The 798,736-nt window shown below is 73.5% G+C and carries 763 protein-coding genes, 10 tRNA genes, 7 pseudogenes, 1 riboswitch and 1 other annotated feature (1 of these 782 only partly in view); of the genes and pseudogenes, 275 read left to right on the forward strand and 505 right to left on the reverse strand.

Going from position 1 to position 798,736, the window contains the following annotated elements; translation table 11 throughout:
- A protein-coding gene (locus ABC795_RS13995) for a BCCT family transporter (RefSeq protein ID WP_347057799.1) crosses the window boundary here: on the reverse strand, positions 1-25 show its start. Its footprint begins 1,562 nt before the window's first position; 25 of the gene's 1,587 nt are visible here — the first part of the coding sequence; it begins with the start codon at positions 23-25; the stop codon falls past the left edge of the window.
- 275 nt (positions 26-300) lie between these two features.
- On the opposite strand from ABC795_RS13995, the gene ABC795_RS14000 reads away from it, so the two are divergent.
- Positions 301-489, forward strand: a complete 189-nt coding sequence (locus ABC795_RS14000; RefSeq protein WP_347057800.1) for a hypothetical protein — start codon at positions 301-303, stop codon at positions 487-489.
- Between the two features lie 67 nt (positions 490-556).
- Here ABC795_RS14000 and ABC795_RS14005 read toward each other — a convergent pair whose 3' ends face one another.
- Entirely contained in the window at positions 557-817 is a 261-nt protein-coding gene (locus ABC795_RS14005; protein ID WP_347057801.1) for a hypothetical protein, read from the reverse strand.
- A 129-nt stretch (positions 818-946) separates the two neighbouring features.
- On the opposite strand from ABC795_RS14005, the gene ABC795_RS14010 reads away from it, so the two are divergent.
- Both ABC795_RS14010 and ABC795_RS14015 read left to right on the forward strand, forming a co-directional pair.
- Entirely contained in the window at positions 947-1,525 is a 579-nt protein-coding gene (locus ABC795_RS14010) for a threonine/serine exporter family protein (protein ID WP_347057802.1), read from the forward strand.
- A 123-nt stretch (positions 1,526-1,648) separates the two neighbouring features.
- On the forward strand, positions 1,649-2,161 hold the full coding sequence (locus tag ABC795_RS14015) for a hypothetical protein (RefSeq protein WP_347057803.1): 513 nt from the start codon (positions 1,649-1,651) through the stop codon (positions 2,159-2,161).
- 115 nt (positions 2,162-2,276) lie between these two features.
- Here ABC795_RS14015 and ABC795_RS14020 read toward each other — a convergent pair.
- From ABC795_RS14020 to ABC795_RS14030, 3 genes are all read right to left on the reverse strand, one after another.
- Positions 2,277-2,353: transfer RNA gene (locus ABC795_RS14020), tRNA-Met, on the reverse strand.
- A gap of 65 nt (positions 2,354-2,418) precedes the next feature.
- Positions 2,419-5,385: a UPF0182 family protein gene (locus ABC795_RS14025; protein ID WP_347060726.1), complete on the reverse strand. Its 2,967-nt coding sequence runs from the start codon at positions 5,383-5,385 to the stop codon at positions 2,419-2,421.
- 173 nt (positions 5,386-5,558) lie between these two features.
- Positions 5,559-6,581: a S16 family serine protease gene (locus ABC795_RS14030; RefSeq protein WP_347057804.1), complete on the reverse strand. Its 1,023-nt coding sequence runs from the start codon at positions 6,579-6,581 to the stop codon at positions 5,559-5,561.
- Between the two features lie 129 nt (positions 6,582-6,710).
- Here ABC795_RS14030 and ABC795_RS14035 point away from each other — a divergent pair, with 129 nt between their 5' ends.
- Positions 6,711-8,120, forward strand: coding sequence for a zinc-dependent metalloprotease (locus tag ABC795_RS14035; protein WP_347057805.1), 1,410 nt, complete (start codon positions 6,711-6,713; stop codon positions 8,118-8,120).
- On the opposite strand, the gene ABC795_RS14040 is transcribed toward ABC795_RS14035, so the two are convergent.
- A complete protein-coding gene (locus ABC795_RS14040; protein ID WP_347057806.1) occupies positions 8,117-8,707 on the reverse strand; it encodes a M48 family metallopeptidase in 591 nt (196 codons plus the stop codon). The two genes, ABC795_RS14035 and ABC795_RS14040, sit on opposite strands and share 4 nt — an antisense overlap.
- A gap of 399 nt (positions 8,708-9,106) precedes the next feature.
- On the opposite strand from ABC795_RS14040, the gene ABC795_RS14045 reads away from it, so the two are divergent.
- The 3 genes from ABC795_RS14045 to ABC795_RS14055 all read left to right on the forward strand — a co-directional run bounded on the left by ABC795_RS14045 (position 9,107) and on the right by ABC795_RS14055 (position 11,862).
- Positions 9,107-9,259, forward strand: a complete 153-nt coding sequence (locus tag ABC795_RS14045; RefSeq protein WP_012950213.1) for a DUF5679 domain-containing protein — start codon at positions 9,107-9,109, stop codon at positions 9,257-9,259.
- A gap of 104 nt (positions 9,260-9,363) precedes the next feature.
- Positions 9,364-10,473 carry a thiamine biosynthesis protein ThiF gene (locus tag ABC795_RS14050; RefSeq protein ID WP_347057807.1) on the forward strand — a complete coding sequence of 370 codons (1,110 nt, stop codon included), beginning with the start codon at positions 9,364-9,366 and terminating at the stop codon, positions 10,471-10,473.
- 66 nt (positions 10,474-10,539) lie between these two features.
- Positions 10,540-11,862, forward strand: coding sequence for an AarF/ABC1/UbiB kinase family protein (locus ABC795_RS14055; protein ID WP_347057808.1), 1,323 nt, complete (start codon positions 10,540-10,542; stop codon positions 11,860-11,862).
- A gap of 63 nt (positions 11,863-11,925) precedes the next feature.
- Here ABC795_RS14055 and ABC795_RS14060 read toward each other — a convergent pair whose 3' ends face one another.
- From ABC795_RS14060 to ABC795_RS14075, 4 genes are all read right to left on the reverse strand, one after another.
- Positions 11,926-12,090: a hypothetical protein gene (locus tag ABC795_RS14060; protein WP_347057809.1), complete on the reverse strand. Its 165-nt coding sequence runs from the start codon at positions 12,088-12,090 to the stop codon at positions 11,926-11,928.
- An 80-nt stretch (positions 12,091-12,170) separates the two neighbouring features.
- The gene (locus tag ABC795_RS14065; protein ID WP_347057810.1) at positions 12,171-12,539 is read right to left on the reverse strand and encodes a WhiB family transcriptional regulator; all 369 of its coding nucleotides are present in this window, start codon (positions 12,537-12,539) and stop codon (positions 12,171-12,173) included.
- A gap of 140 nt (positions 12,540-12,679) precedes the next feature.
- Entirely contained in the window at positions 12,680-13,000 is a 321-nt protein-coding gene (locus ABC795_RS14070; RefSeq protein ID WP_347057811.1) for a hypothetical protein, read from the reverse strand.
- Positions 13,001-13,197: 197 nt separating this feature from the next.
- The gene (locus ABC795_RS14075; RefSeq protein ID WP_347057812.1) at positions 13,198-15,192 is read right to left on the reverse strand and encodes an ATP-dependent DNA helicase UvrD2; all 1,995 of its coding nucleotides are present in this window, start codon (positions 15,190-15,192) and stop codon (positions 13,198-13,200) included.
- A 186-nt stretch (positions 15,193-15,378) separates the two neighbouring features.
- Here ABC795_RS14075 and ABC795_RS14080 point away from each other — a divergent pair, with 186 nt between their 5' ends.
- The 3 genes from ABC795_RS14080 (at position 15,379) to ABC795_RS14090 (ending at position 16,945) form a co-directional block, all read left to right on the forward strand.
- Positions 15,379-15,645: a mycoredoxin gene (locus tag ABC795_RS14080; RefSeq protein WP_347057813.1), complete on the forward strand. Its 267-nt coding sequence runs from the start codon at positions 15,379-15,381 to the stop codon at positions 15,643-15,645.
- Positions 15,642-16,298: an ANTAR domain-containing protein gene (locus ABC795_RS14085; protein WP_347057814.1), complete on the forward strand. Its 657-nt coding sequence runs from the start codon at positions 15,642-15,644 to the stop codon at positions 16,296-16,298. Before ABC795_RS14080 ends, ABC795_RS14085 begins: the two co-directional genes overlap by 4 nt.
- Before the next feature lie 62 nt (positions 16,299-16,360).
- The gene (locus ABC795_RS14090) at positions 16,361-16,945 is read left to right on the forward strand and encodes a uridine kinase (protein WP_347057815.1); all 585 of its coding nucleotides are present in this window, start codon (positions 16,361-16,363) and stop codon (positions 16,943-16,945) included.
- A 59-nt stretch (positions 16,946-17,004) separates the two neighbouring features.
- Here ABC795_RS14090 and nudC read toward each other — a convergent pair whose 3' ends face one another.
- The 4 genes from nudC to ABC795_RS14110 form a co-directional block, all read right to left on the reverse strand.
- Complete coding sequence (gene nudC / locus ABC795_RS14095; protein ID WP_347057816.1) at positions 17,005-17,919, reverse strand: NAD(+) diphosphatase; 915 nt, start codon at positions 17,917-17,919, stop codon at positions 17,005-17,007.
- Positions 17,916-19,280 (reverse strand): pitrilysin family protein, encoded by a 1,365-nt coding sequence (locus ABC795_RS14100; RefSeq protein ID WP_347057817.1) that lies wholly within the window; start codon positions 19,278-19,280, stop codon positions 17,916-17,918. The genes nudC and ABC795_RS14100 overlap by 4 nt, the downstream gene beginning before the upstream one ends.
- The gene (locus ABC795_RS14105; protein WP_347057818.1) at positions 19,277-20,587 is read right to left on the reverse strand and encodes a pitrilysin family protein; all 1,311 of its coding nucleotides are present in this window, start codon (positions 20,585-20,587) and stop codon (positions 19,277-19,279) included. The genes ABC795_RS14100 and ABC795_RS14105 overlap by 4 nt, the downstream gene beginning before the upstream one ends.
- A 92-nt stretch (positions 20,588-20,679) precedes the next feature.
- Entirely contained in the window at positions 20,680-21,573 is an 894-nt protein-coding gene (locus tag ABC795_RS14110; protein ID WP_347057819.1) for a DUF2510 domain-containing protein, read from the reverse strand.
- A gap of 63 nt (positions 21,574-21,636) precedes the next feature.
- On the opposite strand from ABC795_RS14110, the gene ABC795_RS14115 reads away from it, so the two are divergent.
- Entirely contained in the window at positions 21,637-22,416 is a 780-nt protein-coding gene (locus tag ABC795_RS14115; protein WP_347057820.1) for a putative protein N(5)-glutamine methyltransferase, read from the forward strand.
- Here ABC795_RS14115 and ABC795_RS14120 read toward each other — a convergent pair.
- Positions 22,413-23,825 carry a dipeptidase gene (locus ABC795_RS14120; RefSeq protein ID WP_347057821.1) on the reverse strand — a complete coding sequence of 471 codons (1,413 nt, stop codon included), beginning with the start codon at positions 23,823-23,825 and terminating at the stop codon, positions 22,413-22,415. The two genes, ABC795_RS14115 and ABC795_RS14120, sit on opposite strands and share 4 nt — an antisense overlap.
- 56 nt (positions 23,826-23,881) lie before the next feature.
- Here ABC795_RS14120 and ABC795_RS14125 point away from each other — a divergent pair, with 56 nt between their 5' ends.
- Both ABC795_RS14125 and ABC795_RS14130 read left to right on the forward strand, forming a co-directional pair.
- Complete coding sequence (locus ABC795_RS14125) at positions 23,882-24,733, forward strand: alpha/beta hydrolase (RefSeq protein ID WP_347057822.1); 852 nt, start codon at positions 23,882-23,884, stop codon at positions 24,731-24,733.
- 483 nt (positions 24,734-25,216) lie between these two features.
- Positions 25,217-26,125: a DUF4349 domain-containing protein gene (locus ABC795_RS14130; protein WP_347057823.1), complete on the forward strand. Its 909-nt coding sequence runs from the start codon at positions 25,217-25,219 to the stop codon at positions 26,123-26,125.
- A gap of 33 nt (positions 26,126-26,158) precedes the next feature.
- On the opposite strand, the gene ABC795_RS14135 is transcribed toward ABC795_RS14130, so the two are convergent.
- The 9 genes from ABC795_RS14135 to ABC795_RS14175 all read right to left on the reverse strand — a co-directional run bounded on the left by ABC795_RS14135 (position 26,159) and on the right by ABC795_RS14175 (position 38,897).
- Entirely contained in the window at positions 26,159-29,491 is a 3,333-nt protein-coding gene (locus ABC795_RS14135; RefSeq protein WP_347057824.1) for an ATP-dependent DNA helicase, read from the reverse strand.
- Positions 29,488-32,670, reverse strand: coding sequence for an ATP-dependent DNA helicase (locus ABC795_RS14140; RefSeq protein WP_347057825.1), 3,183 nt, complete (start codon positions 32,668-32,670; stop codon positions 29,488-29,490). Before ABC795_RS14140 ends, ABC795_RS14135 begins: the two co-directional genes overlap by 4 nt.
- 66 nt (positions 32,671-32,736) lie before the next feature.
- Positions 32,737-32,898 carry a hypothetical protein gene (locus ABC795_RS14145; RefSeq protein ID WP_347057826.1) on the reverse strand — a complete coding sequence of 54 codons (162 nt, stop codon included), beginning with the start codon at positions 32,896-32,898 and terminating at the stop codon, positions 32,737-32,739.
- 109 nt (positions 32,899-33,007) lie between these two features.
- Positions 33,008-33,301, reverse strand: a complete 294-nt coding sequence (locus tag ABC795_RS14150) for an MGMT family protein (RefSeq protein ID WP_347057827.1) — start codon at positions 33,299-33,301, stop codon at positions 33,008-33,010.
- A 30-nt stretch (positions 33,302-33,331) separates the two neighbouring features.
- Positions 33,332-33,913: a TIGR03086 family metal-binding protein gene (locus ABC795_RS14155; protein WP_347057828.1), complete on the reverse strand. Its 582-nt coding sequence runs from the start codon at positions 33,911-33,913 to the stop codon at positions 33,332-33,334.
- A 124-nt stretch (positions 33,914-34,037) separates the two neighbouring features.
- Positions 34,038-35,198, reverse strand: a complete 1,161-nt coding sequence (moeZ, locus tag ABC795_RS14160; protein ID WP_347057829.1) for an adenylyltransferase/sulfurtransferase MoeZ — start codon at positions 35,196-35,198, stop codon at positions 34,038-34,040.
- A 134-nt stretch (positions 35,199-35,332) separates the two neighbouring features.
- Complete coding sequence (locus tag ABC795_RS14165) at positions 35,333-36,841, reverse strand: hypothetical protein (protein WP_347057830.1); 1,509 nt, start codon at positions 36,839-36,841, stop codon at positions 35,333-35,335.
- A gap of 55 nt (positions 36,842-36,896) precedes the next feature.
- Positions 36,897-37,796, reverse strand: coding sequence for a DUF3152 domain-containing protein (locus tag ABC795_RS14170; protein WP_347057831.1), 900 nt, complete (start codon positions 37,794-37,796; stop codon positions 36,897-36,899).
- A gap of 39 nt (positions 37,797-37,835) precedes the next feature.
- A complete protein-coding gene (locus ABC795_RS14175) occupies positions 37,836-38,897 on the reverse strand; it encodes an alpha/beta hydrolase (protein ID WP_347057832.1) in 1,062 nt (353 codons plus the stop codon).
- Positions 38,898-38,968: 71 nt separating this feature from the next.
- On the opposite strand from ABC795_RS14175, the gene ABC795_RS14180 reads away from it, so the two are divergent.
- Together ABC795_RS14180 and ABC795_RS14185 are read left to right on the forward strand one after the other, a co-directional pair.
- Complete coding sequence (locus ABC795_RS14180) at positions 38,969-39,613, forward strand: TetR/AcrR family transcriptional regulator (RefSeq protein ID WP_347057833.1); 645 nt, start codon at positions 38,969-38,971, stop codon at positions 39,611-39,613.
- Between the two features lie 99 nt (positions 39,614-39,712).
- Complete coding sequence (locus tag ABC795_RS14185) at positions 39,713-39,955, forward strand: DUF3107 domain-containing protein (protein ID WP_347057834.1); 243 nt, start codon at positions 39,713-39,715, stop codon at positions 39,953-39,955.
- A 174-nt stretch (positions 39,956-40,129) separates the two neighbouring features.
- On the opposite strand, the gene ABC795_RS14190 is transcribed toward ABC795_RS14185, so the two are convergent.
- Positions 40,130-40,780, reverse strand: coding sequence for a ferritin-like fold-containing protein (locus tag ABC795_RS14190; RefSeq protein WP_347057835.1), 651 nt, complete (start codon positions 40,778-40,780; stop codon positions 40,130-40,132).
- Between the two features lie 190 nt (positions 40,781-40,970).
- Between ABC795_RS14190 and ABC795_RS14195 the strand changes: the two genes are divergently transcribed.
- The 4 genes from ABC795_RS14195 (at position 40,971) to ABC795_RS14210 (ending at position 45,903) form a co-directional block, all read left to right on the forward strand.
- Positions 40,971-42,800 (forward strand): DEAD/DEAH box helicase, encoded by a 1,830-nt coding sequence (locus ABC795_RS14195; protein ID WP_347057836.1) that lies wholly within the window; start codon positions 40,971-40,973, stop codon positions 42,798-42,800.
- Positions 42,800-44,005, forward strand: coding sequence for a PQQ-binding-like beta-propeller repeat protein (locus ABC795_RS14200; RefSeq protein WP_347057837.1), 1,206 nt, complete (start codon positions 42,800-42,802; stop codon positions 44,003-44,005). The genes ABC795_RS14195 and ABC795_RS14200 overlap by 1 nt, the downstream gene beginning before the upstream one ends.
- A 114-nt stretch (positions 44,006-44,119) precedes the next feature.
- On the forward strand, positions 44,120-45,037 hold the full coding sequence (locus ABC795_RS14205) for an alpha/beta hydrolase (protein WP_347057838.1): 918 nt from the start codon (positions 44,120-44,122) through the stop codon (positions 45,035-45,037).
- Positions 45,034-45,903: an oxygenase MpaB family protein gene (locus ABC795_RS14210; protein ID WP_347057839.1), complete on the forward strand. Its 870-nt coding sequence runs from the start codon at positions 45,034-45,036 to the stop codon at positions 45,901-45,903. The genes ABC795_RS14205 and ABC795_RS14210 overlap by 4 nt, the downstream gene beginning before the upstream one ends.
- Before the next feature lie 28 nt (positions 45,904-45,931).
- On the opposite strand, the gene ABC795_RS14215 is transcribed toward ABC795_RS14210, so the two are convergent.
- The 5 genes from ABC795_RS14215 to ABC795_RS14235 all read right to left on the reverse strand — a co-directional run bounded on the left by ABC795_RS14215 (position 45,932) and on the right by ABC795_RS14235 (position 49,335).
- Positions 45,932-46,783, reverse strand: coding sequence for a PD-(D/E)XK nuclease family protein (locus tag ABC795_RS14215; protein ID WP_347057840.1), 852 nt, complete (start codon positions 46,781-46,783; stop codon positions 45,932-45,934).
- Between the two features lie 57 nt (positions 46,784-46,840).
- Entirely contained in the window at positions 46,841-47,698 is an 858-nt protein-coding gene (locus ABC795_RS14220; protein WP_347060727.1) for a PHP domain-containing protein, read from the reverse strand.
- Positions 47,699-47,750: 52 nt separating this feature from the next.
- A complete protein-coding gene (locus ABC795_RS14225) occupies positions 47,751-48,383 on the reverse strand; it encodes a PH domain-containing protein (RefSeq protein WP_347057841.1) in 633 nt (210 codons plus the stop codon).
- A 5-nt stretch (positions 48,384-48,388) separates the two neighbouring features.
- Positions 48,389-48,553: a hypothetical protein gene (locus ABC795_RS14230; RefSeq protein WP_347057842.1), complete on the reverse strand. Its 165-nt coding sequence runs from the start codon at positions 48,551-48,553 to the stop codon at positions 48,389-48,391.
- A gap of 158 nt (positions 48,554-48,711) precedes the next feature.
- Positions 48,712-49,335 carry a DUF6758 family protein gene (locus ABC795_RS14235; RefSeq protein WP_347057843.1) on the reverse strand — a complete coding sequence of 208 codons (624 nt, stop codon included), beginning with the start codon at positions 49,333-49,335 and terminating at the stop codon, positions 48,712-48,714.
- Between the two features lie 117 nt (positions 49,336-49,452).
- Here ABC795_RS14235 and ABC795_RS14240 point away from each other — a divergent pair, with 117 nt between their 5' ends.
- Entirely contained in the window at positions 49,453-49,869 is a 417-nt protein-coding gene (locus ABC795_RS14240) for an NUDIX domain-containing protein (RefSeq protein WP_347057844.1), read from the forward strand.
- Positions 49,870-49,897: 28 nt separating this feature from the next.
- On the opposite strand, the gene ABC795_RS14245 is transcribed toward ABC795_RS14240, so the two are convergent.
- The 5 genes from ABC795_RS14245 to ABC795_RS14265 all read right to left on the reverse strand — a co-directional run bounded on the left by ABC795_RS14245 (position 49,898) and on the right by ABC795_RS14265 (position 54,624).
- A complete protein-coding gene (locus ABC795_RS14245; protein ID WP_236825825.1) occupies positions 49,898-50,407 on the reverse strand; it encodes a MaoC family dehydratase in 510 nt (169 codons plus the stop codon).
- Positions 50,408-50,528: 121 nt separating this feature from the next.
- Positions 50,529-51,041, reverse strand: a complete 513-nt coding sequence (locus ABC795_RS14250) for a hypothetical protein (RefSeq protein WP_347057845.1) — start codon at positions 51,039-51,041, stop codon at positions 50,529-50,531.
- 58 nt (positions 51,042-51,099) lie between these two features.
- Positions 51,100-52,479, reverse strand: a complete 1,380-nt coding sequence (locus tag ABC795_RS14255; RefSeq protein WP_347057846.1) for a wax ester/triacylglycerol synthase family O-acyltransferase — start codon at positions 52,477-52,479, stop codon at positions 51,100-51,102.
- Positions 52,480-52,543: 64 nt separating this feature from the next.
- Positions 52,544-53,839, reverse strand: a complete 1,296-nt coding sequence (locus tag ABC795_RS14260; RefSeq protein ID WP_347057847.1) for a chromosome partitioning protein — start codon at positions 53,837-53,839, stop codon at positions 52,544-52,546.
- Positions 53,839-54,624: an SAF domain-containing protein gene (locus ABC795_RS14265; RefSeq protein WP_347057848.1), complete on the reverse strand. Its 786-nt coding sequence runs from the start codon at positions 54,622-54,624 to the stop codon at positions 53,839-53,841. The genes ABC795_RS14260 and ABC795_RS14265 overlap by 1 nt, the downstream gene beginning before the upstream one ends.
- Positions 54,625-54,824: 200 nt before the next feature.
- Between ABC795_RS14265 and ABC795_RS14270 the strand changes: the two genes are divergently transcribed.
- Positions 54,825-55,085 carry a helix-turn-helix domain-containing protein gene (locus tag ABC795_RS14270; protein ID WP_347057849.1) on the forward strand — a complete coding sequence of 87 codons (261 nt, stop codon included), beginning with the start codon at positions 54,825-54,827 and terminating at the stop codon, positions 55,083-55,085.
- A 4-nt stretch (positions 55,086-55,089) separates the two neighbouring features.
- Here ABC795_RS14270 and ABC795_RS14275 read toward each other — a convergent pair whose 3' ends face one another.
- Positions 55,090-55,659 carry a hypothetical protein gene (locus tag ABC795_RS14275; RefSeq protein WP_347057850.1) on the reverse strand — a complete coding sequence of 190 codons (570 nt, stop codon included), beginning with the start codon at positions 55,657-55,659 and terminating at the stop codon, positions 55,090-55,092.
- A gap of 98 nt (positions 55,660-55,757) precedes the next feature.
- On the opposite strand from ABC795_RS14275, the gene ABC795_RS14280 reads away from it, so the two are divergent.
- Together ABC795_RS14280 and ABC795_RS14285 are read left to right on the forward strand one after the other, a co-directional pair.
- Positions 55,758-56,489: a hypothetical protein gene (locus tag ABC795_RS14280; RefSeq protein ID WP_347057851.1), complete on the forward strand. Its 732-nt coding sequence runs from the start codon at positions 55,758-55,760 to the stop codon at positions 56,487-56,489.
- Positions 56,490-56,530: 41 nt separating this feature from the next.
- The gene (locus tag ABC795_RS14285; RefSeq protein WP_347057852.1) at positions 56,531-57,073 is read left to right on the forward strand and encodes an Rv3235 family protein; all 543 of its coding nucleotides are present in this window, start codon (positions 56,531-56,533) and stop codon (positions 57,071-57,073) included.
- Between the two features lie 96 nt (positions 57,074-57,169).
- On the opposite strand, the gene secA is transcribed toward ABC795_RS14285, so the two are convergent.
- Positions 57,170-60,181 (reverse strand): preprotein translocase subunit SecA, encoded by a 3,012-nt coding sequence (gene secA / locus ABC795_RS14290; RefSeq protein ID WP_347057853.1) that lies wholly within the window; start codon positions 60,179-60,181, stop codon positions 57,170-57,172.
- A gap of 152 nt (positions 60,182-60,333) precedes the next feature.
- On the opposite strand from secA, the gene ABC795_RS14295 reads away from it, so the two are divergent.
- Positions 60,334-60,726 (forward strand): TIGR03618 family F420-dependent PPOX class oxidoreductase, encoded by a 393-nt coding sequence (locus ABC795_RS14295; protein ID WP_347057854.1) that lies wholly within the window; start codon positions 60,334-60,336, stop codon positions 60,724-60,726.
- A gap of 155 nt (positions 60,727-60,881) precedes the next feature.
- Here ABC795_RS14295 and raiA read toward each other — a convergent pair whose 3' ends face one another.
- From raiA to ABC795_RS14365, 14 genes are all read right to left on the reverse strand, one after another.
- The gene (gene raiA / locus ABC795_RS14300; protein WP_347057855.1) at positions 60,882-61,568 is read right to left on the reverse strand and encodes a ribosome-associated translation inhibitor RaiA; all 687 of its coding nucleotides are present in this window, start codon (positions 61,566-61,568) and stop codon (positions 60,882-60,884) included.
- Between the two features lie 40 nt (positions 61,569-61,608).
- Entirely contained in the window at positions 61,609-62,397 is a 789-nt protein-coding gene (locus ABC795_RS14305; protein WP_347057856.1) for a ComF family protein, read from the reverse strand.
- A 105-nt stretch (positions 62,398-62,502) separates the two neighbouring features.
- A complete protein-coding gene (locus tag ABC795_RS14310; RefSeq protein WP_347057857.1) occupies positions 62,503-64,233 on the reverse strand; it encodes an LpqB family beta-propeller domain-containing protein in 1,731 nt (576 codons plus the stop codon).
- Positions 64,230-65,807 (reverse strand): MtrAB system histidine kinase MtrB, encoded by a 1,578-nt coding sequence (gene mtrB / locus ABC795_RS14315; protein ID WP_347057858.1) that lies wholly within the window; start codon positions 65,805-65,807, stop codon positions 64,230-64,232. The genes ABC795_RS14310 and mtrB overlap by 4 nt, the downstream gene beginning before the upstream one ends.
- Positions 65,808-66,009: 202 nt before the next feature.
- Positions 66,010-66,726: an MtrAB system response regulator MtrA gene (gene mtrA / locus ABC795_RS14320; RefSeq protein ID WP_347057859.1), complete on the reverse strand. Its 717-nt coding sequence runs from the start codon at positions 66,724-66,726 to the stop codon at positions 66,010-66,012.
- A 168-nt stretch (positions 66,727-66,894) separates the two neighbouring features.
- On the reverse strand, positions 66,895-68,379 hold the full coding sequence (gene ahcY, locus ABC795_RS14325) for an adenosylhomocysteinase (protein WP_347057860.1): 1,485 nt from the start codon (positions 68,377-68,379) through the stop codon (positions 66,895-66,897).
- Between the two features lie 139 nt (positions 68,380-68,518).
- Positions 68,519-69,418, reverse strand: a complete 900-nt coding sequence (locus ABC795_RS14330) for a DUF1524 domain-containing protein (protein WP_347057861.1) — start codon at positions 69,416-69,418, stop codon at positions 68,519-68,521.
- A gap of 89 nt (positions 69,419-69,507) precedes the next feature.
- On the reverse strand, positions 69,508-70,683 hold the full coding sequence (manA, locus tag ABC795_RS14335) for a mannose-6-phosphate isomerase, class I (protein WP_347057862.1): 1,176 nt from the start codon (positions 70,681-70,683) through the stop codon (positions 69,508-69,510).
- Positions 70,684-70,764: 81 nt separating this feature from the next.
- Complete coding sequence (locus ABC795_RS14340; protein WP_347057863.1) at positions 70,765-72,528, reverse strand: glycerol-3-phosphate dehydrogenase/oxidase; 1,764 nt, start codon at positions 72,526-72,528, stop codon at positions 70,765-70,767.
- Between the two features lie 80 nt (positions 72,529-72,608).
- Positions 72,609-73,553, reverse strand: coding sequence for a DUF808 domain-containing protein (locus ABC795_RS14345; RefSeq protein ID WP_347057864.1), 945 nt, complete (start codon positions 73,551-73,553; stop codon positions 72,609-72,611).
- Between the two features lie 75 nt (positions 73,554-73,628).
- Positions 73,629-74,774: an SIS domain-containing protein gene (locus ABC795_RS14350; RefSeq protein ID WP_347057865.1), complete on the reverse strand. Its 1,146-nt coding sequence runs from the start codon at positions 74,772-74,774 to the stop codon at positions 73,629-73,631.
- Positions 74,771-74,947 carry a Trm112 family protein gene (locus tag ABC795_RS14355; protein WP_347060728.1) on the reverse strand — a complete coding sequence of 59 codons (177 nt, stop codon included), beginning with the start codon at positions 74,945-74,947 and terminating at the stop codon, positions 74,771-74,773. Before ABC795_RS14355 ends, ABC795_RS14350 begins: the two co-directional genes overlap by 4 nt.
- A gap of 29 nt (positions 74,948-74,976) precedes the next feature.
- Positions 74,977-76,356: a phosphomannomutase/phosphoglucomutase gene (locus ABC795_RS14360; protein ID WP_347057866.1), complete on the reverse strand. Its 1,380-nt coding sequence runs from the start codon at positions 76,354-76,356 to the stop codon at positions 74,977-74,979.
- 90 nt (positions 76,357-76,446) lie between these two features.
- Entirely contained in the window at positions 76,447-76,797 is a 351-nt protein-coding gene (locus ABC795_RS14365; RefSeq protein ID WP_347057867.1) for a DUF3499 domain-containing protein, read from the reverse strand.
- Between the two features lie 220 nt (positions 76,798-77,017).
- Between ABC795_RS14365 and ABC795_RS14370 the strand changes: the two genes are divergently transcribed.
- Positions 77,018-77,485 carry a metallopeptidase family protein gene (locus ABC795_RS14370; protein ID WP_347057868.1) on the forward strand — a complete coding sequence of 156 codons (468 nt, stop codon included), beginning with the start codon at positions 77,018-77,020 and terminating at the stop codon, positions 77,483-77,485.
- Between the two features lie 45 nt (positions 77,486-77,530).
- Positions 77,531-78,427, forward strand: a complete 897-nt coding sequence (locus ABC795_RS14375; RefSeq protein WP_347057869.1) for a hypothetical protein — start codon at positions 77,531-77,533, stop codon at positions 78,425-78,427.
- Between the two features lie 7 nt (positions 78,428-78,434).
- Here the strand turns inward: ABC795_RS14375 and ABC795_RS14380 are convergent, their stop codons facing one another.
- Together ABC795_RS14380 and ABC795_RS14385 are read right to left on the reverse strand one after the other, a co-directional pair.
- The gene (locus tag ABC795_RS14380; RefSeq protein WP_347057870.1) at positions 78,435-79,244 is read right to left on the reverse strand and encodes a hypothetical protein; all 810 of its coding nucleotides are present in this window, start codon (positions 79,242-79,244) and stop codon (positions 78,435-78,437) included.
- A gap of 117 nt (positions 79,245-79,361) precedes the next feature.
- The gene (locus ABC795_RS14385; protein WP_170852167.1) at positions 79,362-79,592 is read right to left on the reverse strand and encodes a WhiB family transcriptional regulator; all 231 of its coding nucleotides are present in this window, start codon (positions 79,590-79,592) and stop codon (positions 79,362-79,364) included.
- A gap of 363 nt (positions 79,593-79,955) precedes the next feature.
- On the opposite strand from ABC795_RS14385, the gene cofD reads away from it, so the two are divergent.
- From cofD to rfbA, 3 genes are read left to right on the forward strand one after another with little or no spacing between them, the layout of a single operon-like run.
- A complete protein-coding gene (gene cofD, locus ABC795_RS14390) occupies positions 79,956-80,912 on the forward strand; it encodes a 2-phospho-L-lactate transferase (protein WP_347057871.1) in 957 nt (318 codons plus the stop codon).
- Positions 80,905-81,987, forward strand: a complete 1,083-nt coding sequence (locus tag ABC795_RS14395; RefSeq protein ID WP_347057872.1) for a coenzyme F420-0:L-glutamate ligase — start codon at positions 80,905-80,907, stop codon at positions 81,985-81,987. The genes cofD and ABC795_RS14395 overlap by 8 nt, the downstream gene beginning before the upstream one ends.
- 11 nt (positions 81,988-81,998) lie before the next feature.
- Positions 81,999-82,865: a glucose-1-phosphate thymidylyltransferase RfbA gene (rfbA, locus tag ABC795_RS14400; protein WP_347057873.1), complete on the forward strand. Its 867-nt coding sequence runs from the start codon at positions 81,999-82,001 to the stop codon at positions 82,863-82,865.
- A 16-nt stretch (positions 82,866-82,881) separates the two neighbouring features.
- Here the strand turns inward: rfbA and ABC795_RS14405 are convergent, their stop codons facing one another.
- The 4 genes from ABC795_RS14405 to ABC795_RS14420 all read right to left on the reverse strand — a co-directional run bounded on the left by ABC795_RS14405 (position 82,882) and on the right by ABC795_RS14420 (position 86,685).
- Positions 82,882-83,772, reverse strand: coding sequence for a DNA-3-methyladenine glycosylase 2 family protein (locus ABC795_RS14405; protein ID WP_347057874.1), 891 nt, complete (start codon positions 83,770-83,772; stop codon positions 82,882-82,884).
- Between the two features lie 76 nt (positions 83,773-83,848).
- Positions 83,849-84,619: an SDR family NAD(P)-dependent oxidoreductase gene (locus tag ABC795_RS14410; protein WP_347057875.1), complete on the reverse strand. Its 771-nt coding sequence runs from the start codon at positions 84,617-84,619 to the stop codon at positions 83,849-83,851.
- 22 nt (positions 84,620-84,641) lie between these two features.
- Positions 84,642-85,742, reverse strand: a complete 1,101-nt coding sequence (locus ABC795_RS14415; RefSeq protein WP_347057876.1) for a mannose-1-phosphate guanylyltransferase — start codon at positions 85,740-85,742, stop codon at positions 84,642-84,644.
- Position 85,743: 1 nt separating this feature from the next.
- Complete coding sequence (locus ABC795_RS14420; RefSeq protein WP_347057877.1) at positions 85,744-86,685, reverse strand: glycosyltransferase family 2 protein; 942 nt, start codon at positions 86,683-86,685, stop codon at positions 85,744-85,746.
- A gap of 147 nt (positions 86,686-86,832) precedes the next feature.
- Between ABC795_RS14420 and glf the strand changes: the two genes are divergently transcribed.
- Positions 86,833-88,020 (forward strand): UDP-galactopyranose mutase, encoded by a 1,188-nt coding sequence (gene glf, locus ABC795_RS14425; RefSeq protein ID WP_347057878.1) that lies wholly within the window; start codon positions 86,833-86,835, stop codon positions 88,018-88,020.
- Between the two features lie 7 nt (positions 88,021-88,027).
- Positions 88,028-89,974 carry a glycosyltransferase gene (locus ABC795_RS14430; protein WP_347057879.1) on the forward strand — a complete coding sequence of 649 codons (1,947 nt, stop codon included), beginning with the start codon at positions 88,028-88,030 and terminating at the stop codon, positions 89,972-89,974.
- A gap of 12 nt (positions 89,975-89,986) precedes the next feature.
- On the opposite strand, the gene ABC795_RS14435 is transcribed toward ABC795_RS14430, so the two are convergent.
- From ABC795_RS14435 to ABC795_RS14455, 5 genes are all read right to left on the reverse strand, one after another.
- Positions 89,987-90,892: a glycosyltransferase family 2 protein gene (locus ABC795_RS14435; RefSeq protein ID WP_347057880.1), complete on the reverse strand. Its 906-nt coding sequence runs from the start codon at positions 90,890-90,892 to the stop codon at positions 89,987-89,989.
- Positions 90,889-91,659, reverse strand: coding sequence for an ABC transporter ATP-binding protein (locus ABC795_RS14440; RefSeq protein ID WP_347057881.1), 771 nt, complete (start codon positions 91,657-91,659; stop codon positions 90,889-90,891). Before ABC795_RS14440 ends, ABC795_RS14435 begins: the two co-directional genes overlap by 4 nt.
- Positions 91,656-92,489 (reverse strand): ABC transporter permease, encoded by an 834-nt coding sequence (locus tag ABC795_RS14445; RefSeq protein ID WP_347057882.1) that lies wholly within the window; start codon positions 92,487-92,489, stop codon positions 91,656-91,658. The genes ABC795_RS14440 and ABC795_RS14445 overlap by 4 nt, the downstream gene beginning before the upstream one ends.
- Positions 92,490-92,594: 105 nt before the next feature.
- Entirely contained in the window at positions 92,595-95,318 is a 2,724-nt protein-coding gene (locus ABC795_RS14450; RefSeq protein WP_347057883.1) for a hypothetical protein, read from the reverse strand.
- Positions 95,315-95,887: a hypothetical protein gene (locus tag ABC795_RS14455; RefSeq protein ID WP_347057884.1), complete on the reverse strand. Its 573-nt coding sequence runs from the start codon at positions 95,885-95,887 to the stop codon at positions 95,315-95,317. The genes ABC795_RS14450 and ABC795_RS14455 overlap by 4 nt, the downstream gene beginning before the upstream one ends.
- A gap of 653 nt (positions 95,888-96,540) precedes the next feature.
- On the opposite strand from ABC795_RS14455, the gene ABC795_RS14460 reads away from it, so the two are divergent.
- Together ABC795_RS14460 and ABC795_RS14465 are read left to right on the forward strand one after the other, a co-directional pair.
- A complete protein-coding gene (locus ABC795_RS14460) occupies positions 96,541-97,848 on the forward strand; it encodes an LCP family protein (protein ID WP_347057885.1) in 1,308 nt (435 codons plus the stop codon).
- A 74-nt stretch (positions 97,849-97,922) separates the two neighbouring features.
- A complete protein-coding gene (locus tag ABC795_RS14465; RefSeq protein ID WP_347057886.1) occupies positions 97,923-98,717 on the forward strand; it encodes a TIGR03089 family protein in 795 nt (264 codons plus the stop codon).
- A gap of 595 nt (positions 98,718-99,312) precedes the next feature.
- Here the strand turns inward: ABC795_RS14465 and ABC795_RS14470 are convergent.
- The 3 genes from ABC795_RS14470 to ABC795_RS14480 form a co-directional block, all read right to left on the reverse strand.
- Positions 99,313-100,467 carry an acyl-CoA dehydrogenase family protein gene (locus ABC795_RS14470; protein ID WP_347057887.1) on the reverse strand — a complete coding sequence of 385 codons (1,155 nt, stop codon included), beginning with the start codon at positions 100,465-100,467 and terminating at the stop codon, positions 99,313-99,315.
- 23 nt (positions 100,468-100,490) lie between these two features.
- A complete protein-coding gene (purE, locus tag ABC795_RS14475) occupies positions 100,491-100,970 on the reverse strand; it encodes a 5-(carboxyamino)imidazole ribonucleotide mutase (RefSeq protein ID WP_347060729.1) in 480 nt (159 codons plus the stop codon).
- A gap of 62 nt (positions 100,971-101,032) precedes the next feature.
- Entirely contained in the window at positions 101,033-102,238 is a 1,206-nt protein-coding gene (locus ABC795_RS14480) for a 5-(carboxyamino)imidazole ribonucleotide synthase (protein ID WP_347057888.1), read from the reverse strand.
- Between the two features lie 74 nt (positions 102,239-102,312).
- On the opposite strand from ABC795_RS14480, the gene ABC795_RS14485 reads away from it, so the two are divergent.
- Positions 102,313-102,819: a GtrA family protein gene (locus ABC795_RS14485; protein ID WP_347057889.1), complete on the forward strand. Its 507-nt coding sequence runs from the start codon at positions 102,313-102,315 to the stop codon at positions 102,817-102,819.
- A gap of 15 nt (positions 102,820-102,834) precedes the next feature.
- Here the strand turns inward: ABC795_RS14485 and ABC795_RS14490 are convergent, their stop codons facing one another.
- The 4 genes from ABC795_RS14490 to ABC795_RS14505 all read right to left on the reverse strand — a co-directional run bounded on the left by ABC795_RS14490 (position 102,835) and on the right by ABC795_RS14505 (position 108,477).
- Complete coding sequence (locus tag ABC795_RS14490) at positions 102,835-105,795, reverse strand: SMC family ATPase (protein WP_347057890.1); 2,961 nt, start codon at positions 105,793-105,795, stop codon at positions 102,835-102,837.
- Complete coding sequence (locus ABC795_RS14495; RefSeq protein WP_347057891.1) at positions 105,792-106,940, reverse strand: exonuclease SbcCD subunit D C-terminal domain-containing protein; 1,149 nt, start codon at positions 106,938-106,940, stop codon at positions 105,792-105,794. Before ABC795_RS14495 ends, ABC795_RS14490 begins: the two co-directional genes overlap by 4 nt.
- Before the next feature lie 78 nt (positions 106,941-107,018).
- The gene (locus ABC795_RS14500) at positions 107,019-107,591 is read right to left on the reverse strand and encodes a PH domain-containing protein (RefSeq protein ID WP_347057892.1); all 573 of its coding nucleotides are present in this window, start codon (positions 107,589-107,591) and stop codon (positions 107,019-107,021) included.
- 31 nt (positions 107,592-107,622) lie between these two features.
- Entirely contained in the window at positions 107,623-108,477 is an 855-nt protein-coding gene (locus tag ABC795_RS14505) for a biotin--[acetyl-CoA-carboxylase] ligase (protein WP_347057893.1), read from the reverse strand.
- A gap of 280 nt (positions 108,478-108,757) precedes the next feature.
- On the opposite strand from ABC795_RS14505, the gene ABC795_RS14510 reads away from it, so the two are divergent.
- The 5 genes from ABC795_RS14510 to ABC795_RS14530 all read left to right on the forward strand — a co-directional run bounded on the left by ABC795_RS14510 (position 108,758) and on the right by ABC795_RS14530 (position 114,480).
- Positions 108,758-110,386: an acyl-CoA carboxylase subunit beta gene (locus ABC795_RS14510; RefSeq protein WP_347057894.1), complete on the forward strand. Its 1,629-nt coding sequence runs from the start codon at positions 108,758-108,760 to the stop codon at positions 110,384-110,386.
- Positions 110,383-110,598 (forward strand): acyl-CoA carboxylase subunit epsilon, encoded by a 216-nt coding sequence (locus ABC795_RS14515; protein ID WP_347057895.1) that lies wholly within the window; start codon positions 110,383-110,385, stop codon positions 110,596-110,598. The genes ABC795_RS14510 and ABC795_RS14515 overlap by 4 nt, the downstream gene beginning before the upstream one ends.
- Entirely contained in the window at positions 110,595-111,203 is a 609-nt protein-coding gene (locus ABC795_RS14520; RefSeq protein ID WP_347057896.1) for a nucleoside triphosphate pyrophosphatase, read from the forward strand. The genes ABC795_RS14515 and ABC795_RS14520 overlap by 4 nt, the downstream gene beginning before the upstream one ends.
- A gap of 121 nt (positions 111,204-111,324) precedes the next feature.
- The gene (locus ABC795_RS14525) at positions 111,325-112,617 is read left to right on the forward strand and encodes a hypothetical protein (protein WP_347057897.1); all 1,293 of its coding nucleotides are present in this window, start codon (positions 111,325-111,327) and stop codon (positions 112,615-112,617) included.
- Between the two features lie 111 nt (positions 112,618-112,728).
- Positions 112,729-114,480 (forward strand): biotin carboxylase N-terminal domain-containing protein, encoded by a 1,752-nt coding sequence (locus ABC795_RS14530; RefSeq protein ID WP_347057898.1) that lies wholly within the window; start codon positions 112,729-112,731, stop codon positions 114,478-114,480.
- A gap of 62 nt (positions 114,481-114,542) precedes the next feature.
- Here the strand turns inward: ABC795_RS14530 and ABC795_RS14535 are convergent, their stop codons facing one another.
- The 5 genes and pseudogenes from ABC795_RS14535 to ABC795_RS14555 all read right to left on the reverse strand — a co-directional run bounded on the left by ABC795_RS14535 (position 114,543) and on the right by ABC795_RS14555 (position 122,055).
- Positions 114,543-117,206 (reverse strand): zinc-dependent metalloprotease family protein, encoded by a 2,664-nt coding sequence (locus ABC795_RS14535; protein ID WP_347057899.1) that lies wholly within the window; start codon positions 117,204-117,206, stop codon positions 114,543-114,545.
- A 147-nt stretch (positions 117,207-117,353) separates the two neighbouring features.
- A complete protein-coding gene (locus tag ABC795_RS14540) occupies positions 117,354-119,048 on the reverse strand; it encodes a reprolysin-like metallopeptidase (RefSeq protein ID WP_347057900.1) in 1,695 nt (564 codons plus the stop codon).
- A 328-nt stretch (positions 119,049-119,376) separates the two neighbouring features.
- Positions 119,377-119,703: pseudogene (locus ABC795_RS14545) on the reverse strand (transposase); the annotation flags it as partial.
- Between the two features lie 101 nt (positions 119,704-119,804).
- Positions 119,805-120,398, reverse strand: a complete 594-nt coding sequence (locus ABC795_RS14550; protein WP_347057901.1) for a transposase — start codon at positions 120,396-120,398, stop codon at positions 119,805-119,807.
- Between the two features lie 253 nt (positions 120,399-120,651).
- On the reverse strand, positions 120,652-122,055 hold the full coding sequence (locus ABC795_RS14555; protein WP_347057902.1) for an NAD(P)H-quinone dehydrogenase: 1,404 nt from the start codon (positions 122,053-122,055) through the stop codon (positions 120,652-120,654).
- 112 nt (positions 122,056-122,167) lie between these two features.
- Between ABC795_RS14555 and ABC795_RS14560 the strand changes: the two genes are divergently transcribed.
- The 5 genes from ABC795_RS14560 to ABC795_RS14580 all read left to right on the forward strand — a co-directional run bounded on the left by ABC795_RS14560 (position 122,168) and on the right by ABC795_RS14580 (position 126,128).
- Positions 122,168-122,494 carry a gamma-glutamylcyclotransferase family protein gene (locus ABC795_RS14560; protein ID WP_347057903.1) on the forward strand — a complete coding sequence of 109 codons (327 nt, stop codon included), beginning with the start codon at positions 122,168-122,170 and terminating at the stop codon, positions 122,492-122,494.
- Positions 122,495-122,786: 292 nt separating this feature from the next.
- The gene (locus ABC795_RS14565) at positions 122,787-124,358 is read left to right on the forward strand and encodes a LicD family protein (RefSeq protein WP_347057904.1); all 1,572 of its coding nucleotides are present in this window, start codon (positions 122,787-122,789) and stop codon (positions 124,356-124,358) included.
- A complete protein-coding gene (locus ABC795_RS14570) occupies positions 124,337-124,681 on the forward strand; it encodes a DUF6752 domain-containing protein (protein ID WP_347057905.1) in 345 nt (114 codons plus the stop codon). The genes ABC795_RS14565 and ABC795_RS14570 overlap by 22 nt, the downstream gene beginning before the upstream one ends.
- 63 nt (positions 124,682-124,744) lie before the next feature.
- On the forward strand, positions 124,745-125,428 hold the full coding sequence (locus ABC795_RS14575; protein WP_347057906.1) for an IspD/TarI family cytidylyltransferase: 684 nt from the start codon (positions 124,745-124,747) through the stop codon (positions 125,426-125,428).
- Positions 125,421-126,128, forward strand: coding sequence for an SDR family oxidoreductase (locus ABC795_RS14580; RefSeq protein ID WP_347057907.1), 708 nt, complete (start codon positions 125,421-125,423; stop codon positions 126,126-126,128). The genes ABC795_RS14575 and ABC795_RS14580 overlap by 8 nt, the downstream gene beginning before the upstream one ends.
- Before the next feature lie 16 nt (positions 126,129-126,144).
- Here the strand turns inward: ABC795_RS14580 and ABC795_RS14585 are convergent, their stop codons facing one another.
- From ABC795_RS14585 to ABC795_RS14610, 6 genes are all read right to left on the reverse strand, one after another.
- Positions 126,145-127,389, reverse strand: a complete 1,245-nt coding sequence (locus ABC795_RS14585) for an acyltransferase (RefSeq protein ID WP_347057908.1) — start codon at positions 127,387-127,389, stop codon at positions 126,145-126,147.
- A gap of 126 nt (positions 127,390-127,515) precedes the next feature.
- Positions 127,516-128,532 carry a methylmalonyl Co-A mutase-associated GTPase MeaB gene (gene meaB, locus ABC795_RS14590; RefSeq protein WP_347057909.1) on the reverse strand — a complete coding sequence of 339 codons (1,017 nt, stop codon included), beginning with the start codon at positions 128,530-128,532 and terminating at the stop codon, positions 127,516-127,518.
- Between the two features lie 12 nt (positions 128,533-128,544).
- Positions 128,545-130,767 (reverse strand): methylmalonyl-CoA mutase, encoded by a 2,223-nt coding sequence (gene scpA, locus ABC795_RS14595; RefSeq protein WP_347057910.1) that lies wholly within the window; start codon positions 130,765-130,767, stop codon positions 128,545-128,547.
- Complete coding sequence (locus ABC795_RS14600; RefSeq protein ID WP_347057911.1) at positions 130,764-132,725, reverse strand: methylmalonyl-CoA mutase family protein; 1,962 nt, start codon at positions 132,723-132,725, stop codon at positions 130,764-130,766. Before ABC795_RS14600 ends, scpA begins: the two co-directional genes overlap by 4 nt.
- Positions 132,722-134,011: an amidohydrolase gene (locus ABC795_RS14605; RefSeq protein ID WP_347057912.1), complete on the reverse strand. Its 1,290-nt coding sequence runs from the start codon at positions 134,009-134,011 to the stop codon at positions 132,722-132,724. The genes ABC795_RS14600 and ABC795_RS14605 overlap by 4 nt, the downstream gene beginning before the upstream one ends.
- Positions 134,008-135,213 carry a glutamate--cysteine ligase gene (locus ABC795_RS14610; RefSeq protein WP_347057913.1) on the reverse strand — a complete coding sequence of 402 codons (1,206 nt, stop codon included), beginning with the start codon at positions 135,211-135,213 and terminating at the stop codon, positions 134,008-134,010. Before ABC795_RS14610 ends, ABC795_RS14605 begins: the two co-directional genes overlap by 4 nt.
- A 131-nt stretch (positions 135,214-135,344) precedes the next feature.
- Between ABC795_RS14610 and ABC795_RS14615 the strand changes: the two genes are divergently transcribed.
- Genes ABC795_RS14615 through ABC795_RS14625 form a run of 3 tightly spaced genes read left to right on the forward strand, consistent with a single transcriptional unit; the run spans position 135,345 to position 138,609 of the window.
- On the forward strand, positions 135,345-136,154 hold the full coding sequence (locus ABC795_RS14615; RefSeq protein WP_347057914.1) for a purine-nucleoside phosphorylase: 810 nt from the start codon (positions 135,345-135,347) through the stop codon (positions 136,152-136,154).
- Positions 136,151-136,981: an NAD(P)-dependent oxidoreductase gene (locus ABC795_RS14620; protein ID WP_347057915.1), complete on the forward strand. Its 831-nt coding sequence runs from the start codon at positions 136,151-136,153 to the stop codon at positions 136,979-136,981. Before ABC795_RS14615 ends, ABC795_RS14620 begins: the two co-directional genes overlap by 4 nt.
- Positions 136,978-138,609 carry a phospho-sugar mutase gene (locus ABC795_RS14625; protein WP_347057916.1) on the forward strand — a complete coding sequence of 544 codons (1,632 nt, stop codon included), beginning with the start codon at positions 136,978-136,980 and terminating at the stop codon, positions 138,607-138,609. The genes ABC795_RS14620 and ABC795_RS14625 overlap by 4 nt, the downstream gene beginning before the upstream one ends.
- Positions 138,610-138,712: 103 nt before the next feature.
- Here the strand turns inward: ABC795_RS14625 and ABC795_RS14630 are convergent, their stop codons facing one another.
- From ABC795_RS14630 to ABC795_RS14640, 3 genes are all read right to left on the reverse strand, one after another.
- Complete coding sequence (locus ABC795_RS14630) at positions 138,713-139,600, reverse strand: Gfo/Idh/MocA family oxidoreductase (protein ID WP_347057917.1); 888 nt, start codon at positions 139,598-139,600, stop codon at positions 138,713-138,715.
- Between the two features lie 2 nt (positions 139,601-139,602).
- A complete protein-coding gene (gene upp, locus ABC795_RS14635; protein WP_347057918.1) occupies positions 139,603-140,226 on the reverse strand; it encodes a uracil phosphoribosyltransferase in 624 nt (207 codons plus the stop codon).
- A gap of 64 nt (positions 140,227-140,290) precedes the next feature.
- The gene (locus tag ABC795_RS14640; protein ID WP_347057919.1) at positions 140,291-141,547 is read right to left on the reverse strand and encodes a DUF222 domain-containing protein; all 1,257 of its coding nucleotides are present in this window, start codon (positions 141,545-141,547) and stop codon (positions 140,291-140,293) included.
- A gap of 277 nt (positions 141,548-141,824) precedes the next feature.
- Between ABC795_RS14640 and deoC the strand changes: the two genes are divergently transcribed.
- The 5 genes from deoC to ABC795_RS14665 all read left to right on the forward strand — a co-directional run bounded on the left by deoC (position 141,825) and on the right by ABC795_RS14665 (position 148,134).
- Complete coding sequence (deoC, locus tag ABC795_RS14645) at positions 141,825-142,820, forward strand: deoxyribose-phosphate aldolase (RefSeq protein ID WP_347057920.1); 996 nt, start codon at positions 141,825-141,827, stop codon at positions 142,818-142,820.
- A gap of 5 nt (positions 142,821-142,825) precedes the next feature.
- The gene (locus ABC795_RS14650) at positions 142,826-144,271 is read left to right on the forward strand and encodes an aldehyde dehydrogenase family protein (protein WP_347057921.1); all 1,446 of its coding nucleotides are present in this window, start codon (positions 142,826-142,828) and stop codon (positions 144,269-144,271) included.
- On the forward strand, positions 144,268-145,137 hold the full coding sequence (locus ABC795_RS14655) for an aldehyde dehydrogenase family protein (protein WP_347057922.1): 870 nt from the start codon (positions 144,268-144,270) through the stop codon (positions 145,135-145,137). The genes ABC795_RS14650 and ABC795_RS14655 overlap by 4 nt, the downstream gene beginning before the upstream one ends.
- 130 nt (positions 145,138-145,267) lie before the next feature.
- A complete protein-coding gene (gene lpdA, locus ABC795_RS14660) occupies positions 145,268-146,674 on the forward strand; it encodes a dihydrolipoyl dehydrogenase (protein ID WP_347057923.1) in 1,407 nt (468 codons plus the stop codon).
- A 65-nt stretch (positions 146,675-146,739) separates the two neighbouring features.
- Positions 146,740-148,134, forward strand: a complete 1,395-nt coding sequence (locus ABC795_RS14665) for a hypothetical protein (protein ID WP_347057924.1) — start codon at positions 146,740-146,742, stop codon at positions 148,132-148,134.
- A gap of 78 nt (positions 148,135-148,212) precedes the next feature.
- Here ABC795_RS14665 and ABC795_RS14670 read toward each other — a convergent pair whose 3' ends face one another.
- The 11 genes from ABC795_RS14670 to ABC795_RS14720 all read right to left on the reverse strand — a co-directional run bounded on the left by ABC795_RS14670 (position 148,213) and on the right by ABC795_RS14720 (position 160,539).
- Complete coding sequence (locus ABC795_RS14670; RefSeq protein WP_347057925.1) at positions 148,213-149,712, reverse strand: DEAD/DEAH box helicase; 1,500 nt, start codon at positions 149,710-149,712, stop codon at positions 148,213-148,215.
- A gap of 247 nt (positions 149,713-149,959) precedes the next feature.
- Entirely contained in the window at positions 149,960-150,646 is a 687-nt protein-coding gene (locus ABC795_RS14675) for an MgtC/SapB family protein (protein WP_347057926.1), read from the reverse strand.
- A 3-nt stretch (positions 150,647-150,649) separates the two neighbouring features.
- Positions 150,650-151,723, reverse strand: coding sequence for an adenosine deaminase (locus ABC795_RS14680; protein ID WP_347057927.1), 1,074 nt, complete (start codon positions 151,721-151,723; stop codon positions 150,650-150,652).
- Between the two features lie 22 nt (positions 151,724-151,745).
- Entirely contained in the window at positions 151,746-152,567 is an 822-nt protein-coding gene (locus ABC795_RS14685; protein WP_347057928.1) for an ABC transporter permease, read from the reverse strand.
- Positions 152,564-153,463, reverse strand: a complete 900-nt coding sequence (locus ABC795_RS14690) for an ABC transporter ATP-binding protein (protein WP_347057929.1) — start codon at positions 153,461-153,463, stop codon at positions 152,564-152,566. The genes ABC795_RS14685 and ABC795_RS14690 overlap by 4 nt, the downstream gene beginning before the upstream one ends.
- Before the next feature lie 16 nt (positions 153,464-153,479).
- Positions 153,480-154,763: a thymidine phosphorylase gene (locus ABC795_RS14695; RefSeq protein WP_347057930.1), complete on the reverse strand. Its 1,284-nt coding sequence runs from the start codon at positions 154,761-154,763 to the stop codon at positions 153,480-153,482.
- Positions 154,763-155,176 carry a cytidine deaminase gene (locus tag ABC795_RS14700; RefSeq protein WP_347057931.1) on the reverse strand — a complete coding sequence of 138 codons (414 nt, stop codon included), beginning with the start codon at positions 155,174-155,176 and terminating at the stop codon, positions 154,763-154,765. Before ABC795_RS14700 ends, ABC795_RS14695 begins: the two co-directional genes overlap by 1 nt.
- Positions 155,176-156,456 carry an ABC transporter permease gene (locus ABC795_RS14705; protein WP_347057932.1) on the reverse strand — a complete coding sequence of 427 codons (1,281 nt, stop codon included), beginning with the start codon at positions 156,454-156,456 and terminating at the stop codon, positions 155,176-155,178. The genes ABC795_RS14700 and ABC795_RS14705 overlap by 1 nt, the downstream gene beginning before the upstream one ends.
- Positions 156,453-157,640, reverse strand: coding sequence for an ABC transporter permease (locus ABC795_RS14710; protein ID WP_347057933.1), 1,188 nt, complete (start codon positions 157,638-157,640; stop codon positions 156,453-156,455). The genes ABC795_RS14705 and ABC795_RS14710 overlap by 4 nt, the downstream gene beginning before the upstream one ends.
- On the reverse strand, positions 157,637-159,226 hold the full coding sequence (locus ABC795_RS14715) for an ABC transporter ATP-binding protein (protein ID WP_347057934.1): 1,590 nt from the start codon (positions 159,224-159,226) through the stop codon (positions 157,637-157,639). Before ABC795_RS14715 ends, ABC795_RS14710 begins: the two co-directional genes overlap by 4 nt.
- A gap of 266 nt (positions 159,227-159,492) precedes the next feature.
- Entirely contained in the window at positions 159,493-160,539 is a 1,047-nt protein-coding gene (locus tag ABC795_RS14720) for a BMP family ABC transporter substrate-binding protein (protein WP_347057935.1), read from the reverse strand.
- 267 nt (positions 160,540-160,806) lie between these two features.
- On the opposite strand from ABC795_RS14720, the gene ABC795_RS14725 reads away from it, so the two are divergent.
- Positions 160,807-161,577 (forward strand): hypothetical protein, encoded by a 771-nt coding sequence (locus ABC795_RS14725; protein ID WP_347060730.1) that lies wholly within the window; start codon positions 160,807-160,809, stop codon positions 161,575-161,577.
- Complete coding sequence (locus tag ABC795_RS14730; RefSeq protein ID WP_347057936.1) at positions 161,517-162,059, forward strand: hypothetical protein; 543 nt, start codon at positions 161,517-161,519, stop codon at positions 162,057-162,059. Before ABC795_RS14725 ends, ABC795_RS14730 begins: the two co-directional genes overlap by 61 nt.
- Here ABC795_RS14730 and ABC795_RS14735 read toward each other — a convergent pair.
- The 4 genes from ABC795_RS14735 to hisC all read right to left on the reverse strand — a co-directional run bounded on the left by ABC795_RS14735 (position 161,953) and on the right by hisC (position 165,775).
- Entirely contained in the window at positions 161,953-162,942 is a 990-nt protein-coding gene (locus tag ABC795_RS14735) for a YihY/virulence factor BrkB family protein (RefSeq protein WP_347057937.1), read from the reverse strand. The two genes, ABC795_RS14730 and ABC795_RS14735, sit on opposite strands and share 107 nt — an antisense overlap.
- Positions 162,943-162,979: 37 nt before the next feature.
- Positions 162,980-163,546 carry a 2'-5' RNA ligase family protein gene (locus tag ABC795_RS14740; protein ID WP_347057938.1) on the reverse strand — a complete coding sequence of 189 codons (567 nt, stop codon included), beginning with the start codon at positions 163,544-163,546 and terminating at the stop codon, positions 162,980-162,982.
- Positions 163,543-164,565, reverse strand: coding sequence for a tryptophan--tRNA ligase (trpS, locus tag ABC795_RS14745; RefSeq protein ID WP_347057939.1), 1,023 nt, complete (start codon positions 164,563-164,565; stop codon positions 163,543-163,545). The genes ABC795_RS14740 and trpS overlap by 4 nt, the downstream gene beginning before the upstream one ends.
- 82 nt (positions 164,566-164,647) lie before the next feature.
- On the reverse strand, positions 164,648-165,775 hold the full coding sequence (hisC, locus tag ABC795_RS14750; RefSeq protein WP_347057940.1) for a histidinol-phosphate transaminase: 1,128 nt from the start codon (positions 165,773-165,775) through the stop codon (positions 164,648-164,650).
- Between the two features lie 23 nt (positions 165,776-165,798).
- Here hisC and galE point away from each other — a divergent pair, with 23 nt between their 5' ends.
- Positions 165,799-166,755, forward strand: coding sequence for a UDP-glucose 4-epimerase GalE (gene galE / locus ABC795_RS14755; RefSeq protein WP_347057941.1), 957 nt, complete (start codon positions 165,799-165,801; stop codon positions 166,753-166,755).
- Between the two features lie 60 nt (positions 166,756-166,815).
- Here galE and ABC795_RS14760 read toward each other — a convergent pair whose 3' ends face one another.
- On the reverse strand, positions 166,816-168,189 hold the full coding sequence (locus ABC795_RS14760; RefSeq protein ID WP_347057942.1) for a hemolysin family protein: 1,374 nt from the start codon (positions 168,187-168,189) through the stop codon (positions 166,816-166,818).
- A 108-nt stretch (positions 168,190-168,297) separates the two neighbouring features.
- Positions 168,298-168,891 (reverse strand): hypothetical protein, encoded by a 594-nt coding sequence (locus ABC795_RS14765; protein ID WP_347057943.1) that lies wholly within the window; start codon positions 168,889-168,891, stop codon positions 168,298-168,300.
- A 46-nt stretch (positions 168,892-168,937) separates the two neighbouring features.
- Between ABC795_RS14765 and ABC795_RS14770 the strand changes: the two genes are divergently transcribed.
- Complete coding sequence (locus ABC795_RS14770; protein ID WP_347057944.1) at positions 168,938-169,333, forward strand: CAP domain-containing protein; 396 nt, start codon at positions 168,938-168,940, stop codon at positions 169,331-169,333.
- Positions 169,334-169,395: 62 nt separating this feature from the next.
- On the opposite strand, the gene ABC795_RS14775 is transcribed toward ABC795_RS14770, so the two are convergent.
- The 5 genes from ABC795_RS14775 to ABC795_RS14795 form a co-directional block, all read right to left on the reverse strand.
- The gene (locus ABC795_RS14775; RefSeq protein ID WP_347057945.1) at positions 169,396-170,289 is read right to left on the reverse strand and encodes a DUF559 domain-containing protein; all 894 of its coding nucleotides are present in this window, start codon (positions 170,287-170,289) and stop codon (positions 169,396-169,398) included.
- Positions 170,290-170,479: 190 nt separating this feature from the next.
- Positions 170,480-171,694 carry an NADP-dependent isocitrate dehydrogenase gene (locus ABC795_RS14780; RefSeq protein WP_347057946.1) on the reverse strand — a complete coding sequence of 405 codons (1,215 nt, stop codon included), beginning with the start codon at positions 171,692-171,694 and terminating at the stop codon, positions 170,480-170,482.
- Between the two features lie 80 nt (positions 171,695-171,774).
- Positions 171,775-172,728: a malate dehydrogenase gene (mdh, locus tag ABC795_RS14785; RefSeq protein WP_347057947.1), complete on the reverse strand. Its 954-nt coding sequence runs from the start codon at positions 172,726-172,728 to the stop codon at positions 171,775-171,777.
- Between the two features lie 49 nt (positions 172,729-172,777).
- On the reverse strand, positions 172,778-173,077 hold the full coding sequence (locus tag ABC795_RS14790; protein WP_347057948.1) for a DUF3017 domain-containing protein: 300 nt from the start codon (positions 173,075-173,077) through the stop codon (positions 172,778-172,780).
- Positions 173,078-173,079: 2 nt separating this feature from the next.
- Complete coding sequence (locus tag ABC795_RS14795; RefSeq protein WP_347057949.1) at positions 173,080-173,949, reverse strand: bifunctional methylenetetrahydrofolate dehydrogenase/methenyltetrahydrofolate cyclohydrolase; 870 nt, start codon at positions 173,947-173,949, stop codon at positions 173,080-173,082.
- Between the two features lie 97 nt (positions 173,950-174,046).
- Between ABC795_RS14795 and ABC795_RS14800 the strand changes: the two genes are divergently transcribed.
- Positions 174,047-174,571: a hypothetical protein gene (locus ABC795_RS14800; protein ID WP_347057950.1), complete on the forward strand. Its 525-nt coding sequence runs from the start codon at positions 174,047-174,049 to the stop codon at positions 174,569-174,571.
- Between the two features lies 1 nt (position 174,572).
- On the opposite strand, the gene ABC795_RS14805 is transcribed toward ABC795_RS14800, so the two are convergent.
- From ABC795_RS14805 to ABC795_RS14845, 9 genes are all read right to left on the reverse strand, one after another.
- Positions 174,573-175,154, reverse strand: a complete 582-nt coding sequence (locus ABC795_RS14805) for a pentapeptide repeat-containing protein (RefSeq protein ID WP_347057951.1) — start codon at positions 175,152-175,154, stop codon at positions 174,573-174,575.
- Between the two features lie 95 nt (positions 175,155-175,249).
- Positions 175,250-176,800 (reverse strand): bifunctional phosphoribosylaminoimidazolecarboxamide formyltransferase/IMP cyclohydrolase, encoded by a 1,551-nt coding sequence (purH, locus tag ABC795_RS14810; RefSeq protein ID WP_347057952.1) that lies wholly within the window; start codon positions 176,798-176,800, stop codon positions 175,250-175,252.
- Positions 176,800-177,423, reverse strand: a complete 624-nt coding sequence (gene purN / locus ABC795_RS14815; protein ID WP_347057953.1) for a phosphoribosylglycinamide formyltransferase — start codon at positions 177,421-177,423, stop codon at positions 176,800-176,802. Before purN ends, purH begins: the two co-directional genes overlap by 1 nt.
- Before the next feature lie 90 nt (positions 177,424-177,513).
- Complete coding sequence (locus ABC795_RS14820) at positions 177,514-178,710, reverse strand: DUF6350 family protein (protein ID WP_347057954.1); 1,197 nt, start codon at positions 178,708-178,710, stop codon at positions 177,514-177,516.
- 85 nt (positions 178,711-178,795) lie between these two features.
- Complete coding sequence (locus ABC795_RS14825; RefSeq protein ID WP_347057955.1) at positions 178,796-179,917, reverse strand: hypothetical protein; 1,122 nt, start codon at positions 179,915-179,917, stop codon at positions 178,796-178,798.
- 195 nt (positions 179,918-180,112) lie between these two features.
- Positions 180,113-180,991: a succinate--CoA ligase subunit alpha gene (gene sucD / locus ABC795_RS14830; protein WP_347057956.1), complete on the reverse strand. Its 879-nt coding sequence runs from the start codon at positions 180,989-180,991 to the stop codon at positions 180,113-180,115.
- A gap of 92 nt (positions 180,992-181,083) precedes the next feature.
- Positions 181,084-182,244 (reverse strand): ADP-forming succinate--CoA ligase subunit beta, encoded by a 1,161-nt coding sequence (sucC, locus tag ABC795_RS14835; protein ID WP_347057957.1) that lies wholly within the window; start codon positions 182,242-182,244, stop codon positions 181,084-181,086.
- A gap of 125 nt (positions 182,245-182,369) precedes the next feature.
- The gene (locus ABC795_RS14840) at positions 182,370-182,780 is read right to left on the reverse strand and encodes a cobalamin B12-binding domain-containing protein (RefSeq protein ID WP_347057958.1); all 411 of its coding nucleotides are present in this window, start codon (positions 182,778-182,780) and stop codon (positions 182,370-182,372) included.
- A gap of 42 nt (positions 182,781-182,822) precedes the next feature.
- Positions 182,823-183,842, reverse strand: a complete 1,020-nt coding sequence (locus ABC795_RS14845) for a hypothetical protein (protein WP_347057959.1) — start codon at positions 183,840-183,842, stop codon at positions 182,823-182,825.
- 182 nt (positions 183,843-184,024) lie between these two features.
- On the opposite strand from ABC795_RS14845, the gene ABC795_RS14850 reads away from it, so the two are divergent.
- Positions 184,025-184,906 carry an alpha/beta fold hydrolase gene (locus ABC795_RS14850; RefSeq protein WP_347057960.1) on the forward strand — a complete coding sequence of 294 codons (882 nt, stop codon included), beginning with the start codon at positions 184,025-184,027 and terminating at the stop codon, positions 184,904-184,906.
- Positions 184,907-185,150: 244 nt separating this feature from the next.
- Positions 185,151-185,951, forward strand: coding sequence for a M23 family metallopeptidase (locus tag ABC795_RS14855; RefSeq protein WP_347057961.1), 801 nt, complete (start codon positions 185,151-185,153; stop codon positions 185,949-185,951).
- Positions 185,952-186,063: 112 nt separating this feature from the next.
- On the opposite strand, the gene pcrA is transcribed toward ABC795_RS14855, so the two are convergent.
- Positions 186,064-188,361 carry a DNA helicase PcrA gene (gene pcrA, locus ABC795_RS14860; RefSeq protein WP_347057962.1) on the reverse strand — a complete coding sequence of 766 codons (2,298 nt, stop codon included), beginning with the start codon at positions 188,359-188,361 and terminating at the stop codon, positions 186,064-186,066.
- A gap of 331 nt (positions 188,362-188,692) precedes the next feature.
- Here pcrA and ABC795_RS14865 point away from each other — a divergent pair, with 331 nt between their 5' ends.
- The gene (locus ABC795_RS14865) at positions 188,693-188,986 is read left to right on the forward strand and encodes a chorismate mutase (RefSeq protein WP_347057963.1); all 294 of its coding nucleotides are present in this window, start codon (positions 188,693-188,695) and stop codon (positions 188,984-188,986) included.
- A gap of 59 nt (positions 188,987-189,045) precedes the next feature.
- Here the strand turns inward: ABC795_RS14865 and ABC795_RS14870 are convergent, their stop codons facing one another.
- Positions 189,046-189,339 carry a hypothetical protein gene (locus ABC795_RS14870; protein WP_347057964.1) on the reverse strand — a complete coding sequence of 98 codons (294 nt, stop codon included), beginning with the start codon at positions 189,337-189,339 and terminating at the stop codon, positions 189,046-189,048.
- Between the two features lie 142 nt (positions 189,340-189,481).
- Here ABC795_RS14870 and ABC795_RS14875 point away from each other — a divergent pair, with 142 nt between their 5' ends.
- Positions 189,482-190,222, forward strand: a complete 741-nt coding sequence (locus tag ABC795_RS14875) for a PIG-L deacetylase family protein (protein WP_347057965.1) — start codon at positions 189,482-189,484, stop codon at positions 190,220-190,222.
- A gap of 14 nt (positions 190,223-190,236) precedes the next feature.
- Here ABC795_RS14875 and ABC795_RS14880 read toward each other — a convergent pair whose 3' ends face one another.
- The 4 genes and pseudogenes from ABC795_RS14880 to ABC795_RS14895 form a co-directional block, all read right to left on the reverse strand.
- A complete protein-coding gene (locus ABC795_RS14880) occupies positions 190,237-191,580 on the reverse strand; it encodes a TIGR00366 family protein (protein ID WP_347057966.1) in 1,344 nt (447 codons plus the stop codon).
- Positions 191,581-191,665: 85 nt separating this feature from the next.
- Positions 191,666-192,145 (reverse strand): response regulator transcription factor, encoded by a 480-nt coding sequence (locus ABC795_RS14885; protein WP_347057967.1) that lies wholly within the window; start codon positions 192,143-192,145, stop codon positions 191,666-191,668.
- 22 nt (positions 192,146-192,167) lie between these two features.
- Positions 192,168-192,317: pseudogene (locus ABC795_RS14890) on the reverse strand (DNA-binding response regulator); the annotation flags it as partial.
- The gene (locus ABC795_RS14895) at positions 192,314-193,165 is read right to left on the reverse strand and encodes an ATP-binding protein (RefSeq protein ID WP_347057968.1); all 852 of its coding nucleotides are present in this window, start codon (positions 193,163-193,165) and stop codon (positions 192,314-192,316) included. The pseudogene ABC795_RS14890 and the gene ABC795_RS14895, both read right to left, overlap by 4 nt.
- Between ABC795_RS14895 and ABC795_RS14900 the strand changes: the two genes are divergently transcribed.
- Both ABC795_RS14900 and ABC795_RS14905 read left to right on the forward strand, forming a co-directional pair.
- Positions 193,143-193,496: a hypothetical protein gene (locus ABC795_RS14900; RefSeq protein ID WP_347057969.1), complete on the forward strand. Its 354-nt coding sequence runs from the start codon at positions 193,143-193,145 to the stop codon at positions 193,494-193,496. The two genes, ABC795_RS14895 and ABC795_RS14900, sit on opposite strands and share 23 nt — an antisense overlap.
- Complete coding sequence (locus ABC795_RS14905) at positions 193,489-193,782, forward strand: hypothetical protein (protein ID WP_347057970.1); 294 nt, start codon at positions 193,489-193,491, stop codon at positions 193,780-193,782. Before ABC795_RS14900 ends, ABC795_RS14905 begins: the two co-directional genes overlap by 8 nt.
- Positions 193,783-193,824: 42 nt before the next feature.
- On the opposite strand, the gene guaA is transcribed toward ABC795_RS14905, so the two are convergent.
- The 3 genes from guaA to guaB are packed head-to-tail and all read right to left on the reverse strand — an operon-like array spanning position 193,825 to position 198,036.
- Complete coding sequence (gene guaA, locus ABC795_RS14910; protein ID WP_347057971.1) at positions 193,825-195,387, reverse strand: glutamine-hydrolyzing GMP synthase; 1,563 nt, start codon at positions 195,385-195,387, stop codon at positions 193,825-193,827.
- 4 nt (positions 195,388-195,391) lie between these two features.
- The gene (locus ABC795_RS14915; RefSeq protein ID WP_347057972.1) at positions 195,392-196,519 is read right to left on the reverse strand and encodes a GuaB3 family IMP dehydrogenase-related protein; all 1,128 of its coding nucleotides are present in this window, start codon (positions 196,517-196,519) and stop codon (positions 195,392-195,394) included.
- Positions 196,520-196,521: 2 nt separating this feature from the next.
- Positions 196,522-198,036 (reverse strand): IMP dehydrogenase, encoded by a 1,515-nt coding sequence (guaB, locus tag ABC795_RS14920; protein WP_347057973.1) that lies wholly within the window; start codon positions 198,034-198,036, stop codon positions 196,522-196,524.
- 136 nt (positions 198,037-198,172) lie between these two features.
- On the opposite strand from guaB, the gene ABC795_RS14925 reads away from it, so the two are divergent.
- Entirely contained in the window at positions 198,173-198,571 is a 399-nt protein-coding gene (locus ABC795_RS14925; RefSeq protein WP_347057974.1) for a DUF5319 family protein, read from the forward strand.
- A 197-nt stretch (positions 198,572-198,768) separates the two neighbouring features.
- Here the strand turns inward: ABC795_RS14925 and ABC795_RS14930 are convergent, their stop codons facing one another.
- Positions 198,769-199,482 (reverse strand): response regulator transcription factor, encoded by a 714-nt coding sequence (locus ABC795_RS14930; RefSeq protein WP_347057975.1) that lies wholly within the window; start codon positions 199,480-199,482, stop codon positions 198,769-198,771.
- Between the two features lie 361 nt (positions 199,483-199,843).
- Between ABC795_RS14930 and ABC795_RS14935 the strand changes: the two genes are divergently transcribed.
- Complete coding sequence (locus tag ABC795_RS14935; protein ID WP_347057976.1) at positions 199,844-200,143, forward strand: WhiB family transcriptional regulator; 300 nt, start codon at positions 199,844-199,846, stop codon at positions 200,141-200,143.
- A gap of 189 nt (positions 200,144-200,332) precedes the next feature.
- On the opposite strand, the gene groL is transcribed toward ABC795_RS14935, so the two are convergent.
- A complete protein-coding gene (gene groL, locus ABC795_RS14940) occupies positions 200,333-201,976 on the reverse strand; it encodes a chaperonin GroEL (protein WP_347057977.1) in 1,644 nt (547 codons plus the stop codon).
- A 148-nt stretch (positions 201,977-202,124) separates the two neighbouring features.
- A complete protein-coding gene (groES, locus tag ABC795_RS14945; protein ID WP_014377938.1) occupies positions 202,125-202,433 on the reverse strand; it encodes a co-chaperone GroES in 309 nt (102 codons plus the stop codon).
- A gap of 196 nt (positions 202,434-202,629) precedes the next feature.
- On the opposite strand from groES, the gene ABC795_RS14950 reads away from it, so the two are divergent.
- A complete protein-coding gene (locus ABC795_RS14950; RefSeq protein WP_347057978.1) occupies positions 202,630-203,865 on the forward strand; it encodes a class I SAM-dependent methyltransferase in 1,236 nt (411 codons plus the stop codon).
- On the opposite strand, the gene tsaD is transcribed toward ABC795_RS14950, so the two are convergent.
- From tsaD to ABC795_RS15020, 14 genes are all read right to left on the reverse strand, one after another.
- Positions 203,855-204,892: a tRNA (adenosine(37)-N6)-threonylcarbamoyltransferase complex transferase subunit TsaD gene (tsaD, locus tag ABC795_RS14955; RefSeq protein WP_347057979.1), complete on the reverse strand. Its 1,038-nt coding sequence runs from the start codon at positions 204,890-204,892 to the stop codon at positions 203,855-203,857. The two genes, ABC795_RS14950 and tsaD, sit on opposite strands and share 11 nt — an antisense overlap.
- Positions 204,889-205,362, reverse strand: a complete 474-nt coding sequence (rimI, locus tag ABC795_RS14960) for a ribosomal protein S18-alanine N-acetyltransferase (protein WP_347057980.1) — start codon at positions 205,360-205,362, stop codon at positions 204,889-204,891. The genes tsaD and rimI overlap by 4 nt, the downstream gene beginning before the upstream one ends.
- Positions 205,359-205,994 carry a tRNA (adenosine(37)-N6)-threonylcarbamoyltransferase complex dimerization subunit type 1 TsaB gene (tsaB, locus tag ABC795_RS14965; RefSeq protein WP_347057981.1) on the reverse strand — a complete coding sequence of 212 codons (636 nt, stop codon included), beginning with the start codon at positions 205,992-205,994 and terminating at the stop codon, positions 205,359-205,361. The genes rimI and tsaB overlap by 4 nt, the downstream gene beginning before the upstream one ends.
- 171 nt (positions 205,995-206,165) lie before the next feature.
- Positions 206,166-206,618: a tRNA (adenosine(37)-N6)-threonylcarbamoyltransferase complex ATPase subunit type 1 TsaE gene (tsaE, locus tag ABC795_RS14970; RefSeq protein WP_347057982.1), complete on the reverse strand. Its 453-nt coding sequence runs from the start codon at positions 206,616-206,618 to the stop codon at positions 206,166-206,168.
- Positions 206,615-207,262 (reverse strand): uracil-DNA glycosylase, encoded by a 648-nt coding sequence (locus ABC795_RS14975; protein ID WP_347057983.1) that lies wholly within the window; start codon positions 207,260-207,262, stop codon positions 206,615-206,617. The genes tsaE and ABC795_RS14975 overlap by 4 nt, the downstream gene beginning before the upstream one ends.
- A gap of 149 nt (positions 207,263-207,411) precedes the next feature.
- Positions 207,412-208,605, reverse strand: coding sequence for an alpha/beta hydrolase (locus tag ABC795_RS14980; RefSeq protein ID WP_347057984.1), 1,194 nt, complete (start codon positions 208,603-208,605; stop codon positions 207,412-207,414).
- A complete protein-coding gene (gene alr, locus ABC795_RS14985; protein WP_347057985.1) occupies positions 208,605-209,741 on the reverse strand; it encodes an alanine racemase in 1,137 nt (378 codons plus the stop codon). The genes ABC795_RS14980 and alr overlap by 1 nt, the downstream gene beginning before the upstream one ends.
- Positions 209,738-211,231, reverse strand: a complete 1,494-nt coding sequence (locus ABC795_RS14990) for an NAD(P)H-hydrate dehydratase (protein ID WP_347057986.1) — start codon at positions 211,229-211,231, stop codon at positions 209,738-209,740. Before ABC795_RS14990 ends, alr begins: the two co-directional genes overlap by 4 nt.
- Positions 211,228-211,614 carry a holo-ACP synthase gene (locus ABC795_RS14995; RefSeq protein ID WP_347057987.1) on the reverse strand — a complete coding sequence of 129 codons (387 nt, stop codon included), beginning with the start codon at positions 211,612-211,614 and terminating at the stop codon, positions 211,228-211,230. Before ABC795_RS14995 ends, ABC795_RS14990 begins: the two co-directional genes overlap by 4 nt.
- A 115-nt stretch (positions 211,615-211,729) precedes the next feature.
- Complete coding sequence (gene glmS, locus ABC795_RS15000; RefSeq protein ID WP_347057988.1) at positions 211,730-213,598, reverse strand: glutamine--fructose-6-phosphate transaminase (isomerizing); 1,869 nt, start codon at positions 213,596-213,598, stop codon at positions 211,730-211,732.
- A gap of 75 nt (positions 213,599-213,673) precedes the next feature.
- Entirely contained in the window at positions 213,674-215,017 is a 1,344-nt protein-coding gene (glmM, locus tag ABC795_RS15005; RefSeq protein ID WP_347057989.1) for a phosphoglucosamine mutase, read from the reverse strand.
- Positions 215,018-215,028: 11 nt separating this feature from the next.
- A complete protein-coding gene (gene rpsI, locus ABC795_RS15010) occupies positions 215,029-215,448 on the reverse strand; it encodes a 30S ribosomal protein S9 (RefSeq protein ID WP_347057990.1) in 420 nt (139 codons plus the stop codon).
- A complete protein-coding gene (rplM, locus tag ABC795_RS15015; RefSeq protein ID WP_091929078.1) occupies positions 215,445-215,888 on the reverse strand; it encodes a 50S ribosomal protein L13 in 444 nt (147 codons plus the stop codon). Before rplM ends, rpsI begins: the two co-directional genes overlap by 4 nt.
- Before the next feature lie 166 nt (positions 215,889-216,054).
- Positions 216,055-216,564: a carbonic anhydrase gene (locus ABC795_RS15020; protein ID WP_347057991.1), complete on the reverse strand. Its 510-nt coding sequence runs from the start codon at positions 216,562-216,564 to the stop codon at positions 216,055-216,057.
- Positions 216,565-216,651: 87 nt separating this feature from the next.
- Here ABC795_RS15020 and glp point away from each other — a divergent pair, with 87 nt between their 5' ends.
- The 3 genes from glp to ABC795_RS15035 are packed head-to-tail and all read left to right on the forward strand — an operon-like array spanning position 216,652 to position 218,815.
- Positions 216,652-217,851, forward strand: a complete 1,200-nt coding sequence (glp, locus tag ABC795_RS15025; protein ID WP_347057992.1) for a gephyrin-like molybdotransferase Glp — start codon at positions 216,652-216,654, stop codon at positions 217,849-217,851.
- Positions 217,848-218,321: a cyclic pyranopterin monophosphate synthase MoaC gene (gene moaC / locus ABC795_RS15030; RefSeq protein ID WP_347057993.1), complete on the forward strand. Its 474-nt coding sequence runs from the start codon at positions 217,848-217,850 to the stop codon at positions 218,319-218,321. The genes glp and moaC overlap by 4 nt, the downstream gene beginning before the upstream one ends.
- Entirely contained in the window at positions 218,318-218,815 is a 498-nt protein-coding gene (locus tag ABC795_RS15035; protein ID WP_347057994.1) for a MogA/MoaB family molybdenum cofactor biosynthesis protein, read from the forward strand. Before moaC ends, ABC795_RS15035 begins: the two co-directional genes overlap by 4 nt.
- A 149-nt stretch (positions 218,816-218,964) precedes the next feature.
- Here ABC795_RS15035 and fdhD read toward each other — a convergent pair whose 3' ends face one another.
- A complete protein-coding gene (gene fdhD, locus ABC795_RS15040; protein WP_347057995.1) occupies positions 218,965-219,792 on the reverse strand; it encodes a formate dehydrogenase accessory sulfurtransferase FdhD in 828 nt (275 codons plus the stop codon).
- Positions 219,793-219,833: 41 nt separating this feature from the next.
- Here fdhD and ABC795_RS15045 point away from each other — a divergent pair, with 41 nt between their 5' ends.
- Positions 219,834-220,424 (forward strand): NTP transferase domain-containing protein, encoded by a 591-nt coding sequence (locus ABC795_RS15045; protein WP_347057996.1) that lies wholly within the window; start codon positions 219,834-219,836, stop codon positions 220,422-220,424.
- A 9-nt stretch (positions 220,425-220,433) separates the two neighbouring features.
- Positions 220,434-221,099 carry an NAD(P)H-binding protein gene (locus ABC795_RS15050; RefSeq protein ID WP_347057997.1) on the forward strand — a complete coding sequence of 222 codons (666 nt, stop codon included), beginning with the start codon at positions 220,434-220,436 and terminating at the stop codon, positions 221,097-221,099.
- Positions 221,100-221,138: 39 nt separating this feature from the next.
- Here the strand turns inward: ABC795_RS15050 and truA are convergent, their stop codons facing one another.
- From truA to rpsL, 37 genes and pseudogenes are all read right to left on the reverse strand, one after another.
- Positions 221,139-222,002 (reverse strand): tRNA pseudouridine(38-40) synthase TruA, encoded by an 864-nt coding sequence (gene truA, locus ABC795_RS15055; protein WP_347060731.1) that lies wholly within the window; start codon positions 222,000-222,002, stop codon positions 221,139-221,141.
- Between the two features lie 7 nt (positions 222,003-222,009).
- Positions 222,010-222,384 carry a hypothetical protein gene (locus tag ABC795_RS15060; RefSeq protein WP_347057998.1) on the reverse strand — a complete coding sequence of 125 codons (375 nt, stop codon included), beginning with the start codon at positions 222,382-222,384 and terminating at the stop codon, positions 222,010-222,012.
- Entirely contained in the window at positions 222,381-222,983 is a 603-nt protein-coding gene (rplQ, locus tag ABC795_RS15065; protein ID WP_347057999.1) for a 50S ribosomal protein L17, read from the reverse strand. The genes ABC795_RS15060 and rplQ overlap by 4 nt, the downstream gene beginning before the upstream one ends.
- A 176-nt stretch (positions 222,984-223,159) precedes the next feature.
- The gene (locus ABC795_RS15070) at positions 223,160-224,236 is read right to left on the reverse strand and encodes a DNA-directed RNA polymerase subunit alpha (protein ID WP_347058000.1); all 1,077 of its coding nucleotides are present in this window, start codon (positions 224,234-224,236) and stop codon (positions 223,160-223,162) included.
- Between the two features lie 148 nt (positions 224,237-224,384).
- Entirely contained in the window at positions 224,385-225,011 is a 627-nt protein-coding gene (rpsD, locus tag ABC795_RS15075) for a 30S ribosomal protein S4 (RefSeq protein WP_347058001.1), read from the reverse strand.
- Between the two features lie 33 nt (positions 225,012-225,044).
- Positions 225,045-225,452, reverse strand: a complete 408-nt coding sequence (gene rpsK / locus ABC795_RS15080) for a 30S ribosomal protein S11 (protein WP_014377968.1) — start codon at positions 225,450-225,452, stop codon at positions 225,045-225,047.
- Positions 225,453-225,555: 103 nt separating this feature from the next.
- Entirely contained in the window at positions 225,556-225,936 is a 381-nt protein-coding gene (gene rpsM / locus ABC795_RS15085; RefSeq protein WP_347058002.1) for a 30S ribosomal protein S13, read from the reverse strand.
- Positions 225,937-225,950: 14 nt separating this feature from the next.
- Positions 225,951-226,064: a 50S ribosomal protein L36 gene (rpmJ, locus tag ABC795_RS15090; RefSeq protein WP_012950458.1), complete on the reverse strand. Its 114-nt coding sequence runs from the start codon at positions 226,062-226,064 to the stop codon at positions 225,951-225,953.
- A 67-nt stretch (positions 226,065-226,131) separates the two neighbouring features.
- On the reverse strand, positions 226,132-226,353 hold the full coding sequence (gene infA, locus ABC795_RS15095; RefSeq protein WP_012950459.1) for a translation initiation factor IF-1: 222 nt from the start codon (positions 226,351-226,353) through the stop codon (positions 226,132-226,134).
- 269 nt (positions 226,354-226,622) lie between these two features.
- A complete protein-coding gene (gene map, locus ABC795_RS15100) occupies positions 226,623-227,480 on the reverse strand; it encodes a type I methionyl aminopeptidase (RefSeq protein WP_347058003.1) in 858 nt (285 codons plus the stop codon).
- A 28-nt stretch (positions 227,481-227,508) separates the two neighbouring features.
- Entirely contained in the window at positions 227,509-228,111 is a 603-nt protein-coding gene (locus tag ABC795_RS15105) for an adenylate kinase (RefSeq protein ID WP_347058004.1), read from the reverse strand.
- Positions 228,111-229,421, reverse strand: a complete 1,311-nt coding sequence (gene secY / locus ABC795_RS15110) for a preprotein translocase subunit SecY (RefSeq protein WP_347058005.1) — start codon at positions 229,419-229,421, stop codon at positions 228,111-228,113. The genes ABC795_RS15105 and secY overlap by 1 nt, the downstream gene beginning before the upstream one ends.
- A 133-nt stretch (positions 229,422-229,554) precedes the next feature.
- Positions 229,555-229,998: a 50S ribosomal protein L15 gene (gene rplO, locus ABC795_RS15115; RefSeq protein WP_347058006.1), complete on the reverse strand. Its 444-nt coding sequence runs from the start codon at positions 229,996-229,998 to the stop codon at positions 229,555-229,557.
- A 34-nt stretch (positions 229,999-230,032) separates the two neighbouring features.
- Positions 230,033-230,215 (reverse strand): 50S ribosomal protein L30, encoded by a 183-nt coding sequence (rpmD, locus tag ABC795_RS15120; RefSeq protein ID WP_347058007.1) that lies wholly within the window; start codon positions 230,213-230,215, stop codon positions 230,033-230,035.
- Position 230,216: 1 nt separating this feature from the next.
- Positions 230,217-230,831, reverse strand: coding sequence for a 30S ribosomal protein S5 (gene rpsE, locus ABC795_RS15125; RefSeq protein WP_026857030.1), 615 nt, complete (start codon positions 230,829-230,831; stop codon positions 230,217-230,219).
- 49 nt (positions 230,832-230,880) lie between these two features.
- Positions 230,881-231,288, reverse strand: coding sequence for a 50S ribosomal protein L18 (gene rplR, locus ABC795_RS15130; RefSeq protein ID WP_347058008.1), 408 nt, complete (start codon positions 231,286-231,288; stop codon positions 230,881-230,883).
- Positions 231,288-231,827, reverse strand: a complete 540-nt coding sequence (gene rplF / locus ABC795_RS15135; protein ID WP_347058009.1) for a 50S ribosomal protein L6 — start codon at positions 231,825-231,827, stop codon at positions 231,288-231,290. Before rplF ends, rplR begins: the two co-directional genes overlap by 1 nt.
- Before the next feature lie 15 nt (positions 231,828-231,842).
- Positions 231,843-232,253: a 30S ribosomal protein S8 gene (gene rpsH, locus ABC795_RS15140; RefSeq protein ID WP_284491279.1), complete on the reverse strand. Its 411-nt coding sequence runs from the start codon at positions 232,251-232,253 to the stop codon at positions 231,843-231,845.
- A gap of 153 nt (positions 232,254-232,406) precedes the next feature.
- A complete protein-coding gene (locus ABC795_RS15145) occupies positions 232,407-232,592 on the reverse strand; it encodes a type Z 30S ribosomal protein S14 (protein WP_089336472.1) in 186 nt (61 codons plus the stop codon).
- A gap of 19 nt (positions 232,593-232,611) precedes the next feature.
- The gene (gene rplE / locus ABC795_RS15150) at positions 232,612-233,166 is read right to left on the reverse strand and encodes a 50S ribosomal protein L5 (RefSeq protein ID WP_347060732.1); all 555 of its coding nucleotides are present in this window, start codon (positions 233,164-233,166) and stop codon (positions 232,612-232,614) included.
- Between the two features lie 32 nt (positions 233,167-233,198).
- On the reverse strand, positions 233,199-233,513 hold the full coding sequence (gene rplX / locus ABC795_RS15155; protein ID WP_014377982.1) for a 50S ribosomal protein L24: 315 nt from the start codon (positions 233,511-233,513) through the stop codon (positions 233,199-233,201).
- A 35-nt stretch (positions 233,514-233,548) separates the two neighbouring features.
- Positions 233,549-233,917, reverse strand: a complete 369-nt coding sequence (gene rplN, locus ABC795_RS15160; protein WP_091929103.1) for a 50S ribosomal protein L14 — start codon at positions 233,915-233,917, stop codon at positions 233,549-233,551.
- 203 nt (positions 233,918-234,120) lie between these two features.
- Entirely contained in the window at positions 234,121-234,411 is a 291-nt protein-coding gene (gene rpsQ, locus ABC795_RS15165) for a 30S ribosomal protein S17 (RefSeq protein ID WP_347058010.1), read from the reverse strand.
- Entirely contained in the window at positions 234,408-234,641 is a 234-nt protein-coding gene (gene rpmC, locus ABC795_RS15170; RefSeq protein ID WP_097194642.1) for a 50S ribosomal protein L29, read from the reverse strand. Before rpmC ends, rpsQ begins: the two co-directional genes overlap by 4 nt.
- A complete protein-coding gene (rplP, locus tag ABC795_RS15175; RefSeq protein ID WP_040338546.1) occupies positions 234,641-235,057 on the reverse strand; it encodes a 50S ribosomal protein L16 in 417 nt (138 codons plus the stop codon). Before rplP ends, rpmC begins: the two co-directional genes overlap by 1 nt.
- Before the next feature lie 4 nt (positions 235,058-235,061).
- Positions 235,062-235,994, reverse strand: coding sequence for a 30S ribosomal protein S3 (gene rpsC / locus ABC795_RS15180; protein WP_347058011.1), 933 nt, complete (start codon positions 235,992-235,994; stop codon positions 235,062-235,064).
- A 119-nt stretch (positions 235,995-236,113) separates the two neighbouring features.
- Positions 236,114-236,461 (reverse strand): annotated as a pseudogene (gene rplV, locus ABC795_RS15185) (50S ribosomal protein L22); the annotation flags it as partial.
- Between the two features lie 20 nt (positions 236,462-236,481).
- Positions 236,482-236,763, reverse strand: coding sequence for a 30S ribosomal protein S19 (rpsS, locus tag ABC795_RS15190; RefSeq protein WP_091536448.1), 282 nt, complete (start codon positions 236,761-236,763; stop codon positions 236,482-236,484).
- A 23-nt stretch (positions 236,764-236,786) separates the two neighbouring features.
- Positions 236,787-237,620 carry a 50S ribosomal protein L2 gene (gene rplB / locus ABC795_RS15195; protein WP_073421345.1) on the reverse strand — a complete coding sequence of 278 codons (834 nt, stop codon included), beginning with the start codon at positions 237,618-237,620 and terminating at the stop codon, positions 236,787-236,789.
- 43 nt (positions 237,621-237,663) lie between these two features.
- Positions 237,664-237,966 (reverse strand): 50S ribosomal protein L23, encoded by a 303-nt coding sequence (gene rplW / locus ABC795_RS15200; RefSeq protein ID WP_347058012.1) that lies wholly within the window; start codon positions 237,964-237,966, stop codon positions 237,664-237,666.
- Entirely contained in the window at positions 237,963-238,739 is a 777-nt protein-coding gene (gene rplD, locus ABC795_RS15205; protein WP_347058013.1) for a 50S ribosomal protein L4, read from the reverse strand. Before rplD ends, rplW begins: the two co-directional genes overlap by 4 nt.
- On the reverse strand, positions 238,736-239,401 hold the full coding sequence (gene rplC / locus ABC795_RS15210) for a 50S ribosomal protein L3 (protein ID WP_347058014.1): 666 nt from the start codon (positions 239,399-239,401) through the stop codon (positions 238,736-238,738). The genes rplD and rplC overlap by 4 nt, the downstream gene beginning before the upstream one ends.
- Positions 239,402-239,416: 15 nt before the next feature.
- On the reverse strand, positions 239,417-239,722 hold the full coding sequence (rpsJ, locus tag ABC795_RS15215; RefSeq protein ID WP_014377994.1) for a 30S ribosomal protein S10: 306 nt from the start codon (positions 239,720-239,722) through the stop codon (positions 239,417-239,419).
- Positions 239,723-239,849: 127 nt separating this feature from the next.
- A complete protein-coding gene (gene tuf / locus ABC795_RS15220) occupies positions 239,850-241,043 on the reverse strand; it encodes an elongation factor Tu (protein WP_347058015.1) in 1,194 nt (397 codons plus the stop codon).
- Positions 241,044-241,217: 174 nt separating this feature from the next.
- Positions 241,218-243,317: an elongation factor G gene (fusA, locus tag ABC795_RS15225; protein ID WP_347058016.1), complete on the reverse strand. Its 2,100-nt coding sequence runs from the start codon at positions 243,315-243,317 to the stop codon at positions 241,218-241,220.
- A gap of 85 nt (positions 243,318-243,402) precedes the next feature.
- The gene (gene rpsG / locus ABC795_RS15230; RefSeq protein WP_091929116.1) at positions 243,403-243,873 is read right to left on the reverse strand and encodes a 30S ribosomal protein S7; all 471 of its coding nucleotides are present in this window, start codon (positions 243,871-243,873) and stop codon (positions 243,403-243,405) included.
- The gene (gene rpsL, locus ABC795_RS15235) at positions 243,873-244,247 is read right to left on the reverse strand and encodes a 30S ribosomal protein S12 (protein WP_347058017.1); all 375 of its coding nucleotides are present in this window, start codon (positions 244,245-244,247) and stop codon (positions 243,873-243,875) included. The genes rpsG and rpsL overlap by 1 nt, the downstream gene beginning before the upstream one ends.
- A 528-nt stretch (positions 244,248-244,775) precedes the next feature.
- Between rpsL and ABC795_RS15240 the strand changes: the two genes are divergently transcribed.
- Entirely contained in the window at positions 244,776-245,816 is a 1,041-nt protein-coding gene (locus tag ABC795_RS15240; protein WP_347058018.1) for an LLM class F420-dependent oxidoreductase, read from the forward strand.
- Positions 245,817-245,977: 161 nt separating this feature from the next.
- Here ABC795_RS15240 and ABC795_RS15245 read toward each other — a convergent pair whose 3' ends face one another.
- The 3 genes from ABC795_RS15245 to ABC795_RS15255 all read right to left on the reverse strand — a co-directional run bounded on the left by ABC795_RS15245 (position 245,978) and on the right by ABC795_RS15255 (position 249,193).
- Positions 245,978-247,627 carry a tripartite tricarboxylate transporter permease gene (locus ABC795_RS15245; protein ID WP_347058019.1) on the reverse strand — a complete coding sequence of 550 codons (1,650 nt, stop codon included), beginning with the start codon at positions 247,625-247,627 and terminating at the stop codon, positions 245,978-245,980.
- Positions 247,628-247,630: 3 nt separating this feature from the next.
- Positions 247,631-248,098, reverse strand: a complete 468-nt coding sequence (locus ABC795_RS15250; RefSeq protein ID WP_347058020.1) for a tripartite tricarboxylate transporter TctB family protein — start codon at positions 248,096-248,098, stop codon at positions 247,631-247,633.
- A gap of 66 nt (positions 248,099-248,164) precedes the next feature.
- Complete coding sequence (locus tag ABC795_RS15255; RefSeq protein ID WP_347058021.1) at positions 248,165-249,193, reverse strand: tripartite tricarboxylate transporter substrate binding protein; 1,029 nt, start codon at positions 249,191-249,193, stop codon at positions 248,165-248,167.
- Between the two features lie 281 nt (positions 249,194-249,474).
- Here ABC795_RS15255 and ABC795_RS15260 point away from each other — a divergent pair, with 281 nt between their 5' ends.
- On the forward strand, positions 249,475-250,191 hold the full coding sequence (locus tag ABC795_RS15260; protein ID WP_347058022.1) for a TetR/AcrR family transcriptional regulator: 717 nt from the start codon (positions 249,475-249,477) through the stop codon (positions 250,189-250,191).
- Between the two features lie 185 nt (positions 250,192-250,376).
- The gene (locus ABC795_RS15265) at positions 250,377-251,588 is read left to right on the forward strand and encodes an acyl-CoA dehydrogenase family protein (RefSeq protein ID WP_347058023.1); all 1,212 of its coding nucleotides are present in this window, start codon (positions 250,377-250,379) and stop codon (positions 251,586-251,588) included.
- A gap of 326 nt (positions 251,589-251,914) precedes the next feature.
- Here the strand turns inward: ABC795_RS15265 and ABC795_RS15270 are convergent, their stop codons facing one another.
- Genes ABC795_RS15270 through ABC795_RS15290 form a run of 5 tightly spaced genes read right to left on the reverse strand, consistent with a single transcriptional unit; the run spans position 251,915 to position 256,602 of the window.
- The gene (locus ABC795_RS15270; protein ID WP_347058024.1) at positions 251,915-252,628 is read right to left on the reverse strand and encodes an ABC transporter ATP-binding protein; all 714 of its coding nucleotides are present in this window, start codon (positions 252,626-252,628) and stop codon (positions 251,915-251,917) included.
- On the reverse strand, positions 252,615-253,388 hold the full coding sequence (locus ABC795_RS15275; RefSeq protein WP_347058025.1) for an ABC transporter ATP-binding protein: 774 nt from the start codon (positions 253,386-253,388) through the stop codon (positions 252,615-252,617). The genes ABC795_RS15270 and ABC795_RS15275 overlap by 14 nt, the downstream gene beginning before the upstream one ends.
- Positions 253,385-254,401, reverse strand: coding sequence for a branched-chain amino acid ABC transporter permease (locus ABC795_RS15280; RefSeq protein ID WP_347058026.1), 1,017 nt, complete (start codon positions 254,399-254,401; stop codon positions 253,385-253,387). Before ABC795_RS15280 ends, ABC795_RS15275 begins: the two co-directional genes overlap by 4 nt.
- The gene (locus ABC795_RS15285) at positions 254,402-255,283 is read right to left on the reverse strand and encodes a branched-chain amino acid ABC transporter permease (protein ID WP_347058027.1); all 882 of its coding nucleotides are present in this window, start codon (positions 255,281-255,283) and stop codon (positions 254,402-254,404) included.
- A gap of 50 nt (positions 255,284-255,333) precedes the next feature.
- Entirely contained in the window at positions 255,334-256,602 is a 1,269-nt protein-coding gene (locus ABC795_RS15290; RefSeq protein ID WP_347058028.1) for an ABC transporter substrate-binding protein, read from the reverse strand.
- 437 nt (positions 256,603-257,039) lie between these two features.
- Between ABC795_RS15290 and fabG the strand changes: the two genes are divergently transcribed.
- Positions 257,040-257,813 (forward strand): 3-oxoacyl-ACP reductase FabG, encoded by a 774-nt coding sequence (fabG, locus tag ABC795_RS15295; protein ID WP_347058029.1) that lies wholly within the window; start codon positions 257,040-257,042, stop codon positions 257,811-257,813.
- Positions 257,814-257,885: 72 nt separating this feature from the next.
- On the opposite strand, the gene ABC795_RS15300 is transcribed toward fabG, so the two are convergent.
- The 20 genes from ABC795_RS15300 to ABC795_RS15395 all read right to left on the reverse strand — a co-directional run bounded on the left by ABC795_RS15300 (position 257,886) and on the right by ABC795_RS15395 (position 282,224).
- On the reverse strand, positions 257,886-261,791 hold the full coding sequence (locus ABC795_RS15300) for a DNA-directed RNA polymerase subunit beta' (RefSeq protein WP_347058030.1): 3,906 nt from the start codon (positions 261,789-261,791) through the stop codon (positions 257,886-257,888).
- 93 nt (positions 261,792-261,884) lie between these two features.
- Positions 261,885-265,277 carry a DNA-directed RNA polymerase subunit beta gene (rpoB, locus tag ABC795_RS15305; RefSeq protein ID WP_347060733.1) on the reverse strand — a complete coding sequence of 1,131 codons (3,393 nt, stop codon included), beginning with the start codon at positions 265,275-265,277 and terminating at the stop codon, positions 261,885-261,887.
- 493 nt (positions 265,278-265,770) lie between these two features.
- Complete coding sequence (locus tag ABC795_RS15310) at positions 265,771-266,595, reverse strand: hypothetical protein (protein WP_347058031.1); 825 nt, start codon at positions 266,593-266,595, stop codon at positions 265,771-265,773.
- Positions 266,596-266,601: 6 nt separating this feature from the next.
- Entirely contained in the window at positions 266,602-267,243 is a 642-nt protein-coding gene (locus ABC795_RS15315; RefSeq protein WP_347058032.1) for a hypothetical protein, read from the reverse strand.
- A 73-nt stretch (positions 267,244-267,316) separates the two neighbouring features.
- Positions 267,317-268,585 carry an MlaD family protein gene (locus ABC795_RS15320; RefSeq protein WP_347058033.1) on the reverse strand — a complete coding sequence of 423 codons (1,269 nt, stop codon included), beginning with the start codon at positions 268,583-268,585 and terminating at the stop codon, positions 267,317-267,319.
- Entirely contained in the window at positions 268,582-269,835 is a 1,254-nt protein-coding gene (locus tag ABC795_RS15325) for an MCE family protein (protein WP_347058034.1), read from the reverse strand. The genes ABC795_RS15320 and ABC795_RS15325 overlap by 4 nt, the downstream gene beginning before the upstream one ends.
- Positions 269,832-271,088, reverse strand: a complete 1,257-nt coding sequence (locus ABC795_RS15330; protein WP_347058035.1) for an MCE family protein — start codon at positions 271,086-271,088, stop codon at positions 269,832-269,834. The genes ABC795_RS15325 and ABC795_RS15330 overlap by 4 nt, the downstream gene beginning before the upstream one ends.
- Positions 271,088-272,116 carry an MCE family protein gene (locus ABC795_RS15335; RefSeq protein ID WP_347058036.1) on the reverse strand — a complete coding sequence of 343 codons (1,029 nt, stop codon included), beginning with the start codon at positions 272,114-272,116 and terminating at the stop codon, positions 271,088-271,090. The genes ABC795_RS15330 and ABC795_RS15335 overlap by 1 nt, the downstream gene beginning before the upstream one ends.
- On the reverse strand, positions 272,116-273,183 hold the full coding sequence (locus ABC795_RS15340; RefSeq protein ID WP_347058037.1) for an MCE family protein: 1,068 nt from the start codon (positions 273,181-273,183) through the stop codon (positions 272,116-272,118). The genes ABC795_RS15335 and ABC795_RS15340 overlap by 1 nt, the downstream gene beginning before the upstream one ends.
- Positions 273,180-274,559, reverse strand: coding sequence for an MCE family protein (locus ABC795_RS15345; protein ID WP_347058038.1), 1,380 nt, complete (start codon positions 274,557-274,559; stop codon positions 273,180-273,182). Before ABC795_RS15345 ends, ABC795_RS15340 begins: the two co-directional genes overlap by 4 nt.
- A gap of 7 nt (positions 274,560-274,566) precedes the next feature.
- The gene (locus tag ABC795_RS15350; RefSeq protein ID WP_347058039.1) at positions 274,567-275,436 is read right to left on the reverse strand and encodes an ABC transporter permease; all 870 of its coding nucleotides are present in this window, start codon (positions 275,434-275,436) and stop codon (positions 274,567-274,569) included.
- Positions 275,436-276,218 carry an ABC transporter permease gene (locus ABC795_RS15355; protein WP_347060734.1) on the reverse strand — a complete coding sequence of 261 codons (783 nt, stop codon included), beginning with the start codon at positions 276,216-276,218 and terminating at the stop codon, positions 275,436-275,438. The genes ABC795_RS15350 and ABC795_RS15355 overlap by 1 nt, the downstream gene beginning before the upstream one ends.
- 29 nt (positions 276,219-276,247) lie before the next feature.
- The gene (locus tag ABC795_RS15360) at positions 276,248-277,384 is read right to left on the reverse strand and encodes an ATP-binding cassette domain-containing protein (protein ID WP_347058040.1); all 1,137 of its coding nucleotides are present in this window, start codon (positions 277,382-277,384) and stop codon (positions 276,248-276,250) included.
- Between the two features lie 336 nt (positions 277,385-277,720).
- A complete protein-coding gene (rplL, locus tag ABC795_RS15365; RefSeq protein ID WP_347058041.1) occupies positions 277,721-278,113 on the reverse strand; it encodes a 50S ribosomal protein L7/L12 in 393 nt (130 codons plus the stop codon).
- A gap of 17 nt (positions 278,114-278,130) precedes the next feature.
- The gene (gene rplJ / locus ABC795_RS15370; RefSeq protein ID WP_347058042.1) at positions 278,131-278,745 is read right to left on the reverse strand and encodes a 50S ribosomal protein L10; all 615 of its coding nucleotides are present in this window, start codon (positions 278,743-278,745) and stop codon (positions 278,131-278,133) included.
- Between the two features lie 417 nt (positions 278,746-279,162).
- Positions 279,163-279,882, reverse strand: a complete 720-nt coding sequence (gene rplA / locus ABC795_RS15375; protein ID WP_347058043.1) for a 50S ribosomal protein L1 — start codon at positions 279,880-279,882, stop codon at positions 279,163-279,165.
- A gap of 139 nt (positions 279,883-280,021) precedes the next feature.
- Positions 280,022-280,450, reverse strand: a complete 429-nt coding sequence (gene rplK / locus ABC795_RS15380) for a 50S ribosomal protein L11 (protein ID WP_347058044.1) — start codon at positions 280,448-280,450, stop codon at positions 280,022-280,024.
- Between the two features lie 86 nt (positions 280,451-280,536).
- Positions 280,537-281,424, reverse strand: coding sequence for a transcription termination/antitermination protein NusG (gene nusG / locus ABC795_RS15385; protein ID WP_347058045.1), 888 nt, complete (start codon positions 281,422-281,424; stop codon positions 280,537-280,539).
- A gap of 123 nt (positions 281,425-281,547) precedes the next feature.
- Positions 281,548-282,078: a preprotein translocase subunit SecE gene (secE, locus tag ABC795_RS15390; RefSeq protein WP_347058046.1), complete on the reverse strand. Its 531-nt coding sequence runs from the start codon at positions 282,076-282,078 to the stop codon at positions 281,548-281,550.
- A gap of 70 nt (positions 282,079-282,148) precedes the next feature.
- Positions 282,149-282,224 (reverse strand) — tRNA-Trp (locus ABC795_RS15395).
- Between the two features lie 237 nt (positions 282,225-282,461).
- Here ABC795_RS15395 and ABC795_RS15400 point away from each other — a divergent pair.
- On the forward strand, positions 282,462-283,718 hold the full coding sequence (locus tag ABC795_RS15400; RefSeq protein WP_347058047.1) for a pyridoxal phosphate-dependent aminotransferase: 1,257 nt from the start codon (positions 282,462-282,464) through the stop codon (positions 283,716-283,718).
- Positions 283,719-283,780: 62 nt separating this feature from the next.
- Here the strand turns inward: ABC795_RS15400 and ABC795_RS15405 are convergent, their stop codons facing one another.
- From ABC795_RS15405 to ABC795_RS15435, 7 genes are all read right to left on the reverse strand, one after another.
- Positions 283,781-285,211 carry a M1 family aminopeptidase gene (locus ABC795_RS15405; protein ID WP_347058048.1) on the reverse strand — a complete coding sequence of 477 codons (1,431 nt, stop codon included), beginning with the start codon at positions 285,209-285,211 and terminating at the stop codon, positions 283,781-283,783.
- Positions 285,208-285,624 carry a MaoC family dehydratase gene (locus tag ABC795_RS15410; RefSeq protein WP_347058049.1) on the reverse strand — a complete coding sequence of 139 codons (417 nt, stop codon included), beginning with the start codon at positions 285,622-285,624 and terminating at the stop codon, positions 285,208-285,210. The genes ABC795_RS15405 and ABC795_RS15410 overlap by 4 nt, the downstream gene beginning before the upstream one ends.
- Positions 285,621-286,079 carry a MaoC family dehydratase N-terminal domain-containing protein gene (locus ABC795_RS15415; RefSeq protein WP_347058050.1) on the reverse strand — a complete coding sequence of 153 codons (459 nt, stop codon included), beginning with the start codon at positions 286,077-286,079 and terminating at the stop codon, positions 285,621-285,623. Before ABC795_RS15415 ends, ABC795_RS15410 begins: the two co-directional genes overlap by 4 nt.
- Positions 286,080-286,112: 33 nt before the next feature.
- Positions 286,113-286,277: a 50S ribosomal protein L33 gene (gene rpmG / locus ABC795_RS15420; RefSeq protein ID WP_091770212.1), complete on the reverse strand. Its 165-nt coding sequence runs from the start codon at positions 286,275-286,277 to the stop codon at positions 286,113-286,115.
- Positions 286,278-286,385: 108 nt separating this feature from the next.
- Positions 286,386-286,459 (reverse strand) — tRNA-Met (locus ABC795_RS15425).
- 56 nt (positions 286,460-286,515) lie between these two features.
- Positions 286,516-286,588, reverse strand: a tRNA-Thr gene (locus ABC795_RS15430).
- A gap of 153 nt (positions 286,589-286,741) precedes the next feature.
- A complete protein-coding gene (locus tag ABC795_RS15435; protein ID WP_347058051.1) occupies positions 286,742-289,273 on the reverse strand; it encodes a sensor domain-containing phosphodiesterase in 2,532 nt (843 codons plus the stop codon).
- A gap of 629 nt (positions 289,274-289,902) precedes the next feature.
- Here ABC795_RS15435 and ABC795_RS15440 point away from each other — a divergent pair.
- The gene (locus ABC795_RS15440) at positions 289,903-290,334 is read left to right on the forward strand and encodes a pilus assembly protein TadG-related protein (protein WP_347058052.1); all 432 of its coding nucleotides are present in this window, start codon (positions 289,903-289,905) and stop codon (positions 290,332-290,334) included.
- 58 nt (positions 290,335-290,392) lie between these two features.
- On the opposite strand, the gene ABC795_RS15445 is transcribed toward ABC795_RS15440, so the two are convergent.
- Positions 290,393-290,474 (reverse strand) — tRNA-Tyr (locus tag ABC795_RS15445).
- A gap of 104 nt (positions 290,475-290,578) precedes the next feature.
- Here ABC795_RS15445 and ABC795_RS15450 point away from each other — a divergent pair.
- Positions 290,579-291,070: a YajQ family cyclic di-GMP-binding protein gene (locus ABC795_RS15450; protein ID WP_347058053.1), complete on the forward strand. Its 492-nt coding sequence runs from the start codon at positions 290,579-290,581 to the stop codon at positions 291,068-291,070.
- A gap of 130 nt (positions 291,071-291,200) precedes the next feature.
- Here ABC795_RS15450 and htpX read toward each other — a convergent pair whose 3' ends face one another.
- Positions 291,201-292,079 (reverse strand): zinc metalloprotease HtpX, encoded by an 879-nt coding sequence (htpX, locus tag ABC795_RS15455; RefSeq protein ID WP_347058054.1) that lies wholly within the window; start codon positions 292,077-292,079, stop codon positions 291,201-291,203.
- Positions 292,080-292,269: 190 nt separating this feature from the next.
- Between htpX and ABC795_RS15460 the strand changes: the two genes are divergently transcribed.
- Both ABC795_RS15460 and ABC795_RS15465 read left to right on the forward strand, forming a co-directional pair.
- Complete coding sequence (locus ABC795_RS15460) at positions 292,270-294,237, forward strand: 2-oxoacid:acceptor oxidoreductase subunit alpha (RefSeq protein ID WP_347058055.1); 1,968 nt, start codon at positions 292,270-292,272, stop codon at positions 294,235-294,237.
- Entirely contained in the window at positions 294,234-295,328 is a 1,095-nt protein-coding gene (locus ABC795_RS15465; protein WP_347058056.1) for a 2-oxoacid:ferredoxin oxidoreductase subunit beta, read from the forward strand. The genes ABC795_RS15460 and ABC795_RS15465 overlap by 4 nt, the downstream gene beginning before the upstream one ends.
- Before the next feature lie 259 nt (positions 295,329-295,587).
- On the opposite strand, the pseudogene ABC795_RS15470 reads toward ABC795_RS15465, so the two are convergent.
- Positions 295,588-296,844, reverse strand: a pseudogene (locus ABC795_RS15470) (PLP-dependent aminotransferase family protein); the annotation flags it as partial.
- Between ABC795_RS15470 and ABC795_RS15475 the strand changes: the two are divergent.
- Positions 296,843-297,529, forward strand: a complete 687-nt coding sequence (locus ABC795_RS15475; protein WP_347058057.1) for a pyridoxamine 5'-phosphate oxidase family protein — start codon at positions 296,843-296,845, stop codon at positions 297,527-297,529. The pseudogene ABC795_RS15470 and the gene ABC795_RS15475 sit on opposite strands and share 2 nt — an antisense overlap.
- Here the strand turns inward: ABC795_RS15475 and ABC795_RS15480 are convergent.
- From ABC795_RS15480 to ABC795_RS15570, 19 genes and pseudogenes are all read right to left on the reverse strand, one after another.
- On the reverse strand, positions 297,513-298,643 hold the full coding sequence (locus ABC795_RS15480) for a PQQ-dependent sugar dehydrogenase (protein ID WP_347058058.1): 1,131 nt from the start codon (positions 298,641-298,643) through the stop codon (positions 297,513-297,515). The two genes, ABC795_RS15475 and ABC795_RS15480, sit on opposite strands and share 17 nt — an antisense overlap.
- A 102-nt stretch (positions 298,644-298,745) precedes the next feature.
- The gene (locus ABC795_RS15485; protein WP_347058059.1) at positions 298,746-299,801 is read right to left on the reverse strand and encodes a polyprenyl synthetase family protein; all 1,056 of its coding nucleotides are present in this window, start codon (positions 299,799-299,801) and stop codon (positions 298,746-298,748) included.
- On the reverse strand, positions 299,801-301,339 hold the full coding sequence (gene nuoN, locus ABC795_RS15490; protein ID WP_347058060.1) for an NADH-quinone oxidoreductase subunit NuoN: 1,539 nt from the start codon (positions 301,337-301,339) through the stop codon (positions 299,801-299,803). Before nuoN ends, ABC795_RS15485 begins: the two co-directional genes overlap by 1 nt.
- Positions 301,336-302,952, reverse strand: coding sequence for an NADH-quinone oxidoreductase subunit M (locus ABC795_RS15495; protein ID WP_347058061.1), 1,617 nt, complete (start codon positions 302,950-302,952; stop codon positions 301,336-301,338). Before ABC795_RS15495 ends, nuoN begins: the two co-directional genes overlap by 4 nt.
- Before the next feature lie 40 nt (positions 302,953-302,992).
- Positions 302,993-304,888, reverse strand: a complete 1,896-nt coding sequence (gene nuoL, locus ABC795_RS15500; RefSeq protein ID WP_347058062.1) for an NADH-quinone oxidoreductase subunit L — start codon at positions 304,886-304,888, stop codon at positions 302,993-302,995.
- Positions 304,889-304,904: 16 nt separating this feature from the next.
- Complete coding sequence (gene nuoK, locus ABC795_RS15505; protein ID WP_347058063.1) at positions 304,905-305,204, reverse strand: NADH-quinone oxidoreductase subunit NuoK; 300 nt, start codon at positions 305,202-305,204, stop codon at positions 304,905-304,907.
- Complete coding sequence (locus ABC795_RS15510; protein ID WP_347058064.1) at positions 305,201-306,058, reverse strand: NADH-quinone oxidoreductase subunit J; 858 nt, start codon at positions 306,056-306,058, stop codon at positions 305,201-305,203. The genes nuoK and ABC795_RS15510 overlap by 4 nt, the downstream gene beginning before the upstream one ends.
- Positions 306,055-306,669 carry an NADH-quinone oxidoreductase subunit NuoI gene (nuoI, locus tag ABC795_RS15515; protein ID WP_347058065.1) on the reverse strand — a complete coding sequence of 205 codons (615 nt, stop codon included), beginning with the start codon at positions 306,667-306,669 and terminating at the stop codon, positions 306,055-306,057. Before nuoI ends, ABC795_RS15510 begins: the two co-directional genes overlap by 4 nt.
- The gene (nuoH, locus tag ABC795_RS15520; protein ID WP_347058066.1) at positions 306,662-308,149 is read right to left on the reverse strand and encodes an NADH-quinone oxidoreductase subunit NuoH; all 1,488 of its coding nucleotides are present in this window, start codon (positions 308,147-308,149) and stop codon (positions 306,662-306,664) included. The genes nuoI and nuoH overlap by 8 nt, the downstream gene beginning before the upstream one ends.
- Positions 308,146-310,641 (reverse strand): NADH-quinone oxidoreductase subunit G, encoded by a 2,496-nt coding sequence (locus ABC795_RS15525; protein WP_347058067.1) that lies wholly within the window; start codon positions 310,639-310,641, stop codon positions 308,146-308,148. Before ABC795_RS15525 ends, nuoH begins: the two co-directional genes overlap by 4 nt.
- Positions 310,638-311,966 (reverse strand): NADH-quinone oxidoreductase subunit NuoF, encoded by a 1,329-nt coding sequence (gene nuoF / locus ABC795_RS15530; protein ID WP_347058068.1) that lies wholly within the window; start codon positions 311,964-311,966, stop codon positions 310,638-310,640. Before nuoF ends, ABC795_RS15525 begins: the two co-directional genes overlap by 4 nt.
- 3 nt (positions 311,967-311,969) lie before the next feature.
- Positions 311,970-313,085 carry an NADH-quinone oxidoreductase subunit NuoE gene (gene nuoE, locus ABC795_RS15535; protein ID WP_347058069.1) on the reverse strand — a complete coding sequence of 372 codons (1,116 nt, stop codon included), beginning with the start codon at positions 313,083-313,085 and terminating at the stop codon, positions 311,970-311,972.
- Positions 313,082-314,413, reverse strand: coding sequence for an NADH-quinone oxidoreductase subunit D (locus ABC795_RS15540; RefSeq protein ID WP_347058070.1), 1,332 nt, complete (start codon positions 314,411-314,413; stop codon positions 313,082-313,084). Before ABC795_RS15540 ends, nuoE begins: the two co-directional genes overlap by 4 nt.
- Positions 314,414-314,450: 37 nt before the next feature.
- Positions 314,451-315,203: an NADH-quinone oxidoreductase subunit C gene (locus ABC795_RS15545; protein ID WP_347058071.1), complete on the reverse strand. Its 753-nt coding sequence runs from the start codon at positions 315,201-315,203 to the stop codon at positions 314,451-314,453.
- A 215-nt stretch (positions 315,204-315,418) separates the two neighbouring features.
- A pseudogene (locus ABC795_RS15550) lies at positions 315,419-315,871 on the reverse strand (NADH-quinone oxidoreductase subunit B family protein); the annotation flags it as partial.
- Between the two features lie 13 nt (positions 315,872-315,884).
- Positions 315,885-316,247, reverse strand: a complete 363-nt coding sequence (locus tag ABC795_RS15555) for an NADH-quinone oxidoreductase subunit A (RefSeq protein WP_347060736.1) — start codon at positions 316,245-316,247, stop codon at positions 315,885-315,887.
- A 258-nt stretch (positions 316,248-316,505) separates the two neighbouring features.
- Positions 316,506-317,165: a phosphoribosyltransferase family protein gene (locus ABC795_RS15560; RefSeq protein WP_347058072.1), complete on the reverse strand. Its 660-nt coding sequence runs from the start codon at positions 317,163-317,165 to the stop codon at positions 316,506-316,508.
- Between the two features lie 430 nt (positions 317,166-317,595).
- The gene (locus tag ABC795_RS15565) at positions 317,596-317,874 is read right to left on the reverse strand and encodes a hypothetical protein (RefSeq protein ID WP_347058073.1); all 279 of its coding nucleotides are present in this window, start codon (positions 317,872-317,874) and stop codon (positions 317,596-317,598) included.
- Positions 317,875-318,101: 227 nt separating this feature from the next.
- Entirely contained in the window at positions 318,102-318,788 is a 687-nt protein-coding gene (locus tag ABC795_RS15570; RefSeq protein ID WP_347060737.1) for a demethylmenaquinone methyltransferase, read from the reverse strand.
- Positions 318,789-318,910: 122 nt separating this feature from the next.
- Here ABC795_RS15570 and ABC795_RS15575 point away from each other — a divergent pair, with 122 nt between their 5' ends.
- Entirely contained in the window at positions 318,911-320,155 is a 1,245-nt protein-coding gene (locus ABC795_RS15575; protein WP_347058074.1) for an isochorismate synthase, read from the forward strand.
- Position 320,156: 1 nt separating this feature from the next.
- On the opposite strand, the gene menD is transcribed toward ABC795_RS15575, so the two are convergent.
- On the reverse strand, positions 320,157-321,845 hold the full coding sequence (gene menD, locus ABC795_RS15580) for a 2-succinyl-5-enolpyruvyl-6-hydroxy-3-cyclohexene-1-carboxylic-acid synthase (protein WP_347058075.1): 1,689 nt from the start codon (positions 321,843-321,845) through the stop codon (positions 320,157-320,159).
- A complete protein-coding gene (locus ABC795_RS15585; RefSeq protein ID WP_347058076.1) occupies positions 321,842-322,807 on the reverse strand; it encodes an o-succinylbenzoate synthase in 966 nt (321 codons plus the stop codon). The genes menD and ABC795_RS15585 overlap by 4 nt, the downstream gene beginning before the upstream one ends.
- Positions 322,808-322,914: 107 nt before the next feature.
- Here ABC795_RS15585 and menE point away from each other — a divergent pair, with 107 nt between their 5' ends.
- The gene (gene menE, locus ABC795_RS15590) at positions 322,915-324,042 is read left to right on the forward strand and encodes an o-succinylbenzoate--CoA ligase (RefSeq protein ID WP_347058077.1); all 1,128 of its coding nucleotides are present in this window, start codon (positions 322,915-322,917) and stop codon (positions 324,040-324,042) included.
- Between the two features lie 2 nt (positions 324,043-324,044).
- Positions 324,045-324,914, forward strand: coding sequence for a 1,4-dihydroxy-2-naphthoate polyprenyltransferase (locus ABC795_RS15595; RefSeq protein WP_347058078.1), 870 nt, complete (start codon positions 324,045-324,047; stop codon positions 324,912-324,914).
- 4 nt (positions 324,915-324,918) lie between these two features.
- Here the strand turns inward: ABC795_RS15595 and ABC795_RS15600 are convergent, their stop codons facing one another.
- Both ABC795_RS15600 and ABC795_RS15605 read right to left on the reverse strand, forming a co-directional pair.
- A complete protein-coding gene (locus ABC795_RS15600; RefSeq protein WP_347058079.1) occupies positions 324,919-325,242 on the reverse strand; it encodes a DUF4229 domain-containing protein in 324 nt (107 codons plus the stop codon).
- Positions 325,235-325,672, reverse strand: a complete 438-nt coding sequence (locus ABC795_RS15605) for an Lrp/AsnC family transcriptional regulator (RefSeq protein ID WP_347060738.1) — start codon at positions 325,670-325,672, stop codon at positions 325,235-325,237. The genes ABC795_RS15600 and ABC795_RS15605 overlap by 8 nt, the downstream gene beginning before the upstream one ends.
- A gap of 96 nt (positions 325,673-325,768) precedes the next feature.
- Here ABC795_RS15605 and ABC795_RS15610 point away from each other — a divergent pair, with 96 nt between their 5' ends.
- Positions 325,769-325,981 carry a hypothetical protein gene (locus ABC795_RS15610; RefSeq protein WP_347058080.1) on the forward strand — a complete coding sequence of 71 codons (213 nt, stop codon included), beginning with the start codon at positions 325,769-325,771 and terminating at the stop codon, positions 325,979-325,981.
- Positions 325,982-326,042: 61 nt separating this feature from the next.
- On the opposite strand, the gene ABC795_RS15615 is transcribed toward ABC795_RS15610, so the two are convergent.
- The 15 genes from ABC795_RS15615 to ABC795_RS15685 form a co-directional block, all read right to left on the reverse strand.
- Positions 326,043-326,285: a hypothetical protein gene (locus tag ABC795_RS15615; RefSeq protein WP_347058081.1), complete on the reverse strand. Its 243-nt coding sequence runs from the start codon at positions 326,283-326,285 to the stop codon at positions 326,043-326,045.
- 170 nt (positions 326,286-326,455) lie between these two features.
- On the reverse strand, positions 326,456-327,421 hold the full coding sequence (gene ccsB, locus ABC795_RS15620) for a c-type cytochrome biogenesis protein CcsB (protein ID WP_347058082.1): 966 nt from the start codon (positions 327,419-327,421) through the stop codon (positions 326,456-326,458).
- Entirely contained in the window at positions 327,414-329,027 is a 1,614-nt protein-coding gene (locus tag ABC795_RS15625) for a cytochrome c biogenesis protein ResB (RefSeq protein ID WP_347058083.1), read from the reverse strand. The genes ccsB and ABC795_RS15625 overlap by 8 nt, the downstream gene beginning before the upstream one ends.
- Positions 329,024-329,866, reverse strand: a complete 843-nt coding sequence (locus ABC795_RS15630) for a cytochrome c biogenesis protein CcdA (RefSeq protein ID WP_347058084.1) — start codon at positions 329,864-329,866, stop codon at positions 329,024-329,026. Before ABC795_RS15630 ends, ABC795_RS15625 begins: the two co-directional genes overlap by 4 nt.
- A 2-nt stretch (positions 329,867-329,868) precedes the next feature.
- Complete coding sequence (locus tag ABC795_RS15635) at positions 329,869-330,444, reverse strand: TlpA disulfide reductase family protein (protein WP_347058085.1); 576 nt, start codon at positions 330,442-330,444, stop codon at positions 329,869-329,871.
- 47 nt (positions 330,445-330,491) lie between these two features.
- Positions 330,492-331,127 (reverse strand): histidine phosphatase family protein, encoded by a 636-nt coding sequence (locus ABC795_RS15640; RefSeq protein ID WP_347058086.1) that lies wholly within the window; start codon positions 331,125-331,127, stop codon positions 330,492-330,494.
- Positions 331,124-332,491, reverse strand: a complete 1,368-nt coding sequence (gene hemL, locus ABC795_RS15645; protein WP_347058087.1) for a glutamate-1-semialdehyde 2,1-aminomutase — start codon at positions 332,489-332,491, stop codon at positions 331,124-331,126. The genes ABC795_RS15640 and hemL overlap by 4 nt, the downstream gene beginning before the upstream one ends.
- Positions 332,488-332,970, reverse strand: a complete 483-nt coding sequence (locus tag ABC795_RS15650) for a hypothetical protein (RefSeq protein WP_347058088.1) — start codon at positions 332,968-332,970, stop codon at positions 332,488-332,490. Before ABC795_RS15650 ends, hemL begins: the two co-directional genes overlap by 4 nt.
- A gap of 24 nt (positions 332,971-332,994) precedes the next feature.
- Positions 332,995-333,993: a porphobilinogen synthase gene (hemB, locus tag ABC795_RS15655; protein ID WP_347058089.1), complete on the reverse strand. Its 999-nt coding sequence runs from the start codon at positions 333,991-333,993 to the stop codon at positions 332,995-332,997.
- Positions 333,990-335,534: a uroporphyrinogen-III synthase gene (locus tag ABC795_RS15660; RefSeq protein WP_347058090.1), complete on the reverse strand. Its 1,545-nt coding sequence runs from the start codon at positions 335,532-335,534 to the stop codon at positions 333,990-333,992. Before ABC795_RS15660 ends, hemB begins: the two co-directional genes overlap by 4 nt.
- Positions 335,535-335,655: 121 nt before the next feature.
- Positions 335,656-336,642, reverse strand: coding sequence for a hydroxymethylbilane synthase (gene hemC / locus ABC795_RS15665; RefSeq protein WP_347058091.1), 987 nt, complete (start codon positions 336,640-336,642; stop codon positions 335,656-335,658).
- Positions 336,639-337,991 (reverse strand): glutamyl-tRNA reductase, encoded by a 1,353-nt coding sequence (locus ABC795_RS15670; protein ID WP_347058092.1) that lies wholly within the window; start codon positions 337,989-337,991, stop codon positions 336,639-336,641. Before ABC795_RS15670 ends, hemC begins: the two co-directional genes overlap by 4 nt.
- Complete coding sequence (locus ABC795_RS15675) at positions 337,988-338,647, reverse strand: redox-sensing transcriptional repressor Rex (protein ID WP_347058093.1); 660 nt, start codon at positions 338,645-338,647, stop codon at positions 337,988-337,990. The genes ABC795_RS15670 and ABC795_RS15675 overlap by 4 nt, the downstream gene beginning before the upstream one ends.
- Before the next feature lie 246 nt (positions 338,648-338,893).
- Positions 338,894-339,142, reverse strand: a complete 249-nt coding sequence (locus ABC795_RS15680; RefSeq protein ID WP_347058094.1) for a glutaredoxin family protein — start codon at positions 339,140-339,142, stop codon at positions 338,894-338,896.
- Positions 339,135-340,748 carry an AMP-binding protein gene (locus tag ABC795_RS15685; protein WP_347058095.1) on the reverse strand — a complete coding sequence of 538 codons (1,614 nt, stop codon included), beginning with the start codon at positions 340,746-340,748 and terminating at the stop codon, positions 339,135-339,137. The genes ABC795_RS15680 and ABC795_RS15685 overlap by 8 nt, the downstream gene beginning before the upstream one ends.
- Positions 340,749-340,949: 201 nt before the next feature.
- Here ABC795_RS15685 and ABC795_RS15690 point away from each other — a divergent pair, with 201 nt between their 5' ends.
- The 3 genes from ABC795_RS15690 to ABC795_RS15700 all read left to right on the forward strand — a co-directional run bounded on the left by ABC795_RS15690 (position 340,950) and on the right by ABC795_RS15700 (position 344,088).
- Positions 340,950-341,699 (forward strand): sigma-70 family RNA polymerase sigma factor, encoded by a 750-nt coding sequence (locus ABC795_RS15690; protein ID WP_347058096.1) that lies wholly within the window; start codon positions 340,950-340,952, stop codon positions 341,697-341,699.
- 97 nt (positions 341,700-341,796) lie between these two features.
- On the forward strand, positions 341,797-342,969 hold the full coding sequence (locus ABC795_RS15695; RefSeq protein WP_347058097.1) for a DUF5667 domain-containing protein: 1,173 nt from the start codon (positions 341,797-341,799) through the stop codon (positions 342,967-342,969).
- A gap of 108 nt (positions 342,970-343,077) precedes the next feature.
- Positions 343,078-344,088, forward strand: a complete 1,011-nt coding sequence (locus tag ABC795_RS15700; RefSeq protein ID WP_347058098.1) for an HAD-IB family hydrolase — start codon at positions 343,078-343,080, stop codon at positions 344,086-344,088.
- Here the strand turns inward: ABC795_RS15700 and ABC795_RS15705 are convergent.
- The 6 genes from ABC795_RS15705 to ABC795_RS15730 all read right to left on the reverse strand — a co-directional run bounded on the left by ABC795_RS15705 (position 344,046) and on the right by ABC795_RS15730 (position 348,550).
- On the reverse strand, positions 344,046-344,957 hold the full coding sequence (locus ABC795_RS15705) for a lysophospholipid acyltransferase family protein (RefSeq protein WP_347058099.1): 912 nt from the start codon (positions 344,955-344,957) through the stop codon (positions 344,046-344,048). The two genes, ABC795_RS15700 and ABC795_RS15705, sit on opposite strands and share 43 nt — an antisense overlap.
- Complete coding sequence (locus ABC795_RS15710; protein WP_347058100.1) at positions 344,950-346,056, reverse strand: NAD-dependent epimerase/dehydratase family protein; 1,107 nt, start codon at positions 346,054-346,056, stop codon at positions 344,950-344,952. The genes ABC795_RS15705 and ABC795_RS15710 overlap by 8 nt, the downstream gene beginning before the upstream one ends.
- A gap of 10 nt (positions 346,057-346,066) precedes the next feature.
- A complete protein-coding gene (locus ABC795_RS15715) occupies positions 346,067-346,165 on the reverse strand; it encodes an AURKAIP1/COX24 domain-containing protein (protein WP_012854759.1) in 99 nt (32 codons plus the stop codon).
- A 234-nt stretch (positions 346,166-346,399) separates the two neighbouring features.
- Positions 346,400-346,744, reverse strand: a complete 345-nt coding sequence (locus ABC795_RS15720; protein WP_347058101.1) for a helix-turn-helix domain-containing protein — start codon at positions 346,742-346,744, stop codon at positions 346,400-346,402.
- 331 nt (positions 346,745-347,075) lie between these two features.
- The gene (gene proC, locus ABC795_RS15725; protein WP_347058102.1) at positions 347,076-347,894 is read right to left on the reverse strand and encodes a pyrroline-5-carboxylate reductase; all 819 of its coding nucleotides are present in this window, start codon (positions 347,892-347,894) and stop codon (positions 347,076-347,078) included.
- The gene (locus ABC795_RS15730; protein ID WP_347058103.1) at positions 347,891-348,550 is read right to left on the reverse strand and encodes a hypothetical protein; all 660 of its coding nucleotides are present in this window, start codon (positions 348,548-348,550) and stop codon (positions 347,891-347,893) included. The genes proC and ABC795_RS15730 overlap by 4 nt, the downstream gene beginning before the upstream one ends.
- 59 nt (positions 348,551-348,609) lie before the next feature.
- Here ABC795_RS15730 and ABC795_RS15735 point away from each other — a divergent pair, with 59 nt between their 5' ends.
- On the forward strand, positions 348,610-349,176 hold the full coding sequence (locus ABC795_RS15735) for a type 1 glutamine amidotransferase domain-containing protein (RefSeq protein WP_347058104.1): 567 nt from the start codon (positions 348,610-348,612) through the stop codon (positions 349,174-349,176).
- A gap of 14 nt (positions 349,177-349,190) precedes the next feature.
- Here the strand turns inward: ABC795_RS15735 and ABC795_RS15740 are convergent, their stop codons facing one another.
- Together ABC795_RS15740 and ABC795_RS15745 are read right to left on the reverse strand one after the other, a co-directional pair.
- On the reverse strand, positions 349,191-349,964 hold the full coding sequence (locus ABC795_RS15740; protein ID WP_347058105.1) for a hypothetical protein: 774 nt from the start codon (positions 349,962-349,964) through the stop codon (positions 349,191-349,193).
- Positions 349,964-350,908, reverse strand: a complete 945-nt coding sequence (locus tag ABC795_RS15745; RefSeq protein ID WP_347058106.1) for a Ppx/GppA phosphatase family protein — start codon at positions 350,906-350,908, stop codon at positions 349,964-349,966. The genes ABC795_RS15740 and ABC795_RS15745 overlap by 1 nt, the downstream gene beginning before the upstream one ends.
- A gap of 89 nt (positions 350,909-350,997) precedes the next feature.
- Here ABC795_RS15745 and ABC795_RS15750 point away from each other — a divergent pair, with 89 nt between their 5' ends.
- A complete protein-coding gene (locus ABC795_RS15750) occupies positions 350,998-351,816 on the forward strand; it encodes a hypothetical protein (protein WP_347058107.1) in 819 nt (272 codons plus the stop codon).
- Here ABC795_RS15750 and ABC795_RS15755 read toward each other — a convergent pair.
- Positions 351,709-352,212 carry a helix-turn-helix domain-containing protein gene (locus tag ABC795_RS15755; RefSeq protein WP_347058108.1) on the reverse strand — a complete coding sequence of 168 codons (504 nt, stop codon included), beginning with the start codon at positions 352,210-352,212 and terminating at the stop codon, positions 351,709-351,711. The genes ABC795_RS15750 and ABC795_RS15755 overlap by 108 nt on opposite strands.
- 162 nt (positions 352,213-352,374) lie before the next feature.
- On the opposite strand from ABC795_RS15755, the gene ABC795_RS15760 reads away from it, so the two are divergent.
- Positions 352,375-352,566, forward strand: coding sequence for a DUF3072 domain-containing protein (locus tag ABC795_RS15760; protein ID WP_346620218.1), 192 nt, complete (start codon positions 352,375-352,377; stop codon positions 352,564-352,566).
- Positions 352,567-352,743: 177 nt separating this feature from the next.
- On the opposite strand, the gene ABC795_RS15765 is transcribed toward ABC795_RS15760, so the two are convergent.
- Positions 352,744-353,430, reverse strand: coding sequence for a response regulator transcription factor (locus ABC795_RS15765; protein ID WP_347058109.1), 687 nt, complete (start codon positions 353,428-353,430; stop codon positions 352,744-352,746).
- Complete coding sequence (locus tag ABC795_RS15770) at positions 353,427-354,632, reverse strand: ATP-binding protein (RefSeq protein ID WP_347058110.1); 1,206 nt, start codon at positions 354,630-354,632, stop codon at positions 353,427-353,429. The genes ABC795_RS15765 and ABC795_RS15770 overlap by 4 nt, the downstream gene beginning before the upstream one ends.
- A gap of 167 nt (positions 354,633-354,799) precedes the next feature.
- Between ABC795_RS15770 and phoU the strand changes: the two genes are divergently transcribed.
- Positions 354,800-355,465, forward strand: a complete 666-nt coding sequence (gene phoU, locus ABC795_RS15775; RefSeq protein WP_347058111.1) for a phosphate signaling complex protein PhoU — start codon at positions 354,800-354,802, stop codon at positions 355,463-355,465.
- A gap of 63 nt (positions 355,466-355,528) precedes the next feature.
- Here phoU and ABC795_RS15780 read toward each other — a convergent pair whose 3' ends face one another.
- From ABC795_RS15780 to mshA, 4 genes are all read right to left on the reverse strand, one after another.
- Positions 355,529-356,287 (reverse strand): phosphoglyceromutase, encoded by a 759-nt coding sequence (locus ABC795_RS15780; RefSeq protein WP_347058112.1) that lies wholly within the window; start codon positions 356,285-356,287, stop codon positions 355,529-355,531.
- 133 nt (positions 356,288-356,420) lie between these two features.
- Positions 356,421-358,013, reverse strand: coding sequence for an MFS transporter (locus ABC795_RS15785; protein WP_347058113.1), 1,593 nt, complete (start codon positions 358,011-358,013; stop codon positions 356,421-356,423).
- The gene (locus tag ABC795_RS15790) at positions 358,010-358,555 is read right to left on the reverse strand and encodes a YbjN domain-containing protein (protein ID WP_347058114.1); all 546 of its coding nucleotides are present in this window, start codon (positions 358,553-358,555) and stop codon (positions 358,010-358,012) included. The genes ABC795_RS15785 and ABC795_RS15790 overlap by 4 nt, the downstream gene beginning before the upstream one ends.
- Positions 358,552-359,889 (reverse strand): D-inositol-3-phosphate glycosyltransferase, encoded by a 1,338-nt coding sequence (mshA, locus tag ABC795_RS15795; RefSeq protein ID WP_347058115.1) that lies wholly within the window; start codon positions 359,887-359,889, stop codon positions 358,552-358,554. Before mshA ends, ABC795_RS15790 begins: the two co-directional genes overlap by 4 nt.
- Before the next feature lie 84 nt (positions 359,890-359,973).
- Between mshA and ABC795_RS15800 the strand changes: the two genes are divergently transcribed.
- Both ABC795_RS15800 and ABC795_RS15805 read left to right on the forward strand, forming a co-directional pair.
- Complete coding sequence (locus ABC795_RS15800) at positions 359,974-360,759, forward strand: SDR family oxidoreductase (protein WP_347058116.1); 786 nt, start codon at positions 359,974-359,976, stop codon at positions 360,757-360,759.
- Entirely contained in the window at positions 360,756-361,262 is a 507-nt protein-coding gene (locus ABC795_RS15805) for a GNAT family N-acetyltransferase (RefSeq protein ID WP_347058117.1), read from the forward strand. The genes ABC795_RS15800 and ABC795_RS15805 overlap by 4 nt, the downstream gene beginning before the upstream one ends.
- A gap of 56 nt (positions 361,263-361,318) precedes the next feature.
- Here the strand turns inward: ABC795_RS15805 and ABC795_RS15810 are convergent, their stop codons facing one another.
- Complete coding sequence (locus ABC795_RS15810; RefSeq protein WP_347058118.1) at positions 361,319-362,368, reverse strand: UDP-N-acetylmuramate dehydrogenase; 1,050 nt, start codon at positions 362,366-362,368, stop codon at positions 361,319-361,321.
- 34 nt (positions 362,369-362,402) lie between these two features.
- Between ABC795_RS15810 and ABC795_RS15815 the strand changes: the two genes are divergently transcribed.
- Together ABC795_RS15815 and ABC795_RS15820 are read left to right on the forward strand one after the other, a co-directional pair.
- Positions 362,403-363,272: a class I SAM-dependent methyltransferase gene (locus ABC795_RS15815; RefSeq protein ID WP_347058119.1), complete on the forward strand. Its 870-nt coding sequence runs from the start codon at positions 362,403-362,405 to the stop codon at positions 363,270-363,272.
- Positions 363,269-364,108, forward strand: a complete 840-nt coding sequence (locus ABC795_RS15820) for a fused MFS/spermidine synthase (protein WP_347058120.1) — start codon at positions 363,269-363,271, stop codon at positions 364,106-364,108. Before ABC795_RS15815 ends, ABC795_RS15820 begins: the two co-directional genes overlap by 4 nt.
- A gap of 133 nt (positions 364,109-364,241) precedes the next feature.
- Here the strand turns inward: ABC795_RS15820 and ABC795_RS15825 are convergent, their stop codons facing one another.
- From ABC795_RS15825 to ABC795_RS15855, 7 genes are all read right to left on the reverse strand, one after another.
- Positions 364,242-364,529, reverse strand: coding sequence for a DUF2516 family protein (locus ABC795_RS15825; protein ID WP_347058121.1), 288 nt, complete (start codon positions 364,527-364,529; stop codon positions 364,242-364,244).
- Between the two features lie 148 nt (positions 364,530-364,677).
- Positions 364,678-365,454, reverse strand: a complete 777-nt coding sequence (locus ABC795_RS15830) for a hypothetical protein (RefSeq protein ID WP_347058122.1) — start codon at positions 365,452-365,454, stop codon at positions 364,678-364,680.
- A gap of 33 nt (positions 365,455-365,487) precedes the next feature.
- A complete protein-coding gene (locus ABC795_RS15835; protein ID WP_347058123.1) occupies positions 365,488-365,949 on the reverse strand; it encodes a helix-turn-helix transcriptional regulator in 462 nt (153 codons plus the stop codon).
- Positions 365,950-366,037: 88 nt separating this feature from the next.
- Positions 366,038-366,970: an asparaginase gene (locus ABC795_RS15840; protein ID WP_347058124.1), complete on the reverse strand. Its 933-nt coding sequence runs from the start codon at positions 366,968-366,970 to the stop codon at positions 366,038-366,040.
- A 155-nt stretch (positions 366,971-367,125) separates the two neighbouring features.
- On the reverse strand, positions 367,126-367,686 hold the full coding sequence (locus ABC795_RS15845) for an aerial mycelium formation protein (RefSeq protein ID WP_347058125.1): 561 nt from the start codon (positions 367,684-367,686) through the stop codon (positions 367,126-367,128).
- Between the two features lie 76 nt (positions 367,687-367,762).
- A complete protein-coding gene (locus ABC795_RS15850) occupies positions 367,763-368,884 on the reverse strand; it encodes a folate-binding protein (RefSeq protein ID WP_347058126.1) in 1,122 nt (373 codons plus the stop codon).
- Positions 368,881-369,339, reverse strand: a complete 459-nt coding sequence (locus ABC795_RS15855; RefSeq protein ID WP_347058127.1) for a Fur family transcriptional regulator — start codon at positions 369,337-369,339, stop codon at positions 368,881-368,883. The genes ABC795_RS15850 and ABC795_RS15855 overlap by 4 nt, the downstream gene beginning before the upstream one ends.
- 56 nt (positions 369,340-369,395) lie before the next feature.
- On the opposite strand from ABC795_RS15855, the gene ABC795_RS15860 reads away from it, so the two are divergent.
- The 3 genes from ABC795_RS15860 to ABC795_RS15870 all read left to right on the forward strand — a co-directional run bounded on the left by ABC795_RS15860 (position 369,396) and on the right by ABC795_RS15870 (position 372,945).
- Positions 369,396-370,226, forward strand: a complete 831-nt coding sequence (locus ABC795_RS15860) for an aminotransferase class IV (RefSeq protein ID WP_347058128.1) — start codon at positions 369,396-369,398, stop codon at positions 370,224-370,226.
- A 71-nt stretch (positions 370,227-370,297) separates the two neighbouring features.
- Positions 370,298-371,899 carry a Na+/H+ antiporter NhaA gene (gene nhaA / locus ABC795_RS15865; RefSeq protein ID WP_347058129.1) on the forward strand — a complete coding sequence of 534 codons (1,602 nt, stop codon included), beginning with the start codon at positions 370,298-370,300 and terminating at the stop codon, positions 371,897-371,899.
- A gap of 311 nt (positions 371,900-372,210) precedes the next feature.
- Positions 372,211-372,945, forward strand: a complete 735-nt coding sequence (locus ABC795_RS15870; RefSeq protein WP_347058130.1) for a hypothetical protein — start codon at positions 372,211-372,213, stop codon at positions 372,943-372,945.
- A 12-nt stretch (positions 372,946-372,957) separates the two neighbouring features.
- Here the strand turns inward: ABC795_RS15870 and ABC795_RS15875 are convergent, their stop codons facing one another.
- Together ABC795_RS15875 and ABC795_RS15880 are read right to left on the reverse strand one after the other, a co-directional pair.
- A complete protein-coding gene (locus ABC795_RS15875) occupies positions 372,958-373,656 on the reverse strand; it encodes a DUF2993 domain-containing protein (protein ID WP_347058131.1) in 699 nt (232 codons plus the stop codon).
- Between the two features lie 38 nt (positions 373,657-373,694).
- On the reverse strand, positions 373,695-375,926 hold the full coding sequence (locus ABC795_RS15880; RefSeq protein ID WP_347058132.1) for an MMPL family transporter: 2,232 nt from the start codon (positions 375,924-375,926) through the stop codon (positions 373,695-373,697).
- Between the two features lie 179 nt (positions 375,927-376,105).
- Between ABC795_RS15880 and ABC795_RS15885 the strand changes: the two genes are divergently transcribed.
- A complete protein-coding gene (locus ABC795_RS15885) occupies positions 376,106-376,687 on the forward strand; it encodes a hypothetical protein (RefSeq protein ID WP_347058133.1) in 582 nt (193 codons plus the stop codon).
- A gap of 25 nt (positions 376,688-376,712) precedes the next feature.
- Here the strand turns inward: ABC795_RS15885 and ABC795_RS15890 are convergent, their stop codons facing one another.
- Both ABC795_RS15890 and ABC795_RS15895 read right to left on the reverse strand, forming a co-directional pair.
- Positions 376,713-378,443, reverse strand: a complete 1,731-nt coding sequence (locus tag ABC795_RS15890) for a DUF885 domain-containing protein (RefSeq protein ID WP_347058134.1) — start codon at positions 378,441-378,443, stop codon at positions 376,713-376,715.
- The gene (locus ABC795_RS15895; RefSeq protein WP_347058135.1) at positions 378,440-378,973 is read right to left on the reverse strand and encodes an FABP family protein; all 534 of its coding nucleotides are present in this window, start codon (positions 378,971-378,973) and stop codon (positions 378,440-378,442) included. Before ABC795_RS15895 ends, ABC795_RS15890 begins: the two co-directional genes overlap by 4 nt.
- Before the next feature lie 589 nt (positions 378,974-379,562).
- Between ABC795_RS15895 and ABC795_RS15900 the strand changes: the two genes are divergently transcribed.
- On the forward strand, positions 379,563-381,320 hold the full coding sequence (locus ABC795_RS15900) for a SpoIIE family protein phosphatase (protein WP_347058136.1): 1,758 nt from the start codon (positions 379,563-379,565) through the stop codon (positions 381,318-381,320).
- Positions 381,321-381,395: 75 nt separating this feature from the next.
- Here the strand turns inward: ABC795_RS15900 and ABC795_RS15905 are convergent, their stop codons facing one another.
- The 5 genes from ABC795_RS15905 to ABC795_RS15925 all read right to left on the reverse strand — a co-directional run bounded on the left by ABC795_RS15905 (position 381,396) and on the right by ABC795_RS15925 (position 384,662).
- Complete coding sequence (locus tag ABC795_RS15905; RefSeq protein WP_347058137.1) at positions 381,396-381,689, reverse strand: DUF1416 domain-containing protein; 294 nt, start codon at positions 381,687-381,689, stop codon at positions 381,396-381,398.
- A 6-nt stretch (positions 381,690-381,695) separates the two neighbouring features.
- The gene (locus ABC795_RS15910; protein ID WP_347058138.1) at positions 381,696-382,523 is read right to left on the reverse strand and encodes a sulfurtransferase; all 828 of its coding nucleotides are present in this window, start codon (positions 382,521-382,523) and stop codon (positions 381,696-381,698) included.
- Between the two features lie 260 nt (positions 382,524-382,783).
- Complete coding sequence (locus ABC795_RS15915) at positions 382,784-383,095, reverse strand: thioredoxin family protein (protein ID WP_347058139.1); 312 nt, start codon at positions 383,093-383,095, stop codon at positions 382,784-382,786.
- A 56-nt stretch (positions 383,096-383,151) separates the two neighbouring features.
- Positions 383,152-383,841 carry a DUF2993 domain-containing protein gene (locus ABC795_RS15920; RefSeq protein WP_347058140.1) on the reverse strand — a complete coding sequence of 230 codons (690 nt, stop codon included), beginning with the start codon at positions 383,839-383,841 and terminating at the stop codon, positions 383,152-383,154.
- On the reverse strand, positions 383,838-384,662 hold the full coding sequence (locus ABC795_RS15925) for a hypothetical protein (RefSeq protein WP_347058141.1): 825 nt from the start codon (positions 384,660-384,662) through the stop codon (positions 383,838-383,840). The genes ABC795_RS15920 and ABC795_RS15925 overlap by 4 nt, the downstream gene beginning before the upstream one ends.
- Positions 384,663-384,899: 237 nt before the next feature.
- Here ABC795_RS15925 and ABC795_RS15930 point away from each other — a divergent pair, with 237 nt between their 5' ends.
- Positions 384,900-385,631, forward strand: coding sequence for a response regulator transcription factor (locus ABC795_RS15930; RefSeq protein ID WP_347058143.1), 732 nt, complete (start codon positions 384,900-384,902; stop codon positions 385,629-385,631).
- Between the two features lie 7 nt (positions 385,632-385,638).
- Positions 385,639-386,535 (forward strand): mycothiol synthase, encoded by an 897-nt coding sequence (gene mshD / locus ABC795_RS15935; RefSeq protein ID WP_347058144.1) that lies wholly within the window; start codon positions 385,639-385,641, stop codon positions 386,533-386,535.
- 24 nt (positions 386,536-386,559) lie between these two features.
- Here mshD and ABC795_RS15940 read toward each other — a convergent pair whose 3' ends face one another.
- Positions 386,560-386,871 (reverse strand): twin-arginine translocase TatA/TatE family subunit, encoded by a 312-nt coding sequence (locus ABC795_RS15940; protein ID WP_347058145.1) that lies wholly within the window; start codon positions 386,869-386,871, stop codon positions 386,560-386,562.
- 39 nt (positions 386,872-386,910) lie between these two features.
- Positions 386,911-387,570 carry a flavodoxin domain-containing protein gene (locus ABC795_RS15945; protein WP_347058146.1) on the reverse strand — a complete coding sequence of 220 codons (660 nt, stop codon included), beginning with the start codon at positions 387,568-387,570 and terminating at the stop codon, positions 386,911-386,913.
- 269 nt (positions 387,571-387,839) lie between these two features.
- On the opposite strand from ABC795_RS15945, the gene ABC795_RS15950 reads away from it, so the two are divergent.
- Positions 387,840-389,321 carry an alkaline phosphatase PhoX gene (locus ABC795_RS15950; protein WP_347058147.1) on the forward strand — a complete coding sequence of 494 codons (1,482 nt, stop codon included), beginning with the start codon at positions 387,840-387,842 and terminating at the stop codon, positions 389,319-389,321.
- Between the two features lie 767 nt (positions 389,322-390,088).
- Here the strand turns inward: ABC795_RS15950 and tatC are convergent.
- A complete protein-coding gene (gene tatC, locus ABC795_RS15955) occupies positions 390,089-390,946 on the reverse strand; it encodes a twin-arginine translocase subunit TatC (RefSeq protein WP_347058148.1) in 858 nt (285 codons plus the stop codon).
- An 83-nt stretch (positions 390,947-391,029) separates the two neighbouring features.
- Positions 391,030-391,305 (reverse strand): Sec-independent protein translocase subunit TatA, encoded by a 276-nt coding sequence (tatA, locus tag ABC795_RS15960; RefSeq protein WP_347058149.1) that lies wholly within the window; start codon positions 391,303-391,305, stop codon positions 391,030-391,032.
- 388 nt (positions 391,306-391,693) lie between these two features.
- Here tatA and ABC795_RS15965 point away from each other — a divergent pair, with 388 nt between their 5' ends.
- Positions 391,694-392,452, forward strand: a complete 759-nt coding sequence (locus ABC795_RS15965; RefSeq protein WP_347058150.1) for a GNAT family N-acyltransferase — start codon at positions 391,694-391,696, stop codon at positions 392,450-392,452.
- A gap of 137 nt (positions 392,453-392,589) precedes the next feature.
- On the forward strand, positions 392,590-393,408 hold the full coding sequence (locus ABC795_RS15970; RefSeq protein ID WP_347060739.1) for a lysophospholipid acyltransferase family protein: 819 nt from the start codon (positions 392,590-392,592) through the stop codon (positions 393,406-393,408).
- A gap of 392 nt (positions 393,409-393,800) precedes the next feature.
- Here ABC795_RS15970 and ABC795_RS15975 read toward each other — a convergent pair whose 3' ends face one another.
- Positions 393,801-396,158, reverse strand: coding sequence for an ExeM/NucH family extracellular endonuclease (locus ABC795_RS15975; protein ID WP_347058151.1), 2,358 nt, complete (start codon positions 396,156-396,158; stop codon positions 393,801-393,803).
- Between the two features lie 228 nt (positions 396,159-396,386).
- Here ABC795_RS15975 and ABC795_RS15980 point away from each other — a divergent pair, with 228 nt between their 5' ends.
- The 5 genes from ABC795_RS15980 to pstB all read left to right on the forward strand — a co-directional run bounded on the left by ABC795_RS15980 (position 396,387) and on the right by pstB (position 402,495).
- Positions 396,387-398,132: a bifunctional metallophosphatase/5'-nucleotidase gene (locus ABC795_RS15980; RefSeq protein WP_347058152.1), complete on the forward strand. Its 1,746-nt coding sequence runs from the start codon at positions 396,387-396,389 to the stop codon at positions 398,130-398,132.
- 281 nt (positions 398,133-398,413) lie between these two features.
- A complete protein-coding gene (gene pstS / locus ABC795_RS15985) occupies positions 398,414-399,529 on the forward strand; it encodes a phosphate ABC transporter substrate-binding protein PstS (protein ID WP_347058153.1) in 1,116 nt (371 codons plus the stop codon).
- A 118-nt stretch (positions 399,530-399,647) separates the two neighbouring features.
- Positions 399,648-400,601 (forward strand): phosphate ABC transporter permease subunit PstC, encoded by a 954-nt coding sequence (pstC, locus tag ABC795_RS15990; protein ID WP_347058155.1) that lies wholly within the window; start codon positions 399,648-399,650, stop codon positions 400,599-400,601.
- Positions 400,601-401,686 (forward strand): phosphate ABC transporter permease PstA, encoded by a 1,086-nt coding sequence (pstA, locus tag ABC795_RS15995; RefSeq protein WP_347058156.1) that lies wholly within the window; start codon positions 400,601-400,603, stop codon positions 401,684-401,686. The genes pstC and pstA overlap by 1 nt, the downstream gene beginning before the upstream one ends.
- A gap of 29 nt (positions 401,687-401,715) precedes the next feature.
- Positions 401,716-402,495, forward strand: coding sequence for a phosphate ABC transporter ATP-binding protein PstB (gene pstB / locus ABC795_RS16000; protein WP_347058157.1), 780 nt, complete (start codon positions 401,716-401,718; stop codon positions 402,493-402,495).
- 30 nt (positions 402,496-402,525) lie between these two features.
- Here the strand turns inward: pstB and ABC795_RS16005 are convergent, their stop codons facing one another.
- Positions 402,526-404,607 (reverse strand): LCP family protein, encoded by a 2,082-nt coding sequence (locus tag ABC795_RS16005; protein ID WP_347058158.1) that lies wholly within the window; start codon positions 404,605-404,607, stop codon positions 402,526-402,528.
- Between the two features lie 152 nt (positions 404,608-404,759).
- Between ABC795_RS16005 and ABC795_RS16010 the strand changes: the two genes are divergently transcribed.
- Positions 404,760-405,728, forward strand: coding sequence for a hypothetical protein (locus ABC795_RS16010; RefSeq protein WP_347058159.1), 969 nt, complete (start codon positions 404,760-404,762; stop codon positions 405,726-405,728).
- A 25-nt stretch (positions 405,729-405,753) separates the two neighbouring features.
- On the opposite strand, the gene ABC795_RS16015 is transcribed toward ABC795_RS16010, so the two are convergent.
- Both ABC795_RS16015 and ABC795_RS16020 read right to left on the reverse strand, forming a co-directional pair.
- Positions 405,754-406,224 carry a DUF2795 domain-containing protein gene (locus tag ABC795_RS16015; protein WP_347058160.1) on the reverse strand — a complete coding sequence of 157 codons (471 nt, stop codon included), beginning with the start codon at positions 406,222-406,224 and terminating at the stop codon, positions 405,754-405,756.
- 57 nt (positions 406,225-406,281) lie between these two features.
- A complete protein-coding gene (locus tag ABC795_RS16020; RefSeq protein ID WP_347058162.1) occupies positions 406,282-406,491 on the reverse strand; it encodes a DUF2945 domain-containing protein in 210 nt (69 codons plus the stop codon).
- A gap of 102 nt (positions 406,492-406,593) precedes the next feature.
- Between ABC795_RS16020 and ABC795_RS16025 the strand changes: the two genes are divergently transcribed.
- The 6 genes from ABC795_RS16025 (at position 406,594) to cysD (ending at position 412,180) form a co-directional block, all read left to right on the forward strand.
- Positions 406,594-407,382 (forward strand): siderophore-interacting protein, encoded by a 789-nt coding sequence (locus ABC795_RS16025; protein ID WP_347058164.1) that lies wholly within the window; start codon positions 406,594-406,596, stop codon positions 407,380-407,382.
- 88 nt (positions 407,383-407,470) lie between these two features.
- Positions 407,471-408,238, forward strand: a complete 768-nt coding sequence (locus ABC795_RS16030; RefSeq protein ID WP_347058165.1) for a response regulator transcription factor — start codon at positions 407,471-407,473, stop codon at positions 408,236-408,238.
- Positions 408,239-408,264: 26 nt separating this feature from the next.
- Entirely contained in the window at positions 408,265-409,707 is a 1,443-nt protein-coding gene (locus tag ABC795_RS16035; protein ID WP_347058166.1) for a HAMP domain-containing sensor histidine kinase, read from the forward strand.
- Between the two features lie 22 nt (positions 409,708-409,729).
- Complete coding sequence (locus ABC795_RS16040; RefSeq protein WP_347058167.1) at positions 409,730-410,452, forward strand: PaaI family thioesterase; 723 nt, start codon at positions 409,730-409,732, stop codon at positions 410,450-410,452.
- Positions 410,443-411,186 (forward strand): inositol monophosphatase family protein, encoded by a 744-nt coding sequence (locus ABC795_RS16045; RefSeq protein WP_347058168.1) that lies wholly within the window; start codon positions 410,443-410,445, stop codon positions 411,184-411,186. Before ABC795_RS16040 ends, ABC795_RS16045 begins: the two co-directional genes overlap by 10 nt.
- An 85-nt stretch (positions 411,187-411,271) precedes the next feature.
- A complete protein-coding gene (cysD, locus tag ABC795_RS16050; protein ID WP_347058169.1) occupies positions 411,272-412,180 on the forward strand; it encodes a sulfate adenylyltransferase subunit CysD in 909 nt (302 codons plus the stop codon).
- Here the strand turns inward: cysD and ABC795_RS16055 are convergent.
- Entirely contained in the window at positions 412,171-412,389 is a 219-nt protein-coding gene (locus ABC795_RS16055) for a hypothetical protein (RefSeq protein WP_347058170.1), read from the reverse strand. The two genes, cysD and ABC795_RS16055, sit on opposite strands and share 10 nt — an antisense overlap.
- 68 nt (positions 412,390-412,457) lie before the next feature.
- On the opposite strand from ABC795_RS16055, the gene ABC795_RS16060 reads away from it, so the two are divergent.
- Positions 412,458-413,765 carry a GTP-binding protein gene (locus tag ABC795_RS16060; RefSeq protein WP_347058171.1) on the forward strand — a complete coding sequence of 436 codons (1,308 nt, stop codon included), beginning with the start codon at positions 412,458-412,460 and terminating at the stop codon, positions 413,763-413,765.
- A 44-nt stretch (positions 413,766-413,809) separates the two neighbouring features.
- Here the strand turns inward: ABC795_RS16060 and ABC795_RS16065 are convergent, their stop codons facing one another.
- From ABC795_RS16065 to ABC795_RS16075, 3 genes are all read right to left on the reverse strand, one after another.
- Entirely contained in the window at positions 413,810-415,156 is a 1,347-nt protein-coding gene (locus ABC795_RS16065; protein WP_347058172.1) for a cytochrome P450, read from the reverse strand.
- 87 nt (positions 415,157-415,243) lie between these two features.
- Positions 415,244-415,408, reverse strand: a complete 165-nt coding sequence (locus ABC795_RS16070; protein WP_347058173.1) for a hypothetical protein — start codon at positions 415,406-415,408, stop codon at positions 415,244-415,246.
- A gap of 76 nt (positions 415,409-415,484) precedes the next feature.
- The gene (locus tag ABC795_RS16075; protein WP_347058174.1) at positions 415,485-415,874 is read right to left on the reverse strand and encodes an ATP-binding protein; all 390 of its coding nucleotides are present in this window, start codon (positions 415,872-415,874) and stop codon (positions 415,485-415,487) included.
- Positions 415,875-416,076: 202 nt separating this feature from the next.
- Here ABC795_RS16075 and ABC795_RS16080 point away from each other — a divergent pair, with 202 nt between their 5' ends.
- Entirely contained in the window at positions 416,077-416,451 is a 375-nt protein-coding gene (locus ABC795_RS16080) for a hypothetical protein (RefSeq protein WP_347058176.1), read from the forward strand.
- Positions 416,452-416,461: 10 nt separating this feature from the next.
- Here ABC795_RS16080 and hrpA read toward each other — a convergent pair whose 3' ends face one another.
- Positions 416,462-420,421, reverse strand: coding sequence for an ATP-dependent RNA helicase HrpA (gene hrpA / locus ABC795_RS16085; RefSeq protein WP_347058177.1), 3,960 nt, complete (start codon positions 420,419-420,421; stop codon positions 416,462-416,464).
- Between the two features lie 198 nt (positions 420,422-420,619).
- Here hrpA and ABC795_RS16090 point away from each other — a divergent pair, with 198 nt between their 5' ends.
- Entirely contained in the window at positions 420,620-421,150 is a 531-nt protein-coding gene (locus ABC795_RS16090; RefSeq protein WP_347058178.1) for a MarR family transcriptional regulator, read from the forward strand.
- Entirely contained in the window at positions 421,147-422,910 is a 1,764-nt protein-coding gene (locus ABC795_RS16095; protein WP_347058180.1) for an MDR family MFS transporter, read from the forward strand. The genes ABC795_RS16090 and ABC795_RS16095 overlap by 4 nt, the downstream gene beginning before the upstream one ends.
- Positions 422,911-422,981: 71 nt before the next feature.
- Here the strand turns inward: ABC795_RS16095 and ABC795_RS16100 are convergent, their stop codons facing one another.
- Both ABC795_RS16100 and ABC795_RS16105 read right to left on the reverse strand, forming a co-directional pair.
- On the reverse strand, positions 422,982-424,151 hold the full coding sequence (locus ABC795_RS16100) for a zinc-dependent alcohol dehydrogenase (protein WP_347058181.1): 1,170 nt from the start codon (positions 424,149-424,151) through the stop codon (positions 422,982-422,984).
- A gap of 76 nt (positions 424,152-424,227) precedes the next feature.
- Positions 424,228-424,683 carry a hypothetical protein gene (locus ABC795_RS16105; protein WP_347058182.1) on the reverse strand — a complete coding sequence of 152 codons (456 nt, stop codon included), beginning with the start codon at positions 424,681-424,683 and terminating at the stop codon, positions 424,228-424,230.
- Positions 424,684-424,796: 113 nt separating this feature from the next.
- Here ABC795_RS16105 and ABC795_RS16110 point away from each other — a divergent pair, with 113 nt between their 5' ends.
- From ABC795_RS16110 to ABC795_RS16120, 3 genes are all read left to right on the forward strand, one after another.
- Positions 424,797-426,953, forward strand: coding sequence for an acyl-CoA dehydrogenase (locus tag ABC795_RS16110; protein ID WP_347058183.1), 2,157 nt, complete (start codon positions 424,797-424,799; stop codon positions 426,951-426,953).
- A gap of 70 nt (positions 426,954-427,023) precedes the next feature.
- A complete protein-coding gene (locus ABC795_RS16115; RefSeq protein WP_347058184.1) occupies positions 427,024-428,532 on the forward strand; it encodes an MFS transporter in 1,509 nt (502 codons plus the stop codon).
- Between the two features lie 118 nt (positions 428,533-428,650).
- A complete protein-coding gene (locus ABC795_RS16120) occupies positions 428,651-429,691 on the forward strand; it encodes a YihY/virulence factor BrkB family protein (RefSeq protein WP_347058185.1) in 1,041 nt (346 codons plus the stop codon).
- A 173-nt stretch (positions 429,692-429,864) separates the two neighbouring features.
- Here the strand turns inward: ABC795_RS16120 and ABC795_RS16125 are convergent, their stop codons facing one another.
- Positions 429,865-430,572 (reverse strand): hemerythrin domain-containing protein, encoded by a 708-nt coding sequence (locus ABC795_RS16125; protein WP_347058186.1) that lies wholly within the window; start codon positions 430,570-430,572, stop codon positions 429,865-429,867.
- A gap of 123 nt (positions 430,573-430,695) precedes the next feature.
- Here ABC795_RS16125 and ABC795_RS16130 point away from each other — a divergent pair, with 123 nt between their 5' ends.
- The 3 genes from ABC795_RS16130 (at position 430,696) to phaZ (ending at position 434,666) form a co-directional block, all read left to right on the forward strand.
- Positions 430,696-431,877 (forward strand): acyl-CoA dehydrogenase family protein, encoded by a 1,182-nt coding sequence (locus ABC795_RS16130; RefSeq protein ID WP_347058187.1) that lies wholly within the window; start codon positions 430,696-430,698, stop codon positions 431,875-431,877.
- A 217-nt stretch (positions 431,878-432,094) separates the two neighbouring features.
- Entirely contained in the window at positions 432,095-433,858 is a 1,764-nt protein-coding gene (locus ABC795_RS16135; RefSeq protein ID WP_347058188.1) for an alpha/beta fold hydrolase, read from the forward strand.
- Positions 433,842-434,666: a poly(3-hydroxyalkanoate) depolymerase gene (gene phaZ / locus ABC795_RS16140; protein WP_347058189.1), complete on the forward strand. Its 825-nt coding sequence runs from the start codon at positions 433,842-433,844 to the stop codon at positions 434,664-434,666. The genes ABC795_RS16135 and phaZ overlap by 17 nt, the downstream gene beginning before the upstream one ends.
- A 10-nt stretch (positions 434,667-434,676) precedes the next feature.
- On the opposite strand, the gene betT is transcribed toward phaZ, so the two are convergent.
- Positions 434,677-436,653 carry a choline BCCT transporter BetT gene (gene betT / locus ABC795_RS16145; RefSeq protein WP_347058191.1) on the reverse strand — a complete coding sequence of 659 codons (1,977 nt, stop codon included), beginning with the start codon at positions 436,651-436,653 and terminating at the stop codon, positions 434,677-434,679.
- A gap of 245 nt (positions 436,654-436,898) precedes the next feature.
- Here betT and ABC795_RS16150 point away from each other — a divergent pair, with 245 nt between their 5' ends.
- Positions 436,899-437,039 carry a hypothetical protein gene (locus tag ABC795_RS16150; RefSeq protein ID WP_347058192.1) on the forward strand — a complete coding sequence of 47 codons (141 nt, stop codon included), beginning with the start codon at positions 436,899-436,901 and terminating at the stop codon, positions 437,037-437,039.
- Positions 437,040-437,104: 65 nt separating this feature from the next.
- On the opposite strand, the gene ABC795_RS16155 is transcribed toward ABC795_RS16150, so the two are convergent.
- Positions 437,105-437,962: a hypothetical protein gene (locus tag ABC795_RS16155; protein ID WP_347058193.1), complete on the reverse strand. Its 858-nt coding sequence runs from the start codon at positions 437,960-437,962 to the stop codon at positions 437,105-437,107.
- Positions 437,952-438,176 carry a hypothetical protein gene (locus tag ABC795_RS16160; protein ID WP_347058194.1) on the reverse strand — a complete coding sequence of 75 codons (225 nt, stop codon included), beginning with the start codon at positions 438,174-438,176 and terminating at the stop codon, positions 437,952-437,954. Before ABC795_RS16160 ends, ABC795_RS16155 begins: the two co-directional genes overlap by 11 nt.
- A 254-nt stretch (positions 438,177-438,430) precedes the next feature.
- Here ABC795_RS16160 and ABC795_RS16165 point away from each other — a divergent pair, with 254 nt between their 5' ends.
- Positions 438,431-439,147 carry a metalloregulator ArsR/SmtB family transcription factor gene (locus tag ABC795_RS16165; protein ID WP_347058195.1) on the forward strand — a complete coding sequence of 239 codons (717 nt, stop codon included), beginning with the start codon at positions 438,431-438,433 and terminating at the stop codon, positions 439,145-439,147.
- 716 nt (positions 439,148-439,863) lie between these two features.
- Here ABC795_RS16165 and ABC795_RS16170 read toward each other — a convergent pair.
- Positions 439,864-440,534, reverse strand: a pseudogene (locus ABC795_RS16170) (transposase); the annotation flags it as partial.
- A 431-nt stretch (positions 440,535-440,965) separates the two neighbouring features.
- Between ABC795_RS16170 and ABC795_RS16175 the strand changes: the two are divergent.
- Together ABC795_RS16175 and ABC795_RS16180 are read left to right on the forward strand one after the other, a co-directional pair.
- Positions 440,966-442,912 (forward strand): bifunctional diguanylate cyclase/phosphodiesterase, encoded by a 1,947-nt coding sequence (locus ABC795_RS16175; RefSeq protein ID WP_347058196.1) that lies wholly within the window; start codon positions 440,966-440,968, stop codon positions 442,910-442,912.
- Positions 442,913-444,234: 1,322 nt separating this feature from the next.
- Positions 444,235-445,126: pseudogene (locus tag ABC795_RS16180) on the forward strand (IS3 family transposase); the annotation flags it as partial.
- Positions 444,515-444,646: a sequence feature (AL1L pseudoknot), on the forward strand. It overlaps the preceding pseudogene by 132 nt.
- 87 nt (positions 445,127-445,213) lie before the next feature.
- Here ABC795_RS16180 and ABC795_RS16185 read toward each other — a convergent pair.
- A tRNA-Lys gene (locus tag ABC795_RS16185) sits at positions 445,214-445,286 on the reverse strand.
- A 420-nt stretch (positions 445,287-445,706) separates the two neighbouring features.
- On the opposite strand from ABC795_RS16185, the gene mqo reads away from it, so the two are divergent.
- Complete coding sequence (gene mqo / locus ABC795_RS16190) at positions 445,707-447,206, forward strand: malate dehydrogenase (quinone) (protein WP_347058197.1); 1,500 nt, start codon at positions 445,707-445,709, stop codon at positions 447,204-447,206.
- A gap of 835 nt (positions 447,207-448,041) precedes the next feature.
- On the opposite strand, the gene ABC795_RS16195 is transcribed toward mqo, so the two are convergent.
- On the reverse strand, positions 448,042-448,917 hold the full coding sequence (locus ABC795_RS16195; protein WP_347058198.1) for a Rieske (2Fe-2S) protein: 876 nt from the start codon (positions 448,915-448,917) through the stop codon (positions 448,042-448,044).
- Between the two features lie 202 nt (positions 448,918-449,119).
- On the opposite strand from ABC795_RS16195, the gene ABC795_RS16200 reads away from it, so the two are divergent.
- Genes ABC795_RS16200 through ABC795_RS16210 form a run of 3 tightly spaced genes read left to right on the forward strand, consistent with a single transcriptional unit; the run spans position 449,120 to position 451,588 of the window.
- Positions 449,120-449,638, forward strand: coding sequence for a GtrA family protein (locus tag ABC795_RS16200; RefSeq protein ID WP_347058199.1), 519 nt, complete (start codon positions 449,120-449,122; stop codon positions 449,636-449,638).
- 54 nt (positions 449,639-449,692) lie between these two features.
- Positions 449,693-451,231 (forward strand): metallophosphoesterase, encoded by a 1,539-nt coding sequence (locus ABC795_RS16205; protein ID WP_347058200.1) that lies wholly within the window; start codon positions 449,693-449,695, stop codon positions 451,229-451,231.
- Between the two features lie 24 nt (positions 451,232-451,255).
- Positions 451,256-451,588 carry a hypothetical protein gene (locus tag ABC795_RS16210; RefSeq protein WP_347058201.1) on the forward strand — a complete coding sequence of 111 codons (333 nt, stop codon included), beginning with the start codon at positions 451,256-451,258 and terminating at the stop codon, positions 451,586-451,588.
- Positions 451,589-451,612: 24 nt separating this feature from the next.
- Here the strand turns inward: ABC795_RS16210 and ABC795_RS16215 are convergent, their stop codons facing one another.
- Positions 451,613-451,750, reverse strand: coding sequence for a hypothetical protein (locus ABC795_RS16215; protein WP_347058202.1), 138 nt, complete (start codon positions 451,748-451,750; stop codon positions 451,613-451,615).
- Between the two features lie 580 nt (positions 451,751-452,330).
- Between ABC795_RS16215 and ABC795_RS16220 the strand changes: the two genes are divergently transcribed.
- The 3 genes from ABC795_RS16220 (at position 452,331) to ABC795_RS16230 (ending at position 452,588) form a co-directional block, all read left to right on the forward strand.
- A tRNA-Glu gene (locus tag ABC795_RS16220) sits at positions 452,331-452,403 on the forward strand.
- Between the two features lie 14 nt (positions 452,404-452,417).
- A tRNA-Asp gene (locus ABC795_RS16225) sits at positions 452,418-452,491 on the forward strand.
- 23 nt (positions 452,492-452,514) lie between these two features.
- A tRNA-Phe gene (locus tag ABC795_RS16230) sits at positions 452,515-452,588 on the forward strand.
- Positions 452,589-452,635: 47 nt separating this feature from the next.
- Here the strand turns inward: ABC795_RS16230 and ABC795_RS16235 are convergent.
- Complete coding sequence (locus ABC795_RS16235) at positions 452,636-453,664, reverse strand: hypothetical protein (protein WP_347058203.1); 1,029 nt, start codon at positions 453,662-453,664, stop codon at positions 452,636-452,638.
- 163 nt (positions 453,665-453,827) lie between these two features.
- Positions 453,828-454,520, reverse strand: a complete 693-nt coding sequence (locus tag ABC795_RS16240; protein ID WP_347058205.1) for a phosphodiesterase — start codon at positions 454,518-454,520, stop codon at positions 453,828-453,830.
- Between the two features lie 226 nt (positions 454,521-454,746).
- On the opposite strand from ABC795_RS16240, the gene ABC795_RS16245 reads away from it, so the two are divergent.
- Positions 454,747-454,965: a hypothetical protein gene (locus tag ABC795_RS16245; protein ID WP_347058206.1), complete on the forward strand. Its 219-nt coding sequence runs from the start codon at positions 454,747-454,749 to the stop codon at positions 454,963-454,965.
- Between the two features lie 98 nt (positions 454,966-455,063).
- On the opposite strand, the gene ABC795_RS16250 is transcribed toward ABC795_RS16245, so the two are convergent.
- The 6 genes from ABC795_RS16250 to ABC795_RS16275 all read right to left on the reverse strand — a co-directional run bounded on the left by ABC795_RS16250 (position 455,064) and on the right by ABC795_RS16275 (position 461,783).
- The gene (locus ABC795_RS16250; protein WP_347058207.1) at positions 455,064-456,572 is read right to left on the reverse strand and encodes an AMP-binding protein; all 1,509 of its coding nucleotides are present in this window, start codon (positions 456,570-456,572) and stop codon (positions 455,064-455,066) included.
- The gene (locus ABC795_RS16255) at positions 456,572-457,558 is read right to left on the reverse strand and encodes a phosphotriesterase-related protein (RefSeq protein WP_347058208.1); all 987 of its coding nucleotides are present in this window, start codon (positions 457,556-457,558) and stop codon (positions 456,572-456,574) included. Before ABC795_RS16255 ends, ABC795_RS16250 begins: the two co-directional genes overlap by 1 nt.
- A gap of 130 nt (positions 457,559-457,688) precedes the next feature.
- Positions 457,689-458,030: a hypothetical protein gene (locus ABC795_RS16260; RefSeq protein WP_347058209.1), complete on the reverse strand. Its 342-nt coding sequence runs from the start codon at positions 458,028-458,030 to the stop codon at positions 457,689-457,691.
- Between the two features lie 27 nt (positions 458,031-458,057).
- Positions 458,058-459,590 carry a mycofactocin system GMC family oxidoreductase MftG gene (mftG, locus tag ABC795_RS16265; protein ID WP_347058210.1) on the reverse strand — a complete coding sequence of 511 codons (1,533 nt, stop codon included), beginning with the start codon at positions 459,588-459,590 and terminating at the stop codon, positions 458,058-458,060.
- The gene (locus tag ABC795_RS16270; protein WP_347058211.1) at positions 459,583-460,917 is read right to left on the reverse strand and encodes an AMP-binding protein; all 1,335 of its coding nucleotides are present in this window, start codon (positions 460,915-460,917) and stop codon (positions 459,583-459,585) included. Before ABC795_RS16270 ends, mftG begins: the two co-directional genes overlap by 8 nt.
- Positions 460,914-461,783, reverse strand: coding sequence for an MBL fold metallo-hydrolase (locus ABC795_RS16275; protein ID WP_347058212.1), 870 nt, complete (start codon positions 461,781-461,783; stop codon positions 460,914-460,916). The genes ABC795_RS16270 and ABC795_RS16275 overlap by 4 nt, the downstream gene beginning before the upstream one ends.
- A 58-nt stretch (positions 461,784-461,841) precedes the next feature.
- On the opposite strand from ABC795_RS16275, the gene ABC795_RS16280 reads away from it, so the two are divergent.
- Positions 461,842-462,375: a hypothetical protein gene (locus ABC795_RS16280; protein WP_347058213.1), complete on the forward strand. Its 534-nt coding sequence runs from the start codon at positions 461,842-461,844 to the stop codon at positions 462,373-462,375.
- A 123-nt stretch (positions 462,376-462,498) separates the two neighbouring features.
- Here ABC795_RS16280 and ABC795_RS16285 read toward each other — a convergent pair whose 3' ends face one another.
- The 4 genes from ABC795_RS16285 to ABC795_RS16300 form a co-directional block, all read right to left on the reverse strand.
- Positions 462,499-463,902: a M23 family metallopeptidase gene (locus ABC795_RS16285; protein WP_347058214.1), complete on the reverse strand. Its 1,404-nt coding sequence runs from the start codon at positions 463,900-463,902 to the stop codon at positions 462,499-462,501.
- Between the two features lie 179 nt (positions 463,903-464,081).
- Complete coding sequence (locus ABC795_RS16290; RefSeq protein WP_347058215.1) at positions 464,082-464,882, reverse strand: ATP-binding cassette domain-containing protein; 801 nt, start codon at positions 464,880-464,882, stop codon at positions 464,082-464,084.
- The gene (locus ABC795_RS16295) at positions 464,879-465,829 is read right to left on the reverse strand and encodes an ABC transporter permease (RefSeq protein WP_347058216.1); all 951 of its coding nucleotides are present in this window, start codon (positions 465,827-465,829) and stop codon (positions 464,879-464,881) included. Before ABC795_RS16295 ends, ABC795_RS16290 begins: the two co-directional genes overlap by 4 nt.
- 104 nt (positions 465,830-465,933) lie before the next feature.
- Positions 465,934-466,926, reverse strand: coding sequence for a sugar ABC transporter substrate-binding protein (locus tag ABC795_RS16300; RefSeq protein WP_347058217.1), 993 nt, complete (start codon positions 466,924-466,926; stop codon positions 465,934-465,936).
- A 154-nt stretch (positions 466,927-467,080) separates the two neighbouring features.
- Between ABC795_RS16300 and ABC795_RS16305 the strand changes: the two genes are divergently transcribed.
- Both ABC795_RS16305 and ABC795_RS16310 read left to right on the forward strand, forming a co-directional pair.
- Complete coding sequence (locus ABC795_RS16305) at positions 467,081-468,145, forward strand: Glu/Leu/Phe/Val dehydrogenase dimerization domain-containing protein (protein ID WP_347058218.1); 1,065 nt, start codon at positions 467,081-467,083, stop codon at positions 468,143-468,145.
- 195 nt (positions 468,146-468,340) lie between these two features.
- Positions 468,341-468,568, forward strand: coding sequence for a DUF3073 domain-containing protein (locus ABC795_RS16310; RefSeq protein WP_347058220.1), 228 nt, complete (start codon positions 468,341-468,343; stop codon positions 468,566-468,568).
- Between the two features lie 174 nt (positions 468,569-468,742).
- Here ABC795_RS16310 and ABC795_RS16315 read toward each other — a convergent pair whose 3' ends face one another.
- Positions 468,743-469,492 (reverse strand): FAD-dependent oxidoreductase, encoded by a 750-nt coding sequence (locus ABC795_RS16315; protein WP_347058222.1) that lies wholly within the window; start codon positions 469,490-469,492, stop codon positions 468,743-468,745.
- 5 nt (positions 469,493-469,497) lie between these two features.
- On the opposite strand from ABC795_RS16315, the gene ABC795_RS16320 reads away from it, so the two are divergent.
- On the forward strand, positions 469,498-470,049 hold the full coding sequence (locus tag ABC795_RS16320) for a GntR family transcriptional regulator (RefSeq protein ID WP_347058223.1): 552 nt from the start codon (positions 469,498-469,500) through the stop codon (positions 470,047-470,049).
- Here the strand turns inward: ABC795_RS16320 and ABC795_RS16325 are convergent.
- Complete coding sequence (locus ABC795_RS16325; RefSeq protein WP_347058224.1) at positions 470,030-471,178, reverse strand: helix-turn-helix domain-containing protein; 1,149 nt, start codon at positions 471,176-471,178, stop codon at positions 470,030-470,032. The two genes, ABC795_RS16320 and ABC795_RS16325, sit on opposite strands and share 20 nt — an antisense overlap.
- 155 nt (positions 471,179-471,333) lie before the next feature.
- Between ABC795_RS16325 and ABC795_RS16330 the strand changes: the two genes are divergently transcribed.
- Positions 471,334-474,822 carry an indolepyruvate ferredoxin oxidoreductase family protein gene (locus tag ABC795_RS16330; RefSeq protein WP_347058226.1) on the forward strand — a complete coding sequence of 1,163 codons (3,489 nt, stop codon included), beginning with the start codon at positions 471,334-471,336 and terminating at the stop codon, positions 474,820-474,822.
- 41 nt (positions 474,823-474,863) lie between these two features.
- Here ABC795_RS16330 and purM read toward each other — a convergent pair whose 3' ends face one another.
- The 4 genes from purM to ABC795_RS16350 form a co-directional block, all read right to left on the reverse strand.
- Positions 474,864-475,943: a phosphoribosylformylglycinamidine cyclo-ligase gene (gene purM / locus ABC795_RS16335; protein WP_347058227.1), complete on the reverse strand. Its 1,080-nt coding sequence runs from the start codon at positions 475,941-475,943 to the stop codon at positions 474,864-474,866.
- Positions 475,940-477,478, reverse strand: a complete 1,539-nt coding sequence (gene purF, locus ABC795_RS16340; RefSeq protein ID WP_347058228.1) for an amidophosphoribosyltransferase — start codon at positions 477,476-477,478, stop codon at positions 475,940-475,942. Before purF ends, purM begins: the two co-directional genes overlap by 4 nt.
- Positions 477,479-477,546: 68 nt before the next feature.
- Positions 477,547-478,155, reverse strand: coding sequence for an MBL fold metallo-hydrolase (locus ABC795_RS16345; RefSeq protein WP_347058229.1), 609 nt, complete (start codon positions 478,153-478,155; stop codon positions 477,547-477,549).
- Entirely contained in the window at positions 478,152-479,243 is a 1,092-nt protein-coding gene (locus tag ABC795_RS16350; protein ID WP_347058230.1) for an S-(hydroxymethyl)mycothiol dehydrogenase, read from the reverse strand. Before ABC795_RS16350 ends, ABC795_RS16345 begins: the two co-directional genes overlap by 4 nt.
- Positions 479,244-479,457: 214 nt before the next feature.
- Here ABC795_RS16350 and ABC795_RS16355 point away from each other — a divergent pair, with 214 nt between their 5' ends.
- Together ABC795_RS16355 and ABC795_RS16360 are read left to right on the forward strand one after the other, a co-directional pair.
- The gene (locus ABC795_RS16355; protein WP_347058232.1) at positions 479,458-480,876 is read left to right on the forward strand and encodes an OFA family MFS transporter; all 1,419 of its coding nucleotides are present in this window, start codon (positions 479,458-479,460) and stop codon (positions 480,874-480,876) included.
- Positions 480,873-481,016 (forward strand): hypothetical protein, encoded by a 144-nt coding sequence (locus ABC795_RS16360; RefSeq protein ID WP_347058233.1) that lies wholly within the window; start codon positions 480,873-480,875, stop codon positions 481,014-481,016. The genes ABC795_RS16355 and ABC795_RS16360 overlap by 4 nt, the downstream gene beginning before the upstream one ends.
- Before the next feature lie 88 nt (positions 481,017-481,104).
- Here ABC795_RS16360 and ABC795_RS16365 read toward each other — a convergent pair whose 3' ends face one another.
- From ABC795_RS16365 to purB, 7 genes are all read right to left on the reverse strand, one after another.
- Complete coding sequence (locus tag ABC795_RS16365) at positions 481,105-481,488, reverse strand: sterol carrier family protein (RefSeq protein WP_347058235.1); 384 nt, start codon at positions 481,486-481,488, stop codon at positions 481,105-481,107.
- A 10-nt stretch (positions 481,489-481,498) separates the two neighbouring features.
- Positions 481,499-483,865, reverse strand: coding sequence for a phosphoribosylformylglycinamidine synthase subunit PurL (gene purL, locus ABC795_RS16370; protein WP_347058236.1), 2,367 nt, complete (start codon positions 483,863-483,865; stop codon positions 481,499-481,501).
- On the reverse strand, positions 483,862-484,533 hold the full coding sequence (purQ, locus tag ABC795_RS16375) for a phosphoribosylformylglycinamidine synthase subunit PurQ (RefSeq protein WP_347058238.1): 672 nt from the start codon (positions 484,531-484,533) through the stop codon (positions 483,862-483,864). The genes purL and purQ overlap by 4 nt, the downstream gene beginning before the upstream one ends.
- An 11-nt stretch (positions 484,534-484,544) precedes the next feature.
- A complete protein-coding gene (gene purS, locus ABC795_RS16380; RefSeq protein WP_269192549.1) occupies positions 484,545-484,784 on the reverse strand; it encodes a phosphoribosylformylglycinamidine synthase subunit PurS in 240 nt (79 codons plus the stop codon).
- A gap of 137 nt (positions 484,785-484,921) precedes the next feature.
- Positions 484,922-485,800: a DUF559 domain-containing protein gene (locus ABC795_RS16385; protein ID WP_347058240.1), complete on the reverse strand. Its 879-nt coding sequence runs from the start codon at positions 485,798-485,800 to the stop codon at positions 484,922-484,924.
- A gap of 121 nt (positions 485,801-485,921) precedes the next feature.
- On the reverse strand, positions 485,922-486,779 hold the full coding sequence (locus ABC795_RS16390) for a phosphoribosylaminoimidazolesuccinocarboxamide synthase (RefSeq protein WP_347058241.1): 858 nt from the start codon (positions 486,777-486,779) through the stop codon (positions 485,922-485,924).
- The gene (purB, locus tag ABC795_RS16395) at positions 486,776-488,083 is read right to left on the reverse strand and encodes an adenylosuccinate lyase (protein ID WP_347058242.1); all 1,308 of its coding nucleotides are present in this window, start codon (positions 488,081-488,083) and stop codon (positions 486,776-486,778) included. The genes ABC795_RS16390 and purB overlap by 4 nt, the downstream gene beginning before the upstream one ends.
- Before the next feature lie 101 nt (positions 488,084-488,184).
- On the opposite strand from purB, the gene ABC795_RS16400 reads away from it, so the two are divergent.
- Positions 488,185-489,624, forward strand: a complete 1,440-nt coding sequence (locus ABC795_RS16400) for an AI-2E family transporter (RefSeq protein ID WP_347058243.1) — start codon at positions 488,185-488,187, stop codon at positions 489,622-489,624.
- Between the two features lie 49 nt (positions 489,625-489,673).
- Here ABC795_RS16400 and purD read toward each other — a convergent pair whose 3' ends face one another.
- Entirely contained in the window at positions 489,674-490,957 is a 1,284-nt protein-coding gene (purD, locus tag ABC795_RS16405) for a phosphoribosylamine--glycine ligase (RefSeq protein ID WP_347058244.1), read from the reverse strand.
- A gap of 238 nt (positions 490,958-491,195) precedes the next feature.
- Here purD and ABC795_RS16410 point away from each other — a divergent pair, with 238 nt between their 5' ends.
- The gene (locus tag ABC795_RS16410; protein WP_347058245.1) at positions 491,196-492,188 is read left to right on the forward strand and encodes a glycerophosphodiester phosphodiesterase family protein; all 993 of its coding nucleotides are present in this window, start codon (positions 491,196-491,198) and stop codon (positions 492,186-492,188) included.
- 123 nt (positions 492,189-492,311) lie between these two features.
- Here the strand turns inward: ABC795_RS16410 and ABC795_RS16415 are convergent, their stop codons facing one another.
- A complete protein-coding gene (locus ABC795_RS16415; protein ID WP_347058246.1) occupies positions 492,312-493,601 on the reverse strand; it encodes an adenylosuccinate synthase in 1,290 nt (429 codons plus the stop codon).
- 66 nt (positions 493,602-493,667) lie between these two features.
- Between ABC795_RS16415 and ABC795_RS16420 the strand changes: the two genes are divergently transcribed.
- The 3 genes from ABC795_RS16420 (at position 493,668) to ABC795_RS16430 (ending at position 496,303) form a co-directional block, all read left to right on the forward strand.
- Entirely contained in the window at positions 493,668-494,282 is a 615-nt protein-coding gene (locus ABC795_RS16420) for a hypothetical protein (RefSeq protein WP_347058248.1), read from the forward strand.
- Positions 494,283-494,381: 99 nt separating this feature from the next.
- Positions 494,382-495,470 (forward strand): ABC transporter permease, encoded by a 1,089-nt coding sequence (locus ABC795_RS16425; RefSeq protein ID WP_347058249.1) that lies wholly within the window; start codon positions 494,382-494,384, stop codon positions 495,468-495,470.
- Positions 495,467-496,303 (forward strand): ATP-binding cassette domain-containing protein, encoded by an 837-nt coding sequence (locus ABC795_RS16430; protein ID WP_347058251.1) that lies wholly within the window; start codon positions 495,467-495,469, stop codon positions 496,301-496,303. Before ABC795_RS16425 ends, ABC795_RS16430 begins: the two co-directional genes overlap by 4 nt.
- Before the next feature lie 40 nt (positions 496,304-496,343).
- Here ABC795_RS16430 and ABC795_RS16435 read toward each other — a convergent pair whose 3' ends face one another.
- The 9 genes from ABC795_RS16435 to clpB all read right to left on the reverse strand — a co-directional run bounded on the left by ABC795_RS16435 (position 496,344) and on the right by clpB (position 506,169).
- Positions 496,344-496,487, reverse strand: a complete 144-nt coding sequence (locus tag ABC795_RS16435) for a GPGG-motif small membrane protein (protein ID WP_347058253.1) — start codon at positions 496,485-496,487, stop codon at positions 496,344-496,346.
- A gap of 154 nt (positions 496,488-496,641) precedes the next feature.
- A complete protein-coding gene (locus tag ABC795_RS16440) occupies positions 496,642-497,064 on the reverse strand; it encodes a DUF3151 domain-containing protein (RefSeq protein ID WP_347058255.1) in 423 nt (140 codons plus the stop codon).
- Positions 497,065-497,066: 2 nt separating this feature from the next.
- Positions 497,067-498,101, reverse strand: coding sequence for a class II fructose-bisphosphate aldolase (gene fbaA, locus ABC795_RS16445; protein WP_347058257.1), 1,035 nt, complete (start codon positions 498,099-498,101; stop codon positions 497,067-497,069).
- A gap of 340 nt (positions 498,102-498,441) precedes the next feature.
- Positions 498,442-499,800 (reverse strand): FAD-dependent oxidoreductase, encoded by a 1,359-nt coding sequence (locus tag ABC795_RS16450; RefSeq protein ID WP_347058258.1) that lies wholly within the window; start codon positions 499,798-499,800, stop codon positions 498,442-498,444.
- A complete protein-coding gene (locus ABC795_RS16455) occupies positions 499,797-501,212 on the reverse strand; it encodes an FAD-linked oxidase C-terminal domain-containing protein (RefSeq protein WP_347058260.1) in 1,416 nt (471 codons plus the stop codon). Before ABC795_RS16455 ends, ABC795_RS16450 begins: the two co-directional genes overlap by 4 nt.
- A gap of 101 nt (positions 501,213-501,313) precedes the next feature.
- Positions 501,314-501,868: an orotate phosphoribosyltransferase gene (gene pyrE, locus ABC795_RS16460; RefSeq protein ID WP_347058261.1), complete on the reverse strand. Its 555-nt coding sequence runs from the start codon at positions 501,866-501,868 to the stop codon at positions 501,314-501,316.
- 79 nt (positions 501,869-501,947) lie between these two features.
- On the reverse strand, positions 501,948-502,604 hold the full coding sequence (locus ABC795_RS16465) for a fasciclin domain-containing protein (protein WP_347058263.1): 657 nt from the start codon (positions 502,602-502,604) through the stop codon (positions 501,948-501,950).
- 173 nt (positions 502,605-502,777) lie between these two features.
- Complete coding sequence (locus ABC795_RS16470) at positions 502,778-503,476, reverse strand: hypothetical protein (protein ID WP_347058264.1); 699 nt, start codon at positions 503,474-503,476, stop codon at positions 502,778-502,780.
- Positions 503,477-503,583: 107 nt separating this feature from the next.
- Positions 503,584-506,169 carry an ATP-dependent chaperone ClpB gene (clpB, locus tag ABC795_RS16475; protein ID WP_347060740.1) on the reverse strand — a complete coding sequence of 862 codons (2,586 nt, stop codon included), beginning with the start codon at positions 506,167-506,169 and terminating at the stop codon, positions 503,584-503,586.
- Positions 506,170-506,389: 220 nt separating this feature from the next.
- Here clpB and ABC795_RS16480 point away from each other — a divergent pair, with 220 nt between their 5' ends.
- Both ABC795_RS16480 and ABC795_RS16485 read left to right on the forward strand, forming a co-directional pair.
- Complete coding sequence (locus tag ABC795_RS16480; protein ID WP_347058265.1) at positions 506,390-506,866, forward strand: MarR family transcriptional regulator; 477 nt, start codon at positions 506,390-506,392, stop codon at positions 506,864-506,866.
- A gap of 75 nt (positions 506,867-506,941) precedes the next feature.
- Positions 506,942-507,379, forward strand: coding sequence for an OsmC family protein (locus tag ABC795_RS16485; RefSeq protein ID WP_347058266.1), 438 nt, complete (start codon positions 506,942-506,944; stop codon positions 507,377-507,379).
- Between the two features lie 159 nt (positions 507,380-507,538).
- On the opposite strand, the gene ABC795_RS16490 is transcribed toward ABC795_RS16485, so the two are convergent.
- The 5 genes from ABC795_RS16490 to dnaK form a co-directional block, all read right to left on the reverse strand.
- Positions 507,539-508,012 (reverse strand): MarR family winged helix-turn-helix transcriptional regulator, encoded by a 474-nt coding sequence (locus ABC795_RS16490; RefSeq protein WP_347058267.1) that lies wholly within the window; start codon positions 508,010-508,012, stop codon positions 507,539-507,541.
- Positions 508,009-508,461 (reverse strand): helix-turn-helix transcriptional regulator, encoded by a 453-nt coding sequence (locus ABC795_RS16495; RefSeq protein WP_347058268.1) that lies wholly within the window; start codon positions 508,459-508,461, stop codon positions 508,009-508,011. The genes ABC795_RS16490 and ABC795_RS16495 overlap by 4 nt, the downstream gene beginning before the upstream one ends.
- Positions 508,458-509,666, reverse strand: coding sequence for a molecular chaperone DnaJ (gene dnaJ, locus ABC795_RS16500; RefSeq protein ID WP_347058269.1), 1,209 nt, complete (start codon positions 509,664-509,666; stop codon positions 508,458-508,460). Before dnaJ ends, ABC795_RS16495 begins: the two co-directional genes overlap by 4 nt.
- A gap of 163 nt (positions 509,667-509,829) precedes the next feature.
- Entirely contained in the window at positions 509,830-510,528 is a 699-nt protein-coding gene (gene grpE / locus ABC795_RS16505) for a nucleotide exchange factor GrpE (protein ID WP_347058271.1), read from the reverse strand.
- Positions 510,525-512,384 carry a molecular chaperone DnaK gene (gene dnaK, locus ABC795_RS16510; protein WP_347058273.1) on the reverse strand — a complete coding sequence of 620 codons (1,860 nt, stop codon included), beginning with the start codon at positions 512,382-512,384 and terminating at the stop codon, positions 510,525-510,527. Before dnaK ends, grpE begins: the two co-directional genes overlap by 4 nt.
- A 549-nt stretch (positions 512,385-512,933) precedes the next feature.
- Between dnaK and ABC795_RS16515 the strand changes: the two genes are divergently transcribed.
- Complete coding sequence (locus ABC795_RS16515; RefSeq protein ID WP_347058274.1) at positions 512,934-515,240, forward strand: (Fe-S)-binding protein; 2,307 nt, start codon at positions 512,934-512,936, stop codon at positions 515,238-515,240.
- A gap of 157 nt (positions 515,241-515,397) precedes the next feature.
- Positions 515,398-516,735, forward strand: a complete 1,338-nt coding sequence (locus tag ABC795_RS16520) for an MFS transporter (protein ID WP_347058276.1) — start codon at positions 515,398-515,400, stop codon at positions 516,733-516,735.
- Between the two features lie 2 nt (positions 516,736-516,737).
- On the opposite strand, the gene dcd is transcribed toward ABC795_RS16520, so the two are convergent.
- Complete coding sequence (dcd, locus tag ABC795_RS16525) at positions 516,738-517,322, reverse strand: dCTP deaminase (RefSeq protein WP_347058278.1); 585 nt, start codon at positions 517,320-517,322, stop codon at positions 516,738-516,740.
- A gap of 309 nt (positions 517,323-517,631) precedes the next feature.
- Between dcd and ABC795_RS16530 the strand changes: the two genes are divergently transcribed.
- Together ABC795_RS16530 and ABC795_RS16535 are read left to right on the forward strand one after the other, a co-directional pair.
- Positions 517,632-517,705, forward strand: a tRNA-Gly gene (locus ABC795_RS16530).
- Positions 517,706-517,895: 190 nt separating this feature from the next.
- The gene (locus ABC795_RS16535) at positions 517,896-519,503 is read left to right on the forward strand and encodes a GAF domain-containing protein (protein WP_347058280.1); all 1,608 of its coding nucleotides are present in this window, start codon (positions 517,896-517,898) and stop codon (positions 519,501-519,503) included.
- Positions 519,504-519,528: 25 nt separating this feature from the next.
- Here ABC795_RS16535 and ABC795_RS16540 read toward each other — a convergent pair whose 3' ends face one another.
- From ABC795_RS16540 to ABC795_RS16550, 3 genes are all read right to left on the reverse strand, one after another.
- Positions 519,529-520,173, reverse strand: coding sequence for a response regulator transcription factor (locus ABC795_RS16540; RefSeq protein ID WP_347058281.1), 645 nt, complete (start codon positions 520,171-520,173; stop codon positions 519,529-519,531).
- Between the two features lie 71 nt (positions 520,174-520,244).
- Positions 520,245-521,273 carry a 3-oxoacyl-[acyl-carrier-protein] synthase III C-terminal domain-containing protein gene (locus ABC795_RS16545; RefSeq protein ID WP_347058283.1) on the reverse strand — a complete coding sequence of 343 codons (1,029 nt, stop codon included), beginning with the start codon at positions 521,271-521,273 and terminating at the stop codon, positions 520,245-520,247.
- A gap of 73 nt (positions 521,274-521,346) precedes the next feature.
- Positions 521,347-522,054, reverse strand: coding sequence for a methyltransferase domain-containing protein (locus tag ABC795_RS16550; RefSeq protein ID WP_347058285.1), 708 nt, complete (start codon positions 522,052-522,054; stop codon positions 521,347-521,349).
- 240 nt (positions 522,055-522,294) lie between these two features.
- On the opposite strand from ABC795_RS16550, the gene ABC795_RS16555 reads away from it, so the two are divergent.
- The 14 genes from ABC795_RS16555 (at position 522,295) to ABC795_RS16620 (ending at position 531,780) form a co-directional block, all read left to right on the forward strand.
- Positions 522,295-523,230: a ribokinase gene (locus ABC795_RS16555; RefSeq protein WP_347058287.1), complete on the forward strand. Its 936-nt coding sequence runs from the start codon at positions 522,295-522,297 to the stop codon at positions 523,228-523,230.
- A gap of 65 nt (positions 523,231-523,295) precedes the next feature.
- Positions 523,296-523,451, forward strand: coding sequence for a hypothetical protein (locus ABC795_RS16560; protein ID WP_347058289.1), 156 nt, complete (start codon positions 523,296-523,298; stop codon positions 523,449-523,451).
- Positions 523,452-523,642: 191 nt separating this feature from the next.
- Positions 523,643-524,467 (forward strand): ABC transporter ATP-binding protein, encoded by an 825-nt coding sequence (locus tag ABC795_RS16565; protein WP_347058291.1) that lies wholly within the window; start codon positions 523,643-523,645, stop codon positions 524,465-524,467.
- A complete protein-coding gene (locus tag ABC795_RS16570; RefSeq protein WP_347058293.1) occupies positions 524,464-525,348 on the forward strand; it encodes a metal ABC transporter permease in 885 nt (294 codons plus the stop codon). Before ABC795_RS16565 ends, ABC795_RS16570 begins: the two co-directional genes overlap by 4 nt.
- A gap of 83 nt (positions 525,349-525,431) precedes the next feature.
- Positions 525,432-525,566: a hypothetical protein gene (locus ABC795_RS16575; RefSeq protein WP_347058294.1), complete on the forward strand. Its 135-nt coding sequence runs from the start codon at positions 525,432-525,434 to the stop codon at positions 525,564-525,566.
- 152 nt (positions 525,567-525,718) lie between these two features.
- Entirely contained in the window at positions 525,719-526,345 is a 627-nt protein-coding gene (locus ABC795_RS16580) for a TetR/AcrR family transcriptional regulator (RefSeq protein WP_347058296.1), read from the forward strand.
- 15 nt (positions 526,346-526,360) lie between these two features.
- Positions 526,361-526,786, forward strand: coding sequence for a hypothetical protein (locus ABC795_RS16585; RefSeq protein ID WP_347058298.1), 426 nt, complete (start codon positions 526,361-526,363; stop codon positions 526,784-526,786).
- A 106-nt stretch (positions 526,787-526,892) separates the two neighbouring features.
- Positions 526,893-527,057 (forward strand): hypothetical protein, encoded by a 165-nt coding sequence (locus ABC795_RS16590; protein ID WP_347058299.1) that lies wholly within the window; start codon positions 526,893-526,895, stop codon positions 527,055-527,057.
- Complete coding sequence (locus tag ABC795_RS16595) at positions 527,054-527,428, forward strand: LapA family protein (RefSeq protein ID WP_347058300.1); 375 nt, start codon at positions 527,054-527,056, stop codon at positions 527,426-527,428. The genes ABC795_RS16590 and ABC795_RS16595 overlap by 4 nt, the downstream gene beginning before the upstream one ends.
- A 170-nt stretch (positions 527,429-527,598) precedes the next feature.
- A complete protein-coding gene (locus tag ABC795_RS16600; RefSeq protein WP_347058303.1) occupies positions 527,599-529,443 on the forward strand; it encodes an acyl-CoA dehydrogenase in 1,845 nt (614 codons plus the stop codon).
- 116 nt (positions 529,444-529,559) lie between these two features.
- Entirely contained in the window at positions 529,560-529,811 is a 252-nt protein-coding gene (locus tag ABC795_RS16605; protein WP_347058305.1) for a hypothetical protein, read from the forward strand.
- Positions 529,808-529,975, forward strand: a complete 168-nt coding sequence (locus tag ABC795_RS16610; protein WP_347058306.1) for a hypothetical protein — start codon at positions 529,808-529,810, stop codon at positions 529,973-529,975. Before ABC795_RS16605 ends, ABC795_RS16610 begins: the two co-directional genes overlap by 4 nt.
- A gap of 60 nt (positions 529,976-530,035) precedes the next feature.
- The gene (locus ABC795_RS16615; RefSeq protein ID WP_347058307.1) at positions 530,036-530,950 is read left to right on the forward strand and encodes a 3-methyladenine DNA glycosylase; all 915 of its coding nucleotides are present in this window, start codon (positions 530,036-530,038) and stop codon (positions 530,948-530,950) included.
- Complete coding sequence (locus ABC795_RS16620; RefSeq protein WP_347058309.1) at positions 530,947-531,780, forward strand: tyrosine-protein phosphatase; 834 nt, start codon at positions 530,947-530,949, stop codon at positions 531,778-531,780. Before ABC795_RS16615 ends, ABC795_RS16620 begins: the two co-directional genes overlap by 4 nt.
- A gap of 64 nt (positions 531,781-531,844) precedes the next feature.
- Here the strand turns inward: ABC795_RS16620 and ABC795_RS16625 are convergent, their stop codons facing one another.
- The 6 genes from ABC795_RS16625 to pdhA all read right to left on the reverse strand — a co-directional run bounded on the left by ABC795_RS16625 (position 531,845) and on the right by pdhA (position 538,164).
- A complete protein-coding gene (locus tag ABC795_RS16625; RefSeq protein WP_347058311.1) occupies positions 531,845-533,338 on the reverse strand; it encodes a sensor domain-containing diguanylate cyclase in 1,494 nt (497 codons plus the stop codon).
- 220 nt (positions 533,339-533,558) lie between these two features.
- The gene (locus ABC795_RS16630; protein ID WP_347058312.1) at positions 533,559-533,708 is read right to left on the reverse strand and encodes a hypothetical protein; all 150 of its coding nucleotides are present in this window, start codon (positions 533,706-533,708) and stop codon (positions 533,559-533,561) included.
- A 242-nt stretch (positions 533,709-533,950) separates the two neighbouring features.
- The gene (locus ABC795_RS16635; protein ID WP_347058314.1) at positions 533,951-534,412 is read right to left on the reverse strand and encodes an SRPBCC family protein; all 462 of its coding nucleotides are present in this window, start codon (positions 534,410-534,412) and stop codon (positions 533,951-533,953) included.
- A gap of 149 nt (positions 534,413-534,561) precedes the next feature.
- Positions 534,562-536,070, reverse strand: a complete 1,509-nt coding sequence (locus ABC795_RS16640; protein ID WP_347058316.1) for a dihydrolipoamide acetyltransferase family protein — start codon at positions 536,068-536,070, stop codon at positions 534,562-534,564.
- Between the two features lie 4 nt (positions 536,071-536,074).
- Positions 536,075-537,052, reverse strand: a complete 978-nt coding sequence (locus tag ABC795_RS16645; RefSeq protein ID WP_347058317.1) for an alpha-ketoacid dehydrogenase subunit beta — start codon at positions 537,050-537,052, stop codon at positions 536,075-536,077.
- On the reverse strand, positions 537,052-538,164 hold the full coding sequence (gene pdhA / locus ABC795_RS16650; protein WP_347060741.1) for a pyruvate dehydrogenase (acetyl-transferring) E1 component subunit alpha: 1,113 nt from the start codon (positions 538,162-538,164) through the stop codon (positions 537,052-537,054). The genes ABC795_RS16645 and pdhA overlap by 1 nt, the downstream gene beginning before the upstream one ends.
- 244 nt (positions 538,165-538,408) lie before the next feature.
- Between pdhA and ABC795_RS16655 the strand changes: the two genes are divergently transcribed.
- Positions 538,409-538,882 carry an Lrp/AsnC family transcriptional regulator gene (locus tag ABC795_RS16655; RefSeq protein ID WP_347058319.1) on the forward strand — a complete coding sequence of 158 codons (474 nt, stop codon included), beginning with the start codon at positions 538,409-538,411 and terminating at the stop codon, positions 538,880-538,882.
- A 282-nt stretch (positions 538,883-539,164) separates the two neighbouring features.
- Positions 539,165-539,683 carry a hypothetical protein gene (locus tag ABC795_RS16660; protein ID WP_347058321.1) on the forward strand — a complete coding sequence of 173 codons (519 nt, stop codon included), beginning with the start codon at positions 539,165-539,167 and terminating at the stop codon, positions 539,681-539,683.
- A 160-nt stretch (positions 539,684-539,843) separates the two neighbouring features.
- On the opposite strand, the gene ABC795_RS16665 is transcribed toward ABC795_RS16660, so the two are convergent.
- Both ABC795_RS16665 and ABC795_RS16670 read right to left on the reverse strand, forming a co-directional pair.
- Positions 539,844-541,166: a serine hydrolase domain-containing protein gene (locus ABC795_RS16665; protein ID WP_347058322.1), complete on the reverse strand. Its 1,323-nt coding sequence runs from the start codon at positions 541,164-541,166 to the stop codon at positions 539,844-539,846.
- Between the two features lie 34 nt (positions 541,167-541,200).
- Entirely contained in the window at positions 541,201-541,524 is a 324-nt protein-coding gene (locus ABC795_RS16670) for a DUF3817 domain-containing protein (RefSeq protein WP_347058323.1), read from the reverse strand.
- A 113-nt stretch (positions 541,525-541,637) separates the two neighbouring features.
- On the opposite strand from ABC795_RS16670, the gene ABC795_RS16675 reads away from it, so the two are divergent.
- Positions 541,638-542,204 carry a hypothetical protein gene (locus ABC795_RS16675; RefSeq protein ID WP_347058325.1) on the forward strand — a complete coding sequence of 189 codons (567 nt, stop codon included), beginning with the start codon at positions 541,638-541,640 and terminating at the stop codon, positions 542,202-542,204.
- Here ABC795_RS16675 and ABC795_RS16680 read toward each other — a convergent pair.
- Positions 542,174-543,247, reverse strand: coding sequence for a C40 family peptidase (locus tag ABC795_RS16680; protein WP_347058327.1), 1,074 nt, complete (start codon positions 543,245-543,247; stop codon positions 542,174-542,176). The genes ABC795_RS16675 and ABC795_RS16680 overlap by 31 nt on opposite strands.
- Positions 543,248-543,622: 375 nt before the next feature.
- On the opposite strand from ABC795_RS16680, the gene ABC795_RS16685 reads away from it, so the two are divergent.
- The 3 genes from ABC795_RS16685 (at position 543,623) to ABC795_RS16695 (ending at position 545,881) form a co-directional block, all read left to right on the forward strand.
- Positions 543,623-543,796 carry a hypothetical protein gene (locus ABC795_RS16685; RefSeq protein ID WP_347058328.1) on the forward strand — a complete coding sequence of 58 codons (174 nt, stop codon included), beginning with the start codon at positions 543,623-543,625 and terminating at the stop codon, positions 543,794-543,796.
- A gap of 40 nt (positions 543,797-543,836) precedes the next feature.
- Positions 543,837-544,742, forward strand: a complete 906-nt coding sequence (locus ABC795_RS16690; RefSeq protein WP_347058329.1) for a YhjD/YihY/BrkB family envelope integrity protein — start codon at positions 543,837-543,839, stop codon at positions 544,740-544,742.
- 128 nt (positions 544,743-544,870) lie between these two features.
- Entirely contained in the window at positions 544,871-545,881 is a 1,011-nt protein-coding gene (locus ABC795_RS16695; protein WP_347058330.1) for a zinc-binding dehydrogenase, read from the forward strand.
- 149 nt (positions 545,882-546,030) lie between these two features.
- Here ABC795_RS16695 and ABC795_RS16700 read toward each other — a convergent pair whose 3' ends face one another.
- A complete protein-coding gene (locus ABC795_RS16700; protein ID WP_347058332.1) occupies positions 546,031-546,696 on the reverse strand; it encodes an acVLRF1 family peptidyl-tRNA hydrolase in 666 nt (221 codons plus the stop codon).
- 673 nt (positions 546,697-547,369) lie between these two features.
- Here ABC795_RS16700 and ABC795_RS16705 point away from each other — a divergent pair.
- Complete coding sequence (locus ABC795_RS16705; RefSeq protein WP_347058334.1) at positions 547,370-549,559, forward strand: AAA family ATPase; 2,190 nt, start codon at positions 547,370-547,372, stop codon at positions 549,557-549,559.
- A 61-nt stretch (positions 549,560-549,620) separates the two neighbouring features.
- On the opposite strand, the gene ABC795_RS16710 is transcribed toward ABC795_RS16705, so the two are convergent.
- Positions 549,621-550,718, reverse strand: coding sequence for a cupin domain-containing protein (locus ABC795_RS16710; RefSeq protein WP_347058335.1), 1,098 nt, complete (start codon positions 550,716-550,718; stop codon positions 549,621-549,623).
- A 510-nt stretch (positions 550,719-551,228) separates the two neighbouring features.
- Between ABC795_RS16710 and ABC795_RS16715 the strand changes: the two genes are divergently transcribed.
- Positions 551,229-552,356, forward strand: coding sequence for an MFS transporter (locus ABC795_RS16715; protein ID WP_347058337.1), 1,128 nt, complete (start codon positions 551,229-551,231; stop codon positions 552,354-552,356).
- 10 nt (positions 552,357-552,366) lie between these two features.
- Here ABC795_RS16715 and ABC795_RS16720 read toward each other — a convergent pair whose 3' ends face one another.
- A complete protein-coding gene (locus ABC795_RS16720; protein ID WP_347058338.1) occupies positions 552,367-553,059 on the reverse strand; it encodes a class II aldolase/adducin family protein in 693 nt (230 codons plus the stop codon).
- A gap of 70 nt (positions 553,060-553,129) precedes the next feature.
- On the opposite strand from ABC795_RS16720, the gene ABC795_RS16725 reads away from it, so the two are divergent.
- Positions 553,130-554,389 (forward strand): FAD-dependent oxidoreductase, encoded by a 1,260-nt coding sequence (locus ABC795_RS16725; protein ID WP_347058339.1) that lies wholly within the window; start codon positions 553,130-553,132, stop codon positions 554,387-554,389.
- 53 nt (positions 554,390-554,442) lie between these two features.
- Here the strand turns inward: ABC795_RS16725 and ABC795_RS16730 are convergent, their stop codons facing one another.
- The 5 genes from ABC795_RS16730 to ABC795_RS16750 are packed head-to-tail and all read right to left on the reverse strand — an operon-like array spanning position 554,443 to position 559,048.
- Positions 554,443-555,264, reverse strand: coding sequence for an NAD(P)-dependent oxidoreductase (locus tag ABC795_RS16730; RefSeq protein ID WP_347058341.1), 822 nt, complete (start codon positions 555,262-555,264; stop codon positions 554,443-554,445).
- Entirely contained in the window at positions 555,264-556,253 is a 990-nt protein-coding gene (locus ABC795_RS16735) for an ABC transporter substrate-binding protein (protein ID WP_347058342.1), read from the reverse strand. The genes ABC795_RS16730 and ABC795_RS16735 overlap by 1 nt, the downstream gene beginning before the upstream one ends.
- A gap of 4 nt (positions 556,254-556,257) precedes the next feature.
- Entirely contained in the window at positions 556,258-557,268 is a 1,011-nt protein-coding gene (locus tag ABC795_RS16740; RefSeq protein ID WP_347058343.1) for an amidohydrolase family protein, read from the reverse strand.
- On the reverse strand, positions 557,265-557,999 hold the full coding sequence (locus ABC795_RS16745; RefSeq protein WP_347058345.1) for a 4-carboxy-4-hydroxy-2-oxoadipate aldolase/oxaloacetate decarboxylase: 735 nt from the start codon (positions 557,997-557,999) through the stop codon (positions 557,265-557,267). Before ABC795_RS16745 ends, ABC795_RS16740 begins: the two co-directional genes overlap by 4 nt.
- Positions 557,999-559,048, reverse strand: coding sequence for an alcohol dehydrogenase catalytic domain-containing protein (locus ABC795_RS16750; RefSeq protein WP_347058347.1), 1,050 nt, complete (start codon positions 559,046-559,048; stop codon positions 557,999-558,001). The genes ABC795_RS16745 and ABC795_RS16750 overlap by 1 nt, the downstream gene beginning before the upstream one ends.
- Positions 559,049-559,199: 151 nt before the next feature.
- Here ABC795_RS16750 and ABC795_RS16755 point away from each other — a divergent pair, with 151 nt between their 5' ends.
- Entirely contained in the window at positions 559,200-560,141 is a 942-nt protein-coding gene (locus ABC795_RS16755) for an ABC transporter substrate-binding protein (protein WP_347058348.1), read from the forward strand.
- A gap of 9 nt (positions 560,142-560,150) precedes the next feature.
- Positions 560,151-560,606 carry an RpiB/LacA/LacB family sugar-phosphate isomerase gene (locus ABC795_RS16760; protein WP_347058350.1) on the forward strand — a complete coding sequence of 152 codons (456 nt, stop codon included), beginning with the start codon at positions 560,151-560,153 and terminating at the stop codon, positions 560,604-560,606.
- Positions 560,607-560,627: 21 nt separating this feature from the next.
- On the opposite strand, the gene ABC795_RS16765 is transcribed toward ABC795_RS16760, so the two are convergent.
- On the reverse strand, positions 560,628-560,798 hold the full coding sequence (locus ABC795_RS16765; protein ID WP_347058352.1) for a hypothetical protein: 171 nt from the start codon (positions 560,796-560,798) through the stop codon (positions 560,628-560,630).
- A 262-nt stretch (positions 560,799-561,060) separates the two neighbouring features.
- Here ABC795_RS16765 and ABC795_RS16770 point away from each other — a divergent pair, with 262 nt between their 5' ends.
- The 6 genes from ABC795_RS16770 to ABC795_RS16795 all read left to right on the forward strand — a co-directional run bounded on the left by ABC795_RS16770 (position 561,061) and on the right by ABC795_RS16795 (position 568,787).
- A complete protein-coding gene (locus tag ABC795_RS16770) occupies positions 561,061-562,140 on the forward strand; it encodes a cupin domain-containing protein (protein WP_347058353.1) in 1,080 nt (359 codons plus the stop codon).
- Between the two features lie 3 nt (positions 562,141-562,143).
- Positions 562,144-563,067, forward strand: coding sequence for an AAA family ATPase (locus tag ABC795_RS16775; protein WP_347058355.1), 924 nt, complete (start codon positions 562,144-562,146; stop codon positions 563,065-563,067).
- Complete coding sequence (locus tag ABC795_RS16780) at positions 563,064-564,833, forward strand: thiamine pyrophosphate-binding protein (RefSeq protein WP_347058356.1); 1,770 nt, start codon at positions 563,064-563,066, stop codon at positions 564,831-564,833. The genes ABC795_RS16775 and ABC795_RS16780 overlap by 4 nt, the downstream gene beginning before the upstream one ends.
- Positions 564,830-566,290: an aldehyde dehydrogenase family protein gene (locus ABC795_RS16785; protein WP_347058358.1), complete on the forward strand. Its 1,461-nt coding sequence runs from the start codon at positions 564,830-564,832 to the stop codon at positions 566,288-566,290. The genes ABC795_RS16780 and ABC795_RS16785 overlap by 4 nt, the downstream gene beginning before the upstream one ends.
- An 83-nt stretch (positions 566,291-566,373) precedes the next feature.
- Positions 566,374-566,964 carry an isochorismatase family cysteine hydrolase gene (locus tag ABC795_RS16790; RefSeq protein WP_347058360.1) on the forward strand — a complete coding sequence of 197 codons (591 nt, stop codon included), beginning with the start codon at positions 566,374-566,376 and terminating at the stop codon, positions 566,962-566,964.
- Positions 566,961-568,787 (forward strand): thiamine pyrophosphate-binding protein, encoded by a 1,827-nt coding sequence (locus tag ABC795_RS16795; RefSeq protein ID WP_347058361.1) that lies wholly within the window; start codon positions 566,961-566,963, stop codon positions 568,785-568,787. The genes ABC795_RS16790 and ABC795_RS16795 overlap by 4 nt, the downstream gene beginning before the upstream one ends.
- Before the next feature lie 103 nt (positions 568,788-568,890).
- Here the strand turns inward: ABC795_RS16795 and ABC795_RS16800 are convergent, their stop codons facing one another.
- The 6 genes from ABC795_RS16800 to ABC795_RS16825 all read right to left on the reverse strand — a co-directional run bounded on the left by ABC795_RS16800 (position 568,891) and on the right by ABC795_RS16825 (position 576,587).
- On the reverse strand, positions 568,891-570,183 hold the full coding sequence (locus ABC795_RS16800; RefSeq protein ID WP_347058363.1) for an MFS transporter: 1,293 nt from the start codon (positions 570,181-570,183) through the stop codon (positions 568,891-568,893).
- Positions 570,184-571,329, reverse strand: a complete 1,146-nt coding sequence (locus tag ABC795_RS16805) for an ABC transporter ATP-binding protein (protein WP_347058365.1) — start codon at positions 571,327-571,329, stop codon at positions 570,184-570,186.
- 84 nt (positions 571,330-571,413) lie between these two features.
- Positions 571,414-573,177: an iron ABC transporter permease gene (locus ABC795_RS16810; protein ID WP_347058366.1), complete on the reverse strand. Its 1,764-nt coding sequence runs from the start codon at positions 573,175-573,177 to the stop codon at positions 571,414-571,416.
- A gap of 121 nt (positions 573,178-573,298) precedes the next feature.
- Positions 573,299-574,408: an extracellular solute-binding protein gene (locus ABC795_RS16815; RefSeq protein ID WP_347058367.1), complete on the reverse strand. Its 1,110-nt coding sequence runs from the start codon at positions 574,406-574,408 to the stop codon at positions 573,299-573,301.
- A gap of 58 nt (positions 574,409-574,466) precedes the next feature.
- Positions 574,467-575,594, reverse strand: a complete 1,128-nt coding sequence (locus tag ABC795_RS16820; RefSeq protein ID WP_347058368.1) for an extracellular solute-binding protein — start codon at positions 575,592-575,594, stop codon at positions 574,467-574,469.
- A gap of 150 nt (positions 575,595-575,744) precedes the next feature.
- Positions 575,745-576,587: an NAD(P)-dependent oxidoreductase gene (locus ABC795_RS16825; RefSeq protein WP_347058369.1), complete on the reverse strand. Its 843-nt coding sequence runs from the start codon at positions 576,585-576,587 to the stop codon at positions 575,745-575,747.
- Positions 576,588-576,710: 123 nt separating this feature from the next.
- Between ABC795_RS16825 and ABC795_RS16830 the strand changes: the two genes are divergently transcribed.
- The gene (locus tag ABC795_RS16830) at positions 576,711-578,000 is read left to right on the forward strand and encodes an MFS transporter (RefSeq protein WP_347060742.1); all 1,290 of its coding nucleotides are present in this window, start codon (positions 576,711-576,713) and stop codon (positions 577,998-578,000) included.
- Between the two features lie 42 nt (positions 578,001-578,042).
- On the opposite strand, the gene ABC795_RS16835 is transcribed toward ABC795_RS16830, so the two are convergent.
- The 3 genes from ABC795_RS16835 to ABC795_RS16845 all read right to left on the reverse strand — a co-directional run bounded on the left by ABC795_RS16835 (position 578,043) and on the right by ABC795_RS16845 (position 580,316).
- Complete coding sequence (locus ABC795_RS16835) at positions 578,043-578,567, reverse strand: chromate transporter (RefSeq protein WP_347058371.1); 525 nt, start codon at positions 578,565-578,567, stop codon at positions 578,043-578,045.
- Positions 578,567-579,133 carry a chromate transporter gene (locus tag ABC795_RS16840; RefSeq protein ID WP_347058372.1) on the reverse strand — a complete coding sequence of 189 codons (567 nt, stop codon included), beginning with the start codon at positions 579,131-579,133 and terminating at the stop codon, positions 578,567-578,569. The genes ABC795_RS16835 and ABC795_RS16840 overlap by 1 nt, the downstream gene beginning before the upstream one ends.
- 79 nt (positions 579,134-579,212) lie before the next feature.
- On the reverse strand, positions 579,213-580,316 hold the full coding sequence (locus ABC795_RS16845; RefSeq protein WP_347058373.1) for a hypothetical protein: 1,104 nt from the start codon (positions 580,314-580,316) through the stop codon (positions 579,213-579,215).
- A 186-nt stretch (positions 580,317-580,502) separates the two neighbouring features.
- Here ABC795_RS16845 and ABC795_RS16850 point away from each other — a divergent pair, with 186 nt between their 5' ends.
- Positions 580,503-581,537, forward strand: coding sequence for a cupin domain-containing protein (locus ABC795_RS16850; protein WP_347058375.1), 1,035 nt, complete (start codon positions 580,503-580,505; stop codon positions 581,535-581,537).
- A gap of 165 nt (positions 581,538-581,702) precedes the next feature.
- Here ABC795_RS16850 and ABC795_RS16855 read toward each other — a convergent pair whose 3' ends face one another.
- The 6 genes from ABC795_RS16855 to ABC795_RS16880 form a co-directional block, all read right to left on the reverse strand.
- A complete protein-coding gene (locus ABC795_RS16855; RefSeq protein WP_347058377.1) occupies positions 581,703-582,698 on the reverse strand; it encodes a tripartite tricarboxylate transporter substrate-binding protein in 996 nt (331 codons plus the stop codon).
- A 106-nt stretch (positions 582,699-582,804) separates the two neighbouring features.
- Entirely contained in the window at positions 582,805-583,668 is an 864-nt protein-coding gene (locus ABC795_RS16860) for an alpha/beta hydrolase (protein ID WP_347058378.1), read from the reverse strand.
- 26 nt (positions 583,669-583,694) lie between these two features.
- Complete coding sequence (locus ABC795_RS16865; RefSeq protein WP_347058379.1) at positions 583,695-584,528, reverse strand: 3-methyl-2-oxobutanoate hydroxymethyltransferase; 834 nt, start codon at positions 584,526-584,528, stop codon at positions 583,695-583,697.
- Entirely contained in the window at positions 584,521-585,027 is a 507-nt protein-coding gene (locus tag ABC795_RS16870; protein ID WP_347058380.1) for a hypothetical protein, read from the reverse strand. Before ABC795_RS16870 ends, ABC795_RS16865 begins: the two co-directional genes overlap by 8 nt.
- A gap of 2 nt (positions 585,028-585,029) precedes the next feature.
- Entirely contained in the window at positions 585,030-586,316 is a 1,287-nt protein-coding gene (locus tag ABC795_RS16875) for an aromatic ring-hydroxylating dioxygenase subunit alpha (RefSeq protein WP_347058381.1), read from the reverse strand.
- 72 nt (positions 586,317-586,388) lie between these two features.
- Positions 586,389-586,712, reverse strand: a complete 324-nt coding sequence (locus tag ABC795_RS16880; protein WP_347058383.1) for a 2Fe-2S iron-sulfur cluster-binding protein — start codon at positions 586,710-586,712, stop codon at positions 586,389-586,391.
- Positions 586,713-586,801: 89 nt separating this feature from the next.
- Between ABC795_RS16880 and ABC795_RS16885 the strand changes: the two genes are divergently transcribed.
- Together ABC795_RS16885 and ABC795_RS16890 are read left to right on the forward strand one after the other, a co-directional pair.
- On the forward strand, positions 586,802-587,464 hold the full coding sequence (locus ABC795_RS16885; RefSeq protein WP_347058385.1) for a 2,3-bisphosphoglycerate-dependent phosphoglycerate mutase: 663 nt from the start codon (positions 586,802-586,804) through the stop codon (positions 587,462-587,464).
- Between the two features lie 89 nt (positions 587,465-587,553).
- Positions 587,554-588,324, forward strand: a complete 771-nt coding sequence (locus ABC795_RS16890; RefSeq protein ID WP_347058387.1) for a FadR/GntR family transcriptional regulator — start codon at positions 587,554-587,556, stop codon at positions 588,322-588,324.
- Between the two features lie 12 nt (positions 588,325-588,336).
- On the opposite strand, the gene ABC795_RS16895 is transcribed toward ABC795_RS16890, so the two are convergent.
- The gene (locus ABC795_RS16895; RefSeq protein WP_347058388.1) at positions 588,337-589,923 is read right to left on the reverse strand and encodes an ethanolamine ammonia-lyase reactivating factor EutA; all 1,587 of its coding nucleotides are present in this window, start codon (positions 589,921-589,923) and stop codon (positions 588,337-588,339) included.
- Positions 589,924-590,007: 84 nt separating this feature from the next.
- The gene (locus tag ABC795_RS16900) at positions 590,008-591,129 is read right to left on the reverse strand and encodes a hypothetical protein (protein WP_347058389.1); all 1,122 of its coding nucleotides are present in this window, start codon (positions 591,127-591,129) and stop codon (positions 590,008-590,010) included.
- Positions 591,130-591,472: 343 nt separating this feature from the next.
- Between ABC795_RS16900 and ABC795_RS16905 the strand changes: the two genes are divergently transcribed.
- Positions 591,473-593,053 carry an FAD-dependent monooxygenase gene (locus ABC795_RS16905; RefSeq protein ID WP_347058391.1) on the forward strand — a complete coding sequence of 527 codons (1,581 nt, stop codon included), beginning with the start codon at positions 591,473-591,475 and terminating at the stop codon, positions 593,051-593,053.
- 162 nt (positions 593,054-593,215) lie between these two features.
- A complete protein-coding gene (locus ABC795_RS16910) occupies positions 593,216-593,419 on the forward strand; it encodes a hypothetical protein (protein ID WP_347058392.1) in 204 nt (67 codons plus the stop codon).
- Between the two features lie 27 nt (positions 593,420-593,446).
- Here ABC795_RS16910 and ABC795_RS16915 read toward each other — a convergent pair whose 3' ends face one another.
- From ABC795_RS16915 to ABC795_RS16940, 6 genes are all read right to left on the reverse strand, one after another.
- Positions 593,447-594,136, reverse strand: coding sequence for an isochorismatase family protein (locus tag ABC795_RS16915; RefSeq protein WP_347058394.1), 690 nt, complete (start codon positions 594,134-594,136; stop codon positions 593,447-593,449).
- Between the two features lie 163 nt (positions 594,137-594,299).
- Positions 594,300-595,343, reverse strand: a complete 1,044-nt coding sequence (locus ABC795_RS16920) for a tripartite tricarboxylate transporter substrate-binding protein (protein WP_347058395.1) — start codon at positions 595,341-595,343, stop codon at positions 594,300-594,302.
- Positions 595,344-595,388: 45 nt separating this feature from the next.
- A complete protein-coding gene (locus ABC795_RS16925; RefSeq protein ID WP_347058397.1) occupies positions 595,389-596,003 on the reverse strand; it encodes a tripartite tricarboxylate transporter TctB family protein in 615 nt (204 codons plus the stop codon).
- Positions 596,004-596,056: 53 nt separating this feature from the next.
- Complete coding sequence (locus tag ABC795_RS16930; RefSeq protein ID WP_347058399.1) at positions 596,057-597,583, reverse strand: tripartite tricarboxylate transporter permease; 1,527 nt, start codon at positions 597,581-597,583, stop codon at positions 596,057-596,059.
- A gap of 227 nt (positions 597,584-597,810) precedes the next feature.
- Positions 597,811-599,025, reverse strand: coding sequence for an MFS transporter (locus ABC795_RS16935; RefSeq protein WP_347058401.1), 1,215 nt, complete (start codon positions 599,023-599,025; stop codon positions 597,811-597,813).
- Between the two features lie 162 nt (positions 599,026-599,187).
- Positions 599,188-601,002 (reverse strand): phosphoenolpyruvate carboxykinase (GTP), encoded by a 1,815-nt coding sequence (locus ABC795_RS16940; protein ID WP_347058402.1) that lies wholly within the window; start codon positions 601,000-601,002, stop codon positions 599,188-599,190.
- A 473-nt stretch (positions 601,003-601,475) separates the two neighbouring features.
- Here ABC795_RS16940 and ABC795_RS16945 point away from each other — a divergent pair, with 473 nt between their 5' ends.
- The 3 genes from ABC795_RS16945 to ABC795_RS16955 all read left to right on the forward strand — a co-directional run bounded on the left by ABC795_RS16945 (position 601,476) and on the right by ABC795_RS16955 (position 602,763).
- Positions 601,476-601,694: a hypothetical protein gene (locus ABC795_RS16945; protein WP_347058404.1), complete on the forward strand. Its 219-nt coding sequence runs from the start codon at positions 601,476-601,478 to the stop codon at positions 601,692-601,694.
- Positions 601,695-601,788: 94 nt separating this feature from the next.
- Entirely contained in the window at positions 601,789-602,031 is a 243-nt protein-coding gene (locus ABC795_RS16950; protein ID WP_347058405.1) for an acyl carrier protein, read from the forward strand.
- 570 nt (positions 602,032-602,601) lie between these two features.
- Complete coding sequence (locus ABC795_RS16955; protein ID WP_347058407.1) at positions 602,602-602,763, forward strand: hypothetical protein; 162 nt, start codon at positions 602,602-602,604, stop codon at positions 602,761-602,763.
- Positions 602,764-602,786: 23 nt separating this feature from the next.
- Here ABC795_RS16955 and ABC795_RS16960 read toward each other — a convergent pair whose 3' ends face one another.
- Positions 602,787-603,479: a DsbA family oxidoreductase gene (locus ABC795_RS16960; protein ID WP_347058409.1), complete on the reverse strand. Its 693-nt coding sequence runs from the start codon at positions 603,477-603,479 to the stop codon at positions 602,787-602,789.
- Between the two features lie 43 nt (positions 603,480-603,522).
- Complete coding sequence (locus ABC795_RS16965; protein ID WP_347058411.1) at positions 603,523-603,915, reverse strand: FKBP-type peptidyl-prolyl cis-trans isomerase; 393 nt, start codon at positions 603,913-603,915, stop codon at positions 603,523-603,525.
- 147 nt (positions 603,916-604,062) lie between these two features.
- On the opposite strand from ABC795_RS16965, the gene ABC795_RS16970 reads away from it, so the two are divergent.
- From ABC795_RS16970 to ABC795_RS16995, 6 genes are all read left to right on the forward strand, one after another.
- Positions 604,063-605,772, forward strand: a complete 1,710-nt coding sequence (locus ABC795_RS16970) for an alpha-glucosidase (RefSeq protein WP_347058413.1) — start codon at positions 604,063-604,065, stop codon at positions 605,770-605,772.
- Positions 605,773-605,846: 74 nt separating this feature from the next.
- Complete coding sequence (locus ABC795_RS16975) at positions 605,847-606,356, forward strand: hypothetical protein (protein ID WP_347058414.1); 510 nt, start codon at positions 605,847-605,849, stop codon at positions 606,354-606,356.
- 80 nt (positions 606,357-606,436) lie between these two features.
- Positions 606,437-607,120 (forward strand): MFS transporter, encoded by a 684-nt coding sequence (locus ABC795_RS16980; RefSeq protein WP_347058416.1) that lies wholly within the window; start codon positions 606,437-606,439, stop codon positions 607,118-607,120.
- Positions 607,108-607,674: an MFS transporter gene (locus ABC795_RS16985; protein ID WP_347058417.1), complete on the forward strand. Its 567-nt coding sequence runs from the start codon at positions 607,108-607,110 to the stop codon at positions 607,672-607,674. The genes ABC795_RS16980 and ABC795_RS16985 overlap by 13 nt, the downstream gene beginning before the upstream one ends.
- A gap of 92 nt (positions 607,675-607,766) precedes the next feature.
- On the forward strand, positions 607,767-608,867 hold the full coding sequence (locus tag ABC795_RS16990) for a hypothetical protein (RefSeq protein WP_347058419.1): 1,101 nt from the start codon (positions 607,767-607,769) through the stop codon (positions 608,865-608,867).
- A 34-nt stretch (positions 608,868-608,901) separates the two neighbouring features.
- The gene (locus ABC795_RS16995; RefSeq protein ID WP_347058420.1) at positions 608,902-609,921 is read left to right on the forward strand and encodes a MerR family transcriptional regulator; all 1,020 of its coding nucleotides are present in this window, start codon (positions 608,902-608,904) and stop codon (positions 609,919-609,921) included.
- On the opposite strand, the gene ABC795_RS17000 is transcribed toward ABC795_RS16995, so the two are convergent.
- The 3 genes from ABC795_RS17000 to ABC795_RS17010 form a co-directional block, all read right to left on the reverse strand.
- Positions 609,908-610,702, reverse strand: a complete 795-nt coding sequence (locus ABC795_RS17000; protein ID WP_347060743.1) for an alpha/beta fold hydrolase — start codon at positions 610,700-610,702, stop codon at positions 609,908-609,910. The two genes, ABC795_RS16995 and ABC795_RS17000, sit on opposite strands and share 14 nt — an antisense overlap.
- Positions 610,703-610,822: 120 nt before the next feature.
- Positions 610,823-612,082, reverse strand: a complete 1,260-nt coding sequence (locus ABC795_RS17005) for an acyl-CoA dehydrogenase family protein (protein ID WP_347058422.1) — start codon at positions 612,080-612,082, stop codon at positions 610,823-610,825.
- Between the two features lie 120 nt (positions 612,083-612,202).
- Entirely contained in the window at positions 612,203-614,173 is a 1,971-nt protein-coding gene (locus tag ABC795_RS17010; RefSeq protein WP_347058424.1) for an acetoacetate--CoA ligase, read from the reverse strand.
- 68 nt (positions 614,174-614,241) lie between these two features.
- Between ABC795_RS17010 and ABC795_RS17015 the strand changes: the two genes are divergently transcribed.
- The 3 genes from ABC795_RS17015 to ABC795_RS17025 all read left to right on the forward strand — a co-directional run bounded on the left by ABC795_RS17015 (position 614,242) and on the right by ABC795_RS17025 (position 615,960).
- Positions 614,242-614,646: a DUF2237 domain-containing protein gene (locus tag ABC795_RS17015; protein WP_347058426.1), complete on the forward strand. Its 405-nt coding sequence runs from the start codon at positions 614,242-614,244 to the stop codon at positions 614,644-614,646.
- A 44-nt stretch (positions 614,647-614,690) separates the two neighbouring features.
- Positions 614,691-615,185, forward strand: a complete 495-nt coding sequence (locus ABC795_RS17020) for a glutathione peroxidase (RefSeq protein WP_347058428.1) — start codon at positions 614,691-614,693, stop codon at positions 615,183-615,185.
- Between the two features lie 61 nt (positions 615,186-615,246).
- Positions 615,247-615,960 (forward strand): hypothetical protein, encoded by a 714-nt coding sequence (locus ABC795_RS17025; protein WP_347058429.1) that lies wholly within the window; start codon positions 615,247-615,249, stop codon positions 615,958-615,960.
- A gap of 106 nt (positions 615,961-616,066) precedes the next feature.
- Here the strand turns inward: ABC795_RS17025 and ABC795_RS17030 are convergent, their stop codons facing one another.
- Both ABC795_RS17030 and ABC795_RS17035 read right to left on the reverse strand, forming a co-directional pair.
- Positions 616,067-617,026: an EamA family transporter gene (locus ABC795_RS17030; RefSeq protein WP_347058431.1), complete on the reverse strand. Its 960-nt coding sequence runs from the start codon at positions 617,024-617,026 to the stop codon at positions 616,067-616,069.
- Positions 617,027-617,069: 43 nt separating this feature from the next.
- On the reverse strand, positions 617,070-617,516 hold the full coding sequence (locus tag ABC795_RS17035; RefSeq protein ID WP_347058433.1) for an STAS domain-containing protein: 447 nt from the start codon (positions 617,514-617,516) through the stop codon (positions 617,070-617,072).
- Positions 617,517-617,732: 216 nt separating this feature from the next.
- On the opposite strand from ABC795_RS17035, the gene ABC795_RS17040 reads away from it, so the two are divergent.
- From ABC795_RS17040 to ABC795_RS17065, 6 genes are all read left to right on the forward strand, one after another.
- On the forward strand, positions 617,733-618,530 hold the full coding sequence (locus ABC795_RS17040) for a thioesterase family protein (protein WP_347058434.1): 798 nt from the start codon (positions 617,733-617,735) through the stop codon (positions 618,528-618,530).
- Positions 618,531-618,674: 144 nt separating this feature from the next.
- Positions 618,675-619,571 carry a mechanosensitive ion channel family protein gene (locus ABC795_RS17045; RefSeq protein ID WP_347058436.1) on the forward strand — a complete coding sequence of 299 codons (897 nt, stop codon included), beginning with the start codon at positions 618,675-618,677 and terminating at the stop codon, positions 619,569-619,571.
- The gene (locus ABC795_RS17050) at positions 619,568-620,098 is read left to right on the forward strand and encodes a hypothetical protein (RefSeq protein ID WP_347058438.1); all 531 of its coding nucleotides are present in this window, start codon (positions 619,568-619,570) and stop codon (positions 620,096-620,098) included. Before ABC795_RS17045 ends, ABC795_RS17050 begins: the two co-directional genes overlap by 4 nt.
- 110 nt (positions 620,099-620,208) lie before the next feature.
- Positions 620,209-620,323, forward strand: a riboswitch (SAM riboswitch).
- 43 nt (positions 620,324-620,366) lie between these two features.
- Positions 620,367-621,659 (forward strand): bifunctional o-acetylhomoserine/o-acetylserine sulfhydrylase, encoded by a 1,293-nt coding sequence (locus tag ABC795_RS17055; protein ID WP_347058439.1) that lies wholly within the window; start codon positions 620,367-620,369, stop codon positions 621,657-621,659.
- A 3-nt stretch (positions 621,660-621,662) separates the two neighbouring features.
- Positions 621,663-622,742, forward strand: coding sequence for a homoserine O-acetyltransferase (locus ABC795_RS17060; RefSeq protein WP_347058440.1), 1,080 nt, complete (start codon positions 621,663-621,665; stop codon positions 622,740-622,742).
- A 178-nt stretch (positions 622,743-622,920) separates the two neighbouring features.
- On the forward strand, positions 622,921-624,120 hold the full coding sequence (locus ABC795_RS17065) for a cysteine desulfurase-like protein (RefSeq protein ID WP_347058442.1): 1,200 nt from the start codon (positions 622,921-622,923) through the stop codon (positions 624,118-624,120).
- A gap of 3 nt (positions 624,121-624,123) precedes the next feature.
- Here ABC795_RS17065 and ABC795_RS17070 read toward each other — a convergent pair whose 3' ends face one another.
- The 7 genes from ABC795_RS17070 to ABC795_RS17100 form a co-directional block, all read right to left on the reverse strand.
- Entirely contained in the window at positions 624,124-624,654 is a 531-nt protein-coding gene (locus ABC795_RS17070) for a gamma carbonic anhydrase family protein (RefSeq protein WP_347058444.1), read from the reverse strand.
- Between the two features lie 76 nt (positions 624,655-624,730).
- Complete coding sequence (gdhA, locus tag ABC795_RS17075; RefSeq protein ID WP_347058445.1) at positions 624,731-626,080, reverse strand: NADP-specific glutamate dehydrogenase; 1,350 nt, start codon at positions 626,078-626,080, stop codon at positions 624,731-624,733.
- Between the two features lie 208 nt (positions 626,081-626,288).
- The gene (locus ABC795_RS17080; RefSeq protein ID WP_347058447.1) at positions 626,289-627,326 is read right to left on the reverse strand and encodes a C40 family peptidase; all 1,038 of its coding nucleotides are present in this window, start codon (positions 627,324-627,326) and stop codon (positions 626,289-626,291) included.
- A 183-nt stretch (positions 627,327-627,509) separates the two neighbouring features.
- Positions 627,510-628,001, reverse strand: a complete 492-nt coding sequence (locus ABC795_RS17085) for a hypothetical protein (protein WP_347058449.1) — start codon at positions 627,999-628,001, stop codon at positions 627,510-627,512.
- Between the two features lie 73 nt (positions 628,002-628,074).
- Positions 628,075-628,377 carry a hypothetical protein gene (locus ABC795_RS17090; RefSeq protein ID WP_347058451.1) on the reverse strand — a complete coding sequence of 101 codons (303 nt, stop codon included), beginning with the start codon at positions 628,375-628,377 and terminating at the stop codon, positions 628,075-628,077.
- Between the two features lie 229 nt (positions 628,378-628,606).
- Entirely contained in the window at positions 628,607-629,998 is a 1,392-nt protein-coding gene (locus ABC795_RS17095; RefSeq protein ID WP_347058453.1) for a metallopeptidase TldD-related protein, read from the reverse strand.
- Complete coding sequence (locus ABC795_RS17100) at positions 629,995-631,509, reverse strand: TldD/PmbA family protein (RefSeq protein ID WP_347058455.1); 1,515 nt, start codon at positions 631,507-631,509, stop codon at positions 629,995-629,997. Before ABC795_RS17100 ends, ABC795_RS17095 begins: the two co-directional genes overlap by 4 nt.
- 63 nt (positions 631,510-631,572) lie before the next feature.
- Between ABC795_RS17100 and ABC795_RS17105 the strand changes: the two genes are divergently transcribed.
- Positions 631,573-632,388: an MBL fold metallo-hydrolase gene (locus tag ABC795_RS17105; protein WP_347058457.1), complete on the forward strand. Its 816-nt coding sequence runs from the start codon at positions 631,573-631,575 to the stop codon at positions 632,386-632,388.
- 37 nt (positions 632,389-632,425) lie between these two features.
- On the opposite strand, the gene ABC795_RS17110 is transcribed toward ABC795_RS17105, so the two are convergent.
- Complete coding sequence (locus ABC795_RS17110; protein WP_347058459.1) at positions 632,426-633,724, reverse strand: amidohydrolase; 1,299 nt, start codon at positions 633,722-633,724, stop codon at positions 632,426-632,428.
- Between the two features lie 71 nt (positions 633,725-633,795).
- On the opposite strand from ABC795_RS17110, the gene ABC795_RS17115 reads away from it, so the two are divergent.
- The 4 genes from ABC795_RS17115 to ABC795_RS17130 all read left to right on the forward strand — a co-directional run bounded on the left by ABC795_RS17115 (position 633,796) and on the right by ABC795_RS17130 (position 637,433).
- Positions 633,796-634,491 carry a DedA family protein gene (locus tag ABC795_RS17115; RefSeq protein WP_347058461.1) on the forward strand — a complete coding sequence of 232 codons (696 nt, stop codon included), beginning with the start codon at positions 633,796-633,798 and terminating at the stop codon, positions 634,489-634,491.
- Positions 634,492-634,495: 4 nt separating this feature from the next.
- Positions 634,496-635,167 (forward strand): HAD-IA family hydrolase, encoded by a 672-nt coding sequence (locus ABC795_RS17120; protein ID WP_347058463.1) that lies wholly within the window; start codon positions 634,496-634,498, stop codon positions 635,165-635,167.
- Positions 635,164-635,787 carry an alpha/beta family hydrolase gene (locus ABC795_RS17125; protein WP_347058465.1) on the forward strand — a complete coding sequence of 208 codons (624 nt, stop codon included), beginning with the start codon at positions 635,164-635,166 and terminating at the stop codon, positions 635,785-635,787. The genes ABC795_RS17120 and ABC795_RS17125 overlap by 4 nt, the downstream gene beginning before the upstream one ends.
- Positions 635,788-636,029: 242 nt before the next feature.
- Positions 636,030-637,433 (forward strand): recombinase family protein, encoded by a 1,404-nt coding sequence (locus tag ABC795_RS17130; protein ID WP_347058466.1) that lies wholly within the window; start codon positions 636,030-636,032, stop codon positions 637,431-637,433.
- Positions 637,434-637,603: 170 nt separating this feature from the next.
- Here ABC795_RS17130 and ABC795_RS17135 read toward each other — a convergent pair whose 3' ends face one another.
- Entirely contained in the window at positions 637,604-638,239 is a 636-nt protein-coding gene (locus ABC795_RS17135) for a hypothetical protein (RefSeq protein WP_347058468.1), read from the reverse strand.
- Between the two features lie 617 nt (positions 638,240-638,856).
- On the opposite strand from ABC795_RS17135, the gene ABC795_RS17140 reads away from it, so the two are divergent.
- Positions 638,857-639,996: a DUF4062 domain-containing protein gene (locus ABC795_RS17140; protein WP_347058470.1), complete on the forward strand. Its 1,140-nt coding sequence runs from the start codon at positions 638,857-638,859 to the stop codon at positions 639,994-639,996.
- A gap of 1,075 nt (positions 639,997-641,071) precedes the next feature.
- On the opposite strand, the gene ABC795_RS17145 is transcribed toward ABC795_RS17140, so the two are convergent.
- From ABC795_RS17145 to mftE, 11 genes are all read right to left on the reverse strand, one after another.
- A complete protein-coding gene (locus ABC795_RS17145; RefSeq protein ID WP_347058471.1) occupies positions 641,072-642,427 on the reverse strand; it encodes a DUF222 domain-containing protein in 1,356 nt (451 codons plus the stop codon).
- A 116-nt stretch (positions 642,428-642,543) separates the two neighbouring features.
- Entirely contained in the window at positions 642,544-643,629 is a 1,086-nt protein-coding gene (locus ABC795_RS17150) for an SRPBCC domain-containing protein (RefSeq protein ID WP_347058473.1), read from the reverse strand.
- A 128-nt stretch (positions 643,630-643,757) separates the two neighbouring features.
- Entirely contained in the window at positions 643,758-644,615 is an 858-nt protein-coding gene (locus ABC795_RS17155; RefSeq protein WP_347058474.1) for a xanthine dehydrogenase family protein subunit M, read from the reverse strand.
- Positions 644,612-647,107, reverse strand: a complete 2,496-nt coding sequence (locus tag ABC795_RS17160; protein ID WP_347058476.1) for a molybdopterin cofactor-binding domain-containing protein — start codon at positions 647,105-647,107, stop codon at positions 644,612-644,614. Before ABC795_RS17160 ends, ABC795_RS17155 begins: the two co-directional genes overlap by 4 nt.
- Positions 647,104-647,646, reverse strand: coding sequence for a (2Fe-2S)-binding protein (locus tag ABC795_RS17165; protein ID WP_347058478.1), 543 nt, complete (start codon positions 647,644-647,646; stop codon positions 647,104-647,106). Before ABC795_RS17165 ends, ABC795_RS17160 begins: the two co-directional genes overlap by 4 nt.
- A gap of 189 nt (positions 647,647-647,835) precedes the next feature.
- Positions 647,836-649,095, reverse strand: coding sequence for an MFS transporter (locus ABC795_RS17170; RefSeq protein WP_347058480.1), 1,260 nt, complete (start codon positions 649,093-649,095; stop codon positions 647,836-647,838).
- A 48-nt stretch (positions 649,096-649,143) separates the two neighbouring features.
- Positions 649,144-650,457, reverse strand: a complete 1,314-nt coding sequence (locus ABC795_RS17175; RefSeq protein ID WP_347058484.1) for a phytochrome sensor protein — start codon at positions 650,455-650,457, stop codon at positions 649,144-649,146.
- An 88-nt stretch (positions 650,458-650,545) separates the two neighbouring features.
- Positions 650,546-651,811, reverse strand: coding sequence for a multidrug effflux MFS transporter (locus tag ABC795_RS17180; protein WP_347058489.1), 1,266 nt, complete (start codon positions 651,809-651,811; stop codon positions 650,546-650,548).
- A gap of 112 nt (positions 651,812-651,923) precedes the next feature.
- Positions 651,924-653,327, reverse strand: a complete 1,404-nt coding sequence (gene mftF / locus ABC795_RS17185) for a mycofactocin biosynthesis glycosyltransferase MftF (protein WP_347058492.1) — start codon at positions 653,325-653,327, stop codon at positions 651,924-651,926.
- Positions 653,324-653,515 carry a hypothetical protein gene (locus ABC795_RS17190; protein WP_347058494.1) on the reverse strand — a complete coding sequence of 64 codons (192 nt, stop codon included), beginning with the start codon at positions 653,513-653,515 and terminating at the stop codon, positions 653,324-653,326. Before ABC795_RS17190 ends, mftF begins: the two co-directional genes overlap by 4 nt.
- A 58-nt stretch (positions 653,516-653,573) precedes the next feature.
- Complete coding sequence (mftE, locus tag ABC795_RS17195) at positions 653,574-654,392, reverse strand: mycofactocin biosynthesis peptidyl-dipeptidase MftE (RefSeq protein ID WP_347058497.1); 819 nt, start codon at positions 654,390-654,392, stop codon at positions 653,574-653,576.
- 45 nt (positions 654,393-654,437) lie between these two features.
- On the opposite strand from mftE, the gene ABC795_RS17200 reads away from it, so the two are divergent.
- Both ABC795_RS17200 and ABC795_RS17205 read left to right on the forward strand, forming a co-directional pair.
- Complete coding sequence (locus tag ABC795_RS17200) at positions 654,438-654,827, forward strand: YchJ family metal-binding protein (RefSeq protein ID WP_347058499.1); 390 nt, start codon at positions 654,438-654,440, stop codon at positions 654,825-654,827.
- A gap of 38 nt (positions 654,828-654,865) precedes the next feature.
- Positions 654,866-655,345 carry a pyridoxamine 5'-phosphate oxidase family protein gene (locus tag ABC795_RS17205; RefSeq protein WP_347058501.1) on the forward strand — a complete coding sequence of 160 codons (480 nt, stop codon included), beginning with the start codon at positions 654,866-654,868 and terminating at the stop codon, positions 655,343-655,345.
- Between the two features lie 44 nt (positions 655,346-655,389).
- Here ABC795_RS17205 and mftC read toward each other — a convergent pair whose 3' ends face one another.
- From mftC to mftA, 3 genes are read right to left on the reverse strand one after another with little or no spacing between them, the layout of a single operon-like run.
- Positions 655,390-656,625 carry a mycofactocin radical SAM maturase gene (gene mftC / locus ABC795_RS17210; protein WP_347058503.1) on the reverse strand — a complete coding sequence of 412 codons (1,236 nt, stop codon included), beginning with the start codon at positions 656,623-656,625 and terminating at the stop codon, positions 655,390-655,392.
- Positions 656,622-656,948, reverse strand: coding sequence for a mycofactocin biosynthesis chaperone MftB (mftB, locus tag ABC795_RS17215; RefSeq protein WP_347058505.1), 327 nt, complete (start codon positions 656,946-656,948; stop codon positions 656,622-656,624). The genes mftC and mftB overlap by 4 nt, the downstream gene beginning before the upstream one ends.
- 8 nt (positions 656,949-656,956) lie before the next feature.
- On the reverse strand, positions 656,957-657,076 hold the full coding sequence (gene mftA, locus ABC795_RS17220; RefSeq protein WP_347058506.1) for a mycofactocin precursor MftA: 120 nt from the start codon (positions 657,074-657,076) through the stop codon (positions 656,957-656,959).
- 127 nt (positions 657,077-657,203) lie between these two features.
- On the opposite strand from mftA, the gene mftR reads away from it, so the two are divergent.
- Together mftR and mftD are read left to right on the forward strand one after the other, a co-directional pair.
- Positions 657,204-657,800 carry a mycofactocin system transcriptional regulator gene (gene mftR / locus ABC795_RS17225; RefSeq protein WP_347058508.1) on the forward strand — a complete coding sequence of 199 codons (597 nt, stop codon included), beginning with the start codon at positions 657,204-657,206 and terminating at the stop codon, positions 657,798-657,800.
- Positions 657,801-657,930: 130 nt separating this feature from the next.
- A complete protein-coding gene (gene mftD / locus ABC795_RS17230) occupies positions 657,931-659,163 on the forward strand; it encodes a pre-mycofactocin synthase MftD (protein ID WP_347058510.1) in 1,233 nt (410 codons plus the stop codon).
- Positions 659,164-659,218: 55 nt separating this feature from the next.
- Here mftD and ABC795_RS17235 read toward each other — a convergent pair whose 3' ends face one another.
- Positions 659,219-660,661, reverse strand: coding sequence for a bifunctional 3-(3-hydroxy-phenyl)propionate/3-hydroxycinnamic acid hydroxylase (locus tag ABC795_RS17235; protein ID WP_347058512.1), 1,443 nt, complete (start codon positions 660,659-660,661; stop codon positions 659,219-659,221).
- Positions 660,662-660,833: 172 nt separating this feature from the next.
- On the opposite strand from ABC795_RS17235, the gene ABC795_RS17240 reads away from it, so the two are divergent.
- Positions 660,834-661,961, forward strand: coding sequence for an NDMA-dependent alcohol dehydrogenase (locus tag ABC795_RS17240; protein ID WP_347058514.1), 1,128 nt, complete (start codon positions 660,834-660,836; stop codon positions 661,959-661,961).
- A 95-nt stretch (positions 661,962-662,056) separates the two neighbouring features.
- On the opposite strand, the gene ABC795_RS17245 is transcribed toward ABC795_RS17240, so the two are convergent.
- The 4 genes from ABC795_RS17245 to ABC795_RS17260 are packed head-to-tail and all read right to left on the reverse strand — an operon-like array spanning position 662,057 to position 667,096.
- Complete coding sequence (locus tag ABC795_RS17245) at positions 662,057-663,946, reverse strand: AAA family ATPase (protein WP_347058516.1); 1,890 nt, start codon at positions 663,944-663,946, stop codon at positions 662,057-662,059.
- A gap of 43 nt (positions 663,947-663,989) precedes the next feature.
- Complete coding sequence (locus ABC795_RS17250; RefSeq protein ID WP_347058517.1) at positions 663,990-665,111, reverse strand: XdhC/CoxI family protein; 1,122 nt, start codon at positions 665,109-665,111, stop codon at positions 663,990-663,992.
- Entirely contained in the window at positions 665,104-666,216 is a 1,113-nt protein-coding gene (locus ABC795_RS17255; RefSeq protein WP_347058519.1) for a VWA domain-containing protein, read from the reverse strand. The genes ABC795_RS17250 and ABC795_RS17255 overlap by 8 nt, the downstream gene beginning before the upstream one ends.
- Positions 666,209-667,096 (reverse strand): MoxR family ATPase, encoded by an 888-nt coding sequence (locus tag ABC795_RS17260; RefSeq protein ID WP_347058521.1) that lies wholly within the window; start codon positions 667,094-667,096, stop codon positions 666,209-666,211. Before ABC795_RS17260 ends, ABC795_RS17255 begins: the two co-directional genes overlap by 8 nt.
- 73 nt (positions 667,097-667,169) lie before the next feature.
- Between ABC795_RS17260 and ABC795_RS17265 the strand changes: the two genes are divergently transcribed.
- Complete coding sequence (locus tag ABC795_RS17265) at positions 667,170-668,480, forward strand: M18 family aminopeptidase (protein ID WP_347058522.1); 1,311 nt, start codon at positions 667,170-667,172, stop codon at positions 668,478-668,480.
- A gap of 21 nt (positions 668,481-668,501) precedes the next feature.
- On the opposite strand, the gene ABC795_RS17270 is transcribed toward ABC795_RS17265, so the two are convergent.
- Entirely contained in the window at positions 668,502-668,669 is a 168-nt protein-coding gene (locus ABC795_RS17270) for a hypothetical protein (RefSeq protein WP_347058524.1), read from the reverse strand.
- A 111-nt stretch (positions 668,670-668,780) separates the two neighbouring features.
- Positions 668,781-669,578 carry a PRC and DUF2382 domain-containing protein gene (locus ABC795_RS17275; protein WP_347058525.1) on the reverse strand — a complete coding sequence of 266 codons (798 nt, stop codon included), beginning with the start codon at positions 669,576-669,578 and terminating at the stop codon, positions 668,781-668,783.
- A 360-nt stretch (positions 669,579-669,938) separates the two neighbouring features.
- Here ABC795_RS17275 and ABC795_RS17280 point away from each other — a divergent pair, with 360 nt between their 5' ends.
- The 3 genes from ABC795_RS17280 to ABC795_RS17290 all read left to right on the forward strand — a co-directional run bounded on the left by ABC795_RS17280 (position 669,939) and on the right by ABC795_RS17290 (position 672,218).
- The gene (locus ABC795_RS17280; RefSeq protein WP_347058527.1) at positions 669,939-670,751 is read left to right on the forward strand and encodes a DUF3097 domain-containing protein; all 813 of its coding nucleotides are present in this window, start codon (positions 669,939-669,941) and stop codon (positions 670,749-670,751) included.
- A 214-nt stretch (positions 670,752-670,965) separates the two neighbouring features.
- A complete protein-coding gene (locus ABC795_RS17285; protein WP_347058529.1) occupies positions 670,966-671,838 on the forward strand; it encodes a hypothetical protein in 873 nt (290 codons plus the stop codon).
- Positions 671,835-672,218 (forward strand): GntR family transcriptional regulator, encoded by a 384-nt coding sequence (locus ABC795_RS17290; RefSeq protein ID WP_347058530.1) that lies wholly within the window; start codon positions 671,835-671,837, stop codon positions 672,216-672,218. The genes ABC795_RS17285 and ABC795_RS17290 overlap by 4 nt, the downstream gene beginning before the upstream one ends.
- 92 nt (positions 672,219-672,310) lie before the next feature.
- On the opposite strand, the gene ABC795_RS17295 is transcribed toward ABC795_RS17290, so the two are convergent.
- Entirely contained in the window at positions 672,311-673,147 is an 837-nt protein-coding gene (locus tag ABC795_RS17295) for an aldo/keto reductase (protein WP_347058532.1), read from the reverse strand.
- 61 nt (positions 673,148-673,208) lie between these two features.
- Positions 673,209-674,456: an MFS transporter gene (locus ABC795_RS17300; protein ID WP_347058534.1), complete on the reverse strand. Its 1,248-nt coding sequence runs from the start codon at positions 674,454-674,456 to the stop codon at positions 673,209-673,211.
- 147 nt (positions 674,457-674,603) lie between these two features.
- On the opposite strand from ABC795_RS17300, the gene moaA reads away from it, so the two are divergent.
- The 5 genes from moaA to ABC795_RS17325 all read left to right on the forward strand — a co-directional run bounded on the left by moaA (position 674,604) and on the right by ABC795_RS17325 (position 677,615).
- On the forward strand, positions 674,604-675,659 hold the full coding sequence (gene moaA / locus ABC795_RS17305) for a GTP 3',8-cyclase MoaA (RefSeq protein WP_347058536.1): 1,056 nt from the start codon (positions 674,604-674,606) through the stop codon (positions 675,657-675,659).
- 2 nt (positions 675,660-675,661) lie between these two features.
- Complete coding sequence (locus ABC795_RS17310) at positions 675,662-675,910, forward strand: MoaD/ThiS family protein (protein WP_347058537.1); 249 nt, start codon at positions 675,662-675,664, stop codon at positions 675,908-675,910.
- A 101-nt stretch (positions 675,911-676,011) separates the two neighbouring features.
- Positions 676,012-676,206, forward strand: coding sequence for a hypothetical protein (locus ABC795_RS17315; RefSeq protein ID WP_347058539.1), 195 nt, complete (start codon positions 676,012-676,014; stop codon positions 676,204-676,206).
- A gap of 49 nt (positions 676,207-676,255) precedes the next feature.
- Positions 676,256-676,765 carry a histidine kinase gene (locus ABC795_RS17320; protein WP_347058541.1) on the forward strand — a complete coding sequence of 170 codons (510 nt, stop codon included), beginning with the start codon at positions 676,256-676,258 and terminating at the stop codon, positions 676,763-676,765.
- 4 nt (positions 676,766-676,769) lie between these two features.
- On the forward strand, positions 676,770-677,615 hold the full coding sequence (locus tag ABC795_RS17325) for an SMP-30/gluconolactonase/LRE family protein (protein ID WP_347058542.1): 846 nt from the start codon (positions 676,770-676,772) through the stop codon (positions 677,613-677,615).
- 13 nt (positions 677,616-677,628) lie between these two features.
- On the opposite strand, the gene ABC795_RS17330 is transcribed toward ABC795_RS17325, so the two are convergent.
- The 6 genes from ABC795_RS17330 to ABC795_RS17355 are packed head-to-tail and all read right to left on the reverse strand — an operon-like array spanning position 677,629 to position 681,725.
- Complete coding sequence (locus ABC795_RS17330; RefSeq protein ID WP_347058544.1) at positions 677,629-678,039, reverse strand: molybdenum cofactor biosynthesis protein MoaE; 411 nt, start codon at positions 678,037-678,039, stop codon at positions 677,629-677,631.
- Positions 678,036-678,614, reverse strand: coding sequence for an NTP transferase domain-containing protein (locus ABC795_RS17335; protein WP_347058546.1), 579 nt, complete (start codon positions 678,612-678,614; stop codon positions 678,036-678,038). Before ABC795_RS17335 ends, ABC795_RS17330 begins: the two co-directional genes overlap by 4 nt.
- Positions 678,615-678,671: 57 nt before the next feature.
- A complete protein-coding gene (locus ABC795_RS17340; RefSeq protein ID WP_347058547.1) occupies positions 678,672-679,700 on the reverse strand; it encodes an ABC transporter ATP-binding protein in 1,029 nt (342 codons plus the stop codon).
- Positions 679,701-679,714: 14 nt separating this feature from the next.
- Positions 679,715-680,518, reverse strand: coding sequence for an ABC transporter permease (locus ABC795_RS17345; RefSeq protein ID WP_347058549.1), 804 nt, complete (start codon positions 680,516-680,518; stop codon positions 679,715-679,717).
- Positions 680,515-681,336, reverse strand: coding sequence for a molybdate ABC transporter substrate-binding protein (gene modA, locus ABC795_RS17350; protein WP_347058550.1), 822 nt, complete (start codon positions 681,334-681,336; stop codon positions 680,515-680,517). The genes ABC795_RS17345 and modA overlap by 4 nt, the downstream gene beginning before the upstream one ends.
- Positions 681,333-681,725 carry a TOBE domain-containing protein gene (locus ABC795_RS17355; protein ID WP_347058552.1) on the reverse strand — a complete coding sequence of 131 codons (393 nt, stop codon included), beginning with the start codon at positions 681,723-681,725 and terminating at the stop codon, positions 681,333-681,335. Before ABC795_RS17355 ends, modA begins: the two co-directional genes overlap by 4 nt.
- A 242-nt stretch (positions 681,726-681,967) precedes the next feature.
- Between ABC795_RS17355 and ABC795_RS17360 the strand changes: the two genes are divergently transcribed.
- Both ABC795_RS17360 and ABC795_RS17365 read left to right on the forward strand, forming a co-directional pair.
- Positions 681,968-682,225, forward strand: coding sequence for a hypothetical protein (locus ABC795_RS17360; protein ID WP_347058554.1), 258 nt, complete (start codon positions 681,968-681,970; stop codon positions 682,223-682,225).
- A 4-nt stretch (positions 682,226-682,229) separates the two neighbouring features.
- Complete coding sequence (locus ABC795_RS17365) at positions 682,230-683,654, forward strand: phospholipid carrier-dependent glycosyltransferase (protein ID WP_347058556.1); 1,425 nt, start codon at positions 682,230-682,232, stop codon at positions 683,652-683,654.
- Here the strand turns inward: ABC795_RS17365 and ABC795_RS17370 are convergent.
- Positions 683,592-684,836: a glycosyltransferase 87 family protein gene (locus ABC795_RS17370; protein WP_347058558.1), complete on the reverse strand. Its 1,245-nt coding sequence runs from the start codon at positions 684,834-684,836 to the stop codon at positions 683,592-683,594. The genes ABC795_RS17365 and ABC795_RS17370 overlap by 63 nt on opposite strands.
- A 143-nt stretch (positions 684,837-684,979) precedes the next feature.
- Here ABC795_RS17370 and ABC795_RS17375 point away from each other — a divergent pair, with 143 nt between their 5' ends.
- From ABC795_RS17375 to ABC795_RS17390, 4 genes are all read left to right on the forward strand, one after another.
- Positions 684,980-686,695 carry a RecQ family ATP-dependent DNA helicase gene (locus ABC795_RS17375; protein ID WP_347058559.1) on the forward strand — a complete coding sequence of 572 codons (1,716 nt, stop codon included), beginning with the start codon at positions 684,980-684,982 and terminating at the stop codon, positions 686,693-686,695.
- Positions 686,696-686,803: 108 nt separating this feature from the next.
- On the forward strand, positions 686,804-688,459 hold the full coding sequence (locus ABC795_RS17380; protein WP_347058561.1) for a carbamoyltransferase C-terminal domain-containing protein: 1,656 nt from the start codon (positions 686,804-686,806) through the stop codon (positions 688,457-688,459).
- A 174-nt stretch (positions 688,460-688,633) separates the two neighbouring features.
- Positions 688,634-689,080 (forward strand): DUF4383 domain-containing protein, encoded by a 447-nt coding sequence (locus tag ABC795_RS17385; protein ID WP_347058563.1) that lies wholly within the window; start codon positions 688,634-688,636, stop codon positions 689,078-689,080.
- A gap of 171 nt (positions 689,081-689,251) precedes the next feature.
- Positions 689,252-690,463, forward strand: coding sequence for an acyl-CoA dehydrogenase family protein (locus ABC795_RS17390; RefSeq protein ID WP_347058564.1), 1,212 nt, complete (start codon positions 689,252-689,254; stop codon positions 690,461-690,463).
- A gap of 64 nt (positions 690,464-690,527) precedes the next feature.
- Here the strand turns inward: ABC795_RS17390 and ABC795_RS17395 are convergent, their stop codons facing one another.
- The 4 genes from ABC795_RS17395 to ABC795_RS17410 all read right to left on the reverse strand — a co-directional run bounded on the left by ABC795_RS17395 (position 690,528) and on the right by ABC795_RS17410 (position 693,258).
- The gene (locus ABC795_RS17395) at positions 690,528-690,728 is read right to left on the reverse strand and encodes a hypothetical protein (protein WP_347058566.1); all 201 of its coding nucleotides are present in this window, start codon (positions 690,726-690,728) and stop codon (positions 690,528-690,530) included.
- Between the two features lie 94 nt (positions 690,729-690,822).
- Positions 690,823-691,038 (reverse strand): hypothetical protein, encoded by a 216-nt coding sequence (locus ABC795_RS17400; protein WP_347058568.1) that lies wholly within the window; start codon positions 691,036-691,038, stop codon positions 690,823-690,825.
- 34 nt (positions 691,039-691,072) lie between these two features.
- Positions 691,073-691,591: a GNAT family N-acetyltransferase gene (locus ABC795_RS17405; RefSeq protein WP_347058569.1), complete on the reverse strand. Its 519-nt coding sequence runs from the start codon at positions 691,589-691,591 to the stop codon at positions 691,073-691,075.
- A 107-nt stretch (positions 691,592-691,698) separates the two neighbouring features.
- Complete coding sequence (locus ABC795_RS17410) at positions 691,699-693,258, reverse strand: LCP family protein (protein WP_347058571.1); 1,560 nt, start codon at positions 693,256-693,258, stop codon at positions 691,699-691,701.
- 219 nt (positions 693,259-693,477) lie between these two features.
- Between ABC795_RS17410 and ABC795_RS17415 the strand changes: the two genes are divergently transcribed.
- The 4 genes from ABC795_RS17415 (at position 693,478) to ABC795_RS17430 (ending at position 698,835) form a co-directional block, all read left to right on the forward strand.
- Positions 693,478-694,428: an acyl-ACP desaturase gene (locus tag ABC795_RS17415; protein ID WP_347058573.1), complete on the forward strand. Its 951-nt coding sequence runs from the start codon at positions 693,478-693,480 to the stop codon at positions 694,426-694,428.
- Positions 694,429-694,457: 29 nt separating this feature from the next.
- A complete protein-coding gene (locus ABC795_RS17420; protein ID WP_347058574.1) occupies positions 694,458-695,261 on the forward strand; it encodes an exodeoxyribonuclease III in 804 nt (267 codons plus the stop codon).
- An 86-nt stretch (positions 695,262-695,347) separates the two neighbouring features.
- Positions 695,348-696,094 carry a peroxide stress protein YaaA gene (yaaA, locus tag ABC795_RS17425; RefSeq protein ID WP_347058576.1) on the forward strand — a complete coding sequence of 249 codons (747 nt, stop codon included), beginning with the start codon at positions 695,348-695,350 and terminating at the stop codon, positions 696,092-696,094.
- Positions 696,095-696,234: 140 nt separating this feature from the next.
- Positions 696,235-698,835, forward strand: coding sequence for a SpoIIE family protein phosphatase (locus ABC795_RS17430; protein ID WP_347058578.1), 2,601 nt, complete (start codon positions 696,235-696,237; stop codon positions 698,833-698,835).
- Here the strand turns inward: ABC795_RS17430 and ABC795_RS17435 are convergent, their stop codons facing one another.
- On the reverse strand, positions 698,836-700,521 hold the full coding sequence (locus ABC795_RS17435) for a DEAD/DEAH box helicase (protein WP_347058580.1): 1,686 nt from the start codon (positions 700,519-700,521) through the stop codon (positions 698,836-698,838).
- A gap of 62 nt (positions 700,522-700,583) precedes the next feature.
- Here ABC795_RS17435 and ABC795_RS17440 point away from each other — a divergent pair, with 62 nt between their 5' ends.
- Positions 700,584-702,002, forward strand: a complete 1,419-nt coding sequence (locus ABC795_RS17440; protein ID WP_347058582.1) for an amidase — start codon at positions 700,584-700,586, stop codon at positions 702,000-702,002.
- An 81-nt stretch (positions 702,003-702,083) separates the two neighbouring features.
- On the opposite strand, the gene ABC795_RS17445 is transcribed toward ABC795_RS17440, so the two are convergent.
- From ABC795_RS17445 to ABC795_RS17460, 4 genes are all read right to left on the reverse strand, one after another.
- On the reverse strand, positions 702,084-703,451 hold the full coding sequence (locus tag ABC795_RS17445) for a glucose-6-phosphate dehydrogenase (protein ID WP_347058584.1): 1,368 nt from the start codon (positions 703,449-703,451) through the stop codon (positions 702,084-702,086).
- On the reverse strand, positions 703,448-705,292 hold the full coding sequence (locus tag ABC795_RS17450; RefSeq protein WP_347058586.1) for a glycoside hydrolase family 15 protein: 1,845 nt from the start codon (positions 705,290-705,292) through the stop codon (positions 703,448-703,450). The genes ABC795_RS17445 and ABC795_RS17450 overlap by 4 nt, the downstream gene beginning before the upstream one ends.
- 230 nt (positions 705,293-705,522) lie before the next feature.
- Positions 705,523-710,538 (reverse strand): NAD-glutamate dehydrogenase, encoded by a 5,016-nt coding sequence (locus ABC795_RS17455; RefSeq protein WP_347058587.1) that lies wholly within the window; start codon positions 710,536-710,538, stop codon positions 705,523-705,525.
- Positions 710,539-710,607: 69 nt separating this feature from the next.
- On the reverse strand, positions 710,608-710,979 hold the full coding sequence (locus ABC795_RS17460; protein ID WP_347058588.1) for a phage holin family protein: 372 nt from the start codon (positions 710,977-710,979) through the stop codon (positions 710,608-710,610).
- A 212-nt stretch (positions 710,980-711,191) separates the two neighbouring features.
- On the opposite strand from ABC795_RS17460, the gene ABC795_RS17465 reads away from it, so the two are divergent.
- Positions 711,192-712,385 carry an ATP-binding protein gene (locus ABC795_RS17465; RefSeq protein ID WP_347058590.1) on the forward strand — a complete coding sequence of 398 codons (1,194 nt, stop codon included), beginning with the start codon at positions 711,192-711,194 and terminating at the stop codon, positions 712,383-712,385.
- Between the two features lie 221 nt (positions 712,386-712,606).
- Positions 712,607-713,065: an ATP-binding protein gene (locus ABC795_RS17470; protein WP_347058592.1), complete on the forward strand. Its 459-nt coding sequence runs from the start codon at positions 712,607-712,609 to the stop codon at positions 713,063-713,065.
- A gap of 142 nt (positions 713,066-713,207) precedes the next feature.
- Here the strand turns inward: ABC795_RS17470 and ABC795_RS17475 are convergent, their stop codons facing one another.
- The 11 genes from ABC795_RS17475 to ABC795_RS17525 all read right to left on the reverse strand — a co-directional run bounded on the left by ABC795_RS17475 (position 713,208) and on the right by ABC795_RS17525 (position 725,068).
- Positions 713,208-713,699: a hypothetical protein gene (locus ABC795_RS17475; protein WP_347058593.1), complete on the reverse strand. Its 492-nt coding sequence runs from the start codon at positions 713,697-713,699 to the stop codon at positions 713,208-713,210.
- Complete coding sequence (locus ABC795_RS17480; RefSeq protein ID WP_347058595.1) at positions 713,696-714,058, reverse strand: response regulator; 363 nt, start codon at positions 714,056-714,058, stop codon at positions 713,696-713,698. Before ABC795_RS17480 ends, ABC795_RS17475 begins: the two co-directional genes overlap by 4 nt.
- A complete protein-coding gene (locus ABC795_RS17485) occupies positions 714,059-714,598 on the reverse strand; it encodes a chemotaxis protein CheX (protein ID WP_347058597.1) in 540 nt (179 codons plus the stop codon). It abuts the gene before it with no gap.
- Entirely contained in the window at positions 714,595-715,026 is a 432-nt protein-coding gene (locus tag ABC795_RS17490; protein ID WP_347058599.1) for a response regulator, read from the reverse strand. The genes ABC795_RS17485 and ABC795_RS17490 overlap by 4 nt, the downstream gene beginning before the upstream one ends.
- On the reverse strand, positions 715,026-715,850 hold the full coding sequence (locus ABC795_RS17495; RefSeq protein WP_347058601.1) for a protein-glutamate O-methyltransferase CheR: 825 nt from the start codon (positions 715,848-715,850) through the stop codon (positions 715,026-715,028). Before ABC795_RS17495 ends, ABC795_RS17490 begins: the two co-directional genes overlap by 1 nt.
- The gene (locus ABC795_RS17500; protein ID WP_347058603.1) at positions 715,847-716,986 is read right to left on the reverse strand and encodes a chemotaxis response regulator protein-glutamate methylesterase; all 1,140 of its coding nucleotides are present in this window, start codon (positions 716,984-716,986) and stop codon (positions 715,847-715,849) included. The genes ABC795_RS17495 and ABC795_RS17500 overlap by 4 nt, the downstream gene beginning before the upstream one ends.
- A 472-nt stretch (positions 716,987-717,458) precedes the next feature.
- The gene (locus ABC795_RS17505) at positions 717,459-718,364 is read right to left on the reverse strand and encodes a hypothetical protein (protein WP_347058605.1); all 906 of its coding nucleotides are present in this window, start codon (positions 718,362-718,364) and stop codon (positions 717,459-717,461) included.
- A 340-nt stretch (positions 718,365-718,704) separates the two neighbouring features.
- Positions 718,705-719,172 (reverse strand): chemotaxis protein CheW, encoded by a 468-nt coding sequence (locus tag ABC795_RS17510; protein ID WP_347058606.1) that lies wholly within the window; start codon positions 719,170-719,172, stop codon positions 718,705-718,707.
- Between the two features lies 1 nt (position 719,173).
- The gene (locus ABC795_RS17515; protein WP_347058608.1) at positions 719,174-721,435 is read right to left on the reverse strand and encodes a chemotaxis protein CheA; all 2,262 of its coding nucleotides are present in this window, start codon (positions 721,433-721,435) and stop codon (positions 719,174-719,176) included.
- Between the two features lie 162 nt (positions 721,436-721,597).
- Complete coding sequence (locus ABC795_RS17520) at positions 721,598-723,199, reverse strand: methyl-accepting chemotaxis protein (RefSeq protein ID WP_347058609.1); 1,602 nt, start codon at positions 723,197-723,199, stop codon at positions 721,598-721,600.
- Positions 723,200-723,436: 237 nt separating this feature from the next.
- Positions 723,437-725,068: a methyl-accepting chemotaxis protein gene (locus tag ABC795_RS17525; RefSeq protein WP_347058611.1), complete on the reverse strand. Its 1,632-nt coding sequence runs from the start codon at positions 725,066-725,068 to the stop codon at positions 723,437-723,439.
- A gap of 109 nt (positions 725,069-725,177) precedes the next feature.
- Here ABC795_RS17525 and ABC795_RS17530 point away from each other — a divergent pair, with 109 nt between their 5' ends.
- Positions 725,178-725,489, forward strand: a complete 312-nt coding sequence (locus ABC795_RS17530) for a hypothetical protein (RefSeq protein ID WP_347058612.1) — start codon at positions 725,178-725,180, stop codon at positions 725,487-725,489.
- A 237-nt stretch (positions 725,490-725,726) separates the two neighbouring features.
- Here ABC795_RS17530 and otsB read toward each other — a convergent pair whose 3' ends face one another.
- The 4 genes from otsB to crcB all read right to left on the reverse strand — a co-directional run bounded on the left by otsB (position 725,727) and on the right by crcB (position 728,726).
- Positions 725,727-726,464 (reverse strand): trehalose-phosphatase, encoded by a 738-nt coding sequence (gene otsB, locus ABC795_RS17535; RefSeq protein WP_347058614.1) that lies wholly within the window; start codon positions 726,462-726,464, stop codon positions 725,727-725,729.
- Entirely contained in the window at positions 726,461-727,876 is a 1,416-nt protein-coding gene (locus tag ABC795_RS17540) for a trehalose-6-phosphate synthase (RefSeq protein WP_347058616.1), read from the reverse strand. Before ABC795_RS17540 ends, otsB begins: the two co-directional genes overlap by 4 nt.
- Positions 727,877-727,965: 89 nt before the next feature.
- Positions 727,966-728,322, reverse strand: coding sequence for a CrcB family protein (locus ABC795_RS17545; RefSeq protein ID WP_347058617.1), 357 nt, complete (start codon positions 728,320-728,322; stop codon positions 727,966-727,968).
- Positions 728,319-728,726 (reverse strand): fluoride efflux transporter CrcB, encoded by a 408-nt coding sequence (crcB, locus tag ABC795_RS17550; protein ID WP_347058619.1) that lies wholly within the window; start codon positions 728,724-728,726, stop codon positions 728,319-728,321. The genes ABC795_RS17545 and crcB overlap by 4 nt, the downstream gene beginning before the upstream one ends.
- 89 nt (positions 728,727-728,815) lie before the next feature.
- Here crcB and ABC795_RS17555 point away from each other — a divergent pair, with 89 nt between their 5' ends.
- Positions 728,816-729,913, forward strand: coding sequence for a CaiB/BaiF CoA-transferase family protein (locus ABC795_RS17555; protein WP_347058621.1), 1,098 nt, complete (start codon positions 728,816-728,818; stop codon positions 729,911-729,913).
- Positions 729,914-729,943: 30 nt separating this feature from the next.
- Here the strand turns inward: ABC795_RS17555 and ngg are convergent, their stop codons facing one another.
- The 7 genes from ngg to ABC795_RS17590 all read right to left on the reverse strand — a co-directional run bounded on the left by ngg (position 729,944) and on the right by ABC795_RS17590 (position 739,007).
- Positions 729,944-731,704: an N-acetylglutaminylglutamine synthetase gene (ngg, locus tag ABC795_RS17560; protein WP_347058623.1), complete on the reverse strand. Its 1,761-nt coding sequence runs from the start codon at positions 731,702-731,704 to the stop codon at positions 729,944-729,946.
- Positions 731,705-731,715: 11 nt separating this feature from the next.
- Complete coding sequence (locus ABC795_RS17565; protein ID WP_347058625.1) at positions 731,716-733,500, reverse strand: N-acetylglutaminylglutamine amidotransferase; 1,785 nt, start codon at positions 733,498-733,500, stop codon at positions 731,716-731,718.
- Positions 733,501-733,634: 134 nt separating this feature from the next.
- Positions 733,635-735,158, reverse strand: coding sequence for a S8 family serine peptidase (locus ABC795_RS17570; protein ID WP_347058626.1), 1,524 nt, complete (start codon positions 735,156-735,158; stop codon positions 733,635-733,637).
- A 73-nt stretch (positions 735,159-735,231) separates the two neighbouring features.
- Positions 735,232-735,990 (reverse strand): ATP-binding cassette domain-containing protein, encoded by a 759-nt coding sequence (locus ABC795_RS17575; protein WP_347058628.1) that lies wholly within the window; start codon positions 735,988-735,990, stop codon positions 735,232-735,234.
- Positions 735,987-736,985: an iron chelate uptake ABC transporter family permease subunit gene (locus tag ABC795_RS17580; RefSeq protein WP_347058630.1), complete on the reverse strand. Its 999-nt coding sequence runs from the start codon at positions 736,983-736,985 to the stop codon at positions 735,987-735,989. The genes ABC795_RS17575 and ABC795_RS17580 overlap by 4 nt, the downstream gene beginning before the upstream one ends.
- The gene (locus ABC795_RS17585; protein WP_347058632.1) at positions 736,982-738,016 is read right to left on the reverse strand and encodes an iron chelate uptake ABC transporter family permease subunit; all 1,035 of its coding nucleotides are present in this window, start codon (positions 738,014-738,016) and stop codon (positions 736,982-736,984) included. The genes ABC795_RS17580 and ABC795_RS17585 overlap by 4 nt, the downstream gene beginning before the upstream one ends.
- Before the next feature lie 34 nt (positions 738,017-738,050).
- Positions 738,051-739,007 (reverse strand): siderophore ABC transporter substrate-binding protein, encoded by a 957-nt coding sequence (locus ABC795_RS17590; protein WP_347058634.1) that lies wholly within the window; start codon positions 739,005-739,007, stop codon positions 738,051-738,053.
- 127 nt (positions 739,008-739,134) lie between these two features.
- Between ABC795_RS17590 and ABC795_RS17595 the strand changes: the two genes are divergently transcribed.
- The 3 genes from ABC795_RS17595 to ABC795_RS17605 all read left to right on the forward strand — a co-directional run bounded on the left by ABC795_RS17595 (position 739,135) and on the right by ABC795_RS17605 (position 741,023).
- Positions 739,135-740,127 carry an aldo/keto reductase gene (locus ABC795_RS17595; protein WP_347058635.1) on the forward strand — a complete coding sequence of 331 codons (993 nt, stop codon included), beginning with the start codon at positions 739,135-739,137 and terminating at the stop codon, positions 740,125-740,127.
- Positions 740,128-740,218: 91 nt separating this feature from the next.
- Positions 740,219-740,584 (forward strand): hypothetical protein, encoded by a 366-nt coding sequence (locus ABC795_RS17600; protein WP_347058637.1) that lies wholly within the window; start codon positions 740,219-740,221, stop codon positions 740,582-740,584.
- A 61-nt stretch (positions 740,585-740,645) separates the two neighbouring features.
- Positions 740,646-741,023: a hypothetical protein gene (locus ABC795_RS17605; RefSeq protein ID WP_347058639.1), complete on the forward strand. Its 378-nt coding sequence runs from the start codon at positions 740,646-740,648 to the stop codon at positions 741,021-741,023.
- Positions 741,024-741,107: 84 nt separating this feature from the next.
- On the opposite strand, the gene ABC795_RS17610 is transcribed toward ABC795_RS17605, so the two are convergent.
- From ABC795_RS17610 to ABC795_RS17620, 3 genes are all read right to left on the reverse strand, one after another.
- Complete coding sequence (locus ABC795_RS17610; RefSeq protein WP_347058641.1) at positions 741,108-741,815, reverse strand: hypothetical protein; 708 nt, start codon at positions 741,813-741,815, stop codon at positions 741,108-741,110.
- 73 nt (positions 741,816-741,888) lie between these two features.
- Positions 741,889-742,404: a flavin reductase family protein gene (locus ABC795_RS17615; RefSeq protein WP_347058643.1), complete on the reverse strand. Its 516-nt coding sequence runs from the start codon at positions 742,402-742,404 to the stop codon at positions 741,889-741,891.
- Positions 742,404-743,339: a hydroxymethylglutaryl-CoA lyase gene (locus ABC795_RS17620; RefSeq protein ID WP_347058645.1), complete on the reverse strand. Its 936-nt coding sequence runs from the start codon at positions 743,337-743,339 to the stop codon at positions 742,404-742,406. Before ABC795_RS17620 ends, ABC795_RS17615 begins: the two co-directional genes overlap by 1 nt.
- A 153-nt stretch (positions 743,340-743,492) precedes the next feature.
- On the opposite strand from ABC795_RS17620, the gene ABC795_RS17625 reads away from it, so the two are divergent.
- Positions 743,493-744,392 (forward strand): diguanylate cyclase, encoded by a 900-nt coding sequence (locus ABC795_RS17625; protein ID WP_347058647.1) that lies wholly within the window; start codon positions 743,493-743,495, stop codon positions 744,390-744,392.
- Between the two features lie 91 nt (positions 744,393-744,483).
- Here ABC795_RS17625 and pgm read toward each other — a convergent pair whose 3' ends face one another.
- The 3 genes from pgm to ABC795_RS17640 form a co-directional block, all read right to left on the reverse strand.
- Positions 744,484-746,118 (reverse strand): phosphoglucomutase (alpha-D-glucose-1,6-bisphosphate-dependent), encoded by a 1,635-nt coding sequence (gene pgm / locus ABC795_RS17630; RefSeq protein ID WP_347058648.1) that lies wholly within the window; start codon positions 746,116-746,118, stop codon positions 744,484-744,486.
- Between the two features lie 145 nt (positions 746,119-746,263).
- Positions 746,264-746,686, reverse strand: coding sequence for a VOC family protein (locus tag ABC795_RS17635; protein ID WP_347058650.1), 423 nt, complete (start codon positions 746,684-746,686; stop codon positions 746,264-746,266).
- The gene (locus tag ABC795_RS17640; protein WP_347058652.1) at positions 746,683-747,537 is read right to left on the reverse strand and encodes a helix-turn-helix domain-containing protein; all 855 of its coding nucleotides are present in this window, start codon (positions 747,535-747,537) and stop codon (positions 746,683-746,685) included. Before ABC795_RS17640 ends, ABC795_RS17635 begins: the two co-directional genes overlap by 4 nt.
- 452 nt (positions 747,538-747,989) lie before the next feature.
- Between ABC795_RS17640 and ABC795_RS17645 the strand changes: the two genes are divergently transcribed.
- Together ABC795_RS17645 and ABC795_RS17650 are read left to right on the forward strand one after the other, a co-directional pair.
- Positions 747,990-748,427, forward strand: a complete 438-nt coding sequence (locus tag ABC795_RS17645; protein ID WP_347058654.1) for a DUF222 domain-containing protein — start codon at positions 747,990-747,992, stop codon at positions 748,425-748,427.
- Positions 748,424-749,017 carry a DUF222 domain-containing protein gene (locus ABC795_RS17650; protein ID WP_347058656.1) on the forward strand — a complete coding sequence of 198 codons (594 nt, stop codon included), beginning with the start codon at positions 748,424-748,426 and terminating at the stop codon, positions 749,015-749,017. Before ABC795_RS17645 ends, ABC795_RS17650 begins: the two co-directional genes overlap by 4 nt.
- 216 nt (positions 749,018-749,233) lie before the next feature.
- On the opposite strand, the gene ABC795_RS17655 is transcribed toward ABC795_RS17650, so the two are convergent.
- The 4 genes from ABC795_RS17655 to ABC795_RS17670 are packed head-to-tail and all read right to left on the reverse strand — an operon-like array spanning position 749,234 to position 750,946.
- The gene (locus ABC795_RS17655) at positions 749,234-749,569 is read right to left on the reverse strand and encodes a YnfA family protein (protein WP_347058658.1); all 336 of its coding nucleotides are present in this window, start codon (positions 749,567-749,569) and stop codon (positions 749,234-749,236) included.
- Positions 749,566-750,405, reverse strand: coding sequence for an alpha/beta fold hydrolase (locus tag ABC795_RS17660; protein WP_347058660.1), 840 nt, complete (start codon positions 750,403-750,405; stop codon positions 749,566-749,568). Before ABC795_RS17660 ends, ABC795_RS17655 begins: the two co-directional genes overlap by 4 nt.
- Positions 750,402-750,797, reverse strand: coding sequence for a hypothetical protein (locus ABC795_RS17665; protein ID WP_347058662.1), 396 nt, complete (start codon positions 750,795-750,797; stop codon positions 750,402-750,404). The genes ABC795_RS17660 and ABC795_RS17665 overlap by 4 nt, the downstream gene beginning before the upstream one ends.
- A 26-nt stretch (positions 750,798-750,823) precedes the next feature.
- Positions 750,824-750,946 carry a hypothetical protein gene (locus ABC795_RS17670; protein WP_347058664.1) on the reverse strand — a complete coding sequence of 41 codons (123 nt, stop codon included), beginning with the start codon at positions 750,944-750,946 and terminating at the stop codon, positions 750,824-750,826.
- Positions 750,947-751,013: 67 nt separating this feature from the next.
- Between ABC795_RS17670 and ABC795_RS17675 the strand changes: the two genes are divergently transcribed.
- The 5 genes from ABC795_RS17675 (at position 751,014) to ABC795_RS17695 (ending at position 755,364) form a co-directional block, all read left to right on the forward strand.
- The gene (locus tag ABC795_RS17675) at positions 751,014-752,390 is read left to right on the forward strand and encodes a helicase (RefSeq protein WP_347058666.1); all 1,377 of its coding nucleotides are present in this window, start codon (positions 751,014-751,016) and stop codon (positions 752,388-752,390) included.
- Positions 752,387-752,596, forward strand: coding sequence for a hypothetical protein (locus ABC795_RS17680; protein WP_347058667.1), 210 nt, complete (start codon positions 752,387-752,389; stop codon positions 752,594-752,596). The genes ABC795_RS17675 and ABC795_RS17680 overlap by 4 nt, the downstream gene beginning before the upstream one ends.
- Positions 752,593-752,994: a hypothetical protein gene (locus ABC795_RS17685; RefSeq protein ID WP_347058668.1), complete on the forward strand. Its 402-nt coding sequence runs from the start codon at positions 752,593-752,595 to the stop codon at positions 752,992-752,994. The genes ABC795_RS17680 and ABC795_RS17685 overlap by 4 nt, the downstream gene beginning before the upstream one ends.
- A 292-nt stretch (positions 752,995-753,286) precedes the next feature.
- A complete protein-coding gene (locus ABC795_RS17690; RefSeq protein ID WP_347058669.1) occupies positions 753,287-754,630 on the forward strand; it encodes a DNA polymerase IV in 1,344 nt (447 codons plus the stop codon).
- A 128-nt stretch (positions 754,631-754,758) separates the two neighbouring features.
- The gene (locus ABC795_RS17695) at positions 754,759-755,364 is read left to right on the forward strand and encodes a class I SAM-dependent methyltransferase (protein ID WP_347058670.1); all 606 of its coding nucleotides are present in this window, start codon (positions 754,759-754,761) and stop codon (positions 755,362-755,364) included.
- 80 nt (positions 755,365-755,444) lie between these two features.
- Here the strand turns inward: ABC795_RS17695 and ABC795_RS17700 are convergent, their stop codons facing one another.
- Complete coding sequence (locus ABC795_RS17700; RefSeq protein WP_347058671.1) at positions 755,445-756,659, reverse strand: helix-turn-helix domain-containing protein; 1,215 nt, start codon at positions 756,657-756,659, stop codon at positions 755,445-755,447.
- Positions 756,660-756,751: 92 nt separating this feature from the next.
- On the opposite strand from ABC795_RS17700, the gene ABC795_RS17705 reads away from it, so the two are divergent.
- A complete protein-coding gene (locus tag ABC795_RS17705) occupies positions 756,752-757,858 on the forward strand; it encodes a ferredoxin reductase (RefSeq protein ID WP_347058672.1) in 1,107 nt (368 codons plus the stop codon).
- Positions 757,859-757,884: 26 nt separating this feature from the next.
- On the forward strand, positions 757,885-759,084 hold the full coding sequence (locus ABC795_RS17710) for an acyl-CoA desaturase (protein ID WP_347058673.1): 1,200 nt from the start codon (positions 757,885-757,887) through the stop codon (positions 759,082-759,084).
- Positions 759,085-759,734: 650 nt separating this feature from the next.
- On the opposite strand, the gene ABC795_RS17715 is transcribed toward ABC795_RS17710, so the two are convergent.
- From ABC795_RS17715 to ABC795_RS17750, 8 genes are all read right to left on the reverse strand, one after another.
- Positions 759,735-761,222 (reverse strand): amidase, encoded by a 1,488-nt coding sequence (locus ABC795_RS17715; RefSeq protein ID WP_347058674.1) that lies wholly within the window; start codon positions 761,220-761,222, stop codon positions 759,735-759,737.
- Positions 761,223-761,314: 92 nt separating this feature from the next.
- Positions 761,315-761,782 carry a transposase gene (locus tag ABC795_RS17720; protein ID WP_347060744.1) on the reverse strand — a complete coding sequence of 156 codons (468 nt, stop codon included), beginning with the start codon at positions 761,780-761,782 and terminating at the stop codon, positions 761,315-761,317.
- A 403-nt stretch (positions 761,783-762,185) separates the two neighbouring features.
- Positions 762,186-763,556, reverse strand: coding sequence for a replicative DNA helicase (dnaB, locus tag ABC795_RS17725; RefSeq protein WP_347058675.1), 1,371 nt, complete (start codon positions 763,554-763,556; stop codon positions 762,186-762,188).
- 603 nt (positions 763,557-764,159) lie between these two features.
- The gene (gene rplI / locus ABC795_RS17730) at positions 764,160-764,606 is read right to left on the reverse strand and encodes a 50S ribosomal protein L9 (RefSeq protein WP_347058676.1); all 447 of its coding nucleotides are present in this window, start codon (positions 764,604-764,606) and stop codon (positions 764,160-764,162) included.
- Positions 764,607-764,617: 11 nt separating this feature from the next.
- Positions 764,618-764,854 (reverse strand): 30S ribosomal protein S18, encoded by a 237-nt coding sequence (rpsR, locus tag ABC795_RS17735; protein ID WP_014378671.1) that lies wholly within the window; start codon positions 764,852-764,854, stop codon positions 764,618-764,620.
- Between the two features lie 87 nt (positions 764,855-764,941).
- On the reverse strand, positions 764,942-765,427 hold the full coding sequence (locus ABC795_RS17740) for a single-stranded DNA-binding protein (RefSeq protein ID WP_347058677.1): 486 nt from the start codon (positions 765,425-765,427) through the stop codon (positions 764,942-764,944).
- A 2-nt stretch (positions 765,428-765,429) separates the two neighbouring features.
- Positions 765,430-765,720, reverse strand: a complete 291-nt coding sequence (gene rpsF, locus ABC795_RS17745; RefSeq protein ID WP_347058678.1) for a 30S ribosomal protein S6 — start codon at positions 765,718-765,720, stop codon at positions 765,430-765,432.
- Between the two features lie 180 nt (positions 765,721-765,900).
- Entirely contained in the window at positions 765,901-766,914 is a 1,014-nt protein-coding gene (locus ABC795_RS17750) for a hypothetical protein (protein ID WP_347058679.1), read from the reverse strand.
- Between the two features lie 169 nt (positions 766,915-767,083).
- Here ABC795_RS17750 and ABC795_RS17755 point away from each other — a divergent pair, with 169 nt between their 5' ends.
- Positions 767,084-767,899, forward strand: coding sequence for a deoxyribonuclease IV (locus ABC795_RS17755; RefSeq protein WP_347058680.1), 816 nt, complete (start codon positions 767,084-767,086; stop codon positions 767,897-767,899).
- A 55-nt stretch (positions 767,900-767,954) separates the two neighbouring features.
- Here ABC795_RS17755 and ABC795_RS17760 read toward each other — a convergent pair whose 3' ends face one another.
- The 3 genes from ABC795_RS17760 to ABC795_RS17770 all read right to left on the reverse strand — a co-directional run bounded on the left by ABC795_RS17760 (position 767,955) and on the right by ABC795_RS17770 (position 772,501).
- Positions 767,955-769,490: a glycosyltransferase 87 family protein gene (locus ABC795_RS17760; RefSeq protein WP_347058681.1), complete on the reverse strand. Its 1,536-nt coding sequence runs from the start codon at positions 769,488-769,490 to the stop codon at positions 767,955-767,957.
- A 21-nt stretch (positions 769,491-769,511) separates the two neighbouring features.
- Positions 769,512-771,941: a transglycosylase domain-containing protein gene (locus tag ABC795_RS17765; protein WP_347058682.1), complete on the reverse strand. Its 2,430-nt coding sequence runs from the start codon at positions 771,939-771,941 to the stop codon at positions 769,512-769,514.
- A gap of 143 nt (positions 771,942-772,084) precedes the next feature.
- Positions 772,085-772,501, reverse strand: coding sequence for a DUF5318 family protein (locus ABC795_RS17770; protein WP_347058683.1), 417 nt, complete (start codon positions 772,499-772,501; stop codon positions 772,085-772,087).
- Positions 772,502-772,659: 158 nt separating this feature from the next.
- On the opposite strand from ABC795_RS17770, the gene ABC795_RS17775 reads away from it, so the two are divergent.
- The 3 genes from ABC795_RS17775 to ABC795_RS17785 all read left to right on the forward strand — a co-directional run bounded on the left by ABC795_RS17775 (position 772,660) and on the right by ABC795_RS17785 (position 775,414).
- Positions 772,660-773,325 (forward strand): PadR family transcriptional regulator, encoded by a 666-nt coding sequence (locus ABC795_RS17775; protein WP_347058684.1) that lies wholly within the window; start codon positions 772,660-772,662, stop codon positions 773,323-773,325.
- Positions 773,326-773,420: 95 nt separating this feature from the next.
- Positions 773,421-774,500 (forward strand): inositol-3-phosphate synthase, encoded by a 1,080-nt coding sequence (locus ABC795_RS17780; RefSeq protein ID WP_347058685.1) that lies wholly within the window; start codon positions 773,421-773,423, stop codon positions 774,498-774,500.
- Positions 774,501-774,652: 152 nt separating this feature from the next.
- Complete coding sequence (locus ABC795_RS17785; protein WP_347058686.1) at positions 774,653-775,414, forward strand: hypothetical protein; 762 nt, start codon at positions 774,653-774,655, stop codon at positions 775,412-775,414.
- 120 nt (positions 775,415-775,534) lie between these two features.
- Here ABC795_RS17785 and ABC795_RS17790 read toward each other — a convergent pair whose 3' ends face one another.
- Positions 775,535-776,197: a YqgE/AlgH family protein gene (locus ABC795_RS17790; protein WP_347058687.1), complete on the reverse strand. Its 663-nt coding sequence runs from the start codon at positions 776,195-776,197 to the stop codon at positions 775,535-775,537.
- Between the two features lie 156 nt (positions 776,198-776,353).
- Between ABC795_RS17790 and ABC795_RS17795 the strand changes: the two genes are divergently transcribed.
- Positions 776,354-777,625, forward strand: coding sequence for an MFS transporter (locus tag ABC795_RS17795; protein ID WP_347058688.1), 1,272 nt, complete (start codon positions 776,354-776,356; stop codon positions 777,623-777,625).
- 13 nt (positions 777,626-777,638) lie between these two features.
- Here the strand turns inward: ABC795_RS17795 and ABC795_RS17800 are convergent, their stop codons facing one another.
- Positions 777,639-778,592 (reverse strand): matrixin family metalloprotease, encoded by a 954-nt coding sequence (locus ABC795_RS17800; RefSeq protein WP_347058689.1) that lies wholly within the window; start codon positions 778,590-778,592, stop codon positions 777,639-777,641.
- 73 nt (positions 778,593-778,665) lie between these two features.
- Entirely contained in the window at positions 778,666-780,153 is a 1,488-nt protein-coding gene (locus ABC795_RS17805) for a CCA tRNA nucleotidyltransferase (RefSeq protein WP_347058690.1), read from the reverse strand.
- Between the two features lie 130 nt (positions 780,154-780,283).
- Between ABC795_RS17805 and ABC795_RS17810 the strand changes: the two genes are divergently transcribed.
- The 9 genes from ABC795_RS17810 (at position 780,284) to ABC795_RS17850 (ending at position 792,366) form a co-directional block, all read left to right on the forward strand.
- Positions 780,284-780,760 carry an NUDIX hydrolase gene (locus ABC795_RS17810; protein ID WP_091930860.1) on the forward strand — a complete coding sequence of 159 codons (477 nt, stop codon included), beginning with the start codon at positions 780,284-780,286 and terminating at the stop codon, positions 780,758-780,760.
- Positions 780,757-783,147: a DUF6049 family protein gene (locus ABC795_RS17815; RefSeq protein ID WP_347058691.1), complete on the forward strand. Its 2,391-nt coding sequence runs from the start codon at positions 780,757-780,759 to the stop codon at positions 783,145-783,147. Before ABC795_RS17810 ends, ABC795_RS17815 begins: the two co-directional genes overlap by 4 nt.
- Positions 783,144-785,228 (forward strand): murein biosynthesis integral membrane protein MurJ, encoded by a 2,085-nt coding sequence (gene murJ / locus ABC795_RS17820; protein WP_347058692.1) that lies wholly within the window; start codon positions 783,144-783,146, stop codon positions 785,226-785,228. Before ABC795_RS17815 ends, murJ begins: the two co-directional genes overlap by 4 nt.
- An 80-nt stretch (positions 785,229-785,308) precedes the next feature.
- Positions 785,309-786,958: a hypothetical protein gene (locus tag ABC795_RS17825; RefSeq protein ID WP_347058693.1), complete on the forward strand. Its 1,650-nt coding sequence runs from the start codon at positions 785,309-785,311 to the stop codon at positions 786,956-786,958.
- Between the two features lie 97 nt (positions 786,959-787,055).
- Positions 787,056-788,036, forward strand: coding sequence for a thioredoxin-disulfide reductase (trxB, locus tag ABC795_RS17830; RefSeq protein WP_347060745.1), 981 nt, complete (start codon positions 787,056-787,058; stop codon positions 788,034-788,036).
- A 114-nt stretch (positions 788,037-788,150) separates the two neighbouring features.
- Entirely contained in the window at positions 788,151-788,480 is a 330-nt protein-coding gene (gene trxA / locus ABC795_RS17835; protein ID WP_347058694.1) for a thioredoxin, read from the forward strand.
- Positions 788,481-788,737: 257 nt separating this feature from the next.
- Entirely contained in the window at positions 788,738-789,871 is a 1,134-nt protein-coding gene (locus ABC795_RS17840; protein ID WP_347058695.1) for an N-acetylmuramoyl-L-alanine amidase, read from the forward strand.
- Between the two features lie 81 nt (positions 789,872-789,952).
- Entirely contained in the window at positions 789,953-791,374 is a 1,422-nt protein-coding gene (locus ABC795_RS17845) for a PLP-dependent aminotransferase family protein (protein WP_347058696.1), read from the forward strand.
- Complete coding sequence (locus ABC795_RS17850) at positions 791,371-792,366, forward strand: D-alanine--D-alanine ligase (RefSeq protein ID WP_347058697.1); 996 nt, start codon at positions 791,371-791,373, stop codon at positions 792,364-792,366. Before ABC795_RS17845 ends, ABC795_RS17850 begins: the two co-directional genes overlap by 4 nt.
- A 74-nt stretch (positions 792,367-792,440) precedes the next feature.
- Here the strand turns inward: ABC795_RS17850 and ABC795_RS17855 are convergent, their stop codons facing one another.
- The 8 genes from ABC795_RS17855 to rpmH form a co-directional block, all read right to left on the reverse strand.
- The gene (locus tag ABC795_RS17855) at positions 792,441-793,496 is read right to left on the reverse strand and encodes a ParB/RepB/Spo0J family partition protein (protein WP_347058698.1); all 1,056 of its coding nucleotides are present in this window, start codon (positions 793,494-793,496) and stop codon (positions 792,441-792,443) included.
- Positions 793,497-793,521: 25 nt separating this feature from the next.
- The gene (locus ABC795_RS17860; protein WP_347058699.1) at positions 793,522-794,577 is read right to left on the reverse strand and encodes a ParA family protein; all 1,056 of its coding nucleotides are present in this window, start codon (positions 794,575-794,577) and stop codon (positions 793,522-793,524) included.
- A 94-nt stretch (positions 794,578-794,671) separates the two neighbouring features.
- Positions 794,672-795,361 carry a 16S rRNA (guanine(527)-N(7))-methyltransferase RsmG gene (gene rsmG / locus ABC795_RS17865; RefSeq protein WP_347058700.1) on the reverse strand — a complete coding sequence of 230 codons (690 nt, stop codon included), beginning with the start codon at positions 795,359-795,361 and terminating at the stop codon, positions 794,672-794,674.
- Complete coding sequence (locus ABC795_RS17870) at positions 795,358-795,951, reverse strand: protein jag (protein WP_347058701.1); 594 nt, start codon at positions 795,949-795,951, stop codon at positions 795,358-795,360. The genes rsmG and ABC795_RS17870 overlap by 4 nt, the downstream gene beginning before the upstream one ends.
- Before the next feature lie 88 nt (positions 795,952-796,039).
- A complete protein-coding gene (yidC, locus tag ABC795_RS17875) occupies positions 796,040-797,152 on the reverse strand; it encodes a membrane protein insertase YidC (RefSeq protein WP_347058702.1) in 1,113 nt (370 codons plus the stop codon).
- Positions 797,145-797,525: a membrane protein insertion efficiency factor YidD gene (yidD, locus tag ABC795_RS17880; RefSeq protein WP_347058703.1), complete on the reverse strand. Its 381-nt coding sequence runs from the start codon at positions 797,523-797,525 to the stop codon at positions 797,145-797,147. The genes yidC and yidD overlap by 8 nt, the downstream gene beginning before the upstream one ends.
- An 11-nt stretch (positions 797,526-797,536) precedes the next feature.
- Positions 797,537-797,917, reverse strand: coding sequence for a ribonuclease P protein component (gene rnpA, locus ABC795_RS17885; protein ID WP_347058704.1), 381 nt, complete (start codon positions 797,915-797,917; stop codon positions 797,537-797,539).
- Position 797,918: 1 nt separating this feature from the next.
- Positions 797,919-798,056 carry a 50S ribosomal protein L34 gene (rpmH, locus tag ABC795_RS17890; protein WP_091930872.1) on the reverse strand — a complete coding sequence of 46 codons (138 nt, stop codon included), beginning with the start codon at positions 798,054-798,056 and terminating at the stop codon, positions 797,919-797,921.
- Between the last annotated feature and the right edge of the window lie 680 nt (positions 798,057-798,736).

Here is a 798,736-nt window from a genome sequence, read left to right on the forward strand (position 1 = left end):
AGAAGACAGCGGATGTCCTGCGCACGGGTGAGCGAGTCCTCCTGTTGGAAGTGGCCGGCGGTGCCGGGCACGACGAGACGGAGGGCGGACAGCCCTCGAACCGACTCCTCAGCATGCAGGGTGACCCTGCGGAGCGCACGTCGCACGGGGTGAGAAGACCCACGCGCTGGCGCCGTTCCCGGTCGGGGATGGTGGTCGCGTGCCGACCCCGCCCACCGGACCGCTGGACGCCTACCGCGCCCTGGAGCTCGCCCTGGAGGCCGGCGAGCTGTCCTGTCGGCCGGGGCGAGCGCTGCCGAGGTGACCGCGACCTGCATCGCCGCCGCCCGCGCCGGCAGCCTGCGCCGGGTCCAGTGCGACATCACCTTCACCTCGATCACCGTCTCCGGGCACGCGGCCGACGACGCAGGTCCGGGCTGCGGCTGGTGCAGCAGCGAGCGCTCGACCACTCCCGCGCGACGGCCGTGCACGACGTCGTCGGCGCGCTGAGCGAGGACCGGATCACCCCGGCCGAGGCAGACGACCGCCTGCGAGCCGTGTCGCGGGCCCGGCACACCTACCGCCGCGCGGTCGTCACCGCCGCCCGGGCGGTGCTCGCCGCCGCGGTGGCCCTCCTGCTGGGCGCCGGCCCGCTGGTCACGGCCGCCGCGTTCGGGGCCACCGTCCTGGTCGGCCTGGCCATCGACGCGCTGGGCCGCCGCGGGCTGCCGGCCTTCTTCCAGAACGCCGCCGGCGGGTTCGTCGCCACGTCGGTGGCGCTGGCGCTCGTCGCCGCCGACCTCGGCGTGCGCCCCTCGCTCGTGGTCGCCGGCGGCATCGTGCTGCTGCTGCCGGGGGTCACCCTGGTCGGCGCGGTGCACGACGCGATCACCGGCTTCTACGTGACGGCGAGCGCCCGGGCGTTCGAGACGCTCCTGCTCACGGCCGGATCATCAGCGGCGTCGCCGTGGCCCTGTCGGTCGGCGTGCGCCTGGGCATCCCGGTGCGCATGTGGGATCCGCCGGTCGGCGGCATGGACGACGTCCCGCTGCAGCTCCTCGGCGCCGCCGTGGCGTCGGCCGCCTTCGCGGTGTCCAACCACGCTCCGCGGCGGACCCTGCTGCCCGCCGCCGCCGCGGGCGCCCTCGGCTGGGGGGTCCTGCTCGGGCTCGACGACGGCCTGCGGCTGTCCCCGACCCTGCCGTCGGCGACCGCTGCCGTGGTGATCGGCCTGGGCAGCTACGCCCTGGCCCGCCAGCAGCAGGTGCCCGCCGTGGTCTACGTGTCCGCGGGCATCATCCCGCTGCTGCCCGGGCTCGCCATCTACCGCGGGCTGCGCCAGCTGACCGAGGGCGACACGCTCGGGGGCATCACGCTCCTGGGCACCGCGGCGACGGTCGGGCTGGCCCTGGCCGCCGGTGCACTGCTGGGCGAGTACGTCGGCCAGGCGCTGCGCCGCAGCGCGGTCCCGGCGGAGCGCCGGCTCACCGGCCTGCTGCAGGCGCGGCCCGACCGCTGGAGCCGGCGGAGCGCCGCGCGGGTGTGACCGGCGCCGGCCGGTGGCGTCGGCACGTGCCCGTGGGAAGCGTGTGACGCACCGGACCACGGACGGTCGGCACCGGAGCGCGCCTTCCCGGACGGCCCTGCCGGCCGACCTACAGTCCGTTTCGTGGCGGGGGACGTGGCGGTGAGCAGGTTCGTCGGTGCCCCGCAGCCGGTGGAGATCCACCACGGCGGCATCTGGTACTCCGGAGAGCTCCTCGGCTGGCGGCACACCGACGGAGGCCGCGTCTCGGCCCGCGTGCGGTGCACCATCGACGGGCTGCGGCACTCGACGTGGAAGGACCTCACCGACCTCCGGCTGCCCGACCCGGCGCACCCGCCCCGGCGGGAGCCCTTCCCCGCGCCGCCTGCCCGGCCGACCGTGGCCGGGGAAACCGTGCCGGAGGAGGACCGCACGCGACCGCACACGCTGCTGGCTGCCCACACCAGCCGGCCACGACCGCCCGCGCACGCGGTGGCCCCTCCCCCGGCGGCGGAGCTGCGCCCCCTGCCGGCGGCACACGCGCACCCGGCGGCAGCGCCGGCGCGACTGCGTCCCACGCCGTACCGGCGGACGCCCCGGCAGGCCGACGAGTGCTCGCGCGACCGGACCGACGCACGCGCTGCCGGGAGGGGCTGAGCTCGCGCTGAGCCTGCGCCGCACGCCTGCACCACGGACGGGCCGCGCGCCGCTCCGGTGCACGACCACCCGCGAACGACGAAGGCCCGGCCCCTGAGGGGCCGGGCCTTCGTGGTGGTAGCGGGGACAGGATTCGAACCTGTGACCTCTGGGTTATGAGCCCAGCGAGCTACCGAGCTGCTCCACCCCGCGTCGTGCCACCAGAGTAGCAGGCCGGTGGAGCCGGTGTGCACACGGCCCACCGGCTCCACCGCGGGTCACTCGGCTGCCGCCGCCTGCTGGGCCGCCTGGTAGGCGTCGACGGCTGCCTGGAGGTCCTCCAGGGCTTGGCCCTGACCGGCGAAGTCGCCGCCCCGCTGGGCGCTGGACAGGGCCTCGAGCGCGGCGTTGATGTCCTGGACGGCCTGCTCCATGTCCGGCGTGGCCGGCAGACCGTCCGTGCCGTCCGGCGGGATCGGCACGTCGGTCGGATCGGCCGGCTGCTCCACGCCGGGGGTGTCCTCCCCCTCCTCCGCCTCGGTCGGCACCCCGTCGGCGTCGGACGCGACCACCCCTGCGCCGTCGCCGAACACCTGGTCCAGCGCCTCGGAGAGGGTGTTGGCGTAGCCGATTCGGTCACCGAAGTTGACCAGCACCCGCTGCAGCAGCGGGAAGCCGCCCTCCCCGGTGCTCTCCACGTAGAGCGGCTCCACGTAGAGCAACCCGGCGTCGCCGATCGGCAGCGTCAGCAGGTTGCCGAACACCGCATCGGAGTTCTCGCTGTCGAACAGCGTGAGGTCGGGGCGCACCTGGTTGTTGGTGATGAACGCGTTCTGCACCTGCCCCGGACCCCGGAATGGAGTGTTGCCGGGTAGTTGCAGCACCTGGAGAGCGCCGTAGGTCTCCGGCGCGCTCGACGCCGAGATGAACGCCGACAGGTTCTCCCGCTGGAAGGCGTTCAGCGCACTGGTCAGCTGGAACGTCGCCTCGTCGTCGCCCGGCCGCTGGGCCAGGATGTAGTACGGCGGCTGGTTCTCCTCGGTGTTCTGCGTCGGGTCGTCCGGGATCTGCCACCGGTCGCTGCCCTCGTAGAAGGCGATCGGGTCGTCGACGTGGTAACGGGTCAGGATGTCCCGCTGCACCTTGAACAGGTCCTCCGGGTACCGGACGTGGCTGATCAGTTCGTCGCTCATCTCGCTCTTCGGCTCGATCACGCCGGGGAACGCCTTCATGAACGTCCGGAGGACCGGATCACCCTCGTCCCAGGCGTAGAGCGTCACCGTGCCGTCGTAGGCGTCGACGGTGGCCTTCACCGAGTTGCGGATGTAGTTCACCGTCTCGTTCGGCAGCGCGGTCGTGCCGGTCCCGGTGAGCGCATCCGCCACGGCCTCGCCGAGCTGCATCTGCTCCGAGTAGGGATAGGAGTCCGACGTCGTGTAGCCGTCGAGGATCCAGGTGACCCGGCCGTCGATCACCGCGGGGTACGGGTCGCCGTCGACCTCCAGGAAGGGTGCGACCTTCTCCACGCGCTCGCGCGGGTCGCGGACGTAGAGGACCTTCGACTCCTCGTTCACCGCGTTGGAGAGCAGGAAGTTGCGCTCGCGGTAGTAGATGGCGTAGGTCAGCTGCCGGAAGAAGCTGCCGATCGCGACGCCGCCCTCGCCGTCGTAGGTGTTGTTGACCTGCCGGTCCTCGGAGCCGCCTTCCGGCAGGTCGAACTCGCGCGGGGCGGCCCCCTCGGGCGCCCCGACCACGGAGTAGACGTCCTGGCCGTTGACCTGGATCAGCTCGCCGTAGTAGATCCGGCTCTGCTCGACCGGGATGTTCCCTCGGGTCGGCAGGTCGCCGGTGGTGAAGTTCGGCTCGCCGCCCTCGGAGCCGGCCACGACCTCGTTCGCCGGAGCGGCGACGAAGCCGTGCCCGTGGGTGTAGACGGTGTGCCGGTTGATCCAGGTGCTCTGGTTCTCCGACAGCCCGGCGCTGTCCAGCTCGCGCACCGCCACGACGTAGTCGCCGGTCTCGCCGTCGACGGTGTAGCGGTCGATGTCGAGCTTCTCGGGGAAGCCGTACACGTTGCGGATCTGCTGGCGAGCGGTGAACGTGTCGGTCAGGACGTTCGGGTCCAGCAGCCGGGCGTTCGGGATCGTCTCGGTGTCGTTGCGCAGCTCGGCCAGCGCAGCCTCGGGGTCCACCTCGTCGCCGGTGGTCTGCTGCGCGTAGTCGACGTAGTCGATCTGGTCGAGACCGTAGGCATCCCGGGTCGACTTGATCGCCCGCTCGATGTAGTCCGCCTCCTTCTCGTTGGCGCTCGGGTTGACGACGAACTGCTGCACGATCGCCGGGTAGGCGACGCCGATGACCAGGCTGGAGACCAGCAGCAGCACCAGGGCGGCGGCGGGCAGCAGGAAGTTGCGGACGACGATGTTGGCGAAGAACGCCACGGCGCAGACCGCCGCCACGAAGACCAGGATGGTCTTCGGCACGAGCAGCGCGTTGACGTCGGTGTAGCTGGCGCCGGTGAACACGACACCGCGGTCGGAGTAGACCAGCCCGTAGCGGTCCAGCCAGTAGGCGACGGCCTTGAGGGCGAGGAAGAAGCCCAGCAGCACCGACAGCTGGACCCGCGCGGCCGGGGTGAGCTTCTGCCCGGGCGTCTGCAGCCGCAGCCCGCCGAACACGTAGTGCGTCAGCAGCGAGCCGATCAGCGCGAGGATGACGATCGCGAAGCCGAAGCCGAGCAGCAGCCGGTAGAAGGGGTAGTCGAAGACGAAGAACGACAGGTCGATGCTGAACTGCGGGTCGGTGCGGCCGAAGTCGGTGCTGTTGCGGAACGACAGCCAGGTCTCCCAGCTGCTCTGCGCGGTGAACCCGGCGAACAGGCCGAGCACGACCGCGATGCCGGTCAGCACCAGGCCGCGGCGCGGCTCCAGCGACTGCCGGTAGCGCTCGAGGTTCTGCTGCTCCAGCGACATCGGCCGGAACGTCGGCCGGAACCGGTAGGCCAGGTACATCGCCAGCGCGGTCAGGCCGCCGGTGGCCACGCCGGCGACGGCGAAGAGCAGGGCACGGGTCTGCAGCTCGGTCCAGAAGACCTCGGTGAACCCGGTGGAGTCGAACCACAGGTAGTCGACGTAGACGTTGGTGAGCGTCCCGACGACGGTGAACAGCACCAGCAGCACGGCGATGGCGCCGATGACCAGCTTCGCGCGCCGCGACAGGGTCGGTACCGGCACGGGGGGCCGCATGGCCACGAGCGGGCTCCTTCGATTTGCAGGCGTGGCCTCGCAGGCCACGGGACGACCGACCGCGAGGTCGGGTGGTGCGGCGCCGGGGCGAGGCCCGGCCCCAAGGACAACGCACCGGACGGCGCGGGGTTCCCGGCGGCACCGTAACGCCAGTCAGAGGGGTGCGGGTGGGATCAGCAGCTCTCCGGAGTCCGGCCGGCGCGCACGTCGGCGAGGGCCTCGAGCGCGTCGTCCAGGGTCGCGACCCTGGCCGTCGGGACGCCGGTGTCGGGCGCGGCCACGGCCTCGGCGCAGTTGCCCTCGGGGACCAGGAAGACCTCGGCGCCGATGTCGCGCGCCGCCACCATCTTCAGCGCGATGCCGCCGATCGGCCCGACGTTGCCCTCGAGGTCGATCGTGCCGGTGCCGGCGATGACAGCGCCGCCGGTGAGGTCCTCCTCCCCCACGAGATCGAGGATCCCGAGGGTGAGCATCAGGCCGGCCGAGGGCCCGCCCACGTCGGCGACCTGGATGTCCACGTCGAACGGCGCCGCGGGCTGGTCGAGCACGGAGATCCCGAGCAGTGATCCCTCCCGGCCCTCCGCGGCCCCGGTGGTCACCTCGGTCGTGCCCGGCTCGCCGAGCCGGGTGTAGGTGACCGGGACCGAAGTGCCGGCCGGGACGCCGGTCAGGACGTCGGCCAGCACGTCGGTGTTCGGAACGGGCTGCCCGTCGACCGACTCCAGCGCGTCCCCCTCCTCGAGCCGCCCCTCCGACTGCGACCCCTCCGGCACCTCGCGCACGACCACCTTCTGCGGGTAGCCGAGCTCGCCGAGCGCCAGGCTCTCGGCCGCCTGCTCCGAGGTGAGGAACGCCTGGCGGTTGACCTGCCGCGTCTCCTCCTCGCTGCGGTCGGGCGGGTACACCGACTCCTCGGGGACGACGCTGACCTCGTCGTCGAACCACCCCCGCACGGCCTGGACCAGGCTGAGCCCGCCGCGGCTGACACCCACGGTGGTCAGGTTCAGGGCACCCTCGACCTCGTTGCGCTCCCTGCCCTCGACCGCGATGATCGGCTCACCGTCGATCTCGCCCAGGGTGTCGAAGGTCGGGCCGGGCACCTGCGCGACGTAGGGCACCGGCACGCTTGTGCTCAGGAGGCCGAACAGCAGCAGCAGCACGGCGCCCACGCTGAGGACGGCGCTCCGACGGGTCACGAGGGGCGAGCCTAGGTGAAGGGCCCCCTGCCCCCACCGGTCGCACGCGCACGGCGGCCCCTGCAGGGGGCCGTCCACTCCGAGCGAACGCATGCCCCCGGCCGAAGATCGCGCGTCTACCGTGGACGCATGAGCGACGTGCCGTTCGGCTTCGGCCCTCCCGACCGTGACCCCGAGCGCCGCGACCCCGGCCGCGGCGACCAGGGCGGCGACCCGTTCGGTCTCGGCGCCCTCTTCGGCGGTATGGCCGGCGGGGGCTCGCCCGAGGACGTGCTCGGCAAGATGCCGCTGTTCGCCGAGCTGCAGAAGCTCATGAACTGGTCGGGCGGGCCGGTCAACTGGGACCTCGCCCGCCAGAGCGCCATCAGCCAGCTCGCGGCCGGGCACCAGCCGTCGTCGGAGCAGGAGCGCTCGGCGACCGCCGAGGCCCTCCGGCTCGCCGACCTGTGGCTGGACCAGGTGACCGAGCTGCCCTCCGGCATCGAGCGGACCGCGGCGTGGTCCCGGGTCGAGTGGGTGGAGCAGACGCAGCCGGCGTGGGGCGCGCTGATCGACCCGCTCGCCGAGCGCGTGGTGGCGGCCATGACCAGCGCCCTGCCCGAGGAGGCGGCCATGTCCTTCGGGCCGATCGCCGGGATCATGGGCCGCATGGGCGGGATGATGTTCGGCGCCCAGGTGGGGCAGGCGCTGGGCAGGCTGGCCGAGGAGGTGCTGACCAGCACCGACGTGGGCCTGCCGCTGGCCCCCGCCGGCACCGGGGTGCTCGTGCCGCAGAACCTCGCCTCGTTCGCCGAGGGGCTCGACCGCCCCGCCGACGAGGTGCGGCTGTTCGTGGCGCTGCGCGAGGCCGCCTCGCAGCGGCTGTTCGCACACGTCCCCTGGCTGCGCCAGCAGCTCCAGGACGCCGTGCATGCCTACGCCCGCGGCATCACCATCGACCGCGAGGCGATCGAGCGGGGCATCAGCGAGGCGATGTCCGGCGGCATGGGCGCCGGGCTGGACCCCAGCGACCCCGAGAGCATCCAACGCCTGCTCGGCAGCGGCGTCCTCGAGCCCGAGGAGACCCCCGAGCAGCAGATGGCGCTGCGCCGCCTGGAGACCCTGCTGGCCCTCGTCGAGGGCTGGGTGGACGCCGTCGTGGCGGCGGCCGCGGCCGACCGGCTGCCCGGGCACGCCGCCCTCGCCGAGACGATGCGCCGCCGCCGGGCCTCCGGCGGGCCCGCCGAGCAGACCTTCGCCACGCTCGTCGGGCTGCAGCTGCGGCCTCGCCGGCTGCGCGACGCCGCCACCGTCTGGGGTGCGATGGGTCAGCAGCACGGCAGCGCCGACCGGGACCGGCTGTGGTCGCACCCGGACCTGCTGCCGACGTCGGAGGACCTCGACGAGCCGCTGGACTTCGTCGCCCGCCAGGGCCTCGACGAGGAGCTCGCCGCGCTGACCGCCGACGACGCCGACCGCCCGGCGACCGAGGAGCCGTCGACCGGCGACGAGCCCTCCGACGAACCCGGCGACGGCCCCGGCGAGGGCCGGCGCGGCTAGTCCACGACGTCGGGCGCCGGGCCCTCGCCGGCCGCACCGGCGGTGCTGGCCAGCTCGACGCCCTCGAGGAACCCGCGGGCCCGCTCGGCCCGCGGGTACCGGGCGACCAGCGCCCAGAAGCGCTCGTCGTGGCCGGGCTCGAGCAGGTGTACCAACTCGTGGACCAGCACGTAGTCGACGACGTACTCGGGCATCGACCGCAGCCGGCTGGACAGCCGGATCGTGCGGTCGGCCGGCGTGCAGGACCCCCAGCGACGGTGCTGGTTCTCCACCCACCGGACGCTGACCGGTTCGGCGAGCCCGTCGAGGTGCGCGGCCGAGAGCGCACGGGCCCGCGCCAGCAGTTCGGTGTCGCCGCCGAGGGACCGCTTGCGCCGCTCCTCACGGGTGCGCAGCTTGGCGACCATCTGGGCGACCCAGCGCTGCTCCTCGGCCGGGCTGAAGGCCGCCGGGATGAGCACCACGGTGCGGCCCATCTCCCGGTAGGCGGTGACCGTGCGGCGGCGGCGCGTGCTCCGGCGGACCTCCACGACGCCGTCGTCCGCCGGCTCGGGGAGGGCGGTCGCATCGCGAGTCGTTCCGGGCACGAGGGAGACGGTAGGACACCGTCCCCGCGTAGCGCCTGCCCGGAGGCACCCGCTCGGGTGCAGGTCGCACGGACGGTGGACATGACGGCCGCTCCACCCGGTGACGAGGCCCGCGAGCGGTGCGCCGTCCACACCCGGACGAGAGCATCCACCCAGCTCGCAGCCGTGCCGGCAACCAGATCGGCTGCGGCGTCCCCGGCCCGTCCCCCGGTTCCGCACAGCGACACGCCTGGTCGTCCCCATGGGGTCCACAGGGTTGTCCACAGCTGTGGGTGGCCGGCCGCCGCTCCGCGCCTCCCGGCGCCCGCCGACGGCGTCACGGGACGCCCGCGCGGGTAGCGTTCTCGCGCAACGGCGCCCGGCGTGCGAGCCGAGGCGCCCCGGAGACGAGGAGAACCCGTGGCGGAGAGCTACAACGGCTACTGCGTGAAGTGCAAGGAGAAGCGCGACTTCGACGGCGAGGTCAAGGTCAGCGAGTCGGGCCGCCGCATGGCGCAGGGCACCTGCCCCGTGTGCGGCACCAAGATGAACCGGATCCTCGGCAAGGCCTAGGACCACCAGCACGTCACCACGGCGGCGTCCCCTCGGGGGCGCCGCCGTTCGTCGTCCTGTGGACGACGGACCCGCGAGCGCCGCCCGGCTGCGACCCTGCCGGAGTGAGCGACAACGCCCATCCCCTCCTGCCCCCGGCGACACCCCTGCTCCTCGGTGACGGCGCGAGCGTGCAGGTGGGCGGCGTCGACTCCACCGACGGGCTGCTCCTGGAGCCGGCCGCGGGAATGGCGCCGTTGCTGCGCGGCCTCGACGGGCGTCGCTCGCAGCGGGCCGTCCGGGCCGACGCCGTGCGCGACGGCCTGGACCCCGGCCTCGTGGACGCGGTGCTGGACGCCCTGCGTGCCGGCGGCCTGCTGACCGACCTGGACGCGGCCGACGTGATCACGATGGGTGCGGGGCCCGCGGCGGCCGCGCGCGCAGCGGTGGAGCTGCCGTCGGCGGCCGCTGCCCCCCGCTCCTCGGCGTGGCGGGCCCGGCGGCTGGCCACCGTGGTGGTCGAGGGTGCGACCCGCGCCGGCACCCCGCTCGCGGCGATCCTGGCCGCCAGCGGCATCGGCCGGGTCGTCGTCCGGGACCCCGGCGTGGTCAGGGCGGCCGACGCGGTGGTGGGCGGGCTGACCGCCGCCGACGAGGGCCGGCCCCGGTCGGTGGCAGCCGCCGACGCGATCCGCCGGGCCAGCCCGCTGACCGACCTCGGGCCTCTGCCCGCCGGACTGCTGCCCGACCTGACCGTCCTCACCCGGCCGTGGGCCGCCTCCGACCCGCTGGTCGCCGTCGTCGACGGGCCTCACCTGGTCGCCACCGTGCGGGGCGAGACGGGCGTCGTCGGACCGCTGGTCGTGCCGGGCTCCACCAGCTGCCTGCGCTGCGCCGACCTCCACCGCCGGGACGCCGACGCGCGCTGGCCCCGCCTCGCCGCCCAGCTGACCGCCACGGAGCCACCCCCGAGCGGCGCCACCCTCACCTGCCTGCTGACCGCGCTCCTGGCCGCCGGTCAGGTGCTGGCCTTCCTCGACGACTCCGGCGCGCCGGTGACGCTCGGCGCCACCCTCGAGCTGCGGCCACCCGATCTGCTCCCCCGCCTGCGGCGATGGCCGCCCCACCCGGCCTGCGCCTGCGGCGCTGCCGCTGCCGACGGCTCCCCCTCCGGGCACGACGTTCGGCCCTCTCCCCGGCAGGACCCCGGTGGAACAGGCGACAATGGCCGCTGAGCGAGCTCACGGGCTCACCGGGCACGACACGGCGCCGCCACGACCGGGCGCCGGCGAGGAGGATGCGTGAGTGACGAGCGACCGGTGATGCCAGGGGGGTCGGTCGCGCGGACCGCGCGCCTGGCGTCCCTGCCCCTGGGCGCCGCCGGCCGGGCCACGCTGGGCCTCGGCAGACGCTTGTCGGGCCAGTCCGCCGACACGGTGAACGCCGAGCTGCAGCAGCGCACCGCCGAGCAGCTCTTCGCCGTGCTGGGGCAGCTCAAGGGCGGCGCCATGAAGCTCGGCCAGACGCTCTCGGTGTTCGAGGCGGCCGTGCCCGAGGAGATGGCGGCGCCCTATCGGGAGGCCCTCACCAAGCTGCAGGAGGCGGCGCCGCCGATGCCGGTGCGGACCGTGCACGGGGTGCTGGCCCAGCAGCTGGGCGGCACGTGGCGGCAGCGCTTCGCCGAGTTCGACGACGCGCCGGCCGCGGCGGCCAGCATCGGGCAGGTGCACCGGGCCACGTGGCGGGACGGCCGCGACGTCGCGGTGAAGATCCAGTACCCGGGCGCGGCGACGGCGCTGATGAGCGACCTCAACCAGCTGGCCCGGTTCGCCCGGCTGTTCGCGGCGGTCTTCCCCGGCCTGGACGTCAAGCCGCTCATCGCCGAGCTCAAGGCCCGCGTGGTCGAGGAGCTCGACTACGGGCTGGAGGCCGACGCCCAGCGGGCGTTCGCCGCCGCCTACGCCGGCGACCCGGAGATCGCCGTCCCCCGGGTGGTGGCCAGCGCCCCCAAGGTCGTCGTCTCCGAGTGGATCGAGGGCAACCCCCTGTCGCGGATCATCGCCGCAGGGAGCCGGGAGGAGCGCGACCGCGCCGGTCGGCTGCTGGCCACGCTGCACTTCTCCGCGCCGCAGCGCGCCGGGTTGCTGCACGCCGATCCGCACCCGGGCAACTTCCGGATCCTGCCCGACGGCCGGCTGGGCGTCATCGACTTCGGCGCGGTCGCCCGGCTGCCCGACGGGCATCCCGAGCCGATCGGGCGGCTGCTGAACTGGGCGCTGGCCGGTCGCGCGGCGGAGGTCCTCGCCGACCTGCGCACGGAGGGGTTCGTGCGGCCGGGGGTGGACGTCGATCCCGAGGCGGTGCTCGACTACCTGCGCCCCCTGCTGGAGCCGGTCACCGGCCATCACTTCCGCTTCACCCGCGCCTGGATGCAGGAGCAGGCGATACGGATCGGGGACCCGCGGACCGAGGCCAACCGCCTGGGCCGGCAGCTGAACCTGCCACCGGCCTACCTGCTCATCCACCGGGTCTCGATGGGTTCCATCGGCGTGCTCTGCCAGCTGGACGCAGCGGCCGACTGGCGGGCCATCCTGGAGGAGTGGCTCCCCGGCTTCGCGGAGTGACGGCGCGGCCCGGGCACCTTGGCGGGCCCGGGCCGCAGGGCGGTCGGGAGGACCGCGATGAGCTCAGTGCACGGCGGCGCTGGCGCGGGCGGCCCGGCGGACCGCACGCTCGGCGCGACGGGCGGCCCGTCGCGCCAGGTAGAGACGACGGGCGCGGCTGGCGGCCATCGCCTCGGCCCGGAGCTCGTGCATGCGGCTGCGGGCCATCTCGTGCTCGAGCATGTACATGGCTGGTTCCTTCGACGGAGTCGGCGGTCCGGCCGCCGGGATGCTGGATGTCGTGGTGCTGGTGACGGGCGCCGCGGGGCTCATGCGGCGACCACCTTGCGGGGGCGGCCGCGGGGCCGCTTCCGGGCGATGACCGCCCCCCGCTCGAAGATCTCGCCGCCCCAGACGCCCCACGGCTCGGCGCGCGACAGCGCGCCGGCCAGGCAGGACTCCCGGACCGGGCAGTCCCCGCAGAAGCTCTTGGCGAGCTCCAGCTGGGCCGGTGCCTCGGCGAACCACAGCTCGGGGTCCTCTACCCGGCAGGGCAGCGGACGCCGGACCGGCGCGGGTCGCAGCGGTGGGCGTGGCCGCCGCCGGTGGGGTGGGCGGGAACCGGTCGGCGTGGCGCCGTCGGTCCAGGGGAGCCCGGGCCGGCGGTGGGACGTCGGGGGGTCGATCGTCTGCTGCACTGCCGCTCCTCCTCGTACTCGTCGGGCACGGCCGGCGGGGGTCCGCCGACCGACGTCGGGGCCGGGAGCCGCGGAGGAAAGAAGAAGGCCGCGGATCCCGGGGTTCGGGTTCCGCGGCCTCGAGGAGGACCGGTGAGCGGCTAGCTCAGCGGTCTCCCGGGGACTCGGAGCCCGGGGGTGGTGGCGTCGTCCTGGGGCAGGTACGTGGGCGCGAGAAAACGCTCGACGACGTGCTGCGACTCGGGGCGCCGGATGGCGACCGGGGCGACGCGGGACGAGCCCGTGCCGGCGGTCGACCCGATCAGGCCGGTGGCCACGTTCCCGCGGGTGCCGGCGGCGACGGACGGACCGGTGCCCTGGATGAGGACGGTGGCACCGGTCGTGCTCAGGCCACCCTCGCGCACGTCGGCGCCGCCCCGCACGAGGAGGTCGGAGGCGGCGGCCCAGGTCATGCTGGTCATCGAAGCTCCCCCTCCTTCCTGGGCCCGCGCCCCGGCCGGTCGGCCGGGCGCGCAACGGGGTGCAGCTCGTGTGCGACGGAACACTAGGACCCCGCCGGAACCGGGGTCAATCGAATTGATCGCGGCGTCTCCGAACGGAGTTCCCGCCGGTCTCGGAACCGCCTGCCGTCGCCCTCGGCGGCGGCATCCTCACCGGATCAGCCGGTGACGGCGGCGAGCACGTCCTCGCCGTAGAGCTCCAGCTTCCGGGCCCCGATGCCGGGCAGCCCGGAGAGCTCCCGCAGGCTGGCGGGGCGGGTCTCGGCGATGGCCTGCAGCGTGGCGTCGGTGAAGACCACGTAGGCCGGCACCGACGCCGACTGGGCGGCCTGGCTGCGCCACGCGCGCAACCGCTCGAACAGCTCGCCGGCCTCGCCCTCCAGGACCACCTTGGGGCGCTTGGCCGCACGGCGGGCCGGCGGCGCGGTGGGGCCGGAATCCGGCGCGAGGCCGTCGAGGAACCGGCTGCGCGGCCGAGAGCGCCGGCCGCCGGGGTTGCGGGCCAGCGACCAGGACAGGGTGAGCTGCTCGCGGGCACGGGTGACGGCGACGTACAGCAGCCGCCGCTCCTCCTCGACGGCGACCGGCCGGCTCAGCGACTGCGCGATCGGCAGCACGCCGTCGACCAGGCCGACGACGAAGACGGCGTCCCACTCCAGCCCCTTGGCCGCGTGCATCGACGCGAGGGTGACGCCCTGGACGGTGGGTGCGTGCTGGGCGTCGGCCCGCTCGGCGAGGTGGGTGACGAAGCCGGCGAGGTCCAGCGACGGGTTCTCCGCGACCAGGTCGACGGCGAGGTCGACCAGCGCGGCGAGGGACTGCCAGCGGTCCCGCGCCGCTCCCCCAGCCGGCGGTCGGTGCTCCACCCAGCCCGTGGAGGCCAGCACGTCACGGACGGCGGGCACCAGCATGCCCGGCTCGTTCCCCCCTGCCGCGGCCCCGCGGAGCAGCAGTACCGCCTCGCGGACCTCGGGCCGCTCGAAGAAGCGCTCGCCACCCTTGAGCACGTAGGGCACCCCGGCGTCGGCCAGCGCCGACTCGTACACCTGCGACTGCGCGTTGATCCGGAACAGCACGGCGATCTCGGCGGCGGGCGTCCCGTCGCCGATCAGGGACTTGCACCGTGCGGCGACCGCGGCGGCCTCGGCCGGCTCGTCGGGGTGCTCGACGAACGTCGGCTCGGGGCCCTGGGGCCGCTGCCCCAGCAGGCGGAGCCCCGGCAAGCCCTTGCGCGGCGGCGCCTGGCCGATCAGCCGGTTGGCCAGGCCCACGACCTGCGGGGTGGAGCGGTAGTCCCGCTCGAGCTTCACCACGGCGGCGTCGCCGTAGCGGTCGGCGAACCCCAGCAGGTAGTCGGGGTCGGCGCCGGTGAAGGAGTAGATGGTCTGGTTGGGGTCGCCCACCACGCAGACCTCGGCCCGGCCGCCCAGCCAGGCGTCGAGCAGCCGCTGCTGCAGCGGGTTGACGTCCTGGTACTCGTCGACGACGAAGTGCCGGTACTGCGCACGCACCTGCCGGGCGACGTCCGGGTGCTCCTCGAGGGCGTAGGCGGTGACCAGCAGCAGGTCCTCGAAGTCCAGCGCCCCGTCGCGCTGCTTGGCCTGCTCGTAGCTGGCGTAGACGGCGGCGACGGCGGCGGGCTCGAACGGCGCCTCGCGGCCGGCCGCCTTCGCGCGGGCCGGGTAGTCCTCGGGCGTGGCGAGGGTGGTCTTCGCCCACTCGATCTCGCTGGCGAGGTCGCGGAGGCTGGTCCGGTCGGTGGTGAGCCGGTTGCGCGTGGCGGCCGAGGCGACCACCCGCAGCTTGTTCTCGATGAGCCCGGGCATCGGGCCGCCGAGCACCCGGGGGGCGAAGTAGCGCAGCTGCCGCATCGCGGCGGCGTGGAAGGTGCGGGCCTGGACCCCACCCACCTCGAGCGCGGCCAGTCGGGCACGCAGCTCACCGGCCGCCCGGGCGGTGAAGGTCACCGCCAGCACCTGCTCGGGGAGGTACGTGCCGGTGTGCACGCCGTAGGCGATGCGGTGGGTGATGGTGCGGGTCTTCCCCGTACCGGCACCGGCCAGGATGCAAACCGGCCCGGACACCGCCTGCGCCGCCGTGCGCTGCTCGTCGTCGAGGCCGTCGAGCACGGCCTCCGCGTCCGCATGCGCCATCGCCGGCGTCCCTCCGCGTTCCTCGCCCACCCGTCCCGCAGGAGCCGTCGGCCCCCGGCCACGATCCTCCCAGCCGGCGTCGACGGCGGCGGGAAGCATCCCCAGGAGCCACTCGTTGACATGCACGCACGCGCCACCCCGTCCCGGGGCTGGACCCGCCAGGCAGGAACAGGGAGACTCCCCGCGATGACCACGACCCCCGGCACCGCCGTCACCATGTACACCACCACGTGGTGCGGGTACTGCGTGCGCCTCAAGAAGCTGATGCAGCGCGAGGGCATCGAGTTCGCCGAGGTCGACATCGAGACCGATCCGCAGGCCGCGGATCTGGTCATGCAGGCCAACGGGGGCAACCGCACGGTCCCCACGCTGATCTTTCCCGACGGCAGCGCGCTGACCAACCCCAGCATCGACGCGGTCAAGGCCCAGCTCGCACGGCTTCCGGAGGCGTGAGCTCCGTGGTCCCCGGCCCCCGGCACTCCGACGAACTCGACGGGCCCGTGCGCCCCGGTGCGGCGCCCCTCCGTGCGGGCGGCGCCGGGGGTCCGCTGCACGACGACCGGCCCCGGATAGCCCTGACCCGGGTCACCCGCGGCTGGGTCGTCGTCCCGCTGCCCGCCGGGGCGGTCGCCGGTGACCCGGTCGACGGTCTCGTCGAGGGCATGACCCTGGCCGACCTCGTGGCCGACGAGCTGGGCGCCCTGCCCGAGCCCGACCGCACCGCCCGGCGTTCGGCGCGCGGCCCGGCCGGCGCGCCCGCCGGAACCGACCCGGTGGACGCGCGGATCGCCGCCCTGGAGCGCACCGTCGCCCAGCTGGAACACGCGCTGGCCTCCCGGGTGTCCACCGAGCGCGCCATCGGCGTCCTCGCCGAACGGCACGGCACCAGCCTCCGGACGGCGTTCGAGGGGCTGCGCCGCGACGCGCGCACGCAGGGCCGGCCCGTCGTCGAGCTCGCCCGCGAGGTGCTCGACGGCCTGGCGCCCGATGCCCCCGCGGCCTCCGCCCCGCTCGCCTCCGCCCAGGTCACCGCGGAGCCTGCGCCCGCCCCGCGTCCGGTCCCGGTGCCCACCGGTGCCGTCGCCACCGCGGACGGCCGGCCCTGACCCGGCCGGAGCCGCTCTCCCCCGACGCCCTCGCCGACCGCCTCGCCGCGCTGCTGGCGGACGTGCCCGCCGAGCCGGGCGCCACCGCGCTGCGGGTGGCCGTGGACGGACCCGAGCTCGCCGCGCCCGAGGCGCTCGCCGCCGCGATCGCCGAACGCCTGCCGGCGCTGGGCCGCGGGGCCGTCGTCGTGCCCGCCACAGGTTTCTACCGGCCCGCCTCGCTGCGGCTGGAGCACGGCCGGACGGATCCGGATGCCCGCTACACCGACTGGCTCGACGTGGGCGCGCTCAACCGCGAGGTCCTCGCCCCGGTCGGGCCCGGCGGGTCGGGTGAGTACCTGCCGGTGCTCTGGGACCTGGAGCGGGACCGCGCCGCTCGGGCCCCGCGACGGCCGGTGCCGGCCGGTGCCGTGCTGCTGGTCGCCGGCGCGCTCCTGCAGGGCGTCGGCCTCGCTCTGGACGTCGTCGTGCACCTCCGGGTGGCCCCCGCCGCGCGGCGGCGGCGCACCCCGCCCGCCGAGGCGTGGGCGCTACCGGCCTACGACCGCTACGACGACGAGGTCGACCCCGCGGCGCTCGCCGACGCCGTCGTGCTGGCCGATCACGCCGACCGCCCGGCGCTGGTGCTCGGCGGCCGCTTGGCTTAGCGGCCGGCCTGCAGGGCCCCGCCTCGAGCCTGCGAGTGGTGGGGGGCAGCCGGGCTTTCTCAGCGAGGGGTGGGGGGAAGCTCGTCCTTGATCCACCGGTCGAGGATGTGGCGGGCGATCGAGATCGACGGCGGCACCGCGAGCTGCCCCTCCGGCGTCCGGAGCTCCTCCCGGGTGAACCAGCGCGCCTCCTCGATCTCGGTGGGATCGACGCGGATCTCCTGGTCGCCGTGGACCCGGGCCACGAAGCCCAGCATCAGCGACTGCGGGAACGGCCACGGCTGGCTGGCGACGTAGCGGACGTCGGTGACCCGCAGGCCCACCTCCTCCTCCACCTCGCGCGCGACCGCCGCCTCGGCCGACTCCCCCGGCTCGACGAAGCCGGCCAGGATGGAGAACCGCCCGGGCGGCCAGGCCGCCTGCCGGCCGAGCACCACGCGGTCGGCCCCGTCGTGGACGAGCATGATGACGGCGGGGTCGACGCGTGGGAAGAACTCGACGCCGGTGGTCGGGTCGCGCTGCGTCCAGCCGGCCCGCTCCACGGTCGTGGCGGCACCGGTGAGCGGGCTGAAGCGGTGCCGCTCGTGCCACTCCAGGATGCCGATGGCCTCGACGAGGAGGCCGGCGTCCAGGTCGCCGAGCGCGGTGCCGAGGTCGCGCAGGCCGGCCCACCGGTCGACCGGGCGGCCGTTCACCGTCAGCGACCGCTCACCGCGGACGGCGGCGTAGGGGACGCCGCCGTCCTCGCCGAGGTAGACCGCGCCCGGGGGCAGCCCGGGACGCTGGTCCCACACCAGGACCGGACCCGACGGTCCTTCCTGCACCGGCACCGCGCGCTGGGCGTCGACGGTCAGGACCCGCACCGGACGGCCACCCGTCGGGTCGGGCAGCAGCCGGGCCAGGTGCGCCCGGTCGTGCCCGGTGCGGGAGAGGACCGGGCGGCCGTCGTCGCCGGCGCGGGAACCGGAGGTCATGCCTGCTCGCCGCTCCGGTTGACGGTGACCGGCGCCAGGACGCCGAGCTCGGCGGCCACCCGGCCGGCGTCGCCGACGACGACGGCGGTCAGCGCCTCGGGCGCCAGGTAGCGCGCGGCCGCGGCCTGCACCTCGTCGACCGTGACGGCGGTGAGGTCGCGTTGGTGGGTGGTCAGCCAGTCGGCCGGCAGGCCGGTGCCCAGCAGCGCCGAGAGGGTGCTGGCCAGGCCCGCGTGGGTGGACGTCGACAGCGCCATGCTGCCCAGGATGTACCGCCGGGCGGCGTCGAGCTCCGCCTCGGTCACCGGCGTCAGCGCCATGCGCCCCAGCTCGTAGAGGGTCTCCAGCAGCGCCGGGCCGGTGACCTCCGTGGCGACGTCGGCCTCGACCAGGAACGACGACGACGCCCGCTGGTGCTCGATGCCGCTGCGTGGGCTGTAGCTGTAGCCGCGGCGCTCGCGGATGTTCTCGACCAGCCGGGAGGAGAAGTAGCCGCCGTAGACCATCGCGGCCAGCCGGGCCGCGGGCAGGTCGGGGTCGGTGCGGCTGGGCGCCGGTCCGCCCAGGCGGAGGTTCGACTGCACCGCGCCCGGCCGGTCGACCAACTCGATGCCGTCGGCGCGCTGCTCGGCGACCGGCGGGGCCTCCACCGCCTTGCCCGTGCCGTCCCACCTCTCGAGGGCGGCGGCCACGGTGTCGACCGCGGCCCGCGGGTCGAGGTCGCCGACGAGCACGAGGATGCTGCCGGCCGGCAGTACGCGCTCGCGGTGCAGCCGGCGCAGCGCCGGCGCGCGGACGGCGGAGACCAGCCCGGCGTCGGGCAGCTGGATGGCGTACGGATGGGTGCCGTACCGCCGGGCGGCCAGCGCCGTGCGGGCGATCGTGCCCGGCTGCGTGCGCGCGATCGCGATCCGCTCGGCCAGCCGGTCGCGTTCGCCGTCGACCTGGCCGGCCGGGTAGCTCGCGCCGGTCAGCAGCTCGGCGACCAGCTCCAGCACCGGGCCGAGCCCGCCGGGCAGCAGCGTGGTGCCGAACACCAGCCGGTCGGCGTCGGTGCTCACCGACAGCTCGGCGCCGTGGGTCTGCAGCAGCTGGGCGATGGCCGTCTGGTCGTGCCGCGCGGTGCCGAGCAGCACCGCACCGGACAGGACCGCGCCCCGCGCGGCGTGCACGCCGGCGTTGCGGGCGCTGGGCGCAGCGAACGGCACTCGCAGCCGCAGCTCGACCAGCGGGACGCCGGGCCGGGGCACGACGACCACGCGCAGCCCGTTGGCCAGCGTCGTCTCCTCCGCGACCGGCGTCGGGTGCGGCCGGGGCTCGCCCAGCGGCGGGATCAGCGGGCTCTCCTGGATCGTGGTCATCGGGCGCCCCCCGCCGGTCGCAGCTCCAGCACCGCGGCGGTGCCCGGGTCGAGCCCGCGCGCGGCCACCTGGACCGCCTCGGGCGTCACGGCGGCGAGGCGCGCGGCCAGCTCGCCGGCGAGCTCGGCGCGCCCGTGGACCAGCTCGGCGGCGGCGAAGGCGAGCGTGCGGCCGAGCACGGAGTCGGCCTGCTGGAGCAGCTGGGCCTCGATGCGGGCCTGCACCCGGCGCAGCTCGGCGGCGTCGACGCCGTCCTCGGCGACGCGGCCGATCTCCTTGTGCACCGCGGCCATCACCCGGTCGGCCGGCACCGCGGCCGGGTGGTGCACCTGGGTGGTCAGCAGGGTCGCGTCGCGGACGTCGAAGGGGTCGCCGAACAGGCCCACGTAGCTGCTCTGCGCGATCGCGATCCGGTCGTCGTGCACCAGCCGGCGCTCGAGCCGGGAGGCGTCGCCCTCGCTGAGCAGCTCGGCCAGCAGCACGCTGCCCAGGTAGTTGTCGAAGTCACCGACCGGGTCGGGGACCCGCCAGCCGATGGCCAGCGCGGGCGCCGGGGCCAGGGCGTCCTCGACGACCGCCGAGCGCACCGTGGTGGGCGACGGCTCCCCGGTGTACGGCAGCGGCGGGACGTCGCGGGCCGGGACCGGCCCGAACCAGCGGTGCACCAGCTGCTCGGTCTCGGCGACGTCGAGGTCCCCGCCGATGCACAGCACGGCGTTGCCGGGCGCGTAGTAGCGGGAGAAGAAGTCGGTGGCATCGTCGACCGTGGAGGCCTCCAGGTCGACGAAGGAGCCGTACCCGTCGTGGGTGTTGGCGAAGGTCTCGAAGGCGACCTGCGGCAGCTGCAACCAGGGAAAGGCGCCGTAGGGCCGGTTCAGCACGTTGACCCGGATCTCCTCCTTCACCACGTCGATCTGGTTGCGGAGGTTCTCCTCGGTGATCGCCGGGGCGGCCATCCGGTCGGCCTCGAGGAACAGCGCGCGCTCCAGCGCCTCGGCGGGCAGCGCCTGGAAGTAGTTCGTGTAGTCCTGGTGGGTCGAGCCGTTGAAGGTGCCGCCCGCGGCCTGCACCAGCCGGGCGTGCTCCATCTTCGCGACGTTGGCCGACCCCTGGAACATCATGTGCTCGAAGAGGTGGGCGAAGCCGGTCCGCCCCTCGGGTTCGTTGCGCATCCCGACGTCGTAGTAGACGCTCACCGCCACCACGGGCACGCTGCGGTCGGGGGCGAGGACCACCCGCAGACCGTTGTCCAGCGTGAATCGTTCGATCGGGTGCCGCAGGGTCAGTTCGGTCCCAGCTGCAGTCACGCGCCCGACACTACGACGACGTCACCCGCCGGGTGACACCGCGGCCACCCGCCGTCCCCACCCGTGGTGAGGCCCTGCCGCCGCGTCCCTGGTCACTCCAGGACGTCGACGGCGTCGAGCACCTGGTCGATGACGCCGTAGAGCTCGGCGTGGGTGTTGGGGATCGACACGTAGAGCAGCGCGGGCGCCGGGCGGCCGACGTCGACGAGCAGCAGCGCGGCACGCTCCCCCGAGGCGTCGTACCCCTCGACGTCCCAGCTCAGCGCGAACTCGTAGAGGTGGGCGGCGTGCCCGTCGACCGTGCGGGGCTCGTCGCGCAGCACCTCGCGCTCGTTCGGACCGGGGTAGTAGTTGGCCCGCACGCTGTCGGCCAGGACCCGCGTCGTCGCCTGCAGGCTCGACGGGCCGGCCCAGCCGTACCCCTCCGCCACCGGCCCGGAGGTGCACTGGGAGATGAAGATGCCGCCGTCGGGCGTGCCCTCCTGGGTGGTGAAGTACTGGCCGGCGGTCGTCGTCGTCTCCAGCTGGAGGCCGAGGTCGAACTCCGACCAGCCCTCGCCCAGATAGGGGTAGGAGATGCCGGAGGCCTCGTCGATGATCCGGACGGTGCCCGGTGGGAATGCCCGCCCGGCGGCCGGTGGCGGCACCGCCCCCAGGTCCTGCGCGGTGGTCGTGGCGGTCCCCCGGCCGTCGTCCGGGCGCAGCACCAGCACGGCGACGACGACGGCCACGACGAGCGCGACCACCGAGCCGGCCGCCACCAGCGGGCGGAACCACGGGCGCGCCGCGGCCGGCGCCACGGGCGGGACGACCGCTGCCGGCCGGCCCGTGTCCGGGCCGGGGGGAGCGCGGTGCACGGTGACGCCGGGACCGGCGGGCATCATGACGTCGGACCAGCCCGCGCCGTTCCACCAGCGGACCGTGTCCGGGACGCCGCTCGGGTCGGGGTACCACCCCGGGGCGGCGCCCTGCTCCACTCCGGTCACGCCCGCAGCCTAGGGCGTCCCCCGTCCCCGTCACCGCAAGCGGTGGCCGTCCAGGAGGTCGCCGTGGGCCCGGGAGCAGCACCCCCGGACCAGGCGGTCGTCGGGCGGCTGCGCGGCGCCGGGTGCGTGTTCGCCGAGGAGGAGGCCGCCCTCCTCGCGGTGGCGGCCCGCGACGCCGAGGAGCTCTCCCTGCTGGTCGACCGACGGGTGGCCGGGACCCCGCTGGAGCAGCTGGTGGGGTGGGCGGAGTTCTGCGGGCTGCGGATCGTGGTGGCGCCCGGCGTCTTCGTCCCCCGCCGGCGGACCGAGCTGGTGGTCCGCGAGGCGGTCGCGCTGGCCCGTCGGGGCGACGTCGTCGTCGACCTGTGCTGCGGCACCGGCGCGGTGGGGGCGGCGCTGGCCGCCGCCGTCCCGGGGATCGACCTGCACGCCGCCGACGTCGACCCCGCGGCGGTGCGCTGCGCGCGGCGGAACCTGCCGGGTGTGCCGGTGCACGAGGGTGACCTGTTCGCCGCGCTCCCCGGGGCGCTCGCCGGGCGGATCGCCGTCCTCACCGCCAACGTGCCGTACGTGCCCACCGCGGCGGTCCCGCTGATGCCGCCGGAGGCGCGCGACCACGAGCCGCGAACCGCCCTCGACGGCGGCGAGGACGGGCTCGCGTTCGTCCGCCGCGTGGTCACCGACGCCCCGGCCTGGCTGGCCCGGGGTGGCGCGGTGCTCTTCGAGTGCGGCGCGGGCCAGACGGGAGCGGCCGTCGACGTCGTCACGGCGGCGGGTCTGGCAGCCCGGCCGGTGATCGACGACGACCTCGGCGGCACCGTCGTCGTCGGCAGGCTCCCCTAACGCAGCCGCGCGGTCGCCAGCTCCCGCCACAGGTGCGCGGCGGCCTCTGCGCCGCGGTACAGCATCGGCAGCAGCACCCGCTCGTTCGGCGAGTGGATGCGGTCGGTGGGCAGGCCGGCGCCCAGGAACAGCAGCGGGGCCCCGAGCGCCTCGACGAGGTCGGCCTCCGGACCGCTGCCGCCCTCCCGGGTGAACAGCACGTCCTCCGGCGCGGTGTCGAAGGCCTGGCCGATCGCCGCCAGCAGCGCATCCATCGCCGGGGAGTCCAGGTCGCTGGCGCAGGGCGCGACGCCACCGGGCGGGGTGTGCACCTCGGCCTCGATGCCGTCGGGCACGTGGGCCGCCACCCAGTCGCGCAGCATCGGCCCGATGTCCTCCGGGCGCTGGTCGGAGACCAGCCGGAAGGTGATCTTGGCGTGCGCCTCGGCCGGGATGATCGTCTTGTGGCCGGGGCCGGTGTAACCGCCCCACATGCCGTTGACCTCGGCGGTGGGCCGGGCACCGGTGCGCTCCAGCGTGCTGAAGCCCGCCTCGCCGTACGTCGCGCGAGAGGCGGCCGGCCCGGCCAGCCACGCCTGTTCGTCGAGCGGGACCCGTCTCATCAGCTCGCGCTCGCGGTCGGTCAGGGGCCGCACCTGGTCGTAGAACCCGGGCAGGGTCACCCGGCCCCGCTCGTCGTGCAGCTCCGCCACCAGCTCGGCCAGGGCGTGCAGCGGATTGGGAACGGCGCCGCCGAACGAGCCGGAGTGCAGGTCCACCGCCGGGCCGCGCAGGGTGATCTCGGCGTCGGCCAGGCCGCGCATCGCCGTCACGACGCTGGGCACGTCGGGTGCGGCCATGCCGGTGTCGCTGACCACGACGACGTCGCAGGCCAGCCGGTCCCGCCGGTCCTCCAGCAGCCGGCGGAAGTGCGGCGACCCCGACTCCTCCTCGCCCTCGACCAGCAGCTTGACGGTGACCGCGGGGGTGTCCCGGCCGGTCGCGGCGAGGTGCGCCCGGATTCCGAGCAGGTGGAAGGCGACGTTGCCCTTGTCGTCGATCGCGCCGCGGGCGTGCAGCTCCGGCCCGTCGGGGCCCTGCACCCGGGTCGGCTCGAACGGCGGGTGCTCCCAGAGCTCCAGGGGGTCGACCGGCTGGACGTCGTGGTGGCCGTAGACCAGGGCGACGGGGGCGTGGGCGTCGGCCGAGGGCCACTCGGCGAAGACCGCGGGCGCGCCGGCGGTCGGCCAGATCTCCACGGTCGGGAAGCCGACGCGGCGCAGCGCGTCGGCCAGCCACGTGGCGCTCGCGGCGACGTCGCGCGCGTGCGCGGGGTCGGCCGAGATCGACGGGATGCGCAGCCAGGCGTCCAGATCGGCGTGCAGGTCGTCGAGGTGGTCGAGGACGAAGTCCCGTTCGGCGCTGGTCACGGCATCGACGGTAGTGCCGTCAGCGCGGCGCCCTCGGCCCGGCTAGCGTCCGGGTCATGCCCGGAGAGCTGCTGCGGACCGACGTCGGCGACCTGACCTTCGACGTGCGCGTCGACGGCCCCGAGGACGGCCGCCCGGTGCTGCTGCTGCACGGCTTCCCGCAGACGTCCGCCTCGTGGGCGGCGGTGACGCCGCTGCTCACGCAGGCGGGGCTGCGCACCTACGCACCCGACCAGCTCGGCTACTCCCCCGGCGCTCGGCCTGCCGAGGTCGAGGCCTACGCCATGCAGAACCTGGCGCAGGTCACGGCGGACCTCATGACGGCGCTGGAGATCCCGGTCGCCGACGTCGTCGGGCACGACTGGGGCGCGAACGTGGCGTGGACCCTCGCCGCCTGGCACAGCGACCGGGTGCGGTCGCTGACGGCGGTGTCGGTGCCGCACCCGGCCGCCTACACCGCGGCCTTCCGCATCGACCCGGAGCAGAAGGAGCGCTCGGCGTACATCCGGCTGTTCTGGCAGCCCGGCAAGGCCGAGGAGGTGCTGCTGGCCGACGACGGGCGTCGGCTGCGCCGGATGCTGCTGGGCACCGAGGGCGACACCGGCGTCTCCCCGGAGGCCGCCGCCGAGTACGTGGCGGCGCTCTCGGCGCCGGGAGCGCTCACCGCGGCGCTCAACTGGTACCGCGCGATGAGCTCCGACATCCGGGTGGACAAGGTCGAGGTGCCCACCACCTACGTCTGGAGCGACGGTGACGTCGCCGTCGGCCGGACCGCCGCAGAGGCGTGCGCGGAGTTCGTGACCGGGGACTACCGATTCGTGGAGCTGCCCGGCGTGACCCACTGGGTCCCCGAGCAGGCACCCGAGCAGCTGGCCGCGGCGATCCTGGACCGCGTCGCCTCGTCGTGAGCGCGCCGGGCCCGCGGCTGCGTGTTCCGGTGGCCGAGGACGCCGGCGACTGAGGCGAGCTGCTCGATGACCCGCGGGCACGTGGTTCACCGGGCCCCCGCCGGTGGCGGTGGTGGTGGCTCGGCATGACGCCGACCGACTGCACCGTCCCCCGACGGCGCTCCTGTCCAGGGATCCGGCCCGACGCTGGCCCGAGTGCGCCCTCTGCCGACATGTCGACTCGTCGATTCGTCGGCATGTCGGCATGTCGGCAGTGGTACCGGCTCCCCCCTCCGCTCTCCGCCCAGGAGCCGGTCGCCCGGCACGTTCCCGCGGGAACGTGCCGGGCGCGCCGTGCCGTCATCCCCTCGTGGAGGCACCCAGCGGAAGGACCAGACCGGCATGATCGGGCGACGGGCACGCGCGAGCGTCGTACCACCCATCGGCGTCACGATCGGGCATCGACGCTGGTCGGCGGCGACCCAACGGCCTACCGTCCGCGCCGTGAGCCGCTTCCTCGGCACGGCAGCCGCGACGCTGGCCCTGGCGTTGCTGGTCGGCTGCACGGGCTCGTCGGGCGCGGAGTCCGGAAGCGCGGACGGCGGTGCCGGCGGCGGCGCGGTCGTTCCCGAGTTCGCCACTCCTGGGGATCCGGGAGCCGCGCCGGCCGACGACGCCACCGGCGCCGACCGGCAGGTGGTCACGACCGCCACCGCAGCCCTCGCCGTCGAGGACCCGGCCGAGGGCGCCCAGCGGGTGAGCGAGCTGGTGGAATCCGTCGGTGGGCGGGTCGAGGAGCGCACCGAGCAGGCCGCGTCCGGGGCGGACGGGGTCGAGGGCGCCGTCGCCGAGCTCGTGGTGCGCGTGCCGGCGGCCGCGCTCACCGGCGTCCTGACCGACCTGGAGGATCTCGGCGACGTCGCGAACGTGTCGGTGTCCCACTCCGACGTGACGACCACGGTGGTGGATCTGGACGCGCGGATCTCGGCGCTGCGGACCGCGGTGGCGCGGCTGCAGGCCCTGATGGACGACGCCGCCAGCACCGAGGCCCTGCTGGCGGCCGAGGAGGCCCTCTCCGAGCGGCAGGAGGAGCTGGAGTCGCTGCTGTCCCGGCGGGCGCTCCTGGCCGACCGGGTGGAGCTGTCGAGGCTGCGCGTCATCCTGGAGCCGTTCGGCGTGGCGCCGCCCGGTGGACCCGACGGCTTCCTCGACGGACTGGGCACCGGGTGGCGGGCCCTGGCGTCGACCGCGGGTTCCATCGTCGTCGTCCTCGGCATCCTCCTGCCATGGGGGGCCGTCGCCGCGCTGGTGGCCGGAGCGGTCCTGGTGCCGGTCCGCCGGGCGCGGCGAGGAGCGCCCGCGGCGGCCGCGCCGCCCCCGGCCCCGCCACCTCCGGCCCCGCCGCAGGGCTGACCGGTTCCTCCCTCCCCGGGAGGCCGGGAGCGGTCAGCCCGTCCCGGTGACGAGGGCGAGCAGGCCGGCCTCGTCGAGCAGGTCCACCGGGCGGATCGTCTCCTTGGCGGCCACGTGGTGGAAGCCGGCGCTGACCCGCTGCACCGGCACCCCGGTCAGCCGTGACCAGCCGAGCCGGTAGGCGGCCAGCTGCACGCCGACCGCGGCCAGCTCCGCGCCGGACGGCGGAGGACCGGTCTTCCAGTCGATGACCTCGTAGCCGCCGTCCTCGCGCTGGAACACCGCGTCGATCCGCCCCCGCAGGGTCAGCGGGCCCAGCGGGGTCTCGAACGGCACCTCGACCTCGACCGGCTGCCGGTCGGCCCACTCGCTGGCGAGGAAGGCCTCGCGCAGCTCCTCGAGCTGGTCGTCGGGCACGGCGAGCTCGTCACCGGAGCCGGGCAACTCGTCCAGGTCGACCAGGCGCGCGGCTCCGAAGCGCTCCTCCAGCCAGGCGTGGAAGGCGGTCCCCCGGCGGGCCTGCGGCGCCGGCGCGGCCGGCATCGGGCGGCGCAGCCGGCGGGCCAGCTCAGCCGGGTCGCGGCGGAGCGTGACCAGCGCCGACACCGACAGGTGCGAGGGCAGCGGCACCTCGACGGTCGGGCTGGCCGCAGCGGCGCGCTCGCGGAGCAGCAGGTCGGCGTCGCGGACCCACTGCTCGACCAGCTCGTCGGCCTCGCCCAGGCTGCGATCAGGGTCCAGCGGGTGCGGCGCAGCTCCCTCGACCAGCTGGGCGGCGGCGGTCAGCGCGCGTCGGCGCGGCTCCGACAGCGGATCGGCCGGCCACACCCCGACCGGCCACTCCTCGAGCGCCGGGTTGGTGGCGCCGTCCTCCGGTGCGGGGGCCCAGTAGAGGACGGTGCCGGCGCCGGCCTCGCACGCCTCCCTGGCGGTGTGCAGCAGGGACGACGGCCCGCACGGCCTGATGCCGTCGCGCCACCAGCTGCCCGAGCACAGCAGCAGCCGCTTGGCGCGGGTGACGGCGACGTAGCCGAGCCGGATCTCCTCGTCGCGGCCGAAGTCCTTCCAGTCCTGGACGTACTCCTCCAGGGCATCCCGGACCACCGCCTGGTCGCCGGATCCGGGCACGGGCAGCTCCAGACGGGGCAGCTCCGCGCGGTCGGTGAGCCGCAGGTCGACCGGGACGGCGCCGGGATCCTTGATCCAGGAGTCGCTGGCGTTGCTGCGCGCGGGGAACTGGTCGACGGTCATCCCGGGCACGGCGACGACGTCCCACTCCAGCCCCTTCGCCGAGTGGCCGGTGAGCAGCTGCACCGCCTCGGGATTGACCGCCACCTCACCGGGTTCCAGCCCTCGCTCGCGCTCCTCTGCGTCGCGCAGGTAGCCCAGGAACGCCGGTAGCGACGGCAACTCGGCCAGCTCGGTGAACTCCGCGGCGACGCCGTGCAGCGCGTCCAGGTGCGCCCGCGCACCGGCCGGGCTGACCCCGGGCGCGCTGGCGAGCTCGGTCTCCAGCCCGAGGGTGCGGGCCACCTCGTCGACCAGGTCGGGCAGCGAGTCACCGATCCGCGTGCGCAGATGGGCGAGCTCGCCACCCAGCCGGCGCAGCCGCCGGTAGCCGGTCGGCGAGTACTGGGCGGCATCGCCGAGGTCGTCCAGCGCCTCGACGATGCTGCCGCGCTCCTGCGGGGGCTCCACGGCGCCCGGCCCCTCGGCCGGCTGCTGGCTGTCGTCCGGGCGCGCCGGGCGGCGCGAGTGCACGAGCGCCCGGGCGCGGGCCTCCAGCGCGGCGAGGTCGCGTGGGCCGATCCGCCAGCGGGCACCGGTGAGCAGCCGGCCCATCGCGTCTCCCGCGGTGGGGTCGACCAGCACGGTGAGGGTCGCGACGACGTCGGAGACCTCGGGCACCTCCAGCAGCCCGCCCAGCCCGACGACCTCGACGGGCAGCCCGCGCTCGCGCAGCGCGGCGGCGATGCCCGGCAGCTGCTTGCGGGTGCGCACGAGCACCGCCATCGACGGCGGGCGCCCGTCGGGACGGGCCGGCACGGCGGCGTCCGAGCCGTTCCAGCAGGCGGCCAGGCGGTCGGCCAGCGCCGTCGTCTCGTCGGCGACCGTGTCGTACAGCCCGACGGTGACCGCGCCGCGGCCGGCCGTGGGTGCGGGGGTCAGATCGGGCAGCGGCTGGGCGGGCTCGGGCAGCATCGCCGAGACGGCGTTGGCGACGGCGAGCACCGCCTCGTCGTTGCGCCAGCTGGTGGCCAGCGTCAGCCGCTCGGCACCGTGGCCGGGACGCCCCGGGAAGGTGCGGGCGAACCGCTCGATCGTGCCGGCGGACGCGCCGCGCCAGCCGTAGATCGACTGGCGCGGGTCGCCGACGGCCAGCACGGAGTGGCCGGTGTCACGACCGAAGAGCGCCTCCAGCATGCGCAGCTGCCCGACGCTGGTGTCCTGGTACTCGTCCAGCAGCACCACCTGCCAGCGCGCCCGCTCGCGGCGGCCCACCTCGGGCGAGGCGACGGCGATCCGCGCGGCATAGGACACCTGGTCGGCGTAGTCGATGGAGCCCATCGCCCGTTTGCGGGCCTCGAACGCCTCGACCAGCGGCAGCAGGGCCACCCGCGCCCGCTGCCGGGCGAGCATCTCGGTGACCGCGGCGTAGGGTCCCTTCTTCTTGGGCGCGTCCGGATACCCGGCGATCTGCGCCTCCAGCCGCGCCGTCCAGGTGCGCAGCGCAGCCGGGGTGACGTCGTGCTCCCCCATCTCGCCGGCGAGGGCGAGCACGTCCTCCACCGTGGTGAGCAGCGTCAGCGGCACGTCCGACATGTCGCCGGTCCAGGCCGCCACCACCGTCGCCGCCTGCCCCCAGCACATGGCCGGCCCGAGCACCCCCGCGCCGGGTTCCACACCGATCCGCAGCCCGTGCTCGGCGACCAGTGACGCGGCGTACCCGTGGTAGGTCGAGACCGTCGGCTGGGCGATGGCGAGACGCTCGCGGAGGTCGTCCTCGGTCTCCGGGTGCCGGGCCAGGGCGCCCAGGCGGAGCCGGATCCGCTCGTTCAGCTCGCTGGCGGCCTTCCGGGTGAAGGTGAGACCGAGGATGGCCTCGGGCTCCACGATCCGGTTGGCGACCAGGTAGGACACCCGGGCGGCCATCGTCTCGGTCTTGCCCGAGCCGGCGCCGGCGACCACCACCAGCGGTCGGTCCGTGGGGGCGCGGACGACGCCCGCCTGCTCGCTGGAGGGAGCGTAGGAGAGCCCGCAGCGCTCGGCCACCTCCGCCGGCGTCAGCAGGCGGCGCGGCGCCTGCTGCGGTGACGGGGCCTCCGCCAGGAGTTCGTCGAAGGAGAGCTGCCCGTCGTGGCTCATCCGGTCACCTGCCGTCCGCGCTCCTGCAGCGGGCAGCTGCGCCGGGCCGGGCACCGCGAGCAGTGGGCGCCGGTGCGCACCTCGAACGTCCCGGCGCCCATCCCGTTCCCGACCTCGGCCACCAGCTGCCCGGCCCACGTCTGGTCCAGCGGCACGTCGGCGGGCAGCGGCTCCTGGTGCTGCTCCTTGGCCTTCGCCCCGGTGCCGACCTGGAGCAGGGCCGCACCGCCGGGCACCGTGCCGTGCTCGGCGAACCCGCCGGCGGCGATCGCCACCTGGTAGGCGGCCAGCTGGCCGTGCTCCTCCGTGTTCTTGGCCGCTGTCTTCCCGGTCTTGAGGTCGACGACGACCAGACGGCCCTCGGCGTCCCGCTCCAGCCGGTCCACCTGACCGCGGATGCGCGCCCGGCCGACCACGACGTCGACGTTGCCCTCCGCGGAGAGCAGCTCCCGGCCGTTGGCGGCGTGCCAGCGGAGAAAGCGGTCGAGCATGTCGTGGGCCTGGAGGCGCTGCCGCTGGTCGGCCCAGCCGGGGCCGAGGTCGAGCTGGTCCAGCTCGGCATCGAGCACCGGGCGCGCATCGACCGGCGGCAGCCCCTCGGCGACCTGCTGGGCGACCGCGTGCACCGCCGTCCCGACGGTGCGGGTGGCGTCGGGTGAGGCCTCGGCGCCGACCGCGCCCAGGACCCAGCGCAGCGGACAACGCTGGAAGGTCTCGATGGCCGAGGGCCGCAGCCGCACCGGCTCCTCCGCCGGCACCAGCGGCGCGTCGTCCGACAGGGGCGCGAGCCCCCACCAGCGGGCGGGCGCGGCACCGGCCACGCCCTCGTCGGCCAGTCGGCGGAGCAGCGCCGCCGCTGCCGAGCGGCGGGCGGAAGACGTGTGCGGATCGGTGACCGCCCGGCGCAGCTCGGCGACCAGCGCCGGCAGGGTGAGCGCCCGGGGCAGCTCGGTGAGCGGACGGCCGTCGGCGGGGGGTGGCTCGACCAGGTCGAGGAACCGGGAGGCGGTGGCGCCCGCGTCCGCGCCGTCCAGCGCGCCCTCGATGGCGGTGACGACTAGCCGCCGGCGGGCGCGGGTGGTGGCGACGTAGAACAGCCGCCGCTCCTCGGCCAGCGCCAGTGCGCGCCGGTCGGTGCCCGCGGCGTCGACACCCGCGGCCTTCTCGACCAGCACCTCCGCACCGAGCAGCGACGCCCGCTCCCGCAGGTCGGGCCAGACGCCCTCCTGCACGCCGGACACGCAGACCACGTCCCACTCCAGGCCCTTGGCGGCGTGCGCGGTCAGCAGCCGGACCGTCTCGCCGGCGGCCGCCCGGGCGGCGCCGGTGTCGCCCGGCAGCTCCTGCGCCGACAGATGGGCGACGAACGCCCGGACGTCGGCCGACGGCAGCCGGTCGACGAACCCGGCGGCGGCGTCGAACAGCGCGACGACGGCGTCCAGGTCGCGGTCGGCGACAGCTCCCGGCGGACCGCCGGCGGCGCTGGCCCGCGCCCAGCGGGGGCCCAGCCCGCTGCGCTGCCACATCGCCCAGAGCACGTCCTCGGCGGTGCCGTCCTGCGCTAGCGCCAGCCGGCCGGCGGCCATGACCGCCGCCACCCGGGCGGCCGGGCGGGCCAGGTGCTCGGGCAGCGCCTCCAGCAGCCCCTCGTCGGTGAGCGCGTCGGCCAGCGGCGTCCCTCGCTCGGCGGCGTCGATGCCCTGCTTGGCCAGGGCGACCCGTACCGCCCGGCGCAGCCGGCGCAGGTCGAGCACCGTCGCGCCGCCGAGCGGGGAGGCCAGCAGCGCCTCGGCTCCCGGCTCGTCGAGACCGGTGGGCTCGCCGTCGGGACGCGGCAGCAGCGCCGAGAGCGCGTGCAGGAAGGGGGCGACGGCGGGCTGCGCGGCCAGCGGCAGGTCGTCGGTGGAGACGGTGACCGGCACGCCGGCGGAGGCCAGCGCCCGGCGGAACGGACCGAGCACCCCGGTGGTCCGCACGACGACGGCCATCTGCGACCACGGGACGCCGTCGAGCAGGTGCGCCCGGCGCAGGACGTCGGCGACGTAGGCCGCCTCCACCGCGGCAGACCCGAACACGTGCACCTCCGCCTCGCCGGGGGGTGCCGACTCTCCCGCCGTCAGCCGGCGGTGCTCCCAGGGGCCGGGCAGCCCCTCGGCCACCGCGCGGCTGATCCGCAGCAGCTCCTCGCCCGACCGCCGGCAGACGCCCAGCGACAGCCGGCCGGCCGGGCGGCCGTCGGTGTGCCGGAACCGGTCGGGGAACTGCACGATGCCGCGGGGCTCGGCGCCGCGGAAGGCGTAGATGGACTGGTCCGGGTCGCCGACCGCGACCAGGTTCCCACCACCCCCGGCGAGCAGCGCGAGCAGCTCGACCTGCGCCGGGTCGGTGTCCTGGTACTCGTCGACGAACAGCCAGCGGGCGCGCTCGCGCTCCTGGCGCAGGAGCTCCGGGTCCTCGCTCAGCTCGAGGATGGCCTGGCGGACCAGCTCCGCCGGGTCGTAACCGGAGGCGTCACCGCGGGAGGCGACCCAGAAGTCGCTGACGTTCTCGTACTGCTGCTGGAACGCGGCGGCGTGCACCCAGTGGTCACGGCCGGTCTCGCGGCCCCAGGCGGCCAGGCGGGCGGGACCGACACCCCGCTCGGTCGCGCGCAGCAGCAGCTCGCGCAGCTCCGCCCGGAAGCCCTCGGTGCCCAGCGCCGGCGCGAGGTCGTCGGGCCAGCGGACGGTGCCCACGCCTTCGGCGTCGCCGCGCAGCAGCTCGGCGACGACCGCGTCCTGCTCCGCGGAGGTGAGCAGCCGCGGCGGCGGGTCGCCCCGCAGCACGGCGGCGCGGCGCAGCACGCCGTAGGCGTAGGAGTGGAAGGTGCGGGCCAGTGGTTCTCGGATGGTGCGCGCCACCCGCGAGGTGATGCGGGTGCGCAGCTCGGCCGCGGACTTGCGGCTGAAGGTGAGGACGAGGATCTGCTCGGGGTCGATCCCGGCGTCGATCCGGTGGGCGACGGCCTCGACGATCGTGGTGGTCTTGCCCGTACCGGGGCCGGCGAGCACCAGCAGCGGCCCGCCCGGGTGGTCGACGACCGCCTGCTGGGTCGGGTCGAGCCGCGGAGCCGTGGTGCGTGGCGGCTCCCCCGGGAGCAGCCGGTAGACCGGACCGCTCTCACCCCCGTGCTGTGCCACCCCCCGATGGAATCACGGGGGTACGACGATCCGGGGACGGGCGTGACGGGTGGGAGGACCGACCGGTCAGGCGAGGGAGTCGGCCAGCGCCGCTTCGAGCATGAGGTCGGTCGCGGTGGTCAGCCAGCCGGCGACCAGGAGCAGCGGCCACGCCTGCTCGCGGTCCAGCGACGCGGTTCCGGCGACCAGCCCGGCCTGGGCGACCGCCCGGCACGCCATCGTGTTCATGCACCTGGGATCGGCACGGGATCGCCGCAGCTGAAGGCGATGCGCGGAAATGGTCCGCATGGGTCGGATCGACACACGCCGGACACCGGCGCCTGACGGCTGCGCCGGATCAGTCGGGCCAGCCGACCGCCGCCAGCTGGACCTTTCCGTTGCGGACCGGCACGCCCTCGCCGGCCAGCAGCTCCAGCTGCCGGGCGCGCACCGGTTCGGCGGCCGAGCCGTCGGCACGCACCACCCGGTACCAGGGCACCGCTCCTCCACCGGAGCTCAGCGCCCGCGCCACCCGGCGCGGGCCGACGCCCACCAGCCGGCCGATGGCGCCGTAGGTGCTCACCCGCCCGCGCGGGATCCGCTCCACCACGTCGAAGACGGCCTCGTCGACGTCGAGCGCGGCATCGGTCACCGGCTCATGGTGACTCCCCGGACCGACGGGTCAGCAGTCCTTGCGCCCGAAGCGGGCCAGCAGACGGGTCTGCGGCGGTGCGGCCGCGGAGACGTCGAGAGGCGCGTCGAAGAGTCCGGGCACGCCGTCCTCCGGCAGCCGCTCGGCGTAGACCAGCGCCGCGGTCACCAGCTCGCCGTCCAGCTCCGTGTCGCCGTCCGTGGCCTGTGCGAGGTCCCAGGCGTGCACGGTGAGGTCGGCGGTCATCTCGAGGATGTACTCGGCACTGGGCGTGGGGCCACGGGAGAGGTGCACGGTGCGGATCAGGCCCTCGTCCTCGGCGAACGCCGACAGCGCCGCGTCCGCGGCCGACTCCCAGCCGAGCAGCGGGTCGGCCCCCAGCAGGTCGCTGCGTCCGTCGGGGAAGCGTCCCTCCGCGTACGGCTCCCCGGCCATCAGCGGCGGCACCCACAGCTGCTCGCTCACCAGGTGCGCGACGAGGTCGGACACCGTCCACCCGGGCAGCGCCTGGTCCTCCCAGCGGTCCGGCTCGACCGCATCGACCCGGTCGGTGAACTGGTTCTGGGCGCGCTGGAAGAGCTCCAGGAGCTCGACGGGCGAGAAGTCGGCCATGGCGTCAGTGAACATGCCGAGGGCCCGGCCCGCCTCCCCGAGGAGAGGCGGACCGGGCCTTCGGCGACGTGCTGGAGGGGCCCCTTCGCAGGGTCCCGGCCCGAGCGGAGCGAGGGTCGGGGCCTCAGTAGGTGGGCAGCGCCTTGTCGATCCGCGTCGCCCACGCCGTCACGCCGCCCTGGACGTGCACGGCGTCCCGGAAGCCGGCGTTCTTGACCGCGGCGAGCGCCTCGGCCGAGCGGACACCCGTCTTGCAGTGCAGCACGATCGGCTTGTCCTGCGGCAGCGACGCCAGCGCCCGGCCGGAGAGGATCTCGTCCTTGGGGATCAGCGTGGCGCCGGGGATCGAGACGATCTCGTACTCGTTCGGCTCCCGGACGTCGATCAGCTCGAAGTCCTTGCCGGCGTCCATCATGTCCTTGAGCTCGTCGACGGTGATCGTCGAGCCCGCGGCCGCCAGCTGCGCCTCCTCGGAGACCACGCCGCAGAACGCCTCGTAGTCGATGAGGCCGGTGATCGGCTCGCCCTCGGGGTCCTTGCGCACCTTGATCGTGCGAAAGGTCATCTCCAGGGCGTCGTAGACCATGAGCCGGCCCAGCAGCGTCTCGCCGATGCCGGTGATCAGCTTGACCGCCTCGGTCGCCTGGATGGCCCCGACGGTGGCGCACAGGACGCCGAGCACGCCGCCCTCGGCGCACGAGGGCACCATGCCGGGCGGCGGGGGAACCGGGTAGAGGTCGCGGTAGTTCGGGCCGTGCTCGTTCCAGAAGACCGACACCTGGCCGTCGAACCGGTAGATCGAGCCCCAGACGTAGGGCTTGTCCAGGAGCACGCAGGCGTCGTTGACCAGGTATCGGGTGGCGAAGTTGTCGGTGCCGTCGACTATGAGGTCGTACTCGCGGAAGATGTCGAGCACGTTCTCGCTGTCCAGGCGCGTCTCGTGCAGCCGGACGTCGATCAGCGGGTTGATCTCCTTGATGGAGTCGCGCGCGCTCTCGGCCTTGGACCGGCCGACGTCGGACTGCCCGTGGATGATCTGGCGCTGCAGGTTGGACTCGTCGACGGTGTCGAACTCGACGATGCCCAGGGTTCCGACACCGGCCGCGGCGAGGTACATCAGCACCGGCGAGCCGAGGCCTCCGGCGCCGACGGCGAGCACCTTGGCGTTCTTGAGCCGCTTCTGCCCGTCCATCCCGACGTCGGGGATGATCAGGTGGCGGCTGTACCGGCGGACCTCGTCGATGGACAGGTCGGTCGCAGGCTCCACCAGGGGTGGCAGGGTCACGCTTGCTCCTCTTGGTCGCGGACAGCGGCCCGCACCGGGGCCGACGATCGTCGGCATAACAGCGTGCCAGGCCGCCGTGTTCCCACCCGTCCCGTGGCCCGGCCCGGCCGCTCCCCGGACCGGCGGCGCCGCGGTCAGCGGCCGGAGAGCAGCCACCGCACCCGTCGTCGCACCCCGCCGGGTACGCGGCCGGCCAGCGCCCGGACGGCGACCAGCAGTGCCTCCCGCCGGGCCGGCGGGTGGCCCTCCATCACCAGCAGGTCACCGTGTGTGCCGTAGCCGAACACGCCCTCGTGCCAGGGCGTGCCGTCGAACGTCACCAGCCACCACCGTCGCCGGCGGCCCCGGCCGGTGGAGAAAACCATGGGGTGCGGGATGTTGGAGCCGTACGGTGCCCGCAGCGTCCCCACCCGTCCCAGATCCAGGTCGTAGACGGGGAATTCGGCGGCATCCCGGTTGCTGGCCAGCAGATACCAGGTTCGCCCGAACCGCTGCAGGAGGGTGCCCTCCGCCTGCTCGAGCCCGTCGTCGGCGCCGACCCGCTCGAGCCCGGCGGTCGGGTCGGCGCCGGTTGTCGTGGCCAGCGCCGGGTGGAACACGTACCGCGGTGGGCCGAATGACGTGCACTCGGTGAAGGCCAGGTACCAGCGGCCGCGTACCCGCGCGGGGGATGGGTCCCACGCGCTGGCAGTGGTCGGCAGCCCCAGCCGCTCGGTGCGCAGCACGTGCACGCCATCCAGCAGGTCTTTCCCGCGGACGGTCGCGTGTCGCACGTGTACCCCGCGCTCCGGGGTGTGGTCGCCCCAGGACGACACGAGGACGAGCCAGCGGTCGGCCTCCTCATCGAGGAGAAGAGCGCCGGCGTGGTCACCGAGCAGCAGCCCGTCCCGCTCGCTGAACAACGTGGCCACGTGCACCGGCCGGGCTGAGGGATCGGCGACGTCGAGGGCCCACACCGCCCAGTGCCCCTGCTGGAAGAACCCGAGCCCGGCGTTCGTGGCGGTGAGGAACAGGTGCCCGTCCCGGATCACCGGACTGCCATCCGGGCGACGAACCACCTGCGGGTCCCGCAGGCCGACGGCGCCCGAGTACCCGGCCCGGACCCGGGAGACGACGGCTCCGCCCTCCACGGCCCCGCAGCCGTATTCCAGCGAGCCGAGCACCGCCGGGTCGCGCAGGTCGGTCAGGCCGGCGACCTGGTCCCGGGCGGTGAGGTACGGGCGCCACCGCTCGTCGGCCCCGTCGGCCACCAGGACGGACACCTGGTTCTCGTTCACCACGCAGGCCAGCCGGAACGGGGCCGTGAGCTCTACGGGCACGGACCCCACGACGACCGCACCAGCGGAACCGTCCACCTCGATCGAGATCTCCCCCCGGGCCGCGCGGTACGTGGCGAGGACGCCCCCGGTGCCCGCCAGCCCGCACCGCACCCCGCCACCCGGGCGCACCTCGGCGACGTCCACCACAATCGCGCAGAACGGCGCTCGTGGCCCGGGGCCTAACCGGACGAACGAGCCGGGAGGGAACTCCAGGCCCTCGTTCCGGTCGTGCTGCACGAAGGGCGAGAGCAGGTCGACCGTCCGGTGGCGGGCAACCTCGGAGAAGGTCAGCCGGAAGGGGTCGCGCAAGGGCCGACCGGTCACCCCGGTGAGGCTACCGAGCGGGGTGCCCGCCCCCGTGGCCCGGCCGGCCCCCGGGTCAGGGATGGGGCCACGCGTTCCGCACGCAGTCGCCGAGGTCGAGCGTCTGCTGCTGCATGACGGGGGCGAGCCGGCCGGGGCCGGGGCACTGCTCGTGCCCGTTGCCGAGCACGTGGCCGACCTCGTGGTTGACCACGTAGCGGCGGTAGGTCGCCAGGTCCCCGTCGTAGTGCGGCACGGCCGTGGCCCAGCGGGCCAGGTTGATGACGGCGCGATCCCCGTACCGGCAGGACGTGTAGCCGCCCGTGCCGACGCCGGGGCAGTACGTCTCCATGCTCCCCGGGCTGACCAGGCTGACCCTGAAGTCGTGCTCGGCACCGATCCCGACGCGCTGGAACGACATCCGCCCACCGTTGCCCCAGGACCGCGGGTCGGCCAGCGTCGTCGTCACGGCCTCGGCGAAGACCACGCCGTCCACCCCGATGCCGTCCTCGACCTCCACGACGAAGCGCTGCAGCGGACCGGTGCCGAGGACGTCGGAGCCGCCGTCGACCAGCACCAGGTCACCCGTCCCCTGCTCCACGTACTGCTCGGCGGTCACCGGTGCGGGGATCTCCACCGGTCCGGCGTCGCCCTCCGCGGGCGGTGCGGGCTCGACCGAGGGTCCGGTCGGCGCCTCGGCCGACGGGGCGGCGGGCGCCGTCGTCGCGGGGGCCGGACCGGCGGCCGTCGACGCCGAGCCGGGCGGGTTCAGCACCAGGTCGACCACGACGGCGAGAGTGGCGAGCGCGAGGACGGGGATGGCATAGGCCCGCCAGCCGTGCCGCCGCACGAACCGCGCCAGCCCGCTCCCGGACCGCTCGGCGCCGCGGCGCCCGGGCGCCGGACGGGGCCGTTCCTGCGCGACCAGCGGCCCGCGACGCGACGCGGGCCGGCCGTCGGTCAGACGTCCGCCCACCGGCCGCCCTCCTGATCGTCGCTCCGCCCCCCGGTGGACTCAGCGTCTCACGCTGCGTGGCGCGTCCGCGACAGCCTCGGAATGCGCCACGCTCGGTCCGGCGGGTCGGCCCTCGACCATCCCGAGCACCGCGCGGGCCGTCGGCTCCGGCGCCTCCAGCATCGCCACGTGCCCGACGCCGTCGAGCAGGAGGAGCCGACCGTCGGGCACGGTCGCGGCCAGCCGCGGGGCCAGCGCCGGGTCGACCAGCCGGTCGCGGCCGCCCCAGACGACCAGCACGGGCATGCGCAGCCCGCGGGCCGCCCGCCAGGCGTTCGCCGGGCCGAGGCGCAGGTAGGAGGTGATCAGGCCGCGCATGCTCCGGGCCAGTGCCCGGTCGGCCCACGGCTGCTCCGCCCGCTCGTGCATCTCCCGCACGGCCTGCTCGATGCGCTCGGGCGGCACCGCGCCCGGGTTCCCGAAGCACATGCGCACCATCGACCGGACGCTCTGCTCAGGGGGGACGGCGGCCAGCCGGCGCTCGGCCAGCGTCGGTACTCCGGGCACCAGGAGGAGCAGCAGCGCCCGGCTGAACGCCGGGGGCACCCGGTACACCGGCATGGCCGGCGACACGAGCGTCAGCGTGGCCACCAGGTCGGGCCGCAGCGCGGCCACCAGCAGGCTGACCAGCCCACCGAGGGAGTTGCCGACCAGGTGCACGGGCCGGCCTGCGCCCTCCCCCGGCTGCGCGGCGACGTGCTCCAGCACGTCGACGACGGCACGCACGTGGCTCCGGATCGAGTACCGCCCGCGCGACGGGGGCCGCGACCGGCCGAACCCGGGAAGGTCCACCGACCAGCCGTCGAACCGCACCGCGAGCAGCGCGGCGAGATCGGTCCAGTTGGTGGAGGCGCCGCCGAGGCCGTGGACGTAGAGCGCCCGCTCCCTGGCCGGGGCCGACGGCCGGTGCCCGTCGGCGTCGTCGCGGTCGACCGGCCCCGTCCACGGGGTGCGCCGGACGAAGACCGCTCCACCACGGACGGCGACTTCCTCCCCCGGCCAGGGCGGCACCGCGCGACCCGTCGTCGGCAGCGGCGTGGTGGACAGGACTGCGTCGGACATCGCCTGCGACGGTATCGCTGTCTGCCACTGGTCTTCCTGGTCAGGAGCCCGCCGGTAGCATCCCCCCTGCCATGCAGCCCTCATCGCCCGCCGCAGCCAACCGGCGCACGGCTCGACTGCCGCGCGGCGCCCGCCGCCTGCAGCTGCTGCGCGCCGCCCAGGACGTCTTCGTCGCCCAGGGTTTCCACGCCGCGGCGATGGACGACATCGCCGTGCGGGCGGGGGTCAGCAAGCCGGTGCTCTACCAGCACTTCCCCGGCAAGCGGGAGCTGTACCTGGCGCTGCTCGAGGAGCACGTGTCGGAGCTGGCCGATCGGGTCGGCCAGGCGATGGGCGGCACCGCGGACAACCGCGCCCGGGTGAACGCCGCCGTCGGGGCGTACTTCGACTTCATCGACGCCGACGGCGAGGCCTTCCGGCTGGTCTTCGAGTCCGACCTGCGCAACGACGAGGACGTCAGGGCCATCGTCGACCGCGGCACGGCCGTCTGCGTCGAGGCGATCGCCGGCGTCATCGCCGCGGACACCGGCGCCGACCCCGAGCGCGCCCTGCTGCTGGCCTCCGGCCTGTCCGGGCTGGCGGAGAGCAGCGCGCGGTGGTGGCTGCCGCGCAAGGGCACGGTGTCCCGCGACGAGGCGGTCGCCCTCATGGCCTCCCTGGCCTGGCGTGGCATCTCCGGCTTCCCCCGGGTGGACGGCGACCCGCCGCCTCCCTGACGGGCCGTTTCGCTGACGGCGCACCCACTCGACCGGTCCGCCCACCGGTCCCTGGACTAGCGTTGGGGGCAGTCGCGCGAACGAGGAGGCATCGCCCACGTGGAAGTCAAGATCGGCGTCCAGCACTCGCCCCGGGAGCTGGTCATCGACAGCCCCAAGACCCCTGACGAGATCGCGGCCGAGGTGGCCAAGGCCATGTCGGGCTCGACCAAGGACGGCCTGCTCACCCTGGTCGACGAGCGGGGCCGCCAGGTCCTCGTCCCCGTCGACCGCATCGCCTACGTGGAGATCGCGGCGGCCGATCAGCGCCGCGTCGGGTTCATCGCCGGCACCAGCTCCTGACACCAGGCTCCGAGACGGGGCGTCACCGCACTCGCGGTGGCGCCCCGTCGTCGTCCGCAGGGCCGTGCCGAGTGGGCCCCGGAGGCGTCCGCGCAGGCACGACGGACCCGCTCCACGCACCACGGGGACGGCCGTTGCCCGCGGTGCCGGCCGGAGGCCGACGACGTCCCCGCTTCAGGGGTTCAGCCCGAGGGCCTTCATCCGTTCGGTGTGGGCCGTGGTGATCCGCTCGATCAGCCGGCCGACGCCGGACAGGTCCCCGGTTCCGGAGACGATGAGGTCGGCCAGCCGGTCGTGCTCGGCGATGACCCCCTGGGAGCGCGTCATGGCCTCCCCGACCAGCCGGCGGCCCCACAGCGCCAGGCGGCCGGCGACCGTGCGGTCGGCGGCGATCGCGGCGCGCACCTCCCGGACCGCGAAGTCCGCGTAGCCGGTGTCGGCGAGCACCTCGAGCACGAGACCGCGGTCGGGCTCGGGCAGGAAGCCCGCGATCTCGCGGTAGAAGTCGGCGGCCAGCCCGTCCCCGACGTAGGCCTTCACCAGGCCCTCCAGCCAGGTGCTGGGCCGGGTGCTCTCGTGGAAGGTGTCGAGCGCCGACACGAACGGCGCCATGGCCGTGGCCGGGTCCACACCCAGTTCGGACAGCCGGGCGGTGAGCTGCACGTGGTGGGCGATCTCGGCGGCCGCCATGCGGGCCAGCGCCGCCCGGCCGGCGAGCGTCGGTGCCATCCTGGCGTCCTCGGCGAGCCGGTCGAACGCGGTGAGCTCGGCGTAGGCGAGCACCCCGAGCAGGTCGGCGACGGCCGTGTTCTCCACCGGCGGCACGGCAACTCCTGGAGCTCGACGGGCAGGGCCCGCGTGCCCCGGACGAGTGATGCGTCCGACAGCAGGGAGCGCGGCGCCGAGAGGCTAACCGGTGCCCGCGCTAGCATGGGAACCGGCGAGCCTTCGGGCACGCTCGTGTATCTGCGCGCTGACGACCGCTGGACGATGCCCCCTGGGCCGTCTCCCGGACGTGTTCGACGCCCGGTCCCGCTGGCCGCGTCGGCGCTGGAACTCATCCCGCGACATCCGACCGCGGACGGGCACGAGGCGGCACCGCCGCCGCCGGAGCCGGTCCCCCAGCCGACCAGAGGCGAGAGCACTGACCTCCACCGACACGAACCCCGACCCGACGAACTCCGACCCGACCGGCGCCCCCGCCGCCGCCGAACTCGACCGCGCCGAGAGCGGCGCCCCGGCCCCCGAGGAGCTCGAGCAGGCCGTCGAGGAGTTCGGCGGCGCGCCCGTCGCGCCGGACAGCCCGCTGTTCAGCGACTTCGACGTGCACCCGGACATCATCGCGGCGCTGGCCGAGGTGGGCATCCACCGCACCTTCGCCATCCAGGAGCTCACGCTCCCCCTCGCGCTGGCCGGGAACGACCTCATCGGCCAGGCCCGCACCGGCACGGGCAAGACCCTGGGCTTCGGCGTCCCGCTGCTGCAGCGGGTCACCCCGCCGGCCGAGGGCGGCGATGGTGTGCCGCAGGCACTGGTCGTCGTCCCCACCCGCGAGCTGTGCGTGCAGGTCTCCCGCGACCTCGCCGCCGCGGGCACCAAGCGCGGCATCCGCGTGCAGGCCATCTACGGCGGCCGGGCCTTCGAGCCGCAGGTCCAGGCCCTGCAGACCGGCGTCGAGGTCGTCGTCGGCACCCCGGGCCGGCTGCTCGACCTGGCCCAGCGGGGCGACCTGATCCTGGGCAAGGTCAAGGTGCTCGTCCTCGACGAGGCCGACGAGATGCTGGACCTGGGCTTCCTGCCCGACATCGAGCGGATCCTGGCGATGGTCCCGGAGAAGCGGCAGACGATGCTCTTCTCCGCCACGATGCCCGGCCCGATCGTCACGCTGTCCCGGTCGTTCATGACCCAGCCCACGCACATCCGGGCCCACGGCAACGACGAGGGCTCGACGGTTCCGCAGACCACCCAGTTCATCTACCGGGCGCACAACCTGGACAAGCCGGAGCTGCTGTCCCGGGTGCTGCAGTCGCGCGACCGCGGCCTGGTGATGGTCTTCTGCCGCACCAAGCGCACCGCCCAGAAGGTCGCCGACGAGCTCGTCGACCGCGGGTTCGCCGCGGCCGCCGTGCACGGCGATCTCGGCCAGGGCGCCCGCGAGCAGGCGCTGCGCGCCTTCCGCAGCGGCAAGGTCGACGTCCTGGTGGCCACGGACGTCGCCGCCCGCGGCATCGACGTCACCGGCGTCAGCCACGTGGTGAACTACCAGTGCCCCGAGGACGAGAAGACCTACGTGCACCGGATCGGTCGCACCGGCCGGGCCGGCAGCACCGGCGTCGCCGTCACGCTGGTCGACTGGGACGACATCCCCCGCTGGCAGCTGATCAACAAGGCGCTGGATCTCGGGTTCGACGACCCGCCGGAGACCTACTCCACCTCGCCGTGGGTCTACACCGACCTCGACGTCCCCGAGGGTGCCAAGGGCCGGTTGCCCCGCTCGCAGCGCACCCGCGAGGGCCTGGACGCCGAGACCCTCGAGGACCTCGGCGAGACCGGGAAGCGCAACCGCCCAGCCGGCCGCGCCGACGACTCGCGCGGGCCGGGGAGCCGGACCGCCGACGAGGAGAAGCCGGCCGGCGGGGGCAAGAGCCGTCCTCGCCGTCGTACCCGGAGCGGTGGCGGCTCGGGTGCCGCCGCCGAGAGCAAGGACTCGGCCGCGGCTGCCGACGCCCCGGCCGGCGCCGAGAGCTCGTCCGAGGGCGGCAGCGCCAAACCGCGCCGTCGTCGTCGCCGTCGCGGCGGTGCCGGCCGCGGCGGTTCGGACGCCGGCGCCGCCGCCACCGACTGATGAAGGACCTGCCTTCCCCCCTCTCCTCGCTCCGCTCGGGGTGGGTCCCTGAAGGCAGGCCGTTCCACCACCTCGGTAGCCCGCCCCTGCGCGTCTGGGTCTGGACGGCGGCCACCCTCGTGCTCGTCGTCGTCGCCGCCGTGCTCTGGCGGAACTCCGACGCGGCCGCCACCGACAGCACCACCACAGCACCGGCCGACGCCCCCACCGGGGCGCCGGCCGGTGCCGTCTCCGAGGTGTGGTCGGTCTCCGGCGACCCGCGGACCGCCGACGTCGTCGAGGGCGGACGCGTGCTGGCCGGTTCCGACCACGGCGTCCGGGCGCTCGACCCGGCCACCGGCGAGGAGGCCTGGCGCTACACCCGGGGCAACGCCTGGCTGTGCGGCCTCACCGTCACCGACGGCGTGGTGGTGGCCGTCTTCCGGACCGAGGACCGGTGCGACGAGGCGGTCGGTCTCCACGCCGGCACCGGGGTGCGCGCGTGGACCCGCAACGTGAACTTCCGGTCCGACATGACCCTTTCGTCCACCGACCGCATCGTGCTCGCCCACAGCCCGACGGGGATCGTCACGCTCGACCCGACGGGCAACAACATCCGCTGGCGGTACGCCCCGCCGTCGGGGTGCGAGCTGCTGGGCTCGGACGCGGGGGACGCCGGCGTGGCGGTGCTGGAGCGGTGCGCGGGGTCCCGGGTCCTGCAGCTGCGGCTGCTGGACGGGTTCGACGGGAGCGCGCACTGGACGCGGGACCTGACGCTGTCCGACGCCGAGGACGCCGAGCTGCTCGGCGCCGACCTGCTCGTGGGCGTGCGGACGGGTGACGAGGTGGAACTGCGCTCCGCTGCGGACGGCGCGCTGCTGACCACGCTGGCGGCCACGGCCACGGCCGAGGGCGCCGCGCGGCAGTCGGCCATCGACGGTGCGGTGCTGGTCTCCGCCGGCGGCACCCTCACCGCCGTCGAGCCGGGCTCGGGGCGACGCCTCTGGGAGGCGGCCGCGACCGGCCTGCCCGGCGAACCGGTCAGCGACGACGACCGGCCGCGGCTGACGGTTCCGGACAGCCAGGGCTTCGCCCACCGCGACGCGGCCACGGGTGAGGAGCTGGACCGGTCGGTGGCGTCCGGGGTGCCGGCGGGCGGGACGGCGACCACCGTCGGCGGCACCGTGGTGCTCCGCCTGCCGGACGGCGTGCGCGCCTACCGCTGACGAGGACCCCCTGGCCCCACCGCTCGCAGGCTCGCGGCGGGCACCTGCGGGGAGGCCGCTCCGTGCGCCGAGCCGGTGCGGCACGGTCGCGGCGATCGGGGTTCACTGGGGACCATGGTCCTGCCCGGTGGCTCCGATGCCCGCGACGTGCCCCTCGCCATCGCCCCCGACGACCTCCGCCAGCTGGCCCACCACGACGCCGGCTCCCGCACCTTCGCGGGCGGGGCCGGACCGCTGGCCGCCCTGGACACCGGCGGCACCGCCGTCCGCGGCACCGTGCTGATGGTGGCCGGGTACACCGGCAGCAAGGAGGACTTCGCTCCCCTGCTGCGGCCGCTGGCCGAGGTCGGCTACCGCGTCGTCGCACTCGACCAGCGCGGCCAGTACGAGTCGCCCGGACCCGACGACCCGGCCGGGTACTCGGTGGAGGTGCTGGGCGGCGACGTGCTCGCGGTCGCCCGCGTGCTCCGGCAGGAGTCCGGGGAGCCGCTGCACCTGCTCGGCCACAGCTTCGGCGGGCTGGTGACGCGGGCCGCAGTGCTGGCCGAGCCCGGCCTGTTCACCACGTTCACGCTGCTGGGTTCGGGGCCGTCCCGGCTCACCGGGCGTCGCGCGGAGCTGCTGGACCACCTCGGTCCGCTGCTGGACGCCGGCGGGGTGCCGCTGGTCCACCAGACCCTCGAGCAGGTCGCGATGACCGATCCGAGGGCCCAGGCCGTGCCGGCGCCGACCCGGGAGTTCTACGCCCGCCGCTTCCTGCGGAACTCCGCGGCCGGGCTGCGCGGCATGGCCGACGCGATGCTGGCCGAGCCCGACCGGGTCGGCGACCTGAAGGCCACCGGTGTGCCGGTGCTCGTGGCGCACGGTGAGGCCGACGACGCCTGGTTGCCGCACGTGCAGGCCGACATGGCGCAGCGGCTGGGCGCCCGGCACGAGGTCATCAACAGCTCGATCCACTCCCCCGCCGTGGAGAACCCGGCGCGCACGCTGGAGGTCCTGTGCGACTTCTGGGCCACCGCGGTCCCGGCATGACTGCCCTGCCGTCACCGGCGGACTGGGCTCCCGACGAGGACCGCCTGGGCTTCTTCGGGCCCGGCAGCGTGACGTGGCGGGTGCACGCCGACCCGTCCTTCTCCGTCGGCGGGCTCCGCGCCCTGCTGCTGCAGGCGCTCCACCCGGTGGCCGTGGACGGCGTCGCCCGGTTCTCGGGGGCGTTCCGCGACGACCCCTGGCCGCGGCTGATCCGCACCGCGACCTACGTCGACACCCTGACCTTCGGCACCCGCACCGAGGCGGTGCGGGCGGTGGCCCGGGTGCGGGGCATCCACCGCCGGCTCGGTGCCGTCGAGGAGACCACCGGCCGCGAGTACCGGGTCGACGACCCCGACCTGCTGCTCTGGGTGCACTGCTGCGAGGTCGACTCACTGCTGGCCGTGGCCCGCCGTGCCGGGGTGCCGCTCACCGACGACGACGCCGATCGGTACGTCGCCGAGCAGGTGACCGCCGCCGAGCTCGTCGGGGTGCCGCGCGCCGACGTCCCCGCCTCGGCGGCGGAGCTGGCCGCCTACTTCGAGCGGATGCGGCCGTCGCTGGCCGCCACCGCGGCGGCCCGGAACGTCTACCGGCTGATCGTGCTGCCCCCGATGCCCACCTGGGTGCGCTTCCTGACCCCCGCCCAGCCGGCGTGGGGCGGGCTGGCCACGCTGGCCGTGGCCCTGCTGCCGCAGTGGGCGCGCCGGCTGTACTCGCTGCCCGGGTTCGGCCTGACCGACGCCGCGGCGACGGCTGCGGTGCGCGCCTTCCGGCAGGCGGTCCTGCGACTGCCGCTGCGGGCACAGCGCTCCCCCATCGTCTGGGCCGGGTTCGACCGGGTGGGTGCGGAGCGCCTCATCGCCTAGCTGTACTGCCCGGAGACGGGCAGTACACCTAGCCGGTGGCCCCCGGCTCCTCGGGGAGGAAGCTCCACGGCTCCCGGGCCGGCCCCGCGGCCTGGCCCGCCGGGCAGCTCGGCCGGAAGTCGCACCACCCGCAGTGGCGGCCGGGGACCGGCGGGAAGGCGGTGTCGACCTCCGCGCCACCGGCGAGCGCCTCGGTGGCGGCGGTGATGTCCACGGCGATGTCCTCGGCCCGCCGCACGTGGTTGGCCAGCGACCGGTCGGTGTGCTCGAAGGCCGCGACCGTGCCGCTGGGCAGGTGGTGCAGCTCGACCCGGCTGCACGGCCGCCGGAGGGTGCGTCGCACGCCGAGGACGTAGGCCGCCAGGGCGGGTGATCCGCGCGCCTCGTCGTCGGTGGAGGGCACCCGCCCGGTCTTGTAGTCGACGATCACGAGCTCGTCGCCCCGCTGGTCGATGCGGTCGACCCGCCCGGAGAGCGCGAGCCGCTCGGTGGTCGCCGCGACGGTGCGCTCGGTGCCCACCGGCTCGTCGGCGGGGTCGAGCCCGGCGACGTACTCGATCAGCCAGCCGGCCGCGCGCGCCCGCCAGCGTTCGGACTGCTCGTCGTCGCGGAACCCGGTGGGCGACCAGGCGGCGTGCAGCAGCTGGCGCGCCGCGGCCGCGGTGCGCCGCGGCACCGGGGCGTCCCACCACGAGCGCAGCGCCGCGTGCACCGCCGAGCCGACGGTGTTGTGCGCCCACGGCGGCCCCTTCGGCGGCTGCGGCCGGTCGACGTAGGTGAACCGGTAGCGGCGCGGGCAGTCGGCGAAGGTCGCCAGCTTGCTCGGCGTGGCCGGGAACAGCCGGCGCGGCATGCCCGGCATCTCGAGCTGGTCGCTCACCGCCGCACCCCGCCGTCCACGGCCGCCACGGTAGCCGGGGCCACCGACGGCCCGCGGTCAGCCGCGCAGCGGTGCGGTTCCCGTCCCGGCCGCGAGCAGCCGCTCGAACTGCTCGGGGTCGGTGGTGCACGCGCCGATCGGCGTGCGCTTGTTCGTGCCGTGGTAGTCGCTGGACCCCGTCGTCAGCAGGTCCAGGTCCGCCGCCAGCGACCGCAGGTGCCCGCGCTGCTCCTCGGTGTGGTCGGGGTGGTCGACCTCCAGCCCGAGCAGCCCCGCCGCGGCCATGGCGGCGATCGCCTCGTCGCCCACGACCCGGCCGCGCGCGGTCGCCAGCCCGTGGGCGAACACCGGCACGCCGCCCGCCGCACGGACCAGCGCGATCCCCTGCCGGACGTCGGTGTCGTCCTTCGCCACGTAGTACCCGCCGTGGTGGTGCAGCAGGCCGGCGAACGCCTGCTCGACGGTGGCGACGACGCCGCCGCGCACCAGGGCCCGGGCCACGTGCGGCCGGCCGACGACGCCACCGCCGGCGTGCGCCACGATCTCCTCCCAGCGCACCGGGTAGCCGTCGGCGGCCAGCGCGGTCACGATCCGCTCCGCCCGGCTCAGGCGCTCGTCGCGAAGTCGCGCCCGCTCCGCCGCGAACGCCGGGTGCAGCGGGTCGAACAGGTAGCCGAGCAGGTGCACGCTGACCGGCGGCTCGTCGTCGGGGAACCAGCGGCAGGACAGCTCCATGCCGGGGATCACCGTGAGGCCCGGTGGCCGGGCGGCCTCCGCCGCCGCCCAGCCGGCGGTGGTGTCGTGGTCGGTGAGCGCCACGACGTCGAGGCCGGCGCCGCGGGCGGCAGCCAGCACCTCGGCGGGGTCGTCGGTGCCGTCGGACATCGAGGAGTGGGTGTGCAGGTCGATCCGCATCACCGGTCAGCCTCCCCCAGACTCCCGCGGCCCACCCGGTGGCCATCGCCGCTCACGGCTCGCGCAGCGGGAGCCCCGGGATCGGCTCGGTGTCCCGGCGGCCCCCGGTGGCGACCGGCCCGCCGGACGCCGGCTCCGGGTTGCCCTCGTCGTCGCCCCCGGACGCGGCGCCCCAGTCGCTGGTGAACAGCAGCCCGCTCACCTGGCGGTACAGGGCTCCGGCGTGCGGCAGGAAGGTGATCTCCGACAGCGCCTGCTGCTGCCCGGCGGACTCGAAGCGGAAGGTGCCGTAGCCCAGCAGCTGGCCGAACAGCGTCTCCTTCCACGTCAGGTCGGTGATCCGCCGCAGCGGGAGCAGCGTGACGGTGCGGACGACCACACCGGAGGTGAGCAGCACCCGGCGCCGGCTGACGATGAAGTGCCGCATCCACCACTCGCCGATGCGCAACGCGTAGACGGCGAGGGCCGCGAGGACGACGAGCATCCCGATCGTGCTGGTGACCCGGTTCTCCGGGTCGAGCACGAGCAGCCAGCCCCCGGCGAGGAAGACCGGCAGGAACTTCACGGTCGGCACGACGAGCACCGCCCAGTGCCGGCGGGTGGCCACCACCGCGTCCTCGTCGTCGAGCAGGTACTTCTCGACGTCCTTGGCGGCGCGGGCCGGGAGGCCGGAGGGGGCGACCACCGGCGTCAGACGAGCGAGCCGACGAACCGGGCGAGCGAGGAGGCGGCGTCACCGAGGGCCTCACCGGCGTTGCGCACGAGCTCGGCGGACGACTCCGGCGCCTGGATGACGTAGAAGAGCGCGAAGGCGACGACCACCCAGGTGAGGACCTTCTTCAGGTTCACCGCCACCTCCGTGGTGTGAGTGGGACAGGCCCGCTCGCCGGGCGCGCACGGGAGCCCGCCGGTCTGCGGCGGACGCGTTCGTCCCATGAGTAACACAGGCCCCACGGCGGACCGGCCCGACGCGCCGATCACGACGGAGCCGGTCGGGTTCCGCTGCGGACCGGTCAGCGTCCCGGCAGCAGGTGCTCCCCCGGCGGTCCCAGCGGCAGGTCCGGGTAGATGCGCTCGCGCAGGTCCAGCAGCTCCAGCCGCTCGACGAGCAGCCAGGCGGCGTTCATCGGCCACATCACCAGCCAGAGCCAGACGCCGTAGGCCTCCCCCACGAACGCCGCGCGGTCGTCGCTGGTCGGCACCGCCCACAGCGGCGCGTGCTGGCCGGCCGCCTCGACCTCGACCGAGCTCGGGCCGGAGATGACGTCTCCCGGGTCCAACCCCGGCAGGCCGGCGTATCCGCAGCCGACGCCGGTGCCGGGCTCCTCGGCGACCAGCACCAGCTCGGCGGAGCCGCCGAGGGGAGCCGGCCCGGCACAGTCGACGACGATCGCCCGGGCCCCCGGCTCGCCGCCCCACGCCAGCCCGGTGACCGCCCACCCCGGCGGCACCGGGTCGGGGACCCACGCCGGGACGCGGGCGTCAGCGGTGACCGCAGCGATCGCGTCGTGCGCGACCAGAGCGGTGTGGTGCAGCGGCGTGACGGCGCCGTGCAGGTGACACCAGGCCTGCGCCTCGGAACCGTGGCGGACGACCAGCGGCTCACCGCAGCGCGGGCAGACCGGCGACGCACTCATCGGGGACACGGTCGCGGGAGCGGCCCGAATCGTCAAGCGCGGCGCAGCCGGGTGACTCCGTGGGGTGGCGCGTCCCGGTCACGAGCGGCCGGGACGCGCCCTGCGTAGCCTCCGGGGGTGACCGCTGCCGAGCCCCCGGTGGTGCCCTGCGTCGGCGCGATCGTGCACGACCCCGCTGGCCGGCTGCTGCTGGTGCGCCGGCGCAACGCCCCGGGCCGCGGTCTCTGGTCGGTGCCCGGCGGCCGGGTGGAGCCGGGCGAGACCGTGGCGGCCGCCGTCGAGCGCGAGGTCCTGGAGGAGACCGGGCTGCGGGTGCGCGCCGGCGCTGAGGTGGGCCGGATCCGCATCGACGGCGGAGCGGTCGTCTACGACGTCGTCGACGTCGCCTGCGGCCTGGTGGACGCCGACGTCCGACCGGTGGCCGGCGACGACGCGGCCGACGTCGTCTTCGCGGACGCGGCGACGCTCGCCGGGCTGTGCTGCACGCCCCGGCTGGTGGAGACGCTCCGCGGCTGGGGGGTGCTCCCGGGCTGACCGGCCGGCACGCCCCGCCGCGAGCGGATCAGCCGCGGGGTGCGGGCTCGGGACGGCCGGGCTGCTCGCCGCCGCGGGCCTCCCCGTAGGAGCGCTTGGGCACCATGACCTTGCGGCGGAAGATGCAGACGACCGTGCCGTCCTGCTTGTAGCCGATGGTCTCGACGTGCACGACGCCCCGGTCGTCCTTGGACTTCGACGGCGTCTTGTCGAGGACAGTGGTCTCGCCATAGATGGTGTCGCCGTGGAAGGTGGGGGCGACGTGCCGGAGGGACTCGATCTCCAGGTTGGCGATCGCCTTGCCCGACACGTCCGGAACGCTCATGCCCAGCAGCAGTGAGTAGATGTAGTTCCCGACGACGACGTTCTTGCCGAAGTCGGTCGTCTTCTCCGCGTAGTTCACGTCCATGTGCAGCGGGTGGTGGTTCATCGTGAGCAGGCAGAACAGGTGGTCGTCGTACTCGGTGACGGTCTTCCCGGGCCAGTGCTTGTAGACGGCCCCGACCTCGAACTCCTCGTAGTACCGACCGAACTGCATCTCGCTGGCTCCCGACGTCGACGCTCGTGCGGGTCGGCGGCAGCGCACGGGCCCACCGGAGCGGGCGCCCGCGACGACGCACCGGTGACCCGTCTGGACGGGTGGTGATCCTACGGCCGGCTCAGAGGAGCTCGAGCGCGGGACCGATCTCCTGCGTCGCGTACCAGCCCAGCTCGTGCCCCTCGGCCTGGTCGACGACGAACTGCGCGTCGTCGCTGCCGAGGTCGGCCTCGAGCACGACCTCCACCGCGGCCCGCACGTCCTCCTCGGCCTCGGCGGCGTCGATGTGCGCGCTGGCGACGTCGGCGAGGCCGATCTCGTGCTGCACCCGGGCGGCGCCCCGCTCGACGTGCGGGTCGTCCATGGCCGTCACCGCGCCGTCGGGCACGTCGGCGGCCAGCACCACCCGACGGCGTGCGGCGAAGGGGTCCAGGTCGAGCAGCCGAAGGCTCGCCCGCGCCGCCGCGAGCAGCGCGGCGTATTCCAGCTCCTCGGTGTCGGCCCCGGCGTCGCTGAGCGCGTAGAACTCACGCAGCTGCGGCGTGACCGCGAAGACGGTCTGCGGAGCGGGCAGCCGCCCCTCGTCCACGAGCGTCCGCAGCACGGTCGTCGTCGCCGGCAGGTAGACGCGCACCCGGCTGACCTCCTTCGTCGATGGAAGGACGACCGTAGCCGCCCGCCCGGACGCCGGCTCAGACCGAGGTCTCGACCAGCTCCGCGACCTGCTGCTCGATGAGGTCCGCGAGCACCTCGACGTCCCCGACGCTGTCCCGGTCGGCGTTCAGGCCGAAGAAGACCCTGCCGTCGTATGACGTCATGCCGATCGACAACCCCTGCCCCCGGGCCAGCGGCACCACCGGGAACACCTCGAGCATGCGGCCGCCGGCCGCGTACAGCGGCACCTGCGGGCCGGGCACGTTGGTGACCACGAGGTTGAACAGCCGCCGGGAGAGCCCCCGCGCGGCGCGGGCGCCGAGCGCGTGCAGCGTTGAGGGGGCGAACCCGCTGAGCGCGATGAGGCTGTCGGCGCCGACCGACTTCCCGTGCTGGGTGACCCCGCGCATGGCGTACGTGAGCCGAGCGAGCCGGACGCGCGGGTTGGGCTCGCCGACGGGCAGGTCCACCAGGTGGGAGGACACCTGGTTGCCGGCCGACCCGTCCTCGTCCTGCACCGACACCGGGACGAGGGCGCGCACCGACGTGCCCCCGACCACGGGCTCGCCGCGGGACAGCAGCCACTCCCGCAGCGCACCGGCGACGACGGTCAGCAGCACGTCGTTCACCGTCCCGCCGTGCGCCTTGCGCACCCGCTTGAGGTCGTCGAGGTCGGCGCAGGCGACCGCGACCCGGCGTTGCCGGCCGATGGGGGCGTTGAGCGGGCTGTGCGGAGCCGGGAGGATCGCCGAGCGCGCGGTCCGCACCAGCCCGCCGGCCACGCCGCCGATGCGGACGGCGGTGGCGCGGGCGTCGGTCACGGCCGAGCGCGCCAGCCCGACCAGTGACGACGGCCGCTGCCGGTAGTCCTCGAGGGCCGACCACACCAGCTGCACGCCCGAGGGCGGCCGCCGCGGCCGCCACTCCACCGGACCGGGTGCCGGCGCGTCCGGGGAGACGTCGAGCAGCACCTGACCGATGTCGACGGCCCCGAGCCCGTCGACGAGGGCAGGGTGGGTCTTGGTGATCACCGCGACCCGGTTCCCGCTGAGCCCCTCGACCAGGTACGCCTCCCAGAGCGGGCGCGAGCGGTCCAGCGGCCGGGAGGTCAGCCGGGAGACCAGGTCCAGCAGCTGCTCCTCCGTGCCCGGCCGGGGGAGCCCGGAGCGCCGCAGGTGGTAGTCGAGGGCGAAGTCCGGGTCGTCGACCCACACCGGGTTCCCCAGGTGGCCGGGGATCTCCGCGACCCGCTGCCGGTACCGCGGCACCAGGGACAGCCGCCCCTCGATCAGCACCGCCAGCGCGTCCACACCGCCGGGAGGCTCCTCGAGGATCAGCACCCCGCCGACGTGCATGGGCGTGCCCGGTCCCTCCAGGTAGAGGAACGAGGCCTCCAGGGTGCTCAGCCGCTCGACCATCGTTCTCCTCACGGGCCGGGACCTCACGCTACGACGGCGGAGGGGATGTCGGACAGTCGGGCGCTCAGCCGGCCCGGCGGCTCCGCCAGGGCCCGCGCCGGCCGGCAGCGGGGACGCCGGCGCCGGCCAGCTCGGCAGCCAGGGTGCGCAGCTCCGTGCGCAGGGCCGAGCCCGGGGCGACCTCGGCGAGGGTGCGGCCGGCCGCCAGGGCGGCGTCGATCGCCCGCCGGTCCGCCGGGAGGAACCACCGCGGCCGCCGGCCGGTGAAGCGCTCGAGCGCGTTCCCGATCTCCCGGCGCGGATCGCCGGGCACGGGCCCCCGGCGCAGCTGGTTGACCACCAGCTCGGGCTCCACCCCCGGGAGGACGTCGCGCAGCTGGTCCAGCGCACGCACGCACCGCTGGAGTGCCACGGGGTCGGCGCCGGAGACGCACAGCACGGTGTCGGCGTGCTCGAGCACGGCGAGGGTGGCGCCGTTGCGGCGCGGGGCGGCGGTGTCGAACGAGAGCTCCTCGTCGTCCTCCACGCTGAACGCGCAGTCGACCACGGTCAGCTCCGCTACCCGGCGGGCCTCCTCCAACACCGTGCCGACCGCGCCCGGCCGCAACTCGGGCCAGCGGTCCGCTCGGGCCGGACCGGTCAGCACCTGCAGCTGCGGGCGCACCGCCCACGTCAGCGCGACCAGCGACGGACCGTCCAGCACTCCGGTCCCCGCCTGCCGGGCCGCACCCGCGAGCCCGGGCGACTCGTCGAGCAGCCCCAGCACCTGGGCGACCACCCCGCCGTAGACGTCGGCGTCCACGAGCAGCGACGAGGTTCCCAGCCGGGCGGCCTCGTCGGCGAGCCCGACCGCGACGGTGGTGCGGCCGGGTGCACCGGTCGGGCCCCACACGGCCACCACCCGACCCCGGCCGCCGGTCGGCGGCTCGGGCTGGACCGGCGTCCCGGGCAGCGGCAGGGCCGCGCGCGGATCGGCGACGTCGTGGCCCGCGGCCGGGACGCCGGCTACGGCGTCGCGCAGCGCGCGGGCGATGACCTCCGGATCGGCGTCGGCCGGCAGCACATGGGCGACCCCGAGTTGGCGCAGCCGCAGCCCCGTCGGCTCGTCGCCCGGCTCGACCAGCCCCACGACCGCGACGCCGGCTGCGTGCAGCCGGGCCACGGCGTCTCCGTCGAGGCGGCGCAGCTCCGCGGACAGCAGGGCCGCCTGCCCGGTGCCGGTCGCCGCGGCGGCCAGCAGGTCGGAGACGTCGACGCAGCGACGGACGACGGTGACCCCGTGATCGTCCCGGTCCAGGGCGCCGACCAGTTCCGACTCCCAGCCCGCGCCGGTGACGGCGGTGAAGACCTGCAGCGTCATCAGCCGGCCGGTCCCGCCGGCGCGGGCACGCCCTCCGGTGCCGGCGCGAGCGTGGCGGGGGTGGTGGTCCGGGTCGGGGACGCCGGCCGCTCCGCCGCGTCCGCTCCGGCGGCATGGGCGACGACCACGAGCGGCCGACCGGCGATCGATGCGAGCACGTCGGCCGCTTCGCCGGCAGCCACGCTGATCACGACCTGCACGGTCGTCGTCGGGGTGGACAGGACGCCGTCGGATGCCCCCGACAGCGCCTGCACGGGAGCTGCGCCGACGACCAGGGTGACGCTGCCGACGGCGGCACCCGAGGCGCCGGCTGCGGGATCGGCCACGGCGTAGACGTCGACCACCTGTCCCCGCCGGAGCCCCGGCGGCACGTAGCCGGCCTGGACCGGCACCGCCAGCTGCACCAGCTCCGACGGCTCCTCGAGCGCCGAGCGGGGCAGGAGCTCCCCGGCCCGCACGCCCCGGGCGAGCGTGCGCCCCTCCGGCCGGGTGCTCCCCGACAGATACGCCTCCGCCGTCCCGTCGAGGCGGACGTCGACCACCACGAGGTCGTCGGCGGTGATCTGCGTGCCGGCCGCGAGGTCGTCCGCGGCGCTCCAGACCGGCACCGTCGCGTCCGCGGCGCTCACCACCCGTGCGCCGAGCAGGACCGAGGCGAGGACGAGCAGGACGCCCAGCACCAGCCGCAGGTCCAGCCAGCCCGGGGCCCCGACCCGCCGCGGGGTGGGGCCGGCCGGCAGCTCGGTGGTCTCCGGGACGGTGCCCGGGTTGCGCACGGCGGTCACGCCACCTCATCTCTGCCAGCACGCCGGGCGCCGGGTTCGGCACACCGGCCCGCGGTTGCGGACCGTTGCCGGCGTTCGGACGCAGATGATGCGACAGGATGACGTCCTCGTGCATCGGTCATCCACACGTTCGTGTGTGGACAGCGCTCCGGACCACCGGCACGGCTGACAGACTGGTCCGCGAACGGAGGGAGACGCCGATGCCCACACCCCGCTTCCTGACCCTCGACGACGTCGCGGAGATCCTCAACGTCTCCTGGTCGCAGGCCTACGCGCTGGTCCGCCGCAAGGAGCTGATCGCCATCCAGATCGGTGGGCGCGGACAGTGGCGCATCGAGGTGGACGAGCTGGAGCGGTTCATCCAGCGGAAGTACGCCGAGGCCCGCGCCGGCGTCGTCCCACCGGAGCCCGCGCCGGCCACCGGCGACGCGACGGCGGAGGCTTCCGAACAGCGCGTCTGACCGTTCAGTCCCAGCCGGGCACGAGGGTCCGGACCACCGCCACGGCGTCGATGACCACCGCCTGCACCTGTCGCACCGCTGCCGGCCGGCGCGGCTGGTCCGCGTGGTGCTCGGCGAGCTCGACGTGGTCGGCGCCCACCCGGTCGATCGTGCCGGTCAGCACTGCGCCGTCGTCGAGCAGGACCTGGACGGCGCTGCGGTCGCGCGCGAGCCCGCGCAGCGCACGACGGAGGTCCAGCCGTGCCCGCACCGCGCCGTCCTCCCGCTCGGGCGCGGTCCACCGGCCCAGCCCGGCGACCGCTCGCACCGTGCCCATCGCCACGAGCTCCTCACGTCCACGTTCACCGGCGAGCAGCAGCCAGTCGACCCCGAGGTCGGTGAGCACGCCGCTGACGCGGCCCGCCCCTCGACAGGTCAGCACGAGCTCCGCACCGATCGATCCGCCCAGGCGGTCGACCAGCCGGACCGCCCCCATCTCCGCGCGGGCGCGCGAAGCCCACTCCGCCCTCGACTCCGCCTCCGCCGCAGCCTCGAACTGCACCTGCAGGTCCGCGAAGAGCTGCTGCCATCGCATGCCCTCACCTCCGCCGACAGCGTAGATGCCGCCGTTCGCTTGCGTTTGATCGCGTTTGATTGCTTTAGTGATCCTCCGTCGACGCGGAGGAGGCATGGATGTCAGCACGACGCCTGGTCGGGACGGCGCTGGGCATGGCCGGCACCGCTGCTGCGCTGGCGGTGCTGACCCCCGCCCTGCCCGAGTCCTTCTCCACCGTCGGGGCGGCCCAGCGCACGGCTGACGCAGCCGGCGCCGACGTCCTGGTCCTGCACGTCGTCGGGCTGCTGGCCTGGCTGGTGTGGGCCTGGGGGTCGCTCGGACTGCTGCTGACCGCGCTGTCCGCGGTACCGGGTGCGGCCGGCACGGTCGCCGACGGGGCCCTCAGGGCGCTGCTCCCACGCGGCGCCCGCCGGGCCGCCGCGCTCGCCCTGGGTATCGGCCTCGGGATCGCCCCACCCGTCCTGGGAGCGGCGGTGACCGTGCTCGCCGCGACGCCGGCCGCAGCCTCGGCCGACGTCCCGCCCACCACCTCGGCGACGGGGAGCCCCGCACCCGACTGGCCGGTTCCCCCGTCGGCCACAGCGGCGACGGACGACGACCACCGCGACGGGGACGTCGTCCCCGACTGGCCCGGCGTACCCGCGGCCGGCGAGCACGTCGTCGTCCGGGGCGACTGCCTCTGGGAGATCGCCGAGCGCCGCCTGGCGGCGGACTCCAGTCGCGCACCCTCCGCCGCCGAGGTGACCAGGGCCGTCCAGGCGTGGTGGGCGGCCAACGCCGACGTGATCGGGCCCGATCCCGACCGGCTGCTGCCCGGCCAGGTGCTGCGCCCTCCCCTCCAGCCGTGACCCACCTGTCCCCCCACCGACCGCCAGTACCGGGAGCCCCGATGACCGCACCGTCCCGCACCGTCGCGCCCGCCGGGCGCCCTGCCATCCGCCTCACCGTCGTCCCCACGCCGCAGCCGCCCCTGGAGCCGCGGCCGGCCCTGCGCCTGGTGGACCTCGGGCGGCCGATCCCCTCCGCGGTCCCGCGGCCCGGCCCGCGCCCGCGGCTGCTGTCGACCGCCACCCCCCGCGACGAGTTCGGGCCGGTCCTGTCGAGCCGGGCCGAGCTCCCGCTGGCAACCGAGGCGGCCCGGCGGCTCGTGACCACCGCGCTGGAGGCCCTGGTCGGGCGGCGGCCCCTCGCCCAGGTGCGCCCCCTCACCACGGCCGGGGTCTACGCGGCCCTGTCCGCCGGCCGCCGGCCGCGGTGGTGCGCCGAGGGGAACGCCCCGCTGGTGATCGGCCGGGTGCGGGTGTGCGAGCCGGTGGACGGGGTCGCGGAGATCAGCGCCGTCGCCCACCGCGGCGGGCGCGCGCACGCCGTCGCGGCACGGTTGGAGGGCATCGACGGGCACTGGCGGTGCACGGCCCTGCAGATCGGCTGAGTCCCCGGGCACACCGGCCACGCAGCACGACGCCCCATCGACCGGTCGGTCGGCGGGGCGTCATCGCTCCGGCCCGGCGGCGGCCGGGTCGATCCCTCAGCCGCCGCCAGCCGCGCCGTGGCACTGCTTGTACTTGCGGCCCGATCCGCACGGGCAGGGTGCGTTGCGCGGCGTCTCCTTGGTGCCGGAGACAGTCGCGGTCTTGGCGGCCTTCGCCCGTCCACCCTCGGCCGGGGAGGCGTCGAGGCTGGGCGCCGAGTAGGTCAGGTTCTCCTGGGGGCGCGGCTGATCGAGGCCCTTGACGGCGAGGGTCGAACCGGTGCCCGAGGAGGACGCCTCGTCGGCCGCGGACCCGTCCGCCGGGGCGGTCGCCGCCGGAGCAGCCGCCGAGGCGGTCGCTGTCGGAGCAGCCGCCGGGGCAGCCGGGGACGCAGCCGGGGCAGCCGGGGGCGTCGACGAGCGGCGGGCCGTCGCGGCGGCCGCGGTGCCGGCAGCCGCCTTGGTCGCCGTCGCCTGACGGGCCAGCACCTTCGCCGTGCCGGCCTGGGCCGCGGCGAGCGCCTTGGCCTCGGCCTCGGCCTGCTTGGCCTTGGTCTCGGCCTCCTGCTCCTCCTTGGTCTTCACCTCGAGGTTGAACAGGAAGCCGACCGACTCCTCCTTGATGCCGTCGAGCATCGCCACGAACATGTCGTAGCCCTCGCGTTGGTACTCCACGACCGGGTCGCGGTTGGCCATCGCACGCAGGTGGATGCCGGCCCGCAGGTAGTCCATCTCGTAGAGGTGCTCGCGCCACTTGCGGTCCAGCACGCTCAGGAGCACCCGCCGCTCGAGCTCGCGCATGACCTCCGAGCCCAGCGCGGCCTCGCGCTCCTCGTAGGCGCGGCGCACGTCGTCGAGCATCGTCTGCTTGAGGTCCTCGGCGGAGAGGTCGGACTGCTCGCCGCCGGCCTTCTGCTCGATCAGCTCGTCGATGGTGAGACCGACCGGGTACAGCGCCTTGAGGCCGGTCCAGAGCTGGTCGAGGTCCCAGTCCTCGGCGTACCCGGTCTCGGTCGCACCGTCCACGTAGGCGCTGATGACGTCGTCGACCATCGTGGCGACCTGCTCGTGCAGGTCGGCGCCGTCGAGCACCCTGCGGCGCTCGTCGTAGATGACGGTGCGCTGCCGGTTGAGCACCTCGTCGTACTTGAGGACGTTCTTGCGGACCTCGAAGTTCTGCTGCTCGACCTGGGTCTGCGCCGAGAGGATCGCCCGGCTGACCATCTTCGACTCGATCGGCTGGTCGTCGGGCACTCGCAGCGTGTTCATCATCGACTCGAGCATCGGCCCGTTGAACCGGCGCATCAGGTCGTCCCCGAGGGAGAGGTAGAACCGCGACTCCCCCGGGTCGCCCTGCCGGCCGGAGCGGCCGCGCAGCTGGTTGTCGATCCGGCGGCTCTCATGCCGCTCGGTGCCCAGCACGTACAGGCCGCCGGCCTCGGCGACCTCCTCGTGCTCCGCCTTGACCTGCGCCTTCGCCGCCTCGAGCGCCTCGTCCCAGGCGGCCTCGTACTCCTCCGGGGTCTCCGTCGGCGTCAGGCCCCGGGCGCGCAGCACCTCGTCGGCGATGAACTCGGCGTTGCCGCCGAGCTGGATGTCGGTGCCGCGACCGGCCATGTTGGTGGCGACGGTGACCGCCCCCGGCCGGCCGGCCCGGGCGATGATCGACGCCTCCCGGGCGTGGTTCTTGGCGTTGAGCACCTCGTGCGGGACGCCCCGCCGGAGCAGGTACTTGGCCAGCACCTCGGACTTCTCGACGCTGGCCGTGCCCACCAGCACCGGCTGGCCGGCCTCGTGCCGCTCGGCGATGTCGTCGACGACGGCGTCGAACTTCGCCTTCTCCGTCTTGTAGATGACGTCGGACCTGTCCTGCCGGACCATCGGCCGGTTGGTCGGGATCGGCACGACACCCAGCGAGTAGGTCTGGTTGAGCTCCGCCGCCTCGGTCTGGGCGGTCCCGGTCATCCCCGAGAGCTTGTCGTAGAGCCGGAAGTAGTTCTGGAGGGTGATCGTGGCGAGCGTCTGGTTCTCGTCCTTGATCTTCACCTTCTCCTTGGCCTCGATGGCCTGGTGCATGCCCTCGTTGTAGCGGCGACCGGCCAGCACGCGGCCGGTGAACTCGTCGACGATCAGCACCTCGCCGTTGCTGACGATGTACTGCTGGTCCTTCTTGAACAGCTCCTTGGCCTTGAGGGCGTTGTTCAGGTAGCTGATCAGCGGTGTGTTGGCCGCCTCGTAGAGGTTGTCGATGCCGAGCTGGTCCTCGACGAACTCCACGCCCTCCTCGGTGACGGCGACGGTGCGCTTGTCCTCCTCCACCTCGTAGTGGACGTCGCGCTTCATCATCGGCACCAGCCGGGCGAACTCCCCGTACCACTTGGCGCTGGTCTCGGCCGGTCCGCTGATGATCAGCGGGGTGCGGGCCTCGTCGATGAGGATGGAGTCGACCTCGTCCACGATCGCGTAGTGGTGCCCGCGCTGCACGAGGTCGGCCTTGCTCCACGCCATGTTGTCGCGCAGGTAGTCGAAACCGAACTCGTTGTTCGTGCCGTAGGTGATGTCGGCGGCGTACTGCTCGCGCCGCACCGAGGGCGCCTGCCCGGACAGGATCGTGCCGACCGACAACCCCATGAACCGGTGCACTCGGCCCATCCACTCGGCGTCGCGCTTGGCCAGGTAGTCGTTGACCGTGACGACGTGCACGCCCTCGCCGGTCAGCGCGTTGAGGTAGGCCGGCAGGACGCCGGTCAGCGTCTTGCCCTCACCGGTGCGCATCTCGGCGATGTTGCCCAGGTGCAGGGCGGCCCCGCCCATGAGCTGGACGCGGAAGTGGCGCTGCCCGAGGGTCCGGGTGGCCGCCTCGCGGACCACCGCGAAGGCCTCCGGGAGCAGGGCGTCGAGGGACTCCCCGTCGGCGTACCGTGCCTTGAACTCATCGGTCTTCGCGCGGAGCTCCGCGTCGGAGAGGTCCGTGTAGTCGTCGGCGAGCGACTCGACCGCATCAGCGATTCTGCCCAGCCGTCGGACGAGCTTGCCCTCACCGGCACGGAGGATCTTCGAGAACACCACGCCCCCAGCGTAGGCGGCGACGCCAGCAGGGTGGTCCGCGACGCGGGGGCACCTCCCCCGATGCCCCGGAGGGGCCGCTGCGCGCTCCGGGTACCGGTGGGATCGCGCCGGGTGCACCGTCCGGCGTCCGGCGTCCGACTTAACCTGCACCCGTGCCGCACGACCTGGACGACCTCGGCCCCGGCCTGCTCGCCTTCCTCACCGAGCGCCACCTGGCGACGCTGACCACGCTGCGGCGCGACGGCACCCCGCACGTCGTACCGGTGGGCGTCACCTACGACGCCGCGACGAGGACGGCGCGGGTGATCACCTCCGGTGACTCCGCGAAGGCGCGCCACGTGCGGGACGGGCAGGGCCGCGTCGCCGTCTGCCAGGTCGACGGCCGGCGCTGGGTCACCCTGGAGGGAACGGCGGTGGTGCGGGAGGACGCCGCCTCGGTCGCCGACGCCGTCGCGCGCTACGCGGCCCGGTACCGCCAGCCCCGGGAGAACCCGGCGCGGGTGGTCCTCGCGATCACGGTCGACCGCATCCTCGGCAACGCGTGAGCATCGGGCGGTGACGCTCGACCTCGCCGCCGTGGGCCTGACCGCCGAGACCGTGCACACCGACCGGCTCGTGCGGCGCGGTCCTGTTCGGCGGGGTCGCCGGGAGCCGACCCGCGGTCGGGCGGGGGGGCGGGCGGCCGCACCCCCGCCCGCGGTCAGACGCCGGCCGAGGTGGCCGCCGGCTGCCCGGCCGGTGCGGCGCCGTCCGGGGACACGGGGGCGAGCCGGATCAGACCGTAGTCGTAGGCGTGCCGACGGTAGACCACGGTCGGCACGCCGGTGTCGGCGCACTGGAACAGGAAGAAGTCATGGCCGACCAGCTCCATCTCGTGGAGGGCCTGGTCGACGGTCATGGGCGTCGCGGGATGGTGCTTCTCCCGCACCACCCGCCCGGGCAGGTGCTCGTCCAGGTCGGTGACGTGCGGCCCGGAGGCGAGCTCGCGGTCGAGCTCGAGCTGCTGCTCGATGCTCAGCTCGGGATGCCCTGCGTCCAGCGCCGCGCCGGTCAGGCGGACGCTGTCGGGGGTCCGGCGACCGTGGTGCACCCGGCGGCGGTCGGCCGCCCGGCGCAGCCGGTTGTCCAGCTTCGCCGACGCCAGGTCGAGGGCGGCGTAGAAGTCCGGGCCGGCCGCCTCGGCGCGGACGACGGGACCCTTGCCGCGGAGGGTGATCTCCACCCGCTGGCAGCTGGCCGACTGCCTGGGGTTCTTCTCGTGGAACAGCTCCACGTCGATGCGGGAGAGCTTGGCGTCGAACCGTTCCAGCTGACCGACCTTGTCCTCGACGTGCTGTCGGTAGTGCTCAGGCACCTCGACGTTGCGACCACGGACCACGATCTCCATGAGACCTCCCGGTTGGAGCGGGGATTGGGTCGCTTCGACGCTAGTCGCTCCTCCCGGGGTCCGACAGTCGATCGAGGTCGTGCGGGAGGACGGTCCCGGACCGGTACGCGCCCGGGCCGCTCCGGCCGCGGACCGGGCCTCCCGGCTCCCGGGGAGTGGCCGCCACGACCGCCGCGACGACCGGGGGCGCGGCCGGGCCGGCGCCGGCGGCGAGCACCGCCGCCGCCTCGGTGAGAGTGGCGCCCGTGGTCACCACGTCGTCGACCAGGACCAGCAGCGCAGCCGCCGGCTCGCGGCCGGGGTCGAGGGCGAACGTGCCGGCGAGGTTCTCCCGCCGCTCGGCGACGGTGAGCCCCGCCGAGTCACGGATCCGGCCCCGGCGCCGCAGCGCCCGGCGCTCGGCGGCGATCACGCCGGCGGCGCGCAGCTCGGCCACCGCCCGTGCGGTCAGCTCCCGCACGTGGTCCCGGCCACGGGCGCGGACGGCGGCGGGCGAGGCGGGCACCGGCACCAGCAGCACCGGCGGCTCGTCGCCGACCCCCAGGCGGACGGCGGCGACGGCGAGCGCCAGCGCGGTCCCCAGCGGCGCGGCCAGCTCCGCCCGCCCCTGCTCCTTGAAGGCGTTGACCACCGGACGGACCGGCCCGGCGTAGGCGCCGGCCGCGACGGTGGGCGGAAAGCCGTGCGGAAAGCGCCGGGGCTGGGCGAGCCGTGGTGCGGCGAGCAACCGGGCGCAGCCGGTGCACAGCACCGGTCCGGGCACTCCGCAGCCCGCGCAGGTGCCGGGCAGCACCAGGTCGGCGAGCGCCGCCAGCACCGGGAGGACCACCGCGCCAGCCTCCCGGCCCTACGCCTGCGCCGACACTGCACGCGGAGACCTGTGGACGTGGTCCTTCCGGGGGCCCTCCACCTGTGGACGACGCCCCCGTCCTGCTCAGAGCGGGTAGAACGGCGCCGTCCCCGGCAGCGGCTCGGCGCCGCGGACCAGGGTGACCCAGGTGCCACCGACCAGCTGCCAGACGGTGTCACCGGCGCTCACCAGCGCCTGGCGCAGCGGCGCGACGCCCAGCGAGGTCGGCTGGCTGGGCAGGCCGGACGTCGGCACGAGGGCCAGCCCCCAGCCGTCGACCCCCACCGAGTACGGGACGATGCGGTCCTCCCCCTCGTCCCCGGCCAGGACCAGCAGGTCGCCGCTGTCCCGCCAGCCCACGTCGATGACGCCGGCCAGCGTCGGGGCCACGTTCCGCAGGTCGCGCAGGACCACGGCGCCGTCGTCGGAGCGGACCACTGTGCCCACGTGCAACCGCCGACCCTGCGGCCCGTCGACCACCACCGCGGCCCGGACGCCGTCCGGCGAGAGCTGCAGCACCTCGGCCCGGCCCAGACCGGCGAGGGTGGGGGCGGCGACCGGCTGCGGCGGCCCCCCGGCCGGCACGCGGACGAGCTCGGCGCCGTCGCGCACCACCCAGGCCTCGGTACGGGTGGCCGCGACGGTGGGGGCGCTCAGCGTGCGGGCGCTCAGCACCGGGGCGAGCTCCCCGCCGTAGGGACCGGCGAGGAGCGTGGCGCCGTCCGGGTCGGTGCGCACGCCGGCCAGGAAGGAGAGCCGGCCGCTGGCCGAGTCGGCGGCGATCGCCGCGCTGCTGAGCCCGTAGACCCCCGTGCCCGCCGGTCCCGGGACGGGTTCGCCGGCGGCGACCGTCCGCAGGGCCCCCGCCTCGATGTAGTGCCCCACCCCGTCGACCGGCACGGCATCCGGGTCGAAGGAGGCCCAGTGCTCGACGGTCTGCTGCACCGGCACCCCACCCGGGGTCACCGGCTCGCCGTCGAGCAGCACGACCACGTTGCTGATCCGTGGGCGGTCCAGCTGCGTCAGGTTCCACACCAGCTGCGCGCAGATCTCGGCAAGCAGCGGTGAGGGCTCGGCCGGCAGGCCGGTGAGCTCCACGGTCGCCGTCTGCCCGTCGACGACGACCGCACGGGCCAGTTGCACCCCGCTGAGCGGGTTGCGGACGCCGGCCGCCAGCGGAGCCGACGGGCCGGTGATCAGCCGCTCGACCAGCGCCGTGGGCTGGGACCCGCCCCGGATGAAGTACCTCGGGTCCGGGACGACGCGCTGCGCCGTCCAGTCGAGGAAGTACGCCGAGACGCCGTCGTAGAGCCGGCGGAAGTCCGGCTCCAGCATGATCAGACCGTCGGGCGGGTCGCTGATCCGCCACTCGCCGTCGACCTGCTGCAGGCTGAACGTGCGGGTGAACAGCCCCCGGTCGGCCACGGTGAACACGCCGCGCGGATCCACCGTCCCGATCAGGTTGGCGGTCACCGTGACGGCGCCGGCGTCGGTGGTCACCACGGCGAAGTCGGTGCCGATGACGCTGATCCCGCTCTCGTCGGTCCAGCTCTCGGCCGGCTCGGGCGCGAGGTACTGGCGGGCGACGGGGTGCCGGCGGACCGCGCTGGCCGCGGCGTCGATGAAGCCGCGCACGATCTCCTCGGCACTGGCACCGGCCTCCGGTGGCAGTGGCTCGATGCCGACCGCCTCCGCCACCCGGGCCGGCGCCTGGGTGATCTCGACGACCGGGGAGCTCGACGGCACCGTGGAGCACGAGGCCAGGGGCAGCACGGCCGCGATCACCGCGAGGGCGAGCGACCTGCCCCGGCTCACCGCGGCACCCCCGGCCGGCGCACCTTGACCGGCCGCAGCGGGAGCGGCGAGCTGGTCAGGTCCGCACCCGCCACCAGCGGCAGGGTGAGCCGGAACTGCGCGCCGGCGCCGGGCTGGCCCCACACCTGCAGCCACCCGCCGTGCAGGCGGGCGTCCTCGAGGCTGATCGACAGCCCCAGCCCGCTGCCGCCGACCGTGCGCACCCGGGAGGGGTCCGCCCGCCAGAACCGGTCGAACACGTGCTGGGCCTCGCCGGAGCTGAGGCCCACCCCGTGATCGCGGACGGTGACCGCCGCAGCGGAGCGGTTGGCCGCCAGGGTGATCTCCACCGGGTGCCCCGAGCCGTGCTCGATCGCGTTGCCGACGAGGTTGCGCAGGATCCGCTCGACCCGGCGGGCGTCGACCTCGGCCAGCACCGCGTCGGCCGGGCGGGTGACCTGCAGCTCGCAGTCGTGCCGCTGGGCGAGCGAGGTCATCCCGTCGACGACGCGGCCGACCAGCGCCCCCATGTCGGTCGGCGCCGAGTCCAGCACGGCCGCGCCGGCGTCGTACCGGCTGATCTCCAGCAGGTCGGTCAGCAGGGCCTCGAACCGGTCGAGCTCGGCTCGCAGCAGCTCCGCGGAGCGGGCGACGTGGGCGGGGAAGTCGCCCCGCGCCTCGTGCAGCACCTCGGCGGCCATCTGCACGGTGGTCAGCGGGGTGCGCAACTCGTGGGACACGTCGGAGGTGAACCGCTGCTGCAGCTGGGAGAGCCCCTCCAGCTGGGTGATCTGGCGCTGCAGGCTGTCGGCCATCGCGTTGAAGCTCGTCGCCAGCCGCGCCAGGTCGTCCTCACCCCGGACCGCCATGCGCTCCTCGAGCTGTCCCTCGGCCAGCCGCTGGGCCGTGCCGGCCGCCTGCCGCACCGGGTCCACCACGAGCCGGGTGACCAGCACGCCGATGCCGACGACGAGGAGTGTGAGGGCGACGCCGCTGATCACCACGGTGCTGCGGATGAGCGAGAGGCTCTCCTGCTCCTGCTGGAGCGGAAAGACGTAGTACAGCTCGATCTGGTCGGGGCCGGTGGCGTCTCCGGTGACCGGGGCCCCCACCAGCAGGCTCGGCCGGGGCTCGCCGGAGGCGCCCGGGACCATGTCGTACTTGGAGGCCTGGCTGCCGGCGTCGACGGCGGCCCGCAGGTCCTCGGGCAGCGCCGTGTACAGCGGGCGGCGGTTGGTGGCCGGCCGGTCCCGGTCGCCGGTGCGGTAGACCATGACGACGTCGAAGTCACCGGCCGCGCCGCCCCGGTCGAGCAGCTGGTTCACGGTGCGGGCCAGGGTGGCCCGGACGCTGGCCGCGTCGCCGGTGGCGATGCCGGCCACCTCGCTCTGGGCGTACACGACGCCGGCCTGCACCTGGTCGATGGCGGCCTGACGCTTCACGTCGAGGAGCTGGTCGCGGATCTGGCTGAACAGCACCATGCTCACGATCAGCACGACCGTGCCGGCCAGCAGCATGGTGATCGCGCCGATGCGCACCTGCAGCGACGACCGCCAGATGTGCACGCCCCGGGTAGCCAGCTGCCGGAGGGTCACACGTGCCCGTCGGCGGGCCCGTCCGGCGCGCCGGCGCAGCCCGCTGCGCGCCCGCACGAGCCGGTCGCCCGTGCGGGGACCGCGACCGGTCTCCTCCGAGCGCTGCGGGGACCCGGCGTCCGTCTGTGGGGTCCGGGTGGCCGTCACCGCCCCAGTGTCACCCGGCCGGCGCCCGGTCCCGTTCCTCCGCGCCCGGTGCCGCTCACGGGGGACCCGCCTTGTAACCCACCCCGCGCACGGTCAGGACGACCTCGGGCTTCTCGGCGTCGCGCTCGACCTTGGCCCGGAGGCGCTGCACGTGCACGTTGACCAGGCGGGTGTCGGCGGCGTGCCGGTAGCCCCAGACCTGCTCGAGCAGCAGCTCGCGGGTGAAGACCTGGCGCGGCTTGCGGGCCAGCGCCACGAGCAGGTCGAACTCCAGCGGCGTGAGCGCGATGGGCACGCCGTCCCGGGTGACCTGGTGCGCGGGCACGTCGATCTGCACGTCGCCGATGCTGAGGTTCTCCGCCTGCCCGGTCTCACCCCGACGCAGCTGGGCGCGGACGCGGGCCACCAGCTCGACGGGCTTGAACGGCTTGGTGACGTAGTCGTCGGCGCCGGCCTCCAGGCCCTGGACGACGTCGATCGTGTCGCCCTTGGCGGTGAGCATGACGATCGGCACGGTCGACTGCGTCCGGATGTCCTGGCAGATCTGCAGGCCGTTGCGGCCGGGCAGCATCAGGTCCAGCAGGACCAGGTCGGGCCGGGTCTGCTGGAAGACGCCGACGGCGCGGTTGCCGTCGGAGACGAACGCCGGCTCGTACCCCTCGCGTCGCAGCACGATGCCGAGCATCTCGGCGAGGGCGGCGTCGTCGTCGACGACCAGGACACGGCCGCGGCTGGGTCCGTTCTGCGGAGCGGTGGGGGACACGGCGACCATTCTGCGCGACGCACCCCCCACAGTGCTCCGCCCCGCCCGAGCAGATCCCCCGGGCGGGGCGGAGAGGCTGGCCAGGAGCCCCAGGTGGCCGCGTTGCGCCACCGGCAGCCGGCCCCGTCCAGAGGCTCGCCCCGAGCGTGCGAGGGGCGAGGAGGACGGGGGCCTTCCTCAGTAGCGGTAGTGGTCGCTCTTGTAGGGACCCTCGACCGGGACGCCGATGTAGTCGGCCTGCGCCTTGGTCAGCTCGGTGAGCTTCACGCCCAGCGCGCCGAGGTGCAGCCGCGCCACGTGCTCGTCGAGCTTCTTCGGCAGCACCGTGACGCCGGGGGTCTGCCCCTCGTAGGCGGCGCGGTTGTTCCACAGCTCGATCTGGGCGAGGACCTGGTTGGAGAACGAGGCGCTCATGACGAAGCTGGGGTGCCCGGTGGCGTTGCCGAGGTTCAGCAGCCGGCCCTCGGAGAGCACGATGATCGTGTGGCCGTCGGCGAACCGCCACTCGTCGACCTGCGGCTTGATCGTCGTCCGGGTGATGCCGGGCGTGCGGGCCAGGCCGGCCATGTCGATCTCGTTGTCGAAGTGCCCGATGTTGCCGATGATCGCCTGGTGCTTGGTCGAGGCGAGCTGCTCGGCCGAGATGATGTCCTTGTTGCCGGTGGCGGTGATGATGATGTCGGCCTTGCCGATGACCTCGTCCAGCGTGGTCACCTCGTAGCCGTGCATCGCCGCCTGGAGGGCGTTGATCGGGTCGATCTCGGTGATGATCACGCGGGCGCCCTGGCCGCGGAGGGACTCCGCGCAGCCCTTGCCGACGTCGCCGTAGCCGCAGACGACGGCGACCTTGCCACCGATCATGACGTCGGTGGCGCGGTTGATGCCGTCGATCAGCGAGTGCCGGCAGCCGTAGAGGTTGTCGAACTTGCTCTTGGTCACCGAGTCGTTGACGTTGATCGCCGGGAAGAGCAGCCGGCCCTCGCGGGCGAGCTCGTACAGCCGCATGACGCCCGTGGTCGTCTCCTCGGTGACGCCGGTGATGCCCTCGCCGATGCGGGTCCAGTACCCGCCGTCCTGGGCGAGCGTGCCGCGCAGCACGTCGAGGATCACGCCGTACTCCTCGGAGTCGGCCTCGGTGGTGTCGGGGACGACGCCGTCGGCCTCGAACCGGGTGCCCAGGTGGATCAGCAGGGTGGCGTCACCGCCGTCGTCGAGCAGCATGTTCGGGCCGACGACCGCGCCGGAGGAGTCACGGAACTCGAACAGCCGCTGGGTGCACCACCAGTACTCCTCCAGCGTCTCGCCCTTCCAGGCGAAGACGGGGACGCCGGCGGGCTGCTCGGGGGTGCCGTCGCCGACGACGATCGCCGCGGCGGCGTGGTCCTGGGTGGAGAAGATGTTGCAGCTCACCCAGCGGACGTCGGCGCCCAGCGCCGTCAGCGTCTCGATGAGGACGGCGGTCTGCACCGTCATGTGCAGCGAGCCGGCGATGCGGGCGCCGGCCAGCGGCTGCTCGTCGCCGTACTCGGCGCGCAGCGCCATGAGGCCGGGCATCTCGTGCTCGGCGAGCTGGATCTCCTTGCGGCCGAAGCCGTGCAGGGAGAGGTCGGCGACCTTGAAGTCGGTGTCGGTCAGCGTGCGGGTGCCAGTGCTGGCGGTCATGTCGCTCCAGTGTCCGCGCCCGGCCGTGAACAGCCGGGCGCTACGGGGTCGTCGAGGAGAGCGAGCATGCCGAGGCTTCGGCGGGGCTCGTGCCACCGTCCAGGATAGGGCGAGGCTGCCACGCATCCCACCCGTCGGCTCAGCGTTCGCAGCCCACCCCGTCGCCGTCGCCGTCGAACGACGGCCGCCAGCCCGGATCGCCGGCCCGGATCGGGGCGGCTCCCCCGGCGCGGACGGCGGCGCAGTCGGCGTAGAAGACCCCGCCCGCAGCAGCCGGCCCGGGTCCCGGGGCGGCCGCGGCCGCCCGAGGCAGCGGCTCGTCGGGGCAGGTGGCCAGCACGGTGGCCATGGCGTTCCGCTCCGCCTGGGTCACCCAGAGCCCGTAGCCGGCCTTCACCGCCACCTGCCGGGCGACGTACGCGCAGCGGTACGAGGTCGCCGGCGGCAGCCAGGTGGCGGCGTCGCCGTCGCCCTTCTGCATGTTCAGCGGACCGTCGACGGCCAGGAGGTTCAGTGGGTCGTTGGCGAAGGCGGTCCTCGTCGCGGCGTCCCACTGCTGGGCGCCCTTCTGCCAGGCGTCGGACAGCGCGACGACGTGGTCGATCTGCACGTCGTCGCTGGTCTCCTGGCCGCGCTGGAAGGCGATCGTCCGGCCGGAGTACGGATCGGCGAGCGTGCCGCTGAGAACCACGCAGTCCTGCGTGCCCGGCACGAACGTCTCGCCGGTGAGGTCACGGGCCAGGACGTCGTTGCGGGTGTCGCATCCGTTGCGGTCGGTGTCCACCCAGCCGGCGCCGAAGCGGTCGCGGTCGTAGCCGGTCCGGGGCGCACGCCCCTTCACCGCCAGCCCGTCCAGCGCGGCCGGCGCCGGGCCGGTCAGCGCCGCGGTGCCGTCGGTGCCGGACCCCCCGGTGGCCGCGGTCCCGTCGCCGCTCCCGGGGAGGTCGACGGTGTCGCATCCGCCGCTCAGCGCCGCCGCGAGGCCGACGGCCAGGACGACGGCGAGCCGGCGCGGCCGGGATCCGGGTCGGACCTGCACGGAACTCCCCTCCCAGCCGGATCTGCGGACGCCCCGACGCTAGGCCGGTGGGTCGCCGGCCCTGCGGTGCAACGCCGGGGGGCGGGAGGTCAGCCGACGTTCGTCGTCGCCCGGTAGAGGACGGCGGGGCCGCGGGCGGTGACCGGCGCCCCGGCCGGGACGAACGCGGAGCGGCCCTTCTCCAGGGTCAGCTCGCCGTCGACCGAGGCGAGGACGGCCACTCCCTCGGTGCAGAAGATCAGCTGCGGGCCACGGGTGGTCAGCGCGCCCGCCTGCTCGTCGAGCTGGCAGCGGGTGAGGTCGAAGTCCGTGACCGGCACGGGGTAGCGCAGGCCGCCGGGGCCCAGCACCGGGTGGAGCACCGGCACCCGGCCGTCGCTGAAGTCCAGCACCTCGATCAGCGCCGCCAGGTCGACGTGCTTGGCCGTCAGGCCCCCGCGGAGCACGTTGTCCGAGCTGGCCATCACCTCCACCCCCGCGCCCGACAGGTAGGCGTGCAGGTTCCCCGCGGGGAGGAACACCGCCTCCCCCGGCGACAGCTTCAGGTGGTTGCACATCAACGAGATGACCACGCCCGGGTCGCCCGGGTAGGAGTCGGCGAGGGTGGCCGCCCAGCGGTAGGTGTTGATGAACTCCGGGTCGTGCGCGGCGACGAAGGTGGCCGCCTTGGTCGCCACCGCCTCCACCAGCTGCGTGCGCCGCTTGCCCGACAGCGCAAGCAGCTGCGGGATCGCGGCCCGCAGTCCACCGCGTGCCAGGGCGGCGATCGTGGGCTTGAGCTCGGGCACCTGCAGCTTGGCCAGGCAGTGCAGCGACTCCTCCACCGGCCGGAACCCGCAGAGGGCCTCGAACGTGGTCAGCGCGAGCAGCAGCTCCGGCTTGTGGAACGGGTCCTTGAACGTGCGCGTCGGGTCGTCGTGCGGGATGCCGGCGGCCTCCTCGGCGGCGTAGCCGGCCCGGGCCTGCTCCATCGTGGGGTGCGCCTGCAGCGACAGCGGGGTGTCCGCCGCGAGCACCTTCATCAGGAACGGCAGCCGGGGGCCGAAGCGCTCGAGCACCGCAGCGCCGAGCAGCGCCTCGGGATCCTCGGTGATCGCCTTGTCCAGCGGACGGCCGTCGGCGAGCGTGCTGGGCTCGTCCGGGTGCGCCCCGACCCACAGCTCCGCGTGCGGCCGGTCGGCGGGCACGGGTTCGCCCAGGAGTTCGGGGATGACGGTCCGACTACCCCAGGGGTAGTACCGCACGCCGTTGCTGAGCTGCCACATCGTAGGGGCAGGTTACGTCGTCCACCCGGGGCCGGGTACGCGCCGTCACCCCGCGGGGGGAGGGTGCGTATGCCGGCGCGCTCAGACCGCGGCGCGCACGTCCGGCGCCCCGACGCGGGCCGCGTCCGCGGTCCGGTCGTCGGGCATGCGCTGCGACTCGCGCTCGGCGTCGACCCGGGCCGCGTAGTGGGTGACCTCCCGGGCGGTGCGCTCCTCGTCCCAGCCGAGGACGCCGGCCATCAGGGCCGCCGCCTCCGGAGCCGACTCGACCCCGCGGTGCGGCGTCTCGATGGAGATCCGCGTGCGCCGGGTGAGCACGTCGTCGAGGTGCAGCGCCCCCTCGGCCGCCACCGCGTGCACCACCTCCGCGGCGAGGTGGCCGGGGGAACCGGCCAGCGGACGGCCCAGCGCCGGATCGCTCCGCACCAGGTCGAGCACCGCCGTCACCTGGTCGCCGTGGCGCTGCAGCAGCCGCGCGACGGCGTCCTCCGGGACCCCGTGCGCGGCGCCCAGCTCGCCCGCGCGGTCCCGCACGCCGGCCCAGCCGCGCGCGCCGACCAGCGGCAGCTCGGCAGTGCGCGAGCGCGGCGCACCCGGCAGCCGCTCGACGGCGGCGTCGACGGCGTCGGCGGCCATCACCCGGTACGTCGTGTACTTCCCGCCGGCCACGAGCACCAGGCCGGGTACCGGGGTGACGACGGCGTGCTCGCGGGAGAGCCGGCTGGTGTCGTCGGACTCGCCCGCCAGCAGGGGCCGCAGGCCGGCGTACACCCCGACGACGTCGTCGGCCGCGAGCGGACGGGTCAGCACCCGGTTGACCTGGTCGAGCAGGTAGTCGATGTCGGCGCTGCTCGCGGCCGGGTGGTCGCGGTCGAGCCGCCAGGGCGTGTCGGTGGTGCCGACGATCCAGTCGTCGTGCCACGGGATCACGAACAGCACGCTGGTGGGCGTGCGCAGGATCAGCCCGTGGGGCCCGATCTCGCCGCCGTCGATCGCCGCGCGGGGCACCACCAGGTGCACCCCCTTGGAGGCCCGGACCTTCAGGCTCGGCGCCGATGCGCCGAGCATCTCGCCCACGTCGTCGCTCCACACCCCGGTCGCGGCGATGACGCTGCGGGCGCGGACGGTGAACGAGGTGCCGTCGGTCAGGTCGGCCACCCGGACGCCGACGACCGGCGCGTCCGCAGCGTCACCGTCGCGCAGCAGGCCGACGACCCGGGCGCTGGAGAGCACGTGGGCGCCGTAGCCCGCCGCCGTCCGGACGACGGCGAGGGTGTGCCGGGCGTCGTCGACCTGGGCGTCCCAGTAGCGGATCGCTCCCCGGACGACGTCACCGCGCAGCGCCGGGAACGCCTCCAGCGTGGCCCGCCGGGACAGGTGACGGTGTCGCGGCATCGCCCGCCCGCCCGTCTCCCGGTGGCGCGCGAAGGCGGCACCGAGCACGTCGTAGAGCGCGACACCCGCCCCGTAGTAGACCCGCTGCCAGGCCGGCGCGGTCAGCGGCAGGAGGAAGGGCAGCGGCCGCACCAGGTGCGGCGCGATCGTGGAGACCAGCCGGGCCCGCTCCTTGAGCGCCTCGCGCACCAGCGGGAAGGCCAGCTGCTCCAGGTACCGCAGCCCGCCGTGGATGAGCTTGCTCGACCGGCTGGAGGTGCCGGCCGCCCAGTCCCGGGCCTCCAGCAGCCCCACCGACAGGCCGCGGCTGGCGGCGTCCAGCGCGGCCCCGGCGCCGGTCACCCCGCCGCCGATGACCAGCACGTCGACGACGCCGTCGGCCAGCCGGGCGCGGTCGGCCCGCCGCCGCTCCGGTGACAGCACGGTGCGATCGGTCCTCCCCGGCTCCATGCCCCCACTGTCCCCCACCGACGCGGCCCCGTCCCGAGGCTCGCGCCGAACGGGCGAGGCATGAGGACCGGGTCCTCCAATCAGTGCGCCGCGGCTCCCGCCTTCTTCCGGTGCACCGTCAGGTTCATCACCAGCACGACCAGCGCCCCGACCAGGAGGCCGAGCAGCGCGCTGGCCAGCGTGTTGACCAGCCAGCCCACGACCCCGCCGAGGGCGCCGGAGGCCTCGTGCGCGGCCTCCTCCAGGTGGTGCACCACGCCGTACAGGCCGTGCCAGCCCAGCTCGTCGGTGCCCACCAGGATGATGTGCCCGCCGACCCACAGCATCGCCGCGGTGCCGATGACGGTGAGGGCGGACAGCAGCTTCGGCATGCCCTTCACCAGGCCGCGACCGAACGCGGCCACGCCCTTCCCGGCGCGCTGGGACAGGCTCAGCCCGACGTCGTCCATCTTCACGATGACGCCGACGACGCCGTACACCAGCACGGTGATCCCGAGCGCGACCACCGCCAGGATGACCGCCCGGGACACGAAGCTCTCGCTGGCGACCTCGTTGAGGCTGATGACCATGATCTCGGCGGACAGGATGAAGTCGGTGCGCACCGCCCCGGTGACGAGGGTCTTCTCGTCCGGGAGCGCCTCCTCCACCGATGCGTGGGGCTCGGCGTGGCCACTGATCCGGTGCCAGATCTTCTCGGCGCCCTCGTAGCAGAGGTAGGCGCCACCGAGCATCAGGATCGGGGTGAGGAGGAACGGCAGGAACTGGCTGAGCAGCAGGATCGCCGGGAGGATGATCAGCAGCTTGTTCCGGAGCGACCCCAGGGCGATCTTCCGGATGATCGGCAGCTCGCGGTCGGCGTTCAGCCCGTGCACGTACTGCGGCGTGACGGCGGTGTCGTCGACGACGACGCCGGCGGCCTTGATGCTGGCCCGCCCGGCAGCGGCGCCGATGTCGTCGATCGAGGCGGCGGCCGCACGCGCCAGCACGGCCACGTCGTCGAGCAGGGCTACGAGTCCACCCGCCAAGGGAAGTCCTTCCGGTCGGTCAGCACCGGCGTGCTGTCGCAATGATGGTGGACCGTCCTCGCCCGGCGCGCGCCCTCACGGACGGGACGCCCGCTCGGAGTCCAGCGCCAGCGCCAGGTAGACGGCGCTGAAGTCGGCGAGGGCGAACTGCCGCGCCAGCCGCGGCAGGCGCGCGTAGCGCTCCGGGTCGCCGTGCTCGGCCAGTCCGCTGACCGGCACGTTGTGGGCGGCGGCGGTCCGCAGCACCTGCTGCATCGCCTCCTCCGCCGAGCGCGGCTCCCGCTCCCCCGCGCCGTCGTGCGCACCGGCGTCGCTGTCCCGGATGGTGAGCAGCCGCAGCCGGCGCCCGGCGTCGTCGGCGCGGTCGCGGAAGAAGTCGTCGGCGCCGTCCTGCGGCGCCAGTGGCCCGCCGAGGACGGCGCACGCCGCGACCCGCTGGTCGGGCAGCCGGAAGCCGGTGACCGGCAGCCCCGCCAGGGTGGCCAACTGGTCGGCCACGCGGGTCGCCGCCGCACCGGCCAGCGGACCCTCCGCGGCGATCACGGGCAGGGCGTCGAGCAGCTCGAGCGCGAGCGTCTTCGCCGGGTTGACGAACGACTCGCGGGCCGGCCCGCACTCCGCGGCCACCTCGTCGAGCGCGGCCGCCACCGCATCGGTGTCGGCCACGCCCTCGGCCACCAGCCCGAGGTCGGTGGCCAGCCGCAGCATCGGGGTGAGCAGCGACCAGAGCGCGGTGTGCCGCACACGGGTGCGGGGCAGTGCGACGTAGGGCGCCCGGGCGGTGGAGCAGGCGGCGCGCAGCGGTGCGTCGTCGGCGCCGATGCCCACCAGGGAGACCCCCCGGCGGGCGGCCTCGTAGGCCGGGGCGACCGCGTACGCGCCCGCACCGGTGCGCGTGACGACGACCGCGATGTCGCTCGGGCCGGTCCAGACGGGCAGCGCGGGGCCCGGGACGACGTCGACGGTGACCGGGCTGGAGGGCCCCAGCAGGGCGCTCAGCACCGACGCGGCGACGGCGCCCTCCCGCCGGGCCACGATCACCAGCCCGCGGGGCCGGCCACCCTCGGTGACCCGGCCGAGGCCGGCCTCGTCGGTCAGCCGCGCGGTCTCCCGCACCTGCGCACCGGCGCCGGCCACCGCCGGCAGCAGCCCGCGCGGGTCCCGCGCGCGCAGCAGCTCGAGGTCGTCGAGGACCTCCTCGGCGAACTCGGGCGAGGTCATGACGAGCGGCGCCGTGCCTCGTCCAGGAGCAGCACGGGGATGCCGTCGCGGACGGGGAAGGCCCGGTCGCAGGTACCGCAGACCAGCTCGCCGGCCGCCTCGTCGACGGTCAGCGGCGTGTGGTGGGTGTCGGGGCAGGCGAGGATCGACAGGAGATCCGGGTCCAGGCCCAGCGGGCCGCCGGGAAGGCTCTGCGGTGCGGTCACTTCTGCTCCTGTTCGGCGCGCACGGTGCGGAGCACCTGGTCGCGCAGCTCGGTCATGCGCGCCACGTCCGGCGCCTCGACGTTGAGCCGCAGCAGCGGCTCGGTGTTGCTGGCCCGCAGGTTGAACCACGCGCCGTCGGGCAGCTCGACGGTCAGCCCGTCGAGCTCGTCGACGGTGACGCCCTCCTGCTCCTCGAAGATCCCGCGCACCGCGGCCGTCCGCTCCGCGGCGTCGGCCACGGTGGAGTTGATCTCGCCGGAGGCGGCGTAGCGCGAGTAGGCGGCGGTCAGCTCCGACAGCGACCGCCCCTGCTCGCCCAAGGCGGCGAGGACGTGCATGGCCGCGAGCATGCCCGTGTCGGCCCGCCAGAAATCGCGGAAGTAGTAGTGCGCCGAGTGCTCGCCGCCGAACACGGCATCGGTACGCGCCATCTCGGCCTTGATGAACGAGTGCCCGACGCGGGTGCGCACCGGCTGCCCGCCGTGCTCGCGGACGATCTCCGGAACGGCGCGGGAGGTGATCAGGTTGTGGATGATCGTCGTCCCGCGGCCCTTGGCGAGCTCGCGGACCGCCACCAGGGCGGTGATCGCCGAGGGGCTGACCGGCTCGCCGCGCTCGTCGACCACGAAGACCCGGTCGGCGTCCCCGTCGAACGCCAGGCCGATGTCGGCGCCGTGCTCGACGACGGCCCGCTGCAGGTCGACCAGGTTGGCCGGGTCCAGCGGGTTGGCCTCGTGGTTGGGGAACGAGCCGTCGAGCTCGAAGTACATGGGCACGACGTCCAGCGGCAGGCCGGCCAGGACCACGGGCACCGTATGCCCGCCCATGCCGTTGCCCGCGTCGACGACGACCTTCAGCGACCGGATCGTGCTGAGGTCGACCAGCGAGCGCAGGTGGGCGGCGTACTCGGCCAGCACGTCCCGGGCGCTCACCGTGCCGACGCGGTCGGGCACCCGCTCGTAGGCGTCCCGCTCGGCCCACTCGCGGATGGTGCCCAGCCCCGAGTCCTGACCGATGGGGGCGGCCCCCGCCCGGCACATCTTGATGCCGTTGTACTGCGCGGGGTTGTGGCTTGCCGTGAACATCGCGCCGGGCATGCCGAGCGAACCGGCGGCGAAGTACAGCAGGTCGGTCGATCCGAGGCCGGCCTCCACGACGTCGACGCCCCGGGCGATGGCGCCCTCGGCGAAGGCGCGGGCGAGCGGGACGGACGACTCGCGCATGTCGTGCGCGGTGACCACGGCGGTCGCGCCGCTGTCGGCGAGCACGAACTCGGCGAACGCCGCGCCGATCGCCCGGGCGACGTCCTCGTCCCACTGGTCGGGGACGACCCCGCGGACGTCGTAGGCCTTGATCAGCGAGGAGAGGTCACGCACGAGGCGACACTACTGGGCGCCGGAGTGCGCGTCGGCCCCGCTGCAGGGACCCGCCGCGAGCGTGCGAGCGGCGGGGGCAGCGGGGTCCTTTCAGGGCAGGTCGGGGAGGACGCGCAGGTGCCCGCGGCGGATGCCCCTGCCGTCGTCGGCCGGGTCGCGCACCGACTCCGGCCGGGCGGCCTCGCGGACGGCGTCGGCCAGTGCGAGCAGGTCGTCCCCGGTCGGGCCGACGTCGTCGATGTCGATCTCGTGCCGGACGACCTCCCAGCCGCGCGGGACGGTCAGCCGTTCCGCGTGGAACTCGCACAGGTCGTAGCTGTGCGGCTCGGAGAACGTCGCCAACGGGCCCACGACAGCGGTCGACTCCGCGTAGACGTAGGTCAGGGTCGCCGCTGCCGGTTGCGCGCAGCCGCTGCGCGAGCAGCGCCGTGACTGCCTCACCACCGGTTCCTCACGCAAGGCACAGTAAACCCGCCCGGCGGTGCGCGACAGCAGGCACACCGGCAACCCGCCTGTGACGCACCATCCTGCACGATGACCCCGTGGGCATCGTCACCGGTGGGACGCGGGTTCGGGGCGGGCGCGGCGCGACCCGGGAGAGAGCCCGGCGAGCCGTTCGGGCGCCCGGCGAGTCGCTCGCCGCCGTACTCTTCGACCCGTCATGAGCCGCCCTCCCCGCCGCCGCGCCCGTTCCCGCCGCGACCGTCACGGCCGCGGCCTGCGGGGTCGCCTGGTGCCCGCGCAGGTACCCCTCGCGCGCAGCCGCGCCGAGCAGTTCGACGACCTGGTCCTCGACGCGGTCGAGGACCTCGAACGCCGCTGGGAGCGCGAGTTGGCCGGTGTGGAGTTCGCCGTCGAGGACGTGCCCTGGGTCGAGCACACCGATCCCGACGAGGCGGTGCTCGACTCGGACGTGCTCGACGACGCCGGCGTCCCGCTGGCCCGCCTGCTGCCCGCCCACCGGGAGCAGGGGCAGGACGTCCCCCCGCGGATCGTCGTCTACCGGCGACCGCTGGAGCTGCGCGCGCACGACCGGGACGACCTCGCCGACCTCGTGCGCGACGTGGTGGTCGACCAGGTGGCCACCCTCCTCGGCCGCGACCCCGAGGAGATCGACCCCACCGGCTGACCGCGCACGGCCGGGGTTGCGAACCCGGCTGAGATGCTGGGCCGGATGGACGCCTCCGCCGCCGCCGCCTGGCTGGTCGTCGGCGTGGTCCTCGGCGTCCTGGCCGTGGGCGCCGTGGTCGCCGGTGTGGCGGCCGCCCGCCGCCGGAGCGGCACGGCCGGCGACCGGCCGGCCGGCGCGCCCGACGGGCGGGTCGACGACCTGGCCGACTTCCTCGCGCACCCGCCGGGCATGCGACCGGAGGCGCCCGCCTCCGCCGGCTGGGCGACGCTGGCCCCCACCCCACCGGTGGGCCCCCCGCCGCGCGACGAGGAACGCCGCCGCGCCCACCTCCCGCTGGCCGTGCTCTGCGTCGCCGCCCTGGCGCTGGTGGGCACCGCGGCCGCCGTCGCTGCCGGCAGCCGGTCCGGCGACGAGCCCACCCCGGCGCAGCCGCGGAGCCCGGAGCCGGTCCCCACGGGCGGCGGCGCGACCGACGACCGTCTCGTCGCGGATGTGGCGGTCGCCGGGCTGGTGCTCGAGCCCCGCGCGGTCGGCATCACCGCGGCCTATCCGGAGCTGCAGCTCACCAGCGACGACGGCACGGCGCGGCTGGAGCTCCGGCTGCCCACCTACAACTGCCTCGCCGCCGAGCCCCCGCCCGATCCGGTCGCGGCCGGCTGCGTCGCCACCCCGGTCGAGCACGCCACGCTCGGCCCGGAGCAGCTGCTCATCGAGCGCGACGGCGACCGGCTGACCGTCCGCGGGCACGCGGCCACCGCCACCCATCCGGGCGGCTCGCCGCCGGAGCCGACCGGACGGGTCTACGACGTCGAGCTCACCGTCTCACCCGTCAGCGGTCGCGCGCCGGACGGCACCCGCCCGGCCACCGGGGAGCTCCGGCTCGGCACCGGCACCGCACCCGTCCTGACCGACCGCAGCCGGATCCGCCCGGCCGGCTGACGAGGTCTCAGCGCGGCCAGCGCCGCGCCGGCACGGACAGGGTGACCACGGGCGCACCCATGCCGGTGGACAGGCCGCCGTCCCCGAACCCCCACCACGGCCAGCGGTCCGCCCCGTCCACCAGGGTGAGCAGCCCGGCTCGAAATCGCCCGCCGTCGGTGACGGTGGCGACCTCGAGCCGGCCGACGGCCACGTGCAGCCGGGCCGTGGCGCGCAGGAAGGCCCGCGCCCGGGGGTCGGGCTCGGCGGACAGCACCCCGGGTAGCGCGCGCTCCAGGTGCTCCGGCGCGCTGCCGCGCTCGACGGGGCCGAGTTCGTCCAGCGCGTCGACCAGGAGGGTGGTGCGCGCATTGGCGAGCAGCGCCGTCGGCAGACCGGCGGCCAGGGCACGCGCCGTGGGATCGCCGAGGGGCAGGCCGGTCAGGTGCAGGGTCCAGGGGCCGCGCAGCGAGCCCAGGAGCTCGAGCACACCGCTCGCCAGCAGCCCGGCGGCCGCCTCGTCCCGGGCCAGCAGCCGGGCTCCGGGGCGGCCGGGCGGCAGCGGTGGGCGGTCCTGCCCGAGCAGGGAGACCACGGTGAACGGCCCCCGGCGGCGGAGCGAGAGGAAGGCGGCGGCCCGCGGCGGGCCGCCGGGCAGACCGTCCACCACGACGGCCGCGGGGCGGGCGAGGGTGCGGCGCGCGGCGCCGTCGTTCAGCACAGCGGTGAGCCAGAGCGCGCGGGCGGTCAGCGGGGCCCTGAGCGCCACCGCCAGGGGTTCGGCGGCCCGCACCTCGGGGACCACGCGGGCGCGACCGACGGCGACGCGGGCGACCATGCCCACGACGGAACCACAGCCGCCGACGGGAGTGGCCAGCGGCTGCGGGAAGTTCCGGGCGACCCCGTCCGGATGCTGGCCCGAGCGTGCGAGGGGTGAGGAGGCCGGGGTCCTTCCTCAGACGGCTCGACGGCGCAGCCGACGGCGCTCGCGCTCGGACAGACCGCCCCAGATGCCGAAACGCTCGTCGTTGGCCAGCGCGTACTCGAGACACTCGGCCTTGACCTCGCAGCCGGTGCAGATCTTCTTCGCCTCGCGGGTCGAGCCACCCTTCTCGGGGAAGAACGCCTCGGGGTCGGTCTCGGCGCAGAGCGCGCGCTCCTGCCACGACTGCGTGTCGGGCTCCAGCCCGAACCCGAGGAAGCCGACGAACGGCTGCCCCGTGCCCTGACCCGCGCCGTGGCCGGCGGGAGCCCCCAGACGGTCGGCCGACCGCTCGGACCCGTTCATGTAATCGCTCAACCACGACACCTCAGCCATGACGGTGCGTCCCCTCTCGCTCTCGTCCCGGTGCGCGGCCGGCAGGAGGTTCCCGCGCCGTCTTGCACTCGTCGACACCGCGCGAATTACACGCGTGTCGTTGCCCGGCCGTCAACTTCGCGCGGTGTAAGCGACACGCCCCACCAGCCCCATCCGTCCCTGGTGTTCGTCAGCTCTCGTGGCACCCCTCGACACGCCCGGCCAACAGTCGACAAGTGCTCATCGGGCACCATGCGTTTCGTGCAGATCGTCGTGCTGGCAGGTGGGACCGGAGGGGCTCGATTCCTGCGCGGTGTCCGCGCCGCGGCTCCCGAGGCGGAGATCACCGCCGTGGTCAACACCGGCGACGACGTCACCATGCACGGGCTCCGCGTCTGCCCGGACCTGGACACGGTCGTCTACACCCTCGGCGGTGGCATCGACGAGGAGCGCGGCTGGGGGCGGGCCGGGGAGTCCTGGACGGTCAAGGAGGAGCTGGCCGCCTACGGCGCCGACCCGGCCTGGTTCGGCCTCGGCGACCGCGACGTCGCCACCCACCTCATCCGCACCCGCATGCTCGACGCGGGCTACCCGCTCTCCCAGGTCACCGCGGCGCTGGCCGATCGCTGGCAGCCGGGCGTGACCGTGCTCCCGATGAGCGACCATCGGGTGGAGACGCACGTCGTCGTGACCGACCCCGACGACGGCCGCCCCCGCGCGATCCACTTCCAGGAGTGGTGGGTGCGCCACCGGGCCGCCCTCGAGGTGTCGGCGTTCGTCCAGGTCGGCGTGGACGCCGCACGCCCGGCCCCGGGGGTCGCCGAGGCGTTCGCCGCCGCCGACGCCGTGCTGCTGGCGCCGTCGAACCCGGTCGTGTCCATCGGGACGATCCTCGGCGTACCGGGCCTCCGCGAGGCGCTGCTCGCCTCCCCCGCCCGGATCGTGGGCGTCTCCCCGATCGTCGGCGGCGCGGTGGTGCGCGGCATGGCCGATCGGTGCCTGCCCGTTCTCGGCATCGAGGTCAGCGCCGAGGGCGTCGGCCGGCACTACGGGGCCCGCGCCCACGGCGGGCTGCTCGACGCCTGGCTGGTGGCCGAGGACGACCCGGCCGGCGTTCCCGGCGTGGACGTGCGGCGGGTGCCGCTGCTGATGTCCTCCCCCGAGGCCACCACCGCCATGGCCCGCGCCGCGCTCGACGCCTGTGCGTAGGGACGAGCCGCGGGGCCTGTCGGTCCTTCCCGTCGCGGGGCTGCCGGAGTTCGGCCCCGGCGACGACCTGGCCCGGGCCGTGGCGGGGGCGGCGCCGTGGCTGGCCGACGGCGACGTCGTCGTCGTCACCTCCAAGGTCGTCTCCAAGGTCGAGGGCCGCTTGGTGCGGATCGAACCCGGCACCGACCGCGAGGCCGCCCGCCAGCGGGCGATCGACGGCGAGACGGTGCGCACGGTGGCCCGGCGGGGCCCGCTGAAGATCGTCCAGACGCCGCAGGGCTGGGTGGTCGCCGCCGCCGGCATCGATGCCTCCAACGTCGCCTCCGACACCCTCGTCCTCCTCCCCGCGGACGGCGACGCCTCCGCCCGCCGGCTGCGCGACCGGCTCCGGGAGCTGGCCGCCGTGGACGTCGCCGTGGTCGTCAGCGACACCTTCGGGCGCACCTGGCGGGAGGGCCTCACCGACGTCGCGGTCGGCTCGGCCGGGATCACCGCCCTCGACGACCACCGCGGGGCGGTCGACGCGCACGGCAACCGCCTGGAGACCACCCGGGTCGCGGTGGTCGACGAGCTGGCGTCGGCGGCCGACCTGGTCAAGGGCAAGCTGGCCGGCGTTCCGGTGGCGGTCGTGCGCGGCCTGCCGCTGCAGCGCCCCGCCGAGGGCGCCGACGAGGGCACCCGGCCGCTCGTCCGCCTGCCCGCCGACGACCTCTTCCCCTACGGCACCCGCGACGTGGTCGGCTCCCGGGTGCCGGCGGCCGACCTGGTGCCCCGGACCGGCGAGCGCGAGGCGGCGGCCGCCGCGTTCCGGGTAGCCAGCACCGCGCTGCCGGAGTTCCAGGTGGTGCTGCGGCACGGGGGCGAGGGGGACGGCGCCGTCGACGTCCACCTGCCCGACGCGGTGACGACGACGAGCGCCCTCAACGCCGGTGCGGTGGTCGGCGCAGCGATCGTGCAGCTGCACGCCGAGGGCTGGGCCACCCGCTGGGAGCCGGTCGCGACCGCCGGCGGTACCTCACTCGTCGGCAGGCTGTGGCTCGGCAGCCCGGCCTCCGGAGGCGGTCGGCCTCGGTAGGGTCGCCGATCATGCGCGGGATCATCCTGGCCGGAGGCACGGGGAGTCGTCTGCTCCCCATCACGCAGGCGGTCAGCAAGCAGCTCATGCCGGTCTACGACAAGCCGATGATCTACTACCCGCTCTCCACGCTGATGATGGCCGGCGTCCGCGAGGTCCTGGTCATCACCACCCCCGGCGACAGCGCCGCCTTCCGGCACCTTCTCGGCGACGGCAGCCGGCTGGGGATGCGGATCGAGTACGCCGCGCAGCCGCGGCCCGAGGGGCTGGCACAGGCCTTCCTGATCGGGGCGGAGTTCCTCGACGGCGAGCCGGCCGCCCTCGTCCTGGGCGACAACATCTTCTACGGCGCGGGCCTGGGCACGGCCCTCTCGCGGCTGCCCGCGCCCGACGGCGGCCACGTGTTCGCCTACCACGTGGCCAATCCGCAGGACTACGGCGTCGTGGAGTTCGGCGCTGACGGCCGGGTCATCTCCATCGAGGAGAAGCCGGTCACGCCGAAGAGCTCCTACGCGGTCCCGGGGCTGTACTTCTACGCCGGCGACGTCGTCGAGGTCGCGCGGGGCATCACCCCCAGCGCCCGCGGCGAACTCGAGATCACCGCGGTGAACGAGCACTACCTGCGGCAGGGGCGGCTGACGGTCACCGCCCTGGACCGGGGCACCGCCTGGCTCGACACCGGCACGTTCGGCTCGCTCCGCCAGGCCACCGAGTTCGTCTCCGTGGTCGAGGAACGCCAGGGGTTGAAGATCGGCTGCATCGAGGAGGTCGCCTGGCGCAACGGCTGGCTGGACGACGACGGGCTCGTGCGGGCGGCGGGACCGCTCGGCAAGAGCGGCTACGGCGACTACCTGCTCGGCCTGCTCACCGACCGCTGAGGGGACGGGTCCCCGGTCAGCGGCGCCGGTTGTCGACCGGGGCGAAGCGGGGGCCGCGGCGGGGCCGGCGCGGGCCCCCGGCGAGGATCAGCCGCACCACGCGCTGCCGGTGACCGCGCCACGGCTCCAGCAGCTCGAGCATCCCGGCGTCGTCGGTGTCGCGGCGCCCGGTGAGCGCGAAGCCCACGGTGTTCTTCAGGTGGTAGTCACCGACGCTGACCGCATCGGGGTCGCCGCACGCCCGCTGCACGACCTCGGCCGCGGTCCACACGCCGATGCCGGGGATCGAGCACAGCCGCCGCTGCAACACCGCGGAGTCACAGTCCTCGCCGGGCTCGAGCCGGTGGGCCACGGTGGCGACGGCGCGCAGCGCCCGGCGGCGGGCCCCGTCGAGGCCGCACCGGTGCCACTCCCAGTCGGTGACCTCCAGCACCCGCCTCGCCGGCGGGACGACCCGCATGCCCGCGGGCGCGGGTCCGGGCGCCGGCTCCCCCGCGAGGCGGCACAGCTCGCGGAAGACCCGGTAGGCCTCCGCCGTCGTCACCTTCTGCTCCAGGACGGCGGGCAGCAGCGCGTCCCACGCACGGCCGGTGCGCCCGAGCCGCAGCTGCGGATGGGTCCGGTGCAGCTCGGCCACCAGCGGGTGGGCGTCGCCCGGGCGGAACTCCTCCGGCCGGTCGTCGGCGCCCAGCCACCCGGGCACCGCCGTGCCGGCCCGCTCGGCGCCCGGCCCCCAGGCCTCGATCCGCAGCTCCCCGGCCGCCTGACGGAGCCGGACGGTGGCCGGCCCGTCGGGGGTGCTCGTCGTCCGCCAGAGGGCGCCCTCGGCCACCTGCATCGTCGGGTCGGCCGCCCCCCGCCGGTGCAGGGACAGCGCGCGCACCACGTCGAGGGGCCAGCCGGGCACCCAGGCGGACGCGTAGTCGGCGGCGGCCCGGGTGCCCGGTGTGGTGCTCGTGCTCAGGAGGTGCTCCGGGGAGTGGTCAGCGGGGTGCCATGCGCAGCGCGCCGTCCATCCGGATGACCTCGCCGTTGAGGTAGCCGTGCTCGACGACGGCGAGCGCCAGCTGGGCGAAGTCGTCGGGACGTCCGAGCCGCTTGGGGAAGGGTATGCCCGCCGCGAGGGCCTGCCGCGCCTCCTCGGGCAGCGCGCCGAGCAGCGGCGTGTCCACGAGGCCCGGGGCGATGGTGCAGACCCGCACGCCGACGCTGGAGAGGTCGCGGGCCGCCGGCAGCGTCATGCCCACGATGCCGCCCTTGGAGGCGGAGTACGCGACCTGGCCGATCTGGCCGTCGTAGGCGGCGATCGAGGCCGTGTTCACCACGACGCCGCGCTCGCCGTCCTGGTCCGGCTCGGTGGTCGCCATGGCGGCGGCCGCCAGGCGCAGCACGTTGAAGGTGCCGACCAGGTTGACCATGACCGTGCGGGTGAAGGCGCCCAGGTCGTGCGGCTGCCCGTCGCGGCCGACGGTGCGCTGGGCCCAGCCGATGCCGGCGCAGTTGATCGCCACCCGCAGCGGGCGGTCCTTGCCGGCCGCCTCGGCGATCCCGGCCTGCACCGACGCCTCGTCGGTGACGTCGGTGCGCAGGAAGGTGGTGTGCCCACCCAGCTCGGCGGCCAGCGCGGCGCCCTTCTCCTCCTGGAGGTCCAGGATCGTGACGGCGGCCCCGCGGGCGGCCAGTGCTCGGGTGGTGGCCTCGCCGAGCCCGGAGGCTCCTCCGGAGACCACGGCTGCGACGTCGAAGCTCTTCATGCCCGGAGGCTAACCAGCCCGCTCACCCGAAACGTGGCCCGTGCCGCTCCTGCACGGCGGCGAGCAGCTGCTTGATCCGCTCGGCGTCGCCCACCGGGCAGACCATGGTGACGTCCGCGGTGTGCACCACCACGCTGTCGCGCACCCCGACGAGGGCGACGAGGTGGCCAAGGTCGTCGCTGAACACGATGTTGCCCGCGCCGTCGAGCACGACGGAGAGCCCGTGGACGGCGTTGCCCGCGCCGTCGTCGCCCAGGGTGGAGGCCAGCGCCGGCCAGGAGCCGACGTCCAGCCAGTCGACGTCCAGGTCGACGACGAGCACGCGACCGGGCTCGGTGGCGGCCGGCTCGAGGACCGCGTAGTCGACGCTGATCTTCGGCAGGGTCGGGAACACCTCGGCCAGGACGGTGTCCCGTCTCGGGCCGGCCGGGGCGGCCGTGATGCGGGCCAGCCCCTCGGCCGAGGCGGGCAGGTGGTCGGCGAGCGCGTCCAGCACGGTGCGGGCCCGCCACACGAACATCCCGGAGTTCCACAGGTACTCCCCCGATGCCAGGTAGCGCTCGGCGGTGGCCCGGTCGGGCTTCTCACGGAAGGAGGCGACCTCGGTGACGCCCGGCCGGCCGGTCGGCCCGCCGCGCTGCACGTAGCCGAACCCGGTGGCCGGCGAGGTCGGCGTGATGCCCAGGGTGATCAGCGAGCGAGGGCGGTCGGCGAGGGCGTCGAATGCGGTCCGGAGCGCCTCGGCGAAGCGTTCGACCGGGCGGATGACGTGGTCGGCGCTGACCACGGCCAGGTCGGCCTCGGGGTCGACGTCGGCGACCAGCGCCGCGGTCAGGCCGACGGCGTTGGCGGTGTCCCGGGCCACCGGCTCGAGCACCAGCCGGTCGGGACGCAACTCGGGTAGCGCGGCGCGGACCTGGCCGGCGTAGCGCGCCGCGGTGCAGACCCAGATGCCCTCGGCGGGCAGCACCGCGCGCAGCCGGTCCCAGGCCTCGGCGAGCAGGCTGTGCGGGACGCCGTCCCCGCCGGCGACCACGTCGAGCAGCTGCTTCGGCCGGTCGGCGCGGGAGAGCGGCCACAGCCGCGTGCCGGAGCCTCCGGCCATGATCACCGCATGGCGCACGTCAGCCCTCCCGTCCGGTGCCGGTCGGCTCGGGCACCGCGGCCAGCTCCCGAGCCCGCCGCTGGAACGGGGCGCCGGCGGCCACCCGCCCGCTGACGTAGGAGAGCAGCATCCGCCCGCCCAGGCCGGCGCGGAGCGCCGCGCGCAGCGGAGCGTGCCGGCGCCCCGGGTACTGGCCGGAGAGGTAGCGGAGCGCGCTGGTGTGGTGCACCCGCTGCATCCGGTGCGGCTCCCGCTTGGTGGCGTGCCCGCCCTCGTGCTCCACGACGGCGCTCGGGACGTAGACGTGCAGGAAGCCGCGGCGGGTCAGCCGCTCGGCCAGGTCGACGTCCTCGAAGTACATGAAGTAGCCGGGGTCGAACCCCCCGACCGACCAGTAGGCCTCCAGGTCGACCAGCAGGCAGGAGCCGCTCAGCCAGCCGGCCGGACGCTCCCGCGGCGCCTCCCGCTCACGCCGGTAGCGCGCCGTCCACGGGTTTCCCGGCCACGCCCAGCCCAGCAGGGCGTGCCCGGCGCCGGTGGACAGCCGGGGCAGGTCGCGGGCCGAGGGGTAGAGGTCCCCGGCGGGCGTCATGATCGCCGGGCCGAGCGTGGCCGCCCGCGGCCAGCGGTCGGCGGCGGCGAGCAGCTCGTCCACCGACCCCGGGGAGAAGCGCAGGTCGGGGTTGGCGATCAGCGCCCGCCCGGTCCGCAGGTCGGCCAGGCCGGCGTTGGCCGCCGCGCCGTAGCCGATGTTGCCGCCGGTCCGCAGCACCCGGACGTGCGGGTGCCGGGCGGCGGCCTGCTCCGGAACGCCGTCGGTCGAGCCGTTGTCGGCGAGGACCACGTCCACCGGCCGGCTGGTCGCCAGCGCGAGCGAGTCGATGAAGCCTTCGAGGGCCTCGCCGGGCGAGTAGGTGACGGCGACGACGCGCAGCGGAGGGTTGTCGGTCGGAGTGGCCACGCCCGAACCCTAGGCAGTGCGGCCGCGCGCCGCGGAACGCCGCGCACGGTGACCGGTGAGGTGGGTGTGACGGAACGGGCCGCCTCGCCCGCGCGGTACCCGTGGCGTGGTCGTGCACCCCTCTCCTGGCAGGTACCGTCGGCGCCCGTGACTGATACAGCACCAGACCTCGTGGTCGTCGGTTCCGGCTTCTTCGGACTGACGGTGGCCGAGCGCGTCGCCACCCAGCTCGACAAGCGCGTGCTGGTCATCGACCGCCGTGACCACATCGGCGGGAACGCCTACTCCGCGCCGGAGCCGGAGACTGGGATCGAGGTGCACGTCTACGGCGCGCACCTGTTCCACACGTCGAACGAGCGGGTCTGGCAGTACGTCAACCAGTTCACCGAGTTCACGAACTACCAGCACAAGGTCTACTCGATCTACCAGGGGCAGACGTACTCCCTGCCGATGAACCTGGCCACCATCTGCCAGTACTTCGGGAAGAGCTTCTCCCCCGACGAGGCACGCGCACTGGTCGCCGAGCAGGCCGGCGAGTTCGACACCGCCGAGGCTGCCAACCTCGAGGAGAAGGCCATCTCGCTGATCGGCCGCCCGCTCTACGAGGCGTTCATCCGCGGCTACACGAAGAAGCAGTGGCAGACCGAGCCCACCGAGCTGCCGGCCGCGGTCATCGCCCGGCTCCCAGTCCGGTACACGTTCGACAACCGCTACTTCAACGACACCTACGAAGGGCTGCCGAAGGACGGGTACACCGCCTGGCTGCGGCGGATGGCCGACCACCCGAACATCGAGGTGCGGCTGAACACCGACTACTTCGACGTCCGCGACGAGCTGCCCGGCGACGTCCCCACCGTGTTCACCGGGCCGATCGACAAGTACTTCGACTACGAGGCCGGGGAACTGGGCTGGCGGACGCTGGACTTCGAGACCGAGGTCCTCCCGATCGGCGACTTCCAGGGCACCTCGGTCATGAACTACGCCGACGAGGACGTCCCCTTCACCCGCATCCACGAGTTCCGCCACTTCCACCCCGAGCGGGACTACCCCACGGACAAGACCGTGGTCGTGCGGGAGTTCTCGCGATTCGCGCAGACCGGCGACGAGCCGTACTACCCGATCAACACTCCCGAGGACCGCGCCAAGCTGGAGCGCTACCGCGAGCTCGCGGCCAAGGAGGCCGCCGAGAAGCGCGTTCTCTTCGGCGGTCGGCTGGGCACCTACAAGTACCTGGACATGCACATGGCCATCGGGTCGGCGCTGACCATGTTCGACAACCGCATCCGCCCCTTCTTCGACCAGGGCGGCGCCCTCGACGGCCGCCTGGAGGACTGACCACCACATGACGACTACACATGAGACGGTGTCCCCGGAGCGGGTCAGCGAACCGACCGCCGCCGATCTGGCCGAGGGCAAGGCCGTCACGCTCCTCCAGCGCGTCATCTTGCCGCGCCCGGGTGACCCGCTGAAGGTCCGTAGCCTCTACGTCGACGAGGAGCGGAACAAGCGGGTCAAGTCCACCACCCGCTCGGACGCGACCGTGGCCGCGGGCAGCGAGGTCTCCTTCGCGACCTACTTCAACGCCTTCCCGGCGAGCTACTGGCGCCGCTGGACGGTCCTGGAGCGGGTCATCCTGCGCATGCGCCTCTCCGGCCCCGGCCGCGTCGACGTCTACCGCTCCAAGGCCGACGGCAGCATCATCCACGTCACCGGCACGACGACCACGGGCGAGGACCGGGCGCTGGAGCTCGACCTGGACCTCGCGCCGTTCGAGGACGGCGGCTGGTACTGGTTCGACGTCACCGCCGACGACGCGCCGGTGACGGTGCACGAGGCCGACTGGTCCGCCGCGCGCGAGCCGGCCCAGGACACCCGCCTGTCGATCGGCATCTGCACCTTCAACCGGCCCGACGACTGCGTCTCCGCGCTCGCCGCGCTGGCCGGCGACCCCGTCGTCGACGGGCTGATCTCGCGCGTCATCGTCGCCGACCAGGGCACCAAGAAGGTCCGCGACGCGGGTGGCTTCGCCGACGCGGCCGCCGCCCTGGGCGACCGGCTGCTGCTCGTCGAGCAGCCCAACCTCGGCGGCAGCGGCGGGTTCTCCCGCACCATGCACGAGGCGCTGAACTCCACGGACGCGACGCACCACATCCTGCTCGACGACGACGTGCAGCTCGAGCCCGACAGCATCGCGCGAATGTTCGCCTTCGCCGGCTTCACCAAGAAGCCGATGCTGGTGGGCGGCCAGATGCTGGCCTTGCAGGACCGCTCGGTGCTGCACACCATGGGCGAGGTCGTCGCGCCGGAGAAGTTCTTCTGGCGGGCGGCACCCAACACCGAGTACGCCCACGACTTCGCCAGGCGGAGCCTGCGGTCGACCCCCGCCCTGCACCGGCGGATCGACGTGGACTACACCGGGTGGTGGATGTGCCTGATCCCCCGCCAGGTGATGCAGGAGCTGGGCTTCGCGCTGCCTGTCTTCATCAAGTGGGACGACGCCGAGTACGGCATCCGCGCCGGAGAGCACGGCTACCCGACCGCGACGCTTCCGGGTGCGGCGGTGTGGCACCTGTCCTGGAGCGACAAGGACGACACCGCGGGGTGGCAGGCCTACTTCCACACCCGGAACCGGCTGGTCGCCGCGGCGCTGCACAGCCAGTACAAGCGGGGTGGCACGCTACTGCGGGACACCTTCAAGTTCGACCTGAAGTTCCTGATCATGCTGCAGTACGCCACCGCGGCGCTGCACCACCGGGCGTACGAGGATTTCCTCGCGGGCCCCGACCGGCTCTTCCCGCTGCTGCCTACTGCCCTGCCGACGGCGTTGCGGCACCAGGGCGACTACCCCGACGGCCAGGTCATCGGCTCCTCGTCCGACCTCCCCCTGCCTTCGATGAGCCCGACGAAGGCCGAGCGGTTCATGAAGCCGCCGACGACGCCGGCGACCATCACCCGCACCCTGGCCACGGCGCTCGCGCACAATCTGCGCAGGCCGAAGCCGGACGCCACCGAGCGCCCCCAGATGAACATCTCGGCGCAGGACGCCCGCTGGTTCCTGCTCGCCCGGCTGGACAGCGCCACCGTCGGTACCGCCGACGGCCGCGGCGTGACCTTCCGCCGTCGCGAGCCGGACACCTTCTGGCGGATGCTGCGTCACTCCATCCGCCTGCACGCGAAGCTGTACCGGGAGTTCCCGCGCCTGTCCAAGCAGTACCGGGCGCACCTGGACCAGCTCACGAGTCAGGAGAGCTGGGAGCGCGCCTTCACCGGTGGAGGCACCGGAGCCTGACCGGGGAGGAGCTCACGCCGGGCGCGTGAGCTCCTCCCGCCGTCCGGCCCGGGTGAGGCGGCGCCATTCGCGCCACCCAGCCGGATCCCGGCGGGACACGAGGAAGAACCAGCCGAAGCGGATCGTCTCCAACGGGCGCAGCCACCGCATGCCGGGCTGGGCCATCAGGTACCCGCGGTTGCGGTAGGTGAAGAACCGCTTCACGTCGTTGGCGGGGTACTGGGCCGACAGCCGCCCGCCGAGGATCGGCAGGAACTCCGTCGTCCCCTCGGGGTGCAGGTAGGCCGCAGCGGTGCAGGTGCCGAACGGGAGCCCGGCACGCAGTAACCGGCGGTGGATCTCGGTCTCGTCGCCGCGGAAGAACAGCCGGTAGTCCGGCACCCCGATGACGTCGAGGGCCTCGGCGCGGAAAAGGGCACCGTTGAACAGCGAGGCGTAGCGCGGCAACAGGTCGATGCCGGCGAAGTCGCTGCGGTGTCGCCGCCAGCGCAGCCCACGACGCAGCGGGAAGGCGAGCCGCTGCGGATCGGCCATGTCGGTGACCAGCGGCGAGACCTCCGCCAGGTCGTGCTCCCGAGCGCTGGCCAGCAACGTCCCCAGCACGGTCTCGTCGGCCGGTCGCCCGTCGTCATCGGCACACCACACCCAGTCCGCTCCCAGCGCCAGAGCCTGCAACATCCCCAGGGCGAAGCCGCCGGCACCGCCGAGATTGCGCGCACTGGGCAAGTAGGTGACCGGCAGCCCGCTCGCCCGCACCACGTCCTCAGCCGGCTGGTCGGGCCCGTTGTCCACGACCACCACGTGGTCGACCGGCCGGCTCTGGGCGGACAGCGCGGCCAGGCTCTGCGCCAGCAGCCCCTGCCGGTGCCGGGTGACGACGACGGCGACGACCTTCTCGGTGCCGGAGCCGACCGTCATGCCGATCGGCCCTTGTACGCCCGCAGGACCTCCTCGAGGTCCCCCTGCTGCCTGATCTGCCCGTGCTCCATCCAGATCGCGGTGTCGCACAGCTCGCGCAGCAGCTCGTCGGAGTGCGAGGCGAAGACCAGCAGACCCGAACGCTCCACCAGCTTCACGAGCCGCTGCTTGCTCTTCGCGAGGAAGGCCGCGTCCACCGCGCCGATGCCCTCGTCCAGCAGCAAGATCTCCGGGTCGATACTGGTGACCACGCCCAGGGCCAGCCGGACCCGCATGCCGGTGGAGTACGTCCGGAGCGGCATGCGTAAGAAATCGCCGAGCTCGGTGAAGTCCGCGATGTCGTCGACCCGCTCCTCCATCTGCTTGCGGGTCATCCCGAGGAACAGCCCGCGGACCATGATGTTCTCGAGGCCGGAGATCTCCGGGTCCATGCCCACGCCGAGGTCGAACACCGGCGCGACCCGGCCGCGCACCTGGGCGAAGCCCCGGGTGGGCTCGTAGATCCCCGAAAGCAGCCGCAGCAGCGTGGACTTCCCGGCACCGTTGTGGCCCACCAGCCCGACGCGGGCGCCGTGCTCGAGGTTGACGGTGATGTCGCGCAAGGCTTCGATCACGGGCACCTTGGCGCCGCTGTCTATGTTCCCGCCGACCAGCCCCATGACGGTCTTCTTCAGTGACCGGCTCTTGGCATCGAAGATCGGGAAGTCGACGCAGGCGTCCTTGGCGACGATGCTGACAGGGCCAGGATTGATCTGGGACACGCTCACACCCAATAGGAGACGCGGGACCGGTAGCGGCGCAGCACGAACATCGCGAGCGCCCACCCGACCACGGTGATGGCGAGGACGACCAGCCAGTAACGCAGCTGCTGGTCCTGGCCGAGCAGCGGCCGGCGGACGATCTCGAGGAAGTGCAGGAAGGGGTTGAACTCAGCCAGCCGCGCCCGCTCGGCGATCGCGGGGTTCGGGCTGTTCAGCAGCTCCTCGTAGATCCACACGATCGGCGTGAGGAAGAACATCAGCTGCACGACGCTCTGGGTGATCGGCAGGATGTCCCGGAACCGCGCCGTGACGACGCCGACGGCGAGCGCGACCCAGGCCCCGTTGACGGCGAGCAGGAGGAAAGCCGGCACGACGGCGATCGCCGTCCAGTGCAGCGGCTGCGGGAAGATCAGCAGCATGACGAGGTAGACGATCAGGTTGTGGGCGAAGAAGAGCGTCTGCCGCCACACCAACCGGTAGACGTGCGTCGACAGCGGCGCCGGGAGGTGCTTGATCAGGCCCTCGTTGCGGATGAACACCTCCGAGCCCTCGGTGATGCACCCGCTGATGAAAGCCCAGACGATGAACCCTACGAGCACGTGCGGCAGCAGCCGCTCCAGCTCGATGTCGAACAGGCCCGAGTAGAGGATCCCGAGCGCCACGGCGGTGACCGCCATGCTGATGGTGATCCAGATGGGCCCCAGGACCGAGCGCCGATAACGCTGCCGGATGTCCTGGAGGCCGAGGTGCCCCCAGAGCGGCCGTTGCTCCCACCCGCGACGGAGGTCGGCGACGGCGGCCGACAAGGTGCGCCCGGTGGGCTGTGCGGTTGTCACGTTTAAGCACGCTACCTGCGCCCATGTGCGCCCCGGCGCCGGCTCGCGAGCGCTGGCGGGACCCGTTCGTCACACGTGCCCCGCCAGCACTCGCACATCCCGTGGCTACTGCGTGGTGAGGGTTCCGTACTGGAAGTCGGCCTGCTGCTTGCCGCCCGTGAGCCGGGTGTCGGAGACGGGATAGCCCAGCCGCCCGGTCGTTCCCCCCTCGGCCAAATAGGCGGCGTTCAGCTCCGTCCTCAGAACGCGGGCCTGGGTCGCGGCCGACCAGTAGATCGTCCCGCCCTGGAAGCTGGTCAGGTAGCCCTGGCCACCCGGGGCGGCCGCGTCGCTGCTGGTCGGGAACCCCAGGTAGCCCGCCGACCCACCGGCCTTCTTCCAGGCCTCCAGGATCGCGCCCCGCACGACGTGCGCCCCGGTCTGCGCCGACCAGTGGATCTCGCCACCCTGGAACGGCGTCATGTACCCCCGCCCATCGGCCGTGACCCCGTCGTCCCCGGTCGGATAGCCCAGCGCCGCGGGACCGCCGGCCGCCTTGTACGCCGCCAGGATCCCGCCCCGCACCACCTTCGCCCCCGTGGCCGCCGACCAGTAGAACGAGCCGTGCTGGAAGTCGACGACGAAGCCACCGCGCCCGGCGGCCGCGTCGCTGCTGGTCGGGAACCCCAGGTAGCCCGCCGACCCACCGGCCTTCTTCCAGGCCTCCAGGATCGCGCCCCGCACGACGTGCGCCCCGGTCTGCGCCGACCAGTGGATCTCGCCACCCTGGAACGGCGTCATGTACCCCCGCCCATCGGCCGTGACCCCGTCGTCCCCGGTCGGATAGCCCAGCGCCGCGGGACCGCCGGCCGCCTTGTACGCCGCCAGGATCCCGCCCCGCACCACCTTCGCCCCCGTGGCCGCCGACCAGTAGAACGAGCCGTGCTGGAAGTCGACGACGAAGCCACCGCGCCCGGCGGCCGCGTCGCTGCTGGTCGGGAACCCCAGGTAGCCCGCCGACCCACCGGCCTTCTTCCAGGCCTCCAGGATCGCGCCCCGCACGACGTGCGCCCCGGTCTGCGCCGACCAGTGGATCTCGCCACCCTGGAACGGCGTCATGTACCCCCGCCCATCGGCCGTGACCCCGTCGTCCCCGGTCGGATAGCCCAGCGCCGCGGGACCGCCGGCCGCCTTGTACGCCGCCAGGATCCCGCCCCGCACCACCTTCGCCCCCGTGGCCGCCGACCAGTAGAACGAGCCGTGCTGGAAGTCGACGACGAAGCCACCGCGCCCGGCGGCCGCGTCGCTGCTGGTCGGGAACCCCAGGTAGCCCGCCGACCCACCGGCCTTCTTCCAGGCCTCCAGGATCGCGCCCCGCACGACGTGCGCCCCGGTCTGCGCCGACCAGTGGATCTCGCCACCCTGGAACGGCGTCATGTACCCCCGCCCATCGGCCGTGACCCCGTCGTCCCCGGTCGGATAGCCCAGCGCCGCGGGACCGCCGGCCGCCTTGTACGCCGCCAGGACCCCGCCCCGCACCACCTTCGCCCCCGTGGCCGCCGACCAGAACACCTGCCCGCCCTCGAAGGCCGTCGTGAATCCGCCACCGGGCGCGGGCGTGTCCCCTGACGTGGGGTAGCCGAGAGCACCGGCCTGCGCGCCGCGCTCGCGCCACTTGTCCAGGATCGCCCCGCGGACCTCGTACGCCTCGGTCGCGGCAGACCAGTAGATCGAGCCGCCCTGGAAGTCGGTGAAGAACCCGGTGCCCCAGGGGGCCGCCGTATCGTCCCCGGTGGGGTACCCGAGCGCGGCAGGACCACCGAGATGCAGGTACCTGTCGAGGATCGCCCCCCGCACGACGTGGGCACCGGTGCCGCGCGACCAGTAGAGGTGCCCGCCGGTGTAGGTGCGCCGGCATCCGTCGTTCGGGAGGTCGCAGGTCACGTCGGACGTCGGCGCCCCGATGTCCACCCCCGCAGCCCGTAGCGCGTCGTACTTCTCGAGCACTTCGGAACCGCCGGAGCTCTGCGTGCTGCCGAACCAGTCGGTGAAGTAGTTGTAGAAGTTCCGGTTGCCGTAGGCGGAGCAGACGTCCCCTGTGCCGTACCCGGCGCTGAGGGCGGCGCGGTTGGGCGTGTACGGCGTGTAATTGTAGAGCCCTGCGGTGGCCTGGTTCTGGATGTACACCGAGGCCCGACCGCAGTCACGGTCCTGGTAGTTGAACCGCGCGGGGTCCCCCGGGGCCACCTGGTACCCGATGCTGTTGGTCAGACCGGCCCGATAGCTGTACCTGCCGGGATTGGCACGGTAGTGCTTGAACTGCCGCGCCGCCGAGTACACCTGGTTGTAGAAGCCGTAGTACTGGGTGTCGCACGCGGCGGTGTCCGGGCAGCCGTACCCCATGGCGATCCGCAGCTTGCCGTCCGAGGGTCCGCTGGAGGTGATCAGCCCCTGCTCCTTTTGCAAGGTGACCAGCAGTGCCTGCGGATTGATGCCGCAGGCCTGGGCCACCTTCCAGATGATCTGCGCCGCCGTCTCCTGGGTCGCACCCTGGTAGGCACCGCAGCGGGTGTCGGCCGAGCGTGTCCAGGTGTCCTGCCGGAAGTTCTTGAGGCAGTTGCTGCCGGAGCAGTTCCGCCCCTTGTCCTGGAGGAACCGCTGGATCCGCTCGACGTTCATGGTGGACGTGTCGTAGAAGACCCCGTCGGTGATGATGTTGCCGGGGTCGAACAACGCCAGGTCCGCCGACTCGCGCAGGTCCGGGCTGCTCAGCAGCGAGCCGGTGCTCGCCACGAACGCCAGACCGCCGACCAGGAGGCCGGTGACGAGCAGCTTCAGCCGCTTCCTCACGGGACCACCACCGAGAAGACCGCCGACTCGCCGGTCGACCGCGCGGAGGTGTAGCTCAGGACCGCCTCGTAGGTGCCCGGGACGAGCGCGGGTCCCCCCGCCCGCACCTCGCCGCAGCTCGTGGTGGCCGCGTCCGGGACCGCCTCGGCCGAGCCGCTGGCGACCACACCGCCCCGCGACAGGGTGAGGGTGCAGGTACCGCCGCTCTCCACCGCGTCACCGACGAAGCCGCCGGCGACGGCCTCGCCGGCGCCCGGGTCCCAACCCGAGTAGGTGGACATCACGACAACCGGGCGCAGGGCGTCCGGCGCCGGCGCCGTGATGGGAACCGCCTCGGGATCCTCGTCGGCCGGCTCGGTGGGGACCGCCGACGGCTCGTCGAGCACCTCGTCGACGACCGGGGCGTCCGCGTCCCGGTCAGCGGTCGGCTGGGACACGCCTGCCCCGTCACCGCTGGGCGACGTGCCCCCGTCGGGGCGCGAGAGCAGGAACAGCAGTCCGACTCCTCCCAGGACGAGGAGCGCGAGCACGCCGAGGACGACCGGCCGGCGCGTGGCGGAACGAGACATGACAACTCCCAGGGCGACCGACGGTCGGAGCCGGTCATCGGCGTCTGGACGGGAAGGCGGGCGGACAGCGGCACCTCGCCCCATCCCAGTGTGTTGACGAGGCTACGCTTGGTCACCACGCGCATCGGTGAACGACGCGTCGTCGACCGGCTGTCGACCGCATTTCCCCCGCCGATGCGCTCGCCATCGGCGGCCCCGCTCCCGCGACGGCTGCGACTGGTGCGCATACAGGGACTCGGTGGGACACGACTAGCCGCGTGCAGATGGCAATTCTGTGCCGGAGAGCCCCCGGGCCTCGCACGAGTAGCTAGCCTTGCCAACACCGATGCACAAAGCGTCACAACTCGTCCGCCCGGCGCCAGGGGCCTCCTGGCACCCCTCGGACCGGCGCACGACACCGCTGTGAGGACCACGTGAGCCGAGACCGGAACGAGCAGGGCCGCCCGGCCGGGCGTCCGCTGCCCCCGCGCCTCGACCCCCGAGCGGGGCGGCCGCCACGGCTGCGCCCTGCCGGCGACCGACCGGGTCCAGCGGCCGGAGGCTCCCCTCGCGAGCGCCGCGGGGGCCGCAGCGCGGTCGCCGCTCGTGTCGTCGCAGGCGTCCTCTCGGCCACGCTCCTCGCCGGCTCCGGCTGGGGTTGGTACCTGGGGCAGGTGGCCTCCGCCACCGTCAACCGGACCGCCGCGATCCCCACGGACGGCAACGAGGGCTCCGGCAACGGGGAGGCGATGAACCTGCTCCTCGTGGGCAACGACAGCCGCAGCTCTCTCACCGAGCAGCAGCTGGCGGAGCTCAACGCCGGCACGGACTCGGGCGTCAACACCGACACGATGATCTTGGTGCACGTTCCCGCCGACGGGTCGCGCGCATCCTTCGTCAGCTTCCCCCGCGACTCCTACGTCGAGATCCCGGGCTACGGCTGGGACAAGCTGAACGCCGCTTACGCCTACGGCTACGCCGCGGCCGACGACGACGCGGCGGAGACGGTGCGCCGGGCCTCCGGCGCCCAGCTCCTGGTGCGCAGCATCAGCCAGCTCACCGGGCTGCGGATCGACCACTACGCGGAGGTCGACCTGCTCGGCTTCTTCAACCTGAGCTCGGTCGTCGGCGGCGTGGACGTCAACCTCTGCGAGGCGGTCGACGACTCCTTCTACTCGGGCGCGGTATTCCCCGCCGGGCCGCAGACCATCAGCGGCGCCGACGCCCTGAAGTTCGTCCGCCAGCGGCACGGTCTGCCCCGCGGCGACTTCGACCGGATCGTCCGCCAGCAGGTGTTCATCGGCGGCGTGCTCCGGAAAATGCTGTCCGAGGACGTGCTGCTCAACCTCGCGAAGCAGCGGGAGCTGGTCGAGGCGGCGGCGGAGTCGCTGACCGTGGACGAGTCGCTGGACCTGCTGGAGCTGGCCGAGCAGATGCAGTCGGTGACCGCCGGGAGCATCGAGTTCCAGACCGTGCCCAACGTCGGGACCGACAAGGCGGGCGCGAAGTCGATCGTCCGACTGGAGGAGCAGGAGACGCTGCACGACTTCTTCGCCCAACTGTCGGCCCAGCCGGAGCGGGAGACGCCGGCGACGGCCGAGGCTCCGGCGACCGTCGACCCCTCGACGGTGTCGGTCGACGTCTACAACGGCTCGGGGACCTCCGGGCTGGCCGCCAAGGCGGCTTCCGCCCTGATGGCGGCGGGATTCTCGGTCGGCGCGACCGGGAACGCCTCCTCGATGGACCACGACCAGACCGAGGTCCGCTACGCCGCCGGTGACGAAGCGCTCGCCAACACGGTCGCCGCCGCCATCCCCGGCGCAGTGACCGAGGAGAGCGACGACGCGGCCAGCGGCACCGTGCAGCTGGTCCTGGGCGGGGACTTCAACGGCGTCGGCCAGGCAGTCACTCCCGCGGCGCCCACCGCGGACGCGGAGGGCGAGGACGCCCGCACCGCAGCGGACACCACCTGCATCAACTGATCCCCTCAGGCGGTTCCGCGCGCCCGGGTGCGGGCGGGCGGGCCGCCGGGCCACGGCAGTGACAGGCTGTGCCCATGGCCGCCACACTGCCCGCTGATCTGCTCTCGGCCGTACTGCGACGGGACGGCGCCGCTCCCCTCGTGACGCAGTACGACGACACCACCGGCGAGCGAGTGGAGCTGTCCGCGGCGACTCTCGCGAACTGGGTGGCCAAGACGGCGAACCTGCTCCAGGAGGAGTTCGACGTCGGTCCCGGGAGCCGGGTGACGCTCGCCCTGCCGGTGCACTGGCAGACCGCCGCCGTCCTGCTCGCGGTGTGGAGCTGTGGCGCCACCGTCGTCGACACCGCCGCGGAGGACGAGGGCCGGCTCGATGACGCCGACGTCGTCCTGGCCGCCCAGGACCGGCTGCCCGCGCTGGAGGAACTCGGCCCTGCCGAACTCCTCGGCCTGTCACTGCACCCGCTGGGCATGGGCATGTCCGGGTACGTGGGCCCCGCGCGTGACTTCGCCCTGGAAGTGCGATCGCACGGTGACGTCTTCCACCCGTGGCAGGTCCCGGACCCGACCACGCCCGGGCTGGTCGTCGGTGGGCTCGAACTGCTCCTCGGAGGGCTGGTGAACGCCGCCCGGGAGCTCGCCACCCGGCTTGGCCTGGCCGAAGGCGACCGGGTTCTCGTCGACGAACAGACCGCCGCGGAGGCCGGCCCGGTCGCCTGGCTGCTGGCTCCCCTGTCCGCCGGCGCCTCCATCGTGCTCGTCCGATCACCCGATCCGGCGCTCCTGCCCGCTCGGGCCGCGACCGAGCGGGTCACCGCGACGCTGGGGCGGCGGGTGGACGGCGTTCGCGAGCTGGGCCGGCCCGCTTGATCGGTCCCGTGGGACCGGGGGACGATCGGGTGCACGAGCGTCGTCGTGGAGCCGACCAGGACCGCACCCGGACCGAACGCCCGGCCTGGTCATCCACCACGTCAGTGCGCCGGTCGCAATCCGTGCACCACGCCGCTGCACTCCCCGACGACGTCGTCGAGCGGTCTCTTCGTCGCCCCAGCTGGCGATGTCCACCCCGTCGCCGAGTAGTACGGCAAACGGACGACCGCCCCGTCCCATTCGACCTGATACCCGTGGGCCATGGTGCACCCTCCACTCGAGCATTCGTGCCGGAGGTAGGCACTCGACTACTTGCCGTGCATTTCCGAAACGCCGACATCACGGGCCCTTCAGCCCCGCCTGTGGCCCCGTCCTGCAACCTCCCAGCGAGGTTCCGACGGGCACCGTCGGCGTCCACCAGTTGAGTGCGTCAGGGGGTCAAGCGTCAGAACGTCAAACAGGTGTCACACCGGCTCTCCCATGATGTTCCGCCTGGTGCCGAGATCACTCCCGGGGGCCGCATTCGGACGCAGACGCGGCTGCGACTCTGAAGGCAACCACATCGTCTTGACCCGCGAGAACACCGGTCGACGTCCTACTTCAGGAGACTCCGTGCGATCACCATGCGCTGCACCTGGTTGGTCCCCTCGTAGATCTGAGTGATCTTGGCGTCGCGCATCATGCGCTCGACCGGGAAGTCCTGGGTGTAGCCGGCGCCGCCGAACAGCTGGACGGCGTCGGTGGTCACCTGCATGGCGACGTCGGAGGCGAACGCCTTCGCGGAGGCCGAGACGCGGGTGACGTCGGGGCGCCCCTGCTCCCCCGCCGCCGCGGCGACGTAGACCAGGTGGCGGGCCGCCTCGATCCGCATCTCCATGTCGGCGAGCACGAACTGCACCCCCTGGAACGAGCCGACGCTCGTTCCGAACTGCTTCCGCTCCTTGACGTAGGCGACCGCGGCGTCGAGCGCGCCCTGGGCGACGCCGACGGCCTGGGCGCCGATGGTCGGGCGGGTGAAGTCCAGCGTCCGCAGCGCGGTCTTGAAGCCCGTGCCGGGTGCGCCGATGATCCGGTCGGCCGGGACGGTGCAGTCGGTGAAGTACAGCTCGCAGGTGGGCGAGCCCTTGATGCCCATCTTGCGTTCCTTCGGCCCCACGGCGAAGCCGGGGTCGTCCCGGTGCACGGCGAACGCCGAGATGCCGTTGGCACCAGTCTCCGGGTCGGTGACGGCCATGACCGTGTACCACTCGGAGACGCCGGCGTTGGTGATCCAGGCCTTGGTGCCGTTGAGCACCCAGTTCTCGCCGTCGAGCCGGGCACGGGTCTTCATCGCGGCGGCGTCGGAGCCGGCTTCGCGCTCGGAGAGCCCGTAGCTGATCATCGCGTCGCCCGACGCGATCGACGGCAGGACCTTCTGCTTCACGTCCTCGGACGCCGACAGGATGATCGGCATCGACCCGAGCTTGTTGACCGCCGGGATGAGCGAGGCGCTCATGTCGACCCGGGCGACCTCCTCGATGACGATGCAGGTGGCGATCGCGTCGGCGCCCTCGCCGCCGTACTGCTCGGGGATGTGGGTGGCGTGGAAGCCGGCCGCGGTGAGCGCCTTCTGCGCCTCGATCGGGTAGCGCGACTCGGCGTCGACCTCGGCGGCGTAGGGGGCGATCTCCCGCTCGGCGATGTCGCGCACCGCCGCCCGGATGGCCTCGTGCTCCTCGGTCAAGGCGTACAGCCCGCTGTTCGTACCCACGCCGTCGATCCTAGGAGGTCCGACTACCCGTCGGTAGCGAGGCGCTCCTGGAGGGTGAGATCACGGGCGACGACGCTCTCGGCGAGCTCGGCCTGGAACCGCTCGACCCGCGCTCGCAGCTGCGGGTCGGCGGCGGCGAGGATGCGGACGGCGAGCAGGCCGGCGTTCCGCCCACCGCCGATGCCGACGGTCGCCACCGGCACCCCGGCCGGCATCTGCACGATCGACAGCAGGCTGTCGATCCCGTCGAGCCGGTCCAGCGGGCGCGGCACGCCGATGACCGGCAGCGGCGTGGCCGCGGCGACCATGCCGGGCAGGTGCGCCGCTCCCCCGGCGCCGGCGACGATCACCCGCAGACCCCGGGCGGCCGCACCCTCGGCGTAGTCGAGCATCCGGCGCGGGGTGCGGTGGGCGGAGAGGACGTGCGCCTCCCAGCCGACGCCGAACTCCACCAGCGCTTCGGCGGCCGGCGCCATCATCGGCCAGTCCGAGTCGCTGCCCATGACGATCCCGACGACCGGGTCGTCGGCAGGGACCAGCCGGCTCACGGGGGCCTCCTCGGCGCTCAGTGGTCGTGCTCGAAGGCGAAAGCGGGGTCGACGACCCCGTCGGCCAGGTAGCGCGCGGCGGCGACCGCGCGGGCCCGCACCTCCGCGACGTCGTCGCCCAGGGCGGTCACGTGCCCCAGCTTGCGGCCCCGGCGCTGGGTCTTGCCGTACCAGTGCAGCTTCACGTCGGGCCAGTGCGCCATGAAGTGGTGGATGCGCTCGTCGAGCGCGGGCCCCGACCAGTCCTCGGCCGCCGCGGCGCCACCGAGGACGTTGGCCATCACCGCGACCGGCGCGGTCATCGCCGTCGACCCCAGCGGGTAGTCGAGGACGGCGCGCAGGTGCTGCTCGAACTGGCTGGTCCGCGCGCCCTCGATCGTCCAGTGGCCCGAGTTGTGCGGGCGCATGGCGAGCTCGTTGACCAGGATGCCGTCGGGGGTCTCGAACAGCTCGACGGCGAGCATGCCGACGACGCCGAGCCGGTCGGCGATCCGCACGGCGAGCTCCTGCGCCGCGGCCGCCCGCTCCTCGGACAGACCGGGTGCCGGGGCGATCACCTCCGCGCAGACGCCGTCGCGCTGGACCGTCTCGACGACCGGCCACACGGCCACCTGCCCGAAGGGCGACCGGGCCACCTGCGCCGACAGTTCCCGGACCATCGCCACCCGCTGCTCGGCCAGGAGCGTGCCGTGCCGCTCCAGCAGCGACGCCGCCTCCACGACGTCGCGGACGACGAAGACCCCCTTCCCGTCGTAGCCGCCGCGCGGGGTCTTGAGCACCACCGGCCAGCGGTGGGCGGTGGCGAACACCTCGACGTCGGCCGCCGAGGACACCTCCGCCCACGCCGGCTGCGGCTCCCCCGCCTCGCCGAGCGCGCGCCGGAGGACGAGCTTGTCCTGGGCGTGCACGAGCGCCCCCGGGCTCGGGGCGACCCGAGTACCGGCCGCCTCGAGCGCTTCGAGGTGGTCGGTCGGCACGTGCTCGTGGTCGAAGGTGACGACGGTGGCGCCGCCGGCCACCGCGCGCAGGGCGTCGAGGTCCCGGTGGTCGCCGAAGCGCACGTCGGCGGCGACGAGCGCGGCCGACTCATCGGGGCCGGCGGCCAGGACCCGGAGCGACTGGCCGAGCGCGACGGCCGCCTGGTGGGTCATCCGGGCGAGCTGGCCGCCGCCGATCATGGCCACCACGGGGAGTGCGGTGTGCGGGTGCAGAGGCGCAGGCATGGTGCCCGAAGGCTAGCGGCGTCCCCGGGCCGCGCGGCGAGCGCCCGGGACCGGCGCCTCCGTACAGTGCTGGCGTGGGCCTCGTCGTGCGGTTGCGTCAGCTCCTGCGCGCCGGTGAGCGACGGCTGGTGCGCGAGCTCGGGGCGTTCGGCGTCGTGGGCGCGGTGTGCTTCGCCATCGACGTCGGGCTGTTCCAGCTCCTGTACGCCCACGTCGGTGCCGGAGCGGTGACGTCGAAACTGCTGGCCACCCTCGTGTCGATGTCGGTCGCCTTCGTCGGGCACCGGTTCTGGTCCTTCGCCCACCGGGCGCGCACCGGCCTCCGGCGCGAGTACTGGCGCTTCGCCGCGGTCAACGGGGCCGCGCTCGTGGTGGGTCTCGGAATCGTCGCATTCGTCCGCTACCCGCTCGACCAGCAGAGCGCTCTGGTGCTCCAGGGCGCGAACCTCGTCTCGATCGCGTTGGGGACAGTGCTGCGCTTCCTCGGGTACCGCCGCTGGGTCTTCCCGCCGCGGACGTCCGCGGCGCCGCCAGATCCGGTCCCCGCCGCCGCCCCGGGCGGGCCGGTCGGCCGAGCCTGACCCGCGAGCCGGCGCTCAGCCGGCCAGCCGGGAACCGTTCCGCCCCGCGATGACCTCCAGCCGCGTCGGGATCCGGGTGCGCAGCTCCTCCAGGTGACTGATCACACCGACCGTGCGCCCGCCCCGCCGGAGCTCGTCCAGGACGGTCATCACCGCGTCCAGCGCCTGCGCGTCGAGGGTGCCGAAGCCCTCGTCGACGAAGAGGGTGTCGATGCGCACGCCACCGGTCTCGGCGGTGACGACGTCGGCGAGGCCGAGCGCCAGCGCCAGCGACGCCATGAAGCTCTCGCCGCCGGAGAGGGTCTTCGTGGGCCGCCGGGCGCCGGTGTACTCGTCGAAGACGTCCAGCCCCAGCCCGCCCCGGGCACCGTGCCGTCCCTGCGCGTCGCTGTGCAGGAAGGTGTACCGACCGCCGGACATGTCCAGCAGCCGCCGGCTGGCCACCTCGGCCACCTGCTCGAGGCGCGCCGCGAGCACGAAGGACTGCAGCCGCATCCTGCGGGCGTTCGCCCCCCGGCCGTGGGCCAGGTCGGCCAGCGCGGTCACCTGGTCGGCCCAGTCGCGCAGCTCGGCCAGCTCCAGCTCCGCGGCCGTCACCCGGCCGACGAGGTCGGCCAGCGACGTCGCGCAGCGCCGCGCCTGCTCCAGCGCGGCCACCGCCTCCTCCCGCCGCCGGGTCACACCCGCGCAGCGGTCCTCCAGCGCCTCCAGGTCGGGCCGCGGGGGGAGATCGGCCAGCTCGGCGTCGGCCAGCCGCCCCCGCAGCAACGCCACCCGCTGGTCGTGCCCGTCCAGCTCCCGGTCCAGCCCGGCGAGGCGGCCGGGTTCCAGCAGCGCCGCCGCCGCGTCGAGCAGGTCGTCGAAGCCCGCGGCCCCGGCGCGCTCCTCGGCGGCCCTCCGGGCGGCTTCGGCCTGGGCCTGCGCCCGCGTCGACTCGGCTCCGGCGGCGACGACCGCCTCGCACCGGTCAGCCGCCCCCGACAGCCGCGCCACGCGGGCCGGGAGGTCGGCGTCGCCGCCGCGCGCGGCGGTCAGCCGCTCGGACAGCTCGGCCAGCCCGAGGGCGCGGGCCTCCCGCTCGGCGATGCGCGCGCGCCGCTCCTCGCGGTCGGCGGCCAGCCGGGCGGTCGCGGCCTCCCGCTCGCCGGCCAGCCGCTGCAGCTCCGCCTCGGCTGCGGCGAGCCCTCCGGCCAGCTCCGCGGTGGCCCGGACGGCGGCGGTGAGGCCGGCCACCCGATCGGCCTGCTCCCGCGCCGGCAGCTCCCCGGCGCGGGCGCGGACCACGGCCAGTTCCCGCTCGGCGGCGTCGAGCCGGGCGGTGGCCGCGGCGAGTGCGGTCTCCCCGGCGTCGGCGACCACTCGGGCGGCGTCCTCGTCGGCCGCCGTGACCCGCACCCCGTCGTGCACCGCCGGCCGCGGGTGCTCGGTCGCACCGCAGACCGGGCAGTCCGCCCCGTCGGTGAGCGCCGCGGCCAGCTCCGCGGCCATCCCGTCGAGCCGCCGGCCGCGCAGGTCCAGCCACTGCTCGCGGGCGTCGGCCCACTCCTCCCGGCGCACCCGGACGTCCGCGCGCAGCTCCTCCAGCCGGCCGGCCAGCGACTCGGCGGCCCGGGCCGCCGCAAGCGCGTCCTGCGCGGCGTCGAGCGCGCTGCGCTGCGCCGGCAGCTCGGCGGCCGCCGTCCGGGCCCGGACGAGCCGCTCCTCGTGCTCGGCGAGCCGGGCGGGGAACCCGGCCACGGCCCGCTCCCCCGCGGCGCAGCGCGCGGCCAGCTCGTCGACGGTCCGATCCAGCGCCGCGACGGTGCGCTCGATCGCCGCCGCCCGCTCCACCTCCGGCAGCAGCGCCCGCGCCCCGGCTGCCTGGTCCCGCAGCTCGCGGGCCACGGCCGGGGTCGCCTCGCGGCCGTCGGCCACCGGCGCCCACGCGACCTCCGCCGCGGTCAGCGCCTCGGCCGCCCGTTCCGCGGCCAGGGCTGCCGCACCGGCCGACTGCAGCACGTCGCGCAGCGGCTCGGCGCGGCGGCCGGCGTCGCGCTCGGCACGGAGGGGCGCGAGCGCGGGCTCCCGCTGCTCCAGCCGCGCCAGCTCCGTCGCCGCCTGGGCGCGCCGGGCGTGCCGCTCGTCGAGCGCCCGGGCGGCGGCCAGCTCGCCGTCGATCGCGGCCACCTCCGCGGCGGCGGCGTCGGCCCCGGCCGTCACCTCCGCCAGGCGGCCGGTGGCCGCCGCGCGGACCTTCTCCACCCACGGCACGACCCGGGTGCCCGGGCCCGCGCCCACCAGCTCGGGGGCGAGGTCCTCGGGCACGTCGACCTCGGCGATCTGGGCCACCCGCGCGACGAGGTTGCCCAGCTGGGCGCGCTGCACCGTGCTGCGCTCGCGGGCTGCCGCGCGCTCCTCGGCCAGCCAGTCCTCGGCCCGGGCGAACCGGTCGACGTCGAACAGCGTGCGGAGCAGCTCGGCACGGTGCTCGGGCTCGGCACGCAGGAACCGCGCGAAGTCCCCCTGCGGGAGCAGCACGACCTGGCAGAACTGGTGGACGTCGAGCCCCAGCCGGGTGCGCAGGTGCTCGGAGCCCTCGTCGATCCTCGTGCTGACCGGCTCCCACCCACCGTCGGTGAGCCGGGAGACCAGCAGCTTGGCCTGCTCGGTCGCCCACCCCTCGCCGCGCTTCTTCGGTCGCTGCTGCTCCGGCCGCCGGACCACCCGCAGCCGCTCCGGGCCCAGGGTCAGCTCGCAGGCGACCTCCGTGCGCGTGGCGGCGTCGGCGTGGTCGCTGCGCAGCCGCTTCTCCTCGCCGCGCGCGCCGGGCACCCGCCCGAAGAGGGCGAACACCACGGCGTCGAGCAGGGTGGTCTTGCCCGCGCCGGTGGGCCCCCACAGCAGGAAGAGGCCGTCCCGGCCCACGTCGTCGAGGTCGACCTCGACGGTGCCGGCGAACGGGCCGAACGCGGTGACCTGCAGCCGGTGCAGCCTCATCGGGCCACCTCCGCGCGGTCGCCGGCGCCCAGCGCCCGGGCCAGCAGCTCCCGCTCGGCCGCGGTGGCCGGGACGCCGCGGACGTGGCTGACGAACTCACCGGCGACGTCGAGGGCGCTGCGCCCCTTCATCCGCTCCTGGTAGCTCCCGCCCTCGGTCGCCGCCCCCGCGCCGGCCCAGTCCAGGTGCACGCAGAACGGGAACCGCTCCTGCAGCCGGCGCATCGGGTCGGCCGGCCGGATCGGGTCGGTGAGGCGGGCGGAGACGAAGTGCTGCTCGGCGGCGGCGAGCGCCGGCTCGGCGAGCAGCTCCTCCAGGGTGCCGGTGAGCACCGACAGCGCCCGGGGCGTGGGCAGGGGCACCGCCCGCACCTCGGCGAGGCCGTCGGCGTCGAGGTCGACCAGCCACGCCTGCTTCTGCTGCCCCGCCTCGCCGAAGGAGTAGGCCAGCGGCGACCCGCTGTACCGCATCCGCGTCGACAGCGTCTGCGGCCGGTGCAGGTGACCGAGGGCGACGTAGTCGACGCCGTCGAACACCCGGGCCGGTACGAGGTCGACCCCGCCGACGCAGATGTCCCGCTCGCTCTCGCTGGCCAGCCCGCCGCCGACGAAGGCGTGCGCGAGCACGACCGACCGGGCACCCGGGCGCAGGAACAGGTCGGCGCGCACCCGGTCCATGGCCTCGCGCAGCACCGCCTCGTGACCCCGCGCCGCGGGTACGCCCAGCTCGTGCCGGGCCACCTCCGGCTCGAGGTACGGGATGCCGTACACCGCCACCTCGCCGTGCTCGTCGGCGAGCAGCACCGGCTCGTCCAGGCGCGGGGTGACCGCCCGGACGTGCAGGCCGGCGGCGCTGAGCAGACCGGAGAACGTGCCGAGCCGACGGGCCGAGTCGTGGTTGCCCGGTGTCAGCACCACCCGGGCGCCGGTGGCCAGCAGCCGGCCGACGACCCGGTCGAGGACGCCGGTGGCGTCGGCCGAGGGCACCGCGCGGTCGTACACGTCACCGGCCACGACGACCACGTCGACCCGCTCGGCGGTGACGACGGCGGCCAGGCCGCTCAGCACCGCCTCCTGCTCGGCCAGCAGGTCGGTGCCGTGCAGGGTGCGACCGATGTGCCAGTCCGACGTGTGCAGCAGCCGCATAGGCGCACAAGGTAGGGAGGGGGTACGACAGAACCGCCCAGGCGCGCCGTGACGGGCCCGTCACACCGGGTTCGGGGGTCAGCGGACGCCGGTGGAGCGCCAGCCCTCCGCGGGCGGCAGGCCGTCGCCGCGGATGTACCAGGCGTTCTCCTGGGCCCGCCGGTCGGCGTCCTCCTCGATCATGAAGGCGAGCAGCTGCTGGACGCGGTCGGTGTCGGGGATCCGGCGCAGCACGGTGGCCCCGGCGTCCCCAGCCGTCTCGATGGTCAGCGTGCCCGAGTGGATGATCCGTTCCCACAGCGTCTGGGCGTAGGAGACGTCGGTGATCCGGGAGAGCCCGAGGTCGCGGCCGCGGCGGGCGAGGACGCCCTCGCGGAACAGCAGCCGGTGGGTGGTCACCACGTAGTGCGTCGTCCGCCAGCGCAGCAACGGGACGACGACGAGGAACAGCAGCAGCAGGGCCGCCACGACCACGATGGCCAGCCGGATCATGCCCTGCTGCGGCCCCGCCGGGACCAGCGCGGCCCCGAACGAGACGCCGCCGACGACGAGCAGGAAGGACACGACCGGCCGGAAGACCGTGAGCCAGTGCGGGTGCAGGTGGCGCACGACCTCTTCGTCGTCGGCGAGGAGCTTGTCGGGGTACGGCACCTCGTCAGGATGACGCAGCCACCCCGCCCAGTCATGCCTCCGCGACGCGTGTCCGGACGTGCCGGACGTCCCCGCTGGCCAGCTCGACGGTGCCCTCGGCGCCGTCGACGACCAGCCGCCCGTCCCAGTCGATCGCCCGCGCGGTGCCGACCAGCGCCGAGCCGTCCGGCATCGTCACCTCGACGGTGCTGCCGATCGTCGAGGACCACGCCAGGTAGTCGTGCGCGAGCCCGGAGACCACCGGGTCGCCCAGTGCCCGGACCCAGCCGCGGTACCGCCGCTCGACGGCCCGCAGGAAGCCCAGCAGCACCGGGGCACGGTCGACGGTCCCGCCGGTCACCACCGACAGGGACGTCCCGGTCTCCGGCAGCTCGGCGGCCGTGGTGGAGACGTTGAGGCCGACACCGACGACGACGCCGGCCGGCAGGCTGTCGGCGGCGACCGACTCGGCCAGGATCCCGGCGAGCTTGCGTCCGTCCGCGGCGAGCAGGTCGTTGGGCCACTTCACCGACGCGAGCACCCCGCTGACCTCCCGCACCGACTCGGCCAGCGCCACCCCGGTGAGCAGGGGCAGCCAGCCGCGGCGCGCGGCCGGGACGTCGGGACGCAGCAGGAACGAGACGGTCAGGCCGGCGCGCGGAGGCGAGGTCCACACCCGGTCGAGGCGGCCCCGACCGGCGACCTGGTGCTCGGCCACGAGGACGGTCCCCTCGGGCGCGTCCCCCGCGGCGGCAGCGGCCAGGGCGGCGTTCGTCGAGCCGATCTCGTCGACGACCTCGACCGACCGCCACAGGGCGCTGTCCCGGCACAGCGCGGTCTCCAGAGCCCGCGCGTCGAGCGCGGGGCGCTCCAGGTCCGACCAGCGGGAGGGAGAGGCATCGGGCACCCGGCCACGCTAGCCACCGGCGCCCGGCCACGCCCTCCGGCCCGTCCGCCGGGGCACCCGCACGACGGACCGCCGGACGCCAGCAGGAGGGCGTCCCGGAGGCTCCCCTACGCTACGGAATCCGTGGCCCCGGCACGCCGGGGCCGGCGCACGGGCACGGCACGAACGCGGAGGCCTCCGGGCGGCCGCGGACGAGTCGCGCGTGCCCGGGCGGGTGAGTCACGGACGAGCGGACCAGCGGCGCGCGCACGCGGCCGAGGGGCCCCAGCGAGGAGGACACGTGAGCACGGCTGAACTGGAGAGCGCCGGGGAGCACGTCCCCGACGACGTCGACATCCACACGACGGCCGGGAAGCTCGCCGACTTCGAGCGCCGCGTGCAGGAGGCGCAACACGCCGGCTCCGAGCGGGCCGTGGAGAAGCAGCACGCCGCGGGCAAGATGACCGCCCGCGAGCGGATCGAGGCCCTGCTCGACCCGGGCTCGTTCACCGAGTTCGACGAGTTCGCCCGGCACCGGTCGACGAACTTCGGCATGGCCGACAAGCGCCCGTTCGGCGACGGCGTCGTCACCGGGTACGGCACGGTCGACGGCCGGCCGGTGGCGATCTTCTCCCAGGACGTGACCGTGTTCGGCGGCAGCCTCGGCGAGGTGTACGGCGAGAAGATCGTCAAGGTCCAGGACTTCGCGGTCAAGAACGGCTGCCCCGTCATCGGCATCAACGAGGGTGGCGGCGCCCGCATCCAGGAGGGTGTGGTCTCCCTCGGTCTATACGGCGAGATCTTCCGGCGCAACGTGCACGCCTCCGGCGTCATCCCGCAGATCTCACTGGTGATGGGCCCCGCGGCCGGCGGGCACGTCTACTCCCCCGCGCTCACCGACTTCGTCGTCATGGTCGACAAGACCAGCCAGATGTTCATCACCGGCCCGGACGTCGTGAAGACCGTGACCGGCGAGGACGTCTCCCTCGAGGAGCTGGGCGGGGCGCGCACGCACAACACCAAGTCCGGTGTCGCGCACTACCTGGCCGAGGACGAGGCCGACGCCCTGGACTACGTCAAGGCGCTGCTGTCCTACCTGCCGAGCAACAACCTCGACCCGCTGCCGGCCGTGGAGGTCGCCCCGGTCGAAACGGTCCTGCCCGACGCCCTGACCGACGAGGACCTGGAGCTCGACACCTTCATCCCCGACTCGGCCAACACGCCCTACGACATGCACACCGTTGTCGAGCACGTGCTCGACGACGGCGAGTTCCTCGAGGTGCAGCCGCTGTTCGCGCCCAACATCCTCATCGGCTTCGGCCGGATCGAGGGCCGGCCGGTCGGGATCGTGGCCAACCAGCCCACCCAGTTCGCGGGCACGCTGGACATCGACGCCAGCGAGAAGGCGGCGCGGTTCGTGCGCACCTGCGACGCCTTCAACATCCCGGTGCTCACCTTCGTCGACGTCCCGGGCTTCCTGCCCGGCACGTCGCAGGAGTGGGAGGGCATCATCCGCCGCGGCGCCAAGCTGATCTACGCCTACGCCGAGGCCACCGTGCCGAAGGTGACCGTCATCACCCGCAAGGCCTACGGCGGCGCCTACGACGTCATGGGCTCCAAGCACCTGGGTGCGGACGTGAACCTCGCCTGGCCGACGGCGCAGATCGCCGTCGTCGGGGCGCAGGGCGCGGTCGGCATCCTCTACCGCAAGGAGCTGGCCGCGGCGGAGGACCCGGACACCCGCCGCGCGGAGCTGATCGCCGAGTACGAGGACACCCTCGCCAACCCCTACATCGCCGCGGACCGCGGTTACGTGGACGCGGTCATCCCGCCGTCGCACACGCGGGTGCAGGTGACCAAGGCGCTGCGGGTGCTGGCCAACAAGCGCCAGACCCTGCCGGCCAAGAAGCACGGGAACATCCCGCTGTGACCGAGGACCAGCGCCCGCTCCTGCGGGTCGTGAAGGGTGAGCCGACCGCCGAGGAGCTCGCCGCGCTGACCGTCGTCGTGGCGGCCCTGTCCCAGCGCCGGGAGCGCCGTCGCCCGACGCCGGTCGGCGCGTGGGCCTCCTACGCCGACCGCCACCGCGGTGCCCTGCAGCACGGCCACGGCGGCTGGCGGGCCGCGGGGAGGTTCGCGTGAGCGCCGACCGGCGGCTGGTGCTGGCGTCGGCGTCCCCGGCCCGGCTGTCGCTCCTGCGGCAGGCGGGGCTCGCGCCCGAGGTCCTGGTGAGCGACGTGGACGAGTCCACGTACTCCGCCCCGCGCGTGGCCGAGCAGGTCGCCCTGCTGGCCGCCGCGAAGGCCGCGGACGTCGCCAAGCGGGAGAGCGACGCCCTGGTCATCGGCGCCGACTCGTTGCTCGAGTTCGCCGGGAAGCCGCAGGGCAAGCCGGCGGACGCCGCGGAGGCGCGCGACCGCTGGCGGCGCATGGCCGGCCGCTCGGGCATCCTGCACACCGGCCAGGCGCTGTTCGACGTCCGCGACGGTGCGGTCGTCAGCCGCGACATCGCGGTGGCCTCGACCGTCGTCTACTTCGCCGATCCCACCCCGCTGGAGGTGGAGGCCTACCTTGCCACCGGGGAGCCGCTGGCCGTGGCGGGGGCGTTCACCCTGGACGGGCTCGGCGCCCCGTTCGTGCGCCGGGTCGAGGGGGATCCGGCCGCGGTGGTGGGGTTGTCGCTGACCGTCCTGCGCACCCAGCTGGCCAAGCGGGGTTTGGCGATTACCGACCTCTGGCGCCGCTGACCGCACCGGAGCGCGGGGCCGGCGTGACTCGTGTACCACCTGAGACCGACGAGATGTCGACATGGCGACTTGCCGACGCGCGACTGTACGAACCGCCGGATCGGCTAGCAGAATCGTGACCGTGCCTGCACAACGCGTAGTCATCCACGTCGGAACTCCGAAGTCCGGGACCACCTACCTCCAGGAACTGATGTGGGAGTCACGCGGCACCCTGGCCGAGGCGGGGGTGCTTTACCCGGGTGACGACCCGACCGACCACTTCCTGGCCACGCTGGACCTCAGCCACGGCAACTTCAACGGCTGGGACGACGGGGTGTCGGGCGCCTGGCAGCGGTTGGTCGACGCCGCCCGGGCGCACGGGGGGACGACGGTCATCTCCCACGAGCTCTTCGGCGACGTGCCGGAGGAGGCGATCGCCCGGGCGCTGGCCGACCTGGCGTTCGCCGAGGTGCACGTCGTCGTCACCGCGCGTGACCTGGCCCGGCAGCTGCCCGCCGTCTGGCAGGAGGACGTCAAGAACCGGCACTACCTGCCGTTCACCGACTTCCTCGACATCGTCCACCCCGACTCCCTCCGCCCGGACACCCCGCGCCCGGCGGGCGAGGGCCGCCAGGGCCACGGGGAGGCCTTCTGGATGCGCCAGGCCGTGCCCAGGATCCTGCACCGCTGGGGCAGTGGACTGCCCGGTTCTCAAGTGCACCTGGTGACCGTGCCGCCCCCGGGCGCCGGACCGGAGGTGCTGTGGCACCGCTTCGCCTCCGCCATCGGGGTGGACCCCGCTGCGGCCACTCTCCCGGATGCTCACCGCAACACGTCCCTGGGCCGCGTGGAGACCGAGCTCCTGCGCCGCCTCAACGAGCGACTGGACTACCGGATCGAGTGGGGGATCTACGGCCCGCGGGTCACCCATCACCTCGCCACCGAGGTGCTGCCGCGCCGGGCCGCGACCGTACGGCTCCGCCTGCCCGCGGCGCACCTGGAGTGGGCGCGCGCCTGTGCCGATGCCCTGGTCACCGAGATCGCCGACATGGCGATCACGGTCACCGGTGATCTTGCGGACCTGACGGTGCCCGAGGCCGGCGCCGTCGTCACCGAGGAGGAGCCGGCGGCCTGCGAGCTACTCGACGCGGCGCTCGACGCACTGGCCGCGCTCATCCCGACCGAGCACGAGCCACGGTCGGCCGCGGCCCGCCCGGGCGAGCCGGAGTCCGCCGACGCCGAGCACGAGGAGGCGCACGAGCCCGAGTCGTCGCAGCCGACGGGCCTGGGTGCGCTCCCCACGCCGGCCTCGTTCCTCCTACGGCGGGAGCGCGACCGACCCCTGGGTCGGGCAGTGCTGGGTCGGCTGCGACGCGTGGTGGCTCCCCGGCCGCCGGTCGGGGCCCTGCCCGAGGGGCACCTCTCGGCCGTCTGACCTCGGACCGGTGCGGCGCGTGGCTGACCGGCCCTGGGGTCAACGGACCGACCACAACTGGTTAGAGTCCGGTCGGTCCGTCGTCGAGGGAGAACACACGTGCAGAAAGTCATGATCGCCAACCGTGGCGAGATCGCGGTCCGTGTCGCCCGCGCCTGCAAGGACGAGGGCCTGACCAGCGTCGCGGTCTACGCGGACCCCGACCGCGACGCGCTGCACGTGCGCGTCGCCGACGAGGCCTTCGCCCTGGGCGGCACGACGCCGGGCGACTCCTACCTGGTGATCGACAAGATCCTCGATGCCGCGAAGCGGTCAGGCGCCGACGCGATCCACCCCGGCTACGGCTTCCTGTCCGAGAACGCCGACTTCGCCCAGGCCGTGATCGACGCCGGCCTGACCTGGATCGGCCCGTCGCCCCAGGCGATCATCGACCTGGGTGACAAGGTCGCCGCACGGCACATCGCCACCAAGGCCGGCGCCCCGCTCGTGCCCGGCACGAAGGACCCGGTCGGGGGCGCCGACGAGGTCGTCGCGTTCGCGCAGGAGCACGGTCTCCCGGTCGCCATCAAGGCTGCGTTCGGCGGTGGCGGCCGCGGGCTCAAGGTGGCTCGCACGATGGAGGAGATCCCGGAGCTGTTCGACTCCGCCGTCCGGGAGGCGGTGGCGGCCTTCGGCCGCGGCGAGTGCTTCGTCGAGCGGTTCCTGGACAAGCCCCGGCACGTGGAGGCCCAGGTGCTGGCCGACACCCACGGCAATGTGATCGTCGTCGGCACCCGCGACTGCTCGCTGCAGCGGCGCAACCAGAAGCTGGTCGAGGAGGCGCCGGCGCCGTTCCTCACCGAGGAGCAGCGCGCCCGCATCCACGAGTCGGCCAAGGCGATCTGCCGCGAGGCCGGCTACCACGGCGCCGGCACCGTCGAGTACCTGGTGGGCACCGACGGCTCGATCTCCTTCCTCGAGGTCAACACCCGACTCCAGGTGGAGCACCCGGTGTCGGAGGAGACCTCGGGCATCGACCTGGTGCGCCAGCAGTTCCGCATCGCCGAGGGGCTCCCGCTGGAGATCACCGAGGACCCGGCGCCGCGCGGCCACAGCATCGAGTTCCGCATCAACGCCGAGGACGCCGGCCGCAACTTCATGCCGGCGCCCGGACCGGTGAACCGGCTGGAGATCCCGCAGGGGCCAGGCGTGCGCTGGGACTCCGGCGTGGAGACCGGCGGCGAGGTGGCCGGGGCGTTCGACTCGATGCTGGCCAAGCTGATCGTCACCGGCGCCACCCGCACCGAGGCGCTCCAGCGGGCCCGGCGCGCGCTCGACGAACTGGTCGTCGAGGGCATGCCCACGGTCATCCCGTTCCACCGCGCCGTCGTCCGCGACGAGGCGTTCACCAGCGAGCCGTTCACGGTGCACACCCGCTGGATCGAGACCGAGTGGGACAACCAGGTCCTGCCCTACGACGCCGCCCCGAGCGCGCAGGACGAGGACGCGCCCCGGCAGACGGTCGTGGTCGAGGTCGGCGGTCGTCGGCTCGAGGTCTCCCTGCCCGCCGGCCTGGCCGCCGGTGGCGGCGGTGCGGCGCCCGGTGCGCCTGCGAAGCCGCGCAAGCGCGGTGGCGGCGGTGGCGGCGCGGCCGCCTCCGGTGACTCCCTGACCTCGCCGATGCAGGGCACGATCGTGAAGGTCGCCGTCGAGGACGGGACGACCGTGGCGGCCGGCGATCTGATCGTCGTGCTGGAGGCGATGAAGATGGAGCAGCCCATCACCGCCCACAAGGCCGGCACCGTCTCGGGCCTGGCGGCCCAGGTCGGCGCGACCGTCACAAGCGGTGCGGTCCTGTGCACCATCGCTGACGCCGCCGAGTAAGCGGAGCACGCAGGAGGCCCGTCACCGGTTCTGCCGGTGACGGGCCTCCTGCGTCGGCGGACTCAGTCGGCCTGGACGGTGATCTCCCCGTCGTTCCGCTCCACCACGGTGCCGCCCTGGAACCGCACCTCATAGCCGCTGCCGTCGGGCAGCCCGGCGTGGTCCGAGATCGGGTAGCCGAGGGCCCCGGTCTGCGCACCCAGGCTCCGCCAGCGGTCCAGGATCGCCCCGCGCACCACGTGCGCCCCCGTGCTCCGCGACCAGTAGATGGCCCCGCCCTGCAACCGCACCAGCGCACCGGTGCCATCCGCGGTCCCACCGTCATCGGCCACCGGATAACCCAGCGCCCCCGGCCCACCGGAGTCCACGTACCGCGCCAGGATCGCCCCGCGCACCACCCGCGCACCCGTCGCCGCCGACCAGTAGATCGTCCCCCCGGCGAACCGCGTCTCGAAACCACCGTTGGCCGCACGGGCGTCACCGCCCACCGGGTAACCCAGCACCCCGGTCTGCGCACCCAGGCTCCGCCAGCGGTCCAGGATCGCCCCGCGCACCACGTGCGCCCCCGTGCTCCGCGACCAGTAGATGGCCCCGCCCTGCAACCGCACCAGCGCACCGGTGCCATCCGCGGTCCCACCGTCATCGGCCACCGGATAACCCAGCGCCCCCGGCCCACCGGAGTCCACGTACCGCGCCAGGATCGCCCCGCGCACCACCCGCGCACCCGTCGCCGCCGACCAGTAGATCGTCCCCCCGGCGAACCGCGTCTCGAAACCACCGTTGGCCGCACGGGCGTCACCGCCCACCGGGTAACCCAGCACCCCGGTCTGCGCACCCAGGCTCCGCCAGCGGTCCAGGATCGCCCCGCGCACCACGTGCGCCCCCGTGCTCCGCGACCAGTAGATGGCCCCGCCCTGCAACCGCACCAGCGCACCGGTGCCATCCGCGGTCCCACCGTCATCGGCCACCGGATAACCCAGCGCCCCCGGCCCACCGGAGTCCACGTACCGCGCCAGGATCGCCCCGCGCACCACCCGCGCACCCGTCGCCGCCGACCAGTAGATCGTCCCCCCGGCGAACCGCGTCTCGAAACCACCGTTGGCCGCACGGGCGTCACCGCCCACCGGGTAACCCAGCACCCCGTCCTCGGCACCCAGGCTCCGCCAGCGGTCCAGAATCGCCCCGCGCACCACGTGCGCCCCCGTGCGGTAGGACCACGCGATCGTCCCACCGGCGTACTCACGGCGGCAGCCCCCGTCCCGCAGCCCGCAGACGTGGGGCGACGTCGGCTTGCCCAGCAGGGTCGCACCGCCCAGACGCTCGTAGGCCAGGTCGATGGGGTGACCGATGCGCGTCGAGAGCACCTGTACGAGCGCGGACGTCGACCCGGCACCGAGGACCGATACCGCGAACCTCTCGTCCCCGATGGTGACGGGCACCGCCCCCGGCAGCGCGACCTGCAGGTCGCCGCTCCAGTCGGCCTTCGCGGAAGGACTGCCGTCCAGCAGGAGGGAGGTGTCGCCCCCGTCCACCATCAGCCGGATCTGGACGCCGCGCTGCAGGTCCAGCCGGTTCTCCGACGTCACCAGCCAGCCGTCCCGGCCCACGGGAGTCCGGAACTCGACCCAGTAGGTGTCCCCATCGGCGTCGACCAGTTGCACGGCCCGTACACCGGTGCGGGAACCCGCGGTGGACAGCACGAACTGCGCGGGCGGCGCTCCGGCGGCCATGGTGGGCGCCGACCCGCCGGGCATCACCCCCAGCCGCGCGGTATGCGGGGCGTTCAGCGAGCCGACAGGCCCCCAGGAGACGCCCATGACGTCGTAGTGGTCGAAGTACTGGGCGACCGCGCAGTCGCCCCGGTCCAGCGTCCGGTCGCACCGCAGCGCCGACGCGTGACCGAGTCCCAGGTTGTGCCCTATCTCGTGCGCCATCACCGACAGGGTGACCGCCTGGACGTAGCTCAGTCCTCCGTCACTGATGCCGGACCCGATCGTGCCCAGCCCGTAGGCGCAACCGGGCGACCCGGACGGCACGTAGACGAGCAGGTGCCGGCCCGGGCCGCGGCTCCAGCCGGCGCGGGCTGCGGCCTGCTCCCAGAGAGCGAGCGGGTCGCGGCAGCTCACGGTGGACGGAGTGGTCCAGTCGTGCCGGCCCACGACGCCGAGCCGGACGGCGCCATCGGTCTGCTCGGCCCAGAAGTCGGCCACCGGGCCGTCCACCATGGTGACGACCTGGTCGAGGGTCGTGCCGTCGCGCACGCTCCCGTCCGGCTGGAGCATGACCACGGTGACCTCGTGGTTCACCGCGCTCGTCGCCGATTCGGTGAGCTCCTCCGGGCCCGTGAGCACCTCGGCGGCGAGCACCTCCTGGGCGGGGGCCAGATCGGCGGCGGCCACCTCGTCGTCGAGGGCCGCGCCGAGGGTCACTTCCACGGTCGAGCCGGTGGCGATGTCCTCGACGTCCGCGCTCGGCACACGGATCGTCTCCCCGGAGTCCGTCCGGATCCAGCTGATCAGGTCGGCGGCGTGGTCCTCGACGTGGTCGCCGGCGTGGTCGTCGGCACTCGACGGGAAGGGGTCGGCGTAGCCCTGCATGAGCTCACCGACGACCGTCTCGCCGACGGCGGGCGTCTCCGCGGCGGCCGGCGGCCCCCCCAGCAGCGGGACGACGGCGGCGGCCGCGACGGAGAGCGCCAGCAGTCGAGGGGGACGAGAAGGGGGCACGAACGATCTCCAAGGCAAGAGGTGTCGGTCCCCGTCATCGGCAGGTCCGGCCGGAAAGTGGAGGCCGGGCCCGGAACCGGGCGTGCGGACCCCACGTCCGGGTGACGGCCGGGCAGATGGGGCTCGTGGACTGCGGCCTCGGGCGGGTCAGCGCCGGCGGGCAGCGCGGCGGAGGTTGAACACCACGAGCACGCTCCCGCCGGCGGCCACCGTCGCGGCGAGCGGCATGGTCAGGCTGCCCCACGAGCCGGAGGTGTCCGCCACGGGCTTGAGGCTCACCGACCGTCGCGGTGCGGAGAAGCCGGGGGCCGGTCCCCAGTAGGCGTACGGGGCCGGCTGCCCGGTTGCCTCGGCCACGGGCGCGAGGCCATCGGCCGGGTCGGCAGCTCCGCCGGCGCCGTGGGAGCCGCCGGAGCCGGCGGCGCCGGCGGCGCCGGCCGGGACGGTGGTGCCGCGCGCGGGGCCGCCCGACTCGGCCGGGACACCCTCCCCGGAGGTCCGGGCCGCCGGCACTACCTGGACGACGGCGCCCGTGGCGTCCGAGCGGTGCACCGTCAGCGTGAAGTCCCGGCCGGACAGCGAGACCGGCACACCGACCGGGAGCGCTGACTGCAGGTCGGCGTCCCAACGTGCCGCGGGTCCTGGCGTCGCGTCCAGCAGCAGGGACGTGTCGGGGAACGACCCGGTCCGGTGCACGAGGACGCCGGTGTCGAGCCGGAAGCCGTTGTCCCCGGTGGCCAGCCAGACGTCCTGCCCGGTGGCCGCACGGACCTGCAACCAGTACGCCACCCCTTCGGCATCGATGAGCCGGAGTGCGCGCACGCCCTCGTTCCCGGCCAGCGGCGAGAGGGTGACCGTGGTGGTCGCATCGCCCACCGACACGCTCCGCTGCCCGCTCGCCGGCAGCACGCCCAGCGCCGCCGCCTGAGACGCGTTGAGCGCCCCGAGCTGGGCCCAGGAAGCGCCCATGACGTCGTAGTAGTCGCGGTAGCCCTGCACCTGGCAGGAGCCACCTTCGATGGTGCCGTCGCACTGCTCCGCGGAGGAGTGGCCCAGCCCGAAGTTGTGACCGAGCTCATGGGCGATCACCGAGGCCGAGGTCTCGCGCACGTAGAGCCGCCCACCCGATCCCGGCCCCGCGCCCACCTGGGCCAACGCGTAGGAACACGCCGGCTGGCCGGCGGTCTGGCCGCTGAGCCGCAGCAGCAGGTGCCTGCCGGGCCCGGGGACGAAGCCGACCTTGCCGGCCACCTCGTCCCACATCAGCTCCGGGGAGGTGCAGTCCGCGGTCGTGCGCACCCATTCGTGGGCGTCGGTGACGCCCACGGAGATCCCGCCGGCGGTCTGCTCCGCCCAGAACCGCGCCACCGGTCCGTCCACCGCGGTGACGACGTCGCGCAGCCGGGTGCCGTCCGGTGCGGTTCCCGCAGGCGCGACCAGCACGACCGTGACCCGGTTGGTCAGACCGTTCCGCGGCGTTGGCACCGGCGCCGGGGCCGGGGCCGGGGAGCTCACCGGGGGCCCGGCCACGACGTCGCTGCTCAGCACGGTGCGGGCCGGATCCAGGCCGGCCTCGCTCGCCTCGTCCTCGACCGTCGCGCCGACGGTCAGCTCGACGGTGGAGCCCGCCGGCACCTCGGCGACCTGATCGGCCAGCACCCGCACCGCGCCGGTGCCGGTCCGCACCCAGGTCAGACGTGCGCCCCCGTCGTCGTGATGGTCGCTGCCGGGCTCGCTCTCGGAGACCACGTGGACGAGCTCCCCCATGACGGTGGTGACGCCACTGTCGGCGGCGGCCACGGACGGCAGCGCCGCGGTGCCGAGGGTGGCGGCCAGCACCATCCCGGCCAGCGCGCGGCCGCGAACCTGAGGGCGGGCGCCACGGAGGCTACGGAGGTCGCGGTTAGGAGACATCGACCCAGGAATCGGCGGCCGACTCCCCGGTCGGCACCATCGGGACGGAGTTGAGCCGAACCGCCCGGCACTCCGGTCACATCCGCCACATGCACCCCCCGTCCCCTCCGCGGGACCGCCCCGAGCACGCGCGGGGGCAGAGCCGGCGGCGGTCTCCTCCCTGCCGCACCCCGCCCCGGGGCGGCGGGGTGCCGAACGCGCCGACGACCGACGCTCCTATGACGCGTCAAGCTGGTGAGGGTTCGTTTTCGAGGCGTCAGTAGAGGTCGCGGGCGATGTAGCGCTTGAGGCAGCGTTTGATCTCACGGTCGGTCTTGCCTTGCGCTCGGCGGCGGTCGGCGTAGGCGCGGGTGCGCTCGTCGCATTGCAGGCGGGTGAGGGCCACGGTGTGCAGGGCGCGGTTGAGCTGGCGGTCCCCGGAGCGGTTGAGCCGGTATCGCACGGTCTTGCCCGAGGACGCCGGAATCGGGGCGGCGCCGGCCAGCATCGCGAAGGCCGCGTCGTTGCGGCAGCGGCCGGCGTGGGACCAGGCGGTGAGCACGGTGGCGGCCACGATCGGACCGACTCCGGTCAGGTCGAGCAGGTCTGGCCGCCAGGACCGCACGATCGCGCGGATGGCCTTCTCGTGGGTGAGAGCTTCGGCCTCCAGGAACCGGATGCGGCGGGCCAGATCGTGCAGCACGGTCAGCGCGGTGATGACCTCGACATCGGCCTTGCTGCGCCCGGGCGGAGCGTGGCGGCGGTGGTGATCATGACTCGCGTGGTCTGTCCCCGGAACCGAGCCCGCACCGCCTCCGGGCTGGTGATGACCATGGCCAGCAGCTGCCGCTGGGCGGCGGTGGCGGCCTCGACCGCGGCCCGTCGGGCGGTCAAGAGCATCTGCAGCGCCGCCCGGTCGGCGCCGGTCTTGGGCTGGGCCAGCTGAGCGCGGGCCAACGCGTCACGGGAGGCGCGCTCGGCGTCGATCGGGTCTGACTTGGCTCCGGCCCGCCGGGTCGGCCGCTTGGGCCGGTCCAGTTCGACGACCATCTCGTCGGCATCGGCGAGGTGGCGGGCCAGGCCGGCGCCGTAGCCGCCGGTGCCCTCCATCGCCCAGGCACGTAGGCCTGAGTGCTGTTCGGCCAGCGCAACGAGCTCGGCGTATCCGTCAGGGTCGGCGGTGACCGTCGCTCGAGCCAGCACGCCGCCGGTGCGGGCATCGAGCACCGCGGCGGTGTGTGTCTGGCTGTGCGTGTCGACGCCGATGACGACCTCGACCAGGTCTGCCAGCATGGACATGCGTTCTTCTCCTTGACCGGGGGACGCAGTAGGTCCCGGTCCGGTGCGGAGATGGCAGGACTGTGATGAGACACGTCAGCGGCTACTGGCGGTCAAGCTCCTGATCAGGCCAACGTCTCCGTCCCGGGCCGGTGCCGGCAGCAGCAGGCGGACAAGTCGGGCGAAAGGCACGAAGCCAGTCAGGCGAAGGGTCACACCCGCTACTGCCGGCCGTCAGCCCATCACCGAAGGACCGACCCGGCCAGCCTCACAGTCAGGCGAGGTCGTCGGCGCCCATCAGCCGGCGTCCGGCCTCGGTGATCGAACCGGACAGCGAGGGATAGATGGCGAAGGTCTGCGCCAGGTCATCGGCGGTCAGCCCCTTGGTCACCGCGAGCGCGATTGGCAGCACCAGCTCCGAGGCCCCCGGTGAGACGACGACGCCGCCGACGATGACCCCGGTCGACCGCCGGGCGAAGAGCTTCACGAAGCCGTCGTGCAGGTCTCCCATCTTGGCCCGCGCGTTGGTGGCCAACGGCAGCCGTACCACCTCGACATCCGCGTCCTCGGCCAGCGACTCCTCCTGCACCCCGACGGTCGCGATCTCCGGGTGGGTGAAGACGTTGGCCGCAACCGTCTTGAGCTTGATGGGCGCGACCGCCTCGCCGAGGGCGTGCCACATGGCGATCCGGCCCTGCATCGCGGCGACCGAGGCGAGCTGGAAGACGCCGGTGACGTCGCCGGCCGCGTAGATCCCCGGCACGGAGGTCCGGGACACCCGGTCGACGAGGATGTGACCGGCTTCGGTCACCTGCACACCGTGCGACTCCAGGTTGAGCCCGGCAGTGTTCGGCACGGTGCCGACGGTCATCAGCGCGTGCGAGCCCTCGACGGTGCGCCCGTCGGTGAGCTCCACCGAGATGCCCTTCTCGGTACGCCGGACGGCGGCGGCGCGGCCGCGCTCCAGCCGACCACCGCGGGACTGGAAGACCTGCTCGAGCACCTCGGCGGCGTCGGAGTCCTCGCCGGGCAGCACCCGGTCGCGGGAGGACACGAGGGTGACCGGCACACCGGCCTCCAGGTAGCCGGAGGCGAACTCGGCACCGGTGACGCCCGACCCGACGACCACCAGGTGCTCCGGCGGCTCCGCGAGGTCGTAGACGTCGCGCCAGTCCAGGATCCGCTCGCCATCGGGCTCAGCACCGGGGAGGACCCGGGGGTCGGCGCCGGTGGCGATCAGGACGACGTCGCCCTCGATCTCGTCCACCACCGCACCGTCCTCGTCCAGGATCTCCACCTCGTGCGCGACCAGGCCCGGGACGTCGTCGGCCAGCCGGCCCTGCCCGGCGACGATCGTCACGCCCTCGGCCTGCAGGCGGGCGTGGATGTCGGCCGACTGCGCCATGGCCAGGTTCTTCACCCGCTGGTTGGCCGCCGCGAGATCGAGGCCGACCGTCGCCAGCTCGGTCCCGTGCACCCCGAGGACGGCCGAGTCGCGGACCGACGTCATGGCGCCGGCGGCGGCGATCAGGGTCTTCGAGGGGACGCAGTCGGTGAGCACGCTGGCCCCACCGATGCCGTCGCGCTCGATCACGGTGACCTGCGCACCGAGCTGTGCGGCGACCAGAGCGGCCTCGTAGCCGGCCGGGCCACCACCGATGATGAGGATGCGGGGCATAGCTCCATCTTCCGTCGCTGGGCGGTCCGTCGTCACATTGTCCCCGCTCCGGGCCCGCTTCCGTACCACCGCCCGTTCCGGCCCGGCAGGATCGCTGGTTAGCCTGGCCCCGATGGGCCTCTACGCCGCCTACGGGTCGAACATGGATCCTGCCCAGATGGTCCGCCGCTGTCCGTCGTCGCCGCACGCCGGCACCGGCTGGATCCGCGGCTGGCGGCTGACCTTCGGCGGTGAGGAGCTCGGCTGGGAGGGCGCGCTCGCGACCCTCGTGCCCGCCGACGACGACGACGGGCCGGGCGGGGGAGCGACCGGCGTGTTCGTCGCCCTGTACGACCTGACCGAGGCCGACGAGCAGGCGCTGGACGCCTGGGAGGGCGCCGACTCCGGCCTCTACCGCCGGGTGCACCTGCGGGTGCACAGCCTCGGGGGGGCGACGTAGTCGGTCGGTGCGCCGGCGGCCTCAGCGGCATCGGCGATCCCGCCCAGGTGCCGCGCCGAGGGCAACCCACCCTCGAACGCGTGGAGCACGTAGGCGTAGGCCACGACGTCCAGCTGCGTTCGCGCGAGTGCCGTTCCTCCTTCTGACCCTCCTTCCCCTCCCTCCTCGGCCGTCACCCCGGACGAAGCAGTACCGCTGTTAGCCTCGCAGTCACGGTTCGTACACCTGGTCGCCACCCGGTCGTCGGACTTCGACCGCGACGAAGGGACGGATCCTGCTCAGCCATCTGACGGTGGACGGCGAAGGACTCAGCTTCGACTCTTCGGCTCCTGACCTGTCCCGGGTCGTCGACCTGCTTCTCGACGACCGCCGCATCTGGTCCTTCCGGGTGGAGACGGCCGACCCGCTCGGGGAGGAGCCCGACCGGCGGCGGTTGCCGTGGCCGTCACCGCTCATCCCGTTCCTCGACGGTGTCGCCGAGTTCGCCCTCCGCCCGGTGGACGGCGGGAGCGACATCCCGCGGACCACGGCCCGGCTGGGGTGCGGCGAAGGCTCCATCCGCTTCGTCGATCCCCACGGCGCCCCCCTCATGATCAACAAGTGGGGGAACCTCGGGCACGCTCTGTCCGACTACGACCCCGGCATGGTGACGCGGCTGCTCGACCACGTGGACCGCGTGCGCGCGATTCTCGCCGAGCACAGCGACCTCGACGTCTACGTGACCGGCGGCACCCTGCTCGGACCGTACCGGGACGGGCGGGTCATGCCGCAGGACGACGACGCCGATCTCGCCTACCTCAGCCGGCACAGCCACCCGGCGGACGTCATCCTGGAGGCCTTCCAGCTGGGCCGGCTGCTCGCCGGCGCCGACATCACCGTCGTCCGGTGCTCGGCAGGCCACCTTCAACTCCACTTCTCGCACGAGGGCCGGCCCGACGGCTACGTGGACATCTTCACCGGCTGGATCGACGACCTCGGGTGGTGGTACCAGGTCTTCCCCGTCCGAAGTCGGGTACGCCGGGATCAGTTGCTGCCCATCAGGACGATCGACGTCGAGGGGCGCCCCGAGCCGATGTGCCGGGAGCCGGAGGTCATGCTCGAGGCCATCTACGGGCCGCACTGGGCCACCCCCGACCCCTCCTTCCGGTTCCGCCTCCCCACGGCCACCGCGCAGCGGATGTACGGCTGGCTGTCCGACCAGCACATGGACCGGGCCGTCTGGCGAAACTATTACCGGTACAGCACCGTCACGGCCTCCGCCGCCAAGCCGTCGGACTACGCGCAGTGGTTGGCCGGCCGCCTGCCGCCCGGTGGCCCCGTGCTGGAGCTGGGAGCCGGGCAGGGCGGTGATGCCCTCTGGCTGGCCGAGCAGGGCCACCGGGTCGAAGCGATCGACTACGTCGACTCGGTGATGACCGACGCGCAGCGGGTCGCCGAGGAGCGGGGGCTCCCCGCCCGGTTCCGGGTACGCAACCTCTACGACCCTCGCCGGGCACTGACCCTCGGCGGCGAGATCGCCGCCCGCCGGGAGCCGGTCACCGTCTACGCACGCGGCCTGCTCGCCTCTTTCGTCACCGTCGGCCGCCCCAACCTCTGGCGACTGCTGGCCATGGTGCTCCGCAACGGCGGGCAGGCCCACCTGGACAACCCGCAGGAGAGCTGGGCACCCCAGTACGGACTGGGCCGGCCGCTGCACATCGAGATGCCGCTGGACGTGCTGGCCGGCGAGATGGCCCCCTACGGCCTGCGCATCGACGAGGTGCACCCGGCGGAGGAGCCGCACGAGCACACGCCCTGGAGCGCCGACACCCGGCTGCTCCCGACGACGAGAATGGTGATCTCTTGGCAACGTCGACCACGCTGAGGAAGCTGGCCCGGACCCCGGCCAAGCGTCTCCGTCAGGCCTTCGTCCCCGAGTACGAGGACCTGCTCAGGGAGATGCGCGAGGTCCGCGAGCTCCACGAGCGACGGGAGGCCGAGACCCGGCACGAGCTGCACGAGCTGCGTGCCCAGGTCGAGGACTTCCGAACGCGGGTGGAGCTGGTCGAGGACGGGCTGCACGAGGCGCGTCGGTTGAGCCTGCGGATCGCCCAGCTGACCGATGTGGTCACCGAGCTCGTCCTGCCGCTGCACGACCGGGACATCGACCCGTCGGTGTTCGAGCGCCTGCCCGAGGACACCCAGTGACCGCCGGGCCCACCCGAGCCGTCCGGTCGTCGCGCCGCGGCCTCTCGTAGCCAAGGGATCAGCGTGTACTCACTCGTCCTGCTTAACGGTGGCAGCGGCCGCCGCATGGGCGCCGACCGGCCGAAGCAGTTCCTCACGGTCAACGGCCTGCCGATCCTCGTGTACTCGCTCGTCGCCGTGGACGCCGTGCCCGAGATCGACCAGATCGTCCTGAACTACCCGGAGGGCTGGCGCGAGGAGGTGGAGGGCATCGTCCGCGACTACGCCATCCAGACGCCGGTCGACTATGTGACGGCTGGAGTCACCAGGCAGGAGTCGGTCGCCGCCGCACTGCATCTGTGCACGAACGACGCAGTCGTCCTGCACGAGGCGGCACGGCCCCTCGTGCGCTCGGCCGACTTCAGCCGGCTGATCGACGCGCCCGAGCGCAACGTGAGCTACATGATCCCGATCCCGTTCACCGTCGCTCCGGTGGATCCGCGGACGCGGGCGGTCACCGGCTACCTGGAGCGGGACGGGCTGCGCAACGTCCAGCTGCCGCAGAAGTTCGACCTGGCCGACCTCAAGCGGGCGCACGCCTTCGCCGCCGGGCAGGACGTGGTCTATACCGAGGACGCCACCCTCATGGCGGCGGCCGGGCTGTCGGTGCACTACATCGACGGCAAGGACACCAACATCAAGGTGACCACGCCGACCGACATCCACCTCGCGGTGTCCCTGCTGCACGGGGAGACCGAGGATGAGTGACCGGCGCACCGTCCTGGTCACCGGGGCGTCCAAGGGCATCGGCCTGAAGACCGCCGTGCGCTTCGCGGCGCGGGGCGACGTGGACCAGCTGGTGCTGGTCGCCCGCAGCTCGGCGGCGTTCGACGACGCCGTCTCGGCCGTCTCCGCCGTCAGCCCGGACGTGCAGGTCACCGCGCACGCGTTCGACCTGGCCGACCGGGCGGGCATCCCCGAGCTCATGCGTGAAGTGCGCTCGGCCCACGGCAACGTCGACGTCCTGGTCAACAACGCCGGCTACACCAACCCGCAGCCGATCCATCAGATCCCCTTCGAGGAGTTCGAGCGGACGATGGCGGTGAACCTGTACGCCCCGTTCACCATCGTCCAGGAGCTGCTGCACCTCGGGAACAAGTTCGACGTCATCGTCAACGTCGCGTCGACGGCGGGCATCCAGGGCCGCTCGGGCTGGCTGACCTACTCGGCGTCGAAGGCCGCGGTGATCAACATGAGCGAGGTCATGCGGGAGGAACTGGCCATCTACGGCACCCGCGTCGTCTGCATCTCCCCCGGCCGGACCGCCACCGACCTGCGCCGGACCCTGGCACCCGACGAGGACCCGACCACGATCATGCAGCCGGAGCACGTGGCGCAGGTGATCGAGATGCTGAGCACCGACGTCGGCCGGTTCGTCGACAGCACCAACCTGGTCGTCCGCCAGTGACCGGTGCCGGGCCGCGTCAGCGCCGCCCGGGACCGGGGGGGACGGGGTCCAGCAGGTCACCGGACCGCTCCACGGGCACCCGCGAGGAGGGCAGCGGGGGCAGCGGACGCGACCGGCCGGCACCGGCGGGGTGCACCGTGCCGTCGTGGCCACCGGCGATCGGCTCCCGCCGGGCCGGCGTCCGGTACAGGTCGCGCTCCACCGCACGCCGCAGCCGGCCGCCGAAGGGCCGCTCGACGTACCGGTGCACCAGGTAGGCGAGCACCAGCATCAGGGCCATGACGAGGGTCAGCGCGGCGTACGCGGGCAGGACCGTTCCCAGGCGGTTGAGCAGCACCCAGCCGCTCACCTGGTGGATGACGTAGAGCGGGTAGGTCAGCGCGCCGAGGAAGGTCAGCCAGCGCCAGTCCACCCGGCTGACCCGCGTCAGCGTGGCCACCGCGAGGGCGGCGACGCACAGGGTGAGCAGGACGACGAGCGCGCGGAAGGACACCGGGGCGCCGGCCACCCGCACCGACCAGGGGATGTAGTGGGCGGCGCACACCCACAGCGCGAAGCAGTAGTTCATGGCCAGCAGCAGGCCGGTGGCGGCGCTCCAGCCCTCGCGGTGCAGGAGGTAGATCAGGATGCCGATGCAGAAGAACGGCGCGTACTTCGGGACGAGCAGCTCGGTGAGCAGCGGGGAGTTCCAGCGGGCGGCCAGCGCGCCCAGGACCGGCCAGACCAGGCATAGCGCGAGCATTCGCTCCCGGGTGATGCCGATGAGCGCCATGCCGAGGAGCAGCAGGTAGAACTTCAGCTCCACCCACAGGGTCCAGAAGGCGCCGTCCAGGTGCGGGACGCCGAAGGCGGACTGGAACATGGTCAGGTTCAGTGCGGCGCCGGGCAGCCCCACGGCGTCCCAGTCGGCGAGGATCGACCGGTTGGTGACCAGGACCAGCGCGGTGAGCACGACGGCGAACCAGTACGCGGGGTACAGCCGACCGATGCGGGAACCGACGAACGACGGCACGGACCGGCCCCAGGTGCTCATCAGGATCACGAACCCGCTGATCATGAAGAACAGGTAGGGGCCGAAGCCGCCGTAGATGGTGAACCGGCTCAGGAACGGGAAGACGTCGCGGACGCTCTCGGACCACGCCACGCTGTCCCGGCCGGTGTAGTGGAAGCCGACCACTGCCAGCGCGGCGGCGAAGCGCAGGCTGTCCACCACCCGCAGCCGCTCCCACGCTGCTGGTGCCTGCCGGCGTGCTGCGGTCACGGCCTCCCCCTCGTCCGGCTCCATCAGTGACGCTAACCGCCCGCCCAGTCGCCCAGCGTGACGGATTTGTCCGACACGGGGTCGGCGGGAGACCTGCGCCCGCAGGGGTGGGTGATGCGGGTGGGATCAGGAGACGCCCGGGGACGGCGAAGCCCCGGGCCGGGCGAGGAAGGCGTCCAGGACCTGCCGGGCGGCCAGCGCGGGGGTGAGCTCCCCGGCCAGCACCGCCTTCTCGAGCTCGGGGACGGCGGCGCGCACGCCGGGGTGCGCCCGCAGCGAGTGCTCGAGCCCGTCGCGCACCAGCTGCCAGGTCCAGCGCACCTGCTGGGTGCGGCGGCGCTCGTCGAAGGCCCCGGACGCCTTCGCCCGGTCCTGGTGCTCGACGAGCTTGGCCCACACCTCGTCCATGCCCTCGCCGGTCAGGCCGGCGCAGGTGAGCACCGGCACGTCCCACGGCTCGCCCCGGCCGCGCAGCATCCGGATCGCCGAGGAGAGCTCTCGCGCCGCCTTGCGGGCGTCGGCGGCCGCGGGCCCGTCGGCCTTGTTCACGGCGATGACGTCGGCGATCTCGAGGATGCCGCGCTTGATGCCCTGCAGTTGGTCACCGGTGCGCGCGATGGTCAGGAAGAGGAACGAGTCCACCATCTCCGCGACGGTGATCTCCGACTGGCCGACGCCGACGGTCTCCACCAGGACGACGTCGTAGCCGGCCGCCTCTACGACGACCATCGACTCGCGGGTGGCCTGCGCGACCCCGCCGAGCGTGCCCGAGGTCGGGGACGGCCGGATGAAGGCGTGCGGGTCGACGGCCAGCCGGGCCATGCGCGTCTTGTCGCCGAGGATGGAGCCGCCGGAGCGGGCCGACGACGGGTCGACGGCAAGCACCGCGACCTTCGACCCGCCGGCCGTGAGGTCCACCCCGAGCTGGTCGATGAAGGTGGACTTCCCGACCCCGGGCACCCCGCTGATGCCGACCCGGCGCGCTCCCCCGGCGTGCGGAAGCAGCTCCACCAGCAACTCCTGCGCCTTCTCCCGGTGGTCGGCCCGCCGGGACTCCACCAGCGTGATGGCGCGCGCCATCACCCTCCGGTCCCCGGCGAGCACCCCCTCGACGAGTGCCGGGACGTCGACCTCACGACCCATCAGCGACGGCCCTCAGTGACCCAGGCGCTCGGACAGCGTCCGCAGCAGCTCCTGGGCCGCCTCGGCGATGACCGTGCCGGGCGGGAAGACCGCGGCCGCGCCCATCTCCTTGAGGGGCGGCACGTCGTCGGGGGGGATGACGCCACCGACGACGATCAGCACGTCGTCGGCACCGAGCCCGGCCAGCGCGTCGCGCAGCGCGGGCACCAGCGTGAGGTGCCCCGCGGCCAGCGAGGAGACGCCGACGACGTGCACGTCGGCCTCCACCGCCTGCCGGGCGACCTCGTCCGGCGTCTGGAACAACGGGCCCACGTCGACGTCGAAGCCGAGGTCGGCGAATGCGGTGGCGATGACCTTCTGCCCGCGGTCGTGCCCGTCCTGGCCCATCTTGGCCACGAGGATGCGCGGCCGGCGGCCCTCGGCCTCGGCGAACTCCTCGGCCATGCGGCGGGTCTCCTCCATGGGGCCCGATGCTCCCGCCTCGTCGCGGTACACGCCGGAGATCGTGCGCACCTGGCCGGCGTGCCGCCCGTAGACGGCCTCGAGCGCGTCGGAGATCTCCCCGACGGTGGCCTTCGCCCGCGCGGCGTCGACGGCCAGCTTCAGCAGGTTGGTGTCGAGGTCGTTGCCGCGGCGCCCCTCTGCGGCGGCGCGGGCGGCGTCGGTCAGCCGGCCCAGCGCCTCGGTGACGGCACGGCCGTCGCGGTCGGCCCGCAGCTGCTCGAGCTTCGCCTTCTGCTGGGCGAGCACGTCGGCGTTGTCGACCTTGAGCACCTCGATCGCCTCGTCGGCGTCGACCCGGTACTTGTTGACTCCGATCACCGGCTGGCGACCGGAGTCGATCCGCGCCTGCGTGCGGGCGGCCGCCTCCTCGATCCGGAGCTTCGGGATGCCGTCGTCGATGGCCTGCGCCATGCCGCCGTGCTCGGCGACCTCCTGGATGTGCGCCCAGGCGCGGCGGGCGAGGTCGTAGGTGAGCTTCTCCACGTAGGCCGAGCCGCCCCACGGGTCGACGACGCGGGTGGTCCCCGACTCCTGCTGCAGCATCAGCTGGGTGTTGCGGGCGATCCGCGCGGAGAAGTCGGTGGGCAGCGCGAGCGCCTCGTCGAGGGCGTTGGTGTGCAGCGACTGCGTGTGCCCCTGGGTGGCGGCCATCGCCTCCAGGCAGGTGCGGACGACGTTGTTGTAGACGTCCTGCGCGGTCAGCGACCAGCCCGAGGTCTGCGAGTGGGTCCGCAGCGAGAGCGACTTCGGGTTCTTCGCCCCCGCCTCCTTCACCAGCTTCGCCCACAGCAGCCGCCCGGCCCGGAGCTTCGCGACCTCCATGAAGAAGTTCATGCCGATGGCCCAGAAGAACGAGAGCCGCGGGGCGAACGCGTCGACGTCCATCCCGGCGGCCTGGCCGGCCTTCAGGTACTCGACGCCGTCGGCCAGCGTGTACGCCAGCTCCAGGTCGGCCGTCGCCCCGGCCTCCTGGATGTGGTAGCCGGAGATCGAGATGGAGTTGAACTTCGGCATCCGCTGCGAGGTGAACGCGAAGATGTCGCTGATGATCTGCATCGAGGGCTTGGGCGGGTAGATGTAGGTGTTCCGCACCATGAACTCTTTGAGGATGTCGTTCTGGATGGTGCCGGTCAGCTCACCCGGCTCCACCCCCTGCTCCTCGGCCGCCACGATGTAGAGCGCCAGCACCGGCAGCACGGCGCCGTTCATCGTCATGGACACCGACATCTTGTCCAGCGGGATGCCGTCGAACAGCTGCCGCATGTCCAGGATCGAGTCGATCGCGACCCCCGCCATGCCGACGTCCCCGGGCACGCGGGGGTGGTCGGAGTCGTAGCCGCGGTGGGTGGGCAGGTCGAAGGCGATCGACAGGCCCTTCTGCCCGGCGGCGAGGTTGCGCCGGTAGAACGCGTTGGACTCCGCGGCGGTGGAGAAGCCCGCGTACTGGCGGATCGTCCACGGCTGCGTGGTGTACATCGTCGGGTAGGGGCCGCGCAGGAACGGCGGCAGCCCGGGCAGCGTCTCGAGGAAGTCCAGGCCCTCGAGGTCGGCCGGGGTGTACAGCGGCGGGACGGAGATGCCCTCCGGCGTCTCCCAGGCGGCCTCGGCCACGCCGCGCCCGGTCGCCTCCTCGAACGCCTTGGCCCAGTCGTCGGGCCCTGCGTTCGAGGAGCCGCTGCCGCCCGACGGCCGGCCGAGCTCGACGGAACCGAAGTCGGGGATGCTGCTCATGCCTGAACTCCTTCGAGACCCAGCTCGGCGTGCACCGTCCGCAGCGCCGCGAGTGCGTCGCACCCGGCGAAGACGTAGCCGTCGACCCCGTCCACGGCGAGGTCCGGCTTGCCGGCCAGCCACACCTGCGTGGCGCCGGCCGCCCTGAGCTCCCGGGCGAGGCCCGCGGCGTGCCCGGCGTAGTCCTTGTCGGTGCCGCAGATGCAGGCCACCGTCGTGCCCGCGTCGGCGAACCCGCCCGCGCCGTCCCCGGCCGGCGTCGCCAGGCCACCGGCCTGGAACAGGTTGCCGGCGAACGTCGCGCGGGCGGTGTGCCGCGCGATCGGGCCGATCGTGGCGAGGTAGACCGCGGGCCGCTCCCCGCTCCGCGACGACATGGCGGCGTCGGCGGCGTCGCGCAGCGCCTCGAACTCCTGCGCCGCGCGGACCCGCGGCAGACCGCCGGTGGCGGGCAGGATCTCCGCCGCCGGCTGCCGCTCGGGCAGCTTCTCGGTCAGGTTGGGGAACTCGCTCACGCCGGTGATCGCGTCGGCGCGGGTGGCCAGCCGCTTCGCGCGGGCGTCCCACGCCTGGGCGATGCGGTTCCGCACCAGGCCGGAGGCCAGTGCCGCGGACAGCCCGCCGGCCCGCTCGATCTCGGTGAACCAGTCCCACGCCGCGCGGGCCAGGTCGTCGGTGAGCGACTCCACGTACCAGGAGCCGCCGGCCGGGTCGAGGACGCGGGCGAGGTGCCCCTCCTCCACCAGCAGGCTCTGGGTGTTGCGCGCGATCCGGCGGGAGAAGGCGTCGGGCAGCCCGAGCGCGGCGTCGAACGGCTGCACCGTGACGGCGTCCGCGCCGCCCACGCCCGCGGCGAAGCAGGCGACGGTCGTGCGCAGCATGTTCACCCACGGGTCGCGCCTCGTCGTCATCACCGACGAGGTGACGGCGTGCTGGCGCTGGCCGCGCACCTCCGCCGAGGCGCCGCTGACCTCGCCGACCCGGTCCCACAGCCGGCGGGCCGCGCGCAGCGCCGCGATGGTCGTGAACTGGTCGGCGCTGGCCGAGTAGCGGAACTCCAGCGCGGCGGCCGCCTCGTCGACCGACAGACCGGCCTCGGTCAGCGCCCGCAGGTACGCCACCCCGGCGGCCAGCGAGCAGCCGAGCTCCTCGACCACCGACGCCCCGGCGTCGTGGAACACGGTGCCGTCGACGACGACGGTCCGCAGGCCGACGTGCGCCGCCGCACGGCGGGCGACCCCGGCCAGCCCGGAAAGATCCTGCTCCTCACCGGAGGCGGCCTGGACGCCGAGCGGGTCCAGGCCCAGCGAGCCGCCGGGGGCCAGGTCGGTGCGCCCCTCGACCAGCGCGAGGAACGCCTCGGCCGCCGCGAGCCCGCCCTGGACGCCGACCGGTGCCAGGTCGAGGTAGACGTCGGCGAGGACGTCCCCGAGGGACGCCGCAGGGATCGCGCCGTCCCCGACCACCAGCCACAGGGAGGTGACGCCGTTCTCCAGGTCGGCGGCGATCGCCTCCCGGGTCACGGCGACGTCGGGGTGCGCGTGCCGCTGCCGGACGTCCCATCCGCCGGGCGCGCCGCCCTCGGCCCCACCGGCGGCGGTGACCTCGGCCGATCCGGCCGGGCCTCCGGACGGGCGGGCACCGCGGACGAACGGCGGCAGTCCGGGGACGCCGACGGCGGTCGGGAGGTCGCCGGCGTCCCCGGCGGTGTACAGGGGGGCGACCGTGACGCCGGGGGCGACCGGGCGGCGCAGCGCGTCCTCGACCGGGTCGGGGAGGCTCTCGCGGCCGGCCTTGCGAAGCACGCCGGCGACGAGGTCGCGCCACTGGTCGCGGGTCACCGCGTCGAACTCGCCCGCGAGCGCCAGGGCCTCGGGCACCTCGTGCTCGGCCGGTACCTCGGCGTCGGCCGGTGCGCTTCCCTGACCGCTGCTGGTCTGCTGGTCGGTGGAACTCATCCTCGGTGGGTCTCCTCGACGGTGGGCCTGGCTGCAGTGTCTCCGGGCGCCGGTCGGCGCGTGCGAGGGGGTGTTGTCGGACCCGTGGGGGACGGTTCCGCGTCGGCCTCGAGGGCGAGCAGTGCGGTCCGGGCCAGCAGCCGCACGCCGACGCCGATCGCCCGCTCGTCGACGTCGAAGGTGCCGCGGTGCAGGTCGAGGGGGGCGCCGCCCCCGTGCGTGCCCAGCCGGGCCAGCGCGATCGGCATGACGTCGGCGAACCAGCCGAAGTCCTCTCCGCCCATGCTCTGCGGCGAGAGGACCAGGTTCTCGGCGCCCACGCTGCCCAGCGCGGCCGACCGCAGGAGCGCCACCGAGCGGGGGTCGTTGACCACCGGCGGCACACCCCGGATGTAGTCGACGCCGACGTCGGCGCCCGTCGTCGCGGCCACCCGCGCCACGAGGGAGCGCAGCAGGTCCTCGGCTCCCTTCCACGCGTCGCGGTCGAGCACCCGCACCGTGCCGCGCAGCGTGCCGCGCTGGGGGATGGCGTTGGCGGCGACACCCGCGTTCACCGCGCCCCAGACCAGCGACATCCCGACGCGGGGGTCGACCTGCCGGGAGAGCAGCGAGGGCAGGTCGGTGATCAGCCGGCCGAGTGCGTCGACCAGGTCGACGGTGAGCTGCGGGCGGGCCGTGTGCCCCCCGGGGCCGGTGAGCGTGACGTCCATGCGGTCGCACGCGGCGGTGATGGGGCCGGTGCGCAGGCCGACCTTTCCGGCCGGCACCGACGGGTCGCAGTGCAGGGCGAAGGCGCGCGAGGCGCCGTCGAGGACGCCGGAGGCGACCACCTCGGTGGCGCCGCCGGGCACCGTCTCCTCCGCGGGCTGGAAGACGCACCGCACCCGGCCCGGGAAGCCATCGAGGCCGGCGAGCGCCAGCGCGACGCCCAGGACGACGGTGGTGTGCACGTCGTGGCCGCAGGCGTGGCAGAGCCCGTCGCGGGTGGAGGCGTAGGGAACGTCCTTCAGGTCGGCCAGCGGCAGGGCGTCGATGTCGGCGCGCAGCACGACGACCGGCCCCTCGGCGTCGCCGACCTCGCAGACCAGGCCCGTGCCGGTGGGCAGCCGGCGCGGGCGGAGACCGGCCGCGCGCAGCCGCTGCTCGATGAACGACGTCGTCTCGAACTCGGCGAACGCCAGCTCCGGATGGGCGTGCAGGTGCCGCCGCACCGATACGAGTTCGGGGTGGTGCACCCCGACCCAGTCGTCGACGGCCGCGGTCAGCTTCTCGACGACCGGGGTCATGCGGCGTGCCCGCCCGCGCACTCCGCCGGTCCGGGCACCGGGCCGTCGGGGCTGCCCGCGGGACCGCTGGCCGGGAGGCCGTCGCGCAGCTCGGCGACCAGGCTGTCGACGACGGGCACGAGTTCGCCGTCGTGTTCCAGCGCCACCGCGCGCTGCCGCTGGTAGGAGGCGCCGACCTCCAGGATGCGCAGCACGTCGGCCAGCTCGCCCTCGCACTCCAGCCGCTTCGCGGTGGGCATCAGCTCCTCCACCAGCTCGGCGATAGCCTCGCGCACCGGGCGGACGGCGTAGTGCTCGTCGACCACGATCTCGGCGTCGAGGCCGTAACGGGACGCCCGCCACTTGTTCTCGCGGACCACCCACTCCTCGGGGCGGGGCAGGGTGTAACCGCGGTCGAGCTGGGTGTCGAACTGCTCGACCAGGCACTGCGCGAGCGCGGCGACCGCGCCGACCTCGTCGAGGGTGGGCAGCCCGTCGCAGATGCGGAGCTCGACGGTGCCGAAGTCGGGGTGCGGCCGGATGTCCCACCACACCTCGCGGACGCTCTCGATGCTCCCGGTGGAGATCAGCGTCTCCATGTACTCCTCGAACTCGTTCCAGTCGGCGAGCTGGAAGGGCAGCCCGGCCGTGGGCATGCCCTCGAAGACCTTGGTGCGGGCCGAGGCCAGGCCGGTGTCGCAGCCGACCCAGAACGGCGAGGACGACGACAGCGCCAGGAAGTGCGGCACGTACTGGCACAGCGCGTTGACGATCGGGATGACCTTCTCCGGCGCCCGGACGCCGACGTGCACGTGGACGCCGAAGATCTGCATCCGCCGGGCCAGCCACTGCATGCGCTCGACGAGCTGGTGGTAGCGCTCCTTGGGGGAGATCTCCTGGGTCTGCCAGTCGGTGAACGGGTGGGTGCCGGCGCAGAGCAGCCCGAGCCCGCGCTCGTCGGCGGCGGCCACGACCTCGGCGAGGGTGCCGGCGAGGTCGGCCTTCGCCTCGCTCACGGTGGTGCAGACGCCGGTGATGATCTCGACGGTCGACTGCAGCAGCTCGTGCTTGGCCTTGGGGTGCTCCTCGGCGCCCTCGGGGCGGAGCGCCTCCAGGATCTCGACGGCGCCGGGCGACAGCTCGCGCGTCCGCCGGTCGACGAGCTGCAGCTCCCACTCCACACCGAGGCTGGCGCGCTCCGAGCTACGGAAGGGGATCTCCACCTCCGGGAGTCTAGGGACGATGCCCCCGGCCCACCGCCCGAGGCGGCGGCCGGCGGGCACGATCACCCGGGCCGTCGGCCCGGCCGAGCAGCCGGGGGTCCTCCGCCGGGCTCCTGCGTTAGCGTCCCTGCGTGAGCGAGCTCCCCGGAACCGACCCCACCGCCCTGGCCACCCAGGCGGCCGAGGCCCTGACCACCGCGCTCGGCGGCGAGCACGACGCCGCCGTCGTCATGGGCTCGGGCTGGGCCCCCGCGGCCGATGCGTTCGGCGAGGCCGCGGGCTCCGTGTCGATCGGCGACCTCCCCGGCTTCACGGCCCCGACCGTGGTCGGGCACGGCGGCGAAATCCGCTCGGTGCGGGTCGGGGACCGCAAGGTGCTGGTCTTCCTGGGCCGCACCCACTACTACGAGGGCCGCGGGGTCGAGCCGGTCGTCCACGGCGTGCGCACGGCGGCGGCCGCGGGCGTGCGGACGGTGCTGCTGACCAACGCGGCCGGCGGGCTGGCGCCCGACCACCGGGTGGGCCAGGCGGTCGTGATCTCCGACCACCTCAACCTCACCGCCCGCTCGCCCCTGGTGGGCGCGGACTTCGTCGACCTCACCGACCTCTACTCCGCCCGCCTGCGGGAGCTGGCCCGGCAGCTGGACCCCTCGCTGGTCGAGGGCGTGTACGCCCAGCTCCCCGGCCCGCACTTCGAGACGCCGGCCGAGATCCGCATGCTGCGCACGCTCGGCGCGGACCTGGTCGGCATGTCCACCGCGCTGGAGGCCATCGCGGCCCGCGCGGCCGGCGTGGAGGTGTTCGGCCTCTCGATGGTCACCAACGCCGCGGCCGGCATCACCGGCGAGGCGCTGGACCACCAGGAGGTCCTCGCGGCGGGCAAGGCTGCGGCGGGTCGGCTGGGCACGTTCCTGGTCGAGCTGATCGGGCAGCTCCCGTGAGCGGCGCGGCCTTGGGTCCCGTGCTGGTCACCGGCGCCGCCGGCCGGATCGGCACCGTGCTGCGCGCCGGGCTGCCCGAGCGCGGCTGGGCCCTGCGCTCGCTCGACGTCGTGGCCGTGCCGGAGCCGCGACCGGGTGAGGAGCACCTGGTCGCCGACGTCACCGACCTCGCGGCGACGACCGAGGCGGCCCGGGGCGCCTCGGCGGTCGTCCACCTGGCCGGCATCGCCGGCGAGTCGACGTGGGCGGCGATCTCGCACGCCAACATCGGCGGCACGTACGTCGCGCTGGAGGCAGCCCGGCAGGCCGGCGTCCCCCGCGTGGTCCTGGCCAGCAGCAACCACGCCACCGGCTACACCGAGCGACCGTCGGACGGGCTGCTGCGCGAGGTGGACGCGCCGCCGCGACCGGACACCTACTACGGCGTCTCGAAGGTGGCGATGGAGGCGCTGGGCTCGCTCTACGCCGACCGCTACGGCCTCGACGTCGTCTGCCTGCGCATCGGCAGCGCCTTCGCCGAGCCGACGACGACGCGCCAGCTGTCCACCTGGCTCTCCCCCGCCGACACCGTCTCCCTGGTCGACGCCGCGCTCTCCGCGCCGTCGCCGGGCTTCTCGGTGGTGTGGGGCGTCTCCGACAACACCCGCCGCTGGTGGGACCTCTCCGCCGCCGAGGCGCTCGGATACCGGTCGGCCGACGACGCCGAGCGCTACGCCGCGGCGCTGGTCGAGTCGCGCGGCGAGCCCGACCCGTCCGACCCGGTGCACCACCGCGTGGGCGGCGAGTACACGACGCCGGCGTTCGACGCGGAGAACTTCCCGGCATGACCGACGACCTGCTCGCCACCGCCCGGGCCTGGGCCGACGCCGATCCGCACGAGGGCGACCGCGCGGAGATCCTCGCCCTGGTCGACGCCGGCGACACCACCGAGCTGGCCCGCCGCTTCGCCGGTCCGCTGACCTTCGGAACGGCGGGGCTGCGCGGACCGCTCCGGGCCGGACCGGCCGGGATGAACGCGGCCGTGGTGCTCCGTGCCGCGGCCGGGGTGGGCCGGCACCTGCTGGACACCGGGCACGGCGGCGGAACCGTCGTCATCGGCTTCGACGCCCGGCGGAGGTCCGACGAGTTCGCCCGCCTCTCGGCGCAGGTGTTCTCGGGCCTGGGCTTCGAGGTGCAGGTGCTGCCGCGACCGCTGCCCACCCCGGTGCTGGCGTTCGCCGTCCGGCACCTCGGCGCGGTGGCCGGGGTGATGGTCACCGCCAGCCACAACCCGCCGGACGACAACGGCTACAAGCTCTACCTGGAGCAGGGCGCCCAGCTGGTGCCACCGGTCGACCGCGCGATCGAGGAGGCCATCGCCGCCGTCGGCCCGGCGCGGGGGATCGCGCTCACCGGCGGCCACGGGATCCTCGGCGACGACATCCTCACCGAGTACGTGACCGCGGTGGTGCGGGCGCTGGACCCCGAGCGGGTGCCGGCCGCCGACCGGGCCGCGCTGACCGTCGCCTACACCGCCATGCACGGGGTGGGCGCGTCGACGACCCGGCTGGCCTTCGCCGCCGCCGGCTTCGCGGAGCCGGCCGGCGTGCCCGAGCAGGACGCGCCCGATCCGGCGTTCCCGACCGTCTCCTTCCCGAACCCGGAGGAGCCCGGCGCGGTCGACCTGCTGCTGGCCCTGGCCGAGCGGGTGGGCGCCGACGTCGCGATCGCGCAGGACCCCGACGCCGACCGCTGCTCGGTGGTGTGCGGCGGCCGGCAGCTCACCGGCGACGAGGTCGGGGCGCTGCTGGCCGACTGGCTGCTGCGCCGCGGCGTGCGGGGGACGTACGCGTCGTCCCTGGTCAGCGGCTCGCTGATGCACGCGATCGCCGAGGCGCACGGCGCGCCGTCGGAGGAGACCCCGACCGGGTTCAAGTGGATCATGCGGGCCGGCTCCGCTGCGGCCCCGCTGGTGTACGGCTACGAGGAGGCGCTGGGCTACTCGGTGGCGCCGTCGGTCGTCCGCGACAAGGACGGCATCTCCGCCGCCCTGGCCGTGGCCCTGCTGGCGGCGGAGCTCAAGGCCGCCGGACGCACCCTGCTGGACCGGCTGGACGAGCTCGCCGACGAGCACGGGTTGTTCGTCACCGGGCAGCTGTCGGTGCGGGTCGAGGACGTCTCGGTCATCTCCGACGCGATGGCCCGGTTGCGCTCGGCGCCGCCCGCCGCGCTGCTGGGGCGGCCGGTGGAGTTCGCCGACCTCGCCGAGGGCTCGCCGCCGGTGGACGCCGTCCGGCTGCTCGGTGAGGGCGTGCGGGTGATCGTCCGGCCCAGCGGCACCGAGCCGAAGCTCAAGGCCTACCTGGAGACGGTCGTCCCGGTGCACGACGACGCCGGCCTGATCGCGGCCCGCGGGCGCGGGGCCGACGAGCTGGACCAGCTGCGCACGGAGATGTCGGCGGCCCTGGGGCTCTAGGGCGCTCGCGGCGCCTCCGCAGACCTGTCCCGCCGTCGCATCCGGCCGGTCGGGTGGTGCCGGTCCATCGGCCCGGTCCGCCGCCGCGTCGCCGGGACGGTCATCACCCCACGGGCTCGCGGCAACCCGAGTCCAGTGCACGGGCCGCCGTCGCCAGGACGGCGACGACGTCCCGGCCGAAACCGACGTCGCAGGGGTGGGTGCCACCGGCGACCGCCGCCGCGCCCAGTTCGCCCACCGCCACCTGGAAGGCGTCCACCGGGGCGTCGACGTCCGGGAGGACCACCAGCCGGCCGGCGTCGCCGTGCACGTAGAACTCGGTGCCGGTCGACATGGGTGCGACGGTGTGCGACAGCGTCACCGTCGAGGCCGCCCCCGAATCGTGGGTGAGCACCAGGTGCACGGTGTCCCGCAGGCCGGCACCAGCCTGGACGGCGACGACCGGCCCGAGCGCGGGCACGAGCAGCGACAGCGCGTGCGGGCCGATGTCCCACAGCGCCCCGTGCTCCTGCCGCCAGGGCGACGCCGCGAAGGGGCTGCCGGCCAGCGAGGAGAGCCACGAGCCGGAGCCACCGGCCAGGCGGGTGCGGGCGGCCTGGGTCAACCAGGTGGACGTGGCCGCCTGGAAGCGGAAGGTGAAGAACACGACCGAGGCGACGCCGGAACCGCGCACGGCCTCGACCACGCGGTCGGCGCCGGCCACGTCCAGCGCGATCGGCTTCTCGAGCAGCAGGTGCTTGCCCGCCTCGGCGGCGCGCACCGCGAGCGGCGCCTGGACGTCCGGCGGGAGGGCGATCGCCACGGCGTCGACGCGGGCCAGCAGCGCGTCCACGTCGTGGTAGCCGGGGACCTCGAACTCCGCGCCCAGCGCCTTGGCCTTGGCGAGGTCGCGGCCCCACACGCCCACCAGCTCGGCGGACGGGTGCTCGGCGAGCGCGGTCGCGTGGACGGCGCGGGCCCAGTGGCCGGTGCCCAGCACCCCGAAGCGCATGGTCAGACCGAGCCGAACTGGCGGTCGCCGGCGTCGCCGAGCCCCGGGACGATGTAGGCCTTCTCGTCGAGCCCCTCGTCGATGCTGGCGGTGAAGACCCGCAGCGGCAGGCCGCTCCCCTCCAGGCGGCGGATGCCGTCCGGCGCCGCGAGCGCGCAGAGCACGGTGATCGACGTCGTCCCGCGGGCGACGAGCAGCTCGCAGCAGTGCACCAGCGACCCGCCGGTGGCCAGCATCGGGTCGAGGACGAAGACGTCCCGCCCGACCAGCGTCTCCGGCAGCGAGGCCATGTATGCCTCGGGCTGGAACGTCTCCTCGTTGCGGGCCAGGCCGACGAAGCCCATCTGCGACTCGGGCAGCATCCCGTGCGCGGTGTCGGCCATGCCCAGCCCCGCCCGCAGCACGGGCACGATCAGCGGGGGCGCGGCCAGCCGGTAGCCCGTCGTCGTCGTGACCGGGGTGGTGATCTCCTGCTCGGCCACCTCGAGGTCACGGGTGGCCTCGTAGACGAGCATCTGCGTGAGCTCGCGCAGGGCGGCCCGGAACATGGCGTTGTCCGTGCGCTCGTCCCGCATGCGGGTCAGGCGGGCACGGGCCAACGGGTGGTCGACGACGGTCAGCTGCACGGGCGACACCGTATCGGCCGGAGTGGCGTTGCAACCCGGACGGCCGCCGGGAGGGCACCGACGGTCAACCGGCACGGGAGCAGAAGGTGTCTCCGCCGAGGCGGGGAAAGATGAGGATCTCGGTGCCGTCGGGGCGCCAGGTGCGCCATCGTCCGTCGGGTTGCCGTTCGATCCGGAATCCGTGGTGGACCTTGGTGTGGTGCCGTTCGCACAGCAGCCCTGAGTTGTCCAGTGAGGTGTCGCCGCCCTCGGCCCAGTGGATCAGGTGGTGGACGTCGCACCAGTGGGACGGGGCGTCGCAGCCGGCGAACACACAGCCGCCGTCGCGGGCCTCCACCGCCCGGCGCAGATGGGGTGGCACGACCCGGTGGCTGCGGCCCAGGTCCAGGGGCTGACCTTCGGGGCCGAGCACGATGCGGGTGATGGTGCCGTCGCAGGCCAGCCAGCGGGCGCGGGCGGCGGAGATCGTCGCCCCGAAGCCCATCCGCCCCGCGGTCGGGCCCCTCGAAGGGTCGACCAGGTCGGTCAGGTCCACGCGCACCACCACGTGCGGCTTGACCGTCCGCAGCACCGGCAGGGACCCGGCCGCGAGCTGGTTGTCGGCCAGCTGCACCAGGGCGTCGGCGGACTGCTGCGCCCGCGTCCGCGTGTCACCCGAGGGGCGGGTGGCCTGCGTGATCGACTCGACCGCGGCCTGCAGCTTCTCCCCGCCGACGGCGTCGAGCTCACCGCGCAAGGACACCGATCCGTCGGCGTGCCGCACGATCACCAGCGACCGCTGCTCGGTCGGGTCGGGTTCGGGTCCGTCGGGGTCCAGCCGGGCCAGGTAGTGGTGCACCACCTGCCGCAGCTCGGCGTAGGGCTGGGTCGCCGCCACCTCCGCCAAGGCCGCAGCCACCCCGGCCACATCGACGCCCTGCGCCTGCGCGGCGGCCAGGTGCTTCGGCGCCGCGACCGGCGCGACCGCGGCCACCCCCTCCGGCGTCACAACGCCGGCCACCGCCGCGGCAGCGACCGCCGGCAGCTCCGCCAGCGCCCGCCCCGAACCCACCAACCGCGACGCCGCAGCCGCCGAGAACCCGGCGTGGCCGCGCAGCCAGGAGGCCATCGTCTTCAGCCCGTCGTGCTCGGCGGCCTGGGTCAGCTCGCACTCCCGCACCGTGCGCGCCACCTGCGCGGCCAGCCGGTTCGACGCGGTCAGCAGGCCTCCGAGCCGGTCGAGCAACTCCGGGCCGAACCGGCCCGCCAGGTCCTCGGCGGCCAGGTCGTCCAGCGCGGCCGCCAACCGGCTCACCGCATCGGACCCACCCGTCGAACGCATGTACGAAGAATACCGCCGGTCAGTCGCCGACGCAGGACTAATCCCCAGGTGAAAGGACCAGTCCACAGAGCCGCGACCCGGCTTCACCGCAGCGCGTAGGAGCGCCAGACGTCGTCGGCGGGCGGCGCGGCGCCGCATCCGGACGGTGTCCCTCGGGCGGACATCCGACCGCCCGGTATGCCCGTCCGCGGGGCATCGTCGCGAGACGTCGACCACGGCGTGCTCCCAGCGGGTGAGCGGGGTCGGGCTCCGGGCCGCCGCAGAGGAGAATGCCGGCATGACCCACGTGCTCGATCCCGGCGCGCTGTCGGACGACGCCCGGGCGCTGTCCGCGCCGACGCCTCCCTACGACGACGTCACGCGCTCGGACTCGGCGTTCCGCGCCTTCCTCCACGGCCTCCCGGGAGTCGACCAGGTCGGCGCCGAGGCGCGCGTCGCGACCCTGGGCACCCGGTCGATCAAGACGACGTCGAAGGCCTGGGCGATCGACACCGCCATCTCGATGGTCGACCTCACGACCCTCGAGGGCGCCGACACCCCCGGCAAGGTGCGCAGCCTGGCCGCCAAGGCCAAGCAGCCCGACCCGACCGACCCGACCACCCCGAGGGTCGCCGCCGTCTGCGTCTACGGCGACCTCGCCGGCGTCGCGCGGGATGCACTGGAGGGCACCGGCGTCCACGTCGCCGCCGTCGCCACCGCCTTCCCGAGCGGACGGGCCTCCCGCGCGGTGAAGATCGCCGATGTCCGCGACGCGGTGGCCAACGGCGCCGACGAGATCGACATGGTCATCGACCGGGGCGCCTTCCTCACCGGCCGCTACCTCGACGTCTACGAGGAGATCGTCGCGGTGAAGGAGGCCTGCGGCGACGCGCACCTCAAGGTCATCCTCGAGACCGGCGAGCTGGTCACCCTCGACAACGTCCGCCGGGCCAGCTGGATCGCCATGCTCGCCGGCGGCGACTTCATCAAGACGTCCACCGGCAAGGTCAGCCCCGCCGCCACCCTGCCGGTCTCGCTCGTCATGCTGCAGGCGGTCCGCGACTTCCGCGCCGCGACCGGCCGCCAGGTCGGCTTCAAGCCCGCAGGCGGCATCCGGACGACGAAGGACGCCATCAGGCATCTCGTGCTGATCAACGAGACCGTCGGCCCCGACTGGCTGCACCCCGACCGGTTCCGCTTCGGCGCCTCCGGTCTGCTCAACGACCTCCTCCTCCAGCGGCAGAAGCTGCGCACCGGCCACTACTCCGGCCCCGACCACGTCACGGTGGACTGACAGCGATGACCAGCGTTTTCGAGTATGCCCCTGCCCCCGAGTCGCGCTCGATCGTCAGCATCGCCCCCTCCTACGGACTGTTCGTCGACGGGGAGTTCGTCGACGGCTCCGGCGACCCGCTCGAGACGGTGAACCCGGCCACCGAGGAGGTGCTCAGCGAGGTCGCCACCGGCACCGCCGCCGACGTCGACCGCGCCGTGGCCGCCGCCCGCCGGGCCTTCACCCGCGTGTGGGGGCCGATGCGCCCCGCCGACCGCGGCAAGTACCTGTTCCGCATCGCCCGCCTGCTGCAGGAGCGCGCCCGCGAGTTCGCCGTGCTGGAGTCACTGGACAACGGCAAGCCCATCCGGGAGTCCCGCGACATCGACGTGCCCCTCGCCGCGGCGCACTTCTTCTACCACGCGGGCTGGGCCGACAAGCTCGAGCACGCGGGCCTCGGGCCGAACCCCCGCCCACTCGGCGTGGCCGGTCAGGTCATCCCGTGGAACTTCCCGCTGCTCATGCTGGCGTGGAAGGTCGCCCCCGCGCTGGCCACCGGCAACACCGTCGTCCTCAAGCCCGCCGAGACCACCCCGCTCACCGCGCTGCTGTTCGCCGAGATCTGCCGCCAGGCCGACCTCCCGCCGGGCGTGGTCAACATCGTTCCCGGCGCGGGCGACACCGGCCGGGCGGTCGTCGAGCACCCCGACGTCGACAAGGTGGCCTTCACCGGCTCCACCGAGGTGGGCCGCTCGATCGCCCGCGCCGTCGCCGGCACAGCCAAGTTGCTGACGCTCGAGCTCGGCGGCAAGGCGGCGAACATCGTCTTCGACGACGCCCCCATCGACCAGGCCGTCGAGGGCATCGTCCAGGGCATCTTCTCCAACCAGGGGCACGTCTGCTGCGCGGGCTCCCGGCTGCTGGTGCAGGAGTCGATCCACGACGAGGTCATCGCCGGCCTCCAGCGGCGGATCGGCACCCTGCGCGTCGGCGACCCGCTGGACAAGAACACCGACATCGGCGCGATCAACTCGCCCCAGCAGCTGGCCCGCATCCGGGAGCTGTGCGACATCGGCGAGGCGGAGGGCGCCCAGCGCTGGCAGCCACCCGGCGAGCTGCCGGCCAAGGGCTACTGGTTCCCGCCGACCGTCTTCACCGACGTCTCCCCCGCGCACCGCATCGCCCGCGACGAGGTCTTCGGCCCGGTCCTGAGCGTCCTCACCTTCCGCACCCCGGACGAGGCCGTCGCCAAGGCGAACAACAGCACGTACGGGCTGTCGGCCGGCATCTGGAGCGAGAAAGGCTCCCGGATCCTGAAGATCGCCGATCAGCTGCGCGCCGGGGTGGTGTGGGCCAACACGTTCAACAAGTTCGACCCGACGTCGCCGTTCGGCGGCTACAAGCAGTCCGGCTACGGGCGTGAGGGCGGCCGGCACGGCCTGGCGGCCTACGTGAAGGGGAACGACCAGTGAGCTCCGACCGTCTCGCCGTGCGCAAGACCTACAAGCTCTACGTGGGCGGCGCCTTTCCGCGCTCGGAGAGCGGCCGCACCTACGAGGTGACCGACGCCCGGGGCCACTTCCTCGCCAACGTCGCCCGCGCCTCCCGCAAGGACGCCCGGGACGCCGTCGCCGCCGCCCGCGCTGCCTTCCGCGCGTGGTCCGGCGCCACCGCCTACAACCGCGGCCAGGTGCTCTACCGGGTGGCCGAGGTGATGGAGGGCCGGCACGTCCAGTTCTGCGAGGAGGTCGCCGCCGCCGAGGGCCTGTCGGCGGCCAAGGCACGGGCCGCCGTCGACGCCGCCATCGACCGCTGGGTCTGGTACGCCGGCTGGACCGACAAGCTCGCCGCCGTCCTGGGCAGCACCAACCCGGTCGCCGGGCCGTACTTCGACTTCTCGCTGCCCGAGCCCTCCGGCGTCGTCGCCGTCCTGGCCCCGCAGCAGTCGAGCCTGCTGGGCCTGGTCAGCGTGCTGGCCCCGGTCCTGGCCACGGGGAACACCGCCGTCGTCGTCACCTCCGCGGAGCGGCCGATCCCGGCCGTCACCCTCGGTGAGGTGCTGGCGACCAGCGACGTCCCCGGCGGGGTGGCCAACCTGCTCACCGGCGACGCCGAGGAGCTGGGCCCGTGGCTGGCCGAGCACGCCGACGTCGACGGCATCGATCTCACCGGCGCCCCCGCCGGGCGGGCCATGGAGTTCGAGCGGGAGGCCGCCGGGACCCTCAAGCGCGTCGTCCGCCCGCCGGCCACCGAGCCCGACTGGACCGCCGACCCCGGCCTGTCGCGCATGACCCCGTTCCTGGAGACCAAAACGGTCTGGCATCCGATGGGCGTGTGAGGCGCCGTCCGGAGGCTCGCCGTGAGCCTGCGGACGGCGCGGGGACGGGTCCTCCTCCTGGCATCCGGGTGCCAGGAGGAGCCGCTGCGGGGGGCGGCGTCGCGATCCGGCACCGGTCTAGGCTCGGACCGTGCCGCATTTCGACGTCGTCGTCCTCGGAGCCGGGCCCGGTGGGTACGTGGCCGCGATCCGCGCCGCGCAGCTGGGCAAGAGCGTGGCCGTGGTGGAGTCGCAGTACTGGGGCGGGGTCTGCCTGAACGTGGGCTGCATCCCGTCGAAGGCGCTGCTGCGCAACGCGGAGCTCGCCCACCTGGTGCGCGACGAGGCGAAGACCTTCGGCATCTCCGGGGACGTCTCCTTCGACTTCGGCGCAGCCTTCGACCGCAGCCGCACCGTCGCCGACGGCCGCGTCAAGGGCGTGCACTTCCTGATGAAGAAGAACAAGATCACCGAGTTCGACGGCTGGGGCACCTTCACCGACCCGCACACCCTGCAGGTCGGCCTCAACGCCGGTGGCGAGGAGACGGTCACCTTCGACAACGTGATCATCGCGACCGGGGCGCACACCCGATTCCTGCCGGGCACGAAGCTGTCGGAGCGCGTGGTCACCTACGAGGAGCAGATCCTCAGCCGCGAGCTGCCGAAGAACATCATCATCGCCGGAGCCGGCGCCATCGGCGTCGAGTTCGCCTTCGTGCTGCGCAACTACGGCGTGCAGGTCACCATCGTCGAGTTCGCCGACCGGGTGCTGCCGCTGGAGGACGCCGCCGTCTCCAAGGAGCTGGCCAAGGCCTACCGGAAGCTCGGCGTCGAGGTGCTCACCTCCACCAAGGTCGAGCGGATCGACGACTCCGGCGACCAGGTCACGGTCACCGTCTCCGACGCCAAGGGCACCCGCGAGCTGCACGCGGACAAGGTCATGCAGGCCATCGGCTTCGTCCCCCGCGTCGAGGGCTACGGCCTGGAGAAGCTGGGCGTCGAGCTGACCGACCGCGTCCGCGCGATCGCCATCGACGACCGCATGCGCACCAACGTGCCGCACGTGTACGCGATCGGCGACGTCACCGCCAAGCTGATGCTCGCGCACGTGGCCGAGGCCCAGGGCGTCGTCGCCGCCGAGACGATCGCCGGCGCGGAGACGATGGAGCTGGACTACGTGATGATGCCGCGGGCCACGTTCTGCTCGCCGCAGGTCGCCAGCTTCGGCTACACCGAGGCGCAGGCCCGCGAGCTGGCCGACCAGAAGGGCTGGAAGATCAAGGTCTCCCAGTTCCCCTTCACCGCCAACGGCAAGGCCCAGGGCCTGGCCGAGCCCGGCGGCTTCGTCAAGCTGATCGCCGACGAGACCCACGGCGAGCTGCTCGGCGGCCACCTCGTCGGGCCCGAGGTCACCGAGCTGCTGCCCGAGCTCACCCTCGCGCAGAAGTGGGACCTCACGGCGACCGAGCTCGCCCGCAACGTGCACGCCCACCCCACGCTGAGCGAGGGTCTGCAGGAGGCGATCCACGGCCTGGCCGGCCACATGATCAACCTCTGACCGGCCCGGGCGGATCCCCCGCCACCCGGAGATGCGCCGCTCGCCCGACAGGGCAGGATGGTCGGGTGGCCAGGCCCAGCATCGTCCCCATCGCACTGACCCTCGACGACCGCACGGGGTACACCCTGTGGGCTCCGCCGTGGGAGGAGGACGGCGAGGAGTGGCAGGCGTTCCTCGGCACCACCGAGGGCGACGCGGTGGGCGGGCGTGCCATGGTGCACCTCTTCCCGACGCCGGCGAAGCTCGCCGCTTTCTGCCGCACCAGCACCGACCACGACCTGGCCGACCACCCGGTGTGGCCGGTCGTCGCCGGGCTGGGCGCCCCCGACCTGACCCCCGACGAGGACCACCGGTACGACTTCGACGGCGTGTACGACATCGCCGCCGAGAACCCCGACCGGTGGGCCGTGGAGGAGCTGGCGGCGACCGTCGACATGGTCAGCCGCCTGGCCGAGTGCCTGGACACCACCGACGAGGACGACGACGAGGACCAGTTCGAGGCCGTCGCCGAGTTCGCCGCCAAGCCGGAGATCGGCTCCCTGGGGCTGGGGGTGGAGGCGTTCGTCGGGCGCTCCGGCGAGGACGCGTGGATCGGCGTCGGCAGCGTCTTCGACGAGTTGTGGGAGGACGTCGTCGAGGAGCTCTCCGACCACCTCGACTGGACCGGCGGCGGCACCGCCACGGTGGAGGAGTACCCCTCGGCCTCCGAGGCCGCCGAGCAGGACGCCGGCCGCACCCTCCCCGAGGAGGACGACGAGGACGAGGACGACGACGCCCCCGCCGTTCCGGACCGGGCCACCGACGCCGCAGCCACCGGGGCGACCGCCGCGTCGGTGGCGCGCGGAGGCGGCGTGCGCACCATCGCGCGCGGCAGTCGGGTCACCGCCTCCCCCGCCGCGGTCGCCGCCGCCGCCGAGTTCTGGGAGGCCGTCGGCATCCTCCCGGTCGAGGTCGTCGTCCCGGAGGGCGCCGGGGTGACCCTGCGCTGCTACGTGGAGGACGTCGCCCGCTTCCTGGGCCGCGACGGCGAGGTCTTCGTGTTCGACACCCCGGCCGACCTGGCGCGCTTCTGCGCGGGCAACGAGCGGCACGACCTCAGCGAGATCGCCTCGTGGCCCGAGGTCGCCGACACCGACACCCTGCCACTGCCCGCGGAGCAGGACCGCTACGACCTGACCGAGCTCTCCGAGGTCCTCGCGGAGGTGGCCGACGGCGCCGCCGGGCTGGTGCCCCACCGGGCCCTGGTGCAGCCGGTCGAGGGCGTGCGCGACCTCGCCGAGTACGCCGGCCTGTCGCGGGTCGACGAGCTGCTCGCGCCGACGGCGCCGCTGGGCCGGGCCGTCGCCCGCGCCGACCGGCAGCCCGACACCGCGCTCACCGCCCCGGACGCGGCGCAGCTGCGCCCGGCCTGGGACGAGATCGTCACCTCGGTCAGCGGCGCTCTGGTCTTCCGCGACTGACGGTCCCCCCGACGACGACGGCGGCCCGCCCCGGAGAGATCCGGGACGGGCCGCCGTCGTCGTGGGTGGTGCGGGTGCTCAGCCCTGGCGCGGGGGACGCCCCGAGCGCTCACCGGCGAACCGGCGCTCACCCCCGGGTCGGCCGGAGCGCTCGCCGCCGCCGGAGCGGTTGCGGTCGCCGTAGGACCGGCGCGGGCCGCCGCGGGAACCGCCGGGGCGGTCGCCGTCACGGCGCGGACGGCCGCCGGGGCCACCGCCGCCGCGACGCATGTCGCGCTGGGTGCGCTCCTTGGGCTCCACCGGGATGCCGGAGGCGACCAGGTCCAGGATCGGCTGGTCGCCCGGACGGGTCCGGTCGAGGGGCGGGTCGACCTTGGCCGTGCGGAACCGGCGCTTGGCCTGACCGACCTGGTCGGGCAGCAGCAGCGAGACGACGACACCCGCCGCCCCGGCGCGGGCGGTGCGGCCCGAGCGGTGCAGGTAGGTCTTGGCGTCCGTCGGCGGGTCGTAGTGCAGGACCAGCGAGACGTCGTCGACGTGGATGCCGCGGGCGGCGACGTCGGTGGCGACGAGGACCGGCGAGCGGGCGTCGGTGAACTCCTCCAGCGCACGCTTGCGCGCCGCCTGGGGCAGCCCGCCGTGGATGGCCTCGGCCTTGATCCCGGCGGCCTTGAGGTTCTCGGCGAGCCGGTCCACGCCCAGCTGGGTGCGGGCGAAGATGATCGTGCGGCCGGGACGGCCGGCGAGCTCGGTGGCCACCTGCAGCTTGTCGCGGAAGGCGAGGCTGAAGGCCAGGTGCTCGGCCGGCGGGGCGTCGTCGCCGGCCCGCTTGACCTCGTGCCGGGCCGGGTCCTTGAGGTAGCGGCGGACCAGGCTGTCGACCTCGCCGTCCAGGGTGGCCGAGAACAGCAGCCGCTGGGCGTTGCGGTCGGTCTGGTCGAGCAGCTCCTTGACGACCGGGAGGAACCCCAGGTCGGCCATGAAGTCGGCCTCGTCCAGCACGGTCACGACCACCTCGGCCAGGGTGCACTCGCCCTGGCTGATCAGGTCCTGCAGCCGGCCGGGGGTGGCGATGACGACGTCGACGCCGCGGCGCAGCTGCTGGATCTGCCGGTACATGGGCGCGCCGCCGTAGACCGTGGCGAGCTGGAGGCCCATGGCCTGGCCGAGCGGGGCCAGCGCGTCGTGCACCTGCTGCGCCAGCTCGCGGGTCGGGACGAGCACCAGGCCACGCGGGGCGCGGCGGCCCTGCTTGGCGTCGGCGCCGATGCGGGCGAGCAGGGGCAGGCCGAAGGCCAGCGTCTTGCCCGACCCCGTGGCGGCCTTGCCGAGCACGTCGCGCCCCGCGAGGGCGTCCGGCAGGGCGGAGGTCTGGATGGCGAAGGGGCGGTGGATGCCGCGCCGCTCGAGCGCGGTCACCAGCGGCTGGGGCAGGCCCAGCTGGTGGAAGGTGGGACCCGTCGGGGCCTCGACGGTGTGCTCCGCCGCGGCGTCCGCGGCGGTGTTCTCGACAACGTTCTCAGGGGTGTTCTGACCAGTCGTGTTCGACTCGAACGAGACAGGGTGGACCACAGTCATGCGGGGTGGGGCTCCGATACTGCTCGGAGCGCGTCCCGTGAGAGAGGGAGAGCGCCGTCACGTACCGGCGTCCTCACTTGGCGATCGTCTGCGCCCAGGTGTGGAACGCGTGATCTGCACGGATGCGCTCGTGCCCGGACAAACCGTCCGGGAGGATGACCGGCCTTGTGCCGGTACGCCTACGGTAGCAGCGAAGATCGCGACGCTGTTCCCGCGACCGAGGGTGACGGGCGCCACGCCGGCGGTGTCAGTAGGGCTCCTCGTCGGCGTCGCCGGCGCTGACCGACAGCACGCCGTCGAGGTCGGCCAGCCACGCCGCCAGCGCCGTCACCGGCCCGGTGCCCTCCACCGAGAGCCGCACGGTCGCCTGCCGCACGGCGGTGCCGCCGTCGTCGGCGGCCGTGCGCAGGTCGCGGACGGTGAACCCGCGCTGCGTGCACTCGGCCAGCGCCCGGCGGAGCACGCCCTCGCCGTCCCGGTAGGTGAGCGTCAGCGAGTGCACCCGGGTGGCCCGGCCGGACAGCCGGCGGGCGAGCGGGGTGAAGCCGTAGGAGACGACGAAGTGCGCGGCCGTCGCGACGACGGCGAGGAGCCACAGGCCCGCCCCCGCCGCCATCCCCACGGCGGCGGTCAGCCAGACGATCGCGGCCGTCGTCAGCCCGCGGACCGCGTCGCGGCGGACGAAGATCAGCCCGCCCCCGATGAAGCCCAGCCCGGAGACGACCTGCGCGGCCACCCGGGAGTCACCGAACTGCGCCTGGCTGATGACCATGAACAGCGCCGCGGCGAAGCCGACGACGGTGAGGGTCCGCAGCCCCGCCGCCTTGTGGCGGAGCTCCCGCTCGAAGCCGATGAGCGCCGACAGCACGAACGCGACCCCCAGGTCGCCCACCTGGGCCCAGGTCTGCCCGGTCGGACCGGCGAGCTCCGACACCGGTCAGCCCAGCAGCGCCGCGTAGCCGGGCCGGACGACGTCGTCGAGCAGCCGCTCGCGCTCCTCGGCGGGCAGGAACGCGCCGGCGAGGGCCCGCTCGGTCACCGTCCGCACGTCGTCCCACGTCCAGCCGAACGTCGTCGCCACTCCCGCGATCTCGCTGCTCACCGACACCCCGCTCATCAGCCGGTTGTCGGTGTTGAGGGTGACGGCGAAGCCGAGCCGGTGCAGCCGGTCCACCGGGTGCGCGACCAGCGACGGGTAGGCGCCGGTCTGCACGTTGGACGACGGCGCGACCTCCAGGGTCACCTGCTCGTCGCGCACCCGCTGCGCGACCGGGCCCAGGGTGCCGTCCCCGCCCACCTCGTCGGCGATGCGCACGCCGTGGCCAAGCCGCTCGGCACGGGCGCCGTCGAGGGCGGCGACGATGCTGTCGATGCCGGCGGCCTCCCCGGCGTGGACGGTGCGGTGGGCGCCCGCACGGTCGAGCAGCGCGAGCGCGGCCGGGATGCGGTCCGGCGGGAAGCCGTCCTCCGGGCCGGCGAGGTCGAAGCCGACGACGCCGGCGTCCCGGTAGCGGACGACGAGCCGCGCGACCTCCTCCCAGCGGTCGTTCTGCCGCATGGCGCACAGCAGCGTGCCGACCCGGATCGGGGTGCCCGCTGCGCCGGCCTCCCGGCTGCCCTGCGCGTAGCCGTCGAGCATCGCCTCGACGGCCGCCTCCATCGGCATCCCGGCGGTCAGCAGCTCGGGCGCCATGCGCACCTCGGCGTAGACCACGCCGTCGGCGGCGAGGTCGAGCGCGCACTCACGGGCCACCCGCGCCACGGCGTCGGGGGTCTGCATGACGGCGACGGTGTGCGCGAACGTCTCCAGGTACTGGACCAGCGAGCCGGAGTCGGCCGCCTCCCGGAACCAGCGGCCCAGGGTGCCGGCGTCCGACGCGGGGAGCCCGCGGTACCCGGCCCGGTCGGCCAGCTCCAGCACCGTCCGCGGCCGGAGCCCGCCGTCCAGGTGGTCGTGCAGCAGGACCTTCGGCGCGCGGCGGACGTTCTCGTCGTTCAGCGGGGAGGACACCTGAAAAAGTTACCCGGCGGCCTCAGCGCCCCTCGCCCTCCTGCCAGCGGAAGGTGGCGACGCACAGCAGCAGGCCGACGACGCACCAGAGGCCGAGCACGATAGCGACGGTGCCCAGCTCCCAGGACCCGGCCGGCTCGCGCGCGGCCAGGGAGTCCGGCAGGAAGACCGAGCGCAGGCCCTGCGCCAGCCACTTCACCGGGAAGACCGAGGCGACGTCCTGCAGCCAGCCGGGCACCTGGTCGAAGGGCATGAAGACGCCGGAGACGAACTCGAGCACCAGGGCGATCGGGGTCACCGTCGCCGACGCCGACCGGGCGTTGCGGGCGAGCGAGGAGACGGCGATGCCCAGGAGCGTGCAGGCCGCCGCGCCGAGCACGGTGACCCACGCGAAGGTCAGCCAGTCACCCCCGGACGGGAGGTCGATGCCGAAGACGAGGACGCCGACGAGCAGCAGGACCACGATCGTCGCCAGCGTGACGGCGACGACCTGCGCGACCTTGCCGACGAAGTAGGCGGTCTTCGGCATCGGGCTGCCGGCCAGGGCCTTGAGGGTGCCGTCGGACCGCTCGCCGGCGATGTGGATCGCCATGTTCTGCAGGCTCGCCCCGACGATCCCGGCGGTGATCACCCCGGCCATGAAGTACTGCGGGAAGTCGACGCCGGAGCCGAGGTCGTAGTCGAGCACCGCGCCGAGGCCCAGCAGCAGGATCACCGGGAACAGCAGGGTGAACACGACCGACTCGCGCTGGCGGAAGAACTCCTTGAGCTCCACCCCGGCGCGGGTGCGGCAGACCCGGCCGACCGACGGCAGCGCGGTGCGTTCCGGCGCGGCGGTGGTCACGAGCGGTCCCCGATCATCTTCAGGTAGACGTCCTCGAGGGTCGGCCGGTTGACCGCGAGGTCGGGCACCTCGCCCGGAAAGCGCGCGGCGAGCGCGGCGACGAACGCCGTCGGTGTCGCGGTCTCGGCAGTGCGCCGGGCGCCGTCCTCGGTCCAGCTGACGACGGCGGGGGCGCTGCCGCGGCCACCGAGGGCGGTCGGAACGGCGACCTCGGCGAGCTGCCCGTGGGCGATGACGCCGACCCGGTCGGCCAGCTCCTCGGCCTCGTCGAGGTAGTGGGTGGTCAGCAGCATGGTGGTGCCGAGCTCGCGCAGCGAGCGGATCAGCGCCCAGAACTGGCGGCGCGCCTCGGGGTCGAACCCGGTGGTGGGCTCGTCGAGGAAGAGCAGCCGGGGCCGGCCGACGATGCCCAGCGCGACGTCGAGCCGGCGGCGCTGCCCACCCGACAGGGTGCGGCCGCGGGCGCCGGCCTTGTCGGTGAGGCCGACCAGCTCGAGCACCTCGTCGGGGTCCCGGGGGTCGGCAAAGTAGGACGCCTGCGCGGTCAGCAGCTCGCGCACCGAGAGCTGGCTGTCCCCGGCCCCGGACTGCAGCACGATGCCGAGGTCTGCCTTCCAGCGGCGCCCGCCCTTGGCGGGGTCCACCCCGAGCACGCGCACCTCACCGCCGTCGCGCCCGCGGTAGCCCTCGCAGATCTCCACCGTCGTCGTCTTGCCGGCGCCGTTGGGGCCGAGCAGCGCGAAGATCTCCCCGCGACGGATGTCGAGGTCCAGACCGTCGACGGCGGCCCGCTCCCCGTACCGCTTGACCAGGCCACGGATGGAGATGGCGGCCTCGGGGTCCAGCGGCGAGGCCGGCTGGTGCGGGGGCGCCGCCGTCACCGTCGTTCGGTTCACGGGAGACCAGTCTCCCCTACGATCCTGCGGTGATGCGGTCGAGGGCCAGCGGGAGCGGCTCGTCGGCGGTGTCGACGCCGATCGCCTCCTCCAGCGCCTCCAGCGCCCGCGGGATCCGGTCGGCGTCGTGGGTCTGCAGCTCCAGCAGCGGCTGGCCCGCGGTCACCCGCTCCCCCACCCCGGCGGTCCAGACGACGCCGGCCGCGGCCTGCACCGGGTCCTCCTTGCGGGCCCGGCCGGCGCCCAGCCGCCAGGCGGCGACGCCCAGCGCGTAGGCGTCCAGGCGAGTCAGCGTGCCGGTGGCGGGCGCGGTCACCACGTGGGTCTCGGCCGGGCGCGGCAGCGGGGCGTCGGGGTCGCCGCCCTGAGCGGTGATCATCCGCCGCCAGACGTCCATGGCGCGGCCGTCGCGCAGCGCCTCGGCGGGGTCGACGTCGGCCCGCCCGGCGCCGGCGAGCATCTCGCGGGCCAGGGCGAGGGTCAGCTCCACGACATCGGCCGGGCCGCCGCCGGCGAGCACGTCGACCGACTCGGCGACCTCGACGGCGTTGCCCGCGGACCGGCCCAGCGGCCGGTCCATCGCCGTCACCAGAGCGACGGTGCGGACGCCGGCCGCCTCGCCCAGGCCGACCATCGTCCGGGCCAGCTCGCGGGAGGCCTCGGCGTCCTTCATGAACGCGCCCGATCCGGTCTTGACGTCGAGCACCAGGGCGTCCGCGCCCTCGGCGATCTTCTTGCTCATGATCGAGCTGGCGATCAGCGGGATCGACTCGACGGTGCCCGTCACGTCGCGCAGCGCGTAGAGCAGCTTGTCGGCCGGCGCCAGGTCGTGACCGGCCGCGCAGATGACCGCGCCCACGTCGCGCAGCTGCGCCAGGTACGCCTCCTCGTGGACGTCGGCCCGCCACCCGGGGATCGCCTCGAGCTTGTCCAGCGTGCCGCCGGTGTGCCCGAGGCCCCGGCCGGACAGCTGCGGCACGGCGACGCCGCAGGCCGCCACGAGCGGCGCCAGCGGCAGGGTGATCTTGTCGCCGACGCCGCCGGTGGAGTGCTTGTCGGCGGTCGGTCGGCCCAGGGCGGAGAGGTCCTTGCGCTCGCCGGAGTCGATCATCGCCTGGGTCCAGGCGGCGAGCTCCCCAGCGGCCATGCCGCGGAAGAACACGGCCATGAGCAGTGCGCTCATCTGCTCGTCGGGCACCGCACCCCGCGTGTAGGCGTCGACCACCCAGTGGATCTGCTCGGCCGAGAGCTCGACGCCGTCCCGCTTGGCGCGGATCACGTCGATCGCGTCGAAGGCCATCAGCCCTGCCCCCGCTCGGCGGCGGCGACCAGGTCCTCGGGGCCGAACGCGTCGGGCAGCACCTCGCGCATCGGCACGATCCCGAGCGACACCGTCTCGATGAGCATGTCCGCGCCGCCGTGCTCCCACAGCAGCTGCCGGCAGCGGCCGCACGGCATGAGCGGCTGCCCGTCCCCGCCGACGCAGGTCACCGCGACCAACCGCCCGCCGCCGGTGCGGGCGAGGTCGCTGACCATTCCGCACTCGGCGCACAGGCCCAGTCCGTACGAGGCGTTCTCGACGTTGCAGCCGGTGACCACGCGGCCGTCGTCCACCAGCCCGGCGACGCCGACCGGGAACTTCGAGTACGGCGCGTACGCGTGGCTCATCGCCTCGCGGGCCGCGGCCCGCAGCGCGTTCCAGTCCGGCTGCATCAGTGTTCTCCTCGTCGGTACACGAGTCCGTCCGCCTTGGGCATCCGCAGCCGCTGGGCGGCCAGGGAGAGCACCAGCAGCGTGATCAGGTGCGGGGTGAACGAGACGATGCCCTCGGGCAGCTCCTCGATGGTCAGGAAGGCCACCAGGCTGGCGGCCGCGAACACCACGGCGAGCACCGCCTGGAGGAGCCGGCGCCGGCCGGCCTGGTAGAACGCGACGGCCAGCAGCAGGACCGCGATGAGCAGCAGCAGCGCGACCACCGCGCCCCGGCTGCGCAGCTGCAGGCCGTCGGCGTAGCCGAACAGGCCCGCGCCGGCCGCCAGGCCACCGGGGCGCCAGTTGCCGAAGATCAGCGCCGCCAGGCCGATGAAGCCGCGGCCGCCGGTCTGCCCCTCGCGGTAGATGTTGGCCACGAACACCAGGGCGACGCCGCCCAGCCCGGCCAGCGCCCCGGAGATGATCACCGCGAGGTACTTGAGCCGGTGGACCGGGACGCCGAGGGAGTCGGCCGCCGCCGGGTTCTCACCGCACGAGCGCAGCCGGAGGCCGAACGCGGTGCGCCACAGCAGCAGGTAGCTGGCCGGCACCAGCAGCACGGCGATCAGGGTGAGCACCCCGACGCCGCTGGTGAGTCCGCGGAGCAGGCCGGCGACGTCGGAGACGAGGAAGATGCGGGCGCCCTCGATGTCGCCCAGCAGGTCCGGTCCCGAGGAGAGCACCGGGAGCGAGAAGTTCGGCGGCCGGCTCGCCAGCGCCGGCGACTGGGTGACGCCACCGCCCTCCGCCCCGCCGGCGTAGAGCAGCTCGGACAGGAACCGCACGACGCCCTCGGCGAGGATGTTGATCGCGACGCCGGAGACGACGTGGTCGACGCCGAAGGTGACGGTGGCGACCGCGTGCAGCAGCCCGCCCAACGCGCCGAAGACCGCGCCGCCGATGATCGCGGCGACCCAGCCCCACTGGTAGCCGGCCCAGCCGGCGCCCCAGGTGCCGAGGATCATCATGCCCTCGAGGCCGATGTTGACCACGCCCGCCCGCTCGGCGAACAGCCCGCCGAGCGCGGCCAGGCCGATCGGCACCGCCAGCAGCAGCGCCGCCGCGAAGGTCGACGACGAGGTGAGCGCCTGCTGACCGGAGACGATGCGGACCAGCGACATGAGCAGCACCAGGCCGACGAACAGCCAGGCGAAGCGGCGCGCCCGGCCGCCGCCGAGGAAGAGCTCGGTGAGCGGACCGCGGCCGGAAGCGGTGCCGGGTGCGGTCGTCGCGGTGCTCATGCTCCGGCTCCCTGGCGGTCGTCGGTGATGCGGGTGCCGATCGGACCCTCGGGACCGGCGGAGGTGCCGCCGGCGGCGGTGCCGGTGTCGCCCTGGCCGCTGTCCCGCCCGGCCCGCCGGCGGGTGACCTGGCGGGCGACCTCGTTGGCGACGACCACCGAGAGCACGATCGTGCCCTGGATGATCGTGACGACCGAGGCAGGGATGTCGGCGAACTGCAGCGGCACCGCGGCCCGGTCGAGGAAGGCGAACAGCAGCGCGGCGAACGCGATGCCCAGCGGGTTGTTGCGGCCGAGGAGCGCCACCGCGATGCCGAGGAAGCCCAGGCCGGCGGTGAACTCGGTGCCGAAGTGGTAGGTCCGCCCCAGCAGGTCGGGCAGGCCGATGAGGCCGGCGATCGCGCCGGAGATGAGCATCGTCTTGATGACCATGGCGCGGGCATCGATCCCGCTGGCCGTGGCCGCCGACGGCGAGAGCCCGGTCGCGCGCAGGTCGAAGCCGAACCGGGTGCGCCTGATCAGCACCGAGACGACGACGCCCACGACGACCGCCACGAGCAGGAAGCCGTACAGCTGGGTGCGCGGCTGGGCCAGGCCGAGGACGTCGAACACCCCGTTGAGCGCCGGGAAGCGGCCCGACTCCGGGATATCCGTGGTGGTGATGATCGCCGCGCCCGCCTCGCTGCCCCGCAGCGGCCCGGTGAGCAGGTAGGACGCTGTGCCCAGGGCGATGAAGTTGAGCATGATCGAGCTGATCACCTCGCTCACGCCCCGGGTCACCTTGAGGACGGCGACGATCCCGGCCCAGAAGGCGCCGACCGCCATGGCGACGACCATGATCAGCAGCAGGTGCAGGGGGGCGGGGAGGACCACGGCCGCACCGGCGCCCGCAGCGATGACCGTCGCCATCCGGTACTGGCCCTCGACGCCGATGTTGAACAGGCCCATGCGGAAGGCGACCGAGACGGCCAGCCCCGCGAGGAACAGCGGCACCGCCCGGTTGAGGATCACGACGATCGCCTGCGTCTGCTGCGACGGGCTGTCGCCGAAGTCGAAGAGAACCTGTAGCGCGGTGCCCGGGTGCTGACCGATCGCGAGGATGACCAGCGTCGTGATGACGATCGCGACGACCACGGCGAGGGCCGGCGCGAGCAGGGACGCGCCGAGCCGGCGGATCGCGGTCACGCGGCGCCCACCGAGCCGCCGGAGGCCCCGGTCATGTGACCGCCGAGCTCCTCCGGGGTGAGCGCCGTCGGGTCGAGCGTGGCGACCAGCCGACCGCGCAGCATCACGTGCAGCGTGTCGGACAGGCCGATCAGCTCGTCCAGGTCGGCGGAGATCAGCAGGATTCCCATCCCCTCCGCGCGGGCGTCCTTGAGCAGCTCCCAGATCGAGGACTGCGCGCCGACGTCGACACCCCGGGTGGGGTGCGCGGCGACCAGGAGCCGGGGAGCGGAGCTCATCTCCCGCCCGATGATCAGCTTCTGCTGGTTGCCGCCGGAGAGGGCGACGGCCAGCGTGTCCGGCCCCGGCGCCCGGACGTCGTAGTCGCGCATGATCCGCTGGGTGTCCGAGCGGGCGGCCTTGCGGTCGATGAAGGGTCCCTTGACCGCCGGCGGACGGGTCTGGTGGCCGAGGATCCGGTTCTCCCACAGCGGGGCGTCGAGCAGCATGCCCTGGCGGTGCCGGTCCTCGGGGATGAAGCCCACCCCGGCCTCGCGGCGGGCCCGGGTGCTCCAGCCCGTGACGTCCTGGCCGGCGAGGACGACCGCGCCTCCGGCCGGCGACCGCAGGCCCATGATCGCGTCGACGAGTTCTGCCTGGCCGTTCCCCTCGACGCCGGCGATGCCGACGACCTCGCCCTCGTGGACGGTGAGCGCGACGTCGTCGACGGCCGGCCGACGGGCTCCCGGCGTGGTGACGGTGACGCCGCGCAACTGGAGGACGGGGGTCTCGCGCACCGTGGACGCCCGGGCGCCCGGCGAGGGCAGCTCCGAGCCGACCATGAGCTCGGCGAGCTGGTGGGCGGTGGTGGTCCTCGGGTCGGCGGTGCCGACCGTGGTGCCCCGTCGGATGACGGTGATCGAGTCGGCCACCTTGCGCACCTCGTCGAGCTTGTGCGAGATGAAGATGACGGTGAGGCCCTCGCGCTTGAGCTCGCCGAGGTTGCCGAAGAGCTCGTCGACCTCCTGCGGCACCAGGACGGCGGTGGGCTCGTCGAGGATGAGGGTCGTCGCGCCGCGGTACAGGACCTTCGCGATCTCGACCCGCTGCCGGTCGCCCACCCCGAGCTCCTCGACGAGCACGTCGGGCTCGAGGTCGAGGGCGTACCGGTCGGAGATGTCGCGGATGCGGCGGCGCGCCTCGGCCCGGTCCAGCCGGCCGCCCTTCGTCGGCTCGCTGCCCAGGACGACGTTCTCGAGGACGGTGAAGTTGTCGGCCAGCATGAAGTGCTGGTGCACCATGCCGATGCCCGCGGCGATGGCGTCGGCCGGGCTGCGCAGCGAGGCCTCGCGGCCGTCGAGCAGGATCGTGCCCTCGTCGGGCCGGTGCATCCCGTACAGCGTCTTCATCAGCGTCGACTTGCCGGCGCCGTTCTCGCCCACGATGGCGTGCACCTCACCGCGGCGGACCCGCAGCTCGATGTCACGGTTGGCGACCACGCCGGGGAAGCGCTTGGTGATCCCGCGCAGCTCCACGGCGTAGGGGGCGCCGGAGCCCGGTCCGTCGCCGGCCGGCGGGGTTCCGCCGGCCGCTCCTGCTGCGGCCATGGGGCCTCTCTCTCGCGGTGCGGCCGCGGGTACGCGACGCACGTCCACTCGTCTGCACCGGCGGGGACGGGATCCCTCCGTCCGCACCGGGGTCCTACCGAGGGCGGTGGGATCGCCCACCCCGACCGGCATGGGCATGATCCCGCACCTTCCCGCGCCACCGGACCCCGCCCCGGACCACGACGGCGGGCCCGGGCGCGTGCGCCCGGGCCCGCCGTGGACCGATCCGTGGACGCGGGCCACGCCCGGAGGCGGGCCCGCACCGATCACGGGGTGGTCGGCACCTCGATGTCACCGTCGATGATCTGCTGGCGGTAGTCCTCGATGACGTCCTGGATGTCGTCGATGAAGCCGCCCGAGGTGGACAGGCCGACACCGCCGGTGGACAGGTCGTTGAGGATGTCGACGCCGCCGTCGATGTTCCCCTCGGCGAAGTCCTTGATGTAGGCCTCCACCGCGTTGTCGACCCGCTTGAGCATCGACGTCATGATGACGGCCTGCTGCTCGGGCGAGGCGCTCGCGTACTGGTCGGAGTCGACGCCGATGGCGCGCTGACCGGCCTCGACGGCCGCCTCGAAGACACCCTCGCCGGAGCCACCCGCGGCGTGGAACACGATGTCCGCGCCGTTCTGGAACATCCCCTGCGCCGCGACCTTGCCGCCCTCGGGGTCACCGAAGCCCGACGGGTCACCGGCCGGGGACAGGTACTGGGTGTCGACGATGATGTCGGGGTCGACGGCCTTGGCACCGGCCGTGTAACCCGCCTCGAACCTCTCGATCAGCGGGCTCTGCTGGCCACCGATGAAACCGATGTGCCCGGTGGCGCTCTTCGACGCGGCGGCGACGCCGGCGAGGAAGCTGCCCTCCTCCTCGGCGAAGACCAGACCGGTGAGGTTGTCCACGCCCATGTCGGCGACCGAGGTGTCGACGATGGCGAACTGGGTCTCGGGGTAGTCGGCGGCGATGTCGCCGATGATGTCGCCGTAGGCGAAGCCGACCGCGATCACCGGGTTGAAGCCGTTCTCGGCGAGCTGGGTGAGCAGCTCGGCGCGGTCGGACCCGTCCTCGTTCGGCGAGAGCTCCTGGATGTCGTCCTCGACGCTGCCACCCAGGTCCTTGACGGCGGCCTCGACACCCGCGATCGCCGAGTCGTTGAAGGACTTGTCGCCACGACCGCCGGTGTCGTAGGCGACACCGACCTTGAGGTCGCCCTCGCCGCCGCCGCTGGCGCCGCCCGCGCTGCTGTCCTCGTCGCTGGCACAACCCGCAAGGGCCAGGCCGCCGGCCAGCAGCAGCGCCGCGACCTTCGTCATCCGCGCTCGGCGCAAGACGATCTCCTTTGCTGTGGGGAGATCCCTGCGCCGTGGCGGGGGGCCTCCCGGGGTGGGATTGCGCGTGCCGCGGCGGCCGCCTCGGGCGGCCTTCCGGAGGGGCACGCCCCCGGACGCTAATCCCGGCCACCGAGGGGCCTCCAACCTCTGGTCCGGACTGAGACCCGATCGTTGCGAACCCTGATTCCATCGGGCGCCGGACCTCCCGGGGACAGTGGTCACCGTCACCGGCGCATGACCTCGGGCGACATGGGACGACGGTGGCGGCTTGCGTCCGTCGCTCTCGCGGCGGCGCTCGTGGTCGGCCTCCCCTCCCCCGTCGTCCCGGCGCAGGCCGCACCCGGGGCCTGGACCTCGTCGTCGTCGCGGCCGACGGCCGACTCGGCCGCGCCTACGCCCACGGCGCCCCGCACGGGCCTGCCGCCCCGGGGCAGCGCCCCCGACGGCTCGACCGTGGGCGGGGAGCGGCTGCGCACGCGCGGCGTCGTCGTCCCCCCCCGACGCTCCCCCGCGACCCGACGGCATCACCGCCTCCGGCTGGCTGGTCGCCGACGCCGGAACCGGGGCGGTGCTGGGTGCGCGGGACCCGCACGGGCGCTACTACCCGGCGAGCACCCTCAGGACCCTGACCCTGCCCGCGCTGCTCCCCGGCTCGACCCGGCGCTCGTCGTCGAGGGATCGGTCGAGGACGAGGAGGTCGAGGGCAGCCGGGTAGGCCTGGTCGCCGGCGGGCGCTACCCCGTCCCGCTGCTGTTCACCGCGCTGATGCTGCAGTCGGGCAACGACGCGGCGTCGGCGCTCGCCCGTGCAGCCGGCGGGAGGGCGGCGACCCTCGCCCTCATGAACCGGACCGCCGCGGAGCTCGGCGCCTTCGACACCGTCGCCGGCAGCCCGTCGGGGCTGGACGTCGCCGGCCAGTCGACGTCGCCGCCGACATCCTGCGCACCCCGACGGCCGACATGCCGGCCGTCGACGGCCGCTTCCCCGGCTTCCAGATCCAGAACCAGAACCCGCTGCTGACCGGCTACCCGGGCAACCTCGGCGGCAAGACCGGGTTCACCGACGCCGCCCGGCATGCGTTCGTCACCGCCGCCGAGCGCGACGGCCGCCGGCTGGTGGTCAGCGTGCTCGACACCGAGAACGTCCCGCTGCGGACGGCCGACCAGGCCGCCCGGCTGCTCGACTGGGGCTTCGCCGTCCCGACGACCAGTGCCGGCGTCGGCCGGCTGGTCCGCCCCGCCGACCTCGTGGCGCCGACGACGACGGCCACCGGCACCGCTCCGCCGACCGTGCCCCCGGGCACGGCGGCCGCACCGGCGAGCGGCTCCCCGGTGGCCGACGGCGCGGGCCGGCCGTGGACGGCGGTCGCGCTGGCCGCGGTGGCGCTCGCCGCGGTCAGCGCGACGGGGCGCGCTCGTCATCGGGCAGGTCGGACTCCTCCGGTACCGGCGCCGGGGCGGCGCCCGCCAGCGCCGGGGAGCTGGCGGTCCAGGCGGCGGTGAAGAAGGCGAACCGGAAGACGATGTTGATCCACACCAGGATGCCGACGGCGCCGCCGAAGGCCGACGCGGTGACGCTCCCGGAGATCAGCGAGAGGTAGAGGTTGCCGATCAGCTTCATCACCTCGAACCCGACGGCGCCGAACAGCGCCCCGGGGAGCAGCCGCCGCAGCGGGTGCGGCGTCGAGGGAACCACCTTCAGCAGCCACAGGAAGACGACGGTGTCACCGAGGAACGCCAGCGCCAGGCCGGCCACGGTGGCGAGCACGGACAGCCCGGGCGCACCGTCGAGCCCGAGCACCTCCAGGAACCAGGACGTCGCCCACGTGGCCACCCCGGTCAGCCCCAGGCTGAGCAGGCCGACGACACCGAGGAGGAAGAGCGCCACGACGTCCTGGACGTTGTCCCTGAGGAACTCCGGCTCGTCGGCGTGCCCTTTCCAGATGCGCTCCATGCCGATGCGGAGCTTGTCCATCGCCCGCAGCCCGGCGTAGAGGAAGCCCACCAGCCCGATGACGCCGACCACCTCCGCCGAGCCGACGGCGCTCCGCAGGTCGTCGACGATCTCCCGGCCGGTGCTGCCGGGGAACGCATCCCGGATGGCGTCGTAGAGCTCGCGCTGGAGCAGCTCGTCGCCGGCCAGCACCAGGCCGATGACCGAGGCGACCAGGAGCAGCACGGGGAACAGCCCCAGGAAGGCGAAGTACGTGACCCCGGCGGCCATGAGGTCGCCCTGCGTCCGGCGGTAGCGGCCGCCGGCGCGGGCGAGGTGGTCGAACCGCCGGGACCGCCGGCGCGCGGCGTCGACCGTGCCCTCGATGCGGTCCCACGTCCGGGCCGGCCAGCCCTTCCTGGCCGGGGCGTTCCCGGAGCTCGCGGAACTCACCGCCCGAGTCTGGGCGATCTGCTCCCGCGGCGCGCTCTCAGCGCCCGGAACCGGTGAGGGGGTACTCGCGGGCGAGCGCCCAGCCGCCGCCGGCGACCTGCTCGAACTCGGTGAAGTGCTCCACCCGGAACTCGGCCGACAGCTCCTGGAGCCCGCTGTACGCCAGCTCGAGCATGTCGGCCGGCACGTCGTGGGCCACGGTGACGTGCGGGTGGTACGGAAAGGACAGCGACCGGGCCAGCGGACCCTGCCGGAGGTCGTTGGCCAGCATCTCGCAGTTGCCGATGCCGCGCGCCACGGTCACGAAGACGACGTCGGTGACCGGCATGAACGTGCCCGTGCCGGCCAGGTGCATGTCGAACGGCGGGTGCTCGGCGGCGACCGCGGCCAGGTGCTCGGCGATTGCGTCGCGCGAGGCGACCGGCACCTCGGTGGGCGGCAGCAGCGTGACGTGCGGGGGCACCAGCGCCGCCTGCGGGTCGCCCACCTTGGTGCGCCAGTCGACCAGCAGCGACGCCCAGGGCTCGGGCACCGGGACGATGACGCCCAGCACCGCGGTCTCGGGCGGCGTCGGCAGCCGGCCCACGAAGGTGTCGTCGTTCACGGGCGGAGCCCCGCCGGTGGCAGGAAACCGATCCGCTGGTGGACGGCCTCCAGCGTGGGGGCGGCCACCTCCCGGGCCCGCGCGGCCCCGGCGGCCAGCACCCGCTCCAGCTCCGCGGTGTCGGCCAGCAGCTCGTGGGTGCGCTGCTGGATCGGCGCCAGCGCCTCGGTGACGACCTCGGCGAGCTCCTTCTTCAGGTCGCCGTAGCCGCGTCCGGCGAAGTGCTGCTCCAGCTCCGCGGTGCTCTTCCCGGAGAACGCCGAGTGGATGGTGAGCAGGTTGGTGACGCCGGGCTTCCCGACCGGGTCGGCCACGACCTCGCGGCCGGTGTCGGTGACCGCCGAGCGGATCCTCTTGGCGGTGATCTTCGGGTCGTCGAGCAGGTTGATGCAGCCGGCCGGCGGAAGGCTCTTGCTCATCTTCTTGTCCGGCGACTGCAGGTCCAGCACCTTCGCCGTCCCCTGGACGATGAAGGGCTGCGGCAGCGTGAAGGTGGGGCCGAACCGGCCGTTGACCCGGGTCGCCAGGTCCCGAGTCAGCTCCAGGTGCTGGCGTTGGTCCTCGCCGACCGGCACCCGGTCGGCCTGGTAGAGCAGGATGTCGGCCGCCTGGAGCACCGGGTAGGTGAACAGGCCGACGCTGGTACCGCCGGTGCCCTGCCGCTGGCTCTTGTCCTTGAACTGCGTCATGCGGCTGGCCTCGCCGAACCCGGTGAGGCACTGCAGCACCCAGCCCAGCTGGGCGTGCTCGGGAACGTGGCTCTGCACGAACAGCGCGCTGCGGCCCGGGTCGACGCCGATGGCGATCAGCTGCGCGGCCGACACCAGGGTGCGACGGCGGAGCACCGCGGGGTCCTGCTCGACGGTGATCGCATGCAGGTCGACGACGCAGTAGAAGGCCTCGTGGTCGTCCTGGAGGGCGACCCACTGCCGCAGCGCACCCAGGAAGTTGCCGAGGTGGAAGGAGTCCGCCGTCGGCTGGATGCCGGACAGTACTCGGGGAAGAGCCACGTCGGCCATCAAACCAGCCGGGAGCGGCCTCCGTTCCGACCTCCCCCGTCCGCTGCGCCACCGACCGATCGGGGGGCTCGGTCGACGCAGGTCAGGACGGCGCCGCGGCGAGCGCGTCGTCGAGCGCGCCGAGGAACACGTCGTCCTCCTCGGGAGTGCCGACCGTGACCCGGATGCCCTCGCCGGCGAACGGCCGGGTGATCACCGCGCGGGCCTCCAACGCGGCCGCCAGCCCGAGCGCCCGCTCCCCCACCGGCAGCCACACGAAGTTGGCCTGGCTCCCGGCGACCTCGAGGCCCCGCGCGCGCAGCTCGCCGGTCAGCCGCTCCCGCTCGGTGACGACGGCGGCGCACCGGGCACGGACCTCGTCCTCGCTGGCCAGCGCCGCCACCCCGGCCGCCTGCGCGACCAGGCCCACGCTGAACGGCAGGTGCGTCCGGCGCACGGCCTCGGCGACCGACGGGTCCTCGGCCAGCAGGTAGCCGACCCGCAGCCCGGCCAGCCCCCATGCCTTCGAGAAGGTGCGGAGGACCGCGACGTTCGGCCGCCCACGCATCAGCTCGGCGCCGTCGGGGACCTCGGGGTCGGTGACGAACTCCCGGTAGGCCTCGTCGAGCACCACGAGCGTCTCCGCGGGCACCGCGTCGAGGAACCGCTCCAGCTGTGCCCGGCGGACCGCCGTGCCCGTGGGGTTGTTCGGGTTGCAGACGAACACCAGGCGGGTGGTGTCGTCGATCGCGGCGGCGAGGGCGTCCAGGTCGTGGGTGTCGGCGGGCCCCCCGGGCCGGCCGGGGGTCAGCGGCACCTGGATCGCGCGCGCACCGGCCACCCGGGCCAGCAGCGGGTACATCTCGAACGAGCGCCACGCGAAGGCCATCGCCGTGCCCGGGTCGTTGTAGGCCTGGGCCAGCTCCTGGCAGATCGCCACCGCACCGCAGCCGACGGCCACCTGCGCCGGGTCGACGTCGTACCGCTGCGCCAGGGCCCCGGTGAGGACGACGGCGCCGTTGTCGGGGTAGCGGTTGGTCTCGGTGACCGCCGCGGTCACCGCCTCGACGACGGCCGGCAGCGGCGGGAACGCGACCTCGTTGCTGGCCAGCTTCACCGCCCGCTCGACGCCGATCTCCCGGGCGAGGTCCGCCGGGTTGCGGCCGGGCTTGTAGGCCGGGAGCGACTGCACCGCCGGTCGGGCACTGACCACGAGATCCTCCACCTCCACGACCCTCCTCATAGGGTGGGCCCATGCGCGTACTCGTCGCCGGCGGAGCCGGCTACATCGGCAGCGTAGTGACGGCGGCCCTGCTGGCCGACGGTCACGAGGTCACCGTCCTCGACGACCTCTCGACCGGTCACGCGGACGCCGTGCCCGCCGGCGCCACGCTCGCCGAGGTCTCGCTGCACGACTCGGCGCCCGTGCTGGCCGAGTTCCGGCCGGAGGCGGTGCTGCACTTCGCGGCCAGGTCGCTGGTCGGCGTCTCCCAGCAGCAGCCCGAGGACTACTGGCACACCAACGTCGGCGGCTCGTTCGCCCTCCTCGAGGCGATGCGCGCCGCGGACTGCCGCCGGATCGTGTTCTCCTCCACCGCCGCCACCTACGGCGAGCCCGACCAGGTGCCGATCCGCGAGGACGCGCCCACCAGGCCGACCAACACCTACGGCGCCTCCAAGCTCGCCGTCGACCACATGCTCACCTCGTACGCCGTCGCGCACGGCTTCGCCGCGGTGAGCCTGCGGTACTTCAACGTCGCGGGCGCCGCCTACGGGCTGGGCGAGCGGCACGCCACCGAGACCCACCTCATCCCGATCGCCCTCCAGGTGGCGGCCGGGCAGCGGGGCTCGCTCACCGTCTACGGCGAGGACTACCCGACCCCCGACGGCACCTGCATCCGCGACTACGTCCACGTCGAGGACCTCTCCGACGCCCACCTGCTGGCCCTGCCCGCACCGGCCGCCGGGGAGCACCGGATCTACAACCTGGGCAACGGCACCGGCTTCTCCGTGCAGGAGGTCGTCGAGGCCGCCCGCGAGGTGACCGGGCACCCGATCCCGGTCACCGTCGGCGAGCGCCGGGCCGGCGACCCCGCCCAGCTGGTCGCCTCCAGCGACCGGATCCGCGCCGACCTGGGCTGGGCGCCGAAGCACACCGACCTGGTCGGCATCGTCCGGGACGCCTGGGAGGTCGCGCGGTCCCGCCGCTGAGAGAGCACCCCTCTGCCCCCACCGCTCGCATGCTCGCGGCGGGCCCCTGCAGAGGGGCCGTCAACCGGCGACGCCGTCCGGCTCGCCGTCGGGAGCCTCCGCCGGGGGCGGTGGGCCGACGAGCAGGCGGGCGATCCGCCGTCCGTCGAGCTCCAGCACCGACACCGCGCGGCCCTCGACCTCGATGGAGTCGCCGACCTCCGGCAGCCGGCCGAGCTCGGCCAGCACGTAGCCGGCCACCGTCTCGTACGGCCCCTCGGGCAGCTCCAGGCCGGTGGCCTCGGTGAAGTCGTCGAGGTTGAGCAGGCCGTCGACCTCGCGCGGGGCGCCGGGGGACTGGCGGTCCTCCGGGGCGACCTCGGCGTCGTACTCGTCGTAGATCTCCCCGATGACCTCCTCGATGAGGTCCTCGAGGGTGACGATGCCGTCGGTGCCGCCGTACTCGTCGACGACGATGGCCAGGTGCTGGTTGTCCCGGCGCATCTCGCTGAGCACCGTGAGGACGGCGGCGGTGCCGGGCAGCCGGGTGACCTCGCGGGCCAGGTCGCCGACGGTCGCGGCCCGTCCCGCCGGGTGGCTGGGCAGGAACAGGTCGCGGACGTGCACGAAGCCGACGACGTCATCCTGGTCACGGCCGACCACGGGGAACCGCGACCAGTTCGACTCGGCGACGTGCTTGGCGGCGCGGCTGGCGGTCATGGAGGCGTCGAGGAACTGCACCTCGGTCCGCGGCGTCATGACCTCGCGCACCTCGCGCTCGCCGGCGCGGAAGACCTCGTCGATCAGCCGCCGCTCGTCGCTGCTCAGCGACTCGTGCGCCGCCACCAGGTCGCGCAGCTCCTCCTGGCTGATCGACTCGCCGCTGGCCTTCGGGTCACCGCCGACCAGCCGCACGAGGCCGTTCGTGGACTTCGACAGCAGCCAGATGACCGGGCGGGAGAGCTTCGCGATCAGGTTGAGCGGCGCGGCGACGATGAGCGCGAAGCCCTCGGCGCGCTGCAGGGCCAGCCGCTTGGGCGTCAGCTCGCCGACGACCAGCGAGACGTAGCTGATCGCGATGGTGACCAGCACCAGCGCGAGCGTGCCGGCCAGGCCCTCGCTCACGCCGCGGCCCTGCATCCAGTCGGCCAGCGGGGCGGACAGGGTGCTGGCACCGAAGGCGGCCGAGAAGAAGCCGGCCAGGGTGACGCCCACCTGCACGGCGGCCAGGAACTGGTTCGGGTCCTTGAGCAGCTTCTGCACCGCCTGACCGCGGCGGCCACCCTGCTCGGCCATGGCCCGGACCTGCGACTCGCGCAGCGAGACCAGCGCGATCTCCGCTCCGGCGAAGACGCCGCCGAGCATGATGAAGGCGACGACCATGACGATGCTGAGCCAGACGTCGCTCACCGGCGGCGTGCTCCTCGGGTACTGGGTGCGGGCGGACGGGTCCATGATGCCTGGGTCCAGGCTGCCCGGCCGTCGCTGCCCACATGCCCGGGGACCTGCACGAGGCGGCGAACGCGCGCACCACCCGGGGCTACCGCTGACATTCGAACACAGTTAGTCTTCGATCAATAACAGATCGTGATTCTTTCTGAGGACCCGCATGCACCACCGGCCGTCCGGTCCCCCGCCGTCCGCCCGCCTGAGCGCTGCGCTCTGCCGGGCGGGGCTCCTGCTCTCCCGCTGGTCGCACCGGCACGCCCGCCGGATTGCCGTGGGCGCCGTCGTGACCCTGGCGGTCACCGCGGCCATGCTGGCAGTGCCGGTGGCCGGGCCGGCGGAGGCACCGTCGGTGTCCCTGGACGCGTCGTCGCGGTCCTCGGCGGCCGGATCCGCCACGGGGGGCCCGCCGTCCGCCGACTCCGCCGGAACCGCGAGCTCTCCTGGCTCGTCGGTGCCGGCGTCCCCGCCACCGTCGTCGGCCTTCCCCGTGGCGGGCGGCGGGCCGTCGACGACGAGCGCCGCCCCCGAGGAGCCGTCCTCCACGTCTCCGTCGGCACCGGAGAGCGATGCCGTCGCCCCGACGGGGACCGCGAGCACATCCGCGCCGACGGAGAAGGGCACCTCGGCGCCGACGGAGAAGGGCACCTCGGCGCCGTCGACGACGAGCGCCGCCCCCGCCGGGCCTCTCCCTACCACGGCGGCCGGCACCCGCACCCCCGGCAGCACCACGGCCGGCGCGACGTCGTCGGCGCCGGTGACCACCGCCCCCACGCTCGCGGGCCCCGACGCGGAGGGCCAGGTGCTCGCCCTGGTCAACGAGGAGCGCGCCCGTGCCGGGTGCGAGCCGCTGACCGTGGACGGGCAGCTGACCGCCGTCGCACGCGCCCACAGCGCGGACATGCGCGACCGCGGCTTCTTCCACCACGTGAACCCCAGCGGGCAGGACCCGTTCGCCCGCGCGTCGGCGGCCGCGATCACCGCGCGGGCGGAGAACATCGCCCGCGGCCAGCAGGACGCCGCCGCCGTCGTCCACTCGTGGATGGGCAGCCCCGGGCACCGGGCGAACATCCTCGACTGCCGGTCGCGCAGCCTCGGCGTCGGCCTCGCCACCGGCGCCGGCGGCCCCTGGTGGACCCAGCTCTTCGCCTGACCCGCCTGCCCTCGGCCCGGCCTGGTACGGAGCACGAGAGGTCTGGAGCGTGGTCCGGAGGCCTACTTCGCCGTACGAGGTGGCTCCAGCGCCGCACGCACGCGGGCCACCAGCCCGTCCGGGTCCCGCATGTCCGCGGCGGTCACGTGGATGACCGTCCACCCCGCGGCGACCAACCGGTTGAGCCGCCGCCGGTCCCGCGCGAACTGCCCGGGCGCGGCGTGCCAGGCGCCGTCGTACTCGACTGCGACCCGCTGATCCGGGAACGCCAGGTCGACGCGCGCGACGAAGTCGCCCCTGCCGTCCCGGACGGAGAACTGCGGCACCGGCGCCATGCCCGCGAGGGAGAGGAGCACGCGCAGCCTGCTCTCGGGCTGTGACTCGGCGAACGGGCAGGCCATGGCCACCGCGCGCTGCGCACGGCGGGCGCCACGAACGCTCCCCAGCTCGGCGGCCGCCGCCCGGAGCTCTCCGAGGCCGACGATCGCCCGGCCGACCAGCACATCCAGTGCCACGACTGCGTCCACCAGAGCCTCGGCGCGCGCGATGTCGAGCGCGGTGCGCAAGCCGCTGGTCACCCGCCGGCCCCGGTGGAGCAGCACGTCCGCCTCCGGTAACGGCATGCGACGGATCCGCAGGCCGGCCACCGGCCCGAAGCGGACGTCCGGCGGCACGGTCACCTCGACCGGTGTCCCTCGGTCGACCAGCTCCTGCGCGCCGAGCAGGTAGGCGGCCGTGCGACCGCTGAACACGGCTGGTGCGGGCACGAGCAGCAGCGCGCCCGTCACCTGGAGCGAGAAGTCCGACTCGAGCGATGCGTCGGCGTAGACCCCGCGGTACAGGCGCCGCCAGGCGGAGGAGCGCAGCGCGTCCTTCGTCAGGAGGCCAGCGGCGATGGCATCGGCCCCGCGGAACACCCGGTCGACGAGACGGTCCGGACGGCGAGGTGGCGGCACCCGGACAGGTTGCCCCGTCGGGCCCTTCCGGCGTGGGCGCCGTCCACAGGACCCTCGTGCGGGAAAGGAGGCGCCTGGCGCACGCCGCAGGACCCTCGTTCCCCGCACGAGGCGGGGTGTGCGGGGGCCGGAACGCGCAGCGGCCCCCTCGCCCGGAGGCGAGGGGGCCGCTGTGCGCGTCAGCCGAGCGTCACGCCATGGCCTTCTGCAGGTTGGTGTCGATGGCCGCCAGGAAGTCCTGGGTGTTCAGCCACGGCTGGTCCTTGGAGATCAGCAGCGCGAGGTCCTTGGTCATCTGGCCGCTCTCGACGGTGTCGATGCAGACCTTCTCCAGGGTCTCGGCGAAGCGGGTCACCTCGGGGGTGCCGTCCAGCTTGCCGCGGTGGGCCAGGCCCCGGGTCCAGGCGAAGATCGACGCGATCGGGTTCGTCGACGTCTGCTCGCCCTTCTGGTGCTGCCGGAAGTGGCGGGTCACCGTGCCGTGGGCGGCCTCGGCCTCGACCGTGCGGCCGTCCGGGGTCGCGAGCACCGACGTCATGAGGCCCAGCGAGCCGAAGCCCTGCGCCACGGTGTCGGACTGCACGTCTCCGTCGTAGTTCTTGCAGGCCCAGACGTAGCCGCCCTCCCACTTGAGCGAGGCGGCGACCATGTCGTCGATCAGCCGGTGCTCGTAGGTGATGCCGGCCGCGTCGAACTTCTCCTTGAACTCGGCCTGGAAGACCTCCTCGAACAGGTCCTTGAACCGGCCGTCGTAGGCCTTGAGGATCGTGTTCTTCGTCGAGAGGTAGACCGGGTAGCCGCGGTCGAGCCCGTAGTTCAGCGAGGCGCGGGCGAAGTCGCGGATCGAGTCATCGAGGTTGTACATCGCCATCGCGACGCCGCCGCCAGGCGACTGGAAGACCTCGTGCTCGATGGGCGCCGAGCCGTCCGCCGGCTGGAAGCTGATCGTCAACGTCCCCTCGCCGGGGAACCTGAAGTCGGTGGCGCGGTACTGGTCACCGAAGGCGTGACGGCCGACGATGATCGGCTTGGTCCAGCCCGGCACGAGGCGCGGCACGTTCTGCATGATGATCGGCTCGCGGAAGATCACGCCGCCGAGGATGTTGCGGATCGTCCCGTTCGGGGACCGCCACATCTTCTTGAGCCCGAACTCCTCGACCCGCGCCTCGTCGGGCGTGATGGTCGCGCACTTGACGCCGACGCCGTGCTTCTTGATCGCGTTGGCGGAGTCGACGGTCACCTGGTCGTCGGTGGCGTCGCGGTGCTCGATGCCGAGGTCGTAGTACTCGAGGTTGACGTCGAGGTACGGGAGGATCAGCTGGTCCTTGATGAACTGCCAGATGATCCGGGTCATCTCGTCGCCGTCGAGCTCGACGACGGTGCCCTCGACCTTGATCTTGCTCACAGGTTCTCCTTGTGCAGTCATGGCCCCACTGCCCCCCGCCGCCGCGAGCTTGCGAGCGGTGGGGGCAGTGGGGTCCTTCTTCAGAGCTGGGCCACGTCGGCCTGCTTGGCGCGCACCGCTTCGGCCGCCTCGTGCAGGCCCGCCCGTTCGGTCTCCGACAGGTCGCTCTCGACGACGCGCTTCGCGCCCCCGCGGCCGATCTCGGCCTCCACCCCCAGGTACACCCCGGAGATGCCGTACTCGCCGTCGACCCACGTGCACACCGGCATCACTGCGCCGGAGTCCTCCATGACCGCGCGGGCCATGCGGGCAGCCGCAGCGGAAGGAGCGTAGTAGGCCGATCCGGTCTTGAGCAGGGCGACCACCTCGGCGCCACCGTTCCGGGTGCGCTGCACGAGGTGCTCGATGCGGTCGGCGGGGAGCACGTCGGCCAGCGGCTTGCCGTCCACGGTGCAGCGCGAGGGCACCGGCACCATCGTGTCGCCGTGCGAGCCGAGGGTCAGCGTCCGCACCGAGGCGACGGGGACCCCGAGCTCCTCGGCGACGAAGTTGGTGAAGCGCGCGGTGTCGAGCATGCCCGCCTGGCCCATCACGCGCTGGTGCGGGAAGCCGGTGGCCAGCTGCGCCAACGCGGTCATCTCGTCGAGCGGGTTGGAGACGACGATGACGACGGCGTCGGGCGACGTGCGGGCGATGTTCTCGGAGACGTCGCGGACGATCTTCGCGTTCGTCTCGATCAGGTCCATGCGGCTCATGCCCGGCTTCCGCGGCAGGCCGGCGGTGACGACGACGACGTCCGAGCCCTCGGTGCCCTCGTAGGAGCCGCCGCCGACCCCCAGCACCCGGGTCTCGAACCCCTCGATGGGACGTGACTGGTTCATGTCCAGCGCGAGCCCCTCGGGCTTGCCCTCCACGATGTCGGTGAGCACGACGGTCTCGAAGATGTCGTACTCGGCCAGGCGGAGTGCGGTGGTGGAGCCGTAGAACCCGGCACCGACCACGGTGACCTTCCCGTTCCTGGGCTGCTTCGCCATGGCCGTCAACCTAGCGCTGGTCGGCGCCTCGTGCCGCCCCGGGTGAGCCTCACGTGCCCGGGATGGTCAGCGCGACGGCGGTGAGCGTGATCCCGACGCAGGCGAGGAGAACCACGTCGACCCCCCGGCTGCGCACGGCGAGGAAGCCCACCCGGCGCACCGGAAGGAGCAGGCGCAGCAGCGCCGCCCCGACCATCGCCAGCCCGACCACGACCAGCCCCCACCGCCAGTGCTCGAACGTGACCAGCAGCAGCCCGGCGGCCACCACGACCAGGACCGCCAGCAGCGGCAGCTGCCTGACCAGCCCCGCGAGGAAGGGCCGGCGGACGTGGAGCGGCGGGCGCGTCACGGTCAGGCCGAGAGCGCCTCGGCTGCCGCGGCCTGCTCGGCGGCGAGCACCACGTTCTGCAGGAGCATCGCGCGGGTCATCGGGCCGACGCCCCCGGGGTTCGGCGCCACGTGCCCGGCGACGTCGACGACGTCCCGGGCGACGTCACCGGCGATCTTCCCGTCGACCCGGCTGACGCCCACGTCGAGGACGGCGGCACCGGGCTTCACCATGTCGGCCGTGATCAGGCCGGGCACCCCGGCGGCGGCGACGACGACATCGGCGGCGCGCACGTGCGCCGCCAGGTCGCGGGTGCCGGTGTGGCACAGGGTGACCGTGGCGTTCTCCGACCGGCGGGTGAGCAGCAGTCCCAGGGGGCGGCCCACGGTGATGCCCCGGCCGATGACGACGACCTCCGCGCCGGCGATCGGCACCTCGTAGCGGCGCAGCAGCTCCACGATGCCGACCGGGGTGCAGGGCAGCGGGCCGGGCACGTTGAGCACGAGCCGACCGAGGTTGACCGGGTGCAGCCCGTCGGCGTCCTTGGCCGGGTCCATCGCCTCGAGGATCGTGCTCTCCTCGATCCCCTGCGGCAGCGGCAGCTGGACGATGTACCCGGTGCACGCGGGGTCGGCGTTGAGCTCCGCCACCACGGCGAGCACGTCGGCCTCGGTGGCGGTCGCCGGCAGCTCGCGCTGGATGCTGGCGATGCCCACCTGGGCGCAGTCGGAGTGCTTGGCGTTGACGTACCACCGGCTGCCGGGGTCGTCACCCACCAGCAGGGTGCCGAGACCGGGCCGGTGACCGGCCGCGGTGAGAGCGGCCACCCGCTCGGTGAGCTCGGCGCGGATCGCTGCCGCGGTGGCCTTGCCGTCCAGAGTCGTCGCGGGCACGCCGACAGTCTGCCGGAGAGGGTCCCGCGGTGGACGCCGCGGCCCTAGTGTCGGACTGGCGGGGCGCCGGTGCCCCGCCGACATCCGGAGGTGCGCGATGGCCCGGCGCGACCAGACCCCGACCGGCGCGACGTCCCTGGGAGCCGACCAGGGGCCGACGACGCCGGCGTACTCCGACCGGCCGGTGGCCTTCCGCGGGCCCGAGAGCCTGGGCGGCCTGCTGCTCATCCTCGCCGGGATCGCCGCCGCGGTGAGCCTGCCGCTGGACTGGCTGCGCGACCGCGACGACAGCGGCTGGAGCCTGGTCCGCGACGCGTTCGGCGACCTCGGGGAGATCGTCGACGACGGCGGTTGGCAGCCCCTGGCCATCGTGCTCGGCGGCGGCCTGCTGCTCATCCTGGGCATCGTGCTGTGGCTCCCGGCCCGCAGTCACCGGTTCGTCGGGTTCGTCGCCCTGGTGGTCAGCGGCGTCGTCACGGCCGCCGTCCTCGTGCCGCTGGTGGACGCCGGCTTCGACCTCGGCTTCTTCGGGCCCGGGTTCTGGTGCGGCATCGCCGTCGCCGTCCTGGGGCTGCTCGGCTCGCTGAAGGCGGTTCTGACGGGCCCGCGCTACCCCCGTTAGCTCACGACACGAGCGCGCCGTGGGCGGCGGCGAACTGCACCGACTGCGCCAGGTCGATCCGGACGCCGGTGAGGTCGAAGGCGCGCCAGTTGATCCCGTCGGTCGACGCACCGCGCAGGTCGGTGCCGCGCAGCCTGGCGCCCTGCAGCCGGGCGCGGTCGAGGACGGCGCGGGTGAGGTCGCACTCGCGGAGGTCGGCGTCGGTGAGATCGGCCTCGCGGAACCGCTGACCGGACAGGTCGAGGCCGGAGAGGTCCGCGCCCCGCAGCGCGGTGTAGCTCCAGTCGCACTCCGTCGCGGTCATCGGGCGCAGGTGCGCGCCCGGGAACAGCGAGCCGGTGAGCTTGCAGCCGTCCCAGACGACGTCGATCAGCGTGGCCCGGTCGAACCGGCAGGAGAGGAAGGCCGAGCCGACGTGCCGGGAACCGGCCATCCGCACCCCGGTCAGCACGCACTCCTCGAACACGCAGCGGCGCGTGACGAGCTCCTCCAGCCCGGCGTCGTGGAACCGGCACCGGGTGAAGGTGACGCCCTCGAGCTCGGCGCCCCACCAGTCGACCCGCGCGAAGTCCTCCCCCTCCACGACGGTGCCCGCCTCGGGCGGGCCGACGTGCGGTCGGCCCCCTCGCAGGGAGCCGCTCCGAGCCCGCGAGGTGCGGGGGGCGAGGGGGTCCTTCATCAGTGCGCGAAGTGGCGGGTGCCGGTCAGGTACAGCGGCACGCCGGCCGCCGCGGCCGCGGCGACGACCTCCTCGTCCCGCACCGACCCACCCGGCTGGACGACGGCGCGCACACCGGCGTCGAGCAGCACCTGCAGGCCGTCGGCGAACGGGAAGAACGCATCGGACGCCGCGACGGCACCCGCGGCCCGCTCCCCCGCCCGCGCGACGGCCAGGCGCGCCGAGTCGACCCGGTTGACCTGCCCCATGCCGACGCCGACCGTGGCCCGGTCGTGGGCCAGCAGGATCGCGTTGCTCTTGACCGCGCGCACCGCCCGCCAGGCGAACACCAGGTCGTCGAGGCCGGCGGCGTCCAGCGGCTCACCGGCGGCCAGCGTCCAGGTGGTGGGGTCATCGCCCGCGGCGTCGATGCGGTCGCGGGTCTGCAGCAGCAGCCCGCCGCCGATCGGGCGCAGCTCGACGCCGGCCTCGGGCAGGTGCGGCAGCCGCAGCAGCCGGATGTTCTTCTTCCCGGTCAGCACCGCGACGGCGTCGTCGGTGAACGAGGGGGCGACGACGACCTCGGTGAAGACCTCGGCGACCTGCTCGGCCATGGTGAGGTCGACCTCGCGGTTGGCGGCGATCACGCCGCCGAAGGCCGACACCGGATCGCAGGCGTGCGCCTTGCGGTGCGCGGCGGCGATGTCCGCGCCGACGGCGATGCCGCAGGGGTTGGCGTGCTTGATGATCGCCACGCAGGGCTCGTCGTGGTCGTGGGCGGCGCGCCAGGCGGCGTCGGTGTCGACGTAGTTGTTGTAGGACATCTGCTTACCGTGCAGCTGCTCCGCGTGCGCGAGCCCCGGCCGGTCGGAGCGGTAGAGCGCCGCCGCCTGGTGCGGGTTCTCGCCGTAGCGCAGCACGTCGGCGCGCTCCCAGTTCCCGCCGACCCACGCCGGGAAGCCGGTCTCGTCGTCGGGGGCGAGCACGCTGCCCATCCACGAGGCGACGGCGACGTCGTAGGAGGCGGTGTGCCGGAACGCGGCGGCCGCGAGCCGCTGCCGCTCGGCCAGGGTGAAGCCGCCGGCGGAGACCGCGGTGAGCACGTCGCCGTAGCGCGCCGGGTCGACGACGACGGCGACCGACGGGTGGTTCTTGGCCGCGGCCCGCACCATCGCCGGGCCGCCGATGTCGATCTGCTCGACGCACTCGTCCGGGGCGGCGCCCGAGGCGACGGTCTCGGTGAACGGGTAGAGGTTCACGACGACGAGGTCGAACGGCGCGACGCCGAGCTCCTCCAGCTGCGCGACGTGCTCGGGCCTGCGCCGGTCGGCGAGGATCCCGGCGTGCACCGCGGGATGCAGCGTCTTGACCCGGCCGTCGAGGCACTCGGGGAAGCCGGTGACCTGCTCGACGGGGGTCACGGGCACCCCGGCCTCGGCGATCCGCCGCGCGGTCGCGCCGGTGCTCACCAGCTCGACACCGGCGGCGGCCAGCCCGGCGGCCAGCTCCTCGATGCCGGTCTTGTCGTACACGCCCAGCAGGGCGCGGCGGATCGGGGTTCGGTCGCTCATCAGGGGCTCTTCCTCGTCCGGGGCGGGCTGGTCGGGGGTGGGGTGACGAACGCCGCCACCGTCTCCACCAGGAGCTCGCGCTCCACGTCCTTGATCCGTTCGTGCAGGCGCACCTCGTCGTCGCCGGGCAGCACCGGCACCTCGCGCTGGGCCAGCACGGGCCCGGTGTCGACACCGGCGTCGACCAGGTGCACGGTCGATCCGGTCGTGGGCACTCCGGCCGCCAGCGCGTCGCGCACCGCGTGGGCGCCGGGGAACGCCGGCAGCAGCGCCGGGTGGGTGTTGATCAGCCGGCCCTCGCACCCGGCGAGCACCGCCGGCCCGACGATCTTCATGAACCCGGCGGAGACGACGAGGTCGGGTGCGAAACCGGCGATCCGGTCGGCCAGCGCGCGGTCCCAGGCGGCGCGGTCGGGGTGGTCCCCGAGCGCGCACACGAATGTGGGCAGCTCTCGCCGGCGGGCGTGCGCCAGCCCGGGAGCGTCGCGGTCGGCGCCGACGGCGACGACCTCGGCCGGGTAGGCCGGGTCGTCGGTGGCCTCCAGGAGGGCCGCGCAGAGCGAGCCCGCGCCCGACAGCAGCACGACGATCCGGGCCCGCTGGGGAGGCTCGTCGGCGGGCACGGTCCCGACCCTATAAGGAGCCCCTCGACCGGTCCCCTCGCAGGGGACCGCCGCGAGCGCGCGAGCCGAGGGGGGCCAGGGGGTCCTCTGTCAGCCCAGCGCCCGCCAGCGGGTGACCGCGCCCGCCACCGCCGCGGCGATCCCGGCCTGGGCCGCGATCGCGATGCCCGTGGCCACCGGCGGGGCGCCGACCACCGCGAGGGCGCCGTCGCCGAGCGAGCCACCGGCGAACCAGGCCAGCACCCCGGCGACGACGCCGAGCAGCGAACCCGCCAGCAGGCCGGCGAGCCCGGCGACCACCGAGCCGCCGTCGCGGTCGCCCAACCACCGGCCGAGCGCCACCCCGGCCACCAGGCCGGCCGCGGCGGGGATCGCCTGGGAGACGAAGGCGATCAACGGCACGGCCTGGGTGTCCGGCAGCGCCGCCAGGAACGGCAGCGCAGGCACCGCGCCCAGCGTCACGCCGTGCACCGAGACGAGCGTGCCGCTGCCCACGGAGAAGCCGGGGCCGGCCGCCAGGCCGAGGACGGCGACGCCCGCGTTGGGCAGGTACAGCGCCCCCAGGCCCAGCAGCCCGACGGCGCCTGCGCCGGCGCCGCCGAGCGAGCCCGACAGCGCCGCGTAGCCGCTCGCATCGCTCGCCAGCGCCACCGCGACGACGACCAGGCAGAGCGCGAGCGCGGTCAGCAGACCGGCCAGCACCCCGCGGAGAACGGGTCGCATGACACCCGGCAGGCGGTCCAGCGCGGCGTCGGCCAGCCCGGACTCCCGGCCGGCGCCCCAGCCGACGGCGACCAGGGCCAGCGCCGGGGGGAGCAGCAGGGTGCGCAGCCACCCGGTGCCGGCGGCGTCGTCGTCCACGACGAGCGCGAGCAGCCAGGTGAGCGCCACGTGCAGGGCGACGACCAGCGTTGCCGAGCGGATGACGTCCGGGGCCGCGGCGTCGTCGTCGAGCGCCCGGACGGCCACCCGCCCGGCCCAGGACAGCCCATGGGCCACCAGGAGCGTCAGGAGGAGCGGTGCGAGGACCAGCGGCCCGGACGACAGCAGCAGCTCGGCGCCGTGGGCCAGCAACCAGAGCCGGGCACCGAGCGTCGCCGAGGCGGCCACCGACATGCCGCCGCCGGGGTCGAGCAACTGCACGACGACGAGGGCCAGGCCGAGGCCCACCAGGCCGCAGACCGTGACGGCGGCCGTCGCGACGGCGGCGAGGACCGCGGACGGAGCGGATCGTGCGGCCGACCCGGCGTCCCGCCGGGCGGGCAGGCGTGCGAGCAGCGGGACCACCCCTCCACTCTCGCAAGCCGCTCCGGCGGATGGGTGGCGCACTCGCCGGAGCCGACCGTCCCGGGTGGCGACGCCGGGACGCCGGTCAGCTATCCGTGCCCGGACGTTCGCTGTGCGTAGCCCCCGGATCGTCCCCGGAGGCGGTCGAGCCACCGGGAGCCGTGCCGGGACCGCCGGCCTGGCCCGGTCCGGACGGAGGCGGCGTCGGCCACCACGGCGACGGGTAGCCGGAACCCGGCTGCCCCGGGTGACCCTGCTGCGGGAACTGCCCCGGTGCCTGCGCGTAGGGCGGCACCGCCCCGTAGGAGTAGGGCTGCCCCTGGGCCGGCCAGTAGCCGCCACCCGGCGGGGCGCTCGGCCGGGCCGGGCGGTCGCGCATCTCCCGCCGCAGGGCGAGCGCCGCCACCGTGGTGATGCTCGCGGCGGTCAGGAAGCCCAGCAGCGCCCAGAACGAGAAGGCGTAGCGCAGGGTGTCCAGCCACGCGAAGAGCGTCAGCACCAGGGCGAGCCCGGCCATGGCCACCGTCAGCCCGGCACGGGGGAAGGTCACCGTCATGCGCACGAACGCCGGCAGCACCGCCCAGGTGGTGGCCAGGAGCAGCAGCACGAAGGCCGAGCGCACCATGCCGTCCTCCAGGCCGCTGAAGCTGACGCCGAAGGTGGTGTCGCCGAACCGCCACCAGGGCAGGAGCCCGACGATCAGGAACAGCAGGGTCCCCCCGGCGACGGCCCAGTCGCTCCAGGTCAGCCGCTTGGGGTCGAACGAGAACTCGGCTCCGCCACCGGGCCGCCGGCCGCCCGGGTGCCCGGGGACCCCGTAGGGCGGTCCGTAGCCCGGCGCACCGTACGGCGGCTGGCCGTAGGGGGGCCCGTAGGCGGGCCGGCCGTACGGCGGCTGCCCGTATGCAGGCCCGTATCCGGGCAGGCCGTACGGCGGCTGGCCGTAGGGCGGCTGTCCATAGGGCGGCTGCGGGTACTGCTGGCCGTACTGGGGAGGCCCGTACTGACCCTGCCCGTACTGCGGTTGCCCGTAGCCGGGGTGCCCCGGGGGCTGGCCCGGCCCCTGCCCCGACTGCCCGTAGGGCTGCTGGTCGTGCTCTGGGGCGGTGTGCCGCGGACCGGGCCCCTGCTGTTCCGGAGGTGGGGCCCCCTGCCCGGCGGGCGGCTGACCGCCCTCCGGCGGCTGCGGGGGCTGGCTGGCGGTCACTGGGATCTCCTCCGGAGCAGATCAGGGGCGCCACGATCGTGGCGGTCACGGTCGTCGCGCCGCAATGGTGGGCCACCGGCCGGCGCCGCTCGGGAACGGCACGGCCCGGCGACCGCGGAGCGCGGTCGCCGGGCCGTAGGGGACCACACCTCTCCCCACGCCTCGCAGGCTCGGCGCGGGCCCCTGGAGGAAGGCCTAGGAGCCGACGATCTCCCGCATGAGCTGAGCGGTCTCCGACGGGGTCTTGCCCACGCGCACGCCGGCGGCCTCGAGGGCCTCCTTCTTGGCCTGTGCGGTGCCGGCCGAGCCGGAGACGATGGCGCCGGCGTGGCCCATCGTCTTGCCCTCGGGGGCGGTGAAGCCCGCGACGTAGCCGACGACCGGCTTGGTGACGTTGGCCTTGATGTAGTCGGCGGCGCGCTCCTCGGCGTCGCCACCGATCTCACCGATCATGACGATGGCCTCGGTCTCCGGATCGTCCTGGAACGCCTGGAGCGCATCGATGTGCGTGGTACCGATGACCGGGTCGCCACCGATGCCGATCGCGGTGGAGAAACCGATGTCCCGGAGCTCGTACATCATCTGGTAGGTCAGCGTGCCGGACTTCGACACCAGGCCGATCCTGCCCTGCTTGGTGATGTTCGCCGGGATGATGCCGGCGTTGCTGCGCCCGGGGCTGATCAGACCGGGGCAGTTCGGGCCGATGATGCGCGTGGAGCCGCCCTGGGCGTGCGCCCAGAAGTAGGTCGAGTCGTGCACCGGGATGCCCTCGGTGATGACGACGGCGAGGCCGATTGCGGCGTCGACCGCCTCGATGACGGCGGCCTTGGCGAACGGCGGCGGCACGAAGATGACGCTGACGTCGGCGCCGGTCTCCTTCATGGCCTCGGCGACGCCGCCGAAGACCGGGACGCTCGCACCGTCGAAGTCGACGCTGGTGCCGGCCTTGCGGGGGTTGACGCCGCCGACGATCGCGGTGCCGGAGGCGAGCATGCGAGAAGTGTGCTTGCTCCCCTCGGAGCCGGTCATGCCCTGGACGATGACCTTGCTGTTCTCGTTGAGGAAGATCGACATCTGTCTGGTGTCCTGTCTCGGGAGTGGACGGGGCGGCCCCTTCCAGGGCCCGGCCCGAGCCTGCGAGGGGTGGGGAGGAAGGGGATCCTTGCTCAGGCGGCGAGCTCGGCGGCCCGGCGCGCGGCGCCGTCCATCGTGTCGACCACGGTCACCAGCGGGTGGTTGGCCTCGGCGAGGATCCGCCGGCCCTCGTCGACGTTGTTGCCGTCGAGGCGGACGACCAGGGGCTTGGTGGCCTCGTCGCCGAGGATGCTCAGCGCGGAGACGATGCCGTTGGCAACGGCGTCGCAGGCGGTGATGCCCCCGAAGACGTTGACGAACACGCTCTTGACGGCGGGGTCGGAGAGGATGATCTCCAGACCGTTGGCCATCACCTCGGCCGAGGCACCGCCACCGATGTCGAGGAAGTTGGCGGGCTTGACGCCCCCGAACTCCTCGCCGGCGTAGGCGACGACGTCCAGGGTGCTCATGACCAGGCCGGCACCGTTGCCGATGATCCCGACCTCCCCCTCGAGCTTGACGTAGTTGAGGTCCTTCTCCTTGGCGCGCGCCTCGAGCGGGTCGGCGGCGGCGGCGTCCTCGAGCGCGGCGTGCTCGGGGTGCCGGAAGCCGGCGTTCTCGTCGAGGGTCACCTTGGCGTCGAGCGCGAGGACGGTGCCGTCGGGCGCCTTGGCCAGCGGGTTGACCTCGACCAGGGTGGCGTCCTCCTTGCTGAACACGTCCCACAGCTGAACGGCGATCGCGATGACCTGGTCCCGCACCTCGGCGGCGAAGCCGGCGGCGTCCACGATCTCGGCGGCCTTGGCGGTGTCGACGCCCTTGCTGGCGTCGATCGGGATGCGCGCCAGGGCCTCGGGGCGCTCGACGGCGAGCTGCTCGATCTCCACGCCGCCCTCGACGCTGGCCATGGCGAGGAACGTCCGGTTGGAACGGTCGAGCAGGTAGGAGAAGTAGTACTCCTCCGCGATGTCGCTGGCCTGGGCGACCATCACGCGGTGCGTGATGTGGCCCTTGATGTCCAGCCCGAGGATGTCCTGGGCGCGCGCCTTGGCGTCCTCGGCGGTGTCGGCGAGCTTGACGCCACCCGCCTTGCCTCGGCCGCCGGTCTTCACCTGCGCCTTGACGACGACGGTCTGCCCGATCTCGCGGGCGATCGCCTCCGCCTGCTCGGGCGTCTCGGCGACCCCGCCGGGGAGCACGGGGACACCGTGCGAGGCCAACAGGTCACGGGCCTGGTACTCGAAGAGATCCACGAACAGGGACCGTAGCCCGCTCGCAACCGGACCGCTGCCCCGGGCATGGGAGGGGTGCGCTCCGCGTGGGGTGCATCACACCCAGTCCCACCCGATCGCAGGAGGAACCGCGGCCCGCCGCGAGTTCAGGCGCCGGCGGGTTCGCCCACGTGGGTGCGCACCCAGTCGACGATGTCCGTGGTGGTGGCACCGGGGGTGAAGATGCCCGTGACGCCGAGCCGCTCCAGCTCGGGCACGTCCTCCTCCGGGATGATCCCGCCGCCGAAGACCACGACGTCGTCGACCCCGCGCTCGCGCAGCAGTTCGGTCAACCGGGCGAACAGGGTCATGTGCGCCCCGGAGAGCACGGACAGCCCCACTGCGTCGGCGTCCTCCTGCACGACCGTCTCCACGATCTGCTCCGGCGTCTGGTGCAGTCCCGTGTAGACGACCTCCATCCCCGCGTCGCGCAGCGCCCGCGCGACCACCTTCGCGCCGCGGTCGTGCCCGTCGAGGCCCGGCTTGGCGATGACCACCCGGATGCGTTCGTCCACCACGGGAGGCAGCTTAGGAGCTGCGCCCCCAGAAGGTGATGTCGGTCACGTCGCCGACCGGCGCGCCCGCCACGCGACGACGGTCAGGCCGAGCATGGCCAGCCCGACCACGACCAGGCCGGCGCCCGGGACCGTCCAGACCAGCTCGTCCGACGAGACGGCGTCGCGGAGCCCGCCGAGCCCGGCGCCGAGCACGGTGACGGCGACGGCGAGCAACCCGCCGACCGCGCCCAGCCGCGGGCGCAGCGAGGGCGCCACGGCCGAGCACAGCAGCAGCGTCCCGGCCAGGAGCAGGCCACCGAGCAGGGCCAGGCCCGGCCGCTCGAGGAGCGCCTGCGGGCCCTCGCGGGTCACCACGACCTCCAGGCCCGTCGCCGGATCGGTCCGCAGCTCGTCGGGCACATCGGCGGCCGGGAGCGCGAGGCACAGGAGGGCGGCGACCCCGAGGACCACCGCCGCGCCGGCCAGCAGCGAGCGGATCGGGTCCAGGGCACCCCGGTCCTCCATCACGGTCCGCCCCCACGCCGCCATGCCGACGCCACCGGCCAGCACCGTGAGGACCAGCGCGACGACACCCAGCACCCAGCCCGCCCCCACCTGGACGCTGCTGGTCAGGACCCGCTCCCCCGCCAGGACCTCGATCCCGGGGCGGGAGGTCGAGCTGCTGCCCCGGTAGATCTCGATGAGCAGCTCGCCCACCGCGAGCGCCCCCGCGACGGCGCTGTAGGCCAGGCCGAGCTTGGGCACCGCGCGCTGCAGAAGGGTCACTCCGATCGCCACGTGCACGGTCGGGACCAGGAAGGCGACCAGCGCGTCGCCGAACCCCCGGACGTGGCGCAGCTCCTCGCCTCCGACCACCAGGTACGTGGGCAGTGCGGCGGCGGCGCCGGCGAGGCCTGCCAGCACGAGCAGCAGGCCGCAGATCCGGACCGCAGGCGGCACGGTCCCGACCACCAGCCGGTCCCCCACCACCGCCGGCGCCGGGCGCGGGGACGCGCTCCGGGCAGCCCGGCGGGCGGTGGCCCCGGTGCGATCGGTCCGGGTCCGGTCGTCGCGGGTGGACACGCTTCCCCCTTCGGCTGTGTGGTCACGAACAGGACTCGATCGGCGCGGGGACGGTGACGTTCATGTGACGACCGACACACCTCGGCATTACCGTCGAGTGAACTGAGCACACAACGTGCACCGCCACCGGCGGGACGGCAGGAGGACCAGCTCCGCCGGTGGGTTCGACGGGGAGGGCAGCCATGCGCCCATCGAGCGATCTGGACTCCGGTCCAGGGTGGCACACCGAGGTCGCACCACGGGGGCTGCGCGCACTCTGCTCGCCGGCCACGCTGACCGGCGGTCTGACCGAGCTGGCCTGGGTGGGCGCGCACGTCCTCATGTACCCGCTGGGCGCCCGCATGGAGCAGCTGCGCCCCGATTCCCGCTGGCGGACCGGCGAGCAGCCGGCCGCGGTGCGTGCCCTCTTCGCCGCCGACCCGTTGGCCGCCCGCACCCCCGTCCTGCTGGTCCACGGGCTGGTCGACAACCGCTCCGTCTTCGCCGTCATGCGGCGCAGCCTGCGCCGGCGCGGCTTCGCCTCCGTCTGCTCCTGGAACTACAGCCCGTTCCTCACCGACATCGCCCGGGGCGCCGCCGACCTCGGCCGGCACATCGAGCGGATCTGCGAGCAGACCGGACACGACCGGGTGCACGTCGTGGGCCACAGCCTCGGCGGGCTGATCGCCCGCTACCACGTGCAGCGGCAGGGCGGTGACCGGCGGATCGACTCGCTGGTCACGCTCGGCACCCCGCACCAGGGCTCGATCCTGGCGCACGTGCTGCCCACCCCGCTGGTGCGCCAGCTCCGCCCCGGGTCCCCGGTGCTGCAGGAGCTGGAGGAGCCGGCGCCGGGGTGCCGCACGCGGATCACCGCCGTCTACAGCGACCTCGACCAGATGGTGCTGCCCACGCACTCGGGCCGCTGCGAGCACCCCGATCTCGACACCCGCAACGTGCTCGTCCGCGGCGTCGGGCACATGTCGCTGCCCATGCACCGGGGAGTGCTCGACGAGGTCGCCACCACCCTCGCCGGCGTCCGCGAGGCAGCAGCCCAGCACCACCCTGTCGCCGCCGTCGCCTGAACGGGGCGCGCGGACGCCGCCGCCTCGGTGCTGAAAGACAACCGGGTCGACTCGGCGACTTCACGACGTGCGTCCATCGCGACACGCAGCGTTCGGTGCTTGGTCGGGTCCTGACGCATCGTTACGGTTCGATCACGGCGCCGGGTCACCGGCGGACGTCGCTCCCGCGGCGTCCTCGCCGTCGTCGCTCCCCCGACGATCGCCCCCGGCGCTCGCCGGGCCAGGTCGTCCGGGAAGGTTCGCCGTGTCTCGCAGCAGTGCACAGGTGCTGGAGAAGCCGGCTCCGGGGCTCGCCCTCGTGCCCAGGCCCCGGACCGCCCCCGAGGACGTCGCTCCGGCGCCCGCCGCCCGGACCGACGCGGTTCCTGCACCCGTCGAGCCCGCTCCCCGCCGGCGGCTTCCGCAGCCCCCGGGCCGCCGGGCCAACATGTGGCTGGCCGCCCTCGTCGCCGGCGCGGTGCTCGCCGGCATCCCCGCCCTGACCGGCTCACCCCGGGACGTCTCCGCCAGCGCCTCCGACTACGGCCTGGGCGAGAGCACCGAGGTGAGCTTCAGCGGGGGCCTCGAAGGCGCCGACGCGCGGCGGGGCATCACCGAGGCCGAGGCGCAGGTCCGGCTCGACGAGCTGGCCGCCTCGCGCGCCGCCCGCCAGCCCAAGACCGTGGCCCCCACGCAAGGCGTGCTCACCACCTGCTTCTGCCGGCGCTGGGGCACCATGCACTACGGCCTGGACCTGGCCGCCCCACTGGGCACGCCGATCGTCGCCGCCACCGACGGCGTCGTCGTCCGCGCCGGGCGGGCGTCCGGCTACGGCAACGCCGTCTACATCCAGGACGCCGACGGCAACGTGCACATCTACGGGCACATGCGCTACTACGACGTCTCCGCCGGCGATCTCGTCACCGCGGGCGACCAGATCGCCAGGATCGGCAACGAGGGGCAGTCCACCGGCCCCCACCTCCACTACGAGATCCACCGCGGCGGCGTGAACGGCCGGCCCATCGACCCGCGCGCCTGGCTGGGCGACCGCGGGGTGACTGTCTGACGCATGCTGACCGTCCGGCTCCACCGGACACGCCACCGAGTACCGTCCCGACTCGCGCTGAGCCCCCCTTTCCTGACGCTCGTCGAGGACCCTCCGGGCCCCGCTCGGGAGATCAGAGCTTGACGAGGGGGGCGTAGCGGAGGACGAGGCGCTTGGTGCCGCCGGAGCCGAAGTCGACCGTCGCCTGGGCCTTGTCGCCGGCGCCGGTCACCTCCACCACGGTGCCGAGGCCGAACGCGTCGTGGCTCACCCGGTCACCCACCTCGACCGAGATGACCTGCCGGTTGCCGGCGCCACCGCGCAGGCCGCCGGTGGACAGCCCGGTCGCGGCGACCCGCGTCTGCGCCGACTTGTAGCCGGTCGACGGGATCGGGGTCGGGTCGGTGCGCTCCCAGTGGATGGTCTCGCCCGGGATCTCATCGAGGAACCGGGACGGCGGGTTGTACGCCGGCTGTCCCCAACTGGTGCGCACGGTCGCGCGGGAGATGAACAACCGCTGCCGCGCCCGGGTGATGCCGACGTAGGCCAGCCGGCGCTCCTCCTCCAGCTCGCGGGGGTCGCCCAGCGCCCGCAGGTGCGGGAAGACGCCGTCCTCGAGGCCGGTCAGGAAGACGACCGGGAACTCCAGGCCCTTGGCGGTGTGCAGGGTCATCAGCGTCACCACGCCGGCGTCGTCGCCGGACACCGGGATCTGGTCGGCGTCGGCCACCAGGGACACCTGCTCGAGGAAGTCGGTGACCGAACCCCCGGGATTGGCGGCCTCGAACTCCGCGGCCACCGAGATGAGCTCGTTGAGGTTGTCGACCCGGCCCTCGTCCTGCGGGTCGGTGCTGGCCTGCAGCTCCGCGAGGTAGCCGGTGCGGTCGAGGATGCTCTCCAGGAGCGCGGCCGGCCCGGAGCCGGTCTCCACCAACTGCTCGAACTCCTCCAGCAGGGACACGAACTCCTGCAGCGCCTTGAGCGAGCGGGTGGCGAGGTCGGGCACCTCGGCGCAGCGCCGCAGCGCCGAGCCGAACGCGATGCGCTCCCGGTCGGCGAAGGACTCGATGCAGGACTCGGCCTTGTCCCCGATGCCGCGCTTGGGCACGTTGATGATCCGGCGCAGGCTCACCACATCGGCCGGGTTGGCGACCAGCTTCAGGTAGGCCAGCGCGTCGCGGACCTCCTTGCGCTCGTAGAAGCGGACCCCACCGACGACCTTGTAGGGCATGCCCACCCGGATGAAGACCTCTTCGAACACGCGGGAGGCGTTGTTCGTGCGGTAGAAGACCGCGATGTCCGCAGGTCTGACGTCGCCCTCGTCCACCAGGGCGTCGATCTGCTCGGCGACCCAGGCGGCCTCGTCGTGCTCGTTGTCGGCGACGTAGCCCTCGATCAGCTCGCCGTCGCCCGAGACGGTCCACAGGCTCTTCGGCCGGCGGCCGGTGTTCTTGGCGATCACCGTGTTCGCGGCCTTCAGGATCCGCTGGGTGGAGCGGTAGTTCTGCTCCAGCAGGATCGTGGTGGCCTGCGGGTAGTCGCGCTCGAACTCGTCGATGTTGCGGATCGTCGCGCCGCGGAAGGCGTAGATCGACTGGTCGGCGTCACCGACGACGCACAGCTCCGCCTGCGGCACCGGGCCCTCGCCGGTGCCGGTCAGCTCGCGCACCAGCATGTACTGGGCGTGGTTGGTGTCCTGGTACTCGTCGACCAGCACGTGGCGGAACCGTCGGCGGTAGTGCTCGGCCACGTCGGGAAAGGCCTGCAGCAGGTGGACCGTCGTCATGATCAGGTCGTCGAAGTCCATGGCGTGCGCCTCGCGCAGCCGCCGCTGGTAGAGCGTGTACGCCTCCTTCAGCACCTTCTCCGGCGCCGTCTGGGGGCTGAACGACTCCTCGTCGACGAGCTCGTTCTTCAGGTTGGACACCTGGTTGGACAGGCTGCGCCCGGGGTAGCGCTTGGCGTCGAGGTCCAGGTCGCGGGCGACCATCGTCATCAGCCGGATGGAGTCGCCCTGGTCGTAGATCGTGAACGACGACTTCATGCCCAGCTTGGCGGCCTCGGCCCGCAGGATGCGCACGCACATCGAGTGGAAGGTCGACACCCACATCGACCGCGCCCGCGGCCCGACCAGGGCGGCCACCCGGTCCTTCATCTCGCCGGCGGCCTTGTTGGTGAAGGTGATCGCCAGGATCTCGCCCGGCTGCACGCCGCGGGCGCCGAGCAGGTAGGCGATCCGGTGCGTGAGCACGCGGGTCTTGCCCGACCCGGCGCCGGCGACGATGAGCAGCGGGCTGCCCTCGTGGACGACGGCGTTGCGCTGCGGGCCGTTGAGACCCGCGAGCATCCGGTCCAGCTCGCGACCGACCGAGCCGGCAGCGGAGCGCTGCAGGGCGGCGGTGCCGGGGAGGGACTGCTGGAGGCTGCTCATGCCGGGGCCCCCACGGGGACGTGGCGCGCCGGCGGACGGTCTTCGTGGGGTCGGTTCATGACCCCGCCACTGTAAGCCGGACGGGTGACGGTCCCCGCGGGGCCGGAGCCAGCCGCACCACCTGTCGCCGGCGGCTCCGCCTGGCACGGTCCGGCCGGGCTGTGGCACACTCGGCCCGTGCTCGCCACCGTCAGCTTTTACTACGGCCACCGGGATCCGGTGTCCGTCACCGCTGGCTGAGCACACGCCGCAACAGACGCCCCGGGCCCGAGGAGCCCGGGGCGTTTCTCGTTCTCGGGGTCCCGGGTCCACGAACCACCGAGGACAACCGATGAGCACCCTCACCGCCTCCCCCGCCGCCCGCCCGGTCGCGCCCGAGGACCCGGCCGAGCAGATCGGCGCGCTGCGCGACGCGATCGACGCCTGCGACGCCGAGATCATCGAGCTCGTGCGCCGCCGCCTGGAGATCTCGCAGGAGATCGGCGCCCTGCGCGCCGCATCGGGCGGGACGCGGCTGTCCCTGTCCCGCGAGCAGCAGGTGCTGTCCCGCTTCCGCACCGAGCTCGGCCCCGACGGCGCCGCGCTCGGCATGATGCTGCTGCGCCAGGGCCGCGGGCGCCTCTGAAAGAGGACCTCGCTGCCCCCACCGCTCGCGAGCCCGCGGCGGGACCCCGCAGCGAGGCCTCAGGGTCCGGCGCGCCAGACCAGCGAGTCCTCGTCGTCCATCGCGGCCACCTCGAACACCCGGCCGGGGCAGGCGTCGTTCGCCTCGTCGGCGAGGTCCCGGCCCTGTTCGAGCGCCGCGTGCAGGTCGTCGGCTGCGCACTCGGTGGTCAGCCGCAGCACCGCCCGGTCCGGCTCCCGCCACAGCTGCAGTCCGGCGTCGCCGGGGCGGATGACCGTGCGGAGGGCGTCGATCGCGGCGTCGTCCAGCGGGGCCGAGGAGCGGAGCGCGACGGCGAGCGTGTACTCGGGCACCCTTCGAGTCTGCGCGACCGCCGTCGTCCCCCTGCCACCACCCCGCCCGTCACATCCGCGGCCACTGCCCTTCTGCGCGTGCGAACCGTCCCGTGCAACCCGGACGAGTCCACCGGTCCGCGGCTTCCCTAGGCTGCGCCGGGTGACCGCACCCGCCCCGCAGCCTCCCGCCGAGCACGTCGAACGCGCGCTGTGCGTCCTGGCCCACCCCGACGACGTCGACTTCGGCAGCGCCGGGACGGTGGCCACCTGGACCGCCGCCGGTACTGAGGTCACCTACCTGATCGTCACCGACGGCGACGCCGGCGGGTTCGACGACACCCCCCGCCACGAGATGGGGCCGCTGCGGCGAGCCGAGCAGCGGGCGGCCGCGGCCGCCGTGGGCGTCACCGACGTGCGGTTCCTCGGTTATCCGGACGGCCGGCTCGAGCTCACCCTCGACCTGCGCCGGGACATCAGCCGGGTGATCCGCCAGGTGCGACCGCAGCGGGTGCTCACCAGCTCGCCGGAGCGGTTCTGGGAGCGGATCGGCGCGAGCCACCCCGACCACATGACCGTGGGGGAGTCGACCCTGCGGGCGGTGTACCCCGACGCCCGCAACCCGTTCGCCTTTCCTGAGCTGCTGGCCGACGAGGGGTTGGAGGCCTGGACCGTGGCGGAGGTGTGGCTCGGCGCCAGCCCGCGGGCCGACCACGCCGTCGACGTCACCGACGTGGTGGACCGCAAGTTCGCCGCGCTGATGAGCCACGTGACCCAGGTGAGCCACCAGCCCGAGGGCCAGCTGCGGGAGTTCGTCACCGGCTGGATGCGGCAGACCGCCACACGCCTGGGCCTGCCGGCCGGCCGCCTCGCCGAGGCGTTCCACGTGGTGCACACCGCCTGAGCCGGCGGCTGCGCTCAGCCGCCGCCGAGGACGAGCAGCGTGCCGCCGAACACGATGCCGGTGATCAGGCAGGTGATGGCGGTGAACCCGAAGATGTCCCGCACGCCGAGGCCGGCGACGGCCAGCAGCGGCAGCGCCCAGAACGGCTGGATCATGTTCGTCCACTGGTCGCCGTAGGCGATCGCCATGGTGATGACGGCGGGATCGACGCCCAGGGAGTCCGCGGCGTCGAGGAAGATCGGCGCCTGAACGGCGAACTGCCCACCGCCGCTGGGCACGAACAGGTTGAGCAGCCCCGCGGACAGGAAGGCCAGCAGCCCGAGGGTGCCGGGGCTGGCGACCTCGGTAAACCAGCCGCTCAGCTGCGCGGCCAGCCCGGAGGCGGTCATCATCCCGATGATCCCGGCGTAGAGCGGGTACTGCAGCAGCACCTCCCCCACCGTCCGGACCGCCCCGCCGACGAGCTCGGCGAGCTCGGCCGGGCTGCGCACGATCAGCAGGATCGCGGCGAGGAACGACCAGTTGACGATGTCCAGGGTGAGGTTGAACCCCTCCTGGGCGAAGTAGACGCCGAGGTAGAGCAGCAGGGCCACGCCCGGGATCAGGGTGACCAGCCGCGACGCCTCCATCCGCTCGGCCGGTGTCCCCGGAGTGCTCAGGGCGACGTCGGGCTCCTCGGTCCCCATCCGCTCGGGCAGCTCGACGATCCGGTCCCTGCCCTTGGGGGCCAGCAGGACCACCGTCGCGAGGATCGCGGCGACGGCGACGACGATCGCGATCAGGTTCCACGGCGAGTAGACGGTCTCGCTGATCGGGATGGTGCGGCCGATCGCCTCCTCGACGAAGCTGCCCGGGGTCGCCGCGGCCAGCGGGCCGGTGGCGCTGTAGCCCATGTGCCAGACGGCGAAGCCGGAGTAGGCGCTGGCGACCAGCAGCGGGTAGTGCAGCTGCGTGCCGCGCCGTCGGGCGGCCCGGCCAACCTCGAGGGCGATGACGCCGCCGACCACCAGCCCCAGCCCGAAGCTGATCAGGGAGGCGACGGCCGACACGAGGGCGACGAAGGCGTACGCCGCCCGGGGGGTCTTGGGGACGTTGGCGATGCGGGTCAGCCCGGCCTTCACCGGCCTCGTGAGCGCCAGCGTGTAGCCGAGCAGCAGCACCAGCGCCACCTGCGTCATGAAGGCCAGCAGCCCGGCCAGCCCGTCGCCCCAGGCCCGCGTGAGCTCGGCCGGCCCGATGTCGCCGAAGAGCAGGGCGAGGACGGCGACGATGACGGTCAGGACGACCGCGAAGACGAACGCTCCCGGCAGATACCTCTCCACGCCGGTGACCAGCGGGCGCGACAGCGTGCGCAGCATCGCGGCTTCCTCTCCGTCAGGCCCGGTCGGGCCGCCTGTGGGCTCGGCCACATGCTTATCGGAGGTCGAGCGGAGGGGCCACTCGTCAGAGCAGCCGGTTGGTCGCCGCCCACCGGGTGAGCTCGTTGCGGTTGGACAGCTGCAGCTTGCGCAGCACGTTGGACGCGTGTGACTCCACCGTCTTCACCGAGATGAACAGCCGGGATCCGATCTCCCGGTAGGTGTAGCCGCGGGCCAGCAGCTGCATCACCTCGCGCTCTCGGGCGCTGAGCAGGTCCAGCCCGGGATCGGTCGCCTCCTCCGGTGCCGGCGCGACGGCGCCACCGGCGGCGAAGGCGTCGAGCACGAAGCCCGCCAGCCGGGGGCTGAAGACGACGTCGCCGTCGGCGACCCGGCGGACGGCGTCGAGCAGGTCGGGACCGGAGATGGTCTTGGTGACGTAGCCGCGCGCCCCGGCCCGGTGACGGCGATGACGTCCTCGGCGGCGTCGGAGACCGACAGCGCCAGCCAGCGCACCCCGGGCAGCTCCCTCGCAGCGTCTCGAGCACGGTCCGGCCGTTGCCACCGGGCAGGTGCACGTCGAGCAGGACGACGTCCGGCCGGGTCGCGCGGATCCCCTCGATGGCGGTGGCGACGTCGGCCGCCTCCCCGACGACGGTGACGTCGGCGCCCAGCTCGGCCCGCACCCCGGTGCGCACCATCGCGTGGTCGTCCACCACGAACACCCGCGGACTCATGCCCCGCCTCCTGGATCGCTACCACGCTCACGCCGCTGCCCGCTCACGGCCCTCCTCGGCAGGACCAGTTCGACCTCGGTCCCCTCTCCCGGGGTCGACCGGACCTGGGCCGTGCCGCCCAGGCGGGCCAGCCGGCCGTGCACCGAGTCCCGCAGGCCGCGCCGGTCGTCGGGCACCGTGCCCGGATCGAAGCCCTTCCCGCGGTCACGGACGAAGACCGACACCTGCTCCGGCGCCACCTCGGTGTAGACGTCCGCGGAGGCGGCGCCGGAGTGCTTGGCCGCGTTGACCAGGGCCTCGCGGGCGGCGGCGCCGAGCGCTGCCAGGTCCTCGTCGACGAAGGCGTCCCCCACGACGACCGAGTCCACGGTGAGCGCGTGGTCGGCCTCCACCTCGGCCACCATCGCGGCCACGAGGCCGGCCCAGGTGCCGCCTTCCCGGACGACGGCGGGTCGTAGAGCCAGGCGCGCAGCTCGCGCTCCTGGCTGCGCGCGAGCCGGCTGACCGCCTGCGGCTCGTCGGCGTGGCGCTGGATCAGGGCCAGGGTCTGCAGCACCGAGTCGTGCAGGTGGGCGGCGACGGCGGCGCGCTCCTCCGACCGGATGCGGGCGGAGCGCTCCTCCGACCGGGAGTCCAGCAGCCGCCGCCACAGCGGGGGCCGTCGCCAGGACGACCCCGGTGAGGATCAGCAGGGTCGCGGCGAAACCGTTGCGGGCGTTGGCGAGCTGGCCGGTCGTGGCCAGCAGCAGGAACAGCCCGACTCCCACCACGACGACCCCGCCGGCCAGCGCCCAGCGCACGCCGGCGACGGCGAGCGTGCGGTCGGTGTCCAGCTGCCGCCAGATCACGGTCAGGCCACCGGCCAGCAGTATCAGCGGCAGGACGACGTCGCTGCTGGCCGACTGCGTCAGCCGGCCCAGCAGCCCGGCGGCGACCAGGCCGAGGACGACCAGCGCGATCCACTGCCGGGCGCCGGCGGGGCGCCAGCCGGTGGTATCGGCCGACGTCGAGGTGACCGTGGACCACGGGCCCGGCGAGGTGCGCGTCCTCGAGGGCGGCTCGCCGATCGAGGGCTTCTACGCCGGCACGGGCTCGCGGTCCTGGACCGACGACGGGGAGCCGGAGATCGAACTGGTGATCCACAGCGGTGTGGGAGACGTGGAGGTGTCCCGTGGCTGACTACAGCGAGTTCCCGACCACGCCGACCGCCTGGCAGGAGCAGCAGTGGCAGGCGGTCGCCCCCCTGGCGACCGAGGACCTGCCCCGGCCGGAGCCCCGCCGGAAGGTCGACCTGGTCGCACTGGTGCCGGGCCTGCTGTTCCTGGTCCTGGCGCTCACCACGATGGTCGGAGGTGACCTGCCGCTGGGGCTGTTCGACGACGGCGCGCTCGTCTGGGTGCTGCTCGTCGGCGCCGGCGTCGCCCTGCTGGTGCGGGAGCTCCGGACGCCGCGCGGCCGGGCCTGACCGGCGGAAGGGGAACAGCGAGGGCTGGGGGCGGCGGTGGCCTCACTCCCACTCGATGGTGCCCGGCGGCTTGCTCGTGACGTCGAGGGTGACCCGGTTGATCTCCTGCACCTCGTTGGTGATCCGGGTCGAGATGCGGGCCAGCACGTCGTAGGGCAGCCGGGTCCAGTCGGCGGTCATGGCGTCCTCGCTGGACACCGGGCGCAGCACCACGGGGTGACCGTAGGTGCGCCCGTCGCCCTGGACGCCGACCGAGCGGACGTCGGCCAGCAGCACGACCGGGCACTGCCAGATCTCGTCGTCCAGCTTCGCCGCGGTGAGCTCCTCGCGGGCGATGGCGTCGGCCCTGCGCAGCACGTCCAGCCGCTCGCGGGTCACCTCCCCGACGATCCGGATGCCGAGGCCGGGCCCGGGGAACGGCTGCCGCTGCACGAGCCGGTCGGGCAGGCCGAGCTGCCGGCCCACCTCGCGCACCTCGTCCTTGAACAGCGTGCGCAGCGGCTCGACCAGGGAGAAGGTGAGGTCATCGGGCAGCCCGCCGACGTTGTGGTGGCTCTTGATGTTCGCCGTCCCGCTGCCGCCGCCGGACTCGACGACGTCGGGGTACAGCGTGCCCTGCACGAGGAAGTCGACGGTCTCGCCGTGCGCCTGCGCGTCGGCGACGACGTCGGTGGCCGCCTGCTCGAACACCCGGATGAACTCGCGGCCGATGATCTTCCGCTTCTCCTCCGGGTCGCTCACCCCGGCCAGCGCGGCGAGGAACTGCTCGCTCGCGTCGACGACCCGCAGGTCCGCCCCCGTGGTGGCGGCGAAGTCGCGCTCGATCTGCTCGGTCTCGCCCTCGCGCATCAGGCCGTGGTCGACGTAGACGCAGGTGAGCTTGTCGCCGATGGCCCGCTGCACGAGCGCCGCGGCCACGGCGGAGTCCACCCCGCCGGACAGCGCGCACAGCGCCCGCCGGTCCCCGATCCGCTCGCGGATCGCGGCCACCTGCTCGTCGACGACGTTGCTCATCGTCCACGTCGGCTCCAGGCCGGCGATGTCGAACAGGAAGTGCTCGAGCACCGTCTGCCCGTGCGCGGTGTGCCGCACCTCGGGGTGGAACTGCACGCCGGCCAGCCGGCGGTCGACGTCCTCGAAGGCGGCGACCGGGGCACCGGTGGAGGTGGCGGTGACGGTGAACCCGGGCGGGGCCGCGGAGACGGCGTCGCCGTGGCTCATCCAGACGTTCTGCTCGACCGGCAGGTCGCCGAAGAGCCGCGCCCCGGTCGTGACGGTCAGCGGGGTGCCGCCGTACTCGCGGTCGCCGGTGCGCGACACCGTGCCGCCGAGCGAGGCGGCCATGGCCTGGAAGCCGTAGCAGATGCCGAACGCGGGCACCCCCGACTCGAAGAGCGTGGGATCCACCTGCGGGGCCTCCGGCGCGTAGACGCTGGAGGGACCACCGGAGAGCACGATCGCCGCCGGCTTCCGCGCCATGATCTCCTCGGCCGGGACCTCGGAGGAGACGATCTCGGAGTAGACCCCCGCCTCGCGGATGCGGCGGGCGATCAGCTGGGCGTACTGGGCGCCGAAGTCGACGACCAGGACGGTCGGGAAGTCCACGCGGTCAGCCCCCGATGACGAGGTCGACGCGCTGGAACTCCTTGAGGTCGGAGTACCCGGTCTTGGCCATGGTGCGGGCCAGGGCGCCGAACAGGTTGGTGCGGCCGTCGGCCTCGCGGGCCTCGCCGAGGAGCACGTCGGCCAGGGAGCCGGCCGGCTCCACCGGCGCCGACGTGCCGCCGCGCGGCAGCCGCGGATGGGCGGCCACGGAGTCCCACCACACCCCGCCGCCCGGCGCCTCGGCCGCCGCGCGCAGCGGCTCGCCGAGCTGGACGGCGTCGGCGCCGCAGGCCAGCGCGCGGGCGATCGCGCCGCTGGTCTCGATCCGGCCGTTGGCGATGACGTGCACGTACCGGCCACCGGTCTCGTCGAGGTAGTCGCGGCGGGCCGCGGCGGCGTCGGCGATCGCGCTGGCGAGCGGCACCCGGATGCCCATGACGTCGTCGGTCGTGGAGTAGGTGTCGGCACCCACGCCGACGATGACGCCGGCCGCGCCGGTGCGCATGAGGTGCAGCGCGGTCGTGTAGTTCGCCGCGCCGCCCACGATCACCGGGACGTCGAGGTCGGCGATGAACTCCTTGAGGTTGAGCGCGTCGCCCTGGGAGGTGACGTGCTCGGCGGAGACGATCGTGCCCTGGATGACCAGCAGGTCCACCCCGGCCGACAGCGCCGCCGGGGCCAGCTGCTCGGTGTGCTGCGGCGAGACCCGGATCGCCGTGGTCACCCCCGCGTCGCTCATCTCCTTGATGCGGGCGGCGATCAGGTCGGTCTTGACCGGCTCGGCGTAGACCTTCTGCAGCAGCGCCACCGGCGGGGCGCCGGCGGCAGCCGCCTCGGTGATCTCGCGGTAGACCGGTGCCGGGTCGTCGTAGCGGGTCCACAGGCCCTCGCCGTTGAGCACGCCGAGGCCGCCGGCCTGCCCCACGGCGATCGCCGTCGCCGGGCTGACCACGGCGTCGCTCGGGCTGGTGACCAGCGGGATGTCGAACCGGAAGGCGTCGATCTGCCAGGCGGTCGAGACGTCGTCGACGTCGCGGGTGCGCCGGGACGGGACGATCGAGACCTCGTCGAGGTCGTAGCCCCGGCGGGCGAAGCGGTTGAGGCCGATCTCGACGGTGTCGCGCACGCTCATGCTCAGCGCCCCCGGTAGTTCGGTGCCTCGACGGTCATCTGGATGTCATGGGGGTGGCTCTCCACCAGACCGGCCGAGGTGATGCGGGTCAGCTGACCGCGCTCCTTGAGGTCGGCGATGGTGCCGGCGCCGGCGTAGCCCATGGAGGCCTGCAGGCCGCCCACGAGCTGGTGGGCGACGCCGGACAGCAGGCCGCGGTAGGGCACCTGGCCCTCGATGCCCTCCGGGACGAGCTTGTCGTCGGAGAGGACGTCGTCGGCGAAGTAGCGGTCGCGGCTGAACGACTGGTTGCCGCGCTTCTGCATGGCACCCAGCGAGCCCATGCCGCGGTAGGTCTTGTACTGCTTGCCGTTCATGAAGACCAGCTCGCCGGGGGCCTCCTCGACGCCGGCGAACAGCCCGCCGATCATCACCGTGTCGGCGCCGGCGACCAGCGCCTTGGCGATGTCCCCGGAGTACTGCAGGCCGCCGTCGGCGATGACCGGGACACCGGCCGGGCCGGCGGCCAGCCAGGCCTCGTAGATGGCGCTGATCTGCGGGACGCCGACGCCGGCGACCACCCGGGTGGTGCAGATGGAGCCGGGGCCGACGCCGACCTTCACCGCGTCGACGCCGGCGTCGACCAGCGCCTGCGCGCCGGCACGGGTGGCGACGTTGCCGCCGACGACCTCCACGCCCGCGTCGCCGCCGAACTCCTTCTTCACACGGGCGACCATCTCCAGCACCGCCCGCTGGTGGCCGTGCGCGGTGTCGACGACGAGCACGTCGACACCCGCGTCGACCAGCAGCCCGGCCCGCTTGTAGGCGTCCTCGCCCACGCCGAGCGCCGCGCCCACGACCAGGCGGCCGTCGGCGTCCTTGGTGGAGAGCGGGAACTGGTCGCGCTTGACGAAGTCCTTGACGGTGATCAGCCCGCGGAGCCGGCCGGCGTCGTCGACCAGCGGCAGCTTCTCGACCTTGTGCTTCGAGAGCAGCGCCAGCGCCGTGTCGGCGTCCACGCCGACGGGCGCGGTGATCAGCGGCATCGGCGTCATGACGTCGCGCACGAGCCGGTTCTGGTCGGTCTCGAAGCGCATGTCGCGGTTGGTCACGATGCCCAGCAGGACGCCGTCGGCGTCGACCACGGGGGCGCCGGAGATCCGGTAGCGGGCCGACAGCGCGTCGACCTCGGCGAGGGTGCTGTCCGGGGAGCAGGTGACCGGGTTGGTGACCATGCCGGCCTCCGACCGCTTGACCAGGTCGACCTGGCCGGCCTGCTCCTCGGCGGAGAGGTTGCGGTGCAGGACGCCCATGCCGCCGACCCGCGCCATGGCGATCGCCATGCGCGCCTCGGTGACGGTGTCCATCGCGCTGGACAGCAGGGGCACCGCGAGCGTGATCCGGCGGGTCACCCGGCTGCTGGTGTCCACCTCGGCCGGGACGACGTCGGACGCCCCGGGGATGAGGAGGACGTCGTCGTAGGTGAGCCCGAGGCGGGCGAACTTCGCCGGCAGCTCGGGCACGGAGTCGGGCTGCATCTGCGCGGCCACCCTTCGGGGCAGATCGGGTCGGACACCGGCCGACGCACCTCGCGGGCGCGCGGGACCGGTTCCGATCGTAGGCGGCGGCGCACGAGAGGCGGTGCTCCGCCTGTTCGACGGCTACCGTGTGACCGTGTCTCCGTTCGACGATTCCTCCGGACCGGACTTCGGCCCGGCCGACGGTTCCGGCCCGCCGCCCCTCACGATGGAGGAGCGCGCCGGGGTCCTCGACGACCTTGCCGAGCTCGAGGTCTTCCGCACCCTCCTCGAGCCCACCGGCATCAAGGGCATCGTCGTCGACTGCCCCGACTGCGAGGAGGAGCACCACGTCGACTGGGCGCTGATGCAGGCCAACCTGCGCCAGCTGCTCGAGGAGGGGCAGACCGGCCGGCACGAGCCGCCGTTCGACCCCGACCCCGACGACTACGTCAGCTGGGACTACGCCAGCGGCTACGCCGACGGCATCGCCGCCCTCGCCGAGCGCGACGAGCCCAGCGGCCGCCGCACCGGCCGTCACGCCCGCGACGACTGAGCGATGACGCTGCGATCCTCCGGATCGCACCGCGGCCAGGGGCCGTTCCCCTGTGCCGCTGAGCCCCGCCGTCATCCCTGCGCGGACCCCTCCGGGGCCCACTCGGGCCGACCAAGCCGTAGCCCCCCGAGAACGCACCGAGGGCTGCCCCCCGATGCCGGAGGCGGCCCTCGGTCCGTGATGGTCCCGGTGACCGGTCAGGTCATGATGCCGCGGCGGAACCCGGTGGCCACCGCCTCGGCGCGGTCCTTCGCGCCGAGCTTGCGGAACAGCCGCCGCGCGTGGGTCTTGATGGTGTCCTCGGAGAGGTAGAGCTCACGGCCGATCTGGGCGTTGCTCTTGCCCTGGCTCATCCCCGTGAGCACCTGCATCTCCCGCATGGACAGCGCCACGGCGGGAGCGGCGTCGCGCACCGTGGAGCGGACCGTGGTGGGCGGCGAGCCGGACAGCGGCGCGGCTCCGCTCCACGCCGGCACGGGGGCGGCCGCCTGCTGCGGGATGCGACCGCCGTCGGCCCGCAGGCCGACGCGGGAGAGACCCAGGCCCATCTCGAACGGGGTCGCGTCCCAGCGGAGGTAGCCGCGGGCGCCGAAGGCGACGGCGGCCCGGACGCTCTCGGTGTCGTCGGGGGCGCCGAGCACGAGCACCGGCAGGCCCGGGTGCGCGCGCAGAGCCTGCGTGGCGGCCGAGAGCCCGGTGTCGACGGCGCGCTGGGTGCCGACCACCAGGACGTCGGGGGTGCGGGTCGCGAGCCGGGACATCAGGGACTGCCCGTCCCCCACGACCTCGACCCGGCCGACGAACGGCAGGGCGACCAGCCGCGAGGCGACGTCGTCACGGACCCGCCGTCGCTCGTCGTAGACCCACACCGTCGCACCGTGCACGGGTGCCCGCAGCCTGTCCTCGATCACGCCTGCTCCTCGCTCCTCCCGGCCGCTCGGCGGCCGGGTCCCCCACCGCCCGGGAGTCGCCCGGCCGGGTGCCGCTCGGGTGGAGGACCCCGGCGGGGCCCTCCACCTCTGCGCAGGTCGGCGGGGCCGTCCGGGCTGCTCCCCCTCCCGGACGTCGACGCGACCTGGAGCCACAGTGATCGACTCCCGGCCGGGGGAACAGACGCCCTCACCCCCCGGGGTGAGCAGCCCTGACGGGCGGTGAGGCAGTGCACATCCCGAAAAGTTGCGAATCGGCCGTGTTTGACGGTGGGACGCCGAGGGCACCGGGCCCCTTGCAGCCGGACAGCCCCCTCCGGCTCCATCGAGTTCTGGAGGAGACATGGCCGACATCCGCAGACTCCCGACGCCCGTCGCCGAGGTCTGGGACTGGCAGCTCCACGGCGCGTGCCGTGGCGAGAACACGTCCCTCTTCTTCCACCCCGACGGTGAGCGTGGGCCGGCCCGGGCGCGGCGGCAGAGCGCGGCCAAGGCCGTCTGCGGTCGGTGCCCGGTCGTCGACGCGTGCCTCAAGCACGCTCTCGCCGTCCGCGAGCCGTACGGCGTGTGGGGCGGCATGAGCGAGGAGGAGCGGGCCCGGCTGATCGCGGCCGAACCCGCTGCGGTCGCCGCGGGGGTCTGAGCCCCGGACAACGCGAGAGGGCCCGGTCCAGGACTTCCTGGACCGGGCCCTCTCGCGTGCTCGGACGGCGCGACCGCCGTCCTGGCTCAGCCGGTGGGGTCCTGGCTCAGCGCTGGTGCCGAGCCAGGACCCCACCCCGTCCAGAGGCTCACCACGAGCGTGCGAGCGGTGAGGAGGACGGGGTGATTCTCAGTGGCTGTGCCCGTGGCCGTGCGCGTGGCCGTGGGTGTGGTGACCACCGCCGGCGTGGTCGTCCTCCTCCTCGGGAGCCTCGACGACGGCGGAGTCGGTGGTCAGCACCATCGCGGCGATCGAGACGGCGTTGTCCAGCGCGGCCTTGGTGACCTTGACCGGGTCGATGACGCCCTCGGCGGCCAGGTCCCCGTACTCACCGGTGGCGGCGTTGAAGCCCTGCCCCTGGCCTGCCTCGCGGACCCGGCTAACCACGACCCGGCCCTCGAAGCCGGCGTTCTCGGCGATCTGCACCGCCGGGGCGTCCAGCGCGGTGCGGACGGCGCGGGCACCGGTCAGCTCGTCACCGGACAGGTCGAGCGCATCGACCGCCGCGGCGGCGTGCACGAGCGCCGAGCCACCGCCGGGGATGACGCCCTCCTCCACCGCCGCGCGGGTGGCCGCGATGGCGTCCTCGATGCGGTGCTTGCGCTCCTTGAGCTCCACCTCGGTGGCCGCGCCGACCCGGATGATGCCGATGCCGCCGGCCAGTTTGGCCAGCCGCTCCTGCAGCTTCTCGCGGTCCCAGTCGGAGTCGGTCGCGTCGATCTCGCGGCGGATCTGCGCGACGCGGTCACCGATGGCCTCGGAGGTTCCGCCGCCGTCGACGATCGTGGTGGCGTCCTTGGTGACGGTGACGCGGCGGGCGGTGCCGAGCACCTCGAGGCCGACCTGGTCGAGCTTGAGGCCGACGTCCTCGCTGACCACCTGGCCGCCGGTGACGACGGCGAGGTCGGTCATGAACGCCGTGCGCCGGTCACCGAAGTACGGCGACTTCACCGCGACGACCTTGACGGTCTTGCGGATGGAGTTCACGACGAGGGTGGACAGCGCCTCGCCCTCGACGTCCTCGGCGACGATCAGCAGCGGGCGACCGCCGGTCGAGAGCACCTTCTCCAGCAGCGGCAGCAGGTCGGCCAGGGCACTGACCTTGCCGCTGACCAGCAGGACCAGGGCGTCGTCGAGGACGGCCTCCATCGCCTCCTGGTCGGTGACGAAGTACGGCGAGAGGTAGCCCTTGTCGAACTGGACGCCCTCGGTGACGTCGAGCTCGGTGTTCAGGGTGTTGCTCTCCTCGACGGTGATGACGCCGTCCTTGCCGACGCGCTCCATCGCCTCGCCGATCAGGTCGCCCACCTCGGCGTCCTGCGCGGAGATGGTGGCCACCTCGGCGACGGCCGCACGCTTCTCCACCGGGATGGCGGCGGCGTCGAGGGCGGCGTGCACGGCATCGACGGCGGCGCGCATGCCCCGGCCGAGGGCCATCGGGTTGGCCCCGGCGGCGACGTTGCGCATGCCCTCGTGCACGAGCGCCTGGGCGAGCACCGTGGCGGTGGTGGTGCCGTCACCGGCCACGTCGTTGGTCTTGGTGGCGACGTTCTTCGCCAGCTGGGCGCCGAGGTTCTCGTAGGGGTCCTCGAGCTCGATCTCGCGGGCGATGGTCACGCCGTCGTTGGTGATCGTCGGGGCGCCGAACTTCTTGTCGATGACGACGTTGCGGCCGCGCGGGCCGATCGTCACCCTCACCGCGTCGGCGAGCTTGTCGACGCCGCGCTCGAGGGCGCGCCGGGCGTCCTCGTTGAACTTGATGATCTTGGCCATGGGCTCTTCCGATCAGTCAGTGCAGGGCAAAAGGCGACCGCCCCGGGACCCGAGTTCGGGTCGCCCGGGGCGGTCGTGACGTGCTGGAACGGCAGCCCCGTCCAGAGGCTTCCCCCGAGCGTGCGAGGGGTGCGGGGGACGGGGTGTTCTACTTCTCCACGACGGCGAGCAGGTCGCGAGCGGAGAGCACCAGGTACTCCTCGCCCGCGTACTTGACCTCGGTGCCGCCGTACTTCGAGTAGATGACCACGTCGCCGACGTTCACGTCGAGCGGCACGCGGTTGCCGTTGTCGTCGATGCGGCCGGGGCCCACGGCGACGACGGTGCCCTCCTGGGGCTTCTCCTTGGCGGTGTCCGGGATGACCAGACCGGACGCGGTGGTGGTCTCGGCCTCGTTGGCCTGGACCACGACGCGGTCCTCCAGCGGCTTGATGCTGACCTTGGTAGCGGTCGTCACGTCGGTGACGCCCCCTTCGGTGTAGGACGGCAGGGATGTTCGATGCTGTGGCACGGGATCCGGGCACCCGCCGTCGCGGGGGTCGGGCGCCAGCCCGTGTCGTTTGGCACTCTACCCAGGAGAGTGCCAGCCGCTCAACCTGGTCCCCGGGGTGGGTGACGTCGGGACGGACCGGCCCGTGCGCCACGCTGTGCCGGTGGACCGGGAACCCGAGGAGCAGACCGCTGAGACGCTGCGCCAGCTGCGGGCATTGACGACGCCCGAGGGGGCCGCGGCGCTGTCCCGGGCAGCGTCGCTCCTGATCGAGGGGGTGGACGCGGTCGCCGCGCTGACCCGGCTGCGGACCGAGGTGGGCACGGACCTGGCCGGACCGGCGTGGGGCATCGCCCGTCAGCGGCAGAAGGCCCGGTCGACGTTCGGAGCCGACGCCGACCGGCTGCTGTTCACCTCCGACGCGCTCGAGCAGGCCGGCCGCCCGGAGCTCGCCGCCCGTCGCGCGGCCCGCCTGCTGGCCGGAGGTGCCGACTCCGTCGCCGACCTCGGGTGCGCGGCCGGCACCGACACGATCGCCCTCGCCCGCGCCGGGGCCCGGGTGCTGGCGGTCGACGTCGATCCGGTCGCCCGCGAGCTGACGGCCGCCAACGTCGAGGCCATGGGGGTCGCCGACGACGTCTGGGTGGTCGCCGGGGACGCGGTGGAGCTGGTGGCAGCGGCGCGCGGGGGGGAGGTGGCCGGCTGCGGCGCCGCCGTGCTCGACCCCGCCCGCCGGGCCGGCGGCCGCCGGCAGCTGGACCCCGACCGCTGGTCGCCCCCGTGGTCCACCGTCGCGGAGCTGCTCGACCGGGTGCCGACGTCGGTGGTCAAGGTGGCGCCGGGGCTCGACCACGACCGGGTGCCCGAGGGCGTCGAGGCGGAATGGGTCTCCGTCGGCGGCTCGATCGTCGAGGCGCTGCTGTGGGGCCCGGCCGTCTCCGAGACGTGGCGGCGGGCGGCGGTCGTCCGCGACGGCGTCGTGCACGAGCTGACCGCCGACGCCGATCCGGGGCCGGCGCCCGCTGGCCCCGTGCGCGGGTGGCTGCACGAGCCCGACCCCGCGGTCATCCGCTCCGGCCTGATCTCCCTGGCGGCCGCCGGCCTCGGCGCGACCCTGGTCGACCCGACGATCGCCTACCTGACCTCCGACGGCCCGGCGGACTCCCCCTGGGTCAGCTCCTACCGGGTCGACCAGGTGCTGCCGTTCAACCAGAAGAAGCTCAAGGCGCTGCTGCGCGAGCGCGGCGTCGGCCGGGTCGTGGTCAAGAAGCGGGGCTCGGCGATCGAGCCGGAGACCCTCGCCCGCCACCTCCGCACCGACGCCTCCGGGACGGCGACCGTCGTCGTCACCCGCGTCGCCGGCACCCCGACCGCCATCGTCTGCGACGTCAGCGGCTGACCACGTCGATCGGCAGCGAGCTGTCCGCGCCGAGGTCGGGGGCCGACGGCGCGACGCTGGCGGCGACGAGCCGGGAGCCGAGCGCGGCCACCATCGCGCCGTTGTCGGTGCAGAGCCTCGGGCTGGGCACCCGCAGCACGATGCCGGCTGCAGCGCACCGCTCCTCGGCCAGCGCACGCAGCCGCGAGTTGGCCGCCACTCCCCCGCCGAGGACCAGGTGGTCGACGCCGTGATCACGGCAGGCCCGCACCGCCTTCGCCGTCAGCACGTCGGCGACCGCCTCCTGGAACGACGCCGCGACGTCGGCCACCGGCACGGCTTCGCCCGCGCGCTGCCGGGCCTCCACCCACCGGGCGACGGCGGTCTTCAGCCCCGAGAAGGAGAAGTCGTAGGCCGGGTCGCGGGAGCCGGTGAGGCCCCGCGGGAAGGCGATCGCCGACGGGTCGCCGTCCCGGGCGGCCCGGTCGATGGGCGGGCCGCCGGGGAACGGCAGGCCGAGCACGCGGGCGACCTTGTCGAAGGCCTCCCCCGCGGCGTCGTCGATCGTCCGGCCGAGCGACTGCACCTCCTGCGCGAGGTCCGGCACGAGCAGCAGCGAGCTGTGGCCACCGGAGACGAGCATCGCGATCGACGGCTCGGCCAGCGGGCCGTGCTGCAGCTCGTCGACGGCGACGTGCGCGGCCAGGTGGTTGACGCCGTAGAGCGGCCTGTCCAGCGCCAGGGCGTAGGCCTTCGCCGCCGCGACGCCGACCAGCAGCGCCCCGGTGAGCCCGGGGCCGGAGGTGACCGCGACCGCGTCGACGTCGGAGGCACGGACCCCGGCGTCGGCCAGCGCGCGGTGGACGGTGGGGACCATCGCCTCCAGGTGCGCCCGGGAGGCGATCTCGGGGACGACGCCGCCGAAGCGCTCGTGCTCGGCCATCGAGGTGGCCAGTGCGTCGGCGAGCAGCGTGTGCCCGCGGACGATGCCGACGCCGGTCTCGTCGCAGGACGTCTCGAAACCCAGGACGACCGGTTCCTGCTTCACGGCTTCCCCCTGCCCCCGGGCGCTCCCGCGGGGCGCTCCCTCTTCATGACGACGGCGTCCTCGCCGCTCGGCTGGTAGTAGCCGCGCCGCCGGCCGATCTCGGCGAACCCGCGGCGCCGGTAGAGGCCCTGGGCCGTCCCGTTGTCCGCCCGGACCTCCAGCAGCACCACCGGCGAGCGGCGGTCGGCCTCGGCCAGCAGTGCGTCCAGGAGCTGGGCGCCGATGCCCTCGCCCTGCCGGGCGCCGGTCACGCCGATGGTCGCCACGTGGGCCTCGTCGTCGTAGGCGATCAGCCCGGCGTAGCCGACCACGGCGCCGTCGTCGTCGGCCACGAGGTAGTGCCGGGTGTCGGTCCGGGACAGCTCGTCGCGGTACATCGCCGCCGTCCAGGTGTCGGGCGCGAACAGCTCCTCCTCGAGCGCCATCACCGCCGGCAGGTCGGCCGGCCGCATCGACCGGAGCCGGGTCACCGCGTCACCGGCTTGATCGACGTCGGCGGGACGGCGTCCGGGCGGCGCAGGTAGAGCGGCACCAACGGCCCGGCGCAGGACGGGTCGGCCAGCTGGGGGCGGGCGGCGCGCAGCAGCCCGGCGGTGGTGACCTCGGCCGGCACCACGTCTGCTCTCAGCCGACCGGCGAAGGCCGGGTCGCCCACGAACGGCCCGGGCAGCTCGAGCTCCTCGGGCCGGACGACCGCCGGGCCCTCGGTGCGCACGCCGTCCGCGTCGTAGGAGGCCCAGTAGACCTCCTTGCGCCGGGCATCGGTGACCACCGTGCGGGCCCCGGACCCCACCGCGTCCAGCGAGCACACCCCGACCACCGGAAGGCCCCGGGCGTCGGCCAGCGCGGCGGCGGTCACCACCCCGACCCGCAGCCCGGTGAACGGCCCGGGGCCGAGACCGGTGACCACGGCGTCGAGGTCGCCCAGCGCCAGGCCGGCGTCGGCGAGCACGCCCTGGATCGCGGGCGTGAGCAGCTCGGCGTGCTTCGTCCCCGACGGCACCGCCCGCTCGGCGAGCACCGTGGCACCGGCGTCGGCCGCCCAGCGGGCCAGCCCGGCGACGAGCGTCGGGGTGGCGGTGTCGAGCGCGAGGACCAGCACGACCGATCAGCGTAGGCGAGTGCCGGCCGCCACCTCGTGGACGATCTCCAGGTCGCCGTCCGCGAGCGCGCGCAGCGCAGCCGGGCTCAGCTCGACCAGCTACACCCGCACGTCCACGGCGGAAGGCTGTCGGCGGCCGGTCGTCCTCCGCGGCCGGCTGATCCGGACGGCTCAGGTCGCGTCGACCCGGGCCGTCCACCCTGGGCCGTGCGGCACCAGCAGCGCCGTGCGGACGTCGTTCTCGCGGCGGTCCAGTTGCACCTCGAGGTGCTCGTCGGCCAGCTGCTCGACCAGTCCCTGCCCCCACTCGACCACGGTCACCGACTCCTCCGTCGAGGCGTCCAGATCGAGGTCGTCGACGTCGGCGTGCCCGCCCAGGCGGTAGGCGTCGACGTGCACGAGGGGGATGCGGCCGTCCGCGTGCACACGGGCGATGACGAACGTCGGCGAGGTGACCGGCTCGCGGACGCCCAGGCCGGCACCGATGCCCTGGGTCAGGGCGGTCTTGCCCGCCCCCAGGGGGCCGACCAGCACGAGCAGGTCGCCGGGCCGGGCGAGCGCGGCCAGCGCCTCGCCCAGGGCGTGGGTGTCGGCCAGGGTGGGCAGCTCGTGCGCGCGCTTCACGGTGTCTCCCGCGCGCCGACCAGGTACGCCAGCCGGCGGAGGTCCGCGGCCAGCGCGGCCCGCGGCGCACCGTTGGGCCCGAACCGGATGGCCGCCGACGGGTGGTAGGTGACGTGCAGCCCCCGGCCCTCCCACGGGACGGGCCCGGTCTCCCGCGCCCGGGCGAGCACCGTCCGCGGGCCCAGGAACCACTTCGCCGCAGAGAGGCCGAGGGCGAGGACGGCCGGCGGGTCGAGCAGCTCGAGCTGGCGCCGCAGCCAGCCGCTGCAGCGGGCCACCTCGTCGGCCCGGGGCGTCCGGTTGCCGGGCGGGCGGCACTTCACCACGTTGAGCACCGCCGTCCGGCTCCGGTCCAGCCCCGCCTCGGCCAGCAGCTGGTCCAGCAACGCCCCGCTCCTGCCCACGAACGGCCGGCCGGTCTCGTCCTCCGTCGCGCCCGGGGCCTCTCCGACGATCGCCACGAGCGGGCGGTCGGTGACCGGGACGTCGCCGACGACGACGTGGCGCCGCGCGGCCACCAGCTCGGGACAGGCCAGGCACCCGCTCGCCGAGCGGGCCAGGGACCCCCAGTCCGGGGCCGCCCCGGCGGCGCGTGCCACCTCTTCGGCGGCGGCGTCGAGCCGGGGCGGACGGGGTGCGGCCACCCGCGCACCCTAACCGCGGGCGCGGGGACGCTCCCCCCGGGACCACCTCCACGCGGGCCGTGCTCCCGGCGGGCCGGCCCGGTCGCCGCTCGCGCGGGGTCCGCCACAGCGACGCCAGGCTCGCCGCCTACCGCGGCGGGGCGGCCGCGTCAGCCCGTCACTTCCACGCTGTGGCCGGCGGCCACGCGCCGGAGCAGGGCGGTCAGCGCACGGCTCACCTCGTCGGGCTCCTCCAGGGTCACCATGTGCCCGGCGCCCGGGACGACGACGTAGTCGACGGCGTTCTCCCCCGTCTGCTCGAGCCGCTCCACGATGAGGTCGCTGTGCTCCTTGGGGATCATCTTGTCCCGGTCCCCGGTCAGGACGAGCGTGGGCACCCGGCGCAGGGGTTCCAGCCGGCCGGTCTCGTCGAGGCCGGCCAACGCCGGGTAGAACTCCGCGATCACGTCGACGGGGGTGCCGGCGATCATCGCATCGACGTAGCGGACGAGGGCGGGGTCGACGTCGGCCGAGCCGAACGACAGCGCCCTCGTCGCCGCCGACACCAGCTCGGCGGCCGCCCGGCGGGTGCGCTCGGCGAAGGCCGGCCGGTACCGCATGGTCCACGCGGCGACCGGCAGCACCGCGGCCCGGACGCGGGTGAGCATCTCGGGCAGGCCGAGGCTGAGCCCGGCCAGGTTGCCGCTGGAGGTGGAGACCAGCGCGGCACCCTTGACCCGGGTGCCGAACAGCTCCGGCCGCATCGCCGCCAGGCCCATGATCGTCATGCCGCCCATGGAGTGCCCGACGAGGACGACCGGCCCCCGCGGAGCCCGGGCGTCCAGGACCGACCCGAGGTCGGCGGCCAGCTGCTCGATCGTGGAGTGCTCGGCCGGGCCGCGGCCGGACGAGCCGTGGCCCCGCTGGTCGTAGAAGATCAGGCGCGCCTGCGGGCGGTGCCCGTTCCCGGTGGCCAGCTCCGCGGCGAGCGTGCGCCGCTGGAAGGCCCACGACCCCATCGACAGGGTGTAGCCGTGCACGAAGACGACGGTCAGCGGGGCGTCCCGCGGCCCGATCTCCTCCACGGCGAGCAGCACGCCGTCGTCGGCCTGGACCAGCGCGGTGCGGTCGGCCGGTCGGGCCGCGACGCCCAGCGGGTCGACCTGGCGGAGTTGCCCGTCGGTCAGCTCGCGCGGCAGCTCTGCGGCCGGGCCGAGCTCGGCGGCGCGCACGCGGCGCGCGGCGATGCGGCTGACGGCCATTCCGGCGGCGGTGCCGGCGGCCGCCAGCCCGAGGACCGCGCCGAGCAGGCCGGCGGTCTGCGCGCGGGTGTGCCGGCCCGCGGGCGGGCGGGTGCGCACCATCAGACCGCCCCCGCCGAGCCGACGTACCGGCGGGTGAACCGGCCACCGATCCGGGTGACCAGCTCGTAGTGGATCGTGTCGACGGCGTCGGCCCACTGCTGGGCGGTCGGCTCCCCGTCGCTCCCCGGGCCCCAGAGCACCACCTCGTCGCCGGGCGCGACCGGGTCGTCCCCGACGTCGACGACGAACTGGTCCATGCACACCCGCCCGGCGATCGTCCGCTGCCGCCCGGCCGCGAGCACCGGGGCCCGGTTCCCGCCGGCCCGCGGCACCCCGTCGGCGTAGCCGGCCGGCACGAGGGCGAGCGTCGTCTCGGCCGCGGTGGCGTAGGTGTGCCCGTAGGACACCCCCGCCCCGGCGGCCACCCGCTTGGTCAGCGCGACGCGGGCGCGCACCGTCATCGCCGGCCGGAGACCGTGGTCGGCGGCGTTCCCGCCCAGCGGGTCCAGCCCGTAGACGGCGATGCCCGGGCGCACCATGTCGAACCAGGTGCCCGGCAGGGCCACGGTGGCCGCGGAGTTCGCCAGGTGGCAGCGGGCCTCGGTCAGCCCGGCCGCGCGCGCGAGGGCGATCGCCTCCTCGAACACCCGCACCTGGGCGGCGATGGTGGGGTGCGCCGGGGCGTCGGCGTAGGCCATGTGGCTCCACACCCCCACCACGGCGACGTCGCCGTCGCCCTGGGCCCGCGCGGCTGCGTCCACCAGCCCCGGCCACTCGGCCATGGGAGCGCCCTCGCGGGAGAGCCCGGTGTCGACGAACAGGTGCAGCCGTGCGGTGCGGCCGGTCGCGCGGGCGGCGGCCACCACCTCCGCGAGGCCCCAGGCGGCGTTCACCGACACCTCGACGTCGGCGGCGAGCGCCGCGGTGAAGTCGGCGCCCGGCCCGTGCAGCCACGCGAGCACCGGCGCGGTGATCCCGGCGGCCCGCAGCGCCAGCGCCTCGTCCAGGACGGCCACCCCGAGCTGGTCGGCCCCGCCGACGAGGGTCGCGCGCGCGGCGGGCACCAGGCCGTGCCCGTAGCCGTCGGCCTTCACGACCGCCATCAGCGGGCGGCCGACGCGCTCGCGCAGCACCGCGGTGTTCGCCGCGATCGCGTCGAGGTCGACGACGACCTCTGCTCCGGTCCCGTTCGTCACGGCTCCGAGTCTGGCAGGCCGCCCGACCGGGCACCGCGTACCCGGTCGATCGCCGCGGGGAGGTGCCGCACGAGGTCGCCGGCGATCAGCGGGCCGTTCGCCGCGGCGACCTGGCCGGCCCGCCCGTGCACGTGCGCCGCCGTAGCGGCCGCCTCCGCTGCCGGCAGCCCCGTGGCCAGCAGCGCGCCGGCGATGCCGGACAGGACGTCGCCGGTGCCCGCCGTGGCCAGCCAGGGGGTGCCGGTGGCGTTGACGAAGGCGGTGCCGTCCGGGCCGGCGACCACGGTGGCCTCTCCCTTGAGCAGGACGACGACGCCCAGATCCCCGGCCAGCCGCCGCGCGGCGCCGATCCGGTCGTCGCCGACCGTTCCGCCACCGGCTCCACCGCCCCCGGCCGACCCGAACCGCGCGAACTCCCGGTCGTGGGGCGTCAGCACGGTGGGAGCCGCACGCTGCCGCACCAGCTCCGGCTCCCGGGCGAGCAGCGTCAGCGCGTCGGCGTCCACGAGCACCGGCAGGTCGGTGCCGAGCACCTCGGCCAGGACGCTGCGCGCGTCGTCGTCGGTGCCCGTGCCGGGGCCCACCACCCAGGCCTGCACCCGGCCGGCGTCGGCCGGGCGACCCTCGGTCACGATGGCCTCCGGCCAGGCGGCGCGCACGCCCTCGGCGGCTGTGCCGGCGTAGCGGACCAGTCCGGGCCGGGTGCGCAGCGCGGCCCCGGTGCACAGCACGCCGGCGCCCGGATAGGTGGCCGAGCCGGCGACGACGCCGACGACCCCTTGCGAGTACTTGTCGTCGTCGGCGTCCGGGACCGGCAGCCGCGCGGCCGCGTCGGCGTCGGTGAAGCGGCCGGCGGAGGGCCGGGGCAGGTGCGGACCCAGCCCGATGTCGACCAGGTGCACCTCGCCGGCGTGACCGCGCCCCTCCCCCACGACCAGCCCTGGCTTGACCGCACCGAAGGTGACCGTGTGCGTGGCGGGGAAGGCGGCGCCCTCGACGGCCCCGGTGTCGGCGTCCACCCCGCTCGGCACGTCGACGGCGACCATCAGCGCGGGCCCGGCGGCCGCCCGCTCGACCAGCGCGGCGGCCTCCGGCCGCAGGCCGCCGGTGCCGCCGATGCCGACGATCCCGTCGAGGACCAGGTCCGCGCGATCGAGGACCGGCCCGGCCGCCCCGGGCGGCACGCTGCGGCCGCCGGCGGCGCGCAGCGCGGACAGGCCCGCGGCGTGCGCCCGTGCGGGATCGAGCAGGACTGCCGTGACCCGTGCCCCCCGGGCGGCCAGCCGGGCGCCGGCGAACAGCGCGTCGCCACCGTTGTTGCCCGCGCCCACGAGCAGCCCGACACGGGCGCCGTAGGAGCGGCCCAGCAGCCGGAGGCAGACGGTGGCCAGCCCCGCGGCCGCGCGCTGCATGAGCGCGCCATCGGGCAGGGAGGCGAGCAGCGGGGCCTCGGCCGCCCGGATCTCCGCGGCGGGATGCAGTCCGATCACGTGCCCTCCCGGGCCAGGCCCTCGGCGACGACGACCGCCGAGGCGATGCCGCCGTCGTGGCTGAGCGAGACGTGCCAGGCGGTGACACCGAGCTGCGCCGCCCGGCCGGCCACCGAGCCCCGGACCTCCAGGTGTGGGCGGCCGTGCTCCCCGACGGTCACCTCCGCGTCGTGCCAGTGCAGGTCGCCGGGGGCGCCGAGGGCCTTCGCGAGCGCCTCCTTGGCGGCGAACCGCGCGGCCAGCGACTCACCGGTGCGCGGGCCTCCCGAGGGCGTGCGCTGCTCGTCGGTGGTGAACAGCCGGTCCCGCAGCCCCGGCGTCCGGGCGAGCGAGGACGCGAAGCGGTCCACCGGCACGACGTCGATCCCGACCCCGATGATCATCCGCCCAGTCTGCCGCCTGCCCGCCGTCCTGGCTCACCGCAGCGGGTCCTGGCTCACCGTCGACGGTGAGCCAGGGCCACGGCCTGGACCCGGGTGACCTGGATCGTCGGGGAACTCACTCCACCGTGACGCTCTTGGCCAGGTTCCGCGGCTGGTCGACGTCGTAGCCGCGCGTGTCGGCGATCTCGCAGGCGAGCACCTGGAGCGGCACCGTGGTCACCACCGGGGCCATGAGCGTGGGCGTGCGCGGCACCCGGATCAGGTGGTCGGCGTAGGGCAGCACGTCGTCGTCGCCCTCTTCGGCGATGACGATCGTCCGCGCTCCGCGCGCCCGGACCTCCTGGATGTTCGAGACGACCTTGCCGTGCACCGAGTTGCGGCTGCGCGGCGAGGGCACCACGACCACCACGGGGGTGCCCTGGTCGATCAGGGCGATCGGCCCATGCTTGAGCTCGCCGGCGGCGAAGCCCTCGGCGTGGATGTAGGCCAGCTCCTTGAGCTTCAGCGCGCCCTCCAGCGCCACGGGGAAGCCGACGTGGCGGCCCAGGAACAGGATCGTGTTCGCGTCGGCCAGCGACCGGCCCAGCTCGCGCACCGGCTCCATCTGCTCGAGGACCTGCGCGACGGCGTCGGGCAGCAACCGGAGGTCGTCGACGATCGCGGCGATCTCGTCCTCGTACTTCACCCCGCGCACCTGGGCGAGGAACAGCCCGACCAGGTAGCAGGCCACGACCTGGCTGAGGAACGCCTTGGTCGAGGCGACGGCGATCTCGGGGCCGGCGTGGGTGTAGAGGACGGCGTCGGACTCCCGCGGGATCGTCGAGCCGTTGGCGTTGCAGATGGCCAGCACGCGGGCCTTCTGCTCCTTGGCGTGCCGCAGCGCCATCAGGGTGTCCATCGTCTCGCCGGACTGGCTGATGACGATGACCAGCGTGGAGCGGTCGAGGACGGGGTCGCGGTAGCGGAACTCGCTGGCGACCTCGACCTCGACGGGGATGCGGGTCCAGTGCTCGATGGCGTACTTCGCGATCAGGCCCGCGTGGTAGCTGGTGCCGCAGGAGACGACGAAGATCTTGTCGACGTCGCGCAGCTCCTGGTCCGACAGGCGCACCTCGTCGAGCACCAGCTCGCCGTTCTCGGCCAGGCGGCCGAGCAGGGTGTCGGCGACCGCCTGCGGCTGCTCGGCGATCTCCTTGAGCATGAACCAGTCGTAGCCGCCCTTCTCGGCGGCGGCCGCGTCCCAGTCGACCGTGTAGGCGGTCGGCTCGGCCGGCGTGCCGTCGAAGCCGGTCACCGACAGCCCGCGGGTGCGGTCGATCTCGACGACCTGGTCCTGGCCGAGCTCGCGGGCCTCCCGGGTGTGGCCGATGAAGGCGGCGACGTCGGACCCCAGGAAGTACTCGCCCTCCCCGACCCCGACCCCGACCACGAGCGGACTGCTGCGGCGGGCGGCGACGAGGGTGTCCGGCTCGGCGACGTGCGTGGCGACGAGGGTGAACGCGCCCTCCAGCCGCTGGCAGACGGCCCGCATCGCCTCGGCCAGCCGCCCGGACCCCTCGGGGGTGGTCTCGTAGACGGCGGCGAGCAGGTGGGCGACCACCTCGGTGTCGGTCTCGGAGGTGAACTCCACGCCGGCGGTCTCGCACTCGGCCCGCAGCGCCGCGAAGTTCTCGATGATCCCGTTGTGGATCACCGCGACCGCGCCGTCGGCGGAGACGTGCGGATGGGCGTTGCGGTCGGTCGGGCCACCGTGGGTGGCCCAGCGGGTGTGCCCGATGCCGATCGTGGCCTCCGGCAGCGGCTGGTCGGCCAGCACCTTCTCCAGGTTGGCCAGCTTGCCGGCCTTCTTCGCCGTGCTCAGCTCACCGCCGGCGACGACGGCGATGCCCGCGGAGTCGTACCCGCGGTACTCGAGCCGGCGCAGCCCCTCGAGGACGACGCCGAGGGCGTCCTGAGGGCCGACGTATCCCACGATGCCGCACATTGGACCGAGGGTACCGGGAGCCGACCGGCCATCGTGCCCGCGCGCGGGTCCCCGCAGCCCCGACGGGTGAGGCGGTCAGCCCGCCGCGGCGACGACGGCCGCGAGACGCCGGGCGACGGTGTCGGCCTGCTCCTGGGTGGGAGCCTCCACCATCACGCGGACCAGCTGCTCGGTGCCCGACGGGCGCAGCAGCACCCGGCCGGCGTCGCCCAGCTCCGCCGCCACCGCGTTGACGGCGGCGGCGACCTCGTCGCTCTCGGCGACGGCGAGCCGGTCGGAGACGGGGACGTTGATCAGCACCTGCGGCAGCCGCTGCACCACGGAGGTCAGCTCCGCCAGGGAAGCGCCGGTGGCGGCCATGCGGGAGAGCAGGGCCAGGCCGGTGAGCAGCCCGTCGCCCGTGGTGGCGTGGTCCAGGAAGACCAGGTGCCCGCTCTGCTCCCCGCCGAGGCTGAGGTCGTGCGCGCGCAGGGTCTCCAGCACGTAGCGGTCGCCCACGGCCGTGGTGCTCACCGAGATGCCGGCGTCGCGCATGGTGTGGTGGAAGCCGAGGTTGCTCATCACCGTGGCGACGACGGTGTCGGACTTCAGCGCCCCGCGCTCGTGCAGGGCCAGCGCGCACACCGCGAGGATGGCGTCGCCGTCGACGACGTCACCGGCGGCGGTCACGGCGAGGCAGCGGTCGGCGTCACCGTCGTGGGCGATGCCGATGTCGGCGCCGCGCTCGCGGACGGCCGCGATCAGCGGCTCGAGGTGGGTGGATCCGACGCCGTCGTTGATGTTCCAGCCGTCGGGCTCGCAGCCGATCGCGTGGACGGTGGCCCCGGCGCGGCGGTAGACCTCCGGCGCGGCGGCGGCGGCCGCACCGTGGGCGGCGTCGACGACGACGGACAGCCCGGTCAGGGGCCGGTCCACGGTGGAGAGCAGGTGCTCGACGTAGGCGTCGGTCCCGTCGGCCAGCGCGCTCACGCGGCCGATCAGGTTGCCCGTGGGGCGGTGCCCTTCCAGCGAGTCGGAGGTGACGGTCCGCTCGATCGCGGCCTCGAGCGCGTCGGGGAGCTTGTGCCCACCCCGGCTGAACAGCTTGATGCCGTTGTCGGGCATCGGGTTGTGGCTGGCCGAGATCATGACGCCGAGGTCGGCGTCGCTGCGGCCGGTCAGCCAGGCCAGCGCCGGCGTGGGGACCACCCCGGCGAGGTGCACCTCGGCTCCGGCGCTCGTGAGGCCCGCGACGACCGCGGCCTCGAGCATCTCCCCGCTGGCGCGGGGGTCGCGGCCGACGACCGCGACGGGACGCGAGGTCCCGTCGCGGTCGGCGAGCACGCTTGCGGCGGCACGCGCCACCGAGAGGGCCAGCTCCGGCGTGAGGTCGGAGTTGGCCCGACCCCGGACGCCGTCGGTCCCGAAGAGGCGACCCACGGACGTACCGGTCAGCGCTTGGAGTACTGAGGCGCCTTGCGGGCCTTCTTGAGCCCGTACTTCTTGCGCTCCTTGACCCGCGGGTCACGGGTCAGGAAGCCGGCCTTCTTGAGGGCGGGGCGGTCCTCGGCCTCGACCTCGATGAGGGCGCGGGCGATGGCCAGGCGCAGCGCGCCGGCCTGGCCCGTGACGCCGCCACCCTTGAGGATGCCGACGACGTCGTACTGCTCGCCCTTCTCCAGGGTCACGAACGGCTCACGGATGAGCTGCTGGTGCACCTTGTTGGGGAAGTACTCCTCGAGGGTCCGGCCGTTCAGGGTGAACTGGCCGGTGCCGGGGAGCAGCCGGACGCGGACGACCGCTTCCTTGCGCCGGCCGACGGTCTGGACCGGACGCCCGTCGGCGTCGGTCACGGTCAGTGCGCTGGTCACTGGGCCACCTGCTTGATCTCGTAGGTCTGGGGCTGCTGCGCGGCGTGCGGGTGCTCCGGGCCGGCGTAGACCTTGAGCTTCTTCAGCATCTGCCGACCGAGGGTGTTGTGCGGGAGCATGCCCTTGATCGCGCGCTCGATGACCCGGTCGGGGTGCGTGCGCAGCTGGTCGCCGACGTTGATGGTCTTGAGACCACCCGGGTGACCGGAGTGCCGGTAGGCGAGCTTGTCGTCCCGCTTCGACCCCGTCAGGGCGACCTTGCCGGCGTTGACGATGACGACGAAGTCGCCGACGTCGACGTGCGGGGCGTACTGGGGCTTGTGCTTGCCGCGCAGGAGCTGCGCGGTCTGGCTGGCCAGTCGACCGAGCACCACGTCAGTGGCGTCGATGACGTGCCAGGCCCGGGCGACCTCGCCGGGCTTGGGGGTGTACGTGCGCACGGCGCTCGTGTCCTCCGTCGTCGTCGGGATGGCTGGTGGGATCGCCTCACCGAGCACGGGAGACAGCGACGACGCGCGGGCACCAGCCGGCACACGCGCCAACCGAGCACGATACCAGCCCGAGCCACGACCTCGACCTGGCCCTCCTGCAGGGCCCGTCGCGAGTCTACGAGCGGTGGGGGGCAGCAGGGTCCTCGATCTCACGCAGGCGGCCGGTCTCCACGTCGTAGACGGTTCCGCGGACCTCGTGCGAGAGCAGGTACGGGCAGTCCTGCAGCAGGCGGATGGACTCGCGCACGTCGGCGTCGACGTCGGTGAAGGTGCGCGCGGCCCACGGCGGCCGACGGCCCGTGGCCTTCTCCACCAGGTCGGCGAAGTCGACGTCGTTGCTCTTCTGCAGCCCGCAGTCGGTGTGGTGCACCAGCACGATCTCGCGGGTGCCGAGCAGGTGCTGGGAGATCGTCAGCGAACGGACGGTGTCCTCGGTGACCACCCCGCCGGCGTTGCGGATGACGTGCGCGTCACCCACCTCGAGCCCCAGCAGCGGGAACAGCGGCATCCGCGAGTCCATGCAGGCGACGACGGCGACCTTCCGCGCCGGCGCCACCGGCTTGCTGCCGGGGAACTGCTGCGCCCACTGCTCGTTCGCCTCGAGCATCCGGTCGATCTCGGCCATGCGGCCCCCTCCCTCTCCTGGTGGTGCCGGGGACACTAACCGGCGGGCGGCGAGGTGCGCCCGGGCGGAATCGGCCAGGATGGGCTGGTGCGCACGGTCGAGGAACACCAGGCGGTGGTGGACGCCCTGCTGCAGGCCTCCCCCGAGGAGACGGTGCCGCTCGCGGCGGCCCACGGCCGGGTGCTGTCCCGCGACGTCGTCGCCGCGGTGCCGCTGCCGGGGTTCGACAACTCCGCGATGGACGGCTACGCCGTGCGCTGGGCCGAGGTCGGCGGCGCGGGCCTCCCCGTCCGGCTGCCGGTGGCCGAGGACATCCCGGCCGGGCGCACCGACGTCGTCCCGCTGGCGCCGGGCACGGCACACCGCATCATGACCGGCGCCCCGCTGCCCCCCGGAGCCGACGTCGTCGTCCCGGTCGAGCTGACCGACGGCGGCACCGACGTCGTCGAGCTGCGGGACTGCCCCCCGGTCGGCAGCCACCTGCGCCGCGCCGGCGAGGACATCGCGGCCGGCACCGTCGCCCTCTCCCCCGGCGCACCGCTCGGCGCCGCGCAGCTCGGGCTGGCCGCCGCCGTGGGCATCACCGAGCTGCGGGTCCGGCGGCGCCCCCGGGTGCTGGTGCTCTCGACCGGCAGCGAGCTGGTCGCCCCCGGCGAGGAGCTCGCCCCGGGCCAGATCTACGAGTCGAACTCGATGCTGCTGGTGGCGGCGGTCGAGGAGGCGGGCGGCACCGCCCGGCGGCTGCACTTCGTCCCCGACGACGTCGACCAGTTCCTCGGCACGGTCCGGGCGGAGCTCGCGACCGCGGACCTGCTGGTCACCAGCGGCGGCGTGAGCGCCGGCGCCTACGAGGTCGTGAAGGACGCCTTCGGGACCCTGGGCACCGTCGACTTCGTCAAGGTCGCGATGCAGCCCGGCGGGCCGCAGGGCGCCGGCACGGTCGACGGCGTGCCGGTGGTCACCCTCCCCGGCAACCCGGTGAGCGCGTTCGTCTCCTTCGAGGTCTTCGTCCGCCCGGCGCTGCGCCGGGCGCTCGGGCACACCGCGCCGGACCGGCTGCGCGTCCCGGCCCGGCTCGCCGGCCCCTTGCGCTCGCCCGCCGGCCGGCGCCAGTTCCTGCGCGGCCGCTACGACGGCGGCGTCGTCTCCCAGGTCGGCGGCCCCGGGTCGCACCTGGTCGCGCACCTGGCCCGCGCCAACTGCCTGGTGGTCGTCCCCGAGGACGTCACCGAACTGCCCGCCGGCGCCGAGGTCGACGTCGTGCTGATCGAGGGAGCGCTCCAATGACCGAGACACGTCTCACCCACGTCGACGAGCACGGGGCCGCGCGCATGGTCGACGTCAGCGCGAAGGGGGTCACCGCCCGGGAGGCGACCGCCGCCGGCCGGGTGCTGGTCAGCCGGGAGGTCGTCGACCTGCTCCGCGGGACCGGCGTGCCCAAGGGCGACGCGGTCGCCGTGGCCCGGATCGCCGGCATCGCCGGGGCCAAGCGGACGCCCGACCTCGTCCCGCTGTGCCACCCCATCGCGCTGCACGGCGTCACCGTCGAGCTCGAGGTGACCGATGACGCCGTCGAGATCACCGCGACCGCCCGCACGGCGGACCGCACCGGTGTGGAGATGGAGGCGCTGACCTCGGTCGCCGTCGCCGGGCTGACGATGATCGACATGGTGAAGGCGGTCGATCCGCGGGCGTCGATCACCGACGTGCGGCTGCTGCGCAAGAGCGGCGGCAGGAGCGGGGAGTGGACCCGGTGAGCGAGCTGCCGATGGCCGCCCGGGCGTGGGTGCTGACGGCCTCGAACCGGGCCTACGCGGGCGTGTACGAGGACCGCAGCGGTCAGGCGCTCGCCGCCGGGCTGCGCGGGCTCGGCTTCGCCGTCGAGGGGCCGCACGTGCGCCCCGACGACGTCGACGAACTCGAGGCGGTCATCCGGGCGGCGGTGGACCTCGGGGTCGACGTGGTCGTCACCACCGGCGGGACCGGCCTCTCCCCCACCGACGTCACCCCGGAGGCCACCCGCCGGGTGCTCGAGCGGGAGGCGCCCGGCCTCGCCGAGGCCGTCCGGCGGTACGGCAGCGACAACGGCGTGCCGACGGCGGTGCTCTCCCGCGGGGTGGCCGGCACCGCGGCCCGCACGCTGATAGTCAACCTGCCCGGCTCCACGGGCGGGGTGAAGGACGGCCTCGCCGTCCTCGGGCCGCTGCTCCCGCACGTCGTGAGCCAGCTCCGTGGCGGCGACCATGCTTGATGTCGTCCTCCGGACGACACCGCGGCCAACGGCCGTCCCCCGGCTGCGTTGAGCGAGTCCGCGTCACCGTCGGAGGAGCCTCCGGCCCCGTCCGCCGGCACCGCCATCGCAGGCGGCTCACGGTGGCGAGGTGGCGTGGTCCGGTCGGTTCAGTCCAGCACGATCCGGTCCTGGTGGGTGTAGACGTTGCAGCCGTCACCCCGGAGGAAGCCGACCAGCGTGATGCCGACCTCGCGGGCCAGCTCCACGGCCAGCGACGACGGCGCCGACACCGCGGCGAGCACCGGGATGCCGGCCATCGCCGCCTTCTGGGTCAGCTCGAAGCTCGCCCGGCCGCTCACCATCAGCACGTGCCCGGCCAGCGGCAGCCGGCCCTCGCGGACGCCGTCGCCGATCACCTTGTCCACCGCGTTGTGCCGGCCGACGTCCTCCCGCACCGCCACGAGCTCCCCGCCGGCCGTGGCCAGCCCGGCCGCGTGCAGCCCGCCGGTCTTGTCGAAGACCTGCTGGGCGGCCCGCAGGCGGTCCGGCAGCGCCAGGAGCACCTCCAGCGGCAGACGGACCGCGTCGCCGGCGAGGTCGTAGGCGGTCTTGGTGCGGATCGCGTCGATGCTGGCCTTGCCGCACACCCCGCAGGAGCTGGACGTGTAGAAGTTCCGCTCGAGCCCCGTGTCCGGCACGGGCACGCCGGGTGCGAGGTCGACGTCCACGACGTTGTAGGTGTTGCGCCCGTCGGCGTCCACGGAGTCGCAGTAGCGCAGGCCGGCCACGTCGTCGGCACCGCGGATCGCCCCCTCGGTGGCGAGGAAGCCGTGGACCAGGTCGAAGTCGTCGCCCGGCGTGCGCATCGTCACCGCCAGCGGCGTGCCGTTCAGCCGGATCTCCAACGGCTCCTCCGCCGCCACGGCGTCGGGTCGGGTGGTGCGGTGCTGACCACGGATGCGCAGCACCGGGGTGCGGCTGGTGACTCGTCCCACGACGTGGACGGTACCCACGCCCGGCGGCCTACGGTGCTGCCATGGAGGACTTCCCGCCGTACGCGGCCGTGGTGCTGGCCGGCGGCCGGGCCCAGCGGCTGGGCGGGCAGGCCAAGCCGCAGCTGCGGGTCGGCGGCCGGACGATGCTCGCCGCCGTCCTCATCGCCGTGGGCGACGCGGCGCAGCGGATCGTGGTCGGCCCTCGGCAGGAGGTCCCGGGGGACGTCGTCCTCACCCGGGAGGACCCGCCGGGCGGCGGGCCCGTGGCGGCGCTGCGGGCCGGGCTGGTCGCCGTGGACGCCGACGTGGTGGCGGTCCTCGCCGCCGACCTGCCCTTCGTCACCCGCGGGCTCGTCGGCGAGCTGCGCCGGCGACTCCACCGGGACGGCGTCCTCGTCGTCGACGACGCCGGTCGGGACCAGCTCCTGCTGGGCGTGTGGCGCACCGCGGCGCTGCGCCGCGCGGTCGGTGACCCGGACGGCCCGCGGGCGCTCCACCGCGCGGTGGCCGGCCTCGCGGTAGACCGGCACCACCCCGCGCCGGCGCCCGGCGAGGTGGCTCCGTGGCTGGACTGCGACACCCCCGAGGAGCTGGCCCGGGCACGGGAGGTAGCCCCCGGCGCTACCGGGTAGGCCCTGCGGATGCGCATCGTCCTCGCCGGGGCCCACGGGCAGGTCGCCCGCCGCCTCGGCCGTCTGCTCTCCGCCCGCGACGACACCGTCCTCGGCCTCGTCCGCAATCCCGACCACCGGTCCGACCTGGAGGACGACGGCGTCACGCCGGTGGTCCTCGACCTCGAGTCCGCGTCGGTCGTCGACGTGGCCGAGGTCCTGTCCGGCGCCGACGCGGTGGTCTTCGCCGCCGGCGCCGGGCCCGGTAGCGGCGCGGCCCGCAAGGACACGGTCGACCGCGGCGCGGCCGTCCTGCTCGCCGACGCCGCCGAGCGGGCGGGGGTGCGCACGTACCTGCTGGTCTCGTCCATGGGCACCGACCTGGTCGCCGACGGCGCCGCCCCGGAGGGTGTCGACGAGGTGTTCGCCGCCTACCTGCGCGCCAAGCTGGCCGCCGAGCAGGACCTCCTGGCGCGTCCGGCGCTCGCCGTGACGGTCCTGCGGCCGGGCGGCCTCACCGACGGGCCCGGCACCGGCCGGGTCACCCTCGACCGGCACGTCGAGCGCGGCGAGATCCCCCGCGACGACGTCGCCGCCGTGCTGCTGGCCTTCCTCGACTCCCCGCGCGACGGCGCCGTCGTGGAGCTGGTCTCCGGCGAGACCCCCGTGGCCGAGGCCGTCGCCGCGGTGCCGTGACGGCAGCGCGCCCGGACCGGCTCCTCGCCGGTCCGGGCATCAGGCCCGGCGGGCCCGGGTGACCGCAGCGCGGGCGGCCAGCTCGGCGTCGTCCGGGTAGTCGACCGCCACCAGCGTCAGCCCGTGCGCGGGCGCGACCGGCACGTCGCTCGCCCGCTCCCTGCGGGCCAGCAGACCTGCCGGCCAGCCCAGCGGGCGCCGCCCCTCCCCCACGGCGACGAGCCCGCCGACCAGGCTGCGGACCATGGAGTGGCAGAACGCGTCGGCCGATGCCTCGACCCGCACCGTCTCGGAGCCGTCGTCCTCCGTCTGACGGGCCACGGCGAGCCGCAGCAGGGTCCGGATGGTCGTCGCACCGTCACGCCGCTTGCAGTAGGCGGCGAAGTCGTGCTGACCGAGGAGGAGGCCGGCGGCCAGGTCCATCGCGGCGGCGTCCAGCCTGCGCGGCCACGCCACGGTGTCGGCCCGGCGCAGCGGCGACGGTCCGGCCGGCCCGTCGGTCAGCCGGTACACGTAGTGCCGCGCCAGGGCCCCGAACCGGGCGTCGAAGTCCGGGGGCGCCTCCGTCACCTGCGGAACGGCCACGTCCGTCGGCAGGACCCCTCGCAGCCGGCGGACCAGCTTGGCCCGCTGGTCCGCCCACACGCCGCGGGGGACGTCGACGTGCACCACCTGCCCGGTGGCGTGCACCCCGGCGTCGGTGCGGCCGGCGACGGTGAGGTCGACGTCGGTGCGCAGCACCGTGGCCAGGCCCCGCTCCAGCTCGTCCTGCACGGTCCGCAACCTCGGCTGGCGAGCCCAGCCGTGGAATGCGGTGCCGTCGTACTGGACCGCCAGACGAAGACGGACGAGCCCGCCACCGGGACCGGTGGCGGGCTCGTCCGTCTGCTGATGGATGGTCAGCGGCGGATCACTTCGGGTCGGGCGCGGCGTCGCCGCCCTGGTACTGCTGGCTGGCGGTCGCGGCGTCCCCGAGCTCGGCGGCCTCGATCTCCGCTGCCGCCGCCCGGGCGACCTCCGGAGAGAGCGCCGGGTCCTCGACCACGGCCACGTTCTCGCGCTCCGGCTCCGGGGTGACGTCCCCGTCGTCCTGGCGCTGACCGTCGGGGCTGAAGACGTCGGCGACGACCTCCTGCGCCTCGTCGGTGACGCTGCCGTCGGTCACGGCCGGGGAGGTGTCCCCGCCGGGCCCGGTCGTCTCACCCTGGAACGTGGCGCCCTGGTCGCCGCCGCCGGCGGACACGCCGGCCGCGCCCGCACCGGCGACGTTCTCGGGGTTGCTCATCGCGCGTCCGTGCCCTCGTCCTGGGCGGCCGGCGCGTCGCCGACGACCTCGTCCGGGGTGTCCGCGCTGTCGGCCGAGTCCGCGCTGTCGACCGAGTCGACGCTCTCCACCGAGTCGGCGGAGTCCGTCGGCTCGACGGCGTCGGCGGTGACCTCACCGGCCGCGGAGGCGGCACCGGCGCCCGAGGCGAACTGCGTGCCGCGTGCCCGCTCGGCCTCGCCGACCGCCTGCTGGGCGACGGTGAGGGCCTCGACCAGCTCGATGACCGCCATCGGCGCGTTGTCGCCCTTGCGGGGACCGACCTTGGTGATCCGGGTGTAGCCGCCGGGACGGTTCTCGAAGCGAGGACCGATCTCGGCGAAGAGCGTGTGGACGACGTCCTTGTCACGGATGGTCGTCATCACCTGACGACGGGCGTGCAGGTCACCGCGCTTGGCGAAGGTCACCAGCTTCTCGGCCAGCGGACGCAGCCGCTTGGCCTTCGCCTCGGTGGTGGTGATCCGCCCGTGCTCGAACAGCGAGGTGGCCAGGTTGGCCAGCATCAGCCGCTCGTGCGCGGGGGACCCGCCGAGACGGGGACCCTTGGTGGGGGTGGGCATGTCGGTCCTTCCTCAGGCCGCCGGGCGCTCGCTGCCGGCTGCATCCGTGGTGCTGCTGTCGTCCGTACTGCGGTGGTGCTGCACTGCTCGTGGCGTCAGTGTGGCGCGCCCCGAGTGGCCCCGCTGCAGGGGCCCGCCGCGCGCGTGCGAGCGGCGGGGTGCAGCGGGGTCCGTTCTCAGAGCTGCTCGGTCTCCTGGTAGGCACCCTCGTCGTACTGCGCCTGGTCGTAGCCCGCGGCGTACTCGCCCGTGCCCTGGTAGGCGTCGGTCTCGTAGCCCTCGTCGTAGCTCTCGACCGAGGTGGGGATGAACCCGGGCGGGCTGTCCTTGAGCGCGAGGCCCATGGCGGCCAGCTTCATCTTGACCTCGTCGATCGACTTGGCCCCGAAGTTCCGGATGTCGAGCAGGTCGGCCTCGGAACGGGTGACGAGCTCCCCGACGGTGTGCACGCCCTCGCGCTTGAGGCAGTTGTAGGACCGGACCGTGAGGTCCATGTCCTCGATCGGCATCGAGAAGTTCGCGATGTCGGCTGCCTCGGCCGGGCTGGGCCCGACCTCGATGCCCTCGGCCTCGACGTTCAGCTCGCGCAGCAGGCCGAAGAGCTCGACCAGCGTGGACCCGGCGGACGCGATGGCGTCGCGCGGGGCGATCGACGGCTTCGTCTCGACGTCGACCACCAGCCGGTCGAAGTCGGTGCGCTGCTCGACACGGGTCGCCTCGACGGCGTAGGTCACCTTGAGGACCGGCGAGTAGATCGAGTCCACGGGGATGCGGCCGATCTCCTGGCCGGGCTGCTTGTTCTGCGGCGCGGGCACGTAGCCGCGACCCCGCTCGACGACCAGCTCGATCTCGAGCCGGCCCTTCCCGTTCAGGGTGGCGATGTGCAGCTCGGGGTTGTGCACCTCGACGCCGGCCGGCGGGGCGATGTCCGCCGCGGTGACCTCGCCGGGGCCCTGCTTGCGCAGGTACATGGTCACCGGCTCGTCGGAGTCGGAGCTGACCACGAGCCCCTTGAGGTTCAGGATGATCTCGGTGACGTCCTCCTTGACGCCCGGCACGGTGGTGAACTCGTGCAGGGTGCCCTCGATGCGGATGCTGGTCACAGCCGCACCGGGGATGGACGACAGCAGCGTGCGCCGCAGGGAGTTGCCGAGGGTGTAGCCGAAACCCGGCTCGAGCGGCTCGATGATGAACCGCGAGCGCTGCTCCGAGATGGTCTCCTCGGTCAGCGTGGGGCGCTGTGCGATGAGCATTGCTTCTCCTTCAGGTCCTCCGGCACCCGCCATATGACGCCGTGAGGGGTGGTGCGGGCTCCGGCGGGCATCTGTCCGCCCGCCGGAGCCATGGCCCCGTCCAGAGGCTCACCCCGAGCCTGCGAGGGGTGAGGAGGACGGGGTCCTGCTACTTCGAGTACAGCTCGACGATCAGCTGCTCCTGGACCGGGGTGTCGATCACCTGGCGGGCCGGGATGCTGTGCACGAGCACGCGCAGCTGGCTGCTGATGACCTCGAGCCACGCCGGCACCGGACGCTCGCCGGCGCGGGCCTGGGCGACCTCGAACGGCATCATGGTGCGCGACTTCTCGGCGACCTCGATGATGTCGTTCTCGCTGACCCGGTACGACGGGATGTCGACCTTGCGGCCGTTCACCCGGATGTGACCGTGGCGCACCAGCTGGCGGGCCATGTCGCGGGACTCGGCGAAGCCGGCCCGGTAGACCACGTTGTCCAGCCGCGACTCGAGGATCTGCAGCAGGACCTCACCGGTCTTGCCGGTCTTGCGGTTGGCCTCTTCGTAGTAGCCGCGGAACTGCTTCTCCAGCACGCCGTAGATGCGGCGGGCCTTCTGCTTCTCGCGGAGCTGGAGCAGGTACTCGCTGTCCTTGCTCCGGCCACGGCCGTGCTCGCCCGGCGGGTACGGCCGGATCTCGATCGGGCACTTCGGTGACTCGCACTTGCTGCCCTTGAGGAACAGCTTCATCTTCTCGCGCCGGCACATGCGGCAGTCGGCTCCGGTGTAACGGGCCACGTCTATCTACCTCTTCGTCTCGTCAGTGACCGGTCAGACCCGGCGGCGCTTCTTGGGGCGGCAGCCGTTGTGCGGCTGCGGCGTGACGTCCTGGATCTGCCCGACCTCGAGGCCGGTGGCCTGCAGGGAGCGGATCGCGGTCTCGCGGCCGGAGCCGGGACCCTTCACGAAGACGTCCACCTTGCGCATGCCGTGCTCCTGCGCCTTGCGGGCCGCATTCTCCGCGGCCATCTGCGCGGCGAAGGGCGTGGACTTGCGGGAGCCCTTGAAGCCGACGTGGCCGGCCGAGGCCCAGCTGATCACGTTGCCGTTGGGGTCGGTGATCGAGACGATCGTGTTGTTGAACGTGCTCTTGATGTGCGCAGCACCGTGAGCGACGTTCTTCTTCTCCTTGCGGCGGACCTTCTTGGCACCAGCCGCGGCGCGAGCCCTGGGAGGCATATGTTTGTCGGGTTCCTTCTCTTCGTGGCCTGACCCCCGCTCGCCGTCCCTGCGAACGCGCGGGCGGGCGGGGGGTCCACGGGGGGCGGAGCCCCCCGTGTGTCTACTTCTTGCCGGCCTTCTTCTTGCCGGCGATGGTCTTGCGCGGGCCCTTGCTCGAGCGCGCATTGGTCTTGGTGCGCTGACCGTGCACCGGGAGCCCACGCCGGTGCCGAAGCCCCTGGTAGGAACCGATCTCGATCTTCCGGCGGATGTCGCCGGCGACCTCGCGCCGCAGGTCACCCTCGACGCGGAAGTGCTCGTCGATGTAGTCGCGCAGCTTGAGCAGGTCCTCGTCGCTGAGGTCCTTGGCGCGCAGGTCCGGGCTGACGCCCGTCGCGGCCAGGGTCTCCTTGGCGTGGTGCCTGCCGATGCCATAGATGTAGGTGAGCGCGATCTCCATCCGCTTCTCGCGGGGCAGGTCGACGCCAGCCAGTCGTGCCATGTTCAGGTACTCCCTCAGCCCTGGCGCTGCTTGTGCCGGGCGTTGTCGCAGATGACCATGACCCGGCCGTGCCGGCGGATCACCTTGCACTTGTCGCAGATCTTCTTCACCGACGGCTGGACCTTCACCGGTGCCGCCCCTCATTCCTCGAAATCGATGTGCCGGGACCCCACACGACGTGCGGGCCGCCGGCGGTCACTTGTAGCGGTAGACGATGCGACCGCGGGTCAGGTCGTAGGGCGAGAGCTCCACGACCACGCGGTCCTCGGGCAGGATGCGGATGTAGTGCTGCCGCATCTTGCCGCTGATGTGGGCGAGCACCCGGTGTCCGTTCTGCAGCTCGACCCGGAACATCGCATTGGGCAGCGGCTCGACGACGCGACCCTCGACCTCGATGGCCCCGTCCTTCTTCGCCATGCCCGACACGCGCTCCTTGACTCGGTGGTACTGGATCCTCGTGCGCCCGCACCGGTGCCCGGCTGGACGCGCTCGGAGATTGCAGAACAGGTGGTGCAGGCACTCTCGCAGAGGGCGTTCCGGGTCGTGCGGCCACAGCACGACGGCAGAACGGCGCTAGCGCCAACGGCTACTGTACCTCGGCCCGGCGCGCCGATCCAACCCGGCCTCCGGCAAGGACCCCGTGCTCCCCGCCACTCGCAGGCTCGCGGCGGCTCCCTGCACGAGGCTCAGGTACGCGGGGTGATCCCGAACGGGGCGAGGCCGGCGACGCCGCCGTCCTCGGCCGTCAGCACCCACGGGCCCTCGGGGGTGATGGCCACCGTGTGCTCGAAGTGGGCGGCGCGGGAGCCGTCCTTGGTGACCACGGTCCACCCGTCCTCGAGCTCGACGGTTGCCGGATCACCCACGGTGACCATGGGCTCGATGGCCAGGGCCAGCCCGGGGACCAGCTTCGGGCCACGGCCGGGACGTCCGTAGTTGAGCACGTGCGGGTCCTGGTGCATCTCGGTGCCGATGCCGTGACCGCCGTAGTTGTCGACGATGCCGTACGGGCGGTCCTCGTCCCGGATCGCCTGCTCCACGGCGGAGCTGATGTCGGTGAGCCGGCCACCGGCCACTGCCCGGGCCAGGCCGGCCCACATCGACCGCTCGGTGACGGCTATCAGGGCTGCGTCCTCGGCGGAGGGCTCCCCCACCGTGACCGTCACGGCGGAGTCGCCGTGCCAGCCTTGCAGGATCGCCCCGCAGTCGATGGAGATGTTGTCGCCCGCGGCCAGCGCTCGGTTCACGTCCGGGATCCCGTGCACGACCTCGTCGTTGATGGAGGCGCAGATGCTGCCGGTGAAACCGTGGTATCCGAGGAAGGACGGGATCGCGCCCGCGCTGCGGATGCGGTCCTCGGCGATCGCGTCGAGCTCACCGGTGGTCACCCCGGGACGGATCGCGGCGCGAACGGCGGCGATGGCCCCGGCGACGACGAGGCCGGCGCCCCGCATCAGCTCGATCTCGTGCGGGGTCTTGATCTGGATCATGCGTCCACTCCACTTCGCGAGCAGCGGAAGGCGGCCGAGGATCCCGCCTGTCATGTGCAGATCCGCCTCCGGTGCCCGGTGATCAGTCTGCGCTCGGCTGCGCGCCGTCCGTACCCAGTGCGGCGAGCGCACGGGCCGTGACCTCCTCGACCGCACCGATCGCGTCGATGCGGGCCAGCAGACCCTGGTCCTCGTAGAAGCCGGACAGCGGGGCAGTCTGTTCCCGGTACACCTTCAGCCGGTGCCGCACCGTCTCGGGCTTGTCGTCGTCGCGCTGGACCATCTGCCCGTCGACCAGCATCCGCCGGCCGGAGAGCCGCCGGACCAGCTCCTCCTCGTCGACCACCAGCTCGAGGACCCGGTCGAGGCCGTGTCCGAGCTCGGCCAGCGATGCGCGGAGCTGCTCGGCCTGCGAGATCGTGCGGGGGAACCCGTCCAGGAGAAAGCCCGCCCGGGCGTCTTCCTCGGCCAGCCGGTCCTTCACCATGGCGACGGTGATCTCGTCGGGCACGAGGTCACCGGCGTCCATGTAGATCTTGGCCTTCTGCCCCAGCTCCGTCTGCCCGCTGACGTTGGCCCGGAAGATGTCACCGGTCGAGATCGCGGGGACGCCGAGTTCGCCGGCGATGAACTGCGCCTGGGTGCCCTTGCCCGCTCCGGGAGGGCCCAGGAGGACGACGCGCACTACTTCAGGAACCCTTCGTAGTTGCGCTGGTTCAGTTGCGTCTCGATTTGCTTCACCGTCTCCAACCCCACTCCGACCATGATCAGGACCGCGGTCCCTCCGAACGGGAAGTTCTGGTTCTGCCCCTCCTGCGTGATGGAGAGGAAGAGGTTCGGCAGCACGGCGACCAGACCCAGGTAGATCGAGCCCGGAAGCGTGATCCGGGACAGGACGTACTGCAGGTACTCCGCGGTCGGCCGGCCCGGCCGGATGCCGGGGATGAAGCCGCCGTAGCGCTTCATGTCGTCGGCCCGCTCCTCCGGGTTGAACGTGATGGACACGTAGAAGTACGTGAAGAAGATGATCATCGCGAAGTAGATCGCGACGTGGACCGGGCTGCTCTGGTCGATGATGTAGTTCTCGAAGAACCGTCGCACCGTACCGGTCTCGCTGCCCTGCAGCTGGGCGATCAGCTGCGGCAGGTACAGCAGCGAGGAGGCGAAGATGACCGGGATGACGCCGGCCTGGTTCACCTTGAGCGGCAGGTAGGTGGATGTCCCGCCGTACATGCGGCGACCCACCATCCGCTTGGCGTACTGCACCGGGATGCGGCGCTGGGCCTGCTCGACGTAGACCACGGTGCCGATGATGACGACGGCGAAGGCGCAGACGACGGCGAACACGACGCCACCGCGGGTCTGCAGGATCGAGCCGCCCTCGGCGGGGATGCGCGCGGCGATCGAGGTGAAGATCAGCACGGACATGCCGTTGCCGATCCCCTTCTCGGTGAGCAGCTCGCCGAGCCACATGATCAGCGCGGTACCGGCGGTGAGCGCGACGACGAGGATGACCGTCGTCCAGACCGACTCGGACGGGATGATCGTCTGGGTGCAGTTGGGGAACAGCTGGCCGCTGCGGGCGAGGGCGATGATACCGGTGCTCTGCAGGACCGCGAGCGCGATGGTCAGGTAGCGGGTGTACTGGGTCAGCTTCGCCTGACCCGACTGCCCTTCCTTCTTCAGCTGCTCGAAGCGCGGGATGACCACCACGAGCAGCTGCACGATGATGCTCGCCGTGATGTACGGCATGATCCCGAGCGCGAACACGCTCAGTCGCAGCAACGCGCCGCCGGAGAACAGGTTGACCAGCGAGTAGATGTCGCGCTGGTCGGACGCCTGGGCCTGCTCGAGGCAGCTGTTGATCGCCTCTACCGAGACGCCCGGTCCGGGGACCGCGGCGCCGAGCCGGTACACGGCGATGATCGCCAGGGAGAACAGCAGCTTGCGCCGGAGGTCTGGCGTCCGGAACGCCGCGGCGAACGCCTGCAGCACGTGCCCTCCCCTGATCGGTCGGATGACGATAGCAATCGGCCCGCCCCGCACTAGTGCAGGGCGGGCCGATGGAGGCCCCTCTGCAGGGACCCGCCGCGAGCGTGCGAGCGGCGGGGAGCAGAGGGGTCCTTTCTCAGATGCGGGTGGTGCTGCCTCCGGCCGCGGCGATCTTCTCGGCCGCGGAGGCGGAGAAGGCGTTCGCCTGCACGTCGACCCTGACGCCGCCGAGCTCGCCGGTGCCGAGCACCTTGACCGGCTGGCCACGGCGCACGGCGCCGGCCTCGGCCAGGGTGTCCGGGTTGACGGCTCCGCCCTGCGGGAACAGCGCCGCGATCCGGTCGAGGTTGACGACCTGGAAGACGACCTTGTTCGGCGGCTTGAAGCCCGAGAGCTTGGGCAGCCGCATGTTCAGCGGGGTCTGCCCACCCTCGAACCGCGCGGAGACGGTGCCCCGCGCGCCGGTGCCCTTGGTGCCGCGCCCGGCGGTCTTGCCCTTGGAGCCCTCACCGCGACCCACGCGGGTCTTGGCGGTGTGAGCGCCGGGGGCCGGACGCAGGTGGTGGACCTTGAGAGTCATGAGATGTCCCTACTAGCGCTTCGTCGGACCAGCGTCAGCTGATCTCTTCGACGGTGACCAGGTGCGGCACCGTCGCGACCATCCCGCGGATCTCGGGACGGTCCTCCTGGACGACCGAGTCGTTGATCCGCTTGAGGCCCAGCGAGCGCAGCGTCTGGCGCTGGTTGGGCTTGGTGCCGATGACCGACTTGACCTGGGTGACCTTCAGCTGTGCCATCTCAGACCCCCTGACCCGCACGCGCACGGAGCATGGCGGCGGGGGCGACGTCCTCGAGCGGCAGGCCGCGGCGGGCCGCGATCTCCTCCGGGCGGACGAGGTCCTTCAGCGCCTGCATGGTGGCGTGCACGATGTTGATCGGGTTCGACGAGCCCAGGCTCTTGGACAGCACGTCGTGGATCCCGGCGCACTCGAGCACGGCGCGCACCGGGCCACCGGCGATGACACCGGTACCGGGGCTGGCCGGCTTGAGCAGCACGACACCGGCGGCCGCCTCGCCCTGCACGGGGTGCGGGATGGTGCTGGCGATGCGGGGCACCTTGTAGAAGTGCTTCTTGGCCTCCTCGACGCCCTTGGCGATCGCCGCGGGCACCTCCTTGGCCTTCCCGTAGCCGACGCCCACGGTGCCGTCACCGTCGCCCACGATCACCAGGGCGGTGAAGCTGAAGCGCCGACCACCCTTGACGACCTTGGACACGCGGTTGATGGCGACCACGCGCTCGATGTAGTTGCTCTTCTCGGCGGGCGCGCCTCCGGGGCCCCGCCCGCCGTCACGACGGTCGCGGCGGTCGTTACCGCCGCCGGCGCCGCCGCCGCGTCGCTGTGGTCCTGGCATCAGACGTCCCTCTCGATCTGCTCGCTCGTGCTGGTGGGGTGGGTGGTCATCAGAAGTCCAGCCCACCCTCGCGGGCACCGTCGGCCAGAGCGGCGATGCGCCCGGCGTAGCGGTTGCCCCCGCGGTCGAAGACGACCGCCGAGATGCCGGCGGCCTTCGCGCGCTCGGCCACCAGAGCACCCACCTGACGGGCGAGGGTGGACTTGTCGCCCTCGGAGCCGCGCAGGCTGGCGTCCATCGTGGAGGCGCTCACCACGGTGCGGCCGACCGTGTCGTCGACGACCTGCACGTGGATGTGGCGCGCGCTGCGCTTGACCACCAGGCGCGGACGCTCCGCCGTGCCCGCGACCCGCTTGCGCAGCCGGTTGTGGCGACGGAGCCGCGAGACGCGGCGCGCCGTGCTGATGTCGGTGCCGACGGGCTTGTGCACCCGGGCGGCCTTCTCTGCCTGAGCCATCACTTACCCGTCTTCCCGACCTTGCGCTTGACGACCTCGCCCTGGTACCGCACACCCTTGCCCTTGTAGGGGTCGGGCCTGCGGATCTTGCGGATCTTGGCCGCCACCTCGCCGACCAGCTGCTTGTCGATGCCGCTGACCCGCAGGCGGGTCGGCGACTCGACGGCGAAGGAGATCCCCTCGGGGGCCTTCACCGGCACGGGGTGGCTGTAGCCCAGGGCGAACTCGAGGTCCGAGCCGCGCGCCTGGACGCGGTATCCGACACCGACGATCTCGAGGGTCTTGGTGTAGCCCTCGGTGACGCCGGTGATCATGTTGGCGATCAGAGTCCGCGAGAGCCCGTGGAGGGCGCGGTTCTGACGCTCGTCGTTGGGGCGCTGCACCCGCAGCGTGCCGTCCTCGTCGCGCACGACGGTGATCGGCGCGGCGACCGTGTGGCGCAGCTCGCCCTTGGGCCCCTTCACGCTGACCGTCTGACCGTCGATGGCTACGTCGACACCACCGGGCACGGCGATCGGGAGTCGTCCGATCCGTGACATCTCTGCTCGCTCCTCTTACCAGACGTAGGCGAGGACTTCCCCACCCACGCCCTTCTTGTTCGCCTGCTTGTCGGTGAGCAGCCCGGTCGAGGTCGAGATGATCGCCACGCCGAGGCCGCCGAGCACCTTGGGCAGTGCGGTGGACTTCGCGTACACCCGCAGACCGGGCTTGGAGACCCGTCGGACCCCGGCGATGCTGCGCTCGCGGTTGGGGCCGTACTTGAGGTCGATCACCAGCTGCTTGAACGGGTTGCCGTCCTTGTCGGTGTCATCGACGCGCCAGCCGGCGATGTAGCCCTCCTGCTGGAGGATCTCGGCGATGTGCGTCTTGAGCTTCGACGACGGCATGACCGCGGAGTCGTGGTACGCCTGGTTGGCGTTCCGCAGACGCGTCAGCATGTCTGCGATCGGGTCGGTCATGGTCATGGCGTAGTGGTGCCTCTCTCGCCGCGGTTCCTCATGCGCCGGGTCTTCCCGGACTTGGCGCGTGGGCCTCTCGGCGATCGTAGAAAGGCCTCGTCCCTGTCAACCCTCGCACGCTCGGGTCGAGCCTCTGGACGAGGCCATGGGGTTGTTTCGTTACCAGGAACTCTTGCGGACGCCGGGGAGCTCCCCGGCGTGGGCCATCTCCCGCAGGCAGATCCGGCACAGGCCGAACTTGCGGAAGACCGAGTGCGGGCGACCGCACCGCTGGCAGCGGGTGTAACCGCGAACCGCGAACTTCGGCTTGCGGGCCGCCTTGTTGATCAGCGCCTTCTTGGCCATAGCTTCTCTCCTGCCCGACTCAGCGGACGGTCGTGACGACGGGCTGGCCGGCGAAGGGGAACCCGAGCTGGCGGAGCAGCTCGCGACCCTCCTCGTCGGTGGTGGCGGTGGTGACGAGCGTGATGTCCATGCCGCGCGACCGGTCGATCTTGTCGACGTCGATCTCGCGGAACATCGACTGCTCCGTCAGCCCGAAGGTGTAGTTGCCGTGACCGTCGAACTGCTTGGCGTTGAGGCCGCGGAAGTCACGGATACGGGGAAGAGCCAGCGACAGCAGACGGTCGAGGAACTCCCACATGCGGTCGCCGCGAAGGGTGACCTTGGCGCCGATCGGCATGCCCTCGCGCAGCTTGAACTGCGCGATGGACTTCCGTGCCCGGACGACGGCGGGCTTCTGGCCGGTGATGGCGGTGAGGTCGCGGACCGCGCCGTCCATCAGCTTCGCGTCGCGGGTGGCCTCGCCGACGCCCATGTTGACGACGATCTTCGTCAGGCGCGGGATCTGCATGACGTTCTCGTAGCCGAACTCGCCCTGCAGCGTGGGCACGATGTTGTCGCGGTAGTTGGCGAGCATGCGGGGCAGCTCACGGGTGGGTGCGCTCATGATCAGAGGTCCTTACCGGTGCGCCGCGAGACCCGGATGTTGCGGCCTTCCTCGTCCTTGCGGTAGCCGACCCGGGTCGGCTTGTCCTCGGAGTCGATCACCATCACGTTGCTGACGTGGATGGGAGCCTCCTGCGTGACGATCCCGCCCTGCTGGGCGCCCCGCTGCGTCGAGCTGATGCGGGTGTGCTTCTTCACCCGGCCGACGCCCTCGACCAGAACCTTCTGGAGCTTGGGGTAGGCGGCGATGACGCGGCCCTTCGCGCCCTTGTCCTTGCCGGACAGCACGAGGACGGTGTCGCCCTTCTTGACCTTCATCGACGGGGTCTTCCCGCTGGCTGCCTGAGCCATGATCACAGCACCTCCGGGGCGAGCGAGATGATCCGCATGAAGCGCTTGTCACGGAGCTCCCGGCCCACGGGCCCGAAGATGCGCGTGCCGCGCGGGTCGCCGCTGTCGCGGATGATCACGGCGGCGTTCTCGTCGAAGCGGATGTAGGAGCCGTCCGGACGACGGCGCTCCTTCACCGTGCGGACGACGACAGCCTTGACCACGTCGCCCTTCTTGACGCCGGCGCCCGGCAGCGCGTCCTTCACGGTGCCGACGATGACGTCACCGATGCCCGCGTAGCGTCGCCCGGAGCCTCCGAGAACCCGGATGCAGAGGATCTCCTTCGCACCGGTGTTGTCGGCGACTCGCAGCCGCGACTCCTGCTGGATCACGTCCTTCTCCCAAATACTTGTGGTGACAGCCGGGCCGGAACGGTGAACCGGCTGTCCGGCACTCGCGTGCGGACGCACCGGCGGCTGATCGCCGCCGGTGCGTCCGGAGCACGGGTACCGGGATGTGGCGCGCACCGGGGCGCGCGCCAGTCGTCCAGGGTACTCCTACCCGCAGCGGCCCCGGAGGGCCGCCTGGCGCAGGCTTACTTGGCCTTCTCGACGACCTCGACCAGCCGCCACCGCTTGGTGGCCGACGTGGGCCGGGTCTCCATGATCTGCACGCGGTCACCGATGCCGGCGACCCCCTGCTCGTCGTGCGCCTTCAGCTTGCTCGTCCGGCGGATGACCTTGCCGTACAGGCCGTGCTTCACGCGGTCCTCGACCTCGACGACGATGGTCTTCTCCATCTTGTCGCTGACGACGAGGCCCTCGCGGACCTTGCGGTAGCCACGGCCGGCCAGGCCGGGGCCGGTCGACTCCTGGGTCTCGCTCATGCCACACCCTCGTTCGGGGCGACCGAGAGACCCAGCTCGCGCTCGCGCATGATCGTGTAGATCCGGGCGATGTCGCGGCGGACGGTCTGCAGTCGCCGGTTGTTGTCCAGCTGGCCGGTGGCCACCTGGAAGCGCAGGTTGAACAGTTCTTCCTTCGACTCACGCAGCCGCGAGGCGAGCTCGTCAGCGGAGAGCTCGCGCAGCTCGGGAGCGGTCAGACCGGCGGCCATCACACTTCTCCTTCACGCGTGATGAAGCGGCACTTCATCGGCAGCTTGTGGATCGCGCGGCGCATGGCCTCGCGGGCCACGGGCTCGGCGACACCGGACAGCTCGAACAGCACGCGACCGGGCTTGACGTTGGCCACCCACCACTCGGGCGAACCCTTACCCGAGCCCATGCGGGTCTCGGCGGGCTTCTTCGTCAGGGGCCGGTCGGGGTAGATCGAGATCCACACCTTGCCGCCACGCTTGATGTGCCGGGTCATCGCGATACGCGCCGACTCGATCTGCCGGTTCGTGACGTAGGCCGGCTCCAGGGCCTGGATGGCGTACTCACCGAAGTTGATCTCGGTGCCGCCCTTGGCCCGGCCGGAGCGGCTCGGGTGGTGCTGCTTGCGGTGCTTGACGCGCCGTGGGATGAGCATGGCGTCAGGCCCCCTCTTCCGAACTCGTAGCCGTGGTGTTCTCGGCGGCCGTGGTCTCGGCAGCGGCGGTGGCCTCCGGGCCGGCAGCCTGGCCGAGCGTCTGCTCGGCAGGAGCCTCGCCGGAGGTCTGCGCGACCACTGCGTCATCCGCAGCCGCGACGGGCGTGGTGCCCTCGGCAGCGGCACGGCCGGCCTCGGTGCCACCGGCGGTCGTGCCGGACGAGCCGGACCGACGCGGACGCTGCGGGCGCTCGCGACGCTGCCCCTGACGGGCGGCGAGGGCCTCGAGGGCCTCGCGCTCGGCGCGGGAGCCGCTGACGTCGCCCTTGTAGATCCACACCTTGACGCCGATGCGACCGAAGGTCGTCCGGGCCTCGTAGATGCCGTAGTCGATGTTCGCCCGGAGCGTGTGCAGGGGCACGCGGCCCTCGCGGTAGAACTCCGAGCGGCTCATCTCGGTGCCGCCGAGGCGGCCCGAGCACTGCACCCGGATGCCCTTGACCTGCGGGCTCCGCTGCGCGGACTGCATCGCCTTGCGCATGGCACGGCGGAAGCTGACCCGGCTGGAGAGCTGCTCGGCCACGCCCTGGGCGACCAGCTGCGCGTCGGACTCGGGGTTCTTCACCTCGAGGATGTTCAGCTGCACCTGCTTGCCGGTGAGCTTCTCCAGCTCGCCGCGGATGCGGTCGGCCTCGGCGCCGCGGCGGCCGATGACGATGCCCGGACGGGCGGTGTGGATGTCGACGCGGACCCGGTCACGGGTGCGCTCGATCTCCACCTTGGAGATGCCGGCCCGCTCCATGCCCTTGGACATGAGCTTGCGGATCGCGACGTCTTCCTTGACGTAGTCCTTGTACAGCTTGTCCGCGTACCACCGGGACTTGTAGTCGGTGGTGATCCCGAGTCGGAACCCGTGCGGGTTGACCTTCTGACCCACTAGCGGGTCCCTCCCCTCGTGTTGCTGGTGGACTGCTGGGTAGCCGGGCCGGACTGGCCGGTGTCCCGGCGCGCCTTGCGCGACTTCTGCGCGAGGACGGCGCTGGTGGCCACCTCGCTCACCTCGATGGTGATGTGGCTGGTCCGCTTGTTGATGCGGAACGCCCGGCCCTGCGCACGCGGACGGATCCGCTTGAGCGTGGGGCCCTCGTCGACGTAGGCGGCGCTGACCACGAGTGCAGCCGGGTCCAGCTGCAGGTTGTGCTCGGCGTTGGCCACCGCGCTGGCGACGACCTTGGCGACCGGCTCGCTGGCCGACTGCGGGGCGAACCGCAGCAGCGCCAGGGCCTCGTCGGTCGGCAGGTAGCGGATCAGGTCCACCACCCGGCGGGCCTTCATGGGGGTCACGCGGACGAACCGGGCCGTTGCCCGGGCGACCGGCGCCTCCTGTCCCAACTGGGAAGTCATCGGAATCTCTCTCTACCTGGTCAGCCCCGCCGCGAGCGGCGGTCGTCCTTGATGTGCCCGCGGAAGGTGCGCGTCGGCGCGAACTCCCCGAGCTTGTGCCCGACCATCGCCTCGGTGACGAACACCGGGACGTGCTTGCGGCCGTCGTGCACCGCGAGGGTGTGGCCCAGCATGTCGGGGATGATCGTCGAGCGGCGCGACCAGGTACGGATCACGTTCTTGGTGCCCTTTTCGTTCTGGGCGTCCACCTTGGCGAGCAGGTGGTCGTCGACGAACGGGCCCTTCTTCAGGCTGCGTGGCATGTCTATCGGACTCCTTTACCCGCTCAGCGCTTCTTGTTGGTGCGCCGGCGGCGCACGATCAGGGCGTCACTGGCCTTCCGCTTGCGCGTCCGGCCCTCCGGCTTGCCCTTCGGGTTCACCGGGTGGCGTCCACCGGAGGTCTTGCCCTCACCACCACCGTGCGGGTGGTCCACCGGGTTCATGGCGACACCACGGACGGTCGGGCGCTTGCCCTTCCACCGCATCCGGCCTGCCTTGCCCCAGTTGATGTTCGACTGCTCGGCGTTGCCCACCTCACCGACGGTCGCGCGGCAGCGCACGTCGACGTTGCGGATCTCGCCCGACGGCATGCGCAGCTGGGCGAACCGGCCCTCACGGGCGACCAGCTGGACGCTGGTACCCGCGGACCGGGCGATCTTCGCGCCGCCACCGGGACGGAGCTCGATGGCGTGAACCACCGTGCCGACCGGGATGTTCCGCAACGGCAGGTTGTTGCCCGGCTTGATGTCGGCGGCAGGGCCGCACTCGACCGTGTCGCCCTGCTTCAGGCGGGCCGGCGCGATGATGTAGCGCTTCTCGCCGTCGGCGAAGTGCAGGAGCGCGATCCGCGACGTGCGGTTCGGGTCGTACTCGATGTGCGCGACCTTGGCCGGCACGCCGTCCTTGTCGGCGCGACGGAAGTCGATCACCCGGTACGCACGCTTGTGGCCGCCGCCCTGGTGACGAGCGGTGACCTTCCCGTGCACGTTGCGCCCGCCACGACCGTGCAGCGGTCGGACCAGCGACTTCTCGGGGTGGTCTCGCGTGACCTCGGCGAAGTCGGCGACGCTGGAGCCGCGGCGGCCCGGCGTCGTCGGCTTGTACTTGCGGATAGCCATTGCTGACTCAGTCCTCTATCTCTGGTCCGAACGGTCACGGCGCTCAGGCGCCGGGACCACCGAAGATCTCGATGCGGTCGCCGGCAGCCACGGAGACGATGGCGCGCTTGGTGTCCTTGCGCTTGCCCATCTGGGTACCCCGGCTGCGCTTGCGCTTGCCCTGGCGGTTGATCGTGTTCACGCCGAGGACCTTCACCTTGAAGATCTGCTCGACCGCGATCTTGATCTGCGTCTTGTTGGCGTCCGGCCGCACGATGAACGTGTACTGGTTGCCGTCGAGCAGGCCGTAGCTCTTCTCGGAGATGACCGGGGCGAGCAGGACGTCCCGGGGGTCGCGGACGCTCATGCCTTCTCCTCGGTGGTCTCTTCGACGTTGCCCTCGCCGGCGGCGGGGGCGATGGACGGGACGCCACCGGCGATCTCGTGGGTGGCGAGGTCGGGCAGGTCGGCGCCGGAGCGCTTGCCCTTGGCCGGACCGGCGACGAACTCGGCCAGCGCCGCCTCCGTGAAGATCACCTCGTCAGAGACCAGCACGTCGTAGGTGTTGAGCTGGCCGGCCTCGATCAGGTGCACCTCGGGGACGTTGCGCAGGCTGACCCAGTTCACGATGTCCTCGCGGTCCAGGACGATGAGGACCCGCTTCGCCTGCGTCACCGCGTTGAGGGTCGCCAGGGCGGCCTTCGTCTTCGGGGCATCGCCGTCCACGAACGCGGAGACCACGTGCACCCGGCCCTCGCGGGCCCGGTCGGAGAGGGCTCCGCGTAGGGCGGCGGCCTTCATCTTCTTCGGGGTCTTCTGCTCGTAGTTGCGCGGCGTGGGGCCGTGCACGATGCCACCGCCGGTGAACTGCGGCGCGCGGATCGAGCCCTGGCGGGCCCGGCCGGTGCCCTTCTGCCGGTACGGCTTGACGCCACCACCGCGGACCTGCGCCCGCGTCTTGGTCGCGTGCGTGCCCTGGCGGGCCGCGGCCAGCTGGGCCACGACCACCTGGTGCATGAGGGAGACGTTGGCATCGGCGTCGAAGAGCTCACCGGGCAGCGTGACGCTGCCGGAGGTCTCCCCCGCCGGGGTGCGCACGTCGACCTGGCGGTCGGTGCGCGTCTCGGTGGACTGGGTCACTTGTCGTCACTCCCCACGGGCCCACCCTTGACCGCCGAACGGACCAGCACGAGGCCGCCCTTCGGGCCGGGGATGGCGCCCTTGATCAGCAGCAGGCCACGCTCGGCGTCCACCTTGTGGACGTTGAGCGACAGGGTCGTGGTCTTTACCGCGCCCATGCGGCCGGCCATGCGCAGGCCCTTGAAGACCCGGCCGGGGGTGGACGCGCCACCGATCGAGCCGGGGGCGCGGTGCTTGCGGTGCGTGCCGTGACCGGCGCCCAGACCCTTGAAGCCGTGACGCTTCATGACACCGGCCGTGCCCTTGCCCTTGCTGGTGCCGATGACGTCCACCTTGGCCACGCCGTCGAACACGTCGGTGGTCAGCTCCTGGCCGACCGTGTAGTTGCCGGCGTCCGAGGTGCGGAGTTCCACCAGGTGCCGCCGCGGCGTGACGCCCGCCTTGGTGAAGTGCCCGCCCTCGGGACGGTTCACCTTGCGCGGGTCGATCTCACCGAAACCGAGCTGGACGGCGGAGTAGCCGTCGACCTCGGGGGTGCGCACCTGGGTCACCACACACGGGCCCGCCTTGACGACGGTCACCGGCACGAGGCGGTTGTTCTCGTCGAAAACCTGGGTCATCCCCAGCTTCTCGCCGAGGAGACCACGAAATGTGCTCGCCATGTCTGCTGACTGCCCTTACTGAATGTTGACGTCGACCGAAGCCGGCAGGTCGATGCGCATGAGCGCGTCGACCGTCTTCGGCGTCGGGTCGAGGATGTCGATGAGCCGCTTGTGCGTGCGCATCTCGAAGTGCTCGAACGAGTCCTTGTACTTGTGCGGTGAACGGATCACCGCGTACACGTTCTTCTCCGTCGGCAGCGGCACCGGGCCGACGACGCGCGCTCCGGTCTTCGTCACCGTCTCCACGATGCGCCGCGCCGAGGCGTCGATGGCCTCGTGGTCGTATGCCTTCAGCCGGATGCGGATCTTCTGTCCCGCCATCGCCTGTTCTCGCTCCTGCCGATCGGTTGTGAAGGTTCAAGTGGGTCTGCTGACCCGGGCGGATCCGGGTTGTCCCAGACCCATGACCGGGCGGCGGCCGGATCCCCGGCCGCCGCCTGTCAGGGTGTTACTTGATGATCTTCGTGACGCGCCCAGCGCCGACGGTCCGGCCACCCTCGCGGATGGCGAACCGGAGACCCTCCTCCATGGCGATGGGCTGGATGAGCTCCACCGTCATCTCGGTGTTGTCGCCCGGCATGACCATCTCGGTGCCGGCGGGCAGGGTCACGACGCCGGTCACGTCCGTCGTCCGGAAGTAGAACTGGGGACGGTAGTTGTTGAAGAACGGCGTGTGACGGCCACCCTCGTCCTTCGAGAGGATGTAGACCGAACCCTCGAAGTTGGTGTGCGGGGTGATCGAGCCGGGCTTCACGACGACCTGGCCGCGCTCCACGTCCTCACGCTTGATGCCGCGGAGGAGCAGGCCCACGTTGTCGCCGGCCTGGCCCTGGTCGAGCAGCTTGCGGAACATCTCGACGCCGGTGACGGTCGTCTTCGTCGAACCCTCGCGGATACCGACGATCTCGATCTCCTCGGAGACCTTCACGATGCCGCGCTCGACGCGACCGGTGACGACGGTGCCGCGACCGGTGATCGTGAAGACGTCCTCGACGGGCATGAGGAACGGCTTGTCGATCTCGCGCTCCGGCTCGGGGATCGCCGAGTCGACGGCGTCCATGAGCTCCATGAGCTTGTCGCCCCACTCGGCGTCGCCCTCGAGGGCCTTCAGCGCGGAGACGCGGACCACGGGGACGTCGTCGCCCGGGAACTCGTACTCGCTGAGCAGCTCGCGGACCTCCAGCTCGACGAGCTCGAGGATCTCCTCGTCGTCGACCATGTCGGCCTTGTTGAGCGCCACGACGATGTAGGGGACGCCGACCTGGCGGGCCAGGAGGACGTGCTCCTTGGTCTGCGGCATCGGGCCGTCGGTGGCGGCCACGACCAGGATCGCGCCGTCCATCTGCGCGGCACCGGTGATCATGTTCTTGATGTAGTCGGCGTGCCCGGGGCAGTCGACGTGCGCGTAGTGCCGGTTCTCGGTCTGGTACTCGACGTGCGCGATCGAGATCGTGATCCCGCGAGCCTTCTCCTCGGGCGCCTTGTCGATCTGGTCGAACGCGGACGCCTCGTTGAGGTTCGGGTACTTGTCGTGCAGGACCTTGGTGATCGCTGCGGTCAGCGTCGTCTTGCCGTGGTCGATGTGCCCGATGGTGCCGATGTTGACGTGCGGCTTGTTCCGCTCGAACTTGGCCTTGGCCACTGGGTTCCTCTCCTCGTGGTTACGCAGGTGGTGCGTGCTCTGGGGTGGGGGCTCTGCTCAGGAGGTCGCGGGCTGTCGGCCCGCCTCCCGGTTACTCGCCGGTCGCCTCCGCGGAGTTCATGACTCGGCTCCGGGATCGCTCCGCTCCTCGGGCCGCGGACGGCCCTGCGATGCTCACTCTCCCGTCGCCTTCGCGATGATCTCCTTGGCGACGTTGGCCGGGACCTCGGCGTACGAGTCGAACACCATCGAGTAGCTCGCCCGTCCCTGGGTGCGGCTGCGCAGGTCGCCCACGTAGCCGAACATCTCCGACAGCGGGACCAGGGCCCGGACGACGCGGGCGCCGGAGCGCTCCTCCATCGCCTGGATGATCCCGCGGCGGGAGTTCAGGTCGCCGATCACGTCTCCCATGTTGTCCTCGGGCGTCGTGACCTCGACCGCCATCAGCGGCTCGAGCAGGGCCGGGCTGGCCTTGCGCGCTGCCTCCTTGAAGGCGATGGAGCCGGCGATCTTGAAGGCCATCTCCGACGAGTCGACCTCGTGGTACTGGCCGTCGAGCAGGCTGGCCTTGACGCCCACCATGGGGTAGCCGGCCAGGACGCCGTACTGCATCGCGTCCTGCATGCCCTGGTCGACCGAGGGGATGTACTCCCTCGGGATGCGACCACCGGTGACCTTGTTCTCGAACTCGTAGGTCGCCGAGTCGGCGCTCATCTCGAGCGGCTCGATCGCGATCTGGACCTTCGCGAACTGCCCGGAGCCACCCGTCTGCTTCTTGTGCGTGTAGTCGTAGCGCTCGACGGCCTTGCGGATCGTCTCGCGGTAGGCCACCTGCGGCTTGCCGACGTTGGCCTCGACGTTGAACTCCCGGCGCATCCGGTCCACCAGGATCTCCAGGTGGAGCTCGCCCATGCCGGAGATGACGGTCTGCCCGGTCTCCTCGTCCAGCTTCACCTGGAAGGTCGGGTCCTCCTCGGCGAGCTTCTGGATGGCGGTGCCCAGCTTCTCCTGGTCGCTCTTGGTCTTGGGCTCGATGGCGACCGAGATGACCGGGGCCGGGAAGGTCATCGACTCGAGGATCACCGGCTTCTGCGGGTCGCAGAGGGTGTCACCCGTCGTCGTCTGCTTCAGGCCGTTGACGGCCACGATCTGGCCGGCGCCCACGCCCTCGCGCTCTTCGCGCTTGTTGGCGTGCATCTGGTAGATCTTGCCGATCCGCTCCTTGCGGTCCTTGGTGCTGTTCAGCACCGGGGACCCGGCGTCGAGCCGGCCGGAGTAGACGCGGATGTAGGTCAGCTTGCCCAGGTGCTGGTCGGTCTGGATCTTGAACGCCAGAGCGGAGAACGGCTCGTCCTCGTCGGCGTGCCGCAGCACCTCGGTCTCGCCGTCGAGGGCCGTGCCCACGATCGCCTCGATGTCCAGCGGGCTGGGCAGGTAGTCGACGACCGCGTCGAGCAGGGGCTGCACGCCCTTGTTCTTGAAGGCGGTGCCGGTCAGGACCGGGTTCACCTGACCACCGATGGTGGCCTTGCGGATGGCGGCCTTGAGCCGGTCCACGGAGATCTCCTCGCCACCGAGGTAGTCCTCCATGAGCGAGTCGTCGAAGTCCGCGATGTTCTCGAGCAGCTTCTCGCGGTACTCGGCGGCCTGGTCGGCGAGCTCGGCCGGGATCTCCTCGACCGCGTAGTCCTCGCCCATCTTGGTCTCGCCGCGCCACGTGAGGGCGCGCATCTCGACCAGGTCGACGACGCCGATGAAGTCGGCCTCGGCACCGATCGGCAGCTGCAGCACCAGCGGGTTGGCGGCCAGCCGCTCCACCATCATGTCGACGCAGCGGAAGAAGTCGGCGCCCGTGCGGTCGAGCTTGTTGACGAAGCACATGCGCGGGACGCCGTACTTCTCGGCCTGCCGCCACACCTGCTCGGTCTGCGGCTCCACACCGGCGACACCGTCGTAGACCGCGACCGCGCCGTCGAGCACCCGCAGCGACCGCTCGACCTCGACGGTGAAGTCGACGTGCCCGGGGGTGTCGATGATGTTGATGTCGTGGCCGTTCCAGGAGCACTTCGTCGCGGCCGACGTGATGGTGATGCCGCGCTCCTGCTCCTGCTCCATCCAGTCCATCGTGGCCGCGCCGTCGTGGACCTCACCGATCTTGTACGTGATGCCGGTGTAGAAGAGGATGCGCTCGGTCGTGGTGGTCTTGCCGGCGTCGATGTGCGCCATGATCCCGATGTTGCGGGTCTTACGCAGCTGGGCCTCGTTGCTGGCCATTACTTCTCCTCTTTGTTCTGGTCCGCGAGCGGGGTCCGGGGGTGGCCCGGACTTCCCGCCGGCCGCGGGTGCTGGTGGACGGACGTCACCAGCGGTAGTGCGCGAAGGCCTTGTTCGACTCGGCCATCTTGTGCGTGTCCTCGCGCCGCTTCACGGCGGCACCCAGGCCGTTGCTCGCGTCGAGCAGCTCGTTCATCAGGCGCTCGGTCATCGTCTTCTCGCGACGGGCCCGGCTGTACTGGATGAGCCAGCGCAGGCCGAGCGTCGTGCTGCGGGAGGCTCGGACCTCGACCGGGACCTGGTAGGTCGCGCCACCGACGCGGCGGCTGCGGACCTCGAGGGCCGGCTTCACGTTGTCCAGCGCGCGCTTCAGCGTGACGACCGGGTCGGTGTCGGTCTTGGCGCGGGCGCCCTCGAGCGCGCCGTAGACGATCGCCTCGGCGACCGAACGCTTGCCGTCGACCAGCACCTTGTTCACCAGCTGGGTGACCAGCGGCGACTGGTACACCGGGTCGGCGACCAGCGGACGCTTCGGTGCGGGGCCCTTGCGCGGCATTAGCTCTTCTCCTTCTTCGCGCCGTACCGGCTGCGAGCCTGCTTGCGGTTGCGGACACCCTGGGTGTCCAGCGAGCCGCGGATGATCTTGTACCGCACGCCGGGCAGGTCCTTCACACGGCCGCCGCGCACGAGCACCATCGAGTGCTCCTGCAGGTTGTGGCCGACGCCCGGGATGTAGGCGGTCACCTCGATGCCACTGGTGAGGCGGACGCGAGCGACCTTGCGCAGCGCCGAGTTCGGCTTCTTCGGCGTCGTCGTGTACACGCGCGTGCAGACACCGCGACGCTGGGGCGAACCCTTCAGCGCCGGGGTGTTGGTCTTCTCGACCTTGTCCTCGCGGCCCTTGCGGACCAGCTGGTTGATCGTGGGCATGGGTGGCCTGGATCTCCTACCTGCGCTGGGTGGTGCTGTCGAATACCTGCTGACTGCTCTGCGGTGGTGCTGGGGTGCCGGCTCCTCGTCGGAACCTTCCCGGGGGCGGTCGTGTTCCAACGTCCGGTCCACGCGGTCGGGCGTGTCGCCCTTCCCGGGACCGGTTCGGTGTCGGACCGAACTCGGTTGCCCCTCGCGACTCGGCGCCGCCACCCCCCGGATCAGGTCCGGAAGGGCGGTCCCCGGCGGCCTGAAGTTCTCACCTCTGGCCACCCAGGCGCACCGCGAACGGGAGCAGGCCCAGGGCACCCTGGGCACGGCTGACCACGATACCCGTGCCGGTGGAGACGGTCAAAGGCGGGGTCCCTCACACACGTCGACACGTCGACCGGAGGGGCCGGGCAGGGACGAGCTGTCCGCACGGTACCGCCGTGTGCCGCCGAGGCACAGCTCCTCCGCTTCCCCGCGCGGCGCCCGATAGCGTGCGGGACGGCGCCGACGGTGGCGCCGCGACACAGAGGAGTGCACGTGCGCATCGGCATCCAGGCCAGCTACAGCGGTGGTTTCCAGGAGACGGCGGCGGAGATCCGCGACCTCGAGTCCGCGGGGCTCGACCTGGCCGCGGTGGCCGAGGTCTACACCTTCGACGCGGTCAGCCAGCTGGGCTACCTCGCGGCGGTGACCGAGCGGGTCGAGCTGTTGAGCGCCATCTTCCCCATCTACAGCCGGACCCCGGCGCTGACCGCGATGACCGCCGCCGGCCTGGACTTCGTCTCCGGCGGGCGCTTCACCCTCGGCCTGGGCGCCTCGGGCCCGCAGGTGATCGAGGGCTGGCACGGCGTCCCCTACGACGCCCCGCTGCAGCGCACCCGCGAGGTCGTGGAGGTCTGCCGGCAGGTGTGGCGTCGCGACCGTCTGGACCACCAGGGCCGGAAGTACACGATCCCGCTGCCGGCCGATCAGGGCACCGGCCTGGGCAAGCCGCTCAAGCTCATCAACACCCCGGTGCGCGAGCGCATCCCGGTGATGCTGGCCGCGCTGGGCCCCAAGAACGTCGAGCTCGCCGCCGAGATCGCCGAGGCCTGGGAGCCGATCTTCTTCGTGCCCGAGAAGGCGGCGTCGGTGTGGGGCGAATCCCTCGCCGCCGGCAAGGCCAAGCGGGACCCGGCGCTCGGCGACCTGCAGGTCACCACCGGCGTCCCCGTGGCGATCGGCGAGGACGTCGAGCCGATGCTGGAGTTCGTGAAGCCGTCGCTGGCGCTCTACATCGGCGGCATGGGGGCACGGGGCAAGAACTTCTACAACGACCTCGCCGTCCGGTACGGCTACGAAGCGCAGGCGAAGACCATCCAGGACCTCTACCTCGGCGGGAAGAAGGACGAGGCCGCCGCCGCGGTGCCGGACGAGCTGGTGCGGGCGTCCTCGCTCATCGGCCCGGAGGGCCACGTCGCGGAGCGCATCGCGGCCTTCCGCGAGGCCGGGGTCACCACGCTCATGCTCCAGCCTCTCGACGGTAGCCGTGAGGGCCGCCTCAAGACCGTGGAGACGATGAAGCGGCTCGCCGGCTGAGCAAGCTGCAGGCCCCACAGGCCGGGGAGAGCCGCCGGGGGCCTTCGCGATCGCGAAGGCCCCCGGAGGTCCCACTGTCCGAGACGGCGCCCGGTCCGCAGCCGTTCCCAACCGGGCCCCGAGGCGAGAAGTCCTCGACACCCCCTGGGCCGCGACGAACGCTACGGACCGTCCCCGGGGGGCCTGATCCCGCGATCGACACGAACCTCCCGTGCCGTGGGCGTGGACGGACTCGCGTCGGCCTCCACGGACACGGGAGTCCCCGGCTCGTCATCCGCGCCCGTCCCATCCGCCCCTTGGCCGTCCCCGTCGCGAGGTCGATCACCTGATCCCTTCATACGGCCGCGGAGCATCGAGAACAGCGGCCACATCCACGTCAGCAGGACCGCGACGATGAGGGCAGCGCTCACCGGCCGGGTGAAGAACTGCGCCAGGTCCCAGTTCGTCACGGTCACGGCGGCGGTGAAGTTCCGCTCCACGATCGGGCCGAGCACCAGTCCGAGCACGACAGGTGCCAGCGGAATGCCGGCGCGCTCCATCAGGAAGCCGACGATTCCCATCCCCAGCATCACCCAGATGCCGAGCAAGCTGTTGTTGACCGAATAGCTGCCGACGACACAGAAGACGACGATGACCGGCAGCAGTACATGCCGTGGGACCCGCAGGACGAACCCGCTCATCCGAATGGCGAGGTAGCCGAGGGGGATCAGCAGCAGGTTGGCCAGGATGAAGATCAGGTAGACGGCCGTGACCAGCTCCGGCTGGTCACGGAAGATCGCCGGACCTGGCGTGAGCCCCTTGAGGTACAGGACACCGATCAGGATGGCCGTGATGGTATCCCCGGGGATACCGAGGGTGAGCGTCGGAACCCAGGCCGACGCCAGCGAGGAGTTGTTGGCCGAGCCGGCGGCGGCGATGCCCTCGGTGCTGCCCTTGCCGAACTTCCCCGGCTCCTTGGCCCCGTTCTTGGCGGTGCCGTAGGACACCCAGGCGGCCACGTCGCCACCTGCCCCGGGCAGGGCTCCGACGACGGAACCGATGGCACCGCCGCGCAGCATGTGCCGGCTCTCGCGACGGCTATGACGGCCGATGCGGCGCCAGAACCCCTTCATGTCGATGCGCGGCGGCCGCTGCATCACATGCTTGGCGAGCACGTTGCGCAGCACCTCGGACAGCCCGAAGAGGCCGATCATCGCGGGGATGAAGTTGATCCCGCCGAGCAGTCCATCCGATCCGAAGGTGAAGCGGGGAAAGCCCATGGTCGGGTCCAGCCCGACGGTGCCCAGCAGCAGCCCCAGCGACAGGGCGATGACGCCCTTGACCTGCGAGCCGCGTGAGATCACCACCGCGGTGCTGAGGCCGAGGACGGCGAACCAGAAGTACTCGAAGGAGGTGAACTGCAGCGCGAACTCGGCCACGATCGGGGCCGCCAGGATGAGCACGACACTGCCCATGATCCCGGCGACGGCCGATCCGACCAGGCCGATGCCCAGCGCGAGGTCGCCCTTTCCCTGCCGGGTCAGGAAGTAGGCGTCATCGGTGTAGGCCGCGCTGGCCGGGGTGCCGGGCATGCGCACCAGCGCGCTCGGGATGTCCCCCGCGAAGATGGCCATCGCCGACATCGTGATGATCGACGCCAGTGCGGCCACCGGCTCGAGGAAGAAGGCGAACGGCACCAGCAGCGCGGTGGCCAGCGTCGCGGTCAGGCCGGGGATCGCGCCCATGAACAGGCCGTAGATCGCCGACAGGAGGATGACCAGCAGGACCGTCGGATCCAGGATCATGAGCGCGGCGTCGGTCAGGTTGCCCACGCGTCAGCCCTCCCAGATGGCGCTGGGCAGAGGCACCAGCAGGATCTCGCCGAAGATGTACCAGACGAAGCCAGCGACACCGATGGCCACCGGCACGGCAACCTTCAGCACCTTGGTGCCGAGCACGACCATCAGGCCACCGACGACTAGCGCCACGGTCAGGAAGAAGCCGAGGACGTCGGACAGGAAGACGTACACCGGCACCGCCAGCAGGATCGCGGCCGCGTTGAGCAGTGCCCGACGCGTGGGGCGCTCGACCGCCTCCCCCCGGGTGGTGGACGCGCCCTCCGGCGGCCGGGTCCTGCGCAGACTGAGCAGGACCCGGGCCAGGAGCAGCAGTCCGCACACCGCGAAGACGGCCCCGACCAAGGTCGGGAACAGCCCCGGACCGGGATAGCCGCCGGCAGCCTCGGGGAAGGATCGTGATTCCCAGATCGCGGCCAATCCCAGAGCCAGGCACACGAGTGCCACGACCGTGTCATCTCGCCGTTGCGTGCGCGTGAGCTGCATCGAAACGTCCCTCGTCGGTCGTGGTGCTCAGCTGGTCCCGATCCCCATCTGGTCGATGAGCTCCGCCATGGCCTGGTCCTGCTCCTCCCAGAACTCCGCCGTCTCAGCGGCGTCCATGTACGTGATGGCGGAGTTGGTGTTGGCCATGAAGTCGATGAACTCCTGGCTCTCGACGGTCGTGGCGACCGCCCCGTCCAGAGTCTCGACGACGCAGTCCGGCAGACCCGCCGGACCACCGACGCCGCGCCACACGGAGTGCGTGAAGTCGACCCCCTGCTCCGTCAGCGTGGGAACGTCCGGGAAGCCCTCCTCCCGCTCGTCGGCCATGACCGCGAGGGCCTTGACCCGCCCCTCCTCGATCATGGCCTGGTTCTCCTGCAGGGAGGCGAAGGAGATGTCGATGCCACCCGCCAGGACCTCCTGGAGGGCGGGCGCGGCACCCTGGCTCGGCACCCAGCGAATGGTGTCGAGGGGCAGGCCGGCCTCGATCAGCATGCCGGCCCGGGCGATGTCCCAGACTCCGCCGGCACCCGTGCCCGAGCCCACCAGCTCGCCCGGGTTCTCCTCCGCGTAGGCGAGCAGTTCCTCGATCGAGTCGTAGGGGGCGTCCGCGCGGACGGTGACGCCGGCGGGGACGGTGCTGACCACGGAGATCGGCGTCAGGTCGTCCTTGGTCACGTTCCCCAGACCCACGCGGGGATAGATCATCGTCTGCACGGTGACCGAGCCGATGGTGGAGCCGTCCGGCTCCGCGTTCGCGAGCGCCGTCTTGCCGACGACGGCCGAGCCCTCGGGCATGTTCACCACGTTGACCTGGACGCCGAGCTCGTCGCTCATCCCCTGGGCAAGAGCGCGGCCCAGGACGTCGGTCCCGCCGCCCGCCGCGTACGGCATGATGTACTCGATCGGCCCCGAGGGGTAGGCCTCGCCGTTCACCTCGCAGCCGCCGCCGTCGGCGCCGCCGCCCTCGGCCGCGGTGGTGTCGCCACCGTCGCCGGAGGTTCCGCAGGCAGCGAGGAGAAGAGCTGCTGCACCGAAAGCGAGGGCCCGCGTCATCACCCCCCCACGACCGCCACTAGGGCCACCGGCTACCACCGATGCACCGGCGCAGCCGATGCGTGCTGTTGCGTTCATGCAGAACCCTCCGCTAACCAACGTTTGTTAAACAGGTCACACGGAAGCTAGGTGGGGGTCGGACAACCGTCAACGCCACGCCTGCCATCGGGCGGGTCACGTTTTGGTGACGACGCACGTGTAAACAAACGCACGTTCACTGCTAGGTTGCCTCACGCTCCGACCGGACGTCGACGTACCTGCACCATCGGGAGGGCCGCGCGGTGAGCACTGCCCCGGAGGACGACCGCCTTCCCGGCACGGCGCAGGCGATCCTCGACGCCGCCGTCGATCTGTTCGTCGGCAGGAACTACGAGGGCGCGTCCATGCGCGAGATCGCCGCTGTCGTCGGAGTCACCCCGGCAAGCCTCTACAACCACTACCGGTCCAAGGAGGACATCCTCTGGGAGATCGTGCAGCGGTCCTGGCGAGCCCTGAGCGATGTGCAGATGAGCTCCGGCTCGTCGGCATCGGGAACGGTCGAGCAGTTCGTGTCCTTCGTCGACGCCCACAGTCGCTTCCACGCCACGCATCCCCGGCTGGCCGGCATCGCCAACCGGCAGCTGCAGAGCCTGGAGTCGCGCCGGTACCGCACCGTGATGGAGCGCCGGCGGGACTACGCGGGCAGACTGCAGACGATCGTGTCAGCCGGCGTGGCGGAGGGCGTCTTCACCGTGCCGCACGTGCCGGTCGCGGCGTTCGCCCTCCTGGATGTCGGCATGGGGCTCACCCGGTGGTTCGACCCGTCGAAGGAGCTCTCGGTCGATGAGATCTGCACGGCCCACGTGGAGCTCGCGTTGCGCGCGGTGCACTACACGGGTGACCGGCAGCGACTCTCGTCCCACCTGGGTGACCGCGACGGGCGCGGGGCCACCGTGGCCGGCCCGGTCGCTTCAGGAACACAGGTGGAAGGACCCGGCCGGACTCCCGGCAGCCCCTGACGGCGACCAGCGGCGCCCCGCCGGCCGGGCCGAGTGCCCGGCAGCCGGAGCCGGCCGCCCGCACCTTGACCGTCTCCCCGGCCTCCGGTTAGCGTCCGGCCCACCGGACGAACGAACGTTCATGAAGCGTCAGCTGCGGAACCGATCCGGTGGCCACGCGACTGAACTGCGCTGGGGGTACGAACATGGACTTCGCGTTCACCGCGCGGACGCAGCAACTGATCGGCGAACTCGAGGACTTCATGCGCGGGCACGTCTACCCCGCCGAGCCACTGTTCGCGGAGCAGGCGGCAGCCATGGACGACCCGTGGGACACGCCTCCGGTGATGGAGGACCTGAAGGCCGAGGCACGCCGACGCGGGCTCTGGAACCTGTTCCTGCCGCACTCCGAGTTCGGCACAGGGCTCTCGAACGCCGAGTACGCGCCCCTGGCGGAGATCACCGGCCGCAGCCCGATCATCGCACCCGAGGCACTGAACTGCAGCGCCCCCGACACCGGCAACATGGAGCTGCTGGCCCTGTTCGGCAGCCCGGAACAGCGCGAGCGCTGGTTGACGCCGCTCCTGGAGGGGGAGATCCGCTCCGTCTACAGCATGACGGAGCCCGCCGTCGCCTCCTCCGACGCCAGCAACATCGAGACCCGGATCCGCCGGGACGGCGACGAGTACATCGTGACCGGGCGCAAGTGGTGGTCCTCCGGAGCGATGAGCCCACGATGCCGGATCGCGATCGTCATGGGCGTGACCAACCCGGAGAACGACCGGCACGATCGGCACGGCATGATCCTGGTCCCGCTGGACACCCCGGGCGTCAACGTTCTCCGCTCCACGTCGGTGTTCGGATTCACCGACGGCATCCACGGCGGCCATGCCGAGATCCACTACGACGACGTGCGCGTCCCCACCGGGAACCTGCTGGGCACGGAGGGCGGCGGCTTCGCGATGGCCCAGGCCCGCCTCGGTCCGGGCCGGATCCACCACTGCATGCGACTGATCGGGATGGCGGAGCGGGCGCTGGAACTCATGTGCCGGCGAGCGAAGGAGCGGGTCGCGTTCGGCAAGCCCATCGCCGAACAGGGCGTCCTCCAGGACTGGGTCGCCGAGTCCCGGATCAGGATCGAGCAGGTGCGGTTGCTGGTACTCAAGACCGCCTGGCTGATGGACACCGTGGGGAACAAGGGTGCACGGGTGGAGATCGCCGCGATCAAGGTGGCGGCACCGGCCGTCGCCACGTGGGTCGTGGACCGCGCGATCCAGGCGCACGGGGGTGCCGGCGTCTCGCAGGACACGCCCCTGGCGGCGCTCTACGCCCAGGCCCGCCTTCTCCAGATCGCCGACGGCCCGGACGAGGTGCACAAGATGACGCTGTCCCGGCGGGAGCTGCGCCAGTACGACTGATCGGCGCCCGCCCACGACGACCGCAGCTCCGCCAGGCGCTCCCGGTAGCGCTGCACGTCGCCCAGCTCGACGTCCTCGTAGCCGCGCACATGTCGGCAGCGCCGCGCTCCCCACCGCCGTGTTGATCACCCGGTCCCCCAGGGGCTCGAGAACTTCCTCCAGCACCTCGCAGTACTCCCGCACCAGCCCGCGCGCCACCCGGCGGATCTCGGCGCGGCCGAACGGGTCGAGCGCCGTGCCGCGCACCCGCCGCATGGCGTACAGAGCCGAGGAGGCGGGACCGAACGAGCGACCGAGTGCCGAGCGGACGGTCCCGCCACTGCCGCCTACGCGACGCCCAGGTACGCCCGGCGGAAGTCCGGATCCCCGGACAGCTCCCGCGACGATCCGTGCCGGGCCACCCGCCCGTTCTCCAGCACGTACGCGCGGCTGGCCACGCCCAGTGCCATCGAGACGTTCTGCTCCACGAGGAGCATGCTCAACTTCCGTTCCCGGTTGAGGTCGGCGATCACCCGCTCGATCCGCTCGACGATGACCGGGGCCAACCCGAACGACGGCTCGTCGAGCAACAGCAACCGGGGGCGGGCCATGAGCGCCCGCCCGATGGCGCACATCTGCTGCTCCCCTCCCGACAGCGTGCCGGCGTCCTGACGGGCCCGCTGGGCGAGAATCGGGAAGAGGTCCTGCACGAACTCGAGATCACGCTCGATCTCCGCCTTGTCCGACCGCAGGAAGGCACCCATCCGCAGGTTCTCCGTCACCGTCATCTCGGGGAACAGCAGCCTCCCCTCGGGAGCGTGCACGACCCCCAGCCGGATGACGTCGGCCGGCCGTAGAGGGCCGAGGTCCTCGCCGTCGAACCGGAGGGTCCCGACCGTCGACACGGTGCGGGATATGGCGGACAACGTCGTACTCTTGCCGACCCCGTTGGGGCCGAGGACGGCGACGAGCTCGCCCTCCTCCACGGTGATCTCGTCGATGTGGACAGCGGGGACGGCGTTGTACGACGCCCGCATGTCCCGGATCTCAAGAAGGGGCATCGAACATCCTCGTCGCCTTGGTGCCGAGGTATGCCTCGATCACCTGCTCGTTCTCCACGACCTCCCGCGGGGCACCGTGGGCGATCTGCTCACCGAAGTTCATGACGATGACCTCGTCGACCAACCGCATGAGGGCGGGCAGCTTGTGCTCGACCATGACCATCGTGATGCCCCGCGCCCGCAGCTCCCGGAGCACCGTGCTCACCCGCTCGATCTCGTCCTGCGACAGGCTGGAGAACGGCTCGTCGAGCAGCAGCAGCGCCGGATCCGTTGCCAGCGCCCGGCCGATGTCCACCAGGCGCAACGCGGCGACGTTCAGCTCTTCGGTGTACGCGTCGAGCAATGGGACCAGGCCGAGTTCCTCGGCGATCTCGCCGATGTAGGCATCCATCCCCCGGTCCCGCGCGCGAGCCCGGGGCCGACTCGAGCTGGCCGCCAGCGAGAGGATCTGCCGGACGGTCATGTGCGGCATGGGTGAAGCCAGCTGGAAGGTCTTGGCCACGCCGTGGTGGACCACCGCGCTGCTGGACTTGCCGGTGATGTCGTCGCCTTCCATGACGACCCGTCCGCTCGTCGGCCGGTCGACCCCGGAGATGAGGTTGAACAGCGTGGACTTCCCGGCACCGTTGGGGCCGATGATGCCGAGGACGTGGCCCCGGCGGACCTGGAAGGAGATGTCGTTCACCGCGACCAGCCCCCCGAACCGCCTGGTCAGTCCCCGGACCTCCAGGATGACGTCCTGATCGATCGCCGTACTCATCGCGGGGAGCTCGCGGTCGCCACGGATCCCGGTTCCTCGGGGGTCAACGCTGCCTCCGACCTCGGTGAGTGTCGCAGCCGCCGTCGGCGGATGCGGTCCTGGATCTCCCGGACGACTCCGTCGGGGAACAGATAGATCGCCAGCATGATCGACCCGAGCAGGATGATCGTCCGCCACTCCTCCAGGACGCGAAGGTTCTGGTCGAGGACGTAGAAGAGACACCCGGCGATGAGCGGCCCGGCGAGCGTGCCTCGCGACCCGATCATCGCGTAGAGGACGATGAGGGTACCGACCACACCGGCCGCCAGCTCCGAGTTCACCGACCCCTGGACGTGCGCGGTGAGGGCGCCGGCGATGCCGGCGAAGAACATCGCGATCCCGAAGGTCATGATCCGGTAAAAGGTCGTGTTGTGACCCGAGGCCCGGGTGATGTCGTCGTTGGCCTTGATCCCCATGAGGATCAACCCGATCCGGCTGCGGTAGTACTGATGCAGCAGCAAGTAGGACACGGCCAGCAGGGCGAGGACGACGTAGTAGTCACCCCTGGCCGACTCGGTGATGAAGTCGACCCCCGAGATCCCCTCCTCACCCCCGAAGAACTCGTCCCAGATGAAGCTGAGCTTGTAGAGCGTCACGGCCAGCGCCAGGGTGACGAGGGCGAAGTAGGGACCCCGCAGGCGCAGCGTGAGCCCGCCGGCCAGGAGCCCCAGGAGCATCGCCACGAGCGCACCGGCCGGCACGGTGATCCAGGCGCTGTACTCGAACTCCAGGTTCAGCCAGCCGGCCGTGAATGCGCCGGCCAGCAGCCAGAACGGGTGCCCGAAGTTAATCTCCTCGGTCGTCCCCGAGAGCACGTCCCACGACATCACGTAGAAACCGTAGAGGAGGGCGATCGTGAGCATCTGGGTCACGAACGGGTCGGCGATCATCAGCACGGCGACCGCCATGACCACGAGGCCGACCAGCACGACGGGAGAGCCCACGACTCGGACGTTCTTGAGTGCCGTGTCCATCTAGAGCCTGACCTGCTTTCCGAAAAGACCTGCCGGCCGGATCGCCAGGACCGCGATGATCACCACGAACGCGACCAGTTCGGTGTACGCGGCGCCGATCTGCAGGGCGGTGGCCGTCTCGATGAGTCCGACCAGGAAGGCGCCGGCGATCGTGCCGTAGAGGCTGCCGAGGCCGCCCATCACCACGATCGCGAACGAGAGGATCAACGGGGGGATCCACATCAGCGGATCGACGACGCGGATCGGCCCCATCAGCGCGCCGGAGAGCCCGGCGGTGCAGCCGGCGAGGAAGAAGACGATGGCGAACGCCTTCACCGGGTCGATGCCCATAAGCACCGCCCCGTGCCGGTTCTGGGCGACCGCCACCACCGAACGGCCCTGCCTCGTGTACTTCAGGTAGAGGACCATCGCGACGACCGCCAGCACGGCGACCGGCACGATGATCAGCTCCTGGCTGATCACCCGCACCCCGAACACGGTGCCGTAACTGTTCACGAAGGCCGGCGGGGTCGCACGCTCGGCACCGAAGACCTGACGGAAGATCTCACCGGCCAGCAGGGACAGTGCCAGGGACATCACCAGGATGTAGTCGTGCCTCGGGTTCTTCAGTCCTCGCAACAGCACGTAGAACTGGAAGAGGGCGATCAGCCCGCTCGCCAGGGCACCGACGACGACCGCGATGATGATCATCGCGACGCCCCCCTCGCCGAGGACGTAGTCGTAGAAGATGTAGGAGAAGTACGCCCCGATCATGAAGTAGGCGCCATGCGCCAGGTTGATCACGCGGGCGACGCTGAAGATCAGCGCGAACCCGAGAGCGAGCAGCGCGTACAGCGTCCCCCGCGTGATCCCCAGGACGAGGATGTTCAGGAGTTCGTCCAAGGCGGAGCTCCCCTAGTCGCTCTGTGCGGCGTCGGCCGGTCCGCCCCGGCTCACTGACCCCACCCGGTCCACCACGTCGGCGGCTGGTACTCGCCGGTCGCGACCTCCTCGGGCCAGATCACCTGACGCTGGTTGTCGGGCAGCCACTGCACGAGCATGAGCGACTGCTCGCGGTTTCCCTCGAAGACCGGGTGGTGGTCTTCCTGGAACTGCCACTGCCCCAGCACACCGGTCATGTCCAGGTCCTCGAGCGAGGCGATAAGCGCATCGGCGTCGCCGATCTCGCCGGGCTCCATCCGCTCGAAGGAGTCCGCCAGAGCCATCATCGCCTCGTAGGTGTAGGTGCCGGTGTAGTTCGGAGCCTCGCCGAACTCGGCCAGGTAGCTCTCGTAGAAGTCGGCGCTCGCGTCGGTCACCGACACCTCGGGGAAGCCGTAGTGCTGACCGAAGAGCCAGGCCGCGGCTCCGTCGGTCTCGTCGTAGAAGGTCGACGAGATCTGCGACACCGCCACACCGCCCATGGGAGCCGGTTGCAGGGCTGCCCACTGCTTCGTGTACCCCGCGCTGTTGACGTGCGCGGACACCTCGACGATGAAGTCCGGGTCCGCCGCCAGGAGCCGCTGGAAGATCGGCGTGAAGTTGGTGGTCTGGACGTCGAAGAGCTCCTCTGCCACCAGTTCCAGGTTGGGGTCCTGCTCGATGTGGTCCCGCATGATCTGGCGGACCTCTTCGGTCCACGTGGCGTCCTCGCTGAAGATCGCGATGCGTTCCACCCCGTACGTCGGCTGGAGATGGTCCGAGACGAAGCTCATGATCGACTCCGGAATCTCCGCGCTGTTGTGCATGAAGCGGAACCAGTACTTGTAGTCGTCGTAGTTCTCGCTGACCATGTCGGCGAGCTCGGTCGTCGCGGAACCGGTGTTGAGGAACGGGACCTGGACCCGCGCGAGGTGGTCCATGATCGCGAAGCTCGAACCCGAACTGCGGATGCCCACCGCTGCCGCCACCTGGTCGGACTGACCGAGCCGCTGGTAGGCCGCGACCGCCTCCTGTGGGTTCAGCTCCGTGTCGCGCACCACGAGCTCGAAGTCCCGGCCGTGCACGCCCCCGTCCGAGTTGATCCGCTCGGCGGCGAGCTCGGCGGCGTTGACGATGCTCTCGCCGGCCGGGCTGCCGAGGTCGGACAGGACGCCGATCCTGATGGGCCCGCTCTCGTCTCCGCCGCCGGCAGAGCCGCCACCCCCACAGGCGGCGAGGAAGGACACGGCCACGACGCCGGCGGCGAGGCGGCGCCTCCTGCGTGGGATGAGTCGGCTCACAGTCGTTGCACCTCGATGCTTCCGGCGGCTCGATGAGCCTGCCCCCCATACGAACGGTCGTCAGCAACCTAGGGACTGTGAGGCACGACACGCAACCTCTTCGTCGCCCTCACGGCAGGCCGACCTGGCACGCAGCGGGGAGTGGCCCGGCGTATCCAGGTGTGGCCTGGCACGAAAGCCCTCGTCAGGGGCGAGCCGATGGGGGCGCCCGGCGGGTGGCCGTTCGCGTATCACAGTTTGGTCACGCAGTTTCCGGGCGCTGGACGCGGTCGGCGCCTCCGGCGCCGGGCCCGGCCGGGGCGGGGCGGGGCGGGCCGTTCCAACTTCTGCCGCGGCCGAACGAAGACACGACCATCCGACGTGTGCTTGTGTGACCCGACGAAGCAATCCGCAGTCCCGGAGGTCACCCGATGAGTGAATCGCTCGAAGCACACGCCGTGACGCCCGCCACTCCGTTGGCGGGCCGCGTCGCCGTGGTGACCGGCTCCTCCGCAGGGATCGGCAAGGCAATCGCCCGTCGGCTGGCGGTCGCGGGAGCCAGCGTGATCGTGAACAGCCGGTCGGAGGAGCGCGCCGAGGCCTGCGCCGAGGAGTTCCGCGCGCAGGGATTGACCGTGACGCCGGTGGCCGCCGACGTCGCCGAGCCCGAGCAGATCGGCCGACTGGTCGAGGAAGCGACGGCCGTCCACGGGCGGCTGGACATCCTGGTCAACAACGCCGGGATCCCGTCCGTCGCACCGGCGAGTGAACTGTCCGCGAGGGACTGGAACGCGGTACTGAGCACGAACCTCACCGCGCCGTTCCTGCTCGCGCAGGCCGCTTACCCCACCATGGCCGCTCAGGGGCAAGGGGTGATCGTCAACATCTCGTCGATCCTCGGGCACACCGCCATCCGCGGGCGGGTGGCGTACTGCTCGGCCAAACACGGTCTGGAAGGCCTGACCAAGGTGCTGGCGGTGGAATGGGCGCCGGCCGGTGTGCGGGTGCTCGCGGTCAGCCCCGCCTACGTCTCCACCGCCCTCGTGGAGAAGACGATGGCCGCCGGAGGCTTCGACGCGAGTGCGCTGGAGCGCCGAACGCCACTCGGGCGACTGGCGACGCCCGAGGAGGTCGCCGAGGTGATCGCGTTCGTGGTGTCGCCCGCCGCCGCGTACCTGACCGGCGTCAGCGTGCCGGTCGACGGCGGGTGGCTGGCCTACGGCGGCTGGTGACCGCGGCGACGCGGAAGGGCCCCGCAGATCTTGCGATCCGCGGGGCCCTTCCGTCACTGCCTAGCCAGGGGTTCAGCCCCGCCAGTCGTACTCCTCGAGGCGCACGGCCTCGCCGGTGCCCTGCCCGAAGACGTCGGGGCTGTAGTACTGCCCGTCCTCGTAGCCGGCCATCGTGTAGACGGCGGCGCGCGCCTCCTCGGTCGGCTCGACCGTGATGTTCCGGTAGCGGCTGATGCCCGTACCCGCCGGGATCAGCTTTCCGATGATCACGTTCTCCTTGAGCCCGAGCAGGCTGTCGCTCTTGCCCTGGATGGCGGCGTCGGTGAGGACCTTGGTCGTCTCCTGGAAGGAGGCGGCCGACAGCCACGACTCGGTCGCGAGCGAGGCCTTGGTGATGCCCATGAGCACCGGACGGGCCGAGGCCGGCTCGCCGCCCTCGGCGACGACGCGACGGTTCTCGGTCTCGAACAGCGTCCGCTCGACCAGCGCACCCGGGAGGAACTCCGTCGCCCCCGAGTCGATGATGGTCACCCGCTTCAGCATCTGGCGGATGATCACCTCGATGTGCTTGTCGTGGATCGACACACCCTGCGACCGGTAGACCTCCTGGACCTCGCGGACCAGGTGCAGCTGCACCTCGCGCGGGCCCATGATCCGCAGCACCTCGTGCGGGTCGACCGCACCTTCGGTGAGCTGTTCGCCGACCTCGACGTGGGCGCCGTCCTCGACCCGCAGCCGCGACCGGCGCGACAGCTTGTCGTAGACGACCTCGTCGGAGCCGTCGTCCGGGGTGATGGTGAGCTTCCGGAACTGCTCGCCGTCCTCGATCCGCACGGTGCCGGCCAGCTCGGCGATGGGCGCCTTCCCCTTGGGGACACGGGCCTCGAAGAGCTCCACCACACGCGGCAGACCGTGGGTGATGTCCTCACCCGCGACACCACCGGTGTGGAAGGTGCGCATCGTCAGCTGGGTGCCGGGCTCACCGATCGACTGGGCGGCGATGATGCCGACCGCCTCACCGACGTCCACCAGCTTGCCGGTCGCCAGCGAGCGGCCGTAGCAGGTGGCGCAGGTGCCCAGCAGCGACTCGCAGGTGAGCACGCAGCGGACCTTGACCTCGGACACCTGCGCGTCGATCAGCGTCTGGATCAGGACGTCACCCAGGTCGGCGTTCGCCGGGGCGATGACCGTCCCGTCCTCGGCCACCACGTCGGCGGCCAGGGCGCGGGCGTAGACGCTGGTCTCCACGTGGGCGTCACGCGTCACCACACCGTCGACGACGGTGCCGATCGGCATGAGCACGCCGCGGTCGGTGCCGCAGTCCTCCTCGCGGATGATGACGTCCTGCGAGACGTCGACCAGACGACGGGTGAGGTACCCGGAGTCCGCGGTCCGCAGGGCGGTGTCCGCCAGACCCTTGCGGGCACCGTGCGTGGAGATGAAGTACTCCAGCACCGACAGACCCTCCCGGAAGTTGGCCTTGATCGGCCGCGGGATGATCTCGCCCTTCGGGTTGGCGACCAGACCACGCATACCGGCGATCTGGCTGATCTGCATCATGTTGCCTCGGGCGCCCGAGTTGACCATGACCCAGACCGGGTTGGTGGTCGGGAAGTTGTCCACCATCGCCTGGGAGACCTCGGCCCGCGCGCGGGTCCAGATCTCGATCAGCTCGCCACGACGCTCGGCATCGGTGATGACGCCGCGCTCGTACTGGCGCTCGATCTTGGCGGCCTCGGCCTCGTGCCGGTCCAGGATCTCGCGCTTGGCCGGCGGGGTCACCACGTCGTCGATGGCGATCGTGATGCCCGCGCGGGTGGCCCAGTGGAACCCGGCCGACTTGAGGGCGTCCAACGTCGCCGCGACCTGCACCTTGGGGTAGCGCTCGGCGAGGTCGTTGACGATCGCCCCGAGCTCCTTCTTCGGCACCTGGTAGTTGACGAAGCGGTAGTCCTCGGGCAGCGCCTCGTTGAACAGCACCCGGCCCAGGCTGGTGAGCACGCGCGCGGGGGCGCCCGGCGTCCAGTCCTCCGGCTGCTCCCACGGCTCGTTGACCGCACCGTTGTCGACGCCGTAGACCTCGTCCAGGCGGATCCAGGCCCGCTCCTGCAACGCCAGATCGCCCAGGTCGTAGGCCATGACCGCCTCGGCCGCCGACGAGAAGGATCGCGGCTGACCACCGTCGGCCTCCAGCGGCGAGGCCACCAGGGTCGTGAGGTGGTACAGCCCGAGCACCATGTCCTGCGTCGGCGCGGTGATCGGGCGACCGTCGGCCGGGCTGAGGATGTTGTTGCTCGACAGCATCAGGATCCGGGCCTCGGCCTGGGCCTCGGCCGACAGCGGCAGGTGCACCGCCATCTGGTCACCGTCGAAGTCCGCGTTGAACGCGGTGCAGACCAGCGGGTGGATCTGGATGGCCTTGCCCTCGACCAGCTGGGGCTCGAAGGCCTGGATGCCCAGACGGTGCAGCGTGGGCGCACGGTTCAGCAGCACCGGGTGCTCGGTGATGACCTCCTCCAGCACGTCCCACACGACCGGCCGCGCGCGCTCGACCATCCGCTTGGCGGACTTGATGTTCTGCGCGTGGTTGAGGTCGACCAGCCGCTTCATGACGAAGGGCTTGAACAGCTCCAGCGCCATCTGCTTGGGCAGGCCGCACTGGTGGAGCTTGAGCTGCGGGCCGACGACGATGACCGAACGGCCCGAGTAGTCGACGCGCTTGCCGAGCAGGTTCTGGCGGAACCGGCCCTGCTTGCCCTTGAGCAGGTCGCTCAGGGACTTCAGGGGGCGGTTGCCCGGACCGGTGACCGGCCGGCCACGACGGCCGTTGTCGAACAGCGCGTCCACGGACTCCTGGAGCATCCGCTTCTCGTTGTTCACGATGATCTCGGGGGCGCCGAGGTCCAGCAGACGCTTGAGCCGGTTGTTCCGGTTGATCACGCGGCGGTACAGATCGTTCATGTCGCTGGTGGCGAAGCGGCCACCGTCGAGCTGCACCATCGGGCGCAGGTCCGGCGGGATGACCGGGACGCAGTCCAGCACCATGCCCATGGGCGAGTTGCGGGTCTGCTGGAACGCCGCGACGACCTTCAGCCGCTTGAGGGCCCGCAGCTTGCGCTGGCCCTTGCCGCTGCGGATGGTCTCGCGCAGGGAGACGGCCTCGGCGTCGAGGTCGAAGCCGGCGAGCAGCTTCTGCAGCGCCGCGGCGCCCATGCCGCCCTCGAAGTACTCACCGAAGCGGTCGCGCAGCTCGCGGTAGAGGCCCTCGTCGGCGATGAGCTGCTTGACCTCGAGCTTGCGGAAGGTGTCCATCACCTCGTCGAGGCGGTCGATCTCCCGCTGGGCGCGGTCGCGCAGCTGGCGCATCTCGCGCTCGCCGCCCTCGCGCACCTTGCGGCGCACGTCGGACTTGGCACCCTCGGCCTCGAGCTCGGCGAGGTCCGCCTCCAGCTTCTGCTGGCGGCCCTCGACGTCGGCGTCACGCCGGCCCTCGAGGTTGGACTTCTCGGCGCTGATCTCGGCCTCGATGGTCGGGAGGTCGCGGTGCCGCGCCTCGTCGTCGACCGAGGTGATCATGTAGGCCGCGAAGTAGATGATCTTCTCGAGGTCCTTGGGGGCCAGGTCGAGCAGGTACCCCAGCCGCGAGGGGACGCCCTTGAAGAACCAGATGTGGGTGACCGGTGCGGCCAGCTCGATGTGGCCCATCCGCTCGCGGCGGACCTTGGCGCGGGTCACCTCGACGCCGCAGCGCTCGCAGATGATGCCCTTGAACCGGACGCGCTTGTACTTACCGCAGTAGCACTCCCAGTCCCGGGTGGGGCCGAAGATCTTCTCGCAGAAGAGACCGTCCTTCTCCGGACGCAGGGTCCGGTAGTTGATGGTCTCGGGCTTCTTCACCTCACCGTGGCTCCACTGGCGGATGTCGTCGCCGGTGGCCAACCCGATGCGGAGCTCGTCGAAGAAGTTGACGTCGAGCAAGGTGTGACCCCTTTCAGGGGCTAGTGCTTCGCTTCTATGACTTGGAGGGGGTGGCCGGCCGGCCCCGACTGCTCAGGGCCGACCGGCTACCGATCAGACGTCTTCGACGGACGACGGCTCGCGGCGGGACAGGTCGATGCCCAGCTCCTCCGCGGCCCGGAAGACCTCGTCGTCGGTGTCGCGCAGCTCGATCGCCTGCCCGTCGCCGGAGAGCACCTCGACGTTGAGGCACAGCGACTGGAGCTCCTTGAGCAACACCTTGAACGACTCCGGGATGCCCGGCTCGGGGATGTTCTCGCCCTTGACGATCGCCTCGTACACCTTGACGCGGCCGAGGATGTCGTCGGACTTGATGGTGAGCAGCTCCTGCAGCGCGTAGGCGGCGCCGTAGGCCTGCATGGCCCAGCACTCCATCTCGCCGAAGCGCTGGCCACCGAACTGCGCCTTACCACCCAGCGGCTGCTGCGTGATCATCGAGTACGGGCCGGTCGAGCGGGCGTGGATCTTGTCGTCGACCAGGTGCAGCAGCTTGAGGATGTAGACGTAGCCCACGGCGATCGGCTCGGGGAAGGGCTCCCCGGAGCGGCCGTCGAACAGCCGCGCCTTGCCCGTCTCCTTGACCATCCGCTCGCCGTCGCGGTTCGGCGTCGTCGAGCCGAGCAGGCCGATGATCTCGTCCTCGCGCGCGCCGTCGAACACCGGCGTCGCCGTGCGGGTGCCCGGCGCCGCCGACTTCGCCGCCTCCGGCAGGTTCTTCGCCCAGTCCGGCGTGCCCTCGACCTGCCAGCCCTGCTTGGCGATCCACCCGAGGTGCATCTCCAGGACCTGGCCGACGTTCATGCGGCCGGGCACGCCGAGCGGGTTCAGGACGATGTCGACCGGGGTGCCGTCCGCGAGGAACGGCATGTCCTCCTGCGGCAGGATCTTCGAGATGACGCCCTTGTTGCCGTGGCGTCCGGCGAGCTTGTCGCCGTCGGAGATCTTGCGCATCTGGGCGACGTAGACCCGGATCAGCTCGTTGACCCCGGCGGGCAGCTCGTCGCCGTCCTCGCGCGAGAACACGCGGACGCCGATGACCTTGCCCGACTCACCGTGCTTGACCTTCAGCGACGTGTCGCGGACCTCGCGGGCCTTCTCGCCGAAGATCGCGCGCAGCAGCCGCTCCTCGGGGGTCAGCTCCGTCTCGCCCTTGGGCGTGACCTTGCCGACCAGGATGTCGCCGGGGACGACCTCGGCACCGATGCGGATGATGCCGCGCTCGTCGAGATCGGCCAGCACGTCCTCGGAGACGTTCGGGATGTCCCGCGTGATCTCCTCGGCACCGAGCTTGGTGTCGCGGGCGTCGACCTCGAACTCCTCGATGTGGATCGAGGACAGGACGTCGTCCTGCACGAGGCGCTGCGACAGGATGATCGCGTCCTCGTAGTTGTGGCCCTCCCACGGCATGAAGGCGACCAGCAGGTTCTTGCCCAGCGCCATCTCGCCGTTGTCGGTGCACGGACCGTCGGCGATGACCTGGCCGACCTCCACGCGCTGGCCCTCGTCGACGACGGGGCTCTGGTTGATCGAGGTGCCCTGGTTCGAGCGGCGGAACTTCAGCAGCCGGTAGGTCTGCCGGGTCCCGTCGTCGGCCATGACGGTGACGTAGTCGGCGGTGGAGTCCTCGACGACACCGGCCTTCTCCGCCACGACCACGTCGCCGGCGTCGACGGCGGCACGCAGCTCCATGCCGGTGCCGACCAGCGGGGCCTCGCTGCGCAGCAGCGGCACCGCCTGACGCTGCATGTTCGCGCCCATGAGCGCGCGGTTGGCGTCGTCGTGCTCGAGGAACGGGATCATCGCCGTCGCCACCGAGGTCATCTGCCGCGGCGAGACGTCCATGTAGTCGACGTTCTCGGGTGCGAGGTAGTCGACCTCACCGCCCTTGGTGCGGACCAGCACCCGCTCCTCGGCGAGGCGACCCTGCGCGTCGAGCGGGCTGTTGGCCTGCGCGACGACGAAGCGGTCCTCCTCGTCGGCGGTCAGGTAGTCGATCTGGTTGGTGACGGTGCCGTACTCCACCTTGCGGTAGGGCGTCTCGATGAAGCCGAACGGGTTCACCCGGCCGAACGAGGACAGCGAGCCGATGAGGCCGATGTTCGGACCTTCCGGCGTCTCGATCGGGCACATCCGGCCGTAGTGGCTGGGGTGCACGTCGCGCACCTCCATGCCGGCCCGCTCACGCGACAGACCACCCGGGCCCAGCGCCGAGAGCCGGCGCTTGTGGGTCAGGCCCGCGAGCGGGTTGGTCTGGTCCATGAACTGGGACAGCTGGCTGGTGCCGAAGAACTCCTTGATGGAGGCGACGACCGGCCGGATGTTGATCAGGGTCTGCGGCGTGATCGCCTCGACGTCCTGGGTGGTCATCCGCTCGCGGACCACCCGCTCCATGCGGGAGAGGCCGACCCGGATCTGGTTCTGGATCAGCTCACCGACGGTGCGCAGGCGACGGTTGCCGAAGTGGTCGATGTCGTCGACGCCGTGGTCGGGCTCGCCGGCGTGGAGACGCACGACGTACTCGATGGTGGCGACGATGTCGTCCTCGGTCAGCGTGGAGGTGCTCTGCGGCACCTCGACGCCCAGCTTCTTGTTGACCTTGTACCGGCCGACCTTCGCCAGGTCGTAGCGCTTGGGGTTGAAGAACAGGTTCTCCAGGAGCGCCTGCGCCGACTCACGCGTCGGCGGCTCGCCCGGCCGCAGCTTGCGGTAGATGTCCAGCAGCGCCTCGTCCTGCCCGGCGATGTGGTCCTTCTCGAGCGTCGCCAGGACCGTGGGCGACCACTGGAAGTGCTCGCGGATGCGGTCCTCGCCCCAGCCGAGAGCCTTGAGCAGGACGGTGACCGGCTGGCGGCGCTTGCGGTCGATGCGGACGCCGACGGTGTCGCGCTTGTCGACGTCGAACTCCAGCCACGCACCGCGGCTGGGGATGACCTTGGCCGAGAAGACGTCCTTGTCCGACGTCTTGTCCAGGGACTTGTCGAAGTAGACGCCCGGGCTGCGCACGAGCTGCGAGACGACGACGCGCTCGGTCCCGTTGATGACGAACGTGCCCTTGTTCGTCATGATCGGGAAGTCGCCCATGAACACCGTCTGGCTCTTGATCTCGCCGGTGGTGTTGTTCATGAACTCGGCGGTGACGAACAGCGGCGCCGCGTATGTCATGTCCTTGTCCTTGCACTCCTCGAGCGACGCCTTGACGTCCTCGAAGCGCGGGTTGGAGAAGGACAGCGACATCGAGCCGCTGAAGTCCTCGATCGGGGAGATCTCCTCCAGGATCTCGGCCAGGCCGCCGACGGCGTCGGCCTGCTCCTCGGGCGAGAGGGTGGCGCGCCACTCGGGGCTGCCGACCAGCCAGTCGAACGACGCCGTCTGCAGCGCCAGGAGGTCGGGGACCTCGAGCGGCTCGTTGATCTTCGCGAACGACACGCGCAGCGGCGCGCCGGGGATCTTCGCCTGGTCGGCCTCGCCGGTGCGGGGGCCCGCCACGGGAGACTGGTCCTGCTGGCCGAAGGGGCCTGATTCGGTGGTGCTGGGGTTGATGCTGGTGGGGCGAGAGCCTGCCAAGATGCGTCCTTCCAAGGACCTCACGACGTGCGGGCGGTGGGCTGCGGGGTCGTCCTGGGTCGTCGTCGGTGATGGCGACGCTGTCCGAGACGGCCGCGATCGCCCGCTACGACGGTCAGCGCGGGCGACGCCGGGAGGATTCCCGGGGACCCGTCGTGACCCGTCTCGGCGGGCAGGCAGTCAGAGGGCAGCGCAACAGGAGACCCTACCCCTGGTGTCGCGCGATGTCCACGCGGGGGGACCGGTGCGACCGGCACCACAACCCTGGACGCGCGGGCCGGAACCGGCCGGCGGGGCGTGCGCCGATCTCATGATGCCAGCCGGCTCCCGTGGGTGGCACCGCCACGCCGGGGACGGCGCCCGGGAGGACCCTCCGTCAGCTGGTGGTGAGCAGCGTCAGCTCGCTGATCTTCCACTCGCCGTCGACGGTGACCATCCGCAGCTGCACCGTCTGCACGCAGGACTGCGCGCCCTCGGCGGTCACCTGGCACTCCGAGCCCTCCGGCGGCTGCTGCGCGCCGCTGTTCACCGACTCCACGACGTACTGGCCGAAGACCACGAGCGTCGCGGTGTCCTGCGCGTCGTTGATCTGCTGGAGCCCGACGTCGTTGACCTCGTAGCGCGTGGTGGCCGACACCTGCTCGTAGGTGTCGATGATCCCGCCCTGGGACAGGTCGCGTTCGTACTGCTCGCGGAGCTCGCCGGTGAGCACGGCGAGCTTGCCCTCCACGCTGCCCTCGGAGTCGGCGTAGTCGTAGGCGTAGAGGGCGCGGACGCCGTCGCCGGCGGCCTCGACCACCGACGCGTCGACGTAGCGCGGCTCCAGTCGCTGCCAGAGCAGCGTCCCCGCGCCGGCCGCGGCCACCAGGCAGAGCGCGGCCAGCACGGCGACCGGCGCCCGGCCGGACCGGCGACCCGACGGCGCCGCGCCCGTGCTCCGCGCGCCCGCGGTCCGGCGGGCCGCACCGGCCCGCCGGTGCGCGCGCAGGTCCCGGCCGGACGCCGCGTCGGCGGCGGGCGCCCCGCCGCCGCCGCTCCCGGCAGCCGCCGGCGCTTTCCGGTCGCCGAGGTCGGCGGCGGGCACGCCCTCCTCCCGGTCGCGGCGGCTTCCCGCCACCCGGGCGCGCGGGCTGGGCCGGGCGCCGGACGTGGGCCGCGGGCGGGCGGGCGGACGCGGCCGGTCCTCCGGTGTCTGGCTCACGCGTGCTCACCCTCCCCGGATGGCCGACAGCAGCCACCGGTCGTCGACCTTCGCCAGCTCGACCTCGATGCGGTACCGCAGGACCTGGGCCTGCTCGGCGGCGTTGCTCCGCTGCGTGGACTCGATGACCATCAGGGCCACCGCGTCGTCCACGTCGGCCCGGGTGATGCCGGCCCCGACCACCTCGGTGCTCACGACGGCCTCGGACTCGGTGATCTGCTGGCGGCGGGCGTCCAGCTGGGCGATCGTCTCCCGGCCCAGCTCCTCGGTCGCCACCTGCTCGATCTGCCGGATGTCGTCGTCGAGCGTGACGTGGTCGAAGGACGTCAGGTCGACGACATGCGACCGGGCCGCCTGCAGGGCGTCGACGTAGTCGCCGGTCCGGATCGCCGAGGGCTCCGGCCTGGTCAGCCACAGGACGACGGCCGCCGCGACCAGCAGGACCAGGAGCGCACCGAGCAGCGGCACCACCGGGACGGCCGGCCGGGCGCGGTCCGGGGTCCCGGCGTCGTCCTCCGCCGTGCCGCCGACCGTCGGCTCCGTGGCGGTGCGCGTGCCCGTTCCCGTCGCTGCCACGTCGGCGACGACGGTCGGGGCGCTCCCGGCCCGGTCGCCCTCGGGCGATCGGGCCCGCGTGTCACTGATCACCCGCGCATTCTCCTTCGTCATCTCGTCGGTCCGACCGGCGGCGGGCGGTGTGTCAACCCTTCGGGGTGGGCGGTCAGGCGGTGGTGCGGGAGAAGGGGCTGGCGTGCAGCAGGCCCCCGAGCAGCTCGTCGAGGCCGGCGAGCACCGGCGGCCGGGTGGCCCCGCCGGCCTGCGGCCCGGAGCCGCCCACGCCACCGGAGCGGCCGATGTTCTGCTCGCCGCGGATGCTGGAGCCGGTCTCGTCCTCGTCGTCGCCCGGGCTCGGGTCGACCCCGTCCACCACCCGGCACCGGACGGCCTCGGTGTCCAGGGCCTGGACGGCGCCCGGGCTGGAGAGCTCACCGGTGGAGACGTATCCGCTGGTGCAGGGGTGCGGATCGCCGGCGTTGAGCACGACGCCGAAGTGCGCGCGCATCGTGCCGCCGTCGTTGCGGACGACGGTGAAGCCGCCGGAGACCACGTCCGGATAGGTCACCAGGAGCTGCTCGACGCCGTCGAGCCGGGGGATCGTGACCCCGTTGAGGACGTCCAGGTTGCGGATCAGCGGCCCGAGCCCGGGGCCGGCCTGGTCGATCAGCCGCTGCAGGGCGTCGCCGGCGTCGGGAGCGTTGACCAGCAGGCTGCGCAGATCGGCGTCGCTGCGCACCAGGGTGTCGCTGACCAGGCGCAGGTCGGCCGCCCACTGCTCGATGGCCGAGCGGCCGTCGATCTGGGTCCGCAGCACCGTCTGGCCGTCGGTGATCAGCCGCAGGGTCTGCGGCAGCGACTCCTGGGCGCGGGCGAGCAGCAGGTCGCCGTTGTCGATGAGCCGGCCCAGGTCGTCGCCCGCCCCGGCGAAGGCGCGCCCCAGCTCGTCGACGACGATCCGCAGGTTCTCCTCGTCCAGGGAGCCGACCAGCTCGTCGACGTCGAGCAGCAGCTGCTCGACGGGCACGGGGAGGGACGTGCGGTCCTGCGGGATGACCGCGCCGTCCTCGAGGAAGGGCCCCTCCTCGTCATCGGGCAGGAGGTTGATGTACTGCTCCCCCACCGCGCTGCGGGTGGCCACCACCGCCGCGGTGTCCGCGGGGATGGGCTCGGCGTCGGGCTCGATGGTCAGCGTCACCCGGACGCCGTCGTCGACGAGCGCCATGTCGCTCACCCGGCCCACGGAGACCCCGCGGTAGGTGACGTCGGCGTTGACGAAGATGCCGCCGGAGTCGCGGAAGTCGGCGGCCACCTCGTAGCCGGTGCCGAGCAGCAGGCGGTCCAGGCCCACGTACGTGAACCCGAGGTAGGCCATGCCCAGGACGGCGACCATCGCGAACGCGACCAGCTGCAGCTTCGTGGTGCGGGGAATCACGGCCGGCCTCCCAGCAGGTCGGGCAGACCGACGAGGCCGCCCGGACCGGGCACCCGGCCGACGATCTCCTCGGGCAGCAGCGCCCCGAGCCCGGGCGGCTGCCCGGAGTCCGCGGCGGCCGCGCCGCCGGCCCCGTTGCCCGGTGGGGTGCCCGGGACCCCGCACCGGTCACCGGAGAAGTCCTCGGGCGCCTGCTCCTCGAGGGCGCCGGTGGACGGGTCCACGAAGTAGCGGCAGAGGACCTCGGTGAGGTCCAGGTCGAGGCTGGCGGTCATGTTCGTGAACAGCCCGTAGCCACCGGTCCGCAGGTCCTGCCGGTAGTTCAGCGCCGGCAGCGAGCTGGCCGGGAACGGGTAGGTCAGCAGCAGGTCCAGCGAGCCGGCGAGGTCGGGGCCGGCGGCGGTCAGCTGGGCGAGGATGGGCTGGAGCAGCTGCAGGTCGGCGACGGTGTCCGCCGCGGCCTGGTCGATGATCCGGGCGCCGACGTCGCCGAGCCGGGCGAGGCTGTCGAGCATCGAGACCAGCAGGTCGCGCTGCTGGTTCACCACGTCCAGGCCCGGGCCGATGGTGTCCAGCGCCGTCTCGATGGTCTCCGTGCGCTCGGCCAGGCTGACGGCGAGGGCATCGACGCTGTCCAGGGCGCGGCCGATCTCGTCCTTCTGCTGGTCCAGGCCGCCGATGAACGTGTCCAGCTCCTCCAGGGTGCTGCGGATCGCCGACTCGCGACCCTCGAGCGCGACGCCGAGTTCCCGGGTGATCGTCTGCAGCTGGGCGAGCCCGCCACCACCCAGCACCAGGGACAGCGCGCCGAGCAGCTCCTCCACCTCGACGTTGCGGTTGGTGCGGTCCAGCCCGATCCGCGCACCGTCCGCCAGGCTGCCGTCGGGCTGCTCGTTGCCCGGGGGCGCCAGCTCGACGAACTTCTCCCCCAGCAGCGAGGTCTGCTGGATCATCGCCACGGCGTTGGCGGGCAGCTCGACGTCGCCGTTGACCGAGAGGGTCACCAGCGCGGTCCAGTCGTCGGCCAGCTCGATCTCCTCGACCCGGCCGACCGGCACGTCGGCGACCCGGACGCCCGACTGGGGCACCAGGTCCAGCACGTCGAGGAACTCCACCTGCACCGTGTACGGCTCGTCGCCGAGGTCGGCGCCGCCGGGAAGGCCGAAGGAGTACGCGCCGCGGAAGCCGCAGCCGGTCAGCAGCACCAGGGCGCCGGCCAGGGCGGTCGCCCGCACCGGGGCCCGGGTCATCCCTGCCCTCCTGGGACGGGGGGCAGGCCGATGAGCGAGCCGCCGGTGCGGCCGCCGGCCCAGCCGCCGCCGAACAGCGCGGTGAGCAGCTCCTGCAGGTCGGGGACCCCGTTGCCGTCGGCGTCGTCCAGGGCGCCGTCGGCGTTCGCGTCCCCGGACAGCAGCCGGGTGCAGATCTGCTCGATCGGCGGCAGCTGGAGGCCCTGGCTCAGCGGGTCGGTGAGCACGTCGGGGACCAGGTCGAGGTCGGCGCGTAGCCGCCCGGTCGCGCCCAGGAGCTGGCAGACGATGATCTCGGGGCTCGTGGCACCCACGGAGTTGTCCCGGGTGTCCAGCGTCCCGTAGTCGGGGTTGTAGGCGTGCGCCAGGTTGCCCAGGGCCGCCGGTGCCACGTCCAGCACCTCCGCCAGCGCGTCCCGCTGCTGGACCAGGGCCACCGTGACCTCGGCCAGCCGGTCGACGTTGGTGCGCAGCAGGTCGGTGTTGTCCTGCACGAAGCCGGCGACCTCCCCCAGCGCCTGGGACAGCAGCTGGACGGCCGTGGCCAGGTCCTCCCGCTCGCCCTCCAGCAGGTCCGCGACGGCCGCGAGGTCCTGGTTGAACTGGCCGACCTGGGCGTCGATGGTGGCCAGCGCGCTGGTGAAGGTCTGCAGGTTCTGCACCGAGTCGAACAGCCCGTCACGGTTGTCCGCCAGCGTCTCCACGGCCTGCGAGAACCCGGTCAGCGTGCGGTTGAGGTCGTCCCCGGTGCCGCCGAGGTTGGCCGCTCCGACGTCGACGAGATCCGACAGCGCACCGTTCCGGTTGGCGCCCGTGGGGCCGAGCGCCGCGGACAGCTCGTCCAGGGCCCCGTACACGGCGTCGAGCTCCACCGGCGTCGCCGTCCGCTCCACCGGCACCTCGGCGCCGTCCTGCATGGTGGGGCCGCCGTCGTAGACGGGGGCGAACTGCACGTACCGGTCGGAGACCAGCGACGGCGCCAGCACGACGGCGTCGGCGTCGGCCGGGATGTCGTAGTCCTCGTCGATCTCCATCTCCACGCGCACCCGGTCGCCCTGCGGGCGGACGTCGGTGATCTGGCCGACGTCGATGCCGAGGATCCGGACGTCGGACCCCGGGTAGAGGCCGACCGTCTGCGAGAACCAGGCAGTCACCCGGTAGTGGTCGGCGGGCTTGAGCACCGTCCAGCCCAGGGCGCCGACGAGGACCAGCGCAGCGGCCAGCGCGATCCCGCGTTGCAGCGAGCCGCTCATCAGTTGCCCTCCTGGCAGGACACCGGCAGGCCGACGACGCCGGGCCCGCCGCAGACGATGCTGCCGACCACGCCGGGCAGCAGGTTGTCGACGAAGCTGTCGAACCACCGGCCGTTGCCCAGTGTGTTGGTGAACAGCCGGACGAACGGTGCGAGGTTGTCGACGGTCTGGGCGAGGTTCGCCCGGTTGCGCGCCAGGATGTCGGTCACCCGCGACAGCTGCTGCAGCGCCGGCGTGAGCGCCTCGCGGTTGTCGGCCACCAGCCCGGAGAGCTGGGTGGACAGCTGCTGGGTGCTGGTCAGGACCGAGTCGATCAGCCGGCGGCGCTCCTGCACCTCGGTGAGGAGCGTGTTCGAGTCCAGGATCAGTCGGGTGAACTCACCGTTGCGGTCGGCCAGCACGTCGGTCACCGTCCGGGTGGCCGACAGCAGCTCCCGCAGCTGGGCGTCCCGCGAGGCGATGGTGTCCGACAACCGGGCCAGGCCCTGGAGAGAGGCGCGGACCTCGTCGGGCGTCTCGGCGAAGGTCTCGGCGAGCACCTCGAAGGAGCCGGCCAGCTGCGCGGTGTCCAGGTCCTCCACGGTCGTGGAGAGGTCGGCGAAGGCCTCGACGACGTCGTAGGGCGACGCCGTCCGGTCCAACGGGATCCGCTGGTCGGGGTCGAGTTCGGTGGCGCCGCGGGGCACCAGGGCCAGGTACTTCGCGCCCAGCACCGTCTCGATCTTGATGGCCGCCTCCGACCGGTCACCCACGAAGGCGTCCTCCACCCGGAACTCGACCGTGACCGCGCCGTCCTCGAGCGACAGCTCCTCGACGCTGCCGACCTTCACCCCGGCCACGCGCACCGGGTCGCCGGGCTGCAGGCCCGCCGCCTCGGAGAACTGCGCCCGGTGGACGGTGCCGCCGCCGATCAGCGGCAGGGACTGCGCGTTGAACGCCAGGAGGACCAGCGCGGTGATCACCGCGAGGCTGACCGCGCCGACCGTCACCGGGTTCCGGTCGCGGAAGGGACGGGACCGGCGGGCCATCAGCTGCACCCCCGCTCACCGTTGCGCAGGCCCCCGGTGGGCAGCTCGACGGCGTTCTCGGTGCCGTCGGGGTTGCTGACCGGCAGGACGACGTTGCCCGAGGCCCCGCACAGGTAGAAGTTGAACCAGCTGCCGTTCACCGCCGTGCGGGTGACCAGGTCGAGCTTCGTGGGTGCGAGCTGCAGGAAGTTCTCGAGGACGTCACCGCTGTCGGCCAGGTTCGTCGACAGCCGGCCGAGGCCCTGGATGTCGGCGGCCAGCGGGGCCCGGACGTCGACCAGCAGCTCGGTGGTCGCCCGGGCCAGCCCGTCGATGGTCGACAGCGAGTCGAAGATGGCTTCGCTGTCGGCGGCCAGGCCGGTCACGAACTGCTGCAGGCTCACGACGAGCCCCGACAGCTGCTCGTCCCGGGCCGCGACGCTGCCGAGCACGGTGGTCAGGTTCTCGATCACGCTGCCGATCACGGCGTCCTTGTCCGCGAGCGAGCCGCTCAGCGACGCGATGTGCGACAGCAGGCTCTGCACGGTGCCGCCCTCGCCCTGGAACACCTGGATGATCTCGAAGGACAGCCGGTTCATGTCCGCCGGCGACAGGGCCCGCAGCAGGGGCTGGAAACCGCCGAAGAGGGTGGTCAGGTCCAAGGCCGGCGTCGTCCGGGCCAGCGGGATGAGCGCGTCCTCCTCGAGGGTGCGACCGGCCGAGCCGTCACCCTCCTCCAGCGCGATGTACCGCTGCCCCACCAGGTTCCGGTAGCGGATGGTCGCCTCGACACCGGCCGGCAACGGCACGTCGGCGCTGACCTCCAGCGCCACCTCCGCGACCGGGTGGTCGGTCGCCTCGGCCAGCCCGATGCCGGTCACCTGGCCCACCCGGACGCCGGCGATGCGCACCTCGTCGCCCTCCACCAGGCCGGCCACGTCGGTGAACTGGGCGCGGTACGCCAGCTGCTCGCCGTACCCGGCGTTGGTGATGGTGCTGATCAGCACGTAGCTGGCCAGCACGGTGACCAGCCCGAACACCAGCAGCTTGGTGAGCGGGGCCGCCAGCCCGCGCAGCGCGCCCCTCATCGGAGCGCCACCTGGGTCCCGCGCAGCAGCGGCGCCATCGAGGAGGCGGCGAGGTCGGAGATCTCGGTCGGCTCGGTCCCGGTCTGGTAGGCGAGGATGCTGCGCACGAAGTCCAGCTCCGCTGTCGATCCGGCGAGGTCGTAGGGCAGGGACCTGCCCGCCGTCGGGTTGGGCTCCCCCGCGCCCTCGGGCACGTCGTCGGGGCCATGGCCGCCCAGGCAGACCGGGTTGCCCGAGAACGGGTTGTCGGGCGAGTCGACGCCGTCCTCCGGGGGTGTCGGGCAGTAGTACTCGCCGCGCTCGGCCGCCCGGATGAGGCCGTCGATGTCGTCGAGGCCCTGGCAGTCCGGACCGCTCCGGTCCAGGTACGCCGGCTGGTCACCGGGCACGTAGGGGTTGCGCGGCGGCAGGGTGACCACGATGTTCAGGTTCAGCGCGGGGTCGCCGTCGGCGCCGAACGCCTCGCTGATCATCGGGTTGAACCGGGTGAGGCCGTCGAGCAGGCACGGGTAGACCGGCGAGTACTCGGCGAAGACGCCCAGCACCGGCCGGGAGGTCTCGGCGAGGGAGATGATGTTCCGCTCGTTGGCCTCCAGGAAGCCCGCGGTCACGTCCCCGGCCGACCGGCCCACGGTGAAGGTCCGGCGCAGCTGCTCGGACTGGTCGACCAGCGTCGTGCTGGTGACGGCCAGGTTGTCCAGCACGGCCAGCAGGTCGTCGGCGGCGGACTCGTAGGTGTCGGCGAGGTCGGCGAGCCCGGAGATGTCGGCCTGCAGCTGCGGCAGCACGGTGTTCAGCTCCCCTGCGTACTCCCCGACCGCCGCCAGGTTGGCGCCCAGCCGTTCCCCCCGGCCGCGCAGTGCGTCGGCGACCGCCCCGAGCGTGTAGGAAATGTCCTGCGGCTCCACCGCCTGCAGCAGCGGGAGCAGGTCGTCGATCACGCGCTGCAGCTCGATGGCGTTCTCGCTACGGTCCTGGCCGATGACGTCGCCGTCGGCCAGCCGCTCGGCGGTGGGCTGCTCGGGCAGCTCCAGGGAGACGAACCGCTCGCCGAACAGCGTCTTCGGCAGCAGCCGGGCGGTGACGTCGGCCGGGATCTGCTCGAGGTACTCCGGCTTGATGGCCAGCTCGATGACGGCGCCGCCCATCCCGGTGCGCACCTCCCGGACGTCGCCCACGATGACGCCGCGCACCTTGACGTCGGAGGCCTCCTGGAGCTGGTTGCCGACCGTGTCGGCCTCCAGCGTCACGCGGGCGACCTCGGTGAACGCCTTCTGGTAGGTGGCCACCGCCAGCCCGAGCAGGAGGGCCAGGACGACCAGGAAGGCCAGCCCCTGCAGCCGTCGCCGCACGACCGCACCCCGGTTGCTGTTCATTCCGCGCTCACCCCGCGATCCGCACGGTCGTCGTCGAACCCCAGATGGCCAGGGACAGGAACAGGTCGATGACCATCACCGCCACGATGGAGAAGCGCACCGCCCGGCCCACCGCGAGCCCCACGCCGGCGGGGCCGCCGCCGGCGCGGAAGCCGTAGTAGCAGTGGCTCAGGATGATGACCACGGCGAAGACCAGGACCTTGAGGAACGACCAGAAGACGTCCTGCGGTGGCAGGAACAGGTGGAAGTAGTGGTCGTAGGTGCCGGTCGACTGCCCGTAGGCCTGGGTGGTGATGGTGCGGGTGGCGAAGTAGCTGCTCAGCAACCCGAGCACGTACAGCGGGACGACGGCGACGAAGCCGGCGACGATCCGCGTGGTGACGAGGAAGGGCAGGGACGGCACGCCCATGACCTCGAGGGCGTCGATCTCCTCGTTGATGCGCATGGCGCCGATCTGGGCGGTGAACCCGCAGCCGACCGTCGCCGAGAGCGCGAGCCCGGCCACCAGCGGGGCGATCTCGCGGGTGTTGAAGTAGGCCGAGAGGAAGCCGGTGAACGCCGACGTGCCCAGCTGGTCCAGGGCCGCGTAGCCCTGCAGCCCCACCTCGGTTCCGGTGAAGAACGACAGGAAGGCGATGACGCCGACCGTGCCGCCGATGACGGCCAGCGCGCCGGACCCGAACGTCACCTCGGCGAGCAGCCGGAAGGTCTCCCGCTTGTAGCGGCGCAGCGTGCGCGGCACCCAGCCGAGCGCCCGCCCGTAGAAGCCGAGCTGGTCGCCGAGGTCGTCGAGGGTGTCCAGCGGCCGCCGGTAGACGGTGCGCACGATCCTGCGCGCGCGGACCCGGATGCGGTCGGTCGGTGAGAGGAGCGCCATCACGCCCCCTTCGGGGGGACGAGCTGGAAGTACAGCGCCGTCATCACGAAGTTCACGGCGAACAGCAGCAGGAACGTGATGACCACCGACTGGTTCACCGCGTCACCCACGCCCTTGGGCCCGCCGCCTGCGTTGAGCCCCTTGTAGGCGGCCACGATGCCCGCGATCAACCCGAAGACCAGGGCCTTGATCTCCCCGGACCAGAAGTCCTCCACCTGCGCCAGGGCGTTGAAGGAGGCCAGGTAGGCGCCGGGCGTGCCGCCCTGCAGGACGACGTTGAAGAAGTACCCGCCGGCGACGCCGACGACGCTGACCAGGCCGTTGAGCAGCACCGCCACCAGCATCGAGCCCAGGACGCGGGGCACCACCAGCCGCTGGATCGGGCTGATGCCCAGGACCTCCATGGCGTCGATCTCGTCGCGGATCTTGCGGGCACCCAGGTCGGCGCAGATCGCCGATCCGCCGGCGCCGGCGATGAGCAGCGCGGTGACGATCGGGCTGGCCTCGCGGAGGACGGCGAGGACCGACGCCGAGCCGGTGAACGACTGCGCACCCAGCTGCCGGGTGAGCGAGCCCAGCTGCAGGGCGATGACCGCGCCGAACGGGATCGCGACCAGCGCCGTCGGCAAGATCGTGACGCTGGCGACGAACCAGGTCTGCTGGACGAACTCGCGGATCTGGAACGGCCGCTTGGGCAGCGCCCGCAGGACGTCGAGCGCGAAGGCGAACAGCTTGCCGCTGGCCGCCAGCGGCCGGGTCGGCGAGTACTTCCCGTCGAGCAGGCCGGGCGCCGTCGACTCGTGGGTCGCCGTCACCCCTCACCGCCGGACCGCGGCAGCACGACCGTGGCGGTCGAGCCGCCCGGGACCGCGCCGGGCCCGGGAGCCCAGTGCCGCCCACCCGCGCCCCGGGTCGGGAGGAACGCACCGGCGTCGGCCCGCGCGAGGAGGTCCTCGGGCAGCGACGCCCGGATGGCCTCGGCGGTGGTGGGGTCGAACTCGTGCAGCATGCGCGCGACCCGCTCCTGCCTGCGGCGCACCGCCTTGCGCTCGGGAAGGCCGGGCGTGGGGTCCAGCTGCGGCGGCACGGCGTCCCCGCCGCTGGCCCCCTTGGGACCGATGCCGTTGTGCTGGTCCCCGCCCCGGGCCTCCAGGGCCGCCATCTCGGCCTCCACCTGGGCGACGTCCTTCTCCTCGCTCATCCCGATCGGGCCCTCGCGGCGGCCGTTGAGGAACTGGCGGACCACCGGCTCCTGCGAGGTGAGCAGCTGCTCGCGCGGGCCGAACATGGCCAGGTGGCGGCGGAAGAGCAGGCCGAGGTTGTCGGGCACCGTGCGCGCGGTGCCGATGTCGTGGGTGACGATGAGGAACGTGGCGTCGATCTGCGCGTTGAGGTCGACGATCAGCTGGTTGAGGTAGGCGACGCGGACCGGGTCCAGGCCGGAGTCCGGCTCGTCGAACAGGATGATCTCGGGGTTGAGCACCAGCGCGCGGGCGAGGCCGGCACGCTTGCGCATACCGCCGGAGATCTCCCCGGGTAGCTTCCCCTCGGCACCCTGCAGGCCCACCATGTCCATCTTCTCGAGGACGATCCGGCGGACCTCGGACTCGCTCTTCTTCGTGTGCTCGCGGAGCGGGAAGGCGATGTTGTCGAAGATGTTCATCGAGCCGAACAGCGCGCCGTCCTGGAACAGCACGCCGAAGAGCTTGCGCACCTCGTAGAGCCGGGACTCGTTGGTCCGGACGATGTCGGTGTCGGAGATGACGATCGACCCCCGCTCGGGTTTCAGCAGGCCGACCAGCGACTTGAGGAAGACCGACTTTCCGGTACCGGAGGGGCCCAGCAGGACCGAGATCTCCCCGGGCGGGAGCGTGAGCGTGACGTCGCTCCAGATGTTCTGGCTGCCGAACGACTTGGTCAGCCCCGAGACCTCCACTGCGACGCCCACGTGTCCCTGCCTCCCGCTCCGGCTGCAATGCCGGTCCACCGCCCCGCTACGTCGGCGAGCCCCGGCCATGTACGACACCTCGACCGACTCCGCATGCGGAGCGGTGACGCCGCATCACTACCGGTCAGTAACGATCACGCGGGGCGAAGGTTACGTGTGTCACGCGGTTTCCGTGACCCGGATCTCCCCCTTGTAGGCGAGAACCACCCGGACATGCGACAGGGGCCGCCCCCTGAGGAGGACGGCCCCTGTGCGGGGTGGAGCGTTCCCCGGCCGGGCCGGGGAGGTGTCACGTCGCCGTGACGTGCCCGGCGGTCGGAACCGCCGGGCGAGGGGTCACTTGACGGTGACGGAGGCGCCGGCGCCCTCGAGGGCGGCCTTGGCCTTCTCGGCAGCGTCCTTGGCGACCTTCTCGAGGACCGGCTTCGGTGCGTTGTCGACCAGGTCCTTGGCCTCCTTGAGGCCGAGCGAGGTCAGGCCGCGCACCTCCTTGATGACCTGGATCTTCTTGTCGCCGGCAGCCTCGAGGATGACGTCGAACTCGTCCTGCTCCTCGGCGGCGGGAGCGCCACCGTCGCCGCCACCGGCGGCCGGGGCGGCCGCGACGGCGACGGGGGCAGCCGCGGTGACGTCGAAGGTCTCCTCGAACTGCTTCACGAAGTCGGAGAGCTCGAGGAGGGTCATCTCCTTGAACGCGTCGAGCAGCTCGGCGCTGGAAAGCTTGGCCATGATGTCTCCTTCTGGGGTCAGTCGGTGCTGGCCGCGGTGTCCGCGGCGTCAGCGTCGGTGTCGGTGGTGGTGTCAGCAGCAGCGGTGTCGCCGGCAGGAGCCTCGTCCGCCGGTGCGTCGGCGGCCTTCTTCTCCTGGAGCGCGGCGGCCAGCCGGGCGACCTGCGACAGCGGGGCCTGGAACAGCCCGGCGGCCTTGGTCAGGTTGCCCTTCATCGCGCCGGCCAGCTTGGCGAGGAGCACCTCACGGCTCTCGACGTCGGCGAGGCGGGTGACCTCGGCGGCGTCGACCGTGCGGCCCTCCACCACGCCGCCCTTGACGACGAGCAGCGGGTTGGCGCGCGCGAAGTCACGGATGGCCTTGGCGGCGTTCACCGGGTCGCCCTCGATGAAGGCGATCGCGGTGGGACCGTTGAGCAGCGGGGTGAGGTCGGAGAAGCCGACCTGCTCCGCCGCACGCTTCGTCAGGGTGTTCTTGACGATGGCGTAGCTGCTGCCCTCACCGAGGGAACGGCGCAGCTGGGTCAGCTGGGCCACGGTCAGCCCGCGGTACTCGGTGAGCACCGCCGCGCTGGACGACTGGAACCGCTCGGTGATCTCGTCGATCACCGCGGCCTTCGCCTGCGTGGGCATGGGCCTCCTCTCGTCTGTCGGGCGACCACTGGACGCTGCACGACGACGGGCGATCGATGCCCCGGAGACACGAAACGCCCCGGCGCAGGGCGCACGGGGCGATGGACAGGCGCACGGCAGCACCCGACGATCGATCCGTCCTCCTGCGCGGGCCGCCCGCGATCTGCGGACCTTCGATCGCACGCGGACGTGCGACGACCAGCGGTCTTGGGGGGAACAGGCAGAAGACTACGCCATGCCGCGGTGGAGGCGGCGACCAACCCGTCAGGGGCGACCGGGATCACACGGTCGCCGGTTGCGCCGGAACGCCGGAGGCCCCGCCGCGCAGTACGCGGCGGGGCCCCCGGTGAGGTGCTGGTCGGCCCCGTCCAGAGGCTCACCCCGAGCCTGCGAGGGGTGAGGAGGACGGGTGGTGTTTCAGGCGGTGGGCTCGTCCACCGTGAGGTTGCGGGTGCGGTTCGGGTCGACCGGGATGCCCGGCCCCATCGTGGTGGAGATGGTGACCTTCTTGACGTACCGGCCCTTGGCGGCGGCGGGCTTGGCCCGGAGCACCTCGTCGAGCGCGGCCGCGTAGTTCTCGACCAGCTTGGTCTGGTCGAACGACGTCTTGCCGATGACCAGGTGCAGGTTGGCCTGCTTGTCGACGCGGAAGTTGATCTTTCCGCCCTTGATGTCGTTGACGGCCTTGGTGACGTCGGGGGTCACGGTGCCCGTCTTCGGGTTCGGCATCAGGCCACGGGGGCCGAGGATGCGGGCGATCCGGCCGACCTTGGCCATCTGGTCGGGGGTGGCGATCGCCGCGTCGAAGTCCAGGAAGCCGCCCTGGATGCGCTCGATCAGGTCGTCGGAGCCCACGACGTCGGCGCCGGCGGCCTCGGCCTCGGCGGCCTTGTCACCGGTCGCGAAGACGATGACGCGGGCGGTCTTGCCGGTGCCGTGGGGCAGGTTGACCGTGCCGCGGACCATCTGGTCGGCCTTGCGCGGGTCGACGCCCAGGCGCATGGCGACCTCGACGGTGGCGTCGTAGGCGGTCGTCGACGTCTCCTTGGCCAGCGTGGCTGCCTGGAGCGGGCTGTACAGGTTGTCGCGGTCGACCTTCTCGGCCGCGGCGCGGAACTTCTTGCCGTGCTTCGCCATGGTGATTCCTCTCCGGGGGATGCCCCCGGTCGTGTGGTTCCCGGGCCTGGCGGGGCCCTCCCACTCGTGATGTGCTGGAACGGTCCCTTCACCCGGTCCCGCCGCGAGCGTGCGAGCGGTGGAGGGCGAAGGGGTCCTCTTACTGGACCGTGATGCCCATCGACCGGGCGGTGCCGGCGATGATCTTCTCCGCCTGCTCGAGGTCGTTGGCGTTCAGGTCGGCCATCTTGGTCTGGGCGATCTCGCGGACCTGGTCACGTGTGACCGTGGCGACCTTGGTCTTGTGCGGCTCGCCCGAGCCCTTCTCGACACCGGCGGCCTTGAGCAGCATGCGCGCGGCCGGCGGGGTCTTGGTGACGAACGTGAAGGTCCGGTCCTCGAAGACCGAGATCTCCACGGGGACGACGTTCCCGCGCTGCGACTCGGTCGCGGCGTTGTACGCCTTGCAGAACTCCATGATGTTGACGCCGTGCTGGCCCAGCGCCGGACCCACCGGCGGCGCGGGGGTGGCCGCGCCGGCGTTGATCTGGAGCTTGATGACCGCGGTCAACCGCTTCCTGGGGGGCATGACTTCCTTCTTGGTGACGGGATGGAACGGCCCCGTCGCAGGGCCCCGCCGCCAGTTTACGAGCGGTGGGGGGCGACGAGTTCCTTCTAGATCTTGCTGACCTGGTTGAACGACAGCTCGACGGGCGTCTCGCGGCCGAAGATGGAGACCAGCACCTGCAGCTTCTGCTGCTCGGCGTTGATCTCGTTGATGGTGGCGGGCAGCGTCGCGAACGGGCCGTCCATGACGGTGACCGACTCGCCGACCTCGAAGTCGACGACCGCGGCCGCCGCGGCGGGGGCGCCGCCGGTCGACGCAGCCGCCTCGGTGGCCCGGGGCGCCTGCGGCGCGGTGGCGGGCACCAGGATCTTGACGACCTCGTCGAGGGTCAGCGGCGAGGGCTTGGAGGTGGCACCCACGAAGCCGGTGACGCCGGGGGTGTTGCGGACCGCACCCCAGGACTCGTCGTTGAGCTCCATGCGCACGAGCAGGTAGCCCGGCAGCACCTTGCGGTTGACCTGCGACCGCTTGCCGTTCTTGATCTCGGTGACCTCCTCGGTGGGCACCTCGATCTGGTAGATGTAGTCCTCGACGTCCAGTGACTGGATGCGCGCCTCGAGGTTGGTCTTCACCTTGTTCTCGTAGCCCGCGTAGGAGTGCACGACGTACCAGTCGCCCGGCGCGCGCCGCAGCGCCTTCTTCATCGCCTCGGCCGGGTCCTCGTCCTCCTCCTGCTCGACGTCGGAGTCGGGGGCCGGGGCAGCCAGCGGGTCGGTGGCGAGGGTGTCCGCGTCACCGGTCTCGATCTCCGGCGTCACGTCGGAGACGGCGGTGTCGGTGTCGAGGTCGGCGGTGTCGGCGGAGCCCTCGGCGGCACCGGTCTCGCCGGCGCCGGTCTCGACGTCGGCGGTTCCGCGCTCGCCGAAGCGGGCGTCGTCCAGGTCGATTCCTTCGACCGCGCTGTCGGTCTCGAAGGGCTCGCGGGGGTCGGTCACTGCTTCTCCTCGCTGGCGCTCGTCGGCGTCGTGCCCGACGGCGCTGTGCTGATGGGTGATCTCGCAAGCTCGATCACGGGGGTCTCTTCCTTGTCAGAGGGCGTTCATGCGCGCGGACGACGGTCAGCCGAAGACGGCGATCACGCCCTGCGCGAAGAGCAGGTCCAGGCCTGCCACCAGCGCGACGATGAACGCCACGAAGACGATGACCACCGTGGTGTAGGTGATCAGCTCGCGGCGTCCCGGCCAGATGACCTTGCGCAGCTCGGCGACGACCTCGCGCAGGAAACGCGCGAGCGAGCGGCGGGGCCGCATCTCCTCGGCGCGGGCCCGCTCCGCCGCGGCCCGCGAACGGGTTCCGGAGCCCTCCCGGCCGGCCGCGGTGGCCGAACGAGCCACCCGCCGACGGCCGGGCTCGTCGTCCTCGTCACCGTCGGCGGTGATCCGGCCCCGCCGGCGGCCGCCCTGGTCACCCGCGCGGGCGACGACCTTGTCCTCCTCGGACTCGGCCTCGCCGGCGACCTGGTCCTCGGCTGCCTCGAGCGCGGAGGCGTCGTCGACCCCCGGGGCCTCGCGGTCGAGCTGCTCGTCGGTGAGCTCGGCGTCGGAGGCGGCGCGAGGGTCGTCCTCGCGGTCCGGCTTCTCGTCGCTCACTGCGCCTCGCTCGCCTCGTCGTGGTGGCCGCTCGCGCGAGGGCCGTCGGTCGGTGCTGTCCGTGTCCTGCTGGCAGGGGTGACAGGACTTGAACCTGCAGCCTGCGGTTTTGGAGACCGCTGCTCTGCCAATTGAGCTACACCCCTGTGCCCTGGGCGGGCCCCGGGGCCGCCGAACCGCCACTGCGGCGCCCGACCTCCGGAGGGATCCGGGGCACACCGGTGGCGGGGTCAACTGCCCCGGTGGAGCCAGTGTACGGGACCCGTGCGGGGATCAGCGAACGTCCCATCCCCCGCACCCCCGGAGGGCGTCCTCCCCCGCGCGATGGCGGTGCCGCACCGGGCGGACAGCCCGCAGGCCGCCGGCTTTGAGACGATGGGCCCATGATCGCCGCCTCCTCACCGGAGTCCGCCGCCCCCTCGACCCCGTTGCCGCCCGCCGAGCGGCGCGTGTCCCGCCGCATCGGCGCGATCGCCGAGTCCGCGACCCTGGCCGTGGACGCCAAGGCGAAGGCGCTGAAGGCCGCCGGGAAGCCGGTGATCGGCTTCGGCGCCGGCGAGCCGGACTTCCCCACGCCCGACTACGTCGTCGAGGCGGCCATCACGGCGGCCCGCACGCCGGCCATGCACCGCTACACCCCTGCGGGCGGGCTGCCGTCCCTCAAGGAGGCGATCGTCGCCAAGACGGCGCGCGACTCCGGCCTCCGGATCACCCCCGCGCAGGTGCTGGTCACCAACGGCGGCAAGCAGGCCGTCTACGAGGCGCTGGCCACCATGCTCGACCCAGGCGACGAGGTGCTCCTGCCGGCTCCCTACTGGACCACCTACCCGGAGGCGATCCGCCTGGCCGGGGGCGTGCCGGTGCCGGTGGTCGCCGACGAGCAGAGCGGCTACCTCGTGTCGGCCGCGCAGCTCGAGGCCGCCCGCACCCCGCGCACCAAGGTGCTGCTGTTCTGCTCCCCCTCGAACCCCACGGGCGCGGTGTACCCGGCCGAGCAGGTCGAGGAGATCGGCCGCTGGGCCGTCGCGCACGGTCTGTGGGTACTCACCGACGAGATCTACGAGCACCTGACCTACGGCGGCGTCACCGCACCGTCCATGCCCGTGCTCGTCCCCGAGCTGGCCGACCGCTGCGTGGTCGTCAACGGGGTCGCCAAGACCTATGCGATGACGGGCTGGCGGGTCGGCTGGATCGTCGGCCCGGCGGATGTGGTGAAGGCGGCGACGAACCTGCAGTCCCACGCGACGTCGAACGTCGCCAACGTCTCGCAGGCCGCGGCCGTCGCGGCGCTCAACGGCGACCTCTCCGCGGTGGCGACCATGCGCGAGGCGTTCGACCGGCGCAGGCAGACGATCGTGTCGATGCTGCGGGAGATCCCCGGGATCGCCTGCCCCGAGCCGCAGGGCGCCTTCTACGTCTACCCGTCGGTGAAGGGCCTGCTGGGCCGGCCCATCGCCGGGCGGACTGCCGCGACCAGCGCCGAGCTCGCCGAGCTCGTGCTGGAGGAGGCGGAGGTGGCGGTCGTGCCCGGCGAGGCCTTCGGCACCCCCGGGTACGTGCGCATGTCCTACGCGCTGGGCGACGACGACCTCGTCGAGGGCGTCAGCCGCATGCAGCGGCTGCTCGGCCAGGCGGGCTGAGGAACGCCCTCCGCCGCCCACCGCTCGCACGGTCGCGGCGGCACGCTGCAGGGGACCGGGCCTCAGCCGGGCAGGTCCTCCTCGTCCAGCGCCCCGGCGCCGACGAGGACGTCCACCGCTGACGGCAGGTCGGCGAGCGCCCGCCCCACGTCGTCGGGGGTCGCGATCCGCCACGCGTTGGCGTCCACATAGCAGCGGACGGCGGCGTCGAAGGCCTCCGGGCCCGCCACGGCCCGGGCGGCCAGCAGCGCCGCGCCGCCCTTGCCGTAGACGGTCCGGACGTAGGGGCCGTCCCCGGTGAAGTCGGCCATGCTGCCGCCGACGGCGCCGGGGCGGGCCAGCACCGGATCGAGCACGTCGGCCGACGGCAGACCGGGCAGCGCCTCGGCGTAGGTGGCGAACGCCTCGTCCAGCCACGGGTCCCGGAACTGCGAGTTGCCGACCATCCCGTAGAACCACATGTGGGCGACCTCGTGGACCAGCACCTCCCGGGACGGCGTGGCCTGCAGGATGGAGCTGGGGTACTCGATCCCGCCGCCGTGATCGGGCAGCAGCGGCACGGTGAGCGTCTCGTAGGGGAAGGAGCCGAGAAGGCTCTCCAGCTCGCCGATCGCCCCGGTGGTCCACTCCGCCAGCCGGGTGGCGTCCAGCTCGGCGCCGGGCAGCACCCCCACGGTCACCCGGACGCCGCTGCCGCTGGTGCGCTCCTCGGTGGCGAAGGTGCCCGCGGCGACGCTCACGTCCCGGGCGGCGGGCTCGGACGACGTCCAGACCCGGCGCCCGTCCCGGGGTGTCGTGGGCGGAGCCTGGTCCCCGGTCATCAGCACCGTGAGCTCCTCCGGCGCCGAGACCCGGATGCGGGTGTCGGCCGCGGGGCTCGTCGCCGTCTCACCGGTCAGCCCGACGAACGGGTCGCGCGCCCAGCCCACGCCCGGCTCCCACGCCAGCAGCGGGGCGCCGCTGGCCCACCACGTCACCCCCTCGTCGGCGCCGAAGCGCTCGAACTCCCCATCGCCCACGTCGAGGGTGAACTCCAGGCGTACCTCGGTGGACTCCCCCGCCGCCAGCCGGTCGACCAGCTCGACGACGTAGCGGCCGCCGGGAGCCGCTCCTCCGGCCTCCTCGTACCGGCCTCCGGTGACGTCGTCCCCGGTGACCGCGTCGACGACCAGCCGGGAGCCGGCCGGCGCGGACTCCGGGGCGTTGGGGACCAGCCGGAAGACCAGCTCGTCGGTCGGGAGGTCGGGGGTGAAGACGACGGTCTCGGTGCCCCATACCGTGTGCAGGTCGTCGTCCAGCCGGAAGTCGAACGCGATCTCGGGCCGGTCGGGGTCCGGGGCCGCGCGCTCGGCCGGGCAGACGTTCTCGTCGGCGGCCGCGGACGTCGGCGCCGCCGGTGCCCGGGTCTCCGGCCGTCGGGTGTCGGCGAACGACGTGCAGCCGGACAGCAACAGGGCAACGACCACGACGCCGAGGGACCGGCGACCGGTCACGGGAGGCGGATCACCGCGCGGGCGAGCGAGAGGACCTTCTCCCCGGAGCTGGTGACGGTCAGGTCGACGCGGGCGCGGCCGTCGTCGCCCACCGTGGCCACCCGGCCGCGGACGACGATCTGGGCCCCGGCGTCGTCGTCAGGCACGACGACGGGCCGGCCGAAGCGCACCTGGTACTCGACGAGGGCCGCCGGGTCGCCGGTCCACTCCGTGACGGCGCGGGCGGCCAGCGCCATGGTGAGCATGCCGTGCGCGATGACCCCGGGGAGGCCGACGGCCGTCGCCACCCGGTCGCTCCAGTGGATCGGGTTGAAGTCCTTGGACGCGCCCGCGTAGCGCACCAGGTCGGCGCGGGTGATCGTGAAGGTCCGCTCCGGCAGCTCGGTTCCGACGGCGATCTCCGGCCGGCTCATGCGGCTCCCCCGTCCGCTCCGCGGGCGACGAGCATCGTCGTCGCCGTGCAGACGGCCTCGCCGTCCTCGGTGGTCAGCTCGACCCGCGTGGTCAGCAGGTCGTTGCCGCCGACGCTGCGCACGGCCTCGATGCTGGTGGTGGCGACGAGCCGGTCGCCGGCGCGGATGGGCCGGTGGTGGGCGAACCGCTGCTCGCCGTGGACCACCCGGCTGTAGTCCAGGGCGACGTCGGGGTCGTCCAGGACGACGTTCGCGGCGCCCAGCGACACCACCACGGCGAACGTCGGGGGCGCGATGACGTCGGGGTGGCCGGCGGCGCGGGCGACCTCCGGGTCGAGGTGCACCGGGTCGGTGGCACCGACCGCAACGGCGAACTCGGCCAGCGCCACCCGGCCGACCTCGTGCACGGCAGAGGGCGGGTAGCTGCGCCCGACCAGTCCTCGGTCCAACGCCATGCTCCCGCCCTCTCGCTCAGTCGCGGACCGCGGTCAGCGGGTCTCGCGGTGCAGCGTGTGCTTGCGCTCACGCGGGCAGTACTTCATCAGCTCGAGCCGGTCGGGGTCGTTCCGCCGGTTCTTGCGGGTGATGTAGTTGCGGTTCTTGCACTCCTGGCAGGCCAGGGTGATCTTCGGACGGACGTCGGTGGCTGCCATGGGGCGCTCCTAGCCTTGTGGGACAGGGCCCGGGACCGGGTCCTGTTGCCGGGCCGGCACTGGTGCCGACACGGCGACGGACCCCGGTGTCGCGGGGTCCGTCGGGAGTAGCGGTGACCGGACTTGAACCGGTGACACAGCGATTATGAGCCGCTTGCTCTACCAGGCTGAGCTACACCGCCGGGGTGACCCCCCGGGCCGATCTCGCGACAGGACCGGTAGGTCGGGTTACTGCCAGAGCCCCTTTACGGAATCGAACCGTAGACCTTCTCCTTACCATGGAGACGCTCTGCCGACTGAGCTAAAGGGGCGTGCTCCGAGCCGCCAGGAACTCTACCAAGCCGCTTCGTGGCGACCGGCGGGGCCCTCCGGACCGTGCGGGAAGACTGTAACAGCCACTCCGGCCGGCCCCGTCCAGAGGCCCCGCCCCCAGCCTGCGAGGGGTGAGGGGGACGGGCCGGCCTTCAGGTCCGGACGAACAGTCGGCGGTGGGTCGCACCGGGCGCGGCCGAGCGCACGCCGGTGCGCGCGAGGAGCCACCTCTCCAGCCGGTCGTCCGGCAACGGCCGGCTGATCAGGAAGCCCTGGAGCTTGTCGCAGCCCATGGTGGCCAGCTGGTTGCGGGTCATCTCGTCCTCGACACCCTCGGCGACGACGCACAGGCCGAGGTTGTGGGCCAGCTCGATGATGGAGCGCGCGATGAACGACTCACCCTGGCTCGTGGCCATGGTGAGGATGAAGGACTTGTCGATCTTCAGCTCGTCGATGGGCAGCTGGCGCAGCTGGGACAGCGACGAGTAGCCGGTGCCGAAGTCGTCCATCGACAGCCGCAGCCCGAGGTCGTGGAGTTCCTCCAGGACCGAGCTCCCGCGCACCGAGTCGTCGACGACGCTGCTCTCGGTGAGCTCCAGGACGAGCAGCTCCCCGGGCACCTGGTGCCTCGCCAGGGCATCGCGTACCCGCTGGACCAGGTCCGGCTCGCTCAGCGAGCACGCGGAGATGTTGACCGCGACCGACAGCGCGATCCCCTGGTCCAGCCAGCGCCGGCAGCGCGCCAGCGCCAGGTCCAGGACGTGGTCGGTGATCGCGCCGATCCGGCCGATCTGCTCGGCCAGGCCGATGACGTCCTCGGGCGGGATGCTCCCGTACCGCGGGTGGGTCCAGCGCACCAGCGTCTCCACCGACACGATGTCGGAGGTCTGGGCGTCGATGACCGGCTGGAAGACGACCCCGATCTGGCCGTCGACCATGGCCTGCTCGAGCTCGGTGCCCAGCTGCATCCGCCGGAGGCTCTGCTGGTCGAGCACCGGGTGGTAGCTCGCCACACCGTTGGAGCTCCCGGCCGCCAGGAGGGCGACGTCGGCCCGCTGCATGAGCGTCCCGGCGTCCGCGCCGTGCACGGGGGCGGCGGCGACGCCGATGGTCAGTGACACCTCGAGATCCAGCCCGGCCACCCGGACGCGGGTCGCGGCGGCCTCGCGCAGCCGGCGCGCGGCCCGCTCGGTGGCCTCGAGGGAGAGCCCGGGGAGCAGGACCGCGAACTGTTCGCGCTCCATGCGGGCCAGCAGGGCCCGCGGCGGAGCGTGCTCGCGGAGGAGCCCTGCCGTGACCTGCAGCAGCTCGTCGCTGGCGGCGTGCCCGAGGGTGTCGGTGACGTCGGCGTAGGTGCCGAGCGAGGCCAGGATGAGCCCGGCCTGGCCGCCCTCGGCGGACACCAGCCGGCTGACCTCCGCGGCGAGCCGCTGGCGGTTGGGCAGGCCGGTGAGCCGGTCGTGGTCGGCGTCGAAGCGGATGCGGGTGAGCAGCTGCTGCTGCCGGATGGCCGCGTTGACGTGGGTGAGCATGGAGTCCAGCGCGCCACGCTCGCTGCGCCCGAAGGAGACGATGTCGCTGCGCCGGTCGCACACCTCGAGGTAGCCCGGCTCGCCCGCGGCCGTGGTGACCGGCGCACCGAGCAGCTCGGACACGCCCCGGCGGGCCAGTGCAGCGGCTTCGTGCTGATCGGCGCGCCCCACCGAGACGCGGATCGCCCCTCCGGTGGAGGCGACGGCGCGGCGGCGCAACAGGTCGTCCGAGTCGCCCGGGCCGTCGTACCAGTCGGCGCCGTCCTCGGTGGCGACCACCAGCCGTGGCCCCTCGTCGAGGTAGGGCGGCAGCCAGAGGGCGACCCGCTCGGCGTTGAGGAGCTCGCGCACCGCCTGCACGATCTGCCGGGTGCCGGCCTCGTCGGGCTGGACCTGCTCCACCCGCCGCGCGAACTCGTAGACGCGTTCGAGCGAGTGGCTCTCCCGCGTCACCGCGGCGAAGCGGCGGTAGAGCAGCACGAGCGCGAGGATGAGCGGAGCGATGAGCGCCCAGGACCAGGGCGTCGCGTGCAGCAGCAGCAGGACGACCAGGCCCACGAGCACGGCCACCGGCTGCACGACGACGACCGGGACCAGCAGGCTCGTCCAGATGGCGCGCCCGGGGTAGCCCTGCGTGACGCTGATCGCCCCGGCGACCAGGACCGCCGCCACGGCGTTGGCCGCGAAGATCGCCAGCAGGCACGAGAACCACGTGACCGGAGACGTGACGTCGCCGCCCGGCAGCACCGCCAGGACGGCGACGGCGACGGATGCTTCCAGGACCGCCACCGCGGTGTTGAACAGGACCTTGGGCGCCGGGAGCCGCTGCACCACCAGCACCAGGGCCACCGCCGCGGCCCGGGTGATGGCCGTCCACGCTCCGCCGACCTCCAGGAGCGCGATCACGAAGACCAGCTCGCTCGCCGAGCTGTGGAAGCTCTGCCGCCGGAACTCGACGTGGACGTTGATCCACTCCGCGACCATCGCCGCCAGGAAGACCGCCACCACGACGCGTGGGTCGACCGCGGCCGGACCGCCGACCAGCACCGCCACACCCGCCGGCGCCGCGAACGCCAGGCCGAGCAGCGTCACCAGCCAGGGGCTCCGCTCGTCGCGCGACCCACCTGCCTCGCGAACGTCCTGCTCGGGCAACGGGGGCTGCTTTCTTCCGGATCGGTGGGCGGGCGAAGGCTAACAGCGACCTCGTCCGCCACAAGCCTCGTCCGACTCGGAAGGGTCAGCCGATCCACGACCGGAATCTGCGGTTCACCGGAGGAAAAGGAACAGGACGGTCGTCCTCGCGGACGACCGTCCTTTGCTGATGTCCGGAGGGACGGTCAGTCGGCCTGACGCGTCCACTTGACGCCACGGGTCCACTTGACGCCGCGGGTCCACTTCACTCCACGGATCCCGGTCCCACGCTGCACGGTGCTGTTCATGGCGCCTCCCTCTGGGCACGACTGATTGGCTGTAGCGGCAGCCATCCACGCGCGGGGGCAGAGCGTCGTTGAATACGGACCGCGCGTGAGACACTCCTTCCCGTCACTACCAGCGACAAGCACGTCGACGGCGACACGCCGCCTCCGTCGTCATGCCGTGACCAGACGCCACTCCGGTCACACGATGAGTGATCGCAGCCACCGCCCCGAAGCCCTCGCTGCGGCCGTCGCCCACAGGCGTCGCCGGGCTGTGCGCCGGACGGGTGAACCGCCGTCCACAGTGTCCACAGATCGTGTCCACAGGTGGTGGACGACGGTCGACAGGTGCCTACGCTGCCGCGCATGCGCCCCGGCCAGGACGACCGCGAACGCGGCTCGACGCTGCCCTTCGTCCTCGTGTGCTGGCTGGTCGCCGCCCTCATGGCCTTCGGCGCCATCGCGGCCTCCGACGCCTTCCTGGAGCAGCAGGAGGTCCAGTCGGTGTGCGACAGCGCCGCCCTGGCGGCGGCGAACCAGGCCGACGAGGCCGTCGTCTACGCCCGCGGGGTGGGCACGGGGCTGCCGCTCACCCGTGCGGCCGCGCAGGCGGCGGTGGCCGACCAGCTGGCCGACGGCGGCGTGCTGCTGGACAGCTGGGCGGCGGAGACCGACGGCGCAGAGGTGACGGTGCGCTGCACCCGCCACGTCGACATCGCGTTCGGCTGGCTGTTCCTGGGCGGTCAGCAGCTCGAGCGCACCGCCGTCTCCGGCGCGCGGGCGCCCACGCTGCCCTGATCCGGCCCGGAGAGGCGACGGCCCCCGACCTGGAGGTCGGGGGCCGTCGTACCGGGCGTGGCGGGTGAAGGATTCGAACCTTCGTAGGCTAAGCCGACGGATTTACAGTCCGCTCCCATTGGCCACTCGGGCAACCCGCCGCGATTGGTACGCGGGAGAGACTACAAGACGAGGGGCCCGGCACGTGACGGGTCCCCACCGGCGGGGCCGCTGCAGCGCCCCGTCCCGCACGGAGAGGAACGACATGGCCGACGCATCCTTCGACGTCGTGAGCAAGGTCGACCGGCAGGAGGTCGACAACGCCCTCAACCAGGCGGGCAAGGAACTGTCGCAGCGCTTCGACTTCCGCGGCACCAACGCCACCATCGCCTGGGCCGGGGAGGACGGCGTCACCCTGCAGGCCGACACCGAGGAGCGGGTGGTCGCCGCGCTCGAGGTCTTCAAGGAGAAGCTGATCAAGCGGAACATCTCACTGAAGGTGCTCGACGCCGGCGAGCCCCAGTCCTCGGGCAAGAGCTACAAGATCGGCGCGACGATCAAGCAGGGCATCGAGTCCGACACCGCCAAGAAGATCGCGAAGCTGATCCGCGACGAGGGCCCCAAGGGCGTCCAGGCGCAGATCCAGGGCGACCAGCTCCGGGTGAGCGGCAAGAAGCGCGACGACCTGCAGGCGGTGCAGCAGCTGCTCCGCGGCGCAGACCTCGACGTCGCCCTGCAGTTCGACAACTACAGATGACGTGAGGGAGCGGCCGGCCGCAGGGGCCCACGGCGCGCGGAGCGTGTCGTGGGGAACGGGTGAGCTGATGGAACGGCCCCCTCGCCCCCCACCCCGAGGCACGAGGGGTGGGGGGCGAGGGGGCCATCCTTCAGCGCTGGCCCAGCTCCCGGGCCATCTGCTCCAGGCGGGCGATCCGCTCGGGCATCGGCGGGTGGCTGGCGAACATCGACGCCATCCCCTGACCGCGGAACGGGTTGGCGATCATCAGGTGGCTCTGGGTGACCAGCCGCTCCTCCTGCGGCAGTGGCCGGGCCGCGGTCCCCCGGTCGATCACCCGCAGTGCGTCGGCCAGCGCCAGCGGGTCCTGCGACAGCTGGGCGCCCGAGGCGTCCGCCTGGAACTCGCGGCTGCGGCTGACCGCCATCTGCACCAGCCCGGCGGCGAGCGGGCCCAGCAGCATGAGCAACAGACCGCCGATCATGTTGCCGCCGCCGCGGTCCTCGTCGGACCGGCCGCCGAACAGCGACGCGAACATAGCCATGTGCGCCAGGTAGGTGATCACGGTGGCCATGGCGCCGGCGACGGAGCTGATCAGGATGTCGCGGTTGTAGACGTGCGAGAGCTCGTGGGCCAGCACGCCCCGCAGCTGCCGGCGGTCGAGCAGCTCGAGGATGCCCTGGGTGACGCAGACGGCGGCGTTGCGCGGGTTGCGGCCGGTGGCGAAGGCGTTGGGCTGCGCGGTCGGGCTGACGTAGAGCCGGGGCATGGGCTGCCGCGCCTCGGTGGCCAGCTCCCGCACGATCGCGTAGAGGGCCGGGGCCTGGGTCTGGGTGACCGGGAAGGCCCGCATCGCCCGCAGGGCCAGCTTGTCGGAGTTGAAGTACGCGTAGCCGTTGACGCCCAGCGCGACGACCAGCGCGACGACCAGGCCGCCGCGCCCGCCGATAAGCGCGCCCGCCATCAGGATCAGTCCGCCCATGAGCCCCAGGAGCAGGGCGGTCTTCACTCCGTTGTTCCAGCGCTGCACGTCCGCTCCAACGTCGTCCGTCGGGCCCCCGTTCCCGGTGGGCGACCCGCGCCCCCGGTGGAATGACGGAGCACCCGGCGCCGTTGTGCCCCGTGAACGCGGTGAAATCGTCGCCGCTGCAGCGTGTCCGGTTGCACATCCCGAGCACCGACACACGCACGTAACCTCGCCCGGTGGAGGTAGACCGCTCATGACTGGCCCCAACCCGACCATCGCGCCGTCGGACTCGAACGGCGCCCTGGCCACCACGGTGTCCAGCTCGGCCCCCGGCGGGCTCGTCAAGAGCGTCGTGGAGCTCGACCGCGTCGTCATCCGGCTGGCCGGTGACTCCGGCGACGGCATGCAGCTGACCGGCAACCGGTTCACGAGTGAGACGGCGTCGTTCGGCAACGACCTGAAGACGCTGCCGAACTTCCCCGCCGAGATCCGGGCGCCGACGGGAACCCTGCCGGGTGTCAGCTCCTTCCAGCTGCAGTTCGCCGATCACGACGTCATGACGCCGGGCGACGCCCCGGACGTGCTCGTGGCGATGAACCCGGCCGCGCTCAAGGCCAACCTCGGCGAGCTGCCCGGTGGTGGGCTGCTGATCGTCGACTCCGACGAGTTCACGCCGCGCAACCTGGCCAAGGTCGGCTACGCCACCAGCCCGCTGGAGGACGGCTCGCTGGAGGGGTGGCAGACCGTCAGCGTCCCGCTGACGTCGATGACCCTCGAGGCGCTCGCCGACTCCGGCCTGGGCAAGAAGGAGGCCGAGCGCAGCAAGAACATGTTCACCCTCGGCCTGCTGTCGTGGATGTACCACCGGCCCACCGAGGGGACGATCCGCTTCCTCGAGCGCCAGTTCCGCCGCAAGCCGGAGATCGCCGCGGCGAACATCGCCGCGTTCCGCGCCGGCTACAACTACGGCGACACCACCGAGGCGTTCGCCGTCTCCTACGAGATCAAGCCGGCCCCGATGAAGCCGGGCCGCTACCGGAACATCTCGGGCAACCAGGCGCTCGCTCTCGGGCTGGTGGCCGCCGGCCAGCGCTCCGGGCTGCCGGTGTTCCTCGGCGCGTACCCGATCACCCCGGCGTCGGACATCCTCCACGAGCTGTCCCGGCACAAGGCGTTCGGCGTGCGCACCTTCCAGGCCGAGGACGAGATCGCCGGCGTCGGTGCGGCCCTCGGCGCCTCGTTCGGCGGCGCGCTGGGCATCACGACGACGTCGGGCCCCGGTGTGGCGCTCAAGGCCGAGACCATCGGCCTCGCGGTCATGACCGAGCTGCCGCTGGTCATCGTCGACGTCCAGCGCGGTGGCCCCTCCACCGGCCTGCCGACGAAGACCGAGCAGTCGGACCTGCTGCAGGCGATGTTCGGCCGCAACGGCGAGGCCCCGATCCCGGTCATCGCCCCGCGCTCCCCCGGTGACTGCTTCGACGCCGCCGTGGAGGCCGCGCGGATCGCGCTCACCTACCGGACGCCGGTCATGCTGCTGTCGGACGGCTACCTCGCCAACGGCGCCGAGCCGTGGGCGATCCCGGACGCCGACGCGCTGCCCGACCTCACCGGGTCGGTGGCGTTCGCCACCGAGCCCAACGGCGAGGACGGTGAGTTCCTCCCCTACCTGCGCGACCCCGAGACCCTGGCGCGTGCCTGGGCCATCCCGGGTACCGCGGGCATGCAGCACCGGATCGGCGGGCTGGAGAAGGCCGACAAGACCGGCAACATCTCCTACGACCCGGCCAACCACGACTTCATGACCCGCACCCGGCAGGCGAAGATCGACGGCATCGCCGCGTCGATCCCGGCCACCGACGTCGACGACCCCGACGGCGACGCGCGCGTCGCCGTCATCGGGTGGGGCTCCACCTACGGCCCGATCGGCGCCGCCTGCCGGCGGATCCGGAGCTCCGGCCGGAAGGTGGCCCAGCTCCACCTGCGGCACATCAACCCGTTCCCGGCCGACCTCGGCGAGGTCCTGGCCCGGTACGACCGGGTGATCTGCCCGGAGATGAACCTCGGGCAGCTGGCCCTGCTCCTGCGCGCGAAGTACCTGGTCGACGTGCAGAGCCACACCCAGGTGCGCGGGTTGCCCTTCCGCGCGGCCGAACTGGCCGCGGTGATCCAGGACGCCATCGACAGCACCACCGCATCCCTGAACGGAGCACTGCAGTGACCACCGTCGAACTCGGCATGCCGGACGCGCCGACCCCGATCGACGCCGCCATCGCCCGCTCGCTCGAGCAGCACGGTCCCAAGCAGACCGAGCTCAAGGGCAAGGACTTCAAGACCGACCAGGAGGTGCGCTGGTGCCCCGGGTGCGGTGACTACGTCATCCTCAACGCCGTCCAGAGCTTCCTGCCGAGCCTCGGCATCGCCCGCGAGGACATGGTCATCGTCTCGGGCATCGGGTGCTCGTCGCGCTTCCCGTACTACATGAACACCTACGGGATGCACTCGATCCACGGCCGCGCCCCGGCGATCGCCACCGGCCTGGCCGCCTCCCGACCCGACCTGTCGGTCTGGGTCGTCACCGGCGACGGCGACGCCCTCTCCATCGGCGGCAACCACCTGATCCACGCGCTGCGGCGGAACGTCAACATGACGATCCTGCTGTTCAACAACCGGATCTACGGGCTGACCAAGGGCCAGTACTCGCCCACCTCCGAGGTCGGCAAGGTCACCAAGTCCACGCCGATGGGCTCGCTGGACCACCCGTTCAACCCCGTGTCGCTGGCCATCGGCGCCGACGCCACCTTCGTGGGCCGGGCGATGGACTCCGACCGCAAGGGGCTCACCGAGGTGCTGCGGCAGGCCGCCGAGCACCAGGGCACCGCGCTGGTGGAGATCTACCAGAACTGCAACATCTTCAACGACGGTGCGTTCGACCTGTTGAAGGACCCGTCCACGGGCCCGATGTGGACGATCCCGCTGGAGCACGGCAAGCCGCTCGTGTTCGGTCCGGACGGCGCCTCCTGCGTGGTCCGCGACGACTTCGGGGGCCTGCGGATCGCCGAGACCAACCAGGTCGAGGCGAGCGACATCGTGGTGCACGACGCCACCCGCGAGGACCCGTCCTACGCCTTCGCCCTGTCGCGGCTGTCCTCCCAGGACCTCCGCTACTCGCCGATGGGCGTCTTCCGGTCGGTGCGCAAGCCGTCCTACGAGTCGATGATGGCGGAGCAGCTCCACGAGGCGCGGCTCCAGGGCCCCGGCGACCTCGACGAGCTGCTCGCCGGCGGCGACACGTGGGAGGTCCAGGCGTAGCCGTCAGGCCAGGCCGTCGCGTGGCCCGTCTCCCCTCGGGGGAGGCGGGCCCGCGGTCGTTCCCGGTCACCTCCCGGAGCACGCCGGTCAGCAGGGGCAGCACCCGGTCCAACTCGGCCCGGTCCGGGGCGGCGAAGCCGAGCACCAGACCCGCCCGTCGGTGCGCGCCGTCCAGGTGGTGGCGGCCGAGACCGTCCAGGGCGATCCCCCGTCGGGCGGCGGCCACCAGGACCGCCTCCTCCACGGCGACGTCCGGAACGGGCACCAGCACGTGCGCACCGGCCGGGTCACCCTCGGCGACGAGACCGGCCGCGGCCACCACGGCCCGGACGTCCTCCCGCCGTCCCGACAGCTCCCGGCGCAGCCGGCGCAGGTGGCGGGCCAGGTCACCGGAGGACGCGAGCGCGGCGAGCACCCGCTGCCCGGCCCGCGCCGGCCGGGTTCCCGTAGCCGTGCGGCGGGCCAGCAGCTCGGCGCGCAGCGCCGCCGGGGCCACCAGCCAGCCGACGCCGAGCGTCGGGCTGAGGATCTTGCTCGTCGTGCCCAGGTGGACCACGACGTCGGGTCCCAGCGCCCCCAGCAGGGGCAGCGGGGCGACGTCGTAGCGCAGCTCCCCGTCGTAGTCGTCCTCGAGCACCCACCAGCCCTCAGCTCGTGCCCGGGCGACCAGCGCCTGCCGCCGCGCGGCGGACATCCGCCGGCCGAGCGGGTACTGGTGCGCCGGCGTGCAGTAGACCGCCGCCAGACCGGCGGGCAGCGCGTCGACGACCAGGCCGTCGTCATCGACGGGGGCCGGGACGACCACCAGCCCCGCCTCCCGGAGCGCGCCTCCGGCCCGCTGGTAGCCGGGGTCCTCCACGGCCACCCGACTGCCCGGCGGCAGCGTGCGCGCCACCTCACCCACCGCGGCCGAGGTGCCGCCGGTCGCGAGCACGTCGTCGGCCGTCGCCACCAGCCCGCGGTGGCGGAGCAGGTGCTCGCTCACCACCGACCGGAAGGCTGGGTCGCCCGCGGCGTCCGGCCGGAGGTCGGGCGGCACGTCACCGGCGGCACGCCAGGCGCGCCGCCACACCCCCCGGTCCAGCACCTCCAGGCAGGGCGAGCCGGCCCGCAGGTCGACCAGCGCGGGATCCGCCGGCCCCGCGGGCGACGGGCACACCCGCGCGGGCGGGGACGACGGTGCGGCACCGAGCACGAAGGTGCCCACACCCCGGCGCCCACCGGCCCAGCCCTCGGCCAGCAGCTGGTCGTAGGCGGCGGCCGTCACGGTCCGGCTGACCCGCAGTACACCCGCGAGCTCGCGCGTCGACGGCAGCCGGTCACCGGGGCGCAGGGTTCCCTCGGCGGCGGCGGCCCGCAGCGCGTCGGCGAGCTGCACCGACAGCGGGGTGCCCAACGCGCGGTCGAGCAGCAGGGGCGGGATGCCGGTCACGGTCCTCCTCACCCGGTGGCCTGTCGGAAAGGTAGCCGATTGGCCATTCCGAGAGGCCACCGCGCCCCGCAGGATCGACGGCATGGACGCTCCCGCCCCGCTCTCCCCCACCGACCGCAGCACCGTGCGCCGGGGCGCGAAGCGCGCCCGGACCGACCGCGCCGACCTCCACGCGGTGCTCGACTCCGGGCTGATCGGCCACCTGGGCGTCGACCTCGGCGGCGCTCCCGTCGTGCTGCCCACGGGCTACGGCCGGAACGGGAACACCCTCTACCTGCACGGCTCCACGGGGGCCGCGACGCTCCGGGCCGCCGGGGGCGGGGCGCCGGTGTGCTTCACCGTCACCCTCCTGGACGGCATCGTGTACGCCCGCTCGGCCTTCCACCACTCGGTCAACTACCGCTGCGCCGTCGTGCACGGCCGGGCCCGCCTGGTCGAGGACCCCGACGAGCGGCTGCTCGGCCTCCGGGTGCTCACCGAGCACCTGGCCCCCGGCTCCTGGACGGCGGCCCGCCTCCCCAACCGCAAGGAGCTGGCCGCGACCGCGGTGCTCGCTCTCGACCTGGCCGAGGCGAGCGTGAAGATCCGCACCGGTCCGCCGGGCGACGACGAGCACGACCTGACGGGCCCCGGGGTCGCCGACCCGGTGTGGGCGGGGGTGCTGCCGCTGCGCACGGTGGCCGGGGAGCCGGAGCCCTGCCCGCTGCTCCCCGCGGGCGTGGCGGTCCCGGCCCGGGTACGCGACCGGCGGGTCAGCTCCCCGGCGTGATCCGGAGCAGCCGGTCGTCGTCGCCGTTGTCGGTGACGGCGTACAGCGCGCCGTCGGCGCCCTGCTGGACGGTGCGGATCCGCCCGTAGGCGTCGTCGAGCGGCGGCACCTGGAACTGCTCGGTGAGATCGCCCTCGTCGTCGAGCCGCAGCGCCAGCACGCCCTGGTCCTTGAGCAGGGCGACGAGCAGCAGTCCGTCGTAGGCGCCCCACTCGTCGCCGCTCACGAAGGTCGCGCCGCTGGTGGCCAGGGTCGGCTGCCCCGAGGCCCAGACGGCCGGAACGGCGCCGGGGATGGACGGATCGGTCATCGGGACGCTCTCGTCGTAGGAGCCGCCGCCGTCGGGGTTCCAGCCGTAGTTCCCGCCCTCGCGCAGGAGGTTCACCTCGTCGTCCCGGTCCGGGCCGTGCTCGACGGCGTAGACCTGCCCGCTGCCGGGGCGGATGGCCAGGCCCTGCACGTTGCGGTGCCCGCTGGTCCAGACGGTGACCTCCCCGGTGGCCGGATCGGCGCGCAGCACCTTGCCGCCGAGCGAGCCGGGGTCCTGCGGCACCGTGCCGGTGGCGGTGTCGCCGGTGCCGATCAGCAGGGCGCCGTCAGGGGCGAACTCCAGCCGGCACCCGCCGTGCCGGCCGCTGCGCTCGTTGAGCGGCAGCCCGCCGACGAGCGGGTCGTCGGCCCGGGTGAGGGCGGACCAGTCCTCGGCCAGGGTCCAGGCCACCACCTGAATCTCGCCGGAGGTGGCGCCCTGGCAGCTGTAGAGGCGGCGGTTCTCCTCGAACGCGGGATCCAGGGCCAGCCCCATGAGGCCGGTCTCGCCGACGGCCCGGAGGTCGCCGAGGTCCGCCCGGACCTGCTGCACGGTGCCGTCGGGCAGGACGGCGGTGAAGCCTCCGGACCGCTCGTCGACCAGCAGGGTGCCGTCCGGCGCCTGGACGACGTCCCACGGGTGGTCCAGCCCCTCGGCGAGCACCTCGACGTCCAACTCCGGTGCGCCCGTGGGCGTGCCGGTCGGGACGGACGGCCCGGCCGGGCGCAACCCGGCGTCGCTCTCCGCGCCGGAGCAGCCGGCCGTCAGGAGGGCCGCGGCCAGCAGGACGGGGAGGGAGTGCACCTACCCAGCATGGCCCCGGCCACTGCGGGCTGCCTCCCGCCGCGGCCGGGACAGGGGACATCGGCCACGACCACGAGCCCGGGACAGTTCCGGGTGAGGGTGTCAGCTGGTGCGGATCACCACGTAGCCGCAGAGGGCGGACAGGGCGTCCCGGACGGCCCCCTCGGGAACGGCGTCCAGCCGGGCCCGCGCCCGGTCGGCGTACTGGCGCAGCACCTCGGTGGCCCGCTCGAGCGACCGGGAGGACCGCAGCAACGCCAGCGCCTCGGCGTGCTGGGCGTCGTCGGTGACGGGGCCGGCCACCAGCTCGCGCAGCCGGGCCTCCGCGGGGTCGTCACCGGCCAGCGCGAAGAGCACCGGCAGCGTGGCGATGCCCTCGCGCAGATCGGTGCCGGGCAACTTCCCGGAGACGCCGTCGCGGCTGATGATGTCGATCAGGTCGTCGGAGATCTGGAAGGCGACCCCGACCTCCTCGCCGAACTCGGTGAGAGCGGCGACCAGGCCGGCGTCCACACCGGCGAAGGCAGCGCCGAAGCGGGCCGACGTCGCCACCAGCGAGCCGGTCTTGTCCGCCAGCACGTCGAGGTAGTGGGCGATCGCGTCCTCGCCGGGCTGGGCGCCGACGGTCTCCTTGATCTGCCCGGTGACCAGCCGCTCGAAGGTGCGGGCCTGGATCCGCACGGCCTCGGGCCCGAGGTCGGCCAGGATGTCCGACGCCCGGGCGAAGAGCAGGTCGCCGGTGAGGATCGCGATGCTGTTGCTCCACCGGCTGTTGGCGCTGGGCGCCCCCCGGCGGACGGCGGCTTCGTCCATGACGTCGTCGTGGTAGAGCGTCGCGAGGTGGGTGAGCTCGCACACCACCGCGCCCCGGGTCACCTCCGGAGCAGCCGGGTCGCCGAGCTGGGCGGCCAGCAGCGCCAGCATCGGGCGGAACCGCTTGCCCCCGGCGGCCATCAGGTGACCGGCCGCCTCCCGCACGAACGGGTGCTCGCTGCCCACCGCCCGGGCCAGCTCCGACTCGACCCGGGCGAGCCCATCGGCCAGCGCTTCCCCGAGCTCGCCCTCGGGCAGCCAGGGGCCGATGGTCGACGCCGGGGTGGAGATCCGGTGCCAGGCCTCGGTGGGAGTGCCGTCGACTGCGGCACGGGCTCCGGTCATCAACCGACGAAGATAGCCGCCTGCTCGGCGAGGGCGAGCACCGCCCCGGGGAGGATGCCGAGCACCAGGGTGCCGGTGGCCGTCACCGCGAGCACGAGCGTCGTGGGCACCCCCGGAACGCCGACCGTGGGCCCGTCGGCGACCGGCTCGGAGAAGTACATCAGCACGATCACCCGAAGGTAGAAGAAGGCGGCGACCGCGCTCGCCAGCAGCGCCACGACGACCAGCGGCCAGGCGCCCTGCTCGATCGCGGCCCGGAAGACGGCGAACTTTCCGGTGAAGCCGGCGGTGAGCGGGATGCCGGCCAGCGCCAGCAGGAACAGCGTCATCACCGCCGCGGTCAGCGGGGACCGCGCCCCGAGGCCCGCCCACTGCGACAGGTGGCTCGCCTCCCCGTCGCCGTCGCGCACGAGCGTCAGGACGGCGAAGGCGCCGAGCGTGGTGAGCCCGTAGGTGAGCAGGTAGAACATCGTGGCCGCGAGACCGGAGCCGCCGCCGTCGGCGCCGAGGCCGATGACGCCGGTGAGCAGGAAGCCGGCGTGGGCGACCGAGGAGTAGGCGAGCATCCGCTTGAGGTCGGTCTGGGTGAGGCCGAGGATCGCGCCCACCACCATCGAGGCGATGGCGGCGGCGTAGACCAGCGGCCGCCAGGTCCACTCGGCAGTGCCGAACGCGACGTACAGCAGCCGCAGGATGGCGCCGAACGCCGCGACCTTCGTGCACGCGGCCATGAAGGCGGTGACCGGCGTCGGGGCGCCCTGGTAGACGTCGGGCGTCCAGGAGTGGAACGGCGCGACGCTGGCCTTGAACAGCAGGCCCACGATCAGCAGGGCGAGCCCCAGGACCAGCAGCACGCCGCCGGCGTCGGCGGTCGCCGCCTCGCGGATGTCGCTCAGGCGGACGCTGCCGGTGGCGCCGTAGACCAGCGCCAGCCCGTAGAGGAAGAAGGCCGAGGCGAAGGCGCCCAGCAGGAAGTACTTGACCGCCGCTTCCTGGGACAGCAGCCGACGCCGCCGCGCCATCCCGCTGATCAGGTACAGCGGCAGGCTGAGCACCTCCAGCGCCACGAACATGACCAGCAGGTCGTTCGAGGCGACGAAGAGCATCATGCCGCCGATGGCGAAGCTCGCGAGGGGGTAGACCTCGGTCTGCACCTCCGGCACCGTGGCGAGCTCCCGGTCCCGCGGGCTGCCCGCCGGAACGGCGGCGCTGACGACGAACGCCGACCGCGCCGGGTCCAGCGCCCGCTCGGCGAACAGCAGGATCGACAGCGCGCCCAGGCCGGCGATCGTGGCCTGCAGGAACAGTGCCGCGCCGTCGACGGCCAGCGCGCCGCCGGCGGTGACCTGCCGGGCGCCGGCGAGGAGCAGGGTGGCGAGGAAGGCGCCTGCGGTGCCGGCGAGCGCGAGCCCCACCTGCAGGGGGTGCCGGAGCCCGCGTGGGGCGAACGCCTCCACCAGGACGCCGATGCAGGCCGCACCGAGGACGAGCAGCAGCGGCGCCAGCGCGGCGAAGTCGAAGTCGGGCGCCTCGATCATCGGTCGGTCCCTCCGGGGGCGCCCAGGTCGCCGAGGGTGGCGACGACGGCGGGTTCGATGAGGTCGATCAGCGGCTGCGGGTAGACCCCCAGGCCGATGATCAGCGCGACCAGCGGCGCCACGACGGCGAGCTCCCGCCGGCTGAGGTCGGCGAACCGCGACCGGCCGCGCGCGGGAGCCGGCGCGGTCACCGTCGCGGTGGCCGCCGACGCACCACCCCGGGCGGGCTCGGTGCCCGGTGCGGGGTCGCCACCGTGCACGTCGGGCAGCAGCACGCCACGGGCCGGCCCGTGCATGGTGCGCTGGTACATCAGCAGCACGTAGAGCGCGGCCAGGATGATGCCGACCGTCGCGAGGATCGTGAACACCGGCCGCTCCGGGAACGAGCCGATCAGCACGAGGAACTCGCTGACGAAGCTGTTGGTACCCGGCAGCGCCAGGGACGCCAGGCCGGCGACCAGGAAGGCGCCGGCCAGCAGCGGAGCCTTCGCCGCGACGCCGCCGTAGTCCCCGATCTGGCGGGAGCCGCCCCGGCTGATCAGCATGCCGACGACGAGGAACAGCAACCCCGTCGCGATGCCGTGGTTGACCATGTAGAGCACCGCGCCGGTGGCCGCCTCGGTGGTGAAGGCGAAGATGCCCAGCGCGATGAACCCGAAGTGCGAGATCGACGTGTAGGACACCAGCCGCTTCATGTCGCTCTGCCCCATGGCCAGCAGCGCGGCGTACAGGATGCCGACGACCGCCAGGACCAGCACGAACGGCGCCAGCTCACGGGAGGCGTCGGGGAACAGCGGCAGGCAGTAGCGCAGGAAGCCGAACGTGCCCACCTTGTCGAGCACGCCGACCAGCAGCACCGCTCCGCCGATCGGGGCCTCGGCGCCGGAGTCGGGCAGCCAGGTGTGGAAGGGCACCAGCGGCGCCTTGATGGCGAAAGCGACGAAGAAGCCCAGGAACAGCAGCTTCTGCACGTCGGGGTCGATGTCCAGCTGCCGGAGCGCGTCGAAGGCGAAGGTGCCCTCCCCCAGCTGACTGGTGCTCACCACGTACAGCCCGATGACCGAGGCGAGCATGACCAGCCCGCCGACCAGGCTGTAGACGAAGAACTTGACGGCCGCGTACTGCCGGCGCGGCCCGCCGAAACTGCCGATCAGGAAGTACATCGGAACCAGCATCGCCTCGAAGAAGACGTAGAAGAGCAGCACGTCGGTGGCGGCGAAGACGCCGACCATCATCGCCTCGAGCAGCAGCAGCCAGGCGAAGAAGACCCGGGCCGGGCGGGGCCCGGCGTCGGCCTCGTGCCAGGAGGCGCCGATCACCAGGGGCACGAGCACGCCGATGAGCAGCAGCATCACCAGCGCGATGCCGTCGACCCCGAGGGCAAACTCGGAGCCGAAGTCGGGGATCCAGGACACCGCCGTCGTCAGCTGGAACCGCTCGCCGCCGGCGTCGAAGGCGACCGTGGTGAGCACCGCGAGCAGCAGGACGACGAGGCTGACGCCGAGCGCGACCTGTTTGGCGAGCAGCTCCCGCCCACGCGGCAGGGCGGCGACCGCCGCGGCACCGACGGCCGGCACGGCGATCATCGCCAGCAGCCAGGGGAAGTCGCTCACTGGTCGGTTCCCTTTCCGAGGAGGGGTGGGGTCTGCCGGTTCATCCGGCCGTCACCGCCAGGAGGGCGCCGGCCACCACGACCGCGCCGCCGAGCATCCCGAGCGCGTAGGTGCGCACGAAGCCGGTCTGCGCGCGGCCGAGCCGGGCGGACGAGCCGCCGAGCCCGGCGGCCAGGCCGTTGACCGCGCCGTCGACGCCGCGGTTGTCGACCCACACGAGCGCGCGGGTGAGCCACTGCCCCGGGCGCATGAACAGCGACTCGTTGACCGCGTCGGCGTAGAGGGCCTGGCGGGCCGCCCGCGTGACGGGCGAGACCCGCACCGGGGCGGTGAGCGGCACCTCCCGGCGACCGACGAACAGCCAGGCGAGCGCGACACCGGCGAAGGCGACGAGCGTGACCACGAGCCCGACGACGGCCGGCGCCACCACGTGCGCGGCCTCCGCCGGCTCGCCGAAGACCGGCTCGAGCCAGCCCGAGAGCGGGAAGACCGCCACGAGCAGGGCGCCGGCGAACACCGAGCCGAACGCCAGCACGATCATCGGCGCGGTCATGATCGACGGCGACTCGTGCGGGTGGACGCCGTCGTCCCACCGGGCCCGGCCGAAGAACGTCATGAGCATCAGCCGCGTCATGTAGAAGGCGGTCAGCCCCGCGCCGAGGACCATCACGCCGCCCAGGACCCACCCCCAGACGTCGTCGCGGTCCAGCGCCGCCTCGATGATCGCGTCCTTGGTGAAGTACCCCGAGAGGAAGGGGAAGCCGATCAGCGCCAGGTAGCCCAGCCCGAAGGTGACGAAGGTGACCGGCAGCTTCCTCCACAGCGCGCCGAACCGGCGCATGTCCACCGAGTCGTCCATCGCGTGCATGACCGACCCGGCGCCGAGGAAGAGGCCGGCTTTGAAGAAGCCGTGCGCGAGCAGGTGCGCCAGCCCCGCGACGTAGCCGGCCGGGCCGAGCCCGACGGCCAGGAACATGTAGCCGATCTGGCTGACCGTCGAGTAGGCCAGCACCTTCTTGATGTCGTCGTAGGCACACCCGGCGATCGCGCCGATCAGCAGGGTCAGGGCGCCGACCGCGAGGACGACGGCCCGCGCCGTAGGCGTCAGGTCGTAGATCGGCGCGGAGCGGGCGATCAGGTACACGCCCGCGGTGACCATCGTGGCGGCGTGGATGAGCGCGGAGACGGGCGTGGGCCCCTCCATCGCGTCGGGCAGCCACGCCTGCAGCGGGAACTGGCCGGATTTGCCGCAGGCACCCAGCAGCAGGAGCAGGCCGATGGCGGTGATCGTGCCGCCGGCCAGGGTGCCCACCGACCCGAAGACGCCGGCGTAGGACGTCGTCCCCAGCTGGGCGAACATCACGAAGATCGCCAGCGCCAGGCCGACGTCGCCGACCCGGTTCATGATGAACGCCTTCTTCGCCGCGGTGGCCGCGGCCGGGCGGGTGTACCAGAAGGCGATGAGCAGGTAGGACGCCAGGCCGACGCCCTCCCAGCCCACGTAGAGCGCCACGAAGCTGTTGCCGAGGACCAGCAGCAGCATCGCCGCGACGAAGAGGTTCAGGTAGGCGAAGAAGCGGCGGCGTGCGGGGTCGTGCGCCATGTAGCCGATCGAGTAGACGTGGATCAGCGAGCCGACACCGGTGATCAGCAGCACGAACACCGCCGACAGCGGGTCGTAGAGCAGCCCGGCGGTGACGTCGAGCTCACCGGTCGCGACGAAGGTGAACAGCTCGACGTCGGCGGCGCGCTCGTCGAGGCCGGCCAGCTGCACGGTGCACGCCACGGCGAGGACGAAAGCCGCCACGACCGTCGCCGTCCCCAGCAGGTGACCCCAGCGGTCGGTGCGCCGGCCACCCAGCAGCAGCACCGCGGCACCGGCCAGCGGCAGCGCGATCAGCAGCCAGGAGGCGGCGAGGAGCCCTTCAGCAGGCACTGCAACCCCGTCCCGGTCAGTACTTCAGCAGGTTGGCGTCGTCGACCGAGGCGGACCGGCGGGTCCGGTAGATCGACATGATGATGGCGAGACCCACGACCACCTCGGCGGCGGCGACGACCATGACGAACAGCGCGATGATCTGGCCGTCGACGGTCCCGGTGGACCGGGCGAAGGTGATCAGCGTCAGGTTGACCGCGTTGAGCATCAGCTCGATGCACATGAAGACGACGATCGCGTTGCGCCGCACGAGGACGCCGACGGCGCCGATGGTGAAGAGGATGGCCGCCAGCACCAGGTAGTAGGAGACGCTCACCGGTGCTCGCCTCCCGTCCGCCCGCCCGGGGTGTCGCTGAGCGTGGGGTCGAGGGAGCCGAGCGCGGCGTCCGGGGAGCCGAGCTGCTCCCGGCCGGTCGGGCGGGGCATCTGCTCGACCGGCTGCGGCTCGATACCGGTGGCGAAGCTGTCCTCGGCGAGGCTGCCGTCGGGCAGCAGCGCCGGCGCGGCCACGGAGGTGGCGCGGGCGTGCACACCCGGCCCCGGCAGGGTCTGCGGCCGGTCGGTGAGGAAGCGGGCCCGGGACCGCTCCTTCTGCGTCTGCCGGCTGCCCGGTTCCCGCTCCACGTGGGTGAGCAGCAGCGCACCGACCGCGGCGACGATCAGCAGCGCACCGGTGACCTCGAAGGCCAGCAGGTAGCGGGTGTAGAGCAGCCCGGCGACCGCCTCCACGTTGCCGGACGAGGGGCCGCCCACCCCGCCCTGCACGGCCTCGAGACCGGCGACGGGCAGGTCCTGGGTGGCCCGGGCGATGCCGGCGCCGACCAGGGCGGCGAAGCCGGCGCCCAGCGCGAGCGCCGCGACCCGCTGGCCGCGCAGCGTCTCGACCACCGAGTCGGAGGAATCCCGGCCGACCAGCATCAGCACGAACAGGAACAGGATCATGATCGCCCCGGTGTAGACGATCACCTGGACCGCGCCGAGGAAGGGCGCCTCCTGCACCACGTAGAAGACGCCGAGGGAGAGCATGGTCAGCACCAGCCACAGCGCGGAGTGCACCGCGTTGCGGCTGAGCACCATGCCCAGCGCCCCGGCGAGGGCGACCGGCCCGAGGATCCAGAAGATGACCGCCTCGCCGGTGCCGATGACGACACCGGCCGTCTCCGGGGTCACGGGCGGGGCTCCGGCTCGCGCACGTAGTAGTCCTTCTCGTCGTCGCCGAGCCGCATCGGGTGTGGCGTGGCCTCCATGCCGGGCAGCAGCGGAGCCATGAGCTGCTCCTTGGTGTAGATCAGGTCGCGCCGGTTGTCGTCGGCCAGCTCGAAGTCGTTGCTCATCGTCAGCGACCGCGTCGGGCAGGCCTCGATGCACAGCCCGCAGAAGATGCACCGCAGGTAGTTGATCTGGTACACCGCGCCGTACCGCTCACCGGGCGAGTAGCGGGCGTCCTCGGTGTTGTCGCCGCCCTCCACGTAGATCGCGTCGGCCGGGCAGGCCCACGCGCACAGCTCGCAGCCGACGCACTTCTCCAGGCCGTCGGGGTGCCGGTTGAGCACGTGCCGGCCGTGGTAGCGCGGCTTGGTCACCTTGGGCTCGAACGGGTACTGCTCGGTGGTCACCGTGCGGAAGATCTGGGCGAAGGTGACGCCGAACCCCTGGACGGCGGCGGGCAGCAGCCCGTCGCGGACCGCCGGCCGCTTCCGGCCGCCCTCCGGAGAGCGCTCGACCTCGCCCGCGGACCGCCGCACCAGGTCCTGCTCGCCCGGCTTGCTGCGCTCAGACATCGCCGTCCTCCTCCGAAGTGCTGGTGGCGCCGCGCCGGCCGGTGCCGACGACTGCTCCGGGCACCGGTTCACCGGCGGCGCTCACCGGCTGCCGCCGCAGCCGTGGCGACGGCGGGACCCGCAGGTCCATGGGCGGGACCGGGAAGCCGCCCTCGGCCCGGATGGGGCCGCCGGCCGGCCGGCGGCGTGCGCCGGCCGGGGGCAGGACCTCGGGCTCGGTGCTCGTCGGGTGGTTCGAGCCGGCGGCGGCCTCGACCGCGGCCAGCCGGGTGTCGCGCTGGCTCGCCCGGCCGGCGAGCCAGAGGCCTCCCAGCAGGACCAGCGCGATGGGCAGCCCCACGTAGAGCGCCACCTCACCGGCGGAGAGGCCGGCCTCGCGGGACACGGTCCGCATCGTGGCGACGACGAGGATCCACACCAGCGACACCGGGACCAGCACCTTCCAGCCGAACCGCATGAACTGGTCGTAGCGGAGCCGGGGCAGGGTGCCGCGCAGCCAGATGAAGACGAACAGCGCGGCGACGACCTTGAGGAAGAACCACAGCAGCGGCCACCAGCCGCTGTTGGCGCCGTCCCAGACGGAGATCGGCCACGGTGCCCGCCACCCACCGAGGAAGAGCGTCGCGGCCAGCGCCGAGACGGTGACCATGTTGATGTACTCGGCCAGGAAGAACAGGGCGAACTTCAACGACGAGTACTCCGTGTGGAAGCCACCCACCAGCTCGCTCTCGGCCTCGGGCAGGTCGAACGGCGCACGGTTCGTCTCACCGACGACGGCGATCGCGTAGATCACGAAGGAGACCGGGAGCAGGACGACGTACCAGCTCGGCCCGGTGAACTCCCAGCCGAAGAAGGAGAGCTCGGACCCGTCGGCCTGGGCGGCGACGATCCCCGACGTGGACATCGTCCCCGCGTAGAGGAACACCGCGACCAGCGACAGCCCCATCGCGATCTCGTAGCTGATCATCTGGGCCGCGCTGCGCAGGCTGCCCAGCAGCGGGTACGTGGATCCGGAGGCCCAGCCGCCCAGCACGATGCCGTAGATGCCCATCGCGGACATCGCCAGGATGATCAGCACCCCGATCGGGGCATCGGTGAGCTGCAGCGGCGTCTGCTGGCCGAAGATGCTCACGACCGGGCCCATCGGGATGACGGAGAACGCGACGAACGCCGGGATGGTGGCGATCACCGGGGCCAGGAAGTACACCGGCTTGTCCGCGAGCGCGGGCATGATGTCTTCCTTGAACGCGAGCTTCAGCCCGTCGGCGAGGCTCTGCAGGTAGCCGCGCGGACCGACCCGGTTGGGCCCGATCCGCTGCTGCATCCGCGCGACGACCTTGCGCTCGAACACGATCGCGAACAACGTCATGAGCACCAGCACCGCGAAGACGCCGACGACCTTGATCACGACGATCCACCAGACGTCGTTGCCGAAGTCCGCCAGCGTCGGCTGGTCGGCCGTAGCCGCCCACACGCTCATCGCACGCCCTCCCCGGCGTCGGCGCTCGTGCGGGCCAGCCGCACGACGCTCCCGGGCCCGGCGCCCAGCGCCGTCCGGATCTCGCTGCCGGGCGACCGCATCGGCACCCAGACCACGTGGTCGGGCATCGGGGTGATCTGCACCGGCAGGCTGATGGAGCCGGTGGACCCGCTGACGGTGAGCCGGTCGCCGTCGACGAGGCCCAGCCGGGCAGCGGCCTCGGCGCCGATGCGGGCGACCGGGCGCCGGGCGGTGCCGGCGAGCTCGGGCTCCTCCCGCTGCAGCGTGCCGACGTCGAGCAGCTGGCGCCACGACGCGAGCACCGCCTCGTCGTCGCGCAGCGCGGGCGCGGCCGGTGGCGCGACGGCCGGCGCCCGGCCCTCGGCGGCGGACCGGCGGGCGCCCAGGGCGGCCAGCGCGGCGCGGGCGACCTCGGGGGTGGGCAGGCGCAGGTCGACGTCCATCTCGTCGGCCAGACCGTGCAGCACCCGCCCGTCGGGCAGCCGACCCGTGTCGTGCAGGGTGGCGTCGAAGGGCCGCAGCCGGCCCTCCCAGTCGAGGTAGCTCCCCGACTTCTCCGATGCGGCGGCGACCGGCAGGACGACGTCGGCGCGCTCGGTGACCTCGCTCGGGAACATCTCCAGGCTGACGACGAACGCCGCGGCGTCCAGCGCCGCCCGGGCCAGGGCGGGGTCGGGCAGGTCGGCCGGGTCGACGCCACCGACGAGCAGCCCGGGCAGCCGCCCGGCGCGGGCGGCGGTCAGGATGCCGGTGACGTCGCGGCCGGGGGCGGCGGGTACGGCCGCGGGGTCGATGCCCCACAACGCGGCCACCTCGGCGCGGGCGGCGGGGTCGTCGACGGCGCGGCCGCCGGGCAGCAGCGTCGGCAGTGCGCCGGCCTCGACGGCGCCGCGCTCACCGGCGCGGCGCGGCACCCAGGCCAGCCGGGCGCCGGTGGCCCGCGACAGCTCCAGCAGTGCCGTGAAGGCGCCGGGGACCTCGGCCAGGCGCTCGCCGGCGAGGACGACGGCGCCCGGCCGGCGCAGCGCCTCGACGGCGGGGCCGCCCCAGCTGCCCTCGGCGAGGGCCTGCAGGGAGCGGGCCTCGGCACCGGGGAACGTGGTGAGCACGGTGGCCTGCAGCTTCTCCGCCGCGCGGGTGCCGTAGGGGGCCAGGTCGAAGACCGCGAGGCCGCCGGTCCGCACCGCCCGGCGCAGCCGCAGGAACAGGATCGGGGACTCCTCCTCCGGCTCCAGGCCGGCGAGCAGCACCGCGGGCGCGGAGCCGACGTCGTCGTAGGTGACGGCGCCGGTCGCCGGTCCGGTGCCGGCGACGGTGGCCGCCAGGAAGGCCAGCTCCTCGGCCGAGTGCGCCCGGGCCCGGGCGTCGACGTCGTTGGTGCCCAGTGCCACCCGGGCGAAGGCAGCCCAGGCGTAGGCGTCCTCGAGCGTGAGCCGGCCACCGGGGAGGACGCCGACACCGCCCTCGGCCCGCGCCCGCAGCAGGCCGGCAGCGGCCGTGGCCCACGCCTCGGGCCAGGACGCGGGGTGCAGCAGGCCGTCGGCCCCCCGCACCATCGGGGTGGTCAGCCGCTCGTTCGACGTGGCGTACCGGAACGCGTAGCGGCCCTTGTCGCAGGTCCACTCCTCGTTGACCGCCGGATCCTCCCCGGCCTGCCGCCGGGTGACCTTGCCGCGCCGGTAGTCGCTGCGCATCGCGCAGCCGGAGGCGCAGTGCTCGCAGACGCTCGCCTCGCTGCGCAGGTCGAAGGGGCGCGCGCGGAAGCGGTACTGGGCGCTGGTGAGGGCGCCGACCGGGCAGATCTGGGTGGTGTTGCCGGAGAAGTAGGACTCGAAGGGCTCGTCCTCGTAGATGGCCACCTGCTCCAGCGCGCCGCGCTCGAACAGCTCGATGAACGGGTCGCCGGCGACCTGCTGGGAGAACCGGGTGCAGCGGGCGCACAGCACGCAGCGCTCGCGGTCGAGCAGGATCTCGCTGCTGATCGGCAGCGGCTTGGGATAGGTCCGCTTCTCGTCGACGAACCGGCTCTCGGTGCGCCCGTGGCCCATCGCCTGGTTCTGCAGGGGGCACTCGCCGCCCTTGTCGCAGGTGGGGCAGTCGAGCGGGTGGTTGATCAGCAGCAGCTCCATCGTGCCCTGCTGCGCCTTGTCGGCGACCGGGCTGGACAGCTGGGTCTTGATCGCCATGCCGTCGGTGACCGGCATGGTGCAGGAGGCGACCGGCTTGCGCTGGCCCTCGACCTCGACCAGGCACTGCCGGCAGGCGCCGACCGGCTCGAGCAGCGGGTGGTCGCAGAACCGTGGGATGAAGACGCCGACCTGCTCGGCCGCCCGGATGATGAGCGTGCCCTTCGGGACGGCGACGTCGAAGCCGTCGATGGTGCAGTGGACGGCGTCCGGCGGGGTGTGCGGGCCCGGCGCGCCCGGGGGCACCGCGGCGGCGGGGGGCGGATTGGTCGGGGTGAGTGTCATGACGCCACTCCCACGGGCTCGATGCGAAGGTTGCGGCCCAGCCGGGCCTGCTCCTCGGGCGGCAGCAGGGCGACGTAGTCGTCCTTGAAGTACTTCAGCGAGCTGGTGATGCAGCTGGTGGCGCCGTCACCGAGGGCGCAGAACGAGCGGCCGAGGATGTTGTCGCAGGTGTCGACCAGGATGTCGAGATCCTGCGCGGTGCCCCGGCCGTGCGCGATCCGTTCGAGGATCTGCACCAGCCAGTAGGTGCCCTCGCGGCAGGGGGTGCACTTGCCGCAGCTCTCGTGGGCGTAGAACTCGGTGAACCGCAGGGTCGCCTCGACGATCGAGTCGGTCTCGTCGAACACCATCAGCGCGGTGGTGCCGAGCATGGAGCCCGCGGCGGCGACGGAGTCGAAGTCCAGCGGGACGTCGAGGTGCTCGGGGGTGAAGTACGGCGTCGACGAGCCGCCCGGTGTCCAGAACTTCAGCTGGTGACCAGGCCGGACCCCCCCGGCCATCTCCAGCAGCTCGCGCATCGTCGTACCCATGGGGGCCTCGTACTGGCCCGGCCGCACGACCCGGCCCGACAACGAGTAGATCTTCGGCCCGGGCGACCTCTCGGGGCCGAAGGCCTTGAACCACTCGGCGCCGCCGCGGACGACGAACGGCACGCTGGCCAGGGTCTCGACGTTGTTGATGACGGTCGGGGCGCCGTACAGGCCGGCGACCGCGGGGAACGGCGGCTTGAGCCGGGGCTGACCGCGGTAGCCCTCGAGCGAGTCGAGCAGCGCGGTCTCCTCGCCGCAGATGTACGCGCCGGCGCCGGCGTGCACGATCAGCTCCAGGTCGTAGCCGGAGCCGAGGATGTCGGTGCCGAGGTAGCCGGCGGCGTAGGCCTCGCCCACCGCGTTCATCAGCCGCCGGTGGGCGTGCACCGCCTCGCCGCGGACGTAGATGACGGCCAGCTTCGACCGGATCGCGTAGGACGAGATGATCACGCCCTCGATCAGCGAGTGCGGGTCGGCCATCATCAGCGGCAGGTCCTTGCAGGTGCCCGGCTCGCCCTCGTCGGCGTTGACCACGAGGTACTTGGGCATCGCCGCCGGGCCGGTGGGCTCCTCCCCCGGCTTGGGCTGCGGGATGAAGCTCCACTTCATGCCGGTGGGGAAACCGGCGCCGCCGCGGCCGCGCAGGCCGGAGTCCTTGACCAGGGTGACCAGCTCGTCGGGCTGCATCGACAACGCCGTGCGCAACGCCGAGTAGCCGTCGAGCCGCTCGTAGGTGGACAGCCGCCACGAGTGCTCGGCGCCCCAGCGGGTGGTGAGGACGGGGGTGAGGGGCATGGCTCACTTCCTCCGCTTCGGCGGGGTACGGCCTTCGACGGTGCGCCCGGTCCCGGGCCCCTGGTAGCCGCCTGCCGGTTCGCTCGCCGCCGGGGTGTCGGTGCCGCTGGCGTCGAGGCCACCGGGCGGCCGCCCGCGGCCGTACTCCGTGCCCTCGTCGGGGTGGGCTTGCGCTGCGCCGGCCTTCTCCGCCGGGGTGTCGGCCGCAGCGACGCGCGCGTCGGCGGCCTCCTTGCCCGGCGTCTCCCCGGTGCGGCCCGAGGGGCGGACCGTCTCCCCGGCCCCGTCCCGGGGCCCGCCCTGAGCTTGCGAAGGGTGGGGAGGACGGGGTCCTTCTGCGGCGTCGGGGACCGGCTCCGGCTCGGGGTCGCGCATCGGCGGCGCGGACTCGCCGCGTTCGGCGGCCAGCCGCAGCCCGCGCAGCGTCGGCTCGTAGGACCCGGGGGCGTCGACGGCGGCGGCCGCCGCGGCGGCGTCCGGGTACTGGGAGAACCCCGCCAGCTGGCGGGAGATCCCCCGGAAGTCGGTGAGCGGGGCGCCTCGGGTGGGCGCCGGCTTCTCGCCCCGGCGCAGCGCCGCCACCAGCTCGCGGGCGCTCTCGACGTCCTGCTGGTCGTAGAACTCGTAGTCGACGGTGACCACCGGCGCGTAGTCGCAGGCGGCGAGGCACTCGGCGTGCTCGAGGGTGATCGAGCCGTCGGCGGCGGTCTCGTCGTGGTGCACGCCGAGATCCGCCGACAGGGCGTCCATGATCCGTTGCCCGCCGAGGACGGCGCACAGCGTGTTGGTGCAGACGCTGACCAGGTGCCGCCCGGTCGGCCGGCGCTTGTACATCGTGTAGAAGGTCGCGACCGCGCCGACCTCGGCCTTGGTCAGCCCCAGCTCCTCGGCGCACAGCGCGACGCCCTCGGGGGTGACGTAGCCCTGGTAGCTCTGCACCAGGTGCAGCATCGGCAGCAGCGCCGACCGGGCCACCGGGTAGCGGGCGATGATCTCCCGCGCCTCGACGCGGGCCTGCTCGGTCAGCGGCGGGACCTCGGCGAGGGCCGCGGAGTCGACCGGGCTCGAGTCGAGCCCGGTGACCGCCGTGGCCTCCGGGCTGCCTGGCAGTGCGCTCATCTGTCGACGCCCCCCATGACCGGGTCGATCGAGGCGATCGCGGCGATGACGTCGGCGATCATGCCGCCCTCGCTCATCGCCGCGGTGGCCTGCAGGTTCACGAAGCTGGGGTCGCGCACGTGGACGCGCCACGGGCGGGTGCTGCCGTCGCTGACCACGTGGTAGCCGAGCTCGCCGCGCGGTGACTCGATCGGCACGTACACCTGGCCGGCGGGCACCCGGAAGCCCTCGGTGACCAGCTTGAAGTGGTGGATCAGGGCCTCCATCGACTGGCCCATGATGTGCCGGACGTGGTCGAGGGAGTTGCCCATCCCGTCGGGCCCGAGCGAGAGCTGCGCGGGCCAGGCGATCTTCTTGTCCTCGACCATCACCGGCCCGGGCTCGAGCCGGTCCAGCGCCTGGCCGATGAGCTTCAGCGACTCGTTCACCTCGGCCATGCGCACCAGGTACCGGCCCCAGGCGTCGCAGGTGTCCGCGGTCGGCACCTCGAAGTCGTAGGTGTCGTAACCGAGGTAGGGCTCGACCTTGCGCAGGTCCCACGCCAGGCCGGTGGCGCGCAGGATCGGCCCGGTGACGCCGAGCGCCACGCAACCGGTCAGGTCCAGGTAGCCGGCGTCCTTGAGCCGGGCCTGCCAGATCGGCTGGCCGGTGAGGAGCCGGTGGAAGTCGGCCACCCGCGCCGGCATGACCGCCAGGAACTCGCGGATGTGCTCGACCGCGCCCTCGGGCAGGTCCTGCGCCAGGCCGCCGGGCCGGATGTAGGCGTGGTTCATCCGCAGGCCGGTGATCTCCTCGAGCAGGTCGAGGACCATCTCGCGCTCGCGGAAGCCGTTGGTCATGCCCGTGAGGGCACCCATCTCCATGCCGAACGTGGCCAGCGCGACCAGGTGCGAGGCGATCCGGTTGAGCTCCATCACCAGCACCCGGATGGTGGCCGCCCGCTGCGGGATCTCCACGCCCAGCAGCTTCTCCACCGCCATGCAGTAGCCGGCCTCGTTGAACAGCGGGGCGAGGTAGTCCATGCGGGTCACGAACGTGGTGCCCTGCACCCAGTTGCGGTACTCGGTGTTCTTCTCGATGCCGGTGTGCAGGTAGCCGATGACCACCCGCGCCTTGGTCACCGTCTCGCCCTCGAGGTCGAGGACCAGCCGCAGCACGCCGTGCGTGGACGGGTGCTGCGGGCCCATGTTGACGACGAGGCGCTCCTCGCCGTGCGGGTCCGCGCCGAGCGTGAGGTCCCAGTCCCCACCGGTCACGGTGTAGACGCGGCCCTCGGTGGTCTCGCGCGACCCGGCGTAGGGGTCGGCAGGGTTGTAGGTGGTGCTCATCGTCGCCGCTCCGCGGGGGAACTCGTGCCTTCGGTGCTCATCGGTAGGCCCTCCGGGTGTCCGGCGGCGGGACCGTCGCGTCGTGGTACTCCACCGGGATCCCGCCGAGCGGGTAGTCCTTGCGCTGCGGGTGGCCGTCCCAGTCGTCGGGCATGAGGATCCGGGTCAGCGCCGGGTGGCCGTCGAAGACGACGCCGAACATGTCCCAGGTCTCCCGCTCGTGCCAGTCCGCCGTCGGGTAGATCGCGGTGATCGACGGAACGTGCGGGTCCTCCGCGCTCACCGCCACCTCCAGGCGGATGCGGCGCCGGTAGGTCATCGACGTCAGGTGGTAGACGACGTGCAGCCGTGGCCGGCCGGGAGCCACCGCCGGGCCACCGCTGTCGAGGTAGTCGACGCCGGAGACGCTGCTGCACAGCTCGAAGCGCAGGGCCTCGTCGTCGCGGAGCGGCTGCACGAGGGTCAGCAGGTGCTCGCGGGCGACGAAGTAGGTGATCTCGCCGCGGTCGACGAGCACCCGCTGGACCGCGGCCGCGTACGTCGCCTCCCCGACGGCCTCGATCAGCGCGTCGGTGACCTCGTCGAAGTAGCTGCCGTAGGGCCGCTCGGTGGAGTGCAGCGCCACCGCACCACCGGGCTCGACCCGCACGAGGCCACCGAACCCGGAGGTGTCGCCGCTGCCGGAGACGCCGAACGCGCCCTTCCGGAAGCCGCCCGAAGGCGCCGTGCTGTCGTCGTATCCGGCCTCCTGGCGGCCGGGGACGACGTTCGAACCGCCGTCGTTGCTCATCGCGTGCGCTCGCTCGGCAGGAGGACGGCGTTCCCGCCGCGCTGCTCGATGCCGAACTGGCCGGTGCGGCCCTCGGCGGCGGCCTGCTCGTAGGCGCGGCGGGCGGCCTTGTCGACGCGGACCGTCGAGGGCATCTCGACCAGGAGGTCCTTCGCGGTCCCGTCCTGGCGTTCCCGCTCGAGCTGGCGGGCCCGCTTCTCGCCGAGCGGCTCGTGCTGGATCTTGTGGTGCAGCTTGAGGATCGCGTCCATGAGCATCTCCGGCCGCGGCGGGCAGCCGGGCAGGTACATGTCCACCGGGACGACGTGGTCGACGCCCTGCACGATCGCGTAGTTGTTGAACATGCCGCCGGAGCTCGCGCACACCCCCATCGCCAGCACCCACCGGGGCTCGGGCATCTGGTCGTAGATCTGCCGCAGGACCGGCGCCATCTTCTGGCTCACCCGGCCGGCGACGATCATCAGATCGGCCTGCCGCGGCGAGGCGCGGAAGACCTCCATCCCGAACCGGGCAAGGTCGTACCGGCCGGCCCCGGAGGCCATCATCTCGATGGCGCAGCAGGCCAGGCCGAACGTCGCGGGCCACAGCGACGACTTGCGGGTCCAGTTGACCAGCTTCTCCACGCTGGTCAGCAGGACGCCGCTGGGCAGCTTCTCCTCGAGTCCCATCAGGTGCTCCCTGTCAGTCCCACTCGAGCCCACCGCGCCGCCACTCGTAGGCGAAGGCGAGGAAGACGGTGCCGATGAAGACGACCATCGCGACCAGGCCCCACACACCCAGGGCGTCGTTGGCGACGGCCCACGGGTAGAGGAAGACGATCTCGATGTCGAAGACGATGAACAACATCGCGGTCAGGTAGTACTTGACCGGGAACCGGCCGCCGGTGAGCGGCTGGTCGACCGGTTCGATGCCGCACTCGTAGGCCGCCAGCTTGGCGCGGTTGTACCGGCGGGGGCCCACGAATGGGGCGACGGCGACCGAGAACAGCGCGAACGCCGCGGCCAACGCGAAGAGCCCGACGATCGGGACGTAGGTCGAGAGCATCATCGCCACCCTAGGGTGATCTCGGTCACGGACGGGTCACACTTCGGCCACGGAGCGTCCGTGTCGGGTCGGCCTGTCGCCACACCCAACCCCCTCACGTCGCCGGCGTCAGTCGGTCCGGCGCCGACCACGACGTCGTCGGCCGTGTGCTCGATCGAGGCCTGCGCCACGCCGCCACCTCCGGTCCGTCGCCCGAGTCCGGTGACCTTGTGAAAAGGTTCACAAGGTGCTCGGTCCGAGTCTAGGCCGCGATGTGATCTAGCCGACAGCCCCCCCTCGGGCCAGCGCCGCCAGGACCTCCTCGTCAGGGGTGTCGGAGAAGTCGGCGTAGGCCTGCCCGACCGAGCGGAAGCCGGCCGGCGCCTGCAGGCACACCGCGTCGTCGACCACGCCGGTCAGCTCGGCGACGGACTCCGGTGGGCCGACCGGAACGGCTACGGTGATCCGCGCCGGGCCGCTCCGCCGGAGAGCCCGGACGGCGACGCGCATGGTGGCCCCCGTGGCCAGGCCGTCGTCCACGAGCACGACGTGGCGGCCGGCGACCGCCGGTGCCGGCCGGGCGCCGCGGTAGGCGGTGGTGCGCCGACGGAGCTCGGCGAGCTCCCGGTCGTGCACCGCCGACACGGCGGCGGGGTCGGGCGCGGCGCGGTCGAGGACCCGGCGGACCCACACCGTCTCGACGGCGCCGCCGACCGCGGCGATGGCGCCCATCGCCAGCTCCGGGTGCTCGGGGACGCCGAGCTTGCGGACGACGAGGACGTCGAGGTCAGCGGCGAGGGCGGCGGCCACCTCCGCGGCGACGAGCACGCCGCCGCGGGGCAGACCCAGGACCAGGGCGTGCGCGTCCGCCCGCCCGGCGAGGGCGGTGGCGAGCGCTCGGCCGGCGTCGGCCCGGTCGGCGTAGCGGGGAGGGGGCACGGCCACCGCTACGGCGACGCCGGCGTCGGCCCGGTCGGCAGAACAGGTGTGCTCGTCATGGTCCGACGCTAGAACAGCGACCCCGTCCTCCCCCACCCTTCGCACGCTCGTCCGGGCGCCCGGCGACATCGTCGGAACGGTGGCGGGTCGACAGGTCCCACCGGTGAGGGCGGTGGCGCCGGCAGAGGCAGCACCGGTTGGCCAGCCAGGTGTCACCCTGGCTGGCGAGATCCTTCGCCGGGACGAGTCGAGAGGCGCGCCATACGGCGCGTGCCACCGGGTCGGCCGTTCCTCCGCCCGTCGAGGGTCCGCTCCGCCGCCTCCCGCCGGCCTCGGGGCTCCCCGACGGCCTACGGCGCCAGCTGTAGGGATGCCGCCCCGGGCGGTCGGATGGGTGGGCGGGGGCGGCCGCGCGCGTGTGCGACGGCACCTACACGTCGTCAACGAGAAGCACGCGCTGGGTAACGCCGAGGCCGTCCAACAGCCCCTTGTGTGACTGCCGCTCTTCGTCGGCCAGGTAGGACGCGAAGCCGTCCTGCGACGCGAAGGAGACGATGTGGACCTCCGTGAGCGCGTCGCCAGTTCGTAGGCGTCGTTCGAGGCGACCGCCGTGACGCGGAAGGAGGGGCAGAACTGCGGACTCGTACGCCTGGAAGCCCGCGTCGGCTCCACTCGGGATGTCCGCGACCATGACGATGGTCAAGCGCATCGGAGGCACGGTAGCGCCTGGCTGGCCACTGTTGCCCGGGAGAGGGTGTCCTCAGAGTCGACGGAGCTGTCGCAGTCGGTGGAGCCGCCGGCACCGTAGGCGGTGACGTGGTCGAGGTCGGTGCGGCCGACCGGCTGCCCGCAGCCGGGAAGCCGGCAGCCACGGTCGACGCCAACGCCGGAGTACGACACTTCCCCAGCCTGACCAGCAGGAACTCGGCGCCGAGGTCAGGTGGACTTGCGGCCCCGGTGCAGCGCGACGATCCCGCCGGTCAGGTTGTGCCAGGCGACGTCGACCCAGCCGGCGTCCTGCAGGCGGCCGGCGAGCGTGGCCTGGTCGGGCCAGGCGCGGATCGACTCGGCGAGGTAGACGTAGGCCTCCGGATTGCTGCTCACCGCCCGGGCGATGCGGGGCAGCGCCTTCATCAGGTACTCGGTGTAGACGGTGCGGAACGGCGACCACGTGGGGCTGGAGAACTCGCAGACCACCAGCGTGCCGCCCGGCTTCGTCACCCGGGAGAACTCGCGCAGCGCCGCGTCGGGGTCGGCCACGTTGCGCAGCCCGAAGGAGATGACCACGGCGTCGACGCTCTCGTCGGCCAGCGGCAGCGCCATCGCGTCCCCGGCGACCTTGGGCACCGGCCGGGCCGCACCGGCGCGCAGCATGCCCTGCGAGAAGTCGCAGGCGACCGCCGTGACCCCACCTGCGGCGAGCTCGACGGTCGAGACGGCGGTCCCTGCCGCGACGTCGAGGACGGTCTGCCCCGGCCGGGCCCCGAGCGCCGCCCGGGTGGCCCGCCGCCAGCCGGCGTCCAGACCACCGGAGAGGACGGTGTTGGTGACGTCGTAGCGCTTCGCCACGCGGTCGAACATGGCCGCGACCTCGGCCGGTCGCTTGTCCAGCCCGGCCCGCAGTGGAAGGACCCCCTCCTCCCCGCCCCTCGCACGCTCGGCGCGGGTCCCGGAAGGGGGCCTGTGGGCGGTCTCTCGCCGGTCTGCCACGGCGTGGACGCTACAAGGCCTCCTACTCTGATCGCGTGACAGCGGCCGCCCTGACCTCCCCGGCAGCGGCGTCGCGCACCGTCACCACCGTGCGGTCCGACACGGCCGGCGAGCTGCTCGGCCTGCTCCCGGCCCGCGGTGGCCTGTCCTGGGTCCGCCACGGCGAGGGCCTGGTCGGCTGGGGCGAGGCGGCGCGGCTGGAGATCTCCGGCCCCCGCGCGCTGGCCGAGGCCGCCGACTGGTGGGACCGGTTCACCGCCGGCCTGGACGTCGCCGACGAGCTCCGCGTCCCGGGCTCGGGCCCGGTGGTGTTCGCGAGCATCGCCTTCGACCCCGCCGCCGGGACGTCGGTCTTCGTCGTCCCCGAGGTCGTCGTCGGACGGCGGCACGGCGTCGGCTGGATCACCGCCGTCGGGGCCGCGCCGGAGCTGCCGGAGTCGGCGCCGGCCGACGACGGCCCGGCTCCTCGGCTGCGCTACGCCGACGGCGCGCTCGACCCCGCGAGCTGGTGCGCCGCGGTGGCCGCCGCCGTGGTCCGCATCGACGCCGGCGAGCTGGAGAAGGTCGTGCTCGCCCGCGACCTGCTGGTCTCCTCCGACGTCCCGCTCGCCCCCAGGCGGATGCTGCGCCGGCTGGCCGCCCGCTTCCCGGGCTGCTGGACCTTCGCCGTCGACGGCCTGCTGGGCGCCACCCCCGAGCTGCTGCTGCGCCGCACCGGCCGGCGGCTGTCCTCCCGCGTGCTGGCCGGAACGGCGCCGCGCGGGGCGGGCGCCGCGGACGAGCGGCTGGCCGAGGCGCTGCTGAACTCGGCCAAGGACCGCGCCGAGCACGCGCTCGCCGTCGACTCCCTGGTGCGCGCGCTGGAGCCGTACTGCGGGGAGCTGACGGCACCGGCGGAGCCGGAGCTGCTCACGCTGGCGAACGTGCGGCACCTCGCCACCGACGTCGTCGGCACCCAGCGCGACTCCGCCGGGCTGCTGGAGCTGGTCGGCGCCGTGCACCCCACCGCCGCCGTGTGCGGCACCCCGACGCCGGACGCCGCGGCGCTCATCGGCGAGCTGGAGGGCATGGACCGCGGCCGGTACGCGGGGCCGGTGGGCTGGCTCGACGCGGCCGGCGACGGCGAGTTCGGGCTCGCGCTGCGCTGCGCCGAGCTGGTCGGCGACGACGGGGCGCGGCTGTTCGCCGGCTGCGGCATCGTCGCCGGCTCGGATCCGGCCGCGGAGCTCGCCGAGACCCAGTCGAAGTTCGCCGCCTTCCAGGCCGCGCTCGAGGGCTGAGCTACTCCCCCAGCGCCTGCGCGGCGGCCGCCCGCAGATCCGTCGCCAGCGCCGCCTCGGCCCGCTGGTCGGTGCGGACGACGACCACGCGCGGGCCGCCGAGGGCCAGCGCGCCGGGGAGCTCCTCGGCCGCGGTGATCCGCGACGCGGCCCACCCGAGCGCCGAGGCGACCGCCACCAGGTCGCGGCCGTGCGGCGTCCCGAACACCCGGCGGTAGTCGCGGGTGTGGCGGTCCTGCCCCGGTTCGAGCTGGGCGAAGATGCCGCCGCCGTCGTTGTCGGGCACGACCACCGTGAGGTCGGGCCGACGCTCGCCCTCGCCCAGCAGGAGCCCGGTCAGGTCGTGCAGGAACGTCAGGTCGCCCATCAGCGCGAACGCCGGGCCGCCGTGCACCAGCGCCGCGCCCACCGCGGTCGAGATCGTCCCGTCGATGCCCGCGACCCCGCGGTTGGCGAGCACGGTGACGTCGGCGCGCGGCACCGCCAGCCGGTCGACGTCGCGCACGGGGGTCGAGGAGCCGAGGACCAGGAGGGCGCCCGCGGGGAGGGCGGCGACGACGTCGCGGGCCAGCCGGGCGGCGGTCAGCGCCGGCGCCTCGTCGAGCAGCGCGTCGACGGCGGCGCCCACCCGATCGGCGGCGGCGTGCCAGGCAGCCACCCACGGCTCGTCCACCGGTTCGTCGGGCTCGGCACCGGCGAACAGCCGCCGGACGGCGGTGCTCGACCGGCCGGCGTCGGCCCACCGCGGGGAGGCGCTCACCGTCTCCACCGGAACGGCGGGGTCGGCCAGCAGCGCGCTGACCGGCCGGGAGAGCGTCGGCCGGCCCACCACCACGACCCGCTCGGGCCGGTGCGCGGCCAGCCAGCCGGCCGCACCGAGCGCGAGCACGCCACCGCGGATCGAGCCCGGCAGGCCCCAGAACCCGCTGCTCGGCTCGGCGACCACGGGCCACGCCGAGCCCTCCGAGAGCCCGGGCGCGGCGTGCAGCGGCCCGTCACCGGCGATCACCAGTGTCCGCGGCGGCAGCCGGTGCGCCCGCGCCGCCCAGCCGGCAGACGGCTCCGCCGCGGTCCAGGGCGCACCTCCGGGGCGGCCGGCCCAGGGGGCTGCGAGCCCGGCCGGCGGCTCCTCGTCGGGCAGCAGCGGCTCGCGCAGCGCGAGGTTGAGCTGCACCGGGCCGGGGTCGGCCGACAGCGTGCCGGCGGCCACCGTGAGCGCCTTGGCCACCACCGACCGCCAGTAGCGGTTCTGCTCGGCCGCCCGGCCGGGCTCGGGGACGCCGACGTCGGCCGACCAGCGCACCGCGGTCCCGTACAGGCCGGCCTGCTCGATCGTCTGGTTGGCGCCGGTGGCCCGCAGCTCCGGCGGCCGGTCGGCGGTCAGCGCCAGCAGCGGCACCCCGCTGGCGTCGGCCTCCAGGACGGCGGCGTGCAGGTGGGCGGTCGCGGTCCCGGACGTGGTGAGCACCGGCACCGGCCGGCCGGTGGCCTTCGCCAGCCCGAGCGCCAGGAAGGCGGCGGTGCGCTCGTCGATCCGCACGTGCAGCCGCAGCCGGCCGTTCGACTCGGCCGCGGCGAGGGCCAGCGCCACCGGCGCCGACCGGGAGCCGGGTGAGAGGACGGCGTCGGTGACGCCGCCGCGTACCATCTCGTCGACCAGCACGCGGGCGAACGCGGTGGCGGGGTTCACGCGGCACGCACCTCGGCGATCCGGGCGAGCCAGCGGGCGGTGGTCCCCGGGCCCGCGGCCACCGCCGACAGCCGGTCGGGCTCCCGCGGGCCGATCGGCAGCACGCCGTCGACCGGCAGCAGGGGGTTCCCGCTCACGTCGCCGGCGAGCAGGGCCACCGTCGCCAGCCCGCAGGCGAACGGCAGCTCGGGCAGGGCCGCGGCAAGCGCGACGCCGGCGGCGATCCCGACCGAGGACTCCAGCGCCGAGGAGACGACGCACGGCAGGCCGTGCGCCTCGGCGACCCGCAGCGCGGCCCGCATCCCGCCCAGCGGCTGTACCTTGAGGACGACGACGTCGCAGGCCTCGCGCAGGTCGACCCGCAGCGGGTCGTCGGCCCGTCGCACCAGCTCGTCGGCGGCGATCCGCACGTCGATCCGGCGGCGCAGCGCGGCCAGCTCCTCCAGCGACGCGCACGGCTGCTCGACGTACTCCAGGCCGAACCGGTCGAGCTCGCCGATCCGGGCGGCGGCGGTGTCGACGTCCCACGCGGCGTTGGCGTCCACCCGGATCGCCTTCCCGGCGCCCAGCGCGTCGCGCACCGCCTCCACGCGGGCGAGGTCGTCCGCCGGCGTCTGCCCCGGCTCGGCGACCTTGACCTTCGCCGTCCGGCAGCCGGAGGCCCGGACGATCGCGTGCGCCCGCTCGGCGTCGACCGCGGGCACGGTCACGTTCACCGGCACGGCGTCGCGCACCGGCGCCGGCCAGCCCTCGACGGCCGACTCCACGGCCGAGGCCCACCAGCGGCGGCTCTCGACGGCGTCGTAGTCCCAGAAGGGGGAGAACTCGCCCCAGCCGGCCGGGCCGCGCAGCAGCACGCCGTCGCGGACGTCGATGCCGCGGAACCGGGTGCGCATCGGCACCTCGTAGACGGCCAGGCCGGTGATCCCCGCCGGCAGAGCGGCGGCGGGGGCGGCGGTCATGGTGATCAGCGTAGTGAGAGCAGCCCGTCCTCCCCGCCTCGCGCACGGCACCCGGGACAAGGCCGACGGCCGGAGCCTGCGGTGCGGCCAACGTATCCTCGCCCCTCGTGGTCCGGCAGCTGACTCTGGTGGCTGCGGCCGACCTCTCCGACGACGACGTCCGCGCCGCCCTCGACGGCGTCCGCCCGCTCGCCGTGCTGCCGGACGGGCCGCCCGCGGTGGTCGACGCGGCCCGCGACGCGCTGCGTCCCGACGAACCGCTCGAGCCCGGTGCCGACCTCGTCGTCGTCACCTCCGGCTCCACCGGCGGTGGTCGCGGCGTGCTGCTGCCGGCCGGTGCGGTCCGGGCCTCCGCGGCCGCCGCGCACGCCCGGCTGGGCGGCCCCGGCAGCTGGCTGCTCGCCCTGCCGGTGTCGGCGATCGCCGGGCTGCAGGTGCTCTGCCGCGCGTTGCTGACCGGGCGGCCGGCGGTCCGGCTCGGCGCCGGGGAGACGCTGACCGACGCCGTCGCCCGCATGCCGGCCGGTACCCGCCGCTACACCTCCATGGTCCCCACCCAGCTGCGCCGGGCCCTGGAGACCGAGCCCGGCGCCCTGCGCGCCTTCGACGCGGTCCTCGTCGGCGGCGCGGCCACCGATCCGGCGCTGCTGGACCGCGCCCGCGCCGACGGGGTCGCCGTGGTGACCACCTACGGCATGACCGAGACCGCCGGCGGCTGCGTCTACGACGGTGCGCCCCTCGACGGTGTCGGCGTGCGGGTGACCGAGGGCGGGATCGAGCTCTCCGGGCCCACCCTGGCCCTCGGCTACCGGGGCGATCCGCGGGCGACCGCGGCGGCGTTCACCGGCGGCTGGTTCCGCACCCGCGACGCCGGCGCCCTCGGCGCCGACGGCCGGCTCACCGTGCACGGCCGGCTCGACGACGTCGTCGTCACCGGCGGGGTGAACGTGGCGCCCGCCGCGGTGGAGGCGGCGCTGCGGGAGCACCCCGCCGTCGCCGACGCGGTGGTGTTCGGCCGACCGGACCCGGAGTGGGGGCAGCGGGTCGTCGCCGCCGTCGTCCCGGCCCCCGGCGCGGAGCCGGCGCTGCCCGACCTGCGCCCGTGGGTGGCCGAGCGGCTCGGTCCGCCGGCCGCCCCGCGGGAGCTGCACCTGGTCGCCGGCGTCCCCCTCCTGCACACCGGCAAGCCCGACCGCCGTGCGGTCGCCGCATCGACCCCCCAGGGAGCGCTCTGACCATGGCCACCCCCGCCCAGTGGCTGGCCGGCGCCCGCCCGCGCACGCTGCCCGCGGCGCTCGCCCCCGTGCTCGTCGGGACCGGGGCCGCCGCGGCCCTCGACGGGTTCCGGCCCGGGCCGGCGCTGCTGGCCCTGCTCGTCGCGCTCGCGCTGCAGGTCGCGGTCAACTACGCCAACGACTACTCCGACGGCCGGCGCGGCACCGACGCCGACCGCGTCGGCCCCATGCGGCTGGTCGGCTCGGGCGCGGCCACGCCGCGGCAGGTGCTGACGGCGGCGCTGCTGTCCTTCGCCGTCGCCGGGGTCGCCGGGCTGGCGCTGGCGGCGCTGTCGAGCTGGTGGCTGGTCGCGGTCGGCGCCGTCTGCATCGCCGCCGCGTGGACGTACACCGGCGGCCCGCTGCCGTACGGCTACCGGGCCCTCGGTGAGGTCTTCGTCTTCGTGTTCTTCGGGCTGGTCGCCGTCGTCGGGACGACGTTCGTGCAGACCGGCACGCTGCCGGGGCTGGCGTTCGCGGCCTCCGTGCCGATCGGGCTGCTCGTCGTGGCGATCCTCGTGGTCAACAACCTGCGCGACATCGAGGGCGACGGGCGGGTGGGCAAGCGCACCCTGGCGGTGCTGCTCGGCGACCGCACCACCCGGCTCGCCTTCGCGGCCCTCCTGGTGGTGCCGTTCCTGGTGATCGCCGCCATCGGCGTCCCCCGGCCGTGGGCGCTGCTCGGCCTGGCCGCCGCGCCGCTGGCGCTGTCCCCGATCCGCACGGTGCTCGCCGGTGGCCGCGGCCCCGCGCTCGTCGCGGTGCTCCAGGCCACCGGGCTGCTCACCCTCGTCACCGGCGTGCTGCTCGGCGCGGGGCTCGCCCTCTCCTGAGCGGCTACTGCGCGCCGCCGCCGCTCAGCCGGTCGCGCAGGTCCTCCTTGGCCGCGCGCCGGGCGACGCTGCGGGCCGCGAGGGCCTCGGTCAGCCGCTCGCGCGACGGGCGCAGCAGCAGGTAGGACACCGGCATCGACAGCAGCAGGCCGAAGAGCAGCCCGGGGAAGCTGCCCAGGCCCGCCCACCAGAGGACCAGCACCAGCGCCGCGGCGATCGCGAACCGGCCGACCGTGTAGATCACCAGCCACGGCAGGACCTTCGGCGGCGTCGCGGTGCCCCCCGCGGGGCTCACCGGTGCGCCGGCGGTCGGGTTGTGCTCAGCCATGACGGCCCTCCCACTTGGTCGAGAGAACGACCGTCGTCCTCGTGCGTGCGACCCCTCTGATCCGGTTCAACGCATCGATGGCCGCTTCGAGTGCCGGGATGTCGGTCACGCGCACCTTCAGCACGTAGCCCTCGCTGCCGGCGACCCGCCAGCAGTCCTCCACCTCGGGGATCTCGCGCAGGCCGGCCTCGATGCCGGTGTCGTCCACCGGGTCGCTCTCGATCACGCTCACCAGCGCGGTGACGTGCAGGCCCACCGCCGGGGGGTCGACGACGGCGCGGTACCCGGTGATCACGCCGGCGGCCTCGAGCTTGCCCACCCGCTCGTGCACGGCCGGCGAGGACAGGCCCACCTGCCGGGCCAGCTCGGCGTAGCTGGCCCGGCCGTTGGCGCGCAGCAGGTCGATGAGCTGCCGGTCCACGGCGTCGATGGTGGTTCTCCGTCCTGCCCCGCACGGGGATCGCCCGATTCTCGGCACCGAGTATCGCCGCGGACGTACGCTGGGTGCCGACGAGGGGGTGGGCCCGTGTTGTTCCTGGTGGTTCTCGTGATGGCAGTGGTGGTCGTGGGCCTGGTGGTCCGCGCCGCGGCGAACGCCGACCCGGAGGGTCGTGCCCGACCGGCGCGCCGTCCGCAGAAGCCTCGTGGCCCGGTGCGCTTCGTCGCCCCGGACGACGACCCGGAGTTCCTGCGCGAGCTCGAGCGCCGGGCGCGGCGGGACGACGGCTCCCCCACGTAGTGCTCCGCCGGCCCCACCGGGGCCGGCCCCGAGCCTGCGAGGGGTGGGGACGACGTCCTCCTCAGGCCGCCGGCGCGCCGAACAGTCGGCGCCACCCGCGGCGCGGGGGCGCGTCAGCCGTGCCCTCGGCCGGCTCGGCGTCCGGCGCGCCGCCGTCGGCGTCCCCGGGCCAGCCGAGGCCGCCGCCACCCTGGCGGGTCGGGCCGCCCGGCCAACCCAGGTCGCCCTCCTCCACGGTGCCCCGCGGGCTCCCGCGGTGCGCGCCGGGGCCGTCGGCCTCCCGGCCGGCGAGCGCGGCCGCCACGAGCGGATGCGACGGAGCCTCGTCAGCCGCCGCGTGCCTACCCACGCCGCGCCTCCTGACGGGCCCGTGCGCTGCTGGTCAGCTCCATGGGTGCATGGAAGCACGCGGACGCAGATCGGTCACCGCCCCGCGCCGCATGGTGCCCCGGACGGGGGGCGGTGACCGATCGCTCAGTCCAGCCCGCCGTAGCTGTGCAGCCCGGTCGAGACCATGTTCACGTAGAGCAGGTTGAACAGCACGACCGCCAGCCCGATCACGTTGACCAAGGCCGCCGGGCGGCCCCGCCACCCCGCCGTCGTCCGGGCGTGCAGGTAGCCGGCGTAGACGACCCAGGAGATGAACATCCAGGTCTCCTTGGGGTCCCAGCCCCAGAACCGGCCCCAGGCGCTCTCCGCCCAGATGGCGCCGGCGATCATGGCGAAGGTGTAGATCGGGAAACCGAAGACGGCCGTGCGGTGCGCCACCCGGTCCAGCCCCGCGGCGGACGGCAGCCGGTCGATGAGGCCCCCGCCGGTGCCGCCAGCCCCGGCGTCGCGGCGGGTGCGCACGAGGTAGAGCGCGCTGGCGATGCCGCTCACCAGGAAGATGCCCGACCCCAGGATCGCGCTGCTCACGTGGATGCCCAGCCAGCTCGACCGGAGGGCGGCGACCAGGGGCCCGGCCTCGGTGTAGAGGAACAGCCCGATCCCGACCATCGCCAGGATCACCGGGCCGAGCACGAAGACGCCGATGTGCCGCAGCGAGGGCTGCCGCACGGCCAGCACGAAGTAGGCGACCACGGCGACCAGCACGACGGCCGTGGCGAACTCGTACATGTTGCCCCACGGCAGCCGGTCGGTGGCCATGCCGCGGGCAACGAGGACGCCGGCGTGGGCGAGCGCGCCGAGCGCGGTCAGCGCCATGCCCAGGAGGCCCCAGCGGGTGCCCCAGGCCGTCTCCGGCGCGTCGTGCCCGGCCGGGACGGCGGGGGCCGCGGGGGGCACCGGCCCGCCGCCGACACCGGCCAGCTCGCGGCTGCGCTGGGTGCGCCGACCGAAGGCCAGCTGCGCGCAGAAGGCGAGCAGCGCGACGGAGTAGAGCGCGACGCTGACGGAGAAGAGGTTGTCGGACAGCTCGGCCAGCGAGGAGTCAGTCACGCGGGGGGACCTCCGGTTCGAATGCGGTGCGGGCGGGTGCGGCGCTCAGCGCGTCCCGCAGGTCGTCGGACAGCGTGGCGAACCGGGAGCCGTTCTCGCCGCCGCGCGTCAGCGAGGCCAGCGTCAGCACGGTACCGCCGCCATCACGGGCGGGCCCGGCCCGGGCGAAGACCCGCTCCCGGCGCAGCAGCAGCATGCCCAGCAGGCCGGCGAGCAGGGTGATCGCCGAGCCCAGCACCCAGATCTGGCCGGGGTCGTGGGAGAACTGCAGAGCGGCGAACTCCTTCACCCCGCTGAAGGTGATGCGGGTGCCGTCGGGCAGGTCCAGGGACTCGCCCACCGACAGGTTCGCCGAGCCGACCTCGCTGAGCCGGCCGCGCTCGATCTGGCTCGCGTCCAGGGAGTACACCGACTGCGGCAGGCCCGAGTCCAGGCCCAGGTAGCCGGAGTAGGCGACGACGGCGACCTGCGGGGCCAGCGGCCGCGGGTCGACCGACGTCAGCACACCGCCCTGCACCAGCCCCGTGGGGGCGAAGAAGCCCTCCAGCGCCAGCTGCTCCTCCCGCCCGGGGATGTCGGGGAGCTTCAGCGCGCCCTCGCTGGCCATCGACGTGGGGTCGGTGGGCAGGAACGGCACGGTCAGGTCGGAGAACGTGGTGCCGTCGGGGACGCTGACGGTGAACGTCGGGCTGAACCCGTGGCCGGTGACGTAGACCCGGTCGCCGTCGATCCGCAGGGGGTCGTTGACGCCGATGGTGGTCGGCCGCCCCTCGGCGGACGGCTCGCCGTAGCGGATGTCGGCGGTGAACGACGCCGCGGTGAGGTTCTCCTCGTACTCGGCCCGGAACTGCTCGAGGTCCACGCAGAGCGCGCTGAGGTCTCCGCTGTCGACCAGCGGGCCAGAGGAATAGGTGTCGTACTGCTGGAACGAGTTGCAGAAGCCCTGGCCCTCGGTGACCAGGATGCTGCCCTCGTAGCCCCACAACTTCCCGCCGGCGAGGCCGAGCAGCAGCGCCAGCAGGGACAGGTGGAAGACCAGGTTGCCGGTCTCCTTCAGGTGCCCCTTCTCCGCCGACAGCTCGGGGCCGCGGGCGCCGTCGCGGCGCACGACGCGGTAGCGCCGCACCCGCAGCTCCTCCTCGACGGCGTCGAGGGCGGCCAGCTCCTCCAGCGGGCTGCGCAGCTCGCCGGAGTCGGGCAGCCGGAGCAGGTTGCGCGGCACGGGCGGCGGTGGGGTGCGCAGCGCCCGGGCGTGCTCCAGGGCCCGCGGGATCACGCAGCCGATCAGCGAGAGGAACAGCAGCAGGTACACCGCGGCGAACCACGGCGAGCTGAAGACGTCGAACAGGTACAGCCGGTCGAGCACCGGCGCGAGGTCGGGGTGGTCGGCGAAGTACTGGTTCACGTTGTTCTGCGACAGCGAGCGCTGCGGCAGCAGGGAACCCGGCACCGCCGCCAGGGCCAGCAGGAACAGCAGGACGATCGCGGTCCGCATCGCGGTCAGCCGCCGCCACCAGCGCAGCAGCAGCCCGCCCACCCGGCGGCCCGCGGACGGGCCGGCCGGCGGGACGGGTCTCGCCGGCCGCGGGGGTGCCTCGACGCTCACAGCGAGGTCTCCGCGAGCCCGTTCGCGGCGAGCCAGGACCGCAGCCAGCTCATCATCTCGGTCCAGGCGCCGGTGAGCAGGAGCAACCCGATGACGACCAGGACGACACCGCCGATCCGGGTCACCGCCGCGGCGTGCCGGCGCAGGAACGTGGTGGCCCCCACCGCCCACCGGGCGCCGAGCGCGACCAGCACGAAGGGCACGCCGAGGCCGAGGCAGTACGCGACGCCCAGGACCGCGCCCCGCCCGGCCGAGGCCTCGCTGACGGCCAGCGAGTAGACGGCGCCGAGCGTGGGGCCGAGGCACGGCGTCCAGCCCACACCGAAGACGACGCCGAGCAGCGGGGCGCCGGCCAGCCCCCCCGCGGGGCGGACCGACAGCTTCCTGGTGCGCTGCAGCAGCGGGAGCCAGCCGAGGAAGGCCAGCCCGACGACCACGGTGATCAGCCCGAAGACGACGTCCACGGTGCGGGCGTACTGGAGGACGAGCCGGCCCAGGCCGCCGAAGGCCGTCGCGAAGGCGATGAACACCGCGCTGAAGCCCAGCACGAAGAGCAGCGCGCCGAGCACCATCCGGCCGCGGGGGGCGCGCTCGTCGGCCGGCGGGCGCACCGCGGTGGCGGTGGCGGTGGCGCCGGCGGCCGTTCCGCCCGCGGCAGGAGCGGCGGGCGCCGGAGCACGGGTGCCGCTGCCGACCAGCCCGGTGACGTAGGACAGGTAGCCGGGCACCAGGGGCAGCACGCAGGGCGAGGCGAAGCTGATCAGCCCGACCAGCGCGGCGACGCCCGCCGCCACGAGCATCGGGCCGTCGGTGACCAGGCCGGCGAACGTCTCCCCCATGGTCAGGCCTCCTCCGCCAGCAGCAGGTCGAGGGTGCTGCGCAGGTCCTCCTGCGACACCTCGGCGGTGAAGACGGCGGCCACGCGGCCCTCCCGGTCCAGCACGATGGTCGACGGGACCGCCGTGGCCGGGTAGTCGCGGAAGGCCAGGGCCACCTCGCCGCGCGGGTCGTAGACCGAGGGGAACTCGATGCCGAAGCGCTCGACGAAGGCCAGCGCGAACTGATCGCTGGTCTCCTTCACGTTCAGCCCGAGGAACTGCACGCCCTCGTCCCGCACGTCGGCGTAGACCTCCTGGAACGCCGGCGTCTCCACGCGGCAGGGGCCGCACCAGGAACCCCAGAAGTTGAGCACCGCGACGTCGCCGGCGAGCTCGGCCGAGGAGAACTCCCCGCCACCGAGCAGCGTGCCGGAGAACTCCGGCGCCGAGGCCCGCTCGCCCGGGGGGATCACCTCACCGCGCGGCGTGCCGGCGACGAACCGGAACTCGCCGCCGTTGTTCACGTCCACCGCGTCGGTGCCGGTGCTGCACCCGGTGAGCAGCGCAGCCGCCAGGACCGCCGTGAGCAGCCGCCTCATGCGCCTGCGGAGACGTGGAGCGCCGGCGGAGCGTTCCCGTGGGGTGGTCATGCGCCCGGCACCGCATCGGGACCGGTGGCGCCGGCCGGCTCGGCGTAGGAGACGCCCGCGAGCCGGTCGCCGTCGTAGGTCAGGGACGTGACGCTGGCCAGCGAGCACTGCCGACGGCGCGGGTCGTGGACGAACCGACGGCCCTCCACGTGCAGCCGGGTCGTCCAGATGGGCAGCTGGTGGCTGACCAGCACGGCCTCGTGCCCCCGCGCGGCGTCGCGCGCGGCCTCGACCGCGGCGAGCATCCGTGCCGCGATCTCCACGTACGGCTCGCCCCAGGAGGGCTGGAACGGGTTGCGCAGCTTCCACCAGTTGCGCGGGGCCCGGAAGACCCCGCCCCCGGCGCCGACGACCCGGCCCTCGAAGGCGTTGCCCGCCTCGATGATCCGCTCGTCGATGTGGACCTCCAGCCCGGTCGCCTCGGCGAGCGGGCGCACGGTCTGCTGCGCCCGCTCCAGGGGGCTGGACACCAGGTGGGTGACGTCGTGCCCGGTGAACCAGTCCGCGGCGCGACGGGCCATGGCCTCACCGGCCGTGGACAGCCGGAACCCGGGCAGCCGGCCGTAGAGCACGCCGGCGGGGTTGTGCACCTCGCCGTGCCGCAGCAGGTGGACGACGGTCGTCTCGCTCATGAGGACCGCTCGCTGTCCAGCGCGCCGGTGCGGTGGGTCTCGACCTCGGCGGCGGCCCGCGCCGCGGCCGGGAGCGCCTCGAGGACCCGGTCGAGGGCCTCGCCGGCGAGCTGGGCGTTGACGAACCACGCCTCGAACGCCGAGGGCGGCAGGTACACCCCGCGGGCGAGCAAGGCGTGGAAGAACGCGGTGTAGCGCTCGACGTCCTGGGTGCGGGCGTCGTCGTAGTCGCGCACCTGGCGCTCGTCGGGCACGAAGAAGATCGAGAACATGCTCCCGGCCTGCTGCACCCGGTGCGGCACGCCCTCGGCGAAGAGCGCGGCGCTGGCGGCGCCCCGCAGCACCGCGGAGACCTCGTCGCAGTGCGCGTAGACCTCGTCGGTGCAGTGCCGCAGCGTGGTCAGCCCGGCGGCGACCGCGACCGGGTTCCCCGACAGCGTGCCGGCCTGGTAGACCGGCCCGCTCGGCGCGAGGTGGTCCATGAGGTCGGCGCGGCCGCCGAACGCGGCGGCGGGCAGCCCACCGCCCATGACCTTGCCGAAGGTGAACAGGTCGGCGTCGACCGGGTCGATGCCGTACCAGCCCGAGCGCGACACCCGGAACCCCGTCATGACCTCGTCGAGGATCAGCAGCGCCCCGTGGGCGGCGGTGATCCGGCGCAGCTCGGCGTTGAAGCCGTCCAGCGGCGGGACGACGCCCATGTTGCCGGCGGCGGCCTCGCTGATGACCGCGGCGATGTCCGTCCCGCGCTCGGCGAAGACGGCCTCGACGGCGGCGACGTCGTTGTAGGGCAGCACGATCGTGTCGGCGGCGGCCCCGCTCGTGACGCCGGGGGTGTCGGGCAGCCCGAGCGTGGCGACCCCGGAGCCGGCCGAGGCCAGCAGCGCGTCGACGTGGCCGTGGTAGTTGCCCGCGAACTTGACCAGCAGCGGGCGGCCGGTGGCGCCGCGCGCCAGCCGGACGGCCGAGAGCACCGCCTCGGTGCCGGAGTTGACCAGCCGCACGCGCTGCACGGGCGGCATCCGGTCGCGGATCTCCTCGGCCAGGTCGAGCTCGCCGTCGGTGGGCGCACCGAAGGACAGCCCCCGGCGGGCGGCGGTGGCCACCGCGTCGACGACGGCGGGGTGCGCGTGCCCCAGGATCATCGGGCCCCAGGAGCTCACCAGGTCGACGTAGCGGCGGCCGTCGGCGTCGGTGATCCACGGGCCGGAGCCCTCCACCATGAACCGCGGGGTGCCGCCGACGGCGCGGAAGGCGCGGACCGGCGAGTTCACCCCGCCCGGGGTGATCTCCTGCCCGCGGGCGAAGAGGCCGGCCGAGACCGGCGCCTCGTAGGTGTAGGGCGAGCTGTCCGGCGAGGTCACGTGCCCAGTGTCCCCTCTGTTCCCGGAGACCGGTCGGAGGCGTCAGCCACACCGGCCAGCAGCGCGGCGCGCAGCGCGGCGGGATCGCGGGTGGGCACCAGCGCGGTGCGCCCGTCGGTCAGGCGGAGCGGGAGGCCGGTCCGGCCGCGGGGCAGCGACCAGGCCCCGCCCAGCACCGGTGCCCCGGCGTCCACGCCCCGGTCGGCGTCGCGGAGGGCGGCGGCGTCGACGTCGCGGAGCGGCACCTGCTCCCGCCCCACCGCCAGCCCGTCGTCGTCGACCCGCAGCGTCCAGACCCGCCGGGCCGACAGGCAGCCCAGCGCGACCGTGCCCGGCACCGCGATCAGCGCCACCAGCCACAGCAGCGGGGGCACGTCGGGCCCGGGCAGCACGAGGTCCCAGACGAGGAAGAGCCCGAGGACCCCGGTGACCGCCCAGAGCGGCCGCCAGGAGCCCCCGGGCTCGACGTACGGGTCCACCGTGCTGTCCCCCACCCGGGCCGGTCAGCGCGCGACGAGCCGCGCGGCCTCGACCGCCCAGTAGGTGAGCACCTGACCGGCACCGGCCCGGCGGATGGCGATCAGCGTCTCGAGGATCGCCCGCTCCCGGTCCACCCAGCCGTTGGCGGCCGCCGCCTCGACCATCGCGTACTCGCCGCTGACCTGATAGGCGCTCACCGGCACCTGCACCGCGTCGGCGACCCGGGCGATGATGTCCAGGTAGGCCAGCGCCGGCTTGACCATCACCGCGTCGGCACCCTCGGCCAGGTCCTGCGCGACCTCCCGCAGCGCCTCGTCGGTGTTGGGCGGGTCCATCTGGTACGTCGACCGGTCGCCGAACTGCGGCGCCCCCTCGGCCGCCTCGCGGAACGGGCCGTAGAAGCCCGAGGCGTACTTGGCCGCGTAGGCGAGGATCGGCACCTCGGTGAAGGCGGTGCTGTCCAGCCCGGCGCGGATGGCCGCCACCTGGCCGTCCATCATCCCGCTGGGCGCGACCAGGTGGGCGCCGGCCTGCGCCTGGGCGATCGCCACGGCGGCGTACCGGTCCAGCGTGGGGTCGTTGTCCACGACCCCGGCCGGGGTGACGACGCCGCAGTGGCCGTGGTCGGTGTACTCGCACAGGCACAGGTCGGCCATCAGGACCAGCTCGTCGCCCAGGTCCGACCGCAGCTGCTGCAGCGCCACGTTCACGATGCCGTCGGCGGCGTCGGCCTGGGAGCCGACGGCGTCCTTCTCCGACGGGATGCCGAAGAGCATCAGCCCGCCGATGCCCGCCTCGGCGGCCTCCTGCGCGGCCTTCCGCAGCGAGTCGGGCGTGTGCTGGACGACGCCGGGCATCGAGCTGATGGCGACCGGTTCGTCGATGCCCTCCTTGACGAAGACCGGCAGCACCAGGTCGGCCGGGGCCAGCCGGGTCTGCGCGGTCAGCCGCCGCAGCGCCGGCGTCGACCGCAGCCGGCGCCCGCGCGCGAATCCCGGGTTGGCACCCCCCGTGACGGTCACTTGCCCTCGCCGTCCTCCGCCTCGCGCAGTGACAGGGCGTACTCGGCGAGCGCGTCGACCAGCGGCGCGACCGCGGCGCTCTCGGGCTGGACGTCCACGCGCAGGCCGAACTCCTGGGCGCTGGCCGCCGTCGCCGGGCCGATCACCGCGACCACGGTCTTGGCGTGCGGCTTGCCGGCGATGCCGACCAGGTTCCGCACGGTGCTCGAGGAGGTGAAGCAGACGGCGTCGAAGCCGCCGCCCTTGATCGCCTCGCGCACCGATGCGGCCGGCGGCGCGGCGCGCACGGTCCGGTAGGCGGTGACGTCGTCGATCTCCCAGCCCCGCTCGACCAGGCCGGCGGCCAGGGTCTCGGTCGCGATGTCGGCGCGCGGCAGGAGGACGCGGTCGATCGGGTCGAAGACGTCGTCGTAGGGCGGGAAGTCGGCCAGCAGGCCCTGGCTGGACTGCTCGCCGGTGGGCACCAGCTCCGGCTGGATGCCGAAGTCGCGCACGGCCTCGGCGGTCTGCTCGCCGACGCAGGCGACCTTGACCCCGGCGAACGCCCGGGCGTCGAGGCCCAGCTCGGCGAACTTCTCGCGGACCGCCTTCACCGCGTTCACGGAGGTGAACACGATCCAGCCGTAGCGGCCGGTGACCAGGCCCTTGATGGCGCGGTCCATCTGGGCGGGGCTGCGCGGCGGCTCGACGGCGATCGTCGGCACCTCGACCGGCACCGCGCCGTAGGCGCGCAGCCGGTCGCTCATCTCGCCGGCCTGGTCCTTGGTGCGCGGCACGAGCACGCGCCAGCCGAACAGCGGGCGGCTCTCCCACCAGGACATGCGGGCGCGCTTGTCGACGGCGGTGCCGATGGTGGCCACGACCCGCCCGCTGAGCGGGTCGAGGCCGGCGGTCTTCTCCGCGACGGCCGCGAGCTTGGTGACGATGCTCTTCTGGCCGGTCCCGGAGCCACCGGTCGTGACCACGACCGGCGTGCTGCCGGACAGCCCGCCCTCGACCAGCCGCACGGCGGCGTCGGGGAGCTCGTCGGCGGTCCCCTGCAGGACCAGCGTGCCGCCGGCCGCAGTGGCCGCGCCGGCCAGCGCGGTGACGTCGACGCCGCTGCGCAGGTCGGCGGTCACCGCGGTGCTGCCCAGGGCCACGCCGGCGAAGGCGGGGACGGCGGTGGCGGTGGCGACGCCGGGCACCACGTCGAAGGGCACCGAGGTGCGGCCGACGGTGAGCACCTCCTTGACCACGTCGTCGGAGGTGTACGGGTCACCGGCGACCAGCCGGACGACCACCGAGCCGTTCTTGGCCGCGGCGACGGCGCCCCTGGCGACGTCGGCGGGCTCGCCGGACACCGGGGTGAGCTCGGTCCCGGCGTTGGCCTCGCGGACGGCGTCCTGGACGGCGGGCGGGACGTCGGGGTCGACGAGGACCACCGCCGCCTCGCCCAGCGCCGCGGTGGCGCGGGCGGTGAGCATGCCCGGATCGCCCGGGCCGGCGCCGACGAACACGACCCGGCCGGACTGGCCTGCGGTCTTGCGGAAGCGCGTCATCGCGTGCTCCTGATCCTGGCCCGGGAGTCCCGGGCGTCTGTCATGGCCCGGTTCCGGGCCGTTGGGGGGGTCTGGGGGTGGGGTGCGGTGGCGGGTGGCGCCGGGGACCTCGCGGGCCCGATCACTCTCCGGCCGCCATCAGCTCGACCGCACCACGGTCGAGCAGCTCGGCGGCGAGGCTGCGGCCGAGCGCGGCCGCGGCGGCCAGCGGGCCGGTCGACGACCCGCGCACGGAGTCGCTGCCGTCGAGCGCGGTGACCGAGGCGCGCAGGTACAGCTCCGGGCCGGCCTCGCCCTCGGCGACCTCCGCGTAGGCGGCGACCGGCGCGCTGCAGCCGGCCTCGAGCGCGGCCAGCGTCGCCCGCTCGGCGACCACGCAGGCGCGGGTCGACGTGTCCTCGAGCCGGCCCAGCAGCTCCCGGGTGCGGGCGTCACTGGTACGGCACTCCACGGCGAGGGCTCCCTGGGCGGGGGCCGGCAGCACCTGCAGCGGGTCGAGGGTCTCGGTGATCCGGTCGTCGCGGCCGATCCTGCTCAGCCCGGCGCGGGCCAGGACGACGGCGTCCAGGTCGCCAGGGCCGCCGGTCGAGCCAGCCACCCGGCTCAGCCGGGTGTCGACGTTGCCGCGGATCGGCACGATCTCCAGGCCGAGCCCGAGCGCCCGCAGCTGGGCGACCCGGCGCGGCGCGCCGGTGCCGATCCGCGAGCCCGGCGGGAGCTCACCGAGGGTGAGCCCGTCGCGGGCCACGAGGGCGTCGCGCGGGTCCTCCCGCGGCGGGACAGCCGCGAGGCTCAGGCCCGGCTCCGGTGCCGTGGGGAGGTCCTTGTAGCTGTGCACCGCCAGGTCGACGTCGCCTGCGAGCAGCGCCCGGCGGATCGCCGCGACGAACACCCCGGTGCTGCCCATCTGGGCGATCGTCGCCTGCGAGCGGTCGCCCTCGGTGCTGATCAGCACGAGTTCGACCGGCACGCCGGTGGCGGCGGTCAGGGCGTCGGCGACGGCCTGCGACTGGGTGCGGGCGAGGACGCTGGCCCGGGTGCCCAGCCGGAGCGGGAGGGCGCTGCCCGCGGCGGTGGGAGCCGTGGCCTGCGCGTCGGTGGCGGTCATGCCGGGCCTCCCGGACGGTCGGGGTCGACGGTGACGGCGTCGGCCAGCCGGCCGGCCCCGGGGGTGACGTCGGCGTCGATCCCCAGCCCGAACAGCGCCCGGAGAGCACCGGCGTAGTCCGTGCCGCCCGGCGTGGCGGCCAGTTCCTTCACCCGCACGGTCGGCTCGTGCAGCAGCTTGTCGACGACGCGGCGCACGGTGCGGGCGATCTCCGCCCGGGCACGCGCATCGAGGTCGGGCAGCCGGCCCGAGAGCCGGAGCAGCTCGGCGTCGACGACCTCGGCGGCCTGGCTGCGCAGCGCGGACACCGTCGGCCCGACCTCGGCGGCCTTGCGCTCGGTGCGCAGCAGCGCGGTCTCGGCCTCGATCATGGCGCGCGCGGCGGTGATGTCGTCGGCGGCGACCGGACCCGGCGAGGCCTCGCCGTCGCGCCGTTCGCCCTGCAGCAGGGCGAGGTCGACCACGTGCACGCCGGGAAGGGCGGCCACGCCCGGGTCCACGTCGCGGGGCAGCGCCAGGTCGATGACGACCAGCGGCCGGTCGGCGCGGCCGGCCATCGCCGCGGCGACGACGTCGGTGGTGACGACCAGCCCGGTGGCGCCGGTGCAGGTGAGCAGGACGTCGGCGGCGGCCAGCTCCGCGGGCATGCGGTCCAGCGGCGCGGGGCGCCCGCCCACCGCCTCGGCCAGCCGGCCGGCGGAGGCCTCCGTGCGGCTGCTGACGACGACGTCGGCGCCGCGGCGGGCCATCGTGGTGGCCGACAGCGCGCCCATCGAGCCCGCGCCGACGACGAGCACAGGGCGCCCGGCGAGATCGCCGATGCGGGCCTCGGCCCGGTCCAGCGCGACCGAGACCAGCGAGGCGCCGGCGCGGTCGATGCCGGTCTCGGAGTGCACCCGCTTGCCCACCCGCAGCGCACGCTGCGCGACCGGGTGCAGGGCCCGGCCGACCGTCCCCTCCTCGCGGGCGAGCGCGTAGGCCGCGCGCAGCTGCCCGAGCACCTGGGTCTCCCCGACGACCATCGAGTCCAGTCCCGCGGCCACGGTGAACAGGTGCGCGACGGCCTGGTCCTCGTAGTGCACGGTGACGTACGGGGACAGCTCCTCCACCGTCGCCCCGGCCTGCCGGGCCAGCACCCGGCTGACGTCGGTGACGCCGCCGTGGAAGCGCTCGACCTCGGCGAACACCTCGACGCGGTTGCACGTGGCGAGCACGATGGCTTCGCTGACGTGATCGCTGCCGACGAGCTCGTGCAGCGCCTTGACCCGCTCGTCGGTGCCCATGGCGAACTGCTCGAGCAGCGCGACCGGTGCGGTCTGGTGGCTCACGCCCACCGCGAGGAGGCTCACGCGGACTCCTCCCCCACGGTCGTGCGCTGCTGGCCGAGGAAGGCCAGCACCTGCAGCTCGACGGAGAGGTCGACCTGGCGGACGTCGACACCCGCGGGGGCCGTCAGCGTCACGGGCGCGAAGTTCAGGATGCTCCTCACCCCGGCCGCGGCGAGCCGGTCGCAGATCCCCTGGGCGACGTCGGCCGGGGTCGCGATGACCCCGATGGAGGCCTGCGTGTCCGCCACCGTCGCCTCCAGGTCGGTCGTGTCCTGCACGGTCAGCCCGCCGATGCGCCGGCCGATCCGGTCCGGCCCGGCGTCGAAGAGGCCGACGAACTCGAAGCCCCGGCTGCCGAAGCCCGCGTAGTCCGCGAGCGCGGTGCCGAGGTTCCCGATGCCGACGAGGACGCAGGCGCGGGACTGCTCGGCGCCGAGCACCCGGGCGATCCGCTCGCGCAGGGCACGCACGTCGTAGCCGACCCCGCGCACCCCGCAGGACCCGAGGTGGGACAGGTCCTTGCGGAGCCCGGCAGGGTTGACGCCGGCCGCGGACGCGAGGTCACCGGAGGAGACGGTGATCCGGCCGCCGTCGGCGAAGCTGGTGAGCACCCGCAGGTACACGGCCAGTCGGGCGACGGTGGCCTCCGGGATGGTCCGGGGCCGCGGCTGGATCACGGGGCACTCCACAGCGGTCGCGCCCGGGAGCCCGGCGGGCGCCGGGGCGGAGCTACGACATCGGGACGCGAGCAGCACGTGCTCGCGTCCGCCACGGTAACCGCTTGTGAACGCAGGAACAAAGTCGCTGACGGGGCACCGGCCCGCTGAGCTGGCCTGATGCGGCCGCAGGTGTGGCAGGAACCACCGTAACGACCCCGGGTCGATCGCCCCGGACGGGGGGTGGGGGCCCGCGCGCGCCTGCCGTCAGTCCAGCCCGAGGTCCCGCCGCAGGCGGGGGACGTCGAGGGTGAAGTAGGAGTGCTCCCGCCCGTCGAGCAGCAGCACCGGCACGCGGTCCCCGTACTCGGCCCGGAGCTCCGGATCGGCGTCGACGTCGACCTGCCGCGGCTCGAGCCCGGCCCGGGCGGCGATCGGGGTGAGCTGCTCGGCGGCGGTCAGGCAGAGGTGGCAGCCGTCCCGGACCAGCAGTTGCAGCCGCGGCTGGTCACCCACCGGCGGCCTCCCCGGCGCCGGTGAGCCCGAGTTCGCGCAATCGGGCACGGCTGACCTTGCCGGTCAGCGAGTGCGGCAGCGAGGAGAGGAACTGCACCGAGCTCGGCACCTTGTAGCGGGCCAGGGACTCCGCGGCGTGTGCCTGGAGCCCGTCCACGGTGAGGCTCTCCCCCGGCGCCAGGACGACGACGGCCCGGACCGCCGCGCCGGTGCGTGGGTCGGGGATGCCGATGACCGCGCTCTCCACGACCGCCGGGTGCTGGTCGAGGATCCGCTCCACCTCTGCCGGGTAGACGTTGAAGCCGCTCACCAGGATCAGGTCGCTGCGCCGGTCGACCAGGTGCAGGTCGCCGTCGGCGTCGCGGTAGGCGAGGTCACCGGTGCCTAGCCAGCCGTCGGCGTCGGGCCCGTCGGCGCCGTCGGGCCAGTAGCCGGCGAAGAGGTTGGGGCCGCGCACCCAGATCTCGCCCGGGCCCGCGTCGGCGTCGTCGGCGTCGTCGGTGTCGTCGGCGTGCCCGGTCCCCGGCCCGTCCGCGCCGTCGCCGGTCTCCTCGCCGGCGGGCGGCTCCACGGTGGCCGCGCCGATCGTGGCGGTGTCGCGCAGCGCCAGCTCCACGCCTGGCACGGGACCGCCGATGCAGGCGGGCTTGGCGCGGCCGGTGGCCAAGGTGCTCGCCACCACGGGCGCCGCCTCCGTCAAGCCGTAGCCCTCCCACACGGTGACGGCCGCCCGCTCGCGCATCGCCGCCCACACCTCCTCGGGCAGCGGCGCGGCGCCGGCGGAGGCGATCCGCACGGCGGCGAAGGCGCGCCGCAGCTCGGCGTCGGGGTGGGCGGGGTCCTCGAGGCCGGCTGCGTCGGCCGCCGCCAGCCAGGCCTGGTACATCGGCGGGGCGCCCGGCACCGCCGTGACCTGCTCCTCGGCCATGACCGCCAGCGATCCGCGCGGGTCGAAGCTCTCCAGCAGCACGGCGCAGGCGCCGGTGGCCGCCACGAGGCCGAAGCCGGCGTTCAGGCCGTAGACGTGGAAGAGCGGCAGCGCCAGCAGCACCCGGTCGTCGGGCCGCACCGGCGGGGGCGACATCGCCAGGCACTGCTCCTGGTTGGCCCGCAGCGCTCCCGACGTCAGCATCGCGCCGCGGGGGCGGCCGGTCGTCCCGCTCGTGTAGCAGAGGAAGGCGAGCGCCTCCGGGTCGTCGTCCACCGCGGCGGCCGGCCCGTCGGCCTCGGGCGGGCCCGCCCAGACCGGTACGCCGCCCGGCGCCTCGCGCTCGGCGGTGGCGACCAGCAGCGCCGCGCCGGAGTCCGTGAGGACGTGCTCGAGCTCGGGGTCGGTGTAGGCGGTGTTCACCGGGACGACGACCAGCCCGGCCCGCAGCGCACCGAGCACCGCGCGCAGCCAGTCCAGCCCGTTCGGCAGCTGGACGGCGACCCGATCCCCGGGGGTCAGCCCGCGGTCGGCGTACCCGGCCGCGACCCGGTCCACCGCCGCGTCGAGCTGACCCCAGCTCAGCCGCCGGTCCCCGGCCACCACCGCCGGGGCGTCGGGGTCGCGCTGCGCGGCCGCGCGGACCAGCGCGGCCAGCGAGGTGCCTGCCTCGGACACTGACATCTCCCGTCGTCGGTGCGGCGCGCAACCGTGTCCCGGCGCGCGCTCGGGGACGCATGCGGGCAGGCTGCCGTGGACGAGCTGGGGCGATGTTGTCACCATGGGCCCAGCGCCGCAGCCCGCGCGCGCCGTTCCGGCGTGCGCGTCGAACGAGGACGGTCCTGGCACAGCGGGCCGACGAGGAGGTCGATCGCCCGCATGCCGCACCCCCTGGACGCCGAGCGCGCCGCCGGTCCGGCCGCCCGGCCCGGCCCTCGCGCGACCCCGTTCCCCCGCTCGAGCTCCGAGGTGCTGCAGGCGGTCCCCGAGCCGCCGGCGGAGCCGGCCGAGGAGATCGCCGAGCCCCCCACGGACGTCGTCGCGGAGCTCGCCGCCGCCGACCCCGGTGCGGTCGCCGCCGGGAACGTCGACGTGTGGGAGCTGGTCTCCCTGGCGCAGGGCGGCGACGCCGAGGCGTTCGGCCGCCTCTACGACCACTACGTGACGCTGGTGCACCGGTACGTCTACCACCGGGTCGGTGAGCGGGCCACGGCCGAGGACATCACCAGCGAGACGTTCGTGCGGGCGCTGCGGCGCATCGACTCGCTGTCGTTCCAGGGCCGCGACGTGGGGGCCTGGCTGGTCACCATCGCCCGCAACATCATCCGCGACCAGGTGAAGAGCAGCCGCTTCCGGCTGGAGATCACCACCGCCGACATGCGCGACGCCGACCGCGTCACCGACGGGCCGGAGGACGCGGTGCTCCAGCACCTCACGAACGAGCAGCTGCTCGCGTGCGTGGGACAGCTGGGGAGCGAGCAGCAGGAGTGCATCGTGCTGCGCTTCCTGCACGGTCTCTCCGTCTCCGAGACTGCCGAGATCATGGGGAAGAAGGACGGCGCCATCAAGGCGCTCCAGCACCGGGCGGTCCGGCGGCTGGCGAGCCTGCTCCCCGAGGGCCTGCGGTGACCCCGGCGAGGTGCGCGTGCGTAACCGAGCCCGCCGCCCCGTCGTTGGGCACGTCGCAGCGGGCGCCCGCCGGGAGCAGGACGACGGGAGGTGGCAGGTGATCCGGCACGACGACGGCTCGACCCTGACCGGCCCCCCGGCCACCCCCGGTCCCGAGGATGCGCTCGTCGCCCGTCTCGAGTCGCTCGCCGCGCACCTGGACACCGGCCCCGACCCGCAGTACCAGGCGCGGGCACGGGCCCGGCTGGTGGCGATGGCCGCCGTCCGCACTCCCGCGCCGGCTCCGCGCACGCTGCGCGACCGGCTGCTGGCGGCCCGGGCCGTCGACCGGCCGCCGTCCCGCTGGCGCGGGCGGATCACCGCCGGGCTGGCCGGCGCCGCCGTGGGCGTGACCGGGCTGGCGGCGCTCGTCGCGGTCGCGGCCGGAGCCCAGCCGGGCGACCCGCTCTACGACCTCAAGCGCGGCACCGAGCAGACGCAGCTGGCGCTCGCCGGTGACAGCCGCGGCCAGACCCTCCTGGAGCTGGCGAGCACCCGGCTCGGAGAGCTCGGGCTGCTCGTCGGTGAGGACGACGCCGCGCTGGTGGGGCGCACGCTGGCCACGATGGACGGGCACACCACCGAGGGGGCCGCCTGGCTCACCGAGCGTGCGGTCCGGATGCGGGATCCCGAGCCGCTGCAGGCCCTGGCCCGGTGGACGGCGGAGCAGTCCACCGGCCTGAGCGGCCTGCAGGGGAGCGTGCCGGCGGGTGCGGAGCCGGCGTTCGACCGGTCCGCCGACCTGCTCGGCGCGCTCACCGGGCGCGCCGAGGGGCTGCGGACGGCGCTGTCCTGCGCCAGCGGCCCCGCCACGACCGGCGCCGACGCGCTCGGGCCGGTTCCCGGGCTCTGCCTGGCGGACACCCCGCCCGAGGTGGTCGAGGCGCCGCCGGGCACGCCCCGGTCCGACCCGGGCAGGGGGACCGACACCGGGACGGGCACCGGGACGGCCGTCCCGCCGTCCGCGGGCCCTGCCGACCCGGCGACCCCGTCGGGCTCCGGCACCCCGTCTCCAGGAACCCCGGGGGTCCCCGGGCAGGCCGCCGTCCCGACGGAGCTCCCGGTGCCGGCGCAGAACGGGGGCGTGCTGCCGCCGGTGCCGTCCCTGCCGCTGCCCGACGGGTCGGGCGCCGTTCCGAGCGGAACCCCGGATCCCCCCGTCGTCGCCGTTCCGCTGCCGGGACCGGTGCGCATCTGCTTTCCGCCGCTGGCCACGATCGGGGACTGCTGACCAGGATCTGAGCGCGGCCGCCGACCGGGCTAGGGTCGCGACGACGGCGCCGGGGATGCGCGCAACTCGTGCCCGGCGGATCGAGACGGACCACTCAGGGAGGTCGCAGTGCCGCGACTGCCGGTACGCGGACGCCGTGCCGCGCAGCCCACGGAACGGACCGCCGAGGAGACCCGCGCCCACGTCGCCGGCGCGGCATCGGCCGCGGCCGCCGAGGTGGCGGCCCCGTCGGCCGTCGAGCCCGACCTCACCGCGGCCGCGTTCTTCGACGTGGACAACACGATGATGATGGGCGCGTCGCTGTTCTGGTTCGCCCGCGGGCTGGCCGCGCGCAAGTACCTGTCCAGCCGCGACATCGCCCGGTTCGCCTGGCAGCAGGCGAAGTTCCGCATCGCCGGCAACGAGAGCGCCGACGACATGCACACCATCCGCGAGAACGCGCTGGCCTTCGTCGCCGGCCGCGAGGTCTCCGAGATCGCGCAGGCCGGCGAGGAGATCTACGACGAGCTGATGGCCGACCGGATCTGGTCGGGCACCCGTGTCCTCGCCCAGCAGCACCTCGACGCCGGCCAGCGGGTGTGGCTGGTGACCGCCACACCGGTCGAGCTGGCCTCGATCATCGCCCACCGGCTGGGGCTGACCGGCGCCCTCGGCACCGTCTCGGAGATCGTCGACGGCCGCTACACCGGCCGGCTGGTCGGCGAACTCATGCACGGCCCGGCGAAGGCCGAGGCCGTGCGCGCCCTGGCCGAGCGCGAGGGCCTGGACCTCTCCCGGTGCACCGCGTACAGCGACTCGGCCAACGACCTGCCGATGCTGTCCCTGACCGGGACGGCGGTCGCGGTGAACCCCGACACCGAGCTGCGCGCCGTCGCCCGCGCCCGCGGGTGGGCGATCCGCGACTACCGCACCGGGCGCAAGGCCGCGAAGATCGGCGTCCCGACGGTGGCCGCGGCCGCCCTCTCGGGTGGGTTGGTGGGCGGGGCGCTGGCCCTGCGCAGGCGCAACAAGCTGTCCTGGTGGGCCGCTGAGCCGGTCACCCCGGTCGAGGAGCCGCGGCCGGCCTGGCAGGCCCTTCAGGCGCCGAAGACGCTCTTCCGGCGCAGGAGCAGCTGGTAGAGCGAGTGCTGGATGGTCTCCCGCACCTGGTCGGTGAGGTTGAAGACCAACATGGGGTCCTCGGCGGCGGCCGGGCCGTAGGACGCCGTCTCGATCGGCGTCCCGAAGGCGATCAGCCACTTCGACGGGAGCGGCACCAGCCCGAGCGGACCCAGCAGCGGGAACGTCGGGGTGACCGGGAAGTACGGCAGACCCAGCAACCGGGCAGCGGTCTTCGCGTTGCCGATCATCGGGTAGATCTCCTCGGCGCCCACGATGGCGCACGGGACGATCGGCGCCCCGGTACGCAGCGCCGCGGACACGAAGCCACCGCGGCCGAAGCGCTGGAGGGTGTAGCGCTCGCGGAACGGCTTCCCGATGCCCTTGAAGCCCTCGGGGAAGACGCCGACCAGCTCCCCCTCGGTGAGCAGCCGCTCGGCGTCCTCGTTGCAGGCGAGCGTGGCGCCGAGCTTGCGCGCCATGGCCCCCACCATGGGGAGCTCGAAGACGAGGTCGGCTCCGAGCAGGCGGAACCGCCGTGCGGCGGGGTGCTGGTCGTGCAGCGCGACGGTGGTCATCAGCGCGTCGACCGGCAGCGTGCCCGAGTGGTTGGCCACCACCAGCGCGCCGCTGTCGGCCGGCACGTTCTCCAGGCCGAGGGTCTCCACCCGGAACCACTTCTGGAACAGCGGGCGCAGCACCGGCAGCAGCACGTGGTCGGTCAGGTCCGGGTCGAAGCCGAACTCGTCGGTCCGGTAGTCGCCGGTCAGCCGGCGCTCCAGGAAGTCCACCCCGCCGGCGAGCTGCTCCTCCCAGCCCGGCGGCGGCGCAGCCGGGACGTAGGGCTCGTCGTCGTCGCGACGCAGCGGGATCACGCGGGCCTCAGGCATCGCGTACCGCCCGCAGGCCGGGGGGCGGCGGAGCCGGGCGGAACCGCTGCCCGACTGTGTTCGCGGTGTCACCGACCCTCCCCAGCAGCGACCGCAGCCCGCCGGCGACGGAACGGACCGCGCCGGGGTCGACGACCGGGGGCACGGTGCGGGCGTAGTCGGCCAGGGCGGCCTCCGTGGTGTGTCGGGGGGTGTAGCCGAACTCGGTGCGCAGGACGGTGGTGTCCACGACCCGGCCGAAGTTCAGGAACCGCATCTGCTCCGGCGAGTAGTCCACGAACCCGAAGCGGCGCGAGAGCCGGCCGACCGAGCCGAGCGCCGGCGAGGGCAGCGGCACCTCGATGCGGCCGAGCCGGCGGATGGCCTGGGACAGCAGCAGGGTGCCCTGACCGCCCACGTTGACGGTGCCGACGTAGTCACCGGTGCTGGCGCGGGTGAGTACCGCGAGGGCGTCGTCCTCGTGCAGCAGCTGGACGCGGGCGTCGTACCCGAGGGCGGTGGGGACCAGCGGCATCCGCAGGAAGCCGGTGAGCAGCGAGTCGATGCGCGGCCCGATGAAGTTGGTGAAGCGCAGCACGGCGAGGTCCACGTCGGGACGGCGACGGCCGAAGGAACGCACGTAGCCCTCGATGTCCACGCTGTCCTTGGCGAAACCGCCGGAGGGGACCTGCCGCGCCTGCATCGCCTCGGTGAAGACCGCGGGGTCGCGCGAGGAGGCCCCGTACACGGCGCTGGTGGACTTCAGCACGAACCGGCGGACCGACGGCGCCCGCTGGCACGCAGCCAGCAGCTGCATCGTGCCGATGACGTTGAGCTCCTTCATCGGCACCCGCCCGCCGGACCCGGCGGGCGTGGAGCTGATGTTCATGTGCACGACGGTGTCGACCGACGCCGCGGCGATGACCTTGCCGATCAGCGGGTTGCGGATGTCGGCCCGGACGAACTCCGTGCGACCCAGCCGGCGCAGCATGTCCGGTGACGGCGGGACGGTGTCCACGCCGATGACCCGCCTGATCCGCGGATCGGCTGCGAGCTCGGCCGCCAGCGCGCCTCCCAGCCACCGGCTGACACCGGTGACGAGGACGACCGCGGGCGGCACGAGCGTCAGCTCACTTCTTGTTGCGACGCTGAACGCGCGTCTTCTTCAGCAGCTTGCGGTGCTTCTTCTTCGCCATCCGCTTGCGCCGCTTCTTGATGACCGAACCCACGTGGTGCTCCCGACGTCGTGACGAATCAGATCAGCTCGAATGCGACACGGGCCGTGCCCGGTGTCGCTCGGCGACCGAGCGTACCCGAGCCGCCCCGCGGCGATGACACTGTCGCCGTCCGGACGACACCGCGGCCACGTGCCGGCTCCCGTCGGGCGGAGCCGGCACGTCACTCCTCGCGGGAGCCTCCGACCCCACTCGTCGTGACACCGCAGGCGTTGCGGCCTGAATCTCTCAGGCGATGTCGGTGTAGGCGTCGCGCAGGTAGTCCTGCACGGCGCGCTCCGGCACGCGGAACGAGCGGCCGACGCGGACGGCGGAGAGCTCACCGGCGTGGACGAGGCGGTACACGGTCATCTTCGAGACCCGCATCATCGAGGCGACCTCGGCGACGGTCAGGAAGGTGACGGCGGCGCGGGGGGCCGGGACGGCCGGGCGACCGAGCGGCATGGCGGCGGGGTGCTGGGCCGGCACGGGCCGGGCGACCGCCGCGGCGCTCATCGGGCGACCCATCGGGCGGGGGACGGGCATCCCCGGACGGACGACGGTGGCGGCAGCGTGGCGCTGGGGCATGGTCATGTCTTCGTCTCCGGAACCTAGCTCGTGTCGTGGCGCCGGCTTCCCCACCGGCAACTGAACACGCACGCGCTGGTACTGAGAGTAAGGGGACTGGCGTGACTGAAGCGATGGGTGAAACGAACAGGCGGACCGGTCCGTACTAGGCAGAACTACACCTATGCAACACGGTGCACACGCGTTCCGGCGCGTTTCGCGACACGGTGAGGCTCTGACGACGCTGCGTCGCACCACGGCGCCGGTACGTGCATTACCGTGTCCGACCGCTCGCGTCGGGTGCCCGTCGACCTGTCGACACGGGAAGGCGCCGGCAGCGCGTCCTGCCCTGTCGACGTCAGGACTTGTCGACGCCCAGCTCGAGGGAGCGGGTGTGCGCGGCCTCGATCGCGGCCATGAGCGCCGCCCGGACGCCGTGCTTCTCCAGCTCCCGGATCGCGGCGATGGTCGTGCCGCCCGGGCTGGAGACCGCCTCGCGCAGCTGGACGGGGTGCTCTCCCGAGTCGCGCATCATCACCGCCGCGCCGAGCGCGGTCTGCACGATCAGGTCGGCGGCCAGCGTCCGCGGCAGCCCCAGCAGGATGCCCGCGTCCACCATCGCCTCGACGAGGTAGAAGAAGTAGGCCGGTCCGCTGCCCGACAGCGCCGTGACGGCGTCCTGCTGCGACTCCGGCACCCGCCGCACCTGCCCGACGGCGGCCAGCAGCGCCTCCGCCTCGTCCAGGTGCTCCTCCCCGGCGTGGGCGCCGGCAGAGAGCACGCTCATGCCCTCGTCCACCAGCGCCGGCGTGTTCGGCATGACGCGCACCACCGGGACGCCGGCCGGCAGGGCCGCCTCGATCCGCTTCGTCGGCACCCCGGCGGCTACCGAGACCACCAGGTGCCCGTCGTCGACGTGCCCGGACACCAACCCGAGCAGCGTGTCGATGTCCTGCGGCTTCACCGCCAGGAGCAGGACCCGGGCCCGGGCGGCGGCGTCGGCGAGCTCCACCGCGGGGACGCCGTAGCGCGCGGTCAGCTCGGCGGCGCGCTCGGCACTGCGCTCGACGACCAGGATCCCGTCGGGCCCACCGCGCCGGACCAGGCCGGACAGCAGCGCCTCGCCGATCTTCCCGCCCCCGATGACGGCCAGCCCGCGCCGGCCCGTGGCGGTCACGCCCGGCCCCCGGCGACGGGCAGCAGCACGCGGACGGTGTGGCCCGCGGCCAGCAGGCGGGACTGGTCGTCGGTGGGTTCTCCCCAGGGCATGACGTGCTCCCAGCTGTCGGGCGAGCGGCCGTTCCAGGCGGCGCGCTCACCGGTGATGGCGATCAGTCGTGGATCGGTGGTCGCGACGGCCGGCTCGCCGTCCCCGGCCATCAGGATGTTCACGCAGCGGACGAACGAGAGCTCCGCACCTGCCCCCCGGCCGGCGACCAGCCGCACCCGGCCTCCGGCCAGCGCGCGGCACCGGTCCTCCGCCCACGGCTCGCCCGCCGGGACCACCACCCGGGCCCCGGGCAGCGCCCGCGCCACCGGGTCGACCTCGGCCGGCGGGCCGGTCAGGGCGACGGCGAGACCGCGGGCGGTCAGCTCCCCGGCCGCCCGGGTCCGCGCGGCGACCGTCACCTCACAGGCGGCGGCGAGCCCAGCGTCGACCACCCGCACGGCGAGCCCTGCGGTTCCGGCGTCGGACGCCGCTGCGGCGAGGTCCAGGGCGACCAGCCGGCCGGCGGCGACCAGCTCACCGGCGGCGTGGACGGCGTCCTCCTGGGCGAGCGCCGGGTGCGCGCGCGGGCCGGGCAGCCGGCGGAAGCGTGGACGGACGGACACGCCCGAAACCGTAGTGCTCCGGCGTGTGCTCGGTCGGGGGGCCGGGTAGCGGCGGCTGCATGGCAGGAGAACTGGACGGGATGAGGGTGGCCGTGCTGGCCACCGACGGCGTGGAGCAGGTCGAGCTGGACCAGCCCTGGCAGGCCCTCGAGGAGGCCGGTGCGGAGCCGGAGCTGGTCTCGTTCGCCACCGGCACGATCACCGCCTACCAGCACATCGACAAGGGCGAGCGCCGCACCGTCGACACCGATCTGGGCTCGGCGGACCCCGACGACTACGCGGCGCTGGTGCTGCCCGGAGGCGTCATCAACGGCGACTTCCTGCGCGCCGACGCCGACGCCGTCACCTTCGTGAAGGCGTTCTTCGATGCCGGCAAGCCGGTCGCGGCCATCTGCCACGCGCCGTGGGTGCTGATCGAGGCCGGCGTCGTCCGCGGCCGACGCATGACCTCGTGGCCCTCGCTGCAGACCGACCTGCGCAATGCCGGCGCGACGTGGGTCGACGAGGAGGTCGTCGTCGACGGGAACCTGGTCACCAGCCGCAAGCCCGACGACCTCGACGCCTTCGGCGCCGCGATCGTGGAGGAGTTCGCCGTCTCCCGCGAGGAGGAGCCGGCCGACGCCTGACCGCCCCTCGGCGGTCAGGAGGTCGCGAGGAGGGTGGCCGCCGGGGCGATGGTCAGCAGGGTGCCCGCGAACACCAGGACGGCGAGCATCCAGGATCCCACGGGTTCGGTGCCCTGCCGCCGGCGCCACAGGTTGACCCCGCCCACCAAGCCGGTGACGGCGAGGGGGGCCAGGAAGACCGCCAGGTGCGGGACCATCTCCCAGAGGACTGTGGCGGCGAAGTAGATCCCCACCCCGGCCGCCAGGGCGATGACCAGCTCGCCGGCGAAGCGCAGCCAGGCCAGCGCGCTCTCCCGCGGCGTCGCGTCGAGGCTCCCGTCGTCGACCTCACCGGCGCGCACCACCGGGATCGGGCCGGTGGAGGCGACCCCGCCGGGGGCGGGCGCGGTCCGGGCCGCGGTACGCGTGGCCCGGCGGTGCCCGCCGGCCGCCTCGGCCGACCGGCGCAGCGAGGGCACCGGCGCCGACGGCTGGGGGACGCCGGGCTTGCGGTCGGGGCGCAGCCCGGGGATCGCGGCGGTCGCGGGGTCGGGCGCGCGCTCCGGGGCGCGGCTCCCGCGCGCCGGGGCCGCCGCCGGATCGGAGGACTGCAGGTCGCTGCGGCGCCGGCCGTAGCCGGCCCGGACGGCCGCCGCCGGGTCGTCGGCGCGCCGCTGGCGGATGCCGGTGTCGTCGTCGTCGACACGGCGCCGGCGGGCGGTGCGGGCGGCGGACTCGATGCCGGCCTCGCGGAGTATCTCGGCGAGCGAGCGCCCTCCCGTGTCCGGGTTCCAGTCCGGTTCGGCCATCACACCCCTCCCAACGAGTCCAGCCTGCGCAGGATGACTCCCTCGCGCAGCGCCCACGGACAGATCCGCACGCACCGTACGTCGAGCGCACGTAGAGTCGCGGCAGCGACAACCGCCCCAGCGGGAACCTGGTGCGCGCGGTCGGGCGAGACCCCCCGGAGCTCGGCCAGCGCCGAGCTCTCGATCCGCGAGACGAAGCCGACCAGCTGCTCCAGCCCGTCGGCGGTGAGCTCCCGCGGGACCTGCAGCCCCGCCGAGTACGGGGCGGCCCCCGTCAGGCGGGCGAGGGTGCGGAAGGTCTTGCTGGTGGCTGCCACGAGGTCCGGCGTCCCGGCGCCGCGCAGCTTCTTCGCGGCCGGCTCGATCAGCCCCCTCGCGTAGGTGTTCAGGTCGTCCAGCGCCGCCAGGTCCGGCCGCCCGCCCCGCTGGGCCTCGGGCAGGAACCGCCGGGACATGCGACCGGCACCGAGCGGCAGGGACAGGGCGACGTCCGGCTCCTCGTCGACACCGCTGGCCAGCTCGAGCGATCCGCCGCCGATGTCGAGAACGAGCAGCCGTCCCGCACTCCAGCCGAACCACCGGCGGACGGCGAGGAAGGTCAGCCGGGCCTCGTCCTCACCGCTCAGGACCTGCAGCTCGACGCCGGTCCGCTCGCGGATGCGGTGGAGCACCTCGACGCCGTTGGCCGCATCCCGGATGGCCGATGTGACCATCGCGAGCAGCTCCTCGCAGCCCTGCTTCTCGGCCTGGTCGCAGGCGGCCTGCACCGCGCGCAGGAGCGCCTTCTCCCCCGCCTTGGACAGCAGGCCGTCATCCCCGATCTGCTCGGCGAGCCGCAGCAGCCAGCGGTCGTCGTGCATCGGCGTGGGGTGCGCCCCGCGATGGGCATCCACCACCAGCAGGTGCACCGTGTTCGATCCGACGTCCAGCACACCGAGCCGCATGGGCCGATTCTGCCGGACGGCCGCCTGGAAGGTTCCACCGCGAGCTTGCGAGCGGAGGGGGCAGGCAGTCCTTTCACTAGACTGGCCCGGTGCCCGACGTCGCCCCCGAGGAGGTCGGACCGGACTTCCCCCGGGAGTGGGTGGAGTTCCCCGACCCCGAGGATCCCGAGCACCTCGTCCGCGCCGACCTCACCTGGCTGACGTCGGCCTGGACGTGCGTCTTCGGCCGGGGCTGCGCCGGCGTCGTGGCGGGCCGGCCCGACGACGGGTGCTGCAGCCACGGCGCGTTCTTCACCGACGAGGACGACCTGCTCCGGGTGACCGCGGCGGTCGCGGACCTGACCGACGAGGACTGGCAGCTCGCCCCGGCCGGCCGCGGCGCGTGGACCGAGGAGGACGACGCCGACGACGGCGACGGCGCCGAGCCCGTGCGGTCGCTGCGCACCCGCGTCATCGACGGCGCCTGCGTGTTCCTCAACCGGCCCGGTTTCGCCGGCGGCAGCGGCTGCGCCCTGCACCGCATGGCGGTGCGCACCGGGCTGCACCCGCTCACGACCAAGCCCGACGTCTGCTGGCAGCTGCCGGTGCGCCGGGAACAGGAGCACGTCGACCGCCCCGACGGGACCCGGGTGCTGGTCTCGACCATCGGGGAGTTCGACCGCCGCGGCTGGGGCCCGGGCGGGCACGACCTGCACTGGTGGTGCACCGGTTCACCGACGGCGCACGTCTCCCCCGAGCCGCTGGTGCTCACCTACGCCGCGGAGCTGACCGCGCTGCTCGGCGCCCCGGCGTACGAGGAACTACGCCGGCTGACCGAGGCCCGCCTCGACCAGGGCCTGATCGCGCCGCACCCCGCCAGCCCGCGGCCGGTGCCCGTCGAGCTGCACCGGCGTCGTCCCGGCAGCTGAGGCCGCGGCCGACCGGAAGGTCTGCCGGTAGGCCCGCGGGGAGACGCCGCGCCGGCGGGTGAACTGCTCGCGCAGCCCGGCCGCGGTGCCGAACCCGACCAGCCGGGCGATCTCCTCGATCGAGGCGTCGCTGTTCTCCAGCAGCTCCTCGGCCGCCGCGAGGCGCTGACCCAGCAGCCAGGCGTGCGGCGTGGTGCCCGTGGTCGCCTTGAACCGGCGGGCGAAGCTCCGGGAGCTCATCAGGGCGCGACGAGCGAGATCGTCCACGCTGATCTCCTCGGCCAGGTGCGCCGCGGCCCAGTCCAGGACCGCCCCCAGGAGGTCGTCGCGGCAGGTGGGCACGGGCGCGTCGATGAACTGCGCCTGACCGCCGTCGCGGTGCGACGGGACGACCATCTCCCGGGCGAGGGCGTTCGCCGCGGCCGCGCGTGGGCTGCCCCGCCTGCGGGGCGGTCCACGTCTACCGCACCGGACGCCGCTGGGAGGCGATCCGGGCCGCCATGGCGGCGGCCGCTCCTCAGCAGGCGAGAGAGCTCGCCCGCGCCTAGCATCGAACACATGAGCGAAGCGAACTCCGCCGACCAGACCACCGAGAAGGACCCCGACACCTGGGTCACCGGCGACGAGCCGGCCACGGGAGCGCAGAAGAGCTACCTGGAGACCCTGGCCCGGGGCACCGACGAGGAGGTCCCCGAGGACCTGTCGAAGGCCGACGCGTCGAAGAAGATCGACGAGCTGAAGAACGACTGAAGAAGCAGAAGGCCCTCGGCGACGGGCCCGTTCCCCCGGGCCCGTCCCGGATCCGACCCCGAGCGTGCCGGGGGGTGGGGATGACGGGGTCCTCCTTCGAGGCCTCGCCCATGGCCCGACTCCGCGCCCCGGCCCGCTCCCCGCTCGTTCCTCGTTGCGATGCTCCCGAGGCTGTCGTCAGGCCTCGAGCTTGTAGCCCAGGCCCCGCACCGTGAGCAGGTACTTCGGGTTCGCGGGGTCGGGCTCGAGCTTGGCCCGCAGCCGCTTCACGTGGACGTCGAGGGTCTTGGTGTCGCCGACGTAGTCCGAGCCCCAGACGCGGTCGATCAGCTGCGCACGCGTGAGCACCCGCCCGGCGTTGCGCAGCAGGAACTCGAGCAGGTCGAACTCCTTGAGGGGCAGCGCCACCTGCTCGCCGTCCACGGCGACCACGTGCCGCTCGACGTCCATCCGGACCGGGCCTGCGGCCAGCACGCCCTCCACCGGAGCCGCGTCGGCCACCTCCCCGCGGCGGCGCAGCACCGCGCGGATGCGGGCGACGAGCTCGCGCGCCGAGTACGGCTTGGTGACGTAGTCGTCGGCCCCCAGCTCCAGGCCGACGACCTTGTCGATCTCGGCGTCCTTGGCGGTGAGCATGATGATCGGCACGTTGCCGCGGGCCCGCAGCGCCCGGCACACCTCGGTGCCCGGCAGGCCGGGGAGCATCAGGTCGAGGAGCACGATGTCGGCCCCGCCGCGGTCGTACTCGGCCAGGGCGTCGGGCCCGGTGGCGGCCACGACGGTCTCGTACCCCTCCCGGCGGAGCATGTAGGACAACGCGTCGGAGAAGGACTCCTCGTCCTCGACGACCAGGACACGGCTCATGAACGCTCGGTCTCCAGACTCTGGGGGGCGGGAACGGCGGACGGCTCCGCCGCCGGGTGGTCGGCCGGGCCGGCGAGCGGGATCCGCAGGGTGAAGGTCGAGCCCAGCCCCTCCTCGCTCCAGACGGTCACCGAACCACCGTGGTTGCTCGCGACGTGCTTGACGATGGCCAGTCCCAGCCCGGTTCCCCCGGTGCTGCTGGCCCGGGACTGGTCCACCCGGTAGAAGCGTTCGAACACCCGGTGCCGGTCCGCGCGCGGGATGCCGATGCCGCTGTCGGTGACGGCGATCTCCGCGAAGCCCGACCGGGCCCGGGCGGCGACGGCGACCCGGCTGCTGCCCGTGCTGTAGGCGACCGCGTTGGCGAGCAGGTTCGTCACCGCGGTCACCAGCTGGCTCTCCACGCCGCGCACGACGAGATCGGGCTGGCCACCGAGCACGATCTCCAGCTGCTTGGCGCGGGCCGCCGTCCGGGTGCGGTCCACCGCCTCGGAGAGCACCCGGTCCACCTCCACCGGCACCAGCTCGGGCAGCGGCTCACCGCCCTGGAGCCGGGACAGGTCGATCAGCTCGCGCACCAGCCGGCCGAGCCGGTCGGCCTCGTGGGCGATGCGCGCGGCGAACCGCTGCACCGCCTCGGGATCGTCGGCCGCGCCCTCGATCGCCTCGGCCAGCAGCGCCAGGGCGCCGACCGGCGTCTTGAGCTCGTGGCCCACGTTGGCGACGAAGTCGCGGCGGACCGCCTCCACCCGCCGCGCCTCGGTGACGTCCTGGAGGACCAGCGCCACCGGGCCGGGCGGGGCCACGGCGCCGCTGTCCAGGCGGACCCCGTGCACCCCGACCAGGCGCGGACCGGCGCCGACCAGGTCACCGGGTAACCGGACGTCGGCGCGCCGGGTACCCCCGCTGCGCACCGTGCGGGCCAGCGCGAGCAGGTCCGGGACGAGCAGCCGGGTGCCGCGGACGACGCCCAGGGCCCGGGCGGCGGGGTTGGCCAGCAGAACGGCGTCGTCGATGCCGACGACCACGACCGCGGGATCCATCAGGTCCACCAGGCGCCGCGCCAGCGCAGCCTCGGGCGGCGGCACGGCCGCGCCGTCGAGGGCGCGTCGACCCAGATCCGGACGGGAACGGATGATGACTGTGGCGGCCACCACCCCACCCAGGAGGAGGCCGACCACCAGGGCGACCAGTGGGCTCACGGCCCAGATGGTAGGTGGGCCGACGCCGGTGAACAGCCATCGGCAACAGGTTCACCGCGCCGACGGGTCACTGTTCACCGCGCGGGGGGCAGACGTTCACCCCGCGGCGACCGGACCGGCCCTCGCTCCGCCTACTGTCGGTGGGGGATCACGATGAGAGGACGACCGTGCGGGACAGCTACCACGAGGAACTCGACGACATCAACGCCTGCCTGGTGGAGATGGCCAACTCCGTGGGCTCGCAGATGAGCACCGCCACGACAGCGCTCCTCGACGCCGACGTCGCCCTGGCCGACCTGGTGATCGCCGGCGACGACCAGATCGATGCCACCCGCGAGAGCATCGAGCAGCGCACGTTCACCCTGCTCGCGCGCCAGCAGCCGGTGGCCGGCGACCTGCGCACCATCACGGCGGCCATGCGGATCGTCGCCGACCTCGAGCGCATGGGCGACCTGGCGGCGCACATCGCCAAGGTCGCCCGGATGCGGTTCCCCGACCACGCGGTCCCGCAGGAGGTCCGTCCGGCCTTCCTCGAGGCCGGCAACGTGGCCGAGCTGCTCATCACGAAGACTGCGACGGTCATCGCCAAGCGGGACGTCGAGGCGGCGCGGGAGCTGGAGACCGACGACGACGCGATGGACCAGATCCACCGCGGCTTGTTCCGGCAGCTGCTGAGCGAGACCTGGCCCCACGGCATCGAGACGGCCATCGACATCACGCTGCTCGGCCGCTACTACGAGCGCTTCGCCGACCACGCGGTCAGCGTCGCCCGCCGGGTCGTCTACCTGGTCACCGGCGAGCGCTGGGAGTCCGAGGTCACCGGCAAGGCCTGATCCGGGTGAACGGGGCCCCGCGCGGGCCCCGTTCACGAGGGCGCCCGGACGGGCACCGGGCTCCTACTTCTTGCCCTGGTTCTTGACCGCCTCGATGGCGGCCGCGGCCGCCTCGGGGTCGAGGTACTCCCCACCGGGCGTGGTCGGGCGCAGGTCGGCGTCGAGGTCGTAGCGCAGCGGCACCCCGGTGGGGATGTTCAGGCCCACGACGTCGTCCTCGCTCATGCCGTCGAGGTGCTTGACCAGCGCGCGCAGGCTGTTGCCGTGCGCCGCGACCAGCACGGTCCTGCCCAGGCGCAGGTCCGGCACGATCGCGTCGTACCAGTAGGGCAGCATCCGGACGACGACGTCGGCCAGGCACTCGGTGGCCGGGCGCGCCTCCGGCGGCAGGAACGAGTAGCGGTCGTCGCCGTCCTGCGAGAACTCGCTGCCCGGCTCGATCGGGGGCGGCGGGGTGTCGTAGGACCGGCGCCACGTCATGAACTGCTCCTCGCCGTACTCGGCGAGGGTGGCGGCCTTGTCCTTGCCCTGGAGCGCGCCGTAGTGGCGCTCGTTGAGCCGCCAGGAGCGCTTGACCGGGATCCACTGCCGGTCGGCCTCGTGCAGGGCCAGCTCGGCGGTCATGATCGCCCGCCGGAGCAGCGAGGTGTGCGAGACGTCGGGCAGCAGCCCGTGCTCGGCGAGGAGCTGCCCGCTGCGGGCGGCCTCGGCCCGGCCCTTCTCCGACAGCGGGACGTCCACCCAGCCGGTGAAGAGGTTGGCCTTGTTCCACTCGCTCTCGCCGTGGCGGAGCAGCACCAGGGTTCCGGGGGAAGTCGTCACGTCGATCATCCTGCCCGACGCCGCCCACGTGGGCAGCGGGGCCGTCGGGCGAGGGCCCGCGTCCGCTCACCGTCGCCTCCCCGCCCGGGTACGGGTCGGCTCCGCAGCAGGGCGGCCAGCACCGCCTGTCGAGTCACTGCGTGACCGAGGACATGCGCTCTCGCCGGCCCGGCAGCCAGACCAGCACGACCACCGCCGCCACCAGGGTCGCGGCCGCCGTGCCGATCGCGGTCACGTGCATCGCGGTGACGAAGGCCTCCCGCGCCGGCTCCACGACCGCCGCGGCGGCCGCGGCCTCCTCCGGCGTGCCCTCGGCCTGCGCCCGGCTCACCGCCTCGAGCGTGGCCACGATCGAGTGGCGGGCGTCGTCGCGTGTGCCGGCGGGCAGCCCGTCGGCCGCGGACCCGAGCTGCGCGGAGTAGGTGGCGGCGAGCAGCGAGCCGAGGATCGCGACACCGAGGGCCCCGCCCACCTGGCGCACCGAGTTGTTGACCGCCGCCCCGGCGCCGGCCTTCTCCCTGGGGACGACGGACATGATCGACTCGGTCGCGGGCGCCATGACCGCCCCCATGCCCACGCCCTGCACCGAGAGCACGGTCAGCAGCAGCCACACCGGGGACGTGAGGTCGAGCAGCTGCACCCCGGCGAAGGACAGCGCGATCAGCAGGAATCCCGTGGCGCAGACGGCCTTGGCACCGAAGCGCTCGGCCAGCCCGGAGCTGCGCGGGGCCATGAGCGCCATGCCGAGCGCGACCGGGATGAGGGCCGCCCCGCTCTGCAGCGGCGAGTAGCCGCGCACGCCCTGCAGGTAGAAGACCAGGTAGAACGTGGCGCCGAGCAGAGCGAAGAAGTTCAGCCCCAGGGCCCCGGCGGCCGCGGAGAACGCCGGGTTGCGGAACAGCGAGACGTCCAGCGCCGGGTGGGCGGACCGCCGCTGCAGCCACACGAAGAGCACCAGCAGGACCACGCCGCCGACCAGCGGCACCAGCACGCCGGGCGTCGTCCAGCCCTCACCACCGCCGCCCCGGATGATGCCGAACACCAGCCCGGCGAGCGCCACGATCGACAGCAGCACGCCGGGCACGTCCAGGCGGCCGGGGTTCGGGTCCCGGGACTCGGGGACCACGGTGAGCACGGCCACGATCCCCAGGACCGCGACGGGGACGCCGACGAGGAAGACCGCGCCCCACCAGAAGTGCTCCAGGACGGCGCCACCGGCCAGCGGCCCACCGGCGACCGCGATCCCGGCGGTGCCGGCCCAGATCCCGATGGCCCGGCCGCGCTCCCGGGCCGGGAAGACGTTGGTGATGACGGCGAGCGTCGTGGGCTGGACGGCCGCCCCGCCGATGCCCATGACCGCCCGCCACGCGATGAGCTCCAGCGCGGTGTCGCTGAACGCGGCGAGCACCGAGCCGACGGCGAAGATGCTCAGGCCGATCAGCAGCACCCGCCGGCGGCCGATCCGGTCGCCGATCACCCCCCACGAGAACAGCAGCCCCGCGAACACGAGGATGTAGGCGTCCACGGCCCACTGGAGCTCGCCCTGGGTGGCGTCCAGCTCCCGCTGCAGGGTCGGGATGGCGACGTTGAGGATCGTGTTCCCCATGATCACCACGAGCAGGCAGACGGTCATGGTGGCCAGCACCCACCACCGCCGGTCGTAGCCGGCGCCGGTCTCCTCGCCGGGTGCCACGGCGCCCGGCTGCGACTTGTCCGTCGCCGTCACGCCCCGGCAGCCGGGTCGGCGCCGGCGGGGCTCCCGCCCGTGCGGTGCGAGGACTCGACGAAGGCGGCGAAGGCCTCCAGGTTGCGCAGGGACTCGCCCCGCTTCACCCGCCACTCCCACTCCCGGCGGATCGAGGTGCCGAACCCGATCTCGAGCATGGTGTTGAAGTGGTCGTCGGCGTAGCTGAGCACCGAGCCGAGGACGCGGTCGAGCTCCTCGGGGGTGACGGCGGCGTGCGGCAGCCGGCCGGTCAGGTAGACGTCGCCGACCGAGTCGATCGAGTAGGCGACGCCGTACATGCGGGCGTTGTGCTGCAGCAGGTAGGTCCACAGCTGCTCGCGGTTCTCGTCGGGCTGGCGGCAGACGAACGCCTCCACGCGCAGCGCGTGCTCCCCCACGATCAGCCCGCAGACCGTCTTGAGCTTCTTGGTGCCCGGGAGGTCCACCAGCCAGGTGCCCGGCCGGGGGTGCTCGTGCACCAGCTCGCTGTCCCGGAGGGTCTGCTCGATGAGGGCGTCGAGCTCCTCGATCGCCCGGCTCACCGGGCCACCCCGAACCCGGGCAGCGCCCGCAGCGGACCGGGGCGCCGTTCCCGTAGCGGAACAGCGGGCGCGGCGGCCATCTCCGCCGCCGCCGAGACGTAGGCGTCGACGAGGGCGTCGGCGGTGCGGTCCCAGGAGAAGCGCCCGGCGTGCCGGCGGGCGCCCGCAGCCAGCAGCTCCCGGCGGGCCAGCACCGAGCGGACCGCGGTCGCGTAGTCGCGCGGGTCGTGGCCGTCGACCAGGACGCCGGAGACGCCGTCGCGGACCGCCGTCGGCAGCCCGCCCACGGCCGCGGCGACGACCGGGGTGCCGCACGCCTGCGACTCCAGCGCCACCAGGCCGAAGGACTCGTTGTGGCTGGGCACCACCGTGACGTCGGCGGCGCGGTAGAAGTCGGCCAGCCGGTCGGGCGGCTGCGGCCTGTGGAACCGCACCAGGTCTCCGATGCCCAGCGCGACGGCCAGCTGCTCGAGCTGCCGTGGCGCCTCCAGCCCCGAACCGCTGGGCGCGCCGACGACGTGCACCTCCAGTCGGGAGCGGAGGCCGGGGTCATCGGCCAGCATCCGCGCGGCACCGGCGAGGAGGACGTCGGGCGCCTTGAGCGGCTGGATCCGGCCGACGAACAGCAGGACGACGGCGTCGTCGGCCGTCCCGACGGCGCGGCGGGCCGCGGCCCGGCTGCCCGGGGTGAACCGGTCCAGGTCGACGCCGGGCGGCACGACCAGCGTGCGTGCGGGATCGGCCCCGTAGAGGCGCACCAACTGGCGGGCCTCCTCGTCGGTGTTGGCGATCAGCCGGTCGGCCTCGGTCACCACCTGCTCCTCCCCGATGACCCGCGCCCGCGGCTCGGGGCGGTCGCCGGCGGCCAGGGCCTCGTTCTTCACCTTGGCCAGGGTGTGCGCGGTGTGCACCAGCGGCACGCTCCACCGGTCCCGGGCCAGCCAGCCCACCTGGCCCGAGAGCCAGTAGTGGGAGTGGACGACGTCGTAGTAGCCCGGCTCGTGCTGGGCCTCCTCGCGCAGCACCGCCGCGGTGAAGGCGCACAGCTGCGCGGGGAGTTCCTCCTTGCCCAGGCCCTCGAAGGGGCCGGCGCTCACGTGGCGCACCGTGACCCCGGGGCTCATCTCCACGACGGGCGGCAGGTCGCTGGACGTGGCGCGCGTGAACACGTCGACGGCGACGCCCCGCGCGGCCAGCCGGCGGGAGACCTCGACGATGTAGACGTTCATGCCACCGGCGTCGCCGGCACCGGGCTGGTCGAGCGGGCTGGTGTGCACCGAGAGGGTGGCCACCCGGGACGGCAGCCCGGGGCCGGAGAGGCGACGAGCGGGCACGTGGACCTCCGCTCTGCTCCCGCGAGGGTTCGCTGTCGGCACCCCTGTCGGTCCCCCATCCTGCATCAGCGCCAGGATGAGCACATGTCAGGTCCCTCACCTTCCGCCCCGTCGGGGTACCGCCCGCTGCCCGGCACCGGGCGCACCGCCGTCGTCACCGGCGCCTCCAGCGGCATCGGCGCGGCCACGGCCGCCCGGCTGGCGGCCGAGGGCTTCGACGTCGTCGCCGCGGCCCGCCGCGCCGACCGGCTGGCCGCGCTGGCGGAGTCGACCGGCGCCCGGGCCGTGCCGCTCGACGTCACCGACGCGGCGTCCGTGGCGGCGTTCGCCGACGCACTGGACCGGGTCGACGTGCTGGTCAACAACGCGGGCGGGGCGTTCGACGCCCATGCGGTGGCCGACGCCGACCTCGACTCGTGGGCGCGCACCTACGACGTCAACGTGCTCGGCACCGTGCGGGTGACCAGGGCGCTGCTGCCCGCCCTGCGGACCTCCGGCGCCGGCGACGTGCTGTTCGTCAGCTCGACCGCGGGGCTGATCTCCTACGAGGGCGGGGCGTCGTACACGGCCGCCAAGCACGGCGTGCACACGCTGGCCGAGACGCTGCGGCTGGAGCTCGTGGGCGAGCCGGTGCGGGTCATCGAGATCGCGCCGGGGATGGTACGCACCGACGAGTTCTCGCTGAACCGGCTGGGCTCCGCCGACGCCGCCGACGCGGTGTACCGCGGGGTGCGCGAGCCGCTGGTCGCCGAGGACGTCGCCGACTGCATCGCCTGGGCCGTGACCCGACCGCACCACGTGAACGTCGACCTCATGGTCGTGCGACCGCGGGCGCAGGCGGCGCAGCACAAGGTCGCGCGGGACGGATGAGCCGGCCCGTGCAGATCCGCGAGGCGACCGACGCCGACTGGCCGGCGATCTTCCCGGTCTTCCGCGCGGTGGTCGACGCGGGTGAGACCTACACCCACCCGGCGGGGCTGTCGTCCGACGAGGCGCGGGCGCTGTGGATGGCGCCGCCCCCGGGCCGCACGGTGGTGGCCGTCGACGGCGACTCCGTGCTGGGCACCGCCAAGGCCGGCCCCGACCGGCCGGGGCGCGGCTCCCACGTGGTGACGGCGAGCTTCATGGTCGGCCCGGCGGCGCAGGGCCGGGGCGTCGGGCGGGCCCTCGGCGAGCACGTCGTGGGTTGGGCGCGCGCGGCGGGCTACCGGTCGATCCAGTTCGACTCCGTCGTCGAGACCAACGCGCCCGCGGTCCGGCTGTGGCGCTCGCTCGGCTTCCGCATCCTGACCACCGTCCCCGAGGCCTTCGACCACCCCGAGCCCGGCTACGTCGGCCTGCACGGCATGTACCTGGACCTGACCGCCGGCTGACCGCACGGTCGCGCCGAGTGGGGCCCGGAGGGTCCCACTCGGCGCGACCCAGCGGCTCAGGGCAACGGGGGGACGGCAGCTGGTGGCGGGGTCGCCCGGTAGGGCGACGGAGTCGTCGGCTCCCGCACGAGGGTCACCCCGAACCGCTCGCGTACGGTGGCGACCACGCGGTCGGCGAAGGCGAGCAGCTCGGCCGCCGTCGCGCCGTCCTCGGTGGTGAGCGCCAGGCTGTGCCGCGACGACGTGCCGACGCGGCCGTCCCGGGTGCCGCGGCCGAACCCTGCGTGCTGCACCAGCCACGCGGCGCTGAGCTTCACCCGGCCGTCGCCGGCGGGCCAGCTCGGGCAGCCCTCGACGGCGCGCGCCGCGGCCACGATGGGGTTGGTGAAGAACGACCCGGCGCTGCGGCTGTCGGGGTCGGCCGGGTCCCAGACCATGCCCTTGCCCCGGCGCAGCGCCAGCACCGCGTCCCGGACGTCGGCCAGCGGGGCGCGCCGACCGACCTCGATGCCCAGGGTGCGCGCCAGCTCCGCGTACGCGACGGGCGCCGACAGCTCCCCGGGATCGAGCGCGAAGGTCACGTCCAGGACGACGAAGCGGCCGGGCTCGCGCTTGAGCCGGCTGTCGCGGTAGGCGAAACCGCACTCGGCGGGAGCGAGGAACCGCTCGGTCCTCCCGGCTCGGTCGTAGACCCGGACCCCGGTGATCGTCTGGGCGACCTCCTGGCCGTAGGCACCCACGTTCTGCACCGGCGTGGCGCCGGTCGACCCGGGGATGCCCGAGAGCGCCTCCATGCCGGCCAGCCGCTCCCCGACCGTGTGCGCGACGAGCGCGTCCCAGTCCTCCCCCGCCTGGACGGTCAGCCAGTCGCCGCTCCGGTCGATGCCCCGGGTGCGGACGGCGACGACGTCGCCGGGCCAGCCCTCGTCCGGCGCGATGAGGTTCGACCCGCCGCCGACGAGCAGCAGCGGGCGGCCGGCCTCGTCGGCGTCGCGCACCGCCGCCACCAGCTCGGCCGGGGTCTCCACCTCGATGAGCCGTTCGGCGGGGCCGCCGACGGCGAGGGTCGTCAGCTCCGCCAGCGGGACGTCGGATCGCACCTGCACGGGTCGACGGTAGCCGGGGCTACGCTTCCCTCCGGTGAGCGAGGCGGGCGACGAGCACAAGCGCCGGGCCTCGCTGTCCCCTCAGCCGCCGCGCAAGGCGCCCCGGCTGGCCGCCGGGCGGGCCCGGGCCCTGGGCCTCCCGACCCGCGGGACGACGAACGCCAACCGGCTGCGCCGGGTCGACCGCTGGGTGCTGGCCACCCAGGTGCCGCGGTTGCGCGACTCGGCGCGGCCGCTCGTGGTCGACCTCGGCTACGGCTCGTCCGCCGTGACGACGCTGGAGCTGGTGGAGCGGCTGGCGCCCGAGGTCGACGGCCTGGAGGTCGTCGGCCTGGAGATCGATCCCGCCCGGGTGGCGGCGGTGGCGGCCGACCGGGACCCGCCCCGGGTGGACTTCCGGGTGGGCGGGTTCGAGCTGGCCGGGCTGCAGCCGGTGCTGGTCCGCGCCTTCAACGTGCTGCGGCAGTACGACGAGGAGTCCGCCGCCCGCGCCTGGGACACGATGCGCGGGGCGCTCGCGCCCGGTGGGCTGGTCGTCGAGGGCACCTGCGACGAGTGGGGGCGCCGCTCCGCGTGGGTGGCGCTGGATGCCGACGGCCCGCTCACCCTCACGCTGGCCGCCCGGGTGACCGACATCTCGACGCCGTCGGACCTCGCCGAGCGCCTGCCCAAGGCGCTGATCCACCACAACGTGCCGGGGCAGCCGGTGCACGCGTTCCTGCGCGCCTTCGACGCGACCTGGGCCGCCGCGGCGGGGATGAGCGCGTTCGGCCCCCGCCAGCGCTGGACCGCCGCGGTGGAGGCGCTGGGCGAGCAGGGCTGGCCGCTGGTGGGCTCGAGCCGGCGGTGGCGGCACGGCGAGGTCACCGTGCGCTGGTCGGCGGTCGCGCCGGTCGGGGCGTGAGGCTCCCACCGGGGCCGGTCGCCGTCGCGGGCGGCACGGCCGAGCTGCTCGCGGACGCCGATCGCGACGGGTCGTGGATGCTCCTGGTGGACGGCACCCCGCAGTCGCACGTCGACCTCGACGATCCCGCGCACCTGGAGTTCGAGTACGTCCGCCGGATCGGGCACGTGCTCGACCTCGCCGCGACGCCCGGCGCCGCCCTGGACGTGGTGCACCTGGGCGGAGGTGCGCTCACGCTGCCGCGGTATCTCGCCACCACCCGGCCCGGCTCCCGGCAGCGGGTGGCCGAGATCGACGAGCCGCTCACCCGGCTGGTGCGCGAGTTCCTGCCCCTTCCCCGGCACGCCCGCATCCGGGTCCGTGCCGCCGACGCCCGCGAGGCGCTGGGGACGATGCACACGGCGAGCGCCGACGTCGTCGTGACCGACGTCTTCGCCGGCGCCCGGACCCCGGCGCACCTGACCACTGCGCAGTTCGTGGCCGAGGTCGCCCGGGTGCTCCGCCCCGGGGGCGTCTACGCGGCCAACGTCGCCGACGGCCCGCCGCTGCGGTTCGCCCGCGGGCAGGTCGCCACGCTGCGCGCCGCCTTCCGGCACGTGTGCCTGCTGGCCGAGCCGGGCACGCTCCGCGGCCGCCGGTTCGGCAACCTGGTCGCCGTCGCGTCCGACGCCGAGCTGCCGCTGGCCGACCTCAGCCGCGCCTGCGCGCGCGACCCGATGCCGTCGCGCGTGGTCGACGGCGCCGACCTCCACCGGTTCACGGGCAACGCCCGCCCGGTCTCCGACGACGACGCCCAGGCCTCGCCCGAGCCGCCCGCCGGTGTGTTCGGCCGCTGAGCAGCCACCACGAGGCGGTCCCGGAGCCGCCCATGCGTGCTCCTCGGCCGCAGCTCAGCGCCCATCTGCTGTCCGGGTGCTGATGCCGGCCGACGACCAGCCCTGAGGCGGGCCGGCAGGGGGGGTGCGCCGGCTACCAGCTGTTCCCGCTGCTCAGGCCGCGGACGGCGGGCCGCACGTCCACCAGGTAGACGGTCGCGGCGATGACGGCGGGCAGCCCCAGCAGGGACATCGGCGTCTTCTGCCAGAAGATGATCAGCAGGGCGAGACCGGTGATCGCGGCCCACCCCGGCTTGGTCAGCTTGCCGGCCGCCACGTACCCGGAGGCGGGCCGGATCAGGGCGTCGACGAACGCCCAGGCGGTCAGCGCCAGCGACGCCCAGTACAGGATGAGCAGCAGCCATCCGTCGAACAGGCCCATGCCGCGAGCCTACCCGCGCCCGGGCGCACCCCGGCCGGCTGCGCGGGCCGACTCACCCCCGAGGAGGGGCGGCCGGGGACGCGACAGGGCCCCGGAGCGCTGGTCGCAGCTCCGGGGCCCTGGTCGGTGGTCCGACGTCCGGGGGACGTCAGCTCTTCTTCGTGGGCACCGCGGTCGGGTCCGCCGGCTTGGCGGTGCGGGCCCGGGTCACGCGGGCCGAGGTGGCGTCGGCCGGCGACTTGCGCGCGGCGGCGCTGCTCTTCTTGCCGGTGGTGCGGGCCTCGGGCGCCGCGACGGCCTCCTCGGCGACGTCCTTGGTCGCGTCGGCGGCGTCCTCGAGCTTGTCCTCGGCCTCGGCCGCCACCTTGGTGGCCTTGGCCGCGGTCTTCTGCGCCACGGAGGTCACCTCGTTGGAGGCCTCGACGACGGCCTCCGCGGTGTCCTCGAGGACGTCGTCGAGGGTGTCCTCGACGCTGTCGACGGCCTGCTCGGCGCGGCGGACGATCCGGCGGACGCCGGGCTGGCGGCGCAGGTCCTCGACGACCTCGGCGCCACGCTCGGCCAGGGTCTCGACGGTCGTGACGGCCTGGCTGCGGGCCTGCTCGACCAGCTCGGCGACGGTGCTGCGCAGCGCCTCGGGACGGACGGCGGTGGCCAGCTGCTGGGCGGTGGTCCGGGCGGTGCCGGCCGCCTCGGTGGCCCGGGTGCGGGCCTCCTTCACGACCAGGTCGGCCTGGACCTGGGCCTCGCCGGGCAGCGCCTCGGCCTTGGAGCGGAACGAGGCGACGGCGGTGCGGGCCCGCTCGACGGCCAGGTCACCGGCGCCGACGAAGGCCAGCAGCGGGGTGCGGGCCTGCTCGGCGAGGGTGCGGCTCTGGGCGACGGCGAACTCGCCGTACTGCTTCACGGTCTGGGTGGGGGTCATGCCGACTCCTTGGGAGTGGGGGGTGGGGGACGTTCAGCTGGCGGCCGGGGACGACGCCCGGTGCTCGCGGACGTAGGTCTCGTAGAGCTCGAGCAGGACGGCCTTGTGCCGCTCGGACAGCGCGTCGTCGTTGCGGATCGCCGCCACGGTGTCCGGGTTCCCGGTACGCCGGTCGAGGATCCCCGCCTGCTCGTAGAGCGTCTCGGCCGAGATCTTCAGGCCCCGGGCGATCGACGCGAGGATCTCCGCCGAGGGCTTGCGGAGGCCCCGCTCCACCTGGGACAGGTAGGGATTGCTGACGCCGGCGGTGCGGGCCAGCTCGCGCAGCGAGACGCGCGCGGCGTTGCGCTGCTCACGGATGAAGTCGCCGACCGAGCCGACCGCCGAGACGCCGGAGGCGTCGGCGACCGAGTCGGCCACGCTGCCGGCGACCCGGTCCACCGTCGAGCGGACCGTCGTCACCTGTTCGCGGACGAACTCACCGGGGGTCTGCACGGATACGACGCTAACCCCGCGCGCTTGCTCTTGCAAGCGAATCTGTTAGCACTTCGGCGTGAACACCCTCACACCTCGAGGTCGCAGCTCAGACCGCCAGCGTCGAGCTCTCCCGGACCTGGCCGACGACGCCGTCGCCCCCCGGCACCGGTGGACGCGCCCACGGAGCAAGCACCTCGGCCGGCACGCCGAGCCGGCGCAGCCCCGCCGTGAGCGCCGGGGTCCGCCCCCGGTCCCCACCGTCGTCGAGCTTCAGTGCCACCGCCCCCCTCCCGGGCAGCGCCGTCACGTGGACGCCGTCCGCGCCGCCCTTGACCAGCAGCCCGGGCACCGCCTGCATGAGGTCGGTGTCCTCCCGGCCGGTGCCGGCGACGAACCAGGGGTGCGCCCGCATCGCGTCGGCCACCGCCCGGTCCCGCGAGCCCCCGCGCGCCTGCACGAGCGAGAGCACCCCGCGGGCCAGGCCGGTGAGCGACAGGGCGTGCTGCGGAGCCCCGCAGCCGTCGACCACGACCGCCGCGACCTGCTCCCCGGCCGCCTCGGCCAGCCGCGTCTCGATCGCCTGCTGCAGCGGGTGCGCGCGGTCGAGGTAGCCCACGGTCGGCCAGCCGGCGGCGACGCACGCCGAGAGCATCGCCGCGTGCTTGCCCGAGCAGTTCATCGCCAGGCGGTCCGGGGCCCGGCCGGCGATCAGCCAGCCCGCCCTCGTCCCCTCGTGCTGCGGCAGGGCCGGCGGGCAGCCGAGGTCGTCGGGGCCCAGGCCGACGGCTGCCAGCATTCCCGCGACCAGCTCGCGGTGACCGTCCTCGCCGTTGTGCGAACCCGCGCCGACGGCGAGCTCCTCGCCCGAGCGCGGGGCCCAGCCCGCGGCGAGCAAGGCGGTCGCCTGCACCGGCTTGTTCGCCGAGCGGGGCAGCACCGGCCGGTCGACGTTCCCCGCGGCCAGCAGCACGTCCCCGCCCGCGCCGAGCACCACGAGCGCTCCCCGGTGCACCGACTCCAGGAACCCCGACCGCCACACCTCGACGAGAACGGGGCTGTCCGGCCACCGTGACGAGGAACGGCCTCCTTGCAGATCGGAGGATCCCGTCCCCGGCACCCCTCGCACGCTCGGGGCGAGGCTCTGGACGGGGTCGACCGGCGCCGCGGCTTCCGCAGGAGCGCGGCGGTTCTCGTTCAGTGCCGGCCCTCGTCGGCGAGCAGGGCGGCGACATCGGCCTCGCCGTCGCGGTACCGGCGGCCCAGCTCCGCGGCCAGCCCGTCCATGACCTGCTGCACCCCGCGCCGGCGCTCCGACAGGCCCTTCTCCGCCTCGGCGAGCGAGCGCGCGGCCTCCTCGAGCTCGTCGTCGGAGAGCTCGGTGATCGCCGACAGGTCGGCACCCGGGGTCAGCGAGTTCACCCAGGACTCGTACTCCTGCGGGTCGGCCGGCTGGACCGTCTGGTGCCGCCCGAGGCCGTGCGCAGGGCCCCGGCCCTTCTCCGCGAGGATCTCCGGCAGGAGGTCCACCAGCGACCGCCCGTCGTGCTCGGCCCGCCGCTGCAGCTCGCGCCGGACGATGTCCAGCCGGCCCTGGAGCAGGCGGCGGGTGTAGGAGAGATTGACCTCCTGCTGCTCCGCCTCGCGGCGCAGCCGCCGCACGTCGCTCATCGGCCGCTGGACCGCGGACTCCAGGAATGACGGGTCCAGCAGCGCGTCGACGGCGGCACCCCCGGCGGGGGACGGCTTCGGGCTCACGGGGTGGCCTCCAGGGGCGGGACGCCCGGCACGCGGGCATCGGCGGTGATCGGCGGGCGCCGGCGGTGCGGCGGGCTCACTGCGGGATCGTCCCAGACCGGACGGCCCGCACGCGGTCACGCGCCGCCGCCTGGGTGTCGTCGGGCCCGGACGGCGCGTCGTCGGGGTCGACGGCCGCCGTAGAACCGCCCACGGTGAGCGCGGCGCCCGGGGCCACCGACTGCTTCACCAGCGCCAGAGCGACCACGCCGAGCTCGTGGTGGCGGACGACGCTGCCCACCCGGCCGACCGTGCGGGTGCCGGCCAGGACCGGCTCGCCGGGGGCCGGGAGGTCCTCGCTGACGCCGTCCAGGTGCAGCAGCACCAGCCGGCGGGGCGGGCGTCCGAGGTTGTGCACGCGGGCGACGGTCTCCTGCCCGCGGTAGCAGCCCTTCTCCAGGTGCACGGCGGTGGTGAGCCACTCGAGTTCGTTGGGGATGGTGCGGTGGTCGCTGTCGGTCCCGAAGCGCGGCCGCCGGGCCTCGACGCGCAGCGCCTCGTACGCCGACACCCCGGCGAGCCGGGCCCCGGCGGCCAGCAGGCGGTCGGCGACCACCCCGACGTCGGCCCGCGGCGCCAGGACGTCGAACGCCGCGGCGGTCCCGTCCCCCAGGGCCGGCATCCGCCGCACCCAGCCACCGCCGGTCGCCACCACGCCGTAGGCCGCCTCCGGCACGGGCAGCCCCGCCGCCGCGAGCACCGCCGGGCCCTCGGGCCCGACCACGCCCAGCAGCGCCCAGGCGTCGGTGACCAGCCGGGGCTCCACCCGCAGCATGAACCGCATCCGCTCCAGGAAGGCGTGCAGCGCGGCCCCGGTGCCCGGCTCGACGTCGGCCCAGGTGGTGCCGGCCAGCTCGGTGACCACCAGGTGGTGCTCCACGTGCCCGTTCGGGCTGAGCACCAGCGCCTCGCTGCCCGTGCTGTCGCCCAGCCGCTCGAAGTGCTGGCTGGTGATGCTGTGCAGCCACGTCAGCCGGTCGGCCCCGGGCACCACGAGCACGTCGCGGTCGCTGCGGTCGACCAGACCCGCGCCCTCGGCCAGCACCCGCTGCTCGCGCAGCGGGTCGCCGTAGTGGGCGGCGACGGCGCGGGCCGCCTCCGGCCCCACCTCGACGGGCACGGCCCCCGGTCGGGACAGCAGGGGCGAGGGCGTGGTCATGGCGACTCCGTTCGGGCGCGGTCTCGGCAGGCGCGGCACGTGCCGGAGAGGGCGACGTGACCGACGTCGACGGTGAAACCCAGGTCGGCCGCCAGACGTTCCGCCACCTCGTCGAGCAGGTCGGGCGCCACCGAGCAGATCTCCCCGCAGGAGTTGCAGACCACGTGCAGGTGGGGCCGCTCGGCGGCGTGGTAGACCGGCGCTCCCCGCCCCAGGTGGGTGTGCCACACGAGGCCGAGCCGCTCCAGCAGCTCGAGCGTGCGGTAGACCGTCGAGGTGTCCGGAGCGCTGCCGCCCGGGCCGGCCTCCTCGCGCAGCCGCGCGCCGATGGCCTCCGGGGTCGTGTGCGCCAGCGCCGAGACCGCGGCCAGCACCCGCGCGCGCTGCGGGGTCAGCCGCAGGCCGCGGGCCCGCAACTGCTCGGCGAGCGGCGCGGCGATGTCGTCCGTGCCCATGGCGAGAGCCTATGCCGGGGGTGGGGCAGGCTGGGCGCGTGACGGAGGAGCGCAGGGTGGCGGTCTGGCGGGATGGCGTGGCGGTGGCGGTTCCCGCCGGCGAGCCGGTGGTGACCGCCTTCGACCAGGGCCTGGGCCGCGGGGACGGCGTCTTCGAGTCCGTCGCAGTCGTCGCCGGGCGCACCCCGCACCTGGACGCGCACCTGGCCCGGTTCGCCCGCTCCGCCGCCCTCCTGGGGCTGGACTCCCCCGGCGACGCCGTCTGGACGGCGCTGGTCGCCGCGGTGCTGGCGGACTGGGACGCCGGCACCGAGGGCCTGTGCCGCCTGTTCCTCACGCGTGGGCCGGGCGACGGCGCCCCGCCGACCGCGCTCGCGCTGCTCGCCCCCGTGCCGCCGGAGACGCTGCGGCAGCGGGCCGAGGGCCTGTCGGTGGTCAGCCTGGGGCTGGGGGTGCCCGCCGACTTCCGCGCCCGGGCACCGTGGCTGCTCGGCGGCGCGAAGACCCTGTCCTACGCGGTCAACATGGCGGCAGGGCGTCACGCGCACGACCTCGGCGCCGACGACGTCGTCTTCACCAGCCTCGAGGGGCTGGTCCTCGAGGGCCCGACCTCGACCGTCGTGTGGGCCGCCCGCGGCACCCTGCACACGCCGCCGGTGGACACCGGCATCCTCGCCGGCACCACCCAGGCCCGGCTGTTCGCCAGGGCGGAGGCCGACGGCTGGCCCACGGCCGTCACCGCCGGCACGGTCGACGACCTGCACGCCGCCGACGCCGTGTGGCTGCTCTCCGGGGTGCGCGGCGCCGCACCGGTGCACACCCTCGACGGGGTGCGCCGGGGGGACGCCGGGCTGTCCCGACGGGTCCGGGAACTGCTCGCCGGGTAGCGTGAACGGAAGGTGAGCCGGGAAGTCTGGTCGGCAGCCCCTCCGCCGACCCTTCCCCACGGAGCCGCCGCATGACATCCCCCGCATCCGCCCGCCTCTTCGGGCGCGGCTCCTGGACCGAGGCCAGCCGGGTGGCCTCCGTCCTCCGCAAGGAGACCGTCGGCGGCGTCCTGCTGCTGACGGGCGCGGCCATCGCGCTGATCTGGGCCAACTCGCCCTGGGCGGAGTCCTACGAGGCCCTGCGCGACACCCGCGTCGGGCCGGCTGCGCTGCACCTGGACCTCACGCTGGGCACGTGGGCTGCCGACGGGCTGCTGGCGATCTTCTTCTTCGTCGCCGGTCTGGAGCTGAAGCGCGAGTTCGTCGCCGGGGATCTCCGCGACCCGCGCCGTGCGGCGCTGCCGATCGCCGCGGCGGTCGGCGGGATGGCGGTGCCCGCCCTGTTCTTCGTCCTGCTCAACCTCGGCGGACCGGAGGGCGCCCTGCGTGGCTGGGCGATCCCGTCGGCCACCGACATCGCCTTCGCGCTCGCCGTCCTCGCGGTGATCAGTACCCACCTGCCCAGTGCGCTGCGCACCTTCCTGCTCACCCTTGCCGTCGTCGACGACCTCCTGGCCATCGTCGTCATCGCGGTCTTCTACACCGCCCAGCTCGTCGTCCCGGCCCTGCTGCTCTCCCTGGTGCCGCTGGCGATCTTCGGCTTCCTCGTGCAGAAGCGGATCCGCTCCTGGTGGCTGCTGCTGCCGCTCGCGGCGGCCACCTGGGTCCTCATGCACGAGTCGGGGGTGCACGCCACGGTCGCCGGCGTGCTGCTGGCCTTCACCGTGCCGGTCGTCCGCAGCGCCGCGGCCGGTGGACCGGACGCCGGACCCGGGCTCGCCGAGCACTTCGAGCACCGCATCCGGCCGCTGTCGGCGGGGGTCGCCGTCCCGGTGTTCGCCTTCTTCTCCGCGGGCGTGGCCGTCGGTGGGCTCTCCGGTCTGGGCGAGTCGCTCGGCGACAGCATCGCCATCGGCATCATGGTCGGCCTGGTGGCCGGCAAGGCGATCGGCATCACCGGGGCCACCTGGCTGATCGCGCGCTTCACCCGGGCGCAGCTCGACGAGAACCTGGGCTGGGCCGACGTGGTCGGCCTGGCCCTGCTCGGCGGCATGGGCTTCACGGTGTCGTTGCTGATCACCGAGCTGGCCTACGGCGCGGAGAGCGAGAGCTACGAGCACGCGAAGATCGGCATCCTCTTCGGCACGCTGCTCGCCGCCGTCCTCGCCGGAGTCATCCTCCGGCTGCGGAACCGCCGCTACAAGCAGATGTACGCGGCGGAGAGCCGCGACGTCGACCGGGACGGGATCCCGGACGCCTGGGACACCGTCGACGACCGCGCCGAGCACGAGCGGGAGGGTGCGACCCCACCGGGCCACACCTTCGGCGGGACCCCGCGCGGGGACGAGGACGACGCTCCCCCGCCCGCTTACGAGACGGTCGACGACGAGGCCGACCACGACCCCGACTGGGAGGGCGCACCCCCGCCCGGGCGGGGCGTCACCGACGCCGCTGGCACGGGCGAGGCACCGCCGGCCCCCTACGAGACGGTCGACGACGAGGCCGACCACGACCCCGACTGGGAGGGCACCCCGCCTCCGGGACGGCCGGCCAGGCCGTTCGCTGACGGCTGACAAATCCGGTTGCCGGAGCCCTCCGCGCCGACGTACCGTCGTCGTACACGAGAGAGGAGGTGGTCCGTAACTTGCTGAGCTACAGGACTCGTGAGGTGGCTGTCCGCTAGCCGCCGTCCAGATGGGCCGCCCGTTCGGATGGGAATTCGAACGACGGCATGATCGCCCGTCCGTCGTACGGCGGCGAGCGAGAACCGGACAGTCACCCGACCCCCGGGCCGCCGACATTTGTCCAGTCGGCCCGCGTGCTGCCCCCTCAGGGAGGCGCCGCGGAGCAGCCCGGGGGTTGTCCGTTCTCCGGGGAGGTCGGCGTGCAGCTCGGCGGACTCCCCATCGAGACCGATGTGTCGGTCGGCAGCTGGATCGCCGGAGCGGTCGCCCGCGAGGACCGGGGCACCGTCGGCTCGCTCGTGCCCCCGGTCTTCCCCGCGTACGCCCGGGTGCTGCACCCCGCTTACCGGTACGACGGCGACGAGGACGTCGAGATCACCTGGTCCTCCGTCGCCGCCGTCAACGGCACCGTCGCCCATCCGCTCATGCAGTGGCCCGCGGTCACCGGCGGCTGGGAGTACCTGACCGAGGACAGCCAGCCGCCCACGTGGGACGGCGCTCCCGCCGAGGGGCACCTGCCCACCACGGTCGCCGGGCGCATGGCCCGCGTGCTCGCCCGGCACACCGCCGTGCCCGGCAGCTGCCTCTTCGGCCGCTGGGCGGGCTCCGGCTTCGACGCCGACGCCGTGCGCGGTCTGCCGACGCTGCCGCTGCCCGGGGCGCGCGACGTCGTCCTCGTACGGGGCCGGGTCACCGATGCCGCCCGCAACCTGGCGCCGGAGCCCTCGGAGCAGAGCGCCAACCTGTGGTGGCCGTCGGACCGCACCTGGCTCGTGGCGACCGACATCGACCTGGTGAGCACCTACGTGGGCGGAACGGCGGCGTGCATCGCCGAGCTGCTGGCCACGCCGGCGCTGGAGGTCGTCCGCGCGGCCCCGGCCGACCCGGTGGGCCTCGGCGACGACCCGGTCAACCCGGTGCCGCCCCGCGGCTGAGCCGAGCGTCGCTCAGGGGCCGATGAGCACCCAGTCCCCGACGACGTCGACCTGCACCCCCGAGTCGGTGGGTCGCACGTCGCTGATCCGCTGGGCGAAGGGCAGCGGGTCCAGGGGCACCCGGAAGGTGAACCGTTCGGCGAGCAGCAGCTCGCTCACCCCGCCCAGGCCGGGAACGCCGCTGAAGCGCCTGGGCTCCACGACGAGCGTGTCCCCGTCCGCGCCGAGGTCGACATCCGCGGAGGCCTCCACCGTGCTGCCGAGCAGGTCCGCCGCCCCGGTCACCCGCAGCTCCCCGGGATCGGCCTCCTCGAGCGACAGCGGACGCCCGGTCATGTCCAGGTACCGGTTCAGGTCGTCGTAGCTCAGGAAGGCCTCGGCCTCGGTGCCGGTGACGAGCAGCCGGTCGGGGTCACCGCGCAGGAGGTCGTGGAAGGACAGGTAGACGTCGGTGAGCCGGGCGTCGACGGACGTGATCCGCAGCGGCCCGGAGGTGACCTCCTGCATGGCGATCTCCACCTCGTCGTAGCGACCGCGGAGGACCTGGGGGAGGAACAGGGGGCCACGCACCTTGACCTCCGGCTCCTCGAGCGTCCCCGTCCGCTCCTGCAGCGCCTGGGCGACGAGCCCCTCGGCCGCACGGCGGGCCAGCAGGTCGGCTCCCCACAGCAGCAGCACGGTGCCCAGCAGCACGCCGAGGGCGATCCCCACGCCACGGCCTCCCAGCCGCCGGGCCATGTCCGTCCCTCTCATGCGCTCGGTCCACCGGTGACCGCGGGCTGCCGTTCCGGCACGATCCCGGCGTCACGCTCCTCCAGCAGGGTGTCCTGCTGCGCCGCGTCCAGGCTGCCGCCGGAGGTCCGGATCCGCCTGCTGGGCCAGCCCGCCGCACGGCCGAGCAGGGTGAGGACGGCCGGCGTGATCACCGGCCGGATGAGGAAGGTGTCGATCAGCAGGCCCAGGGCCATGATGAAGGCGACCTGCCGGAAGCTGTCCAGCGGGATGATCGCCACCATGGCGAAGGTGGCCGCCAGGATGACCCCCGCCGCGCTGATGGCGCGCGCGGTGGCCGGCATCGCCACCGCGATCGCCTCCCGCAACGGCCGGCGGGCCGCCTCCTCCCAGATGGACCCGACGGCGAACACGTTGTAGTCGGAGCCGAGCGCGAGCAGCAGCACGGCCGTGGTGAACGGGACGTAGAAGGTCAGCCCCGGGTCGTCGAGGAGCTCCTGGAACACCAGGACCGAGATCCCGAGGGCGGCGGCCACCCCCAGCGCACTGGTGGCCAGCAGCAGCAGGGGCGCCAGCAGCGCACGCAGGTAGAGCGCCAGAATGACGAACTCCACGACCAGCGCCGCCAGCATGGTGCGCCGGAGGTTCTCCTGGGTGATCAGCGCGAGCTCCGCGGCGACCGCCGTCTGCCCGGCCACCCCCGCCGTCGCCCCCTCCACGCCGGCCTGCTCCAGCAGGTCGGGCAACCGGTCCTGCAGGAGGGCCAGGTCGTCGATGGCGTCGGCCGCCAGCGGATCGCTGTCCAGGATCACCACGAACCGGGCGAGGTCGCCGTCCGCCGAGAACACGATCCCGAACTCCTCGGGCAGCGGGTTCTGGGCGGCACCGAGCACCTGGGCCACGCCCGGCTGCATCTCCAGCAGCTCCTGCAGCCGTTCCAACGCGTCCCGCTGCTCGGCGATGTCGGGAGCCTCCACGAGCACCTCGGTGGGTGCCACGACACCGCGGACGCCGGCGTCGTCGAGGATCTCCGCTCCTTCCCGCACCGGATCGCCGGAGGGCAGCCCGGAGACGAACGACAGGTCCAGCCGCAGGTCCGACAGCGGCAGGGCCGCCGGCACCAGGACGCCCACCCCGAGCAGCACGGCGACCCAGGCGCCGCGGCGGGTGGAGGTCCTCCGCGCCATCCAGCGGGCGCCCCGTCCGGCCCGGCGGTCCAGTGCGCCGCCCCGCGCCACGCCCGACGGGAAGAACAGCCACGGCCCCAGGACGGCGATCACCGCCGGGACCAGTGTCAGCGAGACGACGACCCCGACCACGACGGTGAGCGACAGCGCGGGGCCGAACGCCCGGAACAGCTCGAAGTCGGCCACCAGCAGCGCGGCGGTCCCGGCCGCGACGGTGATGCCCGCGACCGCGACGATCGGGCCGTCGGTGGTCACGGTGCGCCGGGCGGCCTCGTGCGGCGCCAGCCCGGTGTCCAGGTGGCGGCGCATGCCGGAGAAGAACAGGACGCAGTAGTCGGTGACCACGCCGATGAGCAGCGCGGCGGTGAGCGGCTGGAGCTGGTCGGGCAGCGCGAAGCCGAAGGCGGCGGCCGCCCTCGCGAGGAGGTGCACGGCCAGCAGGTAGCCGATCCCGGCGGCGGCCAGCACCACCAGGGGCGCCACGACCGACCGGAAGGTGAGCCCGACGACGACGGCGATGAGCACCAGGGTCGCCACCTCGAACAGGTGCAGCCGCGCCTCGAGGTGCTCGGCCTGCTGCACCCGCGCCGGGGTGATGCCCGTGACGTAGGTCTGCACGTCCGGCTGGTTGCGGAAGTGCTGGGCGTACTGGCGAGCCAGCGCCGTGCCGTCGGCCAGCGACGTGCCGCCGGTGGTGTACAGGTAGGTGACCGCCGTCTCCGGGGTGGAGGTGGGCAGCGGCACCGCGGCCACGATGTTCCCGTCGGCGGTCGGGGCCTCGCTGCGGAGGGTGGCCTGGGTGTGCTGGAGCGCCCACAGGGCGATGTCGGCCCGGGTGAGGGCACTGAGCCCGCCCGGATCGTGGACGACGACCGCGGTCTGGGACAGCACCGGAACGCGGAACTCGGTGAGGGAGCGCTGCTGCACCTGGGCCGCCTCGCTCCCGACGGGCAGCAGGCTGCCGAAGTTGTTGCTGCCGCCGCCACCCGACGGCGTCGGCAGCAGCACGGCGACGACGGCGGCGGCCAGCCAGAGGCCCATGACGATCCACCGGCCGGTCACCACGGCCGAGCGGAGCGCCCTGCCGACGGCGGACAGCCCTCGGACCGGCGCCCGCACCGCGGATCGCGCTGCCGACCGTGCAGTCAACACGGCCTCCCAGCCTGTGACCGGCACCGACTACCGGTGGTGGGAGGAGGGTAGGGCGATCCGGGACGACCTGCAGGCGGAAGGACATCCCCATGCCCGAGGACCGCACCGAGCCGACCTCCGGTGCCTCCGCAGCACCGGCCGCTGCCGACGAGCCCACCCTCGACCGCGAGGAACCCGGCAGCCGGCCGGGGCGCGCGCCGAAGACGTGGTGGCTGGTCGCCCCGGCCTTCGTCGCGGGCCTGTTCGGAGGCGCGATCCTGCTCGGATTGCTCCGCGAGGACCCGCCGCCGGTACCGGCCACCGCCGCCGAGTCCCCGGCCGGCACCGGTGCGGCCGAGCCGTCCTCGCCGGGCGGCGAGGGCCCGGGGGCCAGCGCCGAGATCACGGTGAACGAGGCCTGCCTGCGTGTCGTGAACGGGACCAGTGACCTGGTCGACGTCATCGACGACCTGGGCGACGCCGCGGCGGGCCTGGACATCTCCGGTCTGGACCAGGCGATCAGAGAGCTGCAGCCGCTGGAGCGACGGCTGCGCGACGACCTGGACGGCTGCGAGACCGACACCGCCCTGCCCGGCGACCTGTCGTCGCAGCCGGACGGCTCCGGAGCGCCGCGGTCGGGTGGGACCGCCCCGTCCGAGGCCTCCCCCACGACCGCCGGCCCGTCCGACTGAGGAAGATCACTCCGCCGGGCAGCCGTCAGAGGAGGGCGAGCTCCGCGGCCAGGTCGTCCAGGCCCAGTGACCCTTGGGAGAGCGCGGCCATGTGCCACGCCTTGAGGTCGAAGCCGGCCCCCCGGGCCTGCTGGGCCGCGGCCCGCCCCTCGCGCCACGCCCGCTCGCCGAGCTTGTAGCTGATCGCCTGCCCCGGCATGCCGAGGTAGCGCACCAGCTCGCTGTCGAGGAAGGCGACGTCGGCGCCGGAGTGCTCGCCCAGGAAGGCCCGGGCGAGCTCGGGCGTCCACGGGCGCCCGCGGTGCTCGGCGAGCACGCCCTCGGCGTCGTCGGGCACCGGCAGCCCCAGGTGCATGCCGATGTCGATGACCACGCGCACCGAGCGCAACTGCTGCGCGTCGAGGAAGCCCAGCCGCTCCGCCGGGTCGACGAAGTAGCCGAGCTCGTCCATCAGCCGCTCCGCGTACAGCGCCCAGCCCTCGACGTTGGCGCCGACCGAGCCCAGCGAGGTCTGGTAGGTCGACAGCCGGCCGGAGACGTACGCCCACTGGGCCAGCTGGAGGTGGTGGCCCGGAACGCCCTCGTGGTACCAGATGGAGACCAGGTCCCAGAGCGGGAAGCGGGTGCGCCCCAGGGTGGGCAGCCAGGTGCGGCCCGGTCGGGAGAAGTCCTGCGCCGGCCGGGTGTAGTACGGCGCCGCCGCGCTCCCGGGCGGCGCGATCATCGCCTCGACCCGCTTCACCGGCTCGGCGAGGTCGAAGTGGGTGCCGTCCAGCGCCGCGATCGCCTCGTCCATCATCGACTGCAGCCGCCGGCGGATCGCCTCGGCGCCCTCGACCGCCGGGCCGTGCTGCGACAGCCAGCGCATCGCCGCCAGCGGCGTCGCCCCCGGCCGCACCCGCTCGGCCTCGACGCGCTGCTCCGCGAGGATCCGGCGGTGCTCGGCCCAGCCCCAGGCATAGGCGTCCTCCAGGCCCTGCCCGGCGCCCAGGTCCGAGCCGGTCCAGCGCCGGGCGGCCACCGCGTACCGCTCCCGGCCGACGGCGTCGGGGGTGCCCTCGGCCAGGGCGGCGTAGTCGTCCCGCAGGTAGTCCCGGATGTCGGCGACCGCGGCGTCGGCGGCCCGTGCGGCGGCGTCCAGCTCACCGCGCAGCGCCTCGGGACCGCCGGCGACGACGCCCGCGAAGTAGGGCCCGGCGAGCCACTCGTCGAGCTGGGCGACGACGGTGCGCACCTGCCGCGCCGCGGCGAGCAGCCCCCGCCGGCCACCCTCGGCCAGGGTCTCGCGGTAGCCGCGGTAGGCCTCGGGCACCCGGGCCAGGCGACGGGCCAGGACGGACCAGTCCTCCTCGCTCGCCATCGGCATCATGGAGAAGACCTGGCGGACCGAGTGGATCGGCGTGAACAGGTTGTTGAGCGAGCGGAACCCCTCGCCGGCCCCGTGCACGGCCAGCTCCGCCTCCAGCCGCTCGCGCAGCAGGCGGGCGCAGCGACGCTCCACCGGGTCGTCGTCGAGCGCCGGGTCGGCGGCCAGCACCCGGTCCAGCTCGGCGAGCGTGGCACGGGCGAGATCGGCCTCGGCCTCGAGGCCGGCCGGGCCGTAGTCGGGCAACCGGTCGTCGCCGGGACGGGTGCCCAGCGACGTGGCCACGATCGGGTCGAGGTCGCAGACGGCGTCGACGTAGCGGTCGGCCACCTGGCGTGGGGTGGCGGGGCGGGCGCCGGACGACGGGGTGGGGGCCTCCGGGGCGCTCACCGCAGCCGCTCCAGCCGGGCCGACATGATCGGGCGCAGCGGCTCCTCGCCGACGGCCCGGTCGATCGCGTACATCAGCGCGCCCTCGACGATGCCGTAGAGCCGCACCGCCCGGGTCACCCCGGGAGCGTCCGGGGTGCGGGCCACCACGTCGCTGGTCAGCTCCCAGCTCGTCGTCGTGCGCGCCGTGCCGACGTAGATCTCCACGAGCCCCTCGGGGCCGGCCACCAGCAGTTCGACGTCGTCGTTCCCGCGGGGGCGCCAGAAGCCGGACTCCCGCACGTCGGGGCCGACGATCTTCCCGTCGTCGGTCAGCCGCCAGGTCCGGGACTCGTAGGCGAGGAACCCCCGGCCGTCGTGGCCGAACCGGATCCACTGGCCGAACCGGTGGTCACCGCCCGACCCCGCCGCCTGCCCCTCGCCGTGCCACTCCCCCAGCAGGGGCAGCACCGAGAGCAGCTTCTCGGAGACCTCCGGCCCGCTGCGGACGTCGGCGGTGTCGGGCACCGGCAGCTCGGTTCCCCCGCTCATCGCCGCGACCCCTCCGGACGGCGGGACAGGCGGACCGCGCCGTACCCCAGCGCCAGGGCGGACAGCGCCGTCAGGGTGACCAGGACCCAGGCAGAAACCATGGGAACCACCGTAGTGACGACGCGGATGCCCGGCGCAGCGCGCCGAGCCGGCGGGGACGTGCGACTGCTCCGGCGGGACCTGCGGGCCGATGAGGTCCGCGGCCACCGCCGCCGCCCACCCGGACACGGTCCGCTTCATGGCCGCCCATGCTTCCGACACATGCGCGCCCGCACGATGCCCTCGGTGCCGGTCTCCGCCGGCGGGCTGTCCGAGGTCGTCGGCCGGGTGAGCCGCCCGTAGGGGCGGAGCTCGGCCATCCCCACGACGGTGCCGGACGTCGATCCCCGAGGGACTCTGCGGCTGACCCTCCGCACACCGAGGCGCCCGCTCCGGCCACCGGCCGGGGCGGGCGCCGCCGTGTGAGCGCGCCGCCGGCCGGGAGTGAGGTGGAACCGACAGGCCGGGGCGCTGGTGAGGGCGGGGGGTCGTACGGCAGGCTGGGCGCAGCCCGGATCACCGGGACCGGACGGGAGGAGAAGTCATCGAGATGGCCGAGGCCGGCCGCGGCACCGCGTCGACCCCGGACGTCGAGGCGCTGCCGGGCACGCCGTCGTGGTTCTCGGTGCTGCACGACTCCACGTTCATGTTCGCCGCGGTGTGCGACACCGCCGGCACCTTGCTCTCGGCCAACCGGCTCTCGGTGGAGGAGTGCGGCTTCGACCGCCGCGAGCAGCTGGGCCGCCCCCTGTGGACGGCCGGCTGGTGGGCCGGCGACCCGGAGGTCCGCGACCGGATCCGCGCCTGGTGCCTCGAGGTGGCCGCCGGCGGGGAGCCGGTGCGCACGGTCACCGGCTTCTTCCTCGCCGACGGCGCGCGACGCACCGCCGACCTCACCCTCCAGCTGGTCAGCGAGGGCGCCGGGGCCGAGTACCTGCTGATCACCGGCATGGACATCACCGACCGGCTGCACTCCGAGCGGGTCACCGCGGAGGCCCGCGCAGCCGGGATGGAGGCGTCCACGCTGCGCCAGATCGCCACCGCCCGGGCCCGTGACCTGGAGGTGCTCCGCGAGACCGAGGCGAAGCTGTCCCGCGCCCTCGCCATCACCGAGCGGGTGCTGGCCAACGTCGCCGACGGCATCTACGGCCTCGACAGCGAGGGCCGGGTGGAGTTCCTGAACCCCGCTGCGTCCCGGCTGACCGGTTACCGGCCCGAGGAGCAGCTCGGCCGCGACCAGCACGCCCTGGTCCACGCGCGGCGAGCCGACGGCTCGGAGTACCCCCGCGAGGAGTGCCCGGTGTGGCGGGCCCTGCAGACCGGCCGCACCGTCGTCGCCGACCACGAGACCCTCTGGCGCAGCGACGGCACCCCCGTACCGGTCGAGATGGTGGTGGTCCCCACCGTCGAGGACGGCGTGCACACCGGCGTGGTGGTCTCCTTCCGCGACCTCACCGACCGGCTGGCCGCCCAGCGCCAGGCCGCGGAGCTGGAGGCGCTCGCCGCCCGGACCGCCGCCGACCGCGCGCTGTCGGACCGGCTGCAGCAGTCGCTGCTCACCCCGCCGCCGGAGCCCGACCACCTGCAGATCGCCGTCCGGTACAGCCCGGCCGCGCACGAGGCGCAAGTGGGGGGCGACTGGTACGACGCCTTCCTCCAGCCCGACGGCGCCACGATGCTCGTGATCGGTGACGTCGTGGGCCACGACAGCAGCGCCGCCGCTGCGATGGGCCAGGTCCGCGGCCTGCTGCGCGCCCTCGCCTACGCCGAGGAGAACGGCCCGGCGGCGACGCTCACCCGGGTGGAGCACGCCGCTCGCGGGCTGGCGGTCGCGACCCTGGCGACCGCCGTGCTGGCCCGCATCGAGCGCCACCCCGACGTGCCGGTGAGCGGCCGCCGACTGCTCCGCTGGAGCAACGCCGGGCACCTGCCGCCGATCCTGCTGGCCCCCGACGGCACGGGCACCCTGCTCACCAGCCGGCCGGAACTGATGCTGGGCATCGACCCGGACGCGCCGCGCAGCGACCAGTCCGTCGACCTGCCCGACGACCACACGCTGCTGCTGGTCACCGACGGCCTCGTCGAGCGCCGCGACATCGACCTCGACGCGGGGATCGAGCGGCTCCTCGACGCCCTGCGTGACCTCGGCGCGACGCCGCTGGAGGAGCTGCTGGACACCGTGCTCGCCCGGCTGGTCCCCGAGGCCGGGGCCGACGACGTCGCCATCGTCGCCGTCCGGGCGTTCCCCGAGGACCGGCCCCGGCCCGTCGAGGCCGGCCCGAACCGGCTGCCGCCCGGCGTGGACTGAGAACGGACCTCCGCCTCCCCGCAGGACGACGGCCCGCCTCCCCGGAGGGAGACGGGCCGTCGTGGCCGGATCTCGCTAGTCGATGGCGACGGTCGTCTCGTTCAGGCCGACCTCGGCGGCGAGCACGCGTTCGCCCTTGCCGACCGCGGCCAGGGCGCGCAGCTTCCACTTCCCCGGCGCGGCGAAGAACCGGAACTCACCCTCGGGGCTGGTGACGACCTCGGCGGTGAACTCGTCGGTCGAGTCCAGGAGCCGGACGTAGGCGCCCGCCACGGGGGCGCCGTCGTGCCACACCGAGCCCTGGATGACCGTCTGGGTGCTCAGGTCGATCCCCGCGAGGGAACCACCCTGCTTCGGGGCTCCGCACATGTCAGCTCACTTCTCGATCGGGACGCCGACGAGCGAGCCGTACTCGACCCAGCTGCCGTCGTAGTTCTTGACGTTCTTCTTGCCGAGCAGCTCCTGCAGGACGAACCAGGTGTGGCTCGACCGCTCGCCGATCCGGCAGTAGGCGATGGTCTCCTTGCTGTCGTCGAAGCCCTGCTCGGCGTAGAGGGCCGCCAGCTGCTCGTCGGACTTGAAGGTGCCGTCCTCGTTGGCTGCCTTGCTCCACGGGATGTTGATCGCGGTGGGGACGTGACCGGCCCGCTGCGACTGCTCCTGCGGGAGGTGCGCCGGGGCGAGGATCTTGCCGGAGAACTCGTCGGGGGAACGGACGTCGACGAGGTTCTTGCTGCCGATGGCGGCCACGACCTCGTCGCGGAACGCGCGGATCGACAGGTCGGGCTCGGAGGCCTGGTACTGGGTGGCCGGGCGCTCGGGAACGTCCTTGGACAGCGGGCGGCCGTCCAGCTCCCACTTCTTGCGGCCGCCGTCCATCAGCTTGACGTCGCGGTGGCCGTAGATCTTGAAGTACCAGTAGGCGTACGCGGCGAACCAGTTGTTGTTGCCGCCGTAGAGCACCACGGTGTCGTCGTTGGCGATGCCGCGGCTCGACAGCAGCGCCTCGAAGGCGGTCTTGTCGAGGTAGTCGCGACGCAGCGGGTCCTGCAGGTCCTTCTTCCAGTCCAGCTTGACGGCGCCCTCGATGTGGCCGCCGTCGTAGGCGCTGGTGTCCTCGTCCACCTCGACGAAGACGATGCCGGGCTGGCCCAGGTGCTCCTGGACCCAGTCGACGGTGACGAGCACGTCGGTGCGACTCATGTGTTTCCTCCGTGGATCGGTGTGCGGGTGGTCGGCGCGGGCCGGCACGGCCCGCCGGGGATCAGGTGCAGCTCACCGCCGCACGCGGGTGCGGCAGGACGGTGCTGTCATGTGCGGGGAAGACCTCCGGACGGCGGACGGGGCGCGTCTGGTCGGTCGGAACCGACCTCAGGAGGTCGGACAGAGGCAGCTGCCGACGCGGCACAGGTCGACTGTGCGGCGCGAGGTCAGCAGGGTGCCCACGGCGCGAGAGTAGCCGATCACACCCGCACCCCCGCACGGGCGTCTACCAGAGCGGTCAGCTCCGCCGGCCGCGGCGCGCCGCTGCTGCGGCCGACGACCCGGCCGCCGCGATCCAGGTAGAACAGCGTCGGGGTCTGCCGCACGCCGAGCTTCCGTACCTCGGCCAGGTGGCTCTCCGCGTCGACCTGCACGACGGCCAGCCCCGGGCGGGTGGCCTGCAGCTGCGCCAGCCGGGCCTTGGTCGCCCGGCAGGGCCCGCAGAACGCGGTGGAGAACTGCACGACGGTCAGGTCCGCCTCGGCCGGGCGCACGCCCAGCCGTGCGAACACCGCCGTCGCCTCTGCCTGCCCGTCCACCCCGGGTGCAACCCGCCTCGTCCGGCGGGCTATTCCGCCCGGAGAACCGCATCCTCGGCCGTCACCCGCACGTCGATCCCGTCCTCGGCCGGGGTCACGCCGGTCAGCCGCAGGCCGAACGGCAGCTCCACCGGGTACCGGAGGTCGAGCAGGTCGGTGACCCGCCCGACCAGGACCCGCGGGATGTCGACCCCGGCACCGGCGGCCCGGTCGACGTCGACGACCAGCTCGTTCCCGTCCACGGCGACCGTGCCGCTGGCGGTCAGCGGCAGGGTCTGGCCCAGCAGCTCGACCGTCCGGGTGATCCGCAGCCCGTCCCCCTCCCGCTCGAGGACCGCGTCGCCGCCGATCTCCCGGGCGAGGAGCGCGTAGGACAGCGTCGCCGTGCCGTCGATGCGATCGACCGGCACCTCCGACACCTGCCGGGAGAGGACCGCCGACAGCGGCAGCCGGACCCCGCGGAGGGTGACGTCGGCGCGGGTGCCCTCCGGCTGCCCCAGCTGCTCGGCGGTCAGGGCGATGTGCACCTCCTGGTAGCGCCCGCCGACCGCCTGGGTCAGGAACGGGAAGCCCCGCACGTCCACCTCCGGCCGGCCCGCCAGGTTCCCCTCGGCCGCCAGTTGCTCGGCGACCTGCCCCTCGGCGACGCCCACCGCCACCCGGTCGAGCAGGGTTCCGAGGCCGACGAGGAGGACGAGGAGGACCGCGAGGACCTTCACAGCACCGTCAGCAGGCCCAGCGCCACCGGAGCGCAGGCCGCGAACGGCAACACGACCTGCACGACCGTCGGGGCCCACGGCGACAGCGCCTCCGCCTCCCCCTCGGCCGTCGTCTCGACGGCGAGGTAGCTGCCGGCCACGGCCACCAGCGCCACGACCCCGGCGACCGCGGCGCCGACGGCCAGTGCGCGCAGCATCCCCAGGTCGGCCGGCCCGCGGACCGCCCACGCCGTCGCGGCGCCGGCGAGCACGGCCAGCACGGCGCCGGTCAGCCCCCGGGGGACACCGGGCGCCAGCTGCGGCCGCGGCAGCACCTGGTCGATGAGGTGGCCGACGAGCAGGGCGGTGCCGGCGACGAGCGCGGTCACCACCAGCCGGCCGTCGTCGGAACGGGCGAGCAGGAGCAGCGCCGCGAGCGCCCCCACGGCGGTGAGCAGCACCGCCGACCCGGCCAGCGAGTCGACCAGGTCGTGCCGCGGCGAGCGCAGCATCTGCTGCAGGACGGCGGTGAGGAAACCGACAGCGAGGACGGCGAGCAGACCACCGGGCTCCGGGTCCTCGGGCAGGACCATGGCCAGGTCGGCCGCGACGGCCGCCGCCGTGCCGACGGCCAGGGATGCCGCGAACCCCTGCATGCCGGTGGCGAGCACCCAGGACAGCACCAGCGCCAGCTGCAGCGCGAGCACGGCGGCCAGGGCCCCCAGGTCGCCGAGCGTCGCCGGGAGCCCCGCCAGCAGGCCCGCCGCGACCACCGCCAGGCCGGCCGCGGGCAGGTGGTGGGGCAGGGCCGGCGTCGGCGACGGGACGGCGCTGGAGCTCACGGGTCGATCGTCTCAGAAGCCCGGCGTCCGATCCGCTCGACGAGCGGGGACGGCGAGCCGCAGGCGGGTACCGCAGCGCCCGTGGCGACGAAGGACGTCAGCAGCCGCGCCCGACGACCGGGTCCCCGGCGGTCCGGGCTCGCCGGCGGACACGTCGGCTATCCTGCACTCTCACCGCGACAGCGTTGTCGTAGGTCCGGCCGGTGCCCGCCGGCCCTGGACCCCTGAGGAGACGACATGCGACTCGTGCTCATGACTTCCGCCCGCCAGGCCACGACCGAGGTGCTGCCCGCCCTGGGGCTGCTCGGCCACCAGGTCCGGGTCGTGGCCCCCGAGCTCTCCAGCCTCCTCGACGGCGACTCCGGCGACGTCGTGCTGGTCGACGCCCGGCACGACCTCGTCCAGGCGCGCACGCTCTGCGGGCTGCTCTCCTCCACCGGGGTGGCCGCCGCACTGGTCGCGATCCTCTCCGAGGGCGGGCTGGTGGCCCTCTCCGCCGACTGGGGGGTCGACGACGTGCTGCTCGACACCGCCGGCCCCGCGGAGGTCGACGCCCGCCTCAAGTGGGCGGCCGCGCGCCGGCTCGCCGCCGCCACACCCGCGGACGGCGGCGACGGCGGGGTGACCCAGGCCGGCGAGCTGGTCATCGACGAGCACAGCTACTCCGCCAAGCTGCGCGGCCGTCCGCTCGACCTCACCTACAAGGAGTTCGAGCTGCTGAAGTACCTCGCCCAGCACCCGGGCCGGGTCTTCTCGCGAGCGCAGCTCCTCCAGGAGATCTGGGGCTACGACTACTTCGGCGGCACCCGCACCGTCGACGTCCACGTCCGACGGCTGCGGGCCAAGCTCGGCACCGAGCACGAGGCGCTGATCGGCACCGTGCGCAACGTCGGCTACAAGCTCGACCAGCAGGTGGCCGACGCCACCGCCAAGGCCGCCCGGGCGGAGAGCGACGCCGAACTGGTCTGATGACCGGGTGAGCGCTCCTCTCGACGTCGACGGCGTCCTCGCACTGCTGCGCGCCGCCAGGGCGGCCGACGGCGTGCGCCCGGTCTCCGAGGAGGCCGAGCTCCGGCTCCAGCACCGCTCCCCCGGCGGGCACGACGTCGTCGTCCACGACGACGACGGTGCCCTGGCCGGCTACGCGCGGCTGGACGACGGCTCCGCCGAGCTGGTGGTGCACCCCGGGCGGCGACGGCGCGGGCTCGGCACCGAGCTGCTGCGCCGGCTGCTCGGCCTGGCGGGTGACCAGCCGCTGAGCATCTGGGCGCACGGCGACCTGCCCGGCTCGGCCCAGCTGCTCGCCCCGCACGGCTTCGAGCGCGCCCGGGTGCTGCTGCAGATGCGCCGGGACCTGGCGGGCATCGACCCGGACCCCCGGCCGGAGCTCCCCGCCGACGTGCGGGTGCTGCCCTTCCGCCCCGGCCGCGACGAGGACGCCTGGCTGCGGGTCAACGCACGCGCCTTCGACTGGCACCCCGAGCAGGGCCGGATGACCCGCGCGGACCTCGAGCTGCGGGAGGCCGAGCCCTGGTTCGACCCCGCGGGCTTTCTGATGGCCTGGCGCGGGGACCCCGACGAGGGCGGGGAGCTGCTCGGCTCGCACTGGACGAAGGTCCACCCGCCCGGTGACGCCGCCGAGGAGGCGGTCGGCGAGGTCTACGTGCTCGGCGTCGACCCGGCAGCCCAGGGGCTCCGGCTGGGGCGGGCGCTCACCGACCTGGGCCTGGCGCACCTGCGCAGCCGGGGGCTGGGGCAGGTCCTGCTCTACGTCGAGGAGGACAACGCGGCGGCGGTCCGGCTGTACGAGAACCGGGGCTTCCGCCGGTTCTCCGTCGACGTCTCCTGGCACCGGGAGCCGCGAGCCTCCTGAGTCCTTGGCCTCCGGGGCCAGCGGTCAGGTGGACGAGCCGGCGCTCCGGGGCGCACCACCAGCGCGCGGAGCCGGCCGGTCGTCGTCCTCCCCGATCAAGTGCTCACGGATGAAGGCCTTGGGGTGGTACCGGCGCAGGTCGACGTTGCGGAACTCGTCGAAGTCCTCGCCCAGGCTGTCGTGCAATTGACCGCGCACGCCGGTCACCGCACCCCGCACCCGCTTGAGACCACCGGCCACGTCCTTGGCCAGGTCCGGCAGCCGCTCCGGGCCGAAGATGAACAAGGCGGCAAGACCGAGGACGACGATCTCGCCCCACCCGATGGAGTTGAACACCGGCGCTCCTCTCAGGGTCGATCAGGACGGGACGGGAGGTCATCCCGGGACGGGGACCGCATGCCGGGTGACGACTTCGGCGGCGATCTCCTCGCACCAGGCACGTACGGCCCGCCAGTCCCGGAAGTCACCCACCACGGCGTGGGCAGGCCAGCCGGCACGCTCGGCGGCGGAAAGCACGCGCCGTTCCAACCGGCCGGGGAAGACCCGATGATCGAGCGCATCGATCCAGTCGCCGATCCGACGTCCGTCCGGGTCATCGTCGGGAGGCCCGGGCCGGTCGCCGACCAGCCCGCTGGAGAACAGCCATGTCGAGCGGCCGCGCAGCTCCGGAGCGACGGCACCGACGTAGCGCCGAGCCGGCTCCAGCCAGCGCCCCGCGTAGACGGCGCTGCCGAGCACGACGGCGTCGAAGTCAGCGGGGTCGGGCCGCAGCTCCACCGGTGCCAGCACGGTGGACAACCGCCCGATCCGTCCCGCTCGGCTGGCAGGCAACGACTGCGCCAGCGCGGCGGCGATCTCCCTCGTCGCCCCGTGCCGGCTGGCGAAGGCCACGAGCACCCGGGGGCCGCACCCGCCGGCACCCACCGCGGTGGACCCCAGGCAGCGGGAGGATCGCGGCGGAAGGTCGTCGCTGGCAGGAGGGGCGTCTGACCTCGGTTCGACGACCATCGCCGGCCCGGCAGTGAGTCGGTCCATGGGGGCGGACGCTATGCGGCAGAAACGGCGCCCGCGTGAACGCGGGTGGAACAGCCGCCGGGTCCCGGTCCGAGTGGCCGGCCGCGATCCGCCGCCGGTCGTCGGGCACGCCCGGGCGACGAAGGCGGGCATCTCTATCGGCAGTGCGTCGCCGAGGTCGAACGTGGGTCGGCCACTGTTGTCCGGGGGTTCGTCCGGCGGCCGCCTGCCCGCCGCCCGCCCTGCCTAGCGTCGGCCGCGCCCTGGAACCATCTAAGGAGAAGCGGTTCATGACCACCTCGTTCGATCGACGCAAGTTCCTGCAGCGCGGCGCGGCCGTGACCGCCGGGACGGTGCTGGCAAGCGGCACCCAGCTGCTGGGAGTGCACGGCGCTCTCGCGGCCCCCGGCCGCCGCGGCCAGCAGCTGAAGGCCGAGAACAACGGCGGCTACGGCCCGCTGCAGCCCACCAAGGACAGGACGACCGGGCGGACCCTGCTCAATCTGCCGGCCGGCTTCGAGTACGCCTCGTTCGGCCACTCCGCCGAGTACGCCGCGGCCCTCGGCCTGGCGGCGGCGGTCGGCTCCGACGGTCACCCCACCCCCGGCCGGCACGACGGCATGGCGACCTTCGCGACGGAGGACCCCTCCATCATCAGGCTCGTGCGCAACCACGAGCAGGGCTACTCGCCGACCGACGCGTCGCAGGAGCCGGAGGACTACAGCGCCGGCAACGCGTACGACCGGACCCTGATCGGTGACCCGGCGACGGCCTACGACCCGGCCGCCGCCGGCGGCACGACGACGATGACCTTCGACACGAGGGAGCTGAAGCTGATCAGCAGCTTCATCAGCCTCAACGGTACGTCGGTCAACTGCGCCGGCGGCCCGACCCCGTGGGGCTCCTGGCTGAGCTGCGAGGAGACGGTCAACGGGACCCTGAACGACGACCCGTTCACCAAGGACCACGGGTACGTCTTCGAGGTGCCGGCCGACGGCGAGAGCGCCGGGGACAGCAAGGGCCCCTACCGGGAGATGGGACGGTTCGCGCACGAGGCCGTGGCCGTCGACCCGGCGACCGGGATCGTCTACGAGACCGAGGACAGCGGCAACACCTCCGGGTTCTACCGCTTCTGCCCGAACGAGCCGGGCGACCTCTCCAAGGGCGGCACGCTGCAGATGCTCGCCGTCAAGGGGAAGCCCCAGCTGAAGACCTACCAGGGGCACAGCAACCGGGTCGGCAACCCCATGCCGGTCGAGTGGGTCACCATCCAGGCCCCGGACCCGGAGAACATCACCACGGAGTCGGTCTTCGACCAGGGCTGGTACCAGGGCGGCGCCGCGTTCGCCCGTCTCGAGGGCTGCTGGTACGACGGGGGCAGCGTCTTCTTCAACGCCACCAGCGGTGGTGACGCCGAGGCGGGGCAGGTGTGGGAGTACCGGCCGCGGGGCCGCTCCGGCGGCCAGCTGATCCTGCTCTTCGAGTCCCCGTCCCCTGACGTGCTCGACGCCCCGGACAACCTGACCGTCAGCCCTCGCGGCGGTCTGGTCCTCTGCGAGGACGGGGACGACCAGCAGTACGTCCGCGGACTCAACGAGCGCGGCGAGATCTTCGACTTCGCGCTCAACAGCATCGAGGGCGAGGAGGACGACGTGAACAACGAGTTCGCCGGGGCCTGCTTCAGCCCCGACGGCGAGGTCATGTTCGTCAACATCCAGACCCCCGGTGTCAGCTTCGCCATCCGCGGTCCCTGGGAGAAGGGCGCGCTCTGACCCCCGGTGCGCCGGCGCGGCTGCTCGCCGCGCGCTGACGGCCTGACCAGCCACCTCTGCGCCCCGGTATCCGTTCCGGATACCGGGGCGCAGTCGCGTCCCGCCGACCCCCCGCCCGGGTCTTCCGGTGGCGTCACCGGTCGCCCGGGCACCGTGCAGTCCGGCTGGGGTGGTCGCCTGCCCGGCGAGATCCCCGGCGTCGGTGACCGGCTGGTGCGGGAGCCGGGGAGGACGCCGAGGAGCGTTCCGGTACCGGTCGGCGCCGACCCCGGTGGGACCACGTGGCGCACACGACCCGCCCGACCTCACGGACCGTCACCGTCACGACCGGGGCGGCCCCCGCGACGACCGGGCAGGGGCTCGCAGGCTTCGGGCACCGCCCGCTGGACGCCGGTCCAGCCCCACTCCGTCCACGGGCGCTCAGCCCAGGCAGGTCGCGGGCGGCGACCACCAGGCCGTCCGGCGGACCCCGCTCTCGTCACGCCGCTGCGACCCGGACGGGCCCACGCCCACGTGGACACCCGGTAGGTCGCTCCAGGGATCGGTGCAGCGCGGGTGGCCGATCCCCGGGCCCGGCCACGAGTGCCGGCCCACGCAGGACGGGGCCTTCTCGGAGGATCCGCCCTACCGGATGACGGTGACCGGCGCCTGGCACAGCGCCCTTCCCAGCCACTCCGGGAGCAGGGCTCCTCGGTATGGCGCCGCCAGGCCCAGGAGCCGCCACCGGGTCTCCGGCCCGACCGCCGTGCCGTCCACGGGAGCGCCCGCTACGACGAACCGCGCGTGCGCTCGACGAGATCCGGCTGCGGCACGTCGAGCCGGGAGGGAGCGGCGTCGAGAGGCGATGCCTCGTCGTCGGCGACGTCGTGGAAGGACTCGATGGCCGCCCGGCGGGCGCGCCGCTTGTCCACCGATCGAGCGATCTGGATGGCCATCTCGAAGAGCACCGCCATGGGTAGGGCCATCACCAGCATGGTGAACGGGTCCTGTGTCGGTGTCACGAACGCGGCGAACACCAGGGTGAGGAAGAAGATCCACCGGCGCGACTGGGACAACGCCTCGTACGACAGAACGCCGACCAGATTCAGGACCACGGCGATCAGCGGAAGCTCGAAGGACATCCCGAAGGCGACGAGCAGCGAGATGACGAAGCCGATGTAGTCCTGAGCGGTGAGCGCCACCACGACGCCGTCGCCGGCCAGACCCAGGAGCAGCCGGAGACCAGCAGCCAGGGACAGGTAGGCCAGAGCGGCGCCGAGGGCGAACAGCGCCGACGATGCGGCGACGAAGGAGACCCCGTAGAGCTTCTCGTTCCGTTTGAGCCCCGGCGTGAGGAAGCGCCACAGCTGGAACAGCCAGAACGGTGCAGAGATCACCACGCCGACGATGAAGCTGATCTTCAGGCGGATCAGCGCGCCACCGAAGACGTCGGTGATCAGGAGCCCGCAGCCACCATCGGCGTCGCTGTAGCGGAGGTGGTCGGGCAGGCCGCAGTAGGGGGCGCGGATGAAATCGCCGAGGCCCTCCTCGTACCACCAGAACGCCACAGCGGTGCCCAGCAGGACGTAGAGCAGGGACCAGCCGACCCGCCTCCGCAACTCGGCAAGGTGTGCCGTGAGCGTCATCGACGCCGTGTCGTCCCGCCGCTCACGTCGACGACGTCGCACGTCCCTCACCCTCGATCGTCACGGCTTCGGTGGCGCGGTCCTCAGCGGGCGCTGTCGACGCCGGCTGCGGAGGTGCCGTCGCGCTCGGCAGCCGTCGACGGCGGGAGCAGCTCCCTGCGGGCCACCGCGGTGGATCCGGCGTCTTCAGCGACTACGTCCTTGCCCGGACCGTTGTCGTCCTTCATGCCCTTCATCTCGCCCTTGAAGATGCGCAAGGATCGGCCCAGCGATCGCGAGGCATCCGGCAGCTTCTTGTAGCCGAACAACAGCAGGACGGCCAGGAGGATCAGACCGATCTCCATCGGACCCAGGTTCATCGCGTTTCCCCTCGTCGTTCTCGTCTCCGGACAGCCCCCGGGGCGGCGACACCGCTCGTGCGGCCGCGACCCGCCCGCTGCCGGGCACGCCGGCAGGCACTCACTGACGCTAACCGGGCCAAGGGGTGCGGGCGTGGCCGTTGAGGGGAGTCTCGATGAACCCCTGTCCACCCCCCGTTCACCGGGCCGACCCGTCCCGGCTCCGACGACAGCCGCGCCCCCCTCCGGGGGTGACTCCGTGCGGGCGCGCCCTCACGCTGAGGAGGAGACGCTCTTCGGCGCGTCGTTGGGGACATTCTGGATTCCGGCCACCAGCTGTCCACCTGGGCCCGCCAGCGTGTCCTCGGGCGAGCCCTGTCGGGGCTCCCGGACAGCGAGGTTGCCTGTGATGCCTGCATCTGCCGTGCCGTCCTCCTCCAGCGGGTCGGCGCGCTACCGGACGTACGTGGCACGACCTCACGAGGTTGCCGCCGCCCAGCGCCTGCGTCACCGGGTCCTCGACGCCGGATGCGGGGCCCGGACCGACCCGGCCACCGTTCCGCAGCACGACGGGAACGAGTGGGACGACGTGTGCGACCACCTGGTCGTCTGGGACGAGGTCAGCGACGGGGTGGTCGGCACGTGCCACCTGCTCCCCCCGGAACGCGCCATGGCGCTCGGCCGCAGCTACGGCGACGGCCAGTTCGATCTCTCCCGGCACGCGCAGCTGCGGCCCTGGACCGTGGCAGCCGGGCGCAGGTACGTGCACCCCGAGCACCGCTCGGGGGCGGTGACCAGCCACTTGTCGGCCGGCTTGCTGCGGTACGTCCTGGAGCGAGGACACCCGTACCTGGCCGGCCGCACGTCCGTTCCCCTCACCGACGGCGGGTCGACGGCGGCCGCCGTCTGGGACGTCGTCCGGACGCAGCACCTCGCCCCGGCCGCGCTCCGGGTGGTTCCGCACGTCCCGTTCGACGTCGAGGGCGTGGGGCGACCCCAAGCGTCGGCCCTGCCGCCACTCGTGCAGGACTCCTTGCGCGGTGGCGGGGTCGTGTGCGGCCGGCCCGCCCACGACCGCGCCTCCGGTACCGCCGAGTTCTACGTCGTCATGCCGCTGGCCGACGTCGCAGCACGCGCGTTCGGCGGCCCCGGGAACGGCCGGCGATGAGCTGCCTGATGCCGGTGGCACCGTGTGGAAGGGCCTGCACGGACGGTTCCGGCCCGCAGGCCGCCCCGGCCACCCGTCGCCGCCGTCTGCTCCGCCTGGTCCGGGCCGTGACCGGCGCGGCCGTCCGGATACAGGTCATGGCCCACGCCGGTGAGCGGGCCCAGCGGCGAGTGGCCGTCTGCGGTGCGGCCGGCGTGGTGACCCCTCTCGGCGTCCGGGTCGAGGTGATCAACCCGTCAGTGCCGTGGCCCCGTACGGGGCGCGGGCATCTCGTCGTGAGCAACCAGGTCACGTGGCTGGACGAGCTCGCGCTGCTGGTCGCCGTCCGGGCGCTCCCGGTGGCGAACGCCGAGATCGGCGACCGCAAGCTCGTCGGAGGCCTGGCACGACGGCTCGGCGTGGTCCTGGTGCAGCCGGGCCGCCTGCGGTCGGTGGCGGACGGGGTCGCGCAGGCCACTCATCGGCTGCGGCGTGGGCAGTCGATCTCCGTGCAGCCCGACGGCCCCACCTCCTGCGGGGTCGCACTCGGGCGGTTCCGCCCGGCCTTCTTCCAGGCCGCGGTGGACGCCGGAGCGCTGGTCTGTCCCGTTGTGATCCGGTACCGCGTCGACGGGGAGGTGGCGACCACACTGCCCTGCCAGGTCCGCGACGACACCCTGCCGAGGAGCATGGCCCGGGTCGCTGCGGCGAGAGACCTGGTGGTCGAGGTGCACCTCCTGCCGGCACTGGACGCCACCACCGGCGACCGACGCACGCTCGCCGCGCTCGCCGAGTACGCCGTGGCCGAGGTCACCGAAGCTCGGCGGCCGACGGCGGCGTGCCACCCGGATCGGCGCGCCTTCACGACATCGAGACCGTCCGTCACGCCACCGGCTCCACGTCGTACGGCAGAACTGCGGGAAGCCTCCCCGGGCAGCGGCGGCTCCTCTGATCGGACGGGTCGTGACCGCGGGTGACGCGGCCAGCCGCCCGGCCTGCTCTTCTCCACGAGGTCGATGAGCACGTCGGGTCGCTGATGATCTGTCGAGGCCGAGCTCGATGCACCTCGCGTCGAAGGGCGGCAGCGCCAGCCACCCGGCGCGGGCACCGGCCTGCAGCCGATCCGCACCGTCGGTTCGGGAGCACCCCGGCATGCTCTGCCACCAGCCGGCGCACGGCGGCCAGACCGGCACGACGAGCGTGCTCCGGGCCGGTCCAGTACAGCAGGTCCGCGCCTCCGTCCTGGGCGATCTGCACGTGGGACCGGAGATCGGGGCGGGGGACGACCTGGCTCGCGGCGCGCTCCCGGCGATCACCGGTGGTGCGCCGTCCCCGTGGCCGCTCGAGGCCACGGGGACGGCGGTCCCCCTCAGCGCCGCCCGGCTCCAGGGGTGGCCTCCAGGCCGAGCAGGACCGGATCGTGGTCCGACGACCGGTACGGATCAGGCGCGTAGAAGCCCTCCGGGTTGAACTCGGTGTTGTAGTCCAGGAACAACGCCTCGTCCGAGTTGACGTGCCAGATGTCCACGCCGGCGATCCGCTTCGCCAGCTGCGGCGAGACCAGGGCGTGGTCGAGGTAGCCCGCCTGCCCTTGGAACACGTACGTGTACTGCTCCTCCTCCGGGAGCCGGGTGTCGACCAGGTCGACGTAGCCGGCCACCTCGAGGACGTCGAGCGGGTCCTCGCCGCCGTAGGCGTTGAGATCGCCGATGATCATGGTCTGGTTGCCGGGCAGGGAGCCGGCCAGGTTTACGAGGGCCTCGGCCTGCTCGACGCGGTCGGCGTTGTAGCACCCCTGTCCGTTGCCCTGATCGGCGTTCTCCCCGGTCGCTCCGTCGCAGCCCTTCGACTTGAAGTGGTTGACGACGACGGTGAAGGGCTGCCCGCCGGAGGCGGGACGGAACCGCTGTGCCAGCGGGAGCCTGGCGTTGGCGAAGGCGTCGCTGTCGGTGGTGACGGCCGGGCCCATCGGGACGACGGCGTCCGGCTGATAGATCATCGCCACCTTGATCGCGTCGGTGCCGAACAGCCCGCCGCCGGTGCCGGGCTCCTCGACCGCGGCGTACCGGTCCTCGCCGGCCGCCTCGTTGAGCGCGGCGACCAGGTTGTCGACCGCCGCGTCGTCGGCGTCGTTCTCGATCTCCATCAGGCCGACGATCTCCGCGTCGAGCGCCAGGATCGCTGCGACGATCTTGGCCTGCTGGCGCTCGAACTCCGTCCCGCTGTCCGCGCCGCGCGGATCGTGCCCGCCGTCGGTGACCGCGCCGGGCTCGTCGATGGTCGTGAAGTAGTTGAGCACGTTGAAGCTGGCCACCTGCAGGTCGCCGCCCACCTCGTCCGGCGACGCCGGACGAGGGTTCGCCCGCTGCACCGTCGGCTCGGCGGTCGGCTGCAGCCGCCAGGCGTCGTGCCCGTAGCTGAGCACGCCGACCACGCCGGTCACCCTGTCGCCCAGGCGGACCACCTCACCGTTCACGTCGGTGAAGGGCACCTCGTCGGGGTTCTGCACCGTACTGGCGTCGTCGATGATCAGCCGGCGGCCGTCGTTGGCCTGCTGCTGGGCCGAGTCGTCTGCGACGTCGTCGTTGGTCGGCTGGTGGAGCCGGCCGTCCGCGGAGACCACCAGCTCGCCGTAGCGGGCCAGGGTGTAGGTCTCGGTGGCCGTGACCGGCTCGGCGATGGTGACCAGCATGCCCTCGAGACGCTCGCGAGCACCTTCGTCGGCGGGCAGGCCGAGCTCGGTCGGCGCGGGGACGGCGGCGTCGCCGCAGTCACCGATGGCGGTGACGTTCGTGATCTCGGTCAGGCCGTGGTACTCGTCGACGGTGCCGGTCACCCGGACGACGTCGCCCTCGGCGAGCGCGGGTGCGTCCGCGTCGAAGACGAAGATGCCGTCGGAGGTGGCCGGGTCGCCGTCGCCGTCGGCAGCCTGGAGGTATACGCCGCCGAGCTGGTCGGCCTTCTGGAAGTCGCCAACGACGACGCCCTCGATGGTGACCTGCTCGCCCTCGACGGGGCTGGTGTCACCGGCGCCCTGGACTACGCCGATCTCGTGGGTGACCGCGATCTCGCAGGCCTCGGGCTCGGGGTCGGGCTCGGGCTCAGTGGGCGCGCTGCCGCCGCCCTCGCCGAAGGTCTGGCCGGTGTTGACGCTGCCGAAGGAGTCGTCGGTCGGCGCGGCCCAGGAGAAGTCGCCGTAGGTGGTGCGGGTGCCGGTGAGCTGCAAGGAGTGCCCGGCTGGCGTGCTGCGGGGCTCGGCCACGCCGATGTCGGTGCTGGTCAGGCCGCCCGCCGCACCGCCCGCCGCACCGCCCGCCGCGGAGAAGCTGCCTCCGTAGGAGAGGAACTGCACGACGACGCCGTCCGCGTTCACCAGCGCGACGCCGTCGGGGTCCCCGTTCTGGATGCCGTTGTAGCTGATCGAGACCGTGCCGAAGCCGTCCTGCTGGTCGGGGATGGTGCCGCTCAGTGGCTGCGTGCCGTACGCAGCCCCGTTGCTCCCGTTGTAGAGGACGACGCTCCAGCCGGAGAGATCGGTGCCGGCTGGGCCGGCGACCTCGATCGCCTCCCCGGTGTCCGTGCCGTCGTTGTCGTAGTGGAGCTCGTTGATGAAGACGGCGCCGTCCGCAGGGGCCACCGCGGCGGCCGGTCCGGCCGACACCCCCAGCAGGCCCGCGACCATCGCGGACAGCACGGCGGCCGGAACCGCTCGATGACGTCGTTGCACTGCTTCTCCTCGGTCGGTGGGACGGGTGCGGCGCGACGGTAGGCACCGAGCACGACACCGACATGGCCGTCGGGTGACCGATCGGCGACCGACCCGGCGTGTCGGCCGGGAGCCGCCGCCGAGTTCCGCCGCGCCTCGACCGGCGTTCACCCCCTGGCCCCCGGCCGGCCGCCGAGCGAGGAGTGGATGGACGAGCCGTTCCGTCCCATCTCGTCCGCAGGAGAACCCATGACACGAACAGCGCTCCGCCGGGTCGCATCCGGCGCCGCCGCCGCGACGGCACTCACCGCACTGATGCTGGCCGGCGGAACGTCCGCCGTGAGCGCCGCCCCCGAGAAGGCGCAGGGCCCCAAGCCGGTCGAGGTCCAGCTGCTCGCCCTCAACGACTTCCACGGCAACCTCGAGGCGCCGGGCGGCTCGGGCGGCCGGATCCAGGTCGACGCCGCGGGCACGACCGTCGACGCCGGCGGAGCCGAGTACCTCGCCACCCAGCTCGCGCAGCTGGCCGAGGAGCAGAAGAAGAACAACACGATCACCGTCGCCGCCGGCGACCTGATCGGCGCCTCCCCGCTGCTGTCGGCCGCCTTCCACGACGAGCCGGCCATCGAGTCCCTCGGCCTGGCCGGCCTCGACTACGCGAGCGTCGGCAACCACGAGTTCGACGAGGGCGCCGAGGAACTGCTGCGCATCCAGCACGGCGGCTGCCACCCGGTCGACGGCTGCGCCGACGGCACGCCGTACGAGGGCGCCGGGTTCCAGTACCTGTCGGCCAACGCGTTCCTCGACGAGACCGGTGAGCCGCTGCTCGACCCGTACGCGATCCACAAGGTGCAGGGCGTGGAGATCGGCTTCATCGGCATGACGCTGGAGGGCACCGCCGACATCGTCAGCCAGGAAGGCGTCGCCGGGCTGGAGTTCGCCGACGAGATCGAGACGGCCAACCGCTACGCCGCGGAGCTGCAGGAGCAGGGCGTCGAGGCGATCGTCGTCCTCCTGCACCAGGGTGGCTCGCAGACCGGCGAGAACGCCTGGGACGTCAACGGCTGCAACGGCCTCACCGGCCCGATCGTCGACATCGCCGAGGGCATGGACGACGCCATCGACGTCATCGTGAGCGGCCACACCCACCAGGCCTACAACTGCCAGATCGACGGCAAGCTGGTCACCAGTGCCAGCTCCGCCGGCCGGCTGGTCACCGACATCGACCTGGCCGTCGACCGGCGCACCGGGGACGTGCTCACCGCGGAGGCGGAGAACGTCATCGTGACCCGCGACCTGGCCGAGGACGCCGCGCAGACCCGGCTCATCGAGCACTACCGGGAGGCGCTCGGCCCGATCGCCGGCGAGGTCGTCGGCGAGACCTCGGAAGATCTGACGAGGACGCAGGAGACACTCTTCGGGGACGCGCGCGGCGAATCGGTACTCGGCAACGTCATCGCCGACGCCCAGCTCGCCGCCACCGATGACGAGTACGGGGCCGTCGCCGCGTTCATGAACCCGGGTGGCGTCCGCGCGGACCTCGACGCCGGTGAGGTCACCTACGAGGAGGCGTTCACCGTCCAGCCCTTCGCCAACAACCTGGTGACCCTCGACCTGACCGACGAGCAGCTGTACTGCCTGCTGGAGCAGCAGTTCCAGGTGGGCCGCACCCTCTACGTCTCGGACACGGTGTCCTACGTCGTCGACCCCGAGGGGACGACCGCCCTGGCCGGCGCCGATCCGTGCACCGGCACCCGGGTGGTGGAGGGCAGCCTCACGATCGGAGGCGAGGCAGTCGTCGCCGAGCGGACCTACCGCGTCACGGTGAACAACTACCTCGCCGGCGGCGGGGACGGGTTCACCGTCCTGACCGAGGGCGAGAACGCCGTGACCGGCCCGATCGACACGGACGCCTTCACCGCCTACCTCGCCGAGCAGTCGCCGGTGAGCGCGCCGACGCTCGACCGCATCACCACCGGGGTCGCCCAGGGCTGATCCGCACCTGCCCGGTCGGCGGCGGCCCCCCGACGGGGCCGCCGCCGACGCATGTCCGCACCACATCCGCTCCAGCCGCCGCCGGTGGACGCCCGTCGTGATCGCGGACCCCTGCTCCGACGAGCGGTGACCCTCGCCACGCGTGGTGGGCGGGATACTCCGCGTCCGTTCACCGGCCGTTCACCTCGGCTCGGGGATCACGCCACCTGGGCTCCCTAACGTCCCTCGTGTCGGTCCAACGCTGCCCGGAACAGGTCCGGGCGAACCTGAGAGGCCCTGAGTTGAAGCTCAGCACCAAGACGCGCGCCACCACGCTCTCCGTGGCGCTCGCCAGCACCCTCGCGCTCGCCGCCTGCGGCGCGTCCAACGAGTCCGGCGGCGGCTCCACCGGCGGCAGCGGCACCGGGTCGGGCACCGAGCTGAGCGGCACGCTCGTGGGTGCCGGCGCGAGCAGCCAGCAGGCCGCCATGCAGGGCTGGACCGCCGGGTACAGCAGCGTCCAGCCGGACGTCACGGTCAACTACGACCCGGTCGGCTCCGGCGGCGGTCGTGAGCAGTTCCTCGCCGGCGGCACCGACTTCGCCGGCTCCGACGCCGCGCTGGACGAGGAGGAGCTCGCGCAGGCCGAGGAGCGCTGCGGGACGTCCGGCGTCTTCGAGCTGGTCAACTACATCGCCCCCATCGCGGTCGTCTACAACCTCGAGGGCGTCGACGAGCTCAACCTCTCCCCGGAGACCCTGGCGGGAATCTTCAACCAGCAGATCACCAACTGGAACGACCCGGCCATCGCTGCGGACAACCCGGACGCCACGCTGCCCGACCTGCCGATCACCCCGGTCAACCGCGCGGACGACTCCGGCACCACGGAGAACTTCACCGAGTACCTGGCCGCTGCGGCCGGTGACGCCTGGCCGCACGAGCCCGACGGCGTCTGGCCGGTGGCCGGCGGCGAGGCTGCGCAGGGCACCTCCGGCGTGGTCAGCGCGGTCGGGGCCGGCAACGGGGCCATCGGCTACGCCGACCTGAGCCAGGCGGGCGACCTCGGCGTGGCCAACATCGGGGTGGGCGAGGAGTTCGTGGCGCCGTCGGCCGAGGCCGCCGCCGCGGTGGTCGAGAACTCCGAGACGGTCGGGGGCCGTGGTGAGTACGACTTCGCCATCGAGCTGGCACGCGACACCACCGAGTCCGGCAACTACCCGATCGTGCTGGTCAGCTACCACATCGGCTGCGTCGAGTACGACGAGCAGGAGACAGCGGACCTGGTCAAGGACTTCATGGGCTACGTGATCAGCGAGGAGGGGCAGCAGGCCGCGGCGGAGGCCGCCGGCTCGGCGCCGATCTCGGACGCCCTCCGCGAGCAGAACCAGACGGCGATCGACGCGATCACCGCCGGCTGATCCGGCATCATCAGTGACGGCCCGGAGCGTCTGACGACGCTCCGGGCCGTCACTTCGCCCGCCGCACGCGGGTTCATCCCCGACGGGTACCGACCACAGCGCAGCAGACGGAGCAGCGGTGACAGCCACCAGTCCCCCGCAGGAACCGACGGCTCCCCGAGCCGTACGCCGGCCCGGCGACCAGATCTTCTCCGGCAGCGCCAAGGGCGCCGGCATCCTCATCCTGGTCATCCTCGCCGGGGTGACGCTGTTCCTCCTCGCGGAGTCCTTCCCGGCGCTGACCGCGTCGGCGGAGGACCTCCCGGGGGAGGGGGGGCTGGTCTCCTACGTATGGCCGCTGATCTTCGGCACGCTGCTGTCCGCCACCATCGCGCTGCTGGTGGCCACCCCGCTCGCGGTCGGCATCGCGCTGTTCATCACCCACTACGCGCCGCGCCGGGTGGCCCAGGTCCTCGGCTACGTCGTCGACCTCCTCGCCGCCATCCCGAGCATCGTCTACGGCTTCTGGGGCATCGCCTGGCTCGCGCCGCGGCTCGTTCCCTTCTACCGCTGGCTCGAGGAGAACCTCGGCTTCATCCCGCTGTTCGCCGGGCCGGTCTCGGCCACGGGGCGGACGATGCTCACCATCGGGCTGGTCCTCGCGGTCATGATCCTGCCGATCGTCAGTGCCATCTCCCGCGAGGTGTTCACGCAGGTCCCGTCGCTGCACCGCGAGGCGGCGCTGGCCCTCGGCGCCACCCGCTGGGAGATGATCAAGATGGCAGTGATCCCCTACGGCAAGAGCGGCGTCATCGGCGGCGCCATGCTCGGCCTGGGGCGAGCGCTCGGCGAGACCATGGCGGTCGCCATCATCCTTTCCGGCTCGGCCGCGGGGATCACCTTCGCCTTGATCTCCAGCGCCAACCCGCAGACGATCGCGGCCAACATCGCACTGCAGTTCCCGGAGTCCACCGGGCTGGACGTCAACACGCTGATCGCCAGTGGCCTGGTGCTGTTCGTGATCACGCTCCTGGTCAACATGCTCGCCCGTTGGATCGTCAACCGCCGCGCCGACTTCTCCGGAGCCAACTGATGAGCACGTCGATCCAGCAGCGCACCTCGGGCGCCTCCGCCCCGGGCACGCCCCCCGAGCGGCGCGAGGACGGCCGGCTGCCCCGGTGGGCGCCCTGGGTCAGCTTCGCCGCGGCTCTGGCGCTGGCCGCACTCCTCGGCGCGCTGACCAGCCCGAACATCGTCCTGCTGGTCGTCTACACCGTCGTCCTGGGCACCGTCGTCCTGTACATGGCTTCGCGCGTTGTCGAGGGCCAGCGGCGGGCCGCGGACCGGCTGGTCACGTGCCTGGTGGTGACGGCGTTCGGAATCGCCATGGTCCCGCTGGTCTCGCTCGCCTACGAGGTCATCCGCCGCGGCGCCCAGCGGTTCGACGGCGAGTTCTTCGGCGCGTCCCTCCTGGGCGTGATCGGCGAGGGCGGCGGTGCCTACCACGCGATCATGGGCACTCTGATCATCACCTTGCTCACCACGCTCATCTCCGTGCCGATCGGCCTGATGACCGCCATCTACCTGGTCGAGTACGGCTCCGGCCGGCTCAAGCGGTCGATCACCTTCTTCGTCGACGTGATGACCGGGATCCCGTCGATCGTCGCGGGTCTCTTCGCCTACGCCCTGTTCGTCATCTTCTTCGGCCCGGGGATCCGGCTGGGCATCATGGGCGCCGTGGCCCTCTCGGTCCTGATGATCCCGGTCGTGGTGCGGTCGGCGGAAGAGGTGCTCAAGCTCGTCCCCAACGAACTGCGCGAGGCCGCCTATGCGCTCGGCGTGCCGAAGTGGCGGACCATCCTGAAGGTCGTCATCCCCACCGCGATCGCCGGCCTCGGGACCGGCGTCACGCTGGCCATCGCGCGGGTCATCGGCGAGACCGCACCGCTGCTCGTGACGGTCGGCATCACGAACGGCACCAATCTGAACCCGTTCGAGGGCCGCATGGCCACCCTGCCGGTCTACGCCTTCTACCAGCTGACCCAGCCGGGCGTCCCGCCCGAGGACGCCATCAACCGGGCCTGGACAGCGGCGCTGGTCCTCATCATGCTGGTGATGGGCCTCAATGTGGTCGCCCGCATGATCAGCCGCGTCTTCGCCCCCAAGACCAGCCGCTGAGCTTCATCCACCCAGGAAAGGGACCACTCGTGGCCAAGCGCATCGAGGTGTCGGATCTCGACATCTACTACGGCAAGTTCCTCGCCGTGCAGGGCGTGAACGTCTCCATCGAGCCGCGCAGCATCACGGCCCTGATCGGGCCGTCGGGCTGCGGCAAGTCGACGTTCCTGCGCGCGCTCAACCGCATGCACGAGGTCATCCCTGGCGCGCGGGTGGAGGGCAAGGTCGTCATGGACGGCCAGGACCTCTACGGCTCGGACTCCGACCCGGTGACCGTCCGCCGGCAGATCGGCATGGTGTTCCAGCGACCCAACCCCTTCCCGACGATGTCCATCTACGACAACGTCGCCGCCGGGATGCGCCTGAACTCGAAGAAGATGAAGAAGTCGGAGACCGACGAGCTCGTCGAGCGCTCGCTGCGCGGGGCCAACCTGTGGGACGAGGTCAAGGACCGCCTCGACCGCCCCGGCTCCGGCCTCTCCGGCGGTCAGCAGCAGCGGCTCTGCATCGCCCGCGCGATCGCCGTCGAGCCCGACGTGCTGCTCATGGACGAGCCCTGCTCGGCCCTGGACCCGATCTCCACGCTGGCCATCGAGGACCTGATGACCGAGCTCAAGGAGCGGTTCACGATCGTCATCGTCACGCACAACATGCAGCAGGCCGCGCGCGTTAGCGAGCAGACCGGCTTCTTCAACCTCAACGGGGTCGGCCAGCCGGGCCGGCTGATCGAGTTCAACCCGACCGAGAAGATCTTCAGCAACCCCGACGAGAAGGCGACCGAGGACTACATCTCCGGCCGCTTCGGGTGAACGAGGACCCCGTCGGACGGGGTCCCGCCCTCAGCAGCTGACCGTGGCCGCCTCCCGCTGGGGGGCGGCCACCGTCGTCTCCACGGGCGGGTCGGCGGCCACCGGACCGCCGATCTCCACCGGCACGACGCCCGCGTAACCCGGGCCGATGACCAGCTGCACCGAGTCGCCCATCGAGTCGCTCGCCTGGAGCACCGACCCCGGCACGGCCGCGGCCAGGGTCCGCGCCTGCTCCAGCGCCACCGGGCCGTGGCGCACCACGCTCTCGCTGACGGTTCCCGGCTCGTTGCCGACCGTCGCGATGCCGAAGCCCTGGCCGCGGAGGGCGTCGGCGACCGTCGCCGCCAGCCCGGTCGTGCCGGTGCCGTTGAGCACGTCGACGGTGATCTCCGCCGGCGGGGCGGTGAGCGGGGCGGGCCCGGCGGGGGCCTCCGGCTCGGGCGCGGCCTCCGCTGCAGCCGCCTGCTCGGCGCGCTGCGCCTCCAGCATCTCGGCCGGCAGCCGGGCGCCGTCGATGACCTCGTCGAACAGTGATCGCGTCGCCATCGCATCGAGGATCACGTAGGCCTGGTCGGTGCCGGCCGGCACGTAACCGACCTGGGCGACCGGCAGCCCCGCCCGCTGCACCGCGTCGCCCGACAGGTCGCCGAGCGCGCCGGCGAGCACCCGCAGGTCACCGAGCGTCGTCTGCTCGTCGAGTGTCAACGCCTCCGAGGCCCGGTCGAGGAAGCGGGCGAGGGTGACCGGGTCGAGCAACGTGTCCGCGGACATCGCCGCGCGCAGGGTCGAGGTGAGCAGCCGCTGGGCCCGCTCGGCCACGGCGGCGCCCGTGCTATCGGTCCCGCTGTCACCCGGCTGCAGGAAGCCCGACGCCGCGGTGCCGGAGAGTTCGGAGGGCCCGGCCGGTGGCGGGGTCGCCGCGGCCGCGATCGCGCCCGACGGCACGACGCAGACCGGGACGCCGCCCAGCGCGTCGACCATTCCGGGCAGGTCGGTGAGGTCGACGCCGAGGTAGTGGTCGATCCGCAGGCCGGACAGCTGCTGGACGGCCCGGACCAGGCACGCCGGCCCGCCGTCGAGCAGCGCGCCGGCGAACGCCTCGGTGGCCGGGTTCCGGAGCTCACCGTCCGCCGTGCGACACGCGGGGGTGTCCACCAGCGCCGTGGGCGGCACGCTCACCAGCACGGCGCGGTCGCCCTCGGCCGCGACCGAGACCACCAGGGTGGCCACCGAGGCCGCCCCCGTCTGCCCCGGGATGCCGGTGCCGACGACGAGGTAGGTGTCGGCGGCCTCCTGCAGTTGCGGGGCCAGCACCTCGGGGCCGTCGACGGCGAGCGCGTCCACCCGGTCGATGCGCTGGTCGACGTAGAAGTAGAGGCCCAGGTGGTAGAGGAGGACGACGCCGACGATGCCGGCCAGGGCGATCGCCGCACGAGCGAGGCGGCGGTGCCCCGGACTCCGCGGCGGGCGGGCGGCGGCGGGACGGCGCACGGTGGCCCCCGACGGGAGCGGCGGGGCCAGCCCCGGCAGCGGCGGGATCGGGCCGCTGCGCCGGGAGGGACGCTCGTCGGGCGCCCAGGCCGCCGGCGACCGGCCAGGCGTCGGCGGCACCGGGGGCGGCCCGGGGTGCGCGCCGGGAAGCGGTGGGAGCCCCGGCCGGACCGGGGGCTCCTCGAGCCCGACCCCCGCGACGGGCGGGGTCCCCGCGTGCGCCGACGGCACCGGGGGCAGACCGGCCTGGGAGCCGGGCGGCCGGGCGGCGCCGGGTACCGGAGGCAGTCCCGCCTGCGCGGCGGGGACGTCCTCGGCACGGGCAGCAGTCCGGTCCGGAGCGGCGGTGGTCCCGCCGCGGTCTGCCGCCGGCCGACGTCCGGGCCGCCGCCTGTGCTCCTCCGCCTCCGCGGCGGTGGCGCGCCCGAGACGGCTGCTCCTGCCCGGCTCCACCGCGCCCCGGCGGGCGGCACGCCGGCCGCCGACCGCGCTGCCCTGCCGGGCGATCAGCTGCTCGACGGTGACCGGCTCGGCGGCGCCGCCCTGGGCCGCCCGCCCGCGGCGGGTGCGCCCGGGGACGTCGCGGTCGCCCGCGCCGTCCCGCGTCGGCTGGTCACCCACAGGTGTCGACACCTTCTCGTCGTCCGCTCGTCCCCGTCCGTCGCGCCACGATACGGGCCGATGCGCCCCGACCACGCCGACGCGCGGCAGCCGCAGACGCAACGGGAGCAACCGAATGGTGGCCCACCGGCGCACTGCGTAGCCTTCGCCGGGTGCGCATCCCCTCCGTGCCCGGCCCCTCCGACGTGTTCGCGCTGGTAGGGGGCGTGCGCGAGGGCCTCGGCGACGCCCTCGCCCTCGTGCCCCGCGCCGCCGCCGCGCTCGGTCACATGGAGGAGCTGCTGGAGCGGGTCTCCGGCGCGGTCGACCGGGTCGAGACGCTGCTGGACCGGGCCGACGGGGCGATCACGCGCCTGGACACGACGCGCTCGCGGGCCGACGAGGCGATCGAAGGCGTCGGGGCGACCCGGCAACGCGCCGACGACGCCATCGCCGGCATGAGCGAGACCCGGCAACACGCCGACGACGCCATCGCCGGCATGAACGAGACCCGGCAACGCGCCGACGACGCCATCGCCGGCATGAGCGAGACCCGGCAACGCGCCGACGACGCCATCGCCGGCATGAGCGAGACCCGGCAACGCGCCGACGACGCCATCGCCGGCATGAGCGAGACCCGGCAACACGCCGACGACGCCATCGCCGGCATGAACGAGACCCGGCAACACGCCGACGACGCCATCGCCGGCATGAACGAGACCCGGCAACGCGCCGACGACGCCATCGACCGGGTCGGGGGCACTGCCGGGCGCGCGGACGGCGTCGTCGACCGGGCCGAGGGCATGGTCGGCCGCATCGAGCCCCTGCTGGGCGACTACGAGCCGGCCCTCACCGCCCTCGCGCCGGCGATCCGCAGGCTGGCGGCCTCGTTCGACGCGACCGAGGTCGACGCGCTGATCACGATCATCGACCGGCTACCGCGGCTGGTGACGCACCTGGACGAGGACATCCTCCCCGTTCTCGAGGGCCTCGAGAGCGTCGGCACGGACGTGCGGGACCTGGTCGACACGGTCCAGGACATGCGGCAGATCGTGAAGGGCTTCCCCGGATCGAAGCTCTTCCGTCGTCGCGGCGCCGAGGAGATCGCCGACGACGAGGCGAGGGAGAGCGCCGACGCGTGAGCCGGCGCCCTCCCCCGCCCGGCGGTCAGGAGTCCTGTGGAGACGCCGGCTCCGAGGCCCCGGGCCCGGGGCCGGTCTCGGTCGGGTAGCCGAGCGCACGGACGACGTCGCCGATCCGCTCGAAGGTCTCGCCCTCGGGCAGCCGCGCCAGCTCGGCGGCGACGACGTCGGGCGCCCGGTGGTCCCGGGCGGCCTCGACCAGCTCGGGTCCGGTGCTCGGGAAGTCCGCACGGTCCAGCCAGCGGGCCAGCTCGGCCCGCGCGACGACGGCGTCCTCGGTCATGCCCACCGGCACACCGCCGGTCAGCGTGCCGGCCGGGTCCGCGTCGATGTCGGGGTCACCCTCGGCGACCGGCTCCACCTCGCGCCACTCGTGCGCGCGGGTGGCCCGCTCGGCCTTCATCATCCCCTGCACCTCGTGCTCGAGCTCCTCGTCGAGCCGCGGGTTGTGCTTGGTGCTGCGCGAGCCGGCGAAGTCGCCTGCGGACTCGGTCACGTGTTCCTCCTGGTGTTCGGGCCCGGCGCCGCCGGGCCGTGGATCCGAGCGCGGGGCTCAGGCCTCGTCGAGCGCGCCGGGCTTGTGCACCGCGGTGCGCCCGCTCTTGTCGCTGCGGACCTCGTACTGCGGGTCGTCCTCGCTGGCCCGCACGGTGCGACCGGAGGCCTCGGTGTCGGAGGTGATCTTCCGCTCCACCGTGCCCTCGACCTCCCTGCCGTGGCTGTTCCAGGTGACGTGGTCACCCTTCTTCAGGTCGTCGGACATCGCCTCTCCCCGGCTCGTGGACGGTGCTGCTGCCGTGCCCGCGGCGGCACCGGGGCACACATCGGTCGGCCGAGACCGGGGGCACACCTAGGCTGGACCGACGTGACCTCTCCCGACGGCGCCGTCTTCACCGACGGCCTGCGACCGGTCGACGTCCTCACCGTCGTCGCGGTGACCGACGTGACCCCCTCGGTGCGGCGGGTGACCCTGTCCGGGGACGCCGCCGTCGTGGCCGCGGCCGGGCCCACCGTGAACCTCCTCGTACCGCGGGTCGACGACCCGGACCCACGCTGGCCGCGCATCCAGCGGGACGGCCGGATCGTGTGGCCCGAGGGCGGCCACGGGGTCGCGCTGCGCAGCTACACGGCCCGGCGGCAGGACCCGGCCGCCGGCGAGGTAGACATCGACTTCGTCCTGCACGGCGACGGGCCGGCCGCCGCCTGGGCGGGGGCGGCGCGGCCCGGTGCGCTGCTCGGGATCGCCGGTGCCGCCTCGCTCGCCGAGCGGCCGGCGCGCTGGCTGCTGCTCGCCGCCGACGAGACCGCTCTGCCGGCCGTGAGCCGCATCCTCGCCGCCGCCCCGCCGCAGACGGCCGGGGTCGCCTACCTGGAGGTGGCCGGCCCGGCCGAGGAGCAGGAGCTCGCGGCACCGGCCGGCGTCGAGCTGCGCTGGCTGCACCGCGGGCCCACGCCCCCGGGGAAGAGCACGCTCCTGGTCGATGCCGTGGCGGCCCTGGACCCTCCGCAGGACGAGGACGTCTTCGCCTGGGTGGGTGCGGAGTCGGCCGCGGTCCGCGCCATCCGGGCCGACCTGCGGGGCCGGTGGGGGCTGGGGCGGGCGCAGCACCACGCGATCGGCTACTGGCGTCTGGGCCGCGCCATGGGGGGCTGAGGAACGCCCCGGCGCCGCCGGGAGCGCTCCCAGCAAGTTCGCAGGTAGCGTCCAGCCCGACCGCAGCCCTTCGCCCGACCCTGGGTGCATGACGACGACGGCATCGGCCCACGCGACCGGAGGAGCAGTGTCCGGGAACGAGCCCACCGGCCGCCCGGCCCCGGAGGCCCGCCTCCTGGTGGTCGACGACGAGCCGAACATCCGCGAGCTGCTGTCGGCGAGCCTCCGCTACGCGGGCTTCGAGGTCGCCACCGCGGCCGACGGGCAGCAGGCGCTCGCGCTCGCCGCGTCGTTCCGCCCGGACCTGCTGGTGCTCGACGTGATGATGCCCGGGCTCGACGGCTTCGGCGTCGTCCGCCGGCTGCGCGAGACCGGCCGCCACACCCCGGTGCTGTTCCTGACCGCCCGGGACGCCCCGGAGGACAAGATCTCCGGGCTCACCCTCGGCGGGGACGACTACGTCACCAAACCGTTCAGCCTGGACGAGGTCGTGGCGCGCATCCGGGCCGTCCTCCGGCGCACGACGGGTGCGCAGCGCCCGGCCGAGGCGCCCCGGCTGACCTTCGCCGACATCGAGCTGGACGAGGAGTCGCACGAGGTCATCAAGGCCGGTGAGGTCATCAGCCTCTCCCCGACCGAGTTCAAGCTGCTGCGCTACCTCATGGCCAACGCCGGTCGGGTGCTGTCGAAGGCGCAGATCCTCGACCACGTGTGGAACTACGACTTCAACGGCGAGGCCAACGTCGTGGAGTCCTACATCTCCTATCTGCGCCGCAAGATCGACACGACCGAGCCCCGCCTGCTGCAGACCATCCGCGGGGTCGGCTACACCCTGCGGCTGCCGCGCGGCTCGTGACCCCTCCGGCCGCCCGAGGCCCGCGGGTGCCCCTGCGGGTCACCCTCGTCGCGCTGATGGTCGCCTTGCTGAGCGTGGCGCTCCTGGCGACCGGCTTCACCACTGCATCCCTGCTGCGTGACTACCTGCAGGACCAGCGGGACGCGGAGCTGCGCGCCGTCGTCGAGAACAACCTGCGACCCGAGCTGGTCAGCGCCTGCCTCCGGACCGGCCGCCCCCAGCCCAACACCTTCTACGTCGCCTGCCTGACGCCGGACGGCGACGAGCCCGTCGTGATCGGCGAGCCCCGCGGGCCGGGTGAAGACGCCCTGCCCGACTTGAGCGTGCAGGCGATCGAGCGGCTCCGTGCGGACGGGCGCCCGGTGACGGTGTGGATCGACGGCGCGCAGTGGCGGATGGCCTCGGGCCAGCTGCCCGGCGGCTACACGCTGGTCGTCGGCGACGACCTCGAGGGCGTCGAGCGGGCCATCTCCCGCCTGATCCGCATCGAGCTGGTCGTCGGGCTGGCACTCCTCGTGCTCCTCGGCGCCACCGGCTACGTACTGGTGCGCAACAGCCTCCGTCCGCTGGCCGACGTCGAGCGCACCGCCGCCGCCATCGCCGCGGGAGACCTGTCGCGCCGTGTCCCGGACGGCGACGAGCGCACCGAGGTCGGCCGGCTGTCCACCGCGCTCAACGGGATGCTCGCCCGCATCGAGAGCGCGTTCCGCGCCCAGCAGGCCTCCGAGGAGCAGGCCCGCGGGTCCGAGCACCGGATGCGCCGGTTCGTCGCCGACGCCAGCCACGAGCTGCGCACGCCGCTCACCTCGATCCGCGGGTTCGCCGAGCTGTACCGCCAGGGCGCCGTCCGCTCCGAGGCGGACGTCGCCCGGCTGATGCAGCGGATCGAGGCCGAGGGCGGCCGGATGGGCCTGCTGGTGGAGGACCTGCTGCTGCTGGCCCGCATGGACCAGCAGCGCCCGCTGGCCATGGCCCCGGTGGACCTCGCCGCGGTCGCCGGCGACGCCGTCCACGACGCGCGGGCGGTGCAGCCGGACCGGACGATCAGCCTGCACCTGGACGAGTCGCTCACCGACGTCCCCGTCGTGCTCGGCGACGAGAGCCGGCTGCGCCAGGTGGTGGGCAACCTCGTCACGAATGCCCTGACGCACACACCGCCGGGCACCCGGGTGCAGGTCTCGGTGGCCCAGGACCCGGCCGATGCGGACACGCTGCTGCTGCGGGTCGCCGACGACGGCCCGGGCATGGCCGCCGACGACGCGGCGCGCGCGTTCGAGCGGTTCTACCGCGCCGACGCCTCCCGCACCCGCGCCGCCGGCGGCACCGGCCTGGGCCTGGCGATCGTCTCCTCGCTCGCCGCCGCCCACGGCGGCTCCGCGTCGCTGGCGACCGCGCCCGGGGCCGGGCTCGCCGTCACCGTGCGGCTTCCGCGCAGCGGGCCGGCCGGGGGCGGCCCACCACCGGCCTGAGGGTACTTGCGACCATCTGCCGGTGACGACGAACGACGGCACCGCGGAGACCGCGGCCCCCTACGACGCCGATCTCATGGCTGCGTCCACCGACCTGGGCGCCGCGCTGCGCGAGTTGATCGAGGCGTCGGTGACGACGACGACACCGGCCACGGAGGTGGCGGCGGCGGCCGAGCTGGTGCGGCAGGCGACCGCCCGCATCGGCGTGTCGCGGCGCCCCGCCGCCACGCTGCCGGTGCTCGACGACCCCTCCGCCGGCCGGCGCGTCTTCAACCCCGTCGTCGGGATCGGCAACGCCCTCGCCCCGCCGCTGCGGGTCCGCCGGGACGGCGACGGCGTCGTCGCGGAGGCCACGCTCGGTGTCGCCTACGAGGGCCCACCGAGCTACGTGCACGGCGGTATGAGCGCGCTGTTCATGGACCAGCTGCTCGGCAGCGCCGCCGGCGCGGCGGGCCTGTGGGGCATGACCGCGCACCTGGAGCTGGACTACCGCGGACCGCTGCCGCTGGAGACGCCGCTGGTGTTCCGGGCGTGGGTCGAGAGCACCGAGGGACGCAAATCCGTCATCGCCGGCACGATCGCGCTCGCCGCCGAGCCGGGCCGCCCGCTCGTGGAGGCGCGGGGCATCTTCGTCATGCCCCGGCCGGAGAAGGCGCAGGCCTACTTCGGCGCCATCACCGACGCCGCCGGCAACCACACCCCGCCGCGCCGGCCGGGCGACGCCACGTCGGTGCAGTGGAGCTGAGCCCCGACGTCGCCGTCGCCGTCCGCGCAGCGCGGGCGGCGGCCGACGCGCTGCTGCCGCTCCGCTCGACCGGGCTCACCGGGCGCCCGCTGGGGGACGCCGGGGACGCGGCCGGCCAGCGGGCTATCGCCGGCGTGCTCGCCGTCGAACGGCCCGACGACGTGGTGTTCAGCGAGGAGGCCGTCGACGACTCCCGGCGCCTGACCGCCGACCGCGTGTGGATCGTCGATCCGCTCGACGGCACGCGCGAGTACTCCGATCCGCCGCGCAGCGACTGGGCGGTGCACGTGGCGCTCTGGTCCGGCGACGACCTGGTGGCCGCCGCCGTCGCCCTCCCGGCACTCGACGAGGTGCACGTCACCGCCCCGGCGCCCGTGCTGCCCGTCCGGCCGGACGGACCGGTCCGGATCGCCGTCAGCCGCACCCGCCCACCCGCCGAGGCCCAGGCGGTGGCCGACGCCCTGCACGGGGAGCTCGTCCCCCTGGGCTCGGCCGGGTACAAGGCCCTGGCCGTGGTGCGGGGCGAGGTCGACGCCTACGTCCACTCCGGCGGCATGTACCAGTGGGACTCCGCCGCCCCGGTCGCGATCGCCCGCGCTGCCGGCCTGGTCACCTGCCGCCTGGACGGGTCCCCGCTGGTCTACAACGCCGCCGATCCGTCGCTGCCCGACCTGGTGGTCACCCGTCCCGAGCTGGCCGACCGGGTGCTGGCTGCGGTGCGCGCGGCGCGATAGCGGACACTGGGCGGGAATCCGCACCAAGTCGATCGGGTTGCCGCCGGTGGCTCGACCGATCCCGAACCCCTTGGAGCTCGCGCACGTGACGACCCCCGACTACCGGCTCAGCCAGCTGGAGACGCTGGAGGCCGAGTCCATCCACGTCATCCGTGAGGTGGTCGCCGAGCTCGAGCGACCGGTGCTGCTGTTCTCCGGCGGCAAGGACTCCATCGTCATGCTGGAGCTGGCCCGCAAGGCGTTCGCCCCGGCCCGCATCCCGTTTCCGGTGATGCACGTGGACACCGGGCTGAACTTCCCCGAGGTGCTGGAGTTCCGCGACAAGCGGGTGGCCGAGCTGGGCGTGCAGCTCGTCGTCGCCTCGGTGCCCGACGCGATCGCCGCCGGCACGGTCAAGGAAGAGCCCAACGGCTCCCGCAACCGCATCCAGACCCCCGTGCTCCTCGACGCGGTCGAGCAGCACGGCTTCACCGCCCTGTTCGGCGGTGCCCGACGCGACGAGGACAAGGCCCGCGCGAAGGAGCGGGTGTTCTCCTTCCGCGACGAGTTCGGGCAGTGGGACCCCAAGAACCAGCGCCCCGAGCTCTGGGACCTCTACAACGGCCGGATCCACCTGGGTGAGTCCATCCGTGTGTTCCCGCTGTCGAACTGGACCGAGCTCGACATCTGGCAGTACATCGCTCGCGAGCGGATCGCCATCCCGCCGCTGTACCTCGCCCAGGAGCGCGACGTCGTCGAGCGCCAGGGGATGCTCTACGCGGTCAACCAGTTCATCACCCCACGCGAGGGCGAGCAGGTGCGCCGCGAGTGGGTGCGCTACCGCACGGTGGGCGACGCCAACCTGACCGCCGCGGTGGCCTCACGGGCGACCGACGTCGAGGAGGTCATCGCCGAGATCGCGGTGACCCGGATGACCGAGCGGGGCGCCACCCGCGGCGACGACAAGGTCAGCGACGCCGCCATGGAGGACCGGAAGAAGGAGGGCTACTTCTGATGCCGGGCCTGACGACGGCGCCATCGGGCCACCAGCAGCAGGGTCACGACGCCGAGCAGCACCAGGCCGGTCGTCCAGCCCACGACCTCCGAGGCCCACGTCGCCTCCGCACCCAGCACGCCGTAGACCCACTCGGTCACCGCGTGCCCAACCACGTAACCCAGGACGACCACCAGCAACGCGGGCGTTGCCAGGGCGAACAGGAACACGCGGCGCCTCCTCAGGGCCTCCGCTCCAGCGTCCGCTCCGCCGCCGTCCTTCGCCAGGAGAACCCCCGATGAACCCCGTCGACGTGCACTCCGCCGCCGCGGCGCAGGCCCACGACATCGCCGTCGCCCGCAAGGACATCCTGCGGATCGCGACCGCCGGCTCGGTCGACGACGGCAAGAGCACCCTGATCGGCCGGCTGCTCTACGACAGCAAGGCCGTCTTCGAGGACCAGTACGAGGCGGTCGAGCGGGCCAGCGCCGGCGGAGACTACGTGAACCTGGCGCTGCTCACCGACGGCCTGCGCGCCGAGCGCGAGCAGGGCATCACCATCGACGTCGCCTACCGGTACTTCGCCACCCCCCGGCGGACGTTCATCCTGGCCGACACCCCCGGCCACGTGCAGTACACGCGGAACATGGTCACCGGCGCCTCGACCGCCGACCTCGCGATCGTGCTGGTCGACGCGCGCAAGGGCATGCTGGAGCAGAGCCGCCGCCACGCGTTCCTCGCCTCCCTGCTGCGGGTGCCGCACCTGGTCGTCGCGGTCAACAAGATGGACCTCGTCGACTGGTCGGAGGACACGTTCGAGGCCATCCGCGACGAGTTCACCGCCTTCGCCGCGAAGCTCGACGTCCCCGACCTCACCGTCGTCCCGATCTCGGCGCTGCACGGCGACAACGTCGTCCGCCGGTCGGAGCACACCCCCTGGTACCAGGGCTCCTCGCTGCTGCACCACCTCGAGCACGTGCACGTGGCCAGCGACCGGAACCTCGTCGACGTCCGCTTCCCGGTGCAGTACGTCATCCGGCCGCAGTCGGACGCGCACCACGACTACCGCGGCTACGCGGGCACCGTGGCCAGCGGGGTCCTCCGGCCCGGCGACGAGGTCCAGGTGCTGCCCAGCGGGCTGACGACGACGATCGCCGGCATCGACGGGCCGCGCGGCCCGGTCGAGGAGGCGTTCGCCCCCATGGCGGTGACCGTGCGGCTGGCCGACGACCTCGACGTCTCCCGCGGTGACCTCATCTGCCGCCCGGCCAACGCGCCGCACGTGTCCCAGGACCTGGACGCGCTGGTGTGCTGGATGACCGACGAGCCGCTGCGGCCGCGGCAGCGCCTGGCCGTCAAGCACACGACCCGTTCGGTGCGGGCCGTGGTCAAGGAGCTGCAGTACCGGCTCGACGTGAACACGCTGCACCGGGACCTCGGTGCCGGTGAGCTCGGGCTCAACGACATCGGCCGGGTGCGGCTGCGCACCACCCAGCCGCTGTTCGTGGACGAGTACTCCCGCAACCGGGTGACCGGCCGGTTCATCCTCGTGGACGAGGCCACCAATGCCACGGTCGGCGCCGGGATGCTGGTCCCCGGCAGCTGATCGGGCGGTCCTGGCTCACCCGATCACCAGGGAGGACGTCAGGGTCAGCGCAGGGTCACCGGCAGCACCTCGAAGCCCCGGAGGGTCTGCAGGTCGCGCCGCTGCGGGCGGCCGGCCACCCGCAGCGCGGGGAAGCGCGCGCTGAGCGCCGCCAGCCCGATGGCGCCCTCCAGGCGCGCCAGCCCCGCGCCGACGCAGTAGTGGATGCCGCCGGAGAAGGCCAGGTGCTCGCGGGCGTTGGGGCGCATGACGTCGAACCGAGCCGGATGGGGGAAGACGTCGGGGTCGCGGTTGGCCGCACCGAGGAACAGCGTCACGCGAGTGCCGGCGGGCACCGTCCGCCCCGCCAGCTCGACGTCGGACCGCGCCGAGCGGCCGGTGAGCTGCACGGGGCTGTCGATCCGCAGGACCTCCTCGACGGCGTCGTCCCACCCGGCGGCGCCCGTGCGAAGGGCGTCCCACTGGTCGCGGTGCGCGTCGAGGAGCACGACGGCGTTGCCCAGCAGGTTCACCGTGGTCTCGAAGCCGGCGCCGAGCAGGAGCAGGACGGTGGCGTGCAGCTCCCGGTCGGTGAGCGCCTCAGCGGGCGGCAGCGTGACCAGCCGGCTGACCAGGTCGTCGGCCGGCTCGCGGCGCAACCGTGCGAAGTGCTCGGCCAGGAACCGGTGCATCGCCCGCAGCGCCTTCTCGGCGGCGAGGTAGCGGCGCAGCGGGAGGCCGGGGTCGAGGGTGGCGGCGGCGGCGGCGCCCCAGCGCAGGAAGTCCTCCCGGCGCTCCACGGGCACGCCGAGCAGGTCGGCGATCACCAGCACCGGCAGCTGCGCGGCGTAGGCATGGACGAGGTCGACCGCGCCCTCCCGGCGCTCCAGGTCTTCCAGGAGGCGCTCGGCGATGCGCCGGATGGCCGGCTCGAAGGCCGCCGTCGCCCGCGGGGTGAAGGCCCGGCTCACCAGCCGGCGGAACCGGGTGTGGTCGGGCGGATCCGTCACGAGCATGGACGGCGGCTCGGCGACGCCGGCCGCCGCGGGGTCGTCGCCGAAATCGAGCGCCCAGCGGATGACCCGGGGAGCACCCGTCCGGTCCCACCCGACGCCGAACCGGTCGCTGCGCAAGACGTCCTGGGCGACGGGGTGCGACGCCGTCACCAGGCCGAGGCTGCTGCCCGAGAGCGGCCCGCGGGCGCGCAGCTGCTCGTAGAGCTCGTAGGGGTCCCCGCGCAACGCCGGATCGCGCATCAGCCGGCCGACCAGGTCACCGCGACGGGCGCTGCGGGAGAGGTAGACCGCCGGCAGGCCGTGCCGGACGGCCCAGCGCACCGCGGTACGCGCCGGGCCGGCCAGCGGCCGGAGTACCGCTTCCGGGCGGGCCGCCGTCCCGGTTGTGACGCTCATCACCGCAGTCTGTCAGTGATGGCCCGGAACACGGCACCGCCCCCGTTCCGGGAGCGGAACGAGGGCGGTGCGGAGACGTCGGGGTGGTCAGGCCTCGTCGGTGGGCGCAGGCGCGGCGTCCGGGTCGCCATCCCAGTCCTTGCCCGCGACGTCGGCGTTCTCCGACGCGCTGTCGGTCTGGCCGGCGACGGTCTCGATCATCTCCTCGTCGGAGACGCCGTCACCGGCAGCATGGGTGTTCGGCTCGCTCATCGCGGAGTCCCTTCGGTGTGGCTGGCTTCCTCTTCGCCGGTCCCCGATCGGGAACCGCGGCAAACCAGCTGGTAGGTCACAGGCGGGAAGGCCGCAGTTCGAACCAGACACGCTTGCCGTCGCGGTGCTCCTCGCACCCCCACCGGTCGGCGATCATCTCGACCATCAGCATGCCGCGGCCACGCGGCCGGTCCGGCGAGGGGCCGAGGACCTCCGGGCGGGCCGGTGAGCCGTCGACGACGGCCAGCCGCAGCCAGTCGTCGGAGAGGGTGGCCTCGATCGTCAGGCAGGCACTCCCGCCGACGTGGTCGACCACGTTCGCGACCAGCTCGGTCACCAGCAGCGCCGCGTCCCCGTGGTCCTGCCGAGCACCCCACGAGGCGAGCAGCTGGCGCACCAGGCGCCGGGCCGCCGGGACGCTCGCCGCGACCGGCGGGAGGTCCAGGCTGGCGGAGAGGGAGGACATGCGCGGTTCCGTTCTGCCGGCGGACGAGGGTGGAGTGGCCTGAGCGCCCGGTGCTGTCCTCATCGGCAGGAGGGGCGGCGGACTGGATCGGTTGTGCACAACTATCCTGACCGGAAGGGCACGACGCAATACCTATTGCGGTCGTGCGGATCGCATGCCATACATGTCCCGTGCAGCCCCCCCGTCCCCGAGGAGCCGCAGCATGAGCGCTTCTCCGCCGACGGTCGAGCGCGACGAGGTCGCCGTCGAGGCCCTCCAGCGCCTCATCGAGTGCATCGACGCCTCGATCGGGGAGCTGGAACGCGCCCGGACACGAGCCGAGAAGCTGCTGGCCGACCGCCGCGGCGGCCGCCCCTGGCTGGAGCTGGTCACCGACGAGGCCCGCCCCCTGGTCGTCGAGAGCATCTCGACCGTGCTCGGGACGCTGGCCGCCGCCGGGCACACCTGGCGCCGTGAGGAGGCCGCGGCCCTGCACCGCGAGCAGGTGAGCATCAACCGGATCGCCGGGCTTTTCGGCGTCACCCGCCAGCGGATCTCCGCACTGCTCCGCGAGCCCACCGGCGACCCGTCCGCCTGAGGCCCGCCCCTCAGGGCAGGAGCGCGTCGATCGCCTTGTAGATGCGCTGCTCGGACACCGGTCGGGGGGTGCCCACGCTCTGGGCGAACAAGCTCACCCGCAGCTCCTCGATCATCCAGCGGATCCGCGTGACCGGGTCGTCGGGCGCCCCCGTCGGGGGCACCTGCGCCCGCAGCTGCTCGTACTCGGTGGTCACCGCGGCCACCTGCTGGGTCCACAGCTCGTCGCGCACCGCGTTGGCCGGCAGCTTCTCCAGCCGGTGCGCCATGGCCGTCAGGTAGCGGACGACGTCGGGCAGCCGACGGCGTCCGGTCGCGGCCACGAACCCGCGGTGCAGCAGCCCGGTCATCTGGCGGCGGAGGTCGGCGATCGCGGCCTCGGGCACCCGGCGGCCCGGCGCGGCCCCGATGGCCATCGCCACCTCGCGCGCCCGGGCCAGCACGGCCTCGACCCGGCCGACGACGTCGACGGTGAGCGGCTGCAGCTGCGCCTTGGCCGTGCTCACCAGCGCCGCGAAGGCCTGCGGTTCCCGCGGCGGCCCGCCTGCCGCCGCGATCAGCTCGTCGGCGGCCGCGTCGACGCAGTCGGCCACGAGGTCGGGGATCTCGCCGTCGGGGTTGAACTGCAGGGCCAGCCGGGTGGCCGGTCCGAGACGCTTGACGACCTGCTTGACCGGTGAGCCGGCGACCAGGACCAGCAGCCGCCGGGCGCCCCGCCAGGACAGCCGCGTCGCCTCGGCCTCCGTGGCGACCACCCGGACGCCGACGGTAGTGCCCTCGTCGACCAGCGCCGGGTAGGCGGTCACCACGTGCGACCCACGGCGCACCTCCACCGTGCGCGGCAACGTCCCGAGGTCCCAGGCCGTCAGGCCGGTCCGCTCCAGCTCCGACGCGGCGCGGGCCAGGCTGGCCCGCGCCTGCGGAGCGACCTGCGCCCTGAGCGCCGCGAGGTCCTTGCCCGCCGCCAGCGGCCGCTGGTGGTCGTCGAGCACCCGGAAGGTGGCCCGCAGGTGGTCGGGCACCTGGCCCGGCTGCCAGGCATCCGGGGGGATCACCACGCCGGCGGCCCGGCGGAGCTCCCGCTCGAGGGCCGGCAGGAGGGGCTCGCCGGGGTCGATCCCCGGCAGCACCGCGCGGACCCGGTCGGGGATCGGGACCAGTGCGCGGCGCAGCTGCTTGGGCAGCGTGCGCAGCAGCGCCGTCACCAGCTCCTCGCGCAGCCCGGGCACGGTGAACGCCAGCGACTCACCGGAGGTTCGCTGCACCACCGAGTCCAGCACCCCGAGCGGCACGTCGACGGTCACGCCGTCCTCGGCGGCACCGGGCGCGAAGGCGTAGGAGAGCGGCAGGGTGAGGCCCTGCGTCAGGCGCACCTCGTCGGGATAGTCCTCCGGGCGCACCTCGGCCGCCACCGCCGCGTTGGTCAGCATCTCGGGCGTGAACGTCAGCAGGTCCGGCTGCCGCTGGCGGGCCTGCTTCCACCACCGGTCGAAGTGCCGGGTGGAGACGACGTCGGCCGGGATGCGGGCGTCGTAGAGCTCGAACACCGCCTCCTCGTCGACGCCGATGTCCCGTCGGCGGGCGCGCTCCTCCAGAGCCGCCACCTGCTCGACGGCCCGCTGGTTCTCGGCCCAGAAGCGGTGGTGGGTCGTCCACTCCCCCTGGACCAGCGCGTGCCGGATGAACAGGTCCCGGGAGACGACCGGGTCGATCGAGCCGTACTGGACCCGACGGCCGACCACCAGCGGCAGCCCGTAGAGGGTGACCCGCTCGGTGGCGACGACCGAACCCCGCTTGGCGTCCCAGCGCGGCTCGGAGTACTGGCGCTTCACGAGGTGATCGGCGAGCTTCTCGACCGTCTCGGGGTCGATGCGGGCCACGGTCCGGGCGAACAGCCGGCTGGTCTCGACCAGCTCCGCGGCGACCACCCACCGCGGCGGCTTCTTCGCCAGCGGCGTGCCGGGCGCGATCACGAACCGGGTGTTGCGGGTGCCGAGGTACTCCCGGCCCGGGCGCTTGCCACCCTTCGCCTGCTCGACCTGGAGCCCGACGTGGCTGAGCAGCCCCGCGAGCATCGCGGCGTGGATCCCGCGCTCGTCGGGCTCGGCCGCCGGCTCGCCGACCGCCATGCCCAGCCGCCGGGCGGTGCCGCGCAGCTGGCCGTGCAGGTCCTGCCACTCCCGGATGCGCAGGTAGTGCAGGAACTCCCGCTTCACGGTGCGGCGGAACTGGTTGCCGGACAGGGCGTCCTGCTGCTCGCCGAGATAGCGCCACAGGTTGAGCAGGGCCAGGAAGTCGGAGTTCTCGTCGGCGAACCGGGCGTGCATCTGGTCGGCGGCCTGCTGGTGCTCGGTCGGCCGTTCCCGGGGGTCCTGGATGGTCAGGCCGGCCGCGATCACCAGCACCTCGTCGAGAACCCCGCGCCGGTCGGCCTCGACCACCATGCGGGCCATGCGGGGGTCCAGCGGCAGCGCGGCCAGGGCCCGGCCGGTCGCGGTCAGCCCGCCGTCGGCGTCCAGGGCGTGCAGCTCCTCCAGCAGCGCCAGGCCGTCGGCGACGGCGCGCCGGTCCGGCGGGTCGATGAACGGGAACTCGGCGACCTCCCCGAGGTCGAGCGAGGCCATCTGCAGCAGCACCGACGCCAGGTTGGTCCGCAGGATCTCCGGGTCGGTGAACTCCGGCCGGTCGAGGAAGTCCTCCTCGGTGTAGAGCCGGATCGCGATGCCGTCCGACGTGCGGCCGCACCGGCCCGACCGCTGCCGGGCCGACGCCTGGCTGATCGGCTCGATCGGCAGCCGCTGCACCTTCGTGCGATGGCTGTACCGCGAGATGCGGGCGGTCCCGGGGTCGACGACGTACCGGATCCCCGGCACGGTCAGCGACGTCTCCGCGACGTTCGTGGACAGCACGATGCGCCGTCCGGTGTGCGGGGTGAAGACCTTGTGCTGGTCGGCCGCCGACAGGCGCGAGTAGAGCGGGACGATCTCGGTGTTCGGCAGATCACGGTCGGCGAGGGCGTCCTGCGTGTCGCGGATCTCCCGCTCCCCGGCGAGGAACACCAGGATGTCCCCCGGTCCCTCGGCCACCAGCTCGTCGACGGCGTCGAGGACGGCGCTGACCTGGTCACGGTCGGGGTCGGCGGCCGGGTCGCCCTCGGGTGCGTCGGGGTCGACGACCGGCCGGTAGCGCACCTCGACGGGGTACGTGCGGCCGCTGACCTCCACGATCGGCGCGTTCCCGAAGTGCTTGGCCACCCGCTCGACGTCGATGGTCGCGGAGGTGATGACCAGCTTGAGGTCGGGCCGCCGGGGCAGCAGCTGGGCCAGGTAGCCCAGCAGGAAGTCGATGTTGAGGCTCCGCTCGTGGGCCTCGTCGATGATGATCGTGTCGTACTGGCGGAGCAGCCGGTCGTGCGCGATCTCGGCGAGCAGCACACCGTCGGTCATCAGCTTGACCAGCGTCGAGTCCGACACCTGGTCGTTGAACCGCATCTTGTAGCCGACGGTCTCGCCCAGCGGCGTGCCGAGCTCGCTGGCGATCCGCTCGGCAACGCTGCGGGCGGCGATCCGGCGGGGCTGCGTGTGGCCGATCCGCCCGCGCACCCCGCGGCCGAGCTCCAGGGCGATCTTGGGCAGCTGGGTCGTCTTCCCCGAGCCGGTCTCCCCGGCCACGACCACGACCTGGGCGTTCCGCAGCGCCGCGGCGATGTCCTCCCGCCGCGCGCTGACCGGCAGCTCCTCCGGGTAGCTGACGGCCGGGACGGCGGCGCGACGCCGGGCGATCCGACCCTCCGCCGCGGCGACGTCGGCGGCGATGCGCTCGCGCTGCGCCTCCCGGGCCTGCGCGTCCCTCGTCCGGCGCAGCCCGTCCACCCGGCGGCGGAGCCGGTGCTCGTCGGCGAGGGTGAGCCCGGCGAGGCGGTCCCGGAGGTCGTCGCGCGGCGCCCGCTGCTCGGGGTGCACTGAACTCACGGGCGCGCTCGCGTTCCTCTCGGGCGGGGTGGCGGGAGCGCCGTCCACGAGCCGGGAGGCGCCGCTCCCCAGGATCGCACCGACCGGCACCTCCGTGCCGAGGGGTGGCCGGCATCACCCCGCTCACCCGAGTCGACTGGTTGCATGTAGCTTGCAAGGAGTTGTAGCGTGCATCCGAACCTCCGACCTGGGAGCAGCATGTCGTCCACCCCCCGCCCCGACGTCGGCACGCCGGCCGGCCGGCCACAGGTCGAGGCGCTGTCCGAGCAGCTGCCCCGGTTCATGCGCCTGGTCCACGCCCTGAAGAGCCAGCCCGCCGGCCCGGAGTCCCGCGACCGTGCCGCGCTGGTCCTGCTGTTCCCCCTGGTCCGCCAGGGGCCGCTGCGGCAGGGCGCCCTCGCCGAGCTGCTGCACGCCGACCCGTCCACCATCAGCCGGCACGTCGCGGTGCTCGTGGAGCGGGGCCTGGTCCGCCGGGTGGCCGACGAGAGCGACGGCCGGGCCAGCCGCCTGGTCGTCACCGACGCCGGCCGCGCCGCCCTCGACGCCCTGCACGCCGAGCGGACGGCCCACCTCGAGCGGGTGACCGCCCACTGGGACGACGCGGACCTGGCCAGCCTGACCTTCCTCTTCGGCCGCCTGATCGACGACATCGCGGCCGACCTGCCCGGGGCCGCCGAGCACGCCGCCGGCACCGCGAGCACCCACCCAGCGAGAGAGAACCGATGAGCCAGACCACCCGCACCACCGCGGCGGGCCGCCGCGACGCCCGCGCGGCGGCCGCCGCACCGGACTCCGCCGGCGCCTTCAGCCACCGGCAGATCGTCACGATCCTCGCCGGGCTGATGGTCGCCATGTTCCTGGCCGCCCTGGACCAGACCGTGGTCGCCACCGCGATCCGCACGATCGCCGACGATCTGCAGGGCTACGACCTGCAGGCGTGGGCGACGACGGCCTTCCTGATCACGTCGACGATCTCCACGCCGCTCTACGGCAAGCTGTCCGACATCTACGGCCGGCGGCCGTTCTACCTGTTCGCGATCGCGATCTTCGTCGTCGGCTCGGCGCTGTGCGGCATCGCCGACACGATGTACCAGCTGGCCGCCTTCCGGGCGGTCCAGGGCATCGGCGCCGGTGGCCTGATGTCCCTGGCGCTGGCGATCATCGGCGACATCGTGCCGCCCCGGGAGCGGTCGCGGTACCAGGGCTACTTCATGGCGGTCTTCGGCACCTCGAGCGTGCTGGGGCCGGTCGTCGGCGGCTTCTTCGCCGGCCAGGGCTCGCTGCTCGGCGTCGACGGCTGGCGGTGGATCTTCTGGGTCAACGTGCCGCTCGGCGTGCTGGCCTTCGCCGCCGTGTGGCGGGTGCTGCACCTGCCGCACGACCGTCGCGAGCACCGCATCGACTGGCCCGGCGCGCTGGCGCTGATCGCCTTCCTGGTGCCGCTGCTGATCGTCGCCGAGCAGGGCCGCACCTGGGGCTGGACCTCGTCGGGCGCCGTCACCTGCTACGTCATCGGCGCCGTCGGCTTCGTGCTGTTCGTGCTGGCCGAGCGGGCCTACCGCGACGACGCCCTGTTACCGCTCCGGCTGTTCGCCAACCGCAGCTTCGCGGTGAGCGGCATCGGCTCGGTGGTCATGGGCGCCGGGATGTTCGGCGGCCTGCTGCTGCTCCCCCAGTACCTGCAGATCGTGCAGGGCTCCAGCGCCACGGTCGCCGGCCTGCAGATGATCCCGCTGGTCGCCGGCATCATGGCCGGCGCGATGAGCTCGGGCATCGCCATCTCGAAGACCGGCAGGTACAAGATCTTCCCCCTCGTGGGCATCGCGCTGATGGTCGTGGCGCTGCTGTCGATGTCGTTCCTCGTCGAGTCCGACACCTCCGTGTGGGTGCTGGTCCCGTTCATGGTGCTGCTGGGCCTGGGCCTGGGCTTCAACTTCCAGCCGGTGATCCTCGCCGTCCAGAACGCCGTCTCGCCCCGCGAGATGGGGGTGGCCACCTCCTCGGTCACGTTCTTCCGCCAGATGGGCGGCACGATCGGGACGGCGGCCTTCCTCTCGGTGCTGTTCACCCGGCTGCCGCAGGACATCGACGCCGCCGTGCAGGACACGGTGCGGGCCAACCCGGAGCTGGCCCCGCAGTTCCAGCAGCTCGGCGCGGGCAGCGGGGGCGGCCTCGACGACACCTCCTTCATCCAGGAGCTGCCGACGGCCCTGGCCGAGCCGTTCAAGGTGGGCTTCTCGAACTCGATCGACCTGGTGTTCCTCATCGCCGCCTGCGTGGTGGCGATCGGCTTCTTCGTGTTCCTGTTCCTGCCGCAGCTCGCGCTGAGCGACAAGTCCGGCATCCAGGCGCGGCAGGGGGCCGCCGCCGGGACGGCGACCAGCGATCCCCGCGACCCGGCCGAGGAGGCCACCGAGGCGGTCGGCGCCGCGGCGCCGACGTCGGTCCCGCCGCCGGTGGGCCGGCCGGGCGACACACCTCGCTGACCCGGCTGACGACGACGGCCCCTCCCGCTCCCGGGAGGGGCCGTCGTCGGTCCGTGTCCGGCAGCCGGACGTCAGGGCTGGAAGACCGCGCGCACGCAGCCGTCCTCCTTCTCCTTGAACAGGCGGTACCCCTCGGGCGCTTCGGTCAGCGGCATGACGTGCGTGGCCAGGTGCTCGGTGACCAGCTCACCGGCCTCCATCCGGCGCAGCAGCTCCGGGATGTAGCGCTGGGCGTGGACCTGCGCGCCCCGGATCGTCAGCCCCTTGTTCATGGCCGCGCCCAGCGGGAACTTGTCCACCATCGCGGCGAAGACGCCGAGGGTGAACACCGTGCCGCCCTTCCGGCACGCCATGATCGCCTCCCGCACCGCGGTGGGCCGGTCGGTCTGCAGCCGCAGCTGCTGCTTGACCCGGTCGTAGATGCCGGGCGCGCCCGGCGCGTGCGCCTCCATCCCCACGGCCTCGATGCAGACGTCGGGCCCCCGGCCGCCGGTGCGCTCGCGCAGCTCGGCGACGACGTCGGTGGCCGTGTAGTCCACGGCCTCGGCGCCCACGTGGGTGCGCACCTGCTCGAGCCGCTCGGGGACCCGGTCGATCACCACGACCTGCTCCGCGCCCAGGAGCATCGCCGCCCGGGCGGCCATCTGGCCCACGCCGCCGGCGCCCCAGACGGCGACGACGTCGCCGGGCCCCGCGCCGGCGAGGTCGGCCCCCATCCACCCGGTCGAGGCCGCGTCGGAGGCGAACAGCGCCCGGGTGTCGGAGACGCCGTCGGGCACCAGGAACGTGCCGACGTCGGCGTAGGGCACCCGCATGAACTCCGCGTGGCTCCCGGCGTACCCGCCCATCGCGTGCGAGTAGCCGAAACAGCCGCCCGGGCTCTGGCCCCACAGGCCCTCGGTGATGCCGGGGTTGGGATTCCCGTTGTCGCAGAGGGAGTAGAGCTCCTGCCTGCAGTACCAACAGCTGCCGCAGGCCGCGAACGGTGCCACGACGACCCGGTCGCCGACCTTGCGGTCCCGGACCTCCTTGCCGACCTCCACGACCTCGCCGATGAATTCGTGCCCCATCACGTCACCGGCACGCATGAACGGGATGTACCCGCCGATCAGGTGCAGGTCGGAGCCGCAGGTGACCGACTGGCTGATCCTGAGGATCACGTCCCGGTCGTTGAGGAGCTGCGGCTCCGGGACGTCCTCCACCGACACCTCGTTGACCCCGGTCCACGTCGCGGCCTTCACAGCGCCCCCCTTGCGCTCCCGCGGATCGCTCCGCTCCTCGCTCGTTCCTCGCTGCGGTGCTCACGATCCTGTCCGCTCACAGGACACCCTCCTTCGGCGCCTGCTCGGTCATGCCCTCCAGGGCCGTGCCCTGAGGCGTCGGCTCCCGGTGGCCGTGCGGCTGCGGGTCCACGCGCAGCACCTCACCGGTCTCCAGCCGCTGCTTGGCCTCGCGCAGGGCGGCCCGCAGCTCACCGATCTCGTCGTCCGACGGTGTGTCGCGGAAGCGGGCCGCAAGCTCGGTGCCCTTGTCCGCCGGGGCGGGGAGGATGCGCACCTCGAGGCGGTCGCCGAAGCGGTCCAGCGGAGGGGGCGGGGACACCGCGGAGCCGACCTGGTCGGGCTTCTTCAGCACGGTGACCGCCCGCCAGCGGCGGGCGGCGGTCGCCGGGTCGTCGGTGACCGAGGCCTGGCCGACCCCGGGCAGTCGGACGTGCTGGAGCGTGCTCAGCAGGGCACCTCCCGCGCGGCTGACGATGGCAGCTAGTTCCACGGGTGCTCCTCGGTCGACGGCGGGCCCCCGCCCTACCCGCGGTGCTCCGGGAAGCAACCGGCCTACTGTGAGGGAGTTCGCACCGCCCCGGAGACCCGCGCCCTGGAGACCTCGTGCCGTCGTCGTCACTGATCCTGTCCCGCCGTGACCTGGACTTCCTGCTCCACGAATGGCTCGACGTCGAGTCGCTGACCAAGCGGTCGCGCTTCACGGAGCACTCGCGGGAGACCTTCGACGCGGTCATGGACCTCGCCCAGCAGATCGCCACCGACCATTTCGCGCCGCACAACCGCACGGCCGACGAGAACGAGCCGCACATGGTCGACGGCAAGGCCGTGCTGATCCCCGAGGTGGCCAAGGCCCTGAAGGTGTTCACCGACGCCGGCCTCATGGCCGGGTCGTTCGACGAGGAGTACGGCGGCATGCAGCTGCCGCACACCGTCGGCCAAGCGGTGTTCGCCTGGTTCAAGGCGGCGAACGTCGGCACGTCGGCCTACCCGTTCCTCACCATGGGCAACGCGCGACTGCTGCTCGCCCACGGCAGCCGGGAGCAGATCGACACGTTCGTCCGGCCCGAGCTCGAGGGCCGCTGGTTCGGCACGATGGCGCTGTCGGAGCCGCAGGCAGGCTCCTCGCTGGCCGACATCACCACCAAGGCGGTGCCGCAGGACGACGGCACCTACCGGCTCAGCGGCAACAAGATGTGGATCTCCGGCGGCGATCACGAGCTGACCGAGAACATCGTCCACCTGGTCCTGGCCAAGATCCCCGGCGGTCCGCCCGGGGTGAAGGGCATCTCGCTGTTCATCGTGCCGAAGTTCCTGGTGAACCCGGACGGAAGCCTCGGCGAGCGCAACGACGTCGTGCTGGCCGGGCTCAACCACAAGATGGGCTACCGGGGGACGACGAACACCCTGCTGAACTTCGGCGAGGGCATCCACACCCCCGGTGGGCAGGCCGGCGCGGTCGGCTACCTGGTGGGCGAGCAGCACCGCGGTCTGACCTACATGTTCCACATGATGAACGAGGCCCGGATCGGCGTCGGGGTGGGCGCCACGGTCCTGGGCTACACCGGCTACCTGCACGCGCTGGAGTACGCGCGCACCCGCACCCAGGGCCGGCCGGCGGGCGCGAAGGACCCGGCCTCGCCGATGGTGCCGATCGTCGAGCACACCGACGTCCGCCGGATGCTGCTGGCCGCCAAGTCCTACGCCGAGGGCGGCATGGCGCTGGGCCTGTACTGCGCGCGGCTGGTCGACGAGGAGCAGACCGCGGAGACCCAGGAGGAGCGGGAGCGCGCCCACCTGCTGCTGGACATGCTGACCCCCGTCGCCAAGGCCTGGCCCTCGCAGTGGGGGCTGGCCGCCAACGACCTGGCGATCCAGGTGCACGGCGGCTACGGCTACACCCGCGACTACCCGGTCGAGCAGTTCTACCGGGACAACCGGCTCAACCCGATCCACGAGGGCACGCAGGGCATCCAGTCCCTGGACCTGCTCGGCCGCAAGGTCGTCATGAAGGGTGGCGCCGGGCTGGCGCTGCTGGGCGAGACGATCGGGGCGACGACGGCCCGCGCGGCCGGCACCGAGTGGGCGGGGTTCGCCGCCGACCTCGACGCAGCGGTCGCGCGCATGGGCGCGGTCACCGCCACCCTGTGGGGCACCGGCGACCCCGAACTGGCGCTGGCCAACTCGCACGTCTACCTGGAGGCGGCCGGCCACATCGTGGTGGCCTGGCTGTGGCTCGAGCAGGCGCTCGCGGCTGAGGGTGGCACCGGCGCGTTCTACGAGGGCAAGCGCGCGGCGGCCCGCTACTTCTGGCGTTGGGAGTTGCCGCGCACCCGCGGCCAGTTCGACCTCCTGGAGTCGCTGGACCGCACGGTGCTCGACACCCCGCCGAGGCGCTCTAGGCACAGCACGGCACGGCGCCCCGCCACTCCGAGGGAGTGGCGGGGCGCCGTCGCGCGTGGTGCGGGACTAGGCCCTGACGGCCTCGGAGGCGGAGTGCCGTGCGCTCGAGGCGCGGGTGGCGGCCCGCTGCTCCTTCTCGTACCGGGCGGTGGACTGGGTGCCCATCGCGATGACCAGGGCCGTCAGGACCAGGAAGCCCAGCAGGGTCACGGCCGGCCACAACATCATCAGATCGATCTCCTCCACTACCGTCGGATACCACCGCCGGGTCAGGGGCGGCAGCACGTCGTCGAGGCTCTGTGTCCCCCGTTCGACCCCGTCTCAATCGTCCCGTGCGGCACATCACCTGACCGAGTGTGAGTAGAAGCACACCGCTTGGTCGGGCAACCGCGCCGTCCGGGCGTGCTGGTGGCCGTGGTTGCATCAGGGCGTGTCCGAGCCCACCGCCGCGGCGGCCCCCGCGGGCTCGGGGACCCGCCCGGCGGTGCTCGTCCTGGCCCTCTCACTGGGTGTCACCACGCTCTCGCTCCTGCAGAGCCTCGTCGTCCCGTCGCTCGGCCGGATCGAGGACCAGCTCGGGATCTCCGCCGGCGCCGCCGGCTGGGTGCTGACGGCGAACCTGCTCGCCGCGGCCGTCCTCACCCCGGTCCTGGGCCGGCTCGGCGACCTCAAGGGTGAGCGGCCGGTCATCCTCGGCATCCTGGCCGTCGTCTCGCTCGGCACCGTCCTGGCCATCGTCACGACGTCGCTGCCGGTACTGCTCACCGCACGGGTGCTGCAGGGCGCCTCCTACGGGCTCTTCCCGCTCTCGATCAGCGTCCTCCGGCGGGAGCTCCCGGAGGGACGGCTCAGCGTGGCGATGTCGGTGGTCAGCAGCACCCTGGCCGTCGGCGGCGTCGCCGGTCTGGTCGCCACCGGCCTGCTCACCGGCGACGGCGGCGACTACCGGCACCCCTTCTGGATCGGCCTCGGCGTCGCGTTGCTCTCCCTGGCGCTCACGGCGTGGCTGCTGCCCGCCCGCCCGGTGGCCGGCACCGGTCGTGTCGACTGGTGGGGGGCGATCGTTCTCGGCGCCGGCCTGGTGCTGCTGCTCCTGCCCGTCTCCCAGGGCCACACCTGGGGGTGGGCGTCCCCGGCCACGCTCGGCTGCCTCGCCGGTGCGGTCGCCGTGCTGGCCGGCTGGGTCGTGCTGCAGCGCCGCACTCCTCACCCCCTGGTGCGGCCGGCGATGCTCGCCGACCGGCGCACGATCGTGCCCAACCTGGCCGGCCTCATGACCGGCGTCGCGCTGTTCGCCTCGTTCCTCGCCGTCCTCCAGTACGTGCAGTCGCCGCCAGAGGTGACCGGCTACGGGTTCGGCGCGGGTGTGCTCGAGGCGGCGGTGGTGTACCTGCTCCCCGGTGGGGTGCTCGGGATCCTCGTCGCGCCCTTCGCCGGCCGGGTGGTCACCCGCTTCGGCGCGCTGCCGACGCTCGCCGCGGGGGCGCTGTCCGGGGTCGCCGGGTTCGGTGTCCTGGTCGGCCTGCGTGCGGAGCCGGCGTGGGTGATCGTCGCCGGCGTGCTCACCCAGCTCTCGGTCACCGTCGCCTACGCCGCCCTCCCCGCGCTGGTGGTCGACGCCGTCGAGGAGGAGGAGACGGGCGTCGCGAACGCGGTCAACTCGATCGCCCGGTCCACGGGCCAGGCGCTGGGCAGCACGCTCGCCGTCACGCTGATCGCCGGCAGCCTCGACCCCGCCACCGGGCTGCCCCGCGCGATCGCGTTCACCTTGGTCGCGCTGATCGGCCTGGGTGCCTCCGCGGTGGTCGTCGTGGTGGCGCTCCTCGGCCTGCGCGCCGACCGGCGCAGCGGCGCCGGGCACCGCCGCGACCCGCTGACCGACGTGGAGCAGGCCACCGCCGGGGCCGGCGAGTGGTCACCGGTCTCCGGCACCCGCTGACGCCGTCAGCGGGTGCCGGAGTACTGCCGGCCGAACCATTACCGGCGAGTCCGGCATGGAACGCGATCGTCCGGGGCATCGAGGGAGGCGACCGCTCCCGCCCACCGGAGGACTCTTCATGGCCCGATCCACCGGCTCGTCCGGCCGCACGACGGCTGGGACGAGCTCCGCCGGCAACCGCGCCGAGCACGATCCTGCCCCGCAGGACGACAACGTCAGCGGCACGCGGTCGGACTACGCGCCCACCGGCGCGGACCCGAAGCCCACGACGGGCGGCACGATCAAGCGCGCGCTGAAGGAGTTCAGCGAGGACGACCTGACCGACTGGGCGGCCGCGCTGACCTACTACGGCGTCCTGGCGCTGTTCCCCGCGCTGACCGCGCTGGCGGCCATCGTCGGCATCTTCACCACTCCGCAGCAGCTCACCGACGCGCTCACCGCGGTGGTCCCCCAGTCCGCGGCGGAGACCCTGAACCCGGTGATCCAGCAGATCGCGGGGAGCAACAGCGCGGCCGGCTTCGCCCTGGTCCTCGGTCTCGCCGGTGCGCTGTGGACGGCCTCCGGCTACGTCGGCGCGTTCACCCGCGCGGCCAACGTCGTCTACGAGACGCGCGAAGGCCGCAAGATCTGGAAGCTCAAGCCGTTGCAGCTGCTGATCACCTTGATCGGCATCCTGTTCGCCGCTCTCATCGTGGCGATGCTGGTGCTCAGCGGTCCGGTGGTCGACGCGATCGGGCAGGCCATCGGCCTGGGCAGCACCGTCCTGACCGTCTGGTCCTGGGTCAAGTGGCCGATCATCCTGGTCCTGCTGGCGCTGATGATCGCGGTGCTCTACTACACGACCCCGAACGCCAAGCTGCGCGGCTTCAAGTTCGTGAGCCCCGGCGCGGGCGTCGCCATCCTGGTGGCGGTCGTGGCGTCGGCCGCGTTCGCCTTCTACGTGGCCAACTTCGGCAGCTACAACGCCACGTACGGTGCGCTCGCCGGCGTGGTGATCTTCCTGATCTGGTTCTGGCTGATCAACCTGTCGCTGCTGTTCGGCATCGAGCTCGACGCCGAGGTGGAGCGCACCAAGGAGCTGAAGGAGGGCGTGCCGAGGGCGGCGAAGGAGATCCAGCTGGACGCCCGCGACGAGCCCGACGACAAGCAGACGACGTAGGCGCCGGCGCACGGACGCCGAAGTCCCCCTCCCGCTGCGGGAGGGGGACTTCGGCGTTTGCGGAGGCGGGTTTGCGGGGGCGGTGGGCGGTCACCGACCGGGCCCTCGTGCGGAGAACGGGGGCTCCGGGACGTCCGCTCGGGCCCCGTGCCCCGCACGAGGGGGTGCCGCGCTCAGCGGCTGGTCGGCGACCGGTCCCCGCGGCGGGACAGGGGCACCCGCTCCACCACGCCGGCGACGGCGGCCAGCCCCTTGCTCACCGCGCGCCCGGCCGGCACGAACCGGTCCGGCGCCCGGCGCACCCCCGCGTCGACGGCGTCGCGCGTGCGGTCGATCAGCGACAGCGGCAGCCCCGACAGCGCGTTGCCTGGCGGGCGGCGGGAGACGGTGGGGTGTGGCCTGGTGGGGGAGATCCGCGCCATGAGCGCCCAGCGGCGGCCCAGCGCCCGCAGCTCCTCGGGGGTGAGCTGCTCCTGCAGGCGGGGGAAGAGCACGTCCTCCTCGTCCCGGACGTCCTCGCGCAGCACCTCCACGAGGCGAGCGAGCCGGGCGGGACGCTCCGGGTGGTCCAGGCCGTCCCGCTCGAGCGCGCTGACCAGCTCGTTGACCTCCTGGTGCTCCTGCTCGATCCGCAGGGTGAGGGCGTCGCCGTCGGGCAGGACCCGGCGGATGACCGGCCACAGCACCGTCTCCTCGGCGAAGGCATGGCTGAACACCAGCCGGTCGATGCGCTGGAGCACCTCCTCCTGGTCGGCGCCGGTGGCACCGTCGAGCTCGTGCAGCATCCGGTCGAGCTGCATGTGGTCGCGGCGCTGGCGGACGAGCACGCTGCCTCGGCCGCCCAGCTCCTCGACGGTCTGGTCGGCGATGGATCGGGGCACAGGGACACCTCCGGGTCTCGAGTTCGCTCCGTGTCTGCCCGGGCGCCCGTTCCCGCATGCCTGGTTGCGCCCGGGGCGTCCGGGTAGGTGCGGACCACCGTCCGCAGCGCCTGGAGGCAGCACATGAGCGACCGGTCGACGATCACGTCGGACTTCTACGACCTCGAGGCCCTCCTCGACGAGGACGACCGGGCGCTGCTGCACCGCGTGCGAAGGTTCATGGACGAGCAGGTCGAGCCGATCATCAACGAGTACTGGACGCGGGCCGAGTTCCCGCGCCAGCTCATCCCGGCCATGGCCGAGCTGGGCATCGCCGGCACCTCGATCCAGGGGTACGGCTGCCGGGGTCGCTCGCCGTTGTTCGACGGGATGATCTCCATGGAGCTGTCCAAGGGCGACCCCTCGATCTCCACGTTCATGGGAGTCCACGGCGGCCTGGCCATGGGGTCGATCTACCTCTGCGGCTCCGAGGAGCAGAAGGAGCGCTGGCTGCCCGCCATGGCCCGCATGGAGCTGATCGGCGCGTTCGGGCTGACCGAGCCCGACCACGGCTCCGACGTCGCCCGCGGCCTGCAGACGACGTGCCGGCGGGACGGCGACTCCTGGGTGCTCGACGGCGAGAAGAAGTGGATCGGCAACGCCAGCTTCGCCGACCTGATCATCATCTGGGCCCGGGACGTCGACACCGAGCGGGTGCTGGGCTTCGTCGTCGAGCAGGGGACGCCGGGCTTCACCACGGTGAACCTCGAGGACAAGATCGCGCTCCGCGTGGTGCAGAACGCGCACATCACCCTCGACGGCGTGCGGGTGCCCGAGGAGAACCGGCTGCAGGAGGCGCACAGCTTCCGGGAGACGGCGAACGTGCTGCGGATGACCCGGGCCGGGGTCGCCTGGTCCGCCGTGGGCTGCTCCCGCGGCGCGTACGAGCACGCCCTGCGCTACGCCATGGAGCGGAAGCAGTTCGGGCAGCCCATCGTGGAGTTCCAGTTGGTCCAGGACCTGCTGGTGCGGATGCTCGGCAACATCACGTCCTCGGCGGCGATGTGCGCCCGGCTCTCCCACCTGCAGGAGGTCGGGACGATGACCGACGAGCAGGCCTCGCTGGCCAAGGCGTTCTGCACCATGCGGATGCGCGAGACCGTCGGCTGGGCCCGCGAGCTGATGGGCGGGAACGGGATCCTGCTGGAGAACCACGTGGGCCGGTACGTGGCCGACGCCGAGGCCATCTACTCCTACGAGGGCACCCGTGAGGTCAACACCCTGATCGTCGGGCGGGGCGTCACCGGCGCCAGCGCCATCGTCTGACGACGGCGCTACTGGCGGCCCCACCACGCGTGGGCCGCCTCGGCCGTGGTGCGCCCCGCGGCCCGTCGAAGACCAGGTCACGGCCGGCGACGCCCCGTCCACGTCCTGGGACCGCCCTGCCGGGCACGCCGCGCTGTGGTTCAGTGGGACAGGTCACAACCGCGCCTCGGGGGACCGCATCGTCGTCTCCGCGGGGCAGCGTCGAAGGAGACCATCGATGGCCCAGCCCGCGACCGAACCGGCACGATCCGCGTCGACCCCACCGCCCGGGCGCCCCGATGCTGCCCCTGCTGCGGGCACGCCCGAGGAGGCGGCCGAGGCGGCGATGGGGCTGGACATGCTTCTGGTCGACGCCGCCCGTGGGCCGCTGCGGCGGATGGTGCCGCCGGCCGGCACCGCGCTGCGGTTCGGGTCGGCGCTGGTCCGGAGACCCGACGTGCTGGCCCGACGCGGCGGAGAACTGGTCCGCGAGCTGGGCAAGGTCGTGGTCGGCCGCTCCGAGCTGGAGCCGGGGAAGAAGGACAAGCGCTTCGCCGACCCGGCGTGGCGCGGCAATCCGCTGCTCAAGCGGAGCATGCAGGCGCACCTGGCGACGGCGCGGCTGGCCTGGGAGCTGATCGAGGACGCCGATCTCGACTGGCAGGACGACGAGCGCATCCGGTTCACCGCGACCAACCTGGTCGACGCGCTGGCCCCCAGCAACGTCCCCGGGCTCAACCCGGTGTCGCTCAAGGCGGTCATCGACACCGGCGGGGCCAGCGCCATCAAGGGCCTGCGGCGATTGATCCGCGACCTCGCCAGCCCGCCCCGGGTACCGACCATGGTCGAGCCCGACGCCTTCACCGTCGGCGAGGACCTGGCGTCCACTCCCGGCGCGGTCGTCTTCCGGACCGAGGTGTTCGAGCTCATCCAGTACCGGCCGACGACGGAGACCGTCCGGAGCCTGCCGCTGCTGATGGTCCCCCCGACGATCAACAAGTACTACGTCGCCGACATGGCACCGGGACGCAGCATCGTCGAGCACTACGTGTCCGCAGGCCAGCAGGTCTTCATGATGTCCTGGCGCAACCCCGACCAGCGGCACGCCGACTGGGACCTGGACACCTACGGGCAGGCCGTCCTCGACGCGATGGACGCCATGGAGCAGGTGACCGGGAGCGAGCAGGTCGCCGTCCAGTCGATCTGCTCCGGCGGCATCATCACCGCCATGGTCCTGGCCCATCTCGCCGCGACCGGCCGGCAGGACCGCGTGGCCGCCGCCAGCTACGCAGTCACGGTGCTCGACTGGTCACGTGCCGGCACCATCTCGGCGCTCATGGACGAGGATGCCGTGCGGGCCGCCACGGAGAAGTCACGCAAGAAGGGCTACCTGGACGGCGCCCAGCTGGCCGAGGTGTTCGCCTGGCTGCGACCCAACGACCTGGTGTGGAACTACTGGGTCAACAACTACCTGCAGGGCAAGCCGCCGCCGAACTTCGACATCCTGTACTGGAACGCGGACACCACCAGGATGGCCGCGGCGCTGCACCGGGACTTCATCGACGTCGCGGTCGGCAACACGCTGACCGAGCCGGGGAAGGCGACGATGCTCGGCACGCCGGTCGACCTGTCGAAGGTGACGGTCGACTCCTACATCACCGCAGGGATCGCCGACCACATCTGCCCCTGGCAGTCCTGCTACCGGAGCACCCAGCTGCTCGGTGGCCAGAGCCGGTTCGTCCTGTCCACCAACGGCCACATCGCCTCGCTGGTGAACCCGCCCGGGAACCCGAAGTCCACCTTCCAGGTGGCGAAGTCCACGCCGCCGGACCCCGATCGGTGGCTGGCGCAGGCCGAGACGGTCAAGGGCTCCTGGTGGCCGGACTTCATGAGCTGGCTGGGCGAGCGCTCCGGCGAGGACGTCCCGGCGCCCCGCGAGCTGGGCGGGAACGGCCTGGAGGTGCTGGCCGAGGCCCCGGGGACCTATGTCTTCGACAAGTGAACCCGGCGTCGTCCGCACCCTGACCGTCGGCGGGCGGACGCTGCGGGTCGCCGTCCGGCCCGGTACCGACGACGAGGTGCCGCCGCTGCTGCTGATGAACGGCATCGGCGCGAGCCTGGAGGTGCTGCAGCCGCTCGTCGACGCGCTCGATCCCCGGCGCACCGTCATCCGGTTCGACGTGCCCGGGGTGGGCGGGTCACCGCGGCCCGTCCTTCCGTACGTGCTCCCGACGCTGACGCCGGTGGTGGCCGGGCTGCTCGACCGGCTCGGACACACCGGGCAGGTCGACGTCCTGGGGCTGTCGTGGGGCGGCGCCCTGGCCCAGCACTTCGCCCTCCAGCACCGGCGGCGCTGCCGGCGGCTGGTGCTCGTCGCGACGGGCACCGGGACCCTGATGGTGCCCGCACACCCGCGGGTGCTGGCACGGATGCTCACCCCGCGGCGGCACCGCGACCCGGAGTACGCGCGCGAGGTCGCCGGCCTGATCTACGGCGGCACCATGCGCACCGACCCCGGGCGCGCCGCGGCCGCCCTGCACACGCACACCCGGGTGGGGCCCCGGCGCGGCTACTACTACCAGCTGGCGGCCAGCGCCGGCTGGAGCAGCCTGCCGTTCCTGCGGCTCATCCGGCAGCCCACCCTGATCGTCGCCGGCGACGACGACCCGATCATCCCGATGGTCAACGCGCGGGTCATGGCGCGCCTGCTCCCGAACGCCCAGCTGCACGTCTACCGCGGGGGGCACATCTCGCTGGTCACCGAGGCCGACGAGCTGGCCCCGGTGATCGAGCGGTTCCTCGACGGCTGACCGGCGTGGTTCAGCCGGCGTGGGTCCGGCTCGCCAGGTGCTCCGCGTACTTCTGCAGGACGTCGTCGATCAGCTGGGCGTGGGTGTAGTTCATGACGTCGTAGCCGGCGACGTGCGCGCCGTCCCCGGGCTCCAGCCGCACGTCGAGCCGGGAGTCCGCCGCATCGGCCGGGCGCCGGGCCTGCTGGCCGGTCTGGATCAGGTAGCGGAACGGGGCGCCGCCGTCCACCTCTGCCGTCAGCTCCACGGAGCGGTTCCCGGAGTCGTCCACGACCCAGCGCGTCTCCGACGCCAGGTCGCGCGCCCGCAACTCGGCCGCCACCTCGTCCAGCGCCGGCCGGGCGGTCTCGGAGAGGTACTGCGCGGCCCGCTCCCGGCCGCTGGGGACCGGCCGGCGCCGGCGCAGGCGGTCCCGGCGCCGGGCGGCGGGGCGGCGGGAGGGGCCGACCCCGTGCCGGAGGGTGGCCCGGTCCGCCTCGTTCCGCAGCGCCCGGTAGAGCCCGACCATGACCAGCAGCATCACGAATCCGAACGGCAGCCCCATGATGATCGTCGCGTTCTGGAGCGCCGGGACACCGCCGACCACGAGCATCGCCGCGGTGAGGACCCCGGTGGCGACCGCCCAGACGATGCGAACCCCGGCGGCCGCGTCGTCCTGCGGGCGCTTCAGCCGTGAGGACAGGTTCGCCATCACCAGGGCGCCGGAGTCGGCGGAGGTCACGTAGAACAGCAGCCCGACGAACGTCGCGATCGAGGCGATGAACGGAAAGGCCGGGTACTCCGCCAGCAGCGTGTAGAAGCCCCGCTCCGGGGTGTTCATCGCCGTCTGCCCGAACGCACCGTTCCCCTGCCGGATGAGGTCGATCGCGCTGTTCCCGAAGATCGACACCCACATGAGGATGTAGCTGAACGGGAGCAGCAAGGTGCCGGCGACGAACTGGCGGATCGTCCGTCCGCGCGAGATGCGGGCGAGGAAGAGGCCGACGAACGAAGCCCAGGCGATCCACCACGCCCAGAAGAACAGCGTCCACCCGTTCAGCCACTCGTCCGGCCGGTCGTAGGCGAAGGTGTCCATCGTCCGGCCGGGGAAGCTGCTCACGAAGTCGCCGACGTTGAGCACCAGCCCGTTGAGCAGGAACGCGGTGTTGCCGGTGACGAGGACGAAGGCGGCCAGCCCGAGGGCGAGGACCACGTTCAGCTGGGACAGCCGCTTGATCCCGCGGTCCACCCCGCTCACCGCGGAGACCGTCGCCACCGCCACGGCGAGCGCGATCAGCCCGATCTGCGCGGCCCGGCCCTCGGGGATGCCGAAGAGCACGGACAGCCCGTAGTTCAGCTGGACGACGCCGATGCCCAGCGACGTGGCGACGCCGAAGATCGTGCCCAGCACTGCGGCGATGTCCACGGCGTCGCCCATGCCTCCGTGCACCCGCCGGCCGAAGATCGGGTAGAGCACGGAGCGGATGGCCAGCGGCATGTTCATCCGGTAGGCGAAGTAGGCCAGCGCCATCCCCATCAGCGCGTACATGCCCCAGCCGTTGACGCCGTAGTGGAACAGCGTCCAGACCGTGGCCTCGCGGGCCGCGTCGACCGTCTCGCCCGCACCGACCGGCGGTGCCAGGTACTGGGTCACCGGCTCGGCGACGGCGAAGAACATCAGATCGGTACCGATCCCGGCGGCGAAGAGCATCGACGCCCAGGCGAAGGTGCTGAACTGCGGAGCGGAGTGCTCGGGGCCGAGTTTCACCCGCCCGTACCGGGAGAAGGCGATGGCCAGCACGAAGACAAGCACGGCCGTCGCGAAGGCGATGTAGAACCAGCCGAACCACTCGGACGTCCAGCCCACCAGCGAGCCGATCGTCCCGGCGGCCGAGGTCGGGCTGGCCATCGCCCACAGCGCGACGGCGAGGACGCCGGCGACCGATCCGTAGAAGACCCGGTGCTTCAGTCCGTTGCCCTGCTCACTTCGTCCGCTGTCCTGGTCCACCGGGCGGATGGTGGCACACCCGGCCGCCTCCGGCAGCGTGACCTCGTCGGTGCGGTTCAGCGCGTGCGGCCACCGGGGCGTGCGGCGAGGATCCGCCGGCCCCGGCTCCATCGGTCGGGTTCGAGCCCGTACTCCCCGGAGGGTGAGGACCGCAGGCCCGACCTCCCGGGGAACGCACAGCTGCGCCGGACCGGAATGTCAGACCCCGCCGCGATCCTGGGGGCACACCGCTGCAGAGGAGTTCCGTGAGCACCGTCCCCGCCAGAACCGATCGCTCGACCTCGGTCGGCCTGCCGACCGCCGGCCCCCGGCTGCCGGCGCGGCTGCGCCGCCGCCCGGTCCTCGTGGTGCCACTGGCGCTGGACGACGCCGCGCGCCACCCGTGACCCCGCGGTGCCGGGGGGTCCCGCCGGCACCGCACCCGGCCTGGGACGGGGGCACGTCGTCCGCCTCAGCGGGCCGGGCTGCTCACGAGGTGGCAGCCGGTGTCGCCGAACTCCTCGACGGAGAAGCCCATCTGCTGCAGGACGGTCCCGACGGCGGCGGTCATCGTCCGCTGCACGGCCGCGTCCATCGCCACGCCGCGCACCTGTCGCAGGCTCATCCGGTCGTGTTGGCGCCAGGTCACGAGCACGCCCGTGCCCGCGGGGTGCGGCGTGACGCAGACCCCGCCGGCGGCCCCGCCGGCCGGATCGCCCCCCTCGCAGTCGTGCAGCGGCAGGCCGGCTTCGAGCAGCGCCGCGGTGACGTCCACCGCGACGGTCGTCAGCGCGTCCTCGTCGTCGGTCATGAACGGGGTCCAGTCCTCGGGCAGGCGGTCCAGCTGGCGGCCGAGCTCGGCCAGCCATTCCCGCTCCTGCGACGACTGCCGCCGGACCACGCCGCCGTCGGCGCGCCGGGCGCCGTGCACGACCTGCGCGGTGTCGGGCAGCTCCTCCGCGAAGAGCGCCCAGTCCGCGTCGAGCCGGTCGGCGAACGGCCCGGCCACCGCGACGCCCCCGGGCTCGTCGACCAGCCACCAGCCGGTGGCCGACGGGCCGTCGGCGAGGTGCCGGCCGGCCGGGTGGGTCGCCAGGCCGACCGCGGTCCGCTCAGCCGCCGGCTGCTCGGGGCCCGCTCCCTCGACGGCGCGGACGGCGCCGGTGCGTGCGGGCGGCTGCGCGGCGGTGACCGCCCGCTGCGGCGTCTGCACGCCGTTGCGCTCGAACTCGTACCGGGCGGTCGAGCTGGCGCCCAGGGCGACGACGACGGCGATCAGCGCGCCGCACCCCACCAGCGGAGCCAGCACGGCCATCAGCTCACCAGGCACGCCACGCTCCCTGCGGGCCCTCGCCCCAGGCCGACGCCCGGCGCGACCACTCCTGGACCCGCGCGGCCCACCTCGGCCCCGGCGTGCCGGGGGTCGCGGGGACGGCGGCCGGCTCGTCCACCATCAGGTCGAGCAACAGGGCCAGGGCCTCGCCGTCGGGCACCTCGCGGGCGGAGGTGGACGGCTGGTGGAGCGGTACGGCGGTGACGTGCACAGGGACTCCTCGCTGTCGTGCTCCGCGACTGGGGAAGCGCCGCGGACGACCCGAAGGCTAGGTCCGGCGGCAGGGCCCGACGGCTGCTCCGGACACCTCCGGACGGCGCCCGTGTCCCATTCGTTGCACGGCGCACCCCGGGCGTGCGACGACCCTCCTCAGAAGGCGGCGACCTGTCGACAAGACGCCCGCTCCCGAGCGTGGAATGCCGCCGCGGGCGCCCGGTCGTCCCCTCGGGATCCCGACGCGCTCGCGTGTCGTGGCGTGCCACCCGGGGCCACAGCCTGTCCGACCCGGCGCGCCTGGCGATCGTCCGCCACCTGGCCCTGGGCGAGCACAAGGTCGTCGACCTGACCGCCCGCCTAGAGCTCGCCCAGACCACGGTGCCGGCGCACCTCGTCTGCTTGCGTGACTGCGGTCTGGCCATCTCCCGTCCCCAGGGGCGGGCGTCGATGTGGTCACTGGACCACTCCCCCGACCTGCTGGCGGCCGCAGAACGTGCTCTCCGCCACTGGCGACGCGGTCGCCCGCTGCCCGGCCTACGGCGAGCAGGCCAGGTACTGACCGCCGCGGGCTCCGCTCCTCAGCCCGGGGGAGCTCGTCAGGACCACGAGCCGCTACGTCGCCCGGGTCGTGGCGACGTAGCATTCGACCGCGCCCCCCGGTGCCGTTCCTGCACCGCTCCATGTGGACGAGCACGGTCAGGTGAGGCCCAGGCCCTTCGGCCGGCACCGCGTCCAGCGACCGGACGCGTGCCGTCGGCCGGAACGAGGGCTCGCCGATCACTCAGGCGGTGCCTGCGGCGTGCTGGGTGCTGTCGGGTCCGAGTGGGCAGTGAGGCACACCTTCCGCACGACCCCCTCGAGCCGGCTGGACGAGGACGGCGTCTCCGGACGGCAGGTGACCAACCAGATCGGTCACGCGAAGCCGAGCATGACCATGGACCTCCTACATGGGCCGCCGGGCGGTGACCGAGAGGGCGTCCGTCGTCCTCTGATCCGAGCCGTCGGTCACCTGCTAAGCAGCCTTTCCCGCCGCAACCGCTGGATACAGCGAGACGACTTCGCCTCGGTGCCCACACCGAGACGAGGCCTTGATCCCTCGCCATCCTCAGAAAGGGACGTACAAGGCACTGAGCCCCGGCGATCCGTAGTCGGCGGGGCTCACTGTCGGAAGTCAGGGCAGCACGGCCTACCCCGGCTCTCCTCCTCCGAGAAGAGCAACGAGGTCCTCGCAGGAGGTGAAGGCGGTCAGCGGGACCAGTGGGACGAACGGATTGCCGGCAGCCCGTAGCGCTTCACCGGCCCGCCCGGTGTGTGCATGTGCGTGGTGGGCGTTCAGCGGCAAGGCAGTCCCGAGCCCCTACCGAGAGGTGAAGTGAGGGGTTCACGAGAGATCAGCCCCGAACCCACACTCAGAACGGCCCCCGACGAGTGAAACGCCTGGTCAGGGGCCGTTTTGCGTGGGCCCCGTGGGGATCGAATCCACAACCCGCGGATTAAAAGTCCCAGCCCGGGCGTGCCAGGTTGTAACGAGTGATGCCGTCTCTGCTGGTCAGGGGCGCATTGAGTGCCGCTGACGGTCGGAGCCTCCCCAGCCCCGACGCGCAGTGCGCGACCACACTGCGACCACATGTTCCGGATGTAGCGCCGCGTGGAGAACAGCGGTGGAGGCTGGGCGACCAGCGTCTAGCGACCACCCAGCGGGCTCCTGCCTGCAGCGGAATCCCTTGATGCTGATCACCGCGTCGCATCGGCAGTTCATCGAGCAGCCCGCGAGTCTTGGCGCTGTCGTACCCGGCGTCGAGGTGGACGGTGATGTCCTCTGGAAGGCCGAGCCCCAGGCCTTCGTCGAACCGGCCCAGCCTCTGAAGGGTGGGGCGCAGCAGCGGAGAATCGGGCCGGTTCGCCGGGGGCGGCCACACACCCCAGCGGGATCCGGTCGCCTCGGTCAGCACGGAGCGTTCGTCCCCTTGCTTGCCGCGATCGGCCGGGGACTTCCCGGCGGCCTCGCGCCGCACGGTGCCTTGGTGATGCACCCGTCGACGGTCACGTGTTCCAGGTCGAGCCCGACGATGCGGTCGTAGGCCTGTAGGCACAACTGCTACAAGGCTTCGAAGACACCGGCGGCGATCCACTCATCGCGGCGGGTGCGGATCGTGGCCGCCGAGCAGGCCGAGTCGGCGATCTTGTTGTAGGCCGCTCCCAGCACCAGCACCCAAATCAGCTTGTCGAAGACGATCCGGTCCGGGATCCGGGGCCAGTGGTACCCCAACGGATGGGCTACCTCGCGCTCGGGTAGCAGCGCGGCGAACTGATGCCAGACGGGGCCGATGACAGAAGATGGCAGCGCAGGCACAGGCCCTCGGGTAAGAAGGCGAGCGTCGACAACTCGCAATCCTCGGAGGCCTGTGCCTGCACCACGCGACCGACGCGCCGCCTATCCGCATGACTTTGGGTAACGATTCAAGCACTCAGTGTTGGGCGCGCCGGATGCTCGGGACTAGCGACCCTTGCCGTCCCACCGGTCACGCGCGACACAGCAGTGACGCGCGATTATCCGAGCGGGTCGCCGATTCTGCGACCTGGCTATGGCCTGACTCCCTCAGCGCGACCACCACTCCTGTCCCCCACCGTCAAAGGGATCCGACCCCGGCTGTGGAGCGCGTTCCCGCATCGGATATCACCCCGTTGGGGGTATTTGGCCCCAGGCACAATCCAGCGGCAGCCCTCGGCGGTCGATAGGGGCGTGTGATCGTCACCACGAGGAGGCGCCTGCGGCCTCTAGCCATGTCACGGTCTCTGCTGATCGTGGTGGTCGGCGCGGCGCTCGCCGCCCTGGTGTGGCTGCTAGAGGCGCTCAACGCTCGAGGAACGGAGCGCGCAAATGCCGCGCAGGTGAGCGTGGCGGAGGTTATCGCCGCCGGCGTGCTGCAGCCGCAGCTGGACGCGGACGGGCTCACCGCCGGCCGATTGACGACCGAGGAGATTGAGGGCCTCCGCGCTGCCATGTCCGGGCTTCGCCGGGACGGTCAGGTGCTGGGCGTGAGCGTCTGGGGGCCCGACGGCACGCTGCTGCATCAGGATCCGGCCGCCACCTCGTCGGAGGCGCTCGTGTCGGCGGCCGCCCTGGCCCGGGCCACCGCCGGAGAGTCCTGGAGCGAGCACGCCCGCCTCGCGGACGGGCGCCCTGTGCTTCGCGTGTTCGTGCCGCTCGAGGTCGGGGCGGACACGGCTGCATCGACGGCGGTGTTGGCGGAGATCGTCACCTCGCACAAAGCACCCATGCAAGCAGAGGAAGACCGGCTCCGCCGCCAACAGATCACTACCGTGCTGCTATTTGTGCTGCTAGTCACCGGCTTGGTGTGGTGGCGGCAGCGGCTGCTGCGCCGTGAACGGCACGCTCGACATGATCCGCTGACCGGCCTGCTCAATCGTCGGGCGCTGCACGAAGAAGCCCCCTCGGTGCTCGCTGAGGCGATGCCGCTCGCACCAGTGGCCCTGCTGCTGATCGACCTGGCCAGGTTCAAGATGGTCAATGACACCCTCGGGCACGCCGCCGGCGACCTACTGCTGGCACAGGTCGCCGGCGCGCTGAAGCGCGCAGTACGCCGCGGTGACCTGGTCGTCCGGCTCGGCGGGGACGAGTTCGCCATCCTGCTCGCCGACCTGCGCGGCGTTGTGACCGCGCAGGCCCGCGCCGAGCAGCTCCTGCGCCACCTGCAGGAGACGGCCTTCACCGTGCAGGGCATCGATCTCAGCGTCGACGCCAGCATCGGCGTAGCCCTAGCGCCCGATCACGGCCGGCAGGTTCCCGAACTGCTGCAGCGCGCCGACGTCGCGATGTACCAAGCGAAACGGGCGCACAGCGGCGTCGTGCTCTACGAAGCCAGCACCGACCAACACACAGTCGGTGAGTTGGCGCTGGTCACCGAAGTGCGCCGCGCCCTGGACAGGGACGAGTTCGTCCTCCACTACCAGCCCAAGATCTCCCTGTGTGACCGGCGCGTGACTGGCGTCGAGGCGTTGGTGCGCTGGCAACATCCCACCCGCGGCCTGCTGTCTCCCGGCGAGTTCCTCCCGGTGATGGAGGCCAGCGGGCTGATGAAGCCGCTGACCCAGCGGGTCCTGCGCCAGGCCGTGCACCAGGCCGCCAGCTGGCGCCGGGCAGGCATGCCGCTGAAGGTGGCGGTAAACATCGGCCCGCGTGAGCTACTCCAGCCGGACCTGCCGGCCCGCGTGCTCGCCACGCTCCTCGGCGCGGAGCTACCGGCATCGCTGCTAGAACTGGAGATCACCGAGACGGCGGTCATGGCGAACCCGAAACGGGCGGCCTTCATCCTCACCCAGCTGCAGGCCCGCGGCATCCAGGTCAGCATCGACGACTTCGGCGCCGGCTACACCAGCCTGGCCTTCCTGCGGATGCTGCCGGTCACCACCCTAAAGATCGACCGGACCTTGGTCAGCCACATCCTCGACTGCCCCGAGGACGAGGCGGTCACTCAAGCCGTCATCAACCTGGCCCACCGCCTCGGTCTCGCCGTCGTCGCCGAAGGCCCCGAGAGCGATGCCGTCCTGGACCGGCTGGCGGCGCTGGGCTGCGATCAGGCACAGGGCTATGCCATCAGCGAGCCGCTGTCCCCGGCGGCACTCGAAGGATGGATCGCCACACGGCACCCCGGCAGCCGCCCGACCGGCCTGCGTGGCCTTGCCACGTCTTCCGGAACAGTGCCCTGATGAGGCGGCTGCCCATGGCCCTGTGGACTCCTGCCGCGCCCCGTTCCACCGGCCGAGCCTGCCGGCTCCGCCAATACTGCTCGGACAGGTGGCAGCGACACACTGCCATGTGGCTTCCTTGGATCCGGCCTGCTGCCCACGTCACCGTCCTGACCGCAGTGCTGACCACGCTGATCATGCTGGACGCACGGCAAGGCCCGCGAGGGCAGCACCAGGCACCCGATGAACCCCCCAGCCGACCGGGGTTTGCCACGTCCGCCGCCGAGCCCGAACTCCGACAGCTGATGCGGTGGGATGTGGCGCTCCCCTCGCCGCCCGAACCGGGGGTGGGAATATCCTGGCCGCAGATCGGATTCCGGCCCCTACCCGAGCTGACCGGCATGTGGGCCCCAGACCCGGCCGATGGGCAATCCCTGGCCGTGTCGGGCAGTTCTGCGAGTTCCCGTCGGGACATCGTCGCCCCGGTGCTGGTTGTCTCGGCCGGGATGTTTCTGGCGGCATTGTGGGGCACTCTTCGGCGGTGCCGACGTCGTGAGCGAATCGCTCCCGGCGACCAACCTCCAGCCGAGACGAATGCGGCCGAGGACGCGCACAGCGATGCGGAGACCGCAACTGACGACGATCAGGTCCCCGGCGCACCGGCCCCCACCGAGTGCACCGGATCCGAGCCCAACGGTTCCATCCCGAGCCCGCCGTCGGCCAGCAACGCCGAGGCTCCCGCGGCCGACATCCAGGCCGCGGTCCCCGCAACCGGGGAACTGCCAAGGGAAGAGCGGACCGGCGATCCCGAGGCTCGAGCCGGAGACGAGTCGGTGGGGTCGTCACCGGAGGACTCGCGTGCACCCGGAGGAAGGCGCCGTTCTGTGCGAACCGCCGCGGATTCGAGGCCCCCCATGGCGCTGGACGAATCCAACAGTCGAGTGGTCCTATTCACGGCCAGCAGGTGGGGCTCGGGCTGAGCCGTCCGGCAGCCAGCACGACATCGGCCGGTCACCAGCACTGTCCCGGCCTAGAAGCCGAACCACTCGAGCTCGCCCGTCTCCCGGCAGAGGTCACACCGGCCCGCGTCCGGCGACCGCCGCAACTTCCGCCCCGTCTCCCGGGTGCGCGCCCGGCACTTCATCCGCCCCAGACTTGCCGGCACGGACACCAACCTCCGTGCCCTCACGCGGCCAGTGCGAACACCGGCTCCGACGGGCACGACGCAGCAGCTGCAGCAGCCACCGCGACGGGACCCCGGAGTAGTCCGCGCCACGAGCACCAGCCCAGCTGAACCGTCCTGGATCTGGCAGAGGCTCTGATCTCGCAAGGAAACTGAGACCGTGCCAGCACCCCGCAAGTACGACGAAGAGACCCGCGCCCGCGCCGTGCGGATGTACACCGAGCGCATCCGTGATCTGGGCGAGTCGAAGCTGACCGCCCGCAAGGCGGTGGCGCGCTGCTGGACATCAACCCCGCGACCTTGCGCAACTGGGTGGAGCGCGAGGAGATCGACACAGGCGTCCGTCCCGGGGTGACCACCGAGGCGTCCGACGAGCTCAAGGCGTTGCGCCGGGAGATTGCCGAGCTGCGCCGGGCGAACGAGATCCTCAAGACCGCCTCGGCGTTTTTCGCGTCGGCGGAGCTCGATCGCCGACTCAGGTAGTCGTCGACTACATCGACGCGCAAAAGGAGCGCTTCGGGGTCGAGCCGATCTGTCGGGTGCTCACCGAGCACGGCGTCAAGATCGCCCCGAGCGCCTATTACAAGCGCGCCGCCTGCCCGGTCTCGGCCGCAGAGCTGGCTGACGCCTACGCCGCGAACACGCTGGTCAACCTGCACCGCAAGAACCGTCGGGTCTACGGAGTGCGGAAGTTGTGGCACACCGCCCGCCGTGCCGGGCATCCGTGGGGCCGCGACCAGGTCGGCCGCCTGATGGCCCTCGCCGGCATCGACGGCGTCCGCCGCGGCCGTCATCAGACAGTGACCACCCAGCGAGACCAGACCGCGCCGCGGCACCCGGACCTCTGCGATCGGGCATGGACGTCGCCGACCCGACCGGACCAGTGGTGGGTGGCGGACTTCACCTACGTGTGGACGCTGGCCGGGTTCATCTACGTCTCCTTCGTCACCGACGTCTACTCCCGCCGCATCCTGGGCTGGCGGGTGTCCGCGTCGAAGACGACGCCGCTGGTCAGCAGTGCGTTGGAGCAGGCATTGTTCACCCGCCGCCGCGGCGTCCGGCGACCACACTGCGACCACATCTGCACCAGTAGGCGATCCCGCGGGCCACCCCGCGCAGGAACGCGCTGGTCAGCACGGTGGGCCCCGTGGGGATCGAACCCACAACCCGCGGATTAAAAGTCCGCTGCTCTGCCAATTGAGCTAGAGGCCCCGGCCGGGCGTGGAACCGCGACACGCCTGAGACGTCTCCCGTTCCTGCACCCGCGGGAAGGCTACCGCCGGCGTCTCGCCCAGCCACTACGCTCGCAGGACGGCATCGCCGGTGCCAGGGCCAAGTGGAGCAGCGGGCCGCTCAACTGGACGACTGGGTGCGCGGCGTCGGGTAGCCGGCCGTCGACGACGGAGGGACTTCCGCGCCGCGACTCCGCGAGGGCCGCGGAGCGCCGGGTGAACGCGGACACACCGGCCCGCGCATGGGACCCGTCGGTGCCGGTCATAACCTTGAGGGGCCGCACCGCCCGATCGCGGTGACAGACCTCATACGCCGGCGGTCGCATGTACCGGCCGATTCCCGCCGACGATCGATGGGGGGCGCTGCAGCGCCTCGCCGAGCACAGCCAGAGAGGCAGACGTGACTTCCGAGCGCAGCGTTCCCGACAGCGCGAACCCCGACGTCGTACTCGTCGGGGGCGGCATCATGAGCGCCACCCTGGCCCAGCTGCTCGGAGTCGTCGCCCCCGAGTGGAGCGTCGCGGTCTTCGAGTCCGGCAAGGTCGTCGCCGGCGAGAGCTCGGGCCCCTGGAACAACGCGGGCACCGGGCACGCCGCCCTCTGCGAGCTGAACTACACCCCCGCGGGCCCCGACGGCCGGGTCGACCCGACCAAGGCCATCACGATCAACGAGCAGTTCCAGATCTCCCGGCAGTTCTGGTCGCACCTCGTGCGCGGCGGGATGACCGGCTCGCCCAAGGACTTCATCTCCCCGGTTCCGCACATCAGCTTCGTCACCGGTGAAGAGGGCCGCAGCTACATGCGCGCCCGCCACGCCGCCCTCGCCGCCCAGCCGCTCTTCGAGGGCATGGAGTACAGCGAGTCGCAGGCCGAGATGGCCGACTGGCTCCCGCTGATGATGAAGGGCCGCGACCCCGAGCAGATCGTCGCCGCCACCCGCTCGGCCGCAGGCACCGACGTCAACTTCGGGGCCCTCACCCGCCTGATGCTCGACGACGTCGCCACCCGCGGGGTGGACGTGCACGTCAACCAGCGGGTGGACGCGCTGGAGAAGGAGAGCGACGGCCGGTGGAAGGTCACCGTGCGCGACACCGTCTCCGGTGAGCGTGTGACGGTGCGCGCCCGCTTCGTCTTCGTCGGCGCCGGCGGTGGCGCTCTGCCGTTGCTGCAGAAGGCAGGCATCCCCGAGATCCGCGGCTTCGGCGGCTTCCCGGTGAGCGGCATGTTCCTGCGCACCCGCTCGCCGGAGCTGGTGGGCACCCACCAGGCCAAGGTGTACGGGCAGGCGGCCGTGGGTGCGCCTCCGATGTCCGTGCCGCACCTGGATCTCCGCCTGATCGACGGCGAGTACTCGCTCCTCTTCGGCCCCTACGCCGGATTCTCGCCCAAGTTCCTCAAGGCCGGCTCGATGTTCGACCTGCCCAAGAGCGTCAAGCCGAACAACCTGGGATCGATGCTGGGTGTGGCGCGCACCGAGTTGGCGCTGACCAAGTACCTCATCGGTGAGCTGGTGCAGTCGCGCTCCGCCCGGCACCGCACCCTCCAGGGGTTCGTGCCCACCGCCGAGCAGGCCGACTGGGACATGGTCACCGCCGGTCAGCGGGTGCAGGTCATCAAGCAGGACCCCGAGAGCGGCAAGGGCGTCCTGCAGTTCGGCACCGAGCTGATCGTCGGTGGCGACGGCAGCATCGCCGGCCTGCTCGGCGCCTCCCCGGGCGCCTCGACCGCCGTCTCGGCGATGCTCACTCTGCTGGAGCGCTGCTTCCCGCAGCGCATCGACGCCTGGCGCCCCCTGCTGCAGACGGCCATCCCTTCCTACGGCCATGCGCTGAACGACGAGCCGGCGCTGCTCGAGCAGGTCCGCTCCGAGACCATGAAGACGCTGGAGCTCAACGGCTGATCCGCGGGAGGCCTCCAGCGATCCGACACCACCTGGCATCCGCGCCCGGGCGGCAGGTGCGCACGCAGACCTGCCGCCCGGGCGTCGTCACAGCACGCCCAGCACCAGCAGCAGGATCAGGGTCAGCAGCGCCGACAGGAGCAGCGATCCGAGGCAGCCGAGGCGGCTGGAGAACAGGAAGAACATCCCGGGTGAGTGCCCCTGACGTGGTGCCCGCCACACCTCGTGTGCGCCGTGTCACCTACCCTGGCACCAGATCACCCGTTCAGGGGATCGCGGGCGCCCCCGGCCGTTACGTACCGTCATCATCGTTCCGGTCGGGGACGCGGTACCGCGCTCCTGTCCGCCGCATCGTCCGCCCAGCGCTCCGGCGTCCGGCGGGAACGACCCCGGCCCGGCTGACCCGTTCCCCCCGGGGCAGCCGGGCCGGCCTCTTGTCCGGCCCCGCTCAGCCCGCGCGCCGGCGCACCCGGCCGACCCGGTCGGTGAGCGCCGCGCGCAGGCCGTCGTCCACGGGGAGGTCCACCACCGCCGTCGGACCGTCGCCAACCCGCATCCCCAGCGGGACGACGTAGAACTTAGAACTGCTTGGCCTCCGGGACCACGTGCCGATCGCGGGTGGCCACCGGGAGCGCACCGCGCTGTCGGCCGTGCTCGCGCCGGGCCCGCAGCTCCAGGGCACTTGCGCCGCCGCGTCGAGCTGGACGCTGCCCGCCACGCGCTCCAGGACCGCCTCGTCCCGCCCACCACGGCGATGAGCGTCCGCCGGGCCGTCACGTCATCGTCGGGACGGACGACCGTGAGCCGGGCGGCGGCGGGCCCGTTGCCGGCCGCGTCAGCGGTGGCGGCCCGGTATCCGCGCCATGACCCGGCCGGCCTCCATGCGCACCTCGAGCTTCTCCTGCGGGTTGGCCGCCGGGCCGCGCCGCGGTTCGCCGTTGTCCAGGTCGAACGCCGAGCCGTGCCACGGGCAGACCAGGCACTCGCTGCCCCGCACGGTCTCGACCGCCCCCTCGTCGAGCGGGCCGGACATGTGCGAACAGGCCGCGACGAAGACGTCGACCCGCGCCCCGCGGCGGACGACGGCCAGCGGCACCGCCATGCTGCTGCCCTTCCCGGTGCGCATCGCCGGCCGGCCCTCCGGCAGGTCGTCGAGCGGGCCGAGATCGATCCAGTCGGTGCTCAGCGCACGCACGGCGGTCGCCGCGTGCGAGGCGCCCGAGGACTGGGCGTAGGACATGTGGCCACCGATCGCGGCCGAGGCCCCGGCCAGGCCCAGGCCCGAGTAGGCGAGCACCCGGCCCAGCGTGCCCCGCCCCGTGCCCCGCGCCGCCAGGGAGCCGACGTACAGGCCGAGCGCGGCGGTGTTCATGACCGCGTGCACTGCGCCGAGCCGGCGGACCCCGCTGCCCTGCTCCGACCAGTCCGCGGCACCGGCCAGCGCCGCGGGGACGGCGGCGGCGACGCCGGTGCCGATCAGCATCGTGGCGGCCGGCCGCAGCGGCGGCACCGCGTCCAGCAGCCCCGCGGAGACCCAGCTGCCGACCGGGACCTGCACGAGGACCGGGTGCAGCGGGTGGCCCAGCCACGTGCCGTGCAAGATGTCCTTGACCACGCTCGGCATGCCCTGGACGGCGCGTCGCGCGGGCTCGATGGCCTTGTCGAACGCCGACACGTCCGCGATGCGGTCCAGGAACCCCATGAGACTCATGCGCGCCCCCTACCCGCCGGGCCCGTGCATGACGCACGGGCAAGGCCGACACCGCCAGCCGGTGATCCACAGGCAACCGTGAGCAAGGACACGGGTGAGCCACAGCCGCCACCGGCATGTTCAGTAGTGACAGGGGTTATCGCGAAGAGGAGCCTTGACCCCGCTCATCCCTGCCGCTCCTCATCTACCCGAAGGACACCCCGTGACCTCCCCGTCCCTGCTCCGCCGCAGCCAGGCTGCGGACGGCGTCGGCGAGCTGGTGCGGACCCCGGCGCAGGAGGCGCGGACGCCGACCCCGCGGCTGACCGCACGGCTGCACGAGAACGACACCACCGCACAGTTCCTGCGGTTCGTCCTCGTCGGCGCCGTCACCACAGGGGTCTACGCGGTGCTGTTCGTCGCACTGCACGGGCGGGGTTACCTGGCGGCGCACCTGGTGGCCACTGCCGTCTCCACGGTGCTGGCCAACGAGCTGCACCGGCGGCTGACCTTCCGGGCCGACGAGCGGGTGCACTGGTTCACCGCCCAGTGGGAGGCCGGTGGCGTCACCGTCATCGGCCTGCTGGCCACCAGCTCCGCCCTCGGCTGGCTGAACGCCGTCATCGACGGCGCCCACCCGTGGCTGCAGATCGCCACGGTCGTCGTCGTCACCGGCCTGGTCGGCCTCCTGCGCTTCCTCGCCCTGCGGTGGATCTTCCGGCCCGAACCGGCCAGGGACTGATCAGGGCGCCGCGCCGACCCGGGGCCGGCATGGGCGACCGCTAGCGTGGGCGCGGTGAGCGAGCCGACCACGACGACGTCCCCGTGGCCGGCCCGCGTCCGGACCGCCGGGCGCTGGGCCGCGCGCGTCGTCCTCGCCCTCGGCGGTGCGCTGATCGCCGTCCTGCTGTTCGCCCGGGTCTCCGCGCCGATCGGCCCCTTCGACGCCACGCTGGCCTTCCGGCCGGCCTCCGGCGGCGCGGAGGTCGCCGTCCCCCCGCTCGGCTCGCTGGCCGTGGACGCCTACGACGGGCCGCTGCGGCTGGACATCTCCCTGCAGAGCGTCGACCAGGCCCGCGCCCAGGCGCTGGCCAGCGACCCGGTCCGGCTGGCCGGCGTCGTCGACCGCGTCACCGAGAACCTGCAGTCGGCCGTCGTCCGGCTGGTGTGGGTCACCGTGCTCTGGGCGCTGGCCGGCGCCGCGCTGACCACGTGGGCGGTGCTGCGACGCCGCCGCGAGCCGCTGATCGCCCTCGGCGTCACCACGGCAGTGCTGACCGCCACCGGGGCCGTGGGCGCCGCCACGTGGCGACCCGAGGCGCTGTCCCAGCCCACGTACACGGGTCTGCTGGTCAACGCCAACAGCCTCATCGGGAACGCGCAGGACATCGTCACCCGGTTCGACGCCTACCGGGCGTCGCTGGAGGACCTGGTGGCCAACGTCGGGACGCTGTACGCGACGCTCGCGGCCCTCCCCAGCCCCACCGGGACCGACGACTCGGTGGCCCTCCTCCACATCTCCGACATCCACCTCAACCCCGCCGGCTTCGACCTGGTGCGGCAGGTCGTCGAGAAGTTCGACGTGGACGGCGTCCTCGACACCGGCGACCTCACCGACTGGGGCAGCGAGCCGGAGAACCGGCTGATCACCTCGGTGGGCGACCTCGACGTCCCCTACGTCTACATCCGCGGCAACCACGACTCGGCCACGACCGCGAGCATCCTGGCGGCGCAGCCGAACGTCACCGTCCTCGACGACTCGAACGTCAGCGTCGCGGGGATCCGCATCATCGGCGCCCCCGACCCCCGCTTCACCCCGGACAAGAGCACCGGCGACGACGAGTCGGGCGAGGACGTGCTGGTCGAGTCCGGAGAGGAACTGGCGGAGTACGCCGGCACACTCGCCGAGCAGCCGGCGATCGCGCTGGTGCACGACCCGAAGCAGGCACCCCCGCTGGACGGCGTCGCCCCCCTGGTGCTCGCCGGCCACACCCACGAGCGCACGGTCGAGAAGCTCTCCGAGGACACGCTGCTCATGGTGCAGGGCTCGACCGGCGGCGCCGGTCTGCGCGGCCTGCAGGGCGAGTACCCCGAGCCGCTCACGTGCACGGTGCTCTACCTCGATCCGGTCACCGGCACCCTGCTGGCCTACGACGAGATCACCCTGGGCGGGCTCGGCAGGACCGAGGTGACCGTGCAGCGCACGATCGTGACGGCCGAGGACCCGGCGGTCACCGACGGCGCTGCGGTGCCGCCGGCCGAGGACGGCGCGATGGTCGCCCCCAGCCCCGCTCCCGCCGGCGACCCGGTGGCACCAGCGTCCCCTGCGGGCTGACCGACGGACCCTAGGCTGAGACCCATGACGTCGACGACCCCTGCCACCCGGCTCGCCGGAGGGCTGCTCGCCGGAGGCCTCTCCCTGGCCGCGCTGACCGGCTGCTCCTTCACGTCCCAGAACGTCTCGTGCTCCGCCGGCAGCTGCACGGTGACGCTGACCGGCGACGGCGCGCAGGCCGAGATCCTCGGCACCACGCTCTCCTTCGACGGCGTGCAGGACGGGCGGGCCTCGCTCAGCGTCGGCGGGAACAGCGTGTCCTGCGGCGAGGGTGAGGGCGTGGCCGCCGGGCCGCTGCAGATCTCCTGCTCGAGCGTCACCGACGACTCGGTGAAGGTGACGGCCAGCCTCAGCTGACGACCGCTGCGCTCGGCCACCGGTTCAGTCCGGGTGCACCACCTCGACGACGATCCGCCCGGGGCCCTGCAGCGCGTACACCCTGAACGGTAGGCGGTCGCGCGTCCCGACGAACGCCGTCGTGACACCCTCGAAGGTGGCCGCGAACGCCACCTCGGTCACCGCTTCGGTGACCGGGGCGGCCAGGGGGCCGGAGGATGTGAACTCCTCGACGCCGGTCTCGTAGGGATACGGCGCCCGTGATCTGGACCTGCAGCACGGCCTCCCCGGGCAGCTCGATCGCCCGCCCGCGACCCGGTTCGGTGGCCTGGTCGACGTAGCGGACATCCCACCCGGGCGTGCCGGTGCCGCGGGCCTCGAACACCACCCGGTCGTGCCCGTCGTGCGCCGCCACTCGCACGTCACGGACGGGGACGCGCGCGTCGGCCGACGGGTCGGCGGTGTCCGGCTCGATGTCCGCGCCGGACGGGGCCGCCGCGGTCCCTGATGCGCCCAGCGTGCCGTGGGCCTCCGACGGCGGGACAGAGGCCGCCGAGCTGCTGGTCGCCGGCTCGGCGGGGGATGACGTCTCGCCGACGTCAGCGCCCCCGGCGCAGCCGGCGAGGACCATCAGCGAGGCCACGACGGCGGGGACGAGGACGTGGGGATCAGCGCGCACGGGACACAGACTCGCGTCTGGGGACCCCCGGTCAGAGGAGGCGCGAAGGGCATGTATTGTTCTCGCTGCCCCCGGCGAACACGAGCCCCCATCGTCTAGCGGTCCAGGACGCCGCCCTTTCAAGGCGGTAGCACGGGTTCGAACCCCGTTGGGGGCACGCACCACCAGTAAGGCCCTGTAGCGCAGTTGGTTAGCGCGCCGCCCTGTCACGGCGGAGGTCGCGGGTTCGAGTCCCGTCAGGGTCGCTCTCCGGCGGGAACGCCGGGAGGGGCAGGTAGCTCAGTCGGTACGAGCGCTCGCCTGAAAAGCGAGAGGTCGGCGGTTCGACCCCGCCCCTGCCCACACTCTTCTCCGCACGGGCCCGGCATCGCGCCGGGCCCGTCGTCGTCTCAGGCCCAGCTGCGGTCCGCCGCCACCCGCGCGTAGACCTCCGCGTGGACCTCCTGCACGGCCGCCCGCTGCTGCTCGCGCCACGTGCGGTCGGCCGGCCGCGGCATCGGCCGGGTGAGGGCTGCACCGATCGCGGCGGCCAGGGACACCGGGTCCGGACCACCCTGCTCGTCATGGGCGTAGGGCACGACCTCCGACCACTGGTCGATGAACCAGCCGCAGCTCGGTGCCACCACGCGGGTGCCGACGTCGCGGCAGATCTCGACGTCACGCGAGTGCGTTCCGCACCGCTCCGGCAGCACGGCCACGTGCAGCTGCTGCAGCACAGCCGCCCGCTCGTCCTCCCGGTAGGGGACCAGCTCCACCTGCCCGTCGGCGGCCAGCGCGACGATCGCCGGGTCCAGCGCCGGGACGCCCACCTCGTCGACCAGGACGCGCAGCCGCCCGCCGCCGGAGACAGCGCCCGAGAGCGCTGCCCGCACCAGCGCCACCGGGTCGGGGACGGCGCTCGACGCCGGCCCCATGCACACGCCGACGAGCCCCCGCTCCGCCCCGAGCTCGGGGTCGGCGGCGGCGATCGAGGGGTGCGCGACCACGATCGGAGTGCGTCCGTACCGGTCCAGGATCTCGTCGGCCGCGCCCGGCGTGAGCGTCAGGACGACCTCCGCCGTGGCGAGCACCGCGGCCAGATGGGCGTCGTGCCGGCCCGGGGAGACCTCGTCGGCGTCGCGCAACTGGTGGACGGTGACGACCAGCGGTACGCCCAGCCGCTGCAGCTCCTCGGTCCACCTCACGAGCTCCGCGGTGTCCACGTGCCCGTAGCCGGCGTGCAGGTGCACCACGTGGACCTCGTCGGCGTGGGCCGTCAGGTGGGCGAGGTCCAGCCACGGGCTGGGCTCGGTGGCGTCTCCGATGCGCGATGTCCCCGGGGGCACGACGGCGTCGACGTACGGGTTGCTGTGCGGGATCGTCGCCACCCGGATGCCCGTGGCGGGCAGCCCCGGGGTCGGGAGTTCGGCAGGGGTCACGCGCGGATGCGTCTCCTCGTACGGTCGAGCGGTCAGGATGCTGCCGCTCGACATCTCAGGGACCGGCCGCGGTGCTCGAGCCCGTCGCCTGAGCCTGCTACCCCGACGCGGTCGAGGCCAACCCGTGATCCACTCCATCGGGTGAGCCGGTGCGTCCGGTGCGTCACGTGGTCGAGGGGCGCCCCACGTCCCGGGCGGTGGCGTAGGCGGGCTCCCGGAAACGTGCCAGCGGCCCGTCGGCCGCCAGGCCCGGCGGCGGGTTGCGGACGGCGTCGAAGCGAAGCGCCGGCTCCGGCGGCCGGTGCGCGCCGGTGGCCCGCAGCGTGGCGAACGACCGCCACCCCCTGTGGCCGATGGCGGCCGCCAGCGTGAAGGCGACGGCGCCGCGGTCGGCCGCCCCGGCCACCGGCCCGGGGTCGGACGGGATGCCGGCGCGCTCCGGGAAGGCGGCCAGCCGCACCGGCCCGGCGGCGGACCGGTAGGCCATGATGGAGCCGTAGGTGGCCGCCGCATCCGACCGGAGCACCGGCAGGAACCGGGTCAGCCGCCCGCTCCCCGTGGTCGACAGCAGCAGGTCCACCGGGGCGCCGTCCCCGCCGGGCAACCGGATCGCCAGCCCGAGGACGTCGGGTAGCGGTGCCGGCAGGCCGGCACCGCGGGACAGCCGGACGACGACCCGGTCGCAGCGGACCGCGTCGAGCCAGGGGACGCCGAAGGGCGTCCGCCCGCCGTGCCGCTCCAGGACCGCGTCCAGCACGGCCCCCCGAGGGTGCAGCGGTCGGCCCCGGCGCCACCGCGCCACGGCGCCGAAGGGCACGGCCGCCAGGCGCCCGGCCGCCTCCGCCACATCCCGCACGACGCCCTCCGCTCCTCGCACCGGCCGCTGCCTACCCCCGCGGGACCGCGGAGTATGCAGCGACGGCCGGGGTCACTAGTGTGGATCTGCCGTCCCCCTGGAAAGCGCTGCCGGCGCCGGTGAGGTCGGTCCGGTGCTCGTGCAGCGAAACTCTGCGCATGTCGGCGCCGATCTTCGGATACTTATGCCCGGTGACACGGATCGGTCCGACGCTTACGCTGAGTGCATGCTCTCGACGCTTCTGGTCATCGGTGGTGTGCTCGTCGGCCTGCTCGTGCTCCTGACCGTGATCGTGAGCCTCAGCGCCCGCCCAGCCACCAAGAGCCCCGGCACGACCACCGCCCCGCGCTCGCCGGGCTGGGTCGCCGACGCCGGCCGCCCGCACCCCGACGCGTGGTCGCCCCTCACCTCCACCACGACCAGCGAGATCCCCGCCGTCCGCTGATCGTCTGAGCCCGGGGTCCCGGCGGCTGCCACAGCGCGCCGCCGGGACCCTCCGGTCACCCGGCGGCGAGCCGCTGGGTGACACGCCCGGCCGAGCGGTCACCGCAGCGGCGACCCCCACTCGGTCCCCTTGCGCAGCGCCGGCTTGAGCACCTTGCCGCCTGGGTTGCGCGGCAACGCGGCAGATCGCACGTCGACGTACTGGGGCACCTTGTAGTCGGCCAGCCGGGTCCGTGCGAAAGCCAGGAACTGCGCCACGTCGAAGTCGGCCCCGGGCTGGGGCACCACGACGGCGCCGACCTTCTCCCCCATCATCTCGTCGGGTACCCCGACGACCGCCACCTCGAAGACTCCTGGCGCCGCGGCGAGGGCGTTCTCCACCTCGACGCAGTACACGTTCTCGCCACCCCGGTTGATCATGTCCTTGGCCCGGTCGACGATGTAGGTGAACCCGTCGCCGTCGATCCGGGCCAGGTCGCCGCTGTGCAGCCAGCCGCCGGTGAAGGTCTGCGCCGCCGCCTCCGGCTTGTTCCAGTAGCCCTGCACCACCTGGGCGCCGCGGATCAGCAGCTCCCCGACCCCCGTCTCGGGGTCGACGTCGGCCAGGTCGAGGTCCACGACCGGAGCCGGGAACCCGACCGAGTCCGCGTGGGTGTCGGCGTACTCGTGCGGCAGGAACGTCGAGATCGACGACGTCTCGGACAGCCCGAAGCCGTTGCCCACCCGGGCTGCCGGGAAGCTGCGCTTGATCGCCTGGACCAGGTCCGGCGCGATGGGCGCACCGCCGTAGGTCGCGTACCGGACGCCGCTGACGTCGGTTCCGGCGAACTGCTCCTGGCTGATGGCCAGCCAGAAGATCGCGGGCACGGTCGTGACGATGGCGATCCGCTCCTCGGCGATGACCCGCAGGAACCGTCCCACCTCGAACGTCGGCATGATCACCGCCGCCGCACCGCACTGCAGGGTCGGCAGCAACTGGCTGTTGCAGCCGGTCACGTGGAACAACGGCACGGATATGAGGTTGCGCAGCGTGGGGTCCACGCGCGGCAGGCCCACCACCCGCCGGGCGTTCTCGACGTTGGTCAGGAAGTTCTCGTGGCTGGTCATCGCCCCCTTGGGAAATCCCGTCGTCCCGGACGTGTAGAAGATCGCCGCGAGATCCTCCCGCCGCAGCCCGTCCTCGACGAAGGGCTGCGCCTCGGGCAGCGGGTGCCCCGGTGCCAGCACGATCCGGGACCCGCTGTCCTCGATGACGTACCGGGCCTCGTCATCGGTGAACCGGGTGTTCACCGGCACGGCCACCCCGCCGGCCATCAGGGTGCCGAGGAAGCCGAGCACCCAGTCGACGCCGTTGCCCAGCCGGATGGCCACCCGGTCACCCCGGACGACGCCGGCCTCGCGCATCCCGCCGGCCACGCGGGTCGCCGCGTCCCACAGCTGCCGGTAGGTCAGCCGCGACCCGTCGACCTCGACGACGGCCTCGCCGTCGGGGTCCCGGTCCACCGACGCCCGGAGCATGGCCACCACGGAGTCCGGAAGGTCGACGTAGCGCTTGACCCCCTGCGTGTCGCGTTCGACGCCGGACTCATCGAAGGGCCGCAGCACCATCAGTAGGTCCCGACGTTCTCGAAGTACCGACGGGGGTTGCGCACGAGCATCGTCTCGATCTGGTCGTCGGTGACCCCGCGCTCGCGGACGTAGGGGAGCACCTCGTCGTGGATGTGGGTGTAGTGCCACTGGGGCAGCAGGTCCATCACCCCCGGCGCCAGCCAGTCGATGTAGCAGGAGGCGTCCTGCGAGAGCACCATCTGCTCGGCGTAGCCACGGCGGCACATCTCGACGAGGGTGTCGGCGCGGGCCTCGAACGTGGTCGCGAGGTTGATGCCGAACCGGTCCATCCCCAGGATGAACCCGGCGTCGGCGAGCTCGCTCAGGTGGTCGACGTCGGTGGTGTCCCCGCTGTGCCCGAGCACGACCCGCCGCGGGTCGACGCCCTCGTCGTCGAACACCTTCTTCACCGCCAGCCCCTGCTGGCTGGTCGGGTGCGTGTGCACGGTGATCGGGGCGCCGGTCGCGCGGTGGGCCTTGGCCACGGCGCGCATCACCCGCTCCACCCCGGCGGTCATGCCCTGGTGGTCGATGGCGCACTTCAGGAAGGCGGCCCTGACCCCGGTGCCGGCGATGCCGTTCTCGATGTCGCCCACGAACATGTCCACCATCGGGTCGGGGACCTCCGCCCCGACCGCCTCGTTGAGCGCCGGGCCGCGGTAGTGGAAGAAGAACGGGACGTCGTCGTAGGTGTAGCAGCCGGTCGCCACGACGATGTTCAGGTCGACCTGCTCGGCGATCCGCTGGATCCGCGGGATGTAGCGACCCAGCCCGATGACGGTGGGGTCGACGATCGTCCGGACGCCGGTGTCCGCCAGCCTCGTCAGCTTCTCGACGGCGTCGGCGACGCGCTGGTCCTCGCTCCCCCACTCCTCCGGGTAGTTCTGCTGCACGTCGGCGCTCAGCACGAAGACGTGCTCGTGCATGAGCGTCTGGCCGAGCTCGGCGGTGGCCACTGGGCCTCGGACGGTCTGGACCTGTGACATGGGGATCTCCTCGGGTCAGGTGCCGGCGCGTCGCCGGGCGATGGCGGTGGACAGCGCGACGGCGACGATCAGCGCCGCGCCGTTATACGTGGGCTGGACCCAGTCGGCAGCCCGGCCAGCACGGGGCCGTTCACGCTGACCGCGACGAAGAGCACGCCCAGCAGGGTGCCGACGACGTTGAACCGGCCGGGCTTGATGGCCGTCGCACCCAGGAGTGCGGCGGACAGCGCGGCGGGCGTGACCCCGACCGACGCCAGGTAGCGGCCGTGCCCGAGCCCAGGGCGGTGATGCTCTCCGGGATACCGATGCTGATCACCTGGTTGGCCGTGTAGAGGCTGATGGGGCCGGCCACCAGCGTGGACGTCCCCAGGGTCGCGATCAGGGCGTTCACGCCGATCTTGGCCAGCAGCACGCCGTTGAGCAAGCCCACCGCGCACCCGGAGACGATGCCGAGCGCGATGGCGACCGGCACCGACAGCCCCGTCCGCGGCGGGGGCGCTCAGTTCTCCGAGGTCATGAGCTCCGCGGCCCGCTCGCCCACGAGCACCGCGGTGGCGGCCGGCCCACGGCTCGGCACCCGGGGGAGCACCGCGGTGTCGGCCACGCGCAACCCGTCGATCCCCCGCACGCGCAGCCACTGGTCGACCACCGCACCCTGATCGCCGTCCGGCCCCATGCGCGCCGTGCCGGAGAGGTGCACCGCGGTCGTCAGCCGCTCCCTGATCCAGGCGTCCAGCGCTCCGTCGTCGGCCGGCACCGGCCCGGTCGGGCCGCCTCCGGGGCTCCCGACGGCCGCGAGGGCCCGCGTGCGCAGCAGCGTCGCGGCGGCGCGGACCCCCTCCCGCATCCGCCGGCGGTCGGCCGCCTCGGCCAGGTGCCCGTACTCCACGACCGGCGGACGCTCCGGATCGCCGTCGGCCAGGACCAGCCGCCCGACGCCCACGGTGCGCTGCAGGCCGACCCCGATCTCCACCGCCTCGCCCTCCGGGGCTGCCTCCCCCGTCATCACCTGCGCGAACGGGGCGAGCCACGGCAGCACCTCCAGGTCCCCCGGCACCTCCGCCCCCGAGGACGTCAGGTGGAGGACGCCGTCCAGCGGCGCGCGCCCCGGTGCCGCCGTGGTCCCCGGGAGGGGGACGAACGGCAGGTAGACCAGCGGGTGGTCGGAGCAGTTCCGGCCCACCCCGGGGGCGTCGACGAGGACGTCGATGCCGGCCGAGCGCAGCGCCGCGGCCGGGCCGACCCCGGACAGCAGCAGCAGATGGGCCGACGCCACCGCCCCGGCGGAGAGCACCACCTCGTCGGCGCGGACGTCCCCGGCCGTGGTGCGCACGCCCACCGCGCGCCCCCGCTCGACCAGCACGCGTAGCACCCGGACGCTTCCGCGCACGGTGAGGCCGGGATGCCCGCGCCGCGGCGCCAGGTAGGCCTCCGCCGTGCTGATCCGCACGCCGTCGACGACGTTCCGTGGCAGCGGGCCGTACCCGGGGGCGCCCCCGGCGTTCTTGTCCGGCTCGGCCGGCAGCTCCAGCTCCTCCGCGGCCGCGGCGAACGCCTCCGCAAGGCACACTCCCCCGCCGGTCCGGGTCACCGGCATCGGTCCGTCGGCGCCGTGCCCGGGCCGGTCGCCGAACTCGCGGTCGCTCTCCAGCCGGCGCAGCGTGGGCAGCAGCCGGTGCCAGGCCCAGAGGTCGTTGCCCGCGGCGGCCCAGCCAGCGGCGTCCGCCGGGGTGGGGCGCACGAAGTAGCCGGCGTTCACCGCGCTGGAGCCGCCCGCCGCGCGGCCGCGGGGCACGCGGACGGTCCGTCCTCCCGGCAGCAGCCCCGGCAGGTCCCAGTTCGCGGGGTGGCCGGGCACGGCGGCGCGCAGGGTGCCGGCGTCGCGCAGCTCCTCGGGGACGTCGGCCGGATCGGGGTGGTGCTCGCCGGCCTCCAGGAGCAGCACGGTCCGGCCGGCGTCGGCCAGCCGGGCGGCCAGCGGGCAGCCCGCGGTGCCCGCGCCGACGACCACGACGTCCCAGTGCTCAGCCACCGGCGAGCCCGAGCACCCCCGGCAGGTCCAGCCGGCGCACCTTCCCGGTGGAGGTCCGGGGCAGTTCGGCCAGCGCGTGCAGCGACTTCGGGCGCTTCGCGGGCGCCAGGTGCTCCCGCGCCCAGCCTGCCAGCTCCTCGGCGCCGGCCCCGCCCACGTAGGCGGCCACCACCCGCTGTCCCCAGTCGGGGTCGGGCACGCCGAACACCGCGCTCTCCACGACACCCGGGTGGGCGTCGAGCACCGCCTCCACCTCCGCCGGGTAGACGTTCACCCCGCCGGAGATCACCAGGTCCTCCCGCCGGCCGTCCAGCCACACGGTGCCGTCGTCGTCCACCCGGCCCAGGTCGCCGACGGTGACCCGGTCGTCCCGCCACGCCGCCGCCGTCTTCCCCGGTGCCCGCCAGTACTCGAATCGTGCCCAGCGCGGCACGGTGCACCAGAGCTGGCCGCGCTCGTCGGTCTCCAGCCGCCGGCCGGGCCGTGCCCGCCCGACGCTGCCCGGGTGCGCCAGCCAGTCGTCCGGCGAGCAGACGGTGAACTGGGCCTCGGTGGAGCCGTAGAACTCCCACACGCTGCCCTCCGGCAGCGCCGCGAGCACCGCGCGCTTGAGCGGCTCGGGGCACGGTGCACCGGCGTGCACGAGGCGGCGGAATGAGGACCAGTCGACCGGGTGGGCGGGCGACGACACGGCGAGCAGCCGCTGCAGGTGGGTGGGGACGCAGAACGTCGTCGTCGGCCGGAGGCCGGACAGCACCGGGGCGACGCGGGCGGCGTCGAAGGGGCCGGGCAGGAGCACCTCGCCACCGGCCAGCAGCGTGTGCATCGCGAACCGCAGCGGCGCGCTGTGGTGCAGCGGGGAGAGGACGACGTGCCGGTCGTGCGGGCCGAAGCCCCACAGCTCGATCTCCTCGCCGGCCAGGGCCCGCGCGTCGTCGTCGGCGAGGACGCCGGACCACACGCCCTTGCGCCGGCCGGTGGTGCCCGACGTGTAGTGCATCGGCCGGGCCAGGGGCACCGGGGCCAGCGCGGCCTCTCCGTCGCCGAGCAGGCGGGCCGGGTCGGAGCCGGCGTCGAGCGCGGGGTCGGCGTCCTCGGCCAGCGCCGCCCGCTCCTCGGCGGGCAGCGCCGGGTCGAGCACCACCGGCACGATCCCGGTGCGCAGGGCGCCCAGCACGACGGCGAGCAGCGCCGGCGAGGCGGCGGCGGACACGAGCAGCCGGTCCCCCTCCCGCAGACCTGCCGCCGCGAGGGCCGCCGCGGCCCTCCGCTGGTCGCGCTCGCTGGCGGCCGCGGTGACGACGGGCACGTCGGAGCCGGCGGTCATGCCGGCCGCACCCCGCCGCCGTCGGTCAGCTCGACGCGCCCCTCGGCGGCGAGCTTGGCCAGCGTGGCCCGGGTGGACTGCGCCGCGGCGGGCCAGACGGCCCGGGAGACCTCCGCGTAGACGGTGGCGACCAGCTCGTCGACGGTGCCCGCGCCGGCGGCCAGCGCGTCCAGCAGCTGCTGCTCCCGGTGTGCGCGGTGCGCCAGGTAGTAGTCGAGGACGGCGGCCGGGTCCTCGGTCAGCTCGGGCCCGTGGCCGCAGTACAGGGCGCTGGGGCCGAGGTCGTGCACCCGCCGCAGGGAGTCGAGGTATGCGACGACGTCGCCCTCCGGGTGGGTGACCACGGAGGTGCCCCGGCCGAGGACGTGGTCGCCGACGAGCACCCCGCCGGACTCCAGCCGGAAGGCCAGGTGGTCGGCCGTGTGCCCTGGGGTGGCGACGACGCCGATCGTCGTCCCGGCCAGGCCGAGCCGCTCTCCCGCGCCGAGCACCCGGCCGTCCGGGCCGGCGACGGCCGCTGCGGCAGCGGCGACGGGGGCACCGAAGCGGGCGCCCCAGGGCAGGGCGGCCGCGGCGTGGTCACCGTGGTGGTGGGTGACCAGGACGGCGACGCAGCGCGCGGCGCGGGCGGCCAGGGCCGCCTCGACCGCCGCGAGGTGCGCCGGTTCGTCGGGGCCCGGGTCCACGACCACTGCCTGGCCGCTGCCCGGCGCACCCACCAGGTAGGTGTTGGTGCCGTCGAGGGTCATCGGCGAGGGGTTGGGAGCGAGCACCCGGGTGACCAGTGGCTCCAGCTCGGCGGTGCGGGGCAGGGCGCCCGGGGCGGGAAGACCCCACACGCCGCGGGGATCGGTCGGAACGGGCACGACCAGCACGCTAGCCGCGGGCCCCCGCCGGACGCACCCGGCGACTACCCTCGCGGCCATGCGCCGATCCCTGCTCCGATCCGCGGTCCTGCCTGCCACCGCCGCTCTGGTGCTGCTGACCGGCTGCAGCGGCTCCGAGGACGAGGACGCCACCGCCTCGCAGGAGACCTCGGCCGCGGAGTCGTCCGCCGCGGAGACCTCCGCTGCGGAGACCTCCGCCGCCGACGCCGCCGACTCCGAGTTCTGCACCGAGGCGACCAGCAGCTTGGAGCGGCTGACCGGCAGCGCCTCCTCGGCCGGGGACCCGAGCGAGCTGCCGCAGATCTTCCGCGGGGCCGCCGAGGAGATCAGGGGCATCGAGGCGCCCGACGAGCTGGCCTCGGACTGGAACGCGCTCGCCGACGGCGCGGAGCAGTTCGCCTCGACGCTGGAGAACGTCGACCTCACCGACCCCGACGCGATGACCACCCTGCAGCAGCAGCTCGCCCCGCTGGAGCAGGAACTCAACGAGGCATCGACGAACGTGCAGAACTACCTCGGCGACGAGTGCGGCGTGGACGTGTCCACCGAGGAGTCCGCGCCGACCAGCTGATCGGCCTTCCCTGGGACGACTGCGGCCCGCCACCCTCCCCCGGGTGGCGGGCCGCAGCGCCGTGCGAGGCCCTGTGCAGGGCCCGCCACGACCTCGCGAGTGGCGGGGGCTCGGGGTCCTTCCTCAGCCGCCGCAGCCCCCGACGTGGACGCCGCGGGCGTTCAGCCAGGGCACGGGGTCGACCTGACCGCCGTACATCTGGCCGCTCGGGTGGACCTCGAAGTGCAGGTGGGGGCCGGTCGACTGCCCGCGGTTGCCGACCTCCGCGATCCGCTCGCCCGCGACGACCCGCTCACCGGTGGAGACGAAGTACCGGTTGACGTGGCCGTAGACGGTCACGGCGCCGTCGTCGCCCTCGATGTAGACGGCGTAACCGAATCCGGTGGCCGTCCCGGCGCGGCGGACCACGCCGCTCGTGGCCGCGTAGACCGGGGTTCCGGTGGGAGCGGCGATGTCCACGCCCCCGTGCAGCGCACCCCAGCGCCAGCCGTAGCAGCTGGACACCCGGCCCGACGTCGGCTTGACGTACCCGACGCCGCTCACTCCCCCGGCGCTGTCGCCGCTGCTCCCGCTCCCGCTGCTCCCGCTCCCGCCGCCCCCGGCCGCGGCGTTCCGGGCGGCGGCGTCCCGGGCGGCCTGGGCGGCTGCCTCGGCCTCGCGCGCGGCGCGCTCGGCGGCGGCCCGGGCGGCGGCCTCCTCGGCTTCCTTCTGGGCGACCCACTGCTGGTAGGCGTTCCGCGCCCCCTGGAGCTCCAGCAGCTGGATCTGGGCGGCCTGCAGCTGCTGCTCGTACTGCGCCTTCTGCGCCTCGATCTCCGCGTAGGCGGCCTGGTGGGAGGCGAGCTGCGCGTCGGCGGCCTCCTTGGCGGCCTGGGCGGCGTCCTCCGCCGCGGCCCGCTCGTCCCGGGTGGCGCGGGCGGTGGAGTCGGCGTTGGCCTGCCGGACCCGGGCCACCTCGAGCGCACCGAGGACGTCGAGCTGGTTGGTGGCCACGTAGTCGAGCATCGCGGCCCGCTGGATCAACTCGCCGGGGCCCTCGGAGTCCAGCAGCGCCGCCGAGCTGGTCAGCGAGGCACCGTTCATGTAGCTGTCGCGGGAGAACGCTGCGATCCGCGTCTCGGCCGCGGTGACCGCCTCGCCGGCGGCGCGGAGCTCGGCGGCGGCCCGGTCCGCGGCCTGCTGGGCGAGCGCCAGCTCCTCCTCGGCGATCAGGTAGGCCGTCCCGGCGGCCTCCGCCTGCACACCCACCCGCTCCAGCTCGGACTCGGCGGTGGCGACCAGGCCGGCGATGCGGCCCACTTCGGCGGCCGCGGCGGCCTGCTGGCTCTGCGCCGCGCTGAGCTGGCCGTCGCTGGGGTTGGGGGGCGGAGCCGGGACCGCGACGGCGGGGACGGCCGTGACCATCAGCGCCGCGCCGACCACGACGCCCACCAGGGCGGTGCGGAACGGGCGAGGGGAGCGGCCCGCGACGAACCGGCGGCTGCCGGTCCGCGGAGTCGCCGGTCCGGACGGGCGGCGCTGGAACATGTGTTCGCTCCCTGGGGAAGAGGGTGGGCGGTGTGGCCCGCGAACAGTCCCACCGTCACCTGGAGTCACAAAGGCAACACGCGGCAATTGGGGCGCGCCGCGTTAAGAACGGTGGGCGACCGTCTCGTCACAGTCGGTATGTCGACTCGCTGATGCGACGGACTCGGCTCGCGCGAGGCTCAGCTCCCCGGGCGCTCCAGCTCGTGGCTGAGGGCGTCCAGCTCGGCGCCGCCGGCCATGAGGCGGGTCAGTTCCTCGCGGCTGATGTCGGCCTTGGCGAACTCCCCGAGGCTGCGCCCCCGGTTGAGCACGAGGAAGCGGTCGCCGACGGGGTGGGCGTGGTGCGGGTTGTGGGTGATCAGCACGACCCCCACCCCCCGGTCCCGGGCCTGCGCCACGTAGCGCAGAACCACGCCCGCCTGCTTGACGCCGAGCGCCGAGGTGGGCTCGTCGAGGATCAGCACCCGGGCCCCGAAGTGCACCGCGCGGGCGATCGCCACCGATTGGCGCTCCCCACCGGAGAGCGTGCCGACCGGCTGGTCGGGGTCGCGGATGTCGATGCCCATCGCGGCCAACTCCCGGCGGGTGGTCTCCTTGGCGCGGGCGACGTCGAACCGGCGGAAGGGTCCCCGGCCGCGGGTGGGCTCGGCGCCCAGGAAGAAGTTCCGCCAGATCGCCATCAGCGGGATCATCGCGAGGTCCTGGTAGACGGTGGCGATCCCGGCGTCGAGCGCCTCGCGCGGCGAGCCGAAGTCGGCCGGCCGCCCGTCCAGGAGCACGCTGCCACGGTCCGCCCGGTGCACGCCCGAGAGGATCTTGATCAGCGTCGATTTGCCCGCGCCGTTGTCGCCCAGGACGCAGGTGACCTCGCCGGCGCGCACGGTGCTGCTCACGCCGTCGAGGGCGATGACCGACCCGTAGTCCTTGCCGACGTCGGCCAGCTCCAGCAGCGGCGGGCCTCCGTCCCGGTGGGCGGTCACCGCGGGGCCGCCTCGGCCGAGCGGCGGACCAGCCGGTTGGCCAGGACCGCGAGCAGCAGCATGGCGCCGAGGAAGAAGTAGAACCAGTCGGCGTCCCAGCGCAGGTACGGAATGCCCAGCTGCGTCATACCGAAGATCAGCGCCCCGAGTGCGGCGCCGACGGCCGATCCGAATCCGCCGGTGAGCAGGCAGCCGCCGATGACCGCGGCGACGATGTAGATGAGCTCCTGGCCGATGCCGGTGTTGGCCTGGACCGACGTCAGCCGGACGGCGAGCGTGGTGCCGACGAACCACGCCGCGGCCGCCGTCGTCATGAACAGCGCGATCGTGGTGCGGCGGGCCGGCACGCCGACGTTGCGGGCGGCCACCTCGTCACCCCCGGTGGCGAAGATCCAGTTGCCGAAGCGGGTGCGCAGCAGGACCCAGGTGGCCAGCGCGGTGAACAGCAGCCACCACAGCACCGCCACCCGGATCGGCGCGCCCAGGATCTCCAGGCGCGAGGCGAACACCCACTCCGCCGCCGTGTAGCCGGGTACGTCGTCGATGCCGCCGACGGTGACCGTGTCGGTGAACAGCTTGGTCAGGCCCAGGTTGAGCCCCTGGAGCATCAGGAAGGTGCCGAGCGTGATGATGAAGCTCGGCAGCTTCGTGCGGGTGACCAGCCAGCCGTTGAAGAAGCCGATCGCCAGGGCGACGACCAGCGCGACGCCGATGGCCACCCACAGGTTCTGCCGGAACTCGACCGCGACGATGCCGACGGTCAGCGCGGTGGTGCCGGTCATCACCCCGGCGGACAGGTCGAAGTGCCCGCCGATCATGAGCAGCGCGACCCCGACCGCCATGATCCCCAGCGTCGAGGCGGGGTCGAGCCAGTTGGCGATGCCGCGCGGTGACCGGAACACCTCGGACTGGACCGCGAAGAACGAGAACACCGCGATCGCGCCCACCAGCGCGCCCAGCTCCGGCTTGACCAGCAGGCGGCGCAGCGGACCGGCGGCGCCCAGCCGCTCGTCGGCCCGCTGGTCCGCCGGGGCCGCGGCCTCCCGGGTGCTCAGCGCGTGCCGGCCGTGGCGAGGTCGGCGATCTCGTCGACGTTCTCGGCGTCGACGATGGCCGGTCCGGTGAGCACGGGCTGGCCACCACCGACCGTGTTCAGGTTCTCGACGTACAGCTTCAGCATCACGACCGGCAGGTAGCCCTGCTCGAACTGCTGCTGGTCGACGGCGAAGGCGATGTCGCCGGCCTGGATTCCGCTGATCACGTCCGCGTTGAGGTCGAACGTGGCCACCTGGGCGTCCGAGCCGGCGTCCTGGGCCGCGTCCACCGCGACGGCCGCCACGGCCGAGTTCAGCGCCAGGACGGCGTCGATGGACGGGTCGGTCTGCAGCTGCGAGGCGATCGTCGACTGCGCGCCCGGCAGGTCGTTGATGTCGACCTGCACGGTGCTGATCCCGCCGCCCAGCCCCTCGGCCGCGCCGGCGCAGCGCTGCTCCAGGCCGATGTTGCCGGCCTCGTGGATGACGCAGAGCACGTTCTGGGCGCCGTCCTCGGCCAGCCGCCGGCCGGCGCCCTGCCCGGCGATGGCCTCGTCCTGGCCGACGTGGCCGATGGCGCCGAACTCGGTGGAACGGCCACCGCCGGAATTGATGGTGACCACCGGGATGCCGGCCTCGACCGCGTCCTCGATCGAGCCCTGCAGGGCGTCGGGGTTCGCCATCGAGACGACGATGCCGTCCACGTCCTGGTTCACCGCGGCGTCGATCAGCTGCGCCTGCCGCTGCGGGTCGCCGTCGCTCTGGTAGTCGACGTCGATGCCCAGGTCCTCCCCAGCGGCCTCGGCGCCGTTCTGGACGACGTCCCAGAACGCGTCCCCGGCCGAGCCGTGGGTGACCACCGAGAAGACCAGGTCGCCCTCAGCGCCGGCTCCACCGCCGGAGCCGCCGGAGCCGCCGTCGCCACCGTCACCCGCGCTGTCCGTGGTGCAGGCGGAGAGAAGCAGGGGCGCCGCCAGGGCGAGCGCCAGCAGTCGCTTGGGTGCGGCCATCGAGAGTCCTCCTGTGCTCGCGGGGCCTGGAGCCCACGCGTCCGGTCCGCCCAGGATCATGCCCCTCCCGCCCGCGGTCGGCGCCCCCGAGGGTGACGACGTCGCCGGAGTCCACCGGCCGGGCGACCGCCGCACGGCGTTCTAGGCTCCAGACGTGGACGTCCTGGCATCCGGTCATGAGCAGGTCGTGTTCTGCAGCGACCCCGAGTCGGGGTTGCGGGCGATCATCGCGATCCACTCCACGGCCCTCGGGCCGGCCCTGGGGGGCACGCGCTTCCACCCCTACGCGAGCGAGGACGCCGCCCTGGCCGACGCGCTGCGGCTGTCGGCGGCCATGTCGTACAAGAACAGCCTGGCCGGCCTCGACCTCGGTGGCGGCAAGGCCGTGATCATCGGCGACTCGCGCACCGACAAGACCGAGGCCCTGCTGCGCGCCTACGGCCGGTTCGTGGAGTCGCTGGGCGGCCGCTACCTGACCGCCTGCGACGTCGGCACCTACAACGCCGACCTCGACGTCGTGGCCCGGGAGACGCGGTTCGCCCACGGCCGGTCGGAGGCCTACGGCGGCTGCGGCGACTCCTCGGTGCTCACCGCCTACGGCGTGTTCCAGGGGATGCGTGCGGCCGCGCAGCACTGCTGGGGCTCCCCGTCGCTCGCCGGGCGCACCGTCGCCGTGGCGGGTGTGGGCAAGGTGGGCTCGTGGCTGGTCGACCACCTCGTCGACGACGGCGCCGACGTGGTCGTCACCGACGTCGACCCGGCCGCCGTCGAGCGGCTGCAGGGGCGGCATCCGGAGATCGGCGCGGTCGCCGACACCGAGACCCTGGTGCGCACCCCGCACGACGTCTACGCGCCGTGCGCGCTGGGCGGGGCGCTGGACGAGGAGACCGTCGCGGTGCTGCCGGGCCGGATCGTCTGCGGCGGGGCCAACAACCAGCTGGCCACTCCCGCGATGGCCGACCGGCTGAGCGAGCGCGGCGTCCTCTACGCACCGGACTTCCTCGTGAACGCCGGCGGGGTCATGCAGGTGGAGGACGAGCGGCACGGCTTCTCCTTCGACCGCGCGCAGGCCAAGGCCTCGGGCATCTTCGACGTGGCGCTGCGGGTGTTCGCCCTCGCCGACGCCGAGGGCGTCTCCCCCTCCGTGGCCGCCGATCGGCTGGCCGAGGAGCGGATGCGCACGGTCGGCCGGCTCGCCACGATCCGGCTCCCACGCTGAAAAAAGGACCCCGTCCTCGCCACCCCTCGCAAGCCCGGGGCGGCGCCCTGGACGGGGCCGCGGGAGGGGCGTGTGCCCGCCGCGGATCCGTGTCGTAATGTTGTCCGAGACATTGTCACTCAGTCGGGGTCGCCACGCGGGCCGCATCAGCCGCTTGGCTGGTCCACCGCACTCCGTAACGAGGGGGTCGAGCCGATGGGGCGCGGCCGAGCGAAGGCCAAGCAGACACGCGTGGCCCGTGAGCTCAAGTACAGCTCACCGAACACCGACCTCACCGCGCTTCAGCGCGAGCTGGCCGGTTCGTCGTCGACCTACACCGCGCCCAGCGCGGCTGATGACGACGACGAGGACGAGGACGACACGTACGCCGATCGTTGGGCGGACGACGACTCCGACGACGACGACTGGCCGGCCAGCCGCTGACCTGCGGTTCCTCAGTCTGACACCACGACACCGCGGCCCTCTGGGGCAGCGGTGTCGTGGTGTTCCGCCCGGGCCGCGCCGTTGCCGAGCGTGGACGCGCGCCTCTCGTGACACGACAGTGCCCCGCACACCGCGGGTGTGCGGGGCACCGTCGTCCGGCGGCCGGGCGGTCGGTCAGGCGGCGACCCGGTGCGAGCGCACCTGGAAGGGCGTCGTGTCCAGCGCGGGAGGCCGGCCGGCCACCACGTCGGCCAGTATCCGGCTTGAGCCGCACGCCATCGTCCAGCCCATGTGCCCGTGGCCGGTGTTGTAATACAGGTTGCGCTGCTTGCCCCGACCCTCGATCGGCGGGCCATCCGGGGTCATCGGCCGCATGCACGAGCGCATCCGGGCCCGCTCCCAGTCCACGGCGGTCGGGAACAACTCGCGCCCGGTCTTCAGGATGTTGGAGAAGTCCGAGTACTTCCAGTCCCGGTCGAATCCGGCGAACTCGGCCGTCGAGGAGATCCGCAGCTGATCACCGAAGCGCGACCAGGCGACGAGCGTCGCCTCGTCCACGCCGCCGACGGCGGGGGTCGCGTCGGCATCCACGACGTCGGCGGTCAGCGAGTAGCCCTTCGCCGGGTACATCGGCAGCCGCTGCCCCGCCGTCCTCGCCAGGAACGGGCTCTGGATGCCGAGCGCGAGCACGTAGTTGTCCGCCGTGAGGAGCCCCGCGTCGGTCCGCACGCCGGTGACCCGGTCGCCATCGGTCACGAAGCCCTGGGCGGTCACGCCGAGCCGGAACTCCACGCCCAAGCCGCCGCAGCGCTGTGCCAGCTCGTTGGTGAACAGCTCTGAGTTACCACTGGCGTCGGAGGTGACGTGGATGGCGCCGGCGAAGGTCTCGCCCGCCGCGGCGAAGGCCGGGTCGAGCTTGGCCACGGCTCGTGGAGACCGAGATCGCGGCCCAACTCGGCGCCAGCCGCACGCCTGTGCGCGAGGCGCTGGTCCGGCTCGTCAAGGACGGTCTCGCGGTCCGTTCCCGGCACGGCCTGATGGTCCGGGAGTTCACGCTCCCCGAGGTCCGCGAGATCTACGAAGTCCGAGCAGCCCTCGAGGGCTACGCCGCCCGCCTGGCCGCCGAACGGTGCAGCCGCGAGGCGCTGGCAGAGCTGGCCGAAAGCTTGAACCACCACGCACGGACGTCGCGGGACCAGGACGTCAATCGGGCGAGGGTCGTCGAGACCAACGCCGACTTCCACAACGCCGTCCTGGCGGCCGCAGGAAACCGCCGAATGCAGTCGTTGGCGACCAGCAACCTGTCGTACTTCTTCAACATCGAGGCCGCCGCCGTGACCTCGGATGAAACTCTCGCCGTAGCACTGGACGAGCACCAGCTGATCTACGACGCCATCCGGGACCGGGACGGCGATCGGGCGGAAACCATCGTGCGCGGCCATGTCATGGCCGGGCTGGCGGTCATCGAGAGCTTCCTCTGAGCGCGAGCCGGCAGATGGCCTCCGACTTCACCAGGCCGCCGAACGTCCGCGGGTCCCATCCGGTCAGCCGCGCCCAGCGCTGGAGCCGATAGGTCACGGAGTTCGCGTGGAGGTGCAACTCCTGCGCGGTACGGGCGACCGACATGTCCGCCTCGGCGAACGCGAGGACGGTCGCCGCCAGGTGCGTATGCGCCGCCGCGGTCTCCAGCCCCCCGGTCATCAGCGGCTCCAGCCGGGCCGCCTCCGACAGCAGGCACGCCTCAGCCCACACGTCGGCGAACCGGGCGACCGGACGTCCGTCCGAGGTGGCCGACAGGGCCAAGCGGGCGTCGCCCAGGCTGAGCGCCGCGCCCGGCAGGCCACTGCGAGGCAGGCCGATTCCGACGTGCCCGCCCAGCGGCAGGCGAATGGCGAGCTGGTCGAGCCACTCCTGCCCGACGCCCTCCACGACGATCACGAGCGCGCCGTCCTGGTAGGAGTACACCAGCGGCACCGCCACCCGGTCCAGCTCCCGGCGGAGCTCCGGCGGGAGCACCACCTCGCTGGTGGACCGCCGCCACAGGCCGGCGACGTAGGTGCCGTGCGGATCCATTCCCAAGGCATCAGCCGTGCGAGACGCCTCGGCATCGTGCCGGCCGGTGAGGAGCAGCTCCACCAGGCGATGCGAGAGCGTCACCCGATGGGTCTGCAGCTCGCGGCTGACGTCTCCGTGCGCGGAGGCGAGGACCGTGGAGATGGCGTGCAGCAGCCTGAGCATGAGGCCGGCCACCTCGGGCAGCAGGGGCGCCGCCGACCGCGGCTCCCGGCAGAGCGCGCGCCACAGCCGCTGGTCGCCCAGGTGGTAGGCGCCGATGAGGACGTCCACCGGAATGCCCTGGCGCGCTCGCCGACGAGCGAGGGCGGCGGCTCGCTGCAGATCGTCGTCGGCCAGCAGACGCCGCCCGGCCAGCGCATCCAGGCGACGCCGCTGCTGCTCGGTCACCGCCACGAGGTGCTCCTCGAACGGCACCACGGCATACGCGGGCAGGTCGCGACGGATGGTGGTCACGGAGTCGCGCGCCAGACCGTCCAGGTCCTCTCGCACCCGGGCGCACAGGTCGGCCACCGGCGCCCACGACGGCCCGGTCATGAGCTGGTCGTGGAATTCACGAGGGGGACAGTGGATCACTGGAGCGATTTTGGCGGATGGACCACAGACATCGGTCCTCCCAGACATGCATATTGGTGAACCTACCGAACGCGGTGCCGGTCAGCGCAGCGCGGGAACCATTTTTGGGAGCTTTCATGACCGTCACCGCCGGCCGGCCCGTGCGCCTCGAGGACCGCTACGAGCTGCGCGATGGAGAGATCTACCTCTCGGGTCTGCAGGCCCTCGTCCGGATAATCCTCGACCAGAACCGGCTCGACCGGCGCAACGGGCTTGACACCGCCACCTTCATCTCCGGCTACGAGGGCTCGCCCCTGGCGGGCTTCGACCTGGAGCTCTCCCGGCAGGCGACGCTGCTCGGACAGCACCGAGTGGTGTTCAAGCCGAGCGTGAACGAGGAGCTCGGCGCCAACGCGGTGCAGGGGTCCCAGCTGGCTTCCTCCGTCGGCGACATGACCTGTGATGGTGTCGTCGGGATCTGGTACGGCAAGGCGCCAGGCCTGGACCGGGCCACGGACGCCCTCCGGCACGCCAATCTGGGCGGGGCGGCCCCCACCGGGGGCGTGCTCGTACTCGTCGGTGACGACTCGATCGCCAAGTCCTCGACGGTGCCCAGCAGCTCCGAGACCGCCATGGCCGAGATCGGCATGCCGGTGCTTTCCCCGAGCGACCCCCAGGACGTCCTGGACCTGGGTCTGCACGGGATCGCCCTCTCCCGGTTCAGCGGCCTGTGGACGGGGCTGAAGCTGGCGACCAACGTCGTCGACGGGGCCGGCACCGCGGTGGTGCAGACCGACCAGGTCGAACCGGTGTTCCCCGACCGCACCGTCGACGGGGCGGAGTACCGGCACCAGGTCACCGCGAGATTCCTGCAGCCGACGTTGGCCGAGCTCGAGAAGACCCTCACCACGACTCGCCCGGAACTCGCGCTCCGCTACGCCTACGCCAACGGCCTCAACCGGATCGAGGGCGATCCCACCGCCCGGATCGGTATCGTCACCGCTGGCGCCGGCTACCTCGACGTCCTCCAGGCCCTCGCGATGACGGGCATCCCCGCCGAGGACCTCCCCAGCTCCGGGATCCGGATCCTCAAGCTCGGCATGGTTTCCCCGGTGGAGCCGCGCATCCTCGCCGAGTTCGCCGACGGGCTCGAGGAGATCGTCGTCGTCGAGGAGAAGCGACCCTTCGTCGAGCTGGCGGTCAAGGACCTGCTCTACGGCGTCGCGGGCGCCCCTGCCGTGTACGGCAAGCGCGGCCCGGACGGCGCCCAACTGCTGCGCGCCGACGCCGACCTGCCGCCGGAGGTCATCGCCAAGGCACTGGCGCCGCGACTGGTGGCGCGGACCGGATCGGCTCCGGTCGCGGCCTGGCTCGAGCGGTCCTCGGCGCCGGCCCGGCCGGTCCGCACGCTGCTGCCGATGGTCAATCGCACGCCGTTCTTCTGCAGCGGATGCCCCCACAACCGCTCCACCGCGGTGCCCGAGGGGTCCCTGGTCGGCGCCGGCATCGGCTGCTCGGCGCTGGCCTCGTTCATGCCGGAGGAGCGGGTCGGCACGATCACCGGGCTGGCCCAGATGGGCGGCGAGGGCGTGGCCTGGATCGGCATGGCGCCTTTCGTCGAGCACCGCCACCTCCTGCAGAACCTCGGCGACGGCACCTACCACCACTCCGGCAGCCTCGCGATCCGTGCCTCGGTGGCGGCGGGCTCGAACATCACCTACAAGCTGCTGCACAACGGCGCGGTCGCGATGACCGGAGGGCAGCAGGCGGTCGGCAAGATGGCGGTGCCCGAGATCGTCGCCGAGTTGCTCGCCGAGGGCGTGTCGCGTGTCGTCGTCACCACCGAGGACCTCGACCGCTACAAGGGCGTGCGGCTGCCCAAGGGAGTCGAGGTCCGGCACCGGGACCGGCTCATCGAGACGCAGGAGGAGCTGGCCGGGGTTGAGGGCGTCACCGTCCTCATCCACGACCAGGAGTGCGCCACCGAGCTGCGCCGCAAGCGCAAGCGCCGCAAGGTCGCCGAGCCCGTCGAGCGGGTGTTCATCAACGAACGGGTGTGCGAGGGCTGCGGCGACTGCGGCACCACGTCCAACTGCCTCTCCGTCCAGCCGGTCGACACCGAGTTCGGGCGCAAGACCCAGATCCACCAGGCGTCGTGCAACAAGGACTTCTCCTGCCTGGACGGCGACTGCCCCTCGTTCCTCAGCGTGGTCCCCGGGTCGGCGGTCAAGCGCGAGGACCGCGGAACACTCGAGGCCGCGGACCTCCCCCGCCCGACGCTGAAGGTGGACCCCGCGGACTACAACCTGCGGATCACCGGCATCGGCGGGACCGGCGTCGTCACCACGGCGCAGATCATCTCGACGGCCGCGGTCATGGCCGGGATGTACGTCCGCAGCCTGGACCAGATGGGCATGGCGCAGAAGGGCGGCGCCGTGGTCTCCGACATCAAGCTCTCGACGTCCCCGATCTCGGGAACCAACAAGGTCGCTCCGGGCGAATGCGATCTGTACCTGGGCTGCGACCTCATCGTTGCCGCCAACGCCACCAACCTCCAGGTGACCTCGCCGGAGCGGACCATCGCCGTAGTGTCGACCTCGGCGGTGCCCACCGGTGCGATGGTGACGGACCCGACCGCGAGTTTTCCCGGCGTGGAGGAAACCAGCGGCCGCATCCTGGAGAGCACACGGGCCGGTGACAGCGCCCTCGGCGACGTCCGACGCCTGGTGGACGGACTGTTCGGCGACGACCAGTACGCCAACATCTTCCAGGTCGGGATGGCCGTCCAGGCCGGCGCGCTGCCGGTGGACGCCGACGTCCTGGAGCGGGCCATCGAGCTCAACGGCGTGGCCGTCGAGCGCAACCTGCAGGCGTTCCGCCGCGGGCGTCAACTGGTCGCCGACCCCGACGCCCTGCAGGCCGTCCTGCCCGCGGACGCCACCCGGCGCGACGCCCCGACGGACACCGCCCGGGAACTGGCGGCCGGGCTCGACCTCACCGACGAGACCCTCGCCGCGCTCGTGCTACGCCGGATCGACGAGTTGGTGGCCTACCAGAACCGGCAGTACGCACAGCGGTACGTCGCGGTGCTCGAGCGGGTGCAGGCGCGGGAACGTGCTGCCACGGGCACCGGTGGACCGGTCACCGCGGCCGTGGCCGTCAACCTCTACAAGCTCATGGCGTACAAGGACGAGTACGAGGTCGCCCGCCTGTCCCTGGACCCGGAGCTCCAGCGCCGGGTGAAGGAGCAGTTCGGGGCGGACGCCACCTACTCATACCGGCTGCACCCGCCGGTGCTCCGCGCTGCGGGCATGGACCGCAAGATCAGCCTCGGCAGTTGGTTCCGGCCCGGCTTCCGCACCCTCTACGCGATGCGCGGGTTGCGCGGTACCCGGCTGGACCCCTTCGGCCGCGGCGAGGTGCGCGCCACCGAACGCGCGCTGATCGACGAGTACGTCACCGCCGTCGACGACGCGCTGACGGTGCTCGGCCCGGACACCGCGGCGACGGTGGCCGAGCTGGCCGGTCTGCCCGACATCGTGCGCGGGTACGAGCACCTAAAGATGGCGAACGTGGCGCGGTACCGCGAGCGCCTCACCGAGCTCCGCTCCGCGCTGGGCCGCTGAGCGGAGCTCGGTGCCCTGCGGGGCACCGAGCTCCGCTCCGCTCAGCGGTACGAGCCGGTGAGCTCGGCGGCCGGTGCTGCGCCGTCGTCGCAATCCCGCACGGTGCCGGCGATCCACGCGGGCACCCCGCGGGCCGCGAGCAGCGCGACGGCGGCGTCGGCGTGCTCGGGGGCGACGGCGGCGACCATGCCGACGCCGCAGTTGAAGGCCCGCTCGGACTCCGTCCGCGGCACGCCGTGCTCCTCCATCAGCCGGACCGCGGCGGGCAGCGCCCAGGTGCCGCGGTCGAGCACCGCCTGCAGCCCCCCGGGCACCACGCGCGCGGTGTTGCCGGCCAGCCCGCCGCCGGTGATGTGCGCGTAGGCGTGCACCGTCTCCACACCGAACTCCTCGACCAATGCCAGGCAGCCCAGGGCGTAGATGCGGGTGGGCTCGAGGAGTTCCTCGCCCAGCGGGCGGTCCAGCCCTGCCGGCGTGGCGGTGAGATCCAGCCCCGTGGCGGCGACGACGCGCCGCACCAGCGAGTAGCCGTTGGAGTGGAAGCCGGACGAGGCCATCGCGACGACGGCGTCCCCGCTGCGCACCCGCTCCGGGCCGAGGACGGCATCGGCCTCCACGACCCCCACCGCGGTGGCCGCGAGGTCGTACTCGTCGGCGTCCATGAGGTCGCCGTGCTCGGCGGTCTCCCCGCCGACCAGCGCGGCACCGGCCTGCGTGCAGCCGGCGGCGATCCCGCTGACGATCGCGGCGATCCGCTCGGGCACGACCGTGCCGCAGGCGACGTAGTCCTGCAGGAACAGGGGCTCGGCGCCGCAGGCCACCAGGTCGTCGACCACCATCGCGACCAGGTCGATGCCCACGGTGTCGTGCCGGTCCAGCTGGCGGGCCAGGGCGATCTTCGTGCCGACGCCGTCGGTGGAGGAGGCCAGCAAGGGACGGCGGTACTTCTGCGTGTCGAGGGCGAACAGGCCGGCGAAACCGCCGAGCCCACCCACCACCTCGGGCCGGTTGGTGCGCTCCACCGCGGAGCGCATCAGCGTGACCGCGCGCTCGCCGGCGTCGATGTCGACGCCGGAGGCGGCGTAGGTCAGCTCCGGGTGGGTGTCCTGCTCGGAGCTCACGGCCGCCTCAGCGCATCCTCGGCGCCGCCGGGCACCGCGGCGCTGCCGGCCTGCTGACCGGTCCAGCCGCTCACCGCGCGCTGGCCGATGCCCTCGAGGACGTGCTTGCCCAGCACCTCCGGCGCACCCAGCGGGATCGGGTACTCGCCGGTGAAGCACGCGGTGCACAGCCGGTTCACCGGCTGCTCCGTCGCGGCGATGAGCCCCTGCTCGGAGACGTAGCCCAGCGAGTCGGCGTTGACCGACGCCCGCACGCCGTCGATGTCCAGGCCGTTGGCGATGAGCTCGGCCCGGCTGGCGAAGTCGATGCCGTAGAAGCACGGCCACTTGACCGGCGGGGACGCGATGCGGACGTGCACCTCGACCGCTCCGGCCTCGCGCAGCATCCGGACCAGCGCCCGCTGCGTGTTGCCGCGCACGATCGAGTCGTCGACGACCACGAGCCGCTTGCCGCGGATGACGTCGCGCAGCGGGTTCAGCTTGAGCCGGATGCCCAGCTGCCGGATGGTCTGGCTGGGCTGGATGAAGGTGCGCCCCACGTAGGAGTTCTTGACCAGGCCCAGCCCGTAGGGGATGCCCGACGCCTCGGCGTAGCCGACGGCCGCCGGGGTGCCGGACTCGGGAACCGGGATGACCAGGTCGGCGTCGGCGGGGTGCTCCTTGGCCAGCCGGCGGCCGATCTCCACGCGCGCCGCGTGCACGCTTCGCCCGGAGATCGTGGTGTCCGGGCGGGCGAGGTAGACGTACTCGAAGACGCAGCCCTTGGGCTCCGCCGGGGCGAAGTGCTGGCTGCGCAGACCGTTCTCGTCGATGGCGATCAGCTCGCCGGGCTCGACCTCGCGCACCACGGAGGCGCCGACGATGTCGAGGGCGGCGGTCTCGCTGGCCACGACCCAGCCGCGCTCGAGCCGGCCGAGCACGAGCGGGCGGACGCCCTGCGGGTCGCGGGCGGCGTAGAGCGTGTCCTCGTCCATGAACGTGATGGAGAAGGCGCCCCGCAGCTGCGGCAGCACCTCCATCGCCGCGGCCTCGACCGAGATGTCCTGGTAGGAGGCGATCAGCGCGGTGACCAGGTCGGAGTCGTTCGTCGCCACGAAGGCGCCCGGCACACCGGCGTCGGCGGCCTTGCTGGCCAGCTCGGCGGTGTTGACCAGGTTCCCGTTGTGGCAGAGCGCCAGGCCGGTGCCGGCCTCGGTGGTGCGGAACGTCGGCTGCGCGTTCTCCCACGTGGAGGCCCCGGTGGTCGAGTACCGGGTGTGGCCGACGGCGAGGTGGCCGCGCAGGCTGCCGAGGGTCGGTTCGTCGAAGACCTGGCTGACCAGCCCCAGGTCCTTGTAGACGACGACCGAGGCGCCGTCGGACACCGCGATGCCCGCCGCCTCCTGACCGCGGTGCTGGAGGGCGTACAGACCGAAATAGGTCAGCTTCGCGACCTCCTCCCCCGGCGCCCAGACACCGAAGACGCCGCAGGCGTCCTGAGGTCCGGGGGACTGGGGGTCGAGGTCGTGCGTCAGCCGTCCATCACCGCGAGGCACGGGGTCGAGCGTACCGGCGCCGGCCGCTCAGCCCCCGGGCCCAGGTGGTGGGCCGTGTCACCCTGTCCTCAGCGGACGTTCGACAGCTCCGCGGCGATCGTCGTGTCGTCGCCGTGCCCGGTCCGCACGACGGTGTCGCCGTGCAGGCTGAGCAGCTGCGCCCGGATCGAGTTCACGATCGTCGGGTGGTCGCTGAACGACCGCCCGGTCGCCCCGGGGCCGCCGCAGAACAGCGTGTCCCCGGTGAAGACCGTGCGCAGGTCCGCCGCGTGCAGGCAGGTGCTGCCCGGCGAGTGCCCCGGCGTGTGCAGCGCGACCAGCCGGGTGCCGGCGACGTCGAACCGCGTGCCCGCCCGCAGCTCCTCGTCGGGGGCGGCGTCCGGGTGCGTCATGTCCCAGAGCATCCGGTCGGCGCTGTTGAACCAGATCGGGGCGCCGGTGGCCTCCCGCAGGGCCGGTGCGGCGGTGATGTGGTCGTTGTGGCCGTGGGTGAGCACGATCGCGGTGACCTTCCGGCCACCGATCGCCCCGACGATGGGAGCGGCGTCGTGCGGGGCGTCGATGACCAGCACCTCCTCGTCGTTCCCGACGAGCCACACGTTGTTCTCGACGTCGAAGTCCTGCCCGTCGAGGGAGAAGACCCCGGGGACGACGACCTTGTCGATGCGCGCGGTCACTCGTCGAACACCACGACCGAGCGCAGCACCTCGCCGTGGTGCATCTTCTCGAACGCCTGCTCGACGTCGCCGAGGCCGATCGTCTCGGAGACGAAGGCGTCGAGGTCGAAACGGCCCTGCAGGTAGAGGTCGACCAGCATCGGGAAGTCGCGGCTGGGCAGGCAGTCGCCGTACCAGGAGGACTTGATGGCGCCGCCGCGGCCGAAGATCTCGATCGCCGGCAGGGTGACCTCCATGCCCGGCGTCGGCACGCCGACCATGACGACGCGGCCGGCGAGGTCGCGGGCGTAGAACGCCTGCTCGAACACCGCGGGGTGGCCGACGGCGTCGATCGCGACGTCGACGCCGAAGCCGCCGGTCAGCGCCTTGATCGCCTCGACCGCGTCGGTCTCCTTCGAGTTCACCGTGTGGGTGGCGCCGAACTGCCTGGCCCACTCCAGCTTCCGGTCCTCGATGTCGACGGCGATGATCGTCGTCGCCCCGGCCAGCTTCGCACCGGCGATGGCGGCGTCACCGACGCCGCCGCAGCCGAAGACCGCCACCGTCTCGCCGCGCTGCACCCCACCGGTGTTGATCGCCGCGCCGACACCGGCCATCACGCCGCAGCCGAGCAGACCAGCGGCCGTCGGCGGGGCGGCCGGGTCGACCTTGGTGCACTGCCCGGAGTGGACGAGCGTCTTCTCCGCGAACGCGCCGATGCCCAGCGCGGGGGACAGCTCGGTGCCGTCGGCGAGCGTCATCTTCTGCGCGGCGTTGTGGGTGTTGAAGCAGTACTGCAGCTGGCCCTTGCGGCAGGCGCGGCACTCACCGCACACCGCCCGCCAGTTGAGGACCACGTAGTCACCGACGGCGACGTTGGTGACGCCCTCGCCGATCGCCGCCACGAGACCGGCCGCCTCGTGCCCCAGCAGGAAGGGGAAGTCGTCGTTGATGCCGCCCTCGCGGTAGTGCAGGTCGGTGTGGCAGACCCCGCAGGCCTGCACGTCCACGACCGCCTCACCGGGGCCCGGATCGGGGACCACGATCGTCTCGACCGTGACCGGCTGTCCCTTGCCGCGGGCGACCACGCCTCGCACCTCGTACGCCATGGGGGCAGCCTAGGACGCACCTCGACCGCCGGTCCGAGTGCCCACATCGAGTGGTGCCCTGGCCACGCAGCGGTCACAGGCCCATGTTGAGCGCGCGATTCACCCGAAGAAGACGTACGGTGCCGGGCGATAGCGACCCAGATCACAGATCGTCGGGCGCGTCCCGGTCGTGTCCAACCGGACGTACCGGTTCCCGTCCCCGGAGGTTCTCCCCGTGGCACTACCCGCCTTCCTGGCCAGAGAGCGCATCGTCGCCAAGCCAGGCTTCAACCGGTGGTTGATCCCGCCCGCGGCCCTCGCCGTGCACCTCAGCATCGGCCAGGCCTACGCCACCAGCGTCTACAAGGTCGCCCTCGTCGAGCACTTCGACACCAGCCTCACCGCGATCGGCGTCATCTTCTCGCTCGCGATCGTCATGCTCGGCGTCTCCGCCGCGCTGTTCGGGACGTGGGTGGACAGGAACGGCCCCCGCGCCGCGATGGCCACCGCCGCTGTCTTCTGGTCGGCCGGCTTCCTCGTCGGCTCGCTCGGCATCTTCACCGAGCAGCTGTGGCTGGTCTACCTCGGCTACGGAGTCCTCGGCGGCATCGGCCTGGGCATCGGCTACATCTCGCCGGTCTCCACGTTGATCAAGTGGTTCCCCGACCGCCCGGGCCTGGCCACCGGCATGGCGATCATGGGCTTCGGTGGTGGCGCCATGGTGGCCTCGCCGCTGTCCCGCCAGCTGATGAACTGGTACGACGACGACTACACCGGCGCGGCCGGTGAGGTCGCCAGCGGCAACTCCGTCGCCCTCCTGTTCCTCACCCTCGGCGCGATCTACCTGGTCTTCATGCTGTTCGGCGCCCTCATCGTGCGGGTGCCGGCAGCCGACTGGCGGCCGCACGGCTTCGACCCGGCCACCGTCAAGAAGAAGTCGCTCGTCACCACCGAGAACGTGTCGGCCAACAACGCCATCAAGACGCCGCAGTTCTGGCTGCTGTGGACGGTCCTGTTCTGCAACGTGACCGCGGGCATCGGCATCCTCGAGCAGGCCGCGCCGATGATCCAGGACTTCTTCCGCGAGGGCGGGACGTCCGCCGTGGCGGCCGCCGCCGCTGCCGGCTTCGTCGGGCTGCTGTCGCTGTTCAACATGGCCGGCCGCTTCGTGTGGTCCTCCACGTCGGACTACATCGGGCGCAAGCCGATCTACATGGTGTACCTCGGTGTCGGCATCGTCCTCTACGTCGGGCTGGCCACCATCGGCGCCAGCACCGTGTGGCTGTTCGTCGCGCTGGCCGCGGTGATCATCAGCTTCTACGGCGGTGGCTTCGCGACCGTGCCGGCGTACCTGCGCGACCTCTTCGGCACCTATCAGGTCGGCGCGATCCACGGCCGGCTGCTGACCGCCTGGGCGGCGGCGGGCATCGCCGGACCGCTGATCATCAACGGCATCCTGGACATGCAGGGGGAGCCGGGGAACCTGGTCGCCTCCGACTACCGGCCCGCCCTGTTCATCATGGTCGGCATCCTGGCGGTCGGCTTCGTCGCCAACCTGCTGATCAAGCCGGTCGCCGACAAGTACTACGAGCCCAAGCCCACCGACGTCCCCGAGGCGGCGTCCACGACCGGAGACCGGAGCCTGACCCGATGAGCACTGCACGCACTGACGACCGCGGGGCCCAGGGGGCCTCCAAGGGCCTGGTGGCCTTCGCCTGGACCCTGGTCGGCATCCCGCTGGTCTACGGCCTCTACAACACGGTGAAGGCGGCCAGCGCCCTCTTCACCGGCTGAACCACCTGACCCACCCGCGATGGCGGGGATCCCTTCCGGGGGTCCTCGCCGTCGTGCTTTCGCCGGGGACCTCCTGGACGGAGGGTCCCTAGCGGAGCGGACGCAGGGGGAGGTGGCCGGACAGGTCGGCCCGGTTGCCGCTGGCGCTGACCCTTCCCTCGGCCAGAGCCTCGCCCCAGGTGACCTGTCCGGTGGCCAGCCGCAGCCAGGTCGCCGCATCGGTCTCGATGACGTTCGGCGGTGTGCCGCGGGTGTGCCGGGGCCCCTCCACGCACTGGACGGCGACGTGCGGCGGCACCCGCAGCTCCACCGACCGGCCCGGCACCTGCTGGGCCAGCCAGCGCGCGCTGGTCTTCACCGCCGCGCCGAGCACCGCCCGGGGCGGCTGCTCCGCCTCCCCGGCCAGCCACGCCCGCACCGGGTCCACCGCGGCGCGCAGCTCCTCGGCCGGAATCGGGGCTGCTCCTGCCACCGTTCCTGCTCTAGCTGGTCGGTACGGTGCCCGCCGGAACGGAGCCGACGGCCACCTCGGGTGATCCGAAAAGGGCCGGCAGCGTGGCGCTCCAGGCGGATCGGAGCTCGGCCAGCGGCAGCTCCAGCACGCCGTCGAGGGACAACGCGTCCCCGCCCGTCGTCCCGAGTTCCGTCACGGGCACACCGGCCCACTGCGCGGTCGTCTTCACGCCGCCGGGGTCCGACGTCGTGATCACCGCTCGCGCGGTGGACTCGCTGAAGAGGGCGGTGAACGGGTCGTCGCCGAGCTCCAGCCGGGCACCCACGCCGTGGCGCAGCGCCGACTCGGCCAGCCCCTGCCCCAGACCACCGTCAGCCAGGTCGTGCGCGGAGCTGATCAGGCCCTCCCGGCCGAGCGCACCCAGCAGGTCGCCCAGCGCACGCTCGGCGGCGAGGTCGACGGCCGGCGGCCTCCCGCCCAGGTGGCCGTGCACGACGCTCGCCCAGGCCGAGCCGCCGAGTTCCGGCCGCGTGGCGCCAAGGAGGAGCACCGTCTCCCCCGGCGTCCGCCAGCCCGTGGGCACCCGGGTGCGGACGTCCTCGTGCACGCCGAGGACGCCGATGACCGGGGTCGGGTTGATCGGGACGTCGCCGGTCTGGTTGTAGAGGCTGACGTTGCCGCCGGTGACGGGCAGGCCCAGCTCGCGGCAGGCGTCGGCCAGGCCGCGGACCGCCTCGGCGAACTGCCACATGACCTCGGGCTCCTCCGGCGAGCCGAAGTTCAGGCAGTTGGTCACGGCGAGCGGCTTCGCCCCCGCGACGGCGACGTTGCGGTACGCCTCGGCCAGGTTCAGCTGGGCTCCCGTGTACGGGTCCAGCCGGGCGTAGCGCGCGTTCCCGTCGAGGGACAGCGCGATGCCGCGGTTGCTCTCCTCGTCGATGCGCACCACACCGGCGTCGTCGGGCTGCGCCAGCACCGTGTTGCCGCGGACGTACCGGTCGTACTGCTCGGTGACCCACGTCTTGTCCGCGCCGTCCGGGCTGCTGACGACGGCCAGCCAGTGCGCCTGCAGCTCGCTGCCGCTCTGCGGCCGCGGCAGGCGGGCGGGGTCGTCGGCCTGCAGCGCATCGAGGTCGCTGGGGCGGGTCATGGGGCGCTCGTAGACCGGGCCCTCGTGGGCGACGGTCCGCGGGGGCACGTCGACGATCCGCTCGCCGTGCCAGTCGACGGTGAGCCGGTCGCCGTCGGTGACCTCACCGATGACGGTGGCCAGCACGTCCCACTTGCGGCAGACGGCGAGGAAGGCGTCCACCTTGTCCGGCTCGACGATCGCGCACATGCGCTCCTGCGACTCGCTCATCAGGATCTCGGCGGGCGTCAGGGTGCTGTCCCGCAGCGGAACGGTGTCCAGGTCGACGTGCATGCCACCGGTGCCGGCGCTGGCCAGTTCGGACGTGGCGCAGGACAGCCCGGCGCCGCCGAGGTCCTGGATGCCGGTGACGAGTTCGGCGGCGAAGATCTCCAGGCACGCCTCGATGAGCAACTTCTCGGTGAACGGGTCGCCCACCTGGACGCTCGGCCGCTTGGCCGGGCCCTCGGCGTCGAAGGTCTCGCTGGCCAGCACGCTGACGCCGCCGATGCCGTCACCGCCGGTGCGCGCACCGAACAGGATGACCTTGTTGCCGACGCCCTCGGCCTTGGCCAGCCGGACGTCCTCGTGCCGCATGACACCGACGCACAGCGCGTTGACCAGCGGATTGCCCGCATAGCAGTCGTCGAAGAGCAGCTCGCCGCCGATGTTCGGCAGGCCCAGGCAGTTGCCGTAGCCGCCGACGCCCGCGACGACGCCGGGCAGCACCCGGGCGGTGTCGGGGGCGTCGGCCCGGCCGAAGCGGAGCGAGTCCATGACGGCGATCGGGCGGGCGCCCATGGTGAGGATGTCCCGGACGATGCCGCCCACCCCGGTGGCCGCGCCCTGGTAGGGCTCGACGTAGCTGGGGTGGTTGTGGCTCTCGACCTTGAAGGTGACGGCGTAGCCGTCGCCGACGTCGACGACGCCGGCGTTCTCGCCGATGCCGACGAGCAGCGCGTCGCTGGGCGGCAGGTCGCCGAACCGGCGCAGGTGCACCTTGGAGCTCTTGTAGGAGCAGTGCTCGCTCCACATGACCGAGTACATGGCCAGCTCGGCGGTGGTGGGCCGGCGGCCGAGGATCTCCTTGATCCGGGTGTACTCGTCGGCCTTGAGGCCCAGCTCTGCGTAGGGCTGCTCGTCGCCGGGCGTGCTCCCCGCCAGGTCGACGGTGTCCAGCCGGTTGCCGAGCCGACCGGGGCCGGTGTCGAGGTCCGAGAGCCCCGCGGTGGCGCTCGCCTGCCCCGCCGTCCTGTCCTCGCTCACGCGTTCACGACCGCCTTCAGGACGCTGGTGAAGAAGCCGAGCCCGTCGGTCGACGGGCCGGTGAGGTCCTCGATCGCGTGCTCGGGGTGCGGCATCAGCCCCACCACCCGGCCGTCCGCGCTGGTGACGCCGGCGATGTCGCGGGAGCTGCCGTTCGGATTGCCGTCGACGTAGCGGAACACGACCCGGTTCTCACCCTCCAGCCGGTCGAGATCGGCGTCGGCGGCCACGTAGCGGCCCTCGCCGTTCTTCACCGGGATGACGATGCGCTGGCCGGTCTGGTAGTCGGCGGTCCACGAGGTGTCGGCGCGCTCGACGACCAGCACCTGGTCGCGGTTGCGGAAGTGCAGGTGGCTGTTGCGGGTGAGGGCGCCGGGCAGCAGGCCGGCCTCGCAGAGCACCTGGAAGCCGTTGCAGATGCCGAGCACCGGCATCCCCCGCTTCGCGCGGTCGACGACATCCTGCATCAGGGGCGCGCGGGCCGCGATCGCCCCGGCGCGGAGGTAGTCGCCGTAGGAGAAGCCACCGGGGAGGACGACGGCGTCGACGTCCTTGAGGTCGTGATCGGCGTGCCAGAGGACGACCGGCTCGCCACCGGCCAGGCGCACCGCCCGCGCGGCGTCGACGTCGTCCAGGGAGCCCGGGAAGGTGATGACTCCGATGCGCACAGCGGTCTCTCTCAGTCGGTGGGGAGGTGCAGCTCGACGTCCTCGATGACCGGGTTGGCCAGGAGCGTCTCGGCGATCTGCCGCAGCTCGGCCTCGTCCGGGGTCCCGTCGACCTCGAGCACGAAGTGCTTGCCCTGGCGGACGCTCCGCACCGAGTCGTGGCCGAGCCGGCCGAGCGCGCCGAGGACCGCCTGACCCTGGGGGTCGGAGATCTCCGGCTTCAGGACGACGTCGACGATCACCCGCGGCACGTCGACGAGGGTACCGGTCCCCGACCGGCGACCGTCCGCACTCCAGGTGACCCTCGTCTCCCCACCCCCCTCTCCCCGGCGAGATCGGCGATCTCGCCCCCATCGCGGGCCTGATGCCGGCCGGATCGCCGATCTCGTCACCGCAGGGCCCGCCGGATCGCCGCGATCACCTGGTCAGGGCGGCCCAGGAGGTCCGCGGAGGTGAAGCGCAGCACCGTCCACCCAGCCGCGACGAGCCGGTTCTGACGCCGGAGGTCCGCCACGAACACGTCCCGGTCGCGGTGCACGTCGCCGTCGAACTCGACCAGCACCTTGCGGTCCGGCCACGCCAGGTCCGCTCGACCGAGGAGGCCTCCTCCCGGGTCGCGGACCCGGTGCTGGAGCACGGGCGCCGGGAGACCGGCGTCGTGGACGAGCCACCGCAGCACCGACTCCATCGGTGACTCCGACCGGGCATCCGCCACCGGCAGCACCGCCCGGGCACGGGCGCAGCCGCGACCGGTGGGGCGCCGCGCCAGTTGCTCCGCCAGGTCCGCTCGCGTGCACCTGCCGTCGAGCAGCTGGTCGGTGACCGCCAGGAGGGCCGGCGGCTGCAGCACCGCGGCGAGGTCCCGCCACGTGCGGGCAGGCGTCGTCACCGGTAGCGCCGACCGCAGCGTCACGTCGTCCGGGGGGAGATCGCTGCGGTGGATGCGCCGGTCGGCACGGCTCTCGGCCCTGGACGCGAGCGGCACCATCAGGTCCGCCCGCGGGTCCGACCGCGGCTCGAGCGGGATCTCGAGGACCCACAGCGCGGCCGCGGTGAGGTGGCTGACCACGGTGCCGGGTGGAGCGGTCAGCAGCACCGCCGGCAACCTCGTCCGCAGCGCACCGAGCAACGCCCTCGGCGCGTACGTGTCCCGCGAGAGCCGCGCGACCTCCCGGTGCCGCAGCTGCTTGTCGATGATCCCGGCGGCTCGGGCCATCGCACGGGTGGCGGGTCCGGTGAGTCGGGTGGGCACGCGTCGGCTCGGCACCGCGGCAGGGTGCCCCAGTGGGCGCACCTGCCGCGGCCGCCGTCCACAGGCCCGGTCGAGATCGGCGTTGTCGCCCCCATCGGCGCGCTCATGGGGCCGAGATCGCCGATCTCGTCGGGCGTCAGGCGAAGGAGGTGCCGGTCAGCTGCTCGTAGGCGGTGACGTAGCGCTCCCGGGTGGCGGCGACGACGTCGGCGGGGAGCTCGGGCGGCTCCGAGACGCGATCCCAGCCGGACGACGTCAGCCAGTCGCGCACGAACTGCTTGTCGTACGAGGGCTGCACCGCACCCGGCGACCAGGTGTCGGCCGGCCAGAACCGGGACGAGTCGGGGGTGAGCACCTCGTCCCCCAGGACGACGGAGACCCCGGCCAGCCCGAACTCGAACTTGGTGTCGGCCAGCACGATGCCCGCCTCGGCCGCGATCTCGGCGCCCCGGCGGTACAGCGCCAGCGTCAGCTCGCGGAGCTCCTCCGCGCGGGCGGCGCCCACCGCCGAGACGACGGCGGCGAAGTCGATCGCCTCGTCGTGCGCGCCCACCTCGGCCTTGGTGGACGGCGTGAACACCGGCTCCGGCAGCCGCGAGCCCTCGACCAGGCCGGCGGGCAGGGCGACGTCGCGGATCGACCCCGTGCGCTCGTACTCCTTGGTCCCCGAGCCGGAGAGGTAGCCGCGGGCCACGCACTCCACCGGCAGCATCTCCAGCCGCCGCACGAGCATGGCCCGCCCGGCGACCTCGGCGGGCACGTCCGCGGCCGATACCAGGTGGTGCGAGGCCCCGAACGAGGCCAGCACCGGCGTCAGCTGCTCGAACCACCACACCGACAGCTGCGTGAGCACCCTCCCCTTGTCGGGGATCGGCGTCGGCAGCACGTGGTCGTAGGCGGAGATCCGGTCGGAGGCGACCAGGAGCAGCCGGTCGGCGCCGGCGTCGTAGATCTCCCGCACCTTGCCCCGCGCGACGAGCGGCAGCTCGATCACGACAGCGCAGCCAGCCGGTCGAAGAGCGGACCGAGGTTGGCCACGTACTTCTCCGGCCGGCAGATCTCGTCCAGCCGCGCCTCGTCCAGCGGAACGCCGGACTCCCCCGCCCGGGCGCGGAGGGTGTCCCGGAAGGGCACGCCCGACCTCCACGTCTCCATCGCCGCCGACTGGACCAGCGCGTAGGCGTCCTCGCGGGACTGCCCGCTCTCCACCAGCTCCAGCAGCACCGAGGAGGTGTAGATCAGCCCGCCGGTGGACTCCAGATTGGCGCGCATGCGGTCGGCGTCCACGACGAGGTTCTCGACCAGCCCGGCGGTGAGGTGCAGCAGGTAGTCGGTGGTGATCGCGGCGTCGGGCAGGAACACGCGCTCGGTCGAGGAGTGCGAGATGTCCCGCTCGTGCCAGAGCGGGATGCCCTCCATGACCGGCACGACGGCCGCCCGGACGACGCGTGCCAGCCCCGCGATGCGCTCGGAGCGGATCGGGTTCTTCTTGTGCGGCATCGCGCTCGAGCCCTTCTGGCCCGAGCCGAACGCCTCGGACAGCTCGCGCACCTCGGTGCGCTGGCCGTGCCGCACCTCGAGGGCGACCGCCTCGCAGACCGTGGCGATGATGGCCAGCGCCGAGATCCACTCGCTGATCGAGTCGCGCAGCACCACCTGGGTCGAGGCGTCGGCGGGCTGCAGGTCCAGCGCCTCGGCGACGGCGACCTCGACCGAGGGGTCGATCAGCGAGTAGGTGCCGACGGCGCCGGAGATGGCGACGACGCCGACGCGCTCGCGGGCGGCTCGCAGCCGGTCCCGCGAGCGGGCGGCGGCGAAAGCCAGGTCGGCGACCCGGTGGCCCCACACGTCCGGCTCGGCGTGCACGCCGTGGGTGCGGCCGACCTTGATCGTGCCCCGGTGGGCCAGCCCGTGGTCGCGCAGCGCCGCCACCAGCCGGTCGGCCTTGGCCAGCAGGATGTCGGTGGCCTCGGTGAGCTGCACGGCCAGCGCGGTGTCCAGCAGGTCCGACGAGGTCATCCCGTGGTGCACGAAGGCCGCGGCCGAGCGGGGCTCGGTGTTGTCCGCCCAGGCCGTGAGGAAGGCGATGACGTCGTGCTGCGTCGTCTCCTCGATCTCGGCGACCCGTTCGGCGGTGGGCGGGGGCGCGTTGCGCACCGGCTCCACGACGTCGGCCGGGACGCGGCCGGCGGCGGCGTGCGCCTCCAGCACCAGCGTCTCGACGCGGCACCACAGCTCGTACTTGTGGGCATCGCTCCAGACCCGGCCCATGTCAGGGAGCGTGTAACGCTCGATCATGCGGGTACCGCCTGCCACTGCTCAGCTCGTCGCACCACGGGGCCATCCTCCCGTAGGGCTAGCGTGATCACTAACGGCCCCTACCGACGGCGGAGGTGCGCATGCTGCGCCGGGCCACGAACCTCGCCGCACGGGCCCGTGCGCGCATCCAGGCCGCGCGGGAGCACGACCCCCACGGCTGGCACCACCACCCGCACGGCTGGCACCACCACGACGCCCACCACCACGACGGCGAGCCAGGGCCGATCGACTTCGTGCACGACCTGCCGGAGGACGAGGGCGCCGGCTCGTCCCGTCCGCCGCTGGGCAGCCCGGCGGCGGGGGCCCCGGACCTCGACGGGGCGATGGGCCCCGGCGGCGTCAGCGGCCCACCCGCCGGCGTCTCGCCGGAGGGCGCCCGCGCCCGCGCCGCGGCTGCCCGGCGGCGCTCGCGCCGGGCCGGGGCCGAGGACGACGTCCCCTTCGGTCTGCGGACGGCGGCGGCCTGGTCGTGGCGGCTGATCGTGGTGCTCGCCGGCTTCTACCTGCTGCTCTGGGCCGCCGCGCACGTGGCGGTGGTGGTCGTGCCGGTCATCGTCGCGTTGCTGCTGGCCGCGCTGCTCCAGCCGGGGGCGACCGCCCTCGTCCGCCACGGCTGGCCCCGGGGGCTGGCGGCCTCGGCCATGCTCCTGGTCGGTCTGGCGGTGGTCGCCGGGATCATCACGCTGGTCGTGGAGCGCTTCACCGCCGGGTTCACCGACCTGGCGGCGCAGGTCAGCCAGGGCCTGGAGGAGGTGGAGTCCTTCGTCGTCCGGACCTTCCCGATCACGGCGAACCAGCTCGAGGACGCCGTCGGCGAGCTGCAGGACTTCCTGGTCAGCAACGAGGAGAGCCTGGCGACGGGCGCCATCACCACCGCCACGACCGTGGGCGAGGTCTTCACCGGCATCGTCCTCGCGCTGTTCACGCTCTTCTTCTTCCTCAAGGACGGCCGGTCGATCTGGCTGTGGCTGGTCGGCCTCTTCCCCCGCGAGGCGCGGGCCTACCTGGACGAGGCGGGCCGGCGGTCCTGGCGGACGCTCATCTCGTACGTGCGGGCGACCGTCGCCGTGGCCCTCGTCGACGCGGTCGGCATCGGCATCGGGCTGGCGATCCTCGGCGTCCCGCTGGTCATCCCGCTGGCGGCGCTGGTCTTCCTCGGCGCGTTCATCCCGATCATCGGCTCGTTCCTGGCCGGTTCGGTCGCGGTGCTCGTGGCCCTGGTCTCCGTGGGGCCGATCAAGGCCCTGATCGCCCTGGCGATCGTCGTGCTGGTCATGCAGCTCGAGGGGCACGTCCTGCAGCCGCTGCTGCTCGGCCGGGCCGTGCACGTGCACCCGCTGGCGGTCGTGCTGTCGATCGCGGCCGGCCTGCTGATCGGGGGCATCTTCGGTGCGCTGATCGCCGTCCCGACGGTGGCGTGCGTCAACGTGGCGGGCACCTACCTCAGCCGGCGACACGAAGGGCCCCGCCCGCCCGAGCCACGACCCGAGCGGGCCCGCCCGGCGGTCACCGCCGGCTGAGGCTCAGCCGAGGGGGCATCCGTCGGCGTCTGCGATGCTCACCCGGCTGTCAGCCGACGGTGATCCGCCCCTCGACGGCGGCGAGGGCGATGTCGGTGCGCCAGTGCGCGTCGGCCAGCCGCACGCCGGCCACCCGCTCGTAGGCGGCCTGCCGGGCGGCGGCCAGGTCGTCGCCCACCGCGGTCACGGCGAGCACGCGCCCCCCGGCGGAGACGACCGTCCCGTCGGCCGCGAGGGCGGTGCCGGCGTGCAGCACGCCCTCCCCGTCCGCGCCGGTGATCGCGTCCCCGGTCCGGGGCGCCTCCGGGTAGCCCGGCGCCGCCACCACCACGGTCACCGCGGCGCCGGCGCGCCAGCGCAGCGGCGGGTGCCCGGCGAGGGTGCCGGTGGCGGCGGCGTGCAGCAGCCCACCCAGCGGGGTCTCCAGCAGCGGCAGCACGACCTGCGTCTCGGGGTCGCCGAACCGGGCGTTGAACTCCACCACCCGGACTCCCCGCGAGGTCAGCGCCAGCCCGGCGTACAGCAGCCCGCTGAAGGGCTCGCCCCGCCGGGCCATCTCGTCGACGGTCGGCTGCAGCACGGTGGCCAGCACCTCGTCGACCAGCCGGGCCGGGGCCCAGGGCAGCGGCGCGTAGGCGCCCATGCCGCCGGTGTTCGGGCCCCCGTCCCCGTCGTCGCGCCGCTTGTGGTCCTGCGCCGGGACCAGGGGCAGCACCGTCGTCCCGTCGGTGACGGCGAACAGCGAGACCTCCGGCCCGTCGAGGTACTCCTCCACGAGCACCGCGCCCCCCGCGTCGAGCACCCCGCGGCCGTGGGCGACGGCGGCCTCCCGGTCGGGCGTGACGACGACGCCCTTCCCCGCGGCCAGGCCGTCGTCCTTGACCACGAAGGGAGCGCCGCCGGTGGCTGCTGCCACCTCGTCCAGCGCGGTCTCCAGCTCGGCCGGACCGCCGACCGGCCACGACCGGGCGGTCGGCACGCCGGCCGCGGTCATGACGTGCTTGGCGAAGGACTTGCTGCCCTCCAGCTGCGCGGCCTGCGCGGACGGGCCGAAGCAGGCGATCCCCGCCTCCCGGACCGCGTCGGCGGCCCCGGCCACCAGGGGGACCTCGGGTCCGACGACGACCAGGTCGGCGCCCCAGTCGCGCGCCAGCGCGGCCACCGCGATCGGGTCGGCCACCGCCAGTGATCCACCCCCGGGTGGCGGCGGAGCCACCGCCCGGGTCCCGGCGTTGCCGGGGGCGCAGGCGAGCCCGCTCACCGCGGGGTCGGACTGGAGAGCCACGCACAGGGCGTGCTCCCGGGCACCGGAGCCGATCACCAGCACGCGCACGAGCGGCGACCCTACCGATGCGGTGCGGGCACGGTCCGGCCGGCAGCGCGCGAGGTGGGACGGGAGGGCGAAATGCCCTCAGCCCCCGGGACGTGAGTTCCGCACCGCCCGGGATGCTGCTGGTCACCGAACCGGCCGCTCGATGGTGCGCAACCCGTCTCCTGCAGTTCCCCTTCGATTCATCCGGCTCGGCTGTTGTGGCGTCATGCGCGCGACCGAATCGCTGGCGGACCGGCCAGTGACACGCCTCCCCCAGCCCGTTGTCATCGGACACCGCGGAGCCCCGGCCTACCGGCCGGAGCACACCGCGGCCAGCTTCGAGCTGGCCATCGACCTCGGTGCCGACCTCATCGAGCCGGACGTGGTGGTCAGCCGCGACGGCGTGCTCGTCGTCCGGCACGAGAGCGAGCTCTCGCTCTCCACCGACGTCGCCGAGCACCCGGAGTTCGCCGGCCGCCGCACCACCAGGCTGGTCGACGGGAAGCTGCACACCGGCTGGTTCGTCGAGGACTTCACCTGTGCCGAGCTGCGCACCCTGCGCGCGGTCGAGCGGATGCCGTCGCTACGGCCGCTCAACACCGCCTACGACGGCCGCTGCGGCATCCTGACGCTGGCCGAGGTGATCGAGCTGGCGCGCTGCCGCTCGACCGCCGAGCGCCCCGTCCGCGTGCTCGCCGAGCTCAAGCACCCCGAGTGGTGCCACGCCGAGGGGCGCTCCATGGCGGATCTGGTGGCCGACGAGCTGCGCCTGCTCGGCGCCGACCGTTCCTCCGGGACCGTGCTGCTGCAGTCGTTCGACCCGGCCGTCCTGCGCGAGCTGCGCAGCCGCCTGGGCGAGGACGGCCCGCGGATGGTGCAGCTGGTCGAGGACGACCACGCCGGTGACGTCATGGTGACCCCGTCCGGGCTGCGGGAGATCTCCACCTACGCGCAGGGGGTCGGCCCCAGCCGGGAGCGGGTCCTGGCCGACGCCGCCGAGCACGCCCTGACCGGCGCGCCGAACCTGGTGGCGCAGGCGCACGGTGCCGAGCTGACGGTGTTCTGCTGGACGCTGCGCGCGGAGAACGCCTTCCTGCCCGAGCACCTGCGCCGGGGCGAGGCCCCGGAGGCGCTCGGGGACGCGCTGGGTGACGCCGCGGCGCTGCTGGCTCTCGGGGTGGACGGGCTGATCACCGACTTCCCCGACGTCGCCGTCCGCGCACGGACCGCCCTCACCCCCCAGCCGGTCTGAGCCGCACCGGGTCAGCGCACCCCTCCACCCGGCACACCCGCCTCGCCGATCAACGCCTCCACCACGAGCACGGGGTCCCCGTTGGTGCCACCACGAGCCTGCGAGTGGTGGGGCAGGGGATCCTCACGCGATCAGATCGTGCAGCACCACGTTCTCGTCCCGGCCGGGACCCACGCCGACGACGCTGATCCGCGCCCCGGAGAGCTCCTCCAGCCGGCGCACGTAGGCCTGCGCGTTGGCCGGGAGCTCGTCGAAGCTCCGGCAGTGCCGGATGTCCTCGGACCAGCCGGGCATCTCCTCGTAGACCGGCTTCGCGTGGTGGAAGTCGGTCTGGGTCATCGGCATCTCGTCGTGCCGGACGCCGTCCACCTCGTAGGCGACGCAGATCGGCACCGTCTGCAGGCCGGAGAGCACGTCCAGCTTGGTCAGGAAGTAGTCGGTGATGCCGTTGACCCGGCTGGCGTAGCGGGCGACGACGGCGTCGAACCAGCCACAGCGGCGGTCCCGGCCGGTGGTGACACCGACCTCACCGCCCTGCCTGCGCAGGTACTCGCCGCTGGCGTCGAACAGCTCGGTCGGGAAGGGCCCAGAGCCGACGCGGGTCGTGTAGGCCTTCAGGATGCCGACGACCCGCTCGATCCGGGTCGGGCCCACGCCCGCGCCCACGGCGGCGCCGCCGGCGGTCGGGTTGGACGACGTCACGAACGGATACGTGCCGTGGTCGACATCGAGCAGCGTGCCCTGGGAGCCCTCGAGCAGCACCCACTCGCCGTCGTCGAGCGCCTTGCCCAGCAGCAGCCGGGTGTCGACGATCCGGTGCCGGAGCGCCTCGGCGTAGCCGGTGTACTCCTCGACGACCTCGTCCACGTCGATGGCCTTGCGGTTGTAGACCTTGACCAGGATCTGGTTCTTCTCCTGGAGCGTCCCCTCGAGCTTCTGCCGGAGGATCGAGAGGTCGAGGAGGTCCTGCACGCGGATGCCGACGCGGGCGACCTTGTCGCCGTAGGCGGGGCCGATGCCGCGGCCGGTGGTGCCGATCTTGCGCTTGCCCAGGAACCGCTCGGTGACCTTGTCGAGGGCCCGGTGGTGCGGCATGATCAAGTGCGCGTCGGAGGAGATGACCAGCCGCGAGGTGTCCACCCCCCGCTCCTCCAGTCCGGCGAGCTCCCCGATCAGCACCTCCGGGTCGATCACGACGCCGTTGCCGATAACCGGCGTGCAGCCCGGCGTGAGGATCCCCGAGGGGATCAGGTGGAGGGCGTACTTCTCACCGTCGGGCGTGATGACGGTGTGCCCGGCGTTGTTGCCACCCTGGTAGCGGACGACGTAGGGGACGCGGCCGCCGAGCAGGTCGGTGGCCTTGCCCTTGCCTTCGTCGCCCCACTGGGCACCGATCAGCACGACAGCGGGCATCGGCTCCTGGTTCTCCTGTTCTTCGGCATCCGGGACGTCCCGGCCGGCAGGTGGCAGGGTATCGGCATGTCGTCGGTCGAGCTGGACCTCCGCCGTCTGGGCCCCGGGGAGGCACCGCTCCGGAGCCAGCTGGAGCCGGTGCCCACCGCCGCGTCGCTGGTCGTCCGCGGCCCGGTCGCCGGGCTGTCCGCCGTGCTGGCGGCCCTGCACAAGGCCGGGCGGACGGCGGAGGTGCCCGTCTCCTGGGAGCCGGCCACCGACAAGGCCTCGACGGCGCTCGCCCGCGACCTGGGGATCGGCACCGGCGCCCCCCGGGACCTCACCCTGGTCCGGGACGACCACGGCGGCGTGCTGCTGCACCACGGCCGCATCGAGGCCGCCGGTGACGGGCGGCGGTCCCTGTCCCGGCGGCTGGGCCTGCAGGCGTACCACGACGACATCCGGGTGGCCGACGGCGAGATCACCCGGATCGACGTCCGCCCCGACTGGAGCGCCGTCGACACGATCGGCGTCACCGTCATGATCCAGCCGCTCCGGCCGACGCGGCAGACGAGCGGCCGCGCCCTCCAGGTCGCCTGCGATCCCGCCCGGATCGTCCGTGACGGCGTGCCCTACGTCCGGCCGGTCGACCGCTGGACGTGGTACGCCGACGACCGGGTGCGGTGGCGCCTGCGCCCGTGAGCAGGCGATCGCCCCGCCACGTTGCCGGGAGCCCCAGGGCGTCGTGGACACTGGAGTCGCACCCGCTCGCCCCGAGGAGGACCCGCTGCCGACGTCCTGTTGCCCCATCGGGTCGCCGTCCCGTTGATCACCGACCGCCCGTCCGCCTTCGGAACCCGCCCCGCCCCGGCTCCGCTGGGCCGCCGGTTCCTGGCGCGTGCACTGGCCCGGCCGAGCCTGCCGGCGGTCGTCGGGCTGGTCGTGGTCGTCGCCTACTTCGCCGTGCAGGTGCCGGAGCTGCTGTCTCCGTTCGGGCTGGCCACGGTCCTCGACACCGCGGCCGTGCTGGGCATCGGGGGCGTCGCCGTGGCGCTGCTGCTGGTCGCCGGGCAGTTCGACCTCTCGGTGGGGGTGATCGCGGTCTCCAGCTCGCTGCTCACCGCGCTGCTGATCGGCTTCGCGGGCTGGAGCGCCTGGCCGGCGCTGATCGTCTCGCTGCTCGCCGCCCTGGCGGTCGGGGTGGTCAACGGCGTCCTCGTCGTCAACACCGGCCTGCCCAGCTTCCTGGTCACGCTGGCGACCTTCCTGATCCTGCAGGGCACCTCGCAGGCCGGCGCCCAGGCGGTCGCGGGCTCCACTCGGGTCAGCGGCCTGGACCAGACGCCGGGCTGGTCGTCGGCGAGCGCGCTGTTCGACGCGACGCTGCAGATCGGCAACGGCCGGTTCAGCGTCGCGATCGTGTGGTGGGTGGTGCTGACCGGGCTGGCCACCTGGGGCCTGTGGCGGACCAAGTTCGGCAACGCGGTCTTCGCCTGCGGCGGCGCTCGCCAGGCGGCGCGGGAGCTCGGCGTGCCGGTCCGCCGGACGACCGTGACGCTGTTCTGCCTCACCGCGGCCGCGGGCTGGCTGCTCGGCACCTTCACGCTGGTGCGACTGGGCAGCGTGCAGGCGGGCGGCACCGTGGGCATCCTCAGCGGGATCGACTTCATCGTCGTCGCGGTCATCGGCGGCTGCCTGCTCACCGGCGGCTACGGCTCCGCGATCGGTGCCGCCGTCGGCGCGCTGCTGTACGCGGTCGCGCGGGAGGGCATCACGCTGGCCGACTGGGACACCCGCTGGTTCCAGGCGCTGCTGGGAGTGCTGCTCCTGGTGGCCCTGCTGGCCAATGGCGTCGTGCGGCGGCGGCTCAAGTCGAGGCCGCGCTCGTGAGCACGTCCGCGGCCGTGGACGGCGCCCCGGCTCCCGGACCGATCCCTGTCGTGGAGCTGCGCGGCGTCACCGTGCGGCACGGCCACGTACCGGCGCTGAGCCGGGTGAGCGCCGCCCTGGTCCCCGGCGAGATCACCTGCGTGCTCGGCGAGAACGGCTCCGGGAAGTCGACGCTGGTGTCGGTCCTGTCGGGGCTGCGCCGGCACGACGAGGGCGAGCTGCGCGTCGACGGCACGCCCGTGCGGTTCCGCTCGCCCCGGCAGGCGCGGGAGGTCGGCATCGCCACCGTCTGGCAGGACCTCGCCGTCGCGCCGCTGCTGTCGGTGTGGCGGAACTTCTTCCTCGGCGCCGAGCCCACCCGCGGGGTGTGGCCGCTGCGCCGGCTCGACCTCGACGGCGCCCGGGAGACGACCGCCCGGGCCATGGCCCGGGTCGGTGTCACCGGGCTGGACCCCGACCAGCCGGCGAGCTCCCTGCAGGCCGGTGAGCGGCAGAGCCTCGCCGTCGCCCGCGCTCTGCACTTCGGCGCCCGGGCGCTGGTCATCGACGAACCCGTGACGCCCGTGACGGTCGCCCGGCAGACGCTGTTCGGCCAGTCCATCCTGGCCGCCCGGGCCCAGGGCCTCGCTGTCGTCGTCGTGACGAACAACCCGCGCTACGCCCACCTCATCGGCGACCGGTTCCTGCTCCTGGCGCACGGCCAGGTGGCCGGCAACCTCACGCGGGACGACGTCGACGCCGACGTGCTCACCGCACTGATGACCGGCGGCGATCAGCTGACCACGCTGACCGATGCGCTCACCGCGCTCCACCCGGAGCTCGGCGAGCGCTGAGCCGCCCGGGCCCCCGACGGCTGCGGGGGCCCGGGGCAGGTCAGGTGAAGATGCTCACCCCGCCGGGGCCGACCAGCAGCCCCACGACGATGAGCACGATGCCCCACACGATCTCCTTACGGATGATCGCGACGATCCCGGCGATCACCAGGACGACGGCGAGGATCCACAACAAGGTGGCCATCAGAGGTCTCCTCTCCAGGGCGCCCATCTGGCGCCGAGCACTCTGCGTAGTGAGCAGGAGAGCGGTGACCCAAACGCGGGTCACCCGAAAGTGCTGGTGGACGAGAGAACGGGCGGTCCGCCGATGCGGACCGCCCGTTACCGATCGTGAACGATCAGATGGCCAACGTCGGATCGCAGTCCCGCAGGAGCTGGGTGCACCGCTCCGCCTCCGCGGTCTCGCCGATCGCCTCGGCGGCCGAGGCCAGCACGGTGACGCAGCGCAGGAAGCCCCGGTTGGGCTCGTGCGACCACGGCACCGGGCCGTAGCCCTTCCAGCCGTTGCGGCGCAGCGCGTCGAGCCCGCGGTGGTACCCGGTGCGGGCGTAGGCGTAGGCCTGGATCGTGTCGACCAGCGCCCGCTCGGGGCGGTGCAGCGCCTCCTCGGCCAGACCGGCCCACACCGCGCTCACCGTCGGGTGGTGCGCGGCCACCTCGGCCAGGGTGGCACCCTGGGCGAGCTCGGCGTCGGCCTCGGGCGTCGCGGGCAGCAGGGTGGCCGGCGGCTCGCCCAGCAGGTTGCCGTGGGAGTGGGTCATGGTCACGCGCCCTGGGACTGGCCGGCCGACAGCAGGTGCTCGCAGGCCTGGACGACGCGGGCGGCCATGCCCGTCTCGGCGGCCTTGAGGTAGCTGCGTGGGTCGTAGGCCTTCTTGTTGCCGACCTCGCCGTCGATCTTGAGCACGCCGTCGTAGTTGCTGAACATGTGCCCGGCGATCGGGCGGGTGAAGGCGTACTGGGTGTCGGTGTCGACGTTCATCTTCACCACGCCGTAGGAGAGCGCCTCGCGGATCTCCGACTCCGCCGAGCCCGAACCGCCGTGGAAGACCAGGTTGAACGGCTTGGCGCCCTCGCCCAGCCCGAACTCCTTGGCCACCAGTGCCTGGCCGCGCTCGAGCACGTCGGGTCGCAGTTTCACGTTCCCCGGCTTGTAGACGCCGTGCACGTTGCCGAAGGTGGCGGCGAGCAGGTAGACGCCGCGCTCCCCCAGCCCGAGTTGCTGCGCGGTGCGCAGGAAGTCGCCGTCGGCGGTGTAGAGCTTCTCGTTGATCTCGGCGACGACGCCGTCCTCCTCGCCGCCGACGATGCCGATCTCCAGCTCCAGCACGATCTTGGCGGCCGCCGACTTCTCCATGAGCTCCTCGGCGATGTCGAGGTTCTCGCCCAGCTCGATCGCCGAGCCGTCCCACATGTGCGACTGGAACAGCGGCTCCTGGCCGGCGTCGACCCGGTCCTTGGACAGCGCGATCAGCGGGCGCACGTAGGAGTCGAGCTTGTCCTTGGGGCAGTGGTCGGTGTGCAGCGCGACGTTGACCGGGTACTTCTCGGCCACCACGTGCGCGAACTCGGCCAGCGCCACCGCACCGGTGACCATGTCCTTCACCCGGGTGCCCGAGCCGAACTCGGCGCCGCCGGTGGAGAACTGGATGATGCCGTCGCTGCCGGCGTCGGCGAAGCCGCGCAGCGCCGCGTTGATGGTCTCCGAGGAGGTGCAGTTGATCGCCGGATAGGCGAAGCCGCCTTCCTTCGCCCGGCTGATCATGTCGGCGTAGACCTCGGGGGTCGCGATGGGCATGCGGTGCACTCCTCGCATCGGTTGCGGCTGTACTGCGCTGTACGTGCTGACGACGGGGGTCAGTATCCCGCCGCGCCTTCTCCGGCCACACCGCGGGCCGCGGCAGACCCCGACCGGGCGACACCGGCTCAGCCCTCGTCCCCGTCGCGCCCCACCCGCTGCCCGGGCGCGGTGGCGACCTGCACGGCCTGGCGGAGATCGATCCGCCAGGCCGTGCAGGCGGATCGCGGGGGGATCGAGCACGGGGAGGGCGCTGCCCCGCAGATCGCACGGAGAGGCCGGCGTCGTACCGGTCCGCGCCCCGGACGTCGGTCGACGGCAGCACGCGGCGGTGCGCCGGTCAGCCCTGCTCGATGCGGCTGACCACCCGCGCGGCGACGACCACCGGGTCGTAGGTCGGCGAGAACGGCGGCGCGTAGGAGAGGTCGGAGCCGGCGAGGTCCTCGGCGGTCATCCCCGCCCAGATGGCGGCGGCCAGCACGTCGATCCGCTTGCCCGACCCGGGGCCGCCGACGAGCTGGGCACCGAGCAGCCGCCCCGACCCGGCCTCGCTGACGAGCTTGACGGCGATCTCCTCGGCGCCGGGGTAGTAGCCGGCCCTCGTCGTCGCCTCGATCGTCTCGGTGCAGTAGTCGAAGCCGGCCTGATCGGCCTCGGTGGTGCACAGTCCGGTGCGGCCGATCTCCAGCTCCCCCACCTTGGTCAACGCGGTGCCCAGGACCCCGGCGAAGCGGGCCGCCCGGCCACCGACGACCGAGCCGGCCACCCGTCCCTGCTTGTTCGCATGGGTGCCGAGCGCGACGTGGGTGACCTCGCCGGTGACCCGGTGGAAGGTCTGCGAGCAGTCGCCGGCGGCGTAGATCTCCGGGTGCGAGCGGGTGCGCTGGGTGCGGTCGACGTCGATGGCGCCGGTGGTCCCGAGCCGGATGCCGGCCCGCTCGGCCAGCGCCACCTCCGGGCCCATGCCCAGACCCAGCACGACCAGGTCGGCGTCGTAGCTGCCGGCGTCGGTGCGCACACCCCGCGCCCGGCCGGACCCGTCCACCAGGATCTCGCGGACCGCCTGGTCGGGGTGCATCTCCATGCCCATGGCACCCATGCCGGCGCAGACCCGCTCGGCCATGTCGGCGTCGAGCAGCTGCATCGGCAGCGGGTCGGCGAGCACGACGGTGACCTCGAGACCGCGCCGCTGCAGCGCCTCGGCCATCTCCAGCCCGATGTAGCCGCCGCCCAGGACCAGGGCGCGGCGCGGGCCGGCGTCCAGGGCGGCCCGGATGGCGGCGCCGTCGTCGAGCCGGTGGACGCCGAAGACGCCCGGCGCGTCCAGCCCCGGGATCGGCGGGCGGTTCGGGCGGCCTCCGGTGGCGACGAGCAGGCGGTCGTAGCCGATCCGCTCGCCGGCGTCGGTGACGACCTTCCCCGCGTCGGCGTCGATCTCGACCGCCCGCGTGCCGGTGTGCACGGTGATGTCCCGGGCGGCGAAGTCCGCCGGCGTCCGGGCGATCAGCGCGTCCCGATCCGCCACCTGCCCGCCGACCCAGTACGGGATGCCGCAGGCGGAGTAGGAGACGACGTCCCCCTGCTCCAGCACCACGATCTCCAGGTCGTCGGCGTTCCTCAGCCGGCGGGCCTGGGCCGCGGCCGACATGCCCGCCGCGTCGCCGCCGATGACGAGGAACCGGTCCTTGGCCGTGGTCACCGGTCCAGCGTGGCACCCACCGGCGCGCTGCGGAACACCGTGCCCGGGTTCAGCAGCCCGGTCGGGTCGAGCGCGGACTTGATCGAGCGGTGCACGTCGAGGGCCACCGGGCCGATCTCACGCTCCAGCCAGTCCACCTTGAGCACCCCCACCCCGTGCTCGCCGGTGATCGTGCCCCCGAGCGCGAGGCCGAGCTCGAGGATGTCGTCGAAGGCGCCGAACGCACCGGCCCGCTGGTCGTCGTCGGCCGGGTCGAAGACGACGGTGGGGTGCATGTTGCCGTCGCCGGCGTGGCCGACGACGCCGACGACCAGCCCCCGGGCCGCGGCGATGGCGTCGCAGCCGTCGAGGAACTGGGCGATCCGCGACCGCGGCACGGCGACGTCGTCGATCAGCGTGCTGCCCAGCTGTGCCAGGGCCGGCAGCGCCATGCGCCGCGCGGCCAGCAGCAGGTCGCCCTCGGCGGGGTCGTCGGTGGTGTGCACCAGGTCGGCACCGGCCTCGCGGCAGAGCTGGGCCAGGACCTCGATCTCGGCCAGGGCCGCGGCGCCGCCTGTGTCGGACTGGGCGACCAGCAGCGCGTGCGCGCTCCGGTCCAGATCGGCCTTCAGCAGGTCGTCGACGGCGCAGATGCAGGTGTTGTCCATGACCTCCAGCAGGCTGGGCACCAGCCCGGCGGTCACCACCCGCTCGACGACCTGCCCGGTCTGCGCCGTCGTCGCGAACGTCGCAGCGAGGGTGACCGGGCGCTGCGGCGCCGGGCGCAGCGCGAGGGTCGCCTCGGTGATGATCCCGAGGGTGCCCTCCGAGCCGACGAACAGGCGCGCCAGGTCGTAGCCGGCCACGCCCTTCACCGTGCGGCGGCCGGTGCGCAGCACCCGCCCGTCGGCGAGCACGACCTCCAGGCCGAGCACGTAGTCGGTGGTGACGCCGTACTTCACGCAGCACAGCCCACCGGAGTTCGTGGAGAGGTTGCCGCCGATCGTGCACCAGTCGTAGCTCGACGGGTCGGGAGGGTAGAACAGGCCTGACCCGGCGACGGCGTCGCGCAGCTGCTTGTTCACCACGCCGGGCTGGACGACGGCCAGCCGGTCGGCCGGGGACACCTCCAGGACGGCGTCCATGCGGGTCATGACGACGGTGATCCCGCCGTCGACGGCGTTGCTGGCCCCGGCGAGCCCCGACCCGGCGCCCCGCGGCACCACCGGCAGCCCGTGCCGGGCCGCGATCCGCATCACCGCGACGACGTCCTCCGTGCAGCGCGGGAACACCACGGCGGCCGGGGTGCCGGCGGAGGCCAGCATCGCCTGGTCACGCGCGTAGCCGACGGTGACGTCGGGGTCGGTGAGGACGCCGTCGGCACCCAGCGCGTCGGTCAGCTCGGCGAGCCACGTCGCCGTCGTCGTGGTCACCGTCACACCGTACGGCCTGACCCCGCCGGCGAGATCGGCGATCTCGCCCGTTCCAGCCGTTCGTACGGTGTGAGATCGGCGATCTCGCCCGTTCCAGCGGTTCAGGCGAGACCGAGGTCGGCGAGGGTGAAGGCGGCCCGGTACTCGAAGCCGGCCTGCTCCACCGCGGCGCGGCCCCCGCGGTCGACGACCACCGCGATCGCCACCACCTCGGCGCCCGCCTCCTGCAGGGCCTGGGCGGCGGTGAGCGGGCTGCCGCCGGTCGTGGAGACGTCCTCGACCACGAGGACGGCGCGCCCCTCGACGTCGGGCCCCTCGATCCGCCGTTGCAGGCCGTGGGCCTTGCCCGCCTTCCGGACCACGCAGGCGTCGAGGAACCCCTCGCCCGCCGCCGCGGCGTGCAGCATGGCGGCGGCCACCGGGTCGGCGCCGAGCGTGAGCCCGCCGACGACGTCGTAGCGGAGGTCGCCGGTGAGCTGGCGCATCACCCGGCCGACCAGCGGCGCGCCCTCGTGGTGCAGCGTCAACCGGCGCATGTCGATGTACCAGTCGGCCTCCTGTCCCGAGGAGAGCGTGACCTTCCCGTGCACCACGGCGAGGTCGACGATCAGCTGCAGCAGCCGGTCGCGGTCGGGAAGGGTCGGAGCAGCCGTCATGGACCCGACCCTAGTGAGCGCCGGTCGGGGCCACCGCGGCGTGACCACCCGGACGGCCCAGGAGGACACCGGTCCCTTCTCAGGCGGTGGGCGCGAGCACCTGGTCGATGATGTAGACGGTGGCGTTGGCGGTCTGCACGTTCGCGCAGATCACGGAGGCCTCCATCTGGTCGAGGACCGTGGCCTCGGCGCTGATGGCGAAGTCCTGCCCGGAGCCCTCGATGGTGACCTCGTCGTTGTTCAGCGTGGTGTGCGTGCCGGCCAGTTCGTCGGGGGCCAGGCGGCCCGGGATGACGTGGTGGGTCAGCACCGCGGTGAGCTGCGGGGTGTCGGCCAGGAGGGCGTCGAGCGCACCGGCCGGGAACGCCTCGAACGCCGGGTCGGCCGGCGCCAGCACGGTGATGTCGTCGATGCTGTTCAGGGTGTCGACCAGGCTCGCGGCCTGGACGGCCCGGACCAGGGCGGAGAGGGCCGGGGTGTTGCCGGCCGCGGTGACGACCGGGTCGGCGCTCATGCCCTGGAAGCTGCCCGCGCCCTCGGTCGCCACGGCCGCGCAGCCCTCGCCGAACGGCTCGTCGGAGGCGGGCATGGCCGAGCTCTCGGCGGCCGCGGAGGTGCTGCTGGTGCCGGCGGCGGCGGTGCTCTCCGCGGAGTCGTCGGAGCCGCAGGCGCTGAGCGTGATCGCCAGGGTGGAGACGGCGGTGAACAGGACGCCGCGGGTGAGGGTGCGCTTCATGGTGGTGGTCCTGTCCTGGTGCCGCGCGGGGTCGGCGCCGCGATCGGGTCGGGCGTGGTACGTCGCCGGTCCGGCCGGCGGGTCGCCGTCGGTCCCTGCCGCGACGAGCCCGGTGGCGCGGATCGCGCGCGACTGGCCGGCCGCCGGCCGGCGGGAGCGCCCGGACGGCCTGATCAGCGCTGGCCGGTGGCGAGCTGCCACTTGCGGAAGCGGTACCAGTCGTTGGACGCCTTCGCCGCGAGCAGCACGACGCCGGCCGCGGTGAGGGCGATCTGGAACCAGGTGAGCGTGGTGACGAACGGCAGCGGCCCGCTGCTCCCGGCGCTGAAGGGCGCCGTCAGCAGCGTCAGCCCGCCCAGCACCCAGAGCACGATCCGGGCCCAGTTGCGGCCCTGCCAGGCGAACCAGAGGAACAACGCCTGCAGCAACAGCATCAGGACCCCGACGGCGATGCTGATCTGGAGGGCGAGCTCGGCGAACTGCTCGACGTCCACGCCCTCCAGCCCGGGGTCGTCGAGCCCGGTCCCCTCCTGGGCGAGCGTCCAGTCGAGGAAATCCTCCCAGTTGAGCACCGTGGCGATGCCGGCCACCGCGCTGAGCACCAGCGCGGCCAGGAAGGCGCCGAGCCCGGCGCGCACCGCCAGCGGGCGCTCCACGGGCTCGGGGGCGTCGGGGCCCCACCCGTCGGGCGCGGCCGGGGCGGGCTCGTAGCCGTAGGGGTGCTGGCCGTACGGGTGCTGGCCCGGCGCTCCCTGACCGTAGGGGCCGGGGCCGTGGGGCGGCTGGCCCGGCGGCGGAGGAGGAGGCCAGCCGGGCTGCTGCTCGCCCTGCCCCTCGGGCCGGCCCTGCTGGTCGTCCTGACCCGCCGTCATCGCGCCTCCGTTCCTCGGTCGGTCATCGCCGCGATCATGGTCGACGGCGGCACAGCGGACCAGCGGGCGCGCGGAGCCACCCGGTCGGGGTGGCTCCGCGCCCACCGCTACGCCCGGGTGACCTGCAGCCCGGTGTCGGCCTCCCCGGCCACCCAGTCGACGACGACCTCGTCGCCGTCCCGGATGTCCCCGGCCAGCAGCGCCCGGGCCAGCTGGTCGCCGATGGCCGACTGCACCAGCCGGCGCAGCGGCCGGGCCCCGTACACGGGGTCGAACCCGTTCAGCGCGAGCCACTCGCGGGCGGCGTCGGTGACGGTGAGGGTCAGCCGGCGGGCCGCCAGCCGGCGGGCGAGGACGTCGACCTGGATGTCGACGATCCCGGCCAGCTCGTCGGTGCCCAGCGCCCGGAACACCACCACGTCGTCGAGCCGGTTCAGGAACTCGGGCTTGAAGTGCGACCGCACCACCTCGAGCACCGCGTCGCGCCGCCGGGCCTCGGGCACCGACTGGTCGGCGATGATCTGCGAGCCGAGGTTCGAGGTCAGGATCAGAATGGTGTTCCGGAAGTCCACCGTCCGGCCCTGGCCGTCGGTCAGCCGGCCGTCGTCGAGCACCTGCAGCAGCACGTCGAAGACGTCGGGGTGCGCCTTCTCCACCTCGTCCAGCAGGACCACGGTGTAGGGGCGGCGCCGGACGGCCTCGGTGAGCTGCCCGCCGGCCTCGTAGCCGACGTAGCCGGGAGGCGCACCCACCAGGCGGGCCACCGAGTGCTTCTCGGAGTACTCGCTCATGTCGATGCGGACCATGGCGCGCTCGTCGTCGAAGAGGAACCCCGCCAGCGCCTTGGCCAGCTCGGTCTTGCCGACGCCGGTCGGACCGAGGAACACGAACGAACCGGTGGGGCGGTCGGGGTCGGCGACGCCGGAGCGCGCCCGGCGCACCGCATCCGAGACGGCGCGCACCGCATCCGGTTGCCCGACGACCCGCCGGCCCAGCTCCTCCTCCATGCGCAGCAGCTTCTGGGTCTCGCCCTCGAGCAGCCGCCCCGCGGGAATGCCGGTCCAGGCCTGGACGACCTCGGCGATGTCGTCGGGGCCGACCTCCTCCTTGAGCATGGAGTCCTGCTCCGCGACCGACGCCTCGGCCTCGGCGAGCGCCTTCTCCAGCTGCGGCAGCCGGCCGTAGCGCAACTCGGCCACGCGGGCCAGGTCTCCGTCGCGCTCGGCGCGCTCGGCGTCGGTGCGCAGCCGCTCCAGCTCCTCCTTGATGTGCTGGATCCGGCCGATGGCGCTCTTGTCCTGCTGCCAGCGGGCCGTCAGCTCGGCGAGCTCCTCGCGCTTGTCGGCGAGGTCCTCGCGGAGCGCGGCCAGCCGCTCCAGGGACGACGCGTCGTCCTCCTTGGCCAGCGCCATCTCCTCGATCTCCAGCCGCCGCACCGCGCGCTCGACCTCGTCCACCTCGACGGGACGGCTGTCGATCTCCATGCGCAGCCGGCTGGCGGCCTCGTCGACCAGGTCGATCGCCTTGTCGGGCAGGAACCGGGACGTGACGTACCGGTCGGACAGGGTCGCCGCGGCGACGATGGCGCCGTCGGTGATGCGGACGCCGTGGTGCACCTCGTAGCGCTCCTTGAGCCCGCGGAGGATGCCGATGGTGTCCTCGACCGAGGGCTCGCCGACGAAGACCTGCTGGAAGCGGCGCTCGAGGGCGGGGTCCTTCTCGATGTGCTCGCGGTACTCGTCGAGCGTGGTCGCGCCGACCATGCGCAGCTCGCCGCGGGCGAGCATCGGCTTGATCATGTTGCCGGCGTCCATCGCGGAGTCGCCGGTCGCGCCGGCGCCCACGATGGTGTGCAGCTCGTCGATGAACGTGACGACCTGGCCCTCGGCCTCGGTGATCTCCTGGAGGACGGCCTTGAGCCGCTCCTCGAACTCGCCGCGGTACTTGGCGCCGGCGACCATCGAGCCCAGGTCGAGCGCCATGAGGCGCTTGCCCTTGAGGCTCTCGGGCACGTCGCCGGCGACGATCCGCTGGGCCAGGCCCTCGACGATCGCCGTCTTGCCGACGCCCGGCTCACCGATGAGCACCGGGTTGTTCTTGGTCCGTCGCGACAGCACCTGCACGACCCGGCGGATCTCGGTGTCCCGGCCGATGACCGGGTCGATCTTCCCCTCACGGGCGCGCTCGGTGAGGTCGACGGCGTACTTCTCCAGCGCCTGGAAGGTGCTCTCGGGGTCGGCCGTCGTCACCTTGCGGTTGCCGCGCACCGTGCGGAAGGCCGCTACGAGGGCATCCCGGGTGGCGCCGGAGCCGGTGAGGACCGCGCCGGCCTCGCCGTCGGAACCGGCCAGGCCGACCAGCAGGTGTTCGGTGGAGACGTACTCGTCCCCGAGGGCGCTGGCCTGCTCCCCCGCGGCGTTGATCACCCGCAGGAACTCCCGCGACGGCGAGGGCGCGGACACCGTCGACCCGCTGACGCTCGGCATCCGCCGCAGGGCGGCGTCGGCCTTGCTGCGCACGTCGAGCGGGTCGGCACCCACCGCGGTCAGCAGCGGGCCGGCGATGCCGTCGGTCTGCTCCAGCAGGGCGACGAGCAGGTGCAGCGGCTCGAGGGCCGCCTGACCCCGGTCGACGGCCAGGCGCTGGGCACCGGCGACGGCCTCCTGCGAACGGGTCGTGAGCTTGCTCTCCATGCTGGGGCGCACGTCCTTTCGTGTCTCCGGCACGCCGTCCGTCCGTGGCCGGCGTCTCTGCCTGCTGCAACGAGCCGGGGGTTGAGTCTGTTCCGCTCAACTCTGCCAGTTTCTGCGGGCGACCGCTCCGCCCGCCTCCCTCCGGACGGGGACCCCTCCCTCGGGGGGCGGAGGGCGGAAGGTCCCGGCCCGGCGAGCGGCGCCCCCTAGACTCCGGGGCATGACCGCTCTGCCGGCTCCGAGCGCGGCGCTCGACGACCAGCTGTGCTTCGCGCTGTACGCGGCCTCCCGGGCCGTGACCGCCCGGTACCGCCCCATGCTCGACGCGATCGGTCTGACCTACCCGCAGTACCTCGTGATGCTGCTGCTCTGGGAGGCGGACAACCAGACCGTCGGCCAGCTGGGCTCGCGGCTGGCCCTGGACAGCGGCACCCTCTCCCCCCTGCTCAAGCGGCTCACCGCCGCCGGGCTGGTCACCCGGCACCGGCGGATCGAGGACGAGCGGTCGGTCGCGATCGCCCTGACCGACGCCGGGCGGGCGCTGCAGGACAAGGCCGAGGCGATCTCCGCGGAGATGATCGCCGCCATCGGCTTCGACGCGACCGAGTTCGACGACCTGAAGTTCCGCCTCCGACTGCTCACCGACCGGGTCAACGGGAGCGCGGCGACCGAGGACGGCTCGGGATCCGGACGGTAGGGCGTCCGCCGCGCGGGTAGGAGGCGGCCACGGCGCCGCCCGAGCCGAGGGCGGCCACGGCCCGGAAGGGGCAGCATGCCCACTCGCACCGCTCGCACGGCCTGGAACGGCACGCTCCAGGAGGGCTCCGGACAGGTCGAGCTCTCCAGCTCCAAGATCGGCACCTACGAGGTGTCCTTCCCGAAGCGCACCGCAGACGAGGCCGGGGGGACCACGAGCCCCGAGGAGCTCATCGCAGCGGCTCACTCGGCCTGCTTCGCGATGGCGCTGTCCAGCGAGATCGGCAAGGCCGGTGGGACGCCGCAGTCTCTCGAGGTCTCCGCCGACGTCACGCTCGGCCAGAAGGACGGAGCCCCGGCCATCACCGGCATCACGCTGACCGTGCGAGGTGAGGTCGAGGGCCTCGACGCCGGCGGCTTCGACAAGGCGGCGCAGGCCGCCAAGGCCGGCTGCCCGGTGAGCAAGGCCCTGGCCGGCACCGAGATCACCCTGGACGCATCCCTGGCGGGCTGACCCCCGGCTGGACCGGCGACGGCCCGCCTCCCCTCGAGGCGAGGCGGGTCGGCCGGGTCCGGTCAGCGGGTGGCGGGCCCCGATCCGGCGCGCGCCGGCTCGCGGGTGCGCTCGGGGTCGGCGTTCCGACCCTCGATGGCGTCGGTGTCGACCGAGGTGTCAGTCCTTCGACTCGGACTCGCGCGCCTCGCCGATCCGGTTGAGCCGCTCGAGGAGGACGGCGAGCGTCGCGACGTCCTCGGCGGGCCAGCCGGCGAGGTCGCTCTCCCAGCGGGCGCGCCGCACGCTCCGGATGCGCGCCAGCCGCGCCGCGCCCTCGGCCGACGGCGTGAGCACCTGCGCCCGGCCGTCCTGCGGATCGGCGGCCCGCTCGACCAGCCCGAGGTCCACCAGGCTGGAGAGCTGCCGGCTGACGGTGCTCTTGTCCAGGCCGAGCCGCGCCACCAGGTCGCTCGCGCGCAGCGGCCCGGTGTCCTGCAGCAGCGCCAGCAGCCCGTAGGCGGCGCCGTCCAGGTCCGGGTGCAGCTCACGGGCCAGGCGGGTGGAGATGGCGCGCGAGCGCCGCAGCAGCAGCCCGATCTCGCGCTCCAGCGCGACGTACGCCTCGTGGGCGTCGATGCCCGGGCCGCTCACCGGGAACCCCCCGGCCGCCAGACGACGAGCGCCGAGCTCGGCCGCCGGTGCGGCACCAGGTCCGCGCGGTAGACCGCCGGGACCGCTGCCTCCGCCGCCATCCGCCGGTTCTCCGAGTGCTGCAGCTCGGCGAGCAGCTCGTGCACCCGCGCCTGCAGCGCCTCCACCTGCGACTCGAGCTCGATGATCCGCTTGATGCCGGCCAGGTTGACGCCGTCCTCCTGGGAGAGCCGCTGCACCTCGCGCAGCAGCGCGACGTCGCGCGGGCTGTAGCGGCGCCCGCCGCCGGGCGTCCGGCCGGGGCTGACCAGCCCCAGCCGGTCGTACTGGCGGAGGGTCTGGGCGTGCATGCCGGCCAGCTCGGCGGCCACGGAGATCACGAAGACCGGCGCGTCCTCGGCGACGGCCCGCCCCACGTCCGCGGCGGGGCCACCCGGTGGCATGGTCATCTTTCGCCTCCGGCCCGCACCGCGGCGGTGATCTGCGGGCGCGGGTCCTCGTCCATCTCCTCGGCCAGGTCCTCGATCACCTTGCGCTGCGCCGGGGTGAGCCGGGCGGGGACGGCGATCTCCACGGTGACCAGCAGGTCACCGGAGCGACCCTTCCCCGGGGCGCCGCGGCCGCGGACCCGCAGCGTGCGGCCGCTCGCGGTACCGGCTGGGACCTTGAGCGACACGCTCCCGTCCAGCGTGGGCACCGTGAGCGTGGTGCCCAGCGCCGCCTCGGCGAAGGTGATCGGCACGGTGAGCGTCAGGTCGTCGCCCTTGCGGCCGAACAGCGAGTGCTCGGAGACGTGCACGACGACGAACAGGTCACCGGCGGGCCCGCCGCGCCGGCCGGGCGCACCCTTCCCGGGCAGCCGGATGCGCTGACCGTCCTTGACCCCGGCCGGGATCCGCACGGTGATCGTGCGGGTCTGGCTGGTGATCCCGCTGCCGGCGCAGGTCGGGCACGGGTCGTCGACCACCTGCCCGCTGCCCCGGCAGTTGCGGCAGGGCTCGGAGAAGGCGAACGCTCCCTGGCTCCGGCTGGTCACCCCCGCGCCCTGGCAGACCGGGCAGGTGTGCGGGCTGGTGCCGGGCTTGGCGCCGCTGCCCGCGCAGGTCGTGCAGCTGCCCGGGCTCTGCATGCGCAGCGGGACCGTCACCCCCAGCACGGCCTCGTCGAACGACAGCGTCGCCTCGGTCTCGACGTCCTGGCCACGCGCGGGCCCGGACGCGGCCTGACTGCGGGCGCGGGCGCCACCGCCGGCGCCCCCGAAGAGGCCACCGAGGATGTCGCCCAGCCCGCCGGCGCCCCGGGCCCCCGCGCCGCCCCCGGCGGCACCGAACAGGTCGCCGAGGTCGAAGGGCTGGCCGCCGGGGCCCGCCCCCGGGAACCCGCCGGGGAACCCGGCCCGCGCACCGGCTCCCCCGGCGCCGAACAGCCGTCGCGCCTCGTCGTACTCCCCGCGCCGCTTGGGGTCGGAGAGGACGTCGTAGGCCTCGGAGACGTCCTTGAAGCGGGCCTCGGCGTCGGCGTTCCCCGGGTTCTTGTCCGGGTGCAGCTCCGTGGCCAGCTTGCGGTACGCCTTCTTGATCGCGGCGGCGTCGGCGTCCTGGGGGACGCCGAGCGCGCCGTAGTAGTCCTTCTCGATGAAGTCACGGGTGCTCATCACAGCTCCGCTGAGGAACTCGTGGCCTTCGGCCCGTTCAACAAGACCCACCTCCTGGATTGGGCAGCGCCGCAGGCACCGATGAGACACCGGAGGTGCGTTGTGGAACCGGAAGCCTTCGGCTGGTTCATCCGGCTCCCTCTCGCGCTCGGTCCGACGCCGCTCAGCCGGCGGCCGGGTCGGTCGGCTCGGCCCCCTCGGCGGCAGCGGGGGCCGGTGCCGGAGCCTCGGGCTCGGTGACGGCCACCATCGCCGTCCGCAGCACCCGGTCGCCCCGGCGGTAGCCCCGCCGGAGCACCGTGGTCGCCGTCGGCACGCTCACCTCGGCGGAGGTGTCGTGCATGACGGCCTCGTGCAGCGACGGGTCGAACTCGTCGCCGGCCGCCCCGAAGGCCTCCACGCCCAGGCCGTCGAGCAGCCCCAGGATGCGGTCGGCCACGAGCTTGAAGGCCCCGGTGAGGTCACCGTGGTCCCGGGCCCGCTCGATGTCGTCGACGATCGGGAACAGCTGGGTGGCGAACCGCTCGGCCGCCTGGTCGACGGCCAGCGTCCGGTCCCGGTCGATCCGCCGTCGGTAGTTGGCGTACTCGGCCGTGACCCGCTGGAGGTCCTCGGTGCGCTCGGCCAGCTGCCGCGCCAGGTCCTCGCCGTCAGCGGTCTGCTGCGGTGCGGTGGGCTCCTGCGGCGGCGCCTGCTCGGCGACCGGCGTCTCGTGCTCGCTCATCTGCTCCCCTGGGAGGTCGGAACCGGGCCGGACGCCGGCCGGCTGCTCGCCGGCCGGCGTCCGTACTGCACCAGTGGTGGGGTCGATCCGCCGCTTGTCACGGATGACCACCCGCGGCTGCTCGTCCCCCGAACTCATCGGCGGTCGTTGTCCTCGTCGACGATCTCGGCGTCGACGACGTCGTCGTCGTTCGTCGTCGCGCCGCCCTGCGCCGCGCCGGCCTCCGCACCGGGAGCGCCACCGGCCGCCTCGGACTGCTGGGCGTACAGCGCCCCGCCGACCTCCTGCGACACGCGGGCCACCTTCTCCTGCGCGGACTTGATCGCCTCGATGTCCGAGCCGCCCAGCGCGCTCCGCAGCTCGGTGAGCGCCTCGCCGAGCTCGTCCTTCTTCTCGGCCGGGATCTTGTCGCCGTTCTCGGCCAGGAACTTCTCGGTCTGGTACTGCAGCGACTCGGCGAGGTTGCGGGTCTCGGCCTCCTCGCGGCGGCGCTTGTCCTCCTCGGCGTGCGCCTCGGCGTCCTTCATCATCCGCTCGATGTCCTCCTTGGGAAGGGCCGAGCCGCCGGTGATGGTCATCGACTGCTCCTTGCCCGTGCCCAGGTCCTTGGCGTGGACGTGGACGATGCCGTTGGCGTCGATGTCGAAGGCGACCTCGATCTGCGGGACGCCGCGGGGCGCCGGGGGCAGCCCGGTGAGCTCGAACATGCCGAGCTTCTTGTTGTACATCGCCATCTCGCGCTCGCCCTGGAACACCTGGATCTGCACGGACGGCTGGTTGTCGTCGGCCGTCGTGAAGATCTCCGAGCGCTTGGTCGGGATCGTGGTGTTGCGCTCGATGAGCTTGGTCATGATCCCGCCCTTGGTCTCGATGCCCAGGGACAGCGGGGTGACGTCGAGGAGCAGGACGTCCTTGACCTCGCCGCGCAGGACACCGGCCTGCAGCGCGGCACCGATGGCCACGACCTCGTCGGGGTTGACGCCCTTGTTGGGCTCCTTGCCGCCGGTCAGCTCGCGCACCAGGTCGGAGACGGCCGGCATGCGGGTCGAGCCACCGACCAGGACGACGTGGTCGATCTGGCCGACGGAGATGCCGGCGTCGCGGATCGCCTGGTTGAACGGCGCGCGGGCGCGGTCGAGCAGGTCCTGGGTCAGCCGCTGGAACTCCGCCCGGGTGATCGTGATGTCCAGGTGCAGCGGGCCCTCGGCGCCGGCGGTGATGTAGGGCAGGTTGACGTTCGTCGACTGCGCGCCCGACAGCTCGATCTTGGCCTTCTCGGCGGCCTCGCGGAGCCGCTGCATGGCCAGCTTGTCCTTGGACAGGTCGATGCCGTTGGAGGCGTTGAACGTCTGCACCAGGTGCTTGACGACGCGCTCGTCCCAGTCGTCACCACCGAGGTGGTTGTCACCGGCGGTGGCCTTCACCTCGATGACGCCGTCCCCGATCTCGAGCAGGGAGACGTCGAAGGTGCCGCCACCGAGGTCGAAGACCAGGATCGTCTGCTCGGTCTCGCCCTTGTCCAGCCCGTACGCCAGTGCGGCGGCGGTCGGCTCGTTGACGATGCGCAGGACGTTGAGGCCCGCGATCTCACCGGCCTCCTTGGTGGCCTGGCGCTGCGCGTCCTCGAAGTAGGCCGGAACGGTGATGACGGCGTCGGTGACCGGCTCGCCCAGGTAGGTCTCGGCGTCCCGCTTGAGCTTCTGCAGGATGCGGGCGGAGATCTCCTGCGGCGTGTAGTTCTTGCCGTCGATCGCGTCGGTCTTCCAGTCGGTGCCCATGTGGCGCTTGACCGACCGGATGGTGCGGTCGACGTTGGTGACCGCCTGGTTCTTCGCCGACTGGCCGACGAGCACCTCGCCGTTCTTGGCGAAGGCGACGACCGAGGGGGTGGTGCGCGAACCCTCGGAGTTGGCGATGACCGTCGGCTCGCCGCCCTCCAGGACGGTGACGACGGAGTTGGTGGTGCCGAGGTCGATACCGACCGCTCGAGCCATGGAGATGGCCTCTCTTCCGTGTGCTGGGGTGGTACTGGTCCGTGGGGGGCAGCCGAGGAACCGGGCGGCACGGCGTCCTTGCGCCGGGTTCGCTCAACTTTCCTGCCCAGCCTAACGGCAGGAAGCCGTACGGTGTTCCCGGGGGGACGGATCTCGCCGCACAACCCCCACGGCTGCCGCCGGAGGCGGACCTCGCCCGGACGCAGCCGCCCGGTTCACCTTGCCGCACGGCCGCCGGCCGCGCCGGGCACCGCGTGGACGGGCGCCCGTACGGCGAGGTCGAGGCCCAGGCCGGGTGGCGCCCGGCCGGGGTCCGCGACCTCGCATGGGCGCGGCGGACAGGGGCGGCCAGGAGCCAGGGGGCGGCGCGCTGTCCTTACCCACGAGTAGCCTCTCGGCGCGCCCGCTATCGTGCGTCGCAGTGCGGGCAGCGGTGTCCGTACGCGATCGGAGCGCCGGTGCAGCGGCGCGCGCACCACACACAGCCCCGTCGCCCGTGTGGCCGGCGGGGGATCAGCCGACGCCACCAGGCGTACGGGAGGGGAAAACATGACGGGCCCGCTGCAGATCGTCCTGGGGACGATCAGCGTCCTGTTCCTGATCGTGTCGTCCGTGATGGCCTACCGGGCCGTCCGGGCGATGGTGCGGATCATCCGCACCGGCCAGCCCGACGGCACGCGTCTGCGTCCTGTCGGGCCGCGCCTGAAGATGCTGCTGGTCGAATCGTTGGCGCACACCCGGATGCTCAAGTGGACGCCCCAGGGGATCGCCCACTGGTTCGTCTTCGTCGGCTTCTACGGCCTGTTCCTCACGCTGGTCGAGGCGTTCGCCGAGGTCTTCAACCCGGCGTTCCACCTGCCGCTCATCGGTGCGTGGAGCGTGTGGAACCTCTTCGTCGACATCATCGGTACCGGCACGGTCGTCGGGATCCTCGTGCTGATCGCCCTCCGTCAGCGCGACCACCCGCGCCGGAAGGGCCGGAGCAGTCGGTTCGCCGGGTCCAACGAGGGCCGCGCCTACTTCGTCGAGTCCGTCGTCCTGCTGGTCGGCCTCTGCATCCTGGGCATCCGCGCGGCGAAGATCGCCTCCGGCCTGGACTACGCGCCCACCTGGTCGCATCCGGTTTCCAGCGCGCTGTCGACCTTCTTCCCGGACAACCCGGACCTGGTCTCCATCATCGCGTTCATCAAGATCGTGGTGTCGCTGACCTGGCTGGTCGTGCTCAGCCGCACCCTGAACATGGGCGTCGCCTGGCACCGGTTCAGCGCCTTCCCGAACATCTACTTCAAGCGGGAGGGCACCAGCGGCGCCCCCGCGCTCGGCCCGCTGCCGGCCATGACCTCCGGCGGCAAGCCCATCGACTTCGAGGACCCGGGCGAGGACGACGTCTTCGGCCGCGGGAAGATCGAGGACTTCACCTGGAAGGGGATGCTGGACTTCACCACCTGCACCGAGTGCGGGCGGTGCCAGAGCCAGTGCCCGGCGTGGAACACCGGCAAGCCCCTGTCGCCGAAGATGGTGGTCATGGACCTGCGGGACCACCTCTACGCGAAGGCCCCCTACCTGCTCGGTGAGAAGACGGCGTCGGAGACCGCGCCCGACTACGACGTCCTCAAGCCCAGCGACGAGCAGGTCTGGGCGTCGGGTTACGCCCGCATCGAGGGCACCAACGACGCGCAGGCGCACCGGCCGCTGGTCGGCACGCTGGAGGAGGGCGGGGTCATCGACCCCGACGTCCTGTGGAGCTGCACCAACTGCGGCGCCTGCGTCGAGCAGTGCCCGGTCGACATCGAGCACGTCGACCACATCCAGGACATGCGCCGCTACCAGGTCCTGATCGAGTCGAACTTCCCCTCCGAGGCCGGCGTCATGATGACGAACCTCGAGAAGCGCGGGAACCCGTGGGGCATGGGCGGCAACGTCCGCGAGGACTGGATCAAGGAGCTGGACTTCGACGTCCGCGTGGCCGACGGCCCGCTGCCGCACGAGGTCGAGTACCTGTTCTGGGTCGGCTGCGCCGGCGCCGTCGACGACCGCGCCAAGAAGGTCACCAAGGCCGTCGCCGAGCTGCTGAACACCGCCGGCGTCGAGTTCGCCGTCCTGGGCAACGGGGAGACCTGCTCGGGCGACCCCGCCCGCCGGATGGGCAACGAGTTCCTGTTCCAGCAGCTGGCCATGGAGAACGTCGAGACCCTCAACGGCGTCTTCGAGGGCCGGGTGCCCGGCACCCGCAAGATCGTCGCCACCTGCCCGCACTGCTTCAACTCGCTGGGCCGGGAGTACCCGCAGGTGGGCGGCGAGTACGAGGTCGTCCACCACACCCAGCTGCTCGGCAAGCTGGTGGAGGAGGGCCGGCTGACCCCCGTCACGCCGGTCGACCGCAAGGTCACCTACCACGACCCGTGCTTCCTGGGCCGGCACAACAAGGTCTACACGCCCCCGCGGGAGATCCTCGACTCCGTGCAGGGCCTGTCGACCCAGGAGATGCACCGCTGCAAGGACCGCGGCTTCTGCTGCGGCGCCGGCGGTGCCCGCATGTGGATGGAGGAGAAGATCGGCAAGCGGATCAACATGGAGCGCACCGAGGAGGCGCTCGAGCTCGATCCCGACGTCATCTCCACCGCGTGCCCGTTCTGCATCACGATGCTGAGCGACGCGCTGACCTCCAAGAAGCAGAACGGCGAGGCGGCCGAGCACGTCGAGGTGCTCGACGTCAGCCAGATCCTGCTGCGCTCCATGCAGCCGGTCGCGGTCTCGGCGCAGGGCGCGGACTCCGGCCCCGACGTCGGGACCTCGCCCGGCGCCGACCCGGCCGGTGAGGGCTCCGCGGCCACGGAGCACGGTCCGCAGGCCTGATCCACCGCACCACGGCGGCGCGCATCCCCACGGGGATGCGCGCCGCCGTCGTCGCTGGGGACTCCCGGCTCCGCCGGCCGCGGCTGGCCGGCCAGGTGGTTGTCCCCCGCACCGACCCGAGGTCGAGCTGCAGCCGGTCATGGGAGACGCTCTGCGGGTGACGCGCAATGCCCCCGCCCGCAACACCACCGGCACCGACCGCCGCCGGGGTCTCGGGTTGATGGCCGTCGCCATCGTGCTCACCGCGCTGAACCTCCGCACGGCGGTCACCAGCGTCGGCCCGGTGCTGCAGGAGATCGAGCGGGGGCTGGGCATCTCCAGCAGCCTGGCCGGGGTCATCACCACGATGCCGGTGATCTGCTTCGCGCTCATCGGGTTCGCCGGTCCGGCGCTTTCGGCGCGCTACCGCGACTCCCACGTGCTCGCAGGCGCCCTGGTCGCGATGACCGCCGGCCTCGCGCTCCGCAGCGCGGCCGACGCCTTCCCGGCGTTTCTCGCCGGCACGGCGGCGGCCATGGCCGGCGGGGCGCTCGGCAACGTGATGCTCCCGGGCCTGGTGAGACGTCACTTCCCCGGGCGGACCGGCCCCCTCGTCGGCGCGTACAGCACGGCGATGGGCCTGGGCGCGACCCTGGCCGCCGTCGCCTCGCAGCCCATCGCCGACGCCGCGGGCACCGAGGGCGAGGGCTGGCGCTGGGCACTGGTCGTCTGGGCGCTCCCGGCGCTCGTTGCGGCGGGGGTGTGGCTCGCCGTCCCGGCCGCTCCCGACGTCTCCCGCCGGAGCCACACCGCCGTTCGGATGCGGGCCCTGGTGCACAGCCCGACGGCCCTGGCGATCACCGCCTTCTTCGGCGTCCAGGCGCTGCAGGCGTACGTCGTCATCGGCTGGTCGGCCCAGTACCTGCGCGACTCCGGGCTCAGCGCGGCGAACGCGGGGCTCCTCCTGGGCCTGAACTCCGTCGTCGGCCTGCCGCTGAGCGCCGTCATCCCGTTGCTCACCGTCCGGCCGCGCCTGCAGCGCCCGCTGCTGGTGGTCTTCGTCGCCAGCTACGTGGCCGGGTGGGTGGGCCTCTGGACGGCGCCGACCACCGCACCGTGGCTCTGGATGGTGCTCATCGCCGTCGGCATGGGCACCTTCTCGATGGTACTAACCCTCATCGGTCTGCGCGCCCGGACGCCCGAGACGGTCTCCGCGCTCTCCACCGTCAGCCAGAGCTGGGGGTACGTGATCGCCGGGACCGGCCCGCTGCTCGTGGGTGTGCTGCGCGGGGTGACCGGCGGCTACGACGGCATGTTCGTCATCGTGCTCGCCGGCGTCGCGGTGCTCTCCGTCGCCGGGTGGATCGCCACGCGCCAGGTGTTCGTCGACGACGAGGTGGAGCGGTCGGTGCCCGGCTGGTCACCGGCGGGGCGCCGCTCCGACGTGCTGGAGAGCGCCGGGGTCGAGGTCCCGGCCGCCGCCCGCGTCACGGACACCCGGCCGCCGCGCGACTAGCTCTAGGGCCGCCGCGTCTCGGCGCGGGTGAAGTTCCGGAACGACCGCGACGGCGTGGGGCCGCGCTGGTCCTGGTACCGCGAGCCGTAGACCGCGGAGCCGTACGGGTGCTCGGCGGCGCTGGTCAGCCGGAACAGGCACAGCTGGCCGATCTTCATGCCCGGCCACAGCGTGATCGGCAGGTTCGCCACGTTGGACAGCTCCAGCGTGATGTGCCCGGAGAACCCGGGGTCGACGAAGCCCGCCGTCGAGTGGGTCAGCAGCCCGAGCCGGCCCAGCGAGGACTTGCCCTCCAGCCGGGCGGCGAGGTCGTCGGGGATGCGCACGACCTCGAGCGTCGAGCCGAGCACGAACTCCCCCGGGTGGAGCACGAACGGCTCGTCACCGTCGGGCTCGACCAGGGTGGTGAGGTCGTCCTGCTGCTCGGCCGGGTCGATGTGGGTGTACCGGGCGTTGTTGAACACCCGGAAGTAGCGGTCCAGCCGGACGTCGATGCTCGACGGCTGCACCAGCCCCGGGTCGTAGGGCTCGATGCCGAGGCGTCCCCCGGCGATCGCGGCCGTGATGTCGCGGTCGCTCAGCAGCATGGCGCGGAGTCTAGGGACTGCTGCTCCGCTCCCTGCGGGTGAATGCACCCAGCCCGCCACGATCGAGGCCGCCCGCGCCGGCGAGGCCGGCAACGGTTTCGGCGTCGGCGAGATGACGGGCTGGTCGACGGCATCGCGGCGGCCGCGGACGGCGCAGCCTCGCCGGCCACCGCCTCCGACGACGTCACGGGGCCCTCGCGGATGGCGAGGAGCCGCGGACGGAGCCGACCAGCTCCCGCGCGGCGATGCGCCGCTGACCGGAGGTGCCTGTCGCGTCCGGGAGGCGACCAGGTACTCTCGTCGCCGTTCGCGGGTGTAGTTCAATGGTAGAACATCAGCTTCCCAAGCTGACAGTGCGAGTTCGATTCTCGTCACCCGCTCCACGACGCGTGCAGACGCCGCCGGCGAGGCCCCGGTCGATCCGACCGGGGCCTCGTCGCGTAACGCCCGGTGCCGGGCCTTTGGTCCCTGTGGAACGGCCCCGTTTCGTACCACGATGGGCGCAGCGCTTCCCAGGGAGCGTCGAGGCTCCTACGGTCGGGCCGTGTCCCCGCCCGACCGCCGGTGCCGGCGGTGACCGACGACGCCGCGGCGCTCACCGCTGCGGTGCTCGCGGCCGCGTCGAGCGGGCAGCTCGAGGCGACCCTCCACGAGATCGTCGCGGCGGCCGTCCGCCACGTGGACGCAACCTACGGGGCGCTCGGCGTGCTGACGCCCGACGGTTCCGGCCTGGATCGGTTCGTCACGGTGGGCATGGACCCCGAGGACCACGAACGGATCGGCCGCCCCCCGGCCGGTGACGGCATCCTCGGGCTGCTGGTCGCGGAGCCGGTTCCCTTGCGGCTGGCCGATCTGGGCCGGCACCCGGCCGGGCATCCGCCCATGCGGTCGTTCCTGGGTGTGCCGGTCCGGGTCCGCGACTCGGTGTTCGGCAACCTGTACATCACCGAGAAGCGCACCGGCACGGCATTCACCGAGGCCGACCTCGAGGTGGCCCAGGGGCTGGCCGCGGTCGCGGGGCTGGCCATCGAGAACGCCCGGCTGCTGGAGCACGCCGAGCAGCGCCGCGCGTGGTCCCAGGCGGGCACCGAGATCGCCACGGCGCTGCTCTCGGGGCGGCCGGCCGACGAGGTGCTGCGGGCCGCCGCCGCCCGCGTCGCCGAGCTGTCGGGCGCTGACGCCGTCGGGCTGCTGGCTCCGGTCCCCGGCGACGAGGACACCTTCGTGGTGACAGCGGCCGTCGGCCCGAGCGCCGCCGACACCGAGGGGCTGCTGGTCCCGCTGGGCGACACCCGGCTCGGGGCGTCGCACCGGTCGGGGACGCCGCTGCTGGTCGACAGCGCCGCCTTCCCGCCCGCCGAACCGGCGAACGCGAAGGTCATCGGCCAGCTCACCGAGCGATACGGCCCGGCGCTGTTCCTCCCCCTCGGCGGGCCCTCTCCGACCAGCACGCTGGTCGCACTGCGGATCAGAGGCCGGCCACCGTTCGACCCGGCGGTGCTGGACCCGGCGGCGGCCTTCGCCACCCAGGCCACCGTGGCGATGGAGCTGGTGCGCAGCCAGGAGCGGGAGCAGCGGCTGCAGGTGCAGGCCGACCGGGAGCGGATCGCCCGGGACCTGCACGATCACGTGGTCCAGCGGATCTTCGCCACCGCGCTGGCGCTGGACCGCATCGGCCGGTCCCTGGAGGAGTCGGCGCCCGAGGCCGCCGACCGCATCGCCCAGCGCGTCGACGAGCTCGACGGCACGATCGCCCGCATCCGCGCATCGATCTTCGAGCTGCAGGTGACGCAGGACTCCTCGGCGGCGGCGATCCGGCAACGGCTGGCCGAGGTCGTGCGGTCGGTCGCCGACGGGCACGGTCTGCGCCCGGACCTGCGCTTGCGCAGCGAGGTCGAGGACCTACCCGCGGACCTGGCCGGCGACGTGACGGCGGTCGTCCGGGAGCTGGTCACCAACGTCGTGCGGCACGCCGGCGCCACCCGAGTGACGGTGGAGGTCACGCTCACCGACGCGGTCTGCGTCATCGTCACCGATGACGGCTGCGGGTTGCCCGCCGTGACCGTGCGCAGCGGGCTCACGAACCTGGCCGACCGCGCCGAGCGCCGGGGCGGCCGGATGACGGTGACCGCGGGACCCTCCGGCACCGCGATCCAGTGGTCCGTGCCGCTGCCGGCCTGACGCCTCCTCCCGGGACGCCGGCGGGTCAGCGCCCCGGGAGGCGGCTGTCGCGCAGCTCGGTGGCGAGGATCGCCGCCTGCGTGCGACGCTCGAGGCCCAGCTTGGCCAGCAGGTGGCTGGTGTAATTCTTGACGGTCTTCTCGGCCAGCCCCATGCGCTCGCCGATCTGCCGGTTGGTGAGCCCCTCCCCGATGAGCCGGAGCACGATGCGCTCCTGGTCGGTGAGGGCGGCCAGCCGGTCCCCGCCGGGTCGGGCCGCGGGCGGCGGGCCGTCGGCCAGGAGCCTGCCGCCCGCGGCCACGGTGCGCACCGCCGACACCAGCGCGGGGCCGCGCACCTGCTTGAGCAGGAACCCGGCCGCTCCGGCCCGCACGGCCTCGTCGCGAGCACTCCGGTCGGCGTAGCTGGTGAGCACCAGGCACCGCAGGCCGGGGACGCGGGCCCGCAGCTCCCGGCAGAGCGAGGCACCGTCGCCGTCGGGCAGCCGCATGTCGAGGACGGCGACGTCGGGACGCACTGCCGGAACCCGGGCCAGCGCCTCGGCGACCGTGCCGGCCTCCCCGACGACGGTGAGGCCCTGGTCGTCCTCCAGCACCTCGGCCACGCCCCGGCGGACCACCTCGTGGTCGTCGACCAGGAACACCCGCACACGCGACGAGGACGGCTCCACGGCTGCCCTCCTCCACCGCACCCGCGCGGTACCGCGCAGCGTAGGGCCGGGGGCGCCGGTCGGCCAGGTGGTCAGGCGGGGAGCAGCAGCGCCGCGTACAGCGTCAGGCCCGGGCCGAACGCCATCGCCACGATCGGCCCGTCGACGTCGGCGAGCTCCTGCAGCACGAGCAGGACGGTGGCCGAGGAGCAGTTGCCGTGCTCGGCGAGCACCCGGCGGGAGGCGCCGACCTGCTCCTCGCGCAGCCCCAGCTCGTCCCGGACCACGTCGATGATCCGCGGGCCGCCGGGGTGCACGGCCCAGCCGGCGACGTCCTCGACCCGGAGCCCGGCTCCGGCCAGCAGCTCGTCGACCACGTCGCCGACGTGCCGGGACAGCACGTCGGGGACCCGCGGGGACAGCCCCATGCGGAAGCCGAGGTCGGTGACGTCCCAGGTCATGTGGTCGGCGGTGGAGGCATCGGTGCGCGCGACGATGCCGGCCAGCCGGTGCCCGCGCGCGGCGCCGGGCTCGACGACGACGGCCGCGGCGGCGTCGGAGAAGAGCGCGTGCGCGACCACCTGCTCGAGGTCGGCCTGGGCCGGCTGCACGTGCAGGCTGGTCAGCTCGCAGCACAGCAGCACCGCCGGCCGCGACCGGGCGGTGACGAAGTCGCCGACGGCCGCCAGCCCCGGGATCGCCGCGTAGCAGCCCATGTGGCCGACGAGCAGCCGCTGCAGCCCCGCCGGCATGCCGAGGTCGCTGGCCAGCCGGATGTCGAGCCCAGGCGTGGCGTAACCGGTGCAGGTGGCGACGGCGAAGAGCCCCACGTCGCCGGGTGCCAGGCCGGCGGCGTCCAGCGCGCCGGCGACCGCCTGCTTGCCCAGCGGCAGCGCCTCCTGGATGTACCGGGCCATCCGCGGTCCGGTGCCCCAGCCGCTGAGGTCCTCGTCCATCGGGTTGGCCACCGCGTGGCGCCGGCGGACGCCCGCGCCGAGGAAGATCCGGCGGGCGGCGCGCACGCCCTCGTAGTGCCGGGCGAAGAATCCCTCCCAGGCCGCCTCCTGGTCGAGGGTGGTGGGCAGCGCCGAGCCGGCGCCGGTGAGGACCGCCGCGCTCACCGGCGCGGCTCCTCGGCGGACCTGCTGGGGATCATGCGCCCGACGGTACGTGCGCCGCCCGGCGGTCGCCCGCTCACCGCTTGCGCCCGTACCCGGCGAAGATGACCGCCGTGGACCGGATCGGCTTCATCCGCACACCGCCGCGGCGGCCCAACCGCCAGGCGACCGCGTCGCGGAGCGAGGGCCGCAGGCCGACCAGGCGGAGGTCCAGGCCGAGCCGGTCGGCGGCGGCGAGCAGCCGCTCGCGGTCCACGAAGAGCGCGGGGTCGTGGATCCCGGGCGGCGGGCCGCCGGGCAGCCGCTCGGCGACGGTCACGGTGAGGAAGCGGCCGATCCGCGTGGCGGCGAGCGTGTCGATCACCAGCACGCCACCGGGCCGCAGCAGGCGGGCGCACTCGGCCAGCACCGCGACGTCGTCCTCGACGTGCTCCAGGATCTCACCGGCGACGACGACGTCGGCGCAGCCGTCGGCCAGGGGAACCGCCAGCACCGAGCCACGTACCGGGAGCACGCCGTGGCTGCGCGCCGTCCGCAAGCCCTCGAACCCGAGATCGACGCCGACGTGCCGGTAGCCCAGGCGGGCCACGTGGGGGCCCATGAGCCCGCCGCCGCAGGCGAGGTCGACCAGGAGGGCGCCCGGCGGAGCCGCGGGCGGGACGTGCTCGGCCCGCGAGGCCGCCAGCCAGTGGAGCGCGGCGAACCCGCCCGAGGGGTCCCACCACTGGTCGGCGAGCTCCTCGTACTGGGCGGGGTCGTTGCGCGGTAGGACGCTGTCTCGCACTGCGGGCCCAGCCCTTCTTCAACGGGTCGTCTCCCCAGTTCACCAGGGAGTAGCCAGCCACTTCTCCAGCTCGCCGGCGGTCATGGTCACCGCCTCGCCGAACTCGCGCCGGACATCGTGGGGATCCTCGGTCGTCATCGGCCCTCGGCTCGGTCGTCGTCCCCCCGTACCGCGGCACCGCCCGGGGGAAACGGCGGGTCTGGTACTGCTGGTGGCCCGCCCACCACCCCGGAGGTCCGCGTGTCCGTCACCGTCGTCGGCAGCCTGAACGAGGACGTGCTGGTGGCCGTCGACCGGCTGCCCGGCCGCGGGGAGACGGTCGTGGGCCGGTCCGCGGCTCTGGTCCCCGGAGGGAAGGGCGCCAACCAGGCCGCCGCCGCCGGGCTGCTGGGTGGCCGGGGGGACCACACCGTGCACATGGTCGGGCGGGTGGGCGACGACCCATCCGGAGACCGGCAGCTGGCCGCGCTGACCGGGTCGCGGGTGAACGTCAGCCGGGTGCTGCGCACCATCGGCACACCGACCGGGACCGCGACGATCCCGGTGGAGGAGGCCAGCGGCGAGAACCTGATCGTGGTCGTCCCCGGGGCCAACGCCGAGCTGACCCCGGCCGACGTCGACACCCCCTCGGTGCGCTCGGCGCGGGTGCTGCTCCTCCAGCTGGAGGTGCCGCTGCCGTCGGTCGAGGCGGCGGCACGGGCGGCGACCGGCACGGTGGTGCTCACCCCCGCGCCGCCCCGCCCGCTCCCGGCCGCGCTGCTGGAGCGGGTGGACGTCCTGGTGCCCAACGAGCACGAGTTGGTGCAGCTGGCCGGCGAGAAGCCCGGCGAGCGCTCCCCCGCCGAGCTCGTGGGCCTGGCGCGCCGGGTGACGGCGGGCGCGGTGGTGGTCACCCTGGGCGCCCGCGGTGCCCTCGTCGTGCCCGGCGACGGCCCGGCCCTGCTGCAGGCGCCGCCGCCGGTGACCGTCGTCGACACCACCGGCGCCGGCGACTGCTTCTCGGGGGCGCTGGGACAGGCGCTGGCGGCCGGGTTCGGGCTGCCGGACGCCGTGCGGTACGCCGTCGCCGCCGCGGCGCTGTCCACGACCGGCGCCGGAGCGCGCGGGGCGCTGCCCGATGACGACGCCGTGCGGCGGCTGCTCCCGCGCGTCCCCGCCGCCACCCCGGTCGGCTGACCAGCGGTTCACCCGCGGGAGGACCGGGCACAGCCTCCTCGACCCGAACCTCGAGGAGGAGCCCGATGAGTGAACCCCAGCGCACGCCGCGCAGCGCAGACCGCGCCGAGGGCGACCCGGCCGGCGAGGAGGCCGGCAGCGGCCGCACGCCCCACCCGGAGGAGCCGGCCGAGGGTCGCACCGACGCGGCGGAGGGTGGCGCGGACACGCCCGACGTCTGACCTCGGCACCGGTCCGGCGCGCGGGCGGCCACCCGGCCACCGGGCCGGCGCGCGGCTCGGCCATACTGCGAGTGACAATCATTGTCAGTCGTAGGAGTGCTCGTGCCGGTCCGTCGCCCGCTCGCCGGCGTTCTCGCGGCCGCCCCCTGCGACGCGGAATCCCGCCGTGCGGGGACGGGTTCCTTCGTCGCGTGGTGGTTCCCCCGGCGCAGCGACGCCCCGACGGCCCCGTGAGCCGCCCCGCAGCCCTGGTCCTCGACGACGTCAGCGTCACCCGCGGAGGGCGCACCGTCTGGTCCGACGGCACCTTCACCGTGGCGGCCGGGGCGGTCGTCGGCGTCATCGGCCCCAACGGGGCCGGCAAGACCACCCTCTTCCAGGTGGCACTGGGCCTGCTGCCGGCGTCCGGCGGCCGGGTGGAGGTCCTCGGCGCCCCGCCACGGCGCGGGAACCGCCGCATCGGCTACGTCCCGCAGAACTACACCTCGGCCCTCGGCGACGCCATCCGCTGCCGCGACCTGGTCACGCTCGGCCTGACCGGCAACCGCTTCGGGCTGCGCCGCACCTCGGCCGCCGAGCGGGCACGGGTGGACTCCGCGCTGGAACGGGTGGGCGCGGCCGGTTTCGCCGATCGACGCATGTCGGAGATCTCCGGGGGCCAGCAGCAGCGGGTCGCGATCGCCCAGGCCATCGTCGACGACGCAGAGTTGCTGCTCCTCGACGAGCCACTGGCGAACCTCGACCTGCGCAACCAGCAGGAGGTCGTGCAGCTGCTCGGCCAGCTCCACCGGGAGCGGGACGTGACGGTGATGGTCGTCGCGCACGATCTCAACCCGCTGCTGCCGGTGCTCACCGAAGCCATCTACCTGCTCGACGGCCACCCGCACCACGACCCGATCACCGACGTCGTGCAGGAGGAGCTGCTCACGCACCTCTACGGCACCCCGGTCGGGGTCGTGCGCACCGCGCAGGGCGACCTGTTCACCCGCGCCGCCTGGCGGGACCCCCAGCGATGAGCGGCGCCCTGGCCGCCGTGGAGTTCCAGTCGAACTGGCTGCAGATCCTGCAGGCGCCGTTCATGCAGAACGCGATGATCGGCGGCTCGCTGGTCGCCGTCGCCGCCGGGCTGCTGGGCTACTTCGTCATCACCCGGCAGAACGCGTTCGCCGCGCACGCGCTGGCGCACATCGGGTTCCCGGGCGCGACCGGGGCCATCCTCGTCGGGGCACCCGTCACCCTCGGCCTGGCCCTCTTCTGCCTCGGTGGCGGGCTGCTGATCGGCCTGCTGGGACGGCGGGTCGCCGACCGGGAGATGGCCACCGGCACGGTCCTGGCGCTCGCGACGGCGCTGGGCGTGCTGTTCGCCTCGCTGGCCAGCGCCAACGCCAGCACCACGACGTCGGTGCTGTTCGGCAACCTGCTGGCCATCACCCGCGACCAGCTCGCCGCCTACGCGGCCTTCACCGCGCTGGTCGTGCTGGTGCTCGCGGTCATCGCCCGCCCCCTGGTGTTCGCCTCGGTGGACCCGGCCGTCGCCGAGGCGCGGGGCGTCCCCGTCCGGGCGCTCGGCGTGGCCTTCGTGGTCCTGCTGGCGCTGACCATCACGATGGCCGTGCAGGTGGTGGGCACCCTGCTGCTCTTCGCGCTGGTGGTGACGCCGGCCGCGACGGCGCTGCGCCTGACGGCCCGGCCGGCACGCGTGGCCACGCTTGCCGTCGCCCTGGCGCTCGGCTCGGTCTGGGGCGGGCTGGTGCTGGCGGCGATGGTGAACCTGCCGCCGAGCTTCTTCATCGTGGGGCTCGCCGCGCTGGCCTGGGTGGTCGTCCTGCTGGTCACCGGCCCCCGTGCCGCCCGGCGGGCGAACCGGCCGCTGGTAGGCACCCACCACGCGCACTGAGGCCGCCGACGGTGACACAGCTCTCAGCTGCGATCGGCTACGCCCCTGTTTTCCACCACGACCGGTCGGGCAGGCTTCCCCACATGGAGAAGCACGAGCAGAACCCGCGCAACACCCACGAATCGCCCGCCACGTCGCGTGACGAGTCGACCGTCGAGAGCACGGCCCGAGCAGTGGCCCGGCTGCTGGCCAATCCCCGCCGCACCCGCCGGGACTGACCCTCGGAGGAGGCGTCGGTGACGCTGCGTCGTCACACCGACACCAGCATCCTCCCCTACCCCGCCCAGCCCGGGCGCCTCTCGTCACCCAGAGCGATCACGGTCGGCGTGCCGCGAACTGCTCCGTCACGTGCTGGTGCACCATCGCTGGCGTGACCGCCGCCCTGCCCCTCGCCGCCGACGACGACATCTCGGCACCGGTCCGCCGCAGCCGCGCCGAGCGGCAGGCGATCGTCCTGGACACCGCCGAGCGCCTCTTCGCCGGGCGCAGCTCACGCAGCGTCGGCATGGACGAGCTCGTGCGGGAGACCGGCCTCGGCAAGATGACGGTCTACCGGCTGTTCAAGAGCAAGGACGACCTCGTCGGCGCCTACCTGACGCGGAAGGCGGCCACCGTGCTGGGCTTCATCGACGCCGAGCTGGACCGGCTGGAGGGCGACCCGCGCGCCGCGCTGCTGTCCGTCGTCGACGCGGTGGAGCGCGACGTCATCCGGACGGGGTTCCGCGGCTGCCCGTTCACCAACGTCAGCAGCGAGTACGACGACCCGCAGCACCCCGCCCGCAGCGCGGCCGCCGACTACAAGTTCGAGCTGCACGCCCGCCTCGAGCGGCTGGCCGACGAGATCGTGCCCGGCGACGGCGACGACCTCGCCGCCCAGATCCACCTGATCATCGACGGCATGTACCTCTCCGGCGGCCTGCTGGGCCCCGACGGCCCCGCCGCGCACGGCCGCCGGCTGGCCGAGCGGCTGATCGAGATCGCGGTCACCCGGGGCTGACCGCAGGATGGGCGGGTGAGCAACGACCGAACCCGGCTCGACCTCGACGACACGACGGTGGAGGCGCTCGGCAAGCTGTCCGAGGCCCTGGAGACCGTCGACCAGGCGCGCGGCTTCCTGTACGCGTTCCACCAGCTGACCGGCAAGGCCGACCGGCTCCTCCAGGAGTCCGTCGAGCTGTTCGGCCGCGCAGGGGCCGACCGGCTGGCCCAGGACATCGACCGCGACCTGGTCGGCCGCAACGTCATCGCCGACCGGTGGACCTTTCAGATCGTCGAGGACTTCGACGAGAACTACTGGGGCACCTTCCGCGCCTACGACGCCCGCGCGCGCGACGAGCTCTCCGGCGGCGACCGGCACGTCTACGAGGCCCGGATGAAGCAACGCGAGCGCAGCTCCGGCCACCCCGCCCACGAGGCCGGACCCGCCCTCGAGGACTGAACGCGCACCCCCTCGGCCCGCCGCCCGCAGGTCGGGGCTGGCCCATGCAGGCACCGCGGCGAGCCGTTTCCGGGCCCACGGGTCCGGGCAGATCCTGAGGATGACCATGCCCGATGAGAACAATGCCGGATCGGAACGGAAGGCCCAGCCTCTCGGCGCCCAGAAGGCACCGGGCGAGGACCGCGACTCCCTGGGGGCCACCGAGGGCCCGGCCGACGGCATCGCCGGCCCGGCCTACCCGCCCGCCGACACCGAACCGGACGCGCAGTGACCGCCCCCGACCCGCACCGGCCCGGTACGGCCGGAGACCCGCTGAGCGTGGGCCTGGGCAACCGCTCGACCGGTTCCGCCGACGGCGGATCGGACGCGCCGGCCCCGGCGCCGCCGCCGCAGCAGGCCCCGCAGAAGGAGCGGCACACCGGCCGGACCATCGGCCGGTCGCTGGCGCTCGCTCTGCTGATCTTCTTCACCGTCGTCCTGGTGCTGTTCATCGTCTTCAACGGCCAGACGGTGCGGATCAGCCTGGTGTTCGGCGACGTGCAGGGCCCGCTGGTGGTGGCGCTGCTGATCGCCGCGGCGCTCGGCGGGCTGCTGGCCTGGCTGGCCGGCATCGTGCTCCGGGCGCGGCGCCGCCGCCGCTGAGGCGGCGGAGGAACGACCGGGACGCACGACCGGTACGGACGTGCGTCCCGGCACACCCCGAGTGGGCGTGTCGGCTCAATACCTTGCTCCGTCCTACCGACCGGTAATAACGTTTGTTACCGGCCGGTAGGGATCGCCGTCCATCGGCATGAGCACGGGAGCCAGCGCACATGAGCCACTACACCGCGAACCTGCGGGACCTCGAGTTCAACCTCTTCGAGTTCCTCGACACGAAGGACCGGTTCGGCACGGGGCCGTTCGAGCAGATGGACGCCGAGACCGCCCGCGGGATCCTGGCCGAGGTCCGCCGACTGGCCGAAGGGCCCGTCGCGGCCTCCTTCACCGACGCCGACCGCAACCCGCCGGTGTTCGACCCGGCGACGCACTCGGTCACGCTCCCCGAGTCGTTCAAGAAGTCGGTCAAGGCCATCGAGGACGGCGAGTGGTACCGCCTCGACCTGCCCGAGCACCTCGGCGGGTTCGGCGCCCCGCACACCCTGACCTGGGCCGCCTTCGAGATGATCCTCGGCGCCAACCCGGCCGCGTTCATGTACGGCTCCGGAACCGCGTTCGCCGCGATCCTTCACGAGCTCGGCACACCGGACCAGAAGCGCATGGCCGAGCTGATGCTCGAGAACGGCTGGGGCGCCACCATGGTGCTCACCGAGCCCGACGCCGGTTCCGACGTGGGCGCCGCCACCACCAAGGCCGTGCAGCAGCCCGACGGCTCCTGGCACATCAGCGGCGTGAAGCGGTTCATCACCTCCGCCGAGCACGACCTCAGCGACAACATCATCCACCTGGTACTGGCCCGTCCGGAGGGAGCGAGGGCCGGCACCAAGGGGCTGTCACTGTTCGTCGTCCCCAAGTTCCACGTCGACCTCGCGACCGGCGAGCTCGGCGAGCGCAACGGCGCGTACGTGACCAATGTCGAGAAGAAGATGGGGCTGAAGGTCTCCACGACCTGCGAGCTGACCTTCGGGGACGGCCCCGTGCCGGCGAAGGGCTGGCTGGTGGGCGAGGTGCACGACGGCATCGCCCAGATGTTCCAGGTCATCGAGCACGCCCGCATGTTCGTCGGCGCCAAGGCGATCGCCACCCTCTCGGCCGGCTACCAGGTGGCCCTGGGCTACGCGAAGACCCGTGTCCAGGGCGCCGACCTCACGGCGACGTCGAAGGACGCCCCGCGAGTGACCATCACCCACCACCCGGACGTCCGTCGCTCGCTGATGCTGCAGAAGTCCTACGCCGAGGGCATGCGCGCGCTGTACCTGTACGCGGCCGGCTTCCGCGACCAGATCACCCAGGCCGAGGCCGAGGGCAGCGCGGACAGCGCCGAGGCCACGCTGGCCGCCAAGGTCAACGACCTGCTGCTGCCGATCGTGAAGGGCTTCGGCTCGGAGCGCGCCACCCAGCTGCTCACCCAGGAGTCGCTGCAGACCTTGGGCGGCTCGGGCTTCTTGCAGGACTACCCGATAGAGCAGTACATCCGCGACTCCAAGATCGACACCCTGTACGAGGGCACCACGGCGATCCAGGGCCAGGACTTCTTCTTCCGCAAGATCGTCAAGGACGGCGGCGTCGCGCTGACCTGGCTGGCCTCGCAGATCCAGGCGACCATCGACGCCGAGGCCGGCAACGGCCGCCTCAAGGAGGAGCGGCAGCTGCTAGCGGCGGCGCTGGACGACGTCCAGGGCATGCTGACGGCGATGTTCGGCCACCTCGCAGCCGCCCAGGAGGACATGGCGAACCTGTACAAGGTCGGCCAGAACACCTCCCGCCTGCTGCTCTCGGTCGGCGACCTGGTGACGGCCTGGCTGCTGATCCGCCAGTCCGAGGTCGCGTTGGCCGCGCTGGCCGGCGAGATCAGCGCACGGGACCGGCTCTTCTACGAGGGCAAGCTCGCCGCCACCCGCTTCTTCGCCACCCAGGTGCTGCCGCGGCTGGCCTCCGAGCGGGCCATCGTCGAGGCCACCGACAACGCGCTCATGGAGATCGACGAGGGCTGCTTCTGAGTGCTGCGCCGACGGTCGAGGCCGCCGCCCCGGTCCCGGGGAGGCGGCCTCCACCGTTTCGTAGCGGCGATGTCGGGCATGGGGTCGGGAACAGCCCCGACCGACAGGAGGCCGGCATGACCGACCCGCAGGGCAGCGACCGCATCCAGCAGGACATCCCCACCTCGTCCGGCACCGGCGCCAACAGCGACCTGGGCTCGTCGTTCGACGACGTCCCCCTGACGGCCGACGAGGCGATCGAGCGCGACGCCACCCAGGGCGACGACCTCCCCGCGAACGCCGATGGCGACATCGCCCGCGCCACGCGGGCCGGCGCCTCCGGCGAGGTCCCGGCCCCCACCAACCGATCCGGAGACGACGGCCGATGAGCGAGTCCCAGCCGACCGGTTACCGCGAGTCCCCCGACACCACGGACGGGCCGGTCGCCGAGGCGCAGGAGGGCGACGCGCCCGAGAGCGACGCGACGCTCACCACCGACGACGACGCGCAACGGGACGACGGCGTCGCTCGCCCGGGGAACGCCTCCGACTGAGGCCGTCCCCGCTGCGGCCTCCGGGGCGCCGCAGCGGAAGCCGCCCCTACGCTGGACGCCGTGCCGCACCCGCCTCGGACCGTCCTCACCCAGGACGAGTGGCTGCCGCGGGCGCGGGCGCACGCGGAGCGGATGGCGGTCTGGACCGGTCCGCACGCGGATCGGCGGCGCGCCGGCGTCGCGCACCCGGTGCTGGACTTCCTGTTCACCTACTACTCCGAGACGCCTGGCCGGCTGGCCCGCTGGCACCCCGGCACGGGTGTGGCCCTGGCCGGCCCGGCCGCCCGCGAGCGCCTCGACTGGCCCTTCCACGCCGAGCACGCCGACGGCGCCGTCGGCCTCGACGCCGAGGCCTTCCGGTCCGCCCGGGGGGAGCTTGTGGCCCGGGTCGTGCACCTGCTCCGGTCGACCGCCGGACGACCGGCGCAGTTCGGCTGCTTCGGCATGCACGAGTGGGCGATGGTCTACCGCCCGGACGACGGCGAGGTGCGGCACGGCGCGGTGCCCCTGCGCCTGGGCGTCGAGGGCACCGCCGAGGTCGTGGACGGCCACCGCGTGCAGTGCAGTCACTTCGACGCCTACCGCTTCTTCAGCCGTCGCGGCCGGCCGCTGAACACGCTCCGGCCGACGCGCGCCGACCAGCCGGAGCTGGAGCAGCCGGGCTGCCTGCACGCCACGATGGACCTCTACAAGTGGGCCTACAAGCTCTCCCCCGCCGTGCCCGGCGAGCTGCTGGCCGACTGCTTCGCCCTGGCCGTAGACGTGCGCGTGCTGGACATGCGCGCCTCGCCCTACGACCTGCGCGACCACGGGTACGAGTCGGTGCCCGTCGAGACGCCCGAGGGGAAGGCGCAGTACGTGGCCGCCCAGCGGACCTTCGCCGACCGGGGCGCGGCGCTGCGACGCCGGCTGGTCGCGGTGTGCGAGCGGCTGCTCGGTGACCTCCCGGCCGAGGCCGTACCGTCCCAGAGGTGACCTCTCCGCACACCGGCCGCTGGATCCGGCTCGACGGCACGACCAACATGCGTGATCTCGGCGGGCTGCCGACCACCGACGGCGGGCGCACGGCGACCGGGCGGATCCTGCGCAGCGACAACCTGCAGACCCTCAGCGACGCCGACGTCCGGCGGCTGGTGCACGAGATCGGCCTGCGGCAGGTCATCGACCTGCGCACGACGGCGGAGATCCTCCTGGAGGGCCGTGGGCCGCTGCGCTCGGTCCCGGAGGTGACCCACCGGCACTTCACCCTGCTGCCCGAGCGCGGCCACCACACCGACGTGTTCGCGGTCGAGGAGGCCGACGAGCGGCCCGACCTGCCGGCCGGGTGGCTGGAGTCGCTGCTGCCCCGGCAGGTGGCCGCCCACGACGAGGGCGAGCCGCCGGCGGTGCGGTCCTACCTGGGCTACCTCGGCCAGCGGTCGGAGAACGTCGTCGGTGCGCTGCGGGCACTGAGCCGGGCCGAGGACGGCGCCTCGGTGGTGCACTGCGCGGCTGGGAAGGACCGCACCGGTGTGGTGTGCGCGTTCGCGCTGTCCGTCGCGGGCGTTCCGCACGAGGAGGTCGTGGCCGACTACGCGCTGACGGCGGAGATCATCGACGCGCTGGTGGCGAAGCTGGCCGCCTCCCCGACGTACGCCGAGGACATGGTCAGCCGTGACGTAGCGAGCCACACCCCGCGCGCGGAGACGATGCAGCGGGTGCTGGCCCTGCTCGACGAGCGGTACGGCGGCCCCGCCGGCTGGCTCGACGCCCACGGCTTCGGTGCCGAGGAGCAGGCGGCGTTGCGGGCCCGGCTGCGGGACTGACGGCTCGGCGCGCGGCGCGGGTCGCGGGTCGCGCGGAACCGACCGGTTCGGTGAGACGGCCAGGTCAGCCACGTGCCGGGGTCGGCCGGTCCGCGTGCTTGTGCCGGTACATCGCCGCGTCCGCCGTGCGCAGCAGCTGCTCGGCGGTGCCGCCGTCGCCCGGGTACACGGCCACCCCGACGCTGGTGCCGACGAGGACGTCGGTGCCCTCCAGCCGGAACGGCTCGCGGAAGCACTCTACGACCCGGCCAGCCAGGCCGTGGGCATCCGACGGCTCCGCGAGACCGGGCATGACGACGGCGAACTCGTCACCGCTGAGCCGGCCCACGACGTCGCCGGGCCGGACGGCGGCGCGCAGCCGGGCGGACACCTGGCGCAGCAGCTCGTCGCCGGCCGCATGGCCCAGGGTGTCGTTCACCTGCTTGAACCGATCGAGGTCGCAGAACAGCACGGCGGCGTGGGACCGCCGGTCCTCCGCCGCGATCGCCTCGGCGAGCCGGTCGAGGAACAGCACGCGGTTGGGGAGACCGGTCAGCGCGTCGTGGGTGGCCTGGTGCCGGACGGTCTGGAGCAGCCGGGCCTTCTGCAGGGCGGTGGATGCCTGGTCCGCCACGCCGCGCAGCCGGACCTGCACGTCCCCGGCGAGCGAGGCGGGCGCCTCCCCGGTCTGCCAGCCCACCGTCGCCACACCGAGGAACGTCGTCCCGGCGAGCAGCGGTACAGCGACGACGTCGGCGCTGCCGATGCCCCGGAGGACCGCTCTCAGCCGGGGGCTGCTCGTCGCGTCGTCGAGGATGAGGGGTGTCCGGTCGGTCAGCATCCCCACCAGCTCCGGGGTGTCCTCCGGGCGCAGTACGGTCCCCGCCAGCAGCGCCGCCTGTTCGTCGGACATGCCGGCGGTCGAGGACGCCCGGAGCACCCCCGCGCCCGGGTCCCACAGAAGAAGGCTGGCACGGCTGCAGCCGACGACGCGCCCGAGCGCCGCGGCGACCAGTTCGCTCACCTCGGCCGGATCGGCCGCAGCCGCCAGCTCGTGCGACAGCGCCAGCAGCGCGCCGGCCCGGTCGGCCTCTCTACGGGCGTCCTCGAGCGCGATGATCAGGTCGAGGGCGGCCGCCGCGTGGCCGGCATAGACGGCCAGCATGGCTGCCTCGTCGCCCATCGCCGGATCGCCGGGGCGGTAGAGGGCAGCCAGCCTGCCGTGGGATCGCCGCGCCGACGCGATGTCGACCACGACCGCACCCGGGCCCATGTCGTCCCCGTCGAGGAGTGCGGCGGCCAACTCGGGCAGCCGCTCGGCCGGCAGGCCGGACCCGTGCACCAGGGGCGCGCCGCCGCCCGGCGCGTGGACAGCCACGAGGTAGGCCGGCGCCAGGACCGCCTCCGCGGCCCGGGAGACGATCCGCAGCGCCGTGTCGACGTCCTCGCTGGCGACCAGCTCCGTGGCCGCCGACTGCAAGATCTGCAGCTGGCCGCGCAGGGCCAGCAGCTCCGGGTCGACCGCCACGGCCGCCCGGCGGCGCCACGGCAGGCGCAACCGTCGTCGCCAGGCCTTCATGTCCACGTCCTCTGATGGACGCACGGCCCCGGCGGCCGGAGCGCATCCCCTCGATCGAAGGAGGCCAGCTCGCCTCTCGCGCACCCGGTGTACGCGCACGGCTACAGGATGCCAGCAGAGAGGCGTCCTTGGAAGCGGCTGCCCGCAAACGCATGCGACCCCGGTCTCAGCGGAGACCGGGGTCGAGATGTTCGCGGGCCGCGCGGGGTGCGACCGTCGCTCAGCGGCCGAGGAAGGCGCTGTTGTTGGCCATCGTCAGGAGCTCGTCCCGCATGGCCGGGCTGCTGCTGCGCGCCAGCGCCTTGGCGAGTGCCCGCCGGGTACGCGCCAGCTGCCGACGCTGCCGCCAGCTGGTCGTCACGCTGCTCATCGTTACTGCCTCTTTCGTCGGAGTGAAACACCTGCAGCCGTAGCAGCGCAGGCGCGCACCAATCTAATCCGACGAAACATCGGCATACTGGGGTTTCCACCGAAGGTTCCCCGCCCCTTCGGGTGAGAGTCGTCACGCGGACGCCCCTCCGACCTGACGGGCTCCCGAAAACGCCGACGGCGCCCGTCCCCGGGCGGGGACGGGCGCCGTCGTGGCCCTGCGGCAGCGGGGACCCTGCTCCCTCAGCTGGGGCGCTCGACGTCCCCACGCCACGCACCGGTCTCGGTGCCGCGGCTCTCGATGAACTCCTTGAACTTCTTCGCGTCGGCCTTCACCTGGCGGTCGTCGAAGCCGAGCGCTGCGCCGGCCTTCTCCACCAGCCCGGTGGGCTCCCAGTCGATCTGGATCATCACGCGGGTCTTGGCGTCGTCGAGGCGGTGGAAGGTCACCACGCCGGCGTGCTTGGCCTCACCGGTCGTGCTGGTCCAGGCCACCCGCTCCTCGGGGTGCTGCTCGGTGATCTCGGCATCGAACTCCCGCTTGACGCCGTCGACGTTGGTCACCCAGTGGGTGTGCGTCTCATCGATCTGCGTGATGCTCTCGACACCGCCCATGAACTGCGGGAACGTCTCGAACTGCGTCCACTGGTCGTAGGCGACACGGATCGGGACGTCGACGTCGATGGACTCCTGCACGCTGGCCACGTTCTCAGCTCCTTGATGTCGCGTGTTCGATCGCGCACCAGCTACCCGACCGACGTGCGTGCGACACCTCGAACTAGCAGGTCAGCGGAGCGCCGTCGCGGCCCCCGCGGGGGGCCTGCGACCGGGGTCGACAGACCTCCTCGCGGGGGTCAGAACGCCAGGGCGCTCCCGGGATCGTGCAGCAGTGCGCCGACGTCGGCGAGGAACCGGCTGCCCAGCTCGCCGTCGACGATGCGGTGGTCGAAGGAGAGCGCCAGCTGGGTGACCTGGCGCGGGCGGACCTTCCCCTTGTGCACCCACGGCATCTGGCGGACGGCGCCGAAGGCCAGGATGGCCGCCTCACCCGGGTTCAGGATCGGCGTGCCGGTGTCGACGCCGAAGACGCCGACGTTGGTGATGGTGAGCGTGCCCCCGCTCATCGCGGCCGGTGCGGTGCGGCCGGCGCGGGCGGTCTCCGTCAGCTCACCGAGAGCCGCGGCGAGCTCGGGCAGGGTGAGCCGGCCGGCGTCGGGGATGTTGGGCACGATCAGCCCCCGCGGGGTGGCCGCGGCGATGCCGAGGTTCACCTGCCCGTGGACGACGATCTCCTGCGCCGCCTCGTCCCAGGAGCTGTTGACCATCGGATGGCGCCGGGCGGCCAGCAGCACCGCCTTGGCGACGAAGAGCAGCGGGCTGACCTTGACGCCGGCGAACTCCGGGCGCCCGGCCAGCCGGCTGCGCAGCTTCATCATCCGCGTGACGTCGACGGTCAGGAACTCGGTGACGTGCGGCGCGGTGAAGGCGCTGGCCACCATGGCCGCGGCGGTCGCCTTGCGCACCCCCTTGACCGGGATGCGCTGCTCCCCGCCGGTCCCGGCCGAGGTGGCCTTCTCCACCGCAGGGGCGGTCCGGGCGGCGACGGCGGCGTCGACGTCGGCCCGGGTGATGCAGCCGTCGGTGCCGGAGCCGGTCAGCGTCGTCAGGTCGACCCCGAGGTCTTTGGCGTACTTGCGCACCGGGGGCTTGGCCAGCGGGCGCGGGCCACGGCGGCCGGGCGCGACGCCCCGGGCGGGAGCGGCGTCGTCGCGGAGCGCGGCGGCCTCGGCCTGCCGGCCGACCTCCAGGCCGCCGTGGCGGACCGGCTTGCTGCGCATGTCGGGCGCGGTGGCCAGCAACGGCGGGCCGTCGTCGGAGGGCTGCGGCGGGCGGTCGGCGCCCCCGGAGCCGTGCTCGGCGCCCGGGCGCTGGGTCGCGCGGGCCGCGGCGACACTGCCGGAGCGCCGTGGCCGGCGCCGGGCCTCGGTCGTCCGCGGGCCGTAGCCGACCAGCACCGCCGTGCGACCACCGGGCGCGGTGCCCCCGATCAGGCCGGCGGCGGGCTCGGCATCGTCCGCCGGGGCCGGCTCGTCCGCGGGCGCCCCGCCTCCGACGTCGATCGTGATGATCGGCGTGCCGACGTCGACCATGGTCCCGGCTTCGTGCAGCAGTTCGACGACGGTCCCGGCGAACGGCGAGGGCAGCTCGACGGCCGCCTTGGCCGTCTCGACCTCGCACAGCGGCTGGTTGATCGCGACCTGGTCGCCGACGGCGACGAGCCACTGGAGGATCTCCCCCTCGGTGAGGCCCTCACCGACGTCGGGGAGACGGAACTGCCGCAGCACTGGCGTCGAGTTCGCCATCGGTTCAGAACTCCATCGCGCGGTCGACGGCGTCCAGCACCCGGTCGAGGTCGGGGAGGTAGTCCTCCTCGAGCTTCGACGGCGGGTACGGGGTGTCGTACCCCCCCACCCGCAGCACCGGCGCCTCCAGGGAGTGGAAGCAGGCCTCGGTCACCCGGGCGGCGATCTCGGCGCCCAGGCCCAGGGTCACCGGGGCCTCGTGGACGACCACGCAGCGCCCCGTGCGGCGCACCGACTCGTGGACCGGCGCCAGGTCCAGCGGGGAGACGGTGCGCAGGTCCACGACCTCCACCGACCGCCCCTCCTCCGCCGCGGCCGCGGCGGCCTGCAGCGCCGTCTTCACCATCGGGCCGTAGGCGAGCACGGTGACGTCGTCCCCGCCGCGCACCACCCGGGAGGCGAACAGCGGGTCGGGTGTGGCCTCGACGTCGACCTCGGCCTTCTCCCAGTACCGGCGCTTGGGCTCGAGGAAGACGATCGGGTCGGGGTGCGCGATGGCCTGCTGGATGCCCCAGTAGGCGTCCACCGGGTTGCTGACGGCGACCACCTTGAGCCCCGCGGTGTGCGCGAAGTAGGCCTCCGGGCTCTCGCTGTGGTGCTCGACGGCGCCGATGCCGCCGCCGAACGGGATGCGGATGACGATGGGCATCGCCAGCCGGCCCCGGGAGCGGGCGTGGATCTTGGCCACCTGGGTGACGATCTGGTTGTAAGCGGGGAAGACGAACCCGTCGAACTGGATCTCGCAGACCGGCCGGTAGCCGCGCATGGCCAGGCCGACCGCGGTGCCGAGGATGCCGGCCTCGGCGAGCGGGGTGTCGACGACGCGGGCCTCGCCGAAGTCCTTCTGCAGGCCGTCGGTGATCCGGAAGACCCCGCCGAGCTTGCCGATGTCCTCACCCATGAGGACGACCTTCGCGTCGTCCTCCATGGCCTTGCGCAGCCCCAGGTTGAGCGCCTTGCCGATGGTGAGCGTCTCGCTCATCAGTGCTCGCCCCCCTCGAACGACTCCTGATAGGCCACGAAGTCGGCGCGCTGCTGCGCCAGCTGCGGGGTCTGCTCGGCGTAGACGTGGTCGAACATCTCCGTCGGTGCCGGATCGGGCATGTCGAGGGTGCCGCTGCGGATGCGGGCGGCCAGCTCGTCGGCCTCGGCCTCGACGGACTCGAAGAACGCCGCGTCGGCGATGGAGCTGCGCGACAGGTGGGCCTTGAGCCGGGCGATCGGGTCGCGCAGCTTCCACTCCTCCAGCTCGCTGGCCAGCCGGTAGCGGGTGGGGTCGTCGGAGGTTGTGTGCGCGCCCATCCGGTAGGTGAAGGCCTCGATGAAGGTGGGGCCCTGCCCCTCGCGGGCGGCCTGCAGGGCCTGCCGCGTCACCGCCAGCACGGCGAGGACGTCGTTGCCGTCGACCCGGACGCCGGGGAAGCCGAAGCCGGCGGCGCGCTGGTACAGCGGCACCCGCGACTGCCGCTCCAGCGGGACGCTGATCGCGTACTGGTTGTTCTGGCAGAAGAAGACGACGGGAGCCGAGAAGCTGGCCGCCCAGATCATCGCCTCGTTGACCTCGCCCTGGCTGGTGGCGCCGTCACCCAGGAACGCCAGCACGGCCTGCTCCGCGCCGTCGCGCTGGATGCCCATGGCGTAGCCGGTGGCGTGCAGCGTCTGCGCGCCGATGACGACGGTGTAGAGGTTGAAGCCGGTGGCGACCGGGTCCCAGCCGCCGTTGTCCACGCCCCGGAACAGGCTGATCACGTGCAGCGGGTCGACGCCGCGCGCCCAGGCGACGCCGTGCTCCCGGTAGGTCGGGAACGCCATGTCGGATGCGGCCATCGCCCGGCCGGCGCCGATCTGCGCGGCCTCCTGGCCCAGCAGCGAGGCCCAGATGCCCAGCTCGCCCTGCCGCTGCAGCGCGGTCGCCTCGACATCCCATCGGCGGACCAGGACGAGGTCCCGGTACACGGCGCGCAGCTCGTCGTCGCCCATCTGGAGCGAGTAGTCGGGGTGCTCGACCCGGTCGCCTTCCGGCGTCAGCAACTGGACCAGCTCGGTGCGCGGCGCGTGGTGGGGCGCGGCGGCCCCCGGGACGGGGTCGACCATCTCCGTGGTCGAGGTCTTCGCTGTCACGGGTCGCGCTCCTCGCCGTCGGCCACCGCGGCCGGGGTCACCGGCGGTGCGGCGGTGCTGGACGTTCCGGTCCGCCGGATGTGGCGGTCCTCACACATCCTGGCACGCCACACCCGCCGAGGACCAGCCCTGGCGTGCAGCGATCTGCACAGGGGCATCGCCGGGGACTGCGCAGAAAGCCACCCACGGACCCTCGGCAACTGTCAGACTGCGCAGCATGCCGGAGATCGACGCCACGGACGCGCGGCTGCTGCGTGTGCTGACCGAGGACCCGCGGGCCAGCGTGATGGCCCTGTCCCAGCGGCTCGGGCTCGCCCGGAACACGGTGCAGACCCGGCTGGCCCGGCTGGAGGGCAACGGCGTGCTCGCCCCGCTGGACCAGCGGGTGCGGCCGGAGGCGCTCGGGTACCGCCTGGCGGCCTACATGTCCGTGCAGGTCGCCCAACGGGGGCTCGGCGAGGTCAGCGATGCGCTGGCCGGCCTGCCGGAGGTGCTGGAGGTGACGGGCCTGTCCGGCGCCACGGACCTGCTCGTCCACGTGGTGGCCACCGACGCCGACCACCTCTGGCGGATCACCGAGGCCGTCCTGTCGATCGCCGGCGTCCAGCGGGTGGACACCGCGCTGGCGATGCGCCGCTTCGTCGAGCGCCGTACACGCCCGCTGCTGGACCGCGCCGCCGGCACCGGCTAGCGGGGCCGCGGATCCGCGCGGGTCCCCGGGCGGTCCAGCCCGGCGGGGACGTCGTCCACCCGCTCGGCGTGGGCGGACCGTGCCGGCCCGCCAGCGGTGCTGGTGGTCACGGCCCGATCGGAGGCTGCTCGCGACCGTCCCCCAGCTCCCCTCGCACGGCTGCTGAGCCGTGCGTTCGCCGGTCTCGGCGTGGTGGTGGCGGACGCACCGGCGCTGACGCCCACCCCGCCCGTGCCCGTGGTCGGTGGGTGGGCTCGCTGCGCGGCGGGTACGGGCCCGCGCATGGAGAAGCGGACACCGTTCGGCGTGGCGGGCAAGGGCAAGCGCGGGATCAGCACCCTGGGGTGGGCCCTGCGCGGGGCGGCGGCCGGCGCAGCGGGGACAACGGCGCTCAACGCCGTCACGTACCTGGACATGGTCGTGCGCGGCCGTGGCAGCAGCTCGACCCCGCAGCGAACCGTGGAGCGGCTCGCGGAGACAGCGCACGTGCCCATCCCCGGGGACGACGAGACGCGCCGGAACCGTGTGGAGGGGCTCGGGCCGATGACCGGCCTGGTGGCGGGGATCGGGGTGGGGGTGGTCGGCGGGCTGGCCCGGGCGTCGGGCCTGCGCTCGGCGAAGCCGGTCGGGACGCTGCTCACCGGGCTGGGTGCGATGGTCGCGGCGAACGGGCCGATGACGGCGCTCGGCGTCACCGATCCCCGCACCTGGTCGGCGGCCGACTGGCTCAGCGACCTGGTCCCGCACCTGGTCTACGGCGTCGTCACCAAGTGCACCATCGACGCCTTCGACCGCCCCTGACCACCGCCGCTCGGCGAGATCGGCGATCTGGCCCGCTTCGCAGCCGGAGAAGGGGCGAGATCGCCGATCTCGCCGGGCACACTTCCCGCGTGCACGAGGTCACCCGCGCTGCTCCGCCGGCACCACCTGCTGGGCGGGCCGGTACCCGACCACGTGCGGGCTACCGCCAGCCCCGCTCGTCGACCCCACCGGGCACGGGGGCCTGCGGGTCGTAGGGCGTCCGGGTGAAGACGAACGTGTCCAGGTCCAGGTGGTCGTCGGCGATCCGCAACGTCTCGCCGGCGAAGTAGCCGTCCAGCCCGAGCCACGTGCCGTCGTCGCGGCGGGTGAACCGGCTGGCCCGCCCGCTGCGGCCGGGCAGCGGGCCCAGGTGCAGCAGCCCGCCGGCGACGGCCCGCAGGACGTAGGGAGCCGGCCCCCAGAACCAGACGCCGAGGGTCTCCAGTGATACCGGCGACGGCGACGGGGCCCACGGCTCGACGACACGCGGCTCGGCACCGCGCAGGTCGGCGAGCAGCCCGAAAACCAGCGGATCGACGCCGCTGGTCGCGTTGGCCAGCGAGACCGCGCCCGTCCGCTCCTCCCGGTCGACGAAGACCCCGGCGAGGAAGCCGGGCATCGAGCCGCCGTGCCCGACCAGCGTCCGGCCGTCGACCCGCACCACCTGCACGCCCAGCCCGTAGGCCGACCAGCCCGACGCCGAGGAGTCCACCCCCGCGGGCACCGTCATCTCCTCGAGCGTCGCGGGGTCGAGCACCTCGCCGGTGTCGCCGAGCAGGAAGGCGGCGAAGCGCCCGAGGTCGGCCAGGGTCGCCCACAGCTGCCCGGCGGCGGCCATGACCCCCGCGTGGTGCTCGGGCTCGGGCAGGACGACGTCGGCCCAGGGGTGCACCGCCCAGCCCTCGGCCGCCGGGGCGACGGGGCGGGGGCTGGTGCGGGACATGCCCAGCGGCGCGAGCACCTCGGCGGTCACCGCCTCCTCCCAGCTCCGGCCGCGCTGCCGGGCGACCAGCTCGCCCAGCAGGCCGAAGCCCAGGTTCGAGTAGTGGAACCGGCGGGCGGCTCCGAGCACGACGTCGCTGTCGGCCATGCCCAGCTCGTCGAGGGTGCCCCCCGGGGTGCGCTCCCACCAGCCGCCGGGACTCTCGGCGGAGGCGCCGGCCAGATGGGAGAGCAGCTGCCCGACGGTGCGGTCGCCGAACGGCGTCCCCGGCAGGTGCCGCTCCAGCGGGTCGTCGAGCCGCAGCAGCCCCTCGTCGCGCAGCCGCAGGACGACCACCGCGGTGACGGTCTTGCTGATCGAGCCGAGCCGGTACTGGACGTCGGTGTGCGGCTCGGGCACGGCGCCCCGGCCCGCGGACCAGGCCAGCCCGCCGTCCCGGACCACCCCGGCGACCAGGCTGGGAGCCCGGCCGTCGCGCTGGACGCGGGCGGTGCGCGCCAGCAGGAGGCGGGCGGTGCTGGACAGGACGGGCTCGGCCATGGCGGCGACCGTAGCGAGCCGCCCCGCCTGGGGGTCAGGCGGTCAGCGCCTCGCGCCGCGGCAGCCGGCCCGAGCGGGTGGCGTGACGCTCGAACCACACCGTGGCCAGCGGCGGCACGGAGGCGACGAGCGCGAGGACCGTGGTGCCGGCCGGCCAGCGCAGCACCCGGGCGGCGACGAGCGCCACCAGCACGTAGACGAGGAAGACCCCGCCGTGGATGGGGCCGAACACCTGGACCCCCACCTCGGAGGCCTGCAGGACCCACTTCACGAACATCCCGGCCAGCAGGCCGATCCAGGTGATCGCCTCGGCGACGGCGACGATGCGGAAGGCGGTGGAAACGGTGCGCGGGGTCAACGGGCGTCCTCGGGTCGGCGGAGCTCTCCGGTGGTCAACGACCGGGCCGGGCGCGGGGTCCCCGCGGCGGGTGTGACCTTCGCGGCAGTGCGCCACCTGGCAGGGTCGGCACCGTGCGCGGACTGGCCCGGCGGGAGTTCTGCCTGGTCCTGCTGCGCCGGATGGCCGACGTCCGACCCGATCTGACCACCGAAGCGCTCCCCCGGCTGGGCGCCACCCGGGCGGAGGCCCATGCCGCGCACACCCGGTGGCAGGCGCTGCAGCACTCTGCGCGGGCGCCGCGCGGGCTGGCGCTGCGCGCGGCGGTCCTGGGGCCGCCCGAGGAGCTGGAGGATCGGCGCTTCGGCGACCTGGACCTCCAGGTGCGCCGCTGGCCGCTGCCGCTGTGGCCGCACCTGTGGTGGCAGGTGGTCAGCGGGCCGGGCGGCTCGGTGCTCGACGAGCAGCTGGCGCGCGCGCCCGGATCGCCCGTCCCGGCCGCGACGTCGCGCCGCCTGCTGGTGTGGGAGCACGTGCTCGACGACGTCGTCGGCCTCCGGGGCGCCCGCGCCGTGGATCCGGGCGTGGTCACCCGCCGGGAGGTGCACCTCCCCGGCGGGGCGCGGGCGGTGTTCGTGTGGGGCCTGCTCCAGCAGGTCACCCGGCACGATCAGCCGGCGATGCGCCGCGCCCCGCTGTAGCCGCCCATCGAGTCGATGCTCGCCACCTTGACCACGTCGCCGGACGTGGGCGCGTGCACCATCTGGCCGTTGCCGATGTAGATGCCCACGTGGCTGATCGGGCTGTAGAAGAACACCAGGTCACCGGGCTGGAGCTGGTTGCGGGAGACCTGCTGGCCGACGGCGGCCTGGTTGCGGCTCGCCCGCGGCAGGCTGATGCCGGCGGCGCGGTAGGCGTAGGAGGTCAGGCCCGAGCAGTCGAAGGCGTTCGGGCCCGAGGCCGCCCAAACGTAGGGCTTGCCGCGCTGGGCCATCGCGGCGTCGACGGCGGCCTGCGCGGCACCGTTTCCGGCCACCACCGGCATCGACGGCGCAGGGGCCTCGCGGTCGCTGCGGCTGGCCCGCTGCGGCTGGGCGCTGCGCTCTTCCGCGTGGTGCGCGTCGGCCACGGCCTGGCGCTCCGCGGCGCCGAGCTGCTCGTACTGCGCCCGGAAGTCGGCGACCTGCTTCTCCAGCTCGGCCTGCTGCCCGGCGACGGAGTCGTAGGTCCGCTGCGCCTCGGCGGCGGACTGCTGCGCGGTGGCCTGGGCCTGGGCGGCGGCCACGCTTGCCTCGGCCGCCTTCCCGAGGATCCCCCTCTGGTGCCCGGCGATCGTCTCCAGCATGGCCACCCGGCTGACGAACTCGTCGGCCGAGCCGCTGGTCAGGAGCGCCTGGAAGGACCCGAGACCCTCACCGGTCCAGGTGCTGCGCGCGATGCCGCGCACCGCCTTCTGCGCCTGGGCGAGGTCGGCGGTGGCCTGCTCGAGCTGGGCGGCGGCGGCCTCGGCAGCCGCCTGCTGGGCGGCCAGCGCGTCCCGCGCCTCGTTGAACCGCTCCGTGACGACCTCGAGCTGGTGCCCCCGCTCGGCGACCAGCTGCGCCGCCTCGGCCGACGTGGCCGGGTTCCCCGGTGCGGCCGACGCGGGAACCGTGGCGAGCAGGACGCCGAGGGCGCCCGCGAGGGCCAGACCGGCCCGCCGCGCGGTACGACGGCGGGTGGGCGTGCGCAGGGGGGTCGCCATGGTGCGGCGGCGCTCCGTTCCTCTTCCACGAGCCGCCTACCGGCGCCCTCCGGGCACGACGACGCTCCGCCGCGGTGGAGGGGCTCGGTCCGGCACCCACGCCTGTGCGGGTGACCGGCTCGACGGCGCCCGGCGGGCGCCACTCGGCAGTGACAGAAAGCCCCGGCGGGCCTACTCAGCGTAGGGGTCGTGACCAGCTCGTCACAATCCCCCGAACGACAATCGTGTGACTCGGCCTGCGCCCTGTCGCACGCGGCACACCCGCCCCATCCTGCGCGCCGGGCACGCGCCGCCACCCGCCAGTTGCGCCCACCGACCGGGAACGGAACCCGTCCGCACGGTTTCGGCGCGCCACCGCCGGACCACTACGAGTGGATGGACCTCCGCAAGCCCCTGCTGCTCCTCGCGCTCGCCGGCTCCCTCGTCGCCTGCGGGGACAACACCGACCTCCAACGCGGTGAGACCAACTGCGACTCGAGCGGGGCCGAGGCGAACAACCCGCACGACGCCAGCTGCCAGGAGACCGGCGTCAACGACGACTCCGACTGACCCGGCGCAGGTGAGCCGGGCGGCGCCCCCAGGGCGCGCGATGCCGGAGGACGGCACAGCCCCGGAGCGCTCCGGCCGGCTGGTGTCCCTCGTCCGCGACGTCGTCCCCGGCGTGAAGTTCCGGCTGCGGGGGCGCGACCTCGCGCTCATCGCCGCGGGCCTCACCTTCTACGCAGGCATCGCCGTCGTCCCGCTCCTGGTGCTGGCGTTCGGGCTGACCGCCTGGCTCACCTCGCCGGAACGGGTGCACGAACTGGGCCTGCGGCTGGGCGACCTGCTGCCGGGCGAGCTCGGCGCGCCGGACGCTGTGGCCCGGCTGGTCGACGCGGGCGTCGGGCTGGACCCGCTCGGCGCCCTGCTGGCCCTGCTGCCGATGTCGCTGTACGGGGAGGGTCTGCGCCGGGCGCTGCTGCGCTTCAGCTCGCGGCACGAGGGCCTGACCGGCTGGCGCGGCCGGCTGGGCGCCCTGCCGCTCCTGCTGCTCGCGCCGGTCCTGCTCTACCCGCTGCTGCTGGCCGGGGCGCTGATGGCCGAGCTGGCCGAGCGCGGTGGCTTCCTCGCGACCGTCGGGCAGGTGGCCGTCGGCTACTACTCGGTCCTGGCGGCGCTCACCATCCCCCTGGCCTGGGGCTTCCGGGTGGTCGGCGGCGGCCGCGTGCGCTGGCCGGCGCTCCTGGCGGGCGCCCTGTTCACCGCGGCGTGCCTGTCGGGCTTCCTGCAGGGCTTCGTGCTGTTCCTGGCCCTGCCGCTGGACCTCGGCGCCCCCTTCGGCGGGCTCGACGTCGTCGGCGGGGTGGTGGCGCTCGGGCTGTGGCTGTTCGCCCTGCACCTGGTCGTCCTGCTCGGCTGGCTGGTCACCCAGTCACTGGACGAGCGCTGGCGGGGCCGGTCAGCGGGGACGCGGCCACGTGGTCAGGCGCTCGGACCAGGTCCCGAGCAGCTCTGAGTCGGGCGTCGCCGGGCCCTCCGGGAGGACGGGCTCGGCCCGGGTGGGGGGCGATGCGGTGGGAGACACGGCCGGAGGGGTCGTCACGCCAGGTGCCGGCTCCCTGTCGGCGGCGTTGGATGGGGGGCATGCCTGACTCGATGCTGGCCGGCCGGCTGAACGTGCGCACCCGCGAGTTCGTGGTGAAGGAGGTGCCCAAGCCGACGCCGGGCCCGGGCGAGGTCCTGATCCAGGTGGCGGCGGCGGGCATCTGCCTGTCCGACGTGCACCTCATCGAGGGCAAGCTCTCCCCACTGTTCCTCGCCGGTGACGAGGTGACGCTCGGCCACGAGGTGGCCGGCACCGTCGCCGAGCTGGGCGCGGGCGTGACCGGCTGGACGGAGGGGCAGCGGGTGCTGCTGCAGGCCGGCGAGGAGAAGGGCGGCTGGGTGCACACCCGCGGGGTCGACTACGACGGCGGCTGGGCGCAGTACGCTCGGGCGACCGCCGACACGGTCGTCCCGATCCCGGACGACCTGCCGCTGGAGCAGGCCTGCATCGTGCCCGACGCGGTGTCCACGCCGTGGGCCTCGATCGTGCGGACGGCGCAGGTGCGGGCCGCCCAGCCCGTCGGCGTCTGGGGCATCGGCGGGCTCGGCGCGCACGCGGTGCAGCTGCTGCGGTTGGCCGGGGCCGCCCCGATCATCGCCGTCGACCCGGTGCCGGCCGCCCGGCAGCGGGCACTGGACTTCGGCGCCGACCTCGCGCTGGACCCGGCCGAGGACATCGCCGCCCGCGTCCGCGGGCTGACCGGCGGCGCCGGGCTCGCGTTCGCCTTCGACTTCGCCGGCGTCGCGCCGGTCCGCGAGCAGGCGGTGCGCTGCCTGGAGCGCGACGGCGCGCTGGTGCTCGTCGGCCTCACCGACCAGCCGCTGGAGATCCGCAACGGCACGCAGTTCAGCTACTTCGGTCAACGGATCCTCGGCCACTACGGCTCCGAGCCCGCCCACGTGGTGGAGCTGGTCGACCTGATCCGGCACCACCGCCTGGATCTGACCCGCTCCGTCTCGGGCACCCTGCCGCTCGCCGACGCCGCCGAAGGCGTGGAGCGGCTGGCGCAGAAGGAGGGCGACCCCATCCGCCTGGTCATCACGCCGTAGGCCTTGCGCGCCGGCCGGTGCCGGCGAGGCCCAGCCGCCCGGCGTCGGCCCGCCGATCCGGCTCGCTCTCCGGCGCCCGATGAGCCGCCTCGTCGTTCCCGCAGTCGATGTCCGCGTCGGTGCCCGCCGGCGCCGTGGGCTGACGCCGGTCAGCAGCGGTCCTGGGGCTCCACGATGTGCACGTCGACGGCGCGGAACTGCTTCGGCGTCTCCAGCAGGACGGCCTTGGTCGGCTCCCCCACCTCCAGGGGCGGGTCGCGGCGCAGGGCGGCGAGCGGGCGCAGCCGGGGGTCGGCCAGCACGTCGTCGGCCAGCCCCCGGTCGCCGCCGGCGAAGAGCGCCGCCAGCCCGTCGGCGTGCGGCAGCAGCACTCGGGCGGCGGTCTCGACCGCATGGCTCACGACGGCGTCGGTCTGGTTGGCGCGCCGCCGGGCGAACCGCTGCTGCGACCACCCGCCGGCCGCTGTCCGGCCCTGCACCTGGCGGGCGTCCACCTTCGACACCACCAGCTGGGCCCCGTCGAAGACCCCGACCACCCAGCGGCCGCGGCGGACCAGCAGCACCGCGGCCCGACGGGGCCGGCCCGCGGCGGCGGTGAAGGCGGCCAGCAGCGGCGCCTCCGGCGCCCAGCCGAACGGGGCCCGCAGGACGACGGTGGTGGTGTCGGCGCAGACGATGCGCAGTCCGTCGTCGGCCGGCTGCACCTCGGTGAAGGCCCCGTGCCGGGTGGCGACGCCATCCAGCCAGCGCCCCAGCCGCTCGGGCGCCACGCCGAGCCGCCGGCCACCGCCCGCGGCGGGCCGGGGGCGGGTCATACGGGCACCCTAGATATACCAGCGATCGGGTTGGGAGACCGACCACTGCTCTTTCCCTCAATCCATCACACGACATTGGAGGCGGTGACGGTGAACCTGGCGGTCGACCAGGTCGTGCACGAGTGGGGAAACCTGCCGATTGAGACCGGGTTTCTTGCGAAGACCGACCACATGCCCTGACAGGAGCACAGCCGGGGGCGCGGTCCGGCCCTGCAGCGATGCCTTGCCCGAGAACGTCGGCGGGGAACGGGTAGCCGGGCGCCGGGTCGTCGTGGAACGTAGTGCGGGCATTACCGTGGGACACGAGAACCTCCGAGCAGGTGCTGGGCCTTAGACAAGCCACACCTCACTCGGAGGTTCTCCTGCGTTCAAGTCCGGCGGCCGTCACCAACGTCCTGGCCGGGTACACCTAGCGTCATCGGCATCCCAGCGGCGTCGGCGGCCGAAAGGCGAGCGCCACCACAGCCGTCCTGCTCGCCCTCGTCGGTGCCCACGCGCCTTCTTCGACCTCGCCGGAGACTCGTCGCAACGCCGCGAGCAACCTCAACGGGAGAACGCCGCGACAAGAGGAACGAGGGGGGGCACCCCGAGCATTCGGCCACTCGGCAGAATGGTCTGACCACCGGTGGGCCCGTAGGGCAATCACCGGAGGCCCCCCGTCGAACGGAGTCCCATGCCATCGCCAGCCGTCGTCGATTCCCGCCCGATCGACTACCGGGTCGCCCACCTGTGCGCGGCCGTTCTGGCCCCGGACGTCCGCGCGGCCGTCGGAGCAGCCGAGGGCGATGTCGTCCGCATCGCCACGGAGCGCGGGCGCAGCGCGCTGTGTCGGGTGGCAGGCCCGGTCGACGAGCCGGGAGCCGGGTCGGTGCGCATCGACCGGTTCACCCGGCAGGCGCTCAAGGCCTACCCGCACGAGCAGGTGACACTGGAGCGGGCGGAGCCGGCGCCGGCACGGGAGGTCGCCCTGGTGCCCGGGCTGGACATGAGCCAGCGCTTCGACCCCCAGCTGGTCCCCGCACTGCGGCGCGTCCTCGCCGAGCAGCAGGTCGCCGTCCGCCCGGGCATGCTGCTCTACGTCCGCATGCCCGAGGCCCTGGCCGGCGTCACGTACGAGGTCCACTTCGTCGCGCCGGCGGACGGAGACGGCACCGAGGGCGTCGTCACGGGTGAGACGACGATCTGGATGGTTCAGAACGACCACCACCACGGACCGGGTGACCACGAGCACGACCACGACAAGTCGTCCGAGACCGTGCTGGACACGACGTTCGAGGACGTCGGTGGGCTGACGGGGCAGATCCGTGAGGTCCGCGAGTTCGTCGAGCTGCCGCTGGTCTTCCCCCAAGTGTACCGCCAGCTGGGCATCAACCCGCCGCGAGGCGTGATCTTCCACGGCGCACCGGGCACCGGGAAGACGCTGCTGGCCCGCAGCGTGGCCAACGAGATCAACGCCGAGCTCTTCTACATCAACGGGCCCGAGGTCGTCGGCACGTTCTCCGGCGAGACCGAGGCGAACCTGCGCAAGATCTTCGCCGAGGCCAGCCTGAACCCGCCGTCGATCATCTTCGTCGACGAGCTGGACGCCATCGCCCCGGCGCGGCGGATGGCCACGAGCACCACCGAGGCGCGCACGGTGACCCAGCTGCTGGCGCTGCTGGACGGCCTGAAGCAGGCCGAGGGCGTACTGGTCATCGGCACGACGAACCGGGTGGAGGCGATCGACCCGGCGCTGCGCCGGGCGGGGCGCTTCGACCGGGAGATCTACTTCCCCACGCCCGCCACCGAGGCGCGCGAGCAGATCCTGCGGGTGCAGACCCGTGAGATGCCGCTGGCCGACGATGCGCTGGCCGGGCTGCCGGCGATCGCCGAGCGCGCGTACGGGTTCGTGGGCGCCGACATCATGGAGCTCAGCCGGGAGGCAGGGCTCAACGCGCTGCGCCGCGCATCGACCCGGTTCGTCGAGTCGCCCTCCATGGCGACCTACCCCGACGCCGCCGACCTCGTCGTCACCCGAGACGACTTCGACGCCGCCCTGCGGGTGGTGCAGCCGGCCGCGATGCGTGAGTCGCTAATCACCTACCCCCGGGTGACGTGGGCGGACATCGGCGGCCTCGAGCACGTGAAGGGCCGGCTGCGCGACCTCGTCGAGAAGCCCCTGCGGCACCCAGAGGTGTTCGAGCGGATCGGGCTGTCGAGCAATCTCGGCGTCCTGCTCTACGGGCCACCCGGCACCGGCAAGACGCTGCTTGCCCAGGCGATCGCCCGGGAGGCCGGCGTGAACTTCCTGCCGATCAACGGCCCGGAGCTGTTCTCCCAGTGGCTGGGCGAGTCCGAGGAGAGCGTGCGTCGCGTGTTCGACGTCGCCCGGCGTGCGGCGCCGTGCATCGTGTTCTTCGACCAGCTGGACGCGGTCGTCCCCAAGCGCAGCGACCTCGAGCACGAGGGCACGCGGGCGCCGCAACGGGTGGTCAACCAGCTCCTGGCCGAGCTCGACGGGATGGAGCAGCGCAGCCAGGTGCTCGTCATCGGCGCCACCAACCGGATGACCATGGTCGACCCTGCGGCGCTGCGCCCGGGCAGGTTCGGCGTGCACCTTGAGGTCGGCCCGCCGGAGGACGCCGGTCGCGGTGAGATCCTCCGGATCCACCTCGCCGGCGCGGCGCTCGACGGCGACCTGACCCTGGACCGGGTGGTGCAGCACCTGGTCCCGCGGACCGCGGGGATGACCGGCGCCGACCTCGCGTTCCTCGTGCAGAACGCGAAGCTGGCGGCCCTCGACCTGGACCACGCCGAGCCCGACCCGCGGCTGGACCTGGCGACGTTCGACGCGGTGCTGGCCGAGACGGCACCCACCGGCTGACCGGAGAGCGCGACCGCGACCGCGCCGGGGCGATCCCGGGCGCGGTCGCGGTCGTGTCGGCTCAAGCCACCGGCGGCGCGGTGAACCCTTCGCCCGCAGCGGCCCGCAACGACGCGTCGTCGAACTCCGGCGCGTTCTCGAAGTGGACGATGCGGGAGTAGCCCAGTTGGGCGTAGATGCTGTTCGACGCCCCGATGAGCTTCGCCGAGCCCGTGCCGGTGCTGAAGCGCTGGACGATCGTGTTGTGCGGCACCCAGATCATGTCGCCCTTCTTCCAGTCCCACCGCGTCGGCTTCTTCGCCACGCGCGCGTAGAACTGGTCGGCAATCTCGGCCTCGACGTCCCAGTGCAGGTCGTAACCCTCGCCGTCGAGGACGTGCACCGCCTCATCGGCCATCTGCCACCGCTTGCCCGAACGGCTGCCGGCCGGGATCTCGTGCAGGTAGGCGTCGGTGCCCTTGATCCGGAGGGGGGCGCCCTTGCCGGCGATCTGGCGGATGCGGCCGAACTCGGTCCACTGCCACTCGGTGTCGGCAGGGGTGAGCACCTTGGGGACGAGCTCGTCACCCTCGGGACGGGCGGTCAGCCACTCGGTGCGCGGCTCCCACTGGTCCTCGTCGGCCGGCTTGGTGCCGATCTTCCCCTGGAAGGTGAGGCCGAGGAACAGCGACAGCGGCTTGGGCTTCATGACCAGGCAGACCGCGCGCTTCTCGGGGTCCGGGTTGTTGTGCCAGTGCACGCAGTCGTTGTGCACCGCGACGGCGTCCCCGGCGCTCCACGGGTAGTCCTTGCCGTCGTGCGTCTCGTAGCCGTTGCCCTCGAGCACATAGAACAACGCTTCGTTCTGGTGTCCGTGCCCGTCGTTGCGCCCGTTGGGCTGGATCACGACGAAGTGCAGGTGCAGGCTCTGCGTGCGGAACTGCTCATCACCGGGATCGATGATGTTCCAGTTCTCCTTGAGGCTCAGCCCCTCCCCCAGGGTGGGAGTCCACACCCGGGGAACGGTCGTGACGCGCTCGCGCCGCTCCTCGGTCAGGGTGTACCGGTTGCTGGCCAGCTCCCGTACGTAGATGCGGGCCTTCTTGTAGTGGTCGTCGTACACGTGCACGTTCTGTGCCGTCTGCTCGCGGCTCTGGGACTTCGTTCGTTCCTGCTCCATGCAGCGCCTCCTTGGTGGCTCCGTGGTATGACCATTTGACACCGAACACTAGTTGTCCCACCAGGGGGCACGCTCCCGGCTCCGGCCACGCGGCAGCTCGCACCCGGGATGTTCGCCGCCGAGATGACCTATTCCAAGGGCCGTGCGCCTTGACTGCGTTCCCGCGGGAACGCCTGTCGGGCGGCCCGACGTGGCGTGATCGGGTGACAGGCACCGCCCCGGTCGAAGGTCGGAATCGCCCCAAGATCAGCGACGCTGAGCTGATCACGCGGGCGGTTCTGCAGGCTCTGGCCGATCCCCCCAGCGAGACCCGCTGGCTGCGCTATGGGCGTCGGGGCCGACGAAACGCGAAGTTGTGCTCGGCATCCTCGACACCGACCCCGCGTTGACCGCCGAACGGGCCGGGCAGACGGCGATCGTGCGGCAAGGCCCTCTAGCCCGTCGCATCGGCCAGCTATCAGACCATTAGACCATGGGTGCTAGCGTGCCGGACGACGAGCGGGGGTGGGCGTGGCACATCGGCTGGACTCCCTCGCGTCGGCGACAGGTGCCGGCATCTACTCGGTGTCGCTGAGCATCGCCAGCGTCGCGCTGCCCCTGCTGGCCATCGAAGCCGGGTACTCAGCCTTCGAGATCGGCGCGCTGACGGCAGCCTCGGCCCTGTCCCAGATGCTGGTGCGGCTGGGCCTCGGTTGGGCCATGCGCCGCTGGCCGGACTGGATCCTGATCGCCGTCGCCGGAGTGCTGCTCGCCGTCAGCTGCGCCGTGGTGGCCGTCTCCGCAGCACTGATCCCCTTCGTGGCGGCCCAGCTGCTGCAGGGCGCCTCGCGCGCCCTCTTCTGGACCGGCAGCCAGACGCACGTCGTCCGAGGGGCGGGCCGCGCGGCCGGGGCCCTCGCCCAGGTCAACCTGGCCGCCTCCGTCGGACTGCTGACCGGGCCGCTCATCGCCGGGGTGCTGTCCGAGGACAGCCCGGCGGTCGCCCTCGTCGTCGCCGCCGTCGTGGCCCTGTTCGGACTGGTCCCCAACGCCCTGCTCGACCGACTGCCACCCTTCGTGCCCCCCGCCGACCGCCCCCCGGGCCGGGTCTGGCGCCGACCGGGCGTCGACGTCGCGTGCTGGGCGGGGATGACCGCGGGCGCCTGGCGCGCCCTGCTGACCTCCTACGTGCCGGTGGCGCTGGACCAGGCGCGCCAGTCGGCCACCACGATCGGGGCGCTCGTCGCCGCCGCGAACGGCGCCTCGCTCGTCGGCACCGCCGTCGCCGCCCGGGTGCGTGGCCGGTGGACGATGCCGATGCTGGGCGCAGGCATCGCCCTGACCGGCGTCGCGACGGGGCTGACCGGCGTCGTGGCCTGGAGCGTGGCCCTCTCCGCCACGGTGCTCGTGGTCAGTGGCATCGCGGCCGGGGCCGTGCAGGTGCTGGGGCCCGCCATCGCCGCGGAGGCCGTGCATCCGGAGGAGCGCGGCGAGGCCATCGCGGCGAGCGGCACCTTCCGGGCGGCCGCCCTCTTCGCGGCGCCACTGGCCGTCGCCGGCCTGGTGGTCGCCGTGCCGCTGACGCCGGCCATGGCGGTCGTGGGCGCCGGCATGCTCCTCCCCGCTCTCGCCCTGCGCCGCCTGGGCAGGGCCTCGTAGCCCCCTCCGCTCAGCTCTGCTCGAGCCGCCGGACCAGGTAGTCCCACGCCCCCTGCAGCAGCGGATCGGGGTAGCAGTGCTCCCGCTTGGCGAGGGACTCCTGGGGCGAGGACCAGGTCGCCCATCCGCCGGCGGCCATGGCGGTCAACTGCATCCGGCAGGCGCGGTCGAGCAGGTAGGCGGTCACCGTCGCCGTCTGCACGTCCGGCGCGGCGACGACGATGCCGTGGTTGACCAGCAGGCAGGCGTTGCGGTCGCCCAGGGCGGCGGCGACCGCGCGGCCGAGCTCGGCGGTCAGCACGAGGTCGCCGGTCCCGGTGAAGCGGGCGATGTCCGGCGGGACGAACAGGTTGGCCTCGTGCGAGATCGGCCGCAGCGGGACCCCGAGGGCACCCAGCGCGACCGCCGCCGGCGAGTGCGTGTGGATCACGCTGCCGACGTCGGAGCGTGCCCGCATCACCTCGGTGTGGATGGGGTACTCGGCGTGCCGGCGACCGGCGCCAGCGAGCACCTCGCCATCCCAGGACACCAGGATGACGTTCTCGGGACCCACCTCCTCGAAGCCCAGCCCCGAGGCCTTCATCCAGATGCCGCGCCCCTCGGGGTCCCGGGCGGAGAGGTGCCCCCAGATGAGGTCACCCTGATCCGCAGCACCGAGGACCCGGCACCCCAGGGAGACCAGTCGGCGCAGGTCGTCGGTCATGTCTCGCCCTCCTCGGCCCAGTATGGCAGAATGGTAATACCATTTTTATTGGCGATCATGGGAGGCCATCATGCCGCGCTCCGAGCACGAGGCCGGCACACTCGTCGTCGGTGCGAGCCAGGCGGGGGCCCACCTCGTCACCTCCCTGCGGCAGCTCGGCGACACCGCACCCATCACGCTCGTCGGCGCGGAGGCACACCCGCCGTACCAGCGGCCCCCGCTGTCCAAGGAGTTCCTGGCCGGGACGGCGACGCAGGAGACGCTGGCGTTCCGCAGTCCCTCGTTCTACCCCGACCACGACATCGAGCTGCTGTGCGGCGAGCGGGTCGAGGAGATCGCCCTCCCCTCCGGGGACCGGCCGGGCCTGGCCCGCACGTCCAGCGGCCGGGAGCTGCCCTTCGCCCGGCTGGCGCTCACCGTCGGCGCCCGCCCCCGGCGTCTGGACGTGCCCGGCGCCGACCTCCGCGGGATCCTGTACCTCCGGGACCTCGACGACGCGGTCGCCCTGCGCGACCAGTTGGCCGGGGCCTCCCGCGTCGTCGTCGTCGGTGGCGGGTTCGTCGGCCTCGAGGCCGCGGCCGCGGCGCAGGCCATGGACAAGCAGGTCACCATCGTCGAGGCGGCCGACCGGCTGGTCGGCCGGGCCGTGGCACCCGTCGTCTCGGAGTTCTACCGGCGCGCCCACGAACGCCGGGGCAGCACGGTCCTCCTCTCGACCGGCGTCGTCGGCTTCCAGGGAACCAGCGGCCGGGTCGACGGCGTGCTGCTCGCCGACGGCCGCAGCCTGCCCGCCGATCTGGTGATGGTCGGCATCGGTGTGATCCCGCGAACGGAGCTGGCCGAGCAGCTCGGCCTCGAGTGCGACGGCGGCATCGTCGTGGACGCGCACGCTCGCACCAGCGCGCCGTCCGTGGTCGCCGCCGGGGACTGCACCGTCCTGCCGCACCCGATGACCGGCGAGGGCCGGGTCCGGCTGGAGTCGGTGCCCAGCGCGGTCGCGCAGGCCACGCTGGCCGCCGCCACCCTGCTCGGCCGGGAGGCGCACACCCGCAGCGTTCCGTGGTTCTGGTCGAACCAGGGCGACCTGAAACTGCAGATCGCCGGGCTCTCCACCGGGTTCGACCAGCACGTGGTCCGGGGGGATCCGGACACCGAGAGCTTCTCGGTCCTCTACTACCGCGGCGGCGAACTGCTGGCCGTCGACGCGGTCAACGCCCCCGCCGACTACCTGGCGGTGCGCAAGGCACTGACCCAGGGGAAGCCGCTGCCGGCCGACCTGGTCGCCGACACCGACACCCCGCTCAAGAGCCTGCTCGCCGCGGCCGCCTGACCCCCGCCCTCCGCGGCGGCCGCGCCTGGGCCCCGCCGCGGAGGATGCGGGCGTCAGCGCAGGTCCGCCAGGTCCTCGCGGGTCAGCTCCGTCACCAGCGGCTGGAGCGCCCGCACCAGCGGCACGTCCACGCCGGCCTCCTCGGCCATGGCCAGCGCGACCTCCAGGTCCTTCGCCGGCCAGCGCAGCCGGTGCAGCCCCCAGTCGGCGAGCACCTGGTTGCCCCCGGTACCGGCCCCCAGGATGCTGCGCAGCCGCCCCGGCGCGACGCCGAGGGAGCGGGCCAGCCGCAGGACCTCGACGTCGGCACGCAGGGCCGTCCACATGAGCACGTTGTTGGCGCTCTTCGCCACCTGCCCGGTGCCGGGCCCCCCGATGTGGCAGACGTCGGTGGCGAAGGCCGCGAAGGCCTGTGCGCAGCGGTCCAGGACCGCGGCGTCACCGCCGCACATCAACGTCAGGCCGGCCTGCTCGGCCGCCCGCTCACCACCGACCAGCGCGACGTCGACGACCGCGATCTCCCGGTCGGCCGCGGCCTCGGCCATCCGGACACAGGTGTCGGGTCGCACGGACGCGCAGATCGCCACCACGGTGCCCGGCCGGGCCACGTCGCGGACACCGCCCCCGCCGACGATCGCCTCCTCGACCTGCGCGTCGTCCACGACGACCAGCAGCACCAGATCGGCCTCCCGGGCGACGTCGCCGGCCGACCCGCGGAACTGCGCACCCGCGGCCTGGACCCGCTCCTCGGCGCCCGGCGCCGGATCGGTGGCGAGCACCGGCCAGCCGCGCTCGACCAGCCAACGGCCCATCTCGGCGCCCATGCGGCCCCAGCCGACGACGCCGACGGTGCGGATTTCCTCGACGGCGGCCATCAGATGACGAACGTCTCGGTGGCCTCCGGCGCGAACAGCTCCGCCGGCTCGTACCGCCGCCGGGACAGCCCCTGCTCGTGGTGGTAGCCCAGGAACGTGCTGAGCACGTGCTCGTTGGCCTGCAGCCCGTAGGACCAGTAGTCGTCGCCCATCAGGGCCCGCGCCTCCTCGAGGCCGGGGATGAGCCAGGGCAGCATGAAGCGCAGCGCCGAGGCGTCGTACAGCTCGGCCGCCGCCTTCTGCTTGGCCAGGTACAGGGCCTTGGTGAGCGTCTGGGCCACCCACGGGTGCTTCTCGTAGACGTCCCGCCGGACGACCACGACGTGCATGATCGGGAAGATTCCGGTCTCGGCGAAGTACTGCTTCTCGGCGGCCACCGGGTCGGCGAACAGCCGGCGCACGTTGCCACCGGGCACGAACGACGACGGCACCCGCGGGCCCTGGAAGGCATCGATCTCGCCGTCGGCCAGCATCCCGGCCAGCGTCTGGCCGGGACCGATCGGCGAGATGCGGATGCGCTCGCCGAGATCCACCGCGGCCTTCTCGATCCGGCCCGGCGTCTCCTGGCCGCCGGTCCGGTACTCGACCGAGTCGACCGGCACCCCGTACTGGTCGGCGAGGAAGCCGCGGATCCAGACGTTCGCCGTCAGCTGCCACTCCGGCGTGCCCACGACCTTGCCCCGCAGGTCCTCGGGCTTCTCGATGCCCGACTCCGCGTTCACGAAGATGCCGGTGTGCCGGAACTGCCGCGAGGTGTAGACCGGCAGCGCGACGAACGGGGGGTCGTCGAGGTCCAGGGACTTCACGTAGGAGGACATCGACATCTCGGCGACCTCGAACTCCCGGTACCGCATCATCCGGAAGAAGGTCTCCTCGACCGGCAGCCGCAGGTAGGTCAGGTCGATGCCGTCGGGGCGGACGGTGCCCTCCTCGAGGGCGCGGGTGCGGTCGTAGTCGCCGCAGGCGAACGTCAGGTGCAGTCGGGACACGGGGTCACTTCCCTCTCAGACGGGCGTCGAGCCGGGGGTAGACCCGGCGGGCGTTGTCCTCGAAGACCGCCTGCAGCTGGGCCTCCCCCAGGCCGGCCGCGTCCAGGTACCGCTTGGTGTCGTCCCAGGCAATGCCAGTCTCCGGATCCCCGCCACGCACCGCGCCGAGCATCTCGGAGGCGAAGAGGATGTTCTCGGTCGGGATGACCCGGGTCAGCAGGTCGATCCCCGGCTGGTGGTAGACGCAGGTGTCGAAGAAGACGTTGCGCAGCAGCTCCGACGGGTCCTTCCAGCCCATGCGCATGGACAGCCCCCGGTACCGACCCCAGTGGTAGGGCACCGCACCCCCACCGTGCGGGATCACCAGCCGCAGCGTGGGGAAGCGCTCGAACAGGTCACCCTCGAGGAACTGCATGAACGCGGAGGTGTCCGCGTTGAGGTAGTGGGCGCCGAGCGCGTGGAAGTTGGGGTTGCAGGAGCTGGAGACGTGCACCATCGCGGGCACGTCCAGCTCGACCAGCGCCTCGTACACCGGATACCAGTACGGATCGGTGAGCGGAGGGGAGGTCCAGTTGCCGCCCGAGGGGTCCGGGTTGAGGTTGGCCCCGACGAAACCGCGCTCCTCGACGCAGCGCCGCAGCTCGGCGACCACGTCGTCCAGGGCTCCGCCGGGCGTCTGCGGGAGCTGGCAGACCGCCGCGAAGTGCTGCGGGAAGAGGTCGGCGACCCGGGCGACCAGGTCGTTGCTGGCGCGGGCCCAGGCGACGGCGGTGCTCGGGTCGGGCACGTGGTGCTCCATCCCCGATGCCCGCGGGGAGAAGATCATCATGTCGCCACCGCGTTCGCGGAGAACCCTCAGCTGGTTGTTCTCGACGCTCTCGCGCACCTCATCGTCGCTGATGCTGCCGAGCTGCGGCGCCGCGCCGCCGCTGTCGAGCGCGGCCTTCTGCGCGCGGCGGAACAGCTTCAGCTGCTCCGGCTCGGTGGTGTAGTGACCGTGGCAGTCGATGATCAACGCGGGGGCTCCTGCTCGACGTAGCGCAACCCCTTGGCGGCCAGGGGCTCGCGCATGTTGTTCATGTCCAGTCCCAGCTGGCCGTCGCGGTAGCGGGACCGGATGCCGGCCTCGCGCTGCTCACGCGCACGAGCCGCCGCCAGCACCTCGGGTGCGCGGCCCCGCGGGACCACGACCACACCGTCGTCGTCGGCGACGACCACGTCACCGGGCTCGATCCACTGGCCGGCGCACACGACGCCGACGTTGACGCTGCCGAGCGTCTCCTTGATGCAGCCGAACGCCGACACGTGCCGGGACCACGCCGGGAACGCCATGTCGGTCAGCTCCGCGACGTCACGGACACCTGCGTCCACCACCACGCCGCGGACACCGCGGGTCGCCAGGGCGGTGGCGAGCAGGTCACCGATGTAGGCGGCCTGCGACGGCGTCGTGGGCGCGATGACGAGGACGTCGCCCTCGGTGCACTGCTCCACCGCCACGTGCACCATCCAGTTGTCGCCCGGCGGCAGGCTCACCGTGACCGCGGTGCCGGCGACCCGGGCCCCGGGGTACACCGGCCGCAGCGCCGGGTCGAGCAGGTGGGTGCGCCCCTGCGCCTCGTGGACGGTCGCGACGCCGCACTCCGCGAGCCCGTCGACGGTCGCACGGTCCGCCCGGGAGATGCCCGTGACGACGACGGCGCCGCGGACCGCGGCTGTGTCCCGGGATGCGCTCGCACGCTCGCTCATCAGGCGTCGCCCCAGGGCTTGAGCGAGATGTGCATGGCGTCCTCACCGGTCTCGCCGGCGAGCGCCCGGATGGCGTGGTCGACGTCCGCCAGGCCGAAGCTGTGCGTGGCCAGCCGCTCCAGCGGGAAGCGGCCCGACGCCAGCTGGTCCAGGGCCAGCTCCACCGAGCGGTAGCTGTGCCCCCGGGCGCTGCCGAGGGTGATGCACTTCTCGGTCATCTTCTTCAGCGGGAAGTCGGGGAACGCGGCCTCCTCGCCCTGGGTCACCATGATCCCCTCGCGTCGCTTGAGCGCGTCGATGCCCAGCAGCACCGGCGCGGTCCCGGCCCCGGAGGTGCAGTCCAGGACGACGTCGACGCCCACGCCGCCGGTGAGCTCCAGAACCCGCTCCAGCGGGTCCTCCTTCTGGATGTCGATGACCGCGTCCGCACCGAGGTCCTTGGCCAGCTGCAGCCGGGTCGCGTCACGGGTGGTGCCGGTGACGACGATCAGCGAGGCGCCGGCCTGCTTGGACGCGACGACCTGGGAGAGTCCCTGCTGGCCGGGACCCTGGATCAGCACGGTCGTCGCGTAGCCGACCTTGCCCGCGTTGAGCGCCCACTCGATGCCGTTGGACAGCGGCGTGACCAGCCCGGCGAGCTCGGCGGAGACGCCGTCGGGCACCTTGTGGGTCACGGCGTTCCACGGCAGGTACATGTACTGCGAGAACCCGCCCCACAACCGGCCCGGGTTGTCCGAGGAGGTGTAGCCGTACCGCCGGGCGTCCGGGTTGGTGCGCCAGTCGGTGAGTTCGCAGTGCCGGTACTCACCGGCCCGGCACCACTGGCAGTGCATGCAGCCCACGTAGTGCTCGACGAAGATCCGGTCGCCCTCGGCGAGCCCGTGGATCTTCGACCACTTGGCACCCGCCTTGGCGACGATGCCGACATTCTCGTGGCCCATGATGACCGGCTCGTCGATCGTGGGCTTGCGATAGAGCTTCACATCGGTGCCGCAGATGCCGGCCACCTCGATCTTGAGCAACGCCGCGTCATCCGCGATCTCGGGCATCGGGAACTCCCTGAGTTCCGTCGTCCCCGGTGCGGTCCGGACCGCCGCAAGCACCTGTTCCGCCATTGCTGCTCCTCCCGCGCCTTGTGTCGTGGAGCACTCTAATCGACGGTCTATTGGTCTGACCACCACCGTGCTAGCGTCCGCCGGCATGGCCGACCTGCACCTGCGCACCGTCACACGCGCCCAGGGGAACAACCGGGCGCTCCTGGACGGAACCGTCACCCCCGAGGGCGCGACGTTCGACTTCGAAGAAGTCCCCGTCCTGGTCCAGGGCTTCCGCCGGATGGTGCGGAACCTCGAGTTCGACGTCTGCGAGATGGCCCTCACCACCTACCTGGTGGCCAAGGCCCACGGCGTGCGGTTCACGGCGGTGCCGGCGTTCCTCGTCCGCGGGTTCCACCACAACGCGATCACGGTCGACACCCGGCACGGCATCACCCACCCGAAGGACCTCGAGGGCAAGAAGGTCGGGGTCAACCGTGGCTACACGGTGACCACCGGGGTGTGGGCGCGGTCGGTGCTGGCCCAGGAGCACGGGGTGGACCTCGACTCCATCACCTGGGTGCTCTCCGGCGACGAGCACGTCCAGGCCTACCGGCCGCCGGCGAACGTCGTCCCGATCTCCCCGGGACGCACCCTCGACGAGATGCTCGCCAGCGGGGACCTGGCCGCCGTGGTCGGCGTGACGATCGACTCCCCCGACGCCCGGCCGCTGCTCCCGGAGGAGGCGGCACACGCGGCGCTGCAGCGGGGCCTGTGGCCGATCAACCACCTGGTGGTCGTCCGGGACGAACTGCTCGAACAGCACCCCGACCTCGGACGCCGGGTGTTCGACGCGTTCACCGAGTCCAAGCGGCGGTACGTCGAGCAACTGCGCAGCGGCGCCCTGCCGCAGGAGACGTCGGCCGACCGCATGCACCGCACCGTCATGGAGCTGACCGGCTGGGACGACCCCCTGCCGTACGGGATCGAGCCCAACCGATCGGTGCTCGAGGGCCTCCTGCGCACCGCGGTGGACCAGAAGATCCTGGACCGCGCACCGCGCCTCGAGGACGTCTTCGCCCCGGGTACCCGAGACGTCACCGGCTGAGGCAGCGACGTGCGGATCGCCATCACCGCCGACCACAACGGCGTCGCGCTCAAGGCCCGGCTCGTCGAGGCGCTCCTGGCCGAGGGCCACGAGGTCGACGACCGCGGGCCGGCCTCGTCCGACGAGCTCGTCGACTACCCGCCGCTGTGCGAGGACGTCTGCCGGCGCGTGACGGACGGCCGGGCAGATCGGGCGATCGTCGTCGGCGGCAGCGGCCAGGGGGAGGTCATCGCCTGCAACAAGCTCCCCGGCATCCGTGCAGGCGTGTGCCCGGACGTGTGGCACGCGGAGATCTCGCGGGGCAACAACGACGCCAACGTCCTGGTCCTGGGGGCGAAGGTCATCGCCCCGGATACCGCCGCGCTGGTGCTGCACACCTGGTTGACGACGCCGTTCAAGGGCGACGTGCACGCCCGGCGCGTGGCGATGATCGAAGCGCTGGAACGGGGCGAGTCGCTGCTCTGAGCGCGCAGCCCCGCGCGCGGGTCAGCGAGAGAGGACAGGCACCCGGACCGACGCCGGGCTCACCCGGCGGACGAACTCCGCGGCCCGCGTGAACCAGGAGCCGTCGGCCTCGCGGTGCCGGCGCAGGCGCGGCTCGCCGCTACTGATCAGGTCGGTGCTGACACCCTCGCTGATGAACATTCCAGAGGTCATGACAGGTCTCCTCGATAGGTCCGGAGTGGGCTCGGCCGCACGGCGTGTGCGGTCCGGCTCCCGACGTCTCCGTTGACCCGGGGGGCCGCTCGAACCCGACTGTAAGCGCCTCTGACCTGCGGGTTCGACGGTTCGGCATGTGAGCTGCCCCGCAGGGATGCGTGCTCTTGATCACGCTGTGGTCTTGCACACCTACCCTCGTCACTGACACGATCGCGGGACTAATGGTCTGTCCTTTACTCCAGCTGAGGTCGGTGCCCGAATGAGTACGAAGACGACGACGTCGGTGAGCCACTACTACGTGCAGAAGAGCCGCCGGAAGAAGTTCGCGGAGGAGTGGCGGGCCAACTGGCGCACCGTCGTCGCCGTCGAGGACGCCCCCCTGGTCGACACCCCCCGCGGATCGCGGGTCGGGGTCTACGTCGGCGCCGACGGCGACCGGCAGACCCGGACGATGGACGCGCTGGTGCACGAGATCGACCCCGGCGTCACGACCACCGTCCACCGGCACTCGTGGGACGCGATGGTCCTCGTCGTGGGCGGCCGGGGCTGGTTCGAGATCGACGGCGAGCACATCGAGGTGGCGCCCGGTGACGCGGTGCACCTGCCGTCCTGGGCCTGGCACCGGACGGGTGTGGACGCGGCAGCCGGCGAGGCGACTCCGCTGCGGTACCTGACGTTCTCCAGCGAACCGATGCTGGAGACGATGGGCCTGTCGGTGATCGAGGACGCCGGGCACGCCGAGTTCGCCTCGCTGCCGCCCCGACCGCCGGTGGCCGAGGGCATCGACGGGGACGATCCCTACGCCCGCCGGCTCCGTCGGGTGGCCCGCCAGCAGAACGAGCGGCGCAGCGGCCGGCTGCACACCGACTGGGACTCCCTGGAGCTCCACAACAGCCCCCGCGGCACCCGGACGACCTTCCTCCTGGACAAGGCCATCGGCTACCAGGCATCCGGCATCACCATGGCGATGTTCGAGATCGGCCCCGGCCGGCGTCAGTCGATGCACCGGCACCCCGGTGAGGCCTGGCTGTACGTGCTCGAGGGCCGGGGGCACTCCTACCTGGGCACCGAGCCCGAGGGCGGGCAGAACCACGAGTGGAAGAAGGGCGACCTGATCGTCGTCGACCACTTCCTCTGGCACCAGCACTTCAACGACGACCCGGAGAACACCGCCAGGGTCGTCCGCATCCACATGTTCGACAGCCTCCTGGAGACCATGCGGGTACTCGCCGATCCGCTCGTCCTGTTCGAGGAGCCGCCGGACCACATCCGCGACGCGCAGGCCGGCGACGTGACGACGATCGACTGGCCTCCGCTCGAGCGCCCGACCTGGCCCTGACCGATGGCGCTGAACGCGACGCGGCCGGCAGCGACCCTGCCCCCCGGCATCATCGGCGTCCACGCCCTGCCGGCCGACCACCACGACGGCCCCTGGGACAGCATCATCACGCCCAGCGGCGTCAAGGACCGGCTGCTCGGCACCGCGCTGCTCGTGCTGCGGCACGGCCGTGCGCTGGGTGAGCTCAACGGGGCCCCGCACGGGCTGATCCTGCTCTCCGGCCCGCCGGGCACCGGCAAGACGACGCTGTGCCAGGGGCTGGCGCAGAAGGTGGCCCTGGCCCTGGCCCCGCGCGGGGCGACCACGTTCGTCGAGATCGATCCGCACGCCTTCCCCAGCGACATGCTGGGCGAGGGGCCGCGGGCCATCGGGCGGCTGTTCTCCGACAGCCTGCCGGAGCTGGCCGCTCGCCGCCCGCACACGGTCGTGCTGGTCGACGAGATCGAGGCGATGGCCGTGCGCCGCAGCACGGCCAGCTTCGAGACCAACCCGGTCGACGTGCACCGGGCGACCGACGCGCTGCTGTCCGGGCTGGACCTGCTGCGCCGGACCTGCCCCCAGGTGCTCGTGCTCGGCACGACGAACTTCGCCGCCGCCGTCGACGAGGCCTTCCTCGACCGGGCCGACCTCGTGCTGCGCCTGGGTCTGCCGGACCGGCCGACGGTCGAGCGGATCCTGCGGGAGGCCCTGGCCGAGGCCGCGGCGGTCTTCCCCGGCCTCCTCGCGGTCGCCCTCGACGACGAGCTGATCGCCGACCTCGCCGACCGCTGCACCGGTCTCGACGGCCGGCGGGTGCGCAAGCTGGTGCTGGCGGCCATGGGCTCGCATCCGGAGCTCGCTTCGGATCCGGGGCGGCTGACCGGCGAGCACCTGCGGGCGGCGGCGGACGCGGAGCGGGCGGCCCTGGCCGAGGCCCGCTCCCGGTGAGCGTGGAGCGCCCGGCCGGCCTACCCGCCGGGCGGCAGCCCGCCGCCTGGGGCAGTGACGTGGTCGTGGACCTCCTGGCCGCCATGGATCTCAGCTACCTACCGCTGAACCCGGGGTCCTCCTTCCGCGGCCTGCACGACTCACTGGTCAACCACGGCGGCAACGCCGGTCCCCGGCTGCTGCTCTGCCTGCACGAGGAGGTCGCGGTCTCCCTCGCGCACGGGTGGGCCAAGGCGACCGGGCGCCTGGGTGCGGCTGCGGTGCACGACCTGGTCGGCCTGCAGCACGCCTCGATGGCCGTCTACGACGCCTTCTGCGACCGGACCCCGCTGCTGCTGCTCGGCGGCAGCGGCCCGGCCGACCCCGCACAGCGGCGGCCGGTCGACTGGATCCACTCGGCGAGCACGCAGGCCCAGCTCGTCCGGGACTTCACCGTCTGGGACGCCGAGCCGATGACCCCGGCCGCGTTCGTCGCCGACGTCACCCGGGCCCGGCAGCGAGCCCTGTCGGCGCCGTGCGGACCGGCCTACGTCAGCCTGGACGCTGGTGTCCAGGAGGCCGCGCTCGACCGGCAGGTCCCCCTGCCCGATCTGGCCCGGCACGCCCCCGCACCCCCGATGGCGGCCGACCCCGCGTCGGTGGAGCGGGCGGCCGAGGCCCTTGCGGCCGCGCGGTTCCCGGTCGTGGTGGCCGGGCGCGTCGGCCTCGACCCCCGTGCCACAGCCGCCGTGACCGAGGTCGTCGAGCTGCTCGGGGCCGCGTACCGGGACGACCGCAACACGGTGGTGCTGCCCACCGGGCACCCGCAGAACTGCACGGGCGACGCACGTCTCCTCGAGGACGCCGACGTCGTCCTCGCCATCGACGTCGTCGACCTGAACGCGCTCCTGCGCAGCCGGGACCGTGGCCCCCGCGGTGCCGGCTCCGCCGACCAGCGGACCGGCCCGCTGGTCATCGACCTCTCCCACGGGGACCTCGGCCAGCCGTCCTGGACCCACGCCTTCGGCAGCCCGCTGGCCCGCGACGTCCAGGTGCTGGCCGACCCGCTGACCGGACTGGCCCAGCTGGTTGCCACGCTGCGCGACCAGGTGGACAGCGCAGCCGCCGAGCGGCGGACCGCTCAGGTGGCGGAGCGGGTGCGGCGACTGCGCGAGGCGCAGGCCGCTGAACTGGCCCGGCGGTGGGACGACCACCCGATCAGCCCGGCCCGGCTGGTCGCCGAGACCTGGGCCGCGGTCCGCGACGTCGACCACCTGCTGTGCTTGCGCAACACCCGCACCTGGCCCGAGGGTGTCTGGCAGCTGCCCGGCGCCGGCAGCTACCTGGGCCACTCCGGCGGCGGGGGTGTCGGTTACGGCCCAGGTGCCCTGGTGGGCGGCGCGCTGGCCGCCCGCGACCGGGGACAGCTCGGCGTCGGGATCATCGGCGACGGCGACCTCCTCATGGCCTCGTCCGCGCTCTGGACCGCGGCGCACTACCGCATCCCGGCGTTGGTCGTCGTCAACGACAACTCGAGCTTCTACAACGACGAGCCGCACCAGGCGGAGGTGGCCCGGCACCGCGGGCGGCCGGAGGAGAACAGCTGGATCGGTATGCGCATCAGTGACCCGGCCGTGGACCTCGCCGGCCTCGCCCGCTCGTACGGTTGCTGGGCCGAGGGCCCGGTGGAGGATCCCGAGGACCTCGCCGCCGCGCTCGATCGCGGCCGGCGGGCCGCCCTCGACGGCGCGGTCGCCGTCGTGCACGTCCGGACGTCGCCGCGATGACCGCCGGGCAGGGCGGGGCGGCCCCCCACCGGCGGATGCTGGTCGGCGGGCAGTGGCGCGACGCCGGCGACGGTGGCGTCCTGGCGGCCGAGGACCCGGCCACGGAGCAGGTCATCGGGACCTTCCCCGCCGGCACGGCCGCCGATGTGGACGCCGCCGTCGCCGCAGCGGCGGAAGCCGCACCCGCCTGGGCAGCCCTGGGCTGGGCCCGCCGGGCGGCGCTGGTGCGCGAGCTGGCCGGCGCGCTCCACGAGGAGCGGGAGATGCTGGCCCGGCTGGACACCAGTGACGGCGGCTCGCCGATCACCGCGATGCGCGCCGACGTCGACGGCGCGGTGACCGAGCTGGAGTACTTCGCCGGCATCGCCTCGCAGACCCGCGGCAGCACCGCGCCGCCCGCGGAGGGGTCGTTCAGCTACACGCTCCGCCAGCCCTACGGGGTGGTGGGGCGGATCGTGCCCTACAACCATCCGCTGAAGTTCGCCGCCGGGAAGTGCGCGGCGCCCCTGGCCGCCGGCAACGCTGTCGTGCTCAAGCCCGGCGAGCAGACCTCGCTCTCGGCGCTCGAACTCGCCCGCATCGCCGACGCCGTCCTCCCGCCCGGCGTGCTCAACGTGGTCACCGGGGCCGGGGGCGTCGTCGGCGGCCGGTTGGTGGAGCACCCCGGCGTGCCACGGATCGCCTTCACCGGCTCGGTGGCCACCGGCCGGGCGGTGCTGCGGGGCGCGGCCGACGAGATCAAGCACGTCAGCCTCGAACTCGGCGGCAAGAACCCCGTCATCGTCTTCCCGGACGTCGATCCGGAGCGGGCCGCGCGGGCGGCCGTGGCGGGCATGAACATCGTGCGCTCCACCGGGCAGTCCTGCGGGTCGGGCACCCGGCTGTTCGTGCACGACGACGTCCGCGGGCCCTTCCTGGACGCGCTGCACCGTCGCCTCGACGAGCTGCGCATCGGGGACCCGCACGACGAGGAGACGCAGGTGGGGCCGCTGTCCTTCCGGGCGCACTACGAACGGGTCACCGGGTTCGTGGAGGGCGCACGCCGCGAAGGCGCGACGGTGTCCTACGGGGGTGACCGGCCCGCCGGCCTGGACCGTGGTTTCTACCTGCGGCCGACCGTGCTCACCGACCTCGACGAGGGGATGACCGCCGTCCGTGAGGAGATCTTCGGCCCGGTCATGACCGTGCTGCCCTGGCGCGACGTCGACGAGGTGGTGCGCCGGGCCAACGCCCTTCCGCTGGGCCTGACGGCGAACATCTGGACCAACGACGTGAGCACCGCGCTGCGCACGGCGAGCGCCGTAGAGGCCGGCTACGTGTACGTCAACGGCAGCGGCCGCCGGCCCACGGGCATGCCCTTCGGCGGCTGGAAGCGCAGCGGCCTCGGCCAGGAGAACGGGCCCGAGGAGCTGGTGTCCTACACCCGGGAGAAGGCCGTCACCGTGACGCTGCTGTGAGGCCACCCGGAGCCAGTCCCGCCGCCGATCCCGAGCTGTTCCGCGGCAGGGAGGTCCTCGACCCGGCCCGCACGGTGTTGTGCGTGTTCGATCTGCTGGAGCACTACCGCCCGGGCGCGGAGGCATCCGGCGCGATCCCGCACGTCCGGCGGCTCGTCGACGGATGCCGGCGCCGCGGCGTGCTGGTCGCGTGGGCGCGAGCGGACCACCGGGCCGACGGTCTGGACTTCGCCCTGGCGTTGACCGACGTGGACGGCGGACACGTGGCGTTCGGCCCCGACCACCCGCGGCCGGTCACGCCACCGCACGGCGGCGGCGACCCCGGGTACCGCACGCTGGCGGAGCTGGGCCAGCGGCCCGAGGACCTCGACGTCCCCAAGCACCGCTGGTCCGCGTTGCACGGCACCTGCCTGCACCCGGCGATGCGTGCTCGCGGGGCGGACACGCTGGTCCTGGTCGGCGGCTCCACGCACGTAGGCGTGGCCTCCACCGCGTACGCGGCGCGCGATCTCGACCTGCAGGTGTTCGTCGTTCCCGAGGGCCTCACCGGGCGTGCGCCCCAGCGGACCTTCTTCGCCGACGAGGTGTTCCCCCGCACTGCCCGCGTGCGCTCCACCGACGAGCTCTTCGCGGCGCTCGACCGCTTCCCGCCCACGACAGGAGCCGAACCGTGACGCACGCCGAGACCGACGGGCCCAAGCACCCCGCGTCCGAGGAGCAGCACCACCCGCGCGGGGCCAACTTCGCCCCCTACGACGACCCGCAGTGGGGCTCGGACGTCATGGTGGACGTGCTGCGCGGTCTGGGCCTGCGGTACGTGGCCCTGAACCCCGGCTCCTCGTTCCGGGGACTGCACGACTCCCTGGTCAACTACGGCGGTGACGACATCGAGATGATCGAGTGCCCGCACGAGAAGATCGCCGTGGCGCTGGCACACGGCTACGCCAAGGCCACCGGCGAGCCGATGGCGGTGCTCCTGCACGACCTGGTCGGGCTGCTCCAGGGCACGATGGGGGTCTACTACAGCTACATCGACCGGACGCCTGTCGTCGTGCTCGGCGGGTCCGGACCCGCCGAGCACGACCGCCGCAGGCCGAACATCGACTGGATCCACTCCGCCAACGTGCAGGGCGAGGCGGTGCGGGCGTACACGAAGTGGGACCACGAACCGCGCAGCGTCGCCTCGGTGCAGACGGTCCTGGCCCGGGCCTACCGGATCGCGATGGAAGAGCCGCGCGGCCCGGTCTATGTCGCGCTCGACGCCGGCCTGCAGGAGACGGCCCTGACCGAGCCGGTCCCGCTGGACGACCTCCCGCGGCTTGCCGCGGTGCCCACCCGGCTCGCGCCGGAGCCCGGCGCCCTGTCGGAACTGGCCACCGCCTTGTGCGCGGCCCGGCGCCCGGTGATCGTGCCGGCCTACTCCGGCCGGGACCCGCAGAGCTTCACCACCCTGGTCGAGCTCGCCGAGCTCGTCGGCGCGGGTGTGGTGGAGACCCACTGGCGGCTGAACTTCCCCAACCGGCACCCGCTCAACGTGACCGGCAGCAGCGCCCTGGAAGAGGCGGACTGCGTGCTGTTCCTCGACGTCAAGGACATGGGCAAGCCCACGCAGAAGCTGGAGTCCGCGACGCGGACCATCCAATCGAAGCTCGCCCCGGGCACCACCGTGCTCGACCTCGGCTTCAACGACGTCGGGATCTCCTCCTGGAGCGAGGACTACGCCGAGCTGCTCCCCACCGACCTCCAGGTCACCGCCGACACCGCGGTCGCACTACCGCTGCTGCTGGAGCTCTGCCGGGAACTCGTGACCGCGGACGGCGAGAACCGGGCCGCGGAGCGCCAGCAGTGGCGCGACGCGCTGACCACGCACCACGACGAGACCTGGGAGGGGTGGCGCCGGAAGGCCGCGGCCGTCCGGGACCAGAGCCCGGTGTCCACCGCGCGGCTGGCGGAGGAGGTGTGGGAGGTCGTCCGGGACTACGACTGGGTGCTCACGGCCGGCACCGCCGCCGAATGGGCGCTGCGGACATGGGACTTCGATGCGGCCTACCGCCACCCGGGTAAGCAGTTGGGCACGGCGACCCAGATCGGCATCTCCCTGGGCGTGGCGCTCGCGCACAAGGGCACCGGGCGGCTCGTCGTCGACCTGCAGCCCGATGGTGACCTCATGTTCGACGCCGGCGCGCTGTGGGTGGCCAGCCGCTACGAGCTACCCCTGCTGGTGGTCATGTTCAACAACCGCGCGTACTACAACGACTGGGAGCACCAGGAGCGGCTGGCCCGCCACCGCGGGACGCCCCGGGAGCGCGCGCACATCGGCATGGCGATCGACACCCCGGCGCCGGACTTCGCCGCACTTGCGCGATCCTTCGGCTGGTGGGCCGAAGGGCCGATCAGCGACCCCGACGCCGTCCAGGAGGCGGTACGCCGGGCAGCCGAGCACGTGCAACGGACCGGGACCCCAGCGCTGGTCGACGTGATCTGCCAGCCGAAGTAGCAGCCCACGGGGGCGCCGCCGATCACCCGGCGGCGCCCCCCGTGGGCAGCGAACGGAAGGGCCCGGCGCCGCACGGCGCCGGGCCCTCTGCCGATCGGGCGGATCAGGTGGGTCCGGGAGTCTCGCTCGCGATCGGTCGCGCGTCCGGCGGAGCCACCGGCTCCTCCGCGCCGTCGTCCTCGATGACGCCCCGGTAGTCGCGCACCACGTTGGGCCGCGACCAGAACGCCAGGGCCACCAGCATCGGGCCGATCCCCCCCAGGGTGAGGGCGAGCACCGGGCCGACCGCCCCGGCGAAGGCGCCCATGGCCACGTCACCGATCGCCGGACCACCGCGGGACGACATCTGGTAAAAGGCGGTGACCCTCCCCCGGATCTCGTCGGGTGTGTCGATCTGCACGGCCGCGTGGCGGATGGTCGTGGCCATCGCGTCGAAGGCACCGAGCAGCAGCGCCGCCCCGACTGCCAGCCAGACGACGGGCGACTGGGCCAGGCCGATCGCGGCGATGCCGTAGAGGAACGTCGACACCAGCAGCACCCGGCCCTGCCGCCGCGAGTCCTTGACCACCCTGAAGATCGTGTAGGTGGCCAGGAGCGCCCCCGCCGAGGGAGCACTGGACAACACTCCGTACCCGGTCGCACCGACGGCGAGGACGTCGGTCGCGATCGCCGGCAGGAGCACCCGGTAGGCGGAGAGCACCGTCGCCGACAGGTCCAGCCCCATGAGGCTGGTGATCAGCGGACGGCGGACGACGTAGCGTGCGCCCTCCGCGATGCTGGCGAAGATCGACGTCGGCGGGGCCTGGCCACTCACCAGCGGTGGCGTCCTGATGAAGGCGAGCACCACCACGAGCACCGCGTAGGTGACCACGTCGACCAGGTACATCAGCTCCGGACCGCCCACGGCGATGAGCAGCCCGGCCAGTAGCGGACCGAGCAGGACCGCCACCTCGCGCGAGGGGTTGAGCAGGGCGATGGCCTCGCCGATGTGCTTGCGCCCCACGAGCGCCGGGATCAGCGCCTGCCGGGCCGGCTGGTCGAACGTCGCCGCCGCCGTGGTGAACAGCACGCTCAGGACGACGTGCCAGGCCTGGACCGCTCCCGAGAAGGTCACCACGGTCAGCGCGAGCGCGACGACCAGCGCCGCCGCCTGGGCCGCCTGCAGCAGCCGGCGACGGTCGTACCGGTCCGCGAGCGCCCCACCCAGGGGACTGAGCAGGATCAGCGCCACCGCCTGCCCCGCGCCGACCAACCCCGTGTAGGCGATGGAGTCGGTCAGCGCGTAGACGTGGAAGTAGTTCGCGGCGACGGTGCCCCGGGTGCCGATCTGGCTGAGGACGACCCCCGACCAGTAGAGCGTGAAGTCGCGGTTCCGGAAGAGGGTTGGCAGAGGCACTCAGTTCACCGGCACGAGGGAGATCTTCGACGGGTCCAGCTGCAGGTAGACCGGCGTGCCCGACTCGATGGACACCGACGGGTTCACCCGCGCACGCATCTCGTGCTCGCCCACGGCGACGACGTGGTCGACGGCGTCGCCGAGGAACGCCCGGGCCACGACCGTGCCGCCCCACTCGTTGGCCGCCCGGTCGCCCTGGCTGCTGGTCGTCAGCTCGACGGCCTCCGGGCGGATCGAGACGACGACGTCCGAGCCGACGGGCAGGTGGTGGGGCGACTCGAGGTACAGGATGCCGTTGGAGGTGTCCACGCAATGCCGACCCGCCTGCTGGGAGGCGACCTTCCCCGGGATGAAGTTCGACGTGCCGATGAACTCGGCCACGAACTTGTTGGCCGGCTGCTCGTACACCTCGCGCGGCTTGCCGAGCTGGACGACGCCGCCCCGCTCCATGACGGCGATCTGCGTGGAGAGGGCGAGCGCCTCCACCTGGTCGTGCGTCACGTAGACCGAGGTGATGCCCATCTCCCGCTGCAGCCGCTTCAGCTCGTAGCGCAGGGACTCCCGCAGCTTGGCGTCCAGGTTCGACAGCGGCTCGTCGAGGAGCAGCAGCGGGGGCTCGATCACCAGGGCGCGGGCGAGGGCCAGGCGCTGCTGCTGACCGCCGGAGAGCTTGGTCGCCTGCCGGCCGGCCTGCTCGGACAACTGCATCGTCGCCAGCACCCGCTCGACCTTCTCGGCGATCACCTTCTTCGCCGGGCGCTGGCCGCGGGGCCGGACCTGCAGCGGGAAGGCGACGTTGTCGAACACCGTCATGTGCGGCCAGATCGCGTAGGACTGGAAGACCATGCCCAGACCCCGCTGGTTGGCCGGCAGGTTGACCGTGCGCCCGGTGCCGGTGGAGGAGAACATCACCCGGTCTCCGACGGCGATGGTCCCGCTGTCCGGCTTCTCCAGACCGGCGATCGACCGGAGCGTGGTGGTCTTGCCGCAACCCGACGGGCCGAGCAGGGTGAACAGCTCACCCTCCTTGACCTCGAAGCTGACGTCGTTGACGGCGAAGACCGTGGTGTGCCCGGCCTCGTCCTTCTTCTTGCCTCGGGCCTTCTCGCCGGCGAAGGACTTGACGAGGTTGTCGATCCTCAGCATGGGATTCAGGAGTCCTTTCCGACTCGGAGCACGTGCGGTGGAATGGAATGGGTGTCGCTGTTCTGACGGGTACGGGCGCTCGGCTCAGTCCTCACGCAGACCCACCTTGGCGCCGAGCTTGTAGGCGATCGTGACCATCACCATCAGCGCCAGCACCATGAGCACGCCGATCGCGGCCAGGACGTTGAACGACCCGTTCTCGAACTGCTCCCAGATGAGGATGGAGAGCACCTCGTTGCCCGGGCTGTACAGGAGGATCGAGCTGGACAGCTCGCGGAAGCTGACGACCAGGATGTAGATGAAGCCGGCCGTGATGCCCGGTGACAGCAGCGGCAGCAGCACCCGGCGGAACGTCGTCCACCAGCTGGCGCCACTGACCATCGCCGACTCCTCGAGCTCCGAGGAGATCTGCGTCATAGACGTCGTCGCGTAGCGCATGCCGTACGGCATGTACTTGGTGCAGTAGGCGATCAGCAGGATCAGCAACGTTCCGTACACCGGCAGCGGGAACCGCAGGTACACGAACGAGATCGACAGGCCGAGCACGATGCCGGGGATGACCAGCGGCACGAAGCTGAGCTGCTCGACGATGCCGCGCCCCGGGAGGGTGGACCGCACCGAGATCCAGGCCGCGATCGCCATCAGGGCCATGACGATCGTCGCCGAGCCGATGCCCAGGATCAGGCTGTTCCTCAGGGCCCGCGCGGCGGAGTTCATCTCGAACACCTGGATGAAGTTGTCGAAGGTGAACGCGGAGAAGGCGTCCCACGACGGTGCCTGGTAGTAGGGCAGCAGGGCGGCGTAGATCAGCACCAGCAGCGGGCCCAGCACCGTGACGAAGAAGTAGAACAGGATGCCGACGCCGACGACGGGCTTCCACTTGCCCAGGTCCAGCGGCCGCGGACGGAAGCCCTTGCCGGTGACGGTCTGGTAGGTCTTGCTGCCCTTGCCGGCCAGCAGTCGGCTGACGGCCACACCGATGACGGCGACCGCGAGGAGGCTCACCGCGAGGGCGCCGGCCGCGCCGAGGTCCTGCGGGTAGCTGCGCAGCACGAAGTAGATCCGGCTGGTGAAGACGTAGATGCCGTTCTGCAGGCCCAGCAGCGCCGGCACCTCGAACGATTCGAGGCTGGTGATGAGGATGACCAGGACCGAGGACAGCAGGGCGGGCCGCACCAGCGGCAGGGTCACCTTGCGCAGCGCCTGCATGCGCGAGGCACCCGACATCAGCGCGGACTCCTCGAGCGAGGGGTCCATCGACCGGAACGCCGCGACCATCAGCAGGAAGACGATCGGCGAGGAGTGCAGCCCCTCGACCCAGATCATCCCCCAGATGCTGAAGATGTTGAACGGGGCGTCGCCGAGGATCGGCTCGAAGAACGCGTTCAGCAGCCCGATCTGGGGACTGGCCAGGAAGATCCAGGAGACCGTGTAGAGGATGCCGGGGATGATCAGCGGGACGATCGACGCGGCGAAGAACAGCGCCTTGAAGGGCACCGCCGTGCGCACGTTGAGGTAGGCCAGCGTGGTGCCGACCGTGATCGACAGCAGAGCCGCCCCGCCGGCGAAGGCGAGGGAGTTGCCCCACAGCTCCCCCATCCGGCCATCGCCGTAGGCACGCTGGAAACTGCCGAGGTCGAGGCCCTCCGCGTCGAAGAACGTGCCCCAGACGAGGTAGCCGAGGGGGACGAGCGCCAGGTAGCCGATCGCGGCGGCCACCCCGGCGACGATGAACATCTTGGGCGTCAGTGGCCCCCGCCACCGCGCCTTCTTACGCTCCGGCGGGCCGTCGCTGGGCCGGCGCAACTCCTCCGGCGTCACCGCCGGATCGGCCAGGTTGGCGGTCATCCCGGGGGATCACTCCTTCATGTCTGGGGGTGGGGCAAGGTGGGGAACCGGCCCGGACCGGGCCTCAGGCGCTCGACCGGGGCGGCGCCACGCTGGTGCGTGACGCCGCCCCGGTCCGGGGTCAGTCGCCGATCGTCTCGACGCCCGAGAGCAGGTCGTCGTAGCGCTGGCTCCACTCGGAGCCCTCGTCGAGCAGCTTCTGGCCGTCCACCGCGACGAGCTCGGACTCGACCTCGACGGTGGACGGGGTGGCCTCCGCGGAGGCGAGGACCTCCTGGCCCTCCGTGAGCAGCCAGTCCATGAACAACATGGCCGTGGCCGGGTTCTGCGCGGTCTTCATGCAGCTGCCCCCGTTGGGCCGGGCGATGATCGGGTTGACGTAGGGCTGGGTCTCCAGCGGGGCGCCATCGGCCTTGGCCGCCTCGACGATGTAGGTGTAGTTCGACGAGGCGAGGCCGTACTGCCCGGCGCTCATCAGCTCGGCCATGACCGTGTGGCCCTTGACCACCTTGGCGCCGTCGACGATGTCGGCCCAGAGCTGGTCGACCTCCTCCTGGCTCCTGCCCTGCTCGAGCCAGTAGTCGGTCAGCGCCATGTACCAGTCGTAGTCACCGAGCTCGAGGGCCAGCTGGCCGTCGTACTTGGGGTCGGCCAGGTCCTCCCACACCTCCGGCGGGTCCTGGATGAGGTTGACGTTCCAGCTCGGCGCGAAGAGGTTGAACCGCGTCGCCACCCAGTCCTCGTACACGCCCGCCTCGGGCACCTCCGCGATCCGCTCCGGCGAGGAGCACTGGGCCATGACGTCCTCCTGCTGGAGGGCCATGAGCTCCGTGGCGTTCGTCTCCACCACGTCGTTCCCGGCGAAACCGGCGTCCTGCTCCTGCAGGATTCGCTGCAGGACGGTCTCGGACCCGGCGCGGTAGGTGCTCACGTCGATGTCGAACTCGTCGCTGAAGGCCTCGGTGACGGCGTCCACCATGTCGGCGTTCATCGAGGTGTAGAGGTTCAGCCCGTCCTCCTCGGCGGCGAGCTCGACGAGCCGGTCGCGACGTTCCTGACCGGTGAGCTCGCCGAGCTCCTCGTACAGCTGCTCCGCGTCCGTCGGGCCGGAGGCCGCATCGCCGTTCGACCCGCCGGAGGGCGAGGAGGCCGGGTTGCCGCCACAGGCGGCCAGGACCACGACGGCCCCGGCCGCCAGAGCGGTGCGGGCCAGGGTGCGGGGCTTCCGCATGGTGGTTCTCACTTTCTCGAGGGGTTCGGGACGTTCGGTCGGACGATGGGTGGGATGGTCAGTCGAGCGCCTGGCCGTTGGCGACGACGTCCTCGTACGCCTTGTTCCAGGTGTCGGGGTCCTCGAGCAGCTTCCGCTCGGGCACGGGGAACACCGCGAGGCCCTCGAGCGGGTCCTCGCCGCCCTCGATGGCGCCGATCCGGAAGGCGTCGGTGAAGACCTCCTGACCACCGGTCAGCTCGTAGTCGACGAAGAGCATCGCGGCGCACGGGTTCGTGGCGGTCCTCACCAGTCCGATCCCGTTGGGGCGGACGACGATCGGCTGCACCGGCTCGCCGTCGGCCGGTCGCCACGCGACCGGCGCTCCGCCGGCGGCGGCCTTGTCGATGGTGTGGCTGTAGGACGAGACGGTCACGGCGAACTGGCCGGCCGACAGCAGCTCGCCCTGCGTCGTGTGGCCCTTGGCGACCTGCGCGTTGGACGCCATCCGGGTCATGAGGTCGGTGAACTCGTCCTCGCTCATCCCCTGCTCCTCGACGTAGTAGTCGTGGAGGGCGGCGAACCAGTCGACGTCGCCGACCTCGAGGGAGATGCGCCCCTTCCACTGCGGCTCCGCCAGCTCCTCGAAGGAGGTCGGCTCCGCGCCCGGCGGGACGAGGTCGGTGTTCCAGCCGACGACGAAGGCGTTGAACCGGGTCGCGGTCCAGTTCTCGTCCTCGCGGCCCTCCTCACGGACGGAGTCGCGCAGCTCGCTCTCGTACGGGTAGAGCAGTCCCTCGTCCGAGGCGACGCCCAGCTCGAGGGCGTTGGTCTCGAAGACGTCGGCCCCGTAGTAGCCGGCCCCGTCCTCCTGCAGGATCCGCTGCAGCACGGACTCGGAGTTGGCCCGGTAGTTGTTCACCTCGATGTCGTACTCCTCGGTGAAGCCGTCGATCAGCTTCTCCATGTCCGTGTTGGAGGTGTAGATGTTCAGCTCGCCCTCCTCCTCGGCGCAGGCGACGAGCTCGTCGGTCCGTTCCTGACCCGACATGTCGTTGAAGCGGTCGTAGGTCTCCGTGGCGGCGGTGGCCTCCGAGGAGTTCCCGTCACCGCCATCGGAGGACGCGGTGGGGGAGCCACCGCAGGACGACGTCAACAACGCCACGGCGGCAAGACTGGCCAGGGGGACCAGGGGGCGGTTCCGCATGTGCCTCTCCATTGAGGACGGGGCCTGTCGGCCCGTGAACGGGGTTGTTCCTGTGCCGTCCCGGGCGACCCCGGGCCCCTCTCGGGTGTGAGGCAGTCAACACAGCCAAGGCGACTTGGTCTAACCATTCGCCCAAGCGTTATCGGACTGTTATCGGCCTTCGCAGGCCCGCAAGGGCCCGTCGGCGAGCAGTCGCGCGACGTCGTCGACGGTGGTGCGGGCCATGACCTCGCGTGCGGTGGACGCCACCGGGATGTCCATGCCGACCTGCTCGGCCAGGTCAGCGGTGTTGGCGAGGTCCTTGGCGTGCCAGGTCAGCCGCATCTGCTCCAGCTCACGCAGCGTCCGGGAGTCGGTCGGCCCGTCCTGCAGGGCGGCCCGCAGGACCGGCACCGAGACACCGCCGCGCCGCGCCAGTTCCAGCGCCTCGGTGATGGCCGAGATCTGCGCCCAGTGCACGAGGTTGTTCGCCGTCTTGCCGACCTGGCCGGCTCCGAGCGGACCGAGGTGGTGCACGGCCTTCGTCCATGGTCCGAGCAGCGGCCGGATGCCGGCGAGCACGTCGGCGTCCCCGCCGACCAGGAGGTTGACCTCCCCGGCCTCGGCCCCGCGCACCCCGCCGGTCAGCGCCCCGTCGAGGACGGCCACCCCCGGCGGCGCCGCGGCGGCCACCGCCCGACACGTCTGCGGCCGCACCGAGGAGCAGAGAAGCACGACCGCGCCCTCGGCGCAGCCGGCGAGCAGGCCGTCGCCACCCAGGCACACACTGCGCACGTCCTCGTCGGTCGGGACGAAGACCGCCACCAGGGCGGCCCCCCGGCCCACGTCGGACAGCGACGCGACCGAGCGGGCCCCGAGCGCCACGGCTCGCTCGACGGCGGCGCCGTCGAGGTCGTGGACCTGCACGGGGACGCCGCCGGCGAGGAGGTGCCGCACGACCGGGGCACCCATCGCGCCCAACCCGATGACGGCGACAGCTGAGGGATCGGCCACTATCGGTCTCCTTCGGAGCAGGCGCCAGCGTGTTCGCCGTCACGTTTCGCATAAGGTAATACCTTCAGACCGGCCGTCAAGGGGGCGTACGTGCGATTGCTGCCGCCCCGCCGGCGACAGGGTGTGCCGGCGACCCAGCGACTGCGGTCATGGCGGCAACGGACTTTCCGGTCCCTCCGGGTACCGAATTACCGCACGTTCTTCGCCGGTCACGCCGTCAGCGTCTCCGGCACCTGGATGCAGCGGGTCGCCCAGGACTGGCTCGTGCTGGAGCTGTCGGACTCCGCGATCGCCGTAGGGGTGGCCACCGCCCTGCAGGCCGTGCCGACCCTGCTGCTCGGGGTCTGGGGCGGGGTCCTGGTCGACCGACTCGACCGCCGCCGCACGATCATGGGAACCCAGGCGGTGAGCGCCGCCCTGGCCGCCGTCCTCGCCGTCCTCACCCTCACCGGCGCCGTCGAGCTGTGGATGGTCTTCGCCCTGGCTCTCGGCCTCGGCCTGGTCACCGTGCTCGACGTGCCGGCGCGCCAGGCCTTCATCACCGAGATGGTGGGGCCCGAGGACTACGTAAACGCGCAGTCGCTCAACTCGACGATCCACAACCTGGGACGTCTGCTGGGCCCCGCCGCGGCCGGGCTCCTCATCGCCTGGGCGGGCAGCGGGCTCGCCTTCGCCGTCAATGCCGCTTCGTTCGTGGGAGTGCTGGCGAGCCTCTGGCGCATCGACCCCGACCGCCTCCGCCGCGGCGAGCCGGCGCCCCGCCGCAAGGGGCAGGCGATGGAGAGCCTGCGCTACGTCTGGCGCCGCCCCGACCTGCGGGCCTGCATGCTGCTCGTGGCCGTCGTCGCCCTCTTCGGCCAGAACTTCCGGGTCGTGCTGCCCCTGTTCGCGCGGGACGTCCTCGGCGGTGGCGCGGAGACCTACGGGTGGTTGACCTCCGCACTCGGCGCCGGGGCCGTCATCGGCGCCCTGGGCAGCGCGGCCCGGGAACGGGTCAGCACGTGGTCGCTCCTGCTGTGGACCGGCGGCTTCGCCGTCGCCAGCATGCTGCTGGCCGGGGCGCCCGGCCTCGCCGTCGCCCTCGGGCTGCTCGTGGGCCTGGGCGTCACGAACATCTGCTTCAACACCCTGGCGCGGGTCCTGCTGCAACTCAGCGTCGATGCCTCGATGCAGGGCCGCGTGATCGCGCTGCACGCCACGGTCTTCCTGGGCAGCACACCGATCGGCGGGCCACTGCTCGGCTGGGTCTGCGAGCAGTTCAGCGCCCGGGCGGGGCTGTTCCTCAGCGGCCTGGCCCCCGCGATCGCGAGCCTCGCGCTCCTGCCCACGCTGCGCCGCCTGCGCCGCCGGGCCGACGAGCCCGCCGCTCCCGCCGCGGCCGTCGAACCCGGTACGCGGACGACCCTCACGTGAGCGGTGCGGCTGGTCCCCCACGGCCGGCCCGGGTTCCCCCGGTCACTGGACGAGCGACCAGACGAGCCCCAGGGAGAGGGCGGCCAGGACCACCGTGAGGGGATCGATGTCCCAGCGGACGACCACCACGGCGACGAGGGCCACGGCCACCCACTCCACCGGCAGGAGACCCAACGGCACGGCGATGCCCCAGGCGGCCGCCGCGATGAGCCCGGCGATCACGAACCCGGACGACGGCCCGATCCGGCGCAGGATGCGCCGCATCCGTGACAGCCCCGCACTGACCGCCCCGGCCCCGAGCACGGTCGGCACCAGGATGCCCAGCACGGCCGCCCCGGCCCCGGGCAACCCGGCGAGGTAGTAACCCACGCCCGCGAGGAAGCCCGCGCGCGGGCCGGGGCCCAGGTAGGTGACCGCCAGGGAGAAGGTGAACAGCTCCGGCGCCAGCTGGCCGGTCTCGACCCAGCGGCCCTGGATCAGCGGGATCTGGCCGTTGCCCCCGCCGAAGGAGAGCAGCGCCGAGGCCAGCATCAGCAGGAAGATCTCCAGCACGCCGACGCCGTCCACTAGCGTTCGCCGTCTGCCGGCCCGGGCCGGAGCAGGAACGCCCCGAGGACGAACCCGACGACTGCGGACACCATCAGCGGCACGCCGAGCACGACCGACACGAGGATCGACGCGCTCAGAAAGACGCCGACCCGCCGGTGCCGACGGCTGCCCTTCTCCCCCCGGACCTGGCGGTAGGCGTTACCGAACAGGATGCCGACGATCGCGATGCTCACGGTGCGGGTCAGCGGCTCGAGGGGCCCGGCCAGGAGCTCTGGCCCGACGAGCACAGCCGCGACGACGACGAGCGCCGACGCCGGCAGGACGAGGGCGAGCGCCGCCAGGAACGCCCCGAGCCAGCCACCCACCCGGAAGCCGACCAGGCCACCGAGGGCGAGGAAACGTGGCGCCGGGATCAACGTCGCGAGCACGAAGGAGGCCCGCAGTTCCTCCTTCGGCAGCCAGCCGGCGCGGTCGACGAGGTCACGCTCCAGCTTGTCGGTGGCCGCCCACATGCCCCCAAAGGTGGTCGCGCCGACCCGGAGGAAGACGCCGAACACGCCGAGCAGCCGCAGGACGCCCCTCATGCGCGGCGCCCCGGCGCCGGCGGCCGGGCCATCCCCGGGGGCGCCCCGGCCCCGTCCTCCGTACCGAGCGACTCCACCGTCAGTCCCGCACGTCCTGCAGGAACCACTCCGTCGGCAGCTCACGCCCCAGGCCGCGGCGACGGCACTGCTCGTACACATGGCCCGCGACGGCGAAGAACTGCGCCCCCTGGATGTTCCCCCGCTCCGAGAACGTGATCTCCGCGTCGTCGGACCGCGCGGTGTCGGCGCCGCTCAGCACGTCCTCCAGGCCGACCATGCGCGGGGCGTCCGGACCGGCCGGCGGCCGGCGGCCCCGGCCGTGCGTGTGCCGGCCCCACACCGGGTCGTCCTGGCGCGCCGCGTACGCGATGTACTCGTCGGTGGGACGCCAGGTCGGGTCGGTCAGGGGCGCCGGCGCCGTCCCCAGGCGCAGCCACACGTCGAACACCTGGCGGGCGCGGGCGTCCGGCCGTCCACCGATGCAGGTCACGTGGGTGCCGGGCTCGAGCCAGTCACCGACGATGACGTCCGCCGCCGCGTCCGTGCAGCCGGCCACGACGTCCGCACCACGGAAGACATCCCGGGGCTCGTCCACGGCGACGACCTCCAGGCCGTACTCCTCGGCCACCTCGCCGGCGTACCGCTCCCGGTGGGCCCTGGTGGGGCTGTAGACCTGCACGCGCTCCAACTGCCGCACCGTCAGCAGGGCCGCCAGGTGACTGCGGGCCATGCCACCCGAACCCAGCATCCCGAGCACGCGGGCGTCCTGCCGGGCGGCGTACTTCGTGCCGATCGCGGAGTCCGCGCCCACGCGCATGTGCTGCAGCACCCCGTCGTTGAGGATCGCCAGCGGCTCGCCGGTCCGGGCGGAGAGGAGGAAGATCAGCCCGCAGAAGGTTCCCGGGCGCACGCAGTGCTTCTCCTGGGTCCGTGTACCGCCGTACTCGGTCTCGGTCAGCACGTCGGACTTCATGCGGATGGCGTAATACCCGGACGCCGCCGACCCGCCTTCCATCGTCCCCCACTGGTAGACCGACCGGTCGTCGACCGGCAGGCGCATGTCGATGCGCGGCCGGCAGACGGCCTCTCCCGCGACGAGCTCGCGGTAGGCCTGTTCGAGGACGGAGATGACCGAGGGCATCTCCAGCACACTCGCCGTCGCCTCGTTGTCGATCAGCAGCATCGCGCACCTCTCGCCGAGGCCCCGCGCCTCGTGCAGCGCGGGCGACCGGACGGATTGGGGGGACCTACGGAAGAACCTTGGACTGTGACGTGCGCCATGGCATGATGGTCAGACCATTTCGGAGCATAGTACGGCCATCGGGACGCGACGCGTACGAGCGTGTGCCGGGCCGACGAGGAGGCACACATGGGCAAGAAGGGCCGCGTATTCGTCAGGGGACTCACCTCCGAGACCTACGGGCTGGGGGACTTCCGCCAGGCTCAGCTGGCCGCCGAGCGGGTCCGCGACGACAGCATCGTGGTGGACGACGCCAAGATCGGGCACTCGGGCGACAGCGAGAAGAGCCGCACCTGGTGGCGGATCGGCCCGGGCGACGAGGACTTCCTGACCCAGACGCTGCAGGTCCACTTCGTGGAGCTGCCCGGCGAGTCGAGCAACCACGGCCACGGCCACCAGAACGAGGCCGCCTTCTACATCCTCGAGGGCCGCGGCTACGAGATCCACGACGACCAGCGCTACGACTGGGAGAAGGACGACCTCGTGTTCGTCCACACCGACTCGGTGCACCGGCACTTCAACCCGTACCCGGAGAAGGCCGTCGCCCTGGTCGTCAAGGCCAAGTGCTCCTGGATGTTCATGGGGCTCATCCAGCAGGGTCGCAGCGGCCCGGTGGAGAACGAGGAGAAGTTCGGGCCCCGCGAGGACTGGTCGGCGATCTGGACCCCGGGGGTCCTGGACCGCAAGAAGGTCATCAAGCCGGCCGACTGCACCTGGGAAACCACCCAGCTCGGCCGCGTCCGCGTCATGAACGCCCCCGAGCGCACCGACGCCCGCCAGTTCTCCGTGGACGCCCTCGAGCTGCAGGTTCCCGCCGGCAGCCGGTCCGGCAAGTACTGGAAGATGGCCGACGAGGTTCACTACATCCTCGAGGGCGAGGGCTACGCGCTCATGTGGGAGGTAGAGGCCGAGATCGCCGAGAAGTACTACGCGCGGATCGCCAAGGAGCCCACCCGCCACGAGTTCAAGCAGGGCGACACGGTCTACGTCCCGCAGAACCACGTCTGCCAGATCTTCGCCGCGGACGGCACGCCGCTGCGGGTGCTGTCCTTCCAGAACCGGCTGTTCAAGCACCTGGGCTACGACAACGTCGCCTACCTGGAGGACGCGCCGGAGTACACGGCCTCGACGTCGCAGATCGGTGAGCTCGCCGGCCAGGCCTGACCGCCGACCGGCACTCCGCAGCATCGGACGGCGCCCCGCGGGATTCCGCGGGGCGCCGTCACGTGTCCGGGGGCCCGGCGCACATGCACCAGGTGCGGCGCACATGCGTCAGGGGGCGGTCCCCCGGGTCGGTGACCCGGGGGACCGCCCCCTGACGCATGTGGCTCAGTAGCTGGCGACGACCAGTTCCTGGAACGCCTCGGGCGAGTCGAGCACCTCCCGCACGAGCTCGGCAGCCTCCTCGCCGTTCAGCGCGTTGATGGGCCGCTGCTGGCTCTCCAACTCCTCGAGCAGCTCCTCGTTCTCGACCGCGCACTGGAAGCCCTCGCGGAGCGCATCCACCCGCGCCTGCTCCATCTCCGGCGAGACGATCAGCGAGCGCCCCGTCTCCCCCATCGCGATGAGGCTGTCCACGATCGCCTGCGCATCGGCGTCGGGCGCCTCGGTCTCGCTGATGGCGGGGGTGTCGGGCAGCAGCGGGTCCGGCTCCTCGTCCACGGTCACGACGGGGCGGACGTCACCGGACTCGATGGCCCCGAGCTGGCTGTCCACCGGAAGCGCGTGGGCGTCGGCGTCCCCGGCGACGACCGACTGACGGGCCTCCGTCGACCCGGCGAACCCGGTGATGATCTCGAACGGGAACCCGTAGGCCTCACCGAGGATGTTGGGCGCGATGTAGTCGTTGGCCCCGGGCCCCTGCGCGACGAAACGCACCGTCTCCCCGGACTCGACGATGTCCTGCCAGGTCTGGAACCGGCTGTCCGGGGACACGACCACAACGTTCGGCGGGGCGGAGACCCGGCCGATCCAGTTGAGGTCGTTCAGGTCGAAGTCGGCACCCTCGGCGCCGGCGATCTGCGCGGAGACCAGGCCGACCGTGTTCACGATCTGCAGCCGGTTCTCCGAGGCCGGGGCGGCCGCGGTCTTGTTCGTGGCCACCAGGCCGCCGGCACCGGGCTCGTTGCGGACGACGACGCGGGCGCCCGTGCACTCCTCGAGGTAAGGGGCCAGGGCCCGGGCGTAGGCGTCGTAGCCGCCACCGGGCTCGTAGGGGACCACCAGATCGATGTCCTCGCCCTCGAAGCCCCCCTCGGCGCCGGAGGACGAGGCCTCGGACCCGCTGTCACCCCCGCAGGCGGCGAGTGCCCCCACCAGCGCCATCGCGACGGCCATACGTCCGGCCGGCCGCCGTGAGCTCCTGATCGTTCGCATCGGGTACGGCTCCTTCACGTTCAGTGGGTGGTGCGGGTCGGGGGCCCGGCGTCGGTCAACCAGCGGGCAGCTGGACGGCGTCGAGGAAGCGCAGGATACGAGCTGGCGCGGTGTCCTCGGTCTGCTCTGCGACGGGGGCGTCCCAGTAGTCGGCGTGCGGCAGGCATTCCTGCAGGTAGCGGGCTGCCGACGGGGCGTGCGAGTCGTCCTGACCCGGCACGATCAGCGTCGGGGCGGTCAGCTCGAGCAGGTCCTCCGGCTCCACGCCGGGCACGGTGTCGCGGTCGAACATCAGCCGCGCCGTCCCGCTGACCAGCACGGCGTAGCGCTCGGGGTCGGTCCTCGCGTACGAAGCGGCGAACTCCGGATCGGTGCGGACGACGCTGTTCCAGGGGCCCACCCGCGGGTCCTTCGAGAAGCCGGCCTCGGTGTCGCCCACCAGCTCGACCACCCCGGCCAGGCCGTGCTCCTCCACGAAGGCAAGGTGCTGGGCGAAGCGGGCGTGCTGCTTCATCCGGTACTTCACGCCACCGGCCGGCGAGTACAGCACCATGCTGTCGACCCGGTCCGGGTGCGCCACGGCGACGGCGGCCGCAGTGGAGCAGCCGACGCAGCCACCCATGAGGTGGGCCGACGCGATACCGAGGTGGTCGAGGAGCCCCACGGCCTGCGCGACGTAGTCCTCCCACCGGATCCGCTGCAGCCGTCCACCCGACCGGCCCGACTCCCGCCGGTCGAAGGTGATGCACGTGTAGCGGGTGCTCAGGTGGTCGAGCAGGGCCAGCCGCCGGTAGACGCCCACCGTCCGCCAGCTCTCGAGGGTGGAGTCGAAGCCACCGGGGGAGAACATCAGCAGGGCCGGCCCCGAGCCGGTCACCTCGTATCGCGTCTGGATCCCGTCGACGACGGCGGTGGGCACGGTGGGAGTCCTCTCGGTCGGTCGGGTCAGGTCGCTGCCGGCACCGGGATGCCCCCGGGCAGCTGCCGGGCAGCACGGACGTCCCCGGCGTAGGCGGTCATCGCCTCCAGCGTCAGCTGGGCGACGTTGACGTAGGTGTCGCGCGCCCCGTCGAGGGCCGAGGCCGCGTAACCGATGGCCGCGTTGACCATCCGCATGCGGCCGTCGAGCCACGGGCCCCCGCCGAAACCGCCGACGACCGGGATGGAGACGGCGTCGGCGACCGCGGCCCCGACCACCGGGCCGGAGTTGGTGAAGTTCAGCAGGGTGGCGCCCGCATCCTCCAGCCGCTTGGCCTCGGCGACCATCTCGTCCAGCAGCTCCGCCGGCACCGCATCGGCGGCCGACGGCACGGACTTGTACTCGACGCCGTACCGCAGCGCCGTCTGCGGTGTGATACCGAACTGCGCGAACACCGGGATGCCCGCCCGGTTCACGGCCTCGACCGCCTCCGGGTAGTCCGAGGCGGCGTCGAGCTTGACCATGTCGACGCCGGCCTCCTTGACGAACCGGATCGCCGCACGGACCGCGGAGTCGGTGCCCTCCTGCAACGGGCCGAACGGGAAGTCCACGCTGACCAGCGCCCGGGAGACCCCACGGCGCACCGCCTTGGCGACGACGAGCATCTCGTCCATCGTCACCTCGAACGGGTTCGAGTGGCCCCAGAGGTTGACGCCGACCGTGTCGCCCACGGAGACGAGGTCGACTCCGGCGCGGTCCACGATCCGGGCGATCTGGTAGTCCCAGGCGACGACGCCGACGATCTTGCGCCCGTCGTCCTTCATGCGCTGCAGGTCGCGCAACCCCACCCGCTCAGACACGGAGCGCACTCAGCAGTTCGATGACGTCGCTCTCGTCGGCCGAGGGCAGCAGCACCCGGGCGTGCGGTCGCAACGCCGCCACGGCGGCGGAGGCCGCCGTCCCGGCGTGCGTGCCGTCACCGAGGACCAGGCCCGCGGTCTGGACACCGCGCTCCCAGCAGGCCTTGCCGAGCGCGTAGGCGCAGTCGGCGCCGGCGTCGCTGGTGGCGACCATGACGACGACGGAGGCGCTGGCCAGCTCGTCGGCCAGCGTCGCCGGGCCGCCGTCGATAGCGCGCAGGACGACGTCCTCGGTACCGGCCCCTGCCTCGCACACGTAGAAGCGGGCGTTGGCCCAGGCGTGCTGAGCCGTGCGGCTCAGCACGTCGGCAGCCCCTTGGTCCAGGGCTATGACCCGGCCGGCCCGCGAGGGGGCGATCGGGCGGTCGATCCGGTAGCGCGCCTCCGCGGCGGTGGCCGCACGGGCACAGCTGCTGAGGGTCTGGGTTCCCGCGGCCATGGTCACACCGAGGAGATCGGCATGCCGGGACGCACCGTGACGTCGTCGCGGGCGGCGTCGAGGAACGACTCCTTCTGCGGCAGGACGACGGCAGCGGAACGCACGTGGTGGTGCGCCGGGTCGACCCCGGGCGGGGTCACGCCCTTGTCGCGCAGCGCGGTGGCCGCCCGGTACAGCTTCTGCCGGGCCTTGATGATGCCGCTGTCGGCCGGGACCAGGCGCTCCTTGGTGCGGTCGACGATCGGGCCCATGCTCTCCTGCAGCGAGGAGTCCTGGATGGCGATGCCCTCGACGCCGGAGTACCACTCCCCGGTCCGCTGCTTCTCGCGGTTCATCAGGTAGTCGTTGTCCATGTTCGCCTCGGGCCGGTAGGTGCCCGGGATGTTCTTGCTGTGCACGCCGTGGCCGTCGATCATGGCCTGCCGCTCGGTCTGGGTGAGAGGCCGCATGGGGTGGTAGTCGAAGCTGTACGCCCAGCAGTTCTCGTCGTCGATCGGGATCCAGAAGTGCCCGTGGATCGGGTGGTCACCGCGCGGGGGCACCATCGTGAACGACGGCATGACCCACGGCGTGATCCGCCAGTAGTACGACCCCTCCTCGGCGTTGCGCCGGGCGCCGACGAACAGGCCGCCCTCACTGTCGGCCACCTCGAAGAACGGCTTCTTGTCGTTCAGGTTGTACTGGTTGCCCTTGGCGCCCTTGAACAGCGGGTCGCTCTTCAGGCCGCCGGAATGCAGGAAGGTCACGTGGCTTGAGTCGATACCGCCCTCGAAGGCCTGCAGCCAGTTGCTCTGCTGCCAGCGCTTGGAGGTGTAGTGGTGCTCCGGCGGGGTCAGGGCGAACTCGAACTCCGGCAGGGGGGGCTGCTTCGCCGGGTCGCCCATGTAGGTCCAGAGGACGTCGCCGATCTTCACCAGCGGGTACGACGTGAGCTTCACGTTCTCGGCGAAGCTCGAGTTGTCGGCCTCGGAGGGCACATCCACGCACTGGCCCGTGGTGTCGTACTTCCAGCCGTGGTACGGGCAGCGGAGGCCACCCTCCTCGTTGCGGCCGAACCACAGGGACGCGCCACGGTGTGCGCAGAACTCGTCGATGAGCCCGTAGTTGCCGTAGCTGTCCCGGAAGGCGACCAGCCGCTCGGAGAGGAGCTTGAGGCGGACCGGCGGGGCGCCGTCCTCCGGGAGCTCCTCCGCGAGGCATGCGGGCATCCAGTACTGGCGGAACAGCTCGCCCATCGGCGTTCCCGGACCCGTTCGGGTCAGCAGCTCGTTGATGTCCTGACGAAGCACGAGTGTCTCTCTCTCCTCAGCCGCGGATGGGGCTGACTGTCATACCGATCACGGACGGCGTCAACTGTCGATTCACGGCTGCTGCGACGGGACGTCGACGACGAGCCCGTCCAGCTCCGGGGAGACGGGGACCTGGCAACTCAGCCGGCTGCCGTCCCGACGCTCGGACACCGCCATCTCCAGGAGGTCCTCTTCGAGGTCGTTCGGCTCCCCGACGGCGCTCAGGAACTCGTCGCGCACCCACACGTGGCAGGTCCCGCAGGAGGCGTTCCCACCGCATTCGGCGATGATCCCGGGGACGCCGTTCTTCACGGCGGCCGCCATCACCGACTCACCGACGGTCGCGTCGACCGTGTGCTCTCGACCCGCGCTCTCGACGTAGACCACCTTCGGCACGGCGCGCCCCCTCCATGGTCGCTGGGGCCGTCGTCCGGCCTCCCGGCATTGGTATGTCCATTAGACCACATAGTGTCTAGGGTCACGACATGCCCAGTCTCGTCCTTCTCCGGCACGGCGAGAGCATCTGGAACGCGCGGGACGTCTTCACTGGCCAGTCGGACGTCGACCTCACGCCGCACGGCGAGGACCAGGCCAGGCGGTGCGGACTCCTCCTGCGCGATGCGGGCCTGCTCCCCGACCGCGTGCACACCTCCACGCTGACCCGCGCCGTCCGCACGGGGACACTCGCCGTCGCGGCCGCCGGACGCCCGCACACCCCGACGCGTCAGGACCCTCGACTGGACGAGCGCAGCTACGGGGCGCTCGAGGGACTGTCGCGCAGCGAGGTGCTCGCCCGGCACGGGGCCGAGCAGTACCAGCGGTGGCGCCGGTCGTGGGACGCGTCGCCACCCCCCAGCCACAGCGGCGAGGTTCCCCGCCCCGGGGAGAGCCTCGCCGACGTCTCTGCGCGCCTCCGGCCCTGCTGGGAGAACGCCCTGGCCCCCGATCTCCGGGCCGGACTCACCGTGCTGGTGACCGCCCACAGCAATTCCCTGCGGGCGCTGATCGCTCTCCTGGACCGGGTGGGGCCGGATCAGGTGCCGGCTCTGGAGGTCCCGATCGCGGAGCCCCTGCACTACCTGCTGGACGACGACCTGAGGCCGCTCGTACCCGGCGGCCGGTACGTCCGGCCGATCTCCGCCCGATGAAACACGGACCCGCCGGGCCACCCGGTGGCGTGACCGCCCGGTCTCGGACGGGCTCGCCGCTTGTGAGGGTCACCTACGATGCGGGAGTGATGATGCCGGATCCGACCGTGGCGACCGTCGAGAGCTCCCCGACCGGCAAGGGCGATCTGCTCAGCCGGGTGAGCGTCGGGCGCATCTCCGAGGTCATCGTCGACCAGATCCGGATGCTCATCCGGCAGGGACAGCTGAGCGCCGGCGACCGGCTGCCCTCCGAGCGCGAGTTGTGCGAGCGGTTCGGCGTCAGCCGGGTGACGGTGCGCGAGGCCCTGCGGGTGCTGGAGGCCAACGGCCTGGTCGAGATCCGGGTCGGCGCACGCGGGGGCGCGTTCGTGACCGCCCCGAGCAGCCGCCTGGTGGGAGCCGGGATCGCCGATCTCATCTCGCTGGCGACACTCACCGCCGTCGAGATCACCGAGGCGCGCATGGTCTTCGAGCTGGGCATCGTCGCGCTGGTGTGCGAGCGGGCGACCGACGAGGACGTCGCCGCACTCCGCGCGATCTGCGACCGCAGCGGCGCTGCGCTCGAGAACGACGACTACCCGCTCGAGCTCTCCGCCGAGTGGCACACCCGCTTCGCGGTGGCGACGCACAACCGCGCGGTCGCCATGCTGGTCGAGTCGCTGCACGACCCGCTGGTCCACTCCCTGGAGCGGGCCCGGGAGGTGGCGCCGCTGCACGGCCGGCAGGGCGTCGAGGAGCACCGCGCCCTCGTCGACGCCGTCGCCGCCCGGGACGCCGGAGCGGCGACGGACCTGATGCGCACCCACCTCCTCCGCACGGCCGAGCGCGTGAGCGGGATGGAGTCGGCCGAGCGGACGTGAGCCGGCGGGCCGTCAGGCGCCGGGCTCGTCCCCGAACACCAGCGACTTGATCGTGACCGGGACCGTTCGCGACGGGTACCGCAGCCGACCGATGTCGACGTAGTCGAAGTCCCGCAGGGCGAGACCATCGACGACCAGCAGGTCCACGGTCACCCCGAGCTCGTGCTGGAGCAACCGGCCCACCGTCATCGCCACGTCCCCGTCGAGGACGACGTACACCGGTCGGCCGGCGGCGATCCGCTCCGCGAGCCCGTCGCGCACCCCACGGGCGAAGGCCGACACCCGGTCGTAACTGGGCAGGCCGGACCACGACATCGCGAGCACGACGTCCTGGTCGGCGGCCGCGGCATCGAGAGCGACGAGGTGCCGGCGGACCGCCGCCGCGACCCCGTCGGCATCCACGACGTCCCCGAGCTCGTGGACGGGGTGCACCACCTGCAGGTTGCGCCGCGGCAGGAGGGCGTCGGGGGCCGAGATCCACCCGGTGTTGCCACTGAGCTGGACGCTGTACTCCGAGGCCCCGAGCGCGGTGGCGCGGATGCACTCGCCGGCGGGCAGCAGCGGGTACGGCAGCGCCCCGGCGTCGACCAGCCGCCGGACGGCCTCACCCAGCGGCCGGCCGAGGTCGCCGAACGACGCGCTCTCCCGTCCGTACACGTACTCGGCCACCCCGCCGGAGAAGACGACCCCGTCCAGCGGCCCGACATCGGGCAGCGGATCGGTCAGGTACAGCGCGGCCACGTCCGACGGGGGCTCCGCGCCGAGGGCGGCCACCAGGGCGTCGGCCATGCCCTCGGCCACCCGGGCGATCTCGTCGGGGCGGGCCACGTCGCCCAGGGCCCAGGAGAAGCCGGCGCGGGCAGCATGGGCGCGTCCCGCGGGTTCCAGGCGCACGATCGTCCCCGCCTCGTCGACCACCTGCAGCCGCCCGCCGATGTGCACCGCTGCGGTGGCGACCACCCGCCCGCGCTCCAGCACGGAGAGCTTCGTCGTCCCGCCCCCGATGTCGACGTTGAGGATCCGCTGGCCGGTCTCGTACGACGTCCGGGCCGCGCCGGAGCCGAAGCCGGCCAGCATCGCCTCCATGTGGTGCCCCGCCGTGGCGGTCACCAGTTCCCCGCCACGCTCGGCGAGGACGCCGGCGATGGCCTCGGCGTTGCGACGGCGGAGCGCCTCCCCGGTGAGGATCACCACCCCGGTGTCGATGTCCTCGGGGCCGATCCTGGCCTCGCCGTAGGCGCGGTCGATGATCGTGCCGAGAGCCTCGGCGTCGATGTGCTCGGCGCTCGCGTATGGAGTGAGCGCCACCGGCGAGCGGTACACCGTGTCCCGCCGGACGACGATGTAGCGGCTGGTCAGGTCCTCGCCGATCCGGCGCAGGTGCAGCCGCGAGAAGATCACCTGCGTGCCCGAGGAGCCGATGTCCATCCCCACGCTGTGCAGCGTGACGTTGTCCTGCTGCCAGATCGGGTTGTCCTCGAGCGGCAGCTCGTCGTGGTCGTGGTCGTGGTCGTGGTCGGGCGTGTGCGGCGAGTACACCGTCTGCGGCTCGGCGTGCTCGCGGCCGTAGACCGGCTCGGAGGAGTGGGTGTGCGTCACGTGCGCTCCGGAAAGGGGAGAGACGACGACGTGCGGCCCGCCAACGGAGGGCGGACCGCACGTCGAGGTGGGACAGGGGTGAGATCAGGCAGCCGGCTTCGGCGGGAGGTTTTCCTTCTCCTGCTCGTACGCGGCGTCCATCTTCGGCTCCAGGCCGTGCTTGGCCAGCGCCTCCTTGAAGGTCTCCCGCACGTACGACGACTCGTCGGCGTAGTCGATCTGGTCGCCACCGATGCGCTGGCTGATCCAGGCCTTCGGCACGCCCTGCGCGTTGCGGATGGACACGACCTCGTGCTTGAAGGCCAGGTAGCGGGCGGGCTCGGTGCCGGTGTTGAAGTGCTGGTGGTACCACATGTTCGGCGGCACGATCATGCTGCCGGCCTGCCACTCGTAGCGCCGCGGCTCCTCCCCCTCGGGCCACATCAGGCTGTAGCCCTCGCCCGAGAGGATGATCACGTGGGCGCCCGGGCCGTGCCGGTGACCCTTCTTGTACGTGGCCGTCGGGAACTGCGAGATGTGGCTGTTCATCGAGCCCCGGGCCATGTTGAAGCGGATGTGCCCGCCCCCGGCACCGCGCTCCTTGGCCTCGATCAGCGGCAGGTTGATCGAGTCGGCGACGAAGTTGGTGTCGAGCAGCAGACCCTTCTGCTCGCCCTTGGGCGCGAAGTAGTCCGGCTCACCGTTGAAGCGCTTCGGGAAGTCGTGCGCGGTGCCGAAGACGAAGTCGATGTCGTCGTACAGGTTGATGATGCCCGGGGCGTTCGTCGAGGAGACGAAGCGCGCCACCTCGGTGCCCGAAGCGTTGAAGTGCTGGTGGTTGGCGTTCAGCGGGATGGCGAACAGCGCACCCGGGCCCCACTCGAAGGTCACCTCGGCGCCGGCGTCGTTCCACACCTTGGTCGAGCCGTGCCCGGAGAGGACCAGGATCATCTCCTCGAACAGCTGCCGCTGCGGAGCGAGCTGACCGCCGGCCGCGATCTCGGCGACGTAGCAGTCGTTCGAGGTGCGGCTGGCCTCGTGGTTGATGAAGACGCCTCGGCCCCCGCGGCGGGCCCAGTCCTTGAGCTCGACGGTCTTGAGGTCGGGCACGTAGTGCGCCGCGATGATGTCCAAGCCCTCGTCGGCCACCCAGCGGGTGTACGGCGAGTCCTTCTCGGTGGCGAACTTCGCCGCGAGGCTCTCGTTGACGATGGCGTCCTTGGCCATGGGGCCTCCCTGTTCGACGGTCGGGTGCTCTCCGGAACGGCACGGTGCGCGAGCCACCGAGCATGATCGGTAGGACCATAAGACCACCCTGCGGGTGTGTCAAAGGCCACTCGACAATCCTCCCCGCTGCTCGGCGGACCGACCCGTCGCGGACCGTCGCGCACGTCGACCACCGGGCACCGGGCACCGGGCACCGGGCACCGGGCACCGGGCACCGGGCACCGGGCACCGGGCACCGGGCACCGGCGACGGTCGGCGCCCCGGCGGGCGTGAGACGGTTCGGTGTCGCGCGAACCCGTGGTCTAATCATTCGCCCATCGGACCGGCCACGACGGAGGACGGCATGACCCAGCGACCCCAGGTGATCATCGTCGGCGGCGGCCCGGTCGGGGTGGGCCTCGCGCTAGACCTCGGGCTCCGCGGGGTTCGGTGCGTCGTCGTCGAGCGACGCACCGAACTGTCCGCCGTCCCCAAGGGGCAGGGACTGTCGCAGCGGACCATGGAGCACGCCGCGCGCTGGGGCGTCGCCGACGAGCTGCGCGCGGCCCGCAGCATGCCCGAGGGGCATCCGATCGGGCAGGTCACGGTCTACGACAACCTGCTCGGGGACTTCTGGAGCGCCCCACCGGCGCGCGAGCTGGTCCAGGACTACTACGCACAGGCCAACGAACGGCTTCCCCAGTACCGCACCGAGGAGGTCCTGCGCCGGCGGCTGGCCGAGGTGCCGGGTGTCGAACTGCGCCTGGGCTGGCGGGCGACCGGGCTCGAGCAGGACGACACCGGGGTCCGCGTGACCGTCGTGAAGGACGGACAGCAGGAGGTCCTGGAGGCCGACTACGTCGTCGGCTGCGACGGCGGCCACTCCCTCGTCCGCGAGCAGGCCGACATCGAGCGCAGCGGCACCGACTGGAACGAGCTCGTCGCCCTGGTCGTCTTCCGCTCGCCGGAGCTGCACGAGGCGCTGAACCGGTTCCCCGCCCGGTCGACGTACCGCGTGATGCATCCCGACCTCAAGGGGTACTGGATGTTCTTCGGCCGGGTCGACGTCGGTGCGGAGTTCTTCTTCCACGCTCCGGTCCCCCCGGGCACGTCCGCCGACGGTCCCGAGATCGTCGAGCTGCTGCACCGGGCCGCCGGCTTCCCCTTCGCCCTGGAGATCGACCACGTCGGCTTCTGGGACCTGCGCGTCCAGGTGGCACACCGCTACCGCGCGGGTCGGGCCTTCATTGCCGGCGACGCCGCGCACACGCACCCCCCCTACGGAGGCTTCGGCCTCAACAACGGCCTCGAGGACGCCGCCAACCTCGGCTGGAAGCTGGCCGCCGCCCTGCAGGGCTGGGGCGGCGACGCATTGCTGGAGTCCTACAGCCTGGAGCGGCAGCCGGTCTTCCGCGACGTGGGCGAGGACATCATCGGCGGCTGGATCCGGGACGACCGGGCCATGCTGGAGAAGTACGGCCCCGAGGACGACCGCGAGGAGTTCGCCCGCGCCTTCGAGGAGGCGGCCCGCGGGTTCGGCCGGCGCCTGCGGGGCTTCGAGCCCCACTACGAGGGCTCACCGGTGGTGTTCGGTCCGCCCGGCGGCATGACCAGCGCCCACGGGGAGCACACTTTCGAGGCCCGCCCGGGACACCATCTGCCGCCGCGGCGGATGAGCTCCGGGCGAGTGGTCTTCGAGGAGCTCGGCAGCGGCTTCACCCTGCTGGCCCTGGACGTGGACGACGCCGTCGTGACCGGCTTCGAGGAGGCCGCCCGGTCCCTCGGCGTCCCGCTGACGGTGCTCCGCGACGCGGCGGCCGGCGAGCTGGCCGACTACGGGGCGAAGCTCGTCCTCGTGCGGCCCGACCAGTTCGTCGCCTGGACCGGCGACGAGTCCCCGGCGGACCCGGAGCAGGTGCTGCGGACGGCGACGGGTACCCGCTGAGGCCTGCGACACAATTCGGGGTCGCATTCCGCGCCATTGTGTGACCCAGGTAATGGCGCGGTGAGAGCGCGTGACCGCATTCACGCATTCACGGGCGGCACGGCGCATTCTGATGGTCCTACCGTTAGGTCAGCTAAATGGTCAGGACCTGAAGGAGCACACGTGACGAGCACCACCGGGGCACAGCCCCACGTAACCGGCCTCATCGGGGCGCCGGACTGGTCCTTCCTCGCGCGGGCCCGCACGGCAGCTGCGGCCACCGCGGCGGTCGTCGGGCGCTCGTTCGCCTCGGCGCGGGCCTACGAGGGCGCCCGCGGCGCCTCGGCCCGTCGCACCGTGCTTCGTGAGTTCGTCGGGACCCGCTGACGCAGGCTCCACGGAGCTCCGCGCCCCTCAGCCCGGGCCGGCGCCGAAGAGCTCGAGGGCACGGTCGGTGTGCACGACCGCGGCGTACTTGAGGCTCAGGTCGAACAGGCTCATCTTGTGCGACAGCGGGCTGCGATCGAAGGTTGCCTCCTCGACCACCACCACCCGGTAGCCGGAGGAGTAGGCGTCCACTGCAGTCGCCCGCACGCACCCGCTGGTGGTCTCGCCCGCCACCACCAGCGTGTCCACGTCCAGCTCCCGGAGCCAGGTGGACAGCGGCGTGCCGAAGAAGGCGCTGGCCCGGCTCTTCCGCACCACGATCTCGCCGTCGCGTGGACACAGTGACTCGACGAACTCCAGTCCCGCCGCATCGTCCTGACCGGGCACAGGGGCCCGCTGGGTGACCCCGCCACCCGGGACACCGACGTGGGCGTCACCGGTCGTGTGCAGTACCGGCACCCCGGTTGCCCGGGCCCGCGCCAGCAGGCCCTCCAGGTGCGGCAGTGCCGCCCACCCGGCCAGCCCGCAGGACGAGGGGAACTCCTCGATCGCCTCGGCGAGTGGCTGTGGCCGGTCCCCGAAGACCTTGCGGTAGCAGTCGATCAGCAGCAGCGCCGGCCGCCGGCCGGGCGGCCGGGGCCGGTAGCGCGTCGCGACCAGGCGCTCGTCGTCGCCGATGACGTCGTCCCAGCAGTGCCGCTCGGGCTGCGGGTCCATGGACCACTCCTCCGGACGCAGGATGCCCGGTCCGCGCGGGTGGCGGGTCCGGGGCAGGTGGTGGACGGTTCAGAGACCGGCGGGGTCGGGTGCGTCATCCCGGACCCGAGGCGCGGACGCGGCGGCAGGCGGCGCCGTGAGGCACCGCCTGCCGCCGCGTGGGTCAGTACAGGGTGGCCAGCAGCTCGCTGTAGGCCGGCGGCGCGTCCATGAGGTCCTGGACGAGGCCCTCGAGCTCGTCACCCGGCAGGAAGGCCAGCTCGCGCTCCTGCTCCACGGACTCCTCCACCAGCTCCGGGTTCTCCATCGCAGCGGCCATCGCGGTGCGCAGGCACGACGTCGCAGCCTCGTCCATCCCGGGCGGGCCGATGAAGGGACGGCCGAGCTCGATGAGCGCCAGGTGGGCGTCGAGGAGCTCTGCCTGCTCCTCGGTCGTGTCGAGCTCCGCGACCGTCGGGACGTCCTCGGGCAGCCAGTCGGGCCTCTCCTCGCCCACGACGAGCACCGGGGTCTGCGTCCCGTCCTCCACCGCGCCGCGGCGGCTGGTGAGGTTGCCGGACATCCCGTCGATCGAGCCCTGGATGACAGCCAGTTCCGTCTCACCCGAGCCTGGGAAGCCGGTGACGACCTCACCGGGGATGTCGAAGACGGCGCTGATCAGGGAGGAGGTCACGTAGTCCTCGGCCCCCGGCCCGGTCGAGCCCCAGCGGAACTCGTCCGCGGTCCGGACGTCGTCGAACGTCTGGTAGGGGCCGGTCGCGCTGGTGACGATCAGGGACGGGTCACTGGCCACCCGGCCGATGTAGGTGAAGTCGTCGAGGGAGAAGGTGGCGCCGTCCGCGCCCGCGATCGACGAACCGCCGGCACCGACGCCGTTCATGATCGCGAGGTTCGTGCCGTCCGCGTCCTCGGCGAGCAGGCTGTTGAGCGCCAGCAGCCCGCCCGCTCCGGGCTGGTTCTGCACGGCGATCGTGGCCCCGATCTCCTCCTCGAGATAGGGCGCGACCAGCCGGGTGTAGGAGTCGTAGCCGCCACCGGGCTCGTAGGGGACGACGATGGTGATGGTCTCCCCCTCGAGCGAGGCGCAGTCACCTCCTCCGGAGGCTGCGGTGTCGGAGTCGCTCGAGCAGCCGCTGAGCACACCGGCGCCGAGGCCCAGCGCGACCAGGGACCGGAGGCTCCGCCGGAACGGCAGGGCAGTGTTCATCGATTTCCCTCTCGGAGACGGTGACGGGGCAGAACGAAGGGTGGTTCAGTCCAGGAAGAGGCCGGGCGGCACCGGGATGCCGAGTAGGACCTCGAAGGCGACGTACAGCACCACCCCCACCACGACGGCGTAGATCGCGCAGAACGTCCAGGACCGCCGGCCGGCGAAGCGCAGGTACAGGAACGAGAACAACGGCGCCGTCACGAACAGGCCGGCGACGTAGAGCAGCACGAAGAACGCCGTCACCCAGGTGACGGCCTCGGTCCAGCGCCGGGCGCCCGCGGTCTGGAAGACGTACTCGACGTCGTCCTCGTTCACGTCGTCCTCGGTGGTCGCGCCCGCCGCCTGGGGCACGGACTCCGCGGGCGTGGCCGCCGGCACCGGCTCGATGGGACCGGCCGGGCTGGTGACCGGCTCGGGAGCGCCCGCGGCGCGGCGGCCGCGCGCGAGCCGCAGCAGTGACTGGACCAGCTGCAGAGCCGCCATCGTGAACCCGAGGCCCGTCACGATGCGCGGGAAGAGTGCCGCCTTGAACGACCAGTCGGCGGCTTCGAGGAAGGCCCAGCCGAAGAGAGCCAGCAGCAGCAGGGCGAGGACGACGTCGGCCACGACATCCCTCGCCGATGTCCGCGACGGCGCCTGCGGGGCCTGGTCTGCCATGCCGTTCTCCTCGGTGCGGGCGGGGGCGGTCAGGTGCCTCGACTCGGCGGCGCTCACACCGACACACCGCTCTGCTGGTCGCGCTGCTTCTCCGCGCGCCCGCGGGCACGGGCGCGGCGCACCACCGGCGCGACGATCGCCAGCAGCATCACAGCGGCGATCACCAGCACGATCGGCCGGGTCAGCCACGACCACTCGAACAGCGAGTAGGAGAGGAAGAGGTACCGCTCGGCGAGGGAGCCCAGCACGACGGCGAGCAGGAAGGGCACCCGGGGCCAGTCGTAGCGGATGCAGACCACGCCGACGATCGCGGCCACGATCATCACGATCACGTCGGCGAAGCTGTTGCTGGCGGTGTAGGCGCCGAGCGCCAGCAGGAGCAGCAGGAACGGCACCAGCAGCGGGCCCGAGATGAACGTCAGGCGGGTGAGCGGCTTGAGGACGAAGAACGCCGCCCCCACCGCGATGAAGTTCGCCAGGACGGTCACCCAGATCATCGAGAAGGTGACGTCGAGGGACGTCGTCAGCATCTCCTCGCCGGGGTTGAGGCCGACGATGAGGAAGGCCGACAGGAGGACGGCGCTACCGGCACCGCCGGGGATGCCGAAGCCGATCGTCGGGATCAGCGACCCGCTGTCCTTGGCGTTGTTCACCGCCCCCGAGGCGATGACCCCTTCGACCGCGCCCTTGCCGAACATCTCCGGCGTCTTCGAGCTCTGCTGCGCGGCGCCGTAGGCCATGAACTGGGCCACCGAGCCACCCAGGCCCGGGACGATCCCCACGCCGGTGCCGATGGCGCTGGAACGGATGACGAGCGGCCAGTGCCGCAGGACGTCACGGATGCCCTGGCCGACTCCGGAGAGGGATGCCTCCGGCGCGTCACCCGGCTCGGCGCGGGCGATGCTGCGCTTGCTCAGCATGAGCTGGAGCACCTCGGCGCCACCGAAGAGGCCCACGACGAGGGGCACGATGCCGATGCCGTCCCACAGGTAGAGCTGCTCGAAGGTGTAGCGCTGGGTGCCTTCCTGCGGGTCCAGCCCCACGAGCGCGACGAGCAGCCCGAAGGCGGCCATGACGAAGCCCTTGAGCAGGTGCTTGCCCGACAGCGCGACGACGAACGTCAGACCCAGCAAGGTCAGGGCGAAGAACTCCGGCGGTGCGAAGGCGAGTACGACCGGGCGGATCACCGGGATGGCCAGCGCGAGCACCACGGCCCCGAAGACGGCACCGAGGGCCGAGCTGAACAGCACCGCCCCCAGCGCACGGCCACCCTCGCCGCGCTTGGTCATGGGATGCCCGTCGAGCACCGTGGCCGCCGAGGTCGCCTCCCCGGGCACTCCGAAGAGGACCGAGGTGATGTCGCCCGTCGTCGACGTGACCACCCACATGCCCAGCAGGAAGGCGAACGCCTCGACCGGCTGCATGTCGAAGGTGAACGGGAGCATCAGCGCCAGCGTGACGGCGCCACCGAGGCCCGGAAGGATGCCGACCACGAAACCGATGGCGACACCGAGCAGCATGAGCGCCAGCGGGGCCGGCTGGAACACCTGAGTGAGGCCACTGATCAGGTCGGACAGCATGGTGCCCCTCTCCACTTCCGCCCACAGTGCTCCAGGCCCGCTGGCGCGACCACGTGGACCCGCGCGGGAGCCCGGTCGGACCATTAGGCCAATGAGCTTGGAACCGTAATACACGTGGTCTCCGTCACCAAGCCCGGAGGGTCACCCCATGATGAGGTGGCGTGTTCCGTGACCGGTGGAGGCCATGACCGCAGGGGCGGCGGCGCCCGGGCCGCGCGCCGAACCGGTCAGCCGGCGAGCGCCGGCTCGGCGGCGTGCTCGGCGGGCACATGCAGGAGCTGCTGGAAGACGGCGACGACGACCGCCCCGACCGCGGCGGCAACGACCGCCACCACGAAGGCCAGGTTGGCTCCGGCGACGTCGACGATCTTACCCGCGGCCGAGGCGCCCACGGCCACCCCCAGGCCCAGTGCGGTGCCGATCCAGGTGAACGCCTCCGTCACCGCCGACCGGGGAACCAGGAGCTCGGCCAGGGTGAAGGAGCTGATCAGCGAGGGTGACACCGCCACGCCCGCGACGACCACGAACGGCACCATGACCCAGATGTCGTCGATGAACAGCAGCGGGACGACCAGCACGGTGAGCAGGATGAGCGCGCCGACCAGCCGGAGCCGGAGGGGCAGCCGCCAGTGGATGGCCCCCCAGCCGATGCCGCTGGCCATCGAACCCACCGCCAGGCTGGCGATGAGCACGCCGGACAGCGACATGGCGTCCCGCTCGTCGGCGAACGCGACCAGCGCGATCTCCAGCGTGCCGAGGATGGCGCCCACGGCGGCCCCGACGACGAACAGGACGCGCAGACCCGTGGTGCGGATCGCCGACGGACCCTGCCGGCTCGCGTGCCCGTGCGGCTCTGGCTCGGTGCGGCGCTGCGCGGCGAACAGCAGGCTGCCCACGGTGGCGAGGGTGAACGCCGTGACCACGCCCGAGGTTGCGTGTCCCGTCGTGGAGAGGAACGTGACCAGCACCGGGCCGACGATGAAGACGAACTCGTCGACGACGGACTCCATCGCCAGCGCGGTGTGCAGCCGGTGGCTGCCGCGCAGCAGGTGGGTCCAGCGGACGCGGATCATCGAGGACACCGGCGGGATGCAGGCCCCGGCCAGGCCCGCGGAGGTGAAGACGATCCAGAGCGGCCAGGCCTCGCGCACGGAGAACAGGAAGACCAGGCCGGAGAGGACGAAGACGGCCAGCACCGGCAGCAGCACCCCGCGCTGGCCGTGCGTGTCGGCCCACCGCCCCAGCAGCGGCCCCGCGATCGCCGTCGTCACCGCCCCCACGGCGGCCACGGCGCCGCCGAGTCCGTAGGAGCCGGTCTCCGACGCGACCAGCAGGACCGAACCCAGCCCGACCATCGAGAGGGGCAGCCGGCCGATGAAGGCGGCGAGCACCATCGGCAGGGCGTGCGGCGTCCGCAGCACCTGCAGGTACGGATTGGGCACGAGGGGGGTTGCCTCCGCAGAACGGGAAGGGGCGGCAGCCACGCTAACCGACCCGCGGCGGACACGCTGTGAGAGCGGACCAGGCCGCGAACGGCCGGGGCCCGGAACCATGACGGTTCCGGGCCCCGGTCCAGGCCCTCCCGCACGCGGGAGGGGCGTCGCTCAGGCCAGACGGCTCTTCAGGATCTCCAGCTCGTCCCACATGGTGCTGGGCAGCTTGTCACCGAACTTCTCGAACCACTCGGTGATCTGCGGGATCTCCTCGCGCCACTCCTCCGGCTTCACGGCGAGGGCCTTCTCGACCTCGTCCGGGGTCGTGTCCAGGCCGGAGATGTCGAGCGAGTCGACCGTGGGCACGTGGCCGACCGGGGTCTCGACGGCGGCAGCGGTGCCCTCGAGGCGCTCGACGACCCACTTGAGCACGCGGCTGTTCTCGCCGAAGCCCGGCCACAGGAAGCCGCCGTCCTCGTCGCGCCGGAACCAGTTGACGTAGAAGATCTTCGGGAGCTTGGTCGCGTCGGCCTGCTTGCCCGTGTTCACCCAGTGGGAGAAGTAGTCACCGGCGTTGTAGCCGATGAACGGCAGCATGGCGAACGGGTCGCGACGGACCACGCCGACGGCCCCGGTCGCGGCCGCGGTGGTCTCGGACGAGAGCGTGGCGCCCATGAAGACGCCGTGGTTCCAGTCCCGGGCCTCGGTGACCAGTGGGATCGTCGTCTTGCGACGGCCGCCGAAGAGGATCGCCGAGATGGGCACGCCCTTGGGGTCCTCGTACTCCGGCGCCAGGATCGGGCACTGGGCGATCGGGGTGCAGAAGCGGCTGTTCGGGTGGCTGGAGAGCTCGTCGCTGTCCGGCGTCCAGTCCCGGCCCTTCCAGTCGGTCAGGTGGGCCGGCGGCTCGTCGGTCATGCCCTCCCACCAGACGTCGCCGTCGTCGGTGAGGGCGACGTTGGTGAAGACCGAGTTGCCCTTGTCGATCGTGCGCATGGCGTTCGGGTTGGTGTCCCAGCCGGTGCCCGGGGCGACGCCGAAGAGGCCGTACTCCGGGTTGACGGCGTAGAGCCGGCCGTCCTCACCGAACCGCATCCAGGCGATGTCGTCGCCGATCGTCTCCACCTTCCACCCGGGGATGGTGGGCTCGAGCATCGCCAGGTTCGTCTTGCCGCACGCCGAGGGGAAGGCGCCGGCCACGTAGTAGACCTTCTGCTGCGGGCTGGTGAGCTTGAGGATCAGCATGTGCTCGGCCAGCCAGCCCTCGTCGCGGGCCATGACCGAGGCGATGCGCAGGGCGTAGGCCTTCTTGCCCAGCAGGGCGTTGCCGCCGTAGCCGGAGCCGTAGGACCAGATCATGCGCTCCTCGGGGAACTGCACGATGTACTTGGTCTGGCTGCACGGCCACGGGACGTCGGACTGCCCCGGCTCCAGCGGGGCGCCGAGGGAGTGCATCGCCGGCACGAACGGGCGGTCGGTGCCCATCGCCTCGAGGATGCGGCTGCCGATGCGCGCCATCACGCGCATGGAGACGACGACGTACTCGGAGTCGGTGATCTCGACGCCGAACATGGGATTCTCGGCCTCGACCGGACCCATGCAGAACGGGATGACGTACATGGTCCGGCCGCGCATGCACCCCCGGTACAGCTCGGTCATGATCGACTTCATCTCGTTCGGGTCCATCCAGTTGTTGGTGGGACCCGCGTCGGCCTCGTCGACCGAGCAGATGAAGGTGCGGTCCTCGACGCGCGCGACGTCGCTGGGGTCGGAGGCGCACCAGTAGGAGTTGGGCTTCTTCTCCAGCGGCCGGAAGGTGCCGGCGTCGACCAGCTTCTGGGTGAGTCGCGCCGACTCCTCCTCGCTGCCGTCGACCCAGACCACCTGGTCCGGCGTCGTCAGCTCGGCCATCTCGCGCACCCAGGCCAGCAGGCGGGCGTGCGTGGTGGGGGCATTCTCCAGACCTGGGGTGGCCACGGTGGTCACGGCGTCTCCATCCTCATGGGTTGCCGGGGCGGAGTCCTGCACCGGCGGTGGTGCCATACGGTCGCTCGGCCGCCTGCGCGGTCGATCGGATCGGGTCAGGGTACTAGCGGGGTCATGCCTCTGTAACCGAGACGAATGTTACGTATAGGACGTCTACCGCTGGACGGAGGTGGATGGTCCAGGGGTTCGTCGGCCGCGCTCCGGGCCGCCCATCGGGTTCCGGAGGCACACCGCGCACAGGGGGGCAGCCTGCGCCATCGCGACTCCGGACGACCGGAGCGCGATCGGATCACGGCCCGGCCGCCGGTCAGTCCTGACCGTAGCCGGGCCCGATCCGGGCGGAGAAGGCGTCCCGGCCACCGGGCCCGGCCGCCGGCCGACCCGCGCGGCGCCCGCAGGTGCCGGCTGATCGCCGGGCGGCTCACGGGTACCGCGAGGGGTTGCCGCGCGGCGGCCGCGGATAGGAGGAGCCCATGACCGTCACCGATCCGGACGTGCCCGACCCGCTCAACGACCCGCGCACCCTGCAGGCGGACCCCGGCGCGCTCGGCGAGGGCGAGGACCTCGCCTCCGCCGCCGACGACCCCGTCGCCGCAGGCGAGGACGAGCTCGCCACGAGCGCGACGCCCGAGGACGGGCCCGGTGGCGGCGACGTCACCGGCGGCGCGTTCTCCGACGGCCCGTCGACCTGACCTGCAGTCGCCCGTGACGAAGCGGTCCGTTTCGATCCGGGGTGCCGCGGGGCACTGACCGGGACGTCCGAACCCGCACGACCGAGGAGGACCGATGGCAACCGGTGAAACCGGCTTCGAGGACGTCTTCTACGACCTCGTCTCCGTCCAGTACCACTCGCTCAAGGCCGGGCACGACTACGGCCAGTACGTCCGGGACGCCGAGAACGCGGGCCTGGACGACGTCGCCGCGTTCTTCCGCGAGGTGATGGACCAGGACTCCCAGCGCGCCCGGCGCTGCCACGAGTTCCTGGGCCGGCTCCAGGGCACCGAGCAGGGCGGTCCGGCGACCCAGTGACGCCGCGGCGGGTCGGCGGGACGATGGGCGCGTGCTCACGACCCCGTTGACCCGCCGGTTCGGCCTGTCCACCCCCGTCGTCGGCGCGCCGATGGCCGGCGTCGCCGGGGGTGCGCTCGCGCGGGCGGTCTCCCTCGGCGGCGGGCTCGGCATGATCGGCGTCGGCAGCACGACGCCGGCGTCCTTCGTCGTGGAGGAGTGCGCGATCCCCCGCGCCGACGGCCGACCCTTCGGTGTCGGGCTGATGGCCTGGGCGCTTCCCGACCGGCCCGACCTGCTCGAGGCCACGATCGATGCGAGCCCGGACCTGGTCTCGGTCTCGTTCGGTGCGGCGGGCGCCTGGATCGGCACGCCGCTGCTGTTCTGCCCGGAGGGGCTCAACTCCCCCGCCGCCCGCGCCCGGGTGCGGGCCGCGGCCGGGGAGGACACGGTGCTCACCCGGTCCTTCGACGTCGCCCAGCGCCTGGCCTGGCCGCGCGCTGGCCGGGCCGCGCGCTGGCGAACGAGTTCTCCCGCACGTGGCACGGCCGGGAGGCGGAGCTGGCCCGGGACGAGGCCGCCGCGCAGCGGGTGGTCGACGCCCGGAAGACCGACGACCTGGAGCAGGCACCGCTCTACGCCGGTGAGTCGGTCGGCCTGGTCACCGGGGAGCGCTCGGCCACCGACGTCGTCCGCGACCTCACCGCGAGCGCCGAGCAGGCGCTGCGGCGGGTGGCGGAGCTCCTGGACTAGCGCGCCGCGGCGGCCCTTGCGGCTCAGACCGAGCAGCTGCCGTCGTCGCACCCTTCGGCCGCGGGGACGGTGATCAGCGGGTTCGCGTCGGCCCAGGCGCGCTCCAGCATCTGGAGCAGCAACTCGGCCGGCTGGGCACCCGCTGCGCCGTACTTGCGGTCGACCACGAAGAACGGGACGCCGGTGGCACCGAGCGACTGGGCGGTGGCGCTGTCCTGCCGGACAGCAGCCAGGTAGCGCCGGTCGCCGAGCGCCTCACGCACCTCGGCCTCGTCCAGGCCCACCTGGACGGCGAACGGGACGAGCGAGTCGACGTCGAAGACGGACTTCCCCTGCTCGAAGTAGGCGTGCAGCAGGAGCTCCTTGAGCTCGTTGCGCTTGCCGTGCCCGGCGGCCAGGTGCAGCAGCTCGTGGGCCAGCAGGGTGTTGCCGCTGACGGCGTCGGTCAGGGAGTACTCCAGGCCCTCGCCGGCGGCGACCTGCTCGACCTGCGCCATGTTCTGCCGCATCTGCTCGACGCTGGTGCCGTACTTGGCGGCCAGCGCCGGGAGCGTCGGGTGCACCTCGCCCTCGGGGGCGCTGGGGTCGAGCTGGAAGGAGCGCCACACGACCTCGACCTGGTCGCGGTGCGGGAACTTCTCCAGCGCGGCCTCCAGACGGCGCTTCCCGATGTAGCACCACGGACACACGACGTCGGACCAGACCTCTACCTGCATGCCTGGCCCAACGTCGTTGCCTCTTCAACGATTCCGTGGAGGGTCAGCCGCCGGTGAAGGGGCGCACGCCGACGAGATCGACGACGAAGACCAGCGTGGCGCCGGGCTTGATGACGCCGCCGGCGCCGCGGTCGCCGTAGGCCTTGTGCGGCGGGATGGTGAGCCGACGACGTCCGCCCACCTTCATGCCGACGATGCCCTCGTCCCAGCCCTGGATGACCATGCCGACGCCCACGCGGAACTCCAGCGGGTCGCCACGGTCCCAGGAGGCGTCGAACTGCTCGCCGCCGTCGTGCGTCACGCCCACGTAGTGGGCGCTCACCAGGTCGCCGGCCTTGGCCTCCTGGCCCTCGCCCACGACGAGGTCCTCGATCACCAGGTCGTCGGGGGCCGGTCCGGTCGGCGGCTCGACCTCGGGTCGGGTCAGCTCGGCCACGGTTCTCCCTTCCGCGCCGGGGCGGTCCCGGCGCCGTCGCTCCCCATCCAAGCAGCGCACCGCGAGGGGTGCCGGACACCCGGCCCCCTCACTGGTTCCCGACGCCCTGACCGAGCGGACGGCGGCACGGCGTGCTGGGCTGGGCCCATGGCCGCTGACCAGCCCGCGTGGTGGACCCGTGCCGTCGTCTACCAGGTCTACCCGCGCTCGTTCATGGACTCCGACGGCGACGGCATCGGTGACCTCGGCGGCGTGCTGCTGCACCTGGACCACCTGGCCGACCTCGGCGTCGACGTCCTGTGGCTCTCGCCGGTCTACCCCTCGCCCCAGGCCGACAACGGCTACGACATCAGCGACTACACCGACATCGACCCGCTGTTCGGCTCGCTGGAGCAGCTCGACGAGCTGATCGCCGCGCTGCACGCCCGCGGGATGAAGCTGCTGATGGACCTGGTGGTCAACCACACCAGCGACCAGCACCCGTGGTTCCTCGAGTCGCGCTCGTCGACGGACTCCCCCAAGCGCGACTGGTACTGGTGGCGGCCGCCGCGCGGGGGCATGGCGGCCGGCGACCCCGGAGCCGAGCCGACCAACTGGCAGTCGTTCTTCTCCGGCCCGGTCTGGGAGCTCGACGAGGCGTCCGGCGAGTACTACCTGCACCTGTTCGACCGCCGGCAGCCCGACCTGAACTGGGAGAACCCCGAGGTCAGGGCGGCGATCCACGACATGATGCGGTGGTGGCTCGACCGCGGGGTCGACGGCTTCCGCATGGACGTCATCAACATGATCAGCAAGGACGTCGCCGAGGACGGGCACCTGCACGACGGCCCGCCCCTGCCCGGCTCCTCCCTCGGCGACGGCTCGGCGTCCTACCTGTGCGGGCCGCGGATCCACGAGTTCCTGGCCGAGATGCACCGCGAGGTGTTCGCCGGGCGGGACGGAGCGTTCCTCACCGTCGGCGAGATGCCCGGCGTCACCGTCGAGGAGGCCCGGCTGTTCACCGATCCGGCCCGCGGCGAGGTGGACATGGTCTTCCAGTTCGAGCACGTCGGGCTGGACCACGGGACGTCGAAGTGGGACCTCCGCCCGCTGCGGATGCGCGACCTCAAGGCCTCACTCGGCCGCTGGCAGGCCGGGCTGGCCGACGTCGGGTGGAACTCCCTCTACTGGGACAACCACGACCAGCCCCGCGCGGTCTCCCGCTTCGGCGACGACTCCCCCGAGTTCCGCCGCGACTCCGCCACCTGCCTGGCCACGCTGCTGCACCTGCACCGGGGGACGCCGTACGTCTACCAGGGCCAGGAGCTCGGGATGGCGAACTTCCCGTTCACCTCGCTGGAGGACTTCCGCGACGTCGAGTCGCTCAACCACCACGTGCAGGCGGTGTCGGCCGGCCAGGACCCCGCGGAGGTGCTGGTCGCGCTGCGCACCATGAGCCGGGACAACGCCCGCACACCGGTGCAGTGGGACGCCTCCCCGAACGCCGGTTTCACCAGCGGGACGCCGTGGCTGGCCGTCAACCCCGACCACGTCCAGTGGAACGCCGCGGCGCAGCGGGACGACGAGGGGTCGGTGCTGGCCCACTACCGCCGGCTGATCGCGCTGCGGCACGAGCTGCCCGTGGTGGCCCTCGGTGACTTCGCGATGCTGCTGCCCGAGCACGACGACGTGTACGCGTTCACCCGCTCGCTGGACGACGTCACGCTGCTCGTCGTCTGCAACCTGTCCCGGACGGCGTTCCGGCTGGCCGGGCTGCTGCCCGACGCGCCGGCCGCCGAGCTGGTGCTGGGCAATCTCCCCGGCGACGACCCGGCCGAGCTGCGCCCGTGGGAGGCCCGCGTCCTGCGGCTGCCCTGAGCTCCGGCGGTGCGGCAAGCCCTCGACACGCCGCCGCGGCGGGCCAGCATCGTCGGGAGGATCCGGGAGGGGCCATGGACGACGAGCCACCGCCGCTGACGATCGTGCCCCCGGGCGAGGGGCGCACGGCCGACCTGGGGGACGGCGTCGGCGTCGCCGTCAAGCTGGCGGGCGCGGACACCGGCGGCTCGGTGGCCGTGGTCGAGCACCCGTTCGCGGTGGGGGCGTACGTGTCGGCCCACCTGCACACGCGAGGACGAGTACTCGATCGTCGTCGAGGGGGAGATCGGCTTCCGCTCGGCGACCGGGAGGCCGTCCTCGGGCCGGGCAGCTACATCACCAGGCCCCGGGGCGAGATGCATGCCATGTGGAACGCCGGGACGGCACCGGCCCGCATGATCGAGATCATCAGCCCCGCGGGCTTCGAACTGTTCTTCCGCGACGTGGCCGACCTCGCCGAGGCCCGGACGACCGACCCGGCCCCGTTCGTGGCGCTCGCCGCCTCCTACGGCCTGGAGTTCGGCGAGCCCGACTGGCAGGCCGACCTCCTCCGGCGCTACGGCCTCACGCCACCCGCCTGGTGAGCCCGGCGGTTCGTGGCCGGAGAGCTGGACAGCGCGCGGCCGGAGAGCCGGCCCGGGCGGGGCCGTAAGCTCCCCTCCTCGTGGGGCGGGTCGTCGAGGCGGTGCTGCCCACCCGCATGGGGACGCCGTTCCGCTGGCTGGTCGGCTCCTCCTGGGTCAGCAACCTCGGCGACGGCATCGCGCTCGCCGCCGGGCCGCTGCTGATCGCCGCGCAGACCTCCGACCCGTTCCTCGTGGCGATGGCCGCCCTGCTCCAGCGGCTGCCGTGGCTGCTCTTCGGGCTCTACGCCGGGGTGCTGGCCGACCGGGTGGACCGCCGGCTGCTCGTGGTCGCCGTCAACGTGCTGCGGACCGGCGTCCTCGCCGTGCTGACCGTGGTGCTGGTCGCCGGCGCGGTGGACATCGGGGTGGTGCTGGGCGCCATGTTCCTGCTCGGGACGGCGGAGGTGTTCGCCGACACCACCACCGGCACCCTGCTGCCGATGGTGGTCCACCGCGCGGACCTGGGCATCGGCAACGCCCGGCTCATGGCCGGCGCGCTGACCATGAACCAGCTCGCCGGCCCGGCCGTCGGCGCGGTGCTGTTCGCGGCCGGCACGGCCTGGCCCTTCCTCGTGCAGGCGATGTGCGTCGCCCTCGGCGCCCTCCTGGTCTCCCGCATGGTCCTGCCGCCACTGCCGCCGCCGACCGGGGAGCGGCACCTCGGCCGGGAGATCGCCGAGGGCCTGCGCTGGACGTGGGGAACGGCCCGGTGCGCACCCTGACCCTCACGATCGTCACCTTCAACGTCACCTACGGCGCCGCGTGGTCGGTCCTGGTGCTCTACGCGACCGAGCGGCTGGGCCTGGGCGCGATCGGGTTCGGCCTGCTGACCTCGGTGACGGCGGTGGGCGGGCTCCTGGGCACCGCGTCCTACGACTGGCTGGCCCGGCACGTCAGCCTGGCCGCCCTCATGCGGGTGGGCCTGGTCATCGAGACCTTCACCCACCTCGGGCTGGCGCTGACCACGACCGCCTGGGTGGCGACGGCCATCCTGTTCGTCTTCGGTGCGCACGCCTTCGTCTGGGGGACGACGTCGCGCACGGTGCGCATGCGGGCGGTCCCGCTCGCCCTGCAGGGCCGCGTGGGCAGCGTCTACATGATCGGCGTCGTCGGCGGCATCGTGCTCGGCCAGCTCATCGGCGGGCTGCTGGCCGAGGCGTGGGGCCTCACCGCGCCCTTCTGGTTCGCCTTCGCGGGCTCCGCGGTCATCCTGGCGCTGATCTGGCGCGAGCTGGCACACATCGCGCACGCCGACGAGACCGCGCCCACGGGATGAGCGGCCCGCCCCCCACCGGGGGCGGACGCGCCGGACCCCGTGGTGCAATGCCAGGCCGGGCGGACGAGCGACCGGGGACGGGCAGGGCGACGATGCAGCAGAGCACGGCCGACGCCGGTCGCCGCTCCCGCGGGTGGGCGTCGGTGCGGCGTGCCCTGGCCCGCCACCCCCGGATCGGTCTCGCCGTCCGGGCGTCGCTCGCCGCGACGGCGGCCTGGTGGCTCGCCCTGCTGGTCCCCGGCCCGCTCGCCGACTACCCCTACTACGCCCCGCTGGGGGCGGTCATCGCCACGACCTCCTCCACCCTCGCCGGCTCCGTGCGGGACTCGGCGCAGACGGTCGCCGCGATCGGGCTGGGCGCCGCCGTCGCCCTGACCGGGGACGCGCTGATCGACCACCGGCTGCTGACCCTGGCGGTGGTCGTCGGCCTGGGCGTGGTGCTGACCGGCTGGCCGCTGCTGGGCAGCTCCAGCGCCTGGGTGCCCACCTCGGCACTGTTCGTGCTGATCATCGGCCACGAGAACCCGAGCGCGTACGTCATGGGCTACGCCGGGCTGACCTTCATGGGAGCGCTCGTCGGTGTCGCCGTGGCCGCGGCCTTCCCGCCGCTGCCCCTGGCGCCCGCGGAGCACTCGCTCGGCACGCTGCGGGACACCCTCGCCGGGCAGCTGGACGACGTGGTCGGCGGACTGCAGCAGGAGCACCCGCCGACGCAGGACGAGTGGCGCGGGCGGATCCGCACGATCGACCCGCTGCTGGCCCACATGAGGGCCGCGGTCCAGGAGAGCGACGAGGCACGGCGCGGGAACCCCCGCGCCGCGCGCTACCGGCTCGCCGCCGACCGGCTGTACCGGCAGGCCCGGGCGCTGGAGCGGCTGACCCTGCTGGTCGAGGACCTCACCCTGGTCATCGCCGAGACGGAGATCGCGGAGAGCGAGCGGGTGGCGCTCGGACCGCACCTGCGCCCGGCGGCGGCCCGGGCCCTCGCCGCGCTGGCCGACGTGCTCCGGTCGGTCGACGGGGCGGAGGCGGACCGGGACGCGGTCGCCCGGGCCGACGCCGCCCTCGACGCGTTCACCGCCGAGCTGCGCCGCGCCCGGACCACCACCGACGACGACCTGTTCGAGGCCGGGAACATCGTCGACAACGTCCGCCGCTCGCTGGCCGCGGTCCGGCCGGCGGACGATGCTTGACCCTCGACCTGGTCGAGGCCCGAGGGTTCCGGGCGTGGAGGGACGCATGCGGGGGATCGGCCGGCTGGCACGGGAATCGGGCCTGACGGTGAGCGCCCTGCGGTTCTACGACGGCGCCGGCGTGCTCGTGCCGGCCCGCGTGGACCCGCGGAGCAACTACCGCTGGTACAGCGACGAGCAGGTCGTCGTCGCGCGCCTCGTGGCCCGGTTGCGGCGCGTGGGCATGCCGCTCGCCGAGATCAGCCGGGTGATCGAGCACCGGGACGACCCCGACGTCGTCGACGCCGTCCTGCGGGCGCATCTCGCGCGCCTGGAGGACGGCCTGGCCGACGCCCGCCGTGAACTCTCCGCCGCCCGATCCCTACTCGTTCCGGAGAGCCCTGTGACCAGCATCCGCACCACGACCACCGCCTTCCTCGACGCCCTGCGCGGCGTGCGCTTCGCCGTCGGCCGCGACCCCGGGCTGCCCGTGCTCACCGGTGTCCTGATCGACGCCGACGCCGACGACGTCCGCCTGGTGGCCACCGACCGCTACCGCCTGGCGGTGCGCACCCTGGCCGGCGCCGCGGTGGAGGGCCCGGCGGTGAGCGTCGTCGTCCCCGTGGCGCTGGCCGACGAGGCGCTGGCGACCCTGACCCCCGACGCCGGCCCGTTGACCGTCTCGGTGGACGGCGCGGACGTCGTCCTCACCGCCGGCGACCGGACGCTGCGCGGGCGCCGCATGGACGCCGACTTCCCCGACTACCGCCGGATCGTGCGGGGGTCGGGCGCCCACCAGGTGGAGGTCGACGTCGCACGGTTCCGCGCGCAGCTCGCCGCCGCCCCCACCCGGACGGTGCGGAGCCCGGAGGACGGCGCCGAGCAGGCCGCCACCGTGCTGAGCTTCGGGGACGTCGAGGTGGGCGTGAACCGCGAGTTCCTGCTCCAGGCCCTCGACGCCGAGGACGCCGGCCAGCTGGTGCTCGACCTCGACGGCCCCATCGCGCCGCTGGTGATGCGGGCACCGGGCCGCGCCGGCGACCTCAGCATGCTGATGCCGATCAGGCTGGGCTGACCCCGCCCGCCGTCCGGTCCAGCACGAGCCGGACGGTCTCCTCGGGCTCGTCCCACAGCGGGAAGTGGCCGGACCGCGCGAACCAGTGCAGCTCGGCGTCGGGGAAGGCCGCCGCGGCCCGGGCCGCCTGTCGGGCGAGCGTCACCCGGTCGCGGCGGCCCCAGCCGATGGTCAGCCGCCCGGGCAGCGTGCCGGCCGGGGCGCCCTGCTGCTTCGGGCCGCGGGCCAGGTCGTCGAGCACGACGCCGAAGGACGGCGAGTCGAGGTAGCCCTCGAGCTCGGTGCGGACGACGTCGGCGTCCAGGGCCCAGGGTCGGGCGGAGAACTGGGCGAGCAGCGCCGTCCGGCCGGCGGGATTGCCCAGCAACGCGGGCAGGACGGGGCGGATCCGGCGGACGAGGCCCACCGACGCGGCGATGCTGGTGCGGAAGACCGCCGCCTCCCGGTCGGTCCAGAACCCGCCCGGATCGAGGGCGACGTTGTCGCGCCCGACCCCGCGGCGGCTGAGCTCGAGCACCATGCGGGCACCGAGCGAGCTGCCGACCAGCGGCGCGTCGGCCAGCCCCTCGGCGCGCAGCCACTCCTGGAGGGCGTCGGTGAGGCCGGCCATCGAGGGGTCGGCCAGCGGTGGGGTGCCGCCGGCGAACCCCGGGAGGTCGACGGCGACGACGCTGCGCTGCGCGCTCAGGCCGGCGAGCACGGGCCGCCAGGTGCGCCAGGAGCCGCCCAGGCCGTGCACCAGCACGAGCGGAGGTCCGGATCCGGCGCGGTGCGCGGTCATCGTCACCGCTCGCCCCTACCCGCATCGACGACGGCCTGACCACGGTCCGCCCGGCCGGCGTGAGTGCGCGCTGACCGACGTCTCAGCGGGGTGCGAGAGGTCGATCTGCACGCAATGGCCTCAGCTCAGGGGCGAGCGGGGCAGCAGGCGGTCGCTGATGATCCGCTTCTGGATCTCGCTGGTGCCCTCGAAGATCGTGGTCAGCCGGGCGTCGCGCCAGTGCCGCTCCACCTGCCGCTCGGTGGTGTAGCCGTTGCCGCCGTGCAGCTGCATGGCCTGGTTGGTCACCCGGATGGACATCTCGGTGGCCTCGAGCTTCACCATGGACGCTTCCTTGGCCACCGGCAGCCCGAGGTCGAGCAGGTGGGCGACCTGGCGGTAGAAGGCGCGGGACTGCTCGATCTGCGCGGCCATCTCGGCGATGTTGAACCGCAGCGCCTGGAAGTCGGCGATCGGGTGGCCGAACTGCTCGCGCTCCTGCAGGTAGCGGATCGAGTCCTCCAGCGCGGCGCGCGCCAGACCCACCGCGCGCGCCGCGGTGTGCACGCGGGCGGTGTTCAGGAACTTCTGCGCCTCGGCGAACCCGGCCTGCTTGGCGGCGTCGCCCTCCTCGGCGCTGTCCTCCTGCGCGGCCTTGGCCTGGTCGATGACGTTGTCCTTCGGGATTCGGACGCCGTCGAAGGTGAGGTCCCAGGTCAGGAACCCGTGGTAGCCGATCTTGTCGATCGGGTGCCCGGTGAGGCCCTCGGGGAACTCGCCGCGCTTCTTCTCCAGCAGCAGGTTGATCAGGCCGGCCGAGCGGGACTCCCCCTCCTCCGGCTCCCGCTCGCGCACGAGCACCTGGATGAAGTCGGCGGCCTTGGCGTTGCCGCACCAGCGCTTGTGCCCGGTGACCACCCACTCGTCGCCGTCCAGCACCGCGCGGGTGGAGACGCCGGCCAGGTCCGATCCGGCGTCGGGCTCGGACAGCGCGATGGCACCGATCCACTCGCCCCGGGCGCTGCGGGCCATCAGCTCGTGCCGGCGGTCGGCGTCGAGGACCGCCGTGCCGAGCCCCTGGGAGCGGGCCAGGATGCTGGCCGTCGACATCCAGGCCCGGGCCAGCTCCTCGCTGACCATGCAGTACTCGAAGACCCCGAGCCCCAGGCCGCCCTGCTCGGCGGGCACGGTGATGCCGAAGTACCCGAGCTCCGCCAGCCGGGCGAGCAGGGACGACGGGATCTCGCCCTTCTGCGGGTCGAGCTCGTCGGCGACCGGCAGCACCTCGTCCATGGCGAACCGGCGGGCCTGCTCCTGCAGCCTCTCCCGCTCGGGGGTGTGCCACGGCGGCAGCACCGCGGGCGGCTGGGGCTGCCAGACCTCGTTCTCGCTCGACGCCATCGTCGGCCCTCCTCGCTCAGGGCGGCTGATCGCAACCACCGTGGCGGCTGGACGTGCCCGCCGCACGCCTCGGTCATCCGTGCAGGTGACCAGCCTCACCCGCTGCGCTGCGCGGCCCGTTCAGGAGCTGATCCGCTCCTGCGCCAGCCGGATGTAGTGCTCGACCAGCGAGGCGTCGTCGACGGCGCCGGTGTTGACCGCCCTCGCCGGGTCGACGCCCTGGAACAGCTTCTTCAGGGGCACCTCCAGCCGCTTGCCGGTGCGGGTGTGCGGCACGCCGGGGACGGCGATGATCTCGTCGGGCACGTGCCGGGGTGACGCCTGCTCCCGGATCGCCGTCCGCAGCTGCGCCTGCAGCTCGTCGGTGAGCTCCTCCCCCGGCGCGAGCTGGACGAACAGCGGCATCCAGTAGCCGCCGCCGGGCAGCTCGACGCCGAGGACGACGCAGTCGACGACCGCCGGGACCGACTCGACCGCGGCGTAGATGTCCGCCGTCCCCATGCGCACGCCGCCTCGGTTGAGGGTCGAGTCCGAGCGGCCGGTGATGATGCAGGTGCCGCGCTCGGTGATCTCCAGCCAGTCGCCGTGCCGCCAGACGCCGGGCCACGGCTCGAAGTAGGCCGCGCGGTAGCGGGAGCCGTCGGGGTCGTTCCAGAAGTGCAGTGGCATCGAGGGCATCGGCTCGGTCACGACCAGTTCGCCGAGCTCGCCCACGACCGGCCGGCCGTCCTCGCCCCACGACTCGACGGCCACGCCCAGCATGGGGCGCTGCAGCTCTCCCGCGGTGACCGGCAGCAGGGGCGCGCTGCCGATGAAACCGGTCACGACGTCCGTGCCGCCCGACGCGGAGGTCAGCTGCAGGTCGGTGCCGACGGCGTCGTAGACCCAGAAGTACGAGGCCTCGGGCAGCGGGGAGCCGGTGCAGCCGAGCACGCGCAGCGCGGAGAGGTCGTGGTCGTCGCCGGGACGGACGCCGGCCTTCTGGCAGGCGCCCAGGTAGCCGGGGCTCGTCCCCAGGAAGGTGATCCCGACCTCCGCGGCGAGGGCGAACTGCGCGTCCACCGTCGGGTAGGCGGGCGCCCCGTCGTGGACCACCGCCGTGGCGCCCGACAGCAGCGAGGACACGACGACGTTCCACATCATCCAGGCGGTGGACGTGTACCAGTAGAAACGGTCGCCGGGCGCCAGGTCCTGGTGCAGCAGCCCCCACTTGAGGTGCTCCAGCACCACCCCCCCGTGGCCGTGCACGATGCCCTTCGGCAGCCCGGTGGTGCCCGAGGAGTAGAGGATCCACAGCGGGGCGTCGAACGGCGTCGGCTCGAACGCGGGGTCCTGCTCGTCGGCGACGGCGTCGGCCCAGGGCAGCGCGCCGTCGGGCACCTCGTCGGGGAACAGCCGGGGGACGGCGATCGTCGTCCGCACCGTCGGCAGCGCCGCCCGCAGCTCGGCGACGACGTCGCGCCGGTCGTGCTCCCGCCCGTTGAAGCGGTAGCCGTCCACGGCCACCAGCACCGTGGGCTCGATCTGGGCGAACCGGTCCAGGACGGCGCGGGTGCCGAAGTCCGGCGCGCAGGCCGACCACACCGCTCCGATCGAGGCCGCGCCCAGGAAGGCCACGATCGCCTCGGGCACGTTGGGCAGGTAGCCCACGACGCGGTCGCCCCGACCCACCCCGAGCCGGCGCAGCGTGGCGGCGAACGCGCCCACCTGCCCGCGCAGCGCGGCCCAGGAGACCTCCACCGGCTCGCGGTCCTCGGCGACGGCGATGATCGCCGGGTGCTCCTCCGTGGCGTGCCGGAGCGCCTGCTCGGCGTAGTTGACCGTCGTCCCGGGGAACCAGACGGCGCCGGGCATGCTCCGGTCGGTGAGCACCCGCTCGTCCGGGACGCCGGGGAGCACGCCGGTCCACTCCGCGACGTCGCCCCAGAACCGGTCCAGGTGCTCGACCGACCAGCGCCACAACCGGTCGTAGTCGACCGGATCGCCGAAGGACAGGCCGCGGCGCTCCGCCACCCAGCGGGCGAAGGCGGCGATTCGGGTGGCGCGAGCGGACTCGGCGGTGGGCTGCCAGAGGATCTCGGGAGCGGGCACGCCCGCACGATGCCATCCTGGGCGCGCGACGGCCACGGCGTCGCCGTCCCCGGACCGCAGGAGGCCCCGTGCTGCCCGAGCCCACCGACGAGCGCAACGTCCTCGGCGGACCACTGGAGCCCTGCGGCACCGACCCGGTCACGGGGTTCTACCGCGACGGCTCCTGCACCAGCGGCCCCGAGGACCGGGGCCGGCACACCGTCTGCGCCGTCGTCTCCACGGAATTCCTCGCCGTGCAGCGGGAGCTGGGCAACGACCTGAGCACCCCGCGCCCGGAGTACGGCTTCCCGGGGCTGCGGCCGGGCGACCGCTGGTGCGTCGTGGCCATCCGCTGGCTGCAGGCGTACCAGGCCGGGGCGGCGTCGGGGGTCGTGCTCGCCGCCACCAACGCCCGGGCGCTGGAGGTCGTCCCGCTGGAGGCGCTGCGCCGGTACGCCGTCGACGTGCCCGACGACATCGGCGACCTCAGCTGACGCCCGATCGGAATGAACCCCCCGCCGGGGGTGCTGGCGCCGGCATGAGTGACCTCCTCGACGTGCCCGTGACCACGCTGCAGGGCACCGCCACCACGCTGCGGGAGCTGGCCGGCGGGCGCGCCACCCTGGTCGTCAACGTGGCCAGCCGCTGCGGGCTCACCTCGCAGTACACCGGTCTGGAGGCGCTCCAGCAGCAGTACGGCCCCCGCGGCTTCACCGTCATCGGCGTGCCGTGCAACCAGTTCATGGGCCAGGAGCCCGGCACCGCCGAGGAGATCGAGCAGTTCTGCTCGGCCACCTACGGCGTCACCTTCCCGCTCACCGAGAAGGTGGACGTGAACGGCCCGGGCGCGCACCCGCTGTTCCGGCAGCTGACCGCGACCCCGGACCTGGACGGGGCCGCCGGCGACGTGCAGTGGAACTTCGAGAAGTGGGTGATCGACGGCACCGGCCGGGTGGTCGCCCGCTTCCGGCCGCGCACCGAGCCCGACGACCCCGAGGTCCGCGCCGCGATCGAGTCGGTCCTCCCGGGCTGACCGCGGCCCGGCACCTCGACGTGGTCCGGCGAGGTCCGGCGGGAGCGCCTAGGTTCTCCCCATGGCCGATCTGCGCTTCTGGTTCGACCCGGTCTGCCCGTTCGCCTGGATGACCAGCAAGTGGGTCCGCATGGTGGCGGAGCAGCGGGAGTACGCCGTCGAGTGGCGGTTCATCTCGCTGCGGCTGCTCAACGCGCACATCGACTACGACGCCCACTTCCCGCCCGAGTACGAGGCCGGGCACACCGCGGGCCTGCGGCTGCTGCGCATGGCCGCCCGCACCCGCGAGGAGCACGGACCCGACGCGGTGGGCCCCCTGTACGCGGCCCTCGGCGCGCAGATCTTCGAGACGCCGAACGAGCCGGGTCACGAGGTGCGCCGCGGCACGCGCGAGTTCGTCGAGCCGATCCTCGCCGAGGTGGGGCTGCCGGCCGACCTCGCCGCCGCCCTCGACGACGACTCCTGGGACACCGCGCTGCGCGCCGAGACCGACGAGGCGCTGGCGCTGACCGGCAAGGACGTCGGCACGCCGATCCTGCACTTCCGGCCGCCGGAGGGGGTGGCCTTCTTCGGGCCGGTCATCAGCCGGCTGCCCGGCGAGGACGAGGCCGTCGCGCTCTGGGACCACGTCGTGGGGCTCGCCTCGTTCCCGGGCTTCGCCGAGCTCAAGCGCAGCCTGCGCGAGCGGCCCCAGCTGCCCGCGTTCGGGGTGCGGCCCGGGGAGTCGGGCGTGCAGGAGGACTGGCACGGCGGGAGCCGCCGGCAGAAGAAGTGACCCCGCCGGACCGCCTCGCCCACCGAGTCAGGGGGGAGGCGACGGCTGGTGGATCGCCAGGGCGGCCGACGACGTCACGCCCTGGGGAAGAGCCCCCGGCTCCGCCTCACGACGACAGCGGGGCCGGGGTCTCCGGTACCGGTGGCTGGGTGGTCCGCGCCGTCTGCGCCAGTGCGATCCCGGTGAGGACGACGGCGCCGCCGGCCACCTGCCAGCCGGTGAGCACCTGCTCAACCCACAACCAGGCGACCACGGAGGCGAACACCGGTTCGGCCGTGGCCACCAGCCCGGCCGCGGTCGGCGACAGGTGGCGCAGCGCCGCGATCGACAGCCAGAACGGCATGACCGCTCCCATCACCGCGATCCAGGCCACCAGCACCCACAGCGGCAGCTCCAGGGAGCCCATCGAGACGAGCACGTCGCGTCCGAGCACCCCGGCGTCGAACTGCCACCACGGCGCGGCGACCGCCCAGAAGACCGCAGCCGCGACGAAGGCCCAGCACGTGAGGGTGACCGGGTCCCGCGACACCGTGCCCCGCTCGCCGATCAGGTAGTAGGTCGCCAGGGCCACGGCGGCGCCGAGACCTGCCGCGACGCCGATCAGGTCCAGCGAGCCTTCTCCGGTCCAGACCCCGGTGACCAGGGCCAGCCCGGACAGCGACAGCACCAGCGCCGCCCACACCCGGCTGCGCACCTTCTCCCGGCGGACCAGCCACACGTAGACGGCGATGAGCACGGTCCCGGTGAACTCGAAGACCAGCGCGATGCCCACCGGTAGTCGTCCGATGGACACGTAGAAGAGGTACTGCGTCATCGCGATGCCGATGACGCCGAGCACGGCGAGCAGCGGGAGCTCCCGGCGGGTGACCCGCAGCCGGCCCGGGGCCACGACCAGCAGCACCGCGAGCAGGGCCACGGCCGCACCGGTGCACCGCAACGCGGTCAGCCGCGGGGCGGAGATCCCCGCCTGCAGGGCCAGCGTGGACACCGTGCCGTTGACGGCGAACAGGCCTGCGGCCGCCAGGGTGAGCGCATACCCCAGCGCGGGGCGGGCGACGCGGTCCACCCGCGCACGGTAGCGGGCTACCCCCGTCGAGCCGCCTACCGGTTCAGAACAGGGCCAGCTCCTGGACCGGCGGGCGTGGCGCGGGACCGGACGCGGTGAATGCCTCGTCGAGCCCGGTCGCCTCGAACACCCGCCACACCGACGGCTGCACGTTCCGCAGGAGCAGCTCGATGCCCCGCTGCTGGCACCACCGCCGGACGGCGATCAGCACCGACAGGCCTCCCGAGCCGATCGAGGGCACCCCGCCCAGGTCGAGTTCGAGCACGGTGCAGCCGGCCAGCGGGCGCGCGGCGACGAACGCCTCCAGCCGCGGAGCGGTGACCAGGTCGATGTCGCCCTCGACCACCACGAGCGCGTGCCCGCCGGCGGTCTCCCACTCCAGCCGCAGCGCGGCCGGCTCGGGCGGCGGCTGCGACACCCACCACGGCCGGCGCCGTCCGGGCGGCCTCGCCAGCCGCCGCGCCCCGTCCCACTCGTGCGCCCGCACCATGCCCGTTCCCCCACCTGCCGACGGCCCGACCCCCGTCGTCCGGACCGTAGGCAGCCCGCCCCGGCGATACAACGGATTCCGGTACGGCATCGACCGGTGTGCCACACGGCGGGCGCGCTGTCACGCGTCGTCATCGGGCGATCCGCCTCCGTCCGCCCGTCCCGGCCCGGATACCCGGCGCAGACGGGAGACAGCGGCCCGGCGAGACTCACGGTCATGGACGTGCCCGAGGCCCTCTACCTGCCCGACGGCGACGGCTTCACCGCGACCGCCCTCACCATCGGCCCGTGGGACGCCGGACACCAGCACGCCGGGCCGCCGGCCGCGCTGCTGCTGCGCGCGGCCGAGCAGGCGAGCGGGATCGCGGGCGGCCAGACCGTGCGCATGGCCTACGACATCCTCGGGCCGGTGCCGGTCGGCCCGGTACGGGCGACCACGTCGGTGGTTCGCCCGGGCCGCCGGATCGAGCTGGTCGAGGCGGTGCTCGACAGCGGCGACGGCCGTCCGCTCATGCGCCTGTCGGCCTGGCGGATGCGGTCCCGGAACGACGCCGCTCCGGCGACCGCGCAGCCGCACCCCGCGCCGGCCGGGCCGGAGGAGAGCCGGGCCGAGCGCGCGGCGTTCTTCACCACCGAGATCGCCTACCACCGGGCCCTGGACTGGCGGTTCGCCGCTGGGACGTTCAACAGCCCGGGGCCCGCCACCGCGTGGACCCGGCCGGAGTGCACGCTGGTCGCCGGGGAGCCGATGACCCCGCTGCAGCACCTGCTGGTCATGACCGACGCCGCCAGCGGCATCTCCGCGACGCTGGACTGGACGCAGGCCACGTTCGCCAACGTCGACCTGTCCGTGGCGCTGCACCGCCCGCCGCGGGGCGAGTGGCTCGGCATGGACGCCACCACGGTCCACGGCGGAACTGGAGCGGCGCAGTGCCTCGCCGTCCTCTTCGACGCCGTCGGGCCGATCGGCCGGTCCACCCAGTCGCTGTTCGTGGAGCCCCGCCCGCCGGCGTGAGTCATCTCTCCGTGCTCCTCCGGCGCAGGTCAGCGGCCCGTCGCGCGCCCGCGACCGCGGTACCGGCCGGGACCTGTTGGCATGGACGGGCACCGGTGCGCACTGTGGAGGGGTCGTCTTCCCCACGATCGGAGCCTGCTACCCGTGGACGCGTTGAGAGAGCTGCTGGACTGGCTGTCCGGGCGGGGTCTCGAGGTGGTGCTGATCGTCCTCGGCTCGGTGCTGCTCGCCAGGTTCGTGGCCTGGGCCGGAACGCGGATCACCGATCGGATCGACCGCAACTCCACCGGCGGCGACGCGCTGGTCCGCTCCGAGGCGGCCAAGCACCGGCACTCGCTCACCCAGGTGCTCACCTGGGCGGCGATCGTGCTGATCTACTCGATCGCGGTCTTCTTCGTCCTGGACCGGCTCGGGGTTCCGGTCACCGGCCTCGTCGCGCCGGCCACGGTGCTCGGCGTCGGCCTGGGGTTCGGCGCCCAGCGCATCGTCGGTGACGTGCTGGCCGGGTTCTTCATCATCACCGAGCGGCAGTACGGGTTCGGCGACGTCGTCTCCATCCAGGTCCTGGGCGGTGGCGACGCCGCAACCGGGACGGTGGAGGACGTCACGCTGCGGGTGACCCGGGTGCGCTCGCCCGACGGCGAGGTCGTCACGGTCCCCAACGGGCAGATCGTCAAGGTCGTCAACCTGTCCCGCGACTGGGCCCGCGCCGTCGTGGACGTGCCGGTGCCGACGAGCGTCGACGTCAACCGCGCCAACGAGATCCTGCGCCAGGTCGGCCGGGACGCGTTCCGCGACCCGGCGATGCGCCCGCTGCTGCTCGACCCACCCACCGTCATGGGCGTGGAGACCCTCGGCCTGGACGAGGTGAACGTGCGCGTCGTCGCCCGCACCCTGCCGGGCAAGCAGTTCGAGGTGGGCCGCGACCTGCGCGCCCGGGTGGTGCAGGCGTTCCGCAGCCAGGGGATGCAGGTGCCGCAGCCGACCACCAGCGCGCCGTCCGGCGACGGCGCCACGACGGTGCAGGAGGGAGTCCGATGAGCAGCCCCGACCACGGCCGGGCCGGCGACGGCGTCCCCGGCGAGCCCACGGTGAGCACCGCCCCCGCCACCACCGGCACCGCGGCGCCCGACGTCGCCCCCGCCCACCGCTGGTGGTCGTCGATCCCGCGGCACCTCGGACGGGCCCGCACCTCCACCGTGGTCCTGGTCGTGCTGTTCCTCTCGATCGGCGCGCTCTACCTCAACGTGCGACCGCCGGCTCCGGGGACGCCGGCCTCCCGTGAGGAGACCGTCGAGCAGACCGAGCCTGCGGAGACCGAGCCGACCGGGACCGAGCCGACCGGGACCGAGCCGACCGGGACCGAGCCTGCGGAGACGACCACCGAGCCCGTGCCGACGACCGGACCGTCGGGGCCGACCACCCGGTCGAGCACCCCGACCACCACCGGCTCGCCGTCCCCGGGCACCAGCGCCACCCCGACGGCTCCGGGGGCCACCGAGCCGGTGCCCACGGGCGGATCGGCCGGGCCGGGCGACGAGGCCTCGCCGGAGTCGCCGACCGGCTGAGCGCCGGAGCGGGTGTTTCACGTGGGACATCGCCTCGCCGGTCGGGGTCACCCGCCCGCAGCACCCGGGCGATGTGCGGGTGAGGGGGTCGACGCCCTAGGATCACATCGGCTCCTGAGAGGCAGCGCGAAGCACCTGGCTGGCTGCCCGGCAACCTCTACTCCGTCCGAGGTGCTCCAGGGGAAGAGCCGGCCGGAAGGCGCCCGCCTCCGGCAAACGACGGAGCTCCCGTGCGCCGCGGGTCTCCGCGAGCGAGAGGAGACGGCGCATGAGCGACCCCGCGAGCTGGAGCTTCGAGACCCGGCAGATCCACGCCGGCACGAGCCCCGACCCCACGACCGGCGCCCGCGCGCTGCCGATCTACGCGACCACCGCGTACCAGTTCCGCGACACGCAGCATGCCGCGGACCTGTTCGCCCTGGCCGAGATGGGCAACATCTACACCCGGATCATGAACCCGACGCAGGACGCGCTGGAGCAGCGCGTGGCGTCGCTGGAGGGCGGCGTCGCCGCGCTCGCCGTCGCCTCGGGCCAGGCCGCCGAGACGCTGGCCATCCTCAACGTGGCCGAGGCCGGCGACCACGTCGTCGCGTCGGCCTCGCTCTACGGCGGCACCTACAACCTGCTGCACCACTCGCTGCCCAAGATGGGCATCACGGTCTCCTTCGTCGAGAACCCCGACGACCCGGAGAACTGGCAGTCGCTCGTCCAGGAGAACACCCGGGCGTTCTTCGCCGAGTCGATCGGGAACCCGAAGGGCGACATCCTCGACATCGAGAGCGTCGCCGGCGTCGCCCACCGGAACGGGGTGCCGCTGATCGTCGACAACACCATCGCGACGCCGTACCTGATCCGCCCGCTCGAGTTCGGCGCCGACGTCGTCGTCCACTCGGCCACCAAGTACCTGGGCGGGCACGGCACGGTGATCGCCGGCCTGATCGTCGACGGCGGCGGGTTCGACTGGACCGGCGGCCGGCACCCGATGTTCACCACGGCCGACCCGACCTACCACGGCGTGGTCTACGCCGACCTGGGGGCGCCGGCCTTCGCGCTCAAGGCGCGGGTGCAGCTGCTGCGCGACCTGGGGCCGGCGGTCTCCCCGTTCAACGCCTTCCTGGTGGTGCAGGGCATCGAGACGCTGTCGCTGCGCATGGAGCGGCACGTGAGCAACGCCCAGCGGGTGGCCGAGTTCCTCGAGGCCCACGACTCGGTCGAGCGGGTCAACTACCCGGGGCTGACCTCCTCGCCGTGGCACGCCGCCCAGCAGAAGTACGCGCCGAAGGGTGCCGGCGCCGTCCTCACCTTCGAGCTGCACGGCGGCGTCGAGGCCGGCAAGCGGTTCGTGGAGGCGCTGGAGCTGCACAGCCACGTGGCCAACATCGGCGACGTGCGCAGCCTGGTGATCCACCCGGCGTCGACGACGCACTCGCAGCTCACCCCGGAGGAGCAGCTCACCACCGGGGTGACGCCGGGCCTGGTGCGCCTGGCCGTGGGGCTGGAGGGCATCGAGGACATCCTGGCCGACCTCGAGGCGGGCTTCCGCGCCGCCAAGGGCGCCTGAGCGATGGGCGGGTGGGTCGAGGGGGACCCGGTCGGCGACCGGCACTTCCTCGACCTGCCCGCCCCGTTCCCGCTGGAGCGCGGAGGGGCCCTCCCGGCCGTGCGGATCGCGTACGAGACCTGGGGAACGCTCGCGCCCGGCGGGGACAACGCCGTCCTGGTCGCGCACGCGCTCACCGGCGACAGCCACGTCGTGGGCCCGGCCGGACCGGGACACCCGACGGCCGGCTGGTGGAGCGGCATCGTCGGGCCGGGGGCGGCCCTGGACACCGACCGCTTCTTCGTCGTCTGCGCGAACGTCCTGGGCGGGTGCCAGGGCACCACCGGGCCGTCGTCGACCGCGCCGGACGGCCACCGCTGGGGCTCGCGCTTCCCCGAGGTGACCGTGGGCGACCAGGTGCGCGCCGAGGGCGCGCTGGCCGACGCCCTGGGCATCGCGCGCTGGGCCGCCGTGGCCGGCGGGTCCATGGGCGGCATGCGGGCCCTGGAGTGGGCCGTGGCCGAGCCCGACCGGGTCGGCGCGCTGTTCTTCCTGGCGTCCGGCGCCGTGGCCTCGGCCGACCAGATCGGCACGCAGACGACCCAGCAGGCCGCCGTCCGGGCCGACGCGCGCTGGGCGGGCGGGAACTACCCGCTCGACGCCCCGCCGGTGGACGGCCTCGGGGTCGCCCGGCGGATCGCCCACCTCACCTACCGCAGCGGGCTGGAGCTGGAGGCGCGCTTCGCCGCCCGCGTGCAGGACGACGGCCGCTACGCCGTCGCCTCCTACCTGGACCACCACGCCGGCAAGCTGGCCCGCCGGTTCGACGCCGGCAGCTACGTGGTGCTCACCGAGGCCATGAACAGCTGGGACGTCGGCCGCGGCCGCGGCGGGGTCGAGGCGGCGCTGTCCCGGGTGACCGCCCGCGCGCTGGTGGCCGGTGTGGACACCGACCGGCTCTACCCGCTCGACCAGCAACGCCGGGTGGCCGACGCGCTGGGCGTGCCGCTGCGCGTCATCCCCTCGCCGTACGGGCACGACGGCTTCCTCATCGAAACCGGCGCCGTCGGGGCGCTGCTGGCCGAGCTGCTGGCTGCGGAATGAACGCCGAGGAGCACGCGGACCTGGCCGCCCAGGTGGCCCGCGCCCGCGAGTGATCCCGGCGTCGCGGGTGGAGCTCCGGCGTCGGCGACGGGACGCCGGCGCTGGACCTCGGCGAGCTCCGCGCCACGATCGCCCCCTCGCCGGGTGAGCCGCCCGGCCGGCGGTTAGCGTCGCGGCCGTGAGCCTCGACGTCGCCGTGCTGCGCGCCTCCTTTCCGTCGCTGGCCAGCGGCACCGCCCACTTCGACGGTCCGGGCGGTACCCAGGTACCGGCCGCGGTCGGCCGGGCGGTGGCCGCGGCCCTCACCGCCCCGGTCAGCAATCGGGGAGCGGTGACCGCCGCCGAGCGGTTCGCCGACGAGACGGTGCTCGGGGCGCGGGCGGCGATGGGCGACCTGCTCGGCACCGACCCCGCCGGCGTCGTCTTCGGCCGGAGCGCCACCCAGCTCGTCTTCGACCTGGCCCGCACGCTGTCGGCCGGCTGGGGTCCGGGTGACGAGGTCGTCGTCACCCGGCTGGATCACGACGCGAACATCCGGCCGTGGGTGCTGGACGCCGCCGCGGTCGGCGCCACGGTGCGGTGGGTGGGCTTCGACCCGGCGACCGGCGAGCTGACCGCCGACGACGTCGCCGCGGCGCTCACCGACCGGACCCGGCTGGTCGCGGTGACCGGAGCGTCCAACCTGATCGGCACCCGGCCACCGCTGGCCGCCATCGCCGAGCAGGTGCACGCGGCCGGCGCGCTGCTGGTCGCCGACGGCGTGCACCTGACCGCGCACGCCCCGGTCGACGTCCAGGCTCTCGGGGCCGACGTCTTCCTCTGCTCGCCGTACAAGTTCCTCGGCCCGCACTGCGGCGTCCTGGCGGCCGATCCCGCGTTCCTGGCGACGCTGCGGCCGGCCAAGCTGCTGCCGTCGACGGACGCGGTGCCGGAGCGCTTCGAGCTGGGCACGCTGCCCTACGAGCTGCTGGCCGGGACCACGGCGGCGGTGGACTTCCTGGCCGACCTCGGGGGCACCGGGACGCGCCGGGAGCGGCTCCTCGCGGCGATGGCCGCGATCGAGGAGCACGAGGACCGGCTCCGCGAGCGCCTGGAGGCCGGGCTGGCCGAGCTGCCCGGCGTCCGGCTGTGGTCACGGGCGGCGCACCGCACCCCGACCCTGCTGCTCACCTTCGACGGGCGGGACGCCGCCGACGCCTACCGGTTCCTCGCCGCCCGCGGCATCAACGCACCGGCCGGGCACTTCTACGCCATCGAGGCCAGCCGGTGGCTCGGGCTCGGCGACACCGGGGGCCTCCGGGCCGGGCTGGCGCCCTACAGCGACGCCGACGACGTCGACCGGCTGCTCGACGGGCTGCGGGGGTGGCTGGCCGGCTGACGCTCAGCCCAGCCGCTGCACCCGGCGGGCGGACTCCAGGCGGTCGGTGTAGCTGATCGCGTTGCCCTGGATGTGCAGCTGGTCGTCGTCGGTCGCCTCACGCATCACCTTCGCGGGTACGCCGGCGATGAGCGAGCGGGGCGGGAAGACCTTGCCCTGGGTCACGACGGCGCCGGCGGCCACGATGGAGCCGGAGCCGATGTGCGCGCCGTTCATCACGATGCTGCCCATGCCGACGAGCACGTCGTCGTCGATTCGCGCGCCGTGCAGCACCACCCGGTGCCCCACCGAGACCCGCTCGCCCACCACCAGGGGGAACCCCTCGTCGGAGTGCAGCGTGCAGCCGTCCTGGATGTTGGAGTCGGCGCCGATCTCGATGACCTCGGCGTCGGCCCGGGCCACCGCGCCGTACCAGATGCTCGACCGCGGACCCATGGTCACCGCCCCCACCACGACGGCCGTGGGCGCCACGAACGCCTCGTCGTCGATGTGCGGGGAGCCGAACTCCAGGGCGCCGATGAAGTTGTCCGCCATACCGCCACCCCAGCACAAGCCGCTGCCCGCCGGCCAGCCGGGGCGATCGAGGCACAGGCGTTCTCGGCCACCCGGGTCAGATCAGGCCGTGCGCGTGCACCGCCTCGGCCACCTGCAGGAAGCCGGCCACGTTGGCGCCGAGCACCAGGTCACCGGGGGACCCGTACTCCTCGGCGGTCTCGTGGCAGCGGGTGTGGATGTCGCGCATGATCTCGGCCAGCCGGGCCTCGCTGTGCTCGAAGGTCCAGCGGTCGCGGGAGGCGTTCTGCTGCATCTCCAGGGCGGAGGTGGCCACGCCGCCGGCGTTGGCGGCCTTGCCGGGGGCGAACGCGATCCCCGCCTCGCGGAGGACCTTCACCGCCGACGGCGTGGCGGGCATGTTCGCGCCTTCGACCACGTAGCGGCACCCGTTGCGGGCGAGGACGCCGGCGGCGTCGCCGTCGAGCTCGTTCTGGGTCGCGCTGGGGATGGCGACGTCACAGGGGACGTCCCAGATGATGCCGCCCGGCGCGAAGGTGGCCGACGGCACCCGCTCGGCGTAGCTGTCGATCCGGCCGCGCTCGACCTCCTTCACCTGCTTGAGGACGTCGAGGTCGATGCCCTTCTCGTCGACGACGTAGCCGCTGGAGTCCGAGCAGGCGACGACGGTCCCGCCGAGCTGGTGCACCTTCTCGATGCCGTAGACCGCGACGTTCCCCGACCCGCTGACCACGACCCGCGTCCCGTCGAAGGAGTGCCCGCGCGCGGTCATCATCGCCTCGGCGAAGTAGGCCGCGCCGTAGCCGGTGGCCTCGGTGCGGACCAGCGCCCCGCCCCAGCCCAGGCCCTTGCCGGTGAGGACGCCGGACTCGTACCGGTTGGTGATCCGCTTGTACTGGCCGAACAGGTAGCCGATCTCCCGCCCCCCGACGCCGATGTCGCCGGCCGGCACGTCGGTGTACTCCCCCAGGTGCCGGTAGAGCTCGGTCATGAACGACTGGCAGAACCGCATGATCTCCGCGTCGGAGCGGCCCTTGGGGTCGAAGTCGGAGCCGCCCTTCCCGCCGCCGATCGGCATGCCGGTGAGCGCGTTCTTGAAGATCTGCTCGAAACCCAGGAACTTGACGATGCCCAGGTTCACCGACGGGTGGAAGCGCAGCCCGCCCTTGTAGGGCCCCAGCGCGGAGTTGAACTCCACGCGGAAGCCGCGGTTGATCTGCACCTCGCCGCGGTCGTCCTGCCACGGCACCCGGAAGATGATCTGCCGCTCGGGCTCGCAGATCCGGTCCACCGTCTTCATCTCGGAGTACTCGCTGTGCCGGTCCAGGACGACGGCCAGCGACTCCAGCACCTCGCGGACCGCCTGGTGGAACTCGGTCTCACCGGGGTTGCGGTGCAGCACCTCGTCGTAGATCGCCTGGACCGTCTCCGGAACCTCGCCACTCACCACGTGCCCCTCTCGCGCCGATCGCTCCTCCTGCGCAACGTACGTCGGTCGCGGGACATCGGCGGGACGGGGCCGGGTGGATCCCCGGATGTCACACCCCCCGGCCACCACCATGCCGACCATGCCGGAGCCGACCACGGCACGGCACCCGGCCTCTCCGTGCCCATCGCCGAGAAGGGCTCCGGCGTGCCGTCGGCTCGACCTGGCGTCAGCCGGTGGGACGGACGCCGAACCGGAAGCCGCCCTGGTCGACCGACGTGACCGACAGCGGCGTCCCGTAGGTCCGGGCGTGCACGATCATCCCGTCGCCGATGTAGAGGGCCACGTGGCTGATCGGCGAGTAGTAGAAGACCAGGTCGCCGGGCCGGAGCTCTGACCGGGAGAGCTGCGGGCCCATCTTCGACTGGCCGCTGCTGGTGCGCGGCAGCGTGATGCCGGCGGCCGCGTAGGCGTAGGACGTCAGCCCGGAGCAGTCGAACGCGTCCGGGCCGGTGGCGCCCGACCGGTACGGGGAGCCGACCTTCGACAGCGCGATCCCGATCGCGGTCGCCGCCGGGCTGCCCGACGCGACCGGCAGCTCCGCCACCGACGGCGTCGCCAGCTTCGGGCCGGCGACGAGGGTGGAGACCCGGTCCTGCTCCGCCGCCGAGAGCTGATCGTAGTTCGACCGGTACTCGGCGGCCCGTCGCTCGACCTCCGCGTGCTGGGCCTGCAGCTCGGTGAGGCCCGCCTGCGCGGTGGCGGCGGCCTGGTCGGCCGTGGCCTGCGCCTCCTCCGCGGCGGCGCGCGCCGCGGCGACCTGCGTGATGACCGAGTTGGTGTGCGCGGCGATCATGTCCAGCGTCGTCATCTGCTGGACGAGGTCCTCGGCGGACTCGCTGGTGAGGAAGGCGGCCACCCGGGACTGCGTCTTCTCCGTGAAGCTGCTCTGCACGATGGCCCGGATCTGCGGCTCGTGCACCGCCAGGGCGTCCCGCGCGGTCTGGGCCTGAGCGGCGGCCGCCGCGGCGGTCCGCTGCTGGGCGGCGACGATCTCCTCGGCTTCGTGGACCTGGGCCTCGATGGTGGTCAGCTGCTGCGCTGCCTTCGCCATCAGCGAGGCGGCCTCGGCCACCGAGCCCGGCTCGGCGTTCGCCGTCGTCGTCATCGCCGGGGAGAGAACCGCCGTCGCGGCCGCCACGAGCGCGGCGCCCACCGCGAGGACGGCGCGCGAGCGGCGACGGGTGGTCGAGCGCTGCGACTGCACCGGAGCCTCCGATCACCTGCGCCGGGCCCGGGGAAGGGGCCGCAACCATGCGCGTCAGCACGGAACGTAGGGACCCGGTATCCGCAGGTAGTGGGTGGCGCGCGGGGGCGGACGACCGGGGTCGCCCCGCCCGTCACATGAGCACCGGAGGCAGTCACCCGTCACGCGCGGACGGGGCTCCGGTCAGCGACGACGGGGGCCGGCGGCGGTGCCGTCGGGCAGCCGGTCGGACGCGAGCGGCACCAGCAGGTCGGCGACCGCGCCGGTGACGAACGAGTAGACGGCCTTGTGGGTGACGTCGACGACCTGGTCGCGGCGGGACCACGTCCAGGGCGGGGCGCCGACGCCGGTGGCGTTCTCCAGCGTCTGGTCGGTGGCGAGCCGGATCGAGGTGTGCCAGGCGGACGCGCGCCAGCCCCGCAGCCCGGAGGCGGCCCAGATGCCGCGGAGGGCGCCGACAGCGGCGCCGGTGCCCCAGTGCATGAGGTGGTTGCGCGCGAGCGGGCGGGCGGACTCCGGCAGCCGCCGGCCGGTCACGAGCGCGGTGATCGTGCGCGCGGGCACGTAGCTGTCCGGCCGGTGGGTGACGGCCTGCTCGGCCTTCTCCCCCAGGGTCATCACGGCGACGCCGGCGAGGCCGGCCAGTGCGCCCCGCAGGGCGGCGCGTCCCAACATGGGAGCGGGCCTACCCGACCGGGGGCTGCGGACACCTCGCCGGCGGCCAGCCTTCAGGAAGGGTGGTGCCCTCTCAGCCGGCGAGCGGCTCCTGGACCTCCAGGCCGTCGACGACCGAGAAGTCGCGCAGGATCGCGGTGAGCTCCTCGGCGGTCCACGGCTCGCAGCAGTCGCAGCCGCCGTCGCGGAAGCTGGCCAGGCCGATCGACCCACCGGCCTGGTCCTCGGCGATGGCGAGGTGGCCGGCGGACGGGGAACGGTGGCAGGCGCAGGCTGCGGCGCAGAGACCGAGGCCCCAGCCGGAGATGACGACGGTGTACCCGTCGTCGCGGACCTTGCCCACCTGGAAGACGGATGGCTTGCGACTCCGGCTCACGGAGTCCTCCCCTCGACAGCCCCGTGGGAGCGGGGCCTGCGTGCGGCTTGTGGAAGTTCTCGAGCTACGTGAGGTGTCGGCAGAATCGGGTCTGGGGTGAACCCCTCGATCAGCTCAACTTCCGGTACCGAGCGTAATCCCGTCGGTACTGTTGGTCGCCGTCAGTTTCCGCCAGCCCTGCCGCGGTCCACTTGTGAGAACTACGCCGTCGTCATTCGACTCGCCGGGCTCAGCTGGCCGGACTGACGCTGCTCATGTTGAAGTCGGGCACCCGGAGCGTCGGCATCGCCGTACGGGTGAACCAGTCGTTCCACTCGCGCGGGAGGGTGCGCTCGGTGACGCCGGCCTGCACCGCCCGGCCGAGCAGGTCGACCGGGGACTCGTTGAACCGGAAGTTGTTCACCGCGCCGGTCACCTCACCGCCCTCCACCAGGAAGACGCCGTCGCGGGTGAGGCCGGTGAGCAGCAGGGTCTGCGGATCCACCTCGCGGATGTACCAGAGCGTCGTCAGCAGCAGCCCCCGGTCGGTGGCCGCGACCATCTCCTCCTGGGTGGCGACCGCGCCCGGTTGGTCGAGGATGAGGTTGTCGACGGCGACCGTGGCCGGCGCCGTCGTCCTCAGCGCCCAGGCCCGCGGGCGGATCAGGTTGGTGAGGACGCCGGCGGAGATCCAGTCGACCGCCGGGGCGGCCAGTCCGTTGTCGAAGACCGACGCCGACCCCGACGACGCCCCGACCACCTGGAACGGCGCGGCCTCGAGCCCGGGCGCGTGCGGATCGCTGCGCAGGGTCAGCGGAAGCGCGGCCAGCCGTTCCCCGGTGCGGTTGCCCCCGCCGGCCCGGGCGAAGACGTTTCGCCCCTCGTCGGCGTCGCGCGCCTCCATCGTCCAGTAGAGGTAGATCATCAGGTCGGCGACCGCCGAGGGCGGCAGCAGCGTCTCGTAGCGGCCGGCCGGCAGGTCCACCTGGCGGCGCGACCAGACCATCTTCCGCTGCACCTCCGCCGCCAGCTCGTCCACCGAGACGTCGGTGAAGTCGCGGGTGCCGGTGCCGGCCCACACCGAGCGGCCGAAATCCGGCGTCTTGCCGTTGAGCTCCACCCGGCCCGTCGGCTGGTCGTGCCGCAGCCGCAGGCCGGTGGAGCTGCCCAGGTAGGTGGTGCGCATGCTGTGCTCGGCGAAGCCGAAGAGCAGTTCGTCGCGGTCCCGCGCCTCGCCGAATGCCTGGCCGAGGGCGGGAGCGAACTCGGCGAAGACGTCGATGGAGGTCTCGGCCGGGTCGGCGTCCCAGTCGCCGGCGCCGGGCGGGGGGTCGGAGACCAGCGGCATGGCGTCCTCGGCCGGCCCCGCGTCGCGGGCGGCCCGCTCGCTGGCCGCCACGAGCTCGGCGACGTCCGGCGTCCCCGAGCGGCTGACCGTGCCCGCCGCCATGCCCGCCCCGCCGTCGACGAACGAGATGACGACGACCTGGCGCGAGCGCATCGCACCGTTCGTGGTGAGGCTGTTGCCCGCCCACCGCAGGTTCGCCTCGGAGCCCTCGACCACGACGGTGACCTGCCCGTCCGCGGTGGAGGCGGCCAGCGCCCGCTCGACGACGTCCTGCGGACGCTGGTAGCGGCTCATCGCCCGGCCTCCTCGACGGTGTTCAGCACCGACACGTCCTCGAACAGGGCTGTCGGGCAGCCGTGGCTGACCGCCGCCGTCTGCCCCGGCTGGGCCTTGCCGCAGTTGAACGCGCCACCGAGGACGTAGGTCTGCGGGCCGCCGACGACGCTCATCGACCCCCAGAAGTCCGTCGTCGTGGCCTGGTAGGCCACGTCGCGGAGCTGCCCGGCCAGGCGGCCGTTCTCGATCCGGTAGAAGCGTTGCCCGGTGAACTGGAAGTTGTAGCGCTGCATGTCGATCGACCAGCTCTTGTCACCGACGACGTAGATGCCGCGCTCCACCCCGCCGATGATCGCCTGCGTCGACGGGCCGTCGGGAGCCGGCTGCAGCGAGACGTTGGCCATCCGCTGCACCGGCACGTGCCCCGGCGAGTCGGCGAAGGCGCAGCCGTTGGACCGCTCCATGCCCCGCAGCCGGGCCATGTTCCGGTCGACCTGGTAGCCCACGAGGACGCCGTCCCTGACGATGTCCCACTGCTGCCCGGCGACGCCCTCGTCGTCCCAGCCGACGGTGGACAGCCCGTGCAGCGCGGTGCGGTCCCCGGTCACGTTCATCTGCGGTGAGCCGTACTGCAGCGTGCCGAGCTTGTCGGGCGTGGCGAAGGAGGTGCCGGCGTACGCGGCTTCGTAGCCCAGCGCCCGGTCCAGCTCGGTGGCGTGCCCGACCGACTCGTGGATGGTGAGCCACAGGTTGGACGGGTCGATCACCAGGTCGTACCGCCCGGCCTGCACCGAGGCAGCCTTGGTCTTCTCCCGCAGCAGCTCGGGGATCTCGGCGAGCTCGGCGCGCCAGTCCCAGCCGGTGCCGGTGAGGTACTCCCAGCCGCGCCCGGCCGGCGGGGCCAGCGTGCGCATGCTCTCGAACGAGCCGGTGGCCCGGTCGACGGTGAGCGCGGTGAGGCTGGGGTGGGTGCGCACCCGCTGCTGGCGGGTCCGGGTGCCGGCGGTGTCGGCGTAGTACTTCTGCTCCTTGACCAGCATGCACGCGGTCTGCACGTGCTCGACGCCGTCGGCGGCCAGCAGCTGCTCCGACAGCTCGGTCAGCAGCGCCGTCTTGTCGGCGTCCGGCACCGAGAACGGGTCGACGTCGTAGGCGGAGACGTACGTGGCGTCGGGGTACACCGGCTCGGGCGCGAGCTCGATCCGGTCGGAGTTGAGCGCCGCGGCCACCCGGGCGACCGCGACGGCCTCCTCGGCGAGCCGGACGGCCTCGGCGGCGGTGAGGACGACGCCGGCGGCGAACCCCCAGGTTCCCTCGTGCACCACGCGGACGGCGAGGCCCAGGTCCTCCCCGTCGGCGAACGCCTCGGGGCGGGCGTCGCGGAGGCTGATCGTCTGGGTCCGGATGCGCTCGACGCGGATGTCGGCGTGCTCGCAGCCCAGGTCGACCGCCCGGGTGAGCGCGGCGTCGGTCAGCGCGGACAGCGGGAGCGCGAGGAACGCCTCGTCGATGGCGCGGGGTGCTGGCACGGACCCCTGTCTACCAGCGCCGGGGCAGGGGTGAGGAGGAATGCTCCGGGTAAGCGCCTGCGCATGGCTCAGTCACCTGGACAGCCCGCGGACGACGTGACCATGACCTTCGGCGGCAACGCGACGATGCTGCTGCGGATCGGCGACTTCACCCTGCTGACCGACCCCAACTTCCTGCACCGGGGCCAGCGCGCGTACCTCGGATACGGGCTGCGGAGCACGCGGCTGACCGAGCCGGCGCTGCAGCCGACGCAGCTGCCCGAGCTCGACGGGATCCTGCTGTCGCACATGCACGGCGACCACTGGGACCGCGTCGCCACCGAGCAGCTCGCCAAGGAGACGCCCGTCGTCACGACGCCTGAGGCGGCGAGGTGCCTGTCCGACCGGGGGTTCACCGCCACCGCCGACCTGCGCGCGTGGCAGACGCACACGTTCACCCGGGGCGGGGAGACGCTGCGGATCACCTCCGTGCCGGGCGTGCACGGCCCCGGCCCGCTCGCCCGCCTGCTCCCCCAGGTGATGGGCAGCGTGCTGGAGCTCGTGCGCGACGGCGAGGTGAGCTGGCGGGGCTACGTCAGCGGCGACACCCTCTACCGGCCGTTCCTGGGCGAGGTGTTGCAGCGGTGCGGCCCGCTCGACGTCGTCATCCCGCACCTCGGCGGCACCAAGGCACTGGGGCTGACGGTCACGATGGACGGCCGCCAGGGCGCCGACCTGGTGGAGCTGCTGAAGCCGCCGGTCACCGTGCCGGTGCACTACGACGACTACGACCGGTTCACCTCCCCGCTGGGCGAGTTCGTCGCCGAGGTCGCCCGCCGCGACCTGCCCGGCACCGTGCGCCCGGCCTACCGCGGCGAGACGATCAGCCTGCGCGCCTGACCGGCCCGGCGCCGGGAGCGCCGGGCCGGTGCACGGCTCAGCCGCGGGCGAGCCGGGCGGCCCGGTCGGCGACGCCGGCGCGCAGGGCGGCGACGTCGACCGTGGTCGACGCGCCGTCGTGCACCACCGGCCGCCCGCCCACCCAGACGTCGCGCACGTGCCGGCCCGCGCCGGACCACACCAGGTGGGCCAGCACGTCGGCCGGGTCGCCGACCGGCTCGAAGACCAGGTCCCGGGTATCGACGTGCACCAGGTCGGCCCGCCGGCCGACGGCCAGCTGCCCGAGGTCGGAACGGCCCAGGGCCTCGGCGGCACCACCGGTGGCCAGCCAGAACGCCTCCGCGGCGGTGAGCGCGGTCGCCGACCGCTCGCGCAGCCGGGCCATCCCCGCGGCCAGCCGCAGGTCGGCGAACAGGTCGAGTGAGTCGTTGGAGGCCGGACCGTCGGTGCCCAGGCCCACCCGGAGGCCCAGGTCGAGCATCGGCCGCACCGGCGCGACCCCGCTGGCCAGCTTCGCGTTGCTCGCCGGGCAGTGGGCGACGGCGACGTCGTACTCCCGCCACAGGTCCAGGTCACCGTCGTCCATGTGCACGCAGTGGGCGGCGAGCACCCGGCCGCCCAGCACGTCGTAGGAGCCGAGCAGCGCGGGGACCGACAGCCCGTGCGCGGCCAGCAGGTCCGCGCCCTCGGTGGTGGTCTCGGCGACGTGCAGGTGCAGGAGCAGCCCGTGCTCCCGGGCTGCTTCCGCCGCGTCGGCGAGGACCGGGAGGGGCACGGTGTAGGCGGCATGCGGGCCCAGCCCGTACTCCACCACGCCGTCCGCCGGGGCGCTCCGGGCCAGGGCGACGGCGGCGTCGAGCTGCTCGTCGATCGGCGGCATGCCGGGCAGCGGCAGCAGCGGGGTGGCGATCACCGCCCGCGCACCGGTGCTGGCGACCGCGGCGGCGATCCGCTCCGGGTGGAAGTACATCTCCACTCTGGTGGTGACGCCGTTGCCGAGCATCTCCGCCGACGCCGCGGTCATCGCGACCTCGACGTCCTCGGCGGTGAGCCGGCCCTCGCGCGGCCACATGACCTCGCGCAGCCAGCGGTCCAGCGGCAGTCCATCGCCCTGGCCCCGGAACAGCACCATCGGCGCGTGCGAGTGGGCGTTGACCAGGCCGGGGGTGAGAACGCCGGGCAGGGTGACCACGTCGGCGTCCCCGGGCGGCGGGGCCTCCGCTGCCGGGCCGACCCAGGTGATCCCGCCGTCGACCACGTCGACCACGCCGTCGGGGACGACGGTCCCCACGCGGTCGCCGACGACGACGGCCCGGGCGGTGAAGCGCTGCCGCATGGGCTCCGAACCTAGCCGCGCACCGGCCCGGGAGCGCGGCGGCGGGCCGGCGCGCCGATACGGTGGACGCCATGTCCTCCCTCGCCGCCGCAGCCTCCGACGAGGGTGGCATCACCGGATTCCTGCTCGACCTGGTCCAGCAGCTCGGGCCCGTCGGCGTGGGGCTGAGCATCCTGCTCGAGACGGTCATCCCGCCGATCCCGAGCGAGGCGGTGCTCGGCCTGGCCGGCGTGCTGATCCGGCAGGGCGAGATGAACGCCGTCGCCGTGGTCCTGTTCGCCACGCTCGGTTCGATCTTCGGCGCCATCTTTTTCTACTACATAGGCCGGGCGCTCGGCCCGCGCCGGTCGCACCTCTTCCTCGACCGGCTGCCCCTGGTGCAGACGGAGGACGTCGACCGCACGTTCGAGTGGTTCGCCCGGCACGGCCGCGCGGCGGTCTTCTTCGGCCGCATGGTGCCGATCGTGCGCAGCTTCATCTCCGTGCCGGCCGGCGTCGTGCGGATGCCGTTCTGGCAGTTCATCATCTACTCGGCCGCGGGCAGCCTGATCTGGAACACCGTGCTGGTCAGCCTCGGAGTGCTCGCCGGCAACTTCATCCAGGACAACCTCAAGTACGTCGACTACGCCATCGTCGCCGCCGCCGTGCTGGGCGTCGGGTACCTGATCCTCAAGCGGTACCGCGACGTCCGCCGGCACCGGCGGGCGGGGACGGTCGCGCCCGGATCGGGGAGGAGGGGCGGGGATCCCGGCCGCCCGGCAGCATGACGGGATGACCCGCAACCGGCCCGACGTGGTCGCCTTCGACGTGATGGAGACGTTGCTGGACCTGGCTCCCGTGCGCGCCGCGCTCGAGGAGGCCGGGCAGCCCGGATCCCTGCTGCCGACGGTGTTCGCCCGCACCCTGCAGACCGGGTTCGCCGGCGTCGCCGTGGGCTCGTGGGCACCGTTCCGGGCGACCTTCGACTCCGCGCTCGCCCAGCTGACCGACCTGTCCGAGGCGCAGCGGTCACAGGTCGCGGACGCCTTCGCCGAGACGTTCCCGCACCCCGATGTGGAGCCCGTGCTGCGCCGGCTGGCATCGGCCGGCGTCCGCGTGGTGACGCTCAGCCACGGGACGCCCGGGGTGGCCGAGGCCGCTCTCGAGCGCGGCGGGGTCCGTGCGCTGGTGGAGCGCTCGCTCTCCAGCGAGCTGGTGCAGGTGTGGAAGCCGGCGCGCGAGGTGTACCTGTGGGCGGCCGGGGTCTGCCATGTCGAGCCGCAGCAGCTCGCGCTGGTCGCCGCACACGGGTGGGACGTCCACGGCGCGCAGCGCGCCGGGCTGACCGGGGCGTGGTTCCCGCGGGGTGAGCGCGTCTACCCGGCCGTGTACGACCCACCGCACGTCGAGGCCGGCGACCTGGCCGCCGCCGTCGACGCGCTGCTGGCGCTGCCGGTTCGGTGACCGCGCTCGACGTCGCCACACCGCACGGCCCGGCCCGCGCGCACCTCACCGACGGCGGCGCCCGCGGGACGCTGCTGCTCGGGCACGGCGCCGGCGGAGGCGTCGAATCAGCCGACCTGCTCGCCGTGGCCCGGGACGCCGCCGAGGCGGGCTGGCGGGTGCTGCGGGTCGAGCAGCCCTGGCGGGTGGCCGGGAAGCGCATCGCGCCCGCGCCGGCGCGGCTGGACGAGGGCTGGCGCGCCGTGCTCGCCCACCTGTCCGGCACCGGCCACCTCGCCGGGCCGCTGGTGGTGGGCGGTCGCAGCGCCGGGGCGCGGGTGGCCTGCCGCACAGCGGCCCAGGTCGGTGCCGACGGCGTGCTCGCCCTGGCCTTCCCGCTGCACCCGCCGGGCCGGCCCGAGAAGAGCCGGGCCGCCGAGCTGATCGGCGTCGCCGTCCCTGTCGTGGTGGTGCAAGGTGAGCGGGACGCCTTCGGCGCGCCCGCCGACGTGGCCGCGGTGCTGGACGGGCGGGCGCACGCGTCGGTGTACGCCGTGCCCGGTGACCACGCGCTGAAGAAGAACCCCGACGTCGTCGGCGCGGCCGCCGCCTCCTGGCTGTCCGAGGTGCTCGCGGGCTGACGGGCGGGTCAGAAGGGCGGTGGGTCGGCGGCCGGGTCCGGTCGGGGTGGCGGCGGTCCGGGTGCGGTGAGGACGCGCCAGCCGGGTGGTCGGCTGCTCCTGATGACGCCGGTCGGGGTGATGACGGTGAGCACGCCGTCGTCACCCAGCGCGTACGTCCAGCCGGGCGCACAGGTCTTGAGCCGGTGGTGGCGGCGGCACAGACAGCACAGGTTGCCCGTTAGTCGCTAATGTGACCGCTCGTGCCCACGCCTACCCGCCCCGCCATCTACGCCCGGATCAGCCGCGACCAGGCTGGTGAAGGACTGGGCGTACTTCGCCAGCTGGAGGACTGCCGCAAGCAGGCTGCTGGCCTGGGGTGGCCCACTCCCGAGGAGTACGTCGACAACGACTTCTCTGCCTACTCCGGCAAGAGGCGACCCGCGTTCCAGCGCTTGCTCGATGACCTCACGGCCGGAGCGTGCGACGGAGTGGTTATGTGGGCGCCGGACCGGCTCACCCGCCAGCCTCGGGAGCTCGAGCTGTTCCTGGACACCGCCGAGGCGGCTGGGGTGCAGCACATCAAGTTCGTCACGGGGCTCGCGGGCGTGGATTTGGCCTCCCGCAGCGGGATCGCCATGCTGCGAATCATGGGTGCCATGGCGGCTGACGAGAGCGCGGCGAAGGGCGAGCGCGTCAAGCGCAAGATGCTCCAAAACGCCGAGCGCGGCCTGCCGCACGGTCGGTCCCGGCGACCGTTCGGGTTCGATGATGACGCGATTGCTCACCGGCCGGACGAGGCCGCGATCATCCGTGAGATGGCTGAGCGTTTCGTTGCGGGCGAGTCACTGCGTTCGCTGTGCACCGACCTCGACAACCGAGGCATTCGCACGGTGAAGGGCGCGCCGTGGCAAACCCACAGCCTGCGGCAGGTACTGACCAACCCCCGGGTCGCCGGGCTACGCGCCTACAAGGGCGAGGTGATCGGCCAGGCGGTGTGGGAGCCGATCATCAGCGACGCCCTGCATCGCAAGGTTCTGGCCACCATCGAGTCTCGCAGGGTGTCCGGGCGGCGCACCCCGCGCGCCTACCTGCTGACGGGCCTGTTGCGCTGCGGTAAGTGCGGCGGAACGCTGTTCTCCGCTCGCCGTGAGGACGTCCGCCGCTACGAATGCCGCTCCGGACCTGACCATGGCGGCTGCAACGGCTGCACCGTCGTGGCCGGGCCCCTTGAGGAGCTGATCACCGACTATGCGCTGTTCCGGCTCGACAGCCCGGCGCTCGCCGACGCTCTCGCCGGACGCGACAGCGCCGACAAGGAAACCTCAGCACTCGGGCAGCAGCTCGCACAGGCCCGGGAGACGCTGGAGTATCTCGCGGAGCAGTTCGGGGCCGGAGAGATCGACCGGCGAGAGTGGGAGGCGGCGCGTCGACCCGTCCGAACCCGAGCCGAGAACGTGGAGCGGCAATTGGCCGCGGTCACCCGCACCGATGCCCTCACCGGTCTGGGCACCGGCGATGCCCTGCGGGTGCAGTGGGCACAGCTGAACTTCGACCGGCAGGCGGCAATCCTGCGCACACTCATCACCACGATCACCATCGGCTCCGGCGCTCGTGGCGCTCAGCGGTTCAACCCCGACCGCGCGCAGGTGACCTGGCGACTGTGACCGCCACCGGCCGGCCACGCGCTACGCCCTCCGGGCGCGCGCCCGTGGCCGCTCCGCCGGCACCCGCAGCAGCGCAGCAATCCGCTCGACGGCCAAGGAATCCTCCACACGAAGCGGCACCCCCGACGCCGCACACGACGCCGCGACGCGAGCCGCCAACTCCTGCGGGCTCATGGCCACATCGCCCAGACAGCAGGCGGCCCCTGCCAGCCGATCGCCTCATCGGAGGTCCAGACCTCGGCCGGGTCCCCGCCCATCGCCTCGGCCGCCTGGGCCATGACGTCTTCGACGGTTCGACCATGTAGCCGCAGCGCCTCCGGCTGGAAGCCCTGCGCCACCTCGTAGCGGTGCAGACCCGCGATGCGGCGGGCATCGAAGCTCTTGCGAACGTACTTCGACAGGTACCGGCCCGCGATTCGCGCCTCGTCCCGCGTCGTAGCCCCCGACGGCGGCGACAGCAGCTTGATGTGCACGAACCCGTGACCCCAAGCTCGCTCGATCAACCCCCGTGGGATGAACCGGCCCACGGCGAAGTGCACGTGCAGCCCGTGGTCGGTCTTATGCCACTCCGGCACCCACAGGTAGGCGAACGGCGCCCCACCAAGCAGGTCCCGCAGGGAGCGGAAGAACTCCGCAACGTCCCGGCGCAGCAGGCGCGGATCGTGACGGCCAGCCCCCCGGTAGGTCAGCGTGCCCAGCCGGTTGAGCCGGTTGTGCGCGCAGTACCGGCGCACCTTCCGCGCCGCCCGCCGCGCCGCCTCCTCCCGCGACCGCTCCGGATCACCACCACCAGGCGACCGCTGCACCGGGACCGAGTAGCGGAAGGACCCGCCAATCTCACCGGCACCGGGATAGAGCGTGACGAACCAGCCCGCAGGGCTGGACACGGACAACGGCGGGGCAACCACGACAAGCCTCCGAGCAACCGATCAGCAATCTGATCGGCCCCGGCGGCTACGCCCTCGCAACTAGTCGTCTGCTGCTTCAGCATCAGCAGCCTGCTGCCCACACCCGTGATGAGTGGCGCCCGCGGGAATTGGGGCCTTACTCCGGCCGCGCAGTGTGGGTTGCACGATCCGTTTATCCGCGAGCCACAGCAGCCCACCGGACGGAGCGCTCCTCGTCAAGCCGCCACGCCCAAGACACGACAGGCCCGGCGCGGGCGTCGTCGCCCTTCCCCGGCGGCGCAGTCTCCGGCCCGTCCTCCGCCGGTCAAGGGTCCGCTTCGCCGCTTCGCGCCCTTGACCAGCTCCCCCCGGCCCTACATCGGCGCCTATGGGAAGGACGCCTCCGTGTGGGAACCCCACGCAGGCGCGACGACGCCCCGCCGGAGCGACCTAGAACCACGACCCGAGTTACGTTGCTACTTCAAGTTGAGAGCGCTGGGCGCGGCGGCTTCCGCCGCCACGCCCACCGCTCGGAGGTGGAGCTTCCTAAGTTGACTGAAGCGCAGCGCAGGTACCAGGTTTTCGTCAGTTCCACCTACCTCGACCTTCGGCAGGAACGTCAGGCCGTCACCGCGACGCTCCTAGAGGCCGACGCAATTCCGACTGGCATGGAGCTTTTTCCCGCCACAGACGAGGATGCGTGGACGCTCATCAAAAAGGTGATTGATGAGTGCGACTACTACCTGCTGGTGATTGCGGGGAAGTACGGGTCCGTTGACGACGTTACGGGCCTGAGCTATACCGAGATGGAGTACGACTATGCCGTCTCCGCCAAGAAGCCGGTCATGGCGTTCCTTCATGGAGATCCCGGCGAGCTGACCGTTGCTGCTTCCGAGACTACTGAGGACGCGCGGAAGAAACTCGCCACATTCCGCTCTAAGGTGAAGGCGTCTAAGCACGTGAAGCACTGGACGTCTTCGGATCAACTAGCTGGGCAAGTGGCCCTCACGTACAACAAGTTCGTACGTCTTTACCCGGCCGTCGGATGGATCCGAGCAGATCGAGCAGCCTCCGCCGAGACGCTGCAGGCACTGTCAGACGCCAGGAGTCGTATCGACGAGCTTGAGCAGCAACTGGGAACCTTGCGAACTACCGCTCCCGCGGGTGCCGAGTTACTAGCTCAAGGCGAAGAGCTGACAAGTGTGCCCGTCCTTACGCATGCCAAGTATCGGAAGCGAAATGGGCAATTGGCTTCAGTGAGCGCATGGCAGCACGTGGACGTGACCTGGGATAATCTGTTCGCTACCGTCGCCCCTAGATTACTCCAGGAATGCGACGAGGAGGAACTCAAGAAGTTGATCAGTGAGTACCTCGAATTAGAGAACTATGGACCGCTGGCAGCGAAGTTGGTAGAGCTGGCGAAGGATGCCGGCGGCAGTCCAAAGATCGAGGACTTGTTTGATTTCAGCTGCACGGTCGACGACGACGAGTTCGGCACCGTGCTGATTCAGTTCATGGCTCTCGGCCTGATTCAGCGCAGCGAGCGAAAGCGAAGCGTGAACGACACGGGGACGTATTGGACTCTCACTCCATACGGGGAGACGCGTGCAATACAGCTCCGGGCTGTCAAGAGCACAAGATCGTCACTCCTCCCACAGGAGGGCGGAGCCAAGTGAGTCTTCGGTCGAAGGCATCGCGGACGCAATAGCGACTAGCCAGGTTGCCCGCCAAGGTGGCAGCTGGTGACAACCCTGCCCCGACCGTCCTGCCAAGTAGTCGTAGCTGGCGCGCCTCTGTGCCCAGGCTCGTCTCTACCTCAAGTCTCGCGGGGGCGGCTGCGACGGGTGTGTGAGCGGTGTCAGCTTGCCGTCGCCTAGCTGATACCTATAAGTGATCGGCGTAAGCGATCCGTCTGACGGTATCCAGTTGGTCCACACACGCGCTCGACCACCGCGAGTGGAAGTCGATCCATCTATGCGGGTCGTGAGCCCGATTCGATCGACCACGAAGAGATGGGTGCCCCTCGTGGCCCTTGCGTGTTCGACCTCGTTCTTGGTCAAGGTCACGGACTCAAGATCGTGCGTCGATCCCTTGACCTCGACATGAATCTCCGTTCCTCGCAGGTCAACGCGGAGGTCGAAGGGCTTTCCGAGCTCTTCGATGCTGGCGGCGCCTAGCATCTCGTAGTGCTGACAGGCGCGCTTTACGGCGTGACGTTCGACCGCCGCTCGAACCACGGAATCGACCGCATACCCCTGTGACATGGAGGCCGATCCGCCCTGAGGGGCCTCTGCAATGTTTGGTCCGACTTCGGGAACACGACGTAGGCCCCAGACGCCCCTTCCCAGCCCGTCCACGGAGTGGAAGATGTCCGGAGCGCCTGGCCGATGATTTGCTGAGTCGGACGATGCGTGTTCGATGGTGCCTCTTACAGTCGCTTGCCAGGACTCCGGCAGGCTCCCACGCCGTGCCGCCACCTCGGCGTAGATCTCCTCGTAAGCGCCAACGCCGCCCAGCTTGGTGAGAGCCGCAACGATGTCTTCTCTCCAAGTAGCCACTCGTCGAAGTTACTGAGACAGAGGCAACCCTGCTGAGTTGCTGAGAGCTCCAGGCTCTCGCCTTAGGCGTCTCCAGGGCGCGGGTGTATTACCGATGAGCGCTGTCGCCCAGCTACATGTCACCGGACCGCCTGGCAGCGCACCCAGGTGGCGAAGACGACGCGGCTGTCGCCGCTAGGGGTCGTCCTGGCAACTAGCCAGGTTGTCGCAGCTGGTCCGGCCGCCGGTGGCGTGGGCGACGACGTGGTCGAGGTCGGCCCAGCCGGCGCGGACGGTGCAGCCGGGGTGCCGGCAGCTCCGGTCGCGGACCTCGAGGAAGCGCCGCTGGGCGGCGGAGGGGCGGTAGCGGTCGACCGGGCCGGGCGGGGCCAGCAGGGGGCAGCAGGGGGCAGCTGCAGGGTGCGTCAAGGTGGTCGGGGCAGCCGCGGCGGGCCAGCCGCTGGAGTTCCGCACGGCCGGTGAGGGCCAGCAGGGCGCCGGTGGCGTCGGTGATCGCGATGTCCAGGATGCCGCCCGCTGGCGCGCGGAGCCCGCCGGGCAGACCGCCTCGAGCTGGGTGAGCAGTTCCGCCACGTGGGCGGCGGTGATCGGCTCCCCGTCGACCTCGGCGACCGGCTCCGGTGCGGTGGATGCCGCGGGCAGCGGGGAAACGGCCGGGGATGAGCGCGTGCAGCGGGGCGGTCACGGTCAGGTGCGCGGTCACCGGCGGGCGGTCCTGCCAGGGGCGGAGCATCAGGTCGGCGGCGACTCCGGCACGGAGCATGCCGATCGGGCGCGGATCACCGGCGTGCTTCGCGGCGCGGGCGTGCTGATCGACGGCATCCCGGCAGGCCACGGCCTCGGGGTGCGGCAACAGCATGCTCAGTTCGCTCATGCCGTCCCCGACCGGCCGCACGGTCACGTCCGCACCCCGTCGGGCCTGCTCTCGTCGCCGGTCCGCCGCGGTTGCGTCCCGGGCCAGGAGCTCGGCCCGGACGACCTCCCGCAGCCGGTGCACCCCCAGCTCTCCCGCGCCCGGCAGCACCGCGGCCTCCACCGCCGCCACGATGGCCGGGTCGCTCTGGTCCGCCGGCCGTCCCAGCTCGGCAGCCATCGCCCGGGCCCGCGGCCAGTCCAGCCGGCCGACAGCCAGTGCGGCCCGCGTCGCAGGCAGCCGCACCACGAGCGTCTCCGACTGCTCCAGCAGCGTCACCGCTGCCGCCCGGCTGCAGTTCTGGATCATGGCCAGCTCGTCGGGCAGGAACTCGCTCGTCCCCTCCGGCCCGACCTCGGCCGCGCCCTCTCCGCCCGGCCGGGGGTCGTCCGGCGCCGGGCGGGCCGCGGCCCGGTCCATGACGAGCTCCACCTTCAGGGCGGCCAGCCGGCTCTCCGCGACGGTGATCTGCTGCAACAGCGCGGCCGCCTCCGCCGCGGTCCGCCGGGACGGCAGGAGCTCACCCAGCGGGTCGTCCCAGCGGGCCGGCTCCGGATCGGCCAGCTCCCACGGCGAAGGCGCCTGGTCGACGGGCACCACGGTGACCCCGACCGCGAACCCGCCACCCGACGACATGTCCGCAGGTTAGGCGGGGGGTCGGACACTTTCCGGCCGTGCGATGCGCCCGCCCGATGTCGAGCTGAGGCGACGTCGGGCGGGTGCAGGCCCGGCCACACCACGCGTTCGCTGGCTCAGCGGCGGCGCCGGCGGATGATCAGGGTGACCAGCAGGACGACGGCGGCCACCCCCGCGGCCGGGGCCGCGTAGCGGGACAGCGCCGCTCCGCCGGCCACCTCGAGCAGATCGATCGGCTCCGGCTCGGTCTGCGCCGGCTCGGCACGGTCGGTCGACGGCCCGGTACCGGGGACGCTCCGCAGCGGGGCACCCGTGGCAGGCCGCGTCGGGGGTGCGGTGCGAGCGCTGGGCGGACCGCTCGGCGCCTTGGCCCCCGGTGCGGTGTCACGCGCCGCCGGTGCGGCGTCAGCGGCCGCCGGTGCGGCGTCGGCGGCCGCGGGCGCACCGTTCTCCGGAACGGCCGCGACCAGCGGGGCGGTGGCGGGGCCGGACGCGGGCTCGCCCTCCGCCGGCTTCGCCGCCGGGGCGGCCTCCTTCGCCGCGGGCCCGCCGTCGGCCGGAGCCGACACCTTGTCGGTGGCCGACGCCGCGGCCTCCTTCGTGGCGGCCGCTGCCTTCTCGACCGGGGTGCCCTCGCCGGCGGCCTGCTCGGCCGACGCGGCGACCTCCTCGACGACGCCGGCGGCGGTCGCCGCGGCCTTCGTCGCCGGCCCCTCGGCCTCCACGGCGCCCGCCCGCTCGGCGTCGCCCTGTGCGTCGCCCGCGCCGAGCTGGGCGGCCAGCTTGTCGGCGAACTGGCCCAGCAACTTGTTGCCGACGTCGGTCATCACCCCGCGGCCGAACTGGGCCGGCCGGCCGGTGATGTTGAGGTCGGTGAGGACGTCGACCCGGGTGACGGTGCCCTCGGCGCGCAGCATCGCCGTCACCGTCGCCGCCGCCGTGCCGTTGCCGCGCTGGTCCTTGCCCCGGGCGTCGATGACCGCGCGGTGCGCCGCCTCGTCCTTCTCGATGAAGGACGCCTTGCCCTGGTAGGTCAGGTTGATCGGCCCGAGCTTGACCTTCACCCGCCCGGTGAAGTCGTCCCCGTCGACGGAGTCCAGCGCGGCGCCCGGCATGCAGGGTGCGATGCGCTCGATGTCGAGCAGCACCCGCCAGGCCTCGTCGACGGGCACCGGGACGGTGAACGAGTTCTCCAGCTGCACTGCAGGACCTCCTGGGAGGGAGCGACCGGGCGACGGGACGCCGCGACGGACGAGTTCGGACCGGGCGCGGCCCCGTCCGGGGCACCGCCCCGGGCCTGCGAGGGGTGGGGAGGACGGGGTCCTCCAAGCTACAGCCCGGCGGCGGTGCTCACCGCCCGGCGCGTCAGGACCGTGGCCAGATGCTGCCGGTAGTCGGCCTGGGCGTTCAGGTCGCTGCTCGGGTCGGTCCCGGCGGCGGCGTGCTCGGCTGCCGCCGCGACCGCCTCGGACGTCGCCTCGGCCCCGGCCAGGGCCTCCTCGACCTGCCGGGCCCGGAGCGGGGTCGGCCCCATGTTGGTCAGCCCGATCCGGGCCTCGGCGATGTGGCCGTCCTCCCGGCGCACCGCCGCGGCGACGGCCACGATCGACCACGCCTGGGCCACCCGGTTGAACTTCTCGTAGTGCATGCCCCACGAGCCGGCGAGCTTGGGCACCCGCACCTCGACGAGCAGCTCGCCCTCCTGCACCGCGGTGGTGAGGTAGTCGACGAAGAACTCCGACGCCCCCACGGTGCGGCGCCCGCCCGGGCCCACGATGACGAACTCGGCGTCGAGGGCCAGGGCCACCGCCGGCAGGTCACCGGCCGGGTCGGCGTGCACCAGCGCGCCGCCGAACGTGCCGCGGTGGCGCACCTGCCGGTCGGCCACGGTGGCCGTTGCCTCGGCGACCAGCGGCGCGTACCGCCGGATCAGCGGGTCGGCGAGGACGTCGGAGTGCGTCGTCATCGCGCCGACGACGATCGCGTCGTCCTCCTCCCGCACCCCGCGCAGCTCCGCGACCCGGCCGAGGTCGACGACGGTCTCGGGTGCGGCCAGGCGCAGCCGCATCACCGGGATCAGCGACTGCCCGCCGGCGAGCACCTTCACGTCCTCGCCGCCCTCGGCGATGGCCTGCAGGGCCTCGTCGACGGTGGTCGGTCGGGCGTAGGCGAACGGTGCAGGAATCATCGGTCCCCTCCCAGCGAGGAAGCGTCGGTCGACACGCCGGCGGTGGTCTCGGTCTGCGCCCCGCCGTAGGCGTTGGAGCCGGCGGTGGCGCGGTCCCCGCCGTCACCGCCCTGGTGGATGGCCCGCCAGACCCGTTCGGGCGTCAGCGGCATCCGGATGTCGGCGACCCCCAGGTGCCGGACGGCGTCCAGCGCGGCGTTCACCACCGCCGGCGTGGAGGCGATGCAGCCCGCCTCCCCCACGCCCTTGGCGCCGATCGGGTTGCCGGGCGCGCTGTGCACGGTGTTGCCGGTATCGAAGTGCGGCAGGTCGGCCGCCGAGGGCACCAGGTAGTCGACGAACGTGCCGGTGGTGAGGTTGCCGTCGGCGTCGTAGACGGCCTCCTCGTACAGCGCCTGCGCGATGCCCTGGGCCAGGCCGCCGTGCACCTGCCCCTCGACGATCAGCGGGTTCACGATCGTGCCGACGTCGTCGACGCAGGCGTACTTGCGGATCTTCACGAACCCGGTCTCGGTGTCGACCTCCATCGCGCACAGGTGCGTGCCGTGGGGGAAGGAGAAGTTCTCCGGGTCGAAGGTCGCCTCTGCGTCGATCGAGGGCTCGATCCCCTCGGGGTAGTTGTGCGCCGCGAAGACCGCCAGCGCGATCTCCTGGATGCCCAGGCCCGTGCCCGGCGTCCCCCGCACGGAGAACTTCCCGCCCTCGAACTCGAGGTCGTCCTCGCTGGCCTCGAGCAGGTGCGCGGCGATCTTCCGGGCCTTGGCGATGACCTTGTCCGCCGCCTTGACCACGGCGGAACCGCCGACCACCAGGGAGCGCGAGCCGTAGGTGTCCAGTCCGCGGGAGGAGATCGCGGTGTCGCCGTGCAGCACCTCGACGTCCTCGAACGGCACCCCGAGGGAGTCGGCGACCAGCTGGCTCCACGCCGTCTCGTGACCCTGGCCGTGCGGCGTCGAGCCGGTGACCACCTCGACCTTGCCGGTGGGCAGCATGCGGATGGCCGCATGCTCCCAGCCGCCGGCGCCGAAGGAGAGCGAGCCGAGCACCCGGGAGGGGGCCAGCCCGCACATCTCGGTGAAGGTGGAGATGCCGATGCCCAGCTGGACCCGGTCGCCGGACTCCCGCCGTCGCTGCTGCTCGGCGCGCAGCTCGTCGTAGCCGAGCAGCTCCAGCGCCTGCTGGGTGGCGCTCTCGTAGTCACCGCTGTCGTAGGCGAGCCCGGCCACGGTGGTGAACGGGAACTCCGACGCCTGGATCCAGTTCTTCCGCCGCAGTTCCAGCGGGTCCATGCCCAGCTCGACGGCGAGCTCGTCCATGATCCGCTCGATGGCGAACGTGGCCTCCGGGCGCCCGGCGCCGCGGTAGGCGTCGGTGGGCACCTTGTTGGTGAACACCCCGTCGCACTCGAACCGGTAGGCCGGGAACTTGTAGATGCCCGGGTACATGAACGCGCCCAACGCCGGGACGCCGGGCGTGATCAGCCGCAGGTAGGCGCCCATGTCGGCCAGCAGCCGGACGCGCAGCCCCTTGAGGTTGCCCTCGCGGTCGGCGGCGACGTCCACGTACTGGATCTGGTCCCGCCCGTGGTGGGCGGTCATCAGCGACTCGCTGCGGGTCTCGGTCCACTTCACCGGCTTGCCGAGCCGCCGGGCGATGAGGAGGCAGAGGATCTCCTCCGGGTTGACCTGCAGCTTCCCGCCGAACCCGCCGCCGACGTCGGGGGCGACGACGCGGAGCTTGTGCTCGGGGATGCCGGTGACCATCGCCGCCATGACCCGCAGGATGTGCGGGACCTGGGTGGCCGACCACATCGTGTAGTTGTCGCCCTGCGGCTGGACGACGACCGACCGCGGCTCCATGAAGGCCGGGATGAGCCGCTGCTGGATCAGCCGCCGGCTGACCACGACGTCGGCGTCGGCGAACGCCTGCTCGGTGTCCGAGCCGGTGCCCATCTCGCCGGCGTCGAAGACGAAGTGGTAGCTGGTGTTCGACTCCAGGTGGTCGTGGACGAGGTCCGCGCCGTCCTCGACGGCCTTCTCCATGTCCAGCACCACCGGGAGCGGCTCGTAGTCGATGTCGGCGAGCTCGACCGCGTCCTGGGCCGCGGTCTTGCTGCGGGCGACGATCACCGCGACGGCCTCGCCGACGTGGTTGACCTGGTCGACGGCGATCGACGGGTGCCCGGGGTTGACCATCTCCGGGGTCACCGGCCAGGCGCAGGGCAGCGAGCCCTGCTCCTCGGCGAGGTCACGGCCGGTGAAGACGGCGATCACGCCGGGGGCCTCCCGCACGGCGCTGACGTCGACGGAGGTGATCCGTGCGTGGGCGACCGGGCTACGGACGACCGCGAGGTGCAGCATGCCGGGCAGGACCATGTTGTCGGTCCACGTGGTGCGGCCGGTGATCAGCCGGGCGTCCTCCTTGCGGCGGCGCGCCTTGCCGATCTCCTTCTCGGGCGCCGGGGTGCCGGTGCGCTCCTCGACGGCGGTCATGCCTGCCCCACCACGTGCGGCGCGGCGGCGGTGTCGACCTCGGCCGGTGAGACGTGGCCGTTCCCGGCAGCACCCCCGCGCATCTCGGCGGCTGCCTGCTGCACTGCCCGGACGATGTTCTGGTAGCCGGTGCAGCGGCAGAGGTTGCCCTCGATGCCCTCGCGCACCTCGTCCTCGCTGGGGTCGGGGTTCTCCTTCACCAGGTCCAGCGACGCCATGATCATGCCGGGGGTGCAGTAGCCGCACTGGAGCCCGTGCAGCTCGTGGAACGCCTTCTGCATCGGGTGCAGCTGGCCGTTGCCGGCGACGCCCTCGATGGTCGTCACCTCGCCACCGTCGGCCTGGACGGCCAGGACGGTGCAGCTCTTCACGGCCTCGCCGTCGAGGTGCACGGTGCAGGCGCCGCAGTTGCTGGTGTCGCAGCCGACCACGGTGCCGACCTTGCCGAGCTGCTCGCGCAGGTAGTGCACGAGAAGGGTCCGGGGCTCGACGTCGTCGTCGTACGACGCCCCGTCCACCCGCACGCTGATCCGGGTCATCAGTCCTCCGCCTCGTTGCAGGGATCCCCAGCAGGGGGTCTTCGTCCACGGCGGCCGTGGACCTGCAGCGGAGTCTGACCCGAGAGGAGTGATTTAGGCCACGCTTATCTGCGCGGGAAGGCTGCGGAGAGCGCGATCGGCGCTCCGCCCCAGCGTGCGGCGACGTTGCAGTCCCGTTGCACCGGGCCCTCAGCGGACGGCGGCGGGCTCCGCTTGCGCCGGCGCCGGTGCCACGGCCGGTACCGCCGCCGCGGTCAGCTCCCGGCGGCGCAGGACCGCCGAGGCGGCCAGCGCCACCAACCCGGCGGCCGCGAGCGCCGCGCCGACCCACCCGGGCGCGGTGTAGCCGAGCCCGGCGGCGATGACCAGCCCGCCCAGCCAGGCGCCCAGGGCGTTGGCCGCGTTGAGCGCCGAGTGGTTGAGGGCCGCACCCAGCATCTGCGCCTCCCCGGCGACCTCCATCAGCCGCAGCTGCAGGCAGACGACGAGGACCGAGGCGCTGGTGGCGAACAGGAAGATGACCGCGACGATGGTCAGCGGCGTGCGGGCGGCCACCGGCACGAGGGCCAGCAGCACCCCGGTGACCACGTTGGCGCCGACCAGCGACCGGAACAGCGCGCGGTCGGCCAGCCGTCCGCCGAGCGCCGTCCCGAGCACCCCGCCGAGACCGAAGGCGAGCAGCACCAGCGGGATGGCGCCGCGGGACATGCCGGTGACGTCGGTGACCAGCGGCGCGATGTAGCTGTAGACGGCGAACATGCCACCGAACCCGACCACGCCGACGAGCAGCGTGAGCAGCACCTGCGGACGGCGCAGCGCACCGAGCTCCGACCGGACGGTCGCCGCGCGGTTGCCCGGGGCCGCCGGGACCACCGCCGTCACCGCCGCCATCGTCAGCAGCGCGACTCCCGCGACCGCCCAGTACGCCGTCCGCCAGCCGTACTGCTGCCCCAGCCAGGTGGCCGACGGGACGCCGGCGACGTTGGCCAGCGCCAGCCCGAGCATCACCGAGCTCACCGCCCGGCCGCGCAGGTGCGGGGCGACGAGCGAGGCGGCCACCAGCGAGGCGACGCCGAAGTAGGCCCCGTGCGGCAGCCCGGCGACGAACCGTGCCGCCAGCAACGAGCCGTAGCCCGGAGCCAGCGCGGTGAAGACGTTGCCCGCGACGAAGGCCGCCATCAGGCCGACCAGGAGCCCCCGGCGGGGGAGCTTGGTGGCCAGCGCCGCGATCACCGGCGCCCCCACGACGACGCCCAGCGCATAGACGGAGATGACGTGCCCGGCCGTGGGGATGTCGATGCCGACGCCCTCGGCCAGGTCGGGCAGCAGCCCCATCGTGACGAACTCGGTGGTTCCGATGGCGAAACCGCCGAGGGCCAGCGCCACCACGGCGGCGGCGAGCCGGCCGGTGCTCAGGGGTGGGCGGTCGGCGAGGGGCGGTGCGATCACTCAGCTGCGAAGTCGTGAGCCGCTCTCAGCATTCCCGCCCCCGGCGGATCAGCGTGCGCGACCGGCGAGCCGCAGGCGGTGCAGGTGGGCGGCCACCGCCGTCCGGCGCGGCGTGCCGGGCGGCAGGACCTCCAGCAGCGCCTGCCACACGCCGGCGTCCTCGCGCGCTTCGGGCAGCTGCGCGTAGCGCAGCAGCAGCTCGGGACGGTGGCCGGTCAGGACGGCGCGCCGCAGCAGCACGGCGAGGCGGTCGCGGGCCTGGCGGACGCCGGGCGCGTGCGAGCCGGGCAGCACCGGGCCCGCGTACCGCTCGAGCGCGGCCGGGACGTCGCCGCGCGCGAGGAGCCGGCGGACCTGCTCGGCGTCGGTGCGCAGCCGGCCGACGAGCCGGTACGGGCGGGAGTCGAGCAGGTCGGCGCCCACCAGCCGGCGCAGCCGGGAGAGCTCGGCCCGGACGGTGACGGTGGCGGCGGCCCCGGCGTGGCACTCGGCGGCGAGCTGGGCGGCGTTGCGGCCCTGGCCCGACGCGGCGGCCTCGGCCAGCAGGAACAGCAGCTCGGAGTGCCGGACCGACAGCTCCAGGGTCCGTCCGGGCAGCGCGAGCGCGGCGCGCTCGCGGCCGAGCACCTCCAACCGTGCCTCGACCGGCGGGCCGGCCGGGGCCGGGACGGTGGCCGGCCGCTCGCGGTGCAGCCAGCGCAACTCGGACTCGACGGCGGCGACGGTCGCGCGGACGAGGGTGAGCACGTGCGGGCCGGCCACGGCGTCGCCGCCGGTGACGTCGATGGCACCCAGCACCGCCCCGGTCACCGGGTCGTGCACCGGCGCGGCGGCGCAGCTCCAGGGCTGCACCGACCGCCGGAAGTGCTCGCTGCCGTAGATCTGCACGGCGGCGTCGACCGCCAGCGCCGTTCCCGGGGCGTTGGTGCCGGCCACGTCCTCCGACCAGCGGGCCCCCTCGACGAAGTTCACGCCCTCCGCCCGGGCCCGCAGCTGCCGGTCGCCCTCGACCCAGAGCATGCGCCCGGCGGCGTCGGTGACCGCCACGATCATCTGCCCGGCCTCGGCGTCCTGGACCAGCAGCCGGCGGATCACCGGCAGCACCGGCGCCAGGGGGTGGGCGGCGCGGTAGGCGAGCAGCTCGGCGTCGAGCAGCTCCACCGGCGGCAACCCGTCCTCCGGGTCGACCCCGCTGCCGAGGGAGCGGCGCCAGGAGTCGAGGACGACGGAGCGGACGACCCCCTCGGCGGGCAGCTCGCTGGCGCTGACCAGCAGCTCGTGCGCGGCGCGCAGCCGCCGGGTCCGGGCGGCGGTGGGCGCCCCGTCCGGCAGCGCCAGCCAGGGGTTGACGGCAGTGGTCACCGGCTGCGCCGCGGGGAGTGGCTCATGACACGGCCATCGTGACCCGTCGGCGCGCATTCCACCAGTGATCACGCCTCCCCGGGCCTGGTCAACGGGCCGGGGCGGGCTCCTCTTCGACCGCGGGCAGCTGCCACGGCCGGACGACGGTGACCAGGACGACGATCGCCAGGGTGAGCGCGGTGACGACGACGAGGCCGATCGCCACCGCGTCGTTGCCGAGGAGACCGACGACCGGCGAGACCGCCGCGCCGACGCCGAACTGGATCGCGCCGAGCAGGGCCGCCGCGCTCCCGGCGGCCTCCCCGTGCCGGGACAGCGCCAGCGCCGGGGCGTTGGGCAGCGCCAGCCCGCAGGCGAACAGCACCGCCCACAGCGCACCGGTCACCCCGACCAGCCCGCCGGTCCCCGTGCCGGCGAGCACGACCAGCGCGGCACCGGCGAGGGCGCCGGCCACGGTTCCGGCCACGAGCAGCGCCTGCGGCGACCAGCGGCGCAGCAGCAGCGGGTTGAGCTGGGTGGCCGCGATGAGCCCGAAGGCGCCGGCGCCGAAGAGCAGCCCGAACTGCTGCTCGTCCAGCCCGAAGTCGCGCTGGTAGACGAAGGAGGAGCCGGACACGTAGCTGAACAGCCCGGCCATGGTGAGGCCGGCGACCAGCACCAGCCCGACGTAGGTGCGGTCGCGCAGCAGGCCGCGGTAGACCCGCAGCGTGCCGATCACGCCCACGCTGCGCCGCCGCTCCGGGGGCAGGGTCTCCCGCAGCGTCGCCCACCCGACGACGAGCAGCAGCAGGCCGTAGGCCGCCAGCACGGCGAACACCCCGCGCCAGGTGGTGAACCGCAGGACCTCCCCGCCGATGGTGGGCGCCAGGACCGGCGCCGCGCCCAGCACCAGGAACAGCCGGGAGAGCATCGTCGCCGCGGCGCGGCCGTCGTAGAGGTCGCGCACCACGGCCAGAGCGATGACGGCACCGGAGGCCGCGCCCAGGCCCTGCAGCACCCGCAGCCCGCCGAGGACGCCGATGGTCGGCGCGACGAGCACGAGCAGCGAGGCGACCACGTGCAGCGCGGTGCCGGCCAGCAGCGGCCGCCGGCGCCCGAACGCGTCCGACAGCGGACCGAGCACCAACTGGCCCAGGGCCAGGCCGATCAGGGTGCCGGTGAGGGTGAGCTGCACGGTCGCCGAGGTGGTGAGCAGGTCCTCGGTGATGCTGGGCAGCGCCGGCAGGTACATGTCGATGGTCAGCGGCCCGAGGGCGACGAACGCGCCGAGCGTCAGCGCGGTGCGCGCGGCGCCCGGCCGGGCGGGCAGGTCGGCAACCGCTTGCGGGGCGACTCGGTTCTGGGTGGTGGTCACGGGTTCCCCGTCGGTCGATGTGGAGCGGGACCCACGCTGGTCGAACCGCAGTACGGCGACGACAAGGCGGGCACCGGCTCCGGCATTCCGCGCCCCGGCGGGTCGCGCCCGGTCAGCGCGGCGGGCGGACGGGCAGGAGGGCGCGCGGATCGCGGGCGCGCAGCGCCCCGGCCCACAGGCCGGCCCCGTAGGCGAGGTCGTCGAGCCGCCGGGCCAGGCCGTGACGGACCGGCCCGGTCCGGTCCCGGTGCGGCCACCAGGCGGCCAGCGCGTCGGCGGTGGCGGCCGCCAGCAGCCACCGCCGCGCCCGCCGCGACCCCACGGCGGCGACCACGGCCAGGGGCCAGTGGTGCCGGGTGGCCGCACGGGCCAGCGACTGCCCGGACGCGGCGAGTCCCCGCACCGCCAGCCCCGCGGCGAGCGCGGCGGGCACGGGCTCCCCCGGCCGGGCCAGGCGGCGCGCCAGCCGGACCCCGGTCGCCCCGAGCACGGCGAGCCCGGCCGCCCTCCCCCGCCGGCCGCCGGCGACCAGCAGGGCCCAGGTCAGCGCGCTCTCCGGGGCGATCACCAGCGGCGACACCGCGCCGCCGTGCCGGGCGGCCAGCAGCGCCGCCCCGGTGCCGTAGAACGCGCGGCGGCGCAGCCAGTCGGACAGGCGCACCGGGTGCTCGTGCGCGACCTCCGCGGCCGGCTCGTACCGCACCCGGCGGCCGGCGGCGGTCAGCCGCCAGACGAGGTCGACGTCCTCGGCCACCCGCAGGTCCTCGTCGAAGCCCTCGCCCAGGGCGGCCCGCCGCACGAGCAGCGCCGCGCTCGGCACGTAGGACACCGACGACAGCGGCCGGACCGCCGCCGGACGGGGTCCCATGTCGAGGGGGCCGGCGACGTCCTCGTAGGCGCTGACCGGGCCGCGGGCACCCCCGGGCAGCGGCACGATCCGCGGCGCGACGACGGCCAGCCGTGGATCGGCCAGGTGCGGGCGCAGCCGGGCCAGCCAGCCCGGCCGGGGCACGCAGTCGGAGTCGAGGAAGGCCACCAGGTGGGTGCCGGCGGCGGCCAGGCCGGCGTTCCGGGCGGCGGCAGGCCCTCGGGAGACCTCGGCGCGCAGCACCCGGACCCCGTCGGCGGCGGGCACCGGGACCGTCGAGCCGTCGTCCACCACGATCACCGGCAGGCCGGCGGTGCCGGGGGCGGCGCGCAGGGCGGCGAGCAGCCGGGCCAGCGCGGCCGGGCGGTCCCGGACCGGGACGACGACCGTGACGTCCGCGCCGCCGGCGTCGGGCGGGAGGTCCGGGTGCGCGAGGCCGGCGTCCAGCAGCCGGGCGGCGAGCGCCGCGCTCGTCACGTCCCCGACGACCAGGCGGTCGGCGGAGAGCAGCGCTGCCGCGCGCGGGGAGAGCCGCAGCAGGCGCAGCGGCGACCCGCCGAGCAGCGTGGCTCCGCCGTCCCGCCGGTGGACGCGGGGATCGAGCCGGACGGCGAACCCGTCGGGCAGCCGGTCGCCGGGCGGGGTCACGCCCGCGCCAGGACCTCGTCGGTGGTGGCGGAGGATCCCAGCGGCGCGTGGCCGCCCATCACCCGCAGGGCGCGCTCGTGCTCCTCCTCGCCGGCGCCCGCGCAGGCGTCCGTGACCACCTCGCCGAGGACGTGCGGCAGGTCGACGACGACCAGCCAGCCCTCCTGGCCCGCGCCCGCCGTGGTCATCCCGTCCGCCCCCGTGCTCGTGATCGACGCCCGGGCCTCGCCCGGTCCCCCGTGGACCCTAGCCGCGAGGCCGACGCTCCAGCGGCGGGACGACCGGAACCTCGTCGTCGGCGTTCCCGGTGACGGAGGAGACCGCCTGATCGACGCGGCACCGCCTCCGACGCGGGGCGGCTCCGGGGCACTGCTCCTGGAGCCGCCCCGCGTCGCCGATGCGCCACTCGCGCACCGCCGCGACCAGCCGCCCGGCCAGGTCCGCCACCAGCTCCGCTCCCTCGGCGGCCGACGCGCCCGCCGGGTCGCCGAGCACCCCGTTCGGGCTGACCGCCCGCACACCCTCGGCGCGCATCCGGGGTAGCAGCTCCCGCAGCGACGCCGTCTCCCCCGGCTCGGCCCGCTCCTGGCGGACCCCGCCGGGTTCCACGTGCAACATGAGCGATGTCTCCACCCGTCCGGCGTGGGCGTCACCGCCGGGCACGGCGCACGGCCACCAGGCCACGTCCCGCCCCTCGGCACGGAGCAGCGGCACCGCCGCCCGCAGGGCGTCGCTGTTGCCGCCGTGGCCGTTGACGACCAGCAGCCGCCCTGCCCACCGGCCGGCCGAGCGCCCGTACTCCACCAGCAGCGTCGTCAGCGCCTCCGTGCCGATCGACACCGTGCCCGGGAAGCCCTCGTGCTCCCCGCTCGCCCCGTAGGCGATCGCCGGGGCCAGCAGCGCGTTCCCGACCCCGGGCACCGCGGCCTGCGCGACCGCCTCGGCCGTCCGGGTGTCGGTCGCCAGCGGCAGGTGCGGACCGTGCTGCTCCACCGAGCCGAGGGGGACGACGAGCAGCGGCCGCTCGGGCAGCTCCGGCCACGCGGCGCCGGCCAGGGAGGGCATCGCCGCAGCCTAGCCACGCCGGGACGGTTGGCAGACTCGCCGGTCATGAGCACCCGACCAGCGCCCCGGCGCTGCCCCTGCGGAACCGGGCTGCCCTACGCCGAGTGCTGCGGGCCGCGGCACGACGGCTCGGCGCCGGCGGCGACCGCCGAGCAGCTGATGCGCTCGCGGTACAGCGCCTTCGCCGTCGGCGACGCCGCCTACCTGCTGGCCAGCTGGCATTCCACCACTCGGCCGCCGACGGCGGAGCTGGACCCGACGGTGCGCTGGACCGGCCTGGACGTGCTCGCCACCACCGGCGGCGGGCTGCTGGCCGCCGAGGGGACGGTGGAGTTCCGCGCCTGGTACGTCGCCGGCGGCGAGCGCGGCAGCCAGCACGAGGTCAGCCGGTTCGCGCGGGAGGACGGCGCCTGGCGGTACCTCGACGCGGGGTGAGGGTGTCGGGCGGAACCCCTGTGGGCACGAGCCCTGGCATGACTACCGAGGACACCCGCAAGGTCGCCGATTTGATCAAGGGGGAGCGCTTCGGCTTCCTCACCACGATCGCGCCCGGCGGGAAGCTGACCAGCCGCCCCATGACGCTGCAGCAGGTGGAGTTCGACGGCGACCTGTGGTTCTTCGCCGAGCGCGGCTCCCACCCGGTGGCGCACATCGCCGCCTCCCCGCAGGTCAACGTGGGCATCGGTTCCGGTGGCACCTGGGTGTCGCTGACCGGGCACGCCCGGGTGGTCGACGACACCGCGAAGAAGAAGGAGCTGTGGAACGGCGGCGTGGAGGCGTGGTTCCCGAGCGGCCCCGAGGACCCCGACGTCGTCCTGATCAAGGTCGAGGGCGACTCCGCGGAGTACTGGGAGAGCCCCGGCGGCCGCCTGGCCACGGCGTTCAGCTTCGTGAAGGCCAAGGCCACCGGCGAGCGGATCGACGTCGGGGACAACAAGAAGGTCGACCTCTAGCCCGGCGGCTCCCCGGTGCCGGCCCGCGAGCCGGCACCGGGGGATCAGCGCAGGTCGAGGCCCGCGAGCGGCGACTCGTCGCAGATCTTGGCGGGGGGCAGCGCGGGCATGCCGAGCAGGGTGGGCTGGCCGCGGACCGGACCCTTGTGCGAGTGGTCGATGTGGCTCTTGGGCGCCACCAGCCCGAGGTCGCGCGCCGCGAGCGCCGTCTCGCCGTAGCCCTGCACGCACTCGGGGTCGGGACCGTCCAGCGGCAGGCCGGTGAAGAACTTCGCCGCCATGCAGCCCCCCCGGCAGGCGTCGAAGTGCGCGCACTTGGTGCAGGCGCCGCCGGTCTGCGGGTTGCGCAGGTCGGCGAACAGCTCGCTGGACTGCCAGACCCGCTGGAAGCCGCCCTCGTCGCGGACGTTGCCGGCGAGGAAGTTCTCGTGGATGGCGAACGGGCAGGCATAGACGTCGCCCACCGGGTCGATCAGGCACACGACCCGGCCGGCGCCGCACAGGTTCAGCCCGGGCAGCGCCTCGCCGAAGGCGGACAGGTGGAAGAACGAGTCACCGGTGAGGACGCGGTCGCCGTTGGCCAGCAGCCAGGAGTAGAGGTCGCGCTGCTGGGCCTGGGTGGGGTGCAGCTGGTCCCAGACGTCGGCCCCGCGGCCCGACGGCCGCAGCCGGGTGATCCGCAGCTGGGCACCGTATCGGTCGGTGAGCGCCTTGAACTCGTCGAGCTGGCCCGCGTTCTCCCGGGTGACGACGACGGAGACCTTGAAGTCCTTCATCCCGGCCTCGGCCAGGTTCTCCAGCGCCTTGACCGCGGTGGCGAAGGAGCCGGTGCCGCGCACGCGGTCGTTCACCTCGGCGGTCGCGCCGTCCAGGGAGATCTGCACATCGACGTAGTCGGTGGCCGCCAGCTGCGCGGCGCGCGCCTTGTCCAGCTTCACGCCGTTGGTGGAGAACTTGACGCCGACGTCGTGGCCGATGGCGTAGTCGAGCAGGTGCCAGAAGTCCGGCCGCACGGTCGGCTCGCCGCCGCCGACGTTGACGTAGAACACCTGCATCCGCTGCAGCTCGTCGATGACCGCCTCGGCCTCGGCGGTGGACAGCTCGCGCGGATCACGCCGTCCGGACGAGGACAGGCAGTGCACGCACGCCAGGTTGCAGGCGTAGGTAAGTTCCCACGTGAGGCAGATCGGGGCGTCCAGGCCGTACTCGAACTGGTCGACGAGGCGCCCGCCGACCGGGCGCTCGGGCGTGGCGGGACGGGACGGCAGGACGGCGGTCATCGGGAAGCCTCCGGGGTCCTTCTCTCGATCATCTGCGAGCGGGCGAGGTCGGCCAGCGCCGTGACGTAGGCGCCGCGCTGGGCGTCGGGGACGCCGCAGGCGGTCAGGGTGGCCTCGGCGCTGGGGTGGTCGCCCAGCGCCTCGACGACGGCGACCAGCGTCTTCGACTTCAGGAAGGACAGCTTCCGGTTGCCGAAGTGGTAGACGAGCGCGCCGAACGGCTCGGGCCGCAGCGCGACGGACCGGGCCCGGCGCCAGGGCAGCCCCGCGTCGAAGTCGCAGCTCCCCCCGGTCGCCGGGCCGGTTCCGTTCGTCGACGGCACGGCGTCGATCAGTACACCCCGCACATGCCGTCGATGGAGACCTCCTCGACGAGCGACTCCTCGACGAGGGCCTCCTCGGTCGCAGGCGCCTCGGGGGCGATGACGTCGGTCTGGGTGGGCTCGGGCATGAGGGCCTCCGTGAACGCGATCACATGGTCGGGGCGGACGTTAGTGACACCCGGTGCCAGGAGCAACAGCGGGGCCTCGCGTGTCCGCCCGGCCGCGCAGGGCGGGGCCGCGGGGCAGAATGCGCCCGTGGCGGGGACGAGGACGGCGCCGGCCGTGCCTCCGGCGGGGCGCGCCCGCGTGGAGCGGGCGGCCCTGGACCTGTTCACCGTCCGGGGCTTCGAGGACGTCACGAGCGACGAGGTGGCCGACTCCGCCGGCATCAGCCGCCGCACCTTCTTCCGCTACTTCCCGACCAAGGCCGACGCCGTGTGGGGCGACTTCACCGGGCACGTGGCCCGGCTCGCGGAGATGCTCGCCGCCGCCGACCCGGACCAGCCCGTGCTCACCTCGGTGTGCGCCGCCTACGTCGAGGTGAACGACTACCCGGACGCCGAGCTGCCGCTGCTGCGCGAGCGGATGCGGCTGATCCTCACCGAGCCGGCGCTGCTCGCGCACAGCCAGCTCCGCTTCGCCGAGATCGACCGGGTGGTCGCGGGGCACGTGGCGGCGCGGACCGGGACCTCCCCGACCGGGCTGCTCCCCCGGCTGGTCGCCGCGAGCACCCGGGCCGCGGCGACCACCGCGTTCGAGGCCTGGCTCGCCGACGAGGACTCCAGCCTGGCCGCGCACCTGCACCTGGCGTTCGACGAGATGGCGGCGGGCTTCCCCAGCCTCCGCCGCTGACCTGTCGCGGCGATCGGCGCGCGGCCCGGTGTGGCCGCGGTCTCACCGTCGGCGCTAGCCTGGCACTGAGTGCCACCGGCCGTCGGGCCGGCCCACCCGCCCGGTCGACCGGGCCGACAAGGAGGTTCCGATGGCCAACGCGTGGTTCGAATCGGTCGCCGAGGCGCAGCGGCGCGCGAAGAAGCGGCTGCCGAAGGGCGTCTACGGCGCCCTGGTCGCCGGTTCCGAGCGGGGGGTGACGCTGGAGGACAACCTCGCGGCGTTCGCCGAGATCGGCTTCGCGCCGCACACCGCGGGGCTGGCCAACGAGCGGAACATGGCCGTGACGGTCATGGGCCAGCCCATGTCGATGCCGATCCTGATCAGCCCGACCGGCGTGCAGGCCGTCCACCCCGACGGCGAGGTCGCCGTCGCCCGTGCCGCCGCCGCCCGTGGTGTGGCGATGGGCCTGTCCTCGTTCGCCAGCAAGCCGGTCGAGGAGGTCGTCGCGGCCAACCCGCAGACGTTCTTCCAGATGTACTGGGTGGGCACCCGCGACGAGATGCTCGCCCGCATGGAGCGCGCGAAGCGGGCCGGCGCCGTGGGCATGATCGCCACGCTCGACTGGTCGTTCGCCTACGGCCGCGACTGGGGCAGTCCGTTCATCCCCGAGAAGATCAACTTCGAGGCCGCCCGGCGGTACGCGCCGCAGGTGCTGGTGAAGCCGCGCTGGCTGCTGGACTTCGCGCGCACCGGGCAGATCCCCGACCTCACCGTGCCCAACATGGTCGCCACCCCCGGTGAACCGGCGCCCACGTTCTTCGGCGCCTACGGCATGTGGAGCGCCTCCCCGATGCCGACGTGGGAGGACGTCGCCTGGCTGCGCTCGCAGTGGGACGGGCCGTTCATGCTCAAGGGCGTCATGCGGGTCGACGACGCCAAGCGCGCCGTCGACGCCGGCGTGACCGCCATCTCGGTGTCCAACCACGGCGGCAACAACCTCGACGGGACGCCGGCCTCGATCCGCGCGCTGCCGGCGGTGGCCGATGCGGTGGGCGACCAGATCGAGGTGCTCCTCGACGGCGGCATCCGGCGCGGCGGCGACGTCGCCAAGGCCCTGGCCCTGGGTGCCAAGGCCGTGCTGATCGGCCGCGCGTACCTGTGGGGCCTGGCCGCCAACGGGCAGGCCGGCGTGGAGAACGTCCTGGACCTGCTGCGCGACGGTCTCGGCTCGGCGATGGTCGGCCTCGGCCGCCCGAACGTCTCCGACCTGTCCCGCGACGACCTCGTCGTTCCTCCGGGCTTCGAGCGCCAGCTGGGCGGCGCCGCCGTCGAGAACGCCCTGCTGGCCACCTCTCCCTCCCGCCGGCGGCGCGAGGCCTGACGCGCGACGGCCGGGGGATGCCCGCCGACGGACGTCCCCCGGCTGCGGTCGCCGCTCACATCCGCACGGAGTGCACGATGCGGTCGGGTCGGACGCGGACCAGCGCCGCCCCGCCCAGCCAGCGCCCCAGGGCGCCGGTCGGGTCCTCGATCCGGAGCGCCGTGCCGTCGGGCCGCCGGATCCGCAGGTCGGATGTGATCTCGACGTAGCCGTCACCGAGGACGTCGTCCAGCCGGCGGGGACGACCGTCGACGAGGACCTCGGGCTGGGGGAGCAGCGTCCCGGCCAACCTGCGGCCGGCGCGGCCCCGACGGGCCACCAGCGGGCCGCGAGCCAGCGGCGGGGTGCGGCTGTCGGTGGCCAGCCGGGCCACCGCCGGGATGCGCCGGACGGCGGCCAGCACGAGCCTCCGGACGACGGCGCCCCCGCGCCCGCCGCCGGTCATGAGCCGCCCGAGCAGCAGCGCCACCCGGATCAGCGCACGGGCGTGCGGTTCCCGCTCGGCGCGGTAGGTGTCCAGCAGCGCGTCCGGCGCCTCCCTGCGGAGGACGGCGGCGAGCTTCCAGGCCAGCTGGTGGACGTCGCGCAGCCCGAGCCCCAGTCCCTGGCCGACGAACGGCGGGCTGAGGTGGGCGGCGTCGCCGGCCAGCAGCACCCGGCCGTCGCGCCAGCGGTCGGCCACCTGCGCCCGGAAGGTGTACTCGACCGCGCGCAGCACCTCGATGTCGGCGGCACGGGCGACGGGCGCGAGCAGCACCGCCAGCCGCTCCGGGGCGGCCAGCTCCTCGGCCGTCTCCCCCGGTGCCAGCCGGAACTCCCAGCGGTACCGGTCGCCGGTGACCGGCATGAACGTGGCCGCCCGGTGCGGGTCGCACACCTGGTGCACGCCCGGCCAGACCGGCAGCGATCCGGGCGCCCGCGCGTCGACGACGAGCCAGCGGTCGGCCGGGCCGAGGTCGACCATCCGGGCGCCGATCAGCTCCCGCACGGTGCTGTTGGCGCCGTCGCAGCCCAGCACGGCCGCTGCCCGGACGGACCGGTCCACCCCCGTCGCCCGGTCGGCCACCCGCACGGTCACCCCGCCGCCGTCCTGCTCCAGCCCGGTCACCTCGCTCCCGCGCCGCACCTCGATCCCCGGCGCCGACGCCGCGGCGGCGGCGAGCACCTCCTCCAGGTCGGGCTGGTGGACGAACGACCCCTGCGGCCAGCCGTTGCTCCCGGCGTCCGGGGCGCGGCGGAACTCGGCGAGCACGCGGTGCGCGCCGTCGAGCAGCCGCAGGCCGGCCATCGGCCGGCAGCGCGCGGCCACCTCGTCGGCCACCCCGGCGGCCTGCAGCACCCGGAACACCTCGTCGTCCAGGTGCACCGCCCGCGGCAGCGGATAGGGCGCCGCGTGCCGTTCCACGACGACGACGGCCAGCCCCCGGCGGGCCAGCAGGAGGGCCGCCGTCAGCCCCACCGGGCCGGCACCGACCACGAGGACGGGGGCGCCGGGCATGCCACCAGTCTCACCGACACCCGGCCCGCCGGCTGCAGCACGTTGCACCGCACGTCTCCCACCTTGACGGGCACGGCACCGGCTCAGCAGTCTGTGAGGCACTGCACACGCCGTTGCGACGTGTGCTCGGGCACCGCGAAGACGCGGCGACGACGACGGAAGGAACACCTGGGTGAAGACCAAGGGCGCGATCCTGTGGGGCGTGGGCGAGGAGTGGTCGGTCGAGGAGATCGACCTCGGTGATCCCCGGGAGGGAGAGGTACAGGTCCAGCTGGCGGCCTCCGGCCTCTGCCACAGCGACGAGCACCTGGTGACCGGTGGTACCCCGGTGGCGTCCTACCCGGTGATCGGTGGTCACGAGGGCAGCGGTGTCGTCACCAAGGTGGGCCCGGGCGTCTCCGGGCTCAAGGAGGGCGACCACGTGGTCACCGCCTTCATCCCCGCATGCGGGCAGTGCCTGCCGTGCTCGAAGGGGATGCAGAACCTCTGCGACCTGGGCGCGAACCTGCTGGCGGGTACGTCGATCTCCGACGGCAGCTACCGCATCCAGGCCCGCGGCAAGGACGTCATCCCGATGTGCCTGCTCGGCACCTTCTCCCCCTACATCACGGTGCACCAGGCCTCGGTGGTGCGGATCGAGCCGGACATCCCGCTCGAGGTCGCCGCCCTGGTCGGCTGCGGGGTCACCACCGGTTGGGGCTCGGCGACCAAGGTGGGTGACGTCCGGCCGGGTGACGACGTGGTGGTGATGGGCGCCGGCGGCGTCGGCATGAACTCCGTGCAGGGCGCGGCCGCGGCGGGTGCCAAGCGGGTCATGGTGATCGACCCGGTCGCGCAGAAGCGGGAGTGGGCCATGGACATGGGCGCGACCCACACCTACGCGAGCGTCGAGGAGGCCGTCGACCCGATCAACCAGCTCACCTGGGGCCGCATGGCCGACAAGACGATCATCACCGTCGGCTCCATCGAGGGCGAGCACGTCCAGCAGGCCCTGAGCCTGACCGGCAAGGGCGGGCGGGTCGTCGTCACGGCCATGGGCGACGCCCAGAACATCGACGTCAAGCTCAGCCTCTTCGAGCTCAGCCTGCTGCAGAAGGACCTGCAGGGCGCGGTCTTCGGCGGGTTCAGCCCGCGCGTGGCCATCCCGGAGCTGCTCTCGCTCTACCAGGAGGGCCAGCTCAAGCTCGACGGCCTGGTGACGACCAAGTACTCCCTGGAGGAGGTCAACCAGGGCTACCAGGACATGCGCGACGGCAAGAACATCCGCGGGATGATCGTCTACACCGACGCCGACCGCTGACCCTGCCGGGCGGGTAGGCCTTTCCCGCGACAGTCGGTCTCTGCTCACTCCTGTGAGCAGAGACCGACTGCGCGCGGGGGAGCTCGTGCCCCTCGTCAGGCGAGCAGGCGGGTCAGCGCCGACCCGAGGTCGGTGAGCGACCGGACCGGTGCGACCGAGCCGCCGCCGCGCGCGGCCAGCGCCCGCGACGCGGTCAGCGCCTCGTCCTCGGGGCCGCCGTCGGGCAACGGGCAGAGCACGTCGAGCCGGTCGATGCCGGCCAGCGCCGACTCGGCGGCGTCGCCGGCCGTGGCCAGGCAGTCCGACAGCAGGACGACGACCCGCTCGTCGGCGTGCGCGGCCGTCCGCAACTGCGCCGCAGCCTCCCGCAGCGCCGCGGCGATGTCGGTGGTCCCGTGGCCGCGCAGCCCCACCAGGGTCAGCACGAGGTCCTCGGCGGACCGGTGCCGGCCGTGCTGCTGCAGCACCTCCACCCGGTCGGCGAAGGCCAGCACGCTGGTCTCCAGCCGCTCACCCGCGGCCAGCACGACCCCGGCGGCGGCGACCGCGGCGATGGCCACCCCCAGCCCGCTCATCGAGCCCGACCGGTCGACCACCAGGCACACCGCACGGCGGGAGCCGGTCCACCGCCGGGTCACCACGTCCTCGGGGTCGGGCGGCCACGGTCCGCTCCAGCGGTCGAGGGTGCGGTCGAGGTCCAGGTCGCCGTCCCCACCCCGGATCGGCGCCAGGCGCCGGGTCCCCCGGGCGCGGGCGCTGCCCACCCGGCCGACCTGCACGAAGACGCGCGCCGCCAGACGGCGGGCGGCCGAGCGGAGCTCCCGGTCCGTCGCGAGGGCCAGGTCGGCGAGCAGCGCGGCCGCCGCGTCCGGATCGGCACCCATCACCGCGGCGAACGCGTCCTCGTCGAGCTCCCCCACCTCCGGGCTGACCTCGTCGAACGACGCGTGCCGCAGCTCCAGCTCCCGCCGCGAGGTCTGCCGTGGGCCGCGCCGGTCGGACCGCTCCCGCCGGGGGCTCCCTGCATCCGGGCCTGCCGCCTCAGGCGACAGGCCTCCCGCTTTTCCCGGGCCGTCCCCGGCGGGGGCCGGGGGCGCACCGGGCGACCCGTCGGAGGGCGGCCCGGCGTCGACCGGCCAGACCCGCTCGAGGATCTCGTCGAGGACGCTCTCCGGCGTCCGCGCCACCCCCTCGGTGACCTTGATCCGACCGGACAGCGCCGCGTGCAGCGCATCCCGCGCCGCCTCCCGCGCACCGTCGTCGTCCAGGCCGCCGACGCCGCGCAGGGCCAGCAGGCCGTCGAGCAGCAGCACGAGGTCGATGGCGCCGCGCACCGACGACCCGGTGCGCAGGTCGCGGTGATCGCGGGTGGCCCGCACCAGCCGCACCGCCAGGGCGACCGGCCTCGGCTCCGCCGCGGTCACGGCCGCGACGATCGCCTGCTCGGCCGGCTCGTCCTGGTAGCCCAGGACCACCCGGCACATCCGGTCGGCGATCGCCTGCCCGACGCGCGCGGTGCCGATCGCGTCGAACGGGTTCATCGCCGCGATGAGCCGGAAGCCGGCGGCCGCCCGCACGGTGCCCAGCCGCGGAACGGCGATCTCCCCCTCGGTCAGGACGGTGATGAGGACGTTGAGGGTCTCCTCCGGGATGCGGTTGAGCTCTTCGAGGTAGAGCAGGCCCGAGCCGCGCATGGCGGTGAGCAGCGGACCGTCGGTGAAGCTGTCCGGCACGTACCCGTCGACCATGACCGCGGCCGGGTCGTAGGAGCCGACCAGCCGCGCCGGGGTGAGCTCCGCGTTCCCCTCGACGAAGACGACGTCCTGGCCGGCCGCACCGGCGATGGCGCGCAGCAGGGTGGACTTGCCCGTGCCCGGCGGCCCCTCGAGGACGACGTGCCGGTTGGTCTGCAGCGCGACGGTGAGCACCTCGCGCTCACGCCGCAGCCCGATGACCGGGCCGGGTACCGCGGGATCGACGCTCACCGGGCTCCTCTCGTGGGCGGGCGGTGCGGGAGGACGGCGTGCCTCACCGTTCGGCGGTGCGGTGGATCGGCCCGTCGACCTCGGCCAGCCGCTCCCCCGTGCCGCCCCACCGTCCGGCGATGATCTCGGCCGCGATCGACACCGCCGTCTCCTCCGGGGTGCGGGCGCCCAGGTCCAGCCCGATCGGCGAGGAGAGCCTGGCCAGCTCGTCGGCGGTGAGCCCCACCTCCGACAGCCGGGCGAGCCGCTCGTCGTGCGTGCGTCGCGAGCCCATCGCGCCCACGTAGCCGACCGGGGCGCGCAGGGCCACCTCGAGCAGCGGGACGTCGAACTTGGGGTCGTGGGTGAGCACGCACAGCACGGTGCGCTCGTCGACGCGCCCCGCGTCGAGCTCGGCCTGCAGGTAGCGGTGCGGCCACTCGACGACGACCTCGTGCGCCTCCGGGAACCGCTTGGCCGTGGCGAACACCGGGCGGGCGTCGCAGACGGTCACCCGGTAGCCGAGGAACGCCCCCACCCGGGCGACTGCAGCGGCGAAGTCGATCGCGCCGAACACGACCATCCGGGCCGGCGGCGCGAAGGAGTTGACGAACAGGGTCAGGTCGTCGCCGCGCCGCTCGCCGTCGTGGCCCACGTGCAGCAGGGCCGTCCGCCCGGCGGCCAGCATCCCGCGGGCGTCGTCGGCGACAGCGGCGTCCAGCCGCTGGGAGCCCAGCGTTCCGGAGGCCCGGTCCGGCCAGAGCACCAGGCGGCGGCCCAGCCGGTCGTCCGGGCCGGCCACCACGGTGACGACGGCGACCGCCTCGTGCCGCCCCACCGACGCGGCGACCTCACCGAGCTCCGGGAACGACTCGCGCGAGACCGGCTCGACGAACACGTCGAGGATCCCGCCGCAGGTCAATCCCACGGCGAACGCGTCGTCGTCGCTGACGCCGTAGCGACGCAGCACCGGCCCGCCGGTCTGGACGACGTCCTTCGCCTCCTCGTACACCGCGCCCTCGACGCAGCCGCCCGAGACGCTGCCGACCGCCGTCCCGTCCGGGCCGACCAGCATCGAGGCGCCGGCGGGTCGCGGCGCCGAGCGCCAGGTGCCCACCACCGTTCCCACGCCGACGGTCTCCCCCGCCTGCCACCAGCCCACCAGGTCATCGAGCACGTCACGCATCGGCGATCACTCCTGACAACTCCTCGAACGCGGCCATGCTGTGCCCGGCCACGAAGTGGTCCACCGACGGCAGCGCCGCCTGCATCCCGCCGGTGAGAGGTTCGTACCCGTCCCGGCCCTTGTGCGGGTTGACCCAGACGACGGCGTGCGCCAGCCGCCGCAGCCGGGCCATCTGCTCCCGCAGCAGCGCGGCGTCCCCACGCTCCCAGCCGTCGCTGCAGACGACGACCACCGCCCCGCGGGCGGTGCCCCGCTGGCCCCACCGGTCGAGGAAGGCCTTGAGCACCTCGCCGAGCCGGGTGCCGCCGGACCAGTCCGGGATCGCGTGCCCGCCCGCGGCCAGCGCCCGGTCGGGATCACGCAGCCGCAGCTCGCGGGTGACCCGGGTCAACCGGGTCCCGATCGTGAACACCTCGGTCGACGCCGGCCGGGCCCGCACCGCGGCGTGCGCGAAGCGCAGCAGGGCATCCGCGTACGGGGCCATCGAACCCGAGACGTCGACCAGCAGCACGACCCGGCGGGGGCGCGGCCGTGCCCGGCGGTGCATCAGCCGGCTGATCTCGCCGCCGTCGCGCAGGGCCCGCCGCACCGTCCGGGCCGGGTGCACCCCGCCGTGGGCGGCGGGGCGCCGGCGCCGGGCCGGGCGCATGGGCGAGGCGGGCACTAGCAGCGCGAACAGCCGGCGCAGGTGCGCGCGCTCGGCGTCGGTCAGCCCGGCCACGTCGCGGTGCCGCAGCACCTCGTCGGCGCTCGCCCGCGCGGCCAGGTCGGGGGTGTCGGTGTCGTCGTCGCCCTCGCCGGCGCCCGCGTCCAGCGGCGCGCTCGCGGCCAGCCGGGGCGGCACCTGCGCACTCGGCGGAGCCGGCCGCGGCCGCCGACCGGAGAACCAGGCGAGGAAGGCGGCGTCGTAGCGGTCCAGGTCGTCCGGGCCCGAGCAAAGGGTGAGCCGGCCGGCCCAGTAGACGGCGGACGGCGCCAGGACGTCGAGGTGCCCCAACGCGGCGAGCGTCGCCTCGACCCGGTCCGGCGAGGCGGCCACGCCGGCGTGCCGCAGCGTGCGGGCGAAGCCGAGCACCGTGTCGACGACGTCGCGCCTCTCAGCCACCGAAGAGGGCCTCCGGCGCGAGCGACTGCACCCGCTCGGTGTCCTCCCGGTACTTCAGCACCGCCCCGAGCGTGCGGGCCGCGAGATCCGGGTCGAGGTCGCGGGCGCCCAGGGTGTGCAGCGCCGTCGCCCAGTCCATGGCCTCGGCGACCCCGGGCGGCTTGAGCAGGTCGAGGGTGCGCAGGGTCGACGTCGCCCGGGCCACCTGCCGGGCCAGCTGCTCGGTCACCTGCGGCAGCCGGCGGCGCAGGATCGCCACCTCGCGGTCGAAGTCCGGATGCGCCAGCCAGTGGTAGAGGCAGCGGCGCTTGAGGGCGTCGTGCACCTCGCGGGTGCGGTTGGAGGTGAGGACCACCAGCGGTGGCGTCTTCGCGCGCACCGTCCCGAGCTCCGGGATGGAGATGGTGAAGTCGGAGAGCACCTCGAGCAGGAAGGCTTCGAACTCGTCGTCGGCGCGGTCCACCTCGTCGACGAGCAGCACGCTCGGCGAGTCCTCCAGCGCCTGCAGCAGCGGCCGGGCCAGGAGGAACCGGCGGTCGTAGAGGGAGGCCTCGAGCCGCGCGGGGTCGTCCGCGGCGTGCGCGGCCTCGGCGGCCCGCAGGTGCAGCAGCTGCCGGCCGAAGTCCCAGTCGTAGAGCGCCTGGCTGGCCTCCAGGCCCTCGTAGCACTGCAGCCGGTAGAGCGGCCGGCCGGTGATCTGCGCCAGCGCCTGGGCCAGCGCGGTCTTGCCGACGCCGGCCTCCCCCTCCAGGAACAGCGGGCGGTGCATGGCCAGCGCCAGGTAGGCGGCGGTGGCCAACCCGTCGTCGGGGAGGTAGCCGGTGCCCTCCAGGGCGGCGGACAGCTCGACAGGGCTCCCGGGGTCCGTGGGCTGGCTCACCCCGCGAGCATCCCACCTGCGCCCTTCTCCCCGCGCACCCGCCGCCGTCCCGGGCGTCGGGCACGATGGCGGAATGCCGACGCCGGATGCCGCCCCGACCGACGAGCTCGCCCTCGGCGACGACCTGCGGGCGTTCGTCGACGCCTCGCCCTCCCCCGCGCACGCGGTCGCCGAGCTCGCCCGCCGGCTGCGCGCCGCCGGGTTCACCGAGCTCTCCGAGGCCGACTCCTGGGCACCGGCCCCGGGAACGCAGCACTTCGTGGTCCGGCACGGCAGCCTGATCGCCTTCCGGACGGGCAGCGGCCCCCTGGCGGAGACCGGGATGCGACTGGTCGGCGCGCACACCGACTCGCCGACGTTCAAGGTGCGCCCGCGCAGCGACGTCCGGCAGTCGGGGTACCGGTTGGTGGGCGTCGAGCCCTACGGCGGCGGCCTGTGGCACACCTGGCTGGACCGGGAGCTGACCGTGGCCGGGCGGCTGGTGCTGCGCTCCGGTTCCCCCGCCCACCCGGCCACGGCCCTCGTCCGCCTGCCCGGCGCGCCGCTGCGGCTGCCGTCCCTCGCCATCCACCTCGACCGCAGCGTCCGGGAGGGGCTGACGCTCGACCCGCAGCAGCACCTCGTGCCGGTCTGGGACCGCGACCTGGGCACCGGCCCGGGGCTCACCGAGGCCCTCGCCGCCGAGGCGGGCGTGGCCCCCGGCGACGTCGTCGGCGCCGACCTGGTGCTGGCCGACACCCAGCCGTCGTCGCGGGCCGGCGCGGACGGCTCCTGGGTGGCCGCCCCCCGGCTGGACGACCTGGCCTGCTGCCACTCCGGTCTGCTCGCGCTGCTGGCGGCGCCCGCGGGGGCGCGCACCCAGGTGCTGGTCTGCAACGACCACGAGGAGGTGGGCAGCGGCTCGATGTCCGGTGCCCGCGGCAGCTTCCTGGAGGACGTCGTCCAGCGGCTGGCCGCGGCGACCGACCCGGCGGACCCGCAGGCGGTGCACCGCGCGCTGTCCCGCTCCGTGCTGGTGTCCGCGGACATGGCGCACGCCGTCCACCCGACCCGCGCCGAGCGGCACGAGCCGGCGCACCGGCCCGAGCTGGGCGGCGGGCCGGTGCTGAAGGTGAACGCCAACCAGGCCTACGCCACCGACGCCGCGTCCGGCGGCTGGTTCACCGAGCGGTGCGACGAGGCCGGCGTCCCGGTGCAGACCTTCGTCACCCGGGCCGACCTCCCGTGCGGCAGCACCATCGGCCCGCTGACGGCGACCCGGCTGGGCATCGCCACGGTGGACATCGGCGCCCCCATGCTGGCCATGCACTCCTGCCGCGAGCTGGCCTCCGCCCGCGACGTCCCGCTCATGGTCGCCGCCCTCACCGCCTGCCTCGGCAGCTGACGCCGGCCGTCGCCGGCGGGATCAGGCGCGGGCGACGATCGCGGTGAGGTCGAGCGAGGGGTCCAGCGCCCCGTACTCCAGGGCGCGGTCGGTGCCGAGGCGGGCGGCGACGAATGCGTCGGCGACGGCGGGCGGCGCCTCCCGGATCAGGACCGCGCCCTGCAGCGCGAGGGCCAGGGACTCGACCACCCGGCGGGCAAGGGCCGATCCCGCCCCGGGCACGACAACGGCGGCCGACCGGAGTCTGATCTCGGTCGGCCGCCGTAGGTGCGTGCCCGGCGCACGTGCGCCGGGAGGAGGTCACATACGGCGGTTGTCGTCTGCGCCGTCGACCTCGACCTCTTCCTTGCGGAGGGTCTCGTTGACCTGGGTCTGCTCGCTGACGGTCTGCTTGTCCATGCGGATGCGCTCCACCGGGACCGCCTCCTTCTCCACGACCGGGCGCTCGCCGTGGAGCACGACCTCGTGCTCCTCCTCGCTGATCGCGGGCCCGTCCATCGCGTTGCCGACGTTGGCGTCGGTGATGGGCTCGCGCTCGAGGCGGACCTCCTCGTGGGTCACGGGAACGGTCTCGGTGACGTTCTCGCTGACCACGTACTTCCGCAGCCGGGCGCGGCCGGTCTCCTCGGAACGGGTGCCCACGCGGAGCTGCTCCTCGGACCGGGTCATGGCGTCGTCCGTGGTGGGACCGGACGTGTCGTGGCCCACGGTGCCGGCGGTGTCGGTCCGGCCGGTGGTGCCGGCCATGCCCGTCGTCTCGGTCGTCCGGACGGTCTCCGTCGTGCCGGTGCCCAGGCCGTAGTACCGGTACAGCTCCTCCTCCTCCTGCGGGGAGAGATGACCGTCGGTGTCGATCTTGGGCGCGTCCTTGACGCGGTCCTTGCTGACCGCTACGCGGACGCCGTCGTTCGTCAGGTCGGCGTCACGGATGGGGACGAAGGACTCCTTCGTCCCGAACAGTCCGGTGCGCACGGTGACCCACTCGGGCTGGCCGGTCTCGTCGTCGAGGTAGACCTCGGAGGCCGACCCGATCTTCTGGCCCTCGGTGTCGTAGACGTCCTGGCCGATCACACGGCTGATGGCCTCGGTGCCGATCATCTCGTTGTCGCTCCTATCTGAGCTCGGGATGTACGCGTCACAGAGATGGGTGACCGGGATGATCGCCGCGAAACGAGACGATCGAGATCGTGTGCGCGCCACGCCGCCCCCGCGGCTCCGCCGGGCGGCGCGCTCGGGCGCTGGCGCACGCTCGGCCGACCGCATCGGCGCAGGTCGCAGGCGGGGTCCGCGGCCGGTCACCCGACCGGCCGTTGCGCGCGCCAACAGCGGAACCGATCGTGACTCAGGGTCGTCCGGCGCTGCCCGGGCGTGTCGCCTTCGAACCCGTGCGGCACATCCGGCGCGGCGCGGTCGGCGCGTCGCCCGCGACCGGGCGGTGGCCGTGCTCAGCATGGGGGGGTGCCTCCCCGTTCGCCCTACGACAACCTCGTCCACCCGCGCACCGTCAAGAAGCCGCCCCCCGAGGTCGAGGCCCTCAAGGACGTGGTCGTCGAGGACCCCAGCAGCGGGTTCGTCGGCGCCGTGGTGCGCTGCGAGAAGGACGTCGTCCACCTGGAGGACCGGTTCGGCAAGGTCCGCGGCTACCCCCTGGGGCCCGGCTTCTGGGTCGACGGCCGGCCGGTGGTGCTCGTGCGGCCGAAGCAGAACGCGCCGTCGGGCCCGCAGCGCAGCGCCTCGGGGTCGACCTACGTCGTCGGCGCCCGCGCCCGCGTCGCCCGCGAGGGGCGCATCTACGTCGAGGGCAAGCACGACGCGGAGCTCGTCGAGAAGGTGTGGGGCCACGACCTGCGGATCGAGGGCGTCGTCGTCGAGCCGCTGCACGGCGTCGACGACCTGCCCGGCATCGTGCGCGACTTCCGCCCCTCGTCCGGACGGCGGCTCGGTGTGCTCGTCGACCACCTGGTGACCGGCTCGAAGGAGTCACGCATCGCAGCGCAGATCACCGGCGACCACGCGCTGGTGGTCGGCCACCCGTTCATCGACATCTGGCAGGCGGTCAAGCCCTCCGTCGTCGGCATCGAGGCCTGGCCGACCGTGCCGAAGGGCGAGGACTGGAAGACCGGCGTCTGCAAGCGGCTGGGCTGGGAGAACGACACCGGCTACGTGTGGGCCCAGCGCATCCTCGCCCGCGTGAAGGTCTGGACCGACCTCGAGCCCACCCTGATCGGCCGCGTCGAGGAGCTCATCGACTTCGTCACCATCGATCGATGATCAGGTGACCTGATCGTTCCGGGTCCTGGCTCACTGTGGACGGTGAGCCAGGACCCCGGACGGTGAGCCAGGACGCCGCTCCCCTTCCCCCTGCAGGCGGGAGACAGCCGGCAAGCAGCACCAGCACGTCGGGACACCGCCCGGCCCCTTGACACTGGCCGACCACTCAACCAATGTCTCAATTCCTTGAGCCATTGATTGTGTGGAGGTCGACATGGCCGGCGTGCCGCTCCTGCTGCTCCTCGTCCTCGCCGCGGTTGGCGGTGCAGGGGCGGCGCGCCGGTCGCCACCCAGCCGGGAGCACGCCGTCGCCGCCGCCCGCCGGCACGCCACCCGGACCGCCGCCGCCGCGTACGTCCTCGGTGCAGCCGCAGCCCTGGTCGTCCTCGAGGCCGAGGTCGGCAACACCGCGCCGGGCGGGCTGGGCGTGACCATCCTGCTCACGCTCCTGACGTTCGGGGTCGTGCACGTCGTCGTCCTGGCACTCGGCGAGCTGACCTGGCCGCGGCCGGCCGGGGACGTGCGGCGGGCCCGGCTGGTGCGGCGGGGGCCGCTCCACGCCGCGCCGCGGTGGCTGGTGCGCACCGGCGCGTTCGCCGCCGGCCTCGCCGTGCTCACCATCGTGGGCGGAGCGCTCCTCGCCGCACCCGACGGGCGCAGCGTCAGCTACGCGGCCGACGCCTTCTCCTCCGCCTCCGCGAGCCCCTTCCCCGGGCTCTTCTACGGGCGGCCGGCCGCCGCCGGGCTGCTGGTGCTCGCGGTCGCCGCCGCGCTGGCCCTCCGGGTGGTCGCCCTGCGCCCGGCGGTGGCGACCGAGGACGAGCGGATCGAGGACGCCCTGCGCCGCGCCTCCGCGCACCGCGTGCTGCGCATCGCCGCCGGCGTCACCCTGCTCGTCGCCGGAGGACTCCTGTTCGTGGGCGGGACCGCGCTGCACGGCCTGCACACGGGCTCGGCCGGCCCATGGCACGACGGCGCCCCCGCGACGGCGACCCTGGCCGGCCTGGCGGGCATGCTCGGCGGCGCGGTCGTCGCGTGCTGGCGCGCACCCGGGGTCCCGGCCGACCGCGTGCCGGCCGCGGCATGACCCCGGAACCACCGGCGCTCACCGTCGACGTCGGCAGCCCGACGCCGCCGTACGAGCAGATCCGCGGCCAGATCGCCGCGGCCGTGCACGGTGGCCTACTCCCCTCCGGCAGCCGGTTGCCGACGATGCGGGCGCTGGCCGCCGACCTGGGGGTGGCCGTCGGAACCGTGGCCAGGGCCTACGCGGAGCTGGAGGCGGCCGGGCTGGTGGCCAGCCGCCGGCGCACCGGCACCGTCGTCACCGGCGGCGTCCGGGTCCAGCAGGACCGGGTGCGCGCCGCCGCGGAGGCGCTGGCCCGGGCGGCGCGGGAGGACGGCGTGGACGACGCCACCGTGGTGGCCGTCGTCCGCGCCGCCCTCCTGCGCACCGCGACCAGCTGAGCCCCCTGATGATCAGGTGACCTGGTCATCAGGGGTCCTGGCTCACGGTCGACGCCGAGCCAGGACCCCATGAGGTGAGCCAGGACGTCGAGTCAGCTCGGGATCCAGTTGAACTCGTCCGGGTCCGGCCCGGTGCGCTCGCCACGGTCCAGCGCGGTGATCGCGTTCATCTGCTGGGTGTCCAGCTCGAAGTCGAAGATCGCGAAGTTCTCCTCGACGCGGCTGCGGGTGACCGACTTGGGGAAGACCACGTCACCGCGCTGCACGTGCCACCGCAGCGTCACCTGCGCCGGGGTCCGCCCGAGCTGCTCGGCGATCCGCCCGATGACCGGCTCGTCGGTGACCGCGCCCTTCGCGATCGGCGCCCACGCCTCGGTGATGATCTCGTGCTCGGCGTCGAAGGCCCGGACCTCGTCCTGGGCCAGGAAGGGGTGGACCTCGATCTGGTTGACCGCCGGCCTGATCTCCGAGGCAGCGAACAGGTTCCGCAGGTGGTGCGGGTTGAAGTTCGAGACGCCGATCGCCTTCGCGCGGCCGCTGGCGTAGATCTCCTCGAGCGCCTTCCACCGGGCCACGTAGTCGCTGGCGGCGGGCAGCGGCCAGTGGATGAGGAAGAGATCCAGGTAGTCGAAACCCAGGTCCGACAGGCTCTGGTCGAACGAACGCAGGATGTCGTCGCGCTCCAGCCGGTTGTTGTTCAGCTTGCTGGTCACGAAGACCTCGGCCCGGTCGATCCCGGACTCGCGCACGGCCTGGCCGACCCCGGCCTCGTTGCCGTACATCTGCGCGGTGTCGACGTGCCGGTACCCGATCTCCAGCGCGGTGCGGGTCGCCTCGGCGGTCCGGTCCGGCGGGATCTGGTAGACGCCGAAGCCCAACTGCGGGATCTCGACGCCGTTGTTCAGGGCGATGGTGGGCACGGGAGCCACGGGCGTTCCTTCCGGTCGGGGAGGTCGCGCGATCCGTTGGGCGCGATCGGCCTGGTCCCGGCTACCCGCCGATCGGCCGCTCAACCCGGAGGTGGTCCACCCCACCGACCGCGGGTCCGGGCCGGACCGCCCGGGCGCCGACCACCGCGAGCAGCGCGGCCGCGGCGGCCGCGCCGGCGGGCACCGCGAACGCGGCCTCGGCGCCCCAGGCGTCCACCGCGGCACCGGCCAGCGCCGACCCGACGGTCACCCCGAGGGTGAGCCCGGAGATGGTCCAGGCCAGTGACTCGGTGAGGACGCCCGGGACGACCCGGGACTCCACCAGGGACGTCCCCGAGACCAGGACCGGCGCGATGGTCAGGCCGGCGAGGAACCCGCAGCCCACCAGCACGGGCAGGGAGCCGACGCCCCACAGCAGCTGGGCGGCCAGCCCGAAGGCGACCGCCGTCCCGACGAACCGGGCGGCCAGCGTGCCGGGCAGGGGGGCCAGGCCGTAGACCAGCCCGGCCAGCAGGCTGCCCACGGCGAAGACGGCCAGGACCGCCCCGGACAGCGCGGGCGCCCCCTCGGACTCGGCGAAGGCGACGACCACGACGTCGAGGCCGCCGAAGACCGTGCCCACCGCCAGGTACGTGACGACGACGACCAGCAGCGTCGGCGTCAGCACGGCCCACCAGCGGACCCGCGAGCCGCCGACAGGGTGCGCCGGAGGGGCGGTGTCCCGCAGGAACGCCAGCCAGAGCCCGCCGATCCCGCCCAGGACCACGCCGGTGAGGAAGCCGACGGACGGGGCGATCAGCGTGGCGAGCAGCGTCACCAGCGGCGGGCCGACGACGAAGACGAGCTCGTCGGCGACCGCCTCGAAGGCGTACGCCGTCTGCCGGCCGGCGGAGTCGAGCACCGCCGACCACCGCGCCCGCACCAGCGAGCCGATGTTCGGGCTGCTGGCCCCGGCCGCCGCGGCCAGCACGAACCAGCTCCAGCGCGGCCCGCCGGCGACCACGGTGGCGACGAAGCCGGCGCCGGTCAGCAGGAAGGCGGCCATGGCCCACGGCAGCACCGCGCTCTGCCCGCGCCGGTCCATCGCGCGGGCCCACTGCGGCCCGGCGACGCCGTAGCTGAGCGCCAGGCTGCCGGAGACCGCCCCGGCCACCCCGTAGCTGCCGGTCTCCTGCTCCACCAGGAGGACCGCGCCGAGGCCGAGCATGGGCGCCGGGAGGCGCCCCACCCAGCCGGCGAGGGAGAACGGCAGCGCTCCCGGTACGGCGAACAGACGGCGGTAGGGACTGAAGAGGGTGCGGGCCGACACGGTTCTCTCGCGCTTCCTGGCCACAGGCGAGTGCGGGACGTCCTCCGCCGGTCTCTCGGGTGGCGGTCCGACGGTAGCAACGCCGGCCGGTGCGGTCGCCGTGTCATCCGGCCCGCATCCGTCGGCGGTCGCGGCTACATTCGGCCCATGACCAGCGCCTCACTCCCCGACCCCACGGTGCGGCCCGCCGTGGACCCGGGGCCCGCGGGCTCCGGCGGCCTGGTCGACCGGTACGGCCGCACCGCCACCGATCTCCGGGTCTCGCTCACCGACCGCTGCAACCTCCGGTGCACGTACTGCATGCCCCCCGAAGGGCTGGACTGGCTGCCCAAGGTCGAGGTGCTCACCGACGAGGAGATCATCCGGCTGGTGCGCATCGGCGTCGAGCAGCTGGGCATCCGGGAGGTCCGCTTCACCGGCGGCGAGCCGCTGCTGCGACCCGGCCTCGTGGGCATCGTCGACGCGGTGACGGCCCTGCGCCCCCGTCCGGAGGTCAGTCTCACCACCAACGCCATCGGCCTGGCCCGGGTGGCGCCGGCGCTGGCCGCGTCGGGGCTGGACCGGATCAACGTCAGCCTGGACACCGTCGACCGCGACCGCTTCAAGCAGCTCACCCACCGGGACCGGCTCGACGACGTCCTCGCCGGCCTGGCCGCCGCGCAGGCGGCGGGCCTCACCCCGGTGAAGGTCAACGCCGTGCTCATGCGCGGGCTGAACGAGGCCGATGCCCTCCCGCTGCTCGACTACTGCCTCGAGCGCGGCTACCAGCTCCGGTTCATCGAGCAGATGCCGCTGGACGCCCACCACGCCTGGACCCGCGGCGAGATGGTCACCGCCGAGGACATCCTCGCGCAGCTCTCGGCCGCCCACACGCTCACGCCGGACACCGAGGAGCGCGGGTCCGCGCCGGCCGAGCGGTGGCTGGTCGACGGCGGCCCGGCGACGGTCGGCGTGATCGCCTCGGTGACCCGCTCGTTCTGCGGCTCCTGCGACCGCACCCGGCTCACCGCCGACGGGCAGATCCGCAACTGCCTGTTCGCCCGGGAGGAGTCCGACCTGCGGACGGCGCTGCGCTCCGGCGCCACCGACGCCGAGCTCGCCGACCGCTGGCGCATCGCGACGCTCGGCAAGCTGCCCGGCCACGGCATCGACGACCCGTCGTTCCTCCAGCCGGTCCGTCCGATGTCCGCGATCGGCGGCTGACCGTGAGCGGATCGGTGACGGTGCGCTACTTCGCCGGGGCCCGGGCGGCCGCCGGCGTGGCGACCGAGGCGCGCGAGGCGGGCACGCTCGACGAGCTCGTCGGCCAGATCGTCTCCGACCACGGCGAGCGGCTGGAGCGGGTGCTCACCGCCTGCTCGTTCCTGGTCGACGGCGCCCAGGCCCGCGACCGGGCGGCCGCCCTGTCGCCAGGCTCGGTGGTGGACGTGCTCCCGCCCTTCGCCGGAGGCTGACAGGTCCGGGAGCATCGCGGCGAGGAACGAGCGAGGAGCGGACCGGGCCGTGGAAGCCGACCAGTGCACCGGAGGCTGACAGGTCCGGGAGGATGGGAGCCATGGGCATCTTTGACAAGGCGAAGGCCAAGGCCGAGGAGCTGTACGGCCGGGCCGAGGAGCTGTACGGCGAGTCGCACGGCGACGCCGCCGCGAAGATCGACGGCGAGGCGCACCGGCTCGAGGCCGAGGCCGAGGAGGCCGAGCTCGAGCGCGACGGAAAGCGGGACGACGACGGGCTCGCCGGCGCCCGCTGAGCACCGCCACGACGGTTGACCGCCGCCCTGCCAGGGAATAACGGACGGCATGGTTCCGGCGGGGATCGTGGACGTCGCGCCGTGGCCGGACTGGTGTTCGGCCGCGGAGGGCGCGCTCGCGTTCCTGGCCGACCACGTGGGCTGGGACGTCTGGCTGGTCACTCAGGTGGTCGACGACCGCCAGGTCGTGCTCCTGGCCCATCCCGACCGGGCTGTGCGCCCCGGCATGGTGCTGCCGTGGGAGCAGAGCTTCTGCCGCCAGATGATCGAGAGCGGCGCCCCCCGGCTGGCCACGGTGACGGCCGCCGTTCCGCAGTACGCCTCGCGCACGACAGGGCCCCTGCGGGACATCGCCGCCTACGTCGGCATACCCCTGGTCACCCGGGACCTGCAGCTGTTCGGCACGCTGTGCGGCGTCGCCTACCGGGCCAAGCCGCGCAGCGCCGCCCGCGAGCTCGCCGTCGTGGAGACCACCGCCCGCATGCTGAGCACGCTGATGGCCGCGGGGTGGGATCCGCCCGGGCTGCCGGGCGAACCCGGCGAGGAGATGGTGTGCTGACCGGGTGCGCGCGCACCAGCTGACCGACCCCGTCTGCCACCACGGCGAGGGACCGGTGTGGTCGTCGTCCTGGGGCGGTCTGCGGTGGGTCGACATGCTCGCCGGCGACGTCCTGGGCCTGCTGCCCGACGGCGGTGTCAGCCGCCTGCACGTAGGTGAGGTCGCCGCCTGCGTCCGGCCGCGGGCGGGAGGCGGCGCCGTTCTCGGCATCGAGCGCGGCTTCGCGCTCGAAGGGCCGGACGGGTCCGTCACCGCCCTGCCGCCGGTGTGGAGCGACTCCTCGGTGCGGATGAACGAGGGCGGCTGTGACCCCGACGGGCGCTTCTGGTGCGGCTCCATGGCCTACGACCAGGCACCCGGCGCGGCCTCGATGTACCGGCTGGATCCGGACGGCACCGTCCGCGAGGCCTTCGGGGGCCTCACCGTCTCCAACGGCCTGGAGTGGAGCCCGGACGGCTCGCTGGCGTACTACGCCGACACGGCGACCCACCGGATCGACGTCTTCGACTACGACCGGGACACCGGGCTCACCGGACGCCGTCCGTTCGTGCGCTTCCCGGACGACGGCAACCCGGACGGGCTCACCGTCGACAGCGCGGGCGGTGTCTGGGTCGCCCTCTACGGCAGCGGCGCCGTGCACCGCTACGACGCCGACGGCCGGCTGGACGGTGTCGTGGAGCTGCCCGCCTCGCAGGTCACCGCCTGCACGCTGGGCGGCCCCGACCTGGACCGGCTGTTCGTGACGACCTCGCGGGAGAACCTGGCCCCGGACGCCGAGCCGCCGGCCGGAGCCGTGTTCGTCGCGGACGTGGGCGTGCGCGGGCTCCCCGTCCGCCGCTTCGCCGGCTGACCGCCGCGGGCCCTCACGGGCAGGCGACCCACTCCTCCTCGCCGTCGGTGAAGACCTGCCGCTTCCAGATCGGCAGCCGCTTCTTCACCTCGTCGACGAGCTCGGCGCAGACGGCGAACGCCTCGCCGCGGTGGGAGGTGCTGACGGCGCAGGCCAGCGCGACGTCGCCGATGCCGAGCAGCCCGATGCGGTGGCTCACGGCGACGGCGTGCACCCCGGGCCGCGCGGCGAACTCCTCCACCAGCTCGGCGATCACGTCCGGCGCGCTCGGGTGGCCGACGTACTCCAGCTCGGTCACCGACCGGCCGCCGTCGTGGTCGCGGACCACGCCGGCGAAGGAGACGACCGCACCGGCGGCCTTGTCGGCCACGGCGTCCTCGTGCTCGGCGACGGACAGCGGCGCATCGACGACCCTGGCGATCACGGGGCCGAAGGTACCCCTGGCGGGGGGACGTCGAGGTCGCCCGGATCGGCCAGACCGGTGCAGTCGACCTCGGTGACGTCCCGGCCGGCCAGGTACCGGCGCGCGCCCTCGTCGCCGGTCGCCGTCTCCGCGACGCCGGCCCAGTGCTCCCGGCCGAGCAGCACCGGGTGGGCGCGGACGCCGTCGTAGGTGGCGACGGCGAGCGCGTCCGGCGCCGCGTGGGCGGCGACGGCGGCGAGCGCCTCCGCGGTCATCCCGGGCATGTCGACCAGGGTGACCAGCGCCGCGTCGATCCGCCCCGGCCAGCCGCGGAGGCCGTCCAGGCCGGTGCGCAGGGACGAGGCCATCCCGGTCTCCCAGTCCCTGTTGGCGAGCACGACGGCGTTGCCCAGCTCGGCGCTGCGCCAGACGTCGACCGCACGGGCGCCGAGCACCACCAGCACCGGGTCGCACACGGCCGCCGCCGTCGCCACGGCCCGCTCGACCAGCAGGCTGCCCTCGTACTCGACCAGCGCTTTCGGCATCCCGTAGCGGCGGCCGCCCCCGGCGGCGAGGACGACGGCGGCAGCGCTCATGCCCCCACCCTCTCAGGGCCCCGTGGATCCACCCCACCTGATCATCATCGCCGGACCTCAGCGGGCGTAGACGGCGACCTCGGAGGCCTTCACGCTGGCCCACACCTCGGCGCCGGGGGTCAGCCCCATCTCCGCGAAGGCGGGAACGGTCACGTCGGCGACGAGCGGGACCTCCCCGGCCAGCTCGCACCGCACCGTGGCGCCGTGCGGGGTGGCGCCGACCAGCCGGGCGGGCCAGACGTTGCGCGGGCTGCCGTCGGGGCGGGACGCGTAGAGGGCCACCGACTCGGGCCGGACCGCCGCGAACACCGGGCCCGCGGCCTCCTCGGCCACCGCCACCGTTCCCCCGCCGTCGAGCCGCACCAGCCGCCCCTCGGCGGCACCGGGCAGCAGCGACAGGCCCACCAGCCGGGCCACGTAGTCGGTGCGCGGGCGGCGGCTGACGTCGGCCGGCGTCCCGGCCTGCACCACCCGCCCCTCCTCGACGACGACGACGCGGTCGGCCAGTGCCATCGCGTCCACCGGGTCGTGCGTCACCAGGACGGTGCTGCCGCCGAACCCCGCCAGGTGCCGGCGCAGCTCGGCGCGCACCACCAGCCGAGTGCGCGCGTCCAGCGCCGAGAGCGGCTCATCGAGCAGCAGCAGCGCGGGATCGCCGACCAGCGCACGGGCCAGCGCCGCGCGCTGCGCCTGCCCGCCGGAGAGCTCGGCGGGCCGCCGGCTGCCCAGCCCCTCGAGCCCGACGCGGGCCAGCCACTCCTCCGCCGCCGCCCGGGCGGCGGCCCGGCCCGTGCCCCGGGTGCGCAGACCGAAGGCGACGTTGTCGGCGACGCTCAGGTGCGGGAAGAGCAGCGCGTCCTGGAAGACCATGCCCAGGCGCCGCCGGTGGGCGGGGACGAACGCGTCGTCGCCGTCCCACACCTCGCCGTCGACGACGACCCGGCCGGAGTCGGGGCGCAGCAGGCCGGCCAGGACCCGCACGAGCGTGGATTTCCCGGCCCCGTTCGGGCCGAGGACGGCGAGCACCTCCCCGCCGGCGACCTCGACCTCCACGCCGAGGGCGAGCGCGCCCCGCCGCGTGTTCACCCTCGCGGCCAGGCTCATGCCGGCGCCCGGCCGAGCCAGCGGTCCCGGAGCAGCAGGAGGGTGGCCAACGAGACGGCCAGCAGCACCACCGAGAGCACGATCGCCGCCTCCGGGTCCCGCTGCAGCGCCAGGTAGACCGCCAGCGGCATCGTCTGCGTGGTGCCTGGGAAGTTGCCGGCGAAGGTGATCGTCGCGCCGAACTCGCCCAGCGCGCGGGCCCAGCAGAGCACGGCTCCAGCGGCGACCCCGGGCGCGACCAGCGGCAGCGTCACGCGGCGGAACGTGGTCCAGCGGCCGGCACCCAGCGTGGCCGCGACGTCCTCGAAGCGGCTGTCGGCGGCGCGCAGCGCGCCCTCGACGCTGATGACGAGGAACGGCATGGCCACGAAGGTCTCGGCGATCACGACGGCGGCCGTGGTGAACGGGAGGGTGATGCCGAAGGCGTCGTCGAGCCAGGAGCCGAGGATCCCCTGCCGCCCGAACACCAGGAACAGCGCCACGCCACCGACCACCGGCGGCAGCACCAGCGGCACCGTGACCAGCGCCCGGAGCACCGAGCGGCCCCGGGCCCGCGAACGCGCGAGCACCCAGGCGAGCGGAACGCCGAGCAGCAGCGACAGCCCGGTGGCGAGCGTGGCGGACACCAGCGACAGCCGCAACGCCTCCCCGACACCGGGCGCGGCGAGCTGCGCGCCGAGTTCCGACCACGGCGTGCGCACCAGCAGACCCACCAGCGGCAGGACCAGGAAGGCGACGGCGAGCGCGGCCGGGACCAGCAGCGGCGCCGGCACCCGGGCGGTCTCGCGGGCTCCGCTCACGACGGCGACAGGAACCCGGCGTCGGCCAGGATCCGCTGCCCCTCCGCCGACAGGACCAGATCGACGAACGCCTGGGCCGCCGCCGGGGCCCCCGACTCCTGCAGGACGCCGATCGGGTAGCGGTTGACCGCCTGCGCGCCCTCCGAGAAGGCGAACGACCGGACGTCGTCCCCTACCGCGTGCACGTCGGAGAGGTAGACCAGCCCGGCGTCGACCTCGCCCAGGACCACCTTGGTGAGCACCGCGCGGACGTCGTCCTCGTAGGTGTCTGGGGCGGCCGGCGCGCCCGAGGCGGCCAGCACCTCCGCGGCGGCCGCGCCGCAGGGGACCTCCGGCGCGCAGACGGCGAGCGTCACGTCCTCGGGGAGGAGCTCGGCCAGGCCCCGGACGTCGACGTCGCCCGGCAGCCCGATGCCGGCCGGGTTCCCCGCCGGCGCCACCAGCACCAACGGGTTCGCCGCGAATACCTCCGGGTCGGTGACCAGCCCGGCGTCGGCCACCCGCGCCATCTGCGCCTCGTCCGCGGTGGCGAGCACGTCGGCCGGGGCGCCCTGGAGCACCTGGGCCGCCAGCGCGGAGCTCCCGGCGAAGCTGAACCGCACCTCCAGCTGAGGGTTGGCGACCTCGAGCCGCTCCTCGAGCTCGGCGAACACGTCGGTCAGGGAGGCCGCGGCGAGCACGGTCAGCGTGCCCGCGATCGCCGGATCGCCCGGCTCCACGGGCCCGCTCTCGGCCACGCCGGGCGACGCACCACCGCCGGAGCTCCCGCACCCGCTCAGGAGGAGCAGGCCGAGGACGAGCGGGCCGGCACGCCTCACGGCACGTCCACGCTGACCTGGGTCGCCTTGACGGTGGCGACCGCCCGCACCCCCGGCTCCAGGCCCAGTTCGTCGGCCGCCTCCCGGGACATGAGCGAGACCAACCGGTACGGTCCCGCCTGGAGCTCGACCTGCGCCATCACGGTGTCGCGCACCACGCGGGTGACGATGCCGGTGAGCCGGTTCCGGGCCGACGACGGCGTCGTCCCCGGCTCCGGCGCCTCGTGCAGGCCGGTGGCGACCCGCGCCAGCTCGGCGCCGTCGACGACGGCCGGCCCACCGCCCTGGCGGGAGGCGGTCAACCGCTGCGAGTCGATCCAGCGGCGGACGGTGTCGTCGCTGACGCCGAGCAGCGCGGCTGCCTCGGAGATCCGGTAGCTGGCGGGCACGCCCCCAGCCTAGATCCGCACAAGCGGATGACAAGCGCACAAGTCTGTCCGCGGATGCGGGACCGCTGTGGAGAACGGCGCCACCTACCCGTGAGCGGCGACCGCGACGCGCGATGTCGCCAGATCCTTGTGCACGTTCTTTCGTAATCGAGTCGTAACCAACGGATGCCGAATACGACGCGCCTCAGCGGACATGGAACAGGTCCGTCCGGACATCCACGCATCTCGAACAGGAGTACGACATGAACAAGCTGACCCGCGGCATCGCCGCCGCCTCCTTCTCCGGCTTCCTCGCCCTCGGCCTGGCCGCGTGCGGCGAGGAGCAGGGCACGGCGGAGGTCACCGAGACCGAGGAGGTCACGGAGACCGAGCAGTCGGAGACCGAGGTCACCGAGACCCTCGAGCCGACCGAGACCGAGACCGAGACCGAGGAACAGGTCGTGGAGACCGAGACCGAGGTCAACACCGAGACCGAGACCGAGTTCGAGACGAGCAACTGACTCGGTGAGCACCGCCGCCACGTCGGCGGAGCAGCGGACCGCGGGCGGCGCCACCAGGCGCCGCCCGCGGTCGGCGTTCGTGGTGCCGCTGGTCCTGCTCTGCGTCGCCGCGGCCGTGCGGCTGTGGGACCTGGGTGACCCCGACCGGCTGTTCTTCGACGAGAAGTACTACGGCCCGGACGCGCTGGACTACGTCGTGCGTGGCGTCGAGGAGGAGCGCCCGGCCCACCCGCCGTTCGGCAAGTGGGTCATCGCCCTCGGCATCCAGCTCTTCGGCTACACCCCGTTCGGCTGGCGGATCGGCGTCGCCGTGGCCGGGTCGCTGACCGTGCTCCTGGTCCACCTCTGCGGCCTGCGGCTGTTCCGGCGCACCGCCCCGGCCGCCCTCGCCGCCCTGCTGGTGGCCCTGGACGGGCTGGCGGTGACGACCAGCCGCATGGCGATGCTCGACGCCACGCTGGGCCTGTGCGTGGTGCTCGCGTTCTGGCTCGTCCTGCTCGACCGGGACGCCCGGCGACCCGGCCGGGGGCCCGGCGAGCCCCTCCGCCGATCGTTCCTGGGCTCCCGCTACCGGTGGCTGGCCGGCCTCGCACTCGGCCTGGCGGTCGCGACCAAGTGGTCGGGCGTGCTCGCCATCGCCGCCGCCGCGCTGCTCGTGATCGGTACCGAGCTGGCCGGGCGGGGTGAGGGCCGGGCCCGCGGCGCCCGGCGCGCGGCCGTCGTCGCCGCGGGCGGCGTGCTCAGCATGCTGGTGCTGCCGGCGGCGGTCTACGTCACCGCACACGCCGGGTGGTTCGCCCACTACGAGGCCAGCTACGCCGGGGCGCGCGCCTGCGAGGCCGGCGACTGCGCGACCGGCGCCGGGGACCGGCTGGAGACCTGGTGGGGCACCCAGACCGCCCTCGTAGATTACCACCGCGACCTGGAGGCGACCCACCCCTACCGCTCGGACCCGCTGGGCTGGGCCTGGCTGGAGCGGCCGGTCCTCGTCTACGCGGAGAGCTGCACGACGGAGCAGCAGGAGGCCGGTGAGTGCGAGGTGCCCCCGGGCACGGTCGCGCGGATCACCCTGGTGGGCAACCCCGCGCTGTGGTGGCCGGCGCTGCTGGCCTATCCGGTGCTGCTCTGGCGCACCGTCGTCCGCCGGGACGGCGTCGCCGCCACGGTCCTGGTCCCGCTGGTCCTGCTGTGGCTGCCCTGGCTCGCCGCCGGCAAGCCCGGCTACTTCTTCTACCTGGTCCCCGCCGTGCCGTTCATCGCCCTCGGCCTGGTGCGCGCCGTCCAGGTGGGCCCCCGCCCGCGCCTCGTCGGGGGTGCGCTGGCCGTGCTCGCGGTGGCCTGCTTCGTCTTCTTCGCCCCGATCTGGCTAGGGATCCCGCTGGACCGGGACGCTCTCGACCTCCGCTACTGGCTGCCGTCCTGGCGGTGACCCCGCCGGACGGCGCACCACCTCGACGACCACCCACAGCAGCGCGGCGGCGCGGAGGGCGACGGCGGCCCCGAGCACCGGGTAGGGCAGTCCCTCCCCGAAGCCGGAACGGGCCGCGAGGTGCGGGAACTCCACCGCGTGCACCAGGACGTCGCTGAGCACCACCGCGACGAACGGTGCGGCCCGGCGCAGGACCAGGGCCATGAGCGGCACCAGCCACAGCGTGTACTGCGGGGAGTAGACCTTGTTGGCCAGCACGAAGCAGATGAGCACGGGCAGCACGAGCTGCCACCACTGCTCTGGCTGCCGCCGACGGGCGCCCAGGACGACGACCGCCGCGGCGGCCGCCGCGAACACCGCCAGGCTCGACAGGCCCAGCACGGCCGGCCCGGGTTCCGGGCCGCCCAGCCGCGCGAGCAGGAACCAGAGGCTGTCGACGTGCATGCCGCGGTCGCCGCTGAGCTCGTAGAAGCGGTCCCAGCCGTCCGGGGCGAGCAGGTAGGCCGGCACGTGCACCGCTCCGAACACCAGCGCCGCCGCCGCGCCGTGCAGGAGGGCGGCTCGGGGACGGCGACCGGCCAGCAGAGCCAGCACGACCAGCGGCACCAGGAAACCGGGGAACACCTTCGCCGCCGCACCGAGCCCGGCCAGAACGCCCGAGGCGGTGTGCCGGCCGCGCAGGTGCAGGAGGACGGCCCCGAGCAGCGCGACGATCGGCAGCGTGTCCCAGTTGTAGAAGGCGTACAGGAACAAGGCCGGCGCCGCGGCCCACCACAGCAGCCGGCCCGGCCCCAGGCCCAGGCGCCGCAGCAGGACCAGGGCCACCAGCACCTCGACGACGACGAACAGGCCGTTGGTGGCCGAGAAGACCGTGACCGTCGCCTCGCCCGGCAGCGCATGGGCGAGGACGGCGGCCAGCCAGATGCGCACCGCGAGCACCGGCGGGTACTCCAGCGGCTCGGCTCCGTAGGGCCCCGCCCCCTCGTCCAGCCCCCGGCGGAACCACAGCGGGGTGACGTCGGAGTAGCAGTAGCCGTAGTACTGCTCGCCGTCGACCCAGCCACCGCCCAGGCACCGCACGCGGGCCCACCAGCCGCCGGCCAGCACGACCAGGGCGACCGCTGCCACGGCGACCAGCCGGGCCCGCCGCCCGCCGCCGCCCGGCACCCCGCCGCCGGACATCCGATCCCCTCCCGTCGGCCGCCCCACGTCGAGCCGGGCGCGATGCAGGCATCCTCCCAGCCGGCGTGCAGCTCGGGGCGGCGGTGCGGCGCCGTGAGCAGCCGCACCGTTTGCTGCTCCCGGACGGGGGGCAGCCACGGTCGGTGCCACCGAGCCCCAGCAGCACCCACGAGACCAACCCCGCAGGCGGCTCCGCCGCCGTCCGCACCCGCCGCATCCGCGAGTTCACCCGCGACGTCCTCGGCTACGAGGAGCTCCGCCCCGGCCAGGAGCGCGCGATGCAGGCCGTCGTCGGCGGGCGCGACACCCTCGCCGTCCTCCCCTCGGGAGCCGGGAAGACGGCGGTCTACCAGGTCGCGGGGCAGTTGCTCGACGGCCCGGTCGTCGTCGTCTCACCGCTCATCGCGCTGCAGCGCGACCAGGTCGAGCGGCTCACCGAGCTCTCCGGCGAGGCGGGGCGCGCGGCGCAGCTGAACTCCAGCCTGTCGGCCGGCGACCAGCGCGAGGCCCTGGAGGGCATCGGGAACGGAACGGTCCGCTTCCTCTTCCTCGCGCCCGAGCAGCTGACCAAGCCGGAGGTGGTCGACACGATCGCCGCGGCCGAGCCGGCGCTGCTCGTCGTCGACGAGGCGCACTGCGTCTCCGCCTGGGGCCACGACTTCCGCCCCGACTACCTGCGGCTGGGCGGCGTCATCGAGCAGCTGGGCCACCCTCCCGTCCTCGCGCTCACCGCCACCGCCGCGCCGCCGGTCCGCGCCGAGATCGTCGAGCAGCTGGGCATGCGGGAGCCGGAGATCGTCGTCGCCGGTTTCGACCGCCCGGAGATCCGGCTGGAGGTCGACCACTACGCCGACCCGCACACCAAGGAGCAGGGCCTGCTCGACCGGGTGGTCGCCGAGATCGGCGACGGCCGGGGGCCGGGCATCGTCTACAGCGCGACCCGCCGGGGCACCGAGGAGGTCGCCGCCGCGCTGGCCGCCCGCGGGCTGCGTGCTCGGGCCTACCACGCGGGCCTCAAGAAGTCCGACCGTGAGGACACCCAGCGCGCCTGGATGGCGGACGAGCTCGACGTCGTCGTCGCCACCACCGCCTTCGGCATGGGCATCGACAAGCCCGACACCCGATTCGTCATCCACGCCGAGCCGGCCGACTCCGTCGACAGCTACTACCAGGAGATCGGCCGCGCCGGCCGGGACGGAGAGCCCGCGCTCGCCGTCCTGGTCTACCGGCAGGAGGATCTCGGCCTGCGCCGGTTCTTCGCCGCCGGCGCACCCGCCGAGGAGGAGCTGCAGCAGGTGGCCGGCCTGGTCGCCGCCGCGCCGGCCGCGGGCCTCGACGACGGTGTGGACGTGAAGACCCTGCGCGAGGAGACCGGCCGCGCCGCCACACCGCTGGCCCGCGACCTGAACCTGCTCGAGCAGGTGTCCGCCGTCGTCGTGGACGAGGACGGCGCCGCGCACCCCGCCGAGGGCGCCCCGGCACCCGGCGACGCGGCCGCCGCCGCGCGGGAGCTCGCCGAGCACCACGAGAAGGTCGACCAGAGCCGGGTCGAGATGATGCGCGGCTACGCCGAGACCACCGAGTGCCGCCGGCAGTTCCTGCTGGGGTACTTCGGCGAGCAGCTGGACCAGCCGTGCGGCAACTGCGACAACTGCGCCGCCGGCACCGCCCACTCGCATCGCGAGGACGACGCCGACACCCCCTTCCCGGCCGAGACACCGGTGCAGCACAGCGAGTGGGGTGCCGGGATCGTCATGCGCGTGGAGGACGACCGGATCACCGTCCTGTTCGACGACGTCGGCTACAAGACCCTCGCGCTGGCCGCGGTCCTGGACAACGACCTGCTCCGCCGCCGTTGACGGCGGCCTCGACCTGCGGGACCGCGGCACCCGGTTCATGATCATCCAGGAGACGACGGGTCAGCGCCTGCACCGGACGGGCAGGGACCCAGGAGAAGGAGCAGCAGCGTGAAGGTCCTGGGCATCAACGCGATCTACCACGACCCGGCGGCGGCGCTGGTCGTCGACGGGAAGGTCGTCGCCGCGGCGGAGGAGGAGCGCTTCAGCCGGCGCAAGCACGGCAAGCGGCCGCTGCCCTGGAGCGCCTGGGAGCTGCCGGAGCTGTCCGCGGCCTGGTGCCTCAAGGAGGCCGGCATCCGGCCCGAGGAGCTCGACGCCGTCGCCTACTCCTTCGACCCGGGACTGATGACGACGCCCGAGGAGACCGGGCTGTTCGACGACGGCGACGTCATGCGCAAGAAGTACGCCGAGATGGCGCCGGACTTCCTGGCCCACGCGCTGCCCGGGCTCGACCCGGCGAAGGTCCGGTTCGTCAAGCACCACGTCGCGCACGCGGCCTCGGCCGGGCTGGCGGCCCCGCAGCGGCAGAACGCGGTCCTCGTCCTGGACGGCCGCGGCGAGGCGCACAGCCACCTCGCCGGGCGCTACGTCGACGGCGAGCTGCAGATCCTGGCCGGTCAGGCGCTCCCCCACTCCCTCGGCCTGATGTACGAGGACCTGACCGACCACCTCGGCTTCCTGCGCAGCTCCGACGAGTTCAAGGTCATGGCGATGGCCAGCTACGGCAAGCCGCGCTTCGTCGGCGACCTCGCCGAGCTCATCCGCGCCACCGACGACGGCGGCTTCCGCACCGAGAAGATCGACTTCACCGAGTTCGCCCCCCGCCTGGGCAAGGGCGACCAGTGGACCTCCGACCACGCCGACCTCGCCGCCAGCGTGCAGCAGCGGCTGGAGGAGGTGCTGATCGACCTGGCCCGCTGGGTGCACGAGCAGACCGGCGAGAAGACCCTCACCCTGGCCGGCGGCACCGCGCTCAACTGTGTCGCCAACACCCGCATCCTGGCCGAGAGCCCGTTCGAGCAGGTCTGGGTGCAGCCGGCCGCCGGTGACGCCGGGACGGCGCTGGGTGCCGCCCTGCACGTGGCCCGCGAGCTCGGCGAGGACACCCAGCCGATGCCCGGCGCCGCGCTCGGCCGCGGGTGGAGCGACGACGAGATCGAGCAGGTGCTGCAGACCGCGGCGATCGACTACGAGCGCCCCGACGACGTCGCCGAGGCGGTGGCCGAGGTGCTGGCCGACAACGGCATCGTCGCGTGGTTCCAGGGCCGCAGCGAGTACGGCCCCCGCGCGCTGGGCCACCGCTCCCTGATGGCCCACCCCGGCTTCGAGGCCAACCTCGAGCGGATGAACGACGTCAAGGGCCGGGAGCAGTTCCGCCCGGTGGCGCCGATGGTGCTGCTGGAGAAGGCGCCGGAGATCTTCAGCCGTGGCCCGATCCCCTCGCCGTACATGCTGTTCGTGCACGACGTCGCGGAGGAGTGGCGCGACCGCATCCCGACCGTCACCCACGTCGACGGGACGGCGCGGATCCAGACCGTCGACCCGGAGACCCAGCCGCTGGTGCACCGGATGATCTCGGCGTTCGAGCGGCGCACCGGGCTGCCGGTCGTGGTGAACACCAGCCTGAACACCGCCGGGCGTCCGATGGTCGACGACCCGCGCGACGCCCTCGAGTGCTTCGGCTCGGCGCCGGTCGACCTGCTGGCGATCGGCCCGTTCGTCGTCCGCCGGCCGAAGCCGACCCCCCGGCCGGGCCTGGACTGAACGGTCGGCCCGCCGGGTCCGGACGCCGGGGCGGGGGTCGGCGTCGCCTCGGTGACGGTTCGGCAACGACCGTCGCTCGGTGGGGGGACGGCCGTTAGACCTGCTCGGACACGGGTAGCCCTCGGTCAGCCGCCGTCAGGACTTGGCGGGTCGACCACCGTGGGAGGACACATCATGTCTGCAACATCCGGCAACACCGGCGCAGATCGCCGCGGCATGACCTGGCCGCAGATGCTGTCGCTGGCCATCGGCGCCATCTACCTGCTGGTGGGCATCGTCGGATTCTTCATCACCGGGTTCGACAACTTCTTCGCCCACGACACCGACGAGACCATCGTCGGCTTCGAGATCAACCCGTTCCACAACGTCGTCCACATCGTCATCGGCGCGGCCGGCCTCGCGCTGTCCCGGACGCTGTCCGGCGCCCGCACCTACGGGTGGCTGCTGGCGATCGGCTACGGCGCCGCGTTCGTGTACGGCCTGTTCGCCGTCGACGCCGAGTGGGACTTCCTGAGCGTGAACTGGGCCGACAACTGGCTGCACCTGGTGAGCGCCCTCGCCGGCCTGGCCATCGCGCTGGGCCCGGTCCGGGACGCCGTCACCGGCCGCACGCGCGCCTGAGCGAGGCTCCCGTCCCTTCGGGACGGGGCCGGCCCGGAGGAGCCGGGCCCACCGTCCACGCGGACGGCGGGGCCCGGCTCCTCCGGTTCCCGGGCCCGGTTCCGCGCCGGCCGGGGAGATCGCGGGACCCCCGATGCGACGGCGATCACGCCCGGCGCTACGTTGCCGGTCATGGACTTCGCTCTCTCGCCCAAGGCCGAAGACGTCTGCGCCCGCGCGTGGGACTTCATGCGCGAGCACGTGTTCCCGGCTGAGCCCGTCTACGAGCAGTGGCGTGCCGAGCGCGGCCACGACAACCACGACCACCCGCCCGTGCTGGAGGACCTCAAGGCCGAGGCTCGCAAGCGCGGCCTCTGGAACCTCTTCCACCACGAGGTCGGGGGGCTCTCCAACCTCGAGTACGCCTCGGTCGCCGAGATCACCGGCTGGTCGCCGACGATCGCCCCCGAGTCGATGAACGTCGGCGCGCCGGACACCGGCAACATGGAGACGCTCATGCTCTTCGGGACGCCGGAGCACAAGGAGCGCTGGCTGAACCCGCTCCTCGAGGGCGAGATCCGCTCAGGCTTCGCGATGACCGAGCCCGACGTCGCCAGCTCCGACGCCCGCAACATCCAGACCTCGATCGTCCGCGACGGCGACGAGTACGTGATCAACGGCCGCAAGTGGTGGACCTCCGGGGCCGCCGACCCGCGCTGCCAGATCTTCATCGTCATGGGCAAGACCGACCCCGACGGCCCGCCGCACCGCCAGCAGTCGATGGTGCTCGTCCCCCGCGACACCCCGGGGCTGGAGATCATCCGGCACCTGCCCGTGTTCGGGTACCAGGACCAGCACGGCCACTCCGAGCTGCGCTTCACCGACGTGCGCGTGCCGGTCAGCAACATCCTCTCCGGCGAGGGCGACGGCTTCATGATCGCCCAGGCACGGCTCGGCCCCGGCCGGATCCACCACTGCATGCGTGCCATCGGCATGGCCGAGCGCGCGCTGGCGCTGATGGTCGAGCGCAGCAAGAACCGCGTCGCCTTCGGCCGCCCGCTGGCCGAGCAGGGCACCGTGCGGGAGGCCATCGCGCTCTCCCGGATCGAGATCGACCAGGCCCGCCTCTACGTGCTGAAGACCGCCGACCTGATCGACAAGTACGGGGCGAAGGGTGCCCGCACCGAGATCTCGGCCATCAAGGTCGCCGCCCCGAAGGTCGCGCTGGACGTCATCGACCGCGCGATCCAGGTGCACGGCGGCGCCGGCGTCAGCAACGACACGGTGCTGGCCCGCTTCTACGCCAGCGCTCGCACGCTGCGCATCGTCGACGGCCCGGACGCGGTGCACATCCGCGGCGTCGCCAAGGAGGAGCTGGCGCGGGAGCGCCCCTTCGCCGGCTGACCGAGGCCTGCACGACCGGTGGCCCGGAACCGCGAGCGGTTCCGGGCCACCGCCGTCTCCGGACTCAGGGGCTGAGCGTGGTGCCGAACGAGCCGCCCGCGAGCTTGCTCATCAGCTGAGTGCGGTCCAACCCCATCTCCGCCAGCGCGTCGCCGTCCCGATCGGTGTCGATCTGGCCACTGAAGCGCCCTTCCACCCGGTCGGCCGTGTCGTTGTCGCCCTCGGTGCGCAACACCCGCACCAGTTCCTGCGTGTCCAGCTTCACCTGCATCCTCCTTCGTCGCCGCTGTGGCCGGAGTGTGGTGCGCGACACCGGCGGCCGCAACGGCGGCGGCCACGGGAACCGGGCAGCGGCAGGCTCAGCCGCGGCCGGCGCGGCGGACCAGGACGGCACCGACGCCCGCCAGCGCGAGGGCGACGAGCAGCTGGGCGATACCTACGCCCACCTGGTCGCTGGCGAACCACGTCGGTGACGACACGAGGAGCACGAAGGCGATCCCGAGGACGAGCAGCCCGACCAGGTGCTCACGGCGGGCGGGGCGGGAGACGGGCGTGCCGGAGGACGGGTCGGTCATGCGCCCACCCTGCCAAACCGGTCCGCCCGGTGCGTCAGAGGCGGCAGACCATGGCGATCTCGTCGCGGTCGTCGCCGGGAGCGACCCGGATCGCACCGGGCAGCCGGCCGACCTCCCGGTAGCCGAGGCCCCGGTAGAACGCGTCCAGGCCGGTGCCCCCGCGGGCGGTCAGGTGGATGAACTCCCACCCCCGGTCCCGGGCGATGCGGTGCACCCCGTCCATCAGCACCCGGCCGAGCCCCTGACCCTGGCGCGAGGGGTGCACCTGCACCCGCAGGACGGTGCCCCAGTGGCGGCGCAGCGGGCTCAGCGACCCGACGATGCTCGCGAAACCCGCCGTCTCGCCGTCGACCTCGAGCAGGGCGAGCACGTTCCGACCGGAGTGGACGCCCTCCAGCAGCTTGTCGAGCAGCGGAACGACATCCTCCGGCGTCACCGGAGGCACGAGCCCGACGGCGCCCCCGGCATTGGTGACGTCGGTCCAGCAGGCGAGCAGCTCGGCGCGCAGCGCGGCGTCGACGCTGGCAACGGGCCGGACGGCAGCAGCGGGCACCCGCTCATTCTCCGGGGCGGCCGGGACCGCCCGGGAACCGCCCCCGCTCCGGGCGCCTCGAACCCTTGCGGCACCCTGCTGCAGATCGCCGACGTGCACCGACCCGCTCAGCCCTGCTTCGTCGGCGGCTCGCCCTCTGCCAGGGCCTCCTCCGCACGGACGGGGTCGTAGGCGCAGGCGTCGGCGACCTCGGTGACCGCATCGGCCGGGTCCGGCTCCCCGTCGGGGGCAGTGTCGGCCGCGGGGTCGGTCCCGTCCGCGGGAGCCGGTGCCGGTGCCGTTGCCGGCGGGTCGATCGCCTCCTGGACCAGCTGCCGGATCCGGTCGTAATCGGGGTAGGCCGGATCGATCAGGGGCGGGTCGAGCACCAGGCTGCGGATCTCGGCGTCCTTGACCAGGAAGGCCAGGTCCACGAAGTCGTCGAGCACCGAGCGCGGGATGTCGGTGCTGACGATGTCCTCGGTCGTCGCCGCCAGCCGCTGGTACCGCTGCAGGAGCGTCACCGGGTCCGCGGCGTCGACGATGGCGGAGACCGTGCACCGCTGCCGCGCCATGCGGTCGTAGTCGGTGAGGCCGAAGCGCCCACGGGCGAACTGCAGGGCGGTGAACCCGTCCATGTGCTTGTCCGGCCCCGGGGCGATGTAGTCGTCGGGCAGCTCACCGGTGCCCGGGTCGCCGTTGATCGGCACGTAGTAGTTGACGTTGACGGTGATCCCGCCGAGGGCGTCGACGAGCCGGCTGAACCCCTCCAGGTTCACCAGAACGAAGTAGTCGATGTCCAGGCCCAGCGCCTCGCCCACGCCGAGTTTCAGGAAGTCCGCGCCCGGGTCGTCGGTGGGGCCCAGGGCGTCGGGGTACCAGGCGGGGCCGTTGCGGTAGACGGCGTTGAGCAGGCTCTCGCTCTCGCTGCCGGCATCGAAGCCGTCGGGGTAAATCTCCCCCAGGGGGCTGTCGGCCGGGAAGGGCAGCTCCTGCAGGTTGCGCGGCAGGCTGATCAGGACGGTCTCGCCGGTTCCGGTGTCGACGCTCGCCACGATCACCGTGTCGGTGCGCACGCCCTCCCGGCCCTCGCCGCCGTCGCCCCCGAGCAGCAGCACGTTGACCCGGTCGCGGCCGCCGAAGAGCTCGGCGTCGTCCTCCGCGTCGTCGTCGGTGACGGTGACGGTCGCCGACCTGCGGTCGTCGTCGAACACGCCGGCGATGAGGTCCCGCGACGTCGCGGCCAGGTGCCCGGCGAAGGCGGCCGGGGCGGCGATCGCCGCGACGAGCACCGCCACCACCAACCCGCCGACGACGTGCCGTCCGCGGGAGGTCCGGGGCGGGACGAGCATCCGGTAGCCGGCCACCACCACGACGACCCACAGCAGCGCCAGGACCCCGATGCCGACGATGGCCCAGAGCAGGACGTCGGTGTCGACGGCAGTGCGGGCGGCCAACCGCTGCCCGCCGGTGGCCAGCCAGACGCCGGCGGCCACGAGCAGCAGGAAGACGGTGAGGACGACGGCACCGAGCCGACGGCGCCCGGCCGCGAGGAAGCCGGTGCCCGGCACCAGGGCACCCAGGACCGTCCAGCCCAGCGCTGCGCCGAAGCTGCGCTCCCGGGGGGGCCGGCGGACGCGGGATCCGCCCGCGGAACCGTCGACAGGGAGGTCCGGGCCGGCGCTCACGCGCCGACCGTCGCCATGCGCTGCCGGGTCATGCCACGATGATCGCACCGTTGCGCGGCAGAAGGGTCGCTCGGAGAGATGCCTGCGGGCGGCAAGTGCCGCTCCCTGTGCTGGGTGAGGGGTAGCGGCGGGCCGAACGGGGAACCCCTCGACGAGCACGCCCGAAGGTCACGCCGCACAGGTCACGACGGCGCAGTTCGAGTCCACCCGGAGGCCCCCATGCCCCAGACGTCCCCGCAGGCAGCCGTGCTGACCGAGCTCGAGCCCGTGGTCGCGGAGAACCTGGACCGCCACATCAGGATGGCGAAGGAATGGCATCCGCACGACTACGTCCCCTGGGACGAGGGGCGGAACTTCGCCTTCCTCGGCGGCCAGGACTGGTCACCCGAGCAATCCCGGCTGGATGCGACGGCCAAGGCGGCGATGTTCGTGAACCTGCTGACCGAGGACAACCTGCCCAGCTACCACCGCGAGATCGCCACCCGGTTCGGGAGGGACGGCGCCTGGGGACAGTGGGTGGGCCGCTGGACCGCGGAGGAGGGGCGGCACGGCGTCGCGCTGCGCGACTACCTCGTCGTCACCCGCGGCGTCGACCCCGTCGAGCTCGAGCGGGCCCGGATGGACTACATGACCACCGGTTACGACTCCGGGGACAAGAGCCCGCTCGAAGCCGTCGCCTACGTCTCCTTCCAGGAGCTGGCCACGCGGGTCTCCCACCGCAACACCGGCCGGGCCACCGGCGACCCGATCGCGGACAAGCTGCTGGCCCGCATCGCGACCGACGAGAACCTGCACATGATCTTCTACCGCAACCTCGTGACCGCGGCGTTCGACATCGACCCCGACGAGACGATGAAGGCCGTGGCCACCGAGGTCATGAACTTCGAGATGCCCGGCGCGAACATGGCGAACTTCCGGAAGAACTCGACGATCATCGCAAAGGCCGGCATCTACGACCTGCGGCTGCACCACGACGAGGTGGTCAGCCCGATCCTGCGCACCTGGAAGGTCTTCGAGCGCAGCGACCTCGGTCCCGAGGGCGAGCAGGCGCGCGAGCGGCTGGCCGAGTTCCTCGCCGGGCTCGACGCCCAGGCCACCAGATTCGTGGAGAGCCGCGAGCGCATGCGGGCCCGCATGGCCGCCAAGGGCGAGGTCCCCGTCCAGGTCTGAACGAGGACCGTTCCGTAGGGTCGATCGCCATGCGGCTGGCGACCTGGAACGTGAACTCGATCCGCACCCGAGCCGACCGGGTGGCCGCCTTCCTGCAGCGCCACGACGTCGACGTCCTGGCGCTGCAGGAGACCAAGTGTCGGGACGACCAGTTCCCCGAGATGGTGTTCACCGCCCTCGGCTACGAGGTGGCGCACGTCGGCCACTCGCAGTGGAACGGCGTCGCGATCCTGTCCCGGATCGGCCTCGACGACGTCACGACGGGCTTTCCCGGGATGCCGTCGTGGTCGTCGAAGGAGGGCGTGGCCCCCGCCCCGGAGGCTCGCGCGCTGGGCGCCACCTGTGGCGGAGTGCGGGTCTGGAGCCTCTACGTGCCCAACGGGCGCACGCTCACCGATCCCCATCTGCAGTACAAGCTGGACTGGCTGGAGGCCCTGCGGGTCGCCGCCGGCGGCTGGCTGGCCGACGACCCGACCGCGCCGGTGGCCCTGGTCGGCGACTGGAACATCGCACCGCAGGACGACGACGTCTGGGACATGTCGGTCTTCAGCACCTCGACGCACGTCTCCGCGCCGGAGCGGGCGGCCTTCCGGGCCGTCGTGGACGCCGGGTACGCCGACGTGGTGCGCCCGCACGCCCCGGGGCCGGGGGTCTACACCTACTGGGACTACACCCAGCTGCGGTTCCCCCGCCGCGAGGGCATGCGGATCGACTTCGTCCTGGGCTCGCCCGCGCTGGCCGACCGGGTCACCGGCGCCTTCATCGACCGCGCGGAGCGCAAGGGCAAGGGCGCCAGCGACCACGCCCCGGTGGTCGTCGACATCACCGGCTGAGGGCACCCGGCCTCTCCCCTCGCGCGCTCGCGGTGAGCCTCTGGACGGGCTGGAAGCGCCCGGGCAGGCACGTAGTGTGAGTCGCCGTGCTCGTGCTGCTGCCCCCGTCGGAGACCAAGGCCCCCGGGGGCGACGGGCCCCCGTTGGATCTCGGCTCGCTCACCGCACCCCAGCTCACGCCGGTGCGCAGGGAACTCGCCGAGGCCCTGGTGGAACTGGCCGGCGACGTCCCGGCGTCGCGGGCGGCCCTGGGCCTGTCGGCCAAGCAGGACGAGGAGATCGCCCGCAACGCGGCGCTGTTCACCTCTGGCACGCTTCCCGCGCTGCACCGCTACACCGGCGTGCTCTACGACGCGCTCGACGTCGGCTCGTTGACCCGGGGCCAGCGGGCCCGGGCCGACCGGCGGCTGGCCGTCGGCTCCGCCCTGTTCGGCCTCGTGGCCGGGAGCGACCGAATCCCCGCCTACCGGCTCTCGGCGGGCTCGGCCCTGCCGGGCCGCCCCACCCTGCGTTCGCTCTGGAAGCCTGCGCTCGGCCCGGTGCTGGCGGGCACCGACGGGCTCGTCGTCGATCTGCGCAGCGGGTCGTACGCCGCGCTCGCCCCGGTCGCCGGCGCGGTCACCGTCACGGTGCTCAGCGAGCGCCCGGACGGGAGTCGCGCGGTGGTCAGCCACTTCAACAAGGCGCACAAGGGCCGGATCGCCCGCCTGCTGGCCGGCACCACCGCCGAACCGGACGACGTCGTGGGGCTGCGGAGGCTGCTACGCCGGGCGGGGTTGCACGTGGAACAGAACGGCGGAGCGGCGGTCACGCTCGTCGTCCCGGCGCCCTGAGGGCCATGTCCGCGAGATCGATCCGGGGGGTTGGTTGCACGCAACCGTCTCTCCGTGACATAACTGCTGGGAACAGGCCACCCGAACAACGCGGTGCGCTGGTCGTCGGATCCGGCAATCGCCGGGGCGGAAGGGCACCGGTGGACGGGAAGGACCGCACGATCGACGCGGCACGTGGTCTCGGCGACCGGTCAGCGGCTCAGCTGCGCGCCGATCGCGTGCGTGTCGACGCCGCGCAGCGGCTGTTCCCCCTCGGCGACGGGCCCGCGCTGGACCGCCTCGCCGCGCTCGCCGCCCGCCTCCTGGGCACCTCGGGCAGCCAGGTTTCCCTGCTGGGCGATGTCCAGCTCGTCGCGGCCGGCACCGGCGAGGCCGACGTCGGCAGCACGGGCCCGCTCGAGGAGTCCCTCTGCACCGTGACGGCGGCGCTGCCCGACGGTGAGGCGCTGGTCATCCAGGACGCCCGGTCCGACGACCGGGTCAGCGGCCTGCCCCCGGTGCGCAGCGGCGCCGTCGGGTCCTACCTGGGGGTCGCGTTGTCCACCCCGGGCGACGGCCCGGTCGGCGCCCTCTGCGTCTTCGACCCCGAGCCCCGGCCGTGGGCGCCGTCGGAGGTCGCCACGCTGCAGCAGCTCGCCGCCTCGGTGGTCACCGAGCTGGAGCTGTCCAACCTGCTGCGCCGGTACGAGGACGACCGGCTGCGGTGGGAGCTGGCCACCGAGGCGGGCGAGGTCGGGACGTTCGACTGGAACCTGGTGACCGGGCAGCTGATCTGGGACGAGCAGCTGATCGCGATGTTCGGCTACGACGCCGAGGACTTCGACCGGACCATCGAGTCCTTCACAGCGCGCCTGCACCCCGACGACCAGGCGTCGGTGGGCGAGGCGCTGCAGCACGCCATCGAGACGTGCGGCGACTTCGACGCGACCTACCGGATCGTCCGCCCCGGCGGCGAGACCCGGTGGATGCACGCCCGCGGCCGGGCGCTCGCCGACCACCGTGAGCACGCGGTGCGGCTCCTCGGCGCGGGCTTCGACATCACCGGTGCGCGGGAAGCGGCGACCCTCGTCACCCGGACGCTCGAGGCGATGCCCGCCGGCTTCTACAGCCTCGACCGGGAGTGGCGCTTCACGCACGTGAACGCGGAGGCCGAGCGGCTGCTGCAGGCCACCCGCGACGAGTTGCTGGGGCGGGTGCTGTGGGAGGCGTTCCCGGACGCGGTCAACAGCGTCTTCGAGAAGAGCTACCGGGAGGCGGTGCGCACGGGGCAGCCCATCTCGTTCGACGCCTACTACCCCGCACCGCTGGACGGCTGGTACGAGCTGCGCGCCTGGCCGAGCCCCGACGGGTTGTCGGTGTACTTCCTGGAGGTCACCGAGCGGCGACGCATGGCGGAGCAGGCGGACCGCGCCGCCCAGCGGCTGGCGCTGCTGGCCAACGTCAGCGCCGACCTCGCCGGCGCCCTCGATCAGCAGGGCGCGATGGCCCACCTCCCCGAGCTCGTCGTCCCGGCCCTCGCCGACTTCTGCGTCGTCACCGTGGTGGACCCCGACGGCCGTCCCCGCGACGTCGGCTGCTGGCACCGCGACCCGGAGATGCGCCCGCTGCTGGAGCGGTACACCCAGGTGCGCATGGACTCCATGCCGGCGGACTCCCCCGCCGCCGACTCGCTGCGCACCGGCCGGCAGTACCGCAACGCCGGACGGGAGGTGCTGGACCTGCTGGCGCCCGGCGAGGCGCGGGACCTGCTCGCCCGGCTGGATCCGCGGGAGGCCGTCGTCCTGCCGATGCGCGGGCGCAACCGCACGCTGGGCCTGCTGACCGTCTACTACGACCGGGACACCCCGCTGCGGGCGGAGAACGTGGCGACCGCCCAGGAGGCGGCCGACCGGGCGGGCCTGGCGCTGGACAACGGGCGGCTCTACAGCGCCCAGCAGCAGCTGGCCGAGGGGCTGCAGCGCAGCCTGCTCACCGAGCCGCCGGAGCCCGACCACGCGGAGATCGCGGTGCGCTACCTCCCGGCCGCCGAGGCTGCCCGGGTGGGTGGCGACTGGTACGACGCCTTTCTGCAGCCGGGAGGCGCGACCATGCTGGTCATCGGCGACGTCGTGGGGCACGACACCGAGGCGGCGGCCGCCATGGGGCAGCTGCGCGGCCTGCTGCGCGGGGTGGCCACCTACAGCGACGCCGGTCCCGGCGAGGTGCTGCGCGGCCTCGACGCCTCCATGACGACGCTGCAGATCCCCACGCTGGCCACCGCGGCCGTGGCCCGGTTCGAGCAGACGCCCGACGAGCTGGCGGAGGGCGTCACCCGGATGCGCTGGGCGAACGCCGGCCACCTGCCCCCACTCGTGATCACCCCGGACGGCGCGATCGCGGAGCTCGGCGAGTGGACCGGCGACCTGCTGCTCGGGGTCGACGCGCAGGCGCAGCGGCGCGAGTCGGTGACGACCCTGCAGCGGGGCACCACGGTCCTCCTCTACACCGACGGGCTCGTCGAGCGCCGCGACTCCGACCTCGACGCCGGCATCCAGCGGCTGCGCGAGGCGCTGGTCGAGCTGGCCGGCCTCCCCCTCCAGCACCTGCTGGACGAGCTGCTGGAGCGGCTGGTCCACGGCCGGCCCGAGGACGACGTCGCGCTCGTCGCCGTCCGGCTGCACCCCCAGGACCGGCCCCGGCCGGCGGAGGCGGGGCCGACCCGGGTGCCCCCCACCGTGCCGCCGGACCCCGCCGGCACCTGATCAGGCGCGGTCCCGCCGCACCTGCGCCTTGCGGCCCTTGATCATGGTGGCCCGGAGCGCCTGGACGACCTCGTCGGCCGCGGACTCGGGCACCTCCACCAGCGCGAACCGCTGGTGGATCTCGATCGACCCGACGTCACGGCCGGTCAGCCCGGTCTCGCCGGTGATGGCGCCGACCAGGTCGCCCGGGCGGATCCCCGCGTCGCGCCCGGCCCCGACGAACAGGCGCGTGCCCTGCCCACCGCCTGACCGTTCCCGGGCCGGCGGCCTGCGGTCGCCGCCCCGGCCCGCGGGAGCCCGCCCGCCGTCCCGCTCGGGCCGGAAGGAGACCTGCGGGATCTCCTCGTCGTCGTCCACCGGCCCAGCGGCCTCGTGCGCCAGCTTGACCGCCGCCAGCGCGACCTCCATGAGGTCGAACTCGTCGGCGAGGGTCTCGACGACCACGCGGAACCGGTCGAGGTCGTCGGTCAGCAGGCTCTCCCGCAGCGCGCCGCGGGTGAGGTCGAGCCGGCGGGCGCGCAGATCGGCGACCGTGGGCACCTTCTCCACGGCGATCGGCGCGCCGGCGACCCGCTCGATCGTCTTGAGCATCCGGTGCTCGCGCGGCTCGGCGAGCGTGATCGCCACGCCCTCACGCCCGGCGCGGCCGACCCGGCCGATCCGGTGCACGTAGGACTCCGGCGCCGACGGGACGTCGTAGTTCACGACGTGGGTCAGCTGCTCGATGTCCAGCCCGCGGGCGGCGACGTCGGTGGCGACGAGCAGGTCCGCCGTCCCGCCGCGCAGCCGGCCCATCACCCGGTCGCGCTGCTCCTGGCTCATGCCGCCGTGCAGGGCCTCGGCCCGGTAGCCGCGGCCATTGAGGGTCTCGGTGAGCGAATCGACCTCCTCGCGGGTGCGGCAGAAGACGATCGCCGCCGTCGGGGCCTCGACGTCGAGGATGCGGCCCAGCGCGGCGGGTTTCGCCCCGCGCGGCACGACGTAGGCGGTCTGCCGGACGCGGGGGGCCTCGCCGGGCTGCGCGTTCTCCCGGGCGATGGTGATGCGCACCGGATCGGTGAGGTGCCGCCGGGCGAGCGAGTCCAGGCGCCGGGGCATGGTGGCCGAGAACAGCACGGTCTGCCGCGTCCCCGGCGTCTCCTCGAGGATCGCCTCGAGGTCCTCGGCGAAGCCCATGTCGAGCATCTCGTCGGCCTCGTCGAGGACCACGGTGGCGATCTGGCCGAGGTGCAGCGCGCCCCGGTTGAGCAGGTCCAGGGCCCGGCCGGGGGTGGCGACGACGACGTCGACCCCCGACTCCAGCGAGCGCAGCTGCCGCACGATCGGGGCGCCGCCGTAGACGGGCAGCACGCGGGCGCCGAGGCCGCGGCCGTAGCGGTGCAGCGCCTCCGAGACCTGGACGGCGAGCTCGCGGGTGGGCACCAGGACCAGCGCCGCCGGGGCGCGGTCGCTGCGGTGGGCGGGCAGCCGCTGCAGCACCGGCAGCGAGAAGGCAGCGGTCTTGCCGGTGCCGGTGGCGGCCTGGCCGAGCAGGTCGCGCCCCTCGGCCAGCGGCGGGATCGCCTCCCGCTGGATCGGGGTGGGCTCCTCGTAGCCGAGGGTGGTCAGGGCGGCCAACAGCTCCGGGCGCAGCCCGAGGTCCTCGAAGGTGGCGTCGTCGCCCGCGGAAGCTCGTTCGTCGGTCATCACCGACATCGTTCCCCCGATGCCGCCGGCACGCGCACCCGGGCTTCTGGCAGGCTGCCGGGGTGACCGCCGACGACGAGCTCTGCACCCGCCCCGCGACGGAGCTGGCCGCGCTGGTGCGCGACCGCCAGGTGTCGGCGCGGGAGCTGCTCGACGCGCACCTGGCGCGCATCGAGCGGCTGGACCCGCAGGTCAACGCCATCGTGACGCTGGACGCCGAGGGCGCCCGCGCCGCCGCCGACGCCGCCGATGCCGCGCAGGCGGCCGGTGAGCCGCTCGGCCCGCTCCACGGCCTGCCGGTGGCGCACAAGGACACCCACGCCACCGGTGGCATGCGGACGACGTGGGGCTCGCCGCTGCACCGCGACACCGTTCCGGCGCGCGACGAGCTGGTGGTGGCCCGGCTGAAGGCCGCCGGCGCGATCCGCATCGGCAAGACCAACGTGCCCGAGTTCGCCGCCGGGTCGCACACCTTCAACCCGGTGTTCGGGGCGACGCACAACCCCTACCGGCACGGGCTCTCCGCCGGCGGGTCCTCGGGCGGGGCGGCCGCGGCCCTGGCCGCGGGGTTCGTGCCGCTGGCCGAGGGCAGCGACATGGGCGGCTCGCTGCGCAACCCGGCCGGCTTCTGCAATGTCGTCGGGCTGCGGCCCACGCCGGGCCGGGTGCCCACGTGGCCGGCGCCGATGGGCTGGTCGACGCTCTCGGTGCAGGGGCCGATGGGCCGCACCGTCGGCGACGTGGCGCTGCAGCTGTCGGCTCTCGCCGGGCCCGACCCGCGGGTGCCGATCGCCCTGGACGGCGACCCGGCCGCGTTCCTGGCGCCCCTGCCCGAGCGGCTGGACGGGCTGCGGGTGGCCTGGGCGCCGGACCTCGGCGGCCGGGTGGCGGTCGACCCGGCGATCACCGCGGTGCTGACCGCTGCCCTGCCGGTGTTCGAGGACCTGGGCGCGCACGTCACCGAGGACTGCCCCGACCTCTCCGGCGCCGACGACGTGTTCGGCACCCTGCGGGCCTGGCTGTTCGACGCCTCGTTCAGCGACCTGGTCCGCCGGCACCCCGACCAGGTCAAGGAGTCGATCCACTGGAACGCGGCGATGGGCGCGGCGCTCACCGGCGCAGACCTCGCCCGTGCGGAGCAGCAGCACACGACGCTGCACGAGCGGGTCGTCGAGTTCTTCACCCGCTACGACGTGCTGCTGGCGCCGACGACGCAGGTGCTGCCCTTTCCCGTGGAGGTCGAGTACCCGACCGAGATCGGCGGGGTGCCGCAGGAGAACTACCTGGAGTGGATGCGCTCCTGCACGCTGCTGTCCCCCACCGGCTGCCCGGCGCTGTCCGTGCCCGGCGGTTTCACGCCGGACGGGCTGCCGGTCGGGCTGCAGGTCGTCGCGGCGCCGCGCATGGACCGGCGGGTCCTCGAGGTCGGTCACGCCTTCGAGCAGGCCACCCGCTTCGGCGGACGCCGTCCCGCCCTGTAACCGGGTCTATGCCTCTCTTGCGTGTTCGCTAGAGCGGTCGAGAGACGGCGAGATCGCCGATCTCGCCCGCTACGGCGGTGGTCAGCGCACGGGGCCGTCGGAGCCGGCGGGGTACTCCAGCAGCGGCACCTCGTCGGCCGCCCACGCGGCCAGGATCGGCTCGACGATCCGCCACGACTCCTCGGCCTCGACGTCGCTGATGGACAGCGCCGCCTCCCCGGCGAGCAGCTCCTGGAGCAGCAGCCCGTAGGCCGACAGCCGGGCCGGCGGCAGGTCCACCTCGAGCGCCCGGCGTTCGAGGTCGAACGGGTTCCCCGCGCCGTTGAGGTTGAGCTCCAGGCTGATCCCATCGGGGTCCAGGCGGAGGCGGAGGACGTCGGGCTCCGGCCGGCCCTCGCCGTCGTCCCGGCCGAAGGCCAGGTGCGGCACCGGCTTGAACCGCAGCACGATCTCGTGCCGGTCCGCGCCCAGCGCCTTGCCCGAGCGCAACCGGAACGGCACCCCGGCCCACCGCCAGTTGTCGATGCCGACGGTGTACTCGGCGTAGGTCTCGGTGCCGCGGTCGGCCTGGACGCCGGCCTCTGCGGTGTAGTCGGGCAGCGCGCGGTCGCCGACCGTGCCGGCGGTGTAACGGGCGCGCACGGTGTCGCGGCGCATGTCCTGCGGCGACCGGACGGCGCGCAGGACGTCGGACTTGCGGGCCGCCAGCGAGCGGGCGTCCATCGCCGTCGGCGGCTCCATCGCGACGACGGCGAGCATCTGCAGCAGGTGGTTCTGCAGCATGTCGCGCAGGGCGCCGGCGGTGTCGTAGTAGCCGGCCCGGCCTTCCAGCCCGAGCGTCTCGTCGAACACGATGTCGACCCGTTCCACGTGCTGGGCGTTCCAGAGCGGCTCGAACATCCGGTTGGCGAACCGCAGACCGAGGATGTTGAGGACCGTCTGCAGCGCCAGGAAGTGGTCGGTGCGGAACACCGCCTCCTCCGGCACCAGCCGGTGCAGGACGGCGTTGAGCGCCCGGGCGTCGGCCAGGTTCCGCCCGAACGGCTTCTCGACGGCGACGACCGCTCCCTCGGGCAACCCCACCTCGGCCAGCGCCTCCAGCGTCGGCAGGAAGACCGTGTTGGGCAGCGCGAGGTAGACCACCGGCACCCCGCCGGCCCGCTCCAGCCCGGCGCGCAGGTCCGCCGCCAGGGTGACGTCGCCGTGCCGGTAACCCAGCCGGTCGACCAGCCGCTCGCGCGACTCCTCCGGCACGTGCCCGGCGTGCTCGGCCAGCCGCTGGCGGGCCCAGTCGCGGTACTCGTCGTCGGACCAGTCCTCCTGGCTGATCGCCAGCACGTCCAGCGGCTGCTCCAGGACGCCGGCGTCGACGAGCTCGGCCAGGCCGGGGAGGAGCAGGCGGCCGGTGAGGTCGCCGGTGCCACCCAGGACGAGGAAGGAGCGCCTCATCGCCGCGCCTCCTCGGCCCGGGCGAGGTTCCACCCGCTGGCGATGACCCCGACGTGGCTGAACGCCTGCGGGAAGTTGCCGAGGAAGGCCCCGGTGGACGGGTCGATCTCCTCGGAGAGCAGCCCGAGCTCGGTCGCCCGCCCGCACAGCGAGTCGTAGAGGTCGTGGGCCTCGTCCAGCCGTCCCTGGCCGGCCAGGTTGTCGACGAGCCAGAAGCTGCAGAGCAGGAAGGCGCCCTCGCCCCCGGGCAGCCCGTCGGGCGAGTCGGTGTGCAGGTACCGGTAGAGCAGCCCGTCGCCGGCGTCGAGGTGCCGCCGCACCGCCTCGGTCGTCGCCACCATGCGGGGGTCGTCGGCCCGGATCAGCCGGCGCAGCGGCAGGGTCAGCAGCGAGCCGTCCAGGCCTCCACGGTCGCCCTGGCCGGGTGGGGCGAGGTGCTCGGTGAACGTACCGCGATCGGCGTCCCAGGCTTGCTCGAGCAGGGTGGCGCGGATCCGGTCGGCCTCCCGCTGCCACCGCTCCCGCGGGTACGGCAGCCCGCAGAGCTCCCCGATGCGCAGCGCCCGGTCGACGGCGACCTGGCACATCGCGACCGAGTAGGTGAACGGGCGGCCGGCGTCGCGGATCTCCCAGATCCCGTTGTCCGGGGTCGACCACTGGGCGATCGCCTGCTCGGTGAGCTCGCACAGCGCCCGCCACAGGGGCGGGTCCACCTGCCCGCCGGCGCGCACCCACTGGTAGGCGACGTCGAGCAGCTCGCCGTAGACGTCGTTCTGCACCTGCCTCGCCGCCCCGTTGCCCCACCGGACCGGCCGCGAGCCGCGGTAGCCGGAGAGCGCGAGGTCCTCCCACTCGATCCCCGGCCGGCGGCCGTCGAGGGTGTAGCAGATGCTGGCGCGGTCGTCCCGCTCGATGTTGCGCAGCGTCCAGGCGAGGAAGGCGTCGGACTCCTCCTGCATTCCGATCCGGCGCAGCGCGTAGCTGGAGAACGCGGCGTCGCGCACCCAGGTGAAGCGGTAGTCCCAGTTCCGGCTGCCGCCGATCTCCTCCGGCAGCGACGACGTCGCCGCCGCCATGATCGCCCCGGTCGGCGCGTGGTCGAGCAGCTTGAGCGTGAGCGCCGACCGCCGCACCAGGTCGTGCTGGGGGCCGGCGTACTCCAGCCGGGCGGCCCAGCTGCGCCAGGCCGACGCCGTCTGCTCGATCAGCCGCTCCGGCTGGGTGCGGGTCCGGGTGTGCGTGTCGCCGGACCACTGCAGCGCGACGGTCAGCTGCTCGCCCTCGGCCAGCGTCACCCGGCTGCGCAGGGCGCCGTCGCCGGCGACGGTCAGCGGGTGGGAGGAGGACACCAGGATCTCCAGCTGCGGCTGGGCGGCCCAGTGGATCCGCCAGGCGCCGAGCTCCGCCCGGACCAGGACGGCGTCCATGGGGGCCAACCGGACGTCGACCTCGACCGGGCCACCCACGGCGCGGGCCAGCCGCAGCAGCTCCCTGCGGCCTGACGGCACCGGCTCGGCGAGGTCAGCGCCCGAGCGCAGGGTGAGGCAGTCGGTGAGCTCCAGCCGCCCGTCCGGGCCCTCCAGCTCGGTCACCAGGATCCCGGTGTCGGGCACGTAGCGCTGGGCCGACTGCCGCAGGCCCACCGGCGTGACGGCGAAGCTGCCCCCGCGTTCGGCGTCCAGGATGCCGGCGAGGAACGGCCGGCTGTCGAAGTCCGGCACGCACAGCCACGGGATGCTGCCGTCCCGCGCCACGAGCGCGCAGGTGAGGCCGTCACCGATCAGGCCGTGGTCCTCGATGGGCAGGTAGCCGTCGGTGCGGCTGAGCGGGCGGAGCGGCACGGGGCGGTCCTCGGGTCGGCCGGCAAGGGTCCGTCGCACCCTGCCCACGCAGGCGACCGCCAACCCCACCGGAGATCACGGTCCCGTGACTCGGCGGTTCTACGCGTCTCTAGCGGCAGGGCTAGAGAGCGCTATGGCCCGTGAGAGCGCTGAGATGAGCGGCACGCCGACATCGCGAACGCCGGATACCGGCCGGACGCCCATCTCGACGTCAGACCGCCGCTGTAGGGCTACTTCTCCTCGCCGGGGTGCGGGAGGCGGCCGGCCTGGCGACGGCGGCGCAGCCCGCGCAGAGTCCGGACGGCGACCAGCAGCTCGGCCAGCTCCTGGCGGTCGCCGGCGGTGATGTCCGCGAGCTGTGCGGCGGCGCGGCGCTGGCCGATGTCCCAGCCCTCCTCCCACCGGCCCACCAGCTCGTCGGCCTGCTCGGCGTCGGAGGTGCGCCGGCTGAGCACGTCCGCGGTGAGTGCGGCCTGCTCCATGGCGAGGTCGTCGCGCAGCGAGGCGCGGGCCATCGACGGCCAGCGGCGGTCGCGCGGCAGGGCGATCACCAGCTCGCGCAGGGTCATCAGCCCCAGCCGCTCGGCGAGGCGCTGCATCACCCGGCCGGCGAGCGCCACGGGTGCCCCGGTGCGCTCGGCGACCACGGCGAGGTCGAGCGCGGCCGGCAGCAGCGGCGCGGCCGCGACACGGGCGGCCAGCTCGGCGGGGAGGCCCGACTCCTGCAGGCGCCCGGCGCGGGAGGCGTAGGACTCCGCCTCGGCACCCAGCAGCCAGCCGGGCAGACCGGTCTGCACCTCGGCCACCGACGCGGCGAACCGGTCCGTCACCTCCGCCAGCGGAAGCGGGTGCTCGGCGGTCAGGTCCGGCTGGCGCAGCAGCCAGCGGGTGGCCCGCTCCGCCAGGCGGGTCGCCTCGGTGCGGGCCTCCACCTGGGTGGCGGCCGGAACCTGGTTGTCCAGGGGCCGGAGCGCGTCCCACATCCGATCGATGCCGAACACCGCTCGGGCGACCGCGTGCGCCCGCACGACCGTCGCCAGCGGCACCCCGGTCTCCTCCACCAGCCGGTACAGCCCGGTGACCCCCGCGGTGTTGACCGCGCGGTTGGTGAGCGCGGTGCCGATGATCTCGCGGCGCAGCGGGTGGCTGGTGACCGCGGCGGGGAACCGGGTGCGCAGCGGGGCCGGGAAGTAGTCGACCAGCAGCTGCTCCAGCGCCGGGTCGTCGGGCAGCGACGACGCCAGCACCGCGTCCCCGGCCTGCAGCTTCGCGTAGGCCAGCAGCACCGACAGCTCGGGACCGGTGAGCGCCTGGCCGTCCCGCCGCCGCTCCCGGAGCGCGCGGTCGTCGGGCAGCGCCTCGACCGCGCGGTTGAGCTGCCCGGAGCGCTCCAGCGAGCGGATGAACCGCTCGTGGGAGTCCATCAGGCTGCGAGCCGCAGCGGTCTCCCCCGCGAGGGTCGCGTTCTGCGCGTGGTTGTCGGTGAGGACCGCGGCCGCGACGTCGTCGGACATCTCGGCGAGCAGCGCCGCCCGGCTCTCGGCGTCGATCCGCCCCTCGTCGACCACGCGGTTGAGCGCGATCTTGATGTTCACCTCGTGGTCGGAGGTGTCCACGCCGGCGGAGTTGTCGATGGCGTCGGTGTTCACCCGTCCGCCGGCGAGCGCGTACTCCACCCGGCCCCGCTGGGTGAGGCCGAGGTTGCCGCCCTCCCCCACGACCCGGACCCGCAGTTGGCCGCCGTCGACGCGGACCGCGTCGTTGGCCTTGTCGCCCACCTCGAGGTGGCTCTCCCCCGCGGCCTTCACGTACGTGCCGATGCCACCGTTGAACAGCAGATCGACCGGGGCGAGCAGCACCGCGCGGATCAGCTCGACCGGGGAGAGCGCCGCGACGTCGCGCGGCAGGCCGAGGGCGGTGCGCATCTGCTCGCTGACCGGGATCGACTTCGCCGTCCGCGGCCAGACACCGCCGCCCGCGCTGATCAGCGAGGTGTCGTAGTCGGCCCACGAGGAGCGGGGCAGGTCGAACAGCCGCCGGCGCTCGGCGAAGGACGCCCCCGCGTCCGGGGCCGGGTCGACGAACACGTGCCGGTGGTCGAACGCGGCCACCAGCCGGATGTGCTCCGACAGGAGCATGCCGTTGCCGAAGACGTCGCCGGACATGTCGCCGATGCCGACGACGGTGAAGTCCTCCCGCTGCACGTCGAGGCCCAGCTCCCGGAAGTGGCGGGTCACCGACTCCCAGGCGCCGCGGGCGGTGATGCCCATGGCCTTGTGGTCGTAGCCGACCGAGCCGCCGGAGGCGAAGGCGTCGCCCAGCCAGTAGCCGCGCTCGAGCGCCACGGAGTTGGCGAGGTCGGAGAAGGTCGCCGTCCCCTTGTCGGCGGCCACGACCAGGTAGCTGTCGTCGCCGTCGTGCCGGACCACCTTCTCCGGCGGCACGACCCGCCCGTCCACGAGGTTGTCGGTGAGCGCGAGCAGGGCGCCGACGAAGAGCCGGTAGCAGGCCTGGGCCTCGGCCACGACCTCCTCGCGGGAGGCGCCGTCCGGCGGGGGGTTCTTCACCACGAAGCCGCCCTTGGCGCCGGTCGGCACGATGACGGTGTTCTTGACCATCTGCGCCTTGACCAGGCCCAGGACCTCGGTGCGCAGGTCCTCGTGGCGGTCGGACCAGCGCAGGCCGCCGCGGGCGACCTTGCCGAACCGCAGGTGCACGCCCATCACCCGCGGCGAGCTGACCCACACCTCGTGGGCCGGTCGCGGCTCCGGCAGGTCGGGGACCTCGGCCGGGTCGAGCTTGAGGGCCAGCACCGGGTGGGTGGGGGACGACGTGGCGTAGTAGGTGGTCCGCTGGGTGGCGACGACGGCGGCCAGCAGCGAGCTGAGCACGCGGTCGGCGTCGAGGGAGGCGACCTCGCCGATCGACCGGCGCAGCGCCTCGACCAGCTCGGCCTGCCGGGCCCCCCGACCGTTCCCGCGCCCGGGCGAGAAACGGGTCTCGAACAGCGCGACCAACCGGGCGACGACGCCGGGGTGGGCGGCGAGCGTCCGCTCGACGTAGGCCTGGCTGAACGGCAGCCCGGCCTGGCGCAGCCACTGCACGTAGGCCCGCACCACCGTGACCTGCCGCCAGTCCAAACCCGCGAGCACGACCAAGGCGCCCAGCCCGTCGTCCTCGGCCTGCCCGCGCCAGACGGCGCCCACCGCGTCGGTGAACCGCTCGGGCAGCGAGCGCAGCAGCGGCAGGTCCACCGGCGGGACGGCGACGCCGAAGTCGTAGATCCAGGTGGGCGGCGCGCCGATCCGGTCGATCTCGTAGGGCCGCTCGTCGACGACGTCGACGCCCATGTTCTGCAGCATCGGCAGGATCTGGGACAGCAGCAGCCGCTCCCCCACCCGGTACACCGACAGCCGGCGCTCCCCCGGAGCGGCGCCGGCCGGGGTCCACAGCCGCAGCGCGAGGTCGCCCGGCGCCAGCCCCTCCAGGCGGACCAGGTCCGCCACGGCGCGGTCGGCCGGGAAGTCCTCCTGGTAGGCCGCCGGGAACGCGTCGGCGACCCGGGCGAAGACCTTCTCGGCGTCCGCGCCGAAGCGCGCCGAGAGGGCGGCGGCGAGGTCGTCGGTCCAGCTGCGCGCGGCCGCGGCCAGCTCGGCCTGCAGCGCCTCGACGTCGACGTCGACCGGCGGCGTGGAGCCGTGCCGCCCCACCGGCAGCCGGACGACGAAGTGCAGCCGGGCGAGCACCGACTCGGTGGAGCGGGCGGTGAACTCGATGCCGGAGCCGCCGAGCCGCTCGAGCAGCAGCCGCTGCATCGCCAGCCGGACGGCGGTGGTGTAGCGGTCGCGCGGCAGGTAGACCAGTGCGGACCAGAACCGCCCGGTGGGATCCCGCCGGAGGAACAGCCGGGTCTGCCGCCGCTCCTGCAGGTGCAGGACCGCCATCGCCACCGGCAGCAGCTCGTCGGCCCCCACCTGCATCAGCTCGTCGCGGGGGTAGGTCTCCAGGACGTCGAGCAACGCCTTGCCGGTGTGGCTGTCGGCCGGGACGCCGGATCCGGCGAGCACCTCGGCGGCCCGCCGCCGCACGATCGGGATGTCGAGGACGCTGCTGGTGTAGGCCACCGAGGGGAAGAGCCCGACCAGCCGGTACTGCCGCCGGGTGCCGCCGTCCCCGCCCGGCAGGGTGACGGTGACCAGGTCCAGCCACGCCCGCCGGTGCACGGTGGAGCGGATGTCGGCCTTGGTGACGTCGAGCAGGTGGGTGGCCGGGGTCTGGCCGGCCTCCGGGGTGCCCCCGGCCGGCCCGCTCATGTGGACGTCGCTGCGCAGGACGCCCAGGCCGCTGCCGGGGACGGGGCGGACGGCGGGGCGCCCCTCCCCCGCCAGCTCCACCTCGCGGGCGCCGAGCATCACGAAGTTGCCGTCGGCCAGCCAGCGCAGCAGCGCCGCGGCCTCGGCGGGGTCGTCGGAGGGGTCGCCGCCGGTGACCGGAGCGCCGGCGGGCACTGCCCGCTCGAGGCGTTCGGCGAGCTGCAGGACCCGCTCGTGCAGCCGGTCGGCGTCCTCCTGGACGGCGCGCACGTCGTCGAGCACGGTGCGCAACCCGGCGGCGAGGTCATCGGCAGCCTCGCCGTCCAGCGGGCCGTCCAGGACCACGGCGATCCACGACTCGGCGACCGCGTCTGGGCCGCAGGCGGCGGGGTCGGCGCTGTCGCAGAAGGCGGTGATCCGGCCGCGCAGGTCGCGGCGGACCACGAGGACGGGGTGGACGACGTGCTCCAGGGCGAACCCCTGGCGCACCACCTCGGCGGTGACCGAGTCGACCAGGAAGGGCATGTCGTCGGTGACCAGCCGGACCAGCGCGCGGCCGGCGCCCCGCCCCCGCGTGACCGGGCGCACGTCGACGGTCACGGCACCGATCGGCCGCACCTCGGCGAGAGCCAGGTGGCCCAGGGCCAGCGCAGCGAGGTCGGCCGCGTCGGTGGCGAGGACCTCCTCGGCGGGCTCGCTCCAGAAGTACCGGCGCAGGAACGCCGGCAGGTCCTCGGCGGTGCAGCCCGGGGGCAGCTCCGCCGGCCCGCGCCCGGTTCCGGTGACGGCGGCGCGGGCCGCCTCCAGCAGCAGCTGCTCCTTCTCGTCCCGACCGGCCTCCAGGGCGGCCAGCTCGGCGCGGGAGCCGCCACCGGGACCGCCGTCCCGGTCGCGCAGCCGGGTCCCCGGGACCGCACCGATGTCACTGGCCATGCCGGGCCACGGTACTGGCCCCTGGGACCCACGTCACGGCGCCACGGGGCAGCCGCCGGGCCGACCCGCTCAGCGGTCGAGCAGTTGGTCGGCCACCCAGCCGACGACGGCCAGGATCAGGCCGCCGATCACGGCGGTCCCGAACCCGTCGAGGGTCAGGCGGTCGGTGATGGCCGCGGTGAGGCCGAGCAGGGCCGCATTGACGATCAGCAGGAACAGGCCCAGCGTCAGCACGACGAACGGCAGCGAGAGCAGCCGCAGGATCGGGCCGACGATCGCGTTGACGACCCCGAAGATCAGCCCGATCCACAGGTAGCTGCCGTACTCGCCCAGCGGACCGTCGGGGTTCGGCAGGACCTCCAGCCCGGGGAGTACGTCGAAGTAGGTCAGCCCGTAGAAGGCCGCCGCGAAGATGACGACCTTGAGCAGGAACTTGATCACGCGCACGACGCTAGCGGCGCGACGGCCCGCACCGGGGGACATCGGGTCGTCCGGCCGTTTCTAGCTCCGCACCTAGACGGCGCCAGAGGACCGTCGACACCTGACGGGGAGGCCGTCCGGCCCGACGCGCACCTTTCACCCCGCGCGACACGCGGTAGATAGTTCTACCCATCTCTAGGGCAACGTCTAGACGAAGCCATACGGTGCTCGACATGGACCCCGTCCGGAACCCCTACGCGCCCGGCGCCGGCCAGCGCCCGCCGGAGCTGGCCGGCCGCGACGGCGAGCTGTCGGCGTTCGACGTGGTGCTCGAGCGGATCGCCCGCGGCCGCCCCGAGCGCTCCCTGGTGCTCACCGGGCTGCGCGGCGTCGGCAAGACGGTGTTGCTCAACCAGCTGCGGTCGGCCGCCATCGCGCGGGGCTGGGGCACCGGGAAGATCGAGGCCCGCCCCGAGCAGTCGCTGCGCCGGCCGGTCTCCTCCGCGCTGCACATGGCGCTGCGCGAGCTCGGCCCCCGCCACGGCGACCAGGAGTCGGTGGCGGAGGTGCTCGGCGTGGTCAAGGCGTTCGCGCAGCGGGTCAACGCACCGGAGGCGAAGGTGCGTGACCGCTGGCAACCGGGCATCGACGTGCCCGCGGCCACCGGGCGGGCCGACTCCGGTGACATGGAGATCGACCTGGTCGAGCTGCTCAGCGACGCCGCCGGGGTGGCCGCCGACATCGGCAGCGGCATCGCGCTGTTCATCGACGAGATGCAGGACGTGCAGCCCGACGACGTCTCGGCGATCTGCGCCGCCTGCCACGAGCTGTCCCAGCAGGGCGCACCGCTGATCGTCGTCGGCGCGGGCCTCCCCCACCTGCCGGCGGTCCTGTCGGCGTCCAAGAGCTACTCCGAGCGGCTGTTCCGCTACCTGCGCATCGACCGGCTCGAGCGCGAGGCCGCCGACCGCGCGCTCATCGCCCCCGCCGAGCGGGAGGACGTGATCTTCGAGCCGGCCGCGCTGGACGCGCTCTACGAGGCGGCGGACGGCTACCCCTACTTCGTGCAGGCCTACGGCAAGGTCACCTGGGACGTCGCGGCCTCCTCCCCCATCACCGCCGCCGACGTCGCCATGGCCGCGCCCGTCGCGGAGGCCGAGCTCGCGGTCGGCTTCTTCGGCTCCCGGTACGACCGCGCGACGCCCGCCGAGCGGGAGTACATGCACGCCATGGCCGAACTGGGCGGCCCGGGCGGAGCGGCGGTGGCGACGTCGGAGGTGGCCGTCTCCCTGAGCCGCAAGCCCGCGTCCCTCTCCCCCGCCCGCGACTCGCTGATCAAGAAGGGGCTCGTCTACTCCGCCGAGCGCGGCCAGATCGCCTTCACGGTGCCGCACTTCGGCCGCTTCCTCCTGCGCCACCCCGAGTAGCGGCCGCCCCGACCGGGGAGAGCGGAAGGCCACAACGACGCTGGAGGGGCCGCTCCCCCCTCGGGACGAGACGTGAGGCTGCACACACGCGGGGTTCCCACGGGGCGGGCGGAGCACGGAACCGCCCCGATCGAGGGGTAAGACGACGCAGCAGGGGGTTGACACCGCGCCCCCGGGGGCACACCTGGAGCCGGTCGGAGTCCGGACTCGAGGGGGAGAGCATGGGGCGACTCAGGTGGCCACTGCGCCCGCTGCCCGACGGACGGGGCGAGGTGTGGCGCTGGCGGCTGCGATCCCTCGCCGAGCTGCCCGCGGCCCGCGCCGGTCTGCGCCACCGGCTGGGCGACGTCGGCCTCCCGCACGACGAGGAGGACCCGGCCAGCGAGCAGCTCGTGCTGGCCTTCGACGAGCTGGCGTCCAACGCGCTGCGCCACGGCGCGTCGCCGGTGGTGGCCACCGTGGTCGCCGGCAGCGGCGGCTGGCTGCTCGACGTGAGCGACCGGGCGCCCGGGGCGATGCCGGCGCCGGCGGTCGACCGCGACCCCGCGAAGGGCGGCATGGGGCTGCAGCTGGTCGCCCGCCTGTCGGTCGCGCACGGCTGGTACGTCGACGAGGACCGCAAGCACGTCTGGGCCTGCCTGCCGACCAGCACCGCGGAGCGCGAGTACGCCCTCGCCTGAGCCGGGACACCGGGGCCCCGGACCGCATCGCGGTCAGGTGCCGTCCCGACGCCCGCCGAGCCCGTGCGTCACACCCGTCAGCAGCACGACCCCCGTCGCGTCGCGGCGGGGGTCGTGCTGCTGTTTCACGTGGAGCACACCCTCAGGGGACGACGAAGGAGACCGCTCCCTTGCCGTAGGTGGGGATCTCGATGGCGAGATCCACCCGGTTGACGGCGGCCAGCATCCCGACGAGGTCGCCGGGGATCTCGTCACCCGGGGCGTACAGCCCGTGCAGCTTCGAGTGCGGGGCGCCCGGGGTGTTGAACAGCGCGGAGAGCACGTTCACCACCTCGTGCAGCGCGTCGACCTGCATGGTCGTCAGCTCGCCGTCCTCCTCGACGGCGTCCTGGCACCCGCCGGGCGGCAGCAGGGCCAGCGCCCCGCCGGTGTAGGCCGATGCGCCCAGGTCCATCAGGCACAGGGCGTTGACGCTCATCTGCGGGTCGACGTAGACGGCGACCGAGACCGGCCGCTTGGGCGTCGGGGTCACCGGGGCGCCCGGCGCGACGCTCACCGGCCTGCCGACCAGGCCGGTCAGCATGTCGCGGACGTCCTTGGCGGCCGGGAGGTGCACGGCGGTGGGCGCGGTCATGCGATCACCCCGTCCAGGTTCTCCCGGAAGGTGTGCTCGGTGAACGGCTTGGCGATGAGGAAGAGTGCGCCGGCGTTCGCCGCCTTCTCCCGCATCTCCGCCGAGCCCTCGGAGGTCACGAACCCGAAGGGCACGGCCGAGCCCGAGGCCCGCAGCGCCTGCAGGCACTCCAAGCCGGTCATGTTGGGCATGTTCCAGTCGGAGAGGACCAGGTCGGGCTGCTCCGAGCCCACCTTGGCCAGCGCGTCCGCGCCGTCCTCGGCCTCGACGACGTCGTGGTCGTCGTACCCCGCCTGGCGGAGGGTGCGGATGACGATCTGCCGCATGACGCGGCTGTCGTCGGCAATCAGGATCTTCACTCAGGACACCTCGTTCTCGCGAGTGGGGGAAGGAGCCGGCAGTGGCGGGAGGGCGCCCTGCGCGGAGATGGAGAGCGGCTCGCCGCGCCACACCAGGTCGATGCGGCAGACGTCCGCCGGGTTGCGCACGACCGGGGCGTTGCCGACCTGAGGCAGGCTCAGGACGGACGGATCGGGCAGCGCGGCCTTGACGCCGCCGCCGACGACGTTGGCGATCTCGCCGAAGGCGTCGGCGACGTCCTCGGCGTCGAGGTGCTCCGGGCCGGACTCCCGGAGCAGCGCCCGGGCAAGCGCCTCAGCCGTGGCCCGGCCGGTGGTCAGCACGACGCTGCCGGTCCACGGGCCGACGACGTCGACCCAGCTGCACAGGATGTCGCCGGACCGGTCGGTCGGGAGGGGAACGAGTACCTCGTCCTCCCCGACCAGCGAGATCCAGGCCTCGCCGGCGATCGCGAGGATGGTCTCCTCGTCGATCAGGTCGGTGATGACCGGGCGGGAGTCGGTCGTGCGCCGACGCTCCCCCACGTTGATCGTGGTCACCACGCGACCTCCTGCGCACTGCTCCGCAGGGGAGACCGATGCCCGACGGGCGCTTCTTCCAGGGGGAGCAGGCCGAGCAGGGCGAGCTTGTCGCGGAAGGCGTCGGCGGTGAACGGCTTGATCATGTACTCGTGGGCGCCGGCGGCCAGGGCACGGACGATCTGGGTGTGCTCGCTCTCCGACGTGACCATCATCATGGTCATCCGGCGCCACGTCGGGTTGGCGCGGACGGCGGAGACGAACTGCAGGCCGTCCATCACCGGCATGTTCCAGTCGATGGTGGCGAGGTCGGGCACCCAGCCCTCGTTGAGCACCTCGAGGCCCTCGCCGCCGTGGCCGGCATGACGGACCTGGTACCCGAGGTCGGTGAGGATCCCGGTGACGATGCGCCGCATGGCGCGGGAGTCGTCGATCACCAAGGCACGCATTACTGCCCCTTCCGTGGGCGGTAGGCGGAGCTGCGGCCGATGACGACCCGCTCCCATGAGTCGTCGACCCCGAGGGTGGTCTCGGCGGCGCCGAGGAAGAGCCACCCATCAGGTCGCATCAGGTCCCGCACACGGCGGAGGATCGACTGCTTGGTGGGCAGGTCGAAGTAGATGAGCACGTTGCGCAGGTAGACCACGTCGAACGGGCCCATCCGTGGCAGCGGTGCGGCCAGGTTGCACTCGGTGGCGTGGACCATCCGGCGGAGGTTGGCCGACACCTCCCACTCGGTGCCGGTCCGGGTGAAGTGCCGGACGAGCATCGGCGCGGGCAGCCCGCGGTTGACCTCGAGCTGGCTGAACCGGCCGGCGCGGGTCCGCTGCACCATCTCGCGGGACAGGTCGGTCGCGGTGACGGACACCCGCGAGGCAGCGCTGGGCAGCGCGTCGTCCAGGAGCATCGCGATCGTGTACGGCTCCTGCCCGCTCGAGCAGGCGGCCGACCAGATCTGCAGCCGCTCGTTGGCCCCCCGCGCCGACAGCAGGGAGGGCAGGACGGTCGAGGTCAGTGCGGTGAACGGGTCACCGTCCCGGAACCACGACGTCTCGTTGGTGGTGAGCGCCTCGACGATCCGGCGGGTGTTGTCGGCGTCCGGGCGCACCCGGACGGTCTCCACCAGCTTGGTGACGTCCGCCATGCCCATCTGCCTGGCGATGGGCAGCAGGCGGGCCTCCACCAGGTACTCCTTCCCCGGCTGGAGAACGATGGCGCTCTCCTTCCGGACGAGCTCACGGACCCAGTCGAAACTGGTCGCGGTCAGGCTCATCGAGGACCTCCCACGGCCATAGCGGTTCCGGTGTCGAGCAGTGCGGCACCGGCCAGGTGCCGCTGGATCGCCTCGGCGATCCGGTCCAGGGGCAGGACCTCGCCGGCGTAGCCGGCCTGGGCGACGGCCCCCGGCATGCCCCAGACCACCGACGTCGCCTGGTCCTGGACGACGACCGTGCCGCCGGCGTTGCGGATCTCCCCGCAGCCGTTGCGCCCGTCGGCACCCATGCCGGTGAGCACGACACCGAGCACGGCGCCGTCGTACGCGGCGACGGCCGAGCGGAAGAGCGGGTCGACCGCGGGGCGGCAGTAGTTCTCCGGCGGCCCCTGGTTCAGCGAGGTGCTGAACCCGGCGCGGCCGTTCGCGCGGACGACGAGGTGGTGGTCGCCGGGAGCCAGGTGGACCGTGCCGGGGGCCAGCGGGGTGCCGTCGACCGCCTCGACCACCCGCAGCGGGGACAGCCGGTCCAGGCGCTGGGCGAACTGACGGGTGAAGACCGGCGGCATGTGCTGGGCGAGGAGGACCGGGACCGGCAGGTCGGCCGGCAGCGCGGGCAGCACGCGGGCCAGCGCCTCCGGTCCGCCGGTGGACGAGCCGATGACCAGAACGGCCGGCTTCTTGCCCGGTCCGGTCCGCGGCGCGGCCGTCCGGGGCGGCGGGGCCACGGGGGCGGCCGGACGCGCCACCGTGGTCACGGGACGGCCGGTCAGCGCCTTGATCCTGGGGATGAGCTGCTCGCGGACGCTCTCCATCGACTGGGCGACGCTGCCCACGTTGGCCGGCTTCGTGACGTAGTCGTTGGCCCCGGCGGACAGGGCGTCGAGGGTGGCGGTGGCGCCCCGCTCGGTGAGCGTGCTGAACATGATGATCGGCACGCGGCTGTGTCCTCGTGCCGACCCACCGCGCGCGGCGCCGCCGCGGATGGCCTGCACCGCCTCGATGCCGTTCATCTCCGGCATCTCGACGTCCATGGTGATCAGGTCGGGCTTGAGCTGCTCGAGCTTGCCGAGAGCGACCTTGCCGTTGACGGCGGTGCCCACGACCTCGATCCCCGGATCCGCGGAGAGCACGTCGGTGACGATCTTGCGGACGACGACCGAGTCGTCGACCACCATCACCCTGATCGGGTTCACACGTCCTCCTGGCCCCTGCCCGCGCCGACCGGCGGGCTCGTCGTCTGTATCGGCATTCCCGCGCCCGGCTTGAGCCCTTGAGCGGTACGGCATCCGGCGCCTCCCGAAATGGCCGCGAGGTGATCGATATCGGATGTCGGGCAGCGAACCGGTGCGCCGTGGAAATGCCGGCCGGTCCCCGCGTGCGCATTCCTGGGAATGGTGGAACGGGGCCGACCGGCCTGATCACCGCGTCCGGTGCACCACGGTCCCCACGGTCCGCGGACCGAGGCGGGCTGGTGCTACCGGGGAGATTCTCGGCGCGGAGGAGCCGGGATACAGGCGACACGCGGAAAGTACGGGCCCATCTTTTCTCCGTCCAGAATTGTCGACAACCGCGTGTCGGTGATCCACTCGACCATTGTCGACAAGTGCCGCGGAAATGGCGGCCCACCTGGAGGAATGTCCCTCGGCGCCGTGCGGCGCCGGTCGGTCAGCTCAGCGTGGCGGTGCGGCGGCCGGGAGCCCGCAGGACGGCGATGGCGTCTCTGCCGAGCAGGTCGTCGAGGACGATCGCCTGCGCGCACCCGGAGACCGCGTTCCACACCCCGGCCGCGCCGTCGTGCAGGTCGAAGCCGCCGTCGAGGAACGCCTGGACGGCGAGCAGCTGGGCCGCGGCCAGGGCGCGGATCCGTCCCGACACGTGCGCGCCCCACGACGCCTCGTGCATCGCCGCCGCCCACGGGCGGCGCTCGGCCCGGCCCTCGTCGACGGCGAGCCGCCAGCGGGTCCGGCCGACGTCGTCCAGGTCGCCCACGGCAGCGAGGAAGGCGGTCAGCTCCTCGGTGGCGGGGCCGAGGCCCCAGGAACCGGGTCCGGCCAGCGGGCCGCCGTCCAGCGCCCGGTCGAACGCGGCGGTCAGGTCACGGCGCACCAGGGGCGGCAGCACGCCGGCCGCCCAGAAGCCCACGGCGGCGTCGGCCAGCACGTCGGTGGCCTCGTCCCACTCGTCGGCGTCCCGGCGCGCCCGCAACGGGTGCTCGGCGCCCAGGACGTCCTCGCGGAGCAGCCGCTCCAGCGTGGGGGCGTCGCCGATGGTGCTCTGCTCGAGCTGGGCGACCAGCAGCGCCACCCGGTCACCCTCGTCGCGGCCGGCGTCGGCCGCCGCGCGCATGTGGGGCACGCCCGCGGCCATCTCGCGCGCCCGGCGCGAGCGGACCGCCCGCACCCCGCGGCGCTCGCGGTCCAGCCCGCGGGCGGGGTGCACCGCGGCCAGCCGGGAGAACCCGCCCTCGTCGGCACCCAGCCCCGCCAGGAGCACCTCGGCGACCGAGCGGCCGGCGGGCAGCCGGACGAGGTCGAAGCCCAGGGTGGCGGCACTGACCAGCGAGTAGGGCACGGCGGCGCCTCCACAGCTCCGGGAACAGGAGGACCCATGCTGACTGCCCGGCCGCTCGGGCGCCATGCGCCCATCACCCGATCGCTGGAGTCACCATCCGCCTACTGGGCGTGTCGCGCGGTGCACCGTCAGCGAGACATGACGGTGAGTCATGCTCCACTCCCCGCGCGTGGCCAGCCGCGGAAACGCCGGAGCGGCGGGGAGGTCGTCCGCTCCGCCGCTCCACTGCCTGTGTCGTCCCGAGTGGGCCCCGGAGGGGTCTGTGGGGGGGCGACGGTGCGGCTCCGCCCCGCTGGGGGAGGGCACCTGGCCGCGGTGTCGTCCCGAGGACGACAAACTGCTAGGCGCTGACGGCCCTCTGGACGTCCAAGGCCAGCAGCAGTGTGCCGTCGAGCTTGTAGGCCCCCCGGATGAGCTCCCGGGCCTGGCCCTCGAGCGTGTCCGGCGGCGCCTCGAAGTCGCTGGCGTCGACGTCGACCACGTCGGCGATGGAGTCGACCAGCATGCTGACCGCCTCGCCGTGCAGCCGGACGACGATGACGACGGGGTCGGTGCCCTCGGGGCGCGGCGGCCGGCCGAGCCGCTCGCGCAGCTCGATGGCGGTGACCACCTGGCCACGGAGGTTGATCAGGCCGGCGACGGCCGTCGGGGCGAGCGGCACGCGGGTGAGCTGCTGGCTGCGCAGCACCTCCTGCACGTGCTGGACCTCGATGCCGTACAGGTCACCGTCCAGCCGGAAGGTGGCCAGCTGGCCGCCGGTCGCAGGCGCGGCGTTCTTGGTGGACAGGACACCGGTCGGAGCGGTCACGTCAGACCTCCAGCAGGGAGTCGGAGGCGCCGGACGGCGCCGAGGAGGAGTGCGAGTAGAACGCGGGGTCGGCGGCGAGGATGGCGGCCCGGACGTCGAGCAGCTCGGTCACCTTGTCGCCGAGGACGGCCGAGCCGAGGAGGCCGATGTCGTCGATGTCGCTGCGCACCGCGGCCTCGCCGTCGACGATGTCGAGGATCTCCTCGACGACGATCGCGACGCTGCGACCGTGGTCGGCGTAGACGATGACCTCCAGCACCTCGCGGTCGGACTCGCCGTAGGCGCCCAGGTGCCGGTCGAGCCGCACCATGGGGAGGATCGCGCCGCGGTACTGCACGACCTCCCGGTTGCCGACCCGCTCGACCGCGTCGGTGCGCACCTGCTCGAGCCGGGTGACGGTGTCGAGCGGGATGGCGACCCGGCGGCCGCCGCCGATGGCGGCCAGGAGCAGGCGCTGCCGGTCGGTCTCCGCCGCCACGGCCTGCAGCGCGCCGGCGCGGGCCTCCTGGCGGTCGGTGGTCTCGGTGCGCAGGGCCCGCCGGGCGAGCGCCTGCACGTCGAGGATCAGGGCGACGGTCCCGTCGCCGAGGACGGTCGCCCCCGAGTAGAGCCCGATGGCCTTGAGCTGCCCGCCCACGGCCTTGACGACGATCTCCTCGGTGTTGATGACCCGGTCGACGACGAGGCCGAACCGCCGGCCCTCGGACCGCAGGACCGCGATGACCACGTGGCCGTCGTGCCGCTCGGAGGTCAGGCCCAGGACGTCGGTGAGGCGGACGAGCGGGAGGAGCTCCCCACGGAGCCGGTAGACCGGCGCCCCGCCGACCTCCTCGACGGCGTTGGCGGCCTTCTCGGCGTCCAGCGACACGAGCTCCTGCAGGCTGATCTGCGGGATGGCGTAGCGGTCGGAGGCACACTCGACGGTCAGCGCCGGGACGATCGCCAGCGTCAGCGGGATGCGCAGCCGGCACACGGTGCCCACACCGGCGTCGGACTCGACCTCGATGGTGCCGCCGATGGACTCGATGTTGGTCTTGACGACATCCATGCCGACGCCGCGGCCGGAGACGTTGGTGACCGCGGCAGCGGTGGAGAAGCCGGGCAGGAAGATCAGCTGCAGGACGTCGGCCGGGCTCATCCGGGACAGCGCCTCCTGGCTGATCAGCCCCCGCTGCACCGCCTTGGCGCCGAGCTTGACCGGGTCGATCCCGGCGCCGTCGTCGGCCACCTCGACCACGACCTGGCCGCTCTCGTGCCGGGCCCGCAGGGTGAGGACGCCCTCGGCGGGCTTGCCGGCCTTCGTGCGGGTGTCGGGGGCCTCGATGCCGTGGTCGACGGAGTTGCGGACCAGGTGGGTCAACGGATCCTTGACCGCCTCGAGCAGGGTCTTGTCGAGCTCGGTGTCCCGGCCCTCCATGTCCAGACGGATCGACTTCTTCAGCTGGAGGCCGAGGTCGCGGACGACGCGCGGCAACTTCGACCAGATGTGGTCGATCGGCTGCATGCGCGTCTTCATGACGCCCTCCTGCAGCTCGCTGGCGATCAGGTTGAGCCGCTGCGAGGCGCGGATCAGGTCGGTGTCGGTCTGCCGCGCGACGTTCTGCACGATCTGGTTGCGGGTGAGCACCAGCTCGCCGACGAGCAGCATGAGCTCGTCGAGCAGGTCGACGTCGACCCGGATGGTGCTGTCGGCGACGGCACGGCGGGCCTGGCCGCCGGCGGCGTCGGCGGCGGACGCCTCGGCCTCCGGCTGGTCGGCGACGGCGGGCTCGGGCACCGCGATCCCCGCCACGGCCGGAGCCGGCATCAGTGGCTCCTCGGGCAGGTCATCGTGCAGCTCCTCGACGACTGCAGCGGCAGCGGGGGCGGCGGCCGGGGCCTCCTCCATGGCCGCGCTGATGGCGGCGACGACGGCCGAGACGTCCACGGACCCCTCGCCGCCGCTGGCCTCGATCGAGCTGAGCAGCGACCGGACGGTGTCCACCATCTGCAGCAGGACGCTGGTCCGGGTGGGGGTCAGAGCGAGCTCGCCGTCCCGCAGCCGGGAAAGCATGTTCTCGCCGACGTGGGTGACCTCCTCGAGCCGGTTGAAGGCCAGGAAGCCGCTGGTGCCCTTGATGGTGTGGATGGTCCGGAAGATGCTCGACAGCCGCTCGCGGGAGTTGGGCTCCTGCTCGAGGGCGACGAGGTCCGTGTCGAGCTGGTCCAGGTTCTCGTGGCTCTCGACGAGGAACTCCTCGACGATGTCGTCCAGACCGTCCACTGTTGCCTTCTCTCTGGTTGCGACGAGGCGCAGTCGTCCCCACTGGGTCATCGGCGGGCCGCCGGCGGACTCGAGGTGGACCCGCCGGCGGCGATCGCCAGTCGTGCTATCGGCAGCCTGCCGGCCACGGCGGACCGCCGGCCGGAGGACGCCAGGGCGCGATCAGTAGGTGAAGCGGCCCACCGTCGTGCGCAGGTCGGCGGCCATGCGGGACAGCTCGTCCACCGCGATCCGGGTCTGCCCGAGCGCCTGGGTGGTCGAGTCGGCCGCCGTGGAGACCCCGGTGATGTTCTCGGCGATCTGCGTCGAGCCGCTGGCGGCCTCCACCACCGACCGGGACATCTCGTTGGTGGTCGCGGTCTGCTCCTCCACCGCCGAGGCGATGGTCGTCTGCCGGTCGGAGATCTGCGCGACGATCGCGGAGATCTCCCCGATCGCCGCCACCGCCGCGGTCGTGTCACCCTGGATCGCCTGCACCCGGCGGGCGATGTCCTCGGTCGCCTTCGCCGTCTCCTGCGCCAGCTCCTTCACCTCGTTGGCCACCACCGCGAAACCCTTCCCGGCCTCACCGGCCCGCGCGGCCTCGATCGTGGCGTTCAGCGCCAGCAGGTTCGTCTGCTCCGCGATCGAGGTGATCACCTTCACCACGTTGCCGATCTCCGCCGAGGACTCCCCCAGCTTCGCCACCGTCGCCGTCGTGGTCTCCGCCGCGGTCACCGCACGCGCCGCGACGTCGGAGGCCTCCGCCGCATTCGTCGCGATCTCCCGGATCGAGGCACCCATCTCCTCCGCACCCGCGGCGACGGTCTGCACGCTGCGCGAGACCTCCTCGGCCGCAGCCGAGACCACGCCTGCCTGCGCGCTGGTCTCCTCCGCACCCGCCGAGATCTGCGACGACGACGCGCTCAACTCCTCCGACGAGGCCGCCACCGCATCCGCCGAGAGGACCACCGAGGACAGCACGCCGCGCAGCGAGTCGAGCGCCTCGTCCAGCGACGCGGCGGTCCGGCCGATCTCGTCCCGGCTGGTGATGCCCGTCTGCCGGGTCAGGTCCCCGGCGGCGAGCCGGCCCACGCTCTCCCGGAGCAACCCGAGCGGCCGGGTGACCGAACGGGTGACGACCAGCCCCAGGAGGACGGCCAGGGCGATGCCCAGCAGGCACACCAGGACCACCGCCCGGGTGGCGTCGGAGACCGTCTGGTCGTAGCCGGCGCCGGTCATCAGGCGCTCCTCACCGGCCTCGATCCCCGCGGCGAGCTGCTCCTCGTAGGTCTTCCGCAGCTCCCGGGTAGGACCCATGGCGACGGCGACGGCGGCGGCACGGTCCGAGGGGAACAGTGCGAACTCCGCGTGCAGGCTCTCCGACCAGTTGCCCACCGAGGCCTCCAGTTCGTCGAGGAACGCCCGCTCCGCACCCGTGGGAGCGGCGGACCGCGCGGACGCGAAGAGGCCGTCGACCTTCTCCAGCCGCTCGTCGACCTCCGCCTGGAACTCCGGGTCGCCGGTGAGGAGGAACCCGCGCTCGTCGTTGGCCGTCGCCTTCGCGGTGAGGCCCAGCTCGTGCAGGCTGTTCAGGTAGGGCATCGACGTCTGCAGCTCGGCGGCGCGGGCGTTGCGGAGCTCGCTGAGGTCTGCGACGGCCAGGAAGCCCACGGCAGCCGCGGTGAGCGACGCGACCCCCACCGCCGTCAGGATCTTCTGGCCCACGGGGCGGTCGGCGTACCAGCGCACCGGCCAGGGGCGGGACGACGGAGATGCGGGCATCGGGTGGCTCCTCGGATCGTGTTCGTGTCCCCCACCGCCCGGCGGCGCCGGCGCCCGGTGAGGCGTCCGAAATCTACGGAATCGAATTGAACAGAACCGCCCCTCGGCGGCGTGTCGTGGATGCCGCAGAAGAATGGTCGACGACCGCACGATCGCGGGCTATTTGTCGACTCCGAGAAACGATGAATGCAGGTGACACGGGTCGGCGTCACCTGCATTCGTCGTGCACATGCGGAACTAGTAGGTGAACCTCCCGACACTGGTGCGCAGGTCCGCGGCCATCCGGGAGAGCTCGTCGACCGCCGTGCGGGTCTGCGTCAACGCCGTGGTCGTCGATTCCGCGGCGGTGGAGACCCCGGTGATGTTGTTGGCGATCTCGGTGGTCCCGCCGGCGGCCTCCTGCACCGATCGGCTCATCTCGTTGGTGGTCGCGGTCTGCTCCTCCACCGCCGAGGCGATGGTCGTCTGCCGGTCGGAGATCTGCGCGACGATCGCGGAGATCTCCCCGATCGCCGCCACCGCCGCGGTCGTGTCACCCTGGATCGCCTGCACCCGGCGGGCGATGTCCTCGGTCGCCTTCGCCGTCTCCTGCGCCAGCTCCTTCACCTCGTTGGCCACCACCGCGAAACCCTTCCCGGCCTCACCGGCCCGCGCGGCCTCGATCGTGGCGTTCAGCGCCAGCAGGTTCGTCTGCTCCGCGATCGAGGTGATCACCTTCACCACGTTGCCGATCTCCGCCGAGGACTCCCCCAGCTTCGCCACCGTCGCCGTCGTCGTGGCAGCCGCGGTGACGGCGCGGTCGGCGACCTCGCTGGCCTCGGCGGCGTTCTGCGCGATCTCGCGGATCGAGGCACCCATCTGCTCGGCACCCGCGGCCACCGTCTGCACGCTGCGCGAGACCTCCTCCGCCGCACCGGCCACCACACCCGACTGCGCGGACGTCTCCTCCGCCGATCCGGCGATCTGCTGCGACGACGCGCTCAGCTCCTCGGACGACGCGGCCACCGCGTCCGCAGAGGCGACGATCTCGTTCACCGCGGTCGACATCGCCTCCGCGGCGGTGTTCAGCGCCGCCGCCATCTCGCCGACCTCGTCGCGCCCGCGGACGGGGAGACGGACGGTCAGGTCGTTGGCGGCCAGCCGCTCGAGGCCTGCCTTGACGTGCCGGACGCCGCGGACGATCCCGCTGGAGACGGACCAGGCAAGGCCCCCGCCGACCAGGAGGGCGATCAGGAAGACCACCAGGGAGACGACGCGGGTCTCGGTGCGGGCGTCAGCGACCGCGACCTCCGCCTCGGCGACCCGGGCGTCGACCGACGCGACGAGCTCCACCATGGCCTGGTCGAGCACGTAGAAGACGTCCCACTTCTCACCCTGCGACAGCGCATCGCCCTCGTCGAGGCGCCCCTGCTGCCACAGCCGGAAGATCTGGTCGTTGTAGTCGCTCATCAGCGCCCAGTTCTGCTCGATCACCTCGAGGCTGGCCGCGGCGTCGGCGTCCAGCTGCGCACGGTCGAGCTCGAAGAGCCCCTCGAAGCCGGCGGCGCCGTCACGGTAGGCGGCCACGTTGTCGCCGTCGGGCGCGGCCGCGACCGCTCCGCCGTCGACCCGGGCCTTCCAGGCGGTGATGTTCTGCCAGTTCGCCGCCCACAGCAGGTCGTAGCGGGCCGCCTCCACCGCTCGCTGGGCGGCGACAGCGTCCCGCGCCTCGGCATGGAGATCGGCCACGCGCTGCGTGCCCGTGATCCCGGTGACGGTCGCGGCGATCGTGCCCAGGAGCAGGGCGGCGCTGATGGCGAAGATCCGGGTGGCGATGCCCCGGTCGCGATACCAGTGCCCGTGGCGTTGGTCGTGCCGTGGTGCGGACATGCTCGTGTCATCCCTTGCTCGGCCGGTGGTACGCGCTGAGCATGACCATTCCGGGCTCTTGCCTCAGCGCTAAGAGGCCCGTGTCGGAATTCGCGTCGGAGATCGATCGGTGACCATTCTCGGCCCGGCCGATTTGTCGACCCGCCGGGCTCCGGAAAAAGATGGGAGGAGCGCCCGGCCGGTCGACCGGACGCTCCTCGACGTCTCCTGGGTGCGACGCGCGTCGCGGAGGTGTCAGTACACGAAGTTCCCGACGGTCGTGCGCAGGTCGGCGGCCATGCGGGACAGCTCGTCGACCGCGGTGCGGGTCTGGGTCAGCGCCTGCGTGATCGAGTCCGCCGCCGTGGAGACCCCGGAGATGTTCTCCGCGATCTGCGTGGACCCTCCAGCAGCCGGTGTGGCGACGCAGCCATTCTTGTGACTCCGGCGAACGAGATGAGCGCATTCCGATCTGAGAACGAGGATCGTTACGCGACCACGGGCTCATCGCCTTCCGGACGGCGACGTGTCGACACGCCTGGAATGGTCACCGGGCAGCGGGCGACCTTCGTCCGTGCGTCGGAGCCGCGCATTTCCGGACTGCCGACCTCTCGGAAGAGGTGACCGGCGCCGCGACGACGGCCATCCGAGGCGCCGCGCGACACGCGACGCGGGAGACTCAGGAGAGCCGGTCGGCCAGCCGGCCGAGGAGGTCGACCACGGCCTCCGGACCCGCGACCCGGTAGCGGGCGGCTGTCTCGCCCTCGCCCACTTTGATGGTCACGTCGTCGGGCCCCAGTGCCCGGAACCCGTCCTCGTCGGTGACGTCGTCGCCCAGGTACACCGCGGCGGCCGCGCCGAGCTCCTCGACGAGCCGCCGCAGCGCCCCGCCCTTGTCCGCATCGGTGACGGCGATCTCGAGCACGTCCTTGCCCGGCTTCATCGTCAGTGACGGATCTGCCTTCTCGCGCGCCTCCGCGAGCAGGGCGGCGGCACGGTCCCGGTCGGCGACCTGGCGGACGTGGACCGCCACGCTGGCCGGCTTCACCTCCAGCCGGGCGCCGGGCGTGCCCTCGACGAGGGGGGCGAGCAGCCGCGCCAGCTCGTCGCGCCGTCCGGCATCCTCGTCGGTCAGCGGCCCGTCGAACTCCGCGCCGTGGCTGCCGACCCAGCGGAAGTTCCCCGGTAGCCCGCTGGTCCGGCGCAGGTCGTCGACCCCGCGGCCGCTGACCAGGGCCACGGTCACGCCGTCGACCGCGGCGAGCCGCGCCAGCACCTCGGCCACACCGGGCTCCGGCACGGCCGCCGCCGGGTCGTCGCGCAGCCGGGCGAGGACCCCGTCGTAGTCGCTGGCCACCAGCAGCGGCCGGCGCGTGGCCAGCTCGGCCAGCGCCGCGTCGGGGCCGGGGGAGCTCACGCCTGCCCCTTCAGGGCATCGAAGAACGAGCCGGCCCAGTGCTCCAGGTCGTTCTTGAACAGGTGCCGGCGCATGGCCCGCATCCGCTTGGCCGCCTCGTCCGGCTCGATGCGCAGCGCACGCACGAGCTGGTTCTTGACCCCGGCGATGTCGTGCGGGTTGACGAGGAAGGCCTGGCGGAGCTCCGCCGCCGCCCCTGCGAACTCGGAGAGCACCAGCGCGCCACCGAGGTCGCCGCGCGCGGCGACGTACTCCTTGGCCACCAGGTTCATGCCGTCGCGGTAGGGCGTCACCAGCATGACGTCGGCGGCGCGGTAGAGAGCGGCGAGCTCCTCGCGCGGCATCGACTGGTTGAAGTAGTGCACGGCCGGCCCGGCGATCGAGCCGTAGACGCCGTTGATGTGGCCGACCTGCTGCTCGATCGTCTCGCGCATGTGCACGTAGTGCTCGACCCGCTCGCGGCTGGGCGTCGCGACCTGGACGAGCACGGTGTCGGGCGCCTCCACCGCGCCGTCCTCGAGCAGCTCCTCGAAGGCGCTGAGCCGGACGCCGATGCCCTTGGTGTAGTCCAGCCGGTCGACGCCGAGGATGATCTTGCTGGGGTTGCCCAGCTCGGAGCGGATCTCCTTCGCGCGCCGGATGACCTCGGGGGAGCGGGCGAGCTCGTCGAACGCGGTGACGTCGATGGAGATCGGAAAGGCCCGGGCGGTCACCACGCGGCCGTCGTACTCGATCTGGTTCCGGCGGCACCTGAGGTCGTGCAGCCGCCGGGCGAGCTCGACGAAGTTCGCAGCCGCGGACGGCCGCTGGAAGCCGACCAGGTCCGCGCCGAGCAGGCCCTCGACGATGGCCGAGCGCCAGGGCAGCTGGGTGAACAGCTCGTACGGCGGGAAGGGGATGTGCAGGAAGAACCCGATGGTCAGGTCCGGTCGGCTCTGCCGCAGCATCGCCGGCACCAGCTGGAGCTGGTAGTCGTGCACCCAGACGATGGCGCCCTCGGCGGCCACCGCCGCGGTCCGCTCGGCGAACCGCTTGTTGACCTGCACGTAGGCGTCCCACCAGGCGCGGTGGTACTCCGGCTTCTCCACCACGTCGTGGTACAGCGGCCACAGCGAGGCGTTGGACATGCCCTCGTAGTAGCGGTCGACCTCGTCCTCGGTGAGCGGAACCGGGATCAGCGACATCCCGCCGGACTCGAAGGGCTCCGGTGCGTCGCCGGCCGAACCCGACCAGCCCACCCATGCCCCGCCGCGTCCGGCGACGAACGGCTCGAGCGCGGTGACCAGACCACCCGGGCTGCGCTGCCAGCGGGTGGTGCCGTCGGGGTCGGTGACCTGGTCGACCGGAAGCCGGTTCGCGACCACGACCACAGGGCTGTCCGCCCCGACCCTGTCCTGCGCGTTCTCGGTCATACCGTCCCGACCCTATCCAGACGACGGGCTTCCCGCTCCACGGGTGGCTGCAGATCCGGTGATGGGGAGGGGTGCGGCCCGCCGGACCGTCAGATCCCCCGTGCGGCCAGGTAGGCGCCGGCGGCCGCGCCGAGGCCGAGCAGCACGGTGGCGAGCAGGTAGCCCAGCGCCCGGACCGGCCGACCGGCCTCCAGCAGACGGATCACGTCGGCACCGAACGTGGAGAAGGTGGTCAGCGCGCCGCAGAACCCTGTGCCGACGAGCGCCACGGCGCCCGCGGGGACGTCGGCCAGGCCCAGCAGCAGGCCCAGGACCGCGCTGCCGACGACGTTGGCCACGAGGGTCCCCGACGCCGGGTCCCGGCCGTCCCGGCCCGCCGCCCGGGTGGCGAGGAGGCGCAGCGGGGCGCCCACCGCGGCACCGAGGGCCACCAGCAACGGGATCACCGGTCCGACCTCCCGGTCGCTGCCCCGGCCGGCCCCCGGGCCGACCGGACCGCCTGCGCGCCCAGCAGGACGGCGACGACGCCGCCGACGGCCGACGCCAGCACGTACCCCGCGGCCCACACCGGCGCCCCGCCCTCCACCAGCGCGACGACCTCGACGGCGAACGTCGAGTACGTCGTGTACCCGCCGAGCACGCCCACGCCGAGGAGCGGCCGCGCCCAGCCCGGTTCGGGGGAGCTGGCGGTGAGGGCGGCCAGCAAGGCACCGAGGAGGAGGCAGCCGGTCAGGTTCACGAGCAGGGTCGCCCAGGGCCAGCCGCCGGGGGAGGTGGGCACCGCCTCGGCGAGCGACCACCGGGCCAGGGAGCCCAGCGCCCCGCCCAGCGCCGCCAGCAGGTAGGCCATGTGACCTGGCGCTCCTTCCCGATCCAGGGTCGGGCAGCATGCCCTCGGGGAGGGTCGCACGCCGGTGACCCAGGACAGGGGAGGCCACCGTGGGACCGCTGGAGGGCGTACGGGTCGTCGAGTTCGCCGGGCTCGGGCCCGGCCCGTTCTGCGGGATGCTGCTGGCCGACCTGGGCGCCGACGTGGTGCGGATCGACCGGAAAGGCGCCCGCGGGGGCCTGGTCGGCTCGCTCGGCGCCACGTCCCTGCTCGACCGGGGCAAGCGCTCGATCGCGCTCGACCTCAAGGACCCGGCCGACGTGGCGGTGGTCCGCGCCCTCGTGCGGCGGTCCGACGTCCTGCTGGAGGGCTTCCGGCCCGGCGTCATGGAACGGCTGGAGCTGGGCCCCGACGACCTGATGGCCGACTCGCCGGGCCTGGTCTACGGGCGCATGACCGGCTGGGGGCAGACCGGCCCCCTGGCGCACAGCGCCGGCCACGACATCGGCTACATCGCGCTCACCGGGGCCCTGGGCGCCAGCGGGCGCCCCGACGAGCGGCCGGCGCCGCCGCTGAACCTGCTCGGTGACTTCGGCGGCGGGGGAGTGTTCCTCGCCCTCGGTGCGCTCGCCGCACTCCTGCACGCCCGCACCACGGGGCGGGGTCAGGTCGTCGACGCCGCGATCGTCGACGGGACCGCCGTCCTGACCACGATGATCCACGGCATGCTGGACGCCGGCGCCTGGACCGACCGGCGAGGCCGGAACCTGCTCGACACCGGGGCGCCGTTCTACGACGTCTACCGCTGCGCCGACGGGCACTTCCTGGCGGTGGGCGCGCTGGAGGAGCAGTTCTACGCGGCCCTGCTCGCCGGGCTGGAGCTCGCCGGTGACGAGACGCTGCCCGACCGGAGCGACCCCCGCCAGTGGCCGGTGCTGCGCGAGCGCTTCACCGAGGCGTTCGCCTCCCGGACCCGCGCGCAGTGGTGGGAGGTGTTCGAGGGGACCGATGCCTGCGTGGCACCGGTCTGGTCGCTGCTGGAGGCGACCGAGGACCGGCACAACACCGAGCGCGGGGTCTTCGTGGAGGTCGGCGGCGTGGTCCAGCCCGCGGTCGCCCCGCGGTTCTCCGCGACGCCCGGGGCCGTCGGGCGGGTGCCCGCGGTGGGGGAGCACACCGACGAGATCCGCGCCGAGCTGGGGCTGTAGGTCCGCTGCCTCACCTCACGTGGTCCTGGGTCAGGGGCGACGGCGGGTCTCCGGGAAGAGCAGGTCGACGAAGCGCTCGGCGGTGGGCTGGGGCTCGTGGTTGGCCAGCCCCGGGCGCTCGTTGGCCTCGATGAAGACGTAGTCGGGGCCGCTGACGTCGGGCACGAGGAAGTCGATGCCGGTGACCGGGATGTCGAGCGCGGTCGCCGCCCGCACCGCGGCGTCGGCGATGTCCGGGTGGAGCTGGTCGGTGACGTCCTCGATCGTGCCCCCCGTGTGCAGGTTCGCCGTCCGGCGCACCTGGATGCGGTCGCCGTTGCGCGGGACGTCGTCCATCGCGTAGCCGGCGTCGGCGACCACCTCGGTGGTCGTGGCGTCCAGGGGGATCCGGGACTCGCCACCGGTCGCGCGCTCCCGGCGACGGCTGGTCGCGCGGATCAGCTCGGTGACCGTGCTCCGGCCGTCGCCGATCACCTCCGCGGGACGGCGGACCGCCGCGGCGACCACCTCCCGGTCGATCACCACCACCCGCAGGTCCTGGCCGGGCACCATCTCCTCGACGAGCACGTCCGGGCAGAACGTCGCCGCGAGCTCCACCGCCCGCTGGAGCGCCGCATCGCCCTTGACGCCGACCGTGATGCCCTTGCCCTGCTCCCCGCGGGCCGGCTTGACGACGACCTCGCCGACCTCGCGCACGAGGTCCGACGCGGCCGCGAGGTCCTCCTCGTGCGCCAGCGCCCCGCGCGCCACCCGCACCCCCGCCCGCTCCATGATCCGGCGGGTGACCCGCTTGTCGTCGCACCGGCTCATGGCCACCGCGGTGGTGAACTCCGAGAGCGACTCACGGGTCACGACCGTGCGGCCCCCGACCGACAGCCGCAGCTCCCCCCACTCGGCGTCGGTGACCTCCACGCGGACACCTCGGCGCAGCGCCTCCTCGGCGATGATCAGCGCGTAGGGGTTGAGCCCCTCCAGCCCGGGCGGCCGGGCGGCGAACAGCGGCGTGTTGATGGGGTTCTTGCGCTTGACGCAGACAGCGGAGACCCGGGTGAACCCCAGCTTCCGGTAGAGGGCGATCGCGCCGGCGTTGTCGTGCAGGACCGAGAGGTCCAGGTACGACCGGCCGCGGCCGACGTAGCGCTCGGCGAGCACCCGCACCAGGGCCTCGCCGGTTCCGGGCGGGGCGTCCTGGTTGTGCACGGCCAGGCACCACAGGCTGGCGCCGCCCTCCGGGTCGTCGAAGGCCAGGGTGTGGTCGACCCCGGTGACCGTGCCGACGACCTTCCCGGTCCGCTGGTCCTCGGCGACCAGGTAGGTGAAGCAGCGGGTGCGGTGGTTGCGCCACATGACGTCGGCGTCGCCGACCACCATGCCGTTGAGGGCGTAGATCTCGTTGATCGCCACCATGTCCGCGCGCGAGGTGGCCGTGCGCACGAACACCCCGCGGATGAGCTCATGCCGGGCGCGGTAGCGGTACAGGTCCAGCCGGTAGGTGTAGCTGGGGTCGATGAACAGCTCGTCCGGCGCCAGCCCGACCAGCACGTGCGGATCCCGCGGGTAGATGCAGATGTCCCGCTCACCGGTCTCCTCGGCGCGCAGGGCGTCGACGATGCCGTGCAGGTCGTCGAACGTCTGCCCGAAGACGAGCCGGCCCCAGCCCATGTCCAGGACGACGTCCTTCGCCATGCCCTGGAGCTGGTGCTGCGACGGCTTCCGCCAGGACCGGGCGGTGAGGTCGGGGGTGCTGGCCACCGGCGTGCGGCGTCGGTGACCGGCCAGCCGGGGTGCCACGCGCACCCCCCTCAGACCGCGTGCGTCTGGAGCCACAGCTCGAGCAGGCCCAGCTGCCAGAGCTTGTTCCCGCGCAACGGCGTCAGCTCCCCGTTGGGATCGGCCAGGAGCTCGCGGACGTACTCGGGGCGGAACAGGCCCCGGTCGCGGGCGGCGTCGCTGGACAGTGCGTCCTTCACGAGGTCGAGGACCTTGCCCTGCAGGTGGGTGATCGCCGGCACCGGGAAGTAGCCCTTGGGGCGGTCGATGACCTCCGGCGGGATGATCCGGCGCCCGATCGCCTTGAGCACGCCCTTGCCGCCGTCGGCCAGCTTCAGCTCGGGCGGGCACATCGCCGCCAGCTCCACCAGGTCGTGGTCGAGGAAGGGCACGCGGGCCTCCAGGCCCCAGGCCATGGACATGTTGTCCACCCGCTTGACCGGGTCGTCGACCAGCATGACCTCGCTGTCCAGGCGCAGCGCGGCGTCGACCGCGGTCTCGGCGCCGGCGGCGGACATGTGCGCGCGGACGAAGGACAGGCTCGGGTCCTCGTCGAGGGCGTAGCGGCCGGAGACGACCTGCCGCATCTGCGCGTGGTCCCGGTCGAAGAACGCCCGCGCGTAGGTCTGCACCGCCTCCTCGCGGCCGACGCCGGCCAGCGGCGGGTACCAGTGGTAACCGGCGAACACCTCGTCGGCGCCCTGCCCGGACTGCACGACCCGGATCGACTGGCTGACCCGCTCGCTGAGCAGGTCGAACGCGACGACGTCGTGGCTGACCATCGGCTCGGCCATGGCGCCGATGGCGTGGCCGAGCGAGCCGGCGAGCTCGTCGGAGCCGACCCGGATGCGGTGGTGGTCGGTGGCGAAGCGCTCGGCGATGACGTCGGAGTACTGGAACTCGTCCCCTTCCCGGCCGCCGACGGACTCGAAGCCGATCGAGTAGGTGGCCAGCCCGGTCTGCCCCTCCTGAGCGAGCAGGCCGACGATCAGGCTGGAGTCCAGGCCTCCGGAGAGCAGCACGCCGACCGGGATGTCGGCGACCAGACGGCGGCGGACGGCGACCCGCAGCGCCTCCTCGATGGCGTCCTCCCAGTCGCGGGCGGACCAGGTCGCGTGCTCGGCCCGGCGCTCGTAGCGCGCTTCCCAGTACCGGTGCTCGGTGCTCGTGCCGTCGGCCTCGATCACGCGGACGGTGGCCGGAGGCAGCTTGCGGACGCCGTTGAGGATCGTCCGCGGGGCCGGGACGACGGCGTGCCACGTGAGGTAGTGGTGCAGGGCGACGGAATCCACCGAGGTGTCGACGTCGCCGGCGCGCAGCAGCGCGGGCAGCGTGGAGGCGAAGCGCAGCCGCTTGCCCGGTGTCTCGGAGAGGTAGAGGGGCTTGATGCCCAGCCGGTCGCGCGCCATGACCACGCGGCCGGTGTCCCGCTCGGCGATGACGAAGGCGAACATGCCGTGCAGGTGCGAGACGACGTCGGTGCCCCAGTGGTGGTAGCCCTTGAGGATCACCTCGGTGTCGCTGTGGGAGAAGAAGCGGTAGCCGTGGCCCTCCAGCTCGGCCCGCAGCTCCTGGTAGTCGTAGATGCAGCCGTTGAAGACCGCGGTCAGGCCCAGCTCGTTGTCCACCATCGGCTGAGAGCCGCAGGTGGAGAGGTCGATGACCGAGAGCCGGCGGTGCCCGAAGGCCACCCGCCCGTTGCTCCACGATCCCTGCCCGTCCGGGCCACGGGGGACCAGGGCCTCGACCATGCGGGCGACCGCGGTCGTGTCGGCCGTGGTCCCGTCAAAAGTGATCTCGCCGCAGAGGCCGCACATGCAAGATGATCTAACCCCTTCCGCCCCCGGCCCGCTCGGCGAGGAGCCTCCGGAGGCCCCGGCGTGGCACACCTCACGCCCTGTTCCACGTGGAACGCCGGGGGAACGCCCGGCAGGGGCGCGACGGGCCGGGCTCAGGGCCGGGTGGGGCGCCCCGTGGTGGCCGGGCGGCGACCCTGCGAGCGCTCGGGCGCCCCGGAGAGGGCCTGCGCCGCCGCGACGGCGTCGACCAGGCCGGTGCCCTTGTCGAACGACGTCGGGTACCCGCCGACGGTCTGGTAGGCCGCCCCGTCGGTGTACCGGTGCGCGGTGAGCTTGAGCGCCGCCTCGATCTCCGCCGGGGTGGCCGTGGGGTCGGCCTGGAAGAGCTGGGCGACGATGCCGGCGATGTGCGGCGCCGCCATCGACGTCCCGCTGATCGTGTTGAAGGTGCCGACGTCGAGCAGGCCCGGGCCGTTGCGGACGTCCAGCCCCGTGGCGCAGATCGGCAGGTAGGGGCGGCAGGAGGAGGTGATGTCCTCGCCGGGGGCGGAGAGGTCCGGCCACGTCGAGGGGTCGGCCGCCGCGCCCCGCGAGGAGTACTCGCTGACCACGCCGTCCCGGGTGCCGGTGTCCCGGTCGTAGTAGGAGGCCACCGACAGGATCCCGCCGGTCGGGTCCTGGCCGGGCGGGTTGGTGAGCGAGGCGGAGCCGTCGCCCCCGTCGTTGCCGGCGGCCCACACGGTCACGACGCCCTCGGCCGCCAGCGCGCGCTGCAGCTTGACGGTGGCGGAGTCCGGGTCGAACGCGCCACCACCGGTGGGCCCGTAGCTGTTGTTGGTCACCTTGATCGGCGGGCAGACGTCGGCGGGGACGCCGGCGCCGCAGGGGGCGTGGTGGTTCTCCAGCACCCAGTTCAGCGCGGAGTCGGCGCCCACGACGAGCAGCACCGCGCCGGTGGAGATCGAGACCACGCTCGCGCCGGGGGCGGCGCCCTGGACCTGCCCGCCGTCGGCCAGCGTGGTCGGCCGGCCGGCGACGATGCCGCTCACGTGGGTGCCGTGACCGCCGACCGACAGCGTGTCGGTGTCGACGGGCCCCGGCACCGGGACGACGCAGTCGGTGGTGGTCGCCGCCTCCAGCAGGCAGAGGCTCTCGAGGTTGGCGACGACGGCGCTGCTGCCGTCGCGGTTGCGGAAGTAGGGGTGGGTGGGGTCGATCCCGGAGTCGATCACCGCGACCGACACCCCGCGGCCGTCCAGGGCGCCCCCGTCCGCGCCGGTCGGCGTGGCAGCCGCCTCGGCGCCGCGGGTGGCCACGTGGGAGGTCTCCTGGGCGAACTCGATCGGGGTGTTCCCCTCGAGGTAGGTCACGCCGGGCCGGCTGCGCGCGGCCTCGATCTGGTCGGCGGTGCCCGAGGCGACGGCGACACCGATGCGTTCGTACTCGGTGACCAGGCGCATGCCGGTCGCCTCGACCGCGGCGCGGGCGGCGGCGATGTCCGTGCCGTGGACCATGACCGTCGTCGGGGCAGCCGCGCCGAGCCCGGCGAGCTGGTCGGCCAGGAACTCCTGCACCGGCGCGTGCGGGGGATCGGCGTGGGCGGGCGCGGCGAGGAGGGCGCCGGCGACCACGGCGCCGGACACCACCCCGAGCAGGCGGCGGGACGACGGGTTCACGGTGCTCCTCGGGATTCCGGTGGACGCGACCGGACAACGAGGCCGAGCCGTAGGGGTTACTCCGAGGTCACGGTCAACTCCACGGAACGGCGATCCGTCGGCCGCCGAGCTCGTGGACGTCCACCTCCACGTCGAACACCTTGCGCAGCAGCTCCGGGGTCATCAGCTCGGCGGTCGGGCCCGCGGCGACGAGGTGCCCGTCGCGCATCGCCACGATGCGGTCGGAGTAGGCGGAGGCGACGTTGACGTCGTGGACGACGAGCACCACGGTGCGGCCGAGCTCGTCGGCCATCCCCCGGAGCATCCGCATCATCTGGACCGCGTGCCGCATGTCGAGGTTGTTGAGCGGCTCGTCGAGCAGCACGTAGTCGGTGCCCTGGCACATCACCATCGCGACGTACGCGCGCTGCCGCTGCCCGCCGGAGAGCTGGTCGAGGTGCCGGTCGGCCAGCGGGCCGAGCTCGAACCAGTCGAGCGCCTCGTCGATGCGCGCGCGGTCCTCGGCGGTCAGCCGCCCGCCCGAGTGCGGGAAGCGGCCGAAGGCCACCAGCTCACGGACGGTCAGCCGCACGGTCATCGAGTTCTCCTGGCGCAGCACCGCCAGCCGGCGGGCCAGGACCGGCCCCGGCGTCCGGGCGACGTCCATGCCGTCGACGCGCACCCGTCCGGAGTCCGCCGGCAGCAGCCGGGAGGCGATGGACAGCAGCGTGGACTTGCCCGCGCCGTTCGCCCCGATCAGCGAGGTGATCCCGCCGGCGGGGATGGTCAGCGACACGTCGTCCACCACGCGGGCCCCGCCGTAGGACTTGCAGACGCTCTCGATCTCGATCACTGGCGGGGCTCCCGGACGAGGAGGGCGATGAACACGATCCCGCCCACGAAGTTGATGACAATGCTCAACGCGGAGTTGAAGCCGAACACCTGCTCGAGCACCAGCTGGCCACCCACCAGGGCGAGGACCGCCAGCAGCGCGGCGCCGGGGAGCACCCAGGCGTGCCGGTGCGTGCCCAGCAGCTGGCGAGCGAGGTTGGCCACGAGCAGCCCCAGGAAGGTGACCGGGCCGACGAGTGCGGTGGCGACGGCGACGAGCACCGCAACGGCCAGCAGCGCCAGGTTCACCACCCGCCGGTGCTCGACGCCCAGGCCCAGCGCGGTGTCCCGGCCCAGCGCCACGACGTCGAGGCGGGGGAGCAGGCGGTACACCCCCAGGACCACCGCTCCGACGACGACCGCGGACAGCGCGAGCAGCTGCTGGTCCACGGTGTTGAAGCTGGCGAACAGCAGGTCCTGCAGGGTGAGGAACTCGTTCGGGTCGATGAGCCGGGAGACCAGCAGCGTGAGGCTGCTGAACATCGCGCCCAGCACCACCCCGAGCAGGACCAGCACGTAGACGTCCCGCTCGGTGCGCCCGAAGAGCGTCTTGTAGAGCAGCGCGCCGAAACCGACGAGCGCGACGACCTCGACCGCGAAGCGCAGCCGGGGGTCGGTCGCGGTCACCGCGCCGGCCCCGAGGAAGAAGACGCCCGCGGTCTGGATGAGGACGAACAACCGGTCGAACCCCATGATCTCGGGGGTCAGGATCCGGTTGTTGGTCACCGTCTGGAACAGCACCGTGGAGACCGCGACGGCCACCGCGACGACGGCCATGGCCGCGACCCGGCGGCTGCGCATCATCAGCGCGTAGTCCCACGAGCCGGTCACGCCGACGGTGAGGAAGGCGGCGGTGGCGCCCACCGCCAGCACCGCGAGGACGACCAGGGTCCGCCGCCGGCGGGTGGCCCGCTCCTGGGCGGTCGGGACGGCGGGGCCGGCGAGCGGGCGGGTCACGAGGCACCCTTCGTGCGGGCGCGCAGCAGCAGCGCGATGAACAGGACGCCGCCGATGACCCCGCCGATGGTGCCGACCGGGATCTCGTACGGGGCGCGGATCGTGCGGCCGAGGACGTCGCAGACGAGGACGAACGCCGCGCCGGTCAGCGCGGTCACCGGCAGCACCCGGCGCAGGTTGTCGCCCATCGCCAGGGTGACCAGGTTGGGCACGACCAGGCCGAGGAACGGGATGGAGCCCACGCTGACCACCACGATGGCGGTGACCACGGAGGAGATGACCAGCCCGACGGTGACCACGCGCGTGTAGGCGATCCCGAGGTTGACGGCGAAGCTCTCGCCCATGCCCGCGACGGAGAAGCGGTCGGCGTACAGGTAGGCCACCACGGTCGCGGCCAGCACCAGGTACAGCAGCTCGTAACGCCCGGCCAGCACGCCGGAGAAGTCACCGTTCATCCAGGCGTCGAGCGACTGCAGGAGGTCGAACCGGTAGGCCAGGAACATGGTCGCCGCGAGCACCACGCCGCCGAGCAGGATGCCGACCAGCGGCACCACGATCATGTCGGTCAGCACGATGCGGCGCAGCAGCCAGACGAAGAAGAACGTGCCGACCAGCGCGAACACCGTCGCGATGGCCATCTTGCCGATCAGCGAGGTGCCGCCGAACCACAGCGTCGCCACGACGATGCCGAGCCCGACCCACTCGGTGGTGCCGGCGGTCTGCGGCGAGACGAACCGGTTGCGGGTCAGCGACATCATCACCAGCCCGGCGACGGCCATCGCCGACCCGGCCAGCAGGATCGCCGCGAGCCGGGGCACCCGGCTGACGAGGAACACCCGTACCTGCCCCTCGTCGGGCTCCAGCAGGTCGAGCGGCGACAGGTCGCTGACGCCGATGAACAGCGAGGCCAGGGAGGCGGTGAGCAGGAGCAGCAGCGCTCCCGCCACGTGCCACCGGCGGACACCACGACGGCGCCCCTCCGTCGGCGGGGAGACCGGGGGAGGGGCGGCGTCAACCGTGCTGCGGGTCATGAGGTCATGGGTCCGGAACCGGGAGGGCAGAGGGTCACTCCACCGCGGCGGCGATCTCCTCCACCATGGTCTCGACCGACGGCAGGCCCGTGGGGGCGATGTACCAGACGGCGGAGTCGAGGTAGTGGATCTCGTCGTTCTGCGCAGCGGACGTGGCGGCGACGAGCTCGTTGTCGAGCACCTGCTCGGCCGCGGTACCGGACTCGCCGATGGCGGCGTCCCGGTCCAGCACGAACAGCATGTCGGGGTCCTTCTCCGCGAGGTACTCGAAGGAGACGGCGTCGCCGTGGTCGGCCGCGGTCAGGTTCTCGTCGGCCGCGGAAACGCCGAGCTCGTCGTAGACCATGCCGAAGCGGGTGTCGGGCCCGTAGGCGGAGAGCTCGCCGGCGTTGGTCATCACGAACAGGCCGGTGCCGGCGTCCTGGGCCGCGGCCCTGACCTCCGCGACCCGCTCGTCCAGGGCGGCCAGCCGGTCGGCGACCGCGTCCTCCTCGCCGAACACCTCGGCCAGGGTGGTCACCCGCTCCTCGAAGGACTCCAGGAAGTTGCCGTTGTCAACCGTGAGGTCGATCGTGGGCGCGATCTCGGCCAGCTGCGGGTACGCCGCCGCGGAGCGGCCGCCCACGATGATGAGGTCGGGCTCGAGGGCGTTGACCGCCTCGTAGTCCGGCTCGAACAGGGAGCCGACCTTGGTGTGGTCGTCGCCGGCGTACTCCTCCAGCGACTCGGGGTAGGCCGCCTCCGGGACGCCGGCGACGTCGACCCCGAGGCTGTCGAGAGTGGACAGCGCTCCGACGTCGAAGACCACGACCGTCTCCGGGTCGACCGGGACGGTGCTCTCGCCCTGGGCGTGGGAGACGGTGACCTCCGCGGCCCCGGCGGCCGGGTCGCCGGCTGGGGCGGCGTCGGCGGAGTCACCGCAGGCCGACAGCGCCAGGACCACGGACAGGGGGAGGGCGAGGGCCGCGAGAGGCCGGGCGGCGGTGCGCATGGAACTCCGATCGCTACGGGAAGGCATGCCTTACTAAGGCAGGCCTAACCTGCCACACCCGTCGTCCACGATCCACAGCGGGGGTGCCCGGACGGTTGGCGGGACCTCAGCCGGGCAGGAGGTCGGCATGCGAACGCGAGAGCTGGCCGGCCTGTCCGTCTCCGCCCAGGGGCTGGGCTGCATGGGGATGAGCGAGTTCTACGGGGAGCGCGACGAGGCGGAAGCGGTCCGCACCATCCACCGGGCGCTGGACCTGGGGGTGACCTTCCTCGACACGGCCGACATGTACGGCCCGTTCACCAACGAGCTGCTGGTCGGTCGCGCGGTCGCCGGCCGGCGGGACGAGGTGGTGCTGGCGACCAAGTTCGGCAACGAGCGCGCCGAGGACGGCTCCCGCCTGGGCATCAACGGCCGGCCGGAGTACGTCCACCGCGCCTGCGACGCCTCGCTGCGTCGCCTCGGCGTGGAGGTCATCGACCTCTACTACCAGCACCGGGTGGACACCTCGGTGCCGATCGAGGACACCTGGGGTGCGCTGTCGGAGCTGGTGCGGGCGGGCAAGATCCGCCACGCGGGCATCTCCGAGGCCGCACCGGAGACCATCCGGCGGGCGCACGCGGTCCAGCCGGTCACGGCCGTGCAGACCGAGTACTCGCTGTGGGCCCGGGACCCGGAGCGGGACGGCGTGCTCGCGACGTGCGCCGAGCTCGGCATCGGATTCGTCGCGTACTCGCCGCTCGGCCGGGGCTTCCTCTCCGGCCGGATAAGCAGCACCGACGAGCTCGCACCCGACGACTTCCGCCGGACCGACCCGCGCTTCCGCGGCGAGGCGTTGGCGCACAACATGCGGCTGGTGGACCGGGTCGCCGAGCTGGCGCGCGAGCGCGACGTGACGGCGGGGCAGCTCGCGCTCGCCTGGGTCATGGCCCGCAGCGGCCGGGACGGTGCACCGGCCGTCGTCCCCATCCCCGGCACCAAGCGGGTGCGCTACCTGGAGGAGAACGTCGCGGCCGCCGACCTGGAGCTGACCGACGAGGACCTGCGCCGCCTGGACGAGGTGGCGCCTCCCGGCGCCACCGCCGGGGACCGCTACGCGGACATGTCGACCGTGCACCGCTGAGGGCCGACCCGCGCCCCCCGCGTCGATCGGCGGGAGGGCGGCGGGAGGATGGGTGGGTGCCGGCTCCCGTTGTCCGCCGCGGAGGGGTCCGGTGACGCTGCCGCTCGTCGTCGCCGTCACCGTCGTCGCGGCCCTCGTCGTCGTCCTCGGCCTCGGCTCCACGGCCGCGCGCCGGAGGATCGGCGTCCTGCACCTGGCCGGCGCGGGCCTGCTCCTGGCGCTGCTGCTGGTCCAGGCCGTGCTGGCCGGTGCGGCCATGGCCGGGGGCGACGCCCCCGCCGACACCCCCTCGTTCCTGGGCTACCTGGTCGGCGTGCTGCTCATCCCGGTCGCCGGTGTGCTGTGGGCCCGGGCGGAGCCGACCCGCTGGGCCGGCACGGTGCTCGCGGTGGCAGCGGCCGCCGTGGGTGTCATGGTGTGGCGGCTGCTGCAACTCTGGGAGGCCACCGGTGCGTGACCGGGGTCTCGGGCGGCCGGCGGAACCGGCCGCTCCGGGCGGCACCGCCGGACCAGCGCGCGTGCTGGTGCTGGTCTACGGCATCTTCGCCCTTGCGGCGGGGGCCCGGGCCGGGGTGCAACTGGCCACCCGTTTCGACGAGGCGCCCGTGGCCTATCTCCTCTCGGCCCTGGCGGCCGTGGTGTACGTGGTGGCCACGGTCGGGCTGGCCCGCGGTGGGCGCGGTGGCCGGCGGGCGGCGCTGGCCGCGATCGTGGTCGAGCTGGTCGGCGTCCTGGTGGTGGGCACCCTGTCGCTGGCCGATCCCGCGGCCTTCCCCGACGAGACGGTGTGGTCCGGCTACGGCCGGGGCTACGGCTACGTACCGCTCCTGCTGCCGGTGCTGGGGCTGGCCCTGCTGGCGCGGTCCCGGCGGAGCCGGGGTGCGGTGCCCGACTAGTCCGGCCCTCCTGCGGGACCCCCGCTCCGGCCGACGCGGCTCCTGCGACCGACCCGCGAGCGGGTGGGTCGGGCTACCGAGGGCTCAGAAGTCCCCACCGCCGAAGTCCCCACCGCCGAAGCCCCCACCGCCGAAGCCCCCACCCCCGAAGTCGCCCCCGCCGTAGTCGCCACCGGGGTCGCCCCAGCCTTCTGCGCCGTCCTCGTAGCCCGCGGCGTAGGCCTCCTCGTCGCCGCCGCCGAAAAGCCCGCCGTCGCCCAGGCCGGTGTCGAACAGCGCGTCGGCGACCGCGGTCCCCACGACGAGGCCGCCGATGGTGCCGAGCATGCTGCCGCCGATCATCCCGCCGATGCCGGGGCCGCCGTACCCGTAGCCGCCGCCGTAGCCACGACGCCCGTGCCCGCCTCCGGCGGCGCCGAAGGTGCGCTCCATGAAGCCCGGCTGCCGCAGCTCGGCCCGGGTCGCGGCTCGGGCCAGCGTCCGCGGATCATCGCCGGCCGGCCGCTCGCCGGCCGGGACGGCGTCGCTCAGCTGGGCCAGCACCTCCCGGCGCTGCTCGGGGGTGAGCTGGGCGAACGCCTCCGCGTGCGCCTGCTCGATCTGGTCCGGCGGTGCGGTGCGGAGGAGGTAGCGGTAGCGCTCGATCGCCTGCTGGTCGGCCGACCCCGGCGCGGTCGGCCGGGCGGGGCGGTCGTCGTAGGCGTACCACCCGCCGTCGCGCCGGCCGTACTGCCGGCTGTCGCCGTGGTCGTCGCGCCGTCTGCGACCGAACAGCCGGTCGAGCAGTCCCATCGGGTCCCTCCTCCGTCCGGGGCGTGCGCATCCGCTCCGGACGGTGCCCGGGAACCGGTCCCGGGAACCGCGGTCAGTCCCCGCGGTCGCGCAGCAGCCCATAGGCGCCGCGGTGGAAGAGCAGGGGACGGCGGTCGGGCGCGGCCCCCAGGTCGAGCACCCGGGCCACGACGATCGTGTGGTCGCCGCCGTCGTACTCCGCCCACAGCTCGCCGTCGATCCAGGCCACCACGTCGTCGAGCACGGGTGAGCCGTGGGCGCTCGCCCGCCAGGGCACGCCCGCGAACTTGTCGGCGCCGGACCGGGCGAAGTTCTGCGAGACGGCGTCCTGCCCCTCGGCCAGCACGTTGACGCAGAACCGCCCGATCTCCCGCAGGCGCGTCCAGGTGCGGGAGGTGCGCGCCGGGGCGAAGGCGACCAGCGGAGGGTCGAGGGAGAGGGAGCTGAAGGACTGGCAGGTGAACCCGATCGGCCCGTCCGGGGTGTCCGCCGTGACTACGGTCACCCCGGAGGCGAAGTGGCCCAGTACGTCGCGCAGCACCCGGGGGTCGACGATCCGCGGCGGCTCGGGCACCGCGTCGGCCGGCATCAGCGGTCCCCGGCGGCGCGCGGGACCGACCGGCCACCGGCGCGGTGCAGCGAGCTGGGGAGCTCGTGCCCGACGGCCTGCTCGGTGATCCGGGCCGCCGTCAGCAGCCGGTCGAGGTCCACACCGGTGCGGACCCCGGACTCCTCCAGCATGTAGACCAGCTCCTCGGTCGCGATGTTGCCGCTGGCGCCCGGGGCGAACGGGCAGCCCCCCAGACCACCGACCGACGCGTCGAGCTGGGTGACGCCCGCTTGCACAGCGACCAGCGCGTTGGCCTGACCGGTGCCCCGGGTGTCGTGGAAGTGCACCCCCACGGCGATGCCCGGGCAGGCCCGCCGGACGGCGTCGAGCAGGGTGACCACGCGCAGCGGCGTGGTCGTCCCGATGGTGTCACCGAGGCAGAGCTGGTCGGCGCCGGCGGTGACGGCGGCGCGCGCGACGTCGACCGTGCGGACCACCGGCGTGCGGCCCTCGAACGGGCAGTCCCAGGCGGTCGCGATGATCACCTCGAGGGAGCCGCCGGCGCCGTGGGCGAGCCCGGCGATCTCGCCCACCGCGGCCAGGGCCTCGGCGGTGCTCCGCCCGGCGTTGGCCCGGCTGTGCCCGTCGGAAGCGGAGACGACGTACTCCAGGTCGGCGATGCCGGCGTCGACGGCGCGGACGGCGCCGCGCGGGTTGGCCACCAGCGCCGACCAGTGCACCTCGGGCCACCGGCCCAGCTCGGCGGCGACCTGGTCGGCGTCGGCCAGCGCGGGCACCGCCTTCGGCGACACGAACGACGTCACCTCGATCCGCCGGACGCCGGTGGCCACCAGCGCCTCCAGCATCTCCAGCTTGGCCTCCAGCGGCACGGGGGCCTCCAGCTGGAGCCCGTCGCGCATGCCCACCTCGCGGACGTCGACGGCGGTGGGCAGCACCAGGTCGAACTCGTTCATCTGCGTCTCCTCGGTGCGGCAGCGGGTACATCCGCATCCTGCCCCGTCCGCCCGGCGTTCCCCCGATCAGGCGGTCCGGCTCGACGGCGGCCGGTCCGGGGAGCAGTCCGACGGCCCCGTCCCGCAAGATGGGCGCAGCACGGGAGGTGTGGAGTGAGCGAGGTGGCCGGCACGCTGCCCCCGGCGGATCGGCGGAGCGTCTTCGCCAACGCGCCGATGGGGATCGCGTTGACGACCCCTGACGGCCTGCTCGTCGACGTCAACCCCGCGCTGTCGGGAATGGTCGGCCGAGGGCCGGACGAGCTGCACGGGCGCTCGATGATGGAGTTCGTGCACCCCGACGCGGTCACCGCCGCGCAGGAGGCGCACGCCACGCTCATCGCCCACCCCGACCGGCCGATGCGGCACGAGACCCGGCTGACGCGGGCGGACGGGTCCGACGTGCCGGTGCAGATCACCGCCTCGTGGGTCCCCGAGACCGACGGGCAGGCGGCGCACCTGGTGCTCATCGTCGAGGACATCACCGAGCGCAAGGCGCTCGAGGCGCAGCTGGTGCACCGCTCGCTGCACGACCCGCTCACCGGGCTGCCCAACCGGCTGCTGTTCCGCGACCGGCTGCGGCACGCCCTCGACCGCGGGCACCGGGAGAACACCCCGACCTGCGTGCTCATCATCGACCTGGACGGCTTCAAGGCGATCAACGACGAGCTGGGTCACCCGATGGGCGACCAGGTGCTCGTGTCCTTCGCCGAGCGGCTGCGGTCGGTGCTGCGGGCCAGCGACACCGCGGCCCGGCTGGGTGGCGACGAGTTCAGCATCGTCTGCGAGAACACCGAGCCGGCGGACGCCGAGGCGCTGGCCGACCGGCTGCGCACCACGGTCACCGAGCCGCTGGACCTCGACGGCATCCGGGTCCCGGTGGGCATCAGCATCGGCATCGGCACCGCGCTGGGCGGCGAGGAGCCCGGGGCGGTCGACGAGCGGGTGGTGCGGGCCGCCGACGACGACATGTACGCCGACAAGGCCCGCCGCCGGTCAGCCCCCCGCCGCTGACCCGGAAGTCCTCCCCCAGCCCTGCGCCCAGGCCGCGGCCCGGCCGAGGCGGGACATGCGGTGGCGGGCCCGGCCGCACGCCCGGCGCCACCTACCCGCCGAGCGCCTCGCCGACGACGGCCCGGGCCTCCTCCTGCACCTGCGCGAGGTGCTCGGGACCGCGGAAGGACTCGGCGTAGATCTTGTAGACGTCCTCGGTGCCGGACGGGCGGGCGGCGAACCACGCATTCTCCGTCGTCACCTTGAGCCCGCCGATCGGGGCGTCGTTGCCGGGTGCCCGGGTGAGCTTGGCGGTGATCGGCTCGCCCGCCAGCTCGGTCGCCGAGACGGCCTCGGGGGAGAGCTTGCCCAGCGCCGCCTTCTGCTCCCGGGAGGCGGGGGCGTCGATGCGGGCGTAGGCGGACTCCCCGAAGTGGTCGGTGAGCTGCCGGTGCAGCTTGGAGGGGGACCGGCCCGTCACCGCCTGGATCTCGGCAGCCAGCAGTGCCAGCAGGATGCCGTCCTTGTCCGTCGTCCAGACGCCGCCGTCACGGCGCAGGAACGAGGCGCCGGCCGACTCCTCGCCACCGAAGCCGACCGACCCGTCCAGCAGGCCCGGCACGAACCACTTGAAGCCGACCGGCACCTCGACCAGTCGCCGGCCGAGATCGGCCACGACCCGGTCGATGAGCGAGCTGGACACCAGCGTCTTGCCGACGGCGACGTCCTTCGCCCACCCCGGGCGGTGGCTGAGCAGATAGGCGATCGCGACGGCGAGGAAGTGGTTGGGGTTCATCAGGCCGGCGTCGGGGGTGACGATGCCGTGCCGGTCGGCGTCGGCGTCGTTGCCGGTGGCGATCTGGAACTCGTTGCGGCGGTCGACCAGCGAGGCCATCGCCGACGGGGACGAGCAGTCCATCCGGATCTTGCCGTCCCAGTCCAGCGTCATGAACCGCCAGGTCGGGTCCACCAGCGGGTTGACCACCGTCAGATCGAGCCGGTGCCGCTCGGCGATGGCGGCCCAGTAGTCGACGCTGGCGCCGCCGAGGGGGTCGGCGCCGATCCGGACACCGGCGTCGCGGATCGCGTCGAGGTCGACCACCGAGGGCAGGTCGTCGACGTAGCTGCCGAGGAAGTCGTAGGTCTCCGCGGCCGAGCGGGCCTGGTCCAGCGGAACCCGGCGCACCCCGCTCAGCCCGGCGCGCAGCAGCTCGTTGGCCCGCCCGGCGATCCAGCCGGTGGCGTCGGTGTCCGCGGGACCGCCGTTGGGCGGGTTGTACTTGAACCCGCCGTCGCGCGGCGGGTTGTGCGACGGGGTGACGACGATGCCGTCGGCCATCCCCGAGGTGCGGCCGGCGTTGGCCCGCAGGATGGCGTGGCTGATCGCCGGCGTGGGGGTGTAGCGCCCGCCCGCGTCGACCAGGACGGTCACGTCGTTGGCGGCCAGCACCTCGAGCGCCGTCGCCCAGGCTGGCTCGGACAGCGCGTGGGTGTCCCGGCCGAGGAAGAGCGGCCCGTCATAGCCCTGCTCCGCGCGGTACTCGCAGATCGCCTGGGTGGTCGCGAGGATGTGCGGCTCGTTGAAGGCCGCGTCGAACGCCGACCCCCGGTGGCCGGAGGTGCCGAACGCCACCTGCTGCGCGGGCTCCGCCGGGTCCGGCTCGACCGTGTAGTAGGCGCTGACCAACGAGGCGACGTCGATCAGGTCGGCGGGCTGGGCGGGCTGTCCGGCACGTGCGTCGCTCATGCGGTGATCTTGGCGTGCCCACGGCCTCCGCCGCGACCCGGACCGCCGTCGGCGCCGCCGCGGACCTCCCGGGCTGCGCCACCCCGCGCTGCTCAGGACAGGTCGGTCATGGTCCCGTGCACCCGGCAGGACGGCGCGCCACCGGTCAGCGTGGCCGGCGTGGCTCACCGCGGTAGGTGCCGAACTGCCACAGGTTGCCCTCCGGGTCACGGAGCTCGACGTCCCGCGACCCGTGGTCGGTGGTGTACGGGGCCCGCACGATCTCGGCTCCGGCGGCGCGCGCCCGGGTGTGCAGGCCGTCGGGGTCGGCGGTGACCACGTAGCAGGCGGCGGTGCCCGGCCGGGCCGGCCAGGGGTCGTCCGGGTCCTCGCGCGCCGAGCCGAGCATCACCCCGCCCCCCTCGGGCCAGTCGAGCTGGGCGTGGTCGACGCGGTCGCCCTCGCCGTAGACGGCGGTCTCCTCGAAGCCGAAGGCGTCGACGAGGAACCGGATGAGCGCACGGGCGTCGCGGGCACGGAATGCCGGCCACACCTGCGGGGGCGGCACGGTCTGCTGGGAGGTCGTCATGACGCCGAGAGTGCGCTGGTGACGGCCTCGATGTCTTGTACGTTCCCGAACTCCGCGGCCAGCCAGCGGGTGGGCGGCAGCCCGGAGAAGGCGCGCCACTCACGGGTGAGGTGGGCCTGGTCGCTGAAGCCGCCGGCCACCGCGAGCGACGCGAGGTCGGCTGCCCGGCCCGCGGCGATGCGCGCGGCCAGCGCCCGCCGGGCCCGGTCGAAGCGCACCACCCGGGCCGCCTCCTTGGGGCTCAGCCCCGTTTCGGCGCGGAACCGCTTCTCCAGGTACCGGACCGACCAGCCGGTCCGCCGGGCCACCTCGGCCACCGGCATGCGCCCTCTCGTCGCCGTCGTCAGCCGCCACGCCGCGGCCACCTCGGGCGGGAGGTCGGCATCGAGGTTCAGCCCCCGTCGCAGCACCTGCTCCAGGGCGGCGAACCGGTCCGCCCAGCCGCAGGCGGTCCGCACCCGGTCGGTCAGCTGGGTGCCCGCGGGACCGAGCAGGTACTCGAGCGGCACGTCGATCGAGGCGAGCTCCCCGGCCGGGCAGCCGAGCAGGGCCCGGGCGCCCAGTGGCGTCAACGACAGCTGCACGCCCGCCTGCCGGCCGGGATGCACGATCCGCGCCGGCCGGATGTGCAGCCCGCCGACGAGCGCGTCGAACCGCCCGGGAGCCTGGGCCGGGTCGGGGTGGGCGGCCATCTGCAGCGGTTCGTCCAGCGTCACGACGACGGTCAGCCAGGGCGAGGGCAGGCCCAGGTGCTCGCCGGGCGGGAAGCCCTCGTGCCGGTAGCCGACCGCGGCTGCGACGTACGGGCGCAGCACGGGGTGCAGGCGGTGCACCACCGACTCCTGCCGCACGCGGTCAGGATGGCAGCGGCGTGCCGAGGTTTCCAGGGCCGCGGGCGCGGCCCAGAAGCCGGCGGACGCGATGCCGCAGGAGGAGCATCGGGGCGAAGAACCCGACATCAGCCCTCTGCCGGGTCGGCCGCTCCCATGTCGTCCGGCAGGTCAGTGCGGCGGCACCGATCATCTCTGCCGATACGGCTGCTGACCTGCTCTTTTCTGTCCTACCCGCGGCCTAGCTCGGGTGCGTCGACGAGGTCGCGGACCGGAAGGAGGGGCACGGTCCCCGAGCTGCTGTCCGCCCTCGACGAGCTGGCCGGGATCGACCTCGCGGAACTGTCCGGGGACACGCTCCTCGACCTCGTCGGCGAACTGTCGGTCACCGCCAACCGGGTTGCGGCGGCGCTGACCTCCGCGGTCCGCGCGGCCGACCGCCGGGAGGCGTACCGCCGCGACGGTGCGTCTCGATGCAGGCCTGGCTGCGCGGCAGCTGCCGGATGGCTCCGGAGCAGGCGACGGCGACGGTGTCGACCGGCCGACGGCTGGAGCAGCTCCCGCACACCGCGGCGGCCTTCGCCACCGGGGAGATCAGCGCGGTGCACGCCCGCGTCATGACGAAGGCCATGACGCCCGACCGCATCGCCCAGGCGGCCGATGCGGGGATCGACCTCGGCGAGACCGACGGCATCCTGGCCGACCTCGCTCGTGCGACGGCCCCGTACGAGACGGCCTGGGGCGTCAAGCAGTGGGTCGCCGGGGTGGACCCCGACGGGACGCTGGACGACGCCGCCGGCCTCCGCCGCCGGTTCACCATGTCGTCCGGGCTGGACGGACGCGTGCACATGCGGGGCGAACTGGATGCCGTGGGTGGCGAGTTCCTGCACACCGCGCTCGCGCCCTCATGAACGGCGACCGCACGGCCGGCGATCCCCGCTCGCACGCCGAACGGCAGGCCGATGCGTTGGTCGCGCTCGCCCGGGGAGCTCTCGATGGCGGCTCGCTCCCCGACGTGCGCGGCGAGCGGCCGCACGTACGCGTGACGATCGACTGGTTCGCGCTCTCCGCCGAGCGCGGCGCCCATGGCGTCGCGGGCGGTTCCCTGGGCTGGGCCGGTCCCATCAGCCCGGAGACGGCGCGGCGGCTGGCCTGCGACGCCGGTGTCGTCCGGGTCATCACCGGCCCGGACGGGCTGCCGCTGGACGTCGGACGCGCGCAGCGGACGGCGAGCGCGGCGATCCGCCGGGCCGTCGAGATCCGCGATGGGCACTGCGTCTTCGCCGGCTGCGACGCCCCGCCCGAGTGGTGCGACGTCCACCATGTCGTGCACTGGGCGCACGGCGGGCCGACGAGCTGCGACAACGGCGCGCTCCTGTGCGAACGGCACCACACCTCGTGCCACGAGGGCCGGTTCACGATCAGGCGAGATCCCGGCACCGGCCGCTGGCACACCTACCGACCGGACGGGTCCGAGATCCTCAGCCGCGCCGGCCCTTGACGCCAAGGCGGCTACACCGCCCCGGTGATCACAAGGTCTCGACGAAATCCTCGTCAGTCGATGCAGCGTCACGATGACATCTGGCTGCACGCCCATCCCCGTGGCGCAGCATCAGTTCAGCGAGCCGCGAGCCGCGAACGGTCGATGAGCTCGATGCGTGCGTCGACCTCTCCGCCTCGGTCCTGGCTCCCGAACGAGCAGGGCCGTCCGCCCTCGCTACGCGCCGCGCGGGGCGTACATGATCACCGCGACGCCGACGAGGCAGAGGAGCGCGCCGGCGATGTCGTACCGGTCAGGGTGGAACCCGTCGACGACCATGCCCCAGGCCAGCGATCCGGCGACGAAGACCCCGCCGTACGCGGCGAGGATCCGGCCGAAGTGCGCGTCGGGTTGCAGCGTGGCCACGAGGCCGTACAGCCCGAGCGCGATCACCCCGGCCCCGATCCACCCCCAGCCGCGGTGCTCCCGGACGCCCTGCCACACCAGCCAGGCGCCGCCGATCTCGGCGAGCGCGGCGAGGGCGAACAGCAGCAGCGAGCGGGTGACGGTCACTTCTCCACCGCGTGGAGGAAGCGGCGCAGCGTCTCGAGGAACACCTCGGGCTGCTCGGAGTGCACCCAGTGCCCGGCGTTCTTGACCTTCACCAGCCGGGTGGCGGGGAAGAGCGCGTCCATGTGCGGCCGGTCCTCCGGCAGCACGTAGTGGGAGTTCGCGCCGGCGATCCAGAGCACCGGCCCGTCGAAGGTGGCGCCCGGCGGCGGCTCGGGAAAGCCGCGCAGCTCACCCAGGTCGCGGTCGAGCAGCTCGAGGTTGAGCCGCCAGTGCCACCCGTCCCCGCCCTCCTCGCGGCTCAGGCTCTGCAACAGGAAACTGCGCACCATCCGGCTGGGGACGGCGGTGCGCAGGGCGGCCTCGGCGTCGGCGCGCGACTCCAGGGCCTCCAGGTCGACGGCCCGCATGGCGGCGATGAAGGCGGCGAAGGGCGAGGCCTCCTCGTCGGGGTCCTCGGTGCGTCCTCCCTGCAGCGGGTACTCGACCGGCGCGATGTCGACGACCACCAGGGCCCGCAGCAGCTCCGGCCGGCGCAGCGCCAGCTGCATCGCCACCTTGCCGCCCATCGAGTGGCCGACCAGCGTGACCGGCTCGCCGTAGGACGCCAGCTCCGCGGCGACCATCTCCGCCATGTCGACGTAGTCGATGCGGTCGGTCCAGGGGGAGTGGCCGTGGTTGGGCAGGTCCAGCAGGGTCACCCGGTGGTCGTCGGCCAGGCCCTTGGCGATGGTCGTCCAGTTCTTCCCCTGGCCGAACAGCCCGTGCACGAAGACCACGCGCGGTCCGGCCTCGCCCAGCGTCCGGGCGGCGAGGGCTTCGTCGGGGTTCTCCGTCACCGGGCGATTCCACCAGACCGCCCGGTGACGTGCGCCCCGCCGCCTCGCTCGGTCCAGCACGACCTCCGTCTCGCCGGTGGCGCTGTCCAGCGTGATGCACCCGCCCTGGAAGTCGACCCGGCTGCCACCCGCGACGTCTCGACCCCGCTGGTCGGGTAGCCCAGGGGCCCGCGCTCCCAGCCCGAATCGGCCCAGCGGGTCCGGATCGCCCCGTAGATCTCGTGCGCACCGGTGTCCGCGGTCCAGTAGATCGAGGCACCACCGGGCCGGGAGAAGTCGGCGCACGGGCGGTCGCTGCCGGCGCCGGCTTCTGACGGAACCGGTCTACCGCATCCACGGCGGCCGGAGAAGGAGACGCGTGCTGACGATCCGGCGACGGCGCGCTCGGCCACCTGCGCGGCCTCGTCGGTCCCCGCCTCTACCGTGCCGGGGGAAGCACGAGGGGGACGTGGATGCCAGGACGACGCCGGAGCGGCCGCACGAGCAGCGCCACGCGCACCCGCCGGTCGGCGGCGAAGGCGGCGCCCAGAAGGGCGTCCACGCGCACAGCCGCGCCGACGAAGGCCGCGCCCGAACTGCCCACCGCGGGTCCGGGGGAGCGGGTGTGGGTGCTGGCCGTGCCGTTCCGCGCCCCCGCGCCGGGCGCCGTCTGGCACCCGGGCCTGCAGGCGCACGTGTGGGTCGGCCGGGAGCTCCCGGCCGAGCTCGCGCCTTACGACCCACCGCCGTACGGCCTCGAGCGCTTCCTCGAGGACGAGCTCAACGACATGCCGCGACCGCTACCCGAGGCCCGGCAGCTCACGCCGCGCGACCAGCAGTGCGACGGCGCCGACGTGGTGGCGACCCACGCCGCGTCGGGCGGGCGCGTCTTCCTGCTCGGCGACGACCCCGGCGTCGGGAAGACCGGCACGGCGATCCTCGCGGTGAAGGCGATCGCCGAGCAGCGCGACGTCCACACGGTGCTGGTGATCGCCGACCGGCCGGCGGCCATCACAATCCCGCACTGGACCCGCTCGATCGGCGGGTTCGGCGACGGCGGGCTGCGCTGGTGCGTGACCACCTGGGACCGGCTGGGCAAGGTGGCGAAGCTGCGCTTCGACGTCGTCGTCGCCGACGAGGCGCACATGGTCCGGCACACGACGACCCAGCGGTGGAAGCACTGGAAGGCCGTCTCCGGCGCCGCCCGGGTCAAGGACCCCCCGTACGTGCTGGCCGCGACGGCCACACCGGCCCACACGCCGCTCGAACTGCCGTACCTGGCGCCGGAGTTCGCCGCCCGGCACGGGGAGTCGATCAAGGAATGGGCCGACCTGCCGAAGGCGCTGGAGCGGCACAGGTTCCACGTGGAACGTGGCCGCTACGGCTGGCAGTGGACCGACGACGTCGACGGCCGCCGGGCCGACCTGGCCCGCCTGCAGTCCTGGCTGGCCGACGCCGATCCGCCGGCGACCCTCCACCGGCCGGCGCCGTGGGGGCCGGTCTCGGTCACCGGCACGCCGGTGCTGCTGACGCCGGCGGAACGGGCGTCGTACGAGGCCGAGTGGTCGGAGTTCCGGGCAGAGATGCAGTTGGCCCGGCGCGGGCGGCAGGCCGCGCGCGGCCGGGCGGCGCTGCTGCGGTTCCGGCAGAAGGCCGGGCTGATCCGGGTGCAGGCCACCGTCGACTGGATCAGGGCGCAGGTGGAGGCCGAGCGGCAGGTGGCGGTGTCGGTGGAGTTCGTCGAGACCGCGGCCGACCCGATCCGCGAGGCGCTGCTCGACGGCGGCATCCCGGTCGCCGGCATCTACGGCCGCGACCGGTTCGACGTCGAGGCCGAGCGGCTGCGCTTCCAGCGCGGCGAGGCCACCGTCTGCGTCTTCACCGTGACCGCGTCGATCAGCCTGCACGCCGGTGAGCTGCTGCCCGACGGCTCGTCGGCGTCGGGGCCCCGCGGGTGGGGTTGTTCCACCAGCCGCGGTTCTCCGGCATCCAGGCCCGCCAGGTGACCGGCCGGACGCACCGCGACGGGCGCACCTCGCCGTGGCGGGTGGCGTTCGCCGCCGACACGGTCGAGGAGCAGGTGGCCCGCGTGATGGTGGAGCGGCTGGCCGTGAGCGGCTCCACCGCCGGGGCGGACACCTCGGCGCTGCAGGAGATCGCCGAGCTGCTCGACGCCGACTGGCTGCCCCCCGCCGCCTTCACCGAAGGATGAGGGGCGGCACGGCCGAGCAGGAGGCGAGGCGGCCGCTGCGCGCCCTTCCCGGCGCGGTCCTGCTGGCACTCGCCGCCCTGACGGCGCTGGGCACGCTGGCGGCAGCCTGGGGGACAGCGCTCGGCGACGGCCGCCACGAGGCGTGCACCTCACGCGGAGTGCCGTACGGCCCACCGCACGAGACGTGGCACGTCCAGGTCTCCGGATCCACGCTGCCGCTGGGTGTCTCGTGCACCTGGACGGATCCGGCCACCGGTGATGCCGTCCGCCAGGAACCGCCGTGGACGCCCACGGTCGTGGCCGGTGCGGGCGCCGGTCTCGGCGCGGCATGGCTGGTGGCCGCGGGCCTGTCACGCCTCGGCCGTCGGGCCGCTTCCGAGGACGTGTGGCTCCCATGAGCCTGCCCGTCGGGGCGTCGACGTGCGTCGGGGGCGCGGCGACCGCGAGGCACGTCAGCCGCGCCCCGACGAACACGACGGAGCAGACGGTGGCCCGCCCGGCACGAGCTCGACGTCCGCGCCCGCGCCGATGCTCGCCGCCTGCGCCGTCGCGGTGCGCTGGAGCTCCCCGGCGCGCGGCGCACCTCCGCGAGCGCTGGGCCGCAGCGGGCCGGGCCGACCGGGCCCTGCGCCGAGCCGGTACGGCGGGCCGCTCCCACCGTCGTGGCACCCCGGGCGGATCATCGGAGGCATGCGGCGGGAGGCGAGCATCCTGCATCTGGACCTGGATGCCTTCTTCGCCGCCGTCGAGCAGCGCGACAAGCCCTCCTTGCGCGGCCGGCCCGTCGTCGTCGGGGGCGTCGGTGGACGAGGCGTCGTCGCCACGGCGTCCTACGAGGCGCGGGCCTACGGGGCACGCTCGGCGATGTCCACGGCCGAGGCCCGCCGGCGCTGCCCCCCGGGGACGGCGTTCCTCGGCGGCCGGTTCGCCGCCTACCGGCGCACCTCGGACGTCGTCATGGAACTCCTCCGCGGACTCTCCCCGCTGGTCGAGCCGGTCTCGATCGACGAGGCGTACGTCGACCTCGCCGCGGGGCCGGGGCACGACCTCTCCGTTTCCGGCGTGACGGAACTGGGGCTGAGCCTCAAAGAGCGGATCGCAGCGGCCACCGGGGGCGTCACCGGATCGGTCGGCATCGGCACCTCCAAGTTGATGGCGAAGATCGCCTCCGACCTCGACAAGCCCGACGGCCTCCTCGTCGTCCCGCCGGGCGGCGAGCTCGACGTGCTGCACCCGCTGCCGGTCACCCGCCTCGGCGGGGTCGGCCCCGCGACGGCGGAGCGGCTGCGTCAGGTCGGGGTGTCGACCGTGGCCGACCTCGCCGCCAAGTCGCTGCCCGATCTGGTTGCGCTTGCCGGACGGGCCCACGGCGCGGGGCTGTACGCGCTGGCGCGGGCGGACGACGACCGCGGGGTCGTCCCCGACCGGGAGGTGAAGTCGGTGTCGCACGAGGAGACGTTCGAGCGCGACCTCACCGACCTCGCCGTCCTCGGGCGGGAGATCGACTCGATGGCGACCCGGGTGGGCAACCGGCTGCGGTCCTCGGCGTACTCGGGCCGGACCGTCACGGTGAAGCTGCGGCGGTACGACTTCACCACGATCACCCGGTCCCAGACGCTGCCCCAGCCCACCGACGACGCCCGGCTGATCGCCGCGACCGCCCGTCGGCTGCTCACCGAGGCCGGTACCAGCGGAGGGCTGCGGCTGCTGGGCGTGGGGGTCTCCGGGCTCTCGCTCTACGCCCAGGGCGACCTGTTCGCCCAGGACGCGGAGTCCGTGCCGGAGGAGCCCGCGGCCACCGGCACGGAGGAACCGGCGGAGCAGCCCGAGCTGCCGGTCGAGAAGCGCTGGTGGCCCGGTCAGGACGTGCGGCACGAGGAGCTGGGGGCCGGCTGGGTGTGGGGTCGGGGCCTCGGCCGGGTCACGGTGCGCTTCGAGGGACCGTCGACGCCCCCCGGGCCGGTGCGCACCCTGGCCGCCGACGACCCGCTGCTGCAGCCCGCCGAGCCGCCTGACTGGCGGATCCCCGAGTGAGCGGACCCGCGACCCGTTCCCGGTGGGGCGTCGGCAGGTCGACGACGGTCATCGCCGTCAGGAGGGTTCCGGCGAGCGCGCGGGTGATCGTCGAGAATGGCTGCTGGTCGGATCGAGGAGGAGGCGACGTGCCGGAGCCCAGCACGTGGATGCGGATGACCCAGGAGGACCCGGAGCACTCGGCGGCCTACGTGCAGCGGTTCCGCACGCTGGCCGAGCAGGGGATGGACCTGGTCGGTGAGGCGCGGTTGGTCGACGCGATGCTGCCCCGCGGGTCGCGGGTCCTGGACGCGGGCTGCGGGCCGGGGCGGGTCGGCGCCCACCTGCACGAGGTCGGGCACCACGTCGTCGGCGTCGACGTCGACCCGGTGCTCGTCGCCGCCGCGGAGGAGGACCATCCCGGCCCGCGCTGGCTGGTCGGCGACCTGGCCGAGCTCGACCTGACCGCCCACGGCATCACCGAGCCGTTCGACGCGATCGTCAGCGCCGGGAACGTGATGGCGTTCCTGGCTCCCTCGACGAGGGATGCGGTGCTGCGCCGGCTCCGGGCGCACGTGGCTCCCGAGGGGCGGGCCGTCATCGGCTTCGGCGCGGGCCGCGGTTACGAGTTCGACGAGTTCCTGACCGACGCAGGGGCGGCCGGCTGGGCACCGGACGTGCTGCTCTCCACCTGGGACCTGCGGCCGTTCACCCCCGAGTCGGACTTCCTGGTCGCCGTCCTCCGCCCCGTCTGACGCGCACACCCGCGGGTCAGCGTGCGCCGCGCGGGCCGTCCGCCGGCGATCGGGTCGCCGGCTCCGCCCAGGCGTCGCCGTCACTGCTCGCCCGGCGTCGGCGGAGCCGCGGGCAAGGCGACGCCGAGGGCCACGGTGAGGTCCCGGACCGTCTGCGGGTCCTCCAGGCGCGGCCCGTAGAGCTCCCGCAGCTGCGTCATCCGGTAGCGGACGGTCTGCGGGTGCACGAAGAGGGCCGCGGCGACCTGCTCGCGCCGGCCGTGGTGCAGCAGCCAGGAGCGCAGGGTCTCGGTCAGCTTCTCGCGCGCGGTGTCCCCCACCGACTCCAGGGGCGCCAGCACCCGGGCCCGCAGGTCGGCCAGGGCGTCCTCGTCGGCGCGCACGACCAGCTCGGCCAGGCGGGCGTCGGTGTCCAGCGGCCCGCCGTCGCCCGGTGTCATCCCGAGGCGCAGCGCCCGCAGCGCCCGGCGGTACGACGCCTGGACGTTCCACCAGGGTCGCGCCGGCCCGACCACCGCCTCGCGGCCCCCGAGTCCGCGCAGCAGCGCCCCGCGGGCGGCACCCTCGGCGTCCGGCACCAGCAGCACGGCGAGATCCCCGGTCCGGTCCACGTCGGGGACGTCCTCGGCGGCGACGAGCGTGCGCGGGTCGAGGGAGACCATCGCGCCCCGGGTCCGGCCGTCCGGGAGCAGGACGGCCGTGAGGGTGCGCGGCGCCGTCCACTCGGCCCGCTGCGCCAGCGCCACCAGCTCCGTGTGCGGGCCGCCGGTGAGCAGCCCGTGCGCCAGGCGCTCGAGCATGCGCTGGCGGGCCCGGCCGCTGGACGCCAGCTCGTCGGCGTGGCCGGCGACGCTCGCGGCGGACAGCTGGTCGATGTAGGCGAAGACCAGCTCGGCGAACCGGGCGAGCGCCTCCGGCCCCAGACCGGCGGTGACCGCGGCGGCGCTCATGTCCCGCCAGGACACCCGGGCGCCGACCCGGTAGGCGGCCAGCAGCGCGTCCATCGAGCGCCCGCTGCGCGCCTCTCCCCTGCCGAGGGCGTACGCGGCCTCGACGACCGACCCCCCGGGCGTGCCGGCGTCGGCATTGCCGCCGGCGGCGGCCAGCTGGAGGAACCCACGGAGGGTCAGCTCGACAGCGGTGGAGATCTTGCGCCCCATCGGGCCGAGGAACGCATCGGCGTAGCCCGGCACCGCGACGATGATCTCCTCGACCGCGCGCTCGGCCACCCTCGGCAGCTCGGTGCGCATCGCCTCCGCGACCGCTTCGGGGAAGGGCGCGGGGTCCGGTGTCATCTGACCTCCTTTGTCTTCGGCGAACAGAAGCTACCCGCCGATTCACGTCCGGAGCACAGGTACTTGACTGCCGGACTGGGAAAGCTGTGTACATGACAGCAACCGCCCGCCCCGCCGCGGCCCGTCCGCCGGCGCGGAGCGCGCTGCGCGACCGGGTGCTCAAGCTCGCCGAGCTCGTGACCACCCCGCTGCTGCCGGTCGACTACCTCGACCTGTTCGACCCGCTCCGCTCCGGTGCGGCCCTCCGCGGCCGGATCGAGGCCGTGCAGCGGGAGACCCGGGACGCCGCCAGCATCGTGATCCGCCCGGGTCGCGACTGGCTGCCGCACGTCCCCGGCCAGTACGTCCGCATCGGGATCGACATCGACGGCGTCCGCCAGTGGCGCGCCTACTCGATCACCTCGATCCTCGACCGCGCCGACGGCTGCTTCACCATCACGGTCAAGGCCATCCCCGACGGCAAGGTCAGCAACCACCTGGTGCACCGGGTCCGCCCCGGCACGATCATCCAGCTGGACCAGGCCACCGGGGAGTTCTGCCTCCCCGAGCAGGCGCCGGCGAAGGCGCTGTTCGTCACCGCCGGCTCCGGCATCACGCCGGTCATGGGCATTCTGCGCAACCACGCCGACCAGCTCACCGACACCGTGCTGGTCCACTCCTCGCCCACGGCCGAGGACGTCGTCTTCGGCGCCGAGCTGCGGCAGATGGCCGCCGAGGGCCGGATCCGGCTGATCGAGCAGCACACCGACAGCGCCGGGATGCTCGACGCCCGGTCCATCGCCGAGCTGGTGCCCGACCTGCACGAGCGCGCCACCTGGGCCTGCGGCCCCGTGGGCATGCTCGAAGCGCTGGAGGAGCACTGGGCCTCGGTCGGCATCGCCGACCGGCTCTACACCGAGCGCTTCCGCCCGCGGATCCTCGTGACCGGCGAGGGCGGCACGGTCAGCTTCACCAAGAACGGGACCACCGTCGAGGCGGACGGCGCCACGCCGATCCTCGACGCCGCCGAGGAGGCCGGCGTCCTCATGCCCAGTGGCTGCCGGATGGGCATCTGCTACGGCTGCGTCCTCCCGCTGCGCGAGGGCGCCGTCCGCGACCTGCGCAACGGCGAGATCACCACCGCCGAGGACGTCGGTGACGGCGTCCTCATCCAGACCTGCGTCAGCGCCGCCGCCGGCGCCTGCGCCATCGACCACTGACCGCCTCGAGCCACAGGAGCCCGGACATGACCGTCATCCAGAAGAAGCCCGAGAACCCGATCGCCCACCTGTCCGCCGAGGACGTCGAGATGATCGGCAAGGAGCTCGACACCATCCGCCAGGAGATCCGCGACAGCCTGGGCGAGAACGACGCGAAGTACATCCGCACCGTCATCGACGTGCAGCGCAAGCTCGAGCTGGGCAGCCGCGCCGTCCTGCTGTTCTCGAAGTTCCCGCCGGCATGGCTGCTCGGGACGGCCGGCCTGTCGGTCGCCAAGATCCTCGAGAACATGGAGATCGGGCACAACATCCTCCACGGGCAGTGGGACTGGATGCGCGACCCGAAGATCCACTCCACGACGTGGGAGTGGGACATGGCCAGCCCGGCCGAGCAGTGGAAGCACTCGCACAACGAGCTGCACCACACGTACACCAACGTGATCGGCAAGGACAACGACCTCGGCTACGGCATCATGCGCGTCGACGAGGACCAGCGCTGGCACCCGATGTACCTTGCGCAGCCGCTGTGGAACTTCATCAACGCCTGCTTCTTCGAGTACGGGATCGCCGCCTACGACCTCGAGCTGGGCAAGAACCTGGCCACGAAGAAGCGCCGCAACGACCCCAAGTTCCGGGCCGCCGCCAAGCAGGTGCTGAAGAAGATCCGCAACCAGGCGGCCAAGGACTACGTCGTCCACCCGCTGCTCTCGGGCCCGTCGTTCCTGCCGACGCTGGCAGCCAACTTCACCGCCAACGTGGTGCGCAACCTCTGGTCGCACTCGGTGATCATGTGTGGGCACTTCCCCGAGGGGGTCGAGACCTTCGAGAAGACCTCGATCGACGGGGAGACCCGCGGCGAGTGGTACGTCCGCCAGATGCTCGGCTCGGCCAACATCTCGGGCAGCAAGGCCATGCACATCATGACCGGCAACCTGTCGCACCAGGTGGAGCACCACCTGTTCCCGGACATCCCGAGCAACCGCTACGCGGAGATCGCGCCGAAGGTGAAGGACATCTTCGACCGGTACGGCCTCACCTACCACTCGGCCCCGCTGTACAAGCAGGTCGCGAGCGCGTGGCACAAGGTCATCCGCCTGTCGCTGCCCAACGGCTGGCTGGCCGAGACGACGCCGAAGAACGCCCCGGCGCAGCTGGCCAAGCTGTACAAGATGACGACCGGCGGGCCCAAGGTCCGCCGCGCCCTGCAGCAGAAGGCCGCCGCCTGATCCAGCGGTAGCGCCGAACGGGAGAGGCCCAGAACCGTCATGGTTCTGGGCCTCTCCCGTTCACCGCTCCGCGACCCGCGGGCCTCGTCGTGCGGTTTGTAGGGCGACATGCAACTGTCGGTGCGCACGACGCCTGGTGTCATCGGTGACGGGCCTCGACGCTTCTCCACAGTGATCGGTGACAAGCAGCGTCGCGGATCTCTGCTTGCGCCAACCAGGCGGTTCCAGGCGCCACGCGTACGTCTTTACAGCAAAACGGCTGCCTCACAGGCGAAGAGTCAACCGATCCGGGGACAGTTCCGCGGGCTCATCGGGCGATAGCCGCGTACGAGCGTGTACCCGGCCGGCACGGCGCCGACCGTGACCAGCAGGATCGATTGCTGACTGTGAGGGCGACCCCGGGCCCTGCGGGGATGAGGGACCACAGCCAGCGCTTGTAGCAGGGGGATCGACGCGGCGGCATCCGGCCGACCGGGCGGCAGGCGAGCTTTGGTAACCGTGTCGAGCAGGACGGACGGGGAAGTTCAAGACGGGCACGGGCCTCTCGCTGGTGACCGATGGCTTCACGCACCCTCGGATCACTCCGGCCCGTGCCCGCCCTCAAACTCCTGGTTCAGGCACTCGTCTCGCGACTTTGCAGCAGCCCTGGGTCATCGCCCTCCCGGATGACTGGTCTCCAGTGCCGGGGCGGAAGCGGGCGGGACACGGACGTCGGCGGCCTGCTCGAACGCGTAGGCGTAGGCGAGAAGGTCGTCCTCGCTGTAGGCGCGGCCGAGCAGCTCGATGCCGATCGGGACGCCAACAGGCGCGGCCTCCGTCGGAGCGGAGAACCCGCCTTGGAAGGTGACCGCCGGCAAGCCGGTGCTGTTGGACATCAAGCCGTTCCGCTCGACCTGCGACTCCCCGATCGGCACCACAAGGCGCTTCTGGTGTGGATAGACGATGGCGTCGAGGTCGAGGTCGGCCATCGTGCTGAGGACGAGGTTGCGCATCTTGTCCCGGTTGGCGTAGCGCTGGAGGTACTCCGGCGTGCTCGTGCCGCCGCCGCCGAGCAGCTCCACCTCCTCCTGCAGGGTCTGCTGGACCGACGGCGCCGCCTCGCCGGTCTCGGCGATGTCCGCCAGGGAGTTGTACGGGGTGCCGGAACCGAAGTCCTCGAGGTAGTCCGCCATCGCCTCCGCCGCTTCCCAGTTGCTGGTGGAGACCTGGCCGCTCAGCTCCTCGAAGCCCTCCATCTCGAACGGGACCACCTCGGCGCCGAGAGCCTCCATCTGCTTCACGGCGTCGTCGACGACGGCGTTCACCTCGCCGTGGACCTCCGGGTCGTCGCCCATCAGGTTGGTCATGAGGCCGATCCGGGTGCCCTTGAGCGCCTTCTCGGTGAGGCCGTCCAGATAGGAGTTCGGGGTCATCCCGTCACCGTTGGCGGTGATCGGATCCTCGGGGTCGTAGCCCACCATGACGTCGAGGAGGCGGGCGGCGTCCTCGACGGTGCGCGCAATGGGGCCGATCTCGTCCTGGGTGTAGCTGTTCGGTGCCACTCCGTGGCGGCTCACCAGTCCACGGGTCGGCCGGATGCCGACCAGGCTGTTGGCCGAGCTTGGGGAGCGGATCGACTGCCCGGTGTCGCTGCCGGTGCCGATGAGGCCGAAGTTCGCGGCCAGGGCCGCACCCGTTCCGCCGCTCGAGCCTCCCGGTGTACGGGTGAGGTCGTACGGGTTGTGGACCTGGTCGCCGAGGCTGGAAAGACTCTCCCCGCCACGGGCGAATTCGTGGAGATGCGTCTTGCCGAGGATCAGAGCGCCCTCGTCTCGCATGGCAGCGACAGTCGTGGCGTCTTCAGCCGGGATCATGCCTTCCATCGCCTCCGAGCTGGAGGTGGTGGGCATGTCGGCGGTGTTGAAGTTGTCCTTCAGCAGGATCGGGACGCAGTGCAGGCTGCCGACGGAATTCTTGTCCTTCTCGTACTCCGCGTCCTTCTCGGCTGCGGTCTCCAACGCGTCCGGGTTGATCGTCACGATGGATGCGAACTGGTCGTCGTAGGCCTCGATGCGGTCCAGGTAATCCTGGACGAGTTCGACACAGGTGAGCTTGCCGCTACGGAACGCAGCCTGAACCTCGGAGACCGTGGTCTCCATGATGTCGAAGGTGGCCCTTCCCGGGTGCTCCCCCCGGGGTTGAGCATGGGCAGTGGCTGGGACGACTAGCGAAACTCCGAGAACAGCCGCTGTCAGGGGAACGACCCGTGTGCCATGTAGGCGACGCATACAACGCCTTCCGATGAGGGGGTGATGGGTGCCCTGACCGTTCCAGCGTCTCGTTTCGGCCCGATGACGACTGCCTCACCTGTCTGTTTCCACGCACAACCCGGCGAACCCGCAGACTTGACCCGCGAGAGTCGACAGTTCCGCTGCTGGGCGCACAACCGGGCGACCCGGTTCTCACCGGCGGCGTTGTTGCGCCGGCGCAGCTCCCGCAGCTCCGCCGACTCATCCGGCTTGCCGCTTCCGCCGCGATCGCTTGAGGCCGGTGGCGCGAGCCCGTCCTCCCGGTCGGCGATCTTCAACCAGCGCTGCAGACAGGACTCCGAGATCCCGAAGTCGCGCGCGACTCGGGAGACCGACGCCTCGCCCTTGCGGGCCACGGCGATCACGTCACGCCGGAACTCCGGCGGGAACCGTTTGGGTACGGTGCTGATCCTTCCAGCGAAGCCGGAGCCTCACAGGCAAGGAGTCGACCGAACCGGGAGCAGTCCCGGAGGCCCCGCTCGAGATCGCTTTGGCTGGGACCCTGTGCGTTCCCGGGGCGACTGATGCGCCCTGCCCGGAAGGATACCGGGACGGGCCCGCAACCCCGGCCTGTCGACCAGACCCGAAAGGCGATGGGCCCAGACCTGCGCCTGTACTTAGAGGTGACCTGCACCCGCCCAGTGCCGAGCGCCCGCCGGCGGACGCCGTGCTTGGTCAGGGCCCGGTGACGCCTGGACGTCACTTGCCCACAGGCCCGATGACACCGAGCGTCGCCAGTGCTGACGTTCCCGCGTCGTTCGCTGACGCCGCCCGATGAGGCGGGCGGCCTCTGACCTGTCGCCCTACGGCCGCTCAGTTCGCCATGTCCACGAAGCGGCTGTAGTGGCCCTGGAAGGCGACCGTGACGTTGGCCGTCGGGCCGTTGCGGTGCTTGACCAGCATGATGTCGGCCTCACCGGCCCGCGGGGACTCCTTCTCGTACATGTCCTCGCGGTGGATCATCATGACCATGTCGGCGTCCTGCTCGATGGAGCCGGACTCACGGAGGTCCGACAGCATCGGCTTCTTGTCCTGGCGCTGTTCCGAGCCACGGTTCAGCTGCGACATCGCGATGACCGGGACCTCGATCTCCTTGGCCAGCAGCTTCAGGGCGCGAGAGAACTCCGAGACCTCCTGCTGACGGCTCTCGACCCGCTTGCCCGACGTCATCAGCTGCAGGTAGTCGATGACCACGAGCTTGAGGTCGTTGCGCTGCTTGAGCCGCCGGGCCTTTGCGCGGATCTCCATCATCGTCATGTTCGGCGAGTCGTCGATGTAGAGCGGGGCGTCGGCCACCTCACCCATGCGGCGCGCCAGCTTCGCCCAGTCCTCGTCGGAGAGGGTGCCGGCGCGCATGTGGTGCAGCGGCACCTTCGCCTCGGCCGAGAGCAGACGCATGGTGATCTCGTGCTTGCTCATCTCGAGCGAGAAGATCACCGCCGGCATCTGGTGCCTGACCGTGGCCGAGCGTGCGATGTCCAGGCCCAGCGTGCTCTTGCCGACACCGGGTCGGGCCGCGATGACGACCATCTGCCCGGCCTGCAGGCCGTTGGTCAACTCGTCGAGGTCACGGATGCCGGTGGGGACACCGCGCGCGGTGCCGCCCCGGGAGGCGATGGCGTCCAGCTCGTCCATCGTCGGCTGCAGGACGTCCTCGAGGCGCGCGTAGTCCTCGCTCATCCGCTTCTCGGTGACGTCGTAGATCTCCTGCTGGGCGCGGTCGACGATGTCGTCGACGTCCCCCTTGCCCCCGGCCGCACCGTAGCCGAGCTGCACGACGCGGGTACCGGCCTCGACCAGGCGCCGCAGCACGGCCTGCTCGGCGACGATCGCCGCGTAGTAGCCGGCGTTCGCGGCCGTCGGCGTCGAGGCGATGACCGTGTGCAGGTAGACCGCGCCGCCCATCTTGGACAGCTGGTCGGTGCGGTTGAGCTCCGCGGCGACGGTGATCGCGTCGGCGGGCTCACCGCGCCCGTAGAGGTCCAGGATGCAGTCGAAGATCACCTGGTGCGCAGGACGGTAGAAGTCGTTGCCGTGCAAGACCTCCACGACGTCGGCGATCGCGTCCTTGCTCAGCAGCATGCCGCCGAGCACCGACTGCTCCGCCGCGACGTCCTGAGGCGGCTGCCGGTCGTACTCCGGCGCCGTCACGGACGGTCGGCTGAACTCGTCGGCCACCGCCACGGGGGTACCTCCATCTCCTTGCGGGCGCGCCCGCATGACCACTGCGCGCAGGGGAAGTACGCGAGCTCGGCGGGCGGCGCCGGACCGAACGTCGGTTCGATCAATGCCTACCGGAGGGGACCGACAGTTCGCCGTCCCCGTGGTGGCCGGAGAGGACGTTAGGAAGCCGCGGCGGGAGAGTCCACCACCGTTGTGCACGTGGATCTGCACAACTTGTGGACAAGTCGGTGGACGGAGGCGTGTCGACATGTGGAGGAGGCGGGGGACGGCGGGCGCCCCTCCGGGCGATCACCCCGTGCGACCTGCACGCTTGCCGCCCACCGGGTGTGGACGGAAGAAACTTCTCGAGAAACTTCCGGCCGTCGCACCACGAGTCACAGCGGTGCACGGGGGATCCCCGCGGCCCGGGGGAGGGCGTCGCCCGGCCTCCTGTGCGCTCTGGGAGCTCTGCTGCCGTTCCGTCGGGCCGGCGGAAACCTCCCGGGTGGCCGCGACGCTCCTGGGACGCCTGGAGGGCCGGGAACGCCACGAGGGGCGCCGGACGGGAAGTCCGGCGCCCCTCGTGGGCAGTGCAGCGACCCTCCGCGGGGGAGGGCCCGTTCCCTACTCGGCGACGACGTCGATCGTCAGCTGAGAGGTGACCTCGGGGTGCACCCGCACGGTGACGGTGTGCTGACCCGTGGTCTTGATGCTGCTGGGCAGCTCGATCCGGCGACGGTCGAGCGCCGGGCCGCCGGCCGCGGTGACCGCGGCGGCGACGTCGGCGGTGGTGACCCGGCCGAACAGGCGACCACCGTCACCGGCGCGCGCCGGCACCTGGACGGTCAGGCCGTTGATACGGCCGGCCAGGGCCTGCGCCTCCTCGTGGGAGGCCACCTCGCGGGCGGCACGCGCCCGGCGCAGGGACTCGACCTGCTTCTCGGCACCCCGGGTGGCCACGATGGCCAGCCCGCGGGGCAGGAGGTAGTTGCGGCCGTAGCCGCCCTTGACCTCGACGGTGTCGCCGGAGGACCCGAGACCGGTGACCTCCTGCGTGAGGATCAGCTTCATCGTGCTCATGATCAGCGCGCCGTCGAGGTGTAGGGCAGCAGCGCCATCTCACGGCTGTTCTTCACGGCCGTGGCGACGTCACGCTGGTGCTGGCTGCAGTTGCCGCTGACGCGGCGGGCACGGATCTTGCCGCGGTCGGAGATGAACTTCCGCAGCAGGGTCGTGTCCTTGTAGTCGACGTAGGTCGCCTTGTCCTTGCAGAACTGGCAGACCTTCTTCTTGGGCTTGCGAACAGGGGGCTTGGGCACCTGGTTCTCCAGAATCGAACGGTTTGTGTGGCCCCGTCCAGAGGTCCACCGCGAGCTCGCGAGTGGTGAGGGGGACGGGGTCCTTGCTCAGAACGGCGGTTCGTCGGACGGCCCGGCAGGCGTCGACCACGGGTCGCTCGCCCCGCCGCCGCCACCACCGAAGCCGCCGCCACCGCCGAAGCCGCCGCCACCGCCGCCGCCCTCACCGCGCGAGGCGCGGGTGACCTTGGCCGTGGCGTAGCGCAGCGACGGGCCGATCTCATCGACCTCGAGCTCGACGACGGTGCGCTTCTCGCCTTCCTTCGTCTCGAACGAGCGCTGCTTGAGGCGGCCGCTGACGATGACGCGCGATCCGCGGGTCAGCGACTCGGCCACGTTCTCCGCGGCCTGACGCCAGACGTTGCAGCGGAGGAAGAGCGCCTCGCCGTCCTTCCACTCCTGCGACTGGCGGTCGAAGGTCCGGGGCGTCGAGGCCACGGTGAAGTTGGCGACGGCAGCGCCCGACGGCGTGAAGCGCAGCTCCGGATCGGCGGTCAGGTTGCCGATGACGGTGATGACGGTTTCGCCGGCCATGGTCAGTGGACCTCGGGCCGCATCAGCTTCGTGCGCAGGACCGACTCGTTCAGGTTCAGCTGCCGGTCGAGCTCGGAGACCGCTGCGGGCTCGGCATCGATGTCGATGACCGCGTAGATGCCCTCGGCCTGCTTGTTGATCTCGTAGGCCATGCGACGGCGGCCCCAGATGTCGACCTTGCCGACGTTGCCACCGGAGTTGGTGATGACGGTCAGGAACCGGTCGAGCGAGGGCGCGATCGTGCGCTCCTCCAGATCGGGGTCGAGAATGACCATCAGTTCGTAATGACGCACGGAGAACCCCACCTCCTCTGGTCTCAGCGGCTGCAGGGAATCTGCAGCAGGAGGGTCGTACACGCGTCGCGCGCCCCGGCTGGAGCCGGAACGCGCGGCTTCAGGTTACCAGCGCTGTGGATCCGGCCATCAGGCGCGGCCGTGGGGGACGACGACGGCCGTCGCGGTGACGCCTGGCGATCAGCGGGTCTCGCGCGCTGCCTGTGCGGTGCGGACGAGCGCCGCGGTGACGGCGGCCAGCGCGACGACGGCGGCGAGCGCGGCCGTCGGCAGGGTGACCGGGTCGGCCCCCGACACGGTGGCGACCTGGTCGGCCGCCTCCCCGTCCGGCCCGGAGGAGCCCAGACCGGCGAGCTGGCCGAACACCGGGACCGAGGCGCGGTCGTAGGAGCCCGTGACGCCACCGGCACCGGTGCGGTCCGTGCTGCCGGTGCGGTCCGTGCTGCCGGTGCGGTCCGTGCTGCCGGAAGGCGAGCCGGGGACGACGGAGCGGGACGGGTCGAAGGCCGCGGCGGCCGAGCGGGTGCCCGGGGCGAGCTGCGCGGCACCCCCGGCCGCGGTGTCGTAGGTGTACTGGCGGCCCGGGACGTCCTGCGGCGAGGAAGCCGGCGCGACCTCGGGGCTCGGGGCCTGACCGGTCGGTGGGGGCACCGGTCCGCCCGGGGCGGTGGGCGGCTGCGGGGTGACCTGCGGCGCCTCGGGCAGCGCCGGGGGCGGGAGCGGCGGCAGGTTCGCGCCCTCGAGGTCGGGCAGCGGGAGGAGCGTGTTGACGACCAGCGGCTGCGGCCGGGGGAGCGGGGGCAGGAGCGCGGCCGCCGCGTCCAGGAGCGGCCGGGTGAGCGCCGCGCCGCTCTCGTACGTGTACGTGAAGGTCAACCAGCAACCGGCGACGCAGCTGCGGTCGAACGTCTCGGTGACCGCGGCGCCGGGGGCCAGCGCCTTCCGCCCCGACGGCATCGTGAGGGTGACCTGGGTCCTGGCCGTGACGTCGACCAGCGCCGGCAGCAGGGCGCCGCCGACCTCGACCGTCCTGTCCTGGAGCTCGTTGACGAAGGTGACCGACCCCCCCTGGTCGACCGAGACGACCAGCTGGGTCAGGTCCCGGATCGGCACGGTCGCCGTCGGCGCGGCAGTGGCCACGGGCGCCGCCGTCACGGCTGCCACCGCCACGCCCAGCCAGCTCAGCACGGCCACGGCTGCGCCCCGGCGGGCAGTGCGACGGATGCGACCCGTTGCCATGTTCTGCTACCTCCACGTCGACGTCACACCGCTACCGGCGGGTAACCCTCGTCACGAACCCAACGATCATGTGACGCAGGCGATACGGGGAGACGAGGAACTCGACCAGAATCGGAGATCCGGCATGGCAGACCACCCGATCGGCGTACACGTGGGCGCCGGCCTGACCGACGACGGCGAGCTGGACTGGGGCGGGCCGCTGGCCCGCGCGGCCGAGATCGATGCCGACGGCGTCCAGGTGTTCCTCGCCGATCCGCAGGGCTGGAAGGCGCCCCGCCCCCGTCCGGACGCCGCGCAGCTGCAGGCCTCCGGCGTCGCCGTGTTCGTGCACGCGCCGTACGTGCTCAACGTGGCGACGACCAACAACCGCATTCGGATCCCCAGCCGCACGCTGCTCGGCAAGCACGCGCAGGCCGCGGCCGATGTCGGCGCCCGTGGCCTCGTGGTGCACGGCGGCCACGTCCTGGCCGAGGACGACCCGGCGGTGGGCGTGGACAACTGGCGCAAGACCTTCGCCCGCCAGGCCGAGCAGGGTGGGTTCCCCGTCCCGGTGCTGATCGAGAACACGGCGGGCGGCGGGAACGCCATGGCCCGCGACTTCGACGCCCTCGGCCGGCTGTGGGACGCCGTCGGGGAGTTCGGCGCCGGGTTCGTGCTCGACACCTGCCACGCCTGGGCCGCCGGCTGGGACCTCAGCACCGTCGTCGACGCGGTGCGTGCAGTCACCGGCCGGATCGACCTGGTCCACCTGAACAACAGCCGGGACCCCGCCGGATCGAGCCGGGACCGGCACGCCCCGCTGGGCGCCGGGGAGATCCCTGCCGACGTGCTGATCGACGTCGCCCGGTACGCCGGCTGCCCGATCGTGCTGGAGACCCCCGGCGATGCGGCCGGTCACGCCGAGGAGATCGCGGTCATCAGAGCCGCCCTGACCGGCTGACCGGACCAGGGGGCGACGCCTGCTCGGTCACGCCGGGTGGGCCCGGAGGGTGCGTTCAGCGCAGCCCGGGACGACACCTGGCCGCGGTGCGCTCCGGAGGACCACCGTGCCACCGCCGGACGGACCGCGCGGTCACGGCGCCGTCGAGCACTCCCCCGGCCGGGTCGTCGACCCCCGGCCAGCTGGTGCGGACGACGTCCCGGTCGGGGTCGAGCACGTCCCGCACGACCAGCGCCATGAGGACGACGACGGCGACGTCCCGGACGACGACGGCGAGGAAGAACCACTCGACGTCGATGCCGTTGTTCTCCGTGCCCAGGTACCAGAGCATCCGGGGCACCCACAGCAGCGCCTCGGTGGCCTGCCAGGCGAGCAGGGAGCGCCATCGTGGCCGGGCCAGCACGGCCAGGGGGAGCAGCCACAGGGAGTACTGCGGGCTCCACACCTTGTTGGTGAGCAGGAAGATCGCGACGAGCAGGAAGGCGATCTGGGCCACCCGCGGCCGGACCGGTGCGTTCAGCGTGAGCCAGGCGACCACGCCCACGCCGACCAGCAGCGACACCGCGACGGCGACGTTGAGCAGCGCCGGCGACCCGCCCCCGGCCGCCCCGCCGCCGAGCACCCCGCCGCCGAACACGTGCAGGGCCAGGTTCCACAGCGAGTCGGGATCCACCGGCCGGGTGCTGTTGAAGGCGAAGAAGTACCACCAGTTCCCCGGCTCGGCCAGGGCGACGGGCACGTTCACCGCGGCCCAGGCGGCGGCCGCGGCCAGCGCGGTGCGCAGCCAGACCCGCAGCTGCCCGGCGCGCAGGCACAGCAGGAACAACGCCGCCAGCACGAACAGCGGGTAGAGCTTCGCGGCGACCCCCAGCCCCAGCAGGACGCCGGCCAGCACCGGGCGGCGCCGCGCCCAGGCCCACATCCCCAGGGCGGTGAGCGCGGCTGCGAACAGGTCCCAGTTGGTGAAGGCGTGCACGAGCAACAGCGGGGACAGCCCGATGAGGGCCGCGTCCCAGGGTCGGCGGCCGGCGAGCGCCAGCGTGCTCCGCACCACCAGCAGCGCGCAGCCGGTGAGCAGCAGGCAGGTGACGACGTAGTAGCTCTGCACCGGCGGCACCGAGGGCAGCAGGTGCGAGGCGGCGGCCACGCTGTCGTAGCCGCCGGACAGGGCGGCGGCGAACGCCATGAAGCCCCCGGTGAGGACGGGGTACTCGACGGCGACGTCGAGGTAGGGGAGGGCCACGTCGAGCCCGTACAGGCCGAACAGCGGCACGGCGTCCGAGTAGCAGAGGTGCGTGTACTGCACCTGTCCGGGCCAGTTGCCGTCGGAGCACGGTGCCTGCTTGACCCACGCCACCGCGAGCACGAGCGAGGCGAACAGCAGGCACACCCGGAGCGGCGTCCAGAACCACGCGCGGCCGGTCACGGCGTAGCGCCCCCACGGGCCGCCCACGGCCTCGCTGGCCTGCCGGACCACCGGATCGGTCCAGGAGGGGACGACCCGGTCGGGCGTCCAGGGCGCCGGCGTTCCACGTGGAACGAGCACGGGCCCGTCCGCGGTGGCGGACGGGCCCGTGGGCGAGCTGCTCATGCGAGCAGTGTGCGTGATCGGTCAGCGAGCGGGCGGGGGGACGACAGGCCCCGGCGAGCCGCCGACGCCGCCATCGTCCGGGGTGGTCCCGCCGTCCTCCTCGGTCTCCGGCGGCGCCGGTACCGGCGCCGCCGTCTGCGCCGGGGGGCTCGGGGTGGGCGACGTCGTCGTCGGAACCGACGGCGTCGTCGTCTGTGCCGGGGTGCTCCGGGTGGACGGCGCGGCCGGGGTGTTCACCGGCGACGGCGGCGCGGTGGTCGGCGCCGGGACGCCCTCGCCGGAGTCACCGGTGATCAGCGCCCTGTCCGGCAGGTCCTCCTCCGGCACGCCTGCGAGGACGGCGTTCATGTACTCCTGCCAGATGGCGCCGGGCAGGCCTGCGCCGTAGACGATCTGACCGCGGGTGGTCCTGATCGGCTCCCGGACGTCGGTGCCCATCCACACCGCGGTGGAGACCGACGGGGTGTAGCCGACCATCCAGGCGTCGGAGTTGTCCTGGCGGTTGAGGCCCTGGGTACCGGTCTTGCTGGCCACCTCCCGGCCGCCGTCCAGCGCGCGGCGCGAGTAGGACGCGACGTCCTTCAGCGCCACGGTGACGTCGTTGACGACGTCGGCCGGCAGCACCTGCTCACCGGGCTGACCCGCCTGCTCGAGGAGCACTGCGCCCGCGCTGTCGGTGACCTTCGAGACGAAGTAGGCGTCGCGGAAGACGCCACCCGCGGCGAGGGTGGCGAAGCCCTGCGCCTGGTCGAAGGGGCGCATCTCGTACTCGCCGATGCCGATGGACGAGCCGGTTCCGCCGTTGGCGTTCGCCAGCGTCGTGCTGCCTTCGAGGTTGCCGCTCTGCCAGGTGTCGGGCAGGCCGGTCGCCGCGAGGATGGTCTCCCGCACGTTCTCCGGGCCGACCTCGTACGCCAGGCCGTAGAACGTGGTGTTGAGCGAGCGGGTGATGGCCTCGGTCAGCGTGCACGCGCCGCAGCTCACGCCGCCGGAGTTGGTCACCGCCTGCTCCCGATCGGGGAAGGTCTGCGGCGAGCTGCCGTCGCGCCGCGCGCGGATGCCGATGCCCTGCTCCAGCGCCGTGGCCAGGACGTAGGGCTTCACCGAGGAGCCGGGCTGCCGCTGGGCCTGCGCGTAGTCGGTGCCGGTGCCGTTCTGACCACCGTAGTAGGCGATGACCCCACCGGTGCGGGGGTCGATGGACACCAGGGCCGACCGCAGGTTCTCCGGCTCACCGTCCAGCACGTCCGCCGCGCTGCCGGTGGCGGCGTCCTGCGCCGGCTTGCTGATCGTCGTGGTGATCTGCAGACCGCCGGCGTTGATCTCCTGGTCGTCGTAGCCCTTGGCCTCGAGCTCGCGGCGGACCTGCGTGACGATGTGGCCCTCGGGGCCCTCGGGCGTGCCGAGCGGCGAGTCGCCGCGGGGCAGCACCTCCGGGTACACCGAGGCCTCGCGCTCCGCCGCGGTCAGCCAGCCCTCCTCGACCATCGCGTCGAGCACCAGGCCCCAGCGGGTCCGCGCCCCCTCGGGGTTGGTCTCGGGGTCGTTGCCGGACGGGCTGCGGATCAGGACGGCGAGCACCGCGCCCTGCTGCGGGGTCAGCTCGGCGGCCGGGACGCCGAAGTAGGTCTTCGCCGCCGCCTCGATGCCGTAGGCGCCGCGGCCGTAGTAGATGGTGTTCAGGTAGTTCTCGAGGATCTGCTCCTTCGAGAAGTTGTTGTCCAGCTTGATCGCCAGGAAGAGCTCCTGGAACTTGCGGCTGAAGGTCTGGTCGGTGGTCAGGAACGCGTTCTTGACGTACTGCTGGGTGATCGTCGACCCACCCTGCGTCGAGCCACCGGTCAGGTTGTTCCAGGCCGCCCGGACGATGCCGGTGAACGAGATGCCCGGGTCGGTGTAGAAGCTGCGGTTCTCCGCCGCGAGCACCGCGCGCTGCGCGGCCTCGCTGACCTGGGACAGCGGAACGTTGGTCCGGTTCTCGTCGCCCAGCCGCGCCATCTCGGTCACGCCGTCGGAGTAGTAGAGGACCGTCGTCTGCTTGGTCGAGACCGAGTCGGGGCTCGGCACCTCGGTGCTGGCGTAGACGACGCCCACGAAGACGAGGAGGAGGGCGAGCGTCCCGCCCATGACGGCGGCGACGATCTTCAGCCGACGCTTGCGGCCCTGCTTCTTGGTGCCGGTCTTGCCCGTGGTCGCCGGCCGGGCCGGGGGACGGCCTGAGCCGGCGCGCGAGGCGCTCGTGCCGCCCCGGGACGGCGCGGTCCCACCGCGGGCGGCCGCGTTGCGGCCGGCGGGACGGCCCGAGCCACCGGCCGGCGGACGGCCGGAGCCACCGCCGGGCGGGCGGCCGGAGCCGCCACCGCCTCCGGTGTTGCGGGTACGGGCGGCCGGCGGCCGGCGGACCGAGCCGGCCCGCGGTGCCACGGGCGAGGTCTCGTCGTGGCTGGGCACGAGCACACCCCTTCCTGGACTCTCATGATCGACGCCGGGCACCTGCCCGGACACGGAACGTCTTCAGCTGTGGGAGCGGAGCGGGCCCGCGTCGCTGCGGGCCCCGGTCCGCGCGTCACGCGGGCCGGGTGTCGTCCAGCCGGTCACTGCTCGGTGGCTGCCCGACGCCGGCCGCGGCGGGGCCGGCGCCCCGGCTCGGGCTCGGCTCCCAGGACGTACGAGCAGTCCAGGTGGTTCCACCCGCAGCCGCGGCAGACCTCCACCCGGTAGACGGAGAACTCCTCCTGGGCGAGGTCCATACGGGCGAGCTCAGCCTCGGTCTTGGCCTGCCCGGCCACCGGCCCGAGGTGCTCGCCGTACACGTAGTTCACCAGCGTGAGCCGCTCCCGGCGGCACACCGGGCAGGCCACGTCGGTGGGCTGCCCGTGGTACTTCGCGGCGCGGGACAGGTACGGGCTCGCGTCGCACACCTCGAACAACCCGGTGCGACCGGCATGTACTCCCGCCAGGACAGCTCGCCGCTGCAGCGAGTAGTCCACGACGGATCGACGTCCGGGCACGGCGGCCAATGTACGCACCGGCCCGTCCGACGTGCGGTTCCTCGCCGCAGACCGGTCCCGGGCGGCTCACCCGCCCCACCGGCTGCGGCTGCGGGCCGTCGCCGCCTCGATGTATCGTCCCGATACATCGACGTACACGACCGATCGAGGAGGGCGACGTGCTCGAGTTCGCCATCCTCGGTCTGCTGCACCAGGCCCCGATGCACGGCTACGAGCTGCGCAAGCAGCTCGCCCAGGTGCTCGGTGGGCTGCGCAGCATCTCCTACGGCTCGCTGTACCCCGCGCTGCGGCGCATGCAGGCGGCCGGGCTCATCGGCACCGACGAGCCCGATCCTCGTGCGCTGCTGCCGGCCGACGCGCCGCCGCTCACCGGACGGCGCGGGAAGGTGGTCTACACGATCACCGCGGAAGGCAAGGAGCGCTTCCACGAGCTGGTCGGCCAGACCGGCCCGGAGGCCTACGACGACGGCGGGCTCTTCGGCGTCCGCCTGGCCTTCTTCAGGCACACGGCCCACGACGTCCGGCTGCGGATCCTCGAGGGCCGCCGGCGCACCGTGGAGCAGCAGCGGGAGGGCTTGCGGACCTCGTTGAGCCGGACCCGCGAGCGGCTCGACCGCTACACCCTCGAGCTGCAGCGCCATGGCTTGGAGTCGGTGGACCGGGAGGTCCGCTGGCTCTCCGAGCTCATCGACAGCGAGCGCCGGGAGGCGACGGAGCCAGGAGGAGCGCGCCGGGAGGCGACGGAGCCAGGACCACTACGGGGGGAGACGGGCGGGACCACGCCGCCCGACCAGCACGAGGCGGAGCCACCGCCGACCACGTGAGCCGGCCGGCGGGATGTCCGTCCCGCCGGCAGTCAGCACCGGACCGCTCGCGGTTCACCTACACGGGACCGAACGGTCCAGGGAGAAGGAGAGTCATGGGGTCAGTCAAGGTCGCCATCGTCGGCGTCGGCAACTGCGCCGCCTCGCTCGTTCAGGGCGTCCACTACTACCGCGACGCCGACGAGGCGACGTCGGTGCCGGGGCTCATGCACGTCCGGTTCGGCGAGTACCACGTCTCCGACATCGAGTTCGTCGCCGCCTTCGACGTCGACGCCAAGAAGGTCGGCCGGGATCTCTCCGAGGCCATCGTGGCCAGCGAGAACAACACGATCACGATCTGCGACGTCCCGCCGCTCGGCGTGCAGGTGCAGCGCGGCACCACCCTCGACGGCCTCGGCAAGTACTACCGCGAGACGATCGAGGAGTCCGACGAGCAGCCGGTCGACGTCGTCGCGGCGCTGCGCGAGTCCGGCGCCGACGTCCTCGTCTGCTACCTGCCCGTGGGCTCGCAGGAGGCCGCCGAGTTCTACGCCCAGGCGGCGCTGGACGCCGGTGTGGGTTTCGTCAACGCGCTGCCGGTCTTCATCGCCGGCACCCAGGAGTGGGCGGACAAGTTCACCGCCGCCGGGGTGCCGATCGTCGGTGACGACATCAAGAGCCAGGTCGGCGCCACCATCACGCACCGGGTGCTGGCCAAGCTGTTCGAGGACCGCGGCGTGCAGCTCGACCGCACCATGCAGCTGAACGTCGGCGGCAACATGGACTTCAAGAACATGCTCGAGCGCGAGCGCCTGGAGTCCAAGAAGATCTCCAAGACCCAGGCCGTCACCAGCCAGGTCGACCGCGACATGGGCCAGGGCAACGTGCACATCGGCCCGTCGGACCACGTGCCGTGGCTGTCGGACCGCAAGTGGGCCTACGTGCGCCTCGAGGGCCGCGCGTTCGGCGACGTCCCGCTGAACCTGGAGTACAAGCTCGAGGTCTGGGACTCCCCGAACTCGGCCGGCATCATCATCGACGCCGTCCGCGCCGCGAAGATCGCCAAGGACCGCGGCATCGGCGGCCCGATCCTGTCGGCGTCGTCCTACTTCATGAAGTCCCCGCCGGTGCAGTACCGCGACAGCGAGGCCCGCGACCTCGTCGAGGCCTTCATCCGGGGAGACGTCGAGCGCTGAGGGGGGCCTCCCACACCTCGCCCGGGCCCGCATCTCCTCGGGGGATGCGGGCCCTGCGCGTTCCTGCCGGGGTTCGGGTGGCTGCCCTGCAGGGACCCGCCGCGAGCCTGCGAGTGGCGGGGGCAGGGCGGTCCTTTCACTACGCTTCGGCCATGCGTGCCCGCCGCCAGCTCGTCCCCCGGGCCGGCGCGGCCGGGCTCGCCGCGCTGCTGCTCGCCGGCTGCACCGGCGCCGAGCGGCAGCCCGGAGAGCCGATCACCGAGGACGACGCAGCCGTGCTCGCCGAGCTGCTGCACCGCAACCACGAGGAGGGCGGTGCGGACTTCGTCGTCACCGTGCCCTTCTCCGACGACGCGGTCCTCACCCTCACCGGGGAGATCGACTTCCGCCGCGCGGTCGGGCAGGCCCAGGCGGTGACCGTGGTCGACGGCGAGGACCGCGACACCCGCACCCTGTTCTTCGACCGCGACGCCCTGTGGTCCGGTGACTCCCCCGGTCTCCCGGAGGCCCTGACGGCCGACGGCGCCCCCGCGGCGAGCTACCTCCGCCGGCCGCTGCCGACGGACTCACGGGCGGTCGAGCTGATCGACGTCGTCGTCCAGGTGCTGCAGAACCTCTCCGCGGAGGCCCCCGACGACCCCGGGGCGTTCCTCGACGGCCCGTACCGGTGGCACGGCGAGCAGGCGATCGACGGGCAGCCGACCACGGTCTACCGGCTGCGGGACGGGCGCACGGTCGCGGTCGCCGACTCCGACGAGACGCTGGTGCAGTTCCGGACGCCGCTGCCCGACGGAAGCGCCGAGCTGACGGTCACCCTGGCCGACCACGGCACCCGCAGGCTGGCGCTGCCCGCCGAGGACGAGACGGCGGCGGCCGAGGACCACCCGGAGATCGCCGAGGCGTACGGGGTCTGAGGGCGGGGGAACCTCACCCGCCGCAGGAAAGCGGGAAGGGGCGGTCTCTTCCCCAGACCGCCCCTTCCCGGGGTCCTTCCTACCAGATCGCCGGCGATCGCGCCGCACGGCGCGCCGGGATCAGTTGACGGTCGGATCCGTCGTCGCCGACGACAGCACCGCCAGCCGGCCGGTCTGCCGGCCCATCACCTGGCGCCACAGCTCCGGTCCCGAGAGGTCGGCGAGCACGTCCCCCGGCCGGCTCGGGACGCAGGCCCAGGCGCCCTCGGCGAGCTCACCGGCGAGCTGGCCGGGTGACCAGCCCGCGTAACCGGCGAAGACGCGCAGGCCGCTCAGCAGGCCGACGAGCGCCTCGGGGTCGGCGTCGAGGTCAACCAGGTGCACGTCACCGGCCACGGGACGCAGGCCGGGCGCGGGGACGTCCGCCGGCGCCGTGGCGAGGCACAGGGCAGTGTCGGTCTCGCACGGCCCGCCGACGTGGAAGACACCGGGGGCGACGGCGAGCTCGCTCCAGCCCGGCAGCACGTCGCGGATCTCGACCTGGCTGGGCCTGCCCAGCACCACGCCGAGCGTGCCGGTGTCGGAGTGGTCGAGGACGTAGACGACGGTCCCGGCGAAGGTCGGGTCGGTCAGGACCGGCATGGCCACCAGCAGGGCGCCCGCGCGGACGTCGTCGAGGCTGCCGATCGACAGCTGCGGAACGGCACCGGCACGCCGGCGACCTGTCGCGGGCCGCGTGGGCGGACCGGATTCGGGTTCGGGTGACGCAGGCGCCGGCGACATCTTTCCCAGTGTGCCTCAGATGCGCACCGCCCGGGACGTGCACCGGCCGTGATCCGCGTTCCCGTCGGGCGCCCGGCGCGGCTCGGCCGCGACGGCCGCGGCGCGACGGGGCGGCGGTCACGCAGGGGCGATCCAGGCGCGCCCTAGGGTGACCGCGTGGCCGAGGCGGGGACGACCGTGCGCAGCCTGCTGGCGCGACGGGACTTCCTGCGGCTGCTCGGCACCCGGCTGCTGTCGCAGTTCGGCGACGGCGTCTTCCAGGCGGCGCTCGCCGGCACCGTGCTGTTCAACCCGCAGCGGGCCGCCGACCCGGTGGACGTCGCCGCCGGTTTCGCCGTGCTCCTGCTCCCCTACTCCCTCGTGGGACCGTTCGCCGGCGTCTGGCTGGACCGCTGGAGCCGCCGGCAGGTCCTACTGCGCGCGAACGTCCTGCGCGCCGGCCTGGTCGCCGTCGTGGCGGCGCTGGTCCTCGCCGGTGTGCAGGGGCCGGCCTTCTACGCGGCCGGCCTCGCCGTCTTCTCGGTGAACCGGTTCGTGCTGGCCGCGCTGTCGGCCGGCCTGCCGCACACGACCGACGAGGCGTCACTGGTGTCGGCCAACGCGCTGTCGACGACGTCGGGCGCCGTCGCCACGGTGACCGGGGGCGGCGTCGCGCTGGCGCTGCTGCAGGTCACCGGGTCCGACGACACCGGTTACGCCTCCCTGGCGCTCTCGGCGGCGCTGCCCTACCTCGGGGCCGCCGCGGTCGTCGCCGGCTTCCCCCGGGCGCACCTGGGCCCCGACCACATGGCCCGCTCCGCCCGGCTCTCGGTCACCCAGGTGCTCGCCGGCATGGCCTCGGGCGCGCAGCACGCCTGGCGCGACCGGCATGCGGCGGCCGCGCTCACCGCCATCAGCCTGCACCGGATCTGGTACGGGCTCCTGACGCTGATGCTTCTGCTCCTCTACCGAAACACGTTCACCGAGGAGACCGGCCTGTTCCCCGGTGGGCTGGTCGGCCTCGGCGAGGTGGTCGCCGCCGGCGCCGTCGGGACCCTCACCGCCGCGGCGGTGACACCCCCGGCCGTCCGCCGGATCGGCAAGGAGCGCTGGGTCGCGCTGCTGCTCACCGTCGGCGGCCTGGCCCAGGTCGCCCTCGGTCTCCTGCTGCAGCCGCCGGCCGCCGTGCTGGCCGGCTTCGTCCTGGGCCTGATGGGCCAGGGCGTGAAGATCTGCGTGGACACCACGCTGCAGGAGTCGATCGACGACGACCACCGCGGCCGGGTCTTCTCCGTCTACGACACCCTCGTCAACGTCGGGTACGTCGCCGCCCTCGTCGCAGGCGCCTTCGCCCTCCCCGCGTCCGGGGTGTCGCCCCCGCTGCTCGCCGTCGTCGGCGCGGGGTACGTGGCCACGGCGCTGCTGCACAGCCGCATGACCCGGCGCTGAGTCGTCCCCGCCCTCAGAGCTCGGGGATGCACGGCCCCCCACCCAGCGCGGCGAGGCCGGTCAGGTCCCCGCTCGCGAAGTCGGTCACCGCGCGACGGGTCTCGGGGAACATCAGCTCCCGGTCGTCGTCGACGTGGGAGAGGCCGACCAGGTGCCCCAGCTCGTGCAGCACCACCGAGCGCAGGATCGCGGCCCCGTCCCGCTCGCCGAGGAGCTGCGGTGCCTGCCCGGCGTCGAGGCTGACGGTGCCGGTCACGTAGACCCGCGGCCCGTCGCCCAGCGACACCGCGGTGCTGCCCGCCGCCCCGATGACGTCCGCGGCCAGCGCGGGGTTCTCCGCCTCGGTCTGCCAGCCGATCAGCACCGGCGCCCACCGGTCGCCGTAGCGCTCCGGCTGGTACGGGGCCCGGTCGCCGGTCAGCGGCTCGTCGGAGTAGCCGTCGAACACGAAGCGCAGCCCGGTGACCTCGGCGACCCGCGCGACGGCGTCGTGCACGAGCTGCTCGGTGCCCGGCGGCGCCGCGTCGGGGCGGAGGACGTAGCGGACCTCCCGGCAGGGGTCGTAGGCCACCGGGGTGACGCCGTCCTCCTGAAGGGAGACGTAGCCGTGCGACCCGCCCTCCGGCGGGGGCAGCGGGGGACGCCCCAGCGGCGTCGTCACCCCCGCCGGCAGCGGCCGGTCGGTGGGCCGGGCCGGCGCGGTCGGGACGGGGGCGCCCGGTGCGGCGGCCGGCGGGTCGCCCGGCCACGGCCACGCCGGCGGGTCGGCGAGCACCAGACCACCGGCCACGGCCGCGACGAGCAGCGGCACGGTCCACCGGCGACGGCGACGGCGACGGCGACGGCGGACCAAGGCCGGCGGCCGCGCCGGGGTGCCGGACAGCTCGTCGAGGACCCACTGCGGCGTGCGGCCGGTGGGCGACGCCGGCAGGCGGGCGTCGTCGGGGTGCGGGGGCACGCTGGTCATCTCGGCATCCCCGCGACCTCCCTGCACCCGGGCCACCCCTCCAGGGGTGACCCCGTCGTCCCCCGGTGGCCGGTCAGGCCCGACGGCCGGCCCACCACGCCCGCAGGGCGGCCTCGGCCTCGTCGGGGTCCAGCGGGCCCCGCTCGAGCCGCAGGTCCTTGAGGAACCGCCAGGCCGCGCCCACCTCCGGCCCCGGCCCAAGGCCGAGGATCTCCATGATGGCGTTGCCGTCGAGGTCGGGGCGGACGCGCGCGAGGTCCTCCTGCGCCTCGAGCTCGGCGATCCGCTGCTCGAGCGAGTCGTAGGTGGCCGAGAGGGCCGCGGCCCGGCGCTTGTTGCGGGTGGTGGAGTCCGACCGCACCAGCTTGTGCAGGCGGGCGAGCAGGTCCCCGGCGTCGGTGACGTACCGGCGGACGGCCGAATCGGTCCACTGCCCGTCGCCGTAGCCGTGGAAGCGCAGGTGCAGGAAGGTCAGCCGGGCGACGGCCTCGACGACGTCCTTGGGGTAGCGCAACGCGGTCAGCCGCTTGCGCACCAGCTTGGCGCCGACCACCTCGTGGTGGTGGAAGGAGACCCGGCCGCGGTCCTCGTGCCGCCGGGTCGCCGGCTTGCCGATGTCGTGCAGCAGCGCAGCCAGCCGCAGCACCAGGTCGGGCGACTCGTGCGCGTCGTCGGCCCGCTCCAGCGCGATCGCCTGGTCGAGGACCGTCAGCGAGTGGGTGTAGACGTCCTTGTGCTGGTGGTGCTCGTCGATCTCCATGCGCAGGGCCGAGAGCTCCGGCAGCACGACGTCGGCCAGGCCGGTGGCGACGAACAGCTCCAGGGCCGCCCGCGGGGCGTCCTGCAGCAGCGTCTTGGACAGCTCGGCCTGCACCCGCTCAGGGGTGATCCGGGCCAGCTCGCCGGCCAGCGAGGTCATCGCGGCGACGACCTCCTCGTCCGGCGCCAGTTCCAGCTGGGCGACGAACCGGACGGCGCGCAGCATGCGCAGCGGGTCGTCGGCGAACGACTCGACGGCGGGTCCCGGTGTGCGCAGCCGCTTGGCCAGCAGGTCACCCAGCCCGCCGTAGGGATCGGTGACCGTGCGGTCGGGCCCGAGGGAGACGGCCATCGCGTTCACCGTGAAGTCCCGCCGGGCGAGGTCGTCGGTCAACGAGTCGCCCCACGCCACCTCCGGGTTCCGGGAGGTGCGGTCGTACCGGTCGGCCCGGAAGGTGGTGATCTCGACGCGGACCCCGCGGACGTCGGCGCCCACGGTGCCGAAGGCGATCCCGGTGTTCCACGTGGAACGCGCCCACCCGCGCAGCAGCTCGAGGACCTGCTCCGGGCGGGCGTCGGTGGTGACGTCGAGATCGCCGGGGACGCCGCTGCCGCCCGTACCGGCCGCGAGCAACGCGTCGCGCACCGAGCCGCCTACCAGGTGCGCCTCGAAGCCAGCCCTGGCGAATCGCTCGCCCAGCTCGGTGAGCACCGGGGAGACGTCCACGAGCTTCCGGACGGTCTCCTGGACGGCCGGCGGGACGGGTTCCGGCTCGGGACGACGCGGCGCGGTGGCGGACACGACGAGCCAGGGTAGTGCGACCGCCCATTCCCTCCGCCCGGCGCCGGCCCCCGGTCCGGCGTCGGCAGCGAGCTCGGTCCCCGCTGCGATGCTGCCGGAGCCCTCGACCGAGTCGCGCTACCCTCCTGGCATGGCTGGTACGGGCGGGCGCGGGCGCCCGGGCCGCCGGCTGCGACGGGTCGACGAGACCTCCGCCGGGGGCCTGGTGGTGGCCGACGACGGCGTGACCGGGCCCCGTGCCGCCCTGATCGGACGCACCGACCGCCGGGGCAGGCTGCTCTGGTCCCTGCCCAAGGGGCACATCGAGGCCGGTGAGACCCCCGAGGACACCGCCGTCCGCGAGGTGGCCGAGGAGACCGGGATCATCGGCGAGGTGGTCGCCCCGCTCGGGATCATCGACTTCTGGTTCGTCGCCGAGGGCCGCCGCGTGCACAAGACGGTGCACCACTTCCTCCTGCGGGCCGTGGGCGGCGCGCTCTCCGACGCCGACGTCGAGGTCACCGAGGTCGCCTGGGTGCCCTTGGAGGAGCTGAGCACGCGGCTGGCCTACGCCGACGAGAGGGCGCTCGTCGAGCGCGCGCCCGGACTCCTGGCCGACAGCGCGTGACGCGGCCGGCTGCCGCCCGCGCCGGCGGCCGCCCCGCCGCCGAGCCGCCCGCACGGCCCGGCGCCCCCCGGCGTGCGGCCGTACTGGTCCCGCTGCTCGCCGCCCTGGCCCTCGGCGGACCGGCTCTGCTCCCCGGCGCCGGGCTCGCACCGGCGGTCGCGGCGCCGGGTGCCGCGGCCCCCGCCGGCGCGAGCGACGCCGACCGCCCGGTGCGCATCGACGTGGCCCGGTTCGAGCCCCGCACGGTGACCCCCGGCTCGCTCATCACGGTGACCGGGACGCTCACCAACACCGGCACCGAGCCGGTCACCGACCTCGCCGTGCGGCTGCAGCGCGGCATCGTCCGCACCAGCCGCCCGGCGCTGGCCGAGGCGGTGAGCGACCCTGACCCGGCCACGACCGTGCAGCCGGCGTTCGCGCCGCTGCCGGGCGCGCTGGGCCCCGGCGACAGCACCGAGTTCAGCTACACGCTCGACTCCGCGGAGCTGCGGCTGGAGCAGGACGGCGTCTACCCGGCGCTGTTGAACGTGAACGGCACGATCGACGGCGACCAGGAGCGCCGGGTGGGGGAGCTGGCCACCTTCCTGGTGCAGCAGCCGGTCCTGCCCTCCTCGCGCACGACGGTCGCCTGGCTCTGGCCGCTGTCCGAGCGCAGCCACCGGAACGCCTCCGGCGACTTCGTCGACGACGAGCTCACCGAGGAGATCAGCCAAGGGGGCCGGCTCGACCGCGTCCTCGCCGTCGTCGAGCGGCTGCCCGCCGGTCTTCCCGACGGGGGTACCGCACCCGCCGCTCCGTTGCCGATCACCCTGGCGATCGACCCGGCCCTGGTGGAGGAGCTGGCCCTCATGGCCGATGGGCCCTACGCCGTCGACGGGGTGGCCGGCGCCGGAGCGGGCACCGAGGAGGCCCAGGCGTTCCTCGCCCGGCTGCGCGCGGTGGTGGCCTCCCGCCCGGTCGTGGCCCTGCCCTACGGCGACGTCGACGCCGACAGCCTCCAGGCGGCCGGACTGCCGTCGGTCGTCACCCGCAGCCTGCCGGGCTCCCCGGAGGGCACCGCCCAGGACCCGATCGGCCCGCCGCCGGTCGCCGCGGACCCGGCCGCCGAGGGCGGGACACCCCCGGCCGACGCGCAGGAGCAGCCCACCACCGGCGCCGGGGCGGAGATCCTCGCCGAGGTGCTGGACGTCGCGCCCGCCACCGACCTGGCCTGGGCCCCCGACGGTTCCTACGCCCCGGAGACGCTCGGCACCCTGCGGGCCGGCGGCATCGACCGGGTCGTCCTGGGCAGTGGTGCACTGACCGGGGGAGGCTCCGCCGTGGGCCTGGACGGGTCCGACGCCGTGGCCCGGGCCGCGGTCCCGACCGGCGAGGAGCCGCTGGACGTGCTGGTCGCCGACCCCACCTTGAGCACCGTGGTGGGCGCGGCCGAGGTGACCGCCGGTGGGCCGCGCATCGCCGAGCAGCGCTACCTGGCCGAGCTGGCCGCCCTCACCCTCCAGGCGCCACCGGGCAGCGAGCAGACGGTGCTGGTCGCCCCGCCGCGGAACCTCGAGGCTGGGCTCGAGGGCGCCGGCGCCATGATCTCCGACACCGTCGGCCTGCCGTGGCTGCGGGCGGGCAGCGTGGCGGCGCTGGACGCGGTGCCCGCCGCGGACGCGGGATCGCTCGCCCTCCCCGTCGAGCAGACCGGCCTGGACGGCGCCGGCATGGCGGTGCTCGGCGCCGCCGTCGCCGCGCGGGAGGACCTCGCCGCGGCGATCGCCGGGGACGCCGACCAGGCGCTGCAGGCCTACGACGCCGGCATCGCCCGCGCCGCGTCGGTCCTGTGGCGCGAGGACCCGGAGCTGTTCGCCGAGGCCGCCGCCGGCGCACGCGCCGCGCTCGCCCAGCTGCGCGAGCGGGTCACCGTCGTCGCCCCCGTGGACGGCACGTACAGCCTCGCCTCCAGCGACGCGCCCCTCGTGCTGACGGTGGACAACCCCCTGCCCTTCCCCGTGCAGGTCCGGCTCCGCGTCGACACCCCGGGCAACCGAGGGCTCAGCGTCGGGGACATCGGCGTCCAGACCCTGCCGCCGGAGCAGCGGACGACGTTGCAGGTACCCACCGAGCTGCGCCGCTCGGGCGGGTTCGCGGTGACCGCCCAGGTGACCACGCCGTCGGGCAGCCCACTGGGGAACCCCGTCGAGATACAGGTGAAGAGCACGGCGTACGGCCCGATCTCGTTGTCCATCACCATCGGCGCCGCGTCCCTGCTCGGCCTGCTCTTCCTCCGCCGGCTCGTGAACTTCGTCCTCCGCCGTCGCCGGGGGACCTCCGCCGCCGACGGCGGGACCGGACCGGCGTCGGCCGGGCTGTCCGTGCCGCCCACCCGGAGCCCGGTGTGAGCGACCAGCCCCGGAGCAGCGAGAACGGCGCGTCGTCGCCGGCCGGCGACGAGCCCGCCGACCGCGCCCGGCCGGCCCCCCTGCCACCACCCCCGGCGCCGACCAGCACGTCCACGGGGCGGCGCACCTGGGGCTCGCCGTTCCCCGTGCCGCCGGCCCCCTACCTGGCGACCCCACCGAGCGACGCGGTCTTCGCCGCACGCCCCACCGTCGAGGGGGGTCCGGCCGAGGCCGCCGCCGACAGCGGGCTCCCGCCGTCGCGTTCCCGGCCGCCGCTGCCTCCCGTGCCCCCGGCGGCGGGCCGGCCGGCCCGGCCGGCGGCCGCCCCCCTGCCTCCCCTGCCGCCGCTGCGGCACCGCTGGGTGCCGGCCGCGGACGACACCCAGGTCTTCCCCATGCCGGTGCTCCCGCCGGTGCCGCGCACCGGGCAGGAGACCGACGACGACGTCGAGCGGCGCGAAGGTGCACCGGGCGCGAGCGGGGGCATCCTGCGCGCGGCCGGCACGATGGCCGTCGCCACCCTGGTCTCCCGGATCACCGGGCTGCTGCGCACGATGGTGCTCGCCGCAGCCCTGGGCGTGGGGTTGTTCGCCGACGCCTACAACACCGTCAACACGCTGCCCAACATCGTCTACGAGCTGCTGCTCGGCGGCGTGCTGACCTCGGTCATCGTCCCGCTGCTGGTGCATGCGCAGGAACGCGACCGGGACGACGGCGTGGCGTACGCGCAGCGGCTGGCCACCCTGGCGATGACCGGCCTGCTGGTCATGACCGCGCTGGCGATCCTCGCCGCACCGCTGCTGACCTCGCTCCTGGGCCTCGACGAGAACCGCGAGCAGTACGAGGTGGCCAACTGGCTGGCCCGGATGCTCCTCGTGGAGATCGTGTTCTACGGGTTGGGTGCCTTCGCCCAGGCGATCCTGAACTCCCGCGGCGTCTTCGGGCCGCCGGCGTGGGCGCCGGTGCTCAACAACCTCGTGGTGATCGCCACGGGGCTGGCCTTCCTCGCGGCGGCCGGTCCCGGTGCGCTGGAGCCGGCCACCATCGCCCCGGGGCTGGTGTGGCTGCTCGGCATCGGCACCGTGCTCGGCATCGCGCTCCAGGCGGTGGTCCTCGTCCCGCTGCTGCGCAAGGTCGGGATCCCACTGCGCCCCCGCTGGGGTCTGCGCGACACGGGCCTGCGCGAGGCCGGGGCGCTGGGCCTGTGGGTCATCGGCTACGTGGCCGTGAGCCAGATCGGCGTCGTGGTGGCGCTGCGGATCGCCAACGCGGCGCAGCGCGACGGCGGCCTGGGCTCCACCGCCTTCCAGTACGCCAGTCTGCTGTTCCAGATGCCCTACGGGATCATCGGCGTCGCACTGCTCACCGCGCTGGTGCCGCGGATGAGCCGGGCCGCGGCACGGCGGGACGTGCCGGGCGTGGTCGAGGACCTCTCGCTGGGCACCCGCCTGTCGGCGCTGGGCCTGCTGCCGGTCACCGCCGTGCTGACGGTCCTCGGTCCGCCGCTCGGCGTGCTCGCCTTCGCCCGCGGCAACACCTCGGTGGACGAGGCGCAGGCGATCGGCGCCGCCCTGGCCGTCGGTGCCTTCGGTCTGCTGCCGATGGCGGTGACCCTGCTGCAGCTGCGGGTGTTCTACGCCATGAAGGATGCCCGCACGCCCACGCTCATCCAGGTGGGCATGGTCGCCGTCCGGGTGCCGCTGCTCGTCATGGTGCCCGTGGTCGTCGAGCCGGAGCTCGTGGTGGCCGGCCTGATGCTCGTCACCAGCCTGACCTACGTCGCCGGATGGGTCATCGGCGACCTCGCGTTGCGCCGCCGCTTCGGCGGGCTGCGCACCCGCGAGACGTTCGGCCCGCTCGCCCGGATCGCCGCCGTGGCGCTGGCTGCCGGTCTGGTCGGCGGTCTTGTCCGGATCGTGACCGACGACCTGCTCGGACGCTCCACCACAGGCTCGCTCCTGCAGGTGCTCCTCGGTACCGTGGTCGTCGGCGGCGTCGCACTGGTCGGTCTGGTGGTGGCCCGCGTTCCGGAACTCCGGGAGCCCCTGGCCGCGGTCAGGGCCCGGCTGGGACGCAGGTGACCGGGGACCACCGGCCGGAGCCGACCGTGCCGGAGCGACCGCCTCGGCGGTTCGAGCAGCACGAGGAGTCGACAGTGTCGATGGCGTCCACGACCACCGGCCTGCCCGACCGCTACCGCCCGCTGGACCAGATCGGTCCCGACGAGACCACCCCCACCGGCATCATCCAGAGCTGGCGGGCCAAGGACCGCGTCCTCAACCGCGACGTCGCCATCCGGGTGCACATCCCGGCCGGTCCCGCGGCGCACGCCTGGATCACCCGCGCGCTCACCGCCGGCGGGCTGGCCACCCCCGCGCTGGCCATGGTCTACGACGCCTCGGAGGGCAGCGGCGATCCGCAGGCCCCCGGCGGCGCCGCCTACGTCGTCAACGAGTGGATCGACGGCGAGACCCTCGCCGACCGGCTCCGGTCCGGTCCGATGCCCGAGCGCGAGGTCCGGCTCGTCCTCCGCCGGCTCGCCGAGGGCGTGGCCGAGGCGCACCGCGTGGGCCTGGCCGTCGGCGGCCTCTCGCTGGACAACGTCGTCCTGCGACCGAACGGGCTGGTCGGGCTGCGGGCGGTCCCCGCGGCCGCCGGCACCGTCGAGGGCGACATCACCGCGCTCGGTGAACTCCTGGAGGCCTGCCTCACCGGCGTCGGTCCCGGCGCCCGCCCGGTGACCGGCCCCTCCGACCTCGTGGCCCTCGCCCGCCGCGCCCGGTCCACCGCACCCGGCCGGGGGCTCTCCAGCGTCGCGGCCATGGCCGCCCTGCTCGGGGAGCGCGGGCGGAGCGGCTCCACGCAGAACCTGCACCCGAACCGGGCCGACGACACCGACGGCGGCCGTCGGCGCCGCCGCGAGGCGGGGGCCCCCGTTCGGCTCGAGCGGACCACGCTGCCCCCCGTGCCGCCGGTCCGACCGGTCGGCGACGGCGGGCCGCTGCCCGCCTCCGCGCTGGGCGGCGACACCGTCGCGGCAGCCCCCTCGTCGCTCCCGCCCGCGCCGGGGAGCGAGGACGAGCTCTTCGGCGTCCTGGGCGGCCGGGGAGCCCGCGACGAGGACGACGGCTACGCGCCAGAGGACGAGAACGAGGACGCGGCCCGCGGGCGCCGGTTGGTGGTCGTGGGCCTCCCGCTGCTGGCCCTCGTCGTGGTGATCGCGCTGGCCTGGTGGTTGGGCTCCAGCGTCCTGTCGGTGGCCGACTCCGTCGACGAGGAGATCGCCGGCTCGACCCCGCCGACGGCCGGCGCCCCCGTGGCGGACGGGGGCGGGGAGGAGCCGGCGCCGGCGCCGGAGCCGGGGGCCGCGGCCACCGTCAGCGCCGCCCAGGTGTTCGACCCGTTCGGCGACGGCGAGCCGGAGAACGACGAGGACGTCCCGCTGTCCTACGACGGCGACCCCGCCACCGGCTGGTCCACGCTGGACTACCGGGGCTCCCCCGCGTTCGGCAACCTCAAGCCCGGCGTCGGCGTCGTGTACGACCTCGGCGACGCGCACGAGCTGTCCGGCGTCACGGTGCAGTCGCCGGTGCCCGGCGCCACCGTGGAGGTGCGCACGTCGGAGTCGGCCGGCGGAACGCTGGAGGACTTCTCGGTAGCGGCCGCCGGCACGCTGACCGGGAGCACCGACCTCGCGTTCGACCAGCCGATTCCCGCCCGGTACGTGCTCGTGTGGATCACCGGCCTGGTCGACGGCCCCAACGGGTTCTCCGCCGAGCTGGCCGAGGTCGAGGTCCGCACCGCCGGCTGATCGACGCCGCCCCGGGACGGGGTCACGCGGGAATGGGGCCCTTACGATCGTGGTTGTGCCGCCCGTGACGACAGACCAGCCGACCCCCGGCCCCGCCGTGACCACCGGCGAGGTGACCCGACCGGTCATCCCGCCGGCCGAGCACGACGGCATCCGCGATCTGATCATCATCGGGTCCGGCCCCGCCGGTTACACGGCGGCCACCTATGCGGCCCGCGCGAACCTGCACCCGCTGGTCTTCGAGGGATCGCAGTTCGGCGGCGCCCTCATGACGACCACCGAGGTCGAGAACTTCCCCGGCTTCCCCGAGGGCATCCAGGGCCCGCAGCTGATGGACGACATGCGGACCCAGGCCGAGCGCTTCGGCGCCGAGCTGGTGCCGTCGGACGTGACCGGGGTCGACCTCACCGCCAACCCGAAGATCGTCAAGGTGGGCGACACCGCCCACCGCGCGCACGCCGTGATCGTGGCCACCGGCTCCAAGTACCGGTACCTGGGTCTGGACAACGAGCAGCGCCTGCTCGGCCGCGGCGTCTCGGCCTGTGCCACCTGCGACGGGTTCTTCTTCCGCGACCAGGACATCGTCGTCGTGGGCGGTGGCGACTCGGCGATGGAGGAGGCCACCTTCCTCACCCGGTTCGCCAAGAGCGTCACCGTGGTGCACCGCCGCGAGGAGCTGCGCGCCTCGAAGATCATGCAGCAGCGGGCGCAGGACAACGAGAAGATCCGCTGGGCGCTGGGCAAGCAGGTCACCGACGTGCTCGGCGAGTCGACCGTCTCCGCCGTCCAGCTGACCGACACCGCCACGGGTGCCACCGAGACCATGCCGGTGACCGGCATGTTCCTGGCCATCGGGCACGACCCGCGCAGCGAGCTCTTCGTCGGACAGCTGAAGCTCGACGACGAGGGCTACATCCAGGTCGACCACCCGACCACCCGCACCAACATCGACGGCGTGTTCGCCTGCGGCGACGTCGTCGACCACATCTACCGCCAGGCGATCACGTCGGCCGGCACGGGTGCCGCCGCCGCCATCGACGCCGAGCGGTGGCTCGCCGAGACATTCGACGAGCGCTGAGCGGCCTGCCCACCTCACGACCGCGCCGGGCATAACCACCCAGCCCGCGCGGTTGTGCGGGCGGAGGCTCGTCAGCGCCAGCAACGAGCCAGTCGACCGAGAGGGAGAACGACCATGGCAGGCAACACCGTGACCGTTACCGACGCCAGCTTCGCCACCGACGTGCTGGGCAGCGACAAGCCCGTGCTCGTCGACTTCTGGGCGGAGTGGTGCGGGCCGTGCAAGATGGTCGCCCCCGTGCTGGAGGAGATCGCCTCCGAGCACGGTGACAAGCTCACCATCGCCAAGCTCAACATCGACGAGAACCCGCAGATCGCCCGCGACTACCAGGTCATGTCGATCCCGACCATGACCGTCTTCCAGGGCGGCAAGCCGGTCAAGAGCATCATCGGCGCCAAGCCCAAGGGTGCCATCCTGAGCGACCTGGCCGACTACATCGGCTGACGCGCGCCGGTTCCGGCCTGCCTGCGGGGTCCCGCCGCGAGCGTGCGAGCGGCAGGGGCGGGCAGGTCCGCCATCACGCTGTGCACCGCGAAGGCCCACCCGTCCACCGGACGGGTGGGCCTTCGCCGTCACCGGGGGAGGATCGCCGCCCCCGGTGCGCCGTCCACGGCGGGAGGGACGACAATCGGTGACACGATGATGAGAACGGCGAAGCTCTCCAGTTCCCCAGCGGAGCTGTGATGGGAACCGACAGCCGCATGCAGCCTCTGAGGCCGGGGGACCGCGGGCCGGCCGTGGCCGACGTGCACGCCGCCCTCCGCAGCCTCGGCCTCCTCCCCTCCGCCGGCGACGGCGGCGATCCGGGCCTCGAGTCCGCGGAGTACGACGCCGCCACCGAACTCGCCGTCCGCCACTTCCAGCAGGTGCGCGGCCTGTCCGTGGACGGACGGGTGGGCGAGGAGACCTACCGGGCGCTCAGCGAGGCCCGCTGGTCGCTGGGTGACCGTCTGCTCCGCTACGACCCCGAGCGCCCGATGCGTGGCGACGACGTGACCAACCTGCAGGAGCGGCTGCTCGAGCTGGGCTACGACGCCGGCCGCGCCGACGGCATCCTGGGGCCCGAGACGGAGGTCGGTCTGCGGGCGTTCCAGCGGGACTACGGCCTCACCTCCGACGGCACCTGCGGGCCGGCCACGCTGCGGGCGCTGCGCCAGCTCGGCCGCAAGGTCACCGGCGGGCGGCCGCAGCTGCTGCGGCAGAGCGCCTCGTTCGTGGAGAGCGGACCGCACCTGATCGGCCGCCGGATCGTCGTCGACGCGGGGCACGGTGGAACCGATCCCGGGTTCATCGCCGGCGAGACCACCGAGGCCGACCTCGTCTTCGACCTCGCCTCGCGGATCGAGGGCCGGCTCGCCGCTGCCGGGGCCACCGTGTACCTCACCCGGGGTCGCGCGCAGGGTCCGGCCCACGCCGAGCGCACCGCCTTCGCCAACGACGCCCGGGCCGACCTGTTCATCTCCCTCCACCTGGACGCCCACGGATCCGAGCACGCCCGGGGCGTGGCCAGCTACTACTACGGCACCGGCTCCGGGGCGTCGTCCACGGTGGGGGAGCAGTTCGCCAACCTGGTGCGCCGCGAGGTCGTGGCCCGCACCGGCATGCTCGACCTCGGGTCGCACGCCAAGACGTGGGACATCGTCCGGATGACCCGCATGCCCGCGGTGCGGCTGGACTGCGGCTACCTCTCCCACCCGGTCGACCGGCTGCTGCTGCTCGACGCACGGGTCCGCAGCGCCATCGCCCACGGCGTCCTCGCCGCCGTCCAGCGGCTCTACCTCCCCGCCGAGGCCGATCCGCCGACCGGCACGTTCGTCCTCCCCGGGAGGGCGTGAGGCGGTCGGCGTGACCGATCGGTCCGTCGTCCTGACGTGTTGCGCGCGGCCGCTCCCTCGGGGCTGCCTACACTCCTGAAGGTGGCCACCATCCCGCCCGGCACGCCTGCCGGTCCCGGACAGCAGGGGGCGCACCACGGTGCGCATCCCCATCCCGCGCCGCGGCATCCGCGGCTCGACCCGCTGGCCGACCGGTACGCAGCACGGACCCACGGGATGAAGTCCTCGGAGATCCGGGCGCTGTTCTCCGTCGTGAGCCGGCCCGAGGTGGTCTCCCTCGCCGGCGGTATGCCCGCCGTCACCGCGCTCCCACTGGACGCCGTCGGCTCGATGATCGGCGACCTGGTGTCCGGGATGGGCGCGCAGACGCTGCAGTACGGCTCCGGTCAGGGTGACCCCCGGCTGCGCGAGCGGATCTGCGACGTCATGGCCCTCGAGGGCATCACCGACGCCTCGCCCAGCGAGGTCGTCGTCACGGTGGGCTCCCAGCAGGGCCTGGACCTGGTCACCCGCGTCTTCTGCGACCCGGACGACGTGATCCTCGCCGAGGGCCCGTCCTATGTGGGCGCCCTGGGGGTCTTCCAGGCCGCCCAGGCGCGGGTCCGGCACGTCGCCATGGACGACGACGGGCTCATCCCCGAGGCGCTGGAGGAGGCGCTGGTCGCCTGCCGCGCCGCGGGTGACCGGGTGAAGTTCCTCTACACGGTGCCGAACTTCCACAACCCGGCCGGCGTGACCCTCTCGGAGCCTCGCCGCGAGGCGATCATGGCGATCGCCGAGCGCTGGGACCTGCTGATCATCGAGGACAACCCCTACGGGCTGCTGGGCTTCGAGCAGGAGCCGATGCGCGCGCTGCGGGCCCGCGACGCCCACCGGGTCATCTACCTCGGCTCGTTCTCCAAGACCTTCTCCCCGGGGCTCCGCGTCGGCTGGGTCCTCGCCCCGCTGGCCGTCCGGGAGAAGCTGGTCCTGGCCACCGAGGCGCAGGTCCTCTGCCCGCCGTCCCTCACCCAGTACGCCGTCGCCCGGTATCTGGACACCCAGCCCTGGCGCGAGCAGATCAAGCTGTTCACCGAGCTGTACCGCGAGCGGCGGGACGCCTGCCTGGAGTCCCTCGAGGCCATGATGCCGGCCGGCACCACCTGGACCCACCCGCATGGCGGGTTCTACGTCTGGCTGAAGTTGCCGGCCGGTCTGGACGCCAAGCTGATGCAGCCCCGAGCCGTGGGTTCCCTGGTGGCCTACGTGCCGGGCATCGGCTTCTACGCCGACGGCAGCGGCCAGGAGTACATGCGGCTGTCCTACTGCTACCCGGAGCCGGACCAGATCCGGGAGGGCGTGCGCCGCCTGGCGCGCGTCATCGAGGCCGAGCTGGACCTGCACTCCACCTTCGACAAGGTCGACACCGGAACCTTCCGGGCCGTCCGGGCGGGCTCCGGCCAGGACGCCGAGTCCATGGTCGGGCCGGCCAACAGCGACCGATACGAGGACGGCCGAGCATGACCGAGTCCGCCGCCGCGCGCGTACCGGCTCCCGGCACCCCGTCGGAGCCGTTACGCGCCGTCGTCCTCGCCGGTGGGCTGACGTTCGAGCGGGAGGTCAGCCTCTCCTCGGGCACCCAGGTGGTCGAGGAGCTGACCCGCGCCGGGCTCGACGCGGAGCTGCGGGACGCCGACGCCGAGCTCCTGCCAGGACTCGCCGCCGTGCCCGCCGATGCCGTCTTCATCGCCCTGCACGGCGCCACCGGAGAGGACGGCGCTCTCCGGGCGGTCCTGGACCTGGCCGGGGTCCCCTACGTGGGCTCGCCGGCTGCCGCCTGCCGCCTGGCCTGGGACAAGCCGGCCGCCAAGTCGGTCGTCCGGACGGCCGGGGTGACGACGCCGGACTGGGTCGCCCTTCCGCACAGCACCTTCCGCGAACTGGGCGCCGGGGCAGTGCTCGACCTGATGGTCGCCCGCCTGGGCCTGCCGCTCATGGTGAAGCCCGCGTCCGGCGGCTCGGCCCTGGGCGTGCAGAAGGTCAGCCGGGTCGAGGACCTGCCGGCGGCCATGGTGAGCTGCTTCGCCTACGGCGACACCGTGATGGTCGAGCGGTACGTCGAGGGGGTCGAGGTCGCCCTGGCCGTCATCGACCTCGGCAACGGGCCGGAGGCGCTGCCCGCCGTCGAGATCGAACCGGAGTCCGGCGTCTTCGACTACACCTCCCGCTACACCCCCGGGCTCACCGAGTACCACGCTCCGGCACGAATTCCCGACGCCGTCGCCGCCCGGGCGGCGGAGGTCGCCGTCCGGGTGCACGAGGTGCTCGGTCTGGCCGACCTCTCCCGTACCGACGCGATCGTCACGCCGGACGGTGACGTCCACTTCCTCGAGGTGAACGTCTCGCCGGGTCTTACCGAGACCTCCATGTTCCCGATGGCGGTGGAGGCGGCCGGATACGAGCTGGGCGACGTCCTCGCCCGGCTGCTGGCCCGCCGGTCCGGCTCCACCGGCTGACCACCGGCCCCGCGACGGATTGAGGCCCCTTACGTCAGTGACGCAAGGGGCCTCAATCCTGAGGATGGCGTCGCTCAATCCTCCGCGCGGCGTCCGGTGATCTCCGGCGCCATGACGCCGATGATCCGCTGGAGGTCGTCGACCGAGCCGAACTCGACGACGATCTTGCCCTTGGCCCGGCCGATCTGGATCTTCACCTTGGTCTCGAACATGTCGGAGAGTCGGGACCCCAGCTCCTCGACCCCGGGGGCGCTGAGGTGGCGCGCCCGGCGCTTGGCCGTCGGCTGCTCGGCCGCAGCCAGCGCCACGGCTTCCTCGGTCGCGCGGACCGACATCCCCTCGGCGACGATGCGGGTGGCCAGCGCGTCCTGGGCTTCGGCATCGTGCAGTCCGAGCAGCGCACGGGCGTGGCCGGCGGAGATCACCCCGGCGGCGACCCGGGTCTGCACCTTCACCGGCAGCTTCATCAGCCGGATGGTGTTGGTGACCTGGGAACGGCTCCGGCCGATGCGCTGCGCGAGCTCCTCGTGGGTGGCCCCGAACTCCTCCAGCAGCTGCTGGTAGGCGGCGGCCTCCTCCAAGGGGTTGAGCTGGACGCGGTGGATGTTCTCCAGCAGGGCGTCGCGCAGCATGGCGTCGTCGGTGGTGTCCCGCACGATCGCCGGGACGCTGTCCAGCCCCGCCGCACGGGATGCGCGCAGCCGGCGCTCACCCATGATCAGCTCGTAGCGGCCGTCGCCGGCCTCGCGGACGACGATCGGCTGGAGAAGGCCGAACTCCCGGACGCTGTGCGTCAGCTCCTCCAGCGCCTCGTCGTCGAAGACCTGCCGCGGCTGCTTCGGGTTCGGGACGACGTCGTCGACCGCCACCTCGCGGAGCTGCGCGCCGGGCACCCCGACGGCCCCGTTCTCCGCCGTGGCGGAAGGCGCGGGCACCAGGCTGACCGGCGAGGAGGACGACTCCGGCGTCTGCTCACCGGCACCGTTCGCCGCGCGCTCGCCCGGCCGGCCGGTCTCGTCACGCTCGGGGGCGGGCGCCGGGGCCGGTGCGGCCACCGGGGCAGCAGCGGGGGGCGGCCCGGTCGGGATGAGCGCCGCCAGCCCGCGTCCCAGGCCACCTCGCTTCGTCATGACTGCTCCTCGCTGGCGGTGGTGCTCACTGGGAATCCTGGGTGCGGAAGGGAGCCGCGGTCTCACCGAAGGCGAGCGCGCCGACCGGGGTGGCCCCGTTGCTGCCGGCACCGCTGTCGAGCGGCTCCAGGGCGACGCCGCGCTGGGCGAGCTCGCGGGCGGCCTCCACGTAGCTTGTGGACCCGCGGGACCCCGGGTCGTAGGTCAGCACGGACTGCCCGTAGCCGGGCGCCTCGGAGACGCGGACGTTCCGGGGGATCACCGCGTTCAGCACCAGCTCGCCGAAGTGGTTGCGCACCTCGTCGGCCACCTGGTCGGCCAGCTTGGTGCGCCCGTCGTACATCGTCAGCAGGATGGTCCGGACGGCGATCCCCGGGTTGAGGTGCTGGCGGACCAGGTCGATGTTGTTGAGCAGCTGCCCTAGGCCTTCGAGCGCGTAGTACTCGCACTGGATGGGGATGAGCACCTCGTCACCCGCCACCAGCGCATTGAGCGTCAGCAGACCCAGTGACGGCGGGCAGTCGATCAGCACGTAGTGCGGTCGGCGGTCCTGTGGGAGCGCCGCGACGTAGGCCTCGATCGCGCGACGCAGGCGGTGCTCCCGGGCGACGACGGAGACGAGCTCGATCTCGGCGCCGGCCAGGTCGATGGTCGCCGGCACGCACAGCAGGTTCGGACTGGCCGTGGTGGGGTGCACCACCTCAGACAGCGTGCTGTCGCCGACGAGCGCGTCGTAGATGCTCGGGGTGCCCACGGTGTGCTCCACCCCCAGAGCGGTGCTCGTGTTCCCCTGGGGGTCGAGATCGATGACCAGCGTCCGCAGCCCGTACAGGGCGAGCGCCACGCCCAGGTTCACCGTCGACGTGGTCTTGCCGACGCCGCCCTTCTGGTTGGCGATGGTGATGACCCTGATCCGCCCGGGCGCCGGAAAGGGCTCCTGATCGGCGGCGTGGAGAACGCGCGTGGCGCGCAGCGCCTCCATGGCGATCGGACTGTCGAAGTCCGCCAGGCTTCCGGAGGACGGCGCCGACGACTGGTCTGCGGCGAGGTTGCTGCGCAGCCGCTCGCCCGGGTCGGTCATCGCGGATCCTTCCTCTGCCGGCGGAGTTTCACGTGGAACCCTACGGGTAGCTGGACCTGTTCCACGTGGAACAGGGTCGCTCGCCGGAGCATCCTCACCGTTCTCCGCGCGTCATGACCACCACGGTAGTGGCAGCGTCTCCCAGGGATGCACCGACGGCACGCGCCTCGACGTCCCGCATTCCCGCAGCCCAGAGTTCGGGGAGCAGGCCGGGGAGCTCGTCCAGGGCTCGTGCCCCGACGAGCGCCACCAGCTGGGCTCCCGGGCGGAGCAACCCACGGCACCAGCCGACGAGACGGGGGAGCGGCGCGACAGCCCGCGCGGTGACCACGTCCACCCGGCCGACAGCCGTGACGACGCCCCGGTCCTCGGCGCGTCCCCGCACCACCCGCCACGACGACGAGCCCGCCAGGTCCGCCACCGCCTCCTCGAGGAACTCGACCCGGCGAGCCATCGGCTCCACCAGGGTCAGCGCGATGTCGGGCCGGGCCAGACCCAGAGGGATCCCTGGAAGCCCCGCACCGCTGCCGACGTCGACGACGCGGGCGTCCCGCGGAACGGCCTCGGCGACCGCCGCGCTGTTGAGCACGTGCCGCTCCCACAGCCGGGGCACCTCGCGCGGCCCGATCAGGCCGCGGGTGACCCCGTCGGTGGCCAGCCGCGCCACGTACCGCTGCGCCACCGGCAGCGCCTCGCCGAAGACGCCGGTGGCCGCGGCCGGTGGCGCGGGCGGAGCCGCCCCCCCGGCCGCGGCCGCGCCCGGCGCCGGACGTCCGTCGGTCACCTGTCGGGCAGGACCACGACGCGGCGGTTGGGCTCCTCGCCCTCCGACTCGCTGTGCACCCCGGAGACCGAGGCGATGACGTCGTGGACGACCTTCCGCTCGAACGGGTTCATCGGGCTGAGTCGCTCCGGCTGCCCGCTGGAGGAGACACGGCGTGCGGTCTCCCCGGCGAGGGTGGTCAGGTCTGCCCGGCGCTCGGCCCGGTAGCCGCCGACGTCGAGCATCAGCCGGCTGCGCACGCCGGTCGACTGGGCGACGGCGAGCCGGGTCAGCTCCTGCAGCGCCTCCAGGGTGGCGCCGTCGGGGCCGATCAGGTCGTCGAGGCGGCCACCGACGATCGCGACCGATGCCCGGTCGCCCTCCACGTCCAGGTCGATGTCGCCGTCGACGTCGAGGATGTCGAGGAGGCGCTCGAGGTAGTCACCGGCGACGTCCCCCTCCCGGACCAGCAGGTCGTCACCGCTCCCACCGGCCTCACCGGCCCCACGCGGCTCGACCTCGACGGCCTCGACGACGGCGTCGTCGCTGGCGGGGTCGGCGTCGGGCAAGGCGGGGGCGTTGTCTGTCACGGGCTGCTGCGGAGCACTCACGGGTGTTCCTCCCAGTTCTGTGCGGCGGCCGGGTGTCCCCGGTGGTCGGTGTGCCGGACGTACCGGCGGGGGAGCGGTCGAGCGGTGGTCAGCGCCGCTTCCGCTTTCCGCGGTTGGCCGGGCCCTGTCCCGAGCCCGGGCGGGAACCGCCGCCGGCACGGGGCGTCCCGTTGGCCGAGCCGCCGGACGCGGGCCGCGCACCGTTGCCGCCGGCCGTCGGCGAACCGTCCGCGCCGGCCGCGGTGCTGCCGGTCGCCTCGGTCGTCGGAGTCGCCGACGGCGTGGTGGGGGGCGTCGTCGGCGCGCCCTGCTTCGAGCGGACCGGCTTGGCGCCGGGCTTCGGCGCGAGCGTGCGCGGGTCGACCACGGGCCTGCCCTCCGCGGCCTTGGCCTTCGCCGCGTCGGAGCCGGGCGGCGGCATCTTGCGGAGGATGAAGAACTGCTGGCCCAGCGTCCACAGGTTGTTGACCATCCAGTAGATGAGGACGCCGATCGGGAAGATGAAGCCGGAGACGAAGAGGCTGATCGGGACGCCGTAGAGCATCAGCTTCTGGATCATGGCGGCCTGGCCCTCGACCGGGCCGGAGCGCGACATGATCTGCCGCTGCGTGAAGTACGTCGTGGCGCACATGACCACGATCAGCGCGAAGGCGACGATCCGGATGTTGGTGTAGTTGACGCCCTGGATCCCCAGGATCGCCTGCTCCTTGGCGCCGCTCATGTTGAACGACGAGGAGATCGGGGCCCCGAAGAGCTTGGCGCGCGCCGCCTCGTCGGTGAGCTCGTCGGTCCACGAGTACAGCCCGTCCTTGCCCGGCGCCAGCCGGCGCAGGACGTGGAAGAGCGACAGGAAGATCGGGATCTGCGGCAGGATCGGCAGACAGCCGGCCAGCGGGTTGACCCCGCGCTCCTTCTGGAGCTGCTGCATCGCGACGGCCATGCCCTGGCGGTCGCTACCGTACTGCTTGCGCAGCTTGGCGATCTCGGGCTGCAGCTCCTGCATCGCCCGCTGCGACTTCACCTGCTTCACGAACAGCGGGAAGAGGATCAGCCGGATCGTGACGACCAGGAAGACGATCGCCAGCACCCAGCTCAGCCCGCCGAGCGCCGTCTCCGGCGCGGGGTCACCGAGGACCAGGTCCCAGAGCGAGTGCCACCGGGCCATCACCCAGGAGATCGCGGTGTACAGCCAGTCAAGCAACGGAGGACTCCTCCTGCGGGGTCCGGCACGCGGCCGGCGGGGTGGCCTCGCGGCCGGGGTCATCGGACGGCGCACCCGAGGGGCGTGCCGCTGAACTGGACGAGCGGGCGCCCGTCCCGGTTCCGCGCCGCCCGGTCACCGGCGGGACGAGGTCGACGCCCCCGGGGTGCCAGGGGGCGCACTTGAGCAACCGGACGAACGCCAGCCAGGTGCCGCGTCCCGCGCCGTGCCGGGCCACGGCCTCGGCCGCGTAGGCGCTGCACGTGGGGTGGAACCGGCAGCGCGGGGGGAGGGCCGGGCTGATGGCGCGGGAGTAGAAGCCCACCGCGCGCAGCAGCAGCCGAGCGACGGGCGAGCGGTGCGGGGTCGGCACGCGGCCGGCGCTCATCGCGCCCGCGCCCGGTCGCCGAGCAACCGGTCCAGGCCTGCGGACAGGTCGCGGTGCAACACGGCGGAGTCCGCGGTCGCGGCCTCCGGACGGGCCCGGACCACCAGGTCGGCACCGGCCGGGAGCCGGCCGAGTTCGGCCCGGACGACGGCCCGCAGGCGACGGGTCACCCGGTGGCGGACCACCGAGTTGCCCACGCTCTTGCCCACCACGAAACCGGCCCGCGCAGCCACCGGCGACGGGTGGTCGCCGGTCGGCTGCTCGGGCCGTTCGGAAAGGAGGTGCAGCACCATGGTCGGCCGCCCGGCGCGCCGGCCGGAACGGACGACCGCGGTGAAATCCGGGCGCCGGCGCAGGCGTGCCTGCGCAGGCAGCACGTCAGGCGGAGAGCTTCTCGCGGCCCTTGCGCCGACGGGTGGCGAGGATCGCCCGGCCCGCGCGGGTCCGCATCCGCAGCCGGAAGCCGTGGGTCTTGGACCGGCGACGGTTGTTCGGCTGGAACGTGCGCTTGCTCACGAGGTACTCCCACTACACGACATCGGCGGTGCGCTCCCGTCGGTGGACGGGGGCGCGCAGGGTGTCGGGTCGGCACAACGGCCGCCCCTGCCACCCGGAAGCTGGCACTGCGGAGCGCCGGACCGGCACCCGACCGGCGCAGGCACGCTGCAGCGGCCGGGAACGGGCCGACCCGTCCACAGACTGCGGCAAGCATAGCCGAGGACCGGGCAGTGCCGGCGAACGACCGCCCATGATGGTCCCACGGGACCGCGGCGGCTTCCCCGGCGCGCCGGGGAAGGGACGGTCCCGTCGACCCCGGGGCGCGCCCGACGGCCACGGCGGCGTTGCCCGGCTGTGGATGGAGCTGTTAGCGTCGCCGTCGCTCCGCGTCGGGCGTCAGGGTCACGACGCGCGGGCCGACCTCGTCGGTCGACCGACCGCCGAGCCACTCCTCCAGCCGCCCGATCCGGGCCGTGACCAGCCAAGATGCTGCACCGGCCATAGTTCCTCGCGGAGCCGGCGCACCATCCTGCCGGCCGCGCACAGCCTGTGGACACCGATGTGGACCACATGCGTTCGTGTGTCCACAACGGGGGCATCCACCGGTGGACGGACGCGGGTCGCGGGGAGACCGGCACGGCAGGTGCCGGGACACCGGGAGCGGCCGCGGGGTCGACTGCATGGGAGGACGACACGGC

Origin of the sequence: Blastococcus sp. HT6-30 (genome assembly GCF_039729015.1) — a bacterium.
GTDB lineage: Bacteria > Actinomycetota > Actinomycetes > Mycobacteriales > Geodermatophilaceae > Blastococcus.

What these genes read in the sequence shown, in the direction of transcription:
- ABC795_RS14005 (WP_347057801.1), bottom strand. Translation starts at nt 817, where the DNA reads ATGCCGCCGGCGACCACGAGCGAGGGGCGCACGCCGAGGTCGGCGGCG.
- ABC795_RS14025 (WP_347060726.1), bottom strand. Translation starts at nt 5,385, where the DNA reads ATGCGGCCCCCCGTGCCGGTACCGACCCTGTCGCGGCGCGCGAAGCTG.
- ABC795_RS14035 (WP_347057805.1), top strand. Translation starts at nt 6,711, where the DNA reads ATGAGCGACGTGCCGTTCGGCTTCGGCCCTCCCGACCGTGACCCCGAG.
- ABC795_RS14060 (WP_347057809.1), bottom strand. Translation starts at nt 12,090, where the DNA reads ATGTACATGCTCGAGCACGAGATGGCCCGCAGCCGCATGCACGAGCTC.
- ABC795_RS14070 (WP_347057811.1), bottom strand. Translation starts at nt 13,000, where the DNA reads ATGACCAGCATGACCTGGGCCGCCGCCTCCGACCTCCTCGTGCGGGGC.
- ABC795_RS14075 (WP_347057812.1), bottom strand. Translation starts at nt 15,192, where the DNA reads ATGGCGCATGCGGACGCGGAGGCCGTGCTCGACGGCCTCGACGACGAG.
- ABC795_RS14080 (WP_347057813.1), top strand. Translation starts at nt 15,379, where the DNA reads ATGACCACGACCCCCGGCACCGCCGTCACCATGTACACCACCACGTGG.
- nudC (WP_347057816.1), bottom strand. Translation starts at nt 17,919, where the DNA reads ATGACCTCCGGTTCCCGCGCCGGCGACGACGGCCGCCCGGTCCTCTCC.
- ABC795_RS14100 (WP_347057817.1), bottom strand. Translation starts at nt 19,280, where the DNA reads ATGACCACGATCCAGGAGAGCCCGCTGATCCCGCCGCTGGGCGAGCCC.
- ABC795_RS14125 (WP_347057822.1), top strand. Translation starts at nt 23,882, where the DNA reads ATGCCCGGAGAGCTGCTGCGGACCGACGTCGGCGACCTGACCTTCGAC.
- ABC795_RS14135 (WP_347057824.1), bottom strand. Translation starts at nt 29,491, where the DNA reads ATGAGCCACGACGGGCAGCTCTCCTTCGACGAACTCCTGGCGGAGGCC.
- ABC795_RS14145 (WP_347057826.1), bottom strand. Translation starts at nt 32,898, where the DNA reads ATGAACACGATGGCGTGCCGGGCGGTCGCCCAGGCCGGGCTGGTCGCC.
- ABC795_RS14155 (WP_347057828.1), bottom strand. Translation starts at nt 33,913, where the DNA reads ATGGCCGACTTCTCGCCCGTCGAGCTCCTGGAGCTCTTCCAGCGCGCC.
- ABC795_RS14175 (WP_347057832.1), bottom strand. Translation starts at nt 38,897, where the DNA reads ATGTCCGACGCAGTCCTGTCCACCACGCCGCTGCCGACGACGGGTCGC.
- ABC795_RS14180 (WP_347057833.1), top strand. Translation starts at nt 38,969, where the DNA reads ATGCAGCCCTCATCGCCCGCCGCAGCCAACCGGCGCACGGCTCGACTG.
- ABC795_RS14200 (WP_347057837.1), top strand. Translation starts at nt 42,800, where the DNA reads ATGAAGGACCTGCCTTCCCCCCTCTCCTCGCTCCGCTCGGGGTGGGTC.
- ABC795_RS14205 (WP_347057838.1), top strand. Translation starts at nt 44,120, where the DNA reads ATGGTCCTGCCCGGTGGCTCCGATGCCCGCGACGTGCCCCTCGCCATC.
- ABC795_RS14210 (WP_347057839.1), top strand. Translation starts at nt 45,034, where the DNA reads ATGACTGCCCTGCCGTCACCGGCGGACTGGGCTCCCGACGAGGACCGC.
- ABC795_RS14220 (WP_347060727.1), bottom strand. Translation starts at nt 47,698, where the DNA reads ATGCGGATCGACCTGCACACCCACTCCTCGATGTCCGACGGCACCGAC.
- ABC795_RS14235 (WP_347057843.1), bottom strand. Translation starts at nt 49,335, where the DNA reads ATGAGTGCGTCGCCGGTCTGCCCGCGCTGCGGTGAGCCGCTGGTCGTC.
- ABC795_RS14245 (WP_236825825.1), bottom strand. Translation starts at nt 50,407, where the DNA reads ATGCAGTTCGGTCGGTACTACGAGGAGTTCGAGGTCGGGGCCGTCTAC.
- ABC795_RS14255 (WP_347057846.1), bottom strand. Translation starts at nt 52,479, where the DNA reads ATGGTCGAGCGGCTGAGCACCCTGGAGGCCTCGTTCCTCTACCTGGAG.
- ABC795_RS14260 (WP_347057847.1), bottom strand. Translation starts at nt 53,839, where the DNA reads ATGACGCTGCAGGTCTTCACCGCCGTCACCGGCGCGGGCTGGGAGTCG.
- ABC795_RS14270 (WP_347057849.1), top strand. Translation starts at nt 54,825, where the DNA reads ATGCCCACACCCCGCTTCCTGACCCTCGACGACGTCGCGGAGATCCTC.
- ABC795_RS14275 (WP_347057850.1), bottom strand. Translation starts at nt 55,659, where the DNA reads ATGCGATGGCAGCAGCTCTTCGCGGACCTGCAGGTGCAGTTCGAGGCT.
- ABC795_RS14280 (WP_347057851.1), top strand. Translation starts at nt 55,758, where the DNA reads ATGTCAGCACGACGCCTGGTCGGGACGGCGCTGGGCATGGCCGGCACC.
- ABC795_RS14285 (WP_347057852.1), top strand. Translation starts at nt 56,531, where the DNA reads ATGACCGCACCGTCCCGCACCGTCGCGCCCGCCGGGCGCCCTGCCATC.
- raiA (WP_347057855.1), bottom strand. Translation starts at nt 61,568, where the DNA reads ATGGAGATCGTGGTCCGTGGTCGCAACGTCGAGGTGCCTGAGCACTAC.
- mtrA (WP_347057859.1), bottom strand. Translation starts at nt 66,726, where the DNA reads ATGGTCGCCGTGTCCCCCACCGCTCCGCAGAACGGACCCAGCCGCGGC.
- ahcY (WP_347057860.1), bottom strand. Translation starts at nt 68,379, where the DNA reads ATGACCGCCAGCACTGGCACCCGCACGCTGACCGACACCGACTTCAAG.
- manA (WP_347057862.1), bottom strand. Translation starts at nt 70,683, where the DNA reads ATGTGGCAGCTCAGCAACGGCGTGCGGTACTACCCCTGGGGTAGTCGG.
- ABC795_RS14340 (WP_347057863.1), bottom strand. Translation starts at nt 72,528, where the DNA reads ATGGAGCCGGGGAGGACCGATCGCACCGTGCTGTCACCGGAGCGGCGG.
- ABC795_RS14350 (WP_347057865.1), bottom strand. Translation starts at nt 74,774, where the DNA reads ATGACCTCGCCCGAGTTCGCCGAGGAGGTCCTCGACGACCTCGAGCTG.
- ABC795_RS14370 (WP_347057868.1), top strand. Translation starts at nt 77,018, where the DNA reads ATGAGCCGCCCTCCCCGCCGCCGCGCCCGTTCCCGCCGCGACCGTCAC.
- ABC795_RS14375 (WP_347057869.1), top strand. Translation starts at nt 77,531, where the DNA reads ATGGACGCCTCCGCCGCCGCCGCCTGGCTGGTCGTCGGCGTGGTCCTC.
- ABC795_RS14380 (WP_347057870.1), bottom strand. Translation starts at nt 79,244, where the DNA reads ATGGTCGCCCGCGTCGCCGTCGGTCGCGCCCGCGTGGTCCCCGAGGTG.
- cofD (WP_347057871.1), top strand. Translation starts at nt 79,956, where the DNA reads ATGCGTTTCGTGCAGATCGTCGTGCTGGCAGGTGGGACCGGAGGGGCT.
- rfbA (WP_347057873.1), top strand. Translation starts at nt 81,999, where the DNA reads ATGCGCGGGATCATCCTGGCCGGAGGCACGGGGAGTCGTCTGCTCCCC.
- ABC795_RS14410 (WP_347057875.1), bottom strand. Translation starts at nt 84,619, where the DNA reads ATGAAGAGCTTCGACGTCGCAGCCGTGGTCTCCGGAGGAGCCTCCGGG.
- ABC795_RS14430 (WP_347057879.1), top strand. Translation starts at nt 88,028, where the DNA reads ATGACGACTACACATGAGACGGTGTCCCCGGAGCGGGTCAGCGAACCG.
- ABC795_RS14435 (WP_347057880.1), bottom strand. Translation starts at nt 90,892, where the DNA reads ATGACGGTCGGCTCCGGCACCGAGAAGGTCGTCGCCGTCGTCGTCACC.
- ABC795_RS14455 (WP_347057884.1), bottom strand. Translation starts at nt 95,887, where the DNA reads ATGTCTCGTTCCGCCACGCGCCGGCCGGTCGTCCTCGGCGTGCTCGCG.
- ABC795_RS14465 (WP_347057886.1), top strand. Translation starts at nt 97,923, where the DNA reads ATGGCCGCCACACTGCCCGCTGATCTGCTCTCGGCCGTACTGCGACGG.
- purE (WP_347060729.1), bottom strand. Translation starts at nt 100,970, where the DNA reads ATGGGCAGCGACTCGGACTGGCCGATGATGGCGCCGGCCGCCGAAGCG.
- ABC795_RS14480 (WP_347057888.1), bottom strand. Translation starts at nt 102,238, where the DNA reads ATGCCTGCGCCTCTGCACCCGCACACCGCACTCCCCGTGGTGGCCATG.
- ABC795_RS14490 (WP_347057890.1), bottom strand. Translation starts at nt 105,795, where the DNA reads ATGAGGCTGCACCGGCTGCAGGTCACCGCGTTCGGCCCGTTCGCCGGC.
- ABC795_RS14495 (WP_347057891.1), bottom strand. Translation starts at nt 106,940, where the DNA reads ATGCGGCTGCTGCACACGTCGGACTGGCACATCGGTCGCACCCTGCAC.
- ABC795_RS14530 (WP_347057898.1), top strand. Translation starts at nt 112,729, where the DNA reads ATGATCGCCAACCGTGGCGAGATCGCGGTCCGTGTCGCCCGCGCCTGC.
- ABC795_RS14540 (WP_347057900.1), bottom strand. Translation starts at nt 119,048, where the DNA reads ATGGTGCTGGCCGCCACCCTCGGCACCGCGGCGCTGCCGTCCGTGGCC.
- ABC795_RS14550 (WP_347057901.1), bottom strand. Translation starts at nt 120,398, where the DNA reads ATGTCCATGCTGGCAGACCTGGTCGAGGTCGTCATCGGCGTCGACACG.
- ABC795_RS14555 (WP_347057902.1), bottom strand. Translation starts at nt 122,055, where the DNA reads ATGCCCCGCATCCTCATCATCGGTGGTGGCCCGGCCGGCTACGAGGCC.
- ABC795_RS14560 (WP_347057903.1), top strand. Translation starts at nt 122,168, where the DNA reads ATGGGCCTCTACGCCGCCTACGGGTCGAACATGGATCCTGCCCAGATG.
- ABC795_RS14580 (WP_347057907.1), top strand. Translation starts at nt 125,421, where the DNA reads ATGAGTGACCGGCGCACCGTCCTGGTCACCGGGGCGTCCAAGGGCATC.
- meaB (WP_347057909.1), bottom strand. Translation starts at nt 128,532, where the DNA reads ATGGGTCGTGAGGTCGACGTCCCGGCACTCGTCGAGGGGGTGCTCGCC.
- scpA (WP_347057910.1), bottom strand. Translation starts at nt 130,767, where the DNA reads ATGAGCAGCATCCCCGACTTCGGTTCCGTCGAGCTCGGCCGGCCGTCG.
- ABC795_RS14600 (WP_347057911.1), bottom strand. Translation starts at nt 132,725, where the DNA reads ATGAGTTCCACCGACCAGCAGACCAGCAGCGGTCAGGGAAGCGCACCG.
- ABC795_RS14605 (WP_347057912.1), bottom strand. Translation starts at nt 134,011, where the DNA reads ATGACCCCGGTCGTCGAGAAGCTGACCGCGGCCGTCGACGACTGGGTC.
- ABC795_RS14625 (WP_347057916.1), top strand. Translation starts at nt 136,978, where the DNA reads ATGACCGACGACCTGCTCGCCACCGCCCGGGCCTGGGCCGACGCCGAT.
- ABC795_RS14630 (WP_347057917.1), bottom strand. Translation starts at nt 139,600, where the DNA reads ATGCGCTTCGGGGTGCTGGGCACCGGCCACTGGGCCCGCGCCGTCCAC.
- ABC795_RS14640 (WP_347057919.1), bottom strand. Translation starts at nt 141,547, where the DNA reads ATGCGTTCGACGGGTGGGTCCGATGCGGTGAGCCGGTTGGCGGCCGCG.
- deoC (WP_347057920.1), top strand. Translation starts at nt 141,825, where the DNA reads ATGACCCACGTGCTCGATCCCGGCGCGCTGTCGGACGACGCCCGGGCG.
- ABC795_RS14650 (WP_347057921.1), top strand. Translation starts at nt 142,826, where the DNA reads ATGACCAGCGTTTTCGAGTATGCCCCTGCCCCCGAGTCGCGCTCGATC.
- ABC795_RS14670 (WP_347057925.1), bottom strand. Translation starts at nt 149,712, where the DNA reads ATGACTGTGGTCCACCCTGTCTCGTTCGAGTCGAACACGACTGGTCAG.
- ABC795_RS14695 (WP_347057930.1), bottom strand. Translation starts at nt 154,763, where the DNA reads ATGGCCTTCGACGCGATCGACGTGATCCGCGCCAAGCGGGACGGCGTC.
- ABC795_RS14700 (WP_347057931.1), bottom strand. Translation starts at nt 155,176, where the DNA reads ATGCAGCCGGACTGGAACGCGCTGCGGGCCGCGGCCCGCGAGGCGATG.
- ABC795_RS14705 (WP_347057932.1), bottom strand. Translation starts at nt 156,456, where the DNA reads ATGAGCACCGCGACGACCGCACCCGGCACCGCTTCCGGCCGCGGTCCG.
- ABC795_RS14715 (WP_347057934.1), bottom strand. Translation starts at nt 159,226, where the DNA reads ATGGCCGCAGCAGGAGCGGCCGGCGGAACCCCGCCGGCCGGCGACGGA.
- ABC795_RS14720 (WP_347057935.1), bottom strand. Translation starts at nt 160,539, where the DNA reads ATGACGAAGGTCGCGGCGCTGCTGCTGGCCGGCGGCCTGGCCCTTGCG.
- ABC795_RS14725 (WP_347060730.1), top strand. Translation starts at nt 160,807, where the DNA reads ATGGGACGACGGTGGCGGCTTGCGTCCGTCGCTCTCGCGGCGGCGCTC.
- ABC795_RS14730 (WP_347057936.1), top strand. Translation starts at nt 161,517, where the DNA reads ATGCCGGCCGTCGACGGCCGCTTCCCCGGCTTCCAGATCCAGAACCAG.
- trpS (WP_347057939.1), bottom strand. Translation starts at nt 164,565, where the DNA reads ATGGCCGACGTGGCTCTTCCCCGAGTACTGTCCGGCATCCAGCCGACG.
- galE (WP_347057941.1), top strand. Translation starts at nt 165,799, where the DNA reads ATGCGCGTACTCGTCGCCGGCGGAGCCGGCTACATCGGCAGCGTAGTG.
- ABC795_RS14760 (WP_347057942.1), bottom strand. Translation starts at nt 168,189, where the DNA reads ATGGACCCGTCCGCCCGCACCCAGTACCCGAGGAGCACGCCGCCGGTG.
- mdh (WP_347057947.1), bottom strand. Translation starts at nt 172,728, where the DNA reads ATGGCGAAGCAGCCCAGGAACGGGAAGGTCACCGTGGTCGGTGCCGGG.
- ABC795_RS14800 (WP_347057950.1), top strand. Translation starts at nt 174,047, where the DNA reads ATGGCCCGGCGCGACCAGACCCCGACCGGCGCGACGTCCCTGGGAGCC.
- purH (WP_347057952.1), bottom strand. Translation starts at nt 176,800, where the DNA reads ATGAGCGACCGAACCCCGATCCGCCGCGCCCTGCTGGGCGTGTACGAC.
- sucD (WP_347057956.1), bottom strand. Translation starts at nt 180,991, where the DNA reads ATGTCGATCTTCCTCAACGAGAACAGCAAGGTCATCGTCCAGGGCATG.
- ABC795_RS14850 (WP_347057960.1), top strand. Translation starts at nt 184,025, where the DNA reads ATGCGCCCATCGAGCGATCTGGACTCCGGTCCAGGGTGGCACACCGAG.
- pcrA (WP_347057962.1), bottom strand. Translation starts at nt 188,361, where the DNA reads ATGAGCAGCCTCCAGCAGTCCCTCCCCGGCACCGCCGCCCTGCAGCGC.
- ABC795_RS14865 (WP_347057963.1), top strand. Translation starts at nt 188,693, where the DNA reads ATGAGCACCCTCACCGCCTCCCCCGCCGCCCGCCCGGTCGCGCCCGAG.
- ABC795_RS14880 (WP_347057966.1), bottom strand. Translation starts at nt 191,580, where the DNA reads ATGCTGCGCACGCTGTCGCGCCCGCTGGTCACCGGCGTGGAGAGGTAT.
- ABC795_RS14915 (WP_347057972.1), bottom strand. Translation starts at nt 196,519, where the DNA reads ATGAGCGTGCGCGACACCGTCGAGATCGGCCTCAACCGCTTCGCCCGC.
- guaB (WP_347057973.1), bottom strand. Translation starts at nt 198,036, where the DNA reads ATGCAGCCCGACTCCGTGCCCGAGCTGCCGGCGAAGTTCGCCCGCCTC.
- ABC795_RS14935 (WP_347057976.1), top strand. Translation starts at nt 199,844, where the DNA reads ATGGCCGACATCCGCAGACTCCCGACGCCCGTCGCCGAGGTCTGGGAC.
- groL (WP_347057977.1), bottom strand. Translation starts at nt 201,976, where the DNA reads ATGGCCAAGATCATCAAGTTCAACGAGGACGCCCGGCGCGCCCTCGAG.
- ABC795_RS14980 (WP_347057984.1), bottom strand. Translation starts at nt 208,605, where the DNA reads ATGGTGCGCACCCGCCCGCCCGCGGGCCGGCACACCCGCGCGCAGACC.
- ABC795_RS14995 (WP_347057987.1), bottom strand. Translation starts at nt 211,614, where the DNA reads ATGATCATCGGGGTCGGGATCGACGTCGTGCCGGTGGACCGCTTCGCG.
- glmS (WP_347057988.1), bottom strand. Translation starts at nt 213,598, where the DNA reads ATGTGCGGCATCGTGGGATACGTCGGCCCTCAGGACGCCCTCGGCGTC.
- ABC795_RS15020 (WP_347057991.1), bottom strand. Translation starts at nt 216,564, where the DNA reads ATGGCCGAGATCGACCGGATGCTCGAGGCGAACGAGCAGTGGGCGCAG.
- moaC (WP_347057993.1), top strand. Translation starts at nt 217,848, where the DNA reads ATGACCGAGACACGTCTCACCCACGTCGACGAGCACGGGGCCGCGCGC.
- ABC795_RS15045 (WP_347057996.1), top strand. Translation starts at nt 219,834, where the DNA reads ATGGAGGACTTCCCGCCGTACGCGGCCGTGGTGCTGGCCGGCGGCCGG.
- ABC795_RS15050 (WP_347057997.1), top strand. Translation starts at nt 220,434, where the DNA reads ATGCGCATCGTCCTCGCCGGGGCCCACGGGCAGGTCGCCCGCCGCCTC.
- ABC795_RS15060 (WP_347057998.1), bottom strand. Translation starts at nt 222,384, where the DNA reads ATGAGCAACCCCGAGAACGTCGCCGGTGCGGGCGCGGCCGGCGTGTCC.
- rplQ (WP_347057999.1), bottom strand. Translation starts at nt 222,983, where the DNA reads ATGCCCACCCCCACCAAGGGTCCCCGTCTCGGCGGGTCCCCCGCGCAC.
- ABC795_RS15070 (WP_347058000.1), bottom strand. Translation starts at nt 224,236, where the DNA reads ATGCTCATCGCACAGCGCCCCACGCTGACCGAGGAGACCATCTCGGAG.
- rpsK (WP_014377968.1), bottom strand. Translation starts at nt 225,452, where the DNA reads ATGCCTCCCAGGGCTCGCGCCGCGGCTGGTGCCAAGAAGGTCCGCCGC.
- rpsM (WP_347058002.1), bottom strand. Translation starts at nt 225,936, where the DNA reads ATGGCACGACTGGCTGGCGTCGACCTGCCCCGCGAGAAGCGGATGGAG.
- infA (WP_012950459.1), bottom strand. Translation starts at nt 226,353, where the DNA reads ATGGCGAAGAAGGACGGGGCCATCGAGGTCGAGGGTCGCGTCGTCGAG.
- map (WP_347058003.1), bottom strand. Translation starts at nt 227,480, where the DNA reads ATGACAGGCGGGATCCTCGGCCGCCTTCCGCTGCTCGCGAAGTGGAGT.
- rplO (WP_347058006.1), bottom strand. Translation starts at nt 229,998, where the DNA reads ATGACTCTCAAGGTCCACCACCTGCGTCCGGCCCCCGGCGCTCACACC.
- rpmD (WP_347058007.1), bottom strand. Translation starts at nt 230,215, where the DNA reads ATGGCACAGCTGAAGGTCACCCAGGTCAAGTCGGTCATCGGCACCAAG.
- rpsE (WP_026857030.1), bottom strand. Translation starts at nt 230,831, where the DNA reads ATGCCAGGACCACAGCGACGCGGCGGCGGCGCCGGCGGCGGTAACGAC.
- rplR (WP_347058008.1), bottom strand. Translation starts at nt 231,288, where the DNA reads ATGGCTCAGGCAGAGAAGGCCGCCCGGGTGCACAAGCCCGTCGGCACC.
- rplF (WP_347058009.1), bottom strand. Translation starts at nt 231,827, where the DNA reads ATGTCACGGATCGGACGACTCCCGATCGCCGTGCCCGGTGGTGTCGAC.
- rpsH (WP_284491279.1), bottom strand. Translation starts at nt 232,253, where the DNA reads ATGACCATGACCGACCCGATCGCAGACATGCTGACGCGTCTGCGGAAC.
- ABC795_RS15145 (WP_089336472.1), bottom strand. Translation starts at nt 232,592, where the DNA reads ATGGCCAAGAAGGCGCTGATCAACAAGGCGGCCCGCAAGCCGAAGTTC.
- rplE (WP_347060732.1), bottom strand. Translation starts at nt 233,166, where the DNA reads ATGCTCGCCAACTACCGCGACAACATCGTGCCCACGCTGCAGGGCGAG.
- rplX (WP_014377982.1), bottom strand. Translation starts at nt 233,513, where the DNA reads ATGAAGGTCAAGAAGGGCGACACCGTCCTCGTGCTGTCCGGCAAGGAC.
- rpsQ (WP_347058010.1), bottom strand. Translation starts at nt 234,411, where the DNA reads ATGAGCGAGACCCAGGAGTCGACCGGCCCCGGCCTGGCCGGCCGTGGC.
- rpmC (WP_097194642.1), bottom strand. Translation starts at nt 234,641, where the DNA reads ATGGCCGCCGGTCTGACCGCTCCCGAGCTGCGCGAGCTCTCCGCTGAC.
- rplP (WP_040338546.1), bottom strand. Translation starts at nt 235,057, where the DNA reads ATGCTCATCCCACGGCGCGTCAAGCACCGCAAGCAGCACCACCCGAGC.
- rpsS (WP_091536448.1), bottom strand. Translation starts at nt 236,763, where the DNA reads ATGCCACGCAGCCTGAAGAAGGGCCCGTTCGTCGACGACCACCTGCTC.
- rplB (WP_073421345.1), bottom strand. Translation starts at nt 237,620, where the DNA reads ATGGCTATCCGCAAGTACAAGCCGACGACGCCGGGCCGCCGCGGCTCC.
- rplW (WP_347058012.1), bottom strand. Translation starts at nt 237,966, where the DNA reads ATGAGCGTCCGCGACCCCCGGGACGTCCTGCTCGCCCCGGTCATCTCC.
- rplC (WP_347058014.1), bottom strand. Translation starts at nt 239,401, where the DNA reads ATGGCGAGCACATTTCGTGGTCTCCTCGGCGAGAAGCTGGGGATGACC.
- rpsJ (WP_014377994.1), bottom strand. Translation starts at nt 239,722, where the DNA reads ATGGCGGGACAGAAGATCCGCATCCGGCTGAAGGCATACGACCACGAG.
- fusA (WP_347058016.1), bottom strand. Translation starts at nt 243,317, where the DNA reads ATGGCCAGCAACGAGGCCCAGCTGCGTAAGACCCGCAACATCGGGATC.
- rpsG (WP_091929116.1), bottom strand. Translation starts at nt 243,873, where the DNA reads ATGCCGCGCAAGGGCCCCGCACCGAAGCGTCCGCTGGTCGCCGACCCG.
- rpsL (WP_347058017.1), bottom strand. Translation starts at nt 244,247, where the DNA reads ATGCCCACGATCAACCAGCTGGTCCGCAAGGGCCGCGAGGACAAGGTC.
- ABC795_RS15255 (WP_347058021.1), bottom strand. Translation starts at nt 249,193, where the DNA reads ATGACGCGGGCCCTCGCTTTCGGTGCAGCAGCTCTTCTCCTCGCTGCC.
- ABC795_RS15265 (WP_347058023.1), top strand. Translation starts at nt 250,377, where the DNA reads ATGGACTTCGCGTTCACCGCGCGGACGCAGCAACTGATCGGCGAACTC.
- ABC795_RS15270 (WP_347058024.1), bottom strand. Translation starts at nt 252,628, where the DNA reads ATGCCCCTTCTTGAGATCCGGGACATGCGGGCGTCGTACAACGCCGTC.
- ABC795_RS15275 (WP_347058025.1), bottom strand. Translation starts at nt 253,388, where the DNA reads ATGAGTACGGCGATCGATCAGGACGTCATCCTGGAGGTCCGGGGACTG.
- ABC795_RS15280 (WP_347058026.1), bottom strand. Translation starts at nt 254,401, where the DNA reads ATGGACACGGCACTCAAGAACGTCCGAGTCGTGGGCTCTCCCGTCGTG.
- ABC795_RS15325 (WP_347058034.1), bottom strand. Translation starts at nt 269,835, where the DNA reads ATGACCCGGGCCCCGGTGCGGGCGACCGCCCTGGCCGGCGCCCTGGTG.
- ABC795_RS15330 (WP_347058035.1), bottom strand. Translation starts at nt 271,088, where the DNA reads ATGAGCGGCTCGCTGCAACGCGGGATCGCGCTGGCCGCTGCGCTGGTC.
- ABC795_RS15335 (WP_347058036.1), bottom strand. Translation starts at nt 272,116, where the DNA reads ATGGCCCGCCGGTCCCGTCCCTTCCGCGACCGGAACCCGGTGACGGTC.
- ABC795_RS15340 (WP_347058037.1), bottom strand. Translation starts at nt 273,183, where the DNA reads ATGAGGGGCGCGCTGCGCGGGCTGGCGGCCCCGCTCACCAAGCTGCTG.
- ABC795_RS15345 (WP_347058038.1), bottom strand. Translation starts at nt 274,559, where the DNA reads ATGAACAGCAACCGGGGTGCGGTCGTGCGGCGACGGCTGCAGGGGCTG.
- ABC795_RS15350 (WP_347058039.1), bottom strand. Translation starts at nt 275,436, where the DNA reads ATGGCGCTCCTCTCACCGACCGACCGCATCCGGGTCCGCGCGCGCAGG.
- rplL (WP_347058041.1), bottom strand. Translation starts at nt 278,113, where the DNA reads ATGGCCAAGCTTTCCAGCGCCGAGCTGCTCGACGCGTTCAAGGAGATG.
- rplJ (WP_347058042.1), bottom strand. Translation starts at nt 278,745, where the DNA reads ATGCCCACGCAGGCGAAGGCCGCGGTGATCGACGAGATCACCGAGCGG.
- rplA (WP_347058043.1), bottom strand. Translation starts at nt 279,882, where the DNA reads ATGGCGAAGCACGGCAAGAAGTTCCGCGCCGCGGCCGAGAAGGTCGAC.
- rplK (WP_347058044.1), bottom strand. Translation starts at nt 280,450, where the DNA reads ATGCCCCCCAGGAAGCGGTTGACCGCGGTCATCAAGCTCCAGATCAAC.
- ABC795_RS15400 (WP_347058047.1), top strand. Translation starts at nt 282,462, where the DNA reads ATGATCGCCGCCTCCTCACCGGAGTCCGCCGCCCCCTCGACCCCGTTG.
- ABC795_RS15410 (WP_347058049.1), bottom strand. Translation starts at nt 285,624, where the DNA reads ATGAGCCGGCCGGAGATCGCCGTCGGAACCGAGCTGCCGGAGCGGACC.
- ABC795_RS15415 (WP_347058050.1), bottom strand. Translation starts at nt 286,079, where the DNA reads ATGGCGTTGGACCGAGGACTGGTCGGGCGCAGCTACCCGCCCTCTGCC.
- rpmG (WP_091770212.1), bottom strand. Translation starts at nt 286,277, where the DNA reads ATGGCAGCCACCGACGTCCGTCCGAAGATCACCCTGGCCTGCCAGGAG.
- ABC795_RS15440 (WP_347058052.1), top strand. Translation starts at nt 289,903, where the DNA reads ATGCGCCCCGGCCAGGACGACCGCGAACGCGGCTCGACGCTGCCCTTC.
- ABC795_RS15450 (WP_347058053.1), top strand. Translation starts at nt 290,579, where the DNA reads ATGGCCGACGCATCCTTCGACGTCGTGAGCAAGGTCGACCGGCAGGAG.
- ABC795_RS15460 (WP_347058055.1), top strand. Translation starts at nt 292,270, where the DNA reads ATGACTGGCCCCAACCCGACCATCGCGCCGTCGGACTCGAACGGCGCC.
- ABC795_RS15475 (WP_347058057.1), top strand. Translation starts at nt 296,843, where the DNA reads ATGGACGCTCCCGCCCCGCTCTCCCCCACCGACCGCAGCACCGTGCGC.
- ABC795_RS15485 (WP_347058059.1), bottom strand. Translation starts at nt 299,801, where the DNA reads ATGACCGGAGCCCGTGCCGCAGTCGACGGCACTCCCACCGAGGCCTGG.
- nuoN (WP_347058060.1), bottom strand. Translation starts at nt 301,339, where the DNA reads ATGATCGAGGCGCCCGACTTCGACTTCGCCGCGCTGGCGCCGCTGCTG.
- nuoI (WP_347058065.1), bottom strand. Translation starts at nt 306,669, where the DNA reads ATGTCTGAGCGCAGCAAGCCGGGCGAGCAGGACCTGGTGCGGCGGTCC.
- nuoH (WP_347058066.1), bottom strand. Translation starts at nt 308,149, where the DNA reads ATGAGCGTGTGGGCGGCTACGGCCGACCAGCCGACGCTGGCGGACTTC.
- ABC795_RS15525 (WP_347058067.1), bottom strand. Translation starts at nt 310,641, where the DNA reads ATGACACTCACCCCGACCAATCCGCCCCCCGCCGCCGCGGTGCCCCCG.
- nuoF (WP_347058068.1), bottom strand. Translation starts at nt 311,966, where the DNA reads ATGCCCCTCACCCCCGTCCTCACCACCCGCTGGGGCGCCGAGCACTCG.
- nuoE (WP_347058069.1), bottom strand. Translation starts at nt 313,085, where the DNA reads ATGAGCGCACTGCCAGGCAGCCCGGAGGCCACGGCGGTCACCGGGCTC.
- ABC795_RS15540 (WP_347058070.1), bottom strand. Translation starts at nt 314,413, where the DNA reads ATGAGCACCACCTACAACCCTGCCGACCCCTACGCCGGGTCGCGCGAG.
- ABC795_RS15545 (WP_347058071.1), bottom strand. Translation starts at nt 315,203, where the DNA reads ATGAGCAACGACGGCGGTTCGAACGTCGTCCCCGGCCGCCAGGAGGCC.
- ABC795_RS15555 (WP_347060736.1), bottom strand. Translation starts at nt 316,247, where the DNA reads ATGCTCTCGACCTACGTCCCGATCGTCGGGCTCTTCGCGTTGGCCGCG.
- ABC795_RS15565 (WP_347058073.1), bottom strand. Translation starts at nt 317,874, where the DNA reads ATGCGCTTGACCATCGTCATGGTCGCGGACATCCCGAGTGGAGCCGAC.
- ABC795_RS15585 (WP_347058076.1), bottom strand. Translation starts at nt 322,807, where the DNA reads ATGACCGCCGCCCCCGCCGCCGCTCTGCCGGCGGGGATCACCGGCCTG.
- ABC795_RS15595 (WP_347058078.1), top strand. Translation starts at nt 324,045, where the DNA reads ATGGCCACCCCCGCCCAGTGGCTGGCCGGCGCCCGCCCGCGCACGCTG.
- ABC795_RS15600 (WP_347058079.1), bottom strand. Translation starts at nt 325,242, where the DNA reads ATGGCTGAGCACAACCCGACCGCCGGCGCACCGGTGAGCCCCGCGGGG.
- ABC795_RS15630 (WP_347058084.1), bottom strand. Translation starts at nt 329,866, where the DNA reads ATGGGGGAGACGTTCGCCGGCCTGGTCACCGACGGCCCGATGCTCGTG.
- ABC795_RS15635 (WP_347058085.1), bottom strand. Translation starts at nt 330,444, where the DNA reads ATGAGGCGGCTGCTCACGGCGGTCCTGGCGGCTGCGCTGCTCACCGGG.
- ABC795_RS15640 (WP_347058086.1), bottom strand. Translation starts at nt 331,127, where the DNA reads ATGAGCGAGACGACCGTCGTCCACCTGCTGCGGCACGGCGAGGTGCAC.
- ABC795_RS15660 (WP_347058090.1), bottom strand. Translation starts at nt 335,534, where the DNA reads ATGACGCGCTTCCGCAAGACCGCAGGCCAGTCCGGCCGGGTCGTGTTC.
- hemC (WP_347058091.1), bottom strand. Translation starts at nt 336,642, where the DNA reads ATGACCGCCACCGACGCGCAGGCCACGGCTCCCACCGCCGCGGGCAGC.
- ABC795_RS15690 (WP_347058096.1), top strand. Translation starts at nt 340,950, where the DNA reads ATGCCGCACCCCCTGGACGCCGAGCGCGCCGCCGGTCCGGCCGCCCGG.
- ABC795_RS15705 (WP_347058099.1), bottom strand. Translation starts at nt 344,957, where the DNA reads ATGCCTGAGGCCCGCGTGATCCCGCTGCGTCGCGACGACGACGAGCCC.
- ABC795_RS15720 (WP_347058101.1), bottom strand. Translation starts at nt 346,744, where the DNA reads ATGACCATGCCCCAGCGCCACGCTGCCGCCACCGTCGTCCGTCCGGGG.
- ABC795_RS15735 (WP_347058104.1), top strand. Translation starts at nt 348,610, where the DNA reads ATGGCAGGAGAACTGGACGGGATGAGGGTGGCCGTGCTGGCCACCGAC.
- ABC795_RS15740 (WP_347058105.1), bottom strand. Translation starts at nt 349,964, where the DNA reads ATGGCCGAACCGGACTGGAACCCGGACACGGGAGGGCGCTCGCTCGCC.
- ABC795_RS15745 (WP_347058106.1), bottom strand. Translation starts at nt 350,908, where the DNA reads ATGCGGCTCGGTGTGCTGGACGTCGGATCGAACACGGTGCACCTGCTG.
- ABC795_RS15755 (WP_347058108.1), bottom strand. Translation starts at nt 352,212, where the DNA reads ATGGTCGTCCCGTCGCACCGCGACGGCGGTCAGGCGCAGTTCATCGAC.
- ABC795_RS15760 (WP_346620218.1), top strand. Translation starts at nt 352,375, where the DNA reads ATGAGCGAAGCGAACTCCGCCGACCAGACCACCGAGAAGGACCCCGAC.
- ABC795_RS15765 (WP_347058109.1), bottom strand. Translation starts at nt 353,430, where the DNA reads ATGAGCCGTGTCCTGGTCGTCGAGGACGAGGAGTCCTTCTCCGACGCG.
- ABC795_RS15800 (WP_347058116.1), top strand. Translation starts at nt 359,974, where the DNA reads ATGTCAGGTCCCTCACCTTCCGCCCCGTCGGGGTACCGCCCGCTGCCC.
- ABC795_RS15805 (WP_347058117.1), top strand. Translation starts at nt 360,756, where the DNA reads ATGAGCCGGCCCGTGCAGATCCGCGAGGCGACCGACGCCGACTGGCCG.
- ABC795_RS15825 (WP_347058121.1), bottom strand. Translation starts at nt 364,529, where the DNA reads ATGGGCCTGTTCGACGGATGGCTGCTGCTCATCCTGTACTGGGCGTCG.
- ABC795_RS15830 (WP_347058122.1), bottom strand. Translation starts at nt 365,454, where the DNA reads ATGACCCCCACCCAGACCGTGAAGCAGTACGGCGAGTTCGCCGTCGCC.
- ABC795_RS15850 (WP_347058126.1), bottom strand. Translation starts at nt 368,884, where the DNA reads ATGACCACGCCCTCGCCCCTGCTGTCCCGACCGGGGGCCGTGCCCGTC.
- ABC795_RS15855 (WP_347058127.1), bottom strand. Translation starts at nt 369,339, where the DNA reads ATGGGCACGGACGACATCGCCGCGCCGCTCGCCGAGCAGTTGCGGGCC.
- nhaA (WP_347058129.1), top strand. Translation starts at nt 370,298, where the DNA reads ATGACATCCCCCGCATCCGCCCGCCTCTTCGGGCGCGGCTCCTGGACC.
- ABC795_RS15885 (WP_347058133.1), top strand. Translation starts at nt 376,106, where the DNA reads ATGCCCGAGGACCGCACCGAGCCGACCTCCGGTGCCTCCGCAGCACCG.
- ABC795_RS15895 (WP_347058135.1), bottom strand. Translation starts at nt 378,973, where the DNA reads ATGAGCGGGGGAACCGAGCTGCCGGTGCCCGACACCGCCGACGTCCGC.
- ABC795_RS15900 (WP_347058136.1), top strand. Translation starts at nt 379,563, where the DNA reads ATGGCCGAGGCCGGCCGCGGCACCGCGTCGACCCCGGACGTCGAGGCG.
- ABC795_RS15905 (WP_347058137.1), bottom strand. Translation starts at nt 381,689, where the DNA reads ATGTGCGGAGCCCCGAAGCAGGGTGGTTCCCTCGCGGGGATCGACCTG.
- ABC795_RS15910 (WP_347058138.1), bottom strand. Translation starts at nt 382,523, where the DNA reads ATGAGTCGCACCGACGTGCTCGTCACCGTCGACTGGGTCCAGGAGCAC.
- ABC795_RS15930 (WP_347058143.1), top strand. Translation starts at nt 384,900, where the DNA reads ATGCGACTCGTGCTCATGACTTCCGCCCGCCAGGCCACGACCGAGGTG.
- ABC795_RS15945 (WP_347058146.1), bottom strand. Translation starts at nt 387,570, where the DNA reads ATGGACCGACTCACTGCCGGGCCGGCGATGGTCGTCGAACCGAGGTCA.
- ABC795_RS15950 (WP_347058147.1), top strand. Translation starts at nt 387,840, where the DNA reads ATGACCACCTCGTTCGATCGACGCAAGTTCCTGCAGCGCGGCGCGGCC.
- tatC (WP_347058148.1), bottom strand. Translation starts at nt 390,946, where the DNA reads ATGACGCTCACGGCACACCTTGCCGAGTTGCGGAGGCGGGTCGGCTGG.
- tatA (WP_347058149.1), bottom strand. Translation starts at nt 391,305, where the DNA reads ATGAACCTGGGTCCGATGGAGATCGGTCTGATCCTCCTGGCCGTCCTG.
- ABC795_RS15965 (WP_347058150.1), top strand. Translation starts at nt 391,694, where the DNA reads ATGCCTGCATCTGCCGTGCCGTCCTCCTCCAGCGGGTCGGCGCGCTAC.
- ABC795_RS15970 (WP_347060739.1), top strand. Translation starts at nt 392,590, where the DNA reads ATGGCCCACGCCGGTGAGCGGGCCCAGCGGCGAGTGGCCGTCTGCGGT.
- ABC795_RS15980 (WP_347058152.1), top strand. Translation starts at nt 396,387, where the DNA reads ATGACACGAACAGCGCTCCGCCGGGTCGCATCCGGCGCCGCCGCCGCG.
- pstA (WP_347058156.1), top strand. Translation starts at nt 400,601, where the DNA reads ATGAGCACGTCGATCCAGCAGCGCACCTCGGGCGCCTCCGCCCCGGGC.
- ABC795_RS16020 (WP_347058162.1), bottom strand. Translation starts at nt 406,491, where the DNA reads ATGTCCGACGACCTGAAGAAGGGTGACCACGTCACCTGGAACAGCCAC.
- ABC795_RS16030 (WP_347058165.1), top strand. Translation starts at nt 407,471, where the DNA reads ATGACGACGACGGCATCGGCCCACGCGACCGGAGGAGCAGTGTCCGGG.
- ABC795_RS16060 (WP_347058171.1), top strand. Translation starts at nt 412,458, where the DNA reads ATGAACCCCGTCGACGTGCACTCCGCCGCCGCGGCGCAGGCCCACGAC.
- ABC795_RS16065 (WP_347058172.1), bottom strand. Translation starts at nt 415,156, where the DNA reads ATGAGCGTCACAACCGGGACGGCGGCCCGCCCGGAAGCGGTACTCCGG.
- ABC795_RS16070 (WP_347058173.1), bottom strand. Translation starts at nt 415,408, where the DNA reads ATGAGCGAGCCGAACACCCATGCTGCCGGTGACGGCGTCTCCGACGAG.
- ABC795_RS16075 (WP_347058174.1), bottom strand. Translation starts at nt 415,874, where the DNA reads ATGTCCTCCCTCTCCGCCAGCCTGGACCTCCCGCCGGTCGCGGCGAGC.
- ABC795_RS16080 (WP_347058176.1), top strand. Translation starts at nt 416,077, where the DNA reads ATGAGCGCTTCTCCGCCGACGGTCGAGCGCGACGAGGTCGCCGTCGAG.
- ABC795_RS16090 (WP_347058178.1), top strand. Translation starts at nt 420,620, where the DNA reads ATGTCGTCCACCCCCCGCCCCGACGTCGGCACGCCGGCCGGCCGGCCA.
- ABC795_RS16095 (WP_347058180.1), top strand. Translation starts at nt 421,147, where the DNA reads ATGAGCCAGACCACCCGCACCACCGCGGCGGGCCGCCGCGACGCCCGC.
- ABC795_RS16120 (WP_347058185.1), top strand. Translation starts at nt 428,651, where the DNA reads ATGGCCCGATCCACCGGCTCGTCCGGCCGCACGACGGCTGGGACGAGC.
- ABC795_RS16130 (WP_347058187.1), top strand. Translation starts at nt 430,696, where the DNA reads ATGAGCGACCGGTCGACGATCACGTCGGACTTCTACGACCTCGAGGCC.
- ABC795_RS16135 (WP_347058188.1), top strand. Translation starts at nt 432,095, where the DNA reads ATGGCCCAGCCCGCGACCGAACCGGCACGATCCGCGTCGACCCCACCG.
- phaZ (WP_347058189.1), top strand. Translation starts at nt 433,842, where the DNA reads ATGTCTTCGACAAGTGAACCCGGCGTCGTCCGCACCCTGACCGTCGGC.
- ABC795_RS16175 (WP_347058196.1), top strand. Translation starts at nt 440,966, where the DNA reads ATGTCACGGTCTCTGCTGATCGTGGTGGTCGGCGCGGCGCTCGCCGCC.
- ABC795_RS16195 (WP_347058198.1), bottom strand. Translation starts at nt 448,917, where the DNA reads ATGAGTCTCATGGGGTTCCTGGACCGCATCGCGGACGTGTCGGCGTTC.
- ABC795_RS16210 (WP_347058201.1), top strand. Translation starts at nt 451,256, where the DNA reads ATGACGTCGACGACCCCTGCCACCCGGCTCGCCGGAGGGCTGCTCGCC.
- ABC795_RS16245 (WP_347058206.1), top strand. Translation starts at nt 454,747, where the DNA reads ATGCTCTCGACGCTTCTGGTCATCGGTGGTGTGCTCGTCGGCCTGCTC.
- ABC795_RS16250 (WP_347058207.1), bottom strand. Translation starts at nt 456,572, where the DNA reads ATGGTGCTGCGGCCCTTCGATGAGTCCGGCGTCGAACGCGACACGCAG.
- ABC795_RS16255 (WP_347058208.1), bottom strand. Translation starts at nt 457,558, where the DNA reads ATGTCACAGGTCCAGACCGTCCGAGGCCCAGTGGCCACCGCCGAGCTC.
- ABC795_RS16270 (WP_347058211.1), bottom strand. Translation starts at nt 460,917, where the DNA reads ATGACCGCCGGCTCCGACGTGCCCGTCGTCACCGCGGCCGCCAGCGAG.
- ABC795_RS16280 (WP_347058213.1), top strand. Translation starts at nt 461,842, where the DNA reads ATGCGCCGATCCCTGCTCCGATCCGCGGTCCTGCCTGCCACCGCCGCT.
- ABC795_RS16285 (WP_347058214.1), bottom strand. Translation starts at nt 463,902, where the DNA reads ATGTTCCAGCGCCGCCCGTCCGGACCGGCGACTCCGCGGACCGGCAGC.
- ABC795_RS16300 (WP_347058217.1), bottom strand. Translation starts at nt 466,926, where the DNA reads ATGGCCGCACCCAAGCGACTGCTGGCGCTCGCCCTGGCGGCGCCCCTG.
- ABC795_RS16310 (WP_347058220.1), top strand. Translation starts at nt 468,341, where the DNA reads ATGGGGCGCGGCCGAGCGAAGGCCAAGCAGACACGCGTGGCCCGTGAG.
- ABC795_RS16325 (WP_347058224.1), bottom strand. Translation starts at nt 471,178, where the DNA reads ATGACCGGGCCGTCGTGGGCGCCGGTGGCCGACCTGTGCGCCCGGGTG.
- ABC795_RS16330 (WP_347058226.1), top strand. Translation starts at nt 471,334, where the DNA reads ATGACCGTCACCGCCGGCCGGCCCGTGCGCCTCGAGGACCGCTACGAG.
- ABC795_RS16350 (WP_347058230.1), bottom strand. Translation starts at nt 479,243, where the DNA reads ATGGCGTACGAGGTGCGAGGCGTGGTCGCCCGCGGCAAGGGACAGCCG.
- ABC795_RS16360 (WP_347058233.1), top strand. Translation starts at nt 480,873, where the DNA reads ATGAGCACTGCACGCACTGACGACCGCGGGGCCCAGGGGGCCTCCAAG.
- purB (WP_347058242.1), bottom strand. Translation starts at nt 488,083, where the DNA reads ATGATCGAGCGTTACACGCTCCCTGACATGGGCCGGGTCTGGAGCGAT.
- ABC795_RS16400 (WP_347058243.1), top strand. Translation starts at nt 488,185, where the DNA reads ATGCTGCGCCGGGCCACGAACCTCGCCGCACGGGCCCGTGCGCGCATC.
- ABC795_RS16415 (WP_347058246.1), bottom strand. Translation starts at nt 493,601, where the DNA reads ATGCCCGCTGTCGTGCTGATCGGTGCCCAGTGGGGCGACGAAGGCAAG.
- ABC795_RS16420 (WP_347058248.1), top strand. Translation starts at nt 493,668, where the DNA reads ATGTCGTCGGTCGAGCTGGACCTCCGCCGTCTGGGCCCCGGGGAGGCA.
- ABC795_RS16435 (WP_347058253.1), bottom strand. Translation starts at nt 496,487, where the DNA reads ATGGCCACCTTGTTGTGGATCCTCGCCGTCGTCCTGGTGATCGCCGGG.
- ABC795_RS16440 (WP_347058255.1), bottom strand. Translation starts at nt 497,064, where the DNA reads ATGACCCACTCCCACGGCAACCTGCTGGGCGAGCCGCCGGCCACCCTG.
- fbaA (WP_347058257.1), bottom strand. Translation starts at nt 498,101, where the DNA reads ATGCCCATCGCGACCCCCGAGGTCTACGCCGACATGATCAGCCGGGCG.
- pyrE (WP_347058261.1), bottom strand. Translation starts at nt 501,868, where the DNA reads ATGACGGCTGCTCCGACCCTTCCCGACCGCGACCGGCTGCTGCAGCTG.
- ABC795_RS16465 (WP_347058263.1), bottom strand. Translation starts at nt 502,604, where the DNA reads ATGAAGCGCACCCTCACCCGCGGCGTCCTGTTCACCGCCGTCTCCACC.
- ABC795_RS16470 (WP_347058264.1), bottom strand. Translation starts at nt 503,476, where the DNA reads ATGACGGCGGGTCAGGACGACCAGCAGGGCCGGCCCGAGGGGCAGGGC.
- clpB (WP_347060740.1), bottom strand. Translation starts at nt 506,169, where the DNA reads ATGGAGAGCAAGCTCACGACCCGTTCGCAGGAGGCCGTCGCCGGTGCC.
- ABC795_RS16480 (WP_347058265.1), top strand. Translation starts at nt 506,390, where the DNA reads ATGACCGCTCTGCCGGCTCCGAGCGCGGCGCTCGACGACCAGCTGTGC.
- ABC795_RS16485 (WP_347058266.1), top strand. Translation starts at nt 506,942, where the DNA reads ATGCCCACTCGCACCGCTCGCACGGCCTGGAACGGCACGCTCCAGGAG.
- ABC795_RS16495 (WP_347058268.1), bottom strand. Translation starts at nt 508,461, where the DNA reads ATGACCATGCCACCGGGTGGCCCCGCCGCGGACGTGGGGCGGGCCGTC.
- dnaJ (WP_347058269.1), bottom strand. Translation starts at nt 509,666, where the DNA reads ATGAGCACCCGTGACTTCATCGAGAAGGACTACTACGGCGCGCTCGGC.
- grpE (WP_347058271.1), bottom strand. Translation starts at nt 510,528, where the DNA reads ATGAGTTCGGGGGACGAGCAGCCGCGGGTGGTCATCCGTGACAAGCGG.
- dnaK (WP_347058273.1), bottom strand. Translation starts at nt 512,384, where the DNA reads ATGGCTCGAGCGGTCGGTATCGACCTCGGCACCACCAACTCCGTCGTC.
- ABC795_RS16515 (WP_347058274.1), top strand. Translation starts at nt 512,934, where the DNA reads ATGACGGGCCCGCTGCAGATCGTCCTGGGGACGATCAGCGTCCTGTTC.
- dcd (WP_347058278.1), bottom strand. Translation starts at nt 517,322, where the DNA reads ATGCTGCTGAGCGACCGCGACATCACGGCCGCGATCGCCGGGGGACGC.
- ABC795_RS16560 (WP_347058289.1), top strand. Translation starts at nt 523,296, where the DNA reads ATGAGTGAACCCCAGCGCACGCCGCGCAGCGCAGACCGCGCCGAGGGC.
- ABC795_RS16570 (WP_347058293.1), top strand. Translation starts at nt 524,464, where the DNA reads ATGAGCGGCGCCCTGGCCGCCGTGGAGTTCCAGTCGAACTGGCTGCAG.
- ABC795_RS16575 (WP_347058294.1), top strand. Translation starts at nt 525,432, where the DNA reads ATGGAGAAGCACGAGCAGAACCCGCGCAACACCCACGAATCGCCCGCC.
- ABC795_RS16590 (WP_347058299.1), top strand. Translation starts at nt 526,893, where the DNA reads ATGCCCGATGAGAACAATGCCGGATCGGAACGGAAGGCCCAGCCTCTC.
- ABC795_RS16600 (WP_347058303.1), top strand. Translation starts at nt 527,599, where the DNA reads ATGAGCCACTACACCGCGAACCTGCGGGACCTCGAGTTCAACCTCTTC.
- ABC795_RS16605 (WP_347058305.1), top strand. Translation starts at nt 529,560, where the DNA reads ATGACCGACCCGCAGGGCAGCGACCGCATCCAGCAGGACATCCCCACC.
- ABC795_RS16610 (WP_347058306.1), top strand. Translation starts at nt 529,808, where the DNA reads ATGAGCGAGTCCCAGCCGACCGGTTACCGCGAGTCCCCCGACACCACG.
- ABC795_RS16625 (WP_347058311.1), bottom strand. Translation starts at nt 533,338, where the DNA reads ATGAAGGCCTGGCGACGACGGTTGCGCCTGCCGTGGCGCCGCCGGGCG.
- ABC795_RS16630 (WP_347058312.1), bottom strand. Translation starts at nt 533,708, where the DNA reads ATGAGCAGCGTGACGACCAGCTGGCGGCAGCGTCGGCAGCTGGCGCGT.
- ABC795_RS16640 (WP_347058316.1), bottom strand. Translation starts at nt 536,070, where the DNA reads ATGGCGAACTCGACGCCAGTGCTGCGGCAGTTCCGTCTCCCCGACGTC.
- ABC795_RS16645 (WP_347058317.1), bottom strand. Translation starts at nt 537,052, where the DNA reads ATGAGCGAGACGCTCACCATCGGCAAGGCGCTCAACCTGGGGCTGCGC.
- pdhA (WP_347060741.1), bottom strand. Translation starts at nt 538,164, where the DNA reads ATGGTCGACCCCGTCCCGGGGGCCGCCGCGCCCCACCACGCGCCGCGC.
- ABC795_RS16655 (WP_347058319.1), top strand. Translation starts at nt 538,409, where the DNA reads ATGCCGGAGATCGACGCCACGGACGCGCGGCTGCTGCGTGTGCTGACC.
- ABC795_RS16660 (WP_347058321.1), top strand. Translation starts at nt 539,165, where the DNA reads ATGGAGAAGCGGACACCGTTCGGCGTGGCGGGCAAGGGCAAGCGCGGG.
- ABC795_RS16665 (WP_347058322.1), bottom strand. Translation starts at nt 541,166, where the DNA reads ATGGCCGAGCCCGTCCTGTCCAGCACCGCCCGCCTCCTGCTGGCGCGC.
- ABC795_RS16680 (WP_347058327.1), bottom strand. Translation starts at nt 543,247, where the DNA reads ATGGCGACCCCCCTGCGCACGCCCACCCGCCGTCGTACCGCGCGGCGG.
- ABC795_RS16685 (WP_347058328.1), top strand. Translation starts at nt 543,623, where the DNA reads ATGGACCTCCGCAAGCCCCTGCTGCTCCTCGCGCTCGCCGGCTCCCTC.
- ABC795_RS16690 (WP_347058329.1), top strand. Translation starts at nt 543,837, where the DNA reads ATGCCGGAGGACGGCACAGCCCCGGAGCGCTCCGGCCGGCTGGTGTCC.
- ABC795_RS16695 (WP_347058330.1), top strand. Translation starts at nt 544,871, where the DNA reads ATGCCTGACTCGATGCTGGCCGGCCGGCTGAACGTGCGCACCCGCGAG.
- ABC795_RS16700 (WP_347058332.1), bottom strand. Translation starts at nt 546,696, where the DNA reads ATGACCCGCCCCCGGCCCGCCGCGGGCGGTGGCCGGCGGCTCGGCGTG.
- ABC795_RS16705 (WP_347058334.1), top strand. Translation starts at nt 547,370, where the DNA reads ATGCCATCGCCAGCCGTCGTCGATTCCCGCCCGATCGACTACCGGGTC.
- ABC795_RS16710 (WP_347058335.1), bottom strand. Translation starts at nt 550,718, where the DNA reads ATGGAGCAGGAACGAACGAAGTCCCAGAGCCGCGAGCAGACGGCACAG.
- ABC795_RS16720 (WP_347058338.1), bottom strand. Translation starts at nt 553,059, where the DNA reads ATGACCGACGACCTGCGCCGACTGGTCTCCCTGGGGTGCCGGGTCCTC.
- ABC795_RS16725 (WP_347058339.1), top strand. Translation starts at nt 553,130, where the DNA reads ATGCCGCGCTCCGAGCACGAGGCCGGCACACTCGTCGTCGGTGCGAGC.
- ABC795_RS16730 (WP_347058341.1), bottom strand. Translation starts at nt 555,264, where the DNA reads ATGGCCGCCGTCGAGGAAATCCGCACCGTCGGCGTCGTCGGCTGGGGC.
- ABC795_RS16745 (WP_347058345.1), bottom strand. Translation starts at nt 557,999, where the DNA reads ATGAGCGAGCGTGCGAGCGCATCCCGGGACACAGCCGCGGTCCGCGGC.
- ABC795_RS16750 (WP_347058347.1), bottom strand. Translation starts at nt 559,048, where the DNA reads ATGCCCGAGATCGCGGATGACGCGGCGTTGCTCAAGATCGAGGTGGCC.
- ABC795_RS16755 (WP_347058348.1), top strand. Translation starts at nt 559,200, where the DNA reads ATGGCCGACCTGCACCTGCGCACCGTCACACGCGCCCAGGGGAACAAC.
- ABC795_RS16765 (WP_347058352.1), bottom strand. Translation starts at nt 560,798, where the DNA reads ATGACCTCTGGAATGTTCATCAGCGAGGGTGTCAGCACCGACCTGATC.
- ABC795_RS16770 (WP_347058353.1), top strand. Translation starts at nt 561,061, where the DNA reads ATGAGTACGAAGACGACGACGTCGGTGAGCCACTACTACGTGCAGAAG.
- ABC795_RS16775 (WP_347058355.1), top strand. Translation starts at nt 562,144, where the DNA reads ATGGCGCTGAACGCGACGCGGCCGGCAGCGACCCTGCCCCCCGGCATC.
- ABC795_RS16785 (WP_347058358.1), top strand. Translation starts at nt 564,830, where the DNA reads ATGACCGCCGGGCAGGGCGGGGCGGCCCCCCACCGGCGGATGCTGGTC.
- ABC795_RS16805 (WP_347058365.1), bottom strand. Translation starts at nt 571,329, where the DNA reads ATGCTGAGGATCGACAACCTCGTCAAGTCCTTCGCCGGCGAGAAGGCC.
- ABC795_RS16810 (WP_347058366.1), bottom strand. Translation starts at nt 573,177, where the DNA reads ATGACCGCCAACCTGGCCGATCCGGCGGTGACGCCGGAGGAGTTGCGC.
- ABC795_RS16815 (WP_347058367.1), bottom strand. Translation starts at nt 574,408, where the DNA reads ATGCGGAAGCCCCGCACCCTGGCCCGCACCGCTCTGGCGGCCGGGGCC.
- ABC795_RS16820 (WP_347058368.1), bottom strand. Translation starts at nt 575,594, where the DNA reads ATGCGGAACCGCCCCCTGGTCCCCCTGGCCAGTCTTGCCGCCGTGGCG.
- ABC795_RS16840 (WP_347058372.1), bottom strand. Translation starts at nt 579,133, where the DNA reads ATGAGGGGCGTCCTGCGGCTGCTCGGCGTGTTCGGCGTCTTCCTCCGG.
- ABC795_RS16845 (WP_347058373.1), bottom strand. Translation starts at nt 580,316, where the DNA reads ATGCTGCTGATCGACAACGAGGCGACGGCGAGTGTGCTGGAGATGCCC.
- ABC795_RS16850 (WP_347058375.1), top strand. Translation starts at nt 580,503, where the DNA reads ATGGGCAAGAAGGGCCGCGTATTCGTCAGGGGACTCACCTCCGAGACC.
- ABC795_RS16855 (WP_347058377.1), bottom strand. Translation starts at nt 582,698, where the DNA reads ATGGCGCTGGTGGGGGCACTCGCCGCCTGCGGGGGTGACAGCGGGTCC.
- ABC795_RS16870 (WP_347058380.1), bottom strand. Translation starts at nt 585,027, where the DNA reads ATGGCCGCGGGAACCCAGACCCTCAGCAGCTGTGCCCGTGCGGCCACC.
- ABC795_RS16885 (WP_347058385.1), top strand. Translation starts at nt 586,802, where the DNA reads ATGCCCAGTCTCGTCCTTCTCCGGCACGGCGAGAGCATCTGGAACGCG.
- ABC795_RS16890 (WP_347058387.1), top strand. Translation starts at nt 587,554, where the DNA reads ATGATGCCGGATCCGACCGTGGCGACCGTCGAGAGCTCCCCGACCGGC.
- ABC795_RS16900 (WP_347058389.1), bottom strand. Translation starts at nt 591,129, where the DNA reads ATGGCCAAGGACGCCATCGTCAACGAGAGCCTCGCGGCGAAGTTCGCC.
- ABC795_RS16905 (WP_347058391.1), top strand. Translation starts at nt 591,473, where the DNA reads ATGACCCAGCGACCCCAGGTGATCATCGTCGGCGGCGGCCCGGTCGGG.
- ABC795_RS16915 (WP_347058394.1), bottom strand. Translation starts at nt 594,136, where the DNA reads ATGGACCCGCAGCCCGAGCGGCACTGCTGGGACGACGTCATCGGCGAC.
- ABC795_RS16920 (WP_347058395.1), bottom strand. Translation starts at nt 595,343, where the DNA reads ATGAACACTGCCCTGCCGTTCCGGCGGAGCCTCCGGTCCCTGGTCGCG.
- ABC795_RS16925 (WP_347058397.1), bottom strand. Translation starts at nt 596,003, where the DNA reads ATGGCAGACCAGGCCCCGCAGGCGCCGTCGCGGACATCGGCGAGGGAT.
- ABC795_RS16930 (WP_347058399.1), bottom strand. Translation starts at nt 597,583, where the DNA reads ATGCTGTCCGACCTGATCAGTGGCCTCACTCAGGTGTTCCAGCCGGCC.
- ABC795_RS16945 (WP_347058404.1), top strand. Translation starts at nt 601,476, where the DNA reads ATGACCGTCACCGATCCGGACGTGCCCGACCCGCTCAACGACCCGCGC.
- ABC795_RS16950 (WP_347058405.1), top strand. Translation starts at nt 601,789, where the DNA reads ATGGCAACCGGTGAAACCGGCTTCGAGGACGTCTTCTACGACCTCGTC.
- ABC795_RS16960 (WP_347058409.1), bottom strand. Translation starts at nt 603,479, where the DNA reads ATGCAGGTAGAGGTCTGGTCCGACGTCGTGTGTCCGTGGTGCTACATC.
- ABC795_RS16970 (WP_347058413.1), top strand. Translation starts at nt 604,063, where the DNA reads ATGGCCGCTGACCAGCCCGCGTGGTGGACCCGTGCCGTCGTCTACCAG.
- ABC795_RS16975 (WP_347058414.1), top strand. Translation starts at nt 605,847, where the DNA reads ATGGACGACGAGCCACCGCCGCTGACGATCGTGCCCCCGGGCGAGGGG.
- ABC795_RS16990 (WP_347058419.1), top strand. Translation starts at nt 607,767, where the DNA reads ATGCAGCAGAGCACGGCCGACGCCGGTCGCCGCTCCCGCGGGTGGGCG.
- ABC795_RS17000 (WP_347060743.1), bottom strand. Translation starts at nt 610,702, where the DNA reads ATGACCGCGCACCGCGCCGGATCCGGACCTCCGCTCGTGCTGGTGCAC.
- ABC795_RS17005 (WP_347058422.1), bottom strand. Translation starts at nt 612,082, where the DNA reads ATGGCGTCGAGCGAGAACGAGGTCTGGCAGCCCCAGCCGCCCGCGGTG.
- ABC795_RS17020 (WP_347058428.1), top strand. Translation starts at nt 614,691, where the DNA reads ATGAGTGACCTCCTCGACGTGCCCGTGACCACGCTGCAGGGCACCGCC.
- ABC795_RS17025 (WP_347058429.1), top strand. Translation starts at nt 615,247, where the DNA reads ATGGCCGATCTGCGCTTCTGGTTCGACCCGGTCTGCCCGTTCGCCTGG.
- ABC795_RS17035 (WP_347058433.1), bottom strand. Translation starts at nt 617,516, where the DNA reads ATGGTGCGGGCGCACGAGTGGGACGGGGCGCGGCGGCTGGCGAGGCCG.
- ABC795_RS17040 (WP_347058434.1), top strand. Translation starts at nt 617,733, where the DNA reads ATGGACGTGCCCGAGGCCCTCTACCTGCCCGACGGCGACGGCTTCACC.
- ABC795_RS17050 (WP_347058438.1), top strand. Translation starts at nt 619,568, where the DNA reads ATGAGCAGCCCCGACCACGGCCGGGCCGGCGACGGCGTCCCCGGCGAG.
- ABC795_RS17055 (WP_347058439.1), top strand. Translation starts at nt 620,367, where the DNA reads ATGAGCGACCCCGCGAGCTGGAGCTTCGAGACCCGGCAGATCCACGCC.
- ABC795_RS17060 (WP_347058440.1), top strand. Translation starts at nt 621,663, where the DNA reads ATGGGCGGGTGGGTCGAGGGGGACCCGGTCGGCGACCGGCACTTCCTC.
- ABC795_RS17070 (WP_347058444.1), bottom strand. Translation starts at nt 624,654, where the DNA reads ATGGCGGACAACTTCATCGGCGCCCTGGAGTTCGGCTCCCCGCACATC.
- ABC795_RS17085 (WP_347058449.1), bottom strand. Translation starts at nt 628,001, where the DNA reads ATGTTGGGACGCGCCGCCCTGCGGGGCGCACTGGCCGGCCTCGCCGGC.
- ABC795_RS17095 (WP_347058453.1), bottom strand. Translation starts at nt 629,998, where the DNA reads ATGAGCCGCTACCAGCGTCCGCAGGACGTCGTCGAGCGGGCGCTGGCC.
- ABC795_RS17105 (WP_347058457.1), top strand. Translation starts at nt 631,573, where the DNA reads ATGGCTCAGTCACCTGGACAGCCCGCGGACGACGTGACCATGACCTTC.
- ABC795_RS17110 (WP_347058459.1), bottom strand. Translation starts at nt 633,724, where the DNA reads ATGCGGCAGCGCTTCACCGCCCGGGCCGTCGTCGTCGGCGACCGCGTG.
- ABC795_RS17115 (WP_347058461.1), top strand. Translation starts at nt 633,796, where the DNA reads ATGTCCTCCCTCGCCGCCGCAGCCTCCGACGAGGGTGGCATCACCGGA.
- ABC795_RS17120 (WP_347058463.1), top strand. Translation starts at nt 634,496, where the DNA reads ATGACCCGCAACCGGCCCGACGTGGTCGCCTTCGACGTGATGGAGACG.
- ABC795_RS17145 (WP_347058471.1), bottom strand. Translation starts at nt 642,427, where the DNA reads ATGTCGTCGGGTGGCGGGTTCGCGGTCGGGGTCACCGTGGTGCCCGTC.
- ABC795_RS17155 (WP_347058474.1), bottom strand. Translation starts at nt 644,615, where the DNA reads ATGATTCCTGCACCGTTCGCCTACGCCCGACCGACCACCGTCGACGAG.
- ABC795_RS17160 (WP_347058476.1), bottom strand. Translation starts at nt 647,107, where the DNA reads ATGACCGCCGTCGAGGAGCGCACCGGCACCCCGGCGCCCGAGAAGGAG.
- ABC795_RS17165 (WP_347058478.1), bottom strand. Translation starts at nt 647,646, where the DNA reads ATGACCCGGATCAGCGTGCGGGTGGACGGGGCGTCGTACGACGACGAC.
- ABC795_RS17190 (WP_347058494.1), bottom strand. Translation starts at nt 653,515, where the DNA reads ATGACCACGGCGGGCGCGGGCCAGGAGGGCTGGCTGGTCGTCGTCGAC.
- mftE (WP_347058497.1), bottom strand. Translation starts at nt 654,392, where the DNA reads ATGCCCTCCCTGGCCGGCGCCGCGTGGCCGGAGCTGCCCGAGCGGCCG.
- ABC795_RS17200 (WP_347058499.1), top strand. Translation starts at nt 654,438, where the DNA reads ATGAGCACCCGACCAGCGCCCCGGCGCTGCCCCTGCGGAACCGGGCTG.
- ABC795_RS17205 (WP_347058501.1), top strand. Translation starts at nt 654,866, where the DNA reads ATGACTACCGAGGACACCCGCAAGGTCGCCGATTTGATCAAGGGGGAG.
- mftC (WP_347058503.1), bottom strand. Translation starts at nt 656,625, where the DNA reads ATGACCGCCGTCCTGCCGTCCCGTCCCGCCACGCCCGAGCGCCCGGTC.
- mftA (WP_347058506.1), bottom strand. Translation starts at nt 657,076, where the DNA reads ATGCCCGAGCCCACCCAGACCGACGTCATCGCCCCCGAGGCGCCTGCG.
- mftD (WP_347058510.1), top strand. Translation starts at nt 657,931, where the DNA reads ATGGCCAACGCGTGGTTCGAATCGGTCGCCGAGGCGCAGCGGCGCGCG.
- ABC795_RS17235 (WP_347058512.1), bottom strand. Translation starts at nt 660,661, where the DNA reads ATGCCCGGCGCCCCCGTCCTCGTGGTCGGTGCCGGCCCGGTGGGGCTG.
- ABC795_RS17250 (WP_347058517.1), bottom strand. Translation starts at nt 665,111, where the DNA reads ATGCGTGACGTGCTCGATGACCTGGTGGGCTGGTGGCAGGCGGGGGAG.
- ABC795_RS17265 (WP_347058522.1), top strand. Translation starts at nt 667,170, where the DNA reads ATGCCGACGCCGGATGCCGCCCCGACCGACGAGCTCGCCCTCGGCGAC.
- ABC795_RS17275 (WP_347058525.1), bottom strand. Translation starts at nt 669,578, where the DNA reads ATGATCGGCACCGAGGCCATCAGCCGTGTGATCGGCCAGGACGTCTAC.
- ABC795_RS17285 (WP_347058529.1), top strand. Translation starts at nt 670,966, where the DNA reads ATGGCCGGCGTGCCGCTCCTGCTGCTCCTCGTCCTCGCCGCGGTTGGC.
- ABC795_RS17290 (WP_347058530.1), top strand. Translation starts at nt 671,835, where the DNA reads ATGACCCCGGAACCACCGGCGCTCACCGTCGACGTCGGCAGCCCGACG.
- moaA (WP_347058536.1), top strand. Translation starts at nt 674,604, where the DNA reads ATGACCAGCGCCTCACTCCCCGACCCCACGGTGCGGCCCGCCGTGGAC.
- ABC795_RS17315 (WP_347058539.1), top strand. Translation starts at nt 676,012, where the DNA reads ATGGGCATCTTTGACAAGGCGAAGGCCAAGGCCGAGGAGCTGTACGGC.
- ABC795_RS17320 (WP_347058541.1), top strand. Translation starts at nt 676,256, where the DNA reads ATGGTTCCGGCGGGGATCGTGGACGTCGCGCCGTGGCCGGACTGGTGT.
- ABC795_RS17335 (WP_347058546.1), bottom strand. Translation starts at nt 678,614, where the DNA reads ATGAGCGCTGCCGCCGTCGTCCTCGCCGCCGGGGGCGGCCGCCGCTAC.
- ABC795_RS17360 (WP_347058554.1), top strand. Translation starts at nt 681,968, where the DNA reads ATGAACAAGCTGACCCGCGGCATCGCCGCCGCCTCCTTCTCCGGCTTC.
- ABC795_RS17370 (WP_347058558.1), bottom strand. Translation starts at nt 684,836, where the DNA reads ATGTCCGGCGGCGGGGTGCCGGGCGGCGGCGGGCGGCGGGCCCGGCTG.
- ABC795_RS17385 (WP_347058563.1), top strand. Translation starts at nt 688,634, where the DNA reads ATGTCTGCAACATCCGGCAACACCGGCGCAGATCGCCGCGGCATGACC.
- ABC795_RS17390 (WP_347058564.1), top strand. Translation starts at nt 689,252, where the DNA reads ATGGACTTCGCTCTCTCGCCCAAGGCCGAAGACGTCTGCGCCCGCGCG.
- ABC795_RS17400 (WP_347058568.1), bottom strand. Translation starts at nt 691,038, where the DNA reads ATGACCGACCCGTCCTCCGGCACGCCCGTCTCCCGCCCCGCCCGCCGT.
- ABC795_RS17415 (WP_347058573.1), top strand. Translation starts at nt 693,478, where the DNA reads ATGCCCCAGACGTCCCCGCAGGCAGCCGTGCTGACCGAGCTCGAGCCC.
- ABC795_RS17420 (WP_347058574.1), top strand. Translation starts at nt 694,458, where the DNA reads ATGCGGCTGGCGACCTGGAACGTGAACTCGATCCGCACCCGAGCCGAC.
- ABC795_RS17435 (WP_347058580.1), bottom strand. Translation starts at nt 700,521, where the DNA reads ATGACCGACGAACGAGCTTCCGCGGGCGACGACGCCACCTTCGAGGAC.
- ABC795_RS17445 (WP_347058584.1), bottom strand. Translation starts at nt 703,451, where the DNA reads ATGAGGCGCTCCTTCCTCGTCCTGGGTGGCACCGGCGACCTCACCGGC.
- ABC795_RS17455 (WP_347058587.1), bottom strand. Translation starts at nt 710,538, where the DNA reads ATGGCCAGTGACATCGGTGCGGTCCCGGGGACCCGGCTGCGCGACCGG.
- ABC795_RS17465 (WP_347058590.1), top strand. Translation starts at nt 711,192, where the DNA reads ATGGACCCCGTCCGGAACCCCTACGCGCCCGGCGCCGGCCAGCGCCCG.
- ABC795_RS17470 (WP_347058592.1), top strand. Translation starts at nt 712,607, where the DNA reads ATGGGGCGACTCAGGTGGCCACTGCGCCCGCTGCCCGACGGACGGGGC.
- ABC795_RS17475 (WP_347058593.1), bottom strand. Translation starts at nt 713,699, where the DNA reads ATGACCGCGCCCACCGCCGTGCACCTCCCGGCCGCCAAGGACGTCCGC.
- ABC795_RS17490 (WP_347058599.1), bottom strand. Translation starts at nt 715,026, where the DNA reads ATGCGTGCCTTGGTGATCGACGACTCCCGCGCCATGCGGCGCATCGTC.
- ABC795_RS17495 (WP_347058601.1), bottom strand. Translation starts at nt 715,850, where the DNA reads ATGAGCCTGACCGCGACCAGTTTCGACTGGGTCCGTGAGCTCGTCCGG.
- ABC795_RS17520 (WP_347058609.1), bottom strand. Translation starts at nt 723,199, where the DNA reads ATGCCCGCATCTCCGTCGTCCCGCCCCTGGCCGGTGCGCTGGTACGCC.
- ABC795_RS17525 (WP_347058611.1), bottom strand. Translation starts at nt 725,068, where the DNA reads ATGTCCGCACCACGGCACGACCAACGCCACGGGCACTGGTATCGCGAC.
- ABC795_RS17540 (WP_347058616.1), bottom strand. Translation starts at nt 727,876, where the DNA reads ATGACCGAGAACGCGCAGGACAGGGTCGGGGCGGACAGCCCTGTGGTC.
- crcB (WP_347058619.1), bottom strand. Translation starts at nt 728,726, where the DNA reads ATGGCCTACCTGCTGGCGGCGCTGGGCGGGGCGCTGGGCTCCCTGGCC.
- ABC795_RS17565 (WP_347058625.1), bottom strand. Translation starts at nt 733,500, where the DNA reads ATGTGCGGCCTCTGCGGCGAGATCACTTTTGACGGGACCACGGCCGAC.
- ABC795_RS17585 (WP_347058632.1), bottom strand. Translation starts at nt 738,016, where the DNA reads ATGACCCGCAGCACGGTTGACGCCGCCCCTCCCCCGGTCTCCCCGCCG.
- ABC795_RS17590 (WP_347058634.1), bottom strand. Translation starts at nt 739,007, where the DNA reads ATGCGCACCGCCGCCCGGCCTCTCGCGGCCCTCGCCCTCCCCCTGTCC.
- ABC795_RS17595 (WP_347058635.1), top strand. Translation starts at nt 739,135, where the DNA reads ATGCGAACGCGAGAGCTGGCCGGCCTGTCCGTCTCCGCCCAGGGGCTG.
- ABC795_RS17610 (WP_347058641.1), bottom strand. Translation starts at nt 741,815, where the DNA reads ATGGGACTGCTCGACCGGCTGTTCGGTCGCAGACGGCGCGACGACCAC.
- ABC795_RS17615 (WP_347058643.1), bottom strand. Translation starts at nt 742,404, where the DNA reads ATGCCGGCCGACGCGGTGCCCGAGCCGCCGCGGATCGTCGACCCCCGG.
- ABC795_RS17620 (WP_347058645.1), bottom strand. Translation starts at nt 743,339, where the DNA reads ATGAACGAGTTCGACCTGGTGCTGCCCACCGCCGTCGACGTCCGCGAG.
- pgm (WP_347058648.1), bottom strand. Translation starts at nt 746,118, where the DNA reads ATGAGCGACGCACGTGCCGGACAGCCCGCCCAGCCCGCCGACCTGATC.
- ABC795_RS17635 (WP_347058650.1), bottom strand. Translation starts at nt 746,686, where the DNA reads ATGACGACCTCCCAGCAGACCGTGCCGCCCCCGCAGGTGTGGCCGGCA.
- ABC795_RS17645 (WP_347058654.1), top strand. Translation starts at nt 747,990, where the DNA reads ATGCAGGCCTGGCTGCGCGGCAGCTGCCGGATGGCTCCGGAGCAGGCG.
- ABC795_RS17650 (WP_347058656.1), top strand. Translation starts at nt 748,424, where the DNA reads ATGAACGGCGACCGCACGGCCGGCGATCCCCGCTCGCACGCCGAACGG.
- ABC795_RS17685 (WP_347058668.1), top strand. Translation starts at nt 752,593, where the DNA reads ATGAGGGGCGGCACGGCCGAGCAGGAGGCGAGGCGGCCGCTGCGCGCC.
- ABC795_RS17690 (WP_347058669.1), top strand. Translation starts at nt 753,287, where the DNA reads ATGCGGCGGGAGGCGAGCATCCTGCATCTGGACCTGGATGCCTTCTTC.
- ABC795_RS17700 (WP_347058671.1), bottom strand. Translation starts at nt 756,659, where the DNA reads ATGACACCGGACCCCGCGCCCTTCCCCGAAGCGGTCGCGGAGGCGATG.
- ABC795_RS17705 (WP_347058672.1), top strand. Translation starts at nt 756,752, where the DNA reads ATGACAGCAACCGCCCGCCCCGCCGCGGCCCGTCCGCCGGCGCGGAGC.
- ABC795_RS17710 (WP_347058673.1), top strand. Translation starts at nt 757,885, where the DNA reads ATGACCGTCATCCAGAAGAAGCCCGAGAACCCGATCGCCCACCTGTCC.
- ABC795_RS17715 (WP_347058674.1), bottom strand. Translation starts at nt 761,222, where the DNA reads ATGGAGACCACGGTCTCCGAGGTTCAGGCTGCGTTCCGTAGCGGCAAG.
- rplI (WP_347058676.1), bottom strand. Translation starts at nt 764,606, where the DNA reads ATGAAGCTGATCCTCACGCAGGAGGTCACCGGTCTCGGGTCCTCCGGC.
- ABC795_RS17740 (WP_347058677.1), bottom strand. Translation starts at nt 765,427, where the DNA reads ATGGCCGGCGAAACCGTCATCACCGTCATCGGCAACCTGACCGCCGAT.
- ABC795_RS17755 (WP_347058680.1), top strand. Translation starts at nt 767,084, where the DNA reads ATGGCAGACCACCCGATCGGCGTACACGTGGGCGCCGGCCTGACCGAC.
- ABC795_RS17760 (WP_347058681.1), bottom strand. Translation starts at nt 769,490, where the DNA reads ATGAGCAGCTCGCCCACGGGCCCGTCCGCCACCGCGGACGGGCCCGTG.
- ABC795_RS17780 (WP_347058685.1), top strand. Translation starts at nt 773,421, where the DNA reads ATGGGGTCAGTCAAGGTCGCCATCGTCGGCGTCGGCAACTGCGCCGCC.
- ABC795_RS17785 (WP_347058686.1), top strand. Translation starts at nt 774,653, where the DNA reads ATGCGTGCCCGCCGCCAGCTCGTCCCCCGGGCCGGCGCGGCCGGGCTC.
- ABC795_RS17790 (WP_347058687.1), bottom strand. Translation starts at nt 776,197, where the DNA reads ATGTCGCCGGCGCCTGCGTCACCCGAACCCGAATCCGGTCCGCCCACG.
- ABC795_RS17800 (WP_347058689.1), bottom strand. Translation starts at nt 778,592, where the DNA reads ATGACCAGCGTGCCCCCGCACCCCGACGACGCCCGCCTGCCGGCGTCG.
- ABC795_RS17810 (WP_091930860.1), top strand. Translation starts at nt 780,284, where the DNA reads ATGGCTGGTACGGGCGGGCGCGGGCGCCCGGGCCGCCGGCTGCGACGG.
- ABC795_RS17825 (WP_347058693.1), top strand. Translation starts at nt 785,309, where the DNA reads ATGGCGTCCACGACCACCGGCCTGCCCGACCGCTACCGCCCGCTGGAC.
- trxA (WP_347058694.1), top strand. Translation starts at nt 788,151, where the DNA reads ATGGCAGGCAACACCGTGACCGTTACCGACGCCAGCTTCGCCACCGAC.
- ABC795_RS17840 (WP_347058695.1), top strand. Translation starts at nt 788,738, where the DNA reads ATGCAGCCTCTGAGGCCGGGGGACCGCGGGCCGGCCGTGGCCGACGTG.
- ABC795_RS17850 (WP_347058697.1), top strand. Translation starts at nt 791,371, where the DNA reads ATGACCGAGTCCGCCGCCGCGCGCGTACCGGCTCCCGGCACCCCGTCG.
- ABC795_RS17855 (WP_347058698.1), bottom strand. Translation starts at nt 793,496, where the DNA reads ATGACGAAGCGAGGTGGCCTGGGACGCGGGCTGGCGGCGCTCATCCCG.
- ABC795_RS17860 (WP_347058699.1), bottom strand. Translation starts at nt 794,577, where the DNA reads ATGACCGACCCGGGCGAGCGGCTGCGCAGCAACCTCGCCGCAGACCAG.